The following is a 670,169-nucleotide window of genomic DNA, read 5'->3' on the forward strand; positions in this document are numbered from 1 at the left end:
CGTCTCCCGACGGGGGCCGGTAACCGGTCGCTCTCCGGTCGATACTGCGGGAGTCCGACGAGCGGCGTGTGCAGCGAGGCGTGTACACGGGGGCACGTGGTGGGCGAGAACGAACACGCGGTTTCGACGCGCCGGAGGTAAAAAGAGCGTGCCGCGGTCGTCTGACCCTACCGGGTGTTACCGACGGAGCAGTCGGACGAACCCGCCGATGGCGATGAGGCCGCCGAGACCGACCGATGCCAGCGGGAACGGGTCGACACCGCCGTTCGAGCTCGTCGTCCGTACTTCGAGCGGGTCGGGCGTCTCGGGATCGCTCGTCGCGACGGCGTCCGCCGACGAGCCCGCCTCGTCACCTCCGGACGATCCCGGTGCGGGCGTGGCCGTCCCGTTCGTCGGCGGGCGACTGCTCTCGAAGACGACGAGCGTCCCGGTGTCCCAGGCGTCGGGTTCGCCGGGCGTTCTCGCCTCGACCAGGTAGAGCGCGGCCGGGAGCGTCCGATCTACCGTCGTCCCGCTCGTGACCTCCGCCGGGCGGGTCTCGTTGCCCTCGCGGACGAGCAGCGTCGGTTCGTCGTCGCCGGCCCGGGCAGTCCGGAACAGGAGCGTCGCACGGTCGTCGCCGTCGGTGTCGCGGACGGTCGCGTTCAGGCGGTAGTCCGGGCCGGTCGTGTTCGTCACGGTGACGTTCAGCCGGTCGCCGCTCCCGAACGTGATCGGGATCCTCGCAGTCCGGTTCTGGTCGACCTCGACGCCGCCTAGAATCCGAACCTCGTCGGTACGGAGACAGCGCCGCTCGCAGGCAGCGAGTCGACCCGGCGCGGACGCGACCACTGTCTCCCTGTGGACCAGCCGCGCCTCGAACGTGGTGTTCGGGCCGTACCCCGCGAGGTCGAACGTCGCGCCGAACGTGCCGTTCTCCGCGACGGTCGCGTCGCTGTACGACTCCGTCCAGCGGACGCCCTCGGCCGACCCGTCGCCGGACGCCTCGAGGACCACCGTCACGTCCGACCCGGGGGCCAGCGAGGTCTCGCCGCGGACCGTCCGGTTGTCGGCGGCTACGAGCGTGAGCCGCTCACCCTCGTAGTCGAAGGAGGCCGTGGCGCTCTCGTTGCCGGCGGTCCCGTCCGCCTCGACGAACAGCGTATCCTCGGCGAGGACGCCACCGGAATCGGTGAGGATCACGCCGTACGAGGCCGGATCGAGCCCGCCGTCGAACGCGTCGGTCCGCTGGGTCGCATTCGTGACTCCGTCCGCTCCCCTGGCCGAGAGATACGAGCTCGCGTTCCCGTTGCCGGCCCTCGCGGTGTCGAGGGCGACGGTGACGGTTCCGTCCCCGTCGCGGTCGTGGAGCGTCGCGTTCGCGCCGAAGTTCAGGTCCCGGTCCCCGACCGAGAGGGTCGCGGCGTCGGTGCCGTCGGGGAGCCGCACCTCGATCGTCGCGACGTTCCCCGCGGTGGCGGTCCCGGCGTCGACGTCGGCCTCGGCGGCGGTGGCTGGTGCCGTCGCGTCCGCACTCGCGGCGACGATACCGGTCAGCGGACCGGTGACTACCAGCACGGCGAGCAGGACGGTGAGACGCCGGGCCGAGCCTCGTGGCCGAGCGAGGGTCACGGGATCACCCCCGTCGACGGGGAGGGACGGGGTAGCTGGCTAGCTGGGCGGGTGGCGGGACGGGCGGTGGAGGGCTGTCCCGCCGATCGGGCGGCGTTCGCTTCCTCGCACATTGCGTTCGGCCCGTGTGTCCGGGTGGAAAAACCTCCGGCGTTCGATTCAAGCGCGCCTGAAGCGACCGGGAGCCGGACGCCGCCCCGGAGAGGACAGCGCTTTCACCGAGTACGGCCAGAGACGGGACATGGGTCCGCGCCCCCGGACGCTCGTTGCCCTCCTCGCGCTCGTCGTCGCGCTCGGCGGCGTCGGAGCGTTCGCGCTCGCGTCGAGCGGTCCCGGTCTCACCGAGCGGTGGGTGAGCGACACCGGGAGCACCGTCCAGGGGAACCACCACGCGGTCGCGGCGGCCCGTATCGACGGCCAGGGGCTGGTGTTCGCTCCCATCGGCGGGCGCGGCGGCGGGTCCGGCTGTGCGCTCGTCGCCATCGACGCGGCGGGCGAGACGCTGTGGCGCGATCCGGTCCCGGCGGCGAACTGTACCATCCACGCGGTCGCCGACCCGACGGTCGCGAACTGGACCGGCGGCGAGCGTCCGGAGGTCCTCGCGGCGACGACCGAGCGCCGCGTGACCGCACACGACCCGCTGACGGGCGAGGAGACGTTCTCCTTTGCGCTCTCGGACTACGGCTACACCAGGCCGGTCGTCGAGGACGCGACCGGCGACGGGGACCCGAACCTCGTCGTCACGGACGTCCGCGGGACGGTGTTCGTCCTCGATTCGAGTGGAGCGGTCTGGAACCGGAGCTTCGGGTCGTACACGTGGGCACAGCCGACGGTCCTCGACGCCGACGGGGACGGGGAAAGCGAGGTGATCACGGGGTTCGACGACGGCCACGTCCGATCGCTCGACGGCGCGTCCGGCCGGGTCGAGTGGAACCGCTCGGTGGGGGAATCGGTGACGTGGCTGGCGGTCGGCGGGGACGCGAACGGCTCGGTGGTGGCGGTCGCGGCCACGTCCGACGGCCGGGTGGTCGCGGTCGACGGTGCCACGGGGGGGATACGGTGGTCGCGCGACCTCGGTTCGCTCGCGGCGGTTCGGGCGCTCGGCGACGCCGACGGCGACGGCGTCGTCGAGGTGTTCGCGACCGCACGCGACGGCGACCTCCGGTCGCTCGACGCCCGGACCGGCGAGACCGAGTGGACGACGACGCTCACGGGCGCGGACGTACAGATGACGCCCCCGCCGTCGCTCGGCGACCTCGACGGTGACGGGGATCCCGAACTGGTGGCGGTGACCAACGACGGCATCGTGCGGGTGCTCGATCCCGGTACGGGGAACGTCCGGGCGACCTACGAGCGCGACGCGAGCGTCTACACGCACGTCACGCTGGCCGATCTGGACGACGACGGAAGAGCCGAGGTGTACGTCCCCTACGGGGACGGCCGGGTGGTTGCGCTGCAGTTCGGGTAGTGTATACTGGACTACTCGACCTCGACGTCCTCGTAGAGTTCGTCGAAGTCGATCTCCTCATCCCGTCTCTCGAGTGCCAGCTCCATGTCGCGGCGGCGGCGACGGCGGTCTTCGCGGTGACTCTTCTGCACGCGGCCACGCTTCGTGTCGGCCATTACGTGCTATACGTTGTCACACATCACTATATACTTGTTGGCTCTTGCCACGCTTGCCTCGTCGCTCCTCGTCGGTCGCAGCGGTCGGCGGAGGAGATATCGGCGCGGGTGCGGGCCGCGGCTCGGCGTTCAGGAAGTCCCGACGAGCGCCTCGGGCGGGTCCCCGGGCAGCCGGTCGCGGTCGTGCGGTGCCTCGAAGTCGAGGTCCGGACCGACCGCGACGAACCCGGTCGGGTTGATGTCCGTGTGGGTCGTGTAGTAGTGCTCCTTGATGTGGTCCATGTTCACCGTCTTCGCCACGCCCGGAACCTGGTAGACGTCGCGCAGGTACGGCCAGAGGTGGTCGTACTGGCTGATCAGCTTCCGGTTACACTTGAAGTGGGTGTGGTACACCTGGTCGAATCGGACGAGCGTGGCGAACAGCCGGAGGTCGGCGAGGGTGAGCCGGTCGCCGACGAGGTAGCGCTGATCGGCGAGCACGGCGTCCCACTGGTCGAGCGCGTCGAACAGCTCCTCGACGGCCCGTTCGTAGGCCTCCTGGGTCCCGGCGAACCCCGCCCGGTAGACGCCGTTGTTGATCGGATCGTAGATGGCGTCGACGGCCTCGTCTATCTCCCCGCGCATCCCCTCCGGGTAGAGGTCGACGCCGTTGCCGAGGTGGTCGAGAGCCGTCGAGAGCATCCGCATGACCTCGATGGACTCGTTGTTGACGATGGTCCCCTCCTCCGTGTCCCAGAGGACGGGGACCGTCACGCGGCCGGTGTAGTCCGGATCGGCGGCGACGTAGGCCTCCCCGAGGTAGTCGAACCCGTCGACCGTGTCGGGCGTACAGCCGTCCTTCTCGGGGGTGAACTGCCAGCCGCGCTCGTCCCGGTAGGGGTCGACGACGTCCATCGAGACGCTCTCCTCGAGCCCCATCAGCGACCGGACCAGTACGGCCCCGTGGGCCCACGGGCACGCCCGGGAGATGTAGAGGTGGTATCGACCCGATTCGGCGGGGAACTCCTCGCCCAGGCGGTCGCGGAACGTCGTCTCCTCGCGGTCGAACTCGCCCTCGTCGTCGGCGAGCTCGTAGGCGTCGGTGCGCCACTCGCCGTCCACGAACATGTTGACCATCGGTACCGGGAGTTGGGGCTACACCCGGAAAAGCCTCGTCGTGACGCGGGGGTAACCGGGTGGCCCGGGTCCCGAGTGTGCCCTGTGAGACGGTCACTCGGTCGCGGGATCCCTTCGAAGGCTTTATTCACGAACTCGCCGTTCTCTCACGCAATATGGCCGACAAACCCGCCTCGATGTACCGGGACATCGACAAGCCCTCGTACACCCGACGGGAGTACATCACCGGCATCCCGGGGTCGAAGATCGCGCAGTACAAGATGGGCCGTATCGACAAGGACGAGGACGAGTATCCGGTCCAGATCTCGCTCGTCACCGAGGAGGCCGTCCAGATCCGACACGGCTCGCTCGAGAGCGCCCGTCTCTCGGCGAACCGCCGGCTGCTGAAGGTGCTCGGCGAGAACGGCGACTACAAGATGATCCTCCGGAAGTTCCCCCACCAGGTACTCCGGGAGAACAAGCAGGCGACCGGCGCGGGCGCGGACCGCGTCTCCGACGGGATGCGCCAGTCGTTCGGGAAGGTCGTCGGCACCGCCGCCCGGATCGGCGCGAACGACCGTATCTTCACCGCGTGGTGTCACCCCGACGACGCCCCCGCCGTCAAGGACGCGTTCCGCCGTGCGTACAACAAGATGACGCCCCCCTGCCGCATCGTCGTCGAGCGCGGCGAGGAACAGCTCATCTCGTAGACTGCCAGCGGCTCTCCTACCCGTTCCCCGTCCGTGAGCGGTGCGACCACCCCGTGATCGACGCTACCCGAGCCTGATCGGTTCCTCGCTCTGCCGAAACCCCACCTCGACCCGGTCGCCGACCTCGAACCCGTGACCGGGGTGAACGACCTTCGCGCCGAACCCCGGATCGCGGGCACAGAACAGCGAGATCCCCGTGACGCGCTCGCCGTTCGCCAGCACGTCGAACGATCCCCACTCGACGGTCCGTTCATCTACCTCCCCGACCTCGTATCCCAGCAGCGATACGGTACCGTCTCGATCGCCGCCCTCGCCGAGGAGGCCGCCGCCCTCGTAGTGAGCGAGGCCGCCGTCGAGGACGCCGCCGCCGTCGGCGGCCACGCCGACCCACTCCCCGGAGTCACTGCGGGGCGAGTCGAGGACCACGTACGTCTCCCCGCGCTCGACGACGGTCCCGGTCCCGTCCCACGCGAGCGGTCGAGGATCGGCGGGGACCGAGAGCGGGAGCGACCCGCCCGCCCGGAGGAGGTGCTGGTCGCGTCGGCGGAACCCCAGGTGGACGTGGTCGTCGACCCACGGGGCGAAGAAGCCCGAGCGGACGAACCGGCCGAGCGGGTCGCCGACCTCGACCCGTTCGCCCGGCGAGACGGAGGGGTCGACGTGCAGCATCCGGGCGACGTATCCGTCGCCCGTGGTCCCCGCGTCGAACCCGGACGACCCGGTGTCGACGTCCACGAGGAGGATGTGATCGGTCGCCTCCGCGTACTCCTTCCGCGGGACCCGCCGTTCGTGACTATCCAGGACCTCCCCCGCGACGGGCGAGGGGGCCACGTCGTCATCCCTGTCCGGGTCACGGTAGAGGTCGACGGCACGTCCCCGGTCGTGGGCCGGGTAGGGGGAGTTGTAGAGCGAGAATCGCACGAACGGCGAGAGCGCGCGCTCGGGGAGTCGAACCCGCGCCCCGCCCGGGTCGTCGATCATCGACGGCCGTTCGCCGGGGGGCGGTTTAGCCCCGTCGACCGACCCACGGGACCGACCGTCCGCGGTCGTCGCAGGTGCAAGCAACGCGACCTTGTTCCGGGAGAGTAGTAGTGTGGATAGGTTCCAATGGTAAACAAGACGACTGCGGACGAGCTGGCGACGATGCTGGAGGAGGACGAACGGTTCACCCTCGTCGACACCCGCCCCGAGGAGAGCTACGAGGCGTGGCACGTCCCGGGGGCCGAGAACGTCCCGTACGACCCCCAGGAGGGGCTGAGCGAGTCGACGGCCGACCGGGTGGCCGAGCTCGCCGACGGGGGCCCGCTCGTGGCTATCTGCGGGAAGGGACTGAGTTCGACCCCGTTCGCGTTCGACCTCGAAGCGCACGGTTTCGAGGAGGTCTCGGTCGTCGAGGGCGGGATGGAGGACTGGAGCGAGGTGTACGAGGTCGTCCCCATCGAGACCCCCCACGAGGACCTGATGGTGCGCCAGCTACAGCGGCGGGCGAAGGGCTGTCTGGGTTACGTCGTCGGGTCGCGCGAGGCGAACGAGGCGGCGGTCGTGGACGTCACGCGCCAGGCCGACGAGTTCGCGGTCGCGGCGCAGGCGTCGGGGCTCGCCATCACGCACGTGTTCGACACGCACGTCCACGCCGATCACGTCTCCGGCGGCCCCGACCTCGCCCGGACCCTCGACGTTCCCTACCACCTCGGTGAGCGGGCCGAGGAGCGCGACGTCGAGTACGAGTACGAACCCCTCGCTGACGGCGAGGTCCTCGAGGTCGGCGGCGTCGAGATCGAGGCGCTGGAGACGCCGGGCCACACCACGGAGATGGTGAGCTACCTCGTCGACGGCGAGTACCTCCTCACCGGCGACACGCTGTTCGTCGACTCCGTGGGGCGGACCGAACTCCAGTTCGGCGAGGCCGACGCCGAGCGGGGTGCCGAACTGCTGTACGACTCGCTCCAGTCGATCCTCGATCTCCCCGACGACACCACCGTCCTCCCGGGCCACGCCACGGTGTCCGCGGACGGCCGGTACGAGACCGGCGAGCCCGGCGAGCCGATCGCGGCGCGGCTGGGCGACCTGCGTGAGTCGCTCGACCTCCTCGGGCTGGACAGGGAGGCGTTCGTCGAGCGCGTGACGTCGGACACCCCCGAGAAGCCCTCCGGCTACGAGACGGTCATCGACGTGAACCGGGGGACGGAGACGGTAGGCGAGGACGAAGCGCGGGAGCTCGAGACGGGACCGAACAACTGCGCGGCCTGAGCGGTCCCCCCGGATCTCCCGTCCACCGCGAACGCGACCCTTTAGCCGACGGCCCGCCGAGGGGGATCGATGCGCGTCCTCAGGGGCCGGGCTACGACTATCGAGGAGGATCGGGCGGTCACGCGTGCGCTCGCCGGCGACGTCGAGGCGAGCGGCGAGCCGACTGTCCGCGCGTGGACGCCCCACCGACAGGTCGCGTTCGGCCGGCGCGACGCCCGGAGCGACGGGTACGGGCGGGCGAAGCGGGCGGCCGAGGAGCGGGGGTTCCCGACCCACGAGCGCGACGTTGGGGGACGGGCCGTCGCCTACACCGGGAACACGGCCGCGTTCGTCCGCGTCGAACCCGTCGCGGACGTTCGCGGTGGAACCGACGAGCGGTACGACCGGATCGTCGCCGAGCTCCGCGGGGCGCTCGCGTCACTCGACGTCGAGGCGTGGGAGGGTGAGCCCTCCGACGCGTTCTGTCCGGGGGCGCACTCGCTGTCGACGGACGCGGGCAAGGTCGTCGGGGTCGCACAGCGGGTCCGCCAGGGATCTGCCGCAGTCGCCGGTATCGTCCTCGTCCGGGACCACGACGAGATCGTTCGTGTTCTCGATCCCGTCTACGAGGCGCTCGGGGTCCCCTTCGACCCGGGGAGCGTTGGGAGCGTCGCGACGTCGGGGGGTCCCGCGGACTCCGAACGGGTGGCCCGGGCGGTGGAGTCGGCGCTCGTGGGCGACCGGGACGCGCGCGTCGAGCGGGTCCGGTAACACCAGCGGATTCCGGCAGCGGTATACCGCCTCGGCGTAGTCGTCCGCGTAATGCTCATCACGAACGCGGCGCTCGCCGACGGCCGCGAGGCCGACGTGCGGGTGTCCGGCGAGTCCATCGCCGCCGTGGGCGACCTCGACCCCGAGCGGGAGGAGGACGTCATCGAGGCGGAAGGGAACCTCCTGCTGCCGGGGATGGTCGACGTCCACGTCCACTTCCGCGAGCCGGGCCACCCCGACAAGGAGACGTGGTCCTCGGGGTCACAGAGCGCCGCGGCCGGCGGCGTCACCACGGTGGTCGACCAGCCGAACACCGACCCGCCGACGGTCTCGGGGGAGGCGTTCGACGAGAAGGTCGAACTCGCCGCGCCGTCGTGTGTGGACTACGGCATCAACGGCGGCGTCACGCCCGACTGGGACCCCGACTCGCTGTTCGACCGCCCGCTGTTCGCGCTCGGTGAGGTGTTCCTCGCCGACTCGACGGGGAACATGGGGATCGAGGCCGACCTGTTCGAGTCGGCGCTCCGGCGGGCCACCGACGAGGGCGTCACGGTCACCGTCCACGCCGAGGACGCCGATCGGTTCGACGAGAGCGTGCTGCCCAGCAGCACGGGAAACGCGAGCGGTGACGAGCCGCGAGCGCGCGACCGCGGCGACGAGGACTACGACGCGTGGTCTGCCTACCGCCCCCCCGAGGCCGAACTCGCGGCGATCGAGCGGGCCTGCGAGGTCGCCGAGGACGTCGGCGCGCGCATCCACGTCGCACACACCTCCACGCCGGAGGGTGCCGACGTCGCGAGCGAGGCCGGAATGTCCACCGAGGTCACGCCGCACCATCTGTTCCTCTCGCGGGACGATCTCGACGATCTCGGCACCTTCGGTCGGATGAACCCGCCGCTGCGTTCGGAGGAACGCCGCGAGGCGCTCTGGGAGCGGCTGGTCGACGGCACCGTCGACATCGTCGCGACGGACCACGCCCCACACACCCGACTGGAGAAGGACCGGAGCGTCTGGGAGGCCCCCTCGGGCGTTCCCGGCGTGGAGACTGCCCTGCCGCTGCTGCTGAACGCGGCCCGCGAGGGCGACATCGGCTACGAGCGGGTCAGGGACGTGACGGCCGCCAACCCCGCCGAGCGGTTCGGCCTCGACCGCAAGGGCCGCATCGAGACCGGCCGGGACGCCGACCTCGTCCTCGTCGACCCCGAGTCGGCGCGACCCATACACGGCCCGGACCTCCACTCGCGCTGTGGCTGGTCGCCGTTCGAGACCTTCGAGGGCGTGTTCCCCGAGTGGACGATGGTCCGGGGTCGGTTCGTCTACCACGAGACGGGAACCGGCGCGACCGGAACGGGCGGCCCGGATACGGTCTTCCGCGAGGGCGTGGGGCGGAACGTCAGAGCGTCCGAGTAGGCCGCCGGGCGATTCGGCGGCAGATCGATGATTCCGATCCCGTGGAGCGATTGCTCCCCCTGGCGTCGTTTCGAGGGAATCCCCGTGGAACGCGTCTGCGAGTAGAGTGTGAGTGGCTATGAAGCCCCGACAGGGCACGTCCGGCCTCACGAGTCGATGGGGACACAAGAGTCATCACGTCGACGGCCGGATCGGTCACCGATGGGGTGGCGACGGGCGTTACTCGGGCTCTGTCTGGCCGTACTGGTTCTCCTCGCCGGCTGTACCGCGCCGTTCCCCGGCGGTGTCGATCGGTCCACCGACGAGAGGAGGGCCACGCCGGGAGAAACCGAGACGGGGACAGTCGCCGAGACGGCGACGGCCGGGACGGGAACGGTGACCGGAGCGGGGACGGTGACCGAAGCGGGAACGGACGCGGGGTTCGAGACGGGGACCAACAGGGGCACGGGAAGCGCGGGGGTGTCCACGGACCCCTACGGCGGGGAGACGCTCGTCGTCGCGGTCGAGGACCCGGGGGACGGGTCGCGCGAGTACGCGCCCCTGGTCCATCGGGCGCTCGACTACTGGGAGGCCAACGCCTCGCGATACGCCGGGTACGAGGTCTCCTATCGGCTCGATCCCGACTCCGCCGACCCCGACGTCGTGGTCTCGGTCGTCGAGCACATCGAGGACTGCGGCTCCGAGGACGACCACTCCGCCGGCTGTGCACCGCTGATCACTCGACCGGCGGAGTTCTCCCCACCGATCCGCGTCCGCGTGGTCGACGGGCTCTCCGACGAGTCGACCGTCCGGGTACTGATACACGAGTTCGGCCACACGCTCGGACTCGGACACGACGACGAACCACAGCCGATCATGCAGGCGAGGGGACGACTCGCCACCCTCCCCCGTCAGGACGCCATCAACCGGTCGTTCGCGTGGGAGAACCGGACGCTCGCCGTCCACGTCGGCGTCGGCGAGGACGCCGGCGACCGGACGACCGTCGACCGCCAGGTCGCGGAGACGCTCGCGTACTTCGACCGCGGGGCCGAGGAGACCGTCCCCGAGAACGTGTCGTTCGTCCGGACGGGGAACCGGACGACCGCGGACGTGGTAGTACAGGTCGGCGGGACGAACCCCTGCGAGCGCGAGACGGGCTCGTGCCGTCGGATCAGGGGTCTCGACCCCGACGCCGACGGGCGACTCGAAACCTACGACCGGCTCGAGGTGTACGTCGTCGGTCTCGATCCCGAGGCGGTCGGCTGGCACGTCGGCCGCCACCTCGGCTACGCGCTCGGGCTGACCGACGACACCGACTACCCCGAACCGCTCCGGACCTCCGCCAGTTACGGGGAGCGCCGGAGCGAGTGGTGGGAGTAGCGAGGCGCGAAGCGCCTCGAAAAGACGAGCGGGGAGCGGAGCGACCCGCGAGTAGCGAGGCCGCAGGGAGCGTCAGCGATCGAGGCCTCGGACCGAACGGCGAACGGAGTGAGCCGTGGACCCGCGAGCGGTAGCGAGGCCGACTGGAGCGAGCCTCCGTACCTTCAGCGCCAGAGCGTCGAGACGCGGGCGTTCTCCTTGAGATCGATCCCGGAGTCGGGGACGACCAGCGGGATCCGTGGGAGTTCGGCCACGCGGAGCGTCGGGTGGAACGCCCCGCGCTCGACCAGTTCGGCCCGCGGTGCGAGCGTCACCGGCTCCCCGGCGTCGAGACGCTCGTTGTGCTCGAGGAGGTAGATCCCTCCGTCGAGCTCCCACCAGCCGTAGTCGTCGTCCGGATCGCGCTTCTCGGGATCGAGTTCGGTCGTCTCCGCGGGCGTGAGTTCGCCGCCACCGAAGTCGACCTGCCCCGGTCCGGTCGGCTCGTGGACCGACGCGACGGTCAGGTCCAGCCCCGGGCCCCCGGTCTGTGTCGACTCGTGGACGATACCCGACACCGCGTCTACGAGGTCGGACATGGACGGCCCCACGGACGCGAGGCTCAAGTGTGCTGTCCCGGCTCCACTTTCCGATGTTCCTCCGGTCGACGAGCCCCCGACTTTCGCTGTCTCTCGGTATCAGTCGCTCACGGCTCCGGTTCCGATCCCTCATTCGGGTCTCCGAACCCGTCTTCCCACCGGAACGTCCCGTCGCGCTGGACGACTTCGCCGTCGACCTCCAGCCGCGCGTCCTCGCTCACGTCGGTGATCATGTCGACGTGGACGGCCGAGTCGTTGGCCTCCTCCTCCTGTCCTTCGGGGAAGTTCGACTCGTAGGCCCGGCCCAGCGCCAGGTGGACGGTGTCGCCCATCTTCTCGTCGAAGAGGATGCTGTCGGTGAACCGGTCGATGCCGCGGTTCATCCCGATGCCGAGTTCGCCCAGCCGTCGAGCGCCCTCGTCGGTCTCGAGGGCCTCGGTCAGCGCCTCCTCGCCCTGTGCGGCCGAGTGGTCGACCACCTCGCCGCCCTCGAAGGTCAGGTGGACGTCCCGCACCCGACGCGAGCTGATGGTCATCGGGACGTCGAAGTAGACCTCCCCCTCCGTCGCGTACGGTGCCGTGAACACCTCTCCCGAGGGGAGGTTGTGCGAGTCGTACTCGACGCTCGCCGCCGAGTTCACCGCCACCCGGCCCTCGATCGACATCGTGAGGTCGGTGTCTTCCTTCACGAGCCGGACCTCGCTCCCCTCGTCGAGTATCTCCTTCATCCTCGTCATCTCCTCGGCCAGCGACTCCCAGTCCCGGAGCACGGCCTCGTAGACGAAGTCGCGGTACTCCTCGAACGCCATGCCGGCCTGCTGTGCCCCGGCCCGCGTGGGGTGGACGGTACTCACCCACTTCGTGTCCATCCGTGCCTCTCGAATGCCCTGCTGAGCGCGCGCGGCGGCCTGGCGTGTCTCGCCCGGGACGTCCGCCGTCGCGGTGGTGTTGCGCGGCCCCCCCAGAAAGAGCACCGCGTCGGCGTTCTCGTAGAGCGCGAGTTCGTGGTCCGGATCGGCGTCGAACTCCCCCTCGTGCACCCGGAGGTACGCCCGCGAGAACTCCTCGGAGGCGTAGGTGGTGAGGGGGTTCGCCCCGCGCTTCCCGAGCTCCTCGGCCACGGCCACCGCGAGGTCGTGAGCGCCCTCGCCGACGGAGACCACGACGTCCTCGCCGGCCTCGATTCGTGCGCTCCAGTCGACGAGCGTCTCCGCGTGCTCGTGTATCCGGGGATCCATACGCGCGGTTCGGTCGGGTGCCCGATAACGGTTTGCAGGCCCCCGGCTGAACCGGGGTCGCACTCGGACCGGCCCGCGCGAACCGGCAGGCCAGGCCGGAGCCGACAGGCCGAGACGCTGACGGTGCGAACGTCGTTCCGTGAGCGACGACTCGGCCCCCGAGTACGACATCGACTTCCGAGCGCATCCCGAGGCGTACGAGGTCGGCCGCGGAGAGCGGGGTGCCTTCAAGATCCAGCCCTACAAGGACGAGATCCTGCCGCTGTGGGGTGTCGCGACCCTGGACGCCGCCGAGGAAGGCGCGAGATAGCGCCCGTCTACAGGGAGTACCTCGACCGGGTACGCGAGGACGACGTCTATCAGCGGATGCGCGAGGAACACGAGGAACGATACGGCTGACCGACGGTGGTACGGGATCGCCCCGTCGGATTCTTGACCGCGGGTCCCGAGACGGGAGACGTGACAGAGGGGAACCTCCGACTCGCGGTCGCCACGGACGCCGAGACGCTCTCTCGCATCCGCGACCCGCTCGCGGAGCGGGGTATCCACGCCGAGTTCGTCCCGACGGGCGAGCGGACGGTCCCCCTCGATCCGGTGGGCGAGGAGTTCGAGGGGTTCGACGTCGGGTTCGTCTTCCCGACCCGGATCGCGGAGGGCGGCGTCGTCGACGCGCTGCTCGGCGTGCCGTGGGTGAACGACCGCGAGGCGGTGCTCCGCTCGCGGCACAAGGCCGAGGCGCTCGCCCGTCTCTCGCGGGCGGGCGTCCCTATCCCGAGGACGGTGATGGTCTCGAACCCCGTCGAGGAGTCCGCCCTCCGGGAGGTCTGGGACCGGTTCGACCCGCCGGTGGTGGTCAAGCCCAACTCGACGACCCGCGGCGTGGGCGTGGCGAAGGTGGGGGACCTCGACTCCTTCCTGGGGGTCGTCGACTACCTCGATCTGGTCCACGACTACCGTGCCACGGGCGATCGCTCCTTTCTCGTCCAGGAGTTCCTGCCCGACGCGCGGGACTACCGGGTGATGTGCACCGAGGGGGAGTACGCGGGCGCGGTCGAGCGGCGACTCCCCGACGCCGTCCTCGACTCGGGCGGGTGGAAACACAACGTCCACCGGGGAGCCGAGGCGACGGGCGTTCGCCCGCCCGCCGAGCACCGCGAGGTGGCCGAGGCGGCGGCGCGGGCGCTCGGGATCCCGTGGCTCGGCGTGGACCTGCTGGTCTCCGGGGAGCGGGTCGTGGTGAACGAGACGAACGCGCGGCCGACGGTCGACGCGGCGACGAAGTACGAGGACGGGTTCTACGACGGGCTAGCCGGACTGATCCGTGGGACGGCCGCGGACGGCGGGTCCCGGGACGAGGCGTTCTGAACCGCGCTACCCGAGGCTGATGTTCTTCGAGCTGTCGGCGCGCTCGAGCGTGATCTCGAGGACGCCGTTGTTGAACGTCGCGCGGGCGGAGTGCTCGTCCACCCGAATCGGCAGGTCGACGCGCTCCTCGTACTCGCGGCGGTCGGTCGCGGCGAGGACGGTCACGCGCTTGCCGTCGCACTTGATCTCTATCTCCTCCTTCTCGATACCCGGGAGGTCCCCCACGACCCGTAGCTGGTCGTCCTCTTCGTAGACCGAGAAGTGGGCATCAGCGCCGAATCCGGTGTCGTCCACCCTGACGTCGGGACTGCGGCCGGTCATCTCATCCATCATCCTCTCGAGCTCGCGGAAGAAGTCCGAGAAGGGGTCCTCGTCGCGGTCATCACGACGCATACGCGGTGGTATGCCCGACCATGTCAAAAGGCTTCTGACCCCGTCAAGCTCCGACCCGGTCGGCACCGGGTGGGGACTCCCCCGCCGCGTGTGCCGTTACAGCCCGATATCGAGCGTCTCGTCGGTCCTGGCGATCGATTCGTCACGGTCGGCGAGCCCGAGCATCGCCCGGACGGCGTCGACGTTCTCGGGAACGACGTCGGACTCCTGGTGGATGGCCTGGAACAGGTAGAGGTCCCGATCCTCCATCGACACCGACTCCGACCAGACGGCGTTCTCGAAGAGGTCGCCCCGACCCCGCCCGAGGTCGTCGGCGTAGTCGAGGGCCTTCCCCGCCCCGTCGATGCCCATCCCCGGGCGGATCATGAACAGCCGGGACTCCTCGGCCAGGAGATCACGAACCTCGTCGGCCGACGGCTCGGAGTCGAGGGTGACGTTCACCGAGTGGGTGTGCATCAGCGTCGCGGGAACCTTCAGCCCGAGCGTGTCGATGGCGAGGTCGGGGAAGATGGTCTTCACGTCCGGGCCGTGGTGGCTCGGGAGCGTGATCGGGTTCGGGAGGATGTCGTTGATCGGGCCGCGGCCGGACTGGGCGGGGTCGCCGCCGCGACGGACGAGCGTCACGCGAGCCTTCTCGACGCCGAACTCCTCGCGGAGAGGTGCGAGCAGCCGCGAGAGTCCGGTCGTGTTACACGAGACGACGCGGACGTGGTCGGCGTCGACCGCGTCCTCGAAGTTCCCACGGGCGTTGAACGAGGTGTCCACGAGGTCGGCGTCCTCGCCGCCCTGGTAGATGGCGGGCGTGTCGTACTCCTCGTAGAGGTCCTTGTTCTCCGCGCCGATACCCGATGGACAGGCGTCGACCACGATATCCGCGTCGTCGACCAGTTCGTCGACAGTCCCGGCGAGGTCGATCCCGGCCTCCTCGAACCGGGGGACGCGGTCCTCGATGGCCGCGTAGAGCGGGTAGCCCCGACGGGCCGCGAGCTCGGCCTCGTAGTTCGGGCGCGTCTTGGCGACGCCCGCGAGCTCCATGTCGGGCTGTGCGACGACGGCGTCCGCGACGCGACGGCCGATGGTTCCGTAGCCGTTGATAGCGACCCGTGTCATACGCGGAACTGTCCGACGCAGTGGATTAACGGTTTGGGTTGCGAGGGTGCGCGGCGGCGCTCCACCCGGAGCGCACCGCCCCGCCCGGGACTCGCCCGGGGACGAAGGTCGTCCGGTAGACGAGCCGTCCCCGTCGTGGCGCGCTCGCCGGGAACCCCCTCGTCGCCCGGTAACACCGACGTCAGCGTGGACTCAAGTCCTTCGAGCCCCTATCGGTACCTATGGCAGATCCCACGCCGACACCGGGTATCCACCACGTGACGTGTATCGCGGGCGACCCCCAGCGGAACCTCGACTTCTGGGTCGAGACCCTGGGACTGCGGCTCGTCAAGCGCTCGATCAACCAGGACGACCCCGGCACCTACCACTTCTTCTTCGCGGACGCCGAGGGCACCCCGGGGACGAGCATGACGTTCTTCCCCTGGGCGGACATGTCCCCGGGGAAGGTGGGCTCAGGGCAGGTCTCCCGGACCGCGTTTCGCGTCCCCGAGGGGAACCTCGACTACTGGGAGGAGCGGTTCGACGAGAACGGCGTCGACTACGACGAGAGGGTGGAGCGGTTCGGCGAAACGGTCCTCCCGTTCCGCGACCCCGACGGCCTCCCCGTCGAACTCGTCGAGGTCGACGTACCGGAGGACGACCCGACGGTCCCGTGGACGGAGTTCGTCCCCGAGGAGCAGGCGATCCGGGGGTTCCACTCGGTGACGCTGTGGCTGGCCGACCCCGAGCGCACGAAGGATCTGCTCCGGACGATGGGACTCGAGGAGGCCGGTACCGAGCAAGCCCAGGGCGACACGCCGGGCGACGAGCGGATCCGCTTCGCCGCGAGCGGCTCGGTGGGCAAGTACGTCGACGTGCTTCCGACCATCGAGGGCGGCCGGCAGGGCCACGGAACCGTCCACCACGTCGCGTTCCAGACGCCGACCGACGAGGATCAGGACGCGATGCGCGAGGCCGTCCGCTCGACGGGACTGAACCCGACCCAGCAGATCGACCGCCACTGGTTCCGGTCGGTCTACTTCCGCGAGCACGGGGGCGTGCTGTTCGAACTCGCCACGGCCGATCCCGGCTACACGAGCGACGAGCCACTCGAGGACCTCGGCGGGCGGCTCGTCCTTCCGGGGAAGTTCGAGGCCCGGCGCGAGGAGATCGAGGCCGGACTGGCGGACGTGACGGTCCCACGCGCGGGGACGGTCGAGGCCGACGACTGAGGCGGGTCCCTCTCCTCCCCTCCGCTCCCCTGCCCTCCGACCGTCCGGGTGATCCGGCGTTCCCCATCGTTGCCTGCCATCGCCCGGACGACAAGACCTAATCCGGCGGCGGGCCCACCCTCGGGTATGATAGACGAAACCGGGCTTGCGACCCCCGCGGAGACGGCCGTCCGGCAGTGTCTCGGCCTCGACCCGGGCGAGTCGTTCGTCGTCGTGACCGACGAGAAACGCGGAGCGATCGGCGAGGCGCTCTACGACGCCGGCCGGGAGGTGACCGACGACGCCACGCTGGTCCGATACCCGCCGGGCGACCAGCACGGCGAGGAGCCCCCCGCGCCTGTGGCGGCGGCGCTCTCCGCGGCCGACGCCTTCCTCGCGCCGACCTCGAAGAGCCTGAGCCACACCCGCGCGCGCTCCGAGGCGAGCGAGGCCGGCGCACGCGGCGCGACGCTCCCCGGGATCACCGAGGAGGTGTTCGTCACCGGCCTCGACGCCGATTACGAGGCTATCGCCGCCGAGTGCGAGTCGATGCTCGAAGCAGTGAGCGAAGCCGAGGAGATACGGGTTACCTCGCCCGCGGGGACGGACGTGACGTTCGAGCCGGGTGACCGCGAGTGGCACGCGGACACGGGAATCGTCCACGAGCCCGGCGACTTCTCGAACCTCCCCGCCGGCGAGGTGTTCGTCAGCCCCGAGACCGCCAACGGCACCTACGTGGTCGACGGGACCATCTCGCCGTACGGCCTGCTCGACGACGGGCAGTCGGTCGAGATCGTCGTGGAAGACGGCTACGTCACCGACATCTCGGATCCCGAGGTCCGCGAACTGGTCGAGAGCGCCGCCGAGGAAGCGGGCGACGCGGCGTACAACCTCGCCGAACTCGGCATCGGGACGAACACCGCCGTCACGGAACTCGTCGGGTCGATCCTGCTCGACGAGAAGGCGGGCGGGACCGTCCACGTCGCCATCGGCGACGACGCCGGCATCGGCGGGGACACCGACGCTCCCATCCACGAGGACGGCGTCATCCGGAACCCGACCGTGTACGCGGACGGGTCGGAAGTGGAACTTCCGACGGTGGAGCGGCGATAGCCGCGGAACGGGGAGCTCGTAGAGCTCCCTGTGGTCGAGCGGTCGTAGGCCGCGAGATGGAGGAGCTACGATCTCCCGGTCGTCGAGCGGTCGAACGCGGAGCCACGCCCTTTTATGTGCTGACCGGATATCCCCGGCCATGAGCGAGCCCACGGAGCGCGTCGCGGCGGCCTGTCCGGCCTGTTCGCCGGACGCGCCGACGGCGCACGAACTGCTGAAACCGGGCGGCCGGGCGACGGTTCGGTGCAGCGACTGCGGCCACGTCCACAAGACCGAACTGGAGACCGAGAAAACGATCGAGCGGCGCGTCATCGTCTCCCAGGACGGCGACTCCTTCGAGGCGTACGGCGAGATGCCGCCCGACGAGCGAGTCGTCGCCGGGGAGGAGTTCCTGCTCGAAACGGACGAAGCGATCTTCACCGTCCGGGTGACGGACATCGAACTCGTCGACGGCGGCCGGTCGAAGGCCGCCGACGCCGAGGAGATCAGGACGGTGTGGTCGCGGGCGGTCGGGAACGTCTCGGTCGACCTGACCCTCCACGCGCGCGACGACCGGCAGGGGGGTTCGCGGAGCCTCAAGATACAGGTGCCGGGCGACGAGGCGTTCGTCGTCGGCGAGGTACACGACTACGGCGAGGAGTCGTTCACCGTCGAGAGCGTCATCGTCCGGGAGGACGCGCTTGGCGACTACAAGTTCGAACACCTGAAATACGACGGGGACCGGGTGCTCGCCAAGGACGTCAAACGGCTGTACGCGCGCGACGAGAACGCGACGACCGCCTGGTCGGCCTGGTAGCCACGGATGTCGGACGGGGAGTCGGATCCCGACTGGACGGCGCGGCGCGAGCGGATGGTCGACCACCTGATCTCGCGCGGGCGCATCGAGCGCGAGTCGACCGAGCGAGCGCTTCGCGCCGTTCCGCGCCACGAGTTCGTCCCCGAGCCCCGGCGCGGCGCGGCCTACGAGGACAGACCGCTCCCCATCGGCGAGGGTCAGACCATCTCCGCGCCGCACATGGTCGCGGTGATGTGCGACCGTCTCGAACTCGACGCGGGCGAACGTGTCCTCGAAGTGGGAACCGGCTGTGGCTATCACGCCGCGGTCACCGCCGAGATCGTCGGCCCCGGAAACGTCTACACCGTCGAGTTCCACGAGGACCTGGCCCGCGAGGCCGATGCGAGGCTCTCCCGTCTCGGCTACGACGTCGACGTCCGGGCCGGCGACGGCCGCGAGGGGTGGCCCGAGGCGGCCCCGTTCGACGCCGCGTACCTCACCTGCGCCGCACCCGAGTTCCCCCGACGGGTGGTCGAACAGGTCCGACCCGGCGGCCGACTGCTGGCTCCGCTGGGGGACCGCCGGCAGGTGCTGGTCGCGGCGTGGAAGCGCGCCGACGGCTCGCTCGACCGCGAGGAACACGGCGCGGTCCGGTTCGTCCCGCTTCTCGGCGACTCCTGACGGCAGGCTCCGACCTACGGACCGCAGGCCGGGCCGCCGGTCGCCGGCGTGCCGCGCTATTCAAGAGCCCTCGGACCGACCCCCGGACATGGAACCGGCGGTGCTGCGGGACGACATGGTCGACAGCCTCGAACACGAGGCGAAGCGATGTATCCGCTCGGAGGCGGTGAGCGTGGCGATGCGATCGGTTCCCCGCGAGGCGTTCGTCGACGAGGAGTACGCGTACGCCGACCGGTCCTCGGAACGCCACGGGACCCGCGTCCTCGCCCCGAGCACCGCCGCCCGTCTCCTCGAGGCGCTCGACCTCACCCCGGGACAGAACGTCCTGGTCGTCGGTGCCGGTGTCGGATACACCGCCGCGGTGTGTGCGGAGATCGTCGGCTCCGAGAACGTCCAGGCGATCGATATCTCCCGGCGGGTGACCTACGAGGCGCGGTCGAACCTCGAACGGGCGGGTTACGGCGGCGTGCTCGTCGACTGCCGCGACGGGGCCGGCGGCCTCCCCGAGTACGCCCCCTACGACCGGATCCTCCTCGAAGCGGCCGCCATCGAGCCGCCGAGCCGGCTCGTCCGACAGCTCGCCGACGACGGCCGACTCGTCCTCCCGCTCGGCGGCGGCGAGCAGACGCTCACCGTGGTCGAGCCCGCCTCCGACGGCCACGCCGTCGCCGAGCGCTACGGGACGACCGCGTTCGCCCCGATGCTCCTCGACGGCGAGCAGACCGACACCGTCGAGCGAAACCGCACGCTCCGCGAGGACCGCGAGTTCGCCCGCCGGGCCGCCGAGCGCCGCCGCGGCTGGGAGCAGGAGTGGATCGACTGGGACGGCCGGCTCTGACCGGGGTCGATCCGGTCCTCCCCGACCCACCTTTCGTCGACTGGTTCCCGTCCTCCGGCTCTCCGGGGACCGTTACGTTCCCGTCTCGGTACCCCTGACCACCAGCACGGCGGTGTTCTCCCGGCGGTCGACGAACTGACTCCCCGACGGGGGCTTCACGTCGAAGGTCACCGTGCCGTCGGGCTGGTTGGGTCCCAGTCGTGGCGCGAGCGAGAGCGTCGCTACCCCCGATGCGTCGGTCCGGGCGACAGTCACGCCGTCGAGTCGTGCGGAGCCCCCCTCGGCGAGCACCGTCGCGTTCGAGACTCCCTCCCCGTCCGGCCCGACGACGCGGACCGTCACCTCCTGCTCCCCCGGCCCGGTCACCTCCGGCGTCGGTCGGGTGTCGAGCTCCGTCACCGCGAGTCCCGACAGCCCGGAGAGCATGTTCAGCATCACGCTCAGCCCCGCCACACCCACCACGAGGGCGATGACGAGTCTGACCGGTAGTCCCTCGATACCCCGCTCGTCCGCCGCGAACCGGTCCATCTTCACGGGGTCCGGTGGTCCCGTTCTCCCACTTGAACCCTCGTCCCCGGGTTCAAGTACGAGCGGGCGACCACCCGGCCCCATGCACGTCCTCGGGCGACGCGAGGGGGGAGAGCGGGACGCGACGGGGCCGACGGGGGGATCGGAACCGACGGGTCGGCTCGGGTGGTTCCGTGCGCGCGACGGGAGCCGTGGCGCTCCCGTCGGTGTCGACCTCGACCGCCCACACGCCGGGCTCGTCGTCGGCAAGCGCGGCTCGGGGAAGTCCTACACGCTGGGCGTGTTCGCCGAGGAGCTCGCGGCCACCGGAGGCGTCGCGCCGGTCGTCCTCGATCCGCTGGACGCGTTCGACGGCCTCGAAGTGTGCGGGTTCGTCACCCGGAACCCCCGGATCCGGGCCGGCAGTCTCGACCCGCCGGCGTGGTGTGACTTGCTCGGCCTGGACCCGACCGACCCCGCGGGGTCGGTCGTCTGGCGAGCGGCGAGCGAGCGGGGTAGTCTGGACGGGATGCGGTCGTTCGTCGACGACGCGGCGGTTCCGGATCCGACCACGCGCGCCGCGTCCAACCACCTCGACCTCGCGGCGTCGTGGGGGGTGTTCGATCCGGCGGGGCTCGACCCGGCCGCTCTGACGACTCGGCCGACCCGGATCTCGCTCTCCGGACTCGACCCCGAACCGGCGAGTGCCGTCGTCAGTGCCGTCCTCGGGGGGTGTTACCGGGCCCGGCTTCGCGAGGCGACCGACCGGCTCCCGTGGCTCCTCGTCGACGAGGCCCACGCCTTCGTGGGTAGCGTCGCGGAACCGGCGCTCCGGCGTGTCCTCACCCGCGGACGAGCCCCGGGGACGAGCCTGGTCCTCGCCACCCAGCGCCCGTCGGCGCTCCCCGAAGTGGCGGCCTCGCAGGCCGACCTCCTGATCGCCCACCGGCTCACGGGTCGCGCGGACAGGGAGGCGCTCGAACGCGCGCGTCCCGCTGTCGCCCGAATCGGGGCGGAGAGACGCCCGGAGGAGCCGGGTGAGGCCGTCGTCTTCGACGACACTGGCGAGTCGGTCCACGCCGTCCGAGTGCGCGAGCGCGAGACGCCACACGGCGGCTCGGCCCCCCGGGTCAGCGAGCGGTTCTCCCCCCGAGTCGGCCGTCCATCAGCGCCTGACGATGGCGAGACCGACACGGCGGCGAGTGACGACCCCGGTACTCGCAGGTCGACGACTCCCGGAGAACCGACAGCGACAGGTACCGGGGGTGAGAGCGACGGGGCATGAGCGACGGCGTCAGTCGGGCCGAACCGCTCCTCCTCGTCGCCGTCGGGGGGTTCGCCGGCGCGACGTGTCGGTTCCTCGTCGACGGTCTCTTCACCACCGGGTTCCCCTGGGGGACGCTCGCGGTGAACGTCACCGGATCGTTCCTGCTGGGCGTCCTGCTGTACGAGAACCGGCTGGTCGGCACGCTGAGCCCGGAGACACGGCTCGTGCTCGGGACCGGATTCCTCTCCTCGTTCACGACCTACTCGACGTTCGCCGTCGAGACGAGTTCGCTCGCACCGCCGCTGGCCGCCGCGAACGTGGCCGCGAACTACACCTTCGGCGTGCTGGCCGTCGTCGCCGGGCGCGTCGTCGCCCGGACGCTCTCGTGAACCCCGTCGTCCTCGTCGGTCTCGGTGGGGTGGCGGGAGCGCTCGCCCGCCACCTGCTCGGCGAGCGTATCGACCGCCGGACCTACGACACGCTGGCGGTCAACGTCGTCGGCTCGTTCCTCCTCGGGGTCCTCACCGCCGGCTCGTTCGGGACGGAGCCGACGCTCGCGTTCGGAACCGGGTTCTGTGGTGCCTTCACGACCTTCTCGACGTTCGCGTTCGAGACGGCCCGTCTCGCCGAGGAGGGACGGACCCGTCGGGCGGCCCTGAACGGGGCGACGAACCTCCTGGGGGCGCTCCTCGCGGTGGGGATCGGTGCCTGGGTCGCGGCCCTGCTGTAGGGTCCCCCGGTCACCAGCGGCCCTGTTCCGGTCTCCGGAAGGCCCGTTCGGGTTCCGCGTCGTCGAGCCCGACGGCGCTCCCGTCGACGCGGTCGCGGAGTTCGACGATGGCACGGGTGAGCCGACGGTACTCCCGGCTGTTGGTCAGTTCCACCTCGGACTTCCGGGTTTCGAGGATCGCCCGCTTGCTCGTCAGCGCCAGCAGTTCACGGGCCGGCCCGTCGTGGGTCGCCCGCTCGAGCAGTCGCTCGACCGTCGATTCGAGCAGCTCGCGGTGGACCGGCTTCACCAGGTAGTCGTCGAGCCCCAGTTCGACGACGTCGAAGTCGGGCTCGACGGCGGTCACCATCGCGATCCCGCCGTCCCAGCCGCGGTCCGTGAGCGCCGTGACGACCTCGTCGCCGGAGGCGTCCGGCATCAGCCGATCGACGAGTACCACGTCGACGCCGTCGTCCACGACGTCGAGTGCCTGCCTCCCGCCGTAGGCCGTCCGGATCTCGTAGGTGCCCTCGAGCCACGCGGCGAACAGGTCCGCCAGTCCTGGCTCGTCGTCGACGACGGTCACCGTCGCCCGTCCGTTCACCGCCTCCCCCCCGTCCGAACGACGGTGCCCGACCGACCCCGGAGGTCCCCCATCACAGTTTCGAGGTGGTTCTTTCTGAATATAAATCGTCCGGCCGTCGATCCGGTGGCCCGGTCGGTCGGTAGGTCGGTTCGTCGAAGCCACGGGCCCGTCGAAGCGGCCGACTCCTGCCGGACGACCGCGCCGTGGGGCAACCTTCATGATGGCGTTCGCTCTACTGTGTCCCATGCGATTCGTTATCGTGGGTGCAGGTCGTGTCGGGATGCGAACCGCCCGCGTACTCCGGGAGGAGGGCCACGAGGTGGCGCTCGTCGAGCCCGACGAGACGAAGGTCAAGCGGCTCCGCTCGGAGGGGTTCGAGGTCGTCCAGGGTGACGGCTCGGACGAGGACGTGCTCCTGTCGATGGACCTGGAGGGCGCGGACGGGCTCGCCGCCCTCTCCGGGGACCTGATGGTGAACGTCGTCGCCTGTATGATCGCGAAGGCCTACGGCTGCCGGACAGTCATGCGCGCCGACGGCGACTACCGCGAGTACGTCGTCCGGAAGTACTCCCAGGACGTCGACGAGGTGATCTACCCCGAGCGGCTCGGGGCCATCGTGGCCAAGAACGCCCTCCTCGGGGGGAACATCCACGCCATCGCGGACATCGCGCCGACGCTCCAGCTCGTCGAGCTCACGGTCACCGACCACTCGCCGATGCACGGCTACACGCTGAGCGAGCTCGAACTCCCGGGGAGCGCCCGCGTCCTCGCGTTCGGGAAGGCCGACGGACGGATGGAGCTCCCCGAACCGGACCAGTCGATGGAGACCGGCGACCGGCTCATCGTCATCGCGGACTACGACGTACTCGGTGACGTCCGCGCGATCATCGTCGGCGAGGACGCGCCCGTGCCGTCGGCGGCGACCGGGGGTGCCTGAGATGGTCGTCGCCTACGTCATGGTGAAGGCCTACACCGGCGAGGCCGACCGGCTGAAACGGGAGATCGAGGACGTTCCCGGGGTCGAGTCGGCCCACATCGTCGCCGGGGACGTCGACGTCATCGCCAAAGTGGAGGTCGACTCGCCCGCCGACGTCAGGAAGGTGGCCGCCACCGAGGTCCAGAACATCGACGGCGTCGAGGGCACACAGACCTACATCGCGATGGAGTAACGCAGGAGGGAAGTCGCGTCGGCTCCTGGGGTACCTATGGTCACGGCCGTCGAGATCGTCGGGCTCCTCGTCATCCTCCTGGTCAACGGCGGGATCACCGCCCTGCTCACCCGGTTCTTCCGCGTCCGACTCGACACCGAGTGGGGACCGGTCGTCTACGTCGTCCTGATCGTCCCCGTAGTGCTGGTACTGTCCGTCCTCGTCCTCTCGGGGCTGCTCGGTCTCGGTCCGAACCTCGGCAGTGCGGGGCTGGTCGTCGGGCTGACGGTGGTCCTCCCGATGGCACTCGGCGTGGTGTTCGACTACTTCTGGATGCCCGCCCCCGACGACGTCGACCTCCCGGCGGAGTACCGGACCGGCGACTGACCGCGACGGCCCTCGCGGGCCGGGAGCGTTCGACGACGTCCGACGGCGACGGCGTTCAGGCCGGGTCGTCCAGTCGGTCGATCACGATCTGGGGGAGCACCACCCCGACGCCGAGCACGACCGCGATCCCGGCCCACGTCGGCAGGTCGGTGACCGCGAGGACGCCGTAGCCGAGGACCAGCGCGGCGACACCGCACGCGACGATGACCCTGTTCTCGGTGGAGAGCACGTGCGGACGTCGGTCGGGGGGACCGTCAACGTTCAGGGTCTACAGCAGTCGTTCGAGCGCGCGCTCGGCGGCCTCGACGACCGCTTCCGGGGACTGGGTGGCGTCGATGCGGACGAACCGCTCGGGCTCGGCCGAGACGAGACGCTCGTAGTTCGAGCGGACCGCCGAGAGGTAGCCGGCCCGTTCGAGCTTGTTCGTCACCCCCGAGCGCTCCGCGCCGGTCCGGGGATCGACGTCGAAGTAGAGCGTGGCGTCGGGCGGGCGGGTGAACGGCGAGTGCACCCCCTGGATGTACTCCATCGGGCGTTTGAGGACGCCGTCGAGGCTCGCCGCCTGGTAGGCGTACCGCGAGTCGGAGTAGCGATCCGAGATCACGAGCTTCCCGTCCTCGAGGGCGGGGCGTACGGTGCGGGAGAGGTGGTCGGCGTGGTCGGCGGTGAAGAGGAACAGCTCCGCGAGCGAGTCGGCGTCGTCGTCGCCGATCGAGCGGCGGACGGCGTCCCCGTACCACGATCCCGTGGGCTCACGGGTGAACACCGCCTCGTCGGGGACGACCGGGGCGTCCCGGAGGGCCTCCCAGACGGTCGTCTTCCCCGACCCGTCGATACCTTCGAGGGTGACGAGCATACGCGGAGGTGGCGACGGCCCGACTTGAAGCCGGTGTACCCGAACCGGCCAACTCGTCGCGTTTCTGGTACCTTTAGGTGCGTGCCGTCCCAACTCCGGGGTATGAACGTACTCGTGGTCGGCGGGACCGGGTTCGTCGGGACGCACCTGTGCCGTGAACTCGCGGGCCGAGGGCACCAGGTGACGGCCCTCTCGCGACACCCGGACGACGCCGACCTCCCGGCCGAGGTCGACCGCGTGGCGGGCGACTCGACCGCCTACGACTCCATCGAGGGGGCGTTCGAGGGACAGGACGCCGTGGTGTTCCTCGTCTCGCTCTCCCCGCTGTTCAAGCCGAAGGGCGGCTACGAACGGCACTTCGACGTCCACCTCGGCGGAACGGAGAACGCCGTCCGCGCCGCGAAGGAGCACGGCGTCGAGAAGTACATCCAGATGAGCGCCCTCGGTGCCGATCCGAACGCCGACACCGCCTTCATCCGGTCGAAGGGCGAGGCCGACAGGGTGGTGAAGGGGTCCGGGCTGGACTGGACGATCTTCCAGCCGTCGGTCATCTTCGGGGAGGACGACGAGTTCGTCGGGTTCACCAAGCAGGTCGCCCCGCCGTACTTCACGCCGCTTCCGGGCGGCGGGAAGAGCAAGTTCCACCCCATCTGGATCGGCGACCTCGTGGAGATGTTCGCGATGGTGATCGAGGGGACGCTCCCCGAGGACGAAGCGAGCGAGGACGGCGAGGAGGGCGAGGCGGACGCCCCGATCCAGGCCGTCCGCCGCGTGGGAGGGGGAGAGGACGAGGAAGGCGGGGAGGACGTGGCGGCCGACCCGCACGTGCGACAGGTCTACGAGATCGGTGGCCCGGACGTGCTGACGCTGGCGGAGGTGGCACGGCTGGCCCACGCCGCCGACGGCAGGCCGGTCAACGTCTACTCGATTCCGATGTCGCTCGCCGGTATCGGGCTGAAGGCCCTCGGTAACGTGCCGAGGTCGCCGTTCGGCGGGGACCAGTACCGCTCGCTCCAGTTCGACAACGTCACCAACGACAACGACGTGGGGGTGTTCGGCTTCGGGGAGGAGGACCTGCGGAGCCTGGCGGACTACCTCGGCGTCGACCCCGAGGCGGCCGAGCCCGATCGAGTCTGATACGGACTGTTGTAGTCTTTTACCGGTGATCGCCGTCCCCGCAGGGGGTCACCGGTAAATCGTTACAACAGTCCGTATGAGGCCGGAACCGGGCCGGACGGCACGCGATCCGTTCGGAACAGATCGGGGGTGTCCCGACCGCTCGCGGTCCGCGACCGGCGGCGCCGAGACGGCCTCGCCCGGCGCGAACCGTCCGACGGGCGGCTGACGGAGGTTCCACGATCCGACGGCTCAGGCGGCTACCGAGGCGAAAACTTATCAAGCGCACGGAACAGTGTGAGATCAAGTGACTGGGTAATGAAACTGGCAATGATCGGCTTCGGCCAGGCCGGCGGGAAGGTACTCGACAAGTTCCTCGAGTACGACGAACGGACCGGGAGCAACATCGTCCGGGCCGCGGTCGCGGTCAACACCGCCAAGGCCGACCTCATGGGGCTGAAGCGGGTCCCGGAGGACCAGCGGGTGCTCATCGGCCAGGCGCGGGTGAAGGGGCACGGCGTCGGCGCGGACAACGAACTCGGCGCGGAGGTGGCCGAGGAGGACATCGACGAGATACAGGGTGCCATCGACAACATCCCCGTCCACGAGGTCGACGCGTTCCTCATCATCGCGGGGATGGGCGGCGGGACCGGCTCGGGCGGCGCGCCCGTTCTCGCCAAGCACCTGAAGCGCATCTACACCGAACCGGTGTACGGGCTGGGGATCCTGCCCGGGAGCGACGAGGGCGGGATCTACACGCTGAACGCCGCCCGGTCGTTCCAGACGTTCGTCCGGGAGGTCGACAACCTCCTCGTGTTCGACAACGACGCCTGGCGGAAGGCGGGCGAGTCGATGGAGTCGGGCTACGGGGCGATCAACGAGGAGATCGTCCGACGCTTCGGCATCCTGTTCGGGGCGGGGGAAGTCAAACGCGGCGGCGAGGTCGCCGAGTCCGTCGTCGACTCCTCCGAGATCATCAACACGCTCGCGAGTGGTGGCATCTCGACGGTCGGGTACGCCCGCGAGGAGCTCCAGCGCGACGAGCGGAAGAAGGGGTTGCTCTCGCGGTTCACCGGCAACGGACAGGAGGAGGAGATCGACGCCGCCACCACCACCAACAGGGTCACGAGCCTCGTCCGGAAGGCGACGCTCGGCCGGCTCACCGTCCCGTGTGAGGTCGCCGGGACCGAGCGCGCGCTGCTCGTGATGTCCGGGCCGCCGAAGTACCTGAACCGGAAGGGCATCGAGCGCGGCCGCAAGTGGCTCGAGGAGCAGACCGGCTCGATGGAGGTCCGTGGCGGAGACTACCCCGTCTCGAGTTCGAACTACGTCGCGGGCGTCGTCCTCCTCTCCGGTGTGACGAACGTCCCACGGATCAAGGAGCTCCAGCAGGTGGCCATCGAGGCCCAGGAGAACATCGACGACCTCCGCGACCAAAGCGAAGCGAACTTACGGCGGTTGGTCGAAGACGACGAGGATGAACTGGAGCCGCTTTTCTAGGACGCTCCTCTCCCTCCTGGTACTGGTCTCGCTCGCCACCCCGGTGGCGGCTATCACCGCGGACTCCTCGGCGGTCCCCGACCAGCAGCGCGTCGGCGAGGAGGCGCAGGCCACGATCACCCTCCAGGACCTCTACGAGGACGGCACCGACGAGTGGACGCTCCGGGGGCGGACCCGGCTCACGAACGCGACGTGGACGGTCCGGATGGTGACACTGAACGGCGACACCAGCTCCCAGACGTTCACCGGGCGGACGTTCGAGACGACTGTCTCCGCCGCCGAGAACGTCGAGCGGGTCGAGGTCGTCGTCCGCGGGCGGGCTCCGGACGTCCGGGAGTTCAGCTACGATCCGCCACAGCGCTTCGAGTTCGCCCGGCTCTCGAAGATCGTCGGCGACAACGTCAACGTCGTCGACACCTGGCGGGTCCACCACTACACACAGTCGTCCCAGGAGGCCCGGCAGGCCATCGAGGAGGCCGAACCGGTCGTCTCGGGTGCCGGGAGCCAGGAAGCACGCGACCAGCTGAACCGCGCGATCCAGGCGTTCGAGAGCGGCGAGTTCGGCCTCGCGAGCGACCTCGCGAGCGACGCCGAGAGCACCGCACGGAACGCCCAGCAGTCGAGCCGGACCCTGCGACTCGCTCTCATCGGCGTGGGCGTCGTGGTCGTCCTCGCGCTCGTCGCGGGCGGCGTGCTCTACCTCCGCTCGCAGTCGGGGCCGGGGGACCCCCTGGGCTGACCCCGTTCCGAATGCGCACCATCGTCCCGTTCGACGCCACGACCCCGAAGACGCGGCTCGACCCGCTGCTCGACGCCGAGGAGCGGGGCGCGTTCGCCCGCGCGATGCTCGAGGACGTGCTCGGGGGGCTCGCGCCGACGCCGGCCGAGCCGGTCGTGCTCGCGACAGCGCCGGTCGACTGTGGGGCACGAGTGGCGATCGACGACCGCCCGCTCACGGCCGCGGTGAACGCCAGACTCGACGACGTGCCGACGGCGGTGGTGATGGCGGACCTCGCGCTGGCGACGCCCGCGAGCCTCGAACGGCTGTTCGCCGCGGGAGGCGACGTGACGCTCGTCCCCGGTCGGGGCGGCGGCACGAACGCGCTGGTCGCCCGCGACCCCGCGTTCCGCGTCGACTACCACGGGGCGTCCTACCGGGATCACCGGCGCATCGCCGAGTCGGCCGGCGCGTCGACGGCGACGGTCGACTCCTTCCGGCTCTCGACGGACGTCGACGCGCCGGCCGACCTCGTGGAGGTGTTGCTCCACGCGCCCGACGGGGCTGCGGGCTCCTGGCTCGCCGAGCGGGGGTTCGAGGTGGCCGTCGAGGGGACCACGGAACGGGTCGTCGCGCGGCGATCCTGACCCCACAAGGAGTCGAGCGTGGCGTCGATCGATCGACGCCCCGGCCGCCGGAGCCAACGCTTTTGTCCCCCCGTACCGGAGCCCCGTGCGTGATTCCGGGTGCCGAGGCGTACGGGCTGGAGATCGACGTCCGGGAGGCCGACGTCGAGGCCGCGCTGGCGGTCGATCCCGGGGACGTCCCGGCCGCCCCCGAACTCACCTTCGCCAGGAACGTGTTCGTTCCCCTGACGACCGCCTGCCGGTACACCTGTACGTACTGCACCTACTACGACCCGCCGGGGCAGGCGTCGCTGCTCTCGCCCGAGGAGATACGGGAGATCGTCGAGCGCGGGGCCGACGCGGGCTGTACGGAGGCGCTGTTCACGTTCGGCGACGACCCCGACGACCGCTACACCGAGATCCACGACCAGCTCGACGAGTGGGGCCACGACTCGATCCACAGCTACCTGCGTGAGGCCTGTGAGATCGCGCTGGACGCGGGGCTGCTCCCCCACTCGAACCCGGGCGACCAGACCCGCGAGCAGATGTCGATCGTCGCGGACCTGAACGCCTCGATGGGCGTGATGCTCGAGACCACCGCCGAGGTGCGGGCTCACGACGGCCCCCGCGGGAAGTCGCCGGGCCAGCGCCTCGCTACGATACGAAACGCGGGGGAACTCGGCGTTCCGTTCACTACTGGCATCCTGGTGGGGATCGGCGAGGAGCCCCGCGACCGGGCGATCTCGCTGCTCGCCCTCCGCGAACTCCACGAGCGGTACGGCCACGTCCAGGAGGTCATCGTCCAGCCGGTGTCGCCCAACGAGCGGTGGTCGGACCCGAAACCGGCGCTGGAGACGATGCGCCGGACGACCGCGATGGCGCGCGCGGTCCTCCCCGACGAGGTGTCGGTCCAGTCGCCGCCGAACCTCGCGCCCGTCCGGGAGCTGCTCGACTGCGGCGTCGACGACCTCGGCGGCGTCTCGCCGGTGACCGTCGATCACGTAAACCCGGACTACGAGTGGCCCGCGCTCCGCGAACTCGAGTCCATCGCCTCGGAGGCAGGTGTCCCCCTCCGCGAGCGGTTACCGGTGTACGAGCGATTCCTCGACGACCGGACGCGCGAGTGGGTGAGCCCCCGGATCCGGGGCGCTATCGACGCCGACGACGACGCCGGCTCCCGGTACCGGTCGGTGCTGGCGGATTAGACGGGCGGGCGATCCCGTCGCGAGCCGCGATCACGTGGTCGGTTCGACCGGCTCGCGCGACGGTCGGGCCCGCTTCTGCTCGGTTCGCGCTGCACCCTTCGGCGGGAGGCGGGACAGCCGACCTCGTCCGGCCGTCCGACCGATGCAGGGTTACCCTCCACTCGACCCCGCCGCACGCACCGGCGAGAACGCTCCGTCGGAGGGCTCTTAGCCCCTCGTTAACAAAGTCGGTCGGCCCGTTCGGCTCTCATGGACGAGCGGTCAGTCCTCCCGCACGACGGTACACAGGAGCGATCACGGATGGAACGGAAAGAGGACACGAGGCTTCCCGAGGACGCCCTCGACCGCGTCAGCGACGGGTTCTTCGTGGTCGACCGGGACTGGCACGTCACGTACATGAACCCCGCGGGCGAGGAACTCCTCGACGCGAGTGCGGAGGAACTCGTCGGCGAGGAGCTCTGGGCGTCGTTCCCGGGGGCGGTCGGAACGGCGTTCTACGACGCCTATCACAGGGCCGTCGAGACCGGCGAGCCCGAGACGTTCGAGTCGTACTACGAGCCGCTCGACAGCTGGTTCGAGGTCCGGGCGTTCCCCTCCGAATCGGGCCTCTCGGTCTACTTCCGGGACATCACCGATCGGCGGCGGATCGAGGCCGACCTCCGCCGGGAGAAGTCACTGCTCGAGCGCGTCTTCGAGACGACGCCGGTCGCGCTCCTGATCATCGACGCCGACGGACACATCGTGCGGGCGAACGGCCGCGCGGAGACGCTGCTCGGCGTCGCCGCGGACGAGATAACCGAGCGGACGTACGACCACCCCGACTGGAACCTGTTCGACGAGTCCGGCGATCCGCTCGACGGGGAGGACGCGTTTCCGGTCAGCCGCGTGTTCGAGACGGGCGAGCCGGTCTTCGGTGCCGAACACGGTGTCGAGCAGCCCGACGGCTCCCGTCTCTGGCTCTCGGTCAACGCCGTTCCGCACACCCACGCCGACGGGGAGGTCGGGCGCGTGGTCGTCGCCTTCGAGGACGTGACCCACCGCCGGGAGCGAGAGCGGGATCTGGAGTCGGCCAACCGGCAGTTCGAGGTGCTCAACCGTATCCTCCGACACGACGTCCGCAACGACGTGAGCGTCGTGCTCGGGTGGGCCGAGCTCCTCGAGGAGCGCCTCGACGACGAGGAGTCGCTGGAGCTGCTCGCCCGGATCCAGCGGACCGGCAGGGACGCCCTCCAGCTGACCGAGACGGGCAAGGACGTCATCGACGTGCTCTCGACCGACGGGGAGGTCCCGCTCGAACCGGTGTCGGTTCGAGACGTGCTCTCCGCGGAACTCACCAAACACCGCGAGATGTACCCCCACGCCCAGTTCCGGGTCGAGGGGGAGCTCCCGGACCCCGACGTCGCGGTGGAGGCGAACGAGATGCTCTCGAGCGTCCTCGGGAACGTCCTCACGAACGCCGTCCAGCACAACGACACCGACGCCCCGACGGTCCTCGTCCGGGTGGAGACGACCGACCGGACGGTGACGGTCCACGTCGCCGACGACGGGCCGGGGCTCACCCCCGGAGAGACGTCGATGTTCGAACGCGGCGAGAAGGGGCTCGACAGCGACGGTACCGGTCTCGGGCTCTACCTCGTCGACGAACTCGTCTCGCGGTACGGCGGGGAGGTACGCACCTCCGAGAACGAGCCCCGCGGAACGGTCTTCAGTATCGAGCTGAACCGGGCGTAGCGCCGACCGGCGTCCCGATTCGACGGTTCGGCGTTTGATCCGTGTCCGTTCACCCTTTGTCGACTGTCGATCCCGGGAGGAGTTCGTCGGCAGTCGATCTCCGGTCCCCGGACGCCGAGGTTCCTCCCGGGCTCTCGTCGCTCGTTCCGGGCCGACGAACGGTGACGACCCCTCTCAGACGCTCAGGAGTTCGAACGGCACCGGAGTGAAGCAGAGGGCACCGAGGACGAACGTGAGGACGCCGACGGCCATCCGCTTTCGATCGAGCGGCTCGTCGTAGATGGGCGTCGCGGGCCCGGCCCGGGCGAGTCCCAGCGAGATGAGCCCCCAGAACGTCCAGATGAGCACGGAGTCCCGGAGGTCCATCTGCTGGACGAAGTAGAGGTACGCCGAGAGCCCGAACAGCCCCAGGGGGACGAGCGCGGCGAGCGTCTCCTGGCGACGGCCCGCCATCGCCCGGACGAGGTGGCCGCCGTCGAGCTGACCGACGGGGATGAGGTTCAGGAACGTGACGAACATCCCGATCCAGCCGCCGAACACGACCGGGTTCACCGCGAGTGACGGGTCGGCGTAGCTGAGCGGTCGGCCGGTCAGCTCCGAGATGAGCAGCAGGAGCGGCGGGAAGCCGAACTCGATGTTGATCGCGTTCGGGTCGTCGAGGACCGCTTGCGGGACCTCGATCGGCGGGAGGTAGAGTCCGATCACCGTGACGACGACGGTGGCGAGGAGCCCCGCCAGCGGCCCGGCCACGCCGATGTCGAACAGGGCCCTCCGGTCGGGGATGCGCCCCTTCATCCGGATGACCGCCCCGAGCGTCCCGATGAACGTCGGGACGGGGATGAAGTAGGGGAGCGAGGCCTCGACGTCGTGGTACCGCGAGAGGACGTAGTGGCCCAGTTCGTGGACGCCGAGCACGCCCATCACGGCGAGCGCGAACGGCCAGCCGGCGAGCAGATCTAGCGGATCGCTCACCGGCTCGTAGTACCACATCGTGCCGGCGAGCAGCGTCGTCAGGACCGTCAGGAGGAACGTGACGACGTTCAGCCACGGAATCCCGTCGAGCCCGACCGCCCGGGGCTCCGCGACGAGGGCGTGTCGCGTGTTCTCGATCTCCAGTCCCGTGATCGGGTCGGCCCGGGACTCCGTGACCGTCGTGAGCCGGACCTCGTAGCCGTGTTCGCGGAACAGGGGCCACACCTCCCGCTCGAGGACGTCCGGACCGACTCGCGGCTCGCCGACGTAGACGAGACGGTCGCCGTCGTGTCGCGTCTCCGCCACGTCGAACACCGAAGCGAACGACTCCGCCGGTGGCCCCTCGACCGGCGGCTCGCGGGGATCCATCACCCGACCGGAAGCGGTGGGCGGAAATAAATCCCCGGACACGCTCCTGCCGGGTTCGTCGATCGAAGCAGGGGTGAGGGGGCGTCTCGGGCGGAACGGGCGGCGGGGTCTCGCGGTATCCCGCTCGAATCCAGCGAGTATCCGTCCGGCGGGGTAGGGAGCCACGCCCGGAATCGGACGCGGCGGGTAAGGAGAGAGCGGTTCGGGGTCGTTCAGGGACGATACGGTGAGTGAGGGTGCTTCCCCATCCCCCGTTCGCTCCCCGTCGTCGGGGAGACGAGGTGCCGGGCGGGGACCCGACAGGCGATGCGTGCGGGGTCAGACGGGCTCGACGCGCCACGTCGTCGCCGACGTGTACGACCACTTCTCGATCTCGAGATCGGTCGCGGAGTCGCGGAGCTTGACCATCAGCGCGCCGATCTCCTTCGGCGAGAGGTCGACCTCGTCGGCGATGAACTTCGACTTGAAGTAGATCTCGCCATCCGTAGCCCGCTCGCGCAGGTACGAGAGCAGTCGGCCTTCCTTGTCCTCGGGCGTCGTCTCGGTGGAGGGTTGCTGTATCGCGCTCATCTGTGACACCTCGATCTTCCCTACCCCCTGGAACCCCATATATAGCGACGAACCTTGCCGCCGATTCGAGAGATTTCGACCGAAAACCGGCGTGAAAGGTTCCTTTCACGAAGGGCTCAGAAGTCTTTAGACCTTTCACAAAGGGATATGAGAGTGTATTGGGTGCGTTCTCGACTGGCGAGAACGACCGGTAGCCCTCGACAATCGGGCGACGTTAGGGTGGTCCTCACCGGTCGTCGGCGGTGTTGGTCGCGCCGCGCGCGGTGCTGGTCACTCGCGTTCGTGGACCCAGAACGTCTCCTCGGTCGTGACCTCCTTCTTGAAGATCGGGACCTCCTCCTTCAGCCGGTCGATGCCGTCCTCGACGGTCCGAAACGCCTCGCGTCGGTGTCCCGCGAGCACCACCACGAAGACGATGTCCTCCCCGTCCGGGATCACGCCCGTCCGGTGGTGCATGAGGACGTCGAGGACGCCGTCGCACTCCTCCAGTTCGGCTTCCAGGTCGCGCATCCGGCGTTCGGCCACCCCCTCGTACTTCTCGAACTCGAGGTACTCGGTCGGCGCGTCGTCCTCGCCGTCCTTCGACCGCACCCGCCCGGTGAACGTGGCGATTGCCCCCGCGCGGTCCGCACGCGGGGAGCGTTTCACCCGTGCGACGAGCGACTCCAGGGTTTCGTGGGGTTCGACGCCCTCCAGGAGGTCGAGGACCGGTTCGAGATCCTCGCCGGGGTCGACCACCAGGTCGTGGTCGGCCGCCTCCGTCGACTCGACGGCGACCTGTACGAGCCGCGCCTCGGGGCGGTCGAGCACGATCGCGTAGTCGTGGTCGGGTGCGAGTCGATCGAGTACCTCGTCGAGCGTCGCCGGTTCGCCGCTCGCGTGCCACCCGTCGGGGCCGAGGTCGTAGGTGGTCGCCGCGCCCTCACGTCGGGTGGCCACCCCGCCGTCGGTCGCGCCGTCACCCGTCTGCTCCCCTCTAATGAGCGCCACGCGGCCGTCCAGCCGGTCGACGAGTCGATCGGCGAACTCCCCCGAGTCGGGACCGACGATGCCGAGCGTTCGCATATCCGAACCAGCGCCCGCCGGCGCTTGTAGGTGTCGCTCGCAAGCGGTCTCGCGAGTGATCGGTCGTCCGTGCGGACCGGCGTCACCCTTTGAGAACCGTTAAACGGGGCCCCCAGCTACACCGTTCCAATGAGAGTCGTCGTCTCCGTCGGCGGGAGCGTCCTCGCGCCGAACCTGCGCGCCGACCGGGTCCGGGAGTACGCGGCGTGTCTCACGGCGCTCGTCGACGCCGGACACGAGGTCGCGGCGGTGGTCGGCGGCGGTGGGGTCGCCCGCGAGTACATCGGCACGGCCCGCGAGGTCGGTGCGAACGAGGGACAGCTCGACCAGCTCGGTATCGAGGTGACGCGGCTGAACGCGCGGCTCCTCCTCGCGGCGCTGGACGACCGCGCGAACCCGACACCGTTCGAGGCGTACGAACCCGCATCCGCGGCCCTCTCCCGCGGCGAACTCGTCGTGATGGGCGGGATCGTCCCCGGTCAGACCACCGACGCCGTGGGTGCCATGCTGGCCGAGTACGCCGAGGCGGATCTGCTCGTCTACGCCACGAGCGTCCCGGGGGTGTTCGACGCCGACCCGAACGCGGAGGCGGACGCGACGCGGTACGAGGAGCTGAGCGCGACCGATCTCGTCTCGTTGATCGCGGCGGGCGAGTCGCTCGGCTCGGCCGGATCGAGTGCACCGATCGACCTCCTGGCCGCGAAGCTCCTCCAGCGGTCCGGGACCCGAACGTACGTGCTCGACGGATCCGATCCGGACCGGGTCCGAGAGGCGGTCGAGACCGGCGAGTTCGAGGGGACCGAGATCCGTCCGGACGGCTCAGCATGACGTTCCGACCCACCTCGCCGCACACGCTCAACGAGACCGAACACCGGCGCGCCTTCTGGGCGGACGCCGTCGCCGATGCCATCGAGGCCCGCGATCCCGACGAACCGATCGTCATCAAGGGCGGCATCTCCCCCTCCGGCGTTCCTCACCTCGGGAACATGAACGAGGTGCTCCGTGGCTACTTCGTCGCCGAGGTGCTCCGCGAGCGGGGCCACGAGGTCCGGCAGGTGTTCACCGCCGACGACCGCGACCCTCTCCGGAAGCTCCCCCGGAAACTCGCCGACGCCGAGGGGAACCTCGTCGGTCTCGGCGAGGTCGACGCGGGCGCGCTCGGCCGGAACCTCGGCCACCCCTACACCTCGATTCCGGACCCGTTCGGGGAGGCCGACTCCTACGGCGCGCACTTCACGGACCTCATCGAGCGGTCGGCGGAACTGCTCGACGTCCCCATCGAGGTGGTCTCGACGACCGAACTCTACGAATCCGGGCAGTTCGACGACGTCGTCCGGCACGTCCTCGAACACCGCAAGGACGCGAGGGAGATACTTGCGAACTACCAGGACAAGGTCGACTCGGACTACGTCCCGTTCAACCCGATCTGCGAGAGCTGCGGGAAGATCACCGAGGCCGTCCTCTCGGTCGATCTCGGTAGCGAAACGGTCGAGTACGAGTGTACGGACATGACCGCCGGCGACCGGGTGATCGAGGGGTGCGGGCATCGGGGGACGGCGACGTTCCGCGAGGGGAAGCTCCCGTGGCGGTTCGAGTGGCCCGCCCAGTGGCAGGTCCTCGACGTCGACTTCGAGCCGTTCGGCAAGGACCACGCCGAGGGGTCCTGGGTCTCGGGCGAGCACATCGCCGAGGAGTTACTGGGGATCGACGCCCCGCTCCCGATGGTCTACGAGTGGTTCACGCTGGACGGCGAGCCGTTCAGCTCGAGCGAGGGGAACGTGATCCTCGTCTCGGAGGTGCTCTCGCTGATCGAGCCCGAGGTGCTCCGGTACTTCTTCGCCAAGGACCCGAAGAAGGCCCGCGACTTCTCGATCGAGCGGCTCGACCAGCTCGTCGACGAGTTCGATCGAGCGGAACGGCTCCACTTCGGCGAGGAGGACGGTACGGAAAAGGAGACGGCGCTCGCCGAGCGGGTCTACCCGTTCGTCGTCGAGGAGGTCCGAGAGGGACGGGTCCGCATCCCCTACACCTACGCCGCGGTGCTCGGGATGACCGACGAGGCCGACCTCAGGGTGACGATGGCCGAGCGCGCCGGTCACCTCCCGCCCGACGCGCCGGAGTGGGCCCGCGAGGCGGCGCTCGGCAGGATAGAGCTCGCCCGGACGTGGGCCGAGCGGACGGACAACGAGTACAACTACGAACTCGCCGAGTCGCTCCCGGACGTCGAGTTCGACGGAAACGTCGAGGCGGCGCTCGACGACCTCGCGGCGTTCATCGAGTGCGAATCCCCCGACGACGAGACCCTGCAGGGCGAGATCTACGAGACCGCCCGTCGACACGACGTCGACGTGGGTACGTTCTTCACGGCGGGCTATCGGCTGTTCCTTGATACGGACGAGGGTCCGCGGCTCGGGCCGTTCCTCGCTGCCCTCGACAGGGCGTTCGTGCTGAAGCGGTTGCGGCGCGAGGCGTGAACGAAGTGAACGCCTCGGTGTGGCGAGCGGGGAGCAGCGCGATCCGCGAGCAGGGGGGCGTGAACGAAGTGAACGTCTCCTATTGTGCGAACGGCGAACGGAGTGAGCCGTGAGCGACGCGAGGGCTGACCGGAGGGAAGCCCTCGGTCCGGCGAGCGGCGAAGCCACGAGCAGGGAGGCCTGAGCGTAGCGAAGGCCTCCTGTGCGGAACGGGGTGGACGCCGAGTCCCGGTGGACGAACGAGCCGCTCGTACGGTGGCGCCCGGCGACTACCGTATCGCGTCGAGCACCGCGCACACGCTCTCGGCAGCGCCCGCCAGGAGTCGCTCGCCCTCCTCGGCGGTCGCCGGCGTCGGATCGCCGACGTTCCCGCTCTCGCTGAACTCGTCGAAGTCGTAGGCGACGTTCGTCCCGGCGACGAACCGGCCGAACGACCCGGCACCTCCCTCGGCGGCCTCCGGAAAGCGGTCCTCGTGGACGAGATCCGGGCGCAGGGCGAGCATCGCGCTCGTCTCGACGGGGCCGCCGTGACCCAGCGGGAGGTCGGTGTCGAGGTCGTCGAACCAGGTGAACGCGACGGCCCGGCAGTCGCCGTCACGGGTGACACGAGCACAGATCTCCCGGAGCGCGTCGGTGTTCCCGCCGTGGCCGTTCACGACCACCGTGCGGTCGAACCCGTGGCCCGCGAGCGACCGGAGGACGTCGCCCACGTACGCCCGGAGGGTGTCCTCGGTGACCCAGAGGCTCCCGTCGAACGCGCGGTGCTCCTCGGCGACCCCGACGGGGACGGGCGGCGCGACGACCACCCGCTCGTCGTTCTCCGCCTCGTATCGGTCGACAGCCCTCCCCGCGATCGCCTCGGCGGTCATGGAGTCGACCCCGAGCGGGGCGTGCGGGCCGTGCTGTTCGGTGCTCCCGACCGGGAGCAGCGCGAGGCGCGTGTCGGCGTCCCGCGCGTCGGTCCAGGACTGCTCGTCCAGGCGCATGGATGGTCGAGAGCGCCCGGCGGCTTGAATGGTTCTCACCCTCGCCCTCGCTCTCCCCCGGGCCGCCCCCCGGCGGAACTACCGCTGTGCCCGGTCGCGCCACTCGCGCTGCTGTTCGCGCTCGGTGACGTGGCCGACCCCCTCCGCGAGGTGGTCGCGGACGCGCCGTTCGAACCCGGTCGTCTCCGCGAGGAACCCTCGCTCGAACGCCTCGACGAGCTCGTAGGACCACCGGTCGTCGACGACGCCCGCCGGGAGGTGGTGGTCGCGTATCTCGTCGGCGAACGCCCTGTGGCCCGCCTCGCGGAGGTGAGGCTCGGCAGCCGCGTACCGGTCCATCGCCCGCCCGACCTGGTGGTGAAAGGCGAGCAGGTGGCCGTACGCCCGCTGGACGTGCTCGCCCCCGAGCTGGAGCTCGTGTAGCGCCGCCCGCTCGGTCGACGTCGTCTCCGGTAGTTCTCTCCGTGGCATGTATCCACGTACGGACTCGCGTGGTAAACGTTTCCGCCCTTCACGGGCCGGGTCACGGAACCGGGTCGGCGTGAGTGAAACGGGCGTTTGAGGCTACGATACCGTGTTGTGTACCCGGGTCGCAGTCGGAGCCATGACGTCGGAAGCCCGGACCGGAGCGAAGGGGGACGAACGACGGCTCCGCCGCTACCTGCGCGAGCGGACCGAGGACGGCGAGTTCTACTTCAAGTCGAAGTTCGTCGCCGACGACCTCGACATGACGCCCTCGCAGATCGGGACGCTCGTCGACCGGCTCCAGGGGTCGGCGACGGGGATCGACATCGAGCGATGGGCGTACACGAACGCGACGACGTGGCGGGTCACCCGTTCCGAGGACTGAGGACCGAGGACTGAGGACCGAGGACTGATCCGGGCGCGGGGAACGCCGACGCGGGCTCAGCGCCGCTCCGTCGACGACACTCCGGAGGGGGACGGCCGCCGCGCGAACGAGGAGCGCAGTAGCGCGAGCCGCAGTTCGAGGAGATCGGGGAACCCTGCCGCGGTGAGAGGGTGACGACCAGTCCCGTCGGCCGAGAGCCGGCGGTCGAGTCGCTGGAGTCGCCCCCGCCGTCGGTGTTCGTAGCGTTCGAGCGCCGCCGGACACCCGGTGGCGGCCAGCTCCTCGGCGAGCACGTGGGTGTCCTCGACGGCCAGCGAGAGGGCGAGCGAGCAGGGCGGCAGCGAGCGGGCCGCGTCACCGACCAGCGCGAGCCGTCCGCTCACCCACGCGTCGGGGCGGACCACCCGATCGACCGAGCCGACGAGTCCGTCGGGTCCCGGTGGATCGAGCGCCCGGGTGACCGGGTGTCCGTCCCGCTCGAAGCGGGCGAGCGCCTCCGCGGCGGCGACGGCCTCGTCGGTCGTCGTCACGAGCCGTCCGCAGGTGCCCGACGCGGTGGGGACGAGCGCGACCATCGCGTCCGCACCCCACGCCTCCCCGACGGTCCCGGGCTCTCCCGCACCGTCGGCCCGGAACGACCAGGTCGTCGTCCCCCGGTGCCCCGGGTTCGGCGTCGGGAACCCGGCCGCCCTGACCCACGAGTCGCTCCCGTCCGCGCCGACCACGAGGTCGAATCGCTCGCTGACGCCGTCCTCGAACTCGACCTCGGGGAACCCGCCGTCGGACCGGAGCCGCCGCGGGCGCTTCGTCACCCGGACGCTGTTCGTGCGGAGCCGGTCGCGGAGCACCCGGCCGAGCCGACGCCGGTCGACAGCGAGGAATGGGTGGTCGTCGCTCCCCCCGTGAGCCGTCTCCAGCCGGTCGAGAACCGTCCCCTCCCGGCTGGAGACGAGCCACGTTCCGATCTCGACCGAGGCGGGGGCCACCTCGGCGATCACCCCGATCTCGGCGAGCAGGGCGACCGCGGACGGCCAGAGTACGACGCATCGTTCGACGGCCTCCTGTCCCGCCGGGCGGTCGGCCGGGCCCGCGACGACCGTCGGATCGAGACCGCGCCGGGAGAGGAAGGCGGCGGCGCTCAGCCCGACGAGTCCGTCGCCGACGACGAGCACCTGTCGACCGTCGGTCGCGGGGGGATCGTCCTCCGCGGAGGGGGTGCGGTCGGGCACGGATCTCGACCCCGTTACCGCACGGCGACCGGCACCTCCCTCCCCTCGGTCGCCGGGTCGGCTCCCGAGGTCGGCGCGGCGAGGACCAGGCGCTCGTTGACCGGCGCGTACACCTTCATCTCCGAGCCGCGCGAGGAGTACCAGGTATCGACGACGCGGACGAGTTCGGACTCGCGCAGTCGCCCGAGGTGGTGGTGGGCGTTCTGGAGCGACGTGTCTACCCGTTCGGCGACGTCCGAGGCGGCCATCGGCTCGTCGCTCAGTGCCGCGAGGATGTCGGTCGCGGTCTCGGAGGCGAGGACGCCACAGAGTTCCGCGGCCTCGGCCGTGTCGAGGTCGACGACCCGCGTCTCCCGGTCCGGCTCGTCGACGGGCGGCCGGTGTGGGAGCAGTCCGGTATCGGTTTCCATCACACCACCCGATCCGGACCCCGCCTCCACGGGTCGTTCGTATACACACGTTCCTGTGACGGTTCGACAGGGGGCTATACACGTTGACTCCCGGCCGCCCGGTCCCGCGAGCGGCGTCGAGACACCCGAACGGGACTCCGTCAGTCGGCGTCGGGGTACTCCCGGTTGAGCAGCATCGAGAACGCCTTTCGCTCGGCCGACCGGAGGTGCTTGTTGAAGGTGGGCTGGGTGACCCCGAGCAGTTCGGCGATCTCCTCCCCGCTCGACTCGCGGGGCCAGTCGAAGTAGCCCGCGGAGTAGGCCGTCTCCAGCGCCTCGAGCTGGCGGGGCGTCAGCCGCTCGCCGAGCAGATCCTGGAGTTCGAGCAGCGTCTGGACGGCCCGCTCGCGGGTCCGCTGGGCCACGAGTTCGGTGTCGGGGTAGCGCTCGCGGAACGACTCGACCAGCGTCCGAACGTCGGCGGCCCGTGGTGCCTCGACGACGAGCCGCCCCTCGGGACCCTCGGCCGTCGCGGTTCGGACGACGGCACCGTGCTCGGCGAAGGTCGTCCCGAACCAGTCCGAGGTCGTCACCTCGATCAGACAGGCGTCCTCGCTCTCGCTGACGACGTGGGCGTCCTCCGCGCCGGGTGCGGCCGCCGCGCGGTCGACGATCCGGTCCGGGTCGGCGTTCTCCACCGTGTAGAACGCCCCGAACGCCCCCTCGGGCCGTCGGACGGCCCGTTCGAGCGTCACCTCGGCTTCCATCGCTTCGGCCAGCCACACGAACGAGAGGGCGTCGTCGTCGGCCTCGAACTCCAGTTCGGTCGTCGTGTCGGACTCGAGCGCCGCCCGGCGCTCCACGACCGAGACGGCGTGCCCGACCGACCGGCCCAGTTCGGCGAGGATCTCCGCGGTGTCCTCGTCGAACGCGGACGGGTCGCCGGCGGCGATGGTCAGGACGCCGTGGACGGTGCCCTCACCCGCGAGGGGGACGGCGATCATCGACTGGAGGCCGGCCCGGAGCGCGGCCTTGCGCCACTCGCCGAGCGCGGTGCCCGTCGCCAGCCCCCGGACGGCGTCGATCTCGCCGGTCTCGAACGCGGTCACCGAAGGGTGATCGCCCGCGCCGTCGCCACCGACGTCGACCGAGAGCGACTCCGCGTACCCGCGCTCGTCGCCGTCGCTCGCCCGCACGACCAGGCTCTCGCCGGCGACGTCTGGCTCGGCGACCCACGCCACCCGGTAGCTCTCGACGGTGGCGAGGTGCTCGCAGACCGCCCGTTCGATGGCCTCCCGCGAGGACTTCTCGACGGTCGCCTGCTCGATCTCCCGGATGACGGTGTTGAGCCGTTCGAGCCGGTCGGCCCGCTCGCGGTGTCGTTCGATCTCGGACTCGCGGGCCTCGAGTTCGCGCTGGCCCCGGACGTGCCCGAGCGCCGCCTGGAGTGTCGCCGCCAGGATCCGCGCCAGTTCCGTCGTCCCGGGATCGAACTCCCGCTCCGGTGCGCCCACGAGCATGACCCCGTGTGAACCCAGCGGGAGGAGGAGGTCGGGGTCGGAGACGCCCCGACCGTAGATGCCGGACGCGGCCTCGTTCCCGGTGGTCCGGACGGCCTCACCGTCGACGAACACCTGCCACGGGAGGCTCCCGCCCGGGTCGAACGAGGGGAGGAAATCCAGTACCGATTCGAGGGTGTCGGTCGCTGCGACCGGCTGGAGCGACCCCGTCTCCTCGTCGTAGAGGTGGACGCTCACGAGCGGGAATCCCAGAACCTCCTCGGCGGCCGTGACCGCCATCCGACTGGCCTCCCGGCGCGACCCGGCCGACACCAGTTCGCGGGTCGCGTCGTGGAACGTCTCCAGGGTCTCCTCGCGCTCGCGGCGTTCGGTGATATCCCGGGCGATGCCGACGATCTGGGTAACCTCCCCGTCGATCTCCACCGGCGAGAGCTTCGTCTGCCAGATCCTCTCGCCGGCCGGGAGATCGAGTTCCTCCTCGTAGGTGACGGTCTCGCGCGACTCGACACAGCGGCGGTAGTTCGCCTCGATCCCGGCACCGACGTCCTCGCCGGTCAGTTCCCGGGGGGTCCTCCCCACGACCTCCTCCGTCGAGAACCCCGTCTGCTCCTCGTGGGCCCGGTTCGTCCGCCGGTAGACGAACTCGGGGGTTCCCTCGTCCTCGTCACCGTCGACGGGCCGCTCGACGTCGACGAAGAACAGGGCGTCCTGGGCGTTCTCGAAGATGGTCTCGTACTCCTCGGTGAGCCGGCGGAGTTCGCGCTTGCGCCGCTCGCGCTCGGTGACGTCGCGCACGCTCGCGAGCACGCGCTCCTCCCCACGTATCTCGACGGTGCTCAGGTGGACCTCCCCGACGAACCGCTCGCCGTCCGCCCGCTCGCCCTCGAACTCGAACAGCTGTGGCCCCTCTTCGCGGGCCACCCGGATGCGCTCGCGTGCGTCCTCGTAGGTGTCCGTCGGGTCCTCGGGGACGATGAGCTGGACGTTCCCGCCGACCAGTTCCGCCTCGGAGTAGCCGGTCAGCTCGCAGTACCGCTCGTTGACCTCGAGTATCTCCCCGGTCTCGGGCTCGTGGACGACCAGCCCGTCCGAGACGTGCTCGAACACCGCACGATATGTGCGTTCGAGCTCCCGGTGCTCGGTGACGTCCTCGACGATGCCCACGAACCGGGTCTCGTCACCGCGGTCCTCGTCCGCCGGTCCGTCCAGCGCGACGGGGTAGCCGGTCGCACGGACCCAGCGGATCGTCCCGTCGGGGCGGCGGACCCGGTACTCGAAGGTGTAGCTGTCCGCGGCCTCGCCGCGCTCGATGTCCGCGAGCATCGCCTCGAAGTCGGCCTCGAACGCTTCGCGGTCGCGGTCGTCGATTCCGTCGAGGAACCGCCGCGGGTCCTCGAACAGCGCCTCGACCGACTCCCCCCAGATCTCCTCGTAGGCGTCGTTGACGTAGAAAAGCTCCGAGAAGTCCGGTTCGGCGAGGAAGATGACCTCGTCGACCCGCTCGGCGATGAGCCGGAAGCGCCGCTCGCTCTCGCGGAGCTCTCGTGCCCGCTCGACCCGGTCCAGGGCCGTCGCCGTGTGTCGGGCGAGGATCCGGGCCGCGTCGAGGACCACGTCCTCGAACTCCTCGACGCCGGGGTCGGCCGCGCCGATCACCCCGTGGTCGCCGATCGGGACCATGAGCGCGTGGGAGAGCGACGTCCGGTCCCAGCGCTCGCTGGGGTCGTAGACGGCCGCCTCCCCCCGCTCGTACAGGTCGTACTCGAACGTCCCCCGCTCCAGCGTACCGGGGCCGCCGGAGAACTCCCGGGCGTCGTCGCTCGCGGCGACCGGTTCGAGGGTGGGTGGATCGCCCTCGCGCCGGAGCCAGCAGACCGGTAGCGAGAGGTCGAGCACCTCCTCCATCGCCGTCACCGTCGCCTCGCACACCGCCTCGACGGTCTCGGCGTTCTGGAGCTCGTCCGTCGACTCGTGGAGGCCGCGGATGGTCCGCTCGCGGCGACGCCGCTCGGTGACGTCCCGGGAGATACCGAGCACTCGGAGTTCGCCGCCGATCCGCGCCGTCGTCGTGTTGACCTCGTACCAGCGGCGTTCACCGCCCGCGGTCTCGACCAGCCATTCGACCGTCGTCGACTCGCCGGTCTCGGCCACCTCCCTGATGATCTCCCGGGAGCGTTCCCCGGTGTACCCCTCCTCGGTGACGCTCAACCCCTCGACGCCGAGTTCGAGGATCGTCGACTCGTCGTAGCCGAACTCCTCGACGTACGTGTCGTTCACCGCCAGTATGTCGCCCGTCTCGGGGTCGTGAACGCTGATAGCGTCGTTGACGCCGTCGAATATCTGCTCGAACTCGCGCTCGCGGCGCTTTCGCTCGGTCACGTCGCGGACGCTCCCGAGCACCCGCTCCTCGCCGCGTATCTCCACGACGGCGAGGTGGACCTCGACGGGGAGCGTCGAGCCGTCCGCCCGCTCGTTGCGCCACTCGAACAGCTGGGGTCCCTCCTCGCGGGCCGCCCGGATGTACCGACCGGCCTCCTCGTAGGAGTAGCCCTCCCCGTCGGCGGTGACGACGTCGACGGTCTCACCGACGAGGTCGTCCCGTTCGTAGCCGTTCATCTCGCAGAACCGCTCGTTGACGTCGAGTATCTCGCCCGTCCCCGGGTCGTGGACGACGAGCCCGTCGCCGACGTGCTCGAACACCTCCCGGTAGGCTCGCTCGAACTCCCGGCGCTCGGTGACCTCCTCGACCACGGCGACGAACCGCTCGACCCCACCCCCGTCCTCCTCCAGAACCGGGTAGCGCGAGACGTGGATCCAGCGGGGTCGCTCGCTCTCCCCGTCCCCCAGACGGTACTCCCCCTCGTAGACCGACCGCGGGTCGTCGCGCTCGAAGTCCGTCAGCATCGTCTCGACATCCGTCTCGTAGGCCTCGCGGTCCGCCGGGTGGACCGCGTCGAGGAACGATCGGGGCCGTTCGTAGAGCCGCTCGGCCGGCTGGCCGTACAGCTCCTCGTAGGCGGGGTTGACGTACTCGATCTCCGAGAGGTCCGAGCTGGCGACGAGGATGACCTCCTCGACGTTCTCGGCGACCAGGCGGAGGCGCTCCTCGGCCCGCTCGAGCTCCCGGAGTCGCTCCCCCGTGACGTCCGGCATGGGATCGGCTACTCCTCCGCCCCCCTAATACTGTCGGACGAATCAGCGGGAACGCCCGACCGTTCAGTCCTCGGATCGGTCCCCGTCTTCAGGTTTCTCTGATCCGGAGCCCTCTCGAACGAAACGATCGGCATCGACGGGGCCGTCCCCGGGGCCCATCTGACGGTTCGGCGAACGGTGGTCTAGCAGTATAGCCGGTCGGCGGTTGCCCGGGGTACACACGTATCCGGGTCGCTTCCGTGTCTGGCGGTGTGACGGTGGGGTGTGGAGGAGTCCGAGACGGCGTGGCCACGGACGCCCTGCGTGCTCGACGGCGTCCCGGCCTCACACCGGTCTTCGGCCTCGCTCCCCTCACGAAGCACCGCCCCCCCACGAGCGGGCGAACCGCACTCGGCCTCCATCAGAGACGTGTACTCCCCACCGATCGACCCCCGCGACCCGAACGCATCGAACCCGACCGATCCCCGGACCCTGGCCGCCGCCTTCCTCCTGGTGGCGGCGATACCGCTAGGGCTGTTCGTGGCGAGCCGGCCGCTGGTCGGCCTCGCCGGGCTCGTCGCCCTCGTCTGCCTGCTCGCCGGGGGGAGGCACGCGACGGGGCTGGTTCGCCGCCTCCGGGACGGCCGGGAACTCAGGATCGACCTGCCGGGTGGTGTCCGCCTGCGGGTCGGACGATCCCTCGCGGAGCACCCCCGGGAGGAGCCCACCTCGGACGTCCGATAGCCGGCTCCGAATGGGACGGGAGAACCGACGGAACGAAACGCCCTGACGCGGTACCGGAGGTCATGAAGCTCCGGTTTCTGGGGGGTGCGGGCGAGGTCGGCCGGAGCGCCGTCCTCGTGAACGACTCCCTGCTCCTCGATTTCGGCATGAAGACGGGGAACCCTCCGGGGTTCCCGGTCGGATCCCGTGACCTCGACCCGGAGGCCGTCGTCGTCTCGCACGGCCACCTCGACCACGCCGGAACGGTCCCCGCGCTCCTCTCGGGGGACGACCGCCCGCCGATCCACTGGACGCCGCCGACGTACGAACTCGCGCTCACGCTCGCGCGCGATACGCTCAAGCTTCACGGCGGGACGTACGACTGTCCGTTCACGGAGAACGACGTCAAGCGCGTCACCGAGGCCTCGACGCTCCACGGCTACGGGGAGACCTTCGAGGCCGCCGGCCACGAGGTGACCTTCTTCGACGCGGGTCACATCCCGGGGAGCGCGCACGTCCTCGTCAGCGAGGGGCGGAGTCCCTCGGACGATCGGACGCAGTCCGATGACGACGACGGCGACACCCGGCTCCTCTACACGGGCGACTTCCACACCGACGACCAGCGGCTCGTCGCCGGGACGACGGCCCGACCGGACGCCGACGTGGTGGTCTGTGAGAGCACGTACTCGGACGTCGAACACGAGGAGCGCCGGGTCGTAGAGGAGCGGTTCGCCGAGAGCGTCCGGACGACGCTCTGGGAGGGCGGATCGGTCGTCGTGCCCGCGTTCGCCATCGGGCGCACCCAGGAGATGCTGCTGATCTGCGAGGCGTACGACATCCCCTGCTACGTCGACGGCATGGGAAAGCGGGTGACGAAGATGCTGAAGCAGTACCCCGAGTTCGTCCGTGATCCCGAGGCGCTCCGGCGGGCGACCTCGCACGCCCGGTTCGTCACCGGCCGGGACGGCCAGCGAAAGCGGATAATCGACTCGGGGACCGTCGTCGTCACGACCAGCGGGATGCTCTCGGGCGGGCCGGCGATGACGTACATCCCGGAGATACGGTCGAACCCGGTGAACAAGATCACCCTGACGGGGTATCAGGTCGAGGGCACCCCCGGCAGGGAGCTCCTCGACACGGGGAGCGCGGAGATCGACGGCCGGGTGATGCCCGTCAGCGCGCGGGTCGAGTCCTACGACTTCTCGGCGCACGCCGACCGCGACGGACTCCGATCGTTCCTCGACGACTACCGGGGTACCGAAGTGCTCGTCAACCACGGCGACCGGTGCGGGGCGTTCGCCGAGGAACTCCGTGCCGACGGGTTCGACGCGAGCGCGCCGGAACTCGGCGAGACGGTCGTCGTCTGAGTCCGGCGGACGACGAGGCGAACCGCCGCGGCGTCGAAGGGCGGTCGCTACTCCACCGGGACCTCGACGAGCGCCATCCCGTCGCTCGCCACGGCGGTCTCGAACGCGTCACGGAGTTCGTCGGGCGACTCCGGTCGGTAGCCGTCGATGTCGAAGCTCTCGGCGAACGTCACCAGGTCGGGCGTGGTGAGACGGGTCCCGAACGACTCGCCGGTGTGGTTCTCCTGTTTCTCGGAGATGAGGCCGTAGTCGTCGTCGACGAAGACGACGATGGTGTAGCCACAGCCGAGCCGGGTGGCGGTCTCGATCTCGGCGGCGTTCATCAGGAAACCGCCGTCGCCGGTCGCGGCGACCACGTTCGCGTCGACGGCGAGGTCCGCCGCGAGCCCACCGGGAACGGCGATGCCCATCGAGGCGAGCCCGTTCGAGACGATGGTCGTGTTGGGCTCGTAGGTCGGGAAGTTCTGCGCGATGGCCATCTTGTGGCTCCCGACGTCCGAGAGCAGGACGTCCTCGGAGGCCATCGCCTCGCGCAGCAGCGGCAGGACGTCCCGGACGGTGAACGGAGCCTCGTCGGAAGGCTCGCGGTCGACGTCCTCGACGATGTGCTCCCGGAGGTCGGCGTACCAGTCGGTGCCGAACCGCGTCCCCGTGTCGCCGCACCACTCCGCGAGCCGTTCGAGCGTCCGGCCGATGTCGGCGACCACCTCGACGTCCGGATTGTACGCCTCGTAAACCTCCGCGGGCTCGCTGTCGACGTGGACGATCCTCGCGTTCTCGTGACCCCACTCGTCGGGGTCGTGCTCGGCGATGTCGTACCCGACGGTCAGCAGGAGGTCGGCCTCGGCCATGGCCTCGGTCGCCTCGCCGTGGGCCCCCGAATCGAGCGTCATCAGCGAGTGTGGGTCGTCGTCCGAGACCGCTCCCTTGCCCATGTACGTCGAGACGGCCGGCATGCCGGTCGTCTCCACCAGGTCGCGCAGCGGTTCCGCGGCGTGGGTCCTGACCGCGCCGTTGCCGGTGACGATCAGCGGGCGCTCGGCCTCCCCGAGCAGCTCCTTCACCCGATCGAGGGTCTCCGCGTCGGGGGCGGCGAAGCGGATCCGGTCGCGGGCCGGTAGCGGCTCCACGGTGGCCCCCTCGCCGGCGACGTCCTCGGGGAGTTCGAGGTGGGTCGCGCCGGGCTTCTCGTACTCGGCCAGCTTGAACGCCTTGCGGACCGACTCGTGGACGATGTCCGAGTCGTTCAGCTGGGCGTTCCACTTCGTGACCGGCTCGAAGGTATCGACGACGTCGAGGGCCTGGTGGCTCTCCTTGTGGAGCCGTTCGAGCCCGCCCTGTGCGGTGATCGCCACCAGCGGGCTCTTGTCGAGGTGGGCGTCTGCCACACCCGTGAGGAGGTTGGTCGCGCCGGGGCCGAGCGTCGCGAGACAGACCCCGGCGTCGCCGGTGAGCCGGCCGTGGACGTCGGCCATGAACGCCGCACCCTGCTCGTGTCGGGTCGGGACGAACGTCACCTCCGAGTCCCGGAGCGAGAACAGCAGGTCCTCCATCTCCTCGCCGGGGAGCCCGAAGACGTGCTCGACGCCCTCGCGCTCGAGACACGCGACCAGCAGGTCGGATGCCTTCATTCGACCCACACGGTCTTGCGGTTGACGAACTCCCTGATGCCGACCCCGGAGAGTTCGCGCCCGTAGCCGGACTCCTTGATCCCGCCGAAGGGGACCCGCGGATCGGACTTCACCAGTTGATTGACGTAGACACAGCCGGCGTCGATGCGTCGGGCGACCCGCTGGCCGCGCTCGCGGTCCTCGGTCCAGACGCTAGCACCGAGCCCGAACTGCGTGTCGTTGGCCTTCTCCACCGCCTGTTCCTCGTCGTCGACCTCGAAGACGGCCGCGGCGGGCCCGAACAGCTCCTCGCTGTCGGCCGGATACCCCTCGGGGACGTTCGTCAGGACCGTCGGCGGGTAGTACGCCCCCTCGCGGTCGAGCGGCTCGCCGCCGGTCAGGACCTCCGCGCCGGCCTCGACGCTCGCCTCGACCTGCTCGTGGAACTCCTCCATGAGGTCCGCCTTGGCCTGCGGGCCGACCTCGGTGTCCTCGTCCATCGGATCGCCGACGGTCAGCGACTCGACCTCCTCGACGAACGAATCGAGGAACTCGTCGTAGACGTCCGTGTGGACGACGAACCGCTTGGCGGCGATGCAGGACTGGCCGCCGTTCAGGTTGCGCGCCCACGCGCCGGTCTCGGCGGCCGCCTCGACGTCGGCGTCGTCGAGGACGACGAACGGGTCGCTCCCGCCGAGTTCCAGCACCGTCTTCTTGAGGTTCTTGCCCGCTGTCGACGCCACGGCGCGACCGGCGGGGCCGCTCCCGGTGAGGGTGGCCGCGCGCAGGCGCTCGTCGGCGAGCATGTCGTCGATCAGGTCCGAGGGGAGCAGCAGCGACTGGAAGACGTCGTCGGGGTAACCCGCCTCTCGAAAGACCTCCTCGATCGCCATCGCACATCCCGGAACGTTCGAGGCGTGCTTGAGCAGGCCGACGTTCCCGGCGGTGAGGTACGGCGCGGCGAACCGGAACACCTGCCAGAAGGGGAAGTTCCAGGGCATCACCGCCAGCACCGGCCCGAGCGGGTCGTACACCGTCTCGACGTCCGATCCGGGCGGGCTCGGGTGGGGCTCCGGGTTGAGGTACGCACTCGCGTTCTCGGCGTAGTGATCACAGACCCAGGCGCACTTCTCGACCTCGCTCCGCGCCTGGGTGATCGGCTTGCCCATCTCGCGGGTCATGATCTCCGCGTACCTCTCCTCGTTCTCCCGGAGCACCTCCGCCGCGCTCGCGAGCAGCTCCTCGCGTTCGCGGAGCGGGCGCTCCCGCCACTCCTCGAACGCCTCGGTCGCCCGATCCAGGGCGGCGTCGGCGTCGTCCCCCGTGTGCTCCTCGTACGTGTCGATCCGCTCGCCGGTCGCTGGGTTGACGGCGTCCATGGACGAGATGTTCGGAACCGAGACGGTTACACCTTCGGCCTGCGCCTGAGATTTCCTGCCGAACGGACCGAGGGCCGGCGTCGGCTACGAGAACCCATATCAACCCCGGCGGTCTACGAGCGGTCGTGCCGACCGTCTACTACGTCACGGTGAACGGCAATCGGGTGGCGGGACCGTACGAGACCCGCAAGGAGGCCAAGCGCGAGGCCGACACCCGCTCGACGAACGAGGTGAACCTCACCTACAACGTCGAGTCGGTCCGGGAGTAGCTCGGCTCCGCGTCCCCGGAACCGGCAGGAACGGACGGTGTGGGCAGGGTTACACCTCCGACGGCCCTCGGGCCTGCCATGAGCCTCGAAGGCGATCAAGCACCCGACTTCACGCTCGGGAACACCGCCGGCGGCGAGACGACCCTCTCGGAGTCGCTCGACTCGGGCCCGTCGGTCGTCCTGATCAACCGCGGGTTCTGGTGTAGCTTCTGTGCCGAGCAGCTGGCGACGTTCGACCGCGTCGCCGAGGACCTCAGGTTCAACGAGGGACTCGACGTCCTCCCCGTCGTGACGAGCCCGCTGCCGAAGTGTGCGGGGATGCGCGACCGGTTCGACCTCTCCTTCCAGCTGCTGGCCGACCCCGACGGCGAGGTCGCAGCGCAGTACTCCGGGACCGAGGAGACGAGCCACGGGCTGACCGGCATCGCCGCCACGTACGTCATCGACGAGGACGGTGTCGTCCGGTACGAGCAGGTCGCCGACCACCCGGCCGACCGGACGTACGGCAACTGGGTCCGCTACTTCGTCCGCAACGACTACGAGGACCCGTTCGCCTGAATCGACCACTCCTCACCGCAACTGCGACCGCCAGTAGCCCCGCACCTCGCCGGAGCCGCCGAGCACGAGCGTCCGCCCGGCGACGAACGGCCCGAACTCGGGGGTGAACGGCTCCTCCCCTCCGTCGAGCGGGACGCGCCAGGCCGTCCCCTCCGGCCCGACGGCGACCAGCGACTCGCCCGCGAGCACGTACGCCCGACCGCCCGCGGCGTCGATCCCCGATCCGGTCCGTCCACGCGGATCGTGCGCCCACCGCTCGCGACCCCCGGTCGAGAACGACCGGACGGTCCCGTCCGTCGAGACGTGATGGACGCCGCGCCCGGAGAGCGCGGCTCCCGCGGCGGGGTCACCCACGTCACGTTCCCAGCGGACGGCCCCGTCGTGGGCCAGCGCGGTCAGTCCCGTGGTGTCGGCGAGGTACACGCCGTCGGGTCCGACCGCCGGCGCGACCGGCTCGGAGCCGGCGCGCTCGGTGGTGACGTCGTGGGTCCACCGGACGGTTCCGTCCCCGGCGAGGGCGACCAGCCGATCGGTGGCGAGCGCGTACACCGCCGTCTCGTCCGCCCCGGAGATGGCTCCGACGACGGTCCCGTCCTCCCAGCGCCACCGGACCGAGCCATCCGTCGAGAGGGCGGCCAGCCCGTCGGCTCCGCCCGCGTAAACCGACTCCCCGACGGTGACCGTCTCGACCCCCGACGGGGCGATCCCGGGATCCGTCGTCCATCCCTCGGGCTCGGGAGTCGCGGTTCCCCGTCCTTCGCCGCCGAAATCACGGGGGTCCGCCTCGATCGGGACGGCGATCACCGTCCCGTCCGTGGTGCCGACGTAGACGAGGCCGGAGCCGCGGGCGGCGGCCGATGCGGGCGTTTCGACCCCGTACTCCCCCGTCCGTTCCCCGCGCTCGGGGTCGAGCGCCGTCACGCTCCCGCCCTCGTACCACCGCTCGGACCCGAAGTCGAACGTCATGGCCTCGCGGGTCACGGCCAGGACCGTCCCGCCGTCGAGGCACATCCCGTCGACGCCGTGGAAGACGCCGGTCGACCACCGGAACTCCCCGCCGCCGGGCCGGTAGCCACAGCCCGCGAGGGTAGTTACTCCGCCGGCGAGTGCGGCGAGGACCGATCGACGGGTCGCCCGCCGGGTCATCGGATCTCGGCCTCGCGGGCGAGATCACGGAGTCGCTCGATCCGTTCCCCGACTGGGGGGTGGGTCGCCGGGAAGAGGTCGCTCGATATGAGCTCGCGATCCTCGCCGAACTGGTAGTCGTCGATGGGCGCGACGTAGAGCGCCTCGATGCCGCCGTCGGCGTCCCGGAGGTCCGTGTCGGGCAGGCCGCTCATCCCGTCGTCGAGTTTGCGCAGGGCCGATGCCAGCGCCGAGGGATCCCCGATGATGGCCACCGCGCCGCGGTCGGCGGCGAACTCGCGGTACTGCGAGAGCAGGCGAAAGAGCAGGAAGCTCCCGACCCAGAACGCCGCCGAGACGAGCATCGTGCAGACCGCGCTCACGACGAGGACGACCACGACGACGACGAGCCCCTTCGCCCCGTCGTCGTCGACGTGCCGGAACCCCGAGAGCACCTTGAACACGCCGACGAGGACGAGGTACGCCCCGATCGCGACCAGATACGCGAGCGAGGGGAGGAAGTACGCGAGGGTCATCACGCTGACGTCGCGGTTCCGGATATGGGCGAGTTCGTGGGCCAGGACCGAATCGATCTCCTCGGCGTCGAGCAGGTCGAGCAACCCCGTCGTGACGACGACCGTCGCGTGGGACGGCCGCCGCCCGACGGCGAACGCGTTGGGAACGTCGGTTCGCGCGACCGCGAGGTCGGGCGTCTCGACGCCGACGATACCCGAGAGCCGGACGAGCGCGTCGTGGACCTCGGGGTACTCGTCGGGGTCGACCCGCCGCGCCCCGACCGCCCGGAGCGCCGACCGCTCACAGAGGAGGTACTGGGCGACGAAGCCGACGGCGACCGCGCCGACGGCCAGCCACGGTTCGACGTAGAACCGCCCCCGCCACTCGCGCTCGGTGGCGAAGGTCAGCAGTTCGACGCCGACGGTGTTCATCAGGAGGACGAACGCGTAGACGAACGTGACCGGGAGGACGACGACGAGGACGAGCGCGAACGCCATCCGCGCCTGGAGAGCACGGTTGGTCTCCCACTGGAGGGCCATCGTGCCGAACTGTTCCGCCGTCGGACAAGTACCTTCTGCCGGATCGGAGTATCGAGCGATGGCCCCGGGCCGCGTCTACTCGTCCGGTCGGTAGCCCTGGACCTGGAACTCGGCGTAGTCGCCGTAGGCGAACTCGAGCGAGCCGAGCCACCAGTTCCACCGATCGACGAGGCTCTCGTCGGGGGCGTCCCCGAGCCCCTCGACGACGACCTCCGCCGTGAGCGCCCGGCCTGTGTCGGTTTCGTACCGGCCGTCGTCGTCGAGGTCGGTCGCCTGCCGGACCACCACGCGAAGCGCACCCGGCGACGGGTCGAACGTCTCGCGGAGGGTCGCTTCGAGACGGGCGCGGTTCATACGGTCGCTGATCGTGCCGGCGGCTTCGCCGTTTCGATCCGAACACGCCCTGACACTCCACGCCAGGCCGACGGGCCGTTTCAACACGCTTTTGCTCCGGCGGACGCTCCTCCCGGTATGGCTGACTTCCAGGTCTCCGTCGCGGACCCCGACGACGGGGCCACGCACCAGTTCGAGGTGGACGGACAGGACGCGAACCGGTTCATGGGACGCTCCATCGGCGAGACGGTCGACGGCTCCGCCGTCGGCCTCTCGGGATACGAACTCGAGATCACCGGTGGATCCGACACCGCCGGCCGACCGATGCGCGGTGACGTCCGCGGACCGGACCTCAAGGCAGTCCTGCTCACCGGCGGGACGGGGTTCAACCCGACGCGGGACGGCGAGCGAAAGCGCGTCACCGTCCGCGGCCGCGAGGTGAGCGACGAGACCCGACAGATCAACGCCAAGATCGCTACTCGGGGGGATCAGTCCGTCGACGAACTGCTCGGCGGGGGCGACGACGAGGGCGGCGAGGGCGACGAGGACGACGAGTAACCCCTTCGATGCCGGACCGTATCGCGGCCGACAACCCCTCCGTGGAGACGGTCCGCGCGACGCTCGCCGCCGCGGGCGCGACCGGCCGACCACGGATCGCCGTCCCCGACGACTCGGTCGAGGCCTTCCCCGTCGGGGAGGTGGTCCGGCTCGTCCTCGGCGGGCGGACCCGCTTCGCGCGGATCGACCGCGCCATAGACGACACCGTCGAGATACGCGGCGCGTACGACAACCGCCGGCTGGCGCGCGAGGCCGACGGCGAGAACCGACTGGTCGAGTGGGCCGACGCGGAGGGTGTCGACGTCGGCCGATCCGTGCTCGTCGACGTCGTCGAAGCCGGCGAACTCTACGGCGTCCGCCGGGCGGGGACGAGCGCCGTCTACGAACTCCCGGAGACGAGCCGGAACGACTCGCTCGCGGCCATCGCCGAGCGGACGAGGGACACGGAGGGGGCCGGGGACGATGAGTGACGACGCCTCCGCCGCCGAGGCCCGTTACGCGGCGTTCCGCCGCGGCGAGCGCGTCGACGACGTCTGTATCTACCTCCACGAGGAGGGTGTCGGAAACGTCGAGGCCCTCTCGGAGATGGGTATCCGGACCGACGACGGCGTGCTCCTCGTGATGCCCGGCGAGGAGGGGCGTGCGGCGTTCCAGCGGGCCACCTCGCTCGACCCGATGGACTTCGCGGGGATGGCGATGGATACCGATGGCGAGATCGACGAGGACCTCACCGGCGGGAACTGCCCCGACGCCGGCGACGGCGCGGATCACTACGTCAAGTTCGTCTTCGCCTTCGCCGAGGCACACCACCCCGAGATGGAGGGGCTCTACGCCGAGGGCGACGTGATCCACGGCTACGCGGCCTGTGCCTGCGGGAAGACCTACTCCGAGAAGTGGATCGCCGGCGAAGGCGAAAACGGGGGCTGATACCGGCGACCGGGGGCAGGTTCGCGGGCCCCGTGAGTGTTTTGGGGCCGGTAGCCGAACCCTCACTATGGACCTCGACCTCGACGGGGACGTGGCGCTGGTCACCGGGAGCGCGACCGGGCTGGGCCACGCCTGTGCGGAGGCGTTCTCGAGACAGGGCGCGAGCGTCGCGCTCGCGAGCCCGAACCTCGGCGACCTGGCCTACGCGAGCGACCGCCTCCACGCCGTCGGTGACGGCGACATCCTCGGCCTGGAGGTGGACGTCAGGGACCGCGGCCAGGTCGAGGCGTTCGTCGACGAGACCGTCGAGCAGTACGGTGGTATCGACCACCTGGTAACCGGTCCCCGGCCCCTCGAATCCGAGCGGTTCCTCGAGGTCGACGACGAGGACTGGTTCCGGGGGTTCGACCGCCTGTTCATGAGCGTCGTCTGGACGATACGCGAGTGCTACCCCCACCTCGAAGCCGCCGACGGCGGGACGGTCGTCAACGTGACGAACCCCGTCGTCGGCGCGCTCGGCGGGGAGTTCTCGGTGACGAATTCGTTCGGCCGGGCGGTCCAGGGCGTGACCGAGACTCAATCGAGAGCGTTCGCGCCCGACGTCCGCGTCAACTCCGTCCTCCCCGGCCCCCACGACACCGACGACCTCGAACTCTTCCTCACGGAACTCGTCGACGACGGGGTCTACGCCGACCTCGACGCCGCGTGGTCCGCGTTGCTACGGGATTCGCCCTACGAGAGCCCGGGTGATCCGCTCGATCTGGGGAAGCTCGTGGCGTTCCTCTCCAGCGAGCACGCGAGCTTCGTCAATGGCGCGGCGATCCCGGTCGACGGCGGCGCGCGAGTTTGATACGGGTTCTCCGCGCCGTTACCGATCGCTCTCAATGCCCTCCTCGTCCTCCGCTTCGGCCTCGTCGAGCACATCGCGGAAGGCGTCGAGGATGACCCGCTTCGTCACCGCGCCGCGGGTCGTCCAGTGGTGGGCGTAGTCGAGCATGTCGTCGTAGATGTCGGGCTTGCACCCCGCCGCTTTGGGGTGGCCGCCGCCGTTGACCCGCCCGGCGACCTCGTGGCACCGGTCGAACGCATCGGTCCCGCGGATGCTCGCGCTCCCCGCCGGTTTGACGATCACGCTCGCGTCGGCACCCGCCTCGCGCATCGCCTCGGCGACCTCGTTCTGCGAGCACCGACCGTAGGTCACGCCGACCGTCCACGGGCCGATATCGACGGTCTCGCCGCGCTTGACGGCCAGCTCGATCAGCGCGTCCTTCTCCACCCGGCGCTCCTCGAGGTACTCGAGGACCGGCTCGGGCAGGTCCGCGCCGAACCGGCGGACGATCCTGACGTACTCCTCGGGCTCCTCCCAGTAGGCGTAGTCGGCGAGGTCGTCGCTGCGGGGGTCCTCGCGTATCCAGAGGTCGTGGTCGCGGGTGGCCGTGGCGAGGTCGGCGAACCGGCCGTCGAAATCGTGCTCGAGCGAGCGCAGCGCGACGTCGGCGGTACACTCCTCTTCGGAGTCCCCGACCACCAGGTCCACGCCCGCTCGCTCGACCGTCCGGACGAGATCGTCGTCCCACTGGTGGTGGTCGAACCAGCGGACCGAGCCGGCCCGCTCGACCACCTCGGGGAGCGCCTCCAGGTCGTCGGGGTGGTCCGGACAGAGGTCACAGACGACGATCCGGGCCCCCGGCTCGGCGAACTCGGCGACGTGCGAGAGTGCCTCGTCGATCTCGTGGGGACCCGTCGGGAGGAGCGCCCCCTCGCCGAACGCCTCGCGGACCAGCGCGACACAGGCCAGCCCGTCGGAGTCCGGGTCGGCGACGACCGCGGTCCCCGCACCGGTGAGCGCCGACTGCGCCTCGAGCTCCGCGCGTTCCTCCTCCAGCGAGTCCGGGAAGAAGAACCCCTCGCCGGGGAGTACGGACCGCCGCGAGAGTGGGAGGCGCTCGTCGTCGATGAGCCAGTCGTCCATAGACGGGCGAGAGCCGCCCGCCGCAAGAACCTCCCGATTCGCCGGCCACGGACCCTCAGACCTGTGCGGCGTCGGGGGCCCGCGCCGCGTCCGGCGATCCGCCCCCCCGTTCGAGCTGGCGGACCGTCAGCACCGGCACCGGACAGGTCCGGACGACGGCCTCCGCGACGCTCCCGAGCAGGAACGAGTGCTCGCCCCCCCGACCGCGGGTTCCGGTCGCGACGACGTCCGCGTCGATCTCGCGGGCGTACGTGGCGATCTGCTGTGCGGGGCGACCCTCGCGGACGACGGCCGTCACCGGCCCGTCGACCGCGCTCTCGACGGCCTCGAGCGCCTCCGTCCCCTGGTCCGAGAGCGCCTCGGACACCTCCTCGTGGAGGTCGTCCGGGAGGGCGTCGACCTTCGACTCGTCGACCACGTAGAGCGCGTGGACCTCGGCGTCGAACCGCCCGGCGAGGTCGACGGCCGTCTCGACGGCGCGCTCGCCGCTCGCCGACCCGTCGGTCGCGATGACCACCGTCTCGAACATGGACGGGGGTTCAGCCTCCCCCGTGATAAACCTCCCTCGACCGGGCCGAGGGGGTCGGTCCCGTCCGAACCGAGCAGACAGTCCTACCGGTGGGGTTTTTGTCCGCCGGGGGTGACCCGCCGGACATGGAGGTCGAGACGGTCCTTGCGCCCGTCGACGGTAGCGAGGCAGCGATGGAGGCCTTCGAGTACGCCGTCGCCGTCGCCGAACGCTACGGCGCGGAGGTCCACGCGCTGCACGTCCTCGGCGAGGCGGCCAGCCGCGGGCTCGAAACCGGCGACGTCGACGACGAGGACGTCGCCGCGCTCTCCGAGGAGGTGATGGAGGCGGCGCGCGAGATCGCCGGGGAGACCCCGATCACCCACTCCTCGGCGTACGGGTTCTCCTCCTCGCGGCTCACACAGCACCCGGGGAGCGTCATCCTCGACGCGGCCGACGAGGTGGCCGCCGACTTCATCGTCCTCCCCCGCCAGCCGGTCACCGGCGATCCCGACGCGACGATCGAGAAGGCCGCCCAGTACGTTCTCGCGTACGCCACCCAGCCCGTCCTCTCGGTGTAGGGAATCTCCTCTCCGATATCCGCGTCCTCCGGTCAATCCACCAGCCGGGCTGCCATCTCCATCTCGAAGCTCCCGTTCCCGGCCGCCTCGAATCCCACCTTCCGGTAGAGGTTCACCGCCGGGGTGTTCCACCGCTCGACGGTGAGCCAGACACGGTCGATCCCCTCCTCCCGGCCCGCACCCAGTAGCGCCTCGATGAGCCGCGTCCCGATGCCGGCGCTCTGGTAACCCGCGAGGACGAAGATAGCGAGCTCGTAGGCGTCGGTGCCGTCCGGGACCAGCGTGGCGTGACCGATCGCCCTGTTCCCGTGCCAGGCGACGACGTTCGTGGACTCCGGGTCGAGGATGGTCTCGAGCCACTCCCGGACGGTCTCCTCGCCCGTCGGCGGGATGCCCTGCGCTCGATCTTCGGGATCGTACCCCACGTACATCTCGACGAGGGCCTCCGACTCGTCGTCGACCGGGCCCTCGCCGTAGGTGTGGACGCGGATCTCCCGTCCGCCGGAGTCCTCGAACGACCGGGGGGGCGGGTCGTAGGGGCCCGCCACCTCGTCGGGGTACGCCCTGGTCATCGGACCAGCGTCACGGAGGTGTTCGCGTTCAGGATGACGAACTCCGTGATCTCGCCCAGGGAGACCTTTCCGAGCGGCGAGGTCTCGCCACCCCCGAGCACGAGGCGGTCGAATCCTTCGCCCTCGGCGAGTTCGACCAGCCGGCTCCCGGCGTGTCCCTCCAGGGCGAGGACTTCGGCCTCGACGCCGGCCTCGTCGAGGACCGTCTCGATCCGGTCGCGGATCGCCTCGACGTCGGGATCGGAGTCGGGGTTCTCCACGACGGCGACCGTCAGCTCGTCGCCCGCCTCGGCCGTCCGCTCGACGGTCCGCTCGAGCGCGCGGAACGAGTCCTCGCTCCCGCCGATGCCCAGAAGCACTCTCATGCCCGGGGGGTGGGAGTCCCGCATCAAAAGCCTACGCTTCCGTCGGGGGGAGGACACGGCCCGACGGGTCCAGGGCTACACGTTCACCGGGAGAACGCTTTTCTCTCGTCTCGGCCAACCGCGAGTATGGGCGTCCTCCGAAACCTCCGGACGGATCTGACCGGCGTCCTCGCCGTCCTCATCCTCGGACTGGGGCTCGCGGATCTCTTCCTGAATCTCGTCCCCGGGGTCGACTTCTGGGTGATATTCGTCGTCGGCTACGCCGTCGTCCTCCCGCTGGTCGCCATCGCGCTCGGGGAGGACGAGGACGACTACGGGACCGACCGGGAGGAGGGGGACGGCCGCAAACGAGTCGAGGAGGAAGAGGGGGAATCGCCGCTCGAACGACTGAAGCGCCGGTACGCGGCGGGTGAACTCTCCGACGAGGAGTTCGAACACCGGCTCGAACGGCTCCTCGAGACCGAGGACGAGGCGAGCGCCGCCGAGTACCTCCGGCGCGAACGCCGGGGACGCGAGCCCGAGGAGACGTAGTCGCTCGGCCCGCACTCCCCGTCTGCGAGCCCGTCCGCCGCCCGTCAGACACGGACGACAGGTCTTTTTGTGGACGCTCCCCACACCGAAACATGAACGAGGAGTCGCCCGGGGAGGCGGACAGGGAGGACGGGGACGGGGACCCCACGCCGGCGGTCCGGCGGGTCGACGACGCGGACGACCGAAACGGGCCGACGCAAGCCATCAGACGGGTGGACGATCCGGAAACCGCGGACGGACAGGGAGGAACCCAGAACACCGGGAGCGAGGGGAACGAAGCGCCCGAAATCCCGGCCGACGTCAGGGAGTACGCCCGGTTCTCGAAGATCGACGGCGCGACCTACGACCGGGCCAACGAGTTCCTCCGCGATCGGACGTACATCACGGCCCGCGAGTGGGCCATCGCGCGGCTCTGTGCGGACTTCCGCACCGAGACTGGCGTCGAGATGACGAAGATCGGCGAGAACCTCCCGCATCTCGTTCCGTTCATGACCGACACGTACACCCCGCAGGCCGTGAACCAGGCCCGGTCGTCGTTCAAGGGAAAAGTGAGAAAGGCCGGCGCGACCTTCCTCTACGGCGCGATGTGTGACTTCTTCACCGCCGAGGAGCTCGACGACCTGATGTACGAGGTGACGGAGGTGGCGAAGTTCCTCCTCGAAGTCGAGGGCGTCGAACTCACCGTCGACGAGGAGCTCGAAGCGGAGGATCGGATCTCCAGCGTCATGCGCGAGGTCAGAGAGTCCTCCGCCGCCCTGCGACACGACAACGTCACCTGCCCGGAGTGCGGCCACGAACTCTCACCCGACGGCGAACACGTCGAGACGGAACCCGCATCCGCTGACGACTAGACCACCACTTTTTCCTCCTCGGGTTCCCTCGCTCGCTTCGCTCGCTCGGGAACCTCTCGTCGCAAAAACTTGGGGAAAAAGTGCGCCCCTCGCTCGCGTTGCTCGCTCGGGGCGGGTGAACCGCGACCTCGCTTCTGCTGGACTCGCTTCGCTCGTCCAGCAACGTCCTCGTTCGCTCCCTTCGGTCGCTCACGTAGGACTTCGCTCGGTCGCGGATGCTTGTACCCCGGTCGGAATCACCGTTCGGAGTCCTCCACCGGGACGTGGCCCTGGTGAGCTCGACGGGGCGCGGTGCGGTGTCGTTCCGTCTGCACCCGCGAGTGAGCGCCTCCGGCGCTCACGAGCGGCCTTTTTCACCCATGTTTTTGGACCGGGGGTGCCGAAGCGCGCCGCAGGCGCGCGATGACACCCCCGGCTCTAAAAAGATGGTGGCTGGAGGGGAGTAAGCCCCCTTCTGTTCGGCCCGGCATTCGGCTGAGCACCCGCCACGTGTCCGGGCTACCTTGGTTGCGGCGGGCTTGCACCGGCGAGGTTGCGCCGTTCCATCCGTTCTCCACGATCACTCCTCTGGCGGGTCAACTCGCTTCCCTTTCGGGTCGCTTCGCGCGCCTCATCGGTCGCGTGGAGTGGTCTCGTTGCTGTTCCAGAGCCAGCGGTCTCCCGCTCCGGACTTGCGTCCGGTCGCCCGCCCGGACGGTGGGGGGACTTTCCTCACTTCCGGGTCGCCCCGGTAGCGGAGGCCGGGCTCCCTCTGCCACCGTGAAGTAGCCGACTGGACGGATTAAGCCCTCCGGTGGCGCGAGAGGTGGCGAGCGAGCGCGGCGCTGGAAACCATCTCGACGAGGCCGAACGCTACGGCGGGGAGGGCGGCCGGCGGCGGGAACCCCGCCGCGACGACCACCCCCGCGGCGACGGCGAAGTCACGCATCCCGACGGAGAACAGCGCCGTCACCCGCTCGTCGGGGGTCAGCGGGCGACCGAGAAGCCATCCGAGCGCGTAGCCGACGCCGTTCAACACGGCCGCACCGACGAGGACGACCAGGAGCGTCCCGCGGGAGCCACCGCGGACGAGTCCCGCGTTCGCCGCGGTGACGATACCGATGACGAAGACGACCATCAGCGCCGACACCGAGGGGTAGTAGCGGTCGTACCGACCGACTCGATCGGGGAACCGTGCGCGGAGGCCGACCGCGACCGCCATCGGGAGGATGACCGCGAGCAGGAGCGTCCGGACGACTCCGACGGGGTCGAACGGGACCGTCGCGCCGAGCAGTACTGTAACCGCCAGGGGAACCAGGCTGATGCTCCCGAGTCCCACGAGCACGAGAACGACGGTCGAGAGGGCGGTGTTCCCGCCGGCGAGTTCGGTCATCACGGGCGAGACGAGCTCGGGTGTGACCGCGCCGAGGACGACGAAGCCGACGGTCACGGCGGGCGGGAGCGAGAGCGCTCGTGCGACGGCGAACGCCGCGACCGGCATCCCGATCTGTCCGAGGAGAAGGAGACCGACCGCCCGGGGGCGGACCCGCCGGAAGGCCGTCGGTGAGAGCGTCAGCGAGACGCTGCCGACCATCACCGCGAGGATGGGCGTCGTGAGCGGGGAGAGTCGACCGAACGACGGGAACGCCAGGCCGATGCCGACCGCAACCACTATCCAGAGGACCAGATAGTCCTCGAGGATCGTGGCCGCCCGGTCGAAGCGGGACACGCGACCGTGTGGGGAGCCGGGTAGTATAAGTGAACGGTAGGCACGATCGGACCGAGCAGGTCAGTCCCCGCCGACCCGCGCGGCGTCTTCGCGACAGCGTTCGGCCGCGGCGTCGATGTCGAACTCGCGAACGATCTCGCCGTCCTCGATCAGGGGTTCGAGGAGGGGTTCGCCCTCGGCCTCGCCCCCTTCGAGCGCGACGTGGTGGCCGCCGTCGGGGGTCCGGTAGACCTGCTTCGTGCCCGAGAGCTTCCCACGCTTGGCCGCGAGTTCGCCGTCGACCTCGACGATGTCGAGCGCGAAGTCGACCGGATCGGCGTTCGAGACGTGCGAGCCGACGCCGAACCCGTCGACGACGTCGTAGAGGTGTTCGATCGTCTCGGGGGTGAGCCCGCCGGAGGCGAAGATGCCGACGTCCTCGTGGCCGTTGGCGTCGAGTTCCCAGCGGACCTCCCGGGCGATGGCCCGGAAGTCCCCCCGCCGCGAGGAGGTGGTGTCGAGCCGCACGCTCTCGAGGTCCGGGATGGTCTCGGCGGCCCGGAGCGCCTCGTCGACCTCGTCGGAGTAGGTGTCGACGAGCGCGACCCGCGGCACGTCGGGGCCGACCCCCTCGTCGAACGCCCGCCAGGCCTCCTCCTGGTGGCCCTTGCCGAAGCAGATGACCAGCGCGTGGGGCATGGTCCCGCCGGCCTCGCGGCCGAGGGTCTCGCCGGCGGCGACGTGCGAGAACCCGTCGACGCCGCCGATCAGCGCCGACCGTTCGAGGGCCGCCGTCGAGGCGGGGTGGATGTGTCTCGCGCCGAAGCTCAGGATCGGCTTGTCGGGGCTCGCGGCCTTGGTCTCGCGGGCGGCCGTCGCGACCGCCGAGGCGTAGGAGAGAAAGCCCAGTATGGACGTCTCGTAGCGGGCGAACGGGCGGTACGGTCCCTCGATCCGCATTACCGGCCCGCCGTCGAAGTGCGTCCCCTCGCGGAGCGCGTGGACGTCGACGGGGAGCCCCGAGAGGAGGTGTGCGGCGTCCTTCAGCCCCGCGAGCACCTCGAACTCGCCCGTCGGGAACTGGTCGGCCGTCACCTCGGTGACGACGTGGGGGTTCCGATCCGCGTGGTCCAGGGCCTCCTCGGTCCGGAGGAAGTACGCGTCGGTGGCCCGCCCCTCCCGGATGGCGGTCTCGGAGACGATGTCGAACATACCGGCCGCACGGAGTGACGGTCGAAAAAGGGCCCGGTCGGACGCGGCCCGGAGCGCCCGCGATACGCGATACGGGCATCGGCCCGGGAGCGAGGATGAAACGAGGTCGATCCGCCCAGGTTCAGGCGTCGAACTCGGTCCGCTCCGGTCTCAGCGTGGAGCCGTCGACCTCGTCGGCGTGCGCCTCGTGGTAGGCCGCCCGGTAGCGCTTGAGCTTCCGGTAGAGGAAGTACCCGAGGATACCGTCGTAGACGATGACGAACGCGAGGAACGCCAATATCGCGGGAACCCCGAGGAAGTACACCGCCAGCCCCGGGACGATGCCGACGAGGGTGTTGTAGGTCGCGTGGATGAACGCGGCGATGAGCAGCCCCTTGACGATGATTGGTCCCGCACGGTCGGGGTTGAACTTCGCCAGACCGAGGTAGTAGCCGGCGAACGCCGAGTAGATGACGTGACCGGGGCCGGCGAGCGCGCGGAAGGCGGTGATCTGCCCCCCCGAGCCGATGATGTTCCCCAGGACCTCCAGGCCGCCGAGCTGTGCGACGGCGACCGCGCCGAGGCCCGCCGCACCAAGCATTGCGGTGCTCTCCGTCCCCGTCGGGCTCGCACCCAGCTCCCGGGTGATGTAGAGGGCGTTCTCGATGGTCGCGAACCCGAGGCCGGCGGCCGCACCGTACACCGCGCCGTCGACGACGGCGTTGAAGCTGTCGTAGCGGTAGGGGAGGAGCCTGATCGCGAGCCACTTCACCGTCTCCTCGACCGGGCCGACCACGAGGTAGAAGAACAGGACCATCCCGATGACGGGAACGATCTGTAGCGCCGGCTGGAGGAGACTGTTGATGATGGCGGCGAACCCGGCGAACAGCACCCCGAGGACGAACGTCCCGACGAGGAGGCCGAGCGGTTCTCGATCGGTCACGTCCGCCCGGTAGACGTACCAGACCAGCGCGAGCGCCGGGACCACCGAGAGCGCGACCAGCCAGACGGCGACCGGCTGGTCGACCACCGTCGCGCCGATGCCGCCGAGGAGCACCTGCGCAGCGATGATGAGCAGCGCGACCAGGATGAAGATGAACCGTGCGACCGTGACGCCGGCGTTGTAGAGCCACGCCGAGAGCCTGTCGACCCGGGACCGGGGCTCCCAGGTCGAGATGTCGTAGAGGTCGACGTCCCCGTCCGAGCGGGCGTCGACCGGATCGCGTTTCGTCATACCGGGCGTACCGTATGGCTAACGGTAATGTCTTGCCTCTGCGCACGCAGGGGGTCCGCAGGTCGAGTGCCGACTCCGAAACCCATCCCGGTGACGATCCGGGCTCGAATCGATCTATCGTCCGGGTTCGGGCTCGACCCGCCGCCCGGAACGCTACGCTACACGTACCCCTCGACCAGCGACTCGACGTACTTCGCCACCACGTCGACCTCGAGGTGGACCGGGTCGCCGACCGACTTCGACGCCAGGTTCGTCAGCCGGTAGGTCTCCGGGATGATCGCCACGTCGAACTCGCCGTCACCCTCCCCAGTGCGGAGATCGGCCACCGTCAGCGAGATGCCGTCCACGCAGACCGAGCCCTTCGCCACGACGTAGCGTCCCATCGACGCCGGGAGCGAGAACGAGAAGACCCAGTCGTCCCCGACCTGCTCGATCCCGACCACCTCGGCGGTGCCGTCGACGTGGCCCTGGACGAAGTGACCGTCGAACCGGCCGTCGGCCGGGAGCGCCCGTTCGAGGTTCACCGGGTCGCCCACCGCGACGTCGCCGAGATAGGTCTTCTCGACGGTCTCCGCGGAGAGGAACAGCTCGAAGGCGTTCTCGTCGGCTCCGGCGGTTCCACCGCCTTCGCGTGGTTCCGCTGGAACCACTCCCTCGACCGTGAGACAGGCCCCCGAGACGGCGATGGACTGCCCGACGGAGAGCTCGTCGCAGAACGATGCCGACACCCGCAGGCGGAGCCCTCCCTCGGTCCGCTCGCGGCCGACCACCTCGCCCGTCTCCTCGACGATACCCGTGAACATACCCGTGGTACGGGCCAGGCCGGTCAAAGGCGTTCCTCTCCGGGACGGGGTGTCACCGTTTGCGAGGTCGCCGGCGTGCCGAGCCGTTCGCTCCTCGTCCTCGTTCCGTTCGCCCCGTTCCCGTTCGGGGGAGCCCCTTCGTCCCGACCGGAGTCGTTCGACGGTGCCGGATCGCGTCGGCTACAGTCCGGTCTATTTTATACCGTCCGTGGCGGAGAGACGGTATGGGAAGGGGCATCATCGGACTCGTGGGGCTCGCGGTCACGCTGGCGTTCGCCATCCCCGTCGGCCTCCTCGGTCTGGACATGCTGACGAAGGGAGACACGCTCGGCGGCGGCGGGTTCCTCGCCTTCGCGGTCCTGATGGTGCTCCTCCAGGAGTACCTGACGACGCCGAGCGACGTCCCGGGGCGGGTGGCCGGCCGACTCGTCGGGACCGTCGCGAAGGATCCGAGCGAGTCCGAGGGGGAGCGCGAGGACCCCGAGTGATACAGTAGCGTTTGGACGTCTGTACTCACGGACGGGGGGGACCGTCCCCGTCCGGCGTGTGCCATCGGTTCCAAACGCTACTATAGCGACCGCGGGGCTCAGGCGCCGGGTTCGGGTGCGTCCGCGTCGGCCGCCTCGGTCGGCTCCTGTGCCGCCTCGATTAGTTCCCCGAGCGACTGGTTCGTCGGCTCGTTGTGCAACAGCACGTCGATGGGGAGCGTCGGAGCGCCGTCGACGAGGTTCTCGAGGAGCACCAGGCGCTCGCGGGCCCGGGACATCCCGACGTAGAACACGCGGCGCTCGTTGTCGGTGAGCGTCGGCACCGGGTCGGCGTTCTTCGTGAACTCGTTCGTCCCCGAGACGTCGCTCGGGTCCGAGACGGACGCGGCCATCTGCTCGACCACCTTCTCGGTGAGGTCGGTTGCCACGAACACGTGGTCGGCCTCGCGGCCCTTCGCCGAGTGGATGGTCCCCACGCGGACGCGGTTCGGGTCCATCCCCTGGTGCCGGCCCGAGAAGTACGCCTTCACCGATCGCTCCTGGAAGTTGGACACCCGCGAGAGCATGTCGGCGGCAGAAGCGGGGCCGGGGGCGAAGGGGGCGTACTCCTTGACGAACTCGGCGGGGACCTCCATGTCGGTGAGGTCGTCGACCCCCTCCTCGTCCTGGAGCTCGTCGATGGCGTCGAAGAGGTCGTCGCGCTCGTTCGTTCCGAACGCCGAGTCGACGAGCATCTCCGCGAGCCGCCGTGCCTCGAGTCCGTCGACGGGTTCGCCGGCGTCGACCCGCTCGACGGCGTCGACGTAGTTCTGGAGGCGGTCGGTCCAGAGCCGCGTGTCCGTCAGCGAGACGAACGGGATCCCCTCGCCGACGAACTCGTCGACGAACTGGAACATCTGGTAGCGCGCCCGGAACAGCACCATCACCGAGCAGTCCTCGTCCTCCTCGACGGTGGCCTTGACGTTCCTGACGAGTTCGAGCATCGAGGGACTTCTGACCGCTTCGACGCGACCTCCCTCCTTTCGGGGTTTGAGGTCCTTCTCCTGGCGCTTCTCGATGTGTCGTATCTCCCGGTTGACGACGTGGAGGATGCGCGAGGGGAGCCGGTAGGAGTTCGGGAGGACGACGTCGTTGTCGACCCGCTCGTCGAGCAGGAGGTTCGGGTCGGCCCCCTGCCAGGCGTAGACGACCTGGTCGTCGTCGCCGGCGATGATGACCGACTCCATGTGCGGTCGCCACTCCTCGTACACCTCGTACTGGAGCGTGGTGATGTCCTGGAACTCGTCGATGACGAGGTGGTCGACGCTCGGGACGAGCGAGCGCTGTTTCACCCGTTCGAGCATGTCCGCGAAGCCGACGACGCCCTCCTGGCCCTTGTAGGCGCGCCAGGCGCGGACCGCCTCGGGGACGTCGATGCGGTCGTCGTCGCTCGGCCAGGTAGGGGTGTACTTGTTGCCCGTCTGGGCGTTCGGGTCGACGTCCGGGGGCAGGCGGACCTCCTCCTCGTCCCACTTGAACGGGACGTCGTACCAGTCGGCGACGTCGCGGTGGGTCCGCTGGAGCCACTGGCTCGTGGCGATGATCTTGTTCCCGATGGTGGTCGACCGGGCCGAGCGCCGCCGGGAGCCCTCGTACTCGTCCTCGAACTCGAGGCCGTACTCCTCACAGAACTCCTCCTTGTGCTTCTCGCCGACGACGTCGCCACGCGAGAGGTTCAGCAGTTCGTACGCCTTCGCGTGCATCGTGCTGACGTTGCCCTTCAGCGACCGGGGAGACCGATCGAGGCGCTCCGCGAGCCGCTCACGGACCTCGGAGGCCGCCGCCCGGGTGTAGGAGACGACGAGGATGTCCCTCACTTCGACGCCCTCGTCGAGCATCTCGTCCACCCTGTCGAGCAGGGCGGTCGTCTTCCCGCTCCCCGGACCGCCGAACAGACGAGTGACCTGCGGGTCGCTCATTGGACGTCACTGGGGACGCGGCCCCATAACGCTGTATGATGTGTCCGGAGGAGGGGCGACCGGCTACGGTTCCCAGCCACAGACCCGACAGGCTGTCGCGTCGAGGTCGTGGAGGCCCTCACAGTCGGGACACCGCTTCTTGTTGTAGTCCCGTTCCCAGGAGGGTTCCTCGACATCGTGGCCACGGTCCGTGAGAAACTCGTCGAAGACGTCGTCGTTCGCGGTCGCCATACGAACGGTGGTAGACGGGCGGTCGACATAAATCTGTGGTACGAAGTGTCACGGCCCGTTGACACACGGCAGGGTGTGTCGCCCGGCCGGCCGACGGGACGGGCGACACCGACCGGAGGCGGACCCTACCGAACGAGCACCACGAGGGTGTGAGGCCCGACTTCAGAGGTCGTAGAGGTCGCCGAACTTCGTGGTCGCGTAGTCGAGGAACGCGTCGGCGGTGAACTCCGATCCCGTGGCGCGCTCGACGAGTTCGTTCGTCTCGTAGCGCTGGCCGTGCCGGTGGACGTTCCCGGTGAGCCAGTCGTGGAGCGCGTCGAACTCCCCCTCGCGGATCCCCTCGTAGAGGTCCTCGACGTCCTCCTGTGCCGCCTCGAAGAACTGTGCGGCCATGACGCTCCCGAGCGAGTAGGTCGGGAAGTAGCCGAAGCTCCCGTGGGACCAGTGGATGTCCTGGAGCGCCCCCTCGCTGTCGGTCCCGGGACGGACGCCCAGGTACTCCTCCATCTTCTCGTTCCACACCGCGGGGACCTCCGAGACGTCGAGATCCCCGCTAATGAGGTCGCGCTCGATCTCGAACCGGAGGATGATGTGCATGTGGTAGGTCAGCTCGTCGGCCTCGACGCGGATGAGGTTACTGGGGTTCACCCGGTTGAGGTGGCCGTGCAGTCCCGCCGCGTCGAGGTCGAGGCCGGGGAACTGCTCCTCGATCCGGGGGAGGAAGCCCTCGACGAACGCCCGCGAACGCCCCACGTGGTTCTCCCAGAGCCGCGACTGGGACTCGTGGACCGAGAGCCCACGGTTCTTCCCCAGCGGCGTGCCGTACTCCTCCTCGGGTAACCCGAGCGTGTAGGTGGCGTGGCCGAACTCGTGGATGGTCGAGCCGAGCGCCGAGACGGGCGAGGACTCGTCGAACCGGGTCGTGACGCGGGCGTCGAACTGCGTCCCCGTCGAGAACGGGTGCGAGGCCGTGTCGACGCGGCCGTGCTCCCAGGGGTAGCCCAGCGTGTCGAGCGCGTCGCGGGTGAGTTCCATCTGGTCGTCCTCGTCGTAGGTGCCGTCGAAGTCGAGCGCGAGGTCGACGTCGCTCTCGCGTATCGCGTCGATCAGCGGGACGAGTTCGTCCCGGAGCCGCTCGAGGATACGCTCGGCGTGATCGAGCGACAGGTACGGCTCGTAGTCGGCGAACAGCACCTCGTAGGGGTCACTGTCGGGATCGATGTGCTCGGCGTACTCCCGCTTGAGTTCGACGAACGTCTCGAGGACCGGCTCGAACGACGCCCAGTCGTCCTCGGCTCTGGCCTCCTCCCAGACTGGCAGGGCGTTCGAGGCCTCCTCGGAAATGCGCTCGACGAGATCGCGGGGGACGCGCGCCGAGCGCTCGTGCTCGCGGCGGACCTCCCGGACGACCGCGGCCCCCGGCTGGGGGAGGTCCCCCTCGTCGAGTTCGTCGAGGGGTTCGGCGATGCCGTCGCCGGTGAGGACGTCGTGCTGGACGGCGGAGAGCGCGGCGCTCTGCTTCGAGCGGGCGGGCGTCCCGCCCTCGGGCATCGTCACCTGCTGGTCCCATCCGAGGACCTGCCCGGCGTCGCTCAGGTAGGTGGCGCGGCGGTACTCCTCGAGGAGGTCGTCGTAGGCGTCGGGGACCTGCTCGCGTTCGGTTGCCATACCCACCGCAGGGACGGCGGGGAATCAAAGGTGTCGCTCCGGTGGCCCGACTCCCGCAGTACCCCTGCCGGCTCGTCGTCTATTCGCCGTAGGACTCGGCGACCCCGCGGTAGATGCGGTAGCACCGCTCCAGAACCTCGATGGAGACGGATTCGTCCTTCGTGTGGGCTTCGCCCGGTTCCGAGGGGCCACAGATCACGCAGATCGTCCCGGCCTCGGCGAGTCGGCCGGCGTCGGTCGCGTGGGGTTTCGTCACCTGTTCCGGTACCGCCTCCTGAGCCTCGCGGGCCGCGTCGAGGACCGCGTCGGCGAACGCGGGGTCGTCACAGGCCATCGGCGGGACGTCCCGGTCGACCCGCCACTCGATCCCCTCGACCTCGTGTTCGACTCGTGAGAGGTCCGCCCGCTCGCCGGGGACGGTCCGTTCGTCGATGGTCACCTCGCATCTCGCGGGCACGACGTTCCCCGCCGACCCACCCTCGATTTCGGTGACGACGAGGCTCCCCCCGATCTCGTGACCGAGCACCGTCGTCCGGGGCGTCTCCAGTTCGCGCACGACGTCGACGGCGTCACACGCCCGGTAGACGGCGTTCACGCCGGCCTCGGGCTCGCTCGCGTGTGAGGCCGTCCCGCTGGCGAGGAGCGTCGAGCCTCGCCGGCCGCGGTGGGCGACAGCCACGTCGGTCACGTCCGGCCCGGAGTAGTTCGTCGAGCCCTCCCCGACGACGGCGCAGTCGGGCGTGAACCCCTCCTCGATGGCGTGGCGGGCCCCCGTCCCCCCGACCTCCTCGCCGACGAACGAGGCGAAGACGAGTTCAATAGTGGGTTCGGCGTCGCGGAAGGCCACCATCGCGGCCGCGACCGCACCCTTCATGTCCGCGGCCCCGCGGCCGTAGAGCCGGCCGTCCTCCGTCCGGACGACGTAGCCGTCGCCGTCGACCTGGCCCTCGTCCGGCGGGACGACGTCGTGGTGGCCGACGAGCGCGAGGCTCGTCTCGCCCACCCCCTTCCGGGCGATGACGTTCCCGACGTCGTCGCGCTCGACGGCGGCGTCGGTCTCGGCACGGAGCCAGGACTCGATGGCGTCACCGGCGGCGGTCTCGTCCTCGTGGCTCGGCACCGAGACGAGGTCCGCGGTGAGGTCTGTCAGCTCGTCCATACGCCCCCGGTGGGGAGGGGCCCTCTTTACTGTCGTCATGCTCGCCCGTTCGCCGGGGCGTACCCCTTTCAAGGGTCTTAAACGGGGGGCCGTCCAACCGGGAGTATGGATATCGTCCCGGACACGAGCGCGGTCATCGACGGCCGCGTGTCCGAGCAGGTCGCGCGGGACGGCGACGTCGGGACCGTCCTCGTCCCGGAGGCGGTCGTCGGCGAGCTCGAATCCCAGGCGAACGAGGGCCGCGAGACGGGGTGGGACGGGCTCGCCGAACTCCAGGAACTCGCCGACCTCGCCGACGAGGGCGAGATCACGGTCGAGTACGTCGGTCGTCGCCCCACCGCCGCGGAGATGAGCGGTGCCGGCGAGGGCGACATCGACGCGGTCATCCGCGACATCGCCGCCAAGCACGGCGCGACGCTGCTCACCAGCGACGCGGTCCAGGCGGAGGTGGCCCGCGCGAAGGGCCTCGACGTCGAGTACATCGAACCCCAGACGACCGACGTCGGCTCGCTCGCCATCGAGCAGTTCTTCGACGACTCGACGATGAGCCTCCACCTGAAGGTCGGCGTGAAACCGATGGCCAAACGCGGCGACATCGGCGACATGCACTACGAGACCATCCGCGAGGAGATCTCGACGGAGAAGCAGCTGAAGGAGTGGGCCCACGACATCGAGGAGTCCGCGCGACGCTCGCCGGACGGGTTCGTCGAACTCGACCAGCCGGGGATGCGCATCATCCAGTTCCGCGATTACAGGATCGCCGTCGCCCGGCCGCCGTTCGCGGACGGCCTCGAGATAACCGCAGTGAGGCCGATCGTCAAGACCGAACTCGACGACTACGCGCTGGCCGACGAGCTCCGGGACCGCCTCGCGGAGCGCCAGCGCGGCGTGCTGATCTCGGGTGCGCCCGGCGCGGGCAAGTCCACGTTCGCCCAGGCCGTCGCCGAGTTCCTCGCGGACTCGGACTACGCGGTCAAGACGATGGAGAAGCCCCGCGACCTCCAGGTCGGCCCGAACATCACCCAGTACACCGAACTCGGCGGGTCGATGGAGAACACCGCCGACTCGCTGCTGATGGTCCGGCCCGACTACACCATCTACGACGAGGTCCGCAAGACCTCGGACTTCCGCGTGTTCGCGGACATGCGGATGGCCGGCGTCGGGATGATCGGCGTCGTCCACGCCACGCGGGCCATCGACGCCCTCCAGCGACTCGTCGGCCGGGTCGAACTCGGGATGATCCCCCAGGTCGTCGACACGGTCGTTTACATCGAGGCCGGGCAGGTCCACACCGTCTACGACGTCACGACGGAGGTGAAGGTCCCCCACGGGCTGATGCAGGAGGACCTCGCCCGCCCGGTCGTCGTTATCAGCGACTTCGAGACGGGCGAGCCCGCCTACGAGATCTACACGTTCAACCGTCAGGTCGTCACGGTCCCGCTAGGTGAGGACGGCGAGGGCGGCCGGGACACGGGTGTCGACCGCATCGCGAAACAGGAGATCGAGCGGGAGATCAAGTCGGTCGCCCGCGGGCGGGTCCAGGTCGAACTCCAGGGCCAGAACCTCGCGGTCGTCTACGTCGAGGAGGGCGACATCTCCTACGTCATCGGGAAGGGCGGCGGCCGGATCAACGAGATCGAGGACCGGCTCGGGATCGACATCGACGTCCGGACGTTCTCGGAGAAACCGGGCGGCCCCGGCGGTGACGGTGGCGGCGGTCGCGACGGCGGGGGCGGTCAGGACGCCGGCCGGATCGTCACCCCCGAGGTCACCTCGCGGCACGTCATCGTCCCGCTGGAGGGCCACGAGGGCGAGACCGTCGAGGTCCGTGCGGGCGGGGACTACCTGTTCACGGCCACCGTCTCGCGCGGCGGCGAGGTGCAGGTCTCGCGTGGCTCGGCCATCGCCGAGGAACTCGAGGAGGCCATCGACCGCGGCCAGCAGATCACGGTCGCACCACAGTAGGGACGCTCCCCGCCCTCGCCAGACGATTCACGTCGCGACCCTCCTCCCGGGCGGTCGCCGATATTCCGGTTCGACGCGCTCGGTCCGAGGAGACATGGTGTTACGAGTCGTCCGGACGGTCCTCCGGCGGGACGAACGGCCCGACCGAGACGGTGTGGCGGGCGATCGTGGCGGCGCGGAGGATGTAGGACAGGAACAGGGCGAGCGGGACGGCGATGGCGGCGATCCCGAGGCTGACGACGATCGGGAGCTGTCCCGGCGCGACCGTGACGGAGCTCGTCCGGTAGACGAGCGCCACGACCACGCTGGCGAGCAGCGCGAGGAGTCCCGTGTAGGCGACGAGGCGGGAGAGCCGCGCGAAGTCCTGCTGGAGCGAGAGCGTCTTGAAGAACTGGCGCGTGATCGCGATCACCTCGATGAGGTCGTCGATCGCCTCGAGTTCGGCGTCGGCCGCGTCCGAGAGGTGGGCGTCGTACTCGTTGCGCAGGTGTTCGGTCGCGGTCAGGTTCTGGGCGTACTCGGTCCCGAGGATGACCCCGAGGATGTCGACGATGGCCGTCTCGCTCTCGACCGCCGAATCGACGTTCTCGCCGTACGCCTCGATCCCGTCGACGTAGTCCGTCACCGCCGACGGTGGGGTCCACTCGCCGTCCTCCAGGGCGGACCGGAGCCGTCGGGCCCGGTCGCGGATGGTCACCGCGACGAGCGAGAGGAACTCGGCGGGATCGTTCGGGGCGCTCGGCTCGCCGGCGAGCCGCTGGACCCGCCGTCGGAGCTCCCGTGTTCCGTCGAGCTTGTCGCGCAGTTCGTTGGGTGATCCGAACACCCGGGAGAGGATGAGCTGATTGATCGACAGGGCCACGGTCACCAGTGTCAGCGTGCCGGAGATCAGCCCGCTGGCGAAGACGGTGCTGACGGTGCTCCCGGGGCCAACGGCAACCAGGCCGGCGTAGACGAGCCCGAGGACGCAGCCGAAGACGACGGCGACGATGACGCCGGCGATGGTGATGCGGTTCCCTTCGAGGAGCAGCCAGTGAAACACCCGGTCGACGGGTCCGTCGAAGTCGCGAACCGAACTCGATGTCGAGATGTTTTCGGACATGGGTGGGGAGCGGTGGGTCCGAGGGACCGCGCGTTGGCGTCGAGGGTGGGTACGGTAGCGGCGAGTGCCGGACCGGTCTCGAAGCCACGCTCGGGCGGAGAGGGGCCAGCTACAAGGGCGCTCGGCCTGCGGGCTGGAGCCGGCTTTCGAAATCCTTTTTTTACCATGCGGCGTCGGTCCACACGCGCCGCCTTAGCTCAGCCTGGGAGAGCACTCGACTGAAGATCGGGCTGTCCCCGGTTCAAATCCGGGAGGCGGCATCATACTCACAGTTCAAATGCCTGCTAGTGATGGGTGCGCGCAATTTGTTTACTCCTCGAACCCAACCGGACTACAAAATGCGTGGAACAGATCCAGACCTCAAGGAACACGTGATCAGCGTTCTCCGCTCAGCAACTATCGATAGCGCCACGGATCGCACTATCACTGAAGTAATCAACAATGAAGACCGTGAGTGTTCGTTACTCGATGTCCAACAGGCATGTGCGGAATTAGTGGAAGAGGAGCGGATACGACGACTAGATGTAGAAAAGTTGCCTCGCTCCCGACGCTATGAACTCGTTCGAGAGGAACCCAAGAGATAGATCAAGCCGCTTGATTCTGGTCACATAGACCTTGGACTCTCCACAGACAGGCAAACCAAAGCTGGACGCCGCTCTCATCGTCAGAATTCTTCAGGACAGCGTGAGGAGATCATCCATCTCTGCGAGATTCCATAGCGACCAGTGTTCGTCGAGTTGATCTTCGAGTCCCTCAACGAACCCGCTCTTTGAGAACAGCGCGAAGCACTCCTCCCGCTCATCCGGCCCCCATCTAACGTTCCCTGCTTTTGTCTGCAGATCCTCGACGAGCGCCGTCCCGACTGGATCCGATGTCCACTTGCACTCGGCGAACAGGATCCGGTCGTCATTCGGTGCGAGCCCGACAATATCGATTTCGTCTTCTCCGTACCACCAGCGGCCGACCTCCGAGTACGGTTCGAACTCACCGCGTCGAATTCCTTCCCACACGGCTTCTTTGCACACGTCCTCGAACGTGGTGGCGACGTGCATCGGAAGGTCCGGAGCGATTGTTCCATCGTACACGATATCTGGTGCTTCCTCGATGCTGGAACGGTTCGGCTCGACATACCGGAACCAGAATCGAAGGAACTCGTCAGCGACGCGGTACCGCGACCGCTTGGACCTCTTCCCGGACGCTGTCACAGGGACTTCCCGATCGATCAGTCGAAGCTGCCGCAACGTCTGCAAATACTTCGATAACGGACCGGCATCGATTCCCGTCGCCCCTGAAATCTCGTTCGGTGTTGTGTGCCCCAGGGCAACCGCTTCGAGAATACTCATATACCGGGCGGGATTCCGGAGCTCGGTTCGGAGCAAGAACTCCGGCTCGTTGTACAGTACTGCTGACGGCGACAGCACCTGCGATCGGACGTTCTCCGCGAGCGATCGCCCGTAATCGAACAGTGTGAGGTACATTGGCGTTCCGCCGGTGATCGCGTAGGACCGAATCGCGTCTGCCGTCTCGTAGTCGATGACCTCACGGGCCTGCCGAAACGAGAACGGCCGCACGTCGAGTTGCCCCGTGCGGCGACCATACAACGGGCTCTCGTGGCCGAGTACCTCTGATTCCATTGTACTCACGCTTGACCCACAGAGAATCAGCATCGAATCGCTTTCCTGGAGTTGTTCGTCGACGAATCCCTGTACGTAGGATGGTACCGAGTCGTTCTCTGCGACGAGGTACGGGAACTCGTCGATGACGACCACAACTGCCTCGGACTGGAGTTTCTCCCCGAGGTAGTCGAAGGCCTCGTCCCACCCGTCGATCCGTGGGGTGCGATCGTCGAAGAACGCTGCAACCTGATCGATGAACTTCTCGCGCTGCCGGTGTTCGGCTTCCTGCGACGCGAGAAAGTAAATATGCGGCCGATCAGTACAGAACTCCTTCAGCAACTCGGTTTTGCCGACACGCCGACGCCCGTAGACGACGAACACGTCCGAACCGGGCGACTCAAACGCGTCTGAAAGCGCAGCAAGCTCCTCTCCCCGGTCATAGAACGTCATACTTTGAATAATGATTACTTCGATAATGACTTATGCGTTTTGGCGCGGCGCTTCAATTATGACAAGGATGCCTCGTAAGGCTGTAGACCGAGATCTTCCACCTTCTCAACGAGCTCACGGGACTTCTCAACGGGACCGAACGTCTCGTCTTGATAGATTTCGCGTAGCTCACGTTCGTACCGACGGGGCCACGGTGCCTCGACCGAGGACACTAGCACTAACCCAGCCCAGAAGATCAAATGACGACCAATGACTAAGACACTCGCTGACGAGTACCCTGAAGCTGCTCCGTACATTCAGCAGGCCGTTGATGAGCACGGCGAAGACTGGGTGTTGGCGCACTACTACGAGCAGCTCTACCCGCTCCGACAAGTGATGGCGATGCCTGAGAAGGACGAGCTCCCGTTTTACGATGAGGACGAGCACGAGATGATGACGGAAGCGGAGCGAGTGGAGATGTACCAGGCGTGGGCGCAGTACCGGGAGAATCTCCGTACCGGAACGAAGCCTGGCGAGTGACTACCCCCCGACGTTTTTCTCAGGCGTAGTCGTTGAGTGACGTATGGATTCAGATCGAACCCGTGGGAGTTTGCTGGGGTTGGCGTGTGGGGATGCGCTTGGTCGCCCGGTCGAGTTCAACTCCGCGTCGGAAATCAGTGCCGAGCACGGACGGCTTGACGAGATGGCTGGGCACGGAACGTGGAACCAGCCCGCGGGGACGATCACGGACGATACTGAGCAGGCGCTGTGCATCGCACGGAGCCTCGTCGAACAGCAGGACTTCGATCCGGCAGACATCGCTGACCGGTTCGTTGCGTGGTACGATAGCGGTCCGTTTGACATCGGTCGGATGACGATGCGGTCACTCAGCCGGCTCAAACACGGCGATGCGTGGGATGAGGCAGGTCAGTACGTCTGGGAGCAAAGCCGAGAAGGGCAAAATGCGGGGAACGGGAGTGTGATGCGGTGCCCGCCGCTCGCTATTCCGTACGCGAGTGGCTGGGATCGGCTCGCCGAGGTGAGTCGGCAGGCCTCGCAGATCACGCACGCGGATCCACGGTGTACAGAGGGCTGTGCGGTTCTGAACCTCACCGTGGCTGGCCTCCTCGAAGATGTGGACACGCCGTTGCAGGATGCCCTCGACTACGTCGGTGCAGACGCGCCTGATGAACTCGTGACGGCGCTCGAACCACTCGCACGTGGCGACTCACCCGGCACGCTGGAGACGTCAGGGTACGTTGTGCATTCGCTGCAGACGGCCCTCCACGATGGCCTCGTCTCGGACAGTGCCGAGGAAGCGATAGTGACGGCCGTGAATCGCGGCGGTGACACGGACACGATTGGCGCGATTGCGGGTGCGGTCGCTGGGGCACGGTTCGGGGCGTCACAGCTTCCGGATCGATGGCTGAATGCCATCGACGAGACCGACGAACTCGAAACGTTGGCCAAGCGACTCGTCGACGTAGCATGATGTACGTCCTGGCGTTCGACCGGGACTGGACGGTGGACGTGAATCCGCATCCACGGCGAGAAGCGGTGCCGCTTGAGTGGGTGCGGTACTGGGCACACGAAGCCGGTCATGAAGTCTGGGCGATCGGGAATCAGGACCTCGTCGAGGAAGCAGACATCCCGGGCACAGTGGAGTCAATTCGGCGGCGTGACGGGCACATCGATGCGCTCGGTGAGCAGGACGAGTACGGGTACTACGAGTGGTGGCCTGAACGTGAAGAACGCCTCCGCATTATCGCGGAATTGTTCCCGGATGCTGAGGGGTACATCGCCGTGGATGATCTCGATTTGGGGCACGTCGATAGCTGGGAGCACTACCACGCGTGGGACTTCGTCGAGTATGTCCGGCGAGGAGAACTCGGGGTTTCAGCACCGCCCTCAACTGATCTGAGTCCGGATGGCGGGTTTGAATCGGGGGACGCAGTTCGAGACGTTCTTGCTGACGGGTACGTGTTTGAGCTCACACACCGGACGGACGGTGAACGGAAGACGCATCTCGTCACGCATTTCGAACCGGATCGTCCGTCGATGACGCCGTTGAAAGGCCCGCCAGCGTTTTGGTTCGAGACTGTTGGGAACGATGAGCGGTTCTCCGTTCGTCTCCCCGAGATTGAGGCGTTGCATCCTGTCCCGTACGAGCGCCTCGCTGACCCGCTAGCGGGGGCGGCGTTCACGGCGGTTCGAAAACAGCTCGAAGATGACGCTGCGTCGGTGGGTGAGGAACTGCTCCGGACGATGCTGTCTGATGCGGCAGCGGACGCGGCGAACGTGGATCGTCGTGAAGCGCTTCGCCTGGCGATGGCTGCAGTGGAGCACTGTGACGATTTTCGAGAGGTCGCCGTCGATGTCACGTTCGACTTACTTGCTGACGAGCCGTCGGCGCTCGATCGAGCGGCGCTCAACGCACTGCATAAAGCTGCGACGGTCAACCCCACGGTGCTGAAAGATCACGTTGGTGGCCTGGCAGCCTACGCGAGTCAGAACTCTATGTACCGGGCAGCCGCGACGCATTGCTTGATGGAGTTGGCGGAAGCTGCCCCGGCGAGTGTTCTCGACGCAGTTCCCGCGTTGGAAGCGGCGGCAACGGCGGAGACGAAGGCAACACAGAGTTATGCGGTGTACGCACTCTCCTGCGTCGCGGAAGCGTATCCTGAAGAGGTGTTCCCCGCGATCGCTGTCTTGATTGAGGCAATGCAGAGTGAGGATGAGACGACGCAGACGAATGCGTTAGCGGCGCTGGGGAAGGTCGCATCGAACTATCCGAACGCTGCTGAACCCATCGTGGACGAGTTAGTGACGGTACTGGACGCTGACGCGAAACGCGTTCGGAATAATGCGGTCGGGCTGCTCGGTGACCTCGCACAGGAACATCCGGCGGTCGTGGTCGAGTATGCTGATCAGATCGCGGCCCAGCTTGCAGACAACAATATTCAGGCACGGGTGAATGCCTCGGTAGCACTTCAGCAAGCAGGTGAGGCAGATCCGGCTGCGATTCGAGCACAACAGGATCGGTTAGAGGCTGCGTTGAAGGATCCGAGTCCGGCAGTCCGGGCGAACGTGTGCTCCTTGATCGGGAACGCGCACGTGAGCGTGCCTATCGAGACGCTCGAAGAAGTGAAAGAGAACGATTCAGATGAGACAGTACGCGACCGAGCGGGATGGGCGATCTCCCGCTTGAGGTGAGACAGAGGTGGATTAAGTCTGAAGTGGTAGTGGTGTCGAGTAGGTGCCTGATTTAGATTCTATGTACGGTGAGCGGCTGAGGGGCCAACTTTCTTTAGAATACCTCTCAACGGATACCTTTATGCAGGCCTCGGATTTAGATTCTATGTGTGCTGAGCGGCTATGGAACCAACAAACGACGAAGAAATTCAACGAAAAAGCCTGTCGACACGTGAGTCACAGGCACTGTCACGGCTCGCCAGCGAGGGCCGACAGATTATCACCATTAGTGACATCGCGGATGTGCTCGATATCCCGCGGAAATCGGCAAAGGACACGGCGTATGCGCTCAAGGAGAAGGGGTGGCTTGAGCGGATTGCCCACGGGAGGTATCTGATTTTGCCACTCGCTGCGGGTGAGAACGCCGTGTACACCGAGCACGAGTTCGTGATCGCGTCCGCTCTCGTAGAGCCGATGTACATTGGGTACTGGAGTGCGCTGAATCATCACGGGCTGACAGAGCAACTGTCTCGGACGGTGTACATTGTGACGACAGAGCGCGCTCAAGAGCGTGACATCCACGGCGTGACGTATCGACCGGTGACCGTCACCGGGCAGAAATTCTTCGGGTATCAACCGACTGCAGTCGGGTCAAATCAGGTGAACATTTCGAGCATCGAGAAGACACTGGTCGACTGTGCCGACCATCCAGAGTTCTGCGGCGGTATCGGTGAGCTTGCGAAGGCAATGCAGAACGCTGTCGACACGCGATGTTCATGGGACTGTGTTGTCGAATACCTGCGACGCGTCGGGAATGGGGCGGCAACGAAACGGATCGTCTACCTTGCCGATCAGTTGGACATCACCCTGCCAGAGTACGAAGACCTCGTCGAGAACTTCACGACCGGATACCCGCTGCTTGATCCGACGAGAGCAGCGACGGGAACCAGAGACAGTACGTACCAGCTCCGTCTGAACACGACTCCCGAATCGGTTTTCCCGGATGGGGACTCATGATTACCGACGCGCAACTACGACGGGTAGCCAGAGAGCTGGGCGTTCGCCTCGGCTACGCGGAGAAAAACTACGTCAATTCGTGGATTCTGTGGGCGATCTACACGAGTTCTTACGGTGACAACCTACTGTTCAAAGGTGGAACCGCGCTCAGCAAGCTGTACTTCCCGGAGACGTGGCGCTACTCGGAAGATCTTGACTTCGGTGTCGAGGGAGAGTATCACGGAACCAAATCGGAGTTGCGAGACACATTGGAAGACGCGGCCAGAGCATCTGGTATCGATTTCGAGGTGACCAAGCACCGCGAGCTGCAGAAAGAAGCGTATCCGACGCATTACGTCGATATCGACATCCAGTACAACGCTGTGCTCGGTCACAAGAACACGACGAGTCTGGACGTGATGATCGACGAATACGTTGCGTTCGCTTCGGTAAGCCATCGCCACAGCTACGAGGATGTCCCTGGATTCGAGGTGACCGCGTACAGTCTGGAGGAGATCTTCGCGGAGAAGTTGCGGGCGCTCTATCAGCGGTCACAGGCTCGTGATTACTACGACCTGTATCGAATGATTACGGAAGCCGACATCGACGATTCGGTGATCCTTCCGGCATTTTCGCGGAAGTGTGAGCACGACGGTCTGGACATTGATCTTCGGGACGGGCTTCCCGGAGAGAAACGAGATGAGATCCGTGACGGCTGGCAGAATACGCTTCCTGATTTGGTTGCTGACCTCCCAGAGTTCGACCAGGTCTACGAAGCACTCGACGACTATGTCGATTCGCTATAGTAGCGTTTGGAAGTCTTTACTCACGGACGGGGGGAGCGTCCCCGTCCGGCGTGTGTCATCGGTTCCAAACGCTACTATAGTAGACGAATAAATGCCTGCGTGATACGCGCTATTCGTCCGTGTCAGCCTACGGTTCGAACGTTCTGACCCGGTCAATACGTAGCACCAAGGATGGTGAGATCCCGTTCTAGGTGGGGTTCGATTTTGGGACTCCGACAGTCGAGATCAAGTTGTTCGTGTTGCCAGTGTCGACCGTCCTTCCCGTTCCAGACGCCGTAGACGCTCACTTTTGGAAGCCGGATGACGCCGAACAGGATGGCGAGGTAATAGAGGAGTTCGGCTGCTTGCGTCCATGAGTCTGTGGCTTTCCGTGGGATGTCGATCGGGTAGTCGATGTGCTGTGCCGGGACGCCAGCGTCGATGCTTCGCTCAACGAACCCGTGATCGTTGCCGAGTAACACCGCTTGCTTCCTGCTGTTTTGGTTGTACTCCTTGTAGGCGGTGACAATAGCTTCATCTCCGGTATCACACTCGATGATGTCGGCTGTCCGGTTGGTTCGGAGACGGCGGTATTCGTACAGGCCGAGGAATCCTTCGCGGTTCGCGCCAGCTGGCTGGTTATCTAGGCGAGCGAATTCCTCACCGAACGCCTTCGTCAACTCGTGCGTGTTGTATTGTTTGAAGTGCCAGTCTAATTCTTCTTTGACACCCGTGGCGAGCGCGTACCCGTTGGTTGGTCGTCGATCACGGTCGTCAGTAGCTCCTGTTTCACTGTCGATCCCGAGGACTTCTGGGAGTCGCCACGCGATGATGTTCGCGTCTACACCGAGCACGACAGGGTCGTGACCGGCTTCGAGATCAGCGTAGCCGTGGCGCTGGATGAACTCCTTGACAGCGTCGTGGTTGTTGAGTGGGACGTGGCCGCTGGCGATCATCGTCCGGGTGTACGTCTCGGCGTCTGGGAGATCGTTGTCGGCAGGTTCTCCGTGCTTGGCAGGAATCGCTTCACGGTTGTCCTGGTACGTCATCGTTCCCTGCGTGAACCGGACTGTTGCTTGCCCATCGTTCTCCAGAGTGATTTGGACGAGTTCGCCGATGCCCTCGCAGGGATGTTTAACGGCGATTGATTCGACGCCCTGATGGTAGAGGGCGTTAAGAAGGACGAACTCGACCGCGACGGGTCGGTGTCGCCCCGGAGCGGCGGTATCCGGTGTGGTCACCCCTCCGTCTCCTCGTCCGCGTCGAGCCCCTCGGCCCGGAGTTCCCGGTCGCGGTCGGTCTCGACGGCGAGCTCCGGCACCGCTTGCGGTCGGCCGTCGGCATCGACGGCGACGAAGACGAAGCAGGACTCGCTCGTCCGCTCGCGCTCGCCGGTCCGGGGCTCCTGGCGGTCGACCCGGAGCCGGACTCTGACGCTCGATCGCCCGGCGTCGTACACCCACGACTCGACGACGGCCACGTCGCCGCGAGGGATGGATCGCTCGAAGTTCAGGCTCTCGACGCGGGCGGTGACGCAGGTCTCGCCCGCGAACCGCATCGCCGACATCGCGCCGATCTCGTCCATGAGCATCATCACGATGCCGCCGTGGGCCGTATCGAGGTTGTTCGTCTGGTTGGGCTGTATCCGCTCCCGATTCTCGATGTACGTCTCGGTGGGGGTCGTCACGGCACCGGGTCGGGGGCGGCCCGCCGAAAAACTACCGCGGGTCGACCGGAGCGCGTAGTCACTCCGGGGACGAACGGAGCGAGCGAGCGACCGGACCGACGTGGTCGTCGTCCGCGAGCGCGTCGAGGACCGCCTCATGCTCGTCGGCCAGCGAGTAGACCGGTCGACCCTTGCCGACCGGTGACTGGTCGCCGACGTTCTCGCGGAGCAGTCCCTCGGCTTCGAGCGCCGTGAGCGCCCTGATGATCCCCTGGCGGGTGATCCCGCCGCCGAACGGGTCCCCGTCGAGCTCCCCGGCGTGGGCCTCACAGAACTCGCGCACGTCGAACGACCGGGCCGCCGACTCCTCCCGGCCGTCGAGGTCGGCGACGGCCAGTAACACGAACCGCTGTAGCGGCGTCGTCGACTCCAGAGCCTGCATGCCCGGCCGTCGGTATCCCTCCGGCATCAATCTGCCGACGTCCGGACCAGACCCCGCAGGTCGCGTAGCGTCGAGAGCTCGTGGGTCGGCGCGACCGACAGCTCGTAGTCCGCTCGGTGGTCACGCCGGAGGAACGCCGAGTCGACGCCCGCCGCGTGGGCCGCGCGGAGGTCGGACTCGCTGTCACCCACCATCAGCGTCCGCCCGGGGTCGGCGTCGATGGCCGTCATCGCCAGGTCGAGGTAGTGCGTCCCGGGCTTCTTGCGCTCGACGCCGGCCATCGAGTGCTCGCGCCCGAAGTACGCGTCGAACGCCTCCCGCAGGTCGAGGTGGTCGAGCAGGAACTCGATCGTCTCGTGCTGGTTCGAGGAGACGATCGCCGTCCGCGCGTCGAGCGACCGGACGACGCCGAGGTCGTCGTACGGCCGCGTGCGGCCCGCACGGACCTCCTCGCGCTGTGCGAGCGACGCCTCGCGGTCGCGCCGCCGCCAGAAGGCGTCCGGGTCGAGCCCGTGACGCTCGCAGATCTCGCGGACTCGCTCGGGGTCCGCCGCACCGGAGACGGCCGCGACGTCGGCCGGCTCGGGGTCGATCCCCAGCCCCTCGAACGCCCGCCTGGCCGCCTCGCGGAACACCGGGAGCGAAGGCACCGTCACGAGGACGCCGTCGTTGTCGAAGACCACCGCGTCGTACACACGATTACCCGCGAGCGGGGTCGACTTGAACCTGCGGTCCCGCCCCGGCGGGCCGGCGTCGTTCCACGTGCCCCGTTCGGAACCCGACCGCTTACGTCGGTCCTCCGCGAGTCCCGTCCATGACCCGACCACTCGACGGGGTGTCGGTCCTCGAACTGACGACGATGATCGCCGGGCCGTACGCGGGACAGATGCTCGGCGATCTCGGGGCGGACGTGGTGAAGATCGAACGGCCGGGGGAGGGGGAACTCGCCCGCGGGCTCGACCCCCGGGTCGGCGATGAGAGCTTCTACTACCTCACCGCCAACCGGAACAAGCGGGGGCTCGCGCTCGACGTCACCGGTCCCGACGGGAGGGAGGTGTTCCTCGATCTGGCGGAGTCGGCCGACGTCGTCCTGATGAACTTCCCACCGACGTTCGCAGAGCGGTACGGCATCGACCACGAGACGGTCCGCGAGCGCAACCCCGAACTCGTCTACTGCTCGATCTCCGCGTACGGGGCGACCGGCCCCTACCGCGAGGACGCCGGCATCGACACCACCGTGCAGGCACTCAGCGGCGCGATGTCGATGACCCGCACGGGGGAGACACCACCGATGCGGACCGGTATCCCGATGAACGACGTGTTCGCCTCGCTCTACGCCGTCCAGGGGATACTGACGGCGCTGTACGACCGCCGGGACTCCGGCGAGGGCGACTTCGTCGACGTGGCGCTCCTCGATGCGGGGGTCGCCGGGCTCACGACGCGGGCGACGTACAGCTTCGCCACCGGCGAGCCCTACCCCCCGTTCGGCCGCCGACACAACTACTTCGCCCCCGAGGGGGTCTACGAGGTCGCCGACGGCGACGTTCAACTATCCGTGATAACCGACCGTCACTGGCGGCGGTTCTGTGAGGCCATCGACGAACCCGAACTCGCCGCCGACGAGCGTTTCGAGGAGGTCAACCGCCGGGTGTCGAACCAGGAGGCGCTCGACGAGCAGCTGGTCGATCTGCTTGCCGACTGGGAGGTCGACGAGCTCGTCGCCGCGCTCCGCGAGGCCGGCGTCCCCGCGGGACGGGTCAACGACACTCTCTCGGTGTGGGAGCACCCGCAGGTGCGGGCGCGGGAGATGCGCCGGACGATGGAGCACCCCGACGCCGGCGAGGTCGACACGCTCGGCTTCCCCGTCAAGTACGACCGCCTCGAACCGGGGATCGACCGCCACCCGCCGCGGCTCGGCGAGCACACCGAGGAGGTACTCGAAGCTCGGGGTTACAGCGCCGCGGAGATCGACGAACTCCGGGAGCGGGGGTCGATACGGGTGGATGGGACGGAGCAGGGCGACGACCGGTCGGGGTAGCATCCGGGCCGAGGCGTCCACCGGACGGCCCGGGAGCGACGGGCCTACCGGTCGGGCGAGCGCCCCCAGATGAACCCGGTGATGCTCTCCTTCTCGAAGTGGCAGTTGACCGCCCCGCCGGCCGCGGCCGCACAGAGCATCGCCCCGAGACCGTAGAGGGTCACCGTCTCGACTACGTAGTCGGGCGAGCCGGCCACGTTCCACCGCTCGGGATACGTACCGAAGAAGAGGACGACCGCGGCCGAGCAGAGCACCGCTCCGGCCAGCGAGACGTAGGAGTTCCGTCCGACGTCCGGGAGGGCGACCACCAGCCCGTAGAGCAGCGCTGGCAGGCCGAACCCCGCGAGGACCCCGGCGAACCGACGGTAGGTCCAGTAGTTCTCGGAGGCGTATCCGAGCGACTCGCCGGCGAGGAACAGCCCGTACCCCCCGAGGAACGCGAGGATACCGAACAGCGCCAGCGCCTGTCCGATCCGTGCGTTCCGGTAGGTGGCCGAGCGGATCGTCCCGACGAGGTCGCGATAGCAGTCGATGAGTATCTCGGCGTGGCGCTCAAAAGACATTACAAATAGATAGGTTTCGGCTTACATAATGATTTCCCACGGGGGGTCGTGCTCTCGGCGAGGCTCGCGGGCGGCGACGGACCGCCGAGACGGCGGGGTCGAGGGGCGTTCCGTCGGCGTGACGAGCCGAGGTCCCGATCAGTTCTCCCTGAGGAGCACGTCGTCGCCGTGTCGCTCGCGGAGCCGTCTGAGCTCCTCGCGGGACTCCAGTACCCGCGGGGTCGGTTCGGCGTACGCGTCGGCGAACAGGTCCTCGGGGTCGGCGTCGGGGCCGGACTCGGCGGCGTCGACGGCCTCGGCCACCCGCTCGCGGGCGAGTTCGCCCGCCGCCTCCACGCCCTCGTCGTCGAGGACACCCCGCTCCCGGAGGTAGGCCTCGAACCGGTCGAGGGGATCGCGCTCGCGCCACTCCTCGACCTCCTCCTCCTCGCGGTAGGCGTCGGGGTCGTCGGCGGTGGTGTGCGCGCCGAAGCGGTACTCGACGGTCTCCAGCAGCGTGGGTCGCGGTCGCTCCCCGTCCGGGGAACGGGCCTTCTCGGCGGCCGCCGACATCGCGGCGTACGACGCGAGCGGATCCATTCCGTCGACCTGGATCCCGTCGAAGCCGTATGCGTGGGCCTTCTCCGCGATGGTCTCGCTCGCCGTCTGCCGTTCTCGGGGGACGGAGATCGCCCACCCGTTGTTGTGACAGACGAAGACCGCGGGGACGTCGAACACGCCCGCGAAGTTCAGGCCCTCGTGGAAGTCGCCCTCGGAGGTCGCCCCGTCGCCGAAGTGACAGACGGAGATCGCCTCGTCGCCCTTGAGCTTCTGTGCCCACGCGAGGCCGGTCGCGTGGGGGATGTGCCCCGCGATGGAGATGTTGAGCGGGAAGACGTTCACCTCAGCGAGCGCCTCGTTCCCGGACTCGTGGCCCGCCCAGTACCGGATGTACTCGTGGGGGAACCCGCGGGCGATCACCGAACCGTGCTCGCGGTACTGGTAGGAGATCCAGTCCTCGGGCGAGAGGGCGTAGGTCGTGCCGATCTGCGAGCCCTCCTGTCCCGCCGACGGCGAGTAAGTCCCCATACGGCCCTGTCGCTGGAGGCTCACCATCCGCTCGTCGAAGTGCCGCGTCGTGCGCATGTCCCGATAGATCCCCAGCAGCGTCTCCTCGGACAGGTCCGGTTCGAGGTCTGGCGCGACCACCTGGCCGTCGCTGTCGAGCACCCGGACCGTATCGCCCGGGGCACGGTCGAAGAGGGAAGCGTCCATGTCCGGGTTGGCACGCCCCGCCCATATCAATCCGCCCGTCCCGGAGGCGATAGAACGGGGTCGAACCCGGCGGCCGGCACGTCGGTCACGGGGTCGCCCACCGCCCGGTCCCGTCTCGCCGGTACCGTCGGACCCCTCCGAGCGTGTCACCCGCGGCGTGCTACAGGGCGAGACCGAGTACGACGGGTGGTGGGAACGGGTCCGCGGGATCGGTCGGAGTCGTGGAGGCTCGCGGGCTCAGTCGGGGTCTGCCAGCTCGTCGCCCGAGAGGACGGTGAAATCGCCGTTCCCGCACTCGCAGTTCCCGTCCGTGCCGAGCGCTCGCCACTCGCCGTCCCTCCTGTAGAGCGGGTACGTGGCCGCGCATTCGGTACACTGTCCGAGCGCCTCCGCCTGTGAAGCCATCGGTCGAGGGAGGCTCGACGAGGGGATATCCGTATCGTGAGCAGTGCGCACAGTGCTCACCCGCCCGAGGCTCTCACGTGGTCCCGCTACGCGCCGGAGGGTCCGGCGTTACCAGTCGTACTCCGTGTTCAGGACCATCTCGACCTCGTCGGGCGAGAACTCGGCGCGAACCGCGTCCACGAGTGGCTCGGCTCCGACCACGACACGACCCTCCGAGACGGCCGCCCAGTCCGAGGCCCCGTCGGCCACCGTCTTCAGCACGCCGCCGGCCTCCCGGACGAGGACGACACCCGCAGCCATGTCCCACGGCGCGAGCGCGGTGAGCACGCCCACGTCGGACCAGCCCGACGCCACCCAGCTCTCGGTCATCACCGCGCTCCCGACCTGCTGTGCGCCCTCGGTCAGCCGCGCGACCGCCGGGTAGATCCGTTCCCGACCCTTCCCGGTCACGATGGGGTACGACCGACCCAGATCCCGCTCGTCGGACACCGACAGCCGCTCGGCCCCGCGGTACGCGCCACGCCCCGCGACCGCGTAGAATAGGTAGTCCAGTTCCGGCATGTACCACACCCCGACCGTCGGCTCGTCGGCCTCCACCAGCGCGACGGCACACCCATACAGCGGCTGTTGGTACGAGAAGTTCCGCGTGCCGTCGATCGGATCGACGACCCAGTAGGTGTCCTCGCCCTCGATGTCACCGCCGTACTCCTCCCCGAAGACCGGGTTATCGGAGCCGTCCCGGAGGTGCTCGCGGACGATGGATTCGGCCTCCCGGTCGGCCGCAGTCACGATCGAGTCGTTCCCCTTCCGCTCGCTCGGCGTCGTCGTCTTGACCGATGCGGCCCGCTCCCCGGCCTCCTTCGCGGCGCGAACCGCCAGTTCGAGGCGGGAGTCGGATATCTGAAGGTCGCTCATACCCCGGAGAGCTCCAGATACGCCAAAGTCCTTCCCGTTGCGGTGGGTCGTCGGGCTCCGCCCGCGGTGGCCGCCCCGGGGAGTCAAAGCACGTCGAGCACCCGGGCCAGGGATCGGAGAGTCCGTCCCCTGCTCGGTGCGCCCTCGATTCGACACCGCCTCCGATCCATCACCGGGCGAGGACCTCGACGCGGACCGTCGATCGTCGACCTCGGCCGCTCGTTCGTCACGTGTGTCGGACGATGTGGACGTCGTAGCCGGGATCCTCCGAGACCGGTGAGCCGACGCTGGTGATGGGCGTCGAGACGCGCCCCGCGTTCTCCGAGCCGACGAACACGATCGAGGCGTCGATCTCGTGGGCGACCTGACGGATGGTCCGGGCGACGTCGAGCGGGGTCGCCGCCATCTCGCCGGCGTCGGTCGGCGTCTCGCGGCGGAACGTGGCGTCGGGTGCCACCTCCCTGACGCTCGCCTCGAGCCGTTCGGCGATCGCGTCCGGGTCGTACGGCTCGTCCCCGTCGATCCAGCCGCGCCCGCGGGCGAACCGCTCGTCGTCGGTGACGACCGAGAGGACGACCAGCGGCTCGTCGGTCAGTTCGGCGAACTCGGTCGCCCGGCGCAGCGCCGCCGTCGCCAGCTCGGATCCGTCGAACGGGACCAGTATGACCATGCGGCCCGTACGTCGTCCGGGCGTATAGTTCCCGCCGCCGGGGACCTCGAACCCCCCACGCTGATGTGCCGTCCGTCCGGTTTCCGCGGCATGACTGCCGAGCCGATACCGACGGACGCCTACTACGACCTGACCCGGGTGACGGAGGTGGCCGTCTCCCCGGACGGCGATCGGGTCGCGTTCGTGGCCACCGACGCCGACCCCGAGGAGGAGAGCCACCGGACGTCGCTGTTCGTCGTCCCGGCCGACGGCTCGCGCGAACCGCACCGGCTCACTCGTGCATCCGATGGGGGTTCGCCGACGTGGAGTCCCGACGGATCACGGCTCGCGTTCACCGCCGCCCGCGAGGAGGACCTCGAACTCGCCGTCGAGCGAGGTGCCGAGACGGCGGACGACGAGAGCGACGAGGGCCCCATCGGCGAGGGGCCCCGCTCGCACGTCTGGGTCTTCGACCTCGAACTCGGCGGGGACGCCAGACTGGTCACCACCGACGAGTCGTTCCCGGAGGGGGTGAGCGGGTTCGACTGGGGGCCGGCGGGCGACCGTCTCGTCGTGGCCGCGCGCGACCCCACGGACGAACAGCGCGAGTACCTCCGCTCGCGACGGGAGGAGGACGGCCCCGTGGTGACCGAACGGCTCCAGCACAAGGGCGACGGCACGGGCTGGCTCGACGACGTCACCACCTACCTGTTCGTCGTCGACGCCGTGACCCGGGAGGCCCGCCGGCTCGACGACGCCTACGGCGGCGGGGCCCTGGAGTTCATGACCGGCCTCGACCCGGCGTGGGGCACCGACCGCATCGCCTTCCTCTCGAACCGGACCGAGGAGCCGGACGACTCCGGTGCGATGGACGTCTACACGATCCGCCCGGACGGCACCGGGCTGGAGCGCCGGACGGAGGGGGACGTGACGGCGATGAGCCTCGCGTGGGACGACGCGGGGGATCGGCTGGCGTTCACGGCGGGCGATCCGGAGGACTGGACGCGACCGGTCGAGGTGTACCTCCTCGAGGACGTCGAGGTACGGTCGCGGAGTGGATCGCTCGACCACACGGTCGCGCACTTCGGGGAGCCGGTCTGGACCGACGACGGCGATCTCGTGGGGCTGTTCGCCGACGAGGCTCGACACCGGCCCGCGAAGCTCTCGGGCGAATCCCCCGAGTTCCTCGCGGACCTCGGGCCGTACCACACCGTCGCGAGGCTCGACGCCGACGGCGGGACGACGGCGCTCCTCGTGACCCACCCGAGCGAGGGGACGGACGTCCGTACCGTCCCCACCGAGCGGCTGCTGTCCGCTTCGAACGACGAGTCGCTTCGGGAGGCGACGACGCGGCTGAGCGAGACGAACGCCGACCTCCTCGCCGAGTACCCGATGCCCGAGGCCCGGCGGGTTACCTTCGAGTCCGACGGGCGCGAACTCGACGCCGTCGCCTACCTCCCCGCGGGGTTCGAGGCGGACGACGACCCGCGGCCGTTGATCGTCTCGATCCACGGCGGCCCGGTCTCCTACGACCTCCCGGAGTTCCGCTTCGAGTACGCGATGTGGGCCTCGCGGGGGTACGTCGTGATCTGTCCGAACTACCGCGGCGGGGCCTCCTACGGCTACGAGTTCGCCCGCACGCTCCGCGGGAAGTGGGGAACCGTCGAGGTCGACGACGTCGTCGCGTGCGCGGAGTCGATCCACGAGCGGGGGTGGGCCGACCCCGACCGCGTGTTCGGCCGCGGTATCTCCTACGGCGGCATCGCACAGGGCCACATCGTCGCACGGACGGACCTGTTCACCGCTGCCGCCCCCGAGCACGGCATCTACGATCTCAGATCCGAGTTCGGGACGAGCGACTCACACACGCACGTCGAATCGGAGTTCGGCCTCCCCTGGGAGGACCCCGAGGCGTTCGCGGCGGGTTCCTCGATCACCGACGTGGACCAGATCGAGACGCCGTTGCTGATCATGGCCGGTAGCGAGGACTGGCGCTGTCCACCCTCCCAGTCCGAACAGCTCTACGTCAGCGTCAGAAAGCGAGGGGTCCCGGCGAAGCTGGTGATGTACGACGACCACCACGACGTCAGCGCCCCCGACCGCGCGGTCCACCGGTTCGACCAGCTCGTCGACTGGTACGAGCGCCACGACCCGGCACGCGAGGGCGACGACGACGACTGAGACGGAGCGTCGTAACGATTTACCGGTGATCACTCGAGCGAGGTGCGTGATCGACGGTGAAAGAATACAGCGGCTCTGTTGAAATCCTCAATCGATGACGTGTTCTCGGGGCCGTGCTGCATATAGCGCGCGAGTCGGTCACGCGATCGGAGGCGGGTATTCACAGCTATGGATGATCCCGGATTAGGCCTTCGGACATCACGTATTCTCAAACGTGTACATTGGTGTATTGATAATTATGACGGATTAATGTAAATAGATTTATTAGTATTCCTCACATGAATATGCGTGCCCATACGGGCAGGATCAGTATGATAACTAAAAACAAACCCAAGCTAACGAGGCGGAAAGTTCTACGAGCGGGCGCAGTTACGGGAGCCCTGATGACGATACCCGCAAGTGCGACTGCCAGTCAATCCCAACCCTACACTGATATCCAAGGGAATCCAGGTCCGGGCGAGGTTACGCTCACGTTCATCAACAACACCAACTTTCCGTATGCGTTTGATCACCGTGCAGACGGTGAAAGCCCTGCGGGGACGTTCCCGTTCAGCGACGACACTATTGGCCAAGGGCCCTGCGAAGGGCGCAAGTGGGGCCCCTACTACAACATAACTAACGTCGGTCCGAACTCCACGGAGCAGGTGACGGTAGAAGCCGCGCACAAAGTCGAGGCGCAAGCAGTCCTCGGGCCGGAGCAGAACTATTACACCTGCTGGAAAACGTTCTATCCCGAGCAACCCGATAGTAAGAACGACTGCAAGCGTGGCGGCTGGAAAGACTATCATTTCAAGAACCAGGGACAGTGTATCAGGTACGTCAACACGGGTAAGGACAGCCGGTAGCGTCGTCAGAACCGGTGCACCAGCCCATCGCCGGGTGCAACACTCCCGGACCAGATTATTTTGCGGTTTCCGACACACATGATCTCTTATTTACGTGAGACGAAGGCCGAACACCTCTCGACTATGAAACGTGACAGGGAGTTCCAGTTGAGACGATTATGACCGGGACCATGGCACTGTACTGCATTTATGCTCTGTATGCAGCATTCACCGCCTGACAGCTCCTTGGTAGTTCAATCAAGCGCCGCTGCATAGAGGACATGAATGGGTCATCAGTTTGGCCCGCGATTTTCACCGATTTGAATCGGTCAGGACAGTTTGTTCAGGGACCGTATCCAAGCAGGCCGAGAATGACAAGCGCGATACCGCTCAGAATCACAAAGAATGCGGTCATAGCAGCGTACGCGTGTTGTTCCTGTTTCGCCGTTTCAGGGTCTGATTCCCACTGGTTCGCACTTGGATAGTTGCGGATTGACAGTGGGCGGGCCAGTGCGTATCCTCCAACGAAGACACACAGAACGCCTGTCGCCTCTGTAAGTACCATACGCTTTCCGTGCAACCCAACCAGAACAGTGCATACTAAACCTTCTGCCGCTCGCCCATGGGACTCCACAATACGCACATTTCCACACGGATGTTTCGCTGATGGAGGTGCGAAATAAATTCCGCCTGCTTGCTGGATACACCCTCTGTATATTGCACGCCGTACGTATCACATTCTGTGGATTTCAACAGATCCACTACGACAGTCCGTACGAGCGTTCGGCCCTCAGGTGAGGAGGACGACGACGTTCCAGGCGGTGACGAACACGCCGGTGGCGGCGACCCCCATCGGGATCGCCACCCGGGCCGGCCAGCCGAGCAGTCGCCACGCGAGGTAGAACGTCCCGAGCGAGGTGAGCTTCAGCACGACCAGGACGGGGAGGCCGAACTCGCCCACCAGCCCGGCCGCGACCGGTCCCGCTTCGGCCCCCCGTCCCGTCGACAGTCCGACGAGCGTCGTGAGGAGGTCGCCGAGCCCGTAGCCGAGCAGGACGACGGTCCAGAGGCCGCGCTCGCGGCGGGCGAGCCAGGCGAACCCCGCCTCGTACCGGTCCAGTACGGACATCAGGGCTCCGAGGGTGGGGGACCGTCCGCTGGAGGGCTCGGGCGTGCCGCGAGGGGACCGTCGTCTGCCATCGGTTCAGGCCGGGACGAGCACCACGCTCGTCGCCGCCGCGAGGACCAGCACGATCACGAGAATAGTGAGGAACTCCACGATCTCCCGCCGATCCCCGAGTCCGAACGTGGGGGCGAACGGCTCCTCGGCGTCCGATTCGGCCTCGACGGCGACCCCGCGTTCGACGCTATCCATATCGACGGATACCGGCGGTGCCCGTATAAACTTCGACCGACGATCAGTTTCTGTGTTCGTCGCGGGCGCGAGCGAGAAGGACTTACCCCTCCGTCCCCAGGATCCCCCTGTGGAAGACGAAAGCGACGGGAGTCCAGGCCGGGACGCCCCCGTCGGGCGTGACGAGGAGCCGGTCGGTTCGGAGGAGGACACGTTCGTTTCCCTCCGTGCCGGACCGACGCGGCTCGTTCCCGTGCGAAGCAGGGCCGCCAGGCGCGAACTCCGCGAGGGCGACCGGCGGCTCCTCCACTGTCTCGCCTGCGGCCGACAGGTCGTCGCCCGACGCCACGGCGGCACCTGCCTGCTCTGTGGCTCCGAAGCGGTGATCGTCGAGACGGTGTGACGCCGGTCGAGGCGGCGTCGCTCGCGTGTCGGGGCGACCACCGACCGCGCCCCCGATCGGGCGGTCGGTTAGTCCCGCTTGATCCCCGGGTTCGTCACCGCGCCCTCGGCGGGCGAGTCGAACGCCGCGCCGTACTTGGCGAGGACGCCCGAGGTGTAGTTCGGTTCCGGCGGTTCCCAGTCCCCGAGGCGCTCCTCGAGTTCCGCATCGGAGAGATCGACCGAGACGCTCCGCTCCGGAACGTCGACGGTGATCGTGTCGCCGTCCTCGACGGCGGCGATGGGACCGCCGACGAACGCCTCGGGGGCGACGTGGCCGATCATCGGTCCCCGGGTGGCCCCCGAGAATCGACCGTCGGTGATGAGTGCGACGTCGTCCTCGTGGCCCGCGCCGACCACCGCGGCGGTGACCCCGAGCATCTCGCGCATCCCCGGGCCGCCCTGGGGGCCCTCGTTTCGGATCACGATGACGTCACCCGACTCGATCTCCCCCTCCTGGACGTACCGCATGGCGTCCTCCTCGACCTCGAACACCCTCGCCGGGCCCTCGTGGTGGAACTTGTCGTCTCCCGTGACTTTGAGGACTGCGCCGTCCGGCGCGAGGTTCCCGCGGAGCACCTTGATCGCCCCCTCCTCGTGGATGGGGTCCTCGACCGGTCGGACGAGGTCGGGGTCGATCGTCTCGTCGTCGGGCAGGTCGAGCGTCCCGAGCTCCTCGGCGATCGTCCGCCCGGTGACGGTCATCGCGTCCCCGTGGATCAGCCCCGCCTCCAGGAGCCGCCGGAGCACGACCGGCACGCCCCCGCTCTCGTGGAGGTCGTTCATCACGTGCGAGCCGCCGGGCTGGAGGTTCGCCAGCTTCGGCGTCCGCCGGGTGATCCGGTCGAAGTCGTCGAGTTCGAGATCGACGCCCGCCTCGCGGGCCATCGCGAGGAGGTGGAGCACGCCGTTGGTCGAGCCCCCGAGCGCGACCTGCATCGTGATCGCGTTCTCGAACGATTCGCGCGTGAGGATGTCGGAGGGCTTGCGGTCGTTCTCCACACAGTCGAGGACGAGTTCGCCCGCCTCGCGGGCCACGTCGTAGCGCTCCTCGTCCTCGGCCGGTGCCGACGCGCTCCCGAGCGGCGCGAGCCCGATCGTCTCGGAGATGCTCGCCATCGTGTTGGCGGTGAACATCCCGCCACACGAACCCGCACCGGGACACGCGTTGCGCTCCATCTCGCCCAGTTCCGCCTCGCTCATGTCGCCCGAGGCGACCGCCCCGACGCCCTCGATGACCTGCTGGCCCGTGATCTCCCGGCCCTCGTGCTCGCCGGGCATGATCGAGCCGCCGTAGAGGAACACGCTCGGGAGGTCCGTGCGGATCGCGGCCATCATCATTCCGGGGAGGTTCTTGTCACATCCGGCGACGGTGACGAGCGCGTCCATGCGCTCGCCGAACGAAACGAGTTCCACGGAGTCGGCGATCACCTCCCTGGAGATGAGCGAGGCCTTCATCCCCTCGGTCCCCATCGAGATCGCGTCGGAGATCGTCACGGTGCCGAACTCGATCGGCATCCCGCCCGCGGTTTCGATACCTTCGATGGCACTCGCGGCCACGTCGTCGAGGTGGACGTTACACGGGGTGATGTCCGCCGCCGGGTTCGGGACCCCAACCATCGGCGAGGCGAGGTCCTCGTCGTCGAACCCCATCGCCCGGAACATCGCTCTGTGTGGAGCGCGCTCGTACCCCTCGGTCACCTCCCGCGAGCGCAGTCCCTCCGCCTTCTCGGGTTTGCCGATGCCGCCCTGCTCGTCGCGTTCCTCCGACCGCTCCTGCTGCTGGCTCATGCGCGGGGGTCCGCCCCCGGTGGCTTAAGTTTCCGGGCGCACCGGGCCGTTCTACTCGGGGGGAGCGTCCCACTCCTCGCCGTTGTCCTGCGGCTCGTAGCCGATCGTCTCGCGGGCGTGTTCGAGGTCGTCGAGCCACCGGCGGTCGTTCGCGCTGACGCCGTAGAAGTGGTCCCACTCGACGCTCTCGTCCCGCAGACAGCACTCGACGAACTGCGCCAGGTCGCGCCGGGACTGCCAGAGCCCCTTCATTCGGGCGACCTGCTCCTCGTACGCCTCGCTCCCGCGCTCCCAGTCCCCGCGGTCGACGCCGCGCTCGGCGTCGCCGTACGGGTGATCGTACTCCGGTTCGCGGACCGCGCCGATGCGCAGGCCGTAGAACCGGACGCCGTGGGCCTCCGCGAGCAGCCGACCGAGATCCTCGCCGTAGCTCTTGGTCAGCCCGTACCGCGAGTCCGGGCGGTGGGGCTCGTCGTGACCCGCACGGATCCCCTCGTCGTGGTAGACTTCGGGGGCGTTGCGCACCTCGACCATCCCGACGGCGTGGTTCGAGGAGGCGAAGAGCACGCTGTCGAGCCCCGCGTCGCGGGCGGCCTCGTAGACGTTGTGGAGGCCCTCCAGGTTCTCCGCCAGCGGCCCGGTCCACGCGATCTCGCGGTCGCCGGGACCGCCGAGCTCCGCCGTCCGTCCCAGGTGGATCACGGCGTCCTGGCCCTCGAAGTGCGGGCGTATATCGTCGTAGTCGCGCATGTCGGCGACGACCGACTCGCCGCCGTCGGGCGCGGGCCCCTCCTCGACGTCGAGCAGCGTGAAGTCGTACTCCTCCCCGTCGAGGTGCTCGGTTATCGCCGTTCCGACCCTGCCGTGTGCCCCGGTGATGAGAACGTCCATCGGCGTGTCATCCGGTGCCACCCGTTTAGTTCCGTCGCCCGGGGACCTCGGTCCCGCAGGAACCTTTTTGCGGACCCCCCGTCACGCGGTGGCATGCAACTCGGCGTCGGCCTGCCGTCGTTCTCGAGCGAGTCGCACGCGCTCCCGCCCCACCGGTTCGAGGGCTACGTACAGATGGCCGAGGAGTTCGGGTTCGCGGGCGCGTGGCTGATCGAACACCTGACCGAATCGCCGACCTACGCCTCCTCGCTGCTCGACCCGCTCTCGACGCTCTCGTACGTCGCGGGGGCGACCGACTCGCTCCCCATAGGAACCTCGGTCCTGCTCCTCCCGCTCCGGGATCCGGTGCTGGTGGCCAAGCGCGCGGCGACGATCCAGCACCTCGCGGGCCGCCGGCTCACCCTCGGGCTCGGGACGGGCTACGTCGAGGCGGAGTTCGACGCCGTCGGCGTCCCGATGGAGGAACGTTCGGCGCGCTACCTCGAGGGGATCGAACTGCTCCACCGCCTGTTCCACGAGGAGGTCGTGACGTTCGACGGGAAGTTCTACGCCGTCGAGGAATTCCGCCTCGAACCGAGCCTCGGCCGCCCACCGCGGATCCTCGCGGGCGGTGGCGGGCACGACACCGACGAGGGGCGACGGATCTACCGGAGCGTGAAGTCCCGACTCGACTACGCCGACGGCTGGATCGCCGCGCCGGGTCCGATGGACGCGGTTCGGGGGGACTGGGCCTCGTTCGCCGACTACCTCGAGTCGACGGGGCGCGATCCCGAGGCCGCGGAGAAGGTCGCCCTGCAGTACCTCCACCTCGTCCCCGGTGAGGACGGAGCGGTCGCCCGCCAGCAGCGCAACGCCTACCGCGAGATGGTCGGCCCGGCCCGCTCGGCCGAGTACGCGATGGAAAACTGGCTGTCGGGGACCGTCGATGAGGTCCGCGAGCACCTCGCGGCCTACGAGCGCGAGGGGTTCGACGAGGTGATCCTCTACCCGGTCACGCCCGACCCCGCGGCCGCCGAGCGCCAGCTCCGGCGCTACCGTGACCTGCTGCTCCCGGCGTTCGGCTGATGCGGGCGGCCGACGGCCCCACCGGACTCTCCGGGCTCAGTCCCGGTGGGTGACCCCGTAGGTCACCTCGGAGGAGGCGACGCGCCACTCCCCGTCGACCTTCCGGTACCGGTCGTCGTAGCTGGCCTGCGTCCACCCGCCGTTCCCGTCGGCATCGCGGTAGAAAAGGAGCAGATACCACCGGCCGGTCGCGGTCTCACCCTCGACGTCGATGACCGGGTTGGTGACGACGTGTGCCGAGTGCTCGAAGGCCTCGTCGAACCCCTCGCTGGCGAAGCCGTGTATCTCCTCGTGGCCCTCGAACGTCTCGCCGCTGTCCCTGACGAACCGGCCGTCCTCGGTGAACAGGGAGGTCCAGGTCTCGTAGTCGCCACCGTCGATGGCGAAGCAGTACTCGTGCTTGAGCCGCCGTATCGCGTGGACGTCCTCCGTCGACATGGCCGTCCGTCCCGGGCCGGGGTCATAAGTGTACGCCGGGAGCGCCGTCAGTCGGCCGATTCCGGGTCGTACTCGTGGGCGTCGTCGGCCGACGGCGCGCCGATCGCGAGCACGCGGACGCTCGCCTCCGCGTCGTCCGGGTTGTGCGCCCGGTGGGGACTGCCGGGGTCGACGACGAAGGCCTGGTCCCGTTCGACGACGAACGTCTCGTCGGGCGTCTCGACGTGGAGCTGCCCCTCCAGGACGTAGAACACCTCGACCTGCTCGTCGTGGTGGTGGTAGGCGAGCGGGAGCTGCTGGCCCGGTGCCGCCTCGTACGTCCGGAGCCCGAGCGGCGCGTCCTCGTAGTCGAGGCCGACGGCCGCGCTGATCGAGCGGACGTCGACGTCGCGGTCGTCCCACTGATCGAGTCCCGACGGGTCGACGACGTGGTAACCCATACCCGCCCATCCTCCCCACCCCGTATCAACCTTCCCCGTCCGGCTCGCGTGGTCCGGCCCAAACTTTCATCCACTTGCCAAAGATTGAAATAATATCGGACGTTACCCCGAGGTGGGTCGGATCTATCGACCCGACTTCCCCCACCGCCTTCCACCCCCGTCGCACGGGGCCGGCCGGGTCCCCCGCTCGCCGGCCGGCCCCGTCACCGCCTCTACAGTAGCGCCGCCACCTGCCGCCGGAGCGCCGCCCGGTCGCCCGAGTTCTCGATGCTCGCGTGTTCGGCGTCGATGGGCTCGAACGCCGCCCGGATGGTCCGATACACGCCGAAGTCGGCGTCGCTCGCGTCGTCGGTGCGCGCCTCGATCCGCTCGCGAACGACGCTCTCCTCGCAGGTCACCCGCACGAGGCGGTACTCGACACCCGTGGTGGCGGCCAGTTCGTCCGCCCGCTGGCGGTGGGTCGCGGCGGCGAACGTCCCGTCGAGGACGACGTTCTCGCCGCGGTCGAGCCGGGACTGCGCCCGGTCGAACAGCGCCCGGTAGACGGCGTGGCGCTCCTCGTCGGTGTACGCGGGATCGGTGAACAGCTCCCGGCGGACGACGTCGGTCCGGAGTAACTCCCCTTCGATACGGTCGGCGACCGTCTCCGCGACGGTGGTCTTCCCCACGCCCGGCAGCCCGCAGACGACGACCAGCATTCCCGGGAGGCTGCGTGGACCCGGGCTTTATCGGTTGTGGACGAGGACCGGGAATCGAACTCACGTCCCGCCGGCGAGCCGGTAGGTCCGTCCCCGGTTCTTCCCCGAGGCGACGACGAGGTCGTACTGGACCATCTTCGAGAGGTAGTTCCGCACCGTGCGGCGGGTCTTCGGGTCCTCGACCCGCTCCTGGTACTGGCCGTAGAGCTCGCCGGGATCGATCTCGCCGCACTCGTCGATGATGTCGTACAGCGTCCGCTGGTCGGGGGTGAGCCGGTCGAGGCTGGCCCGGCGGACCGCCCGTCTGCCCTCCGGGACCGCGGCCTCGAACCGCTCACGGGTGATCCGCTCCGCCTCCTCGCGATCGGCCCCGCGGGCCGCCGACCGGAGGATCCCGATGGCGACCCGGGCGTCGCCCGCGGCGGCGTCGGCGACGAACGCCAGATCGTCGCGGTCGACCTCGGCGTCGAGGCCCCACTCGACTCGCGCCTCGAGGATGTCGGTCAGCGCCTCGACGCCGTACTTGTCGAACTGCACCCGGACGGCGCTGTGGAGCCGGCTGGCGAGCCGGTCGTCCAGCCCCGCGAACAGGTCCGTCTCCCGGTTGGCGATACACACCATCGACAGCCCCTTCGTCCGGTAGAGATCGTAGAGCACCCGCGTGTCCTCGAGCTGGTCGACCTCGTCGAGCACGACCACGTACGGCGGGCCGTCGTACTCGACGAGCCGTTCGAGCAGTTCGTCCTTCGGGGTGGACCGACGGTGGACGTCGACCGTCCTCCCGACCCCTTCGAGGATGCGGTAGAGCGCCCGAAATCGGGAGTAGTTCTGCCAGCAGTTGACGTACCCCGTCACGACGTCGAGCACCTCCTCGCGGAGCCGCTCGACCGTGTACCGGGCGATGCAGGTCTTCCCGGCCCCCGTCGGCCCGAACAGGAGCGCCGTCTCGGCCGGTTCGCCACGGGCGACGGGCGCGAGGGCGTTCGAGAGGGCGTCGACCGCCTCCTCGCGGTGTTCGACCTCGCTCGGCACGAAGTCGGGCTGGAGCACCCGCGCGTCCCGTATCATCTCACTCGCCGCCTTTCGCGGCCCACGATATAAGTGGACCCGTGGGGTTTCCGATAGTTCCGATACGGGGTCCGCCCCGGACACTGGCGGCCGTGCCCGGTGCGCTCCCGGCTGTCCCGCGCCTGCCCGTGGACCCGGCCCTCGCCGGAACCCCCGGGTCGGTGGTGAATCCGCACGCCGACCGGGAACGGGGGACTACCTGTTCACCTCGTACCGGTGCTCGACGATCCCGCTGGCGTGGGATTCGGCATCACACGATCGGAGTTTCTGACGGTCGTACCCGCCTCCGAAGAGGGGCACACCGTCCCCGAGGAGAACCGGTACGTAGAAGAGTCGGAGGACGTCGATCTCCCGCTCCCGCAGGAAGGCCCGAGCGGTCGACGCCCCGCCCACCACCCAGACGTGCTCGTACCGCTGTCTGAGCTCCGTCGACAGATCGGCAACGTCACGAGCCACGAACTCGACCGCCTCGGTAGCGGGTGAGAGATCCCGGTGGGTGAGAACGTAGGTCGGCCTGTCATCGTACGGCCACTGGCCGAAGCTCAGGACCTGTTCGTAGGTCGTCGCGCCCATCACGAGACAATCGACGCTCTCGAAGAACTCCGAGAAACCCTCGACGTCCTCGTTGTCGTCCGATCCCGTCTGGAACTCTTCGAGCCAATCGACACCTCCCTCGGCGTCCGCAACGTATCCGTCGACGCTCGTCGCGATGTAGAGAGTGACCCGACCAGTGTCCATCTCGAACTGTTACATCTCACTCGCTAATACGTTTGCGCCGACCTCGCGTCCCGCCGAGTTCCTTCCCGGACGATGGCATCTACGGTCTCGTGGGTCAGTCCTCGCCGGGCAGACCGACCCGGAAGGCCGGCGACCGGTCGGTCCCGTCGTCCTCGGTGGTCCGCTCGACGCGCCGGTCGGCCAGACGGGCCAGGACCACCTGCTCGCCGATGTCCTCGTCGGCGATCTCCGAGATGAACTGGAGCGACCGGGCGTGAGCGCCGAACGCCGTCCCGGACAGGTTGGCGAGCGGCGGCTCCAGCGTAACCGGATCGTCGTACTTCTTGGTGTGGGTCTCGCCGAGCGAGAGGCCGCGGACGTAGTCGGTCATCCGGTCGACCACGTCCGGGCCGATCCACCCGAGCCGCTCGTAGTAACGCAGCGCGTTCAGCGCGCCGCTGGTCCCGAACTCCTCGCCGAGGTAGTGTGCCCACCGGAGCGCCGCCGCCATCCGGTCGGGCGAGGTGTCCAGGCGCTGTAGGTGGATCGAACTGGTCGACATCGGTCCTGTTCGTCCATCGCGGGCCGTCGGTAAAAGCGCGCGACCGGTTTCGGCACGTGTATCGAGTCCCGATAGCGTCGTCTCGATGGATCGTGGACTCCGGAACGGGCGCGACCCGTCGACGGACCCCCGCTCGCGTCGGTTCCCGGTGGTTCAGACGGAGATGACCGAACTCACCACGACCTTCGTCACGACGGCGGTGACCGCGCCGAGCCACGTGAGCAGCACGAAGTGGACGAGCCCGCTGACGTAGTGCCCGCGGTCGGTGACCCGTATCAGCACCGCCGAGAGCAACGCGTTGAGGAGGACGACGCAGAGCAGCAGGAACTCGATGGTCGGGATGTCGTAGAGCTGGGGGTGGAGCAGGAAGGAGAGCCCCGAGTCCCCGAGATCCATCTCGCTCGAGATCTCCATCAGCAGCCGGACGACCTCGACGCCGACGAAAAAGGAGAACGTGCTCGCGGTCGTCAGCCCGTAGATGACTCCGATGAGGGTGGTCGCGGTCTGCTCGCGCTGCTCGCGCACCTTCAGCACCTCGTTCAGGTTCTTCGAGATGACCTGTCCGAGCCGGGCGGGCTCGCCGCCCATCTCCCGGCCGGTGACGTACATGTCGCCGAACTTCTGGATGAGGTACGAGCCGGTCTCGGCGGCGAACAGCCGCCAGGAGTCCATCGAGTCGATCCGCATCCGCAGGCGCTTGTACAGCGCGTCGATGTTGGACGTGAGCGCCCCGAAGTCCTTCTTGCGGAGCGAGGCGAGCACGTTCGAGGTGGAGCTCTGCTTGACGCTCTCGACGGCCCCCAGCGCCCGGACGAAGCTCGGGAACTCCCCGTCGCGGGTCTTCACGCGGTTCTCCTCCCGGCGCATCAGCAGTCCCGGCGCGAGCAGCGGGGTCAGAGGGAGCGCGACCCAGATCGGGAGCGGGAGCAGGTCGGGATCGACAGGGACGACGCCGACGGCGATCCCGAGCACGCCGAGCAGGAGTACGAGCGTGAGGAGCACGCCAACGACCAGTGCCCGTCGGACGGTGGTGAGCGGACCGGTACCTTCGGTCTCGGCGATGAACCACACGGGGTCCTTCGGGGAGACCTGGTGGACGGCGAAGACGAACCCGCCCTGGACGATGGCGTACATCCCGATGACCGCGCTGATCGCCATCGCCGGGTTGATACCGAGCAACAGCGGGATGACGATGGCGAACACCAGCGTGAACACCGCCGAGAGGATCAGCGAGAGGTAGAGCTCCTTCATCACGTCGAGTTTGGCGAGGTCGCCCTCGTAGCGGATGACGAACTCCTGGATGATCGAGTCCTGCTCGTCGACGAGGAACTCGCTGATCTGCTGGCCACCGCCGACCACGTACGCGAGCCGTTCGAGGAAATCCGACAGCAGGGGACTCGGGACCTGCTTCGCCCGCAGCCGGCAGGCGTCCTCCAGGCTCTGGTTCCAGGTGTCGACCAGCGCGACCAGGTGCCCCATCTCGTCGGCGAGCGTCTCGTACTCCTCCTCGCTGGCGAGCCGCCGGAACATCTCGATCCGGTCGATGTTCGTCATCGAGAGGACGGTCAGGTGGGTGAGAAAGAGGTGGAACCGCTGGCGGATCTGCTTGCGCTTTCGATCCCTGACGACCTTCGGGTAGACGACCGCGACGACCGCCGAGAGGGAGCCGAGCGCGACCAGCGGCAGGGCGACGCCTAGCGGTGGTCGCAGCGCCAGGCTGATCCCGATCGTCCCGAGGAGGAAGGCGAGCGCGGGTGCCAGGACGACGAGCAGGTAGCGCCGGACCGGCATCCCCATGTACCGGTAGGCGTCGAGCACCGCCGAGAGCGACTCCCGGAGGTCGATCTCGAACCCGCCGTCGGTCCCGGTCGACACTCAGATCACCGACCCCGTCGTCAGCCCGCCCGCGTTGATGGGCAGCCCCTCGACCCCGTCGCGCTGGAACCCCTCGATCGCCTCGTTCACGGCGTGGTACTCGAGCACGTCGGCGTCGATCAGCCGCCGGATGATCTCCGCGCGGCGGTCGAGTTCGTCGTATATCTCGCGGGTGTCCCGGTAGCCCAGCAGCGTCGCGATCTGCTCCTCGAGGACGTAGGAGTTGTTCCGGCCGGTGAACGTCACGTCGTCGTCGACGGGGTCCCAGGTGAACGCCTCGCGGGTGATGACCCCGTTCTCGTGTTTGGAGTACCCCTCGATCTCCTGGACCGACGTGACGCGGCGGAGGACGTCGTCGCCCTGCTTGACGCGGTTCTGGAACAGCGCGACGTCGCAGTTGTCCATGAACGTCTCGGGGATGTTGATCGGGTTCGAGGTGAACCGCTGGATCATCGAGACGATGTTGCTGGCGTGGAAGGTCAGGATCACCGGGTGGCCCGTCTGTGCGGCCTGGAACGCCATCTGCGCCTCCGCGCCGCGGACCTCCCCGACGACGATGTAGTCCGGGCGCGAGCGCAGGGCCGCGGCGACGAGGTCGAACATGTCGACGTCGGCCCCGCCGCCCCCGCCCTCGCGGGTGAGCAGCTGCTGCCAGGTGTCGTGTGGGGGCATCACCTCGGCGGTGTCCTCGGCGGTGTAGATCTTGGCGTCGCGGGGGATGAACGAGAACATCGCGTTCAGGGTGGTCGTCTTCCCCGAGGCCGTCTCGCCGACGACGAACACCGTCTGCTCGTTCTCCATGCAGAGCCAGAGGTAGGCGGCGAGTTCGGGGCTGAGCGTCCCCCACTTCGTGATCTGGAGGATCGACAGGGGCGTCTCCTCGCCCTGCCGGATCGTGAGCGAGGGCCCCTTGATCGAGACGTCGTCGGAGTAGATGACGTTGATCCGCGAGCCGTTCGGAAGGGTCGCGTCGACGATGGGCCGGGAGTCGCTGATGGGGTTGTTCATCCGCTCGCCCATGTTCTTCAGCCAGTTCTCGAAGGCGTCCTCCGAGCCGAACGACGCGGTCGTCTCGAGCATCCCGTAGACGCCGTGGACGACGTAGACCCCGTCCGGGCCGATGACGTGGACGTCCTCGTTGGCGGGGTCCTCCATGATCGGTTCCAGGGGACCGAGCCCGACGATGTCGCGCTGGAGGCGGTAGCGGATCCGACGGTAGGTCTCGGGGTCGACCGTGAACCCGTCGGCGAGCACCCGCTCGCGGACCCGATCGAGGAGGTTCGGCCCGCCGTCCCCGCCCTCGACCCGGACGACGTCCGCGAGGAGGCTGTCGAGGTGTTCGGTGAAGTCGGCCTCGGTCGAGGGGGCGGGCCGGGTGACGCTCCGGTCGAGGATGCGCGACCGGACGTCGTCGTACAGCCGCTCGTCGGACTCGTTCAGCGTCGGCTCGACGCAGTAGTAGGTCGTGTCGACGCCGCGGTCGCCGTAGATGTGGATGAAGATCGGCTCCCTGGCCGGGTAGAGCACGTTCGGCCGGCGCGACTCGTACTCCGGCGTCGGCTCGTCGAGCAGCGTCGGGTACTCGCCGGTCCGCTCGTTGAACGACTCCAGGTGCTCGTCGAGGTGGGGGTGCTCGGCCGCGAGCGCCCGGAGTTCGTCCGACGGCCGGGGTCTGCCGAACTCCGCCATTATGCGACGGTCCGGCTCTCGATGGTGATCCCGCGTCCCTGCTCGACCGAGAACCCGATGGTGTCGTCGACGGGGCTCGCCATCCCGGCGAACCGCCGCACGACCAGGCTCCGGCGGATGTCCTGCCCGACCGTCGTGGTGTCCAGGGTCATGTAGACGTCGGCGACGCTCCGGAGCGGGCCGAGGGAGGTCTCGTCGAGCCCCGTCGGGTCGACCGTCAGGAACACGGTCCGGCCGGAGGCGACGGCCCGCTTGAGCGAGCGGACGACCCGCTCCATGGCGTGGTCGGCCTCCCCCGCCGAGGCCGCGTCGTCGAACGAGGGGTCGTTCCGCAGCAGGGCCCCGAAGCAGTCGACGAACACCACGTCCCCCCGCCACAGCGTGCCCGCGGCGAACAGCCGCCCGAGCAGGTCGCGCTCGCCGTCGGGCCCGCGCGCGTCGACGGGTGCGTGGAGGAACAGGAGCCGGTCGTCGAGCAGCGGCCGGATCACGTCGTAGCCCAGCGAGTGCATCTGGTCGATGAACTCGGGGGCGCGGAGCTCGGTCGAGACGTAGGCGGTCGCGGTCCCCTCGGTGACCGTCCCGTAGGCACACCGCTGGGAGACGACGCTCTTGCCCCCGCCGTCGGGCCCCTCGAGCAGCACGATGCTCCCCTCGGGGAACCCGCCGCCGAAGGCGTTGTTCACCCGGTCCCTGTCCTCCAATCCCACCGAGTAGTGGTTCATGTGTAGAAGGTCAACACCTCCCTGTCGTCGCCGGCGATGACGAGGACGCGGTGCTCGCCGCCGTCGAGCGACCGGTCGATCCGGACCCGGACGACCTCCCCCGGCCGCCACTCCCCGCCGCCGACGACCGCGATCGTGACGTCCGAGGGCGGGACGTACTGCCCGTCGACGAGGAGTTCGATCCCGTCGGCGCTCGCCGGCAGCGTCCGCGAGCCCGTGTTCTTCACGAGGATCGTCACCTCGGTGGTCCCGTCGTCGTAGATCGCGCCGCTCCCGGGGTCGCTGATCACCTCCACCTCCGTCTCGATGTCCTCGGCGACGTCGACGCTCTTCGCGCCGAGCGCCTCGCTCACGTCGGTGACGCTGTCGACCATCGTCCCCGCGACGCCGGCCGCGATGGCCATCGCCGCGATGAACAGGATGAGGTTCGAGACGGAGACGCTCGCCACGCTCAGACCACCTCGAACGCCGCCACGCCCGGACCCGTCACGACCTTCACCCGCTCGGGCTCGCTCGTCACGCCCGTCACGGTCAGTTCGAGCTGTGACCCCGGCGTCCAGACGGTCCGGCCCTCGGTCCCGGCGACCGAGAAGCTCTCGGGCACCCGGTAGCGCCCGTCCACGAGCAGGTCGGTCCGGTCGACCGAGAGGACCGTCGAGCCGGTGTTGTTCACGGCGACGGTGAGCGTCTCGTTCGTCCCGTCGTAGGCGGTACCCGCGAGGACGACGGCCGTGTTCTGCTGGCGGAGCGCGCGGTCGTCGTGTGCGGACTCGGCGTCAGCGACGCGCTCGCCGGCCGTCTCGACCGTCGGGTAGAGGATACCGACTCCCACGAGTAGCCCGACGAAGATGATGGCCGTCGCGCCGCTGGTACTGAACCCCATCTCACGCGGTGTGCTCCAGTTCGCGTATCGCACCCAGCTTCAGGATGTACTCGTAGCTCGTCACGTGGTCCTCGACCGAGAGCTCCATCGGCTCGTTCGGATCGACGTGGATGTCGATCCCCGGGCCGGCGAGGTACTCCTCGAGGTTGCTGGCGACCGAGGGGCCGATCCAGTCGACGTCCTCGTAGTAGGAGATCGCCTTCAGCGCCGCCGTCGGCCCCGTGACCTCGACGAGTTCGGCCAGCCACTCCAGGGCGAGCACGTCCGTCGCGTAGCCGTCGGCGAGCTCCGTCAGGTACGGCGTCCGGTCGTCCGGTCCGACCGCCCCGCGGCCGGTCGAATCCCCGTTCGTGGCCGGGGTGACCGCCTCACCCCCCGATCCCATCGACTCCCGACCGTCCTCGTCCGGCGTGGCCGCCTCCATCGGCCCCTCGTCCGTCGATCCGTCCGAGTCCGCCTCCCGTTCCAGGTCGGCCACGGCGTCGTCGAACGTGAAGACGTCGTCCGTATCGGGCTCACCCTCGTCGAAGAGGAGGGGGTCCTCCTCGTCCGGCACCTCGGCGTCGTGAGTCCCGGCGACCGGGTCGTCCCCCGCGGTGTCGTCTATCGTCCCGGGTGCGTGTTCGTGTTCCTCCTCGTCTTCGTCTCCGTCGTGTTCGTGTTCCCCCTCGTCTTCGTCTCCGTCCCCGTTCGCGCGTGCGGCCCCGGCCCGCTCGCCGTCGCCGTTCACGACCCCGAACCCGGATCCGTTTGCGTTCCCCTTCCCGTCCCCCTCCTCGGCGTCGGTGAACGGGTTCACGTCCGCCGTCAGGCGCTCGTAGATCCCCGTGAGGTCGCGGACGGTCCCGTTCAGCTCCTCGACCCGCTCGGCGACCTCCTGCTGGGAGTGCTGGACGTTCTCGATCCGCCCCCCGGTGCGCTCTATCTCCTCCTCCAGCTCCCCGATCCGGTGTTCCATCTCGACGACGTCCGGTCCGACCTCCCGGTCGGTGTCCACGGGATCGTCCGCGTCCCCGGTGTCGTCTTCCGTCGCCGATTCCGTCGGCTCCTCATCCCCCTCGCCCATCCTTCCTCCGAACCAGTTCCAGAACCCCATCGATTGTACTCGTTTTCATGTAGTTTCGCACGATCCGACCGGCAGGCGTGGACGCCGACCGTCCTACCTGCGTCCCTGCCGAGGTCGTACCCCAGGTAGTTCAAAAGCTCCTCGCACGAGTTCGGTTACCGAATCGGGCCGGGTATCGGATCTCGATTCACGTCTCGAAACGGCGGAGGAAACCGAGAGGGCGTTGATACTGGTGGCCTGCCTCGTGGCGAGCACGGGGAGAACCCCGGGAAGCGTCAACGGACACTCGTTCACTACGGTCCACCGGCTACCCGCGATCCGCGGGGGGACCGGGCACCGGGCTCGGGACAGGGCGGTGGGGTTTCGGGGGCGGGAGGACGTCGACGTGACACCATAGGAAACAATGAAGACAATCAATACGAACGACGACCGTCCGCGCGGACAGGTGGGCATCGGGACGCTCATCATCTTCATCGCGATGGTGCTCGTCGCCGCCGTCGCCGCGGGCGTGCTCGTCAACACCTCCGGCCTGCTCCAGAGCCAGGCCGAGGACACGAGTTCGGACGCACAGGCACAGGTATCCAATCAGATCGACGTCGTCTCCGCAACCGGGACCGTCAGCGGCTCGGACGTGAACGAGGTCGTCCTCGTCGTGAAGAAGTCGCCGGGATCGGACCCGCTCGACCTCGCCGAGGCCACCATCGAGTACACCAGCGCCAGCGACTCGCTGACGCTGACCCAGGGGAGCGGATTCGGTATCTCCGCCGTCTCCGGGACCGGCATGACCGGTGACGTCCTCGACGACAACGGCGAGCGGGCCAAGCTCACGCTGACCCTTGACGGTACCACGGGCTACCCGTCCGCGCTGTCGGAGGGCGATGACGCCACGCTCGAGATCGTCGACCAGTCCGGCGCGTCGACGGTCTACGGCGTGAACGTCCCCGACGTGATCAACGACCAGAGCTACGTGGAGGTATAGATGTTCGAGAACGAAAACAGAGGTCAGGTGGGCATCGGGACGCTCATCATCTTCATCGCGATGGTGCTCGTCGCCGCCGTCGCCGCGGGCGTGCTCGTCAACACCTCCGGCCTGCTCCAGAGCCAGGCCGAGGATACGAGCTCCGACGCACAGGCACAGGTGTCCAACCAGATCGACGTCGTCTCCGCGACCGGTCTGGTCGACAGTTCGAACGACGACATCGACACGGTCACGCTGGTCGTGAAGAAGTCGCCGGGGTCCGATCCGATCGACCTCGCCGAGGCCACCATCGAGTACACCAGCGACTCCGAATCCGCGACGCTGACCCACGCGGGGGCCACGAGTGCAAGCGAGTTCACGACCGTCTCCGAGAAGGGTGACAGCGCGACGGTGCTCGACGACAACGGCGAGCGTGTCAAGATCCTCATCGATACCAGCTCGGTCGAGACCTCCGGCGGTATCGGCAGCGGCGAGGGCGCGACGCTCCGCGTCGTCGACCAGTCGGGTGCGACGACGGTCTACGGCGTGAACGTCCCCGACGTGCTCACCGGACAGACGTACGTCCGGGTCTGAACCCGAAGCGTTTCGACGACCGAATTTTTCAGTACAATGATATCCGATCGAGTGGTGCTCCTGACGACCGTGACCGTCCTCGCCGTCGTCGTCCTCGCCTCGGGACCGCTGGTCCCCGGTGTCGCGTTCACGACCGGGGCCGCCACGGCCGACTCCGGCTACCGGGGGTTCGGCGAGGGAACGGCCGGGATGGGGGTCGAGAAGCGGCTCGCGTTCGGGGCCGCAGCCCTCCCCGCGAGCGGCGAACTCACCCCGATCGGCGGCGACTACCGGATCGAACTCGACCCGGTCGACCTCCCGGTCGAGACGGGAGCGCGACCGGTCGTCCTCCGCTACGCGGTCCGGATTCCGGAACTCGGCGTCGTCGACGAGACGACCGATCGGATCCCGGCGAGGACCGCGCGGACGACCCGGATCGAGGCACCCGCCGGGACCGTTCCGGCCGACCGGGTGACCGGGGGGAGCTACGAGGCGACGCTCGTCGTCTCGGTCGAGGGGGGCGACTGGTCGGGGACGATCGCCGAGGAGACGGTCGTGCTGGAGGTCGAGCGATGAGGGTGGATCGGGCTCCGATGGCCGTCCGCAACGCGCTCGCGGTCGCCTCCCGGGTCCGGGCCACCTCCACCCGCGCCCTCGCGGCCGTCCGATCGGATCACACCGCGCTGGCGCTGTTCCTCGGATCGCTCGCGTTCTACGCCCTCTACTGGCGCGTCGACGTGTTCATCGTCGATACGTTCGCGATCGCGAACACGGTGACGGCGCTGGCCCGTGGGAGCTTCGCGGTCGACCCGCTCACGTACGGCCCGTCGGGGGCCGACCTCCCCGGGCTGTACGTCACCGAGGGGCGGCTCTACGGCCGGAACTACGGTCACGCCGCGGCGGCGGTCCCGCTCCTCTGGGCGCTCCGTGCGCTCTCGACCCTGGTCGACGTCCGGATCCTGCTGGCGGGGCTGTGGAGCCTCGTCGTGCTCGGCGCGTCGGTACAGGTCGGTCACGTTATCGGACGCGAGCGGCTCGCGACGCTCGCCGGGAGCGCCCTCGCGCTCGTCCTCCTGGGCGCGAACCTGGTCGGTGCGACCGGTCTTTCCCCCGAGTCGTTCCCGCTGGTCGCACTCGGGCTGACGACGATGCTGGCGGCGGCGCTGCTCGCGGTCGTCGGCTACCGGCTCCTCCGGGCGGTCCACGGCCCCCGTGTCGGGGTGCTCGCCGGCGTGACGACCGCGGTCGTCGGCCCCGTGGGGTTCTGGGCCCCGATCCCGAAGCGTCACGCCGTCACCGCCCTGCTCGCGCTGGTCGCCCTCTACGGGTTCTATCGGGCCCGGGCGGCGACGGATCCGGTCCGCGCGCGGCGTCTCCGGGCCGTCCCGTACGTCGCCGCGGCGCTCACGGCCTGGGTCAGCGCGCCGGAGGGACTGGCGCTGCTGGCCGCGGTCGTGCCCGCGGACCTCCTGACTGCCCGGGAGAACCGCCCGCGGACGCTCGCGATCCTCGCCGGCACGTTCTGCCTCGCGCTCGCCCCGTTCCTGCTGACGAACGCGGCCATCTCGGGGAACCCCCTCCTCCCCCCGCGGATGCTGCCCGACTACACCCCGACTCCCGGGAGCGGGTCGATCACCGCGTCGGAATCCGTGGGAACCGCCGGCGGGTCGAGCCCTTCCGGGGGAGTCTCGGCCGTCGTCGGCGGGACGGGACTCGCACTCGACGTCTTCCTCGCCCAGCTCGACCGCGGCGTCCGTGCGCTCGAACCGCGGCGGCTGTTCCACGTCGTCGTCAGGAGCGGGCGCATACCCGGGGTCGACTACGCACAGACCGGGGGCTACACTCTCGAGCTCACGCTGCTCGAGTCGGCTCCGATCGTCGCCGGCCTGTTCGCCGCCCCGATCGCGATCCGGGCGCGTGCGGTCCCGACCCGTGCGACGCTGGGACTGCTACGCCGCGATCCGGTCCGGGCGACCGACCTGTTCGCGGCCACGTACGTCGCGGTGTTCGGTCTGCTCTACCTCCCGCAGCTCCCGCTCCACTCGACCATCACGGTCCGCTACCTGATCCCCACCGTCCCGTTCCTGATCTACGGGGTCTGCCGGCTGGAGCCCGTCCACCGGGTCGCAGAGCACGAGGGCGGCAGGCTGGCGGCGCTCGCGATCGGACTGACCGTCGCCGCCGTCGCCTTCGCCGCCCTCGCGCTGGCCGGTGTCGGTCCCGGGACCGCGATGCAGGCACACGGCGTGGCGCACCTCGCGGTGGCGGGACTGTTCCTCGCGTGGCTCGTGGCCGCCCTCCGGACCGATCTCGATCCCCGGGTCGGTGCCGCGGTGCTCGCACTCGTCCTCGCGGCATCCGTCGCCTTCCTGCTGCTGTCCGGAGTCGAGTACTTCGGCCACGACCGGCAGTTCGCCCTGCCCATCGCACGAACGCTCGAACGACTGATTCCGATACGATGACCAGAGACGAAGACGCGGAGACGACCGACGACCGTACCGACCGCGACGACCGGCGAGACGACCACGGGGAGACCGGCGGACCCCTCCCACCCGAGGCGGGGACGACGGACGAGGACGGGAGCGAGGTGCCGCCGGAGGCGGAGCCCGCTGCCGATCTCGATCCCGATCCCACCGTCGGGTCGGAGAACGGGTCCGCGTCGGGCCCGAGGACGCCCCCCGACCCCCCGATCCCGTCGGATCCGGCGGCGGACGCCGCCGACCCGGACGGGGTGCTGAGCCCGTCCGACCTGGAGCGCGTCGCCCGACAGCTCCGCAAGCTCGACGACGAACGGGTCGTCGTCCCGACCGACGGGAACGCCACGGGTACCGATGACGGGTCCGGCTCGACCGCAAATCCTCGAAGTGATCGCAGCTCCGAGCGGGCTCCCCGGTCACCGAATGATCGTGGCGAGGCCGGAGCGTCCCCCGACGGCCGCGGGGGGCAGGCGGTTCCGGGGACGGATCCCGATCCGGGGGCGGCCTACGCCGTCGACGTCGCGGTCAGGACCGACCACGGCCGGGCGACCGAGTCGTTCCGCTCCAACGACGTCCGGGTGGTGTTCGAGGAGTTCCTGCGGTGGTACGCGGGCCGGGTCGACCCGGACCGGGATCCCGAGTCGGTGCTGGAGGTGCTGCTGGCCGCCTCGGACCTCGACGTGACCGGCCGCTGAACCGTCCCGCTCCCCCGCCCGGGGCGGGGATCATCGGGAGTCGAAACGGCGAGAAGTGAGCGTGCGGCTTCGGTACGGAGTCGGAACGACGATCACTGCGGGCCAGCGGGCGTCGACCGGAGACGGATCAGGCGTCCTCGAGCGCGAGATAGATCGCGTAGCCGAGCGCGAGGTGCTGGTGCATGCTCCGTTCGAGGCGGGCGCGAACGCCCTCGTCGTCGCCGACGTGGTACTCCTTCGTGCGGACCTTCTCGTGCATCTGGAGGAGCCCCTCGTCCTCGAGCTGGTGGAGCTGCGGGTAGACCGTCCCGGGGCTGAGGTGGGCGTCGAACAGGCAGGCGAGGTCGTCCATCAGCCCCTTGCCGTGCGTGCCGCTCCGGCGGAGCGTGATGAGCATCAGGAGCGTCTCGTCGAGGTTCTGCTTGACCACGTCCTCGTCGAACCGGAAGTCCGTATCGGGGAACAGCGTGTTCATCACCACCGCAAGGACCTCCTGCGGCCCGTCCTCGTCCTCACCCCACCGCCCCGCGTCGTCCGGATCCGAGCCCGCGTCGACCTGCTCGAAGTCCCGAAGCTCCTGCAGGAGCGACTCGACCGGGATCCCGCCGCGTTCCGACTGGTCCGTCTTCACTGACGTCGTTCGTCGCATCTTCACTCTATCTCGACCCCGGGCACCCCTAAATAATCAGTAGCGTTTTCTGTAACTGATAACGCGTGCGTATATTGCCGGTATCTTTCGGGAACGGCCCGCCGACGTCCTGCGATACGGACCCTCCACGTCCCCTCGTCCGTCCCCGGGATACCACGCGACTCCCGGTGTCCTCGCCGGAGCCGGTCCGCCGGGACGGGAGCCGTCCGTACGAGCCGTCACGTGCGATCGACGTACTCGTCGTGGAGCCGATCCCGTCGGTCGACGGCGGAGCGAGGCGACACGTGACGACACCGGCGGCGTTCACCGGGTGAGGAGGAGGGCCAGACCGAGTACGGAGCAGAACAGGAGCCCGGAGCCGAGGACGAACGCCCGGGCGAGCGGCGGGAACCCTCCGATGGCGTCGAGGCCACGGACGACGCCGTCCGCCGAGAGGAACAGGCCGAAGCCGACGGCGGCCCCGACCGCGACGGCCCCCGTCGTGAGCCCGGGGAGCGAGAACGGCCCGTCGGAGGGATCGGCGTCCCCGGGTACCTCCTCGCCGACGAACACGATCCCCTCGACGCCGATCGAGCGGGCGGTCGTGCGCCGCTCGATGAGCCGGCGCGCGTCCCCGTCGTCGTCGACGGCGTCCCGCCAGTAGACGACGAGGTAGTTGTACCGCCCGCCGAGGAGGGAGAGACGCGATCGGATGGAGGAGACGGCGGCGGTTCTGGCGGAGCCGAGGACGGCGACCGCGATCTCGCCGTTGATCGTGACGTCCGCGGCGAGGGTGCCGCGCTGGCGCTCGACGATGTCGCGGTCCCACCTGGAGGATTCCTCGGCGTTCAGTCGGGCGTCGAGCATCCGCCGCAGCCCCCGGCTCACCTCGACGCCCCGGTCCTCCGGATCCGGCGACCAGTCCTCGAGGAGTCCCACGACCTCGTGGAACTTCGCCTCGGGATCCCCCTCCCCCGGGTCGGTCATGCCCCGGTAGAAGGTTCGGCGAGCGTCCGGGTCTCGGGGTCGGATCCGGGTTCCAGGGTGATCTCGTAGTCGAGGGCCTGTCGGAGGATCCGTACGGTCTTCTGCTCGGTCGACGCCGAGAGCCCGTACAGGCCGAGGCCGTCGACCCGCCGGACGTGTTCGGAGAGGATGTAGAGCAGCCGGTACACCTGCTGGACCGACGCCCGTTCGAGCAGGTCGGGGAGCCCCGCGATCCACAGCCGATCGGCCGGCGGGCCGGTCCCGTCGGTCTCGATCGTCCCGAGGGCCGCCTCGCCGACCGACGGGAGCGATCCCGCGTCGACCGTCGTGGTGTGGACGCCGGGGCCGTCGGTCGGGGGCGTGCCCGTCGACTCGTCGAGGACGACGGTCAGCGGTGCCTCCCCGCCCAGCCGCTCGTACTCCTCGATCACCGCCCCGGGGTCCGGCGGGAGGACGACCGCGGCGGTCCGCTCGGCCGTCGCGAGGTGGTCCAGACAGAACGTCCGGCGGTCGTGCCGCGATCCGATGACGAGGGCGGTCGACCCCGCCTCGAGCTCCCCGGGTGCCATCACGCGTCCCGCAGGACGGCCCCGATGTCGGAGACCGACATCTCGCCGACCGCCTCGGTCAGTTCCCGATCGAGTTCGTCCATCTCCGCCCGGAGCGCCGCGTACTCCTCGCTTGCCGCGAGCTCGGCCTCGGTCTTGTGGGTCTGCAGGAGCGCGAGCTTCGAGGAGAGCGCGAAGTGGCGGCGGAGCCCCTCGTCGTAGTCGCTCACGCGGACGAGCTGCTCGACCAGGCCGAGCAGGTCGTCCTTCGAGACCGGCTTGACCAGGTAGTCGTCGAAGCCCATCCCGTAGATGTCGAAGTCCGGGGTCACCGCGGACACCATCGCCACCCGGCACGGGTTGCCGGACTCGCGTATGTGTTCGAGTACGCGGTCGCCGCTGGTCTCCGGCAGCCGCCGGTCGAGGAGCGCCACGTCCACCCGCTCGTCGTAGGCGTCGATCGCCGCCTCGCCGTCGTGGACCGTCTCCACCTCGTACGCCTCCGTGAGCCACGACGTGTAGAGTTCGGCCAGCGGACGCTCGTCCTCGACGAGCAGCACCCGAACCCGGCTCCGGTCTGCTTCGTCGGTCACGGAATCACCATAGGAGGAACACGTCCCGAGACACCTAAACGGCGAGGGGTGTTCTCACGGGTGAGTCCACCCCGTCACCGATCGGAGCCCCGCTCGGTCCGCTCTCGGCGGTGTCGGTACGTCGGTCCGTTCGGCGTGGCTCCAGGTCCGTTCCCGGGCGAACACATACGGCCCCCGGAGGCGGGCTCGGTGTATGGCCGAGACGGACGAGGACGGCGGGAGCACGGACCACAGAACGCGCCCCCTGCCGTTCCGCTACGGCGGGGAGGTGCGGCCGGGCGAGAAGCGCCACCTCCGGTACGAGGTGGGGGAGACGTACCTCGGCGACCCCGTCGAGGTCCCCGTTACCATCGTCAACGGCGACCGCCCCGGTCCGCGGGTGTTCGTCGCCGCGGCGGTCCACGGCGACGAACTCAACGGCGTGAAGGTCGCCCAGGAGGTGGCCCGGCGGTACGAACCCGCCGATCTCGCGGGGACGCTCGTCGTGGTCCACGTGGCGAACGTCCCGGCGTTCCAGGCCCAGCAGCGCTACATCCCCATCTACGACCAGGACCTCAACCGGGCGTTCCCCGGGCGGTCGGGGTCGAACACCGCCGGACGGATGGCGAACGAGCTCTGGGAGGCGTTCCTCTCGAAGTGCGACTACGGGCTCGACCTCCACACCTCGACGCGCAACCGGACGACGATGTTCCACGTCCGCGCGGAGACCTCCAACCCGGCGGTCGAGCGGCTGGCGCGCGCGTTCGGCGCGAACCTCGTCCTCGCGGGGGCGGGCGAGGAGGGGTCGCTCCGCCGGGCCGCGACCGCCGCGGGCATCCCGACGCTCACCGTGGAGATGGGCAAGGCCCACCGGTTCCAGCCTGTGCTCGTGGAGAAGGCCACCCGGGGCGTCGAGGGCGTCCTCACCGAGTGCGAGCTGCTCCCCGGCGAGGCTCCCGAGACGAAGTGGCTCCGGGTCGTCCCCGGCGACGCCGGCGACAAGGCGTGGATCAGGGCCGACACCGGGGGGCTGGTAGACATGCACTGGGGGCCGTACCCGCTGGTCCGCGAGGGCGAGACCATCTGTACCGTCTCCGATCACTTCGGCCGGGAGGAACGCGTCGTGAAGGCCCCGTTCACCGGCCTGCTCGTGGGTGTTCTGGAGAACCCGGTCGCGTTACCTGGCCACCCGCTCTGTCACCTCGTCCGCGTCGACGAGGAGACGAGCGAGGAGATCGAACGCGAGATCTCGACCGGCGAGTTCGACGGCTACCGCGCCAACGGCACCGTCTGGCGGACCGGCGAGGAGCAGGAGTAGCCGGCGCGTCGAGTCAGGCCTGTCCGCCGCGCTTGCGCTCGCGATGGTCGTCGTCCTCCGGAGTGTCGGCGGCCCCGGCACCGTGTTCCTCGACGCCGTCGAACTCGAAACGGGTCCCGCCGTTCGCCCCCTCGGTCGCCGCGACCGACCACCCGTGCGCCTCGGCGATACTCCTGACGATGGCGAGGCCGAACCCCGTCCCCTCCTCGGCGGTCGTGTAGCCGGGATCGAAGACGCGGTCGCGCTCGTCGTCGGGGATCCCGGCCCCGTCGTCGGCGACGTAGAAGCCGTCGTCGAGGGGGCCGACGGTGACCGTCAGCGGCACGCCGGTACCGGTCCCGCCGTCGGTCACCCCGGGCGGGTGTTCGACCCCGTGGGTCACCGCGTTCGAGAGGAGGTTCTCGAACAGCTGGCAGAGCCGTTCCGGGTCCGCCTCGACGGTCCCCAGTCCCTCGGCGAGATCGAGGCGTGCCGCGCCCGTCTCGACGCTCTCCCAGGCGGCCCCCGACACCTCGGCGAGGTCGACCGGACGCGTCTCCCCGACGGTTCGGCCCTGTCGGGCCAGTTCGAGCAGCCCCTCGATGCGCGACTCGATCCGCTCGTGGGCGCGCTCGACGGCCTCGAAGCTCTCGCGCGCGCCGGTCTCGCGGGCGATCTCGAGCTGCCCCTCCGCGACGTTCAGCGGGTTCCGGAGGTCGTGGGAGACGACCGAGGCGAACTCCTCGAGCCGCTCGTTCTGTCTGGTGAGCTCCCGCTCGCGCTCGCGCCGCTCGGTGATGTCCGTGTAGATGGCGTACCCGACCGTCGCCGAATCCCGGGACCGCGGGACGACGTGCAGGAGGAAGTCACGGACGCCGTCGGCGGTTTCGCGGCGGACCTCCGCGTGGAGGCTCTCGCCGTCGCGGATGCGGTCGTTGAACGCCCGGGCGGGCTCCTCATCGCCCGCCGGGACGATGAGTTCGTCGAGCGAGCGGCCCAGGACGGCACTCTCGACGTGACCGAACGTCGACTCGAACGCCGGGTTCACCGCCTCGACGACCGGTTCGTCGTCGACGAACTCGACGCGGGCGGCCGGGTCGGGGACGTTCTCGAAGAGCGCCGCGAGCCGGTCACGCTCGGTAGTCAGGGCCCCCTCCCGGTCGGTCCGGTCGAGCGCCGCCGCGGTGTTCTCGGCGAGGACGCCCGCGATCTCACGATCGGTCACCTCGAACGACGAGGGCTCGGTCGCACAGATCGTGAGCGTTCCGTACTCCCCGAGCGGGAGGTACATCGCCGACTCGACCCGTTCCGCCCGGACCGGGCGATCGTCGTCACCGAACTCGTCGACGACGACCGGTTTGCCCGTCTGGAAGGCCGTCGTCGGGTAGCGACCCTTCTCGAGTGGCCCGCCCTCCCCCTCCTCGTCGCCGTCCGCGTCTTCGTCGACCCGGTACTCCGGCCGTTCGCCGAGCAGGTACTCGCTGGTGGTGGTCGACGCCGCGAGACGGAGGGTGCCGTGCGCCTCGTCGTAGAGCCTGACGCCGTTGATCGGGTAGCCGAGCACGTCCCTGGCGGCCTCGGCGGTCAGTCGGGCAACCTCCTCGGCGGAGCCCGCCCCGAACAGCCGCCGGGTCGCCGCGTGGAGTTCGCGGATCCGCGCCTCGTGGGCCCCGTCGCTCCGGTCGAGGACGAACCCCTCGATCGCGACCGGCTCGCCGTCACCGTCGTAGACCCCGCGACCGCGGTTCGACACCCGGCGGACCCGCCCGGACTTCGTCAGGATCCGGTAGGTCACGTCGAACGACCGGCCCTCCCCGAGCGCGGTCTCGATCTCGCGCTCGACCCTGCCGACGTCGTCCTCGTGGATCACCCCCCGGAGCGTCACGTCCCCCTCCCGGAACGCCGCGCCGTCGTACCCGGTGAGAGCCTCGATCTGTCCGCCGAGGAACGCCGGTCGTTCGTCGGGCAGCCGGAGCCGGTAGACGACCCCCGAGAGCGTCTCGACGAGCGCCGTCAGGATCCGGTCGCCCTCGCTGAGCCCCTCGGCGGTCCGCCGCTCGCGGACCGCCCGCTCGATCCGGTCGGCCAGCTCCTCGAACTGCCTCGAGTCGGTTCGCTTCTGGAGGTAGTCGGTGACGCCCGCGGCGATGGCGTCGCTCGCCACCTCCTCGCTTCCCTTCCCCGTGAACAGCACGAACGGCAGCGCGGGATCGCGCTCGCGGACGAGGTGCAGGAACTCGAGCCCATCACGTCCGGGCATCTGGTAGTCGCTGACCACGCAGTCCACGGGCTCGGAGTCCAGCACGTCGACCGCCCGCTCGACGCCCGTCGCCCTGACGACCTCGAACCCCCGCCGCTCCAGCATCGCCGACGCCAGATCGAGGAGCGACTCGTCGTCGTCGACGTGCAGGACTCGGACCTCTGACATCGGACGTGAGGAGGCGGCACTGACTCATAATACCACACATCGACACAGCGTCCGATCGACGGCCGAGACCGGCCGAGGGAGGTGTTCACGCGCCGACGCCCGGTGTGACCGGTCCGTCGACCGGCGGACGATCGCGGTGTCGGTGACCGTCGACCCGCGAACCGAGCGTCCCCGAACGCGGCCGGCGGTCGGGCGCGGTGACGGCGACGACGGCCGGGGCAGCGCCGGAACGATGCCGTGTCCCGCCGCCGGACACGATCCCGAGCGGCGTGGAGTCGTTCTCCCCGGGACTCCTCCGCGCGGTCCGATCCCCACGAGGGATCCCGACTCGGATCGGTCGAGCCGGCCGGGATGCTAACCTCTAATAGTCTCGCCGCCGCGAATTAATACATGACCGTCGTCAGCGTCTCGATGCCGGAGTCGCTCCTGGATCGGATCGACGAGTTCGCGGAGGGCCACGGCTACACGGGCCGCTCGGAGGTCGTCCGCGAGGCGGCCAGGAACCTGCTCGGCGAGTTCGAGGACCGCAAGCTGGAGGGCCGGTCGCTCCTCGGGGTCGTGACGGTGCTGTTCAGTTACGAGACCTCGAACGCCGAGGAGCGGATGATGCGCCTGCGCCACGAGCACGAGTCGCTCGTCACCTCCAACTTCCACAACCACGTCGGGAACCACTACTGCATGGAGCTGTTCGTCCTCGAGGGGTCACTGGAGGAGATCAGCACGTTCGTCGGGAAGATACGCGCGACCCAGGACACGCTCACCGTCGACTACTCGGTGCTCCCGGTCGACGACTTCGGGGCCGAACTGACTTCCGACGATCACGGCCACGACCACTGAACGACGGACGGTACCGTAGGACAGCGGGGTGTCCCGTCTCCAGCCGAACCGTCCAGTGGACCCGCGGCACCGTCCGTCGAGGCGAGGGTGAGTCGTCGCCAGCCCTCCCGTCCGGTCGGACGCGGCTCCCGGGCAGGAGCCCCGGTTTATCGGGGTTCGACAGTGCGGGACCCGTTACGGGTCGCTCCGGCCGGCAAACGGGACCCGCGCCGACCGCCGGGATCAGTCGACCAGCCGGGTCGCCTCGGGCGGCCCGAACGTCGCCGGGTGTGCGAGTGCCCCCAGTCGCTCGGTCGCCGCGGCCAGCCGCGGCGTCCACCGGGTGAGGTAGCTCGCGCCGTCGAGCGCGAACACCCGGCCGTCCTCGACCGCGGGGAGTTCCTCCCACCCCGGCCGATCGGCCAGTTCCTTCAGCCGTGCGACCGTCTCCGCCTCGTCGAAGCCACAGGGAGCGAGCACCAGCACCTCCGGGGCGGCCGCACGGAGTTCGTTCCACGGGACTTCGACCGACCGCTCCCCGGCCTCGCCGAGCACGTCCGTCCCGCCGGCGGCGGCGACGAGTTCGGGGACCCAGTTACCGGCCCCGCGGACGGGATCGAGCCACTCCAGCACCGCCATCCGGGGGCCCTCCTCCGGGGCTCGCCGCTCGACGGACCCGATCCGGCTCCGCATCCCGTCGATCACCTCCCCGGCCCGGCCCTCGCGGCCGACCGCCCGTCCCACCCGTCGGACGCAGTCGTAGACGTCCGACAGTGACCGTGCGCTCATCCCCACGACGTCGGGATCCACGTCCGCGTCGGCCAGCACCTCGTCGACCAGCGCCGCGTCGACCGCGCACACCCCACAGACCTCCTGGGTGAGCACGAGATCGGGTTCGAGCGACCGGAGCAGGTCGGTGTCGACCTCGTAGACGTGGCCGGCCCCGGCCGCCCGCTCGACCTGTGCGTGGCGGTCGGCGCTGGCCGTCGCGTCCACCGGCGAGCGGTCGAGGACCGGCAGGTCGCGCACCCGGGGCGGGTAGTCACAGGCGTGCGAGACCGCGACCGGGTCGACGCCGAGCGCACAGAGGATCTCCGTCCCCGACGGGGAGGTCGAGACGACCCTCACCGCCGCCACCTCGCCAGTCCCAGGGCCAGGAGCCCGGCGACCAGCGCCGTCACGATCCCCGGACCGGAACCGTCGGCGTCGGTCGTCGTCGGTTCGTCCCCGGTCGGCGTCGACGCCGTGGGCCGCGTCGATGTCGGCGAGTCCGTCGGCGTCGAGGAGTCCGCCGGTACCGACGTCGCCGTGGTCCGGGTCGGGGACGCTGTCGGACTCGGAGTCGGGGTCACGGTCGGACTCGGGATCGGCGTCTCGGTCGCGTTGGCCGCCGCGTACGCCTCGGGGTGGAACGTCTCGGCCAGCGTCGACACCGCGTGGACGATCCGTGGGGCCGGCCGGTTCAGGTGGTTGATATCCACCACGACGGTCCGGTTTCGCTGGATCGCGACCGTCTCCTCGAAGGCGGGCGAGTCGGGGAGGGTCCGCGAGTCGGAGTTGAGCACGATCCACTCCACCCGCCGGTCGACGACGACCTCCTCGTTGACCTGTCGGTAGCCGGTCACGCCGGCCTCGGCGGCGACGTTCTCCGCGCCGGCGGCCGTGATGATCCCGTCGATGAACGTCCCCTCGCCGGCCGTGTAGCCGTAGAAGACGTAGAGCGCCGAGACCGGTTCCGCGTCCCGGGTGGCTTCCTCGACGACCGAGAGACGTTCCCGCATCCACGTGACGGTCCCCTCGGCCCCCTCGCACGCCCCGACCAGCCGTCCCGTCACGTTGGTCTTCCGGTAGACGTCCGCGACGTTCCCGGCCTCCCGGTAGCGGTAGACCGTCAGGCCCGCGCCCCGTAACCGCTCGACCGTCTCGTTGCCCACCGTGTTGGGAGCGAGAACCAGGTCGGGCGAGAGGCCGACGACCTCCTCGGGGTTGATCGTCCGACCCGCTCCCGAGACGTTGGTCCGGTCGGCCGCGCCCTCCAGGTTCATCGCGTGCCTGGTGACGCCGACGACCTTCCCGCGGGCACCGATCTCCCACATCGTCTGTGCGGCGCTCGGGTTCAGCGTCACGACCCGCTCGGGTTCGGCCTCGATCCGGACCGCCGTCCCCGTCGCGTCGACCCGCTCGAACGGGAACGAACAGGTCGCCTGGTCCTCCTGTACGCTCGACTCGCCACCCGCTCGCGTCGGCCCGGCGTCCCCGACGACCCCGCCCACCGCGGGACCGGCGAGGAGGACGAGCGCGACGAGCACGACTCGTAGTTCCATGCGCTCTCGGCGTGCGGCGCTATCCAATAAATATTTATCTAATGCAAGTAAATTTGGAGTAGGTGTGAACCCCACCGAACCGCCGAGACGCGGCCCCGGTAGCCGCCGGAGCGTCGAACGATGACGGGCGAGGACCCCGCATCGACGGCGGCCTCGGCCCCCGAACCCGCCGACGCGCGGTCGCCCGTCCACGCCCTCGGCGTCGGACCGGGATCCCCCGAGTACCTGACCGGCCGCACGCGCGACCTGCTCGACGCGGCCGATATCGTCGTCGGGTTCTCGACGGTGATCGACGTCGTCCGGCCGGTGACCGACGCGACCCTCCTGGAGTGTAGCTACGACGACCAGGAGGATACCCTCGCGGCGTTCGCCGACCGGGTGTCCGCCGGCGGGACCGGCGTGGCCGTGCTGATGGGCGACCCGAGCGTTTCGGGGTACCAGTTCCTCGGTCGGATCGAGCGCGCCGTCGACCGGCCGGTCCGGGTGGTCCCCGGGGTGTCCTCGATACAGGTCGCCGCCGCCCGCGCCCGGACGCCGCTCGAGTCGACCACGTTCGTCACGCTCCACCGCAGGGGGCCGCCGGACGCGGCGCTCGACCGGCTGGTGCGCGACGTCGGCGACCGGCATCTGCTGGTGCTCCCGCGGCCCTACGACCTGATGCCGCCCGACGTCGCAACCCACCTGCTCGACGCGGGCGCGGACCCCGGGCTGTCCGCGCTCGTCGGCGAGCGGCTCACCCTCGCCGACGAGCGGATCACGCGGACGACGCTCGGCGACCTGGCGACCGTCGAGGCGGCGTTCTCGGACCTCTCGGTACTGGTGGTGCGTCGGGGATGAGCGGTCCCGCGCGCTCCGTCCGCGGTCCGCTCGCGGCCGGGCGACGGACGAACCGCCGGACCCCCTCCCCGGCGGGTACTATAGTAGTGTTTGGAAGTCTTTACTCACGGACGGGGGAACCGTCCCCGTCCGGAGTGTGTCATCGGTTCCAAACGCTACTATATGCCGACGACGGACGTAAACGATCCACGAACCCATGACGAACACGACAGACGACACCGACGACGCCGACGACGCAGCGACGACGCTCTCGAAAACCCCCGGCCGGGGCGTCCGCCCCGATGCCCAGGAGATCACCCCGAGCGCGCCCGAGGCGTTCGGTCGCGTGCAGGCCTGGTGGGGCGACGGCAAGGGCAAGACCACGGCCACGCTGGGGATGGGCTTTCGCGCGGCCGGTCACGGCTACCGCGTCCACGTGCTCCAGTTCATGAAGGGCGGGACCTCCTCGGTCGAACCGGTCCGGGGGGAGTACAACGCCATCGCCGCGATGCCGGGGGTCTCGTTCGAGAACCTCGGCCACTACGGCTGGCACTCGATGAACGACGGGTCGGACGACCGCGACCACGAGGCCGAGGCCCGCGCGGGGCTCGAACGTACCCGGGAGCTGCTCGCGGCGGCGGGCGGGGCGGACCTGACCGAGCCGCTCGACCCCGACGGCCCCCCCGAGGACGGGATGCACATGCTGATCCTCGACGAGGTTCTGTACGCCGCCGACCAGGAGCTACTCGACCCCGACGACGTGATCGACCTGGTCGAGTCGAAGCCCGACCGCCTCGAACTCGTCCTCTCGGGGAGCCACTCGAAACCGGAGTACCTCTACGACCACGCCGACCTCGTCACGAACGTCCGCAAGGAGAAACACCACTTCGAGTCGGGGCAGCGCGCGCGGAAGGGAACCGAGTACTAGGACCGGCCCGTTCGGACCCCGGCCGTCCGACGGTCGACGGACGCCGAAGGACGGGCGCAAGACGCCCGACGGACGGCGGCGCACAAAGCCTATTACGGTCCCCTGACCGGGTTCCGGTGGAGGATCGGGGGCACACGCTCCTCCCCCGTCGAGGGCGACACACACCCGTCCCGGGGGAGAGGTAACCTTTCCGCGAGGTCGGAGTCGATCGTCGAACGACACGGTGAAACGGGGAGCGGACGGTCCGGACAGGGTGTCCGTCGCCCCCTCAGACGTCGAAGTCCTCGTCGCCGCCGTCGCCGCCGTCGCCGCCGAGCGGGCCGGCCGCGATGACGTCGTCGATCCGCAGGACGAGTTCGACGGCCTCGGCCGCGCCGTCGATGGCCTGTTCCTTCACGCGCAGCGGCTCGACGACGTGTAGCTCGAACATGTCGCTCACTTCGCCGGAGTAGGCGTCCAGGCCCGCGGCGGTCTCGCCGGCGTCGTGCCTCGCGCGGAGCGCGACGAGCGAGTCGATGGGGTCGATCCCGGCGTTCTCGGCGAGCGTTCGCGGGACGACCTCGAGGGCGTCGGCGAACGCCACGACCGCGAGCTGCTCGCGGCCCTCGACGCCGTCGGCGAACTCCCGTAGCGCGTCGGCGAGGGCGATCTCGGGGGCACCGCCGCCGGGGAGCACCTTCCCGTCGAGCAGCGTCACCCGGACGACGCCCATCGCGTCCTCGACGGCCCGTTCGATCTCGTCGACGACGTGCTCGGTGCCGCCGCGGAGCAGGAGGCTCACGCTGCGGGGGTCCGCACACTCCTCGACGAACAGCAGCGTCTCGTCGCCGACCTCGCGCTCCTCGACGACGCCTGCGTGACCGAGGTCCTCGGCCGAGAAGTCCTCGAAGTCGGAGATCCGCCGCGCACCGGTCGCGCGGGCGAGCGCTCGCATGTCGGAGCTCTTCACCCGGCGGACTGCGAGCACACCTTCACGGGTCAGGTAGTGCTGGACGAGGTCGTCGATGCCCTTCCGACAGAGGACGACGTTCGCCCCGGCGTCGACGATGGCGTCGACGAGGCCCCGGAGTTCGGTCTCCTCGCGCTGCAGGAACTGTTCGAGCTGGTCGGGGGAAGTGACGTTGAGTTCGGCGCTCACCTCCGTCTCGCGTACCTCCAGGGGAACGTCCGCGAGGAGGACCCTCGCGTCCTCGACCCGTCGGGGCATCCCCTCTCTCGCACGCTCCTTGTCGAGCACGACACCCTCGACGAGAACGGAGTCGTCGACCGAACCGCCGACGGCCGTCTCGACGCTCACGTCGTCGAGGTCGATGGTGTCCCCCTCGCGGACGGCGCTCACCGCCCGGACGACGAGATCCGCGAGCTGCTCGCGGGCGGACTCGGCGGCCTTGCCGGTCATCGCCGTGCGGGCGACCTCCCGGATCGACTCCTCGTCGTCGACGACGACCGCCATCGATTCGAGGAAAGCGCGGGCCTCCGCCGCCGCGAACCGGTAGCCGTTCGCGACGATCGTCGGGTGGACCCCCGAGTCGAGGAGGTCCTCGGCCCGCGAGAGGAGTTCGCCCGCCAGTACCACCGCCGTGGTCGTCCCGTCGCCGGTCTCCTCCTCCTGGGTTTCGGCCACCTCGACGATCATCCCCGCTCCGGGGTGCTCGATGTCCATCTCCGAGAGGATGGTCACGCCGTCGTTGGTGACGACGACGTTGTCCGAGGAGTCGACGAGCATCTTGTCCATCCCCTTGGGGCCGAGCGTCGTCCGAACCGCGCCGGCGACGGCCCTCGCCGCGAGGACGTTCGAGCGTCGGGCGTCGCGCCCGCGGGTCCGCTGGCTGGAGCCGCCGAGGATGTAGATGGGTTGACTGCCTGCGTAGGCCATAATCGGGGTACGGATGGTCAGCAGTGGAAATAAGTATAGCGTGATTGGTAGTAGCGCACGTCACCTCATCAGCTGCTTCGGAGCTCACTAGCCAGGTATAGGAATATAGTATCGTAATAGCATCAATTCCACGAACCCTCCCCGACGCAGGAGTTATACCCGGTCGGTCGAAGTCGGGGGTGATGAGCGCCAGGGAGAGCCGGGTGTTCCTCGCCGCGCTGGGCGTCGTCGCGCTCCTCGTCGGGGCGGGCCAGGCGCTCGGACTCGCCGAGGGCCGACGACTGCTCGGGCTGTTCGTGTTCGTCGGGATCGGCATACTGGGACCCCAGCTCTATCTCGCGGCGACCGGCCGCGGAGCGCCGTTCGCACGGGTACGGACGGGGCTCCTCCTGAGCCTGCTGTTCCTCGGCGGGGCGTACGCTCTGACCCCACCGGACGAGGCCACGTCCCTCCTCGTCGTCGCCGCCGTCCTCGGCGGCGCGCTCGTCGTCTCCGAGGGGTTGCGGGTCAGTTCGGCCTTCGACTGACCCGACGGCGTCCGGTCCGGTCGTCCCGAGGTCCCGGGGCCCGGGATCGAGGACGACGGTTCGACCCTTCGACGGGGTGGGGAACCCTCGAATCGGGCCGAGAATCCCGAAAGGAAGAGGGATAGCTATTACTTCTGGACCCATGAACCGAGTAACCCATGCGGAAGAGCGTCGTCACCGGGGACGGGAGGCCTTCGGGCGATGGGGTGTCCCCACCCCTGGACCGCGAGACGGTGTTCAGCATCCTCTCGAACCGGCGGCGGCGCTACGTGCTTCACTTCCTGAAAGCGCGCGACGGATCGGTCGGACTCCGCGAACTCTCCGAGCGGATCGCCGCGTGGGAGAACGACTGCCGGCCCGAACAGGTGACCTCGAAGGAGCGAAAGCGCGTGTACGCCGCCCTCCACCAGAGCCACCTGCCGAAGATGGATCGGGCGGGGGTCATCAGGTACGACCCCGACCGGGGGACGATCGAGCTAACGGAGGCCAGCTCCTCGTTCGACGTCTACCTGGAGATGGTGCCGCGGTCCGAAGTGGACTGGGGGGAGTTCTACCTCGGGCTCGGGGCGCTCGGCACGGTCGTGGCGACCCTCGTCGCACTCGGCGTCTTTCCGTTCCGGCTCCTGCCGCCGATCGCCTACCTGTTCCTGTTCGCGCTGGCGGCGCTCGCGGTCGGTGCCGTCCGGACCTATCGCCGCCACCTGGCGCGCGTGGACGCCGAGACCCCGCCGGGCGTCGAGTGACGCCCGCCGCGCTCGGCGCTCCGGACGCCCTCGGTGTCGGACGCGTCCGCAAACCACTATATGGGATCACCCACAAGGGGATGGCAGTGACGGTTCTCATCGCCGGGCCCACCGAAACGGTGTCGGCTGCGATACCCGACGGAATCGGCGTTCGTCGGGTCGAAACCCTCTCCGGGGCCCGCGATGCGCTTCCGGAGGTGAACCTCGTCGTGGTGAGCTGCGGGTTCGAACCCGGTCCCGACACGCTCCTGGGCGTGGTCCGCTCCGGCGTCCACTGCCCCGCGGAGACCCCGGTCATCAGGCTGGTCGACGGCTCGATCGACGGTGTCGACGAACTCGACGACCCGCCACGCCGGCAGTCCGACTTCGACGCCGTCGTCTCGGCCGACGACCCCGACGCCGTTCGTTCGGCACTGGCGCTCGGCGAGCGGACCGAGCGGTATCAGGACGCGGTTTCGGACCTCTACGAGGCCTGTCAGGCCCGCGCCTCCGGCGAGGAGGACGTCGACGTCGACGACGCCTTCGAGCGGGCGAGCCGCGCGTTCGAGGAGGTCCGCGACGCCGCCGGGCGCACGCCCTACGAACAGCTCCTCGGTCGATCCGACGGGGGGGTCGACTCCGGGGATTCCGTCATCGATTCGGGGGCCGACGAGGGCGAGGTGACCGGCGACGAGGCCGGGTAGGGACCCGGAGACGCGCTGGTTCAGGGGGCGAACGGCAGCAGCCCGTAGAGCGTGAGCGCCATCCCGCCGTAGAACGCCGCGTTGACGAGGAGCGCGATGACACCGACCTTCAGCGTGAGCGTCAGGTACGTCTGCCGACCGATCCAGTCGCCCACCGTCCGGGGGGCGGCGCTGGCCTCCGTCCCGCCGACCACGCGGCGTGAGTCCATCGGTCGGACGTTGACGAACCCTTCGCTCGCGCCGACCGACAGGGCGGAGCGTCCCCGGACCCCGGCTGAGAGCGACTCCGCTCGTGAGCTCGGCCGCGGGGGCGTCACGGTCACCGATCGGGGGCCGCTTTCGGGTGTCGATCGGACGGTTTCGTCAGTTTCCGCCCGGTCGTCGGCGATCGAGTCGACCGGCCCGGCCCCCGTTTCCCCGTCGAGCGCCGAGGAGGGGGGGCGCTCGATAGCGTCGGGACGGTCGCCCGCATTCCCGCCTCGACCGAACCCCCCACAGGCGTGGTGTGGGAACTGGTGAGTGGAGCAGAACCGCTCGCCGCAGTGGCCGCAGGTGAACAGCAGCTCGTCGTCAGCCTCACAGAGCGTACACTCGTCCCCCATTATTTGTTTCGTAGCCTCCATCGTATAAGAAATTACCCAGTCACTCTCGAAAATATCGGCGCTGCACCGGCTACCGCCACTCGACGAGCGAACTCCCGCGGGGCGACCGGCGCGACCGACGGTCTTCTCTCGCCGAGATAACACGCTCGGTCGTTTATTTGGGTCGGTACCGGAGATGGTGGTGTGATGTCGTCACAACACCTGGATGGGAACGAACCGACCGAGATAGGAGAGCTCCCGTCGATCGCCACCTCCGAGGGATCGGTGTTCGGCCTCGGCCTGTTCGAGTCCGAGGGCCGGGTCGCCGACCTCACGGTGCTCACCTTCCTCGTCACGCTCGTCGTGCTCGCCAGCGCGTTCGTGGCGATGATACTCGTCTAATCGCCGGCGAGAAGACGGGAAGCGACCCCGGCGAAGGGTCGGCCGTGGGGACGGGGGCCGGGATCGAGCGGGAAACGCACGGCGAGCGAGGCGGAGGTTTAACGCGGACGACCGCCCAGTCACCGGTGATGGTGGAGGCGCTCGCGGTAGCCAGCGGCAAGGGGGGGACCGGCAAGACCACCGCCACGCTCGCGCTCGGGATGGCGCTCGCCGACCGCTACGACGTGACGGTCATCGACGCGGACACGGGGATGGCGAACCTGCTGTTCCACGCCGGCCTCGCCGACGTCGAGACGACGCTCCACGACGTCCTCCTGACCGAGGATCCGGTGCCGGTCGGGGCGGCGACCTACGAGCGGTTCGGGATGCGGGTGGTCCCCTGCGGGACGTCGCTCGCGGGGTTCGAGGCGGCCGATCCCGGTAGACTCCGGGATGTCGTCGCCGAACTCGCCGACGACGCGGACGTGCTCCTGCTGGACTCGCCGGCCGCACTCGACTCGAAGCAGGCCGTCCTCCCGGTCGTACTCGCCGACCGCGTGATCGTCGTCGTCCAGCCGACGGTCCCCGCGCTCTCGGACGGCCTGAAGGTCCAGGAGTACGCCGCCGCGTACGGGACCGACCTCGCGGGCGTCCTGTTCAACCGGGTCCGCGAGGACGAACCCGTCGAGCGCATCGCCTCGAAGGCGTCGCGGTACTTCGAGGGCCCCACGCTGGGCCACGTCCCCGAGGACGACGCCACGCGGGCGGCCCGCCAGGCCGGCGAACCCCTCCTCGCACACGCACCGGAGAGCCCCGCCGCCCGCGCCTTCGGCCAGGCGGCCGCCGGACTCGACGTCCGCCCCGGCGACGGCGACCGGGTCGCCGACCGCTTCCGGTCGGCCGTGGTCCCCGACCGGCCATGAACGCGAACGACCGCCTCCCGACCGGTCGACTGCTCCGCTCGCGCGTCGTCGACGACCCCGGGGAGGTGCTGGAGAACGCGCTCGACCGCGAGCTGACGGGATACGCCACGCTCGAACCCCAGGGGGCGCTCCTCGACGACGGACGGGGTCGCGGCATTCTCGTCTTCGAGGCGGGCGTCCCTCGACTCGCCTACCATCCCCGGACGGGCGGTGGCGAGGCCGCGCTCTCGGCGATGGCCGATCCCGGTCCCTGCCGGATGGAGCTCCACGAGACCCCTGCCCCGACACTGCCGGCGTTCGACGCCCCGGGGCCGTCGGTCGACCCCGGCCGACCGGCCGAGCGACTGGCCGAGGACACCGACCTCGCCGCCCGGACCCGGCGACGCACGCCCGAGGGCGACGAAGGGTCGGCCGTCGAGGCGTTCCTCGAGAACGGAGCGGCCGTCGCGGCCGTCCGCGAGGAGGCCCGCGCCGAGGCCGAACGGCACGCCGAGGAGTGGGGGCTCGAAGGTGCGCTGCGGGACGAGGAGTCGTCACGGGTGGACCCCGAGTAGTCGTCGTCGACCCGGCGAGGAGGAGAGCGGTTGGCGTGGCGGGCGTGGGGGCGGGCGTGCGGAATACTTAGGACCATCTGAGTCGTACCGGGGCGGATGGATTCACGGTCGGACGAGCATCTGGTGGCGGGATCGGATCGTTCCCCGAGAAGCGACACGGATGCCTGCCCGGACACTATCGAAGACCTGGCGACAGGGGCGTCCATCACGTTCCTCGAACGCGGTATCGACGAACAGGGAGCGTACTTGGTGATGAATGGCGTTCTCCCGCCGGGAACCGATAGCGGACCCGCCCGTCTGCACCCACAGTCGGAGGTACGCTCGAAGGTGATGGCGGGTCGGGCCAACGTGACGGTTCGCGGTGAATCCCACACCCTGCTTCCCGGCGAATCGCTGACCATCCCACCCGGAGAGGCCCACAGCATTCGGAACGGCGGTGCCGACAGTCTCGTCGTTCGGACGACGCTCCGCCCGCCCGGCGAGTTCGAAGCCGCCATTCGGGCGCTCTACGAGGTCGGGGCAGGAGGGCAACCGGATCTGTTCGCAGTGGCTGCGGTGCTCTCTCACTACCGGGAGGACGTGCGTCTCGCAGGGATTCCGTGGTGGCTTCAGCTCCCCTTCCTGAGTGCGCTCGCCAGGATTGGGACATTGCTCGGTCGAAATCCGCTCAGGTAGTCCGCCGCCCAGTCGCGCTCAGTTTGTCGTGACGCTTGTTTGCGGACCGTTGAGTACGACGACGAGCGTATCCTGTAGCGTTCGTGCGAATGAGGAGCAGTCCGGCTGGCGTATGGAAACCTTCGACACGGTTATCTTCTTAGACGGCTACTGTAACTTCAGCGATAAAAATGGCATCGTCTACTAACCAAGCAGCCGAGAGTATCGAGCGGTCGACCGGTGTGAGTCAGTGGAACTACCTGCGTGTAGGAGGTCTGGCCGCGCTAACCGAGGCGGCCATCTACGTGGCAGGTATCGCGTACTTCCTCGTCATCCTCGATCTCGCGAGCGTCACCGGGGCGCTCCAAGAGGTCGAACTGTTCGTCGCGAACGAGACGAGTCTGTACGCCATGAACCTGCTCATCTACGTGGTCTTCGGTATCGTGCTGGTGGCACTCGTTCTGGCGCTCCACGAGCGGCTCGAGACCGACGCACCGATGCTGATGCGCGCGACGACCGCGTTCGGGCTCATCTGGGCCGGCCTCGTCATCGCAAGCGGGATGGTCGCTACCCTCGCGACGGGCGTCGTCGTCGACCTCTACGGCACCGATCCGACGCAGGCGACCACGGTCTGGCTGGCAGTCAGTCCGGTCATCGACGGGCTGGGCGGTGGCAACGAGATCGTCGGCGGCCTCTGGACGCTGCTCGTGAGCGTGGTCGCGTTACGGACGCGGGCACTGCACCGACTGGTGAACTACTTCGGGCTCGTGGTCGGGACGGCAGGCATCCTCTCGGCGATTCCAGCGCTCGGTGAGATCGGCGGTGGCATCTTCGGACTCACCCAGATCGTCTGGTTCGTCGCTCTCGGCGTCCTCCTGTTACGCGCGGGTCGCCGCGAGGCGTCCGCGTACCTCCGTGATGAGTGACCCGACCGACCGCGGTGTGAGACGAACACGGACGGTTTGCTGAATGCACACTCTGTACGCAGCGGACCGATAATATCGTCCTGCTACTATTACAGCGCTACCGGAGAGAGGAACCCGGGGGGATCCGCTCAGAACGGCCAGAGCGGATCGAGGAGCACCGGGAACCCCGGACTCCCGGGCGAGAAGAGGCCGTCCCCGGTGAGTCCGACGAGCGGGAGCCCGTAGGCCAGGATCACCAGCACGACCGCGATCGCCGTCCACAGCCAGAGGTTGTCGAGCACCTTCGGGCTGTGTTCCGGTCCCGAGAGCGCCGGCGGGATCTCGCCGCTGACGCCGATGTTCCCCCCGCGGGGGTTCATGTAGGTGTCCCACATCACCGCGAGGAACATCAGCAGGGCGACGAACAGCAGGACGCCCCCGAGCGCGATCTGGATCCGCATGCTCGAGACGCTCCCGAACGCGCTCTCGTAGACGATCTCCGCACCCCCGTACTCGTAAGGTTCGGCGGTCCGGCGGGGGACGCCCGCGAGGCCGGCGCGGTGCATCGCGTTCGACATCAGCACCATCCCGATGAACCAGACGTACGGCTGGACGGCGGCGACGCTCTGCAGCCCGAGCCGCCGGCCGGTCACCTGCGGGACCAGCCAGTAGGAGATGGCCATCGCGGTCAGCGCGAACGCCGTCCCGACGGTGAGGTGGAAGTGGCCGGGGACCCACAGCGTGTTGTGGATGAGGTAGTTGATGTTCATCCCGGCGTTGATCATCCCGGAGAAGCCGCCGGCGGCGAACATCAGCCCCGCGAGGGCCGTCCCGGAGAAGGCGGGGTTGCCCCACGGCAGGGCGCGGAGCCAGCCGAAGTAGCCCTCACCGCCGCGCTGACGAGCGCCGTGCTCCATCGAGGCGACCACGGTGAACGCGGTCAGCAGCGAGGGGAGCAGGAGGAACATGGTGTTCGTCATCGCGACGAACTTGAACCCCTCGGGGATGCCCGGGTCGACGTACTGGTGGTGGAACCCCACGGGCGTCGAGAGCAGCAGGAACAGCACGAACACGATGCGTGCGAGCCCGTCGCTGAACAGCCGTCCGCCCGACAGCTTCGGGAGGATGGTGTACCACACCAGGTAGGCGGGCATCAGCCAGAAGTACACGACCGGGTGGCCGAAGAACCAGAACAGCGTCCTCGTCAGCAGGGGGTCGACCGTCTCGACGAGGCCGAGCGACCACGGGATCAGGAACACGACGACCTCGACGGCGACCCCGACCGTGGCGATGTACCACATCAGCATCGTCACGAGCACCATGAACGCCTGGAGCGGGATGCGCTCGTCGGGGTGCTCGCGCCGCCACGCGAAGAACGTCCGGAAGTAGTTCGCCCCGGCGATCCACGACCCGATGATGATGAGCGCCGCCCCGACGTAGAAGATCGGGTGGGCCTGTAGTGGCGCGTAGAACGTGAACAGCACGTCCGCGCTCACCGGGCTCCCGGGGATGAACCCGGCGAGGATCGCGCCCCCGGCGAGCAGCGTCCCGGTGATCAGCGTCCGGAACCAGAGCTTCGTGACCGCCCTGCTGGGGACGCCCCGTTCGAGGCTCGCGGTCATGGCCCAGAGGAACAGCCCGGCGATGAAGAACGTCGTGAACACGAGCACCATCAGCACGCCGTGGGCCGTGAGGACGGTGTAGTAGTCGGCGGAGGAGACGATCCCGCGATAGATGCCGGTCCGGTGGAGCGCCTGTATCACCCCGAACAGGCCGCCCCCGGCGAGCGCGGCGAACGCGACGGCGAAGCAGTAGCGTACGACCCGTGACTCGTAGGGGTAGCGCTCGACGAACGCCGCCTCGCCGGCGGTGTCCGTGACCGTTTCCTCGCGGGTCGCCGTCGGTGTCTCGTCGACGAACGCCATCAGGGCTCACCCCCCTGGAGGTCGGCCGACGCGTCGGTCCCGTTGAACTCGGACGGCGGCACGGTGCGGAGCTCGCCGGCCATCTCGTGGTGGCCCGACCCGCAGTACTCGTGACAGACGATGGCGTACGTCCGTGGCTCGGTCGGGAACTCCGCCGTGATCTCGGCCACCTGCCCCGGGATGACCATCGTGTTGACGTTCGTCCCGACGAGGTTGAACCCGTGGACGACGTCCGAACTCGTCACGTAGAACGTCACCGTGCTCCCGGCCGGGACCTCGATGGGAGTCCCGGTCCCGGGCTGGAAGACGAACTGCTGTGCGACGACGTGGACGGCGTAGTGGTTCTCGCCGACCTGTTGCACCCCGGGATCGGAGAACTCGGGGTGGTCGCTCAGCGCGGTGGGGTCGACGGTGCCGCCGCTGTCGTCGACCATGGCCACCCCCGCGCCCACGGCACCGTACGTGATCGTCCCGATGAACCCGACGATGAGCAGTAGCGATGCGCCCAGCCAGATCTTCTCGAATCGGTGTATCTCCATCCTTGTCACCCGATTATCGTGGGCCCGCCGCCCAGGAACTCGACGAAGTACATGAACACCCACAGCACCGCCAGGATGACGAAGTAGACGGCGATGAGCGCCGCCGTCCCGACCGGGTCGTACTCGTCGTGACCGATCTCCCGCACGGTACTCGTCGTGGACGTCCCCGCGGCCTCGACGGCCGGCTCCGTCGTGTGACCCGCGTAGGCGTCCCGGTTCATCCAGACGTACCCCAGCGCCGCGAGCACCGGCAGCGCGAGCGCGGCGAGCCCGCCCGCGAACACCCGCAGAGCGATCTCCATACCCGCCACTCCCTCGCCACCACCCTCGGCCGGCGGCCCGCCGACGTTCCCGACGACGACGGCCCCCTTCATGCCGAGCGAGCGGTGGGGCGTGCAGTAGTACCGCGAGACCCCCTCCTCCTCGAACGTGTGCTCGAAGGTGAACCCCGCCTCGGTGGCGAGGTCCGACTCGTAGCTGTACTCCTCGTCCTCGCTGACGACGTTGTGGCTGGACCCCTGTCCGGTCCACTCCCAGATCACCGTCGTCCCCGGGTCGACGCGGACCGCGGCGGGCGAGAACGCGAAATTCCCGCCGTTGCCCTCCGTGCCGACCTGGACGGTCACCTCCGACTGGCCCCGCCGGTCGACGGTCGACTCGAAGTTCGAGACGTCCTCGAACCAGCCCTCGTAGTCGGGTTCGCCGACCTGGACCGGGCCGGCACCCTGGTCGCCGACGACGACGGCCCCCTTCATGCCGAGCGAGCGGTGGGGCGTGCAGTAGTACCGCGAGACCCCCTCCTCCTCGAACGTGTGCTCGAAGGTGAACCCCGCCTCGGTGGCGAGGTCCGACTCGTACTGGTAGGTATCACCCTCGCTGACGACGTTGTGGCTGGATCCCTGTCCGGTCCACTCCCAGATCACCGTCGTCCCCGGATCGACCCGGATCGCGGCGGGCGAGAACGCGAAGGCTCCGCCGTTGCCCTCCGCGCCGACCTGGACGGTCACCTCCGACTGACCGCGCCGGTCGACGACTCCGTCGAAGTTCGAGACGTCCTCGAACCAGCCGCCGAAGTCGACACCACCCTCCCCCTCCTGGGCGGTGGCGAGACCGGGCCCGACCGCTGCCGCGCCGAGGGCTCCGGCGGTGCCCCCGAGTACGGCCCGGCGTGTCGGGCCCTTGCTGTTCGAACTCATTGTACGTCTCGTCCCCGGTCGGTGGGGTACTTAGTTCTATATGGCCGGTGGGTGTCTACCGTCCCCCCGTCTTCCGGTTCTTCGTGCATACTTCCTGACGGAAGCCGGTGCGAACGACGCTCACTTAACACGGGCTTCGGTTCTCGCCGAACGAGGAGCAGCGTCGGCTTTTTACCACCCCCCTCCCAACCGCGCGCTATGCGATATCCCCCACACTACGCCGCGGGCATCGTGCTGGTGGCGCTCCTGACGGCGGCACTCTTCGGCCTCGATCGGGCCGCCTTCACCTCGATGGCGCTGACGATGGTGAGCGTCGTCCTCATCGCCGCCAGCGTCGCGCTGCTGTTCGGCGGCGGCGACGACCGCGACCTGCCCGGGAAGGCCTGACGCTCCATGCCGGGAGCCGGACCGGAGCTCGGGCTCGTGGCCTTCCTCGCCATCGGGTTGCTCGGCGGCGTCCACTGTCTGGGGATGTGTGGCCCGCTGGTGACGCTGTACGCCGACCGGATGGCTACGGACCCTGGCCCCCGGGCCGACGGGGGAACCGTCGAAGGGGGGCGGGGGTACGCCAGCCCGGACCGCGGACCGACGTTCCGCGAACTCCGCCAGCACCTGCTGTTCAACCTCGGCCGAACCCTGGCGTACGCGACCGTCGGGGCCACGATGGGCGCGCTCGGCGGGCTCGTCTACGACACGGCGGCGGTCGCCGCCGTCGCCGGACCCGTCCGGGGGGTCACGGGCGTCGTCGTCGGCCTCCTGGTCGTCGCCGCCGGCGTGACGAACCTCCGTGGGGAACAGGGAGGACACCTCCCCGTCGGCGGGCTGTTCGGTCGGGTCTCGGCCGCGCTCACCTCGCGGGTCGACCGCTGGGTCCGCGGCCCGCGCATCGTCGCGCTCGGCGCGATCCACGGGCTCATGCCGTGTCCGATCCTCTACCCGGCGTTCCTCTACGCGCTCGCCGTGGGGTCGCCCGTCCACGGCGCGCTCGCGCTCGCGCTCCTCGGGATCGGGACCGTCCCGACGCTGTTCGCCTACGGCACCGTCCTCGGATCGCTCTCGCCGGGCACCCGCGAACGACTCCACCGCGTCCTGGGCGCGCTGTTCGTTCTCCTGGGATATCTCCCGCTGGCGATGGGGCTGGCCCAGTTCGGGGTCACCCTCCCGATGCCCGAGGTACCGTTCTACCAGCCGCTCGCCTGAGACCACACATCCCACAGCCATGACCGAGGACACCTGCTCGCTCTGTGACCTCCCGACGCCGGACCCGCCGGTCACCGCCGAGGGCGTCCCGGGGTCGTTCTGCTGTCGGGGCTGTGCGGAGGTCGCCCGGACCCTCGGCGACGTCGAACGCGACCCGTCGGACCTCGACACGGGCCCCGAGGCCGACGACGTCGAGGGCGAGACGGCGTTCCTCGCGGTCGACGGGATGCACTGTGCGACCTGCGAGGCGTTCGTCGAGTCGCGCGCGGCGGGCCACGGGGGCGTACGGGCGGCCGAGGCCTCCTACGCCACCGGGATGGTCAGGCTGGTCTACGACGAGGATACACGCTCCGCGGAGGACCTCCCCGACGTCCTCTCGGGGACGGGCTACCGGGCGCGAGCGGTCACCGACGAGGCCGACGCCGAGGAGTCGACGGGCCGCCTCCTCGTCGGCGGGTTCTTCGGGATGATGACGATGCTCTGGTACGTGCTGTTCCTCTACCCCGCGTACGTCGGCTTCGAGGAGCTCCTCCTGTTCGACGTCCACGGGAGCGCGGGGCGGTACCTCCTCGGGAACGTCTGGCTGTTCGCCACCGTCGTCCTCGGCTACACCGGCTACCCGATCCTCCGCGGGGCGTACGTCTCGCTCCGGGCCGGTCGGCCGAACATGGACCTCCTGGTGGCGCTCGCGGCCGTGACGGCCTACGTCTACTCGACCGGGGTTCTCCTGACGGGCGGGATCGAGGTCTACTACGACGTGAGCGTCGTCATCGTCGTCGTGGTCACCGTCGGGACCCACTACGAGGAGCGGGTTCGAGAACGGGCGGCGGGTCACCTGACCGAACTGACCGAGGAGCGGGTCGACGAGGCCCGCCGTCGTCGCGACGGACGGACCGAGACGGTGTCCCTCGATGACCTGGAGTCGGGCGATGAACTCGTGATCCGTGCGGGAGAGCGGGTGCCCATCGACGGCGAAGTCGTGGAGGGAACCGGGGCGGTCGACGAGTCGCTCGTCACCGGCGAGTCCCTGCCCGTCCGGAAGGGCCCCGGGGACGAGGTCGTGGGCGGAGCGATGCTGGTGGACGGGGGCCTCGTCGTCGGGGTGGGCGAGGACGCGGCGAGCACGGCCGACCGCCTCGTGGCGACGCTCTGGTCCGTCCAGTCGTCCCGACCGGGGGCCCAGCGGCTCGCCGATCGGCTCGCGGCCGTATTCGTCCCGCTGGTCCTCCTGATCGCGCTCGCCGCGCTCGGGTACGCCCTCCTCCGCGGCGCGACCCCCTCCGGAGCCTTCCTCACGGCGCTCGCGGTGCTCGTGGTCTCCTGTCCCTGTGCGCTCGGGCTGGCGACGCCGCTCGCGGTCGCCGCGGGTGTCCGCGAGGCGCTCGCGCGGGGGATCGTCGTCACCTCCGGCGAGGTGTTCGAGCGGGCCGTCGAGACAGATACGGTCGTCCTCGACAAGACGGGAACGCTCACGACGGGCGCGATGGCCGTGAGCGCGGTCCACACGGGCGGCACGGAGGGGACGAGCGAACGGGAGGTACTCTCCCGTGCGGCGGCCGTCGAGGCGTTCGCCGAACACCCGGTAGGTCGGGCCATCGTCGATCGCGCCCCGCCGACCGACACGACGGTCGAGGGGTTCACGACCCACCCCGGTCGGGGCGTGAGCGCGAACGTCGACGGCGAGCGCGTCCTGGTGGGTCGCCCCGAACTCCTTGCCGCCGAGGGGTGGGTGATCCCCGACGTGCTGGCCGACCGCGCCGAGCGAGCCACCGGGTCAGGACGGGTCCCCGCGCTCGTCGGCTGGGGTGGCCGCGCCCGCGGGCTCGTGATCGCGGGCGACCGACCCCGCGAGGGCTGGGAGTCCGCCGTCGCGGATCTCGCGAGCGGGAGCCGCCGCGTCGTCGTCCTCACGGGCGACGAGGAGGCGGCCGCTCGCCCCTTCCGGGAGTCGCCACACGTCGACGAAGTGTTCGCGGGCGTCCCGCCCGAGGGGAAGGCGGCCGTCGTCGAGCGCCTGCGCGGGGAGGGGACGGTGGCGATGGTCGGCGACGGGTCGAACGACGCGCCCGCGCTCGCCGCCGCCGACCTCGGCATCGCCCTCGAATCCGGGACCCGTCTCGCCGCCGACGCGGCGGACGTCGTCGTCACCACCGGCGATCTCGCGACCGTCCCGTCGGCCTTCGAGCTGACTCGAACGGCGCGGCGGCGGGTCCGGACGAACCTCGCGTGGGCGTTCTGCTACAACGCCGTCGCCGTCCCGCTGGCGGCGCTCGGGCTCATCAACCCGCTGTTCGCGGCCGTCGCCATGGCCGCCTCGTCGCTGCTCGTCGTCGCCAACTCCGCCCGTCCCATGCGGGTCGACGACGACCCGACGCCCGCCTCCCGTCCGGGCTCGACGCCGCCCGCCCACGAGGTGACCGAGGCGTGAGCACCCGGGTTCGGGTCGGCCCCGTCGCGCTCCCTCGGACTCTCCTCCTCCGGGTCGGAGCGCTCCTGACGGTCGAACTCGCGCTGCTCGGGGCGTACCTCGCGCTCACGGGCTGGCAGGTGCTCGCGCCGCGCTACCTGCTCTACCCCCTCCTCTGGGTGACCGTCGGAGTTCTCGCGGTCGCCCGGACCGCACCCGTGGACGCTCCTCGCTCGTCGCGACTCGTCGCGGCCCTCCTCGCCGCCGTCTACCTGTCGATCCTTCTGTGGGCCGACGGCTCGGTGAGCCTCCGAGGAACTAGAATGGGGTTCCGCCTCGTGTGGCTCCCCCCCGGCTGGGGTCCCGCCGTCCTCTACGGCGGCGAGTCGGTCTCGCTCGCGCTGTTTCCCTACCGCGTCGTCGGGTACGCGGCGCTCTCGTACCTGCTGTACGCGACCGCCGCGACGGCATCGCGCGCGGCGCTCGGGGGGCTCGTCGGCCTCGTCTCCTGTGTCTCCTGTACGCTACCCGTGGCGGCCGCGTTCCTCTCCAGCGTGGCCGGGGGGGCGACCGCCGTCGCCGCCGCGGCGACCGTCTGGTCCTACGACCTCTCGACCGTCGTGTTCCTCCTCGCCGTCGCGCTGCTCTACTGGCGGCCGCTCGTCGGCGGGCGGCTCCGTTCGCTCGTCACCCGGCGGTAGCGACCGGGCGGCTCGCCGTACACGCTCCCCCGCAGCAGGAAGGAGTGACGCCTCGGACTCCTCGCGTCGTGCTCTCGCCCGCGCCTCGAACCGGTCCCTCCGAGTACCTCCGCCGTCGGTTCGGGATCGGAGACCGCGGGAGTCGTCTGCAGAACCCCCGTTTCCGGCGTTATCGAGGGCAGCCGTCGCTGGCCGTCGGGTGGGGCTTCCGATGCGAGCGAGACGGGCATCGATCTGTCGCTTCCCCGGAGCCCTCAGTCCTGTCCGCCAGTATCGACTGAGGGGGTCTGTATCGTCCCCGAATCACCACTCCCGGCGAGGAGTGACACGAGATCCGCCTCCGTCACCGGCCGCGCGGTCGTCTCTACCCCTGCACTGCGAGCCACGCGAACTGCACTCGGGGGGTGAATATCCGCTCCGTCCAGCAGCGCGTCGTCGTAGAAAACCTCCCGCGGGGTCCCACCCCCGACGACGTTGCCGTCGGCCATCACGCAGGTCCGTTCGGCGATCTCGGCGGCGAAGTCGAGGTCGTGCGTCGACAGGACGACGCTGATGCCCTCCCGGTGGATCTGCCGGATGCGGTCGGCGACCAGTCGGGACCGTGCCGGGTCGAGCCCCGCCAGCGGTTCGTCCAGCACGACGACGCTCGGCTCGAGGACGAGCACGCCAGCGAGGCCGACGAGGCGCTTCTCCCCGCCGCTCAGGTAGTGCGGGATCCGAGCTTCGAGGTGGCTCGCGTCGACGGTCAGAGCGCCTGCGACCTATCACCCAGCGAGGAGGTAGGCGGCGAAGACGACTCCCCCGAGGAGGGAGACGGGGACGAACCCGCCGACGGCGAGGACGGTCCCGAAGACAGCCGGCGAGTTCGGCCCACACGCCGGTCGCATACCCCCGGAGCGTCTCCGAGACGCCGGTATCGGTCTCGAGCGCCGCACCGGTCTCGGGGACGACCAGAACGACGACCGCCGCGACGAGGAACGCGAGGCCGAACAGGAGGAAGGGGACGTTCCAGCCGTAGCCGGCGAGGAGCGCGGCGACCGGCGGAACCACCGTGACCGCCGGCCGCGCTCGTCCGAAAGCCCTGTGCGGCCGATCCGTCGGCGGCCTCGAACGCGTCGCCGAGGACGACCACGGAGATGGGGAGGATGCCCGCGAACGCGAGCCCCTGGAGGGCGCGCAGCCCGAGGAGGGTGCGGAAATCGCCGACCGCGACCGTGGCGAGCCCGGCGGCCCCGAACAGCACGAGCGACGGGACGAGCACGCGCCGTCTGCCGTAGAGGTCGGCGAGCAGGCCCGTCACCGGGACGAACAGCACCCCCGGGACGGCGAAGGCGGTCATGACGAGGCCGATCCGGGCGTCGGAGACGCCGACGCCCTCCGCGATGTGCGGGAGGATCGGGGCCGGCACCTCGTAGCCGAACATCACCACGAACGCGACGAGCATCATCGCCAGCAGCGTCGGATCCCTGACCAGCGAACGGTAGGCGGCCGACCCCTCCCCCGTGTCGTCGGCGCTCATCTACCGACCCGTCACTCCGGGTCGGAGAGCGGGTCGAGCCGCCCGACACGGGGTCGGCGTCCGCGGGTCAGGTGACACCGAGTATCTCGCGGGCCTGTGCGGTCGAGGCGACGGGTCGACCGAGCTCCTCGGCGACTCGGACGATCCGCTCGACGAGCTGTGCGTTCGACTCGGCCGGCTCGCCGCGGCGGTAGTAGACGTTGTCCTCCAGCCCGACGCGGACGTGCCCGCCGAGCAGTATCGCCATCGTCGTCAGCGGGAGCTGGTGGGGGCCGAACCCGAGGACGTTGAACGGCGAGCCCTCGGGGAGCCCCTGGACGAGGTTGAGCAGGTTCCGCGGGTGTGGCGGCGAGGTCGTCCCGCCGCCGAAGATGATGTTGACGTAGGGCGGTTCCTCGATGATGTCCTCCTCCAGCAGCCGGTAGGTCTCGTTGAGGTGACCGTTGTTGAACACCTCGAGTTCGGGTGTGATGCCCCGCTCGCGCATCTCCCGGCCGAGTTCGTCGATCGTGTGACGGGTGTTCTCGCTCGTGAGGTGCTGGTACCTGTTGAGAGGACCCATGTCGAGGCTCGCCATCTCCGGGGCCGGGTCGGTCCGGAGCGACTGCCGTCGGGCCTCCAGTGGCGCGCCCGTCCCGCCGGTCGAGTTCTGTATCACCACGTCCTCGGTCGCCTCCCGGACCGCGTCGTTCACCTGCTGGAAGCGCTCGGTCTCGAACGAGCGCTCGCCGTTCGGCCGGCGGGCGTGGAGGTGGACGACGCTCGCGCCGGCCCGCTCGCAGGCGGCCGCCGCCCGGCCGATCTCCTCCGGCGTCTCGGGGATGTTCGGGTTCGCCTCCTTCCCGTGGACCCCACCCGTGAGCGCGACGGTCACCACCACGGGGTCACCGGCGAGGTAGCTCTCGTAGCTCACCGCTCGGCCTCCAGGTAGAACTCGCAGTCGGTCTCGAAGTCGAGGCCGTAACGCGTGTTGCAGACGTCGGCACGCATCGGCTGGACGAACGCCCCGACGGCGGTGCAGTACGCCCGTTCGCTCCCGAACTCGGCCTCGCCGTCCGCCTCGCGGTAGTCGAGGTGAGGACACTGGTCGTGGGCCATGGACGCCGGTCGCGGCCGGGGGGTGTAAGCCTACTCCTCGGGCGGTACCACTCCAGCTGGGCGTGGCGGGTCCGGCGGCCGTCTCACGGTCTCGGCGCGGCCCGCTGGCGCGCCACCTCCGCGACGTTGCCGCCGCAGTCGGCCACCCGCGACAGCGAATCCACGACGAGGCCGAGGTCGACCGCGCCGCCGCCCCCCGGGAGTTCGGTGTCGAGCGTTCGTGCCCGCTCCCGGACGGCCGCGTTCGCGTCGCCCGCCCGATCCGCCAGATATCTATGCGCGTAAATAGGCCTCCGGACGGGTCGGTACTACCGTGTCCGGCGCTCACTCGTGGTCGGCTTCGTCTCGATGGTGCCGCGTACGAGGTCCGTGTCGACCCCCTGGCTGGCCGCCTCCATCTCCTCGGTCAGCGACCGGTACCGAGACCGGAGGTTCGCGTACGCCGCCGAGTCGGCGAGCTCCCCGTCGGTCTTCGTGGCTTCGAGCGCGCCGATCTTCTGGGCGACGCGGAAGCGCTCCTCGAGCGCTCGCTCGTAGTCGTCGAGGGTGAGCAGCCGCTCGACGACGGCCCTGAGCTGACCGACGGTGACCGGCTTGGTCAGGTACGTGTCGAAGGGCATGGTCGCGATGTCCTCGTCCGGCTCGACCGCCGTCAGCATCGCCACCCGGCAGTCGTGGCCGCTCGCGCGGATCTCCTCCAGCACCTCGTCGCCCGACTGTCCGGGCATCCGTCGGTCGAGCAGGACGACGTCGACCGACTCGTCGAGCAGTGAGAGTCCCATCCTCCCGTCGGCGGCCACCTTCACCTCGGCCACGAACCGTTCGAGCATGTCCGCGTACATCTCTCGGATCGCCGTCTCGTCGTCGACGACCAGTACCGTCGCGGTTTCGGGAGGCACGTTCGTCCCCCGAATGCCGTCCCCGAGACATAACGGTTCGGACCGCTTCGATTCCGGTTACAGGGCTCGAACACCTCCGAAGCCGTGGTCTCCAGGCCCGTCGAGGCGGTCGGGATCGCGACCCGATCCGAGCGCGTTTTCCACCCGAGAGAACACCGGCCCGGTCTTATGTAGTCCCCCGACGGAGGAACGAGTGATGGGGGGAGACGGAGCGCGAATCGACGTCGGGCTGGGGGGTCCGACGGTGCTGATCGTGGACGACGACCGGGAGCTCGTCGACCTGTACGCGGCCCGGCTCGGCGACAGGTACGACGTCCTGACCGCGCACGGTGGCGAGGAGGCCATCGAGATCTTCCGGCGGGAGCGGCACGCGATCGACGCCGTCCTGCTGGACCAGCGGATGCCGGACCTCGACGGCGAGATGGTGCTGGTCTCTATCCGCGACGCGGGGTTCGACTGTCCGGCCGCGCTCGTGACGGGCGTCACTCCCGACTTCGACGTCCTCGGCCGGGGGTTCGACGACTACGTCCGGAAGCCGGTCGGGCGCGAGACGCTCCTGGCGACCGTCGAGGGGCTGCTCGAACGCGACAGCTACGACGCGCTGGTCCGCGAACTCTCCGCCAAGCGTGTCCGGCGGAACGTGCTCCGGGCCGAGAAGCACGCGGCCGAACTCGCGTCTAGCGAGCGGTTCGTCGGACTCGAACGCGACATCGAGCGGCTGGAGCGACGGCTCGAACGGGCCCGGGAGCGCGTCGAGGCAGATCGGAGTCGGCCGACTGCACCGGTGGCCTGACTGCCGCAGCCGAGGGCCTCGCCGCCAGCGTGATGATCCCCCGGGTCGACGTATCCTCGATGACACCCGACACGAACCGCCGGTGGCTGCTGGCGAGCCGTCCGACCGGGGAGCCCACACGGGAGGACTTCGAACTCGAGGAGAGCGACGTGTCCGAACCGGGACCGGGCGAGGTGCTCGTTCGTACCCGGTACCTGTCGGTCGACCCGTACATGCGCGGTCGGATGCGCGACGCCGACTCCTACGCCGACCCGTGGGGGATCGGCGAGCCCATGCGGGCCCGCTGTGTGGGCGAGGTCGTCGACTCCGAGTACGACGGGCTCGAGACGGGCGACGTCGTCGCGGGGAACCTCTACTGGGCGGAGTACGCGACGGTCGACGGGGATCGGGTTGAGCGAGTCGAGGTCGGCGACCTCCCGGTTTCGACGGCGCTCTCCGTCCTCGGGATGCCCGGTCGGACGGCCTACGTCGGGACGGTCGACGTCGGTCGGGTCGAGCCGGGCGACACGGTCGTCGTCTCGGCGGCCGCGGGCGCGGTCGGCTCGGTCGCCGGCCAGATCGCCCGTATCGCCGGGGGCCGGGTCGTCGGGATCACGGGGGCCGACGAGAAGGCCGACTGGCTGACCGACGAACTCGGGTTCGACGCCGCCGTGAACTACCGGACGGCCGGAGATCTCTCCGCCGCGGTCGCCGAGGCCTGTCCCCGTGGTGTGGACCTCTACTTCGAGAACGTCGGTGGGGAGGTGAGCGACGCGGTCACCGACCACCTGACGGACTACTCCCGTATCGCCGTCTGCGGGAAGATCGCCCTCTACAACCAGGAGGACGGCGACGTTCCGCGGGGACCGCGACGGCTCCACCAGCGCACCCGGACCCGCGTCGAGGGGTTCATCGTGAGCGATCACGCCCACCGTGCAGAGCACATCACCGACCGGCTCCGTCGCTGGGTATCCGAGGAGGAGGTGCGGTACCGCGAGACGGTCACCGAGGGGATCGAGAGCGCCCCGGAGGCGTTCCTGGGGCTGTTCGAGGGGACGAACGTCGGCAAACAGCTCGTCAGGGTGGCGTAGCACCCGACCGATCGGTTCCGCGGAGAAACGCTTTCGTGGGCCCCCCGGGTGGGGAGGACGATGAGCGACAGACTGGAACGGACGTTCGCGGACGCGCCGAGCAACTGGGGGAAGTGGGGCGAGGACGACGAGGTGGGTGCGGTGAACTACCTCGACCAGGAGCAGGTGCTCCGTGGGGTGCAGGCCGTCGAGCACGGCCGGACGTTCTCGCTCGGCGTCCCGATCGGCCACCCGGAGGGCGACCCGAAGACGCCGGGGCGACCCGACGCACAGCACTACATGCGCAGGGACCAGGGGCACTACGAGTCCGGCAAGGCCGAGGCCGAGCGGCCGAGCGCGGACGACGTGCTATTTTTGGCGATTCACGGGACGACCCACGTCGACGCGCTGGGGCACGCCTGGTACGGCGACGAACTCTACAACGGGTTCGACCCGGGAACGACGAAGGGGGGACTCGACCGCTGTAGCGTCGAGCCCATCGCCGAGCACGGGGTGGTAGGTCGCGGCGTCCTCCTGGACGTGGCGCGTCACCGCGGCGTCGACCACGTGGCGCGTGGCGAGCAGATCCCCCTCGAAGAACTGCTCGAGTGTGCGGACGAGCAGGGCGTCGAACTCGAACCGAGCGACGTGCTCGTCATCCGGACGGGGTGGCTCGAACGGTTCTACGCCGGCGAGCGCGAGGCGATTCGGGCGTTCGACGAGCCGGGGATCACCTACTCCGCCGACCTCGCCGACTGGTTCTACGAGATGGAGGTGCCGGCGTTCGCGACGGACACCCTCGCCAACGAGCGGACGTTCCCCGAGTCGGGGATCAGGCTCCCGCTCCACGCGACGTTCATCCGCGACCAGGGGATACTGCTGAACGAGATCACCCTGCTGGACGATCTGGCGGCCGACTGCGCCGAGGACGGCAAGTACGACTTCCTCTACACCTGCTCGCCGCTGAAGATCGTGCAGGCGACGGGCTCGCCGGTGAACCCGCTCGCGATCAAATAGCCCGGACTAGAGCTCCGCGACGGCCTCCATCGTGGCCCGCTTCTCCTCGATGGTCATCCCGTTGACGAACCCCACCCTGACCGCGTCGAGGCCGTCGACCTCGCCGTACTCGCGGAGGCGCTCTCGAACCTCCTCTGGCGTGCCGGCGGCGGCGAGATCGTCGAGCGCCTCGTCGGTGAGTGCCTCGGCCATCGCCGCCGTGTCCCGCTCGCTCCAGGCCTCGCGGATCTCGGCGACCATCTCGGGGTAGCCCTGCTCGGCCACCGAATCGCCGTAGTAGGGGCCGTACGCCCCGACGAGGAAGGCGATCGTCGACCGGACGGTCTCGCGGGCGTGCTCGCGGTCCTCGTCGGCGAACGCCCTGACGATGAGGCTCGTCCGTAGTTCCCCGGGATCCCGGCTCCCGAGTTCGGCTCCGCGGCGGAGGTCTTCGAGCCGTTCCTCGAGCGCGTCGACGGTGAACAGCTGGGGGACCCACCCGTCCGCGAACCTGCCCGCCAGTTCGGTGGCCTTGGGGCCGAGGGTGGCGGCGTCGATCGGCGGAGGGTTCTCGGGGACCGAGCGGTCGTAATTCAGGCCGTCGATGTCGAACACCTCGCCGTGGTACTCGGGGTTGCCGTTCTCGTAGACCGCCCTGATGATCTCGATCGTCTCGCGGAGGCGGCGCAGCGGCCGTTCGAAGGCCACTCCGTGCCACCGCTCGGTGATCGCCGGCGAGGACGGCCCGAGGCCGAGGCGATACCGTCCGTCGGAGATGTCGTGGAGCGTGAGCGCGGTCTGTGCGAGCATCGCCGGCGACCGGCCGTATGGGGAGAAGACGTCGTCCGAGAGGCCGATCTCGTCGGTTCGGTCGGCGACCACCGCGAGTATCGTCGCCAGGTTCCAGCCGGTCGCCTCGCCCATCGAGAAGCGGTCGAACCCCAGCCCCTCCGCGTGGACGGCGAGGTCGGCGACCGAGCCCGGAGTGTCGTGCTCGGGTGTGCTCGCGATGACGTCGATGTCGAACTCCCGGGTCATGTACCCGGGTGAGCCGGGGTGGACTAATACGTTCGGGGGTGCGTGCCGGTAGCGTCGCTATCCGCTGGAAAGCGAACGGAGAATGTGAGTGTGAGCCGCGAACCCCGGCTGTGGGGACGTGCGGCCCGTGAGCCAGCCTCAGTGTACGTAGAGACCGTGGTCGTCTCGTGCGTGTGCGAGGAGGTCCTCGGTCATGTCGAAGCTCTCTCCACAGCTACACCGGTGGTGGGATGGCCGAGGGGTCTGGCGTGTAGCCATACTCGATCGTGGACGACCGAGAATATAATAGTTTCTCACCCGCGCCTCGTACCCACGCGGTACCGTGTGACGGCCGTCGGTCGGATCGCACGAGCGAGGTCGTGATCTCGATCCCGGGCGGTCGCGCGCCGTATGAGGATTCGTCGCCGGCCCTGCCCCGTCGATCATCGCCTGGAATCGGCGGGATGCACGGACCGAGCCGGACGACGTTGCTCACCTGCGAGTAGGAGTGAAGGTCCGGATGAGTGGGAGTCGTATTTCCGACCGTCGACACCATCGCATCGAGTGGACGGGTTCGTTCGGTTCCTCTCACGAGATCCCTGAAGGAAGGAAGTCTCGAAACCGGACGACGTATTCGGCTACCCGATCGAGCGGCCGCCCGTTCGGGTGTGTAACTCAAGCATACCGGACCGCGCGCGAGCGGTAAGTCGACACCTGCAACCCGTTATTGCGCGCTGGTAAACACTTCACTACCCACCCCCCTGGGATGATATTCCTTGTCACAATATTAACCCAGAACGGTTTCTCAGGCCTCCAGGAAGCCATTATCATATTCTGAAAACACCGATATGCACTCGTTTCAGTGACGGCAATACTCCCGACCGGATAGTAACATACGATTAACTATTCCCGTAGAGGTGTAGGGTGGATCCATGCGAACTGGGGAGAGCGACGAAACGAGTGGGGACCACCTCGACTCGGATGAGGACAGGACCCGTAGCGCAGATGGGGGTGGGAGTACGATCGCGGACGGCGGAGGTGCGACCGCCAGCTCCGTCAACGGTTCGTTCGCCGAGAGGCGGAGTACGACGGAGGCGGACACCTCGATCCTCGAGGGAGAGACGACAGTCGCGTCGGACGCGGATACGGACATCCTCGTTACCGCGGACGACGAGGCCACGCCGGTCGTGAGCGTCGTCATGCCGACGATGAACGAGGAGGAGGGCATCAGCGAGTGCATCGACCGCATCATCGAGGGTGCGAGCGCGCTCGGCCTCCCGACGGAGATCGTCGTGAGCGACTCCTCGTCCGACCGGACGCCGGAGATCGCTCGCGAACGGGGTGCGCGTGTCATCACCCCCGACAAGCCCGGATACGGCTACGCCTATCGGTACGCGTTCGCACGGGTCCGTGGCGACTACGTCGTGATGGGCGATGCGGACACCACGTACGACTTCTCGGAGCTACCGCGCCTGTTCAAGCCGATACTCGACGGGGAAGCGGACATGGTCATGGGAAGCCGTCTGGAGGGTGAGATCCTCCCTGGAGCGATGCCGCCGCTCCACCAGTACGTCGGGAACCCGCTGCTGACGAAGTTCCTCAACGTCTTCTACGGCGCGGGCGTCTCCGACGCCCACAGCGGGTTCCGCGTGTTCCGTGCCGACCTGCTCGACGAACTCGATCTCAGGACGGACGGCATGGAGTTCGCCAGCGAGATGGTGATGGACGCGAGCGCCCGCGGGTTCGAGATCGCCGAGGTGCCGATCACCTACCACGAGCGCAAGGGGGAGGCGACCCTCGAGAGCTTCCGTGACGGGTGGCGACACGTCCGGTTCATGCTGATGAACGCGCCGGGATACCTCTTCTCGATCCCGGGGGTACTGATGGTGCTCCTCGGCGGGTTCATGATGGGCCTGTCGGCGTTCGGGGTACAGCCCGGCGGCGTCAACTTTGGCATCCACACGATGATCGCGGGGAGCCTGCTCGTGGTCGTCGGCTACCAGACGGCGGTCCTCTCGCTGTTCTCGACGGTCGCGGCCGACCCTATCCGGGTACCGACCGACCCGCTGACGCGGTGGATACAGGGCAACTTCAGGCTCGAACAGGGAGCGACCATCGGGCTGGGGATGTTCGCCGTCGGTGCCGCCTACGGGAGCTACCTGCTGTACGGGTGGATCACGAGCGGCTACGGAGCCGTCCCGTTCGGCGCGGTGAACATGGTCGCGTTCACGCTCGTCGTCGTGGGGCTCGAGACGGTGTTCGCCTCGTTCCACCTGAGTGCGCTCGCGGACGCGCGGAACTACTCCGACGCGGGACTCGCAGTCGACGAGGAGGCGGGGTGAGATAACGTGCGTATCGCGTACGTCTACGACGCCGTCCACCCCTGGGTAACGGGCGGGGTGGAGAAACGGCTCTGGGAGCTCTCGACCCGGCTCGCCGAGGATCACGACGTCCACTGGTTCGGACTCAAGTACTGGGACGGACCCGCGGTCCGCGAGGAGTCGGGCGTGACGCTCCACGGCGTCGACGACCCGCCCGCCGACCTCTACACCGACGGCCGTCGCTCGATCCCCGAGGCGCTGTCGTTCGCGGGGAAGGTCGCCCGACCCCTGGCGAACGAGGAGTTCGACGTCATCGACTGCCAGGAGTTCCCCTACTTCCCGGCGTTCTCGGTGAAGCTCGCCTCCATGCTCGACGACTCGACGATGTTCCTCACCTGGCACGAGGTCTGGGACGAGTACTGGTACGAGTACCTGGGCCGGATGGGGATCGCAGGGCGGCTCGTCGAACGGATCTCGAGCCGACTCCCGGACGCCCACATCGCGGTCTCGGAGCGGACCAGCCGCGACCTCGAATCACTCGGTGTCAAAGACGCCGCGCTCGTCCCGAACGGAATCTCGCTCGAGACCATCGAGGGGGTTCAGCCCGCCGACGAGCCGCTCGACGTGCTGTTCGTCGGCCGGTTCATCAAGGAGAAGAACCCCCGACTCCTCGTCGAGGCGCTCGCCGAACTCGACCGGCCGGTCTCGGCGACCCTCGTCGGCGAGGGGCCGGAGTACGAGGACGTCAGGCGGCGGGCCGACGAACTCGGCGTCGAGGTCTCGATGCCTGGGTTCCTCGAGTCGTACGAGGACGTGCTCGGGGCGATGAAGGCCGCCGACAGCTTCGTCCTGCCGTCCCGCCGCGAAGGGTTCGGCATCACGGCTCTGGAGGCCCTCGCCTGTGGGACGCCCGTCGTCACCCTGGACCACCCCCAGAACGCCGCTCGCGACCTCGTCACCGACGGCGTCACGGGTGCGGTCTGCGAGGCGACCCCGGCGGCACTCGCGGCGGGCATCGAGCGCTCGCGGGGCCTCGGTGCCGCCGAGTGTCGGGCCGCGGCCCAGCCCTACGACTGGGACCGGATCGCGGAGCGCGTTGAGCGCGTCTACAGACACCGCGACGGCCTGTCGACGACCTACTACGAGCCGGACCTCCTGACCTACAACACCGACACGGTCTGATCGGACCCGGCCCACCGCTACTCCCCTCTCCTGTGGCTGCGATTCGACGAGAGGTAAAGAGACGAGAGACGATCGCCCTCGCGAACGAACCTCGTCGATCCGAGAGATCGATCGGTCAGCCGTCGTGCTACCCACCCCAGGGCCCGGTCCGATCCCGCACGTGTGCCACGCCGGATCGACCGGGACGGAACGGGGAGACGATCGGGGCAGTTCGGCCGTCGGGGAACGGGGCGCTCGACAGGCCCGGCCTGCCGGAACGCATTTCGCGGTCACCCCCGACGTCGGGGTATGGACCCTGTCGTGCTCGTCACGGGCGGGAGCAGCGGGATCGGTCGGTCGCTGGTGGAGCACCTCGCCGGCGACTATCGGGTGGTCACGGTGGCCCGACGTATCGAGCGGATGCGCGAGCGGTACGCCGACGAACCGTCGGTGACGCCGCACGAGCTCGACCTCTCGGACACCGAGGCGGTCGTCTCGACGATGCGCGCGCTCCTCGAGGAGTACGGCCACGTGCCGTACGTGATCAACAACGCGGGAGTGGGCCCGAGTGCCCGAACCACGGAGGCGACCCCGGAGGCCCTCGAACGCGCGATGCAGGTCAACGCCTTCGCGCCGGTGTACGTCATGCGCGAGCTGCTGCCCGCGATGTGCGAGCACGGGTTCGGGCGGATCGTCAACGTGACCTCCGGTGCGGCGCTCGAGTGTCCGACCGGTGCCGGCCCCTACAGCGCGTCGAAGGCCGCGCTCAACACCTTCACCGTCACCGCGGCGCGGGAACACGCCGACGAGAACGTCCGGATCAACCTGATGAGCCCGGGCCCCTGCCGGACGGAGATGGCCCCCGACGCCCCCCTGGAGCCGTCGGCCTGTCACCCGACGGTCGACTACCTGCTCGACCTCGACGCGGACGGACCCACGGGGCGGTTCTTCTGGCTCGGCCACGAGGTGCCGCTGTTCCCCGACCTCGGGGACATCGTGTGGGAGGAGGGCGATCCCGGCGAAAAGCTCGATCCCGTGCTCTGAGGCCATAATCGAGGGGATCGAGCGACGTACGACTTCGGTTCGGATGCCCGACCGTAGAGTTTTATCGCCGGAGGTCGGAGTCGTCGCCGGAGATGGCGATCGATCCGGCCGACTACGACGTCGTGGAGCTCCGCGGACTGGCTCTGGACGGGAGCCGTCGTTCGGACCGACTCTCGCCGGGACGGGCCGGCCGGAGGAGCGAACCCCTGGGAGACCTCGCCGAACACGACCGTCGGTCGGCGTGGCTCGGATCGCACGAGGAGCGACACAAGCCGTACCTCCGTCGCATCCCCCGCGAGCGCGCCCTCCGGGAGGCGCTCCGCGAGTGGCTCCAGCGTCTCGTCGACCGGGCCGGTCCGCGCGGGGCGGCCGACGCGCTCGGTCACTACGAGCGTCTGGGCTGGATCACGGAGTCGGTCGAGACGGAACTCCGTGCGACCCTCCCCGATCCCGACCGGTACCCCGACGCCTGGGCGGGTGGCTCCGTCGACGATCTGACCCGGCTCGACCACGTCCGGGGCCTCTCGGTCATCTCGCTCGCACAGCTCGGGGCCGACGGGGAGCGGCTGGCCGACGAGCGACCCGCCGACACCGCGACCCACCCCCCCTCCCGCGAACGAACGACGATCCCGCCGAGGGGACGACCGCCCTGAGCGCGTTCGTTCTCGGCCGTCCGTAGAGCGCGGATCCGAAGCGGGCGACTCCGACGGGGCTTTACGCTCCCGACGAGGTGTTCGGATGTGGAGCCCGACGAGATCCGCCGCCAGTGGGCCGAGCGGTCCGGGGAGTTCTCCCCCGACTACTACGCGTACTACGGCCCGGACGGGAGGAGCGACCGGATCCTCGACCTCCTCGGTCGCTATCTCGACCGGAGCGCGAGCGTCCTCGAACTCGGTTGCAGTTCGGGTCGCCACCTGTCGCATCTCTACGACCACGGCTTCGAGGACCTCTCGGGGATCGACGTCAACGCCGAGGCGTTCGAGGTGATGGCGTCGGCGTACCCCGACCTCGCCGACGCGGGGACCTTCTACGCGAGCACCATCGAGGATGTCGTCGGCGACTTCGAAGACGACCGGTTCGACGCGGTCTACTCGGTCCAGACCCTCCAGCACGTCCACCCCGACGCCGCGTGGGTCTTCGAGGAGCTGGTTCGGATCACCGACGACCTCCTCGTCACCGTCGAGGTGGAGAACGGAAACGACGGAGCGGGCGGGAGTGACCGGGGGAACCGGAGCGGGTCGGAGAGTGGGAGCGAGAACGGGGACGGCGGCGACCTCACGGCGGGTGTCGAGGTGAACTACGTCCGTGAGGGGGTACCGCTCTACTACCGCGACTGGAACCGGGTGTTCACCGACCTGGGCCTGGTCGAGGTCGAGCGGGACGAGGTGGGGTGCGACACCCTGCGAGCGTTCCGCCGCGGCTGACGCCGGCCGAACGACACCACTCGCCGGAGGGGACGGCCCACGAGCCCTTCTCCTCCCGGTCCCGGTGCAAGCCGAGGATACTTGCCGGCCGCTTTCGTGTGCCGACGAAAATGGACGGGGACTTCGCTCCACTCCGGGACTACGGCGTCGTCGGGAACCTGGAGACGTGTGCGCTGATCCGTCGTGACGGCTCGGTCGACTGGTGCTGTCTACCGTACGTCGACTCGCCGAGCGTCTTCGGTTCTCTGCTCGATCCCGCCGAGGGCGGTCGGTTCGCGATCCAGCCGGAGGGGTCGTTCGAGGCGACACAGGCGTACGTCGACGGGACGAACGTCCTCGAGACGACGTTCGAGACCGACTCCGGGACGGTGACGGTGACGGACTTCATGCCCGTCCTCGAGGAGGATCTCGTCGAAGAGCCCCAGCTACGTGGGCTCTACCGGAAAGTGTCGTGTACGGAGGGGTCGCTCGACCTGAGCGTGGAGTTCTCCCCCCGGTTCGACTACGCCCGCTCGGAGACGACGGTCGACCGTATCTCGGATGGCGTCGTCGCGACGAACGACCGCCGGCAGATCAACCTGGTCAGCCCGATCGACCTCCGGGTGGTCGACGGGGTCGGGAACGGGGACACCGCCCGGGGAGGCGCGAGCCTGACCGCCGGCGACGAACACTGGTTCCTCCTGCGGTACACCATGCAGGCCCCCTCCGGACCCGAGGAGTGCGAGCGTCTGCTCTCCGAGACCGTCGACTACTGGCGCGAGTGGGCCCACTCCTGTGACGAGTCGGAGTGTCTCTTCGGCGGGACGGGACACGACCTGGTGGTCCGCTCGGAACTCCTGCTCAAACTGCTGAACTACCGGGAGACCGGCGGGCTCATCGCCGCCCCGACGACCTCGTTGCCGGAGGACCCCGGCGGGGTCAGGAACTGGGACTACCGGTTCAGCTGGGTGCGCGACGGGGCCTGGACCGTCCGGGCGTTCACCAACCTGGGTCACACGGACGAGGCCGAGGAGTACGTCCACCGCTTCCTCGAACGCGCACAGGAGGGTGACGACGTGGAGTTCCAGCCGCTGTTCGGTATCGAGGGCGAGACCGATCTCGAAGGAGAGGAGGAACTCGACCACCTGCGGGGCTACCGGGACTCCACGCCGGTCCGGATCGGGAACGAGGCCGCCGACCAGCAGCAGCTCGACGTCTACGGCGACCTCGTCCTCGGCATCTACCAGCGGCTCTGGTCGGTCGAGGAGGTGCCCGACGAGGACTGGGTCACGGTCCGGAATATCGCCGACTACGTCTGTGAACACTGGAACGAGAGGGACGTCGGGATCTGGGAGCTCCGCGGCGAACCCCGACACCTCGTCCACTCGAAGGTGATGTGCTGGGTTGCGCTCGACCGTGCGATAGAGCTGGCCGATCACGAGGGGTTCGACGCGCCGTTCGACCGGTGGGAGGGGACACGCGAGGAGATCAGGTCGACCGTGATCGAGCGGGGGTTCGACGAGGAGCTGAACAGTTTCACCCAGTCGTTCGAGGGCGATGCGCTCGACGCGACCGCGCTGTTGATCCCCCTCACCGGGTTCCTCCCACCCGACGACGACCGGATCGAGGGGACCATCGAGGCGGTACGGGAACATCTCGCCACCGACGAGGGACTCGTCTACCGCTACGAGGACGACGGTCTCCCCGGCGACGAGGGGGCGTTCGTCCTCTGTTCGTTCTGGCTCGTCGACGCCCTCACCATGGCGGGGCGGACCGACGAGGCCTGGGAGGTCTTCGAGAACGTGCTGGAGTACGCGAGCCCGCTCGGGTTGCTCTCCGAGGAGATCGACCCCGAGACGGGCGAACTGCTGGGGAACTTCCCGCAGGGGTTCAGCCACCTCGGGCTGCTCAACAGCGCGCTCTACCTCCGCGAGGCCGAGTACGACTGGGCCGAGGTCGGTCCGATCGGCACGCCGACGCTCAGACAGGAGGACAGGCCGGCCGAGATCGAGTCCGGCGAGGACTGACTGGAACGTACTACCCTGCCGATTCCCCTTTTCCCCTTCTCCCCGTTCCCGTCGCTATCCGATCGGCGTCGAAAGCGCCGAAATCGTCCGATGCGTAGGAGCCGAGCTTCGGAGCCAGCGCCCGAGCGGCGGGCCGGGTCACCGGACGAGCCAGTCCTCGTCGGATCCGGCGACGTCGCCGGTCCGGACCGAGGACCACCCGCCCCCGTACCGTTCGGTGACCTCGCCGCGGACGAACGAGAGGCCGACGAGCAGGAGGCCGACGACGACGCTGTGGGCGAGGACGACGGTCCCGACGCCGACCACGAACGGCGCGACGACGACTATCGCGCCGAAGAGGACGTTCGTCCAGCGCAGCGGTCGCATGTGGCCCCAGACGGCCATCAGCGCGAAGGCGGCCGCGATGGGTCCGACGATGCGGTGGGCGTCGGCGAGCGTGCCGCCGTAACCGAGGACCGCGGGCGCGGCCATCAGCCAGAAGCCCAGGAACATGCTCAGGACCTGCGCCCACGCGTTGCGGATCACGCCGAGCATCAGACCCCACCTCCGGCCACGGACTCGCGGCGCGTCCCCTTCCAGAAGGCTGCCCAGACCGAGCCGTCCTCGTCGTGGACCGCCCGGAGGTACTGGAGGCTCGCCAGCATCTCGTCGAGCGCGGGGCTGATCATGGCGAGCGAGATGAGCGCCGAGAGCAGGCAGAGCGTACACCAGGCGTCGAACATCACCGGCTGGAGGATCACCAGCAGGATACTGATCGCCCCGAGCGGGCCGACCGCCAGCCCGAAGATGATGACGACCCAGGGACGGGTCCGCCACCGCTCCTCGCCGCCGATGATCCCCGTGACGACGTCGAGGAAGTAGCTGAACGCGCCGAGCGCCGCGTCCGGGATCGGCAACACGTGGGAGACGCTCGAGGTCAGGATGGTCCGGCTGCCGCCCCCGAAGAACGGCTCCCAGACGGTCTTGAGCACGCCGAACTGGAAGAGCGCGAGATACGTGGAGATGGCGACGCCGACGGCCGCGAGCGCGACGAGCGGGAGCCGCTCGCCCCACGCCGAGGGGTTGGTGTCCCACCCCGGTGGTCGGTGGTCCTCGTCGTCCGTTCCGCTCACCTCCGCGTCGTCCGCTCTCCCCTCGCTCATCCGTCGGACACCCACGCGATGACGAGCGCGAGGAGGCCGAGCACGGCCCCCGCGCCGATCTCCCGCCTGTTCTTCGAGAGTTCGAGCTGGAGGCTGTTCGAGACCGCCCGGTCGTCGAACGCCCCGTGCGCGCCGGGATCACCCGGGACGGGACTGAACAGGTTATCGGGTCGGTCGGGGTCGTACGGCAGGTCCGAGAACTGCGAGTCGAAGCCGGTCCGCGCGAGGAACTCCGCGACGAAGCTCGGGACGAGCTTGTTGCCCCAGATGGTCTTCACGGCGGGCCGACCGACGTAGAGCTCCCGGCGCTGGTGGTGGGCGGCCCAGTAGACGGCGTCGGCGGCGACCTCCGGCTGGTAGATCGGCGGGACGGGCTGTGGGTGCTCGTCGATGTGCGACCGGCTGTGCTCGAACTGCGGCGTGTTCACGGCGGGTAGCTGGACCATCGTGAGCTCGATGCCGCTGTCGTCGTGGAGCAGCTCCGTCCGCAGGGACTCCGTGAACCCCTGGATGGCGTGTTTCGACCCGCAGTACGCCGACTGGAGCGGGATACCCCGGTAGGCGAGCGCCGAGCCGACCTGGACGATCGAGCCCTCGTCGCGCTCGCGCATCCGGTCGATGGCGACCTGCGTCCCGTAGACGGTCCCGTGGTAGTTGACGTCGGTCACCCGCTCGTACTCCTCGGGGTCGAGGTCGGGGACCCGCGAGAAGACGGTCGTCATCGCGTTGTTCACCCAGACGTCGATCGGGCCGAGTTCGGATTCGATCTCCTCCGCGGCCGCCTCGACCTGCTCGTAGTCCGTCACGTCGGTCTCGACCGCCAGCGCCCGACCGCCGGCGGCCTCGACGTCCTCGACCGCGCCGTCGAGACCGTCGTCGCTCCGTGCGAGGAGCCCGACCCTGGCTCCGTGCTTGGCGAACTCCTTCGCGGTCGCCCGCCCGACGCCCGACGTCGCGCCGGTCACGACCACGACCTCGGCGCTCAGTTCCTCGGTCGCCGCGTTCATACGTCAGCGCCTCCGGTCGTACCCGGGCGCTCGTCGGTGCCACTACCTCCGAGACGTTCCGATCGACGGTCCTCTCTCATGCGGTTCGCTATCCCGCCGACCGTCAATACCGATAATGCCTGCGAGGGCAAGCGGAACCCCCGATCTGTACGTCTGAGCGGGGTCGAAGGTCGCCGCCGGTCGCTCCGATCGTCGCACTGGACGGCGACGTTCGGCCCGGGGACGCGACCGACGCGGTCGTCCTCTCGAAGGGGGAGTCCGACGCCGTCGTCGCGGACGGGGAGCGGTCGACGAACGAGAGCGGCTCGGCGGTGCTGTCGGTCATCGGCACGGGCGACACGATGGCGGGGGTCATCGCCGCACTCCTCGTCCAGGGGCTCGACCGGGCCGAGGCCGCCGAACTGGGCGCGTGGATCGTCGGGAAGGCCGGCGAACTCGCAGTAGTCGAGCGCGGCAACGGCGTCGTCGCCCGGTCGATGTGGCCCGGCCTCCCCCACGAGGCGGCGATACGGTCGATCGAGCGGTTCGGCGACGAGGTGATCCCGAACGTGTGACCGCGCGAGACCATCAGTACCACATCGTTCGGTACGCCGTCGGTCGAAGCGAGCGCGAGAAGGCGGCAGGTCGCCCTCGCGGGCGCGCTTGAGAAGCGGGGACGACTTGGTGTCCACGTCGTATAGCCGATAGCATGGAGGAAGTCAGATTCACCGTTCACGGGGAAACGGTCGGTGAACTGCCGAGCGCGGTTCGGGGGTTCCCGCAGAACAAGCGCGTCGACTACGGCGGGGACGGATTCGCCGTCATCGTCACCGAGCAGTACTACTTCCGGACGAATTCGAACCTCCAGACGACCACGATCTTCGAGCTCGTCGACCATACCACCTGCGAGGTCGCCGTCGTCTCCGGTGGCGGGGGTGCGGGCCTCTTACAACACGACTGGGGGACCGAGTCGGGCGAGTCGAACGAACTCCTGGGTAAGCTAGAGGAGTTCTGCCGGGAGCACGGACTCAGTATCGAGCACGAGTGAGAGTGACACTCGATTCGTCGTGCCCGTTCGAGTTCACTGAGGTCGCCGCTACCGGATGGTCGCTTCGCGCCTCGTATCTCGCGGGCCGGGAGAGGACTGTCTGTTCTCGGACGATCGAACGCGGACGCGGGTGACGAACTCGTCCATCCACGCTGACGGACCGCTACGGTCGCTCGAACGCCTCGCCGAGCGCGTCGGCCGCGAGCGCGACGATGGCCTTCACGCGCGTCTTCTGGAGGTTCAGATCGCTGTAGTAACAGTCCAGCTCCTGGAGGAGGTGTTCGCTTCCGGGGTAGCCGTATCGGTCGCGCAGGAGCCGGCCCTCCGAGCCGCGGTGGGTGGCGAAGACGGGCACGTCGGCCTCCCGGACCGCCCGAAGCCCGTCGATGATACGCTCGGGGACGTGTCCGGCCCCCATCGTCCCGAGGACGAGACCCGCGCTCTCCCTCGCGGCTCGCAGTTGTGTGTCGGTCATGTCCATCGTCACGGTCACCGTCTCCACGTCCCGCCGAAGCGCGTCCCGGTCCGGATCGAGGGTGGGATCGGGGTTCTCGGGCCAGCGACGCCACACCACGCGGTCCTCGTCGACCGTCCCGAGGGGGCCGAACTCGGGCGAGCGGAAGGTGTCGGTGCTCATCGTGTGGAACTTGCTCACGTCCCGGGCGGTGTGGATGCGCTCGCCGAACGCGACGAGAACCCCCATCTCCCCGGCGCGGTCGTCCGTCGCGACGCGGGCGCTCGCGAGGAGGTTCATCGGGCCGTCGGGACTCGGAAGCGAGGGGTTCCGCATCGCGCCCGTGAACACGACCGGCGTGTCGCCGTCGTAGCACAGATCGACGAAGTACGACGACTCCTCCATCGTGTTCGTGCCCTGGGTCACGACGACGCCGTCGACCGACGGGTCGGCGTCGTACTCGCGGACGACCTCGAGGAGGTCGTAGCAGTGCTCGAGCGTGAGGAACTGGCTCGGGACGTTCGAGAACTCCCGAACCTCGACGTCGGCGACCGACTCCAGTTCCGGGACGGCGCTCACGAGGTCCTCGCCCGAGAGCGAGACGGTCGCGTCCCCGCCTCCGTCCGCGGTCGATGCGATCGTCCCGCCCGTCGAAACCACGACGATGGACATGCACCGGCACTCTCCCGACGTGGATATAAACGGTCGGTCGGGCCCAGGCGGGTACACACCACACAAGAGGACCCTTCAGAGGCCGGCCGTGGTCTTACTCGCCCGAGGACCGTAGATCGATCAGGTCCCGCGGGACCGCCACTCCAGTTTCACGATGACCGACCTGGGTTACACGCTGTCGAGCGAGGAGCACAGTCCCAACGACATGGTCGAGCACGCGCGGATGGCGGAGGAGGCCGGGTTCGACTTCCTCTCCATCTCGGACCACTACCACCCCTGGATCAGCGCACAGGGCGAGGCCCCGTTCGTGTGGTCGACCCTCGGCGGGGTCGCGGCGGCGACCGACGAGATCGACGTCGGGGTCGGCGTCTCCGCGCCGATCATGCGCATCCACCCCGCGGTCTACGCCCAGGCCGCCGCCACCGCCGCCGCGATGTTCGACGGTCGCGAGTTCTACGCCGGCGTCGGAACGGGTGAGGCCCTGAACGAGCACGTGCTCGGCGACAAGTGGCCCGAGCACTCCGTCCGCCTGGAGATGCTCGAGGAGGCCGTCGAGATAATTCGGAAACTCTGGACCGGGGAGACGATCAGCCACTACGGGGAGCACTACACCGTCGAGAACGCGAGGCTCTACACGCTCCCCGACGAGGAGCCGACGATCCCCGTCTCCGCGTACGGCGAGCGGACGGCCCGGGCCGCGGCGGGGTTCGGCGACGGGTTCTGGTCCGTCGGCCCCCAGGAGGTCGTCGAGACCTGGGAGGAGGCCGGGGGCGAGGGGCCCCGGCTCTGTCAGCTCCACGCGTGCGTCGCCGACAGCGAGGAGGAGGCCGTCGAGACCGCCTGCGAGATCTGGCCCAACTCCGGGCTGACGGGGGAGATGAACACCGTCCTGCCGACGCCCGCGCACTTCGAGCAGGCGGTCGAGATGGTCTCGAAGGAGGACATCGCCGAGGGGAGCATCATGACGAGCCAGGACCCCCAGGTCCACATCGACAGCATCCAGGAAGCCATCGACGCCGGCTACGACCACGTCTACACCCACCAGATCGGCGACGATCAGGCGGCGCTGATCGACATGTACGAGGAGGAGATCCTCCCCTCGTTCACGTAGTCGAGACCGTGCCAGGGCTGGATCCGAGTCGTCGCCGCGGGCTCGGGACCCGCCGATCCGTCCATCCCTCCACTATCCTCCAGTCCGAGAGTCCGTTGCCACCCTCGTCAGCCCTGGGAGAGATCCTCCACGCGTGAAGCGGCTCCTGTGGGGATAGTGGGTCGAGTCCGGGAGCGGAGAGCGGTCGACACCCGGAACGCCGGAATCTCCACCAGGGGGGCGTCACCGTCGAGACTGCCGCCGACGTGCTCTCCAGGACGGTCCCGCGATCGCCTCGAACGCGAGGGAACTTAGCGACCGAGCGGGTATCCTCCGGAGGCGACATCCGGCTCGACCGCGCGACACTGGACTGCGGGGACGAGAACAGCGGGGTCACGGCGACGGTGAGCGGTGGACACGTAGCCGACGTGACCGACACTACGTTCTGCGACGAGAGCGGAGTCGACGACTCGGACGTGACTCCCGACGGGGGCAAGGGGGACACGTCCGGTCGGCCAGCCTGAAACGAAGATGTCTCTGGGGTGGGGCACAACGGGGCGGCCCCGTTGAATGGCGACGCCGTGGGTCCGACATCTGCTCGCCCGTCAGATGACCAGCGACAACACCGCCAGGACGATGAACACGATGATCAGCCACTTCGCGATGTTCATCGACATACCGGCGATGCCGCCCGCCCCGAGCACACCGGCGATGAGTGCCAGGACGACAAACGCGATCGCCAGTTCGAGTATTGCCATCCTATCGCCTCCCTTCGATCGTGACCGCGGTAATGAGACGTCCCTGGATGTCGTCGGATCCCTGTTCCACGTTTCGGTTCATACGGACGAGAGTGTGTAGAGGGCCAACAAGGCCCCTCTGCTTGCCCTCGCAAGAGTCGAGCACGAGCGAGCGAAGACCGCCGGGGTGCTCACCGCTGGATACAGCCGACAAATTGAATCATCGACTCCGCCGCTTTCGATCAGAAATGCGGAGCGCCACACCGTGAATCCGATAGAGTTCGCCGGGATCGGAGTCGTCCTGTTCGCCGCCGTCGTCGCGGGGACGGTCGTACACGAACTGTCACACGCAGCGGTTCTGCGTGCGTTCGCCGTTCCGTACGAGGTCGAGTGGCTGCCGGCCCGTTCCCACGCTGGAACCCTCCGGGCGAGCCTCGTCGGTGGCTGGGCCAGGGTCAGGCCGCGTCGACTCTCCCGGGACTGTCCGGCGTGGGGGCTTCGGGTCGCCGCGCTCGCCCCTTTCGTCATGACGATGCCGCTCATGCTCGTCCTCTCCGGCGTGCTGCCCGACCCGGCCCAGGCCGGGAATCCGTACCTGACTGTAGCCATGATCGGCTGGCTGGCCTGCGCAATACCCAGCCCGCAGGATTTCTCCCTCTTCTGGTACGCCGAACGTGCGCTCGTACGGGGCGTCCCGGACGACGGCCCCTGACTGGACCCCGACGTGGCAGCGACTCGGCGCGGAGTCACGGCTCCGGTCTACCGTGAGCGTTTGGGGGCCTCGGCACTCATAGGGTTCGTCACGGCCACGCGCCACCGCGGCTCGGAACCGCGTCTCGTCATCGGCCGGTCGAGCGTTCGAGGTGCGTGATAATGAGTCCGACGCAGTAGCGGTGACGGCACCGATGCCGCGTTCTCGGAAACGAATCGAGAGTGCAGGAGAGAGGCGGTCGACCGGACCGGTTTAGAGGGTGTCTTCGAGCGGAACGGCGTAATCCAGGTCGACGGTGATCCAGCGGGTACAGACGTCGGCCGACTCGTCGCTGGGGAAGATCGTCACCTCCCGGGCGTCCTCGTCGTCGACCGCACACGACAGTTCGAACGTCGGGAACTTCCCGTACGCTTCGGGCACCGACTCGTGTTCCGCTCCCGGGTCGCGCGTGCTCATGTTCGTCTCCCGATCCGACGGGTCACCATATGAACCCGCGGGACCACTACGGATTCGATTTTGCCGTCACCGGGTCCGCTCGTGTCCCCCGGTTTCACTCTGAGATCGGCGCTTCGGGGCGGTCCGGCGGCTGTCACTCGATCCTGTCGAGCGCGCCCGCGACGACGAGCGGTAACGTGAGGGTGGCGTCGGCGTAGACGGAGACGTTCCGGGCCTCCTTGCGGAGCTTGCCCCACGAGCGGGCCTCGTCGAGCGTCGCCCCCGAGAGCCCGCCCGTCTGGGGGGGATCCATCGTCAGCTGGACGGCGTAGTCGTACGCGCCCGGCGTGACGAGCATCGTCTGGAGGACGTAGTTCTTCGGGACGCCCCCGCCGACGACCATCGCGCCCGCCCGCTCGGCGTCGTAGGCGAGGTCGTTCAGCGGCGTCATGTCCGCGAGCGCGTCGAGCGTGAACGGGGCGACCTGCGAGCGGAGCCACGCCTGGAGCCCGAGCACCGAGTCCTGGATGGCCGGGACGTGGACCGGGACGTCGTGTTCGTACGCGGCGGCGGCGATGCCCGGATCCTCCTCGATGCCCTCGCGATCGTTCACCTCGGCGTTCGCCCGCCCGAGTTCGCGGGTGAACTCGGCGATGCTCACCGTCCCGTCCGGCCCGTCCGTGTCGTCGGCAGAAGCGCGCTCCTCGATCGTCGGGAACACCTCCACTCGGAGGTGCTCCTCGAACAGCGTGAAGTGCTCCTGTGGGAGGTAGACGTTGTAGATGCGGTCGACCTGCTCGTCGCGCAACTGCTCGTCGTGCTCGCGCATCGTCTTTTCGGGCTGGACGTCCCGACCGTGGTGGTGCTTGCCGCCGATGGCCTCGATCGAATCGTGTGTGAGGTTCGCCCCCGTCGTGACGAGCGCGTCGACGTGACCCTCGCGGATGAGGTCCGAGACGATACGGCGCATCCCGGCGGGGACCATCGCGCCCGCGAGACCGAAGAAGTTCGTCACCTCGGGGTCGCCGAGCATCTCGGCGTACACCTCCACCGCCTCGTCGAGGTCCGCAGCGCCGATACCCGCCCGGCCGTACTGTTCGATCAGGTCCGCGACGGACATCCCCGCCCCGACCCGCGCGTGCTCGACGGGGTCGTGAGCGAACTCCTCGCGGTGGGGTCCCGTGTGGTCGGATTCACCGCTCTCCCCACCGCTCTCGTCGTCCTGCTCCCGTTCGTCGCCGGTCATGCTTCGACCTCCGTCCGCGGGCGCTTGAACCGCCCGGTACGGTCGCGACCCGCCGGTCCGGGGAGGTTTTACCCCCGGGGAACGACCCTCCGGGCATGCCCATCGGACCCGATGAGTGGACGTCGGGCCGGACCGACGCCGAGGTCGAGCCCGACAGCGCCGTCAAGGAGCGGCTGCTGGAGTTCCTCGAACTCAACCCGGAGAAGGCCTACACCGCCGACGAGCTGGCGAAGGTGTACGCACGCGAGGTGGCCGGCGACGCCATCGCCGGGGAGGACCCCTCGGAGAACAAGCCCGCCGCGCCCGACCACGGGATGTTCGAGCGGTTCCTGGGTCGGCTGAACGAGACCGTCTTCAGGCGCTCGGGTCGGGTGAAGTCCGCGCTCGACGAGCTCGAATCGGAGGGGTACGTCGAGTCGAAGACCATCGAGCGCGGCGACGACAGCTACACCTACTACCGGGTCCGGCGGGACCGCTAGAGTTCGACGTCGCTCTCCGGATCGTCGAGATCCCACAGCAGTTCGGGGAGGAACGCGTCGAGGTGGTCGATCACCCGTCGCTCGGAGACGCCCAGTCCCTCGCAGTGCTCGTGGGCGCTGTCGCGCACGCCGGCGTGTATCTCGCCGTCCTCGACCGACACCGCGAGCGGGAACACCGAACACCGCGTGGGCTTCCAGTCGTGCTCGGCGTGGAGCGCACACAGCCCGTCGTTCCGGAGGAAGTAACACGCCATCCCGTCCTCGCCGACGTGTTCTTCTCTATTTTTCTCCTCCTTTCGGACGAAGTCATTCCCTCGAAACTGCTCGACGACGCCGCTGATCGACTCCCGTGACGCGAGTTCCAGCAGGTCCTGCTCGTAGAGGAGAACGCCGTGGTGACAGCACCAGGTGCACTCGTCGACGCACTCGAACGTGAGCGAGGGATCGAAGTCGACGACCGCGTACCTGTCGGGGTGGACCTCGACGCGTCTCCCCCCGGATGCTGTGTCGCTCACTCGGACTCGCTTGTGGCTCGCCGTGGATGAGCGTTTCTACCGGAGGCTATCGTGCCGGAGTAGTTATTGGATACGGATTCTCGACGCAGATTCGCCTGATTCCGCTCGTGCTGAGACACTCTCGTCCTGCAAACCGTTTTACCGACGGCGACCCGTGCGGTAGGTATGAGCGACACCGCGGACGACCTCGAAACGGCCGGTCGTTGGCTTCTGGACGAGGCCAAAACGAGCGGCCTCCGCGAACGGATGCGGGACCACCTCGCCACTCACGAGTCGCCGGACGACTTCAAGGCGTTCCGGCGAACGGTCGCATCGGGGACGTCCCTCTCCGAGACCGTCGACGAGGGCCGTGACGAACGAGTATAGATATCACGACTTTTTTGCACTATATTATTCGCTTCGTTAGCCTATATCCGATATGGATTGGTGAAATCTAACCAGTTAAAAATACAGGTCCCAATAGGTAGATACAGCTACTGACGATAGCTTTCCACAACCAATGCCCTATCAGCAAGACCCGGCTATCAAAACACCGAATAGAAGTACCACTATATGGCGCTATCTAGATATTTGGCAGTATATGTCGATTCTAGATAACTCATTTCTATATTTCAACAGAGCAGATCTATTTGCTGATGACCATGAGGGTTCGATGCCCCATCCCAATATCGATATCCGAGATGCCCAGTTTCGTGATGAAACATCTATAGACACGAAGTCTCTCTCAACAATCTACAAGGCTCTTCGGAAGACCTCATTTCTGAACTGCTGGCACGTTGCTAATCATGAATCAGCATCTATGTGGGAACAATACTCTCAGAAAGGAGTTGTAATCAAATCAACTGTAGGCGACCTCATCAATGCTGTTGAAGACGAGTCAAAAGGCGTGTATATTGGCAGGGTAGAATACATTAACTACGATGAGGATATAATTCGTGCAGACCATCCTGTCGTACCCTTATTTTACAAGCGGAGAGAATTCAAGCAAGAGCAGGAACTCCGAGCAGTAATTAGAAATCCTCCACTAATAGAGGCAAATGACAATGACGACGTTGATGCCATCTTTCCAGCAAAAGATATCGTGGAGGGTAATCTTGAGCCAGTCAAGCGACACCATCTTTTTCTTGAACCTAGCACACTAATCAAAGAAGTTCGGTTGGCCCCGTCATCCCGATCTTGGAGACTCCAACTAATTAAATCAGTATCAGAAAAGTACGGATTAGACCCCCAGATAGTCTGTCGTTCATCAATGGAAACAAATTCCAGATTCTAATCTATATTGTAGTCCAAGAGCCTGGAAGCGTAGAGCTGATCAGTTCAATATCGGGAAAAGGTGATTTCATGAGTACCCCCGCCACCGGTGCCCACATTCGGTACACTTGAAGAATCGGGTCGGTGGTTCGTCGGCACTCCCCGTCTGCTTGATGGTGTACCACGCGCGGTCGTTGCCACACTCCTCACACCGGACCTCGGCGGTGGGTTTGCCCTCGTCGGCGGCCGCGGGGTCGGACTCGATGACGTCGTCGTGGGTCTGTTCCTCCGTGGAGACGTACTGCTCGGCGGTCTCCTGGTCCTTCTCGACCTCCCGCCCGCAGGACGAACAGACCATGACGTCGCCCTGGGCGTGCATCAGCGAGCCACAGTCGGGGCAGAACTGCATGTCCTCGAAGTAGCGACCGGAGCGACAAAAGCGGCCCGGAGCGATCGAGCGCTACCGGATCTTCCTGACGTCGCTGATGTCGAACCCGGCCTCGCCGATCTCCGTCTCGAAGCGGACGATGTCCTCCTCCTCGATCCGCGAGAGCACGCCCCGGAACTGTTTGACGACCATCGTCCGTGCGCGTGCGGAACCGCCCGACTCCCACTCGAACAGCAGGGTCCCGTCGACGGCGTCGATGAGCTGGCCGTGCTGCTGTGGAGTGAGCGTCTCGTGGTTGACGTGCGCGAGGACGAGTGCGTTCCAGTCGAACGCCGCCCGCGCCATCCCCTTCAGTATGACCGGGATGTCCTCCCAGTCGATCTCGCCCCCGCTGGCGGTCACGAGGTCGGTGATCGAGTCGATCACGATCAGGTTGTCCGCGGCGTTCTCGGTCAGCTGCGTCCCGAGCGCCTCCGAAACGGAGGTCCGGTCGTCGTTCGCGCCGAGGTCGGCCACGCTCGCGGTCCGGGCCCCGTACCACTCCCTGGGGACCGGCGAGAGCCTGAAGTACTCCGCCGAGAGGTCGTGAAAGTGGACCTCCTCGCTGGCGGCGTCGACCAGTTCCGTGTCGAGCGCGTGGCTCATCTCGGCTCTGACCTGTCGCTCGTCGGCCGTGAACGAGACGTAGTGGACCGCCGACGGAGCCCCGGCCGTCTCGTCGATGTCGCCGTAGTAGACGTCGAACAGCTCCGGGTCGCCCTCGACGAGCCCGTTCATCACCGCGCTCGTGTAGAGGAACTCCCGGGCACCCGCTCCGGCCTCCCCCGAGACGAGGACGACGCTGCCGGCCGGTGCCCCGCCACCGATGGTGTTGTCGAGGCGTCGGATACCGAACGGGATACGCTCCATGCGTTCCGTCCGTGACCGGTCGGTAAAAACCTCCTACTGGACTCACGCCCGGACCCCCGCCCGTCGAGGGTGGGGTCCCCGCGAACCCCGCCATGCGGTGGCGATCAGTTCATCTCCTCGGAGCGCCAACAGGTACCATGCGGCACGAAGACGTCCCGTACGACGAAGCGATCTGGGCGGTCGACGAGGCGATCGCCCGCGTGGCGGCGGCGGATCCCGTCGGTGCGACCGGGCTCCTCTCCGGTGCTCTCGCGATGCTCGATCGAGCCCCCTATCCGGCTCTCGTCCGAGACGCCAGGCGGTTCGGCTCCGACGCGGCGGACGGTCTCCGCGACGGTGATCCCGAACGTGCGGCCGACTTCCTCGTCCTCCTCCGGCACGTCACCGAGGATATGGGTCGCCTCGACGCGACCACGATCCTCGCGGCCTGAGCACGACGCGAAAGCCGCCCGCCGCCGGCGTGCCCCGATCCGTCCGGAAGCCCGCGCTCAGTCCTGATCCTTGCCGAGCCCGAACAGGCGTTCGCGGATCGAGCGCTTGCGCGCCCGCTCGGCCAGCAGCACCGAGCAGTCGACGTCGTCGACGACGTCCATGACGAGCGACCCGGAGACCAGCCGCCTGAGCAGGCCGCGCTCGGTCGCCCCGAAGATCACCGTCGTCGCGTCCGCGGCGGCGCGCTCGATGGCCGCCTCGACGTCGCCCGTCTCCACGCGGAGTTCGACGTCCCCGAGGCCGTGCTCCTCGGCCCACCCGGCGAGGAACGCCTCCCCGCTCTCGCGTTCGCCCTCGTCGGCGACGTACAGCAGCGTCACCGCGGAGCCGAACTCCGCACGGAGGTGTCTCGCGATGGCCGCCGAGAGATCCGAGTCGGGGCCGCCCGCGGTCGGGACGAGCACCCGATCCGGGTCGAACCCCCGGTCCTTCAGGACGAGGAAGTCACACGGGATGTCCCCGGTTATCTCGTCGATGCTGGACTCGGCCCGCGAGCCGCTCCCCGCGCCCCAGCCCATCACGACCATGTCGGCGTCGTGGGTGCGCGCGGCGTCGTATATCTCCTCGACGCCGCGGTGCGAGACGATGGTGTGGGTCTCGATGTCGACGCCGAACGTCTCGGCGTCGGCCTTCGCCGCGTCGAGCACCGCGTGGTAGTCCGCCTCGTGTTCGTCGAGGTGATCCGCGGCGTACTCGAGCGCCGTCTGATCCGGCACCGTGACGATGTGGACGGCGTCGACGGTCCCGCCGCGCTGTTTGGCGACGGCGCTCGCCAGGCTGATGAGGTCCGTCTCGTTCTCGGGGTTCGCGAGCGGCACCATCACCCGGAACTCCCCGCCGTCGGGCTGGACCGACTCCGCGGCCGAGACCGCCCGGTCGGGCATCCGGTCGGCCCGCGAGAGGATGTAGTCGGCGAGGACGCCGCCCTGCGTCGTCCGCGACCGGGCGTAGAACAGGTACCAGAGCACCGCCCCGAACACCAGCACCGCGCTCAGCGCGATGACCAGCGGCGCGATGAACACGATGAGCGCGAACGAGACGAGCGTCCCCACGATGGGGGTGATCGGGTAGAGCGGCACCTCGTAGGAGGGGTCGTAGTCCTCGACGTCCGCCTCACGGAAGACGATGAGCGCGATGTTGAGCAGCCCGTAGATGACGAGGTGGAGGACGCTCCCCATCGAGGCCAGCGTCTCGATCGGCGCGACGGCGATGAACACGAGGATCAGCGCCCCCGTGATGCCGATGGCACGGTAGGGGGTGCCGAACCGGGGGTGGATCTCGTTGAGCTCCGGACTGACGATCCGATCGCGCCCCATCGCGAAGTTGATCCGCGAGGAGGCCAGGATGCTCGCGTTCGCGCTCGAGGCCGTCGCGAGCAGGCCGCCGATCAGGAGCGCCACCGCCCCGATCGGCCCGAGGATCAATCTACCCACCTCGACGACGGCGATCTCGTTGGGTGCGAGGCCGGCGATGAACCCCTGTTCGACCGCGGCGGCCATCACGATCAGCACGAGCGCGTAGATGACCGTCACCAGCACGACGCTCCCGATGACCGCACGGGGGAGGTTCTTGCCGGGGTCCTGTATCTCCTCGGCGACGCTCGTGATCTGGACGAACCCCAGGTAGGAGACGAAGATGAGCCCCGTCGTGGTCAGCATCGGCGTCAGGCCCGTCCCGGCGGGGAGGTTCGCGGGGTCGGCGCGGAGCGCCCCGACGGTCGTGAACACCGCGAGGATCGCCACCAGTATGATGACGATGACGTTCTGTAGCCGGCCGGTCTCCTTCGCGCCGACGTAGTTGACCGCGACGAACAGCGCCGCGCCCGCGAGCGCGACCAGCTTCACCCACGTCACGACGACGAACCCGAGGTCGATCCCCCCCGTCACGCCGACGATGTTCGAGATGTACTGGCCGAACCCGACCATGTAGAACGCGCTCGCGAACGCCAGGCCGAGCCAGTTGGCCCAGCCCGCGATGGATCCGAACAGCGGGCCGAGCCCCTGGTTGACGTAGTAGTACGCCCCGCCGGACTTGGGCATGGCCGTCCCGAGCTCGCTCGCCGAGAGGGCCGTCAGGAGCGCGATCGCCCCGCCGAGCACGAACGAGAGGACGGCGAACCACCCAGCCTCGGAGATGGCCGCGCCGGGCAGGACGAAGATGCCCGCGCCGATCATCGTCCCGACGCCGATGGTCAGCGCGGCGAGCGGGCCGAGGTCCTTCGCGAGCTCCTCGTCGCCGCCGCTCACGAGCGGTCACCTCCCGCCGGGAATGGGGGGTCCTGTCTCATTCCTCGGCGTCCGGGTCCGCGTCCTCCTCGTCGACGCGGTAGCGGTCGGCCGTCGTCTCCTGGTCCGTCCCCGGGTCGGGCAGCGCGACGACCGGCCGGTCGGCCTCCGTGACCAGCGAGAGAGTGACGTCCCCGGTGAGCAGGCGGACGAGCCGCCCGCCCGAGCGGGGCGTGAAGACGATGGCCGATGCGTCGTGCGCCCGACCGGCCTCGAGGATGGTCTCGACGACGTCGACACCGTATCGGATGTCGGTCTCGACGGGCCCGAGTACGCTCCGGATGGCGTCGAACGCCCGTTCGGCCTCGGCCTCGACCTCCTCCATCGGCGCCTTGTCGGGTGCGCCCCCGGCCTTCTCGACGACGTTGACGGCGACGACCCGCTCGGGGTCGTCCACGTAGGGCGCGAGCGCCCGGGCCGACGCCTCGGCGTCGGGGGCGTTCGCCACCGCGAGTAGCGGGCGGGCGAGCAGCGGATCCCTGCCGGTCACGGCCCCTCACCTCCGCCGGGAGGCGGTCGTTCGTGTACGGCGGTCTGCGACGGTCTCATAGCAGAGGCTCCGACCGGATGGGGTTTAACGGTTCGCACGGTGCCGCCGGTGGGGCCAACTGGAGCTGAGATCGCCGGGCGGAGAGCGAACTCTCCGGGGTTCTGGTTCACCGCTTTTCGGCTCGTTTCTACCAGCGTTCGGGCTGGTTCGTTCACCCCACCGAATCGTCGGCGTTCGGCGGTTCGAACACGCATCGACCATTCGGAATTCGGACCCACGAGCCGCCGGACTGCGACCGATCAGCGCTCGACTAAACACGACCGGTGCGCACTCGGGCGGACCCTTCGGGTTGCGTCCCGACTCGCGTCGACAGTCACCCCGGAGACACCCTCGACGTGACCCCGGTCCCCGATCACGAGTGGCGCCAGCGGAGCTCGGGGTCGGCCGTTCGCCGCTCACACCAGCGCATCGAGGCGCTCGCCGCCATCCGCTCGACGGTCGGCACGTGCAGGTACGAGGGAAGCGTGTACCGTGCGAGCACGACGAACCGTCTCGGCCGTTTCGGGTCCCTCGGCCGGTGCCCCGGGCTACTGCCTCACCTTTGGGGTAGGTTCGCGTCGCAGATCCCGGTCCACGGGAACGGCTTCAGGACCTCTCGGCCATCCTGCCCGCCGATCGGTCAGTCCTCCTCGGTGACCTCGGCGAACAGCGCCTGGGCGTCCCCCACGTTCACTTCTCCGTCGTTATTGAAGTCGTACAGCTCGCGGTTGATCTGGATCCCCGGGGAGTTGCGGTTCTCGTACAGCGCCTGGGCGTCACCGACGTCCGTGCTCCCGTCCCCGTTGACGTCCTCGAAGCGGCGGCCACCGCCCGGATTCCGGGAGGGGTTGCCGTCCCCGTCGACGTCCGGCAGTACCGCGAGGCCGCCGGCGAGGTTCCCCCGCATCGCGATCCAGCTCCAGGTCTGATCCCTGCTCTCGTCGATTCCACCGAGGAGATAGCCCCCGTCGTCCAGGTGGGAGAGGTACTCGATGTCGGTGGGGAGGTAGAGCGGCCGTTCCCACTCGTTCGCTCCGGCCCCGCTTATCTTCCGTACGGTGTCGTCCCCGAAGAGGACGTAGCCGTCCGGATCGGCCTCCACGGCCGTATAGCGCTGGTCGTACTCTCGCCACCACTGCCGCCCCCCATGAGGCCGGAACAGCTCCACGATGTTCTTCCAGCCCAGCCATCTCGCGAAGAGGTACCCGTCTTCGCCCTCCAGAATCTGGTCGGGCACGAACAACTTTTGCCATGTTATCGTGCCCTCGGCGGTCACTCTGACCAGACGACCTGTATAATCCTTCTCGGCGAAGCTCGAGTCATCATCCATTACAAAGATCTCCTCGCCGCCGAATTGGTGGCTCCACACGAGTGCCCCGGTCTCGTCGATCTTGGCCAACACGATGGTGTGCCTCCTCTCGGTCTCTATCAGATACCCACCATCCGTCGCCCTGTGAACATCGTAGACGCCCTCACCGTACACCCCCGGACTACCGTGGAGGCCCTTCCTGAGCTCCCACGTTACCGCGCCGTCCTCGCTTAGTTTCGCGACCCAGCTCACGCCGATGTCGTCGATGGATGTGCCGCCTCCGACCAGGAACCCGTTCGATCCTGCCTCGGTGATGGCGGAAATATATCGACCTACGCCGTCTTCATCGTAGTTTTGCCGCCACTGGGGCGATCCATCTCGGCCCAGGCGTAGGAGTTCCCCATCGATGGCGACCAGGTATCCCCCACCGTTTGCCTCGCTGACCGGGATCAGATCATCTATGTACGTTTCGTACGACGTCTCCCATCCCTTCTTGCCCTCGGCGTCGAATCTCTTCACGCTCTTGTTGTCGCCCAACTCGATCAGGCAGCCGCCGCCGTTGGCCTCGGTATCAGGGATCAGGTCCTCCAGCCCGTGGTTGAAGAACCGGTTCCACCCCGACTGCTGCTGGATCCCGAGATCGCGCCTCCCCTCGGCGTTCCGCGCTCCGTGTTGGTCTATTGCCTCCTCGTCGACGCCCCGCTCGTCGGTGCTCCCGATCCCGAGAGCGCGGAACAGGCCGCTTACGGCTTCGCCGTCTCCCGCTCGATCCGCCGCTCCCGTGTTGGCGATGCCGACACCAGCACCCGCTTTCCCGAGAGTACGGAGGATCTGCCTCCGCCCGACGGGCCCAATATTTCCCCCAGGTGTCATTTTTCGTACTAAATACAATCACAGACTCACTTAGTACTTCTCCCGGGTGCGCAGGATCGTGTCGATCGGAGCAGAAACCGCCAGACTTGGGGGAATTCCCTGGAGCTACTGGTGCACCCTCTTCCCGCTCGATTCTGTTACTGTTCAGACCGGTCCGTTCACCCGCCGAATCGAGGGCGCTCAGTGGATCGATCAGATCGATGGTCGACCGGGGCGTGAACTCACTAACCGCCGTGCGGCACTACAATCAACGCTTAACGTAGTACGACCGTGCCGAAGGGATGGAAATCGACTTGTGGGCGGGTCCCCACGGCGTGTCCATGCAGGAGGGGTTCCCGTGCGGGTCGTGATCGTCGGTGCCGGCGAGGTCGGATCGAGTATCGCGGCCAGCCTCGCTGACGGCCACGACGTCGTCGTCATCGACAGCGACGCCTCGCTCGTGGACGAACTCACCTACGATCAGGACGTGCTCGCCATTCACGGCGACGGGACCGACCTCGACGTGCTCCGGGAGGCAGGGATCGGCGAGTCGGACATGCTTATCGCGAGCACGGACGTCGACGAGACGAACATCGTGATCTGCGGGACGGCGGCGGTCTGCTGTGACGCGTTCACCATCGCCCGGGTCAAACAGCCCAAGTTCCTCGAGACCTGGGAGCAGAGCCAGGGGAGCGTTCGGCGTCGACTTCATGGTCTGTACCGATCTGCTGGCGGCACAGGCCATCGTCGGCGTCATCGGCCTCCCGACCGCCCGGGACGTCGATACGTTCGCCGACGGGCTCGTCCAGATGGCCGAGTTCGAGATCCCCGCCGACTCGCCGGTGGCGAACCAGACCGTCAGCGAGGCCGACCGCTTCGACTCGCTCACGTTCGCCGCCATCATCCGCGAGGACGAGATCGTCATCCCCGGCGGCGAGACGACGATCGAGCCGGGCGACGAGGTGGTCGTCATCGGCTCGCCCGACGACGCCCGGGAGTTCTCCGCGGCCATCTCCCCCGAGGAGAGCCGGCCGAAGGACGTCGTCATCGTCGGCGGCAGCGAGGTCGGCTTCCAGGTCGCCCAGCTGCTCGAACAGCGCGGGTTCAAACCGCGGCTGGTCGAGCGCGACCCGGAACGAGCCCGATGGCTCGCCGAGCAGCTCCCCGGAACCACGGTACTGGAATCCGACGCGACCGACCAGGCGTTCCTCAAACGCGAACGTATCGGCGAAGCCGACGTCCTCCTCGCGACCCTGGAGAACGACCAGCAGAACCTGCTGGCGACCCTGCTCGCCAAGCGGCTCGGCGTCGACCGCACCGTCTCCGTCGTCGACACCGGGGCGTTCGCCGACCTGTTCGAGGCGGTCGGCGTCGACGTCGCCGTCTCGCCCCGCGAGGCGACCGCCGAGGAGATCACCCGGTTCACCCGGGCCCGCCGCGCGGAGAACGTCTCGCTCATCGACGGCGACCGAGCCGAGGTGATGGAGGTCGAGATCGACGCCGACAGCTCGATCGCCGGGCGCTCGATCGGGGAGTTCGTCTCCGAGCTCCCGCGGGGGGGTCGTCGTCGGGGCGATCACCAGGGGCGGGGAGCTCATCACCCCGCGCGGTGACACGGTCGTCCGGGAAGGGGACCACGTGGTCCTCTTCGCCGACACGGCGGTCGTCGACGCGCTCACGGCGGCCCTATGAGCGTCGACTGGCGAACGGTCGCCAGTCTCGTCGGAACCGTCACGAAGGCGCTCGCGGTCCCGCTCGTGCTCTCGGCGGCCGTCGCGCTCCTCTACCGCGAGTCGACCCTCCCCTTTCTCGCCCCCGCGGCCGGTTCGCTCGTCATCGGCCTCGGTCTGGAGCGGCTTCCCCGGCAGGACATCGGCATCCGTGAGGCGTTTCTCATGGTTTCGCTCACGTGGCTGGTCGTCGCGTTCGTCGGCGCGGTGCCGTTCTACCTGGTCGGGACGGGCGTGTTCGGCTCGACCGTCAACGCCGTGTTCGAGTCGATGAGTGGCATCACCACCACCGGCGCGACGGTCGTCGTCTCATTCGAGACCCACCCCCGTGGGCTGCTGTTCTGGCGACAGCTCGTCCAGTGGCTCGGCGGGCTCGGCATCCTCGTGCTCGCGGTCGGGCTGCTCTCACAGCTCGAGGTGGGCGGCGCGCAGCTGATGGAGACCGAGACCCAGACACAGGACGTCACGAAGCTCACCCCACGTATCTCCCAGACGGCACGGCTCATCGGCGGACTCTACGTCGCGATGACGGCGCTCGTCGTCGCCGTCCTCCTCGCGCTCAACCTCGTCGGTCTCGCCCCGGAGATGGGGCCGTACAACGCGGTCGCCCACGCGCTCACCTCGATCTCGACCGCGGGGTTCTCACCCGAGCCCGAGAGCGTGGGCGCGTTCTCCCCGGCCGTCCAGTGGGTGATCATCGCGGCGATGCTCGTCGGGGCGACCAACTTCGTCCTGCTCTACGCGCTCGTCCGGGGACGGTTCAACCGGCTCCGCCAGTCCGAGGAGCTCTGGTTCTACCTGGGTGTCGTCGCCGCGGCCTCCGCGCTCCTGTTCGTCGTCCTGGAGGTCGACATCGGGTTCGGCCCCATCGAGCCGACGCTCCGCCACGCCGTGTTCCAGGTGACGAGCATCGTCACCACCACGGGGTACGCGACGGTCGACTTCGACCTCTGGTCGCCGGCCGCCAAACACCTCCTGTTCCTGGGGATGTTCGTCGGCGGGATGGCCGGGAGTACCACCTGCTCGATCAAGTCGTTTCGGTGGCTGGTGGTCGTCAAGACCCTCCGCAGGGACCTGTTCACCGAGATCCACCCCGACGCGATCCGCCCGATCCGTGTGGGTGGGACCGTCGTCGACGAGGGGACCATCCGCGACGTCAACGCCTACGTCGTCCTCTCGCTGCTGATCTTCGCGTTCCTGACGGTGTTCGTCGTCGTAGAGACGTCGGGCTCCGATCTGGGGATCACCGAGTTCGACGCGATGGGCATCGCCGCCGCGACGTTTTTGAATATCGGCCCTGCGTTCGGCGTCGCCGGCCCCTACGGCTCCTACGCGGGGCTCTCGGCGACGACGAAGTGGGTCCTCGTCGTCCTGATGTGGGTCGGCCGCATCGAGATCGTCCCCGTCCTCGTGGTGCTGACGCCGACGTTCTGGCGGTCGTGAGCGACGCGCGACCGTGGAGCGCACCGGCGCGGTAACGGTGGATTGATAGCTGGTGGCTCTGTCCCCCTCGACGTGTCCCTCGGTCGCCTGCCGGACGGGGGCGGGGTCAGGGTCGAGTGGCGGACGGCGACGAGCCTCGTCGGCACGGTCATCAAGTATCTCTCGATCCCCCTGCTCGTCCCGCTGGTCGTCGGGCTCGCCTACGGGCGGGACGCGCCCACCTTCGCCGTCAGCGCCGCCGCTGCCTTCCTCCTCGGGGCCGGGCTCGAACGGCTCGATCCCGACCCCGACCTGGGGGCCCGGGAGGGGTTCCTGATGGTCGGGGCGACGTGGCTGCTCGTCTCGGTCGTCGGCGCGCTCCCGTATCTCGTGGCGGCCCACGGCGTCCCGGGGCTCCTCGCGCCGACGTCGCCCGCCTCGACGCTCGGGAACCCGATCAACGCGCTGTTCGAGTCGATGTCGGGGTTCACCACGACCGGCGCGACGGTGATGGGCGACATCTCCTTCGAGACGCACTCGCACGCGATACTGATATGGCGACAGCTCACCCAGTGGCTCGGCGGCATGGGCATCGTCGTCCTCGCCGTCGCCATCCTCCCCGAGCTCTCGGTGGGGGGCGCACAGCTGATGGACGCCGAAGCGCCCGGCGTCGGCATCGAGAAGCTCACCCCCCGGATCGCCGAGACCGCCCGCGTCCTCTGGGTGGCGTACTTCGTGTTCACCGTCGCCGAGTTCTGCCTGCTCTACGGGCTTCACCTCGCCGGACTCGCGCCGAACATGGGGCTCTACAACGCCGTCGCGCACCCGCTCACGACGATGCCGACCGGCGGGTTCTCCCCGGAGGCGGGATCGATCGCGGCGTTCAACGCCGCCGTCCAGTGGGCGATCATCCCGTTCATGGTCTTCGCAGGGACGAACTTCGCGCTGTTCTGGCACCTCTCGAACCGGAACCCACGGAAGCTCACGGGCGACCCGGAGTTCCGCGCCTACGTCGGGATCATGGCCGCCCTCACCGGAGTGCTGGCCGCGCTGCTTTTCACCGGGATCGCCCCGACCCTCGAGTACGGCGGCACGACCCTCGGCGAACTCGAGAACTCGCTGCGCCAGGCCGCATTCCAGGTCGTCAGCATCGTCACCACCACCGGCTACGCCACCAGCGATTTCGCACAGTGGGGCGAGTCGGGGAAGTACCTCCTCCTGTTCGCGATGTTCGTCGGCGGCTCGGGCGGATCGACCGGCGGTGCCATCAAGATCGTCCGCTGGGTCATCGTCGTCAAGGCCATCCGGCGGGAGCTGTTCACCACCACCCACCCGTCGGCCGTCCAGCCGATCCGGCTCGGGGGGAACGTCATCGACGAGCGGGCGATCCGGGGCGTGTACGGCTTCACGGTCCTCTACGTCGTTCTGTTCTTCGTCGCCACGTTCCTCGTCAGCGTCGATGTCGCCGGGGCGGGCTACGAGGTGAACGCCCTCGAGGCGATGAGTTCGGTGGCCGCTACCCTCGGCAACGTCGGCCCGGGGTTCGGTTCGCTCGGCCCCTTCGGGTCGTACCTCCAGTTCCCGCCCCTCTCGAAGCTGCTCATGGTGTTCCTGATGTGGGCCGGTCGGCTGGAGATCCTCCCCGTGTTCGTCCTCCTGACGGGGGCCTACTGGCGGTCGTGAGCGACACGAGCGCCGGGAACGATCGAGGGGGGGGTCGAGCGTCGTCGAACCAAAGCCCCTCCCGGCCCCGACCCCGAACGGTCGCCCGTGGTCCCGGGTGCGCCCCGAACCGGGCGTGGGAGGGAACGAACTATACGCCGACCGGACGAGCACCGACCGGTATCACGGCCATGGTGAAGACACGCGCGGCGGTCCAGACGGGTGACCGGACGATAGAGCTACAGGATTTCGAGGTCCCCGAGTCGGTCGGGGAGCGCGAGGCGCTGCTCGCGGTCGAGGCCTCGGGGATGTGCGGGAGCGACTGGGAGCAGTACCAGGGGGAGTTCGCGGAGACGGGGCTGGTCGAGTACCCCTGCATCCCCGGCCACGAACCGATCGGGCACGTCGAGCGGATCGGCGCGGAGGCGAGCGAGACGTGGGGTGTCTCCGAGGGCGACCGCGTCGCCGTCGAGCCGTTCGCGCCCTGCGGAGTCTGTCCCCGCTGCGTCGAGGGCGAGTACCCGCTGTGTGACAACCGGTTCATGTACGCGTTCACGCCGACGACGGTCGGGAGCGGGCTCTGGGGCGGGTACTCGGGGTATATGCACCTCCGGCCGAACACCGTCGTCCACCGACTCCCCGAGGACCTCCCGCGGGACGAGGCGGTGCTGTTCAACCCGCTCGGCGCGGGGTTCGAGTGGGCCTACCGCGTCGGAGGTGTCGATCCCGGCGACTCCGTGCTGATCCTGGGACCGGGCCAGCGCGGGCTCGCCAGCACCGTCGCCTGCGACGTGGTCGGGGCCGGGGAGGTGATCGTCACCGGGCTCGAACGCGACGCCGAGAAGCTCGACCTCGCCCGCGAGTTCGGCGCGACCCACACCGTGAACGTCGAGGAGGAGGACGTCGTCGAGCGCGTCCGCGAGATCACCGACGGTCGCGGCGTCGACGTGGCCATCGACGTCACGCCCATCGCCACCGATCCCGTGGTCGACGCCGTCGAGGCCGTCCGGTCCGGCGGGACGGTCGTCCTCGCGGGGCTCAAGGGGATGAAGGAGGTCGACGGGTTCGTCTCGGATCGGCTCGTCCTCGACAACATCGACGTCCGTGGCGTCCTCGGCGTGAAGTCGTGGGCCTACGAGCGCGCGATTCGGGTCATCGAGTCGGGCGAGTACCCGCTCGCCCGGATGCACTCACACACGTTCACCGTCGAGGAGGTCGAGCGGGCGATGCGGATACTCGGCGGCGAAACCGACGAGGAGGCGACGCACATCACCGTCGTCCCGGAGTGAGCGGGACGGGTCCGTCGAGGGGCGGTCGCCGAACACCGCTAGCCGAAGCGGGGCAGGGGTCGGGACGTGACGTCCGGCGACGAACACCGGTCCGTCCTCGAGCGGACAACGACGGCGAGCGCGTCGACGGATCGAGAGCAGAATCCGGCCGATGGGAGTCCGGCGAGTCGGCGTCCGTGGCTCTCGAATCGGCTCGCGGGAACGGCGGTCCGACGATTTAAGCGCCCCGTCCGCGAGGCCCTCTGCAGTGAACTCGCCGAGCGTGCGTCAGCGGGCGGTGACCGCCGTGGCCGGGGCGGCCCAGGTCGGAACGGGCATCCTCATGGGGACGGTGATGGCCGTCTACGTCGGTCGGGAGGGGTCGCCGCTCGCTGTCGGGCTGGTGACCACCTCGTACTTCCTCGGGCTGGTCGTCTTCGCTCCCGTCTGGGGTGCGGTCGCCGACATCACCGGACGTCGGCGAGCGGTCCTCGTGGGCGTGAGCGCCCTCGCCACGCTCTCCACCCTCCCGCTCGCCGTCGTCGACGGCGTCTGGGGACCGATCGCCGTGCGGACCGCGTTCTCGATGTTCGCCGCGGGGTTCCTCCCCGTGATACTCACGATCGTGAGCGAACGGGGCGGGGCGAGCGGGCGCGGGCGCTCGATCGGCTCGTTCAACAGCGCCCGCTCGGTCGGCTTCACCGGGGCTCGCCTCTTCTCGGGGGTCCTGCTCGGGATCCTCGCGCCGGGGAGCGTCTACCTCGTCGTCGCTGGTGTGAGCCTCACGGCGACGGTCGCCGCCGCGCTCATCGACGACCCGACCCCCGATCCCGACGGGAAGCCGACGCTCGCCGAGCTCGCGGCCGAGATCCGTGGGCGGCTCCTCCCCGCGGTCGGCGAGCGCGAGCACCTCACGACGAACGGCCTCCAGTGGCTCTACGTCGCGCTGGCGCTGCGGAGCCTGAGCTGGCTCGGGATGGCGAGCCTGCTCCCGATCTTCCTGATCGCCGAGGTCGGTGCCTCCGAGTTCGCGATGGGCCTCCTGCTGGCGCTCTCGCCGGTCGTCGAGGTCGGCGGCATGTACACATTCGGCCGGGTCGCGGACGCCATCGGCCGGAAACCGCTCGTCGCCGCCGGGATCGCGGGCCACGTGCTCGTCGGCCTCTTCATGGCCGCCTCGACGCTCCCGGCGTCGCCCCTCGTCGGCCAGGTCACCGCCGGGACGGCCATGGTCCTCAAGGGGGTGGGATTCTCCGCGATGGTCGCGGGCACCGTCGCGTTCATCGGTGACGTCGCCCCCGTCGACCGGGAGTCCGAACTCATGGGGCTCCGCTCGACGGCCAAGGGCGTCGGCGGCGTGCTCGGGCCGGTCGTGATCGGAACGATCGCCACGGTCGCCACCTACGAGGTCGCGTTCCTCGTCTCCTCGCTCATCGCCGTCGCGGGGGCGGTGATCGCCTGGCGGCTGCTCGTCGAGAGCCACCCCGACGCGCCCCTCGATCGGACGTTCCACGTCGGCGACGACTGATACGCCGTCGGCCCGTTCCGTCGTCGCCCGTCCCGAGTGGGGTTTATCCGCCGCCGGGGCCTATCGCGACCCATGACCGAGGAGGCCATCACGCCCGAGGAACTCCAGCGGCGGCTCGATTCCGGCGAACGGGTGACGGTGCTCGACACCCGCAACCGGGACGAGGTCGAGGCGTGGGCCATCGACGGCCCGGGCGTCGAGCGACACCACGTCCCCTACACGAAGTTCCTCTCGGCGAAGGTCACCGGTGGGGCGGCCGACCTCCTCCCCGACGGGGTGGCCGAACCCGTGATCGCCGTCTGTCCCCGCGGGGAGGCGAGCGACGAGGTGGCCGAGCTCCTCCGCTCGGAGGGGGTCGCGGCGGTGAACCTCGCCGGTGGGATGGAGGGGTGGGCGCGGGTCTACACCGCCCGGGAACTCCCCGCGGAGGCGACCGGCGACGCCACCGTCGTCCAGTACCGCCGGCCCTCGTCGGGCTGTCTCGCCTACCTGATCGTTTCGGGCGAGTCGGGAAGCGACGGGAGGGAAGCGGCGGTCGTCGACCCGCTCCGAGCGTTCGCCGACCGATACGCCGAGGACGCCCGCGAGCGCGGGACGGAGCTCGTCTACGCCGTCGACACGCACGTCCACGCCGACCACGTCTCGGGGGTGCGCGACGTCGCCGAACTGACGGGTGCCACGCCCGTCACGTCCGCGAAGGCGGTCGAGCGAGGCGTCGCGTTCGACGTCGAGACGGTCGCCGACGGCGAAACCCTCGAACTCGAGGGAACGGGAATCGAGGTCCACGAGACGCCCGGTCACACGACGGGGATGATCTCGCTGCGAGTCGGCGACGCGCTCCTCACCGGGGACACGCTGTTCGCACCGGGCGTCCCACGACCGGATCTCCAGGACGGCGACGAGCGGACGGCCGACTACGCCCGGGAACTCCACCGGACGCTCACCGAGCGGTTCGAGCGGTTCGAGGACTCGGTGCTCGTCGCGCCGGGGCACTTCACGCCCGGGCAGCCACCCGGAGAGGACGGGACGTACACGGCCCGGCTGGGTGACCTTCGGGACTCGCTCTCGGTGTTCTCGCTCGACCGCGAGGCGTTCGTCGAGCGGATGCGCGCCGACGTACCGCCACGGCCGGCGAACTTCGAGACGATCGTCGCCACGAATCTCGGCCGCGAGAGCCTCTCCGACGAGGATGCCTTCGAGGCCGAACTCGGCCCGAACAACTGCGCCGCGGCCGCCGACTAAGTGCCGTGCTCGACCCGGATGCCGCCCGCGAGCACCTCCTGACCGACCGCCGGGCGGTCGTCGAGGCGACCATCGAGTGCGCGGACGCGGTCGCGGCGTCGTGGCCCGAACGGTGGACGACCGACCGCGAGCGGGTGATCGAACCGCTCCGTGCGGCGCTCTCCGAGGCCGGACTGCTCGGGACCTACCCGTCGGTGCTCGCCGAGTGCGTCGCGTGCGCGGGTGGGGAACTCCGTGCCGAACCCGTCCCGTACCCGCCGTACGTCGCCGTGACGACCAGGGGGCCGGTCCTCCGCGCGACGCTCTCGCCCGAGCGGCTCGTCGTCACGCTCTCCGTCTTCGAGGTGGAGCGGTCGACGGCCGGCCCGCGGTACGTCCGCGGCGCGACGAAGCCCGAGGCGGCAGTCGACGTCGCGGTTCGGTGAACGGCGGCGACAGCTCGTACGAATCGACGGAGCGATCCGTAGCTCCGTACCCGTACGGTACCGGATTCGACGGGACCGGCGTGTGAGATACGGGGCGCGTATTCGACACGTATGGACCTTCTCGCCCGTCGCCACGGTTCTCGAACAGCAGAGTCACGCACTCCGAGCGACCCGGTTCAGTGCGGCCTCCATCGGACGAGCACGGCACTGTGAATGGTTCGGATCGAGAACCCGGCGGGTGGGTGCATCCGTGGTCTGTCACCGGCGTCCGGCGTGGCGCTGGCCTGTCGCTCACCGCGGCCCGAAGACGTGGACCGGACAGTCGGTCTCGTCGTCGAGCACGACCGAGAACAGGTCGCGGTCCCGGAGGCCGTGCGGCCGATCGGCGAGGCGCCGACCGACGCGACGACTGGTTCCGGCGTACGTTTCCGGTCTCGAACTCTCCCTGGTAGCTATTCTCGTTCTCCTGATGACCGAGATTCCGAGTCGTTCATCTCGTCCCTGGCGTGGATCTTGGCCTGTTCGCGAGCGCTGGGATTGACCGACTCCTTGAACGGAACCCTCGCGACAGTCGCGTAGACGGGTTCGCCGGCCTCCTCGGCGTACTCGTCCGGGAGGTGGACTTCGAACTCCAGGTCGAGGTCCGCGTCGTATATCGAGTCGTCGAGCGGAACGTCGGTCGCGGCCTGCAGTTTCGCCGCCGGCACGAACGCGAGGCCGATGTTGGTCTCGAGATCCGGATTCCACCACGCCGAGGTCACGTAGCCACACTCGTCGCCGGTCTCCGGATCCGAGACGATCCAGAAGTCGGGGGCGTAGTCCCGGATCGGTTCGCCGGCCATCTTCAGGCCGACCAGTTTGTGCGTGAACGGGAACTCACCGTTCTCGATGGCTTCCTGCTGGCGTTCCAGTTCGGCCTTGCCGACGTAGTCCGCGTCCTTGTCGTCGGGAACCTGAAATCCGAGGTTGACCTGGAACGGCGATGTCTCGTCGTCCATGTCCTGTCCCAGCGACATGATTCCGGCAGCGATACGTCGCTGATGGGATATCGCCGTCGCGGCACCGCCGTGTGCTTCGACCGTTTCGAGCACCGGGTTCCACACCGCTTCGGCGTTCTTCGTCGCCTCACGGACGTATATCTCGAAGCCCGCCTCCCCGGAGAAGCCAGTCTGACTCACCAGCACCGGGACATCGTCGACCGTGGCTTCCATCAGTCCGTAGTACGGGATGTCTTCGACGACGTCCCCGACGAGCGACTCCATCACGGCGGGCGACTTCGGGCCCTGGACCTGCATCGGCGAGACGTCGATCTCGTCGATGTCGACGTCGAAGTCGGAGTCGACGGTGACCCCTTGCAGCCACTGTTTCAGGTCGGCGTCCGCGATGGAGAACCAGAACTCGTCGTCGGCGAGCCGTAACAGGACGAAGTCGTTGAGGATCCCGCCGTCCTGATTGCAGCAGATGGCGTACTTCCCACGCATCGGCTCGGTCTCGGTCGCGTCTCGCGTGATGACGTAGTCGACGAACGCCTCGGCATCGGGACCCTCGACACGGATCTGGCGCTCGACCGCGACGTCCATCAGCGTCACCTCGTTGACCAGCAGATCGTACTCGGCGTCCAGCCCGCCCTCGTCGGGATCGATGTACCCCCGCGGGTGGTACATGTGATTGTAGACCGTCGCCTGCCGACAGCCCGCCTCGACGGAGAGGTGCCAGAACGGCGACTGCCGAACTCGGGTGGAAATCAGGAGGTCGACGTCCGCGTCGCCCGTCTGACGGAGGTTTCTGGGGATGGTGCGATCCGATTGGTCGACGTCGGGGTGGTTCGGGTGGTGTTGATCTCCGGACATTGTCGATCTATTTCGGTGGTTCGACCCGATGGCTGAATAGCGTTGCCCAGATACGCCTGAACCGACTGGCGTCGAACGACGAGGTGACCCCGGCGGGGAGGTAGAATCGTGATTCGGTCGCTCTACCGCGGCCGTCGGTGCGGTGATGCTGTGCCATACACCTGCATAGCAGGGCCGTGACCGCGTCGTTCTGTAGCTTATGCGTATAACCCGTTTATATCGGGAGGGAAGAGCCCGTGTATCCCTGGGCCCCTCTCGCACGTCGCTCGGTGAGAGCGGTGAGAGCAACGAGGGGAGCAGAGACGGACGACTATCGTCACGACAGACGCCCCGAGAGTTCTCGGATTCGCGTCCACTCTGCTCCGAATCGGTCTGCCGCTGGCTCTGAATCCGTCCTCTACTTCGTCCCAGCGGCCATCGTATCACTCACCGCAGAGCGGCGTCCGACTCCTGCACGTACCCTCTGTACGCAACATGCGGATCCTGGTATCACCTCATCAGTTCGCTCGGACGCTGCTGGATAGAGGGCGCATCTCGGTCGAGCCACTATCAGCGGGGTGCAATACGATGCTGTGCGACAGCAATGCGCACCGCCGATCGGGTCAACCGAGCAGGTCGATTCCAGATCCGTCCGTGGATCAGGGAGCGAACGAAGAACCGGTAAAGCGGTCTCCCACGGAGGTGTTCCCCGGGGAGCCACCGTGGGAGACGGTGATGATGATTCGTGCCTGGTTACTGGCGAAAAAACCAGTACTGCTCCCTGGTGGACGGTCTACCTCTGACGGTTCCGACACTCTCTGCGTGGTCCAGGAAACGCCGACCGGTGCCTCCGTCTCCTGGCTGATTCCTGCTCGAACCAGGATCTCTAGCGCGTTGAGCGATTGGATCTCGGAACCACTGCTAGTCACCGCCGGGTGAGGGGTTGCCGTCCTCGACATCGATCACGACGGATCCCCGTTCGTCGAGCCGTTCTATCCACTCGGCGAACTCCTCGGTGTCCATGATCCGGAGTTCGTTGCCCAGACCCACGTAGACCGTATAGCACATCAACAGCAGTACGAAGCTAAACGGAAGTCCGGCGGTGATCGAGGCGGTCTGGAGCGCGGCCAGTCCGCCTCCGATCAGCAGGACGGCGGCGATGACGCCCTCGATGACGGCCCAGAAGATCCGCTGAGCAGCCGGCACGTCGTGTTTGCCCCCGGAGGTCAGGTGATCGATCACGAGCGAGCCGGAATCCGAGGAAGTGACGAAGAAGGTGATTACGAGGACGACTGCTAACACCGACATGGGAATCGCCAGCGGAAAGTACGAGAACATCTCGTAGATTGCGGTCGCCACGTCCGCGTTCACCGCGGCGACGAGCGAGCCCCCCGTCTCCAGTTCGACGAACAGCGCCGACCCGCCGAACGTGGACATCCAGAAAAACGAGAACAGCGAGGGGACGAGGAGGACGCCGAGTACGAATTCCCGGACCGTCCGGCCCTTCGAGATGCGGGCGATGAACATGCCGACGAACGGCGACCAGGAGATCCACCAGCCCCAGTAGAAGATCGTCCAGCCGCTCTGCCAGGTGTCCCCGCCGCCGGTCTGGCTCCAGAACGCCAGTTCCGGCAGGACGCCGACGTAGGTGCCGAGGCTCGTGACGTAGGTCGAGAGGATGTACAGCGTCGGCCCGACGACGAGCATCAGTCCCAGGAGCATCACCATGAGATAGACGTTGATCTCGCTGAGTCGTCGAACACCGCCATCGAGTCCGGCGGCAACGGACAGGGTGGCGATGGCCGTGATGACGCCGATCAGGACGACCTGAACCCATACTGTCTGCGGGATGGTCACGGGAAGGAACTGTCCGGAAAGCGTCGTGAGACCGGCGTTGACCTGCTGGACGCCGATACCGAGTGACGTCGAGAGCCCGAACAGCGTCGCGATGACCGAGATGATGTCGATGGCGTGGCCGGTCCAGCCGTAGATGCGTTCACCAAGCAACGGCCAGAAGATCGAGCGGAAGGTCAGGGGCAAGCCGCGATTGAACGAAAAGAACGCCAGTCCGAGGCCGACGAGTGCGTACGTCGCCCACGGGTGGATCCCCCAGTGAAAGAACGTGGTGGCCATCGCGGCCCCGCCGGCCGCGGCGCTCCCGCTCTGGACGCCGTCAAAGAAGGGTGGGACGGTTCCGAAATGGAAGACCGGCTCGGCCACGCTGAAAAACATGAGCCCGATACCCATGCCGGCGCTGAACAGCATCGCGATCCAGGAGAAGTCGGAGAACTCCTTGTCGGCTTCCACGCCCCCGAGCCGGATCGTCCCGTACTTGCCCAGGGCGAAGTAGAGGACGACGATGATAAAGACGTTCACCGAGAGAACGTAGAACCACCCCGCGACAGCGGAGATTCCGGTCTGGATCGCGACGAACGTTCCCCCGATATGCGACTGGAAGGCCAGCGTGAACGCGATGAAGAGCGCAATCACCAGACACGAGATAGGAAACACTCGCGGATGGACGTCGACCCCGAACATCTGGACGTTCGTGTCGCCCGGTTCGCGGTCGGTATCCGGATGGAAGAGTTCTACCTGAAGTCCCTCGGAGGTCTCCCCGACGACCTCGTCCTCATCATCCGAGGACATCGACCCGCTCCTCCGCAGTGAATTGCCGACGAGAGCCCGTGCGAGGTCCCGCGTCGCGTCGGTTGAGAGCCCCGTTTCCGGTCCTCCGTGGCACCGACGGATCTGGAGGGATCCGTCTGGTCGTCACGGGAGCTGATAGAGGTTTGTTAACATTTATCATGTCTCACCTCGTGGCTGTAGTTGGAATACTCTTTCGCCGAACGACGGTCGTTACTTCGGCTTCGTTCGAATCCTCGGTCAGTGACGGGTTTCAGCGGCCGTGCTGCATACAGGGCGCGTCTCGTGCAAAGCTCCCGAAGAAACACACCATAATCGATGCCCGTTTGTCGCGCTTGAATGTCCGGAACCGTGTCAACACAGCTCAGGCCAGGCTATATACTCAGGTAGTATAATGATTGTTGATTGTAAACCATGGCAACTACTGCAGTCAGCACCCGGAGTATCGACCTCGTTCACCGATTCATGGACGACGTGGTCGTCGACCGCGATTACGGTCGTATCGCTGACCTCTCTGAAGACTTCCTCCAGCACGACCTCGTGAGGGGCATGGATGTCCACGGCCACGACGAATTCGAAGAGATGCGGCGAATGTTCGACGCCGCGTTCTCCGACACCCGGAGAACCAACGTACTCTCGTTCGCGTCCGAGGGCGGCGAATACGCCTGCTCGGTGGACACGCTTCGGGCCACTCACGACGGCGAGTTCATGGGGATCGCCCCGACCGATGCCTCCGTGGAGATCCAGGCAGTCACTATGTACCGGATCCAGAACGACCGAATCGCGGAGATGTGGAACCTCGGGAACTGGCTCGGCCTCCTTCAAGGGATCGGGGCCGTCCCTCCCTTAGACGAACTCGCAGCCTGATCTCTCACACCGGCGATCGCCCTCCAATATGCCGTGCTGAACATAACCTCTGTATGCAGCAGGCGGTTTCTGATGCCACGCCGGTAGTTCGTCCAGGTATCGCTGAATACGGTACTCGAATTCACCGCCGGTCGGAACCCGGTTTCGAGCCACTCGACCCGTTCAGGACGGCGGAGCTACGCGTCGGCCACGTGGCTCTCCAGGCCGACCACGATCGGGTCGAACATCTCCGTCACTCCCCGGTCATTCTGCGTCTCCGGCTGCCACTCTTCGGGCGTGAAAACGCCACCCAGCTCGTGGACGGAGGCGGTGTCGACACCACGATACTGACACACCGCCCAGATCGCCGCGGATTCCATGTCCAGCGTGAGGACTCCGTCGTGGCCGTACGCTCTGATCTCGGGGATCGTTTCGCGGTAGAAGGCGCTCGTCGTCCACGTCGTCCCCCGCCGTGTGTCGAACCCCGCCTCCGAGAGGGCGTCGTCCAGGCCGTCGACGAGCGACGCTGTCGGTGTCACCGGCTTCTCGTCAGGGATGTAGTGGTAGGAGACCCCCTCGTCCCTGATGACGTCGGTGGGGAGGATGGCCGCTTCGGGTGGAACGTCCGTTTGCAGTCCCGCGCCACCGCCCAACAGGACGACGGCCTCGGCACCCGCTGCGATGAGGTTCTCGGTGACGATCGCCGAGATCGGCGCTCCGGTTCCCCACTCGTGGACGGGGACGTACCCGACCGTCTCGGTCACCGGGTAGAGATGCTGTGAGCGGACGATCCGGACCGGCGGGTCGGCCCGTTGTTCGACGAACTCCGTGAGTTTCGGCTGGTATCCGAGAACCGCGGCCGGAGGAACGTCCGGCAGTCCCTCGCTCCCCATCCCGACCACCTCCTCCGGGGAGAACACTGCTTCCGCCTCGTATTTGTCCCTGTAGTTGGGGATCACGACCCCTCGTTGGTTTCGCCCCGTCAAAGCCGTTCTCCGTCCCCGTGATTCGGGATCGGGGAGACCAGCGACCCGGGAACCCCGGACGGATAATCCACTGGGATGTGTGCGAAGAGGGCGACTGTCACGGTGGGTTCACCCACTGAATCGGTCAGCACGCGCTCGAGCAATCGAGAGACCGCCACGGCAGAGCGTCCGAAGACGCCTGTAGATCAGTATCAGATCGAGCCGAGCTTGTCCCGGGTGTGGACGTCGACCTCGTGGACCATCGACGACGACCGCTCAGGGTTAGTGGATGCAGGACTCCGTACTGCGTTCAGGGGTGACGCGGGTCAGCGCCCGCCAGCGAGCGTCAGGGTCGGGTAGTCGGCGATCACGCCGTGGACGCCCGCCTCGCGCAGGCGCTTGAGGTCGTGCCAGGTCCGCGCGGTCCAGGCGTTCACCTCACAGCCGGCCCCGACCGCGCGGCCGACGAGCCCGGGGTCCGAGAACACGGCCTCCTTCGCCGGGTGGAGCGCGGTCGAGCCGTGCTCACGCGCGACCGCACGGCCGGCCTCGACGGTCTCCGGACCGCAGAGCGGGGCGGTCCGGCGGGTCGAACGGTCGGCGACCTCGGCGATCGCCGCCTCGCAGAACGAGGAGACGAGTACCCGGTCGAGCGGGTCGAGGGTGTCGAGGACGCGGGCGACGAACGGAGCCCACAGCTCGCGCTGTGCCGCGAGTGACTCCCCGCGAAGCTTCTCCCCCGGGCGGACGTCGAGAGACCCCGGGTTCTTGAGTTCGACGTTCAGCCGGACGCCGGTCGGGAGCGCCTCGACGACCGCCGCGAGCGTCGGCACCGTCCACCCGCTGTCGAGCACCTCCGCGCCGACGACCGTCTCGCGGTCGGTCTCCCAGACGACGCCCGAGGCGTCGGTCAGGCCGGGCGAGCCGTCGTCGCGCTCGTCGAGGCGGGCGTCGTGGAAGACGACGGGCGTCCCGTCCGCACACGGCATCGTGTCGACCTCGACGGTGCGGACCTCCGGGTGGAGCCCGGCGGCGGTGACGGCCGCCGTCGTGTTCTCCGGGAAGGTCCCCGCGAACCCGCGGTGGGCGATGAGGTCGATGGTCACGTGCCCGGGGTTCAGCGGAGGCCGGTAAAAGCCTGCTCCAGTGTCCCGAGCTACCGGTTCGCATTGGAAGCGGAGTCCGCCCCGCGGGACGGGGTGAGCGGCGGGAGCGGCGGGAGCGGCGACGGGCGCACGGGATCGCGGACGGGAACTGAGATCGATTTAAGCGCCCCCCGGCCCACGCCGACCGCATGCGACTCCAGGATCGGACGGTGCTCGTCACCGGGGCCGGATCGGGGCTCGGGCGGCGGATCAGCTACCGGGCCGCCGAGGCGGGCGCGACCGTGATCGTCACCGACGTCGACCGCGAGGGTGGAGAGGGGACCGTCGGGATGGCGGCCGAGACGTCAGGTGACGCCGTGTTCCACGAACTCGACGTCACGGACGGCGGGGCGTTCCACGACCTCGTCGACGCCGTCGTCGAGGAGTACGGCCTCGACGGTCTCGTGAACAACGCCGGGATCGCCCACCGTGCGGCCGACGCCGAGGAGCTCGACGCCGAGGAACTGGAGGCGGTGCTCGACGTGAACGTCCGGGGGGTGTGGAACGGCTGTCACGCCGCGCTCCCGCACCTCAAGGCGCAGGGCTCGGGGAGTATCGTCAACGTGGCGTCGCTCGCGGGCTTCATCGGGATGCCCAAGCAGTCGATCTACTCGCTGACGAAGGGCGCGGTGCTGAACTTCACCCGTGCGGTCGCCGCCGAGGCCGGGAGCGAGGGCGTCCGGGTCAACGCCGTCTGTCCGGGCATCGTCGACACGCCGCTCGCGGCGCAGGCGTTCGACGCCTACGGCGACGACCCCGAAGCGGTGAAAGAGCGGATGGCGAGACAGTACCCGCTGGGTCGGCTCGGCGAACCCGACGACGTGGCGAGGCCCGTGGTGTTCCTCCTCAGCGACGACGCCGCCTGGATCACGGGCCACGGCCTCGTCATCGACGGCGGCTACTCCATCTCGTAGTCGGGGGCTCCTGGCCGGGCGAGGGGAGACGGGGAGAGATACACCGGAATCCGGGGCGGTATAAACCCGCTCGCCGTCGTTCCGGCCATGGGCGAGGAGAACGGCGGCATCGATCTGGACCGGTTCGTCTCGCCGTCGCAGACGCTCATCCGCGTGGTCGAGATCGTCGCCGCGTACCTGCTGGCGGGGCTGTTCGCCATCGGCGTCGTCGACCTGTTCCTCTCCATCTTCGGTCTGATCCGGACGGGTGCCATCTTCGACCCCGACGCGGGCATCGACCGGATCCTCAACGTGATCGACAAGGCACTGCTGCTGTTCATCGTCGTCGAGCTCTACCAGACCGTCGTCGCCTACACCCGGGAGGAGAGCGTCACACGGATCGTCATCGTCGCGGGGCTCATCGCCATCTCCCGGAAGATAATCAGCTTCCGGCCCGGTGACTTCGGGACGACCGAGGAGCTGCTGGTGAACGCGGCGGCGTACACCGTCCTGCTGCTCTCGCTCGTCGTCGCGTACTACGTCGTCCAGTCGACCGAGAGGGCAGGGGACCGGGGGGTCGAACCGGGAGGGGAGCTCGTCGAGGAGGGGACGGACGAGCCGGTGGGCCCGGGCTCCTGAGCGGCCGTCGGGGGGAGGGAGGAGGAGGGACCTACTCAGTCCCGACGGGCGAGGACGAGCGCGGCGAGGACGACCCCGAGGACGGCCGCGAGGGGACCGAACCCGGGCAGGCTCACCGACGTGGTCGTCGGGACGGGCGTTTCCGTCGGCTCCGACGTCGCGGTCGACGTGATCGTCGGCGTCGGCGAGAGCGTCGAGCCGTCCGCGTTCACGCCGACGACGGTCACCTCCGCGGAGGTGACACCGTCGGCGCTGGCGGTCAGGGTGTGGTTCCCGCCGCTCTCGATGGTGACCCGGGCCTCCCCGTCGTCGTCGGTCTCGGCGACCGACTCCCCGTCGAGACTGATCGTCGCGTTGGCGACGGGGTCGCCGTACGCGTCGACGACGTCGAGGGCCGTCGACTCGCCGACGACGACCTGCCTGTTGGTCGGCTGGACGACGAGCGTCGGCTCGCGCTGTATCGTCAGCCGGATGCTGTCAGAGGACTCGTCGACCGAGTACTGCCGCCGGGCGGTGTCGTACTCGGGTTGGGTCGCCCGCACCGTGTGCCTGGTGTTCACCGCGACAGCGAACACCGCGGTCCCGCCCGTGGTCCGGACGGTCCCGACGTCCCCGAACTGGACGGTCGCGTTGTTCACGGGCCGCGGGTCGTCGAAGTGGTCGTCGACCACCAGGACTTCGACCTGTGTCGCTCCGGTCCGCATCGGCACCTCGACCTCGGTGTCCTCCGAGTCGACGTCGACCCTCGTCCGGTTGGTGTAGTAGGTCGGCTTGCCGGTCACGAGCGTGTACCGGCCCTGTTCGACGACGCCGGTGGAGAACGTCCCGTCGGCGTCCGTCTCCCCCGAGGCCACCCTCTCGCCGGCCTGGACGAGTCGGACCGAGGCGCTATCGACCGGCCCCGACGGGGACGTCAGGGAGACGGTCGCCGACCCCTTCCGGGCCACCTCGACGGTCACCTCCTGTCCGGTCGCCTCGTCGACGAACACCGGGAAGTTCCGGATGAACCGCTCGGAGGAGACCGAGAGCATCACCGGCGAGCCACGGGGAACGTCGACGAACGCCTTGCCGTTACTGGCCGTCGTCACCGTCGTTCCCTCACCATCGCCCCACGTCGCGTTGATCGTCGCGCCGGCCACCTGTCCCCCATCCTGTGAGATCACCTCGACCGTCAGCGTCACCTGCTCCTGTGTCGCCCCCCGTTCGGCACCGGCCACCCCGGCGGGGAACGTCGCGGATGCGAGGAGGGTGACGACGACGAGAGAGACCAGAACCCTTCGCATACCCAAACCGTCTCGCCGCGCGTATTTAACTACCCCGACCGATAGCAGCCGGTTTCCCCGTGAAACGAACGCTGTCACGGAGTTCCGGAGATGTCGACACACAGTCACTTCTGCGACCGTTCCCGGTGTGGCTCACCACACTCGGTCGCCGAGCAGCGCAGGGAGCGGGCTCGCGAGCGCAGTGAGAGGACCTCATAGGGATCATCGTAGTGGTTCGTAGATCTCCCGCCGAGAATCACGCCCCGCGACCCACGTCGAACGGTCGACTCCGCCGGCTGGCTACGATGATCCCCATCAGTTCCCGATCACGGCGGCGGCGTCCCGGAACAGCCCGTCGAGGATCTCCGGGGTCGTCGGGTGGTAGGCCCGGTCGGGGAGCGCGCGGACGTCCATCCCCCGCTCGACGACCACCTGCATCGTCTTCGCCATCACGTCGGCGTGGTAGTGCAGCCCCTGGTAGCCCAGGACGGTCCCGTCGGTGCCGACGAGGAGCGACGCCAGCCCCTCGGGGTGGGTCTTCGTCGCGAAGACGCCGTCGTCGCTCGCCTGCCGGGTGACGGACTCGAAGTCGATGCCGGCCTCGCGGGCCGAGGCCTCGCTGTGGCCCACCCGCGCGTAGGGGTAGACCGAGAGCCCGGAGAAGACGACGTGGTGGTGGACGTTCTCGTAGGGTTCGAGCGGGTCGCCCCGGGCGTGTCGCAGGACGTTCTCGGCCGCGCGGTGACCCTGCTCCTTGGCGACGTGGAGGATCGGCTCGCGTCCGTTGGCGTCGCCGACGACGAAGACGTGCTCCGCGTCCGCGGCCCGCATCGTGTCCTCGACCCACCCCTCGCCGGGCGAGAGTCCCGTTCTCTCTAGCCCGAGCCCGTCGACGTTCGGCCGCCGACCGGTGAACGTCACGAGCCGGTCGGCCTCGACGGTCAGGTCCTCGGGGACGCCCGCGTCGTCCCCCGGCGGTGAGCGTTCGAGGTGGAGTCGCACGCCGTCGTCGGTCGCCTCGACCGACCGCTCGTAGGTGTGTGTCAGCACCTCGATACCGAACGCCTCGCGGTAGAGGTCGAGCAGGACGTCGCCGAACGCCGGGTCGGCCTCGTCGAGCGGTCGCGCGTCGTGCTCGACGACGGTGACGTCGGTGCCGCCGGCCTCCGCGAGGTAGGGGGCGAGTTCGAGCCCCACGTACCCGAACCCCATGATCACGACGCTCTCGGGGAGGCTCGTCGCGTCGAGTATCTCGGAACTCGACATCGGGTCGACCTCGTCGATCCCGGGGAGTTCGGGGAGGTTCAGGGCGGAGCCGGTGGCGACGACGACGTAGTCCGGATCGAACTCGCGGTCGCCCACCCGTACCCGTCGCTCCCCGACGAACCGCCCGCGATCGTGGAGGAACTCGACGTTCTCGCGCTCGGCCATCCGGTGGACGGTGGCGCGGCGGTGGGCCGCGAACTCCGCGACGTGCTCGTCCTTCGTGGCGACCACGGCGTCGAGGTCGACCTCGGGGACCCCCCGGACGCGGTCGTCGTGACGGACCTGGAACCGGTGGGCCGCCGCCGAGAGCACCTCCTTCGAGGGCATGCAGCCGTCGAGGATGCAGAGCCCGCCGCCGGGCTCGCCGTCGTCGACGAGCGTCAGCTCGAGATCGACCGACGGGTCGTCGTCGGCGAGGTCGAGCAGGCGGCCGGCGGTGGCGACCCCGGCGCTCCCGTACGCGCCGATGACCAGGACGTGCATGGCGGGCGGTCGAGGGGGGGCGACATATGTCTGTGCCTGGTGGAGGTCGTGTCCGCTTGCGTGTTGACGGGGCGACCGTCGAGAGGAGGACCTGGCGTGTGTCTCAGACGATGTACCCCTGCCAGAACCCGTACCGGTCGCGGATCTTCCCCTTCGGCACGTTGAGCCCGACGAGTAGCCCGCCCGCGAGGACGGCGCTCCACAGCGCCATCGCCGGCGCGCCCCCGAGCAGCCACGGGGCGAGGACGATCCACGCCCCCAGTGGGACGTTGACGAACCGGAGCGCACGGGCCGGCTCGGCGGTGGCCATCACGGTGAAGGAGACGACGAGCGCCCCGATCAGGTGGCTGCTGTCCGCGAGCATACCTTCGGTCCCGAAGACCCACGGCGAGAGCATCAGCCAGAAGCCCAGCACCATCGACGCCACCAGATACCACGGGATCGAGACGCCCCAGAACATCCCGGCGGGACGGTCACGCTCGCCGCGCGTCTCCCCGGGGATACCCGCATCCTCCTCCGAGAGCTTCCCGCCCATCCAGAACGCGTGCCAGAGAGAGACACCCTCGTCCGTGCGACGCTTCAGGAGCTGGAACATGGCGACGACCTCGTCGAACGACAGCGAGATCATCCAGAGCATGCCGAACGCCGAGAGCAGGCACAGCGTACACCAGGTGCCGACGAGGATGGGCTGGGAGATCACCAGGAGGACCTGCACGAACCCGAGCGGGATGACGACGATGCCGAAGAACGTCACCATCCAGGGCATCGTCCGCCACCGGGTGTTGTCGCCCATGAACCCCATCAGCCCCTCGAGCGCGTACGCGACCGCGCCGAGCCCCGCGTCGGAGATGGGGAACGCCTGCGACAGTTGCGAGTCGAGGATCCGCCGGGTGCCGTCGCCGAAGACGGGATCCCAGACCGCGTCGATGTACCCGAGCTGGTAGGCGGCCATGTACCGCGAGGTGATGAACCCGAACAGCGCGAGCGCGATGAGCGGGAACCGCTGAGCCGCCGTCGAGGGGTTGTACGTCCACCCCGGCGGGACGCCCGCGCCGTCCATATCCATGCGCATCATGATGATGACCGAGAACGTGATCACCAGGACGCCGACGAGCGTGTCGTTGAGGTAGGCCGCCGCGGTCGGCGCGTGGAAGACCAGCGGAGCCATCAGTAACCAGAACCCGGCGAGCCCGTTGGCGTACGACGCCCACGGGTTGTCCCGGACGATCGTGATCGTGCTCAGGACGACGAGTAGCGTGCCCGTGATCACGTCGCTCCAGCTCAGTAGCGTGCTCCCGTAGCCGAACGTCATCGGGCTGAAGATCAGCCAGATGCCCAGCGAGATGACGCCGTACTGGATCCACGTCTCCTTGACCGGGTGCATCAGCATCATGTCGCCCGGCTCCTGTTCGTCCTGTCCGTCGCCGTGTTCGTTCGACGTGCTCATGTCATGGTCCTCCGTCGTGCGTGGTCGGTCGCAGTCCCGGGTACGCGGTGGGCGTCTGCTCGGAGGCGGGGGTGGGCGGGTACGCCGTCGCGTCGGAGCGGCCGGCCGCGTCCCGCTCTGCGAGCGAGAGCGCGCCGGTGAGGACCCCGATCTGGCTGAACGCCTGCGGGAAGTTGCCGAGCTGACGGCCCGTCCCCGGATCGAGCTCCTCGGCGAGGAGGCCGAGCGGGCCGGCGAACGTACAGACGCTCTCGAACAGCGACTCGGCCTCCTCGACGCGTCCAGCCGCCACGAGCGCGTCGACCAGCCAGAACGAGCAGACGACGAACCGGCCCTCCTCGCCCGGCAGGCCGTCGTCGCCCTCGAGCCGCGTCACCAGCCCCTCCTCGGTCGTCAGCCGGTCGAGGACCGCGTCGACCGTCCCCTGCATACGGTCGTCGTCCCCGGGCAGGAACCCCACGGTGGGGATGCGGAGCACCGCCGCGTCGAGTTCGTCGTCCGATCCGAACGAGCGGACGAAGCTCCCCAGCGCCTCGTCGTACCCCCGGTCGAGGACCGTTTCGTGAACTCGCGCTCGCGCCTCCTTCCACCGCTCTACGGGCCCCTCGACGTCGGTCTCCTCGACGAGCTTTACCCCCCGGTCGAGCGCCGCCCAGCACATCACCTTCGAGTAGACGAACTGCTCGGGATCGCCGCGCACCTCCCAGATACCGACGTCAGGTTCGTCCCACACGTCGCGGACGTGTTCGATCACGTCCCGGACCAGGTCCCAGTGATCGGGGAGGAGGCCCGCGCCGTAGTGGACCGCCTCGTGGACGCCGACGACGAGTTCGCCGTAGACGTCGAGCTGTCGCTGGGAGGCGGCCTCGTTGCCGATCCTGACCGGCCTCGACCCGCGGTAGCCCTCGAGGTGGTCGAGCGTCCGCTCGTCGAGATCGGTCCGACCGGAGAGCCCGTAGACGGGCTGCATCTCGGCCGGTGACATCCGAGCGCAGTGGGAGAGACAGGCCTCGAAGTAGTCCTCGGCCTCCGCGAGGTGGCCCATCTCGGCCAGCGCCTGCACCGTGAACGCCGAGTCGCGGATCCAGTTGAACCGGTAGTCCCAGTTCCGGCTGCCGCCGATCTCCTCGGGGAGCGACGTGGTCGGTGCCGCAGCGATCGTCCCCGTCTCGCGCTGTATCAGTAGCCTGAGCAGGAGGTCCGACCGGACGGCCAGGTCGTGCCAGGGGCCCTCGACCGGACAGGACCCGTCCGGACACGCGTGGGACCACTCCCGCCAGTAGTCGAGGGTGGCGTCGAGTCTCGCCTCGTGTTCGCCCGGCTCGTTCGGTATCGTCCGGTCGTACCCGAGGACGAACCACCGCGTCTCATCCTCCGACAGCGTGAACGAGGCGCTCGCCGCGCCGTCGCCGACGTCGAACGGGAGGGACGACGAGAGGGACACCGTCTCCCCGTCGCCGCGGGCGGTGACGCCGTGCTCGTCGTGCTCGACGGCCGGGACGGTCCGCGCGTAGTCGAGCCGGGGCTCGAACTCCGTGAGGAGGTCGACGGTCCCCGCCTCGCCGGTGACGCGCCGGTAGAGCGCGCGGTGGTCCTCGGGAACCGTCTCCCCGGGGATCGGCATGAAGTCGGTTACCGTCGCCCGTCCGTCGGGCGTCGAGAGATGTGTCTCCAGGACGTTCGTCCGGTCGACGTACGCCTGTGTCGCCTCGAACCGGCGGGTGGGAGCGACGGTCAGGTGACCGCCGAGTTCGCAGTCGAGGAGCCGGGCGAAGGCGCTCGGCGAGTCGACACGGGGGAAGGGTAGCCAGTCGACCGAGCCGTCGCGTCCGATCAGCGCGACGGTCTCGAGGTTCCCGACCGCGCCGTACTCCTCCAGCGGTCTGTAGGCGGCTCGTTCGCCCCGCGATGATCCGGTCGGCACCTCGTCTCGTCGTGCCATCGTCTCACCGGGCGGCGGTGTTCCGATCGCGAGGCGTCGGTAGGGGCGTTCTCATGGCGCGAGAGGTGAGGGGGCGTCGGGAGCGGCCGCGACGACGACGGCGGACGCGGCGGTCGGACGTCGGTTCCGGGGTCCGCGGTTCACTTACGCCATGCTGCGGCAGCTCTCGGCGCAGCGCTCGAGGACCTCCGCGTTGACCTGGCAGTGATCGTGGTCGTGCTGACTGCACTCCTCGGCGCACGCCTCACAGATCTCCGCGCAGGCCTCGGCGAGGTGGCCGCTGTAGTCGGAGTCGCGGGCCATCAGCCGGGCGTGCAGCGAGGTGATGTCCGCGACGTCCCGGCACATCCGGGCGCACTCCTCCATCTCCTCCATGCCCAGACACTCGTCGGCGCACCACTCGCTGGTCTGGGTCGCCTCGTTGCAGATCTCGATGCACTCCTGCTCCTCGTCGCTCAGTCCGTCGATCTTCGAGACCGTCTCTGAAAGGGACATTACACCCGGACACAGGGGGTGATGGCCCGTTACGCTACTCCCTTCCATAGCAAGCCGGTAGCGCCGGGGGATCGGTAGTGGCGACCCGGGTAGTGTCGGATATTCGAACCGCGTTCGGTGACAGCTATCACTCGGCGGTCGACTCGTCCGCCGCATTCGATCGGCGAATACTGGCAGTATGGGCCCCGTCGCCCCTCGGAGGCGATTGCCGAGGAGGACCATCCCTCCTCGATCCGCTTCCTCGCCGGGGAGCGTCCGTTCCTCGTAAACCGGGATCGCGCCGTAGTGAGACTGTGGATTCGAAAGCCATCGGTCGGGAGGGGGCCACGTTACGTCGGTTATAGAGGTACCGAATCGTGTCGGTGACGGCGGGACCGGGAGAGGGAAGGGGCGTTCGAACCTCTCCGGGGAGGTGGACTGTGCCTTTCGAAACGAAGGAGAAACCGGCAAAAATGTCACCCCCGTATATTCACGACATGGCGGACACGATCCCGACCGAGGGGATGCTCCCGGGAGTGTCTGGGCGTGACGGCGGTGTCGTAAAGTGTGAGTCGGGCACGGCGACCGTCGAGAGGGGGATGCCGGGCCGGACGGGGTCGCTACGGCCGACGACGAGCGCCAGCGACGTGGACACGTCACCGCCTGACGAGTACGTGTCGGTCCCGAGGGTGAGCAGGTCGTGACGCGGAACAGTTCGTTCACGCGACCGCTTCTACTCGTCGTCGCCGTGATAGTCCTCCTGCCCGTCCTCGTGATGGCAACCATGATGCCGATGATGGGGATGTGGGGCTGGGGTCACGTGGCAGAGGGGGGGATGTGGAGCGGAACCGGGAGATGGTGGACGTGGCTCGTGATGTGGTTCGTCCCGCTGCTCGTCGTCGTCGGTATCGGCTATCTCGTCTACGACGGCGTCCGACGAACCGGAACCGGGGGCGACGATACCGCGCTCGAAGAACTCCGTGTCGCGTACGCCCGGGGCGACCTCTCCGACGAGGAGTTCGAGCACCGACGGGAACGTCTCCGACGCGAGGAGTGACGCCCGATGGCCGACGACACGCATCACCTCGCGAACCACGAATCTGCCCCTCCCACGGAGAAGCCGACCGATCGAGAGTGTCCCTGCTGTCGAGTCTGTGGATCGTACCGTACCGGCCACGACGCGGCGACGACCGGGGAACACGACCGCCACGAGTCCACAGAACACGGTGGGAGTGAACACGAACACGATCACGGCGGGATGGTCGACCACGCCGGCCACGAGGGGATGTTCAAGCGCCGGTTCGTCGTCTGCGCGCTGCTCGCCGTCCCCGTCCTCTACTACAGCGCGATGCTCCAGGAGTGGTTCGGCTACGCCGCCGTCACCTTCTCCGGCAGCGAGTTCGTCGCGCCCGTCCTCGGCGTCGTCATCTTCGCCTACGGGGGCGTCCCGTTCCTCCGGATGGGTGCCGTAGAGGCCCGGAACCGCGAGCCGGGGATGATGCTGCTGATCTCGCTGGCGATCACCGTCTCCTTCGTCTACAGCCTCGCGGTCGTCGCGTTCGACGTCGGCGAGCCGTTCTTCTGGGAGCTCGTGACGCTCGTCGTCATCTTCCTGCTGGGCCACTGGATCGAGATGCGCAGCGTCCGCCGGGCCTCCGGCGCGCTCGACCAGCTCGCCGATCTCATGCCGGCCACCGCCGAGCGCGTGACCGAGGCGGGCGAGACCGAGGAAGTGCCGGTCGCCACCCTCTCCGAGGGTGACCTGGTACTCGTCCGGCCGGGAGCGAACGTCCCCGCCGACGGCGTCGTCGAGGAGGGCGAATCGGACGTCGACGAGGCGATGGTCACCGGGGAGTCGACGCCGGTCGAGAAGGACCCCGGCGACGAGGTGATCGGCGGGACGACCAATCGGAGCGGCAGCCTCCGCGTCCGCGTGACCGCGACCGGCGAGGAGACGACGCTCTCGGGCATCGTGCGCCTGGTAGAAGAGGCCCAGCGGAGCAAGTCCCGGACGCAGGTGCTCGCCGACCGTGCGGCCGGGTGGCTCTTCTACGGCGCGCTCGGAGCGGCGGTGGTGACGGCCGTCGCGTGGACGCTCGCCGTGGGGTTCGGACTGTCGGTCGTCGAGCGAGTCGTCGCCGTCCTCGTGATCGCGTGTCCCCACGCGCTCGGACTGGCCGTGCCGCTGGTCGTGGCGATCAACACGTCGATGGCCGCGCGCAACGGGATGCTCGTCCGTGACCGGATCGCGATGGAGGAGGCCCGGAACCTCGACACGATCGTCTTCGACAAGACGGGAACGCTCACCAGGGGTGAACAGGGTGTCGTGGACGTGGTGGCGACGTCGGACTGGGACGAGAACGATGTCCTCCAGGTGATGGCCGCCGCGGAGGGCGACTCCGAACACATGATCGCGGCGGCGATTCGTGACGAGGCCCGGAAACGAGGGCTCGCGATACCGAGGACGAGTGGGTTCGAGGCGCTCGAAGGGCGCGGCGTGCGAGCGACCGTCGAAGGTGACGCGGCGCTCGCGGGGGGTGGCCACTCCGCGAGCGGGGGGACGGTCTTCGTCGGCGGGCCGAACCTGCTTCGACAGCTCGAGGTCGACCTCGGAGCCGACCTCGAGTCCTTTACCGAGGAGGCGGGCTCGCGCGGCCGGGGGGTCGTCTACCTCCTCCACCAAGAACGGGCGGTCGGTGCCGTCGCGCTCGCGGACGTCGTCCGCGAGGAGAGCCGGGAGGCGATCGACGCACTACACGCGATGGGTATCGACGTCGCGATGCTGACCGGCGATTCGGATGCCGTCGCCCGCTCGGTCGCCGAGGAACTCGGCATCGACACCTACTTCGCCGAGGTCCTCCCGGAGGACAAGGACGAGAAGATCGTCGAACTGCAGGCACACGATCGGCTGGTCGCGATGGTCGGCGACGGGGTCAACGACGCGCCGGCGCTGACCCGCGCGGACGTCGGCATCGCCATCGGGTCGGGCACCGACGTGGCCGTCGAGTCGGCCGACGTCGTTCTCGTCGAGAACGACCCGCGGGACGTCGTGAGCCTCGTCCGTCTGAGTCGGAAGAGCTACCGGAAGATGCAGGAGAACCTCGTCTGGGCGGCCGGATACAACGTGTTCGCGGTGCCGCTCGCAGCGGGGATTCTGGCGCCCGTCGGCGTCCTGCTCTCGCCTGCGGTCGGGGCGATCCTCATGTCGGCGAGCACGGTCATCGTCGCGATAAACGCGCAACTCCTGCGACGGGCCAACGTCGCGGCGTGAGAGGGATCGATTCGGTTCGTCCCCGTCGGGTGGCCGGTTGGAGGCGACAGGAGATGCCGTCGGAGGGTCGGTCGCAGTCCCTCGCACTCGCTCGGGAGGGGTGCGAGAGCGCCGGACTACCGCGTCCGGTCGGCATCACTCGCCGACTCGATCCCGCCCGCGACCCGTTCGATCTCAGACCGCGTGAGCGTCGGGACCGATCCCGGGATCGTGGCGGCGAGCGCGCGGGCCGCGACGGCGGTCTTCAGCGCCCCGGTCGGATCCGATCCGGCGCGGTGAGCGGCGAGGAACGCGCCGGCGAACGCAGCCGCCCGGCCCGTCGTGTCCACGGCGTCGACGGTCGGGTTGGGGTACTCGTGGACCGTCGCGTCGTGGTAGACGACACAGGTCCGCTCGCGGGTGAGGAGGACGTACTCGAACCCCCACTCCGCGGCGAGGCCGTGCGTGAGTTCGGCGGGCGAACCGGACCGTTCGAGCACGGTCTCGACGTCGGCCTCGCGGGCGACGAAGACGTCGACGGCGGGGAAGAACCCGGTGAGCGTCTCCCGTGCGGCGTCGGGACCGGGCCAGAGCCACGGGCGGTACTCCAGCGAGAACGCCGTCGTCGCCCCGGCGTCGTTCGCGGTCTTCAGGAACCGGGCGGTCGCCCCCGCGAGGTCGTTCGACAGCGCCGGGGTCGCACCCGTGACGTACGCGACGTCGGCCCGTTCGACGGGCTCGAGCGGGAGGTCGTCCATCGAGAGGGAGGCGGCGGCCGCACCCGTTCGGTCGTCGACCCGGTCGTCGCCCCGCGGAGGGCCGCCGCGCTCGTGGAACGTGAGCCCCTGTCGGCCCCCGCCCCACGAGACGCGAACGTCGAGGTCGTAGCCGCGGAGCTCGCTCGCGACCCGCCGACCCAGCGGCGAGTCGGGCAGCCGAGAGAGCCACGTCACGGGTTCACCCAGCCGCCGGGCGACGACCCCGGCGTTGCTCTCGGCCCCCGAGACCTGCACGTCGAGGCGGTCGGCCCGCTCCAGTCGGCCCGCTCCCGGCGGCGAGAGCCCCAGCGCGGTCTCGCCGAGCGTCACCAGCATACCCGTCGGTCGTGCCGCTCGGGTTTAGCGTTGCGGCCCGTTCGTCTCAGGAGTCGCACCCGTCTCGTGGCGATCGGCGGAACGGTCCACGGGTTTTGCCGGATCTCCCCATCGATCCGTGGACGTAGCGCGCGGAATGCATGGCGCGTACCGATGACGAGTTCGGCGATGCACCGTCACGTACAGCGGACCGAACTCGCGGATCGATGTTTCCCGGATAGCTCGACACGCGCCACATCCGGGTACCGGAGGGGTTTTGTAGCGATACCGGATAGAAGAGGACGGACGGCACGGTCAGACGGCGACCTTTCAACCCACGTGGTCTCCACGTGGACTACCGCTGACTGACCTACCCCGTCTCTCTACCGACGACGAGCGACCGCTGTTCCACGACCGGAGACACCAAACTGGGAGCGGTGGGCGCACAGACCTACCTGACGACACTGCCCCTCGTGCTGAGCGGAAGGACGACTGCCTTCCGAATACGGCCTCTAAGTCGGTCACGCCGGGGGCCGTCGATCAATAACCAGCCGAGTTAGAGCGTCCGAAGGGATCCGAACTCACTATCCGGAGTCACGGCGGCCACCGTGACCGGGGTAGTCCCGTTCGAACCGTGCCTCGATCTCTTCGGTCCCGAGTTCGACGAGGACGGGCCGGCCGTGGGGGCAGGCGTACGGGTTCTCGCAGTCGTCGAGCACAGAGAGGAGCGCGACGACCGACCCCTCCGCCAGCGACTCGTTGCCCTTGATCGCGGGGTAGCAGGCCATGTCGCCGAGGAGGTCGTCGACCGCCGCCTCGACCGTCCCCCCGGGATCGCCCCCGACGAAATCCGCGAGGAGGTCCCGGACCAGTTCGGGGGCGTCCGACCCGGCGAGGACGGCGGGGACGGTCCTGACGCCGATGCGCTCGCCGCCATCGTCGAGCGACGCGCGGAACCCGAGCCGGGCGAGCGCCTCCCCGTGAGCCTCGAACAGTTCGGCCTCCCGCGGCGTCACCGAGACCTCGACCGGCTCGACGAGCGTCTGGGTCGTCACGTCCCCGGCGAACCGCTCGCGGAGCCGCTCGTAGTTCACCCGCTCGTCCGCCGCGTGCTGATCGACCAGCACGAGGCCGTCGGGCGTCTCCGCGACCAGGTACGTGTCGTGAACCTGCCCGAGCACCCGCATCGGCGGCAGGCGTTCGAGGTCGACGTCCAGTGCGCTCCCGTCGTCGTCGGCCTCCGAACCGGCGAGTGTGGACTGTGCGGGCGACTGGCGGAACCGACGGGGGTGACCGTCCTCCTCGTCGTCCGGGGGGTCACGCGAGGGGGACGGCCCGCTGCCGGTTCCCGACGTCCGGCGGTCGGCGTCGTCGACGCTCGTCTCCTCGTTCGCGGAATCCCCCGGGGAGGCCGCGTCGTCCGATGTCGAACGGGAGGCGCGGTCCGCCTTCCGACCGCTCGTCGAGCCACCCTCCGACGCCGTGTCGAGGTCGGCGGTCCGCGAGCCTTCGTCGCGCCGGGACGACGCCGGCTGCTCGGGTTCGGAGACGGGTCCGTCCGTCGCCGGAGTCACCGACGGTGCGTCGCTCGTATCCGGAGCTGTCACGTCGCTCGCCTCCGCAGTCGCGTCGGTCCCCTCGACCCGTTCGGGGCGGACGGCCGTCTCGCCGGCCTGCGACCGACCGCGGGGGGCCGTAGACCGGAGCAGACCCGCGTCCAGTAGCCCGTCGCGGACGGCCTCGCGGACCCGCTGGCGGACCAGCTCCTCGTCGGCGAACCGGACCTCCATCTTCCGGGGGTGGACGTTCACGTCGATGGTCGCCGGGTCGACGTCGAGCCGCACCACCGCGAACGGGTAGCGGTCGGAGGCGAGCTGTCCGCCGTACGCGTCGACGACCGCCTCGCGGACCGCCCTCGCGGTCACGTACCGGCCGTTGACGAACGTCACGAGGTAGTCACGGGATGCTCGGTTCGTCTCGGGGTGGCTCACGAGCCCCGAGATCCCGCGGAGCGGGCCGCTCTCAGTCGTCTCCTCGTTCCTCTCGTCCCCCTCGTTCCGGTCGTCCATCGACCCGATCGGGATCACGTTCTCGGCGACCTCCCGACCGTACACGGAGAGGACGGTACTCCTGAGGTCACCCCGTCCGGTCGTGGCGAACGTCTCGCGATCGCCGTGTTCGAGCGATGTCGCGACACCGGGGTTCGCCAGCGCGTAGGCCGTGACGATGCGGTTGACGTGATCGAACTCCGTCCCGGGCTGTTTGAGGTACTTCCGGCGGGCGGGGACGTTGTAGAACAGGTCCTCGACCTCGACGACCGTGCCCTCGGGACAGCCCACGCGCCCGACGTCCGTCACCTCGCCACCCTCGACGCGGAGCTCCGTGCCGGTCGCGCCTCCGCGCTCGCGCGTCCGGACGGTCAGGCGCGAGACGGCACCGATGGCGTGGAGCGCCTCCCCGCGAAAGCCGAGCGTGCCGACACCGCCTTCGAGATCGTCGATGTCACGGATCTTCGAGGTGGTGTGCTCGCGGACGGCCGCCCGGACCCCCTCGCGGGACATCCCGACGCCGTCGTCGCGGACGACGATACCGTCGATACCCCCGGATTCGACGGCGACCGACACCCGCGAGGCGTCGGCGTCGACGCTGTTCTCGACGAGTTCCTTCACCGCGCTCGCCGGCCGCTCGACCACCTCGCCCGCCGCGATGCGGTCGACTGTGGCCGGGTCAAGTTCGCGGATCTCGCGTCCGGAGCGGCCGTCGCTCATCGCCGTCGACACCTCGGTCGGGTGTGCGGACGACCACCAGTGCTCATCGCCCCGAGCGAGGGAACGAGCACGTATCAATCCCGCGGGGTGGGGCGACCAGGGGGAGATATGTACCGGCCGACCGAACGGGAGCGGCGTGACCGCCCTCCACCTCCTCGTCCGAACCGTACACGTTCTCGGGATGGTCGTCCTCCTCGGCGGGAGCGCGTCCGCCTGGAACGCGCTCCGTTCCGACCCGGATCCCGGACTCCTCGTCCGGTACGAGTGGCTGTTCTGGGGGACGACTGGCGCGATGCTCGTCACCGGCGTCGGCAACCTCGGCGCGCTCGGCGCGCCCGGCCCGGCGACCCGCTGGGGGACGGTACTGACGGTCAAGCTCGCGCTCGTTCTCGTGTTCGTCGTCGGCTCCGCCGTCCGGACGCTCGCGGTCGAGCGGCTCGCCCGCGAGGACGGGGCGCTCGCCGCCGCGCGCGCCCCACTCAGGCGGCTGTACGCCGCGACCACCGTCGCCCTGCTCGCCGTCGTCGTCCTCGCGGAGGTGCTCGCCCATGGCTGAGATGGCCGAGATCCACCTCGAGACGTGGACGGTCGCGACGTTCGACGTCGTCGCCCTCGGTCTGGTCGGGGTCCTCGCGGGCCACGCGAGCGGCGGGCTCGGCGAGGCACTCGGGAACGTGGGAACCGTCGCGGGAGTGCTGGTCTTCGGCTACCTCTGGGTGCTCACCCTCGTCGCGATGCGGTGGGTGCTCGCCGACGGCGGCCTCTCCCGGGGGGCGGGCCGGTCGCTCGGGCAGCTTCTCGCCCGCGGCGTCGCCGGGTCGGCGCTCGTCGGAACGGCGTTCGTCGGTGGGCTCGGACTCGTGGCGGGGCTCCTCGGCCTCCGCTCGGGGATCGACCTCCTCTCGGTGGGGCTCCTGACGCTGTTCGGTGCGGTCGGCGGGGCCATCGGCGGGGCGCTCCTCGGAGTCGTCTTCGGACTCGTCGACGTGGGCCTCGCCCGGGGGGCCGACGCCCTGGTCGACCGGCTGGTGGACTGACGCACTCGCGGTGTCGGGAACCGCGCATCCGGAGTGGTATCGACCATCAAACCGGAAGACTACGGGAGGAGTTTTCCGATAGAACGATCTCACCCCGGCCACCGACAGTGTCGTACCTCTCCTCCCGTACCACAGCGACGAGTAGCGGTGGCAACGGCGTCCGAGCGACGGGCGGTCGCGACGGCCAGGACGGGCCGAGCGGCCCGGACGGGGTGGCGGGCTGATGTTCGGGACGGGCATCCCCCCGGTGGGACTGGTACTGCTGGTACTCCTGGGGTTCACCATCGCCACCACGGTCAACACGTTCGCGATGGAGGCGGCGGTGCTGTTCACCCCCGCGTTCCTGTTCGTCTTCCCCCGCGTCGTCCCCGGCTTCCCCTCGATCGGGGTGAACGCGGCCATCGGACTGGCGCTGTTCGTCGAGCTGTTCGGCTACAGTTCGAGCGTCGCGGCCTACTGGTTCCGCCACCAGATCGACTTCGACGTCGCCCGGAAAGTCCTCGCAATCACCGTCCCGGTCGCCGTCGTCGCCCGGGTCGGCTCCTACGCCGTCCCCTCGACGGCGCTGATGCTCGCGTTCGGCGGCCTGCTCGTCGTCCTCTCGGTCGTGCTCTACGAGTCACACGAACACGGCCCGTCGCTGATGGACGCGCTCCTGGAGAAGCCCGTCTCGGGGCTGGGTCTCACCGACGAGCTTCCGGACTCCTACGAGCCACGGACGCGGGCGCTCGCCGACGGCGGGACGGAGGGCGCCGGACGGGGATCGTTCCACCTCGAACCGCTCGACACGGCGATGACCGTCGTGGGCGGCGCGCTCGCCGGGCTCGTCGGCATCGCCGTCGGCGAGCTCACACAGACGATGCTCACCGTCCGGAAGAAGGTCCCCGTGGGGATCTCGACGGGGACGAGCGCGTTCGTGCTCCACCTCACGATCGTCTCGGCGCTGATCACCAACGTCGCCCTGCTCCGGTTCGCGCCGAGCATCGCGGGCGAGGGGTTCACCGTCCCGTTCGGGGTCGGTATCTTCGTCGCCATCGGGTGCCTGTTCGGCGGGCAGATGGGCGCGTACCTCAACAGCCGGCTCTCCGAGGCGGCGGTGATACGGATGCTGATGGTCGCCTACTTCCTCGTCGGCGTCCTCGTCAGCGTCCGGACGCTGTTTCTCGGGGCGACGCATTAGCACTCATCGGTCGCGCCGGATACTGTCCTATCCGGGCACCGTTCGTCCCGCTGAAAGGATATTGTTCCGCGAGAAACCACGCGACGGTGGCAGTGCCAGTCACAGTGGCCACGTGATAGCGCTGTCCTTCACGCGACAACAGGTCACGCAAGGATCGCGAGCGGCCTTACCTGTATCCCAGGTATTCGAGCCGGCGTTCGGCATCATTATTGATCGTTTCATCTTGTCTCTCAGGGGGGGCTGACCGGACGACTTTCCGTCTTTTCCCCGGGAACTCGTGCCACGGCACCTTCAGTAATTTCGCCACGTGAACGTTCGGAGGGTGGCCGTACCCCCTCACCGGCACGGGAAGGGTCCGATCACCGATGAGATTAGCGTGATCCGAAGTGATCACTGTCTTTCCCTCTAATCTATCGATCAAATCAGGTATGTATCCTAGTACGAGTTCGAGGTTCTCGCGGTAGGCGTCCTGGAGGAGGGAGTGGTCGTTCCGAAACGACCTATACGCCTGATGCCAGGGATCGGTGGCGAACTTCTTCTCACGCTCGCCGTACACCCCACGATTATATTCTATTTTCTCACCGCTCTCCCCCAGGAATGGATGGTGTGGCTGCATGAAGTGGATAATGATTCTCTTTCTCGGATACTCCGACGCGATCCGGGACGCTGCTTCGCTCATCGTGCCCGGTGGGACCGTTTTGACAGATTCCTCCCAATAGCTATCGCTCCCATTTATCAGGTCATGCTTTGCGTGGAACACGCCCTCAGGGATGTTCTTCGTGAACGGATTCGAGCTGATATATACCGTATCGTGATAGTTCCCAGAACCGAAGTTCTTTCGCAGAAACTCCAGCGATGCGCTTCCTTCGGAGATCCTATGAGATAGGGTCTCGGTGTCCAGATGGGGGTTATCAGTTATTACCCGCCGATAGGTATCGAGCCTGCAACCATCGAGTATGATCAGATTGTCCCAGTCGAGCTGCATGAGTTCGGAATCCTTGTCGTTTCGGAGATAAGACTGTACCTTACCGTTTATTACCAATCCAACCAACCGGATAGTGGAGATACTATTCGTGTTCGAATTGTAGAACTGTGGCAGGATGGCTCTATCGACGGTACGTTTGATAAATCCGATCGATTTGAGAGGGTGTCGAACCCCCTTTACTATCTCACTTATCTTCATCACGGGTGGAACGAGACTGTATTCGTGGTGCACCTTGGCTGAAACGGAGGGAGTACGCATCAGGATCCGTTAGCAGACGAATAGGCGTTCCGTAAACTAATCGGACTAAGAGATATAAAAACATTACAGGTGGATGAAGACGGACCGATTCGGATGACTGCTCCCCTCGTGTATCACCGGGTATCATCCACTCCAGTGTGGAGTCAGTGATTGACGTTCGGGCGCCCCCGGGACATTCTATCATCACCCCGATCTTCGCCTGCTGGTCCGACGTGGCGACTCCTAATCGACACGTCTCCTCCGCAAATCATCCCCGACTTCCCGTCATAGAGAATCGAGGCGGATACCCGCGTCTTCAGGCGTCCCGAGAACGCCAGAGGCGTTCTCGTGGGCTGCACGAGACGAACCGCGTCTCGTGAACGCGGGAGGAAGCCGACAGGGTGCCGTCTTTCCCACTGTTCTTCGACCGTCCGGTTTCCGAACGTGAGCGGTACTGCTAACTGAGTGTTGATTGTGTGTCATGGTACTGCATCCGAGCCAAAATGACTCGGGTGTAGGGGCACCCGTAGGCGTGCCCCGGATTAAACATCCCGGCGATGTGCAGAAACTCGGGGCCGATGCCGCCGTCCCTCCGGGTCGGAGTAACCGACTCGTGAAACGACCGCGTTCGAGGCCACCGAGAATTAAAGCGGTGTGAGTCAGCCGGTCGGTCCGTCGTGGACCGAACGTGCCTCTCCATAGGCCAGCGTCTCTCCGGATAAAGCCTGGAGAGAGTACGTCCGAGGACGCAGAACAGCCTCCTCGGACCGAACGCTGACGTACAGCCCGCCTCGGTCTGCCGCAGGTCGGTGGCTGGAAACCCATCATGGGGGAAATGCCACGGCCTTCAGGCCGTGGTAGCTTACTCGAGAAGTCGCTCCGCGACTTCGCCTGGCGCCAACCCGATGATATTCACTAGAAAGATCGTTTCCACTACTGATGCGGCCGAGAACACGTCGCAGTGATCGTGTCGTCACGAAGCGTCGGATCACCCGCCGGTGGTGAGGGATGGGGGGTGGTTACACGGCAGTCGAGGCCCGCACGCTGTGGCGAGACGCTTTGTACTCCGGGGACGTCCCAACGAAGAACGATGACCTCGGACGACCGGTACAACAAGAAGGGGGTGCTGAAGAAGAAACACTACAAGCGCGAGCTGGGACGGCTCCAGGAGGAGCTGGTGAAACTCCAGCACTGGATCGAGGCGGAGGGCCTCAACGTCTGCGTCGTCTTCGAGGGGCGCGACGCCGCGGGGAAGGGCGGCGTGATAAAGCGAATCACCCGGCGGCTCAACCCCCGCGTCGCCCGCGTCGTGGCGCTCGGCACGCCCACCGAGCGCGAGCGGGGACAGTGGTACTTCCAGCGGTACGTCGAGCACCTGCCCACGGCGGGGGAGGTCGCCCTGTTCGACCGGAGCTGGTACAACCGCGCGGGCGTCGAGCGCGTGATGGGGTTCTGCACCGACGAGGAGTACGAGGAGTTCCTTCGCTCCTGTCCGGAGTTCGAGCGGATGCTCGTCCGGTCGGGCGTCCACTTGGTGAAGTACTGGTTCTCGATCGGGCCGGAGGAGCAGGAGCGCCGGTTCCGAAAGCGCAACCGCGACCCGAAGCGCCGCTGGAAGCTCAGCCCGATGGACCTCGAGGCACGCCGACAGTGGGGAGCGTACTCGCGGGCCAAGGACGAGATGCTGGAGCACACGGACATCGAGGAGGCACCGTGGAACGTCGTCCACGCGGACGTGAAGCGCCACGCGCGGCTGAACTGCATCACCCACCTCCTCGACCAGTTCGACTACGAGGACCTTACGCCCGATCCCGTGGAACTCCCCGATCGGGGCCCGCGAGCGGACGACCGCCCCGACATCGACGAGCAGAACTGGGTTCCGGCGGTGTACGGGTCGAACCCGGCTGAGGAGTGACGGGCCGCGGCGGAGCGACCGGCACTCGACGGCGGATCCCGTCGGTACTAAGCGGGAGAGGCCGACTGACGGCTACCGCTCCCGGCGGGCGAGCGCCCGCTCCAGTGCGGTCCGGCGGCGTCGGTTCATCCCCGGGACCTTCGGGGGTGCGACCCACCGGGCGGCGGAGTGTTCGTCGCTGAGCGTCACCTCCGGCGTCGACCTCCGGGTCGACGCGAGGTAGTAGACGAAGAACTTCGAGCGCTTCTGTCCCCGTCGCTTCGTCGCCGTGAACACCGGGGAGTCGACGTCGACGCTCAGCGCCGTCTCCTCGCGCATCTCGCGGTGGAGCGCCCCCATGGGGCGCTCGCCCCTGTCTATCCGGCCGCCGGGGAACTCCCAGTCACCGCTTCCGGCGTCCCGCAGCACCAGAACCATCCCCCCGGAGTCGAAGACGACGGCCTTCTGACTCACGCAGGCCGTCATCGACTCCCCGTCCTCGCTCCCCCTCATTCGATTCTGGGACATCGTCGGTCTTCACAGGTTCGACCGGGTGACGTATCAATCCGTTGGCCGTCGCGTCGAGTTCCGACCGTTCCAAACGCAGGACTGCACGCCGGTGGAACGGTTAGCCCTGGCCTTCGCCGTCGGGGTGACCGACCCGAACACCGGCGGGTCGCGTCCCGAGTCCGGTCGATTCAACAGTTGTAGCCACGACCACCGACCACGGTTCACGTCCGGCCGCGCGTGGTTCCCCGGGGCCGACGCCGAGACAGTCCCGAAGACACCGTTCCAGATGTCCGCCACGAACGAGCTCCACGACCGCATCGAGGACGTATCGAACGCGAGCGCCAGCGGGCCCCACCTCGTCACGCTGGCGGTTCCGCCGGAGACACCGATCGACGCCGCGCTCGAACGGATCGAGGAGTGATCACGGCCGCGACCGATCGGCGCTCAAACGGGTAGCGGGAGCCGTCACCGCCGTCCCGTCCGACCCGGTGCCGGTCCGAGTGGGCGTGCGGACGCTCACTCCTCCCTGAGCTGATCCTGCCACTCCTGGACCCGCGCCATCAGCTCGACCGGCGGCGTCCCGTTCACGTCGGTCCCCCGGAGCTCCTCCAGGACCGACTCGACCGCCGGGTCGAGCGGGTCGTCGGGTCGGGAGGCGTCCGACGGGTCCGGGTTCCGCGCCTCGCCGCCGTCGGCGGTCGTCTCGCGGAAACTCCCGCTCCCGAGGTCGAAGACGACCTGTCTGGTCCCACCACCGCCGTCGCCCCCGCGCTCGGACCCCCGGACGTCGATGGCCTTCTCCTCACGGAGCCGACGGAGTACGTCGCGTGCGCGCTCGACGACCGGTCCCGGGACCCCCGCGAGGTCCGCGACGTGGACCCCGTACGAGCGGTCGGCGGGCCCCTCCTCGACCGTCCGGAGGAACGTCACGTCGCCGTCGCGCTCGTCGGCGGTCATGTGGACGTTGTGGACGCCCGGCAGCCGGTCGGCGAGCGCCGTCAGCTCGTGGTAGTGGGTGGCGAACAGCGTCTTCGATCCGACGGTGTTGACGAAGTACTCCGTCGCGGCCCACGCGATGCTGATACCGTCGTACGTCGCGGTCCCCCGCCCCACCTCGTCGAGGACGACCAGCGAGTCCTCGGTGGCCGAGTGGAGGATGTTCGAGAGCTCCTGCATCTCGATCATGAACGTCGAGCGGCCCTGTGCGAGCTCGTCGAGCGCGCCGACGCGGGTGAAGATCCCGTCGACGAGCCCGACCCTGGCGCTGCGGGCCGGGACGAACGACCCCACCTGCGCGAGCAGGACGACCAGTGCGGCCTGGCGCATGTACGTCGACTTCCCGCTCATGTTCGGGCCGGTGACGATCAGGAACCGGCGGTCGCGGTCGAGGTGGAGGTCGTTGGGGACGAACTCCTCGGTCTGTTCGACCACCGGGTGACGCGCGGCTTCGAGGTGGAGCGCGTCCTCGCCCACGAGATCGGGGCGGACCCAGTCGTTCCGGACGGCGTGGACCGCCATCGATCCCAGCGTATCGAGCTCGGCCAGTGCACGACCGACGGACTGGAGCAGGTCCGCCCGGTCGGCGACCCGGTCGCGGAGCTCGTCGAACACCCGGCGCTCGACCTCCGCCCGGCGCTCTTCTAACCTCATAATCTCGCGTTCCCTCTCGCGGAGCTCGGCCGTCTCGTAGCGCTCGCTGTTCTTCAGGGTCTTGATGCCCTCGTAGTGGTCGGGGACGCGGTCGGACTCGGACTTCCCTATTTGAATGTAGTAGCCGTCCGTCCGGTTGCGGTCGACGGTGACCCGCGAGAGCTCCGTTCTACCTTTCTCGCGCTCGGGGAGCGTCTCGATCCAGTCGAGAGCCGCCTCGTGCTCCTCGACGAGCTCGTCGAGTTCGTCGTCGAATCCGGGTCTGACGAGCCCCTCGCCCGCGGAGCAGGGCTCCTCGGCGAGCGCGTCGGCGAGCGCCGCACGGAGGTCGGCGACGGACTCGCGGTCGACCTCGGCGAGGACCGCCGCGACGGGCGAGTCGGCCAGCCGCGATGACTCGACCGCCTCCGCGAGATCCGGTACCAGGGAGAGCGTCTCGCGCACCCTGACGAGCGCCTCGGGGCCGGCGCTCCCCGAGACGGTGCGGGAGGCGAGTCGTTCGAGATCGTAGGCGTCCCCCAGGAGTTCGCGCAGTCGCTCGCGAGCCATCGCATCCTCGGCGAGCGCCGCCACGCCCTCCTGTCGGTGTTCGAGGTCGGCCCGGGAGCGGAGCGGCCGCGTCAGCCACTCCTTCAGGAGCCGACCGCCAGCCGCGGTCACCGTGTGATCCACCACGGAGAGCAGCGACCGCCCGCCGCCGGTCATCGTCTCCGTGAGTTCGAGGTTGCGCTGTGTGGTCGCGTCGAGTGAGACGTGCTCGTCGGGTTCGTACGCCCGTAACCTGGTGATGGAGGCGAGCACGCCCACGCCCGTCTCCTCGACGTACGCCAGGGCCGCGCCAGCCGCCCGGACGGCCGCGCCCTCGACCAGCGAGTCAGCCGCCCCGCCGAACTGCTCGCGGAGGGCGTGCCGGGCGCGGTTGGGCGCGAACGCCTCGGCGTCGTGGAGCGTGAACGTCGCGTCCGAGCGCTCGCGGACGGCGCTCAGGAAGTCGTCGTCGTTCCGCAGGTCCGGGCCCGGGAGGACCTCGGTGGGATCGAACCGGTAGAGTTCCGTCCGGGCGCGGGCCCGGGCGTCGACCCCCGAGAGCGTCGTCGCGTGGAACCGACCCGTGGTAACGTCGAGGAACGCCAGCCCCACGTCGTCACCGTCCGCGACGGCCGTCGCCAGGTAGCGGGCGTCCTCGCCGGAGGGGTCGACGAGGGTCCCGGGCGTGACGACCCGCGAGACGCGGCGCTCGTGGCCGCCCTCCGTCTCGTGCTGGTCGGCGACGGCCACCCGGTAGCCGCGCTCGACCAGCGCCTTCAGGTACGGCGCGAGGTCGTCCACGGGAACGCCGGCCATGTCGTAGGACTCTCCCCCCGAGGAACGCTGTGAGACCTTCAGGTCGAGTTCGTCACCGACCGCCCGTGCGTCCTCGTGAAAGAACTCGTAGAAGTCCCCCATCTGCATCGCCAGCAGGTCCGCGTCGGTTCCCTCCTTGAGCGAGAGGTACTCGCCGACGATACCCGAAGCCATGACCGGTGGTGGCCCGGCCGGGGGTAAAACGATGTGGTTCGCGTGACGGAGGCGATCACCGGGCGGTGTTCGGACGAGGGGCCGAACCGGAAGTGTAGCCGGGCGCGCCAGCTATTTGTCCCTCCTGCGTGAGGGCAGTGTATGCTCGAAACCGCACTCCTCGTCGGCGGTGCCTTCGGCGTCCGGCACGCCTTCGAGGCGGACCACGTCGCCGCCGTCGCGACGCTCGTCGAGGAGGAGGGCCGATCGGCGTCGACGGGCGCGGCGTGGGGCGTCGGCCACTCGATCCCGATCCTCGCCCTCGGTGCGCTCTTCCTGGCGCTCGACCTCCGCGTTCCCTCCGACGTCGCGACCGCGTTCGAGGCGGTCGTCGCGGTCGTCCTCGTCGCGCTGGGACTCAGGGCCGTCGCCGGCCGGGAGGCCCTGGGGCTCTCGCTCCTGCGACACGTACACGGGGACGGGTCGACGCACGCGGAGCACGACGACCACGGTCACGATCACGGACACAGCCACGACCACGACGACCACGGACACCACCACGTCACGATCGCCGGTCGGGAAGTCGGGCTGACCCACTCGCACGCGGACGGGGCGTCGTTCGCCGTCGGGGTCGTCCACGGCCTGGCGGGGAGCGGCGGCGTGGTGGTCGCGCTCGCCGCGGCCGCGCCGACCGTCGCCGACGGCGTCGGGTTCCTCATCGGGTTCGCGGGGGCGACCGTCGCCGCGATGGGGCTGGCGGCGTGGGGCTGGAGCCGTGCCGTCGGCCACACCGGGGTCCTGCGGGTGGTCGCCGGGGTCGCGAGCATCGCCGTGGGACTGCTCCTCGTCGCCGAGGTGAGCGGGTTCGCGACACTGGGCTGAGCGCGAACGCGGGAGCAACCCACCCGAGAGCTACGTCGTCCTCTCCACGACGAGAAACGAAGGGGCGGTCCCGATCCAGTAATTTTTACTACCCCAGCCGAGACCTGCATTCACGAAATACCGATTTCGAATAAAGAACGTGTTCGCGCCCCGACGGTGGGACCCGTCGAACCGGGTACCCCGGCGAGCAGTCCGACCTCGCCCTCCTCGCGTGGCGGTCACGTGGAACCTATCGGAGAGCGCCGCGTTCCACAACGATCCGACTATCCAGATGAGACCCGCTCATGCCCTCCAGCCCTCGAACCCACGTATCGCTCGCTCCCGCGGCGGAAGACCGGTCCAGTTGTCCAAACCCTCTCCGGGAGGTCCGACCGAATGACCGTCATCCTGGAGTTCACGCTCCCCGCCGAGTCGTTCTCGTTCGGGCGGGCGACGGGCGGGGACCCGGACGTGCTGGTCGAGATCGAGCGCCTCGTCCCTGCGGGCGACGATCGGATCCCGTTCCTCTGGGCGACCGGCGAGGAGTTCGACCGGTTCGAACGGCACCTCCGGGACAGCGAGATCGTCGAGCGCGTAGAGCGGTCGACCCGGATCGGTGACAGCGCGCTCTACTCCGTCGAGTGGCACGACGGAAAGGAGCCGTTCCTGAACGGGCTCCTCGACACGGGCGGCACCATCGTGGAGGGGAGCGGCGACGACGCCTGGTCGTTCACGGTGCGCTTTGCCGATCCCTCCGACCTCGAACGATTCCACCAGTTCTACCACGCCCACGACTATCCGCTCGAGATCGAACGGATACACAGCCACGACGAGACCGCCGAGATCGAGTTCGGGGCGGGGCTCTCGCCCGCACAGCGCGAGGCGCTCCGGCTGGCGGTCGAGCACGGGTACTTCTCCATCCCCCGGGAGACGACGCTGGAGGAGATCGCCGAGGACCTGGGAATCAGCCGTCAGGCGGTCTCCGAGCGCGTCCGCCGGGGGACCGAGTCGGTCCTCCATCACTCGATAACCGGGATCGATCCCGGCCGCGAGGAGGCCGAGGAGACGGCCGCGGAGTAGACGCGGCTCCGACGGCGTCGGGTTCCTCCTCGGGTTCGCGGGGACGACCGTCTTCGCGACGGGGCTCACGGCGTGGGGGTGGAGCCGTGCCGTCGGCCACGCCGGTACCCCCGGGCAGTCGCCGGGATCGGCAGTATCGTCGTGGGACTGCGCCCGGTCGCGGAGGTCGTCGGGGTCACCGTGCTCGACGGATCCGGGCATCCGTGGTGTGCGGTCGTTAGGGGGGCCGCTGGTCCGGCGTGTCCACCGGATCCCTGCGGGAGGCGTCGGGCCGGAATCGTGTCGACCCCGGGAAGATCCCCGCTCCGACGAGGCGCGTGTGTACGATCGGTCCGGTGCCGCCTTTACACACCAGGAGACGTTACTATATTTCGGGCATCTTTTCTCGTAATTACAGAGCGGCGATCGCACACCACGCGTGTCCCTGCGGAGGGCCGCCCACACAGGGCTGCCCTGGTGGCAGTCAACCTCGTTCCCCTCCGCGACCGACCCCGGGGGCACACTATGACGCACACCCGTTCTGCACGATCGATCGTTGTAATGACACACACCCACTACACCCGAACGGTGAACAACAGCGAAACAGCCCCACTGGGACCGTCGTCAGTATCGTCTCGACCGGCCGTCCGGGCGAGGTGGTCGCGGTGACGATCATCGTGGAGTTCACGCTCCCCGCCGAGACGTTCGCGATCGGGCGGTCGACGAACGGGGACCCGGACGTCGAGGTGGAGATGGAGCGTCTGGTCTCCGTCGGTGAGGACCGCCTCCCGTTCCTCTGGGCGACCGGCGAGGACCTCGAGGCGTTCGAACGGCACCTCCGGGACAGCGAGATCGTCGAGGACGTCGGCGTGCTGACCCGCGTCGGTAACCACACCCTCTACGCCGTCGAGTGGCGCGAGTCCGAGGAGGCGTTCCTGAACGGGCTCCTCGACACGGGAGGGTCTCTCGTGGAGGCGCACGGCACCGGGACGTGGTCGTTCACGGTACGGTTCACGGACCCCGAGGACCTCTCGCGTTTCCACGACTTCTACCGGGCGCATGACTACCCGGTCGAGGTCGAGCAGCTCCACACGGGTGAGGGGAAGGCCGGAACCGAGGTCGACATCGACCTCTCGTCCAAACAACACGAGGCACTACTACTGGCGATCGAGCGGGGGTACTTCGGCGTCCCCCGGGAGGTGGCCCTCCAGGAGATCGCGGAGGAGTTCGGGATCACCCGTCAGGCGGTCTCCGAGCGCGTCCGCCGGGGGACCGAGTCGGTCCTCAGGAGGTCGCTGGTCGGAGCCAGCCGGGAGGAGTCCGAAGGGACGATCGTAAAGTAGCCGGGGACGGCGGCCGTCAAGGCGCCGCCGTCACTCGTACTCGGCGGAGTTGTCCTGCGGGTCGTACCCGAGGACCTCGCGTGCACGCTCGATGGAGTAGTACTTGCGGTCGTTGTCGGAGATGCCGTAGAGGATCTCGAACCCGTAGTCGGCCTCGAGCGCACACTGGTGGAGGTGCGCGCAGTCGCGGTGGGAGAGCCACATCGCCTGGCCGCGCTCGTAGTCCCGCGGCGGGTGGTTCTCGGTGAGATTGCCGATACGGAGACAGCAGGCGGAGATACCGTGTTCGTCGTGGTAGTACCGACAGAGGATCTCGCCGGTGGCCTTCGAGACGCCGTAGAAGTTACCCGGACGGGGGAGTTCGGTGCCGTCGAGGCGGAACTCGTCGCCCTCCCGGTAGATGTCGGGCTTGCGGTCGGTCTCGAAGTGACCGACGGCGTGGTTCGAGGAGGCGAAGACGAACTTCTCCACCCCCGCCTCGACGGCCGCGTCGAGCAGCACCTTCGTCCCGTGGACGTTGTTCTCGAGGACGGAGTTCCAGGGGGCCTCCGGCCGGGGGTCGCCGGCGAGGTGGATGACGGCCCCGCAGCCCTCGCAGGCCTCGCCCATCAGCTCCGCGTCCTCGAGGTCGCCGACGAGGTACGGGAGGTCCGGTTCCTCGGCGGGCGGGTTGTGGTAGAGCAGCCGCCAGTCGTACGCGTCGGCCAGCCCGTCGAGGATGGCCCCGCCGACGCGGCCGCCCGCGCCCGTCAGCAGTACGGTGTCGTCCATGTCGCTCGTACGTTGGGAAATGCGGGAGCCCGGTAAGAAACGTCCGGTTCGGGCGAGAGCAGGCCGGGGACTCCAAGCGCCCCCGTCCGAACCCGTCCGTTCGGGGGTGTGCCGGGCGTGTGAATGACGGCCCCTCGGAGGACCGGATCAGTCGCCCGTGCTCGTCGCGTTGTAGACCACGGTCACCTGCGCGCCCACCGTCACCTTGCCGCCCTCGAAGGAGGTCGGCACGCCACCGCCCCCGTCGCCGCCCGTCGCGAACGCGACGTCCTCCCGGGCGAGGGGCTGGACCGAGACGTCACCCGTCCGGACGCCCCGTACGCCGCGGACCTCGAGGCCGGTCCCGTTGGCCGCCACGGCGGCCTTGCCGCGCGCGTTCTCGACGGCCCTCGACAGCGCCCGCTCGCGGAGGTCGCGCCGGGTGTCCGGCGCGACCGTGAACCGCACCTCCTCGACGCTCGTGGCGCCGTTCTCGACGGCGACCACGACGATATCGCCGGCCCGGTCGGTCTCGTTCAGGGCCACGACGAACGCGTGGCGGCCCTCGAACTCCGGCGCCGAGGGTCGATCCTCGTGCTCGTAGTTCCGACCGATGTCGTACCGGGCCGAGGTGATCTGGCCGGCCGCCAGTCCGGCCGCTCGAAGCGCCTCGCGCATCCGCGAGGCGTTCTCGGCCAGCCGCCCCCGGACGGCCTCGACGGAGTCCGCCCGGGCCGTCACGGCCACCCGGACGACCGCGCGGTCCGGGGCGGTCTGAACCTGGCCGCTCGCCCCGACCGCGATGGTCCGCTGTGTCCCGGACGATGGCTGTGTCACGTCGCCCGAGGACGGTCCGTTCGCGGTCGGGTTCGAGGTGTCGGCCGGCGCGCTACAGCCAGCGGTCGCGGCGAGCAGTGCCACCGCGACGGCCGCGAGGGTGCGTCGCATGTCCGGAGCGTGCGTCCCCGGGGACAAACCGGCGGCGGAGGTTCAAGCGGGCGTTTGATACACCCCGCCCTGCGGGGGTCGACACCCCGCCAACACGTCGCGATCCGTCCGTTCGTCGGGCGGTCCTGCCGGTCGTCTGGGGTTCGAAAACAGGGTGAAGCGACGCGGAACGGCGGGTGCCCGGGCGGCCGGGATCAGTTCAGCCGCGCGAACGCGAGCTGGCCGGAGACGTTCTCGACGTAGATGTCGACGACGTCGCCCTCGCTCGCTCCGGGGACGAAGATGGTGTACTTCCCGCGCTCGGCGACCCCGTCGCCCTTCCGGCCCGTACCGGTGATCTCGACGGTGTAGGTCTCGCCCTTGCGGACGGCGTCCTGGGTGCGGTTCGTCGAACCGGTCCGCTTTGCGACCGGCCGGAACGCCCCGCAGGCGTCACACCGGAGCATGGGCGTGCGGTCCTCGCGGACGAGGCGGGTGTCCGGCAGGCCACACTCCGAACAGAGGACGTACTCCTCGAGGTAGTCCTGGAGGACGGCGTCGAAGTCCGGCCCCGAGAACCGGCCGTTGTACCGGCCGACGCCCTCCTCGAGCTTGCCGGCGGTGCCGAGCGCCCGCTGGACGAACGAGTGGACGTGATCGGTCTCCCGGGAGAGCGTGTCGGCGATGCTGTCGAGGTTGGTGAGTCGCGTGAACGCGCCGTCGGGCTGTGCCGCCGCGTCGGGTACCGTGAGCCGGTCGCCGCTGGTCGAGCGCTCCGGAAGCTCGTCCATGGCGCGGCCGAGGCTCGCTTCGTAGTCCATAGGCGAAGGAGGTTCCCGACACCTAAAGGGGTATCGTGATTGTCGGTATCACGAACCGGATGACGTTCACGGGGTTACGGGGCCGTTCCGGCGGGTTCGAGCCGAACGCACCAGGTTTACCCTCCCGGCTCCGAGGGCCGGGTATGGACGAAGGCTCGGATCCCGACGCCCCGGGCGACCGCGAAGGAGCCTGCTTCGAGGCGGGCGTGAAGTTCGGCACGATCTACCATCAGTTCGCCGGGACGCCGCTCTCGCCGGACAGCGCCGACTCGCTTGCTCGGGCCATGGAAGAGGCGATCGAGAACCAGCCCCACTGCGAGTCCGTGACCGTCGAGCCCCGCTACGACGAACTCGAACGGGCCGTCGAGGAGGGGCCGGCGAGCTACGTCGAGTGGACCGGCCGGTTCGCCGACGTCCGGATGACGATACGTTACGAGGGGGTCGAAGTCCGGACGCGGATGGCGATGACGGAGGGCTATCCCCTCATGGAGGTCACGGACGTGCGGGGGTAGGTCCCGCCCACGACCACCACGCCACAGGTTTATATTCCGGTACGTCGTCAGATCGGGTATGTCCCTCCACGCGGTAGACGACCTCGGTGACGCCCTCGCAGCGACGCGGGCGTTCCTGTTCCCGTTCGAGGCGGGCAGGTGGCTCAGGCTCGCGATCGTCGCGTTCTTCGTCGGCGGCGTCGGCGGCAACGTCCCCACCTCCGGGTTCCAGACCGGCGGCAACGTCGACCCGGGCCCGGTCGACCCCGGCGGGCCGGGGACGATGCCGCCCGAACTCGGCGGGGACGCGGTGGCGCTCATCGTCGCCGTCGTCGCGGCGCTGGTCGCGATCGGCCTCCTGTTCGGGTTCGTCGGTTCGGTGATGCAGTTCGTCCTCGTGCGGTCGCTGCGCGAGGAGGCGGTCCACGTCAGGCGTTACTTCCGCGAGCACTGGCGGGCCGGCGCGCGGCTGTTCGGGTTCCAGATCGGCCTCGGACTGCTCGCCGTCGCGGTGATCGCGATCCCGATCCTGGCGCTGGTGTTCACCGCGGGTGGCCTCGGAGCCGTCGGTTCCGGCCAGGCGTTCGGCCTGGTCCTAGTCCTGCTCCCGCTGGCGTTCGTCGTCGGCGTGCTCTTCGCGCTGATCGACGGGTTCACGACGTTCTTCGTGGTGCCCGTGATGCTCCTCGAGGGAACGGGCGTGCTGGCCGCCTGGGGACGGTTCTACCGCACCCTCCGGGCGGAGTGGAAGGAGTACCTCGCGTTCACCGGGCTGACGTTCGTCCTGACGCTCGTGGTCGGGATCGCCGTCGGGTTCGTCGTCGGCATCGTCGCGCTTCTCGTGTTCGGGCCGCTGGTTCTCTTCGGCATGGTCGGGGTCGTCTCGGCCGGCGTGTTCGGACCCGGCGGGCTCGGAGCCGCCTCGCTCCCGTTGCTCCTCGCGCTGGCCGGCGTCGGCCTGCTGGCGCTGCTCCTCGTGATGGCCGCGGCCGCGCTCGTGCAGGTCCCCGTCGTGACGTACTTCCGCTACTACGCGCTGCTGGTGCTGGGCGACACCGACGCCGACCTCGACCTGATTCCCGAGCGACGCCGGGCCGTCCGCGCCGGGAGCGGGGGCGGACGGTCCGACGAGGGCTCGGGAGCCGAGTCGGCCTGATACGGGCACGGGCCGTCGTAACGGGTTTACCGGGGATCGCCCGACCGGATCGGTGACCCGGAGGACGACGAGGGTCCGAACGAACGCCCGTACGGTCGTTTCACTTCCGGTTTCGGGCTCGCTTTTATACGCTCCCCGAGAGGAACCTCCGTCATGAGTCAGTCCACCCTTGACGACGACGAGCTGTTCGGCGAGGCCGCCAGCGAGATGCGCGAGGACGTCGAGTCCTCGCTGGCGGCGGCCCGCGCCGCGCTGCCCGATGCCGACGCCATCTGGGACGTCGAGGCGGACAACACGCTGGGCGTGCTCAACTCGCTCCGGTCGGCGCTCGACGTCGGCGACGCCGAGGACCACCTCCGGGACGCCAAGAAGTGGTACGCGGTGGGCAAGCGGGCCGAGGCGTTCGAGGACGCCGACGATCTGGAGGAGGCGATCGAGGAGATCGAGGAGCTGATGGAACAGATCACCGCGGCCCACGGGAAGGTCTCGGACCTCGCGTCGACCGTCCCGGAGCTCCGGGGGGCGCTGGAGGAGGCCGCGGGCGACGGCGATGACGAGGCGGAAGACGAGGAGGAGTAACGACAGCGCCGCTCACCGCTTCGCCGGCCACCCGCGTGCGGCACGCGGTGCGTCGCCGTCGTCGACGGGGATGTCCCGGCATGGTACGCGAGACGAACGACCCAAAACCGCTTTGAGCGTCAGGCTACTCGATAGCGGTAATGGTAGACCCCCTCGTGATGGTCCTCGCCGGGGTCGTGCTCTACACCGTCATCGCGACGGTACTGGAGAGGCGCGGCCACCTCCCGGGCTCGATCCGGCTCTCGGGCCCCATCACCACGCTCCACACACAGCGCGGCCGCGACTTCCTCGAGTGGCTCTCCGGGCCGAAGCGGTTCTGGCGGGCGTGGGGGAACTTCGGCGTCGGCATCGCGCTGGTCGTGATGGTCGGATCGTTCCTGCTCGTGGGGTTCGCGGGCGTCCAGGCGGTGCTCGACCCCCAGCCGACGGCGCTGAACGAGCCGCGGAACGTGCTCGCCATCCCCGGCGTGAACCAGTTCCTCCCGCTGTCGGCGGCGGTCGAGATCGTCGCCGGGCTGGTGATCGGGCTCGTCGTCCACGAGGGCGGTCACGGGCTGATGTGTCGCGTCGAGGACATCGACATCGACTCGCTCGGCCTCGCCTTCCTCGCGTTCATCCCCGTCGGCGCGTTCGTCGAACCCGACGAGGACTCCCGGCGTCGGGCCTCCCGCGGCGGACAGACCCGGATGTTCGCGGCCGGCGTCACCAACAACTTCGCGATCACCGTGATCGCGTTCGCGCTGCTGTTCGGCCCCGTCGCCGGATCGATCTCCGCCGTCGCGGGCGTCCCCGTCGGGGGCGTCCTCCCCGGATCGGCGGCGGGGGAGGCCGGCCTCGAACGGGGTGACGTCGTCGCCTCCGTGAACGGGGCGAACGTCTCGGGGAGCGCCGAGTTCGACGCGGCGCTCGCCGGGGCCGACGACCGGACGGTCCGGGTCGGCCTGAAGCGGGGCGGGGTCGTCGAGATCGGACGCGAACTCACCGTCACCGGGGCGACCGCGGGCGCGCCGGCGGAAGTGAACGCCACCATCGCGGCGGTGAACGGCTCGGCCGTCTACACGGAGCAGGCGTTCCGGTCGGCGATCGAGGACCGATCGGTGGCGACGCTGACCGTGCGCGAGGACGAGGGAACCAGCAACGTCACGACGCCCATTGGCGCGTACACGCTCCCGATGGCAGGTGAGGCGTTCGCGGACGCCGGTGCGCCCGCCGGCGAGGCGGTGATCCTCACGTCCATCGACGGGGAGCGGACCGTCGACAACGCGGCGCTCTCCTCGGCGCTCGACGGGTACGCGCCCGGGGACGAGGTGCGGATCGTCGGCTACGTCGACGGCGAGCGCCGGACGTGGGACGTGACACTCCGCTCGCCGCCCGGCGGCGGCGAGAGCGCGTTCCTCGGCGTCTCCGTCCAGCCCGGGGTCAGCGGCCTCACCGTCGACGACCTCGGCGTGGACGTCTACCCGGCCGGGACGTTCCTCGGCGCGATCGGCGGCAGCGGGGGGGAGGGGCCGGAACTGCTCCCCGGCGGCGGTCCGATCCGTCGGGCGTACATCGCGCTCGTCCTGCCGTTCGCCGGGCTGACCATCCCCGGGATCGGCTACAGTTTCGCTGGATTCGTCGGCCCCGTCGCCGGCTTCTACGAGGTGAACGGGCTCCTGGGAACGCTCGGCACGGGTGCGGGGCTGTTCCTGGCGAACCTGCTGTTCTGGACGGCCTGGATCAACCTCATCATCGGCCAGTTCAACTGCATCCCCACCTATCCGCTCGACGGCGGGCACATCCTCCGCACCTCGACCGAGACGGTCGTCTCGCGGCTCCCCATCGAGGACGGCCGGACGGTCACCCGGGCGGTGACGACGACCATCAGCCTAGTGATGCTCGCCGGCGTGTTCCTGATGGTGTTCGGGCCGCGCCTGCTGGCGTAGGGAACGCCCACTCGCCCGTCGAGAGTACGCTACGAGACCTGCGGAAGAACGGTATCAGACCCGCCTGAGCGGAGAGAATCTCATCGTGATCCGGGCTCAGTGCGGCAGGAGCGTCGCGCGGGTCACCTCTCGGCTGTCGGATTTGGCGAGCGCCTCGTCGACGTCCACGAGGTCGAACTCCGCGTCGATGAGGTCACCGTAGGGGTACTTCCCGTCGTTCTCCTCGAGAAACTCGAGCGCCCGCTTGAGGTACCAGGGATCGTAGCGGACGACGGGGACGATGTCGATCGACTTGCGGGTCAGGAGGCCAGGATCGAACTCCGTCGTCTGGCCGGGGCTCACGTTCCCGATCTCGAGGTAGCGCCCGCCCGTCCGGATCAGCTCGATCCCCTCGGAGAACGCGTCGGGGACGCCCGCCATCTCGACGCCGAGGTCGGCACCGACGCCGTCGGTGAGATCGTGGACCCGCTCTGCGCGTTCCTCGACGGAGCCGTACTCGCGGAAGTCGACGACGTGATCGACGCCGAACTCGCGGGCGCGGTCGATGCGCCCGTCGACCCCCTCGACGACGATGGTTTCGGCCCCCCGCTCGTTCGCGTAGGCGATGGCGTTCAGGCCCAGACCGCCGGCACCCTGGACGACCACGGTCTCGTCGTAGCCCACTCCGACCTTGTCCATCCCGAAGATGACCTGCGAGAGCGCGCAGTTGGCCCCCGCGGCGACGCCCGGGTCGAGCCCCTCGGGGACCTTGTAGAAGTACTGGTCGGGGTGGATGAAGTAGTGCGAGGCGAACGTGCCGTGGAAGTGCGGCGGCTCCTCGGGTGGCTTCGACCAGTTCCGGTAGGCGTTCTCACAGAGGTGGAACTGGCCCTCCTGGCAGGGCGGGCACTTCCGGCAGGTGATGAAGTACGCCGGCGCGACGAGGTCGCCCTCCTCGATGGGCTCGCCCGCGTAGTCGGTCTCGACCCCCTCGCCGAGTTCGTCCACCCGGCAGAGCGCCTCGTGGCCGAGGACGCCGTTCTTCACTTCGGGGTGGTGGCCGCGCCAGATGTGCAGTTCTGACCCACAGACGTTCGCCCGCTCGATGCGCGTGAGGACCGCACCCGGTTCCGGTTCGGGCACCTCGTACTCCCGCATCTCCAGGTGCTCCGGTTCGGACAGGTACACGAGCTGGCCGGTGTCGCCCGATGGCATACCCGTGAGTCCCCGCCCGTACCCATTACTCTTCTCCCGGCCCCGGGCGGGGCTGATTCTCATTCGCGTAGAACCTGGCGATTAATTATGCTCCCCGGCGAAAAACCGACCCCCGAGGGAACTCAGATGTCCACCACCCCACAGACCCCACCGGGCGAGCGGAAGTTCGAGATGTCGGACGAGGAGATCGAGCGGATGCTGCGGACGGCCGGCTACGGCGTGCTCTCGCTGGCCGCGAACGGCGAGGCCTACGCGGTGCCAATGTCGTACGGGTACGACGGGGAGGGGCTCTACTTCGTCTTCCGTCGGCCCGCCGAGCGGAGCCGAAAGCTCGAGTTCGTCGATGAGACCGACCGTGTGGCGTTCGTGGTCACCGACGTGACGACGAAACACGACTGGGCGAGCGTGGTCGTCGAGGGCCCCGTGGTGCCGGTCGACGACGAGGACTGGTCCGAACTGCTCGAGGCGATCGAGGAGTCCGCCTGGTTCCCGAGCGTCTTCTCCGAGACCGACCCGAGGCGGGACTTCCTGGGGTACTACCTCGTCGCGGAGCGGGCGACCGGCCGCAAGGGCGGGGACTTCGCGCCCGACGAGTAGTCCCTCCCGCCCGCGCGCGGCCCCCGCGCGGAGGCAGAGTAGGTCATTCGGCCGTTATGGGGCCGGCGACTCCCCTCTCGAACACCGGAGCCGCCCACGGGGACGGGCGCTCGTACGCCTGCCCGATCCCGCGGACCGAAACGGCTCAGACCGACCGGACGGGGACGTCGGACCGCCCGATAACGCGCCGGGTGGTCGACCCGATCATGGGCTTGTCCGGGTCGGACCGGCCGCGCTTGCCCATCACGATGAAGTCCACGTCCTGCTCGTGGGCGTACTCGACGATCTCCTCCTCGGGGATCCCCGTCCGGACCTCGGTGACGCACTCGACGCCCGCCTCCTCGGTCAGCTCCTCGACGGCGGCGACGAACTCCCCACCCTTCTCCTCCAGTCGCTCCCGTGTCTCCGCGATGTCGCTCGGCGAGGCCACGAAGTCCGCGTCGCCCATGTCCATCACGTAGAGCGCGTGAACCGTCCCGCCGCTCCCGCGGACGAGGGCGACCGCCTGCTCGGCCGCGCGCCTCGCCGCCCTGCTCCCGTCGGTCGGCACGAGTACGTTCTCGTGTGTCGGTTGCTCGGCCATCGCCCCTCAGCCTCGATCGGGAAGCCTCATGAATGGTCGCTCGGCCCTCGCCAATCCCCCGCTGTGGGTGTCGTCGATCGGCATTTCCACGCCTTCCGGGGACCCGCGATCGGTCGATTCCTCGCACGAAACGGCGGGGCGGGGGCGGCTACTCCGCGTCGGCGTCCGCGGGACGGAGCGCCGGGACGGCGACGGACGGGTCGATCCGGGCCCGGCCCTCCCGCCAGCGAACCCAGACGACGATCAGCCCGGTCCCCACGAGGGCGGCGATCGCACCGATCACGCCCGCCTCGGGGCCGAACGCGCCGCCCGTGAGTAGCCGGGGACCGGACTGGTCGGTCGCGAGCACGGACAGCCCGTGGGTCGTCCCGCTGACCGGGAAGCCGTAGACGGTCCCCTGAACGAAGTTCCAGGTGACGTGGAGCCCGATCGGGAGCGCGAGTCGGCCCGTGAGGACGTAGCCCGCGGCGAGCATGACGGCCCCGAGCATCACCCCCGCGGTGCTCGCGGCGCTCGCGCTCGGGTTCCCGGCGTGGGCCCACCCGAACAGCAGCGACGAGGCGAGCGTCGAGAGGCCGACGGCCGCCGTCGGGCCGACGCGGTCGAACCAGGTGAGCCCCTCGGCGAGGTTCGTGAGGAGGTAACCCCGGAACAGCAGTTCCTCGGACACCCCGACGGCGACGTAGATGACCAGGCTCCAGCCGAACCACGGCCAGAAGGTGAATCCGGGCTGGTCGATCCGGAGCGTGTCGGTGACGACGACCCACCCGGCAGCGAGTTCGAGGAGGAAGACGCCCGTCATCAGCAGGGCACCGAGCGCGAGGCCGGCGCCGAGGTCCGCCCACCACGAGCGGTCGACGTCGAATCCGAAGTCGCGGAACCACCGACGGTCGACGAACCGCCCCGCGAGATAGGTACTCGCGACCGTCACGCCCGCGCTTCCCACGACGAGGACGGTCGCGCGGAGGGCGCTGACGACCCGTTCCCGCGGGAAGCCCGGCGTGACGAGGGCGAGGACGGACTCGATGGGGACGGGAAGCAGCGCCCGGGTGAGCGTCTCGACGGACACGGTGACGACGGCGAGGACGACGAGGGCGAGGACGAACCGCCACGGGAGCCTGGGACGACGCGTCCGCCCGTTCCAGAGGAGGGCGGCTAGACGGGGGAACATCAGCGACACATCAATCAACAGCCACGTATGTCTTTCGTCGGTCGGGACGACGTGGTCGGTCCTCCGGCGACTGTCGGGGGAGCAGGACACAGGAGAACGCTGGCGGGTGCGCCACGCTCACGAGGTGCCATCGAGGCCGCCCGACAGCCGGGTTCGCTTTCGCGGTCGGGTGGCGCCACCCCGAGCGAGGATCGGCGACCGACGTCGCCGATTCAGTGGTGGTGGCCGTGCGAGTGGCCGTGGTCCTCCGGCGGCGGGAGCTGGGTCTCACACCGGACGTTCGAGTAGTGGGACTGGAACAGCTCGACGAAGTCCCCCTCGGGGTCGAACTGATGGCGCTGGATGCACCCCACGTCCGCGCCGAGGAGGTGGACGCTCACACTCGGCACGTCCGAGACCGTCCGGACCTCGTGGATGTCGTTGTCCGGCGGGACGATCTCGTAGAAGTCCCCGCGGCCGTTCTCCTCGGTCCGGAGGTGTTCGAGTTCGGCGTGGCCGATGTGGGCGTCCCCGTCGTCGGCCCGGCGGTAGAACTCCTCGACCTGGGTCCCCGAGTAGATGCCGACGAGCCCCCAGGCGAGGTGGTCGTGGACGGGCGTCTCGACGCCCGGCGGGAGCGCGAGCGTGAACAGCGTGAGCTTCTCGGGACGGCGGTAGAGGAGCCACTGGCCGATGTCCCGTCCCATCTCCCCCTTGTCGTCGTAGTCGTCGGGGACCAGCCCGTCGTAGGGCTCGGGGAGCCAGTCGTCGTCGGTGAGCAGGTCGCGGAAGGGGTCGTGGAGCGCCTCCAGCAGATCGGGGATCTCCTCGTGGGTGTTCGCCGCCTCGTCGACCGTCTCGACGAACGACCGCACCCGATCGTTGTCGAGATACCACTCCTCCTCGGTCGCTTCGTCCATACCCCTGCGGTTCGGCCGGACGGTCTTAGCTTCTCCCCCGAAGGGAGGGTGGCGTCGGTCGGCCGAATCCCCCCGCTACCGCGCGTTCCGAAGGAGCTTTGCCGTCGGTCCGCCGCGATGGGCCGTGGATAGTTCGAGGGAGGGGTACGGAACCGACGTGGTCGAGGGGGTACGCGACGGGCTGCCGGTGCTCCTCGGGACGGTCCCATACGGCCTCGTCATGGGGGTCGCCGCGGCGAGCGCCGGGCTCACGGTGACACAGGCGGCCGGCCTCTCCGCGCTGGTGTTCGCGGGGCTCTCACAGCTCGCCGCCGCCGACCTCATCGGACAGGGTGCCTCGGTCGGCGTCGTGATCGCCACCGCGCTGATCATCAACGCGCGGTTCACCATGTACAGCGCCTCGATCGCCCCGCACCTCCAGAGACTGGGACGGGTCTGGCGGTGGCTCTGTCCGTTCTTCCTCATCGGCCCCGTCTACGCGGTCGCCCTGGCGGCCTACGAGGCCGACCGCCCGACCCACTACGGCTGGTACATGCTCGGGCTGGCGGTCCCGTCGTGGATCGCCTGGGTCGTCGGCACCGTCGTCGGGATGGTCCTCGGGGCGAACATCCCCGAGTCCTGGCAGCTCGGGTTCGCCGTCCCGCTGGTGTTCATCGCCATCGTCACGCAGTTCATCGACGACCCGGGGACGCTGGCGGCGGCCCTCGTCGCGGGCGGTATCTCGGTCGGGGTGATGGGTCTCCCGTTCGGGACGGGGCTCGTCGTCGCCAGCGTGGTCGGCATCCTCGCCGGGCTCGTCGTCGAACGGGGTACCGGGGGCGTGGGGGTGGAGGGAGCATGAGCGCCCCCGAGGGTCTCGTCTGGACGGCCGTCGTCGCCATCGCCGTCGGGACCTGGGCGTTCCGGGCGTCGTTCGTCTTCCTCTTCGGTTACCTCGACGAGATCCCGCCGTGGGTCGACCGGACGCTCCGGTTCATCCCCGCGGCCGTCATCGCGGCGATCATCGCCCCGCGGCTGCTGGTGATCGACGGCTCGCTCGCGATCGACCCCGCCAACGAGCGGCTCCTCGCGGGTGCCGTCGCGGTCGTCGTCGCCTGGTACACCGAGAACATCTTCGCCACGATCGTCGCCGGGATGTGCGCGCTGTGGGCGCTCGTCTTCCTCCTCTGAGACGGGACTCGCTCACCGGGGGGCCTCCTCGGCGTCCTCGCTCCCGCCGGTCCGGTATCCGCTCACCTTCCGGTCCCCCGGAAACACGGCGGAGACGCCGTTCATCGGTCGGGATCGACGAGGGCCGAAGCAGTCGACCGACCCGCGGATCACCGCGGATTGCTGTCCGTACTTCACCGTACCTTCTTGCCTCTCGACACCCTCCCCGTGTGTACGTGACCGACTCTTCCCCTCCAGATCCGTGTCGAGGCTCCGAACTGTCCTCGTCCGAGTCCGGTCCCCGCTCGCGCCGTGACGTGCTGGTCGGGCTCGGAGCCGGCGGCGTCTCGCTCCTCGCCGGCTGTAGCAGTTCGTCGACCGGATCGCCATCGCCGGAAACCGGTACGCGCCGGCCGCCCACAGCCGAGAACGGGGCGACCGCGACCGAAACGACCTCCACCGTAGCGGGGACGGCGAGCCCGACCCCCACCGGGACCGGCACCGAGGACAGCCGACAGCTCCTCTACCTGTACGGGGACGTCGCCGCCGACGGGTCCGTGCCGTCGGGGGACGCGGAGCCGTTCCACCAGATGCGCCTGTCCGACTCGGGAGCACGCGGGCTCTCGGAGTTCAGGGCCGAACTGGAGTCGGCCGGGTTCACCCCCGAGGAGCGATACGACGCCGAGACGACGCTCTCCGCGTCGTTCCTCGAGGGGTACGACGTCGTCGTCCTCGGCTCCAACCAGCACCGGTTCACCGACGAGGAGCGGCGGGCCGTCGGCGACTGGGTCGAGGACGGCGGCGGTCTCGTCGCGTGGTCGGACAGCGCGTTCGGCGGTCACTACAATCAGGTCGGGGTCTGCAACCCCGCGGGGAGCAGGAGCGACAACGATCTCACGACGCAGTTCGGGATGACGTTCCTCCGCGACAACGGCGCGGGGCGGTACCAGGTCGAGGAGTACACGCAGGACCACTTCCTCAACGACGGCGACAGCGACGGCGGGGTCGTCTTCCGGGGCGAGGGCGTCAGTCCCGTCCGTGTCAGCTCCCCGGCGACGGTGCTGGCACCGCTACAGTCGGGACCGCTCGGCGGGAAGCTACGCGTCTGCGAGGAGGACCGGCCGTACCAGCCCGAACGGGACGCCGCCCTCGCGGTCGCGTCGGTCGGTTCGGGGCGGGTCGTCGGCACGTTCGACCGCAACACGTTCTGGAACGACGGCGAGGGGACGAGCCTCTCGGAGGTCGACAACCGGGAGTACGCCCTGCGGCTCGTCCGGTGGGCCGCCGGCGAGGGGTGACCGCGACCGCCCGGACGATAGCCGTAGTGGGGGACGACGCCGCCCCGCGCGCTCACCCGCCGACCTGCGGAACGACCTCGTCCCCGATCAGCTCGATACACTCCCGGGCCCGCTCGTAGGAGAGCCCCGGCCACTGCACGCGACAGACCATGTGGCTCGGATCCAGCGTCTCCTGGTACGTCTCTATTTCCTCGCACACCTCCTCGGGCGTCCCCAGGAGGAACCGATCCTCGGCGAGATCGTCGAACGGCCGGTGGAGGTCCTCTGCATCCTCCATCGCCTCGTCCTGTCCCCACTCGACGTAGCGCTCGTACTTCGGTTCGAGATACGGACGGGCGATCTCGCGGGCCTCCTCGGTCGTCTCGGCGACGAACACCTCCCGGAACACCGGGACGCTCGTGTCCCCCTCCTTGTGCTCGTCGTAGAGCGTCTTCTGCTCGGTGATCTCGGCGACGGTCGCGTGGGGGTTGACGAACCAGCGATCCCCCAGTTTGGCGGCGCGCTCGATCGCCGGCCGGGAGTTCGCGGCCACCCACACCTCCGGTTTCTCGTCGGGCCTGGGGGTGATCGTCGCGTCCTCGACGGAGTAGAACTCCCCGTCGTAGCTCACCCCCTTCTCGGTCCAGAGCCGGTTGATCAATTCGATCCCCTCCGCGAGACGCGGGCCGCGTTCCCGCTTGTCGACGCCGAACGCGTCGAACTCGGCGTCGCGGTAGCCCGCGCCGACGCCCGCGACCACCTCGTCGGCGAACGATCCGATGGTGGTGATCTGCTCGGCGATCTCGACGGGGTGGTGGAGCGGCAGGAGGACGATACCGGTCGCGACGGACATCGAGCCCGCCTCCGCGGCGAGCCTGGAGAGCGCCGGGACGAGCTGGAGCTGGACGTAGTCGGCGAGGTAGTGCTGACCCATCGTCACCATGTCGAACCCCGAATCCCGGGCCGCGCGAGTCTGGGTGACCAGTCCCTCGAACAGCTCTTCGGCGCTCTGATCGGTCGGAGCCTGCGAGTTGAGGAACAGCGTGAAATCCATGCTCGGCCGGTACAGGAAGGGGTCGCTTAGCTCTTCCCCGCCCCCGAACGCGAAGCCCGTGACCTGGGGGCTACTCCTCGTCCAGGCCGGTCCGCACAGCGTAGCCGCGCGGCTGGTCGCTCGTGCGTCGCAGGAAAGCCCCCAGTGGGCGTGAAGCCGCGGATGCGATCGGCCGGCGGACGGTCCCTCCGTTCCCCGGGCCGACGCCTCGCGACCGTCAGTTACCGCTCTAACCGACTCAGAACGACGAGAAGCCCCGCCGGAGCCTCGTGACGAGGTCCTTCTGCTGCAGGTAGCTCGCGGCCGCCAGCAGCGTCGGGGCCCACAGGCCGACGAAGATGCCGCCCGACTCGTCGTCCTGGCCGTAGAACTTGAACCACGAGTACAGGACGGACGCCGCCGCGGCGAGCGCGATGGGGTCACCGACCGACAGCGGCGCTGCGTCCGCCACGTCCTCCGCTTTCTCTCCCGCGTTCGTTCCCTCTCCCGAGTTCGACGACTGCTCTTGGAACATCGCCATTGCAAGAGACACATCGAGCGGGCCACGGTTGCCCGTTCTGCTGTCCCCTGCAAGCGCCTTTTACCGAAAAACCGCAGGACGGCGAAGCTCCGGACCATGTTGCCGGAGGATCGCGTCGTGGCGTCAGCGACGGCCGCGATAACGCCGAACGCCCCCCGCGATCCCGGAGGGTCCACCGGTAGAGTCCCCGCCCCCGAGAGCCGACGCGGTACACGGCGAGACGAAACCCCTCGAAGGCCCGGGGGTATCCCCGGCGTACTCCACCCGGACTCTTTTGCCGGTTCTCTCACGGGGGCCGACACCGGGCTCTGAGCGGTCGGCGGGGATCGCCAACCCTGCCTGTGCCGCCCCAACGTCTTTGTGTTCTCAGTGGCGCGACGACCCGGGAATCGAGGGGTCGGCCGGCGGCGAGGACCTGCCGCGGTACGCCGAGCGCGTGTTTCGTCGGGGACGAGCGCCCGCCGATCAGGTCAGGAACACGCGAACCTGGAACGGCGGCAGCGAGAGTGTCGCCCCCTCCTCCTCGGTGCCCACCGAGAGGTCCCCGCCTTCCCCGCGGATCGGGCCGCCCCGCTCCTCAACCGCCTCGGCGTCCCCCCAGTACCAGGGGAGGTCGTACGCGTCGAAGCCGTTCGATCCGAGGTTGGCGACCACGACGACCTGTCCCTCGCTCCCCAGTTCCTCGCCGCCGGTCCGACAGTAGGCGAACACGCGCTCGCCGTCGGGGTCGTCGATAGTCGGGTGGGTGTGGAAGAGGTCGACCTCGTTGCGCTGGAGCGACCCGGTCGACGTCCGGAGGTAGATCAGGTCGCTCACGCTCGCCTCCAGTTCCGCGTGTCCCGGGTAGTCGCGTCGGGGCCAGCGGACCGGGTCCTCCATCTTGAGCTTCCAGTCGGTGTAGTCCAGATCGTGGACGTCGCCGAACTCCTCGCCGGCGAGGAACATCGGGATCCCCACGGAGGTCAGTAGCACGGCGAACGCGCCCCGGACGCGGTCGACGGCCTCCTCGTGGGCGTCGATACGCACACCGTCGTCGGTGACGAGGTCGTCGAGCAGGTACCGGACGTTCTCGATCGAGCCGTCACCCAGCCCGCGGTCGGCCACGAGGTCGCCGAAGAGGAAGTTCATGAGCCGCTGCTCGCCCGCCTCGCCCATGTCGTGGGAGGTGGTGTAGTTGACGGCCTTCGAGAGGTCGTCGAAACCCCCCCGGAAATCCCGCTCGAGGTCGTCCCACGTCCGATCGCCGGAGACGAGCGCCTCGATCCGGTCGCTCCGGGAGGGTTCCTCGGGTTCGATGTCGATCCCGTCGCGGACGAGCCGACGGGACTCCTCCCGGTAGCCGAAGTTCCACATGCTGTCGACCACCTGCCGACCGTCGGGGTTGTCCTCGTCGTCGTGGACGATCCGGGTCCGGTTCCAGGAGTCCTCGGCGACGACGAGGAACGGCCGGTCGGGGAAGGCGTCCCCCTGTACCTCGCGGATCCGGTCGTGGAACTCCTGGACGAACGCCGGGTGGTCCATCCCCTTGAACTCGTCGAGCCGGAAGCCGTCGACGCGGTACTCCCGGATCCAGAACTCGGCCATCCCGACGAGGAACTCCCGCGCGGGGTGGTAGCCGTCGGCGGACGCCTCGAAGTCGAAGCGGCGTCCGCCCCAGTCCGGACGGTCCGGCTCCTCCTCGGGGTCGAGGTAGAACCGATCGGGAGCCAGCGTCTCGAGGGGGCACTCCCGGGAGTGGTTCATCACGATATCCATGAACACGCGGATACCCCGGCGGTGACACTCCTTGATCAGGAACCTCGCGTCGACCGGGCCGCCGAAGTCGAGGTCCGGAGCGAGGAAGAACCGCGTCCCGTACCCCCAGTCGAGGCTGACGGCCGCGTCCTGTATCGGCAGCAGTTCGACGGCGTTCACCCCCAGGTCGGCCAGGTAGTCGAGACGCTCCGAGAGGAGGTCCTGGAAGTCACCGTCGGGGACGTCCCGCTTGTGGCCCTCGGCGGGAGCCGACCACCGGACCGGGAGTTCGTAGATCACGAGTTCGTCGTTCCGGGGGAGATCGGCACCCTCCGGGAGTTCGTCGCTCCAGTCGAAGGGGGGACGGAACTCCTCGCCGTCACGGATACGGAACGTCCCCCGGTGGCCCTGGAAGCGGGTGATCTCCTCGGCGAAGGGATCGGCCGCGACGTCGGGATCGTCCTCGTCGCGGTAGACCAGGAACTCGTACTCGTACCGCCCGTCTTCGAGGTCGAGGTCGTCGATATCCAGTTCGTACCAGTCCGATACGTCCGGGTGAGCGGAGAGCTCCTCGTGTCGCCAGTCGGCGGGGTCGAAGGTGTCACGCGCTAGCACCGGCGCGAACCGGACCTCCACTCGCTCGGCGTTCGTCGCCGGGACACGGAGGACGCCGTCCGCTCTCGGATCGGGAAAGCCGCTCGCCATCGTGCTGTTCTCGGGTACCGGCGGGAGCCGCGAGAGCCCGCTGCTTGCACGTGCGGAACGAACCGTTCCGTTCACTCCCTCGAGGTGTCCGGGTCCCCGGGAACGAGCTCGCGAGACGAAGACGGAGGTCGAGTTCTCCACTCCGGGCGTGACCACCGTCGGCGAACGATTTATAGGATGGAGGATCCCAAAAGATAAGCAACCGGGATGGATCATCCCAGAAGAATATAGGAAGAGATGGGAATGTATCCAGGGGAAGAGCGTTGACGAACTCCCCAGAGTAGTAAACGAAAACGATATAGACGTTTTCATACACGACTCCCTCCATACGACAACCAATATGATCTTCGAGTTTTTCATAACGTATCATTCTATGGAGGACGATGGCGTGATCCTATCTGATGACACCTCCAAATCCGAAGCATTCGAAATATTTTGCACGGAGATAGACGTCTCCGACTGTAGGAAGTTCCAAAATGATCTAGGATACATAAAGAAATGAACATATGGGTGACAGATGAGGCGGCCTCCATGGAGCGGGTCTATTTCATCGGAGCGTGCAAAACGTTTCGACCGTAGTATTTAGCGGTCATTATCCCGCTAACCCGATGTCTACCAACGTATCCGTGTGCCAGTGCTCGTCACGAGAGACGTGCTATCTTTTTTCAAGGCGAGAATCCCGCTCTTTAGGGCGGGCGTGAAGCCGATGACTGCCTCACGTTCTACCGTCGGTTGCAGGCCGAATACCCCACGACATCGAACCTTTATTAGAATTGGGTATATGCGAATCGATACGGCCAAATGAAGTACAACCTCGAAACCGGGTCGCACACGGTCTACGCACTCCAATATCACTTCGTGACCGTCACGAAATACCGCGCAGACCTCCTCACCGACGAAATCGCGGAGCGCATCGGTGAGATTGCCAGCGACCTCTCCGAGGACTTCGGCGTGAACATCCAGAACGTCAACGGCGGGTCCGACCACGTTCACATCCTGTTCACGGCGAAGCCGACCACCGACCTCACCAAGTTCATCAACTCGCTCAAGGGCGTCACATCCCGAAAAATCCGTGACGAGAACCCCGAGGTTCGGCAGGCGCTCGACAAGGCGTTCTGGCAACCGGGGTACTTCCTCGCTACCACCGGGCAGGTGAGCATTGAGGTGCTCATGCGGTACGTCAAGGAGCAGTAGCGTGTCTCCGACCGTCACGAAAACGTTGCAGGCGACGTTCGCACCACCCACCGCGCACAAGCAGACGAAACTCAACGACCTGCTCGAAACCTACCGTGACGGTCTGCAAGAGGCGTTCGACGCCGGGGCGAGTACCATGTCGGCGGTGAGCGACATCGTGACGCCCTACGACCTTCCGTATCAGGCAAAGGCTGCCCTCTGCAACTACGTCCCGAAACTCCGCAAGACGTACAACGCGAAGGAGTTGGACAACGAGCACCCGATACGGCTCACGAATCAGGCTGCAAAGTTCGACCACTCGGAAGAACGCGAGTACGAGTTCACGTGGTGGGTTCCGCGTTCCGGTCGGGGAACGAACTTCTGGATACCGCTCCGCATCAACCCCGAACAGGAAGACCTCTGGCACGACCTCATATCGGAGGACGCCAAGGCGGGCGAGATACGGCTTCAGAAACATCGGAAGAACTGGGTACTGCACGTCACCGTCGAGTACCCGGTCGAAGAACCAACGACTGACGGTGACGCCACGCACATCGGCTTAGACATCGGAGAAACCGCTCTCATCACGGGCTGTGCCCTCAAGGACGGTTCTCCGACTGACCCGTTCGTGTGTAACGGAAGTAGAGCGAAGCATCTCCGCAAAGAGATGCACACGAGCCTGAAACGACTCCAAGAGCGTGACGCATCCGAGTGGCGGATTGAAGACCGCTTCTCGCACTACCAGAACGCGCTCACCGACATCGTGGAGAAAGCGTCTCGACAGGCCGTCGAGTACGCCACACAGTACGAGAATCCGGTATTGGTGATGGAGGACTTGACGTATATCCGAGAACGACTCGACTACGGGAAGTACATGAACCGTCGCCTTCACTCGTGGGCGTTCGCCCGACTCCAAGGGCGCATCGAGGACAAGGCGACGGAAGCAGGCATCCCAGTTGAGTACGTGAATCCGGCGTACACCTCACAGACGTGCCACTCGTGCCACCGTATCGGTCGGCGGGACTCGCAGGCCGAGTTTCGGTGTCCGAACGACGACTGCCACGTTTCGACGTTTCAGGCCGACATCAACGCTTCCGTGAATATCGCACGACGGGTGGACCCGTGGGGAGAGAGCGTCCCGCTTGACAAGGCGGAACGCGATGACTCACCTCGGGATGGGAGCGGTTGTGACACCGCCACGACTCACCGTGAGAAGAGCGTACCAGCGCAGATGACGCTCACGGCCTACGAAGAGTCAGAACCCTCTGCCAGCGACGACTGACTGGTATTCCCCATGCGTGGGAAGCCTCGCCGTTTACGGCGAGGAGGATGTCACATCCCGAACGTGTTGGACCCATAGGAGACTTCATACCCCGTCGCGTAGGGACCGGAGTTCTAACTCGTTCACGCTTCGCGCGTCATGAACCCGCTTTACGACCGACTGGAGCCTTATCTCAACTCAGCGTCAACATCCCTTCTCCGGGATAATCTCCGACCCCGGATGAGTGTCCGGTACCCGGACCGGTCGTTGTCGCTTCCCCGATGTGGTCGCTCCCTCCCTCGGCCCAGTTGTCTACCGCAAGGGATCCAAGGAGTTCAGGACAGAGGTTCGGGTAATGACTGTGTCGACGCCACGACAGCCGTTGGGTCACCTCGAAGCCACACAGCCGAGACGGACCGTTCGCGGTTGCGGTTCGCTGGGATCGAATCCGCCTGGGCCTCGCTCCTGATTCTGATGTGGTTCGCTTCGCTCACTGGTCGGAACTCCAGGAATGCCGCCTCCAGGCATTGAACTCAAGGTTCAAATGCCTACCCACTCTAATTTAGAGTATACCGAATCTGCCACCGGAGTGTATGTGGTGTGGTCAGGCACTGAGCCCCAAAGGCGTCGAGAAAATCGAAGAGCGGCGGGAGCGGATGTTCGACTCCGCACTCGAAGCAGAGGGCGATATGAAAGAACGCCTCAAAAATGTCCAAAGTGAAATCGAAGAACTGCGGGCGCTGGGGCTGGAAATCTAACAACTAATCTAATTTTTCCACATACATCTCTAACGCGTCATAAACCTGCAGTTGTTCGTTTGAAACCTATCGGCACTTAAAACGCAACTGTAGAGGATACCAGCAGCCAGGAGGATTCGGGTCGGTACCCGGTTCCTCCGATCAACCGGAAATACACATCTCAATTCATTAAATTTATGACTTTCCGACTCGCCTGAGGGAAGGCCGCGTGACACTACGTGGCGTGCCAGCCAATGACATTCGAGCACGACGACTGCGACTGTTCGAGCGGCACCGGACGACGGAACTTCATGCGGGGCTGTGGGGCGGCGATGGCGCTCGCGCTCGCTGGGCAGAGCCTCGGGTCCGTGGCGGCCCAGGAGGGAGAGGACGAGGAGGAGCCCCCGATCGAGCGGATCCTCGCGGACGCGCCGAAGGACTGGGGTCGCTGGGGCGAGGACGACCAGCTCGGTCGGCTCAACCTCCTCGGGAGCGAGCAGGCGTTCGCGGGGATGGAGGCGGCGACCCGCGAGGGCCAGTCGGGCGTCCGACGGTTCACGCTCCAGCTCTCGATGACCGGCGAGGTCCTCAACCCCGACCCGGAACAGCCCGACGTGGTCTTCCCCAACGAGGAGGTCGAGTGGCCCTCGACGGACACGGGCGATCCGGCGTTCCCACCGCGGACGCCCGCCCGACGCGACAACACGACCGGGGAAGGGGGGAGCCCGGTCGCCGGCGGGGTGGCGTTCGTCGACGACAAGTGGGCGACCGACTTCTTCCTCCAGGGGACGACCCACCTCGACGCGCTGGGACACGCCTGGTACGGCGACGAGATCTACAACGGGTTCCCGGCGAGTTCGACCAACACCGAGAAGGAGTTCCAGACGACGCTGCTCGGGACGCCGGTCGAGCCCGACGGGGCGGACGCGGGCGACGCGCCCGACGGGATCGACGCCCTCCCCGACAACGGCGACCCGGAGGAGCTCGCGCCGATCGCCGAGACCGAGGGGCTCGCCAGGGCCGACGTCTCGCTGCCCGGCATGGAGGGCCTCGCGGGGCGGGGCGTCCTGCTCGACGTCGGTCGACATCTCGACGTCAGCGACGAGAAGGGCCGTCTGCCGCTGGGGTACGGCATCACCTTCGAGGACCTGATGGAGACCGCCGACGCGCAGGGCACGGAGATACGCGAGCGGGACATGATCGTCGTGCGGACGGGGGCGATCGAGCGGACGCGCGACCCCGAGGCGGAGTGGGCTCCGCTTGACGAGCCCGGTCTCCTCTACAGTGAGGAACTCGTCGAGTGGGTCGCGGACATGGACATTCCCTACATGGGCGCGGACAACCTCGCGGTCGAGAAGGTGTCCCAGCAGATCAACGTCGAGACCGGCGAGCCGTGCCGGTTCGGGTCGAACTGCGAGACGGTCGTCATCCCGCTCCACGGCGCGCTCATGCGGAACCTCGGGATGTACATCAACGAGATACTCGACCTGCGCGACCTCGCCGCCGTCTGTGCGGAGGACGGGATCTACGACTTCCTCATGACCGCGGCACCCCTGAAGGTCGAGCGCGGGAGCGGCGCGCCGATCAACCCGGTCGTGCTGAAGGCGAGCACGGTCGACTCCGACGACGAGCCGACGGGGACCCCGACCGGGACGCCGACGCCGAAGGGCACCGATACCGAGACGTCGACGCCGGAGGGCACCGATACCGGTACCGGGACGGAGACGTCGGGCGGGACGGGAACGGGGTCCCCCGACGGGACCGGGACGGCCGGCGGGACGGGCCCCGGAACCGAAACCGGGACCGGGACCGGAACGTCGACGCCGCCGGGAGCACCGACGCCGGACGGACCCGGGACTCCGGACGACTGAGGGGGGAGCCGCCGGGCTCCCGGGACGCGGAGCCGGGCCTCACAGGACGCCCGCCGCCCCGAGCACGGCCACGAGCGCGTCCGCGAGGTCCTCGCTCGGGCCGACCCGGACCGTCCGTCGGTCAGGTCCGAGCGCCCGTCGGAGCGAGGCGGGGGCGGCCAGCGGGGCCGGGTTCGACGCCTCGAACCGCCGGTGACCGTCACCCTGACCCGCCACGGCCAGGAAGCAGTCCGCGACATCCGCCATCTCCGCGTCGACGGCCGAGTCCCCCGCGGCGAGGACGTAGTCCCAGTCCCGGGTCCCGCGCAGGGTCTCCAGCGCGGCCCGCTTGTCGACCGGCTCGTAGCGCCCCGTGTAGCGCCCCTCCTCGGTTCCGAACGCCGTCGCCCTGATCCGCGCGTCGTCGACCAGCAACGCCGCGTACGACCGGACGAGGTGGGCGGGCGCGTCCGAGACGAAGGCCACCTCGCCGCCGGCCTCCCGGACCCGACCCAGCACGGTTCGCAGTCGACCGTCCACCGGGAGGCGCTCGCGGACGATCCGGTCGGTCGCGCGCTCGACCGACGTCCGGTCGCGCCCGCGGAGCATCTCGCCGTAGCCCCCCAGCGTGGTCCGGCGCATCCCGTCGTAGTCGAGCGAGCCCCGTGTGGCCGAAGTCGAAGCCGACGACGCTCCCGAGTCCGGTCGTGATCGACCCGCACGGACGCGAGCGATCCGTTCGAGTGCGTCCCCGGCGAGGGAGGGTCCGCCGAACGTTCCCACGAGGCCGAGCGCACGAAGCACCCACGCCCAGCGCCGGCGGGTCGGCTCCCCGCCCCGGTAGCGGGCGACCTCGAGGACGGCGCGGCGGAGTCGTTCGCGCTCCGCGTCGTCGAGGTCGAGCGTCGAGCCCCCGACCGCGAGGTACGCCATCGTCTCGACGAACACCGACCCGTCGCGGTAGGCCGTCCCGTCGAGGTCGAGGGCGAGCCCGACCCGGTCGCCCGGTGTGTATCCGAGGGGAGCCCGCGGCATCGGGGAGGGGTGGACGCGGGACGAGGAATGGGTTGTGGTCGGCGCTGCCCGTACGGGACGGCGGTGAGAGAAGCGGTGGCACCGGGAACGGGGAATCACCGGAGCCGTGCGGCCCGCCTCGGCGGGGTCCGTCGACGAAACCGACTTGCCCGTTCCGCCCGTCGTATGCGGGTATGGATAACGGCGCGACACCTGCCGACCCCGAGGTCGAGCAGTCACCGACGAGGGGAGACTCCGACGCGGGGGACGGTGGGGTCGTGATCAGGAACCCGGTCACCGGCGTCTCGGTCGCCGGGACCGACCGGGCCGGCTGGGACGTCGAGATACGCCTCGAACCGGGCGCGAGCGGACCGGCCGAGCACGTCCACCGGACGATCGAGGAGCGGTTCGAGGTGTGCGAGGGGACGGCCACGTTCCGGGTCGACGGCCGCGAGCGCGCGCTCGGCGCCGGGACCGAGCTGCGGATCTCCCCGGGGACCGCACACGCCTTCGGCAACGACGCGGACGAGGAGGCCGTCCTCCTGGGTCGAACGGTGCCCGAGAACGACGAACTCGGTCGCGTCGTGGCGACGCTGTTCGGCCTCGCTAGCGAGGGCCGGACCGACGACTGGGGACGTCCGGGGTTCCTCCAGGGGGCGGTCATCGCGGAGGCGGCGCTCGAGGAGACGTACTTCGCGGACGTTCCCTACGGCGTCCAGCGGGCCGTCGGACGGCTGTTCGGTCCCCTGGGACGGGCGCTCGGCTACCGGGCGACGTACGACCGCTACCTCGAGGAGTCGTTCTGGCGTGGCGAGAGCGACGGGTCCGGTCGGGCGGGTGACCGATGAGGGCGTGACCGACCGGAACCGGGGCGTTCATCCCTCCTCCCGGCCGACCGACGGGGATGAATCGAACGCTCCCGGCGGTCGGCCTCGGGACGATGGGGGTCGACGACCCGGCCGTGATCGAGACGGCCATCGGCCTCGGCTACCGACACCTCGACACCGCCCAGGTGTACGGGAACGAGACGGTCGTCGGCGAGGCCATAGCGAGGAGCGAGATGCCCCGCGCCGAGCTCCTCGTCGCGACGAAGCTGTGGGTGACGGACCTCGCAGCGGGGGACGTCCGGACGAGCACGCGGCGGAGCCTCGACCGGCTCGGGCTCGAGTACGTCGACCTGCTGTACGTCCACCGGCCCCGGGGGTCGTACGCCCCGGAGACCACGCTCCCCGCGCTCTCCGAACTCGTCGAGGAGGGACTGGTCGGGGGGATCGGGCTCTCGAACTTCTCGGTCGAGGGACTCGAGGCCGCCCGCGAACATCTCGACGTCCCTCTCGTGGCCCACCAGGTCGAACACCATCCGCTGTTCTGGCGAGCGGAGCTGGTGGCCGACGCACGCGAACACGGCTACCCACTGGTAGCCTACTCGCCGCTCGCGTCGGGGCGGGCGTTCGACCTGCCACCCGTCCGCGAGGCCGCCGAGGCACACGGGGTGTCGCCGGCACAGGTCTGTCTCGCGTGGGTTCTCTCCCGCGAGGAGGTGGTAGCGGTGCCGAAGGCCAGCTCCGAGGACCACCTCCGGGCGAACCTCGAAGCCCGGAACCTGTCCCTGTACGAAGAGGAGATCGCCCGCATCGACGCCATCGATCTCGAGGTGGAGCTGTTCCCGGAGTAGTGGGCAGACCACGGGACGTCCGACCAGCCGCCGGGAGACGGGCACTGGTAACCGTGTCAGTTACCCACGACTGCCGTCGTGGGCTTGTCAGTGGACTTCCGTTCTGCCGTCGAATCGACGGAGGCGGTTCGAGTCGAGTATTGTCGGCTTCCTCTCACGACTAAAGTCGTGGGCTTCCGCCTTGCGTCTGTGTGAAGCCGGGCGCAGGGTTTAATCGGGTGGTCCCGAGGTTCCGGGTGTGGGCGGATCGATCGATCCCATCGCGTACGACGTGGCGGAGCTACGCCAGCTGGCACGGGTCAGGGGCGACCGCTACGTCGACGATGGGTTCCTCTGGCTCGAACTCCCGGAGTCGTATCCGCCGGCGGGGGAGACGGCCGACTACGACCGGCCCGTGGCGTGGTCGGGCTCGCTCGAGGAGCGACAGAAACCCTACCTCCGCCGGCTCCCCGAGGGCGACCGGGGACGGCGAGTCGTCCGGGAGTGGGTCCAGGAGCTCGTCGACCGGGCGGGGGCCGACGCGGCCGTCGAGGCGTTCGCCTACTACGAGTCGCTCGGCTGGGTGACCGAGGCCGTCCGGGCCGAACTCGAGGGCTACCTGCTCGCCGTCGGCTACCGGTCCGGCGGGTCGCTCGGAGACCTGACCAAGGCCGACCACGTCGAGAGCCTGGCCCGGACGGTCAGGCTCGCACAGCTCGCCGATCCCGACGGGAGAGGGGAGGGGGCGGAGGTAGTCGGGGGCGACCGGGAGGGGCAGGAGGACGAACTGGTCGACGAAGGGGCCGAGAACGCCGATCCGTCGAACGGGGGGCGGGCTGATCGGGTCGACGGGAAGGGAGAGGGGGTCCGTACCTCGCCCGGGGACCGGTGGCTCGACGCCGTGGTGAGCGACGTGAGCCCGCCCCCCGATCCCGACGCAGACGAGGACGAGGGAACTTCCGACGACGACGAGGACTCCGGGTTCGAGTTCGGTTCCCGGGCGGAGTGACACGCGGGACCTGTGCCCTCAGCATCTGATTCCGCGGCGGCCTATATGACGGATGGGACCTCCCATTGGGTATGGCTACCGAGGATCCGAGCGAGGTGGACGCCGAGGCACCGTCGGCGGAGACGGAGACGGAGGCGGACGAGGACGCGGTCGAGTGGGAGGAGAAAGCCGTCGAATCGGCGGAGGAGGACGCCACCGAGGAGGCCGAGGACGACACCGGGAGCGCGGAGCCCACGCCAGTCGGTGTGAAACTCGGGAGCACGCGGACGGTGCTGGCCGCGCGGAACGGGTCGGACGTCGCGACGACGGCGTCGCTGACCTGTCTCGCCACCTACGAGGACGCCCTAACGGGCGAGGAGCGCGTCATCTACGGCGAGGAGGCGGCCGTCGAGTACCCCGACCGTGTGCAGTACATGCTCCGGTCGGGGCTCCCGGAGGACGACGAGAACGCCGAACTCGCGGGGACGTTCTTCCGCGAGTTCGTCGACGCCAACGACGTCCCCGGGGACAGCGTGGTCGTCTACGCCATCCCGACCATCGAGAACGAGGCCGGACTCGCCAACCTCGAGACGGTCATCACCGGGAGCGACATCGGGGAGGCCCACACGCGGTCGTACCCCGAGATGCTGTGTGCGTCGATCCCGGCTATGGGCGACGAGCTGGAGGCGATCGAGGAGATCTTCGTCGCGGTGAACCTCGGCTCGACCAACCTCGAGGCCTGTGCGTTCCGGCGCGGCGAGCAGCTCTCGCGGTTCGCCACCGGGGCCGTCACCGGCAACGAGGTCGACCGGACCATCGCCAACTACGTCGAGGACGAGACCCAGGGTCGGGTGAACATCGACCGGACGACGGCACGCGAGTACAAGGAGACGCACGCCTCGTTCGTCGACTTCCAGCCGTTCACGGACGTCATCCAGCAGCCCGGCGGCGGCTCCCACGAGTTCACCATCGAGCACGCCGTGATGGACGCCGTCGACGAGTACGTCGACGCGCTCGTCGACGAACTCGCCAACACGTTCCTCCCGCGGCTCGCCAACGACTACATGAAGACCTACAAGCTCGCGCTGGACAACGAGGTCGTGCTCACGGGCGGGATGACCTGCATCCCCGGCCTGGTCGATGAGGTCGAGGAGCGCCTCTCGGAGGCGCTCGACCGCGAGGTCAGCGTGGTCGCACCCGACGAGCCGGTCACGGCCGCCGCGACCGGCGCACAGCGCATCGCCGACCGACTGGTCGAGAACGACGCCTACTGACTCCCGCCTCGAACGCTCCTTCGTCTTCTCGCGTATCTCGGCTCGATCGACGAGCACCGGCCATCCGGTGCACGATCGGTGGCCGAGCGGGCCGGCTTCCCGGCGATCTGCCACGTTCTACCGCACCCCGGCACGTCTCGTTCCAGTCTGCTGTCACACGATAACACGCGTCTCCAATCACTTAACCGTCCGCGCGTCGTATCGATACCATGAGCGAGGAGACAGGGCGTCGGAACCTCCGAATGCCCAACGACGACGAGCTGTTCGCGGTCGTGACCGAGCACAACGGCGGCAACCACGTCCGCGTCCGCTGTGAGGACGGACAGAACCGGATGGGCCGGATCCCCGGCCGGATGAAGTACCGGACCTGGATCAACGAGGGCGACGTGGTCATCGTCGAGCCGTGGTCCTGGCAGGACGAGAAGGCCAACATCGAGTGGCGCTACACCGGCCAGGACGCGGAGCAGCTCCGCCGCGAAGGTCACATCCAGTAGACAGAGCCTTTCTTCTCCTTTCGGGCCGGCGAGCACGTAGCCGACGCGCCGTCGATCCCTCGCTTCGCGGTCCGCACAGCGCGCGCGAATCCTCGTTACGCACGCTTCGCCCCTATCGTCCGTTCGCCCCGACCCTGACGAAGGGTGCCTCCGAGGGGACGCCCCCGCGGAGGAGGAACAGCATGTAGTAACCGGGGGGTGCCACGTTCGAGTTCTCCGGTACCGCGACCGTCAGCGATCCTTCGTTCCGGTCGAGTACCCGCAGTTCGACGAGCCGCTGGTCCGTGTTGAGGCAGTGCGTGGTCGAGGACTGCCGGACGAGGGCCACCTCGTCGACCGTCCGGGCGTCCGGCGTTCGCACGTTGAGCGTCTCGCCGTAACCCACTACCTCCGGGACCGCCTCGACCGTCGGTCGCGGCTCCCGGAAGAGGTACGGCGGGCGGTAGGTCTCGATGCGGCGTTCGTCGACGCGGCGCTTCGGGTTGCTCCCGGTGGTCATCACCCGTCCGTCGGGGAGGAGGAGCGCGTTCGAGTGGTAGAGCCGGTCGACGGCCATCGGCGCGAGCGTCGTCCACGTCCCGGTCCCGGGGTCGAACAGCTCGGCCTCGTGGACCGCCCCCGGTATCGAGGGGACCGCCCCGTCCACGTCGTCGAGTTCGTCGATACCGTGGAGGTGACCCTTCGGCCCGCGTCGACCGCCCATCACGAACACGGTGCCGTCGGGAAGCAAAACCGGATAGGCGTAGTAGCGGGCGTGTTCCATGGGCTCGACCGAGCGCCAGGAGGGACGAGCGTCGCCGAAGTCGATCATTTCGGCGTCGGCCACGGGCTCCTCGCCCGTCGGCGTCCCGCCGCCCGCGAGCAACACCCGCGCCCGGTAGTTCTCTCCGGGACGGAGCGGGAGGAGCACCGACGCGCCCTCCTCGCGCTCCTCCTCGTTCGGGAGCCCGTACTCAGTCCACCTCCCGGTGCCGGGATCGAGGCGCGCGGTCGGGAAGTTCCGGAGCGAGAACGGGAACGTGTAGTGGGTGTTGTACGACCCGGCGTAGAAGACGCTCCCGTCCGGGAGGAGGTGCAATCGAGGGTACAGGGGGAGCCACCGGCCGGCCCCCCGGAGAACCTCCCAGCCCTCGCCGGGGGTGTACCGCTCGATCCGCCGGAGGACGACCCACGGTGGGTGTTTGGTGAGTCCCGCGGCGGCGAGGACGCTCCGGTCACCCAGCGTCACGAGGGTCGGGTACCACCGTCCTGCGTCGGTGTCCTCGACCCGCGTCCACCGCTCGTCCGTCGGATCGAACAGGTAGGCCTGGTCGAGCCCGCTGAACGGCGGGAGGTCGGGCAAGCCACCGATCGATATCCCCCCGTCGTAGCGGTGTGTCCCCCCGGCGGCGAGGAGGCGGCCGTCGGCGAGGAACGCGTGACCGACACAGAAGAGATCACCCGCGAGCGTCTGATCGACGACCTCGATCTGCCCGGTTCGTGGGTCGAACAGCTCCGCGGGATAGGGGTTCCGGAGCCGCGTCTCGTCGTTCGCCGATCCGCCGAACGCGAGCACCTTCCCCGTGTGCAACAGCGCGACGTGGACCGGCAGGTGACCGAACCGGTGCTCGACCGGCTCCCACTCGCCGCGTTCGGCCGGTGGTTCCGAGTCCTCGCTCGACATGGTGGATCGTGGTCCTCCTTCTCGGTGTGGCCAAGCCGACCCCCGACGGGCACGGCATGTCACCTCGTCGCACAACCGCCGAACCCATCTATCTATCGTCGGGGAGCCGTCCCGCTCGGCGGCGTTCGGGTGTCCCGCTCGACGGGAACCTCACCGCACGGCTCGTCCCGGACGAGGCAGTCTCGAAGGGGAACTCCCGCTCGCACGCGAACCGGTGGATCGGACGACGTCGCGGGGATCTCCCCTCGACGGGTCGACGTGTGGCCGGCCATACCCCGGTTGGTTGGGGATCGGTGGTAACACCGTCCACCGGGTCGGGACGTGGCGATCGAGCGTGGCCGTCCCGCGGATGGGCCGGACGTGGACCGTCAGCGTCGAGAGGGCGAACAGGCGACGACTACACCGCTCCCGGGCCGTCGTCGTCGCGCTCCCGCGTTCCAGCCCGGGCCGGAGTCAGACCACGACGGCGGTGGTCCCGTTCCGGTACTTGAACCTGGGGGCGAACGCGTCGGTCGTCCGGGCCGCGGCGCGCGACACCGTCGGAAGCACGGACCGGATCAACACGCCGGAAGAGCATCACCGCCGACCCGGCGAGTGGTCACGGGGGTGACCACGTAGGTCGCTTCCGATGCTGTGTCCGCGAATATCGGTTCACCGTCGTGCTCCGTCGTGTAGGCGTACGGAACGGTGACTCGAACGTGGGTGCCGGAGGTGCTCAGCTTCGTGATGGACGCGTCCCTGCTCGGTCCCGCCCCCTCGTTCACCCCCCAGTCCGTGAGACAGGGGGTGTCCGAGAGTCGGTCGGCGACGTAGTCCTCCTCGGCGGCCAGCGCCCGCTGTCCCGCGAGCGGAACCGTCCAGACGCCCACGCCCACGACGAGGAGCACGAGACCGTACAGGAGGCGCCGTGTGGTGATCTCGGGGCGCATCGGTACCGGGACCCTGGTGTCGTCACCGGTGAAGGCCTTCCGGTAGGTACGGCGGTCGTTTCATCAGACGCGACTGACGGCCCCGAGATCGGCGGCCTCGCCGACCGGACGACTACGCCTCTCCGGCGAACGCCTCTTCGAGGGCCCCCCCGAGCGCGTCGGCGTCGACGTCGCGCGGGTTCGTCGGCAGGCGGCGCTCCTGGACGAGCGTGTTCTCGACCATCGCCTCGACGTCACCGGGGCCGAGACCCACCTCCCGGAACGACCCCGGGAGGCCGATCGCGTCCCGCAGGCGGGCACACTCCGCGACGAGCGCCTCCGCGTCCTCGCCCGCGTCGAGATCCCTCGCGAGGTCGGCGTACGTCTCCCGGCGGACGGGGAGGTTGTACTGCAGGCCGGCTTCGATCGAGACGGCGAGACAGTCGCCGTGTGGGCGGTCGGTCATGCCGCCGACGGTGCTGGCGAGCGCGTGGACCACCCCCAGGCCGGCGTTCGAGAACGCCACCCCCGCAAGGTGTGCCCCGAGACTCATCGACCGCCGCGAGGCGGGCGTCCCCTCGGCGACGGCCCGTTCGAGCGCCCCGTGGACGAGCGAGAACGCCCGCGCGGAGTACGGCCGCGACATCGGGTTCGCCCCCTGGTAGGTGATCGCCCTCGGCTCGACCTCGGCGTAGTCGCGGGCGGTCAGGGATTCGAGGGCGTGGACGAACGCGTCGAACCCCGATCGGGCGGTCAGTTCCGGGGGAACCCCGTCGGTGAGCGCCGGGTCGACCAGCGCGACGTCCGGGCGGAGCTCCTCGTCGCTCACGCCTCGCTTGACCCCAGCGTGGGAGACGACGGCGGTCTGTGTGGCCTGTGAACCCGTCCCGCTAGTGGTCGGCACGGCGACGAGCGGCGCGATGGAACCCGGAGCGCGGTCGACGCCGAGGTAGTCGGCGGCGTCGCCGCCGTGGGCCAAGAGCAGCGCGACGACCTTCGCCGTGTCGAGACAGGAGCCGCCGCCCAGCCCGACGACGCCGTCGACGGCGTCCGTCGGGAGGGCCCCGAAGTCGTCCGTCGACGGTTCGGTGGTGGCGTCGTGGAACACGGGGTCGGCGAGCCCGTAAACGACGCGGTCGACGATTCCCGCCTCGCGGATCCCCTCGTCGGTGACGACCAGCGGGCGGTCGACGCCGAGCCGATCGAGGCTCTCGGGTAACTCCTCGCTCACCCCGACACCGAATCGGGTCTCCGGGGCGCGGAACGACAGCGGCGTCGGACCGACGTCGGTCCCTGGGTCGGGCGTGTCCATGTCACCGACTCCCGGCCGGCCCGGGTATATACTCACGGGGGCGAGGGGTGTGGATCCGACGCGAGCCCCGTCTAGCGTTCGGAGTCCTCCGGCGACTCGTCCTCCGTTGTCCCGCCCTGGGGGTCCGGTTCGCTACCCGGTGCCCCCGGCCGTCCCCGTCGGAGGTGCCGTACCGGATAGCCTATATCGCTGACCTCCTCGAACGGCCGGTGTCGGTCCCAGGCGTCGGGGTCCGCCTCGTGGAGTTCACCCTTCCAGGACCGGGGGCGAGCGGCGACGAGCGCCACGAGCAGTGCCGTCGCCGCGACCACGGCCGAGACGGCCAGCCCGGGTATCATCCCGATGGCGGCACTCTCGGGCCAGGCGTCCACCGAGAAGGACGTAACACGGATGACCCACGCGAACAGCAACAGGGCGAACAGCGGGAGGTACACCCGGCGCAGCCGGTGGGCGACCGCCGCCTGGAAGCTCAGCTTCATCGTCGGCCGGACGTAGTCGCGGCTCAGCTTCTCGCGCCACGACGGGTCGGTCAGGCCGACGTCACGGTCGAGCGCGTACGCGAAGACGTTCTCCTGGAGGACCCTGACCCGGCTCCGCCAGATGTCGTACCCGCGGTACCGGCGGGACTCGATGACGAGGAACACCGAGATGGCGGCCGCCCCGACCAGGATGACGTAGTGGGGGTTGTTCTCGCTCGAGAAGGCCCATGTGAGGACGGCCGCCATCACGATGACCGCCCAGTTGGTCGTCCGGTCGAGCCGCTCGCGCCAGGCCTTCATGCGGTGGATCTCGCCGCGGTAGAGGTGGGCCAGCGCCGACCCCGCGCCGCCCTCGTCGAACATCCCCTCCGCGACCCGTGGATCGTCGATCCCACCCGAGTCGTCGGATCCGCCCGGAGCGTCCGTCCCGGCACTGGTCCTGGCCGTCGCTTCGGGATCGTCACCTCCCCCGTCGTCGTCCAGGTCCCCGGTGGGGCCCCGGCGACCGTCGCTGGCGTCCTCCGACATCCGGTCTCGACGGTCCTTATCGGTCGAGTGTATTAATCACATTGCTCTGCAATCCCACTGGATCCGGGCCCAGGAGTTATCGGTCCCGGGATAGACGTGAGAGCGTGTCAGAGCGCGTTCCGGCCGAGGTCGAGGAACTGCTGACGAGCGAGCCGCTGACGGCGTACCTCGCGACGAGCCGCGAGGCCCGGCCCCACGTCGCGCCGGTGTGGTACCGCTACGAGGACGGGGTCGTCGAGGTGATGACCACCGGACGAAAACTGGAGAACCTCCGCTCGAACCCCCGCGTCTCGATCGCGGTCCAGAAGGAGCGGGCCGGTATCCCCGAGTGGACGGTCACCCTCCTCGGCACCGCCGAGGTGGTCGAGGACGAGGCAGAGAACCGGTCGGCGAATCGGCGCATAAACCGGAAGTACGGCGTCGAGCCCGACTCCTGGGAGGGAAACACCCTCGTTCGCGTGACGGTCGGGTCGGCGAGCTACCGGACGTACTGATCCGGCTCCCCCGTCCCGACGGCGGACCGCTACTCCTGTCGGCTCTCCGCCGGCGAGACGACGGACGCGGAGAACCGGACCCGCGTGAACACCTCACAGATCAGCAGCACCGCCAGGAGCGCGCCCACGGCGGCGGCGGCGAACGTCTCGGCGTTCGTCGGGTCGACCCGGTCGAGGTAGTGGTGGAACCAGAAGAGGTTCGCGTAGGGGGTCGTGTGGAACGAGCGGACGAGCTCCGAGCCCCTGGGCAGTACCCAGTGGATATCCGGGATCATCCCCCAGACGCCGCCCGCGACCAGCACCGTCGGAGAGCGGAGGAGGTGCGGGGCGATCAGGGCGAGGAGGAGGGCGGTTGCCATCGTGCCCACGGCGAAGTGGGCGATAGCCAGCGACATACCCGGAATCGGGGGCCGAGTAAACATCAACCTGGTGGGTGACCTCCTCCCCGCCGTGAAGGCGGGGCTTCCCACGGCACCGCGCCGCTGGGTGGGATCTTTGCTGGTTTACGACCTGTCGGCATGACGGGCCGATGGCGTTCACGAGAGCGGTGCTCTCGTGCAGCCCATCAGAACGGCGAAGCCGTTCTGAGGACGGGGCCACACCGCCGTTACTCCTATCCCGGTAGGGGACTCGGAGTTATCTTGTACCGAGACCCACAGTGGTTCGAGAAGGTGTGTCTCGAAGAGTCTGGCCCTCGGAGCCCCGATACTGTCCGATTGGAACGGCGGGCGTGCCGCCTCGGGGGATGTCATGCTGCATCTTGGTACTACATAAATATATCCACAGTCACCAGTACACCGTTAGTAGCGGTGTTGTCGGATTCACTCCCGCCGTACACGGCGGGATTCTCTCCTTGCAGAAAGATAGTTTCGGGCGGGGGCGGACGTAGACTGACCGCGGCGCGGGCCCACTCGCCACCTGTGGCGGTCCTCGACACCGATACCCGACACGGAGCCCCCGTGTCCCCGTGTACGGTCAGATCGACAGGTCGTCGATGTCGACCGGGACGTCCGTGTTCAGCGACCGCCGTCCGGCGACCAGCACCCGGAGGACGTCGAGCGTCTCGTCGGGGTCCAGCGACGGCTCGCCGGCCCGGGCGGACTCCACGAAGTGCCAGAGCGTTCGCCGGAACGCGCGGAAGTTGTCGCGGAGCTCGTGGTGTGAGCTCCGCTCGGACCCGTAGAAGGCCACGTCGAACGTGAGCGGCACGTCCCCGAGCGAGTCGATCGAGACGAGCGTCCCGTCGTCCATCGTCACCGTGATCGCGGTGTGGTCATTCGCCTCGCCGCCTTCGACGCCCTGCACCGAGACGGGCCGGGCGTCGAGGACGCCGAAGACCGCGTCGAGCATGTGGACGCCGTACTTCTCCCAGTCCCTGAGTACCGCCGCCTGGACGAGCTGCATGTCCCCGTAGCTCCCCGGGACGGCACGTGGGCCGTCGAGCTCGCGGGCGTACCGGAACCCCGAACAGGACATCAGCAGTCCGGACTCCAGATACGGCCGCAGGGTCCCGATATCGTCGGTGTCCATCGCGAGCGGTTTGTCGACGAACACCGGGACGTCGTCCTCCAGGAACGGCATCGCCATCTCGGCGTGGCGCTCGTAGTCCCCCCTGAGGAGGAGGACCGCGTCGACCTCGTCGCGCATCCCCTCCAGATCCCCGACCGCGTTCGGGATGCGGGTCGCGGCGCGGAGCCGCTCGGTCTCCTCGGCGTCCTGCGTCCAGGCGTGGGTCACCGACACGCCGTCGAATCCGAACTCCGAGCGGTCCTTCGTGCGGAGATAGTCGTGGATGACGTCCCAGTCCGAGGCCGCCATCCCCTCGTCGTCGTAACCGTTGACGATGGCCGAGAAGGAGTAGGGGTGGCCGTTGCCCTCGGTGATGCCGACGACGCCGAGGTCGAGCGACTCACCCGCCATCGGCGACACCCCCGGTCCCGCTCCCGCCAGCCGTCGGCCTCCCCCCGTCGGGGCTCGTCGCCGTTCCGTCCCGTTCCTCGAGCACCGCCTCGGCGAGCGCGAAGTCCACCTCCGTGTCGATGTCGACCGACCGTTCGGGGGGCATCACGACCCCGTCGGCGTCCCCGAACAGCAGCGAGACACCCTCGTCGGGCACGGCGTCGACGTCGAACGCGTAGACGCCGCCGTTGAGCTGGTAGGCCTCGGGCAGCGACTGGCGCGGCTGCCAGGGGTCGGCACCGTCGACGAACGGCTCGGGCGGGGCGTCCTCGTCGAGCCGCCAGGTGCGGTGGGGGTTGACCTCCGCCTCGACGAACGTCGCCACGGAGTCGAGATCCGACCCGGCGAGCCGATCGAGACAGCGCTCGACGTCCTGCGGCGCGCGCAGTGGGCACGTCGGTTCGAGCATCGCCACGTACTGCGCCGTCTCGCCCCGTCCGGCGAGCTCCTCGACGGTGTGACGGATCGTCTCGATGACCAGCGAGTCGTCGCGGGCCAGCTCCGGCGGCCGGTCGAGTACGTCCGCGCCGAACTCGCGGGCGACCGATGCGATGCGCTCGTCGTCGGTCGAGACGACGACGCGGTCGACCGCGTCGGTCGCCGCCGCGACGTCTATCGGCCACCCGACGAGCGGCTTGCCGCCGAGACGTCGGACGTTCTTGTCCGGGACGCTCTTGCTACCGCCGCGCGCGGGGACCAGCGCGACGACCCGCTCATCGTCTATCATATCTCCAGTTCAGACGGACCACGTAACTATTTTCCCCACTTCAGATAGCCGTCCACCTCCCCTCCCCCTGTCCGCGATCGAGGGCGTCAGTCGGTCGCCGAGTAAGGACGATACGCGCTCGACAGCAGGAACTCCCATTCCGGTGCCGTGGCGACGTGAATCGCCCTCGTGTAGCCACGGTCGGATGCGTACTCCGGCCGGCCGGACAGGGAACTTATCAGAACCGGGTCCGAAACGCTCGGTCGTGGCTTCGACGACGCTTCCGCACGATCGGGCGGTCACCGACTTCGTCGACGGAGTCGAGGCCGCCCGACTCCCCGGACTTCGACGGCTCGTCCTCTTCGGAAGTGTCGCCCGATCGACGCACACCGACGACTCGGACGTCGACGTGCTCGCAGTCGTCGACGACGGGGCCGACGAGACCGCCGTCGAGGAACGACTCCGCGACATCGCGTACGGCGTCATGCTCGAGCACGGGCCCGCGTTCAGTATCCACGGTGTCACGGAATCGGCGCTCGAGCGTCGATCCGATCACCCCTTCTTCAGGCGGGCGCTCTCCGACGGAAGACGGATATATGATTGACGAGCGGTACGTGGAGGAGGAACTGGCGAAGGCACAGCAGGCGCTGAACGATGCCGAGCAGCTCGCCTCCGGTGGGAGCGACGAGGGGGTGGTCAACCGGCTCTACTACGCGGCCTTCCACGCGGCACAGGCTGCCCTGTACGACCGGGGGATCGAACCGTCTTCACACGTCGCGATCCGGACCGGTTCGGTGAAGCGCTCGTGCTCGACGGATCCGTGGACCGGAGTCAGGGTCGGCTCCTCACGACGCTCGCGGATCTCCGTCAGCAGGCCGACTACGGGTACGAACCGATCGACGCCGACGTCGCCACGTTACTCGATCGGACCCGATCGTTCGTCGAATCGATGGCCGCTCTCGTCGATTCGGAGCCCGGGGAGTAGAGTGAGGGCCCCGGAGCGGGGGACGTTCGACGGGCCACCGTTGTAGACTCAGCGAGTATACGTCCTCTGGATCCGGCTCGAACGCCCGTGACGACCCGGGTCGTGCTGCGGGAAGGTCCCGTCTCAGGTGGCCGTCAACCCCCCGTCGACGACGAGGTTCTGCCCGGTCACGTAGGCGGCCGCGTCGGAGGCGAGGTACGCGACGGCACCCGCCACGTCGCCGGGGTCGGCCATCCGGCCCAGCAGGGTCCGTGCCTCGTACCGCTCGACGAACGGCTCGGGCTGGTCGTCGAAGACCCCGCCGGGACTCACGACGTTCGCGCGGACCCCCTCGTGCCCGAGGTAGGAGGCGAGGTAGCGCGTGAAGTTGATGATCCCGCCCTTGATCGCGGCGTACTCGACCGGGCTGGTCATGTCGAGCCCCTCGTAGACCGAGAAGTCGGGGGCACAGGTCCCGTAGATCGACCCCAGGTTGACGATGCTCCCTCCGTCGTCCTGATCGGCCATCAGGAACCCCGCCGCGCGGGAGGTGAGGTAGTACCCGCCCAGGTGGGCGAGGACGTTCTCGCGCCAGTCGTCGTAGGTCACCTCCTCGAACGGGCGGCCGTAGGCCTCGTTCCGCGGGTAGGCGCAGTTCACGAGCACGTCGAGGCGCTCGTAGTCACTCGTGACCGCCTCGAACAGCGCCGCCACCGACTCCTCCTCGGTGACGTCGGCCCGGTAGAAGGTCGCGCCGGAGCCGAGCCGGTCGGCGGCCTCGCGTCCGTAGCTCTCGTCGGGTTCCACGAGCGCGACGTGTGCGCCCTGCTCTACGAGCGCCTCACAGACGGCCTCGCCGATCAGCCCCGCACCGCCGGTGACCAGCGCGACGCGGTCGTCGAGTTCGAACATGGGGATCGGTCGGCCGGCCGGCAGGTAAACCCCCCGTCGGGGTCGGCGCTGCCTGATTCAAGGAGAGAGTCCCGCCCTTCAGGGCGGGCGTGAATCCGACCACTTCCGCCCCGAGCCACGCGATTATACCATCCGGGGTCGTCTCTCCGATAACTCAACGCGGAAAACTGGAGGTGGGTTGGCGTTCCTCCCGTCGGCGTGGTCGATAACACACCTTCGACCGGACTCACGTCCACCGACGCATCCGCCGAAAGGCGGGCATCAACAACGCGAGCCTCCCGCGCTTGAACCTGCCCACCGTGGCTCGACGGGCAGGCAGGTCGATGGCACGACCCGTGCCCGGATGCAGAGAAATCGGCGTCCGGGGGCATTCCCCAACTCCCTCGTGGACGGCGGGGATGCACGGTGCAAGGAGATACCGCGTCCCTCGGGACGCGCAACACGCCACATCCCTCGCGGGACTCACGTACAGCGCACGAACCGAGACACCCCACACAAGCCGGTGGATTTGCCCCCGTCGGACGGACTGGAGTCCCACGCACCGTTTTGCAGGGTGCGCTGGCCAGCCCGACCCCGAGCGCGGATGGGGAACCCTCGCCGTTTACGGCGAGGAGGATGTCATACTTCCTGTTCGACCGCCGACTTCGACTCCGAGGCCGACTCCGACTCCGGTAGCCCCTCGCGGCTCGCGCCGTGCGGGAACTCGGTGCAGTCGAACCGGGGGAGGCGGAGCGGTCGGTCGCTGAACTCCTCGGCCGTCGCCGCGCGGGCCACGGTCGTGAACGCGACGTCGAACCCCTCCTGGTCGACGATCCGGACCGTCTCCTCGGAGAACGTCCCCTCGGTCCCGTAGGGGTAGGCGAACGCCCGGACGGGTTCGTCGATTACCGACTCGAGGAACTCCTTCGAGTCGACGATCTCGGCGCGCTGTTCGGCGTACGGGAGCCGCGGGAGGATCCGGTGGCTGATCGAGTGTGCCCCGACGGTCATCCCCGCGTCGTGGAGGTCGGCCACCTGGTCGACCGTGAGGTAGTACTCCTCGACGTCCACCCCGACGTCGGCGTCCGGGAAGGCCGCCTCGAGCCGGTCGAGGACGTCGTCCAGCGCCGCGTAGGAGACCTCCTGGTTCAGTATCCGCTTGAACGTCCGGACCTGCTCGGGCGTCTCGCGACCGGCGTACATGTCCTCGCTCTCCTCCGCGTCGGCATCGAGTACGCCCTCCTCCCGAAGGAGCGAGACGAGCGTCTCGACGAGTCGGTCTCCGGGGACGGCCCCGGCGAGCGTGTGGATGCGGTGGACCGGGAGCGGTCGCCCGTCGACGAGTGGTGCGGTCGGGATGAAGAAGATGCCCCACAGCCCCCGCTTTTCGAGCTCGGGGAGCACCCACCGGTGGTGATCGGCCACCCCGTCGTCGAACGTCAGTACGGCGGCGTCCTCGGGCGGTTCCCTCCCCTCCCGCACGAACTCGAAGAACCGCTCCCTGGAGACGAGGTCGTACTCCTCCTGCAGGTGGTCCAGCTGCCGGCGGAACGACTCCAGCGGCAGGTGGTAGTAACCGTACGGCGGTGACTCCATCCCCGGTCGAACGTAGTGGTACATCAGCGTGTTCATGTGTCCCCCATCGTCGTGCCGAGACCGAGCGTCGCGGCGTTCGTCGCTAGTAGGGCCCCCACCTGATTCAGATCGTCGGTAGTACGCCCCCTAAACACGGCTCGGTTCCTGTCCGATACAACCGTGTCGTTTTTAAATAAGCTTGCGGCCGATTATGTAATTTCGGATGAATTAACGGGCCATTTCGAATGATAGATGGTGCTCTTTTCCGGAGGTCGAGCGTCGGTCGCCACCCCGTCTCGGAGTGCCCGTCGGCGTCCGGGTCGGCAGTCAGAACACCCTGTCGGGGTCGCCGTGTTCCAGCATCGAGAGGTGGACCGCTCGATACCCGTCGGCGTCGGCGGACTCGATCACGTGGGTCCGTGGCTCGCCGTCGGTCACGCCGTCCGTGTCGACTGCCGAATAGCCCCGGGTCAGCCCCTCGCGCTCGTCGACGTCGACGTGGTAGGTCCCGACCGATTCGCGGAGTTCGGGGTAGGCACACAGCGCGGCGGCCAGCGAGTCCGGCTGCGTCGTCCCGTCGATGCCCTGCTGGTCGCCGGTGAACTCCCGGACCGACGCCGTGATCTCCTCGAAGAACCCCGCGAGCTCGGTGTCGATCCCCGCCACGCGATCCAGTACGTCGGGCCCGAAGACGCCGTCGCGGACGCAGATCCCCCAGTCGACGAGGTGGACCTCGAACTCGCGGAGGACCCGCTTTGCGGCGTCGGGGTCGACCCAGAAGTTGTACTCCGCGGCGGGGGTGACGTTGCCGCCCCACTCGACCGCACCGCCCATCACCCACACCTCCTCGAGCAGGTCGGGGAGGTCCGGTTCGCGGGCGAGCGCGAGCGCCACGTTCGTCAGCGGCCCGATACAGAGCAGCGAGAGTTCGCCGGGCGCGTCGCGGGCGTGCTCGACGATCGTGTCGGGCGCGAACCCCGGCTCGGAGCCGATACCGGTGTCGGGGAAGAGTTCGCCGCCGAGCCCGCCCTCGCCGTGGACGTACTCGGCGTGTTCGTGGGACTTGAGGAGCGGGTCGCGCGCGCCCTCGTACACGGGAACGTCCTCGCGGTCGATCAGCGAGAGCGTGTACTTGGCGTTCTCGACCTCGTAGTCGAAGGGGACGTTGCCGGCGACGACCGTCAGCGCCTCGACGGCGAGACGGTCGGTCAGACACGCGAGGAGGATCGCCTGCGTGTCGTCGCCGGCGGTGTCCGTGTCGACGATGATCCGCCGCGGATCGGTGTCGGTACCGGTGTCGCTCATACCCCAGGGGACGGGGCGCGGGGGAAAGCCGTTGTGCTCGCCACGGACGGGCTCGCGGGGTCGGGGCCGCGTCGAAGGGTTCAACTGTCGGGTGCGCGAGCGCACGGCCGATGGGAACGGTCGCCAGTTTCGGCAGCGTCAACGTCGACCGCGTCGCCTACGTCGATGCGGACGAGGCCGCCGACCTCGAAGCGCGGTACGACTGGTTCCCGGCACGCGGCGAGACCCGATCCGTGGAATCGGTCCCCGAGGCGGTCGACCGGCTGGTCGACGAGACGTTCCTCGGCGGGAAGGGGGCGAACCAGGCCGTCGCGGCCGCGCGGGCCGACGCGACGTCGGGCCTCTACGGGAAGGTCGGCACGGATCACGGGTCGTTCGACGTCCTGTCCTCGCTCGCGGGGTTCGGCGTCGACGTCTCGTCCGTCGAGGTGGCCGAGGCACCGACCGGAACGGCGTACGTCTTCGTGATACCCGGTGGGGAGAACCACATCGCCATCGTCGGCGGGGCGAACGCCGCGGTCGACCCGGCGTACGCCCACGCGCACGCCGAGACGCTCCGCGGGGCCGACTGCCTCCTCGTCCAGAACGAACTCCCGGGGCCGGCCATCGACGCCCTGTTCACGGCCCTCGACGGCCAGCACGACCGGCCGACGGTGATCTTCGACCCCGCCCCGGCGGCGGGAGCGGCCGACCTGCTCGGTCACGCCTGCGTCGATTTCGCGCTCCCGAACGAGGCCGAGGCGGCCGCCCTCGGAGACGCGCTCGACCGGTTCGAGGGTACCGTGGTCTACAAGCACGGTCCCGAACCGGTAGTCGTCGATCCCGCCGAGGGCGAGCGGTTCACCGTCGAACCACCGGCGGTCGACGCCGTCGACACGACCGGTGCCGGCGACGTGTTCGCGGGCTACCTCGCGGCCGAACTCTCCCGTGACGTGGCGCTCCGCGAGGCGGTCGAGTGCGCCTGCGTCGCCGGGACGCTCTCCGTCGAAGTCGAAGGCGTCCAGCGGGCGACACCGATGCTCGAACGGGTCCGGGCGTACCGGCGAGAGATCGGGAGCTGAGGAACGGGGTCGGCGCTACTCGCTCTTCCCGTAGAGCATCCGCCGGAGGACGTAGTGCAGGATACCCCCGTGCTCGACGTACCTGACTGCCGCCGGAGTTCCGACCTGCGCGGTGACGGGGAACTCGACTGTCGAGCCGTCGTCGCGCTCGGCCACTACTTCGAGTTCCTCCTCCACCCCGAGCCCGTCGTCGAGCCCGTGGATCTCGAACCGTTCGGAGCCGTCGAGCCCGAGCGACTCCCAGCCGTCGCCCGACTGGAACTGCAAGGGGAGCACGCCCATCCCCACCAGGTTGTCCCGATAGATGCGCTCGTAGCTCTCGGCGATGGTCGCCCGCACGCCGAGGAGATCGGTCCCCTTCGCCGCCCAGTCCCGCGATGAGCCGGTGCCGAACTCCTTTCCGGCCATCACCACCAGCGGCGTGCCATCCTCCCGGTAGCGCCCGCTCGCCTCGAACACCGTCGTTTCCTCGCCCGTCGGGTGGTGGATCGTGTAGCCGCCCTCGACGTCGTCGAGCATCTCGTTCTCGATGCGGACGTTCGCGAACGTCCCGCGCATCATCACCTCGTGGTTGCCCCGGCGCGAGCCGTAGGTGTTGAACTCGTGGGGCTCGACGCCGCGTTCGAGGAGCCACTCGCCGGCGGGCTGTTCGGCGGAGAACGGTCCCGCGGGGCTGATGTGGTCGGTCGTGACCGTATCCCCCAGTAACATCAGACACCGCGCGTCCTCCACGTCGGCAACGCCCGGTTTCTCCTCGGGGAAGTCGAGGAAGAACGGCGGCTCGCGGATGTACGTCGACTCCTCGTCCCACTCGTAGACGTCGCCTGTGGGTGCTTCGAGGGCCTCCCAGCGCTCGTCGCCCTCGAAGACGCTCGCGTACTTCTCCTCGAACATCGCGGGCGAGACGCTGTCGTGGATGGTCTGACGGACCTCCTCGGTCCCCGGCCAGAGGTCGGCGAGGTAGACCGGTTCACCCGCCTCGTCGGTCCCCAGGGGCTCGTTCTCCAGGTCGATGTCCATCCGCCCGGCGAGCCCGTAGGCGACGACCAGCGGCGGGCTGGCGAGGTAGTTCGCGCGGATCTTCGGGTGGATGCGCGCCTCGAAGTTCCGGTTCCCACTGAGGACGCTCGTCGTCCAGAGGCCGTGCTCGTCGATGGCCCGCTCGACCGGCTCGGGGAGCGGGCCGGCGTTGCCGATACAGGTCGTACAGCCGTAGCCGACGACGTCGTACCCCAGGTCCTCCAGGTAGGGCAACAGCCCGGACTCCCGGAGGTACTCGGTGACGACCCGACTGCCCGGCGCGAGGCTCGTCTTGACGTACGGGGGGACCTCCAGCCCCCGCTCGACGGCCCGTTTCGCCAGGATGCCCGCGGCGATCATCACCGACGGGTTCGACGTGTTCGTACAGGAGGTGATCGCCGAGACGACGACGCTCCCGTGGCCGATCTCGGTAGTCGTGTCGTCGTCGAGCCGGACCGTCACCTGCTTCGAGAGTTCGCCGGCCTCCTCGCCGCCGATCTCCGGCGTCTCGAGCTCGTAGTCGGGGTCGCTCTCGCCGAGCCAGCGAGTGATGGCCTCCTCGCTCACGTCGTCGAGCAGGTGCTCGAACTCGCCGTGGACGAGTCGGCGGAAGTGGGTCCGCATGTCACGCATCGGGACGCGGTCCTGCGGGCGTTTGGGGCCAGCGAGGCTCGGTTCGACGGTCGAGAGGTCCATCTCCACCACCTCGGTGTACTCGGGCTCCTGCTCGCCGAACAGCCCCTGCGCGTCGAGGTACTCGCGGACGAGTTCGACGTGCTCGGGTTCGCGGCCAGTGAGTTCGAGGTAGTCCAGGGTGGCCTCGTCGACCGGGAAGACGCTGATCGTGGAGCCCTGCTCGGGGGCCATGTTCGAGAGGGTCGCCCGATCGGGGACCGACAGGGTGGCGACGCCGGGGCCGAAGAACTCGACGAAGCGGTCGACGACGCCCACCTCTCGGAGCTTCTCGGTGACGTGGAGCACGAGGTCGGTCGCCGTCGCGCCCTCGGGGAGTTCGCCCTCGAGACGGACGCCGACGACCTCGGGGAGCTTCATCGTGACGGGCTGGCCGAGCATCGCGGCCTCGGCCTCGATGCCGCCGACGCCCCAGCCGACCACGCCGATGCCGCCGATCATCGGCGTGTGGCTGTCGGTCCCCACGAGGGTATCGGGGTAGAGCCAGTTCTCGCCGTCCTCCTCGCGAGCGTGGACCACCCGACCGAGGTGTTCGAGGTTGACCTGGTGGACGATTCCGGTACCCGGTGGAACGACGCTGAAGTCCTCGAACGCCCCCTGCGCCCACTTGAGCGCACGGTATCGTTCCCCGTTGCGCTCGTACTCCAGCTCGACGTTCTTCTCGTAGGCGTCGGGCGAGCCGAAGAAGTCGACCTGGACGCTGTGATCGATCACGAGGTCGATCGGTACCTCCGGCTCGACGAGCTTCGGATCACGACCCTTCCGGGCGGCCGCCGACCGGAGCGCCGCAAGGTCCACCACCGCCGGAACGCCGGTGAGGTCCTGGAGCACCACGCGCGAGGGCTGGAACGGGAGCTCCACGTCGGGGACGTCCGGTGCCCACGAGGCGACGTTGCGGACGTCCTCGGCGGTCACCTCGTCGCCGTCGACGTTTCTGAGCACGGATTCGAGGAGCACCCGGATGCTCACGGGGAGCCGGTCCAGTTCACAGAGGCCCTGCTCTTCCAGGACCGTGAGGTCCGCCATCCGGTAGGACTCGCCGCCGATCTCGATGTCGCGGAGGGCATCGAAGGGGTCTGAAGCGGGCATATCGGTCGTCGTAGGCTCCGAGGGGTAATGAAAGGACGACCCGTTCCCGGTCCGGGAGAACGAGCCGTGGTCGTATCGCCCCATCGACCGTACCCCGTCGGCGGTCGGCCACGGGCTCGGTTACGACACCGCGAGTCGACGCCTGCCAACAACGATTAGCCGCTCCGGACACAAGCCGCGTCGATGCGACCACCGAGCGGGTGCCGACGACGGGCGTTCCTCGCGAGCGCCTGTGCGGCGGCCGCGGGGGTGAGCGGCTGTATCGGCCGATCGGGGGACTCCGACGGGAACGAGTCAACCCCGGGGACGGCCGTCGACGGTACCCCGAGGGCGACTGAAACCGCCGCCACTCCGCGAGCGACCGACACCCCACCGGGGACGACCGGCTCCGGGCCGACACCTCAGTCGACCGACGCGTTCGTCTCCGGCGAGGGCGGCTACGAGACGTACCGGATCCCGGCACTGGTACGGACCGAGGCCGGGACCCTCCTGGCGTTCTGCGAGGCGCGCCAGGGCGGCGACCGCGGTCCGACCGACACCGTGATCAAGCGGTCGACCGACGGGGGACGGACCTGGGGCGACCAGCGGGTCGTTTACTCGGAGGGGGACCTGACCGTCGGGAACCCGACGCCGGTCGTCGATCGGTCGACGGGGACGGTCCACCTCCCGCTCGTCAGGGAGTACCGGGACGTCCTGATGACCCGGAGCACCGACGACGGACGGACGTGGTCGGAGCCGACGGAGATCACCGGGTCGGTGAAGCGCGACGACTGGGGGTACTACGCGACCGGGCCCGGTATCGGTATCCAGCTGGAACGCGGGGAGCACGCCGGCCGCCTGTTGATCCCGGCGACCCACTGGACGAACCTCTGGGAGCGGGGCGAGGAGCTCCCGGACGACAACCTCCGGTACGACCACGCGTTCTACAGCGACGACGGGGGCGAGACCTGGCAACTGGGCGGGACGGTCGGCCCGCACGTCGACGAGCCGCAGGCGGTCGAACTCCCCGACGGCCGCGTGGCGTTCAACATGCGTAACTACCGGGAATCCAGCGACGGTCGCGCCGTCGCGACGAGCGACGACGGCGGGGACTCCTGGTCGGAGATCGGGTTCGACGAGGCACTGGTGACCCCGAGATGTCAGGCGAGTATACTCAGGTACTCCTGGCCCGAGAGCGGGCGGAGTCGGGTCCTCTTCGCCAACCCGGCACACGAGGAGAACCGGGTGGACCTGACGGTACGGCTCAGCTACGACGAGGGCGAGTCCTGGAGCCACTCGAAGCGCCTCCACGACGGCCCGTCGGCGTACTCCTGTCTGAGCGTCCTCCCCGACGGGTCGGTCGGCTGTCTCTTCGAGCGCGGCTCGGCGGGGACCGATCCCTACCGGCGGCTCGCGTTTCACCGTTTCACGATCGAGTGGCTCACCGACGGTGCCGACGCGCCGAGGTGAGACCCGACACCGCCCCCGGAGCCCGCGACTTCCCGTCGCCGTGGAGCGGGGCTCGGGCGTACACCTCCTCGCGGAGTTCGTACCCCTCGCTCTCGCCGCAGTCGAGCGCCCGCGGGACGTCGCGGGACCCCGAGTAGCCGTCGAACCACCGGCGGACGCGTTCGAGCCGGTCGACGACGTGCCGGGGGTCGTCCGACCGCGCGAGCTCGTGACCCTCACAGGGGTACCTGACGAGCCGCGCGTCCGCTATAGTAGCGTTTGGAACCGATAACACACGCCGGACGGGGACGGTCCCCCCGTCCGTGAGTAAAGACTTCCAAACGCGACTATAGCTTTCGGAGGGAGGGGTAGAGCATCCCGGCGTCGTTGGGCGGGACGCGGTAGTCGTTCTCGGTACGGGTGGACGGTCGGGTCGCCTCGCGCCGGCGGTGCCCCTGAGTCACGACCGCCAATGGGCGAACGGGAGGGGAGTCCGCCCGGTGGGTCCGTGTCGGGGGGTGGCGCGTCGCCTCCGCCGAGCGCTCACTCGTCGATATCGGTCACGTCTATCCGGACGGGTTCGTCGGAGGCGGTCGGATCGGTTCGGACGTCCACCTCCCGGTCTCCGAGCGTCATCCGGAGCGAGACGGAGACCCCCTCCTCTCTCGCGATGGCCTCCGTGAACAGGTCGTCGATCGCCTCGACGTCGAGGTAGTCGGGAAGCGGGTCGTCCTCGACGACCGGCCGGGAGGCTTCGTCGATGGCGATGGCCTCACAGACGGCCACGCTGAGCGGGACGTTCTCCTCGTTCAGGTAGTGACACCGATGTGCGATACGGTCTCCCATCTGATGCCGGTGGCTACCGGTCCTACACTGAAAGCCACGTTCCATGACAGTGCAAGACCCGGGGGCCGCTCGGCGGTGGAGCGACACGGGGTCGCCGGCGAACGGAGCGGCTCGCCGGGCGGACGAGCGACGGAAAAACGTTTACCGTGCCCGCGGCGTAGCGACGCCAAATGGTACTCGATGATCTGGGCAGTTCGCTCAGGGGCTCGCTCGACAAGCTCCGGGGGAAGTCCCGACTGAGCGAGGAGGACGTCGACGAGATCGTCAAGGAGATCCAGCGGTCGCTGCTCCAGGCCGACGTCGACGTCTCGCTCGTGATGGACCTCTCGGACTCCATCAGACAGCGGGCCCTGGAGGAGGAGCCGCCCGGGGGCACGTCCGCGCGCGACCACGTCCTGCGCATCGTCTACGAGGAGCTGGTCGCGCTCGTCGGCGAATCGACCGACCTGCCCCTCGAGGAGCAGACCATCCTGCTCGCCGGGCTCCAGGGGTCGGGGAAGACGACGACGGCGGCGAAGATGGCGTGGTGGTTCTCGAAGAAGGGGCTCCGGCCCGCCGTGATCCAGACCGACACGTTCCGGCCGGGCGCGTACGATCAGGCCCGACAGATGGCAGAGCGCGCGGAGGTCGACTTCTACGGCGATCCCGACGAGGAGGACCCCGTCGAGATCGCCCGGAAGGGGCTAGCGGAGACCGCGGACGCCGACATTCGGATCGTCGACACCTCCGGTCGCTCCGGGCTGAACGAGGCGCTCATCGAGGAGCTCGAAGCCATCGAGGAGTACGTCGACCCCGACCGGAACCTGCTGGTGCTCGACGCGGCCATCGGGCAGGGGGCGAAGGATCAGGCGAAGGCGTTCGGCGACGCCGTGGGCATCGACGGCGTGGTCATCACGAAGCTCGACGGGACGGCGAAGGGTGGCGGCGCGCTCGCCGCGGTCGACCAGACCGACTCCACCATCGCCTTCCTCGGGACCGGCGAGGAGGTACAGGACATAGAGCGGTTCGAGCCCAGCGGGTTCATCTCCCGGCTGCTCGGGATGGGCGACCTGAAACAGCTCGCCGAGCGGGTCGAGCGGGCGATGGCCGAGACCGGGGACGAGGACGAGGACTGGGACCCCGAGGAGATGCTCCAGGGGGAGTTCACCCTGAAGGACATGCGCAAGCAGATGAACGCGATGAACAAGATGGGGCCGCTGAGCCAGGTGATGGACATGATCCCCGGGCTCGGTGGGAACCTGATGGACCAGCTCCCCGACGACGCGATGGACGTCACCCAGGAGCGGATGGGGTCGTTCGAGGTGATCATGGACTCGATGACCGACGAGGAGATGGAGAACCCCCGGTCGGTCGGCAAGTCGCGCATCGAGCGGATCGCGCGGGGCTCCGGTCGGCCCGAGGAGGACGTCCGCGAACTGCTCGAACAGCACCGGATGATGGCCCGGATGATGAAGCAGTTCCAGGGGATGGGCGATTCGGATATGGAGCGGATGATGAAGCAGATGCAGAAGGGCGGCGGCGGTGGCGGCATGGGCGGAATGGGTGGCATGGGCGGTGGCGGCGGCGGTCCGTTCGGGTAGGGGTTCGCCGTCCAGCCCGTTCGTTTCTCTCGCTCGGGTGCTCAGCCAGTCGTCCGGTACCGGGAGACCGCCCGGGCGACCTCCTCCCTTCGACCGAGGAGCGTCAGCCGGTCCCCTCGCTGGATGCGGAAGTCGGCGTCCGGGACGAAGGTCTCGCCGGCGCGGGTCACCGCTACGAGGAAGATCCGCCGCGGCAGTTCGGTCTGCAGGTCGCGGACGGTCCGTCCGACGAGCGCGGAGGTCGCCTCGACCTCCTGGACGTCCCCCTCGCGCATGACCGCGAGCAGCCACGTCGGGAGCGACTGGTCGACGAGGCTGTCGATCGCCCAGAGGTCGGTCTGGGATCGTGAGAGCGTGCGGACGCCGAGGTCCTCGAACGCCTCCCGGTTCTTCCGGTCGCTCACCCGGGCGACGACCGTCTCGACGTCGAACTCCTCCCGGACGAGACGGGCGATCCGGAGGTTCGTCTCGTCGTCGTCCGCGGCCGCGACGAGGCGTTTGGCTCGTCCCACGCCCGCCGTCCGGAGCACGTCCGGGTCAGTCCCGTCCCCCTGGTGGACGCTGAACCCGGCGTCCCGTGCGGCTTCGAGGCTCTCGGGGTCCGACTCGACGAGTTCGACGTGGTCGCCCTGTTCGGCGTAGCGCTCGGCGAGCGCGAGGCCCAGTTTCCCGCCCCCGACGATGATCACGCGCCGCAGGCTCACGCCGAGGAGATCGGCGATGTGGCGGGCGGGACCGGCCTCCGCGACGACGGTCACGAGGATGACGAGGAAGACCGTTCCGGCCAGGAGTGTCGCCGCCTCCGGGTCGGTCTGCTGGATCTCGAGGGCGAACAGCGTCGCGACGCTCGCGGGGACGATGCCGCGGGGGGCGACGAGGCTCATGAACACCCGCTCGCGGCGCGAGATCGGCTCGCCGGCGGTCGAGAGGGCCACCGCGAGCGGCCGGACGACGAACATGACAAGGGCGACGACGAGGACGCCGCGGAGGCCGAGCGCCCGGAGGTCGCCGAAGTCGATGAGCGACGCGAGGACGATGAACACGAACGACAGGACGAGGAGCGTGACGTCGTCCTTGAACTCCTCGATCGACCCCTCGTAGGGGAGATCGGCGTTCCCGAGCAGGAGCCCCGCGGTCGCGGCGGCGGCGATGCCGGCCTCGCCGGTGATGAGTTCCGCGCTGCCGTGGGCGACGACGGCGCTCGCGAGGACGAGCAGCCGGGCGTGCTGGGGGGCGTCCCGGGTGGCGTGTTCGGGGTAGCGAAACAGCGCCCAGAGGGCCGCGGCGACGGCCGCCCCGATCAGGACGCCGATCACGAGACGGCTGAGGAACGCGTCGGCGAACGCGAGGGGGTCCGCCCGTTCGAGCGTCACGGCCTCGAACACCGCGACGGCCAGGATGGCCGCCGTGACGTCGTTGACGATCCCCTCGGTCTCCAGGGCGGTCGCGACGCGGTCGCGGACGTGGACAACCGAGAGGATCGGCGTGACGACCGTCGGCCCGGTCGCGACGAGGAGCGCCCCGACCAGCAGCGCGATCCCCCAGGAGGCGTCGAGGACGAACCTGACCGCGAGCGCCGTCCCGAGCAGCGCCGTGATCGCCCCGACGGTGACCAGCCGGATCGCCGTGGACGGCGTTTGACGGATCCTCTCGACGTCGAGGGTGAAGGCACCCTCGAAGACGATGATCGCGACCGACAGTCCGACGATCGTGGTCAGCGCGTCGCCGAACGAGTCGTGGGCGACGAGGTCGATCCCCGCGGGACCCACCGCGACGCCGGCCAGGACGAGGAACAGCGCGCTCGGGACGCGGAACCGGTCGGCGACGACCTGCGCCCCGACGCCGAGCGCGACGATCGCCGTGACGAGCGCTAGCAGTCCCGAACTCGCGCTCATGAGGTCTCGTCCGGGGGCCGTTCACGGGCCGGGGTGTGTACGCCCATCCGGTAGTTCCCGATCCCCCGCTCGACACATAAATAGGTTGCAGGGAAGGGCCTGGTCCGGGTCCCGGAGCGGGGTTCGGGTCACCCCGTCGGGTTTTTTGAGGCTTCCCGGCCGACTCCGGGGCATGTCCACCCGCGAGGTCGCCGTCGGAGCCTACCGCGAGGCCCTGCCGGTGCTCTCGGTCAGCGCCGCCGGCGGGCTCTTCGCGGGCGTGGTCCTCGGGGGGATGGAGGCCGAGTTACGGGCGATCCCCGGCCTCCTGCTGGTGGTGCCGGCGCTGCTCGCCATCCGCGGGAACGTCTACGGCTCGCTCGGCGCGCGGCTGGCGAGCGCGCTCCACCAGGGGCTGGTCGAACCCCGGGTCTCGCTCGGCGACCGGCGTGTCCGGGCGGCCGTCGCGGCGGCGATCTCGAACGGGCTGGCGATGAGCCTCTTCGCCGCCATCGTGGGCTCCTTCCTGGTGTTGCTCCAGGGCCGGGCGGTCTCGCCGCTGGCACTGATCGGCGTGGCGCTGATCGCGGGGCTCATCTCCGGCGTCGTGCTGACCACCGCGGTCGTCACGGTGGTGTTCGTCGGCTACCGGCGCGGGCTCGACCCGGACGCGCTCGCCGGCCCGGTCGTGACGACGACGGGCGACGTGGTCGGCCTCGCGACCATGCTGTTCGCCGCCCGGACGGTCATCGCCCTGGGGCTCGCCGGAGGAGGAGGAGGGGCCTGACGTAATGTACCCACGACTGAAGTCGTGGGCGTTCCCCCGCGAGGGGTTTCGACCCACAACTCGGCATCTCGCGGGCGGGTTGCACGACGACGGGGAGGTCACGCGGAGGGGGTTCCTGCGCGGGTTTCCACCCGGTGGTCGCCGTCCGAAGCCGTCTCACACCGCGTTAATTGCCGGTGGTCTCGAACGCGGTCGTTTCACGACCGGTTTGAACCGCGTCGGAGTGACGACGGCATCGACCCCGGCGTTCGGCACATCGCCGGGACGGTCTGTCCGGGGCCACATTACACTGGCCCGTGCCGATGAACACGTTTGGCCCATCGGCACTACCGAACCATCCGGAATAATGTCACTAAATATTATCGAAACCAGTCCGACGCATCGAACGCCGTCTGTCGAGTCCCGTGTCGGGTTCCTCCCACGACTAACGTCGTGGGCTTCCACCTTGAGGTTCCTGTGAGCGCCGGGCCGGAGGGGTGGACGGTCCGGCGGATCAGCCGGTCGATGCTCCCCTTGCTGGCGGTGCTCACGCTGGTCGAACTCGGGAGCGGGCTCGTCCTCGATACGCTCCGGGAGACGCTGTTCGAGTTCCCCTCCCTGCTGGTTCTCGTCCCGGTGACCATCGGGATGGGTGGGAACCTCGGGAGCATCCTGGCCGCCCGGCTCTCGACGGCCTTCCACCTCGGCCTGCTGTCGTTCTCGCCGGACGACGAGCGGCTCGCGGGCAACACGCTGGCGACGGTGGGGCTCGCGCTCACCATCTTCCCCGCCGTCGGGACGAGCGCGTGGGTCCTCCAGCGGCTGTTCGGCGCGACCGAACTCGGGCTCGGGGCGGTGCTCGCGGTGGCGACCCTCTCGGGGCTCGCGCTGGCGCTCATCGCCGTCGTCGTGACCCTCGGGGCCACGTACGCGGCCTACCGGCTCGGCCTCGACCCCGACGAGGTGGTCATCCCGGTGGTCACGAACACCTGCGACGTGCTCGGCGTGGTCGTCCTGTTCGGGGTCGTCCGCGTACTCCTCTGATCGAGCGCGAACGCGTCGGTGGGGTTCGCGTCGAGCCGCCGACACCCCGGGATGTCGGCACGTCACCGTGTGACGGGACGCGTCTCGACGGAAAGAAGTTATATCCCGGAACCCCGAGAAGGAGGCATGACAGACGGAGCGGCCGGGACGCGGGCCGCCATCATGGAGGCCACGTTCGCGGCCCTCTCGAAGCACGGGTACGCCGACCTGACCATCCAGACCATCGCCGACGAGTTCGAGAAGTCGAAGTCGCTGCTCTACTACCACTACGAGACCAAGGACGACCTGCTCGGGGACTTCCTCGAGTTCATCCTCGACGCGTTCGAGGCGGAGGTCGACGCCGACGAGGGAGCCGGCCCGGAGGACCGCCTGTGGACCGTGGTCGAACTGCTGCTCCCGCCGGACATCGCGGAGGACGAGGAGGCACGGGAGTTCCGGACCGCCATCTTCGAACTCCGGATGCAGGCACCGTACGACGAGCGGTACGCCGAGCGGTTCGCGGCGACCGACGAGCGCATGATCGCTGCCGTCGAGACGATACTCGCCGACGGGGTCGAGGAGGGCGTGTTCGACGTCGACCCGGAGGCCGACGCCGAACTGCTCCTCGACACGGTGATGGGGGTAACGCTCCGGACCGTGACGGCCGGGACGGACGACCGGAACCCGCTCGCCCCGGTCGAAGCGCTCGTCGAACGGTTCCGGGCCTGAGCCGACGGGGACGGATCTACCCCAGTTCGACCCGCCCGCTGGTGGCGCTCCGGAGCCGGTCGCGGAACGCCTCGACCTCCGCGACCGGGACGCGGGCCTCGAACGTCACGCGGGCCTCGTAGGCCGCCTCGAAGTCGGTGGCGACGGACTCGACGATCCCCCGGACGGTCCCGGAGTCGTCGTAGTCCACCACCACGCGAACCGTCTCGTGTGGGACCGCCTCGCGGGTCCCGGCGTCGTCGATCGCCTCCTTCGCCGCCCGACCGTAGGCGCGGACCAGCCCGCCGACGCCGAGGTTCGTCCCGCCGTAGTAGCGCGTGACGACCACGGCGACGTTCTCGAGGGCCTCCCCCGAGAGCACGTTGAGGATCGGCTTGCCCGCGCTCCCGGAGGGCTCGCCGTCGTCGCTCGCGTACTCGCGGAACGGGTCGGCGCGGACGCGGTAGGCGGGGACGTTGTGCGTCGCGTCCGGGTAGGACTCCCCGACCTCGTCGACGAACGCCTCCGCCTCCTCGACGGAGTCGACGGGGGCGGCGTGGCCGACGAACTCCGAACCCTTCACGGTGAACTCGGCTCGACCGCGACCGGCGAGGGTGAGGAAGGGCTCAGTATCGGATGTCGGGTCCGGATCGGAGTCGCCCTCGCCGGTCATTTCACAGTAGTTCAAGCAGGAAGCCCACGGCTTTAGTCATGGGGGGAATGCGACATGGCACTTTGTCGTTGATGGCCGATGGCCTTCCAACTCGCGGATGTTTAAGTAACTTGCCGTTTGTTGTGAATCGTCGTGGAGTACCGTCGCACCGCCGTCATCAAACTCGACATACCTTTGGACGCGGAATCAGCACTCCGAGAGACCGTCGAGCAGTTCAAACACTGCGCCAACCGCGCAAGCGACTGGTGCTGGCACGGCGACGGCGGGTACCACGTTACCTCGAAAGCAAAAGCTGAGCGAGCGTTGTACGACCCACTCCGAGACGAAACCGACCTGACCGCGAACCTCGTGCAAAAGGGGATTCGCCGGGCGGTCGAAGCCGTCAAGAGTGGTGTGGAGCGGTTAGAGCGTGGCGAGAAGACCTCGAAACCACACTTCTCCGCCGACAGCGTGGTGTACGACAAGCGGAGTGCCACGTTCTACCGCGACCACGTTTCCCTCTCTACGGTCGAAGGGCGCGTCGAGTGCGACTACATTCTCCCCGGCGACCCGGACCGGCACCCACGGACGTACCTCGAAGACGAGGACTACGAGTTCCGCATGGGCCACCTCCAGCACCGCGACGGCGCGTGGTATCTCCACGCGTCGATGCGGAAGGTGGAATCCGACGGCGAAGACACCGACCCAACCATCGAGCACAGAACAGTCCTCGGTGTCGATCTCGGTGTCAACAACATCGCCGTCGCGTCAACCGGGCGGTTCTGGTCGGCGGACGAGTTCAACCACTGGCGCAGGGAGTATGAGACGCGCCGTGGGTCGCTCCAGCAGTGCGGGTCGCGGTACGCCCACGAGAACATCGAATCAGTAGGCCGGCGAGAGGAGGGTCGGTTTACTATCGACCTCCACACGATAGCGAACGAACTCATCGAGGAGGCGGTCGAGAACGGCTGTTCGCATCTCGTGTTCGAGGACCTGACCCACATCCGCGAGACCATCCCCGAGGCGACGTGGCACCACGTCTGGGCGTTCCGGCGGCTCTACGAGTACGTCGAATACAAAGCGCCCGAGCGTGGTGTCGAAGTGGTACAGGTCGACCCGAAGAACACGTCACGCCGGTGTTCGACGTGCGGGTTTACTGCCCGCGAGAACCGTCAGACGCAGGAGTCCTTTTGCTGTCAGCAGTGCGGCTACGAGAACCACGCGGACTACAACGCCTCGAAGAACATCGGTTTCCGGTACCTCCGTCGCCGGCAAAACGCAGGCGACGGAGGCGCACCCGTAGGTGTGCGCTTGAATCGCGGGACGCTGAACGTGAGCGGTGAGCATTCGCCCGCCAGCGGTGGCCAGAACGGGAGTCCACGCGAAAGCCCACGACTTTACTCGTGGGTAACTTACTGGATCTCGATCGAGCGGACGAACGGGAGCGCCCGTATCTCGTTGATGAGCTCGCCCGGGAGGTCCTCGTCGATGACGATGTAGAGCTTCGGGTCGGCGGCGAACTCGGGGTCCTCGCTGACGGTCTGTCGCATCGAGATGCCGTGGTCGGCGATCAGCGAGGTGACCTGTGCGACGATGCCCGGCTGCTCGGTGTCGTAGACGTCCACGGTGAGGACGGTCAGATCGAGCACCGGCGCGAGGTCCATCAGGCTGGGTATCTGCGAGATGTTACGGAAGATGCGTTCGAGCTCCTCGTCCTCGAGGACGGCGTCGGTCGTCGCGTCGACCACCCGCCGGTCGACGCCGATCTCGCGGGCGATCCCCGTGTTGGGTATCTCGATGCCGCCCGAGACCACGCGGCCGTCCTCGTTGACGGAGAAGCCCCGTTCGAGCAGCAGTCGCACCACGGCCTGTTGGCTGGGGCTGTCCTCGAACTTCCGGAGTATCTCCTCGAAGGTCTCGCTGGCCATCGACTCACCACCAGTGGGACGGAGACGGGCTTAGTGGTTTGCCCCCGCTGTGGGTACCGTCCGACTCGCCCCCGGACCAGGCCGGAGGCGTTTTCACCGGGGGCGAGGATACGCACCGTATGCGAGAGGTCAACAGCTGCGACTTCTGCGGCGAGGCGGCGGCCGGCACGTTCGAGGTGGTCCCGCCCGAGCGGGACCCGACCGGCGAGGGACGCCGGATGGTGCTCTGTGAGAGCTGTCGTGACACGCTCGGGGACGTCCTCGGACCGCTCCTCGGCGAGGGCCGCACCGGGGACGCCAGTTCGGGGGAGGAGGCGGCGAACCCGACGACGATCGTCGCCGAACCGGAGCGCGAGCCCCACGCCGGAACAGAGGCCGGAACGGGTTCGGGCGCGGACGCCGGAAGCGTCTCACCGGCGGGCGGTGATGGCGGTGAGCGCGGCGAGAGTAGCGAGAGCAGCGAGAGTAGTGGGAGCAGTGGGCGTGAGGACGACGGGAGTGAGAGGAGCGAGAGCGCCAGCGACGCGGGCCCGGAGGTGGCGGACGGTGCGGACCTCGGGGAGGCCCTCGAAGACGGTAGAGCCGGGGCCTCGCCCGGCGACCGAACCGGGGGCGGGAGCGTCGAGGGGGCGAACGGCCGACCACAGTCCGCGCGCCGCGGACCGCCGCGCGGCTACCGGAACGTGATGCGGTTCCTGGAGAATCGGGAGTTCCCGATGGAGCGTGAGGAGGCCGAGACGCTCGCCACCGAGGCCTACGGGGTAGACCGCGAGGTGGTCTCGGCGGCCATCGACCACGCGGTCAAGCACAACCGGCTGCGCGAGGCGAACGGGGAACTCTTCCAGTAGTCCCCTGGCGAGATGGGGACCCCTCGCGCACCGACTCCACCGACGAACCGACCGGGTTCGGGCGAGCGATCGATCTCGGCGCCCGGTGGCCCACCGCTGGCGAGTTCGTACCGCGTGGATACTGACGGTTCGACCTCGCTCCGGGGGCTCACTGTTCGGGTTCGACGACGCTCGCGAACGCGACGTTCTGTCGGACGTCGTCGATCTCGATTATCGGCTGCTCCCCGGGCTGGGTCTCGGGGACGATGACGACGTACCCTCTATCGACCTTGGCGATCCCGTCGCCCTGATCGCCGACCGTCTCGATCGTCACCTCGCGGATCTCGCCCTCCTCGACCGGCGGCGCTGGCGGTCCGCGCTGGCGGTCACGCTCCGTCTCGTCGGATCGTTCGGCGGTCCGTGTGGACTGCCCGGTGGTCGCGGTCGTGTCGAGGACCGCGACCCTGTACGTCTCGCCGGGCGTGATAGCCTCGTGTTCGAGTTCGCTCGCGGGCACCTCGAGGACGTACGTCCCGGCCTGTTCGTCGACGCTGGCACTGAACACGGAACGCAGCGAATCGGGGATTTCGACCATCGTATACCGAAATACTCGAAGGTACGGGACTTAGTTCCGGGGGGAAGCGCACGGAATAGCGACACCGTAGAACGACCGGAACGGTCCGCGCGTTTCGGACCGGGTGGTGCCCCCGAAATCCTCTCGCTGCGGTGCGGTTCTCCTCGCTCGTTCACGAGAGATGGCGGAGTAGCGCTTCGGTGACCTCCTCGCGCTCGTGGTGTACCCAGTGTGATGCGTCGGGGAACGTCCGTAGCCGACCGTCCTCACAGTGGTCGACGCTCTCCTCGGCCATCGAGGGGAGGAGGGCGATATCGTCCTCTCCCCAGCAGATCAGCGTCGGCCGGGTGACGGTGTCGCGTGGTGGGCGCTCCGACCGGAGGAATCCGCGGTACCAGTGTAGCCTCGGTCCGACGCCGGTGTGTCGCCAGGCCGCCCGGTAGCGGTCGATCGTCGCCTCGTCGAACGTGCCGGGGTTCGAGGTCACCTCGAGGGAGGCGACCATGTTGGCCATCCCGTTTCGACGCAGCAGCCACTCGGGTAGCTTCGGTAGCTGGTAGAACCAGACGTACCAGCTCCGGGCGATCTGTCGGGGACTGGATCGCAAGGTGTTCCGATAGACGGTCGGATGCGGGACGTTGAGTATCCCGAGGCGATCGACGAGGGACGGTCGGCGGAGCGCGACGTTCCAGGCGACGAACCCGCCGAAGTCGTGTCCGACGACGTGCGCCGACTCCCGACCCTCGCTGTGGATCAGTTCGCGTACGTCAGCGACGAGTCTCGATAGCCGATAGGCGTCGATCCCGTCGGGAGCGTCGCTCAGGTTAGAGCCCCGCTGATCCGGGACGACCACGCGGAAGCCGGCCTCGACGAGCGGGCCGATCTGGTCGCGCCAGCCGTACCAGAAATCGGGATGCCCGTGCAGCAGGACGACCAGCGGACCGTCGGGGTCGCCGGCGGTCACGACGTGCAACTCGATGCCGTCGACGTCGCGATAGGTGGACTCCACGCCCTGGTCGGCCAGTAGCGACGCGTCGGTCTCGGGAGGCGTTTGCGTGCTCGACATCACCGTGGGTTCGAAGCGGTGACCGGGTTCGGTGCCCGTGCTCCATGCGTGGTACTGCATCTTCTGTAGGTGAGAAGACGCCGCGTAGCCGGATACGACGACTGCCACACCCATGGGGTCTTTTTTGAACGCGCGGCCCGGTTCGTCTCCAGCGGCTCCGGGTGGGTTCGTCTCCAGCGGCTCCGGGTGGGTTCGTCTCCAGCGGCTCCGGGTGGGTTCGACTCCAGCGGCAGGGTGTTCCGAGGCGACGCGAGCCGAACTGGTCACGCGAGCCCGGGACACTACCGTCAGGCCTCCCTGCGCGTTCCTCGGGAAGTCACGGCGGCGGCGGGCTTCGAGGACGCTCCCGTCCGAAATCCAGCGTCGAGAGCGTACGGTGTCCGCACTCCAGGGAGTCCGAGGCCGGTTCAACGAACGATCTCGCCGAACACGCGCTCCTCGACTTTCCGGAGGTGTTCACCGACCGTTCCGGGGGAGATCCCGACGGCCTCGCCGACGTCCTCGAGCGATGCCCGGCGAGGCTCGCTGTAGTATCCCAGATCGACCGCCGCCTCGAGCACCTCCTCCTGGCGGGCCGTGATCACCCTGCTGAACGACGAGCCCTCGGCCTCGTAATCACCCATCCCGAGGACCTCGAACGAGAACCCCTCCATCTCCTCGGCGTACTCGGAGAGGGTCCCGAACGTCTCGTCGGTCCCCAGATACGTTATCTCGAGGTGATCGTCGGACGTGAAGCGGATCGGCGTGTCGATCACCAGACGCGACTCCCGCTGTAGTTCCAGGGCCCGGCGAACCCCCTCCGTCGGTTCGAACTGACTCACGGCCAGCCAGCGGTCCTCCCCGGCGGTCAGGTAACTGATCACGTGTGGCGACTCCTCCATGATCCGCTCGTAGCGTTCCTTGCTGCCGCTCGCCTCGGCGAACAGGAGCACGGTATCGTCGTCGAGGAGTTCGATACGATGGATCGCCCTCCGATCGATGGACGGCTCGTCCGTCAGCTCCTCTCCGAGCGGATGGAACGCACCGCCTTCATCCGGTCTGACCAGTACGGTGAGATATCGCATACGACGGGGTGAACCGCGCGTGGTTAAACAGTTACAGCCGAGCGCCACTTGAAACCCCATCACGGGTGAGGCAGAGCACCTACCGGGCTCCCCCGGGAACTGATCTCCCGTGGACGATGCAACATCGACAACGCTCGACCGCCGACCAGCCCGTGGCCGGGGCGGTCACGGCCCTCCCCGACGACGCCGTCGTCGGCCGTGAATCACACGGAAACGCTTCGCACGGAAACGCTCCCGCGGCCGTGATCCGGGCCGACGGCACCGAGACCCCGATACGGTTCAGGATCCGCGAGCCGTCGTCCTCGAACCGCCGGGCGCTCCCCGCGATGGCGGCGGGGGAGGTCATCGCCGATCCGGTCGCGACGCTCGGGAGCCTCGAAACCAGCATGTGGGAGGTGGATCGATGACGACGACCGCCTCGGGACTGTGGGCGAGCGGGTCCGATCGGCAGGTGACCTGCATCGCCTGTGGCGAGACGCTCGACCGCGAGGACGCCCGCGAGTACGACAAACACGGCGACCGCTGGGACCGCGAGGGCAAGACGTTCGAGTACCTCTGCAAGCCCTGCTACCGGGAGTGCTGTCACCAGAACCGCGACGGACTCGAGGAGACGCTCGTGGCGGCCGACGCCGGCCGAGCCGATCGCGGGACGTTCCTGGCGCGGTACTGCGAACTGGTGGCCGACGACGTCGAACCGAACCGGACGGAATCGTAGCACGGAGCGCCGACAACCCGGTCGGCACGATCTACTGGTTCCCCCTGGCCAGTCGGTTCGCACGTGACGAACACCCGCTCTTCGAGACGAGGGGTACCCCCCTACGTGGACGGACGTCCCCGTCGAGTCCACCACGCGGATCGTGGGGTTCTTCGGCACACACGTCCGAAACACCACGGAAGCAGTACCGATCTACGACCACGACCACGACCACGACCGAGGGACCAGAACGAATGAACTCCCCCCACGACCACCATCGAGACGACGGCGCCCCGGCGTCGAACCGATCGATGTCGGTCTCGGATATCAGGGAATCGTACGCCGAGTGCGCCGACTGGATGCATCGATTCGAGTGGCTCGACCGCGTCGTCGTCGGTCGCTATCGTCACGCCCGGTTCGGGGACGTCGACGGGAGAGTGCTGGACGTCGCCTGTGGGACCGGGACGAACTTCCGGTACCTGCCCGGGACGGTCGAGCTCGTCGGGATCGACGTCAGCCCGGAGATGCTGGCGAACGCCCAAGCTACCCTCGACGAGCTCGGCAGGGACGGTACGCTAGAGGAGATGGACGCGGGGGACCTCGAGTTCCCCGACGACAGCTTCGACGCGGTGATCTCGGCGCTCTCGACGTGCACGTTCCCGGACCCGGTCGCCGCACTCCGGGAGATGGAACGCGTCTGCAGGCCCGGCGGGACGATCCGCCTCGTCGAACACGGTCGGAGCGACGTGGGACCGCTCGCGCGGTTCCAGGAGTGGCGCGCCGACGCCCACTACGAGCGGACCGGCTGTCGCTGGACCCAGGAGCCGACCGAGGTCGTCGCGGAGGCGGGCCTCGATGTGCGGGACACCGACACCGGGCTCCTCGCCATGGTCACCACCTTCGAAATTACTCCAGGCCGGGGTGACCAGCGGTGATCGACCCGTCCTCCGCGTCGGCCTCGCCGCCCTCGCGGTCGGCATCCTCGAGTCCGTGACGAACCCGCCGTCGGATCTCGGCGTCCTGGTCGGGGCCGCGACCGTACTGGACGTGCTGCGGATGGTCTACCGGGTGAACACGTGATCGCCACGGACGGCGTGACGCGACCCCGGCCATAACATCACGTTCCCGTCACCCGACCCGCTTTCCCGGTCCGACCGATGCACGTCGGACGGTGGCTGATCGCCTGATTCACGACGCGACCGTCGTTACGGGGATTCGAGGGGAAAGCCTACGACTTCAGTCGTGGGATGAATCCGACGGCCCCGACACGATCCATCCTCGATAGCAAACCGAGGGACGATGAACGTGTAACTCCCCGTCAGCTCAGAGCTCGCCCTTCGTACTCGGCGTCTCGCCGCCGCGGCGCTCGTCGATCCGGGTGGCGTCGTCGAGCGCCCGCGCGGTCGCCTTGAACAGCGCCTCGATCTCGTGGTGGGCGTTCTCGCCGGTGACCTCGGCGTGGAGCGTGAGCCCGGCGTTGGTCGCCAGCGACCGGCAGAAGTGCGTCGCCATGTGACTCGTGAACTCGCCGACCCGCGCCTGCGAGAACGCGCCGTCGAACTCGTAGAGTGGCCGCCCGGAGACGTCGACGACCACGCCCGCGACGGCCTCGTCGAGGGGCACCTTCCGGTCGGCGTAGCGGACGATACCCCGCCGCTCGCCGAGCGCCTCGTCGAACGCCTCGCCCAGCGTGATGGCGACGTCCTCGACCGTGTGGTGGTCGTCGATCTCCAGGTCGCCGTCACACTGGACGGTGAGGTCGAACAGGCCGTGCTTGGCGAACGACGCCAGCATGTGATCGAAGAAGCCGATGCCGGTCTCGACGGTCGACTCGCCCGACCCGTCGAGGTCGAGCGTCACCGCCACCTCCGTCTCGCTGGTCTCCCGGCTGACCGCCGCGGTCCGCTCGTCTGCCATGCTCCGTCTTTCGGGGCCCCACACAAGCGCGTTTCGGGCTACCGATCGGAGAGAGCCGTACGTCCCCGCCCGTTAGCCGAGCGTCGGACGGACCGCTGACTGAGGCTCTTGTACCCCGGGTTCGAACGGACCCGAACGATGAGTGCTCGAAGCCTGCTCCGAACGGGAGTGACCCTCGGGACCAGAAGCGTCCCGGGGCTGTCTGCGACCACACCGCTCGCGGTGTGCGGTCTCGCCGCGGTCTGTTACGTTCTGCTACGGAGCCGATAGTCGGTCGACCCCGTGTCGATCCCGGTTCCGTCTACCGTCAACCGACGATATCGCCGGGTGTGAACAGCGAGAGGTCGGCCCGTTCGTCGGCAGCAGTACGGAGGCCATCGGAGAACCCGGATCGACAGAAGCAGCAGTAGTGGTACGTCAGTTCTTCGCCTCCGTCCGGCGTCCACTGGACCGCTCGCGCCGTCCGTTCGAGGTCGGCCAGATCCCCCTGGGTCATCCGTCGCGTCGTGTAGTTACACTCGCCGGCGACGAGGGTTCCGTCACTGCCGAGGCCGACGACGTCGAGCGCGCGAGCAGCGTCGCCGAGGTCCTCGACATCTCCCGGACGCGCCTGCTCATCAACGTCCTCGAGGACGAACTCGAGGAGCTCGCGAACGACGAGGAGTTCCGTCGTCACCTCGGCGATGCCTACCCCAACGACCGGATCGATGACGGGACCGTCGGGGTTCTTCTCGGTCGTGAGGAAGCGATTCGGATGAAACTGCTCCACCGGTCGATCGACTGGACACCACCAGAACCACAACTCGAAGACGAACTCCCCAGTGAGGAGGGGTTCTACGATGGCGAGGTTCCGGAGTGGGTCCCGAGCGACCGATCCGAGGCAGATGACGAACGTTCGCGCGTCTGAGGAGGGCGGAACCCGTCGTCACCAAGGTCCTCCTGAATCTCGCCACCTCCGTCGTCGATAGTCGACCAACAGCTCCCACTGGAGCGGATCCGCTCAAGGCACTCCTCGTCTCCTACGATGTTTACAGAGGTTGAGACCGGAGTTCTCAACGCATATGGTAGTCCGGTACAGTTCATAAATAGTATGAAGACGTAGTCTATACCAGAGCGATGGCCCGCATCACTGGCTCCTATCCGGACGATCTCGATCTCCTCATCGAGGGTACTGTTGAGGCTGGTGTGTTTGGGGGTAAGAGCGATGCGTTGCGAGAGTTCGTGCGTGAATACTTCGAACACCACGAGAACGAGCGTATTGCGGCCGCAGTTGCGCTCTACGAACGTGAACAGATTACGCTCGGTGATGCGGCGAGACTCGCTGCTGTCGACCGCTGGACGATGCGTGACATCCTCCGTGAGCACGGCGTTGAACTCCGCCTCGGCCTCGTTGACGAAGACGACGCAGCCTACGAAGCAGAGGTGGCGAGCGAGCTCGAATTTGATGATGCAAACTCGGATGGCGGAGAGTCGCCTACGGAATGACAGGTGACGGCGTTCCAGCGAATCCGAGCGTTCTGAACACGACTGTCCTCTCGAACTTCGCCTATGTAGATCAGCTCTGGGTGGTCGCAAGCCTCTCCGGAATCTGTACGGTTCCAGTCGTTCGCGAGGGACTCGAGAACGGGGTTGATGATCATCCGTATCTCCAGTCTGCACTCGATACACTCGACGACGAGATTCCAGTCGTGACGGTTCCAGACACAGTCGCAAACAGAGAGGCGGTCGTCAGTGGTCATCTCGATCCCGGCGAGGCTCAAGCCTTCGCCTTGGCGGACGCACATGGCGGCCGTCTGCTGACTGACGACGGGGATGCCCGGTCATTTGCGAAAGAACAGGGCGTGACCGTCGTCGGTTCGGTCGGTGTACTCCTGGCTGCTATCGATGCTGGAAGGATCGACGAATCGACTGCTGACGAGAGGCTGTCGGCTCGTCCACAGCGGGGACATGAGTCCGAAGGAACTGGAAGCGGCGATCGGCGCCGACGACAGCACGCTACACTATCACCTCAACAAACTCGTCGACGTCGGCCTCGTCGAGAAGCGTCAGCGGACGGAGCGAGGGCAGGACGGGCTCTACACGTACTACCGGACAACCGTCTTTGGGACGGTGACGCTCACCGAAGGCGTCGATGCGTTGATCCGCGGAGAACAGGCATTCGAAGCGATGTACGACAGTTCTGTCAAGGGATGAAAGGTACACTCGAGAGAGCTGGTGGCTTTCGGCGAGAGGCGAGCCATCGGTGACGAGCAACTCCCTTTCAAGTCGAACATCCGTTTTCGCCGGGTGCCGATCAAGACGATACCGCGTCCACGCCGACCCGACGAACGAGGAGCCAGGACCCGAGTGCGAGCCCACCTGTGACCACACTCATCCAGGGATCGGTGCTGTGATACACTCCTGGCGTCGGCGGGTAGTACCCCGTGAGTGGCCACAGAACTGGATACGAGTGCCCGCTGGCCTTGAGCAGGAGTGCATCGGCGACGAGGTGTGAGGCGGCCCCGAGCGCGAGGAGGCCGGCGACGCGTCGACGCTCGTCGCTCGGCACGAGCGTAACCCCGATCAGGACGGCGACGGTCGACCCACCGAGCGTGTGGACCGCCGACCAGTCGAACGGCACGCCCAGCAGGTTGCCGACGGTGGCGCTGTCGACGAGGAGATAGATCTTCGTGATGTCGGGGATGAACGCCCCGGCCATGCCGACGGTGACGTACTGGTGGGTCAGCCAGGGGTACCGCAGTCCGAGGAGCGTACAGAGCGTGAACGCGATGAACGCGTGTGAGAGGAGGTCAGGCATTTGTCGAGTCCTCCCGGAATCGCGCATAGAGCAACGCGAGCGGTGTGGTCGGCTCCGGGCGTCGCGTTATCGCCAGCGTCCGCCGGTCGATCGTCCAGCCCAGGGCGAGACGAGCGAGCGTCCACGCCCCGGCGAGGGCGGACACCCCGTACATGTAGGAGATGTTGGCTCGCGAAACGGCGACGCTGTTCGTCGCCTCGATCGTGTTCGCCGAGCGGAGCGTGCCGTAGACCTGGAGTGACTGGCTCGATCTGACCGGCGTCACGGATCCGGTGACGATGAACTCACGGCTGCCCGTTCGGTAGTGCGTGCCCGTCCAGTAAGCGTACTCGGTGGTGAGGACGACCGGGTCGGTCTGGAAGACCGAGCCGGTCACCTGGACGTGCTGGCCGACCGGGACGTCCTCGCTCGCGGCGATCCGGTCCGCCGTCAGCGGCTGGCCGTCCTGTGCGCCGGGTGGGATCGTGCCGAACCAGATCGCGAGGCCGGCGAGCGCGCCGACGAGAAGACAGATCGTGACGAGCCGACTCGGCAGCGACTCGATCATGGGTCCGAGATCCGACGGACGTGGCTAAGTCTCTTCGCTCTCCGAACTTATCGGTCGCATTTAGGAGGGATGGCGGAGACGTTGGAGATACGGAGTTGGCGATTCGTGCGGTCGCGCTGAACCAGTACGAGGCGAATCCGCATCCTCTAACACCGATATCGGAACTGCTGAGCGAATGGAACTCGGAGAGTTCGTCCGCTTTGTTACGGAGAATCGAGGAGAAAGCTCCGTGCTGTAGCGCGGGGATGAATCCGACAACAGGAACGCTACCCACGAGTTTTATAGCACTTGACAGCATATCGTAACGTAAGCACATCAGACGAAAAATGGAGTTGGTTTGGGGTCTCCGTCACCAAAACGCAACCCCGCGTCGGATGTTCTACTCAACCAGCGTGGGTGAGTCGGGTCGATGGCACGGCCTGTGAGGTGCAAGCGGATACCCAAGCACACCACGCCTCTTTCGAGGCCCGACGCACTACTCACAAACCACAGCCGAGACCACCGTGGTCTCGGTCAGGGTGCCTTCGGGGACGGAGGAACGGACTGCTGTCCCACGAAGGAATCCTCGCTCTGCAGGGCGGGGAGGATGTCAACCAGTAGACGCAGCTCGCGCTCATCACCGATGTTCTCGCCTAGCGAAGGTCAACCAGTCGATGTATGAAGAGCACGCGGCGAACCGGCTCGCCCCTGACGAAACTACCCGGGGAAATCGCTAACCCAGCTCTCAAGGCGGGTTCCGTCCCAGGTTGAGCGGCTTGAGCGAGTCCGAATGATAGGCAGTCCGCCACAGTTTGAGCACTGCACGAGCCACCAGTACCTCGGGTGACTGTTGTATACAGGACTCCTCGACGTCGTTTGGATCGGCCGATGCATCTGGTAGGGGGTGGTAGTGCTCTAATCCGGTGACGTGAATGTAGTCGCCACCGTGCGGATGTTTTCCCCAGCGAAGATTGACGTTCAGCGTATCCGTGTAGTGAAATTTGTAGTCGTCTTGGACCGTCCACTGGATGTCAAGGCGACAGGAGTCGGCACCGCAGAGGCCGTCGTCGAACCGTACTTCGAGTACGGTGGGGGTAAGGAGATCGTCTAACGTCGCCGCTGCAAGGGGTTCCTCGTCGTTGAAGACGTCACGGATGGTGAGGAGTGCAGGCCGATCGATAGCACCTCTAAGCGAGTGGCGCTCGCCTGGGCCACGAGTTCCGTTCATCTACTACGGTGTAGAGGTGTTCTCTTCGAGACGTGACGAGTCTCCGTCGACGAACCGTTCTGCGTTGGCGATCGAGAGCGCAGCGTTGGCGAACGCGAGGTTTCGACGCGTTGTCTGCCACTCTTGGAGTGTGTCCGGGTCGATCCCGCGTTCGTTCTCCGAGGCTCCGGAGAGTGTTTGGTTCGCTTGCTCGACTATCAGCTCCTCGGGAGATTCGACGCCGTACTCCGTCTGGAACTCACTGATCGTCTCACGCATGGCGGCGATACGGGTCACGAGTTCGTCGACGGAGACGTGAGAGAGAATGTCCGTCGCCTGTTCCATGACGAGCGACTCCGGCGACCGACGATAGTGCGTCCCGCCACGATCCCCCGTCGACGTGGCGACGAACCCCTCCTCTGCGAGTGCGTTGAGATGTTTCCGAGCGGTCTTCGGTGACGTCCGTGCATCCGCTGCAACCCTCTCGGCCGAGCGTGGGGAATACTCACGGCTAATGACTTCACGGACACGTTCATACGGCGTCGTCTCGGCCTCCCATTCTTCGCCGACTGCCTCGTTGACATCGTCGAATTTCCCGGGAGGGATGGAGTCCGTCATACATCAAACCAGGTTCTGAGGTAGTATAGATCTTTGGCAGGGTAGTATATTACTCATAGCATATATAGGCACGGGAGATCGGTTCGGCGTCGTCCGGGCCGGTTCGGAGTCCAGCGTGTGCCTCACAGGGATCATCGTCGTAGTTCATAGAGTTCCCGCCGAGAATCGTGCCGCGCGCGACCCACGCCGAACGGTCGAATCCCCCGGCTGGCTACGACGAGCCCTATCAGTCGTCGTCCTCCGTCATCACCCGGTCGGGGATCGTCCCACGTGTGGGGGCTCCGCTCGGTCGCGAAACCGAACGGAGCGTGAACCGCTTTACGACCATGTCGTACGCGAAGACGAGCGTGCCGAGGATGATCATCGTATCCCCGGGCAGGCGCGCCCAGAACAGCAGCTGGACGATCTCACCCTCGTAGAAGGCGAGACTCCGCGCGGCGGCGTAGCTCCCCGTGAACGCCGCGTCCAGTTGCAGGAACCCGACGGGCAGCACGGAGACGAACACCATCACCGCCAGTCCGAGGTTCCAGAGCCAGAACGCCCAGCGGAGCCGGCGTTCGGTCCACTCGCTCGGTCTCGTCGAGATGCGGAGCATGTAGGTCGCCATTCCCAGGGCCAGAAAGCCGAACGCCCCGAACATCGCCGCGTGGGCGTGACCCACGGTGAGGTAGGTCCCGTGCTCGTAGTAGTTGACCAGCGGGAGGTTGATGAAGAAGCCCAGGACACCGGCTCCGAGGAAGTTCCAGAAGCCGCTCGCGACGATGAACATGAACGGCAGCGTGTACGGGAACGTCTCGTCGCTCGTCGCCAGCGCGCGGTACTGGCCCATCGCCTCGAAGAGGATGAGGATCAGCGGGATGAGTTCGAGCGTCGAGAACACGGATCCGAAGGGGATCCAGACGTCGGGCTGGCCGACCCACCAGTAGTGGTGCGAGGCGCCGATGACGCCCGAGCCCATCACGAACAGCGCCTGAAACGCGACGGCCTTCTCGGCCGAGCGCTTGCGGAGCAGACCCATGCTCACGAGCGTGAGGCCGACGATGGCGACGATGAAGAACTCGAAGGCCCCCTCGACCCACATGTGGACCACCCACCACCGCCAGAACTCCGTCATCACGATGTTCGTCCGCGGCGTGTAGAGCATCCCCGCGACGAACAGGAGCCCGATCGACCCGCCGGCGTAGATGATCATGTGTGCGAGGCCGTACCGGGCCTCCCGTTCGAGCATCGGTCTGAACCCCCGCCAGACGAGCACCGTCCACAGCCCGAACCCGACGAGTAGCCCGACCTGCCAGAGCCGGCCGACTTCGAGGTACTCCAGCCCCTCGTTGCCGAGGATCCACCAGAGCGGGCCGTCGATGTAGCCCTGCGCACCGAGCCAGACCCCGGCGAGGCCGCCCACCGCGGCGACGACGAGCGCGCCGAGGAGGACGTGGATGAACGTCTTCTGCCGGTCGGGTTCGTGGTTCGTCAGCAGCGGCGGGAGGAACAGCCCCGCTCCGAGCCACAGCGCGGCGATCCAGAGGATCCCGAGATCGAGGTGGAACGTCTTCGCCAGCGCGAACGGGAACGCCTCGACGATACGGACGCCGAACACCTCCTCGACGCCGAAGAAGGCACCCCGCTCGACGTAGTAGTGTGCGAGGAGTCCACCCAGGAGCACCTGGAGGGCGAACAGCGCGCCCGCGAGGGGGATGAACCGGGTCGCCGCCCGCTGGCTGGGCGTCAGGCTGATCTCGTCGGGCGGCGGGATCTCGATCCCGCTGACCTTCGGCTCGGGGAGTTCGACCGCCTTGTAGAGCCAGACGCCGATGCCGACCGCCCCGACGAGGAGGACCATGCTAAGGACGCTCCAGATCATCGTCGACCCGGTCGGCGTGTTCCCGGCGGCCGGGCTGTAGGGCCACTCGTTCGTGAAGCTGTGATCGCTCCCCGGACGGTCGGTGTGTGAGATCCACGCCGTCCAGAGGGCGAAGTCGGCGAACTGTCGGGCCTCCCGCTCCGAGTCGACGAACCCCGCAGGCACACCGCGATCGAGCGACCCGTCGTGGTATCGCCGGACGTACGTGTCCCGGACCTGCCGGTGGGCGTAGACCTCCGCCGCGGAGTACTCGATCGTCTCGGTCCCCCGCTCGAACGATCGGTCGAGATCGCTCCGGACGAGGCTGTCGACGCTCGCCCGATCCGGCGAACTCAGATCGGCGTACGACTCGCCGTGACGCTCCCGGGCGTAGTACTCGCGCATGTGTTCCACCTTCAGGTCGAGCGCGTCCGCGGTGTAGTCGACGCCGAAGTACGCGCCGTTGCCCAGGATCGAGCCGTGGTTCATCAGACCGTTCCTCTGGAACACGACCTTCCCGTCCCGGACCTGCGTCTCGGTCGCGACGACTTCACCGTCGGGCCCGACCACCTCCTTGGGGATCGGCGGGATCTGCTGTGCGGAGTAGAACGCCCCGACACCCATCACGATCAGGTTGATCACGAACACCGCGACCAGGGCCTTCGCGATCGTTCCTCGGCTTAGCTCCATGACCGCGCGCGCATTCGCTTCGCACTAACTTCTAGGGGGCCTCGATTCCCGGACCTCGGGACCGGTACCGAACATGTTCCCCGGCTCGTTCACGGGTCCGGTCGAGGGGTGCACGAGTGGATCCGGCGAGCGATCCCTGCCTCGCTCGTGTGGTGGCGATCGGGAGTGCGTGCTCGCGAGACGCGGGCCCGCGGGTGTCCCACCCCATCTCACGAACCGATCGATTCGATCGTCGCGCTATCGACGTCTTCGAGGAACCGCTCGACGATCTTCCCCTCCGCCCGGTGTAACGTCTCGCTGCACGTCGATTTCGCGAGCCCGACGTCCGCCGCGAGTTCGGTGAGCGAGCACCGGCGGGGCGTGTCGTAGTAGCCCCGTTCGACGGCCGCGTGGACGAGGGCCAGCTGTCGGTCGGTCAGCAGGCTCTCGGGCTCTATGCGTCGACGGATCTCGTTCACCGTGAACGGGATCCCGAACTCCTCGAGCTGTGTCCCGAGTTCGGAGAGACGGTGCTGCGGTGCCGTTATCTCCCACTCGGCCCGCCCGTCCCTGATGGTGAACGGCATCTCCAGCGGGACGCCGGAGTCCTGGACGGGGAGGAGGAGGAGCGGCGTCGTCGTCTCGAACTGGAGGAGCGCCGTCCGCTCCGACCGCTGCAGGATCTCGAGTTCGGTGACCGAATCGCTGGCGTCGATGTCGGCGACGACCGCCGGTAGCTCGTCCGCCGTGATCTCGGCGAGACCTACGCCGGCGCTCTCGGCGGTGAGGGCCGCCAGTATACGGACGGTGGCGTCCGGATGGCTCCGGGAGACGTCGCCGATCCAGACCCCGTCGGGGATCGTGATCGTGAGATCGGCCTGTGGCATGGGACTCCGTCCGAACGTGTTCGGCCCCGACGCGGATCAGTGTTGGCGAACCCGTTCGTCTCTCCCACCGCAGCTGGAACGATTCACCGCTTCGACGCCGGGGACCGTCGGTACGCGGACGTCCGGACAGTCCATCGCGGGCGGCACAGGTCGTTCGGGTGGCGTGACCCCGTCGGGACGCGTCGGTCACCGGGGGTCGGGCCGGCCGTGAGACCGTCGGTTACCTACAGCGCGTCCGCGTTAGTGGTGCCGGACGATCCGCCGCCGCGGCCGAGCAGGGGCTCGTCGCGCAGCTGGAGGAACGCGTCGGCGAGGACCCCGTACATCAGGACGAGGAACACCGAGGTGGCACCCATCGAGGCGAGCTGTCCGACCAGCGGATCGGCCAGCGAGAGGGCCGAGCCGAGGGCACCGGACACGCCGCCGACCACCGCGAACAGGACGACCAGCGCGAGCACCCGCCAGCGGTCGCCGCTGGCGAGCGCCCAGCTCCGCCGGAGCGCGGCGACCGGCCCGCGATCCTCGACGGCGACCGCGAACACGGCGAACTGGAAGCTCACCGCCAGGAACAGGCCCGGAACCACGAGCAGAGCAAGCCCGAGCGGGATCGTCACCGCGAGGACGAGGTTGACGACGAGCAGGGAGAGGAGTCCCCGGCCGAGCCGGTGGGTGAACGCCTCCGCGGGGAGCGAGCCGAGCGCCGTCGTGTCGCGGGCCAGCAGCCGGGCCGCGACGAGGAACACCCCGGTGCCGAACAGGAACGACGCGACCAGGAGCACGAGCGCCCCGTCAGTCGACAGCGGGAGGCTGAAGCCGATCGACCCGACCTCGGCCGGGTCGACGCCGCTCGGGAGCAGGTTCACGACGACGGTGTTCAGCGCCCCGAGGAGCGCGAACTGGTACAGTACGGTCAGTGCGAGTATGGCGAGCCCGCTGGTCGACGCGCTCCGTCGCGCGCCGCGGCCGAGGGCGTCACCGAGTTGGAGGGCCATACCCACCCGTAGTCGAGGGGTTTCCATCAACCCGGGGGACGCTCAAAATCCACTTTTACCGTGTGGGAGCCTCCCAGTCGGAGGGATTCACCGGGGGAGTCCGCCCGGAACCACAAACCGGCCCGCTGGCCGTTCGCATCCCTCGCGGATCCCGCTACGTGCTCGCGGCCGCGGCTGACGGGGTTCCGGTGGGGGTCGGGGTCCGGGTGTCGTTGGCGGTATCGGCCGCCGCTCGGATCTCCTCGGGGATTCGCGGCGTCGGGGGGAGGTCGACCGGCGTCGGCTCGAAGCGATAGGCGAACTCGTAGCGGCGACCGTCGACGGCGGCCGTCCCGACGATGCGCTCGGTCGCCGACCGGATCAGGCCGTCGCCGGTGACGCGGACCGTCGCCGTGTAGTTCGCGACGTCCGAGGTCTCGTACAGTTGACCGCCGGCGTACCGGTCGGCCCGGAGCGTGAGGAGTTCCGTCCCGTCGACCGTCTCCGCGTCGACGACGGTGAAGTTCCCGCGCTGGAGCGTGCCGCGGAGCGGGTTCGTCGCCGTCGAGAGCCCGCGGAGCGACCGGTCGAACACCGCGGTCCGGTTCCGCCGGTCGTCGAGCGTGACGTTCCCGTTCACGGCGGTGTACTGACCGACCGTCGTCTCGTTCGCGGCGATCACCGTCACCGTGGCTCGCGTGCCGTTCCCGGTGGCCGTTCGCGACTGCGAGACGTACCGAACCCGGGTCAGGTTCGCCGTCGCGGCCACCTGGGCGGTCGCGAGGACGTGACGGCCACCGGCCGTCGCGTTCGTCGTGTGTGCCGCCACGCCCGGCGTGGCGACGGCTCGCGCCCGGTGAACGTCCATCACGGTCGAGACGTTTCGAACACCCGTGGTAGCGATCCCGGCGGAGAGCCGTTCGGCGATCTCCGGAGGCGGGGTCGATGTCGAGGTCGGCGTCGACGTCGAAGCGGGTGTCGGGGGCGCCGTCGGTGATGCTGTTGGTGACGCGATCGGGCTATCGGTAGAGGGATCCGACGGGGAGGGGGTGGCGTCCGAACCGGACAGGCCGCCGCAGCCGGCGAGACCGAGGAGCACTACCACACAGAGCGTCAGTACGGTGTGTCGCGACCGTCCGTCGAGGGAGGGCACACGATGGACGTCTCGTGAGCGGCGGAAAAACGCTACGAGTCGCGGTTGGCGTCGACGGTGAGGCCACGCCTCCCGAGTCACGGGAGCGGGTCGGCGTTCGGTGTTCCGGAGCTGGTGTCCTCGGTCGGAGAGGTGACCGAGGAGATCCGTTCGGCGGAGTGATAGTGCGGCGGACGCCGGATCGAGACGTCCTCCGGGGCCGTCGGTACGGTTCCCCGACGGGCCCCGGCGGTCAGGCGACCGCTCCCTGCGTACTCGACGGGGACTCCGCCGACCCCGCCGGGGCGAGCGTCCGGTAGAACGCGACAGAGAACACGAGGAACAGACCCCCGAGGAGGCCGAAGACGACGTTTCCGACCACGGTGATCGCGACGGTGGCGGGGAGCCCCAGGTCGGGGAGCGACATCGACACCGGGACCTGCGTCGCCTGCGCGGACAGGAGCATCGAGGGGACGCTCCCGAGGAGCCCGAACAGCAGGCCCGTACCGAGGACGAACAGCGAGTAGCCGAGTACCGACGCCAGGTTCCGGCGGACCAGGCCGACGCTGCGCTTGAACCCGCTGATAGCGGATTCCCCGTCCAGGATGATGGCCTGCCCGTAGAACTGGACGAAGAACAGCGGGACGAACAGCCCGACGAGGAACACGACGGTAGTCACGAGGAACATCGCGAGGAACAGCGGACCCGACGACCCGGAGGGCCCGCCCGACAGGATCCCGATCCCGGCGATGGCGGCGATGCCGAGGAAGCCCGAGACGAACCAGAAGACGAGCAACACCCCGATCAGGAGGAGGTACGCCCCCAGCATCGACGTGTAGTGGCGCTTGCCCGCCTCGACGAACGTCCCGAGGCCGGTCGTCCCGTCGAGCGCCTCGGCGGCCATGCCGAGCAGTCCGCCGAAGACGAACGGGGCGACGACGAGCGCCGCGAGCGAGGAGGCGGCATCAACCGCGGTCGACACGGACGGCCCGGCCAGCGACGCGAACTGGACCGGGAGCTGGAGCAGCGAGAGGACGAGGACGGTGCCGGCGACGACCGGATTGCGCCGGAGGGCGGTACTCGCAGCCTGGAGGGACTGGACGACGGCCATACCCCTCGCTTGCCGACCGGCCCGAAAAAGGGTTGCTCTCGGTGAAAACGCCGTTTTATCCTGATTTGAGATCCATCAGCCGAACCGATCGAGCACCCGGAGGCTCCACCCGGACCAGTACAGTTCGAACGCCACCCACGTCACGGCGGTGGAACCGACGACCAGCGCGGCGAGGAGCCCACGGAACGTCATCCACGCGGGCGCGGCGTAGAGGAGCCCGTTGACGACCGGTCCGGTGAGAAAGGCGACTACCCACGCCAGTCCGGTCGTCCGTTCCGTTCGATCCGTTCGGTCGGCCTCGGCGGGACCGTCCGTGTCGGCAGCGAGCGCCGCTTTGCTCCGGCCGGTCGCGCTCTCGTCGCCGGTCTCCAGCCGTTCGGCCTCGTACGGCGTCGACACGTCGGCGCGCCAGATCACCTCGTCGTCCTCGTCGAGTTCGATCACCCGGTTGCCCTGCGAGTCGGTCACGAGCGTGTGGCCGCCGGGAAGCCGGTCCGCGTCGCGGGGCCACCGGAGGTCGTCGTCCCGCCAGGTCCAGACCTGCCGCCACTGCCCGTCCGTATACTGGTACTCGACGACCCGGTTGTTCTCCGAATCCGCGACGACGACCGCCGGGCCCCCTCGCTCCGGGGGGATGTAGTCGGGGTTGTGCTGCTCGTAGAGGACCCCGTAGGCGTTCTCCGCGCCGAGCGTCCGGTTCGCCACGAGACCGTCGTCAGGGTCGAGGAACACGATCCGGTCCTGGTTGCGCAGACTCACCATGACGCGGCCGTCGTCGAGCGACTCGACGTCGTTGAGGTGCGTCCAGTCGCCGGACTGCCCGCCACTATCGGGATCGAGGTCGTCGACCGCTCGCCACTCCCACTCGATCGCGTCGGTCGACGTGTTAAGCACGAAGACCCGGTCCGTCGAGATATCGGCGACGAGTAGCCTGTGTTCGCCGATCCGGTCGACGTCGTGCCAGATGTCCCAGTCGGTCACCGTCGAGTGCACGCGCTCGGTCTCGCCGGTCGAGAGGTCGACCCGTTCGACCGCGACCTCGGCACACCCGTCCTCGAACGTCCCGTTCGAACGGGCCTCCAGCGCTTCCGGGCACTGCTCGTACCGGCTGCCGGCGACGTACAGCACCGTTCGTGACCCCGGAGGATCCGGGTCGACGTCGAAGTAGTTCCCGTACGAGTCGTTCCGATACAGGGTCCGCCCGTCCGCGGTGAGGGCGACGATCGCGGCGGACCCACTGGTGCTACCGGGCGGGTCCGTCGTGATGACGGTGACGTTCCCCCGCTCGGTGGGTCCCGTCCGATCCACGGTCACGGCGGGCGCGTTCGCCGCCGTCGGTGCCCAGTCGAGCGCGAGGATCCCCGCCGAGGCGAGCAGCACGGAGATCAGCACCACTCGTATCGCGGTGCGCCTGCCCATCCGGCTTCGCGTCCCCGTAGCTACCCCTGCGGGTTAAATCGGGGCACTTCCCGGGCCGGGGACCCCGGGGCGTCCGGTTCGGCGGCCGGCTGTTGGCGTGGCCGGATCGCTGCGCGACGGGACTGCTGGCCACGGAGTTCGAGGAAAGGGATCGCACGAATGGGCTCCCGGCTAACCACCATTCCGGCCGATCCGTACCGACCGCCGTCGACGGATCCCGATGGGAAAACCGGAGCCCTTCGAGATCCGGACCGGCCCCTGTGCCGTCGACGCCCGTGTTCACGCCGAGTCGGCGAACCGACAGAGGAAGGCCGCACTCGTCCGGATCCCGTTCTCGAAGCAGTCGAGGTCGAGGTGCTCGTTCGGCGCGTGGTTGTTCTGGTCGGGGTTCGCGTACGGGACGACGAGCACCGGCACGTCGGCCAGCTCGTCGACGTTCCGGAAGAACGCGGCTGGGAGGCTCCCCCCGAGGACGGGGAGTTCGACGACCTCCTCGCCCCAGACCTCCGTGAGGGTCCGTCTGACGTCGTCGGCCACCGGCACGTCGACGGGCGTCCTGGTCGGCGGGAAGACGGACAGTTTCTCCACCTCGACGTCGGGGTTGACCGCCTCCACGTGCGCGTGGATGGCGTCGAAGACGGCGTCCGGGTCCTGATCGGGCACGAGCCGGCAGTCGATCGTCGCCGTCGCCTGGTGGGCGACGATCGTCTTCCCGCCCGGTCCCTGGTAGCCGCCGGTGAGGCTGTTGACGTTGAGCGTCGGCTCCAGGAGCAGGCGTTCGTAGTAGGGGCGGTCGGACGCGAAGTGCGTCAGCCCGAGCTCCTCTTTGATCGCCGCCTCGTCCGTCGGGATGTCGGCGACCAGTTCCCGATCGGTGTCGGTCACCGACACGCCGTCGTAGAACCCGTCGACCGCGATCCTGTCGCCGGCGTCGACCTGCATCGAGTCGATCACCTCGATCAGTTCGTTCGTGGCGCTGGGGACGGGCCCGCCGAAGTTGCCCGAGTGCAGGTCCGAGTTCGCCGTCCGGTGGGAGAGTCGCAGCATGAGGATGCCCCGGTGGCCGTAGATGAGCGTCGGCCGTCGCGACCGATGCATGGGGCCGTCGGCGATGTACACGAGGTCGGCGTCGGCGATCTCCGACGCCTCCGAGTCGAGGTACTGACGGAGCCCGGGGCTGCCGCTCTCCTCGCCACCCTCGAGCAGGAGTTTGACGTTCGCGGCGGGGAAGGCGTCCGCGGCGAGGAGCGCGTCGACCGCGAAGGCGTGTGCGCCGAACTGGCCCTTGTTGTCGCCGGCACCGCGGGCGTAGATGCTCCCGTCGCGGACCGTCGGCTCGAACGGCGGGGAGTCCCAGTCGGTCTCGTCGCCGACGGGCTGGACGTCGTAGTGCCCGTAGAACACGACCGTCGGGGCATCGGGATCGGCCGGAATCTCGGCATAGACGAGCGGATCGTGGTCGGTCGCGACGAGCCGCCAGTCCTCGAAGCCGTGCTCGCCGAGGAACCGGCCGACGAGCGTCGCCCACTCGTCCATCGGTTCCCCCGTCGAGGAGACGCTCGGCTGTCGGAGGAGATCGAACAGCGCGTCCCGGTAGTCGTCGAACCGCGCGTCGATGGCCGCGTCGACCGGGGCTGGAAGGGGGTCCGTCGTCATGGTCAGTTGGGAGCGGATCGCGGGCGGGACTGTCGCGCTGACGTCGCCACGGACGGGACGCGGGTCCCGGATGGGGGGATATCTGCGAGTGTGGTGATGGTGGTCATGGACACAGGCGATCGATCGGCCGTCGGGATGAAGGTATCGTCGAGGAACTCCCCTCTGGTGCTCCCGACGTTACCCCCTCCAGCACGGAGGCCGTGTCGGTCTCCACGGACTCCGACGGGACCCGCCGAACGGGGTGCGTGCGAGGTTCGGTCGACCGGCCCCGCGCCCGTGAGTCGACGCCCCGGACCGTGGACGTCGACTCGTGCTCCCCCCCTCCGAGCTCGCCACACCCACGTCGTCCGTGGCCGCGAGCGCACGGTCGGGAGCCCGTCGTGTCGATACCCGGATCTCCCGCGTCGCTCCGACCGGGCGGCGGGGTCCGGGGTGCGTGTGGTCGGCCCCTGCGAAGACCTAAGACCCATCGGGTGAGTCTCGGTACCATGGAACGGTCCGGCGAGCTGACGATACTCGTCCCGGTCGACGTCTCGGCGAACGAGCCGCCGTCACTGGGTATCCTCGACCGCATCGGCCCGATCGAGGTGGTCATCCTCGGGTACTTCCCGGTCCCGGACCAGGCCGAGCCGGCGCTGATCAGGGAGGAGTACGGTCCGGAGGCCGCGGACAGGCTCGAGACGATCGCCGACGCCCACCATGGATCCACGGCGGTGCTCGTCTTCACGCACGACCGGGAGGCGACCATCGACCGCATCGCGGACCAGCACGGCTGTAACGCGGTGCTGATCGCCGGCGAGACGTCGGCACTCGACCGGATCCTCGTCCCGCTCCGGGGCGATGTGAACCTCGATCGGATCCTCTCGGTGGTCGCCGACCTGCTGCTGGCCGGCGAGGAGACCGCCACGCTGTTCCACTCGGTCGCCGAGGGCGCGGACCCGAGCGGGGGCGAACTCCTCCTCGTGGGGGCCGTGGATCGGCTGGTCGAGTACGGGGTCGATCGCGACCGGATCGACCGGCGGCTGTCGGAGGGCGGCGACCCGCGGACCGACATCGTCGAGTTCGGAGGCGAGTACGACCTCGTCGTCCTCGGCGAGACCGAGCCCTCGCTCCGCGAGCGTATCATCGGGGACGTCCTCTCGGGGATCGTCGACGACGTCGAGGTCCCGGCGCTCATCGTGAGGGACGTCGAGTGATCCGACGGGCGAGCGTCGAGGGGGAGCCATGAGCGCCGAGGGCGGCGAACTCGAGCGGACGCTCGGCTTCCTCGAGGCGATGACCCTCGGCGGGGGGACGATGATCGGTGCCGGCATCTTCGTCCTCCCCGGCATCGCGGCCGAGACGGCCGGGCCCGCGAGTTCGATCTCCTACGCCATCGCCGGCTTCGTCGCGCTGCTCGCGGCGCTCTCGCTCTCCGAGCTGGCGACCGGGATGCCGATCGCCGGAGGGAGCTACCACTACGTCAACCGCGCGCTCGGCGGTCTCTTTGGAGCTGTCGTCGGCTGGGGGATGTGGACGGGGCTGATGTTCGCGAGCGCCTTCTACATGATCGGCTTCGGGCAGTACCTCGTCGAGCCGATCCCCTTCCTGGACGGGCGTGTCTTCGTCGTCGGCCTCGGACTCGTGGGGCTGGTCCTCCTCCTCGGCGTCAACTACTACGGGACCGAGGAGTCGAGCGCCTTCCAGAACGTCACCATCGGGGTCGAGACCGCCATCGTCCTCGTCTTCGTCGCCGTCGGCGTGTTCTTCATCGAGCCCGGGAACCTCGAACCGTTCGCCCCCTTCGGTCCCCGGGGTGTCCTCGCCACGACCGGGATCGTCTTCATCTCCTTCCTCGGCTTCGAGATCATCGCGACCGTCGCGGGCGAGATCAAGGACCCCGGTCGAACGATCCCGCTGTCGATGATCCTCTCGGTGGTGCTGGTGACGGGCCTCTACGTGCTCGTCATGCTCGTCAGCACCGGCGTGATCCCGTTCGAGTCGCTGGGGGAGTCGCCCATCCCGGTCTCGGACGTCGCCGTGGTCTATCTCGGATCGGCGGGCGTCGTGGCGATCGTCTTCGCCGCGGTCATCGCGGCCATCTCGAGTTCGAACTCCTCGGTACTCGCGGCCTCGCGCGTCATCTACGCCATGGGGCGGGACGGGGTCGTGACCGACTGGTTCAACGTGAGCCACCCGCGGTTCTACACGCCACACCGGGCGATCGCGGCCACCGGCGGCGTGACGGCGCTGCTGATCCTCGCCGGCCTCGAGGTCGAGGCGATCGTCGCCCTGCTGGCCGAAGCGGCGAGCTTCAGCTTCCTCGTCGCCTACTCGCTCGTCCACGTCTCGCTCGTCGTCTTCCGACGGGCCGACCCCGAGGGGTACGACCCGTCGTTCTCGCTGCCGCGACCCCTGTACCCCGCGGTCCCGATGCTCGGAGTGGTGCTGTCGGTCGTCGTCGTCTCGCAGATGGCGACCCTCGTCGTCGTCATCGGGTCGGGGATCGTCGCCCTCGGGGTCGTCTGGTACGCCGCCTACACCAGGGGGCGCGTCGTGAGCGAGGGACTGCTCCGCGAGGCGATCCGTGGGGAGCCGGCCCAGCCGTATCGCGTCGTGGTCCCGGTGGCGAACCCCGAGACCCAGCACGACCTCCTCCGCCTGGCGGCGGCCAGCGCGCACGCCAACGAGGACCGGGGGACGCCCGAACTCGTCGCGGTCAACGTCACCCCGGTCGCCCACCCCTCGCCGCTACAGAACGTCGAGGCCGACCGGGCCGAGCACGGGCGCGACCTGCTCGAGAACGCCCACGAGATCGCCGCCGAGATGGAGATCGACCTCCGAACCAGGGCGGTCGTCGCCCCCGACGTCGGCGAGGCGATACTCGACGTGCTCGAATCGGAGGACGCCGACGAGGTCCTCCTCGGTTGGGACGGGACGCTCGAATCCGAGGGCCACGTCTTCGGCGCGACGGTCGACTCGGTCGTTCGAGAGGCCCGCTGTGACGTCGCGCTCGTCGACCTCCGGGGTGGGAGTATCGGAACGCCCGTCGCGCTCGTCGCCCCGGGTCCCAACGGCCCGGCCGTCGCACACCAGGCCGTCGAGTTCGCGACCGTCGACGGCACCGTTCCGGTCCTGCTGAACGTCCAGCCGTCCGGTACCGGGGACGAGGCGGCGGCCGAGGAACGGGGTCGAGCGGTCGTCACCGAGGCCGCCGAGGCCGCCGGACTCGATCCCGACGAGTACGATATCGAGATCGTCGTCGCCGACGACGTCGGGACGGCGGTCGTCGAGGCGGCGGGCCGGTACGACACCGTCTGCGTCGGGCTCTCCGGACGGACCGAGGGCTCGCGGATACCGTTCGGGACCGTCACCGAACGGGTCGTACGGGAGGGTTCGGGTAACGTCGCCCTGATACGGGGGGCGTAGCTGTCCGAGATCCGAGGGTCGCTCCCGGGCGATCGCCACAGCGAGTCGTCGACCACGTGGAGCGTCGGGGACGACGTCGGCCGTCGACACCCGGAACGTCTCGAACCCGAGGTCGCTCGACAGGGGACTGTACCCATCGGGAGCTCTCGATACCGGACTTAGCGAGCCTTTTGTTCGTGGCTCACTCGGAGATGAATGGCGGGCTGTCATCGCGTCATCCGTCACAACGGCACTCTGGCATACCGGGCCCCGGCCGACGCCCCGCCCCTGCGCCCGCCACCGTCACACCGGGGGCGGCCGGGCCCGACATATTCGAAGGAGGGCTCCGCCGCGTCGGAGCGCCAGTTATCGAGGGGCTCGCCCCGCCAGATACGCGTCTCGTTCGATCGGCTCTGCCGGAGATAGAGACGAATTTCCCGACCCAAGCCGGCATACGAGGGGGACCCACGCTCGTTCGATTCGGCCGAACGTCGAGGGGCGCGTCGGGGACGGTCAGGAGTTCACGTCGACGCTCACGACCCGTCCGTCGTGTTCGACGTAGAACGCGTCGATCGGGACGTCCTCGGAACGCACTCGGTCGGTCGTCGTCTGCACGGAGGCGGATCCCGTCCGGAGCGCCTCCTCGACGACGGCCCTCACCGGACTCTCGCCCGAGAACTCCGAGAGTGCGTACACCTCCCCGTCCGGGGGCGGGGCGTCGACGACCGTCGCTTCGAGCACGACCGTCGGGGAACTCGTGAGGCCGACGAGGACCAGGCCGACCAGCGAGAGGACACCGACCCCGAGAACTGCCAGGATCGGGTATCGGACGGATTCGGGGAAGACCTCCAGATCCGGTACCATCGGGAGGCTGTTCGAGTCCACACGTCGGTCGTGCGTACCGACCGAGAAGTGTCTTCGGGCTGGCGGTGCGGTAACCGGGCGAGAGCCGGACACTACGATCTGATCGCACGCTCGAACGGACGGATCCGTGATCCCCCTCCGCTCCGAATGGAGCGAGGGACTCGACGCTGCGTCATCCGACGACCCCGGCAGCCAGGGACGCAGGAGCAGCCCCAAGACACATCTTCGCCCCTCGGGTACACGCGTTAGTTATGGCGAACTCCCACGATATCGACGAGCGGTTGACGGTCGTCTGTACGGACGGCACGACGATAGGCTGTGAGAACTTCAAGGCGATCGAGAGCGGGGTCCTGCTAACCGAGGACCTGAAGAAGAACCGAGTGTTCGGGTTCGTGAACCACGACGAGGTGCGGTTCGTTCTCCCCTCCGAGACCGCCGCAGGGATCGTCGGCGACGGGACGGCGGACGAGGGGTTCGAGGACCCGCTGATGCAGCTGCCCGGCCTGGGTTCACGATACGCACAGAGACTCCGGTCTGCGGGGTATACGTCGATCGGCGAACTAGCAGACGCCGATCCGGCCGTGCTGGCCGAGGAGACCGGAGCGAACGAGAAACGGACCTCCGAATGGGTCGAACGGGCCGGGGAGATGAAGAACGCGGACGGGTCGGACGACGCCTGAACACGGCGTGGCGGACCGGGGCCACACCCGGACCGGCCGCCGATTGGCCCGGTTGGCGGGAACTGTCCCCTCCTGCCCGCCGTCCGAGCCGGGGGAGATGGTTCGTCGGTGGGCACTGGGACGGACGGACCGGGAACCCGAACGCCGAGCCCTCCCGTGTATCGACCAAACGTTATCTATCGAGGGCGGATACCGGTAGAGAGGTGTGAACGACTCCACCGAGCTCGTCTCGATTACCCTCCTCGTTCTCCTCGTCACGGTAGTGGCGCACGCGGCGCTCGAACCGGGGCTAACGCGAACCGATACGGGGAGTGCCGGTATCGACGACGGAGGAGAACTCGTACACTCCGCGCCCTCTCCGCGCTCCAGTGTCGACCGAGCGAGCGGTCGAACCGATGGTCTGCAGCGTCTCACTCACGACTCGCTCGGTGTACCGTCCATCACCATCTCCCCGTCTCGACCTGACCGTCCACGGGAGCGAGCAGCCACACTCGGTAGTCCGCTACTCGCGTCCGCCTGTGTGCCGAGCGGCGTCTGTCCCGAACCCGGAACCCGGACGTCGGTGGGGGTGCAACCCCGACCGCGGGATCGGACACCGTACGGGATCGAGACCGTCTACGGCAACCCGAACCTCACGCGGACGACCGGCGGCGAGGGCGTCGACGTGGCCGTCCTCGACACGGGCGTGGCGACGGAGCATCCGGACCTCCGCCGTCGCGTCGATCGCTGTCGCGACTACACCGTCGACCCGATCCGGTACGACTCGTGCGACGACGACAACGGACACGGGACCCACGTCGCCGGCACGGTGCTGGCCGACGGGGGGCCGAACGGGACCGGGATCTACGGCGTCGCACCGGACGCGGACCTGTTCGCGTTCAAGGTCTGCACCGCCGACCGGCGCTGTTCGTCGATCGACCTCCGGGCCGCGATCCGCGACGCGGCCGACGCCGGGGCGGAGATCGTCGTGCTCAGCCTCGGCGGGCAGCGAACCCAGCACGTCCAGTCGGCCGTCCAGTACGCCCACGAGGAGGGCGTGCTCGTCATCGCGGCGGCGGGCAACGGGGGTCCCGATCTCGACACGATGAGCTACCCCGCGGCCGACGAACTCGTCGTCGGCGTCGGGGCACTCGAGCGGGGACGGGCCGACGTGCCGATCGAACCGGGGAACTACCGGGTACCCGATTTCTCGTCACGAGGGCGGGACGGACGGTCGTTCGAACGGGACGACGGGTACATGGAGGTCTCGGCACCCGGCGCAGGGGTGCTGTCGACCTGGCCCGGCGGCTACACGGAGCGAACCGGGACCTCCGCGGCGACCCCACACGTCGCCGGGCTCGCAGCCAGGCTCTGGCCGCTGACGAGCGACCGGGACGGCGACGGACACAGACACGAGGACGTCCGGCGCGTGCTCCAGCGACGGGCCCCGGACTTCGACGTGACGGAGGGGGAGTACGCACGCGAGGGCTACGATCCGGCCGCGGGACTCGGACTCCCGCAGATCGAGCCGCCCCGGGCGCGGATCACGCAGTCGCCGTCGACGCCGACCGAGGGGCGGACGGTGAGATTCAGTGGCGCAACATCGACGGCACCGGACAGTACGATCCTGAGCTACGAGTGGGACTTCGACGGCGACGGGACGATCGACGCCCGCGGCCGGACGGCCACGGTCGTCTTCACCACCCCGGGGCGGCACACCGTGCGGTTGCGGGTGACCGACGCCGACGGCGCGAGCCACACGACCACCCGGACGATCCGGGTGAACGCCGGGCCGACCGCGGCGTTCTCGTCGCGCCCGTCCGTCCCCGTACAGGGTGAGACGGTAGCGTTCGACGCCTCGGCGTCGAGCGATCCGGACGGAGCGATCGTCGCCTACGAGTGGGACTTCGACGGGGACGATGTGCCGGACGCCCGGGGCCGGACGGCCGCACACCCGTTCGAGACGTTCGGCACCCATCCCGTCACCCTTCGTGTGACCGACGAGGACGGCGCGCTCGATACCACCACGCGCTCGGTACTGATCAACGACGTTCCCGCCGTGTCCTACGTCGGGCCGACGGAGATGCCCGCAGGGACGCCCGTGACGCTCACCGCCGCGGTCACCGACGAGGTCGGGTCGATCACGGTGACCTGGGAGTTCCCCGACGGGATCTCCGCTACCGGAACCGCCGTCACCCACAGCTTCGAACCCGGCCAGCAGGTGGTCACGGTGATCGCCGAAGACGAGTACGGGGCGCGGACGACGGAGGAGGTCACTCTGACGGTACGGGCGACTCCCACGCCGACCATCGCGCCGACCGAGGAGACGACGGGGCCGCCGGGGACGGACGACCGGACGAGGACCGCGACGACGACGGGATCCGGTCCCGGATTCGGCGGGGGCGCGATCGTCGCGTTCGGAGTGCTGGCTCTCCTGGCGGCCCGACGGTCCCCGGTCGGGTAGGGTGCGGGCACCCGTCCGTACCTACCGGGAACGAGTCACCGACGGATCACCGGGAGCACTCTCGACTGCCGCTCTCGTCACTGGCGATCTACCCTGCGAGAGCGTCGGGGTTTTGTCGCTCCTCGTCGATACCCGTCCATGGCCTACGTGGTCGAGATCACCGAGGCGGCGGGCGACGCCAACCCGGCGGTCGCCGAGTACCGCGCGGAGGTCGGCGAGCGGGTCCGCTTCGAGTCGAAGGCCGACGCGGACGCGCTCGTCGAGAAGTTGAACGACGAGGGGACGGGTACCGTCCGACTGCGGAGCGTCCACGAGGACCACCCGCTCGAAGAGGGCCAAGACCCGATCGACGGCTACGTGGAAGCGGCCTGATACCGAGCGTCCCCGCCGTTCCTCGATCCCCCCTCGGCGATCACCCGGTGGGCCCCGTCGGGATAGCTCTGGGCGACAGCGCATGTAACTCCTCGTGGACGAACTCGCCCCGGACCGTGACCGACGTGGCCGGCGTGCGAACGGCGTGGCATCGGGCAGGAGCCCGAACGTATGAAGCGGCAACACAGTTCCGGGATGTCGAGTCGGGGTCGGGCGGGTGGGGCCGGACCTCCAGGTTTATTTCGGGCCAGACGCAGGGTCACACATTAATATTGGAATTATGACAATTGCGCTCGGTGATGAGTCGCTCCCGGACGCGCTCGAGTACCTCGCGGGGCTGGGGGTCGACGCGGTCGAACTCGGCTGTGGCGGGTTCGTCGGGGACGCACACCTGTCCCGGGAGGAGTACCTCGACGAGGAGGAGGCCCAGGGGGAGCTGCTCGAACTCGTCGCGGAGCACGACCTGCGGATCAGCGCGCTCGCGACCCACAACAACCCGCTCCACCCCGACGAGGACCGTGCCGAGCGCGCGGCGACCTGGGCGCTCACTCGATCGACCTCGCGGGGTTCCTGATCGGACAGGTGGTCACGAGCGTCTCCGGGCACCTCCGGACGTTCGTCGACGAGCGGCCCGTGTCCGACGAGGACGACGACGCGGCAGACGAGACGAGCGAGGGGGGAGACGAGCAGGAAGACGGAGGTGACGAGCGCGAGACCCGACCGGTCACCGTCGACGACGCGTTCACGGCCCAGGCGGAGTTCGAGGGCGGCGCGATGGGCGTCTTCGAGGCCTCGCGGTTCGCCACCGGCCACAAGAACGCCAACGTCATCGAGATCAACGGCTCTGAGGGGTCGATCCGGTTCGACCTCGAACGGCTCAACGAACTCGAGGTGCTCGGGGCCGACGACCGGGGGTTCGAGACGGTGCTCGTCACCGACTCCGAGGAGGACGACCCCTACGTCGACCGCTGGTGGCCCCCGGGCCACGTCCTCGGCTGGGAACACGCGATAATCCACGAGAACTACGAGTTCCTCTCGGCCGCGGCCGCCGGCGAGCCCCACGAACCGGACTTCGACACGGGGCTGGCCGTCCAGCGGGTCCTCGACGCGATCGAGCGGAGCCACGAGCGACGGGAGTGGGTCGAACTCCGAGGGTAGTTCACCCGTCGTGAGTGCCGCCGTATCGTCTTCCGCTCCTCGGGGCTCTCCGGCACCAGTTTCGAGGGGACGGAGCGGAGTCCCTCGGAGCGGGAGTCGACCCGGGTCTCGACGAGAGGACCTCCGTCCCGGTCGGCGATCAGCCAGGGTTCGAGCCGAGCGAACGCCCGACCAACCCGAAACTACTTCGGACGCTGACGGGACGGCTTGGGCATGCTCTACCCCCTCCAGCAAGCGCCGATGAGCGCGACCGGAGCGTTCGACCCGATCGGGACCGCTGTCGTCCTCCTCGTGACCGTGCTCGGGGCCTACGCCGCCCGCCAGAGCTGGCTGCAGTACCAGCAGGACGTCAGGCTTCGGTGGGTGATAGCGGGCGGCCTCGGGGTCTCCCTCGCGGTCCTGGGGACGGTGTCGCTACTGCTCGACCTCGCCGCCGTGCTCGGCCTCCTGTAGACGGATCGACGGGGACGAAGCTCCTTTCTCGTCGGCGTGACTGGTTTCGGTATGCCCGCTACCGTACGCGGAGCCTCCTTCGGCCGACGGGTCGGCGCGACGCTCCTCGCCGGGATCCCGGGCGTCCTCGCCCTCGTCGGGTACATCTACCTCACGACCCCGACGGCGGCCGTCCCGGCCGGCCTGTCGTTGCCCCTCTTCGCCGCACTCTCCGGGATCAACCCCCTGCTCCTCCTGAGCGTCGCCTGCCTGCTCGGCGCGTACACCGCCCCGCGAGCGGGCCTTCGGTCGTACCTTCTCGACCGCGTGGCGACGGGCGAGGCAGTCTGGCCGCGACTCCGTGCCGACGTCGGACTCGCCGTGGGCCTCGGCGTTCTCGGTGCGGTCTCGATCGTCGTTCTGGATACCGTGCTGGCACCGTTCGTCGCACAGGACCTCCCCCAGTCGGCCATCGGCGGTGCGAGACCGACGGTAGTGGACGTCCTCGCGTACGCCCCGGTCCGCTTCCTCTACGGGGGTGTCACGGAGGAACTCATGCTCCGGTTCGGGCTCATGTCCGCGCTCGTGTTCGGCGGATGGCACGTCACCGGCCGTCCGGGGGAAGGTCCACGACCCGGCGTCGTGTGGGCCGCGATCCTGATCTCCGCGGTGCTGTTCGGCGTGGGCCACCTCCCGGCGCTCGCCCAGTCCGTCGATCTCACCCCCGCACTGATCGCCCGGACGGTCCTCCTGAACGCCCTCGTGGGCGTCGTCTTCGGGTGGCTCTACTGGCGGCGGAGCCTCGAGGCGGCGATGGTAGCCCACACGACGTTCCACGTCCCGCTCGTGGTGCTCTCGCTCGTTCAGGTCGCCCTCCTCTGAGCGAAGCGCCTCGTCGTTCCGGTTGACGAGGCCCCGCCGCCGAGCGCGGCCCCCGTCGTAGCGGATCCGAGTGCCACTATCCCGCCGCCGTGTTCGAGAACGCCAGCGATCAGAACTCCTCGCGCAGGAACACCTCTCCGGGCGGGAAAGCCGTATTGAGGAGCGTTCGGGTTTCACGGTCGTCCACGGTGAGTTCTCCTGCATCGGCGAGCCCTCCGGCCGTTCGATACCCGACGACCAGTTGTGAGAGCGCGCCGATCCCGAGCGTCGCGTCCGGCGCGTCGGTGGTCACCTCAACCGACGCCGATCCGCCGTCGACGTCGAGACGAAACGCCTCGTCGTTCCAGTCCACGATCGAATCATCGACACCGAGGACCAGGGATCCGGCGGCGTGCTCGGGGTACTCGATCCCCTCGAGCACGGATTCGACGTCCACGAGCCGGATCGACGCCCCCGGGTGGACGGTCGTCTCGACGGCGGCCGGGTCGTCGACCAGATCGACGAGCGGGTCGTCGACGGGACCGCGAAGGCGGATCCGATCGACCTGCGACCGGTGAACGGCGAGGAATCGGAGGAGCTGGAGATAGGCCGTCGGATCGCCGAACGCGATCTCACTCACGTCGAGGAGAGCGTCGTCGGACTCGATCGTGTAGACGAGATACCCCCGAAGCTCCCCGTCCGATTCCCAGCCGTAGACGTGCGGGTCGGCGCCTCGACTTCGGAAGGTACGTTCGCGCCACCACTCCTCGGTCCGCTCGATCGAGAGCGCGTAAGGAGCGCCGTGGTCGGCGAGCACTCCCGCCAGACGCTCGTACTCGTCGGGATAGAGCCGAACGAACTCCCCGCCAGTGTGCTCCGTCGTGACCGAGAGCGCCTCGGGTGGGCACTCCCGGACCGCGTACTGATTAGCGAGTTCCCAGCCGTAGCGGTCGTAGAACGGGTAGTCGAACGCCCAGAGCGCCGAGAGGGGGACCTCCCGATCGCGATACTCGTCGAGGAACGATTCGATCAGCGTACGGACGTACCCCTTCCGTCGATGCTCGGGCGGGGTGGCGACGGAGGCGAGACAGCCGATCGGCCGAGTCGTATCGCGGACGGTCGCCCGGAGGAAGTGGTGTCGGCAGATAGCCACGAGTTCGTCACCGTCGAAGACGCCGCGCTGTTCGCCGACCCGGGCCGGCTCGATCCGGCGGTCGGTGTCGTCGGGGGCGACGTGATCGTCCAGTTGCCGATACGCGTACGACCAGAGCGCCTCGAACTCGTCGAGCCGCTCCTCGGGGATCGGACGGTACTCTACCATACTCCGGAGAACCGCTCATCGCGGCAATAAGGGTAGGGTCCTGGAGGCTCGATCGTCGGGGACCCGTTCGGCGACACGTCGATCGGGGATCTCGTTTCCTGTCGGTACTGCGGGCGATCGTCCTCATATTTCCGATCGCGTGTCTCCACACGTATCGGCTGTGTCGTCCCTGGCGGTTCTCCCGTCTTCCGGTTCCATGCTCCCGTGTCGGCCCTCAGAGGGAGTCCACCAGCGCGTCGGCGAGTTTCTTCTCCGCGCGTCGCAGGTGGTGTTCGGCGGTACGCCGCTCGACGCCGACCGCCGCGGCGATCTCCGCGGTCGTCGTCTCGCGCGGGAGTTCGAAGTAGCCCCGCTCGTGGGCCGTCCGATACACCTCCCGCTGTCGCGGCGAGAGCGTCGGGAGGAGGGCGTCGGTCGACAGCAGGGGCGTGTCGGCCCTCGGCGTGGCGAGTTCCCGTTTCGATTCGACCGTCACGGGGTGATCGCTCGCCACGTCACGATAGAGGGCGGTCAGATCCCCGGCGTCGAGGGCCAGCACGCGGACGACCTTCGAGCCGTTCTCGTATCGCAGGGGCGGAAGCGAGAGGCAGTCGTGGGCCGCGAGGTATCGCTCGATGTACTCCTCGCCGTGCTGTTTCAGGCAGGCGCTCGTGACGATCAGCCGGTCGTCGCCGTCGGAGATGTGCCGACGGATCCCGACCGCCTCGCGGATGTGGTCGAGCACGAGGTCCTCCTCGTCGCCGGCGACGTACAGGAGGTCGCAGTGGTCGTTACACCAGAGTTCGATCCGCGTCGCGCCCGCGGCCGTCGCCCGCTCGTACGGACCCTCCCCGCCGACGTGGAACACTGCCTCGTACATACGGTCGCTCGGAGCCGCGTATATAAAACAATGGCCGCATGGTGAGTCTACGCTCTCCTCTCTGGAGCACCGTGTGATGAGCAGGCATGGAACAGAAGCAGCCCTCTCCCGAGGACCGCATCGGCGAACCGTCGGCGCAGTGGCGCGAGTATCGGGGCGCGCCGACCGGGACCGACATCGAGTGCCGGGGCTGGCGACAGGAGGCCGCCCTCCGGATGCTGAACAACAACCTCGACCCCGAGGTTGGCGAGGACCCGGAGAACCTCGTCGTCTACGGCGGGACCGGCCGGGCCGCGCGGTCGTGGGACGCGTACGACGCCATCATGGCCGAGCTCCGGGAACTGGGTGACACGGAGACGCTGCTCGTCCAGTCGGGCAAGCCCGTGGGACGGTTCGAGACCCACGAGATGGCGCCTCGCGTGCTCATCGCGAACTCCAACCTCGTCGGGAAGTGGGACAACTGGGATCACTTCCACGAACTCGAGGCGAAGGGACTCATCATGTACGGGCAGATGACCGCCGGTTCCTGGGCCTACATCGGCACGCAGGGGATCATCCAGGGGACCTACGAGACGCTCGCTGAAGCCGGCCGACAGCACTTCGACGGCGGTCTGACGGGGACGATCACCGCGACGGCCGGACTCGGGGGGATGGGCGGGGCACAACCGCTCGCGGTGACGATGAACGGCGGGTGCTGCATCGCGGCGGAGGTGGACGAGCGGCGTATCGATCGCCGCATCGAGACGGGCTACTGCCAGGAGAAGACCGACGACCTCGACGAGGCGATCGAGCGGGCCGAAGCCGCCGCTGCGGCCGACGAGGCCTACTCGATCGCGGTTCACACGAACGCCGCCGACATGCTCGAGGGGATGCTCGACCGCGGGTTCGTCCCGGAGATCGTGACCGACCAGACGAGCGCCCACGACGAGCTCGAAGGGTACTACCCGTCGGGCTACACCGTCGAGGAGGCCGACCGCCTGCGCGAGGATGACCCCGACGCCTACGTCGAGGCGAGTCTCGACACGATGGCGCGCCACGTCCGGGCGATCCTCGACCTCCAGGAGGAGGGTGCCGTCGTCTTCGAGTACGGCAACAACATCCGCGGACAGGTCGAGGACCACCGCGACGTGACCGACGCGTTCGACTTCCCGGGGTTCGTGCCCGCGTACATCCGCCCGCTGTTCTGCGAGGGGAAGGGCCCGTTCCGGTGGGCCGCGCTCTCCGGGAATCCCGCGGACATCCATCGCACCGACGAGGCCGTCAAGGAACTGTTCCCGGAGAAGGAGGCGCTCCACCGGTGGATCGACCTCGCACGGGAGCGGGTGCAGTTCCAGGGTCTCCCCTCGCGGGTGTGCTGGCTGGGGTACGAGACGGGCGAGACGCCTCCGGCGTCTCGAGACGGAGGCGGTGAAACCGCCGGCGGCGAGGAGGCGCTCACCGAGCGGGCCCGGTTCGCGCTCCGCATCAATGAGCTGGTGCGCGACGGGGAGATCGAGGCACCGATCGTCGTCACGCGCGACCACCTCGACGCCGGCTCGGTCGCCTCGCCGAATCGGGAGACGGAAGCGATGCGGGACGGCTCGGACGCGGTCGCCGACTGGCCCATCCTCAACGCCCTGCTCAACTGCGCCGCCGGAGCCGACATCGTCAGCGTCCACGACGGGGGCGGAGTCGGCATCGGGAACGCGCTACACGCGAACAACCACGTCGTCCTCGACGGAACCGACCTGGCGGAGGAGAAGGCCCGTCGGGTGTTCACGACCGACCCCGGGATGGGTGTGATCCGCCACGCCGACGCCGGCTACGAGACGGCCATAGAGGCGGCGGACCGATCGGACGTTCCGATTCCGATGCGCGACCGCGAGGGCGAATGACCGGGCTCCAGTCCACGACGTTCGAGTGGACGGGGCCCTCGGACGATCCGAACGACGAGCAGTTCGGGGACGTCGTCGAACCGACGACACTCGATGCGGCCGACGGCTACGACGCCGTCCTCGTCGGCGAGCCGTATGACGGGGCGGTCATCGGTCGCCGCGGTGCGGCGGCGGGACCGGCCGCCATCCGCGAGGCGCTCGCCGGGGTGAAGACCCACCACTTCGATACCGGGCCGGTCTCGAATGTGGGCGATCTCGGGACGGTCGCGCTCCCCGACGGCGACGTACGGACGGTCCAGCGGGCGGTGCGTGCGGTCGCCGCCTCGGTTCACGACGCGGACGCGTTTCCGGTGTTCCTCGGGGGCGACAACTCCCTCACCTGCGCGAACGCCGGCCCGTTGCTGGACGGCTCGCTCGGCGTCGTCAGCATCGACGCACACCTCGACGTCCGGGAGGTACGGGACGACGCGACGAGCGGGACGCCCTATCGCCAGCTGTTCGAGGCGGGCCTCGACGTCTACGGCTGTGTCGGCGCGCGCCACTTCGAGACCTCCACCGCGTACCACGACTACGTCCGCGAGCGGGGTGGCACGGTCGTGACGGCCGAGGCAGTCGGTGACGGTCCGGTCGCAGCGGCCGACCGGGCGCTCAACGCGATGAGCGGTGTGGATCGGATCTACCTCTCGCTCGACTGTGACGCGCTCGACGCGACGGCCGCGCCCGGTGTGAGCGCGCCCACCCCCGGCGGCCTCACGACCCGCGAGTGTTTCCGGGTTCTACGACGCCTCGCCTCGGACGACCGGGTCGTCGGCTTCGAGGTGGTCGAGTGTGCGCCGCCGCTGGATCGTGACGGACGGACCGTCGACGCCGCCGCTCGCGCGGTCGCCCACGTGCTGAGCGCACGCCCGGGGGGTGGTGCCTCGTGATCGACGCCGTCGTCCACGGTGCCGGGGAGGTGATCGCCGGCCCGGGGGAGTCGTACGCCGACGGCGCCGTCGCGGTCGAGGACGGTCGCGTGGTCGCGGTCGGCCCGACCGATGCGGTCACGCGGGAGTACCCACCCGAGAACGCCGTCGAGCAGGTCGACGCCGACGGACGGGCCGTGCTCCCGGGGTTCGTCGACGCCCACACCCACGGCCTCTTCGCCGGTGACCGCTCGGACGAGTTCGGGGCGAAACTCCGCGGGAAGACCTACGGGGAGATCCTCGCCGAGGGAGGTGGCATCCTCCGCACCGTCCGGGCGGTTCGTGAGGCGAGCGACGAACGGCTCCTCGGGGACCTGCTCGGTCACCTCGATACGATGCTCGCCCACGGGACGACGACGGTCGAGGTGAAGTCGGGCTACGGGCTCGACGCCGCGACCGAACTCCGGATGCTCGGGATCGTCGACGCCGCGGACGCGCGACACCCCGTCGACGTGGTGCCGACGTTCATGGGTGCCCACGCGGTCCCCGGGGGTCGGGACGCCGAGGACTACACGACCGAGGTCATCGACGAACAGATCCCCGCCGTCGCGGAGCAGGGGATCGCGGCGTTCTGTGACGTCTTCTGCGAGGAGGGCGTCTTCTCGGTCGAGCAGTCCAGGCGCGTCCTCGAGGCCGGGATCGAACATGGGTTGACGCCGAAGATCCACGCCGAGGAACTGACCCACCTCGGCGGCGCTCGGTTGGGAGCCGAGGTCGGCGCGGCGAGCGCCGATCACCTCCTCCACGCGACCGACGAGGACGCGGCCGCGCTCGCCGCCGCGGGCGTCACGCCGGTCCTCCTCCCGGGCACCGCGTTCTCGCTCGGAGCCGAGTACGCCGACCCCGGCCAGTTCATCGACGCCGGCGCACCGGTCGCCGTCGCCACGGACTTCAACCCGAACTGTCACTCGCAGTCGATGGGCATGGCGCTCGCCCTCGCCTGCGTCGGGATGGGGATGGCTCCCCGGGACGCGGTCGACGCGGCGACGCGGGGCGGCGCGCTCGCGCTCGACCGCGAGGACGGGACCGGGACGCTCACCGTGGGCGCACCGGGAGACCTCGTCGTCCTCGACGCGCCGTCGTACGTTCACGTCCCCTACTCGTTCGGCGTGAACCGGGTCACGACGGTACTGAAAGACGGAGCCGTGGTTCACAACGCGGACGGCCACGTCTCGGCAGGGTCGACATGAGCGGGAGCGAGTTCCTCCCGTCCCCGGACGACGCGGCGGTCGTTCTCGACGGTGTGGGGCTCACGCCCGATGACGTAGTCCGTGTCGCTCGCGAGGACGCGACCGTCGCTCTCAGCGAGGCGGCACGCGACGCCGTCCGGGAGTCCAGAGCCCGCGTCGAGGCGGTCGCGGAGACCGACGAGGCGGTCTACGGGTTGAACACCGGTTTCGGCGAACTCGTCGACACGCGCATCGGCGACGACCGCGTGGACGAACTCCAGACCAACCTCGTCCGCAGCCACGCCGCCGGTACGGGCCGCGAACTCGATCGCGAGGAGGTCCGTGCGCTCGTCTGCAGTCGGATCAACGCGCTCGTGAAGGGGTACTCGGGCGTCCGCGAGGTTGTCGTCGACTCGCTCGTCGCGCTGTTGAACGCCGGGATCACGCCCGTCGTTCCCTCGCGCGGGAGCCTCGGCGCGAGCGGCGACCTCGCGCCGCTGGCGCACGCGATGCTGGTTCTGCTCGGGGAGGGCGAGGCGGACGTCGAGACGGAGGATGGAACCGAACGATTCCCGGGCGAGGAGGCACTCGCCGTCGCCGGCCGCGAGCCGGTCACGCTCCGTGCGAAGGAGGGGCTCGCGCTCATCAACGGGACACAGCTCACCGTCGGACTGGCAGCACTGCTGGTCCACGACGCCGAGCGGTTGCTCCGCGCGGCCGACGCGGCCGGCGCGCTCACGACCGAGGTGACGATGGGTTCGACCGCCGCCTCGGATCCGGCGATCCAGCACGTCCGCCCACACGCGGGGCAGGCGGCGAGCGCCTGGACGATAAAACGGCTCTGTGCCGGGTCGGAGATCGTCGAGTCCCACCGCAACTGCGATCGCGTGCAGGACGCCTACTCGCTGCGCTGTCTGCCACAGGTCCACGGCGCGGTCCGGGACGCCGTCGAGCACCTCCGCGAGGCGGTCACCGTCGAACTCAACAGCGCGACCGACAACCCGCTCGTGTTCCCCGCCGGCGAGGTGGATCGCCGGAGTTCCGGAACCGAGTACGCCGACGTCGTCTCGGGGGGCAACTTCCACGGCGAGCCGCTGGCGCTCCGACTCGACTACGTCACCAGCGCGCTCACCGAACTCGCGTCTATCGCCGAGCGCCGCGTCGACCGGATGCTCAATCCGAACGTCCAGGAGCCGCATCTCCCGCCGTTCCTCACCCCCGAGAGCGGCGTCCGGTCCGGCTACATGATCGCGGGCTACACCGCCGCGTCGCTCGTCACCGAGTGTCGGAGCGCGGGCAAACCCGCGACCGACAACGCGGTCGTCTCGGGCAACCAGGAGGACCACGTCAGCCTCTCGGCCACGTCGGCGTTCGCGGCCCGCCGGACGCTCGGATACGCCCGAACGGTCATCGCCATCGAGCTGCTCTGTGGTGCGCAGGCCGCGGAGTTCGTCGACGACGAGCTCGCGCACGGGGAGGGGACCGACGCGGTCCACGAAACCGTCCGTGCCGTCGTGCCGGCACTCGACGAGGACCGGCCGCCCGCGCCGGACATCCGGGCCGTCGAGCGCGTCGTCTCCGAGGGCGTCCTCGACGACGCGCTCGCTGCGGCGCTCGGCGACGGGTGGCAGGAGCGACGGGACACGGCCGTCGACGACCTTCGGAGGTGACGATCGGGCGACGGGGCCCGCTCTCGTCATCCACTTCGATCGAAGTGGACCTACTGTCGAGTCGGACGCTCTGAGTAAAGTTTGCTACCGGGGCGGACCAGGGTCAAGCCTGTACATCGTCGAACGCGAAGCGGGTACCCCATCGCCCCGAGGGACCGCTTCTGCGGAGCACGCTGCCCGCTCTGTCTCGCTTCGTTCGGCGGTGGCGGCTGTGATCGACGACGGTCGGATTCGTCCGCACTCGTTCGGCGCATCTGGTCGGCGGTATCACGGCCACGTTTCACCGGATTACGGACATCGCTGTTGCTCTGTTCGGCGTCGTAGCCCCTCGGAGCCGGAACAGCCAGAGGCGAAGCCGAACCGCCGCGTCTTAGTGTCGCCACGGCGAACCCGCGATATGCGCCACCTCGGTCTGAAGGCCCGGATGACCGTCGTCGGGTCGCTCCTGTTCGCGTTCTACGCCGTCGCCGCCGTCGTGGCGATGGGCGTCTTCCAGTGGCCGCTCTGGCTCGTGCTGCTGGGCAGCGTCGCGTTCGTCGGCGTCCAGTACAAGGTCGGCAAGTGGGCCGCACTGCGGAGCGTGGGCGCCGACGATCTGCCCGAGGATCGGGCCCCGGAGCTCCACCGCCGCGTCGACTCGCTCGCGAGCGACATGGGCATCGAGAAACCCCGGCTCATGATCGCCAGCATGGGCGTTCCCAACGCCTTCGCCATCGGTCGGAAGGGTGCCGGGACGGTCGTCGTCTCGGAGGAACTGCTCCGGATCCTCGACACGGCCGAACTCGAAGGGGTCCTCGCCCACGAACTCGCCCACATCCGGAACCGCGACGTCGTGATGATGGTGCTGGGCCAGGGCGTCGCCTCGATCGTCGCGATCGCCGCCCAGTGGACAGTCCTGCTGACGGGCGACAACGACATCGCGGACTTCTTCCTCGCGATCGTCGTCGGCCAGATCACCCAGCTGCTGGTGATGCTGTTCGTCTTCGCCATCTCCCGGTACCGCGAGTACGTCGCCGACAGCGACGCCGCCAACGAGATCGGCGGTGGGGAGCCCCTCGCGAGCGCGCTCGAGAAGATCAGTCGGGGGAACGAACGCGCCGGGGAGTCGGCCGTCGACGAGCAGGTGAACGCGCTGTGTATCTTCGGCGAGGGACGCGGCCTCGCCCGGCTGTTCGCGACCCACCCGCCCGTCGAGAAGCGGATCGAACGCCTCCGGGGGTGACGCGTCGATGGCCGACCTCCGAACGTTTCTGGCTGCTGTCCTCGGGATCGGCCTCGGTGCGCTGTTCCTCGCGTACCCCGAGGCGGTGATCCGTGTCCAGACCGCGGGACGGGTCCCGCACGACCGCGGCGGGGAGTACGGCTCGGCGTCCTCGATCCCCGACCGATGGCGACGTCTCGTCCAGCTGCTGGGCGTCGCCGTTCTGGTGGCCGGCGTCTACTTCGGTGCGACGGTGCTTCTCGGCGTGTAGTCCTCTCGATCCCGAACGGGACGTCGGTCGGGACCTCATAGAAAACCCGGCTGGTAACGGCTCCGCGTGATACGTGATGGAGAGGAGACCTGAGAGCGCGACCGACCGACTGCCGCGGCCCGTTCGACCTGTCACTCGGTGGACGAGTCGTTCGCTTCGGCGGCAGCTTCGAGAAGGGTATGCCGCTCGTCGAAGTAGGCCGGTGCATCGTGGTCGTTCTCGAACTGCACGACGCGGTCGAGCGCCGTTCGTCCGTCGTCGCCGGTCTCTTCGAGCTCCTCGGCCAGTTCGATGTAGGCCGCGGCGAGCTCCTGGAAGGCCGTCATCCGCGCCTGTTTCGCCTCGGCGACCACCTGCTTCTTCTCGAGTTCGGATTCCAGATCCTCGAGTTCCGCGAGGTCACTTCGGGCGTCGCTCGCCCCGGCCGTCGTCGGAGACGCGGTGGGTCCGTCGGTGCTGTCCGCCCGTTCCGGCAGGTGGGTTCGCATCTCCGCGATGTCCTCGTCGATCTCGTCCAGCAGCTCGTCGGTCTCCGCGCCGATCCGCTCGACGTGCCCCGAGAGGAGTCCGGCCTGGGTTCGGCAGTACTCGACCAGCTCATCGACCGAGAGCGTCCGGCCGTCATCGTCCATGGTTAGCATCTGTCTTCCCTAGCCCGAAGGCAGTTGCGGCGTGCTGATTCCGAGAGAGACTGGTGGCCGGCGGCGACCCCCGCCCCGCTCTTATAAGTCCCCTCCGACGGAGTGGGTGGTATGTCACACCTGTCGAACACGGTCGTCGGCGACGGATACCGGAGCACGTTCGCGTGGGATCTCCTCGAGGAACTGACCGAGATCGGCAGCCGGATGGCCGGACAGGAGGGCGAGGCCGAGGGTGCCCGCGTCTTCGTCGAGGGGCTCGAGCGTGCCGGACTGCGCGAGGCGGGGATAACGGAGTTCGAGATCCCGGGCTGGTGGCGCGGCTCCTCCTCGCTGGCGGTCGAGGCCGGGAACGGTCGCGGCCGCACCTTCGAGGCCGACTACGAGGTACTCGGACTGCCCGGTTCACCCGGGGAGACCGTCGAGGCCGAGATGATCGACGTCGGCGCGGGTCTACCGACGGACTTCGAGGCCGCCGACCTGGAGGGGAGGATCGCAATGGTGGGCAGTCAGAACCCGCCGGATTTCGGCCGCGCGATCAACCGCATCGAGAAGTACGCCCGTGCCGGCCAGGCCGGTGCGCTCGGGTTCGTCTACGTCAACGAGAACGCCGAGGGGGCGATCCCGCCGACGGGATCGGTCGGCTTCACCCACGACGGTCCGGGCGGGATCCCGGCGGTCGGCGTCAGCAGCGAGATCGCCGCCCGGATACGGCGATATCTCGCCGACGGGTCGGTGACGGCGACGCTGTCCGTCGACTGTCGCGACGGACCGGCGACCTGTCGGAACGCCGAGGCCGTCGTCGGGCCGGACGACGGACCGGAGATCCTCGTGACGGGCCACGTCGACGCCCACGACATCGCCGACGGGGCACGCGACAACGGGGCTGGAAGCGTCCTCGCGGCGGAGGTCGGCCGGCTGCTCGCGCTCCAGGACGACGAAACCGGACTCGATACCCGGGTCCGGGTCGTCGCCTTCGGCGGCGAGGAGACGGGGCTCTACGGTTCGACCCACTGGGCGGAACAGGCCGATCTCTCGAACGTGGTCGGACAGATCAACCTCGACGGGATCGGCTACTCCCGGGACCTCCAAGTGCGCGGGCTCGGGCTGCTCGAGCTCTTCGAGGCGGCCGAAACCACCGCGCTCGGATCGATCCGGACCAGCCGAACCGCCAGCCCGTTTAACGATCACTGGCCGTTCGTGACCCGCGGGATCCCGAGCGTCAGCTGTGCCTCGACCGCCGGTGGCGAGGGGCAGGTCGTCCGGTACGGCAACCTGGAGTGGGGACACACCCACGCAGACACCCTCGATAAGCTCGACCCCCGTGACTTCCGGGATCTGGCGATCCCGCTGGCGGAGGCGACCGCGGCCCTCGCGGCCGATCCGGATCCGGAGCGCATCGACGAACCGACCGTCCGGGAGGTCATCCCCGAGGGGCTGGCGGAGTACCTCCGGTTCGACGGTCGCTGGCCCTTCTGATACGAGAGGAGGATTCGAGTACAGCATCACGAGACGACGCGGGGATACAGTACCGAGGCTTTCAGCGGATCGCCGTGGCAGATCCGGATTCGAAGCGGTACCGTCCGGAGGCGGTTTGTCGGACGGGTGACAGAACGTGGAAGCCGGGGGGACGAGCGCATAGAGAGCAACGTTCGGCGGTGGACACCTCCCGAGGATCAGCCCCCTACGGGCAGCACTCGACCGGCTCCGGAACGAGCTGGGCCGCGTGCTCGGTGTCCTCGTGTTCGGCAGCGTGGCCCGCGGGACGATTGAGAAGGGATTAATACCCCGTCCGGGTGGATCGGGATGGCTACGGATCCCCGAGGATATCGCAATGGCGACGAGCACAGGTCGGGACGGCGACGAGCGGCTCCTGCGCGGCTACTCGGGGCGGATATTCGTCGTCGTCGCGCTCGGGACGCTCGTGGCGAACCTCGGTCGGCAGGCCCTGCCACCGCTGTTGCCGGCGATCATCGAGGGGCTGGCGATCACGCCTGCCGCCGCGGGGTTCGCCATGACGCTCATGCGGATCTGCTTCGCCGTCTGTCAGTACCCGAGCGGTCGCGTCGCCGACACGGTCTCGCGAAAGATAGCTATCGTAGGTGGCCTCGGAGGGATGGTCGCCGGCTTCGTCGTCCTGACCCGGGTCCCGTCGTATCCGGTCTTCCTGCTGAGTACCGCGCTACTCGGCGTCGGCTCGGCGTTCTTCTTCGTCTCCGAGCGCGTCCTGCTCTCGGATCTCTTCGTCGCGAGGCGAGGGCGGGCGTTCGGAGTGAACAGCGCCATCTCCCGTATCGGGAGCATCCTCGCGGCCGGCCTAGCCGTGGTCGCGCTCTCGGTCGGGCGCTGGCAGCTCGCGTTCGTGCCCGTCGTCGGCCTGCTGCTCGTGATCGTCGGCGTCTTTCACGTGACGAGTCGGGAACCCTACGGGACGGAGGCGTTCTCTCGGGTGGGTCGGGCCGGAGGACAGGTCCGCGAGACCGTCGGACGGGTGTTCGGGACCTCGCAGGTCCGCTGGCTGGTGGTGGCCTACACGCTGGTGATCTTCGCGTGGGAGGGGGCGCTCACGTTCCTGCCGACGTTCCTGCAGGTAAGCAAGGGGCTCTCCCCCGAGTTCGCGAGCGGCGGGTTCGCCACGCTGTTCGCGGTCGGGATCGTCGTCCAGCCGCTCTCCGGCACACTGAGCGATCGGTGGGAGCGACGCCTCGTCGCGGGCGTCGCGACCCTCGTGAGCGTCGTCGGCCTCGCCGTGCTGGTCGTCGCCGATTCCCTCGCGTTCATCGTCGGGGGTATCCTCCTGTACGCGGCCGGGATCATGGCGTTCACGCCGGTACTGCAGGCCTACCTGATGGACATCTTTCCGGAGTCGACCAAGGGGGGTGATCTCGGCGCGTTCAAGACGGTCTACGAGGGGCTGTCGAGTCTCGGTCCGACGTACGTCGGCGTGGTGGCCGGACTCGCGGGGTACACGCTGGCGTTCGCCGGGTTCCTCGTCTGCCTGCTCGTCAGTGCGGCGATCCTGTTCGGGCTCCACTACAGGTCGGCCTGAACGGGTTGCGAATTTCCGGTGGAGGACGACAGAGCCGAGGGTAGTGAAGTTGAGACTACAGCGGGTTTAGCGGGGCTGTAATGCGTATTGTCGAAGAATACTAGCTGGCCCTCCGGGCGGAAGTTGCAGATCGTTAGATTTCGTTTCACCTTACCGACCCGAGCGGTGCTAACACACGCATCAAGCCCGTCTATCCGAGATCTGTTTTGATAAATCGGGTGAAAAACTTCAGAGCTTTTGCTCGTCTAGCACGAAACAGAACGGTGGAGTACGAACTCGGCCCGGACGAATCGGTCAGCACGGCCGTCGTACGCGCGGTGAGCGCGGTCGAAGGTCGTGAACCATGCTCTCTCCGATCGCTGGCGGATGTCGTCGATCCGACTGCGTTAGATACGTTGTTCGGCCCGCGGTACGACGGAACACCTCGGACGGGCGGACGCCTCTCGTTCGTGTACGACGGTTGTTACATCACGATCGACAACGGCGAGTATCTCACGCTCCAGTTGCTCGAAGACCGTCCTCGCGACGGACGGGATCAGGAACCGTCTGAAAGGTGCGTCCGCTGATGGATTCGCCGATGGCCACTCCTCGCGAGATCACTGCTTGGGATCACGAGCGGTCAACAACCCCTGGGCCATGAGTCGCCGGGCGATTACGACCAGACCATTCCCGAAGCCTTCGCCGAATATCGCCTGTTCCTCTCTGCTGCCGGGCATGATCGAGCTCACGAGGATCGTCGATCGGTCGACCAGAAGGAGCCGGCCGATAGCCGTCTCGTCTTCGGTAACGTTCTCGCCCTGTAGCCACTCCAGGCCAGAGATGAACGTCGTGGCGTCCGGCACCGCCGTCTGGATCTGGTTCTGAAGCGACTTCGTTAACGCCCCGATGAGAAGGTCGACCCCGTTACCGACGTCGTTGAGGCTGACAACGAGATCCTCGGTCAGCAGCGACTCGTCGCCCACTACCAGCACGATCTCCTCGGATGCGTCCTCGATGAGTTGATCCGTCCGATTTTCGATCGCGTCCCGTCCGGACATCGCCCATATCTCCTGGACAGGGGTCCCGTCGTCCTCCTCGACGATTTCGACCGTGTCCAGCGCATCGTGGAGTCGCTCGACGCGGTCTTCGTACTGATCGCGCAGGGTCGCTGTCGCCTCATCGAGCGGAACCGCCCGGAACTGCTGCGGGCTCGAGTGCTGGATCTCGACCAGCCCCTGTGCCTCCAGCACTCGAATCGCATCGTACACTCGCGTTCGGGGAACCTCCGTCATCTCACTCAACTGCTTTGCCGTTCCCGTGTGGAGACGGGACAAACCGACGAAGCATCGCGCCTCATACGCTTTCAAGCCGAGTTGCTGGAGGACTTCGATCGCTTCCTCCAAACTATCAGTCGTATTCATGTGTCCCAACCTCACGGGGGTTACCCCAGTGACTTCCTGAACGATTCGCTCCCAACACGGATAGGTATTGTCACTCCCGTCATGACGACAAGTGCCGATGAGACGTTATCCGGGGGGTATAATCGTCTGAATCCGCTGCACAGACGAGCCCCGCGGATTTGTTGTAATGGTTTCAGTGACAACAGTCGAATCGAGGATTCACCATACAGAAACACGGAGAATCAAGGATCAAGAGTCACCCGTTTAATCACAAAAAAGATATACCGGGTGGAAACTAATCCTTCTACCGGCACGTAGTCCAGTTCTGTGTCCCAACCACCGTGCTGTTGCGTGTCGGCCCGGCCACCCTCCGTGGCTGGGCTCACAGTGACCCGCATTCGCCAGATCGATGAGCAGTGATCCAGTCGAAGACCCACAGACCGCCGCGATTGAGCAACTCGAACGGTTCGGGTTGAGTGCCTACGCTGCACGGACGTTCGTCGCGCTTGCGAGCCTCGGCACGGGGACGGCCAGAGACGTCAGCCAGGTATCGGCGGTCCCGCGCACTCGAGTGTACGACGCGATCGACGAGCTACACGACCGGGGACTCGTCGATATCCTCCAGTCGTCGCCCAAGCAGTTCCGGGCGATCTCCGCCGAAACCGCGAGTCGAACGTTCGAACACGAGCTCCAGCACCGCACGGGAATCCTCCGGACGGCGTTGGGTGAACTCGAACCCGTCGAACGGCAAGCCGAACAGCGCGGCGTCTGGACGGTCGATGGCCAGCCAGCCGTCACGGAACGGGTCCTGGAGTTCTTCGCCGGCGCGGAGGAGGAAATCGTCTACATGACCGTCGAGGACCTCCTCACCGAGGACCTGGTCGACGGATTGAGTGAGGCCGCGAATCGGGGCGTTTCGATCGAGCTCGCCGGCGTGTCGACGGAGGTCCAGGAACGCATTCAGGACGAGATTCCCGGCGCGATGATGTTCGAGTCGCTGTGGGTCTGGTCGGATACGTCGGCGGGACGGCTCATGATGATCGACGGGGGAAAAACCCTCGTGAGTGCGCTCGTCAACGGTGAGGACGCGAGTCCGTCCGATCCGCGCTCGGAGACCGCCATCTGGGGAGAAGGCGATACGAACAGTCTGGTCGTCGTGTTGAGAGCGATTTTCACCTGGCAACTCGGCGCGAAGGATCCAACGTGACGGAATCCAATAACAGCGGATCAACCCTCCACAGTATGAATCCGTACCACCGGAATCATCGTAGCTGGGTACCCGCATCAACGTATTGCCGATCTCACTCGTGACCACCTCCGATCGAGGGGAAGACCACGACACGAATCAAAGGTAACACCGAACGATTTCGATATTATCGAATCATCGGTCCGGAAGATCCCTCGTCTCCCGTGAGAGAGAATGACGTCAGGGATTCGGCAGCGACGCTTCTTCGGGGATCGAGTCGAGCACCGCTTCGACCTGTTCGTCAGGATAGTACCGGACGGCACCGGTCCTGTAATCGAAGTCGACAACACCGTGGTCTGCTAACTTCGGCAGGTGGGTGTGGTGGAGTTGGATGGCGAGTTTTTCCCGGTCCTCCGGTGGACCGTTCTTGGAATCGGAAGCTCGACTGTGCACTTGATTGACGAGGTCGTCGAACGTCGTGGCCCCGTTAGCCTCGTGGCGCAGGTGGTGGATGATCCGACGTCGGTGCTGGTCGGCGACGAGCTGGAGACACGCGTCGAGACGGTGGGACGCCATAATGTGTTATAGTCTACCGAGGTGCATCAATCGTGACGAATTTCACGCTCGAGATAAATTTTTATTATGCGAGTCACACTCGATGAGTGCATATGTCTGCAGGCCTTGTCGAAACCCTCACACGGTAATAGGTTTCAGTAGCCGTGCTGAATACACAGCGCCTATCGTTCAGATTCCAGTAACCCAAATCGGAACCCATTCCGTACCGGACAAATCCGTGCGGTGTTCACGGGAGATGCCTTCTCCTTGAAAGCCGAGTTTCTCCAAGATCCGCTTGGAGGTATCGTTGTCTCCCACGGTTCGAGCCCGGACTTTGTGGGGCCCGACATCAGTCGAAGACGCGCACGAGACAGAGATCGGGGGGCTTCAGTCGCATAGCCGTTGCCCTGTTCATCTGGGGCAATAAAATACCCGAGTTCGGCAGTGTGACCTTCCAAGTCCACATCGTCGTCAACGGTCAACGTTATCGGATCACCCTCGGGAGTGAACGCGACCTGAACCTCGAACGGCTCCGTCGAGACAATCTCCTCGTCGGCCGAAGCGTCCCCATCAGTCGTCGACACTGGTCGTGTCGCCGCTGTCGGCTCCCCCTCTCACGACGTCGTCGCTCCCGATCAGGTCGATACCTTCCTGTGCTTCGATGCGCTCCATCCACTCGGCGAACTCGTCGGATTCCATGATCTCGTATTCGCTCGAGATCCTCCCCGATGATTAGCTGGCCGGCTGCGAGCGTCTGCCTGACGTACACGACGTACAGGCCGACGAGCCCGAGGGCAATACCGATACGCAGCCCGCGGGATGGAACGAACGCGGCCACCACCGCGAACGTGTATCCGATCACGAAAAACGAGAGGTCACGTCGGCTTCGAAAATTGGGCCGGCGTCTCGACGGCTGCCGAAATAGAACACGCTCGCGCCGACCAGCGTCATCGCGATCGTCGCAAGCACAAACGGTGCGCCGAGGATAGCCCCGACGCCGATCGCGTCGGCAGCAGCCTGGTCCCCTCGACCGAGGAGGACCGAAACGATGGCGAGAACCGGGATCATCGTCTCGGGTAACGCCGTCCCGACCGCGGCCAGGATGCTTCCGGTTGCGCTCTCGCTCACGCCGAGGTGGTACCCGAACCACTCTCGACCGAATTCGTGAAGATCTCCGCACCACCGAGGAGCAATGCGAACGCGCCGAGGAGCAGTCCCAGGTTCAGCAGCGGAATCGAGAATATCTCGACCGTATGAAACATAGCGGTGTGTTCAGTTCAGGGGTCGTTCTGTTCGTAGGCATCGAACCAGCCAGTGACGGTCTGCTGGAGCGCCCCGGTCGTACTCCCGAGGTTCAGCATCCCGTAGCCGTTCGCCGCTTTTTCGTTGACGTCATCCATTCCGAACCCGAGCCCTGCGACGGGGACACCCGCATCGACAGCCTTCGATCGGACCGTCTCGACGGCGTCCTGCACCGTCGGATGATCGATTTCACCGGGATGGCCGAGCGACACCGAGAGGTCGAGCGGGCCGATGAAGACGAATCCCAGTTCCGGGACGGCGAGGACGTCGTCCAGGTTCTCGATGGACGCCTCGGTCTCGATGGTCACACCGACGAGGGTCTCCCTGTCTTCCGTGGCGACGTACTCGTCAGCAAGACCCCAGCGAGACGCCCGTGGCGAGGCCAGTCCTCGATCACCGGGACCGTCGTCGTAACGGAACCGTGCGGATCGAACCGCGTCTCGGACTTCGTCGGCGGTTTCGACGCGGGGGAGGAACACGTTTCGCACACCGAGGTCCAGCGCCTTCCGGACGAGCGTCGGATCCGTATCGGGAAGCCGGAGAAGTAGTTCCACGTCCGTCCGTTCGGCTGCGCGGAGCAGGTCTTCCACCTGACCCGCGTCCCACGGGTCCGGTCCACCGTGTTCGAGATCGATCCAGACGAAATCCAGGTCGAGCTCACCGTATAACTCCACGAGTGTCGGACTGTACGTATTGTCGAGTATTCCAAGCGCGATATCTCCGTCATGCAAGGTCGCGGCGAGGTCGTTGGCGGGCTGTGAAGCCTCCATAAGCAGGTGGACGAGGTATTACTCTTCGGTGCGTTTTCGGAGTTTGTCGATCCGGGATTCGACGTCCTCGATCGCCTCTCGCACGTCTTCCCGGGCCTCAGCACCTGCGTCCTTCGACTCGTCGAACTCCTTGCGTACGTGTTCGACCGCGTTCTCGACGCGCTCGAATCGATCTTTCTTTTTGTCGTTCATCGCAGTAGAGCGTTCGGGACAGTTGAACAAAACACGCTTCATTTTCACAGCACATGGATTTGTGATTAACCGAGTGACCGGAGGGTCAGACGCCACCTGCTGACGCAGGCGGTCGTGTCGATTGTGCCGTACGATCCACGAAACACGGATGACTCGCTCGATATAGACTACCGTGCCGAGAAACGTATCAACGAGTACAGCGCCACCGTGGGTCTCCGGCAACAACAGCTCGGAGCGACGTATTCACACCGCCAACGGGTCGAAACGCCAGCAGGTGATCGTACGTATCCATCTCGATTCAGCGGGGGATCCCCGCCGTCGACGGCGCGGCGGCGATCACACGCTGGTGACGGACTCGTTCATGAACCTGAACGCCATTTCCTTCGCCGTCTCCAGGTCGGCGGCGGTTCCAAAGTCGCCGCCCTGCCCCGAGTGATGTACGTCGTATTCCCAGACGTTCTCCCCGTCGATGACCTCGGTGATGTACACTGCGTTCCTGGTGTGGTCCTGGCGATAGAGAACCGTGGTGTACTCCCGGCCCATGAATTCGTCGTGTATCGTCCGCTCGGTTTCCAGCACCCACCCTTCCGGGAGATTCCGTTCAGACGTCATGCTCCGTCACCAGCATGGCCGGCACTCCCGGTGTTCGGGGTCCCGTCCTTGACCGCCTTGGCCTGTTGTTCTAGCTCCTCGATATCCATCTCGGCGGCCTGGTCGATTTCGCCGAGGATCTCCTTGATGTCGTCGAGCCCGACGAGCTCGCGCGTCTCGGCGTCGAACTGTAGACTCTCTAGCTGATGTCCGTTGGCCGCCACGTCGCTCCCCGTGAGGTGCTTGCCGTAGCGACCCACCAGCGAGGTGAGTTCCTGCGGGAGGACGAACGTCGTCGACTCCCCCTGACCGATAGCCTCGAGCGTATCCATCCCTTTGTCGATGATCGCGCGTTCGCCCATCGACTCCGCGGATTTCGCGCGCAGCACCGTCGAGATCGCGTCGCCCTGTGCCTCGAGGATCTGGCTCTGTTTTTCCCCCTGCGCTCGAATGATGTTCGACTGCTTGTCCCCTTCGGCTTTCTCGACTGCACTCCGGCGTTCCCCCTGTGCTTCGAGGATCGTGGCCCGGCGTCTCCGCTCCGCGCCGGTCTGCTGTTCCATCGCGCGCTGCACCTCCTGGCTGGGGTTGACCTCTCGAACCTCGACCGACTCGACGCGGATCCCCCATTCGTCGGTGGGTTCGTCCAGTTCCTTGCGGATGCGAGCGTTGATCTCCTGACGCTTGTTCAGCGTGTCGTCCAGTTCCATGTCGCCGATTACTGCACGGAGCGTGGTCTGGGCGAGGTTCGAGACTGCCGTCTTGTAGTCCTCAACCTCGAGGAACGCCTTCTTCGCATCCATCACACGGAGATAGACGACCGCATCCGCCGTCACGGGGGAGTTGTCCCGCGTGATCGCCTCCTGCCGGGGCACGTCCATCGTCTGGGTACGCATGTCGAACGTGTACGTGCGCGAGACGAACGGCGGGACGAAGTTGATGCCCGGCTCGAGCAAGCCACGATACTCGCCGAACACGGTGAGCACCTGTTTATCGTAGGCGTCGACGAACCGGACTATCTGCCAGATCGTCACCACTGCCAGTACCAGTACGAACAGGCCAACTATCGGGAATACAGGAGCGGCGATCTGCAGGAGGACCGACTCATACATATGCTCCATATACGTTCCGGGACTGTATCAAAGGACGATATTTTCACACACACCCGATTTTTCATTATGTGGGTGACTCGATCGAGAGCACCCGTACCGATCCGATCAGGGCGTGCTCGGAAGACGAATCCGGAACGTGTCCTCCGGAGATTCGCCTACATCGTCGGTTCGACGTTGTGGTTGAGTCGGAACAGGTTCTCCGGGTCCCACTCGTTTTTGACCTCGACCAGCCGGTCGTAGTTCTCGCCGTAGGCAGCCTGCTGATCACCTACCGCCTCGGGCACGAAATTGGCGTAGACGCCGCCGGTCGCGTGGGGAGCCATCGCCTCGTGCATCTCCCGTGCCCACGCGAGACACTCCTCGTCCTGCTCGGAGTCCTTCCACTGCGTGTGAAGAACCATCGTGAACTCGAAGTTCCGGTGGGGGTAGGCCGTCGCGTCGACGGGTTTCTCGTTCATCGCTCCGCCGAGGTGTGGAATGGCGATCTCCGTCTCCGGGGTCGGGATCGTCTTCCCGTACTCTATGAACGTCTCTATCATCCCGTCGGTCATCTCGTCGAAGTTGTGGGACTTCCAGTAGTGTCGGTTTCCGGCCGGGGCCAGCCCGTCGAACGCCTGTTGCCAGCCGGTGTAGGGGTGGGGACCGACCGCGTCGGCGATGGGGTCACCGACGTCACGGATCGGCTGAAGTACCTCTTCTCCCTCCTCCATATCGCCGGCGTAGAACGTCGCCAGGATGACGACCTTCCGGCCGTGCCACTCCTCGGGGAGGAACGGCAGTGGGGGTGCGTGCCGGATGACGCACCAGACCGTCGCATCGTTGGGTGCACCGGCGGCGAAGTCACGATATCCCGAAAGGACCGCCTCAGCGTCGTCGAACGGATGGACGATCGGTCCGGACAGCACGGTCGGACCGACCTCGTGTAACTGGAACTCGAAGGAGGTGACGATCCCGAAGTTCCCGCCGCCGCCTCGTATCCCCCAGAAGAGATCCTCGTTCTGATCCTCGCTCGCGTGGACCAGTTCGCCGTCCGCGGTGACGACATCGGCCGAGATGAGATTGTCGACGGTCAATCCGTACTTCCGTGAGAGCCACCCCCACCCGCCGCCGAGCGTCAGCCCGGCAATGCCGGTCGTAGAGTTGTATCCCACGGGCGTGGCGAGCCCGAATTGCTGGGTCTCGTGGTCCAGTTCGTTGAGCACCACTCCCGGTTCGACGCGGGCAGTCTTCGCGTCCGGGTCGACCCGTACCGATTTCATCGGCGAGAGGTCGATCATGAGCGCGTCGTCTTCGACGGCCCTGCCGGCGATGTTATGGCCACCGCCTTTCACCGAGATGGGGAGATCCTGCTCTTTCGCGAAGGTCACCGCGTCGATGACATCAGAGGCGCCAGCACACTGAGCGATCAGTGCCGGGTGTTTGTCGATCAGCGCGTTCCACACCGACCGTGCCTCCTCATAGCCCTCGTCGTCCGGCTGGAGGAGCGCGCCCCGGAGTTTTCCTGCGAATTCGGCCACAGTTCCGTCAGTTGTTGTCGGAGTTTCTAATGACATGTAAATCTCACATTCGCGTCGTACTACGCGGGCCGCCCCGTGAAGGTGTGACATTTTCACACGAAGATCCTGTTAGGACTAACTGAGTGAACGACAACGAACGAGACAGCGTGATCCGACCGTCCGTCACTGCCATTCGAGTCCCTGCGGGTTCCGTGGTGGCGAGAGGGGACTCCTCGGGGGATGGGAAACCGGATCCGGGTCGTTGTACGCACAAGGTGCACGCTGTTTATCCGACCAAGGGTGTCGAGGTTAGGGGGTCGCATTGTTGAGCGCGGCGAACGAGGCGAGCCACGATCCGGTCAAGCTGGTGGTGCCGTAGTGGGGAACTCGGTGCCAGTGGCGCCTGGTTCGGTATTTGAAGACCCCGAACCAGGCCTCGATGAGTGAGCCCGGTATGGCGGAGGAACCATATAGTAGTCAGCAGAAATTTTCACAGGTCACGAGGTCAGCGGGCCGGTTTACGGCACGAATCGCCCCGTCTGACCACACAGTGAACAACGACGTCTGGTGACTACTATATCTCGCCGGCCACCAGGTCAAGGTAACAGGGGAAAACCGACACCCGAACTGGAAAACCTGCTCGATTGGCGCTGCAGCCTCAATTTGTGCTTGAGCATGGGCATACATGTCCACCCCCTTACCTAACCGAACAACGCACTCGCCGTCAGCTCGGCCTGCTCCGCCCGTAGAAAAATTGTCGACCGACTTGTTGACGAGGCGCTACATCCTGACAATCCGTTCACCGATCGGCTCTAGGTTCTCCTCGAACTCGTGGACAGTGGTGTTATCGGAAAAGAATCGCATAAACCGAGCGGTCTCCCTGCCGGTATTGCGGAAGCCGTGCGGTTCCATAGCCGAAATCGCGCCATCTCGCCTGCGGTGAGTTCGCCGGTCGCGTCCCCAACCCAGGCCCTATCCTGTCAATTTTAGATTATATATGAGTTCTTCTGCGCTGTCGGTGTGTGGGTTCCCAGTTCCTTTCCCGGAGCGATCTCGGCGTAGACGACACTGTGTCCGCCCGCTAGTTCTAGTCCAGTTGTCACCGTAAACGCCGGTTTGAACGGGGCGTTGACGCCTAACTCCGTATCCGAGTTCGCTTGCGTTAACTCGAGAAGTTAGAGGTCTTCGAACCGTATCGTTGTCAGACCCGTGTTTTCTTGGTCTGTTGCATTGGCTTCACTTTTCCCGAGAGTTTACGCGCTCTCTTCCATTTTGTTCCGCATGTGATTGATGACTTCCCCGTGTTCGTGGTGAGGACTAAACATAACGACGTCGGTGTCCTCCTCGGCCCGGACAGTATGCCCCGGCGGCCAATAGTACATATCGCCGCTCTCGTCTACTTCTTCGCTGCCGTCGGTGTAGGTGACGGTCAGCTCGCCGCTTATCACGTATCCCCAGTGAGGCGACTGGCAGTGGTCGTTTTCCAGTCCCTGGAGGAGTGCTGTGATATCCGTGCCCTGCTTAAGTGAGAAATATTCTGCGGCGAGGTCTCCATAGCCGGATGCATCACCGAAGTCCCCTTGGTGGCGAGCGACAGCGGGTAGGCTGTCGATCTCGGCTGGGATGTCTTCTTTAGCTACTTTCATTGGTTCACCTGTATCCGCAGCTACGCGAGGGACCCATGTGAATTAATACCATTTTAACGCCAGGGTTATGTTACGAGGATCCGGGTGAACCACGACGGAGAGAAGAGATCGGGTGCTGTACGCGCCCTGTATTCAGCACGATCGCTGAAGACTATCACTGACCGAGGGCTTCAACAAGGCCGAACAGAACATTCTCGTAGCAGACGCATCTGCCAGATACGCGCCTTGTATCTGGCACAGCCGTTCTGGCAGGCGTGAGAGAGTACAGTTATCGAATGTACGGATCCGATTGCTAACCTCTATAGCTCAGTTCGTGTCGACGCCCCTTCGGAAGACGGACGCGTGTTCGGGATCGAGTTGCTCGACGGCGAACGCGAACCACTGGTAGTCGAAGACCTCGTCGGGAGCTTCCGACCACACCGGTGAGGGGTGGACCTCGGGATCGTACTCTTCGATCCGCCATTCCAGGAGCGCGATCCAGGCCGTCTTCTCCTCGTGCGTGATCGGCGGTAACCCGTTCTCGAATACCGTCGCCGGATTCACCTCCTCGCCCACCGCTCCGTTTCGCCGATCCGGTCGGCTCACGGCTCACCCCCGCCTGTCAGGGCGCTCCCGATCGAGTGGGACGTGTAGGGAACCCTTGATGATCCTTCGAGCTGCTCGGGGCGGAAGCACGGCATATCCGCTGGAGTTCGTCCAGCATAACAAACCGTGAGGATCGTTCCGTTTGTTTCACTCTGTTTCGTGTCAAAACAGATTGGGAGCGTCACTAAGTGGCGACTCCGGCGTATCGAGCGGGATGCGGGAGAACGGGACTCCACGGAATCGCCGCTCGGTGCCCCCGATGACCCTCCGGTTCTCGTCGATCCGTACACGGAGCAGTCCGATCCAGTCCCTCCACTCGGATGACGCTCTCTTCCCTGGAGGGACTCGACCACTAGAACGACGAGCGGAACGTGGCCGAGATCCCGACGAACTGGCCCTTAGGCTTCCCATACTCCCGGTAGTTCCCCTATATACTTGGGGTTCACACCCGCCTTCACCACCCGGGGCGCGGGATCAAATACTCCCCCTCGATCTCGGGCCCCACCTCTCCGTTATCCAGTCGCCGTGCAGCCCATTTCTGCTCCGCCGACACACACTCGGCGAAGCAACGTCGGTGTCACTCTGTAGTGTCGACCGCAGGCCGGTCTGCGCGGGAGCGGCTCTCCAGGTCGAGGGCGCAGCCTGGATCGGAACCCCACGCGAACGCGCGAGTCCAACCCTTTCACGACTGAGGCCGGCTGTTCGGCTCCTGCCACGCTTGGCTTCCACGTAAGGTCTTCCCGTCCGCTCGCACGGCTTGAACGTACGCGCACGCCGTGAGCCACCGCGAGCACCGTCGCCGCGCCGGCCCCCTCTCGGCCGACGACGCCAGCAACCGCCGGGCGAGGCCCGAGCTACCGGGGAGGACCGGCGAGACGGCAACTCGGCGTCGTCGACGGGCTATCCTGGGAACCAGGCACACGATTATGCGGGCGTGAGGTCTCGGAAGCACGGGATACCCCAACTAACGACGGTGGACGCACGCGATACGGACAGATGAAGGAGGCATCTGCCCGATGAGAGGGGCAGCGTGAACCGGTCCGCCCGATCGTGACAGCAGCGTCAGCCTCCTCTCCCCTTCGAGGCCGAGCGTGCCGACGCGATCGGGCCGATCAGGGTGTGCGAACCGGCTCTGAGGAGGCCCCCTCGGGACGAAGGACGGTGGAGTTGGTCATAATACGTTTGCATCGCACTCGAGCCTCATTATGAGGCGTCCGGGGGCTCTCCGAGAGTGAGGCGGTGTCGGAACGGCGGCCCGCCGAGCGTCGCGTATACGGCCATCTCGGCGTCTCGAGTTCCTCGTTCTCCTCCAGCTCGGTCTCGAGCTCCTCCCGGACGCGGTCGCGGTCCTCGCGGAGTGATTCGAACCGCTCTTCGCGCCGCTGGATCTGACGGTTTTGGTATTCGAAAGCGATAGATGAGCGAGGTAGAGCCGCATACCCACTTCGATCGTCGAATCAGGAGTCCGCTCTCGCTCCACAAACTCCAGATCGATCCAGTCACTACACCGGTTGAGGCGGTCGGCTTCGGGCATAGGGCACTCAGAGATCTACCGCCCATCCGTATCTTAACACGACCTGAACGGTGTGGGACCTGGATACCAGGTTCGGCCATAGCCCTTCCGACGCCAACAGCTTCGAGGCAGGTTCGAACCACGTATTCGCGATCGATCCGTTCCTCGACGGCTCGATCGAGAGAGCGCCGACGAACCAGCACCCGAACCCCCGGGAGTTCGACCGTGCCGGAATCGAAAAGGACCGAAGCGATCCGTTCGCAGCGTTCGGCGTCACGGAAATGATTGGAAGCTATCGAACGTCGTCCTTCGGCTCGACGGCCGTCAGATCGAGGGATCCTCGAGGACGTCGAACCGTAGCCCACTGGCGGCGTCTCCCCGGCCCGGACGCGCCCTCCGTCCGGCCCAGAGGTACCCCCTCCCGTCGGTCCATCGAGCGTACTGGTACCGCCGCTCGATCTCCCGGCCCCCGCCCGGTAGTTCCTCCTCGTGGAGTCGCAGGTCCGCTTGCCCCGGGGGAACGAGGAGTTTCCCGATCGGCCGCGGGAGGTGTTCGGGATCGAGCCCGAGCGTGCTCGCGTCGAGGAGGATGGATCTGACGAGCCGGTAGTCCTCACCGTCGGCCAGTTCCATCGTGAAGGGGAACCAGTAGTCGGGGACGTCGGTCGCGAGTCGCCAGTCCGGGTGGGTCGGGTCCGGCGTCCCGAAGAGGTGCTTCACGACGACGCGGCCGTCCGCGTCCCGGACGGTCAGGGACGCCGTGTCCGGTCCGCTCCACACCGACGCCGAGCGGCCGGCCGAGCGGGCGTCCGGATCGTCGGCCGGCCCGGTGTAGAGCCGGAGCGTCCCGCCAGGGCCGAGTACGGTCGCCTCGAACGTGTACACGGGCTCGGGGGTAGCGCCCTGGCCGCTCGACTCGCGCTCCACGACGAGCCCGGTGACGTCGAGGCGGTCGTCGCCCGCGTTGGAGAACTCGACGAACTCCGCCGCCGGATCGGCGTCGGGACGGACGGCCCGGACGGTGAGCCGGGGACGACGGAACTCGGTCCGGTCGACCGGCCGACCTGCCGGTCCCTCGGCGAGCTCCTCGATGCCGAAGGCGAGGTTCGCGAGTTCGTCGCGAGCCAGGACGACCCGTTCGGCGGGCTCGCCGTCGAGTGTCCCCGCGAGCGTCGGCGGGAGGAACAGCCCGGGTCTGCCGGGGAGGTCGAACCCGAACAGGTTCCACCCGTCGACGGGGGCGCTCGGCTCCGGCCCGGGAGCTCCGGATCTGGGGAACTCGACCGCCGGGACGGCATCCTCGGGGACGCCGAACGTATCCGTCACCGTCAGCGAGGTGATCCGGTTCAGCGTCCCGACCTCGGTCTCGAGGGGGAACTGGAACCAGTCGTTCCCGAACCCGGCGGCGAACTCGACGAGGACCAGCTGTGGGAGGCCGTGACCGTCCACCGCGATGTCGTCCAGCGAGACGCCGGCATCCTCCAGTTCCCACCATCGAGTGCTCGGCATCCCGGGGAACTTCACCTGCGTCGGGACCGTCCGGACGGTCTCGGTGGTCGTCCGCTCGGCGGCTTCGGCGTCGTCGGATCCGGACGCAGCCGATCCCGAGCCCCCGTCCCCGAGTGTCGCACCCGGTACCACGGAGAAGGCGTCCCAGTCGAGGTGGCCACCCTCGTACTCGCGAGCCTCGAAGACGGTCTCCGAGTCGCCCGCCCCGGTCGACGCCCGGAACCGGTACTCCATCCGGTCGGGAACCCACGCGGATCCCGACTCGGACGTCGGTTCGGCGTACAGGGCGTGGTACCAGTCGACGTACCGGGCGACCGCTCGACGGAACTTCCCGTTCGCCGCCCCGCCGTCGGGGAGCGGAAGCGCCGACTCGTCGGTTACCTCCCAGTCCCCGCCGGGTGCGACCGTCCGCACGTCCCGGACCGACGCCTCGATGGCGTCGTAGACCGCCCGACCGTCGAGTACGCGGCCGCCGTCTCCCGTCTCACCCCCGCTCGTACCGGTCATCACCTCGAAGTACCGCCGGGAGCGGGCGTCCATGTGCGCCTCCGGTACGGCCAGTCGGAGGCGTTCCGGGAAGTCCGTCGCCGTGAGTTCCTTCGCCGGCCCGGGGTAGTCCCCGAGGGCGAGCAGACGCAGGAAGTGGAGTCCGGCCTCCGCGGCGAGGCGACCGTTCGGACGCCCGGCCTCGGCGAGGACGGGCTCCCGCTCGACGAGCGGTTCGAGCGGGCCGCCGTCGTAGTCGATGGCCGTCGATGTGGGAGTATCGGCGTCGTCGCCGAGCAGTTCGACCCCGGCGAGTTCGTCGCGGGTGACCGTCACCTCGACGCCGATCGGGCTCCCGGCGTCCTCCCCCTGGAACTCGCGGAGCTGCCACTGCCGGCCCAGCATCCAGAGGGGGTCGTGTATCTCCGCCCGGAGTTCGCTCGCCGGCGATCCGTCCGTCCTCGTGAAGTCCTTCCTGGCACGCGGTTCGACCTGCCGCCAGTACGTGTTCGTCGTCATTGATCGTCCTCTTCGTCCTCTTCGTCCTCTTCGTTCTCCCCCGGGTTGGGTTCGGCACTCGGCGCCGGGGTCGGCCGCGGCCACTCCCGGGGGTCAGCGTACGTCGGCGCACGTCGCGTCTCCTCTGGACCGGAGCCGAACGGGAGGTAGAGCGCCGGCACCAGCCCCCCGCCGCTTCCCGACTCGCGGAGGTCGCCGACGTCGACCGCACGGAGGGAGACGAACCGCCGGGTCTCGTCGATGACCGCACCGAGGTCGACCAGCGACCACTCGCCGTCCTCCGGCGGGACGGCGAGGAGTATCGACTGTGGGGGGCGTGCGCCCGGGTCGTCGTAGTTCAGCGCGACGCCGGTCGTCTCCGTCGCCGCCGGGACCGCCTCGACCCACTCGTCGACGAAGACGCCGGTGACCCTGCTCCCGGCGCCGAACGGATCGAGGTCCCCGTTCTCGTCGGGGTTCTCGGGTGTGGAGCCGAACTGCGCCAGGATCGACAGCGTTCCCGGTGTGGGCGTCACCCCCTCGACGCCCGCGCCGACCCAGGTGTCGTCCTCCCGGTGGGGCAGCTGGGCGACGCGGAGCCGGCGGTGGAGCCGCCCGGTCAGCGCCTCCGCGTAGGAGTACGCCTCGCGGAAGTCGGCCGGGCGCTCGCGCACCTGTGCGATCCGGTGGAGGAACGTCTCCGGGGCGAGTTCCGCCCCCTCCGGCAGCAGGCCCCGGTTCCGGAAACTCGCCCCGAGTTCTGGACCGTTCGTCGGGACGAACGACGGGAGCGCGACGAAGCTGTCGCCGAAGATCGCCTCGAGGCGGGCGACGAGCGCCTCGACCCGCTCGGGGGAGGGGTTCGTGTCCATCGTCTCGAGCTGGTCGTCGAGTGCTACCAGTCCTTCCCGCCGCGCGGCGATGCGAGCCCGCACGGCGCGGGTCTGCTCGACGAGCGCCGACTCGTCCGACGGGTCGCCACCCGAGGGCGACTGTGGCGTGCTCCCGTAGACGCCGAACGCGGACGCCCGGACGAGCCGGGTCCGGACCGTCTCGAGCATCCCCCGGCGGAACGCCTCGTCCGGCTGTACGCCGGTTCGTATCGCGCCGATCCGTCGGCGCTCCGTCCGGAACACCTCGGTCCCGCTGGCGACGGCGTCGTTCCAGGTCGCCACGTAGCTCCCGGATCCGCCGCCACCGCCGGCAGACGACGCCCGGATAACGCCAGCCAGCGCACGTAGCTCGCTGGCGACCGCCTGTAGACGTTTACGTCGCTCCGCTTTCCCAACCGTAACCGTCCCCTCCGCCCCACCACCCGCACCGTCGTCCGCCGTCGCTCCTGCTTCCGGTGGGAATCCGGCCGGCTCGGGAGCGAAGAGCTCGTAGAGGACCGGTTGCGCGTCGAGTCCGTCCGCGAGTGCCAGCACTCGATCGGCGAGCGCGTCGGTGTCGGTCACGAGTTCCGGGTGATAGAGCCACTTGAGGACGTCCCGCATCAGACCGTCGGGCCGATCGACCGTCTCGCCGAGATACCGGACGAGCCACGCGGGGGCCTCGAGGAGGCGCTCGAGGTGCTCGGCGACCGATCCACCGATGCCCGAGACCGCCGCACCGGACGCCGGTGCGTACTCGAGCGGGGTCCCGGGGGTGACGACGTCGAGGAGCCCCGGGTCGTCGGCTACGCGGTGCAGTCGGGTCCTGAGCTTCCAGGCGTCCCCGGTCTGCCGGTACCACGTCCGGAGGTCGTCGACGGCCGGTGAGTCGCCCGTGACGGTGAGGGCATCCCGGAGACCGACCCGCTCGACGGGGTCGACGGTCGCCTCGACCACCGACTCGAGCCCCTCCACGTCGGTCGATTCGAGTCCGACGAGTGCCTCGACGGCGGTCCTGTCCGTCTCCGAGAAGGCGTTGTCCTCGGCGGTCATCCGGCCGAACTCGGCCCTGACCGTGGCCCAGTCGACCGCCGCGACGGCCTCCCCCAGGGCCGCGGCTGACCCGGACGCGTCCGTATCGAAGGCGTCGCCGTGCTTCGACAGCCAGAGGAGCACGGAGAGCGGGCGGAGCGCGTCACCGAGGCGTTCGACGAGGTCCTCTCCCTCGGCGGTCGCATCGGCCGCTCCGACCCGACCGTGCCGGCTGTAGAGCACCTCGGGATCGCCCTTCAGTCGGGCTACGACGGTGAACCGGGCCCCGGGTTCGACGGTGCTGAAGTCGAACGTCGCGGAGAACTCGCCGTCGGCGTCGGCGGTGACCTGACCCTCGGGAGCGAGTTCGAACCAATCCGTCCCGGTCGTCCCCCAGACGGAGACGTCGATCGGTTTCTCGCTCACCAGTTGCCGGCGCAGCAGGTTGTAGTCCTCCGGGTCGAACACGGGATCGATGCCCCCGCCGGGGAGGACGACCCCGAAGTTGTTGGGCAGCCCGGGGTCCCTGATCCGTCCGGTTCCGGCCCCGCCAGTCCCGCCACCTCCGACGTTGATCCCCCCTCGGATACCACCGCTACCCGACGGATCACCCGGGCTACCGAGCCACCCTCCCGCCAGCCCACCGATCCCGGATGGGCCACCCAGGCCGCCGAGAGCCCCCCCGACGCTTCCCGGGGTTCCGGATCCGGGGTCGTCGTCGGGGTCGGACTCACCATCCGCCTCGTCGAGGACGGCGATCGGCTCCCCCAGTCTCCCGGTGATGATCTGTTCGGCTTCGGGGCGAACGACGGGGCCGTCGATCGGCTCCGGGTCGTCTCCCGTGAGCCGAATCGCGTCGGCCAGTGCACCGAACGCGCCGAACGGCTCCGCTCCCGAGTCGAGCTCCTCGAGGACCGACATCACCGCTTCGAGTGACGCCTCCTCGGCGAACGCCCTGGCGCTCGTGACTAGCAGATCGACCTGGGTCGTGAGGGGAACGGGGTCGGATTCGGACGTGAGGCCCAGATCGAGCGAGCGAGCGTACGTTCCGATCCGGTCGGCGACGCTCGCCAGGTTCCGGTCGCGCCACCACTCGGCCATCACGGGCTGAGGGAGCATTTCGGCCCGTCCCGCCACGCGGAGGGGCCGGTCGACACCCCCGACGACGGTTCGCCACGCCGGCACCCGTTCGGACGACGGTTCCGGGGTCGGCTCGCCGGTGGCAGTCGACGGGTCCGTCTCCTCGACTGTCGTCTCGTCCGCCCCGGGGATCGGCGGATCGAGGAGTTCCAGTCTGTTCTCGAGAGCCTCGGCGACCTCAGCGAGGGAAGTGGACGCCTTGTCACCGCGCCTCTCGAGGTCCGCTATCGTTTCCTCGTCCCAGCCCGGTTCGCTCCCGTCGGAGGGGTGCGAGAGGTCGTCCGCGCGCAGGGGCCGGGACGCGAGCACGAGCGCCCGCAGGCTCCGGGCGTGTTCGAGGAGGTCGGCGACGCTCGCCGTCGCCGGCGGCGAGAACTTGCGGAGCGAGAGCGCCAGGGTCGCGTCCGACGGCACGCCGTCGGGGCGAGCCCGGACGAACCGATAGGTCAACCGCTGTTCGAGCTCGGCCTGTTCGGCCTCTCCGTCGCCGGAGAGCGCGAGGAAGTCGAGCGGGCAGAGACCGAGTTCGTCGAGCGTCATCGCGGTCTCCTGCGTCCGGTCGACCGCCGTCTCCGACCCCTCCGTCTCACTCTCCTCGCCGGCCGGCGTCGTCTCCGTCCACCGGTACTCGACCCGACAGCCGACGCGGTCGAACGGGACGAGCAGGTCCTCGAGCCACGCGTTCAGCGCCGGCTCGGCGGCGGCTCGCGGTCGCACCTCGCCGTCCGTGCCCTCCGTACCGGCCTCGGTAGCGGGGTCAAGCACGACACACTGCCGGTGGCTGACGTTCGTCTCGGTCCGGGGGGTGTCGACCACCGTGGGCTCGGGGAACACCTCGCCACGCGCGAGCGCCGCGACCGAGCCGCCGGCCCGATCGAAGTTCCCCTGCCCCAGCTGGTGGACGCTCTCGGCCAGCAGGAGGTCACCCACCGCGTCGACCGAGTCGCGGAGCTCCGCGACGATACCGCTGATAGCCGTGAGCGCGGCCGTGTCGGGGGGCGTTACCCCGTCCGGGAGCGGGAGGAAGCGATAGCCCCCCTCCTGCTCGGGCCCCCTTCCGTTCCAGTCCGTCTCTTCCCAGTTTCGGACGCTATCCCACGCACGAAGCAGACGGTACCCGTCGACGACGTCGCTCATCGCCGACTGCGCGGCACGCTCCTCGTACTGTGTTAGATTCGCCGGATCGTCCGGTAGGACAGCCCGCTCCACGGACGGGAACTTCACGCGGAACGCGTGTTTGTACTGCATGAGATCCACCGCACCTTCGCCGGTCGCTACCGTTCGCTCGTGGAGTCGGCGCTCGAAGCGGTAACCGAGCAACTCGCCGAGGGGCTGTCCCTGTCGGACCCCGTCGATGATCCGCCGCGCCCGCCGCACCCGCTCCGCCGAGAGGTCGATCGCCAGCGGAGCGCCGTCCCTCTCCGGATCCCGGGCCTCGAACGCGCTCCGAAGCAGTGCCGCCGTCGTCGCCTGCTGTGGCGACGGCGTGTGGACGAACTCCGGCGTCGTGGCCACGTTCCCGTCCTTCGGGACGTCCCGCGAGAGGTCCTCGACGAACCCGTACGCGCCGACGTACAGCCCGGGCGGACCCGTCAGAATATCCAGCACCCCTGTATCGATCACGGCCGGGGTGTCGGAGGGCTCCCACCAGGCGGTCGCGTCGTCGAGGTCGACCGCCAGGGGTTCGTCGTTCCCGGTGAAGATGCTCCCACCGACGAGGATGTTTCCTCCGCCGGAAGTCGTGGAGCTGGACGGCTCCTCCTCACCCTCTTCCGCCGAGGCCGACGACCCGTCGTCCGGGTCGCCCGCCCAGTTCGGCGGGGCCGACGGCTCCGGGAGCTGCTGTCCCTGCCACGCCCGCAGCTCGTCGAGCCGTCGCGTCGCGAGCGAGGTCCACCACGCGTCGAGACGGTGGCTCGACACGTCGAGCGTCTCGAGGAACAGGTCCTCAAGTTCCGAGGGCTCCTTCCCGGCGAGGTACTCCAGGCTGGCGACGAACTCGCTGAGCCGGGGGTCGATCGAGTGCTCGTCGTACGTGACGGCGGCCTTCCTGAGCGCCTCCGCGTACGTATCGCCACCGAGATCGGGGTGCGATCTCGTGAGCGACGATGGCGCGTCGCCGAACAGCTCGTCGTAGATCGACTTCGCACTCTCGTGGCGGGCTATCTCCGGGCCGGCCTGCGGGAGGTCGTCGTGTCGGATGCCGAGCCGGAGTCGGGCACAGAGGAACTCCCAGAGGAGACCGAACAGGAGGAACGACCGGAGCGCGCTCCACGGGAAGCCGAAGTCACCGTACTCCTCGTACAGTTCTATCCGATGGGCGAAATACTCGTCCAACCGGGCCCGCTGGTTCGTTTGCTCTTGGTTGCCCCGCACCGACCGCTCACTGACGAGGAGTCGCTGTCTGAGGAACTTCCAGAGACCGTTGTACTCCTCCCGCTGAGCGGGATCGACGAACGCTCGCAGAACCTTCTCTCGACGCTCCTCTTCGTCTTCACTCTCGAACTCCTCACGGACTACTCCGTTCGGAATATCCGGCACGTCGACGAGCGAGAAGAGCCGTTCGACACCGTTCGGTTCCTCGTCGACGTCGCGGGCGAGCCCGACGAGGAGTTCCATGAAGCCTCCGACATCGTCGTCGACGAGGTCCGAGGGGTCGAGGATGCGCGTCCAGTCGTCCAGTACCCACGAGACACCGAACATGTCGGTAATCGTATCCGGCGGCCGTGCCGTCAGGTCGGTCACCGCGGGGTCGATACCGAGTTCGTCGAACTCGTCCGGAAGCGAGCCGTCTTCCGCCCCCAGTTCGAAGATAGTGCTCAGTCGGATATCCCTAGACCGCCCGGTCCGAGCGAGGACCTCGAGGAGTGTCTGGGCGGTCAACGTACCGCTACCGTCCCCCGCGTTCGACGTCCTGTCGCCGAAGGTGCTGCTCCCGGCGAGCGCGTCCTCCCATATCCCGGCGAACACACCGAGGTACTCGGTGATGACCTCCGAGACCGGTTTCGTGGGCTCCTCGTCCTCGGCAGTAGCGTCCTCCCGGTCCTCGGAATCCTCGGCGGTCGGCCCGTCGCCGCTCGTCGGTCCGCCGAGGAACCCGCCCGATCCGACGCTTATTCCGCTGCCCGTGCCCCGGGGATCCAGGGGACCCCCGCCGAGGCCGGATACGTCGTCTGGATCCAGAGCTGGAAGCTCGACCCCGTCGATGTCGGTCAGTTCGACCAGCGGGACCCTGGATGCGAGGAGCGTCGGGGCGTCGACTTCGGCCTCGACCAAGTCCGAGGCGGACACGCCGTGCCGGTAGAGCCGCCCGGGGCTGGCACCGGCGTTCAGTAGCGTCTCTATGGGCACCTCCTCGACAAGTTGATCCATCAACACTTCTTCGAAGAAGACCGCCTCGTCGACCGTCAGAACGCCGTTCCGGAGGTCGGCCACGAGGCCGTCCCGTATCGGAGTAGATCCTCTGCCGTCGGATGGCTCGTCCCGCGCGAGGACGGACATCGTCGGGAGCACCCCGTAGGGCTGTCTCCCGACTCGGATGGCCGAGTGGGGACCCCGTCCGCGGACGTACCGGACGAAGTGCTCGCGGAGTTCCTCGAACCGCTGTACGTGGGCACGGACCTCCGACTCGTCCTGCTCGCCGAGCGGGCCGTCGGTCAGGGACTTCGGGACGAGGATGTTCATCAGCGAGTACCCGACCGTCGCGGGCCACAGCGCGGAGTTCGCGTGGTGTGCGTCCGTCCCCTCGGTTCCGTCCGCGTGCGGGACGTGCTCGAACGGGTGGCTCCCCGAGGCCGGGGCCTCGTCGGTCTCGTCGGATCCACTGGGCCCCTCGTCCCCCGCGGTCCGGTCCGAGGTCGGCAGGAGACCGAAAACCTCTGCCAGTCGATCGCCGTCGGTCGGGATGGCCGGGTCGTCGACGCCGTTCGACGACCTCGCCCGGTTCGTGAACGGGGTGGGGAACCGGGATTCGACGAGTTCGGCGGCCTCCGCCCGGTCGGGGTTGGTCGGCGTCCCCTGGGGGAGGAAGGAGAACCCGTCGGTGTACTGGTGTGCGTCGAAGTGTCTCGTAACGGCGTCAAGTGTCTCGTCCGACCGCATCGAGGCCTTCACGCCGAAAACCGCGAGGCTCGAGAATCCCCTGGTGGGGTCGAATCCGGGGAACGCCGACTCGTCGAGGGGGATCCGGAGTGCCATCCCGACGTCCTCGGCCGTCCCGAAGTCGGTCATCCAGGCAGGGAAGGCGGAATCGGTTCCATCCTCTTCGTCTTCACCATCGTCCACGTCTCCGCTCGCCGACGACTCGCTGGGGGTTTCGATCGCCCCGTCTCGCTCTACGTCGGGTGCCACGAGGAGAGGATCGGCGACCGGGTTCTCGGCCGCGATCCGCCGCCGCCGAGTCCTGCGGTTCTCCCCCTCGCCGGTCTCCCACGTCAGTTCGGCGATCCAGCGGTCGGGAAGCATCGTCGCCCTGGCTGGTTTCGTCCACGAATCCGGCCTGAGCGGTGGATCCGAGAACTCGAGGACGGGGATCGAGTGGTTCCTGTCGCTGCTCACCGATGGGCTCGAACGACTCCAGAACGAACTCTTCGGAACACCTCTGCCAGAAGGATCGGGCACTCAGCGCGTGTTTGGCGCGCCCCCGTCCAGCGACGAACCCTGGCACAGCATCTACGAGGCGGTCGTTGCGGGCGAGGTCATGGTGTTCGCACTACTGATCCTCCTCCTCGCGGTCCAGGGGAGACACTTCGCCCGGATCTTCAACGTCAGCAGCGCCTACGAGACCCGTCGGGCGCAGCATTCGGCGTGGACGGGCGCTGTCCTCATCGTCGCGTGGTACTGGGTCGGCGTGCTGGCCCTCTATCTCGTCGAGGGGCTGACGATCGGTCTGTTACCGGATGCGAATCAGCTCGCGCTAGCACTACTCGAGATACTCCCAACTGCAGTGGACAACCCGGCGATCTCGCTCCTCATGGCCGGGCTCGGTGGGCTCGCGATGATCATCTTGGAGGCGTTGCTGTTCATCCGGGAGGTGCTCCTGTACGTCTACCTCTACGGGATGCCGTTCGGTATCGCCGTCGCCTTCGGGAACCTCCCGATCCTCTCGCGAGTCGCCCAACGCCTCTGTCTCCAGTTCGTGCCCCTGGCGGCGCTACCACTCCCCGCCGCGATCCTGCTGCGTGGATACGACCTGGTGTTCGTCGGCGAGCTGTCCCTGGTGCCGTCGACGCCGTTCTTGCAGTACGTCGTCGTGGTCTCGATGCCGGTGCTCGTACTGTACGTGGTGTGGAAAACGTTCAGTTACGCGAGCCCGATGACCGTCCAGGTCCTCGGCACGACGGCGAGAGCGGTCACGACACTCGGTGCGGTCGCCGGTGTGGGATACGTCGCGGGACCGTACGCCGCGACCACGGCCGCACGGTGGGGTGCCCGTGCGGGCGTTACGCAGGCTGCTACCCAGCGGGCGTTCGGGGATTCAGGTGCCGACTCTCCCGCCGACGGTGGCGGGACGAAACACGATAACGTCGCTGACGACGGGGGCGGGAACGGTGGTATTCCCGAGTACCGTCGTAGCGAGAACGATCCAGGTTACTACTGAGTACGCTACTGATGAGTCGAAATCACGAAGCTGCGACGAGGCGAATCATGAATGAACTCGGCGAGGAGAGTCGGATTCCCGTACTGAACGTCGAAGAGGGGGACATCGGCGTACTTCTGGGATTCCCCCTTGCCAGTCTCTTCGTCGCGAGTTTCACTGGTCTGGGATTTCTCGCTCTCCCGCTAGCCGCGGTCGGTCTCACGGTCGGAACTGCTGTGGTCTATGCATCCCCCTCGGAGCTGACGGCGTGGGCGTGGTTGCAGAACGTCTGCCGGTTCTACGTGAAGCGCCCCCGGGTGACCCACAGCCACCCACCGGAGAGTGACCATTCACCGACCGAGGGAGGTCTCGTCCAGTACACGCCGTTTACAGTCGATGAGCGGACCCAGGACTTGACGAACGTCGAACGAGCGTGGGCCGGGGGAGGCGTCATCGAGCGGCAGGACGGAACCATGGAGGCGTTCCTCGAGCTGCGACCGGCGAATATGGACTTCGCCATGTCCGGTGACTGGCAGGCGATCCAGGGGACGGCTCAGGAGTTCGCAAACACGGAGCTTGACTTCAGGCTGACGTTCCACGCGACGACGCGCTCGTTCCCCGTCGAACGCCTGGTCGAACAGCTCGAAAATCGGCTGACTGACCCGGATGTTCGAGGCAACGAGGCATTCCAGGATCTCATCCAGGAGTACCGAGAGCAGCGACCGGCCGACTTAGCCGAGTCGAATCAGCTCCACTACTATCTCGGTGTCGAGGTCGACAGACACGAGGTGTACAACCGCTTCGACCGGGAGAAGACGCCGGGCGAGCGGTTGACGGATTTCCCCGTGCTTGGCCCGCTACTCAGTCCGTTTCTCACCCGACAGGAGGATCTGACGGAGGCCGAGCTCCGTGAGGCGATGTTCGACGTGCTCGATAGTCGGATACGGACCGTCGAGTCGGAACTGATCGAGAAGGTGGCTGGATGGTCGACGCGTCGTCTCACCACGGTCGAGCTATTCACACTCGCGATGGAGTTCTGGAACGGAGAGGAACTCGACAGTGAGCGGGTCGAGAGAGTGATTGATCGGGAGCCGGCGGTCGGTCGTGGGCCTCGGGACGTCGGAGGGGATCCATGATGAGTGCCCTGCCGCTCGTGCTCGACCAGTTCCGGTCGGTTTCCACCCCCGGGATCGCTGTGATCGTGTCTATCGCTGCCCTCGCAGGGATGCTCGGGCCGGTCCTCCTGGTGCGTGTTACGCAGCCACAGCGTCCTCCGGACGGCACGGAGTCCAGCGAAGACGATCACGAGGGTGAACCGACGACTACCGAAAATGAGCAGGATACCAGCTCCTCATCGGAGGCTGATTCACGGGCGAAATCTGCAAACGAGACGAGTGCTACCCAGCACGGAGCGAATGAGATCCCTGATCGTGTCGACCGCCAAGGGAGCCAGGTGGACGATGACGAAGGCGACACCGCCGTTGAATCGAACCAACGGTTGGGTGGTGATGAACAGGAGAGAGAAAACGAGCATCGGATCGATCTCTCCGGGCTCCTCGGGAATGAGGACGAACCCTCGGCGGACCCCGAACAGGTTCCAGGGTCAGCGGCAGATACGGCCGACCCTGCCGAACCGGGGGAGTTCCAGCGCTCGCTTCTCGCCCCAGCAGCGATCGAGTGGGAGACGCGTGCCGCCCGAGTCGGCGAGCAGTGGACGACAACGCTGTACGTCGCAGGGTATCCGGATTACCCGAAGGACGGCTACCTGAGCGGGCTGTTCGAGCTGACCGACGTCGAGTTCGACCTCACCGTCCATCTGCGGCCGAAGAACCAGCGTCGAGCGAGAGACGAACTGCAGAACACGGCGGATGACCTGCAGGCCGAGGCGGATCTCGAACGGACCGTCCGTGGCACGTATCTGGAGGAACGAGCGGCCGAGGCAGCGTCGACGTACAAGGCCGTCGAGAACGGTCAGCGAGTTCTCTCGCAGGCGACGTACGTCACCGTCCGTGCGGATACGAAAGACGAGCTTCACGAGTCGGTCAAGAAGGTCCGTGCGGCGCTCCGTGAGCGACCTGCCGAACTTGAGCCGAAGACGGCGATCTGTACACAGGACCTCGCGCTTCAGTCTGCCGCCCCGGTCGGGCCGAACCCGCTCGGCCGGGAGGCGATCGCGCTGGGCGGAGCAGTCGGTGCGCTCCTCGCCTCACCGCACAATCCGACCGTCCTCGAGGAAGGTGGCGTCGAGTTCGGCATCCACCGCGATACGCACAGCCCGGTCGTGGTCGATCCGTTCGCCCGCGAGGACGGCTACGCGATGTTCACCGTCGGCGATCCGGGATCGGGCAAGTCGTTCAGCGCGAAACAGAACTTCCTTCGGACGCTCGAACAGGACGAAGATCGGATCGGAGTTATTCTCGAACCGCTGAACGACTGGGTTGGTGTCGCCGAGGCACTGGACGCCAAACGAATCACAGTCGGTGGCACGATGGGGTTGAATCCGCTCGAAATCAAGCCGACGTCCCAGCACGTCATCCAGACCCGGGCAGAGGACGCCAGTCCGCTCAAGGAGCGACGCGAGCGAGCGGTGAGCTTCTTTACGAACTTCTTTTCCCTCCGCAACGTCGACCTCGGCGACCGACGGACGACCCTCGAGCTCGCTATTGACGAGGCCTACGATCGCAAGGGCTTCACTGACGACATCTCGACCCACAGCCGTGAGAGCCCAACTGTCCGAGATGAGGTCCTCGGTGTCCTCGAAGACATCAGTGACGATCCGGAGCCATACACCGTACGATCGACGGCCGAGGGTGAGAAGCTCGCCGACGACGCGGTGTGGCTTCTCGATCAACTTCGGGCGTTCGCGGAGGGCGGCCAGTTCGAGAATCTCGGTCGCGAGAGCGAGTTCGACATCCGTGATGAGGATATCGTCTATCTCGACCTCGCACAGCGAGGCGGCAGTCTAGGTGGGCACACGAGCCTTCTGATGGAGCTGCTGATATCACTGGTCTATGAGCGCGCGAAGAAGTCCGAGAAGGAGGTCGTGTTCGTCATCGACGAGGCACGGTATCTGATGAAGGACGCCGAGACGCTCTCGTATCTCGAGACGATCTTCAGACATCATCGGCATCACGACCTCTCGATCCAGCTCATCACCCAGACCGTCGATGAGTTCTTCGAGCGTGATGTAGCCGAATTCATTCTCGACCAGTGCTCGATAAAGCAATTCCACAAGCTCGATGGCATGGACGAGACGTGGGCTAACGAGTTCGGCCTCAACCACGCTCAGATGCGGTTCGTCCAGAACGCGATGCCCGGCGACGAAGATCGAGGGTATTCACAGGCTCTCCTCGGAGTCGATGGCGAGTGGCGGGGAATCGAGGTCAAGGCTCTCGAGCAAGAGCAGGAGATCATCGACTTCGATCTGGAGACAAGAACGCCGTGGAGTACCAGCGCTTCAGCATCGCTCTCGGCCACTCCACACGATGGTGTTCGTTCTGAGCTCTCGGAGGTGCCAAACGACGACTGATGAGGAATCCCAAGTAGCCGATCGTCTGCTACTACTGTAGCAAGCCTGCCTTGAGTATCGAGCATCTCGAAATGAGGAAACCTCGTAGAGTACAGAGACAACTGCCGACGGGTGTGCTTCGCAGACGATCATTCTAGAAAGAGACTGGAGAGTTCTCCACTCCCCGTGGATTCTTTATGCGGTCTCGAGGTGAACTGGGCTCATGGGGTATACCGCACCGATTGGTTCAGATGGTCGACTCTCGGCTTCCGAACGGACAACACTCCTCGAACCGCCAGGCGGTGACGTTGAGATCGTCCTCGATACGGACACCTACAACGAGATCGACGATCAGTTCGCCATCGTCTACGCGCTCCTCTCTGAGTCGATCGACGTGCAGGCGGTCTACGCAGCACCGTTCGTAAATCAGCGATCCAGCGGTCCGGCAGACGGTATGAGGAAGAGCTACGACGAGATCATCCGACTGCTCGACCTGCTCGAGTACCCAGGCCCTTCTGAGATTACTTACAGAGGTGCGACCGAGTTCATGACGGATACCGGAGAGCCGGATGAGAACCCAGCAACGGAGGATCTGATTCGCCGAGTTCGCAAACAGGAGGACGGACCGCTCTATGTCGTCGCGATCGGCGCACCGACGAACGTCTCATCTGCGATCGAGCGGGCTCCGGAGATCATCGAAAACATGGTCGTCGTCTGGCTGGGCGGGCATCCGCTCTCCTGGCACACCGCGGATGAATTCAATCTCCGGCAGGATCTACACGCATCTCGCGTGCTCTTCGACAGCGGCGTCCCGCTGGTACTGGTCCCCTGCAAGAACGTCGCGGAGCACCTCCGAATGACAGTACCGGAGCTAGAGCATCACCTCTCCGGCCAGGGAGAGCTGAGCGACTATCTACTGGAGATCTTCACCGAGTACCGGCAAGCCGAGGACCGAGCCGTGTGGTCCAAGGAAATCTGGGATCTGGCACCGATCGCCTACCTTCTCGAGCACGACTGGATTCCGACTAACGTCGCCCACAGCCCTCATCTTTCGACAGGCCTCCGATACAGTCGCGACACGAGTCGCCATCTGATACGTGTCGCGAAGGACGTTCGTCGCGATCCTGTCTTCGACGACTTCGTTCGGAAGTTGACCACCCTATAGGGAGATAAATCCCCCTCGACAGCTACTTTCCAGACTCGACTCCAGAGGGAGAGAGATTCGGGGGCCTCTTCGGATGAGTCATGGGTCAACCTATTTGTATTCTGTCTCGAAGGGGGTGGTCAACGAATGGAACTGCTGGACGACCTCTCGGGATTTCAGTTCGAGGATCTGATGGAGGATGTCTTCCGGAAGCTCGGCTACGAGAACGTTCGACAGGCGGTCAAGACAGCCGACGAAGGCCGGGATATCATCATGGAAGAGGTCGTCGACGGTCGGCGTCGAGCGATTATCGTCGAGTGCAAGCACACCGATTCTGTCGGACGTCCGGTCGTTCAGAAGCTCCATTCCGCGATCGCTACGTTCGATTTCGACGGTCCGAAGCGGGGGATGGTCGTCACCACTGGACGCTTCACCTCCCCAGCGCGTGAATACGCGGATAGGCTCCGGAACAACGGTGATCCGTATTCGATCGAACTCCTCGATGGTACCGATCTTCGCGACCTGAGCGAGGATATCGGTCTCGACATCTATAACGGTCGAATCGAGGTCCTCTGTAACGAAACCCTTCGGCCGGTCGATCCGACTGCCGGTCGGGATGGGCCCGTCCTCGAAGCGTTTCGGTCGATCGAGAACCTCGACTCGAGGGACCTGCCTACCCCGTGGACGAGTGTGACGTTCGAACCCGTCCTCTCGATTACGGCCCGAACCGACGCGACGTTCGAGACTTCCGTCGGTGTCATCCATCAAATCAATCAACAGGACGCGTTTCTGCTCCATGCCGACCGCCAGCATCCACGAGTGGCGGACGGAGCGGTCGGTACTCTCGTTCAGGAGAACTTCTCACGGACTATCGATCTGGACGAACCTGCAATGGAAGAGATGTTCGACGAGGTCGATGTGAACCGATTCGGGCAGACGGAGACCGAGTACAAGGAGTGGGCCATCGATCGGCTCCGAGAGCATCACACTACGACGGTAGAGTACACGGGGGACAACAACGTCACCTACACGAAAGAGTGCACGCCGAATCTATCGGATGTCTCCGTCCAGTCGATCGAACCCGTGTATGTCCCCGAGGTCCGTTCGAGTACGAGTCTCGGGGAGTACTCATATCCATTCACGTACTACGCGGCCGGTCCCTCGCGAGTAACAGTCGAAGATGGCATCCACAGGTGTGTCCACTGCGATTCCGCTCAGGACGGGACCTGCACCTACTGTGAGAACTGTGGGAGCATCAACTGCAAGAAGCACATCAAGACTGAACGCCTCGAACAGGAGCCGGTCTGTACCGGCTGTGCTGTCACCGAGCGGTTCTTCCTGCGAACGAAGTACTTCTACGACGAGGAGAACCGCGACGAGTTCCGTGAGGAGTACGCCGCCATGCCAGCCTATGAGAAAGCAATGGAGAACCCACCACTGGTGGGAGGCTCGCTAGTCGGCGCTATTGCGGTCGTGCTGTTGCTCGCTATCCAATTCGGACTGCTCTGATCCTTCCGATCCCGATCGGTGCCAACCGTGCAAGTTCCGTCAGTAATGGGCTTCGAGAGGGTAGAGATACGCGGTTGCTTACAACAGCCGACAGCGTCAGCGGTGGGAGTTTGTAGCGGAGCACCACGGGTGGCTCCGCATGAAAGTACCAGAGACAGAGTTCGATAGCTCGTTTTCCGCAGCGACCATCCCGATCAAGGAAGCGGTCGGAGGGTTTGCGGCGGATACAGAGGTGATGACTACCCGGGGGGCGGTACCCGTTCCTGAACTCACGACTGACGACCTGGTCTACGCGCTTGACCCGACGACACGGCTCGTGAAGACGAAACCTGTTCGAGCGATCGAACGATGCGAAACGGAAGGCGTGATCGAGATTCGCACCCGACGAGCCGACCTCAGAGTTGCGCCGGACCACCCGATCGTCTATCGAACGAAGGCGATCGCTCAGCCGCGATTCATACGAGCCGGTGACCTCAGCGATAGAGAGTACTACCAGTTTATCAATCAGTGGCGGCGACCTCCTCGCGAACCCCGATCGGAGATCGACATCACCGATTTCACGGACGAGTACCAGGCTTGTGTGACCAGATCCGTACACGGACACACGTTCCGTGCAGCGCTTCCGGACGGTTGCGAGCCGATCTATCGGAGCAGGAACGTCGGCTACTGCTTCGATGCGGAGACGTTCAAGCGATATCAGACAGAGCTAGAGGCACTCGGCGATACTGTCGCAGTGCGGGCCAAGCGTGGACACCACCCGCAGCCGTATCGATTCGATGCCGACGCATTCATCCAGTTCATCGGCTGGTTCGTCTCCGAAGGGAGTATTCACCGATCTCCCGACCGCGAGACGGCAGAGATTCAGATCGCACAGGAAAAGCCGAAACATCGGCGGACGATCCGATCTCTCTTCGAAAAGCTCGGGTTCGACGTCTCTGATAATGATCGGTCCTTCTCGTTTGGGTCGTACCTCTACGGGCAGTTACTCAAGCAACTGTGTGGACTGCGGAGTGCAGACCGACGGCTCCCAGAGTTCGTCTGGGAACTCTCCCGACGCCAGCAACGGCTTCTGCTGGAGGTGCTGTTGGATGGAGATGGGAACGAACAGCGGACCTACTACACGGCGAGTGACCAACTCGTCGGTGACATCCTCCGACTCTGTCTCGAGCTGGGGATCAAACCCCGGTACTCGTCTCGGCGTGGAACGTGGCAGGTCTTCGTGAACGCGGTCAACGATGGGTTCGTTGCAGGCGAACATGTTCAGCGGATTTCAACATCAGCTTCTGTGTATCGCGTGACCGTAGAGGATTACACGGGATTGATGGCCGGAAGGGACGGGCGGTTTCAGTGGATCGGGATCAGTTGTATTGCCTGATCCATCTTTCAGTTATCTGTACCTAGCCTAGCACCAAGTGAGGCTATTCCTACTGATTGGATTCTACTTTTCTCTCAGGAATACATGACCAAATACAGACATTGTACGCACCGATGACGAGTCCGATCGTCTGCTCGACGAGGGGGAGTCCCCCGCGCGCTCGACGAAGCGATCGAGCGCCGCCGTCCTGACGTCCCGGTCGTGGGGGGTCGTCGAGAGGCCCAGGTTCAGCGCGAGGTCGTACAGTCGGTTGATAACCAGCGGGATCGTCTACCTCCGTACAGAAGGCCCGGTACGCGTGGATTTCGTCGCGGTCGGCGAACTATTGTCGGACACGCCAGCCGTCCGGCGCTATCCGGACACGCTCGTGGAACATCCGATGGCCCGCCATCCCTTCGAGCGACGCCGGTCGACGACTGTCGAGGACGACCCGGTAGACCGTCGCCTCCCTGCTCTCGCTGACCAGGTCGACAGCCTCCACCGCGTGCGGGTCCGTGACCGCAGGTCGTCGAGGACGAGCGGCTGTTCAAGGGCGAGTTCGGCCGCCTCCGAACAGTCGTAGTGAGCCCGGACGGGGACGTCCTCGTGACGACGAGCAACCGGGACGGCAGGGGAGAGCCGCTGGACGACGACAGGCTCCTACGCATCCGGCGGGGCTGAGCACCAGGAGGGTCCACGTTGGTCCGATGGTACTGGCCGGACGGAACGGATCGCACACAGCTTCTCCCAGGGACACGACGTTCTGGCTGGGGCACCAACAAGGGCATACCGCTCGATGCCGAGCGCCGGTCGTCTTCAGACTTGGGATGACCCGACCGAGAAGCAGGCATTCGGACAGAGCCATACCGCGTACGGGGCCTCCACCGAACGGAGTGGACTTCGAGTGAGAGACACGCCCTAACTCTGAGTGAAGCGATACGGTTCTTCGTATCCGCGGGGGAGCCGACAGAGTGGACCGGGCAGTCGGGCGCAGACCACGCCTAGATGATTAATTAAGTTGTAATGAATTAGCGAGTTGTTTCCGTACTCGGGGGCTCGTTACGAGTCGACGACCGCAACCGGCACGAGAGGTCGGAGAGCGGCGGGTCTGCCGGAGTGCTCTCCGAGAGATAGACCCCAGATCCGGCAGATTACTGCATCACGTGCCCGAGCAGTGGACGGGCGATCTCTGCCACTGAACCCGAGGACCAGACGGGCTGGAACTTGAATAGACGGTCGTCCGTCGTCGAGGTCTGCGCTACGAGGTCTCCGTCGTCCAGTCTTCCGGGCTCGATATGTAGCACGCGATGACGAACCCCACCTACGCAGCAGGACCCAGTTCGTATATCACCCTCCGGTAATTCGGGAGAGAGCAGTCTGCACCGCACTCGCTTTGCCGAGCTCGTGAACGAGTAGTGGCGTTCATGCCGGCGCGTCGTAGCGCCCATCACCAGATTATCAACGACGCATTTATTACAATTATTTCCATCTTTTTGTTCCAGGTCTATTCGCTTGGAAGCCGTTCCGAATGGCCAGTACGAACGACTCTCGTCCGGACTTCACGAACCAGTTGTAGATCGTTCGCCGCTGTAAGCCGCTCGGCGAGTCCGGCCCGAGACATCGGAGATCGGTACTTGTCACCAGGGTCGGCTCCACGGACCTGTTCCGTTGGCTGCGCCGGGTGCGTGATAGGGGTCGGTAGCGGAGACGCGTCAAGATGTTCCACACTGAGTTCGATGGTCCCGAGCAGATGTTCTGGCTACCCAGCTCGGGATAAGGACTTCCACGGGCACGTATCTTCTGTGAAAGGGTTGAACCGGGGACAGAGACGGAAGCGATCAAAGACCAGGACCCCTCCCCCCTGGGTATCGGCTCGGCTCGCCAGTACTGGTCAACTGGCGCTCTCCCGCGGAGGAAGGACTATAACGCCCCGACGAATGACTCCTGTATGCTCGGTCGACAGCAGGACGAACACGTACGGCTGGACCACGCGGTGATCGGCGGGAACGACCTCTCCGAGATAGACGACGCGTTCGACTCACTCGGGATGGAACCGACCTACGCGGGGAAGCTAGAGAACGACATCAACCACCTCTCCCAGCTCGGGTTCGAGGATGGGTCGTACTTCGAGCTGACGGCGACGCTGGAGCCGGGCCAGGAGTCCCCGTGGTGGGACGTCCACATGCAGAAGGACGCGGGACCCACGGCCTGGGCTGTCGAGGTAACCAATATCGCGTCCGTCGTGGACGAGATCGCCGAGCGAGGGACGCCGGTCGACGGCCCGAACGAGTTCGGCCGCGAGCGGCCCGACGGGACGTACTTCGAGTACGAACTCGCGACGCTAGGAACGAAGGAATTCGGGACGCAGCTCCCCTTCCTGATCGAGGACCACACGCCGCGGTCGAACCGCGTATCGACACCGACACCGAGCGTCGCCGACACTGAACTGGTCGGGGTCGGGGCGGTCGTCGTCGGGCTCGGGGACCTCGACGACGGCATCGAGGTCTACCGACAGGCGTTCGACCTGCCGGAGCCGAGCAGGCAGACCGACGAGGAGTTCGGTGCGGAGCTGGCACACTTCCCGGACACGCCGATCGTCCTGGCGACGCCGCTCGCCGCCGGGAACTGGCTCGCCGACCGGCTGGAGACGTTCGATGATGGTCCGTGTGCCTACCTGCTCCGTTCGTCGGACTGGGACAGGACCACAGAACGGTTCAGCCTGACGGGGGAATCCTCGTGGTTCGACGACCGACTCGCGTGGATCGACTCCGAACGACTCGACGAGATAAACGTCAACCTGGGCGTCCTGTCACCGTAAGGCGCGTCGACGGGACGACCGTTCGAGGTTTTTAGAAGCGATAGCGATCGGATCCGTGGCCGTCTCTACCGGGCTCCCAAGGGGTCGGTCCCGCTCAGGCGGTGTAGATCGAGTTCCACGTCTCGGCCCACTCGTCGGAGTTGTCCCACATGTACTGGTAGTCCGGGCGCTTCAGATTGCTTAGGTCCTCCTCCTGGACCGGGTCGATACCCAGGTCCAGTATCTCCTGGGGGTACTCCGCTTCGCCGTTGACGATCCCGCACCCGGTGTACTGGGGGTGGCGCTCCTGGGCGTATACGGAGACGGCCTCGTTCACGTACGCCATCCCGGCCTCCACGTTCCCGTTCTTCGGGACGCCGAACGTCTGGGTGGCGTCGATACTCGCGGGGGACAGTTCCCTCGCGCCGGCGACCGGGGCGTCGTTGCGGTACATGTCGAGGAGCCAGCTGTCCCACGTCGGGACCAGGGCGTCCACCTGCCCCTGCGAGACGAGCTGTTTCGCCTGTGACTGTCCGTTGATGACGGTGTACGTCTTGGGCTCCATGTGCTCGCGCTGCCAGTCCCACCCGGCCTCGACGTCGAGGTCCGAGGAGCTGAAGTCATCTCCGGTGGCGATGGCGGCGGACATCAGCAGCATGAGCCCCTGCGTCCAGGTGTACGGCGGGATGGCGATGGACTCGGCGTTCTCCACCGTCTCCGTCCACGAACCCGGGTTGCTGTCGTAGGCGTTGGTGTTGATGATCGGCATGACCTCCTGGAGCATCCACCCCATCCCCGTGTCATCGAAGTACTTCACGTGGTCGTAGACCTGCTCGGCGTTGGTCATCACGTCGGGGTAGTCCGAGAAGGTCGCCAGGTAGTCGTCCCGGTTGAGCGTCCATATCCCGTTCGGGTTGATGTCGACGACGTCCGGCGGGCTGTCGGGGTTGGCCTGGATCTGACTCACCATCGGCCCAGTCGTCGTCTGCTCGGTGTTGATCGTGAGGTTGTACTTCTCCTCGACCCTGGGGACGACGACCTCCCGCTGGAACGTCGCCAGCCCGCCCAGGTTGACCAGAACCGAGATCTCCTCGCCGCCGAAGTCCATCGTCTCCTCACCGCTGCTCGTGGCCGTGCCCGACGTCGTCCCCGGCGTCGGGGTCGCGGTGTCGCCTCCGGTGTCGTCCGCGGTGGTCGGCGTCGACTCCGCACCGGAGTCCTCGCCAGAGGTACAGCCCGCGAGGCCGGTTAGGCCCGCAACTCCGAGCCCACCGGCCGCCTTCAGGAACTGCCGCTTGGTCTGGCGTCTCTCTCTTTGCATCGTGTTACCACCTTTCCCCAACTCTACTTATATTTTTGGAAGGTACACAGAATATACCAGTACTTTCAGTGTAGGTTACATGTACTCGCTGATCCCGAAGCCCCGTTCCGCGAGGAGGACGACGACCAGGATGCTGCACATCAGCACGGTCCCGAGCGCGGCCAGCTGCTGGGGCGGTGAGTCGTAGAACAGGTTGAACAGGCGAAGCGGCACCGTCTGTGTGTTGGAGCCGCTCAGGAACAGGGAGACGATGTACTGGTTGAACGAGAGGATGAACGCGAAGATGGCCCCGCTCACGAGCCCCGGTTTGATGAGCGGGAGCGTGATCTTCGTGTACGTGGTGAGCTCCGTCGCGAAGAGGTCCTGGGCCGCTTCCTCCAGCGTGTGATCGAAGTTCTGGAGGCTCGCCAGGATCGTCCGCGTCGGGTAGGGAAGTATCACGATGACGTGGCCCGCGAGCAGCGTCCAGAACGACATCCGGATCCCTAGCCCGTAGACGGTGTTGAGCCGTCCGATGACCAGCAGGATGGCGAACCCGGTCACGAGCCACGGATAGATGAGGGGTGACAGCAGCAGCGTCTCCAGACTGGTGGAGTACTTGAAGTCGTACCGGGCGATGGCGAAGGCCGCGAGACCGCCGACCAGAACGGTCACGACCACCGTACTGAGTGCGACTTGGAGGCTGATACCGAGCGCCTGGACCAGTCCGAGGGATTCGACCCGCTGGGGGAGCAGCAGGTACCAGTCGAGCGACCAAGACTCGGGAGGCCACCCGCCGTACCCCTGCTCCTGGAACGAGATCACCACGACGATCACCAGCGGCGCCATCAGGAAGAGGATCGTACTGTACACGAGGAGCTTGTACAGCACCGAGACGGCTCCAGCGATGAGCCGGTCCCGGGCGCCGGCGTCCGTGACGAGCGCCTCCGACGACCCCTCACTCATCGTCGTCACCCCCGGAGTCCTCAATGAGCAACTGTGTCCGGTAGTACAGCACGATCACGAGCACGGAGATGGCGATCAGCATCGACGAGAGCGCGCTCGCGAACGGCCAGTTGTTCGAGGAGGTGATGAGGCGGGTTATCTCGGTCGCGAGCACCTTGAAGTCGCCACCGAGCATCTGGGGGGTCACGTACGAGGTCATGGCCGAGAGGAAGACGATCAGGATACCGGCAGAGATGCCCGGGAGAGAGAGTGGGAGGATGACCTTCAGGAACACCTCGAAACGGTTCGCGCCGAGGTCCTGTGCCGCCTCCTCAAGCGACTCGGGGATCGTGTGTATGATGCTGATGATCGGGAAGACCATGTAGGGGAGGAGGACGTGAGTCATTCCGATTATCACGCCGCTGGGACTGAAGAGGAAACTCGGAGCCGTCTCCTCGGTAAAAAAGGGGGTCCAGACGAGGACTGATTCGAGGAGCCCTCCGCGGGAGAGGATGACGTACCACCCGAACGTCCGGATGACGAGGTCGATGGTCAGCGGCGCGAGCGCGCTTATGACGATCACCGTCCCGAGCAGACCGCCCTTCCTAGCGGCCGTGTAGGCCAGCGGGAAGCCCAGCAGGAAGGCGAACAGCGTCGTGAAGAAGGAGATGCGTATGCTCCGCATGAGGTACGTCTGGTAGAGCGGCGTCAGTATCCCGCGCGCGTAGTTCATCACCGACCAGCCGGTTCCGACGCTCCCCTCCACGTAGGGGAAGAAGCTGTACCGGAGGAGCAGCAGCGAGGGAATGACGAGGAAGAAGGTGATGAGGACGACGCCGGGGAAGAGGAGGAGCCACTTGCTCGTCTCCCGTCTCTGGTACCGTCGGATGAAGTCGGACACCCCCTCGTTTACCTGTGAGAGCGCCCCGGTCACCCGTCGTACCGTGCTCACCATCGGATGCAACCCCCGGGGCAACGTGACGACCCTCGCATCAGTCGCTCACGACCGTCGTGTCCTCGTTGTCCCACGTGATGACGACCTCGTCGCCGTCCTCGAACTCCCGTCGTTTCCCGCTCCCGTTGACGATGAACTCCTGACCGTCGACATCCACGTAGTACCGGTACTTGTCGCCGAGGAACAGGCTGTGCTGGAGCTCGCCGGTGAGGACATTGTCGGCCGACCCCTCGGCGCCCGCAGAGGCGAGGCTTATGTCCTCCGGCCTGACGAACACGGTGGGTCGCACCCGAAGGTCGCCGTCGTAGTCCAGTCGGATCTCGGACCCGGCCATCCGGATGACGACTCGCCCGTCGACTTCGGTGATATCCCCGTGGAGGATGTTGGTGTCGCCGATGAAGTCCGAGACGAACTCCGTTCTGGGCGACCGGTATACCTCGGTCGGCGTCCCTATCTGTTCGATCCGGCCGTCGTTCATCACGGCGACCCGGTCGGCCATCGTGAGCGCCTCCTCCTGGTTGTGGGTGACGTAGAGGGTCGTGATGCCGAGTTCCTGCTGGAGGCGGGCGAAGTCGACGCGGATCTGGTCGCGCAGTTTCTTGTCGAGCGCACCGAGCGGCTCGTCCATCAGCAGCACCTTCGGTTCGGGGGCCAGGGCGCGGGCGGTCGCGACCCGCTGTTGCTGTCCGCCGGAGAGGCTCGCGGGCCTGCGCCCCTCCATGCCGGCCATGTCGACCAGTTCGAGCACCTCGCTGACCCGCTCGTCGACTGGCTTCCGGTCGTACCCCCTGTTCTTCAGCCCGAACGCGATGTTCTCCCCGACGGACATGTGCGGGAAGAGGGCGTAGTCCTGGAAGACGGTGGCCGTATCCCGCTTGTGTGGAGGGACGCCGACGAGGCTCGTCCCCGCCAGCGAGACGTCCCCCGTCGTCGGCGTCTCGAACCCCGCGAGCATCCGGAGGGTCGTCGTCTTCCCGGACCCAGACGGGCCGATTATCGCCATGAACTCGCCGCGCTCGATGGAGATGTTGATCTCGTCCACGGCGGTCGTCTCGCCGTATTGTTTCGTCACATTCTCGTATTGAATGTCCGTTCCGCCACGGGTTGCCATACCTCCGCATTTCTTTCGTCCCCCATTATGTTTTCCCTCGTCCGCTGGCCGGACGCGAGCCATCCTTCGACGTTCCGGCAGTCGACCGCGGGAAATCGAACGAAAGTACAGCGCGAAGCGGACAGCGACCGGGGGCGACCCGACGCGGTCACCGGCGGTTCGTGAGACCCGTCGTCCCGCCCGAACACGCGTCACGCGAACGGGTTCGGCGGTGGTCGGGTGACCAATACCGCTACTACCCCCTCAAATTTTATAGCCCTCCTTCGTTCGATGCGCTGTGTCGATAGCAAGCGCCTGCCAAGGGAGGGTAGAGAGACGACCATGACGAAACAGCTCGCGGTTGACATCGGCGGCACGTTCGTCGACGCGATAATCTTCGACTCGGAGACCGGCGAGATCCACCTCGAAAAGGCGTCGACCACGCCCGAGGACCTGACCGAGGGAGTGATAGAATCGATCGACAAGCTTGACGTTTCGATCGACCAGGCGGAGTCGTTCGTCCACGGGACGACGCTGGGGCTCAACGCGGTTCTCGAGAAGAAGGGAGCGAACACCGGCATCCTGACGAACGAGGGGTTCACGGACGTCTTCGAGATGGGACGGTACGACCGCCCGGCGGAGGACATGTTCAAGGTCCCCTACAACAAGCCAGAGCCGCTCGTCCGCGGGCGGAATCGGGTCGGAGTCCCCGGCCGGATGAGCGCTGAGGGCGACGTTGTCGAGCCGCTCGACGAGTCGGCGGTGATCGACGCCAGCGACGAACTGGTCAAGGGGAACGGCGTCGAGTCGGTCGTCGTCTGTTTCCTCCACGCCTACCAGAACGCCGACCACGAACGGCGCGCCGCCGAACTGCTCCGGGAGCGACACCCGGACGTGAGCGTCTCGATATCGAGCGACATCGTCCGGGAGTACCGGGAGTACGAACGGATCAGCACGTCGGTGATCGACGGGTACATCAAGCCGATCTTCGAGTCCTACGTCGACGAACTCGACGGGGCGCTCGGGGAGGCCGGCTTCGACGGGTCGTTCTACATTACCCGCTCCGGCGGCGGGGCCGTGCAGGCCGAGGACGCGAAGTCGGTGCCGGTCCACACGCTCCTCTCCGGGCCGGCCGGTGGGCTCATCGGCGCGGCCCACATCGGCGAGCAACTCGGCCACTCGAACGTGATCGCCGCCGACGTCGGCGGGACGAGCCTCGACGTGTGCGTCGTCCAGGACGGCTCGCCGACGGTCCGCCACGAGTCCGCCCTGGAGAACCTGAACCTCCCGGTGCTAATGCCGATATACGACATCCGGACGCTCGGTGCCGGCGGGGGGAGCATCGCGTGGGTGGACAACGGGCTCCTGAAGGTCGGGCCCGAGTCGGCGGGCGCCGACCCAGGGCCGATCTGTTACGGGCGCGGCGGGACCGAGCCGACAGTGACCGACGCTGCGCTCCGACTAGGCTACCTCGACCCGGAGAACTTCCTCGGGGGCGAACTCTCGGTGTCGGTCAACGAGGCCTACCGGGGCATAGAGGAGGAAATCGCGGACCCGCTCGGGATGTCGGTGCTGGAGGCCAGCCGCGGCATCTTCGACGTCACGAGGGTCGGGACCGTGACTGCGATCCGGCAGATAACGGTCGAGCGGGGGCTCGATCCCCGGGACTTCGCCATGGTCGCGTACGGCGGTGCCGGGCCGCTGTTCCTCCCGCTGGTCGCCCGGGAGATGAACATCAGCGAGATCGTCATCCCCCGGTCGCCATCGGTGTTCTCCGCCAAGGGGATGTTCATGACCGACGTCGTCCACGACTTCTCACAGACGTACCTCGAGGAGCTGGACCACGTCGAGATCGAGGAGATCGAAGCGGAGTTCGAGCGGCTAGAGCGGGAGGCGACCGAGGCGCTGGCCGATGACGGGTTCGACGATACGGAGCGGGAGCTCGACCGGACGGCCGAGATCCGCTACCGGGGCCAAGAGCACTCCGTCGAGGTGTCGCTCGACGACGTCTCCTCGAAGGCGGCGATTAGCGACCGGTTCGCGTCGGTCCACCAGAACAGGTACGGACACCAGATGGACGACCCGGTCGAGATCGTCCACCTTAGGGTCCGCGGTCGGGGCATGACCGAGACGCCCGACTTCGGCAGGGAAGAGACGGCCGCTGGCGGGGTCGACCTGGACGAGGACACGCGGGAGGCGTACTGCTTCGCCGAGGGCGAAGGAGTTCCGTTCCAGGTGGTCGACCGCGACTCGCTTGGGAGCGGAGAGACGCTCGATGGGCCGGCCATCGTCCAGGAGCCGACAGCGACGCTCGTCTTCTACTCCGATCAGTCGGCGGTCATCGACGAGCTCGGAAATATAGTGATAACCACGGAGACCGATAGATAATGACAACAGACACGGAGAGGGATGTCGATCCGGCGACCGTCGAGGTGGTACAGAACTACCTCACGTCCGCCGCCGACGAGATGCAGCGCACGTTGATCAGGACCGCATACAGCACGATCATCTACGAAATCGTCGACTTCGGTATCTCGCTGTACGACCGCGAACTGAACCTGATCGCCGATTCCCCGGGGCTCGCGATGTTCCTGGGGGCGAACGACTTCGGGATCAGGAAGAGCGTCGAGTACGTCGGCGAGGAAAACTTTGACGAGGGGGACATCCTCGTCACCAACTACCCCTACTGGAGCGGTGGCCACCCCAACGATGCCATCCTGTTCAAGCCGGTCTTCTACGAGGAGGAGATCGTCGGGTACGGCGTCGTGCGAGCCCACTGGACGGACATTGGCGGGAAGGACCCGGGGTACATCCACGACTCGACTGACGTCCACCAGGAGGGGCTCCTGTTCCCGGGGACGAAGCTCTACAAGCGGGGCGAGCCGGACGAGGAGCTGATGGCCCTCCTGCGGTTCAACTCGCGGACGCCGGAGATCACGCTGGGCGATCTGAACGCCCAGATCGCGGCGCTGAACCGCGGGGAACAGCGACTACAGGAGCTGTACGAGAAGTACTCCGTCGACACGGTGGAGTACTGTCTCGACCGCATCCTCGAACATGGCGAGCAGAAGGCACGAGAGCAAATCGCCGACCTCCCCGATGGGCAGTGGGTCGGGACGAACTACCTCGACAACGACGGGATCAACCTCGACACCATCGTCAAGATTGAGACCGAGGTGACGATAGACGGCGACTCGTTCACGGTCGACTTCTCGGGCTCCGACGACCGGACCGACGGACCGGTGAATCTGCCGCTCGGGCTCACCGAGTCGGCGAGCAAGGTCGCGCTGAAGTCCATTACGACACCGACCGAACCGTCCAACGACGGCCACTACGAGCCGCTGTCGGTCATCGCGCCGGAAGACAACCTGTTCCACGCGACCTACCCCGCGCCGACGTTCACTATCTGGGCCGCGTTCCTCGGTGTCGACTCCATCTACCAGGCGCTTGCACAGGGGATGCCCGAGCGAGTCGGGGCGAGTTCCGGGGGCGACATCGGGGATCCGATGTTCTACGGCCGTGACCCGGAAACCGACGAGATGATCGTCGACACGACGCAGGCCGCCGTGGGCTGGGGGGCGAGCAGCGAGCACGACGGTGCCAACTCGACGCTCCACATCAGCCAGTCCCGCGTCCGCAACATCCCCATCGAGGTGATGGAGAACCGGCTTCCGATCCGGATCGAGCGCGCGCAGCTCCGTACCGACTCCGGGGGTGCCGGCGAGTACCGTGGCGGGCTCGGATCCCGGCGGGACTATCGGTTGCTCGAACCGTTCAATGCGCTCATCAACGTCAAGAAGACGAAGACGGAGGGCTGGGGGCTCGAAGGCGGGTCGCCCGGGAAGAAGAACGTCGGCGTCCTGTTCCCCCACGACGGCGACACCGACGCGCTGGCGGAACGGATCAACATCCTGGCCGACAATGACTCGCTGTACAATGAGCCCGACGACCGGAAGATGGTCGGGATGTTCCGGGGGCCGTTCGAAACCGACGACGTCATCTCGTACCGGGCGGGCGGGGGCGGCGGGTATGGCGAGCCGTTTGACCGGCCGCCCGAGAAGGTGCGCGAGGACGTGATTGACGGCTACGTCACCCGGGAAGCCGCACGCGAGGAGTACGGCGTCGTGATCACCGAATCGATGGAGATAGACCAGGAAGCGACGGAGCAGTTACGCTCTTAGCGCCTCCACCGGGGTCGGCCCGACTGTCGGACCCCGACCAGACACCCACTGTGTTCGACCGCCTGTTGCGATCCATCGGCTCTGACGGCGATCGGGCACGTTTCGTCGACGGAGAAGTGTTTGAGGTTACCGAACGTATTTATATTGAGCCAAACAACCACCGCTATGGTCGACTCGAACGCCTCGTCCCCCCGTCGGATAAAGGCCGTACAGACCTCCTTTCGTATCGTCGAGGAGCTCGTCGAGTGCGAGGAGGCGGGCGTCACGGAGCTCGCCGACCGGCTTAACCTCTCGAAGGGTACCGTCCACACCCACCTGTCGTCGCTCGATAACGAGGGGTACGTGGTCAAGCGTGGTGGGCGGTACCGGCCGAGCCTCCGCTATCTCCGGATCGGTGACCGGATCCGGGAGTCGTTTGATATTTACAAACACGGCCGGAACCCCGCGAACAGGCTCGCAGAGGAGTGCGGCGAGCTGGTCTACCTCGCCGTAAAACAGGGGACACTTGTGTGTTTCCTCTACGCGGTTCGGGGGAGCGACAACGCCATCCAGACAGCTACTCAGCTCGGACGGACGCGATACTTCCATACGACCGCCGCGGGAAAGAGCATGATGGCACACATGAGCGAGACGGCCGTCGAGGAGATACTCAACGTGCACGGGCTCCCCCGGAAGACGGACTTCACGGTCACCGACCGGCACGTCCTCTTCGAGGAACTCGAAGCGATTCGGTCACAGGGGTACGCGGTCAACGCACAGGAACAGCACCTCGGGGCGGCGACGGTCGCCAGTAGCGCCCTCCGGCCGAACGGCGAGGTCATCGGGACGATATCGATCAGCGGACCGGCGGCCAAGTTCGACGCGGAGTACGTCGACGAGATGGCCGGTCTGGTGAAGGAGGCGGCGAACAAGATCGAGATCGACGTCAGCAACGTCGCCTGAGACAGGCCTGTTCGTAATCGTCAAACACGCTTCTTTTACAACCATATGCATGTAAATCACCTCCGAAAGATTCCCTATCGCTGGACCGGGCAGCTCGTGGCGCTACGAGACCCTAGACCGACGCCGAATAGGATAAATTGATCATAAGTGATTGTATCAATATAGAGGAACCGAAGCGGGAGGCGATCGGCACAGTGAGAGCTATAGATATCTACTACGTGTTCTTCAGACGATAGTGGACTCAATGAGCGTATACAGTATAAAATTGAGTTTTAGTGAATTAACCCTCATTTTTAAGCATAATACAAGTAAATTTTCGCGTAGATTCGCATTATTCGATAGGATTTCATTCTCGCTCTATAGATGACACCTACCTCGTCCATGTAGATATGATATCTGCCAGTATTGGTCCGACTCCGGGGAAGGTATCCTACTCCACGACCAGAGTTCCAAATATAAATATTCATTATCTCATCTCCGTTCGATTCAGCCCATCGGATTTCCGGCTGACAGCGTGGATACGTCGGTAGTGAGGCTGTGTGCGGGAGATGTGACACCACTCCGAGACCTGGGGGCCGAGACGACTCGTATCCGGGTGTGCAGGGTGAGATTCCAGACGACTGAGAACCGTTCCGCGGATTGGCGTTCGTCCAGTGACGAGTACGACCGTGAGAAATGATGTTCAAACAGATCATGGTCCCGACCGACGGGAGCTGGTTCGCGGGGACCGCCGTCGGCCGCACCATCGACCTGGCGCGGGAGACGGGTGCGGCGCTCCACACCGTCTACGTCGTCGGCCTCAGCATCGTGGGCGGCGAGGCGAGCGCCGATCGGACCCGGCGACGGGTCGCCTCGATCCACGCCCGCGTGTTCCGCGCCGTGAGTCGCCGCCGGAGGAGCGTCGTCGCCCGCTCGCGGACGAACGCGGCCCGGTCCTCGACGTCGAGCGTCCCCGACACCGTGGCCTCCCAGACGCGCTCCTTGCACGCCTCGACGAGCCGATCGATCGCCTCGCGGTACTTCGGAGCGGAGGTTCAAGTACCAAAACGGGACCAACCTGCCTTGGATGCCTCCGAGTACTCGGACAGCCCAGCACGACCGCCGAGCAGTTTTATTGAGCTGGCAACGGGTGCCAGCTTGGCAGAGAGGAGGCCGGGCTGGTCGGGGGTATTCGAGCAATCGATGAGACGGACAAATACATTCGAAGTAGTACCGCTCTCCGAGAGAGATTCGGAGATACTACACCGAACTCTAGATGCGTCAGCAGCACTCTGGAACGAGGTGACGTACACCCGCCGACAGCGCTTCTTCAACGACGAAGACATATGGGACGTCACGGAACTCTACGAAGAGTACAACCCGGTTCTCAGTGCGGCGACGGCCCAGACAGTCATCCGTCGAAACGACGAGATGTGGCGATCATTCTTCGCATCCTCGGACTCGTCATCGTCACCACCCGGCTACTGGGGCAATCGGACTAACGGCCGAGAGCTTCAGACCTACATCAGGAACGACAAATATTCTCTTGAGTGGGGAACTCGGTCTCGTCTAGAGATTCGAATCGGCCAGCAATTGAAGAACGAATTCGGTCTCGGAGTCTACGAGCATCTACGCTTGGAGGCCCGTGGACGGCCAAAGTGGGAGGGAAAGCAAGGTCGACTCGTATTTCGATACGACAAAGTCGATGATCTGTTCCGAGCCCATCAACCCGTAATTGTTCCCGAACCTGTCCTTGAATCCATAACTGGAGATGATATTGCAGGCCTTGATATCGGCGTTAACAATTTCGTCGCCTGTACCACAACGGGAGGACACCAATATCTCTACGATGGGTCCGTAGTCTATGAACAGTTCCGGGAAACGAGTGAGGAGATCTCACGGGCTGAAGCAAAGCTCCCTCCCAAGCGAGACGGTAGCAAGCGAATCCGTGCGCTCTACCGAAAACGAACCCGTCGTCGAGACCATGCGATCGCCGCGCTTGTCCGTAATCTCGTAGAGCGTCTGCACCGACGAGACGTTTCGGCCCTATACCTGGGTGGCCTCAATGGGATCCTATCCAAGAAGCGGTCCTCAAGAGTGAACCACATGACCCACAACTTCTGGGCGTTCGACAAACTCAGGCGGCGCTTCAAATCCGTGTGTGAGGAGTATAGTATCGACGTCTCCGTTGAATCTGAAGCCTACACGTCACAGACATGCCCGAGATGCGGGCAGAAGGATACCACAGCCAGAGACAAAGACTCGTTCACCTGCGAATGTGGTTTCAAAGGACATGCAGACCTAACCGCCTCGGAGAACATCCTGCGACGGTACACTGACCAGCGGATCGACAGGCCGATGGCACGGCCCGTGCGGTTCGAGTGGAACAATCACCAGTGGCGTTCAACCATAGACGCCTTCAGCGAAAACGCCCTCGAACAGCGCACAGACCCGTAAGATACCCTCACAGTCCACTCGACTGGTGAGGGATGCCTCCACGGGTGGATGTCAATTCGGGTCGAATCCTTCCTTTCGTACACGATACCGTAGAGAGGCCAGTAGCTATCCGAGCATCTACTGCCTCCCGGGTGAGCGGCCGCCGAAGTTCGGCCTCCTCGAAGTGTGCGAGCACCCGTTCGAGCGCTCGCTCGCCCGCCCCGGAGAGGGTCGGTTCGCGCACCCCGTACCGCAGCCGGCCGTCGCGCTCACGGACCGTCGCCACGACCCCCGGGTGGACGCTCCGCTGTGCGAGTACCTCCGGTGCGTACCACGCCTCGCCGTCGTCCGGGGGCCGCGGCGGCGGGACTGGATACCCGTCGCTGTCGGTCGTCCCCGGGGCCCCCACCCCATCGACTGACACTATCGAACGCTGGGTGCTCGCTGATACGTAAACCTACGCGTCGGTGGGAGAAGGTGAGTCATCGGACCGGACTGCGGCCGCTCGTCGCCACACGCCGTCGTCGTGGACGGAGCGACGCGGACGTCGTTCGAACCGGTGTTCGGACGCCAGCCGGCCCGCCCAGTCCACACACGGCCGTCGTCTTTCGACGCTCTCGCCGTCGGAGGTCGCGTTCACTTCGTCGCTCGTCCCGCTCCCGGTGAACCGGGTCGATCGGACGTCACATGATGATCCTTACTACGGACGGGTTCGTAGTGGGGCGTACCCGTGAACTATCAGTGGTTGATCGACCGGGTCGACGATCAGATCGTCAATCACCCGGGAAAGATCATCCTCCTGTTCCTCCTCGCCACGGTCGTGTTCGTGTCGGGGCTGGGCGCGATCGAGACCGAAGCCGGGCAGCAGCAGTTCATCGAGGATCTCCCCTCGTTCCAGGCGCTCGAGGACGTCCAGAGCGACTTCGGCACGAGCTTCTCGGGGACGAGCACGACATCGACGACCCTCGTTCAGGACTCCCAGAACGCCCTCTCAAAGCCCGCCCTCCTGCGGATGCTCCGCACACAGGAGCAGATAATGGAGAGCGACCCGCTACGCGTCACTGCCACCGCGAGTCCGGCCCGGACCGTCGCGACGACGCTCGATCCGGACGCGACCACGCTCGAAGCACAGGTGCTCGCCGTCGAACGGGCGACGCCGGGGCAGATCGACCGTGCGATCCGCCGAGCCGCGGATCGCAACCCCACGTTCACCGCGAGGGTGAGCGACGACTTCAACGTGAACACCGCGTCGGCGTCGGCCACGGAGGCGTCGGTGACACACCGTGCCGGTCCGGGGATCGGTGGTGGCGGCGGGCCGGGCGGCGCGGCGGACTTCCCGCCGGACCGCGAGGAGCGCATCCGGACGATCACCTCGACGACCGCGCCGGACATCCGTGTCCTCGGCGACCCACCGGATACGATCACCTCGACGCTGGTCCTCGTGCTCCCCGCAGCACTCCTGTTCATCGCGTTCTTCCTCGTCGTCGCCTATCGCGACCTCGTCGACCTGTTGCTGGGGTTCGTCGCCATCGTCATGACCATCGTCTGGACGTTCGGGTTCCTCGGACTCACCGGCATCCCGTTCGCCGTCCTGCTGGTCGCCGTCCCACCACTGCTCATTGCGATCGGGATCGACTTCGGTATCCACGCCATCAATCGCTACCGCGAGGAACGGGTCGCCGGCAAGGACATCACGGACGCGATGATGCTGACGACCGACCAGGTGAGCATCGCGTTCTTCATCGTCATGGGCACGTCGGCCATCGGGTTCCTGTCGAACGTCGTCAGTGCGTTCCCGCCGACCCGTGACTTCGGTATCACCGCCGCCGCCGGCATCCTGTTCACGTTCCTCATCTTCGGCATCTTCCTGCCAGCGGCGAAGGTGTACATCGACCGGCTCCGCGAGCGATACCCGATTCCGACGTTCTCCCAGACGCCACTGGGTTCGGAGTCGTCCCCGCTCGGACGCGTCCTCAACGTCGGTGCCGTGATCGCCGACCGTGCCCCGGTTCTCTTCGTCGGTATCGTCCTCCTCGCGACGGTCGGCGGCGGCGTGTACGCGAGCGGGGTCGGAACCGGGTTCAGCCCGGACGACTTCCTCCCCGCCGAGGAGACCCCGGAGTACCTGCAGGTCCTCCCCGAACCGTTCCGTCCGCCCGCCGAGTTCGAGTACGTCAAACTCGAGAACTTCCGCGACGAGAACTTCGAACAGGAGGGGCAGGTCCTGATGCTAGTCACCGGACCCATGGAGCGTGATACGTCCCTCGAGCGACTGCATCGTGCCGGGCAGGACCCCCCACCGACGTTCGAGCGCGAGGGTCGAGATGCGGAGGCCGAGAGCCTGATCACCGTGATCCGGGCGCAGGCCGAACGCGATCCGGAGTTCCGTCGGCTGGTCGCGCGCAACGACCAGAACGACAACGGCATCCCCGACGACAACCTCCCGCGGATCTACGACGCGCTGCGGGACTCCTCGGCCAGCGACCGGGTCGAGCAGTTCCTCAGCGAGGACCGTCGGAGCACCCTGATCATCTATACGGTCGACGGGGACGAGCCGAACGACGCCATCACGGCGGATGCACGCCACGTGGCGACGGGGTTCCGTGCGACGGCACAGCCGACCGGAAACGCCGTCATCTTCGACGAGGCCCTCGGGCTGGTGTTCGAGACCGTCATCCAGAGTATGATACTCACGGTCGTCGGTGCGACCCTGTTCCTGATCGTCGTCTACTGGGTGCTCGAGGGGTCACCGTTGCTGGGGGTCGCGAACATGGTCCCGATCGCGCTCACTATCGTCGCCCTGGTGGCGTCGATGCGGGCGCTCGATATCAGCTTCAACGCGATCAACGGGACGATACTCGCGATCGCCATCGGCCTCGGCATCGACTACTCCGTCCACATCGTCCACCGGTTCGTCGACGAGTACGCGGAGCGGGACATCTATACGGCACTCCACCGGACCGTCGTCGGGACCGGCGGTGCGCTCACCGGGAGCATGTTGACGACCGTTTCGGGGGTGGGCGTACTCGCACTCGCGCTCAACCCCGCCATCGGCGTCTTCGGGCTCCTGATCGCTCTGAGCGTGCTCTACGCGTACCTGGCTTCGATGTTCGTCCTCCCGTCGGTGCTGGTGCTCTGGGCCCGACTCACCGCCCACGGGGGCGAGCGGGTTCGGGAGTCGACGATCCCCGAGTCGGGGCCGAGCTCCGACCACCCGGTGGCCGGGGAGTGAGCCCGACGAGCGGGGCGGTCGTGAACGCGGTACGATCCGGCCCTCCTCGGTCTCCGACAGCACCTCGGCGAGTGCCACCGTCGCGTCACGGCCCGCCGTCTCGAGCGTCCGCTCGTGCGGGTCGTGGTCGATCCCGGCGACGTTCGGAATCGAGACCGTGTCGGTCGACACCCCCGACAGCTGGGGGTCCGTCACGTCCTGGCCGCCGCCGGTGAGCAGCCGTCACCACGATACCCCCGGCGCCCGACCTGCCGAGCGGCGGATTCGGGAGATCCCCGGTCCCGAAGGGGACACGGAGAGCGTCGAGCGCGAATCGGCCGGCGCACCACTGATCCGCGGTCCGACCGCGAACCGAACCACGATCCCCGGATACCGGCGCCACCACGCGAGCCGAACACGGGCGACTCCGGTACGACGTCCGGTCCGGTGTGGTGGTCGGTCACGGGCCAGCCTTAATGCCGGGCGACGCCTACCGCAGACGTGACCGGAATCGCCACACTGCACGGCCGTGCGTTCGGTTTGCTCCTCCTGCTGTGGGGGTTCGCCGGACCGACGCGAGCCCACGTCGACTACGTGACCGAGGAGGGACCGGCCGGGTCGCCCACGGAGCTGTTCGGTGCCGTCGTGAGCGACCCGGTCGCCCTGGCGCTGCTCGGCGGCGGCGGGCTGTTCGTCGCCGTGCTGGTCGCCGGCTACCTCCGCTTTGCGAGCTCGCTCCCGGACGTCGAGGTCGCCCGCCGGACGCTCCGGTCCTACCGGCCGTACCTGCCGTGGATGCTCCGGCTCTCGGTCGGGTTACCGCTGGTCGGCGCGGGTTTTTCGGGCTACCTCTTCTCGCCGAGCGTGCCCGCCGAGGCCAGGCTCCTCCAGGTCGGGCTCGGGTTCTGCCTGCTGTTCGGGCTGGCGACCCGCATCGTCGCCGGGGTTGGACTGCTCGTCTATGTAGCCGCCCTGGCGGGCGATCTCACGCTCCTGCTCGCAAGCGAGTACGTCGCGGGCTTCCTCGCCATCGTGGTCGTCGGACCCGGACAGCCCAGCGCCGATATACTCCTCCGCCGGCTGGTGGTCACCGACGGGACCGTCGCCAGCCGCTTTCGCGACGTTGCCACGCCGGGGACGCTGCTCTCGCGGCTCGGGATCGACGCCGAGGCGGCCGCCGTGGTCCTGCGCGTCTTTCTCGGGGCGAACTTCGTCTACCTCGGGGTGGCCCAGAAGTGGCTCGAACCCGCGCGGGCGGCCGCCGTCGTCGCCAGGTACGACCTCACCGCGGTCGTGCCGGTCTCCCCGGAGCTGTGGGTGTTCGGGGCCGGCCTCGTCGAGGTCGTCGTCGGACTGGCCTTCCTCACTGGAACCTTCACCCGGGGGGCCGCCGCCGCGGGGTTCGTCCTCCTGACGACGACGCTGTTCGGTCTCCCCGACGACCCGGTGCTGGCCCACGTCACCCTCTTCGGGCTCTCCTCGGCGCTGATGGTGACCGGCGCCGGTCGGTTCTCGCTCGACGCCTCGGTCGTCCCCACCCTCCGGCGCCGGTTCGATCCGGCCATCGAACGGGGGAACGAGGGACGGCCGGCGGCGGACTGACGCTGCTGTCGGGGGAAGGATGAGTGCTCGACCTCCCGTTCGTGGTCGTTCTATCGGGGTCGGTACCCAGGGAGCGACGCCCCCACCTCCGACTGGTCAGTAACGTCCTGATTCACTCCCTGGCTCCGGGCCGTCCGATACGATAGGGGGCGGGACGGCCTCCGTGGATCGCTCGACTCCTTCGGCCGATCCGCCAGGAGTACGCGAAAACAGTGTACGACACGCCGCCTGCAGTCCGTCACGAAGGGTCGACCGCCTCCGGACGTCCGACGCCGATCCTGGCTCGTGTCCTGACCCGGGCAGGTCGGATCCGGGTCACTCGAGCTGGTGGTAGTCGAGTTCGTATCCGGCGTCGAGCGCGGCCTGGACGGCCTCGCTCGGATCGTCGACGGGCCGGGTCGCGAGCCGCATCGCGCCGACGCTGTCCCGGTCGACGATCAGGTTCCGTCGCCACTCGGGGTCAGTCTCGGGATGATCGGTCCGGGCGTGTGCCCCGCGGGACTCCGTCCGGGCCGCCGCGCCCCGGAGGATCGCCTCGGCGACGTCGAGCGCGAACCCGAGGTTCATCGCGAACTCGAACGACCGGCTCGTCGGCCCGCCGACCTCGAGGTCGCTCGCCCGCATCCGGAGGTCGGCCAGTGCGTCGAGCCCCGCCGACAGCCCCTCCCCGTCTCGGAGGATACCCGCGTGCTCCCACAGCAGCCCGCGAAGCCCGTCGAACAGCGCCTCGGGGTCGTGGGTGCCGTCGGTGTCCGCGAGCCCGCGCAGGTCCTCGAAGTGGATCCTCGCCAGGTCGTGGAGCCGGCTGCGGTCGACCCCGTCGCTCGCCCCCGACAGGAGGCGGTCGGCGATCGCCTCGCCCGTGACCGCGCCGAACGCGACGGTCTCGGCCAGCGAGTTGCCGCCCAGACGGTTGGCCCCGTGGACGCCGGCCATCGTCTCGCCGATGGCGTAGAGCCCGTCGACGTCGGTCTCGCCGGTCCCGTCGACGAGGATCCCGCCCATCCCGTAGTGGGCCGTCGGGGCGACCTCGACGGGTTCCTCGGCCATGTCGACGCCGAGGTCGGCGAAGCGCTCGTACATCCGCGGGAGGCGCTCGCGGATGAAGTCCCGATCCCGGTGGGAGATGTCGAGGTAGACACCCCCGTGCTCGGTCCCCCGCCCTTCGCGGACCTCCCGGTCGATGGCCCGGGCGACGACGTCGCGGGCGTCGAGCTCCATCTGGTCCGGCGAGTACCGCTCCATGAACCGTTCGCCCTCCGCGTTGAACAGGCGGCCGCCCTCGCCGCGGACGGCCTCGGTCACGAGTCTCCCGTCCCAGTCCTCGCCGTAGCGGTCGCCGACCATCCCGGTTGGATGGAACTGGACGAACTCGACGTCCATCAGCCGCGCGCCGGCCTGGTAGGCCAGCGCCGGTCCGTCGCCGGTGTTCTCGTCGTCGCGCGAGGAGTGCCGTTCGTAGAGGCTCGTGTAGCCGCCGGCGGCGAGCACCACCACGTCGGCCTCAAAGAGCACGAACTCGCCGGTGTCCGTGTCGAACCCGGCGGCCCCGAGCAGCCGCTCGCCCGCGTCGTCCGCGAGCAACCGCGTCACGAACACGTTCTCCCGGTACGGGACCGACAGTTCCCGGGCCCGCCCGATCAGCGTCTCCAGTAGCGACTCGCCGGTGTGGTCGCCGGCGAAGGCCGTCCGCCGGAACGACTGTGCGCCGAAGTACCGCTGGTCGATCCCGCCGTCGGCGGTCCGGCTGTAGGCCATCCCCCAGTCGTCCAGCTCGCGCAGGGCGGGGGGCATCCGGCGCGTGACCGTCTGGACCTTCTCGGGGTCGTTGAGGAAGTGACCCTCCCGGAGCGTGTCCGCGGCGTGGACCGTCCAGTCGTCCTCGGGGTCGTGGGTCCCCAGCGCCCCGTTGATCCCGCCGCGAGCCCAGGTCGTGTGTGCGTCGCCGTGGCTCCGCTTGCCGATCACTAGCACGTCCTCGGGGTCGACACCCCGCTCGACGAGTTCGATGGCCGTCCGCGCGCCGGCCGCTCCGGCACCGACCACCAGCACGCCGAGTTCGACCGTCTCGTAGGCGCGCTCGCACGGCTCGTCCCGGTCGGGTATATCAGAACTCACTGTACCGTTATTAGGACCCTCGGACGTTTAAACCCTGCAGAGCCGGAAACTGTCTCAGTAGCGCTTTCGAGAGTTCTGTAGACGGTTTAGCCTATATTCAGAGAATATAAACGAGGCGGGCGCTCGCCGTCGCGCTCGTCCCGTCCGTGGTGTCGTGGCGTCCTCGCGACGCGCCGGACCTCGGGTACGACGCGATCGAGACCGGCTCGGGCTGGAGACGGTCACCGACAACCGCGCGGTCCGCGAGTCGGGGACAGGTCGATAGGCCTCGGACGTCGCCGCGTCCGATTCATTCGGACGGTTGTAGTTTTTTTACCGGTGACCGCCGACCCCGTCCGGGCGATCGCCGGTACATCGTTACGACCGCCCGTATCAGAGGACCCGCTTGCGGTATCCCTCGGCAGCAGCCCTGTCGGTGACCCGGCCCGACTCCTCGGCGGCGTCGAGAACCGCCTCGACGAACGACGTCGGCACCTCGGCGCCGAGGAAGTCCGACCCCTCGCGGCCGGGCGTCAGTCGGGCCATCGTTCGCTCGGTCCCGTCGTCGTTGTAGATACTCCCGACCTGTGTCCCGTCGCGGTAGAAACGGAGCGTGACGTCGGTCGGCTCCAGTTCGTCGAGACTCGCCTCGAACACCATCCGGTCGTCCTCGATGCGCGCCAGCAGTCGGCCGTCGTGCTCGGTTACGAGTGGTCCCGTCATGGTATCCCTTCGGCCGGGGACGTGCTGTGGGTTCGGATACCGGCGAGGGGTCGCGAGCTCGGGAACCCCTAGAGCCGAACCGGCAAACGAGTACCTACACTGAGGGGTTAATCCGCGCTGGACCCCTACGGTTCGGTGTAAATGCTCGCCGAGATACGACGCGCGAACCGGGACACGCGCGTCCAGTACGTCCTCATGGTGATCTTCGGTGCGCTGTGCATCGTCGCCGCACTCGCACCGCTCCCGGAGTCGATCCGGATCACGGCCGTCGGGACCCTGTTCGGGTTCACCGCCGGACTCTGGGTCTCCCACCTCGTACAGGTGCTCCAGCGCGCCGTCAAGGCGAACGGCGACGGGGCCGATCTCCCGGGTGCCGACTGACCGATGACCGCCCAGGAATCCACCACCGAGAGCGCCGACACGGGGAGCGACTCGAACTTCCTCCGGAGCATCGAGTTCCTCACCGGCGAGAACCCCAACCTGGGGTCGTTCCTCCTCGTCGTCGGTCTCGTGACCTGCGTGTTCATCGCGCTCTTCCAGTTCACCCTCCCGGCGCCGATCTCGCACCTGCTCACGGGGGGCGTGCTGTTCGTCACAGTAGTCAGCGCCCTCTTCGCAGTGCTCCTCGACACCCTCGGCCACTTCGACCGGGATACCGCCGACGTCGCTGCCGAGAGTGGGACCGTCGACCCCACCGACGTCACCGAACCGTGGGCTCTCGACGGGACGGTCGCCTCCCTCCCCCCGGTGGTCGACTTCGACGACGAACTCCGGGCGTTCGCCGACCTGTACGACGGCGACCTCCCCGCGCAGTTCGATCCGTTCATCGAGGACTACCGACGGCTGAAGACCAACACGCGGAACCGCCGGACGATCGCCAGCGACCTGCGCGCCGACCTCAACCCGATCGGGGTTCTCTTCGACGAGGGCACCAGGGGTAACGACCTCTACGAGGAGGTCGGTGACCGGCTCTTCCGGTATATCCGCGGTGGGAGTACCCTGACCGTGGGGCACGCGGTGTTCTACGACGGCAGCGGCGACGAGACCGCGGTCGAGGACCTGGCAGGCGGGGTCGGTCACGTGGAACTCGCCGTCGAGAACGAGGGCGAGACGGCCGACATCGAAGTCACGGTCCAGTTCTTCGACGGGGACGGCGCCCCGGTGTCCAGCCAGACCGCCCCCATGGGAACCCTCCGTTCGGGCGCCGGGGAGACGATCTCGACGGACGTGTTCGTTCCGGAGGACGCCGAGAGCGCGACCACGACGGTTCGTACGTCCGGTCCCGGTTCGGACACCGAAACGGTCGGACCTCGATGACTCGACGGACCCCGTAGACCCGATCTCCTCGGGCTATGGGGCTCGTGACCGACTGTCAACGATCTCCGGATCCATTCCATATCTTTCCAAACGGCTGGGTCGTGATCGATCTCGCCTCCGAGCACACGCAGCACCTCTCGTGACGACGTGAAGTCCGGCCCTCTGGCCGTGCGTAGAAGCCACTATGGCACCCCCGTCCAGATGATAGAACGATAATGCAGATAGACGAGGCGTCGATGCGGGAGACCCTCGAACGGTTCGTCTCGTTCGCGAGCTACCCCGGCGAGGAGGCCGCCGTCCAGTCCTGGCTCCGCGGTCAATTGGAGGAGTTGGGGTTCGAGACGTACGAGTGGGAACCGGATCCGGAAATCCTGGCGGATCACCCCTCGTTCCCGCCACCCGAAACCCTCGATCTGGAGGACCGGCCGAGCGTCGCGGGCGTCCTCGAGTTCGGGGAGCCCGACGACGGACCCACGGTGGTCCTCAACGGCCACGCCGACGTCGTCCCGGTCGAGAGGGACGCGTGGACGAGCGACCCCTTCGAGCCCCGGTGGGATGACGGCCGGCTCTACGCCCGCGGGGCGCTCGACATGAAGGGCGGGCTCGTCGCGTGTATCTTCGCGGCGCTCGCCGTCGCCGAACGCGCGGAGGAAGGGGAGGGGGAGAGCCTCGACGGCCGTCTCGTCGTCGAGAGCGTCGCCGGCGAGGAGGAGGGCGGGATCGGGGCGGCCACCGCGGCGATGCGCAACCCGTACCCCTTCGAGCGCGACGCGGCGCTCGTCGCCGAGCCGACCGACTTCGCCGTCGTGATCGCCGCCGAGGGGAGCCTGATGAAACGCCTGGGGATCGTCGGCGAGTCCGCGCACGCCGCCCGACGGTGGGAGGGCGAGTCGGTACTACCCCACTTCGAGCGGATCCGGCACGCCTTCGAGGACCTCGAACGCGAGCGCGCCGAACGGGTGACTCACCCGCTGTTCGAGGCGTACGAGAACCCGTGGCCGGTCAACTTCGGCACCGTCGAGGCGGGGTCGTGGGCGTCGAGCGTCCCGGCGGAGCTCACCTCGGAGATCCGGATCGGCGTCGCCCCACAGGAGACAGTCCGCGAGGTCGAAGTCGAGTTCCAGGAACGGCTCGACGCGGTCGCCGCGGAGAGCGACTGGCTCTCGGCACACCCGCCGACGTTCGAGCGATTCTCGATCCAGTTCGAGGGCTCGGAGATCGACCGGGACGAGCCGATCGTCCGGCGACTGGTCGCGGCGGCGGGCGAGTACGGGATCACCGAGCCCGAGTACGAGGGGTTCACGGGCGGGACCGACGCCCGTCACTACATCGATGCGGGGATCCCGACGGTGGTGTTCGGCCCCGGGTCGGTCGACCTCGCCCACAGGCCCGACGAGTACGTTCGGTGGGACGACGTCGTGCGGGCGAGCGAGATCATCGCCACGACGGCCGAGTCGTATCTCACAGCGGAGTGATCTACCCGCTCGGTCGTGCCATACATAAGGAGGGCAGCGAGCGATGGGTCGACGGCGACCGATTCGACTTCGAAGCGGGAGTCCGGCGAACTCCCTCGCGACTCTCCAGGGCGTGTCGGCCGGCTCTCGCCTCGGTCGCTCTACGGGACGAGAGTACGTCGTCGTACATCGCTGCTAACAACCGGATGCTGGGACATCGGGTTGCCATCCCGCGTGGATCGTCGTTCGACCGGGAACGTCGATCGCTCTGATCCGATCGTCAGCGATAGCTCAACAGACGGAGTCCGTTCAACGAGACGACCACGGTCGACCCCTCGTGTCCGATCACGGCGAGAGGAAGCGGGATCCCGCGCAGGAGGATCGTTCCCACCATCAGCGCGATCGCACCGAACGCGATGGCGAGGTTGATCGTGAGCGTTCGACGGGTCCTCTGTCCCAGTCCCAGGACGTACGGGATCTTGCTGAGGTCGTCACCCATCAGCACGACGTCGGCGGTTTCGAGCGCGACGTCCGTCCCTGCACCACCCATCGCGATGCCGAGCGTCGCCGTCGCGAGGGCGGGTGCGTCGTTGACCCCGTCACCGACCATCGCCACGTTCTCGTAGCGATCGACCAGTTCTTCGATGGTCGCCACTTTCTCCTCCGGCAGCAGTTCCGCCTGCACCTCGTCGATACCGACCTCGTCGGCGATCTGCTGTGCGACGCGCTCGTTGTCGCCCGTCAACATGACGATGTGCTCTATGCCGAGCGAGCGGAGGTCGTCGATCATCTCGGCGGCACCGGGACGAACCGTGTCGGTGAACGCGAGCCACCCCAGCACGGTGACTTCGCCGCGAGCCTCTCGAGCGACGAGAACGCTCGTTTTCCCCTCCGCCTCCAGGGTCCGGAGCCGATCGAGACCTGTTTCGAGACCCTCGATCGCTGCATCCCCGAGGACCGTCTCGACGTAACTTCGATTCCCGATGTGGACGGTCCCGTCGTCGACGTCGGCTCGGACGCCTTTCCCGGCAACTGACTGAAACCCCCGTGCGTCGGGGACGGCGAGTGATCGTGCTTCAGCTTCCGCCACCGTCGCACGGGCCAGGTGATGCTCCGAGCGGGCCTGCACAGCGGCCGCAAGCGCGAGTAGCCCGTCGGGAGTCAGTGGCTCGTCCGTCTGCCCGTCACGGACGAACACGTCCGTCAGCTGTGTCTCACCCCGTGTGAGTGTGCCCGTCTTGTCGAAGGCGACCGCGTCGATGTTCGCTGCGGCCTCGACGTGCTCGCCGCCCTTGAACAGGACGCCCTGCCTGCCGCCGGAGGCGATCGCCGAGAGGACCGCCGCAGGAGTCGAGATGATGACCGCACACGGCGAGGCGGCCACCATCAGGGTCATCGCGCGGTAGAACGTGCCGGTGAACTCGCTCCCGAGCGCGAGCGGGATGGCGATCGCAGCGATCGTGAGCCCGAACACGCCGAGGACGTACGGTTGTTCGAGGCGGTCGATGAGCCGCTGGGTCGGGGCCTTCTCGCTCTGGGCCCGTTCGACCATGTGGATGAGGCGGCTGATCGCCGACTCGTGGGCCTGCCGCGTGACTTCGATTTCGAGGCTCCCGCTCTCGTTGATGGTCCCACCGAACACCTCGTCACCGGGTTCCTTCGGCACGGGGACGGATTCACCGGTGAGCGAGGCCTGGTCGACCGTTCCCTCGCCGGACTTGACGACGCCGTCGAGGGGGATTCTGTCGCCGGGACGAACGACGAACACGTCACCGACGGCGACGTCGTCGATGGGAACGGTGACCTCCTCGCCGTCGCGTAGCACCTGCGCTTCGTCCGGCCGCATCTCGACGAGGGACTTGATCGCCCGGCGCGAACGGCCGATAGCGTAGTGCTGGAGCGTATTCGACAGCGAGAACAGGAAGAGGAGCATCGCGCCCTCGAAGGGTGCCCCGATCGAGAGGGCACCGATCGCGGCGACGATCATCAACAGGTCGATATCGACCGCGCGGTGGCGGAGCGTCTCGACCGCGCCTTTGAGCCCGTACCAGCCGCCGAAGACGTATGCGACGGCGTAACCGGCCCACCCGAGAAGTTGCGGTCCCTCGAGCCACCCGGTCACGAGGCCGGTCACCATCCCGAGCAGCGTCAGGCCGACGAACACCGCCTCCCGTCGGAGTTCCGAGCGGGTGCTCACGTCGTCCGGCGCGGTATCGGGGTCGTCCTGGATCGAGACGTTGCGGTCGCGGACCGCGTCTCGAATCGTCGCTTCCGAGGTGACGCTCCCGTCGTAGGTGATCCGCGCGCTCCCCGTCCGAAACGAGACGTCGACGTCGTGGACGCCGGATAGACTCCGGAGATGTCGTTCGAGTGCCCGCGCTCCCGCTTCACCACGACCACCTCGTCGTTCGATGTGGACGGTACACGTCGAGAGAGACGGTGATTCAGTAACGGCCACGTTCTCGGTCCCTGTGGTCTGGTTGGCTTTCATGTGTTAGGGATACCAACGATATACAAACGATATCTGGTCGAAGAGGTCATCCGATGACCGTCACCGGGATCCGTGCTCGGCGGGTAACCGTCTCGGCGACGCTTCCGAGGAGCATCCGGCCGATTCCCGACCGTCCGTGGCTACCCAGAACGATCTGGTCGATCCCCTGGTCGTCGGCGTATTCGAGGATCGCACGCGCCGGTCTGCCGACTTCCGTGACAGTATCGAGTTCGATACCCTGCTCTGCCGCGAGGTCGGTAGCGGTCGTGTGAATGCTGGTAGCGCGTTCCTGGGCGTTGTCGTACCAGTCCTCGGCGACTGGCAGGCCACCTGCTTCCACGTCGATCACCGCGTCGACCGGATCGATGACGTACAGTATGGTGATGGTTGCGTCCGGGAAGGTCTCGAGAGCGTAGGTGAGGGCACGCTCGGAGAGCGGGGAGCCGTCGAAGGCGACGAGAACGTTGTCAGACATACGACTGATTTTGGCGGAGACTGAAATGAACGTACCGTTCCGAACGGGTTCGTGTTGTGGGGTCGACTTCCCGCGCCTGTCACATCCAGCAACGGCCACGCTGTGACCAGAGAGGTCTTGCCACTACTGTTCTCGATAGCTGGTAGAAACAACATCATGAGACGGATTCAGGCTGAGCCCACGGATGCTGTCAAGCCAAAATATCACTACCGCTCATGAGAAACTCCTTGCTGAGACGGATCGGGTGCCGAACAATGAGTCAACGTGAGTGCTCCACCGATCGAAGCGCATTCAGACGGCTAGTCTATCACAGTTTATATCTCGATTCAATTGTCATAATTTCCTCTCCTGCTGACGAACGGTAAGGACTGGAACTGGAGACTGGCGGACCACACGTTCAGCGACGCTCCCCATCACGAAGCGATCCACTCCAGTTCGACCCTGGGTGCCCATCACAACGAGATCGATCCCATGAGTCGCGCTATAATCGAGGATCTCTTCAGCCGGAACTCCCTCAACGATCTCCGTTATCACATCGAGACTGGCTTGGGCTCCAGCCACCTCAACGTCTCGTACTGCCTTCCGTCCTTCCTGGCGGAGTGGCTCGAGAAGCGGTCCGGATCGCGATACCCGCGTATCAACCACGTACAGGGCATGAACCGTGGCCTCGGACTGCTGTGCAATTTCGAGGCCGTGTTCGATAGCTGCCTGCGCTCCCTGACTCCCATCTGTGGGGATCAAGATGTCGGTGTACATACTCTCGCCTTCATCCGGTGAATGTATGAAACTCGCCCTATGGGAACCACCACGTAGAGTTTCTTACCGCCACGACCAATAAACGCATATGACCGTGAGAGAAGCTCTGCAAGCGATCGATGAGAGCGTGAAAGACGCCTTCGATCTCGGAACACGCAGACAAGCGAAACAGAAGGAAGGATCTCGTCGGAACGTCTACGAGAAATCCCTTCGAGAGGTCCAACAAGTCGCCGGTGACGAGGAGATGGAGGCGCTAAAGCGGTGGATCATTCAGTCCATACGGGAGGATGAACGCTTTCCATCCGGTCGGGAAACCCGGAAGAGAGGGGCACAGATCTGTCGGGACAGCGGCCACAATATCCCGACTGGGTCGTTCTTAGGGGCCGATTGACTGATGGGTCTGATCGAGGCACCCAAATCTTCGGACGATCCTCATCATTGGGGCAGCACTCGCTCTCACCCCAGCGCTCATCCTCGTCATCGCCCTCGGGTCGGCGATCCTGATAGATAATCCACCACTGACGATCTCCGAACTCGCGCTCTTGGAACTCGGGGCTCTGGTCCTCTGAACCGGTATCCTCGTGGTCGTCCTGTTGGTCTACTCCCGTCGAAAACACGGGTAGGCTGTTACCCGATCTCGAGCTCGCCGCCGTCATCGCCATCTTCCGGCCATTCGAGTTCGAACTCGATGCTCAGCTCCTTCGGGCCATTCGTCGGGCCTTCGCGTTCGGCTTTCACTTCGAAGGTGGGCTGTGTGGGAGGCTCAAGCGTCACCGAGTCACCACCACCCTGGAGCGTGATCGGTTCACCGGCGTTGAGTTTATCGACGACCGTCTGGAGGTACGAGGCGATCTGTTCTCGGTTCATACGCTGCTCTGATTTGAAGAGCACTTCCTCTGGCATACGAGAGAGCCTACATGCCGTGAGAGGGAAAAGAGACGCGATCACTGTGGGAATTCAAATGATAGCTATCGGTAGGACCGGCTGAGTACGGATGAAACTATCCGCTCACGCTGTAGTTGGCATCCCGGAGATAGGGGGAGGCACGTGTGACTGCAGTCAGATTGGCTTGCCTGCAGACTTTTCTCGTTTCGCGGTCTGATGTGTAGTCATGTCACGACGAATTTTCGTACCCGTGGACGGATCGCCGAAGTCTCTGGAAGGGCTGGAGTACGCGGTAACAACGTATCCGGAGGACCAGGTTACGGTTCTTTCTGTTATGACGCCACACGGCGCGTGGGAGAACGACGACAGACCGCTCTCTCAGGCCCAGTTCGAGAAATGGCACGACTAGGCTCGGGACGAAACTGACGACATACTCGACGAGGCACGCGAGCTCGCCGCCGATCACGGGGCGGAGATAACCACAGAGGTCGATGTAGGCGAACCATGGCGGGCAATCGTCGAGTACGCCGAGAGGAACGATATCGATCACATAATCATGGGAAGTCACGGCCGAGACGACGATTCGCCACTCCCCTGGGGAGTGTCGCCGAGACAGTCATGCGGCGGTCGCCTGTCCTCGTCTCCATTGTCCGGTAGGTATTCGTCTAGTAAGATATCGTCGAATACAGGCCCGCTCTTTTCCGGTTGAAGCCGTTAGTGTGAGCTGACAATACACTCACTCTCGCTGTACCAGAACGATAGCGAGTCCAACGATCACGCCACCACCGAGTAGAAACAGGCCCAGTCGATGGAAACAGGATGTGGCCGTACATGATCATGTCTTGGATATCGGGAGACGGTCCTACGCGCCCTCGTTCACGATATTCAGTTTCCCTTCGTTCTGGCTCGCAGCTTCACGCCACCAGACCAGCTCAATTTCGATACTCTGTTTGGCCTCAGTGTCCCCTTCGGACCAGTCCGACTCCCCTTCGAGCTTGAGCGTCACCGGCTCGGTTGGATTCAGCACGACCTGTTTGCCACCCAATTCGAGTCTCACGTCCCCATCGCCATCGAGTTGATCTGCTAGCTCACGGAGATACGAGGCGATCTCGCCACGCGTTTTCTGGGCTTCTGCTTCTAGTTCTCCCATGCTGAAACTTTTACATGACACCTCGATAAACGTCGGGGCCGGTTCCCGCTCAGTGAGACCACGCTCGACTCAGACCCCATCCACAATACTGCTTTGCAAGACATCACTGACCCTTGTGATCCGAACTCTCGAGTGGGACACGAGGGGAACATATAGCACCAAGCGTGTCAAACGGTGCCTATGGACACAACCGGCCAGAACGGGACGCTCCTGGTTCCGGTAGCGAATCCTGAAACCGTAGAACGACTCCTCGACACTGCCATCGATGTCGCACGGGGACGATCGATGCGGATCCTCGTCGTACACGTCGTCGAAGTCCCCCCACAGCTTCCGCTCTCTGCTGGAGACAGCCTCATCGAAGAGCACGGTGAAGAAGAACGACTTCTGGATGATGCGGTCGAACAAGCCACCGCTGCCGGTGTCACCGTCGAATCCCGGATGCGCTACGCTCGAGATGTTGCAACAGGCATCGTTGGAGCTGTCGATGTACACGATGCAGATGCGCTTCTCGTAGGGTGGCGCGGGCGACCCCGGCGACGCGATGTCGTGCTGGGAAGTTTTCTCGACCGCATCCTCGGTGAAGCCCCTTGTGACGTCTTCGTCAAACGTATCCGGTCCCCCACTGGCGATATCACGTCGATTCTCGTTCCAGTCGCAGGAGGCCCCCATGGAGAGCTTGCCGTCGGGCTCGCTGGGACGATTGCGTCACAACACGAGGCGGCGGTGCAGCTACTCTATATTCAACAGCCATCTGCGTCCGAGTCGGCGCAGGAAGATGCTGTTGTTCTCCTCGAGGAGGCTTCGTCCCGTCTCGAAGACCTCGATATCCGCGTCGAGTCAACGGTCCTCCAGAGTGAGCACGTTGCAGGGAAGATTACAGACGAAACAGCGAACCACGATCTGACCATTCTGGGTGCGACACGAGAGCCGTTTCTCAGGCGGATGCTCGTCGGTTCGGTCGCCGAGGGAGTCGGGCGGACGGCCGTGAGTTCGGTGATCTTGGCACGCCGAGCTCCTACGCAGAGCGAATCGGAGAGTGGGTAAGCCGAGACCGGTGACTCGACTACTGTCTCTGGAACAAAGATCTGCGTTGTCGGTTAGCTATCCGTCTCCCCGGACGGGTCAGTAACTCCCTCGTCGGATTGCGGACCTCCGCCCGTCTGTGCTTCTTGGGCGTCACCCCAGCCACCTGCGTCGATGACTGCGAAGAGCTTGCGCCAGTTTTCGTCGTCCTCACTCTCCGGGAGCTGGTCACGGAGCTGTTGCAGGTCGGACGCCGGCACGAGTGTACTCACGAGATCCATGATGACCTGTGCGTGATAGGCAGCCTCCGGTGGATCGCTGCCCTCGATGTCACTCACACGTGAGACGAACTCCCGCCAGTCGAAGCGCTGGCCGTGTTCGTGGACGGCCCCGGTCAGATACCACTGGATCTCCATCGGGAGCGAGGCGGCGAGATCTTCAGCGTTCCCCTCAGGTATTCGCTGCCCTAAGGTCATCAGTGTCGCTCGAATCGCTCGGACTGTCTCTCCAGTGCCGGGCAGTTCGAGGCGGTGCTGGATCTCCCCTGTGAACTCATCGAAATTCATGGATATCTCCGTAGAGCTACGAGACACGCTCTCATAACATCTTGGCCATCGAGAGTACCCTGGCAAATCATGAAGGGAGTCGCCCTCGAAATCCCGCTCAAGGATGTATGACCGTATTGTGATCGCTGTGGATGGGAGTGATGAAGCGCAGCGAGCAGCGAGACGTGGTCTCCAACTCGCTCAAGTCTTCGACGCGACCGCCGCCGTTCTCTCTGTCGTCGAACAAAAAGCCCTCCGGCTCACAGAAACCTCTGCCGTGAAAACCCAGTTGCGAGAACGGAGGGAGTCGGCCATCACAGAGATCGAGGAGCTTGCGTCGGAACTCGGTCATCCCGTCACCACGACACTGACCGAAGGCAAGCCCGCGGTCCAGATCAGTGAGTATGCGGCCGAGCAGGACGCAGACCTGATCGTCGTCGGGAGACAGGGATTGACCGGGCTCGGTCGGCGGCTCTTGGGCGGTGTCACCGAGCAGGTCCTCCATCGAAGTGACGTCCCCGTGCTCGTCGTCCCGGGCGAGGACGACGCTGAAATGGAGGCCGATTATACACGCGTTCTCATCACGACCGACGGGAGCGAAAACGCCGACGTGGCGATTCCGCATGGAATAGCGATCGCACAGCGCTATGATTCAGCCGTTCACGTGTTGAACGTCGTGGACCTGCAGGCGGCAGGAGGTGCATTTAACGCAGGAGGGCTCGAAAAGGAGTTCATCGAACGCCTCGACGCGAGAGGGCAAGACGCCGTGGACAGTGTCGCAACCAAGATCGAGGACTCTGCCCCGGATCTGACTGTGGAGACAGCTGTCGAACGAACGTCATCGTTCGAGGGGGCTGCTGCCGGTGTTCGTGAATACGTCGAGGAAAACGACGTTGACCTCGTCGTCATGGGTTCTCACGGCCGGTCGAATCTCCAGCGTCAACTGATCGGGAGTGTCGCTTCCACCGTGCTACGGACCGTCGACGTCCCGGTCCTTGTGGTAAAGCGATCCGGTTGATTCCATCATCCGTAGAGGCACTTTGTGGTTCCGCAGGAGGAGGAAGGGTTGATCTGGTTCAATCCTCTTCCACACCGGTACAAGCTGATCTCGCATGAAGGATCTCGGTGGGGTTAGTCATCCATATGTGAATAAGTATCTCGAATATGATGATAGCAGAAATGATTCTCCCCGGTGGCCGTCCCCGTTACATCTCTCGACAACGTATAGAACTGGTCGCGGGACCGCTCGTATTCGCTAGCTTTCTCGTATTCACACCATTCGAAATCTCCTCGTCGGCCAACGCCGCACTCGCAAGCACGCTTTGGATAGCGACGTGGTGGGTGACCGAGGCAATCCCGATCCCGGCGACGAGCCTCCTTCCGATCGTGCTCTTTCCCGTGACCGGCGTCGTCGACGTCCCGGCGGCCACGGCACCGTACGCCGATCCGGTCGTGTTTTTGCTGCTCGGAGGATTCCTCCTTGCGCTCGGGATCGAACGCTGGGACCTTCATCGGCGTATCGCGCTCGCCATCGTTGGGTTCGTGGGTGTCCAATCGGATCGGCTGTTGCTCGGGTTCATGCTGGCGACTGCGTTCCTCTCGATGTGGATTTCGAATTCGGCGACGGCAATGTTGATGGTCCCGATCGGCACCGCGGTCATCGTGGCGCTTGGAACCATCGACGAACAGGGGTATCCACCAGCCGAAAATCAGGACGTAGACGAACTCGTTGCAGGGGTTCGAACCGACCCCGAACAACGCCCGGCGACGGACTTCGGCCTCGCCCTGATGCTCGGCATCGCGTACAGCGCGTCGATCGGTGGGGTGGCAATCCTGATCGGTAGTCCGCCGAACGCCGTCTTCGCCGGCGTTGCGGAGTCCCGGCTGGGCGTGCAAATCAGCTTTCTCGACTGGCTCGTGTTCGCGGGGCCGCTCTCGCTCGTGTTCCTGTTCATCTCGTGGGGACTGCTGTTGAAGCTCATTCGCCCCGAACTGTCACTCGATCAAGGAGCCGAGACAGTCATCCGAAGAGAGCATGAGACGCTCGGATCGGTCTCTCGCGGTGAACGTTGAGTGTTGGCCGTCTTCATCCTCGTTGCTGGCGGGTGGCTCCTGCGACCGTTCGTCCTCCAGCCGCTCTTTCCGGCAATCACGGACACCGTCGTTGCTATGGTCGGCGGCATCCTCCTGTTCGTCGTTCCCGTCGATTACGAGAATCGAGAGTTTCTTTTGAACTGGAGTGACGCGACGCGCGTCCCGTGGGGAGTCCTCCTGTTGTTGGGAGCAGGGTTCTCACTGGCGAACGGGTTTCAGGCAAGCGGGTTGGACATGGTCATCGCGCAGGGGCTCGCCGGTATTGCGGGGGTGCCGGTACTCGTACTCGTGCTGATCATCGCGACCGTCGTGGTATTCTTGTCGGAGGTCACGTCGAATACGGCGACGGCGACAGTGTTCATGCCGATCATGATCAGTCTCGGATTGACCCCCGGGGTCTCACCGCTGTCGCTGATGGCTACTGCGGCCCTTGCAGCCTCGTTCGCGTTCATGCTTCCGGTCGCAACGCCGCCCAACGCGGTTGTTTTCGGCAGTGGTTACGTGACGATCCCCCAGATGTCTCGTGTCGGGTTGTGGTTGAATCTGCTCGGCATCGTCGCTCTCGTCGTACTCACATATGTGTGGTTGCCGATTGCCATCGGATCGCAGGATAACGTCAACGAGTGATCTATCGTACGGAGGGTGGCGGCGGTACTCCGGTCCAATCCTTGATGAGGCCTCCAATCGAACCCCCTATGATCGACTGATGTTCGACGAGATCCTCGTCCCGACCGACGGTAGTGAGTGTGCGCAGGCAGCCGTCGGGTACGCCGAAGATCTGGCAACACGCTACGAAGCGAGAGTACACGCACTATGTGTGGCCGATTCCAGAACGCTCGAAAACGCCCCTCGAGCCGACCAAACCAAGCAAGAACGAGCGGAGCTCGCGGAGAGAACCTGCAACGAGCTTTCGGAGAGTGGCGTCGAAGTCGAACAAGCCGTCCGTACTGACATCCCCCACAAGGCGATTCTGAGCTACGCAACAGAACAGGACATCGATCTCGTCGTCATGGGAACCCACGGCCGGACCGGCGTCGAACGGTTTCTTCTGGGGAGTGTCACCGAGAAAGTCGTCCGGCTCTCGGATGTGCCAGTGTTGACGGTCCGAGCGGAAGAGGAGAGTGACGTCACGTACCCTTACACCGACATCCTGGTGCCAACCGATGGGAGTGAGGGAGCTGAGGCCGCTATTAGCCCTGCTGTCGACATTGCGCGCACCTACGACGCTCGCGTGCATGCCCTCTCTGTCATCGATACGATGGCCATGGGCGTCGATGTCCGTTCGAGTGCGATACTCGACGCGCTCGAAGAATCGGCACGGTCGGCGGTCGAAACCATCGAGGAGCAGGCTGCCCGTGCATCCGTTTCAGCAGTCGAAACCGCGATACAACACGGGTACCCATATCGAACGATTCGCTCCTACGTCGAGGAGCACGATATCGATCTCGTCGTCATGGGAACGCACGGACGCAGTGGCATCGAGCGATACCTCCTCGGGAGTGTTGCCGAGAAAACAGTGCGGACGTCACCAGTACCCGTGATGACGGTTCGGATGCCTGAACCACAGGACTGACCGGCTGCGGCAGGGAGAGTGCCACTCAGGTCGTCTCCTCTTCCGGGGGCCGATAGCCGTGGCGGGCGAGCTGAAAGATGTCGACCATTCGGAGGGTCCCGTGGACACCCAGGCACGAACCGAATGCGATCGTCCCTAGTTTCCCTCCCGACCCCCCGACAAACGGAGTCGTGTACACCACGACCAGACCGACGCCGATCCCAGTCGCTCCGATCCACCACTCGTTTGGGATACGTCTGGGGTTCGTCATCCCGGCGAACGACGCCGAGTAAACCGCGGCGGCGAGTAGTCCTCCCGAGACATCGAAGAACATCGGGAGCAGGAGTCCGCCGGCCACACCCACGAGCCCAGAGGCCAGAACCGGGCTCGCGGCCGAGCGAGTATGGACCGTGAAGGTGATGATGGCACCAAGTGCCGCGAATCCGACCACGGGGAGGAGCACCGGCTGGCCGGGGATGGGACCGCTCTGAAAGGAGGCGGTGGTCGGCAACACGACCAGTGATACCCCGACAAACGCGGTCGTTCCCAACTTTCCCCCCAGACCGTGAAATACCGGGTGCGCGACGGTAAACAGTAGACCGGCCAGTGCCGCAGCGAGGGTCGCATACCAGTACGATCCAAACAGCGCCGGGGACGTCATACCGACGAACGCTCCGCAGTAAACTGGAACGGCCACATTCCGGACCATTGCGGTTGCGATGATGCCGACCACGCTCGCTGCGACGATCGGAGATACCCCCAATTCCGCGACGCCAGCGAAGGTGAGTAGTGTCCCGCCAACGACAGCCAACAGGTTCCAATGGGCCTCGTTGATAGCGACTGTTCCTTCATCGATCACACGACGCAGTTCCCACCATTCGTATCTGATCCCCAACCCGACTCCGAGGGTGCCAAAAACGAGGACCGGACCGAGTACAACGATCCCCCGCGGGAGAATGGCCCCCCACACGCCGAAGCCGAAGAGAACGAGCGGTGGCACCGCCAGGAGGAGAAAGCCTACGACCACCGGCGGCCAGGGCAGCGACCATTCGGGTGCTTTCCAGTGTCTCATAGATGTCCGAGAAAAGCATGACGGTGACTAGCCGTCTTCTTCCTCCGTAGGGTCTATCGATTTCCGTCTCCGCCAGGTGAATTTGTGAAGCTCGATCGCGACCAGCAGCGTGAGCGCAACGCCCCCGAGCACGACCCACGTCTCCAGTGCCACCGGGGCCGTCCCGAGGACGGCCTGCCCAAGGGGGAGATACATCGCTGCGAGGTGGATCAGGAACGCAGCAGTTGTCCCCATCAGCAGGATCGGACTCTTCAGTGGGGAGAGCCGGAGCACCGACTTCGTCTCGGAGCGGGCGTTCCCGATGTGGGCGATTTCGAAAAGGACGATCAGCAACAGGAGATGGTTCCGTGCGGTCTCTTCGGCCCATCCCTGGCCGATCATCCACCAGAACGCCCCGAAGCCAACGATGCCGATTACTGCAGCTGCGATCACGGTTCGCTCGATCATCAGCTGGTCGAAGATCCGCTCGGTCGGAGACCGCGGCGGCCGCTGGAGTACGTCGTCCTCCTTCGGTTCGAACGCGAGGGCAACGTCCTGAATCCCGTTCGTGACGAGATTCAGCCACAGGATCTGTGCAGGGAGGAGCGGGAGCGGCAAGCCCGCCGCCAGCGCCAGGAGAACGAGGACGACCTCGCCGGCACCGGTCGACACGAGGAGGTAGATGACCTTGCGGATGTTGTCGTAGGCGACGCGCCCCTGCTCGATTCCGCCGACGATCGTCGCGAAGTTGTCGTCACTAATGACGAGCTCGGACGCGTCACGGGCGACGTCGGTTCCCATGCGGCCCATCGCGATGCCGATGTTCGCCTGCCGGAGTGCGGGCGCGTCGTTGACGCCGTCACCGGTCACGGCGACGAAGTGCCCGACCGACCGCGCGGCCTCGACGATCTGGAGCTTCTGTTCCGGCGAGACGCGGGCGAAGACGCGAATCCGCTGGATCACCTCCCGCAACGAGTCAGCATCGATATCGACTAGGTCCGCACCGGTCATGACCTCGTCCGGATCCTCGGCCAGTCCGAGCTCCCGGGCGATTGCCAGGGCCGTCTCGGGATGATCACCGGTGACCATCGTGACGTCGATGCCCGCCGTTCCAGCAGCGGCGATCGCCTCCTTCACCCCGGACCGGAGCGGGTCCATCATGCCGAGAAAGCCCAGGAACGTCAGTCCCGACGGCTCCGGTGGCGGGGCTTCCGGATCCAGTTCCCCGTCGATACTGCCTTCGGCGACGACGAGCACGCGGTAGCCGTCTCTGGCCAGCTCCGTTGCCCGTGACTGGAGTTCGGCGGTGCTTTCGTCCGCAGTCGAGGTATCACACATCTCCAGGACCCGCTCGGGAGCCCCTTTGACGAACACCCGCGTCGAGCCCTCTTCCTCGTGGAACGTCGCGGAGAACCGATACTCCGGTTCGAACGGGATCTCGTCTACCTGTGGGTATTTCCGCAGCGCTTTGTCTCGATCCCAGCCGAGTTTCTGCCCGAGCGCGAGAAACGCGATGTCGGTCGGATCGCCACGCCACGTCCACTCCTCGTTCCGACGGGAGAGTCGCCCCTCGTTACAGAGGACTGCAGCACGGGCGATCCGTGCGAGATCGTCTTCGAGCTCGGGATCCGGTGGTTGGGACTCCTGGAGGACCTGTCCCTCGGGGGCGTATCCCTCACCGGTGACCTCGAACGACGTTCCGTCCGGAAGTTGCACTCGCTTGACGGTCAACTCGTTCGCCGTCAGGGTCCCCGTCTTGTCCGTGGCGATCATCGTGCAGCTACCGAGTCCTTCGACGGCCACGAGCCGCCGAACGATGACGCCCACCTTCGCCATCCGACGGCTCGCGGCCCCCAGCGCGACGGTCATGGCGACCGGGAGTCCCTCGGGGATGGCCGAGACGGCGAGCGCGACCGCGAACAGGAACATCTCGAAGGCGTCGTACTGACGGACGAAGATGCCGAGGAGTGCGGCGACGATAGCCGCAACGAGGACCGTGGCCCCGACGACGCGGGTGAACCGCTCCATCCGGACGATGAGCGGGGGCTTCCCGCCTTCGACAGCGGTGACGTCTTCGGCGAGCCGGCCGACGACGGTCTCCGCACCCGTTTCGACGACGATCCCGCGTCCCCGGCCGCGATTGACGACCGTCCCCGCATACGCCATATTCCGGCGGTCACCGAGCGGGACCGTCCCGTCGACCGACCACGACTCGTCTTTCAACACAGGCGCCGACTCGCCAGTCAGTGCCGATTCGTCGATCTCAAGGCCGTGTGTGGAAAGTAGACGGACGTCTGCGGGCACCCTGTAGCCCGACTCCAGCAGGACAACGTCCCCAGGAACCACGTCTTCGCCATCGATCTCTCGCGTCTCCCCGTCGCGGACGACGGTCGCTCGGGTGCGGAGCAGTTGCTGGAGCGCCTGACTGCTCCGCTCTGCCTGCCACTCCTGTGCGCCGCCGATAATCGCGTTCAGGAGCAGGACGGCGACGATGAAGCCGCTATCAGTAACTTCGCCGATCGCAGAGGAGACGATCGCTGCGATAGCCAGGATATAGATGAGTGGGTTCTGGAACTGGTGGAGTCCGATCTGCCACCACGTCCGGGGCTTCGCCCTCGGTAACCGGTTCGGACCGTATTCCTTGCGTCGCCGCGCTGCGTCCTCTGAGGTGAGTCCGTCAGCAGTTGCATCGACTTCCGCGGAGACAGCGTCGCGAGACAGCGAATACCAAGGCGGCGAATCCGGAACGTCAGCGGAATCGGCAGCCATGGAAATAGTGTGTGACGAATGTCGATGGTAGCGAACTTAGTTGCTCGCCCGAGAAGAGCGGTTAAGTCCCCTGCGATCGACGTTCTAGAACACGCGTATGTCGACGTCCAGGCCCAGAGACGCAAACGTACGGCTCGCTCTCCTCATCGCTATCCTGATCTTCGTCCCGTTGCTCCTCGTCCTCTTCATCCTCGAATTGCTCGACGTGGTGCTCATCTGGATCGTCACGCGGACGACCCGGAGCCTCCCGATCGTGTGGGCCGTCGCCCTGATGTTCTTGCTTCTCGTGGTGGTCCTCGGAATGGGGTACATGTTTTCCAAGTCGGTCGAATCGGTCGCGATGAGTCGCCCCGATCCGGCCCTCGAGGAACTCCGGATTGCCTATGCACGGGGCGAAATCACCCGAGAGGAGTTCAGAGAACGCCGCACGGATCTCCGAGAGGAACACGATGAGTCCGCGACCGAGTCGCACCGTCCCGGTGAACAGAATCCGGACTAGCGGCGGCGACCACGGAGACGAGGGGGTGCAGGGAGTCGATTCCGGAGTGCCCACCCCAACACGGCGAAGACCAGCAAGAGAGCGACAGCGACGAGCAGGCCCAGTGGGCCGTTTCGAGTGTGGTCGACGATAAGTCGCCACGCCGGACGAGCGATGCCGGCAGTCCGCGCAACGGTAACGACCACGAGCACGGCCGGGATCAGATAGCGAACGAACGGGTAGAGCCGTCCGAGTTCCTCGTGAACGGTCTCGAGATCTGCCATCCAGACGAAGACGAACACGATGCAGAGCGCCGAAATGGGTAGCGCAAACGTGCCCACCGACTCGTCAATCAGGTCCAGAACTGGCCGCCCTGCAACAGCGAGGCTGACCGGACTGTAGCTCAGTGCAGAGGGAATGCCAGCCACGAACACGCCACCCGTCAACAGCAGCGTGGCCCGCGGACGAGAGAGTCGCGTCGTGTTCTCCGCGGCGGCGACGCCGACCTCGAGGAGTGCCACGGACGACGACAGCGCGGCGAAAAACAGGAGACCGAAGAAGCCAATCGCGATGACCCGCCCGAACGGCATCGCCGCGAACGCGGTCGGAAGTGTCGTGAACGCGAGTTCCGTCCCGAGGGTGGGCTGGAGGCCGAAACTGAACACGATCGGGAAAATGACGAGGCCGGCGATGACGGCCGCCCCGATATCGGCGATCGTGATCACGAACGACGATTTGAATAGATCCGTCTCCTCCTCGACGTAGCTCCCGTAGGTGAGCATGATCCCCTGGCCGACTGACATCGAGAAGAAGACCTGTCCGAAGGCCGCACTCCAGATGCCGAGGTCCGTGAGTACCGAGAACTCCGGGGTGAACAGGAAGGCCGCGGCCTGGTCCCACTCGGATAACGTCACTGCGTACAGTGCAAGCGCGACGAGTAATGCGAACACGGTCGGCATCACGACCTTCGCCATGCGTTCGATACCGCCGCGGACGCCCATCGAGACGACGCCGCCAGTCACCACCGTCGCGATGACGAAGTACCCGACTGGGAGCCAGCTCGCGGTGAACAGCGCGAACGTCGTCTGTGACCCGGCCAGCCACGAGAGGAAGAACCCGAGCACCCACCCGGTGAGGACGAGGTAGTAGCTTAGAATGAGGAGGACCCCACCGAGGATGAGCCATCCGAGCGCCGTGTACTCGGTCTTGACGGACCGGAACGCGGAGACGACGTCCGTCCGGAGTCGTCGGCCGACGGCGAGTTCGAGGACGAGCATCGGCACGGCACAGACGAAGGCTGCGATCAGGTAGGGAACGAGATAGGCACCGCCACCGTTCTGGCCGACGACAGCAGAAAACCGCCAGATGTTCCCGAGACCGACTGCCGCGCCGACCGTCGCGAGAATAAACCCAAATCCAGAGGACCACCGTGCCGTAGCCATGCCCCGTCGTGTGTCCAGCGAGGGCTTAAATGCCGGTTATCCGAGTGGTGGGACCCGCCTCGGACCGCGGGCTGTTGGAACCGAGGCTTTTGTTGGTGGATAGAGAGCGTTCTGTATGGCAGAGGAGATCTCCCTGACCATCGAAGCCGACGAGCCGCCGTCAGAGACCGTCATCGCTGCATTCACGTATCCCGGGATGGGTGGAATGATAGCCTGCAATTACCTTATCGAAGAGCTGGATCTCGAGCAGACGGGATATATTCAGGCAGACGGGCTGCCGGCTCTCGCACCGTTCGAGAACGGACGTCCGTACCACCCAACCCGACTCCATTCACGATCCGACCTCGACGTGACAGTCCTAACCAGCGAACTCCCCGTTCCGCTCCACGCAACCGAAGTCTTCGGACGTGAATTGCTCACCTGGATTCTGGACCGAGAAATCAACGAGGTAGCGATCCTGCTCGGTGTTGGAGGCCTCCGAAACGTCGGAAGCAGCGACGATATCCATTACGTCGCGTCACCTGACTACACCGAGCAACGGTTACAAACAGCAGACTTCACGCCACTGGCAGGGGGATTTTTCGACGGAATCACTGCAAGTCTCGTCTCCCGAGCGATCGACACGCCGCTCCGGGCAGGCGTGCTGGTCACGTCGACGCGGACACAGGGCATCGATCCGGATGCGTCATTACGACTGGTAGAAGCAGTGAACCAACTGTACGAATTTGGCGCGGATACGGATCGGCTTCGACGGTTCGCGACTGAAATCCGCCAACATTACGAACAGTTGATGCAACGTATGCAACAGCAGGACCAAGTCCGCGAGTGGGATCAGGCATACATGTGAAAGAAAGGAAAGAATGGGGGACGCCAAACAGCGATTACGAGATTTTGGATATGAAACAAAGTCACACATCAATTTCATCCTCCGAGGTTGTGTGTGAGCGTCTACGGGAATCACGTCCAAATGGTTTGTCACCCATTCGATTCTGGCTCACGAACCCACATTACTGGAACTGGTGACGCTCGGACGGTTTTCGCGCTCACGAATCAAGTTTCCCGGAACTCTTGACTCGTCCCCGAGCAGCGTGCTGGGTGCGTGCAGACGAGGAGTGAGAGGCGAGTCTCGGCCAATCCTGCTTCGGGTTCTCCATGATGCAGGGCAGCGACGAGCGAGCGAGAGCTAGCGAGTCGTCGCACCCCGGCGAACCCACCTTGGATCGGAGACAGATCTCTCACAGCATGCGAAAAATAGATGATGGATTCGGCACACACTCGTGGAATGCTATTCATTCAGGTTTCGAAAGCTCCGCACGGCTGAGCGTTCGATGGAAGGCTGCCGATTTGGTGCTATCGGGTGGCGATGATGACACCGACCGACTCAGTGATGATCTCGATATCCATAAGCACGAGCCCTGAATCCACGAGGAGATCTGCGATGGTTTCCATCCATGACAGCGTCTCGTACTCGCTTGGGGACTGTACCGGTCCGAAACGCATCTTGTCGACGACCACTACACACCGCGAATTCAGCACGCGAGACCGTCGATGGCGGCGCGTAATTCGTCCTCGCCCCCTTCGTCGTAGGCCATGTAGAGGGCATAGCTGGCGACGACGACATCCACCGGTTCGTCGACGTTCGTTCACGGACCCCGTGGCCGAACGCGACGTTCTCTATGCCGTGCTGCTCGGCCTTCTCACGGGCGTACCGGAGCTACTCATCGTAGATATCCCGCCCTACCACGCGGTCACACTTCGACGCGAGCTCGAAAGCGACGATGCCGGTACCCGTACCGATGTCAAGCACGACGTCGTCGGGCCCGATGGGCGCGTGTGTGAGAAGATACGACAGACACATCTGGTACGCCTCGTCTGTCTCGCTGTCCGCATCGTAGTCCATCGGGGTGTAACCGTGGTAGTCGCGTGCAGTGTTAGTCATCTGTACTGCGAATTGGATGTGCTGAAGGATAAGGATCTCAAGAATAATCGCTGACACGTACGACCGACTACGACTCTGTATCACGACTCACTGACGAGATGTTCCTCGAGGTCGCGTGTCCAGTACGTTGCTGGGCCGCCGAGACTACATATCGCACACAGCTGTAGTGGGCCTTCCAGGTAGCCGAATTCGACACGGAACCGTGTGAGGACTGCAAGCGCATCGACGACCAGCCCCACAGCCATCACAGGCGACGTGCTCGCGCTCGACGGAATCCGAGGCGAGTCGAGAAGAGTGTAGTGCCGAAATCCCGGTAGCCGGGAGTACCGTTAACTACGACGTATACCAAATCGTTGGTATGTCTGGTATCCGCGCGTGGATAGATCGGCATCGTCTTCTGAGCTTCGTCGCGATCGCGTACGCGTTCACCTGGACGATCCAGGGTGCGCTGGCCTATTCGGGCATGGAAGCCTCCTGGACGCACTCGATCCTGATCGGCTTCGGCGGGTTCGGCCCGCCGATCGGCGCGGCGATCGTCATCTGGGCCTCCGGCGGGAGCCTCCGGACCTGGGTCGGACAGATGTTCAAGTGGCGGATCGGTGTGAAATGGTGGACGCTCGCGATCGGACTCCCGTTCGTCATCCTCTCGCTCGGCGTCCTGCTGTTCGTCCTGGCCGGGGGTCCGATCGACCTCACGGAGTTCGAGTCACCGTTCATCTACCTGTTCGCGATGGCGTGGGGGACCGTATGGGGTGGCGGCCAGGAAGATCTCGGTTGGCGTGGCTTCATGCTGCCCATCCTCCAGGACTCCTACAGCGCGCTGATCTCGAGTGCGATCGTGGGCGTCACGTGGGCCGCCTGGCACCTCCCGCTGTTTCTGAACGCCACGACCACCCACGGCGGCTGGCCGCTCTCCCAGCAACTCCTCTGGATCGTCTCCATCCTCGCGGGCTCGATCCTCTGGACGTGGATGTACAACAGCACTGGCGGGAGCGTCCTCGCCGTCGCGGTGTTCCATGCGGGTGTCAATGCGATGGGGATCTTCCACCCCGCCGATCCGGAGGCGCTCATTCCGAACGGTGTGCCGGATCCCTGGCTGAACCTGCTCGCCGAGGTCACCGGCGCGGTTCCGCTCGTGCTGATTGCGCTCCTCCTGATCGTCGTCTACGGCGGGGACCGCCTCGCGAATCGCGACCCGCCAACCCCACAGGATGCCGGCCTCCCACCGGAGACCGAATCGGACCGCGTTGAGTGAACACGCGCCAAGGCTGGACGCATATTGCGGGTCCCGAGTTGCCCCACTGCGTACTACCGCTTCCGTCGCACCGTGATTCGGACGGAATTACCAATTCGACCGGAAGAGATCTGCTGGTGCGGCGAACACCACATCGAGGTGTGAGAACACGTGAGTTCCGTTCTGATGCTCTACGGGACGGGTGAAGGCCAAACGGCGAAGATCGCGGCCACTACCAGCCAGCGCGGTCACGTGGCGAAGATCGCGACCACTACCAGCCAGCGCGGTCACGTGGCGAAGATCGATGTGCCTGACCGACCGGAACCGTCCACTCTCGAAGGGTATGACGCCGTCGTCGTGGGTGCGTCGGTCCACGTCGGCAAACAGCAGGACGCGGTTCGAGCATCACTGGAATCACGAGTACCGCCAGTATACCCGCCCACCGAAGGATGCGACGACAGCGTCGACGATGATTCGTTCCACATCGCCGCCGAACATCAACAGTGCTGCGGTACCCCACAGTCCAAGGATGGCCGCCGGTAGACGAGAAGCTGATTCACGTCCTCGTCATCGGTGGTCAGATACCAGTTGTAACCATTCGCGAGCGCGATGAGTGAGCCAACGACGTAGCCTCAGGTAATTGTATTACCTAGTCACTTCGTATCCATATCGTCCGTCTCAGGGAGTGGCACGACACGGAACACGTAGTCGGGATAGGCGTGATCGAGGTTCGTCGGACTCTCTTCAGCGGTGTGCTCCCGGCACAAGAGCGCTTCAGCCGTAACGGCTCCGTGACCAGTTTCTTCCTGATAGCGCTCGATGACCACGAACGTTGCGGGTTCTTCACAGCCCCGACGATGACACGTGCGAGGGGAGTCTTGGGGGCCGTCTTCCTCACCAAGCGCTTCCTCGGCCACGTCAGATACGTCACGTGGTGGTTCCGGTTCGTCCGCTCGCTGCCGGGCATCTTCGAGTTCCCGCTTCCGCTGGCGGTTGTCTGCGTCACGTGCCTGCTTCTCTCGACCCTCTTTCGTATCTGGCATGCCGTCTTCTTTATCGGGACAAAGGATAACGCTACGGTCGCTCCGGAGAGACACCACAATATTCCCGGGACGATACTGCCGAGCTATAGTAGCGTTTGGACGTCTTTACGCACGGACGGGGGGACCGTCCCCGTCCGGCGTGTGTCATCGGTTCCAAACGCTACTATAGATTCCCCCGCCGATGGCAGGCGAGATGCGAGGGCTCACGTCGGGTATCCTGCGCAACGAATTCACCGCGAACCCGTACGTCTGGGGTGCCCTCGGCCAGTCCACCCTGCTGGTGATCGCCACTGTCTACCTGCCGGGGGGTTCGCTGGCACTGAGCACTGCACCCATCGGCCTCGAATGCTGGCTGGTGGTGCTCGGCATGAGCCTGCTTCCCCTCGGCGCTGGACAGGTTATCATAGAGTTTCGCCGCCGGCTCGGGATCCCGAAGTGGAGGACTCGGCTCGAAGATGCGTCCTTCGATGCCGAACGACTGATGAACCCGATGTCGGCCGATAGTAGTGAGGGCCCAGAACGGCACAGGTGGATTCCTGATTCATCCATCGTATGTACCGTACTCCCTTCACACCGGCAGAATCCTTGTGGCACCATTTATCCCGTGGGACTGAGTCGCTGTTCTCATGGCCCGGCTGGTTTTCGTGACTATTCCGACCGGAAAACGAGAGGCCGTTCTTGATGTTCTCGATGATGAAGGGATAGAGTATACGCTTACTGATGAGACGAGCGGACGCGGATACACCTGTGCGGTTCATTTCCCCCTTCCAACGAGTGCTGTTGAGCCGGTGTTAGACAGCCTTCGAGAAACCGGGCTAAACGATGACACCATCACAGTGACCGTCGAAACAGAATCGGTTGCCTCTCGCGATTATGACCGGCTCGAAGAGCGATTTACGAAGGATTCTGAAAGCCCCGAACAGATTGCCAAGGAGGAGCTCCAGAGCGCTGCCGAGGATCTCGTCCCAGCGTCCATGCCGATATATGCTGGCATGACTATCGTGAGTGCGATCATTGCGACGGCAGGATTGCTTCTAGATTCTGCTGCCGTCGTCGTCGGGTCAATGGTGATCGCACCGCTCATTGGTCCCGCGATGGCGACGAGCGTTGGCACGGTCTTCCGGGATCGCGACCTCTTTCGAGACGGTGTCAAACTGCAGATTATCGGAGCCACACTCACGATCGGGGGTGCAGCTCTTTTTGCGATTCTCATCAGAACAGGGAATCTCGTCCCCCCGGGATTAGATATCCTGTCTATCTCACAGATCCGCGAACGGTTTCGCCCGGATATCCTGTCACTCGTGGTTGCCCTCGGATCGGGAGCTGCGGGAGTGATTAGCCTCGCTTCTGGACTCTCGTCGGCACTGGTTGGCGTCATGATTGCCGTGGCACTCGTTCCTCCCGCAGCGACGGTCGGCATCGGTATCGCATGGGGGAATACGGCACTCGCTGTGGGCTCCGGCGTGTTACTCCTCGTTAACGTCCTGTCGATCAATCTCGCCGCACTCCTCGTGCTCTGGTATATGGGGTATCGGCCCGCCAAGTGGTTCCATATCGAGCAGACCAGAAGGACGTTCTTCAAGCGCGTCGGCGTTCTCCTGATCAGCATTCTGCTCCTCTCCGCATTCCTCGGAACCGTGACGTTCTCCTCGTATCAGACTGCCACTGTCGAACAATCGATCCGGGACGATATTCAACGGATCCTCGACGATCCGGCCTATTCGGAGTTCGCTCTTCTCGAAGTTCAGTTCGAATATTCGGACGATCTGCTTGCGCAGAGCCCCTCTCGAGTTACGATCTCGATAGGGGCTCCGAGAAGGGAGGCACCACCGGAACTGGGTGATCGAATCGACGCACGCGTCGATCGAATCGCCGGCCGAAACGTAGCTGTTCAGGTTCGGTATCTACTCATCCAGGAACCCCAATAAGTCCGACCACAGCCCATATTTATCTCAACAGAGGCCGATCGTCCATGAGAAAACCGTCATGTATCAACGCATTCTGCTACCGACTGACGGCAGTGAAGCCTCGTCGACTGCAGCTGAAGCAGCTGTTACACTCGCCGATCAGTTCGACGCGGAACTACACGTAATCCACGTCCTCGAACAAGGCCAGACCGCCACTGATGCTGATGGTGTCAATGCCCCCGCCCGAGGTGGCGAGGAGGCAGTACGAGCGGCTGTCGAATCGGCTGCTTCTTCCGGTGTCGAGGCTACGAGGAGGGTCATCGAAAAGGGGACGTCGATCCATCAGGAAATCCTCACCTACACAGACAAACACAGTATCGACTGTATCGTGATGGGAACCCGGGGCAGGAGTGGACTCAGTCTCAGCCGGGCCGTCCTCGGGAGCGTCGCAGAACTAACCCTGCGCGAGTCTCCCGTACCAGTCATGACGGTCCACGAGGGGACGGTTATCGATGCGGAGATCAGTTCAGTACTCGTTCCAACTGATGGGAGCGAGTGTGCATATACTGCCGTTGGCCATGCGGGTGAACTGGCGAGGTCGGTCGACGCGAAACTACATCTCATCTACGTCGTTGAGATAGGACAGGTGATCAACGGCGATAGAGTCGAGAGGCTACGAGAAGCCCTTGTGGAAATCGGTGAGAAGGCGCTGGACATCGCCCTCGATAAGGTCCAGTCGTCGACGTACTTGCCGACCGAGACCTCGATACTGGCCGGCCCCCCCTATCTCGAGATTATCAGATATGCGGAGGAGCACGATGTCGATTGTATCGTGATGGGGACCCACGGTCGAAAGGGGATACGTCGGTTCCTCCTCGGTAGTGTTACCGAACGTGTAATTCGCCGTGCTGATGTACCTGTTATCTCGGTGAAATAGGTTTGTCAACAGATACTCTCTCGAGTGGACAGGCAGCCGAACGTCCGTTCTAAAGTCACAGACCCCAGAAGAATGCGATGCCAACAGTCGTAACGAGAGTCAGTATCAGTTGTAACGGTGCGCCGACGCGTGCGAAATCAGTGAATTTGTACCCACCTGGGCCGTAGACCATGAGGTTCGTCTGGTAGCCGACGGGGGTCAGTAGCGGTGTGCTGGCGGCGAAGGTCACGGCCATCACGAACGCGAAGGGGTTGGCGCCGAGTTGGCCAGCAACCTCGACCCCGATCGGGAGCAGCAATACGACGCTGGCGGAATTGCTCACCATCTCCGTGATAACCGCGGTCCCCAGGTAGAACAGTCCCAGAACCGCGATCACGGGAAGGAGAACGCTGACGGAAACGACGAGGTCGGCGATGAGGGCCGCCGTCCCGGAGGCCTCGACCGCGATGCCGAGCGGAATGACCCCCGCCACCATGAAGATCACCTCCCAGTCGACGGCCTCGTACGCTTCCTCGGGCGTGAGGACGCCGGTGAAGAACATCGCCGCGACGCCCGTCAGCGCACTCACCATGAGCGTGAGGACGTCGAGTGCCGCGAGTCCGAGGGCACCGGCGAGGATCCCCAGCGCGATGGGGATCTTCGATCGGTCGAACTCCTCCCACCTGTCCTCGCCCGCGATGGCGACGTTCGTGTCTCTCGCGATGCGATCGAGCACCTGGTCGGGCGCCTGGACGAGGATGACGTCGCCGGCCTGTAACCGGACCTCTCGGAGACGCTGGCGGATCACCTCGTCGCCGCGCCGGATCGCCAGCACTGTCACGTCGTAGTCGCGCTCGAAGTCTGCGACCCCGCTGCGCCGACTCGACCTGGGCCCGGGCAATAGCACGACTTCGGTGAGTTCGATCTCATCCTCGGGGATCTCCTCCGCCGTCTCGTTACCGTCTTCCTCCGTGTCTTCACTAGACGCCTCGTCCTCGGTGAGAGCGTCGCTGCGCTCCGCGTCGGGCGGCTCCCAGCCGTGACGCCGTGGCGAGAAGCCGGGCGGGAGGGACGCATCGTCCTCCGTGGCCGCCTCCATGACCTCCGGTAACAGCTGCAGGTGGTCCTGCTCGATGACCTCCTGGAGGGTTTCTTGATCGGCCCTGACGGAGAGGACGTCGCCAGCCCGGATGCGTTCGGATCCGAGTCCGCGGGAGAGTGTCCGATTGCCACGGACGATCTGGAACACGTCGAGATCGAGGTCCCGCTCGCTCAGTTCCCCGACCCGGGAACCGACGAGCGGTGAATCCTCCATGACGACGACATCGGTGAGATAGTCGGTCATGCCAAACGCGTCGGTGGGCGACTCCGCCGGCTCGATCCGTGCTGGAGTGAGATATCGACCGACGGTGAGCAGGTACACGATCCCCACGAGCAAGACGATAGCACCCAGATGCGTGAACTCGAGCAGGGCGAACGGCCGTGCGTCGGGACCGCCGGCCTGGACCCACACCTCGCTCGCCAGGAGATTCGTTATCGTCCCGACGACGGTGAGCATCCCCCCCAGCATCGAGGCAAACGACAGTGGGATCAGGAGCTTCGAGGGCGACGTCTTCGTTTGCCGGGCGAGGTTCATTATCGCAGGTATCAACACGGCGACGACCGAGACGTTGCTGACGACCCCGCCGGGCGGCCCGGAGAGCGTGACCGTGGCGAGCAACTGCCGGAACTCGTTGTCTCCGGCGAACGCGATCAGTTTTCTCGTCAGGATCTGGATAACGCCGGTCTGTCGGACGCCTTCGCTCAGGACGAACATCGCCAAGACGGTGAGCGTCGCGGGGTTCGAGAAGCCGGAGACACCCTGCTCCGGCGACACGCCGGTCCACTCGCCGAGGAGGACGAGGGCGACCATGAGGCCGACCGCGGTGGCGTCGATCGGTACCGGCTGGGTGACGAAGAGGACGAACACGATGGCGATGATCGCCAGTACGACGACCACGTCGAGCGAAACCGGAAACGGTCCAGGGAGTAGCTGTAGCGGCCAGCCGGCGTTCAAAGAGCGGAAGAGAAAGATAGTGTTCATTTATTCGTTGTCCCCGGGGGTTGCCTGGATGATCACATAGAATTTGGGTTCTCCCCGAACCCGGATGCCCCCTCCCAGTGAAGTAGTTGTCCCCCGCAACGTCACGAGACGACGTTCGACGGGAACGTCCGTGGGTGGGCGGACAGTTCAAGCAACGAGAAAAGCCAGATCGCTCAGGACAACGATGCCGAGCACAATCGACACGAGTCGGCCTAACCTGTGGGTACCAAGAACCCATGCCAACGCGGCTTTGACGAAGGTGTTTCGATAGCCGCGATGACGATTCCCGTCGTGACTATCTTTCTTCGAGGAGAGGATCCCGTCGTTTACGGCGGGCGTGAATCCGACAATTCCTCCGCGACCCACGTGCTGCCGCTACTGCGGATATTTACGTATCATCAATTCGTCGCATGACGTCCACCGAGGCGGCATGACCGCCGTACTAATCGGACAGTATCGGGACTCCGAGGCCCAGAACGTTCGAGACACCCGCTCGAACCGCTGTGGTGTCTCGGCTGCAAGATACCTCCGAGTCCCTCCGCCGGGGATAGGAGTAACGGCGGTGTGGCCCCGTCCTCAGAACGGCTTCGCCGTTCTGATGGGCTGCACGAGAGCACCGCTCTCGTGAACGCCATCGGCCCGTCATGCCGAGGGGTCGTAAACCAGCAAATATCCCAACCCAGCGGCGCGGTGCCGTGGGACGCCTCGCCGTGAACGGCGAGGAGGAGGTCACCTCTGTCGAAACTGCTCCTTCGGCTGCGAGTCGACCCAACGTGATCGTCATTGCGTCGACATCAGCGAGTCCGGAGAAGAACGCGGTCGCGTATACGACCGATGCCCCGAACCACTCGTTGAGGTACTCGGAGACGAATAACACCGTCGCGAATATGGCCCCGAAGAGGAGAGCAGGCTGCAGGCGTAACGGATCCTTGAGTTCCTCCGAGTCCACTGTCTCGTCTGATGCAGTTCGCCAGTACAACACCCCGGCAGCAGCCCCCCCGACAACAGTCATCGCTCCTAACGGGAACGCGATGCTCGGGAGAAATCAGGGTTGACGGCTGCGATCTCGACGAGTGCTCGGGGGAACATCACGATGGAATCGGTGACGACCGCGAAGGCACAGACGTGATAGAGCGTCGCGTTCCGGGTCGTCTTCTCCGCAATCGAGGCCATCGTTGCCGTGGACGAGACGAGCCCGCCGACGATCCCAGTGAGGACGGTCCCTCGTTCGGGGCCGAGGGTTTGTAATTAATGGCCGTTCGTGATCACAACAGGTCAAGACGACTCAGATGGAGTTGAACTCGCACGTTCGGGAGCGCCGATGGATACCGGTGGCGGGGTACGGTCTCTTCGTCGCTCTGATGGTCGCCGGGTACTACTACAACATCACGTTCGTCCAGCTGGGACTCATCGACCTCGGGACACGCCTCGTCGGGATGTCCGAGACTGCCGTCTCGATGTGGATGGCCTCGCTCGCGCTCGTGACACTCGTCGTCGCAGTCGTGACTGGCGTGACGATGGACCGACGCGGCTGGAGCACGGACCTCCGAACGAAGCTCCGACTCCTGTTCGGCGTCGTCTGCCTCCAGTTCGCGCTCACGCTCGTCGCCCCGGTGATTCGGACTGTCCCCGGGTTCGGCGCGTGGATCGTCCTCGCGTCGATCGGGCTCGGCGTCGGGTTTCCGGTCTCGTTCTCGCTCGCGATCGATCTCGTGCCGGTGCCGGACCGAGGGTACGTCGCCGCGGCGATCACGGCGATCGCGTACTTCTTTGCCAATGCGATTCCGCTCTCCTGGTCGATCGACGTCTTCAGTCAGTTGATGGTCGCCGCGATGGCACCGGGCATCCTCGTTCTGGCCGTCCTGTCGTTCGTCCGCTTCGACCGTCTCGATGCGATCCTCGACACCCTCGGGGAGCAACACGAGACGTACGGTACTGGGCGGTTCTGTCACGGGGAGCCGATTCAGGCACGCAGTTTCGCGTTCGTCGTCCCGGTCGTCCTGATGTTCGGCGTGTTCTTCATCGACAGCCTCGGGTTCCTCCGGATCATCGACACGCCGTCACTCCTGCTGAGTTCCTGGCAGTCGCCCGATCTCTCGACGCGCCTGTTCATCGCCGTCGCACACGTCGTCGGTGCGGTGATGGCTGGCGTCGTCTACGCGAACTACTCGCTCTCGCGGGTCTTCCTCTGGACGTTCGCGCTGTTCGCCCTCACGCACGTCATGTACACGTCCGACCTGCGAATCGCCGAGGTGTTCCCCACGATCGCTCGCGGCGGCACTTCACCCCTGAATCCCGCCCTGTACGCGATCGCCGTGAGCTTCTACACGACGCTGAACTTCGCGCTCTGGCCGGATCTCTCGACGCCAGAGACGATCGGCACCCACTCGGCGATCGGGATCGGCGTCGCCGGGTGGCTCGCCACGTTCTCGAGCACCGCGCTCGCGCTGTACTTCCAGGCGGCCGACCTCACGCTCCTCTCTCACCTGAACGTGGTGCAGGCGCTCTCCCTGCTCCTCCTGTTCGGACTCGCGGTCGGCCTGTACGCCAGACGGATGGTCGAACTCGCTCGCGAGACCGGAGGTGCGAGTGCATGAGTCCGACGGAAGCCATCCCACTCCTCATCGTCGTCCTCCTCATGATCTCCATCGGGGGCGGCGACGTTCAGGAGATGTCCGTGACGTTTCAGGGGGTCAACGACGTCGACTCGCTCACGGACGTCCACGTCGTCGCCGGCGGGACCACCATCGTCCCCGGTGACGCGACCGTCGAGGGCCACATCTACGTGATCGGTGGGACCGCAGCCATCGACGGTACCGTCGACGGCGACGTGACGCTCCTCGACGGGAACCTCTCGGTGAATGACGGCGCGACCGTGACCGGAACCCTCCGGACGTATTCGGGCTCCGCTGCGGTCAGCTCCGACGCGTCGGTCGGCCGCGTGTCGCAATTCGAGCCGCCAACCCCGTCGAATTCGCCCGCTCAGCGGATCGGGGCGTACCTCCTGCAGTTCCTCGTCCTCGGCGCGTTCGGGTGGTGGCTCGCCGAACGGCACCCACTCGTCATCGAGAACGTCGGCGCGGCGATCACCGAGCACGCGCTCGTCAACGCCGTCGTCGGCAGCCTCGGCGCAACGACCCTACTCGTACTCTTCGTCTACATGGCGTTCACTCTCATCCTGCTCCCGCTCGCGATCGTCGGGCTGTTCGCCGAGTTCTTGGTCATCCTCTACGGCCAGGCCGTATTCGGATATCTCATCGGGACGCGCCTCCCGATCGAGCGCGACGGCGTCGCGACGCTCGCAGGGATCGCCGCGTTCCTGCTCCTCCTCGAGCTCGTCGGGCTCGTTCCCTACCTCGGCGGAATCGCACAGCTCACCGTCGCAGTCGTCGGATTCGGGGCCGTCCTGAATACGTACTTCGGCCTCCAGCGGTTCGAGCCCGTCACCATCCCTGGAGGATCCTAACCGTGTACGCAGCATCCCGCGACCCGAGTGGTGCCCGTGTCGAGGTGTTCGAGCAATGGTAACAGCACGCTACATGGGCTGGCGACACGTCCTGTTCGCGAATTGGCCCATCGACCCCGAGATCCTCGACGCCCACCTCCCGTCGGCACTCTCGGTCGATACGTACGACGGCGACGCCTGGCTATCCGTCGTCCCGTTCACGAACGTCGACGTCCGCCCGACCTGGGTTCCCGAGGGCTGGGGATTCCCATTTCCGGAACTCAACCTTCGGACGTACGTCACCCACGACGGCCACAACGGAGTGTACGTCTTCAGTCTCGATGCCCAGGGAATCCTCGGCGTCGTCGGTGCCCGCCTCTTCCACCACCTCCCGTACTATTACGCGCGCTGTTCGCTCACCGGAGCTAACGACGACATCCGGTTCAAGAGTCGGCGATTGCACCCCGGTGCTCGCCCCGTTCACTTCGAGGGGACCGACGGTCCATCCGGTCCGGAGCTCGACGTACAGGCGGGGTCACTCGAAGAATTCCTCACCGAGCGCTACCGCTACTACACGGAGGCACAGGACGGCTCGCTGCGGTACGCAGCCATCGACCACGAGCCGTGGCCGCTGTACGAGTCTGACCCGGCCATCGAGAGCAACACGCTGTTCGAGGCTAATGGGTTCGCCCACCCCGAGACCGAGCCCGTGCACTACTACAGTCCCGGTGTGACGACGATCGCGTCACCGAACCGCCGGGTGTGATCGAATGTCGCCTCGCTCGCACGCCATCGCTGTCGCAGACTGGTCGCCCCGAGCCATACTCCTCGGGCACACCGCCCTCACGTCACCATCTCGTGGTCACTGTGGTGCGTGTGGGCGAGCAGCGAGACCGGGGCGACGCCCACAGGAACGCTCCTGTTCGTGCCCGGCGGGCTCGGACCGTTGGCCGCGAGTGCCGTCCTCGTTCGGGCATCGGGTCGATCCGTGAGGGCGTGGCTTCGGGAGGTCTTCGCGGCTCGCGTCGCGCTGCGGTACTATATACTCGCTCTGGCGCTTCCGGGCATCGTCGAGTATCCGCTCTTTCTCGGGTTCATCATCCTGTTCGGCGGCGGGCTCGAGGAACCCGGCTGGCGCGGGTACCTCCTGCCAGCACTTCAAGAGACGTACAGCCCGCTCACAGCCGGGCTCATCGTTGGTGTCGTCTGGGCTGGGTGGCATCTCCCACTGGTTTTCATTTCGGGTACCATCCAGCACACGCTCCGACTCGGCCTCTATCTGCTCCAGCTCGTCGAACTCTCGATCCTATTGACGTGGCTCACGAACCGATCCCACAGATCCGGATCGTTCTGGCGCTGGTCGTTGGCCTCGTCGTTATGGGATACGGCGTCTACAGCTACGTGACTCAGTCCGGTGCATCGGGAACGGCCGACCCGTTCGTCGTGATGGGCACCGGCGCAGTCATCTTCTTTAGCGGGGCCTTCCGCTGGGGCTACCGTGTCGTTAAACTGTGACCCTTCGACCCCCCGGCGCGTACACCCCTGATTTTATGTGACTACATCTAGAAGTGCGAGGCCATTCGATGGACCAACAGTTCGTCATCTCGCTCGGCAGCATCGTTTTCGTGATCGCAGGCCTCGTGACGATGAACAAGGGGCGCAGGGAGCGGGCGGAGAGCACACGGATGGAGGAGACCGAGACCACACGAATCCGGGATGTATCGCCCGGACCGGTTGAGGTCAAGGGGACCGTCCACGGGGCCCAGGACGCATCGCTTCGAACAACCCCGTTTTCGGATACGGACGCGCTGGCCGTGCACGTCGAGGTTCAGGAGTGGCATACCGGCGGTGAGGGTGGTGGCAACTGGAAGACGATATTCGAGGAGGAGACGGCCGAACCGATCTACGTCGACGACGGCACCGGTGATCTCCTCGTCGAACTCCCGGCTGATGGCGGACTGAACCTCGAACAGGACGAGTGGAAGGTCGAGGCCGGCGACGACCCGCCTGAGTCGATCCGGACCTATGTCGAGAACGAGCCCGAACTCGATCTCCCGGAGGGTCACGATATCGGCCCGCTGAGTACGGGGGAAAGACGACGCTACCGGGAAGGCGTGCTCGAACCGGGCGAGGACGTCTACGTGCTTGGAACCGCCCGCGAAACTCAGGCCGGCTGGGATACGCGTGATTACGTGATCGGTGGGCCGACGGCCGATGGCGACTTCGTCCTCTCGGACAAGTCCGAGGCCCAGCTGGTGAAGGAGGGCAAGCGTGGAGGGCTCGTCTTCTTGGCCTTCGGCGGGCTGCTGACTGTTGTCGGGCTCGGATTACTCGTCTTTCCGTTCCTTCCGGTCTAACCTCCATTCAACTCCAGGCGAACCGAAGGGTTAGTTCATGACCGACGAGCGCCCCAGAGATTCAGCCCGATCAATGCAAATAGGACCGTGGTCAGCCATACTGCCTCAGCCAGTGAAGCGACGAAGTGAACGGTGAACAGAAACCCGAACGTGTATCCGGCAATGCTCGTGAGAAGAACGACTATAACCGCGTTTTGCACGGATAACTCCGTCTCAGACCAGTTGTAATTCATGTGCTCGTTGTCTGCTTCCAATCGTTTAGGTTTGCTGACGCTGTTGTTCACCCAGCCTGCAGGAGGAACGTGATATTCTGGGTCTCGTCGATCAAGATGTAGAGGGGTGCTAGCTCGACATCGGGATCGTCCCAATCGAACGTTTCCCTCGGCCCCCCGTCCACCTCCACCGTGATCGAATAACTGCTGTTCGTCGGCAGTTTCGAGCGATTCACGGGATCGACCTTCGCACCGGGGGCGATCTCCAGTTCTCTCGCGGTATGTGACTCCTCCGCGTCGGTCGGCGTGATCGTCACTGAAACGACGATGGGTTCGGTCCGCAGGTTGTAGACGACGACGTCCGTTGCACCGGTCTGGTCCCAGAGCGTCGAACACCCGGCGATGGACGTGGTGCCTGCGACTGCGACCAGCGTGGTGAGGAACCGCCGGCGACCCGGGCCGACTGGTGATCGGTCGCGCATGTACAGGGGCGTTCGTCTTCCCCGTGTTTGAATAGCCGCTATCCTCGGCCGACTCGATCGGTATCACACGTCGAGAGAACACGGTTGATATGTTCCCGAAGCAGTCCCGTCGCGAGCGATCCGGTGACGTGGCCCTTGTCCAGTACGGACAGCGGCATCCCCTCGTAGGAGGGGCGCTGTCGATCGTACTCGATGATGCGGTCGTACCGGGCAAGCACTGGGGAGCAGTCGTCGGCCTCGACGGCCGTGAATTCCTCCTCGAAGTCGAGCACGTCACGGAGGTGGTCCGGCCGTCTCCGGGCTGACCCTGCGGTCATCTTCCGATAGACGGACGAGACGAACATCTCACCCAGCGCGGCGCCGGCGAAGATCGGGACGTACCGGTCGACGGTGTCGAAGCAGGTCCGGTGGAGGTTGACAGCCCAGCCACCGAGGCTGATACCCGATGCGAGGACCGGACTGTTGGTTCGCTCGCTAGCCTGTGTCGCGAGCGCGTCGATCAGGCCGACGGAGGCGGCGAGCATCCCGACGAAGTTCTCGAGGTCACCCATCGCCCGGGCGTATTCCACGTTCGACCCGTCGTGGAACGGTGCCCTGACGGCCACGAGGTTGGCCGGAACCGTCTCGTCGCTCGCGACGAACAGCCGCCGAAACGAGTTCGCACTGAACCGCCCGAACTCGAACGGTCGCTCCCCGCTCCCGTGGTGATAGATGAGCGTCGGATACTTCGGCCCACGCCACTGCCAGGGCAGGTACGCCGCCTCGAACGCCCCGACCGGTGTGTCGACGGTGACGGTCCGCTCTCCAGCACGACCGAGGTCGTCGACGCTGGCCTCCGAGTCGCTCGCCACCTCGACGAGCGGGCGCGAGTCGGGCGACCGTGCGAAGAACGTCGCATCACGCAGGAGGAGCGCACTCAGCCCGACGGTTCCGACGTCGAGGAGTTCGTGAACGTTCATATCGAGTCTCCAGCCTCTCAGTTCAGGTAGTTCCCGCGGCCTACTTCGAGTTCCCCCTCGGTCAGAACCCGGCCCGACTGTGGGCCGAGTAACTCCGTCCGTGACCGCTCGCGGTACTCGTTGCCGGTCACCCGCCCGAGAGCCGCTCGTTCCGGCCGCCGAGTTCCGCGGAGAGGTAGACTGTGGTCTCCTCGGCGGTGTCGTACTCGGCGTACACCTGTCCGTCGTACTCGTAACAGTGCCGTGTCCTCGAGCTCCTCCTGAAGCAGTCGACCACAGTCCGATCGGCGTTCGGGTCGAGGAGCGGTTCGTCGGCTATCGGGATCGGACGCCGAATCCGTCCTCTCCCGAGGTTAGATCTGACGGGCATCAGACTGACAGTGGTACGGTAGTCGTGGCCGAGACCAGTCACGGCGGGCCTTCTTGTTCGTCTCGACAGTAACGTTCGGCGCGAGTCTGTATCCCGAGCATCATCCCCCGTTCCATGACGAAATGCGGCAGTTCGTACGTGAGATAGCGCAGGAGGTACCCGACGGCGGTTCGGTTCTCGGGTTTCCGCCCGCGGACGATGAAGCGCGTCGTCCCTTCGTCTAGTGGATCGAGATGAAACGCCCACGTCCCGCCGTCGTGTCCCTGGAGGACGAGCGTCCGGCCGGGGTCGACACGTTCGACAGTCATCGAGGTGATCGAGCTCTGCAGCCAGTAGTTCTCACGGACCATCCGGATCGGATCGCCTTCCTCCAGCTCCTGGAACTCCGGGACGATCCGGTCGACGTTGTGGATGTCCGCACCGACCAGGTTCTCGAGCCAGGTGTAGCTGTAGAAGCCGCCGCGTCCCTGTCCGAGTTGGACCACCCACGACCAGACGTCGTCACTCGACGCTTCGACCGTGACCGCTCGAGTGGTCTCGTCACTCGGTTCAGGAACGACGTCGTCACCCGGGAGCTGTCGGTTCACTTCCTCGTCGGTGGCGCCCCACGTCCTGTGCCAGGGTCGAAGAAGGACGTGATACACGGCCAGCAACGCGCCCACGGAGAGGACGGCGATCCAGGCACTGCCGGACCGGCCGACCGATGCAGTCGTCGATCCCGTCGGATCTCCGTTTCTCGACTCTTCGATCATTCGACCTTCCTCGATCGAGAATTCGACGCGGAGGGTCAAGAGGTATGTCCCCTCCCGAGGCACGAACGGTATGAGCGACCGTGGTGATCGGATCGAGCCGTTCTCCCCCCGCCGCCGAGGGACGGTCGATTACATGCGAGCGGCGGGCCGGCGAAGCAACGTCCACGGTCTCGTCGAGTTCGACGTCACCGAGGCGAGACAGCGTATCCGGACCATCGAGGAGGAGACGGGAGAGCAGCTCTCGTTCACCGCATTCCTCGTGTGCTGTCTCGCACGGGCCATCGATGATCACCCCCATATCAACGCGTATCGCGACTGGCGTGGTCGGGTCCACGTGTTCGACGACGTCGACGTGAACGTGCTCGTCGAGACCACGGTCGACGGCGAGCGATTAGGCGTCCCCCACGTCGTCAGAGGGGCTAACGAACGGTCCGTCCAGTCGATCCACGACGAGATACGAACCGCCCAGGAGTCCCCGGATCCGACAGCGCTCTCGGGTCTGGGGAGGATGGCGCTCCGGCTCCCCGGCTCCGTCCGGCGGCTCGTCTGGCGGCTTCCGCAGTGGTTCCCTCGGCAGTGGAAGGACGTGGCGGGGACCGTCGCCGTCACTTCGGTGGGGATGTTCGGTCGAGGCGGTGGATGGGCGGTCAGTCCGACGAACTACACGTTACAGTTGACCATAGGGGGTATCAGCAGGAAGCCGAGACTCGTCGACGGGGAACTCACGACCCGCGAGTTCCTCGATCTCACGGTGACGTTCGATCACGACGTCGTCGACGGTGCGCCCGCCGCACGGTTCGTCCGACGGTTGGGAGAACTCGTAGAGGACGCCCACGGGATACCGACACTGGACGAACAGTAACTGGACATCACCGACGGGAGCTCTCGCCGACGGTCCGAACATCCCACCTCCATCGCCTCTCTATGGATTTCGCTCGCCCTGGATTCACGCGTCTCGTGCGGTCGACGAGCTACGCCTCTCTTGGCTCTCACGCTGTGCCAGCAACCCCGCCCCGACGACGCCGATGACCACGAGCGCGAGTACCCACATGAGTACGGCGTGGGAGACGTTCATCGGTGCGAGCGCCACCCAGTCCGGGACGCCTTCGACGATCGCTCGATCCAGATCGAGGGGGACCAGTCCTCCGACGGCGTTCTCCGTCCCGTGCATGAGCATCGCCAGGAGGATGCTCCCACCGGAGCCGTTGTACACCCACGCGAGCAGTATCGAGAACGCCATGATCCCGACGAAGTAGGCAATCTGGGCGCTCAGCGGCCACTGGGAGTGGATCGCCGTCGGATCGAAAAAGAGCGGCAGATGCCAGCCACCCCAGAGCACCCCGATGATCACGGCGGCCCAGAGTCCACCGTACTGCTCCTGGAGTTCGGGCTGGGCGAAGCCGCGCCAGCCCAGTTCCTCCTGGCCGCCGCCGATCGTGGTGCCGAGGAGGATCCCGATGCCGAGGGTGATCGGGTCGAAGGCGAACGACGCGAAGTCGACCGGACCACCGACCATCTGGAGAACGGCACCGGAGCCCAGCGCGACGATCACTGGGATCCCGACGGCCGCGGCGTACCACTTCGGACGCACGCGCCAGCGGAGGACTCGTCCAAGCCAGTCTCGAAGGCTGTCCCCGCTGACGGAGAGGACCACCCCCGCGGCGATCGCCGGGCCGAGGGCACTGAGAAAGCCGCTGATGATCCACCGCGTCCAGGAGGGCTCCATGCCCAGCAACAGAACCGAGGCGTCCAGGCTCCAGGAGATGGCGTACGCGAGGAGGAAGAACGACGCTATTCGGTGGTTTCGTATCCAGTCCCCTGTTCGTGTGGCCATGTCTGTAATCCGGCATCCACGGGCTAATGCTCTGAGGCATCTTCCCGTCCGCCGAGAATCGCTGTAGACGATAATGCGACCGCGATGAGATGAATCGTGTATGAACACGGATCGCCCACCGATCACGGCCGCACTCGGCCGAGTCGTCTACGGTGCCATGTACCTGATCGGAGGGGTGATCAACCTGTTCCTCTGGTGGAGAGATCCCGGCGTCTACGTCGAGATCACGCCCTACATTCTCTTCGACTGGTACCGGGTACTCTGGACGGGGTACGTGCTTCCGAATCTCGAGATGCTTCTCCCCATACTCGCGGCCTTAGAAATCCTCCTCGCTGGTCTCGTCCTGAGTCAGAGGCGCAGAGCCCGCCTCGGACATGGCATCGGGGCCGCGTTTCAGGTCGCTCTCGCCCCGCTCGGATTCTGGTGGCCGGCGAACGCCGTTCTCGCCGTCGGACACGTGCTTCTGTCGCGTTATCAGTTCCCGGTCGCATTGATCTCTGACCTTCGTCGCCGGCTTCGGGGGAGCGCATGACCGAACCCGAATCCGGGGAGACCATCACGAACCCGGGCTCCGCCGCTACTCGTCGTCCTCTACGCTTACCCAGTCTATTGGTACCTCATCGCCAGGCGACTGCCGGTCGAGCGCACAGCCGTGGCGACGGCCGTCAGCGCCGGGCTGTTCCTGATCGGCAGTGAGGCGCTCGGGCGCGTTCCGGTGACCGGTGTCCTCATCCAGTTCCTTCTCGTAGCCGTCGGGAGCGGGACAGCCCCGATCACGTACTTCGGGCTTCAGGAGTTCGAGCCGGCCCGGATGCCGAAGTGAGAACGGGAGACATCCCCGAGCGGACCACTGAGTGCGAGACCTCGAATGGGCCTACAGGTGTGGGACGGGCGTGGTCGCCCACGACCGACTCACCGGAGGACGAGGATGGCCACGACGGCGACGTTGATAGCCACGCCGACGACGCCCTTCTCGACCAGCAGGTCGAACTGGCCGTCCCACATCGCGACGAGGACGACCGTCGAGAGGACGGCGGCGCCGACCAGCACGGGCGTCGCCCAGTCCCGGTCGAGTGCGTATCCCACACCACCCGCGAGGAACCCCACCGCCACGAGCACGTAGAGGACACTCGCCAGCGAGAGGACCGTTCCCTCGGTCAGCAGGTCCGAGAGGAGCCAGGACCGCCCGTTCCAGCCCATGGCATCCTCCATCTCGACCCACCCCTGGCTCAGGACGACGTACCAGAGGTGGACGAGCCCGTGTAGCACGAGGAAGACCCCGACCGCGAGCCCGAGCACCGCGGTCATTTCTCCTGCCTCGGACTGCTCACCTCCCCGACCCGTCCCGTCCGGGCGAGTTGCTCGGCCCGTCTCCGTATCCCCCGGAGCATCCCGTAGGTCATCAGCGACGAGACGGGATCGAGGGCCACAAGCGAGGCAACGTGGACGACCGGATTCTCGGGCAGGCGGATCCGCGAGCGAACGAGCAGCCGCGTCGTCGCCTCGTCGATCGGTTCGAGCACGAACGCCCAGACCCACCAGGGCGGATCGTCGGGCGTCCGCAGGACGAGCGACGCCTCGGGGTCGAACGCGGCGACTTCGAGCGTCGCGTCGGGGAACCGGTCGGCACGGCCGAGCCGGACCGTATCGCCGACATCGAGGTCCTGCCACTCCGGGACGATCCGATCCGCGTTGTGGATGTCGAGCCCCACGAGGTTCTCCGCGGGCTCGTAGCTGTAGAACCCGCCCTGCTCCTGGCCGAGCTGGCGCAGCCACGGCCAGATGGCGTCGGGCGGTGCGTCGACGGTGATCGCCATCGTCGACTCGCCGCCCGCGTCCGGGAGCAGGGCGTCACCCGGAAGCGACCGGGCGACCTCGGCTGGCGTCGCGCCCCAGTTCAGCATTCGCGGCCGGACCAGCGTCCAGTAGACCAGCCCGAGGAGTGTGACGCCCGCCGTCCACTCGATCCGGCGTCGCCACGTTCCAGCGGACGTCGATCCCGCGCTGTCCGACGGTAGCTGTCCCGATTCCCGAGTTCTCGTCATGCTGATCTACCTCAGTTGAGGATACGCGGTAGAATCGATATATGATACTCAGCTGATTTCCGCGGGCCGAGAATCGTTCGCTCGAGACACAGTTCGTCCGGTCGTCTTCCAGTGGTTGACGGCATCGTACGGCAGGAATCGTCGACATCGAATCGAGACGAAAGGCTCTGTCTTCACCCACCGAGTGTGGCTCGAGAACGAACGAGGTCGTCGAGCGAGAGTCGGTGTGTAGCTATATGTTGACGGGGGAACTGATTGCTGTTCACGGAGACCGAGGATGCCGCCAGATCTGATCACCGGACGTGACGTCGAACTGATCGGGATCGGGATACTCTCCCTGTTCGCCGGTGGCACCTGGGCCGTGCGACCGGACGGTTCGATCGATCCGGTTCCGCTGGGTACGTTCCTGCTACTGACGCTGGTGAGCTTCTTTCTGGCCTGGGTGGACGTACGCTCGCGAGGGGAGCTCTCCATCCCGCGGGATGAATGAGTCACCGGAAGAGACGCTCGACGCGCACCCGGTTACGTGGCGTTCTGGACGGTCGAAGCGCCTCCAGCTCGTCCCCGCGGTGATTCTCATCGACCGCTCCGTCGCCAGCGTCCCGTGTGCTGGACCGACTGGTACTCGGTGGCATCAGGGGATTCACCGATCCCCCAGCGGGGGGATCCGGACGGTCTCGGGGGCACCGAGTCAGGAGCACGAGCGCGCTCACGCTGTTCGGTCGAGGTACGTGACCCTCGAGGCGGTTCGGGACAGGCTCTCGGGACCGGTCACGAGGACGACGACCGCGACGACGACCCAGAGGAGTCCGATCCCGATCCAGAGCGGTCGCGTCGAGTCCGTCGGGCCGCTCGGGAGGACCGGGAGGACGAAGAACGTGAAGTTGTTCGCGGTGTGGAACAGGTGGGGGAGGACGAGACTCCCGCCGGTGCTGTTGAACAGCCACGTGTAGAGCACGGTGAACCCGACGACCTGGAGGGCGAACAGTTCGAGCGGGATGAACCGGTGGAAATCGTCTTGCATGTAGAACAGCGGGAGGTGCCAGAGGAACCAGACGATGCCGAGGAGGAGACTCGCAGTGAGGGCGGAGTACGACCGCTGGAGTCGCGGGAGGGCGAACCCGCGCCAGCCGAGTTCCTCGCCAGCGACGCTCGTCAGGAGGACGTAGACGAACCCGATGACGATGATCGGCGGGTCCGGGAGCGACAGCGGCGGGAGCGACCCGCCGGTCGCGCGGTGGACCCCGACGGCGACGAGCAGCAGCGCCGGGCTGAACCCCAGGCTGAGGAGGTACCAGCGCGGTCCGACTCGCCAGTGGCGGAGCCGACGCCCGAGTCGGACGAGCCCTTCACGCCCCTGAAGAGAGCCTGTGAGCACGAGCGCGGCGATCGTCGGCCCGAACACCGCGACCCGCTCGGCGACGGCGCTCTCCACGTATCCGCTAGCGATCGGCCACCAGAGGCCCCAGGAGACCGCCATCGTGAGGCCGAAGAACGCGAGCACGGGTCGGTTGCGGATTGCGTCCATCACTTGCTAGCCCCAGACGGTACTCACGACGACCGCGAGCTTGTTCGAACAGTAGTGCGCGATAATCGGTGCGGCGAGGGTCCGGGACTTCATGTACAGCAACCCGTACAAGAGTCCGCTCGCGGTCTGTTCGGCGAGCCGGAGGACGGCGACGAGCGGATCGCCACCGCTCCCCAGCCAGAACGGTCCGAAGAAGTCGTTCGGGACGTGGCTCAGCCCGAACAGCACACCGGCGGCGACCCACGCGCGCTCCTGGGGGAGGACCCGTTCGAGCTTCGACTGGATCACTCCTCGGTAGAGAAACTCCTCCTCGAAGACCGGTGCGTACAGGGCCAGGAGGAGCGGGAAGGTGGACTGCGGTTCGGGGAATCCGAACGCGAGGGGCGCCATCCCGAGGGCGACGCCCATGCCGACGAGGAGGAGCGCGGGCCGCCACTCGGCGGGCAGCCGGAATCCGAGATCCCGGATCGATCGGCCCCGGACGCCGAGTTCGAGCGCGGCCGGAACGATCACCGCAGCCACCGCCCCGAGTACGAAGACGAGCGTGAGCCCACGTTCGCCGAGTGGGACGACGACCGGGTTGAACGCCACGACGTCCCGATAGACGAGGATCCCGTAGGCGATACCCCCGATTGAGAGAAGGAACAGCGCTGCGATCTCGAGCATTTCGCGGCGTTCGTCGGATGCCGGTGAGAGTCGTGGCGGGTACGGACCGCCCCATCGGCGTCCGATGTCCACGAACGCCAGGACGACCACCGTCGCGCCCAGGAGCTGTATGCTACCGACCATGCGCACGTCGTCCGCGTGTCCACGGACGCTGTAGCGGTCGCCAGCACCATCGGGTGGAGGGCTGTCGGAGTCCGGATCCCGCTCTCTGACGGACCATACTGTCGGTAAACTCATAGGACTGATGGTTGTATCGGTCCTCCGGGTCGGGAGCCGTCCCCTCGACCACCCGGTTCACTCACAGAGGTGTCGCTCGAGAAACTCGGTCTCGCGTTCGACCAGCACCTCGAACGCCTCGCCTCGATATGCGTCGAAGTGCCCGACCGGGTATCTGACCCGTTCGACGTCGTCGAGTTCCCGGACCAGACAGTCGGTCGTCGAGGCGGGGATTATCGTATCCTCCGTCGCCTGTGCGACGAAGACCGGTGCGTCCACCTCACTCGCACGGGACAGCGGTCGGTACGCCATGATGGTCAGAGCGATCCGCGCGGGACAGCGGTTGTCCCAGTCCTCGTCGTCGGGGATCAGCGCTTCGACGCCTGAGAGCGCATCCGGCGTGTTGAGGACCGCGAACTCGTCGGGAGCACCGACCAGCGGGACGTAGTACGGTCGGCGGCGTGTGAGCGTCCGTCCGAGGTCTCGAAGACCTGCCACGAGACCGGTTTTCAGGTACTCGATACCGCCCTGTCGGACCAGATTCAGGGCTGTCCGGGGCCCGTCGACGAACGGGACCTGCGCGACGACGGCCGAGACGTCGTCGACGCGTGCGGCAGCCTCGACGACGTGTCCGCCACTGAACGACGTCCCCCAGAGGCCGAGGCGGTCGACGTCGACGTCCGGCATCGACCGGACGTGTTCGATGGCCGCGAGCCAGTCCGCACGATGTCCGAACGGATCGATCAGGTTCCGCGGTTCGCCCGCGCTGGCCCCGAACGTGCGGTAGTCGAAGAGGAAGACCGCGAAACCCACCGAAGCGAACCGCTCGGCGAAGGCGGGCAGACGCCACGTTCGCTCACCGCCGAACCCGTGGGCCATGACGACGATCGGTGGCTCCTCCGCGTCGACCGGCCGATACAGCCAGCCGGCACAGGTGACGTCCCGGCTCTCGAACGGGTGCTCGTGACGAGTGAACTCCATACGGTTCGACGACCGTCGGCCTGGCGCTAACTGTTTTCCGGGACGGTGAGACGGGTACGCACGACGGGGCCGGGGTACGGTCCCGATCGGGAAGGGGAGGAGCGCGGACGATCGGGGAACGGGTTCCGACACTGCGGGGTGTATCGGTGGCTCGTGGGGGCCTCACCGTTCGACTTCGGGGACGGACGCGACGAGATCCGCCAGCACAACCCGGGGCCGAGTCGAGAGGTGACGGGGGCCGTACACCGCGAGGAGGAGGCCGGCGGTCGCGACGACGGCGATCGTGTACGAGCCGTAGCCGGTGGCCGTCCCGATCGCCTCGACGCCGCCGGTCGGGAAGTAGGCGGCGATGGGGTTGATACCGCCGTGGTAGAGCATCGGCACCAGGACGCTCCCCGACGCGTTGTAGAGCCACGCGAGCACGACCGACGACGCCAGGATCGCGACGACGTACGGGACGAACGGGAGGTCCCCCTGTGGACTGCCGGGAACGAAGAAGAGCGGGACGTGCCACAGCGCCCAGACGACCCCGACGACCAAGCTGGCGGTGGCCGCAGAGAGCCGTCCCTGGAGCGCGGGCTGGGCGAACCCGCGCCAGCCGAGTTCCTCCTGGCCGCCGCCCACGAGGAACACGAGGACGACCGCGACGGGATAGAACCACAGCGGGTTGATCGCCTTGAGGTCGAGACTCGCCCCGAAGACCACCACGTGGACGAGGCCGCCGACCCCGGCGAGGAGGGGCGGCAGGACGAGCGCGTAGCCGTACCAGCGGGCGGGGATGCGAACTCGCAAGTTCGACCGGAGCCACTCGCGGACGCTCCGGTCGGACGCGGTCAACGCGACGAGCGCCCCCACGAACGGGCCGAACCCGCCGACCCTGGCGAGGATCCCCATCGAGGACGGCGGGAGGACCCCCAGCAGCGGGAGTGCCCAGAGCCCCCACGAGAACGTGAGCGTGCCCGCGACGAAGAGCGCGAAGGAGCGCAGGGAATCGTCCCGGTCGACCGCCGCGCCTCCTCCCCGGGTCGATCCAGCGTCGTCGTGTGTCGGTGTCTCGGTGGTCATGGTCCCGTTCCGCATCACCCGACGAACCCGTGCGCGATGCCGGCGGCGAGGAGCGTGCCCCGGCGGTCGACGAGCCACCCGATGACGATCCCGACGAGGAACACGACGAGGAGCAGCGGCCACGCCGAGACCGGGTAGTACCCGAGGTGGGCGAGCGCGAAGACGGCCGCCTGTCCGACGATCGCGACGACGCGCCCGTACCGCTCCTGGAGGAGGCCCTGGAGGAACCCGCGGAACAGCGTCTCCTCCTGGAAGGCGGCGATGGCGAACCCGAAGAACCACCCGAGCAGCAGGTTCACCGCGAACCCCGTCGCCGCTCCCGCCGCGACGGTCGGGGCGGGGGCCGCGCCGGCCGCCCCCTCGGGTGCGAGTCCGGGGACGAGCGCAGTGAGGGCGAGCGTGCCACCGATGGTGGAGACGAGGACGAGGACGATACCGGCGACCCCCCAGAGGAGGTCGCCACGGAGCTGGCGTCGGTCGAACCACCACTCTCGGAGGTCAATGCCCACCCAACGCGTAAAGCCGAGATAGACCAGGCCGACCGAGAGCAGGAGGAAGATTCCACCGAGGAACGCGAGGAAGAGTGGGTCGGTGCTGTAGCCGCCGGGGAAGTACCGGTCCCAGGCGCGGGCCAGGACTGCCCGGAGGACGACGAACGCCCCCAGAAGAGCGAGTCCCCTGACCTGCTGGGTGCGCGTGAAGGTGGGTGCCCGCAGCCCGCCTGTCGACGTCGAACGCTTCCCGTCCCTTCCCGGCACCCTGGCGTCTTGGGCATCGTCGGCCGTATCTCGGTATGGGGCCGCACCGAACCGACCGACGGCGACGCGGAAGCCGGCGTATCCAATAGCCAGCAGAATAATGGCGGCGATGCCGGCGGCGACGACGAAGAGCGGGGAGGCGGTTCCGGTGTCACTGGAGAGGAGTACCAGCAGCGCCCCCATCGCAGCGACGACCACGAGCAGCATGGCCGTGATCATGTACGCGACCAGTGCCCACTGGCTCGGCGTCGCCACCTCGTAGCCCCGATAGGTCCGCTGGGCGTCCCTGGAGGGGAGGGTCGAGCCGATCCCGACCGCTACGCCACCGCTTGCGACCGTCAGCACGACAGCGAGGACGCCGCCGACGAGGGCCACTGTCACCGAGAGCCCCATCGAGACCGCGAGTATCGCAGCTCCGCCCACCGCGACCGGTGTCCCGACGAGCAAGCCGGCGAACACGTGCCCGAGGATGAGCGTGCGCGGCGTCGTCGGCGAGAGGAACTCCACCGTTCGCATCTCTCCCGCCTCGCCGAGCGGGTTCAGCCCGAAGACGGCTCCCGAGACGTAGACGCCGGCGAAGACGAGTACGCCACCGATTACTGTTGGAAGTGACGCGGGATTGCTGACGCTCGTAAAGAGCGCGGTGACGAGGACGATGACGAGCGGGAAGAGCGCCGAGAAGCGAACGGGGATCCGGAGCCAGCGAACCCACAGGCCGCGTGCGACCGCCAGTGGTCGTGGCCCGTGCGGCGGGAACACCCGCACGGGTTGAGCCGTCGCTCCCTCGGTGACTGGCGTCGTCCCGGTGACGGGCGCCGCGTCACGTTGCATCAGGCCCGTCGGGGTCGCGTCGGCGAACCAGAGGCGGGGTGCCAGTCGGTTCGCCACCGCGAACAGGACCGGGACGCTCGTGACGACGATCGCTCCGACGAGGAACGCGCCCGCGTCGAGTTCCGGACCGAACGGCGTTCCGACGAACACGAATGCGAGGTACAGGACGGCGGGTAGTGCTACGGTAGACAGGGGAGCGAGCGGCTCGGATACACCCATTACGGGCGCCATCGCGGCGTAACTCAACGCCATCAGCACCAGCAGGAGCACGAGCCCGAAGACGCGACTGGCCGTCCGGAGCACTCGGCTCTCGAGCAATCCCAGGACGACCAGCTGGCCGATCACGGTCCCGAGCACCGACACCGCCGTGAACAGCGGGACCACCGCCAGCACGGTGGTCAGAAGGATGGACGGCATCCCGGCACCGAGGGCGAAGCCACCGGCGAACAGGAGCGTCGGGAGCAACACGAACCCCACGAGCTGAATCGTCGCGTGGATCGTCACCCCCGCGAGGACAGCCCGTGGACTTGTCGCCGTCAGCAGGAGCGCATCACCATCCGGTCGGCCCTGCTGGACGACCCGCAACGCTCCCATGACGACGAACACGAGGACGAGCAGTGTCAGCTGGATCCCGAGGACGTCCAACGGCAGGCCTCCCTGTTCGGCAGCGTCTCTGCCGGCCGAATACGCGATGCGGCCCCAGAAAACCATGAGCGGTGAGAACAACGCGAGGAATCCGAGCACCGTCAGCTGTCGCTTGCGGGTGCCGAACGACTTCCGGACCGAGCGCCGGAGTTCGATCCGCGCGATGCCGAGGCCGTGTCGCACGTCGCGTCCGACCCCGCTCATCTCGCGACCTCGGCCGACTCTCCGACTTCCTCCTGGGCCCCCTCCTCCTCGTGGTCGGCAGTCACCTCGAGGAAGGCCTGTTCGAGGGTCCGTTCCTCGCCCGTCTCGGCGCGGCGCTTGAGGTCAGTCGGCGCCCCCTCGGCCACCAACCGGCCCTCGTGGAGGACGCCGATGGTGTCCGCGAGTTCGTCGACGACCGAGAGGATGTGTGTCGACAGGAAGACGGTGGTCTCCTCGTCGACGAGTTCGGCGAGCACATCGAGGACGGTCCGAGCAGCCCGTGGATCGAGACCGCTCGTCGGTTCGTCCAGAAAGAGGACGGCCGGCTCGTGGAGGAGCGCCTGGATCAGGCCGATCTTCTGGCGCATCCCCTTGGAGTACGTCGAAATCCGCCGGTCGGCGTCGTCGGTCATATCGAGGCGGGCCAATAGATCCGCGATCCGGTCTGCAGCCACTTCGTCCGGGATATCGTGAAGGAACGCGACGTACGAGAGCTGCTCTCGCCCCGTGAGTTCCTCGTAGAGCGGCGGCTCCTCGGGGAGGTAGCCGATATGCGGAGTTACGGCTTCGCGATCGGTAAGTGGCGCCCCCATGATCGTCGCGGTTCCCGCCGTCGGGGACATCAGTGTGGTCAGCATCCGCATCGTTGTCGTCTTCCCGGCACCGTTCGGCCCGAGAAACCCGTAGACGTGCCCCTGTGGGATCGCGAGATCGAGATGGTCAACCGCCGTGTGGTCACCGAATCGCTTGGTCAGACCGCTCGTTTCGATGGCCAACGCCGTCGCGTTCCCTTGTTCTCTTCTAGATCCATCCGACGGAGGGCCGTGCGTCATGCTGAACAAAACGTCAAGAGTAATAAAAGCCGTTGTACTCGATTACCACCGGGCGGGAAGGTGAACCTCGCGTCGATGGTCACAACTCGCCGTAGTGGATCTCCGTGAGCTGCCCCTGCCACGCCTCGAGATCACCGTCCGGGAGGTGCCAGACGACTTCGCCTTCCATCGGAATACGGATTCCGTTCCGTCTCTGGTAGTTGTGCCAGTACCCCGACCACGGCATCGGCTCGAAGCCATCCGCGCCACGTCGATACCGTTCCTCCGTGTAGACTCGCGTCACTTCGTCGTCCTCGTTGAACGAGAAGGTGAGCGAGGCGGACACGTCACCGTGTTCGATCGTCGCTTTCGCCGTCCGATCGTCGATCGGCTCCCACTGGACGCCTTCGCTGGGGAGCAGCGCTGTCGGATACCAGGTAGCCTCGGCGAGATACCGAACCAGCTCCGCCTCGTTCAGTTCCTGGCTCGGCTCACCCCTATCGAGCGGGATGATACCGAACAGCGAGACCGCCGCAGAACCGTTCCCGTCCCGAAAGAGATCGCGGATGCGGAGCGAGACGAACGGAACGAGCGTGATCGAGGCGTCCCAGAAGAATCCCGGCGGATCGACCGTGACGTGCTGTGTCGCCGTAAACGGTCTCCAGGGCGACGATGCATCGCCGAGGCGCAGTTCGCCGTTCTGTTTCAACCGGACCGAGTCGATGTATGGTTGTCCCTCCTGGAGCGTGTTTTCGAAATACGCTCGGACGGGGGCAGGTAGGCCCTCCAGGTCGTCGGGCGTGAACACCTTCTCGCGTTCGGTGTTCGCCGGACGACGAAGTTCGTCCATCCGCAGGGCGGTTTCACGCCGGAGCCAGACGATCCCTGCGAGGACGGCGACGAGGAGAGCCACGACCGCGCCAGTGGTACCTTTGAGGACACGAGCAGTCCGCATGGTCGCCCATCGGAGGCCCCGAGCTAAAGGATACCCACCGTCAGAATCACACGTTCGACGGAACCGGAGGTGCTCGATTATCCTCGTCCTGCACGAGACCGATCGGCCGAAACAGTACCGACGTCCGGTAGTCGGGTGTATCGACTGGCCTGTGACTATTCGTCCTCTCACTCCGCTTGGAAACCGTGTGGGTCTCGGTCGACAGAACGGGCCGACTGGTCCACGCTACCAACCGTTATCATATGTCGAAGCCATATGAGCCGATGAGTCATCGTATGCCACCCCGTGCCGGTTTCACACCACAGCATCGCACGATCGGAAGAGCCGCAGCCTGGCTGGTATTCGTCCTCGGAGTGGTATACGCACTCGTTACTGCTCTCGGGTTTCTCTCGCTGGAGTCACCTCAGGACCCGATCGGAGATCCATACATCACAATCATGAGGATTCTCATCATCCCGTTAGCGACATTGTACGTCGTTACCACGGTCGCGATTCACGCGTATGCACGCCCCGCAGTCAAGGTGTACAGTCTGACCGCACTCGTCTTCATGATCGTGTTAGCGACGATTACGACTAGCGTCCACTTCGTCGGGCTCACCGTCGGTCCTCGACTGGAAGCGACCGGACTGTCGTGGGTTCCACTGGTGATCTCGTTCGAGTGGCCATCGATAGTGTACGCGCTGGACATCCTCGCGTGGGACTGGTTCTTTGCCCTCTCGATCCTCTTTGCTGTACCCGTGTTCAGAGGAGGGAGTAGGCTAGAGAGATGGGTGTGGATCCTCCTCCTCGTGAGTGGGGTCCTGAGTCTCGCGGGCCTGATCGGTGTCCCACTCGCGGATATGCAGGTCCGAAACATCGGCGTCATCGGATACGCTGTCGTCGCTCCGGTCGCGTTTCTCCTGATCGGCATCGTGTTCGGACGTACACAACCTCTCCGGGAAGACACCGAGCGGAGTCGTGACTCTCGATCAACGGCCTGACACGCGCTTCATGAGGACTATGGAGGAACGAGACTGATACGAGGCTCTACGATACGACGAGGAGTGGGACGGTCTCCAGGCCGATCGTCTGGTTCACGAGAGGTCCGAGAACCGGTAGGTAACGACATCCGTTCCGAGCGGCCTGAGGAGCGAGTCGACCGCCAACCCGACGGCGAGCGCCACGAGCGCGATGACCAACCAGCGGTTCTGTCACCGGGACATCAGGGAGCGCCTGCGACGTCTTTTGATCGAGTGTCTGCGCCTCGCCGCCAGCTCACGACGAGGGCGGCCGCAACCAGCACGAGGAAGGGGAGCTGGAACGGGAACAGTTCGGGGGCGAGACCCAGGAGCTCGCCGGTCAGGTTCATCATCCCGTGGATGACGAGTATCGCCAGGACGCTCCGGTTGGTGTTGTTGTACACCCAGACGAAGATCAGGGTCTGCAGAACGATCGACGGGAGCCACCACCAGAGCTCCGGGTTGAAGGTCGTGTTCGCGTAGTAGCCCGGGAAGTAGACGAACGGTGCGTGCCAGACGGCCCAGGTTCCCCCGTTGAGGAGACCGGCGACTGGCGGGCTGAACCGCTCCTGTAGCGCGTCGAGGTAGTAGCCACGCAGGCCGACCTCCTCGACGGCCGGAAGGACGAACGAGAGGAGCACCAGGAACGCAAGTGCCCCGAGGTCGGCCAGGACCGCCGGGCCGACGTCGATGGGACGGTCCGTCACGCCGAGGGCGAGAGCCGCACCAGCCGTGAGGAGGTCAAAGACCGGAAAGAACAGGAGGACGACCAGCCACCATTTCGGGGTGATCCGCCGGACGTCGATCAGTCGTCGACCGATGTCGCGGACGCGTTCCGTGCCGCCCGTGAGCCAGGCCATCGTCACGCCAGCGATCAGCGGGCTCGCACCGCCCACGAGGAAGAGTATCAGGTTCGACCCCATCCAGACGGACTCCTCGGAGCCGAAGATCGGACTCCAGAACAGGAACGCCCATCCGAGGTAGATGAGGGGGAACCCCCACGGTCGCATCGAACGGGCAAGGGTCTTGGATCGGTTGTGGAGAGTCACCATAGTCGGATCACTCGTGATACTGCAGGTCGTGTCACCTGAATAAATGGACAGGCCGTTCCCGGTCGGCGGGAAATCGACACTCTGATACGTGCGATCGGGTGTGTGACGATCTGGTAGATGTCACCATCGAGACCGACAGAACGGATAGTTGTCTATGAGAACGGGCCGACTTCGATGGATACCGGCGCGTGTCGATCAGGAGAACCGGTACGACGAGCACCGACCGGTAGGCCCGATAGAGGGGCGCTTTCTCCCGTTTACCGGTTCGTCATCTCGGGCGTTGAGAACCATCCTACGAGGTTAGGCCGCGAGCCGCCGTATATGTCGATATGGGAACATTGCCCACACACGTACGGACGGACGAAAAGATCGAGACTACCGGCGGTGTCGGAAGGTGGTGGGTGTACCTCGCCGTCGCGGTAGGAGGGACCTGGGTCTTCTGGCTGGCAGCGATCGCGCTCGGCGTGCGGTTCGATAGCGCCGTCGGGCTCGTGTTGCTCCTCGTCGGCCTCGCCGTCCCCGGCGTGGCCGGTATCGCGTTCGTCTACCTCGTCTACGACGAACGCGGACGAAGTGACTTCTGGAACCGCGTCGTCGATCCCCGGCGCGTTGGATTTCGATGGCTCGTGGTGATCCTGATGGTACCCCTGGGTATCGCCGTTCTCGCCGGCGTCGCGGATCTACTCCTCGGCGGAATCGGACCGGCGTGGGGTGAAGGCGTCACCGGGTTCGGTCTGAACCCCCTCGCCATCCTCCCGGCGTTGTTCTTCGCGACCCTTCCCCCCATCCTCGAGGAGTTGGGCTGGCGAGGGTACGCGCTCGACCGGCTCCAGCTGACGTGGTCGGCGCTGAGCGCGAGCTTGATCCTGGGGGTCGTCTGGGCCCTCTGGCACCTCCCGCTGTTCTTTATCGGGGGGACGCATCAACACGACGTGGTCGGGTTCGCGACGACGAGCTTCTGGCTGTTCATGACCGGAACCGTCGCGCTCTCGGTCGCCATCACGTGGGTCTACAACAACACGGAACGCAGCATCCTCGGCATCATCGTCCTGCACGGCTGGGTGAACTTCACCGCCGAGACCATCGTGGTCCCGGACCCGGCCTACTACGGGCTCTGGTTCGTGCTCGCTGCGGCGATCGTCGTGATCTGGGGAGCCAAGACCATGACGAACGCTACCGAAGTGCCTCACCCGCCACTTCCGACCGACGGGTAGGTCGGTCGTCGTGGTGCTGGCCGGGCTCACACCGCGTCACCGGTCGGTGTCCCCACCCCGCTACTCGCGGGATCAGGCCGTTCGTAGCCGATCCGTGTGAGGTCGATCTCCGATCTGCAGGAGGCGGTTCGAGCGTTTCTTGTCGGTGATCGTGGAACAGGCTCTGTGAGCCACGATCCGGATACGGTACCAGAACGTGACACCACGGGCGACGACCGGGCGGTGTTCGGTCGGGGAGGGCTCGATATAGATGCTCTACGCGAAACGTCCTGGGCCACGATCGGTGCCGTCGTAATCGCCGGGGTGATGGCAGTGTCGCTGTTCCATCTGACTCTGCCGGCGATTTCCGATGCACTCGCCCCTGTGGTCGACGCGACGGGGGGACTCGTCGAGGTAACACTCCTCGTCAACCTCGCGTTCGTCGTCGTGATCGTCGGTGGGATCATCCTCCGGTTCGGCGACCTCCGACCGCGGGACATCGGACTCGTTCGGGCGGACCTCCCGCTCGGCATCGGGATCACCGCCGGAACGTGGATCCTCGTGCAAGTGACTGGTGTCGCAGCTCTGCTACTCCAGGGCGAGTCGCTCGCGCTCGCCGACTCGGTGATCCGGGTCGGAATACTCCCCGTTCTCGGCGGCTTCGTCGGCCAGGTATTCGGAAACGCGCTGTACGAGGAGACCGTCTATCGGGCGTTCCTCCTGCCCCAGCTCGCGAAGAAGTTCGCGCGACAGTCCTGGGGTGAGTCTCCACGAACCGCGTTCCTCCTCGCCCTCCTGGCCTCTCAGGTCGTATTCACACTCGTTCACGTTCCGGGACGGCTCGCCGGCGGAGTCGAGGTCGGGGACCTCCCCGTGTTCCTCACAGCGCCGTTCGTCCTCGGTGTACTGTTCGCCCTCGTCTACGCCCGGACCGGAAACCTGTTCGTCACGATCGGCCTTCACGCCCTCATCAACGATCCCGTCCTCCTCGTGGACGCGGGTGGGGTCGTGCTGGTGCCGCTCCTGCTCGTCGTCTTCGCCATCCTCGTCGCCTGGCCGTCACTACTGACGTGGGTCGGGGGCGAAGAATCACGTCCCGAGCCATCGTCGTGAGAGTTCCGCCCCAACTGGACCGTGCACTGTCGTCTGACGAGTAACGCGTTCGATCCAGAGCAGAACGCTCCTGCACGCTCCGGCTCGCCATCGCGGTCGAACGAGGGTACCGACAGGGGAGGTCCGAAAGTTCGTAGCTGTGGGAACGACGTTACCGCCGGTTTCCGGACGGTCTGGTCGGGATCTCCACGTCGGAGAGGCGCTCGGGACCGTAGGCTGCGACGACGGCCAGCGCGGCGACGAGGAAGACGACCGCGTAGAGCACGTTCGGCAGTTCGGTCTGGAGCGCAGCGCCACCACCGGCGAGGTAGAGGATGCCGCCGGTGTTCACGGACGCGTGGAGTACCATCGTCAGCAGGACGCTCCCGCCAGTCTCGTTGTAGAGCCAGGTGAACACGACCGAGAGGGCGACGACTGCCAGGGCGTAGTAGTACACCGGGACGCCGGCCTGTGAGGACCCCGCGACTACGAACAGGGGCAGGTGCCAGGCGAACCAGCCCACGCCGATGAGGAGGCTCGCGATGAGCGCCGAGTACGACCGCTGGAGCCGCGGGAGGGCGAACCCGCGCCACCCGAGTTCCTCGTTGCCTCCGCCGACCAGGAACACCTGGAGGAACAGGACCGGGTAGAGCACTAACGTGCTCGTCGATGCGGGATCGAACTGTCCGTCGAAGACGGCGATGTGGACGAGACTCGCGGTGACGATGGCGACGGCGGGGAAGAGCAGGGCGAACGCCCAGTAGCGGAGCGACACGTTCCACCGGAGGAGCTGGCCCGCCCACTCGCGGACGCTGTCACCGACGATCCACGTGACGAGGGCTGCGGCGACGAGCGGGCCGAACCCCCCGACCATGATGAGGACCATCGTCTGGAGGTCGCCTGCGAGGACCAGGGGGGACCACGTCGCCCACCACTCCGCAAAGACCAGTGGCGACCACGCGGTCCACGAGAGGACGTACGCGACGACGAAGAACGTCGCCACGGGATGCTTACCGATTCGTCCGCGGATATCGAGGACCATGGTGAGATAATGTATCTATGTTCATATGAGCGCTCTTCAGATTCCCCCGTGCCGAGAATCGACGGGCACGCTCGACGTAGCCAGGATGACACAGCGGCCGTCCCCACGATCGCTCAGCAGTTGCCGGACCTCTCTCGTAATAGCGACCCATCAGTAGAACCCGTTCAGGACTGCATTCTGGAGACGGCCGAAGACATGTGCTTGGTCAATCGTAGAGAGGTTACTCAGCACCGCGATGGTGTACTCGGGGTCGTCGTGGTGCATGGCGATCGCCGAGTAGCCGGGGATGGTCCCGGTATGCCCCACAGAGCTCCGGCCATCGATCACCAGGTTCCGAACCCCCAGCCCGTAGCCCCGCTGGGTCGTGACGTCCTCGTCGGGCGCGTCCACAAACGTCCGCATTCGTGAGAGCGTCGTCCCGTTCAGGATCTCGCCAGTGAACAGCGTCCGGACGAACCCGGCGACGTCCGGTGCCGTCGAGAGGATGCCGCCCGCCGCGTAGGCACCTGTCTCGAGTGACTCTCGGAAGGCAGTCAGGTTGCGACGGCCGGCGTCGAATATCGACTCGTCGTACCCGTTCGCGATCCGGGCATCGCCGGGGTAGTCGAGGTAGTACGTCCGGTCGAAGCCCGCCTGCTCGCGCACGAGACGGCCGACGAGCGTCCGGTAGGACTGTCCAGTCACTTCCCCCAAGACGATGCCGAGCAGCACGTAGTTCGAGTTCGAATACTCGTGTCGAGTACCCGGTTCGAACCGGAGCGGTGAGCCACGGATCACCTCGAGCAGGTCGTTCGGCCCCCACGTCCTCGTCGGGAGCCCGAAGTACCGCGCCACGAACCACGCGTCGCTGGTGTAGTTCGGCACGCCGGTCGTGTGGTTCAACAGCATCTCCACGGTAATCTCGCTCGCGTATTCGAGGTCGACCCACTCGTCGAGCGTGTCCGACAGCGACAGGTCACCCTCCTGGACCAGATCCAGCACGAGCGTCGCCGTGTAGAGTTTCGTCACGCTCCCGACGTACAGGTGATGCGTGAAGGAAAGTGGGACATCGTCGCCGTGGTCCGCGTTCCCGGCGACCCCCCACCATCGCGTGCCGTCTTCGAGGACGGCACACGCCTGGAGGCCGACGCCCGATAGTTCGGCACTGTACTCGCGGAGTTCGCTCAACAGTCGCTCGGCCGGTACGTCCGCCGCGCTCGGCCCTGAAACCTGACTCCGGTCCGGGTCATCGGTCCCGAGGCTCGCCTGCTCGTTCTGGCCAGTCAGGTACAGGACCCGCCCGGTCCAGCCAGCGACCCCGAGTGCGCCGGCCAGGCCCGCCGCACCAGCGACTCGTAGAAACCTCCGGCGCGTGCTCCCCGAGTCGGGGCCACCTGCCGACCGATCGTCACTCATCCCTGGCGTTCCGGACCGGTGCCTTGCATTCCCTTCGAACCGGTCACCCTCCAATCACCGTCGTTCAACCCGATCCCACTCGGGTCGGGCACCTCGCGGGCCGAGAGCCGCTCGGTCCCGACGGCGAGTGCCACCGCCACGGCGGCGCCGACCGGCTGTTCGAATCCACCGAAGCCAGTCAGGATCGACAGCGTCCACGGCGCGCCCATTCCCGAGGCGGCGAGCAACCCCTGTATCGTCCAGATGAACCCGCACGTGATCGCCAGGAAACTCGCGATCCGTCGCCGGTCCATCCACGACCGAACGGAGGGGACCATGCGTCAGGGACTCGAGACGCGTCGGGTTAATATCTGCCGTCGATACTGTCCGCCCCTGAATGTCACAAATACATGGGCTCTTCGAACCCGTCAGCCTACGGCCGACGGAGAAGTAGACGGCGAGACAGTAGTTCCTGGGCAATTGGACTGAAGTCATCAGTTTATGCCATCGCCGGATAGACTCCCACCCGTGATCCCCCCCGTGTCCCCGATCAGCTCCTTCGTCCGTCGGCATCGCTTCTCGACGTTCGTCGTCCTCACGTTCGTCCTGACGTGGCTCCCGTGGCTGACGGTCGCCTGGATGCTGCGGACCGGTCGGCCGCCGGTCGTGACGACGCTCATCCTGATCGGTGGCTTCGGGCCGTTCCTCGCCGCCGTCCTCGTTGCCGCGGCCGGCGGCGACCTCCGGTCGTGGCTCCGGAACCTCGTCGATCCCGGCGCGCCGCTACGTGTCTGGGCAGCCGCCGTGCTCGTTCCCGTCGCCCTCTACGTGCTCGCACTCGGTGTGTTCCTGCTCGCCGGTGGGAGCTTCGATCGCACGCGCGTCCTGCCGGCCGCCGCGGTTCCGGCCGTCGTCTTCGCGACGTTCATTCGGGGCGGTCTCGAGGAGCCAGGCTGGCGCGGGATGGCGCTCCCCGTCCTCCAGCGACGGATCGGCGCGTTCCGGGCGAGCATCGCCATCGGGGTGATCTGGGCGGTCTGGCACGTCCCGCTGTTCCTGATGCCCGGGAGCTCGCAGGCCGGAACACCGTTCTGGCTGTACGCGCCGGCCGTCGTCGGTATCAGCGTCATCGCGACGTGGCTCTACAACGCGGCCGGCGGCCGCGTGCTGGTTCCGGTCGTCTTCCACACGCTCTCGAACGCCGTGTCCGTCACGACCGCCACCGGGGTCGTCGGTGACGGGGTCGTCTCGCAGGTCGGCCTGCTGGTCGTCGTCTGGGCCGTCGTGGCTATCCTCGTCTGGCGGTACGGGACCGACCAGCTCGCCTCGAAACCACTGCCCGATGGCGGGCTCGACTTCGCCACGTTCGATGGCTCACGGGGTTCGGGGACGTCTCGCGGTGATGTCCTCGGAGACGACCAGGCCTGACCGAGTGACGGTACTGCCGTGGTCGCCAACTCCCGAGGGGAGAGAATCGGAGACGGTGTTCGTACGACCGCTGACCGAAACCCAGTCCGTGACCGAACAGCTCTCCACCCCGTTGACGCATCGGCTCATCGCGTCGCCCGTCGGCCTCCTGTTCCAGTCGCGCCTCTTCGAGCGCGTGAAGGTCGCGACCGTCGACCAGATGTCCGTGGCCGAAGAACGCCCTGTACGCTCCAACGGGCAGTCGATCCCAGGCAGAGTCCGACGCACACGGTTTTGAGTCCACGGGACGAACGATATCCCATGGTCTCGTTCCCGTCTCGTTTCCGCGAACTTCCACACGACCGCCCGCTCCTCTCACTCGCGATCGCTATCCTGACTGTCGAACTCGTCGGCGCTTCCGGGTCCATCTTCACCGTTCAAGGGCTCGGCCAGTGGTACGATACCCTTCAGCAGCCCGCGCTTGCACCACCGAACTGGGTGTTTGGGCCCGTCTGGACGGCTCTGTTCGCACTCATCGGCGTGGCGCTGTGGCTCGTCTGGCGACAGGCCGATTCGTCACCACGGGAGGCTCAACTCGGGTTCGGCGTGTTCGTGCTCCACTTCGTCTTCAATCTGGGATGGTCGGCAGTCTTCTTCGGAATCCAGGAGATCGGCTGGGGACTGGTCGTGATCGGTATCCTCTGGCTGCTCATCGTCGCAACGATGTGGGCCTTCGACCGCGTCGACCGGCGAGCAGCGCTCCTCCTCGTGCCGTATCTCCTGTGGGTCTCGTTCGCCGCGTATCTCAACTACCGGTTCTGGGTGTTGAATTAGCCCACGATCCCCGGTTACGCCGGGGCAACGACAGCAAACAGATCTCGTGGTCTACTACGCGTAGAGAACGGCTGTACGGGAAGGCTCTCGAACTTCCGATCCGGTGGAGACGCTGTGAGATGCCCGCCCTGTATGCGGCGAGGATGGCGAGATTCCCCATTCGTTGGAACTCTCTACGGAGAGGACGGGACCGTTCCCGCCCCCCGAGAACTGAAGACCCGGTATATCGTCTCAGCCCACGTCCTAGAACGTGGTGAACCACCCATGACGCAATTCGAAACCAAAGAGCGAACCATCCTCTCGATTCGAGGGCTGGCGCTCGACAGCCGGAAGCTGGCGGGAACGTTCTTCCTCGTCCTCGCCGCCCAGTTCATGACAGTCATTATGCTCGCGGCCGCGATGGTCCCCGGCTACGACTTCCGTGCCGCCGCCATCAGCGACCTCGGTGTGTTCCCCGAGACGGCGCTCCTGTTCAACACGTCGCTGGTGCTCGTCGGCGTGCTGAACGTCGCGGGTGGGTACCTCTTCTACCGTACCCACGGCAAGCGATGGCTGGTGGCGATCTTCGCCCTCGCCGGTGTCGGCGCGGTCGGTGCCGGGCTCTTCCCGCTCGATACGGGTGGGCTCCACGGCCTGTTCGCGCTGCTGGCGTTCCTGTTCTTCAACGTCCAGGCGCTCGGGACGGCCACTCGGCTTCGCGGCGCGGTGCGGGCCCTGTCAGTCCTCGCGGGCGGCGTGGGCCTCGTCTTCGTCGTGCTGATGGCGCTCGGCGACGCCGGCAACACGGCCGCGTTCGGGCCCATCGGCCACGGCGGGACCGAGCGGATGATCGTCTACCCCGTGATGCTCTGGCTGGTCGCCTTCGGCGGCTACCTGCTCGCGAAGGGCGAGGAGTCGGAGGCCTCCATCCAGCACTCTGCGTGAACTCCCCGTCCACCCTCCCGGTCGGAACCGTTCTGACCCTGCACGGGCTCCAACACGCCTGTCGCTCTATCCACGCGTTCCCGGGACAGGTGTTCCGACCGACCACCATCTCCACGAGATCCCCCGCATGAAACAGAGGTCGATTCACACCGCCGTCGTGCTGGTGCTCGTCACCGCACTCGTGAGCACGCCGGCCATCGCGACAGCCGCCACACCGACCGTTCGTTCGGTCGATTCGACCGAGCAGGTCGACCCGACCGACCTGTCCGACCCGGACGAGTTCGAGCGCTGGCTCGACGAGACCATGGCCGACCAGCTCGAGCGCCACCACGTCCCGGGTGCAGCCGTCGTCGTCGTCGACGATGGAGAAGTCCTCCTCGCGAAGGGCTACGGCTACGCCGACCTGGCGTCCCAGCGACCGGTCGTCGCGAACGAGACCGTCTTCAGCATCGGCTCGACGGGCAAGCTCGTGACGTGGACCGCCGTGATGCAGGGGGTCGAGGACGATCGGCTGGATCTCGACCGTGACGTCAACGACTACCTGACCGACTCCGCCGTCACGGTCCCGGAGACCTACCCCGAGCCCATTACACTGGAACATCTCGGCACGCACTCGGCGGGCTTCGAGGACATTTTCGCGGGGATGGTCGCGGACGATCCCGACGGGATACGACCCATGGAGGAGATCCTCGCCGACCACCAGCCAGCACGGGTCAGACCGCCGGGCGAGTTCGTCGCGTACTCGAACTACGGGACCGCGCTGGCGGGCCACGTCCTCGCCGAACGGTACGACGCGACGTTCACCGAGTACGTCGACGAGCGGATCTTCACGCCGCTCGGGATGGCGGATACGACCTACGCCCAGCCACTCCCCGACGAGTTAGAATCCCGACGTGCGATCGGATACACCTCCCAGAACGGCGAGTACCAGGCCCACGACCCCGTTATTTGGACCCTCCCGCCGGAGGGCGGGTCGCTCCGCACGACCGCGACCGACATGGGACGGTTCATGCTCGCCCACCTGAACGAGGGCACGTACGGCTCGGAACGCGTCCTCGAGGCCGAGACGGTCCGTGAGATGCACCGCCGACAGTTCACGAAGTCCGAGGCGGTGCCGGAACTCAACGGGATGGCCTACGGGTTCATCGAGATGGATCGGAACGGCGAGCGGATCGTCGGTCACTGGGGTGACACCCCCCGATTCAGGAGCCTGCTCGCGCTCTACCCCGAGCGCGACACCGGGCTGTTCGTCGTCTACAACAGCCCGGTCGGGACCCCAGCCCGATTCGAACTCCTGGGGGCGTTCACGGATCGGTACTACCCACGGTCGGACACGCCCGTCGTGGAACCACCGGACGGTGCGGCCGACCGGGCGCGTGCACTGTCCGGTGACTACCGGTCGCTGACCATCTCGGAGTCCTCGTGGGAGCGCGTCCTCGGCGTGATGACCCGGACATACACCGTCGGGGCCACCGACGAGGGGTATCTGACGACCACCCGACTCGGCGAGGGACTCCGGACGTGGGTCGAGCGCCGCCCGGGCGTCTACGAGGAAGTCGGCGGGAGCGATCTCCTCGTGTTCAGATTCGACGGGAACGGGCGTGCGAAACACGTGTTCCGACACGCGTTCGGCCCGTCGACCTACGAACGCGTGCCGTGGTACGAGAGCCTGGCCGTCCTGCAGGCTAGCCTCGGAGCAGGTGTAGTCGGGTTCGTTTCCGTCCTGCTCCTGTGGCTCGGCGGCTTCGTGTGGCGGCGAGTACGCGACCGGGATCCACCGAGCGACCGCGAGCGGGCGGCCCGATGGCTCCTCGGCGTGGTGAGTCTATGCTGGCTGGCCGTGCTGGTGATCTTCCTGTTCGCCTGGATCAACTTCGACGCGGAGGCCGCCTCGCCGTCGCTGGCGCTCCAGAGTGGAAAGATCATCCGGTACGTCGCGCTCGCGGGGACGGTCGGTTCCGTCGTCGCGACCGGGTTCGCGTGGCACGAGGGCTACTGGACTCGACCCGCTCGGCTGCACTACTCGGTGGTGACGGCGCTCGCGCTCCTGTTCACCTGGCAACTCTACCTGCTCCGTATCCTGCCCCTGTAGCACCCAATCCAAGAGCGATGATTCCAGACCCAACGAAAGCCAGTCGGAGTATCGAATCATGAACCAACAGCTTCGCGAGATCGTCGATGCCCACCCGGTCGCGGCGTTCTTCGTACTGGCCTACACGATCTCCTGGGTGGCGTGGCTCGGTCCAGTCCTCGGACTGTCCGAGCCGATCAGCACCCTCGGATTCATCGTCGGAGGCTATGGCCCAGCCCTCGCGGCCCTCGTCGTCGTGTGGGTGGGGAGCGACTCAGTCCGGGCCTGGGCACGTCAGATCGTCGACTGGCGCGTCGCGCCACGGTGGTACATCGCTGCGCTCACCATCCCGCTTCTACTCATCGCACTGACGAGCGCTGGCCTCGAACTCGTCGGCACGTCCGTCGACCCCGCCCTCCTTCCTGGACGCATCTCGCTCGTTTTTGTCTCGTTCGTCTCGATCGCGCTCGTCGGCGGCGGGAACGAAGAACCCGGCTGGCGAGGACTTGCACTCCCGAAACTCCAGGAACGATACGCGCCGGTGCCGGCGACCCTCATACTCGGCGTGGTCTGGGCGCTCTGGCACCTCCCGCTGCTGGCAACCGGCCCCACGACTTTCCACGGACTCGCGGAGTTCGTCGACGTAGCGCCGTCGATCGGAGTTCGCATCCTGAACATCGTCGGGATCGCGTTCATCCTGACCTGGATCTACAACGGGACCGGGAGCGTCCTGCTCGCGATCCTCGCACATACCGGATTCAACACGGCCAACAGCACGCTCGTCCCGCTCCCGCTGGACGTCATCAGTGCCGGCGACTCGACGACGATTCTGGTCGTCACGACCGTCGCTGTCTGGGTGATCGTCGCCGTCCTGTTCGTCACTACCCGCGGTCAGTTCGGGTACGAGACCGAGTCCGATGGGCCATCGGCGTAGTGTCGTTTGTAGAACCGTGACTGTCGCCGGACGGACGAGAGCATCGTAGCGAGACGTCGTCGCTGCCGAGCCTCGATCTTCGATCGAGTCGCTCCCGTGGTTCGCCAGATGTCGAGCGTGATCTTTCCTCTCCCGATCGGATCCATCGGATCGGTGGTGAAGCGAGTGGGGGGTTCTTTCGAGTTTCCCCTCTCGTGTTCACGGTACACTTCGTGGCGAACGGACTTCGTTGTTGGTACGCCGAGCGAGTTGTTACCCCGGGGTTCCTCGCGTCTCCCTCTCACGGCACATCGTATCCGGACGACAGTACCACCTCGCGAACAGGGTACGCGACAACCGCGGTCACGGGACCCGTATCAATTCGTCACATTCTCAATACTATTTTATTACTAACTAGATCGTCGGTCAGTCATGGTCTCCCGCAAGGTCCTCCTCGTCGTCCTGGTGGCCGCTCTGGTGGCGCTCGTCCCTATCGCTGGTATCGCGCTGCTGCTGGCCCCACCCGCGTTCATGTACAGCCACTACAATCACTACGACTACACGACCACGGTTAGCGTGAACTCGACCGTCGAGAACGCCACGTTCTACCTTCCCTTCCCCACGCAGGCCGCGAACGGCTCGACCGTCGAGAACCTCTGGATCTACGACCACGACGGGACGCAACTCACGGACTGGGACGCCAGTATCGTCGACACGCCTCGGGGACGGATGCTCGCGCTCCACGCCGACCGCCTCGAGGGTGCCGACGGGTACGTCCTCTACACGTACGCACCGAACGGTTCGCTCATCGACTGGCAGCGAATCGGTCCTGACGAAGTTCCCGCGGACATGACCAACAGGCAACTCGTGGCCGACCCGACCACGTATTCCATCTCGTGGGGTGGTAGTGTCGAGGAAGCCATCGAAACCCGCTACCCCATCGGCAACGGCTCGTTCCTTACCCCCGCCACGAACGTGACCCGAGTCGGCTGTACTGAAGCCTGGGGTGAGACGGACACCTGTTACACCTTCGACAGCGCCGTCTACGCGACCTTCGAGGCCGACAGCCCCACGGCGATCACTGTCGGAACGATCACCTTCGACGGGTGGAACGAGTGGGGCTTCGCCCTCTCGAACAGTTTCAACACGTTCTCGGCCGCGACGGACTCGGCGACCTTCACAGGGACTCGCCAGCAGTGGATGCCGGTCGATGGAACCCTCCACGGCGGGATGGGCCGCTACGACGGGCCCACCCCCTGAGCTGTCAACCGATCGGTCGCTTCGGTATCGTTCGGGGGAGACAGCCGGTCCGGTCCCCCTACCGATCCGACCAGGCCCCTGTCCTGTTCACCGGATCACCTCACGCGGGGAATACGGAAGCCATGCTCGCAAGGTTCTCATCCATGAGAACGGGATCTCCCGATCTGGGGTTTCCATGAACGGGGGCTTTCGGCGGATGACACCGTCTCTTCGAGCAGTTCAGAACTGCGGGTAGTACACGAACTCGTATCCTCCGGGAGGCTGGTGCTACGCCACCTACCCCCACTCACGTCACAGAGCAGCCGTGAGTCGGCGAAAAGGTTACGTCAGAGCCACAATCACGTAGCGTAGATACTCTATGCCCTGTCTGACTGTTCATTTATATAATGTATAATGTCAGATCACACACGCCGCCGTTTCGTACAATTCTGCGGCACCGCTTCGCTCGGCAGTCTCGCGGGCTGTCTCGGGGGGGCACCCGATCCACTGGGTCCCGAAGAGAGCTCGTCGGACCACCGTTTCGATCCCGCCGTTCACGGATTCGGGTTTCGGAACTGGGGGACAGCGAGTGACCGGTACCCGACTCACGATCACGAGAACGTGACTGAAGAGGAGATCAGTCGCGTACTCCGACGGGACTGGGGCAACTATCTGAGCCAGCAGAACTGGCTAGCGCTCTCCGAGGTCCCGAACGCGCTTCGAGAGGTGATCGTCAAGCAGCTCTACGTCTCGATCAATCAGGGGACCGCGACCGATGGCCACTGCTTCGGGATGGTGCACGCGGCGAACGAATACTTCCGAGACCCGGACCGAGTACCGACTGCGGTGGAGGATCTGAGCTCGGTGGCGTCCCCCGCTGCACCGATCGGGGACACGGTCGATTTCCATCATAACCGCCAGATCCTCGATCCCCACACGTGGGGGGCGTGGATGCTGTTGTACGGCGGGTTCGAGCTCGATTACCGGACGCAACTCGCAGCCGTTCGGGGTGCGATCGATCGAGGGGAGGTCGCTGGACTAGCCCTGGCCACGTGGCCTCGACTCGAGGGACACGCGGTCCTCGCGTACGGGTATCGGGACCAGCAAGAAGAACTGATTCTGGATGTCTACGATCCGAACTGGCCGGCGGAGTACTATCAGACTCACACGGAGGAGATCCGATTCGACACCGGCGGTGACCGTCCACAACTTGTCTCACCATACGATGGGCGGTACAGTCGTGTCGTCTACGTCGGAAGCGAATTACGGCTACCCGCTCTCGTTCGGACCGGCGCAGAGGTGGTAGCCAGGTACTTGCTGGGCGGGATAATCACTGTCCTCGTGACGTCCTCCGTGTCCCTACGTGTCGTCGACTCCACCGGTGCTGAACTGCGACGAGATACGGCGGATCACATGAGTTCACTGCCGACGGAGTACTCCAACATTCGGTACCGGTACGGGGAACCAAAGGGTGATTACACCATCCAGGTAGCCGGGACCGCTGGCACACGGTACACGCTGGAGATCGACGGAGCCTCGCGACGGGGCAAGGTAATCGATCGACAGATGACGAACACGTTCGACCCGGAGACGACCACCCATGAATTCCGGGTGACTGTTCCCGATTCGCCTGCTGGGCATGTGACGATCCGTCGGTTGTAGATCCGTCGCTCGACGTGTTTCGGTGGCTCACACCGGTCGCGATGGGACCGGGGACCGTCGTCTCGCGGTGCTGGCTACCGCACGGTTCCCGCGCTCGACGATATCGACGACGCGCTTGCGCCCCCGTACCACGAATTCAACCGGTTGTTAGTCGTCGGCCCGTGGGGCGTCAGTGCCGGCGTTGCCTACTCCTGAATCCGAATCGGTGGTGTGTTCCAGTAACTGTTCACCTGGCGATGCGACGCAGCCGTTCTCGTCGCGAGTCTCGCCGTCGTCGCCCTCCACGTCCTCGACAACGTCGTGATGGCCGCGCCCGGGACACGATCACTCGAGGTCCCTGTCGGGGGCGCGGAAACCGGACGAGGTAGTCGGACCGAGCGTCCCGCCGGGTACGGACGGGAGAAAGCCGACGAGCCGAGGTCGGGCGACAGTGCTAACCGACCGTCCAACGGCACGGCCGCAGGGACTTATTGCGGACGCCCCCCTCGGAGCGCGCGTGAGCACCCAGGAGACGTCCCGACTGACCCGGCTCCGGCGCGACCTGCACGAACACCCCGAGCTGGGCTGGTGTGAGTTCTACACGACGGCGCGGATCGTCGAGGAGCTGGAGCGGATCGGCGTCGACGAACTGCACGTCGGCCCGGAGATGCTCGTCGAGGAGCGGTTCCGACCGCCCGAGTCGGCGGCCGTCGAGCGAGCGCGCGAGCGGGCCCGGGAAGCGGGCGTCGACGAGTCGCTGCTCGCCGACCTCGGCGAGGGCTACACCGGCGCGCTGGCCGTCCTGCGACGTGGCGAGGGGCCGACCGTCGCGCTCCGGGTCGACATCGACGCGCTCCCGCGGCGCGAGTCCGACGACCCCGACCACGAACCCGCCGCCGGGGGCTTTCGCTCCCGGTACGACGGGATGATGCACGCCTGCGGCCACGACGGTCACGCCGCGATCGGCGTGGGCGTGATCGAGCGAATACTGGAGAGTGACTTCGCCGGGACGCTCAAGGTGTTCTTCCAGCCCGCAGAGGAGATCGGCGCCGGTGCGGCCTCGATCGTCGGTAGCGGCCACCTGGAGGACGTGGACACCCTGCTGGCCGTCCACCTCGGTCTCGACGAGGAGACCGGGACGGTCATCCCGGGAGTCGACTCGTTCCTCGCGGTGAGCGGGTTCACCGCCGAGTTCGAGGGGCGACCGGCCCACGCGGGCGGTGACCCACAGGACGGGTTGAACGCCGTCCAGGCGCTCGCCACGGCCGTCGACGGCCTCTACGCCATCCCGCGACACTCCGGCGGCGGGACCCGGATCAACGTCGGGGAGATTTCGGGGGGGACCGCCTCGAACATCGTCCCGGAGTCCGCGTCGATGCGCGGCGAGGTCAGGGGGGTGACGACCGAACTCCGGGAGTACATGGAGGGACGTGCGAGGACGGTTATCGAGGGTTCCGCGTCGGTCCACGGCTGTGACGTGCGCGTCGAGTTCTCGGATGGCGCACCGAGCGCGGAATGCGACGCGGCGCTCGTCGAGCGGGTCGCGGCCGCCGCCGAACGACGAGGGGCGGACGTCGTGCCCGACGAGGGCGACGCCCTCGGGGGGAGCGAGGACGCGACCCGCCTGATGCGGGCCGTCCAGGCCAACGGCGGGGAGGCGGCGTACGTCGGGATCGGCGCGAGCAACCCCGCCGGCCACCACACGGCCCGGTTCGACATCGACGAGGACGCGATCCCGTTCGCCGTCGACGTCCTCGTCGACGCGATCCGCTCGACCCGCTGAGCGTCGGAGATCCGCGAGACTGTGCTCGCCGCCCTCGACTGGATAGCGGGCGCTCGTCGTGGGGGATACGGCCGGACGGATAGGGGCGTCCTGGGGCTACGCTTCCCGGATCGTGATCGGCTTCGAGCCGTTCTCGAGGACGTCGACTTCGAGAGCCGACAGCTCCTCCCGGGCGTTTTGGACGATGGCGACGTGGTTGCCCGCGAGTTCGCCCGCGGGGCTCCGGAACGCGGTCGACCCGCACGCGAGGAGTATCTCCGGGACGTTCTCGTAGCCGGGGTACAGGAGAATATCCCCGCGGGAAGGGTAGACCCGGTGGTTCTCCCGGGGGAGATCGGTCAGGTCCGGCGCTCCCTCGCCGAACTCCTCGACGAACACCGCGTAGCCGCTCCAGCGGACGTGCTTGACCGTCGTCTCGAGGGGAAGGAGTTCGCGGAACCGCTCGACCGACGCGGGGGCCTCGTCGGGGAGGAGCGTCGCCTCGAAGGTCCGATCCTCGATTTCGAGTACGATATCTGACATTGGTTCGGAGTGAGGCGGTCCGCCCTGTTAGTGGTACCGGTGGATCCCTCGTGGCCGCCGCACCCGGGTAGACGATCCCTCGTGCGGCCTGGAGACCACGACTCGGCACCCCGAGGGAGGACCGTGGCGGCGGAACTGGATGACTGCCGCCCTCGCTCTCGGTCGGTCCCGGGACTCCCATAGACTTCCATTGCCGGACGCCGGGGGGCCGTTGGCGCACAAACCTACTCGTCGGTAGGAGAGCGGATCGACGGGATCGATCTGTCCCGATCCGGGGCTACGTCGGCGGATCTCGAATCCGCTCTCGCTGGTCGAGATACACCGGCACGACGGCTATTGCGGGCGTTCGACTTCGTCTCGGCAACAGGCTAACCATGAGCTCCGACGACGAGCCGCGGGCAGGACAGTTCGCGACCGAGCGATCCCGAGAACCACCGGGAAGCAGGAACGTAGACCGACGGATTCGGGCTGAACCACCACGGATGCGGTTCATCCCCCGTGGGGATGGCGGTCCGAGTCGGATCGACATCGCAGACAGGTCGGATTTACGGGAGGCCGCCGAAGTTCCTCGGCTCGGATCGTATCGAGAATACCGCTATAGGAGATCGGTACCCTCGAGTTCGACTTCGATCTCCGGGAGGAACGACGTCCACTCATCGGATCCATCTCCCGCGTACTCGAGGAGCGGAGGATCGGGCCGGCCGCGTACGTACCTGGTTCCCGCTTCGTCGATATCGTCTCCGTGAAGCTCGTACGTCTCACTGGCGGTCGCCCGGGGCTCCAGGGTTCGGACCAGCGGCGTGGATCTCACCCTGTCAAGGCTACGGCCCTCCGCTACTGCCTCGATGTACTGGCTCTCCTCGTATCGACGCGTCCAGAGGAGCGTTCCGGGCCAGGGGTTATCGGTATCGGGCGACCGGACGAGTTCGAGCAGTCCGAACGGCCAGATACCCGTGTTTCGTACCCGCAACGGGTCGCTCTGTTGGTTCGTGACCGAGACGTCGAGGCGTGCCGGATGCTCGATAACCGCGTCGGGTTCCACGAGACTGACGTCTACCCCGAACGGTCCTGAGGCACTCCCAACCCGAACGTCGGTAACGGTGTACTCGGTCGCACCCAGACAGCCGGCGAGACCCGCCATCGACGCACCAGCGATACCGAGGAGTGCTCGCCGTCTCATCGGTCTACCCCCTCCGTCTCGTCTACGGTGGCCGGTCCGTCCGTCACCGAGACGAAGAGATCCTCGACCGTTGCATCCGGTCCCACCCCGCTTTCACCGCGCAGGTCGTCGATTGCCCCCTCGGCGACGAGGCGACCCTCGTGGAGGATGCCGACCCGATCACAGACGGGTTCCACCTGCCCGAGCACGTGACTGGAGAAGAACACGGCGGCCCCGCGATCGTTCTCCTCGTGAACGATCTCACGGGCCTTCCGGACGCCGTGTGGATCCAGTCCGGTGAACGGCTCGTCGAGGACGAGCAGATCCGGCTCACCGACGAGCGCCATCGCGAGCGCCAGTCGCTGTTCCATCCCCTGGGAGAAGGTCCCGACCGCCTGGTCGATCACGTCCTCGAGCCCGACCCGAGCGAGTAGCGCCTCGGGACTGTCACCGGCCCGTTTCGTATCGATGATCAGCCGGAGATGGCGACGGGCCGTGAGGTCGTCGTAGAGACTGTACCGATCCGGCAGGACGCCCAGCCGGTCGTGTACGTCGACGAGGTCGTCCCGCGGGTCCCCGCCGAGGACGCGGATGCGACCGCTCGTCGGTCGAACGTAGTCCATCAGCATCCCGATCGTCGTCGACTTCCCGGCCCCGTTGGGGCCCAGAAAGCCGTAGATCTCGTCGCCCTCGACGGCGAGATCGAGATCATCGACGGCGACCGTCGACCCGTACTGTTTGCTCAGTCCTTCGGTCCGGATCGCGACGTCGCTCACACGACGTCACCTCGTGTGAAGCGGTACCGAGCCAATCCCAGCGGCACGACGATCCATGCGGGGAGGACGAGAAGGCTGAACGCCTCGTGGAGGTAGAATGGGACGGATTCCGGGGGAAACGTCGCCTCAACGACGTACGCGTTCGCGTACACCTGTGGTTGGAACTTCGTGAGGACCCGGTTGAATAGGTCCGGGGAGTTGCCGACGCCGAGTATCCAGTTCGAAACCACGCGATACGCGCCGCCGGGGGAGAGCCGGAGCAGGAAGAAAAGTGGACCGGAGGCCGGCGGGTCGAACGGATCCACGGGAGTGCCCGTTACTCCGGTGAACAGGCCGATACTGAGCAGCTCCCAGAACAGGACGAACGGGAAGTAGATCCCTCCGAGTACGGTACCGACGGCCGTCACCCCTCGACTGACGACCGCGGAGATGGAGACGGCGACGGAGACGAGCGCGCCGACATGGAGGAGTGTCAGGACCACTGTTCCGAGGAACACCAGCGGATCGAACACGCCGTGATCAACGATTCCGACAACTGCCAGGACGAGGAACGCGACGGAGACGGGACCTGCGATACCCGCCGTCCGTCCGAGGACTTTTCCGATCAGTACGTCCGTCCTCGTCAGCGGGAGTCCGAGGACGATCTTGACGCTCCCCGAGGTACGCTCGCCGACGATCGACCGGTAGCTCAGGAGCAGGACACCCAGCGGGAGTAGTGCCGATCCAGCCATCTGGACGTATCCCGCCGTGATGTTCGGCCCCAGCGCGTCCCAGCCGACGTAATTGGGCCGATAGCCCAGGGGCACGAGGAGAACGGCGAGTAGCCAGACGCCCTTCGAGGACGCGACCGCCCTCGCTTCCTTGCGGGCGAGCGGAACCCAGCGCATTGTGTGCTACCACAGCGCAAGCATCACTGAAACCGTTTTCCCGTCGATTCCACGCCAGCGACCGCTTTCCTGTGGAGTCACTCTATCGGCGTCTCCGAACGCGTGCTCATCCCGCCGACCGGAAATGCGAGAAACGAGGACCCTCCCGTCTCGAAAGCGGCGATCGGGTGCCCAAAGCGGTCGCGTCTCCCTCGTCACGGAGGGATTCGAGCTACAGCCGCTGTCCCGCGAGCCCGTCGATCGGACTACGGACCGATCGTCGGAGCCGATTACCTCGGACCGTCCCCACTGTGGCGCGAATGGTCGGAGGATAACGGTACGGCTTCGACAACCGGGATCGGCGGCGTGATCCCCCAGTATTCTCCGCCGGAGGACGGTCCTCTGACAGCACGTGCTCTCCCCGGCCCATCGATACACCCTCTTCCCAGAGTACCGCGCTACTCGGTGTCGGTCGGACGACACTCTCCGTCCCGAGCGCGTCCCGCTCTCGGACTATGCGTGCGGACCGAACGCGGAAATCGGTCCCACCCGCTTCCTCCCTGGGGGTGTATATCGGGTTGCAGCCGTCGGGGCGAACGTCACGGCGATCGATCCCGAGGCCGTCGACGCCCTGGCCCAAGAGGTCGCTCTCCCGGCGCTGCCGAGGATCGCGACCCGGGACAACACCCTTACCCCTGGCCAGTACAGCCGAGCCATGCGCAGGCTCTCCGAGCGAGAACTGATCGAGCTGGGAGCGGAGTTCGGGATCGACGTCGACGAGACCGAGGCGGGATCGATCGTCGAGCGGGTCAACGAGATGATCGAGCCGCTGGACGAACTCTCGGAGATACCCGTCTACGGGAACGCCGACGCGGGTGGCGCGCGCACCTGGCACGAACCCGAGGACGATCCCCTCGACGCGCTCGCGGTCGAGTGCGACGTCCCGCCGTCGCCCGACCACACCGGCGAGCTCGACGGCGTGACCGTGGGCGTCAAGGACATCGTCGCCGTCGCGGGCGTGCCGATGCAGTGCAACTCGGCGGTCATGAACGGGTTTACCCCACGAACTGACGCGACGGTCGTCCGTCGGCTCCGCGGGGCCGGCGCGCGGATAACGGCCAAGACGAACCTCGACGAGTTCGCCGCGAGCGCCAGCGGTGCGACGGGGCTCAGGGGGCCGATCCGGAACCCCCACGACGCGGATCACACCGCGGGCGGGTCCTCGGGGGGGAGCGCCGCCGCCGTCGCCACTGGCACGGTCGACGCGGCCCTCGGAACCGACACGGGTGGGTCGATCCGGATCCCCGCGTCGTTCTGCGGGGTCGTCGGCCTGAAGCCGACGTACGGCCTCGTCTCCCTCTCGGGCGTGGTCGAGAACACCTACACCCAGGACCACGTCGGGCCGATCACGCCGTCGGTCGAGTCCGCCGCACGGGTCCTGGAGGCCATCGCCGGGCGTGACGAACACGATCCCGCGAGCCTCCAGGCGGCCGGTCGCAAGGGGTACGACGTCGGCGGGTACGCCGACGCCGTCGAGGACCCCCCGTCGATCGAATCCCTCGAGATCGGCGTCCTTGAGGAGGGATTCGGAGAGGGCGTCGACCCCACCGTCGAGGACCGGACGGACGCCGTCGTCGACCGGCTGGAGGATGCCGGAGCGACGGTCGAGTCGGTCTCCGTCCGGTACTACGAGTACGGACCGTCGATCAAGAACACGCTGTCGTTCACCGAACTCGCCGCCCACTGGCGGGCGGGAGCGGCACCCTACCGCAGGGGCGGCGTCGTCGACGAGGGGTATCAGTCGGGGGTCGCCGCCCGGGCGGCCCGGGCGAGCGGCCAGCTCGGCGAGTTCTACAGGAGCAAGCTGCTGGCGGGCGCAGGGATCATCGCCAACCACGACGGCAGGCCGTACACGAGGGCGCAGGCGGCCAGGGAGGTCCTCCGCGAGGAGTTCGAGGAGGCGCTCTCGGGCGTCGACGCGCTGCTGATGCCGACGATGCCCGGTACGGCACCGTCGCTCGACGACGCCCCGGATCCCGGGTTCGACTACGGGCGGAACACCCGCGCCGCGGATATCACGAGACTCCCCGCCGTGACCGTCCCCAACGGCGCGGACGACGGGTTGCCGATCGGCCTCCAGCTGATCGGGGACGCGTTCGGGGAAGCACGGCTCCTCGCCGCGGCCGAGCGCGTCACGGACCTCACCGACTGAACGGCGGGAGGCGTCCCTCGCTCGACGAGGCACTCGCCGTGAGCGGGATCGGCCACGGGCTCTCCCCTCCGATCGTGACCTCACTACTGCGTCCCTGGCTACGGACGGGGGTACAGCCTCGACGGTCCATGGTTCCGTCGGGCGGCCGTCTCCTCACGCGACCCGGTTTCGCATCTCGTCGACCCGGTCGTCGACGAACTTCGCGTAGTTCTCCGCGAACAGCTCCGCACCCCGCCGCCAGTACTGGTCGGTCGATCCCGCGACGTGGGGGGTAACGATCACCTCCGGCATGGTCCACAGCGGTGACTCGGGTGATAGGGGTTCGGGGTCGGTCACGTCGAGCGCTGCCCCCCGGATCGACCCTTCCTGTAGAGCCACGACGAGCGCGGACTGGTCGACGATCGGACCCCGGGCGACGTTGATCAGGACGGACGACGACGGCATCGCGACGAACTCCTCGCGACCGAACAGCCCGCGTGTCTCCGCCGTCAGCGGACACGCGAGGACGACGTAGTCGGACCGGTTCGCGACCGTGTGCAGGTCCTCGGGACCGAACACCTCGTCCACGGCATCGATATCGACGTCGGTGTTCCGCTTCGTCCCGATCACGCTCATCCCGAACGCCTGGCCCAGTTCGGCCACCCGACGACCGATCTCGCCGAGACCGACGATCCCGAGCGTCCCGTCCACGAGCTCGCCGGTCGGATAGCGCTTCCACGTCCGGTCACGCTGCTGGGAGAGCCCCTGCAGGAATCCCCGCTCGAAGAGCAGCATATAGCCGACGACGGTTTCGGCCACCGCTTCCGCGTGGATACCCGCGCCGCTCGTCAGCACGATCCCTCGCTCGCGCAATCCCTCGACGTCGAACCCACCGACGCCGGCGTACAGCGACTGGATCCACCGGAGGTTCGTGGCGGCATCGAGGAGGTCGTCCGAGAGCCGGATAGCGACCAGGACGGTGGCCGACGCGATCCGTTCGCGGGTCTCGGCCCGGTTCCGCGCGACGGACACGCGGGCGTCGGGGAGCCGTTGTGCTATCTCCGCTCGCAGGTCGTCCCAGTCACCCATCCGCCCCGCCACGCGCGAACCGGCTGGCGGGAGGTCGTGTGAGATCAGCACCTCCGGGGTCGCTGGCATACCCAGTTCCCCGATTCCGGGTTCCATATGGTTTCGGTGTCACCGTGGGGTCCGGACCGGACGGTGGAGCCGCGCCGACGAGCCGCGTCGATCGGGCTGAAGCACCTGCCCGTCCCCGTGCGGGTCGGATCCGGTCCCGGACGTCTCGGGATCGGCGAGGTGCTCGTCGGACGAACACGACTGTCCCGCCGCGGGTGAATCGAGGCCACCAGTTCGCGGAGCGCTGACCACCGCGACCGGCTACGGGTTGGAGGGTGGAACGGTCGACGGGGGAACATTCACGTCGGAGGTCGACTAACCGGGAGTCCATGTCGCTCACGGGTGTAATCCCGCCGATGGTGACGCCAACGACCGGCCGGTCCGGGACCGTCGACGTCGACGCGCTCCGAACGTTCACCGAGTTCCTCGTCGACGGCGGCGTCCACGGGCTGTTCCCGTGCGGGTCCATCGGCGAGTTCTCGAGCCTGACGCGCGAGCAACGCGCGACCGTCGTGGAGACGGTCGTGGACGCGGCCGGCGACCGACCGGTGATCGCCGGCTGTGGGGGGACGGCGGTGGGTGACGTAGTCGAGTACGTCGAGGATGCCGAGGCCGCCGGTGCGGACGCCGCCGTCGTCGTCACGCCCTACTACCTGAAGACGTCCGACGTCGGGATGGTCGAGTTCTACGAGATCGTCGCGGCCGAAACGTCGCTCCCCATCGTCCTCTACAACATCCCGCCGCTGACCAAGCACTCCCTCGACGTCGAGACCGTCGTCGAACTCGCGGACCGCGATGAGTTCATCGGGATCAAGGACTCCTCGGGTGACATCGACTACATCAACGCGCTGGCCAGGGCCGTGCCGGACGACTTCGCGGTCCTGCCCGGGGTCTCGGCACTCCAGGTCGCCGCGCTCGACGGAGGTGCCGACGGTGCCGTGAACGGCTCGGCCAACTTCCTCCCGTCGCTCGTCACCGAGATCCACGACGCCTACCGGGCCGGCGACCGTGAGCGGGCCGTCCGACTCCTCAACGACGTCGTGAACCCCATCACCGACGCGTTCTCGGACGTTCCGATCGCGGCGGCGATCAAACACCTCGTGCGCAAGCGAGGGTACGACGTCGGCCCACCCCTGCCGCCGCTGCCGACGCTCTCCGACGAGGACCGCGAGCGTCTGGACCGCCGATACGAGGAAGCGCTCGAAGCCAGCGTCGTTGGGTAACTGGAGACGCCACCCGCTGGTGCTCGGTCGTCGTTCCGCTTCCACCCGATCGTGAAGGTCCGGGACGCGACCGGTCCCGCGTCCCAGCGCACCATGCACAGTTATACCAGTGTGCACACGCTTCCAACCGTGGACTCGGATCCAGTACACGAGACGACACTGGACGCTTTCGTGAGCACGTTCCAACGAGTATCCGACGATATCGACCAGTGAACTCTCGGCCCGACGTTCCAGCACACCCATGACCGACCCCAATCCAGCGGAGACGGACGAGCGCGTCGCGACCAGAGAACTGACTCCCTCCACGACGAACCTCTTCCCACGGTCCTTCGACGAGTACCCCGAGATCGTCCGTGGTGAGGGAATATACATCTACGATGCGGCGGGGACGGAGTACCTCGACGCCGTGGCCGGCAACCAGTGTTCCAACATCGGGCACGGGGTCGAGTCGGTCGCCGAAGCCGCCCGCGACCAGATCCGCACGCTCGAGTACTCGTCGAGCATCCTCTCGGTGAACGACCGAGCCCAGCGGTTCGCCGAGCGGATGGCCTCGTTCCTTCCGGATGGGTTCTCCCACACGTGGATGGTCTCTGGTGGTTCGGAGGCGAACGAGTCCGCGTTCAAACTCGCTCGGGAATACCACCGGGAGACGGGGAGCCCGGAGAAGCGGATGGTCATCGGCCGCCGGCTCTCCTTCCACGGCAACACGCTGGGGACGCTCGGTGCGGGCGGGATGCCCGCACGGCGCGAGCCCTTCGTCGGGATGATGCAGGACTGGCCGAAGGCACCGGCGGCCTACCCCTACCGCTGTCAGTTCTGTGCCGACGAGGACGAGTGCCGGGAACACGGCGCCGAGTGTGCGAAGCAGCTCGAACAGGTCATCCGCGACGTCGGGGCGGACCACGTCTCGGCCTTCATCGCGGAACCGCTCGTGGGGGCCGCCAACGCCGCCGTTGTCCCCGGAGACGACTACTTCCCCACCGTCCGTGACATCTGTGACGACCACGACGTACTGCTCGTCGTCGACGAGGTGATGTCGGGGATGGGTCGGACCGGCGAGAACTTCGCCATCGAACACTGGGACGTCACGCCCGACATCATCACGTCGGCCAAGGGGATGAGCGCGGGGTACACGCCGCTGGGCGGCGCCATGCCCCACGACCGGATCGTCGAGGCGTTCGCGGACAAGCAGGGCGGGTTCACCCACGGCCACACCTTCTCGTTCAACCCGACGACGAGTGCTATCGCAACGGCCGTCCTCGACTACGTCGACGAACACGACCTCGTCGCCAACGCGAGGGACGTCGGCGCCTACGCGAGGGAGCGGTTCGAGGAGTTCTACGACTACGACTTCGTCGGCGACGTGCGGGGCAAGGGACTGATGCTCGGCGTCGAGTTCGTCGAGGACCGCGAGACGAAACGGCCACTCGAGGCAGGTGGACCCGAGTTCCGGGAGCGGCTCATCCGGACGGCGCTCGAGAACCGCGTCACCGTCTACCCAGGCGGCGGGAGCGTCGACGGCGAACGGGGCGATCACGCGCTCGTCACGCCGCCACTCACCGTCTCTCGGGCGGACGTCGACGAGATGATGGACCGCCTCCACGGGACCTTCGACGACATCGGAGACCACCTCCGTCGCTGAACACCCGCCACGACCAGTACCACGCCTCGCCGTCGTACGGGACGACGTCGGCGAAACCGCCCTACTGGCTCTCTGCCTACTCGGAGTCCCGAGCCCGTCTGCTGACGTCAAAGAGGATGACTGTCCTCTCGCGAGTGATCCTACGCTTCGATGGGGACGCTGAGCTGTGAGGGTCGAGCCGTAGTCCATCGGAGTGCACGTGCGGCCGGCTCCGGGTAGCGAAGCGCTGCCGAGCCTACCGTGGCGGGACCTCGACCCCATCGAAACCGGGCAGGAGGGGGTCGGTAGCGACCAGGACGAGCACCGCCGAGAGGATCACCCCCGCCTCCGTGAGACTCGTGAGGAGCCCGAGCGAGACGATGAGCGTCGTCGCACATGCCGGGGCGTGGCGGAGGTCGGTCGTCAGCATCGCGAGGCTCGTCAGCCCCAGCGAGAGGAGGGCGCTGGCAGCCAGCCGGAGCGCGTCGATCGAGAGCGCGGGCGAGGGCTGGGTGACCGTCAGACCGGCCGCGAGCAGGTGGTAGGCGAGGAGTCCACCGAGTACGCCGAACAGGTGTGCACCGACGACTCGCTGAGGCCGACTCGTCGCGGCGGACGGGCTGACCGCCAGCGCGTACGCCGACGGCCCGAGGCTCGGGAAGAGGTAGGGGTAGCCGCTGCCCCACGCGAGCGCCGCGAGCGCGACGAGGAGACCGCAGACGCGGCCCGTCGTCCGGAGCGCGTCCGTGAGGGAGGGTCGCTCCTCGACCGGTTCGAGGAGATCCGCGACACCGGGTCCGAGACGCCGGCGGCGATCCGGGACGACCCGTTCGACGGCGTCCGATACCGACACGCCGACCGGTTCGGCCTCGGGCGTCAAAAGTCGTCCTCATCGGGACGATCGCGACCGGGCAGTGTCGGTGCGTTCAACCTCCCCGGGGCCGTAGCGCCGCGCCATGTCGCCCCCCTCCAGCACGCTCGATTCGGCCCGGATACTCCTCGCCGGGTCGGCCGACTGGGCGGACACGCTCGGCGAGGCACTCGAGACCCGGACCGGCGCGACCGTGCGCCGAGTCCGGACCGTCGACGCGGCGCTCGACGCCTTCGAGGAGCGGCCCGTCGACTGCCTGATCACGGACTACGCGTTCGGGGAGTCGACCGGGATCGCGCTCCTCCGGTCGATCCGAGAGGAGACGACGACCCTCCCGGTGGTGCTCTGTACGGCGTCGGGGGACGAGACGATCGCGAGCGAGGCGATCGGTGCCGGCGCGACCGACTACGTCGCCCTCCGTGGCGGCGTCGACGGTCGGCTCGACGAGCTCGTCGCCCGGATCGAGCGGTGCGTCCGGTCGGCACGGCGGCGGCGCACCCGGCGCGAGCGGGCGCGGCAGTTCGACGCGATCTTCCACGACGCCGGGACGGCGACGTGGGTTCTCGACCCGGACGGCTCGCTCGCCCGCGTCAACCGGACCGCCCGCGGGACGATCGACGCCGACGTCGACGCCGTCGTCGGGCGACCGTTCTGGTCGCTCCCCTGGTGGTCGCGTTCCGACCGGACGCGGGCGGAGGTCCACCGGACGGTCGAGCGGGCGTTCGCGGGCGAGGTCGGGAACGCGGTCGTCGATCTCGACGGCGGCGGCGAGACGCGAACCGTCGAACTATCCGCCCGACCCGTGACGGACGAACGCGGGGCGCTCGTCTCGGTCGTCGTCGAGGGCGTCGACGTCACCGAGCGGGTCGAACTCGAGCGCGACCTCCGTCGATCCGAGGAGCTCCACCGGGTCACGCTTAACAACATGACCGACACGGTGCTCATCACGAACGAGGCGGGCGAGTACACCTACGTCTGCCCGAACGTCCACTTCATCTTCGGCTACAGCGCGGAGGAGATCCACGAGCAGGGGACGATAGACGCCCTCCTCGGGGAGGACCTCTTCGACCGCGAGGAGCTCGCCGAACGGGGCGTGCTCAAGAACATCGAGCGGACGGCGACGGACGAGGCGGGGCGGGAACACACGCTCCTGATCAACGTCCGGGAGGTGTCGATCCAGGACGGGACCCTCCTCTACAGCTGCCGCGACATCACGAAGCGAAAGCAGCGCGAGGAGGCGCTCGCGACGCTCCAGGAGACGACGCGGGATTTCCTCTACGCGGGGACCCATCACGAGATCGCCCAGCACGTCGTCGAGGACACGCCGGGGGTGCTCGGCCTCGACGCCAGCGCCGTCTACCTCTTCGACGCCGGGGAGAACCACCTCCACCCTGCCGCCTACTCCGACGAGATGGAGGCGCTGAACGGCCCGCTTCCCACCGTCCGCGCCGACCGGGAGGGGCTGACGAGCTACAGCTTCGTCGAGGACGAGCCGCTCTTCTTCGACGACGTCCACGAGAGCGATCGGCTCGCGGACCCGGCGACGGACGTCCGGAGCGCCGCGTACATCCCTCTCGGGGACCACGGCGTGTACGTCGTGGGGGCCGCCGACGTCGGCGTCTTCGACGAGGTGACGCGCGAGCTCGCCGACCTGCTCGCCGCGACGGCGCAGGCGGCGCTGGACCGCGTCACCCGGGAGACGCAGCTCCGCGAACAGGACCGGGAGCTCCAGCGGCGGAACGACCAGTTGACGTCGCTGAACCGCATCAACGAGACGATCCGCGAGATCGACCAGGCGCTCGTCAGAGCGGAGACTCGCGAGGAGATCGACCACGCGGTCTGTGAACTGCTGACCGCCGCCGACCGGTTCGAGTTCGCCTGGATCGGGACCGCGGACCCGGTGACGGGGACGGTCGAGCCGCGGGCGTGGGCGGGGACGGAAGGGAGGTACCTGGACAGCCTCACCGTCCCCGTCGAGGCGTCCGGGGCCGAGCCGGCGGGACGGACCGCGGCGACGCGGGAGCCGACCACGGTCGCGAACGTCGCCGCCCGTCTCCGGGAGGAGCCGTGGCGGAAGGCCGCCCTCGCGCGGGACTACCTCTCCGTCCTCAGCGTCCCGCTCGCGTACGACGGGCTCACCTACGGGGTCCTCACCGTCTACGCGGGAACGCAGGACGCGTTCGACGAGACCTCGCGGGCCGTGATAGCCGAACTCGGCGAGACGATCGCGTCCGCGCTCAGCGCGATCGAACGCCGGAACGCGCTGCTCACTACCTCGATGACGCGCGTCGAGTTCGCCGTCGACGACCCGTCGTTCGTGCTCTCCCGGCTCGCCAGGAGCGCGGGGTGCTCGCTGTCCTACCAGGGGGGGATCCAGCAGACGGCCGACGGCGCGTACGTGTTCGTGACCGTGGACGACGGCTCGGTCGAGGCAGTCGAGGAGGCCGCGGGCGAACTCGTCGCCGTCGACGGGATCCACCGCATCGGCGCGGACGGGGCCGGGGGCGTCGTCCGGCTCCACCTCTCGGGGCCGTTCCTCGCGCTCGAACTGGCCGACCACGGGGCGGTACTGCGGAGCGTACGCGCGGATCCGACCGACACGACGCTGGTCGTCGACGTCCCGGAGAGCGTCGACCTCCGACACGTCACCGATCTCGTCCGGGAGACGGTCGGTGACGTCGACCTCCGGTCGAAGCGGACGTCCGACCGGGCCGCCGACGGCGACCCGTACTCGCGGTTCCTCGACGCGCTGACCGAGCGACAGCTCGAGGTGACCCAGACGGCGTACTACAGCGGCTTCTTCGAGTCCCCGCGCACGAACACCGGCGAGGAGGTCGCGGAGACGCTCGGGATCTCCCCGCCCGCCTTCTACCAGCACATCCGGACCGTCCAGCGGAAGCTCTTCTCGGCCCTGTTCGACGACGCCGGCCTCCCCGCGGCCGCCCGGTCCACGTGGGGTTGAATAACGAACCCCTCGAGATCGTATGGGTTCTATAGTGAACTGACGAGCATACGTCTCGTCGTCCCGTTGTCCGCTCGTGAAGCGTCCGTTCGGCGGGCGCTTTCCCGACATCATGAAGGACGTAAGCGCGGACACGGAGGCGAACGGCCCGTACGAGTGCTTCGACTGTGGGACTATCGTCGTCACGGAGGAGCACCCCGGTCGGTGCTCGGACTGCGGGGGAGCGATGCGGAACCGACGGACACCGATCGAGTGACCATGGCATCCGAATCGAACGCCGCCGAGAACGGGGGGGTGGAGGAGGGAGCCACCGAACCGGAGACGGCGCTCGAGACGGCGCGCCGACAGCTCGATCACGCCGCCGAGTACCTCTCGCTCGACCAGCGGATCGTCGAGCGGCTCAGATATCCGAAGAAGGTCCACGAGGTCACCATCCCGATCGAGCGGGACGGTGGGTCGGTCGAGGTGTTCACCGGCTACCGTGCCCAGCACGACAGCGTCCGCGGCCCGTACAAGGGCGGGCTCCGGTACCACCCCGAGGTCACCCGGGACGAGTGCGTCGGTCTCGGGATGTGGATGACCTGGAAGTGTGCGGTCATGGACCTCCCCTTCGGGGGTGCGAAAGGGGGAGTCGCCGTCGATCCGAAGGCGCTGAGCGCGGACGAGAAGGAGCGGCTGACGCGGCGGTTCGCCCAGGAGCTCCGCAACGTGATCGGCCCGAAACAGGACATCCCCGCCCCGGACATGGGGACGGACTCCCAGACGATGGCGTGGCTGATGGACGCCTACTCGATGCAGGAGGGCGAGACGATCCCGGGCGTCGTCACGGGGAAGCCGCCGGTCGTCGGCGGGAGCGAGGGCCGCGCGGAGGCCCCCGGTCGGAGCGTCGCGATCGTCACGAAACTCGCCCGCGAGTTCTACGACCACGACCTCGAGGGAACCACGGTCGCCGTACAGGGGTACGGCAGCGTGGGGGCGAACGCCGCTCGCCTCCTCGACGGCTGGGGGGCGACGGTCGTCGCGGTCAGTGACGTGAACGGCGCGATGTACGATCCGTCGGGGATCGACACCTCGTCCGTCCCCTCCCACGAGGAGGAGCCGGAGGCGGTCACGGAGTACGCCGAGACGGTGATCCCGAACGGAGAACTGCTCACCCTCGACGTCGACGTCCTGATCCCCGCGGCCCTCGGGAACGTGATCACCGAGGAGAACGCCGACGCGGTCGGCGCGGACCTCGTCGTCGAGGGCTCGAACGGGCCGACGACCTCGACGGCCGACGCGACCCTCACCGAGCGGGGGATCCCGATCGTCCCGGACATCCTCGCGAACGCCGGGGGCGTGACGGTCAGCTACTTCGAGTGGCTCCAGGACATCAACCGGCGCTCGTGGTCGCTCGAACGGGTGAACGACGAACTCGAGACGGAGATGCGGGCGGCGTGGAACGCCGTCCGGCACGAGTTCGAGCGCCGTGACGTCACCTGGCGCGACGCGGCCTACATCGTGGCGCTCTCGCGGATCGCGGAGGCGCACGAAGCGCGGGGGCTCTGGCCGTAGTCGGACGCGAGCGGCGCACCGAGCGCTCGCAGGCCCTCTGTCCGTTCCCGCCGTCGGTCGACCGCTCCCCCGTCCGGCTCGTCGACCCGTCCCCCGACCCTCACGCCGTCCGGCCCTCGCGGGTCGACCGCCGGACGTACCAGGCGACGCCGAGGAATCCGGGGAGAGCGACCGCGAGCGCGGCCGCGAGGAATCCCCAGTCGCCGACGGTCAGCGGGACCGTCCCGAAGTACCGGTTCAGCGGCGTGTAGAGGACCGACAGGTGGAGCCCGAACGAGGCGAGGACGGTCGCCGCCAGCCAGCGGTTCGTGAGCGGCGGCGTTCCCCGCGCCCAGCGGACCACGTAGAGCTTGGCGAACTCGAAGACGACGAAGCCGGTGAACACCATCGACATGACGTACGGTGTCACCGCCGGCGCGCCGTCCAGCGCGAGGAACATCACGCCGAGGAGGACGACCGTGGCGGTCAGCCCGACGCCGCCCATGAGCGTCGCCATCGCCCGGTCGATGATGCCACCCGCCGACTCGCGGGGCTCCCGGCGCATGACGTCGTCGGACGCCGAGTCGACGCCCAGCGCGAGCGCCGGGAGGCCGTCGGTCAGCAGGTTGATCCAGAGCAGCTGGACGGCGGGGAGGACGAGGTAGCCGAACAGCGAGGCGACGAACACGAGCAGTACCTCCGCGAGGTTGGCAGACAGGAGGTAGGCGACGAACTTCCAGAGGTTGTCGAAGATGGTCCGTCCGCGCCGGATGGCGTTCTCGATCGTCGCGTAGTTGTCGTCGAGGAGGACGATGTCGCTGGCCTGCTTGGCGACGTCCGTCCCGCGGACGCCCATGGCGATGCCGACGTCGGCGTTCTTGAGCGCCGGCGCGTCGTTGACGCCGTCGCCGGTCATCGCCACCGTCCGACCGCCATCCTGGAGCGCGCGCAGGATGCGGACCTTGTGGCTCGGCGTCGTCCGGGCGTAGATGTCCACGTCCTCGACGCGCTCGCGCAGTTCGGCGTCGTCCATCGCGTCGAGATCCGTCCCGGTCAGGACGTCGGACTCGATGCCGACCTCGCGGCCGATGGCCCGCGCGGTCCGGCGGTCGTCGCCGGTGATCATCTTCACGGCGATGCCAGCGGCGTGGGTCTCGGCGATGGCGTCCGCGACCTCCGGTCGCGCCGGGTCGATGAGCCCCTGGAGGCCGACGAACACCAGGTCCTCCTCCGGGTCGCCGCCCTCCTCGGTCGGCTTGTAGGCGAACCCGAGGACGCGCAGCGCGTCGTCGGCGAACGAGTCGACGCGCTCGCGGACCCGCTCTCGGGTTCCGTCGGTCAGGTCCTCGACGCCGTCGGCCGTCAGGACGCGCGTCGAGCGGTCCAGGATCACCTCCGGGGCACCCTTCACGCGGACGCGGTCGGCGTGGACGGTCGCCATCCGCTTGCGGTCCGAGGAGAAGGGCACCTCGTCCTCGCGGGGGTTTTCGCCCCGGAGCGCGGCGATGTCGATACCCGCCTCGGCGGCAGCCTCGTACAGGGCCCGCTCGGTCGGTTCGCCGCGCTCCTCGTCGGCGTCGTTACAGAGCGCCCCGACGCGGAGTAGCGTCCCGACGCGGTCGTCGTCCGGATCGAACCCCTCGTCGATCACCTCGTCGTGGACCCAGAGGCGGGCGACGTGCATCCGCCCCTCGGTGAGCGTCCCGGTCTTGTCCGTACAGACGACGTCCACCGCGCCGAGCGACTCGACGGCCGGCAGGGTCCGGACGAGCGCGTTCTCGTCGGCCATCCGCTGGACGCCCAGCGCCAGCGTCAGCGTGACGACCGCGGGCAGCCCCTCGGGGATGGCGGCGACGGCCAGCGAGATGGCCGTCAGCGCCGCGGAGAGGAGTTCGGTACCCCGGAACAGCAGGAAGGCGACCACGAACGTGGAGAGGACGACGACGCCGACGCCGATCCGCCGGCCGAGGCGGTCCAGGTCGCGCTGGAGGGGCGTCAGGCGGGTCTCGGCCGCCGAGAGCTCCGCCGCGATGGTCCCCATCTCCGTGTCCATGCCCGTCCCGACGACGACCGCCTCACCCCGGCCCCGGGTGACGGCCGTCCCCCGGTAGACCATGTTGGTGCGCTCGGCCAGCGGCGTCCCGCTCTCGACCGTCCCCGTCGACTTCTCGACGGGAGCGCTCTCACCCGTCAGGGACGCCTCGTCGACCTGGAGGCTCGACGACTCGACGACCCGGGCGTCGGCCGGGACCGCGTCACCCCCTTCGAGCACCAGGACGTCCCCGGGGACGACCGCCGTGATGTCGATCTCCCGGCGCTCCCCGTCGCGATAGACGACGACGCTCGGGGCGGCCAGTTCCCGGAGCGCCTCGAGGCTCCGTTCGGCGCGGTACTCCTGTACGAACCCGAAGACCCCGTTGGCGAGCAGGATGACCGTGATGAGGACCGCGTCGACGAGGTGCCCGACGGCCACGGACAGCACCGCGGCACCCACGAGGACGAGCACCAGCCCGCTTGCGAACTGCGAGACGAGCACCTCGACGGCGCCCCGTCCCTCCTCGCTGGTGATCTCGTTGGCACCGACGTCCTCGAGCCGCCGTTCCGCCTCCTCGGTCGAGAGTCCCTCGGCGTGGCTGTCCAGCGCCGCGAACGCCTCGTCGTCCGGTCGGTCGTGCCAGCTCATCTCGTGCTCACCCCGGGAGGACGAGGTTCAGCAGCGCGACGACGATGCCGGCCAGCCCCATGCGAGCGCCGGCCACGATCCAGTTCTGCTCGGAGATCCCGGCCAGGTAGGCACCGAAGGCGAAGAGGATCGAGACGGCGACGCCGACCGAGGCCAGCGTCGCCCCGCGCATGCTCAGGACGGATCCCTCGAGGAGGAACGGGAGCATCGGCAGCACGATGCCGATGATCGGCCCGACGCCGCTCATCAGCGCGTTCACCTGCCGGGCACCGGCCTTCTGGCGCTGGACCCGCGTCTCCCCGAGGTCGGTTAGCATCGCGGCCTCGATGCGCTCGAGTTCGGCCCGCTTTTCCGCGCGTTCGATCTCCCAGACGCTCCAGACGCCGGACGTGCCCAGCCCGATCGCGGCCCCGATACCGATCTGGAACACGGTCAGCCCGTCGGGGACCCCGGAGAGGTACGAGCCGACGGCGACGCCGACGCCCGTGAGCGCGCCGTCGAAGCCGTTCGAGATGAAGTAGCGCCGCGAGATCGAGCGGACGTCGTCGCGTTCCAGGGCGCTCCGGAGTCGTTCCAGTCGAGAGGGCATGTACGTTCGGCCCTCAGTCCTGTGGGGTCTCGCTCTCCTCGACGACGACCTCCCCACAGACCACCTCGTCGATGGAGTGGACCGTCCCGCCGAGGTCCTCGACGGTGTCGTGGACGGCCTCGACCGGGACGGAGTCACCCTCGACCGTCAGCTTCACGTTCTGGACCTCCCGGTCGGTCTCCAGCAGGACGGCGTTGACACCGGAGACGCCCTCGCAGTCGGCGACGGATCCGGCGACGGTGACGACGTCCGGGTCGTGCGGTTTCAACACGTCCAGCACGAGCCGCCTCACGTGGACCATCTGTAGACGAGCACCCGATCGATCGGCTTAGTTGTTCGGGGGCGTCTCGCCCCCGGGCTCGTTCGTCGGGAGCCGACGGGTGGCGGACTACTCGGCGTCGACGTGGAGGGAGTCGAGGACGAACTCGTCGATGGATCGGCGGGCCTGCTCGGGCGCGTCGTCCTGACCCAGCGAGAGCTTCCGGCCACGGGCCGCGTGGATGATGTCGGTGATGAGCTGACCCATCCGCGCGGCGTCCACCTCCCGGAAGACACCCCTCTCGATGCCGTCCTCGACGACCTCGGTGATGCTCCCGCGGATCCGCTCGTAGTGCTCGTTGAAGATCGCCCGGTGTTCCGCGTCGTTCTGGGCGTGGGTGAACAGCTCGTGGTACACCTTCATCCGGTCCCAGTGGCCGAAGTCGTCGAACTCCGGCCCGAGCAGGCACTGGTCGATCCGCGCGTCGAGCTCCTCGCGAGGCGGGGCGCCCTCGTCCACCTCGACGCTCCCCTCGTACTGGTCGATGATGTACTCCAGGAAGTGGGACATGAGGTCGTGTTTCCCGTCGTAGTGGTAGTGGATGACCTGGCGGGTCATCTCCATCTCCTCGCCGATGTCGCGCATCCGGAGACCGGTGTAGCCGTGTTTGCTGAGAGCTCGGAAGGTCGCCTCCATGATGGCCTCGCGGGTGTCGTTCTCCACCGACCCCTGCCCGGGCTTACTCATACACCGGGTAGTCCGCAGGCGGATATATATCGCTTGTTCCACCGGGTTCTCCACATATTTACCGACCGGTAAGCAACCTCCGTACACTCCCCCCACACCGCGGATGTTACTGCGACTCTTTTCGCCACTCACCCGCCTCTCGCGCCTGATTTACCGCACGGTAAATTATTTGGTGTCGCGGGCCGGAACGTCGAGCGGGCATGCCAGAGAAACTCATTCGGAACGGGACGGTGGTCTCGCTCGACCCCGAGATCGGGGCGCTGGAGGGTGCCGACGTCCTGATCGACGACGGGGAGATCGTCGAGATCGGATCCGGGTTGACGACGTCGGAGTCCGACGCGGAGGTCATCGACGCCACCGATCACATCGTGCTGCCGGGGTTCGTCGACTCCCACATCCACCTCGCACAGACCCAGGTCAGGGGTATCGCCGGGGACTGGTCGCTCATGGGCGAGTACTTCGAGCACATGCTCGGCAACATCACCGGGCTCTACCGGCCCGAAGACACGTACCTCGGCGGCCTCTTCGGTGCCTTCGAGAAGCTCTACACGGGAACGACCACGGCCCTGGACTGGTCGTATCCCAACACGCTCGAACACGGCGAGCGGGCCGTCGACGCGCTTCGGGATGCCGGACTGCGCGCGGTGTACACCTACGGCCCCCCGGGCGACGACGCGGCGAAGTGGTGGTACGAGAGCGACGTCGGCCTCCCCGAGGGGAACATCCGCGAGCTCTACGACGGGAGGATCCACGACGACGACCTGCTCAGCCTGGCGCTCGGGCTCCGGGGGCCGGACTTCTGCGTCGACGAGACCGCCCGTGGTGACCTGGAGCTGGCGCGAGAGCTCGACGCGCTCGCCACCATCCACATGGGCGCGGCACAGTGGACTTCCTCGGAGTACAACCCCGACTACCAGGGGTTCGGCGTCATGTCCGACATGCTCGGGCCGGACGTGAACGTCGCCCACGCGAACCACTTCACGCAGGAGGACATCCAGCACGCCGTCGACGCGGGCGTCTCGTTCTCGTCGACGCCCGAGGTGGAGATGCAGATGGGCCACGGCATCCCCGTGACCGGGAAGGTGGTGGAGGCGGGCGGACGCCCGGCCTGGGGCGTCGACGTCTGCTCGAACATCAGCGGCGACATGGGGAGCCAGATGCGGATCGGGCTCCAGGTCCACCGGATGCTCGAGAACCAGAAGCTGCTGGAGCAGGGCGAGGAGGTCACGGAGGTGGGACTCACCGCCCGCGACACCCTCGAGATGGCGACCATCGAGGGGGCGAAGGCGCTCGGGCTAGAGGACGAGATCGGGACGCTCACCCCCGGCAAGCGCGCCGACGTGATCCTGCTCGACGCGAGCGACTTCCTGACCGCGCCGAGCCACTCGCCGATCCAGACCGCCGTGTTCGAGGCGAACCCCCACCACATCGACACCGTCATTGTCGACGGCGAGGTGGTCAAGCGCGACGGCGAACTGCTGAACCCGAAGGTCGGGGAGGAGTTCGACCGGTTCGTCGAGTCGGGTCGGCGGCTCGTCGAGGAGGCCGGCCTCGACCTGTAGGTCGGAGCGATCCGCCGGACGATCGGTGTCCGGTCGTAGCGAGCGAACGACGACGGGCGGAAACGGTAGATCACGATGCGAATAGGACAATACAGCGTGGACGGCACGGAGGCACCGTGGGTAGGCGTACGGCTCGACGAGGGGAGGGTCGTGAACCTCCCGGAGGCGGGGGTGCAGGCCGGTGTCGGCATCCCGAACACGACCACCGAACTGCTCGCCAGCTGGGAGTGGCAGGAGAAGGCGGAACTGGCCGTCGAGTACGCAGAGGAGACGGGAACGGGACTGTACGACACGGGCGAGGTCGAACGGCACGCGCCGGTCACGGCCCCCGAGAAGGTCGTCTGCGTGGGGCTGAACTACGTCGACCACGCCGAGGAGGGCGGCAACCCGATCCCCGAGACGCCGGTGCTGTTCTCGAAGTTCCCGACGACGATCACGGGTCCCGAGAGCACCGTCTCGTGGGACCCCGACCTCACCGAGAAGGTCGACTACGAGGCCGAACTGGTGGTCGTGATCGGCGAGGAGGCCCGGCGCGTCGACCAGGACGAGGCGTTCGACCACGTCGCGGGCTACCTCGTCGGCAACGACGTCTCGGCCCGGGACCTCCAGCACGGGGACGGTCAGTGGGTCAGGGGCAAGAGCCTCGACTCGTTCGCCCCCATCGGGCCGGAGCTGGTTACCGCGGACGAGGCCCCCGACCCGCACGACCGGGACATCTGGGCGGAGGTCAACGGCGAGCGGGTCCAGGACTCCTCGACCTCGAACTTCATCTTCGGGGTCGACGAGATCGTCTCCTTCTGCAGTAAGGCGTTTACCCTGAAGCCGGGCGACCTGATCTTCACTGGCACGCCGCCCGGCGTCGGCGTCTACCGCGAGCCGCCCGTCCTCCTCGGCGACGGTGACGAGGTCACCATCGGCATCGAGGGGCTGGGCGAACTGACGAACACCTGTGCGTTCGACTGACCGGGGACGTGTAGATCACCCCGTCTTCGAGCGGGGAAGACCGCCTGTATATGTCGAAACCGGCACGCGAGGAACGGGGCGGCCATTCGGCAGGGGAGTACTGGGAGAGAGGGGGATACCGTAGCGAGCTCACTCGGCGACGATGTCGACGCCGGTGATCTCGAAGCGTGCTCCACCGGACTCGCTCTCGGTGACGTCGACGTTCCAGTCGTGGGCGTCGACGACCTGTCGAACGATCACGAGGCCGAAGCCGGTCCCGTCCTCACTGGTCGAATAGCCGTCCTCGAAGACTCGGCTCCGCTCCTCCGCCGGAATACCCGGTCCGTCGTCCTCGACGTAGATCCCGGGGTCGTCCTCGAGCGTCCCGACGCGCACGGTAACGTCCTCACCCCCGTGTTCGATCGCGTTCCGGAACAGGTTCTCGAACAGCTGCTGGAGTCGGCTTCCGTCGGCCCGAACCGTGGGATCCATCCTGATCTCGAGTGTGGCTCCCTCGGTGGCGACGAACGACCAGCACTCCTCGATCACCTCCGAGAGGGGGACCGGTCCCGTGTCGGAGATCTCCTGTCCCTCCCGGGCGAGCACCAGGAGATCGTCGATCAGCGCCTCCATCCGATCCAGCGCGTTCAGACTCCGGTCGAAATCCTCGGGATCACCGGTCTCCTCGGCCATCTCGAGGAAGCCCCGGGCGACGTTGAGCGGGTTCCGCAGGTCGTGCGAGACCACACCGGCGAACTCCTCGAGTCGATCGCGCTGTTCCCGGATCCGTTCGGTTGCCCGTTTCTGGAACAGTTCGTAACTCACCCACTCGGCCATCAGTTCGACGAACGTCTCCTCCGTCTCGGAGAAGGGGCGCTCGCGTGGCTCGGAATCGGCAAAGCAGAACGTTCCGTAGAGATCGCCGTCCACGACGACTTTCGCGCCGATGTACGACTCCAGCCCGAACGTCTCGTACGCCGTATCGTCCTCCCACCCCTCGATGGCGGCGTGCTGGACGGTGAGGGTGTCCTCCTGCTGGATGGTTTTCCGACAGTAGGCCTTCGAGAGCGGACAGGACTCACCGGCCTGGAGGAGATGGTGATCGCCGTCCGCTTCGACGATACGCTGTGTGCCGTCGGAGATCTCGGTGAGAAACCCGGCCTCGACGTCGAGATAGGCCCGTCCGAGCCGGAGCAGGTCGCCGAGCTTCTCCTCGAAGGGTCGCTCGTGATCGGCGGTGATACGGTACATCCGTCGCAGGACATCCACCTCGGACAGCCCGACCTCACCGCTCGTGTGATCTGTTTCCCGAGATGGCATACACGATGTAGGCCGGGCGTTCTGATAAGGCTTCGTAGCGAATAGGACACCACAGCGACACTGTCTCGCGATTTCGATGAGAGGATCCCCTCCCGTCGAAGTGGCCTGTACAGGGATCCAGAGGAGTAGCGAACGCGAACGATCCCCACGCGGTGTACGTGCTCCGTATCCCGAACGGGGTCCCGACGCTCACAGCACGGTGCGCGTTCGAACAGGCGTCTCGTCTCGATCTCAGTAAGAGGATCTCGTGTCTCGCCCGTCGAACCCGTACACCTCGCGGGGGTTCTCCCAGACAACCTTTCGGATGGCGTCGGGCTCGATGCCGTAGCGGTAGAGTTCGAAGACGGCCCGCTTGACCGCGTAGGGGTCAGTGCGGAGGACGTTCGCACAGTCCGTGTCGATCATGACCCGCTCGGGCCCGTACTCGTCGATGACGTCGGCGACGTCCGCGGCGTCGACCCCGATCAGCCACGAGTGACCGATCGTGTAGCTCAGGTAGCAGCCCGTCTCCCTCATCAGATACTCCGTGTTGTTCCCGTCGGCGTGGGAGGCGACGATCCGGCGCTCGTCGAGCCCGGCGTCGCGGGCCGTCTCGATATCGAGTTTTACCGCCTCCAGTTCGGGGTTCTCCCCGGTGAGGACGGGCTCCGTGTCGAGCGCCGTGTTCTTCTCGTAGCCGGGGGTCCCCAGTTCGGGGCGGTAGCTCCGGCCCTCGTCAGCCGACGTGTTCGGCGTGTGCAGGAGGACCGGCAGGTCGTGGGCGTCCGCGAGTTCCATCTGCGCCCGGACGATCGCTCGCTGTTCGTCCAGACCCCACGCCTCGACGTGCTGGGACGGGGTGACGCCGGTCTCGCCGACCGCGACCACCTCGTCCAGTTCGCAGTAGGCGTCCATCGACGCCAGGAGTTCGTCGGGATCCTCGATTCGGACGCCCGTGTGGACGCCGAGGCCGAGTCGGGCGCGGAAGAAGTGATCGCGCTCGATGGCCGCCCGCCGGTTGATCACGTCGTCCCAGAGGTACCGGACGTCCTCGGCCCGGACCGGTTTGTACGGCGTCCAGTGGTACCCCGAGGCGACCATGACCATCCACTCACAGCCGGCGAGGGCGTACCGCTCCCGGTCGTTCCAGGAGAGGGTGTGGGCGTGGTTGTGGCCGTCGATCCACGGGAGGTTGAGCAGCTCCGTCGGGAGCGGCGGTTCCTCGTCCAGATACGCCGCGTCGGTCGGCCGTTTCGTGGGTGGTGTCGGGGGCATGATTCGGGGAGGTGTGGCACCCGTTCCGGAGGGCCGTCGGGATCTCTGCTCCGACTTTCGAGCGACCGCCACTTAGCGTTTTACAGTTTGGTAAACGTTTATTGTGTGCCACGGTGTCCCGCGGCACATGGCGCTACTGATCGGGACGGACACCGGCCTGTACCGGGTGAGCGGTCTCCCGTTCGAGGAGGGGGACGCCGAGCGGGTCCTGGACTGCGGGATGGTGACGGCCGTCGAGACGTTCGAGGGCCACGACGGGGTCTTCGTCGCGTCCACGGATGGAGCGTTCCGTTCGACCGACGAGGGACACACGTGGGAGGACCTGGGTGTCCCCCTCGGCGACCGCTTCTGGCACGCCGGGGAGAGCGAGGTGTGGTCGATCCTCGGGACCGCCGACGGCGTGCTGTACGCGGGGACGAACGACCCCTACGTCTACCGGTCGGTCGACGACGGGGAGACGTGGGCCGAGATGAAGGGGTTCCGCGACCTCCCCTCGCGGGGCCACTGGGAGTCGCCCATCGACCCGCACTACGCGCGTCTGCGGGCGCTGGAGCAGGTCCCCGGTCGCCCGGAGCGGCTGATCGTGGGCGTGGAGGCCGGCGGCATCCACCTCAGCGAGGACGGCGGGCGGACGTGGCTCGACCGACGGGACACCATCGTCGACGACATCCACCAGGTCCTCCCGATCTCCGCGGACGTCTGGCTCGCGACGACGGGCTACCTCGATCACGACCTGGAGAACCTCGGTCTCGGCCACGCGGTGGGCGAGGGCGGGCTCTATCGGACCACGGACGCCGGTGACTCGTGGACCCGCATCGACCGGGGGAACGAGTTCTCGTACGTCCGGCGCGTGTTCGTCCACGACGGCACCGTGTTCTTCTGCGGGGGTCAGGAGGCCCCGCCGGCGTGGGTGAACGACGAGCACGAGTCGGCGCTGTTCGAGTCGACCAACTTCGGGCGGGACTGGGAGCGCGTGTCGTATCCGGGCGAGCCACACGAGGTCATCGAGACGTGGACCCTCCACGACGGCGACATCGTCTGCGGATCGGGGCTGTTCGACGTGCCCGACGCGCGCGAGGACGTCGAGGGGCGGATCATGCGCCGGGACCCCGACGGCACCTACGACACCGTCGGTCGTCTGGAGTCGAACGTCAGCCGCATGGAGGCGATCTGACCGCCATGTCGAACGACGCTCCATCGAGGCTCGGGCGACTCCTGTTCGGCGGCGTCCTCGCCTACATGGCGCTCGACGGGTTCAGGAACAACGAGAAGCGGGTCGAGATCGCCGAGGGGAGCGGTGTGCCCGTCCCCGAGGTCCTCGTCCCGTTCGTCACGGGGATGCTCCTCGTGGCGAACCTGGGGATCGTCCTCTGGAAGTACCCGCGGGCCTCCGCCGGTGCTCTCGTCGTGTTCTTCCTCGGGACGACGCCGTTCATCCACAACTTCTGGACGATGGAGGGGAAGGAGCGGCAGGAGAACAAGATCAACTTCCTGAAAAACTGCGCGCTGCTCGGCTGTAGCGTGATACTGCTGGACGCGGCGGACCGCGAGGACTGATACGGACGGTCGTATCGACGACCCGGGGAGCGGCCGGGAGGGGAACACGAGCGTCCGCCAAATCACCGAAATATAGACGTAGAGTCCCTCATACCCCCGTTTAGGAACAGGCTTAATACGAGCCAGTCCTGTCGGGACGCCATGGAATCGGACCCGGATTCGGAGTTCGGAGGGGAGGACGTCGTGACGGCGATGCGCCGGGTGAACCGGCGGGAGGACTTCAGCGCCCGCCGTCCCAGCCAGTACACGAACTGGATCGACGAACAGCTCTCGTGGAAGGAGACCTGCTACGTGGGGAGCTGGTCGACGTTCGCCAACCTCAAGCTCGAGGGGCCGGACGCGATCGACCTCCTGGCCGACCTGAGCATCAACTCGTTCGCGGACTACCCCGTCGGCGGGGGCAAACACCTCGTCCAGTGTGACGAGGACGCGAACGTCGTCGCCGAGGGAGTCCTGGTCCGCGAGGGCGAGGAGGAGTTCGTCGTCCACGGCGTGCCCTGTTACTGGACCGCCTACAACCTCGCTATCGGCGACTACGACGCGACCTGCGAGTTCCGCGATACGTTCAACTACGGTATCCAGGGCCCGAACTCGCTGCACGTGCTCGACGCGCTCGCGGACCACTCGCTCCGCGACGTCGGGTTCATGCGCTCGGGGCCGATCGAGATCGCCGGCGTCGACGTGACGGCCGTCAGGTTCGGAATGTCCGGGGAAGTCGGGTTCGAGCTCCACGGCCCCGGCGAGCACGGCGAGGAAGTGTGGGACGCCATCCTGGAGGCCGGCGAGGAGTACGGTATCCGGCGGCTGAGTTCGGGGACCTCCTCGATCAACCAGCTCGAGGCCGGGATCCCCTCGCGGGTCCGGGACTTCGTCTCCGCTATCTTCGGCGAGGGGATGGCCGACTACCGGGCGTTCCTCCGCGAGCACCAGACGCGGGATCTCATCACACACGCCGTCGAGGGGAGCTTCGACGCCGACGACATCAGCGCCTGGTACCGGACGCCGGTCGAGCTGGGGTGGGACCGGTACACGAAGTTCGACCACGACTTCGTCGGCCGGGAGGCGCTCGAATCCGAGGCCGACGACCCACAGCGCGTGCTGGCCACGCTGGAGTGGAACGAGGAGGACGTGATCGACGTGTACGCGTCCCTGTTCCGGGAGGGGGAGACGTTCAAGTACATGGAGATGCCCCACCAGCAGAAGCGGGCGATGATCGCCGATAGAGTACTGAAAGACGGCGAGGACGTCGGCGTCGCGACGATGCGCGGGTACAGCTACTACTTCCGGGAGATGCTCTCGCTGTGTACGATCGACGTCGAGCACAGCGACGTCGGGACGGAGGTCACCGTCCTGTGGGGGGAGGGGAGGAACCCGGAGAGCCCGACGGTCGAGGATCACGTCCGGAAGGAGGTCCGGGCGACGGTCGCCAACACGCCGTACAAGGAGGACCGGCGGCGGGCGGACCTCAACCAGTAGCGGAACAGCGGCTACGGGGGCGGCCCACGCGACCCCGACTCGAGTCCTCCGTTCCGACGCGGCTCACCAGTCGGTCCAGGGCTCGACGGCGTACTCCGCGAGGGCGTCCCGGTCGAGCGTGATCCCGAGGCCCGGGCGATCGGGTATCGGCACCTCGCCGTCGACCAGTTCGAACGACTCCTCGACGAGCTCCCACCGGAGCGGGGAGTCCTCGACGCAGTACTCCAGCAGCGGCGCGTTCTCGTTCGCCGCGATCACGTGGAGGTTCGCGGCGATGATGACGTCGGTCGAGTATCCGTGCGGATAGATCGGGATCCCCGCGTTCTTCGCCAGGGTGGCGACCTTGTCCATCTGGGTGATCCCCCCGGCGATGGCGACGTCGGGCTGGACGCCGTCGGGATCGCCACGGTCGATGAACGAGTCGAACCCGTACTGTGTGTACTCCCGCTCGCCGCCGACGATCCGCGTTCGGGACGCGTCGCTGATCCGCGCGTAAGCGTCGAGATTGTCGGCGTAGACGGGCTCCTCGACCCAGTAGAGGTCGAAGGCCTCGTCGAGCGCCGTCGTCTCCTTGACCGCGCGCTTGACGTCGTTCCCCCAGGCCATCCCGATGTCGACCATCAGATCGACGTCCTCGCCGAGCGTCTCGCGGGCCGCACGCAGCAGCGCCCGATCCGTCTCGTGGTCCTCCGTGATCGCCCCCCAGCCGTACTTGATCGCCGTGAACCCCTTCTCCAGGGCGTCCTCGGCCTCCCGGCGCATGTGGTCGGTGTCCTCGGGGTCCTCGGGGAACAGCGTGCTCGCGTAGGCCCGGACCGAGTCGTGGTGCTTGCCGCCGAGCAGCCGGTGGACGGGCTGGCCGGTCGCCTTGCCCTTGATGTCCCACAGCGCCGTGTCGACTCCGCTGATAGCGGCGATCGCGGCACCGCGACGGCCGTAGGCGTAGGTCCGGTCGTACAGCTCGTTCCAGATCGCCTCGACGTCGAACGGGTCACGGCCGACGAGGACGCGCCGGAGGCCGCTCGCGTTCGAACTCGACATGCCCGCCTCGACGATCGCCTTCGCGACGACCGGCGGCGCGCCGGCGATCTCGCCGACGCCGATGAGCCCCTCGTCGGTCTCGACCTCGACGATCGCGGCGTCCTGGGAGCCGTCGGCGACGTCCTCGATCTCGGGGAGCGATACGACGTGTACGGTGACGTCCGTGATCTCCATGCCTCCCGATGCGGCACCGGCGGCTTAGTTCCGACCCTCCGAGAGTAGAGAGACGGTCCCTCGCCGACGGGTCACCGGACCCTGCTGACGCCGGGACGCACGGTCTGCCAACCGACTCGGACCCCGCGTGAGTGTGTCGTGCGGACGGCGTGACCTCGGAACCACGGCGGCGGATCTCCCGTGAGTCGCCCGGCGGATCGGGCGGGCGTACCGCGCGTACACTCGGGGAGCGGGTTCACCCCGTGGCGCGTCTCAGGCGTCCACACAGTCGAGTATCTCCCGAATCAGCGTGTTGAACTCCTCGAAGTGGACGGTGGGGGTGTGACCCAGCCGGACGATAACCGTGTCCATCGAGGGGACGATCATCGTCAGCTGTCCCCTGTACCCCCGTGCGCTGTAGGCGTCCTCGGGGACCTCCGGGAGCTCGTGGTCCCGGTTCAGCCAGAACTGCCCGCCGTACCCACCCTCCGAATCCGCCGGGGCGGGGGTCGTGACGAAGTCGATCCAGTCCTCGGGGAGGATCCGCTCGCCGAGCCACTCGCCCTCCCACAGGTGGAGGAGTCCGAACCGGGCCCAGTCGCGGGCCGTTCCGTAGTTGAACCCGGACATGACGAAGTTCCCGTTGCGGTCGGGTTCGTGGACCATGTCCCGGACGCCGATCCGGTCGTAGAGGGCGCGCTGTGGGAACTCGAGGTACGAGCGCCCGGTCGACTCGACCGTCTCGCGGATGATCCGTCCGAGGCTCAGCGGATCGCAGTTCCGGTATCGCCAGACAGTGTTCGGCTCGTGTTCGAGCGGCCGGCTCGAAGCGAAGTCGAACACGTCGATCGAGTCGAAGTACGGTCGGTGGTGGTGGTCCTCCGGCATGAAGTGGGGGACCTCGGCCTCGTCCCTGGAACGTCGGAACTCCAGCCCGCTACTCATACGGAGGAGGTCGGCGATCCTGATCTCGCGGCGGTCGTCGCCCTCCCACTCCTCGATCGGCGCGGGATCGTCGACGTCGAACTGCCCCTCCTCGACGAGGACGCCGATCAGCGCCGAAGTGACGCTCTTGCCCATCGACCAGCTCACGTGTCGGGTCCGCTCGTTGAACCCGGAGGCGTATCGCTCACCGACGACCTTCCCGTCCCTGAGGACGACGAGGGCGCGGGTCCCCGGCGGCATCGCGTGCGAGGGTGGGTCGCTCGTGGCCCGGTCGAGGACGGTCGAGAGCCGATCCGTGTCGACCGAGTCGGGGTCGTGGGCCACGGCACCGACGTCGCCCATCGGCCACTCCTGCTCGTGTGGCTCCTCCAGGTCCGGGGAGACGGCGGTCGGCTCGAACGAGACCCCGGAACCGTCCTCGGGGAGGAGCGTACACCCCTGCGATGGGTGGTAGACGGCCGTTCGCTCGTTCCCCCGGTCGTCGGCAAGGGTGACGGTCCGATCGTCGAAGTCGACGTCCACGGAGGTCGCGTCCCAGTCGTGGTAGTGATCGATCGTTCGCAGGTCGTGCTGGACGAACCCGTAGGGATTTCGGCCGACCACGAACACGCCCGAGCAGAGCTGTTTCGTGTGCTCCGCGAGGCTGTTTGCGGCCTGAACGGATCGATCACCGGAACCGATGGGCATGCGTGTTGGCCCCACTACACGCACCTAAGTATTCTGCTCGATCTGTCGGCTCGACGTAGCCCCGACGCGACGGGTTACCAGGGGACGGGACGGCCAGTGTTCCGTCGAGAGAGCCCACCGGAGAACGGTCCACTGGTCTGGGGCCGGACCGCCCGAGACACGACGCAGGAGACGGTCCCCGGTGTGGTGGTGGCGAACGAGACGCTACCCGTCGGAGGCGAGCCAGCCCACGATGCCGGCGGTCGAGAGAAAGCAGACGAACAGCATCGCGTACGCGACGTCGTAGGAGGTCTGCTCGGCGACGAACCCGGCGACCGCCGAGCCCAGACTCTCGGTCGCGATGAAGACGGTGGTGATCGCCCCCCAGTCCCCCCCTCGGCTATCGTCGGGGAGGGTCCCCATGCCGTGGGCGGTCACGACCGGCCAGAACGCGGCCAGTCCGGCTCCGAACACGAGGAGCCCGCCCCCGACGAGCACCGTGTTCGACGCCAGGAGGAGCGCCCCGATGCCGATCGAGCAGGCGACGGTCGCGATCGCGGCCGATCTGAGGTGGCCGATCCGATCGCCCAGCAGTCCAGCGAGGGGCTGGGTCGCCGCACCGACGAGGAAGACACCCGAGAAGGCGATGCTCGCCGTCGACGCGGGCAACCCCTTGCTGACCTGGAGGTACGTCGGCAGGAAGGTAGTCGCCCCGTTCCAGGCGAACCCGTAGACCGAGAGGGCGACGACGAGCCACCTGAGTTCGTCGACGGCGGTCAGGCGGCGGCCGGTATCGCGGATTCCGAGCGGGACCCGTCGGAGCTCGTACGGCTGACGGTTCCAGACGTGCACGAGTCCGGTGATCGTGAGGAGACCGACCGCGATGGGGACGAACGCGGCCCGCCAGTCGGCGAGCGCGAGGATCACCACGGCGACCCCGCCGGCGAACGTGCCGCCCACGGTGAACGCGGCGTTGCGGATGCCGAGCGCCTGACCGCGTCGGTCGACGAAGAGGTTCGACAGCTGCGTTATGGCGGCCGGCTGGAACAGCCCCCGACCGATGCCCAGAACCGCGACGCCGATCAGGAGCACGGCGTACGTGAACGCGGTCGAGAGCACGACCAGCCCCACGATCGCGATGAACGATCCGGCGACGAGGATCGTCTTCTGGGAGAGGCGATCGGCCAGTCGGCCGCCCGGGTAGTTGTGAAGGGCCACGGCCAGCCACCAGACGGTCATCACCGCGCCGGCCTGTGACGGGGTGATACCGAGATCACCGGTGATGGTCGGCAGGAGCGGCGGGAGGATCAGTGCACCGATCGAGATGAGCAGTTCACCGCTCGTCAGCACGAGGAGGATGCGACCCGAGTAGCCACTGAAGAGGGCCTCGCTCCGGCCACCGGTTCGCCCGCTCACGACACCCCGAACCCGAGGGTCTCGCTTAGGTGCATCGCTATCGGTCCGAGTGGGCCGCGGTGAACGCCTTCGGGATCACCGCGACCAGCTCTTGGACGAGCCATCGGAGCGCGACCTGCGCCGGCGTCTTCCCGTACCGGTCGCCGATCGTCCGGAGCGGTTCGTCCTCGAGAACTCGGCCCCCGGCGAACGGGTTGTGGGCGGTCGGCGCGACCCCCCGACCACGGATCGGTTCGCGAACTCCCGATGGTCGAGAGTCCAGGAGGTGTCCGCGGGAGTCCCGCTCGGACGAACCCATCGGCTACCGGTTCAGAGCGACCACCGTTCCAGTATCCGCCGATCGGCCTCCGAGCGCTGCCAGATGAGCGTCACCCTGACCCCTTCGCCCGCGCGGACGGTACCGGAGTCGCCGTCGGTGAGCATCGCCGCCGTCCACTGCACGCGCCGGGGCTGTCCGTCGATAGCCACGGTGAGTCGATCGGTCCGGACCGGTTCGCCGCCGGCGTGCGAGACGCGGACGTGACTCTCGTTGACCCGCGTGAGCGTCCAGTCGGTCTCGGGCGGGCCGGTCGACTCCTGCGGGGCCGAGGTGACGCCGAGCCCGATGAGCGCGAGCGCGCCGACGATCGCGAGGACCAGCACGATCCCGAACAGGTCCAGCAGTCGATCCCCGTCGAGGCCGATCATGGCGGCTCGGTCCGGATCCCATCCCTGACGAGCGACCGATCGGTCGTTCCGAAGCTCCCGCGGCCGGTCGCGTTCGACCGACCGTACGGGGAGGACCGTGCGCTGCTCTTCGAGGGGGCGCTCCGTTCGGCCCGGGGCGCTGGCGAGGCCATACGGCACGATATTGAACGCCGGCCCGTCTTGAAACGCGGGGGCGAGGCCGATCCCGGAAAGGGTCGTCGTACCGGGGAGCCCCGATCTCGCTGACGCTCGCAGCGCGGGCGGACCTGCTCGACGTGCTGCCGTTCCTCGGCCGCGCGGGTGTGGAGCGGTGCTACCGGGACCACCTGGCCAGGGCGGAGAATCAGTTCGAACTGTACACGCTCCTCTCGTTCCTCTACGTGCCGGTCGTCGAACGGATGTCGGCGAACGATCGAACGTCGCTGGCGTGAACGGTGGGAGCGCCACTCGTGATCGAGGATCACGACTCCCCTGATCGCCTCTTCGAGGTGGCCGTCGAAGGAGGCTGATGCCCAGCCCGAAGAGTCCGTCCCGAGTGTGTGCACTAATCGTGTCGACGTTGGCATCGATAGCGGCAGGCGGCGAACGCTCGAATAAGACACTAATATATGGGTTTTGAGCTTCGAAAAGACATTCGAGAGACACGGCCCCCGGTGTTTCACCAGCCTTCGGGGTGACGTCCCCGGCCACTACTTCTGTGTGGCAGAATATATAATATCAGAATTCAGTAACCAAAATATTAAGTCACCGGTCCCGCCAAGAGACGTGTGTTGACAGTTCGATAGATCGATGTAAAATCCATGGTACGTGAAACAAACACGCCACGAGCACAGATCTCGATCACCGTGGTCGTCGCGGGGCTACTCGCGCTCTCGGTCGTCGCCGGCACCGTCGTGCTGGCAGCCGGGGGGACGACGGTCAGTATCACACCGGGCGAAGAGAGCGTCGAGGTCGGCGGGACCACGACGTTCACCGTCGTCGTCGACAACGCCGACGGCGGCGTCGGTGCCGCCGAGATCGGCATCGCCGTCGACGATCCGTCCGTCGCCACGATCACCGGGGTAGAGGTCCTCGGTGCTGGAAACGCGGACGTGACCGTCGCCGAGGACAACGGCTCGGCCGACGTCTTTTACGCCTTCCGGGATACCGCCGACACCGGCACCGTCCCGATCATCGAGGTGACCGTCGAGGGGCAGGCCGACGGCGCGACGGGGCTCTCGCTCGAGCCCGCCGGATCCAACGGCGAGGTGCTCCTGTTCGACGAGGGCGGGACCGGCTACGACGTGACCGGCTCGAACGGCGCGAGCCTCACAGTCGGTGCCGGCGCGTCGACGCCGACCGCGACACCGACTGCAACGCCGACCGCGACACCGACTGCAACGCCGACCGCGACACCGACTGCAACGCCGACTGCAACGCCGACCGCGACACCGACTGCAACGCCGACTGCAACGCCGACCGCGACACCGACTGCAACGCCGACCGCGACACCCGAGCCGGAGACGGAGCCGGAGACGACGCTGCGGCTCGATCCGAGTAGTGCGAACGTACAGCCGGATCAGACCACGACGTACGAGATCGTCGTGGACAGCGCCGACGGCGGCGTCGGTGCCGCCGAGATCGGCATCGCCGTCACGGACCCGGGTGTGGCTACCATCACTGACGCGACCGTGTTCGGAGCGGGAGGCGAGAACGTCGACATCGCCGAGGACGGCTCGCGGGTCGACATCGACTACGCCTTCCGTGACACCATGGATAGCGGGTCCTTCCCGATCATCGAGGTGACCGTCGAGGGGCAGTCGATCGGTGACACCAGTCTCTCGATCGAGCCCGCCGATGGCAACAACGAGATACTCCTGTTCGACGAGGGGGGGACCGGCTACGACGTGACCGGTACCGCCAGTGCCGCGCTCTCCGTCCAGTCGGGTGGCACGCCCACTCCGGAACCGGCCACGCCGACGCCCGAGCCGGCCACGCCGACGCCCGAGCCGGCCACGCCGACGCCCGAGCCGGCCACGCCGACGCCCACTCCGGAACCGGCCACGCCGACCCCGACACCCGAGCCGGAGGAGCCCGACTACTTCCAGATCGACCTCGTCGAGGGTGAACCGATCCAGCAGCTGGATCCCGAGGCGGGTGACACCTACCACAGGCAGGACCGGTTCATCATGGCTCTCACCATCTCCGAGGACGAGAGCCAGGGCGGTGGGGCCGGCTCGCCGATGACCCGGACCTACCAGGCCGACGGCTGTGAAGTGACCTACAGCTGGCTGAGCTTCGACAACACCACTGGGGAGTCCCAGGTCGCCGTCTCGGTCTCCGATGCGGGGGACTGTGAGGGGCTCACCCTCTCGTACGTCGGCTACGAGTTCCCCGACGGCACGACCAGCTGGGACGCCGAGCACGCCGACGAGCAGGAGCTCAAAGACTCGATGACGGTCAGCCTCCAGCCCGGCGAAGAAGAGGTCCTGACCGTCGACGTCACGCCCGACGAATCGACCGCCGCCTCGGTCAGTGCGCCGGTCGGAATCGGGCTCTGAGAACCGGTCGAACCACGGGATCCGACATCGACCGCGCGAACTGACGCTGATCGGAGCCCCGAGGTAGATCCGATCGCCGGATCCCCCGACTGCGTTCTCCTGCTTCTCGCCGGAGTGTTTCACGGATCCCGTCCCCGATAGCCGCAGCGACGGGACGATCTCCCCGTATCTCGCTCCCGCTTCGTCGACACCCGATGATCCGCGAGACCCTCCTCGCCCGGGAGGACGGTGAGACGCTACACTCGGCCCAGTTCTCCGTGTGATCGGGGGCGTCGGCTCGGAGCGGAGGGCCTGCGCATCCCGGGAGAAGCACTAAGTGATCACTCTAATACGATCTAGTACGAAATAAATGACATCAAAAGAAAATTTTAATCCCGTTGGGCGGAGACGGATTCTCCGTACCCTCGGGGGAGTGGGTGCTGGTGTTAGCCTCGTCAGCCAGGGAGTAGCGGGTGGGAGCGAAGAAACCGACGGTGGGGGCGTGGCGAACCGACGGGGAGAGCGGGAAGCTAATGGAAGTCGGGAGCTCGGGATACAGCAGCAGGCCGGATGGAACCAGTTCTTCGAGCACGGCCTAGAGAACCTGATCCCGGACATGGAGGCGAACGGCGGCGGATGCCTGGTCGTGTACGGCGCGCGCGGTGACGGGGAGAGCGTGAAGAAATTCGATTCGGAAGGTGGGACGAGATGGGAGAGATCGTACGAAACGTATCTGAACGACCTGATCCCAGTCAGTAAGGCGAATGGCGGTGGGTACCTGATCGCCTTCATCACGAACTCGTACGCCTGGGACCAGACGGGTCGACACAGTGGCGGCAAACCTACGGAAGCGCGGACATGGAGAGGAGAATCAGGTCCGTCGAGGCGGGATCGGGCGGATTTCTGTTCGTGGGCTCGGTAGACATACCGGAAACCTACAGCGGTGCTGATGTGAGCTGGGTGGCGAAAATAAGTGAGGAAGGCACGATAACGTGGCAACTCAGGAAGGGCCTCCTCGGTGATGTTCAGGGTGGGTACGGTGAGACCGCTACGGACGTTTACAGGATGGGGGATGGCAGGTATCTGATACGGGTCGGGCGATATCACCGCGTCGGGCTAGTCAGGATCGATGAAACGGGGACTATTGAGTGGAACCGTGAATTCAACGAAGCTTCCGAGTTCTTCGTGACGGACGAGGACTCGATCCTCGTGTCCGAGGTGTATGGCCCTGGTCTGACCAGAATAACCGCCGAGGGCACGATAAAGTGGGCGAGGGAGTATAGCTCCACAAACCTTCCCGACCAGGTCCTAGAGGGTGAAAACGGGTTCCTCGTCGCGAGATGGGGGAGCGAGAACATCTTGGAGATGCTCCGCGATGACGGGACGCGGCGGTGGTGGCGAACGTACGATCAGCGCTATACGGTAACGCACGCAGAGGGGGGCGGCTACGTCCTCTTCGGGACCGACACCGTGATCAAGATAGACGCGGACGGGACGACGGAGTGGGAACGGCCGCTCTACGCCCCCACCGACATCGAACACCTCTACCACCTGGACGACGGCGGCTACCTCCTCGGCGGTGGGGGTTGGATCGCGCTACGGGAGAACCTCGGCGACGGCATCGCGGTCTTGCCGGACGTCAACGGGGACGGCAACCCCTCACAGGATCCGGACGACGACGGGCTCTACGAGGATGTCAACGGGGACAGCAGCGTAGACGTGGGCGACGCACAGGCCCTGTACAACAACCGCGATTCGGGGGCGATCCAGATCAACGGCGAGCTGTACGACTTCAACAACGACGAAACTGTGAACGTCGGCGACGCCCAGGCGCTGTTCGCCGAGGTCACCGAGGACGACTGACGAGTCGGCGACGGGATGACCGACGAACCGTGGATCGGCTCCGTTCTGAAGCGACGGGTTTGCGACGCGGAACCACCCGGCTGATGAGACAGCAGTCGGGGGCACCAAGCGGAGGACCAGAACGAGTCGAAACGGTTCGTCGCGCTCTCGTTCCTCGACCGTACGGGCGCAGAGCGGTGCTCCCGGGCCGCCTGGAAGGGTGGAGAACCCACCGATGGAGGGCCGGCGCGCGCGCCAGGGCAAGCACTAAGTGTATTCTACGGTACCATCTATTACGGAAAAATGACACGTAAAGATAAGTTGATGTCCGTCGGTCGAAGACGGGTCCTTCGGGCCCTCGGTGGAGCGAGTGCCGGTATCGGTCTCGGCAGCAAAGGACTGACAGATAAAGTTGAAGACAATAATTCTGTCAGTAGTTTCCTCCACGCTCTCGGGGTCGTGAGTACCGACGATCGGGCCGCCGATAGCGGAGTGACGGACCAGCACGTAGGACAGACGGCCGACGGAAGCCAGGAGCTCGGGATACAGCAGCAGACGGGGTGGAATCGGTTCTTCAACCACGGGCTCGACGACCTGATCCCGGACACCGAGGCGAACGGCGGTGGCTGCCTGGTCGTCTACGACGACGAGGAGAGCGTGAAGAGATTCGACTCGCAGGGCGGGAAGGGGTGGGAGGAGTCGTACGGGACCCGCCTGCGTGATCTGATCCCGGTGAGCGAGGAGAACGGTGGAGGATACCTGATCGCCTTCGAGCACGAACTCGTGCGCCTGGGGCAAGACGGATCGACACAGTGGCGGCAAACCTACGGGGAGGAGGGCGTGGGTAGAGGGATCTACTCCGTTACCGAGGCGGGGTCGGGGGAGTTCGTCTTCGTGGGCAACACGAAGATAGATAGCGGACCCGGCGTGAGCTGGGTAGCGAAGATAAGCGAGGACGGCACGGTAACGTGGGAACTCGAGCAGAGCCTCCTCGGTAGTCGGCAGTATAACGGTCAGACTGCCTCCGATGTACACGGGGCGAACGGGGGCGGGTACCTGATAGAGGTCGGACGGTATCGCAGCCAGTGGCTGGTCAAGATCGACGAATCCGGGGCGATCGAGTGGAACACCGAGTTCGACGAGTATTCCGAGATCTACGTAACGGACGAGGGCTCCATCCTCGTGGTCGAGCTGGAGGACCCTCGTTTGCTCAGCGTAACCGCCGAGGGCACGATACAGTGGACGAACGAGTACGACACGCAGAACACCCCCGATCAGATTCTGGAGGGCGAAAACGGGATCCTCGTCGTGAGGATGGGGATACAGAAGCTCCTGGAGATGCATCGGGACGACGGGACGAGGCGGTGGTGGCGAACGTACGACCGGGCCTATATGGTCGCGCACGCGGAGCCGGACGGCTACGTCCTCTTCGGTCCCAACTCCGTGCTGAAGGTGAACCCGGACGGGACGACGGAGTGGGAGCGGCCGCGCGATGTTCCCACCGCCATGGATTATCTGTCCAATCTGGACGGCGGTGGCTACCTCCTCGGCGGTGGCGAGGGCCCGAGCTGGATCGCGCTACGGGAGAACCTCGCCGGCGGCGTCGCGGTCCTGCCGGACGTCAACGGGGACGGCAACCCCTCACAGGACCCGGACGGGGATGGCCGCTTCGAGGACGTCAACGGCGATGGGAGCGTGAACGTCGGTGACGCCCAGGCCCTGTACAACAACCGCAATTCCCCGGCGGTTCGGATCAAGAGACGGCGATACGACTTCAACAACGACGGGGCAGTGAACGTCGGCGACGCCCAGGCGCTGTTCTCCGAGGTCACGGACGATAACTGACCGATCGGGGGAAGCGGTGGGCGAGGACTCCCGGATCAGCCCCGTTCCAGGAAGGGGAGAGATTCACGGCGGAAGCTGGATTTCACTGATGTGGAAGAGATCCGAACCATCGGACGAGGGGCCTGGGACCCGGGACAGCTACTAAGTAAATTCACTACTACGGTCCAACACCAAAATGGCACCGAGAGATACTTTTAAGTCCGTCGGTCGGAGACGGGTTCTCCGGACCCTCGGAGGCGCGAGTGCAGGTGTTAGTCTCGCCGGCAGTGACGTAGCGGATCGGGTGAAAGACGGCGAAGCTGTTAGCAATCTTCTTCGTGCTTTCGGGGTCGTGAGCGCCGATGAGAGGGGCACCGATGGTGGGGCGCCGAACCGACAGGGAGAACGGAAAGCCAACGGGAGTCGGGGGCTCGGGATACAGCAACAGTCGGGGTGGAATCGGTTCTTCGACCACGGGCTCGACGACCTGCTCCCGGACACCGAGGCGAACGGCGGCGGCTGTCTGGTCGTCTACGACGACACGAGCGTGAAGAAATTGGGCTCGGCGGGCGAGAAGGAATGGGAGGAGTCCTACGAGACGAACCTGAACGATCTACTCCCGGTCAGTGAGGCGAACGGCGGGGGATACCTGATCGCCTTCGATCACGAGCTCGTACGCCTGGGACGGGACGGGTCATCCCAATGGAAGCGATCCTACGGGGACGAAGGCATGGACAGGAGGATCAGTTCGGTCATCGAGGCAGGATCGAACGGTTTCCTGTTCGCGGGTAGCACAAGAATAGACGACGACTGGGACGTGAGTTGGGTAGCGAAAGTAAGCGGGGACGGCGAAGTGACGTGGGAGCTCGCGAAGACCCTCCTCGGTAGCCGGCAGGCGTACGGTCAGAGCGCCAACCGCGTTTACAGGGCGAATAGCGGGTATCTGATCGAAGTTAGGAGGTATCACAGCCTCTGGTTGGTCAAGATCGACGAGAGCGGATCGATCGAGTGGAACCTCGAGTTCACCGAATACGCCGATATCTACGTGACCGACGAGGACTCCATCCTCGTTGCCGCGCTGTACGACCCTCGGCTGATCAGAGTGACCAGCGAGGGGACGATACAGTGGACGAAGGAGTCCGAATCCACGAACCTCCCCGAGCAGGTTCTGGCGGGCGAAGACGGCTTCCTCGTCGCAGGATGGAGTTCCTACAGGGAAAACTACGTCCTGAATATGCTCCGGGACGACGGGACGAGGCGGTGGTGGCGGGAGTACGAGCAGGCCTACACGGTCGCGCACGCGGAGCCGGACGGCTACGTCCTCTTCGGGACCGAATCCGTGCTGAAGGTGAACGCGGACGGGACGAAAGAGTGGGAACGGCCGCTCTACGCCCCCACCGACATCGAACACCTCTACGACCTGGACGACGGCGGCTACCTCCTCGGCGGTGGAGGTTGGATCGCGTTACGGGAGAGTCTCGCCGACGGCGTCGCGGTCCTGCCGGACGTCAACGGGGACGGCAACCCCTCCCAGGACCCGGACGGCGACGGGCTCTACGAGGACGTCAACGGGGACGGCAGCGTAAACGTGGGTGACGCCCAGGCCCTGTACGAGAACCGTGAATCCGCGGCGATTCGGATCAACGGCGAGCTGTACGACTTCAACGACGACGGGACCGTGAACGTCGGCGACGCCCAGGCGCTGTTCGCCGAGGTCACCGAGGACGACTGACGAGTCGACGGACGATGACTGACCCCCGAGCCGGGGACTCGGAGCAGGCCGACACGATTCGTCACGCTCCAGTCCCTCGATCCCGCAGGGGCAGGAGGAGCTACTGGGCCACTTGGAGGGCGAGGGGCCATTCGAACGGTACACGCTCCTCCCGTCCCTCTACGTGCCGGTCGTCGAACGGATGTCGGCGAGCGGTCCGACACCGCTGGCGCGAGCGGCGAACGACCGACCGGTCTCAGGAACGCTCTGCTCCGAACGCTTCGCTCGGCGTGCCGGTCGCACCACGTGGTAGCCCGACGGCCGGTCGGGTCGTATCCACCGATCGGGCGGGATCCGGTGCGTTACCGATTCCAGTCGGGGAGGACTCCCCTGCCGCGGTCCACTCGGCTCACTCGTGGCCGGAGATCCGGACGGGCTCGTAGGGCTCTTCGAGGTACGCGAGGTCGCCCTCGGAGAGCGAGATCTCGGTCGCTTCGACGATATCTTCGAGGTGCTCGATCCTCGTCGCGCCGACGATGGGGACGTCGACCCACTCCTTGTGGAGTAGCCACGCGATGGCGATCTGTGCCATCGACACCCCCTTCTCCCCGGCGAGTTCCTCGACGCGCTCGTTGATCTCGATACCCCCGTTCTCCCGGTACGGCCGACGCCGCAGGCTCGAACTCGTCTCCCCACGGGTGGTCGAGTGTATCTCCTCGTGTGGTCGTGCGAGGAACCCACCGGCCAGCGGTGCCCAGGGTATCACCCCGACGTCGTCGTCGAGACAGAGCGGGAGCATCTCGCGCTCCTCCTCCCGGTAGACGAGGTTGTAGTGGTTCTGCATCGTCGCGAACGGTTCGAGGCCGGGGGCGCGACCGGCGTCCAGGGCCGAAGCGAACTGGTAGGCCCACATCGAACTCGCGCCGACGTACGTCGCGTCGCCCCGCCGGACCGCGTCGGTCAGCGCCCGGACGGTGACCTCGATCGGCGTGTCGTCGTCCCATCGGTGGATCTGGTAGAGGTCGACGTGGTCCATGTCGAGCCGGTCGAGGCTGTTCGCGAGCTCCTGCTCGATCGTCTTCCGGGAGAGCCCGGAGGAGTTCGGGTGCGGGTCGGCCGAGGCGTCGTTGTACACCTTGGTGGCGACGACGAGCTCGTCGCGGTCGTACTCGCCGAGAGCGTAACCGAGGACGCGCTCGGAGTCGCCCCAGGAGTAGCTGTTGGCCGTATCGAAGAAGTTGATCCCGAGGTCGATCGCCCGGTCGACGATCGCCCTGCTCCGTGCCTCGTCGACCGTCCAGTCCCACCGCTCGCTGGAGTCGAGCCCGAGGGTGTTACAGCCGAGACCGATCTCGCTGACGCTCATGCCGGTGCCACCGAGGGTGGTGTACTCCATGACGGTGAGACAGCCATCGTCACGATAACCGCATCGGTGGGTGGGGGAACGACCTGTCGGGGGCGCGGGACCGTCCGCCGGTCCGGGTCAGACCCGTTCCGCGACGACCCGGGCAGGGGAGGCCTCCAGCCCCACGAGCGGCAGGGGGAGGCAGGTCAGCTCCACCGTCTCCTCGTCGGCGATCCCGTCGGTGTTGCAGAGGTACTCGACGACCGGGACGCCGGCACCGAGGATCGTGTGGTGGACCGGTCGCTCCGGATCGTCGAGCCCCTCGGTCAGGAAGTCGTTGGCGACGAGCGACACCTCGCGCTCGACGAGCCAGTCCGCCGCGTCCTCGGTCAGGACCGACGCCGCCTCGAAGAACGACCCGTCGGGCGGGAGCGCGTCGACGTCGCCCGTGACGAGGACGAGACGCGCCCCGGGGTCGAGCGACGGGGAGACCTCGTCGAGGACCGCCCGCGAGATCGGCTCGCCGCGGTACGAGCGCAGGTCGAGTACCGTGGCCGGGCCGACGAGCGTCTCCAGCGGTAGCTCGTCGACGGTGGCCGTGCCGTCGATGTAGTGTGCGGGGGCGTCGATGTGGGTCCCCGAGTGCGTCGTCGCGGTGAACTCGTGGGAGAGGTGGCCGTCCCGCTCGTACGTCCGGATGACCGTCGACTCGAACGCGGGGTAGTCGGGGAACGACAGCATCCCGGGCTCGACGGGGAGCGTGAGGTCGATCTGCATATCGGACGGAGATACGCCGGTCGAAGCATCAATCTTCGCGGCCCGGGACTCGGAGTCAGGCCGGTCACGTCTCCAGCCAGGGGCGGTCGTCTCCGAGCCAGCACCGTCGGCGTGGTGGGTACGCGGTAGAGCGTGAGGCGGGTGTTCCGGACGCGAGTGCGCCTCTCTCCGTGAAGTGTCGTACCAGACACACACGGACCGCTGATCGCGGTCGTGGACGTCGGCCAGGCGCTTACCAGCCCCGAATCCCGGCCTCGAAGACGACCACGACGATCCGGTTAGCCAGCAGCAGTCCCGCGTACGCGAGGGCGGGAACGAGGATCGACCCGGACCGGTCGTAGGCGTAGGCCGCGACGCCGAGCACCGCGAGCTGCGTGGCCGCGTACAGTCCGCCGGCGACCGACTCGATCGCCACGACCCCGGAGAGGACGACGATCGCGCCGAACACCAGTACCGGGACGTACCCGAGATACCGGAGCCGGTCGCGGTCGATCCGGTCGCTCGCGTACAGGGCCACGGCGAGCGAGAGCGCGAGGACGACCGCGCCGACGAGCCTCCCCGGATCGGGGACCGTCGCCAGTCGCCCGGTGCTACTCACCATCACGAACCCCGTCATCAGTGTCGTCAGGGCGACCGCCGCGTCCGCGTCCACGACCGCCGTGAAACTTCCCTGGACGAGTACCTGACAGACCAGTACGAGCGCGGGGACGCCGAGGACGAGCCCCAGCGCGGCGACGGACAGGACGGGTAGCACCGGCGCATCGGCGGCGACGGACGTCTTCGTCAGCGAGCCGTACGGAACCCCGGTAGCGAGGCCAGCGAGCTTGGTGAGCGCGACGAGGAGGACGGGCGTGAGCATCGCGAGGGCGGCCACCGGCAGGTCGGCCGCGGTCGGGAGCCGTAGCCCGATATCGATACCCCGGAGGGCGGCGTACGCGCCGACGAACACGGCGAGTCCTGCGAGGAGGACGCCGCCGTTCACCAGTCCGGCGACGAGCAGGCCACCCGGCACCGGCGGCGAACCGAACACCGTGGGGAGGAGTTCACCGACGAGTTCCCGCCACAGGTACACTCCGACCAGCGCGGCGGTGACGATCCCGAATTCGGTCGCGACCGGGTGCTCGGCGCGGGTGAAGGGGTGGGGGCGAGTGCGGAGGGACACGGTCGAGATACCGCCGACTCGTATTTGTTACTTGACCGGATATCGAGCGGGGAGCGGAGTCGTGCTCGGGACCGGATTCGGTTCGCTATCGGACGCCCGAGCGGTGTCACTCCGGTCCCACGGCGGGAACGAAAGCGGCGCTCGAACGCCGATCTCGTCGTATCCGGGAGTTCTCTACGTCGTGACGTCCGAGGGGATCGGAACGACGGGGCGGCCGCCCGTGTCGCTGTCCGACGTTACTGGTTTCCGGCCTGGGTCACGGAGCCCTCCTCGTTGGGCTGGACGACGACGAACCCCTCCGAGCCGGTGAACGCCATCTGTAGCGCCTCGCCCGACGTCTGGCCGATCTCGATCGTCTTGTTCGTCTCGATCGACGGCGAGAGGTTCGTGCTCCACGCGACGGTCGCGTCCGGATCCGTGAAGACCGGCGGCGTCATCACGAGCGGATCGCCGTGCGTCGTGATGGCGACCTGTCCGGGGCCGGTGAGGTAGACGTTCGTCAGCCCGCCGGCGGCGACCCCCGAGAGGCTACCGACGGTGTTGATCTCGTAGTCGACGCCGGATTCGAACGCGAGGACGTCGTTGCCGTTGACCGAGATCGACTCGCCCTCGTCGAGGTCGAGCACCTGGACCTTCTTGCCCTGCTCGGCGACGTAGACGTGTCCGTTCCCCTCGGCCTCCATGATCGGGGTCCCCTCGCTGCTGACCGCCTCCTTGATGAAGCCGGTGATCCCGCCCTCGGCGGACGCCTTCCCCGTGAAGGTGATCTCGCCCGTGTAGGCGATCATCGAACCGGCCTTGATCATCACCGTCCCGTCGACCGGGATATCGAGCAGCCTGTTGTTCTCCTTCTGGAACCCGTCGCCACCCTCCGCGGGGGCGTTCGATCGCGTGAACTCCTCCAGGTCCATGTGTACGAATTCCGTGTGTCCCGGGAGGACATAGGGCCAGTGGACGCTCAAAACGACGCTTGTGGGAGTGAGTAGCACGACCACGTCGCGGGTGCGAGGTGGCCCTGCTCCTGCCCCGTCAGGTGGTACCGAACCGCGGCCAGGGGCGCGGTTCCGCGATCCGCCGGACGTTCGGTTCCGGAATTCGTATTACCCGCGAGACGGACCGCCGAGCCGGATGGAGGTCACACACGACCGGCTGCAGTTCTCCTCCCTCTACACGACCCGGTTCGCCGCCAGTTTCGGCTACATGACGGTGCTGACGCTCCTGCCGACGTACATCGACGCGCTCGGAGCGACGGGGCTGACGATCGGGCTGTTCATCACGGCCCTCGAGGTCGCGCGGACGGTCGGGATCGTTCCCCTGGGGTGGGCCGGCGACCGGTACAGCAAGGGGACGGTCCTCGTCGTCGCGCTGGTGGTGAGCGCGCTGGCCTACTTCGTCTTCGCGGGGGTGACGACCGTCGACGGGTTCCTCGCCGCACGAGTCCTCCAGGGGCTCGGCCTCACCGGCACGGGGCTGTTGAGCCTCGCGCTGGTGGGCGAGCTGGCACCGGACGACAGCCGGGCCAACCGCATCGGCCGGTACAACGGCTTCCGGATGGCCGCCGGTATCGCGGGCACGCTCGGTGCCGGCCTCCTCTACGCGCTCACCGGGTTCACGGTCCTCTTCGGGCTCCTGACGGTCCTCCTGGTGGTCGCGGCGGTGAGCGTGTGGGCGTTCGTCGACGGCGACGAGACCTCCGTGGAGGGGTTCGCGTTCACCGACCTCGCGCTGAACCGGCGGATCGTCACCCTGACCAGCTTCCGCGCCCAGTACGCCGTCGCCGTCTCGCTCGTCCGCAAGTGGGTGCCGATCCTCGTCGGGGTCTCGGCCGCACAGGGCGGGCTCGCGTACGGGACGGTCGTCGTCGGGGCCGTCCTCGCGGCCGAGCAGTTCACGAACATGCTCTGTCAGCCGATCACGGGGCGGTTCTCGGACCGGTACGGCCGTGCGCTGTTCGTCTTCGCCGGCGGCGGAGCCTACGGGCTGATCGCGCTCGCCTTCCCGTTCGTGTCCGCGTTCGAGGGTCTGTTCGCGGTTCCCGTCCCGGTCGCGGGCGAGGTGACCGGTGCCGTCCTGGCCGCCGTCCTCCTGAACGGGCTCCTCGGCGTCGCGGACGCGTTCCGCGAGCCCGCGAGCATGGCCCTGTTCGCGGACGAGGGGAAGGGCGAGGGGATCGCCAGCAGCTTCGGGGTCCGGTCGCTCGTCTGGAAGCCGGGGAGCGTGCTCGCGCCGCTGGCGGGCGGGTGGATAATGGGACAGTTCGGCATCGAGTGGGTGTTCTTCGCCGGCGGGCTCGCCGCGCTCTCGGGCGTCGGGACGTTCCTCGCCGTCCTGTCGTGGGACCACGGCTCACGCGCCCTCCAGCAGTGGTGAGCTCGTCGACGCTACTCGCCCGCCATCGAACGACCGCTCAATCGAGGACGTAACGGCGATAGCGTCGGCGCGAGTACCGGTACGAGAGGGCCGGAACGCCGACGGTCAGGAGGAGGTAGACCCCGAGGCCGACGCCGAGGAGCCCCGACGGGGAGAGGTCGCCGGCGAGACCGTACCAGACGATCACGAGGCCGATCAGGGTCCCGAAGATCACGACGAGCGAGTAGCCCATCATCACGAGTATCGAGGGGGCGACCGTCTCCGTCCCCCAGAGCTCGCGCTCCTCGTAGATGGGGTACGCACAGCCGAGCCCGAGCGCGAACAGCGCGGCCAGGAGGCCGAGTCCAGTCCCGAGGAGTGCGAACGCGATCCCGTGGAGCGGTCGCGTCCCGGCGGCGATACTCAGGAGCGGGACGAGCGCCGAGAAGGGGAGGCCCACGGCGAGCCCGGCGAGCACCCGCCCGCGGAGGAACGTCCGCGGCGCGGTCTCGGTGAGCAGCACCAGCGGGAACTGCGGGCGGTCGTCGCCGAGGGGGTTCAGCCCGAACGTCGCACCCGAGAGGTACACCCCGGCCAGCACGCCCGCCCCCGCGACGAGCAGCGGGAGCTGTTCGCGCGAGGCGTCCGTGAAGAACGTCCCGCCCAGCGGCCCGGCGAAGAACACCAGCATGAGCAGGTGTGAGAACTCCTGTGGCTGTCGGACGGCCCGGACGAGGTACCCCCAGGCGATGCGGCCGGCCTTGGTCGACGCGAACGGCCCCGGCGGCGAGAACCCCCCGGTCGAACCGCGCGCCGCCGACCGCTCGGCGGTCGCCCCCTCCCGGGCCGGATCGTCGGTGAACCAGAGGGCCGTGGCCTGTCGCTCGGCGGCCGCGAGGCCGACCGGCGTGAGCACGATCCACACCCCGAGGAGGGCCACCGCGTCCGGGGTGACCGCGGCCGAGACGGGCGTGCCGAGGAACCCGAGGGAGAGGTACTCGACCAGCGGCGCGAACGAGAGGACCGACAGCAGGGCCTCGACCGAGACGTCCCCCTCGACGAGGTACCGGGCGGCGACCTGCGAGAGGACGACGAGGCCGACGAGCGCGAGGACGCCGCCCACCTTGAGCAGTCGACGGAGCGTCGGCAGCCGCCGGAGGGCGCGGAGGCCGCCGATCCCGGCGGCGTACCCCCAGACGGCCGCACAGCAGACGAGCGGCACCATAACGACACCCCCGGTGAGGAGGAGGCCCGGTGATCCCAGGCCGAGGGCGAACGCCGCGACCAGGGCCGCAAGCGGGACGCCGAACCAGAGCAGCAGCCGCGAGACCTCGGCGGTGATGAGTCCGACGACGACGGCCCGCGGGTGGACGCTCGTGAGGAGCAGGTCCTCGGCGTCGGCGCTCCCGAACCGCTCCATCGTCCGCAGCGCGGCGAGCAGCACCAGCCCGACGGGCAGGAGCGTCGCCGCCGGATCGAAGTACGGGATCGAGGCGATCGACCGGACGCGCCCGCCGAGCAGGTAGAACACCGGGAGCATGGACAGGAGCGTCCCGCCGAAGAAGAGGAGGGCGAAGGCGAGTCCGAGCAGTCGCCGGGCGTCGCGGGAGTAGCGTCGCACGCTCCGGACGAACTCGGCGCGGCCGATGCGACCCCCGTGACGGAGGTCGTGACGCAGGCTCATCCGTCCGCCCCGGGCGTCGATCCGCCAGAGACCTCGCTGGTGACGGCGAGGAAGGCGTCCTCGAGCGTGCTCGTCGCTCCCGTCTCCGCGCGCTCCTTCACCTCGTCGGGCGTCCCCTCGGCGACGAGCCGTCCGTCGAACAGCACGCCGACCGTGTCGGCCACCTCCTCGACGACGGGGAGGATGTGCGTCGAGAGGAAGACGGTCGTCCCCGCCTCGGCGAACCCGGTGATCGACTCGCGGATGGTCCGTGCGGCCCGGGGATCGAGCCCGCTCGTCGGCTCGTCGAGGAACAGGACGTCCGGCTCGTGAAGGACGCTCTGGACGAACGCCGTCTTCTGTCGCATCCCCTTCGAGTAGGACTCGATTCGCTTGTCGGCGTCCCCGGCCAGTTCGAAGCGGTCGAGGTACTCCTCGATCCGGTCGTGGGCCGTCCCCCCGGGGACGTCCCGGAGGTCGGCGACGTACTCGAGCTGTTCGCGAGCGCTGAACTCCTCGTACAGCGGCGGCGTCTCGGGGAGGTAGCCGACCCGGGAGACGAGCGCGCGGCGGTCGGAGACGGGCGTTCCCGAAACCCTCGCCTCGCCGGACGTGGGGGTCGAGAGGCCGGTCAGGAGCCGCATCGTCGTCGTCTTGCCGGCCCCGTTCGGCCCGAGGAAGCCGTAGACCGTACCTGTAGGGATGGATAGCGAGACCCCGTCGAGCGCGGTCTCGGAGCCGTACGTCTTCCGGAGGTCGGTCGCCTCGATGGCGACGTCGGTGGTCGTGGAGGGCATGAGGGTAGCCGGGAGTTGTCAGGACCGGTCCCTATACGTTACGAACGTCGGCAGTCCGAGGATCGGGGGCGGGCCCGCTCCGGGTGACCGGGCACCTCTGGAATCGGACATCAACAGAAATAAGTTACTCTATCGAAACACGTCGCCCGAGATGGTCCCCGAGCAAGCCCCTCCCCCAGAGTCGTACAGATGATCGGCCGTCCAGCGCCCCGCTCCGAGTCGACCTGGTCGATTGTCGCCCTCCTGCTGGTCCTCGCCGCGGTCGCCCCCTTCGCGGCGGGGACGGCGTCGGCCGCGTCCGACATCGCCATCACCAACGTCACGGTCTCGACCGAGCAGCCGGCCCCCGGCCAGCTGGTGGAGATCCGGACGACCGTCAGGAGCGCCACGAACCAGTCGGAAGCCGTGGAGATAACCGACGTGTACGTCCGACCCGAGGGCGGCTCCGGCGAGAAGGCCCGCGTCGAGGACGTCGGGACCGTCACCGGCGGACGGAGCCTGACGGTCCCGCTGACGGTCGCGTTCGACGAGGCCGGCGTGAAGGACCTCCGGGTGTTCGTGGCCGGGCGGACGCCCGACGGCGAGTTCGTCCAGCGGAAGTACCCCCTGACCGTCGTCGTCGGTGGCGACGGCCCCGGCCTGAACGTCGAGGCCGAGAACCCGAGCGTCGGCGGCGAGACGGCGGTCTCGGTCAACGTGACCAACGGCGCGGCCGAGGAGATCCGCGACGTACGCCTGGTCGTGAACGGCTCGAACGTCGACGTCGAGAACCCCCGGCGTATCGCGGCGGTCCTCGAACCCGGCGGCGAGCGGTCGTTCACGTACGCCACCACGTTCCTGCGGAACGCCTCGAGTACGCTGGACGCGACGCTCCGGTACACGACCGCGGGCGGACAGACCCGGACCGTCTCCGAGCGCGTGACGGTCGGGACCGACCGGCTCTCCGCTACCGGCGAGCGGCCGCAGGTCGAACTCTCGGTGCGGGAGGCGGTGCCGGGCGCGACCCGACCGGTGAACGTCACGGTCGCCAACGGTCTCGACCGCGAGGTCCGCCAGTTGCGGGTCGTCGCCGCCTCGCAGGAGGCCGAGTTCGAGGTCACCGAGCGGGTCCGGGCCAACGTCTCGGCCGGCGAGGCGGTCACGCTGAGCTTCCCCGCCAGCGTCGAGGCGGCGGGCACCTACCCGGTGAACGTGACGCTCGCGTACACGGACGAGGGCGTTCGCCGCCAGGTGACCCGGACGTTCGAGGCGTCGTTCGGCGCGCCGCCGAATCCCGCGGAGGTGACCCTGACGAGCGTCGAGGCGGTCTCGACCGGCGGGACCGTCGAGATCTCGGCGACCGCGGGTAACGTCGGCTCCACCGAGGCCGAGGCCGTCGTCGCCTCCGTCGGGAACGCCTCCGAGGTCGAGTCGGCGGACTACTTCGTCGGGAACATCGACGCGAGCGACTTCTCCTCGTTCACGCTCCGGGCGAGCGTCGACGGGAACGTCTCGTCGGTCCCGCTCGAGGTCCGGTACGTCGTCGACGGCGTCGAGCGAACCACGACCACCGAGGTCCCCGTCGAGCGGCGCGTCGTCGACCGACCCGCCCCCGAGAGCGGCGGCGGGTTCCCGGTCGTCCCCGTGGTGGGGCTCGTCGTCGTGATCGTCCTCGGCGCGGTCGGCTACCGAAAGTGGCGGTGACCGACCGTGCCGGCAGACGATCCACCGGCGGACCGCGCCGACGGCGACGACGAGCGACCCGGGGACGGGGAGCCCGCGTCGACAGCATCGGCCACATCGACTGCATCGACCGGACCGACCGCACCGAACGCGGCGAACGGGCCGAACGCGGCGAACCCGAGGGGAACGCCGATCGTCCGCGGCGAGAACGTCGTCAAGGAGTACCGGACCGGTGACCAGACCATCCGGGCGCTCAAGGGGATCGACTTCCGGATCGACCCGGGGGATTCGGTCGCCATCGTCGGCCCCTCCGGCAGCGGCAAATCGACGCTCCTGAACCTCCTCGGGTTACTCGACGTGCCCACCGAGGGGGAGGTCCGGCTCCGCGGCGAGGACGTGGCGACGCTCTCGGACGGCGAGCGCAACCGCGAGCGAAAGCGGACCATCGGGTTCGTCTTCCAGAGCTTCTACCTCATCCCGACGCTGACCGCACTGGAGAACGTCGAGATGCCGCGGATGCTCGACCGAACGCCCCGGAAGACCCGCGAACGGGCGACGGAGCTCCTCGAACGGGTCGGCCTGGGTGACCGCACTGACCACGCGCCCGACGAGCTCTCCGGTGGGCAGAAACAGCGGGTCGCCATCGCACGGTCACTCATCAACGACCCCGAGATCGTGCTCGCCGACGAGCCGACGGGGAACCTCGACCGGGACACCGGCGACCGCATCCTCGACCTGTTCGAGGAGCTCCGGACTGAGGAGGGGGTGGCGGTCGTCACGGTGACCCACGACGACTACGTCGCGGAGGCGGCCGACCGCGTGGTCGACCTCGTCGACGGCGAACTCCGCGGCGAGACGGCACGTGCCGACGGCGGGGGCGAACCGTGACCGACAGCGACGCGGCCGACGACGGCGACGACCCCGGGGAACCGGCGATGAGCGGCGTCAGACGGATCGCCGCCCACGCGCCGACGGTCCTCCTGGCGCGCCGGAACGTCTCGCGGGCGACCGCCCGCTCGGCGCTCGCCGTCGTCGCGGTCGTCATCGGCGTGGTGGCGATCGGGGCCATCGGGACGGGCGGGGAGGCGTTCAAGCAGGACCAGATGGAGGCCTACGAGGGGTTCGGCGGGACGGCGACGGTCAACCCCGTCGTCTACGTGGACGAGGAGAACCCGGACCGGAACTTCTCGGACGCGGAGGTCGCGCGGATGCGCCGGGCGACCGAGGGGGCGACGGTCATGCCCGTCGTCCGGCCGTTCGACTCGCTCGTCCGGACCCCCTCCGGCGAGGCCATCGTCACCGCACAGGTCAAGGGTATCGAGGACCCGGGAGCGTTCTACGGGACGGCCAACGGGACGATCCCGGGGAGCTGGCGGCAGGGGGTCGTCGTCGGCTCGCGGATCGCCGGCGAGAACGACATCGACCCCGGCGACCAGGTGACGGTCCTCGTCGAGGACCGGTTCGAGCGGACGTTCCGAGTGACCGCCGTGCTCGAACCCCAGGGGTTCGTCGACCCGCTCTCGGCCGACCAGTCGGTGTTCGTCCCGCTCGGACAGTTCGAGGACGCCGAGTACGGCGAGGTGATCGTGCAGGTCGACCCCACCACGGGCTCGATCGACGAGGCCGAGCGGGCCATCGAGTCGGAGTTCAACGGCCGTAGACGGAACGTCCACGTCTCCCAGGTCCAGCAGCAGCGCGAGCAGTTCGAGCAGTCGTTCGAGACGATCAACCGGTTCCTCATCGGCGTGGGGGCGATCTCGCTGCTGGTCGCGGCGGTCACCATCGCCAACACGCTGCTCATGTCCGTCATCGAGCGCGAGGGCGAGATCGGCGTGATGCGAGCGGTGGGCTACCCGAGGGGAGCCGTGGTCCGCCTGCTCGTGGCCGAGGCGACGATGCTCGGCATCCTCGGCGGCGCGGTCGGCGTGCCGATCGCCCTCGGCATCGGCGCGGCCATCAACGCGTTCCTGGTCGGCGACCCGCTGGCGTTCACGCCGGCCGGGCTCCGGTACGTCGGGCTCGGGCTCGGATTTGGGGTGCTCACGGCGCTGGTCGCCGGGGTCTACCCCGCCTGGAAGGCCGCGAACAAGCGACCCGCGGAGGCGTTCGACTGATGAGTCTACGAACCGCTCGGACGGACGGGAGATCGGACGTTCGACCGATCGACCCGCGGGGTGAGCGACGGTGAACCGGCTCTATCTGCTGGCGGGTCGGTTCCCGTCGGTCGTCATCGCGTGGCGGAACGTCTCGCGGGCGAAGGCCCGCTCGGCGCTGGCGGCCGCGGCCATCGTCATCGGCGTGGTGGCGATCGGAGCCATCGGGGCCGGCGGCGCGGCGTTCAAGCAGAGTCAGTTCCAGACGATCCAGGAGCAGGGCGCGACGGACGTGTTCGTCCTCCCCGGGGTCGACAGCGAGGAGGACTACTTCGACCGCGAGGATCTGCTGGCGATCGAGGAGACCGTCGGTCCGGCGGGGGTCGTCGCCACGCGGGGCGGGGAGGCGGAGTGGGTGCGACGGGCGGGACGGCGGGAGTCGCTCTCGATCACGTACATGAACGACCCGCGGTCGATGTACGAGGTCGGAGCCGGCGGGATCCCCGAGAACTGGCGGCGGAGCGTCGTCGTCTCGTACGGCTTCGCCGAGGAGTACGGGATCACCCCGGGCGACCGGCTCAGGCTCGTCCGGGAACGGGAGAGCGGGACGGGGACGGTCGAGACCGAGTCGGTCCACCGCGTCGTCGCCGTGCTGGCCGAAACCCAGGGGTTCAGTTCGAGCGAGGTCTACCTCCCGGTCGAGCAGGCGTCGGCCCGCCGGTACGACCAGGTCCGGGTGACGACCCGGTCGGTCGACCGGGCGGAGTCGACCGCCGACGCGCTCCGCGAGCGGTTCAACGACCGCAAGGACCGGCTGCTGGTGTTCGAACTCACTTCGCTCGTCCGCCTGCTCAAGACCATCGTGAACGGGATCAACGCCTTCCTCACCGGCCTGGGTTCGATCTCGCTGCTGGTCGCCGGCGTCTCGATCACGAACACGATGCTGATGGCGGTGATCAAGCGCCGCGAGGAGATCGGCGTCCTCCGGGCGGTGGGCTACCGGAAGGCCGACATCGTGCGGATACTGCTGGTCGAGGCGATGGTCCTCGGGTCGATCGGCGTCGTCGTCGGGATGGCGATCGCGCTCGTGGTCGCGATGGCGGCGAACGCGGTGTTCCTCGGCGACCCGCTGGCGTTCACCGGCGACGCGCTGTTCTACCTGATCGGCGCGGCGGCGTTCGGCGTCCTGACGAGCCTGCTGGCCGGGGCCTATCCGGCCTGGCGGGCGGCCAACGAGCGGCCCGTGGAGGCGCTGCGCGGGTGACGTGACGGCCGGTCGATCCAGCCGTTCCCGTCCCTCGCTCGCTCAGTCCCCGTCCGCAAGCCGGTAGTACGTCGTCGTCCCGTCGCCGGTCTCGACCTCGCGGGACTCGACGGTCCCCTCCTCGACCAGCGCCGCCAGCGCCTCGTCCACGTCGTCGACGACGATGGCACTCGCGGTGATCGTCCCGCTGATATCGACCAGGCCGTCGGCGGCGGCCCCGATCCCGGAGAGCAGGCCCCGACGCCCGCCCTCCGATTCGAGCATCGGGCTGAAGTCCACGCCCAGCACGATCTCCCGCTCCGTGAACGCCCGGTCCCGCCGCTCGCTCAGGAACGACGTGATGAGGCGTTTCTCCTCCTCGATGGGGTCCTCCTCGCTCCCGGAGTCGTCCCCGTCGTCGACCGTCCCGGAGTCGAACTCGTCGGTGCTGATCGGCACGCCCGCGAGTCGGACCCCGGGGCCCAAAGACGTGCTGGTCGTCGCTCGATTCGGTCGTTCGACCGGACCGGAACCGGGGCCTGAGGTCTCCCGATCCGGACCGGAATCCGTACCGTGGTACGGTGCCGTCCATCGGCGGGACACGTAGCACGGACCGGAACAGGCTCGAGGTGCTCACCGAGTCCCCCGGTCAATGGGAGACCGTACGATCGACCGGTCGGCCACGGAGGCACAAGACTCAGGCCGTTTCGCCGTGGATCGCCCACCATGGACGGACCGAGCTCCGAGACCGGGCAGGACGGGGACGAGGAGGAGGCGGACGAGCGAATAAACCGACGGCTCGACCGCGTTCTGAACTTCCTGGCGACGTACCTCCCCTGATCCCGTCGTCCGAGTACGTCGTCTCATCGACCCGGCGACGGGGAAGTGACCACGCGGGGAACCCCCGGTAGCGCGCCGGTCCCAGCCTCCCGTCCGCCCTTCCGGGCGACGCCCGGTAGCTCACCCCCCGGCGTCCCGGGAATCGGGCGAGGCGACCACGTCGGCGTCGGCCATCCCCCGGCCGTCGAACTCGGCGACGAACCCGTCGAGCCGGCTCGCACTCTGCGCGCCAGGGAGCCGGCGGTCGGCGGTCCGGCACTCGCCGTCGACGCCCAGGCGGTCACAGACGAGGTCGGCGGTCGACTCGGCCATCCGCCGGTAGGTGGTCAGCTTCCCGCCGACGACGCTCACGAGGTTTCCGACGCCCGCCTCGGCGTGGTCGAGTCTGAAGAACCCCCGCGAGATGCCGCGGCCGCCGCGCTCGTCCTCGTCGGGGGCGTACAGCGGACGCACGCCCCACCACGTCCGGCTCTCGGGTGCGTCGGCGACGGGCGGGAGCATGGCCGCACACTCCGCGAACGTCTCGGCGACCTCCCACTCCTCGGTGGGGTAGTCGTCGGGGTCCTCGACCGGGACGCTGGTCGTCCCGAGGACGACCTCCGAGTCGTGCGGGACGACGATGTCGCCGTCGTCGGGTGCGCGACACCGGTTCAGCACGGGGCCGAGGCCGTCGTACTCGACGGAGACCATCACCCCCCGCGTGGGACGCATCTCGACGTCGACGCCGGCCATCGCACCCACCCGTTCGGCCCACGCGCCGGCCGCGTTGACGACGTAGTCGGGGTCGATCCGGGCGTCGACGGCCCCGCCGACCTCGACGCCGGCGACGCGACCGTCCGAGACGGTCATCCCCTCGACCGGGGCGTGGGGGTGGACGTCAGCGCCGTGTTCGCGGGCGTCGGCCGCGTTGGCGGCGACCAGCCGCGAGGGGTAGACCACGGCGTCGGGCACGGCCATCGCACGCTCGACGCCGGCCGAGAGGTCCGGCACGCGCTCCCTGGCCTCGTCCCCGTCGAGGACCGTGGTCGGGATACCGGCCGCCTCGCAGGCGTCGCGCTTGGCCTCGAAGTAGTCGGGGTCATCCCCTTCTAGCTGGACGAACAGCCCGCCCGTGTCACGGACGCACTCCCCCGCGATATCCCGGAGGACGCGGTTCTCCTCGATGCACTCCTCCGCGCCGATCGGGTCGGACTCGACGTAGCGCGCCCCGCTGTGGAGCAGGCCGTGCGAGCGACCGGACGTCCCGCTCGCGAGACCGTCCCGGTCGACGAGCGTGACGTCCACGCCGCGGAGCGCGAGGTCGCGGGCGACGCCGGCCCCCGTCGCGCCGCCGCCGATCACGAGGACTGTCCTCGAGGTCGAGCGCATGCCCGTGCTTCGGTCGGGGACGGAAAACACCTGCCGGTAGCGGTATTCGAGGTGGTCAGCGTCACGGGCGTCACGGGCCCGACCAGCCGGCTACGGGCTCGGCTACCGCTGCAGGTGCTCTTCCAGACACACCTCGACGATCGATCCGGCGATGGCCGCGCCGCCGGCGAGCGGATCGAGCTTCGACTCCCCCGCGCGCTCGCGGTAGTCGATGGGCATCTCGCGGACCCGATACCCCCGCAGGAGCGGCCGGAGGAGGAGTTCCGCCGAGAGGCCGGTGTTCTCCGTCCACCGGATCGAGTCGATCACCTCGCGTCGGTACGCCCGCATCCCGGTCGTGGTGTCGTGGACGCGCTCGCCCACGAGCGCGCTGGCGAGGAGCGCGAACGCGGCGTTCCCGTACCGGTTCAGGGCCGGCATCGCGTCGGCCCCGTGGTAGAGCCGGTCGCCGCTCACGACGTCGTAGCCCTCGTTGATCGCGTCGAGGAACGCCGGAAGGTACTCCATCGGGTAGGTGTCGTCGCAGTCGGTCGTGACGACCACCGGGCGGTCGGCGGCGAGCAGCCCCTCGCGGACGGCGACGCCGTACCCCTGGGGCTCCTGTTCGATCACCGTCGCGCCGTGTTCCCGGGCGATCTCCGGCGTCCGGTCGGAGGAGCCGTCCACACAGACGACCTCGGCCGCCCCATCGGTCACCTCCCGGATGTCGGTCAGCACGGTGCCGATGGCCGCCGCCTCGTTGTACGTCCCCATCACGACGGTGACGTCCGAGAACGTGTACTCGTCGATGCGTTCCGCGCGCTCGGTCCGGGAGCTCATTACCCGAAGGCGTACCTCGTCCCGCTTTAATTTTTAGATCGGCCTAAATCGTCGGGGGAGGAGACCGCGGCAACCGGGGGTGTCACAGGGTCCCGTCGACGTAGTCCGCCGTCCTGAGCGCGAGGGCCGCGAGCGTGAGCGTGGGATTCATCGCGCCGCTCGTGACGAACACGCTGCTCCCCGCGACCCAGAGGTTGTCGAGGTCGTGCGTCCGTGTCCGGGGCGTCACGACGCTCGTCTCGGGGTCGCGTCCCATCCGCGTCGTCCCCATGTGGTGGAACGCTGGACCGGTCGCCTCGGGGCCGACCTGCCAGGTGATCTCGGCACCGAGATCCGAGAGTATCGCCGCCTGGATCTCGTTCGCACGCCGGATCGTCCGCCGGGTCACCCCGTCGACCTGCCAGTGAACCCGGGGAACGGGATTCCCGTGATCGTCCGTCCGGGATGGGTCGAGGTCGACGAAGTTCCCCTTTCGAGGACGCTGGCCGACGAGCCCACCCATCGCGATGCTGTTCCCGTAGGCCTCCCGCAGCGACCCGAGGAGGTCGTCGCCCCAGAACTCGCTCTCGAGCGCCATTTCGACGGGGGACGGCCCGGCGTAGTTGAGGAACTCGAGTTTGAGCGGCGCGAACGCCGACCGGTCGGCGTCCGCCGGCGGAATTCCTCCCTCGGTACCCTCGGTGCCTTCGGTCGGATCGTCGTAGAACTGGTGGCTCTCGCTCGTGATGAACCCGACGTGGTTCTGTCGGGTCCGCTCCGCGAGGAGACCCCCCGTACCCACGAACAGGTGGTCCATGAAGTACCGGCCGACGAGGCCGCTGGAGTTGGCGAGGCCGTCCGGATACGCCTCGGAGCGGGAGAGCAGGAGCAGTCGCGGGGTCTCGACGCCGCCGCACGCGAGGACGAACTGCCTCGCCTCCTGTCGGTGCGTCTCGCCGTCGGGCGTGGCGTAGACGGCTGCCTCGACGGTCTCGCCCGAGCGATCGTGTTCGAGCCGCTGGACCGGAACGCGGTCGAGCACCCGCGCGCCCGCCGCCCGTGCGTCCTCGATAGTGCGGGTCGCGTCGTACTTCGCGCCCGACGGACAGACCGGCTTGCACGTCCCGTAGCCCACGCACGGCGAGTCCCCGTCGTAGGACTCCGCGTTGCGCGCGTTCGGCACCGAGTGCATCGTGATCCCCAGTCGCTCGCACGCCTCCGCGAACAGGGAGTCGCTGTACGACGGCTCGAACGCGGGCATCGGGTACGGTTCCTCCCGCGGCGGCGCGAAGGGGTTGTCCGACGCGCCGGCGACGCCCAGCGCCGTCTCCGCACGGGTGTAGTAGGGCCGGAGGTCGTCGTAGTCGATCGGCCAGTCGGCGGCGACGCCGTACCGCGAGCGCGTCTCGAAGTCCGACTCGTGGAGGCGCATCACCATCCCCTGCCAGTGGAGCGTCGACCCGCCGACACCCTTGACTCGCGCGCGGTTGAGCGGGTAGAACCGCTCGCCGGTCGAGGCGTAGGCGTCGCGATCCCCGCCCATCTCCCAGACCGAGAGCGGGTCGTGGGCCGGGCGGATCGAGCGCTCCATCCGTTCGAGGCGATCCTCGAAGTCGAACCGCGCGCCGGCTTCCAGCACGACGACCTCGTGTCCGCGCTCGGCGAGCGTGTGCGCGACCAGCGCCCCCGCCGGCCCGGCCCCGATCACGCAGACGTCGACCCGCTCCCCGGGGGTCCGATCCCGGCCGTCGCTCACGGTCGCGGGCCCTGCGTGTAGCTCCCCAGTCCCCCGGGGTGTCCCTGCGGGTTCTCGATACCGACCAGCTCGCCGCCGGTCGGCGAGGCGTACAGCGCGAACAGCAGCTCGTTGACGACGTAGTACCGGACGCGCTCGACGTCCGAGCCCTCCGGGTCCGGGTCGGCGACGTCGGCGTCCATCCGGTCGAACAGCTCCGTTCGCTCCGCCGGGTCGAGCGCGGCGAACCGCTCGCCGTACCAGGCGTCGGCGTACGCGTCGAGGTACGCCACCGCCTCGGAGACGCCGTCCGCGTGTTCCGGACGGGCCTCCGCGCGCCCCCGGACGTACCGGGTGACGAACGCTTCGATACCCTCGACCGCCGTCGGGTAGAGGACATCGGCGGCGGCGACCAGCGTCTCGACGTCGCCCTCGGAGACGGGTCCGTCGCTGGCCCCGTCGCTCGGCGAGTCGCCCCCCTCGTCGTCGAGCAGGAACGCCGCCCCGCCGCCCGCGGTGACGCCGACGGCCGCCAGCGCCGCGAGCGCGTCACGTCTGGTCAGCCTCATCGGGACGCGAGTTAGGTCGGCCTAAACTTATGGGTTCGGTTCGGCCGCGCTCACGTTCGACCGGACGGACACCCCCTCGGGAGCCGACCCGGGGACGTACGCCGCCGCCCCGCCGCAGGCGCGGGCGTTCCGACAGTACTCGATCCGCGGGGAGAGCGCGCGGACCCGCCCGTCCGTGACTTCGACGGGGAGGTCGAATCGGTAGGCGAAGCCGCCGCCGGGGCCGTAGTCGACGAACAGGGTGAGCCGAACGTCGTCCCGACCGTCGACCGTCGGCGTCCCGTTCTCCACCGGTCGGACGTCACCACCGACGCGAACCTCCTCGCCCGAGACCGTGAGGTCGACGTCGAGGCTCTCGGAGACGTTCGGAGCAATGTAGTAGGCGACCCCGTCGTCGGTCGCGACCCGGACCGTGACGCCGACCGCCCCGTCGGGGACGCCGACGGTGGCGTCGAGGCGGACGCCGGAACCGGAGACCTCGCGTACACGCTGGAGGCGAGCCGCCTCGGGCGAGCCCGCGTGGGGAGCCCACGCCCCGCGGTAGGTGTACCGGTAGAGCCGCCGGTCGGGGAACGCCTCGGCGACCTCGAAGGGGCGGTCGTCGATCGCGTAGACGGCTCGCCCGTCGAACCCCGGATCGTTCCGGAGGGGCTGGAACGGGTGGTTGAGCCAGTCGCCGTACGGATCCGGGAGCAGGACGAGCGAGTTCTCCGGCGGACCCCCCTCGAAGGGCTCGTAGGCGTCCTCGTACGTCTCGGTCACCTCCACGTTCCGCTCGACCCGCTCGTCGATCTCAACTACTGTGACCGCGCCGACCGCGCCCGCGCCGACGATCAGCGCGAGGACGAGGACACCCCGGGCGAGCCGCGGATCGAGACGGGCGTCGAGCGTGCGGTAGAGGAGGCGGCCGAGCCACATCGTGCCCGCCGCCGCGAACGCCGCCGTCGGGAGGAGCAGGTCGAAGTGGTAGTAGGGCCCGAGCGCCGAGACGAGGCCGTCGCCGGCCCGGTCGAGGTCGCCGAGGACGTTGTAGTTCCCCCAGAAGTAGACGTTGCCGACGGCGACCGAGACGAACAGCCCGGCGAGGACCGCCTGGCGGGAGGAGGGACGGCGTCGAGCGACGCCCACGAGGCCGACGACCGCGAGAGCGGCCCCCAGGGCCCCGCCGGCGATCCACTCGGTGAAGAACAGCCGGACGACCTCGACGTTCGCGCGCAGCGCCAGCGCCGGCGTGTAGTCGACGTCGTGGGCGAGGATCTCCCGGCGGCCGAAGCCGAGCCCGTCGAGCGGGGCGAACGCCTGATAGGGGAAGAGCCACGGCGACCCGGTCACGACGGCGTTGTAGGCGAGCGTGAGGCCGACGCCGAGCAGGCCGAGTACCGCGGTGAGCGCCTGTCGTTCGAGCGCCGCGCGTCCACCCCCGCGTAGCGCCCAGAGCGCGTGGGCGACGAACGGCGCGGCGAAGAGAACGGCCGTGTAGGGCCGGGCGAAGAAGGCGAGCCCCGCCGCGAGTCCGGCGACGGCCGCCCATCGACGGTCGCCGGTCCGGTCGGCGCGGAGGTAGCCGTACGCGAACAGGAGGTTCAGGAGCGCCGTCGGCGCGTAGGGAAGGAACACGGCCGAGTCGAGGAGGAACAGCGGCGAGGCGAGGACGAACACGCCCGCCAGCAGTCCGGTTCGGGCGTCGAAGACCTCGCGGCCGACCCCGACGACGAGCGCGAGGTTCGCCGCCGCGATCCCCGCGAGCGCCAGCCGGTACCCCCCGAGGAGTCGGCCGACGGCGAACATCGCGGCGGGGACCGGCGCGTACTTCGGGTAGAGCCGGCCGCCGTCCTCGACGAAGAACCACGGCCGGAGCGCGCCCTCGACGGGCGGGTAGAGGTTCAGCTGCCCGTCGAGGAGCATCGCGGCCTGCTGGAGGTAGACCCCCTCGTCGTGGTTCAGCGAGTAGTTGGGGAACACCTGCGTCGAGACGGTCCACACCACCACTGCGCCACAGAGCGCCAGCGCGGCCGTCGCGAGCCGGGCCGGACGGTCCCGCATCACTCGACCGGGAACCACGCCAGCGGGTGGTCGGCGGTGAGCGTCAGCTTCACCGGCTCGTCGAGGCGGAACCGGTCGTCGTGGTTGTGCTCGCAGCCGACCACGTCGCCGGAGGACAGTTCGACCCGGTAGACGAACGACGGGCCGGTGTACTGCCGGGAGACGATCCGGCCGTCGGCCTCCTCGGCGTCCGCGGGCACCGCACGGAGGTCGTCCGGCCGGACGAGGACGTCCACCGCCGCGCCGTCGTACGCCGACCCGCCGCCGGCGAGCAGGGCGGCGTCGAACGGTCCGAGCGGGGTCTCGAGGCGGTCGCCGTCGACCCGCGCGGAGAGGAAGCCGGCCTCGCCGAGGAACTCCGCGACGAACCGCGACTCGGGGTTCTGGAACACGCTCTCCGGGCGACCGACCTGCTCGACCCGACCGTCGTGGATGACGGCCACCCGGTCGCTGATCGAGAGGGCCTCCTCCTGGTCGTGCGTGACCGAGAGCGCGGTCACCCCCGCCTCCTTGAGGATCCGGCGGACCTCCTCGCGCATCTCCTTGCGGAGGCCGACGTCGAGGTTCGAGAACGGCTCGTCGAGGAGCAGCACGTCGGGCTCGGGCGCGAGCGAGCGGGCGAGCGCGACCCGCTGGCGCTGGCCGCCCGAGAGCGTGTCCGGCGAGTGATCGCGGTAGCCCGACAGGTTCACGAGGTCGAGCAGTTCCTCGACGCGCCGGTCGACCGCCTCGTCCGACCGATCCCGGATACCGTACGCGACGTTCTCGCCCACCGAGAGGTGCGGGAACAGCGCGAAGTCCTGGAAGATGAGCCCGATGTCCCGGGCGTCGGGCCGGACGAACTCGCCGCCGCCGGCGACGACGTCGCCGCGGACGCGGATCGTCCCGGCGTCGGGCCGTTCGAGCCCCGCGATCATGCGTAGCGTCGTCGTCTTCCCGCAGCCCGACGGCCCGAGGAGGGTGAGGAGTTCGCCCTCGTGGACCGAAAGCGAGAGGCCGTCGACCGCCGGCTCGGCCCCGTACGTACGCGCCACGCCGTCGATGTCGAGGACCGGGGCGCCGGTCGTCTCCGAGGGGTCGCTCGGCTCCTCGTCGGGCTTCGGTCGCTGTCGTGAAGTCGTGTCTACCATGGTATCGTGAGTTACGTTTCGGTGTCGCGGTCGCCCTCCTGTGCCAGGATGACCGCCATCGAGAGGCCGGAGACGAGCACCAGGACGAGCGCCGGGACCGCCGCCTTCCCGTACAGCCCGGCCTCCTGGACGCGCCAGATGTACGTGACGAGCGTGTCGAACCGGAGCGGGCGGAGCAGGAGCGTCGCCGGGAGCTCCTTCATCGTCGTGAGGAAGACGAGCGCCACCCCGGTCGCGATACCCGGGGCGATCAGCGGGAGCGTCACCGACCGGAAGGCGCTCAGCCGCGACCGGCCGAGGGTGCGCGAGGCCTCGACCAGCCCGCGGTCGACCTGTAGCGTCGAGGTCCTGACCGAGCCGATCGCCTGGGGGACGAACCGGACGACGTAGGCGAACACGAGCAGCGGGATCGTCTTGTACAGCGCCGGGAGGACGTCGAGGCTGAAGCTCACGAGCGCGATGGCGAGGACGATCCCCGGGGTCGCGTAGCCCACGTAGGGCGCCCGGTCGGCGAACGCCGCCAGCCGGGAGTCCGAGGCCGCAGCGCGAAGCGCGATGGGGAGCGCGACCAGCAGCGCGCCGCCGGCCGCGAGCAGCGAGACGTAGACCGAGTTCCACCCGTAGGACCAGGAGAACGTCATCGAGCCGGCGGCGTAACCGGGGCCGGTGCGTACGAGCCACATGCCGAAGATCGCGACCGGGAGCAGGATGGCGACCAGCCCGACCCCCGCCGGGAGGAGCGTCGCGGGGTACCGGAGGCGACCGAGGTCGAGGGCGGCCGCCCCCCGGTTCCCGCGGCTGGCGTACGCCCCCGAGTCGTCGGCGCCGATCCGGGACTCGATGGCGAGGATCACCGCCGTCACCGCGAGGAGCTGGAGCGAGAGCAGCGCCGCGTAGTCGCGCATGAACGCGTTGTACCTGGCGTAGATGAACTGCGTGAACACCTCGACCTGCATGATGTTGGGGGTCCCGAAGTCCGAGAGGGTGTAGAGCGCGACGAGCAGTGCGCCGGCCGTGATCCCCGGCGTGATCTGCGGCAGCGTGACCCGCCGGAACGCCTCCCACCGTCCGGAGTTGAGCGTCCGGGCCGCCTCGACGAGCGAGGCGTCGAGCGACAGCAGCGACGCCCGCGTCGTCAGGAAGACGTACGGGTAGGTGTAGAGCGTGAGGACGACCGCGGCACCGACGAACCCGTACACGGTGGGGAGCCGCTCGACGCCGAGCGGGGCGAGGGCGTCGGCGAGCGCCCCCCGGGGGCCGAACGCCGAGACGGCGGCGAACGCGCCGAGGTAGCTCGGGACCGCCAGCGGGAGCGCGGCGACGACGGTCCAGAACCGCCGGAACGGGAGGTCCGCCTGGACGGTGAGGACGGCGAGCGGGACCCCGACCGCGACGCTCGCCCCCGTGACGACGGCCACGAGGGCGACGCTCCGCACGAGGACCACCAGCGTCGTCGGCGCGAGCGTGAGTTCGATCGCCCGCGGCCCGAGCGCGAACACGTCGACGACGAGCCACCCGAGCGGGAGGACGAGCGCGGCGGCGACGGCCGCCGAGAGCAGCGTCAGGCCGGTGCCCGCCGCCGTGGACTCGTCTCCGGAGACCCGATCACCGAACGACGCGATCCACTCTCGGGCGCTCACTGGTCACCCCAGCACGCCGGCCTCGCGCATGAGTTCGAGCGTCGGCTCCAGGTCCGAGAGCTCCGAGAGGTCGACGTCCGGGGGGTCGAGCTGGTCGATCGTCGGGAGGCCGCCCGGCGGGGCGACGTCCGGGATCATCGGGTAGGCGAAGCTGACGGTCGCGAAGAACTCCTGGGCCTCGGCCGAGAGCAGGTGGCGGACGAAGTTGTTCACCAGATCCTCCCGCTCGGTCCCCTGGAGCCGGAGGACGCCGGCGACGTTGACGAGCGCCCCTGCGTCGTTCTCGGTGAACGCGAGGTCGAGCGGCGCGTCCGGTCGGCTGTTGCGCACGCGGAGGGCGTAGTAGTGGTTGGCGAAGCCCGCGTTCAGCGCGCCGTCGGCGACCTGGTTGGAGACGACGAACTCGTTGGGGAATCGCTCCGTGCCGGCCTCCCGAAGCGAGACGAGCCACTCCCGGGCCGCGTCGGGGCCCTCCAGGAGCCGCATGGCGGTCACGAACGACTTGAACGCGCCGTAGGTCGGGGCCCACCCCATCGTCCCGCGCAGCGCCTCGGTCTCGGGGATCTCCTGGACGCTGTTCGGGATGTCGTCCTCGCTCAGCGTCCCGGTGTTGTACGGGATGCTCCGCGCCCGGCCCGCGACGCCGACCCAGGCGTTTTCGGCCCCCCGGAAGTCGGCGGGGACGGGCTCGACGACCTCGTCCGGGAGCGGCTCGTAGGCGTCGTTGTCGGCGACGAACCCGAGCGAACTCGCGTCGATCGACCAGAAGACGTCGGCCTGCGGCGACCCCGCCTCGACCTCCTCGACGATCGTCTGGGCGAGCGACGAGGAGGAGGCGCTGCTCGCGAACACCTGGAACTCCGGGTAGATCTCCTGGAGCATCTCGACGAACTGGAAGTAGATCCCGCCCTCCCCGCCGCCGATGTAGAGGTTCAGCGACCCCGAGAGGTCGGGGAGGTCCTCGATGGAGGTCCCGCCCGGCTCGGGTCGTCCCTCGACGAGCGCCCCGGACCCCCGGAAGGAGGTCAGCGAGGGGATCTCCACGTTCCCCGAAGATCCGGACCCGGAGCCGGAACCGGGACCGTCGTCGGGACCGCCTCCCAGGACGTCCTGAAGGTCCGAACAGCCCGCCAGGCCGGCCGTCGCGCCGGCGGCGACCGCTCCCAGCACTCGACGTCGGCTGGAGCGTGTATGTCGTCTCATGTTATTTTAGGCCCCCCGAAAAAGTAAATCGCTTGCGGTTCGGCTTCAGTCGTCATCGGCTACGGGTCGGGTCGGGGCCGTGCGCGTCTCGATGGCGTCCAGGCAGTCGAGCCAGTCGCGCATGTACTCGCCGCAGTGGGTCAGGAACTCGCCGTTGTTCCAGTCGCTCCAGTCGCCGGCCACCAGCTCGTCGGCGATCGCCCGGAGGACGCCGGCGTACGACTCCGCGTCCCCTCCCGCGTCGTCGACGACCTCCCAGAGGTGCTCGTTGAGTTCGAGCCCGGCGACCTCGTTCTGGAGGTCGTCGAACGTCGAGCGAGGGGCCTTGTTGTGCTCACAGAGCGGCGCGCCGTTGTAGATCCGCCTGTCGAGCACGTCACAGGCCCGCTTCAGGAACACCCCCGACCAGATGTCGTCGAACCGACCGACGTCCCAGCGGTTCTCGTCCATCGGCAACTGGTAGAACGCCGGCACGACCTCCCGCTCGAACGCGAGGTTCATCGAGCAGACGGTGAGGTAGTTTCCCTCGCCGGCGACGAAATCCGCGCCGAAGTCCTCCCGAGCTGTCCGCGTCTGTGCCTGGCCCCGGAGGTCGCCGTCCATGAGGATGCGGACGGCGTCGAGGTCCGGGACGTTCGTCCAGAGCCCCTGCGAGGCGACCACGCCGTCGACGTGCTCGGTCCCGACCCGGACCTCCTCGTCCATCGCGGAGTAGGGATAGCCGCGCGGGTAGAGGTCGTTCTCGCCCTGGTAGAGGACGTTCACCCACTGCTCGTCGGACTCGACCGCCGTCAGGCGTCCCTCGTAGTCGAGGTTGGCGAGGTGGGTTCCGAAGAAATCGTCCTCGGGGTGCGGGCGGGTGTCGTCGTCGATGAAGACCCCGTAGTCGAAGGTCTCGTCCGCCCAGAGGTAGAGCAGGCCGAAGGAGGTCTGGGCGTGGCTGGCCTCGGGGATCAGGTGGGCGTACTCCGAGAGCCCGCGCTCCTCGAACCATCGGTCGCGGGCACTCGCGTCGAAGACCGCGCCGGAGACGCCCGCCTCGTCGAGCATCGAGCGCATCCCCGCGACGTCACAGAAGTCCTCGGTGACGAGGACGACGAACAGCCGGTCGAGGTCGAAGCCGTGGTCGCGGGCGTTCTCGAAGTACGCCCGCATACACTCGTGGTCCCTGATCGTCGGGACCACCACACAGATATCTGACTCGCGTGGCATTCGTACTCACACAGATTTAGGCCACCCTAAAAAACGTAGCGATGTGGGCGAGGGTACCCCGAACCATCGGCGGGGCCCGGCACCCCGCTGACCGCACGGCTCTCCGCCCGGCCGGTCGCCATCCCGACGACGGCCGCCCTCACCGCGACGCGGGGAAGAGATAAGTACCGCGTCCCGGCAACTCCCTCATCATGAAGTCGAACGCACTGGTGGTGACGGAGCCGGGGACGCTCGAACGGCGCGAGATCGACGTCCCCGAACCGGGGCCGGGGGAGGTCCTCGTCGAGGTCGAACTCAGCGGTATCTGTGGCTCGGACGTCCACATGTTCAACGGCGGGATGGACCTCGACTTCCCGGTGCTCCCCGGCCACGAGATGGCGGGGCGGATCGAGACGCTCGGCGAGGGGACCACGACCGACGCGAAGGGCGAGGCGGTCTCGGAGGGGGACGCGGTGACCGTCGTCCCGGGCATCGTCTGCGGGGAGTGCTGGTACTGCAACAACGTCCCGGCCCGGCCGACCTCGTGTGAGAACCGCGACGTCTACGGGTTCCTGAACGTGGACTACCGCCAGCACGCCCACGGCGGGTTCAGCGAGTACATGCTGGTCGACGAGCGGGCGAGTTACTACAGGCTCCCCGACGACATGGACGTCGAACTCGGCGCGCTCGCCGAGCCGCTCGCGGTGGCGACCCGGGCGTTCGAGCGGGGCTACCGACCGGGGATCCCGGACGCCCGCGAGGGGTTCGGCATCGGGAAATCGGTGACCGTCCAGGGGGCCGGCCCCATCGGCCTGCTGACGATGAGCGCCGCGAAGGCGGCCGGCGCGGGACAGGTCATCGCGGTCGACGCCGTCGAGGAGCGGCTCGACCTCGCGACCGAGTTCGGCGCGACCGACACCGTCGACCTCACGGAGTACGACGACGAGGGGCTCGTCGCGGAGGTGAAGGGCCTGACGAACGGCGGCGTCGGATCGGATCTGGTCATCGAGGCGGCGGGCGTTCCGGTCGCGCTGCGGCAGGGGATCGAGCTCGCGCGCGACGGCGGGACGCTCGTCGAGGTCGGCCACTACGCCTACAACGGGGAGGTGGAGATCAACCCCACCCGGATCGTCCAGAAGGACCTCGACGTCCACGGGAGCCTCGCCTACCCGCCCAACCAGTTCGAGACCGCCATCGCGCTGCTCGATCAGCTTCGGGGGGAGATCCCGTTCGAGCGGCTGTTCAACTACCGGGCGGGGTTCGACGACGCCGAGTCGGCCTACGAGAAGCAGGAGAGCGGCGAGGCCTACCGGGCGACGATCCACCCATCGGGGGTCTGAGTCCGGGCGCGACGGCCGCAGTACCGGCGAGGGCCGGGATTCGAGGGATCGGTCGTGGCGGCGACGGCACGCGTACCGCGGAGCGACGGATCGAGACCACCGGGCCGCCCCGGAGGATCACCGAAACCCGCCGGGATCGGCTTGCGAGAGCAGGCAGAAGTAGCATCGCGGTGAGCCGAGGAGGAGTGGTATGCAACTTCCCGGTCACATCGGGGTGGCGCTCCTCCTGGCGGCACCCGCCTGGCTGGTGTTCGACCAGTTCAGGGTCGGCCTCGCGTTCTCGGGGCTGGCCGCGCTCACGGGGATGTTCCCCGACCTCGACATCTACGTGATGCGCTACGTCTTCATCGAACACCACGGCCTCATGCACAGCCTCACGTTCCTGATCCCGGCCGCGCTGGTACTGGGCGCGGTGTTCACCGGCGGATACCTCGCCGTCAGCGACGACGACCACCCGGCCGCCGCGAGCGTGTTCGGGTTCGTCACGATCGCGCTGTTCACGGGGATGGTGGCCCACATGACCGGTGACATCCTGACCAGCCCGGACATCGCCCCGCCGGTCAAGCCGCTCTACCCGCTCGTCGACTCGCGGTTCGTCCTCGACGCGGCGTTCGTCAAGTCGAACCTCTGGAACCTCGGGCCGCTCGCCCTCGGGCTCGTCACGCAGGGCGCGCTCGCCGCGTGGAGGTACAGCCGATGACCCGCCGACGGACGTTCCTGTCGGGGGTAGCCGCCGCGATCTCGGCCGCCGGCCTCGCCGGCTGCCAGGGGCAGAGCACGGACGAGGACACCGGCGACAACAAGGCGGGCGGCCAGCCGACGAAGACGGTGAGCTCCGACATGCAGTCGGGGGGGCGACAGCTCGCCTTCGGCGAGACGCTCTCGCTGCCGCGGGCCGACCTCACCCTCTCGAACCCGCGGACGATGGACTCCTACGACTGGCACAAGCTCAGCGAGGACGAGCGACGGGTGGCGAGGGCCGGCGAGGGCAAACAGTGGCTCAAGGTCGACATCGTCTCAGCCAACACCGCGGATCGGGTTGTCAGGCTTCCGCTGACGATGGATCTCAAGGGCGTCGTCGGGCAGACCGTCTACCACCCCGGGCGAAACAAGAGCCCGCAGGAGAAGTACATCGGCGGGAAGGTCCCCGCCGGTGAGAGCCGCGAGGGCTCGATGGCGTTCCTCCTCCCCGCGGACGTTTCGGTCGGGGAGTTCCGTGCGCACTACACCGAGCACCGATCGAACGGGAAGACCGAAGCCTGGTGGGTTCCCTGACTCCGGAAACCCGCTCTCGTATCCCGTAGTGAACTCGGCTCCGCGGATCCCGCTCGGTGGGCCGGCCGGTCAGTCGGGCCGGCCGATCCGACGCGTCTCGCCCCCACACCGGGGGCACTCGACGGGCGGTATCCGGCCGCCCCCGTCCTCCGAACCGAGGACCGACGGCCGACGGTGGTTGAACACCTCGCCGCAGTCCGTACACTCCCTGACCGACTCGACCTCGCCGCTGTAGGCGGGCGCGCCGATGGCGAGGACGACCGCGGGGTCGTCCGTCGCGTTGTATGCGTGGTGGAACTCGCCGGGGGCGAAGCGGATCGCCTCCCCCTCGCCGAGAGCGAGGTCGACGGCCTCGCGCGAGCCGCTTCGCGGTTCGCCGGTCTCGAACGTGACCGTCCCGGACACCACGTAGAACACCTCCTCCTGGTCGTGGTGGGTGTGGTAGCCACCCGAGACCATCCCACCGGGGTCGAGGTCGTAGCGGTTGAACGCGAGGTCCGTGGCACCGAGGGCGTCGGTCAGGGGGCGGAGCGCCGGGTTCAGGTCCGACGGGTCGACGTCGTCGACGGCTACCTTCTCCATACGACAGCTAGTATCGGCGAGGTGATATTACTGTACCGACGGCGGGGACCCGTCGCGTGGCGCGCCGACGGTCAGGGGTAGTCGAGTTCGCTCCGGATCCCGGCGGCGAGTCCACCCACCCCGAGGAGTGCGAGCACGACACCGAGCGACCACGGTGGCGTCCACGCGGTCGAGAGCGCCGCGACCCAGAGCCCGGCGACGAGGGCGAGCCCGGCGGCGACGACGAGTCGGACGAACCGCTCGGCCTCCACGGCGCGCCACAGGCGGCGTCCCAACGTTCCCGGGGGCCGGTCCATAGCGTACGTCGTTTCGCTTTCCCCGGGGAAGTGTTCAATCGGACGGTTCCAGCGACGGGGTCGAGTATACTGCCGGACGAGGCCGTCGTCTCGATAATAGCGCCACCCAGGCACGATGGGTGCCGGCACTGTCCCGCGTACCGGCCCGCACGGCCGGCGAGTTGAGGCCGGGAGGCCCGGGGCATCCGGTAGCACCTGATATCCCCTGCACCGATCTCGTGATACCCGAACAGTACCCTCTAATGTGACGAAAATTAATATAGGATAAATAGGATGAGTTAACGCATGTCTCGAGACGACGCGGCCTCGCGACGCGACGTTCTGAAGACGACGGGACTGGCTGGTGTCGGTGCCCTCGGGATGCTGGCGGGCTGTACCGGCGGTGGCGACGGGGGTGACGGCGGCAGTGGCGACGACGGCGACGGGACGCCGACCGGCACCGACGAAGACGTCGAGGCCGTCAGTATCGGCGGGACGGAGGAGCCGGAGGACGGCACGGAGGCCACGGAGACCGCGGAGTCGACGGAGGGGGGCGGCGAGGAGACGGCCAGGATCGACTTCCTGTCCGGTCTCGCCGCCGAGTCGGGCGCGACCAGGGAGCACGTCGAGGACGGGATCGAGGACTTCCAGTCGAGGCAGGGGAACGTGGAGGTGAACCTCCAGGTGGTCTCCTACGGCGACCGCAACAACAAGATCTCCTCGACCGTCGCGGCGGGGAACGCCCCCGACCTCGCCGAATCCGGGGCGACGGGGATCGGCTTCTTCCGGGACGGCAGGGTCGTCGACCACGGGAGCTACATCGAGGAGGCGGAGGACCTCCCGGACAACTGGACGGGGGCGACCCGCGAGACGGCACAGTTCCGCGGCCAGTGGTGGTCGGCGGGGCAGAACCGCCAGGGGACGACGATGATGTGTGTCCGTCCGGAGCTGTTCAAGTCCGCCGGCGTATCCGATCCCTCGGAACTCGAGACGTGGACCGGGTTCCGCCGTGCCGTCGAGAAGGTCGACCAGGAGTTCCCGGACGTCCACGCGTTCGAGGCCACGGGCGCTCCGAACGACCTCGAGTCCTACTGGGGGGAGGCCCGCACGGCCTACACGGAGGGGGCGGACCCATGGATCCGTGGCGACCCCGAGAACCCCGAGATCCTGGTCGGCGAGGCCGACCGGACCGACGGGATGATCGTGAACACGATCGACCTGGCGAAGTCCTACTCCAGTTCGAGTGCGCCCAGTCGGAACGACGAGGAGATCCCTCCCCTGATGCTGACCGACAAGGTCGCCTCGATGACCTCCTGTCTGGCGACCATCCAGCGGTGGAAGACCGTCAAGGAGGGCGTGGAGTTCGGCTGGGACGGCGACGTCTGGACCGGGCCGCACCCGAGGCTCGACCCGAACTACGGCGAGGAGTTCGGCATCGAGGAGCTCGCGGGCCACGAGGGCCAGCACGGCGGCCACGCGTGGGCCCTGCTGACCCAGAAGCAGGTCTTCGCGAACTCCGACCACCCCGACGTCGCCTGGGATCTGGCCTACTACACCAACGCGAACGAGTCGTTTATCCTCCCCCTGGTCGGGGAGATATACACCTCCCTGCCCTCCTACGCGCCGTACCACCAGAAGCTCCTCGAGCAGTACGACCCGGTGCAGATGCACCAGGCACAGATCGAGGCTGCGAGGGAGTACGGCCCGCAGTACTCGGTCACGGGGGCCGCGTGGGACCTGGACGGGACCAACCAGCTCCGGTGGACGGACCTCAACGAGACCATCAGCCAGGCGATGGCCGGCCAGCACACCGTCGAGGAGACGCCGGGAGTCATCCGCGAGCGGATGCTGGAGACGCTGGAGGCCTGAGCCAGCGCCCGCGTCCGGGAACGACGGCGGGACGCATTGGGACAGCGAACAACGGCGAGAGACGAAGGGGACGAGCGGTCCGGACGAACCGATCCGTGGACGGACGAGCGGAGGCCGAGGGATCGGGGTTCGAGGTGACTCCGGTCGCTATCGCATCGGTCACGTCCGGGCGATCCCGCGGGGGACAAATTAATATAGTATAAGTGTGACAAAGTGGCGCGTGACCCGACGTGACAGAGCTTCGCGACGCGACGTCCTGAAGGCTACAGCGGGGGTCGGGGTCCTCGGGATGCTGGCAGGTTGCGGCGGTGGCGGCGGTGGCGGCGGTGGCGGCGGTGGCGGCGGGGACGGCGGAGACGGTGGGGGCGGCGAGGGCGATGGGACGCCGACCGAGACCGACGACGGCGACATCGAGGCGGTCAGCATCGGGGGCACCGAGGAGCCGAGCGACGACACGGAGACCGCGGAGGCGGACGAGACCACCGAAACCACGGCAGCCAACGGCACTACTACGACTACGGGGACCGCAACACCCACCGGAACCGCGACGGCCAACGAGACCACCGCGGCCACGACAACCCAGGCGGAACTTCGAGGGGAGGCGGGGGCCACCGAGTGACGACGGGGGGGACGAGCGATCAGCGGACGCGGCGGCCGCCGCTCCCGGAACGGAGGTCCGCCAGCGAGGCCGACTCGACGTACGTCCCGACCCGCTCGCGGACCCACCACCGTCCGGTCTCGCGTCGCTCCTCGGGTGTCGTGAACCGGTAGCGGTACCGGAGGACGCGTATCCGCTCCGGTGGCCCGTCCTCGAACGGAACGGAGCGCAGGAGGCCACGGACGCCCGGGTCGTCCTCCAGGAGTCGTTCCAGGAACGCGAGGAACCACCGCTGACGGGGTCCGGGTCGTGGCCGCATCGCGGCGAACCAGAGCTGCCAGTCCAGCCGGAGGTGGTACGGTGCCCACTGTGGCGGGCGCTCGTCCGTCCGGACCGGCTGGCCCTCGAACTCGTACTCGTGCCAGTCGGCCTCGGTTGGGTCCGGCACGTCGGTCCCCTCGATCACGAGCTGGTAGCGTTCCCGGGTGATCGAGCCGAACGCGCCGTAGGTGTTGACGAGGTGGAGCGGATCGAACGAGGTGTTCATCACCTGTCCCGGGGAGAGCATGTTCACCACGGGCCGAACGCTCATGGCGAGCACCAGGAGGGCGACGAGCGCGGAGAGCACGGTCAGCGGGAGCGGTGTCGGCGTGGTCACCGGGGCGGCGAGCGGCATCACCGGGGCGAGCAGCCCGTCGCTGAACGTCGCGACCGCCTGGACGATGGCGAGCGCGTTCAGCCACGAGAAGTTCCCGGTCAGCATGAGCCACGACTGGAAGAGCACCGTCGCCAGCCCCCCGAGGGCGGCGAACGGCTCGGGGGCGAAGTAGAGGAACGGCACCGCGAGTTCGACGACGTGGTTCCCGAGCGTCTCCGCCCGATGAAAGCGGTCGGGGAGGTGGTGTGCGTACCAGGAGAGGGGATTGGGCATCGGCTGGGTCTCGTAGTGGTAGTCCATGCAGGTCAGGTCGCGCCAGCAGTCGTCGCCGCGGATCTTGATGAGCCCGGCCCCGAACATGTTGCGAAAGAGCACCCACCGGAGCAGCCAGATCACGACGACCGGCGGCTCGCTGGCACCCGCACCGAGGAAGACGGCGAGAAAGCCCGTCTCCAGTAACATCGACTCCCAGCCGTAGCCGTAGAACACCCGCCCGGCGTTGACGAACGACTGGTAGAGCCCCCACATCACCCCCCACAGGAGCATCGACGCCGGGAGCGCGTACGGTTCGGGCAGCCAGTAGGGCCCGGCGAACAGCGCGAGGAGCGACAGGGCGACGCCCGACCACGCCGCGAGGCCGACCGCGCGGTCGTCGGGGAGGACGTAGAAGAGGCTCGGCCGCTCGCGGAAGGTAGCCCGCTCGGCGTACTCCGCGAGGGGCAGGAGGCCGTCCTCGCCCGCCAGCGGCCGGAACTGGTTGGCCGCGACGAGAAAGGCGACGAGGTAGAGCAGGGCAAGTCCGCGCTGGAAGAGGAACCGGACGAGCCAGTACTCCTCCACCCACGGCAGCATGGTCGTCGGTGGTGGAGTGTCGAACAAAGGTCTGGCGAGACACCACGAATGGAGCGGCGCACCGGGGAGTCCAGACGCCCTCCCGAGGCCGGGCGATCGGACGATGGCGCGTCGGGACGATCGGCGACCTCACCTCGCGACCGACAGAAGGGAATGCGTCGCCGCTCGAACGACTGACCCCCTCCCGGGATCGAAGTTTTAGGCCGTACGAAAAATTGTTCGTCGATTGAAAAGATATATTAGGATCGAGGGCCAACGAACGGATGCAATGAGCACACAGAAGGAGGTACGACAGGAGGCGGGAACCGTCGAGGACAACCCGGTTCGGCTCGAGAAGGACAAGGCGGCCCAGATCATCGAGGCGCTGAACACTGACCTGGCCGACGCCTACGTCCTGTTCCACCAGCTCCACAAGCATCACTGGAACGTCGAGGGTGCCGAGCACCTCCCGATCCACCGGTTCCTCCAGGAGGCCTACGAGGACATCGAGGAGGCGGCCGACGAGCTCGCCGAGCGCGTCCAGGCCATCGGCGGCGTCCCCCACGCGAACATGCCGACGCTGTCGGCGGCCGCCACCGTCGAGCCCGAGGACGAGGACGTCTACGACATCCGGACCTCCCTGGAGCACGACCTCGGCATCTACGGCGACATCATCGAGAGCTACCGCGACCACATCGAGCTCGCCGAGGGACTCGGCGACTACGCGACCAGCGAGATGATGCGCGAACACCTCGAGGTCCTCGAAGAACACGCCCACATCATCGCACACTACCTCGAGGACGACACGCTGGTCCTCGAATCGGCCACGCACTGACGCCGAACTGAGCGGTCCCGTTTCGTCCCGTTACGCCACGTCGGGCGCTTTCTGATCGGTTCGACCCGGGAGCTCGATCTCTATCTCGAGTTCGGGCTCGCCAACGCCCTCGTAGTCGATCTCGAGTTCGACGGGTTCGCCGAACGCGAACGGGAGTTCCCACTCGTCGGTGGTGATGATGAGTTCGTCGCCGTCGCGGAGCTGCTCGCCGAGCTTGATCAGGAACTCGCCCGCCTCGCGCGCGTCGAGTCGGTACTCCTGCTCGAACTCGCGGCCCGGGCGGATGAGCGTCCGCTCGGGCTCGGATTCGGGCTCCGGCGGGCTCATCGGCGGACCTCGACGATCAGGTCGCTCGCCATCCAGCCGTCGGTGTTCCCCGATTCGAGGAAGATCGACGTTCCGGGGCAGCTCTCGCAGACGGACACCTCGGGCCTCTCGGGCGAGTCCGACTCGACCGCGCGTTCCGGGCGTGACTGGGTACCAGCGGCCATCGGAGGCGTTTAGGCAAACCTAAAATAAAAGCGATTCGGTTTTCGGCCGGTCTCAACCTGTCACGGTCGAGCCGGTCGAACCGTCGTTACGACCCGACAGAGGGTTGGGAGACCGCTATCCCGCTCACCTCACCGCGTGGAGTAGCGTCGGACCGTCCCCGTCGATGACCTCGACGGTCCCGAACCCCGCGGCGGAGAAGGTCTCCCGGAGGTGGTCGGGGTCGTGAAACCGCCCGTCGACGGTCGTCCCCATCCGCGCCTCCACTCCACGCTCCTCGTCGCGGACGACGAAGCAGTACGTCGTGGTGTAGTGTCCCCGCGCGGAGGTGAGCGCGCTGACCGAGTGGCGCTCGACCGTGTACCGGTCGGACTCGACGGTCGTCGTCCCCTCGTCCCCGTTCTCGACCGCCTCGGACAGCGGCTCGAAGAAAGTCACGAACGCGCCGCCGTCGCGGAGGCTGTCGCGGGCGTTCGCGGCGAACGCCTCGACGTCCCCGTCCTCGGTGAGGTGGAGGAGCCCGCCGAACAGCGCCGCGACGTCGAAGGACCGGCCCTCGTCGGCGGCCGACCACTCGGTGAAGTCCGCCCGGCGGACCGCCGCGCTCGTCACCCGCTCGGCGGCGACGTCGAGCATCGCCCCGTTCGCGTCGACGCCCAGCACCGTCCCGTACTCCCCCTCGATGCGGGCGAGGAGCGGGCCGGTCCCGCAGCCGAACTCCAGGACGCGGTCGGTCCCCGCCGGTTCGAACCGCCGCAGCAACCGGACCTGCGCCTCGCGGTCGAGGGTGCGCGAGTGGAAGAAGTCGTAGAGCGACGGGTACTCGTAGAAGCTCCGCGGGCGATGCGGGTCCTCGTTCAGGTCCCGGACGACGGCCGAGAGATCCATCGTACGAGCGTTCACGAGCGGGAGCGCTAAGCCCTGTCGCTGCCGTGCCAGGTGTTCTCACGTTCCGTCCCCGGCAGCTCGAAGCCCTCCGCCGGGGGGACCGCCGACGCGGACCCCTCCGCGAATTCGTCCCCATCCTCGGACGGGAGGATCGACGCGAGCCGGTCGGCCACGGTCGGGCTGATCGTCCCCGTCAGCTGTATCGCCTCCTCCCGGTAGTCCTCGAGCCCGAGGACGTCGCGGAAGAACCGCGAGAGCGTGCCGTACGTCTCGTAGAGCTCCTCGGCGGTCTCGCGCCCCTCGTCCGTCAGCGTCGCCCCCTCGTAGGGCTCGTAGGTCACGAGCCCCCGGTCGTCGAGCCGCTGGAGCATCTCCGTCGTCGCGGCGGGAGACCGGCCGATCGCCTCGGCGACCTCGCCCGGAGGGACGGGTGGCGATCCCCGTCGTTCCGTGACGTACAGGACGAGCACATACCGCGACGCCTCGGTCATCGAGCCACGAGCCGGTCCGGGTCGGCCCGGACGCCGCGAAGGTGGTTCGTCTCCGCGTCCAGGGGGGGATACCCCGTCGAACGCCGTCGGCGGCGCGGTACGTGGGACATCGATCACTCCCCGGACCGGTCGTCGGCCGGTTCGTCCTCCGTGTCACGCGCCGCTCCCGGGCCGGACTCGATCTCGTCCCCGTCGAACAGGGCGAGGCAGATCCAGGCCCACAGTCGTCCGCGTTCCCGCCGGTTCGCTCGTCCCATGCGTCAGGCCCTCCGGACCAGGTGATCGCGGACGGCACGCTGACACTCCGCGCAGACGGCGTCGAGGCGGGCGGCCGTCGCCAGGACCGGGTGCTCGACCGGGAAGTCCCGGTAGAGGTACCCGACGAGGCTCCGGTGTCCGACCCTCGCCTCGGCGCTTCGGCTCGTCGTCCCCCGGAGGAACGTCTGGCGCTCGTGGGCGAGTTCCTCGCACCGCTCACGGTGGGTCGCCAGCGTCCGGTGGCGGCGCGAGAGCGCCTCGAACCCGAGGTCGGTGAGCGGCGTCTCGTCGGCGTCGGCGATCCACGCCGTGATCCCGTCGACGGCGGCAGCGGCGTCGGCGAGTTGCGAGCGCTCCCGGTCGAGCGCCCGGCTCGTGGTCGCGATCTCGGCCCGCCGGGCGTCGACCTCCGCGACGAGCGACCGCTCGAGTCCGGCCGAGAACGTGGTCCCGGTCGTCGGGGCGAGCGCGACCGCGATGGCGTCGGTGAACTCCTTGCGGACGGTCGCCAGCAGGGGCTCGCCCCCGTCCTCGTCGGCGACGCTGTGCGGGCGGACCGTCTCGGCGAAGGCCCTCCGGACCGCCCGACAGCCGTCGTCGGTCGACACGTCGGCACGGAACCGCGCGCCCGTTGCGGTGACCGTGGCCGTCACCCCCCGTGCCGGGGACTGCTCGGTCGGGAGCTCCGCGACCCGGTCGGCGAACGCCCCGAACGCCTCGTGTTTGGCGTCTACGGCCTCCCGCTCCGCCGTCACACGTTCGCGCGCCCGGTCGACGTAGGTCTCGACGACCATCTCACACCCCCGTTCGTGTACCGTCGCCGGGAGCGGTGTCGAGGGACGCCCGCTCTCTCCCCTCGGGAGGGCCGATCGACGTGGACCCTGCCGAGACGGGTTCCCGATGGACGATCACGTCGTAGTGGGGGACTCGCGGGTCGTACCGGCGAAGCATCGCGCGGTACCGCTCGGTTGCCCGGGCGGCACGCCGGGCCGTCGCCCGCGCTTCGAAACGTAGCCCCGCCGCGGGGACTGGCCGGTCGCCCGTCCGCCCACAGCGGAGGTAGAACTCCCCGTCGGGACTGGCCAGCGACTCGATCCGTCCGCGGACGTCGGCGAGCGGTGTTCCGGTCATCGTTCCGCGCTCTCCCCCAGACGACGACCGGCCGCTCGCCACGGACGTGGACCCGCGTTCGGCCGTCGGGCCGTCTCCCCCGTCGCCGTCCATACGATTTAGGCCCACCTAAAGACACATAGTAGTTACGATTTTTAGGATGGCCTAAAATAAGTGATCGGATCCACGAGGAGATCGATCGGACACCCGCTCAGACGCCCTCGTTGACGATGCTCGCGACCTCCTCGCGGTCGAACAGTCGTTCGGCCTCGGGGATCTCGGGGTACGGTCCCCCGGTGTAGGTCGGCCATTCGCCGAACCGTTCGGGGTAGAGCTGTTTTGCCGTCATCTCCAGCTGGAAGGGGTTCATCAGCGGCCCCTGGACCGGGTGGCCCGACGGGTACACACGGCCGTTCCGCACGGCCGAGAGCTGGCTCCCCACGGGGTGGTCCTCGAGCGCCCGCCGGATCTCGGCCACGTCGTAGTAGGAGCTGACACCGTAGCGGTGGAGGAGCACGTCGGGGTCGATCTCCAGTAGCGTCTCGAAGTCGTACGACGTCTCGTACGTCACGTCCTCGCCGACGAACGCGTCGGGCGCGCCGAGCGGCCGGACGTGAGCGGTCGCGAACCCGGGCGCGTCGATCTTCGCGGGGTAGAACGTCTCGTCCATGTAGATGACCGACCCCACCTCGGGGCGTTCCCCCTCGGGCGGCAGGTCCGACTCGATCGTCGACAGCAGCCCATCGTGGACCGAGGCGAGCGCCTCGTACCGCGCTGGCCGTCCGAACACCCGCGAAACCCGCTCGGCGATCTCCCAGAGCGTGTAGTACTCGTAGTCGTCCCGGCACGGCTCGGGGGGCTGCCCGTGCCGCCGGCTGTAGACGTTGCCAAACCACGGTGCGACGTTCTCGCGGACCTCCTCGACGTCCGCCATCCCCCAGCCGTCGAACGAGGCCATCAGACAGGGGTCCATCAGGTGGAGGTCGGAGTCGAGTTCGTAGAGCAGCTCCTTCTCGACCCGGATGCTCCCCGACCCGGTATTGAGCTGGGTGAGGCCCTCGCGGTCGAACGAGACCCCGTCGAGCCGCGCGTAGTAGGCGTCGAGCGTGCTCCCGCCCCCCTCGGCGTCGAACCCGAGCGAGTTCACCGCGTCCCCGTGCCCGTACGCGACCGCCATGTCGGCGTACAGCAGGCTGTAGACCAGCACGCGCTCCGGGACCGACTCGAACGTCACCTCACCCGCGGGAGCCATCGTCACCGAGTAGCTCCCGTCGCCGCTCGCTTCGGTCGACACGTCGGCGCCGGTCGCCGTCCCGGTCGCGGTGGCCGACTTCGTCGGAGTCGGCGTCCCCGGGTCGCTCCCGGTCGGTTCGGGAGTCGACCCGGAGCCGCCGTCGCCCGTACACCCCGCGAGGAGCGCGCCGCCTGCGACGATGCCCCCGTACCGGAGGTAGTCCCGTCGCGTCGGTCCGTCGGGTGTACCCGAATCCTCGTCTGTCACTCGGATCCCCCCGTGACGATCTCCGCGACCCGCTCGCGGTCGAACAGCCGCTCGTCGCCGCCCACCTCGCCGAAGACGTCCGGGTAGAGCTGTTTCGCGGCGCGTTCGGTCAGGAACAGGTTGTGGATCGGCCCCTGGAAGAGGTAGCCGCCGCGGTAGACGCGCCCGTCCCGCACGGCCGTCAGTTCGCGCCCGAGGGGGTGTTCGCGCATGTACGCGAGCACGGTCTCGCGGAACTCCGCGGCGGACTTGCGCTCGTGTCCCCGGACGAGGATCACGTCCGGGTCGACCTCCAGGAGGTTCTCGTAGTCGAGCTCCCCCCGGTTGGTCGTGCTGAGGTTCTCTATGTCCGTGCCGGCGAGCGCGTCGGTCACCCCGAGGTCGCGCCACTGCTTCTTGCTCGTCCCCCTGTCGTCGAGCCGGTACGGCGAGAACGTCTCGGGCTCGGCCGTCCCCTCGTAGGTCAGGAACACGTTCGGGCGCTCGTCGGCCGGCGGGAGTTCCGCTCGGACGTCGGCGATGAACTCGTCGTGGAACGCCTTCAGGACCTCGTAGCGTTCCGTCTCCTGGAACACCTCGGCGACCGTCTCGAACGCCTCGTACAGCGTGTAGTAGCGGTAGTCGTGCCACTCGTCCGACCGGCGGAAGATCAGGTTGCCCAGGAACGGGCCGACGTTCGAGGACACCTCCTCGACGTCCGCCCGGTCCCAGTCGAACCAGTTGATCAGCATCCCCGGGTCGTAAAGGTGGACGTCGTTTTCGAGCTCGTAGAACTCCTCTTTGGTCCGGACCTCCGGGTTGGCCTCGATCGCCTCGAGGTCGACGCTCACGCCGGGGAGCTCGTCGTAGACGTAGGTGTAGTAGCGGTCCGCACTCCCGATACCGGTCAGACCGCTCCCCTTCCCGAGCGCGACGGCCATGTCGGCGTAGCCGCCGTCGTAGGCGATCCACCGCTCGGGGACCGACTCGAACTCGACGGTGCCGACCGGCTCCATCGTCACCGAGTGGGAGCCGTCGCCAGCGGGCGTGCCCGTCTCCGTTCCCGTCCCCGTCCCCGTCTCGGTCCCGGTCGGGGCGCTCGTCTCCGTGGCCGCGGTCGTCTCCGTCTCCTCCGGTTCACTCGATCCCACACAGCCCGCGAGCAGGCCGCTCGCGACGGCTACCCCGCCGTACCGCAGGTAGTCCCGTCGCGTCGGTGCTCCGTATCCCGCGTCGTCGTGCGCCATGGATTTAGGCCAGCCTAAATTTATTTAACCGTTCCGATTTTTAGGCCTGCCGAAAGCAGGACGGACCGTCGCTCGGTCTCCCGCTTGCGGTTCGGGGAATCGCGGACCGGCAGGGCCGCACACCTCGGATCACGTAAAGTTATATCGACAGAGAGTAAAGGAATGTTGACATGGTCCTCTCGAACGACGAGACGAGTAACCTGCTGGGTATCCTCCGCCTCGGGTTCGTCGCCCTGCTCGCACCGCTGTGGCTGCTCGGCGGGTTCGCGCTGATCTGGCTCGGCGAGACGCCCCTCGGGGTCGGGTCGATCGCGATCGGGCTCGTCATGCTCGGCGGCGGCTACCGGCTCTATCGGGCGATCGAACGCCCGGACGTCGTGGTCGACGAGCGGGTGCGGGAGACCCAGTACCGCGCGGGGTACAACGCCTTCTGGACGATGGTGCTCGTCCCGTCGTGCTACGTCGCCTTCGGGATGTTCCTGCCGTCGGCGGTCACCGAGCGGGTCGCGGCGTGGGGCGGGTTCGAACTCGCGTGGCCCGTCGCGCTCGCGCTCGGGTTCGCGGCCTACATCGGCTCGCTCGCCTACTACCGCTTCCACGGGATCTGATGCCGGTCGAGAACGAACTCCGGGTCTACCGTGCGCGACACGATCTGACCCAGGCGGAGCTGGCGGTCGAGGTCGGAGTCTCCCGGCAGACGATCAACGCCGTCGAGACGGGCAAGTACAACCCGAGCCTGGAGCTGGCGCTGAAGCTCGCGAATCGCTTCGACGTCGCGGTCGAGGAGCTGTTCACCCTTCGCGAGGGGTGAGCCACCTCGGTCGACGTAGCGTCCGAGTCGTCGACGTAGCTCGTATCGACTGGCCCCGTCGCCAGTACGGGAAGGGTTCGACTGCGACAGAGTCGTCGGCCTCGCAAGGGTGGCACCCAAGCACGGTGAGCCCCAACCGGTAACCAATGCCGACGCTAGATCTCGATGACGGGACGCTCTGGTACGACGAGCGAGGAAGCGGTCCCCCGCTCGTCTGTCTCCACGGCGGGTGGCAGAACGCCGACGCCTGGGCTCCTCAGATCGACCGTTTCACGGACGAGTACCGGGTCGTGACGTTCGACTGCCGCGGGCACGGCAGGACCGGCGCGACCGGTTCGTCGCGGTACTCGGTCGACCTGTTCGTCGACGACCTCGAACGCCTCCTGTCGCATATCTCGATCGAGCGACCGATCCTCTGCGGTCTCTCCCTCGGCGGGATGGTGGTCCAGTCCTACCTCGACAGACACCCGGACCGGGCGCGCGCGGCGGTGATCGGCGGGCCGCTCCGGTCGATGCCGCCGGTCGCCCTCCCGCGCGGCGTGAAGCCCTTCCTCTCGCCGCTCCCGTTCGTCGCCGGGATGCTCTCGGCCGTCGGGTCGACGGCGACGTTCGAGGCGCTGCTCGGATCGATCAGGACGACGACGGGTCGGCGCTGGCTGACCCTCGATCCCGCGGTCCGCTCGGAGGCGATGAAGGCCGTCGGCGGGATCTCCGTCGACGAGTACCTGAAGATCTTCCGGGCGCTCTACGAGTTCGGGCCGCCGGACCTGTCCCACGTTCGCACGCCGACGCTGGTGCTCTACGGGGACCAGGAGTCGCCGCTGGTCAAGCGACAGGGCAAGCAGATCGCGAGGAGTGTCGTCGACGGGTCCTGGCGGGAGGTACCCGACGCGGGCCACCTGGTCAACCAGGACAATCCCCGGGCGTTCAACGAGGCGTGCGCCGAGCTCTTCGGCGAGCTGGAACGGACGGACGGCCGGCCGCTGGTCGCCTGAGCGCTCACGCTCACGATCGCGGGAACGAGGGCGAGTATCGTCCAGTAGCGGAGCACTGCGGTGCTCGCCGGTCGGATCCGATCGGAGCCACGGACGGGTGTACCGGCGGGGTCGACGGGCGTCCGATGACGGAGCCGCCCCACCTCGTCACTCGTCGGACCTGTAGCGACCGCCTCGGAGCCCTGGCGGTCGTCTTCACCGCCCGAGATAGGCGATGGAGAGGCGGGCTCGACTCCCCGGAGAAACGGGAGCGGCTCAGGACCACAGGACGAGGTAGAGCATCGCCCCCCCGCCGAGGAGGAGCACGTAGACGAAGCTCGCCACCCGGTAGACGAGCGCGAGCGCCGCGGCGGTCTCCGGACCGAGCGCCGTCAGCGCGATCACGAGGCCGACGATGGCCGCCTCCACGCCGCCGAGGCCGCCGGGCGTGGGGACGAACCCGGCGACGGTGCTCGCCGGGACGACGAACAGCACCACCAGCGGCGAGAGGCTCACGCCGAGGGTGAGTGCCGCGAAGTACAGCGGGAGGGCGAAGAAGACCCAGCCGACGAACGCGTAGACGAGGGTCTCCGCGATCGCGCGGCGGTCGACGGCCATCCGGTCGACGAGGCCGTAGAACTCGTCGACCCGGTCGCGTATCTCGTGGGGGTCGATCCGATCGGTCCGGCGGGCGACGGGGCTGAGGACCGCGTCGGCGACCCGTTCGACGGCCCGTCGCCGCGTCCAGAACAGGTACGCCAGGAGCGGGAGGGCGACGAACAGCGCGCCCAGCCCCCAGAGGAGCATCCGGGCGTTCTCCGGGAACTGCCCGGTGACGATCAGCGCGACGAACCCGAGGGCCGCGAACGTGAAGAACGGGACCAGGTTGAGCGTATCCGAGGTGACGATGCTCGCGAGGCTGTCCTGGAAGGTCGCGCGGTCGTTACGCGAGAGGACGTACGCGACGAACGGGCCGCCGCCGGCCCGCCCGAACGGGGTGAGGTAGTCGGCGAACGTCGCCGCGACGTACGTGATGGAGATGGTCGGGAACGGGATGTCGACGTCGACGACCGAGAGCAGGACGTCCCACGCCTTCGACCAGATGACGAGGCTCAGGGTGGTCGAGACGCAGGCGACGGCGACCCACTTGTAGTCGGCGTTCCGGAGGGTCGCGAGTATCTCCCCCCACCCGATCCGACCGCCGAAGTAGTAGATCACCACCCCGGCGATCGCGAACCCGACCAGCGCCTTCAGCAACGACCCGCTGTCGAGCGGACCGGTCGCCGTCGCCTCCGCCTCGGTAGTCGTATCGGTCATCGTTGTATCGCGTTCGACGAAGCGCCCGTCCCGAGCGGTCTCCACCGCATCGGTTGCACGGGGGTTCGGCGGTCACCGGGTAATGCCCGTTGCTTGCAGGTTCAGCCGGGACGGAATCCGTGCTCCTCGCCCGGACGCCGCCGCCGGTGATGCCGGGGATCGGAGCCGCCGCCGATGGGCGACCGGGCGGCCGTTCCGGTCCCGATCCCGTGCCCGCAGATGAACACCGTGATGCTGCACGAGGTAGAGCTACCCCGGTCCGCCTGGTGGCACCGTTCGATGACAGCAGAGGCACAGGCGCTCGGGAGATGCACCGAATGCGGTACGGCCTACGCCATCTTCGAGGGGCCGGAGGGCTGGCGCGCGCTCGGGACCGACGGGAGCCGCGGCCGCCGTTCGAAAGACGTTCGACACGGCCCCCGAAGGACGTCCCCGAGCTGTCAGCGTCTCCGGAGGTGACTCCAAATCGCCCTGTCACCCGTTTCCTCAATACACATTCTCTCGTGAAATTCAGCACGTTTGATGTTTATTGCGTATAATACGTTACTGTTCAAAAGATGTTAGGAACCGAGTTCGTAGTACGACCGGGGGGACAGGGTATGGGGAGTGACGCCGCCGACACGGGCACACGGGTTCCGCGCGTGGCCGAACACCTCGATCTGGTCTTCGGGCTCCTGCAGCGGGCGCGACGTCGGTACGTCCTCTACTACCTGTCGACCAGGAAGGACGAACCCGTCGACTCCGGCGACCTGGTGAGCGCGATCCGTACCTACGAGACGGGCGACAGCCCGGGGACCGATCCCCCGCCCCGGAAGGAGCTCTGGATCGCCCTGTATCACACTCACCTGCCCCGGCTCGCCGACACGGGCGTCCTCGAGTACGACGACCGGCGGGGGACGGTCCGGTCCACGATGTCCCCCGCGGTCGAGGAGTGGGTGGCACACGCCCGCCACCGGGAGATCGAGTGACCGTGGCCCCAGCCGTCACCACCGAGTTCACGCTCCCCGCGCCGTCGTTCCCGTTCGGACGGGCCACCAGTTACCCTCCGACCGTCCAGGTGTACCTCGAACGGTTCGTCCCGCTCACCGGGGCGCGTATCCCGTTTCTCTGGGTCTCGGGCCCGGGGATCGCGGCGTTCGAACGCCACCTTCGGGGGAGCGAACTCGTCGCGGACGTCGACGCGCGACTCCACACCGAGGAGCGTGCGCTGTACGCCGTCGAGTGGGACCCGGGGGGCGAGACGTTCCTCGACGGTCTCGGTGAGGCCGGCGGCACGATCATGGACGCCCACGGGAACGACCCCTGGGCGTTCACCGTTCGCTTCCCGGATCACGACGCCCTCTCGCACTTCTCCCGGTTCTGTCGTACCGAGGACTTCCCCGTCGACATCGGGCGCGTCTGTACGGCCGCCGAGCACCCCGAGATCGCTCCCGACGGCGGTATCACGTCCAGACAGCGCCAGGCGCTACTCCTGGCGGTCGAAGGGGGCTACTTCGCCGTCCCGCGGGAGACGACGCTCGAGGAGATCGCCGACGAACTCGGTGTCTCCCCGCAGAACACCTCCGAACTCGTCCGTCGTGGGGCCGGCCATCTCCTCCGGAGGGCGTTCGTCGGTCTCGTCGACGAGCCCGTCATCGCGCCCGTCGAGGCGGGGCCGAACCCGGAGTAGAGCGGCCCCGGTGCCCCGAGTCCGTCGCGCCGCTCGATGGCCAGCGGTGCAGGTGCGCACACAGCGGACGAACCGAGCAGTCCTGCGGAGGGACGGGAAACGAGGTCGTGGTCAGCCGGGGTCCTCGGCGGGGAACAGCCCGGTCGCCATGAGCCGCCGGGCGATCACGACGAGCCCGTTGCCGAAGCCGTGGCCGTACACGGCCATCTCCTTCCCGCTCTCGGGGTCGAACGAGCTGAGCAGGATCGTCTGGCGGTCGATCAGCAGCAGGCGGCCGATCTGACCGTCACCCACGCCGGGGAGGGTCGGATCACGAGGTCGGTCGAGGCGTGTCTCGCCGAGGTCGACCTCGAAGGGGAGACGGCGGAATCGAGGAGTGCCGCGCTGATGATCGAGCTGATCGGCGTGCCCGGCGTCGTCGATATCTGGCGGCCTGAAGAGGTCCCGGTGGGGTAGTCGTCCGCTTCACGGGGGCGAACCCGGGCGAAGCGCCCGGTACTCCCGATCACGCCGGCCCCGGAGGAGGGCTCCCCCCGCTCGACCGCCGATCAGTCCTCGAGCAGACCCTTCATGTAACCGGCGGCGAACAGCTTGCCCGTGATGTGATACCCCGGGATGGAGTTGTCCTCGCCGGCCATCGTCGGGACGTGGTCCGGTCGGATCGGACCGTCGAACCCGATATCCTTGTAGGCGTCTATGGCCGCCTGCATGTCCGTCGGTCCCTCGTCGTGCCAGGTCTCGACGAAGTCCTCGGCGGGGCCGTCGACGTCGCGGAAGTGGACGAAGTGGATGCGGTCGCCGAAGTGCCGGATGGTCTCGGGGATGTCGACCCCCATCGCGGAGAAGTTGCCCTGACAGAACGTCACGCCGTTGTGCGGCGAGTCGTAGATGTCGAGCACGCGGTCGTACGCCTCCGGGCTAGTGATGATGCGTGGCATCCCCCGGACGTCCGAGATGGGCGGGTCGTCGGGGTGCAGGCCGAGGTAGACCCCCGCCTCCTCGGCGACGGGGACCACCCGTTCGAGGAAGTACTCCAGGTTCTCCCAGAGGTCCTCCCTCGTCGTGTTCCTCGCCGCCGCGGGGGTCGGGCCGCGGCGCATCTGCTCGTCGTCGTAGGCACTCGTCAGCGAGTTCCCGCGGGCAGGGGTGGTCACGGAGGTCCGGGCCCAGCGGAGGCCGGACATCCAGTCGTAGCAGACGACGTCGACGCCGAGTTCGCCGAGGTTGCGCACGAGCGTGCAGAACCGCTCGATCTCCTCGTCGCGGCCGTCGAGGGCCAGCCGAGTCGTGTCGGTCACGGGGACGCTCCCCTCGAACACCGCGGGCTCCATGCCGTGGTCGCGATAGCGGTTGACGATGCGGAGCAGTTCGTCGTACTCGTAGGGGAGCGAGCCGTCGCCGATCTCCAGCGAGTGGAAGACGGCGTGGTTCACGCCGACCTGCTCGGCGAGCGTCCAGCGTTCGTCGGGTTCGGGCGGGAGGACGAGCGAGATATCCATGACTGGATGCGACGTATCCGGGGGCGCGCTCATAGTGGTTGGCATTCGCAAACACCGACCAGTCCGGCGTGAAACGCCCGAGGGCAGGTCCCAGGGGCTCCTCGGGTGACGTTCGCTACCAGAGGCGCTCGGAAGCCCGGCACCACCGGCGGCGGACGCTACTGGTGGGTGGTAACTGTGGGCAAGGCTTTAGTGGGTTTCTCGTGAGGGGAGGGTGGCGAAATCATGGACGAAGGAATGAGTTTCGGCGTCTTCTCGATGCCGGAGTACCGTCCGGAGCTGAACTGGAACCTGGCCCACCACCAGATGACCGACCTCGCGGTCCTCGCCGAGAAGCTGGGGTTCGAGGAGTACTGGGTCGGCGAGCACCACACACAAGGCCACGAGAGCTCGCCGATGCCCGAACTCCAGCTGGCGTGTATGGCCCAGGCCACCGACACCATCCGGCTGGGGACGGGGACGCTCAACCTGCCCTACGACTTCCAGGACCCGTTCCACGTCGCTGAGCGGATGGCCTTCCTCGACCAGCTGGCCGACGGCCGCATCAACTTCGGCTACGGGGCCGGGGCGCTCCCCGCCGACATGGAGATGTTCAACGTCGGCGAGGACGGCAAGAACAAGATGTGGGAGGCGATCGACGTCATCGAGACGTACCTGGAGGCCGAGGAGCCCACGGCGTTCGACGGCGAGTTCTACCAGTACGACGAGCGGGCCATCCAGGTCCCGCCCTACCAGGGCGAGGACCGACCGACGGCCCTCGCGGGGCTCTCCTCGCTGAGCTCGTTCACCAACGCCGTGAAGGACGGCCACCGGCCGCTGTGCATCAGCTTCGCGCCGCTCGAATCGGGGAACAACCCGGCCGCCGTGGGGCTGACGGACATCGCCGACGAGCTCGACCGGACCGCCGAGGAGGTCGGCCGCGATCCCCACGAGGTCCGTGACGAGTGGACCGTCGTCCGCGAGGTGTTCGTCGCCGACAGCAAGGAGGAGGCCTACGAGGAGATCAGGGAGGGTGCGGAGGAGTACTACGACTACCTGTTCGGCCTCGGCGACGGCGGGCTCATCAACCTGGTCGCACACGAGCCGGACTGGGCGTGGGGCGAGGAGGTCACCCTGGAGTGGATGATCGAGAACCTCCCCTTCATCATGGGCTCGCCGGAGGAGTGCATCGCCCAGATCCGGCAGCTCCGCGAGGAGCTCGGCCACTTCGGTCGCCTCGTCATCAACCACCACGACTGGGGGATCCCCGAGTACCGGTGGCGGCAGTCCTACGAGCGGTTCGCCGAGGAGGTCATGCCGGCCTTCCAGGAGCACAAACGACCCCGGGAGGTCTACCGGAACGAGGTGCCCGGCTACGCCGAGCGCGTCCCGAAGGCGAGCCCGGACGTGTTCGCGCTCGGCAGGTCGGCGGACGCGACCCCGGCCGACGACGACTGATCCCGGACCGCCACCCCTCGAAACGGATCGACGGCGGGCCGTCGTAGCGAACACGTTTTTGTCGCGCTCGGACAGTGGACGGACGATGCCCGACGGCTTCACGCCGCGAACGCCGGTCTCGTCTCACCACCCCGGCCCGCCACGGTTCGTCCACGTCGGCGAGCCGATACGGGACCCGATCTTCGTCCTCGCGGCGGACACCACCGGGCTCGGGGTAGAAGTCGAGATCGAGCACGGCGGTCGCGACGGACTCGCGCCGCGGTTACCCGACCTGCGACTCGATCCCGAGCCCTACGGCGCCGACGCCTTCGAGTGGTCGGTCGTCTCCGCTCCACCGGGAAGCGACGGTGACGTCCTCTCGTTCGCCACGCCGACGACCCCGATCCCCCGGTACGACACCGGGATGGATCACGTCGCCGAGTTCGAGGCCGACGCACCCGGCAGATACCTGTTGGGACTCGACGCACCGGACGGAACCCACGAACTGACCGTCCACGCCTTCCCCGAACCCGACGATACGCCCCGTCCACGGCTCGAACTCGACGCCGAGTTCGACCCCGTGACGGAGCGCTTCCGGATCGAGTCGAACGCCGCGCTCGCGCCGTCGGGCGAGGCGAGGTGCGGAGACCTGCGCGTCGAGTTCCTGGCGGACGACCGCGACCCGCTCCCCGGAGACGGGATCGAGATCGGGGACGACGGGCTGTCGGCGACGGTTCCGCTCGACGCACTCGGGGAGGATGTCTGTCGGGTCCACGCCGCCGCGTACGACGGCCGGCGGGCGAGCGTGGGCGACTCGATCGAACTGCGCCCCGACGGGGACGTGACGCTTCCGAACCGCCCGCCCGGGTGGCTCGACGACGCCGTCCTCTACCAGATCTTCCCGCGGTCGTGGGCGGGCGAGCGCGGCGCGACGACGTTCGAGACGCTGATCGACGGCGACCCGGAGACCGGAGCACGGGGCGTCGACTACCTCGCCGACCTCGGCGTCGACGTCGTGTGGCTCACGCCGGTCGTCCCCGCGGCGAGCGCCGAAACCGAGCGGGCGGGCGGCGGTCCGCACGGCTACGACACGCTCGACTACTTCGACGTCGCCCCCGACCTCGCACCCGACGGGATGGACCCCCTCGACGCGTACGTCGAGTTCGTCGACGCCTGTCACGAGCAAGGGATCAGGGTCTGTTTCGATCTCGTCGCCAGCCACGCGGGGTTCCGGATCGACGAGTTCACGGGGACGATCGGGGAGTCCGCGGGGTCGGAGTCGCTCGGCGGGGAAGACCCGCTTCGGGTCCTCCGGTGGGACGAGGGAGCGAGGACGTTCGACTGGTGGGATCGGGCGGCCGTTCGGCGGTACGCCCCCGACGGGACGGTCCTGGAGGAGGCCCCCCGCCCGACCGGGTTCGCCGACCTCCGCTCGATGCCGAACTGGAACTACGAGCACGTCGCCGCGCGGGAGTTCATGCTCGGGGTCGCGGACTTCTGGTCGCGGGTGGTCGGCGTGGACGGCTTCCGCTGTGACGTCGCGTTCGGCGTCCAGCACAGCGTCTGGCGCGAGGTCAGGGAGGTCGTCCGGGCGAACGACGCCGAGTTCTTCACCCTCGACGAGACGATCCCGAACGACCCGGCGTTCTCGGAGAACCAGTTCGACGTCCACTTCGACACGACGGGGCTCACCTACACCGCCCAGGACCTCGTGCGTCGGCTGTCCCCCCGGCGGGAGCCAGCGACGTCGGGAACCGACCGCCGGGGGGAACCGGATCCGAGCGCTCTGGTCGAGGCCGTGCTCGACCGTCGGGACCGGGGACACCCCGACCACGCGCTGTTCCTCAACAGCGTCGAGAACCACGACGAACACCGACTGCTCAGCCTGGCGGCCGTCGACCCGCTCGACCCCGATCACGACGACGTGACCGACGAGGAGTGGGACCGCGCCGCTCGGCTCCAGCGGGCGTGTTTCGCCGCCTGCGTCACGCTCCCCGGGATACCGACAGTCTACTACGGTGCCGAACGGGCGATCAGCCGCTACGGCACCGGACGGTGGGCGGGCGAGGAAGACGGCCGCGGGGTGACCTCCGGAGGGAACGTCGATCCCGACGCCGACGTCCGTCCGGGCGGCCGCCAGCGCGCGTTCATGAACTGGGAGCGGTACGACGCAGCACACCTGGCGTTCTACCGGCGGCTGATCGACCGCTATCACGACCTCGACGCGCTCCACGCCGACGCCGCGCTCCGCACCCTGCCCGTCGAGAGCGACCACGAGGTGGCGTTCTTCGTCCGCGAGGCGAGCGCGTCGACCGGCGTCTCGGGTCCGGAGGCGGTGCTCGTCGCACTGAACTTCGAGGCCGATCCAGTCTCGGTCGATCTCCCGCCGGGAGTCGAGTCGTCCGATCTCCTGGGGAGGTCCGGTGGGGAGGGAGCGACGGTCACCCTCGACACCGTGGGCGTCTTCGCCCTCGACGGCCCGATCGATGGGACACCGATCGTCGAGAGGACGGTCGAGTGATCCCACACGGGAGAGAGGCGGGGAAACCGGGGCACTCGCCACCGGCTCTCGGGGCGTCCGGTCGGCGATCGAGCGTCGCGCTTGTCGGCGAGTCCACCGCGCGCCGTTCGCCGACGCCGGGCGTTTCAGATCGAGTTATCGAGAACACCTCTAATAAGGCCGGTCCAACAGGGGTACTTGGGTTGGGGATGTAGGATGCCCCTGCTGTGCCGGACCGCATCTGTCACCATCCACCGCGAAGGTGTCATTGTATGGTGCGGCACGGTCGGTGAACGATGCCAAAAAGCTAAATCCGATGAGCCGTGGGACGCGTGTTTTCGGGGCGTGGACACCGGGGGGACGTTCCGTCGAGGCGACGTATTATCACGTCGGCCCGTGACCGGTACGCATGGGTATCGAGACGGTCCCGCTGGGACGGACGGGTCTGAAGGTCAGCCGACTCGCGTTCGGCACCTGGCGGTTCGGCCGCCGGCTGGTCGACGGCGAGGAGCGCTACGACGTCGACGGCGGTCTCGTCGAGACCACCGAACAGGAGGCCTACGACCTGCTGGACGCCTACGCCGAGCACGGCGGCAACTTCATCGACACCGCCGACAAGTACGGCGACGGGCGGAGCGAGGAGTGGATCGGTAACTGGCTGTCCGACCGCGACCGCGAGGACTTCGTCGTCGCTACGAAGATCCACCGCCCCCGACGGCCGGGCGACCCGAACGGGGAGGGACTCAACCGCAAACACCTCCGCCGGCAGATCGACGTCTGTCTCGACCGGCTCGGAACGGACTACATCGACCTCCTCTACTGTCATCGCTGGGACGACTCAACGCCCGCGGCGGAGTTCATGCGCACCCTCGACGGGTTCGTCGAGGCGGGGAAGGTCAACTACCTCGGTATCTCCTCGGGCGAGCCCGACGCCTGGAAGATCGTCAAGGCGAACGAGATCGCCGCACGCGAGGGGTACGAACCGTTCACCGTGACCCAGCCGCGCTACAACCTCGTCGACCGGGAGATCGAGGCGGGCTACCTGGAGATGTGCCGGGACTACGGCCTCGGAGTCGTCCCCTGGAGCCCGCTGGGATGGGGGTTCCTCACCGGGAAGTACTCACGCGAGAGCGACACGCCCGAGGAGTCGACGGCCGCGGCCGACGGGAGCTTCGAGTCGAACTACCTGACAGAGGAGAACTTCGAAGTGCTCGACGCGGTACTGGAAACAGCCGAGGCGGTCGGCGCGACGCCCGCCCAGGTCGCGCTCGCGTACCACCTCCACCACCCCGACGTCACCGCGCCGATCGTCGGCGCGAGCAGCGTCGACCAGCTCGAGGAGAACCTCGGTGCCGACGACGTCTCGCTCACGGACGACCAGTTCGAGCGCCTGCGGGCCGCGAAGACCGCGAGCCTCTACTGACTGTGGACGTCGCGCCGGCCCCTCGGAACCGACCGGCGGTCCTCGCCACGAGCGGAACACCGGATCACGACAGACCCCGCAGCCGGGGCGGCGAGACCACATACTCTGACTGCGGGCTCCCTGTCCGAGTGGACACCGGAACTACTGGTCGACCACGGAGCCGTCCTCGTGGAGGCGGGTGAGGACCTCCCGTGGCTCGTAGGGATGCTCGTCGAGGGCCTCCTCGTCGAGTTCGACGCCGATGCCCGGGGCGTCCGGTACGACGAGATAGCCGCCGTCGCGCTCGAGCGGTTCGGCGAGCAGTTCGCGGCCGGGCTCGCCCTCGTCTCGTGTGTAGGGGTACTCCTGGATAGCGAAGTTGGGGATCGAGGCGGCGAGCTGGAGGCACGCAGCGGTACTCACCGGGCTGAGCGGGTTGTGCGGGACGACCTTCGCGTAGTGGGCCTCCGCGAGCGCGGCGACCTTCTTGGCGTGGGTCAGTCCCCCAACCATGCAGACGTCCGGACGAACGTAGTCGACCGCGTCGCGCGAGAGGAGCATCTCGAACTCCTGGACCGTGTGGATGCGCTCGCCCGTCGCGATGGGGATATCGATCTCATGTGCGATCCGCGCCATCGCGTCGAAGTTGTCCGGCCGGGTAGGGTCCTCGAAGAACATCGGCCGGTACGCCTCGATCTCGCGCCCCAGGGCGACGGCCTCCTCGGGGTCGAGCCGGCGGTGGATCTCGATGCAGAGGTCGACCTCGTCGCCGACGGCCTCGCGGAACTGTCGGACGCGGTCGGTCGCCTCGCCGATCTTCGCGGCATGCGTCTCGAAGTACGGCTTCGAACGCGGTTCGTCTGCCAGCGGGTTGAGGTGTCCGACCGCGGTGAACCCCCGTTCCTTCGCCGCTCGGCAGCCCGCGACGAGCTCCTCGGTCGTCTCGCCGAAGACGTGGGCGTAGACCCGCGCCTTCTCCCGGGTCGGACCGCCGAGGAGACGGTACGCGGGAACGCCGTAGTGCTTGCCCGCGATGTCCCACAGGGCGATGTCGATGGCGCTGAGCGCGCCCATGATCGCCGCCCCCCGGAAGTGGGCGTTCCGGTACATGTACTGCCAGTGGTGCTCGATTTCGAGGGGATCGCGCCCCACGAGGTAGCGGGCGAACGTCTCGACGGCGCCGGCCGAGGCCTCGAGGAACCCCCACGTCCCGGACTCGCCGAGCCCCGTGATGCCCTCGTCGGTGTGGATTCGGACGAACAGGTAGCGGTCGGCGAACACCGTCTCGACGTCGGTTATCTCCATGGGCGCCCGTCCGGGTGCCGGGACTTAGCGTTACGGGCGAGGTCCGGGAGCGCCAGTTGTGGTGCTCTCGAGACGAACGTCGTCGAGGAGTCAGCCGCGATACCGCCCGCTGCCGATCTCCAGCTCCCCTTCGGCCAGATACCAGCCCGTCCCGGGGCCGAGGAGCTCGGTCCGGATCCGCTGGCGATACTCGTTTCCGGTCCACCCGCCGGAGAACCACTCGTTCCGGCCGTCGAGCTCCGTGCCGACGTAGACCGTCGCGTTCTCGGGGGCGTCGTAGGCGGCGTACACCCGGCTGTCGTACTCGTAGCACTCCTGTCGTGCCCCGGCACCGAACGTACACTCGACCTCGGTGAGGTTGTACCGGGGGTCGAGGAGCGGTTCGGTCCCGAACGGGTCGGCCGTCTCGACGGAGTCGTCGGCGACCACCGTGACGTCGAACGAGAACGAGCCGTCGTCCCGGACACCCATGTTCGGGTCGGACGGGTCGTACTCCCCGGGGTCGATGCGCTCGGCCCAGCCCATCGTCTCGTTCTCGACCACGCGGTAGTAGACGCGGGAGACCTCGATGCGATCGGCCGATATCGCCAGCATCCGCCCGTGCTCGGTCTCGACGAGTTCGTACGTGAAGTTCACCGGCTCCGGATCCGGGTCGTACCCCTCGATAGCCGGGACGCTGCGGCTGTACCTGACCTCCTCGACGAACCGCTCGCCGATCTCGGCCTCCCCGTTCGACCCCGGGACCGGGACGTAGAACGTCGCGTCCTCGATCGTCCGGTCAGTCGAGAGGGTGACCCGATACTCGTAGGTGCCCTCGGCGTTCTGCTCGACGCGCTGCTGACCGAGCGCGTAGAGCCCGCCGACGACGAGGGCGAACACCACGAGGAGGGCCACCGCGCCAGCACCGACCACGCGCCAGTCGACAGTGTCGCCCGGCCCGCGGCCCAGATACCGGTACCCGAGGACGGCGGCCGCCGCCCCCGCGACGAACCCCACCGGGAGGCCGACGAGCGCCGACGGCCAGATCAGCGGGTCGAGCGCGGCGATCAGGGCGACCGCCACGGCGAGGAAGACGACGACGCCGGCGACGAGGCCGCCCGCGATCGCCAGCCACGGGCGTGACCCGCGCGCGGACGATCCGAGGCCACCGGCGGCGCTCGTCTCCCGCTCGACCGCGAGGAGACCACCGAGCACGCCGCCGATAGCCGCGACCACGACCTGTCCGACCGACGCGAGCAGCGAGAGGGCGGCACCGATCGCGAGCCCCGCCAGCGGGACGTCCGGGGAGACGAACGGGAGCTCGCCGAAGCGGACGAGCAGGACGACACCGGTGACGAGCGTGCCGACCGCCGCCATCAGGACGCCGGCGGTCGCCCCCGCGAGCGCGTCGCGTTTCGTCCCCTCGCGTTCGAGGTAGCCGGCGACGCCGCCGCCGAGCAGCGGCGCGACCAGCAGGACGATCGGCACGAACCCGAGCGCGGCCCCCGCGACGCCCCCGATGGCACCGTTCCGAAGCGTCCGTCGTGTCTCGTTACGCACGGCCCGGAACACGAACTGGCACGGTGAAATGTCCTTCGCGTATTACGGCCGCCGCCGCGGTTCTCGAATCCTCCGGACACTCACCTGGAGTCGCGTCACGCGAGGCGGCAAGGGGCCGGGCCCATCGACGGCGGAGCCGAACGCGCCTGCGATAGCAAGCGCTCGGCTGAGGGACTCCCTCTCCCGAGTCCGGGTATGGCGAGTCCTCCGGAACCGGCGAGGACGGACGCGAGACGGATCGGGACACCGACGAGAGGTAGCGAGGACCGCGCCCGACCGGATCGGTACCGACACGACACGGGTCGGTCTGTCGGGGACGGCGACGGCGGGAGTCCGTCGACTGCTCCACCCGGCGTATCGATCGGGACGGCAACGTTCGTCGGGAGGGACTCGTGATCGGTCGTGCGACCGCCGCACTGGTAGCCGATGCCGCGTCCTCCGCGGGGGTGTTCGCCGGGGGTGGCACGATCGAGGCGCTCGCGCCGGCGCTCGCCTTCGGGCTCGCGGCCGTCCACTGGTTCTCCGGTCGGCTGTGGTTCCTCGACGGCGTCCCCCGGAGCCGAACGCTGTCGTTCGCCGGGGAGGTCTCGGTCGCCTACGTCTTCGTCCACCTCTTCCCCGAGGTGCAGGAGGCCGGCTCCGAGATCGCCGAGAGCGAGTTCGGCCCGCTGATCCCGTTCGCCGAACACCACGTCTACCTCGTCGCCCTGGTGGGGTTCGTCGCGTTCTACGGGCTCGAACGGTTCGCTCAGCGTGCGGGCGACGACGGGCGGGATCGGGAGGCGGACTCGGCGGGCGTTTTCTGGCTCCACGTCGGGTCGTTCGGCGCGTACAACGTGCTCGTCGGGTACCTCCTGCTCCACCGCGAGGAGGCCGGCGTCGTCAGCCTCCTGTTCTTCTTCGTGGCCATGGCGCTCCACTTCCTCGTGAACGACCACGGCCTCCGGGAGCATCACGGGTCGCTCTATCACGACCGGGGACGGTGGATCCTCGCGGCGGCCGTGCTGGTCGGGACCGGGATCGGGCTGGTCGCGGACGTCCCGTCCGGGATGCTCGCGGTGCTGTTCGCGTTCCTCGCGGGCGGGATCGTCCTCAACGTCATCAAGGAGGAGCTCCCCGAGGAGCGCGAGAGTCGGTTCCCGGCGTTCGCGGTCGGCACTGGCGGGTACGCCGCGCTCCTGCTCCTCGTCTGAGCCACGGATCCTCCGCGGCGAACCGGACTACCGGACTACCGGACCTTCCCCCGACCCTGGACGTTCCAGACCTCCTCGACGTGTCCCTCTCGAACCCCCACGAGCGTGTCGTGGAGGTTCACCGTGGTACAGACGTGCGGGGGGACCCACTCGATGCGGTCGCCGACCTCGAAGCTCTCCTCGCAGTCGCTCGTATCGACCCAGCCGTGCTCCTCGGAGGCGGTGAAGTAGTCGAGACCCTCGTACCCGACGGCCATCGGCGGCAGGTCGACGTCCGGGCAGATGCTCTTGCTCCCCGCGTCGACGACGAGCCGGTCCTCGGCCTCGGTCGAGATGACCGTCGAGGCGACCGTCAGCGCGCAGTCTTCGGGCGAGACGTCCGGCGAGTTCCGGACGAGCCGGTGGTCGTTGAACAGGTACATCCCGGGGTTGATCTCCGTGACTACGGGGTGTTTCCCGCTGTAGAGCGACGTCGCGGTCGAGCCGACGCGCACCTCCTCGACCGGGATGCCCGACGCCTCGATCCCCTCGACGGCGGACTCGACCTCGTCCATCACCTCGAAGCACCGCGCCTCGTACTCCTCGGGGGTCCGGACGTCTCCCTCGCCGAAGATCATCCCCTCGTAGGCCATGACGCCGGCGAAGTCCAGGTTCGGCTGCTCGGCGATCAGTTCGGCCCGCTCCGTGGCGTTCTCGTAGGCGGTCCCGACGCGACCCATCCCGGTGTCGAGTTCGAGCACCGCATCGACGGTGACGTCACGCCGTTCGGCCGCCGCCTGGAGCGGGCGAATGTTCCCGGAGCCGTCGACGGTCGTGGCGAACGACTCGACCGTCTCCGCGAGCCGCGTCAGGCGGTCGAGTTTGCGCTCGCCCACGACCATGTAGGTGAGATAGATGTCCTCGATCCCGTTCGCGGCCATCACCTCGACCTCGCCGAGCGTCTGGCAGACGATCCCCCCGCCGGTGCGGCGGTCCTGGAGGTGCGCCAGCGCGGGCGTCTTGTGCGTCTTCGCGTGCGAGCGCAGGCGGACGCCGTGCTCGTCGGCGAAGTCGGCGTACCGGTCGAGGTTCGCCGCCATGGTGTCGAGGTCGACGAGGACGGCGGGCGTCTCGACCTCCTCCGCGGGTTCGTAGAGCCGGACGTGGCTGTCGGCCGGGGTGGGTAACGGCATGGTCCCGATAGCTCCAGCCGGGGTAGTAATCGTTCCGCCGTCGAGTCCTGACGGTGACCTGCTGTGAGGAACTCGCTCCCGGCCGTCCTCGTCAGTCGTCCCCGGTCGTGAACCCGACCCCCGCGTGTGACCCGTCGCAGAACGGCTTGTTCGCCGATTCGCCACAGCGACAGAGCCACGCGTCGTCGTCGCGGTAGGTCGACCCGTCGTCCCCACCGCTGATCTCGAACTCGCCCTCGACGTGGAGCGGCCCGTTCGCCGTCGGCGTCACTCGCAATCGTCCCGTCGCCGGATCCTCGTTCGTCGACTCGCCCGTGACCGTCCCGGCGGCCTCGAAGTCGACGTCTAGGTGGCTGTTGTCACAGAGCGGCTTGTTCCCGGACGCGCCGCACCGACAGAACGCGACGCGGGTGTCGGACAGTAGCTCCGAGCCGTCCTCGGTGACGACCTCGATCTCCCCCCGGGCGTAGAGCGGACCGTCCGCGACGACCTCGATGGCGTTCTCGTCGGGAGTCGTCTCCTCCCGGCCGCCGTCCTTGCGCTCGAAGTGGAGCGCACCCGTCGGACACCGGGTGATGACCTCGGCCAGATCGTCGGCGTCGGCCTCGTCCGGGGTGATCCAGGGCCGCCTGTCCGGGTCGAACACCGCCGGGAGCCCCCGAACACACTCCCTCGCGTGGATACAGCGCTTCACGTCGTAACTGACCGTGATGTCCTCCCCGTCGTACTCGTGGACCTCCTGTTCCATATCTGTGTGTGCGTCGGTGCCACGCGAGCATAACCTGTACGCCGCACGCGGTGGACGATCGACGCCTACGTGAGCGACCGAACCGTCTCCACCACCACGTCGACCCCGATCTCCAGCGCGTCCTCGTCGATGTCGAACCGCGCCGTGTGATGCCCGGCGACGTTCGACGCCCCGACCCCCATGTAGGTCGCCGTCCCGCCCACCTCCTGCACGCGCTCGATGAGGTACGAGGCGTCCTCGCTCCCACCGAAGTCCATGCGCTCGACGACTTCCTCTACCCCCTCGACACCCTCGGCGGCCCCGGCTACCGCCTGGACCATCTCCTCGTCGCAGACGAAGCTCGTCGTCTTCCCGTACAGCGAGGTCTCCACGCCGACGTCGTGCATATCCGCCGCGGCCTGAACCATCCGGCGGGCGTGTTCGAGCATGTACTCGTTGAGGTCGGCGGTCGCCCCCCGGACCTCGACGCGCATCTCGACGTCCTCGGCGACGACGTTCTGGGCGTTCGGCGAGTGGACCTGTCCGACGTTGATCCGGGTGGGGCCGTCGGCGTTCCGGGGGATGGCGTAGAGGTTCTGCATCGCGGCGGCGGCGGCCTGGAGCGCGTTCCGGCCCTCCTGGGGGGCGGCCCCGGCGTGGGCCGGCTCGCCCAGATACCGCACGTCGAGCTTGGCGTTCGAGAGCGGGCGGTCGCGGCCGGCCACGATCGTACCGGTCTCGACGCCGAGGCCGAGGTGGAGCGCGACCAGGTGATCGACGTCCTCCAGGAGCGGCGTCCGGCTCATCGGCAGTCCGCCGCGTCCGCCCTCCTCTGCGGGCTGGAAGAACAGTTTGAGCGTCCCGTCGAACGCACCGTCCCCGGAGTCCGCCGCCTCCGCGAACCGCCGGGCGATCCCGAGCCCGATGGCCGTGTGGCCGTCGTGGCCGCAGGCGTGCATCTCGTCGGGGTACTGGCTGACGAACCCCTCCCGGACCGGGCGGTGGTCCTCGTCGCGGGCCTCCGTCCGTTCGAGCGCGTCCATATCCACGCGGACGCCGACGACGGGTCCCGAGTCGCCGAACGACCGGACGCCGACGCAGCCGGTGATCCCGTCCATCCGGTCGAGGGAGGAGTCGGACGCGCCGTCGCGGCGCGCGCGGTCGATCGCCGCCGCGATCTCGTCCTCGGAGGGGACGCCGAGCCGTTCGTCGGGGTCGACCGCTTCGGACCCGAGGTGAACCTCGTAGCCCAGCGACTCCAGTTCGGCGGCGACCATCGCGGTCGTCCGGAACTCCTTCCAGCCCGCTTCGGGGTGTGCGTGCAGGTCCCGCCGGATCTCGGTGAGGTCCCTGTCGCGCGTCGTGGCCTCGTTGGACATGGTTGCGGAGTCGGCGTCCCCCAGGCCCAAAACCGTACCGTTGCGGGCGACGCGATGAGGTTCGGGACGTGCCCCGCGAGCGAGGACCGGTCCCGTCGTAGGGTCGCACACAACCGTTCTCAGCCGACTTCGAGAAGGACGGGCTTTCGACCGCTGGTTCGGAGATCGGCTCTGTGCGGCAGTTACGAACTACACACGACCCGATCAGTCCTCGATGGCCGCGACCATCTCGATCTCGACGGCGTAGTCCCCCGCGAGGGCGCTCACCTCGACGGCGCTCCGCGCGGGACGCGGCTCGGAGACGAACTCGGCGTAGACCTCGTTGAACTCCGAGAAATCGTCCATATCGGTGAGGAACACCGTCGCCTTGATCGCGCTGTCGAGCGATGCCCCGGCCGCCTCTAGGATCGCCGAGACGTTCTCCATCGTCCGGCGCGTCTCCGCGCGGATACCTCCCTCGACGAGCTCGCCGGTTTCGGGGTCGACGCCCACCTGACCGGACGTGTAGACCGTGTCGCCGTGGACGATCCCCTGCGAGAAGGGTAGCTCTGTCTTGTTCGGCGCGGCGTCGGTGGATACCTGCTCGACCATACACCGAGAAAGGTGAGCCGTGGTATCAATGTTCGTACGAGACGACACCCCAGGACCGGGGCCGGCGACCGGGGGATCGGTTCGAGCGCCGAACGCGACCCCCCAACCTCGACGGCCGACGGATGGGAGCGCGAGGATCACCTCCTGCGGGGCACTATAACTAGTCCCGGGAACGAGGTCGTCCGACATGGACGAGAACACACCCGAGGTCGCCTCGGACTCGATACGCTACGCCGGCAAGGCGGTCGACGATTCGGAGTGGATCGTCGAGTTCCTCTCCGAGCAGACGTCCGGTGTCGTGGGTCTCGTGGACGAGGGAGAACCACACCTCGTGACGCAGCTGTTCGTCTACGACGAGACGAAGGGCGTGATCTACGTCCACGGGGCACGGGACGGCCGCGCGCACGGTATCGTCGAGCACGCGGGGACGGCCCCGGTCTGTTTCACGACGAGCGAGATGGGCCGGTTCGTCCCCGCCGCCGAGCCGGTGAACTTCACCGTCGAGTACGCGAGCGTCGTCGCCTACGGGACGGTCTCGCTCCTCGATACGCGAGAGGAGAAGCGGCGTGTCCTCGAGCGGTTCATGACGAAGTTCGCACCACAGCTGACCCCTGGCGAGGACTACGAGGAGATGACCGGGGGGTCGATCGACCGGACGGCCGTCTACCGCCTCGACGTGGAGTCGTGGAGCGCCAAGCGGGGCGAGAAGCCTCCCGAACACCCCGGCGCGTACGACCTGGACGACGTCCGTGAGACGGGGTAACGGCGACGGGAGTCGGATACGGGTCGGCGTTGTCCGTACGGTCCGTCGCCCCAAGATGCGGGCGGCTCTCCGATGTCCCCGTCGGACGGGTGTCGACGACCGACACTCCGACGTGCTGCCGTGACTCGGCGGACGACCCACCACGCGAGATAGCACCTCCCCGGGTGCGGTGTCGGTGAACTCCCAGCCCCGTCCCGAAGCGAACCTCGGCCCTGGGCCGTCGGTAGGCCCAGAGGAGGAGGGCCGGACGAGCACCACACGACTACCGTGTCGTCTCGACGACGGATTATTTATGCAACCTTGGGGACGAATAGAACATGAGCTGGAACACGGGCTGGTCCCCCTCCGTGTACACGCTGATCGCCGCGCTCGCCCTCTGTTCGGTCGTGGCCGCCCCTGCGGCGGCACACGCTACGACGGTCGACGGCGGGTCGACGTCCGCCGACGCGCCGGACTCCGAGCGAATCGACGGAGCGGCGCTCTCGAAGGCGAACGGAACCGCGACACCGACCGAGGCGACGAACGGGACTGCGACGCCGACTCCCACGGCGACACCCGAAGCGGGGTCGAACGGAACCGCGACGACGACGGCAGCACTCACCCCCTCGCCGACTGATTCGGCGGGGTCGAAGGGGTCGGCCGGGAACGACACGCTGGTCGTCACCGGGATCGAGACGCCCGAGAGCCTCCGGACAGGTGATCGTCTCGTCGTGAACGCGACGGTGACGAACCCCGCGTCAGCGAACGCCACCGGGACGATCCGCTACTCCTTCGACGGCGCGACCGTCGCGTCCGAAACGGTGGCGCTCGGCCCCAGTGAGTCGACGGTCGTCGGCTTCGACCTCCCGTTCTCGGCGGTCGAGGCGGCCGTCGGATCGGTCGAACCGGGGACGTACGTCCACGGTGTTCGCAACGCGTCCGGGGAGGGATCGGCCCGGTGGCTCCGCGTGACGCCCGACGTCGACCTCGCCGTCCAGGGGTTCGATGCACCGGTCGAGGTGACCCACGGCGAGCCCTACATCGTGCTCGCGACGGTGACGAACCCCGGGAACACGAGCGTCACCAGGCGGGTCGCCTACGAGTTCGCCGGGCGGGCGATCGCCGACAGGGCCGTCACCGTCGCCGGGAACGGCGATCGGCGCGTCCCGTTCGAGATCGGCCTCCCGGCCGTCGAGGCTGTCGTCGGTCCCGTCGACGCCGAACGGACCTACGATCACGGGGTCGCGACCGGCGACGACCGCGAGGGAGGGGCCGTCCGGGTCGTCCGTGGATCGAGCGCGAACGCGTCCGCGCTGGCCGTCGAGTCGTTCGAGGCGGTCGACGCCGTCCGTTCCGGCGAGTCGTACGTCGTGAACCTCACGGTCAGGAACGTCGACACCGCCGGGTTTGAGGGGCAGGTGAGCTACCGGGTCGACGGGGCCGTCGTCGCGACGGAGTGGGCGCGCGTCCCGATCGGCGAGCGCCGAACCGTTAGCTTCCGCGTGGGGTACGACGACGTGGTTGACGCGACCCATCCGCTCTCCGCGCAGGAGACGGAACAGGGCGTCTTCGCCGGCAACGGGGCCCTCGTGACCCGTCCGGTGTCCGTCCACGCCCCGGTCGGGACGGCGACCCCGCGGCCGACGCCCACGTTCGGTGCGACGCGGATCCCCCGGGACGCGGCCACGCCAGCACCGGCGACGACGGCCACGCCGACACCCGCTCCCGACGGGGAGGTGGAGTGCGAGCGGGGGTTCCTCACCGCCTGCGGCGGCACGACGATGGACGAGACGTCGCTCACGCTGTTCGGCGTCCTCCTGTCCGGGTTCGGTATCGTCTACGAGATGTCCCGGGGGCGACGATGACTCGCGGTCACCCCGCCCTCTGGAGTTCGGCGTTCGGCGCGCCGTTCGCCGTCCTCGGAGCCTACGTCTACGCCTTCCAGTCGCGCTACCCACTGGTGGCCGACCAGCCACCCGTCCCTCCGATGGCGGGCCTCCCGCTCGCCCTGTTCGGCCTGTTCGTCGTCGGCCTCGGGGTCTACGTGCGGCACGTCGGCACTCCCCAGGAGCCCACGATGCGTGAGGGCGAGCGGATCGTTGACGAGCGACACCCCTCCCAGCGCGGGGCGCTCCTGCGGACGGGCTCGTCGGTCCCGTTCCTCGGAGCCGGGCTGTACCTGCTCTACTTCACGACCAACCCGCTGGTCTACCCCACCCTCTCGCTCGCCGCGGGGCTCTACCTCTTCTCGACGGGCGTCCACGAGTACTGGCGGAACACGCTCACGACCTACGTCCTCACGAACCGGCGGATCGTGGAGGAGTACCGCTTCGTCTCGCTGGTCCGCAACGAGGTCCCGCTGGAGAAGGTCCGCGCGGTCCGCGAACGGCGCTCGTTCGTCGACGCCCTGTTCGGCCTCGGCAGCGTCGGGGTCCGTGCGGGCGCGTCGGGCGATCTGAGCGTCCCCGTCCGCGCGATCTACGACTCGACGGCGTTCGCCGACGCGATCCGTCGGGAGATGGACGGCCCGGCCGAACCGGGGGATACCGAAGGTGAGACGGCCGGCGACCCCGAAGACGAGACGGCCGGCGTCCTCGCCTGGGACGACGTGACGGTCACGGAGACCGAGGACGACGTCGAGTCGCCCCCCGACGCGTTCGCCGAAGGGGACGACTCGGTCAGGGAACGACCACCCGAAGAGTCGGACACGGCGTCCGCCGCCGGTCGCGGGTCGCTCGGCGACGGCGGGACGACCGGGTCGATCCCCGCGACCGACGACCGGTCGTAGCGCCGCCCGGGACGGGCGGTCAGCGGTCGACGTCACCCATGATCGGGTCGAGGCTGCCGAGCGTGGCGACCAGGTCGGGAACGTACCCGCCTTCGGCCATCTCGGGGAGCGCCTGCAGGTTCGAGAACGACGGCCCGCGGATCTTGAACCGGGCGGGCTCGTCGGTGCCGTCCGACCGGATGTAGATCCCGAGTTCGCCCTTCGCCGACTCTACGGCGGAGTAGATCTCCGCGTCGGCGTCCGGACGGATCGTTCGGGGGACGTTCCCCTGGATGTCGCGCTCCCCCTCCGGCCAGTCCTCGAGCAGGTCGGCGCACTGCTCGATTATCCGCGCCGACTCCTCGACCTCCCGCAGGCGGACGAGCAGACGCGCGAAGTTGTCACACCCCTCCTGGACGACGACGTCCCAGTCGAGTTCGGGGTAGTAGCCGTACGGGTCGTCCCGCCGGAGATCGTAGTCGACGCCCGAGCCGCGGGCGACCGGGCCGGTACAGCCGTAGGACTTCGCCACCTCCGGGTCGAGGACACCGGTGTCGACGCACCGGAGCTGGAGGATCTCGTTCGACGTGAGGAGGTCGTGGAACTCCTCGATCCGACCGGGGAGCCCGTCGAGGAACGTGTGCACGTCCTCGAAGAACGCCTCGCGGGGCTCGGGGATATCCCAGGCGACCCCTCCGAGCCGGAAGTAGTTGAACATCAGCCGCTGGCCGGTCAGATCCTCCAGGAGGTCCTGGACCTTCTCGCGCTCGGTGATGGCGTACATGAACGACGCCGAGAACTCGCCGGTGACGTCGAGCGCGAACGTCCCGATGGCGAGCATGTGGCCGAGGATGCGCGACAGCTCGGCGGACATCGTCCGGACGACCTGGGCGTACTCCGGCACGTCGATGTCGACGAGCCGCTCGGCGGCCCGGGCGTACGCCCACTCGTTGCAGAGGCCGGCCCCGCTCCAGTCCCAGCGATCGGGGTAGGGCATGATCTGGTGGCGGTAGGTCCCCTGCTGGCACATCTGCTCCTCACACCGGTGGATGTAACCGATGTCGGGCTCGACGTCGGCGACCTGTTCGCCGTCGAGGACGGCTTCGAGGTGGAGCACGCCGTGGGTCGAGGGGTGGTGGGGACCGATGTTCAGGAACATCGTGTCGTTCTGTCGATCGTCCTCCTGGAGCGGGTTGGCGTGCTCGCGCAGCGTGACGACCTGGGACTGCTCCCGGTCGTACTCGTCGCGGAGCGGGTGGCCCTGCCAGGTCTCCGGGAGCAGAATGCGCCGGAGGTCGGGGTGGCCGTCGTACTCGATCCCCAGCAGGTCGTACGCCTCGCGCTCGTGCCAGTCGGCCGTCCGGTAGACCGGTTCGGCGGTCTCCGAAACCGGCTGTGACGTCGTGGTGGGGACGACCACGCTCACCTCCTCGGTCGGGTCGTCGTACGTCCGCAGGTGGTAGATCGTCTCGTAGCGGTCGTCGTACTCCTGGGCCGTGACGCAGGCGCAGTGGTCGAACCCGGCCTCCTCGCGGAGCGTGAACAGGACGTCCTGTACCTCGTCGGCGCGGACGACGAACGCCGGCGCGTTGCGGTGGTCGTCGCGGGCGAGCGCGAACGGTTCGAGCAGGTCGGCGAGCTGGTCGGTCGGTTCGGCTCTCGACTCGGGGGACTTCGTCTGCTGGACCATGGTGGGACGTCGGCGGGACGCGCCGCCGCGGAGCGCGGTGGCGGTCCCCGATCCGTGGTGTGGTCGTCGCGGCGACACCCCGAGTTCCTTGCCCCGCTCTCGTGAGGGGGATTCAAGTGGGAGCAGGCACCACCCCGGCCGGTGAAGAGACGATCCCGTCTCGCGGGCGAAACCGGGGGGGCTACGGCGAGGACCGACGTGATACCGTCCGAGGTGATCGCGTGCGCTATCTCGAACTGAGCGTCCGCCGGTCGGCCGAGGAGCGCCACTCGATGCACGGGTTCGTGGTCGAACACGACGACTACGAGGTGACGAGACAGCTCAGCCGGCACCAGCACGCCGAGGACGAACACGCCGTCCTGTTCCACGTCGAGGGGCCGGTGGAACCGTACCGGAGCGAGATCGCCGCGGTCCCGTCGGTCGTCGAGTTCGAGATCGCCCCGTGCCCCGACGGGTCGTTCTACCTCTACGTCAGGGACCGCATCACCGAAGGGGACCGGCGACTGCTCGACGCGTTCTCCCAGTCCGGGCTGGTGCTCACCGGACCGGTCGAGTACCGCTCGGACGGGACCGTCCGGCTCGTGGTCGTCGGGCCGACCGACGCCGTGGGGGCGGCCGTCGAGGAAGTCCCGGAGACCGAGGAGGTCGAGGTGCTCGCCGTGGGCGAGCGGCTCTCGAGCCGGGTCGACTCCCGCCTCGACCTGACCGGACGCCAGTTCGAGGCCGTGACCGCCGCCGTCGAGAGCGGGTACTTCGAGGTGCCCCGGGAGGCCACGCTCGACGACGTCGCCGCCCGACTGGGCTGTTCGACCGGGGCGGCGGGCGAGCTCCTCCGGCGGGCCGAGCGGACGGTCATGGCCGACCTCGTCGAGGGCGGGCCGTTCTGATACGGTCGTGCGTAACGATTTACCGTCGATCACCCGGCCGGGGTCGGTCATCGCCGGTAAAAGACTACGCACGACCGTATGAACGGACGACGACGCGGGACAGCACGGTCACGTCCTCCCGAAGGGACGCCACGGCGCGGTCGGAGCTGGTCCACGGGAGTTGCGAACGCTTAACACGCCGAGCGGCGAGTCACGCACGCCATGCCCGAGAGCGAGCCCACCGACGAGTACCGGTACTGGAAGCTGACGTGGCCGCAGGTGAACGCGGCCGTCGACGCGGGGAAACTAGTGGTGATACCCGTCGGCTCGACGGAGGACCACGGCCACCACCTCCCGCTGGACGTCGACCAGGTGCTCCCGGGGACGATCTGCGAGACCGCCGTCAAGGAACGGGACGACGCGCTGCTGTTCCAGACCATCCCGCACGGCTACCTCCCCCACCACATGGACCACCCGGGGGGCATCACCATCCGGTGGGACACGTTCGTGAACTACCTCATCGACGTGGGGGTGTCGCTCTGTCACCACGGGTTCGAGCGACTGCTGTTCGTCAACGGCCACGGGTCGAACCACCACCTCGTCGAGCAGGCGACCCGTCAGGTGAACCTCCAGTACCCTGGCTCGCGGGCGGCGATGATCTCCTGGTGGGAGATCGAGGAGCTCCGCGAGGCCGCCGCCGAGTTCCGCGAGGCGGGCCCCGAGGGCACCTCCCACGCCGGCGAGCTCGAGACGTCGCTCTACCTCCACGTCGACCCCGACGGCGTCGATATGGATCGAGCGGTCCGGGACGTCACGTACCACGAGAGCCCGTACTTCCACAACGACGACCTGGCCGGCGGGACGGACCCGGAGGACTCCACGTCGGTGACGATGATGCCCTGGTGGAGCACGGTCTCGGAGACGGGCGTCCGCGGCGACGCGTCGGTCGCGACCGCCGAGAAGGGCGAACGGTTCCTCGAGGCCGCCGTCGAGGGGCTCGACGCCATCCTCGACGGGTTCGCCGAGTACCCGTTACGGGAGGTCGACGACAGGCACACCCGGGAGGTCGACGACCGGGAGTACGACCCGTTCAGACCGCGATGAGCCGGCGCCCGACCCGCCGGTCCGTCCGGGGATCCCCCTCCGGGGCGCCGAGCGACGTACGGAGCGTCGGAAGGGAGAGTCAGCGGTAGGTGAGGGAGGAGATCCCACCGGGGCCCGGCCGGCTCCGGCACTCCGGAACGCCGACGTCAGGCTCCCGGAACCCCGACCGCCTCGAACCCCCCGATACCGACGAGCGCGAGCACGTAGAGGACGATCAGCGAGGCGATCCACGCGATCAGCGAGATCAGGACGGCGTTCCCCCACCCGCCCGGATACCGGTAGTTGATGACGGCGACGTACGCGATCAGGGCGAGGAGCGGGCCGAGGAGCGGGATCCAGCCGAACAGGAACCCGACTACCGCCCAGATTATCGCGCCGATGAGGGCCGTCACGATGGCGTACGTGTAGTCCTCGTAGTCCGTGATGACGCGCGCGCCGATGTAGATCCCGAGCGCGCCGACCAGCAGGCTGACCACGAACACGACGAGCGAATCGACGAGTGCCATACCGTTCGGTTTCGGGGACGGCTACGTGGTTATCGTGGCCCTATTCGGGTCGTACATCGTCCCCGCCCGGGTGGGGCAGGATCCCGGACCGGGGTCTCGCGTCGCTTGCAAGCCAGGGGCTCTTGGAAGGCGAGGGCCGAGACGCAGTATGGGAGACGCCGACGAGGTCGACGACGCCGCGGAGGAACGCCAGCACGAACGGGCGACCGCCGTCGAGAACGTCCTCTCGGAGGTCCGCGAGGACCTGGGCCGGCAGAGCTACCCGACGAACAGCGAGGACCTGGCCTCGACGTACGCTGACACCCCGATCGACCTGCCCAACGAGACCGAGTCCATCGGCAGCGCCTTCGACCGGATCGACGACCGGTTCGAGGGCCCCGAGGAGGCCTACGAGGCGCTCGCGGACGAGTTCGAAGGCGGCGAGTTCGTCGACGCGGGCGTCCGGGGGACGGCCGGGGAGCGCGCGACCCGGAGCGACCGGGGCGTTGACGAGGAGGGGGCCGCGACCGAGGATATCGAGGGCGAGCGCCAGCGATCGGTCGAGCGGGCGAAAGAGGCACAACAGGACGAGTACGAAGGTGACGACGGGACCCGATAAGGGATCCTGTCGTGGATAGCCGCCCACGCCTCTCGGGGGGAGTGAACGCGATGTCGATCCGTGGAGTTCGCTACGCCCGGCCCGACGACTCCGATGGACCGTCCCTGACCGAACCGGAGAGGACGTACAGCGCGACGAGCACGAGGCCGACCGCCACGGCGGCCAGCGATCCGCGCTCCGCCAGCCTGGTGTAGAGGCTCCGTTCGAGGACGGGCCGGTCGTAGTCACCGCGTTCTTCGAGACTCCCGGTCGGCCCGTCGACGTTGTTCTCCGCGTCGGGCCGGGCCGGGCGATCCCCCTGCTGAAGCGGGAGGAACAGCTTCGCCAGGGCGGTGTCCATCAGCCCCGGCGCGACGGTAGCGAGCGCGGACATCGCCTTGCCGGCCCCGCCGACGGTCACGTCCCGCCGGGGGCGCTCGGTGGCGTCGAGTATCGCCCGCGCGACGGCGTCCGGCGCGTAGAGCGGCGGCGGGAGCGTCGCCGCCTCGTCCATGTGGTTCTTCGCGTGATGCGGGTAGGGCGTGTCCGCCTGGCTCGGCTTGACGAGCGTGACCGAGACGGGCGCGCCGTCGGCCTCCAGTTCCGTACGCAGCGCGTCGGTGAATCCTTCGACGGCGTGCTTCGAGGCCGAGTAGCTCCCCTGGAGCGGGATCGCGACGTCCGAGACGACGCTCCCGACGTTGACGATCGCGCCGCCGCGCTCTTCGAGGTGATCGGCGGCCGCGAGCGAGCCGTAGAGCAGCCCCCAGACGTTCGTGTCGAACTGCTCGCGCATATCCTCGACCGGCGTCTCGTCCAGCCGGCCGTAGAGGAACGCGCCCGCGACGTTGACCCAGGTGTCGAACCCGCCGTAGGTCTCCCGCGCGGTCGCCGCGATCTCGTGGACGGCCTCGCGGTCGCTCACGTCGGCGACGACGTAGGTCGCGTCGCCACCGCCACGCTCGATCTCGTCGGTCAGTTCTCGGAGGGCGTCCTCGCTCCTGGCGGCGAGCACCAGCTTCGCCCCCCGGTCGGCGGCCATCCGCGCGGTCCGCAGGCCGATGCCCGAGGACGCACCGGTGATCACTATCACCTGCTCGTCGAGCGGCTTCAGGTCGACGCTCACGACCTGTCACCTCCCGGCTCCCCCTCGGCGTACGGTCGCGTCACCGCGACCCGTCCGCGAACGTCTCGACGATCTCCTCGCGGAACGCGTCGAGGTCGTCGGGCTTGCGGCTGGTCACGAGGTTCCCGTCGGTGACGACTTCCTCGTCGACCCACTCGCCGCCCGCGTTTCGGATGTCCGTCCGGAGGCTTGGGAAGGAGGTCAGCGTCCGGCCGTCGACCTCGTCGACCTCGACCAGTAGCCACGGGCCGTGACAGATCACGCCGGTCGGTTTGTCGGCGGAGACGTGCTCGCGGACGAACTCGACCGCCTCGCTCTCGAGGCGGAGCCGGTCCACGCCGACGGTACCACCGGGGATCACGACCGCGTCGTAGTCGTCGGCCGAGACGTCGGCGAAGGTGTGGTCGACCTCGAAGGTGTCGCCCTCCTCCAGGTCGTTGTTGACCGCCTGGGCCTCGCCGGACTCGCTCCCCACGACGTCGACCGTCGCGCCGGCGTCGGCGACCGCCTGCCGTGACTCGGTGAACTCCACCTGCTCGGTGCCTTCGGGTGCGATCAGGACCGCGACCGTCGTGTCGTCGAGTCGCTGCTCGTCGGTGCTCATCGCCGAAAACGAGGGCCGGGATCCCGTTAAGCGCTCACCCGGCAGGTGAATGCACCGAGGGCGCGGCGTTCACGGCCTGTCTACTGGGCGGCGTCGTCCCGACTCACTGGAACTCCTCGCGGGCGACCAGTTCGACCGACACCGTCCGCTCCTCCCCGTCGCGCAGGATCGTGAACTCGACCGCCTCGCCGGGGCTGGCGTTGAGTTCGAGGTACGCCAGGAGTTCACGTGGGGAGTTCACCTCCTGGCCGCCGGCCGCGAGGATGACGTCGCCGCCGGTCGGGACGCGGAAGCCGTTCACGGTCGCCGTGCCGGTAGCACCCTGGAGCACGTCCGCGGCGGGGACCCCGTCGGCCACGCTGGAGACGAGGAGGCCCCGCGCCTGCTCCAGGTCGTTCGCCTGGGCGACGGTCGGCGTCACGTCGGCGAGGCCGACGCCGATGAACGGGTGGTCGTACTCGCCGTTCTCGATGATACCGGAGACGACGCGCTCGACCAGCGCCGCGGAGATGGCGAACGCGATGTTGTCGCCGCCGCCGGAGTTGACGACGCCGAGCACCTCCCGGTCGAGGCTCACGAGCGGCCCCCCCGAGTTCCCGGGGTTCACGGCGGCGTCGGTCTGGATGGTGTTCGGGATCCGGAACTCGCCGTTCGGGCTGGGGACGAGCCGGTTGACGCCGCTCACGATCCCGGTCGACATCGACCCCTCGAGCCCGTAGGGGCTCCCGACCGCGGCGACGCGCGTGCCGACCTCGGGCTCCTCGGCGTGGAGCGCGAGCGGCTCCGCGTAGTCCGGCCGCCCGGCGGCACGCACGACCGCGAGGTCGCTCTCGGGGTCGGTCCCGACGACCTCCGCCGTGGCCGACTCCCCCTGGGCGTACTGGACCTCGACCGTGCTCGCGTCCGTGACGACGTGGTGGTTGGTCACGACGTGGTCCCCGTCGTAGACGAACCCGGACCCGAGACCGCCTCCCGGGACCTGTATCGCCACGACCGAGCCGATCACCTCGTCGTAGAGTTCGACGAACGCGTCCGGGAACTCCCCGGGCGCGGAGGGTGACTCGTCGGCGCTCCCTGTCGGGGTCGACGTCTCTGTCGCCGTGGGCGTCCCTGTCGCGGCGGGGGCCGGGGTCGGCGTCCCTTCGACGGTACTCGTCGCGTTCTCGGCGTCGGGCCCGCTCGAACATCCCGCGAGGAGCGTGGCTCCCGCCGCCCCCGCGAGTCCGAGGATCTCTCGTCGCGTTCGCTCGTCGGTCATGCGTGGTCGGGACGAACGGATCCCCGTTAAGCGACCGGCTTTCATAATCGCGGTCCGAACGGTCCGCTCCGGCCGGGGGACACGTCCGGTCGCCCCGGCGACCGGCGGCGGGATCACCCGTCCGGATCGAGGATGTACCCGTGGACGTCGATCTCGCCGTTGCGGATGCGCGTGCTGCTGATCCGGGTGCCGTCCTCGGCGACGACGAACGGTGGCGTGTGTATCTCGAGGGGGCGGAGGCCGTCCTCGCGCCGCCCCTGGTTGATCTCGTGCGCACGGTGCTGGGCCTTCGCCTCCGGCGAGACCACGAGCGCGTCGGCGTCCTCGCGGGTCGCCGCGGGACCGGCCGCGTCCTCCAGCCTGACGATCTCGTAGGAGGCGGTGTACGCCTCGCCCGTCCGGTCGAGTTCGGTGTCGAGGCTCTCGCGGCGCTTCTCGAAGGGGCCGAGTAGCTCGGCGTGGGAGGGGTCGCTCCGTGTCTCCTCGGCGACGGCGGTCGAGGTCAGCCCGACCATCACGTGTCCGCCGCCGGCACCGTCGTGGCTGGCGGTCTGGAACGCCTTGTGCAGCAGCGCGCGGTGGCCGTTGTGGACGGGGGTGAACGTGCCGCCGACGATCGCGATCCGTTCGCTCTCGGTCACACACGCCGATCGGAGTGGCGTTCGTATATAGGCGGGGGGAGCGACAGGGGACGACCGGGAGCCGGAAGGTGATACCGGTTGTCCTCGGCGCCGGTCGTCCGGGGAGGTGAAGTCGGTCGACCACCGGCTCGACGTCGGACGTCGATCCCGAAGGCAGCAGGCATTTCATCCCACTGAAAGACGGGCGACCATGGCAGGAGCCCCGACGCCGGCGGAGGTGTACGACCGGGCAGTCGAGGAGGGCGAGCGCCGTCTCGGCCAGTCCACAGTCGAGCTGATCGCCACGGGTTTCATCGCCGGCTTCACCGTCACGTTCGGCATCGCCGCGCTCGGGATCACCGAGGCGTCGATCGAACCCCAGTGGGGCCACGTCGCCCACGTCGCCGGCGCGCTCGCGCTCGGAACCAGCATCGTGTTCCTGGTCGTCGGCCGGGCGGAGCTGTTCAACGAGAACTTCTTCGACCCGGTAGCGAAGGCGGTCGACTCGGACTCCTGGATGCTCCGACCGCTCCTCCGCCTCTGGACCTACACGTTCGTCTTCAACCTCCTCGGGGGCGGGTTCATGGCGGTCGTACTCTCGGTCGACGGCGCGCTCCCTCCGGGATCGGGCGAGATCCTCCGCCGGCTCGCCGAGGAGGTCGTCGCCCGCAACGCCCTGGCCGAGTTCTCGGACGCCATCTCCGGGGGCGTGCTCGTGACCCTGCTGTCGTTCCTCCTGGGGACGACCGACAGCATCGGTAGCCGGATGGCTCTCGCGTACGTCGTCGGCTTCCTGCTGGCGCTCGGGCCCTTCGACCACGTCGTCGTTACGGCGCTCCACGTCCTCTTCGGGATGCTCTTCGGTGCCCCGATCGGTCCCCTGGAGGCGGTCGAGACGACCGCCATCGTCACGGCCGGCAACCTGGTCGGTGGGATCGGGATCGGTACGTCCACCCACATCGTCCAGGCGCGGGGCGCACGGGAGAGCGGGGGATAGTCGCCTCCCTGCTGGACTCCTCGGCCTCGGAGAGGACGAAAGGTGGAGTGTCCGGCAGGTCCCTGCGGGAGGACGACGGGGCTATCGCTCCTCGGACATCTCGGCCTCGTCGACCAGCTTGACGCGCTCGTCGGTGATCCGTGCGATGCGGTCGGCGGGTATCGGCCGGGACTGCTCCTCGTCGACGTCGCTCCAGCCGAGCACGGACTGGAACCGGTCGACCGTCGAGGGGTCGGGGTCGACGTAGACCGTCCCGCGCTCGACCCCGGTGACCGTCCCGACCTCGTCCCCCGAGGCGTCCACGACCGTCTTCCCCTCGTCGTCGACGCCCGGCGTCGTGATATCGTCCGTCGAGTCGTCCGGCATGGCGTGGAGGCCGGCGTCCACCGGAATCACGGCTGGGCTTGCATTTGCGTCGGTTTCCGGGGCGTCAGTCGAACCGCGGGCACCGGGGGAACAGCTACGTCCCCCTGCGTGCCAGACGGTACCTATGAGCATCGAGCAGCCGAGGGCGGAACGCCACCGGGAGATAGAGGCGATACTGGAGGCCAAGGGCGACGGCGTGGTCCCGACGCGCGACCTCGCGGACAAGTACACGGTCCTCGGCGCGACCAGCAGAGAGACGTACGCGAACTGGCTGACGCCGATTGAGGAGCACTTCGTCTGTCACCGGAACGATATCCCCGACGCCGAGGCCGACTCGTGGACGATCTCGCTGACCGGACAGGTGGAGGGGAGTCTCACGATGACGGACGTCCGCGAGGCGTACCCGCGCGTGGCGGTCGCCCACACGATGGAGTGTGCGGGCAACGGCCGCGGCCAGCACGACCCCGAGACCGGGAGCGTCCAGTGGGGATACGAGGCCGCCGGCACCGCCGTCTGGACGGGAACCCCGGTGGGTTCCGTCCTCCGCGAGCACGGCGTCGAGGAGCCAGACGCTTCGGACGAGCGGGACGATCGGTGGCTCACGGCGATCGGCGGCGACCCCTCCGAGGCGGGCGACGTCTTCGCGCGGTCGATCCCGCTCTCGAAGGCGTTCGAGGACTGCATCCTCGCCTACGAAATGAACGGCCGGGCGCTCCCCCGCGAGCACGGCTTTCCCGTCCGGCTGATCGTCCCCGGGTGGTACGGCGTGAACAACGTGAAGTGGGTCGAGGAGCTCCGGGTGATGGACTCGATGGTCACGGAGGGATCGCTCGATAGACCGGGAGTCCACGCCCACTGGCAGCAGGTCTCCTACCGCATCCACCCGCGCGGGGTCGACCCCGAGGAGAACGCGACGGTCGAGACGGTCGACACCTGGGAGGGGATAGAGGGCGCGGTCGAACACCCCTACACGTTCGACCTGAACGTCATGTCGCTCGTGGGAACGCCGGACGGCGAGACACCGGTCGTCCCGAACGACGACGCGGTCGAGGTCCGCGGGGTGGCCTGGGCGGGCGACGACGCGGTCGAGCGCGTCGAGATCTCGACCGACGACGGGGAAACGTGGGCCGACGCCGAGCTCTTCGGCCCCGACTACACGGGTGCGTGGCGGCTGTTCCGCTACGAGTGGGACGCCGACCCCGGGACCCACCGGATCCTGTCGCGTGCGACGGACGAACTCGGTCGGCGACAGCCCGAACGGATCTCCGGACCCGACGCCTGGCGCGACGCGCTCGAAGCGGACGCCTACCCCTGGAACGACGGGGGGTTCGCCGCGAACGCCTACCGACCGAACGGCGTGACCGTCGAGGTCGGGAACGAGGCGGTGAACGAGGGGTAGTTCCCGACGCGGGTCCGAGGGCCGGGGTCGGCGAGCGCGACCGGTTGGGGGTCCCACCCCTGGCGTGTCCGCTTAAGTCCCCCGCCGTTCTGTGCTCCGACGATGAGTGTCCTCGCAGATCCGGGGCTCGTCCTGGAGTTGGTCGCACAGACGGGACCGAACGTCGACGTCGGGGTCAACCCGGGCGTCGGCGTCGTCGGGGGGGCGATAGGGGCCTTCCTGACGACGCTGGTCGTGGGCGGGATCATGGTCGCCGTCGTCCCCGACTACACCGAACGCATGATGGGGATCGTCCTCGACGAGCCGGTCGGCGCGTTCGTCTACGGGTTCATCGCCCTGCTGGTCGTGGTCGTCCTGGCGGTGCTCCTCGCCATCACGATAATCGGCATCCTCCTCGCGCTCCCGCTCGCGCTGGTCGCGTACGTCGTCTGGGCGGTCGGAGCGGCCATCGCGTACCTGGCCATCGGCGATCGGCTGGTCGGCCACGACGACGGCTGGGTGAAACCGCTGCTGGTCGGCGCGGGCATCAACGGCGCGCTCGCGCTGACGGGGATCGGCGGCATCGTCGCGTTCGGCATCGGTGCGACCGGGTTCGGGGCCGTCCTCCGGAACTGGAGGAGTTGAGCGGAGGGAGAGGGGTATCGTATCGCGTTCCGCTCGATCGATCAGTCCGCGAGGGGCGACACCGATCGCGATCGGGGATGCTCCCGACCCGGCAACTGCCATCCGGGTGCTCGCGGGGCGCGTACTCGGTCGCGTACCCGTCGATGCCAGCGGGCAGGTCTGGTCGACTACCGACGAGCGGGGGCAACCGACCGACGCCGGCCGTGTTCAGTCGTCGGCGGGTGTCGCACCCGAGACGGTCCGGCGGCTCTCGGCGACGGTCCCCTCGTTCGCGGCGACCCACCGGAGCAGGAGGAACGCGAAGACGTACTTCGCGAGGATGTCGAGCCCGGAGTACCCCCAGGAGGTGATCGCCACGTCGAGCACCGCGAACCCCTCTACGCCGAGCGCCCACAGGACGGGGTAGCCGAGCCACAGGACGACGGTCAGCGCCCGAAGGGTCCCGAATATCTCGCCGGTCCCCGCGGCCTCGGCGTCGGCCGGCCACTCGACCAGCAGCACGTAGAGGACGACGAGGAAGAAGGCACAGCTGATGCCGAAGAACACCCACCGGAGCAGGTACGAGGAGGTGATCAGGGCGGCGGCCAGCCCGGTGACACACATCGCGATATCCATCGTGATAGCAGTGAACAGTGACGCGCGATCGGCGTCGGCCAGCAGGCCGAGCGCGAGCAGGATCATCGGGGTCGAGAGCGTCCAGGTGAGGTAGCGACCCCACGGCGAGAGGACCTCCTGGCCGGCCAGCGGGTGGCCGGGGGGCATCTGGATCACCCCGACGGTCAGACCGGAGACCAGCCCGGCGTAGCTGGAGATCGAGACCAGCGGAACCAGCATGGCGGTGACCCAGATGAGCCTGGCACGGGCAGTCCGGAGTCGCCGTCCCATGGCGAGGAACAGCAGTATCGAGAACCCCGCCAGGGCGATGTTCACCCACAGCGAGGAGCTGAGTACGACGTCGCTGGCGATGGTCTCGAACACCTCGGCCTGTGTCGTCTGCATCGGTGTGGCGCTCTGTGCGAACGGCCCGAGGGCGGCGGATAGTGGTGTCATGGCGGGTCCGGTGACGGCCTCGCGGAGCCGGTGGCTCGGGTCGGCCGCCTATATCGGAGCGAAGGCTCTCACGACTCATAAGCGCACGCCAATAAGTGCTACTTTGCCCATTTATCCGCCACACTTCTGCACGATGGCCGGATCCGGGGCGGTCCGGGACCGACGGGAGACGATGATGGTGACCGGCAGCCGTAGTCGGCGGCTGGCGACCCTCCCTGGACGGCCCGGGAAGCGATCGGTGGCGAGTTCGTGGCGAGCCATTCGAGTAGTCCGGGCACCTACTGCCGGACGATGCCGACGACGTGCGCCCTCTGCCGGCGGGTGGTCCACCACGAGCGGCTCGACGACCCGCAGGCCCTCCAGGAGCACCACCTGATACCCGAGAACCGGGCGGAGAGCCCGACGGTCACACTCTGTCGGCCCTGTCACAAGCAGGTCCACGCGACGTTCACGAACGAGGAGCTCCGCGAGACGTACCACACCATCGAGGCGCTCCGAGGGGCCGAGAGGCTCGCCGAATACCTCTCGTGGATCCGCTCGACCGGGAAGCTCGACATCCGGATCCGGACGAGCGATCACGTCCGCGAGCGGCGGTGAACGAGGCGAGCACCCGGTCGCGGCCGTCCCGGACGGGAACGGGGACCGCTCTGCCACCTCGTGTCAGTAGAGGTTAAGCTCGTCCCCGACGTCTGGGGATCGATGGTACGCACGCGATCGATTTCGATACTGGTGGTCCTGCTGGTCGTCCTCGCGGGCTGTCTCGGCGGCGGCGGATCCGACGCTCCCCCCGCTGGGGGTGACGGATCGGACGGCGGCGATGGCGGGGCGAACGACGGCGGCTCGGGGGATAGTGGTGACGACCTCGACGTCGTCGACTCGGAGGCGGCCCTCCGCGAGGCCGGGAGCTTCACGACGGCGTGGACGTTCACGATGGTCGACGCCGAGGGCAACGAGACGACCATGTCGAACCGCTTCGCCGTCGATCTGGTCGCGAACCGGACCAGCGAGATCCTCTCGGTGACCGGCGAGACGGGCGTGAGCTACGAGCGGTTCACCGCCGACGGGCAGAGCTACACCCGATACGGCGACGGCGAGCAGACGTTCTACCAGGTGACCCCCGTCCAGGACGACCCGGTCGCGAGCGCCCTGTCCCGGGGGGCCGCCGTCTCGTACGACGACTTCGAGGACGCCCGTCGTGTCGGGACCGAGACCTTCGACGGCGTGACGGTCGACCGGTACGAGTACACCGATCGGACCCTCTGGCGGCAGTACGGCGCGGGCACCTTCGGGACCGAGCGGAACGTCACCGTACAGGAGTTCACGGTCGTCACACTCGTCGACGGCGACGGCCTCGCCCGCTCGACCGGGTGGACGGTCGTCGGCGAGACCGACGCCGGGGAGACCGTCACCGCCGAGTGGCGCTTCGATCTGACCGGCCTCGGCTCGACGGCGGTGGCCGACCCCGACTGGCTCGCCGAGGCCCAGTCGGCGAACCCGAGCGGTTGATCCGACCTCGCTCGGCCGCTCGGATAGCCTGGCCCAACCTCGTGTCCGGTGCTGGACCCTGACGGGAACGGCGTTGCGTCACCCGTTGCCTCCCCGACACCGCCGGTACCGGACTGGGCGGTGGACCCGGGGCGCTCACGAACCGAGAGCAGACGATACGACGTACGATCGGGCTCACCTGGTCGGTGGTCGGGACGCGATCCCCGTCGACGGTCGCAAGTGAGGACCGAGAGATACCGTTTAGCCGTCCCCTTCGTCGCGTCCGGATCCGATCAGATTCCCGAGGAAGCCGACGAGACCGCCCACGTGATCGGTTCCCCAGGCCGCCACGAGTATCCCCCCGACCGCGTTGGCGATCATGTCGGTGACGATGTCGTCGATCCTGTAGACGGTGACCAGCGAACCGAAGGCGAACTCGAACACCTCCCAGACCATCCCCGCCGCGAGGACGAAGACGACGACGAACACCGCCCGGAACGCCGACGGGACGTCGATCGCCCCCGAGTGGAGTTCCAGCGCCCGGAAGGACGCGTAGCCCACGCCGGCGATGATCGTCCCCGAGGCCAGGTGCGTGATCTCGTCGTACCACTGGTACTGCTCGTAGAGACCCAGGTAGCCGGTGGTGTGGAGGACCATGGCGACGGTGAGCCAGAGGACAAGGCCGGCGTCCATCGAGTAGCCGTACTCCCGCCGCAGCAGGGCCGGTAACAGCGTGACTGAGAGTGTGAGCGCGGCGGTCACGACGATCCCCGCCCGACCGGTCCAGATGCCGTAGCCGACCAGTCCCGCCAGCAGAGCTGGAGCCCTCGCGCGACGAGCCGTTCCGTGGACTCGGACAGTCCCAGACGGTCACCGACGGTCATGACGTCCTCGTGCGATCCGACGATAGGGTTCCGGTCCGCTCGAACCGCGCGAAGAACAGGTAGAACAGTCCGCCCACGGCGACCGCGACGGCGGTGACGAGGACGATGTCTTCCTGGAGTTCGGTCTGGGTACTCAGGAACCCGGTCCCGAGCCAGAGATCCGAGTAGAACTGGGCGATTATCCAGAGCGACTGCAACGCCAGCGCCGTCATGACCGCGAACGCGACGGCGAACCACCGGCTCAGTTCGACCGGCGTGAACGCCTCGAGTTCGACGACGATCACGAGCGCGAGCGCGACGATACCGAGGTACCCCGCGGCCTCGGCGTAGCGTCCGGCGGCCCGGGCGATCACCGCGACGGCGGCGACCAGCAGGAGCGGCCACGGTGCCGTTGCCGTCCAGTCGCGCTCCGTCAGCGCCGGTAACACCGCCACCGCGAGGACCACCAGCGAGAAGAGACCCCAGAGGACGGCACCGGTCAGGAGGCTCCCGGCGGCCCCGAGCGCGATGATCCCGATCAGTGCCCACCCGACGAGAACAGTCACTCGTCTCCCCCGGATCGGTCGGATGCCACTGTAGGGTGTACTGTTACGGCGATCGTAAAAACCGTAATCGATGTGCGCTCGGGACACGGGTATCCCTCGCGGGATGGCCCGCCGGAACGGGCCGATCGGGCGAGGTCCACGAGAGGCGTTCCGCTCGGCGCGGCGTTCTTCGAACCCCGCCCGTTCCGACGAGCCCCGGTACCCCTAGCGGAGCCCGCTCAGAACGAGGGTGATCCCGAAGACGACGCCGAGGCCGACGAGAGCGATCCCCCCGATACCGTACAGTTCGGCCTGGCTGAACTGGAACTGCTCCCCGTATCGCACGATGGCGGCCGAGAGGAGGAGGGTCAGTCCGGAGCCGGTCAGGACCGTCGCGATGTCGAAGCCAGCCGGGTTACCGAAGCCCGTCACAGCGACGGTTCCTCGTGTGCGCCGATAGGACTGATGCTTGCGAGCGCCCGCGAACCGCAGACACAGGACCACCCGAGGGCGCCCCACTTTGTGTCGGTGACGGCCGACGGAAAGGGGGATCCGCCTACCGGAGACGAGCCGACTCAGATCGTGGCGTAGAGCTCGACCACGTCGTCGTAGTCGACCCGGCCGTTCCCGTTGACGTCCTCGTACAGTCCGTCACCGTCGGGGTCGGTCGGGGGGCGGCCGGAGACGACAGGCTCGGGACTCACGGAGACCCGGCCGTCCCGGACCACGAGGCTCGACACGCCGCCGGTCTCGTTGTCGAACCCCGAGACGGAGACGGTCACCGCCGAAGTCCCGGCCACCTCACCGCGTGAGCCCGAGCGAGTCGGCGTAGCTCACGGTCGTGACGTTCGCGACCGAGCCGTTCGAGACGGAGACGGTGAGCTGTCCGCCCGAGAACCCCTCGGTCGTCGTCAGCATCAGGTTCACCGTCCCCGTCCCGCCGTTCGAAACCGACGTCGAGGAGATCGCGAGGCCGCGTCGATCGGGCACGGCCCGCGAGATCCCTGCCGGACGGACGCTCCGAGGAGACGGGACCTTGCTATTGGCAGCCCGAGAACGTAAACCGGTAGGATACCGTGATGCTTGTCGTGGGCTGTGGTCCGCGTCACCGGGTGGCAGGCGAACCGGGAATCCACCGGGATCGACTCGGCAGGACGGATCCCGTGTTCCATCGCGTGAGCACACCGATCGGACCGCTCGTCTCGCGAACGGGGAACGGATCGAAGTCCCGCCGAGACGATGCTAACGGGGATCGAACGGCCGTTCGGCCGTGCTGCAGAGGGGCTCGTTCCCGGGAGCGCGGGCCAGCACAGGAAGGCACCGACCATACCCCGCGGACACCCTTCCATCCGGACACGATGCGCCGAAGACAGGTACTCAAAGCGGCAGGCGTTACAGCGTTCGCCGGATTGATCGCCGGCTGCATGGGCGACGAAGGGCCCGCGGCGACCGACACCGCGGAGCCGACCGACACCCCCGAACCCACCGACACCCCTGAGCCGACTGACACTCCCGAGCCGACCGACACTCCCGAGCCGACCGAGACCGACGCCGGCACCGAAACCGACGCCGGCGACATCACCGGGACGGTCGAGGACACGGAGGACAACCTCGAGGTCACGAACCACGAGCTCTACCAGACCGACGGCGAGGTCGGTCTCCAGGGTACCATCCAGAACACCGGCGACAGCGCCTACGGCTACGTCCAGGCCGAGGTGACCCTCCAGGACGACCAGGGGGAGATCCTCTACGAGTTCATCGACGAGACCGAGGAGGAGTCCATCTCGCAGCTCGAAGCCGGCAGCGAGTGGCAGTTCGACGTCGTCTTCGAGGAGGCACAGATGGCCGAGGTCACCGAGTACACCATCGACGTCGACGGCTACCCGACGGTCGATGCGGACTGGAACGTCACCGGCGAGATCGACAACCAGGACGAGAATCTCGAGATCGTGAGCACCCACCTCACCCGTCTCGAGTCCCAGACGTTCGTCACCGGTTCGGTCAGGAACGTCGGCGGGGAGGCCGCCGAGAACGTCGAGGTCAACGTCACGCTCTACGACGACGACGACAACGAGCTGTTCGACTTCAACGACACCGTCGAACAGGAGGAGGAGGTCCAGCAGCTGCCGCCGGGCCAGGTCTGGGACTTCCGGGTCGTGTTCGACGACATCGACATGCAGGAAGTGGCCCGCTACGTCGTCACGGCCAACAGCGAACTCGTCTGATCGTCGGAGCGAGCGCGATTCGAGGCGCGAGACTCGCCGTATCGTCCGACGTAACCGCGACTCATTCTTCCGAGGCCGCGACGGGAGAGCAGGCAACGGTGTTTCCGCACGGGGCCTCCCTTTGCCGAGGGCCGGGGGACCAGTCCGGCGTCACCGGTCCCACGCCGGGCCGGTAGCCGCGGCACTCGTCGGGGCTGGAGGCGTCCCGGGGTGCGGCGACCCCGTCGGGACGGAGCGCCGAGAGCCGCCCGTGACGATGGGGATCGACCGGAGGACGGATGTGAATCGAACCGCACGAGTAGCCGGTATGGGAACGAGCGCACTCAGGGAGTTGGTCCGGGAGTACCAGTCTGAGTACCACGGCGGCGAGATGGGCCTCTACTCCCAGCGGATGGTCCGGATCGACCGGTACAAGTACGTCTTCAACGCCCCCGACGTGGACGAGAGCGAGGACCCGATACACCGGAGTTCGGTCAAACATCTGAGCGGGGAGTAGATCCACACCCCGCGGGACCCGCCAGACGGCTACGGGTGGAGGGAGTCGGGAGGAGGACGACAGCCGGGCCCGTCCCCATCCCGTTACTCGACCCGGAAAGGTACTGAGAGGCCCGCTACGAACCGCTATCCGGCCCCCCGAGGCCTGGCTTGCTCTTGCAGGCCTAACTCCTTCGGTCTACAGTGGCCTCCTCTGTAGTACGATGTCATCGACAACATCGCTCGTCAAGGAGCTTCTGGACCAGAAATCGACGCTCAAGGGCCGGCGTTCCGGAGCCGGGACGGGGGACGACTCCCGCGTCACGAAGTCCGACGTCGAGCAGGCCGTGCGGGAGGGTGTCTCCGAGGCGCTGGCCGAGCACGAGCGCACCTACCACGAGGAGGCGGTCGACGAGCCGACCGACGACGATCTCGAGGAGGACCAGTCGTCCGGGGGTGGATCCTCGAAGAAGGGTCTCCTCCTCCTCATCGTCATCGTGGCCTACCTGGTTCGGCGGCGACGGAGCCAGGACGGGTCGGACGACTACTGAAGCGATCGACGGGACGGATTCCCCGATTTTTTGGCGTTATCGCGGTTCCCGCGTCGTGTACCGCGTTCCCGAGCCGTCGGCTTCCGTCGAGTCGGTCGTCGTCGGACGAGTCCCGCGGGCGACGACGGCGAAACCGAGCGTCGGTCCGCCGTGCCCGGACCGACGGACACACGGCCGGCAGGTCGACCGTCATCTGCAGGCCCAACTCCCAGAGTATGGCCGTCCGTGGCGCCGACGAGTGCCACACGACACGCCGTCACCAGCACGCTGAACGACTTCGTCGACGACGGACTCGACGGTGTGCGCGATCGTCTGCCCGACGGGTACGATCGGCTGTTCGATCCGACGGCGATCGGGACGTAGCGCGCGCCGGAGCCGAGAGGCGATGGTCCCGGATGGATCCCGCCCTCGGTCAGGTTCCCCTGCGGGACGCGTTCGCGCGGCGAGGCGGCACGTGCAAGGGAGAGAGACTTGTATTCAGAAATTGTCTCAGCGATAAGTACCCATGAATCCGAACGATTGCGGACCGAGGAGCGCCGATTTCGGGAGCGTCCGCGAGGTTCCACCCCGGAGGCCCGAAAGCCCCTTCAACCGGATCCAGTCGGGCGATTCGATCCCGGCCCGGCTGCGCTCGCCAGGGGGGTCGTCCCGTGCCGAGGAGGTGAGGTGACGGACGTGGCGACCATCGTCAGGGGGTTCGTCCCGAGCACCGAGTTCGCCCTCGGTGCCACGCTGGACCGACTCCCGGAGGCGGCGTTCGAGACCGAGCGGGTCGTCAAGAGCGGTGAGGACGCCGTCATGCCGCTGCTCTGGGTCCGTCAGGTCGAGCGGGAGGAGGCAGACCGGGCGCTCGAGGCGGACCCGACCGTCGAGGAGGTGTCCTCGCTCGCCGACTTCGGTACCGAGCACCTCTACCGAATGAAGTGGGTCGACCACGTCGACCTCCTGTTGCAGATGCTAACCAACTCCGAGGCGACCGTCCTCGACGCGTACGGCCGGGGGGACCAGTGGGGCCTCCGCTTGCTCTACCCGAGCCGCGAGGAGTTCTCGATGACTCACGAGTTCTGCAACGACCACGGCCTCACGTTCGAGGCCGAGTCGATACGGGAGATGGACGGCGAACCCGCCGGCCGGTTCGGCCTGACCGAGGAGCAGTACCAGGCGCTGGTCGCCGCGACCGAACAGGGCTACTACGGGGTCCCACGGGGATCGAAGCTCCAGGAGATCGCCGGGGAGTTCGACCTCTCCCACCAGGCGTTCTCCGAGCGACTCCGGCGCGGGACCGCCTCGCTCGTGCGGGACACGCTGATCGTCGGCGAGCCACCGGGCGAACTCAGGTCCCCGTAGTCGGTCCGGACCCGTGACGAGCGGCGGTATCGCGCGGAACGCGGTGGGACGGCGTAGCGCTCGGAGACCCCTCCGTCCGGGGAGTCCTCGTGCCCGGATCGGCAGTTGCACTCGCAAGCACAACCGAATCCAGAGATCCGACTGAAGCCGGTGTAGTTACCGATGGCTCACTCGAGCGACTCCGGCAGCGACGGATCAGGTAGTCACGACATACGCGAGGAGGAGGACCGGTCGATGGGGTTCTGGAGTGCGGCCGCGATCGGTGTGGGGACCATGATCGCGGCGGGTATCTTCGTCCTCTCGGGGCTGGCGGTGAGCAACGTCGGGACGGTCGCCATCGTCTCGTTCCTGCTGGCGGCGTTCGTCGCCAGCCTCACCGCGGCGTCCTACGCGGAGTTCTCCTCGATCTATCCCCAGTCCGGCGGCGGCTACGTCTACGTGGCGAAGACGATACCCTCCGAACTCACCTACATCATGGGCTGGACGATGATCCTCGGCTACCCGGCGAGCGCCGCGTTCTACCTCGGGAGCTTCTCGAAGTGGTTCTACGAGTTCCTCTACACTCCGCTGGGGATCCCGAACGTGGTACCGACCTGGGCCGCCGGCATCGTCATCCTCGCGCTACTGGTCGGACTCAACCTCATGGGCAGCGAGGAGTCCGGCCAGTTCCAGATCGTCGTGACGGCGCTGAAGGTGGTGCTCATCGCCTTCTTCCTCTACGGCGCGTTCGGGGCGTTCGATCCGGCGGTCGTGGCGAGCTCCTTCAGCGAGAACATCACCGACTTCGCCAGCATCGGGGTGACGAGCGCGCTCGTGTTCATCACGTTCTTCGGCTTCTCGGCCATCGCGACCGACGCCGAGGAGATCAAGGACCCGGGCTCGACGATCCCCAAGGCGATCTACTTCAGCATGGCGTTCGTCTCGGTCATCTACGCGCTGGTCGTCATCGCCATCGTGATCGCGGTCAACGACCAGGCGTTCATCCAGGTCCTCCAGAACAACGTCGACCTCGGGGGGCTGCCCCCGGCCGAGTTCGTCGCCAACCACGGCGAACTCGCGATGGGGCTCGCCGCACGGACCTACCTCGGCTCGATCGGCTTCTACATCATCATCGCCGGCGCGCTCGTCTCGATGCTGTCGGCGGCGAACGCGACCATCCTCGCGGGGTCGCGAGTGAAGCTCGCGCTCGCCCGGAACGGGCACCTCCCGCCGGCGTTCGAGGACGTCCACGACGACTGGGGTACCCCCTACAAGTCGGTGCTGCTCACCGGCGGGATCATCCTGCTGTTCCTCGCGATATTCACCGTCGTCTTCTTCGACGTCCCGGGGGCACCGCCCGGGCCCGAGACGATCCCGCTGAACCAGGAGTTCGGGCTGGAGGGGCTCGCCAACTTCGCGAACTTCATGCTCATCATCGGGCTCTCGATCGTCAACCTCGCGCTCATCCGCTCGCGACAGCGGTTCCCCGACATCGAACGCGGGTTCGAGGTCCCGCTCGTCCCCTGGGTCCCGGCCCTGGGCGTCGTCGGGAACCTGATCCTGCTCGGGAACATCGTCTACCAGAACCCCGCCGTCGCGGCGATCGGCATCCTCGCCGAGCTCGTCGGGGTCGCGCTCTGGTTCGCCATCAAGCGAACGGGGCGGCCGGAGGGACGTATCGAGGAGGAGACTCCGACCGTTACCACCGAACACGGTACCGCCGGCGAGCACGACTACCAGCTCGTCGTGTCGGTGGCGAACGAGGCGAACGTCGACCAGCTGATGCGGACGGCGACCGACCTCGTCGCGGGCCGTGACGCCGAGATACTCGTGATGCACGCGGTCGATCTCCCGAACCAGACGCCCTACGCCGAAGGACGGGAACGCGTCGAGGAGGAGCGGTCGGTCGTCGACCGCGCGATGGACGTCGCCGAGGACGCCGGCGTCCCCGTCAGCGGGACGATCCGGCTCACGCACGATCCGGCCGACGCCATCCTGAACACGGTCGAGCAGTACGACGCCGAGGGTGTCCTGATGGGCTGGGGCGGCCGCCGGTCGCGCCGCCGCGACATCGCCGTCGGGAGCACCGTCGACGACGTGGCGACGGAGGTCGACGCCGACGTCTTCGTCGAGAAGGTCGGCAAGGGTGAGGGCGAGGCTGACGGCGAGGTCGGCTCGATACTCCTCCCCTGGACCGGCGGCACCCACGCCGACCTCGCGGCGGAGACCGCGGCGGCCATCGCGCGGACCACCGGCGGGACCATCGACGTGGTCCACGTCCTCGAATCGGGCGAGAACCGGGCCGAGGCCGAGCAGCGACTGGCGGACGCCGAGGAGCGGCTGGCCGAGCAGGGCGCGGCGTTCGAGGACGTCGACATCGAGTTCGAGACCCGTATCGTGGAGGGCGATAACGTCGAGGAGATGCTGGTCGAGGAGGCCGACGGACACGACGTAGTCACCATCGCCGCCGAGAAGGAGGGCATCCTCCAGCGGTTCGTCTTCGGCTCGCTGCCCGAGTCCGTCGGCGACCGCGTCGAGACGACGTCGATCATGTGCAAGCGGAACGTGGGAGCGCCCTCGCGGCTCAAGCGGCTACTGAACTGATGGCCCGGACCCCGCCGACGCGGCCGGCGAGGCCGAAGCGACGGATGCGCCCCTCCCGAGAGTGATGGGGTCCGCGACCTCGGATCGCGCGGACGGGTTCGGCGCGTTCTTCAGGCGGTACGCGAGGACGTGGCAGCACGCGGTCGCGACGGCGGCGCTCACGGCGTTCGGGACGCTCACGTTCGTCCACCGCCTGTTCGCCGTCCTCGCCATCCTCGCGTACGTCCTCCCGCCGCTGGTGCTGTACCTGCGGGGCCCACCGTGGAAGGAGGGAGGGACGACCGACGGGGACCGGGACGGAGAGACCTCCGATCGACAGCGGACACGGCCCGACGACCACGAGTCGGAACGCGCCGAGGAGACGCCTCCGGACGGGCCGGCCAAAGCGGGAGCACACGACGCCGACGGGGACGACCCCGACGACCGCGATCGGGACCGGGCGTGGCGGATCGTGGACGTGCCGAGCGAGGCGTCGCTGTTCGACGTCATCGCCGAGGGAGCGAACGCCTACGCCGTCGGGGACGGGGGAGTCGTCCTCGCCGACGGGGACGAGGGGTGGGCGCCCGTGGTGTCCGACGGTCCCGGGGCGGGTTCGAACGTCCTCCGGGGCGTTGACGCCGTCGAGGGGGGCGGCGTCTGGTTCGCCGGCGACGGCGGGGCGGTCGGACGTCTCGATCCGGAGGGAGCGAGACACGTCGATCACTCCGCGCCGGACGGCGACACGACGAACGTCCTCGACGTCGCCGCGGCCGCCGAGGGGGACACGGAGACGGTGCTCCTGGTCGACGGCTCGGGGCGCGTCCGCAGGGGTCGCTACCGGGAGGGGGAGGTGTCCTGGAGCGAACCCGAGAAGCCGGGCAGCGGCTCCAGCCTGGCCGGCATCGTGCTGTGCGACGGGTCGAGGGGGTACGCCTGTGATACGAGCCAGTGCGTCTTCGAGACGGGCGACGGCGGACGGACCTTCGAGGAGGTGAGCCCGGACGCCGTCGAGGGGACGCTCACCGACGTGGCGGCGTCGGGTACCGATCCCGTCGTCAGCGACGACGACGGCGTCGTCCACCGGCGCGACGGGACGACGTGGACGCCCGAACGCCTCGGAGCCGATCCGCTGTGGGCGCTCGACCGCGACGGTGAGCGGGGTATCGCGTGCGGCGAGGCCGGGACGGTGTACGAACTCCACGGGGCCGACACCCGCTGGACGGAGGCGTCGACGCCGACGACCGCTTCGCTTCGGGGTGTCGCCCTCGGAACGCCCAGGGCGCTCGCCGTCGGCGAGGACGGGACCATCATCGAACGGTCCGGAGTCGGAAGCGACGAGGAGTGAACGATCGGAGACGATCGAGGGGGGTGTCACACCCGTGGGAGTCGCGAGGAGCCGACGGAGTTATGGCTCGGCCGGCGGACGCTCCCAGTTACACTGCGGCGTGTGGACCAGGTACCCACCGTGACCAGGCTGGCAGTCGTCTCGGACGTGCACATGCGCGAGGCGGAGCGCGAGTCCATCGAGGGCGAGCTCCGGGCGACCGTCGAGCGGTTCGAGGCGTTCGACCCCCACCACGCGTTCGTGCTCGGTGACCTGATCGAGGACGAGACGGCGGCGCTCGACCGGGAGCACGTCGAGGCGGTCTACGGGATATTCGAGGACGCCCCGTTCCCGACCACGTTCCTGCTCGGTAACCACGACGTCGAGAACCTCTCCCGGGCCGCGCTCGCGGAGGCGCTCGGCGGTCAGCCGCGCTTCGGACACGTCGAGGTCGACGGGCGGGACGTCCTCTACCTCGACTCCTCCGCGCCGCGACTCCCGGGGGCGCGCGGCGAGGTCGGCGAGGCGGGGCTCGCGTTCCTCCGCGAGCGCCTCCCGGCCGTCGAGGACGCACTCCTGTTCGTCCACCACCCGATCGGGTACTACGACATCCGCGAGAACCCCTGGTTCGGCGAGTTCCCCGAGCGGGCGTTCCTCGGCGACCGGCTGGAGCTACTGGAACTCCTCGCCGATACGAGTGCGGTCAGAGCGACGTTCGGCGGTCACATCCACGAGACACGCGCCACGACGTTCCGGGGTATCGACCACGCCGTCGTCAACGCCTTCAGCAAGGAGCTACCCGACGTGCCCCTCACCGGAACGCGGGCGGAGGTCGTCGTCGGCTCCGATATCGAGGTCGACGTCTACGAGCGCGACCGGCGGGTCGAGTCGTTCGTGCTGGGGTGAGTCCACGCGGCCCGCCCGCGGCTCTACGGCCGGCGGGAACGTCCGCAGGACGGTACCTGCGCGCAGCAGCTTGATGGGGCGGGCGGCCCTGAAACGGGCGATGGCGGAACCCAACTCGATGGACGTGCAGTACTCGACCGTCCCGAGGCTCACGGAGCTGGTCACCTACGCCGTCGAGAGCATCAGTCTCGACTTCGAGCACTGGGAGGAGGAGTTCGTCCGCGGGCCGAGCCTCTACTTCGTCCTGGTGGCCGGCGTCCGCTGGGGCGGCTACGCCGACCCCCTCGGGAAGTACCGGTGGCCGGTCGAGACCTGCCGGATCGTCGAGGAGGACCTCGACGCGTTCGTCGAGGCCGCCCGGACCGTCGCGTTCGAGTGCGACGGAGCCGTGGTCGTCAGCGCCGACCGGACGATCCAGGAGCGGATGGTCCGAATCAAGAGCCAGGGCGTGCTCGATCGGACCGACAGGGACGTCGAGTACGCCGACTGGATGGGCACCAAGCACACGAGCGCGGCCGAGATATCGGTCCACGAGAACGTGCTGGCGGCCGTGACGCTCAGCGAGGAGACAGGGCGGCTGAGCATCTTCGCCGACGGCGGGTTCGACACCTACCGGCGGGACGAACTGGGCCGGCGATGGCGAGAGGGAGCGTGAGCCGCCTCGGCCCGGAGACCGGCTTCACCGCGGGCGGAACTTCGGGAGCACGATCGACCCGTCCACGTTCTCGAAGGTGACCTCGACCGGCATCCCGTGCTCGACGGCCGCCGGGTCGCAGTCGACGACGTTCGTACACATCCGCACCCCTTCGTCGAGTTCGACGTACGCGACCACGTAGGGCACCTCGTCGGCGAACTGGGGGAGTTCGGTCACCCGACGGATCACCGTGTGGGTGTGGACGTGCCCCGTCCCCGCGGCCTCGATCCACGCCACGGCGTCGGATCCGCAGTAGTGACACCACGACCGGGGGAAGAACTGCCGCTCGCCGCAGTCGGGACACTCCTGGATCAGCAGTCGACCCTCGCTCGCGGCCTCCCAGAAGACCCGGTCGACCTCGCCATCGAGCGACGGGAGCGGGTGGTCGAGGCTCACGCCGGCACACCCCGTTCGAGGACGGCGACGGAGTGAGCGGTCAGGTTCTTGCCGTACTGGCCGCCGCCGACGCCCGTGATCAGCCCCCGCTCGGCGTCCGGGACCTGCCGGTCGCCGCCGTCGCCCCGGAGCTGGCGGACGGCCTCGAGCACCTGGACGAACGCGGCACCGCCGACCCCGGCCTGGCCGGCACAGAGCTGCCCGCCGCCCGTGTTGACGGGGAGGTCGCCGTCGAACGAGAAGTCGGTGCGTTCGAGGAACTCGCCGCCCTCACCACGCTCCGTGTAGCCCAGTTCCTCCATCTGTATCAGCTCGACGATGGGGTAGTCGTCGTAGAGCTGGAGGAAGTCCATCTCTCCGGGGCCGAGATCCGCCATCTCGAACGCCCGCTCGCCCGCCGTCCCGATTCCCATGGCCGTGAACTCCCGCCGGGGAGCGACCTCGGGATTGTGGCTGTTGCCGACGCCGCGGATCGAGACCGGGTCGACGCCGAGTTCGGCGGCCCGTTCGGGCGTCGTCAGCAGGAACCCGAACCCGGCGTTGACGGGGATCACGCAGTCGAACAGCCGGATCGGGTCGGCGATCATGGGGGAGTCGACGTACTCCTCCAGGGTGACGGGGTCGTCGAAGTACGCGAGGGGGTTCCGGGTCGCGCCATCCCGCTGTGTGACGTAGAGCTCGCCGAGCTGCTCGACGGTGGTTCCGAACCGGTCCATGTGCCGGCGCTGGGCCATCGCGAGCAGGGCGTTCGCGCCCTGCAGGCCGAACGGGTCGACGTACTCGCGGGCGAACCCGCGAGGGTCCCGCGGGAACACCTCTCCCGACCCCTTCTCGGGGTGTTTCGGCGTGTCCGCGCCGAGACAGAGCACGGACTCGACCACGCCCGCGTCGACGGCCATCGCCGCCTGTGCGAGCAGCGGGACGCCCTGGCCCCCGCAGTGGTCCGTGGCGGTGAGCCACCGGAGGTCCTCGAACCCGAGCGTCTCGGCGACCATCACCGAGTAGCGGTAGGGGGTCTCCGTCGAGGGACGGGCAACTCCGAGCCCGTCGACCTCCCGCCAGTCGACCCCGGCGTCGGCGAGCGTCAGGTCCGCGGCCATCCGGAAGTACTCCTCCAGGGTGTGGTAGGGCTGGTCGTTGTCCCGGCCCGGGCGGCTCTTCTCGGTCTCGCCGATCCCGGCGATCACGACGTCGTCGAAGGTCATACCCGGTCGGACCCCCCCGCCGCGAATAACGGTTGGGGTGGGCCGACAGCACCGCGGGGGAGGGCGGGCAGTGTCGGGGCGGGAGTCGGGGCCACGGCGACCCCTCGTCGGGCGGCGACTCGCGGACTGTCCTCAGGAGCCGAGGACGCCGAGCGAGCCGGCACCGATCACGATCGGGAGGAGGTGCGTGGCTCCCCGATGGACGAGCGCGGCGGCCAGTGCCCCGGCGGGATCGATACCGGCGAGCGATACGGTGAGGAACACGAGCATCGCCTCGACGCCGCCCAGACCCCCAGGGGAGGGGAGCACGACGGCGAGCATCGAGGTCGGGACGACCAGCAGGACGACACCGAACGGGACGCGGTGGCCGACGGCGACGAGGGAGAGCCAGAACGACGTGACGAAGAACACCCAGCCGAGGAGCGAGAGCGCGAACCCGACGGCCAGCAGTCTGGGGTTCGCGCGGAGCCGTCGGAGCCCCGCGGAGAACCGTCCGACCCGCTCTCGTATCGTTCCCGGCGAGGGGAGCCGCCGCGAGGGGAGGACGGACCGGAGGACCCGGCCGACGGCGGAGCCGATCCGGGTGCCGTAGCGCCCGGCGGTCGCCCGGTTCCGCCACGCGGCGTACGCGAGCAGCGGCAGCGCCACCGAGAGGCCGACGACCGAGGCGACCGCGAGCCCCACCCCGCCGTCGAGCGGTCCCGACCGCGCGAGCGTCCCGACCCCGATCAGTACGAACAGCCCCGCCGGGAGGATGTTGAGTGAGTCGACGGTAGCGGTGGCGAGGAGTGACGTCTCGTACTCGCTCCGGGTGGTCCGCGAGAGGAACAGCGCGGCGACCGGCTGACCGCCGAGCTGTGCGAACGGCATGACGCTGTTGGCGAACACGACCGTCGTGAACGCCAGGACGGCACGGGGAGCCGACGTCGGGACGTCGAGGATCCGGAGCCCGACGTACAGCGACAGCCCCCAGGCGGTGAGCCAGCAGAGCGCGGCCGCGACCACTCCGACCAGGACGGTCGGCTCCGCGGCGGCCAGCGAGTCGACGACGTCCTCGACCCCGACGACGGTCAGCAGGACGGCGACGATACCGGTCGCCACGAGCAGTCCGAGTGCGACCCGAAGGGCCGTACGACGGGCGGGGACCATCTACAGTCGAGTCGACGCGAGCGCCGTTAGTAGCTGGTGTTGCCCGGCGGCCGGGAGTCCGTGACCTCGCGGCTCCTCCGGTGTACCTAACTACCGGCCGACGAACCGGACGGTGATGGACCGGACCTCGCTCGGGCCGCTGGTGAAAGCCAGGGAGACGGTGAAGACGTTCGTCCGGAGCGCCCCGTCCCCGCGGGAGCTGGTCGCGAACCGGACCCAGCGGTTCGAGCGTCTCCACGCGATCCTCCCCTCGACGGCCACGCCGGGGGAGCCGCTCTCGCTCACCGTGCAGGCGTGGGATCAGTGCGAGCGGCTCCTGCGCGACTTCGAGGGGACGGCGACGGTCGAGGCGACGGACCCGGAGGCGACCCACCCCTCGTCGATCTCCCTCGACCCGACCGACGGCGGCCTCGTCCGGATCGACGGGATCCGGTTCGACACCCCGGGGACCCACTACCTCACGCTCCGCGACCGGAAAACGGGCGAACGGTTCGTCTCGAACCCTGTCCGGGTCGGGGACCACGACCGACGGGTGTTCTGGGGGGACATCCACCTCCACTCCATCCTGTCCGATGGGACCGACGGCCTCCGACGGGGCTACCGGTTCGGTCGCGACGTGATGGCCCTCGACGTGGTCGCCTACACCGACCACGACACGATGGGGTTCTTCATCCCGCCCCGGTGGCAGCGCGACCGGATGCACCGCGAGTACTTCGACCGGATCTGCGCGGTGGCCGACGAGTTCGACGAGGACGGCGAGTTCGTCGCGCTGCCCGCCTACGAGTGGACGAAACAGCCCAACGTGGGCGGCCACATCAACGTCTACTTCGAGGACTCCGATGACGCGACGCTGTTCGACTCGCTCGATCCGACGTCGAACACCTACGAGCGGCTCTGGGAGCGCCTGCGGCAGTGGGACGACGAGCACGACTCGCGAGTCGTCACGATCCCGCACCACCCCGCCGAGTCGATGTACCCCTTCGACTTCTCCGACATCGACTACGACGACGACCTCGCGCCGCTGGTCGAGGTGTACTCCCAGTGGGGGTCGAGCGAGTACCCCGGCCACGAGGGGAACGACCGCCCGCTGGCGATGGGTCAGGGCGAGATCGACGAGTCGGGCCACTACGTCCGGGACGCGCATCGCCTGGGGTACAGGACGGGGATGATCGGCAGTGCTGACTTCCACGGTCCGCGTCCCGGCCACTCGCTGATCCACACCAGACCGCACCTGCCGTCGGCCCGCGAGTGGCGACAGGGCGGGCTCGGCTGGGGGAGCATCTGGCGGATGTGGGACGAGCGGAGCTATCCGGGCGGTCTCAGCGCGTTCCTCGCCCCCGACCTCACCCGGGAGTCGGTCCTCTCGGCCCTCCGCTCGCGGTCCGTCTACGCGACGAGCCAGCCACACCGCATCCTCGTCGACTTCCGTATCGACGGCGTCGACGTGGCCGAGCAGACCGACGCCGTCCTCGTCGACACGCCCGAGATGGCACGGGAGGTCACGGTGGAGGTCGCGGGCACGGAACCGATCGCGAGCGTAACCGTCGTCAAGAACGGTACCGACCGGTGGACGGTCGGGGGGACCGACGACCCCGGCGCGGCCCTCGACGCGTACACCGCGACCGGCGAGTGGACCGACGACGCGCCGCTGTCGGGGATGTCGTGGGACGAGCGACGCGGGACCGGCGGCGACGTCTACACCGTCCGGGTCCGTCAGGCGAGCCGATACGAGTACCCCGGCATGGCGTGGGTCGGGCCGATCTGGGTCGAGTCTCGGTAACGGCTCGAGTCGTACGCGGTGCGACAGGCTGCGGACCACCCCCAGTATCTTGAACCCGGTACCGCCCCTCGTCCACACCATGTCGAACGTGATCTTCGTGGCGGGCGACCGGGTGACGCTCCGACCGATCGAGGAGGCGGACCTCGACTTCCTGACCGAGGGCGTCAACCACCCCGAGGTCCGACCGTTCGTCGGCCAGCCGTTCCCGACGTCGGTCGCCCGCGAGCGGCGCTATCTCGAGGAACTGAACGAGCGGACGGACGCGGTAGCGGTGCTCGCGGTCGCCGGGGACGAGCGGGTCGGCGTCGTGGAGTTCGATCCCGTCGACCGCGAGGCCGGCGTCGCCGATCTCGCCATCTGGATGCACCCCGACCACCACGGGAGCGGATACGGGTCCGAGGCCACCGAGCTGATGCTCGACTACGCGTTCGACGAACTCAGGGTCCACAAGGTGACCGCCGAGGCCTACGACGTGAACGCGGCCTCGCGGGGGCTCCTCGAATCGATCGGGTTCACCCGCGAGGGCGTCGGCCGCGAGGACGCCTTTTTCGACGGAGAGCACCGCGACACCCACTACTACGGCGTTCTCGAAGGGGAGTGGCGCGACCGGGAAGAGCCGGGCGAGAACGACGAGTGAACGGCGGTCCGGGTCCTACCCCCCGGCCCGGCTTTCGAGCCAGTCGACGATGCGTGCCGGGACGTCCACGTCGGGGACGGCCCCGTTCAGCGACTTGAACTCCACCCCGCTGTTGACCTCGTGACAGACGTACCCACCGTCGACCTCCATCAGGTCGACCCCGAGCATACCGCCGCCGACCGCCTCGCTCGCCCGGACCGCGACGTCGTGGGCGGCCCCGTCGAGGTCGAACGCCGCCGTCCGCGCGCCGCGGGCGGCGTTGGTCAGCCAGTGTTCGGAGGAGCGGGTCATCGCCGCCACGGGCTCGGCGTCGCAGGTCAGCACGCGGACGTCGCGGTCGGGCTTCTCGACGTACTCCTGGACGTAGAACACCTTGTGCTCGTACCCACCGAGGACCTCCTTGTGTTCGAGGACGGTCTCGGCGGCGCTCCGCGTGTCGATGCGCGAGACGAGCCGTCCCCACGAGCCCGTCACGGGCTTCATCACGCAGGGGTAGCCGAACTCCTCGATGGCCGCGAGCGCGGCGTCGGTCGAGAACGCGATCGTCGTCCGCGGAGTCGGCACGCCCGCCCGGAGGAGCGCGAGGCTCCCCCGCACCTTGTCGGCGCAGGTCGCGGCCGTCTCCGGGCCGTTGACGACCGGGACGCCGTAGCCGTCGAGCAGCAGCGTGACGTACCGGCTCCGCGATGACTCCATGCACCGGTTGACGGCGAGATCGATGCCGTCGAGGACCGCCGGTGTCTCCTCGAGGTGGAACGGCGGGTCGCGGGCGTCGATCTTCGTCACCTCGTGGCCCCGGTCGCGGAGCTCGTCGAGGAGGAGCCGCTCGTCCTCGCGTATCCGGGTGTAGAGGAGGCCGAAGTGCACGCTACCGACCCCCGTTGCCGCCGGGGACCGGCGCGGGCACCTGGTGTTCGTGTCGGGTCGCCATCTCGCGGTGGCGTACAGGGAGTGGCGGTATAACCGCACCGGGCACGGAGGCCGGATCGGTGGCCCCAGCGTGGATCGGCGTCCCCCTCCGGCGGCCGGCGCGAGGGGGCGAAGACGGTCGGGAGGAGGTCGACCGACGGGTCACCACCGGCGGCTCGCGAGCCCGACGATCACCCAGGCCATCAGCGCCCCCCCCAGGACGTCGATCCCCCAGTGGATGCCGAGATACATCGTCGAGACGACGACGCTCACGGCGATGGGGACCGAGACGGCGGTCCAGAGCGGATACTGGCGGCGGGTCTGCCAGGCGAGGAGCGCGACAGTGACCGAGAGCGAGGTGTGTAGCGACGGGAAGACGTTCGTGTTCGTGTTCACCTCGCTGACGAGGAGCTGTGACTGCGGATAGGTCGAGTAGAGCAGCGGCTCGACTGCGTCGGGAAGCAGGTTCCGGGGGCCGTAGGAGACGAACAGCGTGTAGAAGACGAGCCCGAGCGTGTAGTTCGCCGCGAAGCTGACCGCGGTCCGCCGCAGCGGGCCCAGGTCCTCGAGCGCGGCGTACGCGACGAACGGGAACACGAGCAGGAAGACGTACCCGGGGAGGTAGACGACCGAGAAGTACGCCGTCAGCGCGGGGGTGGCGACCGACTGGAGGTGGGCGACGAACGGCCCCTCGATCCGGTAGATGAGGCCCGTGATGTTCCAGCCGATGAGGTGTGACACCTCCGGGGCGACGTCGCGGACGACCTTGTTGAGCAGGAGGACGGCGACGACGACGGCGAGGGGCTCGGCGAGTTCGCGGGGCCGTCGCCGGACGTTCGAGAGGAGCGTCCGCACGCCGTCGCGCCCGAGGATACCCGCGACACAGAGGGCCGTCGCCGCGAGCGCGCCACCGACGACGACGGCGGCGACCGAGAGGAGGGACACGACGACGGACTCACCGCGTCAGCAGCGCGCCCGACTCGCCGTACCGGTAGCCGGCCGCCCGGAACTGCTCTCTGGCGCGCGCTACGTCCAGCCGGCCGTCGGTCCCCGGGAACGGGAGCACCGGGTCGCTGTCCGTCCACTCGAGGTCGGGCGAGAGCGCGTCACCCCTCCCGAACGGGCTCACCGACGGGACCGCGTAACCCTCGAACACCTCCTCGGCGACGTGAGCCTGGTCGACGAGGCTGGCGACCGCGCGCCGGAACCGCGTGTTCGAGGTCGGCGTCTTCCGGGCGTTGAAGCCGACGTGGTAGAACGAGTTCGGCCGCGAGACCTCGAACGTCAGCGAGGGATCGCGACCGATCGCCGGAACCGCCGCCGCGGAAAGCGGCGAGAACGTCGTGTCGGCCTCGTCGTTCCGGACGAGTTCGACCGCCGCCTGCCCCGACGGCACCACGAGGAACGCCGCCGTCTCGAACGGGATCCCCGCATCCCCCCCGAACGCCCCGGGGAACCCCTCGGTGGGTCGCTCCAGCGGGTGCTCCTCGAACCGTGAGAGCACCACCGACTCCTTCGTGCTCGCCCGCTCGAACCGGTAGGGGCCGCTCCCGACGGGCTCGGGGTTGTTCCAGACGAGCGCCTCCGTGACCCCCCGGCCGGTCTGGATACCCGAGATGTCGGCGGTCCCGCTCCGGTCGCGCCAGACGTGTTCGGGGAGGAGCGGGACGGTGAACGCGCGGCGCGCCACCCGCCGGTTCGCGGGTCGGAACCGGAACTCGACGCGGTCGGCAGACAGGACCTCGACCGACTCGACGAGCGAGCTCTCGTCGCGGAAGCGGGGTGCCGGGAGCGGGCTCTCCAGCCGGCCGAGCGACGTGTCCGCGAGGAACTCGTAGGTGAACGCGACGTCCGACGCGGTCAGTTCCGTCCCGTCGTGCCAGGAGAGGTCCCCGCGGAGGGTGAGCGCCGCGCGCTGTCCGTCGCCGGGATCGGTCGGGAGCCACGACCAGTCCGCGGCGAGCCACGGGCGGACCTCGCCGCCCACCCGGCGGCCGAGCGAGTCGTAGATCAGCTCCAGGGTCGACCCGCCGGTCCGGAACTCGATCGACAGCGGGTTCCGGTTCCTCGTCACCCGGTCGTCCGTGATGGTCGCCCGGAGCCCCGGTCGGTCGGAGCGGGGCGACCGGCTGGAGTCGCTCGCCGCCGGGGTGTTCGACAGCGCACCGGACTGCCACTGGCCCGCGGTCGGGTCGACCGTCAGGTACTGGAGCGGGCTGAAGGTCCCACCAGACGCCCGCCCACCCGTCCAGTCCTTCCGGGCAGTCCGTATCTCGTCGGGGAAGACCACGACGGAGAAGGGCCGGTCGCGCGCGATGACGTGCTCCACGTCGCGCAGCACCTCGGCCCGGGCGGGGCCGGTCCGCGTCCGCTGGGCGTCGAGCAGTTCGTCGAGCTCGATATCGGTGTACCCGAACGGGTTCTGCCAGCCCGGCTCGGGGTCGAACCGGGAGTGGAGGAGCCCGCGGACGAAGTCGGGGTCGTGGGCGGGCGGGTAGCGGGCGACGTAGACGTCGAACGACTGGTTCAGGAGGACGTCCCGGTAGAGCTCCTCGCGGCTCTGGAGCACCACCCGCGCGTCGACGCCGACCGCGTCGAGGTGCTCGGCGAGCCGGCGGGCGACGATGGTCGCCCGCCTGTCGGCGTCGGCCGGCATCGTCTTGATGCTGAGCGAGACCTGGTCGGGCCCGTCGAGGTCGAGCATCGACTGGGTCTGCCCGACGCAGCCGCTCCCGAGCAGCGAGGCGGACGCGGCACCGGCGGCGAGCACCGCGCGCCGGCCGACGCGCGGGCCGTCGCCCGACGGCGGCCCTGCGGTGGACGCTAGGTCGGGCTGTCGTTCGTCCGACATGCGATGGGGATCCCTTCGTAGTACTCTATCCTCATCGGGGTTAATTAGCAGGGGTATAATCCCACACGCCACCCCGTATCTGTGGGCGGTCGGTGTGGTGGCGTCGGAGGTCGGCACGCCCGAAGCGGGCCGGGCGGGAACCGCTATCCCGCTCAGAGGGCGTCGAGCAGCGGCCAGACGAGCACGCCGATCCAGACGAGCGCCGCCGCGATCGTGAGCCGGGCGCGGCCGAGGCGGTCGGTGGCCGGTCGCGCGCCGGCCGCGGCGAGAAGACCGAGCGCGAGCGCCACCGTCAGCCGGTGGATCACGGCCGACACGGGGACCGCGGTGATGCCGATCAGGGCGTAGTCGAGGAGGACCCCGATCCCGAACGCCGCCGCCGCGAGGGGGGCCCCCCGGTCCGCTCGCGTCCCGCGGGCGAGGACGGCGACGGCGAGCGGGAGCCCGACCGCGATGAGGAGGTATCCGAGCCCGGCGACGACCTTCGGGGAGAGCCCCGGGACCGATCGTTCGACGGTGATCCCGAGCCAGCGGATCGACGGCATCGTCAGGAGCGACACGGCGACCAGCGCGGCGAGCGGTCCCGGCTCCCCGGCCGCGACGAGGCGGTCCCGGACGTCCGTGGCGCGGAGCGACAGGACTGCCCCGGCCAGGAACACCGCCGAGAGCGAGAGGCCCCGCGGGAGCGGGAACGGTCCATCGGTGATCCGGCGGGGCCCGTCGCTCCGACCTCCCTCGGGACCGATCCCGGAGCCCGTCCCGGTCTCGGTCCCCTCGGGATCGGGCGGCGCGAGCCGCCGCATCACGGCGACCGTGACCCAGCCGTCGGCGTCGGAGATCCCCCCGTTCGCGAACCGCTCGCGCGACACGCGCTCGACCGACGGCGACCCGTAGAACGACCGCTCGACGTACTGCCGTGCGGTGGCGGTGCTCCCCACCGTGTGGCGGAGCCGGAACCAGTCCCAGTGCTCGTGGTGGGCCTGGATGGCGGTCCAGGAGCCGTTCCCCCGGCCGCCCGTGTACGCCCTGATGTGGTAGCGCGTCCCGAAGTAGTCCCCGTCGTGGAGCTGGTAGGACTCGTCCACCCATCCCCCGTGACGGGCCCCTGGCGACTGGATGTACGTGTATCGGGTCGCGCCACGGGCCTCGTACCAGGTGAGATTCCCCGTGTCCCCGTCGACCTCCCCGCCGCCGATCCCCTGCCACTCCCCCTCGGACTCGTTCCAGTCCACGTTGCGCCCCGTCATCAGGAACCAGCGGACCTGCGCGTCGTTCCCCCGGACGACGACGTTGATCGGGAGCGTCAGCGTCTCGAACCGCCGCTGGCGGCTGGTGTACGGCCAGAGCCGGTCCTCGCTCTCCGGATCGACGGTCACGATCTTGACGTCCCCCGGGCCGCGCGCCTGATCCCGAGCCGGGGCCTGGTCCTGAGCCTGGGCCGATCCCGAAGCGGCCGGGAACCCCGTCGCGGAGACGAGGAGGACGCAGACGACCAGTGCTACCACGAGGGCGGACACCACCCCGGGACGAGACGCGGATCCCATCTCGACGGTCCTATCGGCAGGAACCCCTTATTAGGCGTCGGTTAAGCCGCGGACGGCCCGGTTCGGGACCAGGAGTCGACTACTCCCCACCGGGAGGGATCGCGACGAACCGGTCGGGGACACCGGCGGCCCCCGGTTTACCCGTCCCATATTAATGCTCGCCGCCGGTCGAGGGGACACATGGACGGACGGACGGCCGCTCGACTGGGTCTCGCGCTGGCCATCCTCCTCGGGGGCGCGACCGTCGTCGCCGGCGCGCTCGGAACCGAGACGGGGAGCGCGACTCGGGCGGCCGACCTGCAGGCGGGCGACCGGATCGCGCCGCCGAGCGGCGCGACGACCGTCGTCGCCACCGACTCGAACACCTGGCTGGGCAAGGGGAGCGACGGCCCGCGGGCGGAGGCCGAACTGTTCGCCGTCGGACCCGGCGGCGAGCTGGTCTACTACAACGACACCCACACGCGGTACTGGGACGTCGACCCGATCCCCGGCACCGAAGCGACCGTCGAGTACGTCTACGCCGACCACCTGAACGCCTCGGACTGCGGCGGCGAGTCGGTCTGCACCCGCAACGGCGTCGAACGGGTGAACCTCACCACCGGGGAGGTGACGTCGGTGTTCAGCCGGGTGACCCCCGGGAAACACTCGACCCGGTGGCACGACGCCGACCGGATCGACGACTCGCGGCTCGCCGTCGCCGACATCGGGAACGATCGGGTGTTCGTCGTCAACACCACCACGGGTATCGTCGAGTGGTCCTGGAACGCCCAGAGCGAGTTCTCGGTGACCGACTCAGGTGGGCCGTACCCCGAGGACTGGACCCACCTCAACGACGTCGAGGTGCTCGACGACGGGCGTCTCATGGCGAGTCTCAGGAACCACGACCAGGTGGTCTTCCTCGACCGCGAGACGGGGCTGATCGAGAACTGGACGCTCGGTGAGGACGGCGCGCACGGGATCGTCTACGAGCAGCACAACCCCGACTACATCGGCCCCGAAGACGGCGGGCCGTCGGTGCTTGTCGCCGACTCGGAGAACGACCGCGTGGTCGAGTACCACCGTTCCGGGGGGAACTGGGAGCGGACGTGGACCTGGCGCGACGACGAACTCGCCTGGCCGCGCGACGCCGACCGCCTCCCCGACGGGGGGACGCTCGTCACGGACTCGAACGGGAACCGCGTGCTGGAGGTGGCCGAGAACGGCTCCGTGGTCTGGGAGATGGACGTCGCGTTCCCCTACGAGGCAGAGCGGCTCGACACCGGCGACGAGAGCACCGGCGGGCCGGCCCGGAACGGTACGAACGCGGGTGCCGGTCCGGAGATGACTGCGGTGGCGGGCGGGACGGCGACGCCCGCCGACGACGCGGACGGCGAGGACGGGAGCCTCCTCGGGTCGCTCGGCTCCGGCCCACTCGTGAACGCCGTCCGGTACGTCCTGCCGGTCTGGATGGGCGGGCCCGAGATACTGGGGCTCGTCGTGGCGTCGCTCGCGGCCCTCCTGTGGACCGCACTGGAGTGGCGCTGGTCCTCGCTCGGGGTCAGAGTCAGATCCCCGGTGGGGCTGGAGCGGCGACCATGAGCCGGGTACCGGGGAGCGTGTCACTGGAGGACCGGGAGCTCCCCCGACTCCTCGACAGCCGGGAGTGGCCCTGGCTCGCCGCCCCGCTGCTGGTGGGAGCGATCGTCGTCCTCGCCTACCTGAGCACCCATCCCTACCCCGCGTACGGGGCCGGCCTCTACCTCCACATCGCGGAGCGGATCGTCGAGAACGGCTACCGGCTCCCCGCTCAGGTCCCCGACTACACGGCCGGCGGGGTGCCGTTCGCCTACCCGCCCCTGATGTTCTACCTGGGTGCGCTGGCGATGGACCTGGGCGTCGACCCGCTGGCGCTCAGCCGCTACGTCCCCGCGGTCGTCACCGTCGGCTACCTGGTACCGTACTACTTCCTCGCTCGGGAGCTCCTGCAGGACCGCCTGGACGCGAGCCTCGCCACGACGTTCCTGGCGGTCGCAGCGCCGACGCTCCAGTGGCACCTCTCGGCGGGCGGGTTCGTCCGCGCCCCGGCGTTCCTGCTCGCGGTGACCGGCTGTTACGCGGGTGTCCGGCTCTTCCGTTCCGGTGGACGCCGCTGGCTGGTCGCCGGGACGCTCCTGTTCGGGCTCACCGTCCTCACCCACCCCGTCTACACCGTGTTCTTCGGGGTGAGCTACCTCCTCCTCTTCGCCGCGTTCGATAGGACGCTCGGAGGACTCGTCCTCGGGGCGGTCGTCGCGGGCGGAGGGCTCGCGCTGGCCGCACCCTGGTGGCTCCAGGTACTCGCCGCACACGGCCCCGACGCGTTCACTGCGGCCGCGGGGACCCACTCGGGGCTGTTCGGCGGGCCGCATCGTCTCGTCGACCAGTTCGGCTACACGCTCGTCAGCGGCCCGCCGATCGGCCTCTACTTCCTGCTCGCGTACGCCGGGGTGGCGTACTTCCTCCGCGAGCGGCGCTTGCTCCTCCCCGCGTGGCTGATCGTCCCGGCGATCGTCGTCGGGAAGGAGCGGTTCCAGTTCGTCGCGGGCGCGATGATGGCCGCCGTGTTCCTGCGGGAGGGGCTCCGGAGCGTCGTCGGACGCCGCTTCCCCGCCGAGGAACGAAAGCGAGAGCGGGAGCGAGCGGCGCACCTCGCCCTCGCCGGGGCCGTCCTCCTCGCCGCCGCCGTCGGGACGGTCTACGCCGCCGGGGCGCTCCCGTGGGCGCACGCGGGCGACCCCTCACAGCCGCAGTTCATGGACGGCGAGGACCGCGAGGCGATGGCCTGGGCCGCGAACGAGACCCAGCCGGACGCGGCGTTCGTCGTCCTCGGCGACGCCGCGGAGTGGTTCCCCCTCTTCGCCGACCGGACGATCCTCGTCGGGCCCTGGGGCGTCGAGTGGACCACCCCCGAACGCTACGAGCGCCAGCTGACGCTCTACCGGACGGTCTCGGCGTGTGGTTCGGAAGGATGCCTGACGGCGGCGCTGTCGACGGCCGAGGTCGATCCCGAGTACGTCTACGTCCCCAAGGAGGAGTACACGGTCAGGGGCATGGACGAATCGGGGACCGAGACGCTCAGACGGTCGCTCCACCGTTCCGGGGGGTACGCGCAGGTGTTCGAGAACGAGGGCGTGGTCGTCTTCCGGCAGGCCGGCGACCTCCGGGAGACGGGCGTGTAGCCGGGGACGGTCACCGTCCCCGACGAGCGGGGCTCCCCGCACCCGGCTGGAAGGCGAGAGGACCTCGAACCCGGCGATGACGGGCGACCGGGGCGGGGTTTCGGGCGTGAAACGGCCCGCAACTGCTGGAACGCTCGACGGGGTTCAAGCGTGTGGACGAGCCACGAACGGGTAGAGATAGCATGGGTACCAGGGAACGGCTCGGTGACTCGGCTCCGACGAACGAGGGGACGAACGGGACCACCTGCTGGTGTACCGCCTGCGGGATGCTGTTCGCGCGGTCGAGCCCCGACGTGGACTACGCGTGGTGTGCGCGGTGCGGGGCCGAGGAGGTCCGGAAGCTCCCCTGGCCGAACGCGGAGTGAGACGCGACCGGATCCCCACGGGGTCCGAGGACGCCTCCCCGGACGGACCCGGAGGGCCCTGCCGATCCCGGGCTTCTGTCGAAGACCGTGACGAGCGATCGGTTCTCGACGCCGGCTCTCCGTCCGGACGACGCGGCTCGCCTCGCCGTCCGCGGAAACCAATTTGCTGGATCGACCGCCCCTCCCCTCCCGGTTCGGTCGCGCCGGTCCGAGGCCCGACTCGTCGTCGGTCGTTCCGCGGCGAGCGATCGATTCGCTGGTGACGTCGGCCGCCTCGAGGGTTCGGACCGTCGACGACGGCAGGAGTAGGGATCGGCACTCGCCACCCGGATCGAGGATCGAACCGCATCCCGCGACGGTGAGACGGGCGGCGACGGCGTGGTGCCCGCATCGCGGCACCCGGCTGTGGTGCGCTCGCCCGCTCTGCGGCGCGCTCCTCGTTAACGACGCCATAACCGGGCCGCGGGACTCGCTACGCCGACCAGCGGATCGCTCTCGGGATGCAGTCCTCGCCGGGAACGGTCGGCGTCCTCGAATCGGGTCAGTCGTCCATGCTCGCGGAGGCGACACCCGGGTCGTCCTCGGTCCGGTGGACGTACTGCGCCTCCCACTCGTCGCGGGCGTCGAGCGTCCGGAGCGCCCGACGGGTCGGGCTGTAGGAGTTCGCCCGGTCGTTGATCGGCTCCTTGTTGACCAGCCCCTTCTCGACGAGCTTGTCGAGGTTGGGGTAGAGTCGGCCCGGCTGGACGTCGTCCATGTAGTACTTCTCGAGTTCGTCCTGTATCCTCACGCCGCGCGCGCCGTCGAGGCCCGCGATGACGTACAGCTGGTCGCGCTGGAACGCCGTCAGATCGTGCATGGTCCATCCCACCGTAGACGCCGATGTATCGTTATTATCTGCCGATTAAACAGTATCCCGGACCGATCGATCGGCGCTCGTCCCCGGAACCGGGACGCGGCCGGCCCGACGACTCGGTGTCAGCCGACGGCCTGCAGGTACTGCTCCTCCCACTCGTACCGGTCCCTGAGGAGCCGGTGGCCGGCCGCCGTGGTGTCGTACTCGTTCGTGCGACCGTCCTCGCGTCCCTTGCTGACGAGGCCCTCCTCGACGAGCTCGTTGAGGTTCGCGTAGAGACGGGCGTGCCTGACCTTTCGGTCCTGTGACCGTTCGATCGCCTGGCGGACCTCCTTGCCGCTCGGACCGTCCATCCCGTCGAGGACGAACAGGAGGTCGCGCTGGAACCCGGTGAGGTTGTACATGGGTGATTCGTCGGGGGGTGCCGCCCGGGACGGCATATACCCCGCGCGCCGTTGCGGCGTATAGACCCAGCATAAAACAGTTGTGGCCGATCCGTTCGATCGTCCTCCCGCGATACTCGCGGCCTAAAAGCCGGGAGCGACTGTCCGAGAGGGTCCCACGACCGATTCCCGTCGCGATCGACGGGTCGCTCCCGATCGTCGACGACGGTGCTCCCCCGATACTCGCTCGGGAGGCTCGACGTGCGGTCGGAACGGCCGTACCGATCGCCGGACGCGTCGGCTACCGGACGTGCCCTGCCTACGCCGAGACCCGGCCCGGGCGTTCGGAAATCGAGGAGTGGATCGACGCCCCATCCCGAACACGTCGAGCGGACGATCGTGGCCCACGGTCACGCCACAGCCGCCATCAGAGAGCGGGAGGAGTGTCGCCTCGCGCTCTCAGCCGGAGTCCGGGTTCAGGTGTTCTCGCACCCATTCGTGTCGCTCCTCCAGCTTCCGTCGACCCTCCTCGGTGAGCTCGTACCGGTTCGTCCGACCGTCCTCTTTCGTCTTCAGGACGAGACCCTCCTCGGCGAGTTCGTTGAGGTTCGTGTAGAGACGGGCGGGCTGGACCTCCTCGCTCATCGACGCCTCGAGTTCGTCGAGGACCTCCTGCCCGCTCGGCTGCCCGAGACCACCGACGACGAACAACAGATCCCGCTTGAAACCGCGGATATCGTACAACCGTATCACCGCCTCCCCCTCCGCCACGTCAGTATATATACCGTGGCGACCGTTGCGGGCCCTACGCGAGGGGTAAGCGGTGACACCGAAAGTCGATGGCCTCCGGCGTGGCGGGATCGTCACGCGAGAGCCGGCACGCGGACCGGCGGACGGGGGGACCGAATCGAATCGATCGCCCCGTCTGTCGAGTCACTCCTCGAACGGCTTCTTCGCTCCCTCCGGCTCCTCGCCCTGGATGGTGATGAGGTTCTCGCGGCCCAGGGTGATCTTCGCGATCTCGCCGTCCTCCTCCATCCGCGAGAGCAGCCGGCTGACCTTCGACTTCGACCAGTCCGTCCGTTCGACGAACTCGCCCTGCTGGAGCCGGCCGCCGTTCTCCTCGAGGAGCTGCTTCACCCGATCCTCGTCCGTCAACAGTGGCGGGTCGGGGTCCGGTGTGGGGGTGCGGTCGGTCGCCGCACCGGGACCCTCGCCACCGTCGTCGGACGTGGCGCCCCCGTTCGCCCCGGAGCCACCGCCGGGTGTCGGGAGGGGGAGGTCGCGACCCCGCGCGAGCGCGATCCCCCCGACGACGAGCGCCACGAGGCCGGCCAGCGCGAGCGGCGTCGTCAGCCCGCTGGTCGGATCGGTCCCCAGCGACACCTCGAGGCCGTCGTCCAGGAGGTCCCCGTCCGTGTCCGTCTCGAGGGGATCGGTCCCGTACTGCCCGATCTCCTCGGCGTCGGTGAGCCCGTCACCGTCCGTGTCGACCGCGAGGGGATCGGTGTCGTAGTCCGTGACCTCCTCGCCGTCGGTCAGGCCGTCGCCGTCCGTGTCCGCCTCCGTTGGATCGGTCCCGTACTGCTCGATCTCCTCGCCGTCGGTCAGGCCGTCGCCGTCGGTGTCCTCGCTCGTGGGGTCGGTCCCGTACTGCTCGATCTCCTCCGTGTCGGTCAGACCGTCGCCGTCCGTGTCCTCGCTCGTGGGGTCGGTCCCGTACTCGTTGACCTCCGCCCCGTCCTCGAGACCGTCACCGTCCGTGTCCGGGTCGGTCGCGTTCGTGTTCCCGTTTATCTCCTGTGCGTCGCGGAGACCGTCCCCGTCCGTGTCGTTCGAGAGCGGGTCCGTGCCGTACTCCTTGACCTCGGTCCCGTCGAGCAGTCCGTCCTCGTCTGTGTCCTTCAGGCTGACGCCCGTTCCGTTCTCGAACTCCTGTCCGTCGGTCAGCCCGTCGGAGTCGAGGTCGCCCCCGCGCGTGACGACGACGACGGCCACCTCACGGCGGTCGAGGACCGTCCCGTTGCGGGGATCGCGGATCGAGACGTCGATACGCCGCTGGCCGGTCTGGTTGGCCGCCCACTGCCCCATCGGGACCTGGATCGTCCCCTCGCGCTGGAACACCTGCTGGTCCCGGCAGTCGATCCGGCGGGTGGTCCCGTTGGGGGTGTCCTCGGCGTCGACACAGAGACGGAGGTACGCGGCACCGCCGCCGGGATCGACGTGGACGGTCATCGAATCGAGGTCCGAACCCCAGAGGTAGACCCGTCCGTCGTCGCGGTCGGCGACGCTCTCGTTCGGGAAACTGACCTCGGTGATGACGGGTCCGGCGGTGTCGACGGTAGCGGCGGCGGACGCCGTGCCGAGTGCCGGGGCCGCGACGAACGTACCGAGGAGCACCAGCGCCCCGACACAGAGCGCGAGCGCCGGGGGACGGGTCATGACCGCATCGTCGTCGGGCCCCTCCGGGGAACGTGCCGACACCGCGTCTCGCTCTGGCGGGTGGAGCACCCGTCCGTCGTTCGTCCGAGCGTTCTCACCGGCATCTACATCGTTTGTGTAGTCCAGATAATTAAGTAATATCGTTCGCAGCCGAGGGGAACTCCAGCGTCCGGCGGCGGATCGCTCGGGGATCCTCAGGACCGCCACACGTTCCGTGACTCGCGGGACGGCCCTCCCCGGGACGATTACCCCTCCCCCGTCGGACTGTGCCGTCGGCGCCGGTAGCGACAGCGGCGTCGAGTCCGGTCCGTCGTCGGGGCGGACTACTCCTCCCTCGCCGGGGGACGGGAACGTGGATACGGAGGGCCCGTGTCCGCGTCCGACGTTCGGATCGGGTCCCGCACTCTCCCACACCGTTCCGCTCTGTTGTTGACTCTCCCGGCCGTCGAACAGGGCTTCCCGGTCGAGTCGTCGATGTCGCTCGACGCGCGCTGGAGCCGATGGGCAGCGATCGCTCGAAGGGACAGACGTGAAGGGACTCGGGCGGGCGGGGGGAACCCGATCGCGAATCCGGCCGGCCCACGGCGGACCGCACCCCGGGCGAAGAGGGCCGATGGTCCGCCGCGCGGCGCGGGGACATCACGGGGCACTCCGTCGCCCGGGAGAGCCTTCGCGATGGACGGGTTTGGTTATGACTCGCGTAACGGTCGGCGGTGGGCTGTCGACCTGCGCTCCGGCGGCCGACGGACCCGCGCCGCTTCGCGAGGTCACGCGCCGCGCTCGGCGGGCCACTACCGTTCGATAGACTCGGGGAACCCTCGCCGGGGATCGCCGGGCGGACGGGATCGAGGACCGTTCGCGACCGCCGCCGTGATCGACGGGGCGAGTTCCGGACACCGGCACGACCCGATGTCAGGAGCCCGGATGTACAAGTGGAGACGTACTTCCTCCGGGACTGGGCAAATATTGACCGCAAGTCCTACTGTTTCACCGCGCGTCCGGATAGCTCCGGGAGTGATGGAAGCGAGATCGAGAACGGGGCGGAGCGACGTGACGACGGGGTCGGGGCCGTGAACGACGGCTCGATCCCGGGCGAAGTCCTCACCGGTGAGGGGTCGGTGACGCTGAACGAGGGCCGGGAGACGACGACGGTACGGGTCGCCAACACCGGCGACCGGCCGGTACAGGTCGGATCGCACTTCCACTTCTTCGAGGCGAACGCCGCGCTCGCGTTCGACCGCGGGGCGGCCTTCGGGATGCGGCTTGACGTCCCGGCGGGGACGGCCGTCCGGTTCGAACCCGGCGACGAGACGGACGTTTCTCTGGTTCGGCTCGGCGGCGAGCGCCTCGCCCGGGGGATGAACGGGCTGACCGACGGGAGCACGGACGAGGGGAGCGAGGCGGCCGCCGCCCGCGCCCGCGAGGCCGGGTTCCTCGATACGGGCCCGGAGGAGGGCGAGCCCGACGAGACGGCCGACGGAGACCCGGGTGACGCCGGATGACCCGCGAGATCGACCGCGAGGCGTACGCCGAGCTGTACGGTCCGGCCGGGGGTGACCGGGTTCGACTCGGGGACACCGCGCTTTTGGCGATGGTCGAGACGGATCACCGGACGCCGGGCGACGAGGCGGTGTTCGGCGGCGGCAAGACCCTGCGCGACGGTCTCGGGATGGCACCCGGCGTCACCCAGGCCGAGGGAGCGCTCGACTGGGTGATCACGAACGCGACCGTCCTCGATCCCGTTCTGGGGGTGGTCGCGGGCGACATCGGCATCAGGAACGGTGAGGTAGCGGGGATCGGCAAGGCCGGCAACCCCGACACGATGGACGGCGTCGACATGGTCGTCGGACCGTCGACCGACGTCTACCCCGCCGAGGGGAAGATCGCGACGCCGGGGGCGCTCGACATCCACGTCCACTTCAACTCCGCACAGCTCCACGAGCACGCGCTCGCCTCGGGGATCACGACGATGCTCGGCGGGGGCTACGGCGGCGGGGCCACCACCTGCACGCCCGGCCCTCGAAACATCGAGCGGTTCCTCCAGGCCGCCGAGGAGTGGCCGGTCAACGTCGGCTTCTACGGCAAGGGCAACGCCTCCGAGCCCGAGGCGCTCGAAGAGCAGGTCGCGGCGGGTGCCTGCGGGCTCAAGCTCCACGAGGACTGGGGGTCGACCCCCGCGACCATCGACACCTGCCTCCGGGTCGCCGACGAGGAGGACGTCCAGGTGTGCATGCACACGGACACGCTCAACGAGGCCGGCTTCGTCGAGAACACCCACGCCGCCATCGAGGGCCGCACCATCCACCTGTTCCACATCGAGGGGGCCGGCGGCGGCCACGCCCCGGACATCATGGAGCTGGTGACGGACCCGAACGTGCTCCCCTCCTCGACGAACCCCTCGATGCCGTACACCGAGAACACGTTCGACGAGCACCTCGACATGGTGATGGTCTGTCACCACCTCAACCCGGACGTCCCGGAGGACGTCGCGTTCGCGGAGTCGCGGATCCGCGCCGAGACCATCGCCGCCGAGGACGTCCTCCACGACCTGGGGGCGATATCGATGATGGCGACCGACTCCCAGGCGATGGGCCGGATGGCCGAACTCGTCCCGCGGACCTGGCAGACCGCCCACCGGATGAAGGACCAGCGCGGGCCGCTCCCGTGCGACGAAGGCACCGAAGCGGACAACCAGCGCATCCTGCGCTACCTGGCGAAGTACACGATCAACCCGGCGATCACGGCGGGCATCGACGAGTACGTCGGGAGCCTCGAACCCGGGAAGCTCGCGGACGTGGTGCTGTGGGACCCCGCGTTCTTCGGTATCAAGCCCGCGATGACGTTCAAGGGGGGCTTCCCGGTCTACTCGGAGATGGGGGAGGCCAACGGCTCGCTGATGACCTGCGAGCCGATCCTCCAGCGCCCGCGGGCCGGCGCAGTGGGCAAGGCCAAACACGCCGTCTCGCTCTCGTTCGTCAGCGAGCGGGCCGTCGAGGCGGGTATCGCGGAGACGTACGGTCTCGATCGCCCCGTGGTGCCGATCCGGGGGGTCAGGGACCTCGATAAGAGTGATATGCTCCACAACCAGTACTGCCCGGAGGACATGGAGATCGACCCGGAGACGTTCGACGTGCGGATCGACGGCGAGAACGTCACCTGCGAACCGAGTTCGGAACTCCCGCTGGCACAGCGGTACATGCTATGAACCTCACACTGAAGGAACGGGAGCGGCTGACCGTGTTCACGGTCGCGGAGCTCGCCCGCCGTCGCCGCGAGCGCGGCGTCAGGCTGAACCACCCCGAGGCGGTCGCGTACATCTCGGACTGGGTGATCGAGCGCGCCCGTGACGGGTCGTCCGTCGCCGAGATCCGCGCCGAGGCCACGGGGCTCCTCGCCCGCGAGGACGTCATGGAGGGGGTGCCGGAGATGGTCGACATGATACAGGTCGAGCCGGTGTTCCCCGACGGGACGAAGCTCGTCACCGTCCACGACCCGATCCGCTCCTCGGGCGCGAGGGAGGTCGGTTCGGACGACGAGGACGGAAGTGAGGCAGGCGGAGCGGACGTGGACGATGAGAACGCCGCGAAAGGCGTGAAGGATGCGGAAGGCGCAACACACGACGACGGAGAGGAGCCGTGACGCGGCTCACCCACCGCGACGTCCCGACGGTCGGAGTCGGCGGACCCGTCGGATCGGGCAAGACCGCCCTGCTCTCCGAGCTCGTCCCCCGGCTCCGCGAGGCGGGCCTCGACGTGGGCGTGATCGCCAACGACATCCTCACGCAGGCGGACGCCGACGCGCTTCGTGAGCGCTTCGCCGGCGTCGTCCCCCCGGATCTCGTTGCAGGGGTCGAGACGGGGGCCTGCCCGCACACCGGCATCCGGGAGGACCCCTCGATGAACATCCAGCAGATCGACGCGTTCCTCGCCGACCACCCCGAACTCGACCTCGTGCTCGTCGAGAGCGGCGGGGACAACCTCGGCGCGACGTTCAACCCCGAACTCGCCGACTACTGGCTGTTCGTCATCTCCGTCGCCGAGGGCGAGGACATCCCGCGAAAGCGCGGGCCCGGCGTGGTCGACTGCGACCTGCTGGTGGTGAACAAGACCGACCTCGCGCCGCACGTCGACGTCGACCTGGACGTCCTCCGCGAGGACGCCGAGGCCGTCCGCGAGGGCCCCGTGGTGTTCACCGACTGCAAGGCGAGCGACGGGATCGGGGCCGTCGAGAGGCACGTCACCGAGGGGGTGCTGTTCGCCTGACGCCCACCGACCTCCCGAGGGGGTTCGAGGCGTACGCGAGCGAATCCGTCCCACAGGCGGCGGTGGGATCGCCGGGCAAGCGCGGGGAACTCGACCTGCGATTCGCGGCCGCGGAGGACGGCCGAACGCGACTGGTCAGGGACTACGCCCGCGCGCCGTTCCACGTCTCGGGCACCCTCGGACACGACCCGCACCCCGACGCGGCGACGGTGTACGTCCAGTCGCCGACGGGTGGCGTCGCACAGGGCGACCGACACGACGTCGCGATCGAGGCCGGCCCGGGGAGTATCGCACACGTCTCGACGGCGAGCGCGACGAAGATCCAGTCGATGGCGCGCAACTACGCCGCTGCCGGCCTCGGGCTCACCGTCGGGCGGGACGCCCACCTGGAGTACGTGCCGGAGCCGACGATCCTCCACGCCGACGCGCGCTACGCCCAGGACCTGACGCTGGAGGTCGGATCGGGAGGAACGGCCGTGCTCTCGGAGGTAGTCGTCCCGGGTCGGCTCGCCCGCGGCGAGCGGTTCGAGTTCGACCGGTACCGCTCGCGGCTCCGGGTGTCGGGATCCGACGGACGCCTGTTCGAAGACGCGACCGCACTCCGAGGGGCCGAGGAGCGCGACCTGCTGGGGGAGTTCGACGTCTACGGGACGCTGTACGTCGTCGCTCCCGGTTCCGGTCCGGACCTCGCCGAGACGGTCCACGACCGCCTCGGTGCTCACGAGGCGCGCGCGGCCGTCTCGCGGCTCCCGAACGACGCGGGCGTGTTCGTCCGCGCGCTCGGCCGGCGCAGCGGCGACGTGACCGACGCGCTCCACGCCGCCTGGGACGGGGCCCGCGTCGAACTCCTCGGGGTCGGCGCACCCGACCCCCGGAGGTACTGATGCTCGTCGCCGACACCTACCTCGGCCGTCGCGACGAGGAGGGGATCGCCGCACGGCTGGCGGAGTCGGGGTACGAGACGATCCACGTGAGCCCGGTCGAGCGGCGGCGGTCGCGCTTCCGGACGACCACCGAGGCGGGGATCGACCTCGGCGTGACGGTCGGCCGGGAGCTCCGCGACGGCGACGTCCTGGACGCGGAGGGGACGTTCGTCGTCGTCGAACTCGACGCCGTTCAAGCGCTCGCGGTCGACCTCGGTGAGGTGGACGCGCCGTTCGGAGCCGGCGTGCGCTTCGGGCACGCGCTCGGGAACCGCCACCGGGAGCTCGTGGTCCGCGACGACAGTGTGCTGGTACGAATCGAGGACGACCCCGCGAGGCTCGAACGGGAACTCGACCCGCTCCTCCCCGACGGCGCGACCGTCGATCGGACGACCGTCGCGCCGACGGTGTTCGGGGAGTCGACCGGGCACGACCACGCCCACGGGGGCAGTGGGCATACTCGCGGGGACGGTGGGCACGCTCACGGCGAGGACGGGCACACACACGGGGACGCCGCCCGCCCGGCCCCGGGAGGTGAGGACCGGTGACCGACGAGGACGAGGGGACGCTGTCGATGCTGCGTCTCGGGGATTCGTTCCTCCCCGTCGGCTCGAACTCGCTGTCGTACGGGCTGGAGGGGTTCGTGGCCGACGGGCGGGTCGAGAGCGCCGCCGACCTCGGGGAGTTCCTGCGGACGTACCTGGAGCGACTGCTCGGGCCCGCCGACCTCGTGGCGCTGCGCGCGGCCCACGCCGCCGGCTCCGAGGCGGCCCTCGACGGCGTCCTTCGGGCCGACCGGCGGCTCCACGCGGTCACGCTCGCCGCCGAACTCAGGGAGAGCGCGACGCGGGCCGGCGAGCGGCTACTCGACGTCCAGCGCGACGTCCACGAGGACGGGTTCGTCGAGCGGTACGCCGACGCCGAGCGCGCCCCCCACGCCCACCCGGTCGCGCTCGGCGTCGTGGCGGCGCGGACCGGGGTTCCGGTCCGCGAGGCCTGCCTGACGTGCTGTCACGCGTTCGTCACCGGGGTCCTCGGGGCCGCACAGCGGCTGTTCGCGCTCGGGGCGACGGCGGCACAGCGGCTCCTCGTCGACCTGCGACCGGCGATGACCGCGGCGGTCGAGGACAGCGCGGACCGGTCGCTCGACGAGATGACGCCGTTCGCGCCGCTCGTCGACCTGCTCTCGGCCGAGCACGAGCGCGCCGACCGGCGGCTGTTCCTCAGCTGATAGGGTCGTGCGTAACTGTTTTCGGTCGTCTCGGGAACGGACGATCTTTCGAGATCACCCGACCGGAGATCGGATCCGTGCAGTGGTAGCGAATTACGCACGACCCTATGAGACGGCGATCACCCGCGCGGCTTTCAATCCGGGTGCCCGAGCCCCTCTCGTGTTCGACACGCTACCGCGACCGCTCGACCCCCGGACGTCGCTACTCCCGCCGGTGCTCGTCTTCCTCGTCGGACTCGGCGCGCTCCTCCTCGACGCGGCGACCCACCCGCGGCCCGGGCCGGTCGCGTACCTCCTGTTCCCGGCCCCCGTCGCGGCCCTGTCGTACCTCCGGCTTCGGCCGGAGACGACCCGTCGGAGACTCCTCGGCCTCGCCGCGTGGGGCTACGCCGGGACGACCGCCGCCGGCCTCCTCGTGATCCTGCTCGCCATCGCCACCCGGTTCCGGCGTCCCTACGAGGCATGGGAGTTCGTCCTGCTCGATGTCGGGGTGTTCTGCTGGTTCGGACTCGCGCTGACGGGGGCGTTCCTCGTCGCGACGCGGACGCGAGGAACCCGCGAGATGGCGGTGCTCGCGGCCGGCCCGGTCGCGCAGTTCGGCGGTGTCCTCGTCCTCGTCCTGCTGACGGCCGACGATATCGCCCTGTTCGGACTGGTGGGGTGAGGGGTCGAGGCCGGCGAACGGGGCGCTTTTCGGACCGGCGGGCGACGGTCGAGTATGGACGTCCGCAGCATCGACCACGTCAACCTGTGCGTCCCCGAGGACGGCGTCGAGGCCGCGCTGGGGTTCTACCGCGACCGGCTCGGGTTCGGCGTCGAGGGGGTCGAGGCCTACCGCGAGGGCGACCAGCCGTTCTTCGACGTGCGGCTCGCGCCCGCCCACGTGATCCACCTCTGGCCGACCGACGAGTTCGAGCCGCCCTCGGGGAACGGTTTCAACCACGTCGCGCTAGTCGTCGAGGCGAGCATCGGGACGGTGAAGGAGCGGCTCGCGGCGGCCGGGGTCCCGGTCGAGTCGGAGCTGGAGTCCCCGCTGGGCGCGACCGGCCGCGCCCCCTCGGTCTACGTCGAGGATCCCTTCGGCTACCGGATCGAACTGAAGGAGCCCGTCGGCTGACGGCGCGGTCCTCACACGAAGGAGACCCTCACCGGGGCCGGAGTTCGACCGAGAGGTCGTCGACGAAGTGGGTCGCGTCACCCTCCCAGATGACGCTCGTGCCGACGGCGACGTACAGCGTGTCCGTCGAGAGTTCGGGCGTGGTCCACTCGAAGGCGTACTCGCGCCAGCCGTCGGCGAGCCACAGCGGCTCCCGGAGCCCACCGTACGGCGTCTCCCCGAGGGCGCTCGTGTTCACGCCCGGCTGTGGGAAGTCCTCCTCCGTCTCCGGGGGCTCGGGACCGAGGCGCATCACCGCGTGGCGGAGCGTGTTGAACGACTCCGACTCGCTCCAGATCGGGGCCGAGACCTCGGCGACGTACGCTCGGCCGGGCTCGACCGCGAGGGAATGAACAGCCCAGGTCGTCCCGTCGTCGTAGTCCCCCTCGTTGAAGATCCGGAGGCTCCGCTCGCCCTCGCTCGCCACCTCCCCGGAGACCTCGACCGACCACTCGAACTCCTCCACGTCGACCTCCGGACCGATGGCCGCGCCGGTCTCCCAGCCGCCGATGCCGTCCTCGAACCCCTCGTGGAACGCCAGTTCGCTGGCTCGGCCCACACAGCCGGCCAGGCCCGTCGCGCTACCGATCCCGACGAGCGCACCGGTCCGGAGGAGATCGCGTCGTCGCATCGTCGTGGATCGACCCGGGAGGGCGATAAGCCTGTCCCGTATCCCACGCGCCTCGCCGAGGGGTCGGTCCCGGGCGGGAAACCGCGATCCGCCCCTGCGAAGAGTCATATCCGCGGCACCCGTCGGTTCGCCGATGAGCGAAGGGGAGGCTCCGGATCCCGACGTCGATCCCGAATCGGGATCACGGAGCGACAACCCCATCCGGCGGCTGTACTCGGTCTATGGGGCCGGGAACCGTCGATACGCGATCCTGGGTGCGCTGGCAACGGTCGTCGGCCGGAGCTTCGGGCTCGTCCCCGCCTTCGTGATCGGGCTGGCGGTCGACGCGATCTTCCTCGCCGAACGGCCCTACGCGCTCCCGCTCGTCCCCCCGGCCTGGATACCGTCGACGGGCACCGGACAGCTCTACCTCTCGATCGGGGTGCTACTCGTCGCGACCGTCGGCGGAGCGCTGACCTCGTGGATCGAGGACTGGGGCTGGAGCGTCTTCGCCCAGCGCATCCAGCGTGACCTCCGCGTGGACGCCTACGACCGACTCCAGGGGCTCGAACTCGCGTACTTCACCCGGCGGCGCACGGGTGACCTGATGAGCGTCCTGAACAACGACGTCAACGCCCTGGAGACGTTCCTCGAGGACGGCCCGAGCGCGACGCTGTGGATCCTCGCCACCGTGGGCGGTATCGGGGTGATACTCCTGAACCTCAACCCGGCGCTGACGGCGGTGACGCTGTTACCGATCCCGCTGCTCGCGGTGTTCACGCTGCTGTTCACGCGGGTGATCGAGCCCCGCTACCTCGACGTCCGCGAGGAGATCGGCGACCTGAACTCGCGGCTCGAGAACAGTGTCAGCGGCATCGAGGTGATCAAGACGCAGGGCGCGGAGGCGTTCGAGACCGAGCGCGTCCGCGAATCGTCGGACAGCTACCTCCGGTCGAACCTCGCGGCGATCCGGGTGCGCATCACCTACTTCCCCGGGCTGAGCGTCATCTCGGGAATCGGGTTCGCGCTGACCTTCCTGGTCGGCGGACTGTGGGTGCTCGCCGGCCCGCCGTTCGGGCTCTCGGGATCGCTCACGCCGGGGGAGTTCGTCACGTTCGTCATCTACGCCCAGCAGTTCGTCTGGCCGATCATCCGACTGGGCGACGTCGTCGACGACTACGAGCGGGCGAAGACGGCCGGCTCGCGGGTCTACGACGTGATGACCCGCGAGCCCGAGGTCCGCGACCGGCCGGATGCGGTACCCCTCTCTGTGGGGGCGGGAGCCGTCGAGTACGACGGCGTGACGTTCGCCTACGGGGAGCGGGACGTACTGGAGGACATCGCGTTCTCGGTCGAGGGGGGGACGACGGTCGGGGTGGTCGGCCCGACCGGCGCGGGCAAGTCGACGCTCCTCAAACTCCTGCCCCGGCTCTACGACGTCGACGGGGGGACGGTCCGCATCGACGGACGGGACGTCCGCGACGTGACGCTGTCGAGCCTCCGGCGCTCGATCGGTTACGTCAGCCAGGAGCCGTTCCTCTTCTTCGGAACGGTGAGGGAGAACATTCGATACGGTTCGTTCGACGCCACCGACGCGGCGGTCGAACGGGCGGCCCGCCGGGCACAGGCCCACGAGTTCGTTTCCAATCTCCCCGACGGGTACGACACGCTGGTCGGCGAGCGCGGCGTGAAGCTCTCGGGCGGCCAGCGCCAGCGGATCGTCGTCGCCCGAACGATGCTGCGAGAGCCCGAGATACTGATACTCGACGAGGCGACGAGCGCCGTCGACACCGAGACCGAGGCGCTGATACAGGCGAGCCTGGCCGAATTCGCCCGCGATCGGACGACGTTCGTCATCGCCCACCGGCTCTCGACCGTCCGGCACGCCGACCGGATCGTCGTCCTCGACGACGGCCGGATCGTCGAGGAGGGGACCCACGCCGACCTCCTCCGCGAGGAGGGTCTGTACGCCAACCTCTGGCGGGTCCAGGTCGGCGACATCGAGGCCCTCCCACGGGAGTTCCTCGAGCGCGCGCTGCGCCGGCAGGCGCTCGTCGAAGGTACCGACGACCGCGACGAGGGCTGACGGTGTTCCCGGAGCGACAGCCGGGGACGACTGACGGTGTTCCCGGAGCGACAGCCGGGGACGACTGACGGTGTTCCCGGAGCGACAGCCGGGAACGCCGGAATGTCGCCACGGACACCGTGACGCCGCCGTTCCCGGCGTCACGACGCCCCCGGGTCGACAGGTGCCGCCGACCGCGGGGGCAAAGTCTACGGGACCCTCGTTCGAACTCGACCCGTGAGTTACCCGGGACTCGTGGGAGCGCGGTGAGCACCCCACCGCCTCGAGAACGGCCGATCGCCCACGTCTACGACGCCGCCTACGCGGGCGTCCCGAACTGGGACATCGGCCGACCACAGCGGGCGTTCGTCCGACTCGCCGAGACTGGTCTCGTCCGGGGGCCGGTACTGGACGTCGGCTGCGGGACGGGCGAACTGTCGCTGTTCCTCGCCCGACGGGGCCACGACGTCCTCGGGGTCGACCTCTCGTCGCTGGCGATCCGACAGGCCCGCGAGAAGGGGCGATGGCGACGGATCGACGCGCACTTCCTCGTCTGGGACGCGCTGGACCTCCCGCGGCTCGGGGCCGCGGGCCTCTCGTTCCGGACGGTCGTAGACTCGGCGATGTTCCACGTCCTCGGTGACCGCGAGCGCGACCGGTTCGTCGCGGGCCTCGGCGCGGTCGTCCCGAGCGGCGGCCTCTACTGCGTCCTCGGGGACGCCCGCTCCGACGACCGGGCCGTCTACGGCATCACGCCGGGGGAGATCCGGCGGCGGTTCGGCGAGGCCGGCGGCTGGGAGGTCGTCTTCGCCCACGAGACGGGGTTCGAGCGGCGGTGGAGCACGAACCCGGCGTACTTCGTCGGCGTCAGACGGCAGTAGCCGGTCGATCGAGTCCCCCGGTGGATACACGCGACTCCGGCGCGCCAGTCCGGGATCCCGCCGCTCGGCGGTCCCCTGGCGGGGTGATCCGGGGCAGGAGTGTCGACTTCGAGACCCCGACGCGGTACGGGACGACCGCCGGACGGGAAGCGAGACTCGTTCCGGAGCTGTCGTCCGATAGGGCCGGTAGGCCGCTAGCCGAACACGCCGAGGAGCCCCAGTGTCCACCGGGTGAGCTCCGAACAGGCGAACAGCCCGCCCTCGGGACGCGAGAGCCGCCGCCCGGTCCAGAGCGCGGCGACCATCGCGACCGTGACGACGACCAGCCAGGCCACGTTCTCGAGGGCCGGTCCGCCGACCGACAGCGGACGGATCACCGCCGCGAGCCCCATGACGCCGAGCAGGTTGAACACGTTGCTCCCGACGATGTTCCCCACGGAGACCCCGATGCGGCCGCGGCGCATGGCGACGAGGGAAACCGCGAACTCCGGGGTCGAGGTGCCGGCGGCGACGATCGTGCCGCCGATGACCCACTCGGAGACGCCAGCACCCCGCGCCAGCGCCGTGGCCGCGCCGACCATGAGGTCCCCGCTCACGAGGACGACCGCCAGCCCCACGACGAGCAGGACGACGTCGCGACCGGGGAGGTCGATTCGGTCGGTGATCGTGGTCGCGACCCCCGGGCGGTCGGCCTCCGACCCGGGGCTCGACGCATCCGAACCGATGGAGATGGCAGAGGCATCGGAGGCGGTCTCCGCTCCGGTCCGCACCAGATAGACCGTGTAGGCGAGGAGCAGGCCGAGCAGGGCGACACCCTCGATCCGTGAGACCGCCAGGTCGAACAGGACGACCCCGCCGAGGAGCGTGCACACCACCAGCGCGACACCGTCGCGGTGGACGAGCGACCGCTCGACCGGGACGAAACGAACCAGCGAGACGACGCCGAGGATGAACGCGAGGTTGTAGATGTTCGAGCCGATCACGTTCCCCACCCCGATGTCGCCGAGTCCCTTGAGCGCCGCGTCCGTCGTGACGACGAGTTCGGGCGTCGACGTCCCGACGGCGACGACGGTCAGGCCGATGGTGAGTTCGGTGAGCCCCACGCGGCGGGCGAGCCGCACGGCCGAGTCGACCAGCAGGCGGGCACCCACCCACAGCCCGATCACCGTCACGAGTACGATCCCCACCTGTACCGCAGTACCACCCTGGACCATGGCCGTTCGGGATCCGGTTCGGCCGATCGGGGTATATAATCACTGCACCGCAGCCGTCGGGGGACACGACCGGTGGATCAGGAGGCGTCGTCCCGGTCGGCGGCGACGTCCCTGCCCCGCGGCGGACCTCGACCCCGACGCCGGAGCGTCCGGACCGCCGGGGTGAAATGGCACGACCCGACAGTGGGTACATGGTCGACCGCTCGGGGACACCGGGACGGAACCGGCGCTGGCTCCCGTGGACGGGGGTCGGAGCGGCGCTCGGCGCGCTCGTCTGGACAGCGATACCGTGGCTCCGGAGAGCGACACTGGGGACCCGCCCGTACGTCGGCACGGTCTTCGACGTCGGCTCGCTGGGGGGGTGGCTGCTGATGGCCGGCGGACTCGTGGGGTTCCGCCTCGCGTACGGCGATCGGTACGGTCGGCTCGGCCGGGCCAGCGTGGGGACGACCGCGGTCGGGATGAGTCTCGTCGCTCTCCTGTACGTCAGGTCGGTGCTCGCGTTCGTCCGTGCGGGTCTCCGACCGGTGCCGGCCACCGGCGAGGACCCGGCCGGGCTGGTGCTCACGTGGGCGTTTCTCCTCGGATTCGGGCTGATCCTCGCCGGGACGGGGGGCCTCGGACTGGCGCTGCGGCGTGTCGACGGAGGGCTCACGCTCACCACGGGCCTGCTCGTCCTCGCGGCGGTCCTCCCGGCGGTCGCTGTCGGCCTCCGATTCGGGGCGGTCCTGCCGCTTCCGGTCGGTCGTCTCCTCGTCGGCACGAACGTCGCGTTCGTCCCACTGGGGGCCGCCTGGGTGGCGCTCGGCTACCGTGTGTGGGAGGAGTATCGCCGGTAGCTCGCCGGCTGACGTGTCACCCCTCGTTCGGTCTCAGCGCCGCCTCCGGAGGAGGAGGACACAGGGAATGATTCCGTCCGGGAACGCCGGTCACCCCTCGATCACGTCGGTCTCCATGGTGACCGATCGGAGGACCTGGGCGAGCCGCTGGTCGACGGTCTCCGCCAGCTCCTCGAGCTCCGGGTCCTCGTCCTCGGAGAACACGGCACCCGAGTCGGTGACGGCCACGACGGTCTCGCCGTCGTCGTTCTCGTAGACGACGACCTTGGCCGGGAGGAGCACGCGCCGTGCGACCGCGTCGGTCGTCTCAGCCCCCGCCACGGACGGGTTGTACGTGTCGATGACGCGGCACTCGCCCTGACCGGGGAGGTCGAGTGCCTCCTCGAACGTCGCCCGGAGGTCGACGTCACAGAGCACCTCGAAGCCCGCGTTGTCGAGCTGTGTGAGGACCTCCTCGACGACCTCGTCGAACGGGCCGGAGACGATCCGACTCTCGTAGTATGTCACGACGTTCCCGAGTTGACCTGCGTCCGTCCTTCCGGTTTGGCTTGCACAGGCCAGGGATCGCCAGGAATCGCCGGAGGGGAGATCGATCCACCCGACTCGACGTGAGGTGACCGTCCCGGAGCCAGGCGAACCGTCGGGTAGCCGAAAGCGCTAATCGGGTCCCCCCGAACGTACGGACGAATGACCGACCGCATCCCGCTCTTCGAGATCGCCTGGGACGAACAGGACGTCCTGAACGCGGTCGAGTCCATCGGCCGTGGGGGCTACTGGGCGAAGGGACCGTTCGTCGAGGAGTTCGAAACCGGCCTGGCGTCGTACCTCGGCGTCGAACACGCCGTCGTGGTCAACTCCGGGACCACGGCGCTCGTCGCGGCGCTCCGGGCCGCCGGGGTCGAGCCCGGCGACGAGGTGATCGTCCCCTCCTTTACGTTCATCGCGACGGCCAACGCGGTCCGGCTGGTCGGTGCCGAGCCGGTGTTCGCCGACGTCGAACCCGACACCTACGGTCTCGATCCCGGGTCGGTCGAGGAGCGGGTGACCGACCGGACGACCGCGGTGGTTCCGGTACATCTCTACGGTGCACCCTGCCGTATCGAGGCGCTGTGCGGGATCGCCGAACGCGAGGGACTGGCGGTGATCGAGGACGCCGCGGAGGCGTTCGGCGCGACCCGGGACGGGGAGTACGTCGGGACGTTCGGCGACGTGGGCGTGCTCTCGTTCTGTCAGAACAAGGTCCTCGTCACGGGGGAGGGCGGGGCGGTCGTCACCGACGACGACGACCTCGCGGCCGAACTCCGGCTCTACCGCTCGCACGGCCGCGCCCCCGGTGACTACTTCGACGACGTCGGCTCGGGGGAGTACCTCGCGCTCGGGACGAACATCCGCATGTCGGACCTGACGGCGGCGGTCGGCTGCGCCCAGCTGGAGAAGGTCGACGAGCTGATCGCCGGGCGTCGGGCCGCCGCCGGGCGGCTGAACGACGGGCTCGACGACGTCGAGGAGGTCCGCGTCCCCGAGCCGCCGGCGGGGGACGCGCACGTCTACCAGCTCTACACGATCGAACTCGACCCCGACGTCGACCGGGGAACCGTGATCGAGACGCTCGAGGAGCGCGGCGTCTCCTCGAAGATCTACTGGGACACGCCGGTCCACCGGACCCGCTACTACGAGGAGACCCGCGACGGCCCCGCCCCGAACCTCCCGACGACGGCGTCGGTGGTCGATCGGGTGCTCTCGCTCCCGATGTACCCGGAGCTCTCGCCGGCGGCGACCGACAGGATCGCCGCGGCCGTCCGGGAGGGGGTCGAGCGGGGCCGATGAGCGGGGGTGAGACCCGCCGGCACGAGGTGACCGTGACCCCCGGCGTGCGTTCCGGTCACGACAAGGTGAAAAGAGACTTGTCGCGCACACGAGTCGAGCCCCTATGGATTCACTGAGGGACCAGAACGTCCTCGTTACGGGAGGTTGTGGGTCCATCGGTTCGAAGCTCATCGAGCAGCTCCTCGCCGCGGATCCGGCCGTCATCCGCGTGTTCGACACGGACGAATCCGCGCTGTTCGACCTCCAGGAGACGTACGGCAAGCGGGGTCGTCTGCGGTACCTCCTCGGCGACGTCCGCGACCGCGACAGGCTGGGGATGGCCCTCGAGGACATCGACGTGGTGTTCCACGCCGCGGCGCTGAAACACGTCGAGCTCACGGAGTACAACCCCTTCGAGGCGGTCCAGACGAACGTCCAGGGGACCCAGAACCTCGTCCGCATGGCCGTCGAGGAGGAGGTCGACGCGTTCGTCAACGTCAGCACCGACAAGGCATCCAACCCGGTGTCGGTGATGGGGGCGACCAAGCTCCTCTCCGAGCGGCTCGTCATCGCGGCGAACGCCTACAAGGGCTCGCGGGAGAGCCGCTTCGGCTGTGTCCGGTTCGGCAACGTCCTCGGGTCCAGCGGCTCGGTCGTCCCCGTGTTCGTCGACCAGATACGCGAGGGGGGACCGGTGACCGTCACCGACCCCGACATGACGCGGTTCGTCATGCCCATCGAGGAGGCGGCGGGGCTCGTCCTCGAGGCCCACGAGCGGATGACCAGCGGCGAGGTGTTCGTCCTCAAGATGCCCGCGTTCCGGGTGGGTGACCTGGCCGAGGCGATGGTCGAGCGCTACGCCCCGACGTTCGGATACGACCCCGACGAGGTCGGGATCGAACGGGTCGGCGCGCGCCCGGCCGAACGGGTCCACGAGAAGCTCGTCTCGGCCGACGAGAGCGCTCACGCCCGCGACCTCGGGGACATGTTCGCCATCCTCCCGCAGATCGACGTCCCGGGCTACGAGGCGGTGAACTACGACGACGCCCCCCTCGTCTCGGAGGAGTACACCTCCGAGGACGAGCGGCTGCTCTCGAAGGAGGAGATCGTGGCGATGATCGAACGCTCCGACGTGACTGGACTGTGAGTCCGCCACGGGCTCCGGACGGGGCCGCCCGCCTCTCACTCCCCCGGGAACGGTGAGCGGTCCCGCGGGAGACCCGCCTCGGACCGGCCGAACCCCGCGATGGGAGCGCGATTCCGCTCGACCAACCGGCGAGCGATAGCGCCGCCATCGGGTATCGGGTCCCGCCGTCCCGGATCGGGTGACCGGGATACGGATCTCACTCTCCGGAGGGCCTATGGGGAACGGGCGCGAGTCGGTCACCCGTGCTGGGCCCCCCGACCAGACAGACGAGGGCCGCGACCGAGCGACGCCGGTCGTCGTGGCACGGTCTCGGCGTCACGGACCGGCCCGAGAAGGACGGGATCGGGGTGTTCCTCGACGACGTGGTGTACGCCTTCGCGGATATATCCGTCGTGAGTCTGCCCGTCCTCTACCTCGTCATGGCCGGGGATCGACCGGGGTTCTACGGCGTCAAGACCAGCATCCTCGTCGTCTGGATGGCGACGGTCCTCGTCGCCGCGCTGATCCGGGGCGGGTGGATCACGCCCCTCGGATCGGGCGTCCCCGGGTGGGTCTCGCTCACGCCGGTGCTGGTCGCGGCCCGCCTGCCCTACTACAACGCGACCTTCGCGGGCTGTGCATACCTGACCGGGTTCGTGCTCGAACTGACGCGGTACCACGTCCTCTCGATCCTCCTCCCGGCCGCCGTCGGCGGCGTCGCGATCGCGGCGTTCCCGGCGGTCGCGGACCGGGTGTACGCGCTCGTCGTGGGGGAGTGACGACGGGCGCGCATCCCACGCCCCGCCACGGCACTCGGCGAACCGAAGCGACCGGGCGTGGCCACGAGGCCGGGGGTAACGGAGTGCGCTCGATTGGGTGGGGTTGATAGTCCAGGCCGCGAGTGGGTGGGTATGAACGGCGCCGACGATCGGCGCGTGCTCGTCCTCACGGGGACCCGCGCGGAGTACGGCCTGCTGCGCTCCTCGATGGCGGCGATACGCGACCGCGAGGGACTGGCGCTCCAAGTCGTCGCCACGGGGATGCACCTCTCGCCGCGCCACGGGCGGACCGTCGAGGAGATACGCGAGGACGGGTTCGCCGTCGACCGCGAGGTGCTGATGCAGGTCGAGGGGGACACGGGCAAGGCGATGGCGAAATCGCTCGGGCTCGGAACGTCGGGCCTGGCCGAGGCGTTCGCGAGCCTCGACCCCGACGTCGTCCTGCTGCTGGGCGACCGCGACGAGGCGCTGGCGGGCGCGCTCGCCGCCGCACACATGAACGTGCCCGTCGCGCACGTCCACGGCGGCGACTCGATGCACGGGGCCATCATCGACGACAGCATCCGTCACGCCATCACGAAGTTCGCTCACCTCCACTTCCCGGTCTCGGAGCTGAGCGCCGAACGGGTCGAGCGGCTCGGCGAGGAACCCCGGCGGGTCACGACGGTGGGTGCCCCCGGTCTCGACGACGTGCTCGCCGGCGAGTACGACGACCCGGCGTCGGTGCTCGAACGACACGGGCTCGATCCCGGCGAACCCCTGCTACTCGTCGTCCAGCACCCCGTGACAACCCGACCCGAAGAGGCGGGCGAGCAGATAGCCGCGACGCTCGACGCCGTCGAGTCGTTCGACGCCCAGGCCGTCGTGATCTACCCGAACTCCGACGCGGGCGGCGACCGGATGATCGACGAGATCGAATCCCGCGGGTTCGACGGGCGCGTCGGGACGTTCAGGAGCCTCCCGCGCCGGGAGTATCTCGGCGTGATGGCCGCCGCGGACGCGATGGTCGGAAACTCCTCCAGCGGGGTCATCGAGGCCCCGTCGTTCTCGCTCCCCGTGGTCGACGTCGGCCCCCGACAGGAGGGACGGGAGCGCGCGGCGAACACCCTCTCGGTCCCCCACGAGACCGACGCGATACGGGCGGCGATCGAGCGGTGTCTCACCGACGAGACGTTCCGCGAGCGCGTGTGCGAATGCGAGAACCCCTACGACTACGGGGGAGCGGGCGAGCGTATCTGCGAACGACTGGCCGAGGTCGAACTCGGCGAGGAGCTCCTGCGAAAGCGGCTGACGTACTGAGCGGGAGTGGTGGCGCTCTGCGATCCCGCCCGGCCGGTGTCCGAGGACCTGACGGGCCCGGTGGCCGCTCGTCGGTGACACCACGTGATCCCCGCGGGATTCGCCCGATCGGCCGTCGACGGACCGATTCCCCGGGTGGCGTGGGGCTCGCCACCGTCACGCACCCCCATTTCGATCGGCGGGGTTAGAACCGTTACCGGCGGATGCGGCTCGTGAGGACCTCCGGGTTCGACCGAAGGTACCCGAGAAATCGAAGCGGCAGGCGCGGATCGATCCGCACCGCGTCGACGACGAGTCCCAAACTGTCGGGACGGAGCGGCGGCCGCGAGAGCGCCCGAAGTAGCTGGAGCGTGGCCTCCTCGCGGACGGCGACCAGGTCGGGATGGGGTTCGTACTTCGACTCGAACGCCGAGAGGAGTTCGAGATACGTCGCGCCCAGTTCCTGCTTGTCCAGCCCGGTCGCCCCGCCGCCGTGGATCAGGAGACGGAGATCCGAGACCTGCCGGAGGTTCAGGCCCAGTTCGGGGAAGCTCCGCGAGACGTACCGATGGGAGATGCGGTCGGCGAGGCGGCGCTGTCTGTCCGCCTCCCGGACGCTCTTCTTGTCCTCCGTCCCGATCCGGTACTCGAGGAGTGGCTCCGACAGGTTCGCCCCCTCGGCGTGGTCCAGCAGTCGAACGAGGAGGTCGTAGTCCTCGGCGGCGTCGAACCGTTCGCGGTACCGGACGTCGTGGCGTTCGAGTACCGCCCGCCGCATCACGGCGGTCGGGTGGGGGATACAGCTCGAGAGGAGCATCCGCCACCTGATCTCGAGGTCGGTCCGCATCACGTCGGTACATCGGTGGTAGCGTCCGTCGCGATCGATCCGTCGATAGCGGCTCCCGACCACGCCCACGCCGGGGTGTGCCTCCAGGAACTCGACCTGGCGCTCGAGTCGGTGCGGGAGCGCGACGTCGTCGGCGTCCATCCGGGCGACGTAGTCGCCGGCACACCGCTCCAGCCCCGCGTTCAGTGCGCCGGCGAGGCCGCCACCGCCGTCGTACTCGACGCGGTCGATCGGGAGCCCCGAGGCATCGAGCGCCGCGGCCGTCCCCTCCGACAGCGACTCCGTCACCGCGACGACCTCGAAGTCGTCGAACGTCTGTCCTTCGAGACTCGACAGCGCCTCGCTCAGGAACGGTTCGTCGCGGTAGACGGGCAGCAGGACGGAGACGCTACGCGGCATCGTCGACGTTCCTCCATCGTAATCCCTTCGCAGGGTCCGGACCACGCCCATACGGTGGGGACGGTGGTGACCGTCGGGTTCGATCTGGAGTGGAACCGGACCGAGAGGTGTCCGCGCGGCCGGACTCCCGGTACTCAGGAGGGCTCAAGGTGGAGGTTGCGTCCCTCTACGTCCGGGCTGAACGTGAACCCGAGGAACGTCTCGCTCGCGTACTGGTCGAGACGGATCCCGTTCCGTATATCGATCAAGTGTTCGCGGTTCCGCCGGAGGCTGGGTAACAGTCGATCGTACGTCCGTGGCGAGACCTCCTCATCGAGGAGCGTCGAGAGGTCCTCCAGGGTGTCGAAGAAGAGGACGCCCTCGGTGTCGAACCCCAGCGTCTCGACTGCTTCCTCGCCCCCCCAGTAGATGGGGACGGTCAGCGTCTTCAAGCAGTCGTAGAATTTCTCCGAGACGTACCCCGGATACTTCCCGTTCTCGACGACGACCTGATACATGTATGGGTTTAGTGACACCGCCTTCTCCTCGAGGTACGTCCCCGTTCCGGAACCGTAGAGATCCACCCGGTCGGCGACCGCGTCGGCAATCTCGTGCCGGAACACGTGACCCGGTAGTGTCCGCTTGTCTGAGTATATCATCGAGACGGTGGCCGATTTCTCTCCGTATTCCCTGCTCGTATCGAGGCGGACGAACCCGTCGAACCCGGCGTACAGGGCACGCGGGCAGCGGTAATTATCCAGCCCAAGGAAGTTCCCGAACGAGATCTCGGCGTAGAACTGCTCGTTGGGATCCACCCAGTCCTCGTGTTCGACTACCGCGGGGGACTCGGTGAGGACGAGCACGTTCCTCTTGTTCTCGTCGTGTGCGGCCATCGCGTCCCCGTTTCGGCAGACGTTGAGGTTCGCCTCCTCGAACAGTTTGTTCCGGACCTGCTGGTGGAGTCGGAACGTGTCGTCGGAGACCCGAAAGTAGGCGGTACGGAGGAGGTACTGGAGCACCCGTCGAGTCAGTTCGGTCGCGCCCTCGGCCGCGTAAGTGCCGAGCGCCCGACCCAGCGTGTCCCGCATCATCGTAGGCAGGACTGCTTCTGGGATAATTGTACGCACTATTCGCTGCTGCACGCGCCGGGAACCGAGAGGATGGGAGAGTCGTCGCTGGATCCCCGGTCTCAGAGGTACCCCAGGTCCCGGAGCAGGTCAGTGACGCTGCCGATCTCCGACAGCGACATTCACGACGGGTATTGGTCCAAGCCGAGCACCTGTCTCGCGAACCAGCGTCGTTCCTCGTGCCAGGGGATATACTCGGCCCGTTCCCGTGCCCGCCGCTTTTGGGCCGCGAGGTCGGCGCAGTCGGCGAGCCGAGCGAGTGCGCTCTCGACCGCAATGGAGGTCGGGGAGACGAGGACGCCGGCGTCCCGTGTCAGGTCTCGAACCCCGGGGAGGTCCGACGCGAGTGGGACCGTCCCGGCCGCGAGGAACTCCCCGATCCGGATCGGGTGGGCGTACCGCCAGTCGGGCCGGTCGCCGAGGAGACAGAGGCCGACGTCGGCCCGCTCGACCGCTCGACGGACCCGCCCGTGATCGGTCGGGCCGTGGAAGGTGACGTCGTTCGTGACGCCGAGGGCGTCCGCGCGAGCGGCGTGACGCTCCGGAACGTCGCCGTAGACGTCGAGACGCGCGCCCGCCTCGAGCCCGGCGAGCGCCTCGAGCGTCACCGCCAGACCGGCGTCGTGCGAGCTGGCGTGGACCAGCCGGAGCGTGTCCCCGACGTCGAACGACGGTTCGAGCCCCTCGACGTCGGCCCCGTTGGCGGCGAAGCGAACGTCCCCGGAGAACGTCCGCGGCGTCGAGGGGTGGACGGTGTGGACCGCACGGTCCGCGCGGTCGAGGAGCGAGAGCAGTCCCCGGACCGTTATCGGTTGCACCCGGGAATCGCGGTTGTAGACGTACTGCATCGGGTCGTCGTAGACGTCGAGCACCCAGCGCCGGTCGGAGAGGTACCCCGAGAGGGCGGGGGCGTAGTGGAACGTCGTCAGGTAGACGCCGTCCTCCGCGTCGAGCAGTCGGTCGGCGATCCGGCTGGCCCGCCAGGCCCGCACGGGTGGGAGTCCGGAGCGGAGGACCACGACGCGGTCGAACGCGGCCTCGACCGCGGCCGGCGGGGCGGCCGGGTAGGTGAGGAGCGTCGACTCGGTCGCCAGATCGGCGACGGCGATCGCGTGGTTGTACGGCGTCACGCTCGTCACGTCGGTGACGTTCGGGAGGTAGTAGACGAGGGGGGCCATGACCTCTGGTCGGTACCCGCATCGGAGGGTGGAGAAGGTATCGCCGTCGTCGCGATCAGAGCGGAGTCTATAACCCGGGCCGGTGTGGACGGGGGAGCGATGCGAATCGGCGTCTACCTCGGGAGCAGGGGGGCCTCGACCGACAACGCCGCTCGCGTGTTCGAGGCGTACGGTGCCCACCTGGCCGGCGAACACGAGGTCGACGCGTTCGGCGGAGCGCCGCTCCCGGAGGGGGCGGCCCCTCACTACGCGCACGTCGAGCGAACGCCCTACGACGGGGGCGGGGCCCTCGGGGAGGTTCTCGCGGCGTACCGGGCGGCCCGGCGCTACTGCCGACGCCGGTCCCCGGATCTGCTGGTCCAGCTCTGGAAGTACAAGGTCCACGCCCCGGGGACGTGTCTCGGCGGACGCACGGCCGGCGTGCCGGTCCTGACCCGGCTCCAGGTCGATGCGTTCGGGGAGTACCGGGCGTTCGAGGGGTTCGAACGCGCGCGGATATACGTACTCGACCACGTCATCGGGCGGATCCCACGACGTCTGAGTTCGGGAACGATAGTACTCGGACCCTACGGCCGGTCGGAGCTACGAGCGCGCGGGGTCGACGACGGACGGATTACCGTACTCCCCCCGCCGCTCGACCCACGGGGGCGGTTCCACCCGCCGACCGATTCCGGGGAAGCAAAGCGAACGCTCGACCTCCCCGAGGACCGACCGATCGTCCTCTACGCCGGTCGGCTCTCCGAGCAGAAGGGGATGCCGTTCCTCCGGCGCGTCGTCGAGCGGGTCACGGCGCGGAGCGACGTCCTCTTCCTGCTCGTCGGCGACGGGCCGTTCCGGCGGCGGTTCGCCGAGCGGTTCGACCGGGGAACGGTCCGACTCGCGGGGCACGTTCCCCACGACCGGATGCCTGCCTACTACCGGGCGGCGGACGTGTACGCACACCCGTCACCGTACGAGGGGATACCGCTCGTCGTCCTCGAGGCGCTGGAGACGGAACTCCCCGTCGTGGCACGGGACGCTGGTGACATCGCCGCCGTCATCGACACCGTCGTCGAGACGCCCGAGGAGATGGCCGACTGGCTCGTGAACGGCCCCTGGAGGACGGAGTGGCTGAACCGGGCCTCGTTCGGCCCCGAGAACCAGCGGCGGACACTGCTCCGGGCCGCCGAACGGGCCGCCGAACGGGGATAGAGGCTGATCGAGTCACAGCCCTTATTTTAATACCAGACTGACGAATACTAATGGCGAGGATCGCGGTGTTCCACCCGCACCTGATGGCAGGGGGTGGCGGGGAGGCCGTCTGCATGAACGTCCTCCAGGCGCTCGAGGACCGCCACGACGTGACGCTGGTCACGATCACGGACCCCGATATCGGACGGCTCGACGACTACTACGACACCGACGTCGGGACGGTCGACGTGGATCGGGGGGGGTGGACCGGACCCGTGATCACGAAGCTATCGGACGGACTCTCGATCCCCGACGGCTCCCTCTGGAAGATCCGCGCGTCACTGTTCAAGCGCGCCTGCGACCTCGACGCCTACGACCTCGTCGTGAGCACCTACAACGAGTTCGCGTTCCGACTCCCGGCAGTACAGTACGTCCACTACCCGACGGGAGCCGGCCACGGCCGGGGGGCGACGGAGCGAGCGTACCTCCGGCTCGTCGAGATGGTGGGCGGATACGACCGCGACCGCGTCGGCCGATCCACGTTGCTGGCGAACTCGGAGTGGACGGCGACCTCGGTCGAGAGCCGATACGGGGTCCGGCCACGGGTGGTCTACCCGCCCGTGGACGTCTCGGCGTTGCGGGCGGCGAGTCGACCGTGGGAGTCGCGCGAGCACGGCTTCGTCGCCGTCGGACGGCTCTCGCCGGAGAAGAACGTCGAGCGGAGTATCCGGATCGTCTCCGCCCTCAGGAGCCGCGGACGCGACGTTCACCTCCACATCGTCGGTCCCGGCGGGGGGACGGAGTACGGCACGCGGATCAGACGACGGGCGGACGCGACGGACGGGATCCACTTCGAGGGAGAACTCCCCCGGCAGGAGCTACTCGATCTCCTGGGGAGTCATCGGTACGGGCTCCACGGGATGAGGGCCGAGCACTTCGGGATGGTCGTCGCCGAGTTCGCGGCCGCCGGGGCCCTCCCGTTCGTCCACGACAGCGGCGGACAGGTGGAGATCGTCGACGGACGTGAGGAGCTGTGCTACGGGGGTACGGCCGACGCGGTCGAGAGGATCGAGGGGCTACTCGAGAACCCGGAACGACAGCGCGAGATCGGGAGACAGCTCTCGACGGAGGTCGAGCGGTTCGGCAGGGAGCGGTTCCGGGCCGAGATCAGGGGCGTCGTGTCGACTGCCCTCGCCGGGATCGATTGATCGTCACCCCGGAGCTGGCGTGCATCTACCCGCGTGCGAGCGCGTGTCGAGCACGATCGACGGCATCACTGGAGGGACTCGCTACCGAGCAGTGGACACGCACGGGCTCGTCCCGGCGTGCGAGCCGGAGGCCGCGTCCTCGTCCGCATCCCGCCCGAACGGGGGCGATCCAGACGCGAGACGCCACCGCTTCCGCCCGATCCCCCGGCGGGTACGCGACCGGTGGTCACAACGGCTTTCATCCGCGCCGCCGACCCCCCGACGATGCGGGTCGTCTTCGTCACCCACAACGAACTCGGGCTGGCCTGTCTCGAGGAGCTCGTCGACCTCGGGGCGGACGTCCGGGCGGTCTACACGCGTCCGGAGCGGGAGGAGCTCGCCGACCAGACCGATCTCGCGGCGTTCGCCAGCGAGCACGAGGTCTCCCTCCACCGGGTCGAGTCGGTCAACACCGACTCGGTGAAGGCCGAGATACGCGAGGACGATCCGGAACTCCTGTTCGTCGTCGGGTGGTCGCGGCTCGTCGACGGCGAGGTGCTCGACCTCCCGTCGGTCGCGGCCCTCGGGATGCACCCCGCGCCGCTTCCCCGCGGACGGGGCCGGGCACCGCTGGCCTGGTCGATCGTCAAGGGGCTCGACGAGACCGCGCTCTCCTTCTTCCACCTGGTCGAGGCGGCCGACGCCGGCGATCTCGTCGGTCAGGAGCCGCTTCCCATCGACAGGGAGGACGACGCGGCGTCGCTCTACGCGGATATGGTCGAGGCGGGCCGCGCGCTGATACGGAGACACTACCCCGAGTTCGAGGCGGGCGAGATCCCCCGGGAGCCGCAGGACGACTCGCGTGCGACGTGGTGGCCCAGGCGCGACCCACACCACGGACTGATCGACTGGACGGCGGGTCCGAGAGAGGTCTACGACTGGATCCGGGGGCAGACCCGACCCTATCCGGGCGCGTTCTCCTACCTCGACGACCGGAAGGTGACGGTCTGGGCCGCGAACCCGCCCGAGGACGAGCCGGCGTTCGTCGCTCCCGGGGAGATCACGTATCGGGACGGGGACGCGCTCGGGGTCGGCGCGTGGGAGGGCGTGATCGAACTGACCGAGGTGCAGGTCGGGGAGGACGACCCGATCCCCGCGGGGGCGCTCCTCGACGACCACGGGTTCGAGGTCGGCGACACCTTCGAGAACGCTCGCGATCGGCTGGAGTGACTCCTCGTCGGGGACCCGGATGACGAGGGGATACCACTACCGTTCCGGGTCGATCCGCTCGGGCACCGGCCACGTTTAAGCGCCTCCGTACCCCGCCCCCGTCATGGACGTCGTCTTTCTCGGGATCAACGACGCGGGCTGGGAGATATACGAGTGGCTCTGTGACCGCGAGGAGGTGAGCGTCGAGGCGCTCGTGACGACCGAGGAGCAGCTCTCGCTCGTCGAACGCCTCGATCCCGACGTCGTCGTGGCCGTCGGGTTCCAGCACATCCTCCCCGAGGAGGTGCTCGAGATCCCCGAGGCGGGGTGTATCAACGTCCACCCGGGCTATCTCCCCCACGCCCGCGGGTTCAACCCGAACGTCTGGAGCATCGTCGAGGGGCTCCCGGCGGGGGCGACGATGCACTACATGGACCCGGGTGTCGACACGGGTGAGATCATCGCGCGCCGGCGGGTGGAGACGACGTTCGCCGACACGGGTCGGTCGCTCTACCGGCGCATCGAACGGGCCTCCGTCGAGCTGTTTCGTGAGTCGTGGCCCGACATCGAGGCCGGCGAGGTCGAGACGACCGAGCAGACCGAGGCGGAGGCGACCTACCACTACAAATCCGACTTCCGGGAACTCTGCCGGATCGACCCCGAGGAACGCTACGAGACGAAGGAGCTCCTCGACGTCCTGCGCGCGCTTACCTTCCCGCCGTTCGACAACGCCTTCCTGGAGGTCGACGGCGAGCGGTACTACGTGGAGGTGGAGGTGACGCCGGCCGACGAGGCCGAGGACGTCGACCGGGTCGGGACGCTCTCGTCGTACTGACGGGACGCCGAACGGGGAGCGGGAGTAGCCGAATCAGCGGTACGCACGGAGGACGTCGAACGCCTCGGCGGCGTGCGCCCCGCAGGCGGCCCCGCGGGCCTTCGCGACCGCGCGCAGGGACTCCGCCGAGCGCGGGTGGGGGTACTCCCGCACCTCGGTCTCGTAGGCCTCGAACGCCTCGACCTTCGCGTCGAGGTGGCTCCCGATATCGACGAACAGGTCGGGTTCGAACCCCTCCATCCGGGGCGACCACTCGGTCGAGGAGGGCGTCTCGTAGGCCAGGACGGTCGCGACGCCCGATCCCGGTCGGGTGGCGACGAGCGTCGAGTCGTGGACCGCGACGTGGTCGCGGTTCACCTCCCGGCGGGAGTGGGTGTAGACGACGTCGGGGCTCACCTCGTCGACGACCGCCTCGATCACGGCGTTGACCTCGACGTGGGCCACGTCGTCGAGCCGCATGTCCGGCAGGTCGCCGAAGTGAACGTCGGTGACGCCGAGCCGGTCGGCGCACGCCCGTGCGTCCCGGCGCTTCTCCTCGATCAGGTCCTCGTCGTCGTACTGCTGTGTCGTCCCCTCGGTGACGACGAGGGTGTGGACCTCCTCGCCCGCGGCGGCGTGTCTCGCCATCGTCCCCCCCGCGCCGAGCACCTCGTCGTCGGGGTGCGCGCCGACCACGAGGACCGTGTCGTCGCCGTCGAACATCACTCGTCGGTCCCCTCATCCCGGTCGGTTACGTCCTCGACACCCTCGTCGACCCCGTCGGCGTCCAGGTCGACCGTCACGCTATCCCGCGTTATCGGGTCGCCGGCGGCGAGGTCGCGGGTCGTCCGCGCGCCGATGACGGCGTCGTGGTATCGCGGGGAGAGCCCCTCGACCGGCCGGAGGACGGCGAGATGACGGGCCTCGATGGTCGTCCCTCCCGCTACGTCCGTCGCGGCGTGGAGGCTCTTCCGGATGGTCGGGGCGTTCTCGCGTTCGACGGCGGTCGGGCGCTTCTCGGGGCGCCCGCGGGTCCGCGCGGCCGCCCGGGCGAGTTCGACCGCCCGGGCGAGTTCGTCCGGTTCGAGCGACGCCTCGTGGTCCGGCCCGGGGAGCGTCGAGTCGAGCGTGAAGTGTTTCTCGACGACGCACGCGCCCGCGGCGACGGCGAACCCCGGCGTCTCGGGGAGCGTCGTGTGGTCGGAGTAGCCCACCGGCTCGTCGAGCTCGGCCATCATGGTCCCCATCGCGCGGAGGTTCACGTCGTCGAGCGAGCAGGGGTACGCCGACGTGCAGTGGAGGAAGGCGGCTTCCGCATCCGGATCGACGCCGCGGATGGCCTCGCGGGCGGCGTGGACCTCCGCCATCGTTCCCATCCCCGTACTCACGACCATCGGGAGCCCGAACCCGGCGACGTGTTCGAGCAGCGGATGGTTGTCGAGTTCGCCCGAGCCGATCTTGATCGCCGGGAGCCCGAGGTCGGCGAGCGTGTCGGCGCTCTCGGGGTCGAACGGCGTCGAGAGGAACGTGATCCCGCGCTCGGCACAGCGGTCGATCAGCCGCTCGTGATCCGCCCGGTCGAGCTCGTACCGCTTCAGCATCTCGTACTGCGAGCCCTCGCCGGTGGTCTCGGTCTGGTACTCGGCCTTCGACGCCTCGCGCGTGACGAGCCGGTCGGCGCTGAACGTCTGGAACTTCACCGCGTCCGCCCCGGCGTCGGCCGCGGCGTCGACCAGCCGCTCGGCCATCCCCATGTCGCCGTTGTGGTTGACGCCCGCCTCGGCGATGAAGTACGGCGGGTCGTCCGGCCCGATCGGAGTGCCGTCGATGTGCACGGTCACACCTGCGGTGCCGGGGGCATAAGTGTGGACGCCGGCACGGACGGGGCGGCGTTCGAGGGACCTCCCTGGAACCGTCGTCGAATTCCGTCGCTGACACGCGGCGCCGGGCGAACCCTAACGTATTTTGCCGTCACGTCGTCGAGAGGGACCATGGCCCGGCTCGTCGCCCTCGTCCCGATGAAGGGACACAGCGAGCGCGTCCCGAACAAGAACCTCCGGTCGTTCAACGGCCGGCCGCTGTGTCACTGGGTCCTCAACACGCTGAACGCGGTGTCGGCGGTCGACGAGGTGGTCGTGAACACGGATTCGGCGGAGATCGCCGACGAGGCCCGGGAGCTCGGAGCGTCGGTGCTCGAACGACCCGAGCGGCTCCGGGGCGACCACGTCGAGATGAACGAGATCATCCTCCACGACGTCCGCCGGACGGAGGCCGACCGCTACCTCCAGACCCACTGTACGAACCCGCTGTTGCGCCCGGAGACGGTCGCGGACGCGGTCGCGGCGTTCGAGGAGCGCGACTGTGACTCGCTGTTCTCCGTGACGCCGCTCCAGACCCGGCTGTGGGACGCCGACGGCGAGCCCATCAACCACCGGCGCGACGAGCTCAAGCGCACTCAGGACCTCCCGCCGGTCTACGAGGAGAACTCCAACCTCTACCTGTTCACCGAGGCGTCGGTCGAGCGCCGGGAGAACCGCATCGGCGACGACCCGGAGATGTTCCCGATGGAGCCCTGGGAGGCGATCGACATCGACGAGACGGTCGACTTCCGTATCGCCGAGATGCTCCACCGGGACCGCTACGGCGAGGAGCCGACGCCGGAGGCGGTGGTGGAGTGATCCCGGGGGGAACCGCCGTCCCGATTCCGGGTCGGAAACCGACGGTTCCGAACTATTGATGAGCGGCGGTGTCGAATCCGCGGAAGAAGCACGGTCGTGAGTCCACAGCGTGAGAGACACCGAGTTCGATTCGACACGGAAGACGGGTGAGGACGGATGAGCAGCGAGAGCCGCCGTGCCCTCTGGAACATCGTGGGGTTCGCCCCGAAGCGGTCGGCCACGATACTGGCCCTGAGCGTGGTCGCCGCGGGGCTGGAGGGCCTGGGCCTGGGGTTCATCCTCCCCATCGTCGAACTCGCCCGGCCGGGCGGGACCTCCCCGGAGGAGGCGACGGGCCTGCTCGGCGCGTTCGTCCGGGTCTACGAGACCATCGGCCTCCCGTTCGTCCTCGAGTACGTGATCGTGGGGGTCGTCATCGCGATGGGTATGCGGTACCTGACGAGCTTCGCGGTGGCGTGGCTCCGGGTCGACCTCCAGACCGACTACACCCGCGCGCTGAAGACCGAGGCCTTCGACGCGGCGCTCGACGCACGGGTCAGGTACTTCGATCGTGAGGGGTCAGACGAGATACTGAACGCGATCATCACGCAGGCGACGTTCGCCGGTCGAACCATCACGCGTGCGGTCCAGCTCCTGGAGACCGCGATGATCGCCGCGATCTACCTCGCGGTCGCGCTCTACCTCGCCCCGCTCCTGACGGGGCTCACGCTGATTCTGCTCGGGGCGATCACCTACGTCGTCCGGTTCGTCATCGAGCCGGGCTACGTCGTCGGTGACAGGGTGGCCGAGGCGAACGAACGGGTCCAGGCCGCCGTCCAGGCCGGCACCCAGGGGATACGCGACGTGAAGGTGTTCGGCGTCGACGGGGAGCTGTTCGAGGACTTCCAGCGCTCCATCGACCAGCTGGTCAGGTCCACGGTCACGGTGAAGCGCAATCAGGCGGGGATCAACAACTTCTACCAGTTCACGAGCGCGGTCACGGTGTTCGTGCTGATCTACTTCGCGCTCACGGCCACGCCGCTCTCGTTCGGCGAACTCGGCGTCTTCCTGTTCGCGATGTTCCGGCTCGCCCCCCGGGTCAGCACGCTGAACGACCTCTACTACGCCCTCGAGAGCGACCTCCCCCATCTCACCCGGAACCAGCGGTTCGTCGACCGGCTCGCGCGAAACACGGAGCCCGAATCGGGCTCGGAGCCGGTTCCGGAGACGGTCGACCGCATCGAGTTCGACGGGGTGACGTTCGCCTACGAGGACGAACCGGTCCTGCACGACGTCTCACTCGAGGTGGAGCGGGGCGAGTTCGTCGCGTTCGTGGGCCAGTCCGGGGCGGGCAAGTCGACCGTCGTTTCGCTCATCCCCCGGCTGTACGAGCCCGACGAGGGGCGAATACTCGCCGACGGCCGACCCATCGACGGGTTCGACCTCGACGAGTGGCGCGAGCACGTCTCGGTGGTCCGACAGAGCCCGTTCATATTCAACGACACGCTGCGGTACAACGTGGGGCTCGCGGACCGGAACGCCTCCGAGGAGGAGATCGAGCGGGTCTGTGAGATCGCTCGCGTCACCGAGTTCCTCGACGAACTGCCGAACGGGTACGACACAATGCTCGGGGACGACGGGGTCCGGCTCTCGGGCGGCCAGCAGCAGCGCGTCGCACTCGCCCGAGCCCTCCTGAAGGACGCGGATATCCTCCTGCTCGACGAGGCGACGAGCGACCTCGACAGCAACATCGAGCGCGAGGTGCAGGCGGCCATCGAGTCGATGGAGCGGGACTACGCGCTGATAACCATCGCACACCGGCTCTCGACGGTGAAGAACGCGGACCGCATCTACACGGTCGAGGACGGACGGATCACGGACGTCGGCGGGCACGACGAACTCCTCGAGGACGACGGACTGTACGCGGAGCTGTACGCGACACAGCGTAGCGAGGCGTAGCGAGGTCGGGCGGGACGGGAAACCGTTAACACCGGCGTCGTCATCGGCCCGGACATGGCGTCAGTCCGTTTCGTCTGGGACCTCGGCCCCCGGAGGAGCTGTACGAGCGGCTGCTCGAACGGACTCCCGGGGATTCGGGCACCTGGGAGACGACGACGCTCACGACGGACCCCGACGACGCGGACTACACGGCGATAATCAACCAGCCGCCGGAGGAGGCCCTCGCGGTCCCGCCCGAGGAGCGGCTCCTCTTCTGTCGCGAACCACCCCTGTTCGGGCGCTGTGACTGGTCGGACGTGGCGGCCGCACACAGGGAGTCGCCCGCCACGGGCCACCCGCTGGTCCAGGAGTGGTGGGTCGAGCGGTCCTACGACGAACTGACCGACATCGGCCCGGAGGACGTTCCCAAGACGGGATCGCTCTCGTGGGTCGTCACGGACAAGGGGCGGATCGGCAACCCGCTCGTGAACGTCGCCCGGCGGGCGATGCTGAGCGCCGGCATCCTGAAACACCGACCGAAGCCCGCGGGGATGCTGAAACCCCACGTCACGGACGGTCACATCCTCCGGATGGACTTCCTCGATAGGCTCGTCGAGCGGGGGGCATCACAGCTCGACCTGTACGGGAGGGGTGAGTTCTCCGGGAGCCACTACCGGGGCGAGATCGACGACAAGTGGGACGGTCTCGCGGAGTACCGGTACAGCCTCGCTATCGAGAACTACAAGGGACCACACTACTTCAGCGAGAAGGTCGTCGACCCGTTACTGGCGTGGTGTCTCCCGATCTACTGGGGGTGTACGAACCTGGACGACTACCTCCCCGAGGACTCGTACGTCCGGATAGACATCGAGGACCCCGACGCGCCGTCGCGGGTGCTGGAGATCGTCGAGAGCGATCTCAGGGAACGGAACCTCGACGCCATCGCCGAGGCGCGGCGTCGCATCCTCGAGGAGTACCAGTACCTCCCTCGTGCCCACCGCGCCATCCAGGGTCTGACGTGATCCGCCTCGGGAGGTCCGGGTCGACGGACCGGATCGGCCACGAGACTCGTCCCGGGGACCCGACGCCGACGGCCGGCACGCCAGGGTGTCGTTCCCGGAGCGATGACCGGCTTTATTATCGCACGTCCGAATACCCGCGCGAGAGGCCGATCGGAGGACCACGAGCACTGTGACATGAGACGGTATCTGCAAGCCGCTGTCGAGCTCGCGATGACGGACCCGGGGCTGGCCGCGAAGAAGGGCCTCCTGGAACTGAACTACGTCGGACGCCGGGCGAACCAGTTCGTCCACGGGCGCGGGACGAGACGGGAGGGCTACCGGCTGATGGAACGGGACTGGGACACCGCCATCGTCCTCGACGCCTGTCGGTACGACACGTTCCGCTCCGAGTACGACCTCGGCCTCGGGAACCTCTCGAAGGAGATCGCGCCGGGAAGCGAGAGCCGCGAGTTCTTCCGGCGGACGTTCGGGGGACGGAAGCACCACGACACGGTCTACGTGACGGGCAACCCCTACGTCACGACGCTGCCGTCGGACACCTTCCACGCCGTCTCCCTCGACGACGCCTGGAACGAGTCGGGGACCGAGGCCCCGCCGGAACGGATCACCGAGGCCGCCCTCGAGGCCCACGCGGAGTACCCCGAAAAGCGGATCGTGGTCCACTACATGACCCCACACCGACCGTTCATCGCCCCGGAGATGCGGCACGTCGAGGGGGAACTCGGTCACTGGCGGGGGATGATCTGGCCGGGGGAGACCACGGCCGAGGAGATCAGGCGTGCGTACGAGCGCAACCTCCAGCTGGTGCTGGAGGACGTGGCCGAGCTGCTCGAACACGTCGAGGGGCGGGTGATCGTGACCGCGGACCACGGTGAGCTCCTGGGCGAACGGCTCCGCCCGGTCCCGGTCCGGTGCTACGGTCACTTCCCCTCGCTGTACGTCCCCGAACTGGTCGAGGTGCCGTGGGTGGAGGTGCCGTCGGACGAGCGACGTCGGATCGTCTCCGAGCTACCCGCCGAGGAGTTCTCGGTGGACGAGGCGGAACGGACCGAGCGACTCCGTGCGCTCGGGTACGTCGGATGAGCGCGATCGTGTCGTCGCCGGGACCACCCCGACCCCGTTCGACCCGTCGGGGGTCGATCGGGGACGACGGCAGCGACGGGGACGGCGACCATGTCTGAGGAACGACCGACCGCGACGGTCGGCATCGTGACGTACGGGCGGCCGCAGTACATGGCGCGGCTCCTGGAGAGCCTCCTGGACCAGACGTACTTCCCGGACGAGATCGTGGTCGTCGACGACAGTCACGCGGGCCCGACGCGCGAGGCGGTCGAGGACCGGGCCTCGGCGTTCGAGCGGCGGGGGACCACCCTCCGATACCTCCCCCGGAGCGGTCCGGCCAGCATGCCCGGGGCGAGGAACACCGTGATCGACTGTTCGGAGTCGGACATCGTCTGCTTCCTCGACGACGACGTGGTCTGCGAACCGGAGTGGTTCGAGAGCATCCTCCAGGGGTTCGAGGAGAACCCCGGGATGGCGGCCGTCGGCGGTCCGGCGATCAGCGTCGACGAGGACCTCGAACCGCTCCGGGAGATCGTTCATCACCCCGAGAACCAGAACCACGTCGACGGCTACGGCGGGACGACCAGCCGAGTGAAGGACTGGATCCCCCCCGCTCCCGTCGAGACGGATCGACTCGGCGGGGCGAACATGGCGTTCAGGCGCGAGACCCTGGTGTCGATCGGGGGGTTCGATCTCGCGTACGATCGGGGACCGGCGAAGTTCGAGGAGACCGACGTGATGGCGCGTCTGACCCGTGAGGGACACCGACTCCTCTACCACCCCGGTGCGCTCGTCCACCACTTCGAGGCGCGGGCGGGTGGCTCGCGGACGGGGATGACCCGTGCGGATCTCGAGGAGAGTACTGGTTCGCCCGGAACTACGTGCTCTTCCGCCGGAAGAACGCTATCGTCCCGTTCTGGCTGTCCGTCGTTCGTCTGATCGTCCTGGGGTTTTCCCCGGGACAGGTGTGCCACCTCGTCGGGGCGCTGCTCGACCGCGATCCGGGGCCGCTCTACCGGCTCCGCGGCTACGTCGACGGCATCGTGCTCGACTCGCTGCTCCGGTAGGCCCGTCCGGCGTCCGCCGTGGTCGACCGACCGGACCGGGATCGGGTCAGTCCTCGTCGACCATCTCGGCGTAGCCGAGGTTGTGGAGGCGCTCGGAGACGACCTCGCTGTCCTCGACCCGCGTGTCGCGCCGCACGTCGAGCGGTCGCTCCTCGATACGGGGAGTCGGGACCGCGTCCACGGCGGTCCCGACGTAGGTCGCCGGGACGGGTTCGTCGAGGAGCGACAGTATCGTCGGCGGGAGGTCCTCGAAGTCGACGCTCGACGGCTGACCGGCCCGGACGTCCGGGCCGGCGAGCGCCCAGACCGCCGGGTTCGAGTGCGTCCCCGTCGTCGACTCGACGGAGACGCCGTCCGCACCCGCCTCGATCGGCGAGCGCAGCACGGCGTCGTACGCGCGCTTGGCCGCGAGCGGGAGCGGGACCCGCTCGGAGACGGCCCGCGCCAGCCGGTGGACCCCCTCGGGCGGGTCGCCCTGTCGCGGGCCGAAGCCGTGGTCGGAGAAGACGAGCAGGTCCGCGTCGGTCTCCGCCCGGATCCACCCCACGAGGTCGTCGACCCGCCGGTAGGACTCGAGGATCGCGTCGCCGTAGGTGGGGTCGTCGGCGACCATGTGCGCCCAGAAGCAGTGCTGGACGACGTCGATCGACTTGAGCAGGCTGTAGAGGTAGTCGAGGTCGTGTTCGCGCACCGCGTGCTTCGTGAACCGGATGCGTGCGTCGAGCACGTCGAACATGTCCTCGTGGAGGGTCTCGAGGGTGACCTCCCCGAAGAGGTCGTCGTCGACGAACCCGTAGGGGCGGTCGCCGTAGCGGACGTCGATACGGTAGCCGAGTTCGTCGAGTTCCCCGGCCAGTTCGGGGGGGTACACCCGCCGATCGGTCGCCGGAGGGGTGAGCATCCCGGAGACACAGAAGCCGCCGTCGAGTTCCAGCGGCGGCCACAGCGGGAGCGGGTTGATCAGCCCGACCCGGACCCCGGACTCGGCGAGCAGTTCGGGGTAGGTCTTCACCCGGATGTCGGAGACGTTGATCAGTTCGCGGGCGTCGGGTGCGGGCTCGCCCGCCCGCCGCTTCCGGTCCCCCTTCAGGAACCCGGTGACGCCGTGGGTCTCCGGGGTGACGCCCGTGAAGTGGGTCGTCCACTGGTTGGCCGAGGAGAGCGACGAACAGTGGGCGGTCCCGTACGCGCCGTCCTCGCGGAGCGACCGGAGTTCGGGGAGTTCGCCGGCGTCGATCCACCGGTCGAGTAACGAGGGTTCCATCCCGTCGACCGCGAGCGCGACGACGCGCGGGCCGTCTCGTTCGTCGTGGTCGCCGCGGACGTCGCGTTCGGTCCGATCACCGGGGTCGGAGCCGGTCACGGCTCGGGCGTCGATCCCGACCCGACGATGCGCTCGCGGTTCGCCTCGTACCAGTCGATGGTCTCGCGAAGCCCCTCCTCGAACTCCGTCGAGGCCCCCCAGTCGAAGCGCTCCCTCGCGCGGGCGGTGTCGAGCCGTCGGCGGGGCTGGCCGTCGGGTTTGGAGGTGTCCCACTCGACCTCGCCCTCGAACCCCGTCAGATCCGCGATCAGCTCCACGAGGTCGCGGATGGAGATCTCCATCCCGCTCCCGAGGTTGACGGGCTCGGGCCCGTCGTAGCGCTCGGTCGCGTCGAGGATTCCCTCGGCGGCGTCCTTCACGTAGAGGAACTCCCGGGTGGGCTCGCCGGTCCCCCAGGCGGTGATCGAGTCGTCGCCGCGCTCGCGGGCCTCGACGCACTTCCGGACGATGGCAGGGATGACGTGGGAGGTCTCCAGGTCGAAGTCGTCGCGCGGGCCGTAGAGGTTGACGGGCATGAGGTAGATCCCATTAAAGCCGTACTGGTCGCGGTAGGCCTGCGACTGGGTGAGCAACGCCTTCTTCGCGATGCCGTAGGGGGCGTTCGTCTCCTCGGGATACCCCTCGTAGAGGTCCTCCTCGCTGAACGGCACGGGGGTGTGCTTGGGGTACGAGCAGATCGTCCCGATGGTGGTGAACTTCTCGACGCCGACCCGGCGGGCGGCCTCGATGAGTTCGATGCCCATGATCGCGTTCTCGTAGAAGTAGGTCCCCGGATTGTCGCGGTTGGCACCGATGCCGCCGACCGTCGCCGCCAGGTGGATCACGACGTCGGCCGCCGAGTCCTCGAGCGCCCGGTCGATGTCGGAACGGTCGCGCAGGTCGTACTCGTCGCTCCGGGGGACGAACACGTCCACCCCGGGAGCGCGCGACCGGAGGTCCTCGACGAGGTGGCTCCCCAGAAAGCCCGATCCGCCGGTGACCATCACCGTGCGGCCGTCCCAGTAGTCGTGTCCGCACTCGCCGTCGTCACCGGCCTCGGTGGTGCTCTCGCCCGTCATCGCCAGTCGACCCGTCCGTACCACGCCTCGCGGTTCTGTGCGTACCAGTCGATGGTGCGGCGGATGCCCTCGCGCCAGTCGACGCGGGGCTCCCAGCCGGTCTCGGCGTTGAGCTTCTCGTAACCCACCAGGAGCTCCTCGACGTCCGAGTCGCCGGGGCGGAAGCGGTCCTCGTCCTGGATGATCTCGGGGTGCTCCCAGTGACCGTGTTCGGCACCCACCTCGAGGATGGTGTCAGCCCAGTCGCGCATCGAGATGTTCTTGCCGTGGCCGTAGACGTACTGCTCGCCGGGGGAGCCGCCGAGCGCGACGTGGAGGTGACCGCGGACCCCGTCGGAGACGTAACACATGTCCCGCTTGGACTGGAGGTTGCCCAGTTCGACGACGTCCCGCTCCAGAGCCTGGGTGATGATGGTCCCCGTGATGTAGCGCGGGTTCTGGCGCGGGCCATAGTTGTTGAACATCCGCGTGGTCACCGCGGGGAGCCCGTAGGCGTCGTGGTAGTTCATCGTGAGGAAGTCGGCGGCGAGTTTGGAGGTGGCGTAGACGCTCTTGGGGTTGACCGGCGAGCGCTCGGAGAGCAGGACCCGGCCGTCGTCCTCGAAGTCGTGGGCGTCCATCATCTCCTCCTTGACGTTACCGTACTCCTCACTCGTCCCGGCGGTGTCGAACTTCGCGACGTCCAGATCGAGGTCGACGACGGCCTGGAGGAGGTTGAGCGTCCCGAGGACGTTCGTGTCGACCGTATCGTAGGGCCGGGACCAGGACTCCCCGACGTGGGCCTGTGCCGCGAGGTGGAAGAGGAGGGTGTCGTCGTACGGCTGGAGCGCCGAGAGGGCGCGCCGAACGGAGTGAGGGTCGCGGAGGTCCCCGCGGTGGACCGTGACCTCCCCGGAGCGGTGGACGATGTTGTTCAGCTCGCCGCTGGAGGTCGCCCGGACGAACGCGTGGACGTCCGCGCCGTGGTCGACCAGCCAGTCGACGAGGTGCGAGCCGACGAACCCGTCCGCCCCGGTGACGAAGACGGGTCGTTCGGCGACCTGGTCCTCGATGTCCATGTCTGTCCGGACCCATCCCCCGCCCGGTCTTTACACTTTCCCACGCAGCAGTACCCGTAGTAACGAAGTGGCTCGACGCCGACCGCGATCGGCGTGGTCGGGTGTCCGTCGAACCGCCGCGTCCGGCCGATTGCACGGTCCCGGGGATCCGCCGCGTCCGCTCGGGGGATCCGTGTCTCACTCCTCGACGCCGGAGACGAAGACGGCCAGCCACTCGCTGCGGTCGCGCCGGCGGGTCACTCGAACCTCCTCGACCCACTTCACCCACTGGAAGCCGCGACGGCCGGGGGCGACGAGTCGGAGCGGGAACCCGTGACCGTGTGCGAGTCGGTCGCCGTCGACGTGGGTGGCGAGCGTCGCGTCGCGGGCCTCCGCCAGCGGGAGCGACCACCGGTAGCCGGTCACCGACCGGAACTGCACCCACGCGGCGTCCTCGTGGACGCCCACGGCGTCGAGCAGGTCACCCACACGGAGCCCCTGCCAGTCGTGTTCCGAGTACCACCCCGAGGTGCAGTCGAGGAGCGCGCGGTCCTCGTGGACCGCGAAGGAAGCGCGGTCCGTACGGACCGCGAGCGCGCGGTCCTCGTGAGCGGGCGAGACGGCGGCGTACGCCAGATCGGCCGGCGACCCGACCAGCCCTCGAACGGAGAGCGTCCAGTCGGATACCGAGACTGGGTCGGGATCGTCGGCCACCCACGCGGTGACCGGAAACGCGTTTCCGTCACCCGAGCCGGTCTCGCGAGAGCCGGTGAACCGCCGGGTCGCCCCGGCGGTGTCGAGCAGCCGGTTGGCCGACCCCTGGAGCCGCCAGGCGAGCGCGCCCGCGCCGACGAGGGCCGTGTACTGGAGCGCGGTGCGTCGGCCCTCGAAGTCGGTAGACGAGAGGGGACGGAACCGCCGGGTGAGGTGGTAGGCGAGCAGCGGGACGACGAGGAGGCCGAGCCCGACGTGGAGGTTCAACAGCCCCCACGGCCCGAGGTCGAGCGTCCCGCCGAACACCCACCAGACGCCGGTGGCGAGCGCGCCGACCGTGGCGAGGACCATGAGCACCGAGAGCGCCCGCGTGACCGTCAGCTCCGCGAGCCGGCCGCGGACCCGGCGGAGCTTGAAGTAGAGGAAGGCGACGAGCGAGATGCCGGCGACGCCGTGGGTGGCGAACACCCACGCCTCGTCGGGGCGTCCCGAGAGGAACCCGAGGACGCCGGTGAGGAGGACGACGAGGAGGAGGGCGAACAGCGACCAGTCGACGAGCCGCGGGTGTGGCGAGAGCAGCGTCCGAAGGCGGGCGAGCGCGGTCCGGACGCGTCCGCTCGTCCCCCGGTCGCCGGGAGTTCCCATACCTCCCCCAGGGTCCCGAGCGGTATAGGCCCCGCGGGAGCCGTGGGGAGGCCACGTGGGGAGATGCCTACACCGTCGGACAGAGGCTTCGATAGATTCCACCGGGGAAGCCCCCGACGGTTCCTATCAACCGTTCTGTCCGACGGTATATGTGCCCGGGCGGCCTCCGTCCACTCGATGCTCGTTTCGCTCCCCGTCAGGGACGTGATGACCGAGACGGTCGAGACTATCGGGACCGACGCGACCGCCGCGGAGGTGGCCGAACGGATCGCCGCGTCCGAACACACGTCGGTCGTGATCTGTGACGGCCGCCAGCCAGCGGGGATCGTCACCGAGTCGGACGTGGTTCGACTGTACGCCGAGGACACCCCCCGCGACACGCCGGTCACCGCGTTCATGTCCGCCGACCTGGTGGTGATCGGTCCGGACGAACCGATCGAACGTGCGGCAGAGGTGCTCGGCGAGCGCGACGTCCGGCGGCTCCCGGTCGTCGAGGACGGACGGATCGTCGGCATCGTCACGGTCTCGGACGTCGCGTACTACCTCCCGCACGTCCTCCGCGACCGGCGGGCGTGGGCCGAACGCACCAGGAGACGGGCGGCGGGCGGCAGCACCGCATACGAGGAGGAGGGGTGGGAGTTCGAGTCACACGGGACCGACGACGGCCTCGACGTCGGCGACGTCGTCCGGTTCACGAAGACCGTCTCGGAGGCGGACGTCGAGGCGTTCGCGGACGCGACCGGCGACACGAACCGCCTCCACCTCGAAGAGGCGTTCGCCGCCCGGTCCCGGTTCGGCGAACGCATCGCCCACGGCGTCCTCGGATCGGGGGTCATCTCCGCGGCGCTCGCGCGCATCCCCGGGCTCACCATCTTCCTCTCCCAGGAGCTCTCCTACCTCGCGCCGGTCGAACTCGGTGAGACGGTCACGGCCGTCTGCGAGGTGGTCGAGGACCTGGGGAACCGAAGATACCGGCTCTCGACGGAGCTGTTCGACGGCGAGGGCGAGTGTGTCATCGACGGCGAGGCGGTCGTCCTGCTCGACGACCTCCCCGACGAGGCCGAGGGGGACGACGCGGACGGCGAGACCGAGGAAGAAGAAGGGGGAAAAGAGGAGGAGGACGCGCTGTCCGCCGACGCGACCTCACGATAGAAGCGGGTGACGAGCGCGTGCTCTCAGCGGGCGTCGGGGAGCGCGGCGTTCGCCTCGTCGATGCAGTTGTGGAGCCGTCGGGTACAGGTAGGATCGAACGCGAGCGGTGCGGCCGCCGAGGTGCGCTCGGAGGCGTCGGCGGTCGAGTCGGCCCAGCGGTCGGGGTGGCCCGTCCCGGTAGCGAGTCGGGGCGAACGGGGCGTACCGTGACGGGCGGTCCCGCCGGTCGCCGCGGTGTCCGAGCGGTCGGCGAGGTCCGCCCCCGGCCCGGTTCCGGTCCCGTCCTCGTCGGGAGGTGTGGTGGTGCTCATCTCAGTCGCCTCCGGCGGTAGTGGTTCGCTCCGTCCGAGTTCGGGTCGCTCCTCCCGTTCGGGGCGTCCGGGGGTCGGAGGACCTCCGGGGCCGGGCGTCCGGTTCGGGCGGTTTCGGTGGCGTTCGAAGCGTCTCGGGATTGGCGGTCGGTCGGCCGTGTCGGTGGTCGATGGGCATCTGGTGAGTGTGTCGAGGGGCAGTCGGAGGTCGTCGCTACGGTCGGCGGAGAAGGGTTCAGTGTACGCGTACGACGACGGGCATGTACGCCACCCTTCCGACCGATTGATCATAAACGTTCCTGTTGAATCCGCGCGGTCGCTCCACGTACCGGGGACCCTCCGAGTTCCGAGGGGGATACTGTCGGGTGACGGTGGATTTCGCCGGTCTCACCCCGCGTCGCCGTGCGTCCATCCCTCGTCCGCGAGTGGCTCGCCGTCGAGGCGGACGTCGCCGTCGGTCGCCACGCCGAGACGAGTGAGATCGACCGGGCACGCCTCGCGCGCGACCGCCAAGCGGTCGGCGGGGACCGTACAGACCAGCTCGAAGTCCTCGCCGAACGTCGTCGCCAGCCGGAGCGCCTCGCGCTCGTCGTCGGCGACATCGCGTACGGCGGGGTCGACGGGGAGCGCCGAGGCGTCGACGTCGAACCCGCAGTCCGAGGCCTCGGCGAGCTGGTGGAGCGATCGGGCGAGGCCGTCGCTCGAGTCCATCATCGCCGTCGCCTCCGGGGCGAGCGCGACCCCGGCGGCCACGCGGGGCGTGAACCGGAACAGCTCGTTCGCCCGCTCGGTCTCGTCACTCCGAAAGAGTTCGAGGGCGGCCGCCGACCGCCCGAGCGTCCCCGTCACGCAGACGGTGTCACCCGGCTCGGCCCCCGAGCGCAGCACGGGGCTCCCGGTCTCGCCGAGCGCCGTCGTGGCGACGGTGAACTCCTCGTGACCGTCGAGGTCCCCCCCGACGTACTCCGCACCGACCACCTCGCACACCTCGCTCGTACCGTCGACGAACGCCCCGAGCTCGTCGGGGTCGAACGAGGGCGCGGCGTAGACGGCCACCGCGGCCGTCGCGCGGGCACCCATCGCCGCCACGTCCGAGAGGGAGGCACCGACCGACCGCCAGCCGGCGGTGTACCGGGTAGTGCCGTCGGGGAAGTCGGTCGTCTCGTGGAGCATGTCGGTCGTCACGACGGTCCCGTCGACGACCGCCGCGTCGTCGCCGGCCCGGTCGAGCCGGTCACCCAGCAGGCGGAGGGCGGCCCGTTCGTCCATGCCGGGTGGTGGGGAGGCGACCACTTCAACCGTCCGTGACGACCCGTGACGACCGGGTGAGCGCCGACGCCGTCCGAGGCCGCCCGCGGCGCTACCCCGCCGGTCGGACGCCGGGTGCGTGCCCCGGGTTCCGGTGGCACCCCACGATCCCGTCCCGTTCAGTCGGGGTGGGTTCGGAGGCTTCAAGCGGCGGCCCGCGCTCTTGCGGGACATGGACGTCGACTGGCGGACGACGCTCGTCGGGTTCGCCGCCGCGCTCGTCGTCCTCGGCCTCCTCGTCGGACTCGTCGGCGTCGGCCGCGTCGTCGACGCGCTCTCGAGGGCCGATCCGGTCGTCCTCGTCGGCGTCCTCGCGGTCGCCACCGTCTGGATGACCGCGTGGGGGCTCTCGCTCCGGACGGTGCTCGGCATACTCGGTTCGGCGATACCCGCCCGGGTCGCGGTCCTGGTGTTCACGGCGGCGACGTTCGCCAACAACGTCACGCCGTTCGGCCAGGCCGGCGGCGAGCCCGTCACGGCGCTGTTCATCTCGCGGACCGCCGACACGGAGTACGAGACCGGCCTGGCGGCCATCGCCAGCGTCGACTCGCTCAACTTCGTGCCCTCGATACTGCTCGCGCTCGTGGGCATCGGCTACTTCTCGGCGACGGTGGCGTTCGGCCGCCGCCTCCAGTACGCGGCCGTCGCCGTCGCCGGGCTCGCGGTCGGTATCCCGCTCGTCGGGATCTACGCCTGGAACAACCGCTATCGGGTCGAGGCGACGGTCGTCCGCCTGCTCACCCCGATCATCCGCTGGTTCGGCCGGGTGCTCCCGCGCCGGGACCCGCCCGACGTCCACGTCATCGAGGCGCGCATCGAGCGGTTCTTCCACGCCATCGAACGGGTGACCGGCGACCGCCGGCGGCTGGCGATGGCGCTCGGGTTCTCCGCGCTCGGGTGGCTCTGCCTCTCGGGGTCGCTCTGGCTCTCGCTCTACGCGCTGGGCTACCCCACCCCGTTCGCCGCGATGCTCGTCGTCGTCCCGATCGGGGCGATCGCGGGGATAACCCCGCTCCCCGGTGGTCTCGGCGGCGTCGAGGCGGTCCTCGTCGCCCTGCTCGTCCCGACGACGGGGGTGACCGTCGCCGCGGCCACCGCCGCCGTCGTCATCCACCGGACGGCCACCTACTGGCTCCCGGTGCTCGTCGGCGGCGGGACCGCCGCCGCCATCGGGGCCGGCGGGATACTGTCGACGCCGGACCGGAAGACCCGCGAGAACGACTGATAGGTGCCCGCCCTGACGACCGGGGACGACTGACGGGGGTCCCCGCCCCGACGACCGGGGGCGACCAAGGGTGTTCCCCCAGTGACGATCAGGGGTCGATCAGCCGGCATTCACGGGACGCCGGACGGGAACAGCCCCCACGCGCCCGACTGCGTACCAACAGCGTTAAACGCGGTCCGAGGGTACGCTGCGGGTAATGACGACGCTCTTCGACGTCCCCGCGGACGACCTCATCGAGGCCGTCGCGGCGGAGATCGGCGACGAGATCGAGGAACCGGAGTGGGCCGCCTACACCAAGACCGGCGTCGGGAGGGAACTCCCGCCCGAACAGGAGGACTTCTGGTCGATCCGTGCGGCCAGCCTCCTCCGGAAGGTCGCCGTCGACGGCCCCATCGGAGTCGGGCGACTGCGCGAGGCGTACGGCGACTCGAAGCAGGGGTCGACCCGCTACCGGACCCGCCCCGACGTGAAGAGCGAGGCCTCCGGGAAGGTCATCCGGACGATCCTCCAGCAGCTTGAGGAGGCCGGCTACGTCGTGAACCAGAGCGGCGGCCGCTCGCTCTCCGGCGAGGGGCGCGCGCTGCTCGACCGCGTCGCGGGCGAGGTCATGGAGGAGCTCGACCGACCCGACCTGGAGCGCTACGCGTAACGAGCCCCGCTGGCCCAGCGATACCCGTAACCGTTTTCGACGGGGCGCCACAAGGGAGGGCCATGAGCGGAAACGAGGAAGACATCGAGGAACTGCGACAGAAGAAGATGGAGCAGCTCCAGGAGCAGGCCCAGGGGGGCGGCCAGGGCCAGGTCGACGAGGAGGAGATGCAGCGCCAGCAGGAGCAGGCCGAGGCGCAGAAACAGGCCGTTCTCCGCCAGAACCTCACCGACGGGGCGCGCAAGCGGCTCAACACGGTGAAGATGTCCAAGCCGGAGTTCGGCGAGCAAGTCGAACAGCAGGTCGTCGCGCTCGCCCAGTCCGGTCGGCTCGGCGACCGCATCGACGAGGAGCAGATGAAGTCGCTGCTGAAGGAGCTCCAGCCCGACGACGACGGGTACAACATCCGGCGACGGTAGCGTCGGAGCGGTGACGACCGTCCCGAGGGTGGCGGTGCTGTTCAGCGGTGGGAAGGACTCCGCGCTCGCGGCCGTCCTCCTCGAACCGTTCTACGAGGTCACGCTCGTCACCTGCGGGTTCGGCGTGACCGACGCGCCGGTGCACGCCCGCGAGGCCGCCCACGCCGTCGGGTTCGACCACGAGACCGTCGACCTGCCGCGCGATGTGGCCGAGTCGGCCGTCGACCGCCTGCTCTCCGACGGCTACCCCAACGAGGCCATCCAGTCGGTCCACGAGGCGGCCGTCGAACGGGTCGCTTCGGGGACGTGGGACGCCGTCGCCGACGGGACGCGGCGCGACGACCGGACGCCCGCGGTCTCGGCCTCCTTCGCCCAGTCCGTCGAGGATCGTCACAGCGTCGACCACCTCGCGCCGCTCGCGGGGCTCGGCCGCCGGGCGGTCGACGCGCTCGTCGAGCGCCACCTCCGCGTCGAGTCGGGGCCGAGCGACGAGGTGGCGAAGGGCGACTACGAGACGGCGCTCCGGGCGCTCCTCCGGGAGCGCGCGGGCGAGGGGGCCGTCGCCGCGGTGTTCCCCGAGCACGTCCAGTCGCGGGTGGTCGGGCGTCGGAACCGCGACGACGCGCCCCGCCGCCTCCCGTGACAAACGTTCGCTTTCGCGGGAACGCTTTTACCCGACCGATTGTTAGTCACACCCGTACATGAGTTCCGACCGGGCCGCCCTCGACCGCGCCATCGAGCGCGGGGAGGAGGAGGGCGGCAGCGTCGAGTTCAAGGAGCGGCTCACCAAGGACGTCCACCTCGCCGACGGTCGGCTGGAATCGCTCGCCGCACAGCTGCGTCACCGGGTGCTGTCGGGCGACGGCGAGGCGACGTACGTGGTGGGAGTCACCGACGACGGGGGGATCGCGGGGATCGGCCCCGAGGCGTTCACGGAGACGATGGACGTCCTCTCGCTGCTGTCGGAGGAGGCCGGCGCGCACATCGACGACGTCCAGACCTGGGCGGTGTCGCCCGGCGACGACGGGGCCGACCGGGGCGTGGTCGGCGTCGCCACCGTCCGGGAGGGGACCGTTCTGGACACGGACGACGAGCACATCGTGGTCGGGACGGCGGGCCACGTCGACCACGGGAAGTCGACGCTGGTGGGGTCGCTCGTCACCGGGCACGCCGACGACGGCCAGGGTGGCACCCGCGCGTTCCTCGACGTCCAGCCCCACGAGGTCGAGCGCGGCCTCTCGGCCGACCTCTCCTACGGCGTCTACGGGTTCGATGCCGGCGGGAGGCCAGTGAGAATGGACAACCCCGACCGGAAGTCCGACCGGGCGGAGGTCGTCCGCGAGTCCGACCGGCTGGTCTCGTTCGTCGACACGGTGGGTCACGAGCCGTGGCTCCGGACCACCATCCGCGGGCTGGTGGGTCAGAAGCTCGACTACGGCCTGCTCGTGGTCGCCGCCGACGACGGCCCGACCAAGACCACCCGCGAGCACCTCGGCATCCTCCTCGCCACCGAACTCCCGACCATCGTGGCCGTCACGAAGTGTGACGCGGTGGGAGACGAGCGGGTTCAGGAGGTCGAACGCGAGGTCGAACGGCTGCTCCGGGGAGCCGAGCGGACCCCGCTGTCGGTGGCGCGTCACGGCGTCGAGGCGGCCATCGAGGAGATCGACCGGACCGTCGTCCCGATGGTGCGGACGAGCGCGGTGACGATGGAGGGACTTCCCGTCCTCGACCGGCTGTTCGAGCGCCTCCCGAAGACCGGCGGCGACGACGGCGAGTTCGCCATGTACGTCGATAGAACGTACAACGTCACCGGCGTCGGGGCGGTCGCCTCCGGGACCGTCAAGTCAGGTACTGTGGAGGCCGGCGACGAGCTCCTGCTCGGCCCGATGAGCGACGGCTCGTTCCGCGAGGTCGAGGTCCGCTCGATCGAGATGCACTACCATCGCGTCGACGAGGCCCGCGCGGGTCGCATCGTCGGCATCGCGCTCAAGGGGGTGCGAGAAGCCGACGTCCGCCGGGGGATGGCGCTGCTCCCGCGGGACGCGGAGCCGCGGGCGGTCCGGGAGTTCGAGGCGGAGGTGATGGTGCTGAACCACCCGACCCGGATCGGCGACGGCTACGAGCCGGTCGTCCACCTGGAGACGGTGAGCGAGGCCGCCACGTTCCACCCCGAGGGCGGACAGCTCCTCCCCGGTGACACCGGACGGACCCGCGTCCGATTCAAGTTCCACCCCTACCTCGTCGAGGAGGGCCAGCGGTTCGTCTTCCGCGAGGGCCGCTCGAAGGGCGTCGGGACGGTGACGAGCATCGAACCCGAGTGACCGGGAGCGAACGTCCGTTCTCGACGGCCCGGGTCGCCTCGGAGACGTCGGCGATCGGAACCCGCTTGCGGCCGAGCGGCGTACCGACACGTATGGACCGGCCCGGTCCCGCTCCCCAGCCCGGTATCGGAGCACGCCTCCTGATGGTGGTCGTCGGCGTGACGCTGTTCGTCGTCTACGCGGCACTCGCGGCGGCGAGCTACCTCCTCATCGCGTCGTTCCTGCGGGGGCTCACCCGGACCGAGATCCTGACGACCGCCGTCCTCGTCGTGGGGCTGACGCTCGCCCTCGGCTACCTCTCCTACCAGTTCGGGACGGCGAGGCTGCTCGCCGGGCTCGACGCCCGGACGCTCACCCCCGAGCGGGCCCCCGCCCTCTACGACCGGCTCGAGACGCTCGCGGGGCGCGTCGGCGTGGAGACGCCCCGGATCGCCGTCGCGCGCATGGAGATGCCGAACGCGCTCGCGCTCGGCGGCGGGCGCGACGGGGTCGTCGTGCTCGACGGTCGGCTGTTCCGTCTGCTCGACGCCCGCGAACTGGAGGGGATCCTCGCCCACGAGCTGGCCCACATCGAGAGCCGCGACAGTCTCGTCCAGACGCTGGCCTACAGCCTCGTCCGCACCCTCGTGAGCGTGCTGACCGTCCCGCTGTTGCCGGTGGCGCTGTTGCTCGGTGGCCTCTCGCGATCGCTCGCGTGGACCCGGGGACGACCGGGGCAGGGGACGCCGGGGATCGATCTCCTGCGGGCGGCCGTGGGCCGTCTGGTGCTGTCGGTACTCGTCGTCCTCACGATAGTCGTCCGGGCGCACTCGCGACGGCGCGAGTTCGCCGCCGACGAGCGTGCCGCCCAGGTGACCGGACGACCGCTCGCGCTCGCTCGCGCCCTCCGGACCATCGAGCGGGCCTCACACCCGGCGGGTGGCCTCCTCGCTACCCTCTACATCCACGCCGAGGAGTCGGACCCGCTGAGCCGGATGCTCTCGACACACCCGTCGATGGACGAGCGCGTCGAGCGGCTGGTCGAGCTGTCCGGGCGACGGACGGAGCCCGGTGTCCGGATCCCGATCCGGTGAGGGGACCGGTCCGACCGCTTCGCTCGGGGTCGGTGGATCACGAGGAGTCGAGCGCCGTACTGTGAGTCGCGGTGCGTCGTAGAAAGCCAGACGAGGAGAACAGGTGTCAGAGGCTGTCTTCTCCCCCATCTCCGGCCTATAGCGGGACACGGATAGACTGGCAACCCCGGCAAGGGCGAGCCGTGCTCAGGCCGTGTCCACTACCGATCACTACGTCCAGGGATAAATCGGTTCGGAGCAGTCGGATTCACTACGACATCTGACACGACGCACACCCTGCACCCGACGACCCGACCATTTACACGGGGCGGGAGACATGAACACACGTGACTGGGGGAGGCGAGCTGACGTCGGCGTTCTCGCTACTGGGGAACGAGACACGGCTGCGGATCGTCCTCGAGCTCGGCGACGCAAGCGGGCCGGGAGGGGTGGATTCCATCGGGTTCTCCGATCTCCAGTCGCGGGTGGGGATCGGGGACAACGGGAACTTCAACTACCACCTCCGCCGGCTCACGGGGACGTTCGTCGAACGGGGGGACGACGGCTACCGGCTCATGCTCCCAGGCGTGTACGTCTACCGCGCGCTGAAGACGGGGCCGCTGGGTGAGAGGATCGACCGCGACCGCCTGGAGACGGACGTCCCCTGTCCGGGCTGTGAGGGTTCACAGGAGGTCGGAGTCGAGGACGGCAGGGGGTCCTCGGCTGTCGGGACTGCGGGATACTCACCTACCGGTACCCCCTGCCCGCTGGCGGGCTCACACGGACGGACGGGACGGGGCTCGCCCGCGCGTTGCGGGAACGAGCCGTCAACGACACGGGCGCGATGCTACGGGGGTTCTGCCCCTACTGTTCGGGGACGGTCGACGCCGACGTCGGCGGGGACGTGGCGTCGCTCCCCGCGAGTAACGGGCGCGGGAGAGTCGGGGAGCGCGACGCGTTCGCGGTGTCGTTCGCCTGCGAGCACTGCCGCTGGTTCGTTCGAGTGAACACCGCGGGGATGCTCGACAGCCACCCACGGGTGAGCGCCTTCCTCTACGAACAGGGTATCGACAGCTACCGCCGGGACCCCTGGCGCGAGGCGGCGTTCACCGTCGACGTCCGCTCCGAGGACCCCTGGACGGCCCACGTCCACGTGGCAGCCGGAGGTGAGACGCTGTCGATCGAACTGGACGAACGCCTCGACGCACGCGAGCTCGAACGGGAGCTCACCCCGATGGCCGTCCGTAACCACGGAGAGGGTGGTGAGGAGGCGAACGGCGGCGGACCGGGTGTCACCGGACGTGGGTGGGGGATCTGATCACGCCCACCACGGCGGATCGAGGAGGTCGCCCATCGACGCCAGCGTGTACGTCGGAGCGGATGTGGTGTCGATCCCGGCACCCGCCGTCCGTTCGTCGGCGAGCCACGCCGCCCTGACGCCCGCGGCGTGAGCGCCGGCCACGTCCGACCCGATCGAGTTTCCGACGTGGACCGCCCGTTCGGGCCGGACCGAGAGCGAACGGAGCGCCCGACCGAACGGCTCGGGGTCGGGCTTGGGGGCCGAGTCGTAGCCGGCGAAGACGACGGCGTCGAACGCGTCGGCGAGCCCGAGCCCCTCGAGCTTGCGTCGCTGCATCGACGGCGCGCCGTTGGTGACGACGCCGAGCCGGTGGTCCCCGTCCAGCCGCTCGACGGCACAGAGTGCCCCGTCGAGCGGCCGGACGTCCCGGTGGTCGCGCTCGTCGGCGAACGCGGCCGCGACGCGCCGGCCGAGTGCGGGGTCCCGACCCCGCTCCTCGGCGAGGGCGGCGAAACACGCCCGCCGGAGCGAGTCGACGTCGTCGGTCGTCGCCGCAAACTCCGGGTAGCGCTCGTGGTAGTCCTCGACGCCGAAGAACGGGTCGACACCGACGAGGTCGAACGCGAGCGAGAGCAGCTCGGCACCGGATCGCCGGTAGCGACAGAGCGTGTCGTCGACGTCGAACAGCACGGCGTCGACGGGCGCGTCGGGGGGCGGGAGCGCCGGATCGGACGCCGACGGATGGGTAGGCGAGGACGTCATCGCCGGACGTACCTCGCTCCTCTCGGTCGGCGAGGCCGAACAGGACCGCCCAGTCGAGGATCCGTTCGACTCGCTCACCCCACACCTGCTGCCAGTCGGCGTGACGCTGTCGCTCCCAGTCGGGGACCGAGTCGGCGAACCGCTCGAAGGCCTCGCCGGCGGAGATGGTTTGCTCAGTATCGAGGACCGAGAGCAGGTCCGCCGCCCCGTATACGCGCTCGCGGAACGCCCGCGCGAGCCGGTCGCGGCCCGCGGATTCGCGTGTGCGGTGGTAGCCGCGTTCGGCCTCGGAGACGAGCCCCAGCGCGCGCATGAACGTCAGCCACTCCTTGGCCTCGTCGCGGGCGGGGACGCCCACCCGGTCCATCACGCGGGCACAGCAGTCGTCCTCGCTCCGGGGGACGAGCGGGACCGCCCGGCGGGCCGCTTCGAGGGCGTCGAGCGAGTCGGGTGCCGGTGGGACGACCTTGTACTGCACCGTCCGCACCTCAGAGCCCGAACGACTCGGCGACCAGCGCCTCGTCGAGTTCGCCGACGACGCGCGTCTCCCCGCCGACGACGTCGAGGGTGACCTTCGCGGGGGCGAACACCCCGCGTGGGACCTCGGCGAAGTCCCAGTCGGCCTCCTCGAACACCTCGGCGAACGGGCGACCGTACTCCTCGCGGGCGGTCGAGGCGACCTCCTCGAATCGGTCGAACGGCTCGGCCAGCGTGAGATGGACCTCCGAACCGTAGGCGAGCGCGTCGTTCGTCCGGGCCATCGCCGCCTCCTCGTCGGCGGCGACGGGCGCGACGGGCGCGCGGCCGGTCACCGAGAGGAGGTCGAGCGGGTCGTAGCCGAGTTCGGCCAGCCGGAACGCCGCGAGTTCGGCCGCACGGGCCGCGAGCGTGACGCTCCCGGTGATCGATCCGGTGGCGAAGACGGGGAGGAACGTCGCCGCGGGGTCGACCCCGGCCATCCCCGCGACGTGCTCGGCGACCTTCGCGACCGGCAGGGTGTCCGTCTCGACGGCGAGGACGGCGAAGTCGGCCTCGTCGGCGAAGCCCGTCCGGGTGAACTCCTCCTCCTCGGCGACGAGCGCCCTCGCGGGGCCGGAGCCGAGGCCCTCGAACCCGTCCACCGAGAGTTCCCAGCCCGCCTTCTGCGCACAGAGCAGGCCGAGCGCCGGGTGGTCGGTCTGGAGTTCGACGTGGGTGAGCGGCGCGCCGGCGACCGAGTCCATCGCCGTCTGGACGGTGGCGAGCCCGCCGGTCTGTATCTCGGCGAGCAGTAGCCCCGCCTCGACACCACCGACGGTCTCGACGCCGAAGTCCACGACCGTCGCGCCGTTGTCCAGTTCCCAGACGTCGACCGCGAGCTCGTCAGCGAAGTCGATGGCCTCGTCGATCAGCTCGACGGCCATCACGTTGGGGCTCTCCATACCCCCCGGTCGGACGGGCGCGACTAAACCTCCTCGTCTCCACACCGGACCCGTCGGTTCCGTCGCTGGTAGTCGTGGGGGGTCCAGGTCGTCGTGCCCCGTGCCGTCACGTGCACGGCGGAGCGTGCCGGAGCGCACGAGCGAAGATCGGAGGGATCCGATCGCCGTGCCGTGGCGGGCGGGAACGAGAACGGGCGGGAGACGGAGGGAGCTACGGCGTGGCTTCGAGGGGCATCAGCGCCTCCTCGACCATCTCGGCGAGTTCCTCGGCCACGTCGTCGTCGACGGGCCGGTGGGGACGGCGGAGTTCGCCCGCGGGAGCCCCGCGCGACTTCATCGCGGCCTTCAGCCCGGGGATGCTGTGGGTCGCCGTCACCGCGAAGTTCAGATCGCGTCCGGCGTCGTTGAGCGCGTGGGCACCCTCGCGGTCGCCGGAAGTGTGGCGCTCGTAGATGGCGCTCGCGAGGTCCGGCGCGACGTTCGCCAGCGCGAGTATCCCACCGGAAGCCCCGGCGTCGAGCGCCGGCGCGTACACGCCGCCCGAGCCGACGAACAGATCGAAGTCGGCGTCGCCGACGCGGTCGAGCGTCCGGTAGAACCGGTCGACGTTCCCCGAGGAGTCCTTCATCCCCCGGATGTTGGGGTGCTCGGCGAGTCGGCCGACGACCTCGGGGTCGATGGGCTTGTGCGTGTACGCCGGGACGCTGTAGAGGTAGATCGGGATCGAGGCCTCGTCGGCGAGGTCGCGGTAGTAGGCCTCGAGCGCCTCCTGGTCGTGGTCGTAGTAGAACGGGGTGACCACGAGCGCGCCCTCCGCTCCCGCGTCGGCGGCCCGCCCGGTCAGGTCGAGCGTGGGGCCGTAGCCGGGGGTTCCCGTCCCGGCCATCACGGGGATCGAGGCGGCCTCACAGACCGTCTCGACGACCGCGGCGTGCTCGTCGGTGCTCAGCATGGGTGCCTCGCTGTTCGAGCCCGCCGGGACGATGAAGTCGATACCCCGCGTCTCGACCCAGCTCACGAGGTCGGCGAGGCCGTCGTGGTCGACGTCGCCGTCGTCGTCGAACGGCGTCACGAGCGGGAGTCCGGTGCCGGTGATCGACATACCGGGCCTTCGGGACCGGTTCACCTATACGTTCTGAACGATCGCCGTTCCCGCGATGGCCGTCGAACGGGGGAGCCGACGGCGCGTACGGCCGTCACGCGGGCGTCTGACGCGGATTTATGCCACCCCATGCCGCAGGCATCGGTGGGCGCGCGCAGGCGACCTCGACTAACCCCATCCTCCCGACGCGCGCCCGGCCCCTTTCCTTTCGAACGAGCACCGTACCGGTCCGCGACCGGGGGTCACACACCGGCGGCGTTCGACCGCGCTCAGGCCGCGCCCGCCTCCTCGGCGTCGGCACCGGTGAGCATCGCCTTGACCTCCGCGAGCGTGTCCTGTTCCGCCACGACGGCCACGCTGTCGCCGTCCTCGATCTCCGTCTGCGGGAGCGGGATCGTCATCGGCTCGTTCGCCCGTCCGTGCGCGTAGACCCGGGCGTTACCCGGGAGTTCGAGCGAGACGACCCGCCGGCCGACGTGTGGGGACTCCGCGGGGATGCGGACGCTCGCGGCCGTGAGCGTCTCCGTCAGGTCCGCGAGGACGTTCAGGTCGCCTCCGAGGAGGGCGGTCTTCGCGCCGGCGGCCCCGAGGCGCTCGGGGTAGACTACCTCGTCGACGTTCGCGGCGTACCCCTCGTAGATCTCCTCGCGGTAGTCCTCGTCGATGCGTATCACCGTCCGGCAGTCGTGGCTGCCGGCGATGGTGCAGGCGGCGTAGTTGACGTTCAGGTTCCCCGTCAGCCCGCCGACGGCGTCCGCGGTCTCGAGGCCGGCCTCCAGCAGGACCGACTCGTCGTCACCGCTCCCCACGACCACGTCGAACCCGTCGGCCTCGGCCATACTCGCCTTCTCCCCGTCCACCTCGACGATGGTGACGTTGTGGCCCTCCGACCGGAGTATCTCGGCCGTCCGCTTGCCGACGCGACCGTAGCCGACGATGAGGAACTGCATGTGACGCGGTACACCACGACACGGTAAAAAGGTGTACCCCCGCGGCGCACCGGAAGAACACAGCCGGGCAGGCCGTTTCGGACGCGTCGCTCCCGCCGTCGGCTCGGAGCCGGAGAGAGGGGATTCGACGGGAGGTGTGCGGCTGGAGGTTCGGATACGGCGTCAGGCCGACTCGGCGGCCCCGTCGCTCCGGTCCATGATGAGGTCACGCAGGTCGTCGGCGTCGCTGATGCGCGCTATCTCGTCGCGCTCGACCAGCGCGGTCCCGTCGACGTTGTCACGGGTGGCCCTGTCGACGACGTAGAGCGACCGGGTCCGCGTGACCTCGCCGACCGAGGACATGATCCGGGCGCGCTTCTCGGCGGTGCGGTTGAACTCCGAGTGGCCGGTCAGCACGGCGTCCTCGGTCCGGTCGCCGTCCTCGCTGACCGCTTTGAACGGCGCGCGGGACGTAGGGTGGACGTCGAAGCCGACGCGGGTGAGCGCGAAGATGACCGGTTCGTCGTCGGGATCCGCGTCGGGGTCCTCGGGGGTGGGCTCGCCCTCGTGGACGTCCTCGGCCCCTTCGAGCACCTCGACTGGGGAGGTGAGCGGCTTTTCGAACACCTCCTCGAGCCGGGCGGCCACCTCGACGCTCGCGTTCATCCCGTCCTCGTACTTCGAGACGGTCCGCCTGGAGACGCCGAGTTCGCTTGCGAGGCGGCCGAGTGACCAGTCGCGCTCCTCGCGGGCGTCCGCGAGGATGTCGGCGTCGATGTTGACGTACAGTCCCCCGGGGGCGGCGTAGATCAGCGGCGGGACCTCCTCGATGAAGAGGTCCATCGCGGTGTCCGGGGCGATCGCCGGTACGCCGTGGCGGAAGTAGACCACGCCCGGGTTGAGGTCCTCGTCGCGGGTCCGCAGGCCGATCACCATCGGCGTCGCGCCGAGGTAGGTACCGAGCCGGCGCATCTCGGCACCGGTCGCCCCGTCGAACGCGTCGACGTTGGCGAGTATCTTCAGCAGCAGGACGTCCTTCCCTCGGCGGGCGGCGACGTCGAAGCTCTTCGGACGAATGGCACACCGGTCGCTGACCGAGAACCCCGCGTCCTCCAGCATCGCGGTCACGTTGCCGACCAGTGCCGACCGGGACATAGGGGTACATAGTACCTTCCTGATGTATATGTGTTTCCCTCGGTTGGGACGCCGCCCTCCGGCGGTTCCGTTTCCGATCGACGATACGTTGATATAGGAGAACCCGGACCGCAACGGGGTTAGGCGGGGACCTCGAACCCGGCGGCGTGACCGTCGTCGGCCTCGACGACACGGACTCGCGAGAGCGGGGGATGTGTACGACGTACGTGGCCGCGCGCCTCGCCGAGCGGCTGCGACACGAGGGGATCGTCGAGCGGCTCTGTCTCGTCAGGCTGAACCCCGCGGTGCCGTACAAGACACGCGGTAACGCCGCACTCGCGGTCCACACCGACGTCGCGCCCGACGAGGCGTTCGCCCTCGCCGCCGAGGCGGTCGGGGACGCCGCCGAGACGGCCGACCCCGACACGAACCCCGGCGTCGTGATCGCACCGGGGTCGCCCGACACGGTGCCGGCTCCGGTGGCCGAGTTCTCCCGTCGGGCGGTTCGCGAGGAGGTCGACCCTGCCGAGGCCCGCTCGCTGGCGGACACGTACGAGTACCGCCACGAGGGCTGGAAGCTCGGTCGGGGCGTCGTCGGCGCGCTCGCGGCCGTCGGCGCGTGGCGAGCGTGGGACGAGGACGGGACGTTCGACGGGCCGACCTACGAGGTCATCGCCTATCGGGAGTCGGACCGGTGGGGAACCCCCCGCGAGGTCGACCGCGACTCGGTCTTCGCGGCCGCCGAGGTCGAGTACCCGACCGTCTGGGACACCGTCGACCGGGTGGAGGGCGAAGCGGTCTGCGTGCCACACACGCCGGGACCGGTACTCCACGGGATCCGGGGTGACGACCCCTCGGCCTGCCGGCGGGTGAGCGAGGCTATCGAGGGCGAACCGGTCGAGCGCCGCGAGACCTTCGTCACCAACCAGGGGACCGACGCACACCTCCGGCCCGGCGAAGTGGCGGGAGTCGAGGAAGCCCGCGCGTACCGGCTCGACGGGACGGTCGCGTCGGGCCCCGAAACCCGTCGCGGCGGGCACGTCTTCTTCGACCTCGAGGACGCGGGAACGGACCTGCGGTGTGCGGCGTTCGAGCCCACCAAACGGTTCCGCGACCGGGTCCGCGCGCTCCGGATCGGCGACCGGCTCACCGTCTGCGGGGAGGTGAGCGAGGGGACGCTGAAACTGGAGAAGTTCGCCGTCCGCGAGCTCGTGACTACCGAGTCTGTGAACCCGACGTGCCCGGAGTGCGACCGGCGGATGTCCTCTGCGGGACGCGGGCAGGGTTACCGGTGTCGGGACTGCGGGACGAGTTCCGCGGGGAAGACCGAGCGACCGGTCGATCGAGACCTCGAAGTCGGGTGGTACGAGGTCCCGCCGGTCGCCCGTCGGCACGTCGCCGAGCCGCTCGTCCGGGGGGGGTTCGACGCGCCGACTCACCCCGAGCGGTAGGTTCGCCCGGCGAGTGCTCCGGGATACGCCCGGGAGGGGCGTGGACGGAGCGACGGATCGGTTCCACACCACTTACGACCGGTCCCCGCTCACCCGCGGGTATGACCGCCGGGAAGGAGGACGGCGAGGGCGGAGCGGACGAGGAACTGATCGGGGCGCTCCGGGAGGCGGAGGCCGTGAAGTTCGGCGAGTTCGAACTCTCCTCGGGGGGCACCTCGAACTACTACGTGGACAAGTACCTGTTCGAGACGGACCCGCGGTGTCTGCGGCTGATCGCCGAGCGGTTCGCCGAGCGGGTCGGCGACGCCAGGCTCGCGGGGGTCGCGCTCGGAGCGGTGCCCCTGGTCGCGGCGACGAGTTTGGTGGGTGAAAACGAGTACGTGATCGTCCGCAAGTCGGCCAAGGAGTACGGCACGGGCAACCGGATCGAGGGCCGGTTCGAGGAGGAGAGGAGGTCGTCGTCCTGGAGGACATCGCGACCACGGGGGGGTCGGCCATCGACGCGGTCGAGGCGCTCCGCGAGGCGGGCGCGGTCGTCGAGCGGGTCCTCGTGGTGGTGGACCGCGAGGAGGGGGCCCGCGAGAACCTCGCCGAGGCGGGGGTGGAGATGGAGGCGCTGCTGACCGCCTCCGAACTGCTGGCCGACGCCGGTGTCGACCCCGGGGAGTGATCCCGTCCCCGCCTCGGGGGCCGCGGAGACCGCACGCTCGTGTATAGGTACCGTCGTCCGAACATCGAAATATACATTTCCGTGCAGGCACCCACGCTCGCCATGAACCGCGCGGAGAAGGCGGCCCTCCAGCTACGCGCCGTCCGGGTGCTGCGGACACGAAAGCGGACCCGGACGTACGACCAGCTGGCCGCAGAGACCGGCCTCCCGGCGGGCGACCTCAACAGGTACGTGAACGGGCACGTCCTCCCGGGGGTCGAGCGGGCGCGAGCGGTGGTGGCAGACGTCGGGCGGACGCTCCTGGAGGAGGAGCTGGCGGCCCGCATCGAGACCGACGAGGAGGGGTACGTCGACAACACGCGCGTGGTGTTCGACCAGGCACTCCTGGAGCTCGTTCCGCCGGTGGCGGCCGAGGTGTTCGGCTTCGAGCGACCCGACGTGGTGCTGACGGCGGCGACCGACGGCATCACGCTGGCGACGGCGATGGCGAGCCACTTCGACGCGGCCGTCGCGTACGCGAAGAAGACCCGCGAAACCGCCGTCGAGGAGTTCATCGAGTCCCGAAAGCGGCTCCAGTCGGGCATCGAACTCACCTACTACCTCCCCGCACACGCGGTGGGCCCCGGCGACTCGGCGCTCGTGGTCGACGACCTCATCAGGTCGGGCGAGACCCAGGAGCTCCTGCTCGACATCGCCGAGCGGGCCGGTGCCGACGTGACGGGCGTGTTCGCGCTCATCCGCGTCGGCGAGGACGGGATGGAACGGGCACGCGAGCGGGTGGACGCACCGGTGGAAGCGCTGACCGCCCTCGGCTGACTCGCGCGGCCGAAGGTGACTATAGTTGAGATGCCCACATACGTGTATAGAAATCCCCCACCGAGAGGAAAATACTTAAGTCTCGACTGGCCGCCGTGCTCGAACGTGCATCATGGCTGCAACTGACTCGCTGTCGGACTACTTCGGGTTCGACCGGCACGGCACGGACCTCCGGACGGAGGTGCTGGCCGGGCTGACCACGTTCCTGACGATGAGCTACATCGTCGTGGTCAACCCGAGCATCCTGGTGGGGATCGAGGGGGAGAAGCCGGGGATCATCGTCCCGGGGCTGTCGTACGGGGAGACGGTACAGGCGGTGGCCGTCGTCACCATCATCGCGGCGTTCGTGGCGACCGTGATCATGGCGCTCTATGCCAACCGGCCGTTCGCACAGGCGCCGGGACTCGGCCTGAACGCCTTCTTCGCGTTCACCGTCGTCGGCGCCCTAGGCGTCGCGTGGCAGACGGCGCTCGCGGCCGTCGTCGTCGAGGGGGTCATCTTCATCCTCCTCACGGTCGCCGGCGCCCGGCGGTACATCATCGAGGCGTTCCCCGAACCGGTGAAGTTCGCCGTCGGGGCCGGCATCGGCGCGTTCCTCGCCATCATCGGTCTCGAGGAGATGCGTGTCGTCGTCGCGGACCCGGCGACGTATGTGACGCTCGGAGCCGTTGCCTCCGACCCGGTCGCCATCCTCTCCGTGGTGGGGCTGTTCTTCACGTTCGCCCTCTACGCCCGCGGGATTCGGGGGAGCATCCTCCTCGGCGTCCTCGCGACGACGGTCGCGGGCTACGCCGTCGCGGCGAGCGGTCTCGTGGGACCGGAGGCCGCGGAGGCGCTCCGAGGGAACCTCGGCGCGGGCGCGAACTACGACATCACGCCGCTGGCGGGGGCGTTCCTCGGTGGGCTCGGCTCCATCGAGGCGTTCTCGTTCGCGCTCGTCGTGTTCACGTTCTTCTTCGTCGACTTCTTCGACACCGCGGGAACGCTCACCGGCGTCTCGCAGGCGGGAGGTTTCCTCGACGAGAACGGCGACCTCCCGGAGATCGAGAAGCCGCTGATGGCCGACGCCGTCGGCACCACGGTAGGTGGAATCCTCGGCACCTCGACGGTGACGACGTACATCGAGTCCGCGACCGGCGTCGAGGAGGGCGGCCGGACCGGGATGACCGCGCTCGTGGTGGCGCTCCTGTTCCTCGCCGCGCTCGCGCTCGTCCCCCTCGCCGCCGCGATCCCCCTGTACGCCTCGCACATCGCGCTGGTGGTCGTCGCGGTCATCATGCTCCGAAACCTCGTCGATGTCGACTGGGACGACGTCACCCACGCCATCCCGGCGGGGATGACGGTCCTCATCATGCCGTTCACGTTCAACATCGGCTACGGCATCGCCGCGGGCATCATCTCCTACCCCATCGTGAAGGCCGCGACGGGCGAGGGGCGCGACGTCTCGATGGCCCAGTGGGGCCTCGCGCTCGCGTTCGTCGTCTACTTCGTCGTCCGCACGGGCGGGTTCCTCTCGGGCAACGTCTGAACCGTCGCGTCCGGGGGGGTTCGGGGACGCGGCTCCCCGCCCGACCACCCGCTCTCACTTGGTGACCGTCACCGGGACGGTCGCCTTGTCGACGACGCTCTTGGCGACGCTACCGACGGACGGTTCGCGCTCCTCGGAGAGGCCCCGGTGACCGACGTAGATTGCGTCGGCACCGACCTCCCGTGCGTACTCGACGATCGCATCGGCGGGCGACCCGGTCAACAGCTTCGTCTCGACGACGAGGTCGTCGTCGTGCCCGTCGGCGGCGTCGGCCGCGATCCGTCGTGCACCGCGAAGGGTTCGCTCGCCGAGTTCGAGAGCCTTCTCCCCGCCAGCCAGCACGATCTCGCCGTCGACCAGCCTCGTCTCGGGCGTCAGGACGTGCGCGAGTTCGAGGGTCGCCCCGAACGCACTCGCCTGCGTCGACGCGTGACGGACGGCCGCGTCGGCCTCCTCCGACCCGTCCGTGGCCACGATGTATCTGTATCGCATACCGACCCGTTCGATCGAACTGGAGAAGAATCCCTCAGTAGGTTCTCGGGCGCCGGGATTTGCGACCCACTCGCCCGGCAGGTATTGCCGTAACTCGTGGTTATAGGAACGTTCGAATATATGCACGAGACACATGAACGACGACGGGAAGCGGTGGCCGAGCCGCGGGTTCGGCACGCGCTGCGTCCACGCCGGCCGGGAACGTGACCCGGGCACCGGCGCGGCGGCCACGCCCATCCACCAGACCACCTCCTACGAGTTCGAGGACGCCGACACGGCGGCGGGCCTCTACGCGCTCGACGAGCTCGACCACGTCTACTCGCGCATCTCCAACCCGACGGTACGAGTACTCGAGAGGCGGCTCGCCGCGCTCCACGGCGCGCCGGACGCTCTCGCCACGAACTCGGGGATGGGCGCGTTCGATGCCGCGACGACCGTCCTCACCGAATCGGGCGACAACGTCGTCTCAGCCTCGTCGATTTACGGTGGCACCCACTCGTACCTCTCGAAGACGGCGAACCGCCGGGGGATCGAGGCCCGGTTCGTCGACACGCTCGACCCCGACGCCTACGAGGAGGCCATCGACGAGGACACGGCGTACGTCCACTGCGAGACGCTGGCGAACCCCTCGCTTGTCACGCCACCGCTCGCCGAGATCGCCGACGTCGCCCACGACCACGGCGTCCCCCTCCTGGTCGACAACACGTTCGCCACGCCCGCGCTCTGTCGACCCTTCGAGCACGGCGTCGACCTCGTCTGGGAATCCACCACGAAGTGGATACACGGCTCGGGGACCACCGTCGGCGGGGTGCTCCTCGAATCGGGAGCGTTCCCCTGGACCGACTACCCCGAGAAGTACCCCGAGGTCGGCGGGCCGAACCCGGCGTTCCACGGCGTGAACTTCGCCGAGCGCTTCGGCGAACGGGCGTTCACGCTCGCCGCCAGACACCGCGCGGCACGGGTGCTCGGCGACGGACAGAGCCCGTTCGACGCGTGGGCCACGATGCAAGGTACCGAAACGCTCCACCTCCGAATGGAGCGCCACTGCGAGAACGCCCACGCGGTGGCCGAGTTCCTCGCCGACCACCCCGACGTGGCGTGGGTCACCTACCCCGGGCTGGCCGACCACGAGACCCACGACGCGGCGAGCGAGTACCTCGACCGGTTCGGGGGGATGGTCGCGTTCGGGCTCGAAGGCGGATACGAGGCCTGCAAGCGGCTCTGCGAGGCGGTCGACCTGGCGTCGTTCCTCGCCAACATCGGCGACGCCCGGACCCTGATCATCCACCCCGCCTCGACGACGCACGCGCAGTTGGACGAGGCCGAACAGCGCGCCTCGGGGGTCTCGCCCGACCTGCTCCGCCTCTCGGTCGGCATCGAGGACGTCGACGACGTGATCGCCGACCTCGACTCGGCCATCGAGCGCGTGACAGGGGAGACGAGGGAGGGGGCATGACGGTCCCGCACGACCGCGCGACCGCCTCCCTCGGGGAGTTCCAGTTCGAGTGCGGGGAGTCGATCCCCGACCTGGAGATCGCCTACGAGACCTACGGGGAGTTCACCGGCGACAACGCCGTTCTCGTCTGTCACGCCCTCACCGGGAGCGCACACGTCGCCGGTCGGCGCCGGGGCGGGAACACCGCCGGCCAGGCCCGCGCCTGGTGGGAGGACATCGTCGGGCCGGGCAAGGCCATCGACACGACCGAGTACCACGTCGTCTGTGCGAACGTTCCCGGGTCCTGCTACGGCTCCTCGGGCCCCCCCACCGAGAACCCGGAGACGGGCGAGCCGTGGGGGACCGAGTTCCCCCCGGTCACGGTGGGGGACTGGACGGAGTCACAGCGCCGGCTGCTCGATCACCTGGGGATACCGCACCTCCACGCGGTCGTCGGGGGGAGCGTCGGCGGCATGAACGTGATCGACTGGGCCCGACGCCACCCCGATCACGTCGACCGGGTGGTGCCCATCGCGTGTGCGGGGCGGCTCGACCCGCAGTGTCTCGCGCTCGACGCCATCGCCAGGCGGTGTATCACCACGGATCCCAACTGGCAGGGCGGTGACTACTACGGCGAACCGACGGGCCCGACGAACGGGCTGGCGCTCGCCCGGCAGATCGGCCACGTGATGTACCTCTCGAAGGCCTCGATGGAGAAGAAGTTCGGCCGGCGCGCCGCGGGCCGCGAGGCCACCCGTGACACGTTCCCCGTCGACTCGGCGGGGGACTTCTTCCCCTACCGCGACGTGGAATCGTACCTCGACTACAACGGCGAACAGTTCGCCGAGCGGTTCGACGCGAACTCGTACCTCTACCTCACGCGGGCGATGGACAACTACGATCTGTCCTCCGGTTACGAGTCCGACGCGGCGGCGCTCGCGGCGTTCGACGGACAGGCACTCGTCCTCTCCTTCACCGGCGACTGGCACTTCACCGTCGAGGGGAACGAGGCGCTCGCCGAGGCGTTCCGGGAGGCCGGCACGCGGACGGCCCACCACGTCGTCGAGAGCGACCACGGCCACGACGCGTTCCTCGTCGAACCCGACCGGGTAGGTCCGCCCGTCGCGGACTTCCTCGCGGAGGGCGTGAGCGGGACAGCCGTCACGGACACCCGAGAGGACGACGGCGAGTCGGAGTTCGCGCCCGTCCACACCTCGCTGTTTTCGGACTAGGTGGGTCGCGTCCGGAATCCGGCCGGCCGCGGAGACTGCTCGAAAGACACTCCTCGTTCGACGGCCGCGACTCGCTCGCCGGACGAGCGACGCCTTTCAGTCCCATTCACCCGATTCCCTCGTCGTCGGTCGCTCGTCCGAACACCATCGAGACGTACCGTGAGGCATTTCTCTCCGGTCGCAGTCGACCCACCAGTGTCCTCCCAGGCGCACCCGCGTCCGTGGCTCGTCCTCGCCGGGTGCTTCCTCGTCTCGACCGGCTTCAACGCCTACCTGTTCGCGCCCGCGCCCCTGGTCCCGCTTCTGGTGGGCGAGTTCGGGATCGACAAGCCGGCCGCGGGGCTGGCGATCAGCGCCGTCTTCCTCGCCTGGGTGCTCCTCCAGCTCCCCGGCGGGCTCCTCATGGACCGCTACGACAACCGGCTGCTCGTCTGGGCCGGGGCGGCCCTGCTGTTCGTCGCGGCCGCGCTGGGCACCGTCGCGCCGAGCTACGGGACGTTCCTGCTCACCCGCTTTCTCGCCGGCGGCTCCGCGCTGTTCCTCTGGACGACGGGCGCGAACGTCGTCGACCGGTCGTTCCCGGCTTCGAGCCGGGCGATCGGCACGGGGATATTCATCGCGAGCGCCCCCGCCGGGGTCACCCTCGCGCAGTTCGCCGGCCCCCTGATCGCCGCGGCGTTCGGCTGGCGGGCCACCCTCGTCGCGTACCCCGCCGTGACCGCGGTCGGACTCCCCCTCCTCTACGTCCTCCTGCGCGAGCCGGTCCGGAACGAGAGCCGTCTCGGGCTCTCGACGTTCGCCGCGGCGCTCCGGGACCGGACGATCCTGCTGGTCTCGGTCAGTAGCTTCTGTGCGTACTCGCTGTTCGTCTTCTTCAACTCCTGGATGCCCACCTACGGGAAGGACGTCGTCTCGCTCGACCTCGCGACCGCCGGGGCGATGACGGCGCTCGTGCCGGCGATGGGCCTGCTCGCGCGCCCCGGCGGCGGCTGGCTCTCGGACCGGATCGGCGGGCGTCGTCGACCGGTCCTCGTCGCCACGTTCGTGCTCGTCCTGCCCGCGCTCGTCGGGGTCACGCTGGTTTCCTCGACGCTCGGGTTCGCCGCCGCGCTCGTCCTGGCCGGCGTAGGGTCACAGCTCGGTACCGGTGTCTTCTACGTCTACGTCGGCGAGCTCAGCGCCGAGGAGACCCGCGGGACGGGGCTGGCGGTGCTGACGACCCTCTCGATCTCGGGTGCGCTGACCGCACCGGTCCTCACGGGCTGGCTCATCGAGCGGTTCTCGTGGGACGCCGCCTTCGGCTTCGGCGGTCTCCTCGCGGTCGTGGGCGTCGTCGCCGTCGCGCTGGTCTCGGAGTAGTGCCCGTTCGCGGGGAGCTCCCGATGGGCGTCACAGACACGGGCAGCCCTTACCGCGGGTGGGAACGTTGAAACCTCCCGCGCGCGACGGCGGGGTATGGCAGACGATAGCGAACGGAGCTTCGAGACGAACGCGCTCCACGCCGGCCAGGAACCCGACCCGACGACGGGCGCACGCGCCCCGCCCATCTACCAGACCACGTCGTACGTCTTCGACGACGCCGACCACGCCGCGCGGCTGTTCGCCCTGGAGGAGGCGGGGAACATCTACTCGCGGCTGATGAACCCGACGAACGCGGTTCTCGAAGGGCGCATGGCGACCCTCGAAGGAGGGGTCGGTGCGCTCGCCACCGCGTCGGGGATGGCCGCGCTGAACCTGGCGACGTTCATGCTCGCCGAGGCCGGCGACAACGTCGTCACCGCGTCGTCGCTCTACGGCGGCACCTACACGTTCTACACGCACACCGCGCCGCGGCGTGGCGTCGAGGCGAAGTTCGTCGACACGCTCGACTACGAGGCCTACGAGGAGGCCATCGACGAGGACACGGCGTACGTCCACTGCGAGACCATCGGCAACCCCGCTCTGGACACGCCGGACTTCGAGCGGCTCGCGGACATCGCCCACGAGAACGGCGTTCCCCTCCTCGTGGACAACACGTTCGCCACGCCCGCACTCTGCTCGCCCATCGAGCACGGCGCGGACCTCACCTGGAGTTCGACCACGAAGTGGATACACGGCCACGGGACGACCATCGGCGGGATCCTCGTCGACGGCGGCTCGTTCCCCTGGGAGGACCACGCCGAGAAGTTCCCCGAGATCGCGAAGGAGAACCCCGCCTACCACGGGGTGAACTTCCGCGAGCGCTTCGGCGAGGCGGCGTTCACCTTCGCCGCGCTGGCACGCGGCCTGCGTGACCTCGGCAACCAGCAGGCCCCCTTCGACGCCTGGCAGACCGTCCAGGGACTGGAGTCGCTCCCGATGCGGATGGAACGCCACTGCGAGAACGCGATGGCCGTCGCCGAACATCTCGACGACCACCCCGACGTCTCGTGGGTCATCTACCCCGGCCTTTCGGACCACGAGACCCACGACAACGCGAGCAAGTACCTCGACGGCGGCTACGGCGGGATGATCGCCTTCGGGCTCGAGGCGGGCTACGACGCCGCCCGGAAGACCGTCGAGAGCACGGAGGTCGCGAGCCTGCTCGCGAACGTCGGCGACGCGAAGACGCTCGTCATCCACCCCGCATCGACGACCCACCAGCAGCTCACCGAGGAGGAGCAGCTGGCCGCGGGCGTCAGACCCGACATGGTCCGGCTCTCCGTCGGCACGGAGGGCGTCGAGGACATCAAGGCGGACCTGGATCAGGCCATCGAGAAGTCGTCCTGAAGGGAACGCACACCGGAGGGCGGGCCAGCCGCGCGGGTCCTCGTTCCCGGCCCCCGGGAGCCAGGATCCCGCGTTATCGCCGGGGGAGGACGACCGCTAGACGATCACCATGACCGAAACTCACCGACCCACTGTGGAGACACACGTCGGACTCTGGATGCTCGGACTCCTCGGTCTCCTCGCGTTCATTGGCTTCCAGGCGTTCGAGCGTCACGACCCGCTTTCCTGTTCTGGTTCGCGTTCGCCGGGTTCTTCTCGTTCCTCGGCTACCGGTGGGAGCGGCTGAAGTACCTGGGACTCCTCGGGGTTCTGGGCCTGCTCGTCGCGATCCTGGGCGTGTTCGGAGCCTTCCCGGTCTGATCCGGACACGGCCGACAGGGATCGGACGGGAGCGGGCGGGGCACCGTGTCCCTACCGCCGGAACAGCAGCGCGCTCACGCCCACGACGACCGCAGCGGGGTAGGCGGGGTGCTGGAGCGAGAACGCCACGAACCGGTCGACCATCGCCGGAGGGAGGTCGACCCCTCCCGCGCCGACCGTGACGCCGAGCGAGGAGAGGACGACGCTCGCCGCGAGGAGCGCGGCGATACCCCCGGCCGTCCGGAGCGGGTGGTCCGCGGCCCACCGGAGCACCGGACCGGCGAGGAGGAACAGCGCGCGAGCGACCAGTCCCATGGACGAAACGTGTCTCTCAGAGCACAAAAGCTTGCGCACGACATCCGTCCGACGGAAGAGGGGCCGGAATCAGAGCAGGCCGCGCGACTCGAGGAGGTCCCGGAGTTCGGCCATCGATTCGACGACGACCTCACAGTGGGGCTCGACCGCGGGCTTGGGCTCGTAGCCGACGGCGAGGCCCGCCACCTCCAGCATCGGGAGGTCGTTCGCGCCGTCGCCGACCGCGACCGTGTCGGCCATGTCGACCCCCAGGTCCTCGGCGAGGTCTTCGAGAGCAGTGTCTTTCGTCCCCTCCACCAGCGGCCCCTCGACCCGGCCGGTGAGGTGGCCCTTCCGGGAGACGAGGTGGTTGGCGACGATCGTATCGACCTGGACGCCGGTGGCGGAGAGGGCGGCCTCGACGCCGCGGTCGAACCCGCCGGTGAAGATGGCCACGTGGTGGCCGGCCTCCCTGAGCGCCGCGATCACGTCGGCCGCGCCGGGACGGAGTTCGACGCGCCCGAACGCCTCCTCCGCGGCCCCCTCGTCCAGCCGGAAGAGGAGGTCGGCCCGCTCGCGGAGGCTCTCGGCGTAGGAGAGCTCGTCGTTCATCGCCCGCTCGGTGATCTCGGCGATCTCGTCGGCGACCCCCTGCTCCTCGCCGAGCAGCACCATCATCTCCGAGTCCGAGAGCGTCCCGTCGAAGTCGAACGCAACGAGCATGACGGGCGTTCCCGGCCACGGGGCTTGAATGGTGCCGTTCGAGCGGTCGGCGTCCGGGATCGAGGACCGACCCGTGGCCGAGGCCGACCGGCGAACCCGCCGAACTTATGCCCGCGGGGGAGCCAGCCCGGGTCGTGAAGGAGATCGTCAGCACGAACGCGGCACCGGAAGCGGTCGGCGCGTACAGCCAAGCGACGACGAACGGCGAGCTGGTGTTCACCGCCGGACAGATACCTCTCACCCCCGATGGGGAGATGCTCGACGACGCCCCGATCGCCGAGCAGACCGAACAGGCGCTCGACAACGTCACCGCGGTCCTCGCGCAGGCCGGCGCGTCGATGGACAGCGTGCTGAAGGTGACCGTCTATCTCGACGACATCGAGGACTTCGAGGAGATGAACGAGACCTACGCCACCTACTTCGAGACCGAGCCGCCCGCCCGGTCGGCGATCGAGGTCGGCGCGCTCCCGAAGGGCGTCGGCGTGGAGGTCGAGGCGGTCGCCGTCGTCGAGGAGTGAACGCACGGGCGATCACCCCCTGCACTTATCCTCTCGGCGTCGTCCCATCGGGATATGAGGGAGATCGTCAACACGAACGCGGCACCGGCGGCCATCGGCGCGTACAGCCAGGGAACGACGAACGGCGAGCTGGTGTTCACCGCCGGACAGGGGCCGCTCGATCCCGACGGGGAGGTGCTGGAGGACGCCTCGATCGCCGAGCAGACCGAGCGGGTGCTGGACAACGTCGCCGCGATCCTCGAGGAGGCGGGGGCGTCGATGGACGACGTGATGAAAACGACGGTGTTCCTCGACGACATCGAGGACTTCGAGGAGATGAACGAGACCTACGCCACCTACTTCGAGACCGAGCCGCCCGCCCGGTCAGCGGTCGAAGTGGGTGCGCTCCCGCTCGGTATCGGCGTGGAGATCGAGGCGATCGCCCTGGTGGAGTGAGACGGTCGTGCGTGACGATTTACCGTCGATCACCCGGCCGAGGTCGGTCATCGCCGGTAGAGGACTACGCACGACCGTATGAAGCCGCGAACGAAGGCGAGCCTGCTGTGGGGTCTCATCGGCGCGCTCGTCTTCCTCGTCGGCCTGCAGGCCTTCCGGCTGGTGACCGGGGAGGGCCACGTTCGGCGTGACCGCCGGGGTGGCGCTGCTGGTCGGCGTCGTCGCGAGCGTGGCCGCGTACGTCGTCGAAGACCGGGCCCTCGGGGAAAAGGAACAGTCTTAAGCGGCGGAGCGGGCTGCCTCGCCCGAGCCGGGATGGCCGAGTGGTAAGGCGCACGCCTGGAAAGCGTGTTCCCTCTGGGATCCAGGGTTCAAATCCCTGTCCCGGCGTGCTCTGACGCGAACTTCGGCGAGCACCGCGTGGCGTGTGTTCACCATTCGTGAGCGGCGACACGACCACGACAGGATTTGAGTACCGGTCGCAGCGTCCGAACGGAGTGAGGGCGACCGTCCGGTTTCGATTCAAATCCCCGTCCCGGCGTGTTCTCGGGCGAGCGATCAGGTGAGCCGTACGCCCCCCGTCGATGCGAGCGCGTGTCTCGTCCACGACAGGATCCGAACCCGGCCCTCTGGTTCGGATCCCCGGCCCGATGCTTCCGTAACGAGCGGCACGGTCGGAGCGATAGCGGCGGCCCCGGCTGGTCGGAGCCGTAGACCGCTAACGCCGGGTCTATACACCCACCCATCGATATCCCGCGCATGACCGACCGCCGGGCCAACTACGCGCTGGTGACGTTCATGGAGCACCTCGGGGAGATGGAGTCGCAGCTCGACGTCGAGTGGGCGGAGTTCGTCGGGGACCGGACCACGGAGCTGACGTTCGAGGTGTCGACCGACGATCCGAGCGACGCCTACCTCCAGCTGCAGGCCTACGACGTGGGGACGTACGGGCACGACGTCCTGCTCAACGGGCAGTCGCTCTCGGGGTTCGACATCCCCCCATCGCAGGGCTGGCAGTCCTGGATGGACGCGATCACCGGAGCCGCCCTCCAGGGTGGGGAGAACACGCTCCAGTTCGTCCGCGAGACGGACTCGAACGACTCGTTCGTCGTCGGGAACGTCGTCGTCAACTGGAGGGAACCGACGGGGAGTGGCGTATAAACCCCGCTCGAAACGGCCCGGACCCGGATAGCGTATCATGCGTGAACACGTCGCATAGACACCGGGTACTGGGTCGTAGTACCGCGATCCTGTCGGTTTATCGTCGTGCCGACCGATCGACCCGGTGAGCGCGAAACACGAAATTTTATATAGAACCGTGGACAACGAATCGTCTGAACATGTCTCAGCGAATGCAGGGTCAGCCGATGATCATTCTCGGCGAGGACTCCCAGCGAATGAAGGATCAGGACGCGCAGAGCCACAACATCAGCGCGGCTCGCGCGGTCGCGGAGTCCGTACGCACGACGCTCGGCCCGAAAGGGATGGACAAGATGCTCGTCTCCTCGATGGGCGACGTCACCATCACGAACGACGGCGTCACCATCCTCCAGGAGATGGACATCGACAACCCGACGGCCGAGATGATCGTCGAGGTCGCCGAGACACAGGAGGACGAGGCGGGCGACGGGACCACGACCGCCGTCGCGATCGCCGGCGAACTCCTCAAGAACGCCGAGGACCTCCTCGAACAGGACATCCACCCGACGGCGATCATCAAGGGGTTCCACCTGGCCTCCGCGAAGGCCCGCGAGGAGATCGACGACATCGCCGTCGACGTCGACACCGACGACGAGGAGGTCCTCCGGAAGGTCGCCGAGACCTCCATGACCGGCAAGGGCGCGGAGCTCAACAAGGAGCTCCTCGGTCAGCTCATCGTCGACGCCGTCCGGGCCGTGACCGTCGAGGCCGACGACGGCTCGAACGTGGTCGACCTCGACTACGTGAACATCGAGACCCAGACCGGCCGCTCGTCCGGCGAGAGTGAACTCCTCCGCGGTGCGGTCATCGACAAGGACCCCGTCCACCCGGACATGCCGGACACGTTCGAGGAGGCGAAGGCGCTCCTCATCGACGAGCCGATCGAGATCGAGGAGACCGACGTCGAAGCCGAACTCCAGGTCGACAGCCCCGACCAGCTCCAGCAGTTCCTCGACAGCGAGGAGCAGCAGCTCCGCCAGAAGGTCGAGCAGATCAAGGACGTCGGCGCGGACGTCGTCTTCTGCCAGAAGGGTATCGACGACCTCGCCCAGCACTTCCTCGCCAAGGAGGGCATCCTCGCCCTGCGGCGCGTGAAGAAGTCCGACATGAAATTCCTGCGGGAGGTACTCGGCGCGAGCATCGTCAGCGACCTCGACGCCGCCCAGCCCACGGATCTCGGGACGGCCTCGATCCGGCGCGACGAGGCCGACGAGCTGTTCTACGTCGAGAACGCCGACGACGACGTCGAACAGCACGGCGTCACGCTCCTGCTGCGGGGCTCGACCGAGCACGTCGTCGACGAGCTCAAGCGCGGCATCGGTGACGCGCTCGACGTCGTCTCCCAGACCGTCGCCGACGGGCGCGTGCTCGCGGGCGGCGGAGCCGTCGAGGTCGAACTCGCCCGCCGCGTGCGCGACTACGCCGACTCCGTCAGCGGCCGCGAGCAGATGGCCGTCGAGGCGTTCGCCGACGCGCTCGAACTCGTCCCGCGCGTGCTCGCCGAGAACTCCGGGCTCGACGCCATCGACACGCTGGTCGACCTCCGCGCGGCCCACGCCGACGACGACCCGCGCGCCGGGCTCGACGTCTTCACCGGCGACGTCGTCGACACCTACGAGGCCGGCGTTGTCGAACCCGCCCACGCCAAGGAACAGGCCCTCTCCTCGGCTACCGAGGCCGCGAACCTCGTCCTCAAGATCGACGACATCATCGCCGCGGGCGACCTCTCGACCTCCGGCGGCGAGGAGGAGGGAGGTGCACCCGGCGGCGGCATGGGTGGCGGCATGGGCGGTATGGGCGGTGGCATGGGCGGCATGATGTAGGAGCCTCGGGCACACCCAACACACCAGCCCGCCGAACCGCCGTTCGACCGATTTTCTCCTGCGACGACTCGCGCAAGACCCGCACTCCCGACAGCCCACACGGCGGTCGACGGGCGCCGCTGTGAGTTCCGATACCGACCCGTTCAACGCCCACGGTGCGATAGGGGCCACCCGGTGGACACACCCGATCGGACCCACGTTCTCACCGGACGGGAAGCAGAGAGTAGTTTATAATAGTGCGGATAGTACACAACCATGGTGTACTCGACATGGAGAAGAACGTCGGTGGATACGACCGGATAGCGCGGTTCGTGGTCGGCCCGATCCTCGTGGTCGTCGGGTTCGCGGCGTTCGGTGGCCTGCTCACGCTCGCCGCCGGAACGGTCGGGCTCGCCCTCGCGGCGGTGGCCCTGCTCGTCGGTATCGTCTTCGTGACGACGGCGACGATCCAGAAGTGCCCGCTCAACGCCGCACTCGGGCTGAACACGTACCGTGAGAGAGAGGAGACCGAGTCGATCGACCCGGAGACGGGGCGCGCTGCCTGAGCCGATCGTCGACCACGATCCGGTCCGGATGCACCGTTCTCCCGGTCCGAAATCCGCGGAACTAAGCCCGGGGACGTGGACGCTTCCCCATGGTACTGGAGGCGGTCGGCGTCGCGTTCTGGACGATGCTCCCCGCGTACGTCCCGAACAACGCGGCGGTGCTGTTCGGCGGCGGCCCGCCTATCGACGGCGGGCGGACCCTCGGCGGCAGGCGGCTCCTCGGCGACGGGAAGACCTGGCGAGGGACGTTCGTCGGCACGGGAGCGGGAGCGCTGCTCGCGCTCGCCCTCGACATCCTCCAGCCGACGGTCGTCACCACCTCGGGACTCGCGCTCCCGACGTTTCCGCCGCTCGTCGCCCTCTCGCTCTCGGCCGGGGCGATGCTCGGCGACATCGCCGCGTCGTTCGCCAAGCGCCGAACCGGCCGCGAGCGCGGGGCCGCCTTCCCCGTCGTCGACCAGCTCGACTTCGTGGCCGGGGCGCTCGTCCTCACGCTGCTCGTCCGGCCGGGCTGGTTCCTCGAGACGTTCACGCCGGTCGTCCTGGCGGTCGTGGTCGTGATGACCCCGCTGCTCCACGTCGGGACGAACGCGGGCGCGTATCTGCTCGGACTGAAGGACGAGCCCTACTGAGTCAGGTCTTGAGCCCCGATCCCGAGAGGGCGACGACGACATCCGCGTCCGGGCCGAGGTCGCCACGATCACGGTACTCGCGGAGCGCCGCGGGCGCGACCCCACAGGTCGGCTCGGTGTAGAACCCCGCGGCGTGGAGGTGATCGAGTTCGCGCTCGGTCGTCTCCCGTCCGACCGCGATGGCGTCGCCGTCGGTGGCCTGGATGGCCTCGCGTATCTCCGCCATCCGGACCGGCTCGCGTATCTGTATGCCGTCGGCGAGATCGTTCTCCTCGTCCGAGGGACCGTGGAGCGCCTCGGCGATCGGGGCGTAGCCAGCCGCCTGCGCGCCGAGCAGCCGCGGGACGCGCTCGGTCCACCCCACGTCGCGGAGCGCGGTGAACCCCCGGTAGGCCCCGAGGAACATCGTCCCGTGGCCGAGCGGGAGGACGACGGCGTCGGGGACGGACCAGTCCCGCTGTGCGGCGATCTCGTAGGCCATCGTCGCCGTCCCGGCGAAGAACGCGGGGTTCCACGCGTGGCTGGCGTACCATCCCTCGCCCGCTTCCACCGCGGCCACACACGCCTCGGTGACGGCCTCCCGTTCGCCCTCGACCCGTTCGACCGCCGCACCGGTGCGCTCGATGGCCCGGAGCTTCGAGGCCTTCACCGAGGCGGGCACGTAGATCCGCGCGTCGATCCCCGCCCGGGCGGCGTAGGTGGCGACGGCCGCGCCCGCGTTGCCGGAGGAGTCCTCGATCACCCGATCGACGCCCAGTTCGGCCGCCCGCGAGAGCATCGTCGCCGCGCCGCGGTCCTTGAACGAGCCCGTCGGGAACGTGTAGTCGAGCTTGAACCCGCAGTCCCACCCGGGCGCGTCGACGAGCGGCGTCCACCCCTCGCCGAGCGTCACGAGGGGGTCGACTGGCAGGAACGGCTCGAACGCCCAGAGACCGTGGCGAGCGTCGGGCACCTCGGGCGGGGGCCCGTCGGGGAGCGGCCGCTCGGCGAATTCGAGGGGCTCGCCGCACTCGCACCGCCAGCGGTCGGGATAGGTGTTCCCGCAGGCGGGACAGCGGAGATCGGCTGGCATGGTTCGTGGTGTGTACGGACGGGTCGTGTAGGTGTCGATGGGGCCGGCGGGCGATCCGGGACCGATCGGCGCACGGGGGGGCGGTTTCGGGCGCGGGGAGAGGGTCGACGGAACCACTTTCCGGATCCGGACGGTACCGGTCACGTGCGACTCATCCAGATCTCCGTCCCCGACGCTCAGCGGGAGACGGTCGTGGAGGTCCTCCGCGAACAGGGCGTCGGGTTCACGGAGGCCTCGGCCACCGGGGAGACGACCGATCACACGCTCGTCAACATCGCGGTCCCCGCGGACGCGGTCGAGCACGTTCTCAACGAGCTCTACGACGCCGGGGTGGACGAGCGGACGTACACGGTGTCGCTGGAGACGGAGTTCGCGATATTCGAGGGGATGGACGAACTCCAGGAGAAGTGGGCGAACACGCCGAACAGCATCGCGCCGCGAACGCTCCGCGCGAAGGCGAAGGGCCTCCAGCTGAACAACCGCTCGTACCTCTGGATGATGTTCCTCAGTACCGTGGTGGCGACCGCCGGGCTACTGCTGAACTCGCCAGCCATCGTGGTCGGCTCGATGGTGCTCGCGCCCCTCGTGAGCCCGATCCTGACGGCGAGCGTCGGCGGGGTCCGGAACGACCGGGAGATGGTTATCTCCAGCATCTTCCTCCAGGCGCTCGGGCTCGGGGTGGCGGTGGTCGGAGCGATCCTGCTGGCCGCGAGCATCCGCTACCTCGGAGTCGTTCCCGGGTCGTTCGGGATCCGAAACGTCGCGACGATCGGCGGTCGGATCGCCCCGAGCATCCTGGCCGCGGCGGTCGCCCTCGCCTCCGGGGCGGCGGCCGCGTTCGGCCTCGCCTCGAAGGGGGACGTGAGCATCGTCGGGGTCATGATCGCGGCCGCGCTCATCCCGAGCGCGGCTACGGCGGGTATCGGCATCGCGTGGGGCGAGTTCGTCGTGGGCGCGGGCGCGCTCCTCCTCCTGGCGCTCAACGTCGTCCTCGTCAACGTCAGCGGGTTCGCGACGCTCTGGTACCTCGGTTACCGACCCGACGACATCGACACCAGCGTCTTCGACGTCGGTACGCGCGAGGAGATGGTGACGGTCGGCACGACCGTCCTGGTCGTGGGACTCGTCGTCGTCGGTGTCGGCGTCGGGTTCGCCTTCCAGAGCTCGTTCGAACACACCGTCAACGGGGTCGTCGCCGAGACGCTGGCCGGCGAGGACTACCCCGGACTCGCGGTCGAAGGGACCACCGTGGAGTACACGGCCCCGGGGCCGCTCGAGGACGGGCCGGTCATGGTCACGCTCCAGGTCGCCCGGACCGCAGACCGGTCATACCCCGACCTCCCGAACGTGCTCGACCGGCGCATCTCGGAGCGGACCGGCCGGGAGGTGACCGTCGAGATAACCTACGTCGACTACCACCGGTCCGACGAGCGGCTGACTCGTACGCATGGGTACTCGACGCGCTCCCGATCGCTCGGCGAGTCACTCCCGGTGGGCCGGTCTCCGGCGTGATCCGCATCCACTACTGGTCGGGCGAGGAGAGCCGACCCCGAGTGAGCCGCGTCGGGTACGACGCGGCTCAGGACCGGACAGACTCCGGAAGTGCATCTGTCGACCCGGGGCACGACCGCGATGACCTCGTCGAAAGGGCACTCGCGTTCTGGCGGTCGCGGCGAGTTCGACTGCGTTTCTCTGATCCCCCACTCTGGAGTCTAATGCTCTCCAGAGAAGGATCCACAGAACACGGGACCGACAGACCTCGTTTAAGCCTTATCAGCGGATACGAACCGCCTGCTGAATAGAGGGTGTATATGCAGCACGACAGCACTGTTTGTTCGAAGAAATCCGACTAGACAGACGATGATGAATCAGCGGGCAGCACCGGAACCATCGCGTAGATCTCAATCGGCGCTACCGGGTTGAAGCACCCCTCTGCTCTGGGTGGTCAAAGCTGGCCCATCACGACGAGAATTGATCGTCGCCCCACACTCGGGACACTCGTAGTCAAGATGGTCGGTGTGCACTTCGATGATCCAGTCTCCATTGATTCGACTTGCGTGATTACAACTGGTACAGTAGAGTGTCGCCTTGTGAGATGACTGGCGCTCAGAGGCCGTATCGGAGGAAACCATTCTCCCATCTATTTTCCGACTGGTGATAAGGATATGCTTCACCTCAGTGCGTAGTTGGTACTAAATAGAGAGACTAGCAACTCCTCGATCGGAACAGAGGGAGAGGCCGATCAAACGGAGGATGGAGGTCTCAAACCGGAGATGGAGTCGATCTTAACAGGGTCGAGTGCAAGATACGCGATGTATTCAGCACGGCCGCTGAAACGGGTCACTTTCGGACTATTTCGACAGCGCCAACCGATCTGATACTGTCGGCATCCGCGCCGAGCGAAGCGAGGCGCGGTTCACCCGCTCCGAGCGGCGAAGCCGCGAGGAGCGCAGTTTCCCCACGTTTTTGCGAGCCGAGCGGGACGGCTCCGCCGTCCCGCTGGCCGTGCGAACAGGCGGCTTCGCCGCCCGTGAGCAGAGAGTGGTTCGCGAGCGGAGTCGTTCGAGAGAGCGAAGCTCTCGTGATGACGAAAGGCGCAGAGCGCCTTTCGAACCACGAGCGAACCCGACGAGTAAAAAGTGGGTTCTAGTAGTCGTCTACGTCCGTCCCGACGGAACAGACGTACTCGCCGGCGGCGACCTGCGGGAGCCGCCGTGCGCGCCAGAACACCCCCGAGGAGTCGGCGGTGACCGTCGACTTGACGTTGCCGAACGCGTCGGTCACCTCGAAGAGGTCGTCGCCACGCGAGACCTCCTCGCCGAGGTCACGAAGCAGGGTGACGAGCCCCCCGGCCGGCGAGCCGTACTGGTCGAAGCCGGTCGCCCGGACCTGCGGCTCGGCCGCGACGGTGCCGTCGAGGAAGCCGTAGTGGGTGAGGACGTTCATCACGCCGCGGACGCCGATCCGGATCGACTCCTCGTCCCAGCCGACGCTCCCGCCGAGTTCGGGGTCGATCGTGGGAATACCCTCGTCGGGGGCCGCTCGCGCGAGCTGGCCGTCGGGGCCCTTCTGGTCGAGGATGTAGCCGGTGCCGAACACCTTGGCGAGGTCGAGACAGTCGCGGTGGAGCCGATGTCGGGGGCCACACCGCACCCGCGCCTCGTTGATCATCCGCGAGGTCGAACCCTGGTGGAGGTCGAGGACGAGGTCGGCGCGGGTCGCTGCCTCGAAGGTGGCGTGGGAGATGCGCTCGCTGGCGGTGCCGTTCGCGTCGCCGGGATACGTTCGATTGAGCTTCGTGTCGTCGATGGGGTTGCGGTGTTCGGCGATCTGGAACCCGTAGTGGTTGACGATGCCGACGACGAGGACGGTCCCGGAGAGTTCGGCGGGATCGACCCGGGGGACGAACCGCTGGACGACGCCGAGGCCGTTGAGTTCGTCGCCGTCGGAGACCGCCTGGACGTAGAGGGTCTTGCCGTCCCGAGCGCCATTGATAACGCAGACCGGGAGGGCGACCTCGGAGCCGTCACGGGCCTCGCCGACCGGCAGGCGACCCACGGACACCTCGCCGGGGGATGCGTTCGCCGTGCCGAGGGTGGTCATTACTACTCCAGCGTAGGGCGATATCCTTAGACCGTTCGGTATCGGCACATGGCTCCACAGCAGAGGCGAGCGGGGCCGATGCCCGACAGTATATCCGTCCGGCTCCCCTCCGTCGACGTGTGAGCGATGCGAGGCCCCGGCCGGGGACCGATGCCACCGACGACCAGCCGGGACGACCGGGGACCGCCGCCTTCCTGGCGGCGCTGCGGGTGCGGCGGAACGCGAAGGTGGGGTTCGCCCTCGGGACCGTCCTCGCGCTGGCGCTCCTCACGCTCGTCGTGCGGGGAGCCGCGGCCGCACAGTATCCGGTCTACCTCTACGCGGCGCTGGCGTTCGTCCTCGCGGTCGGCGTCGGGCTCCTCCTGACCGCCGCTCTCACCGTCGGGGTGGCGGTCAGGCGAGCCCGCGAGATGGACGGGGAGACCGGACGTCCGGACTGACGGCGGCTACGCCCCGACGCCGGCCAGCGTCGACAGCCGCTCGGCACCGGCTCGCGTCCCCTTGGCGACGAAGACGTCGCCGGCGTGGAGTTCGGTGCCCGACCCGGGCGAGACCACCCAGTCGCCGAGACGGGTGGCCCCGGCCTGCCGGCCGCGCCGGACCGCGATGACGCGCATCCCCGTCTCCGTCTTGACCATCGCCTCGCCGAGCGTGGCCCCGTCGAGACGTGATCCGGGAGCCACTTCGAGGCGGACGATCACCTCGTCGGATTCGCGGACGGCCTCGGCGATGACGGGGTGGGTCCCGAGCCCCCGAAGGACGCCCTCGCTGATCTCGAGGGCGGCGTCGCTGATGACCTCCGTCGCGCCGGCGATGTGCATCAGTCCCCGTAGCTGGACCGGATCGTCCATCCCGGCGGCGGCCCGGAGTATCCACGCCTCGAAGCGGTCCTCGAGGGCGTCGACCTCCGCCTCGAGTTCGAGCACCTCCTCGGCGATCCCGTCCGAATCGAAGAGGACCGCGCCGTAGGCGAGGTCGACCGCGAGTTCGGACATGTTCTTCATCAGTACGACGCTGTCGACGGCGCGTTCGAGGTCCTCGACGGTGGGCTCGGGCGCCTCCGGCGGCTCGTAGGCGTCCCCGGAGAGGGACTCGTACACCTCGGAGACGCCCTCCTCGGGCCCCTGAGGAGCGCGACGTCCCCCGCCCGGAGGACCGTCTCGTGATCCGGGTTGGTGAGCCAGTCGCCACCTCGACGGACGGCGATGACCCGTACTCCCGTACTCGTCTCGAGGTTCGCCTCGCCGAGCGAGCGCCCGACGAGCGGCGAGTCGGGCGTCACATCCACTCTGACGAGCGTCTCGACGGCCTCCGGGAGGGCGTTCCGCATCGCCTCGGGGAGGCCCACGTCCTCGAGGACGACCTTGGCGATGTCGCCGGCGGCGTCGCTGATCTTCTCGGCCGCGCCCACAACCCCGAGGACGGGCGCGAGTGCCTCCGCGTCCTCGGGGTTGCGGGCGGCCATGAGCAGGCTCATCCGGGCCTGCATCTGGAGGACGTCCATCCGCTCTTCGAGTTCGAGCACCTCCCCCGCCACCGCGTCGCTACCGAGCAGCACCGCCGAGTACGAGAGGTCGATGAGGAGTTCGGCGGTGTCCTTCATCTCCGCCAGCACCGCCTTCACCGAGACGGGCTCGTACTCGACGTCGTCGACGGCCATGCCCGTCGGTTCCGCGCGGTCGGGCAAAAGCGTTCCCGGTGCCGGTCGGGGACGCCGTTCGACGCCCACCTCCCCCCGTCAGGGCGAAGGAGTGCCGTGGGCATGTGGTCGCAACGACAACCCTTTTGCCACAAGCATAGGTAGCCTCCGGCATGGCCGACGAGGAACTAAGGAAGGGTCTCGAGGGCGTGCTGGTGGCCGAATCCGAGCTCTCGTATATCGACGGGGACGAGGGACGGCTGGTCTATCGGGGGTACGACATCGAGGACCTGGCTCGGGGGGCCAGCTACGAGGAGGTCGTCTACCTGCTCTGGCACGGCGAGCTCCCGACGCGGGAGGAGCTCGACTCGTTCACCGAGTCGATGACCGACGAGCAGTCGGTCGACCAGGAGGTCATCGAGGTGGCGCGCCGCCTCGCCGACGCCGGGGAGACCCCGATGGGGGCGCTCCGGACGCTCGTCTCGTATCTCTCCGCGGAGGACCCGGAGGCCGACTCCGAGCCGACCGACCTCGACGCCGCCGCCCGGAAGGGCCGCCGCATCACCGCGAAGATACCGACCGCGCTCGCGGCGTTCGACCGGCTCCGCCGCGACGAGGAGGTCGTCGAACCCGACGAGGAGCTCGGGCTCGCCGCGAACTTCCTCTACATGCTGACCGGCGAGGAGCCCGACGACGTGGCCGCGGAGACGTTCGACATGGCGCTGACCCTCCACGCCGACCACGGCCTGAACGCCTCGACGTTCACCGCGATGGTCGTCTCCTCGACGCTCGCGGACCTCTACTCCTCGGTCGTCGCCGGCGTGGGAGCACTCTCCGGACCGCTCCACGGCGGGGCCAACCAGGACGTGATGGAGCTGTTCTTCGAGATCGCCGAGGCCGGTGAGGACCCCGTCGAGTACGTGGCCCGCCTCCAGGACGAGCGCGAGGACTGGCGCGTCCCCGGGATGGGACACCGCGTATACAACGTGAAGGACCCGCGGGCGAAGATACTGGGCGCGAAGTCGAAGGAGCTCGCCGAGGAGACCGGCGAGCGGAAGTGGTACGACATGGCCGCCGAGATCGAGCGCTACTTCGACGAGGAGAAGGGGCTCACGAAGCGCGGCATCGCACCCAACGTCGACTTCTACTCCGGGACCGTCTACTACCAGCTCGGCATCCCGATCGACATGTACACGCCCATCTTCGCGATGAGCCGTGCCGGCGGATGGATCGGCCACGTCCTCGAGTACCAGGCCGAGAACCGCCTCATCCGGCCGCGCGCCCGCTACGTCGGCGAGAAGGACCGGGAGTTCGTCCCCGTCGACGAGCGGTAGGTCGGCTCCGGTCCTCCGCCGGTTCCCACGACCCCGCTACGAACCCTGTTACGACCTCGCTACGAACTCCGTTACGACCCATGGACGTGTTCGTCTACGGGACGCTCACGGATCTCGATCGAGCCGCCGCAGTGCTCGGAGCCGACAGGTTCAGGGACCGTGGCTCGACGCGCCTCTACGGCCTCCGACGCGTCGACGGCCGCTACCCGACGCTCGCACCCGGCGGGCACGTCGACGGCCGACTCCTCCGCACTGAGCGGATCGAGGCGCTCGACCGGTACGAGAGGGTAGCGACCGGACTCTACGTCCGAGTATCGGTGCCGGTTAACGGGGACGGAGAGGGGTGCGCGGCGGTGTACGTCGGCGATCCGAAGCGACTCGACACCGCCGAACCGGTCGAGTGGTCCGGCGAGGGGTCGTTCGTAAAGCGGGTCGAACACTACGTCCGTGAGAACCGGGTAGCGATCGAACGGCACGACTGACGGCTGGTTCGATCGGACTCCGGGGACTTCATACGGTCGTGCGTAACGATTTACCGGTGATCGTCCAGGCGGGTTCGGTGATCACCGGTAAAAGACTACGCACGACCGTATCAGTCGTCGGTCGCCTCGATCCGTGCCTGTCGCCTGGCGGCCCGCTCGACGAACTCGTCGGGGAGTTCGTCGATCTCGCCCGCCTGGACGCCCCAGAGATGGGCGTAGAGGCCGTCCTCGTCCAGGAGGTCCTCGTGGGAACCCCGCTCGACGATGCGGCCACCTTCGAGGACGACGATGGTGTCGGCGTCCTTGATGGTCGAGAGCCGGTGGGCGATGGCGAACGTCGTCCGGTCCTCGGTGAGTTCGTCGAGCGAGCGCTGGATGAGCATCTCCGTCTCCGTGTCCACGTCGCTGGTCGCCTCGTCGAGGACGAGGATCTCGGGGTCCTTGAGGATGGCCCGGGCGATGGAGATGCGCTGGCGCTGACCGCCCGAGTTTCACCCCGCGCTCGCCGACCTCCGTGTCGTAGCCCTCGGGGAGGTTCGAGATGAAGTCGTGGGCCTCTGCCATCTTCGCGGCCTCGACGATCTCCTCGCGGGTGGCGTCGAACGTCCCGTAGGTGATGTTCTCCGCGACGGTGCCGTAGAACAGGAACGTGTCCTGGGAGACGTAGCCGACTCGCTCGCGGAGGCTCGGGATCGTCACGTCCCGGAGGTCCTGGTCGTCGATGGCGATGCGCCCCTCGTCGACGTCGTACATCCGGAGGAGGAGTTTGAGGACCGTGGACTTGCCCGCCCCGGTCGGCCCGACGAGCGCCAGCGTCTCGCCGCCGTCGACCTCGAAGGAGACGTCCTCGACGATGGGCTCGTCCTCGTCGTAGCCGAACGTCACGTCGTCGTAGACGACACGACCGTCGCTCACGACGAGTTCGTCGGCGTCGGGGTCCTCCGCGATGCGGGACGGCTCGTCCATCAGCCCGAACAGCCGCGCCGAGGAGGCGTACGCCCGCTGATACATGTTGATTATCTGACCAAATTGGGCCATGGGCCAGATGAACCGCTGGGTGAAGAGGATGAACCCGACGAACTGGCCGGGGGTGAGTTCGCCGCTGAAGAACAGCGGGGCGCTCCCGGTCGCCTGGTAGGTCAGCACCCAGGCTCCCCCGAGGACGAACGTGAGCACGAACCCGATGCCGGCCATCACCCGCAGGGCGGGGAAGAACTTGATCCGGGTGCCGATGGCGTCCCAGTTGGCGTCGAAGTAGCCCTGCGAGACGTCCTCGACGCGCTCGGACTCGAAGTCCTCCGTGTTCGAGGTCTTGATCACCTGCACGCCACCGAGGTTGTTCTCCAGTCGGGAGTTGACCTGCCCGACCGACGAGCGGACCTCGGCGTACTTGGGCTGGATCGTCTTGATGAACCGGTAGGTGAAGTACGCGATGAGCGGGACGACCCCGAGCGTGACGATCGCGAGCTGCCAGTTCCAGTAGAGCAGGATGGCGGCGATGCCGACCACCATCACACCCAGCCGGAACGCGGAGTTCATCCCGTCGTTCAGGAACCGCTCTAGCCTGTTGACGTCGTTCGAGAGGATGGACATCATCTCGCCGGTCTGCTTGTCGGCGAAGAAGTCCATGTTCAGCCGCTGCATCTTGTCGTACGTGTCGGTCCGGATCGCGTGCTGGATGTGCTGGGCGAAGGAGTTCCACCCCCAGTTGCGGGTCCAGTGGAAGGCCGCCCCGCCGAAGAACGCGAACGCGATGAGCCCCGCCGAGAGGTAGAGCTGGCCGGTCCTCGTCGCCGGGAGCCACGCCTCGGGGACCAGCGGGATGCTAAACGGTCGCTCGTCGTAGAAGATCGAGTCGACCGCCAGCGCGAGCAGCACCGGCGGCATCAGGTCGAGCACCCGGGCGACCACGCTCGACAGCAGCCCGACGGCGAACGCGCGCCTGTTCTCCCCGCCGTACTCGACGAACAGCCGCCGCATCGGGTCCTCCGCGTTCTCCCGTTGTTCCTCGAACGGGTCGTCCTCGTCGGCCGTCGCTACATCCATCTACTCTAGTATCGGGGTTCGCCGCGCAAAAGGGTTCGCTTAACTCGATACAAGTTCACACGCCGACACGACGCGAGCGCCACGATGACACTCGCTCCGACGGTGACTCACTCTTCGCCCAGATCCTCGATGACGACCCTGTCCCCGGGCTCGACCCCGTGGCGGGTCGTCCACTCGTAGTTCACCTCCAGGACGTACTGGCCCTCGCCAGGGTAGCGGTAGTCCTCACCGTCCTCGCCCTCGGGCGGCTCGGGCGCATGGTGGATCGATTTGATCGTCCCGTTCGCGCCGACGTAGACGATGTCGATACCGAACGACATGTCCCGCATGACGTACGTGAGCTCCCGCTCGGAGTCGTAGGTGAACAGCATCCCCCGATCGGCGGGGAGCGACTCGGTCTTCGAGAGCCCGGTGTAGCGCTTCTCCGGCGTGTCGGCGACGGCCACCCGTACCGTGCCGAGTTCGGTCCCGTTCCCGTCGAGGACGGTCACCGTCGCGTGGTCGTAGCGTCCCTCCGTCGGCGAGGGGTCGCACCCGCACTCGTACCCGTCCCCTCCGCCGTCCCGGTCGCGGGCGCGTCCGTGGCTGTCGGCTGGTAGCCCGGCCCCCGACGAACGGCAGGTACGCGCCGCTGACGACGATGGCACCGCCGGCCAGCAGGATCAGGAGTGCCGTGAGGACGAGGCCGCTGCGGTTCACACCCGATGTGGGAGGGCGACGCGCCTAAGCGTTCCGCCAGCGTCCGGCAAGATCGACCCTCTCAGGCCTGTGCGGACGAGCGTGAATTCGTCCGTTTCCCACCCCGTCGGAGGCGAGGGGGAGTGATCTGGAGTCGATCGAGCGGCCGCATTAGTATTGTGAATTAGCCCGTTTTCTCCGAATCATTCTCGTAGCCTGGGAACGTGCTAGTATGTATATATCTGCCCGTACCGAGCCTATTAGAGGTGATCGGAAGTGACTATCACGAACCACGGAGAGGAGAGTAGAGATCGAACAGGACACGACGGCACCGGGTGCGGACGCCCGAGGCGGACGTTCCTGAAGGGGGTCGGACTCCTGGGTGCGGGCGCGGTGTTCGGACCGTCGCTGGCGTCGCCGGTCGGTGCCACCCCGGAGTCGTCGATACCGTCCCTGGCGGCGGCACTGGACACCCCGGCGTTGGGAACCGAGTTCGAGGTGACGTACGGTGGGGGAGGCGAGGATCGGTTCTCCGACGTCGTCCAGGCGAGCGATGGCGGCTACGTACTCACCGGAATCACCAGGTCCCCGAGGGGCGACCGCCGGGGGCTCGTGGTCAAGACTGACGACGAGGGGGCGATCGAGTGGGAGTGGGTGGACACCGACCGGAACCCGAGCATCCTCCGGACGGTCGTCGAACTCGACGACGGCTACATCTTCGGTGGGCAGGCCAACGGCACGAGTCTGGTCACGTATCGGTACTGGCTCCTGAAGACGGACTTCGACGGGAACGTCCTGTGGGAGCGGACGTACGGAGTCCCCGGCTACTATGCGAACGCGCGCGCCGCGATCCCGACCGCAGACGGCGGGTTCGCCATCGCTGGGGAGGCCGCGCCGTCCGGGAAGGGGATCGATTTCTACCTCGTCAAGACCGACGGCAACGGCGATCAGGAATGGGCGAGGAGCTACGGTTCTGCGGTACGAGAGCGCGGAGGCCCTCCTCCAGACGGCCGACGGCGGGTTCCTCCTCGGCGGCCGGGCGAACGACCAGTACCTCGTTCGGACGGACGCGGACGGAAACGAACAGTGGCGGAAACGGTTCAGACGATCGGGCATTCAACGGATTACGGCGCTCGCCGCGGCGTCCGACGGATACCTCCTCGCGGGGTGGACCACTCACGAGACGGCCGGCGGTGAGGACGTCTACCTCGTCAAGACGGACTTCGACGGGAACGTCCTGTGGGAGCGGACGTACGGGGGCACGGGTGACGATCGTGCGCTGGGTCTCACCACCACCGCCGACGGTGGGTTCGTACTGGTGGGAGAGACGAGGTCGTTCGGTGCCGGGAGCCGGGACGGATACCTGGTCAAAGTCGACGCGGACGGAACCGAACAGCTGACGGCGACGTTCGGGGGGGTCAACGACGACACGTTCAAGAGAGTCGTCGAGACGAGCGACTCCGGGTACGCCGTGGTCGGGCAGACGCGATCGGCGGGGGGCGGGGATTTCGACGCCTGGCTGGTGAAGACTGAGCCCGTCTCGTCCGGCCCTTCCCCGCCCGATTCCATCCCGTTCACCGCCACTGTCGAGTGCGACACGGCACGCCCCGCACGCGTCACGGTCACGAACGTGAGCGACGTCACCTACGAACTCCGGGACATCGACTCGGCGGGGATCGACGCCCTCACCGGTCGACCCCTCCTCGAACCCGGTGAGACGTACACGATGGATCACCTCCCGAACGGGGTCGCCGTCTTCCGGGCGTTCGAGCCCGGGACGAACACGCCGATCGGTCCTCGACGGCGGGTCGAGATCGACTGTCCCCAGCCCCTCGAAGTGGCCGTTCGCGGGCGGAGGATCGACATCACGAACGGTGGCGGTCGGACCGTCCAGGTCCGCGACCTCGACGCCAGGGGCGGCAACCTCCTCACCGGTCGGCCCCGGCTGGACCCCGGTGAGGTACTGACGAAGCGTGGCGTCGCTCCCGACAGCTACTACGTCCAGGCGTGGGACGGCGGCGAGAATGCCCGGCTCGCGCCGCCGATCGAGGTGGTCGTCGAGGACGACGAGGCGTTCTTCGACGTCGAGTACGTCGCGACCGGTTCGAGCACCAACGCGGGCGACGAGTATCGGATAGACGTGGGTATCACGAACACCGGCACGGAGCCCGGAATGCGGCGGGTCGAGCTCAGATTCGACGACGAGGTCGTCGCGACGAGGGCTAGAACTGGACGCGTCGGCCTCGACCGGGATCAGGTTCGTCCTCCCGGGCGAGCGGACCATCGAGTTCGAGCCCAACCGGTCCTACACCGTGACAGCCGACACCGGTGACGATACCGGGTCGACCGAGAAGTACGTCCTCGCCACGATCCCTGGCATCGCCGGCCGGTTCGTGATCCCCGAGCGGACCGAACCCGGATGGGAGTCGCTTGCTCCTCGCGTCCGCTCCTCGCATCGGGACCGGCCGGATTTTGAACCGGAGCCGTTCCGCTCCCTCCGTTCTCTCCACGGCAGGGTTCGAATCGGCCGGCCGTGCGGTTCGCTCGTTACGTCGGTTCACGGCTCCCTACGGTCGCCGTTCACACGAGGTTCTCGCTCTGCTCGAACCTCGCTGTTCCTCGCAGAACCGCTATGGGACCGCCCGGATTGAAGCCGAGTCGATTTCGGGTCACTGGTCCTCACCCCCCTCGTCGAAATCGAGCCGATCAAGGTACGGTCGCCGCCGCTTTTCCATCTCCTCAACGTACTCCGGTTTGTCGTAGTGCTTCTCAATCATGCTCACTGAGGTGTCCGCCCGCTCGGCGACGACGTCGGCCGGGATCTCCTGGTTCCGCATCCAAGTGATCGCGCCGGTGCGGACCTGATGTGGGCTCCGAGAGGACGGGCACTTACTGGCCGTCGAGTAGGTGAGGAACTCGCACGTCTCCCTGTCGTTTCCGTGCGGACAGTCAGAATGGAGACAGGGAACGGTGGCGAGGTACATCCACCCCCGGATTCCGCCGAGCGAGGGGCGGCCTCGTTGCCCGGTGAAGAGTGGTCGCCGGCCGTAGTCGTCTCGGATCTCGACGCGGTTCTCCTCGATGTAAGCATCGAGGACGGCACACGCCTCAGCTGGGAGGGCGACGGCTCGCTCCCCCTTGTAATTGTTCTTCAGCGGCGTTTCCTCGCTCGGCCGGTGATGATACTCAAGGTACTGCTCGTCGGAGTGGTAGTCCCTGAGATCGAGCCCCGGATCGCCCCGTTCCGCGGAGGGCCACCGAACCACGTCAGTGTGAGGAGTGCGTGGGCTCGCGAGTGTCGCTCTCGCGGGTCGTTCTGATAGTAGGTGAACAGCCGTTTTGCGTCCTCCTCGTCGAGCTTAGTCTCGTCGACGTCAGCCTCAGGCGGTACCGTCGGTGGTTCGACCTTCTCCGGGAGACTCTCGTCGACGAGATCGCTCCGCGCACAATACTCGAAAAAGTTCTCGAGCGTCCCGAGCTCGTTGTTGAGAGTGACCACCTCGAGGCCCTCCGCGCGGCGGTAGGCCTCGTAGGATTTGAGATCCCAGCCGGTGATGTCGCGGATCGAGTCGAGCCCCTCGGCCTCGCACCACTCGATAAAGTGCTTAAGCCGATAGTGGTAGGCCGAGACCGTCGACTCGGCCATCGAAACGCGGAGTTTGTCGAGCCAGTATTCGCGGACCTCTCGCGGAGAGAGGTCGGGAATCCGATCCCCACCGTCGGCCGTCGGTGCGATTCTAATGCGGTAGCTCCCTGGATTGGTGCATGATTCACTCATTAGTCGTAGACCTCCTGCAGGTACTCCGCCCTATGGCGCGGACAGAGCGTTCTCGACTCTTTACCGGTATCCGGCTCTACTCTGGCGATAAGCTCCGATTCGTCACACGTCGCTACTTCGCATTCCGCGCTTTCGAGCGAGGTGATCGTCGCGATCGGATCAGGGGTGGGCATCAGGACGACACCCTCAGGTAATGCTTGCGATGGTACCGACAGAGCGGCACACTCTCCCCGTCGGCACCTTCTACACGGTGGACGTCCCTGCGTGAGTAGCAGTTCGGAGCGGCACAGAGGCTCGAGGAGACTCGATGCGGCTTATTGTCGATCTCTGGGTCGTCGTTTACGCTGGCAGACATTGCTAGCTTCTGGGACCCGGTTTGATTGGCACCGGAGAGCCCGGACCCACCAAGGAGGGTATGACAGACGGGGCGCTAACCGCCCCGAAATCTCTTTGAACCCAGATGCCCAACGCTCGGACACGGGATTCACCCCTCCAGGTGGTCCCTGGTTCGGCGATCGGGGCACGCGCTTTACTAGGCATGGTGCCCCGCGCCGTTCAGTTCTAATCACTGTCGAGTTGTACCTATCATGACCTGCTCTTATTCGTTAGTCTCGTAGTCGCTCACCATGTGTTCTAAGAGCTCTCCATAGGACTGTCCGCCCGTTTTGAGGCGGCGCAGCCGGTCACGAAGGGCAGGCCGTACAGCGATCGTCGTGTATCGGTTCTTGCCTTGTGACACAGAATCCCTCTATAGGGAGGGAGAATATAACTTATATGGAACTTCCTGTTTTATATCTACCTGTCATATCTTCTTGAGCAGGAAGAGAGTTACAGATCGAAAATGAGGAGAAGCGAGGGTCTCAGAGGAGACGGG

At 68.0% G+C, this 670,169-nt stretch carries 633 protein-coding genes, 2 tRNA genes, 1 other RNA gene and 21 pseudogenes; 336 read left to right on the forward strand and 321 right to left on the reverse strand.

Annotated features, from left to right (window positions below):
* Positions 1-177: 177 nt before the first annotated feature.
* Positions 178-1,611 carry a BGTF surface domain-containing protein gene (locus WDJ58_RS19550; RefSeq protein WP_338914982.1) on the reverse strand — a complete coding sequence of 478 codons (1,434 nt, stop codon included), beginning with the start codon at positions 1,609-1,611 and terminating at the stop codon, positions 178-180.
* 241 nt (positions 1,612-1,852) lie between these two features.
* Here WDJ58_RS19550 and WDJ58_RS19555 point away from each other — a divergent pair, with 241 nt between their 5' ends.
* Entirely contained in the window at positions 1,853-3,079 is a 1,227-nt protein-coding gene (locus WDJ58_RS19555) for a PQQ-binding-like beta-propeller repeat protein (protein ID WP_338914983.1), read from the forward strand.
* A gap of 11 nt (positions 3,080-3,090) precedes the next feature.
* Here WDJ58_RS19555 and WDJ58_RS19560 read toward each other — a convergent pair whose 3' ends face one another.
* The gene (locus WDJ58_RS19560; RefSeq protein WP_338914984.1) at positions 3,091-3,234 is read right to left on the reverse strand and encodes a hypothetical protein; all 144 of its coding nucleotides are present in this window, start codon (positions 3,232-3,234) and stop codon (positions 3,091-3,093) included.
* A gap of 129 nt (positions 3,235-3,363) precedes the next feature.
* Positions 3,364-4,350 carry a glutathione S-transferase family protein gene (locus WDJ58_RS19565; RefSeq protein WP_338914986.1) on the reverse strand — a complete coding sequence of 329 codons (987 nt, stop codon included), beginning with the start codon at positions 4,348-4,350 and terminating at the stop codon, positions 3,364-3,366.
* A 155-nt stretch (positions 4,351-4,505) separates the two neighbouring features.
* Here WDJ58_RS19565 and WDJ58_RS19570 point away from each other — a divergent pair, with 155 nt between their 5' ends.
* Complete coding sequence (locus tag WDJ58_RS19570; RefSeq protein ID WP_338914987.1) at positions 4,506-5,039, forward strand: 50S ribosomal protein L16; 534 nt, start codon at positions 4,506-4,508, stop codon at positions 5,037-5,039.
* Positions 5,040-5,102: 63 nt separating this feature from the next.
* On the opposite strand, the gene WDJ58_RS19575 is transcribed toward WDJ58_RS19570, so the two are convergent.
* A complete protein-coding gene (locus WDJ58_RS19575) occupies positions 5,103-6,020 on the reverse strand; it encodes a hypothetical protein (protein ID WP_338914988.1) in 918 nt (305 codons plus the stop codon).
* Between the two features lie 126 nt (positions 6,021-6,146).
* Between WDJ58_RS19575 and WDJ58_RS19580 the strand changes: the two genes are divergently transcribed.
* The 4 genes from WDJ58_RS19580 to WDJ58_RS19595 all read left to right on the forward strand — a co-directional run bounded on the left by WDJ58_RS19580 (position 6,147) and on the right by WDJ58_RS19595 (position 10,808).
* Complete coding sequence (locus WDJ58_RS19580) at positions 6,147-7,289, forward strand: MBL fold metallo-hydrolase (RefSeq protein ID WP_338914989.1); 1,143 nt, start codon at positions 6,147-6,149, stop codon at positions 7,287-7,289.
* A gap of 69 nt (positions 7,290-7,358) precedes the next feature.
* On the forward strand, positions 7,359-8,039 hold the full coding sequence (locus WDJ58_RS19585) for a lipoate--protein ligase family protein (RefSeq protein WP_338914990.1): 681 nt from the start codon (positions 7,359-7,361) through the stop codon (positions 8,037-8,039).
* 51 nt (positions 8,040-8,090) lie between these two features.
* On the forward strand, positions 8,091-9,449 hold the full coding sequence (locus tag WDJ58_RS19590; RefSeq protein WP_338914991.1) for a dihydroorotase: 1,359 nt from the start codon (positions 8,091-8,093) through the stop codon (positions 9,447-9,449).
* Between the two features lie 201 nt (positions 9,450-9,650).
* Complete coding sequence (locus WDJ58_RS19595; RefSeq protein WP_338914992.1) at positions 9,651-10,808, forward strand: matrixin; 1,158 nt, start codon at positions 9,651-9,653, stop codon at positions 10,806-10,808.
* Positions 10,809-10,972: 164 nt separating this feature from the next.
* Here the strand turns inward: WDJ58_RS19595 and WDJ58_RS19600 are convergent, their stop codons facing one another.
* A complete protein-coding gene (locus WDJ58_RS19600) occupies positions 10,973-11,386 on the reverse strand; it encodes a dCTP deaminase (RefSeq protein WP_338914993.1) in 414 nt (137 codons plus the stop codon).
* A 107-nt stretch (positions 11,387-11,493) separates the two neighbouring features.
* Positions 11,494-12,624, reverse strand: a complete 1,131-nt coding sequence (locus tag WDJ58_RS19605; protein ID WP_338914994.1) for an aminopeptidase — start codon at positions 12,622-12,624, stop codon at positions 11,494-11,496.
* Between the two features lie 139 nt (positions 12,625-12,763).
* On the opposite strand from WDJ58_RS19605, the gene WDJ58_RS19610 reads away from it, so the two are divergent.
* Positions 12,764-12,934, forward strand: coding sequence for a DUF4385 family protein (locus tag WDJ58_RS19610; RefSeq protein ID WP_338914995.1), 171 nt, complete (start codon positions 12,764-12,766; stop codon positions 12,932-12,934).
* Positions 12,935-13,083: 149 nt separating this feature from the next.
* Positions 13,084-13,989, forward strand: coding sequence for an ATP-grasp domain-containing protein (locus WDJ58_RS19615; protein ID WP_338914996.1), 906 nt, complete (start codon positions 13,084-13,086; stop codon positions 13,987-13,989).
* Between the two features lie 6 nt (positions 13,990-13,995).
* Here the strand turns inward: WDJ58_RS19615 and WDJ58_RS19620 are convergent, their stop codons facing one another.
* Together WDJ58_RS19620 and WDJ58_RS19625 are read right to left on the reverse strand one after the other, a co-directional pair.
* On the reverse strand, positions 13,996-14,382 hold the full coding sequence (locus WDJ58_RS19620; protein ID WP_338914997.1) for an Hsp20/alpha crystallin family protein: 387 nt from the start codon (positions 14,380-14,382) through the stop codon (positions 13,996-13,998).
* 96 nt (positions 14,383-14,478) lie between these two features.
* Positions 14,479-15,492: a type II glyceraldehyde-3-phosphate dehydrogenase gene (locus tag WDJ58_RS19625; RefSeq protein ID WP_338914998.1), complete on the reverse strand. Its 1,014-nt coding sequence runs from the start codon at positions 15,490-15,492 to the stop codon at positions 14,479-14,481.
* A 221-nt stretch (positions 15,493-15,713) separates the two neighbouring features.
* Between WDJ58_RS19625 and WDJ58_RS19630 the strand changes: the two genes are divergently transcribed.
* The 5 genes from WDJ58_RS19630 (at position 15,714) to WDJ58_RS19650 (ending at position 20,089) form a co-directional block, all read left to right on the forward strand.
* Positions 15,714-16,703: a ring-cleaving dioxygenase gene (locus WDJ58_RS19630; protein WP_338914999.1), complete on the forward strand. Its 990-nt coding sequence runs from the start codon at positions 15,714-15,716 to the stop codon at positions 16,701-16,703.
* 126 nt (positions 16,704-16,829) lie between these two features.
* Entirely contained in the window at positions 16,830-17,795 is a 966-nt protein-coding gene (locus tag WDJ58_RS19635; protein WP_338915000.1) for an aminopeptidase, read from the forward strand.
* A gap of 139 nt (positions 17,796-17,934) precedes the next feature.
* On the forward strand, positions 17,935-18,591 hold the full coding sequence (locus WDJ58_RS19640; RefSeq protein ID WP_338915001.1) for an HVO_0476 family zinc finger protein: 657 nt from the start codon (positions 17,935-17,937) through the stop codon (positions 18,589-18,591).
* 6 nt (positions 18,592-18,597) lie between these two features.
* Positions 18,598-19,251 carry a protein-L-isoaspartate(D-aspartate) O-methyltransferase gene (locus WDJ58_RS19645; protein ID WP_338915002.1) on the forward strand — a complete coding sequence of 218 codons (654 nt, stop codon included), beginning with the start codon at positions 18,598-18,600 and terminating at the stop codon, positions 19,249-19,251.
* An 88-nt stretch (positions 19,252-19,339) separates the two neighbouring features.
* Positions 19,340-20,089, forward strand: coding sequence for a protein-L-isoaspartate O-methyltransferase family protein (locus WDJ58_RS19650; protein ID WP_338915003.1), 750 nt, complete (start codon positions 19,340-19,342; stop codon positions 20,087-20,089).
* A 72-nt stretch (positions 20,090-20,161) separates the two neighbouring features.
* On the opposite strand, the gene WDJ58_RS19655 is transcribed toward WDJ58_RS19650, so the two are convergent.
* Entirely contained in the window at positions 20,162-20,617 is a 456-nt protein-coding gene (locus WDJ58_RS19655; protein WP_338917881.1) for a DUF7382 domain-containing protein, read from the reverse strand.
* An 82-nt stretch (positions 20,618-20,699) separates the two neighbouring features.
* On the opposite strand from WDJ58_RS19655, the gene WDJ58_RS19660 reads away from it, so the two are divergent.
* The 3 genes from WDJ58_RS19660 to WDJ58_RS19670 are packed head-to-tail and all read left to right on the forward strand — an operon-like array spanning position 20,700 to position 22,593.
* Positions 20,700-21,881, forward strand: coding sequence for an ATP-binding protein (locus WDJ58_RS19660; RefSeq protein ID WP_338915004.1), 1,182 nt, complete (start codon positions 20,700-20,702; stop codon positions 21,879-21,881).
* Positions 21,878-22,252: a fluoride efflux transporter CrcB gene (gene crcB / locus WDJ58_RS19665; protein ID WP_338915005.1), complete on the forward strand. Its 375-nt coding sequence runs from the start codon at positions 21,878-21,880 to the stop codon at positions 22,250-22,252. The genes WDJ58_RS19660 and crcB overlap by 4 nt, the downstream gene beginning before the upstream one ends.
* The gene (locus tag WDJ58_RS19670; protein WP_338915006.1) at positions 22,249-22,593 is read left to right on the forward strand and encodes a fluoride efflux transporter FluC; all 345 of its coding nucleotides are present in this window, start codon (positions 22,249-22,251) and stop codon (positions 22,591-22,593) included. The genes crcB and WDJ58_RS19670 overlap by 4 nt, the downstream gene beginning before the upstream one ends.
* Positions 22,594-22,603: 10 nt before the next feature.
* Here the strand turns inward: WDJ58_RS19670 and WDJ58_RS19675 are convergent, their stop codons facing one another.
* Positions 22,604-23,158: a response regulator transcription factor gene (locus WDJ58_RS19675; protein ID WP_338915008.1), complete on the reverse strand. Its 555-nt coding sequence runs from the start codon at positions 23,156-23,158 to the stop codon at positions 22,604-22,606.
* Positions 23,159-23,402: 244 nt separating this feature from the next.
* Between WDJ58_RS19675 and WDJ58_RS19680 the strand changes: the two genes are divergently transcribed.
* From WDJ58_RS19680 to WDJ58_RS19690, 3 genes are read left to right on the forward strand one after another with little or no spacing between them, the layout of a single operon-like run.
* Positions 23,403-24,095: a potassium channel family protein gene (locus tag WDJ58_RS19680; protein ID WP_338915009.1), complete on the forward strand. Its 693-nt coding sequence runs from the start codon at positions 23,403-23,405 to the stop codon at positions 24,093-24,095.
* 1 nt (position 24,096) lies between these two features.
* Positions 24,097-24,327 carry an Lrp/AsnC family transcriptional regulator gene (locus WDJ58_RS19685; RefSeq protein ID WP_338915010.1) on the forward strand — a complete coding sequence of 77 codons (231 nt, stop codon included), beginning with the start codon at positions 24,097-24,099 and terminating at the stop codon, positions 24,325-24,327.
* Positions 24,328-24,363: 36 nt separating this feature from the next.
* On the forward strand, positions 24,364-24,693 hold the full coding sequence (locus WDJ58_RS19690) for a hypothetical protein (RefSeq protein WP_338915011.1): 330 nt from the start codon (positions 24,364-24,366) through the stop codon (positions 24,691-24,693).
* Between the two features lie 55 nt (positions 24,694-24,748).
* Here the strand turns inward: WDJ58_RS19690 and WDJ58_RS19695 are convergent, their stop codons facing one another.
* Together WDJ58_RS19695 and tmk are read right to left on the reverse strand one after the other, a co-directional pair.
* Positions 24,749-24,922, reverse strand: a complete 174-nt coding sequence (locus tag WDJ58_RS19695) for a hypothetical protein (protein WP_338915012.1) — start codon at positions 24,920-24,922, stop codon at positions 24,749-24,751.
* A 39-nt stretch (positions 24,923-24,961) separates the two neighbouring features.
* Entirely contained in the window at positions 24,962-25,549 is a 588-nt protein-coding gene (gene tmk / locus WDJ58_RS19700; protein ID WP_338915013.1) for a dTMP kinase, read from the reverse strand.
* Positions 25,550-25,651: 102 nt separating this feature from the next.
* On the opposite strand from tmk, the gene WDJ58_RS19705 reads away from it, so the two are divergent.
* The 6 genes from WDJ58_RS19705 (at position 25,652) to WDJ58_RS19730 (ending at position 32,445) form a co-directional block, all read left to right on the forward strand.
* Positions 25,652-26,686, forward strand: coding sequence for a complex I NDUFA9 subunit family protein (locus WDJ58_RS19705; RefSeq protein WP_338915014.1), 1,035 nt, complete (start codon positions 25,652-25,654; stop codon positions 26,684-26,686).
* 297 nt (positions 26,687-26,983) lie between these two features.
* Positions 26,984-28,165: a tubulin/FtsZ family protein gene (locus WDJ58_RS19710; protein WP_338915015.1), complete on the forward strand. Its 1,182-nt coding sequence runs from the start codon at positions 26,984-26,986 to the stop codon at positions 28,163-28,165.
* Positions 28,143-28,904, forward strand: a complete 762-nt coding sequence (locus WDJ58_RS19715; protein WP_338915016.1) for a hypothetical protein — start codon at positions 28,143-28,145, stop codon at positions 28,902-28,904. Before WDJ58_RS19710 ends, WDJ58_RS19715 begins: the two co-directional genes overlap by 23 nt.
* Positions 28,905-28,915: 11 nt before the next feature.
* Positions 28,916-29,530, forward strand: coding sequence for a 2-phospho-L-lactate guanylyltransferase (gene cofC, locus WDJ58_RS19720; protein ID WP_338915017.1), 615 nt, complete (start codon positions 28,916-28,918; stop codon positions 29,528-29,530).
* 89 nt (positions 29,531-29,619) lie between these two features.
* A complete protein-coding gene (gene cofG / locus WDJ58_RS19725) occupies positions 29,620-30,714 on the forward strand; it encodes a 7,8-didemethyl-8-hydroxy-5-deazariboflavin synthase subunit CofG (protein WP_338915018.1) in 1,095 nt (364 codons plus the stop codon).
* A 300-nt stretch (positions 30,715-31,014) separates the two neighbouring features.
* Positions 31,015-32,445: a PAS domain-containing sensor histidine kinase gene (locus WDJ58_RS19730; protein WP_338915019.1), complete on the forward strand. Its 1,431-nt coding sequence runs from the start codon at positions 31,015-31,017 to the stop codon at positions 32,443-32,445.
* Positions 32,446-32,619: 174 nt separating this feature from the next.
* On the opposite strand, the gene WDJ58_RS19735 is transcribed toward WDJ58_RS19730, so the two are convergent.
* The 3 genes from WDJ58_RS19735 to WDJ58_RS19745 form a co-directional block, all read right to left on the reverse strand.
* Positions 32,620-33,786 carry a site-2 protease family protein gene (locus WDJ58_RS19735; RefSeq protein WP_338915020.1) on the reverse strand — a complete coding sequence of 389 codons (1,167 nt, stop codon included), beginning with the start codon at positions 33,784-33,786 and terminating at the stop codon, positions 32,620-32,622.
* 318 nt (positions 33,787-34,104) lie between these two features.
* Complete coding sequence (locus WDJ58_RS19740) at positions 34,105-34,356, reverse strand: DUF7123 family protein (protein ID WP_338915021.1); 252 nt, start codon at positions 34,354-34,356, stop codon at positions 34,105-34,107.
* A 270-nt stretch (positions 34,357-34,626) separates the two neighbouring features.
* Positions 34,627-35,421, reverse strand: a complete 795-nt coding sequence (locus WDJ58_RS19745) for a molybdopterin synthase (protein WP_338915022.1) — start codon at positions 35,419-35,421, stop codon at positions 34,627-34,629.
* 129 nt (positions 35,422-35,550) lie between these two features.
* On the opposite strand from WDJ58_RS19745, the gene pyrH reads away from it, so the two are divergent.
* Positions 35,551-36,249, forward strand: coding sequence for a UMP kinase (gene pyrH, locus WDJ58_RS19750; protein ID WP_338915023.1), 699 nt, complete (start codon positions 35,551-35,553; stop codon positions 36,247-36,249).
* Positions 36,246-37,895 (forward strand): lysine--tRNA ligase, encoded by a 1,650-nt coding sequence (gene lysS / locus WDJ58_RS19755; RefSeq protein ID WP_338915024.1) that lies wholly within the window; start codon positions 36,246-36,248, stop codon positions 37,893-37,895. The genes pyrH and lysS overlap by 4 nt, the downstream gene beginning before the upstream one ends.
* Before the next feature lie 269 nt (positions 37,896-38,164).
* Here the strand turns inward: lysS and WDJ58_RS19760 are convergent, their stop codons facing one another.
* Both WDJ58_RS19760 and WDJ58_RS19765 read right to left on the reverse strand, forming a co-directional pair.
* Positions 38,165-38,881 carry a creatininase family protein gene (locus WDJ58_RS19760; protein ID WP_338915025.1) on the reverse strand — a complete coding sequence of 239 codons (717 nt, stop codon included), beginning with the start codon at positions 38,879-38,881 and terminating at the stop codon, positions 38,165-38,167.
* A gap of 78 nt (positions 38,882-38,959) precedes the next feature.
* The gene (locus tag WDJ58_RS19765) at positions 38,960-39,352 is read right to left on the reverse strand and encodes a hypothetical protein (RefSeq protein ID WP_338915026.1); all 393 of its coding nucleotides are present in this window, start codon (positions 39,350-39,352) and stop codon (positions 38,960-38,962) included.
* Positions 39,353-39,485: 133 nt separating this feature from the next.
* Between WDJ58_RS19765 and WDJ58_RS19770 the strand changes: the two genes are divergently transcribed.
* The gene (locus tag WDJ58_RS19770; RefSeq protein ID WP_338915027.1) at positions 39,486-39,731 is read left to right on the forward strand and encodes a DUF7123 family protein; all 246 of its coding nucleotides are present in this window, start codon (positions 39,486-39,488) and stop codon (positions 39,729-39,731) included.
* Between the two features lie 56 nt (positions 39,732-39,787).
* On the opposite strand, the gene WDJ58_RS19775 is transcribed toward WDJ58_RS19770, so the two are convergent.
* The 3 genes from WDJ58_RS19775 to WDJ58_RS19785 all read right to left on the reverse strand — a co-directional run bounded on the left by WDJ58_RS19775 (position 39,788) and on the right by WDJ58_RS19785 (position 46,022).
* On the reverse strand, positions 39,788-40,960 hold the full coding sequence (locus tag WDJ58_RS19775; RefSeq protein ID WP_338915028.1) for an FAD-dependent oxidoreductase: 1,173 nt from the start codon (positions 40,958-40,960) through the stop codon (positions 39,788-39,790).
* A 14-nt stretch (positions 40,961-40,974) separates the two neighbouring features.
* A complete protein-coding gene (locus WDJ58_RS19780; RefSeq protein ID WP_338915029.1) occupies positions 40,975-41,370 on the reverse strand; it encodes an ArsR/SmtB family transcription factor in 396 nt (131 codons plus the stop codon).
* Positions 41,371-41,510: 140 nt separating this feature from the next.
* Positions 41,511-46,022 carry a PAS domain S-box protein gene (locus tag WDJ58_RS19785; protein WP_338915030.1) on the reverse strand — a complete coding sequence of 1,504 codons (4,512 nt, stop codon included), beginning with the start codon at positions 46,020-46,022 and terminating at the stop codon, positions 41,511-41,513.
* Between the two features lie 408 nt (positions 46,023-46,430).
* Between WDJ58_RS19785 and WDJ58_RS19790 the strand changes: the two genes are divergently transcribed.
* Entirely contained in the window at positions 46,431-46,745 is a 315-nt protein-coding gene (locus tag WDJ58_RS19790; RefSeq protein ID WP_338915031.1) for a hypothetical protein, read from the forward strand.
* Between the two features lie 62 nt (positions 46,746-46,807).
* Positions 46,808-48,091 carry an MBL fold metallo-hydrolase gene (locus WDJ58_RS19795; RefSeq protein WP_338915032.1) on the forward strand — a complete coding sequence of 428 codons (1,284 nt, stop codon included), beginning with the start codon at positions 46,808-46,810 and terminating at the stop codon, positions 48,089-48,091.
* Positions 48,092-48,138: 47 nt separating this feature from the next.
* Here WDJ58_RS19795 and WDJ58_RS19800 read toward each other — a convergent pair whose 3' ends face one another.
* Positions 48,139-49,722: an acetolactate synthase large subunit gene (locus WDJ58_RS19800; RefSeq protein ID WP_338915033.1), complete on the reverse strand. Its 1,584-nt coding sequence runs from the start codon at positions 49,720-49,722 to the stop codon at positions 48,139-48,141.
* Positions 49,719-51,080 carry an NAD-dependent succinate-semialdehyde dehydrogenase gene (locus WDJ58_RS19805; RefSeq protein WP_338915034.1) on the reverse strand — a complete coding sequence of 454 codons (1,362 nt, stop codon included), beginning with the start codon at positions 51,078-51,080 and terminating at the stop codon, positions 49,719-49,721. Before WDJ58_RS19805 ends, WDJ58_RS19800 begins: the two co-directional genes overlap by 4 nt.
* Positions 51,081-51,205: 125 nt before the next feature.
* On the opposite strand from WDJ58_RS19805, the gene WDJ58_RS19810 reads away from it, so the two are divergent.
* Positions 51,206-51,349, forward strand: a complete 144-nt coding sequence (locus WDJ58_RS19810) for a hypothetical protein (RefSeq protein WP_338915035.1) — start codon at positions 51,206-51,208, stop codon at positions 51,347-51,349.
* A gap of 78 nt (positions 51,350-51,427) precedes the next feature.
* Positions 51,428-51,907: a peroxiredoxin family protein gene (locus tag WDJ58_RS19815; RefSeq protein ID WP_338915036.1), complete on the forward strand. Its 480-nt coding sequence runs from the start codon at positions 51,428-51,430 to the stop codon at positions 51,905-51,907.
* 12 nt (positions 51,908-51,919) lie between these two features.
* Here the strand turns inward: WDJ58_RS19815 and WDJ58_RS19820 are convergent, their stop codons facing one another.
* The 3 genes from WDJ58_RS19820 to WDJ58_RS19830 all read right to left on the reverse strand — a co-directional run bounded on the left by WDJ58_RS19820 (position 51,920) and on the right by WDJ58_RS19830 (position 54,441).
* On the reverse strand, positions 51,920-53,053 hold the full coding sequence (locus WDJ58_RS19820; protein WP_338915037.1) for a hypothetical protein: 1,134 nt from the start codon (positions 53,051-53,053) through the stop codon (positions 51,920-51,922).
* On the reverse strand, positions 53,050-54,087 hold the full coding sequence (locus WDJ58_RS19825; RefSeq protein ID WP_338915038.1) for a M48 family metalloprotease: 1,038 nt from the start codon (positions 54,085-54,087) through the stop codon (positions 53,050-53,052). The genes WDJ58_RS19820 and WDJ58_RS19825 overlap by 4 nt, the downstream gene beginning before the upstream one ends.
* A gap of 75 nt (positions 54,088-54,162) precedes the next feature.
* Positions 54,163-54,441 (reverse strand): hypothetical protein, encoded by a 279-nt coding sequence (locus WDJ58_RS19830; RefSeq protein WP_338915039.1) that lies wholly within the window; start codon positions 54,439-54,441, stop codon positions 54,163-54,165.
* A 117-nt stretch (positions 54,442-54,558) separates the two neighbouring features.
* Between WDJ58_RS19830 and WDJ58_RS19835 the strand changes: the two genes are divergently transcribed.
* From WDJ58_RS19835 to WDJ58_RS19850, 4 genes are all read left to right on the forward strand, one after another.
* Positions 54,559-54,978: a 30S ribosomal protein S6e gene (locus WDJ58_RS19835; RefSeq protein ID WP_338915040.1), complete on the forward strand. Its 420-nt coding sequence runs from the start codon at positions 54,559-54,561 to the stop codon at positions 54,976-54,978.
* Between the two features lie 8 nt (positions 54,979-54,986).
* Complete coding sequence (locus WDJ58_RS19840) at positions 54,987-55,448, forward strand: DUF7112 family protein (RefSeq protein WP_338915041.1); 462 nt, start codon at positions 54,987-54,989, stop codon at positions 55,446-55,448.
* Positions 55,441-55,905 carry a DUF5807 family protein gene (locus WDJ58_RS19845; RefSeq protein ID WP_338915042.1) on the forward strand — a complete coding sequence of 155 codons (465 nt, stop codon included), beginning with the start codon at positions 55,441-55,443 and terminating at the stop codon, positions 55,903-55,905. Before WDJ58_RS19840 ends, WDJ58_RS19845 begins: the two co-directional genes overlap by 8 nt.
* A gap of 67 nt (positions 55,906-55,972) precedes the next feature.
* Positions 55,973-56,755, forward strand: coding sequence for an SDR family oxidoreductase (locus WDJ58_RS19850; protein ID WP_338915043.1), 783 nt, complete (start codon positions 55,973-55,975; stop codon positions 56,753-56,755).
* Between the two features lie 18 nt (positions 56,756-56,773).
* Here WDJ58_RS19850 and WDJ58_RS19855 read toward each other — a convergent pair whose 3' ends face one another.
* Entirely contained in the window at positions 56,774-57,877 is a 1,104-nt protein-coding gene (locus tag WDJ58_RS19855) for a DHH family phosphoesterase (RefSeq protein WP_338915044.1), read from the reverse strand.
* Between the two features lie 55 nt (positions 57,878-57,932).
* Entirely contained in the window at positions 57,933-58,406 is a 474-nt protein-coding gene (locus WDJ58_RS19860) for a universal stress protein (protein ID WP_338915045.1), read from the reverse strand.
* Positions 58,407-58,531: 125 nt separating this feature from the next.
* Here WDJ58_RS19860 and WDJ58_RS19865 point away from each other — a divergent pair, with 125 nt between their 5' ends.
* On the forward strand, positions 58,532-58,966 hold the full coding sequence (locus tag WDJ58_RS19865) for a universal stress protein (protein ID WP_338915046.1): 435 nt from the start codon (positions 58,532-58,534) through the stop codon (positions 58,964-58,966).
* Positions 58,967-58,998: 32 nt separating this feature from the next.
* Here the strand turns inward: WDJ58_RS19865 and WDJ58_RS19870 are convergent, their stop codons facing one another.
* Positions 58,999-59,538: a GNAT family N-acetyltransferase gene (locus WDJ58_RS19870; RefSeq protein WP_338915047.1), complete on the reverse strand. Its 540-nt coding sequence runs from the start codon at positions 59,536-59,538 to the stop codon at positions 58,999-59,001.
* Positions 59,535-59,903, reverse strand: a complete 369-nt coding sequence (locus WDJ58_RS19875) for a universal stress protein (RefSeq protein ID WP_338915048.1) — start codon at positions 59,901-59,903, stop codon at positions 59,535-59,537. Before WDJ58_RS19875 ends, WDJ58_RS19870 begins: the two co-directional genes overlap by 4 nt.
* Positions 59,904-60,029: 126 nt before the next feature.
* On the opposite strand from WDJ58_RS19875, the gene WDJ58_RS19880 reads away from it, so the two are divergent.
* On the forward strand, positions 60,030-60,434 hold the full coding sequence (locus WDJ58_RS19880; RefSeq protein ID WP_338915049.1) for an SHOCT domain-containing protein: 405 nt from the start codon (positions 60,030-60,032) through the stop codon (positions 60,432-60,434).
* A gap of 92 nt (positions 60,435-60,526) precedes the next feature.
* Positions 60,527-61,285, forward strand: coding sequence for a DUF5806 family protein (locus WDJ58_RS19885; RefSeq protein WP_338915050.1), 759 nt, complete (start codon positions 60,527-60,529; stop codon positions 61,283-61,285).
* Between the two features lie 430 nt (positions 61,286-61,715).
* Here WDJ58_RS19885 and rnpB read toward each other — a convergent pair.
* The 5 genes from rnpB to WDJ58_RS19910 form a co-directional block, all read right to left on the reverse strand.
* An RNA gene (gene rnpB, locus WDJ58_RS19890) (RNase P RNA component) lies at positions 61,716-62,041 on the reverse strand.
* Between the two features lie 25 nt (positions 62,042-62,066).
* Complete coding sequence (locus WDJ58_RS19895; RefSeq protein WP_338915051.1) at positions 62,067-62,993, reverse strand: bile acid:sodium symporter family protein; 927 nt, start codon at positions 62,991-62,993, stop codon at positions 62,067-62,069.
* A 60-nt stretch (positions 62,994-63,053) separates the two neighbouring features.
* Entirely contained in the window at positions 63,054-64,184 is a 1,131-nt protein-coding gene (locus WDJ58_RS19900) for a nicotinate phosphoribosyltransferase (protein ID WP_338915052.1), read from the reverse strand.
* Positions 64,185-64,305: 121 nt separating this feature from the next.
* A complete protein-coding gene (locus WDJ58_RS19905) occupies positions 64,306-65,397 on the reverse strand; it encodes a PrsW family intramembrane metalloprotease (protein WP_338915053.1) in 1,092 nt (363 codons plus the stop codon).
* Between the two features lie 158 nt (positions 65,398-65,555).
* On the reverse strand, positions 65,556-66,200 hold the full coding sequence (locus WDJ58_RS19910; protein ID WP_338915054.1) for a riboflavin synthase: 645 nt from the start codon (positions 66,198-66,200) through the stop codon (positions 65,556-65,558).
* A gap of 224 nt (positions 66,201-66,424) precedes the next feature.
* Between WDJ58_RS19910 and WDJ58_RS19915 the strand changes: the two genes are divergently transcribed.
* Positions 66,425-66,688 (forward strand): DUF7533 family protein, encoded by a 264-nt coding sequence (locus WDJ58_RS19915; protein ID WP_338915055.1) that lies wholly within the window; start codon positions 66,425-66,427, stop codon positions 66,686-66,688.
* A 98-nt stretch (positions 66,689-66,786) separates the two neighbouring features.
* On the opposite strand, the gene WDJ58_RS19920 is transcribed toward WDJ58_RS19915, so the two are convergent.
* From WDJ58_RS19920 to WDJ58_RS19935, 4 genes are all read right to left on the reverse strand, one after another.
* A complete protein-coding gene (locus WDJ58_RS19920; RefSeq protein ID WP_338915056.1) occupies positions 66,787-68,646 on the reverse strand; it encodes an ATP-dependent helicase in 1,860 nt (619 codons plus the stop codon).
* 63 nt (positions 68,647-68,709) lie between these two features.
* Positions 68,710-68,877: an HVO_0416 family zinc finger protein gene (locus WDJ58_RS19925; protein ID WP_338915057.1), complete on the reverse strand. Its 168-nt coding sequence runs from the start codon at positions 68,875-68,877 to the stop codon at positions 68,710-68,712.
* 162 nt (positions 68,878-69,039) lie between these two features.
* Entirely contained in the window at positions 69,040-70,545 is a 1,506-nt protein-coding gene (locus WDJ58_RS19930; RefSeq protein WP_338915058.1) for a carboxypeptidase M32, read from the reverse strand.
* A 79-nt stretch (positions 70,546-70,624) separates the two neighbouring features.
* The gene (locus WDJ58_RS19935; RefSeq protein WP_338915059.1) at positions 70,625-71,704 is read right to left on the reverse strand and encodes a M20 family metallopeptidase; all 1,080 of its coding nucleotides are present in this window, start codon (positions 71,702-71,704) and stop codon (positions 70,625-70,627) included.
* A gap of 105 nt (positions 71,705-71,809) precedes the next feature.
* Here WDJ58_RS19935 and WDJ58_RS19940 point away from each other — a divergent pair, with 105 nt between their 5' ends.
* Positions 71,810-73,669, forward strand: coding sequence for a PINc/VapC family ATPase (locus WDJ58_RS19940; RefSeq protein WP_338915060.1), 1,860 nt, complete (start codon positions 71,810-71,812; stop codon positions 73,667-73,669).
* A 100-nt stretch (positions 73,670-73,769) separates the two neighbouring features.
* Here the strand turns inward: WDJ58_RS19940 and WDJ58_RS19945 are convergent, their stop codons facing one another.
* Positions 73,770-74,771: a hypothetical protein gene (locus WDJ58_RS19945; RefSeq protein ID WP_338915061.1), complete on the reverse strand. Its 1,002-nt coding sequence runs from the start codon at positions 74,769-74,771 to the stop codon at positions 73,770-73,772.
* A 186-nt stretch (positions 74,772-74,957) separates the two neighbouring features.
* On the opposite strand from WDJ58_RS19945, the gene WDJ58_RS19950 reads away from it, so the two are divergent.
* Positions 74,958-75,031 (forward strand) — tRNA-Phe (locus WDJ58_RS19950).
* Positions 75,032-75,445: 414 nt separating this feature from the next.
* Here the strand turns inward: WDJ58_RS19950 and WDJ58_RS19955 are convergent.
* A complete protein-coding gene (locus WDJ58_RS19955) occupies positions 75,446-76,837 on the reverse strand; it encodes an ATP-binding protein (RefSeq protein ID WP_338915062.1) in 1,392 nt (463 codons plus the stop codon).
* 249 nt (positions 76,838-77,086) lie between these two features.
* Between WDJ58_RS19955 and WDJ58_RS19960 the strand changes: the two genes are divergently transcribed.
* From WDJ58_RS19960 to WDJ58_RS19980, 5 genes are all read left to right on the forward strand, one after another.
* Complete coding sequence (locus WDJ58_RS19960; RefSeq protein WP_338915063.1) at positions 77,087-77,356, forward strand: hypothetical protein; 270 nt, start codon at positions 77,087-77,089, stop codon at positions 77,354-77,356.
* Positions 77,357-77,399: 43 nt separating this feature from the next.
* On the forward strand, positions 77,400-78,308 hold the full coding sequence (locus WDJ58_RS19965; RefSeq protein ID WP_338915064.1) for an ADP-ribosylglycohydrolase family protein: 909 nt from the start codon (positions 77,400-77,402) through the stop codon (positions 78,306-78,308).
* Complete coding sequence (locus tag WDJ58_RS19970; RefSeq protein WP_338915065.1) at positions 78,305-80,029, forward strand: HEAT repeat domain-containing protein; 1,725 nt, start codon at positions 78,305-78,307, stop codon at positions 80,027-80,029. Before WDJ58_RS19965 ends, WDJ58_RS19970 begins: the two co-directional genes overlap by 4 nt.
* Before the next feature lie 162 nt (positions 80,030-80,191).
* On the forward strand, positions 80,192-81,025 hold the full coding sequence (locus WDJ58_RS19975; RefSeq protein WP_338915066.1) for a type IV toxin-antitoxin system AbiEi family antitoxin domain-containing protein: 834 nt from the start codon (positions 80,192-80,194) through the stop codon (positions 81,023-81,025).
* Positions 81,022-81,810, forward strand: coding sequence for a nucleotidyl transferase AbiEii/AbiGii toxin family protein (locus tag WDJ58_RS19980; RefSeq protein ID WP_338915067.1), 789 nt, complete (start codon positions 81,022-81,024; stop codon positions 81,808-81,810). Before WDJ58_RS19975 ends, WDJ58_RS19980 begins: the two co-directional genes overlap by 4 nt.
* 152 nt (positions 81,811-81,962) lie before the next feature.
* Here WDJ58_RS19980 and WDJ58_RS19985 read toward each other — a convergent pair whose 3' ends face one another.
* From WDJ58_RS19985 to WDJ58_RS20000, 4 genes are read right to left on the reverse strand one after another with little or no spacing between them, the layout of a single operon-like run.
* The gene (locus WDJ58_RS19985; protein WP_338915068.1) at positions 81,963-83,030 is read right to left on the reverse strand and encodes a hypothetical protein; all 1,068 of its coding nucleotides are present in this window, start codon (positions 83,028-83,030) and stop codon (positions 81,963-81,965) included.
* Complete coding sequence (locus WDJ58_RS19990) at positions 83,027-83,476, reverse strand: acyl-CoA thioesterase (protein ID WP_338915069.1); 450 nt, start codon at positions 83,474-83,476, stop codon at positions 83,027-83,029. Before WDJ58_RS19990 ends, WDJ58_RS19985 begins: the two co-directional genes overlap by 4 nt.
* Positions 83,477-83,534: 58 nt before the next feature.
* Positions 83,535-83,897: a hypothetical protein gene (locus tag WDJ58_RS19995; protein ID WP_338915070.1), complete on the reverse strand. Its 363-nt coding sequence runs from the start codon at positions 83,895-83,897 to the stop codon at positions 83,535-83,537.
* A 26-nt stretch (positions 83,898-83,923) separates the two neighbouring features.
* A complete protein-coding gene (locus WDJ58_RS20000; RefSeq protein WP_338915071.1) occupies positions 83,924-84,592 on the reverse strand; it encodes an HAD family hydrolase in 669 nt (222 codons plus the stop codon).
* Positions 84,593-84,711: 119 nt separating this feature from the next.
* On the opposite strand from WDJ58_RS20000, the gene WDJ58_RS20005 reads away from it, so the two are divergent.
* Positions 84,712-85,935: a CaiB/BaiF CoA transferase family protein gene (locus tag WDJ58_RS20005; RefSeq protein WP_338915072.1), complete on the forward strand. Its 1,224-nt coding sequence runs from the start codon at positions 84,712-84,714 to the stop codon at positions 85,933-85,935.
* A 44-nt stretch (positions 85,936-85,979) separates the two neighbouring features.
* On the opposite strand, the gene WDJ58_RS20010 is transcribed toward WDJ58_RS20005, so the two are convergent.
* The 5 genes from WDJ58_RS20010 to WDJ58_RS20030 form a co-directional block, all read right to left on the reverse strand.
* Positions 85,980-86,498: a DUF7139 domain-containing protein gene (locus WDJ58_RS20010; protein WP_338915073.1), complete on the reverse strand. Its 519-nt coding sequence runs from the start codon at positions 86,496-86,498 to the stop codon at positions 85,980-85,982.
* A gap of 138 nt (positions 86,499-86,636) precedes the next feature.
* Entirely contained in the window at positions 86,637-87,752 is a 1,116-nt protein-coding gene (gene pdhA, locus WDJ58_RS20015; RefSeq protein WP_338915074.1) for a pyruvate dehydrogenase (acetyl-transferring) E1 component subunit alpha, read from the reverse strand.
* A gap of 237 nt (positions 87,753-87,989) precedes the next feature.
* Positions 87,990-88,157 (reverse strand): hypothetical protein, encoded by a 168-nt coding sequence (locus WDJ58_RS20020; protein WP_338915075.1) that lies wholly within the window; start codon positions 88,155-88,157, stop codon positions 87,990-87,992.
* Positions 88,158-88,265: 108 nt separating this feature from the next.
* On the reverse strand, positions 88,266-89,072 hold the full coding sequence (locus tag WDJ58_RS20025) for an inositol monophosphatase family protein (RefSeq protein WP_338915076.1): 807 nt from the start codon (positions 89,070-89,072) through the stop codon (positions 88,266-88,268).
* Between the two features lie 226 nt (positions 89,073-89,298).
* The gene (locus WDJ58_RS20030; RefSeq protein WP_338915077.1) at positions 89,299-89,742 is read right to left on the reverse strand and encodes a universal stress protein; all 444 of its coding nucleotides are present in this window, start codon (positions 89,740-89,742) and stop codon (positions 89,299-89,301) included.
* Between the two features lie 90 nt (positions 89,743-89,832).
* On the opposite strand from WDJ58_RS20030, the gene WDJ58_RS20035 reads away from it, so the two are divergent.
* Entirely contained in the window at positions 89,833-91,902 is a 2,070-nt protein-coding gene (locus WDJ58_RS20035; RefSeq protein WP_338915078.1) for a S9 family peptidase, read from the forward strand.
* 383 nt (positions 91,903-92,285) lie between these two features.
* Positions 92,286-92,747 (forward strand): hypothetical protein, encoded by a 462-nt coding sequence (locus WDJ58_RS20040; RefSeq protein WP_338915079.1) that lies wholly within the window; start codon positions 92,286-92,288, stop codon positions 92,745-92,747.
* A 322-nt stretch (positions 92,748-93,069) separates the two neighbouring features.
* Here the strand turns inward: WDJ58_RS20040 and WDJ58_RS20045 are convergent, their stop codons facing one another.
* The 3 genes from WDJ58_RS20045 to WDJ58_RS20055 form a co-directional block, all read right to left on the reverse strand.
* Positions 93,070-93,291, reverse strand: a complete 222-nt coding sequence (locus WDJ58_RS20045) for a hypothetical protein (RefSeq protein ID WP_338915080.1) — start codon at positions 93,289-93,291, stop codon at positions 93,070-93,072.
* 225 nt (positions 93,292-93,516) lie between these two features.
* Entirely contained in the window at positions 93,517-93,855 is a 339-nt protein-coding gene (locus WDJ58_RS20050) for a hypothetical protein (protein ID WP_338915081.1), read from the reverse strand.
* A gap of 75 nt (positions 93,856-93,930) precedes the next feature.
* Complete coding sequence (locus WDJ58_RS20055) at positions 93,931-94,101, reverse strand: hypothetical protein (RefSeq protein ID WP_338915082.1); 171 nt, start codon at positions 94,099-94,101, stop codon at positions 93,931-93,933.
* 109 nt (positions 94,102-94,210) lie between these two features.
* Here WDJ58_RS20055 and WDJ58_RS20060 point away from each other — a divergent pair, with 109 nt between their 5' ends.
* Positions 94,211-94,483 (forward strand): hypothetical protein, encoded by a 273-nt coding sequence (locus tag WDJ58_RS20060; RefSeq protein ID WP_338915083.1) that lies wholly within the window; start codon positions 94,211-94,213, stop codon positions 94,481-94,483.
* A gap of 68 nt (positions 94,484-94,551) precedes the next feature.
* Here WDJ58_RS20060 and ilvD read toward each other — a convergent pair whose 3' ends face one another.
* Both ilvD and WDJ58_RS20070 read right to left on the reverse strand, forming a co-directional pair.
* A complete protein-coding gene (gene ilvD, locus WDJ58_RS20065) occupies positions 94,552-96,312 on the reverse strand; it encodes a dihydroxy-acid dehydratase (protein WP_338915084.1) in 1,761 nt (586 codons plus the stop codon).
* Positions 96,313-96,363: 51 nt separating this feature from the next.
* Complete coding sequence (locus WDJ58_RS20070) at positions 96,364-97,203, reverse strand: NAD-dependent epimerase/dehydratase family protein (RefSeq protein WP_338915085.1); 840 nt, start codon at positions 97,201-97,203, stop codon at positions 96,364-96,366.
* Positions 97,204-97,296: 93 nt separating this feature from the next.
* On the opposite strand from WDJ58_RS20070, the gene WDJ58_RS20075 reads away from it, so the two are divergent.
* A complete protein-coding gene (locus tag WDJ58_RS20075; RefSeq protein ID WP_338915086.1) occupies positions 97,297-98,268 on the forward strand; it encodes an LLM class flavin-dependent oxidoreductase in 972 nt (323 codons plus the stop codon).
* A gap of 36 nt (positions 98,269-98,304) precedes the next feature.
* Here the strand turns inward: WDJ58_RS20075 and WDJ58_RS20080 are convergent, their stop codons facing one another.
* The 12 genes from WDJ58_RS20080 to WDJ58_RS20135 all read right to left on the reverse strand — a co-directional run bounded on the left by WDJ58_RS20080 (position 98,305) and on the right by WDJ58_RS20135 (position 108,429).
* Positions 98,305-98,706, reverse strand: coding sequence for a nuclear transport factor 2 family protein (locus tag WDJ58_RS20080; RefSeq protein ID WP_338915087.1), 402 nt, complete (start codon positions 98,704-98,706; stop codon positions 98,305-98,307).
* A gap of 47 nt (positions 98,707-98,753) precedes the next feature.
* A complete protein-coding gene (locus WDJ58_RS20085) occupies positions 98,754-99,146 on the reverse strand; it encodes a cupin domain-containing protein (protein ID WP_338915088.1) in 393 nt (130 codons plus the stop codon).
* 212 nt (positions 99,147-99,358) lie between these two features.
* Positions 99,359-99,844, reverse strand: a complete 486-nt coding sequence (locus tag WDJ58_RS20090; protein WP_338915089.1) for an AAA family ATPase — start codon at positions 99,842-99,844, stop codon at positions 99,359-99,361.
* A gap of 60 nt (positions 99,845-99,904) precedes the next feature.
* The gene (locus WDJ58_RS20095) at positions 99,905-100,912 is read right to left on the reverse strand and encodes a Cdc6/Cdc18 family protein (RefSeq protein ID WP_338915090.1); all 1,008 of its coding nucleotides are present in this window, start codon (positions 100,910-100,912) and stop codon (positions 99,905-99,907) included.
* A 195-nt stretch (positions 100,913-101,107) separates the two neighbouring features.
* Complete coding sequence (locus WDJ58_RS20100; RefSeq protein WP_338915091.1) at positions 101,108-101,650, reverse strand: dihydrofolate reductase family protein; 543 nt, start codon at positions 101,648-101,650, stop codon at positions 101,108-101,110.
* A gap of 94 nt (positions 101,651-101,744) precedes the next feature.
* Positions 101,745-102,191 carry a FlaD/FlaE family flagellar protein gene (locus tag WDJ58_RS20105; RefSeq protein ID WP_338915092.1) on the reverse strand — a complete coding sequence of 149 codons (447 nt, stop codon included), beginning with the start codon at positions 102,189-102,191 and terminating at the stop codon, positions 101,745-101,747.
* A 153-nt stretch (positions 102,192-102,344) separates the two neighbouring features.
* Positions 102,345-104,066: an archaellar assembly protein FlaJ gene (flaJ, locus tag WDJ58_RS20110; RefSeq protein ID WP_338915093.1), complete on the reverse strand. Its 1,722-nt coding sequence runs from the start codon at positions 104,064-104,066 to the stop codon at positions 102,345-102,347.
* Positions 104,067-105,755: a type II/IV secretion system ATPase subunit gene (locus WDJ58_RS20115; protein ID WP_338915094.1), complete on the reverse strand. Its 1,689-nt coding sequence runs from the start codon at positions 105,753-105,755 to the stop codon at positions 104,067-104,069.
* Positions 105,755-106,480, reverse strand: coding sequence for an ATPase domain-containing protein (locus tag WDJ58_RS20120; protein ID WP_338915095.1), 726 nt, complete (start codon positions 106,478-106,480; stop codon positions 105,755-105,757). The genes WDJ58_RS20115 and WDJ58_RS20120 overlap by 1 nt, the downstream gene beginning before the upstream one ends.
* Positions 106,477-106,929 carry a flagellar protein G gene (locus WDJ58_RS20125; RefSeq protein WP_338915096.1) on the reverse strand — a complete coding sequence of 151 codons (453 nt, stop codon included), beginning with the start codon at positions 106,927-106,929 and terminating at the stop codon, positions 106,477-106,479. The genes WDJ58_RS20120 and WDJ58_RS20125 overlap by 4 nt, the downstream gene beginning before the upstream one ends.
* Before the next feature lie 2 nt (positions 106,930-106,931).
* Entirely contained in the window at positions 106,932-107,363 is a 432-nt protein-coding gene (locus tag WDJ58_RS20130) for a fla cluster protein FlaF (protein ID WP_338915097.1), read from the reverse strand.
* A 1-nt stretch (position 107,364) separates the two neighbouring features.
* Positions 107,365-108,429, reverse strand: coding sequence for a FlaD/FlaE family flagellar protein (locus tag WDJ58_RS20135; RefSeq protein WP_338915098.1), 1,065 nt, complete (start codon positions 108,427-108,429; stop codon positions 107,365-107,367).
* Between the two features lie 403 nt (positions 108,430-108,832).
* Between WDJ58_RS20135 and WDJ58_RS20140 the strand changes: the two genes are divergently transcribed.
* From WDJ58_RS20140 to WDJ58_RS20160, 5 genes are read left to right on the forward strand one after another with little or no spacing between them, the layout of a single operon-like run.
* Positions 108,833-109,408: an archaellin/type IV pilin N-terminal domain-containing protein gene (locus WDJ58_RS20140; RefSeq protein WP_338915100.1), complete on the forward strand. Its 576-nt coding sequence runs from the start codon at positions 108,833-108,835 to the stop codon at positions 109,406-109,408.
* Positions 109,409-109,981 (forward strand): archaellin/type IV pilin N-terminal domain-containing protein, encoded by a 573-nt coding sequence (locus WDJ58_RS20145; protein WP_338915101.1) that lies wholly within the window; start codon positions 109,409-109,411, stop codon positions 109,979-109,981.
* Between the two features lie 54 nt (positions 109,982-110,035).
* Positions 110,036-110,536, forward strand: coding sequence for a hypothetical protein (locus WDJ58_RS20150; protein WP_338915102.1), 501 nt, complete (start codon positions 110,036-110,038; stop codon positions 110,534-110,536).
* On the forward strand, positions 110,533-112,422 hold the full coding sequence (locus tag WDJ58_RS20155; RefSeq protein ID WP_338915103.1) for a hypothetical protein: 1,890 nt from the start codon (positions 110,533-110,535) through the stop codon (positions 112,420-112,422). The genes WDJ58_RS20150 and WDJ58_RS20155 overlap by 4 nt, the downstream gene beginning before the upstream one ends.
* The gene (locus tag WDJ58_RS20160; protein ID WP_338915104.1) at positions 112,419-113,132 is read left to right on the forward strand and encodes a DUF7500 family protein; all 714 of its coding nucleotides are present in this window, start codon (positions 112,419-112,421) and stop codon (positions 113,130-113,132) included. Before WDJ58_RS20155 ends, WDJ58_RS20160 begins: the two co-directional genes overlap by 4 nt.
* Before the next feature lie 127 nt (positions 113,133-113,259).
* Here WDJ58_RS20160 and WDJ58_RS20165 read toward each other — a convergent pair whose 3' ends face one another.
* From WDJ58_RS20165 to WDJ58_RS20180, 4 genes are all read right to left on the reverse strand, one after another.
* Positions 113,260-113,781: a helix-turn-helix transcriptional regulator gene (locus WDJ58_RS20165; protein WP_338915105.1), complete on the reverse strand. Its 522-nt coding sequence runs from the start codon at positions 113,779-113,781 to the stop codon at positions 113,260-113,262.
* A gap of 303 nt (positions 113,782-114,084) precedes the next feature.
* Positions 114,085-114,747, reverse strand: a complete 663-nt coding sequence (locus tag WDJ58_RS20170; protein ID WP_338915106.1) for a hypothetical protein — start codon at positions 114,745-114,747, stop codon at positions 114,085-114,087.
* Entirely contained in the window at positions 114,744-115,316 is a 573-nt protein-coding gene (locus WDJ58_RS20175) for a DUF7504 family protein (protein WP_338915107.1), read from the reverse strand. Before WDJ58_RS20175 ends, WDJ58_RS20170 begins: the two co-directional genes overlap by 4 nt.
* The gene (locus WDJ58_RS20180) at positions 115,316-115,888 is read right to left on the reverse strand and encodes a HalX domain-containing protein (protein ID WP_338915108.1); all 573 of its coding nucleotides are present in this window, start codon (positions 115,886-115,888) and stop codon (positions 115,316-115,318) included. The genes WDJ58_RS20175 and WDJ58_RS20180 overlap by 1 nt, the downstream gene beginning before the upstream one ends.
* Positions 115,889-116,081: 193 nt before the next feature.
* On the opposite strand from WDJ58_RS20180, the gene WDJ58_RS20185 reads away from it, so the two are divergent.
* Positions 116,082-117,185 carry a succinylglutamate desuccinylase/aspartoacylase family protein gene (locus tag WDJ58_RS20185; protein WP_338915109.1) on the forward strand — a complete coding sequence of 368 codons (1,104 nt, stop codon included), beginning with the start codon at positions 116,082-116,084 and terminating at the stop codon, positions 117,183-117,185.
* A gap of 13 nt (positions 117,186-117,198) precedes the next feature.
* On the opposite strand, the gene WDJ58_RS20190 is transcribed toward WDJ58_RS20185, so the two are convergent.
* Complete coding sequence (locus tag WDJ58_RS20190; RefSeq protein WP_338915110.1) at positions 117,199-119,592, reverse strand: response regulator; 2,394 nt, start codon at positions 119,590-119,592, stop codon at positions 117,199-117,201.
* 390 nt (positions 119,593-119,982) lie between these two features.
* Here WDJ58_RS20190 and WDJ58_RS20195 point away from each other — a divergent pair, with 390 nt between their 5' ends.
* On the forward strand, positions 119,983-120,429 hold the full coding sequence (locus WDJ58_RS20195) for a CopG family ribbon-helix-helix protein (RefSeq protein ID WP_338915111.1): 447 nt from the start codon (positions 119,983-119,985) through the stop codon (positions 120,427-120,429).
* Between the two features lie 222 nt (positions 120,430-120,651).
* Here the strand turns inward: WDJ58_RS20195 and WDJ58_RS20200 are convergent, their stop codons facing one another.
* The gene (locus WDJ58_RS20200; protein ID WP_338915112.1) at positions 120,652-121,536 is read right to left on the reverse strand and encodes an ABC transporter substrate-binding protein; all 885 of its coding nucleotides are present in this window, start codon (positions 121,534-121,536) and stop codon (positions 120,652-120,654) included.
* Entirely contained in the window at positions 121,533-122,732 is a 1,200-nt protein-coding gene (locus WDJ58_RS20205) for a PGF-CTERM-anchored ABC transporter substrate-binding protein (RefSeq protein ID WP_338915113.1), read from the reverse strand. Before WDJ58_RS20205 ends, WDJ58_RS20200 begins: the two co-directional genes overlap by 4 nt.
* Positions 122,733-122,852: 120 nt before the next feature.
* Here WDJ58_RS20205 and WDJ58_RS20210 point away from each other — a divergent pair, with 120 nt between their 5' ends.
* Both WDJ58_RS20210 and WDJ58_RS20215 read left to right on the forward strand, forming a co-directional pair.
* A complete protein-coding gene (locus WDJ58_RS20210) occupies positions 122,853-123,569 on the forward strand; it encodes a cobalt-precorrin-7 (C(5))-methyltransferase (protein ID WP_338915114.1) in 717 nt (238 codons plus the stop codon).
* A 196-nt stretch (positions 123,570-123,765) separates the two neighbouring features.
* Complete coding sequence (locus WDJ58_RS20215; protein WP_338915115.1) at positions 123,766-124,476, forward strand: cob(I)yrinic acid a,c-diamide adenosyltransferase; 711 nt, start codon at positions 123,766-123,768, stop codon at positions 124,474-124,476.
* A gap of 268 nt (positions 124,477-124,744) precedes the next feature.
* On the opposite strand, the gene thsA is transcribed toward WDJ58_RS20215, so the two are convergent.
* Positions 124,745-126,352 (reverse strand): thermosome subunit alpha, encoded by a 1,608-nt coding sequence (gene thsA / locus WDJ58_RS20220; RefSeq protein WP_338915116.1) that lies wholly within the window; start codon positions 126,350-126,352, stop codon positions 124,745-124,747.
* Between the two features lie 182 nt (positions 126,353-126,534).
* Here thsA and WDJ58_RS20225 point away from each other — a divergent pair, with 182 nt between their 5' ends.
* The 3 genes from WDJ58_RS20225 (at position 126,535) to WDJ58_RS20235 (ending at position 128,305) form a co-directional block, all read left to right on the forward strand.
* Complete coding sequence (locus WDJ58_RS20225) at positions 126,535-126,879, forward strand: hypothetical protein (protein WP_338915117.1); 345 nt, start codon at positions 126,535-126,537, stop codon at positions 126,877-126,879.
* 158 nt (positions 126,880-127,037) lie between these two features.
* Positions 127,038-127,622 (forward strand): DUF7344 domain-containing protein, encoded by a 585-nt coding sequence (locus tag WDJ58_RS20230; RefSeq protein ID WP_338915118.1) that lies wholly within the window; start codon positions 127,038-127,040, stop codon positions 127,620-127,622.
* Positions 127,619-128,305, forward strand: a complete 687-nt coding sequence (locus WDJ58_RS20235; RefSeq protein ID WP_338915119.1) for a hypothetical protein — start codon at positions 127,619-127,621, stop codon at positions 128,303-128,305. The genes WDJ58_RS20230 and WDJ58_RS20235 overlap by 4 nt, the downstream gene beginning before the upstream one ends.
* A 20-nt stretch (positions 128,306-128,325) precedes the next feature.
* On the opposite strand, the gene WDJ58_RS20240 is transcribed toward WDJ58_RS20235, so the two are convergent.
* Entirely contained in the window at positions 128,326-128,907 is a 582-nt protein-coding gene (locus tag WDJ58_RS20240) for an AN1-type zinc finger protein (protein WP_338915120.1), read from the reverse strand.
* A 186-nt stretch (positions 128,908-129,093) separates the two neighbouring features.
* Between WDJ58_RS20240 and WDJ58_RS20245 the strand changes: the two genes are divergently transcribed.
* From WDJ58_RS20245 to WDJ58_RS20265, 5 genes are all read left to right on the forward strand, one after another.
* The gene (locus WDJ58_RS20245) at positions 129,094-129,288 is read left to right on the forward strand and encodes a hypothetical protein (protein ID WP_338915122.1); all 195 of its coding nucleotides are present in this window, start codon (positions 129,094-129,096) and stop codon (positions 129,286-129,288) included.
* Between the two features lie 128 nt (positions 129,289-129,416).
* Complete coding sequence (locus tag WDJ58_RS20250; RefSeq protein ID WP_338915123.1) at positions 129,417-130,190, forward strand: P-loop NTPase; 774 nt, start codon at positions 129,417-129,419, stop codon at positions 130,188-130,190.
* A complete protein-coding gene (locus tag WDJ58_RS20255; protein ID WP_338915124.1) occupies positions 130,187-130,744 on the forward strand; it encodes a hypothetical protein in 558 nt (185 codons plus the stop codon). The genes WDJ58_RS20250 and WDJ58_RS20255 overlap by 4 nt, the downstream gene beginning before the upstream one ends.
* Positions 130,745-130,840: 96 nt before the next feature.
* The gene (locus tag WDJ58_RS20260; RefSeq protein ID WP_338915125.1) at positions 130,841-131,419 is read left to right on the forward strand and encodes a cupin domain-containing protein; all 579 of its coding nucleotides are present in this window, start codon (positions 130,841-130,843) and stop codon (positions 131,417-131,419) included.
* A 221-nt stretch (positions 131,420-131,640) separates the two neighbouring features.
* Positions 131,641-132,324 (forward strand): hypothetical protein, encoded by a 684-nt coding sequence (locus WDJ58_RS20265; RefSeq protein ID WP_338915126.1) that lies wholly within the window; start codon positions 131,641-131,643, stop codon positions 132,322-132,324.
* A 128-nt stretch (positions 132,325-132,452) separates the two neighbouring features.
* On the opposite strand, the gene WDJ58_RS20270 is transcribed toward WDJ58_RS20265, so the two are convergent.
* The 3 genes from WDJ58_RS20270 to WDJ58_RS20280 are packed head-to-tail and all read right to left on the reverse strand — an operon-like array spanning position 132,453 to position 135,963.
* Complete coding sequence (locus WDJ58_RS20270) at positions 132,453-134,228, reverse strand: b(o/a)3-type cytochrome-c oxidase subunit 1 (protein WP_338915127.1); 1,776 nt, start codon at positions 134,226-134,228, stop codon at positions 132,453-132,455.
* Positions 134,228-134,767: a cytochrome c oxidase subunit II gene (locus tag WDJ58_RS20275; protein WP_338915128.1), complete on the reverse strand. Its 540-nt coding sequence runs from the start codon at positions 134,765-134,767 to the stop codon at positions 134,228-134,230. The genes WDJ58_RS20270 and WDJ58_RS20275 overlap by 1 nt, the downstream gene beginning before the upstream one ends.
* A gap of 5 nt (positions 134,768-134,772) precedes the next feature.
* Positions 134,773-135,963, reverse strand: coding sequence for a halocyanin domain-containing protein (locus WDJ58_RS20280; RefSeq protein ID WP_338915129.1), 1,191 nt, complete (start codon positions 135,961-135,963; stop codon positions 134,773-134,775).
* 198 nt (positions 135,964-136,161) lie between these two features.
* Between WDJ58_RS20280 and WDJ58_RS20285 the strand changes: the two genes are divergently transcribed.
* The 4 genes from WDJ58_RS20285 to WDJ58_RS20300 are packed head-to-tail and all read left to right on the forward strand — an operon-like array spanning position 136,162 to position 140,271.
* A complete protein-coding gene (locus WDJ58_RS20285) occupies positions 136,162-136,350 on the forward strand; it encodes a hypothetical protein (protein ID WP_338915130.1) in 189 nt (62 codons plus the stop codon).
* Between the two features lie 6 nt (positions 136,351-136,356).
* Entirely contained in the window at positions 136,357-137,163 is an 807-nt protein-coding gene (locus tag WDJ58_RS20290; protein ID WP_338915131.1) for a sulfite exporter TauE/SafE family protein, read from the forward strand.
* A 19-nt stretch (positions 137,164-137,182) separates the two neighbouring features.
* On the forward strand, positions 137,183-139,591 hold the full coding sequence (locus tag WDJ58_RS20295; protein WP_338915132.1) for a heavy metal translocating P-type ATPase: 2,409 nt from the start codon (positions 137,183-137,185) through the stop codon (positions 139,589-139,591).
* Entirely contained in the window at positions 139,588-140,271 is a 684-nt protein-coding gene (locus tag WDJ58_RS20300) for a DUF7546 family protein (RefSeq protein ID WP_338915133.1), read from the forward strand. The genes WDJ58_RS20295 and WDJ58_RS20300 overlap by 4 nt, the downstream gene beginning before the upstream one ends.
* A gap of 254 nt (positions 140,272-140,525) precedes the next feature.
* Here the strand turns inward: WDJ58_RS20300 and WDJ58_RS20305 are convergent.
* The 5 genes and pseudogenes from WDJ58_RS20305 to WDJ58_RS20325 all read right to left on the reverse strand — a co-directional run.
* Positions 140,526-141,017: pseudogene (locus WDJ58_RS20305) on the reverse strand (energy-coupling factor ABC transporter ATP-binding protein); the annotation flags it as partial.
* Positions 141,017-141,790 (reverse strand): MFS transporter, encoded by a 774-nt coding sequence (locus WDJ58_RS20310; RefSeq protein WP_338915134.1) that lies wholly within the window; start codon positions 141,788-141,790, stop codon positions 141,017-141,019. The pseudogene WDJ58_RS20305 and the gene WDJ58_RS20310, both read right to left, overlap by 1 nt.
* A gap of 67 nt (positions 141,791-141,857) precedes the next feature.
* On the reverse strand, positions 141,858-142,703 hold the full coding sequence (locus WDJ58_RS20315; protein WP_338915135.1) for a 3-keto-5-aminohexanoate cleavage protein: 846 nt from the start codon (positions 142,701-142,703) through the stop codon (positions 141,858-141,860).
* Positions 142,700-142,888, reverse strand: coding sequence for a hypothetical protein (locus tag WDJ58_RS20320; RefSeq protein WP_338915136.1), 189 nt, complete (start codon positions 142,886-142,888; stop codon positions 142,700-142,702). The genes WDJ58_RS20315 and WDJ58_RS20320 overlap by 4 nt, the downstream gene beginning before the upstream one ends.
* Positions 142,889-143,196: 308 nt before the next feature.
* On the reverse strand, positions 143,197-143,787 hold the full coding sequence (locus WDJ58_RS20325) for a response regulator (protein ID WP_338915137.1): 591 nt from the start codon (positions 143,785-143,787) through the stop codon (positions 143,197-143,199).
* Between the two features lie 196 nt (positions 143,788-143,983).
* Here WDJ58_RS20325 and WDJ58_RS20330 point away from each other — a divergent pair, with 196 nt between their 5' ends.
* From WDJ58_RS20330 to WDJ58_RS20340, 3 genes are read left to right on the forward strand one after another with little or no spacing between them, the layout of a single operon-like run.
* Positions 143,984-144,580, forward strand: coding sequence for a response regulator transcription factor (locus WDJ58_RS20330; protein WP_338915138.1), 597 nt, complete (start codon positions 143,984-143,986; stop codon positions 144,578-144,580).
* Between the two features lie 59 nt (positions 144,581-144,639).
* Positions 144,640-145,650: an NADP-dependent oxidoreductase gene (locus WDJ58_RS20335; RefSeq protein ID WP_338915139.1), complete on the forward strand. Its 1,011-nt coding sequence runs from the start codon at positions 144,640-144,642 to the stop codon at positions 145,648-145,650.
* Positions 145,651-145,710: 60 nt separating this feature from the next.
* The gene (locus tag WDJ58_RS20340; protein WP_338915140.1) at positions 145,711-146,646 is read left to right on the forward strand and encodes a cyclase family protein; all 936 of its coding nucleotides are present in this window, start codon (positions 145,711-145,713) and stop codon (positions 146,644-146,646) included.
* Between the two features lie 6 nt (positions 146,647-146,652).
* Here the strand turns inward: WDJ58_RS20340 and WDJ58_RS20345 are convergent, their stop codons facing one another.
* Positions 146,653-147,663, reverse strand: a complete 1,011-nt coding sequence (locus WDJ58_RS20345; RefSeq protein ID WP_338915141.1) for a TIGR04024 family LLM class F420-dependent oxidoreductase — start codon at positions 147,661-147,663, stop codon at positions 146,653-146,655.
* Between the two features lie 911 nt (positions 147,664-148,574).
* Between WDJ58_RS20345 and WDJ58_RS20350 the strand changes: the two genes are divergently transcribed.
* From WDJ58_RS20350 to WDJ58_RS20375, 6 genes are all read left to right on the forward strand, one after another.
* Entirely contained in the window at positions 148,575-149,984 is a 1,410-nt protein-coding gene (locus WDJ58_RS20350; RefSeq protein WP_338915142.1) for a glycosyltransferase family 2 protein, read from the forward strand.
* Positions 149,985-149,990: 6 nt separating this feature from the next.
* The gene (locus tag WDJ58_RS20355) at positions 149,991-151,145 is read left to right on the forward strand and encodes a glycosyltransferase family 4 protein (RefSeq protein ID WP_338915143.1); all 1,155 of its coding nucleotides are present in this window, start codon (positions 149,991-149,993) and stop codon (positions 151,143-151,145) included.
* 288 nt (positions 151,146-151,433) lie between these two features.
* Positions 151,434-152,168, forward strand: a complete 735-nt coding sequence (locus WDJ58_RS20360; RefSeq protein ID WP_338915144.1) for an SDR family NAD(P)-dependent oxidoreductase — start codon at positions 151,434-151,436, stop codon at positions 152,166-152,168.
* 92 nt (positions 152,169-152,260) lie between these two features.
* Positions 152,261-152,821 (forward strand): FlaD/FlaE family flagellar protein, encoded by a 561-nt coding sequence (locus WDJ58_RS20365; protein WP_338915145.1) that lies wholly within the window; start codon positions 152,261-152,263, stop codon positions 152,819-152,821.
* Positions 152,822-152,908: 87 nt separating this feature from the next.
* Positions 152,909-153,592 (forward strand): class I SAM-dependent methyltransferase, encoded by a 684-nt coding sequence (locus WDJ58_RS20370; RefSeq protein WP_338915146.1) that lies wholly within the window; start codon positions 152,909-152,911, stop codon positions 153,590-153,592.
* A gap of 110 nt (positions 153,593-153,702) precedes the next feature.
* Complete coding sequence (locus tag WDJ58_RS20375; RefSeq protein ID WP_338915147.1) at positions 153,703-155,598, forward strand: glycoside hydrolase family 15 protein; 1,896 nt, start codon at positions 153,703-153,705, stop codon at positions 155,596-155,598.
* Between the two features lie 138 nt (positions 155,599-155,736).
* On the opposite strand, the gene WDJ58_RS20380 is transcribed toward WDJ58_RS20375, so the two are convergent.
* From WDJ58_RS20380 to WDJ58_RS20390, 3 genes are read right to left on the reverse strand one after another with little or no spacing between them, the layout of a single operon-like run.
* Positions 155,737-156,132, reverse strand: coding sequence for an SPW repeat domain-containing protein (locus WDJ58_RS20380; protein WP_338915148.1), 396 nt, complete (start codon positions 156,130-156,132; stop codon positions 155,737-155,739).
* A complete protein-coding gene (locus tag WDJ58_RS20385) occupies positions 156,132-156,740 on the reverse strand; it encodes a vitamin K epoxide reductase family protein (RefSeq protein WP_338915149.1) in 609 nt (202 codons plus the stop codon). The genes WDJ58_RS20380 and WDJ58_RS20385 overlap by 1 nt, the downstream gene beginning before the upstream one ends.
* Complete coding sequence (locus WDJ58_RS20390; protein WP_338915150.1) at positions 156,737-157,747, reverse strand: SDR family oxidoreductase; 1,011 nt, start codon at positions 157,745-157,747, stop codon at positions 156,737-156,739. The genes WDJ58_RS20385 and WDJ58_RS20390 overlap by 4 nt, the downstream gene beginning before the upstream one ends.
* Positions 157,748-157,944: 197 nt before the next feature.
* Between WDJ58_RS20390 and WDJ58_RS20395 the strand changes: the two genes are divergently transcribed.
* Together WDJ58_RS20395 and WDJ58_RS20400 are read left to right on the forward strand one after the other, a co-directional pair.
* Positions 157,945-158,301, forward strand: a complete 357-nt coding sequence (locus WDJ58_RS20395; RefSeq protein ID WP_338917883.1) for a PfkB family carbohydrate kinase — start codon at positions 157,945-157,947, stop codon at positions 158,299-158,301.
* Between the two features lie 134 nt (positions 158,302-158,435).
* A complete protein-coding gene (locus WDJ58_RS20400; RefSeq protein ID WP_338915151.1) occupies positions 158,436-158,774 on the forward strand; it encodes a hypothetical protein in 339 nt (112 codons plus the stop codon).
* Positions 158,775-158,937: 163 nt separating this feature from the next.
* Here WDJ58_RS20400 and WDJ58_RS20405 read toward each other — a convergent pair whose 3' ends face one another.
* Entirely contained in the window at positions 158,938-159,900 is a 963-nt protein-coding gene (locus tag WDJ58_RS20405) for an asparaginase (RefSeq protein WP_338915152.1), read from the reverse strand.
* 154 nt (positions 159,901-160,054) lie between these two features.
* Here WDJ58_RS20405 and WDJ58_RS20410 point away from each other — a divergent pair, with 154 nt between their 5' ends.
* Positions 160,055-161,011 carry a TIGR03557 family F420-dependent LLM class oxidoreductase gene (locus WDJ58_RS20410; RefSeq protein ID WP_338915153.1) on the forward strand — a complete coding sequence of 319 codons (957 nt, stop codon included), beginning with the start codon at positions 160,055-160,057 and terminating at the stop codon, positions 161,009-161,011.
* 584 nt (positions 161,012-161,595) lie between these two features.
* Here WDJ58_RS20410 and WDJ58_RS20415 read toward each other — a convergent pair.
* Positions 161,596-161,742, reverse strand: a complete 147-nt coding sequence (locus WDJ58_RS20415) for a DUF1328 domain-containing protein (protein ID WP_380661655.1) — start codon at positions 161,740-161,742, stop codon at positions 161,596-161,598.
* A 250-nt stretch (positions 161,743-161,992) separates the two neighbouring features.
* Here WDJ58_RS20415 and WDJ58_RS20420 point away from each other — a divergent pair, with 250 nt between their 5' ends.
* Positions 161,993-162,439 carry a hypothetical protein gene (locus WDJ58_RS20420; protein ID WP_338915155.1) on the forward strand — a complete coding sequence of 149 codons (447 nt, stop codon included), beginning with the start codon at positions 161,993-161,995 and terminating at the stop codon, positions 162,437-162,439.
* Between the two features lie 252 nt (positions 162,440-162,691).
* Here WDJ58_RS20420 and WDJ58_RS20425 read toward each other — a convergent pair whose 3' ends face one another.
* The gene (locus WDJ58_RS20425) at positions 162,692-162,895 is read right to left on the reverse strand and encodes a DUF7511 domain-containing protein (RefSeq protein ID WP_338915156.1); all 204 of its coding nucleotides are present in this window, start codon (positions 162,893-162,895) and stop codon (positions 162,692-162,694) included.
* Between the two features lie 133 nt (positions 162,896-163,028).
* Positions 163,029-164,120, reverse strand: a complete 1,092-nt coding sequence (locus tag WDJ58_RS20430) for a deoxyhypusine synthase (protein WP_338915157.1) — start codon at positions 164,118-164,120, stop codon at positions 163,029-163,031.
* A gap of 95 nt (positions 164,121-164,215) precedes the next feature.
* On the opposite strand from WDJ58_RS20430, the gene WDJ58_RS20435 reads away from it, so the two are divergent.
* A complete protein-coding gene (locus WDJ58_RS20435) occupies positions 164,216-164,599 on the forward strand; it encodes a hypothetical protein (RefSeq protein WP_338915158.1) in 384 nt (127 codons plus the stop codon).
* Here the strand turns inward: WDJ58_RS20435 and WDJ58_RS20440 are convergent.
* Positions 164,596-165,114, reverse strand: a complete 519-nt coding sequence (locus tag WDJ58_RS20440) for a YkgJ family cysteine cluster protein (protein WP_338915159.1) — start codon at positions 165,112-165,114, stop codon at positions 164,596-164,598. The two genes, WDJ58_RS20435 and WDJ58_RS20440, sit on opposite strands and share 4 nt — an antisense overlap.
* A gap of 165 nt (positions 165,115-165,279) precedes the next feature.
* Here WDJ58_RS20440 and WDJ58_RS20445 point away from each other — a divergent pair, with 165 nt between their 5' ends.
* The gene (locus WDJ58_RS20445; RefSeq protein WP_338915160.1) at positions 165,280-165,480 is read left to right on the forward strand and encodes a hypothetical protein; all 201 of its coding nucleotides are present in this window, start codon (positions 165,280-165,282) and stop codon (positions 165,478-165,480) included.
* Positions 165,481-165,694: 214 nt separating this feature from the next.
* Positions 165,695-166,387 carry a hypothetical protein gene (locus tag WDJ58_RS20450; protein WP_338915161.1) on the forward strand — a complete coding sequence of 231 codons (693 nt, stop codon included), beginning with the start codon at positions 165,695-165,697 and terminating at the stop codon, positions 166,385-166,387.
* Between the two features lie 66 nt (positions 166,388-166,453).
* Here the strand turns inward: WDJ58_RS20450 and WDJ58_RS20455 are convergent, their stop codons facing one another.
* Positions 166,454-166,774 (reverse strand): transcription factor S, encoded by a 321-nt coding sequence (locus WDJ58_RS20455; protein ID WP_338915162.1) that lies wholly within the window; start codon positions 166,772-166,774, stop codon positions 166,454-166,456.
* A gap of 51 nt (positions 166,775-166,825) precedes the next feature.
* Complete coding sequence (locus WDJ58_RS20460; protein WP_338915163.1) at positions 166,826-167,662, reverse strand: RAD55 family ATPase; 837 nt, start codon at positions 167,660-167,662, stop codon at positions 166,826-166,828.
* A gap of 137 nt (positions 167,663-167,799) precedes the next feature.
* Here WDJ58_RS20460 and WDJ58_RS20465 point away from each other — a divergent pair, with 137 nt between their 5' ends.
* Positions 167,800-168,093, forward strand: a complete 294-nt coding sequence (locus WDJ58_RS20465; protein ID WP_338915164.1) for a hypothetical protein — start codon at positions 167,800-167,802, stop codon at positions 168,091-168,093.
* 57 nt (positions 168,094-168,150) lie between these two features.
* Here the strand turns inward: WDJ58_RS20465 and WDJ58_RS20470 are convergent, their stop codons facing one another.
* The 4 genes from WDJ58_RS20470 to WDJ58_RS20485 form a co-directional block, all read right to left on the reverse strand.
* Entirely contained in the window at positions 168,151-170,400 is a 2,250-nt protein-coding gene (locus WDJ58_RS20470; protein ID WP_338915165.1) for an amino acid permease, read from the reverse strand.
* Between the two features lie 37 nt (positions 170,401-170,437).
* Positions 170,438-170,929, reverse strand: coding sequence for a universal stress protein (locus WDJ58_RS20475; RefSeq protein WP_338915166.1), 492 nt, complete (start codon positions 170,927-170,929; stop codon positions 170,438-170,440).
* Between the two features lie 412 nt (positions 170,930-171,341).
* The gene (locus WDJ58_RS20480; RefSeq protein WP_338915167.1) at positions 171,342-171,470 is read right to left on the reverse strand and encodes a hypothetical protein; all 129 of its coding nucleotides are present in this window, start codon (positions 171,468-171,470) and stop codon (positions 171,342-171,344) included.
* 138 nt (positions 171,471-171,608) lie between these two features.
* The gene (locus tag WDJ58_RS20485) at positions 171,609-173,150 is read right to left on the reverse strand and encodes a dockerin type I domain-containing protein (protein ID WP_338915168.1); all 1,542 of its coding nucleotides are present in this window, start codon (positions 173,148-173,150) and stop codon (positions 171,609-171,611) included.
* A 337-nt stretch (positions 173,151-173,487) separates the two neighbouring features.
* On the opposite strand from WDJ58_RS20485, the pseudogene trkA reads away from it, so the two are divergent.
* The 7 genes and pseudogenes from trkA to WDJ58_RS20520 all read left to right on the forward strand — a co-directional run bounded on the left by trkA (position 173,488) and on the right by WDJ58_RS20520 (position 182,406).
* Positions 173,488-174,821 (forward strand): annotated as a pseudogene (gene trkA / locus WDJ58_RS20490) (Trk system potassium transporter TrkA).
* The gene (locus tag WDJ58_RS20495) at positions 174,818-176,302 is read left to right on the forward strand and encodes a TrkH family potassium uptake protein (protein WP_338915169.1); all 1,485 of its coding nucleotides are present in this window, start codon (positions 174,818-174,820) and stop codon (positions 176,300-176,302) included. The pseudogene trkA and the gene WDJ58_RS20495 overlap by 4 nt, the downstream one beginning before the upstream one ends.
* A gap of 87 nt (positions 176,303-176,389) precedes the next feature.
* Positions 176,390-177,964: a TrkH family potassium uptake protein gene (locus WDJ58_RS20500; protein WP_380661657.1), complete on the forward strand. Its 1,575-nt coding sequence runs from the start codon at positions 176,390-176,392 to the stop codon at positions 177,962-177,964.
* A gap of 170 nt (positions 177,965-178,134) precedes the next feature.
* A complete protein-coding gene (locus WDJ58_RS20505) occupies positions 178,135-179,232 on the forward strand; it encodes a zinc-dependent alcohol dehydrogenase (protein ID WP_338915171.1) in 1,098 nt (365 codons plus the stop codon).
* A 247-nt stretch (positions 179,233-179,479) separates the two neighbouring features.
* The gene (locus tag WDJ58_RS20510; protein WP_338915172.1) at positions 179,480-180,739 is read left to right on the forward strand and encodes an MFS transporter; all 1,260 of its coding nucleotides are present in this window, start codon (positions 179,480-179,482) and stop codon (positions 180,737-180,739) included.
* Positions 180,740-180,811: 72 nt separating this feature from the next.
* A complete protein-coding gene (locus WDJ58_RS20515; RefSeq protein ID WP_338915173.1) occupies positions 180,812-181,981 on the forward strand; it encodes an MBL fold metallo-hydrolase in 1,170 nt (389 codons plus the stop codon).
* Between the two features lie 5 nt (positions 181,982-181,986).
* Positions 181,987-182,406 (forward strand): hypothetical protein, encoded by a 420-nt coding sequence (locus WDJ58_RS20520; protein WP_338915174.1) that lies wholly within the window; start codon positions 181,987-181,989, stop codon positions 182,404-182,406.
* Positions 182,407-182,858: 452 nt separating this feature from the next.
* Here WDJ58_RS20520 and WDJ58_RS20525 read toward each other — a convergent pair whose 3' ends face one another.
* Both WDJ58_RS20525 and WDJ58_RS20530 read right to left on the reverse strand, forming a co-directional pair.
* Complete coding sequence (locus tag WDJ58_RS20525) at positions 182,859-184,256, reverse strand: aminomethyltransferase family protein (RefSeq protein WP_338915175.1); 1,398 nt, start codon at positions 184,254-184,256, stop codon at positions 182,859-182,861.
* Positions 184,257-185,156: 900 nt separating this feature from the next.
* The gene (locus WDJ58_RS20530; protein WP_338915176.1) at positions 185,157-186,881 is read right to left on the reverse strand and encodes a BCCT family transporter; all 1,725 of its coding nucleotides are present in this window, start codon (positions 186,879-186,881) and stop codon (positions 185,157-185,159) included.
* A gap of 411 nt (positions 186,882-187,292) precedes the next feature.
* On the opposite strand from WDJ58_RS20530, the gene WDJ58_RS20535 reads away from it, so the two are divergent.
* Positions 187,293-187,745: an ester cyclase gene (locus WDJ58_RS20535; RefSeq protein WP_338915177.1), complete on the forward strand. Its 453-nt coding sequence runs from the start codon at positions 187,293-187,295 to the stop codon at positions 187,743-187,745.
* A gap of 176 nt (positions 187,746-187,921) precedes the next feature.
* Here WDJ58_RS20535 and WDJ58_RS20540 read toward each other — a convergent pair whose 3' ends face one another.
* Positions 187,922-188,683, reverse strand: coding sequence for a hypothetical protein (locus WDJ58_RS20540; protein WP_338915178.1), 762 nt, complete (start codon positions 188,681-188,683; stop codon positions 187,922-187,924).
* A gap of 332 nt (positions 188,684-189,015) precedes the next feature.
* Positions 189,016-189,795: a glycerophosphodiester phosphodiesterase gene (locus WDJ58_RS20545; protein WP_338915179.1), complete on the reverse strand. Its 780-nt coding sequence runs from the start codon at positions 189,793-189,795 to the stop codon at positions 189,016-189,018.
* 188 nt (positions 189,796-189,983) lie between these two features.
* On the opposite strand from WDJ58_RS20545, the gene WDJ58_RS20550 reads away from it, so the two are divergent.
* Together WDJ58_RS20550 and WDJ58_RS20555 are read left to right on the forward strand one after the other, a co-directional pair.
* Positions 189,984-190,748, forward strand: coding sequence for an SDR family NAD(P)-dependent oxidoreductase (locus WDJ58_RS20550; protein WP_338915180.1), 765 nt, complete (start codon positions 189,984-189,986; stop codon positions 190,746-190,748).
* An 87-nt stretch (positions 190,749-190,835) separates the two neighbouring features.
* Positions 190,836-191,366, forward strand: a complete 531-nt coding sequence (locus tag WDJ58_RS20555) for a phosphate-starvation-inducible PsiE family protein (RefSeq protein ID WP_338915181.1) — start codon at positions 190,836-190,838, stop codon at positions 191,364-191,366.
* A 35-nt stretch (positions 191,367-191,401) separates the two neighbouring features.
* On the opposite strand, the gene WDJ58_RS20560 is transcribed toward WDJ58_RS20555, so the two are convergent.
* The 5 genes from WDJ58_RS20560 to WDJ58_RS20580 all read right to left on the reverse strand — a co-directional run bounded on the left by WDJ58_RS20560 (position 191,402) and on the right by WDJ58_RS20580 (position 198,261).
* A complete protein-coding gene (locus WDJ58_RS20560) occupies positions 191,402-192,649 on the reverse strand; it encodes a carboxypeptidase-like regulatory domain-containing protein (protein ID WP_338915182.1) in 1,248 nt (415 codons plus the stop codon).
* A gap of 294 nt (positions 192,650-192,943) precedes the next feature.
* Positions 192,944-194,377 (reverse strand): dihydrolipoyl dehydrogenase family protein, encoded by a 1,434-nt coding sequence (locus WDJ58_RS20565; protein ID WP_338915183.1) that lies wholly within the window; start codon positions 194,375-194,377, stop codon positions 192,944-192,946.
* A gap of 103 nt (positions 194,378-194,480) precedes the next feature.
* Complete coding sequence (locus WDJ58_RS20570) at positions 194,481-195,824, reverse strand: vitamin K epoxide reductase family protein (RefSeq protein ID WP_338915184.1); 1,344 nt, start codon at positions 195,822-195,824, stop codon at positions 194,481-194,483.
* A gap of 1 nt (position 195,825) precedes the next feature.
* A complete protein-coding gene (locus WDJ58_RS20575) occupies positions 195,826-197,766 on the reverse strand; it encodes a glycoside hydrolase family 15 protein (protein WP_338915185.1) in 1,941 nt (646 codons plus the stop codon).
* Positions 197,767-197,910: 144 nt separating this feature from the next.
* Positions 197,911-198,261: a four-helix bundle copper-binding protein gene (locus tag WDJ58_RS20580; RefSeq protein WP_338915186.1), complete on the reverse strand. Its 351-nt coding sequence runs from the start codon at positions 198,259-198,261 to the stop codon at positions 197,911-197,913.
* A gap of 476 nt (positions 198,262-198,737) precedes the next feature.
* Between WDJ58_RS20580 and WDJ58_RS20585 the strand changes: the two genes are divergently transcribed.
* From WDJ58_RS20585 to WDJ58_RS20595, 3 genes are read left to right on the forward strand one after another with little or no spacing between them, the layout of a single operon-like run.
* A complete protein-coding gene (locus WDJ58_RS20585; protein WP_338915187.1) occupies positions 198,738-198,944 on the forward strand; it encodes a hypothetical protein in 207 nt (68 codons plus the stop codon).
* Positions 198,941-199,297 carry an SHOCT domain-containing protein gene (locus tag WDJ58_RS20590; protein ID WP_338915188.1) on the forward strand — a complete coding sequence of 119 codons (357 nt, stop codon included), beginning with the start codon at positions 198,941-198,943 and terminating at the stop codon, positions 199,295-199,297. Before WDJ58_RS20585 ends, WDJ58_RS20590 begins: the two co-directional genes overlap by 4 nt.
* A 6-nt stretch (positions 199,298-199,303) precedes the next feature.
* Positions 199,304-201,511: a heavy metal translocating P-type ATPase gene (locus WDJ58_RS20595; RefSeq protein ID WP_380661365.1), complete on the forward strand. Its 2,208-nt coding sequence runs from the start codon at positions 199,304-199,306 to the stop codon at positions 201,509-201,511.
* A 116-nt stretch (positions 201,512-201,627) separates the two neighbouring features.
* Here WDJ58_RS20595 and WDJ58_RS20600 read toward each other — a convergent pair whose 3' ends face one another.
* A complete protein-coding gene (locus tag WDJ58_RS20600; protein ID WP_338915189.1) occupies positions 201,628-202,584 on the reverse strand; it encodes a PfkB family carbohydrate kinase in 957 nt (318 codons plus the stop codon).
* Between the two features lie 563 nt (positions 202,585-203,147).
* A complete protein-coding gene (mutL, locus tag WDJ58_RS20605) occupies positions 203,148-205,331 on the reverse strand; it encodes a DNA mismatch repair endonuclease MutL (RefSeq protein ID WP_338915190.1) in 2,184 nt (727 codons plus the stop codon).
* Between the two features lie 181 nt (positions 205,332-205,512).
* Between mutL and WDJ58_RS20610 the strand changes: the two genes are divergently transcribed.
* From WDJ58_RS20610 to WDJ58_RS20620, 3 genes are all read left to right on the forward strand, one after another.
* On the forward strand, positions 205,513-205,887 hold the full coding sequence (locus WDJ58_RS20610; protein ID WP_380661659.1) for a CopD family protein: 375 nt from the start codon (positions 205,513-205,515) through the stop codon (positions 205,885-205,887).
* On the forward strand, positions 205,880-206,368 hold the full coding sequence (locus tag WDJ58_RS20615) for a hypothetical protein (RefSeq protein WP_338915192.1): 489 nt from the start codon (positions 205,880-205,882) through the stop codon (positions 206,366-206,368). Before WDJ58_RS20610 ends, WDJ58_RS20615 begins: the two co-directional genes overlap by 8 nt.
* 223 nt (positions 206,369-206,591) lie before the next feature.
* Complete coding sequence (locus tag WDJ58_RS20620; protein ID WP_338915193.1) at positions 206,592-207,548, forward strand: sulfite exporter TauE/SafE family protein; 957 nt, start codon at positions 206,592-206,594, stop codon at positions 207,546-207,548.
* 166 nt (positions 207,549-207,714) lie between these two features.
* On the opposite strand, the gene WDJ58_RS20625 is transcribed toward WDJ58_RS20620, so the two are convergent.
* The gene (locus WDJ58_RS20625) at positions 207,715-208,533 is read right to left on the reverse strand and encodes a hypothetical protein (RefSeq protein ID WP_338915194.1); all 819 of its coding nucleotides are present in this window, start codon (positions 208,531-208,533) and stop codon (positions 207,715-207,717) included.
* Positions 208,534-209,860: 1,327 nt separating this feature from the next.
* Here WDJ58_RS20625 and ppk2 point away from each other — a divergent pair.
* Positions 209,861-210,685, forward strand: a complete 825-nt coding sequence (gene ppk2, locus WDJ58_RS20630; RefSeq protein WP_338915195.1) for a polyphosphate kinase 2 — start codon at positions 209,861-209,863, stop codon at positions 210,683-210,685.
* A 72-nt stretch (positions 210,686-210,757) separates the two neighbouring features.
* Here ppk2 and WDJ58_RS20635 read toward each other — a convergent pair whose 3' ends face one another.
* Complete coding sequence (locus WDJ58_RS20635) at positions 210,758-211,192, reverse strand: NUDIX hydrolase (protein WP_338915196.1); 435 nt, start codon at positions 211,190-211,192, stop codon at positions 210,758-210,760.
* 91 nt (positions 211,193-211,283) lie between these two features.
* Here WDJ58_RS20635 and WDJ58_RS20640 point away from each other — a divergent pair, with 91 nt between their 5' ends.
* The gene (locus WDJ58_RS20640; RefSeq protein ID WP_338915197.1) at positions 211,284-211,595 is read left to right on the forward strand and encodes a hypothetical protein; all 312 of its coding nucleotides are present in this window, start codon (positions 211,284-211,286) and stop codon (positions 211,593-211,595) included.
* A gap of 95 nt (positions 211,596-211,690) precedes the next feature.
* Here WDJ58_RS20640 and mutS read toward each other — a convergent pair whose 3' ends face one another.
* Positions 211,691-214,342, reverse strand: coding sequence for a DNA mismatch repair protein MutS (gene mutS, locus WDJ58_RS20645; RefSeq protein WP_338915198.1), 2,652 nt, complete (start codon positions 214,340-214,342; stop codon positions 211,691-211,693).
* 141 nt (positions 214,343-214,483) lie between these two features.
* Here mutS and WDJ58_RS20650 point away from each other — a divergent pair, with 141 nt between their 5' ends.
* The 3 genes from WDJ58_RS20650 to WDJ58_RS20660 all read left to right on the forward strand — a co-directional run bounded on the left by WDJ58_RS20650 (position 214,484) and on the right by WDJ58_RS20660 (position 217,584).
* A complete protein-coding gene (locus WDJ58_RS20650; protein WP_338915199.1) occupies positions 214,484-215,203 on the forward strand; it encodes a hypothetical protein in 720 nt (239 codons plus the stop codon).
* A 375-nt stretch (positions 215,204-215,578) separates the two neighbouring features.
* Positions 215,579-216,262 carry a helix-turn-helix domain-containing protein gene (locus WDJ58_RS20655; RefSeq protein ID WP_338915200.1) on the forward strand — a complete coding sequence of 228 codons (684 nt, stop codon included), beginning with the start codon at positions 215,579-215,581 and terminating at the stop codon, positions 216,260-216,262.
* Positions 216,263-216,906: 644 nt separating this feature from the next.
* Entirely contained in the window at positions 216,907-217,584 is a 678-nt protein-coding gene (locus WDJ58_RS20660) for a helix-turn-helix domain-containing protein (RefSeq protein WP_338915201.1), read from the forward strand.
* A gap of 30 nt (positions 217,585-217,614) precedes the next feature.
* On the opposite strand, the gene azf is transcribed toward WDJ58_RS20660, so the two are convergent.
* From azf to WDJ58_RS20675, 3 genes are all read right to left on the reverse strand, one after another.
* A complete protein-coding gene (gene azf, locus WDJ58_RS20665; RefSeq protein ID WP_338915202.1) occupies positions 217,615-218,355 on the reverse strand; it encodes an NAD-dependent glucose-6-phosphate dehydrogenase Azf in 741 nt (246 codons plus the stop codon).
* A 147-nt stretch (positions 218,356-218,502) separates the two neighbouring features.
* On the reverse strand, positions 218,503-219,282 hold the full coding sequence (locus tag WDJ58_RS20670; protein WP_338915203.1) for an SIMPL domain-containing protein: 780 nt from the start codon (positions 219,280-219,282) through the stop codon (positions 218,503-218,505).
* Positions 219,283-219,476: 194 nt separating this feature from the next.
* Positions 219,477-220,082, reverse strand: coding sequence for a translation initiation factor IF-2 subunit beta (locus WDJ58_RS20675; protein ID WP_338915204.1), 606 nt, complete (start codon positions 220,080-220,082; stop codon positions 219,477-219,479).
* Between the two features lie 143 nt (positions 220,083-220,225).
* On the opposite strand from WDJ58_RS20675, the gene WDJ58_RS20680 reads away from it, so the two are divergent.
* The 4 genes from WDJ58_RS20680 (at position 220,226) to WDJ58_RS20695 (ending at position 224,233) form a co-directional block, all read left to right on the forward strand.
* Entirely contained in the window at positions 220,226-220,594 is a 369-nt protein-coding gene (locus WDJ58_RS20680) for a dihydroneopterin aldolase family protein (RefSeq protein WP_338915205.1), read from the forward strand.
* 58 nt (positions 220,595-220,652) lie between these two features.
* Positions 220,653-221,729: a DUF7544 domain-containing protein gene (locus WDJ58_RS20685; protein ID WP_338915206.1), complete on the forward strand. Its 1,077-nt coding sequence runs from the start codon at positions 220,653-220,655 to the stop codon at positions 221,727-221,729.
* 153 nt (positions 221,730-221,882) lie between these two features.
* A complete protein-coding gene (locus WDJ58_RS20690; protein ID WP_338915207.1) occupies positions 221,883-222,308 on the forward strand; it encodes a DUF5790 family protein in 426 nt (141 codons plus the stop codon).
* A 140-nt stretch (positions 222,309-222,448) separates the two neighbouring features.
* Positions 222,449-224,233, forward strand: coding sequence for a site-2 protease family protein (locus WDJ58_RS20695; protein WP_338915208.1), 1,785 nt, complete (start codon positions 222,449-222,451; stop codon positions 224,231-224,233).
* Between the two features lie 96 nt (positions 224,234-224,329).
* Here the strand turns inward: WDJ58_RS20695 and WDJ58_RS20700 are convergent, their stop codons facing one another.
* The gene (locus WDJ58_RS20700) at positions 224,330-225,427 is read right to left on the reverse strand and encodes a zinc-binding dehydrogenase (protein WP_338915209.1); all 1,098 of its coding nucleotides are present in this window, start codon (positions 225,425-225,427) and stop codon (positions 224,330-224,332) included.
* Between the two features lie 126 nt (positions 225,428-225,553).
* Here WDJ58_RS20700 and WDJ58_RS20705 point away from each other — a divergent pair, with 126 nt between their 5' ends.
* Positions 225,554-226,024 (forward strand): pyridoxamine 5'-phosphate oxidase family protein, encoded by a 471-nt coding sequence (locus WDJ58_RS20705; protein WP_338915210.1) that lies wholly within the window; start codon positions 225,554-225,556, stop codon positions 226,022-226,024.
* Positions 226,025-226,169: 145 nt separating this feature from the next.
* Here WDJ58_RS20705 and WDJ58_RS20710 read toward each other — a convergent pair whose 3' ends face one another.
* The 3 genes from WDJ58_RS20710 to WDJ58_RS20720 all read right to left on the reverse strand — a co-directional run bounded on the left by WDJ58_RS20710 (position 226,170) and on the right by WDJ58_RS20720 (position 228,677).
* Entirely contained in the window at positions 226,170-226,607 is a 438-nt protein-coding gene (locus WDJ58_RS20710) for a universal stress protein (protein ID WP_338915211.1), read from the reverse strand.
* A gap of 148 nt (positions 226,608-226,755) precedes the next feature.
* Positions 226,756-227,778, reverse strand: a complete 1,023-nt coding sequence (locus tag WDJ58_RS20715) for a CPBP family intramembrane glutamic endopeptidase (RefSeq protein WP_338915212.1) — start codon at positions 227,776-227,778, stop codon at positions 226,756-226,758.
* Between the two features lie 212 nt (positions 227,779-227,990).
* Positions 227,991-228,677, reverse strand: a complete 687-nt coding sequence (locus WDJ58_RS20720) for a hypothetical protein (RefSeq protein WP_338915213.1) — start codon at positions 228,675-228,677, stop codon at positions 227,991-227,993.
* 124 nt (positions 228,678-228,801) lie between these two features.
* Between WDJ58_RS20720 and WDJ58_RS20725 the strand changes: the two genes are divergently transcribed.
* From WDJ58_RS20725 to WDJ58_RS20735, 3 genes are all read left to right on the forward strand, one after another.
* The gene (locus WDJ58_RS20725; RefSeq protein ID WP_338915214.1) at positions 228,802-229,518 is read left to right on the forward strand and encodes an AzlC family ABC transporter permease; all 717 of its coding nucleotides are present in this window, start codon (positions 228,802-228,804) and stop codon (positions 229,516-229,518) included.
* Positions 229,515-229,847, forward strand: a complete 333-nt coding sequence (locus WDJ58_RS20730) for an AzlD domain-containing protein (RefSeq protein WP_338915215.1) — start codon at positions 229,515-229,517, stop codon at positions 229,845-229,847. The genes WDJ58_RS20725 and WDJ58_RS20730 overlap by 4 nt, the downstream gene beginning before the upstream one ends.
* A gap of 296 nt (positions 229,848-230,143) precedes the next feature.
* Positions 230,144-231,124, forward strand: a complete 981-nt coding sequence (locus WDJ58_RS20735) for a DUF4350 domain-containing protein (protein WP_338915216.1) — start codon at positions 230,144-230,146, stop codon at positions 231,122-231,124.
* Between the two features lie 52 nt (positions 231,125-231,176).
* Here the strand turns inward: WDJ58_RS20735 and WDJ58_RS20740 are convergent, their stop codons facing one another.
* The 3 genes from WDJ58_RS20740 to WDJ58_RS20750 all read right to left on the reverse strand — a co-directional run bounded on the left by WDJ58_RS20740 (position 231,177) and on the right by WDJ58_RS20750 (position 235,116).
* Positions 231,177-232,157 carry an LLM class flavin-dependent oxidoreductase gene (locus tag WDJ58_RS20740; protein WP_338915217.1) on the reverse strand — a complete coding sequence of 327 codons (981 nt, stop codon included), beginning with the start codon at positions 232,155-232,157 and terminating at the stop codon, positions 231,177-231,179.
* Between the two features lie 238 nt (positions 232,158-232,395).
* The gene (locus WDJ58_RS20745) at positions 232,396-232,677 is read right to left on the reverse strand and encodes a hypothetical protein (RefSeq protein WP_338915218.1); all 282 of its coding nucleotides are present in this window, start codon (positions 232,675-232,677) and stop codon (positions 232,396-232,398) included.
* Positions 232,678-233,142: 465 nt separating this feature from the next.
* On the reverse strand, positions 233,143-235,116 hold the full coding sequence (locus tag WDJ58_RS20750; protein ID WP_338915219.1) for an alpha-amylase family glycosyl hydrolase: 1,974 nt from the start codon (positions 235,114-235,116) through the stop codon (positions 233,143-233,145).
* A gap of 1 nt (position 235,117) precedes the next feature.
* Between WDJ58_RS20750 and WDJ58_RS20755 the strand changes: the two genes are divergently transcribed.
* The 5 genes from WDJ58_RS20755 to WDJ58_RS20775 all read left to right on the forward strand — a co-directional run bounded on the left by WDJ58_RS20755 (position 235,118) and on the right by WDJ58_RS20775 (position 240,158).
* Positions 235,118-235,618, forward strand: coding sequence for a class I SAM-dependent methyltransferase (locus tag WDJ58_RS20755; RefSeq protein WP_338915220.1), 501 nt, complete (start codon positions 235,118-235,120; stop codon positions 235,616-235,618).
* 299 nt (positions 235,619-235,917) lie between these two features.
* Positions 235,918-236,310, forward strand: coding sequence for an IS200/IS605 family transposase (tnpA, locus tag WDJ58_RS20760; RefSeq protein WP_338915221.1), 393 nt, complete (start codon positions 235,918-235,920; stop codon positions 236,308-236,310).
* Position 236,311: 1 nt separating this feature from the next.
* Positions 236,312-237,571 (forward strand): RNA-guided endonuclease InsQ/TnpB family protein, encoded by a 1,260-nt coding sequence (locus WDJ58_RS20765; protein WP_338915222.1) that lies wholly within the window; start codon positions 236,312-236,314, stop codon positions 237,569-237,571.
* 572 nt (positions 237,572-238,143) lie between these two features.
* The gene (locus WDJ58_RS20770; RefSeq protein ID WP_338915223.1) at positions 238,144-238,308 is read left to right on the forward strand and encodes a hypothetical protein; all 165 of its coding nucleotides are present in this window, start codon (positions 238,144-238,146) and stop codon (positions 238,306-238,308) included.
* Between the two features lie 233 nt (positions 238,309-238,541).
* Entirely contained in the window at positions 238,542-240,158 is a 1,617-nt protein-coding gene (locus WDJ58_RS20775; RefSeq protein ID WP_338915224.1) for a cyclase family protein, read from the forward strand.
* Positions 240,159-240,197: 39 nt separating this feature from the next.
* On the opposite strand, the gene WDJ58_RS20780 is transcribed toward WDJ58_RS20775, so the two are convergent.
* Entirely contained in the window at positions 240,198-241,172 is a 975-nt protein-coding gene (locus WDJ58_RS20780; protein WP_338915225.1) for an HAD family hydrolase, read from the reverse strand.
* A gap of 173 nt (positions 241,173-241,345) precedes the next feature.
* On the opposite strand from WDJ58_RS20780, the gene WDJ58_RS20785 reads away from it, so the two are divergent.
* The 5 genes from WDJ58_RS20785 to eif1A all read left to right on the forward strand — a co-directional run bounded on the left by WDJ58_RS20785 (position 241,346) and on the right by eif1A (position 245,561).
* Complete coding sequence (locus tag WDJ58_RS20785; RefSeq protein ID WP_338915226.1) at positions 241,346-241,999, forward strand: cupin domain-containing protein; 654 nt, start codon at positions 241,346-241,348, stop codon at positions 241,997-241,999.
* Between the two features lie 56 nt (positions 242,000-242,055).
* On the forward strand, positions 242,056-242,826 hold the full coding sequence (locus WDJ58_RS20790; protein WP_338915227.1) for an aldo/keto reductase: 771 nt from the start codon (positions 242,056-242,058) through the stop codon (positions 242,824-242,826).
* A 238-nt stretch (positions 242,827-243,064) separates the two neighbouring features.
* Positions 243,065-243,814, forward strand: coding sequence for a FlaD/FlaE family flagellar protein (locus WDJ58_RS20795; RefSeq protein WP_338915228.1), 750 nt, complete (start codon positions 243,065-243,067; stop codon positions 243,812-243,814).
* Between the two features lie 71 nt (positions 243,815-243,885).
* Positions 243,886-245,067 carry a hypothetical protein gene (locus WDJ58_RS20800; RefSeq protein WP_338915229.1) on the forward strand — a complete coding sequence of 394 codons (1,182 nt, stop codon included), beginning with the start codon at positions 243,886-243,888 and terminating at the stop codon, positions 245,065-245,067.
* Between the two features lie 209 nt (positions 245,068-245,276).
* Complete coding sequence (eif1A, locus tag WDJ58_RS20805; RefSeq protein ID WP_338915230.1) at positions 245,277-245,561, forward strand: translation initiation factor eIF-1A; 285 nt, start codon at positions 245,277-245,279, stop codon at positions 245,559-245,561.
* 112 nt (positions 245,562-245,673) lie between these two features.
* Here the strand turns inward: eif1A and WDJ58_RS20810 are convergent, their stop codons facing one another.
* The 4 genes and pseudogenes from WDJ58_RS20810 to WDJ58_RS20825 all read right to left on the reverse strand — a co-directional run.
* Positions 245,674-247,224: a galactose oxidase-like domain-containing protein gene (locus tag WDJ58_RS20810; RefSeq protein ID WP_338915231.1), complete on the reverse strand. Its 1,551-nt coding sequence runs from the start codon at positions 247,222-247,224 to the stop codon at positions 245,674-245,676.
* Positions 247,225-247,781: 557 nt separating this feature from the next.
* Positions 247,782-248,153, reverse strand: coding sequence for a hypothetical protein (locus WDJ58_RS20815; RefSeq protein ID WP_338915232.1), 372 nt, complete (start codon positions 248,151-248,153; stop codon positions 247,782-247,784).
* Positions 248,154-248,265: 112 nt separating this feature from the next.
* Positions 248,266-249,444: an iron-containing alcohol dehydrogenase gene (locus WDJ58_RS20820; protein ID WP_338915233.1), complete on the reverse strand. Its 1,179-nt coding sequence runs from the start codon at positions 249,442-249,444 to the stop codon at positions 248,266-248,268.
* Positions 249,445-249,674: 230 nt separating this feature from the next.
* Positions 249,675-250,286, reverse strand: a pseudogene (locus WDJ58_RS20825) (DUF2270 domain-containing protein); the annotation flags it as partial.
* 269 nt (positions 250,287-250,555) lie between these two features.
* On the opposite strand from WDJ58_RS20825, the gene WDJ58_RS20830 reads away from it, so the two are divergent.
* Positions 250,556-250,945: a pyridoxamine 5'-phosphate oxidase family protein gene (locus tag WDJ58_RS20830; protein ID WP_338915234.1), complete on the forward strand. Its 390-nt coding sequence runs from the start codon at positions 250,556-250,558 to the stop codon at positions 250,943-250,945.
* A 29-nt stretch (positions 250,946-250,974) separates the two neighbouring features.
* Here the strand turns inward: WDJ58_RS20830 and WDJ58_RS20835 are convergent, their stop codons facing one another.
* From WDJ58_RS20835 to WDJ58_RS20845, 3 genes are all read right to left on the reverse strand, one after another.
* Complete coding sequence (locus WDJ58_RS20835) at positions 250,975-251,340, reverse strand: hypothetical protein (RefSeq protein ID WP_338915235.1); 366 nt, start codon at positions 251,338-251,340, stop codon at positions 250,975-250,977.
* A gap of 580 nt (positions 251,341-251,920) precedes the next feature.
* Positions 251,921-252,865 carry a Gfo/Idh/MocA family protein gene (locus WDJ58_RS20840; RefSeq protein WP_338915236.1) on the reverse strand — a complete coding sequence of 315 codons (945 nt, stop codon included), beginning with the start codon at positions 252,863-252,865 and terminating at the stop codon, positions 251,921-251,923.
* Positions 252,855-253,631, reverse strand: coding sequence for an acylneuraminate cytidylyltransferase family protein (locus WDJ58_RS20845; RefSeq protein WP_338915237.1), 777 nt, complete (start codon positions 253,629-253,631; stop codon positions 252,855-252,857). The genes WDJ58_RS20840 and WDJ58_RS20845 overlap by 11 nt, the downstream gene beginning before the upstream one ends.
* Positions 253,632-253,875: 244 nt before the next feature.
* On the opposite strand from WDJ58_RS20845, the gene WDJ58_RS20850 reads away from it, so the two are divergent.
* From WDJ58_RS20850 to WDJ58_RS20855, 3 genes and pseudogenes are all read left to right on the forward strand, one after another.
* A complete protein-coding gene (locus WDJ58_RS20850) occupies positions 253,876-254,214 on the forward strand; it encodes a nucleotidyltransferase domain-containing protein (protein ID WP_338915238.1) in 339 nt (112 codons plus the stop codon).
* Positions 254,207-254,380, forward strand: a pseudogene (locus WDJ58_RS26395) (HEPN domain-containing protein); the annotation flags it as partial. The gene WDJ58_RS20850 and the pseudogene WDJ58_RS26395, both read left to right, overlap by 8 nt.
* 50 nt (positions 254,381-254,430) lie before the next feature.
* Positions 254,431-254,595 (forward strand): hypothetical protein, encoded by a 165-nt coding sequence (locus WDJ58_RS20855; RefSeq protein ID WP_338915239.1) that lies wholly within the window; start codon positions 254,431-254,433, stop codon positions 254,593-254,595.
* 123 nt (positions 254,596-254,718) lie between these two features.
* Here the strand turns inward: WDJ58_RS20855 and WDJ58_RS20860 are convergent, their stop codons facing one another.
* The 3 genes from WDJ58_RS20860 to WDJ58_RS20870 form a co-directional block, all read right to left on the reverse strand.
* The gene (locus WDJ58_RS20860) at positions 254,719-255,486 is read right to left on the reverse strand and encodes an SDR family oxidoreductase (RefSeq protein WP_338915240.1); all 768 of its coding nucleotides are present in this window, start codon (positions 255,484-255,486) and stop codon (positions 254,719-254,721) included.
* Between the two features lie 618 nt (positions 255,487-256,104).
* Complete coding sequence (locus WDJ58_RS20865; RefSeq protein WP_338915241.1) at positions 256,105-257,097, reverse strand: polysaccharide deacetylase family protein; 993 nt, start codon at positions 257,095-257,097, stop codon at positions 256,105-256,107.
* A gap of 270 nt (positions 257,098-257,367) precedes the next feature.
* Entirely contained in the window at positions 257,368-258,345 is a 978-nt protein-coding gene (locus WDJ58_RS20870) for a nucleoside hydrolase (RefSeq protein WP_338915242.1), read from the reverse strand.
* Between the two features lie 110 nt (positions 258,346-258,455).
* Here WDJ58_RS20870 and WDJ58_RS20875 point away from each other — a divergent pair, with 110 nt between their 5' ends.
* On the forward strand, positions 258,456-259,406 hold the full coding sequence (locus tag WDJ58_RS20875) for a PfkB family carbohydrate kinase (protein ID WP_338915243.1): 951 nt from the start codon (positions 258,456-258,458) through the stop codon (positions 259,404-259,406).
* A 15-nt stretch (positions 259,407-259,421) separates the two neighbouring features.
* Here the strand turns inward: WDJ58_RS20875 and acnA are convergent, their stop codons facing one another.
* Positions 259,422-262,208, reverse strand: a complete 2,787-nt coding sequence (acnA, locus tag WDJ58_RS20880) for an aconitate hydratase AcnA (protein ID WP_338915245.1) — start codon at positions 262,206-262,208, stop codon at positions 259,422-259,424.
* Between the two features lie 183 nt (positions 262,209-262,391).
* On the opposite strand from acnA, the gene WDJ58_RS20885 reads away from it, so the two are divergent.
* On the forward strand, positions 262,392-263,657 hold the full coding sequence (locus WDJ58_RS20885) for a sialidase family protein (RefSeq protein ID WP_338915246.1): 1,266 nt from the start codon (positions 262,392-262,394) through the stop codon (positions 263,655-263,657).
* Here the strand turns inward: WDJ58_RS20885 and WDJ58_RS20890 are convergent.
* Together WDJ58_RS20890 and WDJ58_RS20895 are read right to left on the reverse strand one after the other, a co-directional pair.
* Positions 263,629-263,901: pseudogene (locus WDJ58_RS20890) on the reverse strand (hypothetical protein); the annotation flags it as partial. The gene WDJ58_RS20885 and the pseudogene WDJ58_RS20890 overlap by 29 nt on opposite strands.
* Before the next feature lie 278 nt (positions 263,902-264,179).
* Complete coding sequence (locus tag WDJ58_RS20895) at positions 264,180-264,482, reverse strand: HalOD1 output domain-containing protein (RefSeq protein WP_338915248.1); 303 nt, start codon at positions 264,480-264,482, stop codon at positions 264,180-264,182.
* 170 nt (positions 264,483-264,652) lie between these two features.
* Here WDJ58_RS20895 and WDJ58_RS20900 point away from each other — a divergent pair, with 170 nt between their 5' ends.
* The gene (locus tag WDJ58_RS20900) at positions 264,653-266,062 is read left to right on the forward strand and encodes a signal recognition particle protein Srp54 (RefSeq protein WP_338915249.1); all 1,410 of its coding nucleotides are present in this window, start codon (positions 264,653-264,655) and stop codon (positions 266,060-266,062) included.
* A 41-nt stretch (positions 266,063-266,103) separates the two neighbouring features.
* On the opposite strand, the gene WDJ58_RS20905 is transcribed toward WDJ58_RS20900, so the two are convergent.
* On the reverse strand, positions 266,104-267,957 hold the full coding sequence (locus WDJ58_RS20905; protein WP_338915250.1) for a cation:proton antiporter: 1,854 nt from the start codon (positions 267,955-267,957) through the stop codon (positions 266,104-266,106).
* A 172-nt stretch (positions 267,958-268,129) separates the two neighbouring features.
* On the opposite strand from WDJ58_RS20905, the gene WDJ58_RS20910 reads away from it, so the two are divergent.
* The 3 genes from WDJ58_RS20910 (at position 268,130) to WDJ58_RS20920 (ending at position 270,454) form a co-directional block, all read left to right on the forward strand.
* Positions 268,130-268,723: a magnesium transporter gene (locus WDJ58_RS20910; protein WP_338915251.1), complete on the forward strand. Its 594-nt coding sequence runs from the start codon at positions 268,130-268,132 to the stop codon at positions 268,721-268,723.
* 504 nt (positions 268,724-269,227) lie between these two features.
* Positions 269,228-269,746 carry a magnesium transporter gene (locus tag WDJ58_RS20915; protein ID WP_338917885.1) on the forward strand — a complete coding sequence of 173 codons (519 nt, stop codon included), beginning with the start codon at positions 269,228-269,230 and terminating at the stop codon, positions 269,744-269,746.
* A 126-nt stretch (positions 269,747-269,872) separates the two neighbouring features.
* Positions 269,873-270,454 (forward strand): TetR/AcrR family transcriptional regulator, encoded by a 582-nt coding sequence (locus WDJ58_RS20920; RefSeq protein WP_338915252.1) that lies wholly within the window; start codon positions 269,873-269,875, stop codon positions 270,452-270,454.
* A gap of 16 nt (positions 270,455-270,470) precedes the next feature.
* Here the strand turns inward: WDJ58_RS20920 and WDJ58_RS20925 are convergent, their stop codons facing one another.
* Positions 270,471-271,106 (reverse strand): IMPACT family protein, encoded by a 636-nt coding sequence (locus WDJ58_RS20925; RefSeq protein ID WP_338917886.1) that lies wholly within the window; start codon positions 271,104-271,106, stop codon positions 270,471-270,473.
* 132 nt (positions 271,107-271,238) lie between these two features.
* On the opposite strand from WDJ58_RS20925, the gene WDJ58_RS20930 reads away from it, so the two are divergent.
* Positions 271,239-272,585 (forward strand): RNA-guided endonuclease InsQ/TnpB family protein, encoded by a 1,347-nt coding sequence (locus WDJ58_RS20930; RefSeq protein ID WP_338915253.1) that lies wholly within the window; start codon positions 271,239-271,241, stop codon positions 272,583-272,585.
* On the opposite strand, the gene WDJ58_RS20935 is transcribed toward WDJ58_RS20930, so the two are convergent.
* Positions 272,498-273,013 (reverse strand): amino acid-binding protein, encoded by a 516-nt coding sequence (locus WDJ58_RS20935; protein ID WP_338915254.1) that lies wholly within the window; start codon positions 273,011-273,013, stop codon positions 272,498-272,500. The two genes, WDJ58_RS20930 and WDJ58_RS20935, sit on opposite strands and share 88 nt — an antisense overlap.
* A 119-nt stretch (positions 273,014-273,132) precedes the next feature.
* On the opposite strand from WDJ58_RS20935, the gene WDJ58_RS20940 reads away from it, so the two are divergent.
* Positions 273,133-273,861, forward strand: coding sequence for a hypothetical protein (locus tag WDJ58_RS20940; protein ID WP_338915255.1), 729 nt, complete (start codon positions 273,133-273,135; stop codon positions 273,859-273,861).
* A 148-nt stretch (positions 273,862-274,009) separates the two neighbouring features.
* On the opposite strand, the gene WDJ58_RS20945 is transcribed toward WDJ58_RS20940, so the two are convergent.
* The 3 genes from WDJ58_RS20945 to WDJ58_RS20955 form a co-directional block, all read right to left on the reverse strand.
* A complete protein-coding gene (locus WDJ58_RS20945; protein WP_338915256.1) occupies positions 274,010-274,435 on the reverse strand; it encodes a TRAM domain-containing protein in 426 nt (141 codons plus the stop codon).
* A 151-nt stretch (positions 274,436-274,586) separates the two neighbouring features.
* Entirely contained in the window at positions 274,587-275,480 is an 894-nt protein-coding gene (locus WDJ58_RS20950; RefSeq protein ID WP_380661662.1) for an alpha/beta fold hydrolase, read from the reverse strand.
* Between the two features lie 407 nt (positions 275,481-275,887).
* Positions 275,888-276,544, reverse strand: a complete 657-nt coding sequence (locus tag WDJ58_RS20955) for a helix-turn-helix domain-containing protein (protein WP_338915258.1) — start codon at positions 276,542-276,544, stop codon at positions 275,888-275,890.
* 116 nt (positions 276,545-276,660) lie between these two features.
* Between WDJ58_RS20955 and WDJ58_RS26400 the strand changes: the two genes are divergently transcribed.
* From WDJ58_RS26400 to WDJ58_RS20975, 4 genes are all read left to right on the forward strand, one after another.
* Complete coding sequence (locus tag WDJ58_RS26400) at positions 276,661-276,951, forward strand: hypothetical protein (RefSeq protein ID WP_380661394.1); 291 nt, start codon at positions 276,661-276,663, stop codon at positions 276,949-276,951.
* Positions 276,948-277,259: a DUF7562 family protein gene (locus tag WDJ58_RS20965; protein ID WP_338915259.1), complete on the forward strand. Its 312-nt coding sequence runs from the start codon at positions 276,948-276,950 to the stop codon at positions 277,257-277,259. The genes WDJ58_RS26400 and WDJ58_RS20965 overlap by 4 nt, the downstream gene beginning before the upstream one ends.
* Before the next feature lie 290 nt (positions 277,260-277,549).
* Positions 277,550-278,173 (forward strand): class I SAM-dependent methyltransferase, encoded by a 624-nt coding sequence (locus WDJ58_RS20970; RefSeq protein WP_338915260.1) that lies wholly within the window; start codon positions 277,550-277,552, stop codon positions 278,171-278,173.
* On the forward strand, positions 278,160-278,318 hold the full coding sequence (locus tag WDJ58_RS20975; protein ID WP_338915261.1) for a hypothetical protein: 159 nt from the start codon (positions 278,160-278,162) through the stop codon (positions 278,316-278,318). Before WDJ58_RS20970 ends, WDJ58_RS20975 begins: the two co-directional genes overlap by 14 nt.
* A gap of 243 nt (positions 278,319-278,561) precedes the next feature.
* On the opposite strand, the gene hisB is transcribed toward WDJ58_RS20975, so the two are convergent.
* Both hisB and WDJ58_RS26405 read right to left on the reverse strand, forming a co-directional pair.
* Complete coding sequence (hisB, locus tag WDJ58_RS20980; RefSeq protein WP_338915262.1) at positions 278,562-279,155, reverse strand: imidazoleglycerol-phosphate dehydratase HisB; 594 nt, start codon at positions 279,153-279,155, stop codon at positions 278,562-278,564.
* Positions 279,156-279,462: 307 nt separating this feature from the next.
* Positions 279,463-279,720, reverse strand: a pseudogene (locus WDJ58_RS26405) (ATP-binding protein); the annotation flags it as partial.
* 189 nt (positions 279,721-279,909) lie between these two features.
* Between WDJ58_RS26405 and WDJ58_RS20990 the strand changes: the two are divergent.
* The 4 genes and pseudogenes from WDJ58_RS20990 to WDJ58_RS21000 all read left to right on the forward strand — a co-directional run.
* Positions 279,910-280,062 (forward strand): hypothetical protein, encoded by a 153-nt coding sequence (locus WDJ58_RS20990; RefSeq protein ID WP_338915264.1) that lies wholly within the window; start codon positions 279,910-279,912, stop codon positions 280,060-280,062.
* A gap of 209 nt (positions 280,063-280,271) precedes the next feature.
* Positions 280,272-280,640 (forward strand): UPF0175 family protein, encoded by a 369-nt coding sequence (locus tag WDJ58_RS20995; protein WP_338915265.1) that lies wholly within the window; start codon positions 280,272-280,274, stop codon positions 280,638-280,640.
* Positions 280,637-281,083, forward strand: a pseudogene (locus WDJ58_RS26410) (twitching motility protein PilT); the annotation flags it as partial. The gene WDJ58_RS20995 and the pseudogene WDJ58_RS26410, both read left to right, overlap by 4 nt.
* Positions 281,082-281,348, forward strand: a pseudogene (locus tag WDJ58_RS21000) (helix-turn-helix domain-containing protein); the annotation flags it as partial. The pseudogenes WDJ58_RS26410 and WDJ58_RS21000, both read left to right, overlap by 2 nt.
* A 100-nt stretch (positions 281,349-281,448) precedes the next feature.
* On the opposite strand, the gene WDJ58_RS21005 reads toward WDJ58_RS21000, so the two are convergent.
* The 11 genes from WDJ58_RS21005 to WDJ58_RS21055 all read right to left on the reverse strand — a co-directional run bounded on the left by WDJ58_RS21005 (position 281,449) and on the right by WDJ58_RS21055 (position 293,988).
* Positions 281,449-281,952, reverse strand: coding sequence for a metal-dependent hydrolase (locus tag WDJ58_RS21005; protein ID WP_338915267.1), 504 nt, complete (start codon positions 281,950-281,952; stop codon positions 281,449-281,451).
* Complete coding sequence (locus tag WDJ58_RS21010; RefSeq protein WP_338915268.1) at positions 281,945-282,499, reverse strand: hypothetical protein; 555 nt, start codon at positions 282,497-282,499, stop codon at positions 281,945-281,947. Before WDJ58_RS21010 ends, WDJ58_RS21005 begins: the two co-directional genes overlap by 8 nt.
* A 724-nt stretch (positions 282,500-283,223) precedes the next feature.
* Positions 283,224-283,706, reverse strand: coding sequence for a hypothetical protein (locus WDJ58_RS21015; protein ID WP_338915269.1), 483 nt, complete (start codon positions 283,704-283,706; stop codon positions 283,224-283,226).
* 3 nt (positions 283,707-283,709) lie between these two features.
* Positions 283,710-284,303 (reverse strand): DUF7342 family protein, encoded by a 594-nt coding sequence (locus WDJ58_RS21020; protein WP_338915270.1) that lies wholly within the window; start codon positions 284,301-284,303, stop codon positions 283,710-283,712.
* A gap of 226 nt (positions 284,304-284,529) precedes the next feature.
* On the reverse strand, positions 284,530-286,833 hold the full coding sequence (locus WDJ58_RS21025) for a nitric-oxide reductase large subunit (protein ID WP_338915271.1): 2,304 nt from the start codon (positions 286,831-286,833) through the stop codon (positions 284,530-284,532).
* A 209-nt stretch (positions 286,834-287,042) separates the two neighbouring features.
* Positions 287,043-287,699, reverse strand: coding sequence for a helix-turn-helix domain-containing protein (locus WDJ58_RS21030; RefSeq protein ID WP_338915272.1), 657 nt, complete (start codon positions 287,697-287,699; stop codon positions 287,043-287,045).
* 224 nt (positions 287,700-287,923) lie between these two features.
* Entirely contained in the window at positions 287,924-288,691 is a 768-nt protein-coding gene (locus tag WDJ58_RS21035; RefSeq protein WP_338915273.1) for a hypothetical protein, read from the reverse strand.
* Positions 288,692-288,845: 154 nt separating this feature from the next.
* The gene (locus WDJ58_RS21040) at positions 288,846-289,538 is read right to left on the reverse strand and encodes a hypothetical protein (protein ID WP_338915274.1); all 693 of its coding nucleotides are present in this window, start codon (positions 289,536-289,538) and stop codon (positions 288,846-288,848) included.
* Between the two features lie 517 nt (positions 289,539-290,055).
* A complete protein-coding gene (locus WDJ58_RS21045; RefSeq protein WP_338915275.1) occupies positions 290,056-290,913 on the reverse strand; it encodes a hypothetical protein in 858 nt (285 codons plus the stop codon).
* 75 nt (positions 290,914-290,988) lie between these two features.
* Positions 290,989-292,332 (reverse strand): arylsulfotransferase family protein, encoded by a 1,344-nt coding sequence (locus WDJ58_RS21050; protein ID WP_338915276.1) that lies wholly within the window; start codon positions 292,330-292,332, stop codon positions 290,989-290,991.
* Between the two features lie 279 nt (positions 292,333-292,611).
* A complete protein-coding gene (locus WDJ58_RS21055; RefSeq protein ID WP_338915277.1) occupies positions 292,612-293,988 on the reverse strand; it encodes a M20/M25/M40 family metallo-hydrolase in 1,377 nt (458 codons plus the stop codon).
* A gap of 488 nt (positions 293,989-294,476) precedes the next feature.
* Here WDJ58_RS21055 and WDJ58_RS21060 point away from each other — a divergent pair, with 488 nt between their 5' ends.
* Positions 294,477-295,184 carry a universal stress protein gene (locus WDJ58_RS21060; protein ID WP_338915278.1) on the forward strand — a complete coding sequence of 236 codons (708 nt, stop codon included), beginning with the start codon at positions 294,477-294,479 and terminating at the stop codon, positions 295,182-295,184.
* Positions 295,185-295,212: 28 nt separating this feature from the next.
* On the forward strand, positions 295,213-297,396 hold the full coding sequence (locus tag WDJ58_RS21065; RefSeq protein WP_338915279.1) for an amino acid permease: 2,184 nt from the start codon (positions 295,213-295,215) through the stop codon (positions 297,394-297,396).
* 492 nt (positions 297,397-297,888) lie between these two features.
* Here WDJ58_RS21065 and WDJ58_RS21070 read toward each other — a convergent pair whose 3' ends face one another.
* The gene (locus WDJ58_RS21070; protein ID WP_338915280.1) at positions 297,889-298,260 is read right to left on the reverse strand and encodes a hypothetical protein; all 372 of its coding nucleotides are present in this window, start codon (positions 298,258-298,260) and stop codon (positions 297,889-297,891) included.
* A gap of 230 nt (positions 298,261-298,490) precedes the next feature.
* Here WDJ58_RS21070 and WDJ58_RS21075 point away from each other — a divergent pair, with 230 nt between their 5' ends.
* From WDJ58_RS21075 to WDJ58_RS21105, 7 genes and pseudogenes are all read left to right on the forward strand, one after another.
* The gene (locus WDJ58_RS21075; RefSeq protein WP_338915281.1) at positions 298,491-298,919 is read left to right on the forward strand and encodes a helix-hairpin-helix domain-containing protein; all 429 of its coding nucleotides are present in this window, start codon (positions 298,491-298,493) and stop codon (positions 298,917-298,919) included.
* A gap of 568 nt (positions 298,920-299,487) precedes the next feature.
* A complete protein-coding gene (locus tag WDJ58_RS21080; protein WP_338915282.1) occupies positions 299,488-301,362 on the forward strand; it encodes a S8 family serine peptidase in 1,875 nt (624 codons plus the stop codon).
* A gap of 138 nt (positions 301,363-301,500) precedes the next feature.
* Positions 301,501-301,734: a hypothetical protein gene (locus tag WDJ58_RS21085; protein WP_338915283.1), complete on the forward strand. Its 234-nt coding sequence runs from the start codon at positions 301,501-301,503 to the stop codon at positions 301,732-301,734.
* A 265-nt stretch (positions 301,735-301,999) separates the two neighbouring features.
* Positions 302,000-302,266: pseudogene (locus WDJ58_RS21090) on the forward strand (sugar phosphate isomerase/epimerase family protein); the annotation flags it as partial.
* Positions 302,260-302,892 (forward strand): annotated as a pseudogene (locus WDJ58_RS21095) (Gfo/Idh/MocA family protein); the annotation flags it as partial. The pseudogenes WDJ58_RS21090 and WDJ58_RS21095, both read left to right, overlap by 7 nt.
* 213 nt (positions 302,893-303,105) lie before the next feature.
* Positions 303,106-303,345 carry a hypothetical protein gene (locus tag WDJ58_RS21100; RefSeq protein ID WP_338915284.1) on the forward strand — a complete coding sequence of 80 codons (240 nt, stop codon included), beginning with the start codon at positions 303,106-303,108 and terminating at the stop codon, positions 303,343-303,345.
* A 51-nt stretch (positions 303,346-303,396) separates the two neighbouring features.
* Positions 303,397-304,206 carry a CPBP family intramembrane glutamic endopeptidase gene (locus tag WDJ58_RS21105; RefSeq protein WP_338915285.1) on the forward strand — a complete coding sequence of 270 codons (810 nt, stop codon included), beginning with the start codon at positions 303,397-303,399 and terminating at the stop codon, positions 304,204-304,206.
* Positions 304,207-304,315: 109 nt separating this feature from the next.
* On the opposite strand, the gene WDJ58_RS21110 is transcribed toward WDJ58_RS21105, so the two are convergent.
* Together WDJ58_RS21110 and WDJ58_RS21115 are read right to left on the reverse strand one after the other, a co-directional pair.
* Entirely contained in the window at positions 304,316-305,506 is a 1,191-nt protein-coding gene (locus WDJ58_RS21110) for a GNAT family N-acetyltransferase (protein WP_338915286.1), read from the reverse strand.
* Positions 305,507-305,720: 214 nt separating this feature from the next.
* The gene (locus WDJ58_RS21115) at positions 305,721-306,365 is read right to left on the reverse strand and encodes a helix-turn-helix domain-containing protein (protein WP_338915287.1); all 645 of its coding nucleotides are present in this window, start codon (positions 306,363-306,365) and stop codon (positions 305,721-305,723) included.
* An 86-nt stretch (positions 306,366-306,451) separates the two neighbouring features.
* Here WDJ58_RS21115 and hutU point away from each other — a divergent pair, with 86 nt between their 5' ends.
* The 6 genes from hutU to WDJ58_RS21145 all read left to right on the forward strand — a co-directional run bounded on the left by hutU (position 306,452) and on the right by WDJ58_RS21145 (position 313,515).
* Positions 306,452-308,239: a urocanate hydratase gene (hutU, locus tag WDJ58_RS21120; RefSeq protein ID WP_338915288.1), complete on the forward strand. Its 1,788-nt coding sequence runs from the start codon at positions 306,452-306,454 to the stop codon at positions 308,237-308,239.
* Positions 308,236-309,165 (forward strand): formimidoylglutamase, encoded by a 930-nt coding sequence (gene hutG, locus WDJ58_RS21125; protein ID WP_338915289.1) that lies wholly within the window; start codon positions 308,236-308,238, stop codon positions 309,163-309,165. The genes hutU and hutG overlap by 4 nt, the downstream gene beginning before the upstream one ends.
* Entirely contained in the window at positions 309,162-310,394 is a 1,233-nt protein-coding gene (hutI, locus tag WDJ58_RS21130; protein ID WP_338915290.1) for an imidazolonepropionase, read from the forward strand. The genes hutG and hutI overlap by 4 nt, the downstream gene beginning before the upstream one ends.
* Positions 310,391-312,043 carry a histidine ammonia-lyase gene (gene hutH, locus WDJ58_RS21135; RefSeq protein ID WP_338915291.1) on the forward strand — a complete coding sequence of 551 codons (1,653 nt, stop codon included), beginning with the start codon at positions 310,391-310,393 and terminating at the stop codon, positions 312,041-312,043. The genes hutI and hutH overlap by 4 nt, the downstream gene beginning before the upstream one ends.
* Before the next feature lie 397 nt (positions 312,044-312,440).
* Positions 312,441-313,265 carry a M48 family metallopeptidase gene (locus WDJ58_RS21140; RefSeq protein WP_338915292.1) on the forward strand — a complete coding sequence of 275 codons (825 nt, stop codon included), beginning with the start codon at positions 312,441-312,443 and terminating at the stop codon, positions 313,263-313,265.
* Positions 313,266-313,272: 7 nt separating this feature from the next.
* Positions 313,273-313,515 carry a hypothetical protein gene (locus WDJ58_RS21145; protein ID WP_338915293.1) on the forward strand — a complete coding sequence of 81 codons (243 nt, stop codon included), beginning with the start codon at positions 313,273-313,275 and terminating at the stop codon, positions 313,513-313,515.
* 131 nt (positions 313,516-313,646) lie between these two features.
* Here the strand turns inward: WDJ58_RS21145 and WDJ58_RS21150 are convergent, their stop codons facing one another.
* Entirely contained in the window at positions 313,647-314,147 is a 501-nt protein-coding gene (locus tag WDJ58_RS21150; protein ID WP_338915294.1) for a hypothetical protein, read from the reverse strand.
* A 120-nt stretch (positions 314,148-314,267) separates the two neighbouring features.
* On the opposite strand from WDJ58_RS21150, the gene WDJ58_RS21155 reads away from it, so the two are divergent.
* From WDJ58_RS21155 to WDJ58_RS21165, 3 genes are all read left to right on the forward strand, one after another.
* Positions 314,268-315,632, forward strand: a complete 1,365-nt coding sequence (locus WDJ58_RS21155; RefSeq protein WP_338915295.1) for a M28 family metallopeptidase — start codon at positions 314,268-314,270, stop codon at positions 315,630-315,632.
* A 355-nt stretch (positions 315,633-315,987) separates the two neighbouring features.
* Positions 315,988-317,202, forward strand: coding sequence for an MFS transporter (locus tag WDJ58_RS21160; RefSeq protein WP_338915296.1), 1,215 nt, complete (start codon positions 315,988-315,990; stop codon positions 317,200-317,202).
* Between the two features lie 263 nt (positions 317,203-317,465).
* Positions 317,466-317,768 (forward strand): HalOD1 output domain-containing protein, encoded by a 303-nt coding sequence (locus tag WDJ58_RS21165; protein ID WP_338917887.1) that lies wholly within the window; start codon positions 317,466-317,468, stop codon positions 317,766-317,768.
* Between the two features lie 30 nt (positions 317,769-317,798).
* Here WDJ58_RS21165 and WDJ58_RS21170 read toward each other — a convergent pair whose 3' ends face one another.
* Positions 317,799-318,602, reverse strand: coding sequence for a TrmB family transcriptional regulator (locus WDJ58_RS21170; protein ID WP_338915297.1), 804 nt, complete (start codon positions 318,600-318,602; stop codon positions 317,799-317,801).
* 388 nt (positions 318,603-318,990) lie between these two features.
* Here WDJ58_RS21170 and WDJ58_RS21175 point away from each other — a divergent pair, with 388 nt between their 5' ends.
* The gene (locus WDJ58_RS21175) at positions 318,991-319,788 is read left to right on the forward strand and encodes a TrmB family transcriptional regulator (protein WP_338915298.1); all 798 of its coding nucleotides are present in this window, start codon (positions 318,991-318,993) and stop codon (positions 319,786-319,788) included.
* A gap of 219 nt (positions 319,789-320,007) precedes the next feature.
* On the opposite strand, the gene WDJ58_RS21180 is transcribed toward WDJ58_RS21175, so the two are convergent.
* The 5 genes from WDJ58_RS21180 to WDJ58_RS21200 form a co-directional block, all read right to left on the reverse strand.
* Positions 320,008-320,343: a DUF7344 domain-containing protein gene (locus WDJ58_RS21180; RefSeq protein ID WP_338915299.1), complete on the reverse strand. Its 336-nt coding sequence runs from the start codon at positions 320,341-320,343 to the stop codon at positions 320,008-320,010.
* Positions 320,344-320,892: 549 nt separating this feature from the next.
* A complete protein-coding gene (locus tag WDJ58_RS21185) occupies positions 320,893-321,021 on the reverse strand; it encodes a hypothetical protein (protein WP_338915300.1) in 129 nt (42 codons plus the stop codon).
* A 159-nt stretch (positions 321,022-321,180) separates the two neighbouring features.
* The gene (locus tag WDJ58_RS21190) at positions 321,181-321,450 is read right to left on the reverse strand and encodes a hypothetical protein (protein WP_338915301.1); all 270 of its coding nucleotides are present in this window, start codon (positions 321,448-321,450) and stop codon (positions 321,181-321,183) included.
* 149 nt (positions 321,451-321,599) lie between these two features.
* Positions 321,600-322,394, reverse strand: a complete 795-nt coding sequence (locus WDJ58_RS21195; RefSeq protein WP_338915302.1) for an HpcH/HpaI aldolase family protein — start codon at positions 322,392-322,394, stop codon at positions 321,600-321,602.
* A gap of 18 nt (positions 322,395-322,412) precedes the next feature.
* Positions 322,413-322,586 carry a hypothetical protein gene (locus WDJ58_RS21200; RefSeq protein WP_338915303.1) on the reverse strand — a complete coding sequence of 58 codons (174 nt, stop codon included), beginning with the start codon at positions 322,584-322,586 and terminating at the stop codon, positions 322,413-322,415.
* A gap of 93 nt (positions 322,587-322,679) precedes the next feature.
* On the opposite strand from WDJ58_RS21200, the pseudogene WDJ58_RS26415 reads away from it, so the two are divergent.
* Positions 322,680-322,797: pseudogene (locus WDJ58_RS26415) on the forward strand (IS5/IS1182 family transposase); the annotation flags it as partial.
* 125 nt (positions 322,798-322,922) lie between these two features.
* Here WDJ58_RS26415 and WDJ58_RS21205 read toward each other — a convergent pair.
* From WDJ58_RS21205 to WDJ58_RS21240, 8 genes and pseudogenes are all read right to left on the reverse strand, one after another.
* Positions 322,923-323,198 carry a hypothetical protein gene (locus WDJ58_RS21205; protein WP_338915304.1) on the reverse strand — a complete coding sequence of 92 codons (276 nt, stop codon included), beginning with the start codon at positions 323,196-323,198 and terminating at the stop codon, positions 322,923-322,925.
* Positions 323,195-324,289, reverse strand: a complete 1,095-nt coding sequence (locus tag WDJ58_RS21210) for an SPFH domain-containing protein (RefSeq protein WP_338915306.1) — start codon at positions 324,287-324,289, stop codon at positions 323,195-323,197. Before WDJ58_RS21210 ends, WDJ58_RS21205 begins: the two co-directional genes overlap by 4 nt.
* 155 nt (positions 324,290-324,444) lie before the next feature.
* Entirely contained in the window at positions 324,445-325,842 is a 1,398-nt protein-coding gene (locus WDJ58_RS21215) for an FAD-binding oxidoreductase (RefSeq protein WP_380661413.1), read from the reverse strand.
* 1,196 nt (positions 325,843-327,038) lie between these two features.
* Complete coding sequence (locus tag WDJ58_RS21220) at positions 327,039-327,431, reverse strand: cupin domain-containing protein (protein ID WP_338915308.1); 393 nt, start codon at positions 327,429-327,431, stop codon at positions 327,039-327,041.
* Positions 327,432-327,737: 306 nt separating this feature from the next.
* The gene (locus WDJ58_RS21225) at positions 327,738-328,016 is read right to left on the reverse strand and encodes a hypothetical protein (protein WP_338915309.1); all 279 of its coding nucleotides are present in this window, start codon (positions 328,014-328,016) and stop codon (positions 327,738-327,740) included.
* A gap of 1,399 nt (positions 328,017-329,415) precedes the next feature.
* A pseudogene (locus WDJ58_RS21230) lies at positions 329,416-329,550 on the reverse strand (IS6 family transposase); the annotation flags it as partial.
* Positions 329,551-329,853: 303 nt separating this feature from the next.
* Positions 329,854-332,043, reverse strand: coding sequence for a lamin tail domain-containing protein (locus WDJ58_RS21235; protein WP_338915310.1), 2,190 nt, complete (start codon positions 332,041-332,043; stop codon positions 329,854-329,856).
* Positions 332,040-339,623 (reverse strand): hypothetical protein, encoded by a 7,584-nt coding sequence (locus WDJ58_RS21240; protein ID WP_338917908.1) that lies wholly within the window; start codon positions 339,621-339,623, stop codon positions 332,040-332,042. The genes WDJ58_RS21235 and WDJ58_RS21240 overlap by 4 nt, the downstream gene beginning before the upstream one ends.
* On the opposite strand from WDJ58_RS21240, the gene WDJ58_RS21245 reads away from it, so the two are divergent.
* The 7 genes from WDJ58_RS21245 to WDJ58_RS21275 all read left to right on the forward strand — a co-directional run bounded on the left by WDJ58_RS21245 (position 339,610) and on the right by WDJ58_RS21275 (position 350,977).
* Positions 339,610-340,665: a hypothetical protein gene (locus WDJ58_RS21245; RefSeq protein WP_380661664.1), complete on the forward strand. Its 1,056-nt coding sequence runs from the start codon at positions 339,610-339,612 to the stop codon at positions 340,663-340,665. The genes WDJ58_RS21240 and WDJ58_RS21245 overlap by 14 nt on opposite strands.
* A gap of 11 nt (positions 340,666-340,676) precedes the next feature.
* On the forward strand, positions 340,677-341,780 hold the full coding sequence (locus WDJ58_RS21250; RefSeq protein ID WP_380661416.1) for a hypothetical protein: 1,104 nt from the start codon (positions 340,677-340,679) through the stop codon (positions 341,778-341,780).
* Positions 341,777-344,173, forward strand: coding sequence for a transferase (locus tag WDJ58_RS21255; protein WP_338915312.1), 2,397 nt, complete (start codon positions 341,777-341,779; stop codon positions 344,171-344,173). Before WDJ58_RS21250 ends, WDJ58_RS21255 begins: the two co-directional genes overlap by 4 nt.
* A gap of 202 nt (positions 344,174-344,375) precedes the next feature.
* A complete protein-coding gene (locus tag WDJ58_RS21260; RefSeq protein ID WP_338915313.1) occupies positions 344,376-345,317 on the forward strand; it encodes a nucleoside hydrolase in 942 nt (313 codons plus the stop codon).
* Between the two features lie 126 nt (positions 345,318-345,443).
* The gene (locus WDJ58_RS21265) at positions 345,444-346,805 is read left to right on the forward strand and encodes a restriction endonuclease (RefSeq protein ID WP_338915314.1); all 1,362 of its coding nucleotides are present in this window, start codon (positions 345,444-345,446) and stop codon (positions 346,803-346,805) included.
* A gap of 139 nt (positions 346,806-346,944) precedes the next feature.
* Positions 346,945-348,180 (forward strand): hypothetical protein, encoded by a 1,236-nt coding sequence (locus tag WDJ58_RS21270; protein WP_338915315.1) that lies wholly within the window; start codon positions 346,945-346,947, stop codon positions 348,178-348,180.
* Positions 348,181-350,107: 1,927 nt separating this feature from the next.
* Positions 350,108-350,977, forward strand: a complete 870-nt coding sequence (locus WDJ58_RS21275; RefSeq protein WP_338915316.1) for a VOC family protein — start codon at positions 350,108-350,110, stop codon at positions 350,975-350,977.
* Between the two features lie 94 nt (positions 350,978-351,071).
* Here the strand turns inward: WDJ58_RS21275 and WDJ58_RS21280 are convergent, their stop codons facing one another.
* From WDJ58_RS21280 to WDJ58_RS21295, 4 genes are all read right to left on the reverse strand, one after another.
* Positions 351,072-352,277 carry an extracellular solute-binding protein gene (locus WDJ58_RS21280; protein ID WP_338915317.1) on the reverse strand — a complete coding sequence of 402 codons (1,206 nt, stop codon included), beginning with the start codon at positions 352,275-352,277 and terminating at the stop codon, positions 351,072-351,074.
* Between the two features lie 75 nt (positions 352,278-352,352).
* Positions 352,353-353,222, reverse strand: a complete 870-nt coding sequence (locus WDJ58_RS21285; RefSeq protein WP_338915318.1) for an ABC transporter permease — start codon at positions 353,220-353,222, stop codon at positions 352,353-352,355.
* Positions 353,215-354,156, reverse strand: a complete 942-nt coding sequence (locus tag WDJ58_RS21290; RefSeq protein ID WP_338915319.1) for an ABC transporter permease — start codon at positions 354,154-354,156, stop codon at positions 353,215-353,217. The genes WDJ58_RS21285 and WDJ58_RS21290 overlap by 8 nt, the downstream gene beginning before the upstream one ends.
* Before the next feature lie 37 nt (positions 354,157-354,193).
* Positions 354,194-355,267: an ABC transporter ATP-binding protein gene (locus WDJ58_RS21295; protein ID WP_338915320.1), complete on the reverse strand. Its 1,074-nt coding sequence runs from the start codon at positions 355,265-355,267 to the stop codon at positions 354,194-354,196.
* A gap of 219 nt (positions 355,268-355,486) precedes the next feature.
* On the opposite strand from WDJ58_RS21295, the gene WDJ58_RS21300 reads away from it, so the two are divergent.
* The 4 genes and pseudogenes from WDJ58_RS21300 to WDJ58_RS26420 form a co-directional block, all read left to right on the forward strand.
* Positions 355,487-357,634: a hydantoinase/oxoprolinase family protein gene (locus tag WDJ58_RS21300; RefSeq protein WP_338915321.1), complete on the forward strand. Its 2,148-nt coding sequence runs from the start codon at positions 355,487-355,489 to the stop codon at positions 357,632-357,634.
* Complete coding sequence (locus WDJ58_RS21305) at positions 357,634-359,427, forward strand: hydantoinase B/oxoprolinase family protein (RefSeq protein WP_338915322.1); 1,794 nt, start codon at positions 357,634-357,636, stop codon at positions 359,425-359,427. The genes WDJ58_RS21300 and WDJ58_RS21305 overlap by 1 nt, the downstream gene beginning before the upstream one ends.
* Positions 359,428-359,592: 165 nt before the next feature.
* Positions 359,593-360,369: an IclR family transcriptional regulator gene (locus WDJ58_RS21310; protein ID WP_338915323.1), complete on the forward strand. Its 777-nt coding sequence runs from the start codon at positions 359,593-359,595 to the stop codon at positions 360,367-360,369.
* Between the two features lie 693 nt (positions 360,370-361,062).
* Positions 361,063-361,188 (forward strand): annotated as a pseudogene (locus WDJ58_RS26420) (stress protein); the annotation flags it as partial.
* Here WDJ58_RS26420 and WDJ58_RS26425 read toward each other — a convergent pair.
* Positions 361,188-361,373: pseudogene (locus WDJ58_RS26425) on the reverse strand (type II secretion system protein); the annotation flags it as partial. The pseudogenes WDJ58_RS26420 and WDJ58_RS26425 overlap by 1 nt on opposite strands.
* A 178-nt stretch (positions 361,374-361,551) precedes the next feature.
* Between WDJ58_RS26425 and WDJ58_RS21315 the strand changes: the two are divergent.
* Positions 361,552-362,805, forward strand: a complete 1,254-nt coding sequence (locus tag WDJ58_RS21315; protein ID WP_380661666.1) for an RNA-guided endonuclease InsQ/TnpB family protein — start codon at positions 361,552-361,554, stop codon at positions 362,803-362,805.
* Between the two features lie 7 nt (positions 362,806-362,812).
* Here WDJ58_RS21315 and WDJ58_RS21320 read toward each other — a convergent pair whose 3' ends face one another.
* A complete protein-coding gene (locus tag WDJ58_RS21320; RefSeq protein WP_338915325.1) occupies positions 362,813-363,208 on the reverse strand; it encodes a hypothetical protein in 396 nt (131 codons plus the stop codon).
* Between the two features lie 306 nt (positions 363,209-363,514).
* Here WDJ58_RS21320 and WDJ58_RS21325 point away from each other — a divergent pair, with 306 nt between their 5' ends.
* Both WDJ58_RS21325 and WDJ58_RS21330 read left to right on the forward strand, forming a co-directional pair.
* Positions 363,515-366,016, forward strand: coding sequence for an efflux RND transporter permease subunit (locus WDJ58_RS21325; RefSeq protein WP_338915326.1), 2,502 nt, complete (start codon positions 363,515-363,517; stop codon positions 366,014-366,016).
* 480 nt (positions 366,017-366,496) lie between these two features.
* Positions 366,497-367,597 (forward strand): DoxX family protein, encoded by a 1,101-nt coding sequence (locus WDJ58_RS21330; protein ID WP_338915327.1) that lies wholly within the window; start codon positions 366,497-366,499, stop codon positions 367,595-367,597.
* A 315-nt stretch (positions 367,598-367,912) separates the two neighbouring features.
* Here the strand turns inward: WDJ58_RS21330 and WDJ58_RS21335 are convergent, their stop codons facing one another.
* Together WDJ58_RS21335 and WDJ58_RS21340 are read right to left on the reverse strand one after the other, a co-directional pair.
* The gene (locus tag WDJ58_RS21335; protein WP_338915328.1) at positions 367,913-369,715 is read right to left on the reverse strand and encodes an L-aspartate oxidase; all 1,803 of its coding nucleotides are present in this window, start codon (positions 369,713-369,715) and stop codon (positions 367,913-367,915) included.
* 372 nt (positions 369,716-370,087) lie between these two features.
* Positions 370,088-370,417 carry a hypothetical protein gene (locus WDJ58_RS21340; RefSeq protein ID WP_338915329.1) on the reverse strand — a complete coding sequence of 110 codons (330 nt, stop codon included), beginning with the start codon at positions 370,415-370,417 and terminating at the stop codon, positions 370,088-370,090.
* A gap of 141 nt (positions 370,418-370,558) precedes the next feature.
* Between WDJ58_RS21340 and WDJ58_RS21345 the strand changes: the two genes are divergently transcribed.
* The 3 genes from WDJ58_RS21345 to WDJ58_RS21355 all read left to right on the forward strand — a co-directional run bounded on the left by WDJ58_RS21345 (position 370,559) and on the right by WDJ58_RS21355 (position 373,209).
* Positions 370,559-370,798, forward strand: a complete 240-nt coding sequence (locus tag WDJ58_RS21345) for a hypothetical protein (protein ID WP_338915330.1) — start codon at positions 370,559-370,561, stop codon at positions 370,796-370,798.
* A 3-nt stretch (positions 370,799-370,801) separates the two neighbouring features.
* Entirely contained in the window at positions 370,802-371,734 is a 933-nt protein-coding gene (locus WDJ58_RS21350) for a hypothetical protein (protein WP_338915331.1), read from the forward strand.
* 215 nt (positions 371,735-371,949) lie between these two features.
* A complete protein-coding gene (locus WDJ58_RS21355; RefSeq protein WP_338915332.1) occupies positions 371,950-373,209 on the forward strand; it encodes an ArgE/DapE family deacylase in 1,260 nt (419 codons plus the stop codon).
* Between the two features lie 259 nt (positions 373,210-373,468).
* Here the strand turns inward: WDJ58_RS21355 and WDJ58_RS21360 are convergent, their stop codons facing one another.
* The 3 genes from WDJ58_RS21360 to WDJ58_RS21370 form a co-directional block, all read right to left on the reverse strand.
* A complete protein-coding gene (locus WDJ58_RS21360; RefSeq protein ID WP_380661668.1) occupies positions 373,469-375,646 on the reverse strand; it encodes a heavy metal translocating P-type ATPase in 2,178 nt (725 codons plus the stop codon).
* A 79-nt stretch (positions 375,647-375,725) separates the two neighbouring features.
* Entirely contained in the window at positions 375,726-376,154 is a 429-nt protein-coding gene (locus tag WDJ58_RS21365) for a universal stress protein (RefSeq protein ID WP_338915334.1), read from the reverse strand.
* Between the two features lie 333 nt (positions 376,155-376,487).
* Entirely contained in the window at positions 376,488-376,910 is a 423-nt protein-coding gene (locus tag WDJ58_RS21370; RefSeq protein WP_338915335.1) for a universal stress protein, read from the reverse strand.
* Positions 376,911-376,998: 88 nt separating this feature from the next.
* Between WDJ58_RS21370 and WDJ58_RS21375 the strand changes: the two genes are divergently transcribed.
* Positions 376,999-377,301 (forward strand): hypothetical protein, encoded by a 303-nt coding sequence (locus tag WDJ58_RS21375; RefSeq protein WP_338915336.1) that lies wholly within the window; start codon positions 376,999-377,001, stop codon positions 377,299-377,301.
* A gap of 236 nt (positions 377,302-377,537) precedes the next feature.
* On the opposite strand, the gene WDJ58_RS21380 is transcribed toward WDJ58_RS21375, so the two are convergent.
* Entirely contained in the window at positions 377,538-377,813 is a 276-nt protein-coding gene (locus tag WDJ58_RS21380) for an amphi-Trp domain-containing protein (RefSeq protein WP_338915337.1), read from the reverse strand.
* Between the two features lie 208 nt (positions 377,814-378,021).
* Here WDJ58_RS21380 and WDJ58_RS21385 point away from each other — a divergent pair, with 208 nt between their 5' ends.
* Together WDJ58_RS21385 and WDJ58_RS21390 are read left to right on the forward strand one after the other, a co-directional pair.
* The gene (locus WDJ58_RS21385; RefSeq protein WP_338915338.1) at positions 378,022-378,204 is read left to right on the forward strand and encodes a universal stress protein; all 183 of its coding nucleotides are present in this window, start codon (positions 378,022-378,024) and stop codon (positions 378,202-378,204) included.
* A gap of 66 nt (positions 378,205-378,270) precedes the next feature.
* Positions 378,271-378,504 (forward strand): universal stress protein, encoded by a 234-nt coding sequence (locus WDJ58_RS21390; protein WP_338917889.1) that lies wholly within the window; start codon positions 378,271-378,273, stop codon positions 378,502-378,504.
* A 153-nt stretch (positions 378,505-378,657) separates the two neighbouring features.
* On the opposite strand, the gene WDJ58_RS21395 is transcribed toward WDJ58_RS21390, so the two are convergent.
* A complete protein-coding gene (locus WDJ58_RS21395) occupies positions 378,658-378,945 on the reverse strand; it encodes an amphi-Trp domain-containing protein (protein ID WP_338915339.1) in 288 nt (95 codons plus the stop codon).
* A gap of 180 nt (positions 378,946-379,125) precedes the next feature.
* On the opposite strand from WDJ58_RS21395, the gene WDJ58_RS21400 reads away from it, so the two are divergent.
* A complete protein-coding gene (locus WDJ58_RS21400; RefSeq protein WP_338915340.1) occupies positions 379,126-379,989 on the forward strand; it encodes a universal stress protein in 864 nt (287 codons plus the stop codon).
* 53 nt (positions 379,990-380,042) lie between these two features.
* On the opposite strand, the gene WDJ58_RS21405 is transcribed toward WDJ58_RS21400, so the two are convergent.
* On the reverse strand, positions 380,043-380,534 hold the full coding sequence (locus WDJ58_RS21405; RefSeq protein ID WP_338915341.1) for a DUF2267 domain-containing protein: 492 nt from the start codon (positions 380,532-380,534) through the stop codon (positions 380,043-380,045).
* Between the two features lie 103 nt (positions 380,535-380,637).
* Here WDJ58_RS21405 and WDJ58_RS21410 point away from each other — a divergent pair, with 103 nt between their 5' ends.
* From WDJ58_RS21410 to WDJ58_RS21420, 3 genes and pseudogenes are all read left to right on the forward strand, one after another.
* Positions 380,638-381,531 carry a universal stress protein gene (locus WDJ58_RS21410; RefSeq protein WP_338915342.1) on the forward strand — a complete coding sequence of 298 codons (894 nt, stop codon included), beginning with the start codon at positions 380,638-380,640 and terminating at the stop codon, positions 381,529-381,531.
* 161 nt (positions 381,532-381,692) lie between these two features.
* A pseudogene (locus WDJ58_RS21415) lies at positions 381,693-383,234 on the forward strand (SLC13 family permease).
* 79 nt (positions 383,235-383,313) lie between these two features.
* Entirely contained in the window at positions 383,314-384,180 is an 867-nt protein-coding gene (locus WDJ58_RS21420; protein WP_338915343.1) for a universal stress protein, read from the forward strand.
* Between the two features lie 25 nt (positions 384,181-384,205).
* Here the strand turns inward: WDJ58_RS21420 and WDJ58_RS21425 are convergent, their stop codons facing one another.
* A complete protein-coding gene (locus WDJ58_RS21425) occupies positions 384,206-385,231 on the reverse strand; it encodes a hypothetical protein (protein ID WP_338915344.1) in 1,026 nt (341 codons plus the stop codon).
* A gap of 27 nt (positions 385,232-385,258) precedes the next feature.
* Complete coding sequence (locus WDJ58_RS21430) at positions 385,259-387,979, reverse strand: cation-translocating P-type ATPase (protein ID WP_338915345.1); 2,721 nt, start codon at positions 387,977-387,979, stop codon at positions 385,259-385,261.
* Positions 387,980-388,076: 97 nt separating this feature from the next.
* On the opposite strand from WDJ58_RS21430, the gene WDJ58_RS21435 reads away from it, so the two are divergent.
* The gene (locus WDJ58_RS21435) at positions 388,077-388,478 is read left to right on the forward strand and encodes an SHOCT domain-containing protein (RefSeq protein ID WP_338915346.1); all 402 of its coding nucleotides are present in this window, start codon (positions 388,077-388,079) and stop codon (positions 388,476-388,478) included.
* Here the strand turns inward: WDJ58_RS21435 and WDJ58_RS21440 are convergent.
* Complete coding sequence (locus WDJ58_RS21440; protein WP_338915347.1) at positions 388,475-389,899, reverse strand: sodium-dependent transporter; 1,425 nt, start codon at positions 389,897-389,899, stop codon at positions 388,475-388,477. The genes WDJ58_RS21435 and WDJ58_RS21440 overlap by 4 nt on opposite strands.
* Positions 389,900-390,014: 115 nt before the next feature.
* Here WDJ58_RS21440 and WDJ58_RS21445 point away from each other — a divergent pair, with 115 nt between their 5' ends.
* The gene (locus WDJ58_RS21445; RefSeq protein ID WP_338915348.1) at positions 390,015-390,746 is read left to right on the forward strand and encodes a proteasome assembly chaperone family protein; all 732 of its coding nucleotides are present in this window, start codon (positions 390,015-390,017) and stop codon (positions 390,744-390,746) included.
* A gap of 503 nt (positions 390,747-391,249) precedes the next feature.
* Here WDJ58_RS21445 and WDJ58_RS21450 read toward each other — a convergent pair.
* The 3 genes and pseudogenes from WDJ58_RS21450 to WDJ58_RS26430 all read right to left on the reverse strand — a co-directional run.
* Positions 391,250-391,414: a hypothetical protein gene (locus tag WDJ58_RS21450; protein WP_338915349.1), complete on the reverse strand. Its 165-nt coding sequence runs from the start codon at positions 391,412-391,414 to the stop codon at positions 391,250-391,252.
* Positions 391,415-391,613: 199 nt separating this feature from the next.
* Entirely contained in the window at positions 391,614-391,799 is a 186-nt protein-coding gene (locus WDJ58_RS21455) for a class I SAM-dependent methyltransferase (protein ID WP_338915350.1), read from the reverse strand.
* 119 nt (positions 391,800-391,918) lie between these two features.
* A pseudogene (locus WDJ58_RS26430) lies at positions 391,919-392,114 on the reverse strand (hypothetical protein); the annotation flags it as partial.
* 82 nt (positions 392,115-392,196) lie between these two features.
* On the opposite strand from WDJ58_RS26430, the gene WDJ58_RS21460 reads away from it, so the two are divergent.
* Together WDJ58_RS21460 and WDJ58_RS21465 are read left to right on the forward strand one after the other, a co-directional pair.
* A complete protein-coding gene (locus WDJ58_RS21460) occupies positions 392,197-393,093 on the forward strand; it encodes a CPBP family intramembrane glutamic endopeptidase (RefSeq protein ID WP_338915351.1) in 897 nt (298 codons plus the stop codon).
* A gap of 165 nt (positions 393,094-393,258) precedes the next feature.
* Positions 393,259-393,615 (forward strand): flavodoxin domain-containing protein, encoded by a 357-nt coding sequence (locus WDJ58_RS21465; protein ID WP_338915352.1) that lies wholly within the window; start codon positions 393,259-393,261, stop codon positions 393,613-393,615.
* A 110-nt stretch (positions 393,616-393,725) separates the two neighbouring features.
* Here WDJ58_RS21465 and WDJ58_RS21470 read toward each other — a convergent pair whose 3' ends face one another.
* Positions 393,726-394,115: a hypothetical protein gene (locus WDJ58_RS21470; protein WP_338915353.1), complete on the reverse strand. Its 390-nt coding sequence runs from the start codon at positions 394,113-394,115 to the stop codon at positions 393,726-393,728.
* A gap of 193 nt (positions 394,116-394,308) precedes the next feature.
* Between WDJ58_RS21470 and WDJ58_RS26435 the strand changes: the two genes are divergently transcribed.
* From WDJ58_RS26435 to WDJ58_RS21480, 3 genes are read left to right on the forward strand one after another with little or no spacing between them, the layout of a single operon-like run.
* Positions 394,309-394,797: a cation transporting ATPase C-terminal domain-containing protein gene (locus tag WDJ58_RS26435; RefSeq protein WP_417750563.1), complete on the forward strand. Its 489-nt coding sequence runs from the start codon at positions 394,309-394,311 to the stop codon at positions 394,795-394,797.
* The gene (locus WDJ58_RS21475; protein WP_338915354.1) at positions 394,742-396,043 is read left to right on the forward strand and encodes a TIGR00341 family protein; all 1,302 of its coding nucleotides are present in this window, start codon (positions 394,742-394,744) and stop codon (positions 396,041-396,043) included. Before WDJ58_RS26435 ends, WDJ58_RS21475 begins: the two co-directional genes overlap by 56 nt.
* A gap of 58 nt (positions 396,044-396,101) precedes the next feature.
* Entirely contained in the window at positions 396,102-396,959 is an 858-nt protein-coding gene (locus WDJ58_RS21480; protein ID WP_338915355.1) for a universal stress protein, read from the forward strand.
* Between the two features lie 55 nt (positions 396,960-397,014).
* Here WDJ58_RS21480 and WDJ58_RS21485 read toward each other — a convergent pair whose 3' ends face one another.
* The gene (locus WDJ58_RS21485) at positions 397,015-399,021 is read right to left on the reverse strand and encodes an SLC13 family permease (RefSeq protein ID WP_338915356.1); all 2,007 of its coding nucleotides are present in this window, start codon (positions 399,019-399,021) and stop codon (positions 397,015-397,017) included.
* 442 nt (positions 399,022-399,463) lie between these two features.
* Positions 399,464-400,254 (reverse strand): annotated as a pseudogene (locus tag WDJ58_RS26440) (MgtC/SapB family protein); the annotation flags it as partial.
* 56 nt (positions 400,255-400,310) lie between these two features.
* Between WDJ58_RS26440 and WDJ58_RS21490 the strand changes: the two are divergent.
* The 5 genes from WDJ58_RS21490 to WDJ58_RS21510 all read left to right on the forward strand — a co-directional run bounded on the left by WDJ58_RS21490 (position 400,311) and on the right by WDJ58_RS21510 (position 404,823).
* A complete protein-coding gene (locus WDJ58_RS21490; RefSeq protein WP_338915357.1) occupies positions 400,311-401,618 on the forward strand; it encodes an MFS transporter in 1,308 nt (435 codons plus the stop codon).
* On the forward strand, positions 401,615-402,487 hold the full coding sequence (locus tag WDJ58_RS21495) for a polymer-forming cytoskeletal protein (protein WP_338915358.1): 873 nt from the start codon (positions 401,615-401,617) through the stop codon (positions 402,485-402,487). Before WDJ58_RS21490 ends, WDJ58_RS21495 begins: the two co-directional genes overlap by 4 nt.
* A gap of 55 nt (positions 402,488-402,542) precedes the next feature.
* The gene (locus WDJ58_RS21500) at positions 402,543-403,232 is read left to right on the forward strand and encodes a YqjF family protein (RefSeq protein ID WP_338915359.1); all 690 of its coding nucleotides are present in this window, start codon (positions 402,543-402,545) and stop codon (positions 403,230-403,232) included.
* 108 nt (positions 403,233-403,340) lie between these two features.
* Positions 403,341-403,871 carry a CPBP family intramembrane glutamic endopeptidase gene (locus tag WDJ58_RS21505; RefSeq protein ID WP_338915360.1) on the forward strand — a complete coding sequence of 177 codons (531 nt, stop codon included), beginning with the start codon at positions 403,341-403,343 and terminating at the stop codon, positions 403,869-403,871.
* Between the two features lie 280 nt (positions 403,872-404,151).
* Entirely contained in the window at positions 404,152-404,823 is a 672-nt protein-coding gene (locus WDJ58_RS21510; protein ID WP_338915361.1) for a GIDE domain-containing protein, read from the forward strand.
* Positions 404,824-405,103: 280 nt separating this feature from the next.
* Here the strand turns inward: WDJ58_RS21510 and WDJ58_RS21515 are convergent, their stop codons facing one another.
* The 4 genes from WDJ58_RS21515 to WDJ58_RS21530 all read right to left on the reverse strand — a co-directional run bounded on the left by WDJ58_RS21515 (position 405,104) and on the right by WDJ58_RS21530 (position 407,598).
* Positions 405,104-405,517: a hypothetical protein gene (locus tag WDJ58_RS21515; RefSeq protein ID WP_338915362.1), complete on the reverse strand. Its 414-nt coding sequence runs from the start codon at positions 405,515-405,517 to the stop codon at positions 405,104-405,106.
* Positions 405,518-405,555: 38 nt separating this feature from the next.
* Positions 405,556-406,476: a hypothetical protein gene (locus tag WDJ58_RS21520; RefSeq protein ID WP_338915363.1), complete on the reverse strand. Its 921-nt coding sequence runs from the start codon at positions 406,474-406,476 to the stop codon at positions 405,556-405,558.
* A 127-nt stretch (positions 406,477-406,603) separates the two neighbouring features.
* On the reverse strand, positions 406,604-406,888 hold the full coding sequence (locus WDJ58_RS21525; RefSeq protein ID WP_338915364.1) for a hypothetical protein: 285 nt from the start codon (positions 406,886-406,888) through the stop codon (positions 406,604-406,606).
* The gene (locus tag WDJ58_RS21530) at positions 406,885-407,598 is read right to left on the reverse strand and encodes a hypothetical protein (protein ID WP_338915365.1); all 714 of its coding nucleotides are present in this window, start codon (positions 407,596-407,598) and stop codon (positions 406,885-406,887) included. Before WDJ58_RS21530 ends, WDJ58_RS21525 begins: the two co-directional genes overlap by 4 nt.
* A gap of 70 nt (positions 407,599-407,668) precedes the next feature.
* On the opposite strand from WDJ58_RS21530, the gene WDJ58_RS21535 reads away from it, so the two are divergent.
* Positions 407,669-408,460: a 2-oxo acid dehydrogenase subunit E2 gene (locus WDJ58_RS21535; protein ID WP_338915366.1), complete on the forward strand. Its 792-nt coding sequence runs from the start codon at positions 407,669-407,671 to the stop codon at positions 408,458-408,460.
* An 84-nt stretch (positions 408,461-408,544) separates the two neighbouring features.
* Here WDJ58_RS21535 and WDJ58_RS21540 read toward each other — a convergent pair whose 3' ends face one another.
* On the reverse strand, positions 408,545-409,432 hold the full coding sequence (locus tag WDJ58_RS21540; protein WP_338915367.1) for a CPBP family intramembrane glutamic endopeptidase: 888 nt from the start codon (positions 409,430-409,432) through the stop codon (positions 408,545-408,547).
* Positions 409,433-409,532: 100 nt separating this feature from the next.
* Between WDJ58_RS21540 and WDJ58_RS21545 the strand changes: the two genes are divergently transcribed.
* Both WDJ58_RS21545 and WDJ58_RS21550 read left to right on the forward strand, forming a co-directional pair.
* The gene (locus WDJ58_RS21545) at positions 409,533-409,964 is read left to right on the forward strand and encodes a hypothetical protein (RefSeq protein ID WP_338915368.1); all 432 of its coding nucleotides are present in this window, start codon (positions 409,533-409,535) and stop codon (positions 409,962-409,964) included.
* A 120-nt stretch (positions 409,965-410,084) separates the two neighbouring features.
* Positions 410,085-410,255 (forward strand): hypothetical protein, encoded by a 171-nt coding sequence (locus WDJ58_RS21550; RefSeq protein WP_338915369.1) that lies wholly within the window; start codon positions 410,085-410,087, stop codon positions 410,253-410,255.
* An 89-nt stretch (positions 410,256-410,344) separates the two neighbouring features.
* Here the strand turns inward: WDJ58_RS21550 and WDJ58_RS21555 are convergent, their stop codons facing one another.
* Positions 410,345-410,740, reverse strand: coding sequence for a hypothetical protein (locus WDJ58_RS21555; RefSeq protein ID WP_338915370.1), 396 nt, complete (start codon positions 410,738-410,740; stop codon positions 410,345-410,347).
* Entirely contained in the window at positions 410,737-411,477 is a 741-nt protein-coding gene (locus WDJ58_RS21560; RefSeq protein WP_338915371.1) for a hypothetical protein, read from the reverse strand. Before WDJ58_RS21560 ends, WDJ58_RS21555 begins: the two co-directional genes overlap by 4 nt.
* A 277-nt stretch (positions 411,478-411,754) precedes the next feature.
* On the opposite strand from WDJ58_RS21560, the gene WDJ58_RS21565 reads away from it, so the two are divergent.
* Entirely contained in the window at positions 411,755-411,967 is a 213-nt protein-coding gene (locus WDJ58_RS21565; RefSeq protein WP_338915372.1) for a hypothetical protein, read from the forward strand.
* Positions 411,968-412,186: 219 nt separating this feature from the next.
* Here WDJ58_RS21565 and WDJ58_RS21570 read toward each other — a convergent pair whose 3' ends face one another.
* From WDJ58_RS21570 to WDJ58_RS21600, 7 genes are all read right to left on the reverse strand, one after another.
* Positions 412,187-413,005 carry a CPBP family intramembrane glutamic endopeptidase gene (locus tag WDJ58_RS21570; protein ID WP_338915373.1) on the reverse strand — a complete coding sequence of 273 codons (819 nt, stop codon included), beginning with the start codon at positions 413,003-413,005 and terminating at the stop codon, positions 412,187-412,189.
* Positions 413,006-413,011: 6 nt separating this feature from the next.
* The gene (locus tag WDJ58_RS21575) at positions 413,012-413,794 is read right to left on the reverse strand and encodes a CPBP family intramembrane glutamic endopeptidase (RefSeq protein WP_338915374.1); all 783 of its coding nucleotides are present in this window, start codon (positions 413,792-413,794) and stop codon (positions 413,012-413,014) included.
* Between the two features lie 171 nt (positions 413,795-413,965).
* A complete protein-coding gene (locus tag WDJ58_RS21580; RefSeq protein ID WP_338915375.1) occupies positions 413,966-414,868 on the reverse strand; it encodes an alpha/beta hydrolase in 903 nt (300 codons plus the stop codon).
* 162 nt (positions 414,869-415,030) lie between these two features.
* Positions 415,031-415,933 (reverse strand): type II CAAX endopeptidase family protein, encoded by a 903-nt coding sequence (locus WDJ58_RS21585; RefSeq protein ID WP_338915376.1) that lies wholly within the window; start codon positions 415,931-415,933, stop codon positions 415,031-415,033.
* 14 nt (positions 415,934-415,947) lie between these two features.
* Positions 415,948-418,371: a type II CAAX endopeptidase family protein gene (locus tag WDJ58_RS21590; protein WP_338915377.1), complete on the reverse strand. Its 2,424-nt coding sequence runs from the start codon at positions 418,369-418,371 to the stop codon at positions 415,948-415,950.
* Positions 418,368-419,204, reverse strand: coding sequence for an ABC transporter ATP-binding protein (locus WDJ58_RS21595; protein WP_338915378.1), 837 nt, complete (start codon positions 419,202-419,204; stop codon positions 418,368-418,370). The genes WDJ58_RS21590 and WDJ58_RS21595 overlap by 4 nt, the downstream gene beginning before the upstream one ends.
* A 79-nt stretch (positions 419,205-419,283) precedes the next feature.
* Positions 419,284-420,138 (reverse strand): DUF6920 family protein, encoded by an 855-nt coding sequence (locus tag WDJ58_RS21600; RefSeq protein ID WP_338915379.1) that lies wholly within the window; start codon positions 420,136-420,138, stop codon positions 419,284-419,286.
* Positions 420,139-420,413: 275 nt separating this feature from the next.
* Here WDJ58_RS21600 and WDJ58_RS21605 point away from each other — a divergent pair, with 275 nt between their 5' ends.
* Positions 420,414-421,118 (forward strand): hypothetical protein, encoded by a 705-nt coding sequence (locus WDJ58_RS21605; protein ID WP_338915380.1) that lies wholly within the window; start codon positions 420,414-420,416, stop codon positions 421,116-421,118.
* Positions 421,119-421,339: 221 nt separating this feature from the next.
* On the opposite strand, the gene WDJ58_RS21610 is transcribed toward WDJ58_RS21605, so the two are convergent.
* A complete protein-coding gene (locus WDJ58_RS21610; protein ID WP_338915381.1) occupies positions 421,340-422,146 on the reverse strand; it encodes a CPBP family intramembrane glutamic endopeptidase in 807 nt (268 codons plus the stop codon).
* Positions 422,147-422,589: 443 nt separating this feature from the next.
* On the opposite strand from WDJ58_RS21610, the gene WDJ58_RS21615 reads away from it, so the two are divergent.
* A complete protein-coding gene (locus WDJ58_RS21615; protein ID WP_338915382.1) occupies positions 422,590-423,402 on the forward strand; it encodes a type II CAAX endopeptidase family protein in 813 nt (270 codons plus the stop codon).
* A 363-nt stretch (positions 423,403-423,765) separates the two neighbouring features.
* Positions 423,766-424,494 (forward strand): CPBP family intramembrane glutamic endopeptidase, encoded by a 729-nt coding sequence (locus WDJ58_RS21620; protein ID WP_338915383.1) that lies wholly within the window; start codon positions 423,766-423,768, stop codon positions 424,492-424,494.
* Between the two features lie 151 nt (positions 424,495-424,645).
* Here the strand turns inward: WDJ58_RS21620 and WDJ58_RS21625 are convergent, their stop codons facing one another.
* From WDJ58_RS21625 to WDJ58_RS21635, 3 genes are all read right to left on the reverse strand, one after another.
* A complete protein-coding gene (locus WDJ58_RS21625) occupies positions 424,646-425,515 on the reverse strand; it encodes a CPBP family intramembrane glutamic endopeptidase (protein ID WP_338915384.1) in 870 nt (289 codons plus the stop codon).
* A gap of 150 nt (positions 425,516-425,665) precedes the next feature.
* Positions 425,666-426,682 (reverse strand): serine hydrolase domain-containing protein, encoded by a 1,017-nt coding sequence (locus WDJ58_RS21630; protein WP_338915385.1) that lies wholly within the window; start codon positions 426,680-426,682, stop codon positions 425,666-425,668.
* A 224-nt stretch (positions 426,683-426,906) separates the two neighbouring features.
* Positions 426,907-427,227, reverse strand: a complete 321-nt coding sequence (locus WDJ58_RS21635; protein ID WP_338915386.1) for a hypothetical protein — start codon at positions 427,225-427,227, stop codon at positions 426,907-426,909.
* A 190-nt stretch (positions 427,228-427,417) separates the two neighbouring features.
* On the opposite strand from WDJ58_RS21635, the gene WDJ58_RS21640 reads away from it, so the two are divergent.
* The 9 genes from WDJ58_RS21640 to WDJ58_RS21680 all read left to right on the forward strand — a co-directional run bounded on the left by WDJ58_RS21640 (position 427,418) and on the right by WDJ58_RS21680 (position 437,701).
* A complete protein-coding gene (locus WDJ58_RS21640; RefSeq protein ID WP_338915387.1) occupies positions 427,418-428,317 on the forward strand; it encodes a CPBP family intramembrane glutamic endopeptidase in 900 nt (299 codons plus the stop codon).
* Positions 428,292-428,594 (forward strand): hypothetical protein, encoded by a 303-nt coding sequence (locus WDJ58_RS21645; RefSeq protein WP_338915388.1) that lies wholly within the window; start codon positions 428,292-428,294, stop codon positions 428,592-428,594. Before WDJ58_RS21640 ends, WDJ58_RS21645 begins: the two co-directional genes overlap by 26 nt.
* Positions 428,595-428,617: 23 nt before the next feature.
* Entirely contained in the window at positions 428,618-429,130 is a 513-nt protein-coding gene (locus WDJ58_RS21650; RefSeq protein ID WP_338915389.1) for a TspO/MBR family protein, read from the forward strand.
* Between the two features lie 264 nt (positions 429,131-429,394).
* Complete coding sequence (locus tag WDJ58_RS21655) at positions 429,395-430,054, forward strand: DUF998 domain-containing protein (RefSeq protein WP_338915390.1); 660 nt, start codon at positions 429,395-429,397, stop codon at positions 430,052-430,054.
* Positions 430,055-430,181: 127 nt separating this feature from the next.
* Complete coding sequence (locus tag WDJ58_RS21660) at positions 430,182-432,146, forward strand: serine hydrolase domain-containing protein (RefSeq protein WP_338915391.1); 1,965 nt, start codon at positions 430,182-430,184, stop codon at positions 432,144-432,146.
* 58 nt (positions 432,147-432,204) lie between these two features.
* The gene (locus tag WDJ58_RS21665) at positions 432,205-433,059 is read left to right on the forward strand and encodes a CPBP family intramembrane glutamic endopeptidase (protein WP_338915392.1); all 855 of its coding nucleotides are present in this window, start codon (positions 432,205-432,207) and stop codon (positions 433,057-433,059) included.
* Between the two features lie 411 nt (positions 433,060-433,470).
* Positions 433,471-434,298, forward strand: a complete 828-nt coding sequence (locus tag WDJ58_RS21670; RefSeq protein ID WP_338915393.1) for a hypothetical protein — start codon at positions 433,471-433,473, stop codon at positions 434,296-434,298.
* A gap of 600 nt (positions 434,299-434,898) precedes the next feature.
* Positions 434,899-435,939: a hypothetical protein gene (locus WDJ58_RS21675; RefSeq protein WP_338915394.1), complete on the forward strand. Its 1,041-nt coding sequence runs from the start codon at positions 434,899-434,901 to the stop codon at positions 435,937-435,939.
* Between the two features lie 496 nt (positions 435,940-436,435).
* Complete coding sequence (locus WDJ58_RS21680) at positions 436,436-437,701, forward strand: amidohydrolase (RefSeq protein WP_338915395.1); 1,266 nt, start codon at positions 436,436-436,438, stop codon at positions 437,699-437,701.
* A gap of 96 nt (positions 437,702-437,797) precedes the next feature.
* Here WDJ58_RS21680 and WDJ58_RS21685 read toward each other — a convergent pair whose 3' ends face one another.
* The 4 genes from WDJ58_RS21685 to WDJ58_RS21700 all read right to left on the reverse strand — a co-directional run bounded on the left by WDJ58_RS21685 (position 437,798) and on the right by WDJ58_RS21700 (position 441,045).
* On the reverse strand, positions 437,798-438,223 hold the full coding sequence (locus WDJ58_RS21685) for a DUF3830 family protein (RefSeq protein ID WP_338915396.1): 426 nt from the start codon (positions 438,221-438,223) through the stop codon (positions 437,798-437,800).
* A gap of 595 nt (positions 438,224-438,818) precedes the next feature.
* Positions 438,819-439,265, reverse strand: coding sequence for a hypothetical protein (locus tag WDJ58_RS21690; protein ID WP_338915397.1), 447 nt, complete (start codon positions 439,263-439,265; stop codon positions 438,819-438,821).
* A gap of 134 nt (positions 439,266-439,399) precedes the next feature.
* Complete coding sequence (locus WDJ58_RS21695; protein WP_338915398.1) at positions 439,400-440,158, reverse strand: ABC transporter ATP-binding protein; 759 nt, start codon at positions 440,156-440,158, stop codon at positions 439,400-439,402.
* A complete protein-coding gene (locus WDJ58_RS21700) occupies positions 440,155-441,045 on the reverse strand; it encodes an ABC transporter permease subunit (RefSeq protein ID WP_338915399.1) in 891 nt (296 codons plus the stop codon). The genes WDJ58_RS21695 and WDJ58_RS21700 overlap by 4 nt, the downstream gene beginning before the upstream one ends.
* A 694-nt stretch (positions 441,046-441,739) precedes the next feature.
* On the opposite strand from WDJ58_RS21700, the gene WDJ58_RS21705 reads away from it, so the two are divergent.
* Entirely contained in the window at positions 441,740-443,236 is a 1,497-nt protein-coding gene (locus WDJ58_RS21705) for an amidase (protein WP_338915400.1), read from the forward strand.
* A 153-nt stretch (positions 443,237-443,389) separates the two neighbouring features.
* Here the strand turns inward: WDJ58_RS21705 and WDJ58_RS21710 are convergent, their stop codons facing one another.
* Positions 443,390-444,373 carry a D-2-hydroxyacid dehydrogenase gene (locus tag WDJ58_RS21710; RefSeq protein WP_338915401.1) on the reverse strand — a complete coding sequence of 328 codons (984 nt, stop codon included), beginning with the start codon at positions 444,371-444,373 and terminating at the stop codon, positions 443,390-443,392.
* 308 nt (positions 444,374-444,681) lie between these two features.
* Between WDJ58_RS21710 and WDJ58_RS21715 the strand changes: the two genes are divergently transcribed.
* A complete protein-coding gene (locus WDJ58_RS21715) occupies positions 444,682-445,575 on the forward strand; it encodes a dihydrodipicolinate synthase family protein (RefSeq protein WP_338915402.1) in 894 nt (297 codons plus the stop codon).
* A 241-nt stretch (positions 445,576-445,816) separates the two neighbouring features.
* Entirely contained in the window at positions 445,817-447,217 is a 1,401-nt protein-coding gene (locus tag WDJ58_RS21720; protein ID WP_338915403.1) for an aspartate aminotransferase family protein, read from the forward strand.
* A gap of 235 nt (positions 447,218-447,452) precedes the next feature.
* Here the strand turns inward: WDJ58_RS21720 and WDJ58_RS21725 are convergent, their stop codons facing one another.
* On the reverse strand, positions 447,453-448,049 hold the full coding sequence (locus WDJ58_RS21725; protein WP_338915404.1) for an HPP family protein: 597 nt from the start codon (positions 448,047-448,049) through the stop codon (positions 447,453-447,455).
* A 103-nt stretch (positions 448,050-448,152) separates the two neighbouring features.
* Between WDJ58_RS21725 and WDJ58_RS21730 the strand changes: the two genes are divergently transcribed.
* From WDJ58_RS21730 to gdhB, 3 genes are all read left to right on the forward strand, one after another.
* Positions 448,153-451,029 carry a bacterio-opsin activator domain-containing protein gene (locus WDJ58_RS21730; protein WP_338915405.1) on the forward strand — a complete coding sequence of 959 codons (2,877 nt, stop codon included), beginning with the start codon at positions 448,153-448,155 and terminating at the stop codon, positions 451,027-451,029.
* Positions 451,030-451,105: 76 nt separating this feature from the next.
* The gene (locus tag WDJ58_RS21735) at positions 451,106-451,285 is read left to right on the forward strand and encodes a rubrerythrin-like domain-containing protein (protein WP_338915406.1); all 180 of its coding nucleotides are present in this window, start codon (positions 451,106-451,108) and stop codon (positions 451,283-451,285) included.
* Positions 451,286-451,287: 2 nt separating this feature from the next.
* Complete coding sequence (gene gdhB / locus WDJ58_RS21740; RefSeq protein WP_338915407.1) at positions 451,288-452,583, forward strand: glutamate dehydrogenase GdhB; 1,296 nt, start codon at positions 451,288-451,290, stop codon at positions 452,581-452,583.
* 100 nt (positions 452,584-452,683) lie between these two features.
* Here gdhB and WDJ58_RS21745 read toward each other — a convergent pair whose 3' ends face one another.
* The 4 genes from WDJ58_RS21745 to WDJ58_RS21760 all read right to left on the reverse strand — a co-directional run bounded on the left by WDJ58_RS21745 (position 452,684) and on the right by WDJ58_RS21760 (position 456,840).
* Positions 452,684-455,245 carry a cation-translocating P-type ATPase gene (locus tag WDJ58_RS21745; protein ID WP_338915408.1) on the reverse strand — a complete coding sequence of 854 codons (2,562 nt, stop codon included), beginning with the start codon at positions 455,243-455,245 and terminating at the stop codon, positions 452,684-452,686.
* Between the two features lie 7 nt (positions 455,246-455,252).
* Positions 455,253-455,834 carry a VIT1/CCC1 transporter family protein gene (locus WDJ58_RS21750; protein ID WP_338915409.1) on the reverse strand — a complete coding sequence of 194 codons (582 nt, stop codon included), beginning with the start codon at positions 455,832-455,834 and terminating at the stop codon, positions 455,253-455,255.
* 13 nt (positions 455,835-455,847) lie between these two features.
* Complete coding sequence (locus tag WDJ58_RS21755; protein ID WP_338915410.1) at positions 455,848-456,135, reverse strand: DUF211 domain-containing protein; 288 nt, start codon at positions 456,133-456,135, stop codon at positions 455,848-455,850.
* A gap of 87 nt (positions 456,136-456,222) precedes the next feature.
* A complete protein-coding gene (locus WDJ58_RS21760; RefSeq protein ID WP_338915411.1) occupies positions 456,223-456,840 on the reverse strand; it encodes a TetR/AcrR family transcriptional regulator in 618 nt (205 codons plus the stop codon).
* A gap of 200 nt (positions 456,841-457,040) precedes the next feature.
* Here WDJ58_RS21760 and WDJ58_RS21765 point away from each other — a divergent pair, with 200 nt between their 5' ends.
* Both WDJ58_RS21765 and WDJ58_RS21770 read left to right on the forward strand, forming a co-directional pair.
* Positions 457,041-458,402 carry an amidohydrolase family protein gene (locus tag WDJ58_RS21765; RefSeq protein ID WP_338915412.1) on the forward strand — a complete coding sequence of 454 codons (1,362 nt, stop codon included), beginning with the start codon at positions 457,041-457,043 and terminating at the stop codon, positions 458,400-458,402.
* A 75-nt stretch (positions 458,403-458,477) separates the two neighbouring features.
* Positions 458,478-459,365: a fumarylacetoacetate hydrolase family protein gene (locus WDJ58_RS21770; RefSeq protein WP_380661464.1), complete on the forward strand. Its 888-nt coding sequence runs from the start codon at positions 458,478-458,480 to the stop codon at positions 459,363-459,365.
* Positions 459,366-459,494: 129 nt separating this feature from the next.
* On the opposite strand, the gene WDJ58_RS21775 is transcribed toward WDJ58_RS21770, so the two are convergent.
* Together WDJ58_RS21775 and WDJ58_RS21780 are read right to left on the reverse strand one after the other, a co-directional pair.
* Positions 459,495-460,664: a GAF domain-containing sensor histidine kinase gene (locus tag WDJ58_RS21775; RefSeq protein ID WP_338915414.1), complete on the reverse strand. Its 1,170-nt coding sequence runs from the start codon at positions 460,662-460,664 to the stop codon at positions 459,495-459,497.
* A 231-nt stretch (positions 460,665-460,895) separates the two neighbouring features.
* A complete protein-coding gene (locus tag WDJ58_RS21780; protein ID WP_338915415.1) occupies positions 460,896-461,918 on the reverse strand; it encodes a TatD family hydrolase in 1,023 nt (340 codons plus the stop codon).
* Positions 461,919-462,045: 127 nt separating this feature from the next.
* On the opposite strand from WDJ58_RS21780, the gene WDJ58_RS21785 reads away from it, so the two are divergent.
* The 3 genes from WDJ58_RS21785 (at position 462,046) to WDJ58_RS21795 (ending at position 464,951) form a co-directional block, all read left to right on the forward strand.
* Positions 462,046-463,092 (forward strand): WD40/YVTN/BNR-like repeat-containing protein, encoded by a 1,047-nt coding sequence (locus tag WDJ58_RS21785; protein ID WP_338915416.1) that lies wholly within the window; start codon positions 462,046-462,048, stop codon positions 463,090-463,092.
* A 5-nt stretch (positions 463,093-463,097) separates the two neighbouring features.
* Positions 463,098-463,475 carry a DoxX family protein gene (locus WDJ58_RS21790; protein ID WP_338915417.1) on the forward strand — a complete coding sequence of 126 codons (378 nt, stop codon included), beginning with the start codon at positions 463,098-463,100 and terminating at the stop codon, positions 463,473-463,475.
* A 141-nt stretch (positions 463,476-463,616) separates the two neighbouring features.
* A complete protein-coding gene (locus tag WDJ58_RS21795; RefSeq protein ID WP_338915418.1) occupies positions 463,617-464,951 on the forward strand; it encodes an aminomethyl transferase family protein in 1,335 nt (444 codons plus the stop codon).
* A gap of 63 nt (positions 464,952-465,014) precedes the next feature.
* Here the strand turns inward: WDJ58_RS21795 and WDJ58_RS21800 are convergent, their stop codons facing one another.
* From WDJ58_RS21800 to WDJ58_RS21820, 5 genes are all read right to left on the reverse strand, one after another.
* Complete coding sequence (locus WDJ58_RS21800) at positions 465,015-466,166, reverse strand: mandelate racemase/muconate lactonizing enzyme family protein (RefSeq protein WP_338915419.1); 1,152 nt, start codon at positions 466,164-466,166, stop codon at positions 465,015-465,017.
* 252 nt (positions 466,167-466,418) lie between these two features.
* Complete coding sequence (locus WDJ58_RS21805; RefSeq protein ID WP_338915420.1) at positions 466,419-467,777, reverse strand: serine hydrolase domain-containing protein; 1,359 nt, start codon at positions 467,775-467,777, stop codon at positions 466,419-466,421.
* Between the two features lie 204 nt (positions 467,778-467,981).
* Positions 467,982-469,172 (reverse strand): MFS transporter, encoded by a 1,191-nt coding sequence (locus tag WDJ58_RS21810; protein ID WP_338915421.1) that lies wholly within the window; start codon positions 469,170-469,172, stop codon positions 467,982-467,984.
* A gap of 37 nt (positions 469,173-469,209) precedes the next feature.
* Positions 469,210-469,470: a hypothetical protein gene (locus tag WDJ58_RS26445; protein ID WP_380661468.1), complete on the reverse strand. Its 261-nt coding sequence runs from the start codon at positions 469,468-469,470 to the stop codon at positions 469,210-469,212.
* An 11-nt stretch (positions 469,471-469,481) separates the two neighbouring features.
* Positions 469,482-469,859 carry a hypothetical protein gene (locus tag WDJ58_RS21820; RefSeq protein ID WP_338915422.1) on the reverse strand — a complete coding sequence of 126 codons (378 nt, stop codon included), beginning with the start codon at positions 469,857-469,859 and terminating at the stop codon, positions 469,482-469,484.
* A gap of 275 nt (positions 469,860-470,134) precedes the next feature.
* On the opposite strand from WDJ58_RS21820, the gene WDJ58_RS21825 reads away from it, so the two are divergent.
* The 5 genes from WDJ58_RS21825 (at position 470,135) to WDJ58_RS21845 (ending at position 477,776) form a co-directional block, all read left to right on the forward strand.
* The gene (locus WDJ58_RS21825; RefSeq protein WP_338915423.1) at positions 470,135-470,290 is read left to right on the forward strand and encodes a hypothetical protein; all 156 of its coding nucleotides are present in this window, start codon (positions 470,135-470,137) and stop codon (positions 470,288-470,290) included.
* A gap of 369 nt (positions 470,291-470,659) precedes the next feature.
* A complete protein-coding gene (locus WDJ58_RS21830; protein ID WP_338915424.1) occupies positions 470,660-472,399 on the forward strand; it encodes a hypothetical protein in 1,740 nt (579 codons plus the stop codon).
* A gap of 837 nt (positions 472,400-473,236) precedes the next feature.
* Complete coding sequence (locus WDJ58_RS21835) at positions 473,237-474,241, forward strand: dockerin type I domain-containing protein (RefSeq protein WP_338915425.1); 1,005 nt, start codon at positions 473,237-473,239, stop codon at positions 474,239-474,241.
* 438 nt (positions 474,242-474,679) lie between these two features.
* The gene (locus WDJ58_RS21840; protein ID WP_338915426.1) at positions 474,680-476,065 is read left to right on the forward strand and encodes a dockerin type I repeat-containing protein; all 1,386 of its coding nucleotides are present in this window, start codon (positions 474,680-474,682) and stop codon (positions 476,063-476,065) included.
* Positions 476,066-476,396: 331 nt separating this feature from the next.
* Positions 476,397-477,776, forward strand: coding sequence for a dockerin type I repeat-containing protein (locus WDJ58_RS21845; RefSeq protein WP_338915427.1), 1,380 nt, complete (start codon positions 476,397-476,399; stop codon positions 477,774-477,776).
* A gap of 388 nt (positions 477,777-478,164) precedes the next feature.
* Here the strand turns inward: WDJ58_RS21845 and WDJ58_RS21850 are convergent, their stop codons facing one another.
* The 4 genes from WDJ58_RS21850 to WDJ58_RS21865 all read right to left on the reverse strand — a co-directional run bounded on the left by WDJ58_RS21850 (position 478,165) and on the right by WDJ58_RS21865 (position 481,950).
* A complete protein-coding gene (locus WDJ58_RS21850; protein WP_338915428.1) occupies positions 478,165-479,151 on the reverse strand; it encodes an aldo/keto reductase in 987 nt (328 codons plus the stop codon).
* 87 nt (positions 479,152-479,238) lie between these two features.
* Positions 479,239-479,877, reverse strand: a complete 639-nt coding sequence (locus tag WDJ58_RS21855) for a cyclase family protein (protein WP_338915429.1) — start codon at positions 479,875-479,877, stop codon at positions 479,239-479,241.
* A gap of 232 nt (positions 479,878-480,109) precedes the next feature.
* Complete coding sequence (locus WDJ58_RS21860; protein ID WP_338915430.1) at positions 480,110-481,039, reverse strand: hypothetical protein; 930 nt, start codon at positions 481,037-481,039, stop codon at positions 480,110-480,112.
* Positions 481,040-481,275: 236 nt separating this feature from the next.
* On the reverse strand, positions 481,276-481,950 hold the full coding sequence (locus WDJ58_RS21865) for an AIM24 family protein (protein WP_338915431.1): 675 nt from the start codon (positions 481,948-481,950) through the stop codon (positions 481,276-481,278).
* A gap of 217 nt (positions 481,951-482,167) precedes the next feature.
* Between WDJ58_RS21865 and WDJ58_RS21870 the strand changes: the two genes are divergently transcribed.
* Complete coding sequence (locus tag WDJ58_RS21870; protein ID WP_338915432.1) at positions 482,168-483,409, forward strand: MFS transporter; 1,242 nt, start codon at positions 482,168-482,170, stop codon at positions 483,407-483,409.
* Positions 483,410-483,446: 37 nt separating this feature from the next.
* Here WDJ58_RS21870 and WDJ58_RS21875 read toward each other — a convergent pair whose 3' ends face one another.
* Together WDJ58_RS21875 and WDJ58_RS21880 are read right to left on the reverse strand one after the other, a co-directional pair.
* The gene (locus WDJ58_RS21875; RefSeq protein ID WP_338915433.1) at positions 483,447-485,072 is read right to left on the reverse strand and encodes a hypothetical protein; all 1,626 of its coding nucleotides are present in this window, start codon (positions 485,070-485,072) and stop codon (positions 483,447-483,449) included.
* Entirely contained in the window at positions 485,069-485,848 is a 780-nt protein-coding gene (locus tag WDJ58_RS21880; protein WP_338915434.1) for an ABC transporter ATP-binding protein, read from the reverse strand. Before WDJ58_RS21880 ends, WDJ58_RS21875 begins: the two co-directional genes overlap by 4 nt.
* A gap of 189 nt (positions 485,849-486,037) precedes the next feature.
* On the opposite strand from WDJ58_RS21880, the gene WDJ58_RS21885 reads away from it, so the two are divergent.
* From WDJ58_RS21885 to WDJ58_RS21900, 4 genes are all read left to right on the forward strand, one after another.
* Positions 486,038-487,531, forward strand: coding sequence for a hypothetical protein (locus WDJ58_RS21885; protein WP_338915435.1), 1,494 nt, complete (start codon positions 486,038-486,040; stop codon positions 487,529-487,531).
* Positions 487,532-487,702: 171 nt separating this feature from the next.
* Complete coding sequence (locus WDJ58_RS21890; protein WP_338917890.1) at positions 487,703-488,398, forward strand: ABC transporter ATP-binding protein; 696 nt, start codon at positions 487,703-487,705, stop codon at positions 488,396-488,398.
* The gene (locus WDJ58_RS21895) at positions 488,395-489,624 is read left to right on the forward strand and encodes an ABC transporter permease (protein ID WP_338915436.1); all 1,230 of its coding nucleotides are present in this window, start codon (positions 488,395-488,397) and stop codon (positions 489,622-489,624) included. The genes WDJ58_RS21890 and WDJ58_RS21895 overlap by 4 nt, the downstream gene beginning before the upstream one ends.
* A 70-nt stretch (positions 489,625-489,694) precedes the next feature.
* Positions 489,695-490,867, forward strand: coding sequence for an ABC transporter permease (locus tag WDJ58_RS21900; RefSeq protein ID WP_338915437.1), 1,173 nt, complete (start codon positions 489,695-489,697; stop codon positions 490,865-490,867).
* Between the two features lie 42 nt (positions 490,868-490,909).
* On the opposite strand, the gene WDJ58_RS21905 is transcribed toward WDJ58_RS21900, so the two are convergent.
* The 10 genes from WDJ58_RS21905 to WDJ58_RS21950 form a co-directional block, all read right to left on the reverse strand.
* Positions 490,910-491,305, reverse strand: a complete 396-nt coding sequence (locus WDJ58_RS21905; RefSeq protein ID WP_338915438.1) for a hypothetical protein — start codon at positions 491,303-491,305, stop codon at positions 490,910-490,912.
* Positions 491,306-491,806: 501 nt separating this feature from the next.
* Entirely contained in the window at positions 491,807-493,054 is a 1,248-nt protein-coding gene (locus WDJ58_RS21910) for an FAD-dependent oxidoreductase (RefSeq protein ID WP_338915439.1), read from the reverse strand.
* A 102-nt stretch (positions 493,055-493,156) separates the two neighbouring features.
* Positions 493,157-493,843 (reverse strand): dolichyl-phosphate hexose transferase, encoded by a 687-nt coding sequence (locus tag WDJ58_RS21915; RefSeq protein WP_338917891.1) that lies wholly within the window; start codon positions 493,841-493,843, stop codon positions 493,157-493,159.
* 112 nt (positions 493,844-493,955) lie between these two features.
* Entirely contained in the window at positions 493,956-495,608 is a 1,653-nt protein-coding gene (locus WDJ58_RS21920) for a GMC family oxidoreductase (RefSeq protein WP_338915440.1), read from the reverse strand.
* Complete coding sequence (locus WDJ58_RS21925; protein WP_338915441.1) at positions 495,605-496,156, reverse strand: gluconate 2-dehydrogenase subunit 3 family protein; 552 nt, start codon at positions 496,154-496,156, stop codon at positions 495,605-495,607. The genes WDJ58_RS21920 and WDJ58_RS21925 overlap by 4 nt, the downstream gene beginning before the upstream one ends.
* 27 nt (positions 496,157-496,183) lie before the next feature.
* Entirely contained in the window at positions 496,184-498,199 is a 2,016-nt protein-coding gene (locus WDJ58_RS21930; RefSeq protein ID WP_338915442.1) for an ArnT family glycosyltransferase, read from the reverse strand.
* Positions 498,199-499,329 carry an ABC transporter ATP-binding protein gene (locus WDJ58_RS21935; RefSeq protein ID WP_338915443.1) on the reverse strand — a complete coding sequence of 377 codons (1,131 nt, stop codon included), beginning with the start codon at positions 499,327-499,329 and terminating at the stop codon, positions 498,199-498,201. Before WDJ58_RS21935 ends, WDJ58_RS21930 begins: the two co-directional genes overlap by 1 nt.
* Positions 499,330-499,340: 11 nt before the next feature.
* On the reverse strand, positions 499,341-500,969 hold the full coding sequence (locus tag WDJ58_RS21940) for an ABC transporter permease (protein WP_380661477.1): 1,629 nt from the start codon (positions 500,967-500,969) through the stop codon (positions 499,341-499,343).
* 3 nt (positions 500,970-500,972) lie between these two features.
* Positions 500,973-502,172: an extracellular solute-binding protein gene (locus tag WDJ58_RS21945; protein ID WP_338915444.1), complete on the reverse strand. Its 1,200-nt coding sequence runs from the start codon at positions 502,170-502,172 to the stop codon at positions 500,973-500,975.
* 45 nt (positions 502,173-502,217) lie between these two features.
* The gene (locus WDJ58_RS21950) at positions 502,218-503,384 is read right to left on the reverse strand and encodes an alpha-1 4-glucan-protein synthase (RefSeq protein WP_338915445.1); all 1,167 of its coding nucleotides are present in this window, start codon (positions 503,382-503,384) and stop codon (positions 502,218-502,220) included.
* Positions 503,385-503,575: 191 nt separating this feature from the next.
* On the opposite strand from WDJ58_RS21950, the gene WDJ58_RS21955 reads away from it, so the two are divergent.
* The 3 genes from WDJ58_RS21955 (at position 503,576) to WDJ58_RS21965 (ending at position 505,978) form a co-directional block, all read left to right on the forward strand.
* Positions 503,576-504,703 carry a zinc-dependent alcohol dehydrogenase gene (locus WDJ58_RS21955; protein ID WP_338915446.1) on the forward strand — a complete coding sequence of 376 codons (1,128 nt, stop codon included), beginning with the start codon at positions 503,576-503,578 and terminating at the stop codon, positions 504,701-504,703.
* A 190-nt stretch (positions 504,704-504,893) separates the two neighbouring features.
* The gene (locus WDJ58_RS21960; RefSeq protein ID WP_338915447.1) at positions 504,894-505,403 is read left to right on the forward strand and encodes a metal-dependent hydrolase; all 510 of its coding nucleotides are present in this window, start codon (positions 504,894-504,896) and stop codon (positions 505,401-505,403) included.
* Positions 505,400-505,978, forward strand: coding sequence for a hypothetical protein (locus WDJ58_RS21965; RefSeq protein ID WP_338915448.1), 579 nt, complete (start codon positions 505,400-505,402; stop codon positions 505,976-505,978). Before WDJ58_RS21960 ends, WDJ58_RS21965 begins: the two co-directional genes overlap by 4 nt.
* 69 nt (positions 505,979-506,047) lie before the next feature.
* On the opposite strand, the gene WDJ58_RS21970 is transcribed toward WDJ58_RS21965, so the two are convergent.
* Positions 506,048-506,560: a cupin domain-containing protein gene (locus tag WDJ58_RS21970; RefSeq protein WP_338915449.1), complete on the reverse strand. Its 513-nt coding sequence runs from the start codon at positions 506,558-506,560 to the stop codon at positions 506,048-506,050.
* A 71-nt stretch (positions 506,561-506,631) separates the two neighbouring features.
* A complete protein-coding gene (locus tag WDJ58_RS21975; protein WP_338915450.1) occupies positions 506,632-506,835 on the reverse strand; it encodes a hypothetical protein in 204 nt (67 codons plus the stop codon).
* Positions 506,836-507,141: 306 nt separating this feature from the next.
* Here WDJ58_RS21975 and WDJ58_RS21980 point away from each other — a divergent pair, with 306 nt between their 5' ends.
* Both WDJ58_RS21980 and WDJ58_RS21985 read left to right on the forward strand, forming a co-directional pair.
* Entirely contained in the window at positions 507,142-508,704 is a 1,563-nt protein-coding gene (locus WDJ58_RS21980) for a substrate-binding domain-containing protein (RefSeq protein WP_338915451.1), read from the forward strand.
* A 220-nt stretch (positions 508,705-508,924) separates the two neighbouring features.
* The gene (locus WDJ58_RS21985) at positions 508,925-509,323 is read left to right on the forward strand and encodes a hypothetical protein (RefSeq protein WP_338915452.1); all 399 of its coding nucleotides are present in this window, start codon (positions 508,925-508,927) and stop codon (positions 509,321-509,323) included.
* A gap of 19 nt (positions 509,324-509,342) precedes the next feature.
* Here the strand turns inward: WDJ58_RS21985 and WDJ58_RS21990 are convergent, their stop codons facing one another.
* Positions 509,343-510,812, reverse strand: coding sequence for a lipase maturation factor family protein (locus tag WDJ58_RS21990; RefSeq protein WP_338915453.1), 1,470 nt, complete (start codon positions 510,810-510,812; stop codon positions 509,343-509,345).
* A gap of 268 nt (positions 510,813-511,080) precedes the next feature.
* Between WDJ58_RS21990 and dpsA the strand changes: the two genes are divergently transcribed.
* The gene (dpsA, locus tag WDJ58_RS21995) at positions 511,081-511,626 is read left to right on the forward strand and encodes a DNA starvation/stationary phase protection protein DpsA (RefSeq protein ID WP_338915454.1); all 546 of its coding nucleotides are present in this window, start codon (positions 511,081-511,083) and stop codon (positions 511,624-511,626) included.
* A 30-nt stretch (positions 511,627-511,656) separates the two neighbouring features.
* Here dpsA and WDJ58_RS22000 read toward each other — a convergent pair whose 3' ends face one another.
* The 9 genes from WDJ58_RS22000 to WDJ58_RS22040 form a co-directional block, all read right to left on the reverse strand.
* A complete protein-coding gene (locus WDJ58_RS22000; RefSeq protein ID WP_338915455.1) occupies positions 511,657-511,953 on the reverse strand; it encodes an amphi-Trp domain-containing protein in 297 nt (98 codons plus the stop codon).
* Positions 511,950-512,117 carry a hypothetical protein gene (locus tag WDJ58_RS22005; protein ID WP_338915456.1) on the reverse strand — a complete coding sequence of 56 codons (168 nt, stop codon included), beginning with the start codon at positions 512,115-512,117 and terminating at the stop codon, positions 511,950-511,952. Before WDJ58_RS22005 ends, WDJ58_RS22000 begins: the two co-directional genes overlap by 4 nt.
* 124 nt (positions 512,118-512,241) lie before the next feature.
* Entirely contained in the window at positions 512,242-513,003 is a 762-nt protein-coding gene (locus WDJ58_RS22010; protein ID WP_338915457.1) for a class I SAM-dependent DNA methyltransferase, read from the reverse strand.
* A 26-nt stretch (positions 513,004-513,029) separates the two neighbouring features.
* A complete protein-coding gene (locus WDJ58_RS22015) occupies positions 513,030-513,494 on the reverse strand; it encodes a metal-dependent transcriptional regulator (protein WP_338915458.1) in 465 nt (154 codons plus the stop codon).
* A gap of 113 nt (positions 513,495-513,607) precedes the next feature.
* Positions 513,608-513,751: a hypothetical protein gene (locus tag WDJ58_RS22020; RefSeq protein ID WP_338915459.1), complete on the reverse strand. Its 144-nt coding sequence runs from the start codon at positions 513,749-513,751 to the stop codon at positions 513,608-513,610.
* A 3-nt stretch (positions 513,752-513,754) separates the two neighbouring features.
* A complete protein-coding gene (locus WDJ58_RS22025; protein ID WP_338915460.1) occupies positions 513,755-514,546 on the reverse strand; it encodes a DUF7260 family protein in 792 nt (263 codons plus the stop codon).
* A gap of 1 nt (position 514,547) precedes the next feature.
* A complete protein-coding gene (locus WDJ58_RS22030) occupies positions 514,548-514,883 on the reverse strand; it encodes a DUF7552 domain-containing protein (protein ID WP_338915461.1) in 336 nt (111 codons plus the stop codon).
* A 190-nt stretch (positions 514,884-515,073) separates the two neighbouring features.
* Complete coding sequence (locus WDJ58_RS22035) at positions 515,074-516,363, reverse strand: ABC transporter substrate-binding protein (protein ID WP_338915462.1); 1,290 nt, start codon at positions 516,361-516,363, stop codon at positions 515,074-515,076.
* Positions 516,360-517,589 (reverse strand): ABC transporter substrate-binding protein, encoded by a 1,230-nt coding sequence (locus WDJ58_RS22040; RefSeq protein ID WP_338915463.1) that lies wholly within the window; start codon positions 517,587-517,589, stop codon positions 516,360-516,362. The genes WDJ58_RS22035 and WDJ58_RS22040 overlap by 4 nt, the downstream gene beginning before the upstream one ends.
* 170 nt (positions 517,590-517,759) lie before the next feature.
* Here WDJ58_RS22040 and WDJ58_RS22045 point away from each other — a divergent pair, with 170 nt between their 5' ends.
* The 3 genes from WDJ58_RS22045 to WDJ58_RS22055 all read left to right on the forward strand — a co-directional run bounded on the left by WDJ58_RS22045 (position 517,760) and on the right by WDJ58_RS22055 (position 519,395).
* A complete protein-coding gene (locus tag WDJ58_RS22045; protein WP_338915464.1) occupies positions 517,760-518,197 on the forward strand; it encodes a hypothetical protein in 438 nt (145 codons plus the stop codon).
* Positions 518,197-518,400 (forward strand): helix-turn-helix transcriptional regulator, encoded by a 204-nt coding sequence (locus WDJ58_RS22050; RefSeq protein ID WP_338915465.1) that lies wholly within the window; start codon positions 518,197-518,199, stop codon positions 518,398-518,400. Before WDJ58_RS22045 ends, WDJ58_RS22050 begins: the two co-directional genes overlap by 1 nt.
* Positions 518,401-518,546: 146 nt before the next feature.
* Positions 518,547-519,395, forward strand: a complete 849-nt coding sequence (locus tag WDJ58_RS22055; protein WP_338915466.1) for an alpha/beta fold hydrolase — start codon at positions 518,547-518,549, stop codon at positions 519,393-519,395.
* A gap of 255 nt (positions 519,396-519,650) precedes the next feature.
* Here WDJ58_RS22055 and WDJ58_RS22060 read toward each other — a convergent pair whose 3' ends face one another.
* On the reverse strand, positions 519,651-520,691 hold the full coding sequence (locus WDJ58_RS22060; RefSeq protein ID WP_338915467.1) for a lysylphosphatidylglycerol synthase transmembrane domain-containing protein: 1,041 nt from the start codon (positions 520,689-520,691) through the stop codon (positions 519,651-519,653).
* A 599-nt stretch (positions 520,692-521,290) separates the two neighbouring features.
* Here WDJ58_RS22060 and WDJ58_RS22065 point away from each other — a divergent pair.
* Positions 521,291-521,659 (forward strand): DUF7344 domain-containing protein, encoded by a 369-nt coding sequence (locus tag WDJ58_RS22065; RefSeq protein ID WP_338915468.1) that lies wholly within the window; start codon positions 521,291-521,293, stop codon positions 521,657-521,659.
* A complete protein-coding gene (locus tag WDJ58_RS22070) occupies positions 521,656-522,360 on the forward strand; it encodes a helix-turn-helix domain-containing protein (protein ID WP_338915469.1) in 705 nt (234 codons plus the stop codon). Before WDJ58_RS22065 ends, WDJ58_RS22070 begins: the two co-directional genes overlap by 4 nt.
* A gap of 111 nt (positions 522,361-522,471) precedes the next feature.
* Here the strand turns inward: WDJ58_RS22070 and WDJ58_RS22075 are convergent.
* Positions 522,472-522,639: pseudogene (locus WDJ58_RS22075) on the reverse strand (TrmB family transcriptional regulator); the annotation flags it as partial.
* A gap of 269 nt (positions 522,640-522,908) precedes the next feature.
* Positions 522,909-523,859: a mannonate dehydratase gene (locus WDJ58_RS22080; RefSeq protein WP_338915471.1), complete on the reverse strand. Its 951-nt coding sequence runs from the start codon at positions 523,857-523,859 to the stop codon at positions 522,909-522,911.
* A 225-nt stretch (positions 523,860-524,084) separates the two neighbouring features.
* Between WDJ58_RS22080 and WDJ58_RS22085 the strand changes: the two genes are divergently transcribed.
* The 3 genes from WDJ58_RS22085 to WDJ58_RS22095 all read left to right on the forward strand — a co-directional run bounded on the left by WDJ58_RS22085 (position 524,085) and on the right by WDJ58_RS22095 (position 529,198).
* Positions 524,085-525,296: an LLM class flavin-dependent oxidoreductase gene (locus tag WDJ58_RS22085; protein WP_338915472.1), complete on the forward strand. Its 1,212-nt coding sequence runs from the start codon at positions 524,085-524,087 to the stop codon at positions 525,294-525,296.
* Between the two features lie 85 nt (positions 525,297-525,381).
* Positions 525,382-527,796 carry an alpha-amylase family glycosyl hydrolase gene (locus WDJ58_RS22090; protein ID WP_338915473.1) on the forward strand — a complete coding sequence of 805 codons (2,415 nt, stop codon included), beginning with the start codon at positions 525,382-525,384 and terminating at the stop codon, positions 527,794-527,796.
* A 388-nt stretch (positions 527,797-528,184) separates the two neighbouring features.
* Positions 528,185-529,198 carry an aldo/keto reductase gene (locus WDJ58_RS22095; RefSeq protein ID WP_338915474.1) on the forward strand — a complete coding sequence of 338 codons (1,014 nt, stop codon included), beginning with the start codon at positions 528,185-528,187 and terminating at the stop codon, positions 529,196-529,198.
* A 141-nt stretch (positions 529,199-529,339) separates the two neighbouring features.
* On the opposite strand, the gene dgoD is transcribed toward WDJ58_RS22095, so the two are convergent.
* Together dgoD and WDJ58_RS22105 are read right to left on the reverse strand one after the other, a co-directional pair.
* Positions 529,340-530,482, reverse strand: coding sequence for a galactonate dehydratase (gene dgoD / locus WDJ58_RS22100; RefSeq protein WP_338915475.1), 1,143 nt, complete (start codon positions 530,480-530,482; stop codon positions 529,340-529,342).
* Positions 530,483-530,572: 90 nt separating this feature from the next.
* Positions 530,573-532,021 carry a DUF5518 domain-containing protein gene (locus WDJ58_RS22105; RefSeq protein WP_338915476.1) on the reverse strand — a complete coding sequence of 483 codons (1,449 nt, stop codon included), beginning with the start codon at positions 532,019-532,021 and terminating at the stop codon, positions 530,573-530,575.
* Positions 532,022-532,467: 446 nt separating this feature from the next.
* Between WDJ58_RS22105 and WDJ58_RS22110 the strand changes: the two genes are divergently transcribed.
* On the forward strand, positions 532,468-533,214 hold the full coding sequence (locus WDJ58_RS22110) for a hypothetical protein (RefSeq protein ID WP_380661671.1): 747 nt from the start codon (positions 532,468-532,470) through the stop codon (positions 533,212-533,214).
* A 35-nt stretch (positions 533,215-533,249) separates the two neighbouring features.
* Here WDJ58_RS22110 and WDJ58_RS22115 read toward each other — a convergent pair whose 3' ends face one another.
* From WDJ58_RS22115 to WDJ58_RS22130, 4 genes are all read right to left on the reverse strand, one after another.
* Positions 533,250-534,386, reverse strand: a complete 1,137-nt coding sequence (locus WDJ58_RS22115) for an alanine racemase (RefSeq protein WP_338915478.1) — start codon at positions 534,384-534,386, stop codon at positions 533,250-533,252.
* A 91-nt stretch (positions 534,387-534,477) separates the two neighbouring features.
* Positions 534,478-535,134 carry a CDGSH iron-sulfur domain-containing protein gene (locus WDJ58_RS22120; protein WP_338915479.1) on the reverse strand — a complete coding sequence of 219 codons (657 nt, stop codon included), beginning with the start codon at positions 535,132-535,134 and terminating at the stop codon, positions 534,478-534,480.
* A 65-nt stretch (positions 535,135-535,199) separates the two neighbouring features.
* Complete coding sequence (locus WDJ58_RS22125) at positions 535,200-536,492, reverse strand: amidohydrolase (protein ID WP_338915480.1); 1,293 nt, start codon at positions 536,490-536,492, stop codon at positions 535,200-535,202.
* Positions 536,493-536,696: 204 nt separating this feature from the next.
* Positions 536,697-537,083, reverse strand: a complete 387-nt coding sequence (locus WDJ58_RS22130) for a RidA family protein (RefSeq protein ID WP_338915481.1) — start codon at positions 537,081-537,083, stop codon at positions 536,697-536,699.
* Positions 537,084-537,270: 187 nt separating this feature from the next.
* On the opposite strand from WDJ58_RS22130, the gene WDJ58_RS22135 reads away from it, so the two are divergent.
* The 3 genes from WDJ58_RS22135 (at position 537,271) to WDJ58_RS22145 (ending at position 540,613) form a co-directional block, all read left to right on the forward strand.
* Entirely contained in the window at positions 537,271-537,846 is a 576-nt protein-coding gene (locus WDJ58_RS22135; protein ID WP_338915483.1) for a pyridoxamine 5'-phosphate oxidase family protein, read from the forward strand.
* Between the two features lie 317 nt (positions 537,847-538,163).
* Positions 538,164-539,690, forward strand: a complete 1,527-nt coding sequence (locus WDJ58_RS22140) for a hypothetical protein (protein ID WP_338915484.1) — start codon at positions 538,164-538,166, stop codon at positions 539,688-539,690.
* Positions 539,687-540,613: a PH domain-containing protein gene (locus WDJ58_RS22145; RefSeq protein WP_338915485.1), complete on the forward strand. Its 927-nt coding sequence runs from the start codon at positions 539,687-539,689 to the stop codon at positions 540,611-540,613. Before WDJ58_RS22140 ends, WDJ58_RS22145 begins: the two co-directional genes overlap by 4 nt.
* Before the next feature lie 19 nt (positions 540,614-540,632).
* On the opposite strand, the gene WDJ58_RS22150 is transcribed toward WDJ58_RS22145, so the two are convergent.
* Entirely contained in the window at positions 540,633-542,282 is a 1,650-nt protein-coding gene (locus WDJ58_RS22150) for an NADH-quinone oxidoreductase subunit D (protein WP_338915486.1), read from the reverse strand.
* Between the two features lie 221 nt (positions 542,283-542,503).
* Here WDJ58_RS22150 and WDJ58_RS22155 point away from each other — a divergent pair, with 221 nt between their 5' ends.
* Positions 542,504-543,169 carry a helix-turn-helix domain-containing protein gene (locus tag WDJ58_RS22155; protein ID WP_338915487.1) on the forward strand — a complete coding sequence of 222 codons (666 nt, stop codon included), beginning with the start codon at positions 542,504-542,506 and terminating at the stop codon, positions 543,167-543,169.
* Positions 543,170-543,370: 201 nt separating this feature from the next.
* Positions 543,371-544,252 (forward strand): creatininase family protein, encoded by an 882-nt coding sequence (locus WDJ58_RS22160; protein WP_338915488.1) that lies wholly within the window; start codon positions 543,371-543,373, stop codon positions 544,250-544,252.
* A gap of 146 nt (positions 544,253-544,398) precedes the next feature.
* On the opposite strand, the gene WDJ58_RS22165 is transcribed toward WDJ58_RS22160, so the two are convergent.
* Positions 544,399-544,758 carry a hypothetical protein gene (locus WDJ58_RS22165; RefSeq protein ID WP_338915489.1) on the reverse strand — a complete coding sequence of 120 codons (360 nt, stop codon included), beginning with the start codon at positions 544,756-544,758 and terminating at the stop codon, positions 544,399-544,401.
* 148 nt (positions 544,759-544,906) lie between these two features.
* On the opposite strand from WDJ58_RS22165, the gene WDJ58_RS22170 reads away from it, so the two are divergent.
* On the forward strand, positions 544,907-545,356 hold the full coding sequence (locus tag WDJ58_RS22170) for a hypothetical protein (protein WP_338915490.1): 450 nt from the start codon (positions 544,907-544,909) through the stop codon (positions 545,354-545,356).
* Positions 545,357-545,426: 70 nt separating this feature from the next.
* Here WDJ58_RS22170 and WDJ58_RS22175 read toward each other — a convergent pair whose 3' ends face one another.
* The 4 genes from WDJ58_RS22175 to WDJ58_RS22190 form a co-directional block, all read right to left on the reverse strand.
* On the reverse strand, positions 545,427-546,461 hold the full coding sequence (locus WDJ58_RS22175; protein WP_338915491.1) for an SDR family oxidoreductase: 1,035 nt from the start codon (positions 546,459-546,461) through the stop codon (positions 545,427-545,429).
* A gap of 40 nt (positions 546,462-546,501) precedes the next feature.
* Positions 546,502-547,065, reverse strand: a complete 564-nt coding sequence (locus WDJ58_RS22180; RefSeq protein ID WP_338915492.1) for a type 1 glutamine amidotransferase domain-containing protein — start codon at positions 547,063-547,065, stop codon at positions 546,502-546,504.
* A gap of 103 nt (positions 547,066-547,168) precedes the next feature.
* Positions 547,169-548,323 (reverse strand): S1C family serine protease, encoded by a 1,155-nt coding sequence (locus WDJ58_RS22185; protein WP_338915493.1) that lies wholly within the window; start codon positions 548,321-548,323, stop codon positions 547,169-547,171.
* Positions 548,324-548,436: 113 nt separating this feature from the next.
* Complete coding sequence (locus WDJ58_RS22190; protein ID WP_338915494.1) at positions 548,437-548,964, reverse strand: phosphopantetheine adenylyltransferase; 528 nt, start codon at positions 548,962-548,964, stop codon at positions 548,437-548,439.
* Between the two features lie 190 nt (positions 548,965-549,154).
* On the opposite strand from WDJ58_RS22190, the gene WDJ58_RS22195 reads away from it, so the two are divergent.
* Positions 549,155-549,940 carry a formate/nitrite transporter family protein gene (locus WDJ58_RS22195; protein ID WP_338915496.1) on the forward strand — a complete coding sequence of 262 codons (786 nt, stop codon included), beginning with the start codon at positions 549,155-549,157 and terminating at the stop codon, positions 549,938-549,940.
* Between the two features lie 81 nt (positions 549,941-550,021).
* Here the strand turns inward: WDJ58_RS22195 and WDJ58_RS22200 are convergent, their stop codons facing one another.
* Complete coding sequence (locus WDJ58_RS22200; RefSeq protein WP_338915497.1) at positions 550,022-550,306, reverse strand: PRC-barrel domain containing protein; 285 nt, start codon at positions 550,304-550,306, stop codon at positions 550,022-550,024.
* Between the two features lie 124 nt (positions 550,307-550,430).
* On the opposite strand from WDJ58_RS22200, the gene WDJ58_RS22205 reads away from it, so the two are divergent.
* Complete coding sequence (locus tag WDJ58_RS22205; protein WP_338915498.1) at positions 550,431-551,705, forward strand: sulfite oxidase; 1,275 nt, start codon at positions 550,431-550,433, stop codon at positions 551,703-551,705.
* A 102-nt stretch (positions 551,706-551,807) separates the two neighbouring features.
* Positions 551,808-552,329, forward strand: a complete 522-nt coding sequence (locus WDJ58_RS22210; RefSeq protein ID WP_338915499.1) for a hypothetical protein — start codon at positions 551,808-551,810, stop codon at positions 552,327-552,329.
* A 207-nt stretch (positions 552,330-552,536) separates the two neighbouring features.
* Here WDJ58_RS22210 and WDJ58_RS22215 read toward each other — a convergent pair whose 3' ends face one another.
* Complete coding sequence (locus tag WDJ58_RS22215; RefSeq protein ID WP_380661673.1) at positions 552,537-553,328, reverse strand: bacteriorhodopsin; 792 nt, start codon at positions 553,326-553,328, stop codon at positions 552,537-552,539.
* 342 nt (positions 553,329-553,670) lie between these two features.
* Between WDJ58_RS22215 and WDJ58_RS22220 the strand changes: the two genes are divergently transcribed.
* On the forward strand, positions 553,671-553,976 hold the full coding sequence (locus tag WDJ58_RS22220; protein WP_338915501.1) for a hypothetical protein: 306 nt from the start codon (positions 553,671-553,673) through the stop codon (positions 553,974-553,976).
* 102 nt (positions 553,977-554,078) lie between these two features.
* Positions 554,079-554,885, forward strand: a complete 807-nt coding sequence (locus tag WDJ58_RS22225) for a DUF7537 family lipoprotein (RefSeq protein WP_338915502.1) — start codon at positions 554,079-554,081, stop codon at positions 554,883-554,885.
* Between the two features lie 240 nt (positions 554,886-555,125).
* On the opposite strand, the gene WDJ58_RS22230 is transcribed toward WDJ58_RS22225, so the two are convergent.
* From WDJ58_RS22230 to WDJ58_RS22250, 5 genes are all read right to left on the reverse strand, one after another.
* Positions 555,126-555,626 (reverse strand): hypothetical protein, encoded by a 501-nt coding sequence (locus WDJ58_RS22230; protein ID WP_338915503.1) that lies wholly within the window; start codon positions 555,624-555,626, stop codon positions 555,126-555,128.
* Between the two features lie 118 nt (positions 555,627-555,744).
* On the reverse strand, positions 555,745-556,293 hold the full coding sequence (locus WDJ58_RS22235) for a hypothetical protein (protein ID WP_338915504.1): 549 nt from the start codon (positions 556,291-556,293) through the stop codon (positions 555,745-555,747).
* Between the two features lie 204 nt (positions 556,294-556,497).
* Positions 556,498-556,704, reverse strand: coding sequence for a hypothetical protein (locus WDJ58_RS22240; RefSeq protein ID WP_338915505.1), 207 nt, complete (start codon positions 556,702-556,704; stop codon positions 556,498-556,500).
* 143 nt (positions 556,705-556,847) lie between these two features.
* A complete protein-coding gene (locus WDJ58_RS22245; protein ID WP_338915506.1) occupies positions 556,848-557,072 on the reverse strand; it encodes a hypothetical protein in 225 nt (74 codons plus the stop codon).
* A gap of 1 nt (position 557,073) precedes the next feature.
* Positions 557,074-557,262 (reverse strand): hypothetical protein, encoded by a 189-nt coding sequence (locus tag WDJ58_RS22250; protein WP_338915507.1) that lies wholly within the window; start codon positions 557,260-557,262, stop codon positions 557,074-557,076.
* Positions 557,263-557,696: 434 nt separating this feature from the next.
* Between WDJ58_RS22250 and WDJ58_RS22255 the strand changes: the two genes are divergently transcribed.
* The 9 genes from WDJ58_RS22255 to WDJ58_RS22295 all read left to right on the forward strand — a co-directional run bounded on the left by WDJ58_RS22255 (position 557,697) and on the right by WDJ58_RS22295 (position 566,316).
* Entirely contained in the window at positions 557,697-558,497 is an 801-nt protein-coding gene (locus tag WDJ58_RS22255) for an FxLYD domain-containing protein (RefSeq protein ID WP_338915508.1), read from the forward strand.
* A gap of 307 nt (positions 558,498-558,804) precedes the next feature.
* A complete protein-coding gene (locus WDJ58_RS22260) occupies positions 558,805-558,993 on the forward strand; it encodes a hypothetical protein (RefSeq protein WP_338915509.1) in 189 nt (62 codons plus the stop codon).
* Positions 558,994-559,195: 202 nt separating this feature from the next.
* Positions 559,196-559,522 (forward strand): hypothetical protein, encoded by a 327-nt coding sequence (locus WDJ58_RS22265; RefSeq protein ID WP_338915510.1) that lies wholly within the window; start codon positions 559,196-559,198, stop codon positions 559,520-559,522.
* Positions 559,523-559,747: 225 nt separating this feature from the next.
* On the forward strand, positions 559,748-559,885 hold the full coding sequence (locus tag WDJ58_RS22270) for a hypothetical protein (protein ID WP_338915511.1): 138 nt from the start codon (positions 559,748-559,750) through the stop codon (positions 559,883-559,885).
* A gap of 312 nt (positions 559,886-560,197) precedes the next feature.
* A complete protein-coding gene (locus WDJ58_RS22275) occupies positions 560,198-560,869 on the forward strand; it encodes a helix-turn-helix domain-containing protein (RefSeq protein WP_380661675.1) in 672 nt (223 codons plus the stop codon).
* A 162-nt stretch (positions 560,870-561,031) separates the two neighbouring features.
* Complete coding sequence (locus tag WDJ58_RS22280) at positions 561,032-563,452, forward strand: amino acid permease (protein ID WP_338915513.1); 2,421 nt, start codon at positions 561,032-561,034, stop codon at positions 563,450-563,452.
* A 64-nt stretch (positions 563,453-563,516) separates the two neighbouring features.
* Positions 563,517-564,776, forward strand: a complete 1,260-nt coding sequence (locus tag WDJ58_RS22285) for a WD40/YVTN/BNR-like repeat-containing protein (protein ID WP_338915514.1) — start codon at positions 563,517-563,519, stop codon at positions 564,774-564,776.
* A gap of 120 nt (positions 564,777-564,896) precedes the next feature.
* Positions 564,897-565,661, forward strand: coding sequence for a metallophosphoesterase family protein (locus WDJ58_RS22290; RefSeq protein WP_338915515.1), 765 nt, complete (start codon positions 564,897-564,899; stop codon positions 565,659-565,661).
* A gap of 100 nt (positions 565,662-565,761) precedes the next feature.
* Positions 565,762-566,316: a diadenylate cyclase gene (locus WDJ58_RS22295; RefSeq protein ID WP_338915516.1), complete on the forward strand. Its 555-nt coding sequence runs from the start codon at positions 565,762-565,764 to the stop codon at positions 566,314-566,316.
* Between the two features lie 24 nt (positions 566,317-566,340).
* Here the strand turns inward: WDJ58_RS22295 and WDJ58_RS22300 are convergent, their stop codons facing one another.
* From WDJ58_RS22300 to WDJ58_RS22310, 3 genes are all read right to left on the reverse strand, one after another.
* Positions 566,341-566,751, reverse strand: coding sequence for a Zn-ribbon domain-containing OB-fold protein (locus WDJ58_RS22300; protein WP_338915517.1), 411 nt, complete (start codon positions 566,749-566,751; stop codon positions 566,341-566,343).
* A complete protein-coding gene (locus tag WDJ58_RS22305) occupies positions 566,748-567,956 on the reverse strand; it encodes a thiolase family protein (RefSeq protein ID WP_338915518.1) in 1,209 nt (402 codons plus the stop codon). The genes WDJ58_RS22300 and WDJ58_RS22305 overlap by 4 nt, the downstream gene beginning before the upstream one ends.
* 132 nt (positions 567,957-568,088) lie before the next feature.
* Positions 568,089-569,105: a lysylphosphatidylglycerol synthase transmembrane domain-containing protein gene (locus tag WDJ58_RS22310; protein WP_338915519.1), complete on the reverse strand. Its 1,017-nt coding sequence runs from the start codon at positions 569,103-569,105 to the stop codon at positions 568,089-568,091.
* 115 nt (positions 569,106-569,220) lie between these two features.
* On the opposite strand from WDJ58_RS22310, the gene WDJ58_RS22315 reads away from it, so the two are divergent.
* The gene (locus WDJ58_RS22315; protein WP_338915520.1) at positions 569,221-570,885 is read left to right on the forward strand and encodes a DUF3604 domain-containing protein; all 1,665 of its coding nucleotides are present in this window, start codon (positions 569,221-569,223) and stop codon (positions 570,883-570,885) included.
* 79 nt (positions 570,886-570,964) lie between these two features.
* A complete protein-coding gene (locus WDJ58_RS22320) occupies positions 570,965-571,522 on the forward strand; it encodes a GNAT family N-acetyltransferase (protein ID WP_338915521.1) in 558 nt (185 codons plus the stop codon).
* 15 nt (positions 571,523-571,537) lie between these two features.
* Here the strand turns inward: WDJ58_RS22320 and lysX are convergent, their stop codons facing one another.
* From lysX to WDJ58_RS22340, 4 genes are all read right to left on the reverse strand, one after another.
* On the reverse strand, positions 571,538-572,389 hold the full coding sequence (gene lysX / locus WDJ58_RS22325) for a lysine biosynthesis protein LysX (RefSeq protein WP_338915522.1): 852 nt from the start codon (positions 572,387-572,389) through the stop codon (positions 571,538-571,540).
* A 204-nt stretch (positions 572,390-572,593) separates the two neighbouring features.
* Complete coding sequence (locus tag WDJ58_RS22330; protein ID WP_338915523.1) at positions 572,594-573,376, reverse strand: phosphatase PAP2 family protein; 783 nt, start codon at positions 573,374-573,376, stop codon at positions 572,594-572,596.
* A gap of 10 nt (positions 573,377-573,386) precedes the next feature.
* Positions 573,387-575,282, reverse strand: a complete 1,896-nt coding sequence (locus WDJ58_RS22335; protein WP_338915524.1) for an ABC transporter substrate-binding protein — start codon at positions 575,280-575,282, stop codon at positions 573,387-573,389.
* Between the two features lie 152 nt (positions 575,283-575,434).
* Entirely contained in the window at positions 575,435-576,787 is a 1,353-nt protein-coding gene (locus WDJ58_RS22340; RefSeq protein ID WP_338915525.1) for a hypothetical protein, read from the reverse strand.
* A 219-nt stretch (positions 576,788-577,006) separates the two neighbouring features.
* Between WDJ58_RS22340 and WDJ58_RS22345 the strand changes: the two genes are divergently transcribed.
* The 3 genes from WDJ58_RS22345 to WDJ58_RS22355 all read left to right on the forward strand — a co-directional run bounded on the left by WDJ58_RS22345 (position 577,007) and on the right by WDJ58_RS22355 (position 580,388).
* Positions 577,007-578,404 (forward strand): aryl-sulfate sulfotransferase, encoded by a 1,398-nt coding sequence (locus WDJ58_RS22345; protein ID WP_338915526.1) that lies wholly within the window; start codon positions 577,007-577,009, stop codon positions 578,402-578,404.
* Positions 578,401-580,023, forward strand: a complete 1,623-nt coding sequence (locus WDJ58_RS22350; RefSeq protein WP_338915527.1) for an ArnT family glycosyltransferase — start codon at positions 578,401-578,403, stop codon at positions 580,021-580,023. The genes WDJ58_RS22345 and WDJ58_RS22350 overlap by 4 nt, the downstream gene beginning before the upstream one ends.
* A gap of 182 nt (positions 580,024-580,205) precedes the next feature.
* Positions 580,206-580,388: a hypothetical protein gene (locus WDJ58_RS22355; RefSeq protein ID WP_338915528.1), complete on the forward strand. Its 183-nt coding sequence runs from the start codon at positions 580,206-580,208 to the stop codon at positions 580,386-580,388.
* Between the two features lie 541 nt (positions 580,389-580,929).
* Here WDJ58_RS22355 and WDJ58_RS22360 read toward each other — a convergent pair.
* The 4 genes from WDJ58_RS22360 to WDJ58_RS22375 form a co-directional block, all read right to left on the reverse strand.
* The gene (locus tag WDJ58_RS22360; RefSeq protein ID WP_338915529.1) at positions 580,930-581,247 is read right to left on the reverse strand and encodes a PadR family transcriptional regulator; all 318 of its coding nucleotides are present in this window, start codon (positions 581,245-581,247) and stop codon (positions 580,930-580,932) included.
* Positions 581,248-581,366: 119 nt separating this feature from the next.
* Positions 581,367-581,684 (reverse strand): PadR family transcriptional regulator, encoded by a 318-nt coding sequence (locus WDJ58_RS22365; protein WP_338915530.1) that lies wholly within the window; start codon positions 581,682-581,684, stop codon positions 581,367-581,369.
* Positions 581,685-582,086: 402 nt separating this feature from the next.
* Positions 582,087-582,380, reverse strand: a complete 294-nt coding sequence (locus WDJ58_RS22370; protein ID WP_338915531.1) for a helix-turn-helix transcriptional regulator — start codon at positions 582,378-582,380, stop codon at positions 582,087-582,089.
* Between the two features lie 180 nt (positions 582,381-582,560).
* Positions 582,561-584,069 (reverse strand): helix-turn-helix transcriptional regulator, encoded by a 1,509-nt coding sequence (locus WDJ58_RS22375; protein WP_338915532.1) that lies wholly within the window; start codon positions 584,067-584,069, stop codon positions 582,561-582,563.
* 1,070 nt (positions 584,070-585,139) lie between these two features.
* Between WDJ58_RS22375 and WDJ58_RS22380 the strand changes: the two genes are divergently transcribed.
* From WDJ58_RS22380 to WDJ58_RS22420, 9 genes are all read left to right on the forward strand, one after another.
* Positions 585,140-585,571, forward strand: coding sequence for an urease subunit beta (locus WDJ58_RS22380; RefSeq protein WP_338917893.1), 432 nt, complete (start codon positions 585,140-585,142; stop codon positions 585,569-585,571).
* Positions 585,568-587,274, forward strand: a complete 1,707-nt coding sequence (gene ureC / locus WDJ58_RS22385; RefSeq protein ID WP_338915533.1) for an urease subunit alpha — start codon at positions 585,568-585,570, stop codon at positions 587,272-587,274. The genes WDJ58_RS22380 and ureC overlap by 4 nt, the downstream gene beginning before the upstream one ends.
* Positions 587,271-587,708 (forward strand): urease subunit gamma, encoded by a 438-nt coding sequence (locus WDJ58_RS22390; protein WP_338915534.1) that lies wholly within the window; start codon positions 587,271-587,273, stop codon positions 587,706-587,708. Before ureC ends, WDJ58_RS22390 begins: the two co-directional genes overlap by 4 nt.
* Positions 587,705-588,331 carry an urease accessory protein UreG gene (ureG, locus tag WDJ58_RS22395; RefSeq protein ID WP_338915535.1) on the forward strand — a complete coding sequence of 209 codons (627 nt, stop codon included), beginning with the start codon at positions 587,705-587,707 and terminating at the stop codon, positions 588,329-588,331. Before WDJ58_RS22390 ends, ureG begins: the two co-directional genes overlap by 4 nt.
* Complete coding sequence (locus WDJ58_RS22400; RefSeq protein ID WP_380661678.1) at positions 588,328-589,215, forward strand: urease accessory protein UreD; 888 nt, start codon at positions 588,328-588,330, stop codon at positions 589,213-589,215. Before ureG ends, WDJ58_RS22400 begins: the two co-directional genes overlap by 4 nt.
* Positions 589,215-589,802 carry an urease accessory protein UreE gene (locus tag WDJ58_RS22405; RefSeq protein WP_338915538.1) on the forward strand — a complete coding sequence of 196 codons (588 nt, stop codon included), beginning with the start codon at positions 589,215-589,217 and terminating at the stop codon, positions 589,800-589,802. Before WDJ58_RS22400 ends, WDJ58_RS22405 begins: the two co-directional genes overlap by 1 nt.
* Positions 589,803-589,828: 26 nt before the next feature.
* Positions 589,829-590,485, forward strand: coding sequence for an urease accessory protein UreF (locus tag WDJ58_RS22410; RefSeq protein ID WP_338917894.1), 657 nt, complete (start codon positions 589,829-589,831; stop codon positions 590,483-590,485).
* 160 nt (positions 590,486-590,645) lie between these two features.
* Entirely contained in the window at positions 590,646-591,149 is a 504-nt protein-coding gene (locus WDJ58_RS22415) for a hypothetical protein (protein ID WP_338915539.1), read from the forward strand.
* A 54-nt stretch (positions 591,150-591,203) separates the two neighbouring features.
* Complete coding sequence (locus WDJ58_RS22420) at positions 591,204-591,602, forward strand: VOC family protein (RefSeq protein WP_338915540.1); 399 nt, start codon at positions 591,204-591,206, stop codon at positions 591,600-591,602.
* Between the two features lie 28 nt (positions 591,603-591,630).
* Here the strand turns inward: WDJ58_RS22420 and WDJ58_RS22425 are convergent, their stop codons facing one another.
* Positions 591,631-592,272 carry a hypothetical protein gene (locus WDJ58_RS22425; RefSeq protein ID WP_338915541.1) on the reverse strand — a complete coding sequence of 214 codons (642 nt, stop codon included), beginning with the start codon at positions 592,270-592,272 and terminating at the stop codon, positions 591,631-591,633.
* Between the two features lie 133 nt (positions 592,273-592,405).
* On the opposite strand from WDJ58_RS22425, the gene WDJ58_RS22430 reads away from it, so the two are divergent.
* Together WDJ58_RS22430 and WDJ58_RS22435 are read left to right on the forward strand one after the other, a co-directional pair.
* Complete coding sequence (locus tag WDJ58_RS22430; protein ID WP_338915542.1) at positions 592,406-594,337, forward strand: ABC transporter ATP-binding protein; 1,932 nt, start codon at positions 592,406-592,408, stop codon at positions 594,335-594,337.
* Positions 594,338-594,582: 245 nt separating this feature from the next.
* On the forward strand, positions 594,583-595,197 hold the full coding sequence (locus WDJ58_RS22435) for a class I SAM-dependent methyltransferase (RefSeq protein WP_338915543.1): 615 nt from the start codon (positions 594,583-594,585) through the stop codon (positions 595,195-595,197).
* 194 nt (positions 595,198-595,391) lie between these two features.
* On the opposite strand, the gene WDJ58_RS22440 is transcribed toward WDJ58_RS22435, so the two are convergent.
* Entirely contained in the window at positions 595,392-596,411 is a 1,020-nt protein-coding gene (locus tag WDJ58_RS22440) for a calcium/sodium antiporter (protein ID WP_338915544.1), read from the reverse strand.
* A gap of 167 nt (positions 596,412-596,578) precedes the next feature.
* Here WDJ58_RS22440 and WDJ58_RS22445 point away from each other — a divergent pair, with 167 nt between their 5' ends.
* Positions 596,579-597,250 carry a hypothetical protein gene (locus tag WDJ58_RS22445; protein ID WP_338915545.1) on the forward strand — a complete coding sequence of 224 codons (672 nt, stop codon included), beginning with the start codon at positions 596,579-596,581 and terminating at the stop codon, positions 597,248-597,250.
* 90 nt (positions 597,251-597,340) lie between these two features.
* Here the strand turns inward: WDJ58_RS22445 and WDJ58_RS22450 are convergent, their stop codons facing one another.
* Entirely contained in the window at positions 597,341-597,757 is a 417-nt protein-coding gene (locus WDJ58_RS22450; RefSeq protein WP_338915546.1) for a DUF302 domain-containing protein, read from the reverse strand.
* 180 nt (positions 597,758-597,937) lie between these two features.
* Between WDJ58_RS22450 and WDJ58_RS22455 the strand changes: the two genes are divergently transcribed.
* The 4 genes from WDJ58_RS22455 to neuC all read left to right on the forward strand — a co-directional run bounded on the left by WDJ58_RS22455 (position 597,938) and on the right by neuC (position 602,260).
* Positions 597,938-599,077 (forward strand): DegT/DnrJ/EryC1/StrS family aminotransferase, encoded by a 1,140-nt coding sequence (locus WDJ58_RS22455; RefSeq protein ID WP_338915547.1) that lies wholly within the window; start codon positions 597,938-597,940, stop codon positions 599,075-599,077.
* 103 nt (positions 599,078-599,180) lie between these two features.
* Positions 599,181-600,203: a polysaccharide biosynthesis protein gene (locus WDJ58_RS22460; RefSeq protein ID WP_338915549.1), complete on the forward strand. Its 1,023-nt coding sequence runs from the start codon at positions 599,181-599,183 to the stop codon at positions 600,201-600,203.
* Between the two features lie 242 nt (positions 600,204-600,445).
* Complete coding sequence (locus WDJ58_RS22465; RefSeq protein ID WP_338915550.1) at positions 600,446-600,961, forward strand: hypothetical protein; 516 nt, start codon at positions 600,446-600,448, stop codon at positions 600,959-600,961.
* A 132-nt stretch (positions 600,962-601,093) separates the two neighbouring features.
* Positions 601,094-602,260: a UDP-N-acetylglucosamine 2-epimerase gene (neuC, locus tag WDJ58_RS22470; protein ID WP_338915551.1), complete on the forward strand. Its 1,167-nt coding sequence runs from the start codon at positions 601,094-601,096 to the stop codon at positions 602,258-602,260.
* A gap of 193 nt (positions 602,261-602,453) precedes the next feature.
* Here the strand turns inward: neuC and WDJ58_RS22475 are convergent, their stop codons facing one another.
* The 3 genes from WDJ58_RS22475 to WDJ58_RS22485 form a co-directional block, all read right to left on the reverse strand.
* Positions 602,454-603,485: a glycosyltransferase gene (locus WDJ58_RS22475; RefSeq protein ID WP_338915552.1), complete on the reverse strand. Its 1,032-nt coding sequence runs from the start codon at positions 603,483-603,485 to the stop codon at positions 602,454-602,456.
* A 134-nt stretch (positions 603,486-603,619) separates the two neighbouring features.
* Entirely contained in the window at positions 603,620-604,552 is a 933-nt protein-coding gene (locus tag WDJ58_RS22480) for a glycosyltransferase family 10 domain-containing protein (RefSeq protein ID WP_338915553.1), read from the reverse strand.
* Between the two features lie 161 nt (positions 604,553-604,713).
* Positions 604,714-605,769, reverse strand: a complete 1,056-nt coding sequence (locus WDJ58_RS22485; protein WP_338915554.1) for a glycosyltransferase — start codon at positions 605,767-605,769, stop codon at positions 604,714-604,716.
* A 99-nt stretch (positions 605,770-605,868) separates the two neighbouring features.
* Between WDJ58_RS22485 and WDJ58_RS22490 the strand changes: the two genes are divergently transcribed.
* The 4 genes from WDJ58_RS22490 (at position 605,869) to WDJ58_RS22505 (ending at position 610,170) form a co-directional block, all read left to right on the forward strand.
* Positions 605,869-606,960, forward strand: coding sequence for a glycosyltransferase family 4 protein (locus tag WDJ58_RS22490; RefSeq protein WP_338915555.1), 1,092 nt, complete (start codon positions 605,869-605,871; stop codon positions 606,958-606,960).
* 50 nt (positions 606,961-607,010) lie between these two features.
* On the forward strand, positions 607,011-608,147 hold the full coding sequence (locus WDJ58_RS22495) for a glycosyltransferase family 4 protein (RefSeq protein WP_338915556.1): 1,137 nt from the start codon (positions 607,011-607,013) through the stop codon (positions 608,145-608,147).
* 264 nt (positions 608,148-608,411) lie between these two features.
* Entirely contained in the window at positions 608,412-609,356 is a 945-nt protein-coding gene (locus tag WDJ58_RS22500; protein ID WP_338915557.1) for a methionyl-tRNA formyltransferase, read from the forward strand.
* Between the two features lie 103 nt (positions 609,357-609,459).
* Positions 609,460-610,170, forward strand: a complete 711-nt coding sequence (locus tag WDJ58_RS22505) for a methionyl-tRNA formyltransferase (RefSeq protein ID WP_338915558.1) — start codon at positions 609,460-609,462, stop codon at positions 610,168-610,170.
* A 33-nt stretch (positions 610,171-610,203) separates the two neighbouring features.
* Here the strand turns inward: WDJ58_RS22505 and WDJ58_RS22510 are convergent, their stop codons facing one another.
* Both WDJ58_RS22510 and neuB read right to left on the reverse strand, forming a co-directional pair.
* A complete protein-coding gene (locus WDJ58_RS22510; protein ID WP_338915559.1) occupies positions 610,204-610,872 on the reverse strand; it encodes a PIG-L deacetylase family protein in 669 nt (222 codons plus the stop codon).
* A complete protein-coding gene (neuB, locus tag WDJ58_RS22515) occupies positions 610,872-611,984 on the reverse strand; it encodes an N-acetylneuraminate synthase (RefSeq protein ID WP_338915560.1) in 1,113 nt (370 codons plus the stop codon). The genes WDJ58_RS22510 and neuB overlap by 1 nt, the downstream gene beginning before the upstream one ends.
* Before the next feature lie 156 nt (positions 611,985-612,140).
* Between neuB and WDJ58_RS22520 the strand changes: the two genes are divergently transcribed.
* The 5 genes from WDJ58_RS22520 to WDJ58_RS22540 all read left to right on the forward strand — a co-directional run bounded on the left by WDJ58_RS22520 (position 612,141) and on the right by WDJ58_RS22540 (position 617,767).
* Entirely contained in the window at positions 612,141-612,827 is a 687-nt protein-coding gene (locus WDJ58_RS22520; RefSeq protein WP_338915561.1) for an acylneuraminate cytidylyltransferase family protein, read from the forward strand.
* 156 nt (positions 612,828-612,983) lie between these two features.
* Positions 612,984-614,765, forward strand: coding sequence for an ABC transporter ATP-binding protein (locus tag WDJ58_RS22525; RefSeq protein WP_338915562.1), 1,782 nt, complete (start codon positions 612,984-612,986; stop codon positions 614,763-614,765).
* A gap of 296 nt (positions 614,766-615,061) precedes the next feature.
* Entirely contained in the window at positions 615,062-615,766 is a 705-nt protein-coding gene (locus WDJ58_RS22530) for a glycosyltransferase family 10 domain-containing protein (RefSeq protein WP_338915563.1), read from the forward strand.
* A gap of 210 nt (positions 615,767-615,976) precedes the next feature.
* The gene (locus WDJ58_RS22535; RefSeq protein ID WP_338915564.1) at positions 615,977-616,849 is read left to right on the forward strand and encodes a hypothetical protein; all 873 of its coding nucleotides are present in this window, start codon (positions 615,977-615,979) and stop codon (positions 616,847-616,849) included.
* A 90-nt stretch (positions 616,850-616,939) separates the two neighbouring features.
* The gene (locus tag WDJ58_RS22540) at positions 616,940-617,767 is read left to right on the forward strand and encodes a glycosyltransferase family 2 protein (RefSeq protein WP_338915565.1); all 828 of its coding nucleotides are present in this window, start codon (positions 616,940-616,942) and stop codon (positions 617,765-617,767) included.
* A 174-nt stretch (positions 617,768-617,941) separates the two neighbouring features.
* On the opposite strand, the gene WDJ58_RS22545 is transcribed toward WDJ58_RS22540, so the two are convergent.
* The 4 genes from WDJ58_RS22545 to WDJ58_RS22560 form a co-directional block, all read right to left on the reverse strand.
* The gene (locus tag WDJ58_RS22545) at positions 617,942-619,258 is read right to left on the reverse strand and encodes an alkaline phosphatase family protein (protein WP_338915566.1); all 1,317 of its coding nucleotides are present in this window, start codon (positions 619,256-619,258) and stop codon (positions 617,942-617,944) included.
* Positions 619,255-620,277: a GDP-L-fucose synthase family protein gene (locus WDJ58_RS22550; RefSeq protein ID WP_338915567.1), complete on the reverse strand. Its 1,023-nt coding sequence runs from the start codon at positions 620,275-620,277 to the stop codon at positions 619,255-619,257. Before WDJ58_RS22550 ends, WDJ58_RS22545 begins: the two co-directional genes overlap by 4 nt.
* Positions 620,274-621,335: a GDP-mannose 4,6-dehydratase gene (locus WDJ58_RS22555; RefSeq protein WP_338915568.1), complete on the reverse strand. Its 1,062-nt coding sequence runs from the start codon at positions 621,333-621,335 to the stop codon at positions 620,274-620,276. Before WDJ58_RS22555 ends, WDJ58_RS22550 begins: the two co-directional genes overlap by 4 nt.
* 177 nt (positions 621,336-621,512) lie before the next feature.
* Positions 621,513-622,673 carry a molybdopterin-dependent oxidoreductase gene (locus tag WDJ58_RS22560; RefSeq protein ID WP_338915569.1) on the reverse strand — a complete coding sequence of 387 codons (1,161 nt, stop codon included), beginning with the start codon at positions 622,671-622,673 and terminating at the stop codon, positions 621,513-621,515.
* Positions 622,674-622,850: 177 nt separating this feature from the next.
* On the opposite strand from WDJ58_RS22560, the gene WDJ58_RS22565 reads away from it, so the two are divergent.
* Positions 622,851-623,825: a CBS domain-containing protein gene (locus tag WDJ58_RS22565; protein WP_338915570.1), complete on the forward strand. Its 975-nt coding sequence runs from the start codon at positions 622,851-622,853 to the stop codon at positions 623,823-623,825.
* Between the two features lie 23 nt (positions 623,826-623,848).
* On the opposite strand, the gene WDJ58_RS22570 is transcribed toward WDJ58_RS22565, so the two are convergent.
* Both WDJ58_RS22570 and thiL read right to left on the reverse strand, forming a co-directional pair.
* On the reverse strand, positions 623,849-624,136 hold the full coding sequence (locus tag WDJ58_RS22570) for a hypothetical protein (RefSeq protein ID WP_338915571.1): 288 nt from the start codon (positions 624,134-624,136) through the stop codon (positions 623,849-623,851).
* 387 nt (positions 624,137-624,523) lie between these two features.
* Positions 624,524-625,405 carry a thiamine-phosphate kinase gene (thiL, locus tag WDJ58_RS22575; RefSeq protein ID WP_338915572.1) on the reverse strand — a complete coding sequence of 294 codons (882 nt, stop codon included), beginning with the start codon at positions 625,403-625,405 and terminating at the stop codon, positions 624,524-624,526.
* A gap of 211 nt (positions 625,406-625,616) precedes the next feature.
* Here thiL and WDJ58_RS22580 point away from each other — a divergent pair, with 211 nt between their 5' ends.
* From WDJ58_RS22580 to WDJ58_RS22610, 7 genes are all read left to right on the forward strand, one after another.
* Positions 625,617-626,669, forward strand: coding sequence for a lysylphosphatidylglycerol synthase transmembrane domain-containing protein (locus tag WDJ58_RS22580; RefSeq protein WP_338915573.1), 1,053 nt, complete (start codon positions 625,617-625,619; stop codon positions 626,667-626,669).
* Positions 626,670-626,865: 196 nt separating this feature from the next.
* Positions 626,866-627,318, forward strand: coding sequence for a 30S ribosomal protein S19e (locus tag WDJ58_RS22585; RefSeq protein ID WP_338915574.1), 453 nt, complete (start codon positions 626,866-626,868; stop codon positions 627,316-627,318).
* Positions 627,319-627,380: 62 nt separating this feature from the next.
* Positions 627,381-627,737 (forward strand): DNA-binding protein, encoded by a 357-nt coding sequence (locus tag WDJ58_RS22590; protein WP_338915575.1) that lies wholly within the window; start codon positions 627,381-627,383, stop codon positions 627,735-627,737.
* 10 nt (positions 627,738-627,747) lie between these two features.
* Positions 627,748-628,380: a DUF7411 family protein gene (locus WDJ58_RS22595; RefSeq protein WP_338915576.1), complete on the forward strand. Its 633-nt coding sequence runs from the start codon at positions 627,748-627,750 to the stop codon at positions 628,378-628,380.
* A 58-nt stretch (positions 628,381-628,438) separates the two neighbouring features.
* The gene (locus WDJ58_RS22600; protein WP_338915577.1) at positions 628,439-630,061 is read left to right on the forward strand and encodes a GTPBP1 family GTP-binding protein; all 1,623 of its coding nucleotides are present in this window, start codon (positions 628,439-628,441) and stop codon (positions 630,059-630,061) included.
* 92 nt (positions 630,062-630,153) lie between these two features.
* Positions 630,154-631,134, forward strand: a complete 981-nt coding sequence (locus WDJ58_RS22605) for a M48 family metallopeptidase (protein WP_338915578.1) — start codon at positions 630,154-630,156, stop codon at positions 631,132-631,134.
* 790 nt (positions 631,135-631,924) lie between these two features.
* Entirely contained in the window at positions 631,925-632,431 is a 507-nt protein-coding gene (locus WDJ58_RS22610; RefSeq protein WP_338915579.1) for a DUF7351 domain-containing protein, read from the forward strand.
* Here the strand turns inward: WDJ58_RS22610 and WDJ58_RS22615 are convergent, their stop codons facing one another.
* The 5 genes from WDJ58_RS22615 to WDJ58_RS22635 form a co-directional block, all read right to left on the reverse strand.
* Positions 632,432-633,175 (reverse strand): HAD family hydrolase, encoded by a 744-nt coding sequence (locus WDJ58_RS22615; RefSeq protein WP_338915580.1) that lies wholly within the window; start codon positions 633,173-633,175, stop codon positions 632,432-632,434.
* Between the two features lie 488 nt (positions 633,176-633,663).
* Positions 633,664-634,596 carry a methenyltetrahydromethanopterin cyclohydrolase gene (gene mch / locus WDJ58_RS22620; RefSeq protein ID WP_338915581.1) on the reverse strand — a complete coding sequence of 311 codons (933 nt, stop codon included), beginning with the start codon at positions 634,594-634,596 and terminating at the stop codon, positions 633,664-633,666.
* Positions 634,597-634,807: 211 nt separating this feature from the next.
* Positions 634,808-635,698, reverse strand: a complete 891-nt coding sequence (locus WDJ58_RS22625) for a dihydrodipicolinate synthase family protein (RefSeq protein WP_338915582.1) — start codon at positions 635,696-635,698, stop codon at positions 634,808-634,810.
* Positions 635,699-635,967: 269 nt separating this feature from the next.
* Positions 635,968-636,648, reverse strand: coding sequence for a potassium channel family protein (locus WDJ58_RS22630; RefSeq protein ID WP_338915583.1), 681 nt, complete (start codon positions 636,646-636,648; stop codon positions 635,968-635,970).
* Positions 636,649-636,810: 162 nt separating this feature from the next.
* Positions 636,811-637,782 carry a transcriptional regulator gene (locus WDJ58_RS22635; RefSeq protein WP_338915584.1) on the reverse strand — a complete coding sequence of 324 codons (972 nt, stop codon included), beginning with the start codon at positions 637,780-637,782 and terminating at the stop codon, positions 636,811-636,813.
* Between the two features lie 146 nt (positions 637,783-637,928).
* On the opposite strand from WDJ58_RS22635, the gene WDJ58_RS22640 reads away from it, so the two are divergent.
* The 4 genes and pseudogenes from WDJ58_RS22640 (at position 637,929) to WDJ58_RS22655 (ending at position 642,226) form a co-directional block, all read left to right on the forward strand.
* Positions 637,929-639,212 carry a tRNA(Ile)(2)-agmatinylcytidine synthase gene (locus WDJ58_RS22640; RefSeq protein WP_338915585.1) on the forward strand — a complete coding sequence of 428 codons (1,284 nt, stop codon included), beginning with the start codon at positions 637,929-637,931 and terminating at the stop codon, positions 639,210-639,212.
* Between the two features lie 101 nt (positions 639,213-639,313).
* Positions 639,314-639,882, forward strand: a pseudogene (pyrE, locus tag WDJ58_RS22645) (orotate phosphoribosyltransferase).
* Positions 639,883-639,984: 102 nt separating this feature from the next.
* Positions 639,985-640,698: a phosphoribosyltransferase family protein gene (locus tag WDJ58_RS22650; RefSeq protein WP_338915586.1), complete on the forward strand. Its 714-nt coding sequence runs from the start codon at positions 639,985-639,987 to the stop codon at positions 640,696-640,698.
* Positions 640,699-640,810: 112 nt separating this feature from the next.
* Positions 640,811-642,226, forward strand: coding sequence for an NCS2 family permease (locus tag WDJ58_RS22655; protein WP_338915587.1), 1,416 nt, complete (start codon positions 640,811-640,813; stop codon positions 642,224-642,226).
* A 54-nt stretch (positions 642,227-642,280) separates the two neighbouring features.
* Here WDJ58_RS22655 and WDJ58_RS22660 read toward each other — a convergent pair whose 3' ends face one another.
* A complete protein-coding gene (locus WDJ58_RS22660; protein ID WP_338915588.1) occupies positions 642,281-642,718 on the reverse strand; it encodes a universal stress protein in 438 nt (145 codons plus the stop codon).
* 133 nt (positions 642,719-642,851) lie between these two features.
* Here WDJ58_RS22660 and WDJ58_RS22665 point away from each other — a divergent pair, with 133 nt between their 5' ends.
* From WDJ58_RS22665 to WDJ58_RS22680, 4 genes are all read left to right on the forward strand, one after another.
* Entirely contained in the window at positions 642,852-644,174 is a 1,323-nt protein-coding gene (locus WDJ58_RS22665) for an O-acetylhomoserine aminocarboxypropyltransferase/cysteine synthase family protein (protein ID WP_338915589.1), read from the forward strand.
* A complete protein-coding gene (metX, locus tag WDJ58_RS22670; protein WP_338915590.1) occupies positions 644,171-645,385 on the forward strand; it encodes a homoserine O-acetyltransferase MetX in 1,215 nt (404 codons plus the stop codon). Before WDJ58_RS22665 ends, metX begins: the two co-directional genes overlap by 4 nt.
* A 195-nt stretch (positions 645,386-645,580) precedes the next feature.
* Positions 645,581-646,744, forward strand: a complete 1,164-nt coding sequence (locus WDJ58_RS22675) for an MFS transporter (RefSeq protein WP_338915591.1) — start codon at positions 645,581-645,583, stop codon at positions 646,742-646,744.
* A 96-nt stretch (positions 646,745-646,840) separates the two neighbouring features.
* Positions 646,841-648,133: an O-acetylhomoserine aminocarboxypropyltransferase/cysteine synthase family protein gene (locus WDJ58_RS22680; RefSeq protein ID WP_338915592.1), complete on the forward strand. Its 1,293-nt coding sequence runs from the start codon at positions 646,841-646,843 to the stop codon at positions 648,131-648,133.
* A 411-nt stretch (positions 648,134-648,544) separates the two neighbouring features.
* Here the strand turns inward: WDJ58_RS22680 and WDJ58_RS22685 are convergent, their stop codons facing one another.
* Together WDJ58_RS22685 and serB are read right to left on the reverse strand one after the other, a co-directional pair.
* Complete coding sequence (locus tag WDJ58_RS22685; protein ID WP_338915593.1) at positions 648,545-648,808, reverse strand: hypothetical protein; 264 nt, start codon at positions 648,806-648,808, stop codon at positions 648,545-648,547.
* 69 nt (positions 648,809-648,877) lie between these two features.
* A complete protein-coding gene (gene serB, locus WDJ58_RS22690) occupies positions 648,878-649,510 on the reverse strand; it encodes a phosphoserine phosphatase SerB (protein ID WP_338915594.1) in 633 nt (210 codons plus the stop codon).
* 107 nt (positions 649,511-649,617) lie between these two features.
* Between serB and WDJ58_RS22695 the strand changes: the two genes are divergently transcribed.
* The 7 genes from WDJ58_RS22695 (at position 649,618) to WDJ58_RS22725 (ending at position 654,663) form a co-directional block, all read left to right on the forward strand.
* A complete protein-coding gene (locus WDJ58_RS22695; RefSeq protein WP_380659948.1) occupies positions 649,618-650,028 on the forward strand; it encodes a Rid family detoxifying hydrolase in 411 nt (136 codons plus the stop codon).
* Between the two features lie 54 nt (positions 650,029-650,082).
* A complete protein-coding gene (locus tag WDJ58_RS22700) occupies positions 650,083-650,463 on the forward strand; it encodes a Rid family detoxifying hydrolase (protein ID WP_338915596.1) in 381 nt (126 codons plus the stop codon).
* 309 nt (positions 650,464-650,772) lie between these two features.
* Positions 650,773-650,853 (forward strand) — tRNA-Ser (locus WDJ58_RS22705).
* Between the two features lie 369 nt (positions 650,854-651,222).
* On the forward strand, positions 651,223-651,624 hold the full coding sequence (locus WDJ58_RS22710) for a DUF7383 domain-containing protein (protein WP_338915597.1): 402 nt from the start codon (positions 651,223-651,225) through the stop codon (positions 651,622-651,624).
* Positions 651,625-651,803: 179 nt separating this feature from the next.
* Entirely contained in the window at positions 651,804-653,486 is a 1,683-nt protein-coding gene (gene thsB, locus WDJ58_RS22715; protein ID WP_380661538.1) for a thermosome subunit beta, read from the forward strand.
* Between the two features lie 269 nt (positions 653,487-653,755).
* Complete coding sequence (locus WDJ58_RS22720; RefSeq protein WP_338915598.1) at positions 653,756-654,031, forward strand: YgaP family membrane protein; 276 nt, start codon at positions 653,756-653,758, stop codon at positions 654,029-654,031.
* Positions 654,032-654,120: 89 nt separating this feature from the next.
* Positions 654,121-654,663 (forward strand): CDP-2,3-bis-(O-geranylgeranyl)-sn-glycerol synthase, encoded by a 543-nt coding sequence (locus WDJ58_RS22725; RefSeq protein WP_338915599.1) that lies wholly within the window; start codon positions 654,121-654,123, stop codon positions 654,661-654,663.
* A 1-nt stretch (position 654,664) separates the two neighbouring features.
* Here the strand turns inward: WDJ58_RS22725 and WDJ58_RS22730 are convergent, their stop codons facing one another.
* Complete coding sequence (locus tag WDJ58_RS22730) at positions 654,665-655,735, reverse strand: pyridoxal-phosphate dependent enzyme (RefSeq protein ID WP_338915600.1); 1,071 nt, start codon at positions 655,733-655,735, stop codon at positions 654,665-654,667.
* A gap of 144 nt (positions 655,736-655,879) precedes the next feature.
* Here WDJ58_RS22730 and WDJ58_RS22735 point away from each other — a divergent pair, with 144 nt between their 5' ends.
* Positions 655,880-657,247 carry a TIGR00341 family protein gene (locus tag WDJ58_RS22735; protein WP_338915601.1) on the forward strand — a complete coding sequence of 456 codons (1,368 nt, stop codon included), beginning with the start codon at positions 655,880-655,882 and terminating at the stop codon, positions 657,245-657,247.
* 1,134 nt (positions 657,248-658,381) lie between these two features.
* On the opposite strand, the gene WDJ58_RS22740 is transcribed toward WDJ58_RS22735, so the two are convergent.
* The gene (locus WDJ58_RS22740; protein ID WP_338915602.1) at positions 658,382-659,338 is read right to left on the reverse strand and encodes a succinylglutamate desuccinylase/aspartoacylase family protein; all 957 of its coding nucleotides are present in this window, start codon (positions 659,336-659,338) and stop codon (positions 658,382-658,384) included.
* A 119-nt stretch (positions 659,339-659,457) separates the two neighbouring features.
* Here WDJ58_RS22740 and WDJ58_RS22745 point away from each other — a divergent pair, with 119 nt between their 5' ends.
* Positions 659,458-659,778, forward strand: a complete 321-nt coding sequence (locus tag WDJ58_RS22745; RefSeq protein WP_338915603.1) for a DUF7536 family protein — start codon at positions 659,458-659,460, stop codon at positions 659,776-659,778.
* Between the two features lie 6 nt (positions 659,779-659,784).
* Here the strand turns inward: WDJ58_RS22745 and WDJ58_RS22750 are convergent.
* A pseudogene (locus WDJ58_RS22750) lies at positions 659,785-660,998 on the reverse strand (potassium channel family protein).
* 152 nt (positions 660,999-661,150) lie between these two features.
* On the opposite strand from WDJ58_RS22750, the gene citZ reads away from it, so the two are divergent.
* Together citZ and WDJ58_RS22760 are read left to right on the forward strand one after the other, a co-directional pair.
* Positions 661,151-662,311, forward strand: coding sequence for a citrate synthase (gene citZ / locus WDJ58_RS22755; protein WP_338915604.1), 1,161 nt, complete (start codon positions 661,151-661,153; stop codon positions 662,309-662,311).
* An 80-nt stretch (positions 662,312-662,391) separates the two neighbouring features.
* Complete coding sequence (locus WDJ58_RS22760) at positions 662,392-662,793, forward strand: gamma-glutamylcyclotransferase family protein (protein WP_338915605.1); 402 nt, start codon at positions 662,392-662,394, stop codon at positions 662,791-662,793.
* A 110-nt stretch (positions 662,794-662,903) separates the two neighbouring features.
* On the opposite strand, the pseudogene WDJ58_RS22765 reads toward WDJ58_RS22760, so the two are convergent.
* Positions 662,904-664,839 (reverse strand): annotated as a pseudogene (locus WDJ58_RS22765) (ABC transporter ATP-binding protein).
* Between the two features lie 107 nt (positions 664,840-664,946).
* Positions 664,947-665,486 carry a DUF192 domain-containing protein gene (locus WDJ58_RS22770; protein WP_338915606.1) on the reverse strand — a complete coding sequence of 180 codons (540 nt, stop codon included), beginning with the start codon at positions 665,484-665,486 and terminating at the stop codon, positions 664,947-664,949.
* Between the two features lie 307 nt (positions 665,487-665,793).
* Between WDJ58_RS22770 and WDJ58_RS22775 the strand changes: the two genes are divergently transcribed.
* Positions 665,794-666,714, forward strand: a complete 921-nt coding sequence (locus tag WDJ58_RS22775; RefSeq protein WP_338915607.1) for a twin-arginine translocation signal domain-containing protein — start codon at positions 665,794-665,796, stop codon at positions 666,712-666,714.
* Between the two features lie 121 nt (positions 666,715-666,835).
* The gene (locus WDJ58_RS22780) at positions 666,836-667,849 is read left to right on the forward strand and encodes a hypothetical protein (RefSeq protein WP_338915608.1); all 1,014 of its coding nucleotides are present in this window, start codon (positions 666,836-666,838) and stop codon (positions 667,847-667,849) included.
* 337 nt (positions 667,850-668,186) lie between these two features.
* Here the strand turns inward: WDJ58_RS22780 and WDJ58_RS22785 are convergent, their stop codons facing one another.
* Positions 668,187-668,354: a hypothetical protein gene (locus WDJ58_RS22785; RefSeq protein ID WP_338915609.1), complete on the reverse strand. Its 168-nt coding sequence runs from the start codon at positions 668,352-668,354 to the stop codon at positions 668,187-668,189.
* A gap of 314 nt (positions 668,355-668,668) precedes the next feature.
* Positions 668,669-669,295: a tyrosine-type recombinase/integrase gene (locus WDJ58_RS22790; protein WP_338915610.1), complete on the reverse strand. Its 627-nt coding sequence runs from the start codon at positions 669,293-669,295 to the stop codon at positions 668,669-668,671.
* Between the last annotated feature and the right edge of the window lie 874 nt (positions 669,296-670,169).

This window comes from Salinirubellus litoreus (genome assembly GCF_037335815.1).
Lineage (GTDB): Archaea > Halobacteriota > Halobacteria > Halobacteriales > Haloarculaceae > Salinirubellus > Salinirubellus litoreus.

Coding starts and splice junctions, on each gene's coding strand:
- WDJ58_RS22125 (WP_338915480.1), bottom strand. CDS start 536,492: ATGTCCAACGAGGCCACGACGCGCGACAGGGACCTCACCGAGATCCGG.
- WDJ58_RS20190 (WP_338915110.1), bottom strand. CDS start 119,592: ATGTCAGAGGTCCGAGTCCTGCACGTCGACGACGACGAGTCGCTCCTC.
- pdhA (WP_338915074.1), bottom strand. CDS start 87,752: ATGGACGCTTCCCTCTTCGACCGTGCCCCGGGCGATACGGTCCGGGTG.
- WDJ58_RS22430 (WP_338915542.1), top strand. CDS start 592,406: ATGAGCGAAGGGGAGGCTCCGGATCCCGACGTCGATCCCGAATCGGGA.
- WDJ58_RS19840 (WP_338915041.1), top strand. CDS start 54,987: ATGCCGGACCGTATCGCGGCCGACAACCCCTCCGTGGAGACGGTCCGC.
- WDJ58_RS22055 (WP_338915466.1), top strand. CDS start 518,547: ATGCCGACGCTAGATCTCGATGACGGGACGCTCTGGTACGACGAGCGA.
- WDJ58_RS20390 (WP_338915150.1), bottom strand. CDS start 157,747: ATGAACGCGGCGACCGAGGAACTGAGCGCCGAGGTCGTGGTCGTGACC.
- WDJ58_RS19900 (WP_338915052.1), bottom strand. CDS start 64,184: ATGTTCGACATCGTCTCCGAGACCGCCATCCGGGAGGGGCGGGCCACC.
- WDJ58_RS20625 (WP_338915194.1), bottom strand. CDS start 208,533: ATGCAGCTCGACTGGGACAATCTGATCATACTCGATGGTTGCAGGCTC.
- WDJ58_RS22660 (WP_338915588.1), bottom strand. CDS start 642,718: ATGCGATACAGATACATCGTGGCCACGGACGGGTCGGAGGAGGCCGAC.
- WDJ58_RS19590 (WP_338914991.1), top strand. CDS start 8,091: ATGCTCATCACGAACGCGGCGCTCGCCGACGGCCGCGAGGCCGACGTG.
- WDJ58_RS21885 (WP_338915435.1), top strand. CDS start 486,038: ATGATCGGCCGTCCAGCGCCCCGCTCCGAGTCGACCTGGTCGATTGTC.
- WDJ58_RS21605 (WP_338915380.1), top strand. CDS start 420,414: ATGCCACCCCGTGCCGGTTTCACACCACAGCATCGCACGATCGGAAGA.
- WDJ58_RS21260 (WP_338915313.1), top strand. CDS start 344,376: ATGGGGTATACCGCACCGATTGGTTCAGATGGTCGACTCTCGGCTTCC.
- WDJ58_RS20075 (WP_338915086.1), top strand. CDS start 97,297: ATGCAACTCGGCGTCGGCCTGCCGTCGTTCTCGAGCGAGTCGCACGCG.
- WDJ58_RS22635 (WP_338915584.1), bottom strand. CDS start 637,782: ATGTCCCGGTCGGCACTGGTCGGCAACGTGACCGCGATGCTGGAGGAC.
- WDJ58_RS21020 (WP_338915270.1), bottom strand. CDS start 284,303: ATGACGGACTCCATCCCTCCCGGGAAATTCGACGATGTCAACGAGGCA.
- WDJ58_RS21500 (WP_338915359.1), top strand. CDS start 402,543: ATGGTAACAGCACGCTACATGGGCTGGCGACACGTCCTGTTCGCGAAT.
- WDJ58_RS21955 (WP_338915446.1), top strand. CDS start 503,576: ATGAAGTCGAACGCACTGGTGGTGACGGAGCCGGGGACGCTCGAACGG.
- WDJ58_RS19635 (WP_338915000.1), top strand. CDS start 16,830: ATGATAGACGAAACCGGGCTTGCGACCCCCGCGGAGACGGCCGTCCGG.
- WDJ58_RS19855 (WP_338915044.1), bottom strand. CDS start 57,877: ATGGACGACTGGCTCATCGACGACGAGCGCCTCCCACTCTCGCGGCGG.
- WDJ58_RS22390 (WP_338915534.1), top strand. CDS start 587,271: ATGAACCTCACACTGAAGGAACGGGAGCGGCTGACCGTGTTCACGGTC.
- WDJ58_RS21800 (WP_338915419.1), bottom strand. CDS start 466,166: ATGGAGATCACGGACGTCACCGTACACGTCGTATCGCTCCCCGAGATC.
- WDJ58_RS20835 (WP_338915235.1), bottom strand. CDS start 251,340: ATGTCGCTGGCTATCGCCCACTTCGCCGTGGGCACGATGGCAACCGCC.
- WDJ58_RS21805 (WP_338915420.1), bottom strand. CDS start 467,777: ATGCCCATCGGTTCCGGTGATCGATCCGTTCAGGCCGCAAACAGCCTC.
- dgoD (WP_338915475.1), bottom strand. CDS start 530,482: ATGGAGATAACCGACGTCGAGACGGTGTTCGCCGACCGCTACCTGTTC.
- WDJ58_RS21025 (WP_338915271.1), bottom strand. CDS start 286,833: ATGGAGCTAAGCCGAGGAACGATCGCGAAGGCCCTGGTCGCGGTGTTC.
- WDJ58_RS22315 (WP_338915520.1), top strand. CDS start 569,221: ATGGACCGGACCTCGCTCGGGCCGCTGGTGAAAGCCAGGGAGACGGTG.
- WDJ58_RS21150 (WP_338915294.1), bottom strand. CDS start 314,147: ATGGACGATGACGGCCGGACGCTCTCGGTCGATGAGCTGGTCGAGTAC.
- WDJ58_RS20710 (WP_338915211.1), bottom strand. CDS start 226,607: ATGGCCGAGCAACCGACACACGAGAACGTACTCGTGCCGACCGACGGG.
- WDJ58_RS22580 (WP_338915573.1), top strand. CDS start 625,617: ATGGACGTCGACTGGCGGACGACGCTCGTCGGGTTCGCCGCCGCGCTC.
- WDJ58_RS22210 (WP_338915499.1), top strand. CDS start 551,808: ATGAGTGTCCTCGCAGATCCGGGGCTCGTCCTGGAGTTGGTCGCACAG.
- WDJ58_RS19830 (WP_338915039.1), bottom strand. CDS start 54,441: ATGAACCGCGCCCGTCTCGAAGCGACCCTCCGCGAGACGTTCGACCCG.
- WDJ58_RS20205 (WP_338915113.1), bottom strand. CDS start 122,732: ATGGAACTACGAGTCGTGCTCGTCGCGCTCGTCCTCCTCGCCGGTCCC.
- WDJ58_RS20485 (WP_338915168.1), bottom strand. CDS start 173,150: ATGACACCTGGGGGAAATATTGGGCCCGTCGGGCGGAGGCAGATCCTC.
- WDJ58_RS21570 (WP_338915373.1), bottom strand. CDS start 413,005: ATGGACGCAATCCGCAACCGACCCGTGCTCGCGTTCTTCGGCCTCACG.
- WDJ58_RS22350 (WP_338915527.1), top strand. CDS start 578,401: ATGAGCCGGGTACCGGGGAGCGTGTCACTGGAGGACCGGGAGCTCCCC.
- WDJ58_RS21775 (WP_338915414.1), bottom strand. CDS start 460,664: ATGCCATCTCGGGAAACAGATCACACGAGCGGTGAGGTCGGGCTGTCC.
- WDJ58_RS22365 (WP_338915530.1), bottom strand. CDS start 581,684: ATGCCGTCCCGGGCGGCACCCCCCGACGAATCACCCATGTACAACCTC.
- WDJ58_RS21780 (WP_338915415.1), bottom strand. CDS start 461,918: ATGCCCCCGACACCACCCACGAAACGGCCGACCGACGCGGCGTATCTG.
- WDJ58_RS21715 (WP_338915402.1), top strand. CDS start 444,682: ATGTCGCTCACGGGTGTAATCCCGCCGATGGTGACGCCAACGACCGGC.
- WDJ58_RS19770 (WP_338915027.1), top strand. CDS start 39,486: ATGACGTCGGAAGCCCGGACCGGAGCGAAGGGGGACGAACGACGGCTC.
- WDJ58_RS21645 (WP_338915388.1), top strand. CDS start 428,292: ATGTCCTCGGAGACGACCAGGCCTGACCGAGTGACGGTACTGCCGTGG.
- WDJ58_RS19765 (WP_338915026.1), bottom strand. CDS start 39,352: ATGCCACGGAGAGAACTACCGGAGACGACGTCGACCGAGCGGGCGGCG.
- WDJ58_RS22665 (WP_338915589.1), top strand. CDS start 642,852: ATGAACGACGACGGGAAGCGGTGGCCGAGCCGCGGGTTCGGCACGCGC.
- WDJ58_RS20750 (WP_338915219.1), bottom strand. CDS start 235,116: ATGGCGAGCGGCTTTCCCGATCCGAGAGCGGACGGCGTCCTCCGTGTC.
- WDJ58_RS21795 (WP_338915418.1), top strand. CDS start 463,617: ATGGAATCGGACCCGGATTCGGAGTTCGGAGGGGAGGACGTCGTGACG.
- cofC (WP_338915017.1), top strand. CDS start 28,916: ATGCGCACCATCGTCCCGTTCGACGCCACGACCCCGAAGACGCGGCTC.
- WDJ58_RS22425 (WP_338915541.1), bottom strand. CDS start 592,272: ATGCGACGACGCGATCTCCTCCGGACCGGTGCGCTCGTCGGGATCGGT.
- WDJ58_RS21365 (WP_338915334.1), bottom strand. CDS start 376,154: ATGTCTGACAACGTTCTCGTCGCCTTCGACGGCTCCCCGCTCTCCGAG.
- WDJ58_RS22680 (WP_338915592.1), top strand. CDS start 646,841: ATGGCAGACGATAGCGAACGGAGCTTCGAGACGAACGCGCTCCACGCC.
- WDJ58_RS20730 (WP_338915215.1), top strand. CDS start 229,515: ATGAGCGCCCCCGAGGGTCTCGTCTGGACGGCCGTCGTCGCCATCGCC.
- WDJ58_RS21410 (WP_338915342.1), top strand. CDS start 380,638: ATGTATGACCGTATTGTGATCGCTGTGGATGGGAGTGATGAAGCGCAG.
- WDJ58_RS20185 (WP_338915109.1), top strand. CDS start 116,082: ATGGCCGAGACGGACGAGGACGGCGGGAGCACGGACCACAGAACGCGC.
- WDJ58_RS21340 (WP_338915329.1), bottom strand. CDS start 370,417: ATGACGGGACCACTCGTAACCGAGCACGACGGCCGACTGCTGGCGCGC.
- WDJ58_RS21590 (WP_338915377.1), bottom strand. CDS start 418,371: ATGAGCGGGGTCGGACGCGACGTGCGACACGGCCTCGGCATCGCGCGG.
- WDJ58_RS20070 (WP_338915085.1), bottom strand. CDS start 97,203: ATGGACGTTCTCATCACCGGGGCACACGGCAGGGTCGGAACGGCGATA.
- lysS (WP_338915024.1), top strand. CDS start 36,246: ATGACGTTCCGACCCACCTCGCCGCACACGCTCAACGAGACCGAACAC.
- WDJ58_RS21280 (WP_338915317.1), bottom strand. CDS start 352,277: ATGCAAAGAGAGAGACGCCAGACCAAGCGGCAGTTCCTGAAGGCGGCC.
- WDJ58_RS22215 (WP_380661673.1), bottom strand. CDS start 553,328: ATGCAGACGACACAGGCCGAGGTGTTCGAGACCATCGCCAGCGACGTC.
- WDJ58_RS19960 (WP_338915063.1), top strand. CDS start 77,087: ATGACTAAGACACTCGCTGACGAGTACCCTGAAGCTGCTCCGTACATT.
- WDJ58_RS20955 (WP_338915258.1), bottom strand. CDS start 276,544: ATGCGATATCTCACCGTACTGGTCAGACCGGATGAAGGCGGTGCGTTC.
- WDJ58_RS21435 (WP_338915346.1), top strand. CDS start 388,077: ATGTCGACGTCCAGGCCCAGAGACGCAAACGTACGGCTCGCTCTCCTC.
- WDJ58_RS20055 (WP_338915082.1), bottom strand. CDS start 94,101: ATGGATAGCGTCGAACGCGGGGTCGCCGTCGAGGCCGAATCGGACGCC.
- WDJ58_RS20595 (WP_380661365.1), top strand. CDS start 199,304: ATGGCCGACGACACGCATCACCTCGCGAACCACGAATCTGCCCCTCCC.
- WDJ58_RS21585 (WP_338915376.1), bottom strand. CDS start 415,933: ATGACCACCGAGACACCGACACACGACGACGCTGGATCGACCCGGGGA.
- WDJ58_RS20215 (WP_338915115.1), top strand. CDS start 123,766: ATGACGAACACGACAGACGACACCGACGACGCCGACGACGCAGCGACG.
- WDJ58_RS20915 (WP_338917885.1), top strand. CDS start 269,228: ATGCTCCCCTTGCTGGCGGTGCTCACGCTGGTCGAACTCGGGAGCGGG.
- WDJ58_RS20845 (WP_338915237.1), bottom strand. CDS start 253,631: ATGATAGACGATGAGCGGGTCGTCGCGCTGGTCCCCGCGCGCGGCGGT.
- WDJ58_RS21235 (WP_338915310.1), bottom strand. CDS start 332,043: ATGACGACGAACACGTACTGGCGGCAGGTCGAACCGCGTGCCAGGAAG.
- WDJ58_RS20525 (WP_338915175.1), bottom strand. CDS start 184,256: ATGTCCGGAGATCAACACCACCCGAACCACCCCGACGTCGACCAATCG.
- WDJ58_RS22140 (WP_338915484.1), top strand. CDS start 538,164: ATGAGCTGGAACACGGGCTGGTCCCCCTCCGTGTACACGCTGATCGCC.
- WDJ58_RS20650 (WP_338915199.1), top strand. CDS start 214,484: ATGCTCGAAACCGCACTCCTCGTCGGCGGTGCCTTCGGCGTCCGGCAC.
- WDJ58_RS20080 (WP_338915087.1), bottom strand. CDS start 98,706: ATGTCGACGGAGGACGTCCACGCGATACGGCGGCTCAAGCACGAGTAC.
- WDJ58_RS21575 (WP_338915374.1), bottom strand. CDS start 413,794: ATGGTCGGTAGCATACAGCTCCTGGGCGCGACGGTGGTCGTCCTGGCG.
- WDJ58_RS22505 (WP_338915558.1), top strand. CDS start 609,460: ATGGACGTCGTCTTTCTCGGGATCAACGACGCGGGCTGGGAGATATAC.
- WDJ58_RS21370 (WP_338915335.1), bottom strand. CDS start 376,910: ATGTACACCGACATCTTGATCCCCACAGATGGGAGTCAGGGAGCGCAG.
- WDJ58_RS22310 (WP_338915519.1), bottom strand. CDS start 569,105: ATGGTCCCCGCCCGTCGTACGGCCCTTCGGGTCGCACTCGGACTGCTC.
- WDJ58_RS22285 (WP_338915514.1), top strand. CDS start 563,517: ATGGGGTCCGCGACCTCGGATCGCGCGGACGGGTTCGGCGCGTTCTTC.
- WDJ58_RS22030 (WP_338915461.1), bottom strand. CDS start 514,883: ATGACCGGAACACCGCTCGCCGACGTCCGCGGACGGATCGAGTCGCTG.
- WDJ58_RS20295 (WP_338915132.1), top strand. CDS start 137,183: ATGACCGAGGACACCTGCTCGCTCTGTGACCTCCCGACGCCGGACCCG.
- WDJ58_RS20885 (WP_338915246.1), top strand. CDS start 262,392: ATGCGACCACCGAGCGGGTGCCGACGACGGGCGTTCCTCGCGAGCGCC.
- WDJ58_RS20260 (WP_338915125.1), top strand. CDS start 130,841: ATGGATTCACGGTCGGACGAGCATCTGGTGGCGGGATCGGATCGTTCC.
- WDJ58_RS19820 (WP_338915037.1), bottom strand. CDS start 53,053: ATGACCCGGCGGGCGACCCGTCGATCGGTCCTCGCCGCACTCGCCGGC.
- WDJ58_RS20455 (WP_338915162.1), bottom strand. CDS start 166,774: ATGCAGTTCTGCCCCGACTGTGGCTCGCTGATGCACGCCCAGGGCGAC.
- WDJ58_RS19705 (WP_338915014.1), top strand. CDS start 25,652: ATGAACGTACTCGTGGTCGGCGGGACCGGGTTCGTCGGGACGCACCTG.
- WDJ58_RS22065 (WP_338915468.1), top strand. CDS start 521,291: ATGGGGAGTGACGCCGCCGACACGGGCACACGGGTTCCGCGCGTGGCC.
- WDJ58_RS22615 (WP_338915580.1), bottom strand. CDS start 633,175: ATGACGTCCTCGCCTACCCATCCGTCGGCGTCCGATCCGGCGCTCCCG.
- WDJ58_RS22630 (WP_338915583.1), bottom strand. CDS start 636,648: ATGCAGTTCCTCATCGTCGGCTACGGTCGCGTCGGCAAGCGGACGGCC.
- WDJ58_RS20780 (WP_338915225.1), bottom strand. CDS start 241,172: ATGCCGCGGGCTCCCCTCGGATACACACCGGGCGACCGGGTCGGGCTC.
- WDJ58_RS20275 (WP_338915128.1), bottom strand. CDS start 134,767: ATGGAGATACACCGATTCGAGAAGATCTGGCTGGGCGCATCGCTACTG.
- WDJ58_RS22085 (WP_338915472.1), top strand. CDS start 524,085: ATGGACGAAGGAATGAGTTTCGGCGTCTTCTCGATGCCGGAGTACCGT.
- WDJ58_RS21060 (WP_338915278.1), top strand. CDS start 294,477: ATGGAACGGTCCGGCGAGCTGACGATACTCGTCCCGGTCGACGTCTCG.
- WDJ58_RS20615 (WP_338915192.1), top strand. CDS start 205,880: ATGGCTGAGATGGCCGAGATCCACCTCGAGACGTGGACGGTCGCGACG.
- WDJ58_RS19625 (WP_338914998.1), bottom strand. CDS start 15,492: ATGACACGGGTCGCTATCAACGGCTACGGAACCATCGGCCGTCGCGTC.
- WDJ58_RS20375 (WP_338915147.1), top strand. CDS start 153,703: ATGGACGGGGACTTCGCTCCACTCCGGGACTACGGCGTCGTCGGGAAC.
- WDJ58_RS19735 (WP_338915020.1), bottom strand. CDS start 33,786: ATGGATCCCCGCGAGCCGCCGGTCGAGGGGCCACCGGCGGAGTCGTTC.
- WDJ58_RS21870 (WP_338915432.1), top strand. CDS start 482,168: ATGGAGGTCACACACGACCGGCTGCAGTTCTCCTCCCTCTACACGACC.
- WDJ58_RS22265 (WP_338915510.1), top strand. CDS start 559,196: ATGTCATCGACAACATCGCTCGTCAAGGAGCTTCTGGACCAGAAATCG.
- WDJ58_RS22160 (WP_338915488.1), top strand. CDS start 543,371: ATGCCCGAGAGCGAGCCCACCGACGAGTACCGGTACTGGAAGCTGACG.
- WDJ58_RS20700 (WP_338915209.1), bottom strand. CDS start 225,427: ATGCCATCGGGCGACACCGGCCAGCTCGTGTACCTGTCCGAACCGGAG.
- WDJ58_RS19685 (WP_338915010.1), top strand. CDS start 24,097: ATGGTCGTCGCCTACGTCATGGTGAAGGCCTACACCGGCGAGGCCGAC.
- WDJ58_RS22790 (WP_338915610.1), bottom strand. CDS start 669,295: ATGAGTGAATCATGCACCAATCCAGGGAGCTACCGCATTAGAATCGCA.
- WDJ58_RS21865 (WP_338915431.1), bottom strand. CDS start 481,950: ATGGACCTGGAGGAGTTCACGCGATCGAACGCCCCCGCGGAGGGTGGC.
- WDJ58_RS20685 (WP_338915206.1), top strand. CDS start 220,653: ATGTCCCTCCACGCGGTAGACGACCTCGGTGACGCCCTCGCAGCGACG.
- WDJ58_RS21305 (WP_338915322.1), top strand. CDS start 357,634: ATGACAACAGACACGGAGAGGGATGTCGATCCGGCGACCGTCGAGGTG.
- WDJ58_RS19870 (WP_338915047.1), bottom strand. CDS start 59,538: ATGACCAGGGCGTACCCCGACGAGGTGGCGGGCCCCTACGACCCGCCC.
- WDJ58_RS22550 (WP_338915567.1), bottom strand. CDS start 620,277: ATGACGGGCGAGAGCACCACCGAGGCCGGTGACGACGGCGAGTGCGGA.
- WDJ58_RS21660 (WP_338915391.1), top strand. CDS start 430,182: ATGAAACAGAGGTCGATTCACACCGCCGTCGTGCTGGTGCTCGTCACC.
- WDJ58_RS22405 (WP_338915538.1), top strand. CDS start 589,215: ATGCTCGTCGCCGACACCTACCTCGGCCGTCGCGACGAGGAGGGGATC.
- WDJ58_RS20330 (WP_338915138.1), top strand. CDS start 143,984: ATGGGGGGAGACGGAGCGCGAATCGACGTCGGGCTGGGGGGTCCGACG.
- WDJ58_RS20100 (WP_338915091.1), bottom strand. CDS start 101,650: ATGGACACTGGTCGGGTCACTCTCTACATCGCGACGAGCGTCGACGGA.
- WDJ58_RS20715 (WP_338915212.1), bottom strand. CDS start 227,778: ATGTTCCCCCGTCTAGCCGCCCTCCTCTGGAACGGGCGGACGCGTCGT.
- WDJ58_RS22655 (WP_338915587.1), top strand. CDS start 640,811: ATGGCTGCAACTGACTCGCTGTCGGACTACTTCGGGTTCGACCGGCAC.
- WDJ58_RS19715 (WP_338915016.1), top strand. CDS start 28,143: ATGAACTGGAGCCGCTTTTCTAGGACGCTCCTCTCCCTCCTGGTACTG.
- WDJ58_RS20900 (WP_338915249.1), top strand. CDS start 264,653: ATGGTACTCGATGATCTGGGCAGTTCGCTCAGGGGCTCGCTCGACAAG.
- WDJ58_RS21595 (WP_338915378.1), bottom strand. CDS start 419,204: ATGACGCACGGCCCTCCGTCGGATGGATCTAGAAGAGAACAAGGGAAC.
- WDJ58_RS20580 (WP_338915186.1), bottom strand. CDS start 198,261: ATGTCCCTTTCAGAGACGGTCTCGAAGATCGACGGACTGAGCGACGAG.
- WDJ58_RS21155 (WP_338915295.1), top strand. CDS start 314,268: ATGTCACACCTGTCGAACACGGTCGTCGGCGACGGATACCGGAGCACG.
- WDJ58_RS19605 (WP_338914994.1), bottom strand. CDS start 12,624: ATGGATCCCCGGATACACGAGCACGCGGAGACGCTCGTCGACTGGAGC.
- mutL (WP_338915190.1), bottom strand. CDS start 205,331: ATGAGCGACGGCCGCTCCGGACGCGAGATCCGCGAACTTGACCCGGCC.
- WDJ58_RS22460 (WP_338915549.1), top strand. CDS start 599,181: ATGGATTCACTGAGGGACCAGAACGTCCTCGTTACGGGAGGTTGTGGG.
- WDJ58_RS20635 (WP_338915196.1), bottom strand. CDS start 211,192: ATGTCCCAGAATCGAATGAGGGGGAGCGAGGACGGGGAGTCGATGACG.
- WDJ58_RS22475 (WP_338915552.1), bottom strand. CDS start 603,485: ATGCCGCGTAGCGTCTCCGTCCTGCTGCCCGTCTACCGCGACGAACCG.
- WDJ58_RS20105 (WP_338915092.1), bottom strand. CDS start 102,191: ATGTCGACCAGTTCGATCCACCTACAGCGCCTGGACACCTCGCCCGAC.
- WDJ58_RS22015 (WP_338915458.1), bottom strand. CDS start 513,494: ATGACCGAGGCGTCGCGGTATGTGCTCGTCCTGTACGTCACGGAACGA.
- WDJ58_RS20535 (WP_338915177.1), top strand. CDS start 187,293: ATGGCAACTACTGCAGTCAGCACCCGGAGTATCGACCTCGTTCACCGA.
- WDJ58_RS21085 (WP_338915283.1), top strand. CDS start 301,501: ATGGCCTACGTGGTCGAGATCACCGAGGCGGCGGGCGACGCCAACCCG.
- WDJ58_RS19805 (WP_338915034.1), bottom strand. CDS start 51,080: ATGGACGCCGTCAACCCAGCGACCGGCGAGCGGATCGACACGTACGAG.
- WDJ58_RS20600 (WP_338915189.1), bottom strand. CDS start 202,584: ATGCTGGTGACGCTCGGCGAGACCGCGCTGGGGCTCTCGCCGCCGGGA.
- WDJ58_RS20360 (WP_338915144.1), top strand. CDS start 151,434: ATGGACCCTGTCGTGCTCGTCACGGGCGGGAGCAGCGGGATCGGTCGG.
- thsB (WP_380661538.1), top strand. CDS start 651,804: ATGTCTCAGCGAATGCAGGGTCAGCCGATGATCATTCTCGGCGAGGAC.
- WDJ58_RS21010 (WP_338915268.1), bottom strand. CDS start 282,499: ATGATCGAGTCGCTGCCGAGTCGGCTCGTCACGATCTGTCTTCTCGTC.
- WDJ58_RS21385 (WP_338915338.1), top strand. CDS start 378,022: ATGTCACGACGAATTTTCGTACCCGTGGACGGATCGCCGAAGTCTCTG.
- WDJ58_RS20040 (WP_338915079.1), top strand. CDS start 92,286: ATGACGATACCCGCAAGTGCGACTGCCAGTCAATCCCAACCCTACACT.
- citZ (WP_338915604.1), top strand. CDS start 661,151: ATGGCCGACGAGGAACTAAGGAAGGGTCTCGAGGGCGTGCTGGTGGCC.
- WDJ58_RS21065 (WP_338915279.1), top strand. CDS start 295,213: ATGAGCGCCGAGGGCGGCGAACTCGAGCGGACGCTCGGCTTCCTCGAG.
- WDJ58_RS22535 (WP_338915564.1), top strand. CDS start 615,977: ATGACGGACCCGGGGCTGGCCGCGAAGAAGGGCCTCCTGGAACTGAAC.
- WDJ58_RS22145 (WP_338915485.1), top strand. CDS start 539,687: ATGACTCGCGGTCACCCCGCCCTCTGGAGTTCGGCGTTCGGCGCGCCG.
- WDJ58_RS20505 (WP_338915171.1), top strand. CDS start 178,135: ATGGTGAAGACACGCGCGGCGGTCCAGACGGGTGACCGGACGATAGAG.
- WDJ58_RS19760 (WP_338915025.1), bottom strand. CDS start 38,881: ATGCGCCTGGACGAGCAGTCCTGGACCGACGCGCGGGACGCCGACACG.
- WDJ58_RS19835 (WP_338915040.1), top strand. CDS start 54,559: ATGGCTGACTTCCAGGTCTCCGTCGCGGACCCCGACGACGGGGCCACG.
- WDJ58_RS20790 (WP_338915227.1), top strand. CDS start 242,056: ATGAATCGAACGCTCCCGGCGGTCGGCCTCGGGACGATGGGGGTCGAC.
- WDJ58_RS22455 (WP_338915547.1), top strand. CDS start 597,938: ATGACCGACCGCATCCCGCTCTTCGAGATCGCCTGGGACGAACAGGAC.
- WDJ58_RS22650 (WP_338915586.1), top strand. CDS start 639,985: ATGAACCGCGCGGAGAAGGCGGCCCTCCAGCTACGCGCCGTCCGGGTG.
- dpsA (WP_338915454.1), top strand. CDS start 511,081: ATGAGCACACAGAAGGAGGTACGACAGGAGGCGGGAACCGTCGAGGAC.
- WDJ58_RS22120 (WP_338915479.1), bottom strand. CDS start 535,134: ATGGAACAGGAGGTCCACGAGTACGACGGGGAGGACATCACGGTCAGT.
- WDJ58_RS21790 (WP_338915417.1), top strand. CDS start 463,098: ATGTCGAACGACGCTCCATCGAGGCTCGGGCGACTCCTGTTCGGCGGC.
- WDJ58_RS22760 (WP_338915605.1), top strand. CDS start 662,392: ATGGACGTGTTCGTCTACGGGACGCTCACGGATCTCGATCGAGCCGCC.
- WDJ58_RS21710 (WP_338915401.1), bottom strand. CDS start 444,373: ATGCCAGCGACCCCGGAGGTGCTGATCTCACACGACCTCCCGCCAGCC.
- WDJ58_RS21745 (WP_338915408.1), bottom strand. CDS start 455,245: ATGAGCTGGCACGACCGACCGGACGACGAGGCGTTCGCGGCGCTGGAC.
- WDJ58_RS19800 (WP_338915033.1), bottom strand. CDS start 49,722: ATGAAGGCATCCGACCTGCTGGTCGCGTGTCTCGAGCGCGAGGGCGTC.
- WDJ58_RS19845 (WP_338915042.1), top strand. CDS start 55,441: ATGAGTGACGACGCCTCCGCCGCCGAGGCCCGTTACGCGGCGTTCCGC.
- WDJ58_RS21880 (WP_338915434.1), bottom strand. CDS start 485,848: ATGCCCTCCACGACCACCGACGTCGCCATCGAGGCGACCGACCTCCGG.
- WDJ58_RS20350 (WP_338915142.1), top strand. CDS start 148,575: ATGCGAACTGGGGAGAGCGACGAAACGAGTGGGGACCACCTCGACTCG.
- WDJ58_RS22220 (WP_338915501.1), top strand. CDS start 553,671: ATGCCGACGACGTGCGCCCTCTGCCGGCGGGTGGTCCACCACGAGCGG.
- WDJ58_RS20865 (WP_338915241.1), bottom strand. CDS start 257,097: ATGAACACGCTGATGTACCACTACGTTCGACCGGGGATGGAGTCACCG.
- WDJ58_RS19630 (WP_338914999.1), top strand. CDS start 15,714: ATGGCAGATCCCACGCCGACACCGGGTATCCACCACGTGACGTGTATC.
- WDJ58_RS21115 (WP_338915287.1), bottom strand. CDS start 306,365: ATGTACGAGGCAGTGTTCCACGTCGGCGGGGAGGGTCCGTACGAGCGG.
- WDJ58_RS20410 (WP_338915153.1), top strand. CDS start 160,055: ATGACCGACCTGGGTTACACGCTGTCGAGCGAGGAGCACAGTCCCAAC.
- WDJ58_RS19570 (WP_338914987.1), top strand. CDS start 4,506: ATGGCCGACAAACCCGCCTCGATGTACCGGGACATCGACAAGCCCTCG.
- WDJ58_RS20565 (WP_338915183.1), bottom strand. CDS start 194,377: ATGCACGTCCTGGTCATCGGCGCGTACGGGAGCGCCGGGGTCGCCACC.
- WDJ58_RS19965 (WP_338915064.1), top strand. CDS start 77,400: ATGGATTCAGATCGAACCCGTGGGAGTTTGCTGGGGTTGGCGTGTGGG.
- WDJ58_RS20020 (WP_338915075.1), bottom strand. CDS start 88,157: ATGGCTTCACAGGCGGAGGCGCTCGGACAGTGTACCGAATGCGCGGCC.
- WDJ58_RS22485 (WP_338915554.1), bottom strand. CDS start 605,769: ATGGCCCCCCTCGTCTACTACCTCCCGAACGTCACCGACGTGACGAGC.
- WDJ58_RS22225 (WP_338915502.1), top strand. CDS start 554,079: ATGGTACGCACGCGATCGATTTCGATACTGGTGGTCCTGCTGGTCGTC.
- WDJ58_RS20120 (WP_338915095.1), bottom strand. CDS start 106,480: ATGAACCACTACTCGGTGGGATTGGAGGACAGGGACCGGGTGAACAAC.
- WDJ58_RS19580 (WP_338914989.1), top strand. CDS start 6,147: ATGGTAAACAAGACGACTGCGGACGAGCTGGCGACGATGCTGGAGGAG.
- WDJ58_RS20705 (WP_338915210.1), top strand. CDS start 225,554: ATGTCCACCACCCCACAGACCCCACCGGGCGAGCGGAAGTTCGAGATG.
- WDJ58_RS19655 (WP_338917881.1), bottom strand. CDS start 20,617: ATGGACCGGTTCGCGGCGGACGAGCGGGGTATCGAGGGACTACCGGTC.
- WDJ58_RS21105 (WP_338915285.1), top strand. CDS start 303,397: ATGCCCGCTACCGTACGCGGAGCCTCCTTCGGCCGACGGGTCGGCGCG.
- WDJ58_RS21180 (WP_338915299.1), bottom strand. CDS start 320,343: ATGGCGTCCCACCGTCTCGACGCGTGTCTCCAGCTCGTCGCCGACCAG.
- WDJ58_RS20950 (WP_380661662.1), bottom strand. CDS start 275,480: ATGTCGAGCACGCAAACGCCTCCCGAGACCGACGCGTCGCTACTGGCC.
- WDJ58_RS19565 (WP_338914986.1), bottom strand. CDS start 4,350: ATGGTCAACATGTTCGTGGACGGCGAGTGGCGCACCGACGCCTACGAG.
- WDJ58_RS20035 (WP_338915078.1), top strand. CDS start 89,833: ATGACTGCCGAGCCGATACCGACGGACGCCTACTACGACCTGACCCGG.
- WDJ58_RS20345 (WP_338915141.1), bottom strand. CDS start 147,663: ATGACCCGGGAGTTCGACATCGACGTCATCGCGAGCACACCCGAGCAC.
- WDJ58_RS20770 (WP_338915223.1), top strand. CDS start 238,144: ATGTGGTGTGGTCAGGCACTGAGCCCCAAAGGCGTCGAGAAAATCGAA.
- WDJ58_RS21140 (WP_338915292.1), top strand. CDS start 312,441: ATGCGCCACCTCGGTCTGAAGGCCCGGATGACCGTCGTCGGGTCGCTC.
- WDJ58_RS21290 (WP_338915319.1), bottom strand. CDS start 354,156: ATGGTGAGCACGGTACGACGGGTGACCGGGGCGCTCTCACAGGTAAAC.
- WDJ58_RS22130 (WP_338915481.1), bottom strand. CDS start 537,083: ATGGTCGAGCAGGTATCCACCGACGCCGCGCCGAACAAGACAGAGCTA.
- WDJ58_RS22345 (WP_338915526.1), top strand. CDS start 577,007: ATGGACGGACGGACGGCCGCTCGACTGGGTCTCGCGCTGGCCATCCTC.
- WDJ58_RS21850 (WP_338915428.1), bottom strand. CDS start 479,151: ATGGAGTACACCACCCTCGGTGGCACCGGCATGAGCGTCAGCGAGATC.
- WDJ58_RS22060 (WP_338915467.1), bottom strand. CDS start 520,691: ATGACCGATACGACTACCGAGGCGGAGGCGACGGCGACCGGTCCGCTC.
- WDJ58_RS21560 (WP_338915371.1), bottom strand. CDS start 411,477: ATGACGAGAACTCGGGAATCGGGACAGCTACCGTCGGACAGCGCGGGA.
- WDJ58_RS22585 (WP_338915574.1), top strand. CDS start 626,866: ATGACGACGCTCTTCGACGTCCCCGCGGACGACCTCATCGAGGCCGTC.
- gdhB (WP_338915407.1), top strand. CDS start 451,288: ATGGCATCCGAATCGAACGCCGCCGAGAACGGGGGGGTGGAGGAGGGA.
- WDJ58_RS20225 (WP_338915117.1), top strand. CDS start 126,535: ATGAGCGCCAGGGAGAGCCGGGTGTTCCTCGCCGCGCTGGGCGTCGTC.
- WDJ58_RS21540 (WP_338915367.1), bottom strand. CDS start 409,432: ATGGCCACACGAACAGGGGACTGGATACGAAACCACCGAATAGCGTCG.
- WDJ58_RS21040 (WP_338915274.1), bottom strand. CDS start 289,538: ATGGACGTTCACCGGGCGCGAGCCGTCGCCACGCCGGGCGTGGCGGCA.
- WDJ58_RS20860 (WP_338915240.1), bottom strand. CDS start 255,486: ATGTTCGAACTCGACGACCGCGTCGCGCTGGTCACCGGCGGTGCGGGG.
- WDJ58_RS22560 (WP_338915569.1), bottom strand. CDS start 622,673: ATGGGAACTCCCGGCGACCGGGGGACGAGCGGACGCGTCCGGACCGCG.
- WDJ58_RS20895 (WP_338915248.1), bottom strand. CDS start 264,482: ATGGGAGACCGTATCGCACATCGGTGTCACTACCTGAACGAGGAGAAC.
- WDJ58_RS21405 (WP_338915341.1), bottom strand. CDS start 380,534: ATGAATTTCGATGAGTTCACAGGGGAGATCCAGCACCGCCTCGAACTG.
- WDJ58_RS20145 (WP_338915101.1), top strand. CDS start 109,409: ATGTTCGAGAACGAAAACAGAGGTCAGGTGGGCATCGGGACGCTCATC.
- WDJ58_RS20905 (WP_338915250.1), bottom strand. CDS start 267,957: ATGAGCGCGAGTTCGGGACTGCTAGCGCTCGTCACGGCGATCGTCGCG.
- WDJ58_RS22010 (WP_338915457.1), bottom strand. CDS start 513,003: ATGGATCTCTCGGCCGTCGTCCGGGACCTGAACGAGGACCCGCATCGC.
- WDJ58_RS20135 (WP_338915098.1), bottom strand. CDS start 108,429: ATGGGCGAGGGGGATGAGGAGCCGACGGAATCGGCGACGGAAGACGAC.
- WDJ58_RS21175 (WP_338915298.1), top strand. CDS start 318,991: ATGAGCAGTGATCCAGTCGAAGACCCACAGACCGCCGCGATTGAGCAA.
- WDJ58_RS21750 (WP_338915409.1), bottom strand. CDS start 455,834: ATGCCCTCTCGACTGGAACGACTCCGGAGCGCCCTGGAACGCGACGAC.
- WDJ58_RS22500 (WP_338915557.1), top strand. CDS start 608,412: ATGCGGGTCGTCTTCGTCACCCACAACGAACTCGGGCTGGCCTGTCTC.
- azf (WP_338915202.1), bottom strand. CDS start 218,355: ATGGACGACACCGTACTGCTGACGGGCGCGGGCGGCCGCGTCGGCGGG.
- WDJ58_RS20560 (WP_338915182.1), bottom strand. CDS start 192,649: ATGCGAAGGGTTCTGGTCTCTCTCGTCGTCGTCACCCTCCTCGCATCC.
- hutU (WP_338915288.1), top strand. CDS start 306,452: ATGGAACAGAAGCAGCCCTCTCCCGAGGACCGCATCGGCGAACCGTCG.
- WDJ58_RS20285 (WP_338915130.1), top strand. CDS start 136,162: ATGCGATATCCCCCACACTACGCCGCGGGCATCGTGCTGGTGGCGCTC.
- WDJ58_RS22625 (WP_338915582.1), bottom strand. CDS start 635,698: ATGTCGATCACCGGCACCGGACTCCCGCTCGTGACGCCGTTCGACGAC.
- WDJ58_RS21970 (WP_338915449.1), bottom strand. CDS start 506,560: ATGGAGAAGGTAGCCGTCGACGACGTCGACCCGTCGGACCTGAACCCG.
- WDJ58_RS19825 (WP_338915038.1), bottom strand. CDS start 54,087: ATGGCCCTCCAGTGGGAGACCAACCGTGCTCTCCAGGCGCGGATGGCG.
- WDJ58_RS19650 (WP_338915003.1), top strand. CDS start 19,340: ATGGAACCGGCGGTGCTGCGGGACGACATGGTCGACAGCCTCGAACAC.
- WDJ58_RS20670 (WP_338915203.1), bottom strand. CDS start 219,282: ATGCGACGCACCCTCGCGGCCGTCGCGGTGGCACTGCTCGCCGCGACC.
- WDJ58_RS22185 (WP_338915493.1), bottom strand. CDS start 548,323: ATGACCGACGAGCGAACGCGACGAGAGATCCTCGGACTCGCGGGGGCG.
- WDJ58_RS21465 (WP_338915352.1), top strand. CDS start 393,259: ATGCTCTACGGGACGGGTGAAGGCCAAACGGCGAAGATCGCGGCCACT.
- WDJ58_RS20270 (WP_338915127.1), bottom strand. CDS start 134,228: ATGGCGTTCGTCGACGAGACACCGACGGCGACCCGCGAGGAAACGGTC.
- WDJ58_RS19865 (WP_338915046.1), top strand. CDS start 58,532: ATGGAGGTCGAGACGGTCCTTGCGCCCGTCGACGGTAGCGAGGCAGCG.
- WDJ58_RS21685 (WP_338915396.1), bottom strand. CDS start 438,223: ATGTCAGATATCGTACTCGAAATCGAGGATCGGACCTTCGAGGCGACG.
- WDJ58_RS22495 (WP_338915556.1), top strand. CDS start 607,011: ATGGCGAGGATCGCGGTGTTCCACCCGCACCTGATGGCAGGGGGTGGC.
- WDJ58_RS21215 (WP_380661413.1), bottom strand. CDS start 325,842: ATGTCATTAGAAACTCCGACAACAACTGACGGAACTGTGGCCGAATTC.
- WDJ58_RS21345 (WP_338915330.1), top strand. CDS start 370,559: ATGCTCGCCGAGATACGACGCGCGAACCGGGACACGCGCGTCCAGTAC.
- WDJ58_RS22420 (WP_338915540.1), top strand. CDS start 591,204: ATGGACGTCCGCAGCATCGACCACGTCAACCTGTGCGTCCCCGAGGAC.
- WDJ58_RS21350 (WP_338915331.1), top strand. CDS start 370,802: ATGACCGCCCAGGAATCCACCACCGAGAGCGCCGACACGGGGAGCGAC.
- WDJ58_RS20610 (WP_380661659.1), top strand. CDS start 205,513: ATGGTCGTCCTCCTCGGCGGGAGCGCGTCCGCCTGGAACGCGCTCCGT.
- WDJ58_RS21030 (WP_338915272.1), bottom strand. CDS start 287,699: ATGCCACAGGCCGATCTCACGATCACGATCCCCGACGGGGTCTGGATC.
- WDJ58_RS21910 (WP_338915439.1), bottom strand. CDS start 493,054: ATGCGCTCGACCTCGAGGACAGTCCTCGTGATCGGCGGCGGCGCGACG.
- WDJ58_RS21930 (WP_338915442.1), bottom strand. CDS start 498,199: ATGCGGGACCGTCCGGCCCGGCTCGCGACGGCCGCGCTGGCGCTCTGT.
- WDJ58_RS21440 (WP_338915347.1), bottom strand. CDS start 389,899: ATGGCTACGGCACGGTGGTCCTCTGGATTTGGGTTTATTCTCGCGACG.
- WDJ58_RS22020 (WP_338915459.1), bottom strand. CDS start 513,751: ATGGGACGAGCGAACCGGCGGGAACGCGGACGACTGTGGGCCTGGATC.
- WDJ58_RS19795 (WP_338915032.1), top strand. CDS start 46,808: ATGAAGCTCCGGTTTCTGGGGGGTGCGGGCGAGGTCGGCCGGAGCGCC.
- WDJ58_RS22050 (WP_338915465.1), top strand. CDS start 518,197: ATGCCGGTCGAGAACGAACTCCGGGTCTACCGTGCGCGACACGATCTG.
- WDJ58_RS19850 (WP_338915043.1), top strand. CDS start 55,973: ATGGACCTCGACCTCGACGGGGACGTGGCGCTGGTCACCGGGAGCGCG.
- WDJ58_RS19660 (WP_338915004.1), top strand. CDS start 20,700: ATGCACGTCCTCGGGCGACGCGAGGGGGGAGAGCGGGACGCGACGGGG.
- WDJ58_RS19860 (WP_338915045.1), bottom strand. CDS start 58,406: ATGTTCGAGACGGTGGTCATCGCGACCGACGGGTCGGCGAGCGGCGAG.
- WDJ58_RS19640 (WP_338915001.1), top strand. CDS start 17,935: ATGAGCGAGCCCACGGAGCGCGTCGCGGCGGCCTGTCCGGCCTGTTCG.
- WDJ58_RS20170 (WP_338915106.1), bottom strand. CDS start 114,747: ATGACCGACCCGGGGGAGGGGGATCCCGAGGCGAAGTTCCACGAGGTC.
- WDJ58_RS20690 (WP_338915207.1), top strand. CDS start 221,883: ATGAGTCAGTCCACCCTTGACGACGACGAGCTGTTCGGCGAGGCCGCC.
- WDJ58_RS20010 (WP_338915073.1), bottom strand. CDS start 86,498: ATGTCTTTTGAGCGCCACGCCGAGATACTCATCGACTGCTATCGCGAC.
- WDJ58_RS22165 (WP_338915489.1), bottom strand. CDS start 544,758: ATGGCACTCGTCGATTCGCTCGTCGTGTTCGTGGTCAGCCTGCTGGTC.
- WDJ58_RS20380 (WP_338915148.1), bottom strand. CDS start 156,132: ATGCTCGGCGTGATCCGCAACGCGTGGGCGCAGGTCCTGAGCATGTTC.
- eif1A (WP_338915230.1), top strand. CDS start 245,277: ATGAGCGAGGAGACAGGGCGTCGGAACCTCCGAATGCCCAACGACGAC.
- WDJ58_RS20400 (WP_338915151.1), top strand. CDS start 158,436: ATGGAGGAAGTCAGATTCACCGTTCACGGGGAAACGGTCGGTGAACTG.
- WDJ58_RS20050 (WP_338915081.1), bottom strand. CDS start 93,855: ATGTCCGTACTGGACCGGTACGAGGCGGGGTTCGCCTGGCTCGCCCGC.
- WDJ58_RS21650 (WP_338915389.1), top strand. CDS start 428,618: ATGGTCTCGTTCCCGTCTCGTTTCCGCGAACTTCCACACGACCGCCCG.
- WDJ58_RS21755 (WP_338915410.1), bottom strand. CDS start 456,135: ATGGTCCACGTGAGGCGGCTCGTGCTGGACGTGTTGAAACCGCACGAC.
- mch (WP_338915581.1), bottom strand. CDS start 634,596: ATGGAGAGCCCCAACGTGATGGCCGTCGAGCTGATCGACGAGGCCATC.
- WDJ58_RS22695 (WP_380659948.1), top strand. CDS start 649,618: ATGCCCGCGGGGGAGCCAGCCCGGGTCGTGAAGGAGATCGTCAGCACG.
- WDJ58_RS20130 (WP_338915097.1), bottom strand. CDS start 107,363: ATGGGGTTCAGTACCAGCGGCGCGACGGCCATCATCTTCGTCGGGCTA.
- WDJ58_RS21730 (WP_338915405.1), top strand. CDS start 448,153: ATGTCGCCCCCCTCCAGCACGCTCGATTCGGCCCGGATACTCCTCGCC.
- WDJ58_RS21830 (WP_338915424.1), top strand. CDS start 470,660: ATGGTACGTGAAACAAACACGCCACGAGCACAGATCTCGATCACCGTG.
- WDJ58_RS19690 (WP_338915011.1), top strand. CDS start 24,364: ATGGTCACGGCCGTCGAGATCGTCGGGCTCCTCGTCATCCTCCTGGTC.
- WDJ58_RS21760 (WP_338915411.1), bottom strand. CDS start 456,840: ATGAGTAAGCCCGGGCAGGGGTCGGTGGAGAACGACACCCGCGAGGCC.
- WDJ58_RS19920 (WP_338915056.1), bottom strand. CDS start 68,646: ATGAGCGACCCGCAGGTCACTCGTCTGTTCGGCGGTCCGGGGAGCGGG.
- WDJ58_RS19745 (WP_338915022.1), bottom strand. CDS start 35,421: ATGCGAACGCTCGGCATCGTCGGTCCCGACTCGGGGGAGTTCGCCGAT.
- WDJ58_RS20250 (WP_338915123.1), top strand. CDS start 129,417: ATGGTGGAGGCGCTCGCGGTAGCCAGCGGCAAGGGGGGGACCGGCAAG.
- WDJ58_RS21005 (WP_338915267.1), bottom strand. CDS start 281,952: ATGCCTGACCTCCTCTCACACGCGTTCATCGCGTTCACGCTCTGTACG.
- WDJ58_RS22740 (WP_338915602.1), bottom strand. CDS start 659,338: ATGACCACCCTCGGCACGGCGAACGCATCCCCCGGCGAGGTGTCCGTG.
- WDJ58_RS21480 (WP_338915355.1), top strand. CDS start 396,102: ATGTATCAACGCATTCTGCTACCGACTGACGGCAGTGAAGCCTCGTCG.
- WDJ58_RS22360 (WP_338915529.1), bottom strand. CDS start 581,247: ATGCACGATCTGACGGCGTTCCAGCGCGACCAGCTGTACGTCATCGCG.
- WDJ58_RS22115 (WP_338915478.1), bottom strand. CDS start 534,386: ATGCCGTTACCCACCCCGGCCGACAGCCACGTCCGGCTCTACGAACCC.
- WDJ58_RS22040 (WP_338915463.1), bottom strand. CDS start 517,589: ATGGCGCACGACGACGCGGGATACGGAGCACCGACGCGACGGGACTAC.
- WDJ58_RS19995 (WP_338915070.1), bottom strand. CDS start 83,897: ATGCAGGCTCTGGAGTCGACGACGCCGCTACAGCGGTTCGTGTTACTG.
- WDJ58_RS21945 (WP_338915444.1), bottom strand. CDS start 502,172: ATGAGACGACATACACGCTCCAGCCGACGTCGAGTGCTGGGAGCGGTC.
- WDJ58_RS19925 (WP_338915057.1), bottom strand. CDS start 68,877: ATGGCGACCGCGAACGACGACGTCTTCGACGAGTTTCTCACGGACCGT.
- WDJ58_RS22135 (WP_338915483.1), top strand. CDS start 537,271: ATGGACGAGAACACACCCGAGGTCGCCTCGGACTCGATACGCTACGCC.
- WDJ58_RS19600 (WP_338914993.1), bottom strand. CDS start 11,386: ATGTCCGACCTCGTAGACGCGGTGTCGGGTATCGTCCACGAGTCGACA.
- WDJ58_RS21950 (WP_338915445.1), bottom strand. CDS start 503,384: ATGCCACGCGAGTCAGATATCTGTGTGGTGGTCCCGACGATCAGGGAC.
- WDJ58_RS21430 (WP_338915345.1), bottom strand. CDS start 387,979: ATGGCTGCCGATTCCGCTGACGTTCCGGATTCGCCGCCTTGGTATTCG.
- WDJ58_RS19875 (WP_338915048.1), bottom strand. CDS start 59,903: ATGAGAGTGCTTCTGGGCATCGGCGGGAGCGAGGACTCGTTCCGCGCG.
- WDJ58_RS21935 (WP_338915443.1), bottom strand. CDS start 499,329: ATGGTAGACACGACTTCACGACAGCGACCGAAGCCCGACGAGGAGCCG.
- ureC (WP_338915533.1), top strand. CDS start 585,568: ATGACCCGCGAGATCGACCGCGAGGCGTACGCCGAGCTGTACGGTCCG.
- mutS (WP_338915198.1), bottom strand. CDS start 214,342: ATGGCTTCGGGTATCGTCGGCGAGTACCTCTCGCTCAAGGAGGGAACC.
- WDJ58_RS20335 (WP_338915139.1), top strand. CDS start 144,640: ATGACACCCGACACGAACCGCCGGTGGCTGCTGGCGAGCCGTCCGACC.
- WDJ58_RS20555 (WP_338915181.1), top strand. CDS start 190,836: ATGGGCGAGGAGAACGGCGGCATCGATCTGGACCGGTTCGTCTCGCCG.
- WDJ58_RS22510 (WP_338915559.1), bottom strand. CDS start 610,872: ATGTTCGACGGCGACGACACGGTCCTCGTGGTCGGCGCGCACCCCGAC.
- WDJ58_RS19880 (WP_338915049.1), top strand. CDS start 60,030: ATGGGCGTCCTCCGAAACCTCCGGACGGATCTGACCGGCGTCCTCGCC.
- WDJ58_RS21545 (WP_338915368.1), top strand. CDS start 409,533: ATGAACACGGATCGCCCACCGATCACGGCCGCACTCGGCCGAGTCGTC.
- WDJ58_RS22565 (WP_338915570.1), top strand. CDS start 622,851: ATGCTCGTTTCGCTCCCCGTCAGGGACGTGATGACCGAGACGGTCGAG.
- WDJ58_RS20675 (WP_338915204.1), bottom strand. CDS start 220,082: ATGGACTACGAAGCGAGCCTCGGCCGCGCCATGGACGAGCTTCCGGAG.
- WDJ58_RS19710 (WP_338915015.1), top strand. CDS start 26,984: ATGAAACTGGCAATGATCGGCTTCGGCCAGGCCGGCGGGAAGGTACTC.
- WDJ58_RS20385 (WP_338915149.1), bottom strand. CDS start 156,740: ATGAGCGAGGGGAGAGCGGACGACGCGGAGGTGAGCGGAACGGACGAC.
- WDJ58_RS21485 (WP_338915356.1), bottom strand. CDS start 399,021: ATGAACACTATCTTTCTCTTCCGCTCTTTGAACGCCGGCTGGCCGCTA.
- WDJ58_RS22600 (WP_338915577.1), top strand. CDS start 628,439: ATGAGTTCCGACCGGGCCGCCCTCGACCGCGCCATCGAGCGCGGGGAG.
- WDJ58_RS20290 (WP_338915131.1), top strand. CDS start 136,357: ATGCCGGGAGCCGGACCGGAGCTCGGGCTCGTGGCCTTCCTCGCCATC.
- WDJ58_RS22525 (WP_338915562.1), top strand. CDS start 612,984: ATGAGCAGCGAGAGCCGCCGTGCCCTCTGGAACATCGTGGGGTTCGCC.
- WDJ58_RS21055 (WP_338915277.1), bottom strand. CDS start 293,988: ATGACGACGGACCCCCTTCCAGCCCCGGTCGACGCGGCCATCGACGCG.
- WDJ58_RS20405 (WP_338915152.1), bottom strand. CDS start 159,900: ATGTCCATCGTCGTGGTTTCGACGGGCGGGACGATCGCATCGACCGCG.
- WDJ58_RS21310 (WP_338915323.1), top strand. CDS start 359,593: ATGGTCGACTCGAACGCCTCGTCCCCCCGTCGGATAAAGGCCGTACAG.
- ilvD (WP_338915084.1), bottom strand. CDS start 96,312: ATGAGCCAGCAGCAGGAGCGGTCGGAGGAACGCGACGAGCAGGGCGGC.
- WDJ58_RS21770 (WP_380661464.1), top strand. CDS start 458,478: ATGCGAATAGGACAATACAGCGTGGACGGCACGGAGGCACCGTGGGTA.
- WDJ58_RS19785 (WP_338915030.1), bottom strand. CDS start 46,022: ATGCCGGACGTCACGGGGGAGCGACTCCGGGAGCTCGAGCGGGCCGAG.
- WDJ58_RS22720 (WP_338915598.1), top strand. CDS start 653,756: ATGGAGAAGAACGTCGGTGGATACGACCGGATAGCGCGGTTCGTGGTC.
- WDJ58_RS21765 (WP_338915412.1), top strand. CDS start 457,041: ATGCCAGAGAAACTCATTCGGAACGGGACGGTGGTCTCGCTCGACCCC.
- WDJ58_RS22700 (WP_338915596.1), top strand. CDS start 650,083: ATGAGGGAGATCGTCAACACGAACGCGGCACCGGCGGCCATCGGCGCG.
- WDJ58_RS22375 (WP_338915532.1), bottom strand. CDS start 584,069: ATGACCCGTCCCCCGGCGCTCGCGCTCTGTGTCGGGGCGCTGGTGCTC.
- WDJ58_RS19585 (WP_338914990.1), top strand. CDS start 7,359: ATGCGCGTCCTCAGGGGCCGGGCTACGACTATCGAGGAGGATCGGGCG.
- pyrH (WP_338915023.1), top strand. CDS start 35,551: ATGAGAGTCGTCGTCTCCGTCGGCGGGAGCGTCCTCGCGCCGAACCTG.
- WDJ58_RS20775 (WP_338915224.1), top strand. CDS start 238,542: ATGACATTCGAGCACGACGACTGCGACTGTTCGAGCGGCACCGGACGA.
- WDJ58_RS20030 (WP_338915077.1), bottom strand. CDS start 89,742: ATGGTCATACTGGTCCCGTTCGACGGATCCGAGCTGGCGACGGCGGCG.
- WDJ58_RS19930 (WP_338915058.1), bottom strand. CDS start 70,545: ATGGCAACCGAACGCGAGCAGGTCCCCGACGCCTACGACGACCTCCTC.
- WDJ58_RS21515 (WP_338915362.1), bottom strand. CDS start 405,517: ATGCGCGACCGATCACCAGTCGGCCCGGGTCGCCGGCGGTTCCTCACC.
- WDJ58_RS21625 (WP_338915384.1), bottom strand. CDS start 425,515: ATGGTCCTCGATATCCGCGGACGAATCGGTAAGCATCCCGTGGCGACG.
- WDJ58_RS22205 (WP_338915498.1), top strand. CDS start 550,431: ATGAGCATCGAGCAGCCGAGGGCGGAACGCCACCGGGAGATAGAGGCG.
- WDJ58_RS22000 (WP_338915455.1), bottom strand. CDS start 511,953: ATGAGCCCGCCGGAGCCCGAATCCGAGCCCGAGCGGACGCTCATCCGC.
- WDJ58_RS22200 (WP_338915497.1), bottom strand. CDS start 550,306: ATGCCGGACGACTCGACGGACGATATCACGACGCCGGGCGTCGACGAC.
- WDJ58_RS26400 (WP_380661394.1), top strand. CDS start 276,661: ATGCAACATCGACAACGCTCGACCGCCGACCAGCCCGTGGCCGGGGCG.
- WDJ58_RS20940 (WP_338915255.1), top strand. CDS start 273,133: ATGCGAGAGGTCAACAGCTGCGACTTCTGCGGCGAGGCGGCGGCCGGC.
- WDJ58_RS21145 (WP_338915293.1), top strand. CDS start 313,273: ATGGCCGACCTCCGAACGTTTCTGGCTGCTGTCCTCGGGATCGGCCTC.
- WDJ58_RS20990 (WP_338915264.1), top strand. CDS start 279,910: ATGAAACTGCTCCACCGGTCGATCGACTGGACACCACCAGAACCACAA.
- WDJ58_RS20820 (WP_338915233.1), bottom strand. CDS start 249,444: ATGGACACGCCCGACCCAGGGACCGACGTCGGTCCGACGCCGCTGTCG.
- WDJ58_RS19885 (WP_338915050.1), top strand. CDS start 60,527: ATGAACGAGGAGTCGCCCGGGGAGGCGGACAGGGAGGACGGGGACGGG.
- WDJ58_RS21015 (WP_338915269.1), bottom strand. CDS start 283,706: ATGAACGGAACTCGTGGCCCAGGCGAGCGCCACTCGCTTAGAGGTGCT.
- WDJ58_RS22570 (WP_338915571.1), bottom strand. CDS start 624,136: ATGAGCACCACCACACCTCCCGACGAGGACGGGACCGGAACCGGGCCG.
- WDJ58_RS21295 (WP_338915320.1), bottom strand. CDS start 355,267: ATGGCAACCCGTGGCGGAACGGACATTCAATACGAGAATGTGACGAAA.
- WDJ58_RS21580 (WP_338915375.1), bottom strand. CDS start 414,868: ATGGAGTTCACTCGTCACGAGCACCCGTTCGAGAGCCGGGACGTCACC.
- WDJ58_RS19575 (WP_338914988.1), bottom strand. CDS start 6,020: ATGATCGACGACCCGGGCGGGGCGCGGGTTCGACTCCCCGAGCGCGCG.
- WDJ58_RS21045 (WP_338915275.1), bottom strand. CDS start 290,913: ATGGCCGTCGTCCAGTCCCTCCAGGCTGCGAGTACCGCCCTCCGGCGC.
- WDJ58_RS20740 (WP_338915217.1), bottom strand. CDS start 232,157: ATGGATTTCACGCTGTTCCTCAACTCGCAGGCTCCGACCGATCAGAGC.
- WDJ58_RS20045 (WP_338915080.1), bottom strand. CDS start 93,291: ATGGTACTTACAGAGGCGACAGGCGTTCTGTGTGTCTTCGTTGGAGGA.
- WDJ58_RS19730 (WP_338915019.1), top strand. CDS start 31,015: ATGGAACGGAAAGAGGACACGAGGCTTCCCGAGGACGCCCTCGACCGC.
- WDJ58_RS21315 (WP_380661666.1), top strand. CDS start 361,552: ATGAGACGGACAAATACATTCGAAGTAGTACCGCTCTCCGAGAGAGAT.
- WDJ58_RS22260 (WP_338915509.1), top strand. CDS start 558,805: ATGGGAACGAGCGCACTCAGGGAGTTGGTCCGGGAGTACCAGTCTGAG.
- WDJ58_RS19935 (WP_338915059.1), bottom strand. CDS start 71,704: ATGGACGAGCTGACAGACCTCACCGCGGACCTCGTCTCGGTGCCGAGC.
- WDJ58_RS20085 (WP_338915088.1), bottom strand. CDS start 99,146: ATGGGTTACCACGTCGTCGACCCGTCGGGACTCGATCAGTGGGACGAC.
- WDJ58_RS20550 (WP_338915180.1), top strand. CDS start 189,984: ATGCGACTCCAGGATCGGACGGTGCTCGTCACCGGGGCCGGATCGGGG.
- WDJ58_RS19980 (WP_338915067.1), top strand. CDS start 81,022: ATGATTACCGACGCGCAACTACGACGGGTAGCCAGAGAGCTGGGCGTT.
- WDJ58_RS21875 (WP_338915433.1), bottom strand. CDS start 485,072: ATGAGCCTGCGTCACGACCTCCGTCACGGGGGTCGCATCGGCCGCGCC.
- WDJ58_RS20745 (WP_338915218.1), bottom strand. CDS start 232,677: ATGGCGATGTTCCAAGAGCAGTCGTCGAACTCGGGAGAGGGAACGAAC.
- WDJ58_RS20095 (WP_338915090.1), bottom strand. CDS start 100,912: ATGATACGGGACGCGCGGGTGCTCCAGCCCGACTTCGTGCCGAGCGAG.
- WDJ58_RS21255 (WP_338915312.1), top strand. CDS start 341,777: ATGATGAGTGCCCTGCCGCTCGTGCTCGACCAGTTCCGGTCGGTTTCC.
- serB (WP_338915594.1), bottom strand. CDS start 649,510: ATGCTCGTTGCGTTCGACTTCGACGGGACGCTCTCGGACTCGGAGATG.
- WDJ58_RS21455 (WP_338915350.1), bottom strand. CDS start 391,799: ATGGACTACGATGCGGACAGCGAGACAGACGAGGCGTACCAGATGTGT.
- WDJ58_RS20465 (WP_338915164.1), top strand. CDS start 167,800: ATGCGGCACGAAGACGTCCCGTACGACGAAGCGATCTGGGCGGTCGAC.
- WDJ58_RS22785 (WP_338915609.1), bottom strand. CDS start 668,354: ATGCGGAACCAGGAGATCCCGGCCGACGTCGTCGCCGAGCGGGCGGAC.
- WDJ58_RS21820 (WP_338915422.1), bottom strand. CDS start 469,859: ATGATCGGCCTCGACGGGGATCGACTGCTGGACCTGTTCGGGATCGTG.
- WDJ58_RS20570 (WP_338915184.1), bottom strand. CDS start 195,824: ATGAGCACGTCGAACGAACACGGCGACGGACAGGACGAACAGGAGCCG.
- WDJ58_RS22195 (WP_338915496.1), top strand. CDS start 549,155: ATGGCAGGAGCCCCGACGCCGGCGGAGGTGTACGACCGGGCAGTCGAG.
- WDJ58_RS20970 (WP_338915260.1), top strand. CDS start 277,550: ATGTCGGTCTCGGATATCAGGGAATCGTACGCCGAGTGCGCCGACTGG.
- WDJ58_RS22320 (WP_338915521.1), top strand. CDS start 570,965: ATGTCGAACGTGATCTTCGTGGCGGGCGACCGGGTGACGCTCCGACCG.
- WDJ58_RS21050 (WP_338915276.1), bottom strand. CDS start 292,332: ATGGGCAGGCGCACCGCGATACGAGTGGTGCTGATCTCCGTGCTGCTC.
- WDJ58_RS22605 (WP_338915578.1), top strand. CDS start 630,154: ATGGACCGGCCCGGTCCCGCTCCCCAGCCCGGTATCGGAGCACGCCTC.
- WDJ58_RS19945 (WP_338915061.1), bottom strand. CDS start 74,771: ATGTCCGAAAACATCTCGACATCGAGTTCGGTTCGCGACTTCGACGGA.
- WDJ58_RS20025 (WP_338915076.1), bottom strand. CDS start 89,072: ATGAGCGACCTTCAGATATCCGACTCCCGCCTCGAACTGGCGGTTCGC.
- WDJ58_RS20090 (WP_338915089.1), bottom strand. CDS start 99,844: ATGCTGGTCGTCGTCTGCGGGCTGCCGGGCGTGGGGAAGACCACCGTC.
- WDJ58_RS20320 (WP_338915136.1), bottom strand. CDS start 142,888: ATGGCCCACGACCAGTGTCCTCACCTCGACTACCGCGAGGCGGACGGC.
- WDJ58_RS20425 (WP_338915156.1), bottom strand. CDS start 162,895: ATGAGCACGCGCGACCCGGGAGCGGAACACGAGTCGGTGCCCGAAGCG.
- WDJ58_RS19970 (WP_338915065.1), top strand. CDS start 78,305: ATGATGTACGTCCTGGCGTTCGACCGGGACTGGACGGTGGACGTGAAT.
- WDJ58_RS20240 (WP_338915120.1), bottom strand. CDS start 128,907: ATGGGGGACGAGTGTACGCTCTGTGAGGCTGACGACGAGCTGCTGTTC.
- WDJ58_RS20165 (WP_338915105.1), bottom strand. CDS start 113,781: ATGCGACGAACGACGTCAGTGAAGACGGACCAGTCGGAACGCGGCGGG.
- hutH (WP_338915291.1), top strand. CDS start 310,391: ATGAGCGGGAGCGAGTTCCTCCCGTCCCCGGACGACGCGGCGGTCGTT.
- WDJ58_RS20115 (WP_338915094.1), bottom strand. CDS start 105,755: ATGGCGGAGTTCGGCAGACCCCGGCCGTCGGACGAACTCCGGGCGCTC.
- hutG (WP_338915289.1), top strand. CDS start 308,236: ATGACCGGGCTCCAGTCCACGACGTTCGAGTGGACGGGGCCCTCGGAC.
- WDJ58_RS21610 (WP_338915381.1), bottom strand. CDS start 422,146: ATGCGACCGTGGGGGTTCCCCCTCATCTACCTCGGATGGGCGTTCCTG.
- WDJ58_RS19910 (WP_338915054.1), bottom strand. CDS start 66,200: ATGTTCACGGGTATCGTCGAGGAGACGGGCGAGGTGGTCGGCCGCGAG.
- WDJ58_RS21495 (WP_338915358.1), top strand. CDS start 401,615: ATGAGTCCGACGGAAGCCATCCCACTCCTCATCGTCGTCCTCCTCATG.
- WDJ58_RS22440 (WP_338915544.1), bottom strand. CDS start 596,411: ATGGTCCAGGGTGGTACTGCGGTACAGGTGGGGATCGTACTCGTGACG.
- WDJ58_RS21270 (WP_338915315.1), top strand. CDS start 346,945: ATGAAAGTACCAGAGACAGAGTTCGATAGCTCGTTTTCCGCAGCGACC.
- WDJ58_RS21170 (WP_338915297.1), bottom strand. CDS start 318,602: ATGAATACGACTGATAGTTTGGAGGAAGCGATCGAAGTCCTCCAGCAA.
- WDJ58_RS21425 (WP_338915344.1), bottom strand. CDS start 385,231: ATGAGACACTGGAAAGCACCCGAATGGTCGCTGCCCTGGCCGCCGGTG.
- WDJ58_RS20005 (WP_338915072.1), top strand. CDS start 84,712: ATGACCCGACCACTCGACGGGGTGTCGGTCCTCGAACTGACGACGATG.
- WDJ58_RS20870 (WP_338915242.1), bottom strand. CDS start 258,345: ATGAGCGACACCGGTACCGACACCGATCCGCGGCGGATCATCGTCGAC.
- WDJ58_RS20785 (WP_338915226.1), top strand. CDS start 241,346: ATGGATAACGGCGCGACACCTGCCGACCCCGAGGTCGAGCAGTCACCG.
- WDJ58_RS22180 (WP_338915492.1), bottom strand. CDS start 547,065: ATGAGCACCGACGAGCAGCGACTCGACGACACGACGGTCGCGGTCCTG.
- WDJ58_RS22725 (WP_338915599.1), top strand. CDS start 654,121: ATGGTACTGGAGGCGGTCGGCGTCGCGTTCTGGACGATGCTCCCCGCG.
- WDJ58_RS19905 (WP_338915053.1), bottom strand. CDS start 65,397: ATGACGAAACGCGATCCGGTCGACGCCCGCTCGGACGGGGACGTCGAC.
- WDJ58_RS21285 (WP_338915318.1), bottom strand. CDS start 353,222: ATGAGTGAGGGGTCGTCGGAGGCGCTCGTCACGGACGCCGGCGCCCGG.
- WDJ58_RS22005 (WP_338915456.1), bottom strand. CDS start 512,117: ATGGCCGCTGGTACCCAGTCACGCCCGGAACGCGCGGTCGAGTCGGAC.
- WDJ58_RS21530 (WP_338915365.1), bottom strand. CDS start 407,598: ATGATCGAAGAGTCGAGAAACGGAGATCCGACGGGATCGACGACTGCA.
- WDJ58_RS21375 (WP_338915336.1), top strand. CDS start 376,999: ATGACCGTGAGAGAAGCTCTGCAAGCGATCGATGAGAGCGTGAAAGAC.
- WDJ58_RS19975 (WP_338915066.1), top strand. CDS start 80,192: ATGGAACCAACAAACGACGAAGAAATTCAACGAAAAAGCCTGTCGACA.
- WDJ58_RS19940 (WP_338915060.1), top strand. CDS start 71,810: ATGGATATCGTCCCGGACACGAGCGCGGTCATCGACGGCCGCGTGTCC.
- WDJ58_RS21265 (WP_338915314.1), top strand. CDS start 345,444: ATGGAACTGCTGGACGACCTCTCGGGATTTCAGTTCGAGGATCTGATG.
- WDJ58_RS20255 (WP_338915124.1), top strand. CDS start 130,187: ATGAACGCGAACGACCGCCTCCCGACCGGTCGACTGCTCCGCTCGCGC.
- WDJ58_RS22255 (WP_338915508.1), top strand. CDS start 557,697: ATGGGCGACGAAGGGCCCGCGGCGACCGACACCGCGGAGCCGACCGAC.
- WDJ58_RS22555 (WP_338915568.1), bottom strand. CDS start 621,335: ATGGACATCGAGGACCAGGTCGCCGAACGACCCGTCTTCGTCACCGGG.
- acnA (WP_338915245.1), bottom strand. CDS start 262,208: ATGCCCGCTTCAGACCCCTTCGATGCCCTCCGCGACATCGAGATCGGC.
- WDJ58_RS19740 (WP_338915021.1), bottom strand. CDS start 34,356: ATGAGCGCGATACAGCAACCCTCCACCGAGACGACGCCCGAGGACAAG.
- WDJ58_RS22520 (WP_338915561.1), top strand. CDS start 612,141: ATGGCCCGGCTCGTCGCCCTCGTCCCGATGAAGGGACACAGCGAGCGC.
- WDJ58_RS22080 (WP_338915471.1), bottom strand. CDS start 523,859: ATGGATATCTCGCTCGTCCTCCCGCCCGAACCCGACGAACGCTGGACG.
- WDJ58_RS20430 (WP_338915157.1), bottom strand. CDS start 164,120: ATGACCGGCGACGAACGGGAGCAGGACGACGAGAGCGGTGGGGAGAGC.
- WDJ58_RS21700 (WP_338915399.1), bottom strand. CDS start 441,045: ATGCGCTGGGTTCCGCTCGCCCGCAAGGAAGCGAGGGCGGTCGCGTCC.
- WDJ58_RS22480 (WP_338915553.1), bottom strand. CDS start 604,552: ATGCGGGACACGCTGGGTCGGGCGCTCGGCACTTACGCGGCCGAGGGC.
- WDJ58_RS20995 (WP_338915265.1), top strand. CDS start 280,272: ATGGCCCGCATCACTGGCTCCTATCCGGACGATCTCGATCTCCTCATC.
- WDJ58_RS21420 (WP_338915343.1), top strand. CDS start 383,314: ATGTTCGACGAGATCCTCGTCCCGACCGACGGTAGTGAGTGTGCGCAG.
- WDJ58_RS20810 (WP_338915231.1), bottom strand. CDS start 247,224: ATGTCGAGCGAGGACTCGGAACCACCGGCCGAACGCGGCGAGTGGGAG.
- WDJ58_RS21100 (WP_338915284.1), top strand. CDS start 303,106: ATGCTCTACCCCCTCCAGCAAGCGCCGATGAGCGCGACCGGAGCGTTC.
- WDJ58_RS20965 (WP_338915259.1), top strand. CDS start 276,948: ATGACGACGACCGCCTCGGGACTGTGGGCGAGCGGGTCCGATCGGCAG.
- WDJ58_RS22590 (WP_338915575.1), top strand. CDS start 627,381: ATGAGCGGAAACGAGGAAGACATCGAGGAACTGCGACAGAAGAAGATG.
- WDJ58_RS20495 (WP_338915169.1), top strand. CDS start 174,818: ATGAGCGTCGACTGGCGAACGGTCGCCAGTCTCGTCGGAACCGTCACG.
- WDJ58_RS21400 (WP_338915340.1), top strand. CDS start 379,126: ATGGACACAACCGGCCAGAACGGGACGCTCCTGGTTCCGGTAGCGAAT.
- WDJ58_RS19595 (WP_338914992.1), top strand. CDS start 9,651: ATGGGGTGGCGACGGGCGTTACTCGGGCTCTGTCTGGCCGTACTGGTT.
- WDJ58_RS22540 (WP_338915565.1), top strand. CDS start 616,940: ATGTCTGAGGAACGACCGACCGCGACGGTCGGCATCGTGACGTACGGG.
- WDJ58_RS21210 (WP_338915306.1), bottom strand. CDS start 324,289: ATGTATGAGTCGGTCCTCCTGCAGATCGCCGCTCCTGTATTCCCGATA.
- WDJ58_RS20230 (WP_338915118.1), top strand. CDS start 127,038: ATGCGGAAGAGCGTCGTCACCGGGGACGGGAGGCCTTCGGGCGATGGG.
- WDJ58_RS26445 (WP_380661468.1), bottom strand. CDS start 469,470: ATGGGTTCGTCCGAGCGGGACTCCCGCGGACACCTCCTGGACTCTCGA.
- WDJ58_RS20620 (WP_338915193.1), top strand. CDS start 206,592: ATGTTCGGGACGGGCATCCCCCCGGTGGGACTGGTACTGCTGGTACTC.
- WDJ58_RS21785 (WP_338915416.1), top strand. CDS start 462,046: ATGGCGCTACTGATCGGGACGGACACCGGCCTGTACCGGGTGAGCGGT.
- WDJ58_RS21705 (WP_338915400.1), top strand. CDS start 441,740: ATGCGCAGGCTCTCCGAGCGAGAACTGATCGAGCTGGGAGCGGAGTTC.
- WDJ58_RS20800 (WP_338915229.1), top strand. CDS start 243,886: ATGGCTACCGAGGATCCGAGCGAGGTGGACGCCGAGGCACCGTCGGCG.
- WDJ58_RS22095 (WP_338915474.1), top strand. CDS start 528,185: ATGGGTATCGAGACGGTCCCGCTGGGACGGACGGGTCTGAAGGTCAGC.
- WDJ58_RS20655 (WP_338915200.1), top strand. CDS start 215,579: ATGACCGTCATCCTGGAGTTCACGCTCCCCGCCGAGTCGTTCTCGTTC.
- WDJ58_RS20935 (WP_338915254.1), bottom strand. CDS start 273,013: ATGGCCAGCGAGACCTTCGAGGAGATACTCCGGAAGTTCGAGGACAGC.
- WDJ58_RS20680 (WP_338915205.1), top strand. CDS start 220,226: ATGGACGAAGGCTCGGATCCCGACGCCCCGGGCGACCGCGAAGGAGCC.
- WDJ58_RS21355 (WP_338915332.1), top strand. CDS start 371,950: ATGCAGATAGACGAGGCGTCGATGCGGGAGACCCTCGAACGGTTCGTC.
- WDJ58_RS20340 (WP_338915140.1), top strand. CDS start 145,711: ATGAGCGACAGACTGGAACGGACGTTCGCGGACGCGCCGAGCAACTGG.
- WDJ58_RS20450 (WP_338915161.1), top strand. CDS start 165,695: ATGTCGATTCTAGATAACTCATTTCTATATTTCAACAGAGCAGATCTA.
- hisB (WP_338915262.1), bottom strand. CDS start 279,155: ATGGCAGACGAGCGGACCGCGGCGGTCAGCCGGGAGACCAGCGAGACG.
- WDJ58_RS21460 (WP_338915351.1), top strand. CDS start 392,197: ATGTCTGGTATCCGCGCGTGGATAGATCGGCATCGTCTTCTGAGCTTC.
- WDJ58_RS20460 (WP_338915163.1), bottom strand. CDS start 167,662: ATGGAGCGTATCCCGTTCGGTATCCGACGCCTCGACAACACCATCGGT.
- WDJ58_RS20575 (WP_338915185.1), bottom strand. CDS start 197,766: ATGGCACGACGAGACGAGGTGCCGACCGGATCATCGCGGGGCGAACGA.
- WDJ58_RS22305 (WP_338915518.1), bottom strand. CDS start 567,956: ATGACCTTCGACGACGTCGTGATCGCCGGGATCGGCGAGACCGAGAAG.
- WDJ58_RS20435 (WP_338915158.1), top strand. CDS start 164,216: ATGCCCATCGGACCCGATGAGTGGACGTCGGGCCGGACCGACGCCGAG.
- WDJ58_RS19780 (WP_338915029.1), bottom strand. CDS start 41,370: ATGGAAACCGATACCGGACTGCTCCCACACCGGCCGCCCGTCGACGAG.
- WDJ58_RS20140 (WP_338915100.1), top strand. CDS start 108,833: ATGAAGACAATCAATACGAACGACGACCGTCCGCGCGGACAGGTGGGC.
- ppk2 (WP_338915195.1), top strand. CDS start 209,861: ATGACCTCGGACGACCGGTACAACAAGAAGGGGGTGCTGAAGAAGAAA.
- WDJ58_RS21470 (WP_338915353.1), bottom strand. CDS start 394,115: ATGCCAGATACGAAAGAGGGTCGAGAGAAGCAGGCACGTGACGCAGAC.
- WDJ58_RS21965 (WP_338915448.1), top strand. CDS start 505,400: ATGACCCGCCGACGGACGTTCCTGTCGGGGGTAGCCGCCGCGATCTCG.
- WDJ58_RS19555 (WP_338914983.1), top strand. CDS start 1,853: ATGGGTCCGCGCCCCCGGACGCTCGTTGCCCTCCTCGCGCTCGTCGTC.
- WDJ58_RS21535 (WP_338915366.1), top strand. CDS start 407,669: ATGAGCGACCGTGGTGATCGGATCGAGCCGTTCTCCCCCCGCCGCCGA.
- WDJ58_RS20875 (WP_338915243.1), top strand. CDS start 258,456: ATGGGAACGGTCGCCAGTTTCGGCAGCGTCAACGTCGACCGCGTCGCC.
- WDJ58_RS21855 (WP_338915429.1), bottom strand. CDS start 479,877: ATGCAGATCGACCTCACGCTCCCCGTCGAGCCCGGGATGCTGTCGTTC.
- WDJ58_RS19645 (WP_338915002.1), top strand. CDS start 18,598: ATGTCGGACGGGGAGTCGGATCCCGACTGGACGGCGCGGCGCGAGCGG.
- WDJ58_RS21250 (WP_380661416.1), top strand. CDS start 340,677: ATGAGTCGAAATCACGAAGCTGCGACGAGGCGAATCATGAATGAACTC.
- WDJ58_RS20280 (WP_338915129.1), bottom strand. CDS start 135,963: ATGAGTTCGAACAGCAAGGGCCCGACACGCCGGGCCGTACTCGGGGGC.
- WDJ58_RS21720 (WP_338915403.1), top strand. CDS start 445,817: ATGACCGACCCCAATCCAGCGGAGACGGACGAGCGCGTCGCGACCAGA.
- WDJ58_RS26435 (WP_417750563.1), top strand. CDS start 394,309: ATGCGAGGGCTCACGTCGGGTATCCTGCGCAACGAATTCACCGCGAAC.
- WDJ58_RS21990 (WP_338915453.1), bottom strand. CDS start 510,812: ATGCTGCCGTGGGTGGAGGAGTACTGGCTCGTCCGGTTCCTCTTCCAG.
- WDJ58_RS20175 (WP_338915107.1), bottom strand. CDS start 115,316: ATGGCACCCGGGGAGCTCGAGGCGGGGTCGACCGCCCTCGTCATCGGA.
- WDJ58_RS22685 (WP_338915593.1), bottom strand. CDS start 648,808: ATGGGACTGGTCGCTCGCGCGCTGTTCCTCCTCGCCGGTCCGGTGCTC.
- WDJ58_RS21835 (WP_338915425.1), top strand. CDS start 473,237: ATGGAGAGGAGAATCAGGTCCGTCGAGGCGGGATCGGGCGGATTTCTG.
- WDJ58_RS20210 (WP_338915114.1), top strand. CDS start 122,853: ATGACGGGCGAGGACCCCGCATCGACGGCGGCCTCGGCCCCCGAACCC.
- WDJ58_RS21600 (WP_338915379.1), bottom strand. CDS start 420,138: ATGCGGACTGCTCGTGTCCTCAAAGGTACCACTGGCGCGGTCGTGGCT.
- WDJ58_RS22280 (WP_338915513.1), top strand. CDS start 561,032: ATGGCTCACTCGAGCGACTCCGGCAGCGACGGATCAGGTAGTCACGAC.
- WDJ58_RS20840 (WP_338915236.1), bottom strand. CDS start 252,865: ATGGCGGGTGAGTCGCTCGACCTCGGCGTCGTCGGCATCACCGAGGGC.
- WDJ58_RS21635 (WP_338915386.1), bottom strand. CDS start 427,227: ATGGTCCCCTCCGTTCGGTCGTGGATGGACCGGCGACGGATCGCGAGT.
- WDJ58_RS20155 (WP_338915103.1), top strand. CDS start 110,533: ATGAGGGTGGATCGGGCTCCGATGGCCGTCCGCAACGCGCTCGCGGTC.
- WDJ58_RS21655 (WP_338915390.1), top strand. CDS start 429,395: ATGACGCAATTCGAAACCAAAGAGCGAACCATCCTCTCGATTCGAGGG.
- WDJ58_RS21445 (WP_338915348.1), top strand. CDS start 390,015: ATGGCAGAGGAGATCTCCCTGACCATCGAAGCCGACGAGCCGCCGTCA.
- WDJ58_RS22355 (WP_338915528.1), top strand. CDS start 580,206: ATGGGTACCAGGGAACGGCTCGGTGACTCGGCTCCGACGAACGAGGGG.
- WDJ58_RS20925 (WP_338917886.1), bottom strand. CDS start 271,106: ATGACCGGCGAGGGCGACTCCGATCCGGACCCGACATCCGATACTGAG.
- WDJ58_RS21925 (WP_338915441.1), bottom strand. CDS start 496,156: ATGAGGCTGACCAGACGTGACGCGCTCGCGGCGCTGGCGGCCGTCGGC.
- thsA (WP_338915116.1), bottom strand. CDS start 126,352: ATGGCCTACGCAGGCAGTCAACCCATCTACATCCTCGGCGGCTCCAGC.
- WDJ58_RS21205 (WP_338915304.1), bottom strand. CDS start 323,198: ATGACGTCTGAACGGAATCTCCCGGAAGGGTGGGTGCTGGAAACCGAG.
- tmk (WP_338915013.1), bottom strand. CDS start 25,549: ATGCTCGTCACCCTCGAAGGTATCGACGGGTCGGGGAAGACGACCGTC.
- WDJ58_RS22335 (WP_338915524.1), bottom strand. CDS start 575,282: ATGTCGGACGAACGACAGCCCGACCTAGCGTCCACCGCAGGGCCGCCG.
- WDJ58_RS21195 (WP_338915302.1), bottom strand. CDS start 322,394: ATGGAGGCTTCACAGCCCGCCAACGACCTCGCCGCGACCTTGCATGAC.
- metX (WP_338915590.1), top strand. CDS start 644,171: ATGACGGTCCCGCACGACCGCGCGACCGCCTCCCTCGGGGAGTTCCAG.
- WDJ58_RS21980 (WP_338915451.1), top strand. CDS start 507,142: ATGTCTCGAGACGACGCGGCCTCGCGACGCGACGTTCTGAAGACGACG.
- neuC (WP_338915551.1), top strand. CDS start 601,094: ATGAACGGCGCCGACGATCGGCGCGTGCTCGTCCTCACGGGGACCCGC.
- WDJ58_RS21555 (WP_338915370.1), bottom strand. CDS start 410,740: ATGACCGCGGTGCTCGGGCTCGCGGTCGGGGTCTTCCTCGTGCTACAC.
- WDJ58_RS22170 (WP_338915490.1), top strand. CDS start 544,907: ATGGGAGACGCCGACGAGGTCGACGACGCCGCGGAGGAACGCCAGCAC.
- WDJ58_RS21185 (WP_338915300.1), bottom strand. CDS start 321,021: ATGGAATCCGACGAGTTCGCCGAGTGGATGGAGCGCATCGAAGCACAG.
- WDJ58_RS21275 (WP_338915316.1), top strand. CDS start 350,108: ATGCTCGGTCGACAGCAGGACGAACACGTACGGCTGGACCACGCGGTG.
- WDJ58_RS22410 (WP_338917894.1), top strand. CDS start 589,829: ATGCTGCGTCTCGGGGATTCGTTCCTCCCCGTCGGCTCGAACTCGCTG.
- WDJ58_RS20195 (WP_338915111.1), top strand. CDS start 119,983: ATGACCGTCGTCAGCGTCTCGATGCCGGAGTCGCTCCTGGATCGGATC.
- WDJ58_RS20920 (WP_338915252.1), top strand. CDS start 269,873: ATGACAGACGGAGCGGCCGGGACGCGGGCCGCCATCATGGAGGCCACG.
- WDJ58_RS21665 (WP_338915392.1), top strand. CDS start 432,205: ATGAACCAACAGCTTCGCGAGATCGTCGATGCCCACCCGGTCGCGGCG.
- WDJ58_RS21110 (WP_338915286.1), bottom strand. CDS start 305,506: ATGGTAGAGTACCGTCCGATCCCCGAGGAGCGGCTCGACGAGTTCGAG.
- WDJ58_RS22490 (WP_338915555.1), top strand. CDS start 605,869: ATGCGAATCGGCGTCTACCTCGGGAGCAGGGGGGCCTCGACCGACAAC.
- WDJ58_RS21670 (WP_338915393.1), top strand. CDS start 433,471: ATGGTCTCCCGCAAGGTCCTCCTCGTCGTCCTGGTGGCCGCTCTGGTG.
- WDJ58_RS20365 (WP_338915145.1), top strand. CDS start 152,261: ATGGCGATCGATCCGGCCGACTACGACGTCGTGGAGCTCCGCGGACTG.
- WDJ58_RS20445 (WP_338915160.1), top strand. CDS start 165,280: ATGAGCGACACCGCGGACGACCTCGAAACGGCCGGTCGTTGGCTTCTG.
- WDJ58_RS19915 (WP_338915055.1), top strand. CDS start 66,425: ATGGGAAGGGGCATCATCGGACTCGTGGGGCTCGCGGTCACGCTGGCG.
- WDJ58_RS19955 (WP_338915062.1), bottom strand. CDS start 76,837: ATGACGTTCTATGACCGGGGAGAGGAGCTTGCTGCGCTTTCAGACGCG.
- WDJ58_RS20530 (WP_338915176.1), bottom strand. CDS start 186,881: ATGTCCTCGGATGATGAGGACGAGGTCGTCGGGGAGACCTCCGAGGGA.
- WDJ58_RS19815 (WP_338915036.1), top strand. CDS start 51,428: ATGAGCCTCGAAGGCGATCAAGCACCCGACTTCACGCTCGGGAACACC.
- WDJ58_RS21520 (WP_338915363.1), bottom strand. CDS start 406,476: ATGAACGTTCACGAACTCCTCGACGTCGGAACCGTCGGGCTGAGTGCG.
- WDJ58_RS19680 (WP_338915009.1), top strand. CDS start 23,403: ATGCGATTCGTTATCGTGGGTGCAGGTCGTGTCGGGATGCGAACCGCC.
- WDJ58_RS22090 (WP_338915473.1), top strand. CDS start 525,382: ATGCCCGACGGCTTCACGCCGCGAACGCCGGTCTCGTCTCACCACCCC.
- WDJ58_RS22730 (WP_338915600.1), bottom strand. CDS start 655,735: ATGCCAGCCGATCTCCGCTGTCCCGCCTGCGGGAACACCTATCCCGAC.
- WDJ58_RS19560 (WP_338914984.1), bottom strand. CDS start 3,234: ATGGCCGACACGAAGCGTGGCCGCGTGCAGAAGAGTCACCGCGAAGAC.
- WDJ58_RS22045 (WP_338915464.1), top strand. CDS start 517,760: ATGGTCCTCTCGAACGACGAGACGAGTAACCTGCTGGGTATCCTCCGC.
- WDJ58_RS21200 (WP_338915303.1), bottom strand. CDS start 322,586: ATGAACGACAAAAAGAAAGATCGATTCGAGCGCGTCGAGAACGCGGTC.
- WDJ58_RS21960 (WP_338915447.1), top strand. CDS start 504,894: ATGCAACTTCCCGGTCACATCGGGGTGGCGCTCCTCCTGGCGGCACCC.
- WDJ58_RS22445 (WP_338915545.1), top strand. CDS start 596,579: ATGGCACGACCCGACAGTGGGTACATGGTCGACCGCTCGGGGACACCG.
- WDJ58_RS20160 (WP_338915104.1), top strand. CDS start 112,419: ATGACCAGAGACGAAGACGCGGAGACGACCGACGACCGTACCGACCGC.
- tnpA (WP_338915221.1), top strand. CDS start 235,918: ATGAAGTACAACCTCGAAACCGGGTCGCACACGGTCTACGCACTCCAA.
- thiL (WP_338915572.1), bottom strand. CDS start 625,405: ATGGACGAACGGGCCGCCCTCCGCCTGCTGGGTGACCGGCTCGACCGG.
- WDJ58_RS21475 (WP_338915354.1), top strand. CDS start 394,742: ATGGCCCGGCTGGTTTTCGTGACTATTCCGACCGGAAAACGAGAGGCC.
- WDJ58_RS21220 (WP_338915308.1), bottom strand. CDS start 327,431: ATGAAAGTAGCTAAAGAAGACATCCCAGCCGAGATCGACAGCCTACCC.
- WDJ58_RS21380 (WP_338915337.1), bottom strand. CDS start 377,813: ATGCCAGAGGAAGTGCTCTTCAAATCAGAGCAGCGTATGAACCGAGAA.
- WDJ58_RS22150 (WP_338915486.1), bottom strand. CDS start 542,282: ATGGTCCAGCAGACGAAGTCCCCCGAGTCGAGAGCCGAACCGACCGAC.
- WDJ58_RS22295 (WP_338915516.1), top strand. CDS start 565,762: ATGGCGGAACCCAACTCGATGGACGTGCAGTACTCGACCGTCCCGAGG.
- WDJ58_RS21075 (WP_338915281.1), top strand. CDS start 298,491: ATGGCGAACTCCCACGATATCGACGAGCGGTTGACGGTCGTCTGTACG.
- WDJ58_RS21035 (WP_338915273.1), bottom strand. CDS start 288,691: ATGGCCCTCCAACTCGGTGACGCCCTCGGCCGCGGCGCGCGACGGAGC.
- WDJ58_RS20310 (WP_338915134.1), bottom strand. CDS start 141,790: ATGAGCGCCGACGACACGGGGGAGGGGTCGGCCGCCTACCGTTCGCTG.
- WDJ58_RS19620 (WP_338914997.1), bottom strand. CDS start 14,382: ATGCGTCGTGATGACCGCGACGAGGACCCCTTCTCGGACTTCTTCCGC.
- WDJ58_RS20585 (WP_338915187.1), top strand. CDS start 198,738: ATGGCGGACACGATCCCGACCGAGGGGATGCTCCCGGGAGTGTCTGGG.
- WDJ58_RS20945 (WP_338915256.1), bottom strand. CDS start 274,435: ATGGTCGAAATCCCCGATTCGCTGCGTTCCGTGTTCAGTGCCAGCGTC.
- WDJ58_RS20720 (WP_338915213.1), bottom strand. CDS start 228,677: ATGGACGAAGCGACCGAGGAGGAGTGGTATCTCGACAACGATCGGGTG.
- WDJ58_RS22025 (WP_338915460.1), bottom strand. CDS start 514,546: ATGGTCGTCGAGACCTACGTCGACCGGGCGCGCGAACGTGTGACGGCG.
- WDJ58_RS21395 (WP_338915339.1), bottom strand. CDS start 378,945: ATGGGAGAACTAGAAGCAGAAGCCCAGAAAACGCGTGGCGAGATCGCC.
- WDJ58_RS20695 (WP_338915208.1), top strand. CDS start 222,449: ATGGTAGACCCCCTCGTGATGGTCCTCGCCGGGGTCGTGCTCTACACC.
- WDJ58_RS21160 (WP_338915296.1), top strand. CDS start 315,988: ATGGCGACGAGCACAGGTCGGGACGGCGACGAGCGGCTCCTGCGCGGC.
- crcB (WP_338915005.1), top strand. CDS start 21,878: ATGAGCGACGGCGTCAGTCGGGCCGAACCGCTCCTCCTCGTCGCCGTC.
- WDJ58_RS20515 (WP_338915173.1), top strand. CDS start 180,812: ATGACCGAGGAGGCCATCACGCCCGAGGAACTCCAGCGGCGGCTCGAT.
- WDJ58_RS21565 (WP_338915372.1), top strand. CDS start 411,755: ATGCCGCCAGATCTGATCACCGGACGTGACGTCGAACTGATCGGGATC.
- WDJ58_RS21510 (WP_338915361.1), top strand. CDS start 404,152: ATGGAGGAGACCGAGACCACACGAATCCGGGATGTATCGCCCGGACCG.
- WDJ58_RS20815 (WP_338915232.1), bottom strand. CDS start 248,153: ATGCGCCCCGAGATCACCACACGGCGCCTCCTGTACGGTCTCGTGCTC.
- WDJ58_RS21490 (WP_338915357.1), top strand. CDS start 400,311: ATGGAGTTGAACTCGCACGTTCGGGAGCGCCGATGGATACCGGTGGCG.
- WDJ58_RS20910 (WP_338915251.1), top strand. CDS start 268,130: ATGTCCACCCGCGAGGTCGCCGTCGGAGCCTACCGCGAGGCCCTGCCG.
- WDJ58_RS20245 (WP_338915122.1), top strand. CDS start 129,094: ATGTCGTCACAACACCTGGATGGGAACGAACCGACCGAGATAGGAGAG.
- WDJ58_RS22710 (WP_338915597.1), top strand. CDS start 651,223: ATGACCGACCGCCGGGCCAACTACGCGCTGGTGACGTTCATGGAGCAC.